At 54.9% G+C, this 922,746-nt stretch carries 851 protein-coding genes, 13 tRNA genes, 6 rRNA genes, 2 other RNA genes, 5 pseudogenes and 3 riboswitches (2 of these 880 cut by a window edge); of the genes and pseudogenes, 343 read left to right on the top strand and 534 right to left on the bottom strand.

Annotation, left to right across the window (positions count from 1 at the left end; genetic code table 11):
* Together cysI and cysJ are read right to left on the bottom strand one after the other, a co-directional pair.
* Positions 1-463: the 5' portion of an assimilatory sulfite reductase (NADPH) hemoprotein subunit gene (gene cysI, locus RCF31_RS17520; protein WP_299460323.1), read on the bottom strand. The gene continues 1,262 nt to the left of window position 1, outside the view; only the first 463 of its 1,725 coding nucleotides appear in the window; the start codon lies at positions 461-463; its stop codon lies off the left edge, out of view.
* Complete coding sequence (gene cysJ, locus RCF31_RS17515; RefSeq protein ID WP_416411824.1) at positions 463-2,268, bottom strand: NADPH-dependent assimilatory sulfite reductase flavoprotein subunit; 1,806 nt, start codon at positions 2,266-2,268, stop codon at positions 463-465. Before cysJ ends, cysI begins: the two co-directional genes overlap by 1 nt.
* 295 nt (positions 2,269-2,563) lie before the next feature.
* Here cysJ and queD point away from each other — a divergent pair, with 295 nt between their 5' ends.
* Both queD and RCF31_RS17505 read left to right on the top strand, forming a co-directional pair.
* Complete coding sequence (gene queD / locus RCF31_RS17510; RefSeq protein WP_084876474.1) at positions 2,564-2,923, top strand: 6-carboxytetrahydropterin synthase QueD; 360 nt, start codon at positions 2,564-2,566, stop codon at positions 2,921-2,923.
* A gap of 132 nt (positions 2,924-3,055) precedes the next feature.
* The gene (locus RCF31_RS17505; RefSeq protein WP_084876475.1) at positions 3,056-3,655 is read left to right on the top strand and encodes an inorganic diphosphatase; all 600 of its coding nucleotides are present in this window, start codon (positions 3,056-3,058) and stop codon (positions 3,653-3,655) included.
* Between the two features lie 31 nt (positions 3,656-3,686).
* On the opposite strand, the gene queE is transcribed toward RCF31_RS17505, so the two are convergent.
* The 6 genes from queE to rlmD form a co-directional block, all read right to left on the bottom strand.
* On the bottom strand, positions 3,687-4,358 hold the full coding sequence (gene queE / locus RCF31_RS17500) for a 7-carboxy-7-deazaguanine synthase QueE (protein ID WP_416411823.1): 672 nt from the start codon (positions 4,356-4,358) through the stop codon (positions 3,687-3,689).
* Positions 4,359-4,506: 148 nt separating this feature from the next.
* Entirely contained in the window at positions 4,507-5,805 is a 1,299-nt protein-coding gene (gene eno / locus RCF31_RS17495; protein WP_208716268.1) for a phosphopyruvate hydratase, read from the bottom strand.
* Between the two features lie 74 nt (positions 5,806-5,879).
* Positions 5,880-7,517 (bottom strand): glutamine hydrolyzing CTP synthase, encoded by a 1,638-nt coding sequence (gene pyrG / locus RCF31_RS17490; RefSeq protein ID WP_208716269.1) that lies wholly within the window; start codon positions 7,515-7,517, stop codon positions 5,880-5,882.
* Between the two features lie 253 nt (positions 7,518-7,770).
* A complete protein-coding gene (mazG, locus tag RCF31_RS17485) occupies positions 7,771-8,562 on the bottom strand; it encodes a nucleoside triphosphate pyrophosphohydrolase (RefSeq protein WP_299460305.1) in 792 nt (263 codons plus the stop codon).
* Positions 8,563-8,634: 72 nt separating this feature from the next.
* Complete coding sequence (relA, locus tag RCF31_RS17480) at positions 8,635-10,869, bottom strand: GTP diphosphokinase (RefSeq protein ID WP_299460302.1); 2,235 nt, start codon at positions 10,867-10,869, stop codon at positions 8,635-8,637.
* A gap of 32 nt (positions 10,870-10,901) precedes the next feature.
* Positions 10,902-12,218 (bottom strand): 23S rRNA (uracil(1939)-C(5))-methyltransferase RlmD, encoded by a 1,317-nt coding sequence (gene rlmD, locus RCF31_RS17475; protein WP_299460299.1) that lies wholly within the window; start codon positions 12,216-12,218, stop codon positions 10,902-10,904.
* Between the two features lie 80 nt (positions 12,219-12,298).
* Here rlmD and barA point away from each other — a divergent pair, with 80 nt between their 5' ends.
* Entirely contained in the window at positions 12,299-15,022 is a 2,724-nt protein-coding gene (barA, locus tag RCF31_RS17470; RefSeq protein ID WP_416411822.1) for a two-component sensor histidine kinase BarA, read from the top strand.
* 90 nt (positions 15,023-15,112) lie between these two features.
* Here the strand turns inward: barA and RCF31_RS17465 are convergent, their stop codons facing one another.
* From RCF31_RS17465 to RCF31_RS17440, 6 genes are all read right to left on the bottom strand, one after another.
* Positions 15,113-16,252: a glycerate kinase gene (locus RCF31_RS17465; RefSeq protein ID WP_416411821.1), complete on the bottom strand. Its 1,140-nt coding sequence runs from the start codon at positions 16,250-16,252 to the stop codon at positions 15,113-15,115.
* An 86-nt stretch (positions 16,253-16,338) separates the two neighbouring features.
* The gene (gene garR, locus RCF31_RS17460) at positions 16,339-17,223 is read right to left on the bottom strand and encodes a 2-hydroxy-3-oxopropionate reductase (RefSeq protein ID WP_084876482.1); all 885 of its coding nucleotides are present in this window, start codon (positions 17,221-17,223) and stop codon (positions 16,339-16,341) included.
* Positions 17,224-17,243: 20 nt separating this feature from the next.
* On the bottom strand, positions 17,244-18,014 hold the full coding sequence (gene garL, locus RCF31_RS17455) for a 2-dehydro-3-deoxyglucarate aldolase (protein WP_299460287.1): 771 nt from the start codon (positions 18,012-18,014) through the stop codon (positions 17,244-17,246).
* Between the two features lie 25 nt (positions 18,015-18,039).
* Positions 18,040-19,371 (bottom strand): glucarate dehydratase, encoded by a 1,332-nt coding sequence (gene gudD, locus RCF31_RS17450; protein WP_416411820.1) that lies wholly within the window; start codon positions 19,369-19,371, stop codon positions 18,040-18,042.
* Between the two features lie 10 nt (positions 19,372-19,381).
* Complete coding sequence (locus RCF31_RS17445; RefSeq protein WP_416411819.1) at positions 19,382-20,728, bottom strand: enolase C-terminal domain-like protein; 1,347 nt, start codon at positions 20,726-20,728, stop codon at positions 19,382-19,384.
* Positions 20,729-20,737: 9 nt separating this feature from the next.
* Positions 20,738-22,084, bottom strand: a complete 1,347-nt coding sequence (locus tag RCF31_RS17440; RefSeq protein WP_299460278.1) for an MFS transporter — start codon at positions 22,082-22,084, stop codon at positions 20,738-20,740.
* 511 nt (positions 22,085-22,595) lie between these two features.
* Here RCF31_RS17440 and garD point away from each other — a divergent pair.
* A complete protein-coding gene (gene garD, locus RCF31_RS17435; protein ID WP_310615796.1) occupies positions 22,596-24,155 on the top strand; it encodes a galactarate dehydratase in 1,560 nt (519 codons plus the stop codon).
* 43 nt (positions 24,156-24,198) lie between these two features.
* Here the strand turns inward: garD and RCF31_RS17430 are convergent, their stop codons facing one another.
* The 4 genes from RCF31_RS17430 to syd form a co-directional block, all read right to left on the bottom strand.
* Complete coding sequence (locus RCF31_RS17430) at positions 24,199-24,645, bottom strand: flavodoxin (protein WP_299460273.1); 447 nt, start codon at positions 24,643-24,645, stop codon at positions 24,199-24,201.
* A gap of 12 nt (positions 24,646-24,657) precedes the next feature.
* The gene (gene truC, locus RCF31_RS17425; protein ID WP_416411818.1) at positions 24,658-25,437 is read right to left on the bottom strand and encodes a tRNA pseudouridine(65) synthase TruC; all 780 of its coding nucleotides are present in this window, start codon (positions 25,435-25,437) and stop codon (positions 24,658-24,660) included.
* On the bottom strand, positions 25,437-25,766 hold the full coding sequence (locus RCF31_RS17420; RefSeq protein ID WP_299460267.1) for a YqcC family protein: 330 nt from the start codon (positions 25,764-25,766) through the stop codon (positions 25,437-25,439). The genes truC and RCF31_RS17420 overlap by 1 nt, the downstream gene beginning before the upstream one ends.
* 589 nt (positions 25,767-26,355) lie before the next feature.
* Positions 26,356-26,904 (bottom strand): SecY-interacting protein, encoded by a 549-nt coding sequence (gene syd, locus RCF31_RS17415; protein WP_416411817.1) that lies wholly within the window; start codon positions 26,902-26,904, stop codon positions 26,356-26,358.
* A 62-nt stretch (positions 26,905-26,966) separates the two neighbouring features.
* Between syd and queF the strand changes: the two genes are divergently transcribed.
* The 3 genes from queF (at position 26,967) to xni (ending at position 30,157) form a co-directional block, all read left to right on the top strand.
* Complete coding sequence (queF, locus tag RCF31_RS17410; RefSeq protein WP_313686511.1) at positions 26,967-27,812, top strand: NADPH-dependent 7-cyano-7-deazaguanine reductase QueF; 846 nt, start codon at positions 26,967-26,969, stop codon at positions 27,810-27,812.
* Between the two features lie 186 nt (positions 27,813-27,998).
* Positions 27,999-29,363 (top strand): nucleotide 5'-monophosphate nucleosidase PpnN, encoded by a 1,365-nt coding sequence (gene ppnN / locus RCF31_RS17405; protein ID WP_084876493.1) that lies wholly within the window; start codon positions 27,999-28,001, stop codon positions 29,361-29,363.
* 35 nt (positions 29,364-29,398) lie between these two features.
* Complete coding sequence (gene xni, locus RCF31_RS17400) at positions 29,399-30,157, top strand: flap endonuclease Xni (protein ID WP_416411816.1); 759 nt, start codon at positions 29,399-29,401, stop codon at positions 30,155-30,157.
* Positions 30,158-30,222: 65 nt separating this feature from the next.
* Here the strand turns inward: xni and rlmM are convergent, their stop codons facing one another.
* The 4 genes from rlmM to RCF31_RS17380 form a co-directional block, all read right to left on the bottom strand.
* Positions 30,223-31,323, bottom strand: a complete 1,101-nt coding sequence (gene rlmM / locus RCF31_RS17395; protein WP_416411815.1) for a 23S rRNA (cytidine(2498)-2'-O)-methyltransferase RlmM — start codon at positions 31,321-31,323, stop codon at positions 30,223-30,225.
* On the bottom strand, positions 31,316-31,711 hold the full coding sequence (locus RCF31_RS17390) for a DUF423 domain-containing protein (protein ID WP_208716287.1): 396 nt from the start codon (positions 31,709-31,711) through the stop codon (positions 31,316-31,318). The genes rlmM and RCF31_RS17390 overlap by 8 nt, the downstream gene beginning before the upstream one ends.
* Before the next feature lie 50 nt (positions 31,712-31,761).
* A complete protein-coding gene (locus RCF31_RS17385; protein ID WP_084876498.1) occupies positions 31,762-32,679 on the bottom strand; it encodes a transcriptional regulator GcvA in 918 nt (305 codons plus the stop codon).
* Positions 32,680-33,015: 336 nt separating this feature from the next.
* Positions 33,016-33,240, bottom strand: a complete 225-nt coding sequence (locus RCF31_RS17380; protein ID WP_013510266.1) for a YgdI/YgdR family lipoprotein — start codon at positions 33,238-33,240, stop codon at positions 33,016-33,018.
* Positions 33,241-33,451: 211 nt separating this feature from the next.
* On the opposite strand from RCF31_RS17380, the gene csdA reads away from it, so the two are divergent.
* Together csdA and csdE are read left to right on the top strand one after the other, a co-directional pair.
* Positions 33,452-34,657 carry a cysteine desulfurase CsdA gene (gene csdA, locus RCF31_RS17375; RefSeq protein WP_416411814.1) on the top strand — a complete coding sequence of 402 codons (1,206 nt, stop codon included), beginning with the start codon at positions 33,452-33,454 and terminating at the stop codon, positions 34,655-34,657.
* A gap of 4 nt (positions 34,658-34,661) precedes the next feature.
* A complete protein-coding gene (gene csdE, locus RCF31_RS17370; RefSeq protein WP_313686522.1) occupies positions 34,662-35,108 on the top strand; it encodes a cysteine desulfurase sulfur acceptor subunit CsdE in 447 nt (148 codons plus the stop codon).
* On the opposite strand, the gene tcdA is transcribed toward csdE, so the two are convergent.
* Together tcdA and mltA are read right to left on the bottom strand one after the other, a co-directional pair.
* Complete coding sequence (gene tcdA / locus RCF31_RS17365; protein ID WP_416411813.1) at positions 35,105-35,911, bottom strand: tRNA cyclic N6-threonylcarbamoyladenosine(37) synthase TcdA; 807 nt, start codon at positions 35,909-35,911, stop codon at positions 35,105-35,107. The two genes, csdE and tcdA, sit on opposite strands and share 4 nt — an antisense overlap.
* Positions 35,912-35,955: 44 nt before the next feature.
* Entirely contained in the window at positions 35,956-37,104 is a 1,149-nt protein-coding gene (gene mltA, locus RCF31_RS17360) for a murein transglycosylase A (protein ID WP_416411812.1), read from the bottom strand.
* A 204-nt stretch (positions 37,105-37,308) separates the two neighbouring features.
* Here mltA and RCF31_RS17355 point away from each other — a divergent pair.
* From RCF31_RS17355 to RCF31_RS17345, 3 genes are all read left to right on the top strand, one after another.
* Positions 37,309-37,385, top strand: a tRNA-Met gene (locus tag RCF31_RS17355).
* 55 nt (positions 37,386-37,440) lie between these two features.
* Positions 37,441-37,517, top strand: a tRNA-Met gene (locus RCF31_RS17350).
* A 55-nt stretch (positions 37,518-37,572) separates the two neighbouring features.
* Positions 37,573-37,649, top strand: a tRNA-Met gene (locus tag RCF31_RS17345).
* 75 nt (positions 37,650-37,724) lie between these two features.
* On the opposite strand, the gene amiC is transcribed toward RCF31_RS17345, so the two are convergent.
* Entirely contained in the window at positions 37,725-38,969 is a 1,245-nt protein-coding gene (gene amiC / locus RCF31_RS17340) for an N-acetylmuramoyl-L-alanine amidase AmiC (protein WP_299460225.1), read from the bottom strand.
* A gap of 232 nt (positions 38,970-39,201) precedes the next feature.
* Here amiC and argA point away from each other — a divergent pair, with 232 nt between their 5' ends.
* Positions 39,202-40,530 (top strand): amino-acid N-acetyltransferase, encoded by a 1,329-nt coding sequence (gene argA / locus RCF31_RS17335; RefSeq protein WP_416411811.1) that lies wholly within the window; start codon positions 39,202-39,204, stop codon positions 40,528-40,530.
* Positions 40,531-40,573: 43 nt separating this feature from the next.
* On the opposite strand, the gene recD is transcribed toward argA, so the two are convergent.
* The 12 genes from recD to rppH form a co-directional block, all read right to left on the bottom strand.
* Positions 40,574-42,403: an exodeoxyribonuclease V subunit alpha gene (gene recD, locus RCF31_RS17330; RefSeq protein WP_416411810.1), complete on the bottom strand. Its 1,830-nt coding sequence runs from the start codon at positions 42,401-42,403 to the stop codon at positions 40,574-40,576.
* On the bottom strand, positions 42,400-45,939 hold the full coding sequence (recB, locus tag RCF31_RS17325) for an exodeoxyribonuclease V subunit beta (protein WP_416411809.1): 3,540 nt from the start codon (positions 45,937-45,939) through the stop codon (positions 42,400-42,402). The genes recD and recB overlap by 4 nt, the downstream gene beginning before the upstream one ends.
* Positions 45,936-48,833, bottom strand: a complete 2,898-nt coding sequence (gene ptrA / locus RCF31_RS17320; protein ID WP_416411808.1) for a pitrilysin — start codon at positions 48,831-48,833, stop codon at positions 45,936-45,938. The genes recB and ptrA overlap by 4 nt, the downstream gene beginning before the upstream one ends.
* Before the next feature lie 106 nt (positions 48,834-48,939).
* On the bottom strand, positions 48,940-52,320 hold the full coding sequence (gene recC, locus RCF31_RS17315; RefSeq protein WP_416411807.1) for an exodeoxyribonuclease V subunit gamma: 3,381 nt from the start codon (positions 52,318-52,320) through the stop codon (positions 48,940-48,942).
* A gap of 82 nt (positions 52,321-52,402) precedes the next feature.
* Positions 52,403-52,666 (bottom strand): prepilin-type N-terminal cleavage/methylation domain-containing protein, encoded by a 264-nt coding sequence (locus tag RCF31_RS17310; protein ID WP_416411806.1) that lies wholly within the window; start codon positions 52,664-52,666, stop codon positions 52,403-52,405.
* The gene (locus tag RCF31_RS17305; protein ID WP_416411805.1) at positions 52,593-53,102 is read right to left on the bottom strand and encodes a DUF2509 family protein; all 510 of its coding nucleotides are present in this window, start codon (positions 53,100-53,102) and stop codon (positions 52,593-52,595) included. Before RCF31_RS17305 ends, RCF31_RS17310 begins: the two co-directional genes overlap by 74 nt.
* Positions 53,099-53,638 (bottom strand): prepilin peptidase-dependent protein, encoded by a 540-nt coding sequence (locus tag RCF31_RS17300; RefSeq protein WP_416411804.1) that lies wholly within the window; start codon positions 53,636-53,638, stop codon positions 53,099-53,101. Before RCF31_RS17300 ends, RCF31_RS17305 begins: the two co-directional genes overlap by 4 nt.
* Entirely contained in the window at positions 53,629-54,099 is a 471-nt protein-coding gene (locus RCF31_RS17295; RefSeq protein ID WP_416411803.1) for a prepilin-type N-terminal cleavage/methylation domain-containing protein, read from the bottom strand. Before RCF31_RS17295 ends, RCF31_RS17300 begins: the two co-directional genes overlap by 10 nt.
* Positions 54,100-54,279: 180 nt before the next feature.
* A complete protein-coding gene (gene thyA, locus RCF31_RS17290) occupies positions 54,280-55,074 on the bottom strand; it encodes a thymidylate synthase (RefSeq protein WP_313689162.1) in 795 nt (264 codons plus the stop codon).
* Positions 55,071-55,952: a prolipoprotein diacylglyceryl transferase gene (lgt, locus tag RCF31_RS17285; RefSeq protein ID WP_084876511.1), complete on the bottom strand. Its 882-nt coding sequence runs from the start codon at positions 55,950-55,952 to the stop codon at positions 55,071-55,073. The genes thyA and lgt overlap by 4 nt, the downstream gene beginning before the upstream one ends.
* A 111-nt stretch (positions 55,953-56,063) precedes the next feature.
* Positions 56,064-58,310: a phosphoenolpyruvate--protein phosphotransferase gene (gene ptsP, locus RCF31_RS17280; RefSeq protein ID WP_299460192.1), complete on the bottom strand. Its 2,247-nt coding sequence runs from the start codon at positions 58,308-58,310 to the stop codon at positions 56,064-56,066.
* 12 nt (positions 58,311-58,322) lie between these two features.
* Complete coding sequence (gene rppH / locus RCF31_RS17275) at positions 58,323-58,850, bottom strand: RNA pyrophosphohydrolase (protein WP_208716303.1); 528 nt, start codon at positions 58,848-58,850, stop codon at positions 58,323-58,325.
* A 684-nt stretch (positions 58,851-59,534) separates the two neighbouring features.
* Between rppH and mutH the strand changes: the two genes are divergently transcribed.
* From mutH to RCF31_RS17255, 4 genes are all read left to right on the top strand, one after another.
* Positions 59,535-60,221 (top strand): DNA mismatch repair endonuclease MutH, encoded by a 687-nt coding sequence (gene mutH / locus RCF31_RS17270; protein ID WP_299460184.1) that lies wholly within the window; start codon positions 59,535-59,537, stop codon positions 60,219-60,221.
* 162 nt (positions 60,222-60,383) lie between these two features.
* Positions 60,384-61,094: a TerC family protein gene (locus RCF31_RS17265; RefSeq protein ID WP_416411802.1), complete on the top strand. Its 711-nt coding sequence runs from the start codon at positions 60,384-60,386 to the stop codon at positions 61,092-61,094.
* A 117-nt stretch (positions 61,095-61,211) separates the two neighbouring features.
* Positions 61,212-61,430: a YgdI/YgdR family lipoprotein gene (locus tag RCF31_RS17260; RefSeq protein ID WP_084876516.1), complete on the top strand. Its 219-nt coding sequence runs from the start codon at positions 61,212-61,214 to the stop codon at positions 61,428-61,430.
* Positions 61,431-61,573: 143 nt separating this feature from the next.
* Complete coding sequence (locus RCF31_RS17255; protein WP_416411801.1) at positions 61,574-62,614, top strand: NADP(H)-dependent aldo-keto reductase; 1,041 nt, start codon at positions 61,574-61,576, stop codon at positions 62,612-62,614.
* 58 nt (positions 62,615-62,672) lie between these two features.
* Here the strand turns inward: RCF31_RS17255 and lplT are convergent, their stop codons facing one another.
* The 12 genes from lplT to RCF31_RS17195 all read right to left on the bottom strand — a co-directional run bounded on the left by lplT (position 62,673) and on the right by RCF31_RS17195 (position 86,178).
* Entirely contained in the window at positions 62,673-63,863 is a 1,191-nt protein-coding gene (gene lplT, locus RCF31_RS17250) for a lysophospholipid transporter LplT (RefSeq protein WP_299460172.1), read from the bottom strand.
* Positions 63,860-66,010, bottom strand: a complete 2,151-nt coding sequence (gene aas / locus RCF31_RS17245; protein WP_299460170.1) for a bifunctional acyl-ACP--phospholipid O-acyltransferase/long-chain-fatty-acid--ACP ligase — start codon at positions 66,008-66,010, stop codon at positions 63,860-63,862. Before aas ends, lplT begins: the two co-directional genes overlap by 4 nt.
* Positions 66,011-66,188: 178 nt before the next feature.
* Positions 66,189-67,595, bottom strand: a complete 1,407-nt coding sequence (locus RCF31_RS17240) for an efflux transporter outer membrane subunit (RefSeq protein ID WP_313687024.1) — start codon at positions 67,593-67,595, stop codon at positions 66,189-66,191.
* A 3-nt stretch (positions 67,596-67,598) separates the two neighbouring features.
* Positions 67,599-70,700 (bottom strand): efflux RND transporter permease subunit, encoded by a 3,102-nt coding sequence (locus RCF31_RS17235; protein ID WP_416411800.1) that lies wholly within the window; start codon positions 70,698-70,700, stop codon positions 67,599-67,601.
* Positions 70,697-73,924 (bottom strand): efflux RND transporter permease subunit, encoded by a 3,228-nt coding sequence (locus RCF31_RS17230; RefSeq protein WP_416411799.1) that lies wholly within the window; start codon positions 73,922-73,924, stop codon positions 70,697-70,699. Before RCF31_RS17230 ends, RCF31_RS17235 begins: the two co-directional genes overlap by 4 nt.
* A complete protein-coding gene (locus tag RCF31_RS17225; RefSeq protein WP_416411798.1) occupies positions 73,921-75,177 on the bottom strand; it encodes an MdtA/MuxA family multidrug efflux RND transporter periplasmic adaptor subunit in 1,257 nt (418 codons plus the stop codon). The genes RCF31_RS17230 and RCF31_RS17225 overlap by 4 nt, the downstream gene beginning before the upstream one ends.
* A gap of 140 nt (positions 75,178-75,317) precedes the next feature.
* Positions 75,318-76,724: an efflux transporter outer membrane subunit gene (locus tag RCF31_RS17220; protein ID WP_299460155.1), complete on the bottom strand. Its 1,407-nt coding sequence runs from the start codon at positions 76,722-76,724 to the stop codon at positions 75,318-75,320.
* Entirely contained in the window at positions 76,714-79,848 is a 3,135-nt protein-coding gene (locus RCF31_RS17215) for an efflux RND transporter permease subunit (protein ID WP_299460153.1), read from the bottom strand. Before RCF31_RS17215 ends, RCF31_RS17220 begins: the two co-directional genes overlap by 11 nt.
* Positions 79,849-79,857: 9 nt before the next feature.
* The gene (locus RCF31_RS17210; protein ID WP_416411797.1) at positions 79,858-80,994 is read right to left on the bottom strand and encodes an efflux RND transporter periplasmic adaptor subunit; all 1,137 of its coding nucleotides are present in this window, start codon (positions 80,992-80,994) and stop codon (positions 79,858-79,860) included.
* 291 nt (positions 80,995-81,285) lie between these two features.
* Positions 81,286-81,474 (bottom strand): toxin-antitoxin system HicB family antitoxin, encoded by a 189-nt coding sequence (locus RCF31_RS17205; RefSeq protein ID WP_299460147.1) that lies wholly within the window; start codon positions 81,472-81,474, stop codon positions 81,286-81,288.
* A 424-nt stretch (positions 81,475-81,898) separates the two neighbouring features.
* The gene (locus RCF31_RS17200) at positions 81,899-83,629 is read right to left on the bottom strand and encodes a penicillin-binding transpeptidase domain-containing protein (RefSeq protein ID WP_299460145.1); all 1,731 of its coding nucleotides are present in this window, start codon (positions 83,627-83,629) and stop codon (positions 81,899-81,901) included.
* A gap of 275 nt (positions 83,630-83,904) precedes the next feature.
* Positions 83,905-86,178, bottom strand: a complete 2,274-nt coding sequence (locus RCF31_RS17195; RefSeq protein WP_416411796.1) for a molybdopterin-dependent oxidoreductase — start codon at positions 86,176-86,178, stop codon at positions 83,905-83,907.
* A gap of 195 nt (positions 86,179-86,373) precedes the next feature.
* On the opposite strand from RCF31_RS17195, the gene galR reads away from it, so the two are divergent.
* Together galR and RCF31_RS17185 are read left to right on the top strand one after the other, a co-directional pair.
* Entirely contained in the window at positions 86,374-87,375 is a 1,002-nt protein-coding gene (gene galR / locus RCF31_RS17190; protein WP_299460139.1) for an HTH-type transcriptional regulator GalR, read from the top strand.
* 166 nt (positions 87,376-87,541) lie between these two features.
* Entirely contained in the window at positions 87,542-89,065 is a 1,524-nt protein-coding gene (locus RCF31_RS17185; RefSeq protein WP_416411795.1) for a methyl-accepting chemotaxis protein, read from the top strand.
* Positions 89,066-89,111: 46 nt separating this feature from the next.
* Here RCF31_RS17185 and RCF31_RS17180 read toward each other — a convergent pair whose 3' ends face one another.
* From RCF31_RS17180 to RCF31_RS17160, 5 genes are all read right to left on the bottom strand, one after another.
* Complete coding sequence (locus RCF31_RS17180) at positions 89,112-89,561, bottom strand: GNAT family N-acetyltransferase (protein WP_299460133.1); 450 nt, start codon at positions 89,559-89,561, stop codon at positions 89,112-89,114.
* On the bottom strand, positions 89,561-90,334 hold the full coding sequence (locus RCF31_RS17175; RefSeq protein WP_084878568.1) for an FCD domain-containing protein: 774 nt from the start codon (positions 90,332-90,334) through the stop codon (positions 89,561-89,563). Before RCF31_RS17175 ends, RCF31_RS17180 begins: the two co-directional genes overlap by 1 nt.
* A gap of 79 nt (positions 90,335-90,413) precedes the next feature.
* On the bottom strand, positions 90,414-90,731 hold the full coding sequence (locus RCF31_RS17170; RefSeq protein WP_084876532.1) for a PTS sugar transporter subunit IIB: 318 nt from the start codon (positions 90,729-90,731) through the stop codon (positions 90,414-90,416).
* Positions 90,732-90,741: 10 nt separating this feature from the next.
* Positions 90,742-92,169 carry a glycoside hydrolase family 1 protein gene (locus RCF31_RS17165; protein WP_416411794.1) on the bottom strand — a complete coding sequence of 476 codons (1,428 nt, stop codon included), beginning with the start codon at positions 92,167-92,169 and terminating at the stop codon, positions 90,742-90,744.
* A gap of 9 nt (positions 92,170-92,178) precedes the next feature.
* Positions 92,179-93,513 carry a PTS sugar transporter subunit IIC gene (locus RCF31_RS17160; RefSeq protein ID WP_299460125.1) on the bottom strand — a complete coding sequence of 445 codons (1,335 nt, stop codon included), beginning with the start codon at positions 93,511-93,513 and terminating at the stop codon, positions 92,179-92,181.
* Positions 93,514-93,692: 179 nt separating this feature from the next.
* Here RCF31_RS17160 and RCF31_RS17155 point away from each other — a divergent pair, with 179 nt between their 5' ends.
* Positions 93,693-94,004 carry a PTS lactose/cellobiose transporter subunit IIA gene (locus RCF31_RS17155; protein WP_416411793.1) on the top strand — a complete coding sequence of 104 codons (312 nt, stop codon included), beginning with the start codon at positions 93,693-93,695 and terminating at the stop codon, positions 94,002-94,004.
* 83 nt (positions 94,005-94,087) lie between these two features.
* Here RCF31_RS17155 and lysA read toward each other — a convergent pair whose 3' ends face one another.
* Positions 94,088-95,341: a diaminopimelate decarboxylase gene (gene lysA, locus RCF31_RS17150; protein WP_416411792.1), complete on the bottom strand. Its 1,254-nt coding sequence runs from the start codon at positions 95,339-95,341 to the stop codon at positions 94,088-94,090.
* A 110-nt stretch (positions 95,342-95,451) separates the two neighbouring features.
* Between lysA and RCF31_RS17145 the strand changes: the two genes are divergently transcribed.
* Entirely contained in the window at positions 95,452-96,372 is a 921-nt protein-coding gene (locus tag RCF31_RS17145) for a LysR family transcriptional regulator (RefSeq protein WP_084876537.1), read from the top strand.
* On the opposite strand, the gene RCF31_RS17140 is transcribed toward RCF31_RS17145, so the two are convergent.
* Positions 96,369-97,532: an MFS transporter gene (locus RCF31_RS17140; RefSeq protein ID WP_299460114.1), complete on the bottom strand. Its 1,164-nt coding sequence runs from the start codon at positions 97,530-97,532 to the stop codon at positions 96,369-96,371. The two genes, RCF31_RS17145 and RCF31_RS17140, sit on opposite strands and share 4 nt — an antisense overlap.
* A 384-nt stretch (positions 97,533-97,916) precedes the next feature.
* On the opposite strand from RCF31_RS17140, the gene RCF31_RS17135 reads away from it, so the two are divergent.
* Positions 97,917-98,543, top strand: coding sequence for a serine protease (locus RCF31_RS17135; RefSeq protein WP_299460111.1), 627 nt, complete (start codon positions 97,917-97,919; stop codon positions 98,541-98,543).
* 60 nt (positions 98,544-98,603) lie between these two features.
* Here RCF31_RS17135 and RCF31_RS17130 read toward each other — a convergent pair whose 3' ends face one another.
* The 12 genes from RCF31_RS17130 to xerD form a co-directional block, all read right to left on the bottom strand.
* Positions 98,604-99,275 carry an urea carboxylase-associated family protein gene (locus RCF31_RS17130; RefSeq protein WP_310617545.1) on the bottom strand — a complete coding sequence of 224 codons (672 nt, stop codon included), beginning with the start codon at positions 99,273-99,275 and terminating at the stop codon, positions 98,604-98,606.
* A gap of 13 nt (positions 99,276-99,288) precedes the next feature.
* A complete protein-coding gene (locus RCF31_RS17125) occupies positions 99,289-99,954 on the bottom strand; it encodes an amino acid ABC transporter permease (RefSeq protein ID WP_299460105.1) in 666 nt (221 codons plus the stop codon).
* A complete protein-coding gene (locus RCF31_RS17120) occupies positions 99,954-100,604 on the bottom strand; it encodes an amino acid ABC transporter permease (RefSeq protein ID WP_416411791.1) in 651 nt (216 codons plus the stop codon). The genes RCF31_RS17125 and RCF31_RS17120 overlap by 1 nt, the downstream gene beginning before the upstream one ends.
* Positions 100,605-100,607: 3 nt before the next feature.
* Positions 100,608-101,255 carry an urea carboxylase-associated family protein gene (locus RCF31_RS17115; RefSeq protein WP_416411790.1) on the bottom strand — a complete coding sequence of 216 codons (648 nt, stop codon included), beginning with the start codon at positions 101,253-101,255 and terminating at the stop codon, positions 100,608-100,610.
* The gene (locus tag RCF31_RS17110; protein WP_416411789.1) at positions 101,239-101,871 is read right to left on the bottom strand and encodes a DUF1989 domain-containing protein; all 633 of its coding nucleotides are present in this window, start codon (positions 101,869-101,871) and stop codon (positions 101,239-101,241) included. Before RCF31_RS17110 ends, RCF31_RS17115 begins: the two co-directional genes overlap by 17 nt.
* Before the next feature lie 2 nt (positions 101,872-101,873).
* Positions 101,874-102,710 carry a transporter substrate-binding domain-containing protein gene (locus RCF31_RS17105; protein ID WP_084876545.1) on the bottom strand — a complete coding sequence of 279 codons (837 nt, stop codon included), beginning with the start codon at positions 102,708-102,710 and terminating at the stop codon, positions 101,874-101,876.
* Between the two features lie 252 nt (positions 102,711-102,962).
* Complete coding sequence (locus RCF31_RS17100; protein ID WP_310617548.1) at positions 102,963-103,814, bottom strand: MurR/RpiR family transcriptional regulator; 852 nt, start codon at positions 103,812-103,814, stop codon at positions 102,963-102,965.
* A 119-nt stretch (positions 103,815-103,933) separates the two neighbouring features.
* Entirely contained in the window at positions 103,934-105,454 is a 1,521-nt protein-coding gene (gene lysS, locus RCF31_RS17095) for a lysine--tRNA ligase (protein WP_084876547.1), read from the bottom strand.
* Positions 105,455-105,463: 9 nt separating this feature from the next.
* Positions 105,464-106,562, bottom strand: a protein-coding gene (gene prfB / locus RCF31_RS17090; protein ID WP_299460086.1) for a peptide chain release factor 2 whose coding sequence is annotated in 2 segments (ribosomal slippage) — positions 105,464-106,486 and positions 106,488-106,562 — 1,098 coding nt in all. Because the reading frame shifts where the segments join, the coding sequence is not laid out codon by codon here.
* A 96-nt stretch (positions 106,563-106,658) separates the two neighbouring features.
* Positions 106,659-108,389, bottom strand: coding sequence for a single-stranded-DNA-specific exonuclease RecJ (recJ, locus tag RCF31_RS17085; protein WP_416411788.1), 1,731 nt, complete (start codon positions 108,387-108,389; stop codon positions 106,659-106,661).
* 6 nt (positions 108,390-108,395) lie between these two features.
* Positions 108,396-109,109 (bottom strand): bifunctional protein-disulfide isomerase/oxidoreductase DsbC, encoded by a 714-nt coding sequence (gene dsbC, locus RCF31_RS17080; protein WP_416411787.1) that lies wholly within the window; start codon positions 109,107-109,109, stop codon positions 108,396-108,398.
* A 22-nt stretch (positions 109,110-109,131) separates the two neighbouring features.
* A complete protein-coding gene (gene xerD / locus RCF31_RS17075) occupies positions 109,132-110,025 on the bottom strand; it encodes a site-specific tyrosine recombinase XerD (RefSeq protein ID WP_416411786.1) in 894 nt (297 codons plus the stop codon).
* Between the two features lie 102 nt (positions 110,026-110,127).
* On the opposite strand from xerD, the gene fldB reads away from it, so the two are divergent.
* Positions 110,128-110,646, top strand: coding sequence for a flavodoxin FldB (fldB, locus tag RCF31_RS17070; protein WP_416411785.1), 519 nt, complete (start codon positions 110,128-110,130; stop codon positions 110,644-110,646).
* Positions 110,647-110,702: 56 nt separating this feature from the next.
* On the opposite strand, the gene RCF31_RS17065 is transcribed toward fldB, so the two are convergent.
* Together RCF31_RS17065 and sdhE are read right to left on the bottom strand one after the other, a co-directional pair.
* A complete protein-coding gene (locus RCF31_RS17065) occupies positions 110,703-111,119 on the bottom strand; it encodes a protein YgfX (RefSeq protein WP_416411784.1) in 417 nt (138 codons plus the stop codon).
* On the bottom strand, positions 111,094-111,360 hold the full coding sequence (gene sdhE, locus RCF31_RS17060) for an FAD assembly factor SdhE (protein ID WP_084876553.1): 267 nt from the start codon (positions 111,358-111,360) through the stop codon (positions 111,094-111,096). The genes RCF31_RS17065 and sdhE overlap by 26 nt, the downstream gene beginning before the upstream one ends.
* A 226-nt stretch (positions 111,361-111,586) precedes the next feature.
* On the opposite strand from sdhE, the gene ygfZ reads away from it, so the two are divergent.
* Positions 111,587-112,570, top strand: a complete 984-nt coding sequence (ygfZ, locus tag RCF31_RS17055; protein ID WP_416411783.1) for a tRNA-modifying protein YgfZ — start codon at positions 111,587-111,589, stop codon at positions 112,568-112,570.
* Positions 112,571-112,665: 95 nt separating this feature from the next.
* Here the strand turns inward: ygfZ and trhA are convergent, their stop codons facing one another.
* From trhA to RCF31_RS17010, 9 genes are all read right to left on the bottom strand, one after another.
* Complete coding sequence (trhA, locus tag RCF31_RS17050; RefSeq protein ID WP_299460053.1) at positions 112,666-113,319, bottom strand: PAQR family membrane homeostasis protein TrhA; 654 nt, start codon at positions 113,317-113,319, stop codon at positions 112,666-112,668.
* Positions 113,320-113,562: 243 nt separating this feature from the next.
* Positions 113,563-114,306 carry an SDR family oxidoreductase gene (locus RCF31_RS17045; RefSeq protein WP_416411782.1) on the bottom strand — a complete coding sequence of 248 codons (744 nt, stop codon included), beginning with the start codon at positions 114,304-114,306 and terminating at the stop codon, positions 113,563-113,565.
* A 60-nt stretch (positions 114,307-114,366) separates the two neighbouring features.
* Positions 114,367-117,240, bottom strand: coding sequence for an aminomethyl-transferring glycine dehydrogenase (gcvP, locus tag RCF31_RS17040; RefSeq protein WP_416411781.1), 2,874 nt, complete (start codon positions 117,238-117,240; stop codon positions 114,367-114,369).
* An 83-nt stretch (positions 117,241-117,323) separates the two neighbouring features.
* On the bottom strand, positions 117,324-117,710 hold the full coding sequence (gene gcvH / locus RCF31_RS17035; protein ID WP_299460044.1) for a glycine cleavage system protein GcvH: 387 nt from the start codon (positions 117,708-117,710) through the stop codon (positions 117,324-117,326).
* 21 nt (positions 117,711-117,731) lie between these two features.
* Entirely contained in the window at positions 117,732-118,829 is a 1,098-nt protein-coding gene (gcvT, locus tag RCF31_RS17030; RefSeq protein ID WP_084876559.1) for a glycine cleavage system aminomethyltransferase GcvT, read from the bottom strand.
* 465 nt (positions 118,830-119,294) lie between these two features.
* Positions 119,295-120,497, bottom strand: coding sequence for an FAD-dependent 2-octaprenylphenol hydroxylase (gene ubiI, locus RCF31_RS17025; protein ID WP_299460040.1), 1,203 nt, complete (start codon positions 120,495-120,497; stop codon positions 119,295-119,297).
* A 20-nt stretch (positions 120,498-120,517) separates the two neighbouring features.
* Positions 120,518-121,696 (bottom strand): 2-octaprenyl-6-methoxyphenyl hydroxylase, encoded by a 1,179-nt coding sequence (gene ubiH / locus RCF31_RS17020; protein WP_332663327.1) that lies wholly within the window; start codon positions 121,694-121,696, stop codon positions 120,518-120,520.
* Positions 121,693-123,015, bottom strand: a complete 1,323-nt coding sequence (gene pepP / locus RCF31_RS17015; protein WP_416411780.1) for a Xaa-Pro aminopeptidase — start codon at positions 123,013-123,015, stop codon at positions 121,693-121,695. The genes ubiH and pepP overlap by 4 nt, the downstream gene beginning before the upstream one ends.
* 51 nt (positions 123,016-123,066) lie before the next feature.
* Positions 123,067-123,648 carry a YecA family protein gene (locus RCF31_RS17010; RefSeq protein ID WP_299460031.1) on the bottom strand — a complete coding sequence of 194 codons (582 nt, stop codon included), beginning with the start codon at positions 123,646-123,648 and terminating at the stop codon, positions 123,067-123,069.
* Positions 123,649-123,818: 170 nt separating this feature from the next.
* Here RCF31_RS17010 and zapA point away from each other — a divergent pair, with 170 nt between their 5' ends.
* The 3 genes from zapA (at position 123,819) to RCF31_RS16995 (ending at position 125,038) form a co-directional block, all read left to right on the top strand.
* Positions 123,819-124,148: a cell division protein ZapA gene (zapA, locus tag RCF31_RS17005; RefSeq protein WP_084876564.1), complete on the top strand. Its 330-nt coding sequence runs from the start codon at positions 123,819-123,821 to the stop codon at positions 124,146-124,148.
* 39 nt (positions 124,149-124,187) lie between these two features.
* Positions 124,188-124,371, top strand: a non-coding RNA gene (ssrS, locus tag RCF31_RS17000) — 6S RNA.
* 76 nt (positions 124,372-124,447) lie between these two features.
* On the top strand, positions 124,448-125,038 hold the full coding sequence (locus RCF31_RS16995; RefSeq protein ID WP_416411779.1) for a 5-formyltetrahydrofolate cyclo-ligase: 591 nt from the start codon (positions 124,448-124,450) through the stop codon (positions 125,036-125,038).
* A 52-nt stretch (positions 125,039-125,090) separates the two neighbouring features.
* Here the strand turns inward: RCF31_RS16995 and serA are convergent, their stop codons facing one another.
* Positions 125,091-126,329 (bottom strand): phosphoglycerate dehydrogenase, encoded by a 1,239-nt coding sequence (gene serA / locus RCF31_RS16990; RefSeq protein ID WP_299460023.1) that lies wholly within the window; start codon positions 126,327-126,329, stop codon positions 125,091-125,093.
* Positions 126,330-126,608: 279 nt separating this feature from the next.
* Positions 126,609-127,268 carry a ribose-5-phosphate isomerase RpiA gene (gene rpiA / locus RCF31_RS16985; RefSeq protein WP_084876567.1) on the bottom strand — a complete coding sequence of 220 codons (660 nt, stop codon included), beginning with the start codon at positions 127,266-127,268 and terminating at the stop codon, positions 126,609-126,611.
* Positions 127,269-127,427: 159 nt separating this feature from the next.
* Here rpiA and RCF31_RS16980 point away from each other — a divergent pair, with 159 nt between their 5' ends.
* On the top strand, positions 127,428-128,333 hold the full coding sequence (locus RCF31_RS16980; RefSeq protein WP_084876568.1) for a LysR family transcriptional regulator ArgP: 906 nt from the start codon (positions 127,428-127,430) through the stop codon (positions 128,331-128,333).
* Between the two features lie 31 nt (positions 128,334-128,364).
* On the opposite strand, the gene RCF31_RS16975 is transcribed toward RCF31_RS16980, so the two are convergent.
* On the bottom strand, positions 128,365-129,093 hold the full coding sequence (locus tag RCF31_RS16975; RefSeq protein WP_084876569.1) for an oxidative stress defense protein: 729 nt from the start codon (positions 129,091-129,093) through the stop codon (positions 128,365-128,367).
* A gap of 218 nt (positions 129,094-129,311) precedes the next feature.
* Here RCF31_RS16975 and RCF31_RS16970 point away from each other — a divergent pair, with 218 nt between their 5' ends.
* Positions 129,312-130,619: an MFS transporter gene (locus RCF31_RS16970; protein WP_416411778.1), complete on the top strand. Its 1,308-nt coding sequence runs from the start codon at positions 129,312-129,314 to the stop codon at positions 130,617-130,619.
* Here the strand turns inward: RCF31_RS16970 and RCF31_RS16965 are convergent.
* Positions 130,606-131,304 carry an IclR family transcriptional regulator domain-containing protein gene (locus RCF31_RS16965; protein WP_299460010.1) on the bottom strand — a complete coding sequence of 233 codons (699 nt, stop codon included), beginning with the start codon at positions 131,302-131,304 and terminating at the stop codon, positions 130,606-130,608. The two genes, RCF31_RS16970 and RCF31_RS16965, sit on opposite strands and share 14 nt — an antisense overlap.
* A 59-nt stretch (positions 131,305-131,363) precedes the next feature.
* On the opposite strand from RCF31_RS16965, the gene RCF31_RS16960 reads away from it, so the two are divergent.
* Positions 131,364-133,640: an FAD-dependent oxidoreductase gene (locus tag RCF31_RS16960; RefSeq protein WP_416413282.1), complete on the top strand. Its 2,277-nt coding sequence runs from the start codon at positions 131,364-131,366 to the stop codon at positions 133,638-133,640.
* Here RCF31_RS16960 and argO read toward each other — a convergent pair.
* The 15 genes from argO to RCF31_RS16885 all read right to left on the bottom strand — a co-directional run bounded on the left by argO (position 133,619) and on the right by RCF31_RS16885 (position 167,063).
* A complete protein-coding gene (argO, locus tag RCF31_RS16955) occupies positions 133,619-134,242 on the bottom strand; it encodes an arginine exporter ArgO (protein ID WP_084876573.1) in 624 nt (207 codons plus the stop codon). The genes RCF31_RS16960 and argO overlap by 22 nt on opposite strands.
* Before the next feature lie 116 nt (positions 134,243-134,358).
* Positions 134,359-135,234, bottom strand: a complete 876-nt coding sequence (gene mscS / locus RCF31_RS16950; RefSeq protein ID WP_299460001.1) for a small-conductance mechanosensitive channel MscS — start codon at positions 135,232-135,234, stop codon at positions 134,359-134,361.
* A gap of 188 nt (positions 135,235-135,422) precedes the next feature.
* Entirely contained in the window at positions 135,423-136,502 is a 1,080-nt protein-coding gene (fbaA, locus tag RCF31_RS16945; protein WP_084876575.1) for a class II fructose-bisphosphate aldolase, read from the bottom strand.
* A 114-nt stretch (positions 136,503-136,616) separates the two neighbouring features.
* Positions 136,617-137,780: a phosphoglycerate kinase gene (gene pgk / locus RCF31_RS16940; RefSeq protein WP_416411777.1), complete on the bottom strand. Its 1,164-nt coding sequence runs from the start codon at positions 137,778-137,780 to the stop codon at positions 136,617-136,619.
* A gap of 51 nt (positions 137,781-137,831) precedes the next feature.
* The gene (gene epd, locus RCF31_RS16935) at positions 137,832-138,851 is read right to left on the bottom strand and encodes an erythrose-4-phosphate dehydrogenase (protein WP_416411776.1); all 1,020 of its coding nucleotides are present in this window, start codon (positions 138,849-138,851) and stop codon (positions 137,832-137,834) included.
* 294 nt (positions 138,852-139,145) lie between these two features.
* Positions 139,146-141,137 carry a transketolase gene (gene tkt / locus RCF31_RS16930; RefSeq protein WP_416411775.1) on the bottom strand — a complete coding sequence of 664 codons (1,992 nt, stop codon included), beginning with the start codon at positions 141,135-141,137 and terminating at the stop codon, positions 139,146-139,148.
* Between the two features lie 331 nt (positions 141,138-141,468).
* Complete coding sequence (locus RCF31_RS16925; RefSeq protein WP_416411774.1) at positions 141,469-141,882, bottom strand: YidB family protein; 414 nt, start codon at positions 141,880-141,882, stop codon at positions 141,469-141,471.
* Between the two features lie 32 nt (positions 141,883-141,914).
* Positions 141,915-142,835: an agmatinase gene (gene speB / locus RCF31_RS16920; protein ID WP_299459981.1), complete on the bottom strand. Its 921-nt coding sequence runs from the start codon at positions 142,833-142,835 to the stop codon at positions 141,915-141,917.
* Positions 142,836-142,976: 141 nt separating this feature from the next.
* On the bottom strand, positions 142,977-144,197 hold the full coding sequence (locus tag RCF31_RS16915; RefSeq protein ID WP_416411773.1) for an HlyD family type I secretion periplasmic adaptor subunit: 1,221 nt from the start codon (positions 144,195-144,197) through the stop codon (positions 142,977-142,979).
* Positions 144,194-146,374: a type I secretion system permease/ATPase gene (locus tag RCF31_RS16910; protein ID WP_416411772.1), complete on the bottom strand. Its 2,181-nt coding sequence runs from the start codon at positions 146,372-146,374 to the stop codon at positions 144,194-144,196. The genes RCF31_RS16915 and RCF31_RS16910 overlap by 4 nt, the downstream gene beginning before the upstream one ends.
* Positions 146,371-147,822, bottom strand: coding sequence for a TolC family outer membrane protein (locus tag RCF31_RS16905; protein WP_416411771.1), 1,452 nt, complete (start codon positions 147,820-147,822; stop codon positions 146,371-146,373). The genes RCF31_RS16910 and RCF31_RS16905 overlap by 4 nt, the downstream gene beginning before the upstream one ends.
* A gap of 74 nt (positions 147,823-147,896) precedes the next feature.
* The gene (locus RCF31_RS16900; RefSeq protein ID WP_416411770.1) at positions 147,897-162,719 is read right to left on the bottom strand and encodes an Ig-like domain-containing protein; all 14,823 of its coding nucleotides are present in this window, start codon (positions 162,717-162,719) and stop codon (positions 147,897-147,899) included.
* A 236-nt stretch (positions 162,720-162,955) separates the two neighbouring features.
* Positions 162,956-163,711, bottom strand: a complete 756-nt coding sequence (locus RCF31_RS16895; protein WP_416411769.1) for an EAL domain-containing protein — start codon at positions 163,709-163,711, stop codon at positions 162,956-162,958.
* Positions 163,712-164,431: 720 nt separating this feature from the next.
* Positions 164,432-166,408 carry a biosynthetic arginine decarboxylase gene (gene speA / locus RCF31_RS16890; protein WP_416411768.1) on the bottom strand — a complete coding sequence of 659 codons (1,977 nt, stop codon included), beginning with the start codon at positions 166,406-166,408 and terminating at the stop codon, positions 164,432-164,434.
* Positions 166,409-166,625: 217 nt separating this feature from the next.
* Positions 166,626-167,063, bottom strand: a complete 438-nt coding sequence (locus RCF31_RS16885) for a hypothetical protein (protein ID WP_416411767.1) — start codon at positions 167,061-167,063, stop codon at positions 166,626-166,628.
* Positions 167,064-167,161: 98 nt separating this feature from the next.
* On the opposite strand from RCF31_RS16885, the gene metK reads away from it, so the two are divergent.
* The 8 genes from metK (at position 167,162) to ruvX (ending at position 174,388) form a co-directional block, all read left to right on the top strand.
* On the top strand, positions 167,162-168,313 hold the full coding sequence (gene metK, locus RCF31_RS16880; protein WP_416411766.1) for a methionine adenosyltransferase: 1,152 nt from the start codon (positions 167,162-167,164) through the stop codon (positions 168,311-168,313).
* Positions 168,314-168,718: 405 nt separating this feature from the next.
* On the top strand, positions 168,719-170,113 hold the full coding sequence (locus RCF31_RS16875) for a sugar porter family MFS transporter (RefSeq protein WP_313688680.1): 1,395 nt from the start codon (positions 168,719-168,721) through the stop codon (positions 170,111-170,113).
* Positions 170,114-170,212: 99 nt separating this feature from the next.
* Entirely contained in the window at positions 170,213-170,725 is a 513-nt protein-coding gene (locus RCF31_RS16870; RefSeq protein WP_416411765.1) for a SprT family zinc-dependent metalloprotease, read from the top strand.
* A 77-nt stretch (positions 170,726-170,802) separates the two neighbouring features.
* A complete protein-coding gene (gene endA / locus RCF31_RS16865) occupies positions 170,803-171,510 on the top strand; it encodes a deoxyribonuclease I (RefSeq protein WP_299459953.1) in 708 nt (235 codons plus the stop codon).
* Positions 171,511-171,584: 74 nt separating this feature from the next.
* Positions 171,585-172,316: a 16S rRNA (uracil(1498)-N(3))-methyltransferase gene (rsmE, locus tag RCF31_RS16860; RefSeq protein ID WP_313688684.1), complete on the top strand. Its 732-nt coding sequence runs from the start codon at positions 171,585-171,587 to the stop codon at positions 172,314-172,316.
* A gap of 61 nt (positions 172,317-172,377) precedes the next feature.
* Entirely contained in the window at positions 172,378-173,322 is a 945-nt protein-coding gene (gshB, locus tag RCF31_RS16855) for a glutathione synthase (protein WP_013510368.1), read from the top strand.
* A gap of 86 nt (positions 173,323-173,408) precedes the next feature.
* Positions 173,409-173,972, top strand: coding sequence for a YqgE/AlgH family protein (locus tag RCF31_RS16850; RefSeq protein WP_084878574.1), 564 nt, complete (start codon positions 173,409-173,411; stop codon positions 173,970-173,972).
* The gene (ruvX, locus tag RCF31_RS16845) at positions 173,972-174,388 is read left to right on the top strand and encodes a Holliday junction resolvase RuvX (protein ID WP_084876592.1); all 417 of its coding nucleotides are present in this window, start codon (positions 173,972-173,974) and stop codon (positions 174,386-174,388) included. The genes RCF31_RS16850 and ruvX overlap by 1 nt, the downstream gene beginning before the upstream one ends.
* A gap of 4 nt (positions 174,389-174,392) precedes the next feature.
* Here the strand turns inward: ruvX and RCF31_RS16840 are convergent, their stop codons facing one another.
* The gene (locus tag RCF31_RS16840; RefSeq protein WP_416411764.1) at positions 174,393-175,385 is read right to left on the bottom strand and encodes a type IV pilus twitching motility protein PilT; all 993 of its coding nucleotides are present in this window, start codon (positions 175,383-175,385) and stop codon (positions 174,393-174,395) included.
* Between the two features lie 16 nt (positions 175,386-175,401).
* On the opposite strand from RCF31_RS16840, the gene RCF31_RS16835 reads away from it, so the two are divergent.
* The 4 genes from RCF31_RS16835 to hemW are packed head-to-tail and all read left to right on the top strand — an operon-like array spanning position 175,402 to position 178,422.
* Positions 175,402-176,109, top strand: coding sequence for a YggS family pyridoxal phosphate-dependent enzyme (locus RCF31_RS16835; protein WP_084876594.1), 708 nt, complete (start codon positions 175,402-175,404; stop codon positions 176,107-176,109).
* 12 nt (positions 176,110-176,121) lie between these two features.
* Complete coding sequence (locus tag RCF31_RS16830; protein WP_021186199.1) at positions 176,122-176,676, top strand: YggT family protein; 555 nt, start codon at positions 176,122-176,124, stop codon at positions 176,674-176,676.
* A gap of 20 nt (positions 176,677-176,696) precedes the next feature.
* A complete protein-coding gene (gene rdgB / locus RCF31_RS16825) occupies positions 176,697-177,290 on the top strand; it encodes an RdgB/HAM1 family non-canonical purine NTP pyrophosphatase (protein ID WP_416411763.1) in 594 nt (197 codons plus the stop codon).
* On the top strand, positions 177,283-178,422 hold the full coding sequence (gene hemW / locus RCF31_RS16820) for a radical SAM family heme chaperone HemW (protein ID WP_299459930.1): 1,140 nt from the start codon (positions 177,283-177,285) through the stop codon (positions 178,420-178,422). The genes rdgB and hemW overlap by 8 nt, the downstream gene beginning before the upstream one ends.
* A 30-nt stretch (positions 178,423-178,452) precedes the next feature.
* Here the strand turns inward: hemW and RCF31_RS16815 are convergent, their stop codons facing one another.
* Entirely contained in the window at positions 178,453-179,187 is a 735-nt protein-coding gene (locus RCF31_RS16815) for a GntR family transcriptional regulator (protein WP_416411762.1), read from the bottom strand.
* A 476-nt stretch (positions 179,188-179,663) separates the two neighbouring features.
* Between RCF31_RS16815 and tkt (RCF31_RS16810) the strand changes: the two genes are divergently transcribed.
* The 4 genes from tkt (RCF31_RS16810) to RCF31_RS16795 all read left to right on the top strand — a co-directional run bounded on the left by tkt (RCF31_RS16810) (position 179,664) and on the right by RCF31_RS16795 (position 183,948).
* Positions 179,664-181,658 (top strand): transketolase, encoded by a 1,995-nt coding sequence (gene tkt / locus RCF31_RS16810; protein ID WP_416411761.1) that lies wholly within the window; start codon positions 179,664-179,666, stop codon positions 181,656-181,658.
* A 33-nt stretch (positions 181,659-181,691) separates the two neighbouring features.
* Positions 181,692-182,153 carry a PTS sugar transporter subunit IIA gene (locus RCF31_RS16805; protein WP_416411760.1) on the top strand — a complete coding sequence of 154 codons (462 nt, stop codon included), beginning with the start codon at positions 181,692-181,694 and terminating at the stop codon, positions 182,151-182,153.
* A gap of 46 nt (positions 182,154-182,199) precedes the next feature.
* A complete protein-coding gene (locus RCF31_RS16800; protein WP_299459922.1) occupies positions 182,200-182,472 on the top strand; it encodes a PTS sugar transporter subunit IIB in 273 nt (90 codons plus the stop codon).
* A gap of 99 nt (positions 182,473-182,571) precedes the next feature.
* The gene (locus tag RCF31_RS16795) at positions 182,572-183,948 is read left to right on the top strand and encodes a PTS ascorbate transporter subunit IIC (protein ID WP_299459919.1); all 1,377 of its coding nucleotides are present in this window, start codon (positions 182,572-182,574) and stop codon (positions 183,946-183,948) included.
* A 32-nt stretch (positions 183,949-183,980) separates the two neighbouring features.
* On the opposite strand, the gene RCF31_RS16790 is transcribed toward RCF31_RS16795, so the two are convergent.
* The 3 genes from RCF31_RS16790 to trmB form a co-directional block, all read right to left on the bottom strand.
* Positions 183,981-184,697, bottom strand: coding sequence for a DUF2884 domain-containing protein (locus tag RCF31_RS16790; RefSeq protein WP_416411759.1), 717 nt, complete (start codon positions 184,695-184,697; stop codon positions 183,981-183,983).
* 88 nt (positions 184,698-184,785) lie between these two features.
* Complete coding sequence (locus RCF31_RS16785; protein WP_299459913.1) at positions 184,786-185,112, bottom strand: YggL family protein; 327 nt, start codon at positions 185,110-185,112, stop codon at positions 184,786-184,788.
* Complete coding sequence (trmB, locus tag RCF31_RS16780) at positions 185,112-185,831, bottom strand: tRNA (guanosine(46)-N7)-methyltransferase TrmB (protein WP_416411758.1); 720 nt, start codon at positions 185,829-185,831, stop codon at positions 185,112-185,114. Before trmB ends, RCF31_RS16785 begins: the two co-directional genes overlap by 1 nt.
* A gap of 154 nt (positions 185,832-185,985) precedes the next feature.
* On the opposite strand from trmB, the gene mutY reads away from it, so the two are divergent.
* Genes mutY through mltC form a run of 3 tightly spaced genes read left to right on the top strand, consistent with a single transcriptional unit; the run spans position 185,986 to position 188,474 of the window.
* Positions 185,986-187,071, top strand: coding sequence for an A/G-specific adenine glycosylase (gene mutY, locus RCF31_RS16775; protein ID WP_416411757.1), 1,086 nt, complete (start codon positions 185,986-185,988; stop codon positions 187,069-187,071).
* Positions 187,071-187,343 (top strand): oxidative damage protection protein, encoded by a 273-nt coding sequence (locus tag RCF31_RS16770; protein ID WP_299459904.1) that lies wholly within the window; start codon positions 187,071-187,073, stop codon positions 187,341-187,343. Before mutY ends, RCF31_RS16770 begins: the two co-directional genes overlap by 1 nt.
* A gap of 51 nt (positions 187,344-187,394) precedes the next feature.
* On the top strand, positions 187,395-188,474 hold the full coding sequence (mltC, locus tag RCF31_RS16765) for a membrane-bound lytic murein transglycosylase MltC (protein WP_084876607.1): 1,080 nt from the start codon (positions 187,395-187,397) through the stop codon (positions 188,472-188,474).
* Positions 188,475-188,590: 116 nt separating this feature from the next.
* On the opposite strand, the gene RCF31_RS16760 is transcribed toward mltC, so the two are convergent.
* From RCF31_RS16760 to RCF31_RS16745, 4 genes are all read right to left on the bottom strand, one after another.
* Positions 188,591-190,738: an ornithine decarboxylase gene (locus tag RCF31_RS16760; protein ID WP_416411756.1), complete on the bottom strand. Its 2,148-nt coding sequence runs from the start codon at positions 190,736-190,738 to the stop codon at positions 188,591-188,593.
* Positions 190,739-191,236: 498 nt separating this feature from the next.
* Entirely contained in the window at positions 191,237-192,565 is a 1,329-nt protein-coding gene (locus RCF31_RS16755) for an NAD(P)/FAD-dependent oxidoreductase (RefSeq protein WP_416411755.1), read from the bottom strand.
* A 29-nt stretch (positions 192,566-192,594) separates the two neighbouring features.
* Positions 192,595-193,299: an SDR family NAD(P)-dependent oxidoreductase gene (locus tag RCF31_RS16750; RefSeq protein ID WP_299459889.1), complete on the bottom strand. Its 705-nt coding sequence runs from the start codon at positions 193,297-193,299 to the stop codon at positions 192,595-192,597.
* Positions 193,300-193,349: 50 nt separating this feature from the next.
* A complete protein-coding gene (locus RCF31_RS16745; RefSeq protein ID WP_084878576.1) occupies positions 193,350-194,150 on the bottom strand; it encodes an IclR family transcriptional regulator in 801 nt (266 codons plus the stop codon).
* Between the two features lie 190 nt (positions 194,151-194,340).
* Here RCF31_RS16745 and RCF31_RS16740 point away from each other — a divergent pair, with 190 nt between their 5' ends.
* The 5 genes from RCF31_RS16740 to RCF31_RS16720 are packed head-to-tail and all read left to right on the top strand — an operon-like array spanning position 194,341 to position 198,780.
* Positions 194,341-195,165: a transporter substrate-binding domain-containing protein gene (locus RCF31_RS16740; protein WP_084876611.1), complete on the top strand. Its 825-nt coding sequence runs from the start codon at positions 194,341-194,343 to the stop codon at positions 195,163-195,165.
* A 17-nt stretch (positions 195,166-195,182) separates the two neighbouring features.
* Positions 195,183-195,893, top strand: coding sequence for an amino acid ABC transporter permease (locus RCF31_RS16735; RefSeq protein ID WP_084876612.1), 711 nt, complete (start codon positions 195,183-195,185; stop codon positions 195,891-195,893).
* Between the two features lie 3 nt (positions 195,894-195,896).
* Positions 195,897-196,706 (top strand): amino acid ABC transporter permease, encoded by an 810-nt coding sequence (locus tag RCF31_RS16730; protein ID WP_084876613.1) that lies wholly within the window; start codon positions 195,897-195,899, stop codon positions 196,704-196,706.
* Complete coding sequence (locus tag RCF31_RS16725; protein WP_299459875.1) at positions 196,703-197,452, top strand: amino acid ABC transporter ATP-binding protein; 750 nt, start codon at positions 196,703-196,705, stop codon at positions 197,450-197,452. The genes RCF31_RS16730 and RCF31_RS16725 overlap by 4 nt, the downstream gene beginning before the upstream one ends.
* Before the next feature lie 17 nt (positions 197,453-197,469).
* Positions 197,470-198,780, top strand: coding sequence for an NAD(P)/FAD-dependent oxidoreductase (locus RCF31_RS16720; RefSeq protein WP_416411754.1), 1,311 nt, complete (start codon positions 197,470-197,472; stop codon positions 198,778-198,780).
* Between the two features lie 86 nt (positions 198,781-198,866).
* Here the strand turns inward: RCF31_RS16720 and RCF31_RS16715 are convergent, their stop codons facing one another.
* Positions 198,867-199,406, bottom strand: coding sequence for an Rpn family recombination-promoting nuclease/putative transposase (locus RCF31_RS16715; RefSeq protein ID WP_416411753.1), 540 nt, complete (start codon positions 199,404-199,406; stop codon positions 198,867-198,869).
* Positions 199,407-199,567: 161 nt separating this feature from the next.
* Here RCF31_RS16715 and RCF31_RS16710 point away from each other — a divergent pair, with 161 nt between their 5' ends.
* Positions 199,568-200,551 (top strand): MDR family oxidoreductase, encoded by a 984-nt coding sequence (locus RCF31_RS16710; RefSeq protein ID WP_299459867.1) that lies wholly within the window; start codon positions 199,568-199,570, stop codon positions 200,549-200,551.
* Positions 200,552-200,590: 39 nt separating this feature from the next.
* Here RCF31_RS16710 and RCF31_RS16705 read toward each other — a convergent pair whose 3' ends face one another.
* From RCF31_RS16705 to RCF31_RS16685, 5 genes are read right to left on the bottom strand one after another with little or no spacing between them, the layout of a single operon-like run.
* The gene (locus tag RCF31_RS16705) at positions 200,591-201,370 is read right to left on the bottom strand and encodes a heme ABC transporter ATP-binding protein (protein WP_416411752.1); all 780 of its coding nucleotides are present in this window, start codon (positions 201,368-201,370) and stop codon (positions 200,591-200,593) included.
* Entirely contained in the window at positions 201,363-202,364 is a 1,002-nt protein-coding gene (locus RCF31_RS16700; protein ID WP_299459861.1) for a FecCD family ABC transporter permease, read from the bottom strand. Before RCF31_RS16700 ends, RCF31_RS16705 begins: the two co-directional genes overlap by 8 nt.
* On the bottom strand, positions 202,357-203,181 hold the full coding sequence (locus RCF31_RS16695; RefSeq protein WP_084876619.1) for a heme/hemin ABC transporter substrate-binding protein: 825 nt from the start codon (positions 203,179-203,181) through the stop codon (positions 202,357-202,359). Before RCF31_RS16695 ends, RCF31_RS16700 begins: the two co-directional genes overlap by 8 nt.
* Positions 203,178-204,206: a hemin-degrading factor gene (locus RCF31_RS16690; RefSeq protein WP_416411751.1), complete on the bottom strand. Its 1,029-nt coding sequence runs from the start codon at positions 204,204-204,206 to the stop codon at positions 203,178-203,180. The genes RCF31_RS16695 and RCF31_RS16690 overlap by 4 nt, the downstream gene beginning before the upstream one ends.
* Before the next feature lie 52 nt (positions 204,207-204,258).
* The gene (locus RCF31_RS16685) at positions 204,259-206,661 is read right to left on the bottom strand and encodes a TonB-dependent receptor domain-containing protein (protein ID WP_416411750.1); all 2,403 of its coding nucleotides are present in this window, start codon (positions 206,659-206,661) and stop codon (positions 204,259-204,261) included.
* A gap of 245 nt (positions 206,662-206,906) precedes the next feature.
* On the opposite strand from RCF31_RS16685, the gene RCF31_RS16680 reads away from it, so the two are divergent.
* Positions 206,907-207,203 (top strand): SelT/SelW/SelH family protein, encoded by a 297-nt coding sequence (locus RCF31_RS16680; protein ID WP_084878580.1) that lies wholly within the window; start codon positions 206,907-206,909, stop codon positions 207,201-207,203.
* Between the two features lie 2 nt (positions 207,204-207,205).
* Here the strand turns inward: RCF31_RS16680 and RCF31_RS16675 are convergent, their stop codons facing one another.
* The 8 genes from RCF31_RS16675 to RCF31_RS16640 form a co-directional block, all read right to left on the bottom strand.
* Positions 207,206-208,081, bottom strand: a complete 876-nt coding sequence (locus RCF31_RS16675; protein ID WP_416411749.1) for a LysR family transcriptional regulator — start codon at positions 208,079-208,081, stop codon at positions 207,206-207,208.
* A gap of 72 nt (positions 208,082-208,153) precedes the next feature.
* Entirely contained in the window at positions 208,154-208,876 is a 723-nt protein-coding gene (locus RCF31_RS16670; protein ID WP_299459849.1) for a DUF554 domain-containing protein, read from the bottom strand.
* A gap of 10 nt (positions 208,877-208,886) precedes the next feature.
* A complete protein-coding gene (locus RCF31_RS16665) occupies positions 208,887-209,465 on the bottom strand; it encodes a UbiX family flavin prenyltransferase (RefSeq protein ID WP_208716413.1) in 579 nt (192 codons plus the stop codon).
* A gap of 11 nt (positions 209,466-209,476) precedes the next feature.
* The gene (locus tag RCF31_RS16660) at positions 209,477-210,958 is read right to left on the bottom strand and encodes a UbiD family decarboxylase (protein WP_416411748.1); all 1,482 of its coding nucleotides are present in this window, start codon (positions 210,956-210,958) and stop codon (positions 209,477-209,479) included.
* Between the two features lie 196 nt (positions 210,959-211,154).
* Positions 211,155-211,694 carry a PadR family transcriptional regulator gene (locus RCF31_RS16655; protein WP_416411747.1) on the bottom strand — a complete coding sequence of 180 codons (540 nt, stop codon included), beginning with the start codon at positions 211,692-211,694 and terminating at the stop codon, positions 211,155-211,157.
* Between the two features lie 90 nt (positions 211,695-211,784).
* Positions 211,785-212,573, bottom strand: coding sequence for a siderophore-interacting protein (locus RCF31_RS16650; RefSeq protein WP_299459839.1), 789 nt, complete (start codon positions 212,571-212,573; stop codon positions 211,785-211,787).
* A gap of 18 nt (positions 212,574-212,591) precedes the next feature.
* On the bottom strand, positions 212,592-213,317 hold the full coding sequence (locus RCF31_RS16645) for an SDR family oxidoreductase (RefSeq protein ID WP_416411746.1): 726 nt from the start codon (positions 213,315-213,317) through the stop codon (positions 212,592-212,594).
* 10 nt (positions 213,318-213,327) lie between these two features.
* Positions 213,328-213,771 carry a GlcG/HbpS family heme-binding protein gene (locus RCF31_RS16640; protein ID WP_416411745.1) on the bottom strand — a complete coding sequence of 148 codons (444 nt, stop codon included), beginning with the start codon at positions 213,769-213,771 and terminating at the stop codon, positions 213,328-213,330.
* 255 nt (positions 213,772-214,026) lie between these two features.
* Between RCF31_RS16640 and RCF31_RS16635 the strand changes: the two genes are divergently transcribed.
* The 5 genes from RCF31_RS16635 to RCF31_RS16615 all read left to right on the top strand — a co-directional run bounded on the left by RCF31_RS16635 (position 214,027) and on the right by RCF31_RS16615 (position 219,333).
* A complete protein-coding gene (locus RCF31_RS16635) occupies positions 214,027-215,742 on the top strand; it encodes a tannase/feruloyl esterase family alpha/beta hydrolase (RefSeq protein WP_416411744.1) in 1,716 nt (571 codons plus the stop codon).
* Between the two features lie 163 nt (positions 215,743-215,905).
* On the top strand, positions 215,906-216,808 hold the full coding sequence (locus RCF31_RS16630) for a metal ABC transporter substrate-binding protein (RefSeq protein ID WP_416411743.1): 903 nt from the start codon (positions 215,906-215,908) through the stop codon (positions 216,806-216,808).
* Between the two features lie 4 nt (positions 216,809-216,812).
* Complete coding sequence (locus tag RCF31_RS16625) at positions 216,813-217,634, top strand: manganese/iron ABC transporter ATP-binding protein (RefSeq protein ID WP_416411742.1); 822 nt, start codon at positions 216,813-216,815, stop codon at positions 217,632-217,634.
* Positions 217,635-217,636: 2 nt separating this feature from the next.
* Positions 217,637-218,497, top strand: a complete 861-nt coding sequence (sitC, locus tag RCF31_RS16620) for an iron/manganese ABC transporter permease subunit SitC (RefSeq protein ID WP_416411741.1) — start codon at positions 217,637-217,639, stop codon at positions 218,495-218,497.
* Positions 218,491-219,333: a metal ABC transporter permease gene (locus RCF31_RS16615; protein ID WP_416411740.1), complete on the top strand. Its 843-nt coding sequence runs from the start codon at positions 218,491-218,493 to the stop codon at positions 219,331-219,333. The genes sitC and RCF31_RS16615 overlap by 7 nt, the downstream gene beginning before the upstream one ends.
* Here RCF31_RS16615 and RCF31_RS16610 read toward each other — a convergent pair.
* The 5 genes from RCF31_RS16610 to RCF31_RS16590 all read right to left on the bottom strand — a co-directional run bounded on the left by RCF31_RS16610 (position 219,330) and on the right by RCF31_RS16590 (position 223,360).
* Positions 219,330-219,539: a hypothetical protein gene (locus RCF31_RS16610; RefSeq protein ID WP_254711358.1), complete on the bottom strand. Its 210-nt coding sequence runs from the start codon at positions 219,537-219,539 to the stop codon at positions 219,330-219,332. The genes RCF31_RS16615 and RCF31_RS16610 overlap by 4 nt on opposite strands.
* A gap of 175 nt (positions 219,540-219,714) precedes the next feature.
* Entirely contained in the window at positions 219,715-220,581 is an 867-nt protein-coding gene (locus tag RCF31_RS16605; protein ID WP_299459816.1) for a helix-turn-helix domain-containing protein, read from the bottom strand.
* 193 nt (positions 220,582-220,774) lie between these two features.
* A complete protein-coding gene (locus RCF31_RS16600; RefSeq protein WP_416411739.1) occupies positions 220,775-220,921 on the bottom strand; it encodes a DUF2474 domain-containing protein in 147 nt (48 codons plus the stop codon).
* Positions 220,922-220,943: 22 nt separating this feature from the next.
* Positions 220,944-221,948, bottom strand: coding sequence for a cytochrome d ubiquinol oxidase subunit II (gene cydB, locus RCF31_RS16595; RefSeq protein ID WP_416411738.1), 1,005 nt, complete (start codon positions 221,946-221,948; stop codon positions 220,944-220,946).
* Positions 221,945-223,360 carry a cytochrome ubiquinol oxidase subunit I gene (locus RCF31_RS16590; RefSeq protein WP_313685621.1) on the bottom strand — a complete coding sequence of 472 codons (1,416 nt, stop codon included), beginning with the start codon at positions 223,358-223,360 and terminating at the stop codon, positions 221,945-221,947. The genes cydB and RCF31_RS16590 overlap by 4 nt, the downstream gene beginning before the upstream one ends.
* Positions 223,361-223,843: 483 nt before the next feature.
* On the opposite strand from RCF31_RS16590, the gene yghX reads away from it, so the two are divergent.
* Positions 223,844-224,731: a YghX family hydrolase gene (gene yghX, locus RCF31_RS16585; protein WP_416411737.1), complete on the top strand. Its 888-nt coding sequence runs from the start codon at positions 223,844-223,846 to the stop codon at positions 224,729-224,731.
* Between the two features lie 56 nt (positions 224,732-224,787).
* Here yghX and RCF31_RS16580 read toward each other — a convergent pair whose 3' ends face one another.
* Entirely contained in the window at positions 224,788-225,159 is a 372-nt protein-coding gene (locus RCF31_RS16580; RefSeq protein ID WP_084876640.1) for a winged helix-turn-helix transcriptional regulator, read from the bottom strand.
* A gap of 101 nt (positions 225,160-225,260) precedes the next feature.
* Here RCF31_RS16580 and RCF31_RS16575 point away from each other — a divergent pair, with 101 nt between their 5' ends.
* Positions 225,261-226,115 (top strand): SDR family oxidoreductase, encoded by an 855-nt coding sequence (locus tag RCF31_RS16575; protein WP_416411736.1) that lies wholly within the window; start codon positions 225,261-225,263, stop codon positions 226,113-226,115.
* 56 nt (positions 226,116-226,171) lie between these two features.
* Here the strand turns inward: RCF31_RS16575 and RCF31_RS16570 are convergent, their stop codons facing one another.
* The gene (locus RCF31_RS16570) at positions 226,172-227,038 is read right to left on the bottom strand and encodes a LysR family transcriptional regulator (protein WP_416411735.1); all 867 of its coding nucleotides are present in this window, start codon (positions 227,036-227,038) and stop codon (positions 226,172-226,174) included.
* A gap of 94 nt (positions 227,039-227,132) precedes the next feature.
* Here RCF31_RS16570 and RCF31_RS16565 point away from each other — a divergent pair, with 94 nt between their 5' ends.
* The 4 genes from RCF31_RS16565 (at position 227,133) to treF (ending at position 230,938) form a co-directional block, all read left to right on the top strand.
* A complete protein-coding gene (locus tag RCF31_RS16565; protein ID WP_416411734.1) occupies positions 227,133-227,633 on the top strand; it encodes a lactoylglutathione lyase family protein in 501 nt (166 codons plus the stop codon).
* 45 nt (positions 227,634-227,678) lie between these two features.
* Entirely contained in the window at positions 227,679-227,843 is a 165-nt protein-coding gene (locus tag RCF31_RS16560; protein ID WP_416411733.1) for a hypothetical protein, read from the top strand.
* Between the two features lie 18 nt (positions 227,844-227,861).
* Positions 227,862-228,965, top strand: coding sequence for an NADH:flavin oxidoreductase/NADH oxidase (locus tag RCF31_RS16555; protein ID WP_416411732.1), 1,104 nt, complete (start codon positions 227,862-227,864; stop codon positions 228,963-228,965).
* Positions 228,966-229,279: 314 nt separating this feature from the next.
* A complete protein-coding gene (gene treF / locus RCF31_RS16550) occupies positions 229,280-230,938 on the top strand; it encodes an alpha,alpha-trehalase TreF (protein WP_416413280.1) in 1,659 nt (552 codons plus the stop codon).
* Positions 230,939-230,979: 41 nt separating this feature from the next.
* Here the strand turns inward: treF and RCF31_RS16545 are convergent, their stop codons facing one another.
* Entirely contained in the window at positions 230,980-231,801 is an 822-nt protein-coding gene (locus tag RCF31_RS16545; RefSeq protein ID WP_416411731.1) for an alpha/beta fold hydrolase, read from the bottom strand.
* 217 nt (positions 231,802-232,018) lie between these two features.
* Between RCF31_RS16545 and RCF31_RS16540 the strand changes: the two genes are divergently transcribed.
* The gene (locus tag RCF31_RS16540; protein ID WP_416411730.1) at positions 232,019-233,605 is read left to right on the top strand and encodes an MFS transporter; all 1,587 of its coding nucleotides are present in this window, start codon (positions 232,019-232,021) and stop codon (positions 233,603-233,605) included.
* A gap of 2 nt (positions 233,606-233,607) precedes the next feature.
* On the opposite strand, the gene RCF31_RS16535 is transcribed toward RCF31_RS16540, so the two are convergent.
* Positions 233,608-234,516: a LysR family transcriptional regulator gene (locus RCF31_RS16535; protein WP_416411729.1), complete on the bottom strand. Its 909-nt coding sequence runs from the start codon at positions 234,514-234,516 to the stop codon at positions 233,608-233,610.
* A 133-nt stretch (positions 234,517-234,649) separates the two neighbouring features.
* Here RCF31_RS16535 and RCF31_RS16530 point away from each other — a divergent pair, with 133 nt between their 5' ends.
* On the top strand, positions 234,650-235,210 hold the full coding sequence (locus RCF31_RS16530) for an antibiotic biosynthesis monooxygenase (protein ID WP_084876650.1): 561 nt from the start codon (positions 234,650-234,652) through the stop codon (positions 235,208-235,210).
* Positions 235,211-235,228: 18 nt separating this feature from the next.
* Positions 235,229-237,097: an amidohydrolase gene (locus RCF31_RS16525; protein ID WP_416411728.1), complete on the top strand. Its 1,869-nt coding sequence runs from the start codon at positions 235,229-235,231 to the stop codon at positions 237,095-237,097.
* Between the two features lie 60 nt (positions 237,098-237,157).
* Here the strand turns inward: RCF31_RS16525 and RCF31_RS16520 are convergent, their stop codons facing one another.
* Both RCF31_RS16520 and RCF31_RS16515 read right to left on the bottom strand, forming a co-directional pair.
* A complete protein-coding gene (locus RCF31_RS16520; protein WP_416411727.1) occupies positions 237,158-238,723 on the bottom strand; it encodes a hypothetical protein in 1,566 nt (521 codons plus the stop codon).
* 37 nt (positions 238,724-238,760) lie between these two features.
* Positions 238,761-239,708 carry a diguanylate cyclase domain-containing protein gene (locus RCF31_RS16515; RefSeq protein ID WP_416411726.1) on the bottom strand — a complete coding sequence of 316 codons (948 nt, stop codon included), beginning with the start codon at positions 239,706-239,708 and terminating at the stop codon, positions 238,761-238,763.
* A gap of 367 nt (positions 239,709-240,075) precedes the next feature.
* Between RCF31_RS16515 and uxuA the strand changes: the two genes are divergently transcribed.
* From uxuA to RCF31_RS16500, 3 genes are all read left to right on the top strand, one after another.
* On the top strand, positions 240,076-241,140 hold the full coding sequence (uxuA, locus tag RCF31_RS16510) for a mannonate dehydratase (protein WP_416411725.1): 1,065 nt from the start codon (positions 240,076-240,078) through the stop codon (positions 241,138-241,140).
* Positions 241,141-241,394: 254 nt separating this feature from the next.
* A complete protein-coding gene (locus RCF31_RS16505) occupies positions 241,395-242,453 on the top strand; it encodes a sugar ABC transporter substrate-binding protein (RefSeq protein ID WP_416411724.1) in 1,059 nt (352 codons plus the stop codon).
* Positions 242,454-242,461: 8 nt separating this feature from the next.
* Positions 242,462-243,706 (top strand): LVIVD repeat-containing protein, encoded by a 1,245-nt coding sequence (locus RCF31_RS16500; protein WP_416411723.1) that lies wholly within the window; start codon positions 242,462-242,464, stop codon positions 243,704-243,706.
* A gap of 36 nt (positions 243,707-243,742) precedes the next feature.
* Here RCF31_RS16500 and RCF31_RS16495 read toward each other — a convergent pair whose 3' ends face one another.
* The 13 genes from RCF31_RS16495 to RCF31_RS16435 form a co-directional block, all read right to left on the bottom strand.
* Positions 243,743-244,435: an amino acid ABC transporter permease gene (locus tag RCF31_RS16495; RefSeq protein ID WP_416411722.1), complete on the bottom strand. Its 693-nt coding sequence runs from the start codon at positions 244,433-244,435 to the stop codon at positions 243,743-243,745.
* A gap of 19 nt (positions 244,436-244,454) precedes the next feature.
* Complete coding sequence (locus RCF31_RS16490) at positions 244,455-245,147, bottom strand: amino acid ABC transporter permease (RefSeq protein ID WP_416413278.1); 693 nt, start codon at positions 245,145-245,147, stop codon at positions 244,455-244,457.
* Between the two features lie 144 nt (positions 245,148-245,291).
* Positions 245,292-246,110 carry a transporter substrate-binding domain-containing protein gene (locus RCF31_RS16485; RefSeq protein WP_299459750.1) on the bottom strand — a complete coding sequence of 273 codons (819 nt, stop codon included), beginning with the start codon at positions 246,108-246,110 and terminating at the stop codon, positions 245,292-245,294.
* A 20-nt stretch (positions 246,111-246,130) separates the two neighbouring features.
* Complete coding sequence (locus RCF31_RS16480) at positions 246,131-246,868, bottom strand: amino acid ABC transporter ATP-binding protein (protein WP_310615994.1); 738 nt, start codon at positions 246,866-246,868, stop codon at positions 246,131-246,133.
* A 31-nt stretch (positions 246,869-246,899) separates the two neighbouring features.
* Positions 246,900-247,466 (bottom strand): peroxidase-related enzyme, encoded by a 567-nt coding sequence (locus RCF31_RS16475; protein ID WP_299459746.1) that lies wholly within the window; start codon positions 247,464-247,466, stop codon positions 246,900-246,902.
* Positions 247,463-247,945 carry a CMD domain-containing protein gene (locus RCF31_RS16470; RefSeq protein WP_416411721.1) on the bottom strand — a complete coding sequence of 161 codons (483 nt, stop codon included), beginning with the start codon at positions 247,943-247,945 and terminating at the stop codon, positions 247,463-247,465. Before RCF31_RS16470 ends, RCF31_RS16475 begins: the two co-directional genes overlap by 4 nt.
* Entirely contained in the window at positions 247,942-249,402 is a 1,461-nt protein-coding gene (locus RCF31_RS16465; protein WP_416411720.1) for an NAD(P)-binding domain-containing protein, read from the bottom strand. Before RCF31_RS16465 ends, RCF31_RS16470 begins: the two co-directional genes overlap by 4 nt.
* 232 nt (positions 249,403-249,634) lie before the next feature.
* Entirely contained in the window at positions 249,635-250,588 is a 954-nt protein-coding gene (locus tag RCF31_RS16460) for a LysR family transcriptional regulator (RefSeq protein ID WP_299459737.1), read from the bottom strand.
* Positions 250,589-250,669: 81 nt separating this feature from the next.
* Positions 250,670-251,143, bottom strand: a complete 474-nt coding sequence (locus tag RCF31_RS16455) for an OmpA family protein (protein ID WP_299459735.1) — start codon at positions 251,141-251,143, stop codon at positions 250,670-250,672.
* Positions 251,140-252,354, bottom strand: coding sequence for a diguanylate cyclase domain-containing protein (locus RCF31_RS16450; protein ID WP_416411719.1), 1,215 nt, complete (start codon positions 252,352-252,354; stop codon positions 251,140-251,142). The genes RCF31_RS16455 and RCF31_RS16450 overlap by 4 nt, the downstream gene beginning before the upstream one ends.
* 1 nt (position 252,355) lies before the next feature.
* The gene (locus RCF31_RS16445; RefSeq protein WP_416411718.1) at positions 252,356-252,922 is read right to left on the bottom strand and encodes a YfiR family protein; all 567 of its coding nucleotides are present in this window, start codon (positions 252,920-252,922) and stop codon (positions 252,356-252,358) included.
* Between the two features lie 349 nt (positions 252,923-253,271).
* A complete protein-coding gene (locus tag RCF31_RS16440; RefSeq protein ID WP_416411717.1) occupies positions 253,272-254,180 on the bottom strand; it encodes a proline dehydrogenase family protein in 909 nt (302 codons plus the stop codon).
* 301 nt (positions 254,181-254,481) lie between these two features.
* Positions 254,482-255,390 carry a LysR family transcriptional regulator gene (locus RCF31_RS16435; protein WP_416411716.1) on the bottom strand — a complete coding sequence of 303 codons (909 nt, stop codon included), beginning with the start codon at positions 255,388-255,390 and terminating at the stop codon, positions 254,482-254,484.
* A 129-nt stretch (positions 255,391-255,519) separates the two neighbouring features.
* On the opposite strand from RCF31_RS16435, the gene RCF31_RS16430 reads away from it, so the two are divergent.
* From RCF31_RS16430 to RCF31_RS16405, 6 genes are all read left to right on the top strand, one after another.
* Complete coding sequence (locus RCF31_RS16430; RefSeq protein ID WP_416411715.1) at positions 255,520-256,830, top strand: MFS transporter; 1,311 nt, start codon at positions 255,520-255,522, stop codon at positions 256,828-256,830.
* 17 nt (positions 256,831-256,847) lie between these two features.
* Entirely contained in the window at positions 256,848-257,936 is a 1,089-nt protein-coding gene (locus tag RCF31_RS16425; protein ID WP_416411714.1) for a tartrate dehydrogenase, read from the top strand.
* A 2-nt stretch (positions 257,937-257,938) separates the two neighbouring features.
* Positions 257,939-259,198, top strand: a complete 1,260-nt coding sequence (locus RCF31_RS16420; protein ID WP_416411713.1) for a glycerate kinase type-2 family protein — start codon at positions 257,939-257,941, stop codon at positions 259,196-259,198.
* A gap of 498 nt (positions 259,199-259,696) precedes the next feature.
* Positions 259,697-260,425, top strand: coding sequence for a gluconate 2-dehydrogenase subunit 3 family protein (locus tag RCF31_RS16415; RefSeq protein WP_416411712.1), 729 nt, complete (start codon positions 259,697-259,699; stop codon positions 260,423-260,425).
* A gap of 17 nt (positions 260,426-260,442) precedes the next feature.
* Complete coding sequence (locus RCF31_RS16410) at positions 260,443-262,212, top strand: GMC family oxidoreductase (protein WP_416411711.1); 1,770 nt, start codon at positions 260,443-260,445, stop codon at positions 262,210-262,212.
* Positions 262,213-262,222: 10 nt separating this feature from the next.
* Positions 262,223-263,485 carry a c-type cytochrome gene (locus tag RCF31_RS16405; RefSeq protein WP_416411710.1) on the top strand — a complete coding sequence of 421 codons (1,263 nt, stop codon included), beginning with the start codon at positions 262,223-262,225 and terminating at the stop codon, positions 263,483-263,485.
* Positions 263,486-263,556: 71 nt separating this feature from the next.
* Here RCF31_RS16405 and RCF31_RS16400 read toward each other — a convergent pair whose 3' ends face one another.
* Together RCF31_RS16400 and RCF31_RS16395 are read right to left on the bottom strand one after the other, a co-directional pair.
* Entirely contained in the window at positions 263,557-264,105 is a 549-nt protein-coding gene (locus RCF31_RS16400; protein WP_416411709.1) for a YbhB/YbcL family Raf kinase inhibitor-like protein, read from the bottom strand.
* Between the two features lie 49 nt (positions 264,106-264,154).
* Positions 264,155-264,718: a cupin domain-containing protein gene (locus RCF31_RS16395; RefSeq protein WP_416411708.1), complete on the bottom strand. Its 564-nt coding sequence runs from the start codon at positions 264,716-264,718 to the stop codon at positions 264,155-264,157.
* 156 nt (positions 264,719-264,874) lie between these two features.
* Between RCF31_RS16395 and RCF31_RS16390 the strand changes: the two genes are divergently transcribed.
* Together RCF31_RS16390 and RCF31_RS16385 are read left to right on the top strand one after the other, a co-directional pair.
* Positions 264,875-265,207, top strand: coding sequence for a PadR family transcriptional regulator (locus RCF31_RS16390; protein WP_084876682.1), 333 nt, complete (start codon positions 264,875-264,877; stop codon positions 265,205-265,207).
* Positions 265,208-265,840, top strand: coding sequence for a hypothetical protein (locus RCF31_RS16385; RefSeq protein WP_299459697.1), 633 nt, complete (start codon positions 265,208-265,210; stop codon positions 265,838-265,840).
* Here the strand turns inward: RCF31_RS16385 and RCF31_RS16380 are convergent.
* Both RCF31_RS16380 and RCF31_RS16375 read right to left on the bottom strand, forming a co-directional pair.
* On the bottom strand, positions 265,837-266,673 hold the full coding sequence (locus RCF31_RS16380; RefSeq protein WP_416411707.1) for an aldo/keto reductase: 837 nt from the start codon (positions 266,671-266,673) through the stop codon (positions 265,837-265,839). The two genes, RCF31_RS16385 and RCF31_RS16380, sit on opposite strands and share 4 nt — an antisense overlap.
* Complete coding sequence (locus RCF31_RS16375; RefSeq protein ID WP_416411706.1) at positions 266,654-268,000, bottom strand: NTP/NDP exchange transporter; 1,347 nt, start codon at positions 267,998-268,000, stop codon at positions 266,654-266,656. The genes RCF31_RS16380 and RCF31_RS16375 overlap by 20 nt, the downstream gene beginning before the upstream one ends.
* 313 nt (positions 268,001-268,313) lie before the next feature.
* On the opposite strand from RCF31_RS16375, the gene RCF31_RS16370 reads away from it, so the two are divergent.
* The 5 genes from RCF31_RS16370 to RCF31_RS16350 all read left to right on the top strand — a co-directional run bounded on the left by RCF31_RS16370 (position 268,314) and on the right by RCF31_RS16350 (position 273,900).
* The gene (locus RCF31_RS16370) at positions 268,314-269,552 is read left to right on the top strand and encodes a glycoside hydrolase family 28 protein (protein WP_416411705.1); all 1,239 of its coding nucleotides are present in this window, start codon (positions 268,314-268,316) and stop codon (positions 269,550-269,552) included.
* 1 nt (position 269,553) lies between these two features.
* The gene (locus RCF31_RS16365; protein WP_416411704.1) at positions 269,554-270,456 is read left to right on the top strand and encodes a LysR substrate-binding domain-containing protein; all 903 of its coding nucleotides are present in this window, start codon (positions 269,554-269,556) and stop codon (positions 270,454-270,456) included.
* 130 nt (positions 270,457-270,586) lie between these two features.
* Positions 270,587-271,579, top strand: coding sequence for a zinc-dependent alcohol dehydrogenase family protein (locus RCF31_RS16360; RefSeq protein WP_416411703.1), 993 nt, complete (start codon positions 270,587-270,589; stop codon positions 271,577-271,579).
* Positions 271,580-271,591: 12 nt separating this feature from the next.
* Positions 271,592-272,467, top strand: a complete 876-nt coding sequence (locus RCF31_RS16355) for an MBL fold metallo-hydrolase (protein WP_416411702.1) — start codon at positions 271,592-271,594, stop codon at positions 272,465-272,467.
* A gap of 209 nt (positions 272,468-272,676) precedes the next feature.
* Positions 272,677-273,900, top strand: coding sequence for a hypothetical protein (locus tag RCF31_RS16350; RefSeq protein ID WP_416411701.1), 1,224 nt, complete (start codon positions 272,677-272,679; stop codon positions 273,898-273,900).
* A 73-nt stretch (positions 273,901-273,973) separates the two neighbouring features.
* On the opposite strand, the gene RCF31_RS16345 is transcribed toward RCF31_RS16350, so the two are convergent.
* Positions 273,974-274,049, bottom strand: a tRNA-Phe gene (locus RCF31_RS16345).
* 223 nt (positions 274,050-274,272) lie between these two features.
* On the opposite strand from RCF31_RS16345, the gene RCF31_RS16340 reads away from it, so the two are divergent.
* From RCF31_RS16340 to RCF31_RS16325, 4 genes are read left to right on the top strand one after another with little or no spacing between them, the layout of a single operon-like run.
* The gene (locus RCF31_RS16340) at positions 274,273-275,496 is read left to right on the top strand and encodes a SpoIIE family protein phosphatase (protein ID WP_313689622.1); all 1,224 of its coding nucleotides are present in this window, start codon (positions 274,273-274,275) and stop codon (positions 275,494-275,496) included.
* A gap of 16 nt (positions 275,497-275,512) precedes the next feature.
* Complete coding sequence (locus RCF31_RS16335) at positions 275,513-276,064, top strand: SiaB family protein kinase (protein WP_299459675.1); 552 nt, start codon at positions 275,513-275,515, stop codon at positions 276,062-276,064.
* Positions 276,065-276,071: 7 nt separating this feature from the next.
* Positions 276,072-276,458, top strand: a complete 387-nt coding sequence (locus RCF31_RS16330; RefSeq protein WP_416411700.1) for a DUF1987 domain-containing protein — start codon at positions 276,072-276,074, stop codon at positions 276,456-276,458.
* Entirely contained in the window at positions 276,455-277,165 is a 711-nt protein-coding gene (locus RCF31_RS16325) for a GGDEF domain-containing protein (protein WP_299459669.1), read from the top strand. Before RCF31_RS16330 ends, RCF31_RS16325 begins: the two co-directional genes overlap by 4 nt.
* Here RCF31_RS16325 and mrdA read toward each other — a convergent pair.
* From mrdA to prfC, 10 genes are all read right to left on the bottom strand, one after another.
* Positions 277,162-279,054, bottom strand: a complete 1,893-nt coding sequence (mrdA, locus tag RCF31_RS16320; RefSeq protein ID WP_299459666.1) for a penicillin-binding protein 2 — start codon at positions 279,052-279,054, stop codon at positions 277,162-277,164. The genes RCF31_RS16325 and mrdA overlap by 4 nt on opposite strands.
* A gap of 159 nt (positions 279,055-279,213) precedes the next feature.
* Positions 279,214-279,927 carry a purine-nucleoside phosphorylase gene (deoD, locus tag RCF31_RS16315; protein ID WP_139810955.1) on the bottom strand — a complete coding sequence of 238 codons (714 nt, stop codon included), beginning with the start codon at positions 279,925-279,927 and terminating at the stop codon, positions 279,214-279,216.
* A 33-nt stretch (positions 279,928-279,960) separates the two neighbouring features.
* The gene (gene deoB / locus RCF31_RS16310; RefSeq protein ID WP_299459660.1) at positions 279,961-281,184 is read right to left on the bottom strand and encodes a phosphopentomutase; all 1,224 of its coding nucleotides are present in this window, start codon (positions 281,182-281,184) and stop codon (positions 279,961-279,963) included.
* Positions 281,185-281,279: 95 nt separating this feature from the next.
* Entirely contained in the window at positions 281,280-282,602 is a 1,323-nt protein-coding gene (deoA, locus tag RCF31_RS16305; protein ID WP_416411699.1) for a thymidine phosphorylase, read from the bottom strand.
* 64 nt (positions 282,603-282,666) lie between these two features.
* The gene (gene deoC, locus RCF31_RS16300; RefSeq protein WP_416411698.1) at positions 282,667-283,446 is read right to left on the bottom strand and encodes a deoxyribose-phosphate aldolase; all 780 of its coding nucleotides are present in this window, start codon (positions 283,444-283,446) and stop codon (positions 282,667-282,669) included.
* 269 nt (positions 283,447-283,715) lie between these two features.
* Positions 283,716-284,492 carry a TatD family hydrolase gene (locus RCF31_RS16295; RefSeq protein ID WP_416411697.1) on the bottom strand — a complete coding sequence of 259 codons (777 nt, stop codon included), beginning with the start codon at positions 284,490-284,492 and terminating at the stop codon, positions 283,716-283,718.
* Positions 284,489-285,541 (bottom strand): patatin-like phospholipase family protein, encoded by a 1,053-nt coding sequence (locus RCF31_RS16290; RefSeq protein ID WP_299459649.1) that lies wholly within the window; start codon positions 285,539-285,541, stop codon positions 284,489-284,491. The genes RCF31_RS16295 and RCF31_RS16290 overlap by 4 nt, the downstream gene beginning before the upstream one ends.
* A gap of 145 nt (positions 285,542-285,686) precedes the next feature.
* Entirely contained in the window at positions 285,687-285,848 is a 162-nt protein-coding gene (locus RCF31_RS16285) for a DUF1328 domain-containing protein (protein WP_013510475.1), read from the bottom strand.
* 66 nt (positions 285,849-285,914) lie between these two features.
* Complete coding sequence (gene osmY, locus RCF31_RS16280) at positions 285,915-286,529, bottom strand: molecular chaperone OsmY (protein ID WP_299459638.1); 615 nt, start codon at positions 286,527-286,529, stop codon at positions 285,915-285,917.
* 260 nt (positions 286,530-286,789) lie between these two features.
* The gene (gene prfC / locus RCF31_RS16275) at positions 286,790-288,379 is read right to left on the bottom strand and encodes a peptide chain release factor 3 (RefSeq protein ID WP_299459635.1); all 1,590 of its coding nucleotides are present in this window, start codon (positions 288,377-288,379) and stop codon (positions 286,790-286,792) included.
* A gap of 281 nt (positions 288,380-288,660) precedes the next feature.
* Here prfC and RCF31_RS16270 point away from each other — a divergent pair, with 281 nt between their 5' ends.
* The 3 genes from RCF31_RS16270 to RCF31_RS16260 are packed head-to-tail and all read left to right on the top strand — an operon-like array spanning position 288,661 to position 293,352.
* Positions 288,661-290,235 carry a hypothetical protein gene (locus RCF31_RS16270; RefSeq protein ID WP_416411696.1) on the top strand — a complete coding sequence of 525 codons (1,575 nt, stop codon included), beginning with the start codon at positions 288,661-288,663 and terminating at the stop codon, positions 290,233-290,235.
* 34 nt (positions 290,236-290,269) lie between these two features.
* The gene (locus RCF31_RS16265) at positions 290,270-291,853 is read left to right on the top strand and encodes a hypothetical protein (protein WP_416411695.1); all 1,584 of its coding nucleotides are present in this window, start codon (positions 290,270-290,272) and stop codon (positions 291,851-291,853) included.
* Positions 291,853-293,352, top strand: a complete 1,500-nt coding sequence (locus tag RCF31_RS16260; RefSeq protein ID WP_416411694.1) for a hypothetical protein — start codon at positions 291,853-291,855, stop codon at positions 293,350-293,352. The genes RCF31_RS16265 and RCF31_RS16260 overlap by 1 nt, the downstream gene beginning before the upstream one ends.
* A 16-nt stretch (positions 293,353-293,368) precedes the next feature.
* On the opposite strand, the gene RCF31_RS16255 is transcribed toward RCF31_RS16260, so the two are convergent.
* The 3 genes from RCF31_RS16255 to RCF31_RS16245 are packed head-to-tail and all read right to left on the bottom strand — an operon-like array spanning position 293,369 to position 295,614.
* Entirely contained in the window at positions 293,369-294,472 is a 1,104-nt protein-coding gene (locus tag RCF31_RS16255) for a M20 peptidase aminoacylase family protein (protein ID WP_416411693.1), read from the bottom strand.
* Between the two features lie 10 nt (positions 294,473-294,482).
* Positions 294,483-294,956 (bottom strand): YjiG family protein, encoded by a 474-nt coding sequence (locus tag RCF31_RS16250; protein ID WP_416411692.1) that lies wholly within the window; start codon positions 294,954-294,956, stop codon positions 294,483-294,485.
* The gene (locus RCF31_RS16245; RefSeq protein WP_416411691.1) at positions 294,946-295,614 is read right to left on the bottom strand and encodes a nucleoside recognition domain-containing protein; all 669 of its coding nucleotides are present in this window, start codon (positions 295,612-295,614) and stop codon (positions 294,946-294,948) included. The genes RCF31_RS16250 and RCF31_RS16245 overlap by 11 nt, the downstream gene beginning before the upstream one ends.
* Positions 295,615-296,081: 467 nt before the next feature.
* Here RCF31_RS16245 and ftnA point away from each other — a divergent pair, with 467 nt between their 5' ends.
* A complete protein-coding gene (gene ftnA, locus RCF31_RS16240) occupies positions 296,082-296,588 on the top strand; it encodes a non-heme ferritin (protein WP_299459617.1) in 507 nt (168 codons plus the stop codon).
* 70 nt (positions 296,589-296,658) lie between these two features.
* Here the strand turns inward: ftnA and RCF31_RS16235 are convergent, their stop codons facing one another.
* From RCF31_RS16235 to RCF31_RS16175, 13 genes are all read right to left on the bottom strand, one after another.
* On the bottom strand, positions 296,659-297,099 hold the full coding sequence (locus tag RCF31_RS16235) for a hypothetical protein (protein WP_416411690.1): 441 nt from the start codon (positions 297,097-297,099) through the stop codon (positions 296,659-296,661).
* Positions 297,100-297,114: 15 nt separating this feature from the next.
* The gene (locus RCF31_RS16230) at positions 297,115-297,708 is read right to left on the bottom strand and encodes a calcium-binding protein (protein WP_416411689.1); all 594 of its coding nucleotides are present in this window, start codon (positions 297,706-297,708) and stop codon (positions 297,115-297,117) included.
* Between the two features lie 289 nt (positions 297,709-297,997).
* Positions 297,998-300,847, bottom strand: coding sequence for an EAL domain-containing protein (locus tag RCF31_RS16225; protein ID WP_416411688.1), 2,850 nt, complete (start codon positions 300,845-300,847; stop codon positions 297,998-298,000).
* Between the two features lie 167 nt (positions 300,848-301,014).
* On the bottom strand, positions 301,015-302,133 hold the full coding sequence (locus RCF31_RS16220) for an MBL fold metallo-hydrolase (protein ID WP_416411687.1): 1,119 nt from the start codon (positions 302,131-302,133) through the stop codon (positions 301,015-301,017).
* Positions 302,121-303,863 carry an ABC transporter permease gene (locus RCF31_RS16215; protein ID WP_416413276.1) on the bottom strand — a complete coding sequence of 581 codons (1,743 nt, stop codon included), beginning with the start codon at positions 303,861-303,863 and terminating at the stop codon, positions 302,121-302,123. The genes RCF31_RS16220 and RCF31_RS16215 overlap by 13 nt, the downstream gene beginning before the upstream one ends.
* Positions 303,864-303,865: 2 nt before the next feature.
* Positions 303,866-304,867 carry an ABC transporter substrate-binding protein gene (locus RCF31_RS16210; protein ID WP_416411686.1) on the bottom strand — a complete coding sequence of 334 codons (1,002 nt, stop codon included), beginning with the start codon at positions 304,865-304,867 and terminating at the stop codon, positions 303,866-303,868.
* A gap of 6 nt (positions 304,868-304,873) precedes the next feature.
* Complete coding sequence (locus RCF31_RS16205; protein WP_299459605.1) at positions 304,874-305,941, bottom strand: ABC transporter ATP-binding protein; 1,068 nt, start codon at positions 305,939-305,941, stop codon at positions 304,874-304,876.
* Positions 305,942-306,013: 72 nt separating this feature from the next.
* On the bottom strand, positions 306,014-307,735 hold the full coding sequence (locus RCF31_RS16200) for a lysophospholipid acyltransferase family protein (protein WP_416411685.1): 1,722 nt from the start codon (positions 307,733-307,735) through the stop codon (positions 306,014-306,016).
* A 160-nt stretch (positions 307,736-307,895) separates the two neighbouring features.
* Positions 307,896-308,600 (bottom strand): peptidase, encoded by a 705-nt coding sequence (locus RCF31_RS16195; protein ID WP_416411684.1) that lies wholly within the window; start codon positions 308,598-308,600, stop codon positions 307,896-307,898.
* Between the two features lie 23 nt (positions 308,601-308,623).
* Entirely contained in the window at positions 308,624-309,421 is a 798-nt protein-coding gene (locus tag RCF31_RS16190; RefSeq protein WP_416411683.1) for a transglutaminase family protein, read from the bottom strand.
* Positions 309,418-310,347 carry an alpha-E domain-containing protein gene (locus tag RCF31_RS16185; protein ID WP_299459599.1) on the bottom strand — a complete coding sequence of 310 codons (930 nt, stop codon included), beginning with the start codon at positions 310,345-310,347 and terminating at the stop codon, positions 309,418-309,420. Before RCF31_RS16185 ends, RCF31_RS16190 begins: the two co-directional genes overlap by 4 nt.
* Positions 310,341-311,780, bottom strand: a complete 1,440-nt coding sequence (locus RCF31_RS16180) for a circularly permuted type 2 ATP-grasp protein (RefSeq protein ID WP_084876819.1) — start codon at positions 311,778-311,780, stop codon at positions 310,341-310,343. The genes RCF31_RS16185 and RCF31_RS16180 overlap by 7 nt, the downstream gene beginning before the upstream one ends.
* A gap of 125 nt (positions 311,781-311,905) precedes the next feature.
* Positions 311,906-312,520: a cupin domain-containing protein gene (locus tag RCF31_RS16175; protein ID WP_084876820.1), complete on the bottom strand. Its 615-nt coding sequence runs from the start codon at positions 312,518-312,520 to the stop codon at positions 311,906-311,908.
* Between the two features lie 262 nt (positions 312,521-312,782).
* Here RCF31_RS16175 and RCF31_RS16170 point away from each other — a divergent pair, with 262 nt between their 5' ends.
* Positions 312,783-313,265: a YlaC family protein gene (locus RCF31_RS16170; RefSeq protein WP_416411682.1), complete on the top strand. Its 483-nt coding sequence runs from the start codon at positions 312,783-312,785 to the stop codon at positions 313,263-313,265.
* 37 nt (positions 313,266-313,302) lie between these two features.
* On the opposite strand, the gene RCF31_RS16165 is transcribed toward RCF31_RS16170, so the two are convergent.
* The 3 genes from RCF31_RS16165 to RCF31_RS16155 form a co-directional block, all read right to left on the bottom strand.
* A complete protein-coding gene (locus tag RCF31_RS16165; RefSeq protein WP_416411681.1) occupies positions 313,303-314,715 on the bottom strand; it encodes a PLP-dependent aminotransferase family protein in 1,413 nt (470 codons plus the stop codon).
* A 33-nt stretch (positions 314,716-314,748) separates the two neighbouring features.
* Positions 314,749-316,839 carry a putative bifunctional diguanylate cyclase/phosphodiesterase gene (locus RCF31_RS16160; protein WP_416411680.1) on the bottom strand — a complete coding sequence of 697 codons (2,091 nt, stop codon included), beginning with the start codon at positions 316,837-316,839 and terminating at the stop codon, positions 314,749-314,751.
* A 155-nt stretch (positions 316,840-316,994) separates the two neighbouring features.
* A complete protein-coding gene (locus RCF31_RS16155; protein ID WP_416411679.1) occupies positions 316,995-319,094 on the bottom strand; it encodes a putative bifunctional diguanylate cyclase/phosphodiesterase in 2,100 nt (699 codons plus the stop codon).
* A gap of 531 nt (positions 319,095-319,625) precedes the next feature.
* Between RCF31_RS16155 and RCF31_RS16150 the strand changes: the two genes are divergently transcribed.
* The 5 genes from RCF31_RS16150 to RCF31_RS16130 are packed head-to-tail and all read left to right on the top strand — an operon-like array spanning position 319,626 to position 324,855.
* Positions 319,626-320,195, top strand: coding sequence for a spore coat protein U domain-containing protein (locus RCF31_RS16150; protein WP_084876825.1), 570 nt, complete (start codon positions 319,626-319,628; stop codon positions 320,193-320,195).
* 23 nt (positions 320,196-320,218) lie between these two features.
* Positions 320,219-320,734 carry a spore coat U domain-containing protein gene (locus RCF31_RS16145; protein ID WP_299459593.1) on the top strand — a complete coding sequence of 172 codons (516 nt, stop codon included), beginning with the start codon at positions 320,219-320,221 and terminating at the stop codon, positions 320,732-320,734.
* Positions 320,735-320,759: 25 nt separating this feature from the next.
* Complete coding sequence (locus RCF31_RS16140) at positions 320,760-321,449, top strand: molecular chaperone (RefSeq protein WP_416411678.1); 690 nt, start codon at positions 320,760-320,762, stop codon at positions 321,447-321,449.
* Entirely contained in the window at positions 321,449-323,881 is a 2,433-nt protein-coding gene (locus tag RCF31_RS16135; RefSeq protein WP_416411677.1) for a fimbria/pilus outer membrane usher protein, read from the top strand. The genes RCF31_RS16140 and RCF31_RS16135 overlap by 1 nt, the downstream gene beginning before the upstream one ends.
* On the top strand, positions 323,878-324,855 hold the full coding sequence (locus tag RCF31_RS16130; protein WP_416411676.1) for a spore coat U domain-containing protein: 978 nt from the start codon (positions 323,878-323,880) through the stop codon (positions 324,853-324,855). Before RCF31_RS16135 ends, RCF31_RS16130 begins: the two co-directional genes overlap by 4 nt.
* A 90-nt stretch (positions 324,856-324,945) precedes the next feature.
* Here the strand turns inward: RCF31_RS16130 and RCF31_RS16125 are convergent, their stop codons facing one another.
* The 3 genes from RCF31_RS16125 to exbB all read right to left on the bottom strand — a co-directional run bounded on the left by RCF31_RS16125 (position 324,946) and on the right by exbB (position 327,655).
* On the bottom strand, positions 324,946-326,262 hold the full coding sequence (locus RCF31_RS16125) for an MFS transporter (protein WP_299459583.1): 1,317 nt from the start codon (positions 326,260-326,262) through the stop codon (positions 324,946-324,948).
* A gap of 242 nt (positions 326,263-326,504) precedes the next feature.
* Positions 326,505-326,927, bottom strand: coding sequence for a TonB system transport protein ExbD (gene exbD, locus RCF31_RS16120; RefSeq protein ID WP_084876831.1), 423 nt, complete (start codon positions 326,925-326,927; stop codon positions 326,505-326,507).
* A gap of 5 nt (positions 326,928-326,932) precedes the next feature.
* Positions 326,933-327,655 carry a tol-pal system-associated acyl-CoA thioesterase gene (exbB, locus tag RCF31_RS16115; RefSeq protein WP_299460467.1) on the bottom strand — a complete coding sequence of 241 codons (723 nt, stop codon included), beginning with the start codon at positions 327,653-327,655 and terminating at the stop codon, positions 326,933-326,935.
* A 355-nt stretch (positions 327,656-328,010) separates the two neighbouring features.
* Here exbB and RCF31_RS16110 point away from each other — a divergent pair, with 355 nt between their 5' ends.
* The 5 genes from RCF31_RS16110 (at position 328,011) to RCF31_RS16090 (ending at position 332,973) form a co-directional block, all read left to right on the top strand.
* Entirely contained in the window at positions 328,011-328,988 is a 978-nt protein-coding gene (locus RCF31_RS16110) for a TRAP transporter substrate-binding protein (protein ID WP_416411675.1), read from the top strand.
* A gap of 48 nt (positions 328,989-329,036) precedes the next feature.
* Positions 329,037-329,543, top strand: coding sequence for a TRAP transporter small permease (locus tag RCF31_RS16105; protein ID WP_416411674.1), 507 nt, complete (start codon positions 329,037-329,039; stop codon positions 329,541-329,543).
* 15 nt (positions 329,544-329,558) lie between these two features.
* Entirely contained in the window at positions 329,559-330,845 is a 1,287-nt protein-coding gene (locus RCF31_RS16100) for a TRAP transporter large permease (RefSeq protein WP_416411673.1), read from the top strand.
* Between the two features lie 169 nt (positions 330,846-331,014).
* Positions 331,015-332,205, top strand: coding sequence for a cystathionine beta-lyase (gene metC / locus RCF31_RS16095; RefSeq protein WP_299459572.1), 1,191 nt, complete (start codon positions 331,015-331,017; stop codon positions 332,203-332,205).
* A gap of 105 nt (positions 332,206-332,310) precedes the next feature.
* The gene (locus RCF31_RS16090; RefSeq protein ID WP_299459569.1) at positions 332,311-332,973 is read left to right on the top strand and encodes a DedA family protein; all 663 of its coding nucleotides are present in this window, start codon (positions 332,311-332,313) and stop codon (positions 332,971-332,973) included.
* Here RCF31_RS16090 and RCF31_RS16085 read toward each other — a convergent pair.
* Positions 332,968-333,894, bottom strand: coding sequence for an AraC family transcriptional regulator (locus RCF31_RS16085; protein ID WP_299459566.1), 927 nt, complete (start codon positions 333,892-333,894; stop codon positions 332,968-332,970). The two genes, RCF31_RS16090 and RCF31_RS16085, sit on opposite strands and share 6 nt — an antisense overlap.
* 204 nt (positions 333,895-334,098) lie before the next feature.
* On the opposite strand from RCF31_RS16085, the gene dkgA reads away from it, so the two are divergent.
* Positions 334,099-334,923, top strand: a complete 825-nt coding sequence (gene dkgA / locus RCF31_RS16080; protein WP_416411672.1) for a 2,5-didehydrogluconate reductase DkgA — start codon at positions 334,099-334,101, stop codon at positions 334,921-334,923.
* Positions 334,924-334,976: 53 nt separating this feature from the next.
* On the opposite strand, the gene ftsP is transcribed toward dkgA, so the two are convergent.
* The 3 genes from ftsP to parC all read right to left on the bottom strand — a co-directional run bounded on the left by ftsP (position 334,977) and on the right by parC (position 339,585).
* A complete protein-coding gene (gene ftsP / locus RCF31_RS16075) occupies positions 334,977-336,404 on the bottom strand; it encodes a cell division protein FtsP (RefSeq protein ID WP_299459560.1) in 1,428 nt (475 codons plus the stop codon).
* A 124-nt stretch (positions 336,405-336,528) separates the two neighbouring features.
* Positions 336,529-337,266 carry a 1-acylglycerol-3-phosphate O-acyltransferase gene (locus RCF31_RS16070; RefSeq protein ID WP_416411671.1) on the bottom strand — a complete coding sequence of 246 codons (738 nt, stop codon included), beginning with the start codon at positions 337,264-337,266 and terminating at the stop codon, positions 336,529-336,531.
* Positions 337,267-337,314: 48 nt separating this feature from the next.
* Positions 337,315-339,585: a DNA topoisomerase IV subunit A gene (gene parC, locus RCF31_RS16065; protein WP_299459555.1), complete on the bottom strand. Its 2,271-nt coding sequence runs from the start codon at positions 339,583-339,585 to the stop codon at positions 337,315-337,317.
* 416 nt (positions 339,586-340,001) lie between these two features.
* Here parC and RCF31_RS16060 point away from each other — a divergent pair, with 416 nt between their 5' ends.
* The 6 genes from RCF31_RS16060 (at position 340,002) to RCF31_RS16035 (ending at position 345,313) form a co-directional block, all read left to right on the top strand.
* Positions 340,002-341,561 carry a BglG family transcription antiterminator gene (locus tag RCF31_RS16060; protein ID WP_416411670.1) on the top strand — a complete coding sequence of 520 codons (1,560 nt, stop codon included), beginning with the start codon at positions 340,002-340,004 and terminating at the stop codon, positions 341,559-341,561.
* Between the two features lie 18 nt (positions 341,562-341,579).
* Positions 341,580-342,050: a PTS sugar transporter subunit IIA gene (locus RCF31_RS16055; RefSeq protein WP_299459550.1), complete on the top strand. Its 471-nt coding sequence runs from the start codon at positions 341,580-341,582 to the stop codon at positions 342,048-342,050.
* 22 nt (positions 342,051-342,072) lie between these two features.
* On the top strand, positions 342,073-342,387 hold the full coding sequence (locus tag RCF31_RS16050) for a PTS fructose transporter subunit IIB (RefSeq protein WP_013510517.1): 315 nt from the start codon (positions 342,073-342,075) through the stop codon (positions 342,385-342,387).
* Positions 342,388-342,398: 11 nt separating this feature from the next.
* Positions 342,399-343,490, top strand: a complete 1,092-nt coding sequence (locus RCF31_RS16045) for a PTS fructose transporter subunit IIC (protein WP_084876845.1) — start codon at positions 342,399-342,401, stop codon at positions 343,488-343,490.
* A 9-nt stretch (positions 343,491-343,499) separates the two neighbouring features.
* Entirely contained in the window at positions 343,500-344,351 is an 852-nt protein-coding gene (locus tag RCF31_RS16040; protein WP_299459544.1) for a class II fructose-bisphosphate aldolase, read from the top strand.
* A gap of 98 nt (positions 344,352-344,449) precedes the next feature.
* A complete protein-coding gene (locus RCF31_RS16035; RefSeq protein WP_084876847.1) occupies positions 344,450-345,313 on the top strand; it encodes a ketose-bisphosphate aldolase in 864 nt (287 codons plus the stop codon).
* Positions 345,314-345,408: 95 nt separating this feature from the next.
* On the opposite strand, the gene RCF31_RS16030 is transcribed toward RCF31_RS16035, so the two are convergent.
* Entirely contained in the window at positions 345,409-346,176 is a 768-nt protein-coding gene (locus RCF31_RS16030; protein WP_416411669.1) for a transporter substrate-binding domain-containing protein, read from the bottom strand.
* Between the two features lie 153 nt (positions 346,177-346,329).
* On the opposite strand from RCF31_RS16030, the gene RCF31_RS16025 reads away from it, so the two are divergent.
* Positions 346,330-346,911 (top strand): NAD(P)H-dependent oxidoreductase, encoded by a 582-nt coding sequence (locus RCF31_RS16025; RefSeq protein ID WP_313685878.1) that lies wholly within the window; start codon positions 346,330-346,332, stop codon positions 346,909-346,911.
* 32 nt (positions 346,912-346,943) lie between these two features.
* Positions 346,944-347,252, top strand: a complete 309-nt coding sequence (locus RCF31_RS16020) for a putative quinol monooxygenase (RefSeq protein ID WP_299459532.1) — start codon at positions 346,944-346,946, stop codon at positions 347,250-347,252.
* An 88-nt stretch (positions 347,253-347,340) separates the two neighbouring features.
* On the opposite strand, the gene RCF31_RS16015 is transcribed toward RCF31_RS16020, so the two are convergent.
* The 6 genes from RCF31_RS16015 to nudF are packed head-to-tail and all read right to left on the bottom strand — an operon-like array spanning position 347,341 to position 352,752.
* On the bottom strand, positions 347,341-348,240 hold the full coding sequence (locus tag RCF31_RS16015) for a LysR substrate-binding domain-containing protein (protein WP_416411668.1): 900 nt from the start codon (positions 348,238-348,240) through the stop codon (positions 347,341-347,343).
* Positions 348,241-348,295: 55 nt separating this feature from the next.
* The gene (gene parE / locus RCF31_RS16010) at positions 348,296-350,191 is read right to left on the bottom strand and encodes a DNA topoisomerase IV subunit B (protein WP_299459526.1); all 1,896 of its coding nucleotides are present in this window, start codon (positions 350,189-350,191) and stop codon (positions 348,296-348,298) included.
* A 47-nt stretch (positions 350,192-350,238) separates the two neighbouring features.
* Positions 350,239-350,820, bottom strand: a complete 582-nt coding sequence (gene yqiA / locus RCF31_RS16005) for an esterase YqiA (RefSeq protein WP_299459524.1) — start codon at positions 350,818-350,820, stop codon at positions 350,239-350,241.
* 3 nt (positions 350,821-350,823) lie between these two features.
* On the bottom strand, positions 350,824-351,651 hold the full coding sequence (cpdA, locus tag RCF31_RS16000) for a 3',5'-cyclic-AMP phosphodiesterase (RefSeq protein ID WP_299459522.1): 828 nt from the start codon (positions 351,649-351,651) through the stop codon (positions 350,824-350,826).
* A gap of 43 nt (positions 351,652-351,694) precedes the next feature.
* On the bottom strand, positions 351,695-352,120 hold the full coding sequence (locus tag RCF31_RS15995; protein WP_084876855.1) for a DUF1249 family protein: 426 nt from the start codon (positions 352,118-352,120) through the stop codon (positions 351,695-351,697).
* Positions 352,117-352,752 carry an ADP-ribose diphosphatase gene (nudF, locus tag RCF31_RS15990; RefSeq protein WP_416411667.1) on the bottom strand — a complete coding sequence of 212 codons (636 nt, stop codon included), beginning with the start codon at positions 352,750-352,752 and terminating at the stop codon, positions 352,117-352,119. The genes RCF31_RS15995 and nudF overlap by 4 nt, the downstream gene beginning before the upstream one ends.
* A gap of 213 nt (positions 352,753-352,965) precedes the next feature.
* On the opposite strand from nudF, the gene tolC reads away from it, so the two are divergent.
* From tolC to RCF31_RS15975, 3 genes are all read left to right on the top strand, one after another.
* Positions 352,966-354,441 (top strand): outer membrane channel protein TolC, encoded by a 1,476-nt coding sequence (gene tolC / locus RCF31_RS15985; RefSeq protein WP_416411666.1) that lies wholly within the window; start codon positions 352,966-352,968, stop codon positions 354,439-354,441.
* A 142-nt stretch (positions 354,442-354,583) separates the two neighbouring features.
* Positions 354,584-355,243, top strand: coding sequence for a DUF1190 family protein (locus tag RCF31_RS15980; protein ID WP_299459511.1), 660 nt, complete (start codon positions 354,584-354,586; stop codon positions 355,241-355,243).
* Between the two features lie 8 nt (positions 355,244-355,251).
* Positions 355,252-356,415: a glutathionylspermidine synthase family protein gene (locus RCF31_RS15975; protein ID WP_416411665.1), complete on the top strand. Its 1,164-nt coding sequence runs from the start codon at positions 355,252-355,254 to the stop codon at positions 356,413-356,415.
* Between the two features lie 38 nt (positions 356,416-356,453).
* On the opposite strand, the gene ygiD is transcribed toward RCF31_RS15975, so the two are convergent.
* Together ygiD and ribB are read right to left on the bottom strand one after the other, a co-directional pair.
* The gene (gene ygiD / locus RCF31_RS15970) at positions 356,454-357,239 is read right to left on the bottom strand and encodes a 4,5-DOPA dioxygenase extradiol (protein ID WP_416411664.1); all 786 of its coding nucleotides are present in this window, start codon (positions 357,237-357,239) and stop codon (positions 356,454-356,456) included.
* 174 nt (positions 357,240-357,413) lie between these two features.
* Positions 357,414-358,070, bottom strand: a complete 657-nt coding sequence (ribB, locus tag RCF31_RS15965; RefSeq protein ID WP_299459502.1) for a 3,4-dihydroxy-2-butanone-4-phosphate synthase — start codon at positions 358,068-358,070, stop codon at positions 357,414-357,416.
* A gap of 107 nt (positions 358,071-358,177) precedes the next feature.
* A riboswitch (FMN riboswitch) is annotated at positions 358,178-358,327 on the bottom strand.
* A 170-nt stretch (positions 358,328-358,497) separates the two neighbouring features.
* On the opposite strand from ribB, the gene ubiK reads away from it, so the two are divergent.
* Entirely contained in the window at positions 358,498-358,782 is a 285-nt protein-coding gene (ubiK, locus tag RCF31_RS15960) for a ubiquinone biosynthesis accessory factor UbiK (RefSeq protein ID WP_084876862.1), read from the top strand.
* Positions 358,783-358,817: 35 nt separating this feature from the next.
* Here ubiK and hldE read toward each other — a convergent pair whose 3' ends face one another.
* The 3 genes from hldE to RCF31_RS15945 are packed head-to-tail and all read right to left on the bottom strand — an operon-like array spanning position 358,818 to position 364,490.
* Positions 358,818-360,242 (bottom strand): bifunctional D-glycero-beta-D-manno-heptose-7-phosphate kinase/D-glycero-beta-D-manno-heptose 1-phosphate adenylyltransferase HldE, encoded by a 1,425-nt coding sequence (hldE, locus tag RCF31_RS15955; protein WP_084876863.1) that lies wholly within the window; start codon positions 360,240-360,242, stop codon positions 358,818-358,820.
* Positions 360,243-360,296: 54 nt separating this feature from the next.
* The gene (gene glnE / locus RCF31_RS15950; RefSeq protein ID WP_416411663.1) at positions 360,297-363,149 is read right to left on the bottom strand and encodes a bifunctional [glutamate--ammonia ligase]-adenylyl-L-tyrosine phosphorylase/[glutamate--ammonia-ligase] adenylyltransferase; all 2,853 of its coding nucleotides are present in this window, start codon (positions 363,147-363,149) and stop codon (positions 360,297-360,299) included.
* A 30-nt stretch (positions 363,150-363,179) separates the two neighbouring features.
* Entirely contained in the window at positions 363,180-364,490 is a 1,311-nt protein-coding gene (locus RCF31_RS15945) for an inorganic triphosphatase (RefSeq protein WP_416411662.1), read from the bottom strand.
* A 204-nt stretch (positions 364,491-364,694) separates the two neighbouring features.
* Here RCF31_RS15945 and RCF31_RS15940 point away from each other — a divergent pair, with 204 nt between their 5' ends.
* Together RCF31_RS15940 and RCF31_RS15935 are read left to right on the top strand one after the other, a co-directional pair.
* On the top strand, positions 364,695-365,315 hold the full coding sequence (locus tag RCF31_RS15940) for a TIGR04211 family SH3 domain-containing protein (protein WP_299459478.1): 621 nt from the start codon (positions 364,695-364,697) through the stop codon (positions 365,313-365,315).
* A 137-nt stretch (positions 365,316-365,452) separates the two neighbouring features.
* Entirely contained in the window at positions 365,453-366,685 is a 1,233-nt protein-coding gene (locus tag RCF31_RS15935; protein ID WP_416411661.1) for a multifunctional CCA addition/repair protein, read from the top strand.
* 16 nt (positions 366,686-366,701) lie between these two features.
* On the opposite strand, the gene bacA is transcribed toward RCF31_RS15935, so the two are convergent.
* On the bottom strand, positions 366,702-367,520 hold the full coding sequence (bacA, locus tag RCF31_RS15930) for an undecaprenyl-diphosphate phosphatase (RefSeq protein WP_084876868.1): 819 nt from the start codon (positions 367,518-367,520) through the stop codon (positions 366,702-366,704).
* Positions 367,521-367,709: 189 nt separating this feature from the next.
* On the bottom strand, positions 367,710-368,069 hold the full coding sequence (gene folB, locus RCF31_RS15925; protein WP_013510542.1) for a bifunctional dihydroneopterin aldolase/7,8-dihydroneopterin epimerase: 360 nt from the start codon (positions 368,067-368,069) through the stop codon (positions 367,710-367,712).
* Between the two features lie 106 nt (positions 368,070-368,175).
* Here folB and plsY point away from each other — a divergent pair, with 106 nt between their 5' ends.
* Positions 368,176-368,781, top strand: coding sequence for a glycerol-3-phosphate 1-O-acyltransferase PlsY (gene plsY, locus RCF31_RS15920; protein WP_299459460.1), 606 nt, complete (start codon positions 368,176-368,178; stop codon positions 368,779-368,781).
* Positions 368,782-368,812: 31 nt separating this feature from the next.
* On the opposite strand, the gene tsaD is transcribed toward plsY, so the two are convergent.
* Positions 368,813-369,826 (bottom strand): tRNA (adenosine(37)-N6)-threonylcarbamoyltransferase complex transferase subunit TsaD, encoded by a 1,014-nt coding sequence (tsaD, locus tag RCF31_RS15915; RefSeq protein ID WP_299459457.1) that lies wholly within the window; start codon positions 369,824-369,826, stop codon positions 368,813-368,815.
* Positions 369,827-370,107: 281 nt separating this feature from the next.
* On the opposite strand from tsaD, the gene rpsU reads away from it, so the two are divergent.
* The 3 genes from rpsU (at position 370,108) to rpoD (ending at position 374,277) form a co-directional block, all read left to right on the top strand.
* Positions 370,108-370,323, top strand: a complete 216-nt coding sequence (rpsU, locus tag RCF31_RS15910) for a 30S ribosomal protein S21 (RefSeq protein WP_001144069.1) — start codon at positions 370,108-370,110, stop codon at positions 370,321-370,323.
* Positions 370,324-370,441: 118 nt separating this feature from the next.
* The gene (dnaG, locus tag RCF31_RS15905) at positions 370,442-372,187 is read left to right on the top strand and encodes a DNA primase (protein WP_299459041.1); all 1,746 of its coding nucleotides are present in this window, start codon (positions 370,442-370,444) and stop codon (positions 372,185-372,187) included.
* A gap of 245 nt (positions 372,188-372,432) precedes the next feature.
* A complete protein-coding gene (gene rpoD, locus RCF31_RS15900) occupies positions 372,433-374,277 on the top strand; it encodes an RNA polymerase sigma factor RpoD (RefSeq protein WP_013510546.1) in 1,845 nt (614 codons plus the stop codon).
* A gap of 44 nt (positions 374,278-374,321) precedes the next feature.
* Here the strand turns inward: rpoD and mug are convergent, their stop codons facing one another.
* Positions 374,322-374,837, bottom strand: coding sequence for a G/U mismatch-specific DNA glycosylase (gene mug, locus RCF31_RS15895; RefSeq protein ID WP_299459037.1), 516 nt, complete (start codon positions 374,835-374,837; stop codon positions 374,322-374,324).
* Positions 374,834-375,421, bottom strand: coding sequence for a TetR/AcrR family transcriptional regulator (locus RCF31_RS15890; RefSeq protein ID WP_416411601.1), 588 nt, complete (start codon positions 375,419-375,421; stop codon positions 374,834-374,836). The genes mug and RCF31_RS15890 overlap by 4 nt, the downstream gene beginning before the upstream one ends.
* A 135-nt stretch (positions 375,422-375,556) precedes the next feature.
* Here RCF31_RS15890 and RCF31_RS15885 point away from each other — a divergent pair, with 135 nt between their 5' ends.
* Together RCF31_RS15885 and RCF31_RS15880 are read left to right on the top strand one after the other, a co-directional pair.
* Complete coding sequence (locus RCF31_RS15885; RefSeq protein WP_416411600.1) at positions 375,557-376,342, top strand: SDR family NAD(P)-dependent oxidoreductase; 786 nt, start codon at positions 375,557-375,559, stop codon at positions 376,340-376,342.
* A 199-nt stretch (positions 376,343-376,541) separates the two neighbouring features.
* Positions 376,542-376,617: transfer RNA gene (locus RCF31_RS15880), tRNA-Ile, on the top strand.
* A 168-nt stretch (positions 376,618-376,785) separates the two neighbouring features.
* Here RCF31_RS15880 and RCF31_RS15875 read toward each other — a convergent pair.
* From RCF31_RS15875 to RCF31_RS15735, 29 genes and pseudogenes are all read right to left on the bottom strand, one after another.
* Entirely contained in the window at positions 376,786-377,004 is a 219-nt protein-coding gene (locus tag RCF31_RS15875) for an ogr/Delta-like zinc finger family protein (RefSeq protein ID WP_084876876.1), read from the bottom strand.
* Positions 377,005-377,066: 62 nt separating this feature from the next.
* Entirely contained in the window at positions 377,067-378,236 is a 1,170-nt protein-coding gene (locus RCF31_RS15870) for a phage late control D family protein (protein ID WP_416411599.1), read from the bottom strand.
* Positions 378,233-378,760 (bottom strand): phage tail protein, encoded by a 528-nt coding sequence (locus tag RCF31_RS15865; protein ID WP_416411598.1) that lies wholly within the window; start codon positions 378,758-378,760, stop codon positions 378,233-378,235. The genes RCF31_RS15870 and RCF31_RS15865 overlap by 4 nt, the downstream gene beginning before the upstream one ends.
* 3 nt (positions 378,761-378,763) lie before the next feature.
* Entirely contained in the window at positions 378,764-381,226 is a 2,463-nt protein-coding gene (locus RCF31_RS15860; RefSeq protein ID WP_416411597.1) for a phage tail tape measure protein, read from the bottom strand.
* Complete coding sequence (locus RCF31_RS15855) at positions 381,216-381,341, bottom strand: GpE family phage tail protein (RefSeq protein WP_416411596.1); 126 nt, start codon at positions 381,339-381,341, stop codon at positions 381,216-381,218. Before RCF31_RS15855 ends, RCF31_RS15860 begins: the two co-directional genes overlap by 11 nt.
* A gap of 32 nt (positions 381,342-381,373) precedes the next feature.
* Positions 381,374-381,652: a phage tail assembly protein gene (locus tag RCF31_RS15850; protein WP_416411595.1), complete on the bottom strand. Its 279-nt coding sequence runs from the start codon at positions 381,650-381,652 to the stop codon at positions 381,374-381,376.
* 59 nt (positions 381,653-381,711) lie between these two features.
* On the bottom strand, positions 381,712-382,221 hold the full coding sequence (locus RCF31_RS15845; RefSeq protein WP_416411594.1) for a phage major tail tube protein: 510 nt from the start codon (positions 382,219-382,221) through the stop codon (positions 381,712-381,714).
* A gap of 12 nt (positions 382,222-382,233) precedes the next feature.
* Positions 382,234-383,403, bottom strand: coding sequence for a phage tail sheath protein (locus RCF31_RS15840; RefSeq protein WP_416411593.1), 1,170 nt, complete (start codon positions 383,401-383,403; stop codon positions 382,234-382,236).
* 116 nt (positions 383,404-383,519) lie between these two features.
* Positions 383,520-383,834, bottom strand: coding sequence for a DUF1493 family protein (locus tag RCF31_RS15835; protein ID WP_416413275.1), 315 nt, complete (start codon positions 383,832-383,834; stop codon positions 383,520-383,522).
* Between the two features lie 13 nt (positions 383,835-383,847).
* Entirely contained in the window at positions 383,848-384,285 is a 438-nt protein-coding gene (locus RCF31_RS15830; RefSeq protein ID WP_416411592.1) for an STM2901 family protein, read from the bottom strand.
* A gap of 102 nt (positions 384,286-384,387) precedes the next feature.
* Positions 384,388-384,981, bottom strand: coding sequence for a tail fiber assembly protein (locus RCF31_RS15825; RefSeq protein ID WP_416411591.1), 594 nt, complete (start codon positions 384,979-384,981; stop codon positions 384,388-384,390).
* Positions 384,981-386,063: a phage tail protein gene (locus RCF31_RS15820; protein ID WP_416411590.1), complete on the bottom strand. Its 1,083-nt coding sequence runs from the start codon at positions 386,061-386,063 to the stop codon at positions 384,981-384,983. The genes RCF31_RS15825 and RCF31_RS15820 overlap by 1 nt, the downstream gene beginning before the upstream one ends.
* Positions 386,060-386,668, bottom strand: a complete 609-nt coding sequence (locus tag RCF31_RS15815) for a phage tail protein I (protein WP_416411589.1) — start codon at positions 386,666-386,668, stop codon at positions 386,060-386,062. The genes RCF31_RS15820 and RCF31_RS15815 overlap by 4 nt, the downstream gene beginning before the upstream one ends.
* A complete protein-coding gene (locus RCF31_RS15810; protein WP_416411588.1) occupies positions 386,661-387,569 on the bottom strand; it encodes a baseplate assembly protein in 909 nt (302 codons plus the stop codon). Before RCF31_RS15810 ends, RCF31_RS15815 begins: the two co-directional genes overlap by 8 nt.
* 4 nt (positions 387,570-387,573) lie before the next feature.
* Positions 387,574-387,924: a GPW/gp25 family protein gene (locus RCF31_RS15805; protein ID WP_416411587.1), complete on the bottom strand. Its 351-nt coding sequence runs from the start codon at positions 387,922-387,924 to the stop codon at positions 387,574-387,576.
* Positions 387,921-388,511, bottom strand: a complete 591-nt coding sequence (locus RCF31_RS15800; protein ID WP_416411586.1) for a phage baseplate assembly protein V — start codon at positions 388,509-388,511, stop codon at positions 387,921-387,923. The genes RCF31_RS15805 and RCF31_RS15800 overlap by 4 nt, the downstream gene beginning before the upstream one ends.
* A 70-nt stretch (positions 388,512-388,581) precedes the next feature.
* On the bottom strand, positions 388,582-389,376 hold the full coding sequence (locus tag RCF31_RS15795) for a hypothetical protein (RefSeq protein WP_416411585.1): 795 nt from the start codon (positions 389,374-389,376) through the stop codon (positions 388,582-388,584).
* Between the two features lie 12 nt (positions 389,377-389,388).
* Entirely contained in the window at positions 389,389-389,841 is a 453-nt protein-coding gene (locus tag RCF31_RS15790) for a phage virion morphogenesis protein (protein ID WP_416411584.1), read from the bottom strand.
* Positions 389,838-390,305, bottom strand: coding sequence for a phage tail protein (locus RCF31_RS15785; protein WP_416413274.1), 468 nt, complete (start codon positions 390,303-390,305; stop codon positions 389,838-389,840). The genes RCF31_RS15790 and RCF31_RS15785 overlap by 4 nt, the downstream gene beginning before the upstream one ends.
* A complete protein-coding gene (gene lysC, locus RCF31_RS15780; protein WP_416411583.1) occupies positions 390,238-390,558 on the bottom strand; it encodes an Rz1-like lysis system protein LysC in 321 nt (106 codons plus the stop codon). The genes RCF31_RS15785 and lysC overlap by 68 nt, the downstream gene beginning before the upstream one ends.
* Positions 390,479-390,790 (bottom strand): annotated as a pseudogene (locus RCF31_RS15775) (LysB family phage lysis regulatory protein); the annotation flags it as partial. The pseudogene RCF31_RS15775 and the gene lysC, both read right to left, overlap by 80 nt.
* Positions 390,791-390,825: 35 nt before the next feature.
* Entirely contained in the window at positions 390,826-391,200 is a 375-nt protein-coding gene (locus tag RCF31_RS15770; protein ID WP_416411582.1) for a DNZ54_00345 family protein, read from the bottom strand.
* A 4-nt stretch (positions 391,201-391,204) separates the two neighbouring features.
* The gene (locus RCF31_RS15765) at positions 391,205-391,714 is read right to left on the bottom strand and encodes a lysozyme (protein ID WP_416411581.1); all 510 of its coding nucleotides are present in this window, start codon (positions 391,712-391,714) and stop codon (positions 391,205-391,207) included.
* Positions 391,695-391,910, bottom strand: a complete 216-nt coding sequence (locus RCF31_RS15760; RefSeq protein ID WP_416413272.1) for an HP1 family phage holin — start codon at positions 391,908-391,910, stop codon at positions 391,695-391,697. Before RCF31_RS15760 ends, RCF31_RS15765 begins: the two co-directional genes overlap by 20 nt.
* Before the next feature lie 9 nt (positions 391,911-391,919).
* Positions 391,920-392,123 carry a tail protein X gene (locus tag RCF31_RS15755; RefSeq protein ID WP_416411580.1) on the bottom strand — a complete coding sequence of 68 codons (204 nt, stop codon included), beginning with the start codon at positions 392,121-392,123 and terminating at the stop codon, positions 391,920-391,922.
* On the bottom strand, positions 392,123-392,590 hold the full coding sequence (locus RCF31_RS15750; protein ID WP_416411578.1) for a head completion/stabilization protein: 468 nt from the start codon (positions 392,588-392,590) through the stop codon (positions 392,123-392,125). The genes RCF31_RS15755 and RCF31_RS15750 overlap by 1 nt, the downstream gene beginning before the upstream one ends.
* A gap of 91 nt (positions 392,591-392,681) precedes the next feature.
* On the bottom strand, positions 392,682-393,350 hold the full coding sequence (locus RCF31_RS15745) for a terminase endonuclease subunit (protein WP_416411577.1): 669 nt from the start codon (positions 393,348-393,350) through the stop codon (positions 392,682-392,684).
* Positions 393,351-393,353: 3 nt separating this feature from the next.
* The gene (locus RCF31_RS15740) at positions 393,354-394,466 is read right to left on the bottom strand and encodes a phage major capsid protein, P2 family (RefSeq protein WP_416411576.1); all 1,113 of its coding nucleotides are present in this window, start codon (positions 394,464-394,466) and stop codon (positions 393,354-393,356) included.
* Between the two features lie 49 nt (positions 394,467-394,515).
* The gene (locus RCF31_RS15735) at positions 394,516-395,361 is read right to left on the bottom strand and encodes a GPO family capsid scaffolding protein (RefSeq protein WP_416411575.1); all 846 of its coding nucleotides are present in this window, start codon (positions 395,359-395,361) and stop codon (positions 394,516-394,518) included.
* 145 nt (positions 395,362-395,506) lie between these two features.
* Between RCF31_RS15735 and RCF31_RS15730 the strand changes: the two genes are divergently transcribed.
* Entirely contained in the window at positions 395,507-397,270 is a 1,764-nt protein-coding gene (locus RCF31_RS15730; RefSeq protein ID WP_416411574.1) for a terminase ATPase subunit family protein, read from the top strand.
* On the top strand, positions 397,270-398,298 hold the full coding sequence (locus RCF31_RS15725) for a phage portal protein (protein ID WP_416411573.1): 1,029 nt from the start codon (positions 397,270-397,272) through the stop codon (positions 398,296-398,298). The genes RCF31_RS15730 and RCF31_RS15725 overlap by 1 nt, the downstream gene beginning before the upstream one ends.
* A gap of 50 nt (positions 398,299-398,348) precedes the next feature.
* On the opposite strand, the gene RCF31_RS15720 is transcribed toward RCF31_RS15725, so the two are convergent.
* The 14 genes and pseudogenes from RCF31_RS15720 to RCF31_RS15655 form a co-directional block, all read right to left on the bottom strand.
* Positions 398,349-398,615 (bottom strand): hypothetical protein, encoded by a 267-nt coding sequence (locus RCF31_RS15720; RefSeq protein WP_416411572.1) that lies wholly within the window; start codon positions 398,613-398,615, stop codon positions 398,349-398,351.
* A 333-nt stretch (positions 398,616-398,948) separates the two neighbouring features.
* A complete protein-coding gene (locus RCF31_RS15715; RefSeq protein ID WP_416411571.1) occupies positions 398,949-399,311 on the bottom strand; it encodes a hypothetical protein in 363 nt (120 codons plus the stop codon).
* A gap of 551 nt (positions 399,312-399,862) precedes the next feature.
* The gene (locus RCF31_RS15710) at positions 399,863-401,155 is read right to left on the bottom strand and encodes a DUF6575 domain-containing protein (protein WP_416411570.1); all 1,293 of its coding nucleotides are present in this window, start codon (positions 401,153-401,155) and stop codon (positions 399,863-399,865) included.
* Positions 401,152-401,592: a hypothetical protein gene (locus RCF31_RS15705; RefSeq protein ID WP_416411569.1), complete on the bottom strand. Its 441-nt coding sequence runs from the start codon at positions 401,590-401,592 to the stop codon at positions 401,152-401,154. Before RCF31_RS15705 ends, RCF31_RS15710 begins: the two co-directional genes overlap by 4 nt.
* Before the next feature lie 362 nt (positions 401,593-401,954).
* Positions 401,955-402,187, bottom strand: a pseudogene (locus RCF31_RS15700) (DinI-like family protein).
* A gap of 13 nt (positions 402,188-402,200) precedes the next feature.
* Positions 402,201-402,392, bottom strand: a complete 192-nt coding sequence (locus RCF31_RS15695) for a hypothetical protein (RefSeq protein WP_416411568.1) — start codon at positions 402,390-402,392, stop codon at positions 402,201-402,203.
* A gap of 398 nt (positions 402,393-402,790) precedes the next feature.
* A complete protein-coding gene (locus RCF31_RS15690) occupies positions 402,791-404,794 on the bottom strand; it encodes a replication endonuclease (RefSeq protein WP_416411567.1) in 2,004 nt (667 codons plus the stop codon).
* Complete coding sequence (locus tag RCF31_RS15685; RefSeq protein WP_416411566.1) at positions 404,787-405,104, bottom strand: DUF5405 family protein; 318 nt, start codon at positions 405,102-405,104, stop codon at positions 404,787-404,789. The genes RCF31_RS15690 and RCF31_RS15685 overlap by 8 nt, the downstream gene beginning before the upstream one ends.
* Positions 405,101-405,328 (bottom strand): TraR/DksA C4-type zinc finger protein, encoded by a 228-nt coding sequence (locus tag RCF31_RS15680; protein WP_416411565.1) that lies wholly within the window; start codon positions 405,326-405,328, stop codon positions 405,101-405,103. The genes RCF31_RS15685 and RCF31_RS15680 overlap by 4 nt, the downstream gene beginning before the upstream one ends.
* The gene (locus tag RCF31_RS15675; protein ID WP_416411564.1) at positions 405,328-405,555 is read right to left on the bottom strand and encodes a DUF2732 domain-containing protein; all 228 of its coding nucleotides are present in this window, start codon (positions 405,553-405,555) and stop codon (positions 405,328-405,330) included. The genes RCF31_RS15680 and RCF31_RS15675 overlap by 1 nt, the downstream gene beginning before the upstream one ends.
* A gap of 70 nt (positions 405,556-405,625) precedes the next feature.
* Entirely contained in the window at positions 405,626-405,943 is a 318-nt protein-coding gene (locus RCF31_RS15670; protein ID WP_244193618.1) for a hypothetical protein, read from the bottom strand.
* A gap of 64 nt (positions 405,944-406,007) precedes the next feature.
* Positions 406,008-406,190 (bottom strand): phage filamentation protein Fil family protein, encoded by a 183-nt coding sequence (locus tag RCF31_RS15665; RefSeq protein ID WP_416411563.1) that lies wholly within the window; start codon positions 406,188-406,190, stop codon positions 406,008-406,010.
* A 9-nt stretch (positions 406,191-406,199) separates the two neighbouring features.
* Positions 406,200-406,709 carry a phage regulatory CII family protein gene (locus RCF31_RS15660; RefSeq protein ID WP_416411562.1) on the bottom strand — a complete coding sequence of 170 codons (510 nt, stop codon included), beginning with the start codon at positions 406,707-406,709 and terminating at the stop codon, positions 406,200-406,202.
* 30 nt (positions 406,710-406,739) lie between these two features.
* Positions 406,740-406,961, bottom strand: coding sequence for a regulator (locus RCF31_RS15655; RefSeq protein ID WP_084876940.1), 222 nt, complete (start codon positions 406,959-406,961; stop codon positions 406,740-406,742).
* 115 nt (positions 406,962-407,076) lie between these two features.
* Here RCF31_RS15655 and RCF31_RS15650 point away from each other — a divergent pair, with 115 nt between their 5' ends.
* The 6 genes from RCF31_RS15650 (at position 407,077) to RCF31_RS15625 (ending at position 413,144) form a co-directional block, all read left to right on the top strand.
* On the top strand, positions 407,077-407,661 hold the full coding sequence (locus tag RCF31_RS15650) for a phage repressor protein CI (protein WP_416411561.1): 585 nt from the start codon (positions 407,077-407,079) through the stop codon (positions 407,659-407,661).
* 1 nt (position 407,662) lies between these two features.
* Positions 407,663-408,688, top strand: a complete 1,026-nt coding sequence (locus RCF31_RS15645) for a tyrosine-type recombinase/integrase (RefSeq protein WP_416411560.1) — start codon at positions 407,663-407,665, stop codon at positions 408,686-408,688.
* A complete protein-coding gene (locus tag RCF31_RS15640) occupies positions 408,689-410,476 on the top strand; it encodes a hypothetical protein (protein ID WP_416411559.1) in 1,788 nt (595 codons plus the stop codon).
* Positions 410,477-411,899: 1,423 nt separating this feature from the next.
* The gene (locus RCF31_RS15635; RefSeq protein WP_416411558.1) at positions 411,900-412,148 is read left to right on the top strand and encodes a hypothetical protein; all 249 of its coding nucleotides are present in this window, start codon (positions 411,900-411,902) and stop codon (positions 412,146-412,148) included.
* Between the two features lie 416 nt (positions 412,149-412,564).
* Positions 412,565-412,852, top strand: coding sequence for an autoinducer binding domain-containing protein (locus RCF31_RS15630; protein WP_416411557.1), 288 nt, complete (start codon positions 412,565-412,567; stop codon positions 412,850-412,852).
* A complete protein-coding gene (locus RCF31_RS15625) occupies positions 412,839-413,144 on the top strand; it encodes a response regulator transcription factor (RefSeq protein WP_416411556.1) in 306 nt (101 codons plus the stop codon). Before RCF31_RS15630 ends, RCF31_RS15625 begins: the two co-directional genes overlap by 14 nt.
* Positions 413,145-413,256: 112 nt before the next feature.
* On the opposite strand, the gene RCF31_RS15620 is transcribed toward RCF31_RS15625, so the two are convergent.
* Positions 413,257-413,877, bottom strand: a complete 621-nt coding sequence (locus RCF31_RS15620; protein ID WP_416411555.1) for an N-acetyltransferase — start codon at positions 413,875-413,877, stop codon at positions 413,257-413,259.
* Between the two features lie 961 nt (positions 413,878-414,838).
* On the opposite strand from RCF31_RS15620, the gene RCF31_RS15615 reads away from it, so the two are divergent.
* Positions 414,839-415,522, top strand: a complete 684-nt coding sequence (locus tag RCF31_RS15615) for a formyltransferase family protein (RefSeq protein WP_416411554.1) — start codon at positions 414,839-414,841, stop codon at positions 415,520-415,522.
* 773 nt (positions 415,523-416,295) lie between these two features.
* Entirely contained in the window at positions 416,296-417,390 is a 1,095-nt protein-coding gene (gene ddlA / locus RCF31_RS15610) for a D-alanine--D-alanine ligase (protein ID WP_416411553.1), read from the top strand.
* 3 nt (positions 417,391-417,393) lie between these two features.
* Here the strand turns inward: ddlA and RCF31_RS15605 are convergent, their stop codons facing one another.
* The 4 genes from RCF31_RS15605 to RCF31_RS15590 form a co-directional block, all read right to left on the bottom strand.
* Positions 417,394-418,818 carry a sensor domain-containing diguanylate cyclase gene (locus RCF31_RS15605; RefSeq protein WP_299458944.1) on the bottom strand — a complete coding sequence of 475 codons (1,425 nt, stop codon included), beginning with the start codon at positions 418,816-418,818 and terminating at the stop codon, positions 417,394-417,396.
* Between the two features lie 252 nt (positions 418,819-419,070).
* Positions 419,071-420,519, bottom strand: a complete 1,449-nt coding sequence (locus RCF31_RS15600) for a SulP family inorganic anion transporter (RefSeq protein ID WP_416413271.1) — start codon at positions 420,517-420,519, stop codon at positions 419,071-419,073.
* 2 nt (positions 420,520-420,521) lie between these two features.
* Positions 420,522-421,163, bottom strand: coding sequence for a carbonic anhydrase (locus tag RCF31_RS15595; protein WP_313683237.1), 642 nt, complete (start codon positions 421,161-421,163; stop codon positions 420,522-420,524).
* A gap of 569 nt (positions 421,164-421,732) precedes the next feature.
* Positions 421,733-422,542, bottom strand: coding sequence for a 5'-nucleotidase, lipoprotein e(P4) family (locus RCF31_RS15590; RefSeq protein ID WP_416413270.1), 810 nt, complete (start codon positions 422,540-422,542; stop codon positions 421,733-421,735).
* A gap of 109 nt (positions 422,543-422,651) precedes the next feature.
* On the opposite strand from RCF31_RS15590, the gene RCF31_RS15585 reads away from it, so the two are divergent.
* Positions 422,652-423,371 carry a polyphenol oxidase family protein gene (locus tag RCF31_RS15585; protein ID WP_416411552.1) on the top strand — a complete coding sequence of 240 codons (720 nt, stop codon included), beginning with the start codon at positions 422,652-422,654 and terminating at the stop codon, positions 423,369-423,371.
* Here the strand turns inward: RCF31_RS15585 and idnR are convergent.
* The 4 genes and pseudogenes from idnR to idnD form a co-directional block, all read right to left on the bottom strand.
* A pseudogene (gene idnR, locus RCF31_RS15580) lies at positions 423,335-424,363 on the bottom strand (DNA-binding transcriptional regulator IdnR). The gene RCF31_RS15585 and the pseudogene idnR overlap by 37 nt on opposite strands.
* Positions 424,364-424,394: 31 nt before the next feature.
* Positions 424,395-425,714, bottom strand: a complete 1,320-nt coding sequence (locus RCF31_RS15575; RefSeq protein ID WP_299458938.1) for a gluconate:H+ symporter — start codon at positions 425,712-425,714, stop codon at positions 424,395-424,397.
* Between the two features lie 70 nt (positions 425,715-425,784).
* Entirely contained in the window at positions 425,785-426,549 is a 765-nt protein-coding gene (idnO, locus tag RCF31_RS15570) for a gluconate 5-dehydrogenase (protein WP_299458937.1), read from the bottom strand.
* A gap of 10 nt (positions 426,550-426,559) precedes the next feature.
* Positions 426,560-427,591 (bottom strand): L-idonate 5-dehydrogenase, encoded by a 1,032-nt coding sequence (gene idnD, locus RCF31_RS15565; protein WP_299458936.1) that lies wholly within the window; start codon positions 427,589-427,591, stop codon positions 426,560-426,562.
* A 467-nt stretch (positions 427,592-428,058) separates the two neighbouring features.
* Here idnD and RCF31_RS15560 point away from each other — a divergent pair, with 467 nt between their 5' ends.
* A complete protein-coding gene (locus RCF31_RS15560) occupies positions 428,059-430,062 on the top strand; it encodes an FAD-dependent oxidoreductase (RefSeq protein ID WP_416411551.1) in 2,004 nt (667 codons plus the stop codon).
* On the opposite strand, the gene rlmG is transcribed toward RCF31_RS15560, so the two are convergent.
* Positions 430,063-431,181: a 23S rRNA (guanine(1835)-N(2))-methyltransferase RlmG gene (gene rlmG / locus RCF31_RS15555; RefSeq protein ID WP_299458932.1), complete on the bottom strand. Its 1,119-nt coding sequence runs from the start codon at positions 431,179-431,181 to the stop codon at positions 430,063-430,065.
* Between the two features lie 81 nt (positions 431,182-431,262).
* On the opposite strand from rlmG, the gene RCF31_RS15550 reads away from it, so the two are divergent.
* The 6 genes from RCF31_RS15550 (at position 431,263) to RCF31_RS15525 (ending at position 436,719) form a co-directional block, all read left to right on the top strand.
* A complete protein-coding gene (locus RCF31_RS15550) occupies positions 431,263-431,763 on the top strand; it encodes a M48 family metallopeptidase (protein ID WP_299458930.1) in 501 nt (166 codons plus the stop codon).
* Between the two features lie 72 nt (positions 431,764-431,835).
* A complete protein-coding gene (locus tag RCF31_RS15545; RefSeq protein ID WP_416411550.1) occupies positions 431,836-432,759 on the top strand; it encodes a LysR family transcriptional regulator in 924 nt (307 codons plus the stop codon).
* 131 nt (positions 432,760-432,890) lie between these two features.
* The gene (locus tag RCF31_RS15540) at positions 432,891-434,180 is read left to right on the top strand and encodes a flavin-containing monooxygenase (RefSeq protein WP_416411549.1); all 1,290 of its coding nucleotides are present in this window, start codon (positions 432,891-432,893) and stop codon (positions 434,178-434,180) included.
* A gap of 13 nt (positions 434,181-434,193) precedes the next feature.
* Complete coding sequence (locus RCF31_RS15535) at positions 434,194-434,892, top strand: SDR family NAD(P)-dependent oxidoreductase (RefSeq protein WP_299458924.1); 699 nt, start codon at positions 434,194-434,196, stop codon at positions 434,890-434,892.
* Between the two features lie 51 nt (positions 434,893-434,943).
* Positions 434,944-436,302 carry an MFS transporter gene (locus RCF31_RS15530; protein ID WP_416411548.1) on the top strand — a complete coding sequence of 453 codons (1,359 nt, stop codon included), beginning with the start codon at positions 434,944-434,946 and terminating at the stop codon, positions 436,300-436,302.
* Positions 436,303-436,338: 36 nt separating this feature from the next.
* Entirely contained in the window at positions 436,339-436,719 is a 381-nt protein-coding gene (locus RCF31_RS15525) for a Rid family hydrolase (protein ID WP_313683215.1), read from the top strand.
* 42 nt (positions 436,720-436,761) lie between these two features.
* Here the strand turns inward: RCF31_RS15525 and RCF31_RS15520 are convergent, their stop codons facing one another.
* A complete protein-coding gene (locus RCF31_RS15520; protein ID WP_416411547.1) occupies positions 436,762-438,450 on the bottom strand; it encodes a chloride channel protein in 1,689 nt (562 codons plus the stop codon).
* Positions 438,451-438,601: 151 nt separating this feature from the next.
* Between RCF31_RS15520 and RCF31_RS15515 the strand changes: the two genes are divergently transcribed.
* From RCF31_RS15515 to sstT, 3 genes are all read left to right on the top strand, one after another.
* Positions 438,602-439,582 carry a Gfo/Idh/MocA family protein gene (locus tag RCF31_RS15515; RefSeq protein ID WP_299460452.1) on the top strand — a complete coding sequence of 327 codons (981 nt, stop codon included), beginning with the start codon at positions 438,602-438,604 and terminating at the stop codon, positions 439,580-439,582.
* A gap of 294 nt (positions 439,583-439,876) precedes the next feature.
* Positions 439,877-440,848 (top strand): TerC family protein, encoded by a 972-nt coding sequence (locus RCF31_RS15510; protein ID WP_299458916.1) that lies wholly within the window; start codon positions 439,877-439,879, stop codon positions 440,846-440,848.
* 232 nt (positions 440,849-441,080) lie between these two features.
* Positions 441,081-442,316, top strand: a complete 1,236-nt coding sequence (sstT, locus tag RCF31_RS15505) for a serine/threonine transporter SstT (RefSeq protein ID WP_416411546.1) — start codon at positions 441,081-441,083, stop codon at positions 442,314-442,316.
* Between the two features lie 92 nt (positions 442,317-442,408).
* Here the strand turns inward: sstT and RCF31_RS15500 are convergent, their stop codons facing one another.
* The 3 genes from RCF31_RS15500 to uxaC are packed head-to-tail and all read right to left on the bottom strand — an operon-like array spanning position 442,409 to position 446,770.
* Positions 442,409-443,899 (bottom strand): UxaA family hydrolase, encoded by a 1,491-nt coding sequence (locus tag RCF31_RS15500; RefSeq protein ID WP_416411545.1) that lies wholly within the window; start codon positions 443,897-443,899, stop codon positions 442,409-442,411.
* Between the two features lie 4 nt (positions 443,900-443,903).
* Complete coding sequence (locus RCF31_RS15495; protein WP_416413269.1) at positions 443,904-445,352, bottom strand: tagaturonate reductase; 1,449 nt, start codon at positions 445,350-445,352, stop codon at positions 443,904-443,906.
* 2 nt (positions 445,353-445,354) lie between these two features.
* The gene (uxaC, locus tag RCF31_RS15490) at positions 445,355-446,770 is read right to left on the bottom strand and encodes a glucuronate isomerase (protein WP_416411544.1); all 1,416 of its coding nucleotides are present in this window, start codon (positions 446,768-446,770) and stop codon (positions 445,355-445,357) included.
* A 396-nt stretch (positions 446,771-447,166) separates the two neighbouring features.
* On the opposite strand from uxaC, the gene RCF31_RS15485 reads away from it, so the two are divergent.
* From RCF31_RS15485 to RCF31_RS15440, 10 genes are all read left to right on the top strand, one after another.
* On the top strand, positions 447,167-448,468 hold the full coding sequence (locus RCF31_RS15485) for an MFS transporter (RefSeq protein WP_416413268.1): 1,302 nt from the start codon (positions 447,167-447,169) through the stop codon (positions 448,466-448,468).
* Between the two features lie 90 nt (positions 448,469-448,558).
* Positions 448,559-449,332 carry a transcriptional regulator ExuR gene (gene exuR, locus RCF31_RS15480; RefSeq protein ID WP_208716562.1) on the top strand — a complete coding sequence of 258 codons (774 nt, stop codon included), beginning with the start codon at positions 448,559-448,561 and terminating at the stop codon, positions 449,330-449,332.
* A gap of 322 nt (positions 449,333-449,654) precedes the next feature.
* The gene (locus RCF31_RS15475) at positions 449,655-450,329 is read left to right on the top strand and encodes a DedA family protein (RefSeq protein ID WP_299458908.1); all 675 of its coding nucleotides are present in this window, start codon (positions 449,655-449,657) and stop codon (positions 450,327-450,329) included.
* Positions 450,329-450,691 carry an EnvZ/OmpR regulon moderator MzrA gene (gene mzrA / locus RCF31_RS15470; RefSeq protein ID WP_299458906.1) on the top strand — a complete coding sequence of 121 codons (363 nt, stop codon included), beginning with the start codon at positions 450,329-450,331 and terminating at the stop codon, positions 450,689-450,691. Before RCF31_RS15475 ends, mzrA begins: the two co-directional genes overlap by 1 nt.
* Before the next feature lie 174 nt (positions 450,692-450,865).
* Positions 450,866-451,240, top strand: coding sequence for a DUF1090 domain-containing protein (locus RCF31_RS15465; protein WP_299458904.1), 375 nt, complete (start codon positions 450,866-450,868; stop codon positions 451,238-451,240).
* 35 nt (positions 451,241-451,275) lie between these two features.
* Complete coding sequence (locus RCF31_RS15460) at positions 451,276-451,581, top strand: DUF883 family protein (protein WP_299458902.1); 306 nt, start codon at positions 451,276-451,278, stop codon at positions 451,579-451,581.
* A gap of 2 nt (positions 451,582-451,583) precedes the next feature.
* Positions 451,584-451,982, top strand: coding sequence for a phage holin family protein (locus RCF31_RS15455; protein WP_208617298.1), 399 nt, complete (start codon positions 451,584-451,586; stop codon positions 451,980-451,982).
* A complete protein-coding gene (locus RCF31_RS15450; protein ID WP_084877023.1) occupies positions 451,979-452,263 on the top strand; it encodes a YqjK-like family protein in 285 nt (94 codons plus the stop codon). The genes RCF31_RS15455 and RCF31_RS15450 overlap by 4 nt, the downstream gene beginning before the upstream one ends.
* A 212-nt stretch (positions 452,264-452,475) precedes the next feature.
* A complete protein-coding gene (locus RCF31_RS15445) occupies positions 452,476-452,886 on the top strand; it encodes a DoxX family protein (RefSeq protein WP_299460444.1) in 411 nt (136 codons plus the stop codon).
* Positions 452,887-452,960: 74 nt separating this feature from the next.
* A complete protein-coding gene (locus tag RCF31_RS15440; RefSeq protein WP_299458897.1) occupies positions 452,961-453,935 on the top strand; it encodes a glutathione S-transferase family protein in 975 nt (324 codons plus the stop codon).
* Positions 453,936-454,002: 67 nt separating this feature from the next.
* Here RCF31_RS15440 and rnpB read toward each other — a convergent pair.
* Positions 454,003-454,381: RNase P RNA component class A (rnpB, locus tag RCF31_RS15435), an RNA gene on the bottom strand.
* A 33-nt stretch (positions 454,382-454,414) separates the two neighbouring features.
* A complete protein-coding gene (gene rsmI / locus RCF31_RS15430) occupies positions 454,415-455,278 on the bottom strand; it encodes a 16S rRNA (cytidine(1402)-2'-O)-methyltransferase (RefSeq protein WP_084877029.1) in 864 nt (287 codons plus the stop codon).
* A 62-nt stretch (positions 455,279-455,340) separates the two neighbouring features.
* Between rsmI and RCF31_RS15425 the strand changes: the two genes are divergently transcribed.
* From RCF31_RS15425 to dolP, 4 genes are read left to right on the top strand one after another with little or no spacing between them, the layout of a single operon-like run.
* Positions 455,341-457,404, top strand: coding sequence for a penicillin-binding protein activator (locus tag RCF31_RS15425; RefSeq protein ID WP_416411543.1), 2,064 nt, complete (start codon positions 455,341-455,343; stop codon positions 457,402-457,404).
* On the top strand, positions 457,362-457,757 hold the full coding sequence (locus RCF31_RS15420) for a YraN family protein (RefSeq protein ID WP_299458891.1): 396 nt from the start codon (positions 457,362-457,364) through the stop codon (positions 457,755-457,757). Before RCF31_RS15425 ends, RCF31_RS15420 begins: the two co-directional genes overlap by 43 nt.
* 14 nt (positions 457,758-457,771) lie before the next feature.
* Complete coding sequence (gene diaA, locus RCF31_RS15415; protein ID WP_013510648.1) at positions 457,772-458,359, top strand: DnaA initiator-associating protein DiaA; 588 nt, start codon at positions 457,772-457,774, stop codon at positions 458,357-458,359.
* A gap of 14 nt (positions 458,360-458,373) precedes the next feature.
* Positions 458,374-458,946 carry a division/outer membrane stress-associated lipid-binding lipoprotein gene (gene dolP / locus RCF31_RS15410; RefSeq protein ID WP_416411541.1) on the top strand — a complete coding sequence of 191 codons (573 nt, stop codon included), beginning with the start codon at positions 458,374-458,376 and terminating at the stop codon, positions 458,944-458,946.
* A 31-nt stretch (positions 458,947-458,977) separates the two neighbouring features.
* On the opposite strand, the gene RCF31_RS15405 is transcribed toward dolP, so the two are convergent.
* Positions 458,978-459,679: a pirin family protein gene (locus tag RCF31_RS15405; RefSeq protein ID WP_416411540.1), complete on the bottom strand. Its 702-nt coding sequence runs from the start codon at positions 459,677-459,679 to the stop codon at positions 458,978-458,980.
* 127 nt (positions 459,680-459,806) lie between these two features.
* On the opposite strand from RCF31_RS15405, the gene RCF31_RS15400 reads away from it, so the two are divergent.
* Positions 459,807-460,706, top strand: a complete 900-nt coding sequence (locus RCF31_RS15400) for a LysR family transcriptional regulator (RefSeq protein ID WP_084877047.1) — start codon at positions 459,807-459,809, stop codon at positions 460,704-460,706.
* A gap of 135 nt (positions 460,707-460,841) precedes the next feature.
* Here the strand turns inward: RCF31_RS15400 and RCF31_RS15395 are convergent, their stop codons facing one another.
* The 11 genes from RCF31_RS15395 to pmbA all read right to left on the bottom strand — a co-directional run bounded on the left by RCF31_RS15395 (position 460,842) and on the right by pmbA (position 470,316).
* Positions 460,842-462,752 (bottom strand): BglG family transcription antiterminator, encoded by a 1,911-nt coding sequence (locus tag RCF31_RS15395; RefSeq protein ID WP_416411539.1) that lies wholly within the window; start codon positions 462,750-462,752, stop codon positions 460,842-460,844.
* Between the two features lie 24 nt (positions 462,753-462,776).
* Positions 462,777-463,514: a 2-dehydro-3-deoxy-phosphogluconate aldolase gene (dagF, locus tag RCF31_RS15390; protein ID WP_416411538.1), complete on the bottom strand. Its 738-nt coding sequence runs from the start codon at positions 463,512-463,514 to the stop codon at positions 462,777-462,779.
* Complete coding sequence (locus tag RCF31_RS15385) at positions 463,511-464,632, bottom strand: DgaE family pyridoxal phosphate-dependent ammonia lyase (RefSeq protein WP_299458879.1); 1,122 nt, start codon at positions 464,630-464,632, stop codon at positions 463,511-463,513. Before RCF31_RS15385 ends, dagF begins: the two co-directional genes overlap by 4 nt.
* A complete protein-coding gene (locus RCF31_RS15380; RefSeq protein WP_299458877.1) occupies positions 464,616-465,749 on the bottom strand; it encodes an amidohydrolase/deacetylase family metallohydrolase in 1,134 nt (377 codons plus the stop codon). Before RCF31_RS15380 ends, RCF31_RS15385 begins: the two co-directional genes overlap by 17 nt.
* Positions 465,750-465,791: 42 nt before the next feature.
* On the bottom strand, positions 465,792-466,433 hold the full coding sequence (locus tag RCF31_RS15375) for a DUF4310 family protein (protein ID WP_299458875.1): 642 nt from the start codon (positions 466,431-466,433) through the stop codon (positions 465,792-465,794).
* Between the two features lie 12 nt (positions 466,434-466,445).
* Complete coding sequence (locus tag RCF31_RS15370) at positions 466,446-467,222, bottom strand: DUF4311 domain-containing protein (RefSeq protein WP_299458873.1); 777 nt, start codon at positions 467,220-467,222, stop codon at positions 466,446-466,448.
* Between the two features lie 27 nt (positions 467,223-467,249).
* Positions 467,250-467,549, bottom strand: a complete 300-nt coding sequence (locus tag RCF31_RS15365; RefSeq protein ID WP_416411537.1) for a DUF4312 family protein — start codon at positions 467,547-467,549, stop codon at positions 467,250-467,252.
* 2 nt (positions 467,550-467,551) lie between these two features.
* Positions 467,552-467,908, bottom strand: a complete 357-nt coding sequence (locus RCF31_RS15360; RefSeq protein WP_084877066.1) for an SFCGS family glycine-rich protein — start codon at positions 467,906-467,908, stop codon at positions 467,552-467,554.
* Between the two features lie 25 nt (positions 467,909-467,933).
* The gene (locus RCF31_RS15355) at positions 467,934-468,197 is read right to left on the bottom strand and encodes a glycine dehydrogenase (protein ID WP_244989108.1); all 264 of its coding nucleotides are present in this window, start codon (positions 468,195-468,197) and stop codon (positions 467,934-467,936) included.
* A 322-nt stretch (positions 468,198-468,519) separates the two neighbouring features.
* Positions 468,520-468,906 (bottom strand): cytochrome b562, encoded by a 387-nt coding sequence (cybC, locus tag RCF31_RS15350; RefSeq protein ID WP_313686217.1) that lies wholly within the window; start codon positions 468,904-468,906, stop codon positions 468,520-468,522.
* Between the two features lie 69 nt (positions 468,907-468,975).
* Positions 468,976-470,316: a metalloprotease PmbA gene (pmbA, locus tag RCF31_RS15345; protein WP_299458862.1), complete on the bottom strand. Its 1,341-nt coding sequence runs from the start codon at positions 470,314-470,316 to the stop codon at positions 468,976-468,978.
* Positions 470,317-470,432: 116 nt separating this feature from the next.
* Between pmbA and yjgA the strand changes: the two genes are divergently transcribed.
* Positions 470,433-470,975, top strand: a complete 543-nt coding sequence (gene yjgA / locus RCF31_RS15340) for a ribosome biogenesis factor YjgA (RefSeq protein ID WP_084877075.1) — start codon at positions 470,433-470,435, stop codon at positions 470,973-470,975.
* 71 nt (positions 470,976-471,046) lie between these two features.
* Here yjgA and mpl read toward each other — a convergent pair whose 3' ends face one another.
* The gene (gene mpl / locus RCF31_RS15335) at positions 471,047-472,402 is read right to left on the bottom strand and encodes a UDP-N-acetylmuramate:L-alanyl-gamma-D-glutamyl-meso-diaminopimelate ligase (protein ID WP_084877080.1); all 1,356 of its coding nucleotides are present in this window, start codon (positions 472,400-472,402) and stop codon (positions 471,047-471,049) included.
* A 168-nt stretch (positions 472,403-472,570) separates the two neighbouring features.
* Between mpl and fbp the strand changes: the two genes are divergently transcribed.
* Positions 472,571-473,578 carry a class 1 fructose-bisphosphatase gene (fbp, locus tag RCF31_RS15330; RefSeq protein ID WP_299458859.1) on the top strand — a complete coding sequence of 336 codons (1,008 nt, stop codon included), beginning with the start codon at positions 472,571-472,573 and terminating at the stop codon, positions 473,576-473,578.
* Here fbp and RCF31_RS15325 read toward each other — a convergent pair.
* Together RCF31_RS15325 and RCF31_RS15320 are read right to left on the bottom strand one after the other, a co-directional pair.
* Positions 473,569-474,246, bottom strand: a complete 678-nt coding sequence (locus RCF31_RS15325) for a hypothetical protein (RefSeq protein WP_299458857.1) — start codon at positions 474,244-474,246, stop codon at positions 473,569-473,571. The genes fbp and RCF31_RS15325 overlap by 10 nt on opposite strands.
* Before the next feature lie 111 nt (positions 474,247-474,357).
* Positions 474,358-475,917, bottom strand: a complete 1,560-nt coding sequence (locus RCF31_RS15320; protein WP_416413266.1) for a methyl-accepting chemotaxis protein — start codon at positions 475,915-475,917, stop codon at positions 474,358-474,360.
* Between the two features lie 173 nt (positions 475,918-476,090).
* Between RCF31_RS15320 and RCF31_RS15315 the strand changes: the two genes are divergently transcribed.
* The 3 genes from RCF31_RS15315 to ppa all read left to right on the top strand — a co-directional run bounded on the left by RCF31_RS15315 (position 476,091) and on the right by ppa (position 477,657).
* A complete protein-coding gene (locus RCF31_RS15315; protein ID WP_416411536.1) occupies positions 476,091-476,504 on the top strand; it encodes a lysozyme inhibitor LprI family protein in 414 nt (137 codons plus the stop codon).
* Positions 476,505-476,576: 72 nt separating this feature from the next.
* Positions 476,577-477,026, top strand: coding sequence for a DUF441 domain-containing protein (locus tag RCF31_RS15310; RefSeq protein WP_208716608.1), 450 nt, complete (start codon positions 476,577-476,579; stop codon positions 477,024-477,026).
* 100 nt (positions 477,027-477,126) lie between these two features.
* Positions 477,127-477,657, top strand: a complete 531-nt coding sequence (ppa, locus tag RCF31_RS15305; RefSeq protein ID WP_031376399.1) for an inorganic diphosphatase — start codon at positions 477,127-477,129, stop codon at positions 477,655-477,657.
* Between the two features lie 54 nt (positions 477,658-477,711).
* Here the strand turns inward: ppa and RCF31_RS15300 are convergent, their stop codons facing one another.
* Genes RCF31_RS15300 through tamA form a run of 3 tightly spaced genes read right to left on the bottom strand, consistent with a single transcriptional unit; the run spans position 477,712 to position 483,574 of the window.
* A complete protein-coding gene (locus RCF31_RS15300; RefSeq protein WP_299458849.1) occupies positions 477,712-478,065 on the bottom strand; it encodes a gamma-glutamylcyclotransferase family protein in 354 nt (117 codons plus the stop codon).
* Between the two features lie 2 nt (positions 478,066-478,067).
* The gene (gene tamB, locus RCF31_RS15295; RefSeq protein ID WP_416411535.1) at positions 478,068-481,838 is read right to left on the bottom strand and encodes an autotransporter assembly complex protein TamB; all 3,771 of its coding nucleotides are present in this window, start codon (positions 481,836-481,838) and stop codon (positions 478,068-478,070) included.
* The gene (tamA, locus tag RCF31_RS15290) at positions 481,835-483,574 is read right to left on the bottom strand and encodes an autotransporter assembly complex protein TamA (RefSeq protein ID WP_416411534.1); all 1,740 of its coding nucleotides are present in this window, start codon (positions 483,572-483,574) and stop codon (positions 481,835-481,837) included. The genes tamB and tamA overlap by 4 nt, the downstream gene beginning before the upstream one ends.
* A gap of 454 nt (positions 483,575-484,028) precedes the next feature.
* Here tamA and RCF31_RS15285 point away from each other — a divergent pair, with 454 nt between their 5' ends.
* Positions 484,029-485,372 carry a hemolysin family protein gene (locus tag RCF31_RS15285; protein WP_299458843.1) on the top strand — a complete coding sequence of 448 codons (1,344 nt, stop codon included), beginning with the start codon at positions 484,029-484,031 and terminating at the stop codon, positions 485,370-485,372.
* A gap of 77 nt (positions 485,373-485,449) precedes the next feature.
* On the opposite strand, the gene RCF31_RS15280 is transcribed toward RCF31_RS15285, so the two are convergent.
* Entirely contained in the window at positions 485,450-485,656 is a 207-nt protein-coding gene (locus RCF31_RS15280; protein ID WP_299458841.1) for a DUF1107 domain-containing protein, read from the bottom strand.
* Between the two features lie 317 nt (positions 485,657-485,973).
* On the opposite strand from RCF31_RS15280, the gene RCF31_RS15275 reads away from it, so the two are divergent.
* Positions 485,974-486,528, top strand: a complete 555-nt coding sequence (locus RCF31_RS15275) for a YtfJ family protein (RefSeq protein ID WP_416411533.1) — start codon at positions 485,974-485,976, stop codon at positions 486,526-486,528.
* Positions 486,529-486,582: 54 nt separating this feature from the next.
* Here RCF31_RS15275 and cysQ read toward each other — a convergent pair whose 3' ends face one another.
* Together cysQ and fklB are read right to left on the bottom strand one after the other, a co-directional pair.
* On the bottom strand, positions 486,583-487,329 hold the full coding sequence (gene cysQ / locus RCF31_RS15270) for a 3'(2'),5'-bisphosphate nucleotidase CysQ (RefSeq protein ID WP_416411532.1): 747 nt from the start codon (positions 487,327-487,329) through the stop codon (positions 486,583-486,585).
* A gap of 423 nt (positions 487,330-487,752) precedes the next feature.
* Positions 487,753-488,373 carry an FKBP-type peptidyl-prolyl cis-trans isomerase gene (gene fklB / locus RCF31_RS15265; RefSeq protein ID WP_084877117.1) on the bottom strand — a complete coding sequence of 207 codons (621 nt, stop codon included), beginning with the start codon at positions 488,371-488,373 and terminating at the stop codon, positions 487,753-487,755.
* Positions 488,374-488,590: 217 nt separating this feature from the next.
* Here fklB and RCF31_RS15260 point away from each other — a divergent pair, with 217 nt between their 5' ends.
* Positions 488,591-489,232: an OapA family protein gene (locus RCF31_RS15260; RefSeq protein ID WP_299458834.1), complete on the top strand. Its 642-nt coding sequence runs from the start codon at positions 488,591-488,593 to the stop codon at positions 489,230-489,232.
* 46 nt (positions 489,233-489,278) lie between these two features.
* Here the strand turns inward: RCF31_RS15260 and rplI are convergent, their stop codons facing one another.
* The 4 genes from rplI to rpsF are packed head-to-tail and all read right to left on the bottom strand — an operon-like array spanning position 489,279 to position 490,719.
* Positions 489,279-489,728: a 50S ribosomal protein L9 gene (rplI, locus tag RCF31_RS15255; protein ID WP_299458833.1), complete on the bottom strand. Its 450-nt coding sequence runs from the start codon at positions 489,726-489,728 to the stop codon at positions 489,279-489,281.
* Between the two features lie 39 nt (positions 489,729-489,767).
* A complete protein-coding gene (gene rpsR, locus RCF31_RS15250; RefSeq protein ID WP_000135199.1) occupies positions 489,768-489,995 on the bottom strand; it encodes a 30S ribosomal protein S18 in 228 nt (75 codons plus the stop codon).
* Positions 489,996-489,999: 4 nt separating this feature from the next.
* Positions 490,000-490,317, bottom strand: coding sequence for a primosomal replication protein N (gene priB / locus RCF31_RS15245; RefSeq protein WP_084877125.1), 318 nt, complete (start codon positions 490,315-490,317; stop codon positions 490,000-490,002).
* A 6-nt stretch (positions 490,318-490,323) separates the two neighbouring features.
* The gene (rpsF, locus tag RCF31_RS15240; RefSeq protein ID WP_013510684.1) at positions 490,324-490,719 is read right to left on the bottom strand and encodes a 30S ribosomal protein S6; all 396 of its coding nucleotides are present in this window, start codon (positions 490,717-490,719) and stop codon (positions 490,324-490,326) included.
* A gap of 388 nt (positions 490,720-491,107) precedes the next feature.
* Here rpsF and RCF31_RS15235 point away from each other — a divergent pair, with 388 nt between their 5' ends.
* A complete protein-coding gene (locus RCF31_RS15235) occupies positions 491,108-491,314 on the top strand; it encodes a hypothetical protein (protein WP_084877128.1) in 207 nt (68 codons plus the stop codon).
* 48 nt (positions 491,315-491,362) lie between these two features.
* Here RCF31_RS15235 and yjfP read toward each other — a convergent pair whose 3' ends face one another.
* Positions 491,363-492,112 carry an esterase gene (gene yjfP, locus RCF31_RS15230; protein ID WP_299458428.1) on the bottom strand — a complete coding sequence of 250 codons (750 nt, stop codon included), beginning with the start codon at positions 492,110-492,112 and terminating at the stop codon, positions 491,363-491,365.
* 162 nt (positions 492,113-492,274) lie between these two features.
* Between yjfP and RCF31_RS15225 the strand changes: the two genes are divergently transcribed.
* Together RCF31_RS15225 and bsmA are read left to right on the top strand one after the other, a co-directional pair.
* The gene (locus RCF31_RS15225; protein WP_416411449.1) at positions 492,275-494,206 is read left to right on the top strand and encodes a methyl-accepting chemotaxis protein; all 1,932 of its coding nucleotides are present in this window, start codon (positions 492,275-492,277) and stop codon (positions 494,204-494,206) included.
* Between the two features lie 55 nt (positions 494,207-494,261).
* Positions 494,262-494,588: a biofilm peroxide resistance protein BsmA gene (gene bsmA / locus RCF31_RS15220; RefSeq protein WP_313688843.1), complete on the top strand. Its 327-nt coding sequence runs from the start codon at positions 494,262-494,264 to the stop codon at positions 494,586-494,588.
* On the opposite strand, the gene RCF31_RS15215 is transcribed toward bsmA, so the two are convergent.
* The 15 genes from RCF31_RS15215 to nnr all read right to left on the bottom strand — a co-directional run bounded on the left by RCF31_RS15215 (position 494,562) and on the right by nnr (position 512,450).
* Positions 494,562-496,190, bottom strand: coding sequence for an isovaleryl-CoA dehydrogenase (locus RCF31_RS15215; protein WP_416411448.1), 1,629 nt, complete (start codon positions 496,188-496,190; stop codon positions 494,562-494,564). The genes bsmA and RCF31_RS15215 overlap by 27 nt on opposite strands.
* Before the next feature lie 84 nt (positions 496,191-496,274).
* Entirely contained in the window at positions 496,275-497,009 is a 735-nt protein-coding gene (rlmB, locus tag RCF31_RS15210; RefSeq protein ID WP_084877141.1) for a 23S rRNA (guanosine(2251)-2'-O)-methyltransferase RlmB, read from the bottom strand.
* A gap of 67 nt (positions 497,010-497,076) precedes the next feature.
* Positions 497,077-499,515, bottom strand: a complete 2,439-nt coding sequence (rnr, locus tag RCF31_RS15205; RefSeq protein WP_084877143.1) for a ribonuclease R — start codon at positions 499,513-499,515, stop codon at positions 497,077-497,079.
* A 16-nt stretch (positions 499,516-499,531) separates the two neighbouring features.
* Positions 499,532-499,975, bottom strand: a complete 444-nt coding sequence (gene nsrR / locus RCF31_RS15200; RefSeq protein WP_299458417.1) for a nitric oxide-sensing transcriptional repressor NsrR — start codon at positions 499,973-499,975, stop codon at positions 499,532-499,534.
* Positions 499,976-500,166: 191 nt separating this feature from the next.
* The gene (locus tag RCF31_RS15195) at positions 500,167-501,465 is read right to left on the bottom strand and encodes an adenylosuccinate synthase (RefSeq protein ID WP_299458415.1); all 1,299 of its coding nucleotides are present in this window, start codon (positions 501,463-501,465) and stop codon (positions 500,167-500,169) included.
* Positions 501,466-501,634: 169 nt separating this feature from the next.
* Complete coding sequence (locus RCF31_RS15190; RefSeq protein ID WP_208716641.1) at positions 501,635-501,832, bottom strand: DUF2065 domain-containing protein; 198 nt, start codon at positions 501,830-501,832, stop codon at positions 501,635-501,637.
* A gap of 58 nt (positions 501,833-501,890) precedes the next feature.
* Positions 501,891-502,895, bottom strand: coding sequence for a protease modulator HflC (hflC, locus tag RCF31_RS15185; RefSeq protein WP_208716643.1), 1,005 nt, complete (start codon positions 502,893-502,895; stop codon positions 501,891-501,893).
* 3 nt (positions 502,896-502,898) lie between these two features.
* Positions 502,899-504,137 carry an FtsH protease activity modulator HflK gene (hflK, locus tag RCF31_RS15180; protein ID WP_299458407.1) on the bottom strand — a complete coding sequence of 413 codons (1,239 nt, stop codon included), beginning with the start codon at positions 504,135-504,137 and terminating at the stop codon, positions 502,899-502,901.
* 79 nt (positions 504,138-504,216) lie between these two features.
* A complete protein-coding gene (hflX, locus tag RCF31_RS15175; protein WP_299458405.1) occupies positions 504,217-505,497 on the bottom strand; it encodes a ribosome rescue GTPase HflX in 1,281 nt (426 codons plus the stop codon).
* Between the two features lie 81 nt (positions 505,498-505,578).
* Positions 505,579-505,890 (bottom strand): RNA chaperone Hfq, encoded by a 312-nt coding sequence (gene hfq / locus RCF31_RS15170; RefSeq protein WP_084877160.1) that lies wholly within the window; start codon positions 505,888-505,890, stop codon positions 505,579-505,581.
* Between the two features lie 101 nt (positions 505,891-505,991).
* Positions 505,992-506,942 (bottom strand): tRNA (adenosine(37)-N6)-dimethylallyltransferase MiaA, encoded by a 951-nt coding sequence (gene miaA, locus RCF31_RS15165; protein ID WP_299458402.1) that lies wholly within the window; start codon positions 506,940-506,942, stop codon positions 505,992-505,994.
* Complete coding sequence (gene mutL, locus RCF31_RS15160; RefSeq protein WP_416411447.1) at positions 506,935-508,764, bottom strand: DNA mismatch repair endonuclease MutL; 1,830 nt, start codon at positions 508,762-508,764, stop codon at positions 506,935-506,937. Before mutL ends, miaA begins: the two co-directional genes overlap by 8 nt.
* Positions 508,765-508,806: 42 nt before the next feature.
* A complete protein-coding gene (amiB, locus tag RCF31_RS15155) occupies positions 508,807-510,456 on the bottom strand; it encodes an N-acetylmuramoyl-L-alanine amidase AmiB (RefSeq protein WP_416411446.1) in 1,650 nt (549 codons plus the stop codon).
* A complete protein-coding gene (tsaE, locus tag RCF31_RS15150) occupies positions 510,453-510,929 on the bottom strand; it encodes a tRNA (adenosine(37)-N6)-threonylcarbamoyltransferase complex ATPase subunit type 1 TsaE (protein ID WP_299458395.1) in 477 nt (158 codons plus the stop codon). Before tsaE ends, amiB begins: the two co-directional genes overlap by 4 nt.
* A 3-nt stretch (positions 510,930-510,932) precedes the next feature.
* The gene (gene nnr, locus RCF31_RS15145; RefSeq protein ID WP_416411445.1) at positions 510,933-512,450 is read right to left on the bottom strand and encodes a bifunctional ADP-dependent NAD(P)H-hydrate dehydratase/NAD(P)H-hydrate epimerase; all 1,518 of its coding nucleotides are present in this window, start codon (positions 512,448-512,450) and stop codon (positions 510,933-510,935) included.
* On the opposite strand from nnr, the gene queG reads away from it, so the two are divergent.
* A complete protein-coding gene (gene queG / locus RCF31_RS15140; RefSeq protein WP_416411444.1) occupies positions 512,449-513,588 on the top strand; it encodes a tRNA epoxyqueuosine(34) reductase QueG in 1,140 nt (379 codons plus the stop codon). The genes nnr and queG overlap by 2 nt on opposite strands.
* A 425-nt stretch (positions 513,589-514,013) precedes the next feature.
* On the opposite strand, the gene RCF31_RS15135 is transcribed toward queG, so the two are convergent.
* From RCF31_RS15135 to orn, 4 genes are all read right to left on the bottom strand, one after another.
* A tRNA-Gly gene (locus tag RCF31_RS15135) sits at positions 514,014-514,089 on the bottom strand.
* A 25-nt stretch (positions 514,090-514,114) separates the two neighbouring features.
* Positions 514,115-514,190: transfer RNA gene (locus RCF31_RS15130), tRNA-Gly, on the bottom strand.
* A gap of 25 nt (positions 514,191-514,215) precedes the next feature.
* A tRNA-Gly gene (locus tag RCF31_RS15125) sits at positions 514,216-514,291 on the bottom strand.
* A 319-nt stretch (positions 514,292-514,610) separates the two neighbouring features.
* Entirely contained in the window at positions 514,611-515,159 is a 549-nt protein-coding gene (orn, locus tag RCF31_RS15120) for an oligoribonuclease (RefSeq protein WP_208716662.1), read from the bottom strand.
* A 102-nt stretch (positions 515,160-515,261) separates the two neighbouring features.
* Here orn and rsgA point away from each other — a divergent pair, with 102 nt between their 5' ends.
* The 3 genes from rsgA (at position 515,262) to mscM (ending at position 520,635) form a co-directional block, all read left to right on the top strand.
* Positions 515,262-516,311, top strand: coding sequence for a small ribosomal subunit biogenesis GTPase RsgA (gene rsgA, locus RCF31_RS15115; RefSeq protein ID WP_416411443.1), 1,050 nt, complete (start codon positions 515,262-515,264; stop codon positions 516,309-516,311).
* An 80-nt stretch (positions 516,312-516,391) separates the two neighbouring features.
* The gene (asd, locus tag RCF31_RS15110; protein ID WP_313683348.1) at positions 516,392-517,288 is read left to right on the top strand and encodes an archaetidylserine decarboxylase; all 897 of its coding nucleotides are present in this window, start codon (positions 516,392-516,394) and stop codon (positions 517,286-517,288) included.
* Between the two features lie 14 nt (positions 517,289-517,302).
* Positions 517,303-520,635, top strand: a complete 3,333-nt coding sequence (gene mscM, locus RCF31_RS15105; protein ID WP_416411442.1) for a miniconductance mechanosensitive channel MscM — start codon at positions 517,303-517,305, stop codon at positions 520,633-520,635.
* Between the two features lie 33 nt (positions 520,636-520,668).
* On the opposite strand, the gene mdh is transcribed toward mscM, so the two are convergent.
* Positions 520,669-521,604 (bottom strand): malate dehydrogenase, encoded by a 936-nt coding sequence (mdh, locus tag RCF31_RS15100; RefSeq protein WP_299458384.1) that lies wholly within the window; start codon positions 521,602-521,604, stop codon positions 520,669-520,671.
* A 430-nt stretch (positions 521,605-522,034) separates the two neighbouring features.
* Between mdh and argR the strand changes: the two genes are divergently transcribed.
* The 4 genes from argR (at position 522,035) to yhcN (RCF31_RS15080) (ending at position 523,983) form a co-directional block, all read left to right on the top strand.
* Complete coding sequence (gene argR / locus RCF31_RS15095; RefSeq protein ID WP_084877198.1) at positions 522,035-522,505, top strand: transcriptional regulator ArgR; 471 nt, start codon at positions 522,035-522,037, stop codon at positions 522,503-522,505.
* A 490-nt stretch (positions 522,506-522,995) separates the two neighbouring features.
* Positions 522,996-523,259, top strand: a complete 264-nt coding sequence (yhcN, locus tag RCF31_RS15090) for a peroxide/acid stress response protein YhcN (RefSeq protein ID WP_084877200.1) — start codon at positions 522,996-522,998, stop codon at positions 523,257-523,259.
* 88 nt (positions 523,260-523,347) lie between these two features.
* Positions 523,348-523,620 (top strand): YdgH/BhsA/McbA-like domain containing protein, encoded by a 273-nt coding sequence (locus RCF31_RS15085; protein ID WP_299458379.1) that lies wholly within the window; start codon positions 523,348-523,350, stop codon positions 523,618-523,620.
* A 99-nt stretch (positions 523,621-523,719) separates the two neighbouring features.
* Positions 523,720-523,983: a peroxide/acid stress response protein YhcN gene (yhcN, locus tag RCF31_RS15080; protein ID WP_299458378.1), complete on the top strand. Its 264-nt coding sequence runs from the start codon at positions 523,720-523,722 to the stop codon at positions 523,981-523,983.
* 58 nt (positions 523,984-524,041) lie between these two features.
* On the opposite strand, the gene RCF31_RS15075 is transcribed toward yhcN (RCF31_RS15080), so the two are convergent.
* From RCF31_RS15075 to aaeX, 4 genes are all read right to left on the bottom strand, one after another.
* Complete coding sequence (locus RCF31_RS15075; RefSeq protein ID WP_084877204.1) at positions 524,042-524,311, bottom strand: barstar family protein; 270 nt, start codon at positions 524,309-524,311, stop codon at positions 524,042-524,044.
* Positions 524,312-524,485: 174 nt separating this feature from the next.
* Positions 524,486-526,438: a p-hydroxybenzoic acid efflux pump subunit AaeB gene (gene aaeB / locus RCF31_RS15070; RefSeq protein WP_416411441.1), complete on the bottom strand. Its 1,953-nt coding sequence runs from the start codon at positions 526,436-526,438 to the stop codon at positions 524,486-524,488.
* 9 nt (positions 526,439-526,447) lie between these two features.
* Positions 526,448-527,377: a p-hydroxybenzoic acid efflux pump subunit AaeA gene (gene aaeA / locus RCF31_RS15065; protein ID WP_299447247.1), complete on the bottom strand. Its 930-nt coding sequence runs from the start codon at positions 527,375-527,377 to the stop codon at positions 526,448-526,450.
* Between the two features lie 8 nt (positions 527,378-527,385).
* Positions 527,386-527,589: a p-hydroxybenzoic acid efflux pump operon protein AaeX gene (aaeX, locus tag RCF31_RS15060; protein ID WP_013510717.1), complete on the bottom strand. Its 204-nt coding sequence runs from the start codon at positions 527,587-527,589 to the stop codon at positions 527,386-527,388.
* A gap of 269 nt (positions 527,590-527,858) precedes the next feature.
* On the opposite strand from aaeX, the gene aaeR reads away from it, so the two are divergent.
* Positions 527,859-528,776 carry an HTH-type transcriptional activator AaeR gene (gene aaeR / locus RCF31_RS15055; RefSeq protein ID WP_299447253.1) on the top strand — a complete coding sequence of 306 codons (918 nt, stop codon included), beginning with the start codon at positions 527,859-527,861 and terminating at the stop codon, positions 528,774-528,776.
* 33 nt (positions 528,777-528,809) lie between these two features.
* Here the strand turns inward: aaeR and tldD are convergent, their stop codons facing one another.
* The 8 genes from tldD to csrD form a co-directional block, all read right to left on the bottom strand.
* On the bottom strand, positions 528,810-530,255 hold the full coding sequence (tldD, locus tag RCF31_RS15050; protein WP_416411440.1) for a metalloprotease TldD: 1,446 nt from the start codon (positions 530,253-530,255) through the stop codon (positions 528,810-528,812).
* 65 nt (positions 530,256-530,320) lie between these two features.
* A complete protein-coding gene (yhdP, locus tag RCF31_RS15045) occupies positions 530,321-534,136 on the bottom strand; it encodes an AsmA2 domain-containing protein YhdP (protein WP_416411439.1) in 3,816 nt (1,271 codons plus the stop codon).
* Positions 534,137-534,303: 167 nt separating this feature from the next.
* Positions 534,304-535,773 carry a ribonuclease G gene (rng, locus tag RCF31_RS15040; RefSeq protein WP_299447262.1) on the bottom strand — a complete coding sequence of 490 codons (1,470 nt, stop codon included), beginning with the start codon at positions 535,771-535,773 and terminating at the stop codon, positions 534,304-534,306.
* A complete protein-coding gene (locus tag RCF31_RS15035; protein ID WP_416411438.1) occupies positions 535,763-536,356 on the bottom strand; it encodes a Maf family protein in 594 nt (197 codons plus the stop codon). The genes rng and RCF31_RS15035 overlap by 11 nt, the downstream gene beginning before the upstream one ends.
* Before the next feature lie 8 nt (positions 536,357-536,364).
* The gene (gene mreD / locus RCF31_RS15030) at positions 536,365-536,853 is read right to left on the bottom strand and encodes a rod shape-determining protein MreD (protein ID WP_084877224.1); all 489 of its coding nucleotides are present in this window, start codon (positions 536,851-536,853) and stop codon (positions 536,365-536,367) included.
* Entirely contained in the window at positions 536,850-537,875 is a 1,026-nt protein-coding gene (mreC, locus tag RCF31_RS15025) for a rod shape-determining protein MreC (protein WP_299447272.1), read from the bottom strand. The genes mreD and mreC overlap by 4 nt, the downstream gene beginning before the upstream one ends.
* A 148-nt stretch (positions 537,876-538,023) precedes the next feature.
* Entirely contained in the window at positions 538,024-539,067 is a 1,044-nt protein-coding gene (mreB, locus tag RCF31_RS15020) for a rod shape-determining protein MreB (protein ID WP_003855260.1), read from the bottom strand.
* 310 nt (positions 539,068-539,377) lie between these two features.
* Positions 539,378-541,324: an RNase E specificity factor CsrD gene (gene csrD, locus RCF31_RS15015; RefSeq protein WP_416411436.1), complete on the bottom strand. Its 1,947-nt coding sequence runs from the start codon at positions 541,322-541,324 to the stop codon at positions 539,378-539,380.
* A gap of 294 nt (positions 541,325-541,618) precedes the next feature.
* On the opposite strand from csrD, the gene msrP reads away from it, so the two are divergent.
* The 14 genes from msrP (at position 541,619) to RCF31_RS14945 (ending at position 554,686) form a co-directional block, all read left to right on the top strand.
* On the top strand, positions 541,619-542,623 hold the full coding sequence (gene msrP / locus RCF31_RS15010; protein WP_416411435.1) for a protein-methionine-sulfoxide reductase catalytic subunit MsrP: 1,005 nt from the start codon (positions 541,619-541,621) through the stop codon (positions 542,621-542,623).
* Positions 542,624-543,226: a protein-methionine-sulfoxide reductase heme-binding subunit MsrQ gene (gene msrQ, locus RCF31_RS15005; protein WP_310617727.1), complete on the top strand. Its 603-nt coding sequence runs from the start codon at positions 542,624-542,626 to the stop codon at positions 543,224-543,226. It begins immediately after the preceding gene.
* A 232-nt stretch (positions 543,227-543,458) separates the two neighbouring features.
* Positions 543,459-543,911: a type II 3-dehydroquinate dehydratase gene (gene aroQ / locus RCF31_RS15000; RefSeq protein ID WP_299447291.1), complete on the top strand. Its 453-nt coding sequence runs from the start codon at positions 543,459-543,461 to the stop codon at positions 543,909-543,911.
* A gap of 21 nt (positions 543,912-543,932) precedes the next feature.
* Positions 543,933-544,403, top strand: a complete 471-nt coding sequence (gene accB / locus RCF31_RS14995; protein WP_208716687.1) for an acetyl-CoA carboxylase biotin carboxyl carrier protein — start codon at positions 543,933-543,935, stop codon at positions 544,401-544,403.
* Between the two features lie 11 nt (positions 544,404-544,414).
* The gene (gene accC / locus RCF31_RS14990; RefSeq protein WP_084877243.1) at positions 544,415-545,761 is read left to right on the top strand and encodes an acetyl-CoA carboxylase biotin carboxylase subunit; all 1,347 of its coding nucleotides are present in this window, start codon (positions 544,415-544,417) and stop codon (positions 545,759-545,761) included.
* 74 nt (positions 545,762-545,835) lie between these two features.
* Positions 545,836-546,078, top strand: a complete 243-nt coding sequence (locus RCF31_RS14985; RefSeq protein WP_416413265.1) for a YhdT family protein — start codon at positions 545,836-545,838, stop codon at positions 546,076-546,078.
* A complete protein-coding gene (panF, locus tag RCF31_RS14980) occupies positions 546,068-547,513 on the top strand; it encodes a sodium/pantothenate symporter (protein WP_416411433.1) in 1,446 nt (481 codons plus the stop codon). Before RCF31_RS14985 ends, panF begins: the two co-directional genes overlap by 11 nt.
* Positions 547,514-547,524: 11 nt before the next feature.
* Positions 547,525-548,406 (top strand): 50S ribosomal protein L11 methyltransferase, encoded by an 882-nt coding sequence (gene prmA, locus RCF31_RS14975; protein ID WP_416411432.1) that lies wholly within the window; start codon positions 547,525-547,527, stop codon positions 548,404-548,406.
* A gap of 293 nt (positions 548,407-548,699) precedes the next feature.
* A complete protein-coding gene (dusB, locus tag RCF31_RS14970) occupies positions 548,700-549,665 on the top strand; it encodes a tRNA dihydrouridine synthase DusB (protein WP_084877254.1) in 966 nt (321 codons plus the stop codon).
* A gap of 24 nt (positions 549,666-549,689) precedes the next feature.
* The gene (gene fis, locus RCF31_RS14965) at positions 549,690-549,986 is read left to right on the top strand and encodes a DNA-binding transcriptional regulator Fis (RefSeq protein WP_003855228.1); all 297 of its coding nucleotides are present in this window, start codon (positions 549,690-549,692) and stop codon (positions 549,984-549,986) included.
* 543 nt (positions 549,987-550,529) lie between these two features.
* A complete protein-coding gene (locus tag RCF31_RS14960; protein ID WP_084877260.1) occupies positions 550,530-551,555 on the top strand; it encodes an amino acid ABC transporter substrate-binding protein in 1,026 nt (341 codons plus the stop codon).
* A gap of 66 nt (positions 551,556-551,621) precedes the next feature.
* On the top strand, positions 551,622-552,800 hold the full coding sequence (locus tag RCF31_RS14955) for an amino acid ABC transporter permease (RefSeq protein WP_416411431.1): 1,179 nt from the start codon (positions 551,622-551,624) through the stop codon (positions 552,798-552,800).
* 15 nt (positions 552,801-552,815) lie between these two features.
* Positions 552,816-553,916 carry an amino acid ABC transporter permease gene (locus tag RCF31_RS14950; protein WP_416411430.1) on the top strand — a complete coding sequence of 367 codons (1,101 nt, stop codon included), beginning with the start codon at positions 552,816-552,818 and terminating at the stop codon, positions 553,914-553,916.
* A gap of 8 nt (positions 553,917-553,924) precedes the next feature.
* A complete protein-coding gene (locus RCF31_RS14945) occupies positions 553,925-554,686 on the top strand; it encodes an amino acid ABC transporter ATP-binding protein (RefSeq protein ID WP_084877269.1) in 762 nt (253 codons plus the stop codon).
* Positions 554,687-554,889: 203 nt separating this feature from the next.
* Here the strand turns inward: RCF31_RS14945 and rrf (RCF31_RS14940) are convergent.
* The 4 genes from rrf (RCF31_RS14940) to RCF31_RS14925 all read right to left on the bottom strand — a co-directional run bounded on the left by rrf (RCF31_RS14940) (position 554,890) and on the right by RCF31_RS14925 (position 559,932).
* Positions 554,890-555,005 (bottom strand): 5S ribosomal RNA (rrf, locus tag RCF31_RS14940).
* A 106-nt stretch (positions 555,006-555,111) separates the two neighbouring features.
* Positions 555,112-558,015, bottom strand: a 23S ribosomal RNA gene (locus RCF31_RS14935).
* 215 nt (positions 558,016-558,230) lie between these two features.
* Positions 558,231-558,306 (bottom strand) — tRNA-Glu (locus tag RCF31_RS14930).
* Between the two features lie 84 nt (positions 558,307-558,390).
* Positions 558,391-559,932 (bottom strand): 16S ribosomal RNA (locus RCF31_RS14925).
* Together the 16S, 23S and 5S rRNA genes with 1 tRNA gene alongside form the textbook arrangement of a ribosomal RNA operon.
* Positions 559,933-560,400: 468 nt before the next feature.
* On the opposite strand from RCF31_RS14925, the gene RCF31_RS14920 reads away from it, so the two are divergent.
* A complete protein-coding gene (locus tag RCF31_RS14920; RefSeq protein ID WP_416411429.1) occupies positions 560,401-560,955 on the top strand; it encodes a gamma carbonic anhydrase family protein in 555 nt (184 codons plus the stop codon).
* On the opposite strand, the gene RCF31_RS14915 is transcribed toward RCF31_RS14920, so the two are convergent.
* The 6 genes from RCF31_RS14915 to dprA are packed head-to-tail and all read right to left on the bottom strand — an operon-like array spanning position 560,931 to position 564,718.
* Positions 560,931-561,179, bottom strand: a complete 249-nt coding sequence (locus RCF31_RS14915) for a DUF1488 domain-containing protein (RefSeq protein WP_416411428.1) — start codon at positions 561,177-561,179, stop codon at positions 560,931-560,933. The two genes, RCF31_RS14920 and RCF31_RS14915, sit on opposite strands and share 25 nt — an antisense overlap.
* The gene (aroE, locus tag RCF31_RS14910) at positions 561,176-561,994 is read right to left on the bottom strand and encodes a shikimate dehydrogenase (RefSeq protein WP_416411427.1); all 819 of its coding nucleotides are present in this window, start codon (positions 561,992-561,994) and stop codon (positions 561,176-561,178) included. Before aroE ends, RCF31_RS14915 begins: the two co-directional genes overlap by 4 nt.
* A gap of 3 nt (positions 561,995-561,997) precedes the next feature.
* Complete coding sequence (gene tsaC / locus RCF31_RS14905) at positions 561,998-562,573, bottom strand: L-threonylcarbamoyladenylate synthase type 1 TsaC (RefSeq protein WP_416411426.1); 576 nt, start codon at positions 562,571-562,573, stop codon at positions 561,998-562,000.
* A complete protein-coding gene (locus RCF31_RS14900) occupies positions 562,570-563,124 on the bottom strand; it encodes a topoisomerase DNA-binding C4 zinc finger domain-containing protein (RefSeq protein ID WP_299447378.1) in 555 nt (184 codons plus the stop codon). Before RCF31_RS14900 ends, tsaC begins: the two co-directional genes overlap by 4 nt.
* A 24-nt stretch (positions 563,125-563,148) precedes the next feature.
* On the bottom strand, positions 563,149-563,622 hold the full coding sequence (smg, locus tag RCF31_RS14895; RefSeq protein ID WP_416411425.1) for a DUF494 family protein Smg: 474 nt from the start codon (positions 563,620-563,622) through the stop codon (positions 563,149-563,151).
* A complete protein-coding gene (gene dprA / locus RCF31_RS14890; protein ID WP_416411424.1) occupies positions 563,594-564,718 on the bottom strand; it encodes a DNA-protecting protein DprA in 1,125 nt (374 codons plus the stop codon). Before dprA ends, smg begins: the two co-directional genes overlap by 29 nt.
* A gap of 116 nt (positions 564,719-564,834) precedes the next feature.
* On the opposite strand from dprA, the gene def reads away from it, so the two are divergent.
* The 5 genes from def to mscL all read left to right on the top strand — a co-directional run bounded on the left by def (position 564,835) and on the right by mscL (position 569,580).
* On the top strand, positions 564,835-565,347 hold the full coding sequence (gene def, locus RCF31_RS14885; protein ID WP_416411423.1) for a peptide deformylase: 513 nt from the start codon (positions 564,835-564,837) through the stop codon (positions 565,345-565,347).
* Positions 565,348-565,368: 21 nt separating this feature from the next.
* Positions 565,369-566,313, top strand: coding sequence for a methionyl-tRNA formyltransferase (fmt, locus tag RCF31_RS14880; RefSeq protein WP_416411422.1), 945 nt, complete (start codon positions 565,369-565,371; stop codon positions 566,311-566,313).
* Between the two features lie 48 nt (positions 566,314-566,361).
* A complete protein-coding gene (rsmB, locus tag RCF31_RS14875; protein WP_416411421.1) occupies positions 566,362-567,648 on the top strand; it encodes a 16S rRNA (cytosine(967)-C(5))-methyltransferase RsmB in 1,287 nt (428 codons plus the stop codon).
* Between the two features lie 30 nt (positions 567,649-567,678).
* On the top strand, positions 567,679-569,055 hold the full coding sequence (gene trkA, locus RCF31_RS14870; protein ID WP_084877300.1) for a Trk system potassium transporter TrkA: 1,377 nt from the start codon (positions 567,679-567,681) through the stop codon (positions 569,053-569,055).
* Positions 569,056-569,169: 114 nt separating this feature from the next.
* Positions 569,170-569,580 (top strand): large-conductance mechanosensitive channel protein MscL, encoded by a 411-nt coding sequence (gene mscL / locus RCF31_RS14865; RefSeq protein ID WP_299447397.1) that lies wholly within the window; start codon positions 569,170-569,172, stop codon positions 569,578-569,580.
* 37 nt (positions 569,581-569,617) lie between these two features.
* On the opposite strand, the gene RCF31_RS14860 is transcribed toward mscL, so the two are convergent.
* The 42 genes from RCF31_RS14860 to fkpA all read right to left on the bottom strand — a co-directional run bounded on the left by RCF31_RS14860 (position 569,618) and on the right by fkpA (position 593,022).
* Positions 569,618-569,818: an alternative ribosome-rescue factor A gene (locus RCF31_RS14860; RefSeq protein WP_416411420.1), complete on the bottom strand. Its 201-nt coding sequence runs from the start codon at positions 569,816-569,818 to the stop codon at positions 569,618-569,620.
* A gap of 49 nt (positions 569,819-569,867) precedes the next feature.
* Positions 569,868-570,305: a Zn(2+)-responsive transcriptional regulator gene (gene zntR / locus RCF31_RS14855; protein ID WP_299447403.1), complete on the bottom strand. Its 438-nt coding sequence runs from the start codon at positions 570,303-570,305 to the stop codon at positions 569,868-569,870.
* Position 570,306: 1 nt separating this feature from the next.
* Positions 570,307-570,678 carry a DUF1992 domain-containing protein gene (locus RCF31_RS14850; RefSeq protein ID WP_416411419.1) on the bottom strand — a complete coding sequence of 124 codons (372 nt, stop codon included), beginning with the start codon at positions 570,676-570,678 and terminating at the stop codon, positions 570,307-570,309.
* A gap of 112 nt (positions 570,679-570,790) precedes the next feature.
* The gene (gene rplQ, locus RCF31_RS14845) at positions 570,791-571,177 is read right to left on the bottom strand and encodes a 50S ribosomal protein L17 (RefSeq protein WP_003850180.1); all 387 of its coding nucleotides are present in this window, start codon (positions 571,175-571,177) and stop codon (positions 570,791-570,793) included.
* Between the two features lie 40 nt (positions 571,178-571,217).
* Positions 571,218-572,207: a DNA-directed RNA polymerase subunit alpha gene (locus tag RCF31_RS14840; RefSeq protein ID WP_007891688.1), complete on the bottom strand. Its 990-nt coding sequence runs from the start codon at positions 572,205-572,207 to the stop codon at positions 571,218-571,220.
* Between the two features lie 25 nt (positions 572,208-572,232).
* Complete coding sequence (gene rpsD, locus RCF31_RS14835) at positions 572,233-572,853, bottom strand: 30S ribosomal protein S4 (RefSeq protein ID WP_013510754.1); 621 nt, start codon at positions 572,851-572,853, stop codon at positions 572,233-572,235.
* A 32-nt stretch (positions 572,854-572,885) separates the two neighbouring features.
* Complete coding sequence (rpsK, locus tag RCF31_RS14830) at positions 572,886-573,275, bottom strand: 30S ribosomal protein S11 (protein ID WP_004160563.1); 390 nt, start codon at positions 573,273-573,275, stop codon at positions 572,886-572,888.
* Between the two features lie 16 nt (positions 573,276-573,291).
* Positions 573,292-573,648 (bottom strand): 30S ribosomal protein S13, encoded by a 357-nt coding sequence (rpsM, locus tag RCF31_RS14825; protein ID WP_013510755.1) that lies wholly within the window; start codon positions 573,646-573,648, stop codon positions 573,292-573,294.
* 146 nt (positions 573,649-573,794) lie between these two features.
* Complete coding sequence (gene rpmJ, locus RCF31_RS14820; protein ID WP_004160566.1) at positions 573,795-573,911, bottom strand: 50S ribosomal protein L36; 117 nt, start codon at positions 573,909-573,911, stop codon at positions 573,795-573,797.
* 32 nt (positions 573,912-573,943) lie between these two features.
* Complete coding sequence (gene secY, locus RCF31_RS14815) at positions 573,944-575,275, bottom strand: preprotein translocase subunit SecY (RefSeq protein ID WP_013510756.1); 1,332 nt, start codon at positions 575,273-575,275, stop codon at positions 573,944-573,946.
* A gap of 7 nt (positions 575,276-575,282) precedes the next feature.
* Positions 575,283-575,717, bottom strand: coding sequence for a 50S ribosomal protein L15 (gene rplO / locus RCF31_RS14810; RefSeq protein WP_299447422.1), 435 nt, complete (start codon positions 575,715-575,717; stop codon positions 575,283-575,285).
* 3 nt (positions 575,718-575,720) lie between these two features.
* Positions 575,721-575,900 (bottom strand): 50S ribosomal protein L30, encoded by a 180-nt coding sequence (rpmD, locus tag RCF31_RS14805; RefSeq protein ID WP_013510758.1) that lies wholly within the window; start codon positions 575,898-575,900, stop codon positions 575,721-575,723.
* Between the two features lie 5 nt (positions 575,901-575,905).
* Positions 575,906-576,406, bottom strand: coding sequence for a 30S ribosomal protein S5 (gene rpsE, locus RCF31_RS14800; RefSeq protein WP_013510759.1), 501 nt, complete (start codon positions 576,404-576,406; stop codon positions 575,906-575,908).
* Between the two features lie 14 nt (positions 576,407-576,420).
* Complete coding sequence (gene rplR, locus RCF31_RS14795; RefSeq protein WP_013510760.1) at positions 576,421-576,774, bottom strand: 50S ribosomal protein L18; 354 nt, start codon at positions 576,772-576,774, stop codon at positions 576,421-576,423.
* 9 nt (positions 576,775-576,783) lie between these two features.
* A complete protein-coding gene (rplF, locus tag RCF31_RS14790; RefSeq protein ID WP_084877321.1) occupies positions 576,784-577,317 on the bottom strand; it encodes a 50S ribosomal protein L6 in 534 nt (177 codons plus the stop codon).
* Between the two features lie 12 nt (positions 577,318-577,329).
* A complete protein-coding gene (gene rpsH, locus RCF31_RS14785; RefSeq protein ID WP_013510762.1) occupies positions 577,330-577,722 on the bottom strand; it encodes a 30S ribosomal protein S8 in 393 nt (130 codons plus the stop codon).
* Positions 577,723-577,754: 32 nt separating this feature from the next.
* On the bottom strand, positions 577,755-578,060 hold the full coding sequence (gene rpsN / locus RCF31_RS14780) for a 30S ribosomal protein S14 (RefSeq protein ID WP_006120592.1): 306 nt from the start codon (positions 578,058-578,060) through the stop codon (positions 577,755-577,757).
* A 14-nt stretch (positions 578,061-578,074) separates the two neighbouring features.
* Positions 578,075-578,614, bottom strand: a complete 540-nt coding sequence (gene rplE, locus RCF31_RS14775; RefSeq protein ID WP_013510763.1) for a 50S ribosomal protein L5 — start codon at positions 578,612-578,614, stop codon at positions 578,075-578,077.
* A gap of 14 nt (positions 578,615-578,628) precedes the next feature.
* Positions 578,629-578,943: a 50S ribosomal protein L24 gene (gene rplX / locus RCF31_RS14770; protein WP_084877324.1), complete on the bottom strand. Its 315-nt coding sequence runs from the start codon at positions 578,941-578,943 to the stop codon at positions 578,629-578,631.
* Positions 578,944-578,953: 10 nt separating this feature from the next.
* Positions 578,954-579,325 carry a 50S ribosomal protein L14 gene (rplN, locus tag RCF31_RS14765; protein ID WP_013510765.1) on the bottom strand — a complete coding sequence of 124 codons (372 nt, stop codon included), beginning with the start codon at positions 579,323-579,325 and terminating at the stop codon, positions 578,954-578,956.
* A gap of 169 nt (positions 579,326-579,494) precedes the next feature.
* Positions 579,495-579,749 carry a 30S ribosomal protein S17 gene (gene rpsQ, locus RCF31_RS14760; protein ID WP_013510766.1) on the bottom strand — a complete coding sequence of 85 codons (255 nt, stop codon included), beginning with the start codon at positions 579,747-579,749 and terminating at the stop codon, positions 579,495-579,497.
* Entirely contained in the window at positions 579,749-579,940 is a 192-nt protein-coding gene (gene rpmC / locus RCF31_RS14755; RefSeq protein WP_013510767.1) for a 50S ribosomal protein L29, read from the bottom strand. Before rpmC ends, rpsQ begins: the two co-directional genes overlap by 1 nt.
* Entirely contained in the window at positions 579,940-580,350 is a 411-nt protein-coding gene (rplP, locus tag RCF31_RS14750; RefSeq protein ID WP_002438716.1) for a 50S ribosomal protein L16, read from the bottom strand. The genes rpmC and rplP overlap by 1 nt, the downstream gene beginning before the upstream one ends.
* A 12-nt stretch (positions 580,351-580,362) precedes the next feature.
* The gene (gene rpsC, locus RCF31_RS14745; protein ID WP_009087585.1) at positions 580,363-581,061 is read right to left on the bottom strand and encodes a 30S ribosomal protein S3; all 699 of its coding nucleotides are present in this window, start codon (positions 581,059-581,061) and stop codon (positions 580,363-580,365) included.
* 17 nt (positions 581,062-581,078) lie between these two features.
* On the bottom strand, positions 581,079-581,411 hold the full coding sequence (gene rplV, locus RCF31_RS14740) for a 50S ribosomal protein L22 (RefSeq protein WP_007891659.1): 333 nt from the start codon (positions 581,409-581,411) through the stop codon (positions 581,079-581,081).
* A 13-nt stretch (positions 581,412-581,424) separates the two neighbouring features.
* A complete protein-coding gene (gene rpsS, locus RCF31_RS14735; RefSeq protein ID WP_001138115.1) occupies positions 581,425-581,703 on the bottom strand; it encodes a 30S ribosomal protein S19 in 279 nt (92 codons plus the stop codon).
* A gap of 16 nt (positions 581,704-581,719) precedes the next feature.
* Positions 581,720-582,541: a 50S ribosomal protein L2 gene (gene rplB / locus RCF31_RS14730; protein ID WP_084877326.1), complete on the bottom strand. Its 822-nt coding sequence runs from the start codon at positions 582,539-582,541 to the stop codon at positions 581,720-581,722.
* A 17-nt stretch (positions 582,542-582,558) separates the two neighbouring features.
* Positions 582,559-582,861, bottom strand: coding sequence for a 50S ribosomal protein L23 (gene rplW, locus RCF31_RS14725; RefSeq protein WP_010618574.1), 303 nt, complete (start codon positions 582,859-582,861; stop codon positions 582,559-582,561).
* Positions 582,858-583,463, bottom strand: a complete 606-nt coding sequence (gene rplD / locus RCF31_RS14720; protein WP_013510769.1) for a 50S ribosomal protein L4 — start codon at positions 583,461-583,463, stop codon at positions 582,858-582,860. Before rplD ends, rplW begins: the two co-directional genes overlap by 4 nt.
* Before the next feature lie 10 nt (positions 583,464-583,473).
* Positions 583,474-584,100 (bottom strand): 50S ribosomal protein L3, encoded by a 627-nt coding sequence (gene rplC, locus RCF31_RS14715; RefSeq protein ID WP_084877329.1) that lies wholly within the window; start codon positions 584,098-584,100, stop codon positions 583,474-583,476.
* Positions 584,101-584,132: 32 nt separating this feature from the next.
* Positions 584,133-584,444: a 30S ribosomal protein S10 gene (gene rpsJ, locus RCF31_RS14710; RefSeq protein WP_001181005.1), complete on the bottom strand. Its 312-nt coding sequence runs from the start codon at positions 584,442-584,444 to the stop codon at positions 584,133-584,135.
* 313 nt (positions 584,445-584,757) lie between these two features.
* Entirely contained in the window at positions 584,758-585,240 is a 483-nt protein-coding gene (gene bfr, locus RCF31_RS14705) for a bacterioferritin (protein WP_299447511.1), read from the bottom strand.
* A gap of 101 nt (positions 585,241-585,341) precedes the next feature.
* A complete protein-coding gene (gene bfd / locus RCF31_RS14700; protein WP_013510772.1) occupies positions 585,342-585,536 on the bottom strand; it encodes a bacterioferritin-associated ferredoxin in 195 nt (64 codons plus the stop codon).
* Between the two features lie 184 nt (positions 585,537-585,720).
* On the bottom strand, positions 585,721-586,905 hold the full coding sequence (tuf, locus tag RCF31_RS14695) for an elongation factor Tu (RefSeq protein WP_084877335.1): 1,185 nt from the start codon (positions 586,903-586,905) through the stop codon (positions 585,721-585,723).
* Positions 586,906-586,975: 70 nt separating this feature from the next.
* Positions 586,976-589,090: an elongation factor G gene (fusA, locus tag RCF31_RS14690; protein ID WP_084877346.1), complete on the bottom strand. Its 2,115-nt coding sequence runs from the start codon at positions 589,088-589,090 to the stop codon at positions 586,976-586,978.
* Positions 589,091-589,183: 93 nt separating this feature from the next.
* Entirely contained in the window at positions 589,184-589,654 is a 471-nt protein-coding gene (gene rpsG / locus RCF31_RS14685) for a 30S ribosomal protein S7 (protein ID WP_084877349.1), read from the bottom strand.
* A 96-nt stretch (positions 589,655-589,750) separates the two neighbouring features.
* Positions 589,751-590,125, bottom strand: coding sequence for a 30S ribosomal protein S12 (gene rpsL, locus RCF31_RS14680; RefSeq protein WP_003852912.1), 375 nt, complete (start codon positions 590,123-590,125; stop codon positions 589,751-589,753).
* Between the two features lie 130 nt (positions 590,126-590,255).
* A complete protein-coding gene (tusB, locus tag RCF31_RS14675) occupies positions 590,256-590,543 on the bottom strand; it encodes a sulfurtransferase complex subunit TusB (protein WP_416411392.1) in 288 nt (95 codons plus the stop codon).
* 9 nt (positions 590,544-590,552) lie between these two features.
* Entirely contained in the window at positions 590,553-590,912 is a 360-nt protein-coding gene (tusC, locus tag RCF31_RS14670) for a sulfurtransferase complex subunit TusC (protein WP_416411391.1), read from the bottom strand.
* Positions 590,912-591,298, bottom strand: a complete 387-nt coding sequence (gene tusD, locus RCF31_RS14665) for a sulfurtransferase complex subunit TusD (protein WP_416411390.1) — start codon at positions 591,296-591,298, stop codon at positions 590,912-590,914. Before tusD ends, tusC begins: the two co-directional genes overlap by 1 nt.
* Positions 591,298-592,020, bottom strand: a complete 723-nt coding sequence (locus RCF31_RS14660) for a helix-turn-helix transcriptional regulator (RefSeq protein ID WP_084877361.1) — start codon at positions 592,018-592,020, stop codon at positions 591,298-591,300. The genes tusD and RCF31_RS14660 overlap by 1 nt, the downstream gene beginning before the upstream one ends.
* A gap of 171 nt (positions 592,021-592,191) precedes the next feature.
* Positions 592,192-593,022 carry an FKBP-type peptidyl-prolyl cis-trans isomerase gene (gene fkpA / locus RCF31_RS14655; protein WP_299447542.1) on the bottom strand — a complete coding sequence of 277 codons (831 nt, stop codon included), beginning with the start codon at positions 593,020-593,022 and terminating at the stop codon, positions 592,192-592,194.
* Between the two features lie 272 nt (positions 593,023-593,294).
* Between fkpA and RCF31_RS14650 the strand changes: the two genes are divergently transcribed.
* Positions 593,295-593,513: a protein SlyX gene (locus tag RCF31_RS14650; RefSeq protein WP_299447545.1), complete on the top strand. Its 219-nt coding sequence runs from the start codon at positions 593,295-593,297 to the stop codon at positions 593,511-593,513.
* A gap of 32 nt (positions 593,514-593,545) precedes the next feature.
* Here the strand turns inward: RCF31_RS14650 and slyD are convergent, their stop codons facing one another.
* The 4 genes from slyD to kefG all read right to left on the bottom strand — a co-directional run bounded on the left by slyD (position 593,546) and on the right by kefG (position 596,897).
* On the bottom strand, positions 593,546-594,109 hold the full coding sequence (gene slyD, locus RCF31_RS14645; RefSeq protein WP_299447548.1) for a peptidylprolyl isomerase: 564 nt from the start codon (positions 594,107-594,109) through the stop codon (positions 593,546-593,548).
* Between the two features lie 196 nt (positions 594,110-594,305).
* Positions 594,306-594,506, bottom strand: coding sequence for a YheV family putative zinc ribbon protein (locus tag RCF31_RS14640; RefSeq protein WP_150105801.1), 201 nt, complete (start codon positions 594,504-594,506; stop codon positions 594,306-594,308).
* 34 nt (positions 594,507-594,540) lie between these two features.
* Positions 594,541-596,346: a glutathione-regulated potassium-efflux system protein KefB gene (kefB, locus tag RCF31_RS14635; protein WP_084877371.1), complete on the bottom strand. Its 1,806-nt coding sequence runs from the start codon at positions 596,344-596,346 to the stop codon at positions 594,541-594,543.
* The gene (gene kefG, locus RCF31_RS14630) at positions 596,346-596,897 is read right to left on the bottom strand and encodes a glutathione-regulated potassium-efflux system ancillary protein KefG (RefSeq protein WP_299447556.1); all 552 of its coding nucleotides are present in this window, start codon (positions 596,895-596,897) and stop codon (positions 596,346-596,348) included. Before kefG ends, kefB begins: the two co-directional genes overlap by 1 nt.
* Before the next feature lie 122 nt (positions 596,898-597,019).
* Here kefG and RCF31_RS14625 point away from each other — a divergent pair, with 122 nt between their 5' ends.
* A complete protein-coding gene (locus RCF31_RS14625; protein ID WP_416411389.1) occupies positions 597,020-598,927 on the top strand; it encodes an ABC transporter ATP-binding protein in 1,908 nt (635 codons plus the stop codon).
* 91 nt (positions 598,928-599,018) lie between these two features.
* Here the strand turns inward: RCF31_RS14625 and tauD are convergent, their stop codons facing one another.
* From tauD to RCF31_RS14600, 5 genes are all read right to left on the bottom strand, one after another.
* Positions 599,019-599,858 (bottom strand): taurine dioxygenase, encoded by an 840-nt coding sequence (gene tauD / locus RCF31_RS14620; protein WP_416411388.1) that lies wholly within the window; start codon positions 599,856-599,858, stop codon positions 599,019-599,021.
* Entirely contained in the window at positions 599,855-600,685 is an 831-nt protein-coding gene (gene tauC / locus RCF31_RS14615) for a taurine ABC transporter permease TauC (protein WP_299447564.1), read from the bottom strand. The genes tauD and tauC overlap by 4 nt, the downstream gene beginning before the upstream one ends.
* On the bottom strand, positions 600,682-601,449 hold the full coding sequence (tauB, locus tag RCF31_RS14610) for a taurine ABC transporter ATP-binding subunit (RefSeq protein WP_416411387.1): 768 nt from the start codon (positions 601,447-601,449) through the stop codon (positions 600,682-600,684). The genes tauC and tauB overlap by 4 nt, the downstream gene beginning before the upstream one ends.
* Positions 601,450-601,460: 11 nt before the next feature.
* Complete coding sequence (gene tauA / locus RCF31_RS14605) at positions 601,461-602,441, bottom strand: taurine ABC transporter substrate-binding protein (RefSeq protein ID WP_416411386.1); 981 nt, start codon at positions 602,439-602,441, stop codon at positions 601,461-601,463.
* 160 nt (positions 602,442-602,601) lie between these two features.
* On the bottom strand, positions 602,602-603,204 hold the full coding sequence (locus RCF31_RS14600) for a LysE family translocator (protein WP_313682990.1): 603 nt from the start codon (positions 603,202-603,204) through the stop codon (positions 602,602-602,604).
* 60 nt (positions 603,205-603,264) lie between these two features.
* On the opposite strand from RCF31_RS14600, the gene RCF31_RS14595 reads away from it, so the two are divergent.
* From RCF31_RS14595 to RCF31_RS14585, 3 genes are all read left to right on the top strand, one after another.
* Positions 603,265-604,281 (top strand): hydrolase, encoded by a 1,017-nt coding sequence (locus RCF31_RS14595; RefSeq protein ID WP_416411385.1) that lies wholly within the window; start codon positions 603,265-603,267, stop codon positions 604,279-604,281.
* A gap of 2 nt (positions 604,282-604,283) precedes the next feature.
* Positions 604,284-604,502 carry a YheU family protein gene (locus RCF31_RS14590; protein WP_084878611.1) on the top strand — a complete coding sequence of 73 codons (219 nt, stop codon included), beginning with the start codon at positions 604,284-604,286 and terminating at the stop codon, positions 604,500-604,502.
* A gap of 61 nt (positions 604,503-604,563) precedes the next feature.
* A complete protein-coding gene (locus tag RCF31_RS14585; protein ID WP_299447578.1) occupies positions 604,564-605,433 on the top strand; it encodes a phosphoribulokinase in 870 nt (289 codons plus the stop codon).
* A gap of 47 nt (positions 605,434-605,480) precedes the next feature.
* On the opposite strand, the gene RCF31_RS14580 is transcribed toward RCF31_RS14585, so the two are convergent.
* Positions 605,481-605,885 carry an OsmC family protein gene (locus RCF31_RS14580; RefSeq protein ID WP_299447581.1) on the bottom strand — a complete coding sequence of 135 codons (405 nt, stop codon included), beginning with the start codon at positions 605,883-605,885 and terminating at the stop codon, positions 605,481-605,483.
* Positions 605,886-606,186: 301 nt separating this feature from the next.
* On the opposite strand from RCF31_RS14580, the gene crp reads away from it, so the two are divergent.
* Entirely contained in the window at positions 606,187-606,819 is a 633-nt protein-coding gene (crp, locus tag RCF31_RS14575; protein ID WP_013510795.1) for a cAMP-activated global transcriptional regulator CRP, read from the top strand.
* Between the two features lie 58 nt (positions 606,820-606,877).
* Positions 606,878-608,953, top strand: coding sequence for a YccS/YhfK family putative transporter (locus RCF31_RS14570; protein WP_416411384.1), 2,076 nt, complete (start codon positions 606,878-606,880; stop codon positions 608,951-608,953).
* Between the two features lies 1 nt (position 608,954).
* Here RCF31_RS14570 and argD read toward each other — a convergent pair whose 3' ends face one another.
* The 5 genes from argD to ppiA form a co-directional block, all read right to left on the bottom strand.
* Entirely contained in the window at positions 608,955-610,175 is a 1,221-nt protein-coding gene (gene argD / locus RCF31_RS14565; protein WP_299447589.1) for a bifunctional acetylornithine/succinyldiaminopimelate transaminase, read from the bottom strand.
* Between the two features lie 87 nt (positions 610,176-610,262).
* Positions 610,263-610,838, bottom strand: a complete 576-nt coding sequence (locus tag RCF31_RS14560; RefSeq protein ID WP_208716729.1) for an aminodeoxychorismate synthase component II — start codon at positions 610,836-610,838, stop codon at positions 610,263-610,265.
* A 41-nt stretch (positions 610,839-610,879) separates the two neighbouring features.
* The gene (locus RCF31_RS14555; protein WP_299447596.1) at positions 610,880-611,473 is read right to left on the bottom strand and encodes a putative adenosine monophosphate-protein transferase Fic; all 594 of its coding nucleotides are present in this window, start codon (positions 611,471-611,473) and stop codon (positions 610,880-610,882) included.
* Complete coding sequence (locus RCF31_RS14550) at positions 611,463-611,633, bottom strand: YhfG family protein (RefSeq protein ID WP_299447599.1); 171 nt, start codon at positions 611,631-611,633, stop codon at positions 611,463-611,465. The genes RCF31_RS14555 and RCF31_RS14550 overlap by 11 nt, the downstream gene beginning before the upstream one ends.
* 99 nt (positions 611,634-611,732) lie before the next feature.
* Entirely contained in the window at positions 611,733-612,305 is a 573-nt protein-coding gene (gene ppiA / locus RCF31_RS14545; protein WP_299447602.1) for a peptidylprolyl isomerase A, read from the bottom strand.
* A 264-nt stretch (positions 612,306-612,569) separates the two neighbouring features.
* Here ppiA and tsgA point away from each other — a divergent pair, with 264 nt between their 5' ends.
* Positions 612,570-613,748, top strand: a complete 1,179-nt coding sequence (tsgA, locus tag RCF31_RS14540; protein ID WP_416411383.1) for an MFS transporter TsgA — start codon at positions 612,570-612,572, stop codon at positions 613,746-613,748.
* 33 nt (positions 613,749-613,781) lie between these two features.
* On the opposite strand, the gene RCF31_RS14535 is transcribed toward tsgA, so the two are convergent.
* Positions 613,782-615,065 carry a cytosine deaminase gene (locus RCF31_RS14535; protein WP_416411382.1) on the bottom strand — a complete coding sequence of 428 codons (1,284 nt, stop codon included), beginning with the start codon at positions 615,063-615,065 and terminating at the stop codon, positions 613,782-613,784.
* Between the two features lie 179 nt (positions 615,066-615,244).
* Between RCF31_RS14535 and nirB the strand changes: the two genes are divergently transcribed.
* The 4 genes from nirB to cysG are packed head-to-tail and all read left to right on the top strand — an operon-like array spanning position 615,245 to position 620,348.
* Complete coding sequence (gene nirB / locus RCF31_RS14530) at positions 615,245-617,782, top strand: nitrite reductase large subunit NirB (RefSeq protein WP_416411381.1); 2,538 nt, start codon at positions 615,245-615,247, stop codon at positions 617,780-617,782.
* Positions 617,779-618,105, top strand: coding sequence for a nitrite reductase small subunit NirD (nirD, locus tag RCF31_RS14525; protein ID WP_416411380.1), 327 nt, complete (start codon positions 617,779-617,781; stop codon positions 618,103-618,105). The genes nirB and nirD overlap by 4 nt, the downstream gene beginning before the upstream one ends.
* A 30-nt stretch (positions 618,106-618,135) precedes the next feature.
* Positions 618,136-618,939, top strand: coding sequence for a nitrite transporter NirC (gene nirC, locus RCF31_RS14520; protein ID WP_416411379.1), 804 nt, complete (start codon positions 618,136-618,138; stop codon positions 618,937-618,939).
* Positions 618,940-618,983: 44 nt separating this feature from the next.
* Positions 618,984-620,348, top strand: coding sequence for a siroheme synthase CysG (gene cysG / locus RCF31_RS14515; RefSeq protein WP_416411378.1), 1,365 nt, complete (start codon positions 618,984-618,986; stop codon positions 620,346-620,348).
* Between the two features lie 54 nt (positions 620,349-620,402).
* Here the strand turns inward: cysG and trpS are convergent, their stop codons facing one another.
* The 12 genes from trpS to pilM all read right to left on the bottom strand — a co-directional run bounded on the left by trpS (position 620,403) and on the right by pilM (position 630,474).
* Entirely contained in the window at positions 620,403-621,407 is a 1,005-nt protein-coding gene (gene trpS, locus RCF31_RS14510) for a tryptophan--tRNA ligase (RefSeq protein WP_416411377.1), read from the bottom strand.
* 16 nt (positions 621,408-621,423) lie between these two features.
* Positions 621,424-622,101 (bottom strand): phosphoglycolate phosphatase, encoded by a 678-nt coding sequence (locus RCF31_RS14505; protein ID WP_416411376.1) that lies wholly within the window; start codon positions 622,099-622,101, stop codon positions 621,424-621,426.
* Positions 622,085-622,768 carry a ribulose-phosphate 3-epimerase gene (gene rpe / locus RCF31_RS14500; protein ID WP_084877443.1) on the bottom strand — a complete coding sequence of 228 codons (684 nt, stop codon included), beginning with the start codon at positions 622,766-622,768 and terminating at the stop codon, positions 622,085-622,087. Before rpe ends, RCF31_RS14505 begins: the two co-directional genes overlap by 17 nt.
* Positions 622,769-622,833: 65 nt before the next feature.
* Entirely contained in the window at positions 622,834-623,646 is an 813-nt protein-coding gene (gene dam, locus RCF31_RS14495) for an adenine-specific DNA-methyltransferase (RefSeq protein ID WP_299447621.1), read from the bottom strand.
* Between the two features lie 96 nt (positions 623,647-623,742).
* Positions 623,743-624,771, bottom strand: coding sequence for an SPOR domain-containing protein (locus RCF31_RS14490; protein WP_416411375.1), 1,029 nt, complete (start codon positions 624,769-624,771; stop codon positions 623,743-623,745).
* A gap of 170 nt (positions 624,772-624,941) precedes the next feature.
* Positions 624,942-626,033, bottom strand: a complete 1,092-nt coding sequence (gene aroB, locus RCF31_RS14485) for a 3-dehydroquinate synthase (protein WP_313682952.1) — start codon at positions 626,031-626,033, stop codon at positions 624,942-624,944.
* 38 nt (positions 626,034-626,071) lie between these two features.
* On the bottom strand, positions 626,072-626,593 hold the full coding sequence (aroK, locus tag RCF31_RS14480) for a shikimate kinase AroK (RefSeq protein WP_041525861.1): 522 nt from the start codon (positions 626,591-626,593) through the stop codon (positions 626,072-626,074).
* Positions 626,594-627,070: 477 nt separating this feature from the next.
* A complete protein-coding gene (gene hofQ / locus RCF31_RS14475) occupies positions 627,071-628,327 on the bottom strand; it encodes a DNA uptake porin HofQ (protein WP_299449143.1) in 1,257 nt (418 codons plus the stop codon).
* A complete protein-coding gene (locus RCF31_RS14470) occupies positions 628,272-628,661 on the bottom strand; it encodes a HofP DNA utilization family protein (protein ID WP_416411374.1) in 390 nt (129 codons plus the stop codon). Before RCF31_RS14470 ends, hofQ begins: the two co-directional genes overlap by 56 nt.
* On the bottom strand, positions 628,651-629,145 hold the full coding sequence (locus RCF31_RS14465) for a hypothetical protein (protein WP_416411373.1): 495 nt from the start codon (positions 629,143-629,145) through the stop codon (positions 628,651-628,653). Before RCF31_RS14465 ends, RCF31_RS14470 begins: the two co-directional genes overlap by 11 nt.
* Positions 629,138-629,680, bottom strand: a complete 543-nt coding sequence (locus RCF31_RS14460) for a PilN domain-containing protein (RefSeq protein ID WP_416411372.1) — start codon at positions 629,678-629,680, stop codon at positions 629,138-629,140. The genes RCF31_RS14465 and RCF31_RS14460 overlap by 8 nt, the downstream gene beginning before the upstream one ends.
* Positions 629,680-630,474, bottom strand: a complete 795-nt coding sequence (pilM, locus tag RCF31_RS14455) for a pilus assembly protein PilM (protein ID WP_416411371.1) — start codon at positions 630,472-630,474, stop codon at positions 629,680-629,682. Before pilM ends, RCF31_RS14460 begins: the two co-directional genes overlap by 1 nt.
* Positions 630,475-630,696: 222 nt before the next feature.
* Here pilM and mrcA point away from each other — a divergent pair, with 222 nt between their 5' ends.
* A complete protein-coding gene (gene mrcA, locus RCF31_RS14450; protein ID WP_299447634.1) occupies positions 630,697-633,246 on the top strand; it encodes a peptidoglycan glycosyltransferase/peptidoglycan DD-transpeptidase MrcA in 2,550 nt (849 codons plus the stop codon).
* A gap of 68 nt (positions 633,247-633,314) precedes the next feature.
* Here the strand turns inward: mrcA and nudE are convergent, their stop codons facing one another.
* Positions 633,315-633,881, bottom strand: coding sequence for an ADP compounds hydrolase NudE (gene nudE / locus RCF31_RS14445; protein ID WP_084877477.1), 567 nt, complete (start codon positions 633,879-633,881; stop codon positions 633,315-633,317).
* Between the two features lie 405 nt (positions 633,882-634,286).
* On the opposite strand from nudE, the gene RCF31_RS14440 reads away from it, so the two are divergent.
* The 5 genes from RCF31_RS14440 to pckA all read left to right on the top strand — a co-directional run bounded on the left by RCF31_RS14440 (position 634,287) and on the right by pckA (position 640,291).
* On the top strand, positions 634,287-636,428 hold the full coding sequence (locus tag RCF31_RS14440) for an intracellular growth attenuator family protein (RefSeq protein WP_416411370.1): 2,142 nt from the start codon (positions 634,287-634,289) through the stop codon (positions 636,426-636,428).
* Between the two features lie 52 nt (positions 636,429-636,480).
* On the top strand, positions 636,481-637,149 hold the full coding sequence (gene yrfG / locus RCF31_RS14435) for a GMP/IMP nucleotidase (RefSeq protein WP_313682937.1): 669 nt from the start codon (positions 636,481-636,483) through the stop codon (positions 637,147-637,149).
* 13 nt (positions 637,150-637,162) lie between these two features.
* Positions 637,163-637,564, top strand: coding sequence for a ribosome-associated heat shock protein Hsp15 (gene hslR / locus RCF31_RS14430; RefSeq protein WP_299447648.1), 402 nt, complete (start codon positions 637,163-637,165; stop codon positions 637,562-637,564).
* A 25-nt stretch (positions 637,565-637,589) separates the two neighbouring features.
* The gene (gene hslO / locus RCF31_RS14425; protein WP_084877487.1) at positions 637,590-638,456 is read left to right on the top strand and encodes an Hsp33 family molecular chaperone HslO; all 867 of its coding nucleotides are present in this window, start codon (positions 637,590-637,592) and stop codon (positions 638,454-638,456) included.
* Between the two features lie 215 nt (positions 638,457-638,671).
* Complete coding sequence (gene pckA / locus RCF31_RS14420; protein WP_416411369.1) at positions 638,672-640,291, top strand: phosphoenolpyruvate carboxykinase (ATP); 1,620 nt, start codon at positions 638,672-638,674, stop codon at positions 640,289-640,291.
* Between the two features lie 107 nt (positions 640,292-640,398).
* Here pckA and envZ read toward each other — a convergent pair whose 3' ends face one another.
* Positions 640,399-641,757 (bottom strand): two-component system sensor histidine kinase EnvZ, encoded by a 1,359-nt coding sequence (gene envZ, locus RCF31_RS14415; protein WP_299447655.1) that lies wholly within the window; start codon positions 641,755-641,757, stop codon positions 640,399-640,401.
* Complete coding sequence (ompR, locus tag RCF31_RS14410) at positions 641,754-642,473, bottom strand: two-component system response regulator OmpR (protein ID WP_001157751.1); 720 nt, start codon at positions 642,471-642,473, stop codon at positions 641,754-641,756. Before ompR ends, envZ begins: the two co-directional genes overlap by 4 nt.
* 512 nt (positions 642,474-642,985) lie before the next feature.
* Between ompR and yjbE the strand changes: the two genes are divergently transcribed.
* Positions 642,986-643,231 carry an exopolysaccharide production protein YjbE gene (gene yjbE / locus RCF31_RS14405; RefSeq protein ID WP_416411256.1) on the top strand — a complete coding sequence of 82 codons (246 nt, stop codon included), beginning with the start codon at positions 642,986-642,988 and terminating at the stop codon, positions 643,229-643,231.
* Between the two features lie 99 nt (positions 643,232-643,330).
* On the opposite strand, the gene greB is transcribed toward yjbE, so the two are convergent.
* Positions 643,331-643,834, bottom strand: a complete 504-nt coding sequence (gene greB, locus RCF31_RS14400) for a transcription elongation factor GreB (protein ID WP_416411255.1) — start codon at positions 643,832-643,834, stop codon at positions 643,331-643,333.
* Between the two features lie 208 nt (positions 643,835-644,042).
* Here greB and RCF31_RS14395 point away from each other — a divergent pair, with 208 nt between their 5' ends.
* Positions 644,043-646,373, top strand: coding sequence for a Tex family protein (locus tag RCF31_RS14395; RefSeq protein WP_409521716.1), 2,331 nt, complete (start codon positions 644,043-644,045; stop codon positions 646,371-646,373).
* A gap of 126 nt (positions 646,374-646,499) precedes the next feature.
* Positions 646,500-648,188, top strand: coding sequence for an alpha-amylase family glycosyl hydrolase (locus RCF31_RS14390; protein WP_416411253.1), 1,689 nt, complete (start codon positions 646,500-646,502; stop codon positions 648,186-648,188).
* Here RCF31_RS14390 and RCF31_RS14385 read toward each other — a convergent pair whose 3' ends face one another.
* Both RCF31_RS14385 and bioH read right to left on the bottom strand, forming a co-directional pair.
* Positions 648,189-648,467 (bottom strand): DUF1471 domain-containing protein, encoded by a 279-nt coding sequence (locus tag RCF31_RS14385; RefSeq protein WP_084877508.1) that lies wholly within the window; start codon positions 648,465-648,467, stop codon positions 648,189-648,191. It lies immediately after the preceding gene.
* Between the two features lie 131 nt (positions 648,468-648,598).
* On the bottom strand, positions 648,599-649,375 hold the full coding sequence (bioH, locus tag RCF31_RS14380) for a pimeloyl-ACP methyl ester esterase BioH (RefSeq protein WP_416411252.1): 777 nt from the start codon (positions 649,373-649,375) through the stop codon (positions 648,599-648,601).
* A 34-nt stretch (positions 649,376-649,409) separates the two neighbouring features.
* Here bioH and gntX point away from each other — a divergent pair, with 34 nt between their 5' ends.
* Together gntX and nfuA are read left to right on the top strand one after the other, a co-directional pair.
* Positions 649,410-650,087, top strand: coding sequence for a DNA utilization protein GntX (gntX, locus tag RCF31_RS14375; protein WP_416411251.1), 678 nt, complete (start codon positions 649,410-649,412; stop codon positions 650,085-650,087).
* A gap of 58 nt (positions 650,088-650,145) precedes the next feature.
* Positions 650,146-650,721, top strand: a complete 576-nt coding sequence (gene nfuA, locus RCF31_RS14370; protein ID WP_084877517.1) for a Fe-S biogenesis protein NfuA — start codon at positions 650,146-650,148, stop codon at positions 650,719-650,721.
* A gap of 39 nt (positions 650,722-650,760) precedes the next feature.
* Here the strand turns inward: nfuA and malQ are convergent, their stop codons facing one another.
* The 5 genes from malQ to glpE form a co-directional block, all read right to left on the bottom strand.
* Positions 650,761-652,815, bottom strand: a complete 2,055-nt coding sequence (gene malQ / locus RCF31_RS14365; protein WP_416411250.1) for a 4-alpha-glucanotransferase — start codon at positions 652,813-652,815, stop codon at positions 650,761-650,763.
* A 13-nt stretch (positions 652,816-652,828) separates the two neighbouring features.
* On the bottom strand, positions 652,829-655,234 hold the full coding sequence (gene malP / locus RCF31_RS14360) for a maltodextrin phosphorylase (RefSeq protein ID WP_416411248.1): 2,406 nt from the start codon (positions 655,232-655,234) through the stop codon (positions 652,829-652,831).
* Between the two features lie 150 nt (positions 655,235-655,384).
* Complete coding sequence (locus RCF31_RS14355; RefSeq protein ID WP_084877524.1) at positions 655,385-656,143, bottom strand: DeoR/GlpR family transcriptional regulator; 759 nt, start codon at positions 656,141-656,143, stop codon at positions 655,385-655,387.
* Between the two features lie 50 nt (positions 656,144-656,193).
* Positions 656,194-657,021: a rhomboid family intramembrane serine protease GlpG gene (glpG, locus tag RCF31_RS14350; protein WP_084878615.1), complete on the bottom strand. Its 828-nt coding sequence runs from the start codon at positions 657,019-657,021 to the stop codon at positions 656,194-656,196.
* Between the two features lie 31 nt (positions 657,022-657,052).
* Positions 657,053-657,379, bottom strand: a complete 327-nt coding sequence (gene glpE, locus RCF31_RS14345; protein WP_416411247.1) for a thiosulfate sulfurtransferase GlpE — start codon at positions 657,377-657,379, stop codon at positions 657,053-657,055.
* 228 nt (positions 657,380-657,607) lie between these two features.
* On the opposite strand from glpE, the gene glpD reads away from it, so the two are divergent.
* Together glpD and RCF31_RS14335 are read left to right on the top strand one after the other, a co-directional pair.
* Positions 657,608-659,116, top strand: a complete 1,509-nt coding sequence (gene glpD / locus RCF31_RS14340) for a glycerol-3-phosphate dehydrogenase (protein WP_416411246.1) — start codon at positions 657,608-657,610, stop codon at positions 659,114-659,116.
* A 158-nt stretch (positions 659,117-659,274) separates the two neighbouring features.
* Positions 659,275-659,451, top strand: a pseudogene (locus RCF31_RS14335) (DUF817 family protein); the annotation flags it as partial.
* A 61-nt stretch (positions 659,452-659,512) separates the two neighbouring features.
* Here RCF31_RS14335 and iolE read toward each other — a convergent pair.
* From iolE to iolD, 3 genes are read right to left on the bottom strand one after another with little or no spacing between them, the layout of a single operon-like run.
* Positions 659,513-660,409 (bottom strand): myo-inosose-2 dehydratase, encoded by an 897-nt coding sequence (gene iolE / locus RCF31_RS14330; RefSeq protein ID WP_416411245.1) that lies wholly within the window; start codon positions 660,407-660,409, stop codon positions 659,513-659,515.
* Positions 660,410-660,421: 12 nt separating this feature from the next.
* The gene (locus tag RCF31_RS14325) at positions 660,422-661,435 is read right to left on the bottom strand and encodes a Gfo/Idh/MocA family protein (protein ID WP_416411244.1); all 1,014 of its coding nucleotides are present in this window, start codon (positions 661,433-661,435) and stop codon (positions 660,422-660,424) included.
* Positions 661,436-661,494: 59 nt separating this feature from the next.
* Positions 661,495-663,429: a 3D-(3,5/4)-trihydroxycyclohexane-1,2-dione acylhydrolase (decyclizing) gene (iolD, locus tag RCF31_RS14320; RefSeq protein WP_299448215.1), complete on the bottom strand. Its 1,935-nt coding sequence runs from the start codon at positions 663,427-663,429 to the stop codon at positions 661,495-661,497.
* Between the two features lie 548 nt (positions 663,430-663,977).
* Between iolD and RCF31_RS14315 the strand changes: the two genes are divergently transcribed.
* The 3 genes from RCF31_RS14315 (at position 663,978) to RCF31_RS14305 (ending at position 667,922) form a co-directional block, all read left to right on the top strand.
* Positions 663,978-665,891 carry a bifunctional 5-dehydro-2-deoxygluconokinase/5-dehydro-2-deoxyphosphogluconate aldolase gene (locus RCF31_RS14315; RefSeq protein ID WP_416411243.1) on the top strand — a complete coding sequence of 638 codons (1,914 nt, stop codon included), beginning with the start codon at positions 663,978-663,980 and terminating at the stop codon, positions 665,889-665,891.
* Between the two features lie 249 nt (positions 665,892-666,140).
* Positions 666,141-666,983, top strand: a complete 843-nt coding sequence (locus RCF31_RS14310) for a MurR/RpiR family transcriptional regulator (protein ID WP_084877544.1) — start codon at positions 666,141-666,143, stop codon at positions 666,981-666,983.
* A gap of 24 nt (positions 666,984-667,007) precedes the next feature.
* Positions 667,008-667,922 carry a LysR substrate-binding domain-containing protein gene (locus RCF31_RS14305; protein WP_299448217.1) on the top strand — a complete coding sequence of 305 codons (915 nt, stop codon included), beginning with the start codon at positions 667,008-667,010 and terminating at the stop codon, positions 667,920-667,922.
* A gap of 132 nt (positions 667,923-668,054) precedes the next feature.
* Here RCF31_RS14305 and RCF31_RS14300 read toward each other — a convergent pair whose 3' ends face one another.
* A complete protein-coding gene (locus RCF31_RS14300; protein ID WP_084877550.1) occupies positions 668,055-668,336 on the bottom strand; it encodes a CBU_0592 family membrane protein in 282 nt (93 codons plus the stop codon).
* 196 nt (positions 668,337-668,532) lie between these two features.
* Here RCF31_RS14300 and RCF31_RS14295 point away from each other — a divergent pair, with 196 nt between their 5' ends.
* The 5 genes from RCF31_RS14295 to RCF31_RS14275 are packed head-to-tail and all read left to right on the top strand — an operon-like array spanning position 668,533 to position 675,540.
* Complete coding sequence (locus RCF31_RS14295) at positions 668,533-670,122, top strand: ABC transporter substrate-binding protein (RefSeq protein ID WP_416411242.1); 1,590 nt, start codon at positions 668,533-668,535, stop codon at positions 670,120-670,122.
* A complete protein-coding gene (locus RCF31_RS14290; RefSeq protein ID WP_299448219.1) occupies positions 670,122-671,069 on the top strand; it encodes an ABC transporter permease in 948 nt (315 codons plus the stop codon). Before RCF31_RS14295 ends, RCF31_RS14290 begins: the two co-directional genes overlap by 1 nt.
* Before the next feature lie 3 nt (positions 671,070-671,072).
* Positions 671,073-671,903 carry an ABC transporter permease gene (locus RCF31_RS14285; protein WP_208716779.1) on the top strand — a complete coding sequence of 277 codons (831 nt, stop codon included), beginning with the start codon at positions 671,073-671,075 and terminating at the stop codon, positions 671,901-671,903.
* Positions 671,900-673,522, top strand: coding sequence for an ABC transporter ATP-binding protein (locus RCF31_RS14280; protein WP_416411241.1), 1,623 nt, complete (start codon positions 671,900-671,902; stop codon positions 673,520-673,522). Before RCF31_RS14285 ends, RCF31_RS14280 begins: the two co-directional genes overlap by 4 nt.
* On the top strand, positions 673,519-675,540 hold the full coding sequence (locus tag RCF31_RS14275) for a CocE/NonD family hydrolase (RefSeq protein ID WP_416411240.1): 2,022 nt from the start codon (positions 673,519-673,521) through the stop codon (positions 675,538-675,540). Before RCF31_RS14280 ends, RCF31_RS14275 begins: the two co-directional genes overlap by 4 nt.
* 81 nt (positions 675,541-675,621) lie before the next feature.
* On the opposite strand, the gene iolB is transcribed toward RCF31_RS14275, so the two are convergent.
* Entirely contained in the window at positions 675,622-676,437 is an 816-nt protein-coding gene (iolB, locus tag RCF31_RS14270) for a 5-deoxy-glucuronate isomerase (protein ID WP_299448227.1), read from the bottom strand.
* Between the two features lie 11 nt (positions 676,438-676,448).
* Complete coding sequence (locus RCF31_RS14265) at positions 676,449-677,954, bottom strand: CoA-acylating methylmalonate-semialdehyde dehydrogenase (RefSeq protein ID WP_084877569.1); 1,506 nt, start codon at positions 677,952-677,954, stop codon at positions 676,449-676,451.
* A gap of 294 nt (positions 677,955-678,248) precedes the next feature.
* Here RCF31_RS14265 and RCF31_RS14260 point away from each other — a divergent pair, with 294 nt between their 5' ends.
* Positions 678,249-679,064 (top strand): TIM barrel protein, encoded by an 816-nt coding sequence (locus RCF31_RS14260; RefSeq protein WP_416411239.1) that lies wholly within the window; start codon positions 678,249-678,251, stop codon positions 679,062-679,064.
* A gap of 120 nt (positions 679,065-679,184) precedes the next feature.
* Here the strand turns inward: RCF31_RS14260 and RCF31_RS14255 are convergent, their stop codons facing one another.
* Entirely contained in the window at positions 679,185-680,405 is a 1,221-nt protein-coding gene (locus RCF31_RS14255) for an MFS transporter (RefSeq protein WP_416411238.1), read from the bottom strand.
* Positions 680,406-680,639: 234 nt separating this feature from the next.
* Between RCF31_RS14255 and RCF31_RS14250 the strand changes: the two genes are divergently transcribed.
* From RCF31_RS14250 to RCF31_RS14240, 3 genes are read left to right on the top strand one after another with little or no spacing between them, the layout of a single operon-like run.
* Positions 680,640-681,353: an ABC transporter ATP-binding protein gene (locus tag RCF31_RS14250; RefSeq protein WP_416411237.1), complete on the top strand. Its 714-nt coding sequence runs from the start codon at positions 680,640-680,642 to the stop codon at positions 681,351-681,353.
* Complete coding sequence (locus RCF31_RS14245) at positions 681,331-682,302, top strand: ABC transporter substrate-binding protein (protein ID WP_299448236.1); 972 nt, start codon at positions 681,331-681,333, stop codon at positions 682,300-682,302. Before RCF31_RS14250 ends, RCF31_RS14245 begins: the two co-directional genes overlap by 23 nt.
* A gap of 3 nt (positions 682,303-682,305) precedes the next feature.
* Entirely contained in the window at positions 682,306-683,958 is a 1,653-nt protein-coding gene (locus tag RCF31_RS14240) for an ABC transporter permease (protein WP_416411236.1), read from the top strand.
* Positions 683,959-684,039: 81 nt separating this feature from the next.
* Here RCF31_RS14240 and RCF31_RS14235 read toward each other — a convergent pair whose 3' ends face one another.
* The gene (locus tag RCF31_RS14235) at positions 684,040-686,964 is read right to left on the bottom strand and encodes an SET domain-containing protein-lysine N-methyltransferase (protein ID WP_416411235.1); all 2,925 of its coding nucleotides are present in this window, start codon (positions 686,962-686,964) and stop codon (positions 684,040-684,042) included.
* A 296-nt stretch (positions 686,965-687,260) separates the two neighbouring features.
* Here RCF31_RS14235 and RCF31_RS14230 point away from each other — a divergent pair, with 296 nt between their 5' ends.
* From RCF31_RS14230 to RCF31_RS14210, 5 genes are all read left to right on the top strand, one after another.
* On the top strand, positions 687,261-688,865 hold the full coding sequence (locus RCF31_RS14230) for an EAL domain-containing protein (RefSeq protein ID WP_416413263.1): 1,605 nt from the start codon (positions 687,261-687,263) through the stop codon (positions 688,863-688,865).
* Positions 688,840-689,799, top strand: a complete 960-nt coding sequence (locus tag RCF31_RS14225) for a D-2-hydroxyacid dehydrogenase family protein (protein WP_416411234.1) — start codon at positions 688,840-688,842, stop codon at positions 689,797-689,799. The genes RCF31_RS14230 and RCF31_RS14225 overlap by 26 nt, the downstream gene beginning before the upstream one ends.
* A 258-nt stretch (positions 689,800-690,057) precedes the next feature.
* Complete coding sequence (gene proP / locus RCF31_RS14220) at positions 690,058-691,563, top strand: glycine betaine/L-proline transporter ProP (RefSeq protein ID WP_416411233.1); 1,506 nt, start codon at positions 690,058-690,060, stop codon at positions 691,561-691,563.
* A gap of 121 nt (positions 691,564-691,684) precedes the next feature.
* Positions 691,685-692,662: a porphobilinogen synthase gene (gene hemB, locus RCF31_RS14215; RefSeq protein WP_299448246.1), complete on the top strand. Its 978-nt coding sequence runs from the start codon at positions 691,685-691,687 to the stop codon at positions 692,660-692,662.
* A gap of 111 nt (positions 692,663-692,773) precedes the next feature.
* A complete protein-coding gene (locus RCF31_RS14210) occupies positions 692,774-693,742 on the top strand; it encodes a diguanylate cyclase (RefSeq protein WP_416411232.1) in 969 nt (322 codons plus the stop codon).
* A 12-nt stretch (positions 693,743-693,754) separates the two neighbouring features.
* Here RCF31_RS14210 and RCF31_RS14205 read toward each other — a convergent pair whose 3' ends face one another.
* On the bottom strand, positions 693,755-694,777 hold the full coding sequence (locus RCF31_RS14205) for an alpha/beta fold hydrolase (protein WP_416411231.1): 1,023 nt from the start codon (positions 694,775-694,777) through the stop codon (positions 693,755-693,757).
* A gap of 242 nt (positions 694,778-695,019) precedes the next feature.
* Between RCF31_RS14205 and RCF31_RS14200 the strand changes: the two genes are divergently transcribed.
* Positions 695,020-695,511: a helix-turn-helix domain-containing protein gene (locus tag RCF31_RS14200; protein ID WP_416411229.1), complete on the top strand. Its 492-nt coding sequence runs from the start codon at positions 695,020-695,022 to the stop codon at positions 695,509-695,511.
* Positions 695,512-695,586: 75 nt separating this feature from the next.
* On the opposite strand, the gene RCF31_RS14195 is transcribed toward RCF31_RS14200, so the two are convergent.
* The 3 genes from RCF31_RS14195 to RCF31_RS14185 form a co-directional block, all read right to left on the bottom strand.
* Entirely contained in the window at positions 695,587-695,862 is a 276-nt protein-coding gene (locus tag RCF31_RS14195; protein WP_299448254.1) for a DUF1471 domain-containing protein, read from the bottom strand.
* A 168-nt stretch (positions 695,863-696,030) separates the two neighbouring features.
* Positions 696,031-696,381 (bottom strand): hypothetical protein, encoded by a 351-nt coding sequence (locus tag RCF31_RS14190; protein ID WP_299448256.1) that lies wholly within the window; start codon positions 696,379-696,381, stop codon positions 696,031-696,033.
* Positions 696,382-696,442: 61 nt separating this feature from the next.
* On the bottom strand, positions 696,443-697,519 hold the full coding sequence (locus RCF31_RS14185; protein WP_416411228.1) for a nickel/cobalt efflux protein RcnA: 1,077 nt from the start codon (positions 697,517-697,519) through the stop codon (positions 696,443-696,445).
* A gap of 101 nt (positions 697,520-697,620) precedes the next feature.
* On the opposite strand from RCF31_RS14185, the gene RCF31_RS14180 reads away from it, so the two are divergent.
* Complete coding sequence (locus RCF31_RS14180; protein ID WP_299448260.1) at positions 697,621-697,896, top strand: metal/formaldehyde-sensitive transcriptional repressor; 276 nt, start codon at positions 697,621-697,623, stop codon at positions 697,894-697,896.
* Positions 697,897-697,922: 26 nt separating this feature from the next.
* Here the strand turns inward: RCF31_RS14180 and RCF31_RS14175 are convergent, their stop codons facing one another.
* Genes RCF31_RS14175 through RCF31_RS14165 form a run of 3 tightly spaced genes read right to left on the bottom strand, consistent with a single transcriptional unit; the run spans position 697,923 to position 700,812 of the window.
* Entirely contained in the window at positions 697,923-699,215 is a 1,293-nt protein-coding gene (locus RCF31_RS14175) for an NAD(P)/FAD-dependent oxidoreductase (RefSeq protein ID WP_416411227.1), read from the bottom strand.
* Between the two features lie 20 nt (positions 699,216-699,235).
* Positions 699,236-699,658 carry a Rid family hydrolase gene (locus RCF31_RS14170; protein WP_299448264.1) on the bottom strand — a complete coding sequence of 141 codons (423 nt, stop codon included), beginning with the start codon at positions 699,656-699,658 and terminating at the stop codon, positions 699,236-699,238.
* A gap of 14 nt (positions 699,659-699,672) precedes the next feature.
* Positions 699,673-700,812 (bottom strand): tyramine oxidase subunit B, encoded by a 1,140-nt coding sequence (locus tag RCF31_RS14165; protein WP_299448266.1) that lies wholly within the window; start codon positions 700,810-700,812, stop codon positions 699,673-699,675.
* A gap of 179 nt (positions 700,813-700,991) precedes the next feature.
* On the opposite strand from RCF31_RS14165, the gene RCF31_RS14160 reads away from it, so the two are divergent.
* From RCF31_RS14160 to RCF31_RS14140, 5 genes are all read left to right on the top strand, one after another.
* On the top strand, positions 700,992-701,825 hold the full coding sequence (locus RCF31_RS14160) for a helix-turn-helix domain-containing protein (RefSeq protein WP_416411226.1): 834 nt from the start codon (positions 700,992-700,994) through the stop codon (positions 701,823-701,825).
* Positions 701,826-701,974: 149 nt separating this feature from the next.
* Positions 701,975-703,372, top strand: coding sequence for an APC family permease (locus RCF31_RS14155; RefSeq protein WP_416411225.1), 1,398 nt, complete (start codon positions 701,975-701,977; stop codon positions 703,370-703,372).
* 456 nt (positions 703,373-703,828) lie between these two features.
* Complete coding sequence (locus RCF31_RS14150) at positions 703,829-704,311, top strand: Hcp family type VI secretion system effector (RefSeq protein ID WP_416411224.1); 483 nt, start codon at positions 703,829-703,831, stop codon at positions 704,309-704,311.
* A 42-nt stretch (positions 704,312-704,353) separates the two neighbouring features.
* Positions 704,354-704,836 carry an Hcp family type VI secretion system effector gene (locus RCF31_RS14145; protein ID WP_416411223.1) on the top strand — a complete coding sequence of 161 codons (483 nt, stop codon included), beginning with the start codon at positions 704,354-704,356 and terminating at the stop codon, positions 704,834-704,836.
* A gap of 16 nt (positions 704,837-704,852) precedes the next feature.
* Complete coding sequence (locus tag RCF31_RS14140; protein WP_416411222.1) at positions 704,853-705,686, top strand: hypothetical protein; 834 nt, start codon at positions 704,853-704,855, stop codon at positions 705,684-705,686.
* Between the two features lie 9 nt (positions 705,687-705,695).
* On the opposite strand, the gene RCF31_RS14135 is transcribed toward RCF31_RS14140, so the two are convergent.
* A complete protein-coding gene (locus tag RCF31_RS14135; RefSeq protein WP_299448271.1) occupies positions 705,696-706,880 on the bottom strand; it encodes an NAD(P)/FAD-dependent oxidoreductase in 1,185 nt (394 codons plus the stop codon).
* A 241-nt stretch (positions 706,881-707,121) separates the two neighbouring features.
* Here RCF31_RS14135 and pitA point away from each other — a divergent pair, with 241 nt between their 5' ends.
* Positions 707,122-708,621: an inorganic phosphate transporter PitA gene (pitA, locus tag RCF31_RS14130; RefSeq protein ID WP_299448273.1), complete on the top strand. Its 1,500-nt coding sequence runs from the start codon at positions 707,122-707,124 to the stop codon at positions 708,619-708,621.
* 48 nt (positions 708,622-708,669) lie between these two features.
* On the opposite strand, the gene uspB is transcribed toward pitA, so the two are convergent.
* Positions 708,670-709,005, bottom strand: a complete 336-nt coding sequence (gene uspB / locus RCF31_RS14125; protein ID WP_299448275.1) for a universal stress protein UspB — start codon at positions 709,003-709,005, stop codon at positions 708,670-708,672.
* A gap of 421 nt (positions 709,006-709,426) precedes the next feature.
* Between uspB and uspA the strand changes: the two genes are divergently transcribed.
* Entirely contained in the window at positions 709,427-709,864 is a 438-nt protein-coding gene (gene uspA, locus RCF31_RS14120) for a universal stress protein UspA (RefSeq protein ID WP_084877638.1), read from the top strand.
* Between the two features lie 55 nt (positions 709,865-709,919).
* Here uspA and rsmJ read toward each other — a convergent pair whose 3' ends face one another.
* Positions 709,920-710,669, bottom strand: coding sequence for a 16S rRNA (guanine(1516)-N(2))-methyltransferase RsmJ (gene rsmJ / locus RCF31_RS14115; RefSeq protein ID WP_416411221.1), 750 nt, complete (start codon positions 710,667-710,669; stop codon positions 709,920-709,922).
* A gap of 8 nt (positions 710,670-710,677) precedes the next feature.
* A complete protein-coding gene (gene prlC, locus RCF31_RS14110) occupies positions 710,678-712,720 on the bottom strand; it encodes an oligopeptidase A (RefSeq protein WP_299448282.1) in 2,043 nt (680 codons plus the stop codon).
* A 204-nt stretch (positions 712,721-712,924) separates the two neighbouring features.
* Between prlC and RCF31_RS14105 the strand changes: the two genes are divergently transcribed.
* Positions 712,925-713,767, top strand: a complete 843-nt coding sequence (locus RCF31_RS14105; protein ID WP_084877647.1) for a 23S rRNA (adenine(2030)-N(6))-methyltransferase RlmJ — start codon at positions 712,925-712,927, stop codon at positions 713,765-713,767.
* Positions 713,768-713,773: 6 nt separating this feature from the next.
* Here the strand turns inward: RCF31_RS14105 and rnz are convergent, their stop codons facing one another.
* The gene (gene rnz / locus RCF31_RS14100) at positions 713,774-714,685 is read right to left on the bottom strand and encodes a ribonuclease Z (RefSeq protein ID WP_416411220.1); all 912 of its coding nucleotides are present in this window, start codon (positions 714,683-714,685) and stop codon (positions 713,774-713,776) included.
* 124 nt (positions 714,686-714,809) lie between these two features.
* Here rnz and gorA point away from each other — a divergent pair, with 124 nt between their 5' ends.
* The 3 genes from gorA (at position 714,810) to RCF31_RS14085 (ending at position 718,415) form a co-directional block, all read left to right on the top strand.
* Positions 714,810-716,162 (top strand): glutathione-disulfide reductase, encoded by a 1,353-nt coding sequence (gene gorA, locus RCF31_RS14095; protein ID WP_084877652.1) that lies wholly within the window; start codon positions 714,810-714,812, stop codon positions 716,160-716,162.
* Between the two features lie 219 nt (positions 716,163-716,381).
* Complete coding sequence (locus RCF31_RS14090; RefSeq protein WP_332665031.1) at positions 716,382-717,314, top strand: nucleoside recognition domain-containing protein; 933 nt, start codon at positions 716,382-716,384, stop codon at positions 717,312-717,314.
* 321 nt (positions 717,315-717,635) lie between these two features.
* A complete protein-coding gene (locus RCF31_RS14085) occupies positions 717,636-718,415 on the top strand; it encodes an L-threonylcarbamoyladenylate synthase (RefSeq protein WP_299448292.1) in 780 nt (259 codons plus the stop codon).
* 105 nt (positions 718,416-718,520) lie between these two features.
* Here the strand turns inward: RCF31_RS14085 and RCF31_RS14080 are convergent, their stop codons facing one another.
* The 3 genes from RCF31_RS14080 to RCF31_RS14070 form a co-directional block, all read right to left on the bottom strand.
* Positions 718,521-719,537, bottom strand: coding sequence for a zinc-dependent alcohol dehydrogenase family protein (locus RCF31_RS14080; protein ID WP_416411219.1), 1,017 nt, complete (start codon positions 719,535-719,537; stop codon positions 718,521-718,523).
* 71 nt (positions 719,538-719,608) lie between these two features.
* Positions 719,609-720,745: an epoxide hydrolase family protein gene (locus tag RCF31_RS14075; RefSeq protein ID WP_416411218.1), complete on the bottom strand. Its 1,137-nt coding sequence runs from the start codon at positions 720,743-720,745 to the stop codon at positions 719,609-719,611.
* A 381-nt stretch (positions 720,746-721,126) separates the two neighbouring features.
* Positions 721,127-721,768 (bottom strand): hydrolase, encoded by a 642-nt coding sequence (locus RCF31_RS14070; RefSeq protein ID WP_084877665.1) that lies wholly within the window; start codon positions 721,766-721,768, stop codon positions 721,127-721,129.
* A 238-nt stretch (positions 721,769-722,006) separates the two neighbouring features.
* Here RCF31_RS14070 and RCF31_RS14065 point away from each other — a divergent pair, with 238 nt between their 5' ends.
* Positions 722,007-722,921, top strand: a complete 915-nt coding sequence (locus RCF31_RS14065; protein WP_416411217.1) for a bestrophin family protein — start codon at positions 722,007-722,009, stop codon at positions 722,919-722,921.
* An 8-nt stretch (positions 722,922-722,929) separates the two neighbouring features.
* On the opposite strand, the gene RCF31_RS14060 is transcribed toward RCF31_RS14065, so the two are convergent.
* From RCF31_RS14060 to RCF31_RS14045, 4 genes are all read right to left on the bottom strand, one after another.
* Positions 722,930-723,826, bottom strand: a complete 897-nt coding sequence (locus tag RCF31_RS14060; RefSeq protein ID WP_299449148.1) for an alpha/beta hydrolase — start codon at positions 723,824-723,826, stop codon at positions 722,930-722,932.
* A 174-nt stretch (positions 723,827-724,000) separates the two neighbouring features.
* Positions 724,001-724,348, bottom strand: coding sequence for a hypothetical protein (locus RCF31_RS14055; protein ID WP_313686551.1), 348 nt, complete (start codon positions 724,346-724,348; stop codon positions 724,001-724,003).
* A 32-nt stretch (positions 724,349-724,380) separates the two neighbouring features.
* Positions 724,381-725,724: a cation:proton antiporter gene (locus RCF31_RS14050; RefSeq protein WP_416411216.1), complete on the bottom strand. Its 1,344-nt coding sequence runs from the start codon at positions 725,722-725,724 to the stop codon at positions 724,381-724,383.
* Between the two features lie 53 nt (positions 725,725-725,777).
* A complete protein-coding gene (locus tag RCF31_RS14045; protein WP_299448310.1) occupies positions 725,778-726,986 on the bottom strand; it encodes an MFS transporter in 1,209 nt (402 codons plus the stop codon).
* Between the two features lie 94 nt (positions 726,987-727,080).
* Here RCF31_RS14045 and RCF31_RS14040 point away from each other — a divergent pair, with 94 nt between their 5' ends.
* Entirely contained in the window at positions 727,081-728,016 is a 936-nt protein-coding gene (locus RCF31_RS14040; RefSeq protein ID WP_299448312.1) for a LysR family transcriptional regulator, read from the top strand.
* Positions 728,017-728,044: 28 nt separating this feature from the next.
* Here RCF31_RS14040 and RCF31_RS14035 read toward each other — a convergent pair whose 3' ends face one another.
* The 9 genes from RCF31_RS14035 to RCF31_RS13995 form a co-directional block, all read right to left on the bottom strand.
* Positions 728,045-728,542 (bottom strand): TIGR00645 family protein, encoded by a 498-nt coding sequence (locus tag RCF31_RS14035; RefSeq protein WP_299448314.1) that lies wholly within the window; start codon positions 728,540-728,542, stop codon positions 728,045-728,047.
* Positions 728,543-728,596: 54 nt separating this feature from the next.
* Positions 728,597-731,272: a two-component system sensor histidine kinase KdpD gene (gene kdpD, locus RCF31_RS14030; RefSeq protein ID WP_416413262.1), complete on the bottom strand. Its 2,676-nt coding sequence runs from the start codon at positions 731,270-731,272 to the stop codon at positions 728,597-728,599.
* A 131-nt stretch (positions 731,273-731,403) separates the two neighbouring features.
* Positions 731,404-731,976, bottom strand: a complete 573-nt coding sequence (gene kdpC, locus RCF31_RS14025) for a potassium-transporting ATPase subunit KdpC (RefSeq protein WP_416411215.1) — start codon at positions 731,974-731,976, stop codon at positions 731,404-731,406.
* Positions 731,977-731,987: 11 nt separating this feature from the next.
* On the bottom strand, positions 731,988-734,036 hold the full coding sequence (gene kdpB, locus RCF31_RS14020) for a potassium-transporting ATPase subunit KdpB (RefSeq protein WP_299448320.1): 2,049 nt from the start codon (positions 734,034-734,036) through the stop codon (positions 731,988-731,990).
* 7 nt (positions 734,037-734,043) lie between these two features.
* Positions 734,044-735,723 carry a potassium-transporting ATPase subunit KdpA gene (gene kdpA / locus RCF31_RS14015; RefSeq protein ID WP_416411214.1) on the bottom strand — a complete coding sequence of 560 codons (1,680 nt, stop codon included), beginning with the start codon at positions 735,721-735,723 and terminating at the stop codon, positions 734,044-734,046.
* Positions 735,723-735,812 carry a K(+)-transporting ATPase subunit F gene (gene kdpF / locus RCF31_RS14010; RefSeq protein WP_299448324.1) on the bottom strand — a complete coding sequence of 30 codons (90 nt, stop codon included), beginning with the start codon at positions 735,810-735,812 and terminating at the stop codon, positions 735,723-735,725. Before kdpF ends, kdpA begins: the two co-directional genes overlap by 1 nt.
* 108 nt (positions 735,813-735,920) lie before the next feature.
* Positions 735,921-737,087 (bottom strand): HD-GYP domain-containing protein, encoded by a 1,167-nt coding sequence (locus tag RCF31_RS14005; RefSeq protein ID WP_416411213.1) that lies wholly within the window; start codon positions 737,085-737,087, stop codon positions 735,921-735,923.
* A gap of 115 nt (positions 737,088-737,202) precedes the next feature.
* Positions 737,203-738,162 (bottom strand): 2-hydroxyacid dehydrogenase, encoded by a 960-nt coding sequence (locus RCF31_RS14000; protein WP_416411212.1) that lies wholly within the window; start codon positions 738,160-738,162, stop codon positions 737,203-737,205.
* Positions 738,143-739,537, bottom strand: a complete 1,395-nt coding sequence (locus RCF31_RS13995; protein ID WP_416411211.1) for an MFS transporter — start codon at positions 739,535-739,537, stop codon at positions 738,143-738,145. Before RCF31_RS13995 ends, RCF31_RS14000 begins: the two co-directional genes overlap by 20 nt.
* 452 nt (positions 739,538-739,989) lie before the next feature.
* Here RCF31_RS13995 and RCF31_RS13990 point away from each other — a divergent pair, with 452 nt between their 5' ends.
* Positions 739,990-741,822 (top strand): ABC transporter ATP-binding protein, encoded by a 1,833-nt coding sequence (locus RCF31_RS13990; protein ID WP_416411210.1) that lies wholly within the window; start codon positions 739,990-739,992, stop codon positions 741,820-741,822.
* Here the strand turns inward: RCF31_RS13990 and RCF31_RS13985 are convergent.
* Positions 741,819-742,934 (bottom strand): GNAT family N-acetyltransferase, encoded by a 1,116-nt coding sequence (locus RCF31_RS13985; protein ID WP_416411209.1) that lies wholly within the window; start codon positions 742,932-742,934, stop codon positions 741,819-741,821. The genes RCF31_RS13990 and RCF31_RS13985 overlap by 4 nt on opposite strands.
* Positions 742,935-743,058: 124 nt before the next feature.
* On the opposite strand from RCF31_RS13985, the gene RCF31_RS13980 reads away from it, so the two are divergent.
* The 3 genes from RCF31_RS13980 to RCF31_RS13970 all read left to right on the top strand — a co-directional run bounded on the left by RCF31_RS13980 (position 743,059) and on the right by RCF31_RS13970 (position 745,616).
* Entirely contained in the window at positions 743,059-743,958 is a 900-nt protein-coding gene (locus tag RCF31_RS13980; RefSeq protein ID WP_416411208.1) for a LysR substrate-binding domain-containing protein, read from the top strand.
* Positions 743,959-744,057: 99 nt separating this feature from the next.
* Positions 744,058-744,999, top strand: coding sequence for a glutathione S-transferase family protein (locus RCF31_RS13975; protein WP_299448341.1), 942 nt, complete (start codon positions 744,058-744,060; stop codon positions 744,997-744,999).
* An 11-nt stretch (positions 745,000-745,010) separates the two neighbouring features.
* A complete protein-coding gene (locus RCF31_RS13970; protein WP_416411207.1) occupies positions 745,011-745,616 on the top strand; it encodes an alpha/beta hydrolase in 606 nt (201 codons plus the stop codon).
* On the opposite strand, the gene RCF31_RS13965 is transcribed toward RCF31_RS13970, so the two are convergent.
* Positions 745,613-746,428 carry a sugar phosphate isomerase/epimerase family protein gene (locus RCF31_RS13965; RefSeq protein WP_299448345.1) on the bottom strand — a complete coding sequence of 272 codons (816 nt, stop codon included), beginning with the start codon at positions 746,426-746,428 and terminating at the stop codon, positions 745,613-745,615. The genes RCF31_RS13970 and RCF31_RS13965 overlap by 4 nt on opposite strands.
* Before the next feature lie 107 nt (positions 746,429-746,535).
* Positions 746,536-746,913 carry a fluoride efflux transporter CrcB gene (gene crcB, locus RCF31_RS13960; protein ID WP_299448347.1) on the bottom strand — a complete coding sequence of 126 codons (378 nt, stop codon included), beginning with the start codon at positions 746,911-746,913 and terminating at the stop codon, positions 746,536-746,538.
* A gap of 91 nt (positions 746,914-747,004) precedes the next feature.
* A riboswitch (Fluoride riboswitch) is annotated at positions 747,005-747,080 on the bottom strand.
* A gap of 134 nt (positions 747,081-747,214) precedes the next feature.
* On the opposite strand from crcB, the gene RCF31_RS13955 reads away from it, so the two are divergent.
* Positions 747,215-748,132 (top strand): nucleoside hydrolase, encoded by a 918-nt coding sequence (locus RCF31_RS13955; RefSeq protein ID WP_416411206.1) that lies wholly within the window; start codon positions 747,215-747,217, stop codon positions 748,130-748,132.
* 20 nt (positions 748,133-748,152) lie between these two features.
* Here RCF31_RS13955 and RCF31_RS13950 read toward each other — a convergent pair whose 3' ends face one another.
* Positions 748,153-749,181: a zinc-binding alcohol dehydrogenase family protein gene (locus tag RCF31_RS13950; RefSeq protein ID WP_416411205.1), complete on the bottom strand. Its 1,029-nt coding sequence runs from the start codon at positions 749,179-749,181 to the stop codon at positions 748,153-748,155.
* Between the two features lie 135 nt (positions 749,182-749,316).
* Here RCF31_RS13950 and RCF31_RS13945 point away from each other — a divergent pair, with 135 nt between their 5' ends.
* A complete protein-coding gene (locus tag RCF31_RS13945) occupies positions 749,317-750,219 on the top strand; it encodes an FCD domain-containing protein (protein WP_416411203.1) in 903 nt (300 codons plus the stop codon).
* 172 nt (positions 750,220-750,391) lie between these two features.
* A complete protein-coding gene (locus tag RCF31_RS13940) occupies positions 750,392-751,744 on the top strand; it encodes an MFS transporter (protein WP_416411202.1) in 1,353 nt (450 codons plus the stop codon).
* Between the two features lie 125 nt (positions 751,745-751,869).
* Here the strand turns inward: RCF31_RS13940 and RCF31_RS13935 are convergent, their stop codons facing one another.
* Together RCF31_RS13935 and RCF31_RS13930 are read right to left on the bottom strand one after the other, a co-directional pair.
* Complete coding sequence (locus RCF31_RS13935; protein ID WP_084877729.1) at positions 751,870-752,784, bottom strand: LysR family transcriptional regulator; 915 nt, start codon at positions 752,782-752,784, stop codon at positions 751,870-751,872.
* Positions 752,785-752,786: 2 nt separating this feature from the next.
* The gene (locus tag RCF31_RS13930; RefSeq protein ID WP_416411201.1) at positions 752,787-753,851 is read right to left on the bottom strand and encodes a dipeptidase; all 1,065 of its coding nucleotides are present in this window, start codon (positions 753,849-753,851) and stop codon (positions 752,787-752,789) included.
* Between the two features lie 201 nt (positions 753,852-754,052).
* Here RCF31_RS13930 and RCF31_RS13925 point away from each other — a divergent pair, with 201 nt between their 5' ends.
* Genes RCF31_RS13925 through RCF31_RS13900 form a run of 6 tightly spaced genes read left to right on the top strand, consistent with a single transcriptional unit; the run spans position 754,053 to position 760,656 of the window.
* Positions 754,053-755,648: an ABC transporter substrate-binding protein gene (locus RCF31_RS13925; RefSeq protein ID WP_299448363.1), complete on the top strand. Its 1,596-nt coding sequence runs from the start codon at positions 754,053-754,055 to the stop codon at positions 755,646-755,648.
* Positions 755,648-756,658, top strand: a complete 1,011-nt coding sequence (locus tag RCF31_RS13920; protein WP_416411200.1) for an ABC transporter permease — start codon at positions 755,648-755,650, stop codon at positions 756,656-756,658. Before RCF31_RS13925 ends, RCF31_RS13920 begins: the two co-directional genes overlap by 1 nt.
* Positions 756,655-757,554, top strand: coding sequence for an ABC transporter permease (locus tag RCF31_RS13915; RefSeq protein WP_416411199.1), 900 nt, complete (start codon positions 756,655-756,657; stop codon positions 757,552-757,554). Before RCF31_RS13920 ends, RCF31_RS13915 begins: the two co-directional genes overlap by 4 nt.
* Positions 757,555-758,382 carry an ABC transporter ATP-binding protein gene (locus RCF31_RS13910; RefSeq protein ID WP_299448370.1) on the top strand — a complete coding sequence of 276 codons (828 nt, stop codon included), beginning with the start codon at positions 757,555-757,557 and terminating at the stop codon, positions 758,380-758,382.
* Positions 758,383-758,407: 25 nt separating this feature from the next.
* Positions 758,408-759,148 (top strand): ABC transporter ATP-binding protein, encoded by a 741-nt coding sequence (locus RCF31_RS13905; RefSeq protein WP_416411198.1) that lies wholly within the window; start codon positions 758,408-758,410, stop codon positions 759,146-759,148.
* Complete coding sequence (locus RCF31_RS13900) at positions 759,145-760,656, top strand: serine hydrolase domain-containing protein (RefSeq protein ID WP_416411197.1); 1,512 nt, start codon at positions 759,145-759,147, stop codon at positions 760,654-760,656. Before RCF31_RS13905 ends, RCF31_RS13900 begins: the two co-directional genes overlap by 4 nt.
* Positions 760,657-760,713: 57 nt before the next feature.
* Here RCF31_RS13900 and RCF31_RS13895 read toward each other — a convergent pair whose 3' ends face one another.
* The 9 genes from RCF31_RS13895 to mntP form a co-directional block, all read right to left on the bottom strand.
* Positions 760,714-761,535: a M55 family metallopeptidase gene (locus RCF31_RS13895; RefSeq protein ID WP_416411196.1), complete on the bottom strand. Its 822-nt coding sequence runs from the start codon at positions 761,533-761,535 to the stop codon at positions 760,714-760,716.
* A complete protein-coding gene (locus RCF31_RS13890) occupies positions 761,532-762,575 on the bottom strand; it encodes a P1 family peptidase (RefSeq protein ID WP_416411195.1) in 1,044 nt (347 codons plus the stop codon). The genes RCF31_RS13895 and RCF31_RS13890 overlap by 4 nt, the downstream gene beginning before the upstream one ends.
* Before the next feature lie 2 nt (positions 762,576-762,577).
* Positions 762,578-763,462: an ABC transporter permease subunit gene (locus tag RCF31_RS13885; protein WP_416411194.1), complete on the bottom strand. Its 885-nt coding sequence runs from the start codon at positions 763,460-763,462 to the stop codon at positions 762,578-762,580.
* Complete coding sequence (locus RCF31_RS13880; protein ID WP_013510939.1) at positions 763,462-764,391, bottom strand: ABC transporter permease; 930 nt, start codon at positions 764,389-764,391, stop codon at positions 763,462-763,464. The genes RCF31_RS13885 and RCF31_RS13880 overlap by 1 nt, the downstream gene beginning before the upstream one ends.
* Before the next feature lie 52 nt (positions 764,392-764,443).
* Positions 764,444-765,985: a glutathione ABC transporter substrate-binding protein gene (locus RCF31_RS13875; RefSeq protein WP_416411193.1), complete on the bottom strand. Its 1,542-nt coding sequence runs from the start codon at positions 765,983-765,985 to the stop codon at positions 764,444-764,446.
* Between the two features lie 19 nt (positions 765,986-766,004).
* On the bottom strand, positions 766,005-767,876 hold the full coding sequence (locus tag RCF31_RS13870; RefSeq protein WP_416411192.1) for a dipeptide ABC transporter ATP-binding protein: 1,872 nt from the start codon (positions 767,874-767,876) through the stop codon (positions 766,005-766,007).
* Between the two features lie 18 nt (positions 767,877-767,894).
* A complete protein-coding gene (dgcA, locus tag RCF31_RS13865; RefSeq protein WP_416411190.1) occupies positions 767,895-768,860 on the bottom strand; it encodes an N-acetyl-D-Glu racemase DgcA in 966 nt (321 codons plus the stop codon).
* Between the two features lies 1 nt (position 768,861).
* Entirely contained in the window at positions 768,862-769,869 is a 1,008-nt protein-coding gene (dgcN, locus tag RCF31_RS13860) for an N-acetyltransferase DgcN (RefSeq protein ID WP_299448389.1), read from the bottom strand.
* A gap of 466 nt (positions 769,870-770,335) precedes the next feature.
* Positions 770,336-770,908 (bottom strand): manganese efflux pump MntP, encoded by a 573-nt coding sequence (mntP, locus tag RCF31_RS13855; RefSeq protein WP_084877771.1) that lies wholly within the window; start codon positions 770,906-770,908, stop codon positions 770,336-770,338.
* A 283-nt stretch (positions 770,909-771,191) separates the two neighbouring features.
* On the opposite strand from mntP, the gene RCF31_RS13850 reads away from it, so the two are divergent.
* A complete protein-coding gene (locus tag RCF31_RS13850) occupies positions 771,192-771,434 on the top strand; it encodes a DUF1158 domain-containing protein (protein WP_084877774.1) in 243 nt (80 codons plus the stop codon).
* Here RCF31_RS13850 and RCF31_RS13845 read toward each other — a convergent pair.
* Both RCF31_RS13845 and RCF31_RS13840 read right to left on the bottom strand, forming a co-directional pair.
* Positions 771,424-772,068 carry an FMN-dependent NADH-azoreductase gene (locus RCF31_RS13845; protein WP_416411188.1) on the bottom strand — a complete coding sequence of 215 codons (645 nt, stop codon included), beginning with the start codon at positions 772,066-772,068 and terminating at the stop codon, positions 771,424-771,426. The two genes, RCF31_RS13850 and RCF31_RS13845, sit on opposite strands and share 11 nt — an antisense overlap.
* Positions 772,069-772,149: 81 nt before the next feature.
* Entirely contained in the window at positions 772,150-773,592 is a 1,443-nt protein-coding gene (locus RCF31_RS13840; protein WP_416411187.1) for a PLP-dependent aminotransferase family protein, read from the bottom strand.
* A gap of 64 nt (positions 773,593-773,656) precedes the next feature.
* Here RCF31_RS13840 and RCF31_RS13835 point away from each other — a divergent pair, with 64 nt between their 5' ends.
* The 3 genes from RCF31_RS13835 to RCF31_RS13825 all read left to right on the top strand — a co-directional run bounded on the left by RCF31_RS13835 (position 773,657) and on the right by RCF31_RS13825 (position 776,654).
* Positions 773,657-774,112 carry a carboxymuconolactone decarboxylase family protein gene (locus RCF31_RS13835; RefSeq protein ID WP_416411186.1) on the top strand — a complete coding sequence of 152 codons (456 nt, stop codon included), beginning with the start codon at positions 773,657-773,659 and terminating at the stop codon, positions 774,110-774,112.
* Positions 774,113-774,622: 510 nt separating this feature from the next.
* A complete protein-coding gene (gene mqo, locus RCF31_RS13830) occupies positions 774,623-776,236 on the top strand; it encodes a malate dehydrogenase (quinone) (RefSeq protein WP_299448400.1) in 1,614 nt (537 codons plus the stop codon).
* Positions 776,237-776,471: 235 nt separating this feature from the next.
* Positions 776,472-776,654: a hypothetical protein gene (locus RCF31_RS13825; RefSeq protein WP_416411185.1), complete on the top strand. Its 183-nt coding sequence runs from the start codon at positions 776,472-776,474 to the stop codon at positions 776,652-776,654.
* Between the two features lie 219 nt (positions 776,655-776,873).
* On the opposite strand, the gene RCF31_RS13820 is transcribed toward RCF31_RS13825, so the two are convergent.
* On the bottom strand, positions 776,874-777,467 hold the full coding sequence (locus RCF31_RS13820; RefSeq protein ID WP_416411184.1) for a LysE family translocator: 594 nt from the start codon (positions 777,465-777,467) through the stop codon (positions 776,874-776,876).
* Between the two features lie 135 nt (positions 777,468-777,602).
* Between RCF31_RS13820 and RCF31_RS13815 the strand changes: the two genes are divergently transcribed.
* Complete coding sequence (locus tag RCF31_RS13815; protein WP_299448404.1) at positions 777,603-779,093, top strand: PLP-dependent aminotransferase family protein; 1,491 nt, start codon at positions 777,603-777,605, stop codon at positions 779,091-779,093.
* Here RCF31_RS13815 and RCF31_RS13810 read toward each other — a convergent pair.
* Positions 779,060-779,683, bottom strand: coding sequence for a glutathione S-transferase family protein (locus tag RCF31_RS13810; RefSeq protein ID WP_208716864.1), 624 nt, complete (start codon positions 779,681-779,683; stop codon positions 779,060-779,062). The two genes, RCF31_RS13815 and RCF31_RS13810, sit on opposite strands and share 34 nt — an antisense overlap.
* Before the next feature lie 114 nt (positions 779,684-779,797).
* On the opposite strand from RCF31_RS13810, the gene RCF31_RS13805 reads away from it, so the two are divergent.
* Positions 779,798-780,646 carry a PhzF family phenazine biosynthesis protein gene (locus RCF31_RS13805; protein ID WP_416411183.1) on the top strand — a complete coding sequence of 283 codons (849 nt, stop codon included), beginning with the start codon at positions 779,798-779,800 and terminating at the stop codon, positions 780,644-780,646.
* A gap of 76 nt (positions 780,647-780,722) precedes the next feature.
* On the opposite strand, the gene RCF31_RS13800 is transcribed toward RCF31_RS13805, so the two are convergent.
* On the bottom strand, positions 780,723-781,481 hold the full coding sequence (locus tag RCF31_RS13800; protein WP_416411182.1) for an SDR family NAD(P)-dependent oxidoreductase: 759 nt from the start codon (positions 781,479-781,481) through the stop codon (positions 780,723-780,725).
* A gap of 115 nt (positions 781,482-781,596) precedes the next feature.
* On the opposite strand from RCF31_RS13800, the gene RCF31_RS13795 reads away from it, so the two are divergent.
* The 3 genes from RCF31_RS13795 (at position 781,597) to RCF31_RS13785 (ending at position 785,168) form a co-directional block, all read left to right on the top strand.
* Entirely contained in the window at positions 781,597-782,496 is a 900-nt protein-coding gene (locus RCF31_RS13795) for a LysR family transcriptional regulator (protein WP_299448411.1), read from the top strand.
* A 45-nt stretch (positions 782,497-782,541) separates the two neighbouring features.
* Positions 782,542-783,543, top strand: coding sequence for an inner membrane protein YhjD (gene yhjD / locus RCF31_RS13790; RefSeq protein WP_313686758.1), 1,002 nt, complete (start codon positions 782,542-782,544; stop codon positions 783,541-783,543).
* Positions 783,544-783,833: 290 nt separating this feature from the next.
* Positions 783,834-785,168 carry an MFS transporter gene (locus tag RCF31_RS13785; RefSeq protein WP_299448415.1) on the top strand — a complete coding sequence of 445 codons (1,335 nt, stop codon included), beginning with the start codon at positions 783,834-783,836 and terminating at the stop codon, positions 785,166-785,168.
* 71 nt (positions 785,169-785,239) lie between these two features.
* On the opposite strand, the gene ilvC is transcribed toward RCF31_RS13785, so the two are convergent.
* Positions 785,240-786,715 (bottom strand): ketol-acid reductoisomerase, encoded by a 1,476-nt coding sequence (gene ilvC / locus RCF31_RS13780; RefSeq protein ID WP_313686761.1) that lies wholly within the window; start codon positions 786,713-786,715, stop codon positions 785,240-785,242.
* A gap of 160 nt (positions 786,716-786,875) precedes the next feature.
* On the opposite strand from ilvC, the gene ilvY reads away from it, so the two are divergent.
* Positions 786,876-787,757: an HTH-type transcriptional activator IlvY gene (ilvY, locus tag RCF31_RS13775; RefSeq protein ID WP_084877799.1), complete on the top strand. Its 882-nt coding sequence runs from the start codon at positions 786,876-786,878 to the stop codon at positions 787,755-787,757.
* Here the strand turns inward: ilvY and ilvA are convergent, their stop codons facing one another.
* The 6 genes from ilvA to ilvL form a co-directional block, all read right to left on the bottom strand.
* Positions 787,758-789,305: a threonine ammonia-lyase, biosynthetic gene (gene ilvA, locus RCF31_RS13770; RefSeq protein WP_299448420.1), complete on the bottom strand. Its 1,548-nt coding sequence runs from the start codon at positions 789,303-789,305 to the stop codon at positions 787,758-787,760. It lies immediately after the preceding gene.
* A gap of 3 nt (positions 789,306-789,308) precedes the next feature.
* Positions 789,309-791,159, bottom strand: coding sequence for a dihydroxy-acid dehydratase (gene ilvD / locus RCF31_RS13765; protein ID WP_416411181.1), 1,851 nt, complete (start codon positions 791,157-791,159; stop codon positions 789,309-789,311).
* A gap of 60 nt (positions 791,160-791,219) precedes the next feature.
* On the bottom strand, positions 791,220-792,149 hold the full coding sequence (gene ilvE, locus RCF31_RS13760; RefSeq protein ID WP_299448424.1) for a branched-chain-amino-acid transaminase: 930 nt from the start codon (positions 792,147-792,149) through the stop codon (positions 791,220-791,222).
* 18 nt (positions 792,150-792,167) lie between these two features.
* The gene (ilvM, locus tag RCF31_RS13755; RefSeq protein ID WP_208716873.1) at positions 792,168-792,425 is read right to left on the bottom strand and encodes an acetolactate synthase 2 small subunit; all 258 of its coding nucleotides are present in this window, start codon (positions 792,423-792,425) and stop codon (positions 792,168-792,170) included.
* Positions 792,422-794,068 (bottom strand): acetolactate synthase 2 catalytic subunit, encoded by a 1,647-nt coding sequence (gene ilvG, locus RCF31_RS13750; protein WP_416411180.1) that lies wholly within the window; start codon positions 794,066-794,068, stop codon positions 792,422-792,424. Before ilvG ends, ilvM begins: the two co-directional genes overlap by 4 nt.
* Before the next feature lie 149 nt (positions 794,069-794,217).
* A complete protein-coding gene (ilvL, locus tag RCF31_RS13745) occupies positions 794,218-794,316 on the bottom strand; it encodes an ilv operon leader peptide (protein ID WP_071783595.1) in 99 nt (32 codons plus the stop codon).
* Between the two features lie 328 nt (positions 794,317-794,644).
* Here ilvL and RCF31_RS13740 point away from each other — a divergent pair, with 328 nt between their 5' ends.
* A complete protein-coding gene (locus RCF31_RS13740; protein WP_299448431.1) occupies positions 794,645-796,165 on the top strand; it encodes a YifB family Mg chelatase-like AAA ATPase in 1,521 nt (506 codons plus the stop codon).
* A gap of 25 nt (positions 796,166-796,190) precedes the next feature.
* Here the strand turns inward: RCF31_RS13740 and RCF31_RS13735 are convergent, their stop codons facing one another.
* A complete protein-coding gene (locus RCF31_RS13735; RefSeq protein ID WP_084877814.1) occupies positions 796,191-796,529 on the bottom strand; it encodes a DUF413 domain-containing protein in 339 nt (112 codons plus the stop codon).
* Positions 796,530-796,650: 121 nt separating this feature from the next.
* Here RCF31_RS13735 and hdfR point away from each other — a divergent pair, with 121 nt between their 5' ends.
* Positions 796,651-797,472: an HTH-type transcriptional regulator HdfR gene (hdfR, locus tag RCF31_RS13730; RefSeq protein WP_299448435.1), complete on the top strand. Its 822-nt coding sequence runs from the start codon at positions 796,651-796,653 to the stop codon at positions 797,470-797,472.
* Between the two features lie 106 nt (positions 797,473-797,578).
* Here hdfR and RCF31_RS13725 read toward each other — a convergent pair.
* The 9 genes from RCF31_RS13725 to btuB form a co-directional block, all read right to left on the bottom strand.
* Positions 797,579-797,654, bottom strand: a tRNA-Trp gene (locus RCF31_RS13725).
* A 9-nt stretch (positions 797,655-797,663) separates the two neighbouring features.
* Positions 797,664-797,740 (bottom strand) — tRNA-Asp (locus RCF31_RS13720).
* A gap of 74 nt (positions 797,741-797,814) precedes the next feature.
* A 5S ribosomal RNA gene (gene rrf / locus RCF31_RS13715) occupies positions 797,815-797,930 on the bottom strand.
* A gap of 106 nt (positions 797,931-798,036) precedes the next feature.
* Positions 798,037-800,940, bottom strand: a 23S ribosomal RNA gene (locus RCF31_RS13710).
* Between the two features lie 196 nt (positions 800,941-801,136).
* Positions 801,137-801,212, bottom strand: a tRNA-Ala gene (locus RCF31_RS13705).
* 151 nt (positions 801,213-801,363) lie between these two features.
* Positions 801,364-801,440, bottom strand: a tRNA-Ile gene (locus RCF31_RS13700).
* 73 nt (positions 801,441-801,513) lie between these two features.
* Positions 801,514-803,055 (bottom strand): 16S ribosomal RNA (locus RCF31_RS13695).
* A 371-nt stretch (positions 803,056-803,426) separates the two neighbouring features.
* Positions 803,427-804,278, bottom strand: a complete 852-nt coding sequence (gene murI, locus RCF31_RS13690) for a glutamate racemase (protein ID WP_416411179.1) — start codon at positions 804,276-804,278, stop codon at positions 803,427-803,429.
* Complete coding sequence (btuB, locus tag RCF31_RS13685; RefSeq protein ID WP_313688579.1) at positions 804,223-806,094, bottom strand: TonB-dependent vitamin B12 receptor BtuB; 1,872 nt, start codon at positions 806,092-806,094, stop codon at positions 804,223-804,225. The genes murI and btuB overlap by 56 nt, the downstream gene beginning before the upstream one ends.
* Before the next feature lie 68 nt (positions 806,095-806,162).
* Positions 806,163-806,343: riboswitch (cobalamin riboswitch) on the bottom strand.
* A gap of 112 nt (positions 806,344-806,455) precedes the next feature.
* Between btuB and trmA the strand changes: the two genes are divergently transcribed.
* Positions 806,456-807,559: a tRNA (uridine(54)-C5)-methyltransferase TrmA gene (gene trmA / locus RCF31_RS13680; protein ID WP_416411178.1), complete on the top strand. Its 1,104-nt coding sequence runs from the start codon at positions 806,456-806,458 to the stop codon at positions 807,557-807,559.
* Positions 807,560-807,592: 33 nt separating this feature from the next.
* Here the strand turns inward: trmA and RCF31_RS13675 are convergent, their stop codons facing one another.
* On the bottom strand, positions 807,593-807,949 hold the full coding sequence (locus RCF31_RS13675; RefSeq protein WP_013510971.1) for a YijD family membrane protein: 357 nt from the start codon (positions 807,947-807,949) through the stop codon (positions 807,593-807,595).
* A gap of 18 nt (positions 807,950-807,967) precedes the next feature.
* Positions 807,968-808,612, bottom strand: coding sequence for an HTH-type transcriptional repressor FabR (gene fabR / locus RCF31_RS13670; protein WP_013510972.1), 645 nt, complete (start codon positions 808,610-808,612; stop codon positions 807,968-807,970).
* Positions 808,613-808,805: 193 nt separating this feature from the next.
* On the opposite strand from fabR, the gene sthA reads away from it, so the two are divergent.
* Positions 808,806-810,206 carry a Si-specific NAD(P)(+) transhydrogenase gene (sthA, locus tag RCF31_RS13665; RefSeq protein WP_084877828.1) on the top strand — a complete coding sequence of 467 codons (1,401 nt, stop codon included), beginning with the start codon at positions 808,806-808,808 and terminating at the stop codon, positions 810,204-810,206.
* Here sthA and oxyR read toward each other — a convergent pair.
* From oxyR to argC, 5 genes are all read right to left on the bottom strand, one after another.
* A complete protein-coding gene (gene oxyR / locus RCF31_RS13660; protein ID WP_084877830.1) occupies positions 810,189-811,106 on the bottom strand; it encodes a DNA-binding transcriptional regulator OxyR in 918 nt (305 codons plus the stop codon). The genes sthA and oxyR overlap by 18 nt on opposite strands.
* A gap of 261 nt (positions 811,107-811,367) precedes the next feature.
* Positions 811,368-812,741, bottom strand: a complete 1,374-nt coding sequence (gene argH / locus RCF31_RS13655) for an argininosuccinate lyase (RefSeq protein WP_416411177.1) — start codon at positions 812,739-812,741, stop codon at positions 811,368-811,370.
* A gap of 73 nt (positions 812,742-812,814) precedes the next feature.
* On the bottom strand, positions 812,815-814,032 hold the full coding sequence (locus RCF31_RS13650; protein ID WP_084877836.1) for an argininosuccinate synthase: 1,218 nt from the start codon (positions 814,030-814,032) through the stop codon (positions 812,815-812,817).
* A 24-nt stretch (positions 814,033-814,056) separates the two neighbouring features.
* Positions 814,057-814,833 (bottom strand): acetylglutamate kinase, encoded by a 777-nt coding sequence (argB, locus tag RCF31_RS13645; RefSeq protein ID WP_084877838.1) that lies wholly within the window; start codon positions 814,831-814,833, stop codon positions 814,057-814,059.
* Between the two features lie 18 nt (positions 814,834-814,851).
* On the bottom strand, positions 814,852-815,856 hold the full coding sequence (argC, locus tag RCF31_RS13640; RefSeq protein ID WP_299448456.1) for an N-acetyl-gamma-glutamyl-phosphate reductase: 1,005 nt from the start codon (positions 815,854-815,856) through the stop codon (positions 814,852-814,854).
* A gap of 168 nt (positions 815,857-816,024) precedes the next feature.
* On the opposite strand from argC, the gene argE reads away from it, so the two are divergent.
* Both argE and ppc read left to right on the top strand, forming a co-directional pair.
* Positions 816,025-817,173, top strand: a complete 1,149-nt coding sequence (gene argE / locus RCF31_RS13635; RefSeq protein ID WP_299448458.1) for an acetylornithine deacetylase — start codon at positions 816,025-816,027, stop codon at positions 817,171-817,173.
* A gap of 244 nt (positions 817,174-817,417) precedes the next feature.
* A complete protein-coding gene (gene ppc, locus RCF31_RS13630; RefSeq protein WP_416411176.1) occupies positions 817,418-820,069 on the top strand; it encodes a phosphoenolpyruvate carboxylase in 2,652 nt (883 codons plus the stop codon).
* A 101-nt stretch (positions 820,070-820,170) separates the two neighbouring features.
* Here the strand turns inward: ppc and RCF31_RS13625 are convergent, their stop codons facing one another.
* The 4 genes from RCF31_RS13625 to metB all read right to left on the bottom strand — a co-directional run bounded on the left by RCF31_RS13625 (position 820,171) and on the right by metB (position 826,582).
* On the bottom strand, positions 820,171-821,280 hold the full coding sequence (locus RCF31_RS13625) for a YdcF family protein (protein WP_416411175.1): 1,110 nt from the start codon (positions 821,278-821,280) through the stop codon (positions 820,171-820,173).
* A 587-nt stretch (positions 821,281-821,867) separates the two neighbouring features.
* Positions 821,868-822,764 (bottom strand): methylenetetrahydrofolate reductase, encoded by an 897-nt coding sequence (metF, locus tag RCF31_RS13620; protein WP_416411174.1) that lies wholly within the window; start codon positions 822,762-822,764, stop codon positions 821,868-821,870.
* Positions 822,765-822,983: 219 nt separating this feature from the next.
* Positions 822,984-825,419 (bottom strand): bifunctional aspartate kinase/homoserine dehydrogenase II, encoded by a 2,436-nt coding sequence (locus RCF31_RS13615; protein WP_416411173.1) that lies wholly within the window; start codon positions 825,417-825,419, stop codon positions 822,984-822,986.
* Between the two features lie 2 nt (positions 825,420-825,421).
* Positions 825,422-826,582, bottom strand: a complete 1,161-nt coding sequence (gene metB / locus RCF31_RS13610) for a cystathionine gamma-synthase (protein WP_084877855.1) — start codon at positions 826,580-826,582, stop codon at positions 825,422-825,424.
* 279 nt (positions 826,583-826,861) lie between these two features.
* Between metB and metJ the strand changes: the two genes are divergently transcribed.
* Entirely contained in the window at positions 826,862-827,179 is a 318-nt protein-coding gene (metJ, locus tag RCF31_RS13605; RefSeq protein ID WP_013510984.1) for a met regulon transcriptional regulator MetJ, read from the top strand.
* A 78-nt stretch (positions 827,180-827,257) separates the two neighbouring features.
* On the opposite strand, the gene rpmE is transcribed toward metJ, so the two are convergent.
* Positions 827,258-827,473 (bottom strand): 50S ribosomal protein L31, encoded by a 216-nt coding sequence (rpmE, locus tag RCF31_RS13600; protein ID WP_084877857.1) that lies wholly within the window; start codon positions 827,471-827,473, stop codon positions 827,258-827,260.
* Positions 827,474-827,687: 214 nt separating this feature from the next.
* On the opposite strand from rpmE, the gene priA reads away from it, so the two are divergent.
* The 6 genes from priA to rraA all read left to right on the top strand — a co-directional run bounded on the left by priA (position 827,688) and on the right by rraA (position 834,797).
* Entirely contained in the window at positions 827,688-829,886 is a 2,199-nt protein-coding gene (priA, locus tag RCF31_RS13595) for a primosomal protein N' (RefSeq protein WP_416411172.1), read from the top strand.
* 201 nt (positions 829,887-830,087) lie between these two features.
* Positions 830,088-831,092, top strand: a complete 1,005-nt coding sequence (gene cytR / locus RCF31_RS13590; protein WP_416413261.1) for a DNA-binding transcriptional regulator CytR — start codon at positions 830,088-830,090, stop codon at positions 831,090-831,092.
* Positions 831,093-831,239: 147 nt separating this feature from the next.
* Entirely contained in the window at positions 831,240-832,145 is a 906-nt protein-coding gene (gene ftsN / locus RCF31_RS13585) for a cell division protein FtsN (RefSeq protein WP_416411171.1), read from the top strand.
* 139 nt (positions 832,146-832,284) lie between these two features.
* Positions 832,285-832,815 (top strand): ATP-dependent protease subunit HslV, encoded by a 531-nt coding sequence (hslV, locus tag RCF31_RS13580; RefSeq protein ID WP_084877866.1) that lies wholly within the window; start codon positions 832,285-832,287, stop codon positions 832,813-832,815.
* Positions 832,816-832,826: 11 nt separating this feature from the next.
* Positions 832,827-834,158, top strand: coding sequence for an HslU--HslV peptidase ATPase subunit (hslU, locus tag RCF31_RS13575; RefSeq protein ID WP_299448479.1), 1,332 nt, complete (start codon positions 832,827-832,829; stop codon positions 834,156-834,158).
* Between the two features lie 153 nt (positions 834,159-834,311).
* A complete protein-coding gene (rraA, locus tag RCF31_RS13570; RefSeq protein WP_084877871.1) occupies positions 834,312-834,797 on the top strand; it encodes a ribonuclease E activity regulator RraA in 486 nt (161 codons plus the stop codon).
* Between the two features lie 57 nt (positions 834,798-834,854).
* Here rraA and zapB read toward each other — a convergent pair whose 3' ends face one another.
* The gene (gene zapB, locus RCF31_RS13565) at positions 834,855-835,094 is read right to left on the bottom strand and encodes a cell division protein ZapB (RefSeq protein WP_208716896.1); all 240 of its coding nucleotides are present in this window, start codon (positions 835,092-835,094) and stop codon (positions 834,855-834,857) included.
* A gap of 432 nt (positions 835,095-835,526) precedes the next feature.
* On the opposite strand from zapB, the gene RCF31_RS13560 reads away from it, so the two are divergent.
* From RCF31_RS13560 to glpX, 3 genes are all read left to right on the top strand, one after another.
* Positions 835,527-836,375, top strand: coding sequence for an MIP/aquaporin family protein (locus tag RCF31_RS13560; protein ID WP_299448486.1), 849 nt, complete (start codon positions 835,527-835,529; stop codon positions 836,373-836,375).
* 30 nt (positions 836,376-836,405) lie between these two features.
* Entirely contained in the window at positions 836,406-837,920 is a 1,515-nt protein-coding gene (gene glpK / locus RCF31_RS13555) for a glycerol kinase GlpK (protein ID WP_299448488.1), read from the top strand.
* A gap of 95 nt (positions 837,921-838,015) precedes the next feature.
* Entirely contained in the window at positions 838,016-839,026 is a 1,011-nt protein-coding gene (gene glpX, locus RCF31_RS13550) for a class II fructose-bisphosphatase (RefSeq protein ID WP_313681821.1), read from the top strand.
* On the opposite strand, the gene emrD is transcribed toward glpX, so the two are convergent.
* On the bottom strand, positions 839,016-840,212 hold the full coding sequence (gene emrD, locus RCF31_RS13545; RefSeq protein ID WP_416411170.1) for a multidrug efflux MFS transporter EmrD: 1,197 nt from the start codon (positions 840,210-840,212) through the stop codon (positions 839,016-839,018). The two genes, glpX and emrD, sit on opposite strands and share 11 nt — an antisense overlap.
* A 289-nt stretch (positions 840,213-840,501) precedes the next feature.
* Here emrD and fpr point away from each other — a divergent pair, with 289 nt between their 5' ends.
* The 3 genes from fpr to tpiA all read left to right on the top strand — a co-directional run bounded on the left by fpr (position 840,502) and on the right by tpiA (position 842,831).
* Positions 840,502-841,248, top strand: coding sequence for a ferredoxin--NADP(+) reductase (gene fpr, locus RCF31_RS13540; RefSeq protein ID WP_416411169.1), 747 nt, complete (start codon positions 840,502-840,504; stop codon positions 841,246-841,248).
* Positions 841,249-841,351: 103 nt separating this feature from the next.
* Positions 841,352-841,942: a YiiQ family protein gene (locus RCF31_RS13535; protein WP_299448496.1), complete on the top strand. Its 591-nt coding sequence runs from the start codon at positions 841,352-841,354 to the stop codon at positions 841,940-841,942.
* Positions 841,943-842,063: 121 nt separating this feature from the next.
* Positions 842,064-842,831 (top strand): triose-phosphate isomerase, encoded by a 768-nt coding sequence (gene tpiA / locus RCF31_RS13530; protein WP_084877893.1) that lies wholly within the window; start codon positions 842,064-842,066, stop codon positions 842,829-842,831.
* 41 nt (positions 842,832-842,872) lie between these two features.
* On the opposite strand, the gene RCF31_RS13525 is transcribed toward tpiA, so the two are convergent.
* From RCF31_RS13525 to cpxP, 6 genes are all read right to left on the bottom strand, one after another.
* A complete protein-coding gene (locus RCF31_RS13525; protein WP_416413259.1) occupies positions 842,873-843,628 on the bottom strand; it encodes a CDP-diacylglycerol diphosphatase in 756 nt (251 codons plus the stop codon).
* Positions 843,629-843,757: 129 nt separating this feature from the next.
* Positions 843,758-844,747, bottom strand: a complete 990-nt coding sequence (locus RCF31_RS13520; RefSeq protein WP_299448499.1) for a sulfate ABC transporter substrate-binding protein — start codon at positions 844,745-844,747, stop codon at positions 843,758-843,760.
* Positions 844,748-844,892: 145 nt separating this feature from the next.
* Positions 844,893-845,855, bottom strand: coding sequence for a 6-phosphofructokinase (gene pfkA / locus RCF31_RS13515; RefSeq protein WP_299448501.1), 963 nt, complete (start codon positions 845,853-845,855; stop codon positions 844,893-844,895).
* Between the two features lie 208 nt (positions 845,856-846,063).
* Positions 846,064-846,966: a CDF family cation-efflux transporter FieF gene (gene fieF, locus RCF31_RS13510; protein ID WP_299448503.1), complete on the bottom strand. Its 903-nt coding sequence runs from the start codon at positions 846,964-846,966 to the stop codon at positions 846,064-846,066.
* 189 nt (positions 846,967-847,155) lie between these two features.
* On the bottom strand, positions 847,156-848,355 hold the full coding sequence (locus tag RCF31_RS13505; protein WP_416411168.1) for an anthrax toxin-like adenylyl cyclase domain-containing protein: 1,200 nt from the start codon (positions 848,353-848,355) through the stop codon (positions 847,156-847,158).
* 347 nt (positions 848,356-848,702) lie between these two features.
* The gene (gene cpxP, locus RCF31_RS13500) at positions 848,703-849,215 is read right to left on the bottom strand and encodes a cell-envelope stress modulator CpxP (protein WP_084877906.1); all 513 of its coding nucleotides are present in this window, start codon (positions 849,213-849,215) and stop codon (positions 848,703-848,705) included.
* Between the two features lie 150 nt (positions 849,216-849,365).
* Between cpxP and cpxR the strand changes: the two genes are divergently transcribed.
* Genes cpxR through trmL form a run of 3 tightly spaced genes read left to right on the top strand, consistent with a single transcriptional unit; the run spans position 849,366 to position 851,946 of the window.
* Positions 849,366-850,064 (top strand): envelope stress response regulator transcription factor CpxR, encoded by a 699-nt coding sequence (cpxR, locus tag RCF31_RS13495; RefSeq protein ID WP_084877909.1) that lies wholly within the window; start codon positions 849,366-849,368, stop codon positions 850,062-850,064.
* A complete protein-coding gene (gene cpxA, locus RCF31_RS13490) occupies positions 850,061-851,437 on the top strand; it encodes an envelope stress sensor histidine kinase CpxA (RefSeq protein ID WP_084877911.1) in 1,377 nt (458 codons plus the stop codon). The genes cpxR and cpxA overlap by 4 nt, the downstream gene beginning before the upstream one ends.
* A 35-nt stretch (positions 851,438-851,472) precedes the next feature.
* Positions 851,473-851,946: a tRNA (uridine(34)/cytosine(34)/5-carboxymethylaminomethyluridine(34)-2'-O)-methyltransferase TrmL gene (gene trmL, locus RCF31_RS13485; RefSeq protein WP_416411167.1), complete on the top strand. Its 474-nt coding sequence runs from the start codon at positions 851,473-851,475 to the stop codon at positions 851,944-851,946.
* Here the strand turns inward: trmL and cysE are convergent.
* The 5 genes from cysE to RCF31_RS13460 all read right to left on the bottom strand — a co-directional run bounded on the left by cysE (position 851,943) and on the right by RCF31_RS13460 (position 855,063).
* Positions 851,943-852,764, bottom strand: coding sequence for a serine O-acetyltransferase (cysE, locus tag RCF31_RS13480; protein ID WP_084877917.1), 822 nt, complete (start codon positions 852,762-852,764; stop codon positions 851,943-851,945). The genes trmL and cysE overlap by 4 nt on opposite strands.
* Before the next feature lie 68 nt (positions 852,765-852,832).
* The gene (gene gpsA, locus RCF31_RS13475; RefSeq protein ID WP_299448516.1) at positions 852,833-853,852 is read right to left on the bottom strand and encodes an NAD(P)H-dependent glycerol-3-phosphate dehydrogenase; all 1,020 of its coding nucleotides are present in this window, start codon (positions 853,850-853,852) and stop codon (positions 852,833-852,835) included.
* Complete coding sequence (gene secB, locus RCF31_RS13470; RefSeq protein WP_013511010.1) at positions 853,852-854,319, bottom strand: protein-export chaperone SecB; 468 nt, start codon at positions 854,317-854,319, stop codon at positions 853,852-853,854. The genes gpsA and secB overlap by 1 nt, the downstream gene beginning before the upstream one ends.
* 40 nt (positions 854,320-854,359) lie before the next feature.
* On the bottom strand, positions 854,360-854,614 hold the full coding sequence (grxC, locus tag RCF31_RS13465; RefSeq protein WP_208716910.1) for a glutaredoxin 3: 255 nt from the start codon (positions 854,612-854,614) through the stop codon (positions 854,360-854,362).
* A gap of 17 nt (positions 854,615-854,631) precedes the next feature.
* Positions 854,632-855,063, bottom strand: a complete 432-nt coding sequence (locus RCF31_RS13460; protein ID WP_013511012.1) for a rhodanese-like domain-containing protein — start codon at positions 855,061-855,063, stop codon at positions 854,632-854,634.
* Positions 855,064-855,311: 248 nt separating this feature from the next.
* Between RCF31_RS13460 and envC the strand changes: the two genes are divergently transcribed.
* The 4 genes from envC to RCF31_RS13440 all read left to right on the top strand — a co-directional run bounded on the left by envC (position 855,312) and on the right by RCF31_RS13440 (position 859,887).
* On the top strand, positions 855,312-856,613 hold the full coding sequence (gene envC, locus RCF31_RS13455) for a murein hydrolase activator EnvC (RefSeq protein WP_416411166.1): 1,302 nt from the start codon (positions 855,312-855,314) through the stop codon (positions 856,611-856,613).
* A 3-nt stretch (positions 856,614-856,616) separates the two neighbouring features.
* The gene (locus tag RCF31_RS13450) at positions 856,617-857,516 is read left to right on the top strand and encodes a divergent polysaccharide deacetylase family protein (protein WP_416411165.1); all 900 of its coding nucleotides are present in this window, start codon (positions 856,617-856,619) and stop codon (positions 857,514-857,516) included.
* Between the two features lie 167 nt (positions 857,517-857,683).
* Entirely contained in the window at positions 857,684-858,805 is a 1,122-nt protein-coding gene (locus RCF31_RS13445) for a glycosyltransferase family 9 protein (RefSeq protein ID WP_416411164.1), read from the top strand.
* Positions 858,806-858,969: 164 nt separating this feature from the next.
* Complete coding sequence (locus RCF31_RS13440; RefSeq protein WP_416411163.1) at positions 858,970-859,887, top strand: glycosyltransferase family 2 protein; 918 nt, start codon at positions 858,970-858,972, stop codon at positions 859,885-859,887.
* Positions 859,888-859,938: 51 nt separating this feature from the next.
* On the opposite strand, the gene rfaC is transcribed toward RCF31_RS13440, so the two are convergent.
* The 3 genes from rfaC to rfaD are packed head-to-tail and all read right to left on the bottom strand — an operon-like array spanning position 859,939 to position 862,903.
* On the bottom strand, positions 859,939-860,907 hold the full coding sequence (rfaC, locus tag RCF31_RS13435; protein WP_416411162.1) for a lipopolysaccharide heptosyltransferase RfaC: 969 nt from the start codon (positions 860,905-860,907) through the stop codon (positions 859,939-859,941).
* Between the two features lie 2 nt (positions 860,908-860,909).
* Positions 860,910-861,953, bottom strand: coding sequence for an ADP-heptose--LPS heptosyltransferase RfaF (gene rfaF, locus RCF31_RS13430; RefSeq protein WP_313681787.1), 1,044 nt, complete (start codon positions 861,951-861,953; stop codon positions 860,910-860,912).
* 17 nt (positions 861,954-861,970) lie between these two features.
* Complete coding sequence (rfaD, locus tag RCF31_RS13425) at positions 861,971-862,903, bottom strand: ADP-glyceromanno-heptose 6-epimerase (protein WP_299448534.1); 933 nt, start codon at positions 862,901-862,903, stop codon at positions 861,971-861,973.
* A gap of 230 nt (positions 862,904-863,133) precedes the next feature.
* On the opposite strand from rfaD, the gene RCF31_RS13420 reads away from it, so the two are divergent.
* From RCF31_RS13420 to RCF31_RS13410, 3 genes are all read left to right on the top strand, one after another.
* Positions 863,134-864,330, top strand: coding sequence for a glycine C-acetyltransferase (locus RCF31_RS13420; protein WP_416411161.1), 1,197 nt, complete (start codon positions 863,134-863,136; stop codon positions 864,328-864,330).
* 10 nt (positions 864,331-864,340) lie between these two features.
* Positions 864,341-865,369, top strand: a complete 1,029-nt coding sequence (tdh, locus tag RCF31_RS13415) for an L-threonine 3-dehydrogenase (protein WP_416411160.1) — start codon at positions 864,341-864,343, stop codon at positions 865,367-865,369.
* Positions 865,370-865,446: 77 nt separating this feature from the next.
* A complete protein-coding gene (locus RCF31_RS13410) occupies positions 865,447-866,553 on the top strand; it encodes a glycosyltransferase (RefSeq protein ID WP_416411159.1) in 1,107 nt (368 codons plus the stop codon).
* Here RCF31_RS13410 and RCF31_RS13405 read toward each other — a convergent pair.
* On the bottom strand, positions 866,550-867,569 hold the full coding sequence (locus RCF31_RS13405) for a glycosyltransferase family 9 protein (protein ID WP_299448542.1): 1,020 nt from the start codon (positions 867,567-867,569) through the stop codon (positions 866,550-866,552). The genes RCF31_RS13410 and RCF31_RS13405 overlap by 4 nt on opposite strands.
* Before the next feature lie 216 nt (positions 867,570-867,785).
* On the opposite strand from RCF31_RS13405, the gene RCF31_RS13400 reads away from it, so the two are divergent.
* The 6 genes from RCF31_RS13400 to coaD all read left to right on the top strand — a co-directional run bounded on the left by RCF31_RS13400 (position 867,786) and on the right by coaD (position 873,637).
* The gene (locus RCF31_RS13400; RefSeq protein WP_416413258.1) at positions 867,786-868,736 is read left to right on the top strand and encodes a glycosyltransferase; all 951 of its coding nucleotides are present in this window, start codon (positions 867,786-867,788) and stop codon (positions 868,734-868,736) included.
* 73 nt (positions 868,737-868,809) lie between these two features.
* Entirely contained in the window at positions 868,810-869,886 is a 1,077-nt protein-coding gene (rfaQ, locus tag RCF31_RS13395) for a putative lipopolysaccharide heptosyltransferase III (protein WP_416411158.1), read from the top strand.
* Positions 869,879-871,012 (top strand): glycosyltransferase family 4 protein, encoded by a 1,134-nt coding sequence (locus tag RCF31_RS13390; RefSeq protein ID WP_416411157.1) that lies wholly within the window; start codon positions 869,879-869,881, stop codon positions 871,010-871,012. Before rfaQ ends, RCF31_RS13390 begins: the two co-directional genes overlap by 8 nt.
* A 92-nt stretch (positions 871,013-871,104) precedes the next feature.
* Entirely contained in the window at positions 871,105-872,379 is a 1,275-nt protein-coding gene (gene waaA, locus RCF31_RS13385) for a lipid IV(A) 3-deoxy-D-manno-octulosonic acid transferase (RefSeq protein WP_313681771.1), read from the top strand.
* The gene (locus RCF31_RS13380; RefSeq protein ID WP_416411156.1) at positions 872,379-873,155 is read left to right on the top strand and encodes a glycosyltransferase family 2 protein; all 777 of its coding nucleotides are present in this window, start codon (positions 872,379-872,381) and stop codon (positions 873,153-873,155) included. The genes waaA and RCF31_RS13380 overlap by 1 nt, the downstream gene beginning before the upstream one ends.
* Complete coding sequence (gene coaD / locus RCF31_RS13375; RefSeq protein WP_299448554.1) at positions 873,152-873,637, top strand: pantetheine-phosphate adenylyltransferase; 486 nt, start codon at positions 873,152-873,154, stop codon at positions 873,635-873,637. The genes RCF31_RS13380 and coaD overlap by 4 nt, the downstream gene beginning before the upstream one ends.
* Here coaD and mutM read toward each other — a convergent pair.
* The 4 genes from mutM to radC all read right to left on the bottom strand — a co-directional run bounded on the left by mutM (position 873,634) and on the right by radC (position 875,826).
* A complete protein-coding gene (mutM, locus tag RCF31_RS13370) occupies positions 873,634-874,443 on the bottom strand; it encodes a bifunctional DNA-formamidopyrimidine glycosylase/DNA-(apurinic or apyrimidinic site) lyase (RefSeq protein WP_299448556.1) in 810 nt (269 codons plus the stop codon). The genes coaD and mutM overlap by 4 nt on opposite strands.
* 69 nt (positions 874,444-874,512) lie before the next feature.
* Positions 874,513-874,680 carry a 50S ribosomal protein L33 gene (rpmG, locus tag RCF31_RS13365; RefSeq protein ID WP_001051798.1) on the bottom strand — a complete coding sequence of 56 codons (168 nt, stop codon included), beginning with the start codon at positions 874,678-874,680 and terminating at the stop codon, positions 874,513-874,515.
* 11 nt (positions 874,681-874,691) lie between these two features.
* A complete protein-coding gene (rpmB, locus tag RCF31_RS13360) occupies positions 874,692-874,928 on the bottom strand; it encodes a 50S ribosomal protein L28 (RefSeq protein ID WP_013511031.1) in 237 nt (78 codons plus the stop codon).
* A gap of 244 nt (positions 874,929-875,172) precedes the next feature.
* Entirely contained in the window at positions 875,173-875,826 is a 654-nt protein-coding gene (gene radC / locus RCF31_RS13355; protein ID WP_416410953.1) for a RadC family protein, read from the bottom strand.
* 194 nt (positions 875,827-876,020) lie between these two features.
* Between radC and coaBC the strand changes: the two genes are divergently transcribed.
* The 3 genes from coaBC (at position 876,021) to slmA (ending at position 878,391) form a co-directional block, all read left to right on the top strand.
* Positions 876,021-877,241, top strand: coding sequence for a bifunctional phosphopantothenoylcysteine decarboxylase/phosphopantothenate--cysteine ligase CoaBC (coaBC, locus tag RCF31_RS13350; RefSeq protein ID WP_416410951.1), 1,221 nt, complete (start codon positions 876,021-876,023; stop codon positions 877,239-877,241).
* Positions 877,219-877,677, top strand: a complete 459-nt coding sequence (gene dut / locus RCF31_RS13345) for a dUTP diphosphatase (RefSeq protein WP_313681761.1) — start codon at positions 877,219-877,221, stop codon at positions 877,675-877,677. Before coaBC ends, dut begins: the two co-directional genes overlap by 23 nt.
* A gap of 117 nt (positions 877,678-877,794) precedes the next feature.
* Positions 877,795-878,391, top strand: coding sequence for a nucleoid occlusion factor SlmA (gene slmA, locus RCF31_RS13340; RefSeq protein WP_299449075.1), 597 nt, complete (start codon positions 877,795-877,797; stop codon positions 878,389-878,391).
* A gap of 79 nt (positions 878,392-878,470) precedes the next feature.
* Here slmA and pyrE read toward each other — a convergent pair whose 3' ends face one another.
* Both pyrE and rph read right to left on the bottom strand, forming a co-directional pair.
* Positions 878,471-879,112, bottom strand: a complete 642-nt coding sequence (pyrE, locus tag RCF31_RS13335; protein WP_084877978.1) for an orotate phosphoribosyltransferase — start codon at positions 879,110-879,112, stop codon at positions 878,471-878,473.
* 49 nt (positions 879,113-879,161) lie between these two features.
* The gene (gene rph / locus RCF31_RS13330) at positions 879,162-879,878 is read right to left on the bottom strand and encodes a ribonuclease PH (RefSeq protein ID WP_084877981.1); all 717 of its coding nucleotides are present in this window, start codon (positions 879,876-879,878) and stop codon (positions 879,162-879,164) included.
* Between the two features lie 146 nt (positions 879,879-880,024).
* Here rph and RCF31_RS13325 point away from each other — a divergent pair, with 146 nt between their 5' ends.
* Complete coding sequence (locus tag RCF31_RS13325) at positions 880,025-881,209, top strand: NupC/NupG family nucleoside CNT transporter (RefSeq protein WP_310617662.1); 1,185 nt, start codon at positions 880,025-880,027, stop codon at positions 881,207-881,209.
* 31 nt (positions 881,210-881,240) lie between these two features.
* Here the strand turns inward: RCF31_RS13325 and RCF31_RS13320 are convergent, their stop codons facing one another.
* Positions 881,241-881,684, bottom strand: coding sequence for a DUF3574 domain-containing protein (locus tag RCF31_RS13320; RefSeq protein WP_299449081.1), 444 nt, complete (start codon positions 881,682-881,684; stop codon positions 881,241-881,243).
* A 150-nt stretch (positions 881,685-881,834) separates the two neighbouring features.
* On the opposite strand from RCF31_RS13320, the gene RCF31_RS13315 reads away from it, so the two are divergent.
* From RCF31_RS13315 to RCF31_RS13305, 3 genes are all read left to right on the top strand, one after another.
* Positions 881,835-882,698 carry a YicC/YloC family endoribonuclease gene (locus RCF31_RS13315; protein ID WP_416410947.1) on the top strand — a complete coding sequence of 288 codons (864 nt, stop codon included), beginning with the start codon at positions 881,835-881,837 and terminating at the stop codon, positions 882,696-882,698.
* A 415-nt stretch (positions 882,699-883,113) separates the two neighbouring features.
* A complete protein-coding gene (locus tag RCF31_RS13310; protein ID WP_416410945.1) occupies positions 883,114-883,596 on the top strand; it encodes an Hcp family type VI secretion system effector in 483 nt (160 codons plus the stop codon).
* A 17-nt stretch (positions 883,597-883,613) separates the two neighbouring features.
* Positions 883,614-884,195, top strand: coding sequence for a glycoside hydrolase family 19 protein (locus RCF31_RS13305; protein ID WP_416410943.1), 582 nt, complete (start codon positions 883,614-883,616; stop codon positions 884,193-884,195).
* Between the two features lie 29 nt (positions 884,196-884,224).
* Here the strand turns inward: RCF31_RS13305 and RCF31_RS13300 are convergent, their stop codons facing one another.
* On the bottom strand, positions 884,225-884,752 hold the full coding sequence (locus RCF31_RS13300) for a hypothetical protein (protein ID WP_416410941.1): 528 nt from the start codon (positions 884,750-884,752) through the stop codon (positions 884,225-884,227).
* Positions 884,753-885,213: 461 nt separating this feature from the next.
* Between RCF31_RS13300 and lpxP the strand changes: the two genes are divergently transcribed.
* The 7 genes from lpxP to RCF31_RS13265 all read left to right on the top strand — a co-directional run bounded on the left by lpxP (position 885,214) and on the right by RCF31_RS13265 (position 891,829).
* A complete protein-coding gene (gene lpxP / locus RCF31_RS13295) occupies positions 885,214-886,137 on the top strand; it encodes a kdo(2)-lipid IV(A) palmitoleoyltransferase (RefSeq protein ID WP_416410939.1) in 924 nt (307 codons plus the stop codon).
* Between the two features lie 167 nt (positions 886,138-886,304).
* Positions 886,305-887,726, top strand: coding sequence for an efflux transporter outer membrane subunit (locus RCF31_RS13290; RefSeq protein ID WP_416410937.1), 1,422 nt, complete (start codon positions 886,305-886,307; stop codon positions 887,724-887,726).
* A 73-nt stretch (positions 887,727-887,799) separates the two neighbouring features.
* A complete protein-coding gene (locus RCF31_RS13285; RefSeq protein WP_416413257.1) occupies positions 887,800-888,942 on the top strand; it encodes an alanine racemase in 1,143 nt (380 codons plus the stop codon).
* A 112-nt stretch (positions 888,943-889,054) separates the two neighbouring features.
* Positions 889,055-889,450, top strand: a complete 396-nt coding sequence (locus RCF31_RS13280; protein WP_084878002.1) for a polyketide cyclase — start codon at positions 889,055-889,057, stop codon at positions 889,448-889,450.
* A gap of 436 nt (positions 889,451-889,886) precedes the next feature.
* A complete protein-coding gene (locus RCF31_RS13275; protein ID WP_299449102.1) occupies positions 889,887-890,153 on the top strand; it encodes a hypothetical protein in 267 nt (88 codons plus the stop codon).
* Positions 890,154-890,228: 75 nt separating this feature from the next.
* Positions 890,229-890,876, top strand: coding sequence for an oligosaccharide flippase family protein (locus RCF31_RS13270; RefSeq protein ID WP_416410934.1), 648 nt, complete (start codon positions 890,229-890,231; stop codon positions 890,874-890,876).
* A 335-nt stretch (positions 890,877-891,211) separates the two neighbouring features.
* Positions 891,212-891,829, top strand: a complete 618-nt coding sequence (locus tag RCF31_RS13265; protein ID WP_416410932.1) for a trimeric intracellular cation channel family protein — start codon at positions 891,212-891,214, stop codon at positions 891,827-891,829.
* Here RCF31_RS13265 and ligB read toward each other — a convergent pair.
* A pseudogene (gene ligB / locus RCF31_RS13260) lies at positions 891,710-893,512 on the bottom strand (NAD-dependent DNA ligase LigB). The gene RCF31_RS13265 and the pseudogene ligB overlap by 120 nt on opposite strands.
* A gap of 240 nt (positions 893,513-893,752) precedes the next feature.
* Here ligB and gmk point away from each other — a divergent pair.
* Genes gmk through recG form a run of 5 tightly spaced genes read left to right on the top strand, consistent with a single transcriptional unit; the run spans position 893,753 to position 899,606 of the window.
* On the top strand, positions 893,753-894,376 hold the full coding sequence (gene gmk, locus RCF31_RS13255) for a guanylate kinase (protein ID WP_084878013.1): 624 nt from the start codon (positions 893,753-893,755) through the stop codon (positions 894,374-894,376).
* A gap of 54 nt (positions 894,377-894,430) precedes the next feature.
* Positions 894,431-894,706 carry a DNA-directed RNA polymerase subunit omega gene (gene rpoZ, locus RCF31_RS13250; protein WP_016191359.1) on the top strand — a complete coding sequence of 92 codons (276 nt, stop codon included), beginning with the start codon at positions 894,431-894,433 and terminating at the stop codon, positions 894,704-894,706.
* A 20-nt stretch (positions 894,707-894,726) separates the two neighbouring features.
* Positions 894,727-896,832, top strand: coding sequence for a bifunctional GTP diphosphokinase/guanosine-3',5'-bis pyrophosphate 3'-pyrophosphohydrolase (gene spoT / locus RCF31_RS13245; protein WP_299449114.1), 2,106 nt, complete (start codon positions 894,727-894,729; stop codon positions 896,830-896,832).
* 3 nt (positions 896,833-896,835) lie between these two features.
* Entirely contained in the window at positions 896,836-897,531 is a 696-nt protein-coding gene (gene trmH, locus RCF31_RS13240) for a tRNA (guanosine(18)-2'-O)-methyltransferase TrmH (RefSeq protein WP_084878018.1), read from the top strand.
* Entirely contained in the window at positions 897,528-899,606 is a 2,079-nt protein-coding gene (gene recG / locus RCF31_RS13235) for an ATP-dependent DNA helicase RecG (RefSeq protein ID WP_416410928.1), read from the top strand. The genes trmH and recG overlap by 4 nt, the downstream gene beginning before the upstream one ends.
* Here recG and RCF31_RS13230 read toward each other — a convergent pair.
* Complete coding sequence (locus RCF31_RS13230) at positions 899,603-900,088, bottom strand: MarR family winged helix-turn-helix transcriptional regulator (protein ID WP_299449120.1); 486 nt, start codon at positions 900,086-900,088, stop codon at positions 899,603-899,605. The genes recG and RCF31_RS13230 overlap by 4 nt on opposite strands.
* A 70-nt stretch (positions 900,089-900,158) precedes the next feature.
* Here RCF31_RS13230 and RCF31_RS13225 point away from each other — a divergent pair, with 70 nt between their 5' ends.
* The 3 genes from RCF31_RS13225 to RCF31_RS13215 all read left to right on the top strand — a co-directional run bounded on the left by RCF31_RS13225 (position 900,159) and on the right by RCF31_RS13215 (position 904,377).
* The gene (locus tag RCF31_RS13225; protein ID WP_416410926.1) at positions 900,159-901,094 is read left to right on the top strand and encodes a quinone oxidoreductase family protein; all 936 of its coding nucleotides are present in this window, start codon (positions 900,159-900,161) and stop codon (positions 901,092-901,094) included.
* A gap of 92 nt (positions 901,095-901,186) precedes the next feature.
* The gene (locus RCF31_RS13220) at positions 901,187-902,575 is read left to right on the top strand and encodes a nucleobase:cation symporter-2 family protein (protein ID WP_416410924.1); all 1,389 of its coding nucleotides are present in this window, start codon (positions 901,187-901,189) and stop codon (positions 902,573-902,575) included.
* A 119-nt stretch (positions 902,576-902,694) separates the two neighbouring features.
* Positions 902,695-904,377 (top strand): AsmA family protein, encoded by a 1,683-nt coding sequence (locus RCF31_RS13215; protein ID WP_299449126.1) that lies wholly within the window; start codon positions 902,695-902,697, stop codon positions 904,375-904,377.
* A 40-nt stretch (positions 904,378-904,417) separates the two neighbouring features.
* Here RCF31_RS13215 and fabY read toward each other — a convergent pair whose 3' ends face one another.
* The 5 genes from fabY to typA form a co-directional block, all read right to left on the bottom strand.
* Positions 904,418-905,365 (bottom strand): fatty acid biosynthesis protein FabY, encoded by a 948-nt coding sequence (gene fabY, locus RCF31_RS13210; protein ID WP_084878029.1) that lies wholly within the window; start codon positions 905,363-905,365, stop codon positions 904,418-904,420.
* A 59-nt stretch (positions 905,366-905,424) separates the two neighbouring features.
* Positions 905,425-905,862 carry a D-aminoacyl-tRNA deacylase gene (gene dtd / locus RCF31_RS13205; RefSeq protein WP_416410921.1) on the bottom strand — a complete coding sequence of 146 codons (438 nt, stop codon included), beginning with the start codon at positions 905,860-905,862 and terminating at the stop codon, positions 905,425-905,427.
* On the bottom strand, positions 905,859-906,728 hold the full coding sequence (locus RCF31_RS13200; protein WP_299449157.1) for a virulence factor BrkB family protein: 870 nt from the start codon (positions 906,726-906,728) through the stop codon (positions 905,859-905,861). Before RCF31_RS13200 ends, dtd begins: the two co-directional genes overlap by 4 nt.
* Before the next feature lie 3 nt (positions 906,729-906,731).
* On the bottom strand, positions 906,732-907,328 hold the full coding sequence (yihX, locus tag RCF31_RS13195) for a glucose-1-phosphatase (protein WP_313685405.1): 597 nt from the start codon (positions 907,326-907,328) through the stop codon (positions 906,732-906,734).
* Positions 907,329-907,551: 223 nt separating this feature from the next.
* Entirely contained in the window at positions 907,552-909,372 is a 1,821-nt protein-coding gene (typA, locus tag RCF31_RS13190) for a ribosome-dependent GTPase TypA (protein WP_299449134.1), read from the bottom strand.
* Positions 909,373-909,810: 438 nt separating this feature from the next.
* Between typA and glnA the strand changes: the two genes are divergently transcribed.
* The 3 genes from glnA to glnG all read left to right on the top strand — a co-directional run bounded on the left by glnA (position 909,811) and on the right by glnG (position 913,948).
* Complete coding sequence (gene glnA, locus RCF31_RS13185) at positions 909,811-911,220, top strand: glutamate--ammonia ligase (RefSeq protein WP_084878041.1); 1,410 nt, start codon at positions 909,811-909,813, stop codon at positions 911,218-911,220.
* A 261-nt stretch (positions 911,221-911,481) separates the two neighbouring features.
* Positions 911,482-912,531 (top strand): nitrogen regulation protein NR(II), encoded by a 1,050-nt coding sequence (gene glnL / locus RCF31_RS13180; protein WP_013511065.1) that lies wholly within the window; start codon positions 911,482-911,484, stop codon positions 912,529-912,531.
* A 7-nt stretch (positions 912,532-912,538) separates the two neighbouring features.
* On the top strand, positions 912,539-913,948 hold the full coding sequence (gene glnG / locus RCF31_RS13175; RefSeq protein WP_084878044.1) for a nitrogen regulation protein NR(I): 1,410 nt from the start codon (positions 912,539-912,541) through the stop codon (positions 913,946-913,948).
* Positions 913,949-913,985: 37 nt separating this feature from the next.
* Here the strand turns inward: glnG and hemN are convergent, their stop codons facing one another.
* On the bottom strand, positions 913,986-915,359 hold the full coding sequence (gene hemN / locus RCF31_RS13170; protein ID WP_416410916.1) for an oxygen-independent coproporphyrinogen III oxidase: 1,374 nt from the start codon (positions 915,357-915,359) through the stop codon (positions 913,986-913,988).
* 236 nt (positions 915,360-915,595) lie between these two features.
* A complete protein-coding gene (gene yihI, locus RCF31_RS13165) occupies positions 915,596-916,114 on the bottom strand; it encodes a Der GTPase-activating protein YihI (protein WP_416410914.1) in 519 nt (172 codons plus the stop codon).
* Between the two features lie 621 nt (positions 916,115-916,735).
* Between yihI and yihA the strand changes: the two genes are divergently transcribed.
* Positions 916,736-917,377, top strand: coding sequence for a ribosome biogenesis GTP-binding protein YihA/YsxC (gene yihA / locus RCF31_RS13160; protein ID WP_299456299.1), 642 nt, complete (start codon positions 916,736-916,738; stop codon positions 917,375-917,377).
* A 408-nt stretch (positions 917,378-917,785) separates the two neighbouring features.
* Here yihA and polA read toward each other — a convergent pair whose 3' ends face one another.
* From polA to RCF31_RS13140, 4 genes are all read right to left on the bottom strand, one after another.
* Positions 917,786-920,572, bottom strand: coding sequence for a DNA polymerase I (polA, locus tag RCF31_RS13155; protein WP_416410912.1), 2,787 nt, complete (start codon positions 920,570-920,572; stop codon positions 917,786-917,788).
* Between the two features lie 369 nt (positions 920,573-920,941).
* A complete protein-coding gene (gene dsbA / locus RCF31_RS13150; RefSeq protein ID WP_299456295.1) occupies positions 920,942-921,571 on the bottom strand; it encodes a thiol:disulfide interchange protein DsbA in 630 nt (209 codons plus the stop codon).
* 26 nt (positions 921,572-921,597) lie between these two features.
* Positions 921,598-922,584, bottom strand: a complete 987-nt coding sequence (locus RCF31_RS13145; RefSeq protein WP_416413256.1) for a serine/threonine protein kinase — start codon at positions 922,582-922,584, stop codon at positions 921,598-921,600.
* A gap of 45 nt (positions 922,585-922,629) precedes the next feature.
* A protein-coding gene (locus RCF31_RS13140) for a YihD family protein (protein WP_021186428.1) crosses the window boundary here: on the bottom strand, positions 922,630-922,746 show its 3' end. Its footprint extends 159 nt past the window's final position; only the last 117 of its 276 coding nucleotides appear in the window; its start codon lies off the right edge, out of view; it ends in the stop codon at positions 922,630-922,632.

Genomic DNA, 922,746 nt, shown 5'->3' with positions numbered 1-922,746 from the left:
CGTTACGGTTGACGTCGTTAGCGGTTGCCAGCGCATCAAGACCGACTTCATGCAGCATCTGGTGGGTCGGCTTGACGTTCTTCTTCAGAATGCCGTGAAACTGGAACGTCTGGCGGTTGGTCAGACGGATACTGCCGTAAATGGTTTTGTCGGTGGCGAATTTATCAATCGCCAGCCACTGGGTCGGCGTGATGATGCCGCCCGGCAGACGGCAACGCAGCATCATGGCATGGCGCGGTTCGAGTTTCTGCGCCGCACGCTCGGCACGGATGTCACGGTCATCCTGCTGGTACATACCGTGGAAACGGATCAGCAGGAAGTTATCGCCGTTGAAGCCGCCGGTCAGACCATCATCGAGATCTTCAAGGATGGTGCCACGCAGATAATTGCTTTGCTTTTTCAGACGCTCGGCATCAACAAGTTTGCCTTCAACGACCAGCGGTCCAGGGTGTTTTTCACTCATTAGTAAACGTCTCGCTGATAACGGCGCTCAATGCGCAGCTCACTTAAAAACTCGTCAGCCGTTTCACGATCCATTCCACCGTGCTCGGCCACCACATCCAGTAATGCCTGCTCAACGTCTTTCGCCATGCGATTGGCGTCGCCGCAGACGTAAAGGTGCGCGCCTTCTTCAATCCAGCGCCACACTTCCGCACCTTTGGCACGGATTTTATCTTGTACGTAAATCTTCTCTGCCTGGTCGCGTGACCACGCCAGATCGATATGGGTCAGCAGACCGTCTTTGACATACTTCTGCCACTCAACCTGATACAGGAAATCGTCGGTGAAGTGCGGGTTGCCAAAGAACAGCCAGTTTTTGCCGCCTGCACCCTCGTTATCACGCTGCTGCATAAAGGCGCGGAACGGGGCGATGCCGGTACCGGGTCCGATCATGATCACCGGCGTTTCCGGGTTGGCAGGCAGACGGAAGTTGTCGTTATGTTCGATAAACACGCGAATGTCGCTGTCTTCTGCCAGACGATCGGCCAGCCAGGTCGAGGCACCGCCGCCACGTACCCGTCCATCGATGTCGTAGCGCACCGCACCCACGGTGATGTGCACTTCAGTTTCGTTCTCAGCCTGCGAGGACGCAATGGAGTAAAGACGCGGTGTCAGCGGGCGCAGCAGCCCGGTTAACTGCTCAGCATTCAGTTCGGTCGGTGCCTGACGCACCATATCGACAATTGGCAGGCTCTGCGCATAGTGTTGCAGTTTCGGTTTGTCACCCACCAGTGCCAGCAGCGCATCGTTGCGCGCCAGCGCGGCATAATGTTCGACGATCTGCGGCGTGTTCACCGTCAGCTCGAAATGACGTTGCAGAGCATCAGACAGCGCCAGGGTTTCACCGTGGATAGTCACCGGCTCGTCACCTTTCAGCCACAGCAGTTCCAGCAGCTCGGTTACCAGCGCCGGATCGTTTTCATACCAGACACCGAGGGCATCGCCCGGCTGGTAACGCAGGCCCGAATCGCCGAGGTCGATTTCGATATGACGCACGTCTTTATCGGAATCACGCCCGGTGATTTTCTGGTTCACGGCAAAGCTGGCCGTCAGCGGCGCTTCTTTGCTGTAAGGACTGCTGTGTAGTTCGTTAACACTGCCCGCTGCGGTGATAGCTGCAATGGCGGGTGCTTCAGTCGGCACACGCGCTTTCAGGATGTCGGTAATTTGCTTACGCCAGGCGCTTCCCTGTTCGGCATAATCCACATCCGCATCAACGCGATCCAGCAGACGCTCAGCACCCAACTCGGCCAGGCGGCTGTCAAAGTCCTTACCGGCTTTGCTAAAGAATTCGTAGGACGTATCGCCGAGACCAAATACGGCAAAAGCCGCGCCCTTCAATTGCGGGGCTTTTTTCGACATCAGGAATTTATGCAGCGCCACCGCTTCTTCCGGCGGCTCGCCTTCACCCTGGGTGGAGGTCACCACCACCAGCAGCTTTTCCTGACCAATTTGTTTGAATTTGTAGTCACCGGCGTTGACCAGATTAACGCTCAGTTTGGCGGCCAGCAGGTCATCACGCAGTTGTTCCGCCAGTCGGCGTGCATTGCCGGTTTGTGATGCGGAGATCAACAGGATGGTCGGCACGTCGGCCTGCACTGGCGCAGGGGCAGCCACGGCTCCTGGCGTCTGGTTGACCATGCCCCAGAAATAACCCGAAAGCCATGCCATTTGGGTGGTAGAGAAATCGGTAGTCGCCGCCTGTAAGCGCGCGAGTTGCTCCGGGGTTAGCGGCAGCAGTGAACCTGGGGGTGCCTGAGTCGTCATCGCGTTAAAAATTCCAGTATCAGAAGTCCGGACCGTAAAATGGCGGAAGAGTGAGTAGGTTACCGGCCCGTATATTAACGATTAAATAAACCTTCGACATAATAAATAACCAAAACGACTAAGTGGTTTTTCGGGTAATGCTAACCAGCAAAAGTGGTAAATAAAGCAATGTATATTCAATAAGTTAATTTTCAGCCTGATTGGGTTAAGTGCGTAAAATGCCCTGTTCATCGGTAACGGATGCTAAAAATCTGCATTTCAGGTAGACTTCAGCGGTTTTTATGTTGAGGCCATTATGTCTACCACGTTGTTTAAAGAGTTCCAGTTTGAAGCGGCGCACCGCTTACCTCACGTGCCTGAAGGGCACAAATGCGGTCGTCTGCACGGCCACTCCTTTCTGGTGCGGCTGGAAATTACCGGTGAAGTGGATGCTTATACCGGTTGGGTTATGGATTTTGCAGAACTGAAAGCGGCATTTGCGCCGATTTACGATCGTCTCGATCATCATTATCTGAATGACATCCCGGGACTCTCTAATCCCACCAGCGAAGTGCTGGCAAAATGGATTTGGGACGAGATGAAGCCGATCCTGCCAGAACTCAGTGCGGTGATGATCAAAGAAACCTGCACCGCAGGCTGCGTCTACCGCGGATAGTTGTTGTGTTCCCGGGCTGCTCCCGTGCAGCCTGAGTTTCCTGCCCTACGCTTCTTTACACTCAGGTCATCTGGTTGTCATCAACTCCCCCTACGTTGTTGTCTCCTTCATTAAAGATCAAGAGAATCAACAATGAACCTGGTGAAACGCCTTTCCCTGATTGCTGTTTTTATTTCCGCCTCTGCCGCCGTTCAGGCGCAAAACGTGCTTGATTTCCCGCAGCCGAAAAACGTGCCGGATGAGTTTTATGCCGTCACGGAAATCCCGGCGGGTGGCAATATCAAGTATGAAACCGACGCGAAAACCGGCTTTATCGTCGCCGACCGTTTTCAGTCGATGCCGGTGGCTTACCCGGCCAACTACGGTTCGCTGACTCAATCGCTGGGTGGCGATGGTGATCCGCTGGATGTCATTTTCTATAGCCGTGCCCCGCTACAACCGGGTACGTTGATTAAGCTGCGCCCGATTGGCGTGCTGAAGATGATCGATGGTGGCGAAGTGGACGATAAGATCGTCGCGGTGCCCGCCAGCAAAATCGATCCCACCTATGACGATATCAAGACGATGAACGATCTGCCGAAGATCGAGCAAGAACGTTTGCAGGCGTTTTTCCGTGTCTACAAACAACTGCCGGATGGTCGTAAGAAAGTGGAGTTGAATGGTTTCCAGGATGCGGCGGCAGCGAAAGCAGAAATTAAGCAGGCTTTTGACGCGTATCAGGCGAAGCAGTAACGACGAGGGCGGCGGCTGCCGCCCTGATTTATCAGGCGATATTGAGATATTTGTGCGTCTGCATCGACAAGCGCCAGTTACGGGCAATACAGGTTTCGATGCACAGTTTGGTCGCCGCATCACCACGGCTGATCGGCTGTAGCGCAATGATGCGCTTTTTCTCGTCGTGCAAGCCTGCCAGCAGCGCATCCAGCGCTTCAACATCACGTTCGCGCGCTACTGGATGTTTGATCTCATCCGCCCGCACTAACGCCTGCGACAGCACATCGTAACCACCGCGCATATTCACTTTCGGTGAAACCGTCACCCAGGTGGTGTCAGTGCAGCGAATTTCATGGGTGCCGCTGGTTTCAATCTGGCACTGAAAACCCGCCGCTTCCAGTGCGCTGGTCAGAGGGCGTAAATCGTAAATGGCCGGTTCACCACCGGTGATCACTACATGGCGCGCGGTCCAGCCCTGACGCTGAATGCTCTCAATCAGCATCGCAGCATCGGCGTTGCCCCAGGCATCGCTTTCAACAGTTTTGACCAGAATGTCACCGAGCGAGGTCTCCCGATCTGCCAGCTTTTCCCAGGTATGTTTGGTATCACACCAGCTACAACCCACCGGACATCCCTGCAAGCGGATGAACAGTGCCGGAACGCCCGTGTAAAAACCTTCGCCCTGCAGCGTCTGGAACATTTCGTTAATCGGGTAGAACATTTTTTACTCACTTCATCATTTCAAGGCGCAGATTATGGCAGATCTGTCACCGGTAACAACAGCGGCTTTACGCCAAAAATGCAAAAGCCCCGCACAAGGCGGGGCTTCACATCAGGCGATACCGCCTTACGGCAGCATCAGCAGGCGATTAAGCCTGGCCTTTCACTTCTTTCAGACCGTTGAAAGGTGCTTTCGCGCCCAGTGCTTCTTCGATACGAATCAGCTGGTTGTACTTAGCAACGCGGTCAGAACGGCTCATAGAACCGGTTTTGATCTGGCCAGCCGCAGTACCTACCGCCAGGTCAGCGATGGTCGCATCTTCGGTTTCACCTGAACGGTGTGAGATCACCGCGGTGTAGCCAGCGTCTTTCGCCATCTTGATAGCAGCCAGTGTTTCGGTCAGTGAACCGATCTGGTTGAATTTGATCAGGATGGAGTTAGCGATACCTTTATCGATACCTTCTTTCAGGATCTTGGTGTTGGTTACGAACAGATCGTCACCTACCAGCTGGATTTTGTCGCCCAGCACTTTGGTCTGGTAAGCGAAGCCCGCCCAGTCAGACTCGTCCAGACCGTCTTCGATAGACACGATAGGGTACTGTTTGGTCAGATCTTCCAGGAAGTGAGTGAATTCTTCAGAAGTGAACGCTTTACCGCCTTCACCCGCCAGCACGTATTTGCCGTCTTTGTAGAATTCAGACGCTGCGCAGTCCATCGCCAGGGTGATGTCTTTGCCCAGTTCGTAGCCTGCTGCTTTTACCGCTTCAGCGATAACGGCCAGTGCTTCGGCGTTAGAACCCAGGTTCGGCGCGTAGCCACCTTCGTCACCCACTGCAGTGTTCATGCCTTTGCTTTTCAGCACTTTTGCCAGGTGATGGAAAACTTCAGAACCCATACGGATGGCTTCTTTAACAGTTTTCGCGCCAACCGGCTGAATCATGAATTCCTGGATGTCGACGTTGTTGTCAGCGTGCTCACCACCATTGATGATGTTCATCATCGGCAGCGGCATAGAATATTTGCCCGGGGTGCCGTTCAGTTCAGCGATATGCTCATACAGCGGCTGACCTTTAGAAGCAGCAGCAGCTTTAGCCGCAGCCAGAGAAACGGCCAGAATGGCGTTTGCACCGAAGTTGGATTTGTTCTCAGTACCGTCCAGCTCGATCATGATCTTATCGATGTTCGCCTGGTCTTTGGCATCTTTGCCTTTTACCGCGTCAGCGATCGGACCGTTAACCGCCGCAACCGCTTTGGTTACGCCTTTGCCCAGGAAACGAGATTTGTCACCGTCACGCAGCTCCAGAGCTTCGCGAGAACCGGTTGATGCACCTGACGGCGCAGCAGCCAGACCAACGAAACCACCTTCCAGATGCACTTCTGCTTCTACAGTCGGGTTGCCACGGGAGTCGATAATTTCGCGACCGATGACTTTTACGATTTTGGACATTCGATTTTCCTCAGTACAAGTTAGTCAATCCTAAGACAAACAACGCGCGAAACTTCGCGCGCTGCTCGTGAAACTTACTTCGCTAACCGCTTCTGGTACTCCTGCGCCGCTTTAACAAAGCCAGCGAACAACGGATGACCATCGCGCGGGGTCGACGTGAATTCCGGGTGGAACTGACAGGCCACAAACCACGGATGGTTTGGAATCTCAATGATTTCGACCAGTTGATCGTCACCGGAACGGCCTGCAATGCGCAGACCCGCCGCTTCAATCTGCTTCAACAGCATATTGTTTACTTCATAACGGTGGCGGTGACGTTCAGTGATCACGTCTGAGCCGTACATCTGGCGTACTTTGCTTTCCGGCGTAAGCTGACACTGCTGGCTACCCAGACGCATGGTGCCGCCCAGATCGCTCTGCTCGCTACGCACTTCGACGTTGCCTTCTTCGTCACGCCATTCGGTGATCAGCGCAACCACCGGGTACTTACAGTCTGGCACAAATTCAGTTGAGTTGGCGCCAGCCATTCCCGCCACGTTGCGGGCAAATTCCATCAGTGCAACCTGCATTCCCAGGCAGATGCCGAGGTAAGGCACGTTGTTTTCACGCGCGTATTGCGCGGTCATCAGTTTGCCTTCCACGCCACGGTAGCCAAAGCCACCCGGAATCAGAATAGCATCCAGATCTTTCAGTAATTCGACACCACGGGTTTCAACATCCTGCGAATCGATCAGCTTGATGTTAACGGTGACACGATTTTTCAGACCACCGTGTTTCAGGGCTTCAATCACGGATTTGTACGCATCCGGCAGCTCGACATATTTGCCGACCATACCGATGGTCACTTCACCGCCCGGATTCGCTTCTTCATAAATCACCTGCTCCCACTCGGCCAGGTTGGCTTCCGGAGCATTCAGGTTGAAGCGTTTACAGATGTAGTCATCCAGACCCTGCGATTTCAGCAGGCCCGGAATTTTGTAGATGGAATCAACATCTTTCAGGGAAATAACCGCTTTTTCCGGAACGTTACAGAACAGCGCAATTTTGGCGCGTTCGTTGGCCGGTACAGCGCGGTCAGAACGGCAGATCAGCACATCTGGCTGAATCCCGATGGACAGCAGTTCTTTAACCGAGTGTTGTGTCGGCTTGGTTTTCACTTCGCCTGCGGCAGCCATATACGGCACCAGCGTCAGGTGCATATACATGGTGTGTTCACGGCCTACATCGACCGCCATCTGGCGAATTGCTTCGAGGAACGGCAGGGACTCGATATCCCCCACGGTGCCGCCGATTTCCACCAGAACCACATCGTGACCTTCGCCACCTTCAATGATGCGTTCTTTGATGGCGTTGGTGATGTGCGGGATAACCTGAATGGTCGCACCCAGATAGTCGCCACGACGCTCTTTGCGCAGCACTTCTGAGTAGATACGGCCGGTAGTAAAGTTGTTGCGGCGCGTCATTTTGGTACGGATGAAGCGCTCGTAGTGACCTAAATCCAGATCGGTTTCGGCCCCGTCGTCGGTGACGAAAACTTCACCGTGCTGAGTAGGGCTCATGGTACCCGGATCAACGTTGATGTACGGATCGAGTTTCATGATGGTCACATTCAGACCACGTGCTTCAAGGATGGCTGCGAGGGAGGCTGCGGCAATGCCTTTCCCCAGAGAGGAAACGACCCCGCCGGTCACAAAAATATAGTTCGTTGTCATGCTGAACCTGAGAGTTTAGGTTTAAAGACGATGGAATAACCAGGACGGGAAAACAGTATACCTGAAGTCGTCACCTGCCACAATTGATCAATCACCACCCTCTCCTCCTGCGCAGTGCAGCGAATAACATAGCGGATAGCCAGGGGGAAAATGTTGACACACGTCACAAAGTTGCCGCTCAGCTGAATCGAGTAAGCTTAAGCGGCGATTTTATGCGCAGCGCTGGAATAATCAACAAATCGCCTGCGATACGTTACTGCTTGTTCTCACTGACTTTAACCTGCTGCCAGGCCTCTTCCATCTGCTCAAGGGTGGCATCGCTCATCACCAGCCCCTGCGCGGCAATCAGCCCTTCCACCTGGCGAAAACGACGTTCAAATTTGTCATTGGCCTTTTGCAACGCGACCTCGGCTTTGCTGCCGAGATGACGTGAAAGATTAACCGTGGCGAACAGTAAATCGCCGATTTCCTCTTCCAGCTTGTCGTTATCGATCACCGCCTGCTGCGCTTCGTGCATCACCTCATCAATTTCTTCATGCACTTTATCCAGCACCGGACCGAGGCTATTCCAGTCGAAACCGACATTGCTGCAACGTTTCTGGATTTTGTGCGCGCGCATTAACGCGGGCAGCGCTTTGGGGATGTCATCCAGTGCCGAATGCTGCGCTTTTTCCGCCCGCTCGTGTTGTTTGATGGCTTCCCAGTTTTTAATCACCTGCTGTGCATCATCGACCTGCGTATCGCCGAAGATATGCGGGTGACGGCGTTCAAGTTTGTCGCTGATGGCGTTGCAGATGTCATCGAAGTTGAAACGCTGCTGCTCATTGGCCATCTGCGCGTAAAACACCACCTGGAACAGCAGATCACCCAGTTCCCCGCGCAGATCATCAAAATCTTCGCGCTGGATGGCATCAATCACTTCATATGTCTCTTCCAGCGTATAAGGGGCGATGGAGGCGAAAGTTTGCTGCCGATCCCACGGGCAACCGCGCTGCGGATCGCGCAGGGTTTGCATGATGGTGAGCAGACGTTGGATAGATGTCATTGGCAGGTCCTTTGGGGAATAACGATTTGTAGCGGCGCGATAAATCGCACCGCTACGGTTGGTGCATGGTGTTTAATGCAAACGGCGCGCGTCGATAATATCGGGCACCTGATTCAGTCTGGCAAGCACGCGGCCCAGCACCTGCTGGTTGTAAATCTCGATATCCATATCGATGGTGGCCAGCTGTTTACGGGTATCGCTGCGGCTGGAGACGCCGAGGACGTTGACCTTCTCATTCGCCAGGATGGTGGTGATATCGCGCAGCAGGCCGCTACGGTCGTTAGCCGTCACACGTACCACCAGCGAATAACCGCTGGAGTAGCTCTCCCCCCACACCGCATCAACAATACGTTCCGGCGCATGGGAAATCAGCTCCGCCAGTTGGTCACAATCGGCGCGGTGAATCGAGATGCCGCGCCCCTGGGTGATAAAGCCGACGATATCGTCACCCGGAATCGGCTGGCAGCAGCGGGCGATGTGGTGCAACAGGTTACCGACCCCTTCCACCACCACACGGCCACTCTCTTTGCGCGCCGACGATGGCGTGTGCGATTTTTGCGTCAGCTGACGCAGCGCTTCGCGATCTTCCTCTTCGGCACTCGGTTTGTTGAGCTTGCCTTGCAGGAAGTTGACCATCTGGTTGAGACGAATATCACCGCCGCCAATCGCCGCCAGCAGTTCATCCAGCGACGTGACGTTATAGCGCGGCAGCAGCAGCTTCTCCGCCTCACGCAGGCTGATATCCAGCTGAGTCAGCTCAGTATCCAGAATCTGGCGACCGGCGATAATATTCTTGTCGCGATCCTGTTTACGGAACCAGTTATGTATCTTCGAACGACCACGGCTGGTGGTGATATAGCCGAGGTTCGGATTCAGCCAGTCACGGCTGGGGTTCGGCTGTTTCTGGGTGATGACCTCAACCTGGTCGCCCATCTGCAACTGATAGGTGAACGGGACGATACGGCCACCAATTTTGGCACCGATGCAGCGGTGACCAATATCGCTGTGGATATGGTAAGCAAAATCGAGCGGCGTTGAACCCGCAGGCAAATCCACCACGTCGCCCTTCGGGGTAAACACGTAAACCCGGTCGTCAAACACCTGGCTACGCACCTCTTCCAGCATTTCGCCAGAATCCGACATCTCTTCCTGCCAGGTGATCAGCTTACGCAGCCAGGCAATACGTTCTTCATGGCCTGCCGCACCACGCGCGTTGCTGCTGGTGGGGCCTTCTTTGTATTTCCAGTGCGCCGCCACGCCCAGCTCAGCATCTTCATGCATCTGGCGGGTACGGATCTGGATTTCAACCGTTTTGCCCTGTGGCCCCAGCACCACGGTATGGATGGACTGATAACCGTTAGGTTTCGGGTTGGCAACGTAGTCGTCGAACTCACTCGGCAGGTGGCGATACAGGGTATGCACCGTACCCAGCGCGCCATAGCAATCCTGCAAGCGTTCCGCCACGATGCGCACTGCACGCACATCGAACAACTCATCGAACGCCAGCGATTTTTTCTGCATCTTGCGCCAGATGCTGTAGATATGTTTCGGGCGACCATACACCTCGGCACGCACACCCTCTTTCTGCATCTCTTTGCGCAGGTTATCGACGAAGTTTTCGATGTATTGTTCGCGATCGATACGCCGCTCATGCAGCAGCTTAGCGATACGTTTGTATTCATCAGGATGGAGATAGCGGAAACAGTAATCCTCCAGTTCCCACTTGAGCTGGCCGATACCGAGACGGTTGGCGAGTGGCGCGTAGATGTTGGTGCTCTCTTTGGCCGCCAGCACGCGTTCGTCTTCAGGGGCATCCTTCATTTCACGCAGATGCGCGATACGTTCTGCCAGTTTGATGACCACGCAGCGGAAATCTTCCACCATCGCCAGCAACATGCGGCGCACGTTATCGACCTGCTCGGAAGCCATCGAATCGTTGTGGATCGCTTTCAGCTGACGAATCGCATCCATATCGCGCACGCCATGCACCAGCGAGACGATACCTTTACCGACGGTCTGCTCCAGCTCCTCTTCGCTGACCACATCCGCATTGGCGAGCGGGAAGATCAGCGCGGCGCGCAGGCTGTCGATATCCATACTGAGCATGGTGAGGATTTCTACCATCTCAATACCGCGCCACAGCAGCAGAGCCTGTTCAGGATGGTCGTGCGTTTCGGCTTCACAGTAACGCCAGGTGTCAGCCAGACGCTGACAGGATTGCGGGTTAGCAATACCTAAACTGGCAATCCACTGGTCGAGGGCAAATTCCCCTGCCGTATTCAAATGCGCACTTCTAACCGCAACCATATCCTCTCCTGCCACAGCGACATGAATGTCGCTTATGTTTTGCTGAACAGCACCATGGATTCGAGATGACCGGTATGAGGGAACATATCCAGCATCGCGACCCTTTCCAAATGGTAGCCTGCTGACAGTAATGTCTGACTGTCGCGGGCAAGTGTCGTTGGGTTACAGGAAACATAGACCACGCGTTCCGGCGCAAGTTTAACAATGTGCGACATCACAGCTGCCGCCCCGGCTCGCGCCGGATCCAGTAACACCTTATTAAATCCCTGCGCAGCCCATGCCTGGCGCGCAACATCTTCCTCCAGGTTGTGCTGGAAAAAGCGGACATTTTTCAGATTATTCAGGTCTGCATTATACGCTGCCTGCCGTACTAATGCTGCAACGCCCTCCACACCCACGGCATTTTCTACGAACTTTCCTACAGGAAGCGTAAAGTTACCCATACCGCAAAACAAATCCAGCACCCGGTCATGCGGCTGTAAATCGAGCCAGTCGATGGCTTTTGCCACCATTTGCTGATTCACCGCATCATTGACCTGAATGAAATCCTGCGGACTGAAGGTCAGCTTCAGGTTGAACGACTGATAATACGGCTCGCTGGCGCTCAGGGCCGTCAGATCATCGCTGCCATCGGCGAGAAACAGCATCAAATCATGTTCATGCGAAAAACGTTCCAGTTTTGCACGATCCGTTGCGGACAATGCATCAAGATGGCGCAGCACCATCATCGGGCCATTATCCGCCAGCACCAGCTCAACATGGCCCAGCCGCTTCACCGCATTTAATGTGCTCAGGCAACAGTGCAACGGCGTCAGCAACGCTTCAAGGTCGGGCGCCAGAATGGGGCACTGGGTTAACTCCACCAGGTCGTTACTGGCGGCTTTACGGAACCCCATCTGCAAGCGTTGTTGCTTCGGCTGCCACTGCAATCCCAGGCGGGCACGGCGGCGATACCCCCAGTCGGGGCCGCTGATGATCTCATCGACCGACACCGGCAAAGGCGCATCGCGGCTCAGCATGCGTGCCAGCGCTTTGGCTTTACTCTGCTGCTGGAGCGCGACGGAGACGTGCTGCTGCTGACACCCGCCACAAACGCCAAAGTGCGGGCAGCGCGGCGTCACGCGTTCTGTACTGGGGTGGCTGATGCGCGTCGCTTTCGCTCTGGCGAACTGACGTTTATCTTCCACTACCGTGACTTCTGCCTGCTCACCCGGCAGTGCGCCGCTGACAAACATCGCTTTACCATTATGGCGCGCCACACCTTGTCCAAAAGGATCAAGGTCTTCAATGGTGACGGTAATGCGTTGCTTTGTCGTCACCCGCTGTTTTGCGGAGTAAAATTGCGCCATAGTGTTGTAAATTCTCTATTCTGATTGGGTTGTGCAGTTTGCACAGGGATAAACTTGCCAGGAGCCGCCAGGCCTTAATTATGACCAAATACAGCCTGCGGGCGCGAATGATGATTTTGATACTGGCACCCACGCTGATGATCGGCCTGTTGCTCAGTACTTTTTTTGTGGTTCATCGTTATAACGAGTTACAGCATCAGGTGCGCGACGCGGGGGCGAATATTATCGAGCCGCTGGCAGTTTCCGCCGAATACGGCATGACCTGGCACAATCGTGATGCGATTCGCGAACTGGTCAGCCTGCTGCATCGGCGACATTCCGATATTGTCCGTGCGATTACGGTTTTCGACAACAACAATCACATCTACGTCACCTCGAATAACAATCAAAACCTCAGCCTGTTGCAGAAGGAGGATATCTCCACGCTGGAAGACGGGGTCTCGGTGGAACGCCGTGGCAATCTGATGGTGCTGCGCACCCCTATCGTCGCGGAACGTTATTCGGTGGATGAATTGCCCGGAGAAGACGCTAAACCTGCCGGGAATCCGCTGGGTTATGTGGCGATTGAGCTGGATCTGCAATCGGTGCGCCTTGAGCAATACAAAGAGGTGTTTGTCGCCACCCTGCTGCTGCTGTTTTGCCTGTGCATCGCGATGCTGTTTGCCTATCGCCTGATGCGCGATGTCACCGGCCCGATTCGTAATATGGTCACCACCGTTGACCGCATCCGTCGTGGCCAGCTCGATAGCCGCGTCGAAGGTTACATGTTGGGTGAACTCAGTATTCTGAAGAATGGTATCAACGCCATGGCCATGTCGCTGACCGCGTACCATGAAGAGATGCAGCAGAATATCGATCAGGCCACCTACGATCTGCGTGAAACGCTGGAACAGCTGGAGATTCAGAACGTAGAACTGGATCTGGCGAAGAAACGCGCCCAGGAGGCGGCACGCATCAAATCCGAGTTCCTCGCCAATATGTCGCACGAGCTGCGCACGCCGTTGAACGGAGTGATTGGCTTTACCCGCCAGATGCTGAAAACCGGTCTGAGCACCAACCAGCGCGATTATATGAGCACCATCGAGCGCTCGGCCGCGAACCTGCTGAGCATCATTAATGACGTGCTCGACTTCTCCAAACTGGAAGCGGGAAAACTGGTGCTGGAATCCATCCCCTTCCCGCTGCGCGCAACGCTGGATGAAACCCTGGTGCTGCTGGCTCCCTCGGCACACGAGAAGGGGCTGGAAATCACCGTCTGCCTGGAAAAACAGGTGCCGGACAACGTGATTGGCGATCCGCTGCGTCTGCAACAGATTCTGATCAACCTGATCGGCAACGCCATCAAGTTTACCGAGCAGGGCCATATTGACCTGCGTGTCGAGCTGCGCAACGCCAATGCCACCCGCGTTGCGCTGGAAATCCAGGTACACGATACCGGCATCGGTATCTCCGGGGAACAGCAGACACAACTGTTCCAGGCGTTCCGTCAGGCCGATGCCAGCATTTCACGCCGCCACGGCGGCACCGGACTGGGACTGGTGATTACCCAGAAACTGGTACACGAGATGGGGGGCGAAATTGCCTTCCACAGCCGTCAGGGGCAGGGGTCCACCTTTTGGGTGCATATTCAGCTCGATCTCAATCCCAACGCCCCTTCCCTGCCGCGCGCGCTGGAGGATTTGCGCCCATCACAGTTAGCCTACGTGGAACCGCATCCGGCGGTGGCGAAAGCGGTGCTGGAGATGCTGAGCGGCACACCGTTGCAGGTCCATCACGTCGAAAGCCTTGAGGCACTGGGGGATGAGCACTTCCCACTGCTGCTGATGGGTCTGCCGGTGTCGGCTAAAACTACGCCCGTCATGCCCGATGAGATGATTAACCATTTGCTAAGCCGCGCTGATTCGGTGCTGCTGGCATTGCCCAGCGAAATGATGCTGCATGCCGACGAGCTGCGTAAGCGTGGTATCGCAGGTTGCCTCACCAAACCGGTGTCACTGACACGGCTGTTGCCAATGCTGCTCGATTTTCATAGTCGCCAGCGCGAAGCGGTACCACACCGCAGCCGCCAGCCGCTGACGGTGATGGCGGTAGATGACAATCCGGCCAATCTGAAGCTGATCGGCGCACTGCTTGAGGAGCAGGTTGAACACATTATTTTGTGCGATAACGCCGAACAGGCCATCCGCCAGGCGCGCACCCACGCGCTGGATGTGATTCTGATGGATATTCAGATGCCGGAGATTGACGGTATCCGCGCCAGTGAAATTATCCGCAGCCTGCCGCTGCACGCATCAACACCGATCGTGGCAGTCACCGCCCATGCGCTGGATGGTGAACGTGAGCAGTTGATCAATGCCGGTATGAACGATTATCTGGCGAAACCGATCGATGAAGACAAGCTTAGCCAGCTGCTGCGGCGTTATACCCCGCAAAGCGTGCCCGTTACCCCGGCTCCTGCGCTGGCCCCGTCGCTGGACTGGGCGCTGGCATTACGCCAGGCGGCAAACAAGGAAGACCTGGCGCGCGATTTGTTGCAGATGCTGCTGGATTTCCTGCCGGACGTGGCTGAGCGCGTGGAAGGTTGCATGGAAAACAATGACGTGACCGGACTGCGGGAAATTATTCACAAGTTACACGGCAGCGCCAGTTACAGCGGCGTACCGCGCCTGAAGGCGCTGTGCCAGCAACTGGAAAAGAGCCTGCATCAGGAGAGTGATATCGCCGCGCTGGAGCCGGAACTGCTGGAACTGAGCGACGAAATGGAGAATGTGGCCCGCGAGGCACGCAAATTATTGCTGGGATAAAACCCGGCACCCGTAGCGGCGCGATTTATCGCGCAATCCTCTGCGCGATGCAGGAAAATTCCGCGCGATAAATCGCGCCGCTACAGGCAGTTACAGACTTTTTCCTGCCTTAAGGGTCGCCGCCACATTACGTGCCGTCATGCGTACGTTTTGTGCGGCGTTTGCCAACGCCTCCTCCAGCGTACAGATACCAAACAGAACGCTAAACACCGCATCCAGCCCGTGTTCATGCACCACACCGACATCGGCCGTCAGGCTGCCCGCAATGCCAATCACCGGCTTATTAAACTGTTTCGCCACCTGCGCGACACCGATGGGCACCTTACCGTTGATGGTCTGGCTGTCGATGCGCCCTTCCCCGGTAATCACCAGGTCGGCATCCTGCACTTGTTCGGCTAAGCCCAGCGCTTCGGTGACGATTTCTATACCGCGCCGTAACTCGGCCTGGCAAAAAGCGTGCAGAGCTGCCCCCATCCCCCCCGCCGCGCCGCCACCCGCGATATGCAGCACATCAATATCCAGATCACGATGGATAATGTCGGCATAGTGCGCCAGCGCCTGATCCAGCTGCTCAACCAGCTCCGGCGTCGCCCCCTTCTGCGGGCCAAAAATCGCCGAGGCACCTTTTTCGCCGGTCAGCGGGTTGGTGACATCGCAGGCCACTTCAAAACGACACTGTCGGATGCGCGCATCTAAACGATCGATTTCAATTCGCGCCAGCTGCGGCAACGCTCCCCCGCCGTAGGCAATTTCGTGGCCCTGATTATCCAGCAGACGAGCGCCTAGCGCCTGCATCATGCCGGATCCACCGTCGTTGGTGGCGCTGCCGCCAATACCAATGATGATGTGACCCACCCCTCTGTCCAGCGCGTTTTTAATCAGTTCTCCAGTACCAAATGAGGTGGTGATCAGCGGGTCGCGGCGTGACGCAGGAACCCGCTCCAGGCCACTGGCGGCAGCCATCTCAATAAACGCGGTACGCGTGTCGCCAGATAAACCGTAGAACGCATCAACAGGCTCTCCCAGCGGTCCGGTGACCGTCAGCCTGACAATGCTTCCCTGCGTTGCCGCCACCATCGCTTCTACCGTGCCTTCCCCACCGTCGGCGACCGGTATTTTTACGTAGTCAGCTTCAGGGAAGATGTCGCGGAATCCCGCTTCAATCGCTGAAGCCACTTCCAGGGCGGATAAACTCTCTTTATATGAATCCGGTGCGATTACGATTTTCATAGGCAATCCGAGCGCGGTTGATGACGGAAATCCGTCCTGCTAAGGCAACCAGGCCGTCCGGTATCAGCAGATACCGGACGTGCGAGTTACCGGGTGATCTCAACTTTCGCTAATTTTTCATAATAGCAGGCCAGCGCGCTGTGGTCGGCCGTACCCAGACCATCGACCTTCAGCGCCTGCATCATCTCCATCACCGCAGCGGTGAGCGGCAGATGTGCACCGATACCATGCGAAGTATCCAGCGCATTGGCCAGATCCTTGATATGCAGATCGATACGGAAGCCGGGTTTGAAGTTACGATCCAGCACCATCGGCGCTTTCGCATCCAGTACCGTGCTGCCTGCCAGCCCGCCACGAATCGCCTGATAAACCAGCTCCGGGTCCACGCCCGCTTTAGTTGCCAGCGACAACGCTTCAGACATCGCGGCAATATTCAGCGCCACAATCACCTGATTCGCCAGCTTGGTCACGTTGCCCGCGCCAATCTCACCGGTGTGCACCACTGAACCCGCCATCGCTTTCATGATGTCGTAGCATTGGTCAAACACCGCTTTATCACCGCCCACCATCACCGACAACGTACCTTCGATGGCTTTCGGCTCGCCACCGCTGACTGGCGCATCCAGCATTTTGATGCCTTTCTCTGCCAGCGCAGCGTGCACTTCACGGCTGGCCAGCGGCGCGATAGAACTCATGTCGATGACGATCAGGCCCGGTTTGGCACCATCGATGATGCCATTTTCGCCCAGGCACACTTCTTTCACCTGCGGCGAGTTCGGCACCATGGTGATCACCACATCAACCTGCTGCGCCACTTCTTTTGCCGTCTTCGCGCTGGTTGCGCCCAGCTCAATCAATTCAGCTTCGCTGGTCGCGTTGTTGTCACGTACCACCAGCGAATAACCCGCTTTCAGCAGGTTTTTACTCATCGGTTTGCCCATGATGCCGAGGCCGATAAATCCAATTTTCATGACGTTTGCCCTTTAGTCAGTTACTTCTTAAATTTGTCGCACAGCGCCTGTGTGGCGTTGCGGAAAACACCCAGATCGCTGCCGACGGCAACAAAGCTGGCTCCCCATTCCAGATAACGACGCGCGTCCGCTTCAACCGGAGCCAGAATGCCGCTCGGCTTACCGGCTGCTTTGGCGCGCTCAAAAATGTATTTGATGACTTTCAGTACTTCCGGGTGGGCAGGCTGGCCGAGATAGCCCAGCGCGGCTGAGAGATCACCCGGGCCGACAAAGATGCCGTCCACGCCCTCAACGGCGGCAATCGCATCAATGTTGTCTACCGCTTGCTGGGATTCGATCTGCACCAGCACCGTGATGTTGTCGTTGATGGTGGCGTTATAGTCCGGCAGCGTGCCGTACATGTTGCTACGATGCGAAACCGAGACACCGCGAATACCGGCAGCCGGATAGCGGGTTGACGCCACGGCACGCGTTGCCTCTTCGGCGGTTTCCACGAACGGGATCAGGAAGTTATAAAAACCAATATCCAGCAGGCGTTTGATGATGATCGGCTCGTTGCACGGCGGACGGACCACTGGCGCGCTGTGGCTGCCCTTCAGCGCCATCAGTTGCGGAATGAAGGTGGTGATGTCGTTCGGGGCGTGTTCGCCATCCAGCACCAGCCAGTCAAATCCTGCCAGGCCCAGCACTTCAGTGGTGATCGGATTGGCCAGCGCACACCAGCTACCAATCAGGGTTTCTCCTGCCAGCAAGCGGCGACGAAAAGCATTCGGCCAGGCTGTATTACTCATTATCTTGACTCCTGTAACGGAAAAATTAGCGCACCAGACATGGACGTTTGTTATCAAAGGTCCAGTTGGGCACAAGGAATTGCATCGCCTGGGCGTCATCACGCGCACCCAGACCGTGTTTCTGATACAGCGCATTAGCCTGCATCACCTGATCCATATCCAGCTCTACGCCGAGACCCGGTTTCTGCGGTACCTGCACCATGCCACCTTTGATCTGCAACGGTTCTTTGGTCAGGCGCTGATTGCCTTCCTGCCAGATCCAGTGGGTATCGATGGCGGTAATCGCGCCCGGCGCAGCGGCGGCCACATGGGTGAACATCGCCAGTGATACGTCAAAATGGTTATTGGAGTGCGAACCCCAGGTCAGGCCAAAGTCATGGCACATCTGCGCCACGCGTACTGAACCCTGCATGGTCCAGAAATGCGGATCGGCCAGCGGGATATCCACTGATTGCAGCGACAGGGTATGTCCCATCTGACGCCAGTCGGTGGCGATCATATTGGTGGCGGTCGGCAAGCCAGTGGCGCGACGGAACTCCGCCATCACCTCACGGCCTGAGTAACCCTGCTCAGCACCACAGGGATCTTCGGCATAAGCCAGTATCCCGTTCAGCTGTTTACCCAGCAGGATGGCTTCGTTCAGCGACCAGGCACCGTTAGGATCGAGCGTAATACGCGCCTGCGGGAAGCGTTTCGCCAGCGCGGTGACCGCCTCGGCCTCTTCACCGCCACGCAGCACGCCACCTTTTAGTTTGAAATCATTGAAGCCGTATTTTTCATAGGCGGCTTCCGCCAGACGTACCACCGTGTCCGGCGTTAACGCCTCTTCATGGCGCAGGCGATACCAGTCGCATTTATCGTTTTCCTGGCTCTGATACGGCAGCGAGGTTTTCCGGCGGTCACCGACGTAGAACAGATAGCCGAGCATTTCTACGCGGTCACGCTGCTGACCTTCTCCCAGCAGCGACGCCACATTAACGCCGAGGTGCTGGCCCAGCAGATCAAGCAGCGCCGCTTCGATGCCGGTCACCACATGGATAGTGGTGCGCAGGTCAAAAGTCTGAGAGCCACGCCCGCTGGAATCGCGGTCGGCAAAGGTGCTGCGCACCAGATTGAGAATGTTTTTGTATTCACCAATGTTTTTCTGCACCACCAGCGCCGCTGCATCTTCCAGCGTCTGACGAATTTTTTCGCCGCCCGGAATCTCCCCAACCCCGGTATGACCCGCATTGTCTTTGATGATGACGATGTTACGGGTGAAGAACGGCGCATGCGCACCGCTCAGGTTGAGCAGCATGCTGTCGTAACCGGCCACCGGGATGACCTGCATGGATGTGATTTTCGGTGTCTGACTCATTTCCTGCTCCTTATGCTTTGCTGCGACCGAAGGCCGGACGCTTACGGTCGAACGACCAACCGGGAACCAGATATTGCATTGCCGTGGCGTCATTACGCGCGCCTGCCGGCAGAGATTTGTACAACGCGTTAGCCTGTTGCAGACGATCCCAGTCCAGCTCAATGCCGAGACCAGGCTTATCCGGTACAGCGATTTTGCCGTTGCGGATTTGCAGCGGTTCTTTGGTCAGGCGCTGGTCGCCCTCCTGCCAGATCCAGTGGGTATCGATGGCAGTCGGTTTACCCGGTGCCGCTGCGCCCACATGGGTGAACATCGCCAGTGAAATGTCGAAATGGTTATTGGAGTGGCAGCCCCAGGTCAGGCCCCAGTCGTCACATAATTGCGCGACGCGCACAGCCCCGCTCAGCGTCCAGAAATGCGGATCGGCCAGCGGGATATCGACGGAATTGAGCATCACCGCGTGGTTCATCTCGCGCCAGTTGGTGGCGATCATATTGGTGGCGACCGGCAAACCGGTGGCACGGCGGAACTCCGCCATCACTTCACGACCGGAATAGCCCTGCTCGGCACCGCACGGGTCTTCCGCATAAGTCAGCACATCTCCCATGCCTTTACACAGGCCAATCGCCTCGTCGAGCAGCCAGGCCCCGTTGGGATCGACCGTGATGCGCGCATCCGGGAAGCGTTTTTTCAATGCCGCCGCTGAAGCAATTTCCTGTTCGCCCGGCAGCACGCCACCCTTCAGTTTGAAATCTTTAAAGCCGTATTTATCCTGCGCCGCTTCAGCCAGACGCACCACCGCTTCGGGGGTCAGCGCCTCCTGATGCCGCAGGTGATACCAGTCATGGCTGGCCCCTGCGCCGCTCAGGTAAGGCAAATCGGTTTTACGCCGATCGCCGATATAGAACAGGTATCCCAGCACCGTTACTTCATCACGCTGCTGGCCGGGACCGAGCAGTTCCGCCACCGGGACGCCGAGGCATTGCCCCAGCAAATCAAGCAACGCAGCTTCCAGCGCGGCCACCGCATTGACACGCAGTTCGAAGGTCCACGCGCCTTTGCCAAAGGTATCAAAATCAGCGGTCTGATTACCTTTATGCACCTGCTGCACCAGCCGGTTCATACGTGCCACCTGCTGGCCTTTCACCTGCGGAATGGCCTCAACCAGCGTCTGATAAATGGTTTCGCCGCCTGGCGCTTCACCGACGCCGGTATGCCCGGCGCTGTCCGTCAGCACCACGATGTTGCGGGTGAAACAGGCGCTGTGCGCGCCCCCGATGTTGAGCAACATGCTGTCGTAACCGGCAACCGGGATCACCTGCATATCAGTAATCACCGGCGTACTTTGCGTATTCATGCTCTGTCCTTATGCCCGATGTTTCAATTCGATACGTTTGATATCCCCGGCAATCACCAGGAAACTGAACGCGGCGACGAAGGCGTGGATACCGACATAAATCAGCGCCCATTCGAACGAACCGCTGGTGGCAATGATGTAGCCAATGGCAATCGGCGTCACAATCCCGGAGAAGTTACCGAACATGTTGAACAGACCGCCGCTCAGGCCACTGATTTCTTTCGGTGCGGTATCCGCCATCACCGCCCAGCCCAGTGCACCGATGCCTTTACCAAAGAAGGCCAGCGCCATCACAAATACCACCACCCATTCGGTATTGACGTAGTTACACATCACCATGCTGATCGACATCAGCATGCCAACCACAATCGGAGTCTTACGGGCAATATTCAGGGAGCCGGTTTTGCGCATCAGGTAATCCGAGATCACCCCACCGAGTACGCCGCCGAGGAAACCGCATATCGCCGGAATCGACGCGACAATCCCCGCCTTGAGAATTGACATCCCGCGCGCCTGCACCAGATAAACCGGGAACCAGGTAATAAAGAAGTAGGTCAGCGCGTTGACGCAGTACTGGCCGAGGTAGATACCCAGCATCATCCGGGAGGTCAGCAGTTGTTTGATTTGATAGAACTTCTCGCTCCAGCTGACCTTATGTTCGGACTTTTTCGCGTCCATATTGATCAGTGCGCCGCCCTGCTCCATATATTCCAGCTCGGCTTTATTCACGCCTGGATGATCGTTTGGATCGTGAATCACCTTCAGCCAGATAAAGCTAAGGATGATGCCCAGCCCACCCATGAACCAGAACACATGCGCCCAGCCCACTTCGGAGGTCAGCCAGCCCATAATTGGCGCGAAAATCACCGTGGCAAAGTATTGGGCGGAGTTAAAGATAGCCACTGCGGTGCCGCGCTCCTGCGCCGGAAACCACGCAGCCACAATGCGGCTGTTGCCGGGGAAGGAAGGCGCTTCCGCCAGACCCACCAGGAAACGCAGCATAAACAGCGAAGCGATAATGCCAAAGCCGCTGAACAGATCAACGAAGCCTTGCAGGAAGGTAAACAGCGACCAGGTAAAGATGCTCCAGAAGTAAACGCGTTTCGAACCAAAGCGGTCGAGCAACCAGCCGCCAGGGATTTGGCCGATAACATAAGCCCATGAGAACGCGGAGAAGATATACCCCAGACCCACCGAGTCGAGGCCAATATCTTTGGACATAGCAGAACCGGCAATCGAGATGGTTGCACGGTCGCCGTAGTTGAATGAGGTGACGATAAATAACATCACCACAATCCAGTAACGGGCATTGGTGCGCTTTTGCACCGCTTCCGCTGTCTGGCTAAAACTATTCATGATGCACTCCTGAAATATAGCAGACGCTACATTCACTCTGACTGCATACACATCGCGTTGGGTATCAGAATGATGTTGGGTTAAACACGGCGATTTTTTTATGGGCAATACGATGATGCGTCGTGACTCATAACCTAACGTTGGATAACGAGAGTCAGTATAGGAACAGCGGGAAAGCGAAACACTGGATGAAAGCCTGATGATTTAACGACATGTGGACGTATTTTATGGCGTTTGCACATAACGCTGCGGCGTGGCTCACGGAACTGTCAAATTCCACCCCATAGCGGTTAATTAATGCACAGCTTAGTCATGCTTTGTGAGTCCCTTCACTTGTGTTTGGTTAAACGACCCAAATTGAAGCAATAAAATCACTGAAAGCCAGTCAGTTGCACAATGTATCGCGCAATACCCCTGCATATACTAAGGCTGGCAAAAAAACGATGAAGTGACGGAAGCAATCAATGACACCGCGCTGCCACGCACAGCGCGATTGAACGGAAGGTGAGTAATGAACCGACCTGTGAGCGAGAAACCGCTTTATATCAAAGTACACGATAGCGACAATGTCGCCATTGTGGTCAATAACCAGGGGCTGCCGGCTGGCACCCGCTTTGCAGATGGCCTGCAACTGATTGAGCATGTGCCTCAGGGCCATAAAGTGGCGCTGGTGGCTATCCCTGAGCAGGGCGAGATTGTGCGTTACGGTGAAGTCATCGGCTATGCCTTGCGCGCCATTGCCCAGGGCAGCTGGATCGACGAATCCCTGGTGGCGCTGCCGGAAGCACCACCGCTTGCCAGCCTGCCGCTGGCAAACAATGTCCCGGCGAATTTACCCCCACTGGAAGGTTATACCTTCGAAGGTTATCGCAATGCCGATGGCAGCGTGGGGACGCGTAACTTACTTGGCATTACCACCAGCGTGCATTGCGTTGCCGGGGTGGTGGATTATGTGGTGCAGATTATCGAACGTGACCTTCTGCCCCGTTATCCCAATGTCGATGGTGTAGTGGCGCTCAACCACCTTTACGGCTGCGGCGTGGCGATTAACGCTCCGGCAGCCGTGGTGCCGATTCGTACCATTCATAACCTGGCGCTGAACCCCAATTTTGGCGGCGAAGTGATGATCGTTAGCCTCGGTTGCGAGAAACTCCAGCCAGAACGTCTGCTGACCGGCACGCCCGATGTTCAGGCCATCTCACTGGATGACAACGATATTGTGCGTTTGCAGGATGAACGGCTGGTGGGCTTTGGCGCGATGGTGGATGAGATTTTGCAGGTTGCCGAACGCCATCTGAAACGGCTTAATCAACGCCAGCGCGAAACCTGCCCGGCATCAGAACTGGTGATAGGTACGCAGTGTGGCGGCAGCGATGCGTTTTCCGGCGTCACCGCCAATCCATCCGTGGGGTTTGCTTCTGACCTGCTGGTGCGTTGTGGTGCGACGGTGATGTTTTCTGAAGTCACCGAAGTGCGCGATGCCATCCATCTGCTGACGCCACGCGTCGTTGATGAGGCGGTAGGTAAACGACTGCTGGAAGAGATGGCCTGGTATGACAACTATCTGAGCATGGGACAAACCGACCGTAGCGCCAATCCTTCTCCCGGCAATAAAAAAGGCGGACTGGCCAATGTGGTGGAGAAAGCGCTGGGTTCGATTGCAAAATCCGGCCGCAGCCCAATAGTTGAGGTTTTGTCGCCCGGCCAGCGTCCGACTAAACGCGGTTTGATCTATGCCGCGACACCCGCCAGCGACTTTGTCTGTGGTACGCAGCAGATGGCCTCGGGCATTACCTTGCAGGTGTTCACCACCGGCCGCGGTACCCCTTATGGCCTGGCGGCGATTCCGGTTATCAAGATGGCAACGCGCAACGCACTGGCTGAGCGCTGGCATGACCTGATGGATATTAACGCGGGCACCATTGCCACCGGCGAGGAAAGTATTGAACAGGTTGGCTGGCGACTGTTTGAACTGATTCTGGATATTGCCAGCGGACGCAAGCAAACATGGTCAGACCGCTGGGGGATCCGCAATCAGCTGGCGGTGTTTAATCCAGCGCCAGTGACGTGATTTAGCGAGTGCATAAGGTCGCCATTGTTGGCGACCTTTTTTATTACAGCAACTTACCCCAGCTTTCCACCCACGGCGTAGTGACGGATTCCGGCTCCGGGTCTTCTGTCGCATCCACCGTTAAGACGTCGCCGATGCGTTTGGCACTCTGCTCCTGCAACAGGGCATCAAATGTCTTACCTGCACCGCAGAAGTTATCGTAGCTACTGTCACCCAGCGCAATCACGCCATAACGCAGCTCCGGCTGATAGCCGAGCTGATCTTTTACCGCGTGATACAGCCCGGCGATACTGTCAGGGAAATCACCCTGGCCGGTGGTTGAGGTGATAATCAGCACCACATCCTGTTGGTAATCCTGCCACTGCGCCAGTGAAGGATCTTCAAAGACTTTGACCTCATGGCCCTGCGCCTGCAACACCGGCTCTGCTTCTTCCGCCACCAGCAACGCATTGCCGTATACCGTACCTACAAAAATGCCAATCTTTGCCATTGTGCTGCTCCTTTATTCTGTTGGCTTATCCTGGACTGCCTCGTCGGCAAACTCAACCCTGGGAACATCAGGCATCTGCTCCTGCCAGCCAAACTGCTGCAGCATCTGCTGCCAGACCGTATCCAGCCCGGCGCGGATCACCAGCGGCTCACCCGTTACCGGATGATTGAGGCTCAGTGCGCTGGCATGCAGCATCAGACGATCCATACCAAAATGCGTCGCTGCACCACGGTTCTGACGCAAATCGCCGTGGGTGGTATCGCCAATGATAGGATGACGCAGGTGCGCCATATGGCGACGAAGCTGATGTTTACGTCCGGTGCGCGGTTGCATCTCCACCAGGCTATAGCGCGAGGTGGCGTAACGGCTAATCGCCACCGGCATCTCGACATGCGCAAGTAGCTGATAATCGGTCAGCGCCGGTTGCGGCTCACGCGGTTCTGTGGCGAATTTATCGGCAATTTTATCCAGTTCTTCCACCAACGGATAATCCAACGTACCGCTTTCGCTCAGCCAGCCTCGCAACACTGCATGGTAGGTTTTGCGGATTTGGTGCTGCTCAAATTGCTGCGATAGCAACCGGCCCACCTCACTCGACAACCCCATCAGCAATACGCCGGAGGTGGGACGATCCAGCCGGTGAGCAGTAAAGACATGCTGACCAATCTGGTCGCGCACCGTCTGCATCACCACCACTTTTTCTTTGCGATCGAGCCAGCTGCGGTGCACCAACCATCCCGCAGGTTTATTGACGGCCACCAGCCACTCATCCTGGTAAATAATTTCCAGCATCAGGCAGAAGGTTCCGCAAATAAGGCGTCGAGCTGGCTTAGCGTCAGCAATAGCATCGGATGGCCCGGTGTAGTGGGAGGGAGCGCCATTTCAAAATAGTGCGCGACAGCAAAGTTTTGCGGCAACGGCGCATCAGCGGCAATTAACGCCTGCATACGGGGGATTAGCACCCATTGCAGCCACTCAAGCGGTGCCAGTGTATCCAGACAGAAGGGTTGTGTGCTGGCAAAAGCTGCCTCATCAGGGCATTGCGTCTGCCAGTGGTCGTGCTCGCGCATCACCGCTTCGACCTGCTGCAGCCGCTGCAAAATAAGTTGTTGCGACGACATGCGCCACCTCCAGAGAAAAATCGGGCGGCAAGCATATCACTTGTCGGGCCATGCTCAAAAAACGCATAAAAAAAGGGAGCACTGTGACTACAGTGCTCCCGGTTCGTTTGCAGCATTCCCGCCACCGCTGTGCTCCCTGCTCATCCATGACAACTTTTCCCGTGCTATCCATCGCTTGTCATCATGACATTGGTCCTTAGCATCCTGGCCCGCCACATCCCGCGTGGCTCTCATTCTCCATCCTGGAGGTGTCCCTTACTCAATCCTGAGTGTCCTGCTTCGTCCTGAAGCCTTCCTTGTGACGCAAACTCCGTTACGTTCCCGCCTTCCTGGCTGATGCTCTCCTGAGCATCACTTAATCCATGGCTTCCTGCCAGTGGTGACTATTCTGGCAGAAACTATCGCGTTAACAAGGTACTAAGGACCGTTACCTCAGCCCGTTATCTTTTTATTTTAGGACAGTTGCCATAAACTCATGATTCACAATATTTTTACAAGCCTGCCGTCCGGAAGTCTTCAGTAAAATTTGCCGATCTCTCACACACCACGTAAGAGATCTCTCACAAAACGGCAGGCCAAAGTCTGCAAATCAGTCGCTAACCGGTTGTAATTCATTAAGAAACATCTGAATTTCAGAGGACAGTATCTGCCGTTTTTTACTGCCAGGATGCTCCAGAATAACTTCACCGGTAAGATTACACAGTGAAATGACATCCTGCTCAGAATCGGTGGTGGCGATAAATAATGTCGGACTTTGCTTCAGGCGACGTTTCATCACCAGATGACCAATTAAATTCTCCTGCAGCCGTGTGAAATCCTCTTCACTCCACACCTGTAACAAGGTAATGGATTGCTGCTGAAAACGCGCAGCCATATCACCCGCAAACTGCGTGGTATAAAAAGCGGTAATCGCTGGCTGAAGCTCGATATCCAGCGCGCACTCAACAGCGGCAAGTGTAGCCGGTAAGGTAAACGGCTGTGGTTGCCACAATACCCGATCATCCAGCGTGGTCTGGATGCAGGGAGAAGGAACACCCAACAATTCGCTGCTCGCAGGTAAATGCCCGGTGTTCTGACGCCATTGCGCACAATAACGGTCGGTAAAATCGCGCAAAGCATCCGCGGTTTGCTGCATCATTCATCTTCTCGCTTCTGATAGGTTACACTTAACCCCTTTGATGGATTTTAGTGGTAACCGTTATGTCTACTGAACAACAGGATCAGGTATTAAGTAGCCTGACCTTGGGTAAACCCACAGCGTATGTCGATCATTACGACAATTCACTGCTGCAGGCGGTGCCGCGCAGTCTGAATCGCGAACCGCTGGGGCTGTTTCCCGATAATCTGCCGTTTCACGGTGCAGATATCTGGACGCTTTACGAACTTTCCTGGCTTAACAGCAAAGGTGTACCGCAGGTGGCGGTGGGTGAAGTGGTCCTCAACGCCGCGAGCCGCAACCTTATCGAGTCAAAGAGTTTTAAACTCTATCTTAACAGTTTTAATCAGACGGTTTTTGCCGACTGGGGTGACGTCCGCCAAACGCTTGAGCGCGATCTCAGCGCCTGTGCCGAAGGTGAGGTGAGCGTAGCATTGTTCCGCATCAGTGAAATCGAAGGTCAGCCCATCGGCCATTTTAACGGTGAGGTCATCGACGAACAGGATATTGAAATCCGCGATTACGCTTTTAATGCTGAACATCTCGCCCAGGCCGCAGGCAACGACATCATCGAAGAAACGCTGGTCAGCCATGTTCTGAAATCGAACTGCCTGATCACCCATCAACCCGACTGGGGTTCCGTGATGATTCGCTATAAAGGGCCACGCATCGATCGTGAGGCCTTGCTGCGCTATCTGGTCTCATTCCGCCAGCACAACGAGTTCCACGAGCAGTGTGTCGAGCGTATTTTCAATGATATTCAACGCTTTTGCCAGCCAGAAGCCTTAACCGTCTACGCGCGCTACACACGCCGCGGGGGTCTGGATATCAATCCGTGGCGCAGCAACGTTCCTTTCTCCCCGGGCTATTCCCGTCTGGTACGCCAGTAACAGATTGCGAGACGCCTCGCAGGCCGCAGCACGGATGCGCGGTTCCACTTGAGCATTCCCCGCGGACAAGGCTACTCTGTCGAAGGCGCGGGCAATAAAGCATACGCGACCAGGGATAATCGTCACTGTGCCCAGCGAGTCAGGCATAGCGTCATCAGTCACGCACTTGCGTGTAAAGGAGTTCTCTTGATTACTCACATTAGCCCTCTTGGCTCCATGGATCTGCTTTCCCAGTTGGAAGTCGATATGCTGAAGCGCACCGCCAGCAGCGACCTGTACCAGCTGTTTCGTAACTGTTCACTCGCGGTGCTCAATTCTGGTAGTCAGACCGACAGTAGTCATGAACTGCTTTCCCGCTTCGAAAGCTTTGATATCAACGTATTGCGTCGCGAGCGTGGCGTTAAACTCGAACTGATCAACCCACCCGAAGACGCATTTGTCGATGGTCGTATCATCCGCTCATTGCAGGCCAACCTGTTTGCCGTATTACGCGACATCCTGTTTGTAAACGGGCAACTTTCTGCGGCAGAACGTTTCCAGAACCTGGATGCAGACGATTCAGCCCACATCACCAACCTGGTCTTTTCGATTCTGCGCAACGCCCGCGCGCTGCATGTAGGTGAATACCCGAATACCGTGGTGTGCTGGGGTGGTCACTCCATTAACGCGGTGGAATATCAGTATTGCCGTAACGTGGGTACGCAACTGGGTTTGCGTGAGCTGAACATCTGTACCGGCTGTGGACCCGGCGTGATGGAAGCGCCAATGAAAGGTGCCGCCGTCGGCCATGCCCAACAACGCTACCGCGACAGCCGTTTTATTGGCCTGACCGAACCGTCCATCATTGCCGCTGAGCCACCGAATCCGCTGGTCAATGAACTGATCATCATGCCGGATATCGAAAAACGCCTCGAAGCCTTTGTGCGTATCGCACACGGCATCGTGATTTTCCCGGGTGGTGTCGGTACCGCAGAAGAGTTGTTGTATCTGCTGGGCATTCTGATGAATCCGCAAAACAACGATCAGGTGCTGCCTCTGATCCTGACCGGTCCGCAGGAAAGCGCCGATTATTTCCGCGTTCTGGATGATTTTATTGTCAGCACGCTGGGCGAAACCGCGCGTAAACATTACAAAATCATCATTGATGATGCCGCAGAAGTGGCGCGTCTGATGAAAAAAGCCATGCCGCAAGTGAAGGAATATCGTCGTGAAACCGGCGATGCTTACAGCTTTAACTGGTCCATTCGTATCGTGCCGGACCTGCAACTGCCGTTCCTGCCAACCCACGAAAACATGGCTAACCTGAATCTGTATACCAACCAACCCGCAGAAAAACTGGCAGCGGACCTGCGTCGGGCTTTCTCGGGTATTGTCGCCGGTAACGTGAAAGAAGTGGGCATTCGCGAAATCCGGGAAAAAGGACCGTATAAACTTCACGGCGATCCAGACATCATGCATCGTATGGATGAACTGTTACAGGGCTTCGTGGCCCAGCATCGCATGAAGCTGCCGGGCACCGCTTACATCCCCTGCTACGAAATCATCAAATAACTCAGGAAGGCAGCCTGCGGGCTGCCGCTATCATCATGTCTTTACACCTTCTTATTGTTGATGCCCTGAACCTGATCCGTCGTTTGCATGCCGTTCAGGGCTCGCCATGCCGCGATGCCTGCGTGGCTGCGTTACATCAGTTACTGGGCCATACCCAGCCTACCCACGTCGTGGCGGTGTTTGACAGTGCGGAGCGTCAGCCTGGCTGGCGTCATACGTTGCTGCCGGACTATAAAGCCGGTCGCCCTCCGATGCCGGAAGATTTACAGCGGGAAATGCCCGCTATTCAGCAGGCATTTCAGGCGGCGGGCGTCAGTTGCTGGATTGCCGATCAGGATGAGGCCGATGATCTGGCCGCCACACTGGCAGTAAAGATGGCAGATGCTGGACATCAGGCAACCATTGTCTCGACTGACAAAGGTTACTGCCAGCTACTGGCACCTAACATCCGTATCCGTGATTACTTTCAGAAACGCTGGCTGGATGTGCCTTTTATTGAACAGGAATTTGGCGTAGCTCCTGCGCAATTGGTGGATTACTGGGGACTATGCGGCATCAGCAGCAGCAAAATTCCAGGTGTGGTCGGAATCGGACCAAAGAGCGCACGCGAATTACTGTTGCAGTTTGGCTCGCTGGAAGCGATTTATCAGCAGTGGGATCAGGTACCGTCGAAGTGGCAGGGAAAATTGCAGACGCATCGTGAAATGGCAGAGATTTGCCGCCAGGTTGCCACCCTGAAGCGCGATCTGGTTTTGCAGGGCAATCTGAACACCCTGCGGTATAACCATCAATAAGGTGGTTCATTTACACGAATGCGTCGCGGCGCGATTTATCGCGCCGCGACAACATGCGTGGCAGATTATCTCTCGTCGCGACGCCCACCCACTGCCGCCCAAATCCGGCGCACATGTACCGTGACTTCTTCTCGATCGTGATAAAGCTGGCGCGCCTGAATCTGGGCGTTGATGCCCTGCTCTTTCAGGGTGGCATCGATCATCGCCAGATTTTGCGTCACTTCCTCATAGCGTTTTTTCATGGGTAGCTTGAGGTTAAAGATCGCTTCACGGCACCAGCCATTTACCAGCCATTCGCTCATCAGGCTGGCAACGCGCACCGGTTTTTCCACCATATCGCACACCAGCCAGCTGATATTGCTACGTGGTGGCCGGAAGCGAAAACCATCTTCCCGGCAGTGCGTCACCTGTCCGGTATCCATCAGGCTGGGAGCCATGGGGCCGTTATCCACCGCGTAGACCATCATGCTGCGCTGGACCAGCTGATAGGTCCATCCGCCTGGACAAGCCCCCAGGTCCACCGCCCACATGCCGCTGGCCAGACGCTCATCCCATTCGTCTGCCGGGATAAAGACGTGAAACGCCTCTTCCAGCTTCAGAGTGGAGCGGCTGGGCGCATCTGACGGGAATTTGAGACGCGGAATGCCCATATAGAATGGGGAGTTATTTTGCGGTAATGAATAGCCAACATAGCATGTGCCCGGCGCAATAAAGAACACATGGACCACCGGACGTTTCGGGCTTTCATAATTGAGCAAAATACGATTTTCACGCAGGCTGGCACGCAGCGGTACGGTAAATTTACGACAGAACTTGGTCAGCTCTTTCGCTTCATTGGTGTCCGGTACCTCCACCCGCAGCTCACCGCCCTTTTCTACCACGCCCATCAACATTCCGACAATCGGGGAAATACGATCGTCCGGCGACAGGTCACGCAGCAGTTCACCGACCACCACCATCTGACGGGCGAAAATCAGTTCCGCAAAAGGCAGCTGACTGATCAGTTTTTCCGCATCTTCTTGCTGATAGCACTCGAACAACACATAACCCGCATCATCTTTGACGCGCGGGAAACCATAGATTTCGCGCTCCGCAGCCTTAGCACTGATCTCTGCTGCACACTCTTTCTCAAAGCCGGGACGGCAATAGAGTAAAACTTTATTCATGGCGTTCTGCCTTTCGTTTCAGACGCAGTGCGCCAATCAACATCAAAAACCAACCAATCAGGAAGCCAAGGCCACCGACTGGCGTGATAAATACCCAAAACTTCAGGTGCGACAGCGCCAGACAATAGAGGCTGCCGCTGAATAAAACGGTACCGAGCGCCAGTGCGGCGCTGCTCCAGTAAAACCAGATATTGGCACGACGTAACATCGCCGAGGCAAGACCAATAATCGCCAGCGTATGATACGCCTGATACTCAAGGCCGGTATGAATCCACGCCATCTCGGCTGGGCCGAGAGATTTGCTCAGCACATGGGCACCAAAAGCACCAAAAGCCACCAGCGTGAAGCCGCTGATGGCTGCAAAAATAAACATGGCACGACTGGACATCTAACAATCCTCAGAGTGTATACGCACGTCACTGTGCAACAATCAACGCGTTAGTGATCGTAACGAAAACGAAACTTCTCTTGTTCGGTTGCGGCTTTGGCCAGGATCCACTGTCGAAAGGCGGCTATTTTACCCAGTTCTGCCTGGCTGTCATGACAAACCAGATAAAAAGCATTTTTACTGACCAGTACGTCATTAAAAGGACAGACCAGACGACCGGCTTCGATTTCACTTTGCGCCATCACATTATTGGCCAGCGCGACGCCCTGGCCGTGAATAGCTGCCTGTAACACCATGGCGCTGTGGCTGAAAATCGGGCCCTGCTGCACATTAATGTGCTGCAAGCCTAGCTGACGCGTATAAGATTGCCAGTCCCGCCGCGAAGCATCATGCAGCAGCGTAAAGTGCGCTAAATCAGCCGGTGATTTCAATGGATGGTCGCCTGTCAGCAGCAGTGGCGAGCAAACCGGCAACAAATATTCGGCGTAAAGTTTTTCCACCCGCAACCCTGGCCAGTTACCGCGACCATAGAAAATCGCCACATCCACATCGTCCGCCAGTTTCTCTTCATCACGATCGACGGCCTGAATACGCACATCGATGCCCGGATAAGCTGTATTAAAGCTGGAAAGACGTGGCACCAGCCATTGAATCGCGAAACTTGGCAGCAGGCTCACGGTCAATGCGCCTTTGGCGCTACGCGCCTGGAGTTTACGCGTCGCATCGTTCAGTGCGGAGAAAATCTCCTTAATATCCAGATAGTAGCTTTGCCCTTCTTCAGTCAGCAAAAGCGAACGATTCCTCCGGCGAAACAGCTTAAGACCGAGAAAATCTTCCAGAGATTTAATCTGATGACTTACAGCTGCCTGGGTAACAAACAGCTCTTCAGCAGCTTTAGTGAAGCTCAAATGACGTGCCGCCGCATCGAAGACGCGTAAAGCATTGAGCGGGGGAAGGCGTTTTGACATGGTTTTCCGTATCCGGGTCAACAGAGTAATACAGCAACTTATGAGAAGTTGTCAGGTATTAGTTTTATTAATCCGAGACATTATAAATTGTCCGTTGAGGAAGCTCCAGCAAATACCTATAGTTGCCGCACTTCCTGAGCCGGAACGAAAAGATTTCTGGAAACGTGCGTTAATTCGCAGACTTCTGGAGAGCTTTTGGCTTGTGGTCGTGATGTTGTGTTTGCATTTTGATCTGACGATTGCAGATCAAACTTTTAATTCCTGTAGATTTACCCTGTCTGTCCATAGTGATTTTACATAGCACCGCAAATTGCGGTGCTTTTTTTTATCTGTCACTTACTGGCCCATCTCAACCATCTCTTTGACATCTGAGCGGTTAATCTGCTGCTGGTTGCCATTGGCATCTTTATAGCTGATCATACCGGTATCATCGTCAACTTTGGGTTTGCCTGAAGCAACAATGGTGCGACCATCATTGGTATGCATCACGTAATTGCTTGAACAGGCGGCCAGGGTAAAGGCCATGGTACATACGGCCAGCACTGCGGCGAGTTTTTTCATTTTCTATCTCCTTGCAGATTGATTGCATCAAACCACCCGCGAGACGCTGAACAGAGGCAGCTTAAAAAAGTGAAATCGACTGGTGAAGGTCGATTCTAAATGCGGGTTTTGGTTTAAACCTTGCAATAATTAGCATAACGCACTTTTCCAGCTTTGCCAGGTAACAGACCGACTTTCAGTCTGGTCCTAAATTCATCACAACAGGCCGGATATGACTATTTTTACACCTTCCGCTTTTCGCCAGCAGTTTCCAGCTCTGGCCGATGCTGGAGTTTATCTCGACAGTGCCGCCACCGCCCTGAAGCCACAGGCGGTGATTGAGGCCACTCAGCAGTTCTATTCCCTGAGCGCCGGAACCGTACATCGCAGCCAGTTTGCAGCCGCGCGCGCCCTGACCGAACAATACGAGCAGGCACGAGGTCTCGTCGCCCGCTGGCTAAATGCCGCAGACGATCGCCAGATCATCTGGACGCGCGGCACCACGGAAGCCATCAATCTGGTGGCAAACAGCTGGCTGTCTTCGCGCCTGCAACCCGGCGATGAAATCGTTGTCAGCGAAGCGGAACATCACGCCAATCTGGTGCCGTGGCTGATGGTGGCAGAAGCGAAAGGTGCCAAAGTGGTGAAATGGCCGCTGGGCGCGGATCGTCTGCCCGACATACAGCAGTTGCCCGGATTATTGAATGCACGCACCCGGTTGCTGGCGATAGGTCAGATGTCGAATGTCACCGGCGGTTGCCCGGATCTGGCGCAGGCAATTCGGCTGGCACATAACGTGGGTGCCAAAGTGATGGTGGATGGTGCCCAGGGCGTGGTGCATTGTGCACCTGATGTTCAGGCACTGGATATCGATTTTTACGCGTTCTCGGGTCATAAACTCTATGGCCCGATGGGCATCGGCGTGCTGTATGGCAAGGCAGAACTGCTGGAAGCCATGTCACCCTGGCAGGGCGGCGGTAAGATGTTAACACAGGTGGATTTTAACGGTTTCACGCCACAGCCGGTGCCATGGCGCTTTGAGGCTGGCACACCTAACGTCGCAGGGGTGATTGGTCTCAGCGCTGCCCTGCACTGGCTAAGCCAGCACAACGCGGAAAAGATGGAAATGTGGAGCCAGCAGCTGGCAAGCCTGGCGGAAGAACAGCTGAGCGCCCTGCCCGGTTTTCGCAGTTTTCGCTGTGGCAGCAGCAGCCTGCTGGCATTTGATATCGCGGGTATCCACCACAGCGATATCGTCACGCTGCTGGCAGAACACGGCATCGCCCTGCGCGCGGGTCAGCACTGTGCTCAGCCACTGATGGCGGCGCTGGGGGTCAGCGGCACACTGCGCGTCTCATTCGCCCCCTATAATAATTTACAGGACGTGGACGCGCTGGTGCGTGCCATGCACAGCGTTGTGGAATTACTGAGTGAGTAACCTAATGAGTACATCCCTGCTCGCCCCGCACCCGTTTGGTGATCTGATTACGGAAGCCAGCCTGACGGAGAAATTCACCCATTTTCACCAATGGGAGGATCGCTATCGCCAGCTGATTCAGCTGAGCCGTCAGCTCCCGGCGTTAGCGGAAGAGTTGAAAACACCCGAGATTGAACTGAGTGGTTGCGAGAATCGTGTCTGGCTGAGCAGTCAGCTGCAAAGTAATGGCACGCTGCATTTTTATGGCGACAGTGAAGGACGTATCGTACGCGGCCTGCTGGCGGTGCTGCTGACCGCCGTAGAAGGAAAAACGCCAGCCGCCCTGCTACAACAGGACCCACTGGCGTTGTTTGATACCCTCGGGCTGCGTGCGCAGCTCAGCGCTTCACGCAGTAGCGGTTTGCAGGCACTGGCCGACGCCGTACAACGTGCCGCACGCCACTACGCTTAATCCCCCTGGCTTGCCGCGCGGGCAAGAAACTTTTTCAGCGCGTGCGAAACCGCGATAAAACCAAAGGTGGCGGTCACCATGGTGGCTGCACCAAATCCCGCCGCGCAATCCATGCGTTTCGGGCCTTCGGCCGTGCTACGTGAGGCACAGACACTGCCGTCCGGTTGCGGATAAACCAGCGCTTCGGTGGAAAACACGCAATCGATGCCCAGCTTACCTTTGCTGTTTTTCTTCACACCGAAATCGCTTTTCAGTCGCTCACGCAATTTCGCCGCCAGCGGATCCTGAATCGTCTTCGCCAGGTCGCTGACCTGGATCTGTGTCGGATCGATCTGCCCACCAGCCCCACCGGTGGTAATCAGCGGGATCTTGTTGCGGCGACACCAGGCAATCAGCGCCGCTTTTGGCCGCACGCTGTCGATGGCATCAATCACATAATCAAAGCCGACGGGCAGCAGTTCGGCGGTATTTTCCGGGGTGATGAAATCATCGATGCAGATCACCTCGCATTCCGGGTTGATCGCGCGGATACGATCCGCCATCACCTCGGTTTTAGCCTGGCCTACTTTGCCCTGCAATGCGTGGATCTGCCGATTGGTGTTGGTAATACAGACATCATCCATATCGATCAGGGTGATTTTGCCGATCCCGGTGCGCGCCAGTGCTTCTGCCGCCCAGGAGCCCACGCCGCCAATACCAATCACACAAAAATGGGCATCAGCAAAACGCTGTAACGCGTCCTGCCCATACAAACGCGCCGTGCCGCCAAAGCGTTGCCGCCAGGCGTCGCTAACCACTGTCATAACCAACCTTTTGTTCATGCGGACCTGCCAGCCCGCAGAGAAAATTAATTCGAACCTAACAACATCGAACCATTATTACCGCTTTGCGTGTTACTGAACAGCGGCTGGCCTGCTCCCGGTGCCGATTTTAGCACCCAGACACGGCCATAATGGTTATAGAAACCGGCCAGATGGGCGGCATCCGGACCCACGCCCTGATAGATGTCGAAATGCTGGCCCTTGATCGCACCGCCGACATCCAGCGCCACCATCAGACGCATTTCATATTTACCGTTGAACTTGCCCTTCTCATTTAACTGCGGCACTTCCGCCAGCAGCGCCGTCCCGGCGGGGATCAGTGAACGGTCCGATGCGACGGAGGCTTTGGCAATCAGCGGCACTGCGCTGGCACCACGCACCGGTACATACTCTTCCGGTTTGAAGAACACGAAGGATTGGTTGGTTTCCAGCAACGCACGTACTTCTTCTGGCGAATGGTCCTGCGCCCACTGACGAATGGCCTGCATCGACATATCTTCGCGCTTCACTTCACCACGATCGATCAGTTCTTTACCGATGCTGTGGTAAGCCCAGCCGTTTTTACCGCCGTAGCCGAAGAAACGCAGTGGCCGGCCATCCCCGAAATCAACATAGCCACTGCCCTGCACATCCATCATAAAGTTGTCGATGAGCGAATTGCTCCAGGCAATCACGTAGCGATCATCAAGACCACCACTATAGATAGAAGCGCGGCTTGGTAATTTTTGCCCGCTTCTGCGGGGTGGCATACGGTAAATCGGGTACTGGAATTCGCCCTGACGGGTGTAACGAGCCTCTACAACCGGCGTGTAGTAGCCGGTGAACTGCACGTTACCGTAGTTATCGGTGCCTTCCATCTGATAGGCGTTCAGACCGAACTGACGTAGCTGGCGGGTATCGCCGCCCGACATCAGCCAGTTCTCAATCGCGCTATAGGTACCGGTGTTGCGACCATACAACCCGGTAGACGCAGACTGGATCTGACGAACCTGATCGCCAAAGTCTCTGCCGTTAACCGGACGCCCTTTGGCATTGGGCTGATTCACCAGCGCCAACGGCTCATCCAGCTTACCATCAATATATTGCTGACCACGGTCCGTAGGTTTGGAGCTACAACCCGCCAGCAGCGCGAGAAATGCGCCAGTAAGTGCCAGCTTTACACGATTTGCTTTCATGACCTTCTCTTTTTATCGGTTGTTTGCACCGCGACGATAGCAAAGGGACAGCCAGAATGAAATCGGCCACCGGGTATCGCGTCCACAGCTGTATAGTTAATAACCTAACGGCGAATTTATTCACCAACTAACTGGAAATTTTGTGCTTTCTGTCAAAAAGGGGTTGCATCACAGCGCACCCGGAGTATAGTGCGCATCCACGGACGCGGGGTGGAGCAGCCTGGTAGCTCGTCGGGCTCATAACCCGAAGGTCGTCGGTTCAAATCCGGCCCCCGCAACCAACTCTTCTTAGTCATGAAGAGAGAAAATGTAAAAAGTCACACAGCGACAAACGGACGCGGGGTGGAGCAGCCTGGTAGCTCGTCGGGCTCATAACCCGAAGGTCGTCGGTTCAAATCCGGCCTCCGCAACCAACTCTTCTTAATAATGAAGAGAGAAAATGTGAAAAGTCGCACAGCGACAGACGGACGCGGGGTGGAGCAGCCTGGTAGCTCGTCGGGCTCATAACCCGAAGGTCGTCGGTTCAAATCCGGCCCCCGCAACCAATACAACCAGACACCTTAACGGGTGTTTTTTTGTTTCTGGCGTCCGGTAAATTGTGGCCTCCCTGCCACAATCCTTTAGCGATGCGCCAGCACCGCCCCTTTCTCAAAATACGCTTTGATGCCATGCAGAATGGCTTCCGCCACCTGATGCTGATAACGCGCGGTACGCAGTTTCCTTTCCTCTTCCACATTACTGATAAACGCGGTTTCCACCAGAATTGACGGGATATCCGGCGCTTTCAACACCGCAAATCCGGCCTGATCCACCGTGCGTTTATGCAGATGATTGATGTGCCCCATACGCGATAACACTTCTTTGCCGAACTTCAGGCTGTCATGGATGGTCTGACGCTGCACCATATCGAACATGGTGTGGTCGAGGTAGCGATCGCCGCTCATGCTAACGCCGCCAATCAGATCCGATTCATTCTGGGTTTGCGCCAGAAAACGAGCGGCGGCTGAGGTCGCCCCGCTGGTCGAAAGCGCAAACACGGACGAACCCCGTGCCGCCCGGCTGGTAAAGGCATCGGCATGGATCGACACAAACAGATCGGCACGCTGCTTACGCGCTTTTGCCACCCGGACCCGCAACGGGATAAACACATCCTCATTGCGCGTCATATAGGCTTTCATATTGGGTTGTTTGTCGATCAACGCCTTCAGATAACGTCCCATCTTCAGCACGATATCTTTTTCCCGCGTTTTGAGTTTGCCATGGGCACCGGGATCTTCCCCGCCATGTCCCGGATCGATCATGATAATAATCGGCCGATCGCGTCCGGCTTTGCCCGGCAGCGGTGCCTGGGCAGGTTGATCGCGTTCCAGATCGCCCTGGTTGTAATCCTGCAGTAACGCCAGTAAGGGATCCTCTTCCGGCTGCTGCTGACTGGGATAGAGGTCCACCACCAGCCTATGTCGGATCCCGGCCACCGGTGCTAAGGTGAAGGTCCGCGGTGCCACGCTGCGCTTCAGTTCCAGCACGATGCGTACCGTATTCGGGTCGAACTGACCCACGCGTGCGGTCCGGATATAAGGATCATCAACACGTACCAGTTTATCGACCCCTTTCAGTACCGGATTGATATGCAGATTGTCGATGTCGATAACCAGACGATCGGGATTGCTGAGGGTGAACTGCTTGTATTGCAGGGGAACGTTCGATTCCAGCGTAACGCGTGAGTAGGTCGATGAAGGCCAGATACGTACTGCCACGATATGCTGGCTGGCCGCCAGACCACTGCGGCTGACACTGAGCAGCCATAACGCGCCCGCGCCCTGTAATAATCGTCGTCGTGAAAAAAAAGGATTTACTCCGGACATGACGCTCCAGCTACTGTGTAATGTCTAAAATATCGCCAGTTAAGTAAAAGAAGATGAAAACTTTATCCCGTCCATGGAGCCTTTTCACTTCGGAAAAGCCAGATAATGCAGGCTGTTAGCGCAGGTTGCATCAGGAAAATCGTAAAGTAACGTCAGGTCTGGCGCTTGCATTACGCCGCGATAAAGCATAAAAATACAAAAATTTCGAATAATCATTCACAGAGGGTTTGCCGTGAAGGAACGTAGTACCGAACTGGTTCAGGGTTTTCGCCACACCGTTCCCTATATAAATGCCCACCGTGGCAAGACCTTTGTCATCATGTTGGGTGGCGAGGCCATTGAACATGAAAACTTCTCCAGCATCGTTAACGATATCGGCTTGCTGCATAGCCTGGGCATTCGTCTTGTGGTGGTGTACGGCGCCCGTCCGCAGATTGACGCCAGCATGGCGCAGCAGCAGCTGGAACCGATTTATCATAAATACACGCGTGTGACCGATGCCCAATCGCTGGAGCTGGTGAAGCAAGCGGCGGGCCGTTTGCAGCTGGATATCACTGCGCGACTGTCAATGAGCCTCAACAACACGCCGTTGCAGGGCGCGCATATTAATGTGGTCAGCGGCAACTTCATCATTGCCCAGCCGCTGGGCGTGGATGACGGTGTGGATTACTGCCACAGCGGGCGCATTCGTCGTATCGATGAAGAAGCGATTCACCGCCAGCTGGATAACGGTGCCATTGTGTTGCTGGGTCCGGTTGCGGTTTCCGTGACGGGTGAAAGCTTTAACCTGACGTCAGAAGAAGTCGCCACACAACTGGCGATCAAACTCAAAGCGGAAAAAATGATTGGCTTCTGCTCCGAACAGGGCGTGACCAACCGCGATGGCGATATTATTTCCGAGCTGTTCCCCAACGATGCCCAGGTGCGTATCGATGAAATGGAAAATGACGGTGATTTTCTCTCCGCGGCGGTGCGTTTTCTGCGTGGCGCGGTGAAAGCCTGCCGTAGCGGCGTGCGTCGCAGCCATTTGATCAGCTATCAGGAAGACGGTGCGCTGTTGCAGGAGTTGTTCTCACGCGACGGTATCGGTACGCAGATCGTGATGGAATCCGCCGAACAGATTCGCCGTGCCACCATTAATGATATCGGTGGCATTCTCGAACTGATTCGTCCGCTAGAGCAACAGGGAATTCTGGTACGCCGTTCACGCGAACAGCTGGAGATGGAGATCGACAAGTTCACCATTATCGAACGCGACAACCTGACCATTGCCTGCGCGGCACTGTATCCCTTCCCGGACGAGCAGATTGGTGAAATGGCCTGCGTGGCAGTGCACCCCGATTATCGCAGCTCATCGCGCGGCGAAGCGCTGCTGCAACGTGTAGCTTTACAGGCCCGCCAGATGGGCCTGAAGAAGCTGTTCGTGCTCACCACGCGCAGCATTCACTGGTTCCAGGAACGTGGCTTTACACCGGTGGATATTGAGTCGCTGCCGGAAAGTAAGAAGAAGATGTACAACTACCAGCGTCGTTCTAAGGTGCTGATGGCCGATTTGCGTTAGCCCAGCAACCGCCCCTATCGTAGCGGCGCGATAAATCGCGCCGCTACAACCTCTCCAGCAATCCGCTGCGGCGCTGAGTGCGCAACTGCACTGCACGCCGGAACACGCCATCATCGCTGTATAACGTCAGCTGCTGCCGGGCGCGGGTAATGGCGGTATAAATCAGCTCACGCGTCAACACTGGTAAAAATTGCGCAGGCATCACCAGCGCGGTGTGATCAAATTCCGAACCCTGTGATTTATGCACCGTCATCGCCCAGGCGGTATCATGTGCCGGCAAGCGGCTGGGCTGCACCGCTTTGATAGTGCCATCCGGTAACGGAAAGAACACCTTCAGTACCCCTTCCTCGTCGGGTAACGTGATACCGATGTCGCCATTAAACAAACCCAGCGCGCTGTCGTTGCGCGTCACCATCACCGGTCGTCCCTGATACCAACGGCTGCCGCCCGTCGGACGACGGATCAACTGCAACTGAATCAGTTTTTGTTCAATGCGCTGGTTAAGTCCCTGCACGCCAAACGGCCCTTCACGTAATGCGCAGAGCAGCTGATAGCGGCCAAAAGCATGGATAATATCGGCGGGCTCAGCCCGCCCGGCCACCAGCTGCAGATAAGGCCGATAGCCCTCCGCTACCTGCGCCAGCATTGCCTGATAGGCCTGCGTGTCGCTCAGCGGCTGGCGGGTAATATCGCTAAATCCTGCGCCAAACACGCGCTCAACGTCAGCCACATCACCCTGGTTCACCGCCGCCGCCAGCTTGCCAATGCCTGATTGAGCATCAAAGCGATAGCTTTTGCGCAGCAGACAGATGGCGTCCCGCACCAGCGGCGCTTCCGCGTCTTCCCTGCCCGGCACTTCACAGCCGGTGAGCTGGCTGAGCTGAGTTGCCCGTTCCGGGCTATAACCGGCTTCGGCACAGCGACAGATATCCCCCAGCACCGCTCCCGCTTCGACCGATGCCAGCTGATCGCGATCGCCGAGAAAGATCACCCGCGCCTGCGGCGGCAAGGCAGCGATCAGATTCGCCATCATGCCGAGATCGACCATTGAGGCTTCATCCACCACCAGCACATCCAGATGCAACGGATTACCCGCGTGATAGCGCAGGCGCTGCGTCTCCGGCTGGGCACCCAGCAGGCGATGCAGGGTGGTGGCTTCAGCCGGAAAAGCTTGCCGCTCCGTATCGCTAACCGGGAGCTGTCGCAGCGCTTTGCCCAATGACTCCGTCAGGCGCGCAGCCGCTTTCCCGGTCGGCGCGGCCAGCTGAATACGTAGCGAACCGTCACTCAGACGAATCAGCGCAGCCAGCAGTTTCGCCACCGTCGTGGTTTTGCCGGTGCCGGGACCGCCGGAAATCACCGCAGTTTTTTGTGTCAGCGCCACCGCAGCGGCAATCTTTTGCCAGTCCTCTGGCTGTACGCCAAACAGCTGGTCCAGCACCTGGCGTATCGCCTCGGGGGCAAATTGCTGCGGCGCGGCATCAGCACGAAAAAAGCGTGCCACCTGGCCTTCGTTTTGCCACAGCCGATGCAGATAAAGCCGCTGCTGCGCCAGCACGACAGGGGTGGCTTGCGCGCTATCGCTTAGTGCGAACCAGCCCTGAAATACCGCCAGCCAGTCCTGCGGCTCACCAGCCGCCTGCCAGATGGCCTGCGCCAGCTCAGGATGGCGACCATTAAATAATTCATCACGCGTCAGTTGCGTCAGCGGCAGACAAACGTGCCCTTCTCCCGCTTCGGCACTGAGACATGCCGCGGCCAGCAGACGCGCAGGCTGGCTATCATCAGCCACCAGACAAGCAAACTGGACATCAAGCGGACGCAGTAAACGCAGTTCCATCGCCTGAGTCAGCAATGCGGTCATGCTACTCATGATGTCACTCCCTGCCCGCGAAACAGGCTATCCAGTTGTGCAATAAACTCGCCGGATGGCCGGGTGTGAAACACACCATTGTCAGGCGAGCTGCCATCCATACCACGTAAAAACAGATAGAACACCCCACCAAAATGCTGCTCATAATCGTAATCAGTCAGCCGATGGCGCAGATAACGGTGCAGCGCCAGGCTATACAACTGGTACTGTAAATCGTAGCGGTGGTCGATCATCGCCTGAGCCATCGCCTGCGGCGTATAGGCGATATGGCTATCACCCAGCCAGTTGGATTTGTAATCCAGCAGATAATATTTACCCTGCCAGCGGAACACCAAATCGATAAAGCCCTTCAGCATGCCTTGCACCTGACGAAAATCGAGGACCGGGGCATGCTGCGATAACCCATCATGGCTGCGCACCAGCGCATCCATTTCTTCAGCGCGCAGCAGGCCATTAATCGGCAGATAAAACGCCATCTCGACCAGGCGATGTTGTGGCTGAATACCCGCCAGATGAATCCCCTCAGCATTAAGCGGCGTACTCACAACCCTGGCAATCCAGTCACTGAGCATCGGCTGCCAGTGCGGCGGATAACCCTTCTGTTGCAGATGCTGCAACAGCAGTTCTTCGCTGGGTGGCTGGGTAAAATCCAGCGACTCAAACAGTTCATGCAGGAAAGTACCAGGCGCCGCGCCGCGTGGGAAATGGTGTGGCGTTAGAGCGGAAGGTTGTGGCTCGCCCGGTTCGTCTGCTGCCGCATCCACATCAAACCCCGGCATCACTTCCAGCAAACGGCTGCTGCCGTGCTGTTGTAAACCGGAGTAGCTGGTCACGCGCCAGGGATCGGCCAGCACACGTGTCACTTCACGCGCATTTAACGTCGTCTCACTGACGGCCTGAGATTGCCAGCGCGTCGCATCAGCATCACCGGCAGGCACCACCTCAGTTGCTGCATCATTCATTTCTGCCAACAGTGCAGCCAGTTGCTCCGCCGTCGCGGCCTCACCGCGTTGCAGCAGAAAACCAAGCGCACTTTTATGCAGATCGCTTGCGCCCTCTTTCTTACGAGTGCCGCGAAACAGCGGCGCCACGCCAACGCTACAGTGATAAACCGAACGCGTCAGCGCCACATACAACAGACGCAAATCTTCCGCCAGACGCTCCTGCTCGGCTAACTCCAGGCTGGCCTCAGCGTTTTGTAAATCCAGCACCGCACCAAAGCTTTCCCGGTCGTGATACAACGCGGTATCGGCCTCACGGAAACCGGCGGCAAAGGGCAGCCATACCAGCGAATACTGTAAGCCTTTCGATTTATGGATAGTGACAATCTGCACCAGATGACGATCGCTTTCCAGACGCAGCTGCTGGCTGGCCGCCTGGCTATCAGGACGGGCAATCTGCTGCGCCAGATGGCGTACCAGCGCATGCGGGCTGTCGAGCTGGGATGCAGCCTCCTGCAACAACTCGCCCAGATGCAACAAATCGGTCAGACGGCGCTCACCGTTTTCCGAAGCCAGCAGATTTTCCGCCAGCTGCCGCTCCTGCATCATCTCGCGCAGCATCGGCAGCACACCACGTTGCTGCCACACCAGTTGCCAGCGGGCAAAAGTGTCAACCAGTTGATCCCAGCCGCGCGCATCCTGATCGAGTGCATCCAGTTGCGCCGCATCAAAAGCAAACAATGACGTTGCCAGCGCAGTACGCAGCATCCGCTCCTGCTCCGGTGCCAGCACCGCCTGCAACAACCACAGCAACTCGCGCGCTTCCGGAGTGGTATAGACGCTGTCGCGATTCGACAGGTACACCGATGGAATCGCCAGTTGGTTCAGCGCTTCGCGAATCAGGTTCGCCTCGTTGCGGCTGCGCACCAGCACGGTGATGTCCGAAGCCTGTACCGGGCGCAATGCCGGGGCTTTCCCTAGCAACGCACGCTGTTCATGACCCGCCTGCAACCAGCGGCTGATATCTGCCGCACACTGCTGCGCCATCAGTTGCTGGTAATCACCCACGCTGCACCCCTCACCGGGTTGCAGCCAGAAGCGTAATGCGGCCTGCGGTTGCTGATCGAGATTCAGCGTCAATGCCTGATTTGGTTTAGCAAAGCGCACCGGCAAAAACGGAATATCGGCAAATAAAAAGGGCGCATCGAGGCGGCTAAAAAGCCGGTTTACGCTTTCGACCATTGGCGGTGATGAGCGCCAGTTGGTATCGAGGGTATAGTGGGCACTCACATCATTACGGGCACGTATATAGGTAAAAATATCCGCGCCACGGAACGCGTAAATCGCCTGTTTGGGATCGCCAATCAGCAACAATGCATGCTCTGGCTGGTTAACGTAGAGCGTGCTGAAAATACGATATTGCAGTGGATCGGTGTCCTGAAACTCATCAATCAGCGCCACCGGAAAGCGCTGACGAATCGCCTGTGCCAGCTGCGGGCCTGCGGGTTGTTGCAGGGCTTCATCCAGTCGGCTCAGCAGGTCATCAAAACCCAGCAGTGCGCGCAGCCGTTTTTCTTTCCGCACCGCGCTGCGCACTTCAGTCAGCGCCCTGGCAATCACCAGATCGCGCAGAGAAATCGGCTGCGCCAGAAACTGGTCAATCGCGACAAATAATGCATGCTGGGGAGCGTCACCTTTTTTGGTCTTCTCAAGCAACACCTGCTGACCAAAACGCGCCAGTTCCGCTGGCACCTGATAATCATGGGTTTCGCTTTGCGCCCACAACGAAACTTTGCTGACCCAAAGCGGCAGATTTTTGCTGCTGTAGCTGCGCTTATCGACCCCGGACTCGCCAATCAGGTTAATGACTTCTTCACCCACTGCCGCCCAGCACGCTTTGATGTCAGAAATACGCGCCAGGTTTTGCGCATGGCGTGCCGCCAGCGTTTCGTCAGGTGCCGGGGGAGACTGCAATGTTGGGGTTTCGCCCTGTAGCCAGGGGCGTAAGGTTGTCAGCAGCTGCTCCGGGCCGCTCCATTCCGTCACGATGGCTCGCGCCACATCCAGCGTCAGCGGATAGCAGTGGCGTCGCCAGAAATCTGCCGTTGCCTGTTTCAGCAACAGCTGTTCATCCTCGATCAGCTGCTGTTCAAACAACATGCCGGATTCAAACGCATTAAGGTTGAGCATGCGCTGGCAAAAGCCGTGAATGGTGAAAATCGCCGCTTCGTCCATCTGCCGCTCTGCCGCCAGCAGCAGAGAAGCCGCCTCGGCCGGTTGTGGCATTTCCTGTAGCAATTGCGCCAGCATCGGGTTGTTGCTGTGCCCGCGAATGCAGGCCAGCCGCAATTCGTGGATATTCGCCCGGATACGACCGCGCAGCTCGGCAGTAGCCGCTTCGGTGAAGGTCACCACCAGAATCTCTTCAACCGAGAGCGGACGGGTATAAGCCCGCTCTCCCCCTAACCCAAGCAGCAAGCGCAGATAAAGCAGGCCGATGGTAAAGGTTTTTCCGGTCCCTGCTGAGGCTTCAATCAGCCGCTCGCCACGCAATGGCAGCGTCAGCGGATTGAGCGATTCAGGCAGTAAACTCATTTGTCATCACTCTTCACCGGCAGCGACTGCTGCAACTGCGAAACTTCCTGCCAGGTGGTCCAGTCAGGCAACTGGGCATAATCGTCTTTCACCGCGCCATCATGGCTGCCGCCAATCTGTGAAATCATCGCCATGCCCTGTTGTGCCAGCACTCCCTGATGGAAGAAATCAGCCAGGCCGGCAGGGGTCAGCTGTTTGATCTGGGCAACCACGTTTTCACGGGTATCAAAGGCAAAGTTCTGTCGATTGAAATCACGGTTGTAGCGGTTGGCCTCTTCATCCAGCGTCTGCGGACGCTGTTGCAGATCGTTGATCATTGCCTGTTGATACTGGGCAAACTCTTCCGGTTTCATATCACGCAGGCGTTGTTCGGCCTGCGGATAGAAGGCCTGGAAGCGCTGTAACAGGTAAGCCGGTTGCTTGCTGTTGCTTTGCAGCAGGAAACCGATGCCCCACTGACGTCCCACCGGCATCTGGAAGGCAAACACCGCATAACCCAGCTGCTCCACCGTACGCAGCTGGTTATAGAACCACGGCTGCACAATCTGGCTGAGCATGGAGCTGCTCGCCATGCTCTGGTATTCGCTGTAACCAAGCGGCACATAGAGCGCAGCCAGTGCCGAATCGGTGCTGCTGCCCGCTTTTTGCAGGTTGGCTTTGACCGGCTTATCAATCGCCACATAGTTGCTGTGCCAGTAGGAATGACCGTCACTCTGCAACTGCTGCTTCAGATCTTCGCCCAGCTGTTTGACCCGATCAGCAGAGAGATTCCCGACCACGATCATTTCTGGCGTGGCGTGGTGAATCAGCGCATCCCGATAGTCGGTTACCTGCTGCAGGGTGATATCTTTCACCAGCTTACGACGCTCCTCACGCTGGGTATAAGGAAGCTGCGACAGCATCTGCATCGGCTGAATCGCCAGTTCAAACGCTTTGCCTTTATCCGCCGATTCCAGCTGGTCAAGGTACCAGGACTTCGCCTGTTCCAGTTGCTGCTGGGTTGGCGTGAAGGTGGCGTAACCTTCCACCAGCTTTTTCAGCAGCTCTGGCAGACGCTGGGTGAAACCGCTGGCGTTAAACTCCAGACCATCGTTTTCACCGGTAGAGAAGCTGATCCCCCCGACTGATGCCTGCGAGTTCAGCTGATCCAGCGCCAGGCTGGAGAGATAATCATTCAGGCCAAATAACACCTGATGCTGTGCATCACTGATCGCTGCTTTATTTCGCAGCGCCAGGGTGATCGCCGCTTTGGGTTCACTGGCGTAGTACTGACTTGGCATCCAGAAAATACGCATGCTGTCGCCAGTGGTCAGCGCAACGGGATGGGTGTAGGTTTTTCCATCGGACGGCATGATGGAGAAGTCCGACGGGATATAAGGGTTCAGGGTGGGTAATGACAGCTGAATCGCACTGGCGCGCTGCTTCCAGTCACTGAACTGCGCATCACTGATTTTATCGACCTGGTAAGGCGCATTAACAAAGTAGGCTTCTTTGTTATGCGGTTCCTGCGGGCTGATATACCAGATACGGGCATTCTGCGGCGTCATCTCCGCCAGACGCGCCTTGATGGCGGCCGGATCATAGTCATCGGCCAGATACGGGGCATCCAGCGCATGCTCAATCGGCACCCGCAGCATGGTATCAACCAGCCATTCGATGTAATCCATGTCGCGGGTGATGGAGGGATAACGGAAATCCAGCGCCAGCACATGGGAAACTTCATCAAAATAGCCTTTATCGATGCCTTTGCTACGCAGCATATCGAGATAGCTAAATATTGCTGCCACCACCTCATCACGCTGTGCCAGACCTTTGTCGGTCAGCGAGACGGTAATAGCAAACACACCGCTGGTGCGTTCGGTCATCGGGTCAGCACCGGCATTGACACCGTCCGCCAGCCCTTGCCGTTGCAGCCAGTCATTCAGGGTGTTTTTGCTGCGATTCCCCAGCACGTAGCTTATCAGCGTGTCGGTCTTACTGCGGAAACGGTCGCTGTTATTAGCAATCCGGAACTCCACTTTCAGCTGCTTCCGCGGCTGGGCGGGCACGTAGTGAATGATGATACCTTTCTGCGCATCGGTCACCACCGGTACACTGATATCCGGCACGCTGGCCTGGTGATTCGTTACGCGACCAAAGGTTTTTGCGGCGATATCCGCCATCTCCGGCAGCGGTTTGTTGCTGTAAATCACCGCTTTCATCAGGTTGGCCGAGTAGTGGCTATGGTAGAAATCAAGCAACGCCTGATGCAGCTGGCTGCCAGGTTTGTCCTTCAGCGTATCAAGATTTCCGCCGGAAAAACGCGCACCGGGATGTGCCGGGTTGAGGGTTTCTGCGCCCACCTGAGCCATACGCAGGCCATCGCGCGAGCGAGCCATCGTCAGCTCGGCATTGACCGCGTGGCGCTCACGATCGGCATTGACCGGATCGAGTAACGGCTCGGCAATGGCATCCGCCAGACGATCCACCGCCGGTTGCAACGCATCGTTCTCCACTTCGAGATAGAACGCCGTGCGATAGGACGCGGTACTGGCGTTATGGCTGCCACCGTGTTTTTTCAGGAATTCTGCGAGATTATCCGGCTGGGGATAAAGTTTCGATCCCATCAGCACCATATGTTCGAGATAGTGCGCCAGGCCCAACTGCTGATTAGGATCGTCCAGCGATCCAATCGGCAATGTCAGTGCTGCCAGTGACTTAGGCGCGGCGGGATCGGAGACCAGCAGGACGGTCATACCGTTTGTCAGCGTTATCGCCTGATAGGCGCGTGGATCGTGATCGCTTTTACGAATGGTTTCATTGACTGGCTGCCAGCCGCGCTGCTCGTCAGCCACGGCAGTCAAAGCCGTGACGCTCAGCAGCAGCGCCGCTATCCAGCGTGCGTAAATCCGCATTTAAACCCCTTACGTTACCCTTTACCGCTGGCTGTGCACCCGGCGGTCAAAAAAATGACTTTTTATTATGGTGAGGACGACATCCTGTAGCATCGTCACCCAATTGCTATTCATCATCGTGATGCGCGAGACGCACCGGCAAATACCAGCGCCGGGCAGCATCAGTGATTGCCTGAAGTGCCGTGTCATCAAGCACACGACTCAGGCGCTGCAGGTAAGGATCACTGCCCTCACCTTCCAGCTGAAAACCACCCTGCCAGGCCTGTATCAGCCGGCTGCGTGCTTTTTTCTGCGTAACCTCGTCATCCAATAGCTGACGGGTTTTCGCATCAAAACTCGCTTCCAGCCAGGCTCCACCAGATTTGTTCAGCAGCATAAGCGGCTGTGCCAATCCGGTCTGATACCCGGCCATATACTCCTGCAACAGGCTCAGCGCCTGCTCTTTGCCAATCGCGCTAAAACGCCAGCGACTTTGTTTACGACCATACATACGGCTTTCACCGCTGCCACCCAGGCCGCAATAAACCAGATGCTCCAGCCACAGCAGTAAGCCATCATTCATATTGAGCACTCCGGGACGCCAGCGCAGCAGTCCATCAGCTTGCACCTGAGTGAGCCAGCCGGTCAACTGCACATCGCCCAACGGCAGATCCACCTCCCAGCTTTCCGCTGCCCGGCGCTGTCCACTGACTTCAACCGCAACTTCCTGCATCTCTTCGGTCTGGCTTTGCCAGAAAAGTTCCCCAAATGCGCCATAAGGAAGATTTCCTGCTGCGCGATGGCGGGCATACAGTTGCGCCGGATCCTCACCAGCCACCAGGGTATTCAGTAACTGCGCGTTGATCTGATAACGTTCAAGGCTGTCGGGAGAGAATGGTTCGCTGTCAGGCAATTCACTCTCTTCCATCCAGAAAGCCACGCCCAGACGCTGTTGAAACCAGGCGCGTACTGGATGACGCCAGAAACGCAGCAATTGTTCCAGCGACACTGTGGTCAACGGCATCGCAGCCAGCGGCTGGACGAAGTCCGGTTGTGCCTCTCCCCGCCCGGCAGCCGCAGGCAACCACTCTGCGGCAAAACTTTGCCCATAGCTGCCCGGCTGGAAATTTTCTGCGGCAAACGGCATCCGGCTATGCAGCGTTTGTAAATGTTCACGTACCCGCTGCTCGCTGATATCCGGTTCAGACCCTTCATCCCCCGGCAGACAGAAACTCTGGCCAAGATAATCAACCAGTTCCGTCACCAGCACCGATGGATAACGCTCGGTATTGTCCTGAATGGCACGCCCGATATAGCTGATATACAACTGTTCCTGGGCCGAAATCAGCGCTTCGAGGAACAGATAGCGGTCATCGTCTCGTCGGCTGCGATCTCCTTTGCGCATTTGTTGCTGCATCAGGTCAAAGCCCAGTGGTGCAAGCGTGCGCGGATAGACACCGTCGTTCATGCCCAGCAGGCATACCACTTTGAAGGGTATTGAACGCATGGGCATCAGCGTACAGAAATTAACCGGCCCGGCAAGAAAACGCTGGCTGATACGTTGCTGATCGAGACGTGAACGCAGTTCATCTCGCAGTAACGTGACCGGAATCGGCTGGGCATACGCCGCCTGCATGCCTTGCTCAATAATCTGCTTCCACTGGTTTTCCACCAGCATCAACGCCGCTTCACTTTCGCTATCGCCGCTAAAGAAGCTATCGATCAATTCACGGCATAACGGCAGCCAATCGTTAAGGGGTCGTTCCTGTGCCAGCCGTGTGCGCCAGGCCTCCAGCCGTGAAAGCAACTCCGCCAGATGGCCCGCCAGTTCGGCAATCAATCCGGTGGATTCGTCATAAGGCAGAATCCCCTGCCAGTCACCGTTCTGGCTTTCCAGTGCGTAGCCCAGAAGCATGCGTTGCAAACCAAAACGCCAGGTGTGCTGGCCGGTGGCCGGCAGTGCCAATGCCTCGACGCTGGCATCATCCAGCCCCCAGCGAATCCCGGACTCCATCACCCAGCGACGCAGCAGGCGTAAGCCGCTTTCATCGACTGAGAAGCGCTGCGCCAGCGCCGGGACTTCCAGCAACGCCAGCACCTCTTCCGAAGCAAAACGGCTTTCCGGTAACGACAACAAGCTCAACAACGCCAGAATTGCCGGATGTGCCTGACTGGCCCTGCGGTCAGAGATGGCAAACGGCAGATAGCGGGATGAGGGGGCGCTGGCGAACGCCGCCTGGATAAAGGGCGCGTAACTGTCGATATCTGCCACCATCACGATGATATCGCGCGGTTTCAGTTGCGGATCGGCCTCCATCAGGGCTAATAAATGATCCTGTAGCACTTCGACTTCGCGCTGCGCGCTGTGGCAAACCTGAATAGTCAGCGAGCGATCCTGTGGATCCAGCAGGCGCTTGCCCTGGCTGGCTGCCAGCTCTCCGACACTCACACCAATCACCGCATTATCTTCCAGGTTTAGTAAATCAGCCTGCAACGCATGTAGCAGATTATCGGGAGGGATATCGACAAAGGCATCAATATCGTTAGCGGCAGATTCCATCTGGCTGAGCAGAAACAGGTTATCGCGCCCCAGCTTGCCCCACGAAGCCAGCAGCGGATTGGTTAACTGTTGCTCACCAGATTCATTAAACAGCGCGGATGCTGCCGCAGGATCACGAAACAGGGGTTGCTGTTCATCGGAATGAATACGGCGACGCTTGCGGCTCTGGAGTTTAGCCAAAAACGCATAATCCTGAATGTCCCCCCAGTAATCACGGCAGGGATTGGTGAACAACAGATGAATATCGATATGGCGACCCAGCGCTTCCAGGGCCTGTAAATACACGGGCGGGAGCGCAGAGATGCCGCAGATAAACACCCGTTGCGGTAGACCTGGCGGTGGGCTGCTGGCCTGCTCCAGCGTCTGGATAAAGCGGGCATATAAATTGGCACGATGCCACAGTGGCTGGCCGAGGCTGGCAGTAAAACTGACCAGATCACACCATAACGCCGCCTGCCACTGCTGCGACTCCCCTAAGCCTTCGATCAACTCACCACGTTCCCAGCTGTTAAGCCAGTCAGCGCGATACACCAGATACTGGTCAAACAGGTCGGCGACACGGGCACTGAGTTGATACAGCTTGCGCTTATCCGCATCGTCATGCAGGTAGTGACGCAGCGACTGAAAGGCGTCCTGCTCCAGCAACGTGGGCAGACGATGCATCAATTTCCAGCTCATGCTGGCTTTGGTAAAGGCGCTTTCCTTTGGAATATCCGGCAGCACCTGTACAAACATGTTCCAGATAAAGGTCGCGGGCAGCGGGAAATCAATGTTCGCCGCAATGCCAAAACTGTGCGCCAGTTCCATCTGTAACCATTGCGCCATACCGGGGCTTTGTACCAGCACCTGCTCCGCAGCAAGTGGATCGGTAAGCGGTTGGTTTTCAATCAGAATTCCAGCCAGATTTTTAAGCAGGTCAAGCTGATTGGAGTGGTAAACCCGGAACATGAAGTCTCCCATAGAAAAGTAAAACTGCGCAGCCTGGTCACTCTACCCTGTATCGCCTGGGATGCCTACCGCAAGGACACAATCAGGGAGAAGGACAATTCAACCGCGCCAGTGAAGCCTCGCGCTGTTGCGGGCTGCTAACGGTCACCCGCTCCAGTATGCAGCCGCCTGGCTGAGGTTGCTGCTGGCGCTGAATTCGCCAGCCTGCAACTTCGCGACCAAGCAACGCCTGACCTGCAACCTGCCATGCCTGACGCTGCTGCCATTGCTGGCTAAAACCCAGCGCCAGCGCCCGATGATAATGCAGCAGCGCGCTGATGCTCATCGCCAGCAGCATCATCGCCACCAGAGTTTCCGCCAGGCTGAATCCTTGCTGCTGCCTGACACAACGCGGCGTCCGCCAGCGGGCAGTAATCAATCCAGCCATGCGCCTGGAACCTGATTTGATTTCCCTGTAACGAGACCCAATGCCAGAGCGCCAGCTCGCGCCCGGTACCACTTCCCTGTAATAACCCACGGTCGTCCTCCATACGTAGCAGACAGCTGCGCCACTGCTCCGTCACCCACCACTGGCATTGCCAGCCCGGCGTCTGCGGCCAATGCTGTACTTTGCCCCATTGCAACGCCCCGGCAGCCCGCCAGAAATCCTGGTGATGCTGCTGTTCATCAGCGACCAGAACCATATCTTGCGCCAGTCGGGTACGGGTGGCATGTAAGGTTAGCCCACCCATCAATAGCACCATCAGCACCATACCCAGAGTGCTATTACCCGCCTGTTTCACAGGTTTTCTCCCATCACCCAGCTCTCCAGTGCCACCGATTGCTTACCCGCTTTGCCCGTCAGTTGTACGATCAGACGCTCTGCCTGGCGCTCGACTCTGAAGTGGGTAACGGTCAAAAATTCAGGATCGGTTAAGCGTTCCCAGCCCGCGCTGTTGCATTCATCGACACCACGCTGCATCTCGACCTGGCCGCTGCGTAAGCGATAGCCATAGAAATCGCTATCGCTATGGCCGACACCTTCCCAGCGACCATTACTGTTTTCATCCCAGCGCAGCAGGATACAGCTGCCGTTTTCACTTAACGTGAGCGCCGGACCGCTGCACTCGCCGTTGCAGTAACCCGCGCGGCGCAGCGCCTTTTGCAGCGTTTGCGTGATTTGCTGTAGATCCTGCTGCAACTGGACTCGCTGCTGTAAACCCAGATTTTCCGCCAGCAGCAGCGGCAAAAACCGCCCCACGCTGAGCATCAGTACCGCCCCAACCGCCATCGCAATCAGCATTTCCAGCAGGCTGAACCCCGCCTGCCTTATTCGCATCCCTTCTCTCCCACCGGACAGGCACGAATGCGCGCGCGGGCTGAGATAATCACCCGCCAGCGCCCGGCGCTGCTTTCAATATCCATGCTGCCCGCCCTGGCGACATCACGGCGGCCATAAAAGCCGGGTTCGCCAGTGATACTGACGAGGCGCACGCCCGCATGTGGTGGTGTAAAGATCCAGCGTGATGCTGACAGGCATCCGTCCACCGGGCGCGTTCCGCTGCCGATACAACCAGGATCACCGGATTGCAGCCACAGGCTGGCATCCGTGTTATGCCAGCTGGCATAGGCACGTAGCCGCAGCAAAAAGCCCTGGAGTTGCAGTACGCTTTCCCGTAACTGCTGATGCTGCTGCCAGCGTTGCCAGCCCTGTAAAGTACCGAGGCTGAGCACGCCGGCGATCACCATCACCAGTAATAACTCCGGCAGGGTAAAGCCGTTTTCATCGTTTCTGTTCATGGCCATCAGGCTGCGCTGAAGGCCTTAACGGCTCAAGCAGGAAAGCAGCATTCTGGAAAAGCGGGCGCAGAAAAAGAGAGGGAGATGGCAGAAAAATACAGGATTTTGCGAGGCGCATTCCAGGGGATGAAACAAAAAAGCCCTGCACTCAGGCAGGGCTTTTGGTAAATATTCTCAGGTTTAAATCGCGACTGGCGCTTTGATCGCCGGATGCGGATCGTAACCTTCAATCTCGAAATCTTCGAACTGATAATCAAAGATCGAGGCTGGCTTACGCTTGATAACCAGCTTCGGCAGCGGACGCGGTTCGCGGGTCAGTTGCAGGCGCGCCTGTTCCAGGTGGTTGCTGTACAGATGGGTATCGCCACCGGTCCAGACAAAATCGCCCACCTCAAGGTCACACTGCTGCGCCACCATATGCACCAGCAACGCATAGCTGGCAATGTTGAATGGCAGACCCAGGAAGATGTCGCATGAGCGCTGATACAGCTGGCATGAAAGCTTGCCATTCGCCACGTAGAACTGGAAGAACGCGTGGCACGGAGCCAGCGCCATCTTATCCAGTTCACCCACATTCCACGCCGAAACGATGATGCGGCGCGAATCCGGGTCGCGTTTCAGTTGCTCAATCACGCGGGAAATCTGGTCAATCTCTTCACCGCTGGCGCTGCCCCAGCTACGCCATTGTTTGCCGTAGACCGGGCCAAGATCACCGTTTTCATCCGCCCATTCATCCCAGATGGTGACGTTGTTGTCTTTCAGGTAACCAATGTTGGTTTCACCTTTCAGGAACCACAACAATTCATGGATGATGGAGCGCAGGTGGCATTTCTTGGTGGTCACCAGCGGAAAACCATCCTGCAAATTGAAACGCATCTGGTGGCCAAAAATGGAGAGCGTGCCGGTGCCGGTACGGTCGGCCTTTTCTGCGCCTTCATTCAGCACATGTTGCATCAGATCCAGATACTGTTTCATTTTACCTCTCGCGGTTGTTGCTGTGGATGACGACGATACGCCCAAATCATCATAATCACGCCAGCCAGAATCATTGGAGTCGAGAGAATCTGCCCCATACTGATACCGCCGTCGAACAGACCCAGCTGCGCGTCCGGCTGACGGAAGAATTCAACAATAATACGGAATGCGCCGTAGCCAATCAGGAACAGTCCCGACACGCTGCCCATCGGGCGTGGCTTGCGAATAAACAGGTTGAGGATGATGAACAGCACCACCCCTTCCAGCATCAGTTCATACAGCTGCGACGGATGACGCGGCAGTACACCGTAGGTATTCAGGAGGGATTGATACTGCGGGTTAGTGGCCGCCAGCGCCACGTCTTCGCTGCGCGAACCCGGGAACAGCATGGCGAATTTAAAATCAGGTGCCACACGGCCCCACAGTTCACCATTGATAAAGTTACCGAGACGACCCGCACCGAGGCCAAATGGGATCAGCGGTGCAATAAAATCAGAGACCTGGAAGAAAGTACGTTTGGTACGACGGGCAAAGATCAGCATAACCACGATCACGCCCATCAGGCCGCCGTGGAACGACATCCCGCCATCCCAGACTTTGAACAGATACAGCGGATTCTCAAGGAACAACGGCAGGTTGTAGAACAACACATAGCCGATGCGGCCACCGAGGAATACGCCGAGGAAACCCGCATACAACAGGTTTTCCACTTCCTCTTTTTTCCAGCCGCTGCCTGGCTTGTTGGCACGACGCACCGCCAGCCACATAGCGAATATAAAGCCCACCAGATACATCAAACCGTACCAGTGGAGCGAAATCGGCCCGACGGAGAAAATCACCGGGTCAAATTGGGGAAAAGCGATATAGCCGTTAGTCATCTTTCACCATGGAATTTTCTGCCCTGAAAACGGTGTGGCCAGGGGCAATGCAATAAAGGCTGCGCATAATAGCACAGCGGTGTTTTCATAAATGTCGCAGAAATGTAAACCTTAGCGACCACCGCGAATCAATCCACCCAGACCGCGCCGCTCCATAAAAGCGGATACCTGATGGCGGACTTCCGAAGCGGTGTGGGCCGCCACGACCTGCTCGCTCAGCTTCTGCGTTTCTTCTTTGTCGAGATGACGCAGCAGATATTTCACGCGCGGGATATTTTTACCGTTCATACTGAGGTGGCGATAGCCTAGCCCCACCAACAGCGCGACACACATCGGATCGCCAGCCATTTCACCACACAGCCCCAGCTCCAGCTTGGCCTTGTGGGCTTCCTGCGCAATGGTTTGCAACGCGCGCAACATCGCCGGATGCAGCGGATCGTAAAGATTCGCCACACGGGTATTGTTGCGATCCACCGCCAGCAGATACTGGGTCAGATCGTTGGTGCCAACCGAGACAAAATCGACACGATCCGCCAGATGCGGGATCAGAAACAGCATCGACGGTACTTCGATCATCACGCCAATGCGCGGCTTCGGAATGATGTAACCAAGCATCTCTTCCACTTCCCGCCCGGCACGATCAATCAGACGACGCGCGTCCTCGATCTCATCAATATGGCTGATCATCGGCAGCAAAATGCTGAGATTGCCCGAGGCCGCATTGGCGCGCAGCATAGCGCGCACCTGCACCAGAAAGATTTCCGGCTGGTCGAGGGTTAAGCGGATACCGCGCCAGCCGAGGCAGGGATTCTCCTCACTGATCGGCATATACGGCAGCTGCTTATCCGCGCCGACATCCAGCGTGCGCAGCGTCACCGGCTTGTTGTGGAACAGTTGCAGCATGCCCTGATACTGCGCCACCTGCTCCTCTTCCGACGGGAAGCCGTTTTGCAGCATAAAGGGAATTTCGGTGCGGTACAGGCCAATACCATCGACCCAGCTGTCGAGCGCGCGCTCATGCTCCGGGCTGAGACCGGCATTGAGCATCACCTGCACGCGTTCGCCGCTTTTCAGCTCGCCCGGCTGCTCAACCACATCTTCAGCCATTTTGCTCAGCGCGTTTTCTTCGCTGATCAGCCTCTGATATTCCTGCACCAGCACCGGCTCAGGATCGATCAGCAACTCGCCGCGATAACCATCGACAATCAGCAAGCGTTTGTTGAGCTGGGCAGGCAAGATATCTGCACCCATCACCGTCGGGATACCCATAGCACGCGTCAGGATCGCCGCATGGGAGTTGGCCGCACCGTCGCGCACCACCACCCCCGCCAGCCGCTCGTGAGGCAGTTCGGCCAGCGTGGTTGCGGTGAGCTCATCAGCAACCAGTACAAAACGCTCCGGCCAGGCATTGGTGCCTACCAGGGAATCATCGAGGTGGAACAGCAGACGCTGGCCCAGCACGCGCAGATCCCCGGCCCGCTCGCGCAGATATTGATCCTGCAAGCTGGCAAACTGGGCGGCAAACTTCTCGATCACCGTTTTGACTGCCCATTCCGCGACGGATCCGCGTTCGATCTCGGCAAACAGATCTTTTTTCAGACGCGCGTCAGTCAGCAGGTGCGAATACAAATCGAAGATCGCTGCGCTCTCTTTTTGCACGCTGGCGGTGAAACGTTTACTGAAGCGGCGGAATTCATTGGCGGCTTCGCTCATGGCGACGGCCAGACGGTCGCGTTCACGCTGCACATCCAGCGTTGAAGCAGCGGAAACCTGATCAAGCAGAGGCTGGGTCTCATCGACCCAACCCGGCGCTACCGCCACACCAGGCGAGGCAGCAATGGCTTTTACCCGTGACTGACGGAATTGACCAAAGAGCTGACCCAGCTGCGATTGCGACAACAATGCCGCCATCTGGGTTGCCAGCGTCACCAGAAAAGATTCTTCGCTTTCGTCGAACTGACGATGCTCGCGCTGCTGCACCACCAGCACGCCCAGCAGCTGGCGGCGGCTGATAATGGGCACGCCGAGGAAGGAGCGATAACGCTCCTCTTTCACTGAAGGAATGTATTTGAAGCTGGGGTGGCTCTGCGCATCAGCGAGGTTGATCGGCTCGGCCAGACGGCCAACCAGACCCACAATACCCTCGTCAAATGCCAGCGTGACCGTGCGACCACGCGGTTTTTTCAGCCCGCGTGTTGCCATCAGGTAATAGCAGCGACGATCGTGATCAGCAAGGTAGACCGAGCAAACCTCGGTCTCCATCGCAAGGCAAATTTCGTTTACCAGAAGGTCGAGTGCTTCATTCAGACGCGGCGCACTCGCCACTTTTTCTACTATTTCGCGCAACTGAGTGAGCATAAAGGGCGTGGCCTATCCTCTCTTACGTCGATGGGCTGCGGCATTGCGCGGCCCCGCACTCTCCTGCATAGTCATCACCACGCCAGCGAATTCCTTCATTACGCGACGGTAGACGTCACGTTTGAAGGAGACAACCTGACGCACCGGATACCAGAAGCTGACCCAGCGCCAGCCGTCAAACTCTGGCGTGCTGCTGTGTTGCACATTGATATCCGCGTCACTACTCATCAACTGCAGAAGAAACCACTTTTGTTTCTGGCCGATACACACCGGCTTTGTGTCCCAACGCACCAAACGTTTTGGCAATTTGTAACGTAACCAGTTACGGGTTGAAGCAAGTATTCGAACATCTTTACGGTGCAAACCCACTTCTTCAAACAGTTCGCGATACATCGCCTGTTCTGCGGTTTCACCGGGATTGATGCCTCCCTGGGGAAATTGCCAGGAGTGCTGTCCAAAGCGCCTGGCCCATAACACTTGTCCTTGCCTGTTACAGATTACGATACCAACATTCGGGCGGTAGCCATCATCATCGATCACTGGACTACCTCAAAGCTAAATTTGAATAGCTTGATTGTTTCACACTCCTTACAGGCGGTAAACCACTGGATATCCGGGGTGATGACGGAATAATTACAGGATAACTCACAGAGTTTAGCCAGGTTATGAACAGGGGTGTCGATTTCATGGCGATTTTATTCACCTTTTCTGTGGATAGCTTTGTGCAGAACACGGGAATTAATTGAATAACCGCTTCGGAAAAGTCTTATCATAACAGGACCAGACAATAATAAAATCCAATGATTTCTTATGGATAAAAGATAATCCCTGGGATTTACAGGCAAAAATATCCGGGACGCATAACCGCCTGCTGGCAAACTGGTCAAAGATCGACCTCCGTTGTTTTTATCCACAGAGAATGTCCTAAACCTGGTCAGAAATGGGAAAAAAAGCCAGCAAATCGCTAAAGTCAAGGCTGTAAATGGAAACAGGGGTTGGTTAAAGCCGGGGTTATCCCATCTTTCTGTGGATAACTGGGTTTAAGATCCTGTTTATTGTCGATAACAAACCGGGATAACCTGCCGTGCCCTTGCCAGCCGTGGATGAGCAGCAAATAAAAAAGCACGCTGAATCATGCTATTATCAGCAAAATAAGTGGCTGCATTTTGTGGACAACCTGCGCACGCCATTACTGCCTATCTTTTAATCAATATGAGTAAAACCATGAGTTCCCCTGCTTTACTGCCTGAGCCACCAAAAAATGAAGCGGAATTGCTGCAACGCGCCCGGCAGCTGGCGGGGCAAAGCTTTGCTGCTCTGGCTGCGCAGCTGGGTCTGCCCATGCCTGCCAATCTGAAGCGGGATAAAGGCTGGGTGGGGATGCTGCTGGAGATGCACCTCGGTGCCAGCGCAGGCAGTAAAGCGGAGCAGGATTTTGCTCACCTCGGTATCGAGCTGAAAACCATCCCGGTCGATGCACTGGGGAAACCGCTGGAAACCACCTTTGTCTGCGTCGCTCCGCTCACGGGCAACAGCGGTGTCACCTGGGAAACCAGCCATGTGCGCCATAAGCTGGCACGCGTATTGTGGATCCCGGTGGAAGGCGATCGTGCATTGCCGCTGGCGGAGCGTCGCGTTGGATCGCCGCTGCTGTGGCATCCCAGTGCCGAAGAAGAGGAGCAACTGCGCCATGACTGGGAGGAACTGATGGATATGATAGTGCTCGGCCAGGTGGAACGCATCACCGCGCGTCACGGTGCCTGGCTGCAACTTCGCCCGAAAGCCGCCAACAGCAAAGCGTTGACCGAAGCCATCGGCGAGCATGGAGAGCCTATAATGACGCTACCTCGCGGCTTTTATCTCAAGAAGAGTTTCACTGGCCCACTGCTGGCGCGCCATTTTTTGCTGTGAACATGTCGATACACGAAATCATTCGAGGTGCAGCAAGGCGGCAAGTGGGTGAATCCTCAGGAGCTTACATAAGTAAGTGACTGGGGTGAGCACACGCAGCTGCAACTTGAATGATGAAGTGTATAATCGCCGTTTACTTTTCGTTTAGGATTGAATGTACACATGTTTGACTGGATTGCTGATCCCAACGCCTGGCTGGCGCTGGGGACATTAACCATTCTGGAAGTGGTTCTGGGCATCGATAACATTATTTTCCTTTCCCTGGTGGTGGCGAAGCTCCCCAAACATCAACAAAATCGAGCGCGCCGTCTGGGTTTGATGGGTGCCATGCTGATGCGCCTCGGGCTACTGGCCTCGATAGCCTGGGTGGTGCGTCTGACCAATCCGCTGTTCTCGATCATGGATCACGCCTTCTCCGCGCGTGATTTGATTCTGCTATTTGGTGGCCTGTTTCTGCTGTGGAAATCCAGTATGGAGATCCACGAAACCATTGAGGGTGGTGAAGAAGAGCATAAAACCAACGTGCATTCGTTCCTTGGTGCCATCGTGCAAATCATGCTGCTGGACATTATTTTCAGCCTCGATTCGGTGATTACTGCCGTGGGTCTGTCGGACCATCTGATTATTATGATGATGGCGGTGGTGATTGCCGTACTGATGATGATGTTCGCGGCGCGGACCATCGGCGAGTTTGTTGACCGTCACCCGTCAGTGAAAATGCTGGCGCTGGCTTTTCTGATTCTGGTCGGCTTTACCCTGATTCTGGAGAGTTTTGGCGTCCATGTACCAAAAGGTTACATTTATTTTGCCATGTTCTTCTCGATGGCAGTGGAATGCCTGAATCTGATGCGCAGCAGGAAAAGCGCGGCCTGAGAAAGTCAAGGGCGAGTCATGCTCGCCCGTTGCTTTTCGGAATGATGTGATTACCCCCAACGCCAAAACCATTTATTACTACACTTTTGCTGTTGAAGTTGTGTAAGGGAGTCGCGAATGAAAGGGTTGGTAAGTGCAATGGGGCTGGTGCTGGCGGCAGTAGTATTGAGTGGCTGCAGCAGTGATTACGTGATGGCGACCAAAGATGGCCGCATGATTATGACGGAAGGCAAACCAGCGATTGATAAAGACACTGGCCTGGTGCAGTACAAAGACGAGCAGGGCCATGAAATGCAAATCAATGGTGATGAGGTCTCTACCATCATTGAGCGTTAAGTGCCAAATTTCATCGCCTGCGGTATTTTTCCAGCTGTGCAGGCGATTTCCCGAACTTTCCCCCCTTCCTTCCGCGCCGTTTCACGCGCTATAGTCCCACAGGACACAACATTCCATTCCATAATGAAAAAAGGAAGCCGGCAATGCACTATCACCGTATCCCCCATAGCACGCTGGAAGTGAGTCAGCTGGGGTTGGGAACCATGACGTTTGGTGAGCAGAACAGCGAAGCCGACGCTCATGCGCAACTGGATTATGCTGTCAGCCAGGGGATCAACCTGATTGATACTGCTGAAATGTATCCGGTGCCGCCGCGCCCGGAAACCCAGGGTTTAACTGAACAATATATTGGCAGCTGGCTGAAGCAGCGTGGCAGCCGTGACAAGATTATCCTGGCAAGTAAAGTCGCAGGCCCGGTACGCGGCGCTGATGCGTCGATTCGTCCTAACCAGGCACTGGATCGTAAAAATATCCGTGAAGCGCTGGACGCCAGCCTGAAGCGCCTGAACACCGACTATCTCGATCTTTATCAGCTGCACTGGCCGCAACGTCAGACCAACTTCTTTGGCAAGCTGGGTTATCAGTACACCGAATCCACCGTGCCGGTCACGCTGCTGGAAACGCTGGAAGCGCTGACCGAGCAGGTACGCGCGGGCAAGATTCGCTATATCGGCGTGTCGAACGAAACGGCCTGGGGCGTGATGCGCTATCTGCAACTGGCAGAGAAGCATGAGCTGCCGCGCATCGTGACTATTCAGAACCCGTATAGCTTGCTGAACCGCAGCTTTGAGGTAGGTCTGGCGGAGATCAGCCAGCATGAAGGCGTGGAACTGCTGGCTTACTCCAGCCTGGCGTTCGGCACCTTAAGCGGCAAGTATCTCAACGGGGCAAAACCGGCCGGGGCGCGTAATACCCTGTTCAGCCGGTTTACCCGCTACAGCAGCGAGCAGTCACAGCTGGCAGTAGCGGCGTATGTGGAGCTGGCGAAGAAGCACAATCTCGACCCGTCGCAGATGGCGCTGGCCTATGTGCGTCAACAGCCGTTTGTTGCCAGCACCCTGTTGGGTGCGACCACGCTGGAACAGCTGAAGACGGACGTGGAGAGTTTTAATCTGACGCTGAATGCGGATGTGCTGGAAGGCATTGAGGCGATTCATCATCAGTTTACTTACCCGGCACCTTAACCCGCTGCCAGCCAAAATGCGCGATAAATCGCGCTGCTACAATTCGTTCCAGGCGCGGCTAACGCCGCGCTTTCCACCACAACACGACGATCGCCACGGCGAAAATCGCGCCAAACCCGATACCGGTCGCCACCGCCGGAGCACCCAGCTTAATCGCCAGCGTATACAGACCCAGCATCAGCAACATCGCGGTGTTTTCACCGAGGTTCTGCACGGCAATCGCATTGCCCGCGCCGACGCTCGCCTTGCCACGTTCCTGCAATAACGCGTTCAGCGGCACGACAAAGAACCCGCCCAGCGCGCCAATCAGCATCAAAATCAGGTAAGCAGGCAGCAAACTGTGCTGCATTGAGAACACCACCACCATCACACCAATCAGCACCCCGGCAGGCATACAGCGGCGCACCGTTTGTAGTGTCACCAGCTTCGCCGCTGCCGCCGCGCCAATAACGATACCGATCGCCACCATGGCATTTAGCGTGGTCGGCGTTTTGTTATCGCTGATTCCCAGCGCCACCGGCACCCACAACACCAGCAGAAAACGCAGTGTCACCCCGGCCCCCCAGAACAGGCTGGTGCCCAGTAGCGAGAAGCGGGTTTCGCCGTTGCGCCATAACAGCACCGTAGCATCAATGAAACTGCGCAGCATTACGCCAAAATGCCAGCTCTGGCCAGGACGTGCCGCCCTCAGGCGCGGGATAAACAGGTTCGCCACCACGGCTAGCCCGTAAGTCAGCGCACACACTGCCAGTGCCGCCAGCAGATGCCAGTCAGCAAGAATGCCACCCGCCACCGAGCCCAACAGAATCGCGGCGATGGTCGATCCTTCCATCAATCCGTTAGCTTTCACTAACTTCTCACCACGGGTGATTTCGCCGAGGATGCCATACTTCGCCGGGGAATAAGCCGCCGCCCCTACGCCCACCAGCGTGTAGCCAAGGAACGGGTTGAAGCCGAAACAGATAATCAGCGCCCCCAGCAGCTTAAGGCTGTTGGCGAACATCATCACCCGGCCTTTGGCAAAGCTGTCCGCCATCTGCCCGACAAAGGGTGCGAGCAGAATGTAAGTGGCGACAAACAACATTTGCAGAATCGGCTGGCTCCAGTCGGGATAGAACTGATTTTTCAGCACCGCCAGCGTGGCGAACAACAGCGCGTTGTCGCCAAACGCCGAGAGAAACTGCGCCACAATCACTGCCGTCATGTTACGTGACAGCAGGGGTGCATCCGGGTTTACCGCCTGGCTCATGCCTGTTCCTCTTCGGCCAGTTTTTTCAGGCTGACATAGTCAGGTTTACCGCTGCCCAACATCGGCAATTGTTTCATTACGCGGATATCACGCGGTAACGCCAGCTCCGTTGCGCCGAGTTCACGCAGCGCCTGGTGCAGTTTGTCACGATTAAGTTCACTGTCGGTGGTGAACAGCACCAGCGCTTCACCGCGGCTGCCGTCCGGCCGCAGGGACGCCGCATGTTGTTTCTCCGGCGAGGCTTTCAGGGCGATCTGCTCGACACTCTCCAGCGAGACCATCTCACCGGCGATTTTGGCGAAGCGTTTCGCCCGTCCCTGAATCTGGCAGAAACCGCCCTCATCAAAGCTGACGATATCGCCGGTGTCGTACCAGCCTGCTTCCATTTCACCTTCGCCGTTATCGGCTACCGGCAGTTCCAGCGCGCCTGGGTTTTCCACGCGCAGATAGCCGTTCATTACGTTGGGACCTCGCAGTTGCAGGCGACCGCCCTGCTCGATGCCTGCCACCGAAATCAGACGCGAATCCATCCCCGGCAGGATACGTCCCACGGTGTGCGATTTCGCCGCCATTGGCACGTTAATCGCCACCACTGGCGCACACTCGGTCACACCGTATCCTTCAAGAATACGGATGCCGTATTTTTCCATGTAGATCTGGCGCGTCCCTTCCTGCAATTTTTCCGCACCGGCCACCACATAACGCAGACGGGCAAAATCGTAAGGGCTGGCGAACCGCGCATAGTTGCCGAGGAAGGTTGAGGTGCCAAACAGCACGGTACAGTTGCGGTCATACACCAGCTCGGGCACTACACGGTAGTGCAGCGGGCTGGGATAGAGGAACACCTCTGCCCCGGTCAGCAATGGCGTGAACAGGCCCACAGTCAGACCAAAGGCGTGAAACAGCGGCAGCGCCGACATAAAGCGGTCACGCGGGGTGAAATCCGCCACGGTACGAATCTGCTCGACGTTAGCCAGCAGGCTTTTATGGGAGTGCACCACCCCTTTAGGATGGCCTTCCGACCCCGAGGTAAACAGTACCATCGCCGCATCTTCCGGCTGTTGCGCCACCTGTGCGCGACGCGGCATCAGCAGATGGGTCAGGATCCACAATTTGTCTTTGGTGGTGACGGTGTCGCGCAGGTCTTCGAGGTAAATCCACTTCACCTCACTCAGCCCCTCTGGCAAATGCCACAGGTTGCCTTTATCCAGGAACTGGCGCGAGGTGAACACGGTTTTCACCTGCGACGCGGTCAGCGCCGCACGCATTCCATTGACCCCGGCGGTGTAGTTGAGCATCGCCGGAACGCGTCCACGCAGTGACGCCCCGAGAATCGCCGCTGCTGTCACCGTGGCATTGGGTAGCAGCAGACCAACATATTCCCCCTGCTGGCTGTAACGTTCGAGGATACGCCCGACGCCCAATGCTTTTTTCAGCAGGCCGGTATAGCTGTCGGTTTTGAAGTTGATGTCTTCGATGCAGGGCTTAAACAGGCCGTAACGGGTGCGCGCGTTAAGGAACGCAGTGAATAATGTTTCACGCGGACGCACCGCCATCCGCGCTTCCATCATCACATGATGTAAGTGCTCACCAGCCAGCAGACGACGGTCACGCGCACGTGGCGCTTCTGGCATCGGGATCACGGTGGCTGGCAACACAGTCAGGGTGATGCGGGGGAACAGGCGACGTTTAAACACCCCGGCGAGGCGGCCAAACGGGGTATATTCCGCGCCTTCGATACGCATTGGCACCACACTGGCCCCCGATTTTGCCGCCACAAAACCGGCGCCGCTGTAGATCTTCATCAGCGAAGCGGTAACGGTGATACGGCCTTCCGGGAAAATCACCACCGGACGACCTTCGTTGATCAGGCGGACCAGATGCTTTATCGACATCGGTTTGGTGGGATCGAGCGGCACGAAGTCGATCATTGGCTTCAGGATACGCATAAACCATTGATCGCTGATCGAGGAATAGACAGCAAACACCGGTTTAATTGGCAGGAATAAGGCTACCAGCACACCATCAAGAAATGACATGTGGTTGGGGGTGATCAGCACTTTAGGTTTGTGCAGTGCAGCCAGATCACCGCGCAGCTCGACGCGCCATAACAGGCGGCAGAGGAAACGCAGGCAGGTGAATAACATGCCAGCTCCTTAGCAGTCGTGAAAAATGGCCCCTACGATGCAGGATTCGCGCATTTTCGACAAGTGGGAGCTGCTGCAATGCGTGATAAATACGCACCAAACTGTAGCGGCGCAATTTATTGTGCAACCGCGCGCGATGCATCGCGCCGCTACAATACGTGCCAGTTATGAGTAATGTTTACGGTTTCATTTCACCCTGCCATCCACCGCCCAGCGCAGCAATCAACTCCACACTACTCACCCACTGGGTACTCTGCAACGACAGCAAACTCTGCTGCTCACTCAGGCTGGTATTCTCAGTCGTGGCAACGTCGAGATAATCAATCATCCCCGCCTCATACTGATTACGCGTCACCCGCGCCGATTCCTGCGCTGCGGTGGTCGCCAGCTGCTGTGAAACAATCTCGCCTTTCAGCGTGTTCAGCTCCACCAGATAATCCTCCACTTCCTGCATCCCTTGCAGCACCGACTGCCGATAGCTGGCCACGCTGGCATCGTAGGAAGCACGTGCCTGCTCCACTTTCGCCGAAGTCGCGCCAAAGTCGAGCAAGGTGCCACTCAGCTCCGGCCCCAGTGACCAGACACGGTTGGGCAGCGAGAACAGGTTGCTGAAGGTGGAAGAACTGACACCGCCGCTGGCGCTCAAGGTCAGGTCCGGGTAGTAACCGGCAATCGCTACGCCCACCGCAGCGTTCGCTGCTGCCACGTTACGTTCGGCATAGGCGATATCCGGGCGGCGCTGCAACAGCTGCGACGGTACGCTGTGCGGGATATCCGGCAGGGTGGCATCCAGCTTCGCCACCGGCAGAGAGAAATCGGCAGGTGCGCGGCCCAGCAACAGCGCGATAGCGTGCTCCAGCTGTGCGCGCTGCCACTGATAATCCTGCGCGGAGGCGCGAGCGCTTTCCAGCTGCATCTGCGCCTGCGCCAGGGTGGCGCGTGATTCGCTGCCCGCCTGATATTTGTTTTGAATCACCGTCAGGTAGCGTTGATAAGCATCAATGCTGCGCTGATAGAGGGCGATTTTCTCGTCCATAATGCGCAGCTGGAAATAGTCCTGCGCCAGCTCAGACTGGGCGCTAAGGGTGATATTCGCCAGCTCGGCGGCGCTGGCCTGGGCGCTGGCTTTGTTCTCTTCCAGCGTGCGACGCAATTTGCCCCACAGATCCAGCTCCCAGCTGGCGCTCAGCTCGGCCTGATGGCTGTTGCTGACGCTACGCTGGCCGGTGGTGCTGGCGCGGCTGCCGCTGCGCGTGCTGGTGGCATCGTAGCTCACCGACGGGAACAGCTCGGCACGTGACTGCGATGCCAGCGCCTGGGCTTCACGGTACTGGGCGGCATAGTTCGCCACGTTCTGGTTAGAGATGCTGACCTGACGCAGCAGGCCATCGAGGGTGGCATCGTGGTACACCGCCCACCATTCGCCTTTGCTCTGATCATCCTGCGGCGTGGCCTCGGTCCAGCCTTGCGCCTCTTTAAAATGGGTCGGCATTGCCATCGTCGGACGCTGATAATCAGGACCAACGGTACAGCCTGCCAGCAGCAGCGCCATAAAGATCGGGGTAATTCGTAACGACATTTTCATGGATCAGGATTCCGCATGACGCAACCGCCGCCACTGACGTTTGGTGGCGCGGCTCAGACTATCGAGCCAGAGATAAACAACCGGCGTGGTAAACAAAGTAAGCAACTGGCTGAGCGCCAGGCCACCGGCAATCGCCAGACCAAGCGGGCTGCGCAGGTCGGCATCGCCACCGCTGCCCAGCGCCAGCGGCAGTGCGCCGAAGAAGGCCGCCAGCGTGGTCATCATGATCGGACGGAAGCGCATCAGGCAGGCCTGAGTAATCGCCTGACGCGGCGTCATGCCCTGACGGCGTTCAGCGTCGATGGCAAAGTCGATCATCATAATGGCGTTCTTTTTCACGATACCAATCAACAGGATAATGCCGATCAGCGCGATCACCGTCAGTTGCGTATTCGTCAGCAGCAACAGCAGCAAGGCACCGACGCCCGCCGATGGTAGCGTAGAAAGGATGGTGAGCGGGTGGATATAGCTTTCGTACAGCACGCCGAGCACGATATACACCGCCGCCAGCGCCGCCAGAATCAGCCACGGCATGGTGGCAGTCAGCTGAGAAAACGCGGCGGCAGTCCCGGCAAAGCCCGCCTGAATATTGGAAGGCAGCCCCAGTTTCGCCATCGCCTGCTTGATAAGCTGCTGCGCCTGTTCCAGCGAGACGCCGTCATTCAGGTTGAAGGCGATGGTGCTGGTAGCAGACTGCCCCTGATGCGCCACCGAAAGCGGTGCATTGCCGCCGACAAAAGTGGCAAAGGCTGAGAGCGGCACCCGGTCGCCACTGTCATTGACGACAAACAGCTCTTTCAGGATATTCGGGTCACGGGTGTAGCTGTCCTGCAACGACATCACCACATGGTACTGGTTAAGCGTGTGGTACAGCGTGGCAATCTGCCGCTGGCTGAAGGAGTTGTTCAGCATGGTATCGATCATCTGTACGTTAACCCCGAGCATCTTCGCCCGGTCGCGATCGATATTGATCACCACTTCCTGGCCGCCGGTTTGCGAGTCGGAATCCACGCTGTTCAGCTGCGGGATCGCCGCCAGCGCCGCCTGCACTTTCGGCGTCCAGGTGCGCAGCACATCCAGATCGTCGGCCTGCAAACTGTATTGATAAGTGGCGTTGGCGCTGCGGCCACCAATATGCAGATCCTGCGCCGCCATCAGGAACATCTGTCCCCCGGCAATATGGCTGGTCTTCATACTCAGGCGGTTGGCCACTTCGGTGGCGGTCGCGGTTCGCTTATCAAAATCCTTCAGTCGCACAAAGAAGTTGGCGCTGTTACGCGAACCAAACATGCCGCTGCCCATCGACGACATCACGCTTTCGACTGCCGGGTCAGACTCGATGATTTTGGTAAACTGCAACATCTTCGGCTTCATCGCCTGGAAAGAGATGTTCTGATCGGCGCGCAACGCGCCCATCAGCAGCCCGGTATCCTGATTGGGGAAGAAGCCTTTCTGCACCACCGAATACAAAAACAGGTTCAGCAACACGGTAAGCAGCAAGCTGAACATAGTCATTTTCTGGTGCGCCAGCACCCAGGCCAGACCACGCGAGTAGCCAGCCAGCAGCGCATTCAGCTGGTTTTCAATAAACTGATACAGCGGATGCGGGCGTTTGCTGACTTTCGGCTTCGGTTTCAGCAGCCGCGCGCACAGCATCGGCGTCAGGCTGAGTGAGACAAACATCGAGATCAGCAGCGAGATGGAAAGCGTCACGGCAAACTCGCGGAACAGACGGCCGACGATACTCCCCATCAGCAGAATCGGGATGAAGACCGCAATCAATGACATGGTCATCGACAGCACGGTAAAACTTACTTCCTGCGCGCCACGCAGCGCGGCGCGCAGCGGACTTAACCCTTCTTCGATATGGCGGGTGATGTTTTCCAGCACCACAATCGCATCATCGACCACAAAGCCGGTCGAGATGATCAACGCCATCAGCGACAGGTTATCGAGGCTGTAACCCAGCAGATACATCACCGCACAGGTGCCAATCAGCGACACCGGCAGCGCCAGCGCCGGTATCACCACCGCCTGCACATTGCGCAGGAAGACAAACACCACCGCAATCACCAGCATCACGGCGATCAACAGCGTCTCTTCGGTGTCATACAACGACTGGCGCACCGTCGGGGAACGGTCCACCACCAGTTTCAGTTGGGTATCGGCGGGCAGATCTTTTTCCAGGTTCGGCAGCTGCGCTTTGATGGCATCAATGGTATCCAGCATGTTAGCCCCGGCCTGACGCGTGATACCGATCATCACCGACGGCGTGGCATTGAGGAAACCGGCCTGGTATTTATCTTCGATTGAGTCATAAACGGTCGCGACATCATGCAAACGCACCGCTTTGCCGTTGTTATAGCTGACGATCAGATTGCGGTACTGTGCCGCTTTATCCAGCTGTCCGTTGCTGTCCACCAGCCACGACTGGCTGCTGCCCTGCAAAATCCCTTTCGGCAGGTTGGTGGTGCTGTCGGCGATGGCGCTACGCACCGTATCCAGTGAAATACCGTATTGCGTCAGCTTCTGCGGTTGCAGATCGATGCGCACCGCAGGCAGCGCACTGCCCATCAGCGACACTTCACCAACGCCCTGCACCTGGCTCATCGCCTGTTCAATCTTACTTTCCGCCAGGTCGTAGAGCTCACCCGGCGTTCGGGTGGCGGAGACCAGCGCCAGCATCACAATCGGCGCATCGGACGGGTTGGCTTTACGGTACGTCGGCAGCGATTCCATCGAACTTGGCAGCAAACTGCGCGCCGCGTTAATCGCCGCCTGCACATCACGCGCCGCGCCGTTGATATCGCGATCCAGTTCAAACTGCAAAATGATGGTGCTGGAACCCTGCGAACTGCTCGACGTCATCTCGGTGATGCCCGCGATCTGCCCGAGCGAGCGTTCCAGCGGTGTCGCCACCGTGGCCGCCATGGTTTCCGGGCTGGCCCCGGCAAGGCTGGCGCTGACCATGATGGTGGGGAAATCCACCTGCGGCAGTGGAGCCACCGGCAGCAGCCGGTAGCCCAACAGGCCAAGCAGCATGATCGACAGCGTCAGCAGCAGAGTGGTCACCGGGCGGAAGATAAACAGCCGCGTCAGATTCATTGCTCGCCTCGCGCCTGCTGCTGTTTACGCTGCACAAAACGCTTGCCACGCTGCGCCCAGCCATCAAACCACAGGTAAATCACTGGGGTGGAGAACAGCGTCAACACCTGGCTGACGATCAACCCGCCGACGATCACCAGGCCGAGCGGCTGGCGCAACTCAGCGCCAGAACCGGAGGCCAGCATCAGCGGCAATGCCCCCAGCAGCGCCGCCATGGTGGTCATCATAATCGGACGGAAACGCAGCAGACACGCCTGATGAATCGCATCGCGTGGGCTCATCCCCTGCTTGTTTTCCGCTTCCAGCGCAAAGTCGATCATCATAATGGCGTTCTTCTTCACGATGCCGATCAACAGGATCACCCCGATCAACGCAATCAGGCTGAACTCGCTACCGGCCAGCAGCAGCGTCAGCAGCGCCCCCACCGCCGCCGACGGCAGTGTGGAGAGAATGGTGACCGGATGAATAAAGCTTTCATACAGAATGCCCAGCACCACATACATGGTGATCAGCGCCGCCAGAATCAGCCACAGCGTGTTGCCGGTGGCACTCTGGAACGCTGAGGTTTCCCCCTGATAACGCAGGGTGATACTCGACGGCAGATTCAGCTGCTGCGTCACCTCGGTAATCGCCTGCTGCGCATCTTCCAGTGAATAACCGCTGTTGAGGTTAAACGACACCATCACCGCCGGGAACTGGTTGAGGCGCATATGCATCAGAGAACCGGTGCGCTCATGGATGGTGGCGATCGAGGTCAGTTTCACCATGCCAGTCGTGCTGCTGGTGCTGGATGAGGTCGAACTGCTGGAGCTGTCCGATGAACTGGAGCTGGAGCTACTGCTGCTGGACGAGCTGCTGGTGGTGGTCGTGGAGCTGCTACTGTCGCTGCTGCTGGTCGACGGTTGCAGATAGACATCATCGAACGATGCCGGAGACTGCTGATAAGTGGGTGCCACTTCCAGCACCACGCGATACTGGTTCGCCTGGGTAAAGATGGTAGACACCAGACGCTGACCAAAGCTGTTATACAACGCGGTATCGACGTCAGAGGCGGTAATGCCGTAGCGTGCTGCTTTATCACGGTTCAGTTCCACATAAGCCACGCGGCCCTGATCCTGTAAGTTGCTCACCACACCATTAAATTCCGGGCGTTTCTGCAAGGCGGCAATCAGCTGCGGCGTCCATTTCACCAGGTTTTCGCTGTCAGCATCGTCCAGGGTGAACTGATACTGATTCGGCGTGACCTGGTCGTTGACCGTTAAATCCTGCGCCGGTTGCAAATAAAGCTGGATACCCGTCACCTGGGTCGCCGCCTGTTGCAGCTGTTTAATCACCACATCGGCTTTGTCATCACGCTCGCCAAACGGCTTGAGGTTGATCTGCATACTGCCGCTGTTGAGGCTGGTATTGGTGCCGTCGATGCCGATGGTCGAGGACAGGCTCTCCACCGACGGATTTTGCAGGATCACTTTTGCCAGTGCCTGCTGCCTTTTCGACATTTCACTAAAGGAGACATCCTGCGAGGCAAGGGTGACGCCCTGAATCAGGCCGGTATCCTGGGTCGGGAAGAAGCCTTTCGGAATCACCAGATACAGCACCGCCGTCAGCGCGAACGTCGCCAACGCCACCAGCAACGTCAGCTTCTGGTGATTCAGCACGATAGTCAGCATGCGGTCATAGCCGCGCACCAGCTTGTCAAAAAATTCGCCGCCTTTGCGTGAGAAACGCGACTGTTTTTCCGGCGGGATATGCTGCAACAGATAAGCACACAGCATCGGGGTCAGCGTCAGCGACACCAGCATCGAGACGAGGATCGACACCGCCAGGGTGATGGCAAATTCGCGGAACAAACGCCCGACCACATCGCCCATAAACAGCAGTGGGATCAGCACCGCAATCAGCGAGAAGGTCAGCGAGATAATGGTGAAGCCAATTTGCTGGGAACCTTTCAGCGCCGCCTGCATCGGCGTTTCGCCCTCTTCCAGCCGTCGCGAGATATTCTCCACCACCACAATCGCATCGTCGATCACGAAGCCGGTGGCGATGGTCAGCGCCATCAACGACAGGTTGTTCAGGCTGAAGTCCGCCAGGTACATCACACCGAAGGTGCCAATCAGCGACAGCGGCACCGCGACGCTGGGGATCAGCGTCGCCGCGATATTGCGCAGGAACAGGAAGGTGACCATCACCACCAGCGCCACCGACAACATCAGCTCAAACTGCACGTCACTGATCGAAGCACGAATGGTTTGCGTACGGTCGGAGAGGATGGTCATCTTCACGCCATCCGGTAACGCCGCCTGCAACGTGGGCAGTTTGGCTTTGATGGCATCCACCACCTGAATGACGTTTGCCCCCGGCTGGCGCTGTACGCTAATCACAATTGCCGGGCTGTTATTCGCCCACGCCGACTGGAAGCTGTTTTCCGGCCCCTGCTCGATATGAGCAATATCTTTCAGGCGCAGTGCGGCACCGTTCTGATAGGTGATAATCAGGTTGCCGTACTCTTCAGCGGTGCGCAGCTGGTCGTTAGCGTCGATGGTGACCGAATGGTATTTGCCGTCGAAGCCGCCTTTTGAGCCGTTCACGTTGCTGTTGCCGATCAGGGTGTTGACGTCTTCCAGCGTCAGGTTATGCGCCGCCAGTGCTTTCGGATCCATCTGGACACGGATCGCCGGTTGATGTCCGCCCGCCAGCGTCACCATACCAACACCGGAAATCTGCGACAATTTCAACGCCACGCGGGTGTTGACCAGATCCTGCACTTCGGTGAGCGGCAGGGTATCGGAACTGGCCGCCAGGGTGATCACCGCGGTATCTGCCGGGTTGACCTTTTTATACGTCGGCGGATTAGGCAGATCGCTCGGCAGCAGGTTGTTCGCGGCATTGATCGCCGCCTGCACTTCCTGTTCCGCCACATCCAGCGACAGATCAAGGCTGAACTTCAGCGTAATGATTGAGGACCCACCGGAGCTGGTGGAGGTCATCTGGCTTAAACCCGCCATCTGCCCCAGCTGCCGCTCCAGCGGCGAAGTGATCGATGAGGCCATCACGTCCGGGCTGGCACCCGGATACAGCGTGGTGACCTGAATGGTCGGATAGTCCACCTGCGGCAACGCCGAGGTGGAGAGGAATTTATAAGCGAAGATCCCGGCGATCAGCACGCCCACCATCAACAGGATGGTGGCGACCGGCCGCTGGATAAACAGGCGTGACGGATTCATTTGGCCTCGGTGGTCGCAGTCGGTTTGCTCTCATCGGCCAGCGTCACTTTACTGCCGTTGGTCAGACGATCGATGCCCTCCGTCACCAGACGTTCGCCCGGCTCTACCCCTTTCAGGATCGCCTGCAGATCTTCACCAAAGGTCGGGCCGGTGGTGACCGCTTTACGCGTCACGGTGTTGTCTTTATTGATGACAAACACAAAGCTGCCATCGCTGCTCAGTTGCAACGCCTGGGCCGGGATCACCGTGGCGTTTTTCAGGGTGTCGGTTTGCAGGCGCAGATTGACGAACTGGTTGGCAAACAGCGACTCGTCCTGGTTGGGGAAACTGGCTTTCAGCTCGATGGTGCCGGTGCTGGTGTCGATTTGGTTGCTGATATATCTCACTTCACCCTGCGCCAGCACCGTGGTGTTGTCCTGATCAAACGCCGTTGCTGGCAGGCTTTGCTCGTTGTGCAGCGCTTTGGTCAGCTGCGGAATGTTGCTTTGCGGCACACTGAAGGTCACTGCTGCCGGTTGCATCTGCGTCACCACCACGATACCGGTGGTATCGGTGGTCTGGATCATATTGCCCGGGTCCACCAGACGCAGGCCCACGCGGCCGCTGACCGGCGAGGTGATGCGCGCGTATTCAATATCCAATTTTGCACTGGCGATCTGCGCTTCATCCGCTGCCACCGCACCGCGATACTGGCCAACGGTCGCCATCTGGGTATCCAGGTCCTGGCGCGCCAGTGAGTCCTGCGCGTAGAGTTTTTTGTAGCGTGCCAGCGTCAGTTCGGCACTTTTCAGCAGCGCCTGGTTCTGATTAAGATCGCCCTGATATTGCGCCAGCGTCGCCTGGTAGCTGCGCGGATCGATCTGCGCCAGCAGCTGGCCCGCCTGCACTTTCTGTCCTTCGGTGAAGTACACCTTATCCAGCTGACCCGCCACCCGGCTGGTAACCGTCACGCTGGCATTGGGCACCACCGTCCCCAGCGCATTCAGATACACCGGCACATCGGCGGTGGTGGCAACGCCACTGTGCACCAGGGTCGCCCCCCCCATCATCATCGCCATGCCCGGCGGGCCACCGGCGGCACGGTGACCACTGCGCCCACCGTGTTCACCACCCGGCGGCATTCCGCCTGGCGGCATCCCCCCGCGTCCACCGACTACGCGCCAGATCACGCCAGCCACAATTAACAGCACAACTAACAGGAGCAGCCATTTCAGCCAGCGAGAGAAAGCGGATCGAGGAGCGTTGGTCTTCATTGAGTTTTTAGGTCTCAGATAAATGGAAAATCCCCTGAAAAACAGGGGATTATTTCAAAGGTAAATCATTACTGCGCGTATTATCGGCTGAAATACATATTTTATTCCATGCTCAAACCGTAAGGGTATCGTTAAGATCCTCAGGATTTCCAGCCGCCGCCGAGTGCCTTGTACAACGTGATTTTCTGGCTTAACTGGCCCAGATGCGCGCTAATCAGCGTTTGTTGTGCGCTGTAAAGAGAACGTTGAGCCACTAACACATTGAGATAATTATCAACGCCCTGCTTATACCGCAATTCAGAATAGTCGTAGTCGCGCTGATTCGCACCTACCTCTTTTTGCAGGGCCGTCATTTGATCCTGCCAGGTGTCCTGACCGGCCAGCGCATCGTTCACTTCTTTAAACGCGGTCTGGATCGCTTTCTCATAGTTGGCGATCTCAATGCGTTTTTCGATATGGGCGATGTTCAGGTTAGCCTCGTTTTTGCCGCCGTCAAAAATCGGCAGGTTAATCGAGGGGACAAACGACCAGGCACCGGTACCGCCACCCAGCAGGCTGCCAAGCGAGCTACTGGTGGAGCCACCGGATGCCGTCAGCGTAATGCTCGGGAAGAAGGCCGCGCGCGCTGCACCGATATTGGCATTAGCGGCTTTCAGCGTATGTTCGGCAGCCATCACATCCGGGCGGCGCGTCAGTAAATCTGACGGCAATCCGGCTGGTGTGGCCGGGAACTGCCAGTTGGCATCCAGCGACGCATGGGACAGCAGCGACACCGGCAGATCGGTGCCCACCAGCAGACGCAGCGCATCCACATCCTGGCGTACCTGACGGGTGTAGCTGGCGACATCCGCCTCGGCCGCACGCACCGTGCTTTCTGCTTCGGCCAGGTCCTGGTCGCTGCTGACGCCACCGTCATAGCTCATTTTGGTCAGCCGGTACGAATCCTGCTGGCTCTGGGCGGTGTGCTGCGCCAGATGCAGCAGATCGTTATCTGAACACAGGGTCAGCCAGGCAGTGGCCACTTCCGAAATCAGCGAGATCCGGGTGGCACGCTCGGTTGCTGCGGTCGAGAGATAGGTTTCCTGCGCCTGATCGCGCAGGCTGCGCAACCGGCCAAAGAAATCCAGTTCCCATGAGGTGACGCCCAGACCGGCGTTCAGCTCGTGGTAAGTGATCGGACCGGTGGTTTTGGTGTTGTACAGATTGCCCGGCTCATGAGCCGAGGTCTGGCTGGCCGTGGCGTCAATTGACGGCATCAGCGCAGCGCGCTGCACCGTGACATCGTTACGCGCCTCTTCGACATTGAGGGCCGCGACGCGCAGGTCGCGGTTGTTATCGAGTGAAAGCTGGATCAGATTACGCATCGTGGCATCGGTGAAAAAATTCTGCCACGGCAAATCCGCCACATTGCCCACTGCGGTGGGCTGATCGTAATGGGCATCCACCGGCATCGCCGGGCGCTGATAATGCGGCTCCATGGTGCAGCCGGTTAAGCCCAGGGCAGCGGCCAGCGGCAGCAGCGCCCAGTTAAAGGTTTTAGTTATCATGCTGCACCCCCTCTGCGGATGCGTTTTTCTTACGCGCGAAGAACTGCGACACCACCACGTAGAACATCGGCACAAAGAAGATGGCGAGGAAGGTCGCGGTAATCATCCCGCCAGCCACCGCCGTACCGATGGAGTGCTGGCTACCCGCGCCCGCACCGTTAGAGATGGTGAGCGGCAGCACGCCGAGGATAAAGGCCATTGACGTCATGATGATCGGGCGGATACGCAGCCTGGCTGCCTCCACCGCCGCTTCCACCAGGCTCTTGCCTTCCCGCTCGTGCAGTTCCTTCGCAAATTCAACAATCAGGATGGCGTTCTTCGCCGCCAGCCCGACGGTGGTTAATAGCCCTACCTGGAAGAACACATCGTTCTGCAAGCCACGCAGCAACACCGCGCAGATGGTGCCCAGCACGCCAAGCGGCACCACCAGAATCACCGAGAACGGAATCGACCAGCTTTCGTACAGCGCCGCCAGGCACAGGAACACCACCAGAATCGAGATGGCATACAGCTGAGTGGTCTGGTTGCCTGATGCCTGCTCCTCATAAGAGATGCCGTACCACTGCACGCGGAAACCGCTCGGCAGCTGCTTCGCCAGCTCCTCAACTGCTGTCATCGCTTCACCGGTACTTTTACCCGGAGCCGGGGAGCCGAGGATCTCTTCCGCCGTCAGGCCGTTAAAGCGTTCGAAATGCGGCGAGCCATACACCCATTTACCGGAGGCAAAGGCGGAGAATGGAACCATGGTGCCGCTGGTGTTGCGGAAGTACCATTTATTGAGGTCAGACGGCGTCACGCGGGAATCCGCTTTCCCCATCAGGTACACCTCTTTGACACGGCCGTTGTACATGAACTGGTCGATATAGCTGGAGCCCCAGGCCACCGACAAGGTGTTGTTGATATCGGTCATGCTCAGGCCGAGCGCGCTGGCTTTTTCGTCATTAATCTCCAGTTGATACTGCGGCTCATCTTCCAGGCCATTCATGCGTACCTGAGCCAGACGCGGGTCTTTGTTCGCCAGGGCAATTAACTGATGCGTGGCATCCATCATCTGCTGATGGGTGTGCGCACCGGTATCCTGCAAATAGAGGTCAAAGCCGGTGGCATTACCCAGCTCCATCACCGCAGGCGGCACCATGGCAAAGATTTTGGCGTTTTTGTAATTGGCAAAATGCGCCATTACCCGGTTGGCCAAATCCTGTACGCTCTGGCCACTATGGGTTCGTTCCCCCCAGTCTTTCAGACGCACAAACGCCATGGCGTTACTCTGACCGCGACCGGCAAAGTTAAAGCCCGCCACACCAAAGGTGGTGGTGACCACGGAAGCTTCGTTCTTTTGCAGGTAATCATTCAGGTCGTTGATCACCTGCTGGGTACGCTGCGACGAGGCGTTTACCGGCAGGGTCATCTGCACCATCATCAGGCCCTGGTCTTCATTGGGCAGGAAGGTGGTCGGTACGCGGGTAAACAGAAAGCCCGTTACCCCGACAATCACCAGATACACCACCATAAACAGCCCGCGCCGCGAGATGACTTTACTCACGCCGCGGGTGTAGTGCATCGCACCGCTATCAAACTTGCGGTTAAACCAACCGGCAAACCCGGTGGTTTTGTGCTCGGCCGAACTGGCTTTCAGCAGGGTGGCGCACAGCGCCGGGGTGAAGATCAGCGCCATAATCACCGACAGCGCCATCGCTGACACAATGGTGATTGAGAACTGACGATAGATAACCCCGGTTGATCCAGCGAAGAACGCCATCGGCAGCAGGACCGCCGACAGCACCAGCGCGATACCGAACAACGCCCCCTGGATTTGCTGCATCGATTTGATGGTGGCGGTTTTCGGATCGAGCCGTTCTTCGTGCATCACACGCTCGACGTTCTCCACCACTACGATGGCATCATCCACCAATAGCCCTATCGCCAGCACCATCCCGAACATCGTCAGGGTGTTGATGCTGTAGCCGAAGGCCGCAAGGATACCGAAAGTACCCAGCAGAACCACCGGCACCACCAGCGTGGTGATCATGGTCGCGCGCAGGTTTTGCAGGAAGATAAGCATCACGAAGAACACCAGAACCACGGCTTCGATCAGCGTTTTCACCACTTCTTCAATCGACGCGCTCACCACCGGTGAGGTGTCGTAGGGATAGGTGACTTCCACGTTATCCGGCAGCGACTCTTTCAAATCGGCAATCGTCTGACGGACCGCTTTCGCGGTGTTCAGCTCGTTGGCACCGGTTGCCAGACGCAACGCGATACCTGCCGCCGGTTTGCCGTTGAGCGTGGCGTCAATGCCGTAGCTTTGTGGCCCCAGTGCTACCGACGCCACATCTTTCAGGCGCACCTGAGAGCCATCGCTGTTCACTTTCAGCAGCACGTTCTCAAACTGTTTCACCGTGGTGAAACGGGTTTTACCGAGTACCGTTGCCTGGGTTTTTGCGCCCTGAATGGTCGGCAGACCGCCCAGCGAACCGGAAGACACCTGCACGTTCTGATTATCAATCGCGGTGCTGACATCGCTCGGCATCAGGTTGTATTTGTACAATTTGGCAGGATCGAGCCAGATACGCATGGCGTATTCGGAACCCAGCACCATAAAGTCACCGACACCTGGGGTACGTGAAATCGGGTCTTCCAGTTTGGAGACCAGCATATCCGCGAGGTCACCGTTGGTCAGCTTGCCATCTTTCGAAATCAGGCCAACCACCATCATGAAGTTTTTCTGGTACTTACGGATGCGGATACCCTGCTGGGTCACATCGGTCGGTAATTGCGACTCCGCCAGAGAAACGCGATCCTGCACCTGTACCTGCGCAATATCCGGATTAATCCCCTGGTTGAAGGTGGCGATGATCTGCGCACTACCGTCGGATGCACTGCTGGATTCGAGGTAACGCAGACCGTCCAGGCCGTTAAGTTGCTGTTCAATCACCTGCACCACGGTGTTTTGCGTGGTTTCGGCACTGGCACCGGGATAGGTGACGGAAATCGACACCGCCGGGGGTGAGATATCGGGGTATTGGTTAACCGGCAGTTTGAGCGTCGCAATCGCCCCCACCAGCATCACAATGATCGCGATCACCCACGCAAATATCGGGCGTTCAATAAAAAACTTAGACATTACGCCCCCTTATTGTGCCGCAGCATCAGTCATGGAGAGGCTGACGGCATTGGCGGAAGGCGTGTCATTGGTATCGGCCGCCGTGGTGGTCACTTTGACGCCGCTGCGTACACTTTGCAGATTGTTTACCACCACCTTCTCGCCCTCTTTCAGGCCTCCGGTCACCAGCCACTCCCCTTTGATCATCTCGCCGGTGCTGATGCTGCGCTGCTCAATGGTGTTATCGCTTTTCACCACATAGACGTAAGGCTGGCCTTTGGTGTCATGCATGATAGATTCCTGCGGCACCAGGATGCCCTGCTGCTGGACGCCCTGCGGGAAGCTGGCGTGCACATACATCCCCGGTAGTAACTCATCTTTCGGGTTCGGGAACACCGCGCGCAGCACCACGGTGCCGGTGGCGGTATCCACATTCACTTCCGAGAAGGCCAGTTTGCCCTGCGCGCCATATTTGCTGCCATCTTCCAGCGAGAGGCCCACGGCGGCAGTGTTATCGTCGATCTTCGCGATCTTGCCGTCAGCCAGCGCGCGGCGCAGGTGCAGCAGATCGGTTGACGACTGATTCACATCGACATAGATGGGATCAAGCTGGGTAATGGTGGCGAGATAATCGGTTTGCCCGTCAGTGACCAGCGCACCGGCGGTGTAAATCGAACGGCTGATATGACCGGAGATCGGTGCTTTCACCAGGGTGTAGTCGAGATTCACTTTGGCGGTTTCCACATCGGCTTTCGCTTCGCGCTCGGCCGCCACCGCATCATCGTAGGTTTGTTGGCTGATGGCGTGGGCGGCCGCCAGTGGCTGATAGCGTTTCGCCAGCATGGCATCGTTTTGCCAGGTCGCCATGGCTTTGTCATAAGAGGCTTTATACGTGGCCGGGTCGATTTGATACAACGGCTGACCCTCTTTCACTTCTCCCCCTTCGGTGAAAAGTATTTTTTGGATCACACCGCTGACCTGCGGACGCACCTGAGCGGTTCTTACCGCCGTGGTGCGGCCAGGCAGTTGCGTCACCAGCGTGACAGGCTCAGTTTTCAGGGTGACGACGCCGACTTGCGGCGTCGCAGACGCGGCGGGTGTAGCTCCGCCCTGATCACAGGCTGCCAGTAAAAACACGACGCTGGCAGAAAGAAGTTTCAGGCGCATAGTTTTTCTCAACAAGATGGGTAAAAGTAATGAGAATGATTACTCTCAAGGAAAGTCATTGTAGGCAGGGTGCAACTACACAGCTGTTAAGGTTGCGTAAAACATATTTTCGAAACGAAAATGGTAAACCTTTCGTGCGATAAATCGCTGTGTTTTTTAGCTTTTTGCGGGTTTTCGGCCTTTTGAAAAGGCTTAAGCGCGATAAATCGCGCCGCTACGGTAACTGCGTTGGTTAGCGCCACTGCTAAACTTTGCACCCACATATGTAGCGGCGCGATTTATCGCGCGTTGTTAACCTTTCGGTTCTATCCCGCGACGGCGTAGCTCACGCCGTGCCAAATCCTTTAACCAGTAAGACAAGGTCACGTTGTCATCATCGGTTAGCGCGCGTAACTGATCATGCAATTCCGGATGAATACGTAGCTGAAATGCCGCCGAGCGGCCTTCGCCTTTTGGCGTTCGGTCTTTGATTTTTGGCATAGGGTTTCGACTCAACGGAAAGAAGTTATTCGCCCCTTACCTGCGCTACCAACACAGTAAGGGGCTGGCGGACCTTGATGGAATGCGACATCGCAGTGCGTTGTGGCATACGTTACACGACGAGATATTTTTTTGTTGGCGGGGGAACGTTAAGGGATAGATAAGAGGTGTGAGCGATTTAGCATTGCCTGACCATCATGATTTGGCTCTGAATCGCAGGCAAAAAAAACCCACGCATCTGCGTGGGTCGGTGCAACAGAACAGGGTGAGCAGCGTGTGCTGCCGTTCTTCACACCCATCAATACCTCTGGGACTTTCATCCTCGCATCAACGGTGTGCTGACGACAGCGGGAAAACGCAACGGAATTAGGGGAAATGCAACGAGGTGTGAAAACTTCACCACCTCGTTTACATCATGATTTCGTTAAGATTTATCGGGTGCTGGTTTGCTGTAGATGGCGTCGGGCGCGATGTTCATATGTTTCAGCACCGGCCCCATAATGTTGCCGAAGACCGGAGCCGCCACCGAACCACCAAAGTGGTCACCGGCGGTCGGATGGTTGATCATCACCACCAGCGCCACTTCCGGATGGCTGGCGGGCGCGATGCCTGCGGTGTAGTTGACGTAACCGCCATCATATTTACCGCTGCTGCCCATCTTCTCTGCGGTACCGGTTTTGGTCGCCAGCCGGTAACCCGGCACGGCGGCTTTCACCCCGGTTCCCCCTGGCAATACGTCGCTCTCCAGCATATGCACCACGGTTTGCACGATTTGCGGATCGGCCACCTGTTTACCCAGCACCGGTGGCGTCACCTTGGTGATCGACAGCGGGCGATAGATGCCATACGACCCCAGCGTGGCGTATTCACGCGCAATTTGCAGCGGCGTGACGCGCAGGCCGTAACCAAAGGCAAAGGTCGCGCGTTCGATATCCGCCCAACGCTCACGATGCAGCGGGAAGTAACCGACGCTCTCGCCGGTCAGCCCTAACCCGGTGGGTTTGCCGAGACCAAAGGCCTGATAGGTATTCACCAGCGCCTCAGCAGGCATCGCCAGCGCAATATGGGAGACCCCGATGTCGCTCGACTTCTGCAAAATGCCGGTCATGGTCAGACGCGGCCAGTGGCCAACGTCACGGATCAGGTGGCCGTTAACCGAGTAAGGCGTGGTATCGATCACTGAATCCGGTCGCACCAGATGGCGCTCCAGCCCTTCCATCACCACCAGCGGTTTCACCGTGGAGCCGGGTTCGTAGCTGTCGTTTATCGCCGTATTGCGCATCTGCGCGGGGGTCGCGCCATCATAGTTATTCGGGTTGAACGACGGGTAAGACGCCATCGCCAGAATTTCGCCGGTATCGATTTTCACCAGTACCGCCGCGCCGGAGTCGGCTTTGTTCAGCAGCACGCCATCGCGCAGTTTGCTGTACAACGTGTACTGGTCAAATTTATCGATGCTGAGCTGCACCGTGGGTGGCTGTTGCGGTGGCTGGTAATCAATCATCGAGATGATATTGCCGTTTTTATCCTGGCGATAAACCTCTTTACCCTCTTCGCCCTGCAACAAGCGGTCAAAACCTTTTTCCAGTCCATTCAGCCCGTTGTTATCCGCTCCGACGATACCAATCAATGGCGCAGCAGCTTCACTCATCGGATAGAAACGGCTGTCGTCATACACCGAGCTGATGCCTTTCAGGCGCAGCGCCGCGATATCTTTGGCGATGCTTAACTCAATTTTACGCCCGAGGTACAGGAAGCGTTTTTTCGGGTTGGCGACAATCTGCTGCGCCAGCTGATCCGGCCGCATATTCAGCGCATTAGCCAGATAGGCCCACTTGGCGCTGGTAAAATCGGGGTTACTTTCCAGTACCCGCATCGGGTCGGCAATGATATCGCGGGAGGGGACGCTGAGCGCCAGCGCTTCGCCGTCACGGTCCAGCAGCGTGCCGCGATTAGTTGGCAACGTGACGGTACGCAGCGAACGCTGATCCGCTTCGTGTTCCAGCATCGGATGATTAATCAGCTGCAAATCAGCGACGCGTGCCAGTAGCAGCCCCATACAACCGAGCACACCTAAACAAATCAGGCGAAAACGAAACGGATTGAATGGGGCCTGGATCTGGTCTTTTCCCAGAAGTTTTTTTATTCGGGCCATGGTATTACCACTGCAATTAAAAAGTAAAACGGGGGCTATCGCAGCAGTTATAAAGAAAGGCGAGGCGGGATAACAGGAAAACTGTGTTTCAGTTCGTTAGCGTGGGACGCAGACAAAAAAAACCTGCGCATCTGCGCAGGTCGGTGTAATCAAGAAAACTTTTTGATGTTCACCCATCAATACCTCTGGGACCCTGACTGTAGCAAGGCGCAGAGACGGGATTCCATCTCTCAAACGCAACAGTTACCCGCAAAATGTAACCAGCGATGAGATTCTTACTGGATTGTGCAAACCTCATGTTTTTTGATTTCCACCAGGCAACTCATGGCGTTCGGCCCCTGAGTTAACGACGAGGTACCGATATCCAGCGTCAGCACATTGGGGTTGCCTGCGCGGTCCCACGGCTGCCAGGCGCGGCCAAAACCCGGGTCAAACCAGGCTCCGGTGGAGATAATTACCACGCCCGGCGTCAGACCATCGGTGAGGCGAACCCCGGCCAGCATTCGGCCACGCGCGTTGCTGACATCAATCTCATCACCATCGACAATCCCGCGCGCCGCCGCGTCCTGCGGGTGCATATACAGCGTTTCGTGTCCGGCGGTTTTGTTAGCCTGCACCGTGGCGGTGGCATCCAGCTGGCTATGCAGGCGATCGGATGGCTGAATTGAAATCATATGCAGCGGGAACTGCTCACTGAGCGCCGCCCCCAGCCACTCCTGCGGCTCGCGCCATTCCGGGTGACCGGCAAAATCATCCAGTTGATAATCGGCGATGGTCTGGCAGAACAGTTCGATTTTACCGCTGGCGGTTTGAATCGGATGGGTAACCGGGTTGGCGCGGAATTCATCCATAAACACGTAAGGGGTGCCCCCTTCCGGAATCTCCACGAAGCCGCGCTGCCAGAACTCACCGAACTCCGGGAAGTGGATCCCTTTGCGCGCATGGGCCACCGCGCATTGCTGATACAGATGCTCGATCCACTGCATCTCGTTGCGTCCTTCGGTGAAGACATCACGATAGCCGAGGCGGTCAGCGAGATCGGCAAAGATATCGAAGTCATTACGCGCCTGATGCTGCGGTTTAATCGCCTGATGCATCGCCAGCACAAAACGGTCACGCGAGGAGCCGCCAATATCGTTGCGCTCCAGCGTGGTGGTGGCAGGCAAAACGATATCCGCCATCTGCGCCGCAGGCGTCCAGACGATATCCTGCACCACCACGGTATCCGGGCGCTGCCAGCCTTCAACCAGGCGATTCAGCTGCTGATGGTGATGGAACGGGTTGCCACCGGCCCAGTGCACCAGATGGATATCCGGATAATGCAGCGTCTCGCCCTGGAAGCGATAAGGCTGCCCCGGGTTGAGCAGCATATCGCTGATACGCGCCACCGGAATCGACAGGCCAGACGGATTAGGGCCGGTGCTCATCAGCGGTGCCGGACCTTCCTGACGCGGATTGCCAACGCTGTTCATCGAGCCATGACCGAACGAGAAGCCGCCACCCGGCAAACCGGGCTGGCCCAGCATCGACGACAACGCAATCATCATCCAGTACGGCTGCTCGCCACGATGAGCGCGCTGTACCGAATAAGAACAGGTAATAAAGCTGCGTTTGCCGATCAGCTGTTGCGCCAGCAGTGCAATACGCGCCGCCGGAATGCCGGTAATCTGGCTGGCCCACTCCGGGGTTTTCGCCACGCCGTCGCTTTCGCCCAGCAGATAGGCGCGCAGCTGCGGCCAGCCGGTACAGTGGCTGGCAAGAAAGGCCTCATCCAGCGCCAGCCGCCGGGTGATTTCAAACCCGAGCGCCAGCATCAGCGCCACATCGGTATTGGGCCGAATCGGAATCCACTCTGCGTTGACGAACGCCGGACAGTCATCACGCATCGGGCTGATATTAATGATTGGCGTACCTTTAGCGGTCAGCTGCTCCAGCGCCGGTTTCAGGCTGTGCTGCCCGGCCCCGCCGGACGCCACCTGGGCATTTTTCAGCGCCAGCCCACCAAAGGCGACAAAAATCTCCGCATGTTCCACCACGTCCGGCCAGTCAGTGACGCGACCAGTCAGCGGCATATAGGTACCAATCACATAAGGTAAAAAGAACTGCGCTGCGCCCCAGCTGTAGTTGCCCTGCTGGTCAACCCCGCCGCCGCCCTGAAAATAGAAGCGACGAATCAGGGTACGTGCATGGTTTACCCGCCCGGCTGATGACCAGCCATAAGAACCGTTAAAAATGCCGGAAGCACCGTAACGTTCGCGCACCCGGCGATTTTCTTCCGCCACCAGGTCCAGCGCGGTATCCCAGTCCACCGCGACAAAATCTTCACGGCCACGCAGGGTACGGTCGCTGTTCTCGCGTGATTTCAGCCACGAACGGCGCACCATCGGCTGGCGAATACGTTTATCCGAATAAACCAGTTCGGGAATGGTATTCAGCATCGGCGAAGGATCGGCATCCGCGAAGAAAGGTTCGCAGCCAGTCAGGCGATCATGCTCCGTTACGGCGGTAAAAGCGCCCCAGTGCGCCAGGTGCGGCACGCGTGTTTTCATGTTTATGGTCCGGCAGGCAGGTGTTGTTAGTTCTGGCAGCATAACATGTGGGGCGTATCGGGCTAAAGCCTGGCCGCGACCGTCTGATTTTCCGCACTTTTGCGACAGCGCTGGCATTCTGCCGGGTTGCGACGCTGGGTGATTTCCGTAACACTGGTGGCATGTGTAAACGTTTTCCCGGAAGCAGGTTAACGAATGGCTACCATTAAGGATGTTGCCAGAATGGCTGGGGTCTCGGTCGCGACCGTATCCCGCGTGATTAATAATTCCCCCAAGGCCAGCGAGAACTCACGCCTCGCCGTCACCATGGCAATGGAGCAGTTGCAGTATCACCCGAACGCCAACGCGCGCGCGCTGGCACAGCAATCCACCGAAACTCTTGGCCTGGTGGTCGGCGATGTTTCCGACCCGTTTTTCGGCGCGATGGTGAAAGCGGTGGATGAAGTGGCGGGTCAGACCGGTAACTTTTTGCTGATTGGTAACGGTTACCATAATGAGCAAAAAGAGCGTCAGGCGATTGAGCAACTGATGCGCCATCGTTGCGATGCGCTGGTGGTGCATGCCAAAAAAATCCCGGACGCGGATCTGGAAGTGCTGATGAAACAGGTGCCGGGGATGGTGCTGCTCAACCGGCTGCTGAAAGGGTTTGAATCACGCTGCATCGCGCTGGACGACCGCTACGGAGCCTGGCTGGCAACACGTCATCTGATCCAGCAGGGCCACACGCAAATCGCCTTTATCTGCTCCACCCACACCATTTCGGATGCCGAAGATCGCCTGCAAGGCTATTACGATGCGCTGAAGGAACACGGTCTGCCGAGCAACGACCGGCTGGTTGCCTGGGGCGAACCGGATGAAGTAGGCGGCGAGCAGGCAATGACCGAGCTGCTTGGCCGCGGCAAACAGTTCACGGCAGTGGCTTGTTATAACGATTCTATGGCCGCAGGCGCACTGGCAGTGATGAGCGACAACGGCATCCGCGTACCGGAAGAGATGTCGCTGATTGGTTTCGATGATGTGCTGGTGTCGCGCTACGTCCGTCCGCGTCTGACCACGGTACGCTACCCGATTGTCACCATGGCGCAGCAGGCCGCGCAACTGGCCTTAGCGCTGGCCAATGATACGCCGATGCCGGAAGTCACTAACATGTTCAGCCCGACGCTGGTGCGGCGCCATTCCGTCAGCGGACCTGGTTAAATTTTGTCGTTATCCGTAAGGGCGATGCAAATCGCCCTGGATATTCGTCACAAATTTGGAACACAGAAGTAAAAAAACATTAAACCTCTTTAACGTCTCTGCCGATACCTGCCGGACACTCTTCTGGCCGTGCCAGCCAGGATCGACTGAACATCAAGGAGGACTTATGAGTATTTCCCGACGTCTGCTTCTGGCATTAGCGTTTATTACTGCCGTAATCGTGGCGCAGGGAACCCTGGCGATTGCTTTTATCAGCGGCTTTCAGGACCGCTTCGAAAACGTGCAAAGCCGTGCTATTCCCTCGATCAAACTCCTTAGCGAACTCACCGATCACAGCCAGCAGCTGTATCTGACCTTGTATCAATATCAAAACAGCAAAAGCGCAGCCGCTGAAGCGCAGATAACACAACAAATCGCGCAGATTCGCGACCAGCAAAATGCATATCAAAACGACCATATCGCCAGTGATAAAGACGCTGGGATGGCGCAGCAGGCGAGCGACACCCTCAAGGTGATCAGCGACCGTCTGCCCGCATTTCTGGCCGCAGTGAAAGCCAATGACCCGAGCCAGCTGGAGAACGCGGACGGGATGGGTGGCGCGATTCAGACGCTGATTGCCGATTATCGCCAGCAAATGGCGCTCAACATGACAATTGGCGACCAACTGCGGGCCACCAACCGCACCATTTTTCATTTTGTCAGCTGGGCAACCGTAGCGGGGATCACCGTCGCGGTGCTGATGATTGTGGTATTCGCGCTGCTGACCATTAAGCACATCCGCCGCAGCCTGAACAACATCTCGACGATTATGGCGCAGGCAACTGAGCATCTCGATCTCACGGTGGCGGCTGACGAAAGCCGCAACGATGAAGTGAGCAGAATGGCCGGTTACTTTAATAAGCTGATGCGCCATATTTCAAAATCGCTGACAGCGGTGAACACCGCAGCCGGGTCGGTGAGCAGCGCTTCAACGCAAATCGCTGCCGGTAATGAAGATCTCTCGGCACGTACCGAGCAACAGGCCGCCTCGCTGGAGCAGACCGCTGCCAGCATGACCGAGCTGAGTGAAACTGTGCGCCAGACCGCCGACCACACGCGCGATGCGACCCGACTGGCAGATAATGCCAGCACGCTGTCGCGCCAGAGTACCGCATCGCTGGACACCATGCTCAGCACCATGAACGACATCCATTTAAGTGCGTTAAAAGTTAAAGATATTACCGGCCTGATTGAAGGCATTGCGTTTCAGACCAATATCCTGGCATTAAATGCCGCCGTCGAAGCCGCGCGTGCCGGGGAACATGGCAAAGGCTTTGCCGTGGTGGCCGGAGAAGTACGCAACCTGTCCCATCGCTCCACCACCGCCGCACGGGAAATTAAAACGCTGATTGAAGCCTCAACCAATTTGATTGAGTCCGGCGCACAGCAGGCGGCACAGGTGGGCGACAGCATTCAGTCGGTCAATGAAGTGATTACGCAGGTCAATAGCCTGGTGAGTGAAATCGCCACCGCCGCCGCAGAGCAAAGCCAGGGGATTAACCAGGTGCATCGGGCGATTGATCAAATGGATGATGTGACGCAGCAGAATGCGGCGCTGGTGGAGCAGGCGTCGGCGGCGTCTCAGTCGTTGCAGGAACAGGCGGAGCATGTTTCGCGGCTGGTCGGCGCGTTTCGTTTACATCGCGCCTGACACGAACAATCATCTCCAGGGTCGGCATTCATGCCGACCGGGTCAGTTAAAGTGCCCGCTGATACACCCTTACCACCGTATCCGGGTACTCCAGCGCTTCCTCCGCGAACTTCCAGCCAAAACGCTCGTAATATCCGGCAAAGGTGGACCACAACCATAGCCGGTCATAGCCGCGCTCACGGGCATAGTCGATAACATGCTGTTGCAGCGCCTGGCTGACGCCTTGCCCGCGCGCATCTTCTTCGATAAACAACGCCGCCAGCCAGGGATAGAGATCCTGGCGGCTGATCAAATCGCAGCGCCAGAATCCCACCGTTCCCAGCGGCCTGCCCCCATCCAGCGCCACAAAGGTCACCGGAAAATCAGCCCCTTTCAGGCTGCTTTTTACAATGCTGGCATAAAACTCACGCGGGGTACCTTCACCAAATTCCCGCCACAACCAATCGGTAATCTGTGAGGCGAAATGAGGCACTTCCTGGAGTGGCAGAATCTGCATTACATTAATTTCCCCTGAAAAATAGGCACTGATTCAAACAGATAACCGTCAAAATCCGGCGCATCCGCATCAGAGAGTTCCAGCAGGGTATTTTTCACATTTTCCAGATGTTGCCACATCGCCTGCCAGGCCCCCATCACGTCACGGCGACGCAACGCTGCGAGGATGGTTTGATGGTCTCCTAACCACTTCAGACGATACGCGCGGGTTTCAAACTGCGGGCGCAGCTGCTGCCACAGCGGGCTGGCTTCATGATGACGCCAGACGCTGGTGACGGTATCCAGCAGCATCTGATTTTGTGTCGCCCCCGCCAGCAACAGATGAAACAGCTTATCGTTATCCTGGCTGCTGTCGTTGAGCGCGATGGCACGTTGCTCCTGCTCCAGGGTGCGGCGCAGGTTTTCAATATCGGCTTTGGTCGCCATTTTGGCCGCGAAGGCGGCGATGTTGCTCTCCAGCAACTGGCGTGCCTGAAGCATTTCGAAAGGGCCAACATCGCTGCGGAAAAAGGCTTCTTCCGCATCATCACTGTCCGAAGGGATACGCATTACGTAAACGCCCGAGCCTTGACGAATATCGACCGTCCCTTCCAGCTCCAGCATCAGTAAGGCTTCACGCACGATAGTACGACTCACGCCCCAGGTTTCCGCCAGCTGACGCTCCGGTGGCAGGCGCGAACCTACCGGGTAATGCCCATCAATGATTTGCTGGCGCAGATGCTGCCCAATTTCCTGATACTGCTTTTTCTCTTGTGGCGCTTCGGCTTTTTCCACGCTGTCACCCTTATGCTTCATGGCGCACAAGGTTCCAGCTGCTTCCATTGCGCGCCGGAACCTGTCTGCTATCTGGGCGCTAGTGTACCAAAGCCAGCGCCTGATCGAGTACCTTTGCACCATTCAGCGTGCCGTAAGCCAGAGTATCGATCACCGCAATCGGCAGCTGATAACTGTCGGTGAGCTTTTTGTTTTCCTCCAGCTTAAAACGCACCTGCGGCCCCAGCAGCACCACCGCCACCTCGTGGCCGTAGTTTTGTAACTCTTCGCGCAGGTTTTGCTCCGGGATAGCGTAGATCTGATACTCAAGACCGCGCGCCGCCGCCTCTTTTTCCATCCGGGTAACCACCATTGAGGTAGACATGCCTGCCGCGCAGGCCAGTACGATTCGTTTCATGTTGGCATCCTTATTTCACTTCATCATTAATATCCAGCGTCAGTTGCTGGCTATCACGCAGCTGACGAAACCAATGCGCTGACTTTTTCATCCGGCGCTGACGATGGTTATCCAGGTCGATTTCGATTAATCCGTAGCGATTTTTAAACGCATTCATCGGCGAGACGTTATCGGTGAAGGCCCACAGCATGTAGCCCTGGCAATGGCAGCCCGCCGCCTGCGCGCGCAGCGCCTGATGCAGATGTTCGGCAATAAAATTGATGCGGTAATCGTCCTGAATAATGCCCTCCGCATCCTTAAAACGCGCTTCGTTTTCAATGCCCATGCCGCTTTCCGCCACAAACCACGGCAGGTTGCCGTATTCCTGTTTCATGCGTTGCGCCATGTCGTAGATGATGCGCGGCTGAATTTCCCAGCCCCGCGAGGTATTCATTCGTCGGCCTGGCAGGTCAAAATGTTCGTAGTAGTACGCCGGATGAAACGGTGTCTCAGGGTGCCAGGCACGGGACGGGGCTTTCACCCGATGCGGGTAATAAAGATTCAGGCCCACTTCATCAACGGTGTTGGCTGCGATAATCGCCAGTTCTTCCGCCGTCACCTCCCACCTGATCTGATGCTTTTCCAGCAGTTGCAGCAGTTCGGCGGGATATTCCCCGTTGATTGCCGGGTCGAGAAACACCCGGTTATAGAACAGGTCATACATGCTGGCCGCTTTCACATCATGCGCGGCGGTTGAGCGGGGATACGTGACTTCCGGATTAAGGATGGTGCCAACCGTTCCGGCATAGCCCTGCTGACGAAACAGCTGCACCACCTTTGCCGTCGCCAGATTTTTGTGATGATTCCACTGCATCCACTTATGGGTGTTCTGCTCATAAGGCCAGCGCAACGCATCCAGATAGACGCGCGTCTGCACCACAATCGGCTCGTTGAAAACAAACCAGCGCGTCACTTTTGCGGCGTAACGGGCGAAGACCTGCGCGGCATAGCGGGTGAACAGCTCCACCACATGCTTCGATTGCCAGCCGCCATATTGTTCCAGCAACTGCGCTGGCAACTCGTAATGTTCGAGGCACAGCATCAGCTCAATACCGTTGCGGTGCAGCTCATCAATCAGCTGGTCGTAATACGCCGCGTACTCCTCATCCACCACGGCGTTTTCGTAATCGGTGAGGAAGCGCGACCAGTTAATCGAGGTGCGATAGTGCGTCAGGCCCGCTGCTTTCATCAGCGCCACATCTTCGCGGAATCGGTTAATAAAATCCGTCGCCACCGCCGGGCCGTAGCCGTTGTGCCACACATCACGATCATGGGTATACCAGGCGTCCAGATACGAATCCTGCCCCGGTTTTTTGCCGCTCCAGCCTTCGGTTTGCCATGCTGAAGCCGCCGCGCCGAGAATAAAGCCGTCCGGCAGCGGGATATGATGGGTACTCATGCTTGCTCCTTAGTTTTGCGCCAGTTCCGGTTGCAGGTTTTTCGCTTCTGCCGCCTCGGCACGACGCGCCGCCACTTTGACGAATGGCAGGTAGATCAACACCGACACGCCGATGCAGATGATTTGAGTGACCACTGCGCCCATCGATCCCGCCGTGGACAGCCAGGCATTGATAATCGGTGGCGTGGTCCAGGGCACCATGACCACCGCTTTCCCGGCAAAGCCCATTACCGTAGCGAAGTAGCCAATCGAACCGGTCACCAGCGGGGTGATGATGAAGGGAATAGCAAGGATCGGGTTGAGCATGATCGGCATACCAAAAATCACCGGCTCATTGATGTTAAACAGGCCGGGGCCGAGGGATAACTTGGCAATCTCGCGCATCTCTTTGCGTTTGGTTGCCAGCATTACCGCGGTCAGCAGGCCAATGGTCAGCCCGGAGCCGCCAATGCTCATATACACATCCCAGAACGGCATGGTGATGATATTCGGCACCTCTTTTCCCTGCTCGAAGGCGTTCATATTCACCAAAATCGCCCCCAGCAGCAGCGGTTCACGAATCGGTTTCACCATCTGATTGCCATGAATGCCGATCACCCAGAACAGCTGGGCGACAAACATCAGCAGCAGAATGCCCCACAGGCTCTGCACCACCGATTCCAGCGGCTGCTGCACCACTTTGTAGACCGCGTCATACAGATACATGCCAGTCAGCTGGTGGAAGATAAAGCCGAAGGTAGCTACCAGCGTCACGGTGATGATCGACGGGATCAGCGCCGAGAAAGAGGCGGAAACGTTAGGCGGCACGGTGTCCGGCATTTTGATTTTCAGCCGCTCGACATGCTCCAGCCGACAGTAAATCTCCACCGAAAGGATGGCGATAAACATGCCGAGAAACAGGCTTTTGGTATCGGAGAACTGCTTCGCCAGCACATCGGTGACCAGATGCATCTGACCATCGACCAGCATCTGCAAGGTGGTCGGCGTAACGGAGATAAAGCAGATAATCGCCAGCAGGCCGGGAAACAACGTTTTTATGCCGTTGATCCGCCCGAGCTCGATACCAATCAGAAACACCGCGCCAATGTTGAGAAAACTCAGGGTGGCGTAATTGATGCTGCTGGTAATCGGTTTCAGATCGGCGAGAAACGCCAGCATAGGAAAGCTGGCGAGACCATTTTTCGCATCGAGCACCATATTGGAGATCAACACCGAAAATGCGCCAACGATGATCACCGGCATCAGCGTAATGAAGGAGGCTTTAATCGCCATGATGTAGCGGTAGCTATTGAAACGCGTGGCAAAGCTACCCAGAGAATCGATAAGACGGTCCTGTAGAGACATGGGTCAACCCTCGGTGGTTTGGATGAAGCATTCCTGTGTTGTGCGTCAGCTTCCCTGTTGTGGCATACCAAAATGACGATCATTGCGAGTTATTTCTGTGATCATGTTCGCGGAAACTCTTTTTGGTATTCCGGTAGCATCAAAAACGTGAATTTGGCATACCAATAAGTGAGGCGAGTATGGATTTTGAACAAACGATGATGGAACTGCTGATTAATGCGGGAGAAGCACGATCTCAGGCGATGATGGCGATCCAGCAGTCGCGCAAAAAAGACTGGGACGGAGCAGAGGCGGCATTACGCGCATCGGACGAAGCGGCCAAGGCCGCGCATAAGATTCAGACCGCGCTAATTGGGGCCGATGAAGGTTGCGGCAAAGTGCCGGTGACCCTGATTCTGGTGCACGCGCAGGATCATTTGATGACCGCAATGCTGTGCCGCGATCTGGCAGAGGAAATCATATTATTGCGCAAAGAACTGCTCAGGGCGTAGCGGCGCGATTTATCGCGCGGATTTTTCATTCATTGCGCACGAAATTGCGCGATAAATCGCGCCGCTACGGAACATGGCGGGACTTACAGCTCCAGTGCCAGCAGCTCCTGGATGGTCTGCGCGCGGCGAATCGCGCGCGCGCTGCCGTTTTCAAACAACACTTCCGGGATCAGCGGACGGCTATTGTAGTTGGATGACATCGATGCGCCATAAGCGCCGGTATCGTGGAATACCAGATAATCACCGACTTCGGCCGCCGGTAAGTCGCGGGTTTCCACCTTGCCGCCTTCCAGCTGGGTAAAGACATCGCCCGATTCGCACAGCGGACCAGCTACCACGCTCGCCACCGTCTGGCTTTCATCCACCGCGCGGCCATCAGCAGGCAGCAGGGAGATATGGTGATAGCTGCCGTACATCGCCGGACGCATCAGATCGCTGAAGCCCGCATCCACCAGCACAAAGTGACGGCTACCCATATCTTTCACCGCACGGACCTGTGAAACCAGCACGCCAGATTCTGCCACCAGGAAACGACCCGGTTCGATTTCCAGTTTCACCGCATGCCCCAGGTGCGCCGCGATACGTTCACGCGCGCCGTTCCACAGGCCGTAGTAATGATCGGTATCGATCGCTTCTTCACCGAAGCGGTAAGGGATCGACAAGCCGCCACCGGCAGAGATCGCTTCCAGATCCTGACCAAACGCCACCACCTGATCGACCATCGCGTCACACACCTGTTGCAGGTGACCGTAATCCACGCCGGAACCGATATGCATATGCAGACCCACCAGACGCAGGCCATGCTGCTGGATCGCCGCCAGCGCCTGCGGCAGATCACTGTGCCAGATACCGTGCTTGCTGTTCTCGCCGCCGGTGTTGGTTTTCTGGCTGTGGCCATGGCCAAAGCCGGGGTTGATGCGCAGCCACACCGCATGGCCCTTTGATACCGCTCCAAGTTGATGCAGCATATCCACTGAACCGGCGTTCACCGGCACTTTCAGCTCGGCAATACGCGCCAGCGTGGGTTGATCGAACACGTCAGCGGTGAACACGATATCTTCGCCACCCGGCTGATAACCGGCAGCCAGCGCACGCTCAATCTCTCCCAGTGAGACGGAATCCACCTTCACGCCCGCCGCGCGCATCAGGCGCAGAATATGAATATTCGAGCAGGCTTTCTGGGCGAAGCGCACCACGTCGAACTGGCTCAGCTGCGCAATGCGCTGCTGGATGACGCTGGCATCATAAGCCCAGAACGGGCCGGCATAGCGCTGCGCCAGTGGCAGCAAATTGGCGGCAGTCAGCGCCGTGACGGTGTTATTCAATGGACGTGGCATAGCAATTCTCCTGTGACGTTAAGGCTATTTAGCCACAGCCCATCCATGCAGAAAAATATCTGTTTTACTGGCAGCTATGCAAATATGATATGGATTGCGACGGAGGCTGTATGGCAAAAATTAACTGGCGACATATCGAAATTTTCCACGCGGTGATGACCAGCGGCAACCTGACCCAGGCGGCCACGCTGCTGCATACCTCACAGCCTACCGTCAGCCGCGAACTGGCACGGCTGGAACAGCAGCTCGGGCTGCAACTGTTTGAGCGGGTACGTGGCCGCTTACAACCCACAGTGCAAGGGCTGCGCCTGTTCGAAGAAGTGCAGCGCTCGTGGTACGGGCTGGATCGCATCATGGATGCCGCCGAAGGTTTACGTCAGTTCCGCCAGGGCGAACTCTCCATCGCCTGCCTGCCGGTGTTTTCTCAATCGCTGCTGCCGCCGCTGTGTCAGCCATTTTTGCAGCGTTATCCGCAGGTCAGCATGAACATCATTCCGCAGGAGTCACCGCTGCTGGAGGAGTGGCTGTCGGCGCAGCGTTACGATCTGGGGCTGACGGAAACCCAGCATGCCCCGGCAGGCACCGAGCGTGTTGCGCTGCTGACCTGCGATGAAGTGTGTGTGCTGCCGCCCCAGCATCCGCTGTGCCAGCGTGCGGTGCTGACGCCGCAGGATTTCCACGGGCAAAACTACGTCAGCCTGTCACGCAGTGACAGCTATCGTCAGCTACTGGATACGTTGTTTCATGAGCAAGGGGTGGAACGACGACTGGTGCTGGAGACGCATAGCGCGGCGTCGGTGTGCGCGATGGTGCGCGCCGGGGTGGGGGTTTCGATCGTGAATCCGCTGACGGCGCTGGATTACGCCGACAGCGGTGTGGTGATGCGCCGGTTCAGCATTGCGGTGCCATTTACCATCAGCCTGGTACGCCCGCAACACCGTCCGGCGTCTGCGCTGGTGGATCACTTCTGCGACCATCTGCAACAGCAGGTCGCCGCGTTCCCCCAGCGCATTGCCGAGCGGCTGGCTTAAGCGCGCACCGCCTCGCCCTGCCCACCTGATTTACGGAAGGTCATCAGGCAGACTACCAGGCCCACCACCGCCAGCGCCGCAGCGGCCACCGGTACCGAGGTCAGGCCGTAGCCTCTGTCGATCACCGCGCCGCCTACCCAGGCTCCCAGTGCATTGCCGACGTTAAACGCGGAAATGTTCAGGGTTGAGACCAGGTTTGGCGCGTCTTTACCGTGGCGTACCACGTTGATTTGCAACCCCGGTACGGTGGCGAAGGTCGCCATCGCCCATAGGAACAGGGTGATCTCTGCCAGCCACAGTGCATGGCTGGTCCAGCTGAACAGCAGCGAGAACACCGCAATCAGTGAGAAGCTGAGGATCAGGCTGAAAGAAACTTTCCAGTCAGCCAGCTTGCCGCCAAGAATGTTACCCACCGTCAGGCCCGCGCCAATCAGGAACAACGTCCAGCTGACGCCGCGATCGCTGATACCGGTGACCTGCAACAGCAGCGGCGCGATATAGCTGAACAGCGCAAACATTGCCGCCGCAAAAAACACCGTCATCAGCAGCGACAGCCACAGTTTGCCGTTCGCCAGCGCGCTGACTTCGCTCGCCAGATGCACCGGCTTCTCGTCTTTGTTAGTAGGCAGGCTGACGATCAACGCGATAAAGGCGAGGATACCGATAATCGCCACACCCCAGAAGGTAGCGCGCCAGCCAAACATCTGACCAAACCAGGTGCCCAGCGGCACGCCGAGCACGTTCGCCAGCGTCAGACCGGTGAACATCAAGGCCACTGCCGATGCCTGACGGCTCGGTGCCACCAGGCTGGCCGCCACCACGGAACCGATGCCAAAAAACGCACCGTGACACAGCGCGGTGACAATGCGTGCCAGCATCAGCAGATTGTAGCTGTAGGCCAGCGCACACAAGACATTGCCGACGATGAAGATACACATCAGCAGAACCAGGGTACGTTTACGCGGCAGTTTTGCTGTCAGCAGCGCCATAATCGGGGCACCGATGGCGACGCCCAACGCATAGCCACTGATCAGCCATCCCGCAGAAGGAATCGACACTTGCAGATCACCCGCCACTTCCGGCAGTAATCCCATGATGACAAATTCCGTGGTGCCGATGGCGAACGCACTCAGCGCCAGCGCCAGTAATGCAACAGGCATAACACACTCTCCCAATAACGATAATTTATGCAGGCAGGCCGTTCCACGAACGCGGAACGGTGATAGCAGACGCTTATTAATTTTTGATCTGCGTCACAACGCGTATTAAAGCATAGCCACTTTCCGCCATACACCCCGCATGCCGCAAGGTTATTTTGCCGCTGCCGCAATAATCGTTCACCGCTCACGCAGAGAGCGGATCTGTACCCCTTCGGTGTTTTCTCATTCCTGAAACAGAACGATTTTTTCACGCTACTCTTGAAGACGGGTTGTGATCACCGTCGCATTTCGACGGGGAATCAATCCTTAAAGGAAATTTCCGCGTTGCCGATACCCCAATGGATTGCCTGGTAATGTCTCGTCATTCTTCAAAGGGGAGAGCGTATGCGATGGCTCATAGCCGTAACGATTGGCTGTCTGAGTGGCTGCTCGGTCGGGCACTACGAGTACAGTAAAGAGGCGCAAAAGCGCGTCGATATGACCTTCACCGGCATTCCTACCGTGCTGGGTGTTGGTGCGCTCGGCTCAGTGATTCCCCTGACTCCCGAGTACAGCCTGACGGCCGCGCATGTGGCGAAATACTCGATGTATCGGGTGAAGGCCTGGCACCCCGAATGCGATCTTGCCGTGGTGTACCACAAAAACAGCGAGTCCGATCTCCCGCCGCATTTTCGTAATGGGCGAATTGGCGACAACATCAATCTCTATGGCTACAGCTTTATCAGCGCGATGCCGGTGGCCTCCACCGGTCAGAACCTGATCAATACCACGCTGGCGAATGACTGGAACAAACCCAGCTGCGTGGTGGTGGCCGCCAATGCGGGCGTGGTGAAGGGCATGTCCGGTGGTGCGGTGTATAACGCCAGCGACAACACCTTAGCCGGGGTGATCGTCGGCTACAGCAGCCGGATTAACGATAACCACAGCGGTAAAACGTTGTACAAGGATGTGGCGCTGTATATCCCTTATGCGCGCTTCCAGAAGTGGCTGGATGGGGTGATGAAATCGTAATTGCGCGATAAATCGCGCCGCTACGGTTCAGCGCAGGCGATTTATCGCGCGGTTTTTGCCTTAGGCCGGCACCCACGGCCCCTGTAATGTCACCTGCGGAAACCCGTCGGTGAGAATACGCAACTCAGCGTCGCGCGGGGTGTTATCGCCCTGCCCCTGGATGCTGACAATGTCCTGCGGACAGGCCGAGAACGCCACAAAGCAATCCATCTCAGCGCGCAGCACGATGTAATCGCCCGGTTTAGTGACCACTGGCAACGTCTTCAGGGTGATGCCATCACTTTGCACCTGGATGTTCATAAAGATATTGAACGACGCCAGATTGCCGTGCGGCAGTTGCACGCCCAGCTCCGCCAGCCCTTCGTGCAGGTTGTCGTGGCAGTTGCGGTGCGGCTCGGTGCAGCCCAGCAGTTCATAGCGACGTGCATCACAGGCCGCCATAAAAGTATCGTGCACCCCAGGCGAGGTATCCGCCACCAGCGTCAGAATCGGGTGGCGCTGGCTGGTAATAAAACTATCGCCCACCTTTGGATTGAGGCGCTGGTTCCAGACGCGTGTCGCCTCCATACACATATATTCACTGACGTCATCCGCGTTGTAGGCCCAGCAATCCACCACCTGGGTACCGTGCAGGTTAATCACCTGCACCGCTTCGCCCTTATTAAGACGCACCGCTTTACCGTAGCGCGCCGGAATGGTCATGGTTGCACGATGCTGATATTCAGCCGACATGTTGTTCTCCAGATTAATGCTGCATGCCGCGACGATAGCGCGTCATGCGGGATTCAAGACAGCGCGCCAGCCAGTCGATCAGGCTGTTCAGCAGCCAGTAGCAGAGCGCTACTGTCAGGTAGATCTCCAGCGGCGCGTAAGTATCAGAAATTGCCTGTTTGGCGGCGTACATAAACTCCTGCACCGAAACCACCGACAGCAGCGCAGAGTCTTTAATCAAACCAATGGTTAACCCGACCAGCGGTGACAGCATTTGCGGCAGCGTCTGCGGCAACACCACATCGCGCAGTTGCTCGCTGCGGCTCAGCCCCAGCACCCGACACGCCTCCCACTGCCCCTTCGGCAGCGCGGCAATCGCCGCACGGATCACCTGCGCAATGTAAGGTGCGTAATAGAGCGTCAGCGCCAGCACGCCGACCACCGGCGAAGACAGGGTGATGTCATACTCCGGCAACACAAAATAGAGCAGATAAATCACCACCAGCAACGGCAGTGCCAGGGTTAACCCGCTGTAAATATTGAGCAATCGCTGCCAGAACGGTGAGGCTCGCATCAGCATGGTTGCCATCAACGCCCCCCACAGCAGCGAACACAGCGCCGCCACCGCACACAATTGCAGGGTTGCCACCAGGCCATCCCCTAACGATGGCAGCGAGGTAATAATTGCCTGCCAATCCACTATGCCAGTCTCCGTTTTGCTTCCAGACGTCGTGCCGCACCGATTAACGGCAGCGCAATCAGCAGATAACCGGCCGCCACCAGCAGCAGCACCTGAGTGGCGTCATAGGTGCGGGCGATAACAATCTGACCGGCGTAGGTCAATTCTGTCAGCGCCACCACTGAGGCCAGCGGGGTGGTTTTCAGCAAAATGGTGAACTCATTCACCAGCATCGGCAGGCTGGCTCGCATTACCTGAGGATTGATGACATACCACCAGGTGAGCGCGCGGCTTAACCCCAGCGTCCGGGCGGCTTCCAGTTGCCCGCGCGTCACCAGACTACGGTTGACGCGCAGAATTTCCGCCACGTAAGCCCCACTGTTCAGACCAATCGCCACCACCGCAGCAAGCATCGGCTGACCACCCAGCCCCAGGCGCGGCAAGGTGAAAAACACCACAAACAGCTGAACAATGGCCGGGGTGCCACGCATCAGGCTAACGTAGAGACGGCCAATGGCGCGCCAGATCCAGGCCCGGCGCAGTTGCAGGAAGCAGCCGAGCTGCCCCATCACTACGCTCACCAATGATGCCAGCACCGTCAGTACCAGCGTCATCAGCAGACCGTGCCCCAGCTCCGGCAGCGCGGCCACTACCTGTTGATCCAGCCCCATCGCTTACTCCGCGTTAAAGTCCGTCAGGTTCTCCGCCACCGCCAGTCGCAACGGCGCGGGCTTGTCGTTGCCCTCAATGCCGGTGTTGCAGGCAGAGACGATAAAGCGCGTATCCATCACCACACGACAGGTAATACTGTCGCCAGCCTGAGTCAGGTTGGTTTCTGGCAGGATGTCGCCGTCACGCGTCAGTTTGACGTGCATAAACAGATTGATCGGATCCGGCAGCTTCGGCACCGTCATACCCAGACGCGCCAGCTCACGGCTTAACCCTTCAATGCAGCCCTCACCACCGTAGCCACGTTGCGCCAGAAACGCCGTGGTGGAACCCGGCAGCAGCAAGTCATGACGTTTGACGCTGTCTTTACCCAGCACCATCATCGGACGGCGACGGTTATTGACCAGGCGCATACCGGAGCCGAGCAGATAACTGTTGCTGAAGACACGAGTATGGTGCACCGACAGCCATACCGCCGGATCCTGCAAACTAAAACCAAACAGCGAGGCTACCGCCCCCTCCCCTAGCGCGGTGATACGCAGCAACTGACCACGCAGCACGCGAATCGATGCCACACTCCCCGCAGCCACCTCAACCGGTGCCGCCAGGGTGCGCTCCGCGCTCTCTTCATAACTCTCACGCATCAGCAACATGCGGCATCTCCCCGGTGTGGTAGTGATCGCTGACGCGAATATCGATAGGTGTCACCTGCAAGCCGTTACCCGGAATGATGTCCTGCGGGCAGGACGATACCGAGCAAATCAGGTCGCACAGCGCTTCAAAGGTGATGCTGTCGCCCGCCTTGCTGTGGGGATCGGTGACTTCCATCCGACCATCGGCGGTGACCGGGCCGTTCTGGAACAGATTGAACGGTTCCGGCAGAGTGAAGTACGTCACGCCAAAGGCTTTCATCCCTTCCAGCAGGTTATCAACGCAGTTGCGATGCCCCTCAACGCCGAAATCAACACTGAAACGCGTGCGATCACAGGCTGGGACGTTCGCGTCGTGAATACCGATGGTATCCGCGACAATGCGCAGCAGCGGGCGGTTTTCACTCGACCACAGCGCATCGCCAGGTTTAAAGAACAGCGAACGCAGATGCTGGCGGGTATGCACCGGCGACAGCTTTTCGTTCAGGTCGTCGGCATTGACCGCGACAAAATCCGCGGCCTGCTGCCCTTCACTATCAATGACGGTAATAAACTGGCCTTTGCGCACACGGAAGGTTTTACCAAAGCCCGCCGGAACCGTCAGGGTTGACTGACACATACTTACTCCTGGGGAATGAAATCGCTGGCCGGCACGGTAAAAGTGGTGCCGAGATACTGCTGTTGAAGTTTGGTCAGCTCGCCATCTTTCTGCATCGCCAGGATATGGTCGCTCAGGGCTTTGTTCAGGCTGCCGTCTTCTTTACGTGTTGCCCAGCCCATCCACTGTGACGGACCGACCTCGCCCACCTGCGCCACTTTGCTCGGGTACTTCTTCACCACCGGTGCCAGCACCGAGATATCGTCGTAAACGAAATCGGCGCGTTTGGTCATCAGGGTGCTGACAGTTTGATCAAGAGAATCGACGCTGATGATGGTGATCGGTTTTTTACCGGCTTTTTTCAGCTGCTCGTTAAACCCTTTCAGCAACTGCTCCGGCACGCTGGCGGTTTTCACCGCACCGCGCAGACCAGACAGGCTTTCCGGGCTGAGGGTTTTGCCACTAAAGGTTTTGGCTTCATCTTCGCGCACCAGCACACCGTTAACGGTTTTACTGTATGGCACGGTGAACAGCACTTTCTTCGCGCGCTCGGCGGTGACGTTCAGGGAGGAACCTTCAGCGTTAAACGAGCCGGAAATCAGGCCCGGCAAAATGCCGCTGAACGCGGTTTTCTGAAACTCAAGTTTCACACCGAGGTCTTTGGCGAAAGACTGCATGATCGCCACGCTGTAGCCGGTGATCGCACCACTGTCGTCGGTGTATTCATACGGAGGAAATGTCGGGTCGATACCGACGGTGATTTTGCCGCTGCTTTTGATGTCGGCCAGCGTGTCGGCTTGCGCCTGCGCCAGCGTACCAACAGACAAAAGTGCGGCAATCAGCATTGCTGTTTTTTTCATTATGGTGTTTCCCTGGTGTTGGTGAAATGTCTTTTTCTACTGAGCATATTTTGTGCCAGATTTTTCACACACCGATCGCACCAGGGGGCAGAGTGATCACTTTTCCCTGTACAATCATTGAGAAACGATTGTTTCTTTATTTTTATTTTAGGTTTCTATAATTTCATGACGAATGAAACAGCAGGGAGCCGGGCAACACCGGGTGCACTATTTTAGGGCAAAAACTGGCGCAAAATGCGCCAGCATGGGGCGTTATTCGAGCTCGTCGAGGGATTGGTGCAGCGCTTCAACCTGCGCGAGGTAATCATTGCTGGCTTTGCCCATCTGGCGTGCCACCAGTGAACACAGCAGATTGCAGATGCCGGACAGTGCGGCGGTGCTGTCGAAGATCAGGCTGCTGTCGGTGTGGCAGCGTACCACCCATTGGGCGTGGCGCGCCGGTTTGCCGGACAACACATCAGCCAGATACAACATCGGTACCTGGCGCTCCGCCAGCGCATTCATCGCTGCGTCGAGCACGGGCATACGGCGGCGCAGGCCGACACAGATCGCCACATCCTGCTCTCCCAGCGAGGCGAGATGCTCCGCCAGCGAATCGCCGGGACGTGGCAGCAAACGCACATCGGGATGGACATGAATCAGGTCCCGATAAATCAGCTGCGCGATAGTCTGGCTATGACGCCAGCCCATCACCACCACGCGCCGCGCGCGGGCGATAGCAGCAACCGCCTCCTGCAGCTGGGCGCTTTCCAGCGTACGGTAGCTGTTGACCAGATTGGCGATCTCTTTTTCCAGATGCTGCTGCATGATGCTGTCGAGCGGTGAGGCGCTGGGGACAACCTGCAAATAGAGCGGCGACCCGCTACTTTGCATATCTCGCGCCTGACGGCGTGCCGCTTCGTAGCTTTCATAGCCGAGATGACGGAAGAAACGGGTCGTGGTGGCTTTGGACACTCCGGCGCTGTGCGCCAGTTCCGTCGCCGTGTTCATGGCGAGCTGACCGGGTGCGGCCAGCAAGACATCAGCCAGCCGCTGTTCGTGGCTGGAGAGTTGATCCCAGTGCTGACGAATCCGGCCTTCTAACGATGCCGCTTTTGCACTCATGGTGATTCCCTGCAAATAAAAAAACCATCCTGCACAGAGCGTGCCGGGTTGTCATCAGGATTCTTATGGCAAAAAAAAGGTCGCCCTAAAGGCGACCATTTTTTGGTATGGCAATGCGATTATTTGCCTGACGGGCGCAGAGCCGGGAACAGGATCACGTCGCGGATGGTGTGGCTGTTGGTAAACAACATCACCATACGGTCGATACCGATACCCAGGCCCGCAGTCGGCGGCAGGCCGTGTTCCAGCGCAGTAACGTAATCTTCGTCGTAGAACATCGCTTCGTCATCGCCTGCATCTTTGGCATTCACCTGTTGCAGGAAACGCTCCGCCTGGTCTTCTGCATCGTTCAGCTCGGAGAAGCCGTTACCGATTTCACGGCCGCCGATGAAGAATTCAAAGCGGTCAGTAATTTCCGGGTTCTCGTCATTACGACGCGCCAGCGGTGACACCTCAGCCGGATATTCGGTGATGAAGGTCGGCTGGATCAGATGTGCTTCAGCGGTTTCTTCGAAGATCTCGGTCACAACACGGCCCAGACCCCAGCTTTTCTCCACTTTGATGTGCAGAGAGTGAGCAATCGCCACGGCTTTGTCGAAGTTATCCAGATCGGCCAGATCGGTTTCCGGACGGTATTTTTTGATCGCTTCACGCATGGTGAGTTTTTCGAACGGCTTACCGAAATCGAAGCTGTGTTCACCGTACGGCACTTCCGTGGTGCCGAGCACGTCCTGCGCCAGGGTGCGGAACAGGCTTTCGGTCAGCTCGATCAGATCTTTGTAATCCGCATACGCCATGTAGAGTTCCATCATGGTGAACTCTGGGTTATGACGCGGCGAAATCCCTTCGTTACGGAAGTTACGGTTGATCTCGAATACGCGGTCAAAACCACCGACCACCAGACGCTTCAGATACAGTTCCGGCGCAATACGCAGGTACATATCGATGTCCAGCGCATTATGATGGGTAATAAACGGACGCGCCGAAGCACCACCCGGAATCACCTGCATCATTGGGGTTTCCACTTCCATAAAGTCGCGACCAACCATGAACTGGCGGATACCGGCCATGATTTTAGAGCGAACCTGGAAGGTGTGACGCGATTCGTCATTCGCGATCAGGTCGAGGTAACGCTGACGATAACGGGTTTCCTGATCGGCCAGACCGTGGAATTTGTCCGGCAGCGGACGCAGCGCTTTGGTCAGCAGGCGCAGCTCAGAGCAATGGATCGACAGTTCACCCGTTTTAGTTTTGAACAGCTTACCGCGGGCGCCAAGGATATCGCCGAGATCCCACTTCTTGAACTGTTCGTTGTAGATGCCTTCAGCCAGGTCATCACGCGCCACATACAGCTGGATGCGGCCACCGACGTCCTGCAGGGTGACAAACGAGGCTTTGCCCATAATACGGCGAGTCATCATACGACCGGCCACGCTCACCTCAATGCCGAGATCTTCCAACTCCTCGTTGCTTTTCTCATCATAGCTGGCGTGCAGCTTATCGGAGGTGGTGTCACGGCGGAAATCGTTAGGAAACGCCACGCCGGTTTCACGCAGCGCGCTGAGTTTTTCGCGACGCGTTTTCAGTTCGTTGTTTAACTCAAGTGCGGCGTCAGCGCTCTGCGGTTGTTGTTCAGACATGTCGGTTCCTTATAGCCCTGCTTTTAAACTTGCTTCAATAAAACGATCGAGGTCGCCGTCCAGCACCGCCTGGGTGTTACGGGTTTCGACGCCAGTACGCAGATCTTTGATGCGTGAATCGTCCAGCACGTACGAACGGATCTGGCTGCCCCAGCCGATGTCAGATTTGTTATCTTCTGCCGCCTGTTTCTCAGCATTTTTCTTCTGCATCTCAAGCTCGTACAGCTTCGCTTTCATCTGCTTCATCGCCTGATCTTTGTTCTTATGCTGCGAACGATCGTTCTGACATTGAGTCACGGTGCCGGTCGGAATATGGGTAATACGTACCGCGGATTCCGTACGGTTAACGTGCTGACCACCCGCGCCCGAAGCACGGTAAACGTCAATACGCAGATCTGCCGGGTTGATTTCGATATCAATATCGTCATCCACTTCCGGGTAGATAAAGGCCGAGCTGAAGGAGGTGTGACGACGGCCGCCGGAGTCAAACGGACTCTTACGTACCAGGCGATGAACGCCAGTTTCCGTACGCAGCCAGCCGAAAGCATAGTCGCCAGAGACGCGAATGGTGGCAGATTTCAGACCGGCCACTTCACCCTCTGACTCTTCAATAATTTCAGTTTTGAAGCCTTTGGCTTCTGCCCAGCGCAGATACATACGCATCAGCATGCTGGCCCAGTCCTGCGCTTCGGTGCCGCCGGAACCGGCCTGCAAATCGATATAGCAATCGGCGCTGTCATATTCGCCAGAGAACATACGACGGAATTCCAGTTCACCCAGCTTGACTTCCAGTCCATCCAGCTCGGCAACGGCTTCGTTAAAGGTCTCTTCGTCGTCGGCTTCAACCGCCAGATCCAGCAGACCCTGCACGTCCTCCAGACCCTGATGCATCTGGTCCAGGGTATCGACGATGGCTTCTAACGACGAACGCTCTTTACCCAGCGCCTGTGCGCGCTCAGGTTCGTTCCAGACGTCAGGTTGTTCCAGCTCGGCGTTTACTTCTTCGAGGCGTTCTTTCTTGGCATCGTAGTCAAAGATACCCCCTAAGAACGTCGCTGCGCTCGGTGAGGTCCTGAATACGGTTTTTGACCGGGTTGATTTCAAACATGGCTTTTCAGTCTTTTTTGACGATTCGGTGAGAGGAGAAAATAATAACGCGCTAGTTTAACCGAAAGCGCGTTTATTTTATAGCTTTGGTAGCCGCTTATGCCAGCGGCCACAGATGGTCGATAATCAGCTGTACCGAGCGGTTGCCGCGATACTCGTTGATGTCCAGCTTGTAGGCCAGTTCGACCTGGCGCACGCTACTGTCCGGCCACAAGGTAGTATCGACGTTAAACGCAATACCATCCAGCAACGGGCCGCCGCCGACTGGCTCCACCATCACTTTCAGATGACGTTCGCCCACCAGTTTTTGTTGCAGCACTTTAAAGCGCCCGTCAAATACCGGCTCGGGGAACGCCTGGCCCCAGGGGCCCGCTTCGCGCAGCAACTCAGCGGTTTGCAGCGAAAACTCCTGCGCACGCAACTCGCCATCGGACCAGATCACCCCCTGCAATGCTTCGCCTGCCAGCCATTCATCGATTAGCGCAGCAAAACGCTGGCGAAACTCATCAAAACGCGCTTCCTCCAGCGACAAACCCGCCGCCATCGCATGGCCGCCGAACTTGATCATCAGGCCGGGGAATAACGTATCGAGGCGTTCCAGCGCATCGCGCAGATGCAGACCGGCAATCGAACGGCCAGAGCCTTTCAGCGTGCCATCCCCTGCCGGAGCAAACGCAATCACCGGGCGGTGAAAACGCTCCTTCAGGCGGGAGGCGAGAATGCCTACCACCCCCTGATGCCATTCGGGATGGAAAAACGCCAGCCCCAGCGGTAAATCGGTATTCTGCCGCTCCAGCGCATCACACAGCGCCAGCGCTTCGCTTTTCATGCCCTGTTCAATCTCTTTACGTGTCTGATTGAGGGCATCCAGCTCGTTCGCCAGCATACGTGCTTCGGTGATGTTCTCGGTCAGCAGCAACGCCACCCCAACCGACATATCATCCAGTCGCCCGGCAGCGTTGAGGCGCGGGCCGATGGCGAAACCAAGGTCGCTGGCGACCAGCTGACGCGCATCACGATTGGCGATTTCCAGCAAGGCACGAATACCCACGCGGCATTTCCCGGCGCGAATGCGGCTCAGGCCCTGCCATACCAGGATACGGTTATTGGCATCGAGTGGCACCACGTCCGCCACGGTGCCGAGTGCCACCAAATCAAGCCATTCCGCCAGATTGGGTTCGCTGCGCCCGTCGCTAAACCAGTTTTGCGTACGCAAATGGGCACGCAACGCCAGCATCAGGTAAAAGGCGACGCCGACCCCGGCCAGCGCCCGCGAGGGGAAATCGCTGTCGCTCAGATTGGGGTTAACAATGGCTTCGGCGGCAGGCAGCGTTTCGCCAGGCAGATGGTGGTCCGTGACCAGCACCGGGATACCGTGCTGATGCGCAGTATCGACGCCCGCATGGGACGAGATACCGTTATCCACCGTGAGGATCATTTCGGCACCGCGTGCGCGTGCCTGCTCCACCACTTCCGGGCTCAGGCCGTAACCATCTTCGAACCGGTTTGGCACCAGATAATCGATATTGCCACCGAGGCTGCGCAGCGCCAGCACCGTCAGCGCCGTACTGGTCGCTCCGTCGGCATCAAAATCGCCGACCACCACAATGCGGCGACCGTCGCGCAGCATCTGATGCAGCAAGGTCACAGCGGCTTCAATGCCGCCTAACGTTTGCCACGGCAGCAGATGTTTCGCGCCACGCTCCAGTTCTGCGGCATCGCGTACACCACGTTGCAGGTAGAGCCGACGCAGCAGCGGCGGCAAATCGGCAGGTAAAGCATCGTCGGCATGGATTTCACGCCGACGCAGTTCAACAGAATGGATCACTGTGGATTAACCGCCACTTTTCTGGCCATCGAGCACCTGCTTCAGCTCCTGCGGTCCCTGATAACCAGGGATCATCATGCCGCTGTCGGTAAGAATGGCGGGAGTGCCCTGGATACCAAACAGAATGCCAAGTTTGTAGTGCTGATCGAGGTCGATTTTGCAGGTGGCTGGCGCATCCATCTGTGGCGCGTTGCCTTTCATCGCTTCATCAAAGGCTTTGTTACGATCGGCGCTACACCAGATCGCTTTCATCGCTTTTTCCACCTGACCATGCAGACCTTCACGCGGGAACGCCAGATAGCGCACGGTGATGCCCAGCGCGTTGTAGTCCGCCATCTGCTCATGCAGCTTACGGCAGTAACCGCAGGTAATATCGGTGAACACGGTGATAACGTGTTGTTCTTTCGGCGCTTTGTACACGATCATTTGCGGTTCCAGCGCGGCAACTTTTTTCTCCAGCAGCTGGTTAGTGACGTTGACCGGCTGAGCACCGCTGACATCGTACAGCGGCCCCTGAATCATGTGTTTGCCATCTTCGGTGACGTACAGCACACCGCTTTCCGTCAGCACGGTTTTGATGCCAGGCAACGGTGACGGCTGAATCTCCGTCTGTTGCAGGCCGAGTTTTTTCAGCGCCTGCTGGATGGCGTTGTCATCGGCATGAACCAGCCCGGAAAAAGCGCTGACCAACAGAGCCAGCATCGTTAACTGTTTTTTCATCTCATTTCCTTGTTGCCGCGCGTCAGGCACGCGGATGATGCTGTTGATGTAACTGTCGCAGACGCTCAGTGGCGACATGCGTATAAATTTGGGTAGTTGAGAGGTCGCTATGCCCCAGCAACATCTGTACGACGCGCAAATCGGCCCCGTGGTTCAGTAAATGTGTGGCAAACGCGTGACGCAGCACATGCGGCGACAATTTTTCACTGTCGATCCCGGCCAGGATGGCGTAATGCTTGATGCGATGCCAGAACGTCTGGCGCGTCATCTGTTGCGCCCGATTACTGGGAAACATCACATCCAGCGTCTGCCCGTTCAGCAACCACGGACGACCATGCTCCATATAATGCTCCAGCCAGTAAATCGCTTCTTCACCCAATGGCACAAGACGCTCTTTGTTGCCTTTACCGATCACCCTCACCACGCCCTGACGCAGACTGATATCGCTCAGGGTTAAACCCACCAGCTCGGATACGCGCAGGCCAGTGGCATAGAGCAACTCCAGCATCGCTTTGTCGCGCAGTTCGAGCGGGATCTCAATCGACGGTGCCTGCAACAGGTTTTCCACCTGCTTTTCGCTGAGATCCTTCGGCAGGCGCTGCGGCAGCTTCGGGGCGGAAAGCAATGCGCTGGGATCGTCACTGCGCAGCTTTTCACGATACAGATATTGAAACAACCGACGGATGGCGCTCAGGGTACGCGCAGAACTGGTGGCTTTATAGCCGCCTTCCACGCGTTCTGCCAGAAACTGCTGCAAATCGAGCGCCTCCAGCGTCAGCAGGGTGCGCTCATGATGGTGCAGCCAGCCGGTGAGAGTTTGCAGATCCTGCCGATACGATGCGAGGGTATTCTGTGCCAGATTGCGCTCAATCCACAGCGTATCCAGAAACTGTTCAATCAGATCACTGTCTTCCACTCTCTCCCTCCAGCTCGTGTGAAATCGTGCTCATTATGCCTGAAAAGCGCCTGCTTCTGGTACAATTGCGCCAAAGTCAGTTTCAGCCAGAGCATTAATTGCATGAATATCGGCCTGTTTTACGGTTCAAGTACCTGCTACACCGAAATGACTGCGGAGAAGATCCGCGACTTTATTGGTGGAGAATTAGTCACCCTGCATAATCTGAAAGATGACGATCCCACGCTGATGGAGCAGTACGATTTGCTGATCCTCGGTATTCCCACCTGGGATTTTGGTGAATTGCAGGAAGACTGGGAAGCGATTTGGCCACAAATCCCGGCACTGAATCTGCGCGGGAAAATTGTCGCGCTATATGGCATGGGCGACATGATTGGCTACAGCGAATGGTTTCTTGATGCGCTGGGTATGCTGCATGAGCTGCTGCAACCGATGGGCGTGCAGTTTGTCGGCTACTGGCCGCTGGATGGCTATGAATTTACCAGCCCGAAACCCCTCACCGCCGACGGCAAACAATTTGTCGGCCTGGCGCTCGACGATGTTAACCAGTTCGAACTGAGTGATGAACGTATCGAACAGTGGTGTGAACAGATTCTGACGGAAACCGCCGCCCTGCTGTAAGGCATCATCCGCAGGCAACGGCAGGGTTGCTAAGAGATGCGCGATAAATCGCGCCGCTACGGCTCCGGGCTGGTATGCATAAAGCAGTGGGCTCGCAACGCACGCCAGTAACCGGATGGCATGTTGTCATACATCAGCCACAGCCGCCTGCGCTGCCCCTGTTGATTACGCAGCACCAGCAGCACGCCAATCGGCAACCAGCCCGGCGCACGCGCATTGCGCCAGTTGCTGTTATCCCACTCCCAGTTACCTTGTTGATCCAGTGCCAGCCGTCCACGGCGTTGCTGAAGCAACCTGTGGTTGCGCCAGCCTTCTGCCAGCAGTAATAACAGCAGCGGAACTTTGCCCCAGCGCCACATATCCGGCCAGGGCAGAGCCACAACCAGCGCACAACAGCAACCGAGCATCAGCGCCTGCAACGCACGCGCGCTGCGCGACGGATGCAGATTACATTGCCACCGGACCACGTTCACGATTGCGCTGCTGAATCAGTTTCACCATGCGTTTGAACTCGGGGTCAGCAGGCTCACCGTGGTTCATCATCCAGTTAAACAAATCAGGGTCGTCACTTTTCAGCAAGGCAATAAACACCTGCTTGTCGGCGTCGGTCAGAGAATCATATTCATATTTGAAAAACGGCATGATGGCGATGTCCAGTTCCAGCATGCCACGACGGCACGCCCATTGGACGCGGGATTTGTCATGAATATCCATGTGTCTTTTTCCACAGCGGCAAACAATGGCGCTCAGTGTACCTGCTTTTTTTCATGGCTGCAGGCGTGGCTTAGGTTGCTGTGCATCAACGCGCAAAACCCTTTTACACAATGCAGGATTATCACGCGATTTGTGCGTCGGATTCCGCAAACAGGTTGCAATGCCGCGCGGCTCTTTTAACATGGAATCATTATCTACGGATGAACCCAATAATCAGGAATAGCCCATGCCTATTTATACCCTTCCGCCACGCCAGCCTGCGGCATCTTCTCGTCTGCCATTAACCCTGATGTCTCTTGATGAGTGGGCGTTGGTTTCGGTGCAAGGCAAAGACAGCACCTCCTATCTGCAAGGCCAGCTGACGCTGGACGTGGCGGCTCTGGATGCTACCCAGCATCGCCCGGCGGCGCATTGTGATGCCAAAGGGAAAATGTGGACCAGCCTGCGCCTGTTCCATCGCGGCGAAGGTTATGGCTACCTGGTTCGTCGCAATCTGCGTGACACCCAGCTGGCTGAGCTGAAAAAGTATGCGGTGTTCGCTAAAGTCACCATCGCTGCCGATGACGATGCCGTGCTGCTGGGCGTCGCCGGTTTCCAGGCACGCACCGCGCTGGCAGGTCAGTTCCCGGTTCTGCCCGATGCGGCCACGCCAGTGGTACAACAGGACGACACCACCCTGCTGTGGTTTGAACAGCCAGCGGAGCGCTTTCTGCTGGTCACCACCCTGGCACAGGCTGACGCCCTGAAAGATAAGCTGAAAGGTGATGCGCAGCTCAATGACAGCACCCAGTGGCTGGCACTGGATATTGAAGCGGGTATTCCGGTGATCGATAGCGCCACCAGCGCGCAGCTGATTCCACAGGCCACTAACCTGCAGGCGCTCGACGCTATCAGCTTTAAAAAAGGTTGTTACACCGGGCAGGAGATGGTGGCGCGTGCCAAATTCCGTGGTGCCAATAAACGCGCCTTGTACTGGCTGGCGGGTAATGCCAGCCATCTGCCACAGGTCGATGGTTCACTGGAATTGCAGATGGGTGATAAGTGGCGTCGTACCGGCACCGTTCTTACAGCGGTTCAGCTGGATGACGGTGAAATATGGGTGCAGGTGGTGATGAATAACGACCTGGAGCCGGATAGCGTACTGCGGGTGGAAGGTGACGAAGGCGGTAAACTGACTATTCAGCCACTGCCTTATTCACTGGAAGATTAATTTTACCCGGACGGCATAAATGCCGTCCCTACGTTTTGTAGGGTACGAATTCATTCGTACCTGGTAATTGATGTTCATGACGCGATGAATGCTACTTACATCACATAGAAGTAAATCGCACAGAAGTGGCAAATGCTGCCACCCAGCACAAAAGCGTGCCAGATGGCGTGATTGTAGGGAATACGCCGCGCGACATAGAAAATCACGCCGAGCGAATAGACAATTCCCCCCGCCGCCAGCAGCCAGACACCGCCTGCTGATAATTTCATCGCCAGCTGATAAATCACCACCAGCGAGAGCCAACCCATACAAAGGTAAGTCACCAGCGATAATGCTTCGAAACGATGGGCGATGGTGAGTTTAAAAATGATGCCTGCCAGCGCTATACTCCAAATCACGACCATCAGACCATGTGCCAGCGGGGATTTCAGTCCTACCAGCAGGAAAGGCGTGTAAGTTCCCGCAATTAAGAGATAGATGGCGCAGTGGTCGAATTTTTTCAGCCAGTACTTGGCTTTCTGGTGTGGAATAGCGTGGTAAAGCGTTGAAGCAAGAAACAGCAAAATCATGCTGGCGCCATACAGGCTGTAGCTGGTGATTGCCGTAACATTAGCCCTCATTTCAATAGCTTGCGTCAGCATCAATACTAAACCAACGATGCCAAACAGGCAGCCCAAACCGTGGCTGATGCTGTTAGCGATCTCTTCTGCCAGCGAATAGCCATGAGCGATAAGACGGTTCTTTACCATACGAGTGCATCCTGAACAACGAAGAAACAAACTGTGCTTTTTCTGTGCATCAGAGTAACCAGGAATAATTTCAGTGTACACATGTACGCTAAAATTAAACTGTGTATCGGTGTTTCAACCTGAGTGATCAGATAATGGGAAAATGTGTAGCGGCGCGATTTATCGCGCATCTTTTGGCATTGCCGCATAAAAACCCGCGCCATAAATCGCGCCGCTACGGATCACAGGATGTCTGGATTCGGGTTAGCGCCCACCCGCTGCATCAATGATGGTGCCGGTGATGTAGGACGCAGCATCGCTTGCCAGCCAGACAATAGCGGCGGCGATTTCCTGCGGCTGACCGCCGCGCCCCATCGGGATCCCACTCGCGACCCGATCAACCCGGCCAGGTTCTCCACCGTCGGCATGCATTTCGGTGTAGATCGGTCCCGGACGCACGCCATTCACGCGAATTCCCTGCAAAGCAACTTCCAGCGACAGGCCTTTGGTCAGGGTATCCATCGCGCCTTTGGACGCAGCATAATCCACATATTCGTTTGGCGAACCGAGTCTGGCTGCGGCGGATGACACGTTGATGATGGATCCTCCGCTGCCGCCGTGATGCGTCCCCATGCGTTTAACCGCTTCGCGGCAGCAAAGAAAAGTGCCGGTCACATTGGTGGCAAACACACGCTGGATACGTTCCACAGCCAGATCCTCTACCCGACACTGCTGAAACAGGATACCGGCGTTGTTCACCAGCACTTTCAGCTCAGCATCATGACCATCGAGTTGCTCGAACATCTTCAGCACCTGCGCTTCGTCAGCGATATCGGCCTGAACCGCAAACGCGCGGCCACCCTGTGATGCGATCTCCGCAACCACCTGCTGCGCTTCTGCTTCACGCTGGCGATAATTCACCGCCACACAGTAACCCGCTTTTGCCAGTAATAACGCGGTAGCGCGACCGATCCCGCGACTCGCTCCGGTGACCAATGCCAGTTCCATATTGCCTCCATAAAAAAAGGCCGGTTGCCCGACCTTTGTTGTGATGGGAAAGAGTGTAGCTTACGCGTACTCACTCATCGGGACACAGCTACAGAAAAGATTGCGGTCGCCGAAGACATCATCCAGGCGTTTTACCGTCGGCCAGTATTTATTGGCGCTACCTGCCGGGAACACGGCCAGCTCGCGGGTGTACGGATGCGCCCACTCACCGACAATTTCCATCTGGGTATGCGGCGCATTGACCAGCGGGTTGTCTTCGAGCGGCCATTCACCATCAGCCACACGATCGATCTCCATACGAATCGCCAGCATGGCGTCGATAAAGCGATCCAGTTCGATTTTGCTCTCCGATTCCGTCGGCTCGACCATCAGCGTACCGGCAACCGGGAACGACATGGTCGGCGCATGGAAGCCGTAGTCAATCAAGCGTTTGGCAATGTCCAGCTCGCTGATGCCGGTTTGCTCTTTCAGCGGACGGATATCCAGAATACATTCATGCGCAACGCGGCCATCGCGACCGGTATACAGAATCGGGTAGGCCGACTGCAGACGGCTGGCGATGTAGTTAGCATTGAGAATTGCTACTGAACTGGCCTGTTTCAGTCCTTCAGCACCCATCATACGGATGTACATCCAGCTGATCGGCAGAATCGAAGCGCTGCCGAACGGCGCTGCGGAAACCGCGCCCTGCTGGGTCAGTACGCCATCAATCTGCACCACACTGTGACCCGGCACGAAGGGGGCCAGATGCGCTTTCACGCCGATCGGTCCCATACCCGGGCCGCCGCCACCGTGCGGAATACAGAAGGTTTTGTGCAGGTTAAGGTGAGAAACATCCGCACCGATGTAGCCTGGTGTGGTGATACCTACCTGCGCATTCATGTTGGCACCATCAAGATAAACCTGGCCGCCGTACTGATGCACAATCTGGCACACTTCACGGATTGTTTCTTCGTAAACGCCATGGGTAGACGGATACGTCACCATGATGCAGGAGAGCTTATCGCCCGACTGTGCTGCTTTCTCACGCAGGTCACCGAGGTCGATGTTGCCCTGTTTGTCACAGGCGACTACCACCACTGACATGCCCGCCATCTGTGCCGACGCCGGGTTGGTGCCGTGTGCGGAACTGGGGATCAGGCAGATATGACGGTCGCCTTCATTGCGGCTTTCGTGATAACGGCGAATCGCCAGCAGACCGGCATATTCTCCCTGTGCGCCCGAGTTCGGCTGCATACACAGCGCGTCATAACCGGTCAGCTGCACCAGCCACTGCGACAGCTGGCCGATCATTTGCAGATAACCCGCTGCCTGCTCTGACGGACAGAACGGATGCATTTCAGCGAATTCCGGCCAGGTGATTGGAATCATTTCGGCTGCGGCATTGAGTTTCATGGTGCAGGAACCCAGTGGGATCATCGCCTGGTTCAGCGCCAGATCCTTTTTCTCCAGGCTGTGCATGTAACGCATCATCTCAGTTTCGCTGTGATGACGGTTGAACACCGGATGTTCCAGAATGGCGCTTTGACGCTGCTGGCCCGCCGGAATCGCGCTGTTTTCAGCGGCAACGGCGCTATCCAGCGCGTCAATATCCTGGCCGTGGGCATCGCCCAGCAGAATGGCAAATAGCGCCTGCACATCTTCACGACGCGTGGTTTCATCCAGAGTGATACCCACCGCATTATGGATGTCGCTGCGCAGGTTGACACCAAAGCTCAGCGCACGGTTAAGTACCGCCGCTTTATCAGCCACATCTACCGTCAGAGTATCGAACCAGCTGTTATGACGCAGTTTCAGGCCACCGTTTTTCAGCCCGGCAGCCAGAATGCTGGTCAGACGGTGAATACGTGAAGCGATACGCTTCAGGCCAGCTGGTCCATGATAGACCGCATAGAAACCGGCGATATTCGCCAGCAGCACCTGTGAAGTACAGATGTTGGAGTTGGCTTTTTCACGACGGATATGTTGTTCGCGGGTCTGCATCGCCATGCGCAGCGCAGTGTTGCCCGCCGCATCGCGTGAAACACCGATGATACGGCCCGGCATCGAGCGTTTATGTTCGTCGCGGCTGGCAAAGAAGGCCGCGTGCGGACCACCGTAGCCCATCGGCACGCCAAAGCGCTGCGCAGAGCCAAACACGATGTCTGCGCCCTGCTTGCCTGGAGCTTCCAGCTGCACCAGCGCCATAAAATCAGCGGCGACACTCACCACCACTTTGCGGCTTTTCAGCTCGCTCATCAGTGCACGGTAATCATGCACTTCACCGGTGGTACCTGCCTGTTGCAGCAGCACACCGAACAGGTCGTCATGATCGAGCGCTTTTTCCGCGCTGTCGATAATCAGTTCAAAACCAAAGGTTTCAGCACGAGTGCGCACCACATCCAGCGTCTGCGGATGGATATCGTCGGCGATAAAGAATTTGTTGGCAGTTTTCAGCTTGCTGACGCGTTTTGCCATCGCCATCGCTTCTGCGGCGGCAGTGGCTTCGTCCAGCAGTGACGCCGATGCGATGTCGAGGCCAGTAAGATCCAGCGTCAGGGTCTGGAAGTTAAGCAGCGCTTCGAGACGGCCCTGTGATACTTCCGGCTGATACGGCGTGTAAGCGGTGTACCAGCCCGGATTTTCCAGCATGTTACGCAGGATCACCGGCGGGGTGATTACCGCAGTGTAACCCATACCAATCCAGGATTTGTAACGCTGGTTCTGACTGGCAATGGCTTTCAACTCAGCCAGCGCCTGCTGCTCAGTGGCGGCATCACCCACCGCGGGCGGGCCCGGCAGTTGGATGTCGGCAGGCACGATGGAACCGATCAACGCTTCCAGTGAGCTGGCACCAATCGCTTCCAGCATGGTGGCCTGTTGCTCCGGCGTAGGGCCGATATGGCGCTCAATGAAAGCACCGTTATGTTCAAGCTGGCTGAGAGTCTGAGTCATTAGCAGTAAATCCTGAGTCGGGCTGGGTATTAATACAGATAAAAACGAAGGTGCCGCCTGGCGACACCTTCTGTTACGCATACTTATTCGTCGATGGAAGCTTTGTACGCATCGGCGTCCAGCATCGAGTCAAGTTCAGACTCATCGCTGGCTTTGATTTTGAACAACCAGCCATCGCTGTACGGATCGCTGTTGATCAGTTCCGGCGAACCTTCCAGTTCTTCGTTAATCTCAATGATTTCGCCGCTCAGCGGGGCATAGATGTCAGAAGCGGCTTTCACTGATTCTGCTACTGCACAATCTTCACCAGCTGCAACAACGCGTCCCACTTCTGGCAGGTCAACAAACACCATGTCACCTAACAGTTCCTGGGCATGTTCGGTAATCCCGACGGTGAAAGTACCGTCGGCTTCTTTACGCACCCACTCGTGGCTATCTTTGTACTTCAATTCTTTTGGTACATTGCTCATCGCCAAATCTCCTGAAAAAAGTTACTGAGCGACCGGCTTACCGGCGCGAACAAAAATTGGTTTGGTGACCTTCACCGGCATTTCACGGTTGCGGATTTCCACAATCGCCTGCTCGCCAATTCCCGCTGGCACGCGTGCCAGCGCAATGCTGTAACCCAGCGTTGGAGAGAAGGAACCACTGGTAATAATACCCTGCTGCGGCTGACCCTGTTCATCGGTGAAACGTACCGGTAATCCGTTACGCAGCACCCCTTTTTCGGTCATTACCAGGCCCACCAGTTTTTCTGTCCCTGCAGCACGCTGAGCTTCCAGCGCGGCACGGCCAATAAAATCACGGTCGGTCGGTTCCCAGACAATGGTCCAGCCCATGTTGGCCGCTAGCGGTGAGACGCCTTCATCCATCTCCTGGCCATACAAGTTCATCCCCGCTTCCAGACGCAACGTATCACGTGCACCCAGACCCGCCGGTTTGACACCTGCCGCCAGCAAACGCTGCCAGAAATCCGCAGCAGCGCCAGCAGGCAAGGCAATCTCGTAGCCTGCTTCGCCGGTATAACCGGTGGTAGCAATAAACAAATCTTCCGCCTGAACGCCGAAGAATGGCTTCATGCCCGCCACAGCCTCACGTTGTGCCGCGCTAAACAACGACTGTGCTTTTTGCTGGGCATTGGGTCCCTGTACCGCAATCAGCGCCAGATCGTCACGCTCGGTCAACGTCACCCCGTATTTCTTCGCGTGTTCACCAATCCATTGCAGATCTTTTTCACGCGTAGCGGAGTTCACCACCAGACGGAAAAAGTCCTCGGTCATAAAGTAAACAATCAAATCATCAATGACGCCACCGGAAGCGTTCAGCATGCCGGTGTAAAGCGCTTTGCCTGGCTGGGTCAGTTTGGCGACATCATTTGCCAGCAGATAACGCAGGAATTCACGGGTGCTCGCCCCGCGCAGATCGACGATGGTCATGTGAGAAACGTCAAACATGCCGGCATCAGTACGTACCGCGTGGTGCTCATCCATTTGTGAGCCGTAATGCAGAGGCATCATCCAGCCGTGAAAGTCCACCATGCGGGCGCCGCTGGCCTGATGCTGTTCGAATAGAGGCGTTTGCTGAGTCATAACCATCCTGTAGAAAACAAGTGAGCGTGACGCGCCTGCGTAGCCATGATGGCTGACGCAAACGTTCTCTTTGCGCTGACGTTACCACCGAACGCTCGAATTAACCATAAGGAAAACGAGGGCGAAACAAAGTCTGTCGTCTGCGAAGCGCCGCACAGAATGCAGGATAATCCACTGGCTTTATGTGATTAAACACGCACAAAATACAACAACATAACTTTTATGTAGCAAAATAATGGAATCCAACGCTATGAGTGGGCAAATGGCACCGAAAAAAAACCACCATGACATGAGAAAATGTAATGCGAATTCCTGCGTAAAATTAGAATAAATCAAACGAGGCGCAAAAACAGGGCGAGTCTGCATCATGGTGGTGCAAACGGGGAATTAGCTGGGGTAAGAATGAATGGCTGTAACGGCACGATAAATCGCGCCGTTACGGAATTTGTGTAGATTTAGAGAAGGTTAGCGCAGCCAGCCGGGGATATCATTCAGCCCCATGGCCTGTTTCAGCATCATCGGTTTGACCCCAGGCAGGGTGTCCGCCAGTTTCAGGCCGACGTCACGCAGGAATTTTTTCGCTGGATTACTCCCGGCAAAAAGTTCACGGAAGCCCTGCATACCCGCCAGCATCAGCGCAGCGCTGTGCTTACGGCTGCGCTCATAGCGACGCAGATACAGATGCTGTCCAATATCCTTGCCCTGACTGTGCAAACGGCGAATTTCACCGATCAACTCTGCGGCATCCATAAAGCCCAGATTCACGCCCTGCCCGGCCAACGGATGGATAGTGTGCGCAGCATCGCCCACCAGCGCCAGCCGGTGTGCAGCAAAATTACGCGCATAGCGTGCCATTAGCGGGAAGGTTTTACGCTCGCTCTCCACCTGGCACAAACCAAGGCGCATATCGAAAGCTACAGAAAGCTGCTGATTGAACAGCGCTTCAGGCATATCCTGCAAACGCGTGGCTTCCTGGGGAGACAACGACCAGACAATCGAACTCAGATGCGGGTCCTGCATTGGCAAAAATGCCAGAATGCCGTCACCGTGGAACACCTGGCGCGCCACCGCATCGTGCGGCAGGTCAGTGCGGATATTCGCCACCAGCGCGTGATGATCGTAATCCCAGAAAGTGATCGGGATATCCGCTTTGTCACGCAGCCAGGAGTTGGCACCGTCGGCGGCGATCAACAGACGAGCGCTCATCATGCTGCCATCCTGCAGAGTGATAAAGGCTTCGTTGTCGCCAAAAGCCACCTGCTGCAACTGCGCTGGAGCCAGCAACGTAATATCGCTGCACTGGCTGGCGCGCTGCCATAATGCGCTATGAATCACTGGATTTTCAATGATATGACCGAGGTGGGCTAAGCCCTGCTGCTCATCATCAAAACTGATGCTACCAAAACTGTCCTGGTCCCACACTTCCATGCCGTGATAAGCGCTGGCGCGCAATGCCAGAATCGTTGACCAGACATCGAGCTTTTGCAGCAGGCGTTCACTGGCCGCATTGATCGCCGATACGCGGATCGATGGCGCAGCTTGCGGATCAAATCGCGGCTCTGCCGCCTTCTCCAGCACCGCAACGCGCAATCCACTGCCTTGCAGCCCGCAGGCGACGGCCAGTCCGACCATGCCACCGCCAGCGATAGCCACATCAAAAGTTTGCATTGCTGCCCCTTAATTCATGCTTAACGTTTTACCCAGCCGAGCGTCCGCGCGGCAAGGGGGTTTCGCAGCCACGGCAGATGGTCCATTGCCACCAGCCCAAGATTTCGTCCTGCCACCAGCGTGGCATAACGGTTAGCAAATAATCGTACCAGACCATCGGTCACGCCAATGGTCGCCGCACGATCCGGTTGGCGTCGGGCGGCAAAATGATGGAGTACCGCATAACTGCCGGGATCCTGCTGGTGACGCCAGGCACTCGCCAGCGTTTCCGCCAGCGACATCACATCACGCAGGCCGAGGTTAAAACCCTGACCGGCAATCGGATGCAGCGTCTGCGCCGCATTGCCCACCAGCGCCAGCCGGTGCGCCACCTGCCGCTCGGCGGTTTGTAACGCCAGCGGGTAAATTTCGCGCTGGCCGGTGTGGGTGAAGCGTCCCAGCCGCCAGCCGAACGCCTGTTGCAGCTCGCGCAGAAAAGTCGCGTCATCCCACTGCGCCAGCTTGTCTTTCTCGTCCAGCGGATGACACCACACCAGCGACATGCGATTGCCCGACATCGGCAACAACGCCAGCGGACCGTGTTCGGTAAAGCGTTCGAAGGCGCGTCCCTGATGCGGCAACTGCGTGGTGACATTGGCTATCACCGCCAGCTGCTGATAATCCTCCCGCTGCCAGCTGATGCCGCAAGAGGCCGCCAACGGTGAACGTGAGCCGTCTGCCGCCACCAGCAGCGCACCATCCAGCTGTTCGCCGCTGTCCAGCGTGACCTGCACGCTATCAGCACTGCGTGACACCGCCGTGACATGCGCCGGGCAACGTAGTGTCACGCCCGGTGCGCTTTTCAGCCGCTGGAACAGGCGTTGCCCGACATCGAACAGCTCCACCACCTGGCCCAGTGCCGGTAACTGGTAATCCGCCGCCTGCATCGAAACAAAGCCGGTATGACCACGGTCAGAAACATGGACGTGGGTAATCGGCGTGGCGCAATCCTGCAACGAACGCCACAGATCAATCTCCGCCAGTTGCTGGCAGGTGCCCGCCGCCAGCGCGATGGCGCGTCCGTCATATCCAGGATGCGCACGGCTGTCCGGTTCGCTGCGTTCAATCAGCGTCACCGGCAGTTTTCCCTGCGTCAGATGGGATATGGCCAGCGCCAGCGTGGCGCCGGTCATGCCGCCGCCTGCAATCAGAATAGTCATGCCTGACGCGCCACCGCCATTAAGGCTTCAATTGCGTCGGCATCTTTCACCACGCTATCGGTGAGATTCTCGTTGCCTTCGGCAGTGATCACGATGTCATCCTCAATACGAATGCCGATGCCGCGATACTGTGCCGGGACTTTGGCATCCGGCGCGATATACAGACCGGGTTCGATGGTCAGCACCATGCCAGGTTCCAGGATGCGGTCGCGGCTCGGGGTGCCATAATGGCCGACGTCGTGCACATCCAGCCCCAGCCAGTGGCTCAGCCCGTGCATAAAGAACTGGCGATGCGCCTGTTCCGCAATCAGTGCGTCCACTTCGCCTTCCATCACACCCAGTTCAACCAGGCCAGTCACCATAATACGAACCACTTCTTCGTTCACATCATGGATGCTGATGCCGGGGCGGAACATTTCCAGCGCTTTGTACAGCGAAGCCAGCACGATGTCGTAAATGGCACGCTGCGGGGCGCTAAACTTGCCGTTGACCGGGAAAGTACGGGTGATATCACCCGCATAGCCCTGGAATTCACAGCCTGCGTCAATCAGCACCAAATCGCCATCACGCATCTCGCATTCATTTTCGGTGTAGTGCAGGATGCAGCCGTTTTCGCCTGCTCCGACGATGGTGTTGTAAGACGGAAAACGCGCACCGTGGCGATTGAATTCGTGGTGGATTTCGCCCTCCAGCTGATATTCGAACATCCCCGGGCGGCAAGCCTGCATCGCACGGGTATGCGCCAGCGCGCTGATTTCACCGGCACGCCGCAGGATGGCGATCTCTTCTGGCCCCTTGAACAGGCGCATATCATGCACCCACGGACGCCAATCGGTGAGGGTATCCGGCGCGCTCAGATTTTGCCGGAAGCCGCGACGCAGTTTATCCAGCGCGCTAAACACCAGGTTATCCGCTTCGGCATACAAGCCCTGGGCGTGATACACCACATCCAGGCCGTTCAACAGCTGATGCAGCTGTTCGCCGATGTCGTCCCACGGCAATGCCCGATCCACACCGAGTTTTGCCGGTGCCGCATCCTGGCCCAGACGACGGCCAAACCAGATTTCGGCCGTCAGGTCACGCACGCGGTTGAACAGCACGCTGTGGTTGTGGGTCTCATCGCTTTTAATCAACACCAGCAACGCCTGCGGCTCGTTAAAACCGGTGAAATACCAGAAATCGCTGTTCTGACGGAAGGGATACTCGCTGTCGTTGCTGCGCGTCACTTCAGGCGCGGCAAAAATCAATGCGGCACTACCGGGCGCCATACGGGCAATCAGCGCCTGACGACGTTGCTGGAAGGTTTCCAGTGTAATCATGTTTGCACTCCCTGTTGAAAAGCGGGCACGGCAGTACCCGGAATGACGCGCTTAGTGTAGCGTTGGCTTCTTCACTTCAGGTGCAGTGGGTGGCTGCGGCTGGGTGAAGGTGTCGTGGCACAGCAATGCGGCAACACGAACGTATTCAATCACTTCTTCAAGTGATTGTTCGAGTTCTTCCTGATCTTCATCTTCGTCATAGCCCAGTTGCGCGATGGTGCGCAGGTCATCGATCGCTTCGCCGGTTTCGCCGGTGACTTTGTCCAGCTTCGGCTGAGTCACACCGAGTCCCAGCAGGAAATGGTTGACCCATCCCGCCAGCGCATCGGCACGGTCAAACACGGTGATATCATCATCATCAGGCAGCATCAGCTGAAACAGGAAACCCTCTTCATCCAGCGTGTTGGCCAGGCTTTCATGTAACGCCTGTAACGGCTGCGACAGGCTTTGCGAAAAAGCCATGCCTTCGTTGGTGAGATCGTGCACCAGCGTCTTCCAGCTGTTATCCTGGTTGCCGCCACACAGGATGCCGCAAATCAGGCCGTGCATTTCAGCGGGGGTCATTCCCACGCCCTGCTGGGAAAGCGCCGTAGCCAGCGCGTTGTAAGTGGGCGTTGCGTTCTGTAAAGACATAAGCTTTCGTCGTCGTTGGCAGAATAAGTTCGTGTTATGCTACCACCAGGTGCCTCAGGGTTTCCAGAAAAGGGGTTGTAACTTATCACGCGGGTCTATATAGTTGCGCACCTCCCAAGCCATTGACTGCTAAGGGAGATGCGGGCGAAGTAATCAGTCAGGAAGGTGGCATGTCTGCACAACCAGTAGATATTCAGATTTTTGGTCGTTCATTGAGAGTGAATTGTCCGCCTGAACAGCAAGATGCGCTGAATCTGGCAGCTGAGGACCTCAATCAACGGTTGCAAGATTTAAAAGTTCGCACTAGAGTCACAAATACAGAGCAGCTGGTGTTCATCGCCGCGTTAAACATTTGCCACGAGCTGGCACAAGAGAAAGGTAAAACGCGCGACTACGCAGCCAATATGGAACAACGTATCCGTATGCTGCAGCAGACCATTGAACAAGCATTAGTTGAGCAAGGTCGCATAACTGATCGCCAGGGCACAAAGTTTGAATAACACTTCATGGTTATCGTGATACAGTAACGGTGAAGTAAATTTTCTCTGAGATGTTTGCATGTGGGCCAGTCCCCTGAGCCGATATTTCATTACCACAGAATGTGGCGCTCCGTAACTTGTGAGCATGCTCGGTCCGTCCGAGAAGCCTGATAGTTGCGACGACACATTCACCTTGAACCAAGGGTTCAAGGGTTACAGCCTACGGCGGCATCTCGGAGATCTCCACTTAGTTCCACATCTGTAATCCCCCGGTACGCGTGATATAGTGGCTGGCAACAGCCGACATTGCCGGGGATATCATGTCTGAACCCTCACTACGCGACCGACAAGACATTCGTCAACACGTGCGCCATTTGCGTCGTAATCTCACGGCAGAACAGCAGGAACAGGCAGCCGATTTGCTGGCTGAACACGCCATCAATTTTGCCCCGATTGCCAATGCCGAACGCATCGCACTGTTCCTTTCCGTGGATGGCGAACTGAATACCCACCCGCTCATCGCCAAACTCTGGCAACAAAAAAAACAGGTTTATCTGCCCGTGTTGCATCCTTTTGCACCCGGTAACCTGATCTTCCTGCGCTATACGCCAGACACCCCGCTTAGCCCGAATAAATTGCGTATCCCCGAGCCACCGCTGGATATCACCCGCATGGCAACGCTCGATCAACTGGATGTGATCATGGTGCCGTTAGTGGCGTTCGACCATAGCGGGCAGCGTCTGGGTATGGGTAAGGGTTTTTACGATCGCACCCTGCAAAACTGGCAGCAACATGGTGTCCTGCCCATCGGGATAGCGCATGATTGCCAGCGCGTGGAAGCGTTGCCGGTAGCGGCCTGGGATGTGCCCTTGCCTGCGGTGATTACACCGTCAAAGCTGTGGCAGTGGTGATTGGCGCGATAAATCGCGCCGCTACAAAGATATGCAGCAGCGCGATGTTAAATCAGTACAGCAGACGTGCGCGGATGGTACCTGGAATCGCCTTCATCAGTTGCAGCGCTTTGTCCGCTACATCCTGCTGAGCGTCGATATCGATGACCACATAACCCATCAGCGGAGACGTTTGCAGATACTGGGCGGCAATGTTGATGCCCTGCTCAGCAAAAATCTGGTTGATGGCGGTCAGCACGCCCGGACGGTTTTCGTGGATGTGCAGCAGGCGGCTGGCACTGGCAGCATGCATCGGCAACGACACTTCCGGGAAATTCACCGCAGACAGCGTAGAACCGTTGTCCGAATACTTCGCCAGCTTGCCAGACACTTCCAGACCGATGTTTTCCTGCGCTTCCTGAGTCGAACCACCGATATGCGGCGTCAGAATCACGTTATCAAATTCACACAGCGGTGAGTTAAACGGATCGCTGTTCGTCGCGGGCTCAGTCGGGAATACGTCAATTGCCGCGCCCGCCAGGTGTTTGTTTGACAAAGCATCGCACAGCGCCGGAATATCAATCACCGTACCGCGTGCGGCGTTAATCAGCAGCGCACCCGGCTTCATCAGCGCCAGTTCAGCGGCACCAATCATATTCTGCGTGGACGGGGTTTCCGGCACATGCAGGCTGACCACATCGCTCATGTTCAGCAGGTCAGACAGATGACGCACCTGGGTCGCATTGCCCAGCGGCAGCTTGCTCTCTATATCGTAGAAGAATACGTGCATGCCGAGGCTCTCAGCCAGCACGCCCAGCTGCATGCCGATGTGGCCATAGCCAATGATGCCCAGCTTTTTGCCACGCGCTTCGTAGGAACCCGACGCAATTTTATTCCAGATACCGCGATGTGCTTTGGCGTTCGCTTCCGGGATGCCACGCAGCATCAGCAGCATTTCACCAATCACCAGCTCCGCCACCGAACGGGTGTTGGAGAACGGGGCGTTGAACACCGGTACACCGCGTTTTGCCGCTGCATTCAGGTTGACCTGATTGGTGCCGATACAGAAGCAGCCAACCGCGACCAGTTTCTCAGCCGCAGCGAAAATCTCTTCGGTCAGTTGGGTACGGGAACGGATACCAATGAAGTGCGCGTCGCGGATGGAGGACTTCAGCGTCTCCGCATCCAGTGCACCTTTGTGGAATTCGATGTTGGTGTAACCTGCCGCACGCAGATTATCCAGCGCGCTCTGATGGACACCTTCCACCAGCAGGAACTTAATCTTGTCTTTTTCCAGTGATAACTCTGCCATTTCCCGACCCTATTCAGAATTCAACGAGGGCTGCCATAAGCCAGCCTTCTGTCAAAATATCAAAAAATTCGATTGCAGCAAGACAATCGATTGCCTCCGCCCCAGCACGCGTCAGTGCTGGGGCAGCACAATGCCATACAAAATCGGGATATGCGCCCGGAGCGAAGAATGAACCTGCTGTTGATGACTGTTTTGTGACATAAGTCACCGAATTTCAGCATACGAAGAAAAGATGTTTTGCGTACGGAAATAAGCGGCGCTACGAGAGCGCCGGACAGATCATTTCTTGATGGTTTTTACGCCATCGGCAGTGCCGATCAGGGCGATATCCGCACCACGCGCCGCAAATAACCCGACGGTCACCACGCCAGGCAGCGCGTTGATGGCTTTTTCCAGCGCGATAGGGTCGAGAATGCGAAGATTATGCACGTCGAGAATAATGTTGCCATTATCGGTCAACACGTTCTGACGGTATTCCGGCAAGCCGCCCAGCTTTACCAGTTCACGCGCCACATACGAACGCGCCATAGGAATGACTTCAACTGGCAGCGGGAAGTGGCCCAGCACATCCACTTCTTTCGACGCATCAGCAATGCAGATAAATTTCTCAGCCACCGCCGAGACAATTTTCTCACGCGTCAGCGCCGCACCACCACCTTTGATCATCTGCATTTGTGGATTGATCTCATCAGCGCCATCAACGTAAACCGACAGCGAGTCCACTTCATTGAGATCAAATACGTGAATGCCAAGGGATTTCAGCTTCTGCGTTGAGGCTTCCGAACTGGAAACCGCTCCCTCGATTTGATGCTTAATCGAGCCTAAAGCATCAATAAAGTGGGCGGCGGTTGAACCGGTGCCAACGCCAACAATGGTGCCCGGCTGCACATATTGCAGTGCTGCCCAACCTACCGCTTTTTTCAGTTCATCCTGGGTCATGGTATGTTTAAAACCTGTGCGACAACGAGGTGCGCGTAGTATAAAACAAGGCGACATAAAAATGCGCGGCTGTTAAAGGCTTTGTAACTCAGTCCACAAAAACCATCTTTTACATTTTTGTGGCATAGTAACCTCCACCCTGAACGAGAGAGAACAAGAATGAAACGCCCGGATTATCGAACGCTTCAGGCGCTGGATGCTGTGATTCGTGAGCGCGGCTTTGAGCGCGCCGCGCAGAAACTTTGCATTACGCAATCGGCGGTATCGCAGCGTATTAAACAGCTGGAGAATTTATTCGGCCAGCCGCTGCTGGTACGAACCGTGCCGCCGCGTCCGACTGAGCAGGGGCAGAAGCTGCTGGCGTTATTGCATCAGGTGGAGTTGCTGGAAGAGGAATGGCTGGGTGATGAAAATGGTGGCACCACGCCGCTGCTGTTATCGCTGGCGGTGAACGCCGACAGTCTGGCAACCTGGTTGCTGCCCGCGCTGAAGGATGTGCTGGCAGATTCGCCGGTGCGCCTGAATATCCAGGTTGAGGATGAAACCCGTACTCAGGAACGTTTACGTCGCGGCGAAGTGGTAGGCGCAGTGAGTATTCAGCCGCAGCCACTGCCGAGTTGCCTGGTGGACCAGCTGGGCGCGCTCGACTATCTGTTCGTGGCTTCACCTGAATTTGCCGATCGCTACTTTCCCAATGGCGTGACCCGTTCAGCGTTGCTGAAGGCACCGGCCATCGCCTTTGACCATCTGGATGATATGCATCAGGCTTTTCTGCAGCAGAATTTCGATTTGTCGCCGGGCAGCGTGCCCTGCCATATTGTTAACTCGTCCGAAGCCTTTGTGCAGCTGGCACGCCAGGGTTCGACCTGCTGTATGATCCCGCATCTGCAAATTGAGCGTGAGCTGGCGAGCGGAGATTTGGTTGACTTGACGCCTGGTCTGTACCAGCGCCGTATGCTGTACTGGCACCGCTTTGCACCGGAAAGCCGTCTGATGCGCCGCGTGACCGACGCGCTGATTGCGCACGGACATCGCGTACTGCGCCAGGACGACCTGGCCGCCTAAGCCAACAGGGGCGCTGCAGCGCCCCTTCTTATTACTGTGCGTTCGGTTTGATATCGAACACCACATCCACCTGATCGTCAAAGTGAATGCTCTGCTGCTCATAGGTCTGCTGTGCTGAGGTATCCGCTTCGGCGGCTGAGGCTTTAAACATGCGCGCCATCGGCATCGGCTGGTAGTTAGCAACGTGATAACGGATGCTATACACCGGACCCAGTTTGGCATTAAAGCCTTCGGCCAGCGCCGCCGCCTGTTGCGTCGCATTGGCGATTGCGGCTTTGCGGGCCTGGTCTTTGTAGGTTTCCGGGTGTGCCACACCGAGGTCCACGGCACGGATTTCGTTCAGACCGGATTTCAGCGCCCCATCCAGCAACTCATTCAGCTTCTCCAGCTGACGCAACGTCACCTGCACCTGACGCACCGCGCGGTAGCCTTTCAGCACCGATTTACCCTCTTTGGTGTAATCGTACTCTGGCTGGGTGCTGAGATTAGCGGCATCAATATCTTTCTTTTCGATACCGTTTTTTTGCAGGAAATCAAAATATTGCGCGACACGACTGTCGGCTTGTTTTTTCGCATCTGCCGCATCTTTCGATGAAACATTCACCACAATCGAAAGCGTAGCGATATCCGGACGGGCCTCCACGCTGGCCTGTCCTGAGGTGACCACATGCGGCCCGTTCGGCAATTCACCCGCCAGAACCATACCAGGCAATGCGCCTGCGCTCATTACGGCGGCCAGCGCCAGTGCTTTCAGTTTCACGGAAGTCCTCCTTGAAGAGTCAGTTCTAAGGCCGCCACTATGGCGAAGCCCGCTACACATTACCATGCGTGATGGTCTGAGTTTTGATTCTGCTAAAAGTTCGGGCACTCTGCTGTTTTATCGTCTCCGCGATCACAAAATCACCGATGTTTATTCGCTGAATTTTCGTACAAATGTTTCTATTAAAGAAACACCCTGACCTCCGGGAGAGTTTCACGATGACAGAGCAGCCAATAACCCAAGCTACCGCAGGCATCCGCGCCGGACGCACCCGCTTTCTGATGCTGGGTCTGGTGTTTATCAACATCATCATCAATTACATGGATCGCACCAATCTGTCGGTCGCCGCCACGGCGATGGCGGGCGAACTGCGTTTTACCCCGCTGGAGATGGGGCTGATCTTCTCTGCCTTTGGCTGGATTTACGCCGCGTTGCAGATTCCCGGCGGTTTTCTGATTGATCGTCTTGGTGCACGGCTGGTGTATGGCGTCGGGTTATTTATCTGGTCACTGGTGACTGCGCTGCACGCCTTTGCCGGTAGTTTCCTCGCGCTGTTTGGTTTACGGCTTGGCGTCGGTGCGTTTGAAGCACCGGTGATGCCCGCCAATAACCGGGTGATTTCCAGCTGGTTCCCGGAACAGGAACGCGCCAGCGCCATTGGCATTTATTCTTCAGCGCAGTTTGTCGGCCTCGCCTGTATGACGCCACTGCTGTTCCATGTGCAGGATGTCTTTGGCTGGCGCGGTTTGTTTGTGATCACCGGTGTCGCAGGCATGATTTGGGCGCTGGTGTGGTACCTGCTCTATCGTGAACCGACCGAACATAAAGGCGTTTCAGATGCCGAGCTGAATTATCTGCGCAGCAATGGCGCGCTGCTGGAAAGCCGTCAACACGCCAGCCAGCCACGCGCCCGCTGGCAGGATCTGGCGCACATGTTCCGCAGCCGCAAACTGGTGGGCATTTATATCGGCCAGTTCACCATCTCCGCCACCTTCTGGTTCTTCCTCACCTGGTTCCCAACTTACCTGGTGGAGTATCGCCATATGGGATTTATTAAGAGCGGCTACGTGGCGGCGGTGCCCTACTTTGCGGCCTTTTGCGGCGTGTTGCTGGCGGGATTCGCCTCCGATCGTATGATGCGACGCGGCGTCTCTGCCAGCGTAGCGCGCAAGCTGCCGGTGATCCTTGGGCTGTTTCTGACGCTGTTTATCCTCGGAGCCAACTACACCGATAACGCGACCCTGATCATGCTGTTTATGTCTGTCGCCTTCTTTGGCAATGGGCTGGCCACCATCACCTGGGTCTTTGTCACCGCGCTGGCACCCCGCCATTTGATCGGTCTCGCCGGAGGGGTGTTCAACTTTACCGGCGCGCTCTCCTCGATTGTGGTGCCGATTGCCATTGGCGCGTTAATTGATGGCGATAATTTTGCCCCGGCACTGGCCTTTATTGCCGTGCTGGCTGCCATTGGTATCGCCAGCTATCTGTTTATCGTCGGGAAAATTGACCATGTCAGCGCGCACTGATCATACGCTCGGCCAGCGCCTGCAACTGCGCCAGCCGCTGGCTGAGATGCGCTTCATCCGTCTGCCAGATTTTGGCGAAAGCCAGTGCCGCACGGTTATTGTTAATCGGCTTCGCCATGCTGACTTCGCCATCATCACGATGCCAGATGAGAGTGTCCTGCGACCGTTTACGTGCCAGCAACGGGGCCAGCTGCGTCCATTGCTCATCACTGAAGCGCGGTCGCAGCGCTTCGTCGCTTTCCGCCGCCAGCAGCGAGACCCCAATTACCGACTGCCAGGCAGGCAGCATATGGAATCCCGCCAGCGCCTGGCTGGTACTGGTGCGCTCGCCAGGCTCCGAGTGCCAGATATAGATCACCTGATCCTCCCACAACACGCCCAATGCCACCACGATGTCACGCGGCGCGTGTGCCTCCAACTGCGGCAACGCCTGGGCAAACAGCGACGAGCCACGTATTGCCTGGGCCGCCAGCGCATGGACCCCCGGTCCGGGCAAATAGCGGCGATGTTCATCCTGCATCGTCAGGCCAATGGCGGCCATGGTCATCAGCAGGCGGTTAACCCGTGTGCTGTTCATCCCCATCTGGCGCGCCAGCTCACGGCAGCCTACGGCTTTGCCACTGGAGACCAGATATTGCAGACAGCGAATACCGTCAATCAGGCTTTGATTGGGTTGAGAAGACATAAGTCACCCTGTGGCGGTCAAAAATTTAATCTTAGCTTCAGAGCTACAGGAATGAAATGATGCAAATTTTCTCCTCTCAGCCCGCCCGTGCGTTCCCACTGCAAACATTGCAGGCCGATGTATTGATTGCGGGCGGTGGCCTGGCGGGCGTCTGTGCAGCGCTGGCAGCTGCGCGTGATGGTTTGCAGGTGGTGTTGATCCAGGATCGCCCGGTGCTGGGCGGCAATGCCTCCAGTGAAGTGCGCCTGTGGGCCAATGGCGCGACCTCGCATATGGGCAACAACAACCGCTGGGCGCGGGAGGGCGGCATCATGGGCGAGATCATGGAGGAGAACCTGTGGCGCAATAAAGAAGGCAATCCGGTGCTGTTTGATATGGTGCTGCTGGATTTAGTGCAAGCGCAGCCGGGCCTGACGTTGCTGCTCAATACCACGGTCAGCGAGATCGAAAAGTCAGGACGGCAAATTGAGGCGGTGCACGCCTTCAATGCCATTAACCAGACGCGCTATTTTGTCCGCGCCCGGCAGTTTATCGATGCCAGCGGTGACGGGGTGCTCGGCTATCTGGCCGGGGCGGCGCATCGCGTCGGGGCCGAATCGGTGGAAGAATTCGGCGAGAAGATGGCCCCAGGTGAACATTTCGGCCATAAACTCGGTCACTCGATTTACTTCTACACCAAACGCACCACACAGCCGGTGCGCTTTGTTCCCCCCAGCTTCGCCTTGCAGGATATCCAGGCGATTCCGCGTTATAAACGCCTGACTTCCGAACTGAACGGCTGCGATCTGTGGTGGCTGGAATGGGGAGGACGGCTTGATACGGTACATGAGAGTGAAACCATCAAATGGGAACTGTGGAAAATCGTCTGGGGGGTGTGGGACTACATCAAAAACTCCGGTGAATTTCCCGATGCCGACAACCTGACCATTGAATGGGTCGGCTTAATCCCCGGCAAACGGGAGAGTCGCCGCTTTCTCGGCGCGACCCTGTTGTGCCAGCAGGATATTGTTGAACAGCGGGATCATTATGATGCGGTGGCCTATGGCGGCTGGTCGATTGATTTGCACCCCGCTGATGGCGTCTACAGCGAACATGAGGGCTGCCGTCAGTTCCACAGCAAAGGTACCTACACCATCCCGTTTCGTGCGCTCTACAGCCAGTCACTGGACAATCTGCTGCTAACCGGCCGCCTGATCTCCGCCACCCACGTGGCGTTCGGCAGCGCCCGTGTGATGTGTACCTGCGGCGTGCTCGGGGAAGTGGTGGGACACGCCGCAGCGCTTTGCCAGCAACAACAACTCACCCCGGCCCAGCTGGCCGCACCTGAGCGTATCGGGCAGTTGCAGCAACAATTACTGCGTCAGGGGGCTTATATTCCACGCCAGCAGTTGATCAGCCCGGCTGGCGCGGCAAAAATCGCGGTCAGTAGCACCCTCCAGCTCACTGCCCTGCCTGCTGATGGTGGCTGGCATCCGCTGCAATCACGCTGTGCACTGCTGCTGCCGCTGAAAGCCGGTGAGCGCCTGCCCGCGCTGAGGGTACATTTACGTGCCACACAAAAACAGTCGTTACAGGTGTCGTTGCTGACCAGCGAAAACCCGGCCAATACTTGCGGCGATCGGCAACTGGCCAGCCACACCCTGCTGGTTAACGATCAGGGCGAGTATCGGCTGGATTTTGCTTACCGCGCCGATTGCGATCGTTATCTGATGATCGCCTTCGCGGAAAACCCGGCGATTGAGGTTGCCCTGACGCGTGTGCAGCTGCCGGGCGTGATGATGGTGTTCAACAGCCTGAACCCGCGCGTGGCGAAGCGGACGCGCCAGATTAACGATGGCGATTATGGTGTCGATGAGTTTGATTTCTGGCTGCCGCGCCGCGCGCCGCAGCAGATACTTTTCGCCTTTAGCCTTGAGGCACCGCTGCAACTATGGCATCGCGACTATCTGCTGAATGGCAAGCTGCGACCGGAAAACCACACCAACGGCTGGGTTCCCGCGCTCGACGATGCCGCACCTGCGGTTAGCTGGCAATGGGAGCAACCCCAGCAGGCCAGCCAGTTAACCCTGCTGTTTGATAACGATTTTGACCACGCAATGGAGACAGTACAGATGGGCCACGCGCAGGCGGTAACGCCGCATTGCACCACCCATTATCGTCTGTGGCTGGATGAAATGTTGCTGGCAGAGGTCAGAGACAACCATCATTCCCTCTGCCATCACGCGCTACCGACGGGGGTAAATTTCCGGCAGATACGCCTTGAGATGCTTGCCAGCGCCGGTGCTGTCCCCGCACTCTACGGTTTGCATCTGCATCACCAGTTGGCGATGCCCTGACGCGCCAGCTGGAAGGCGATCACCCACATTACCGATCCCACCAGCAGGTTGATGATCCGCTGCGCCCGCACGGTGCGCAGCCGCGGAGATAGCCAGGCCGCCAACAGTGCCAGGCCAAAAAACCAGATAACCGAGGCACTGACACTGCCCAGCGCAAACCAGCGCCGCGCTTCTGCCGACGGTAGTTGTCCACCCAGGCTGCCCAGCACCACAAACGTATCAATATAAACATGCGGATTGAGCCAGGTCACCGCCAGCATGGTGGCGATAATGCGCCAGCGCCCCTGTTTCATGACTTCTGTCGATGCCAGCGACACATCACCCTGCCAGGCATTGCGTAGTGCGCCCCAACCATACCAGGTCAGGAAGGCTACCCCTGCCCAGGTGATCAGCATCAGTAATAGCGGTGACTGATTGAGCAACGCACTACCACCAAAAATCCCGCCGCAAATCAGCGCGATATCACTCAGGGTACAGAGGGCTGCCGTCATCAGATGATAATGGCGCTTAATGCCCTGATTCATCACAAATGCGTTTTGCGGGCCTAGCGGCAGAATGAGCGACGCCCCAAGAGCAAGCCCTTGTAAATAAACAGATAACACGTAATTTTTCCCATCAACAGTGGCGATGACGTGAAGTATAGAGAGGCGTGGGTATTAGAGGAAATGGAAAGATTTAATAGGTCATTAGCAAAACTGCTAATGACCTGGCAGGATGATTATTCAGCGCGCTCAGCTACCGCAGCGTCACTTTTCACTTGATGGAAATGCACATCCATCTGTGGATAAGGGATGCCGATACCATGCGCATCAAGTGTGCGCTTGTAGTTTTTCAGCAGATCCCAGTAGACGTTTTGCAGGTCGCTGCTTTTGCTCCAGCAACGCACCACAAAGTTGAGCGAGGAAGCCGCCAGCTCGTTCAGGCCGATCTGAATCCCCATATCCTTCAGTACGCGCTCGTCGGCTTCGGTCACTTCTCTCAGCAACGCAATCACCTGGTCCACATCGGCATCGTAAGCCACGCCGATAATAAACTCATTACGGCGAATGGGTTCACGGGAATAGTTGACGATGTTACCGGCAATGATCTTACCGTTGGGCACCACGACGATTTTACCGTCGGCGCTTTTCATGGTGGTGGAGAAGATCTGCACGTTCTGTACCGTACCCGTCACGCCGCCGAGATCGACAAACTCACCGGTACGGAACGGACGGAAAGTCACCAGCAAAACGCCTGCGGCGAGGTTAGACAGCGACCCCTGTAACGCCAGACCTACGGCCAGACCTGCGGCACCCAGTACGGCGATAACCGAAGCCGTCTGCACACCCACGCGCCCCAGTGCCGCGATAATGGTGAAAGCGATGATGCCATAGCGCACCAGCGCCGACAGGAAGTCCGCCACGGTCGCATCGATATGGCGCGCCACCAGCACCCGGTTGATGGTGTTAGAAATCACGCGCGCCACAATCATCCCGATGATGATGATGGCAATCGCCGCGACAATATTGACGACATAGCTCAGGATCAGCTCCTGATTACGTACCAGCCATCCGCTCGCGTTGTTAATGCCGTCAACGACATTTAAATCTTCCATTTGTTAGCCCTGTTGTTGAGTTTCCCGCAGGAAAGAACAAAAACTGCCAGAATGAATCCGACACTCCCGTGTACAAGGGTAAACAATAATGGGGATGAGCGCCAAAGGTGGTCTGAATTTACTGAATATTCCGAAAATAATGCGTAAAAAAAGGCCCTTTCGGGCCTTTTTTGTACTGTAAGTAAAAATTACAGCACGTCGATAGCGTTCAGCTCTTTGAAAGCCTGTTCCAGACGAACCACCATGGAAGCCTGAGCAGAGCGCAGCCATACACGCGGATCGTAGTATTTCTTGTTCGGGCTATCTACGCCGTTCGGGTTACCCAACTGGCCTTGCAGATAGTCTTCGTTCTTTTTGTAGTACTGCAGGATACCGTCCCAGGTTGCCCATTGGGTGTCGGTATCGATGTTCATCTTGATCACGCCGTAGCTGATAGATTCTTCGATTTCCGCAGCAGAAGAACCAGAACCACCGTGGAACACGAAATCCAGCGCGTTATGCGGCAGACCGTGTTTTTCGCTGACGTATTTCTGAGAATCACGCAGGATGGTCGGGGTCAGTTTCACGTTACCCGGCTTGTACACGCCGTGTACGTTACCGAAGGAGGCAGCGATAGTGAAACGCGGGCTGATTTTGCTCAGCTCAGTGTAGGCGTAATCAACGTCCTGCGGCTGGGTGTACAGAGCAGAAGCGTCCATGTGGCTGTTGTCCACACCATCTTCTTCGCCGCCGGTGCAGCCCAGTTCGATTTCCAGGGTCATACCCAGTTTCGCCATACGGGTCAGGTATTTGCTGGAGATCTCGATGTTTTCTTCCAGTGACTCTTCAGACAGGTCGATCATGTGAGAAGAGAACAGCGGTTTACCGGTTTTGGCGAAGTGTGCTTCACCCGCGTCCAGCAGACCGTCGATCCACGGCAGCAGTTTTTTCGCGCAGTGGTCAGTGTGCAGGATAACCGGCACGCCATACAGTTCAGCCATCAGATGTACATGATGCGCACCGGCGATAGCACCGGCAATCGCCGCGCCCTGCGGTTTGTCGGTTTTGTAACCTTTACCGGCGATGAAGGCAGCACCACCATTGGAGAACTGAACGATGACCGGCGATTTCACTTTCGCTGCCGCTTCCAGTACCGCGTTGATGGAATCCGTGCCGACGCAGTTCACTGCTGGCAGGGCGAATTTGTTCTCTTTCGCCACTTTGAAGATTTTCTGAACGTCGTCACCAGTGACAACGCCGGGTTTTACGAAATCAAAAATTTTAGACATGGTTGTGTCCTGTTTCGTTTACCGTTCATCCCCGAATCGAGGGGGACTGGATTTTATGCCCCATAAGCGTCAGGGCAAGCCTTCAGGCGACGCCAAAGCATCGCCCCCAAATGATTACTGCTTCGCGCGCTCTTCCAGCATGGCAACAGCAGGCAGTTTTTTGCCTTCCACGAATTCGAGGAATGCACCACCACCGGTAGAGATGTAGGAGATCTTGTCTTCGATACCGAACAGATCAATCGCTGCCAGGGTGTCACCACCGCCTGCTACGGAGAACGCTTCGCTATCAGCGATAGCGTTAGCAATAATTTCAGTGCCTTTGCGGAAGTTCGGGAATTCGAACACACCAACCGGGCCGTTCCACAGAATGGTTTTGGCGTCTTTCAGCAGTTTCGCCATGGCCAGTGCGGTTTCGTCACCGAAGTCCATAATTTCTTCGTTATCCGCCACTTCGGAAACCTTTTTCACGGTTGCCGGTGCGGTTTCAGAGAATTCTGTGCCTACGCGGGAATCGGTCGGAACCGGAATACCGTACTGGTCACGCAGGCCTTTCGCCGCCGCAACGAAGTCCGGCTCGAACAGGGATTTACCCACGTTGTTGTCGATAGCCACGAAGGTGTTGGCGATACCACCACCGACGATCACGGTGTCAGCGATTTTCACCAGTGACTGCAACACGTCGAATTTGGTGGAAACTTTAGAACCACCCACCACCGCCACCAGCGGACGCTGCGGGTTGCTCATCACTTTGCCCAGCGCTTCCAGCTCGGCAGACAGCAGCGGACCGGCACAGGCGATTGGTGCGAATTTGCCCACACCGTGGGTGGAGGCTTGTGCGCGGTGCGCAGTACCGAAAGCGTCCATTACAAATACGTCGCACAGCGCAGCGTATTTTTTCGACAGCGTTTCGTCGTCTTTCTTCTCGCCTTTGTTAAAACGCACGTTTTCCAGCACCACCAGCTCACCCGCAGCGACGTCAACGCCGTCGAGGTAATCTTTTGCCAGGGTAACATTGGTGCCGTTCAGTTTGTCTTTCAGATAGTTAACAACCGGTAACAGGGAGAACTCTTCGTTGTATTCACCTTCGGTCGGACGACCCAGGTGAGAGGTAACCATCACTTTCGCGCCCTGTTTCAACGCCGCTTCGATGGTGGGCAGAGAAGCACGGATACGTGCATCAGACGTCACTTTCCCTTCCTTCACTGGTACGTTGAGATCGGCACGGATCAGAACACGTTTTCCAGCAAGATCCAGATCGGTCATCTTAATTACAGACATGGTGAACCCTCTCGTTGATTCTCATAAGTTTTGCCAGACGCAGACCGCGTCTTACCTGAAACCGCTTGCGGCCATTGCTAACGTTGTGTCGAGCATGCGGTTAGCAAAGCCCCATTCGTTGTCACACCAAACCAGGGTTTTGATGAGGTGGTGACCACTGACCCGCGTTTGGGTGCCGTCCACAATGGCACTGTGCGGATCATGGTTAAAATCGACTGAGACTAACGGTAATTCCGTATAGTCAACTATACCACGAAATGCCCCTTCTGATGCGTTTTGCAGCAAGGCGTTGACCTCACAAGCCTTCACCGCCTGACGTACTGAAACGCTTAAATCAATGGCTGTCACGTTGATGGTTGGCACTCGCACCGCGATAGCTTCGAAGCGATCGTTAAATTTCGGAAAAATGCGCGTAATGCCCGCCGCCAGACGCGTATCCACCGGAATAATCGATTGGCTGGCAGCACGGGTACGCCGCAGATCGCTATGATAGGCGTCAATCACCTGCTGATCATGCATCGCCGAATGGATCGTAGTGACGGTGCCCGACTCAATGCCAAAGGCGTCATCCAGCAACTTTATCACCGGAATAATACAGTTGGTGGTGCAGGATGCGTTGGAGACAATGCGGTCAGTTTGTTTAAGAGCCTGTTCGTTCACGCCGAACACTACCGTGGCATCCAGATCGTTGCCGCCCGGATGCGAGAACAACACTTTTTTCGCGCCCGCCTGCAAATGGGCTTCGCCATCCGCACGGCTGCCAAAAACGCCGGTGCAGTCCAGCACGATATCGACATTCAGTTCCTGCCACGGCAGGGTGGCGATATCGGCCTGATGCAGGATGCGGATGGTATCGTCACCGACAAACAACAGGTCGCGCTCCTGGCGTACGTCAAAGGCAAAACGACCATGGCTGGTGTCATACTTCAGCAAATGCGCCATCCCGACGGCTTCAGCCAGTTCATTGATCGCCACCACGGTGATTTCCGCCCTGCGGCCCGTTTCATACAGTGCGCGCAGCACGTTGCGCCCAATACGACCAAAACCATTTATAGCTATGCGAACGGTCATCTCTACCTTCAACAACACCTGAAAAAACGTGCCGTTAGCCTGAGCGTTTCAACCCGTTTTGTACAGGGAATTCTTGCTGGCCAGTACAGGGGGAAAACGGTCATATCGCTACAACTGAAACGGTTCAGCCAGAATAAAGCAAGGAAGGAATAACAGGAATGATTGCGATCAAGTGCGCTGCTGATTATTGGATCTGCGTCACAAAATCAGCCAATTTAAGATTATTACTGGAGGAATAATTGGGTGTTTTTACGCCAAAAACAAATCGGGCGGCACTCAGGCCGCCCGTGGGTCTTACAGAATAGATTTCGCGGTCGCAACCACATTCTCAACGGTGAAGCCGAACTCTTTGAACAGCAGTTCTGCCGGAGCTGACTCACCGAAGGTGGTCATGCCGACGATAGCGCCGTTCAGGCCGGTGTACTTGAACCAGTAATCTGCGATACCGGCTTCAATTGCCACGCGCGCAGCCACTGCTTTCGGCAGCACGGATTCGCGGTAGGCCGCATCCTGCTTGTCGAACGCATCGGTAGACGGCATGGAAACCACGCGTACCTTACGGCCTTCGGTGGTCAGCTGGTCGTAAGCGGCTACCGCCAGTTCCACTTCTGAACCGGTGGCGATCAGGATCAGTTCCGGCTGACCGGCACAGTCCTTCAGCACATAACCGCCGCGCGCCACGTTCGCCAGCTGCTCAGCCGTACGATCCTGCTGCGCCAGGTTCTGACGGGAGAAAATCAGCGCGCTCGGGCCATCCTGACGCTCGATAGCGTATTTCCACGCCACCGCAGATTCCACCTGGTCACACGGACGCCACAGGCTCATGTTCGGGGTGGTACGCAGGCTCGCCATTTGCTCAACCGGCTGATGCGTCGGACCGTCTTCGCCCAGACCGATGGAGTCGTGGGTGTAAACCATCACCTGACGGATCTTCATCAGCGCCGCCATACGCGCGGCATTACGCGCATATTCCACGAACATCAGGAAGGTGGCGGTGTACGGCAGGAAGCCACCGTGCAGCGCGATACCGTTGGCGATGGCGGTCATACCGAATTCACGCACGCCGTAATGGATGTAGTTACCGGCCGGGTCTTCGTTGATCGGCTTAGAGCCGGACCACATGGTCAGGTTGCTTGGTGCCAGGTCAGCCGAACCGCCGAGGTATTCCGGCAGGATTTTACCGAAGGCTTCGATGGCATTCTGCGACGCTTTACGGCTGGCGATTTTCGCCGGATTCGCCTGCAGCTGCTCAATGAATTTCTGTGACTCTTCCGCCCAGTTCGCCGGCAGTTCGTTGTTCATACGGCGTTTGAATTCAGCCGCCAGCTCCGGGTGCGCCGCCGCGTAAGCCGCGAATTTCGCATCCCATGCCGCTTCTTTCGCCTGACCGGCTTCTTTCGCATCCCACTGCGCGTAAATGTCTGACGGGATTTCAAACGGTGCGTAGTCCCAGCCCAGCTGTTTGCGGGTCAGCGCCACTTCCGCGTCGCCCAGCGGTGCGCCGTGGGAATCATGAGTACCGGCTTTGTTCGGGGAACCGAAACCGATAATGGTTTTGCACATCAGCAGAGAAGGCTTGTCGCTGACCGCTTTAGCTTCTTCCACCGCTTTTTTGATGGCGTCAGCGTCGTGACCGTCCACGCCGCGCACCACGTGCCAGCCGTAGGCTTCAAAGCGTTTTGCGGTGTCGTCGGTGAACCAGCCATCCACATGACCGTCGATAGAGATGCCGTTGTCATCATAGAAGGCAACCAGTTTGCCGAGTTTCAGCGTACCGGCGATGGAGCAGACCTCGTGCGAGATACCTTCCATCATGCAGCCGTCGCCCATAAACACGTATGTGTTGTGGTCCACGATGTCGTGGCCCGGACGATTGAACTGCGCCGCCAGGGTGCGTTCAGCGATAGCGAAACCGACGGCATTGGCGATGCCCTGGCCCAGCGGGCCGGTGGTGGTTTCAACACCAACGGTGCAGCCGTATTCCGGGTGACCTGGAGTTTTGGAATGCAGCTGACGGAAGTTTTGCAGCTCGCTCATTGGCAGATCGTAGCCGCTGAGGTGCAGCAGGCTGTAAATCAGCATCGAGCCGTGGCCGTTAGACAGTACAAAGCGATCGCGCGCGGCCCACTTCGGATTCGCTGGATTATGTTTGAGATAGTCGTGCCACAACACTTCCGCAATATCCGCCATTCCCATCGGGGCACCCGGGTGTCCCGATTTGGCTTTCTGTACTGCATCCATACTTAACGCGCGAATGGCGTTGGCAAGCTCTTTACGAGAGGGCATTTTCTACTCCAGGTCGGATTAATACTTCGCCACTCCTAACTTATTGTAATTAATCAGCTATCAGGCGAAGCAAGGGAAAAGTTGCACATCAATGTACATGAAAATCGGGGCAAAAGTACATGCTACGGGGTGCTAAATTAGGGAGCCTGCGGTTGCAATTTAGCTGCCGTCTGCTAGCCCGCAGAGATAATCGCAGCGAGGGAATGTGACAGGTGGTTGTTTTGACGTAAATAAAAGGAGCGCACAAAGGCGCTCCGTAGCGGCGCGATTTATCGCGCGTTTTGGGCCGCAGCTAAAAACCATGCGCGATAAATCGCGCCGCTACAGGGGATCACCGCTTAAACAGCTGATCCACCATCGAACCTAAATCCAGCTGGTTATCATGCAAACTCTGCTCATCCAGCTGGCCCTGCGGTGACATTTTATCGATCAGTTGCGGCAGCAGCAGCGCCAGTGTCCCGGATGCGCCCGGCACATCAGTACCGAGCTTATCCGCCAGCGACTGCAAATCTGCCTGACCAAACGCCGACTGCATATCGCCGCTGTCCACCGGCTGATTATTGCCGGTGCCAATCCACGAACTCAGCACATCGCCCAGGCCGCCCTGCTGGAACTTATGCAGCAGCACTTCAACGCCGCCCTGCTCCTGTACCCAGTGCCAGATAGCCTGCAATTGGCCCAGCTGATTGCCCGGCCCGGGGCTACCCTCCAACGATCCGACTAAATCATCCAGTAAGCCCATCATGACCTCCGAAGATTAATTGACCGTCAGTAAGTTTAGCCCTTATTGGCCGCCTGCACGTGAAGCATGTCCAGCGCCAGCGTTGCCGCAGCCAGCGAGGTCAGATCGGCATGATCGTAACCCGGTGCCACTTCCACCAGATCCATCCCGACAATATTCATGCCCTGCAAACCACGAATCAGCTTAGTGGCTTTATCAGTGGTCAGGCCACCAATCACCGGCGTGCCTGTGCCCGGGGCGTGGGCTGGATCGAGGCAGTCGATATCGAAGGTCAGATACACCGGCAGATCGCCCACGGTGCGTTTTATTTCCGCCAGGATGTCATCCACGCTGCGGTCGTTCACCTGCGCCGCATCCAGCACGTTAAAGCCGAGGCTCTTATCAAACTCGGTACGGATACCGATCTGCACCGAATGATTCGGATCGATCAGCCCTTCTTTCGGCGCGGTGAAGAACATGGTGCCGTGGTCAAAGGTTGGGCCGTTGGAATAGGTATCGGTGTGCGCGTCAAAGTGCACCAGCGCCATTTTGCCGAAGTGCTTCGCATGGGCGCGCAGCAGCGGCAGCGTGACGTAATGGTCACCGCCGAACGTCAGCATGCGCTTGCCATTTGCCAGCAGCTTTTCGGCGTGCGCCTGCAGTTTGTCAGACAGATCCTGCGAATCGCCGAAGGCGTACACCAGGTCGCCACAGTCCACCACGTTGAGACGCTGGCGCAGATCAAAATCCCACGGCCAGCGGCAGCCTTCCCACGCAAGGTTGGTGGAGATCTGACGGATCGCCCCCGGCCCTAAACGGCTGCCCGGACGGCCTGATGTTGCCGCATCGAAAGGTACGCCGGTGATCACCCACTCAGCATCGCTGTCGTAGGGCTGGAAATTAACCGGAAAACGCATGAAACCAAAGGCGTTCGAAACCAGGGAGTTATCGTATTGATTACCCAGGGTGTTATACATAAATCGTCCTCTTTAGATCCTGAATCAGCGTATTAAGTTATAGGTGAAATATGACCAAAAAAAATCCCTTCCGCGTCGTTAAACCCGACGAGGAAGGGATTTGATGGCGCTGATTATCGCGAAGATTGGCTCCGCCTGCAATTAACGTTCGCGCAAGGCTTCTTTGGCGCGGTTAAACGGTTTAATCAGATAATCCATCACCGTCTTCTCGCCGGTTTTAATATCCACCGTCGCCACCATACCGGGGCTGATCGAGAAACGTTTACCGGCCTTGTTCTGCACAAAATCATGGTCGGTGCGAATATAGACGCGGTAGTAATAAATCTCCGGTTTCACCTCATCCTGGATGGTATCCGGCGAAATGCTCTCCACCACGCCATCGAGGCCGCCATAAATGGAATAGTCATAGGCGGAGATCTTCACCAGCGCTTTCTGATCCGGGTGAATAAACGCGATATCACGCGGGGAGAGACGCGCTTCAATCAGCAAATGATCGTCCATCGGCACGATATTCATCAGTTCGCCATTCGGCGGGATAACCCCCCCCACCGTGGTCACCTTGATATCTTTCACCACGCCGCGCATCGGTGCGCGAATCGTCAGGCGGCTGACCGTATCCTCACGTCCTCTGACCGTCTGCAACAGACTATCGGCCTCCGCCGTGGCTTTCGCCAGATCCTCACGCGCCTGCACATAATATTGCGAGCGCACATCCGTCATCTTCAGTTCAAGGTCCGACTTATCACGCTGTAAACGCAACACTTCGACGCTACTGGCGGCCCCGGTTTTTGCCAGGCGCTGGGTAATCGCCAGCTCGCGGTTCGCCAGATTGAGCGATTGCTGGATTTGCGAGGTTGAATCCTTTAACTGTGCGCGCCGGGTCGTATACAGCCGGGTTTCGGAGGCGATCAGGTCAGGAAATTTATTCAGCGCGGCCGGAAACGTCAGCGGCAGATCGTTGACCTCAGCATTAAGGCGTGCACTGGCCGCCAGCGCAGCACGGTAACGGGCGGCGCTCTCCCCCACGCTGGATTCCGATCGAATCGGGTCCAGTTTCGCCACGATTTGTCCAGCCTCGACATGGCTGCCCTCGTGCACAAAAATATCGTCGAGGATGCCCCCTTCCAGCGATTGCAGCACCTGATCATGGGAGCTGGGGATCACTTTGCCGGTGCCGGTAGAGACTTCATCCAGCACGCCAAACCAGGCCCAGATGCAGCTGACCAACAATAAAAAGAAGCTGATGATGATCAGACGTACCGCGCCTGAATAATGCGTTTCCGATTGCAGATCGCCCGCCAGGTCGTCAGAGCTGTCGCCTTCCGCCGCCACCAGCCGCAGTTTTGCCGGTAAGTGTTTCATGGGTTGACCTCCGGACGCGGATTCGACGCGCGTGGCGGTGGTAACGCATTCTCTTTCGGGCTGTCCATCACCAGTTGTCCCTCTTTTAGTACCAGGATGCGATCCACCAACGCCAGAATGGCCGCCCGGTGGGTAGCGACGATCAGGGTACGGCCATTCAGCCACTGTCCGAGCCGCTCGATAAACTCTTTTTCTGTGTGATCGTCCAGCGATGCGGTGGGCTCATCCAGCAACACGATATTGGGATCGCGCAGCAGCATCCGCGCCAGCAGCACCGACTGGCGCTGACCGCCCGATAGTCCGACACCGCCTTCCATCACCGGATGATCAAGGCCGAGCGGCAAACGGTGGATAAAATCAGCCCCGCCACTCACCACCAGCGCGGCAAAGATGGCGTCATCGGTGGCGTGTGCCGCGCCCATTGTCAGGTTTTCCCGCAATGTGCCGTGGAACAGACGCGCGTTTTGCGTCATCAGGCCCACGTTGCGCCGCACATCTGCCAGATCGATATGCGGCAGGCTGAGGTTATCCAGCAGCAGTTCCCCGCCAATCAGCTCTACGCCGCCAATCATCGCCTGTAACATGGTCGATTTACCGGCCCCGTTACGCCCCAGCACCGCAATGCGTTCGCCCTGTTTGATCGTCAGACGATTGATGCGCAGCGCCACGGTGAGCGTGTCGCTGTAATAACGGAACATCGCGTCGTTAAACTGATAGTTACCAAATAGCACCGGGCAATGAATGCGGGTTTCGTCGGTGCTGTTCTCCACCGGCAGCGCCATCAGGCCATCAAGGCTGGTTTTCGCCGCTTTGACCTGCTGCCAGCGTGCCAGCACGCCGCACAACGTCGCCATCGGCGCGATCATGCGTGATGACAACAGCGATGCCGCCACGATGGCACCGGTGGTGATATCGCCGTCGATAACCATCGGCGCACCAATCACAATCACCGTGGCATAAACCATGCCCTGAATGGTGACGCCCCAGCTCATCAGCGAGTGCATCGCTTTACGCGTCTCCACGCCCGATTGCGCGGTGATGCGAATATAGCTGTTCCACTGTTGCAGAAAGCGGTCCTCCGCCTGCATCAGCTTGATATCCTCCAGCCCCTGCACACTCTCCACCAGCACCGCATTGCGTAAGGTCGATTCCTTCAGCGCCTGCTGCGCCAGCTTCGACAGTTTTTTCTGCATAAACACACCCGGCAGCACCATCAGAATCACCGCCACCGGCGCGACCCACGCCAGCTGCGGAGCGATGATCGCCATCACCAGTAAAAACAGCAGGAAAAACGGCATATCGACAATCGCGGTCACGGTGGTGGAGGTGACCATCTCGCGGATCGCCTCCAGCTCGCGCAGCTGCGAGATAAAGGTGCCGGTGGAACGCGGCACCGCGCTGTTGCGCAGGCGCAGCGCATGACCAAATACCCGGTCGGAGACGCGCATATCCGCCCGCTTGCCGAGCAGATCGGTCACATGATCGCGCCCGACGCGCAGGATGTAGGTGAAGACCACCGAGATAATTACCCCGATATACAGCACATACAGCGTGGGATAGGATTGCGCCGGGATCACCCGGTCATAGACCTGCATCGAAAAGATGATCCCCACCAGCGCCAGCAGGTTGATCAGAAACGATCCCAGCATCACATAACCATAAGGGTGCAGATCTTTCAGTACCAGACGGCGTAACCAGTCCGGTTTCATGGCTTCGAGGTAGCGATCGACACGGCTGTCTTTCGCCGGTGCCAGCGGGCGCAGCGCGGCGGCAAAGCAGATGTCCGGCAGCAGCGCCAGCAGCGAAACGGGCGTCGGCTGTTCATCACCGGCAAAGTGCACACGCACTTCGTCTTCGCCATCGAAGGCAGTGATCACCCCCACCTGGCCATCTACCAGTTCCACAGCCAGCGGCAGACGCCAGTGGGTCAGCTGCCATTTGTCATCCTCATACAGCTGTAACGATAAACCGGCCTGACGCGCCAGATGGCGTAACGCCTTGTCGCGCGTCTGTTTGCCCTGCCACTCGCTGGAGGCGAGGATCATGCCCGGCGAACAGGGTAAGCGATAATGTGTGGCGATCAGGATGATCGCCGTAGCCCATCCGTGTAAGGGAACGCCTCCTTCAGCCTGATCGGGTTTTCCGCCAGGGGCGTCGGGTATTTGCAGTTGCGTCATGGCTGGATCTCCACGGACTGGATCCGCTGATTATTCAAAGCAAACGCCGACCGCATATGCCCGGTGCTATAGAGGCAATCGAGCTGCAGCGAGCGTAACTGGCTGATGGTTTGCTGAAGCGTGAAACGGGTCTGGTACACCTCCTGCTCGGCGTTCAACACATCAAGCAGAGGACGGGTGCCCAGTTGCAGATATTGGTCCTGGTAGAGTTGCTGAGTTTTCTCAGTCAGCTGTTGTTGTCGTCCCAGAATGTTGAGACTGAGGGCAAGGCTTTGTGACTCATTTTGCGATTCACTCAGCTGTTGCCGTGCTTTTAAACGCGCCGAATTGACCGCCGCATTGGCTGAACTGAGTGCATTGGCGGCCGCATCACGACTGGCGGTCATCCCACCGCCCTGATAAATCGGCATCTCCACTTTGACCCACGCGGAATACTGGGTGCGATCCAGCGTTTCGCTGCTGGCATAGTGGTCGTTGAGATAATGGGTAACTTCCGGTTCGAGTGAGATGGTCGGCAGCATTTGCGCGTTGGCGTTATCCAGCTTGGCCTGCGCCTGATTGGCCGCCGCCCAGGCGGCGAGCACCGCCGGAATCAGCCGATCTTCCGCCTGGGATGACTGGCAGGATCGCATCAGCTTTGCGGGAAAATCATCACTAACGTTATTCACCGTGGGCCAGCCGAGATAGGTTGCCAGCGTAGCGCGCCAGCGATCCAGATTGGCCTGATATTGCGTCAGGGTGGTACGCGCCCCTTCAATACGCGCATCGGTTTGCGTGGCATCGGAGAGTGACGCCGCCCCTTCGTCGTTACGCTGGCGGGCCAAATCACCAATTTTACTCAGCGCTGCCAGCTGCTGTCGGGCAATGACCACCAGCTGCTGATAGCCCTGCACTTCAATCAGGGCAGCAGCCGTGTCATGTGCCACTGTGTCGATGCTGACCAGTACGTTGGCCTGCTCCTGCGCCACGCCCGCTTCGGCGGATCGCACTGAGCTGCTGACCTTGCCAAAGTCATACAACATTTGTGATATCGAGAGGACAAAAGAGGGGCTGTAGCCCTTTTCCGTGTAGCTATTGGAGTAGCCGTTATTCATCCCGGCGCTGATTTGTGGATAGTATTTGGCCTTCGCCACATCAACCTGGTCGGCCTGCTCCAACAGCTTTCCCACTGCTTCGGCGATATCCGGATGCCAGTGTACCGCCCGCTGTACTGCCTGATTAAGCGTCAGGGTATCAGGGACGCGGTTCAGCGCGGGTTCCGCCACTTCGCCGGTTAATGAGGGCAGGTCCTGCGGTTGTGACAGACCCTGTGTGGTAATGCGACCGGCCCTGGTCAGGGCAGTATCAGCCGCACTTGCTTGTGAATGAGTGAGAAAGGCAATGCCAGCACAGAAAACGCTGAGCTTCCAGGAACGGCGAGATAGTGCGCTTGATTGCATCAGGTCCATCGATAGTCCACCCGTGATTGATAGAAACAGGCACATCCTTGTGCCCCGGTTCATCCCTGCCTGCCCCACAGCGCTTACGCCGTATGGGTTTGATGCGGTTGTTGCAGCAACTCCTCCAGTGATGCGTTAGTGCCTTCCAGCGTCACCAGCTGGGTACTGCTGTACGCCGTACCTGTGCCATCACGGTCAATCGAGAGCACGGTGCTGCCATCAGCGGTATGATCCACTTTCACAAAATCATTAATGTTACTTGTGTCGTCATTCCAGCCGATAAGCAGGTTGCTGACGTCGATCTTGTCGCCATTTGTGACCGAGAAATCAGTCCAGGTATCGTGACCATTGCCACCCGTGGCATCGGCGCTGTTCAGCAGGTGGTAAACCAGCGTATCTGTTCCGGCACCCGAGGTGATGGTGTCGTCATAGGCGCTACTGGTCAGCGTATCCGCCCCGGCGGTGCCGGTGATGGTCGGATGCAGCTCAATGGTGAACGAGTTGCTGATCAGGGTGCCGTCGGTTGACGCCAGGGTGTAGCTGAACACTTCCTTATGCGTGATGCTTTGCACGTTAATCTCGGCACTCAGCGCGTAGGTGTAGCTACCATCGGCAGCAATGCTCAACGTACCGTAATCCCCCGCCACCAGGGTGTTACCGCTACTGCTCACGGTCGTGGTGTCACCATGTTCATTAGCGATGGTCAGCGTACCGGTGTGACTGGTACTGCTGTCAGCCCAGATGCTGCCGCTGACCGAATGGTCGCTATCAGTGGTGGTGGTGGTTTCCGCGAACAGGCTGTTGGTGGTCAGCAACGAGGCCGTGGCAGTAGCGTGCACCAGCGAAACCGACAGCGTGGCGGTGGTCACCACACCCTGGGCATCCGTCACCGAATAACTAAAGGTGTCGGCGGCTGGCAGGGTGTCGATATCCAGACCGGCCTTCAGCGTATAGGTGTAGTTACCGTGTGAGTCGATGGTCAACGTGCCATAGGTGGTGCTGAACGAGGTACTTGTCCCCACCGTATGACCCGAAACCGAGGTCACTGCGGTACCCGATGGCACCGTACCCGCTACCGAGCTGGTGTCGTTGGTCAGCAGATTGCCGGTCACCGTTGCAGCCACCGTTACCGCCATCACCGTGGTATCCGTCACGGTGGTGATGATGGTGGTTGGCAACACCGAGATACCAGAACTGGCCCCCAATACCACCGCATAAGTTCCCGTTCCGAGGTTGGAATAGGTCACATTGGCCCCCGTCTGCAAACCAATGGTCAGGAGCGTCGTGATGTAGTTCGCAGTGCTGGCCTTCAATGCCCAGGTACCATCCGACTGCTGCTGATACAAATACAGCGTGTAGTTACCAATCAGACCCACCAGGGTGTTAGTAGCACCGTTCAGGGTGACAGTACGGGTATCGTCATTCCCCACACTGAATATATAAGCGTTTCCATTCGATAACACATTGACGCCCAGCAGGCTTCCCAGGTTGGCACTTAACAACGAGGTGTGGGACACGCTGGTGGTACCGTTATTCACCGTCGTGGTGGTGGTGGAGTAATCCACCTCTGCCGCATCATTAACCGCGACAATTTTGATGGCACCCAGCACCGTGGCGGTTGGTGAGGTGTTACCCGCCGCATCGGTCAGGGAGACAGACAACGTTGCCCCGGTAGTCTGCGCGGTGGTCAGCGTGACCGAGAAGCTGCCGGTGACGCCGACGGTGCCAGTACCGATGGTGTTACCTCCGGCATCTTTCACCGTCACCGTGGTGCCCGCTTCGCCCGTACCGGTCAGTGTGGTACCCGCCGAGTTGACCGCCAGCGCGGTGGCAGCTGTCGGTGCCACGGTATCCACATTCACCGTCGCCGTGGTGATGTTACTGACATTGCCTGCCGTATCCGTTGCTGTGACGCTTATCGGATGAGAACCGTCAGCCAGCACCGCTGTGGTAAAACTCCATGTCCCACTGGCTCCAACCGTGACAGAACCGATGATGGTCGCACCATCATAAATGGTGACACGACTGCCCACCTCTGCCGTACCGCTCAGTACCGGCGTGGTGTCTCTGGTATAGCCACCATTCGGTATCGTCACGTTTGGCGTGACGTTATCGGCGGTGACCGTCAGCGTCGAAGCCGTCGGTGCCACCGTATCCACCGTCAGCGTGACTGACGCGTTCGGGCTGACGTTGCCCGCCGCATCGGTGGCGGTGACATTCAGGGTGTGGGTGCCTTCAGTCAGGGTGCTGGTGGTAAAGCTCCATGCCCCACTGCTGGCCGCCGTGGTGGTGCCAAGCAACGTCGCACCGTCGTAGATGGAGATCTTCGCCCCGGCTTCCGACGTGCCACTCAGCAACGGCGTGTTGTCATTGGTGGTGCCATTGTTGGGAATGGCCACCGCCGTACCGCCGTTGTTGTTGCTGGCCGCCAGGCCGGTCACCGCTGCCGGTGCCACAGTATCGATGATCACGCTGGCGGAGGTAGTACCACTGACGTTACCCGCCAGGTCAGTCACCGTGACACTCAGCGGATGGGTGCCATTGGTCAGCGTGGCGGTGGTGAAGCTCCAGGTACCGCTTCCCCCTACGGTTAACGTACCCAGCACCGTGCTGCCGTCATAGATGGTGACTTTGCTGCCGATTTCTGCCGTACCGCTCAGCGTAGGTGTCGTGTCGTTGGTCGAGCCGCCACTCGGCACCACCGTGTTGGTCACATCATTCGTTACCACCAGCGTTGAAGCCGTCGGCGCCACAGTATCGACGATCACGGTCGCCGACGTGGCCGGGCTGACGTTACCGGCCGCATCTTTCACCGTCACGCTCAGCGGATGCGTACCGTTGCTCAGCGCGCTGGTGGTGAAGGTCCATGCGCCCCCCGTGCCCACCGTCACGGAACCCAGCACCGTACTGCCATCAGTAATGGTGACGACTGACCCCGCTTCTGCCGTGCCGCTCAGAGTTGGCGTGTTGTCGTTGGTGTAGCCACCACTCGGTATCGTCACGTTTGGCGTGACGTTATCGGCGGTGACCGTCAGCGTCGAAGCCGTCGGTACACCGGTATCCACCGTCAGCGTCACGGACGCATTCGGGCTGACGTTGCCCGCCGCATCGGTGGCAGTGACGTTCAGGGTGTGGGTGCCATCAGCCAGCGTCGATGTGGTGAAGCTCCATGCCCCGTTGCTGCCTGCGGTCACCGTACCCAGCAATGTCGCACCATCATAAATGGCGACTTTGCTGCCCGCTTCCGCCGTGCCACTCAGGGCTGGGGTGTTGTCGTTAGTGCTGCCGTTGTTGGGGATCGCCACTGGCGTACTGCCATTGTTGTTGCTGGCCACCAGACCGGTCACCGCTGCCGGTGCCACCGTATCGATAATCACGCTGGCAGAGGTGGTGCCACTGACGTTGCCCGCCAGGTCAGTCACCGTGACGCTCAGTGGATGAGTGCCGTTGGTCAGCGTGGCGGTGGTAAAGCTCCAGGTGCCGCCTGCACCAACCGTCACCGTACCCAGCACCGTGCTGCCGTCAGAGATAGTGACTTTGCTGCCCACTTCTGCCGTACCACTCAACACTGGCGTGCTGTCGTTGGTCGAACCGCCATTCGGTACCACCACACCCGCCGCATCGTTGGTAATGACCAGCGTCGAGGCTGCCGGTGCGACGGTATCGACAATCACCGTCGCCGACGTGGCCGGGCTGACGTTACCCGCCGCATCTTTCACCGTCACGCTCAGCGGATGCGTACCATTACTCAGCGCGCTGGTGGTGAAGCTCCATGCACCTCCCGCGCCTGCTGTCACAGAACCCAGCACCGTGCTGCCGTCAGAGATGGTGACCACCGCACCTGCTTCCGCCGTGCCGCTCAGGGTTGGCGTGTTGTCGTTGGTGTAGCCACCACTCGGTATCGTCACGTTTGGTGTGACGTTATCGGCGGTAACCGTCAGCGTTGAAGCGGTTGGTACGCCGGTATCCACCGTCAGGGTCACGGACGCGTTCGGGCTAACGTTGCCCGCCGCATCGGTGGCGGTGACGTTCAGGGTATGAGGACCATCAGCCAGCGTCGATGTGGTGAAACTCCACGCCCCGTTGCTGCCTGCGGTCACCGTACCCAGCACGGTAGTGCCATCAGAGATGGTGATTTTGCTGCCTGCTTCCGCCGTGCCACTCAACAACGGTGTGTTGTCGTTGGTGCTACCGTTGTTAGCAATCGCCACTGGCGTACTGCCATTGTTGTTGCTGGCAGCAAGGCCAGCTATCGCCGCTGGCGCTACGGTATCGATGATCACCGTCGCCGAGGTGGTGCCACTGACGTTACCCGCCAAATCAGTCACCGTGACGCTCAGCGGGTGAGTACCATCGAGCAAGGCAGTTGGGATAAAGCTCCAGGTACCACCCGCGCCAACCGTTACCGTACCCAGCACCGTGCTGCCGTCAGAGATGGTAACTCTGCTGCCAACTTCCGCCGTACCGCTCAGGGTTGGCGTGTTGTCATTCGTCGAACCGCCGTTCGGAACCACCGTGCTGGTGACATCGTTGGTCACTACCAGCGTGGAAGCCGCCGGTGCCACAGTATCGACAATCACCGTCGCCGAGGTGGCCGCACTGACGTTACCCGCCGCATCTTTCACCGTCACGCTCAGCGGATGCGTACCGTTACTCAGCGCGCTGGTGGTGAAGCTCCATGCGCCACCTGCGCCTGCCGTCACGGAACCCAGCACCGTGCTGCCGTCAGAGATGGTGACCACCGCACCCGCTTCCGCCGTGCCGCTCAGGGTTGGCGTGTTGTCGTTAGTCGAGCCGCCGCTCGGTATGGTCACGTTTGGCGTGACGTTATCAGCGGTGACCGTCAGCGTCGAAGCAGTTGGTGCCGTAGTATCCACCGTCAGGGTCACGGACGCGTTCGGGCTGACGTTGCCCGCCGCATCGGTGGCGGTGACGTTCAGGGTATGAGGACCATCAGCCAGCGTCGATGTGGTGAAGCTCCACGCCCCGTTGCTGCCTGCGGTCACGGTACCCAGCACGGTAGTGCCGTCAGAGATGGTGATTTTGCTGCCTGCTTCCGCCGTACCACTCAACAACGGTGTGTTGTCGTTGGTAATGCCGTTGCTGGCAATCGGTATCGCCGTGGTGCCGTTGTTGTTGCTGGCAGCCAGGGTCACCGCGCCCGGTGCCACGGTATCAATCACTACCGTAGCCGTGCTGGATGCCACACTGACGTTACCTGCCGCATCGGTCGCCCTGACGCTCAGCGCATGACTGCCCTCGGCGAGGGTGGCGGTGGTGAAACTCCAGATGCCGCCCGCACTCGCCGTAGCAGAACCCAGCACCGTGGTGCCATCATAAATAGTGACCACGCTGTTCGCTTCCGCCGTACCGCTCAGGGTTGGCGTGCTGTCGTTGGTGGAACCGCCATTCGGTACTACTGCGCTGGTGACATCATTGGTCACCACCAGCGTTGCGGCAGCCGGTGCATGGGTATCCACCGTGAACGTCACCGCTGTGGAGTTGCCGCTGGCATTACCGGCTGCATCGGTCGCCGTTACGCTCAGAGTATGCGAACCGTTGCTGAGGGTCGGAGTATTGTAGCTCCAGTTACCCGAGGCATTCGCGATGGTGGAACCTACCACGCTGGTGCCATCGTAAATGGTGATCACCGCATTCGCCTCTGCGGTACCGGTGAGCAATGGCGTGCTGTCATTGGTTGAACTGCCGTCAGCAATGGCCACTGGCGTGCCGCTGCTGTCGTTGCTAACCACCAAATCAGCCACGGTAGCCGGAGCAACGGTATCGACGGTGATATTGATGGTATCGGAGGTGGCACCAGGGTTACCCAGGCCATCCACCGTGGTGATGAACAGACCATGCGCACCATCAGCCAGCGCCGGTGAAGGCGTGAAGGTCCACTGCCCACTGGCATCCACCAGCACTGAACCCAGTACCGTCGCCCCATCGTGAATGGTGATGATGTCATTCTCTGCGGCCAGGCCGCTCAGAACCGGCGTACTGTCTTTGGTATCGGCACCATTGGACAGCTGCACCAGAGTACTGCCGCTATCGTCGGTAATTTCCAGCGTACTGGTGGCTGGCGGTTGTCCGGCGCTGATGATGAGATCAAACGCTGGCGATGAGGCCGCACTGACGTTCCCTGCCGGATCCGTCACGGTGACGGTGAAGCTATGGTTGCCATTACTCAGGGCCGCAGGCGTGAAGCTCCATGCCCCTGCCGCAGCCGTGACGGTGCCAAGCAACGTGGTGCCATCGTAGATGGAAACCACATCACCGGTCGCCGCGCTACCGCTCAACGTAGGCGTGTTGTCATCCGTGGTGTCGCCACTGGCCAGCTCACCGGTCTGCGCACCGGCATCATCCGTCACCACCAGATCGTTCACCGCATCCGGCGCGATGGTATCGATGGTTACGGTGTAGTCCGCAGACAATGCGCTGGTATTACCCGCCGCATCGGTCACTGATACCGTATAAGTGTAGGAACCGTCAGTCAGTGCGGTCGTTTCAAAACGCCAGGTACCGTTATCCGCCACCGTCGTGGTGCCAATTAAGGTGCCATCCTGGAAGATATTGATGGTATCCCCGGCCGCCGCGTTACCGCGCAGCACCGGCGTGTTATCGTCGGTCGAGCCATTATTCGCCACCAGCACCGGCGTGGTGCCGTCGTTGTCATAAATAGCGAAGTTACTGACCGGATCAGGCACGACGTTGTTCACCGTAACGGTGACGGAAGTGGTTGAACTGACGTTGCCTGCCTCGTCGGTGACGGTGACATTTAACGTATGGGTCGCATTCGACAAGGTCGAGGTGATGTAGCTCCAGTTGCCGGAGCCATCTGCTGCCACCGATCCCAGCAACGTCGCGCCATCATAGACCGTGACGATGCTGTTTGCTTCCGCCGTACCGCTCAGCTCAGGAGTGTTGTCGTTGGTACTGCCGCCATCCGCGATGGTTACCGCAGGCGTGCTGTTGTTGTTTTGCAACAGCAGATCGCCCACCGGTTCCGGTGCTGTCGCATCGACCGCCACCGTGATGGTAGTGGAGGCGGTACTGACGTTACCGAATGTATCGGTGACTGTGGCGCTCAGGGTATGGGTGCCGTCCGTCAGCGTCGGTGCACTAAAGCTCCAGTTGCCGGAGCCATCAGCAGCAACCGAACCAATTACCACCGTGCCATCATAGATAGTGATGATGCTGCTGGCTTCTGCCGTACCGGTCAGCAATGGCGTGTTGTCGTTGGTAGTTGCACCATCCGCCAGAGGAACCGGTGTGGTACCGTTGTCATCGCTGACGACCAGGCTGGTGGGGTCAGGTTGTGCGGTATCCACCGTGAAGGTGATCGGCGTCGATGCCGCGCTGGTGTTGCCAGCCGCATCGGTGACGGTCACGCTCAGGCTGTGCGAGGCATCGCTCAGCGTCGGGGTGTTGAAACTCCACTGCCCATTGCTGTCTACCAGCACGCTCCCCAGCACCGTCGAGCCATCCAGGATGGTCACGGTGCTGCCTGCTTCTGCCGTACCAGCCAGCAACGGCGTGCTGTCACCCGTGGTGCTGCCGTCAGTGATCGCGGTTGGTGTGGTGCCGTTATCGTTGCTGAGCGTAATGCCCGCCGCAGGGTCTGGCGCGGTGGCATCAACAACCAGGCTGATGGTCGCCGGGATACTGGCGTTTCCGGCTGCATCGGTTGCCGTCACGCTCAGAGTATGGGAACCATCTGCCAGCGCGCTGGTAGTGAAGCTCCAGGTACCCGCGTCCCCGACGGTAACGGAACCCAGCACGCCATTCTCATCAGAGATAACGATAATGCTGCCGGCATCTGCTGCACCACTCAGCACTGGCGTGTTGTCGTTGGTCAGCCCGCCATCGGGGATCGCTACCGGATCGGTGCCTGCATCGTTGGTCAGTGCCAGATTGCTTGCCGCAGACGGAGCTACGGTATCCACGGTCAGCGCGATCGGTGCAGTCGGATCGCTGACGTTACCCGCCACATCCGCAACGGTCACGCTCAGACTATGTGTGCCGTCATTTAACGTCGGTGTGGTGAAACTCCAGTTACCCTCAGCATCGGTGATAGCGGTGCCCAGCACATTGCTGCCATCCGACACGGTCACGATACTGTTCGCTTCCGCAGTACCACTCAGCACTGGCGTGTTGTCGTTAGTGGAACCGCCTGCCGCGATTGTTGTACCGTTCTGGTCATTGGTCAGCACCAGATTATCTGCCGCCGCAGGTGCTTCACTGTCAACAGTGAAATCCACCGTGGCCGAGTTGGCGCTGGTGTTACCCGCAGCATCGCTGACGGTGACACTCAGACTGTGCGGCCCCTGGTCCAGCTCAGAAGTGATAAAGGTCCAGCTGCCATCCGCCCCGGCGGACGTAGTGCCGAGCAGGGTGTTGCCGTCATAGATGCTAACGATGCTGCCTGCTTCAGCGGTACCGGTCAGCTCTGGTGTCGCATCGTTGGTAAGGTTACCTTCGGTGATCGGCACCAGCGTACTGCCTTCGTTGTTGTTAACAACCAGGTCAGTCACCGGATCCGGCGCCGTCGTGTCGATGTCGAAGTTCAGCGCCGCCGAGGATGGACCGGTATTGCCAGCAGCATCGGTCACGGTGATGCTCAACGCATGGTTACCATCAGGCAATGGCGTGGTGATGAAACTCCAGTTGCCGCTGCCATCGGTGGTTACGCTGCCAATCGCATCTGTGCCGTCATAAATGGTAATCAGGCTATTCGGCTCTGTTGTACCACTTAATACTGGCGAGTTGTCATTGGTGATGCCACCATTGGCAATCGGAATTTCCGAACTGCCGTTGTTGTTGTTGAGCGCAAAATCCGCTGCGTCAGGTGCGGTGGTATCCACCGTCAACGCCACCATATTGCTCGGTGCGCTGATATTACCGGCCGGATCGGTTTCGGTGACCATCAGGTTGTGATCGCCATCAGTCAACGTCTGTAGTGTGACACTCCATGCGCCGGTAGTGGCATCCGCCAGAACCGTACCGATCAGCGCCATGTTGTCATAAATGCTGATGATACTGCCCGCTTCTGCCGTACCGCTCAGCGTTGGGGTGCTGTCATTGGTCAGGCCGTTCAGCGTATCGCCATTGTCATTGGTCGCCGTCAGATTGGTAACCGGATCCGGAGCCGTGGTGTCCACCGTCAGAAGGATCGGATCGGAAGCCGCACCGGTATTCCCTGCCGGATCGGTGACGGTGGTGGTCAGGCTGTGATCGCCCTGATCCAGCGTCGGTGAGGTAAAGCTCCAGTTACCATCGCTATCGACAATGGCACTACCCAGCACGTTAGTACCATCGGAAACGGTTACGGTGCTGCCCGCTTCGGCGGTTCCGCTCAATACCGGGGTGGTATCGTTGGTCGCGCCCGTGGTAATCGGCACCAGTGCTCCGCTGTTGTCGTTACTGAGTTGCAGATTATCGGCAACTGCCGGGGCGGTGGTATCAATGGTGACAGCGATGGGATCCGAAACCGGGCCAACGTTACCTGCCGCATCCGTCACGGTGGTGGTCAGGTTGTGATCGCCTTCGTCCAGCGCCGGGGTGGTGAAGCTCCAGTTACCATTGCCATCTACCGTTGCCGTGCCCAGCACGTTAGTGCCATCGGAAACCGTGACCGTGCTGCCCGGTTCGGCAGTTCCACTCAACACCGGCGTGGTGTCGTTGGTCGCGCCACCTGCGGCAATCGGCACCGGAGTACCGCTGGTATCATTGCTCAATTGCAGGCCGGTCGCCGCCGCTGGCGGCTGAGTATCCACCGTAAACGCCACCGGATCGGAAACGACGCTGGTGTTACCTGCCGGATCGGTCACGGTGGTGGTCAGGCTGTGTGAGCCTTCGCTCAGTTCCGGCGTGGTGAAGCTCCAGTTGCCGGCGTTATCCACAGTTGCCGTACCCAGCACCACGCTGCCGTCGGAGATCGTGACAGTGCTGCCCGCCTCGGCAGTGCCGCTTAACACTGGCGTGGTATCGTTGGTCGCACCGGAGGTGATCGGGACGGATGAGCCGCTGGAATCATTACTCAGCAGCAGACCCGCTGCCGCTGCCGGAGCGGTGGTATCGATGGTGACCGCAATCGGATCCGATGCGTCTCCCACGTTACCTGCCGCATCGGTGACAGTGGCGGTCAGGCTGTGATCCCCCTCATCCAGCGCCGGGGTGGTGAAGCTCCAGTTACCGTTGCCATCTACAACTGCCGAACCCAGCACGTTAGTGCCATCGGATATCGTGACGGTACTGCCCGGTTCTGCGCTGCCACTTAACACCGGCGTGGTGTCGTTGGTGGTGCCGCCTGCGGCAATCGGGATGGAGGTACCACTCTCGTCGTTACTGAGCTGCAAGCCTGTCGCCGCCGCTGGAGCCGTTGTATCAACGGTGAAATCAATCGCCGCAGACGGTGGACTGGTGTTTCCTGCCGGATCGGTCACGGTGGCCGTCAGGCTGTGCGCACCCTCACCCAGTTCCGGCGTGGTGAAGCTCCAGTTGCCGTCGTTATCAGCGGTGACTGTACCCAGCACCGAGCCATTGTCAGCAACCGTCACGGTGGTGCCCGGATCGGCGGTGCCGCTCAGTACTGGCGTGGTGTCGTTAGTCGCCCCCCCAGCGGCAATAGCGACGGGTGTGCCGCTGGTATCATTACTCAGCAGCACATCGCCCGCTACCGCCGGGGCGGTAGTATCGATGGTGACGGTGACCGGATCCGAAGCAACACTGGTGTTACCCGCCGGATCGGTGACGGTGGCGGTCAGGCTGTGGTCACCCTCACCTAATGGCGTGGTGGTAAAGCTCCAGTTACCGTCGCTGCCTACCGTTGCCGTACCCAGTACGGTGCTACCGTCAGAGACAGTCACGGTACTGCCCGGCTCTGCCGTACCACTTAATACTGGCGTGGTGTCGTTGGTGACACCGCCATCCGCAATCGGCTCCGGTGTGCCACTCAAATCATTGCTGAGTTGCAGCCCGGTGGCGGCATCAGGTGCAGTCGTGTCCACATTCACGGCGATCGGGCTGGAGGCCGGACCGGTGTTGCCTGCCGCATCGGTGACGGTGGTGGTCAGACTATGGTCGCCTTCATCCAGCGTCGGGGTGGTAAAGCTCCATTTACCGTCGCTATCCGTCGTGGTAGTGCCCAGCAGCGTGCTGCCGTCAGAGACAGCGACAGTACTACCCGGCTCAGCCGTACCACTCAATACCGGGGTGGTGTCATTGGTGGCACCGGAGGTGATCGGTACGGGAGTGCCGCTTGAATCATTGCTCAGTTGAATATTGTCAGCAGCCGCTGGCGGGGTGGTATCCACGGTGAACACGAAGGGACTGGATGGATCACTGGTATTTCCCGCCTGGTCGGTTACCGTGATGGTCAGGCTATGCTCGCCTTCCGTCAGGGTGGGTAACGTGAAGCTCCAGTTACCATCGGTATCCGCCGTGGTGGTACCCAGCAAAGTGTCATCATCAAGGATCGATACGATGGAATTCGGTTCGGCGCTACCGCTCAGCACCGGGGTGTTATCATTCGTGGCGCTGCCTGGTTCGATCGGAACTGGCGTACCGCTTTCGTCATTGCTGAGCTGCAACCCACCTGTAGCCCCCGTTGCTACCGTATCAATAGTGATATTAATGGTAGCGGAGTCGGTCACATTGCCATTGATATCGGTGATGCTGGCATGAAACGCGTGCGCACCATCAGCCAGCGCGGTTGGCGTAAAGACCCATTGACCATTACCGTCTGCGGTTACGCTGCCCAGCACCGTGGTGCCGTCATACAGGGTGATCAGGTTGTTAGCACCCGACAGACCACTAAGCACTGGTGTGCTGTCGTGGGTAAAATCACCGTCACTCAACTGTACCAGTGTGTTGCCCGTGTCATCTGTCACCTGCAACGAGCTGGTGGCTGGCGGCAGGTCGGCATTGATGGTCACGTTGAACGGGGTGGTCGCCGGGCTGACATTACCTGCCGCATCGGTCACGGTGGCGGTCAGGCTGTGGCTGCCGTTGGTCAGCGCATCTGGCGTAAAGCTCCAGCTGCCGTCACTGCCCACGGTAACGGTGCCCAGCAAAGTATTGCCATCGTAAACGCTGACAACGCTATTCGCTTCAGCCTGACCACTGAGAGTGGGCGTGTTGTCATCACTGAAACCACCGGAGGTGAGCGGTCCCTGGCTGTCACCAACGTTATCCGTCACTACCAGGCCGCTGACTGCGGCAGGCGGTGTCGTGTCAACGGTAAAGGTGACTGGCGCGGTGGCCGGACTGGTATTGCCTGCCGCATCCGTCACCGTGGTAGTCAGGCTGTGGTTGCCGTCGGTCAACTGAGGCGTGGTGTAGCTCCAACTGCCATCAGGGTTGACCGTGGCCGTACCCAGCACTGTGGTGCCATCGGAAATAGTCACCGTGCTGCCCGGCTCAGCCGTTCCGCTCAGCTGTGGCGAACTGTCATTCGTTGCGCTTCCTGCCGTAATCGGCACGACAGTGCTACCGTCGTTGTTACTGAGCTGCAAGTCACCCGCCGCCGTCGGCGCCTGAGTATCAATGGTGATATTGATGGTGATGGAATCGGTGATGTTGCCAGTGCCGTCCGTGCTGGTGGCATGGAAGGCATGAGCACCATCTGCCAGCGCAGCCGGGGTAAAGCTCCACTGCCCGTTACTGTCTGCGGTGACGCTGCCCAATACGGTGGTACCGTCATAGAGGGTGATCAGAGTATTGGCAACCGACAGACCGCTCAGTACCGGCGTGTTGTCATTGGTGCTGGCTCCGTTGCTCAGTTGCACCAGAGTGTTGCCATTGTCGTTCGTCACCTCCAGCGAACTGGTGGCTGGTGGCACACCGGCATTCACGTCAACGACAAATGCCGGGGTCGCTGCACTCACATTACCGGCGTTGTCCGTCACCGTCACCGTCAGGCTATGATTGCCATTGGTCAGCGCCGGGGTGGTAAAGCTCCAGTTTCCGTTAACGTCAGTAGTCGCATTCCCCAACAGCGTGGTGCCGTCATAAATACTGATCAGACTGTTCGGTTCCGCCTGACCGCTCAGCGTTGGCGTGTTGTCGTCCGTCGCCTCTCCGGAAGTCAACGCCCCCTGGCTATCACCCACATTATCCGTTACCGTCAGCCCGCTGGCTGCCGCAGGAGGTGTGGTATCGACGGTAAAGTTGATGGGATCGGACGCCGGGCTGGTATTGCCTGCCGGATCGGTGACGGTGGTGGTCAGGCTGTGCTGACCCTCACCCAAAGTCGGGGTAGTGAAGCTCCAGTTACCGTCACTCCCCACAACCGCCGTGCCGAGTACCGTGGTGCCATCCGAAATGGTGACAGTACTGCCTGGTTCAGCGGTCCCTGTCAGTAGCGGGGTGGTATCGTTGGTCGAACTGTCCGCAGGAACCGGAACTATCGTACTGCCGTCGTTGTTGCTGAGATGCAAATCACCGGCGGCTTCCGGTGCCACCGTATCGATGTTGATGATAATGGTGTTGGAGTCAGTCTGATTACCCTGAGCATCAGTGATGGTGGCGTGGAAGCTATGCGATCCATCAGCCAGTGCGGCTGGCGTAAACACCCATTGGCCGTCACTGCCTGCCACGACGCTGCCCAGCAACGTATTACCGTCATAAAGGGTGATAACCGCGTTCGCCGTCGCCAGGCCGCTCAGTACCGGTGTATTGTCATGCGTGCTGGCACCGTCGCCCAGTTGTTTTGGGGTGTTGCCACTGTCATCGGTGACCTGCAAGCTGGTGGTAGCCGGAGCAAGTGTGTCAACGGTCAGGTCAAAGGCTGGCGTGGCGGCACTGACGTTGCCAGCCGCATCGGTGACCGTGACGGTCAGGCTATGGTTACCGTTACTCAGCACCGGAGTCGTGAAACTCCAGTCACCATTGGAACCGACGGTGACCGTGCCGAGCAGTGTAGTGCCATCGTAAATGCTAACGGTGGCACCCGCCTCAGCCTTACCGCTTAACGTTGGCGTATTGTCATCGGTGGATTCGCCGGAAGTCAGCGGCCCTTGCGTACCGCCGACGTTATCGGTCACCACCAAATCACTTGCCGCTACCGGGGCAACGGTATCGACGGTGAAGTTGATCGGATCTGACGCAGCGCTGGTGTTACCTGCGGGGTCGGTCACGGTGGTGGTCAGGCTATGTGAACCCTCCGCCAGCGTGGGCGTAGTGTAGCTCCAGGTCCCGTCAGAGCGGACAGTCACGGTGCCCAACAGGGTGCTGCCGTCGTAGATGCTGACCGTGCTGCCTGCTTCCGCAGTACCGGTTAAGGTTGGCGTGGTGTCATCGGTGCTCGATCCGCTGGTAATCGCCCCCTGAATGGAGCCTGCGGTATCTGTCAGAACCAGGTTAGTGGCGACACCCGGTGCCGTGGTATCACCACCGCCACCGCCATTGTTACCGCCACCGTTGTTACCCCCACCGCCATTGTCACCGCCGCCGCCGTTATCGCCGCCGCCAGCATTGCTGCTACCGCCGCCACCGCTGCTGGAACCGGCAAACATCGCAGCAATCCCCGCCAGCGCGGCACCACCGAGACCAAAGGCGGCAATCGCACCATCATGTGTGGTGTTTTCCGCCAACAGCCCATCGGTACTGTCGATATTCAGATACTGGAAGCCATCCTCCCCCGGATGCTCTACCCACCACAATGCTCCATTGTGGTCCTGCAATACCAGGTCGCTCTCACCATTTGGACCATAAAAATTATGAATAACAAGAACTTCACCCGATTTCGTGGTGACAATAAGATCATTGCCGTTGCGTGTGTAGGATTTAATATCTGACTTTTCAAGTTTGAGCTGAATTACACTCGGAGAGGTCAACTTTACTTCGTTGCCATTCAGCACCGACGCGATGGTGCCTCCTTTAGGCGTGACTGAGATATTATTCATTTCTCTATTTTCCACCGAAGGTTATCTGAATCCATAAAAACGCCCGAAATCCGCAGATTCCGGTCTCACCAGTGAATACGCTTTTGGTTATTCACTTCTCTTTTTGACGACCTCATACATGCTGATAATGAAATCGTACTGAGCCTTGTTAAGCCGCCATCCTGGTAATGGGGACGTTTTATTTCTTAAAATGACAACGGGGAAAATGTCTTTTTTATTGATTGGCAGAACACGTACTACATGAAACTCCTTAAACTCTTTTTTTGGCATATCTGTCTTCCAGAAAGGTTTGCCGAACCAGAATTCCTCCATGACTTATCAATAAAATCATTAAGATAAGCACCACTCCAGAGGTATCCCTGCATGCCGTATATGGCTTTATTCGCCAGCAGTTCAACATGGCGCTGGGTTTCAACCCCCTCAACAATGACGCCACTGCATAAATCGTTGAGATGGCCTAGCAAAATGTCAAATATGTGATTTTCGCCATATTTCCAGAAAAAAGCCTTGTCGATCTTGACGCATTCAAATATTCCGCTACTCATCATGGTTAGATTGGAATATCCCGGACCAAAATCATCGAGCCATAAAGGGGCTAATTTCGCCAAACCTTTTAAAATCAACAGATCTGCACGCGTATAACGGGCAATGAAAAAGGCCGATATTTCGAAGCGAAAAAAGGGTAATAGCGCCAGTTTTTGCTGGATGCCCTCATCAGTGAAGATGCAGGTTACAATATCCCTGTTAATGTTTACGCTAATGATCTGCTGGAAACCTTTGCGATAAAGTTTTTCAAGGTGTTCAATCTGCAACAGGAATATCTGCCATTTCTCATCCACCGATAAGTGGCTGAAAAAAACGGGTTCTCTGGCTGAGTTACGCTCATGGTTAATATCGGCATCATCGGCAAAACGCGTCAGCAATTCCCAGGCAATCAGCTTGCCTGATAAACCGTATACCGGTTCCAATATGAAGACGTATTGCTGTTGCATGCCCACCAACGCTCCCTTTCACCACGATCCAACAGGATCTAAATGTCAGAATCCCTCATGTAAACAGCATGAAAAACATCGCTAAAACTTAACTCCCTTACTGAAGGTTAACGTATAACTTACAGTTTGAGAAATAGGCAAGGCCTAATCATCCGCTTCGTTTAATAGAAATCTCAAATTGATTTACTTTTGGCACTGTTTGAAGCGCGATCAAAGTTTCAGATAAGTCTTAGATAAAAATACTCACCCCAATCATCACGACAAGATAAAAACAAATTAATACATTGATTTTTTAAAAAAAAAATAAAATAAATCAGAAAAAACTCATCTGATATCAAAAAGCCATAATTTAACCTGCGATCATATGTTTCCTAAAAGCTCCAGAAAGCAAAAAGGTAACTCAGAGTAATTATTATGTGACCAATGATCAAATTATTGTTATGCATAAAAATAAAACATAACAGTAAAGCTGTTTAGTAACGGAGAGTAGTCACACTAATAGTGATGATAATCGTGCAAAGCATTCAGGTAGCGGTCTCGCTTTTTTAAATAAATGAATAAGATAGCTATTAATCGAGGGTTTATTCTTGCCTGTTGATCACCTCGTTTATTAACACGGTGACCACGATCGCAAATTGAATAAGATGGATGACAACGGAGATAATAACGGAGCAGAAAATAAACCGAGCCACGGAGGTGGCTCGGTAAAGAAATGATTAATTATTCGTCTTCAAGATAGGTATAGCCATACAGCCCGCTTTCGAATTCTTCAAGGAACTGCGCACGCAGTTCTTCGTCGATATCGGTCTGCTTCACCTGATTGCGGAACAACGTCATCAGTTCCGCCGGATTCAACTGAACATATTGCAGCATATCAGCCACAGTATCGCCTTCATCTGACAGCTGCACTTCGACACTGCCATCCGGGAAGGCAAACACATCCACGGCTTCTGTATCACCAAACAGGTTATGCATGTTGCCCAGGATTTCCTGATAGGCCCCAACCATAAAGAAGCCTAGCATTGGCGGGTTGTCGATATCGTATTCCGGCATCGGCATGGTTGTGGCTATGCCATCACCGTCGACATAGTGATCGATGGTGCCATCGGAGTCACAAGTGATATCGAGCAGCACCGCGCGACGCTGCGGCATTTTGTTCAGCCCTTCCAGTGGCAGTACCGGGAACAGCTGATCGATACCCCAGGCATCCGGCATCGACTGGAACAGTGAGAAGTTGACATAAATCTTGTCTGCCATACGTTCCTGCAGCTCATCGATAATCGGGCGATGTGCACGATTACTCGGATCGAGATGCTGCTGAATATAATGACAGATGCTGAGATACAACTGCTCGGCCCAGGCGCGCTGGCGTAGATCATAAGTACCCGAAGAATAACCGGTGTGGATGTCGAACAGGTCCATCTGGCTGTCATGCAGCCACTCACGCAGCGAACGACGCACGTTAGGTTCGTGCATCTCCTGCCAGGTATCCCACATACTTTGGATTGGACGCGGTGCATCAACATCCGGCGCGACCGGCGTGCTGAATTCGTTACGTTCGACCCCAATAATGTTGGAAACCAGCACCGTATGGTGCGCCGTCACCGCACGACCGGATTCGGTAATCACCGTCGGATGCTCCAGCCCATTTTCTTCACAGGCATCACCAATCGCCCAGATCACGTTATTGGCGTATTCATTCAGGCCATAGTTAACCGAACAATCCGACTGCGAGCGCGTCCCTTCGTAATCCACCCCGAGACCGCCACCCACATCGAAACATTTAATGTTGACGCCCAGCTTCGCCAGTTCGACATAGAAGCGTGCCGATTCGCGCACACCGGTGGCGATATCGCGAATGTTGGCCATCTGTGAACCAAGATGGAAATGCAGCAGTTGCAGGCTGTCGATACGACCGGCCTTACGCATGATCTCAACCAGCTGCAATACCTGCGAAGCCGCCAGACCAAACTTAGATTTCTCACCACCGCTCGACTGCCATTTACCGGAACCCTGTGACGCCAGGCGCGCGCGGATACCCAGACGCGGCACCACATTGAGACGTTCGGCTTCTTCCAGCACCAGTCGCACCTCGGTCATCTTTTCGAGTACCAGGTAAACTTTATGACCGAGCTTCTCACCAATCAGCGCCAGGCGAATATATTCGCGATCTTTATAGCCGTTACAGACGATAACCGTACGCGTCTTACCGGCGTGGGCCAGTACCGCCATCAGCTCCGCTTTGGAACCCGCTTCCAGGCCCAGCGGCTCGCCGGAGTTAACCAGCGATTCGATCACACGTTTGTGCTGGTTAACCTTGATCGGATAAACCAGGAAGTAATCACCTTTATAGCCATAAGATTCACGCGCGCGTTTAAAGGCACCGTTAATCGAACGCAGGCGATGTTGCAGAATCTGCGGGAAGCAGAATAACGCAGGCAGACGCTGACCATCCGCTTCACGTTCTTTCACCAGCTTAGCGAGATCGACACGAACTTCCGGCATGTCCGGATCCGGGCACACGCTGATGTGACCCAGTTCGTTCACGTCATAATAGTTATTGCCCCACCAGGCAATATTGTAGGTGCGCAGCATTCTGCTCGCTTCCAGGTCGTTCATCGCCACCTCCTGCATGGAGCGGAGTACACCCTGTTCGCCTGCTGACGAACCCTTGATATTCTTCATGTCGTCAGACATCGCGAACCTCAATTTTCCGTTGGAATAAGAAACAGTTGCCGATTTTTGTCATTGTTACGTCGGGAAAAAAATGCCCCATCCTGCGCAGACTCCCTCATCAGGTGCTACTGGTAAGTGTAAAACACCGGGCCGGGATGCGTGCAACCGGGCCAGAAATAGCCTGACATTTCCAGCGCTGTGGGCGCGTGAAAAACATCGACAGAATTGTGGGGACAGTTTAGCCGGCGCTCGTGTCGGGATAATTACCGCAACGAACAAAACTTCGACTGGAGAGTAAAACAGAAATGGAAATGGGAAGGATGGCCAGCGCGCACGCTGAACGCAGTGAACCGTATAAAGAGAAAGATGGGTTCATTACTTTAATCACCTCCAACGCATGGGGAAAACATGCGGTAAACGGCCTGGGTGAAAGCCAGATATAGACATATCTGACGAGCGCGACGCACGGCGGCGTCATCCTTTTGGGCTGTGTCGACAGCAGCGGCGATTTATACAGCCTGACGCGTAAAATTGCAAAAGCTTTCATGTAACCTGCCGATACCCTGTGAGTAGCGGGCATCCGTGTCAGGAAAATTTGCCAGTTCAGCTGTTGCGTAAAATGCGGAAACAGAAAAAGGGCTGGTAATTCGCTCAGTGAGTAACCTAGAATAGCCATCCAGATGCTCATCCATCTATACTGGTTAATTAACTTCCAGGCTGGCCTTGCTTACGCTACGCAGTCGAATTCAAACCATTTGTAAGGTAAAGAACAGAATGGCTAAACACCTTTTTACGTCTGAGTCCGTATCAGAAGGACATCCTGATAAAATCGCTGACCAAATTTCTGACGCCGTGTTGGACGCCATCCTTGAACAGGATCCGAAAGCACGCGTGGCCTGCGAAACATACGTGAAAACCGGTATGGTGCTGGTTGGCGGTGAAATCACCACCAGCGCATGGGTTGATATCGAAGAGATCACCCGTAATACCGTTCGTGAAATCGGCTATGTTCATTCCGATATGGGCTTTGATGCCAATTCCTGTGCGGTACTGAGCGCCATCGGTAAACAGTCCCCTGACATCAACCAGGGCGTCGATCGTACCGATCCGCTGGAGCAGGGAGCCGGTGACCAGGGCCTGATGTTTGGCTACGCCACCAACGAAACTGATGTGCTGATGCCTGCGCCGGTAACCTACGCGCACCGTCTGGTGCAGCGTCAGGCTGAAGTGCGTAAAAATGGCACCCTGCCGTGGCTGCGTCCGGACGCGAAAAGCCAGATTACTTTCCAGTACGATGGCGGCAAGATTGTCGGTATTGACGCTGTAGTCCTGTCAACTCAGCATGCTGAAGATATTTCTCAGGCTGACCTGCGTGAAGCCGTAATGGAAGAGATCATCAAGCCGGTTCTGCCGACTGAGTGGATCAACGCCAGCACCAAATATCATATCAACCCGACTGGTCGTTTCGTTATCGGTGGCCCGATGGGTGACTGTGGTCTGACCGGTCGTAAAATCATCGTTGATACCTACGGCGGCATGGCTCGTCACGGTGGCGGTGCATTCTCCGGTAAAGATCCATCAAAAGTTGACCGTTCTGCAGCTTACGCTGCACGCTATGTGGCGAAAAACATCGTTGCAGCCGGTCTGGCTGACCGTTGTGAGATCCAGGTTTCCTACGCGATTGGCGTGGCCGAACCAACCTCCATCATGGTGGAAACCTTCGGTACCGAGAAAGTGGCAACCGAACAGCTGACCCTGCTGGTACGCGAATTCTTCGACCTGCGTCCTTACGGTCTGATTCAGATGATGGACCTGTTGAAACCGATCTACAAAGAGACTGCTGCTTACGGTCACTTTGGTCGCGAACACTTCCCGTGGGAAAAAACCGACAAAGCCGCACAGCTGCGTGAAGCTGCCGGCCTGTAAGTTTTAGCCCATCAGTGAAAAATCAGGGAGGCCTTTGGCCTCCCTGATTCATTTCTGTCGCGCGTCCCTCACCTGCTACGCTTACTGCATCCTGTTTACAACAAAATGTTAACGATTACATTTTGAAACGCTTTAAATATCTGTGATTTAGGAATTTTGCAGCGTAGTCATTCCAGTAAAAATGCGTTATTTTCAGCGTCGTCTGATAGCCGATATTTAGAATGATGTCAGAAACTTAACGGGTGCTATACCTTACTGGTTACTGAACCATTCCGGGCGAAAAATGCTGAATTACAGGGTTTCAGTGTGTGTAACCGATTACATTCATGTGATCGCCCTCACTTTTTCCCGGAAGCAGGTTCCTTAACATTGATAAAAACAACGATGGATAAATTTGGAGGCAATATGCCTGGCAATACTCATAAAAGCAGGACCTCGAATAAGGCAATGACCTTATTCGTCTGCTTTCTCGCGGCTCTGGCCGGCCTGCTGTTCGGTCTCGATATTGGTGTCATCGCGGGTGCCCTGCCCTTTATCGCAAAAGATTTTAACGTGACTGCTCACCAACAGGAGTGGATCGTCAGTTCCATGATGTTTGGTGCCGCAGTAGGTGCCATTGGTAGTGGCTGGATGTCTTCGCAACTGGGTCGTAAAAAGAGCCTGATGGCCGGTGCCATTTTGTTTGTCATTGGCTCCCTCTGGTCAGCCTTTGCACCTAACCCGGAAATGTTGATTGTTGCCCGTGTGGTTCTGGGTCTGGCGGTGGGTGTGGCGTCTTACACCGCGCCGTTGTATCTCTCTGAAATCGCACCGGAAAAAATCCGCGGCAGCATGATTTCTCTGTACCAACTGATGATCACCATCGGTATTCTGGCAGCTTATCTGTCCGATACCGCGTTCAGTGATGCTGGCGCATGGCGCTGGATGCTGGGCGTCATCACCATTCCGGCAATCCTGCTGCTGGTCGGTGTGGTGTTCCTGCCAAATAGCCCACGCTGGCTGGCGGCAAAAGGTAACTTCCGCGATGCACAGCGCGTACTGGATCGTCTGCGTGACACCAGCGAGCAGGCGAAACGTGAGTTGGATGAAATCCGTGAAAGCCTGAAGATTAAACAGTCAGGCTGGCAGCTGTTCCAGAGCAATAGCAACTTCCGTCGCGCAGTGTTCCTCGGCGTGCTGTTGCAGGTGATGCAGCAGTTCACCGGCATGAACGTCATCATGTACTACGCGCCGAAAATCTTTGAAATCGCTGGTTTCGCCAACACCACGCAGCAAATGTGGGGCACGGTGATTGTCGGCCTGGTGAACGTGCTGGCAACCTTTATCGCTATCGGCCTGGTGGATCGCTGGGGTCGTAAACCGACGCTGGTACTGGGCTTCCTGGTGATGGCGGCAGGTATGGGTATCCTCGGTTCCATGTTGCACGTGGGTATTCACTCCGAAGGTGCGCAATACTTTGCGGTTGCTATGCTGCTGATGTTTATCGTTGGTTTTGCCATGAGTGCCGGCCCGCTGATTTGGGTACTGTGCTCTGAAATCCAGCCGCTGAAAGGTCGTGACTTTGGTATCACTGTCTCAACCGCCACCAACTGGATTGCCAACATGATTGTCGGCGCAACCTTCCTGACGATGCTGAACTCGCTGGGCAACGCACCGACCTTCTGGGTTTACGCGGGACTGAACGTGTTCTTTATCCTGCTGACACTGGTGCTGATTCCGGAGACCAAAAACGTCTCACTGGAGCACATCGAACGCAACCTGCTTTCGGGCAAAAAACTGCGCGAAATCGGTCAGCAGTGATCGAGATATAACGCACAAGGGCTGCCAGCTGGCAGCCCTTTTTTATTGCCCGCCCCGCAACGGTTGAGTTCCCTGGCGCAACATCTTATGCTGGCCGACATGAAAACACCCCGCCTGCCTATCGCTGTACAACAAGCCGTCATGCGCTCACTGCGCCAGTTCCTGCAACTGGCTAACGAGCGGCTGGAACGCAGCTATCCCGAACCCAAACTGATCTATCAGCAACGCGGCACCGCGGCGGGAACCGCCTGGCTGGAAAAGTGGGAAATTCGCCTCAACCCGGTATTGCTGCTGGAAAATCAGCAGGCATTTATCGATGAAGTGGTGCCACACGAACTGGCACATCTGCTGGTGTGGAAAACCTTCGGTCGCGTTGCACCACACGGCAAAGAGTGGAAATGGATGATGGAAAACGTGCTGGGCGTTGCGGCACGTCGCACCCACCAGTTTGAAATCGACTCCGTTCGCAGCCAGACTTTCCCCTACCGCTGCGGTTGCCAGCAACACCAGCTAACCGTGCGCCGCCACAATCGTGTGCTGCGCGGCGAAAGTGAATATCGCTGCGTCCATTGCGGTACTTTGCTGCAACCCGGTGAATTTACAGCAAGTTAGTCCGATTATCCCATTTCACCCCCGCCAGCATTCTGCTAACCTGCCGCCTTTTTTCGCACCAGGTTAATTTTTGGAATATGTCTCGCAAAATTATTATCGCCCTGACCTTGTTAGTCGCGCCGCTTAGCGCGTATAGCCTTAACCTCAACAATTATCATCAGAACAACTTCCAGCAAGCCAAAGAATACGCGGCCTATATCAATGCCGATGCTCCCGGCAGTTTCTACTGTGGCTGCAAAATTAACTGGCACGGCAAAAAAGGCGTGCCAGACCTGAGCAGCTGCGGTTATAGCGTGCGTAAAAATGCTAATCGTGCAGAACGCATTGAATGGGAACATGTTATGCCAGCCTGGGAGTTCGGCCATCAGCGTCAATGCTGGCAGAACGGCGGCCGTAAGAATTGCAGCAAAGATGCCGACTACCGCCGGATTGAGAGCGATCTGCATAACCTGCAACCGGCGATTGGTGAAGTGAACGGCGACCGTGGCAACTTTCAGTACAGCCAGTGGAACGGTGGTGATCAACCTTATGGTCAGTGCAGCATGAAGATTGATTTCAAACAGAAGCTGGCGCAGCCGCCGGAACGCGCGCGTGGCGCGATTGCCCGCACCTACTTCTATATGCGCGATCAATATCACCTGAGTCTGTCACGCCAGCAAACTCAGCTGTTTACCGCCTGGGATAAGCAATATCCGGTAACGCCGTGGGAGTGCGAACGCGATAACCGCATTGCCAAAGTCCAGGGTAATCATAATCCTTATGTGCTTCAGGCTTGCCAGCGCTAAAAGCGCTACCCTAAACTAGCGGTTTTCCGATTGGGCCGTGCCTGAGGCACGGCATTAACGCTGGCAGGAACCCAATGCGTATACCTCGCATTTTTCACCCCGAATCACTGACTGTGGACAGTGAGATTTTCCTCGACGAAGACGCCGCCAACCACGTCGGGCGTGTGCTGCGCATGAGCACCGGCCAGCGCCTTGAGCTGTTTGATGGCAGTAATCTGACTTTTGCTGGCGAAATCACCCAGGCCGATAAAAAGCGTGTACAAGTAAGAGTCCTTACCAGCCAACTGGACGATCGCGAATCACCGCTGCACCTGCATCTCGGCCAGGTGATGTCGCGTGGTGAAAAGATGGAATTCACTATTCAGAAATCGATCGAGCTTGGCGTCAACGTCATTACGCCCTTGTTTTCTGAACGCTGCGGCGTAAAGCTGGATGCAGAGCGTCTGGCGAAGAAAATTCAGCAATGGCAGAAAATCGCAATTGCCGCCTGTGAGCAGTGCGGCCGTAATCGTGTGCCGGAAATTCGGGCAGCGATGACGCTGGAGGCATGGTGCGCTGAAGCGGATGACGGTCTAAAACTTAATTTGCACCCGCGCGCCAGCCACAGTATCAACACGCTGCCGCTGCCGGTGGAACGCATCCGTCTGCTGATTGGCCCGGAAGGTGGCCTGTCATCAGACGAAATTAGCATGACGTCGCAGCATGGTTTTACCGATATTCTGCTGGGACCACGCGTGCTGCGCACCGAAACCACCGCTCTCACCGCCATTACGGCACTTCAGGTGAGGTTTGGTGACCTCGGTTAAGGGATACTTGCGGGTTACAGACTAGGCAGGGGTAGCTGATTCCCCCTTTGAGGAGAGAATAATGATTAAGCTTGGCATCGTTATGGACCCGATTTCGTCCATCAACATTAAAAAAGACACCAGCTTCGCCATGTTGCTGGAAGCACAGCGCCGTGGTTACGAAATTCACTACATGGAGATGAACGATCTCTCCCTGCGCGGCGGCGTCACTTATGCGCGCACGCGCCTGCTCAGCGTGGAACAAAACTACGACAAATGGTACGAATTTGGCAGCGAGCAGGAGATCAAACTGGCCGATCTCAACGTGGTGCTGATGCGCAAAGATCCGCCGTTTGATACCGAGTTCATCTACGCCACCTATCTGCTGGAACGCGCGGAAGAACAAGGCACGCTGATCGTTAACAAACCGCAGAGCCTGCGCGACTGTAACGAAAAACTGTACACCGCCTGGTTTGCTGATTTAACCCCGGACACCCTGGTCACCCGCAGCAAAGAGAAACTGCGCGCGTTCTGGCAGGAACACGGTGATGTGATCCTGAAACCGCTGGACGGCATGGGCGGCGCATCGATCTTCCGCGTGAAGCAGGATGACCCTAACTTTGGCGTGATCACCGAAACCCTGACCAACCACGGCCAGAACTTCTGCATGGCACAAAATTACCTGCCAGCGATTAAAGACGGTGATAAACGTGTACTGGTCGTGGATGGTGAACCCGTCCCGTACTGCCTGGCGCGCATCCCGCAGGGTGGCGAAACCCGTGGTAACCTCGCGGCAGGTGGACGTGGCGAAGCACGCCCGCTGAGCGACAGCGACTGGGAAATTGCCCGTCGTGTTGGCCCCACGCTGAAAGCAAAAGGGTTGATTTTTGTCGGTCTCGATATCATCGGTGATAAACTGACTGAAGTGAACGTAACCAGCCCGACCTGCGTGCGTGAAATTGAAGCCGCCTTCCCAATCTCCATCACCGGTATGCTGATGGATGCAATTGAGAAACGTCTGGGCTAAGGATGCCGCCGGAGCCTGTGCTCCATGAACCACCCAATACCGGTATTGCTGCGGCAATGCCGGTTATTTTTGGTATACGAGTGAGAATGAATTTACAGCATCATTTTTTGATTGCGATGCCATCCCTACAGGATCCCTTCTTCAAACGCTCGGTGGTCTACATTTGCGAGCATAACGAAGACGGTGCCATGGGCTTAATTATCAACAAGCCAATGGATAATCTGACGGTTGAAGGCATCCTTAAAAAGCTCAAAATCAGCCCATCAGATCGCGATCCGGCCATCAGGCTGGATAAACCGGTATTCGCTGGCGGCCCGCTGGCGGAGGACCGCGGCTTTATTCTGCACTCTGCTCAGCGCATCTATTCATCCAGCATCCGCATCTCCGACACCACCGTGATTACCACTTCACGAGATGTACTGGAAGCCATTGGCAGCACCTCCCAGCCGGAGAACGTGCTGGTAGCGCTGGGTTACTGTGCCTGGGAGAAGGATCAGCTGGAAAACGAATTGCTGGAAAATGCGTGGCTGACGACGCCAGCTTCCACCAATATCCTGTTCCAGACACCGATCGCGGAGCGTTGGCGTGAAGCCGCTAAATGCCTGGGCGTGGATATCCATAATATGACCAACGATGCAGGGCACGCCTGATGGCCAGTGAAACACTGCTGGGTTTTGATTTCGGCACCAAAAGCATCGGTGTAGCCGTCGGCCAACAGCTGACGGGAACCGCACGCGCGCTGACCGCGTTAAAAGCACAGGACGGTACGCCGGACTGGAATCAGATAGAGCGTCTGCTGAAAGAGTGGCAGCCCGATTACGTGGTAGTTGGGCTGCCGTTAAATATGGATGGCACCGAACAGGAACTGACGGCGCGCGCCCGTAAATTTGCCAATCGTCTGCATGGTCGGTTTGGCGTGCGCGTCGAGTTGCAGGATGAACGCCTCAGCACCGTTGAAGCGCGCGCCGGTTTGTTCGAGCGTGGCGGCTACCGCGCCCTGCAAAAAGGACGGGTTGATGCGCAATCGGCGGTGATCATCCTTGAGGATTGGTTCGACAATCACTGATCCATCAGATTACCCCCTGTTGTCGCCGTGCCTGCTCACTCTGGGCAAAGGTTTGCATCCCGGCCTGAGCGCCGGTTTGCAGCACGCCCGGCAGCTGATGCATCTTGCCCTCACGAATCAGATTAGCCACTGCCGGGGTCGCCACCAACACTTCAAATAAGCCAATCCGCCCCCCGTTTTTCGCCGCAACCAGACGTTGCGCCAGCACCGCTTTCAGGCTGCCCGCCAGCTGGCTGCGTACCAGGTTCTTCTCCTCGGCAGGGAACACATCCACCAGCCGGTCCACCGCCTGGGTCGCCCCACGCGTGTGCAGTGTCGCCAGCACCAGATGGCCGGTTTCGGCTGCAGTTAATGCCAGCCGAATGGTTTCGCTATCGCGCAGCTCACCCAGCAGAATCACATCCGGGTCTTCACGCAGCGCCGCTTTCAATCCCTGACGAAACGAGGCGCAGTGCGCCCCCACCTCCCGCTGCTGAATCAGCGAACGCTGGCTGTGGTGGACAAACTCAATGGGATCTTCCAGCGTCAGAATATGGCGCGCCTGATGGCGATTCAGGCTATCTACCAGCGCCGCCAGGGTAGTGGATTTGCCGCTGCCGGTGGCCCCGGTAATTAATATCAGCCCCTCATCCAGCTGCAACAGCTGTTCAACCACCGGCGGTAAATACAGGCTGGCAAGCTCGGGAACCTGGCTGGCAATCAGACGCAACGCCAGCGATAACCCCTGCCGTTGCAGGAACAGATTGGCGCGTAGCCGCACTCCACTTGCCAGCGTGATGGCGAAATCCACATGGCCTTCCGCATTAAGCAGAGCCTGCTGCGCACTATCCAGCCACTGGGTGATAAAGGTTTCCAACCAGAGAGGATCCAGCACAGCCTGTTCGGGGATGGGTTCCAGCACGCCCTGACGCCGCCAGTGTGGCAAATGTCCGCTGCAAAGGTGCAGATCGGCGGCATTATGCTTTACACTAAGGGCCACAACTTTATCCAAATCCATAGAAATTCTCCTGACTATGACTTCCATTGAGCACAACTTACAGCAAGTGCGCGAGCGTATCGCCGCTGCCGCTGCGCGTTGCGGACGCGCGCCAGAAGAAATCACGCTGCTTGCAGTGAGTAAAACCAAACCTGTGAGCGCAGTTGCAGAAGCGATAGCGGCCGGACAACGGGCATTCGGCGAAAATTACGTGCAGGAAGGGGTTGAAAAAGTCACCGCGCTGGCCGCACATCCTGATCTGCAATGGCACTTCATCGGGCCGTTGCAGTCGAATAAGAGCCGTCTGGTGGCGGAGCATTTTGCCTGGTGTCACACCGTCGATCGACTGCGCATCGCGCAGCGTCTGAATGACCAGCGCCCGGCACATTTGCCGCCGCTTAATGTGTTAATTCAGGTAAATATCAGTGACGAGAACAGCAAATCTGGCATCATGCTGGATGCGCTGCCGACGCTGGCACAGGAGATCGCAGCTTTACCGCAGCTGCGTTTACGCGGTCTGATGGCGATTCCGGCCCCCGAGCAGGATTACGATCGCCAACTGGCAGTATGCCAGCAGATGGCTGCTGCGTTTCGTGCCTTGCAACAGGATTACCCTGGCGTCGATACGCTTTCTCTGGGAATGAGCGACGACATGGAAGCGGCCATTGCCGCAGGCAGTACCATGGTGCGCATCGGCACCGCCGTATTTGGCGCGCGGGATTATGCGCGCACTTCACAACAATAATTGAGGAACCTCATGTTAACAATGACGTTTTTAGTCAAAACGCTGATCGACCTGTACGTGATGGTATTACTGCTGCGTATCTGGATGCAGTGGTCACGCTGTGACTTCTATAATCCGCTGTCGCAGTTTGTCGTGAAGATTACCCAGCCGATCATCAAACCGCTGCGCCGCGTGCTGCCTGCTTTGGGGCCGATTGATACCGCATCGCTGCTGCTGGCGTTTGTGCTGACCACCCTGAAATACCCGATTCTGCTGTTAATTCAGGTCGGCGTGTTCTCAGTCGATCCCACCAACCTGTTGGTCGGATTGCTGTCGTTGCTGAAGTCTGCCGGTTATCTGGTGTTCTGGGTGATCATCATCCGTTCGCTGATGAGCTGGATCAGCCAGGGCCGTGGTCCGATTGATTATGTATTGATTCAACTGACCGAACCGCTGATGGCACCGATTCGTCGCATTCTGCCAGCGATGGGCGGCATCGATTTTTCTGCCATGATTGTGATTCTGGTGCTGTATGCGCTGAATTTCCTCGGCATGGACCTGTTCCCGGGTCTCTGGTACTTGCTGTAATTCGTTAATCTGGAACTGTTATGCAAAAAGTTGTTCTCGCCACCGGTAATCCGGGCAAAGTTCGTGAACTGGCCGACCTGCTGTCGGCCTTTGGCCTCGATATCGTGGCACAAACCGAGCTGGGCGTGGAGTCAGCGGAAGAAACCGGTCTGACTTTTATCGAAAACGCTATCCTGAAAGCGCGCCATGCTGCCCACATCACCGGCCTGCCCGCGATTGCGGATGACTCCGGTCTGGCGGTTGATGCCCTCGGCGGTGCTCCGGGCATCTACTCCGCGCGCTACGCGGACCTGGAAGCCAGCGATCAGCAGAATCTTGAGAAGCTGTTGGTCGCACTGGAAAACGTCGCGGATGGCGAGCGTCAGGCCCAGTTCCATTGCGTGCTGGTGTATGTACGCCATGCCACAGACCCTACGCCGCTGGTGTTTCATGGCAGCTGGGCAGGCGAAATCACCCGTGCCGCAGCAGGCCAGGGTGGTTTTGGCTACGATCCGATTTTCTATATCCCTGAACTGGGCAAAACGGCTGCGGAGCTGAGTAAAGATGAAAAGCGCGCCGTTTCTCACCGTGGCAAAGCATTGACGCTGTTACTGGATGCGATGCGCAATGCCTGATTTACCGCCGTTAAGCCTTTACATCCACATTCCGTGGTGTGTACAGAAGTGCCCCTACTGTGATTTCAACTCTCATGCATTGAAAGGCGAGGTGCCGCACATCGAGTATGTGCAGCACCTGCTGAACGATCTGGAGCAGGATTTGCCGCTCACCAGCGGACGCGAAGTTCGCACCATTTTTATTGGTGGTGGCACCCCCAGCCTGCTGAGCAGCAATGCCATGCAGATGCTGATGGATGGCGTGCGTGCGCGGCTGCCGCTGGCAGCAGACGCAGAAATCACGATGGAAGCCAATCCCGGCACGGTCGAAGCCGATCGTTTCAGCGGCTACCAGCGGGCTGGAATCAACCGTATTTCGATTGGGGTGCAGAGTTTCAGCCCGCAGAAGCTGGAGCGTCTGGGTCGTATTCATGGCCCGGAAGAAGCGAAACGCGCCGCCCATCTCGCCGCCGGGCTTGGCCTGCGCAGCTTTAACCTCGATTTGATGCACGGCCTGCCCGATCAATCGCTGGAGGAAGCGCTCGACGATTTACGTCAGGCGATTGCGCTTAATCCGCCGCATCTGTCGTGGTATCAGCTGACTATCGAGCCAAATACGCTGTTTGGTTCGCGTCCCCCGGTGCTGCCGGATGATGACGCGCTGTGGGATATCTTCGAACAAGGCCATCAGCTGCTGACGGCGGCCGGTTATCAGCAATATGAAACCTCCGCCTATGCGAAACCTGGCTACCGTTGCGAGCACAACCTCAATTACTGGCGCTTTGGTGATTACCTCGGCATTGGTTGTGGCGCTCACGGCAAGCTGACGCAACCGGATGGCAGTATCCTGCGTACGGTGAAAACCCGCCATCCACGTGGCTTTATGAAGGGCAATTATCTGGATAAGCAGTATCAGGTTGCGGATGCGGATAAACCTTTCGAGTTCTTTATGAACCGTTTCCGTCTGCTGGAAGCAGCGCCGCGTGCTGACTTCCGTCGCTATACCGGGCTGGATGAGGCGATCATCCGTCCGCAGATTGATGCAGCCATTGCGGCCGGATACGTGGTTGAAACGGAGCAACAGTGGCAGATTACGGAAAAAGGCAAGTTGTTCCTTAATTCGTTGCTGGAGTTGTTCTTAGCCGAAGAATAAAAATAGCCCGGATAATTCCGGGCCATTTTATTAATTCCGCTCAGTATTCTGTCTTAATTGCAGCAGTTGCGTATTGATTAACGCAATATTCACTTCACAGGGTGAACCATCATCCAGATAGACGGTTTCCGCTATCTCCAGCACTGCATCATTTTCTTTTAATTTCAGAAGATTAATCTGCTCCGGATTGGTCAGATTAATTGCGTTTAAATGTTGATCCCTGCGCTGAACCTTCTTGCCCGTAATTTGTTCAATATACGAGTATTTAGATATTTCCAGCTTGCTGAACTCCATGCTGCTAAACATACTTACCGGCAGATGGCACTGTTCCAGTGCGACAGGAATATCATCAAAACACATCAGACGAACAATTTTGTACACCTGGTCGCTGTTTTTAATGCGCAGTGCCTGCGCCATATCCGCTGATGGCACTTTGATGATGCTGGCGGTAATGACTTTTCTGATCCCTTTATAACCCTTTTTCTGCGCCTGATAATCAAAAGGTGACAGGGCGTGAAAGCGGCCAGAATGATTACTTTTCCCAATAGAACCCACGAAAAGGCCAGACCCTTTCACCCGGTAAATGCGCTGCTGCTCAATCAGAATACGGGTTGCTTCCCGCACAGTGGCACGGGTAATGCCGATATTTTTCGCGATCGCAATTTCGGTATCGAGTTTATCGCCAGGCAGAAGCCCTTCATCTTTAATCTTGCGGAGGATGTAATCGACAACCTCTTTCTGCTTCTCAGTAATGCCATCGACCATCAACGTTGTTCCCGATAAGAGTAGGCTCTGGCTCCGTGAGCCATGAGTGCACATGTATGCCTGAGTTTATTTTCTAAGTGCCAGTCTGACCGCATCAGGATGTGATCGAGTTAACGAATTTGCACTCAACCTCAGGGTGTCCAGCCAGATTTCAATCTTACATATTGTATCTATACACGTCCATGTGCATTATCAAGATGACTAGACACATTAAACATGTCTATACCTGACTACCAACACCGGCGTGTTGATGAAAAAACTCCAGAATAAAACACAACTACATAATTAATATCATTTTTATTAAAAAGTATTTCTACAACAACAAAAACAGAAAACATTACGCGCACAACACCAGGTGCAGTAACCATCAGGTTTCAGGGATAAATGACTGGACACCTTTTGCCACAGAAGCGTTAACGGCCAACAGTAAAGAGTCCGGGTTACTGCATAAAACAGAGCTAAAGCGAGATCAGTTCATGGTAAATAGAGAGTTAGCAAACGCGATTCGATTTCTCAGCATTGATGCGATCCAGAAGGCCAATTCAGGGCATCCTGGTGCCCCGATGGGAATGGCGGATATTGCCGAGGTTGTCTGGCGTCACCATTTACGTCACAACCCCAAAAATCCTCAGTGGTTCAATCGCGACCGTTATGTTCAGTCCAACGGACATGGCTCGATGCTGCTTTATTCCCTGCTGCATCTGACTGGCTACGATCTGTCGATTGAGGACATCCGCCAGTTTCGCCAGCTACATTCCCGCACCCCAGGGCATCCTGAATATGGTTATACCCCAGGGGTAGAGACCACCACCGGGCCACTGGGCCAGGGTGTGGCGAATGCGGTCGGCATGGCGATTGCCGAGAAAGCGCTGGCGGCTCAGTTCAATAAACCTGATTTTGCCGTTGTCGATCATTACACCTGGCTGTTTTTAGGTGACGGTTGCCTGATGGAGGGGATTTCCCATGAGGCCTGCGGCCTGGCGGGCACCCTGCAACTCGGTAAACTGATCGCCATCTGGGATGACAACGGTATCTCCATTGATGGTCATGTCGAAGGCTGGTTCTCCGAAGATACCGCCGCACGTTTCCGCGCTTACGGCTGGCATGTGATTGAAGGTGTCGATGGGCATAATGCCGCTGCTGTCGATGCGGCGGTACGCGAGGCCAAAGCGGTCACGGACAAACCCAGCCTGTTATGTTGCAAAACCATCATCGGCTTTGGCTCACCGAATAAAGCCAATAGCCACGATTGTCATGGTTCCGCCCTTGGCACCGCAGAAGTCGCGCTGGTGCGTGAAACACTGAACTGGCCTTACGCGCCATTTGAAATTCCCGATTCGATCTACCAGGCCTGGGATGCCCGCGAACAAGGAGCAAAAAATCAACAAGCGTGGGATCAGCTGTTTGCCGCTTACCAACAGCAATGGCCGCAGCTCGCTGATGAATTCACCCGCCGTATGCAGGGTGAACTACCAGCCAACTGGGCTGAGGATATGGATAACTACATCGCGGCGTTACAGGCAACGCCAGCCAGCCTGGCCACCCGTCAGGTCAGCCAGAAGTGCCTGAATCACTTCGCCGATTTATTGCCGGAAATGCTGGGCGGCTCGGCAGACCTGTCACCGTCGAATCTAACCAGACAGCAGCAATCCGTCGATTTCAGCGCTGAAAATCCGGCGGGCAATTACATTTCCTACGGCGTGCGCGAGTTCGGCATGTCCGCCATTATGAATGGCATGGCCCTGCATGGCGGCTTCATCCCCTACGGCGGCACCTTCCTGATGTTTATGGAATACGCACGCAACGCGGTGCGTATGGCGGCACTCATGAAGATCCGTTCGGTATTCGTGTATAGCCATGACACCATCGGCCTCGGTGAAGATGGCCCTACCCATCAACCGGTTGAACAATTAGCCTCGCTGCGACTGACCCCCAATATGGAAACCTGGCGCGGTTGCGATCAGGTCGAAGTGGCAGTGGCATGGCGTCAGGCGATTGAACGTAAAAACGGACCCAGTGCGTTAATTCTGACCCGGCAATCGCTTGAGCAGCAACCGCGCTCTGCGGCACAACTGGCGGATATTTCGCGCGGCGGATATGTGCTGCTTGATTGCGAGGGCAAACCCGAGCTGTTGCTGATTTCATCAGGTTCAGAAATCGAGCTGGTGGTCGCTGCCGCAAAAGTTCTGTTACAGGAAGGTCGCAAGGTACGGGTGGTTTCTATCCCCTGCACCGAACGTTTTGATCAGCAGGATGCGCAATATAAAGAATCGGTACTGCCGCACGACGTGCGCAAACGCCTGGCAGTTGAAGCCAGTATTGAGGGATTCTGGCAGCGCTACACCGGTCTGGATGGCAAAGTGATCGGTATGAAATCATTCGGTGAGTCCGCTCCGGCAAACGTACTTTTCAAACATTTCGGCTTTACGGTAGAAAACGTACTTGAATCCGCCCGTAGCTTACTGAAGTAATCACTGAACACGTATTTAATGCAGGAAAACGATATGTCGAATCTGTCAAAGTGGCTGAATGAGGAAAAGATCCAGTACCTGGAAAATATCTCTGACTGGAAAGAGGCCATTCAGGTAGCAGGACGTCCGCTGCTGGAGGAAGGTGCCATTTCTCAGCAATACATTGATGTCATCATTCAGCAAAAAGAGGACATTGGCCCCTACTTTGTTATCGCCCCACGAATAGCCATGCCGCATGCTCGTCCGGAGCAGGGAGCGAATAAACTCGGGTTATCCGTCGTCAAACTGGCGACGCCCGTCAAATTTGATGCTGATGAAAACGATCCGGTCGATGCTATTTTTATGTTCTCAGCCGCAGATAGTAATAGTCATATTGAAATGATTTCAGAGCTGGCAGAAGTCCTCTCAGATGAAGACAAGATGAATCAATTCTTCAACTCCCGCAGTAAAGAAGAATTGCGTGCGGTGTTGCTGACAGACAACGTTGTTAATTAAACAAGCATGACAAATATATTTCAGAATAGAAACCAAGAGGTGTGAAATGAAAATTATGGCGGTTTGCGGTTCAGGGCTGGGAAGCAGCTTTATGATGGAGATGAACATTAAAAAAGTGCTGAAAGCCATCGACATCACTGCGGAAGTTGAACATTCCGACCTGGGTTCAGTAACCCCCGACGTTGCGGATGTTTTTGTCATGGGTAAAGACATTGCCTACAGTGCCAATCTTCCTGAAGGCAAGGTTATTATCATCAACAACATCATTGACATTAAAGAGCTTGAGCAGAAAATTCGCGAATATTTTAATAAACCCTGACTCAAACTTTTCTACCCTAAATCATTCAGGTTGCAGCCAGGGAATATGCAACCTGAATGATCACGACTATAAAACAGAACGCTTACCGCTGAGGTTATTATGTTTATCCAAAACCTTTTATTGGTCGTTGTTGACGTGCTGAAAGTGCCCTCAATCCTGGTAGGATTAGTGGCGTTATTTGGTCTCGTCGCACAAAGAAAACCGTTCCCGGATGTGATTAAAGGTACGGTAAAAACTATTCTGGGCTTTTTAGTGCTGGCAGGTGGTGCGTCGGTGCTGGTCGGTTCACTGACTCCGCTGGGTGACATCTTCAAGCAGGCCTTTGATGTACAGGGTATTATTCCAAACAACGAGGCCATGGTCTCAATTGCGCTGGAAAAATACGGTGCACCGACCACGCTGATCATGGCTTTTGGCATGGTGGCGAATATTGTGGTTGCCCGTTTTACCCGCCTGAAATACATCTACCTTTCCGGCCATGTTACTTTTTATATGGCCTGTATGGTGGCCATTATTCTGTCAGTCGCCGGTTTTGAGGGTGTGCAGCTTATTTACACCGGTTCTCTCGCCCTCGGAATGCTGATGGCGTTTTTCCCGGCGCTGGCCCAGCCGCATATGCGTAAAATTGTGGGTCATGATCAGGTAGCCCTGGCGCATACCGGTACGGTTGGTTATGTGCTGTCAGGCTGGATTGGTTCTCTGGTCGGTAAAGGATCAAAATCCACCGAAGAGATGAACATGCCGAAAAACCTGAGTTTTTTGCGCGACAGCACCATCTCGATTTCTCTGACCATGATGATTATCTACTTTATTTTGTCTGCTTCTGCGGGCAAAGACTATGTGGAAAGTCATTTCAGCCATGGTCAGAACTACCTGGTCTATTCATTCGTACAGGCCATTACCTTCGCCGCCGGTGTATTTATTATTCTGCAGGGTGTGCGGTTAATTCTGGCAGAGATTGTACCGGCGTTTACCGGATTTTCGGAAAAGCTGGTGCCCAATGCCCGTCCGGCACTTGATTGCCCGATTGTTTTTCCCTATGCGCCGAATGCAGTGCTGGTTGGTTTTATCTCCAGCTTTGTCGGTGGCCTGGTCGGATTATTTATCCTCGGCCAGTTGAAATGGGTATTAATTCTGCCGGGCGTTGTACCGCACTTTTTCTGCGGGGCTACTGCCGGGGTATTTGGTAACGCCACAGGCGGCAAGCGTGGTGCGATGCTGGGTGCATTTGCCCATGGCGTGCTGATTACCTTCCTGCCAGTTGCGTTATTACCGGTACTGGGTGCACTGGGCTTAACCAATACCACCTTCTCAGATACGGATTTTGGTGTGACGGGGATTCTCCTCGGTAATATGGCCAGATATATGGACAAAGGCACCATCACCATGGTGATTACCGGGATTTTTGCTCTGCTGGTTATTTATAACTTTGCCGCCAGCAATAAGACGGTGGCGAAAGAAGCGAACAACGAATAAAAATAATCAGGGGCTGAAATCAGCCCCTTTTTTTAACCTTTAATTCCCTGCACCAGGCCTTTACGCTGCCCTTCCAGGTCGGTCACGCGATTACACACCTCATGACCAAAATTCTGAAAATCCTTCTCCTGCTTGTTCCATTCGGTTTGAATCGACTGCTGTAAGCCGCCGAGATTACCGACTAAAGCCTGCAACGGGTTATTGCCGCTGCCTGCCTGCTGGCTGCCCATCTCATTCAGGCTGTCCTGCAGGATGCCACCCATGGTGCTCTGGACTAATTTTTCGCCATCAGCGCGCACCTGATCAATTGCCTGATGATGGAACGTCAGACCATCGCTGCGATGTTCGATAATACGATTCATCTGCTGCTTCAGCTGACCATCAAGGGTGGTGAGGCGGTTACGTACGTTGCTGTTCGGGCCGAGTTTTTCGACGATAACCTGGTCCAGTGCTACCCGGCTTCTCTCCAGACGCGAGCTGGCACCCTGGTCAATCCACGGCAAATCGCGACGCAACGCGTTCTGATAGTTGATGGCTTTCTGGCGCGTGGCGTTGTCAACGTTAACCCGCTGACCATTGAACTGCACATCACCCTGCGGCGAGATTTCGAGGTTGCCGTTTTCTCCCACCACCTGCACGCTCTGCGGCTTAATAATCACATCATCTTGTGGCTTAACGCTGCATTCATACGCAGCCTGGGCCTGAGTCGCCGCCAGCAACAACGCGGCGAGAAGCGCTTTACGAACCATGAAATCTCCTGCATCCCTGGGTGAACCGTAACGGCACGATACATTGCGCCGTTACAGGATGTGCCGATGAGCACCGTTTATGTGATTCTTAGTCCCACCACACATCAAAGAGTTCAGTCACCTGCACATCTGCCAGGCCACGATCCTGTAACCATTTGCGAACCAGCTCACGATGTTCATCGGTGCATTTGCCGGTCTGTTGCAGGCATACCAGCCCTTCCCATACCAGGTAGCCGCTGCCATCGTAGGCCAGACCATTCGGGTCGATCGCTTCGTTGATAAACGCATCCAGCGTGCTATCAATCTGCTCCTCGCTGGTGCCTTCAGCAAAACGCCAGGCGACGGAGAAACCCAGTTCCTGAAACTCATCAATATGCAACTTCTTACGTAAACGACGGCTGCGCTGTGTGGCCATTATTTCACCCTCTCAAACATCAGATCCCAAACGCCATGGCCCAGTCGCTGCCCGCGTTGCTCAAATTTAGTTAACGGACGCGTTTCCGGACGCGGCACGTAATCATGGCTGGCTGACTGGTTGTGATAACCATCAATGCTGCTCATCACTTCCAGCATGTGCTGTGCATAGGCTTCCCAGTCGGTTGCCATATGGAAAACGCCCCCCAGCTTCAGCTTACGCATCACCAGTTCGGCAAACGGCACCTGGACGATACGGCGCTTGTTGTGACGCACTTTATGCCAGGGATCCGGGAAGAACAGCTGCACCATGCGCAGCGAATTATCCGGGATCATCTTCTCCAGCACTTCCACCGCGTCGTGACACATCACGCGCAGGTTTTCCACGCCCGCTTCTTTCGCTGAACCCAGGCAGGCACCGACACCCGGCGCATGCACTTCAATACCGAGAAAGTTCTGGTGTGGGTTATTTTTCGCCATCGTCACTAACGATGCCCCCATACCAAAGCCAATCTCCAGTACCACGGGGGCTTCGCGTCCGAAGAGCCCGGGCAAATCCAGCGGCTCCGGCTGATACTCGACGCCCATCTCCGGCCAGTATTGATCGAGCGCCAGCTGCTGTCCTTTGGTTAAGCGCCCCTGGCGGCGCACAAAACTGCGGATACGGCGTAATGGCCGTCCGTTCTCATCAAATTCTGGGGTGATGACGTCATTAATCATGTCAAAGCCTGCTGATTAGCCTGTTCAGGGAAACGCGCATTATGCAAAGTTCAATAGCAGAAGCAAGCCTTTGCAATCTTCCGGTTTACACCCTGATCTCTCTGTGCTGGAATTCCTGCCTGATTGTAGAGTAACCATGGAAAATTGCCTTCTTATGATGCAAGCGCCGCAATTCGCGCAACAGGTGCTGGATTGGTATCAGCGCTTTGGCCGCAAAACCCTGCCCTGGCAGCAGGAGAAAACGCCCTATAAAGTCTGGCTCTCTGAAGTGATGCTTCAGCAGACTCAGGTTGCCACCGTTATTCCTTATTTTGAACGCTTTATGGCGCGTTTTCCCACCGTAACCGATTTAGCGGCCGCACCGCTGGATGAGGTGCTGCACCTGTGGACCGGCCTTGGCTACTATGCACGTGCGCGCAATCTGCATAAAGCGGCAAAACAAGTGGTGGATAAGCATGGTGGCGAATTCCCGCGTAATTTTGATGACGTGGCGGCGCTGCCTGGCGTCGGGCGTTCAACCGCGGGTGCCATCCTGTCTTTATCGCTCGGCCAGCATTTCCCGATCCTCGATGGCAACGTAAAACGCGTGCTGGCACGCTGTTATGCCGTCGCGGGCTGGCCCGGTAAAAAAGATGTCGAGAAGCGTCTGTGGCAACTGAGTGAAGAGGTTACGCCTGCGCAGGACGTCAGCCAGTTTAATCAGGCAATGATGGATCTTGGCGCGTTAGTCTGTACCCGCTCGCGTCCCAAATGTGAAATCTGCCCGCTAAATAGCGGTTGCGTCGCTTATGCTAACAACAGCTGGGCCAGCTATCCCGGTAAAAAACCGAAACAAACGCTGCCAGAACGCAGTGGCTGGTTCCTAATGATGCAACATGGTGACGACGTCTGGCTGGAACAGCGCCCACCGGTGGGCCTGTGGGGCGGCCTGTTCTGTTTCCCGCAATTCACTACTGAGCAGGCAATGCTCGACTGGCTGGCAGAGCGTGGCATCCACGCCCGACCGCAACAGCTCACCGCGTTTCGTCACACCTTCAGCCATTTCCATCTGGATATTGTGCCTATGTGGCTGGCATGGCCTTCGTCCGGGTCGCTGATGGATGAAGCAGGCGGTCTCTGGTATAACTTAGCGCAACCACCGTCAGTGGGTCTGGCTGCGCCGGTCGAGCGCCTGTTGCATGAACTGCGACACCCCCAGCAACTGGCACTGCATACGCGAGTGACCGAAGAGGAAGAGTAATGAGCCGCACCATTTTTTGTACTTATCTGCAACGTGACGCTGAAGGTCAGGACTTTCAGCTTTATCCTGGCGAGCTGGGTAAGCGCATCTACAACGAGATCTCGAAAGAAGCCTGGCAGCAATGGATGTCGAAGCAAACCATGCTGATCAACGAGAAAAAGCTCAACATGATGAACCCGGGCGATCGCAAAGTGCTGGAACAGGAGATGGTGAATTTCCTGTTTGAAGGCAAAGATGTGCACATTGAAGGTTACACACCGCCGGAAAAATAAACTTTCAGGGCCTCACCTTGAGGCCCTTTTCAGGTCAGGCTCGCATTAACAATGAATAAAAAATTGATCGCCATGCTGGCAATCGCACCGCTGTTGGTTTCCTGCGCCGGACACAAACAAGGGCAATATCACGAAGAGTGGGTCAAGGACACCAACGGTTTCGACATCCTGATGGGGCAGTTCGCCCATAACATCGAAAATATCTGGGGAATCAATGAGGTTCTGATCGCCGGACCGAAAGATTACGTCAAATATAGTGATAATTATTACACCCGCAGCCACATCAACTTTGATAGCGGTAGCATCACCATTGAAACCATTTCCGGCACCGATCCGATGGCGAGCCTGCGTCAGGCGATCATCACCACGCTGCTGATTGGCGAGGATCCGGGTAATGTCGACCTCTATTCAGATGCCAACGATATTCAGATCAGTAAAGAACCGCTGCTTTATGGCCAGGTGCTGGACAATACCGGACAACCGATTCGCTGGCAGGGCCGTGCCGCTAACTTTGCTGACTACCTGATTCAGAACAAGCTGCAGAAACGTACGTCGGGCCTGCATGTTATCTGGTCGGTGACCATTCCGATGGTGCCGAACCACCTCGACAAACGTGCGCATAAATACCTGCCGATGGTGCGTAAAGCCGCCGAACAGTATGGCGTTGATGCCTCACTGATTCTGGCGATTATGCAGATTGAATCGAGCTTCAACCCCTATGCGGTCAGTAACTCGGATGCGCTGGGGCTGATGCAGGTGGTTCAGCATACGGCGGGGGTCGATGTCTATCGTATGAAAGGGAAATGGGGCCAGCCGAGCCGCAGCTATCTGCTGGATCCGGAAAACAACATCGATGCGGGTACGGCCTATTTGTCGCTGTTGCAGAACACCTATCTGGGCGGGATTCAGGACCCGGTATCACGACGTTATGCGGTGATTACCGCTTATAACGGCGGTGCTGGTAGCGTGCTGCGCGTGTTCTCCAGTGATAAAGATCGCGCGTTTGCCACCATTAACAGCATGTCGCCGAGCCAGGTATATCAGACACTAACTAACGACCATCCTTCCGCAGAATCACGCCGATATCTGTACAAGGTGAACAACGCCCAGCGCAGTTATCACCGGTATTAAAGCACTGTAGCGACGCGATTTATCGCGCAATTCCGGGCACCATGCCAGAAAAATCCGCGCGATAAATCGCGCCGCTACACAGAACGACAGAAGCGGCCATCAGGCCGCTTCTGGCTTTATACCATCATATTCGCTACCAGGTGTTTACGCCCGCTGTCATCTTCTTCGGTATAAACGCCCTGTAGTTCTGGTGAAAAGCCTGGCAGCAGATTAATGCCCTCTTCCAGCGCAAGGAAATAACGCTGTACCGCGCCGCCCCACACCTCGCCAGGCACCACACACAGCACGCCCGGTGGATAAGGCAATGCGCCTTCAGCAGCGATACGCCCTTCTGCCTGTGCAATCGCCACCAGCTCCACATCACCACGAATATATGCCTGATGCGCATCCTGCGGATTGACCACCACCTGCGGGAAGCAGGCTTCGCGGAACATCGCCTTCTGCAAATCTTTCACATCATAGCTGACGTACAAATCATGCATTTCCTGGCACAGACGACGCAGGGTATAGCCCTGATAACGCGCCATATTTTTGCGATACACACTCGGCAGCACCTCCGCCAGCAGCGCGTCTTCCTTCACATGCTGTTCGAACTGCTCCAGCATCGCCACCAGGTGCGCCATCTTCTCAGCGCTCTCCGCCGGGGTCAGCAGGAACAGAATTGAATTGAGGTCACATTTTTCCGGCACGATACCGTTTTCGCGCAGGTAGTTGGCGAGGATGGTCGCCGGAATGCCGAATGCCGTGTACGCACCGCTGGCGGCATCAATACCCGGCGTGGTCAGCAACAGCTTGCAGGGATCCACCAGATATTGCTCGCTGGCATAACCGGCAAAACCGTGCCATTTCGCTCCCGGTTCGAAGCTGAAATACGCCGGATCGGCGGCAATCGTTGCCGTTTCTGCCGACTGCCAGGGCTTACCGTGCACCCGCTCCGGCAGGAAGGGCTGAATCATCTCACAACGTTGCAGAATCGCTTTACGCGCATCAATGCCCAGCGTGACGCACTCGTGCCACATGCTGCGGCCCGCTTCCCCCTGATGCATGCGCGCATTGATATCCAGCGCGGCAAACAACGGATAGAACGGGCTGGTGGAAGCATGCAGCATAAAGGCGTTATTCAGGCGCTTATGCGGACAGAAACGCTTCTGACCACGAATATGGTTATCTTTCTTGTGAATCTGCGATGTCTGCGAGAAGCCAGCCAGCTGCTTATGCACCGACTGGGTAACAAAGATACCAGGATCATTTTCGTTCAAATCCAGCGTCAGCGGTGAGCAGCCCTCCATCAGCGGGATAAATTGCTCGTAGCCCAGCCACGCTGAGTCAAACAGGATGTAATCACACAGATGGCCGATGCGATCCACCACCTGACGCGCGTTGTACACCGTACCGTCATAGGTGCCGAGCTGGATAATCGCCAGACGGAACGGACGCTGATCTTTCGCCCGCTGCGGTGCTACTTTCTTCACGCGCTCACGCAAATACGCTTCGTCAAAGCAGTGAGCATCAATGCCGCCAATAAAACCAAACGGGTTACGTGCCGCTTCCAGATAAACCGGCGTCGCACCAGCCTGAATCAGCGCACCATGATGGTTGGATTTATGGTTGTTGCGGTCAAACAGTACCAGGTCGCCACGCGTCAGCAGTGCGTTGGTCACCACTTTGTTCGCGCTGGAGGTGCCGTTCAGCACGAAATAGGTTTTATCCGCGTTGAACACTTTCGCCGCGTACTTCTGCGCGTGTTTGGCGGAACCTTCGTGGATCAGCAAATCGCCCAGCTTAACGTCCGCGTTGCACATATCGGAGCGGAAGACGTTTTCGCCATAGAATTCATAGAACTGCCGACCCGCCGGATGCTTTTTAAAGAACGCACCGCCCTGATGGCCCGGGCAGGCAAAGGTGCTGTTCTGCATATCAACGTAGCGCATCAGGGTGTCAAAGAACGGCGGCAGCAGTTTGGATTCATAATCCTGCGCAGCTTCTTCCAGCCGCTCCCACTCTTCCGGCGCGCCGTTGATTTCGCCGGTCACGCCCGGCAGTTGCAGCACCTCTTCATCAAAGGCGTTGGCAACAAACACCGGCAGATTGAAGCCGGTATGGCGCAACAGCGCCAGCACGCCACTCCGCGTATCCGCCAAAGAGACGACAACAGCCGCCACATCGGTAAAGTCAGTATTGTCCAGCGTCACCACGTCGCGCATGGTGTTCAGGCTCAGGTTTGGCGCTACAGCAGCGCTGGCAGCAATTTTCAGTGGTGTCATAACACAAATCCCCAGAGGTCAAGGATGAGTGGGTGCCAGTGGCACAGCAATGAGGAAAATTCCCCGGCGAATAACGTCAGACGGATGGGTGCAAAGGTGGATTACAGCCGCAACCGATAGACATCAGTAAAGCCAGAAAGCGTCTGTCTTTACTCATGTCCAACAGCGAGCGTTAAGCTGGCCTCACCGCATGGTGAGCGAGAAATGCGAACAACAGATGACGGAGGAACGCTTTCGGCGAAGCGAACGGGAACAAGTGCAAATCTGCATTGTACCGGGCATGGCGGCGTCCTCAGTGTTAAAGGGAATGGATAAACTGGCGCAATAATGTCATCTTTTTTTTGCCGGAACAACCCGCCAGCAGCAATTTCTACGCATGAAAGCATAGAGATAACACATTGATAATAAAAATATTTTATCAGATACTAAAATCAAAAACGCTTAAATATCCGCACCTTATGCAAAATTATGCAAGGTGCGGATATTAATAACAAAGCGTTACAGCCAGTGCTGGGCGCGGATCTTTTCGCCATCGCTAAAGCGGCTGAAGCGGAACGGCTGCGCATCCACCGATGGCGTGCTGTTCAGCACCAGATCGGCCATCAACTGACCGGCACCGGGGGCAATACCAAAACCGTGGCCGGAAAAACCGGTCGCCAGATACAACCCAGACACCTGATCAATGCCGGAGATCACCGGGATTGCATCGGGCATGGTGTCGATCAATCCCCCCCAGCACTGCGCCACCGGTAGATCGCGCAACGGCGGCATCAGTTCTGCCAGACTATGACGCATACGCTGTACAATCGCTGGATCGATCAGGGGATCGAGCACGCGCAATACCTCATAAATCGATCGTTTATCGGCCTGACCGGGCTTCCAGCGCAGCGCTTCATCGACAAAGCGTTTGCCCAGACGCAGCTGGAGCGACTTACGCTCCACCCAAAATGCGGGCATAAAGCGCGGGCTGAAACGCAGTGAATCCAGCGTGATATCGGCGGTGTTGGTGGCTGAACTGGCGACGGTCAGCCCGCCATCCAGCCGCTTACGCAGCGCCACGCTGCCAAAACTGGCACAGACGCCGGGATCGAACTCAACCGGACGAGTACGCAGCACGGTTGACAGTACTTTCAGCTGCGGCAGCGTCACCCCCATCCCCTGCAACAACAGGCGCGACCAGGCCCCGCCTGCCACTACCACCTGCTGACAACGGATCGCACCATGCTCAGTCACCACTTCGCTGACGCGGCCATTGGTACGTTCGATGGTCCGTACCGCGCAATGCTGTTGCAAATTCAGCCCCAACTCCATCGCCGCCGCGACCATCGCCGGAGCCGCCTTTTGCGGTTCTGCCCGTCCATCCAGCGCCGTATACAACCCGCCGGGATAGCTGGCCTGCAACTGCGGCAGATACTGGCGCAGCTGTTGCGGCGTCAGCATTTCGCTTTCAATACCGTAGTGGCGGGCCTCATTTACCCAGCGCTGATGACGCTGACGTTGTTGCTCAGTGCGGGAGGCGTAAACGATGCCGTTGCGACGAAATCCGGTTTCGCGGTTAAGGCGCGTATTCATCCCTTCCCACAGCTGCATACTGAGATTAATCAGTGGCAGCTCGCGCAGATCACGTCCGGTACGACGGCACCAGCCCCAGTTGCGGCTCGACTGCTCTGCCGCCACCGTGCCTTTCTCCAGCAGCACGGTACGTACCCCGCGCTGCACCAGCGACAAGGCGGTCGCTACGCCGATAATCCCGCCGCCAATAACCACCACTTCGACGCTGGTCGGAAACTGCGCCGAAGAGGGAACTGCATCAACGCTGGGGCCCATGGTTTATTTCCTCGTCAGGTAAAAGGGCATCAATAGTTATCTTCCACCGTCCAGTTCACCGGAATTTCGGCGATGCTGGTGGTGGTGGGTAATTCCAGCACCGTGCGAATCAGGTGCGCGAGATCTTCCGGCTGGGTCATTTTCTCAGCCGGGACTTCCGTCAACGCGGTCCCCATATCGGTGGCAACAAATCCGGGGCAAATGGCGGTGCAGCGAATGCCATCGGCATCACCGATTTTGCGTAAGCCGTGCGCCAGCGCCAGTGCGGCATACTTGCTCATGGCGTACAGGCTGGAACGCTCGGCTTTAACGCGCTTGCCAGAGAGTGACACCAGCATCACGATGCGCCCGGCACCGCTGGCCTGCAAATGCGGCCAGGTCAGACGGCTGAGACGCATTGGTGATTTGACATTGACGTCAAAGGTACGATCGAACTCGTCGTCAGTGGCTTCCAGGATCGACAGCGGCAGCATCATGCCAGCGTTGTGCACTACCGCATCAATGCGGCCAAATTTTTCGATAGTCGCCGCGACCCACGCTTCTTCGGTGGCAGCATCGAAAGCATCGAAACGGCACACCAACTGATTGTCGCTATCGCTAAGGATGACATCTTCCGGCGAACGACAACCGAGACTTACCGCCCAGCCGTTCGCCAGCAGATTGGCAGCAATCGCCGCCCCGATACCGCGACTGGCTCCACTGATTAACGCGACCTTTCGTGTTGATTTGCTCATGATTCTCCCCCTGTGAAATCTATTGCTATTGCGCGATAAATCGCGCGTCTTCATAACGATGCCCGCAGCCGCGTATCCAGCGGGCTAATCAGCGGCGCAATCGCAGCCACTTCCTCTTTCAGCAGCGCGACATAATGTTGCTGCACCTCGGGATTCAGCCGCGGTGAGAGGAACGTCAACCCCAGCGATCCCACCACCCCCGCACCAGAAACTTCGATCGGAACGGCGATCCCGGCGATCCCCGGAATGAGTTCTCCCGGATCGATGGCAAAGCCCTGCTGTCTTGTCTGATCCAGTTTCAGTTGCAGATTTTCCGCCGTCAGTTGCGGCCAGCTGTCGAGCCGTGCCCGGTTACGTGCCAGAATCGCCTGTTGCTGTTCCGCCTCAAGAAACGCGAGAATTGCCAGGCTGCCTGGTCCAAGGCCCAGTGGTACAGCGCCCCCGACCGAACCGGTCAGCGTCTGCATCTGGTATTCGCTGTCGTAGCGATCGATACAGACCGAGTCATCCCGATCGCGTGCCATCAGCATCGCCGTCTCGCCAGTCTGCTGGCGTAACCGCTCCAGCGCAGGCTGGAACTGACGACGCAGGCCCGGCCCGCGTGCCGCTTTGGCACCAAACACCAGCAGCTTGGTGCCCAGCCGGTAACACTTGTCGCTCTGCACTTTTTGCAGCAGCTGATGCTCCACCAGCGAATTGAGAATGCGGTGGCAGGTTACTTTGTTGAGGCCAGATAGTTCACACAGCGCTTTCAGCGTTGCCCCTTCACTTCCCGCATCTGACACCAGATCGAGCAACATCACCGCACGATCGAGTAGCTGGACGCCATTTTTCCCCGAATTTTCGTTCATCGCCCCACCGCCAAAGTTCCACATTGTGAAACTTTAAATCATAAGATTTCAGTATATGGTTTTTTGTTGACTAATTTTCTAGCAGATTTCATATTCGGTTGACAAGTGAGCAACGCGATTCGACAAAAAAAGTCGCTCACAGCACAAAATTTACAACACCTGCAGATTCATCCCGACAGAGGAAATATCTATGAAAAACCATCGCATGCGTATTCTGGCTGCTTCGATGTTGCTGTTGGCCGCCCCGGTAATCACTCACGCGGACACCCTGTCCGACATCAAAGCCCGCGGTGTATTAACTGTCGGGGTGAAGAACGACTATCCGCCCTATGGATACATGGACAACAACGGCAACACCGTCGGTTTTGAGATCAGCCTGGCGCGCTACATCGCCAATGAACTGCTCGGTTCGCCGGACAAAATCAAGCTGGTGCCGGTGAACGCCTCCAACCGCATGCAATTCCTCAATTCCGGGCAGATCGACATGATCATGGCCACCCTCGGCGTAACGCCGGATCGTGCCAAACAGATCGACTTTACCGATGAATACGTTTCTGCTGCCGGCCCGTCGATCCTGGCGCGCAAAGAAGTGAAATTTACTCAGTGGGAGCAGCTGAAAGGCCAGAAAATCTGCGGGATTCAGGGTTCCTACTTCAACAAAACCGTGACGCAGAACTATGGCCTGCAACTGGTGAACTTCACTGCGCTGCCGGAAGCCTACCGTGCGTTGCAGGATAACCGTTGCGTGGCGATGGTGTTTGATGACATGTCACTGCAAAACAAGCTGAAAGAACCCGGCTGGAGCGATTACAAAATTGCGGTGAAGCCGTATGAATACCTGCCGATGGCCGGTGGCCTGCGCAAAGGGGATGATGCTTTCCGGGCGGCGGTGGATAAGGCCATCGTCAAAGCCGAAGGCGAAAACAAGCTGATTGGCTGGGAAAAAGAATTCGATATGCCCGCCTCGCCGTACATCGCCAAACGTGCTGAAGCAGCGCGCGCTGCGGCCAAATAAGCCGTCAGGAGCGCAACATGTTCGGACTCGATTTCTCCTGGCTGCTCGACCCCACGTATCAGCAATGGCTGTTACAGGGTGTGCTGCAAACGCTGGAACTGGCGGCGCTCTCTTCGCTGTTCGCCATTCTTATCGGCCTGCTGGGCGCTTTTGGCCTGACGTTCCGGCTCGCGTGGCTGGATGCCAGTATCGAGCTGTTCGTCGAGCTGTTTCGCAACACACCGCCGCTGCTGCAAATGTTGTTCTTCTACTTCACGCTGACGCAGATTGGCTTTACCAGTGAAGATCCGGTGACCGGCTTGCAGGTGCCGCTGATTAGCGCCTTTATGTCGGCCACCGTGTCGCTCAGCCTGTTTGGCGGCGCGCTGTGTATCGAAGCCTTTCGTTCCGGCTTCGATGCGGTGCCGAAAGCGACGCTGGAAGCGGCGCGCTCCCTGGGTTACACGCGCTGGGGGTTATTCCGCCATGTGCAGATGCCGATTGCCGCACGCATCTGCCTGCCGCCGCTGACCAACGTGCTGACCAACCTGTTCAAAACCACTTCGCAGGCGTCGGTGATCACCGTCCCGGAACTGATGTATGCCGCCGGACAGATCTATAACGACACCTTCCGCACGCTGGAAGTGATGCTACTGATTCTGGTGATTTATGTGGTGCTGGTGAGCGCAGTGGTGTGGCTGATTGGCTGGGTGCAGCGCGCGCTGGCCTATCCCGGTTATGGAGCCTGAGTGATGAGCGACATTCTCTATCTGAAACGCAAAAAACAAACGCGCCACGCCTTTCTGTTTATTGGTCTGCTGCTGCTGTTGTTCAGCATGGTCACCGATCGCGGTGGCGAGTGGCACCAGGTGTGGGAGAGGCTGCCACTGCTGCTCACCGGTTCGATGCACGGCTGGCCGCTGAACGGTGGCTTCATTCTCAACATCTTTATTGGTATCGCCAGCATGGCAATTGCCACGGTGCTCGGGTTGTTTCTGGGCCTGTTGATGCTGGCAAAACGCCGCTGGCTCAGCATCCCGGCGCGCGCGGTGATGAACTTTCTGCGCAACGCCCCCTGGCTGGTGCTGCTGTTTTCCATGCTGTATCTGCTGCCGTATCGCGTGGAGCTGCTGGGTTTCCAGTTCACGCTGTCACCGCTGTTTAAAGCGATTGTCGGCCTGAGTCTACCCACTGCGGCTAACTTTGCCGAGGTGATCCGTGGCGCAGTGAATTCAGTGCACAGCGGCCAGTGGGAATCCGCCCGTTCACTCGGTTACAGCCCGTGGCAAATCTATCGCATCGTGATTCTGCCGCAGGCGCTGCGCCGCATCATTCCCGGCTGGATGAATCTTTACGCGCTGCTGGCTATCTCCACGGCGCTGGCCACTGTCACCGGGGTGCAGGAAGTGGTGACGCTGCTGCGCACTACGCTGGCAACCGAAAGCGAAGGCTCGCTGGTTTACTTCTACGTCACCGTGCTGCTGATGTTCTTCTGTTATTGCTACCCGATTGCCCTGCTGGCGCGTCGGCTGGAAAACCACACCAAAGGGGATGCCATATGATCGCTCGCACTCCGTCCCTGATCGAGCTGGACAATATTCACAAATCCTTCGGTAACACCGAGGTGCTGAAAGGCATTTCGCTGGACGTCACCAAAGGCGAAGCGGTGTGCATTATCGGGCCTTCCGGCTCGGGTAAATCCACCATTCTGCGCTGCATCAATGGCCTGCTGCCGATTGACGATGGCTATATCCGTGTCGGCGAGCATCGCGTGCATGAGATTGAGAATGAAAAAGCGATGCGCCCGCTGCGTCATCAGGTAGCGATGGTGTTTCAGCAATACAACCTGTTTCCGCATCGCACGGTACTCGACAACGTGATGATGGCCCCGATGCAGGTGCTGAAACATGAACGCGACGCAGTACACGAGCGGGCGCTGCGCCTGCTGAAAAAGGTACGGCTGGAAGGCAAAGAGGGGCGCTACCCCGGGGAGCTTTCTGGCGGCCAGCAGCAGCGCGTCGCCATTGCCCGTGCGCTGGCGATGCAGCCGGAAATCATCCTGTTTGATGAAGTCACTGCCGCGCTGGATCCGGAAACAGTGAAGGAAGTGCTGAACACCATTCGCGAACTGGTGGATGACGGCCTGACCTGCCTGCTGGTGACGCATGAGATGCGCTTTGCGCGTGAGGTGTCGCACCGGGTGTGCTTTACCGATAAAGGCAAAATTGTGGAGATGGCGCCCCCGGCGCAGCTCTTTGACGATCCGCAGGATGCGCGCACGCGCGAGTTCCTCGGCCAGGTGTTGTAACGGAGTTGAGAGACATCATGTCTGATCAGGCAATTTTTACTGAAGATTTCAAAACGACCCCCTACTGGTGGGATGCCGCACCGCCGGAAACCTGTCGCGATCCGTTACCGGCTGAAACCGAGGTGGTGATTGTGGGTTCCGGTTTTGCCGGACTTAACGCCGCGATTGAGCTGGCACGCCACGGCAAAAAAGTGGTGGTGCTGGAGGCGAACGAGCTGGGCAGCGGCGGCAGTACCCGTACCGGCGGTATGATCAGCAGCGGCCAGAAACTGGTGGTGGGCGGTGCCATTAAAGGCATCGCACCTGAACTATTCCAGCGCATGATCGCCGACTCCATCGCTTCCTTTGCCTTTATTCAGGATCTGGTACGTGAGGAGCAACTGGACGCAGATCTGTTTATTGGCGGGCGCTATTTTGGCGCACATACCCAGAAGCAGCTGGCAGGTTTATATCAGATGGGCGATATCCTGCACCGCGTCACCGGCGTGACGGTGCATAAGATTGATCGCGCCACCCAGGCACCGATCATCGGCTCCGATTTTTATCACGGCGGCATCCTGGTGGATGAATACGGCGGTGTGCATCCGGGCAAATACAACCGCGCGCTGCGCTGCCTGGCGCGTAAATTTGGCGCACAGTTATTCTCCCATGCGCGCGTGACCGGAGTAGAAAACGAAGGTGGCAGCAAGGTGGTGTATACCGAACGCGGCACGCTACGCGCGCGCCAGGTGATCTTCCTTACCAACGGCTATACCGATTCCCAGGCGTCACCTGACCTGGCAAAACGTATTGTCCCGGTGAAAAGCTACCAGATCGCCACCGAACCGCTGCCGCCTGAACTGATGGCGAAGCTGATCCCTGGCGGCCGAATGATCACCGACAGCCGCCGCGATCTGATCTATACCCGCCCGTCCCCCGATGGCACGCGTCTGTTATTTGGATCGCGCCCTGGCATCATGGATTGTGATGATAAAACCGCGGCGATCCGTATTCGTCAGCGGATGCTGGCGATCTGGCCGGAGCTGGCCCCGTATCGTATCAGCCATGCATGGAGCGGCTATGTCGGCATGACATGGGATAAAACCGCCTATGCAGGGGAGATGGATAATGCGCGTTTTGCTGTCGGCTGCAACGGCAACGGTGTCGCGCTGATGAGCTGGCTTGGTTATCGCGCAGCACAGAAGTTGCTCGGCACCGAGGCGCGCCCACTGTCATTTGAACGCAATACCTTTAAACCCATCCCGCTGTATGGCGGCAAACCGTGGTTTTTACCGCTGGTGACCGGCTGGTATCGTTTCCGCGATGCGGTAGATAAGGCGCGCGATTGATGTGATGTTCCTTAGCGCCGCGATTTGTCGTGCGGGTGTTTCCGGCGCGGCGCACGGAATCGCGCCGCTGCCGTTAAGTTCGGCATTCAGGCACGTAGTTGTTGTAACTCACTTTCACTAAGGCCAGTCAGTTCGATAATAGTTTCCATATCCAGCTGTTTGGCCAGCATGCGGCGTGCCATTTCCTGTACCAGTTCCTGCCGCCCTTCCTGCCGCCCTTCCTGCCGCCCTTCCTGACGACCTTGCTGCCGCCACTGTTGTTCCACAGTCATAATCTGTTCCTTTAGTTGAGGTTTGCTTTGTATCAGTATCTCAACGAGTTTTTCCCGATTATCCGTATCCCCATGCTGCATCAGATAGTAGATCACGTCGACAGAGAGATCATCATTGTAATCGACCGATAGTAACGTTGCCATCGGATCGATATTTTCCAGTATGTCGCGAAGACGTATGATCTTATGCGCCATTTCCAGTCGTGCCACCGCGCGATGCGTCATGATCTCTTCATCAGGGATAACTGTGACATCAATCAGCGGGAAAGGATGGCAAAAAATCTGCTCAGCCAGATGCTGGTTATGGAATGAAGCCAGCCAGTTCATGGAGTAAGAAATGGGTAAGATTCTCACAGAGATTTAAGGGATTCAGATCGCCTTCAGGAAATATTCAGGAATGACAGCGGTGTTTCGGACCGGAACAACGAACGACGTGCACTTGATTTGGCTCACTAGAAGCATCCTGATTTGGGGAGTACCATTACCCCCAATTTCCTCAACTAGCCGGAGGCTGCATGTTCAAGGCACTGGTCATTGATAATGACGAACAGGGATATCGTACATCCCTGAAAGATCTGGAAGAAAAACAACTACCCGATCAGGATGTCACCCTCGCAGTTAGCTACTCCACCCTTAATTACAAAGACGCACTGGCCATCTGCAACAAAGGCCCGATTGTGCGTCAGTTCCCGATGGTGCCCGGTATTGATTTTGTTGGTCGCGTGATCAGCAGTCGCCACCCGCAATGGCAGCAGGATGATGTGGCGCTGCTGACCGGCTGGGGCGTGGGCGAGAAATACTGGGGTGGTCTGGCGCAGAAAGCCAGCGTCTCCGGTGACTGGCTGGTGAAAGTGCCTGCGGCGCTGAGTCCGCTACAAACTATGGCTATTGGTACCGCAGGCTTCACCGCCATGCTGTGCGTGATGGCGCTGGAAAAACAGGGCATCACGCCGCAGCACGGTCCGGTGCTGGTGACCGGTGCCAGCGGTGGCGTCGGTAGCTTTAGTGTCAGCCTGCTGGCGCGTCTCGGCTATGAAGTTGTGGCCTCCAGCGGCCGCTCCAGCGACAGCGACTATCTGATCAATACCCTTGGCGCTGCCTCAGTGATCGATCGCAACGAACTGAGCCAACCCGGCAAGCCGCTGGCGAAAGAGCGCTGGGCCGCCGCCATTGATAGCGTTGGCAGCCATACTTTAAGCAACGTACTGGCTGGCATGAAACGGGATGGTGTAGTCGCTGCCTGTGGCATGGCGCAAGGGCTGGATCTGCCCGCCAGCGTCGCTCCCTTTATTTTACGCGGCGTTATTCTGGCCGGCGTGGATAGCGTGATGTGCTCGCTGCCGCTGCGTCAGCAGGCATGGCAGCGCCTGGCTGAACTGGTGGAAGCGAATCAGCTGGAAAAACTGACCCGCGTGATCCCGCTCAGTGAAGCGCGTGAAGGTGCGGAACAGCTGCTGGCTGGGAAAGTTCGCGGCCGATTGATTGTGGATTGCCGCTAGCATCTGATAAGAAACGCGCGATTTATCGCGCAATGTTACTCAGGCCCGCAGTTGAATCTGCGGCCTGCCCTGCTCCGCCTGATGCACCACATCCAGATCGGCCTGATACCAGCGCGTCAGCGTCTGTTCCGTCATCACGTCATGCGGTGCGCCCTCGGCCACCAGTTTTCCCTGATGTAACAACAGAATACGATCCGACCACAGCGATGCCAGATTCAGATCGTGCAACACGGTGCACACGCTGAAGCGGCCATTACGCGTTAAACGATGCAGTAAACGCAGGCTGTGCTGCTGCCAGAACAAATCCAGTGCCGAGGTAGGTTCATCCAGGAACAGCCAGCCACGCGGACCATCTTCATGCCACAGCTGCGCCAGTACACGCGCCAGCTGAACGCGTTGCTGCTCACCGCCAGACAGCGAACGATAATCACGTCGCGCCAGTTCGAGGCTACCGGTGATGTGCATCACTTCCTCAATCACCGCTTTCCCACCCGCTGAGGGCCAGGGCGCACGCCCCATCGCCACTACCTCTTCCGCTGGCATGGGAAAGGTCAGGGTATTTTGCTGGCGCATCACTGCACGGCGCTGCGCCAGCGGTTCACGCGGCCATTCCGCCAGCGGCTGTTCTCCCAGCCAGCAGTCACCAGCATCCGGGGTGAGAAAACCGGTCAGCAGGCGCAGCAAGGTTGATTTACCGGCACCGTTCGGACCGATCAACGCCACCATTTCACCCGGCTCCAGCGTGACGGAGACGTTATCAATCAACGCCCGCGTGCCGTGGCTAAACCGCAGACCTCGCGCCTGCATACGATCACTCATTTATCCCCCTTTGCTGGCGCAGAATCAGCCAGAGAAACCACGGACCGCCAAGTAGGCTGGTCAGCAGACCTACCGGCATTTCTGCCGGGATCACCACGGTGCGTGCCAGGGTGTCTGCCAGCAGCAATAAGATCGCTCCGGCCAGCGCCGATCCCGGCAACATCCAGCGATGATCGCTGCCGAGGCAGAAGCGCATGACATGCGGCACCACCAGCCCGACAAACCCAATAATGCCGCTGACCGACACCGCAGTACCCACCAGCAACGCGCTCAGCACCAGCAACTGACGCTGAGTGCGCTTCACATCTATCCCCATGTAATGCGCATCTTCCTCACCGAGTTGCAGCAGGTTGAGGCGACGCGCCCGGGTCTGGATGGCGATCAGCGCAGGCAGGATCAGCACGGCACACACTGTCAGGCTTGGCCACTGCGCCGAACTCAAGCTACCCATGCCCCAAAGCGCCAGCTGACGCAGCTGTTGATCGTTGCTGATCCACGACAGCACCCCCACCGCCGCGCCGCACAGCGCATTGATGGCAATCCCCACCAGCAGCAACCGCGACAGGTTCCCCATCGCCAGCCGACTGAAGCTGAAGATCAATAAAGTGACCACCAGACTACCGATAAACGCGGCCAGCATCGGCAGCCATAACGCGAGGATCGGCGGCAGCGCCACTGGCACGATGATCGCCAGCGCCACCGCCAGACCAGCACCACTGCTGATTCCCAACAGACCCGGATCAGCCAGCGGGTTGCGGAACAGCCCCTGCATCACCGCACCGGAGACCGCCAGCGCCATACCCAGCAGCACCGCCAGCAGCACGCGCGGCAGACGGATATTCAGCCAGATCTGCCACACCATATCGCTAAGAGGTGCGTGCCACAGCGTGCGCATAGACAGCGGCATCGCACCAAAATTGGCCGCCATCAGCATGCAAACCACCATGCTGACCGCCATCAGGCACAGCCAGCGCAGCATCGCCACACTAGTCATGTTTCGCCGCTTCAGCCGCACGACGCAGCTTAACGATGGCATCCGGCGTGTCGAGACCAAAGCTCAGCAGCGCCATCTCATCCACCACCAGCAACGCATGATGCTGACCCGCAGGCGTCAGCGCCAGACCGGGCAGTGACCACACCTTCTCTTCACCACCGAGGGTGCGCAGGCCATCCTGCCCCACCACCACCAGATCCGGTGCAGCAGCCACCACGCCTTCCTGTGACAGCGGCTGATAATGCGGCACCGCACCCATGGCATTCACCAGACCGGCGCTGCGAATGGCACCATCAGCGCCGGTTTGCGCACCCGCCGCGAGGGTGTTCATGCCGCTGTGCGCCATGATAAACAGCACCTTCACCGGCAGTGGCTGGCTTGGCAGTTGCGCCAGTTGCTTCTGCACTTTTTCCGTTAACGCTTTAGCTTCCGCCTCACGATGCAGGGCTTTGCCAATGGTGGCGATCTTCTCCGGGATAGCGTCAACGCTGTTTTTGCCGGTGACCTCGACCACTTTCACCCCTGCCTGCTCTACCTGTTGCAGCACCAGTGAGGGTTTCGCCAGCTCGCTGCTCAGTACCAGCGTCGGTTTCAGTGCCAGAATGCCTTCGGCATTGAGCTGTCGCATATAACCGATGTTCGGCAATTTATTCGCCTGCGCCGGTTGCTGGCTGGTACTGTCGCGCGCTACCAGATCCTGCTGGGCATCCAGCGCATAGACGATTTGCGTGACGTCACCACCAATAGACACCACGCGCTCTGCCGCCAGAGCTGGCAGCGCCAGCGCGGTCAGCAGCAACAGGGTCAGACGTTTCATGCGGCCGCTCCTGGGGTAGTCAGCAATGCCAGTTGTTCACGCCAGCGCGTTTGCTCCGGCGTACCTTCGCTGCGCTGGCCGTAAAGCTGGGCAATCTGCGTGCCATCAGCGGCAAACAATTCGAGGCTGGTGACAAAACCATCACCGCTCTGCTTACGCGTCACCCAGCTTTCACTGATGTGATCCGCCATCAGATGCAGCGTGAAATTGGGGTTGAAGATATTGACCCAGTTGTCCATCGGCATCAGTTTTTCCACCGCGCCAGTGAAGATTTGGGTACAGCCACGGTTACCGATAAAAATCATGATTTCGTTGCCGTCCTGCTGCGCCTGGTTCAGCAGCTGCGCCAGCGAATCATTGCTGACCTGCCAGGCGAGATCGTCAGCCACCGCGCGGAACGCCTGCTGACGTGAAATATTGTGGCGCTTCAGCAGACCGAAGAACTGATGTACATCGGTCATGGCTCGCCATTCGGCTTCTACCGTCGTGGCGTCGAGGGTTGCGCTGTGCTGCGGGCCACTGGCTGGTGTCAGTTCCAGCGGGGTGGCATCAGTAGTGAACTGCGCAATCAGCGCATCCCAGGCCGCAATGTCGGTGTTCTCGGTGGTGTAGATTTTCAGCACCGCGTCGCCGTGGCGATCAAAAATCTGGATGCTTTGACGCTCACCGCGCGCGGTCATGTCACGCAGGAAGAACGCACTGTGCCACTGCTGCGGGAACAGGCGCTGATCCAGCGCGCGTGGGTTGAGAATCAGCCCGGCGTGTTCGCCAAGGTGCAGGTTTTCATATTTACCCACCTGCTCATGTACCGCATATTCGTTACGGGTGATGCTTTTGGTTTCACCCACGGCTTCCAGTGCCGCCAGCAGTGCCGGGAAATCGGTTTTCAACGCCTGAGCATCATGGCCGACGCGCGCTTCACACAGCTGCGCTTCGCCAATGCCCATCAGCGCGGCCAGGTCGCGGGCGTATTTTTTTGGATGTTCGCCTTTCAGGGCCAGATAGTGTTCGTAACGTTGGTTCATTGCGCTTGCTCCCGTGAAAATGCCCTGCGTCACCGCAGGGCGAAGTTGTTTATCAGAAATCGACGTTAACACCTAACTGGAAGGTGCGGCCCGGCATCACAGCAAGCTGTGAATCATAGTAGTTTTGATCGGTCTTGCTGGTGGTGGATTCCAGATCGCGGCTGCTGAGGTAATCCCAGTATTTACGGTCGGTCAGGTTGTAGATACCACCACTGATTTTGACGTTTTTGGTAACGCGATAGTACGCCGTCAGATCCACCAACGCGTAACCCGGGATGTTCTGGTAGTAAGTATTGCTGGTGGTACCAATCGCGCTACCGGTGTTGGTGTAAGTCTGACGCTGGGTATAGGTGGCACGCTTACCGTGGTTAAAGGTGGCGGTCACTGCAGCACCGTAACGCTGATCCGGGTCGTCGTAAGCCACGCCGGTGATCAGGCGCATCGGTGGTACGCTCTCCAGCGGCACATATTTGTCACCCAGATAGCTGGATTTCGATGCGCCCTGCGCATAACCAAACGCCAGACGTGCACTCAGGCCATCAACTTCAGGCACCCATGTGCCGATGTTGAACTTGCTACCGAACTCAGCTCCATAGATATAGGCTTTATCACGGTTTTCTGCGCGGTAAGCGATGCTGATGTTATCCGGGATATTGGTGAAGACTTCCGGGTTCGCGCTGCGGCTGTAACGGGTGTAGTCAATAAAGTTTTTATAGCTGTTGTAGAAGGTCGCCGCTGAGAAGGTGATCCCTTCCACGGCTTCACCTTTCAGACCGAACTCAAAGTTGTTGCTGGTTTCGGTTTTCAGATCGGTGTTACCCAGCAGGGCATACTGCGCACCATATGCAGAAGCGTAGTTAGAGGTCAGGTTCCAGGAACCATACAGCTGGCTGGCATTCGGGAACTGCGCACCGCGCTTATATTGCAGGTAAGCCATCATCTTCGGCGTCAGATTGTACTGGAAGGCCAGAGACGGCAGGATTTGACCATCGCTGAAGCTCTTGTTGTACAGTGCCGACACATCATCAGTGCTGAGATCAGCATCGCCGCCCGCCAGGCTGGAGAGGTTCTGCGGCTTGGTGTTCTGATAAGCGTAACGCACCCCTGGAATGATAGAGAAGGTGTGGCCGTTCAGATCCCAACTCATGGTGTCTTCGGCGTAGAGACCGACACTCCATGTGCGGCTGTTAGCTTCCGGTGGCGTGACATCGTTGTACGAAGTCTGTGCCGGGTCCAGCCAGTATGGACGCTCGGTTTTGGCAATGCTGCCATTCAGGCCATAGCGGAAGGTGTTAAACAGCCAGCTTTTTTCACCTTTGGTTTCAAAGCCGAAGGTTTTGGTGTTGTAGTTTGAATAGATATTGTGCGCTTCAACCGTCCCGGCATCTGGTGCAGCGGTATCATCGTGCGCTTCGGTTTGCTGGTAATAGATGCTGCTTTCGAGGCTGTCCACCAGCAGGTTGTTATCTGGTGTCCAGAGATCTTTCAGCATGCCGCTCCAGCGCCGCGTCTGGCTGCTCTGATCGGCTCGACCATAAATAGTCGTGGTGCTGCTGCCCCAGTAATCGAAGTTGGTGTGGTTGGTTTTGTGGTAATAATCCAGCGTGGCGCTGAACTGATGCTCGCTGTTCGGCTGCCAGATACCGGTCGCGGCGATGGCATCGGAGTGCCAGTTCGCCGGATACGCATCAATGGTGCCGCTGTTGTTGCGGGTTTCCTGGCCGTCACGACGGCTGATCACCACGATACCACGCAGGGTTTCATCACCTGCTGCGGCAGTGATGCCGTTGTGCCAGCTGCGGTTGGAAGAGTCGTAATCACTCTGATAACCGAAATAGGTTTGTTTGGTGGGCGACAGGTAGTCATCCGGGGATTTTGGCCGGAATGAAACCGAGCCGCCAAGCGCCAGGTTCTTGTTGGACACATCGGTAGCGCCTTCGACGATACCCACGGAGCCATACATGTAAGGATCGATATAGTCGCGACCAATCCCGAAGGTGCCTGAACCGGCACGGCCAACTGAGCTGCGGCCGGTGGCTAAAGGCTGTTCGATGCCGTCTACGTCAATGGAAACGCGGTTATCTTCCAGGCCACGGATGTTATAACCGGTATAACCGCCACGGTCCCCGGTGTAGCCGCTCTTGCCGGTGTTGCTACCGCCAGCGGCACCCGGCGCGCTGACCAGCGGCTGATAGCGCATAATGGAGCCAAAATCATTACCCCCCTGTTTCTGCAACTCCTCGGCAGAAAGCGTGGTACGGCTACCGGCAACCAGCGGTTGTTTCGGCGCAGTGACCGTCATCACCGGTTCATTTGTGGTGGTTTTTTTGCCTGAAATCGCCAGATCCTGATTGTCGCTGGTGGCTGCATAGCCGCAGGCTGCATGGATGGCGGATGCCAGCACCGCTGTTTTAAACAGACGCTGTGAGGTGAACCCCTGAAAAATTGGAGACATAGACGCGAAATACCTTGTTAATTGTTAGTATTCGCTCACGTGCTTGCTGCCAGAAAACCACAGTTTTTGTATAAAAAACCGTAAAAAGTTACAGACTTTTTTTATGTTATAAATGATTTCGTCAGGAATGTAATGCAATTGGTAATCATTATCAATACCATTTACACTAAGATGTATCTTAGACAGCACATTTTGTTAACCGTAGTTAACTTATTACTAATCAATCAATTAAGATGAGCGATGCCATGACACACAAACCGGCGGTGAATATTCATTACTGTACGCAATGCAACTGGCTGCTGCGCTCAGCGTGGATGGCACAGGAGCTGCTGCATACTTTTGCTGACGATTTAGCTTCCGTCACCTTGCAGCCCGGCACTGGCGGCGTGTTTGAGATAACCATTGATGGCAAGGTGATTTGGGAGCGTAAACAGGAAGGCGGTTTTCCCGACGCCGCGGCATTAAAGCAGCGGGTGCGTGATTATTGTTTCCCGGATCGTGAGCTGGGCCACGTGGATAAGAAGAAACCGACCGGGAATTGAGGTCAGGCGACATCATTTTCCTGCGGCCATAACAGTCGGTCCTGCGCGGTACTTAAGGTCACGATCGCCGGGTGATAAATCGCGAAAGGTTCCGCCAGCGGGCACACCATATATTTACCCAGTGCGCTGGGGATAAACTCGGAGCGCGGTAAAAATGCCGCGCCGTCAAAGCCCTGCTCCATCATTTCCAGCACCAGGCGCGGTTCTGAAACCTTAATGGTGATATTCACCTGGTCCAGGCTACTGAACAGCTTACTGCGCAGTACTTCATAAGTCCCTTCCCCGCCGATACGGTGCAGCAACATCAGCGGAATGCCGCTCAGGTCACTGAACTGCAAGGCTTTCCCAGCCAGCATCGGGCTATAGTGGGAAGAAATCACCGCAATAGTATCAATCGGTTCCAGCTCACGGATAAACCAGGGCTGACGATCGCCAGGAACCTGCATCAGCGCAATATCCACAGTGTTATCCAGCAGCATCGCTTCCAGATGGCTGGAATCAGACACAATCACATTGATGTCCCAGTCAGGACGGTTGCGGTAGTAATCCATCAGGATAGTGTTGAAATAGCGCAGATAAAGATAGGAGATACCAATATTCACCCGGCGCTGTTTACGCGTGGCGATAGTGATGGTCTGGCGTTTGAGTTGATTAACCCGGCTTAAGATGTCGCAGGCCTGGCGATAGAGAAAGGTTCCGGCCTCGGTCAACACCATACGACGTGGTGTGCGGGTAAACAACGGTGAACCAATTTCCTCTTCCAGCTCCTGCAGGCGCTTACCCAGCGGCGGTTGTGCGATGTTCAATAGCTTCGCGGCTTTACTGATGGAGCCTTGTTCCGCTATCGAGCAAAAATAATGCAATCGTTTGAGATCCATGATGACTCCGCGCGTTTTCCCGCGCTTATTTTAGCATGGCTAACCACGATCCAACCGCGGCTGACGTGTTACTTAATGGATATACATCGTCCACAGATAACTGACCGGCATCACCAGTATCAACGCGGGCAGCATATTGGCGACCGGGAAAGATTTAATCCCCGCGATGCGGAAACCGGCTGCCAGCATGATAAATCCACCTGCTGCGGTAAAGTCACTCATCATGGTCGGCGAGGTGTGCGGCATAATCAGCACCGCCGCTGAAGCCAGCACCAGCTGAATAATCAGCTGCGGCACGGCGATTACCGCCACTGCGTACCCCAGCAAGGTAGCAAAAATCGCAGCGGTAAAGATATCCATGATTGATTTCACAAACAGGATATTGGGATCGTGCGTCATCCCTTCGGTCATTGCCCCGATAATCCCGGTGCCACTGGCACAGAACAGCACCAGAATCGCCACATACTTCTCCGTAAAGGCGGCACCCGACAGACCGGTTTCGGTTTGTTCGCTCTGGAAACGTCCAACCAGCCCTTTTGCCAGATTACCCAGCCGGCCAATTTTCTCTTCCAGAAACACCAGTTCACCGATGGCGGCACCGATAATCAGCGCCAGAATCACCGCCGGTAAACTGTGAATCTTACCAATCAACACAATCCCGAGGCCCATCGACGACAAGCCGAAGGTCATCGGCAGAGCTACGCGCAAGCGTTCCGGTACTTTCGTGCCGAGGAACGCGCCCGCCAGTCCACCCAACAGCACGGCACTGCCGTTGACAAAGGGTCCCACTACCATAATTTACTCCTTACGCTTCATTATGTTTTTCACCCCAGCGTTTCAGGTTGCCAACATCGAGATCAAACAGGTCGAGGGCGCGCGCTACGCTGTGATGTACCATTTCATCCACGGATTGTGGCTTCTGGTAAAAGGCCGGAACCGGCGGATAAACAATGCCGCCCATTTCGGTAACTGCCGCCATGTTGCGAATGTGCACCAGATTGAGCGGCGTCTCACGGACCATTAACACCAGCCGACGCCGCTCTTTCAGGATCACATCTGCTGCACGGGTCAGCAGATTGCCGGTCAGTCCATGGGCGATGGACGCCAGCGAGTTCATTGAGCAGGGCGCAATCAACATGCCGAGGGTCTTAAACGAGCCACTGGAGATCGACGCACCGAGGTTACTGATGCTATGCACCTCATCTGCTAAATCGGTAATCTCCTGCCGCTGCCAATCAGTTTCCATCGAACGCGTCACTTCCGCGCCTTTGGTCACTACCAGGTGGACCTCAACATCCTGATCGCGCAGCAATTGCAGCGCCTTCATACCGTACTGGAAACCAGACGCGCCGCTAATGCCGACGATAATGCGCCTTCTGCTCACTACAACCTCACTTACTCAAAATCGGGAAGGAAACGTTTTACATCCACTTTTTTGAACTTCGAACGTTCAAAATGGGCTTTCAAATGCCACGGCACGGTGCAGTCAAAGATGGTTTTGGTGGTCATACCTTGTTGCGTGATGCTGGCGCTGTAGGCTGGGTCCTGCGACGGATCGAGCGGATGGCAGCGCACACCGGCGATGGTGGCGATATCGACATCGCCCTGGAAGCGGGTTTGCATCGCCCACAGGATGTCATCGGTGTCGAACACATCCACATCCTCATCCACCAGGATCACATGCTTCAGTTCAGAGAAAGCCGCAAAGGCAATCAACGCAGCCTGACGCTGGCGGCCTTCATCCACCGGGGAAGATTTTCTAAACTGAATCACCGCCAGCAGTTTGCCGCCACCTGAAGTGTGAGCATTCACATTCACTACGCGGCCCGGCATAGCGCGTTCCAGCATATCGAGAATACTGGCTTCGGTCGGGATACCGGCCATGCTGACGTGTTCGCCGCTTGGGCCAAGGGTGGTTTGCAGAATCGGGTGTTTGCGGTGGGTAACGGCTTTCACTTTGATCACCGGCAGCTGGGCTTTGGCTTCGCCGGTATAACCCGGGAATTCCGGCATCGCTTTACCGGTGTTGGTATTCTGGTCTTCACGCACCCGCACATTCGGCAGCAACTCGCCTTCAATCACGATTTCAGCGTGGGCGATGGCTTTTTCGTTGATACTGACGCACGGCGCCAGTTCTACCGGCTTACCACGCAGTGCCCCGGCAATGCTCAGTTCGTTAAAGCCCAGCGGCGTTGTCGGTGGCTCAAAGCAGGCGGCAATTTCAATCGCCGGGTCAACACCAATGCTGATGGAGATCGGCAGCGGCTGACCGGCTTTTTCCGCTTTTTCACGGAAGGCATCAATATGGCGACCCGGGGTCAGCCACATCGAAAGTTCATCGCGGCTTTGAATGCACAGACGGTGGATGGTGATATCTGACTCGTGCGTTTCCGGGTCAGACGCATAGCACATCCCCATGGTGAAGTAAGGACCGGCATCCTCTTCGGTGTTGGTTGGTGCGGGTAATAAGGTACGCAGGTCAAAGTTCGGGTCTTCCGCGTAGTGCACCACGTCCTGGCACTGTGGTTTTTCACTGATTACCACTGGCGCAACCGCATGATGTACCGAGTCTTTCAGCAGAAAACCGAGTTTTTCTGGCGCGCAATCCAGCAGATGGCCGACACGCTCGCGAGTGGACATCAGGCCAGTCACAACGCGCACATCAGGAAAACCTTTCACCTTGTTGAACATCATCGCCGGGCCTTTGCGCGTTGGACGCTCGCAGGTACCACCAGCACCGACATAGCGATACACGCCGGAGAGTTCCGCATGGGGATCGACTTCAGTATCGGTGCTGACGAATTCGCCTTTCAGGCTTTGTAACAATGAGATGGCCGAACGCAGGTCATGCACCGGCTGTTTTTTGGTTTCAGACATATTCTTTTCCCTTAACGCTTCAGAATGAATGCGATGCGGGAAAAGTAGCGCTGAATAATGGTGAGAAAAACTACCGTTTATATTTACCAGCCAAACCTTTTTGGTTTGGCTGTAATTATTGCTACAACTTTGTTTTTATTTACTTAATTTAATTAAACAATGTTGCAACAATTTTAGGGGTTAAAAATGATTGAGATCAACTCTTTGCGATTTTCTCTGCGGCTTCATTTAAGGCTGTGATCACGATCTCAAGTGTTTCAGCGGAAATATTTTCCTGCGCCAGACGATGATTTAACGTGAATTTAATATTGTGAATCGCCTGTTCTACTTCAGGAATGCTGCGGTTATTGACCAGAATAGCCAAAGAGGTGAGACGCTGAATAATAGTCGCAACATTTTCACGGTTTTCCGTCAGCAACGCACGACCGCTATCGTTGAGCGTGTATGCCTTGCGTGACTCCTGAGCGTCCACCACACGAATGGCGTCCATCTCTTCCAGCAGCGTCAGATTGGGGTAGATAATACCGGGACTGGGGGAGTATTCCCCTTTGGAGAGTTCTTCAACCGATTTGATCAGCTCATAACCGTGCGCATTGCTTTGCGCCAGAAAGTGCAGCATTAACAGACGGATATCACTGGCATCCAGCATGCGTTCACGGCGCTTTTTACGCGCCCCCGCACAAAAGCCACGCTGTGCCTGGTCGCCGTGCCATGCAAAATCCCGATGCTGTTTCATTGCCTGCCTGAGGGTCGGTTAAGGGAGGTTGATAGTAGTCTGCCGCCTGGTAAAATTCAACACAGGCGGCAACGGGCGGGCAAGAGTCGGTTATTTCTGATGCCAGTAGGCTACGGCGCGCACAAAATCAGTGTCTGCACCACGGCGCTGGGTAAAGTAGTCGCTCAGCAGTTTCACCGCCTCGCCTTCACCGGTCAGCCAGATAAAATATTCTTCGGTCGGCAGTGAAATCCTGTCCAGCTTCGCAATCAGCGCACCGAGGTTATCGCTCTGCATAGTGCCGCTGCCAAGCCAGCTGACATTGACGCCAGCCAGTTCGCCGAGATAATCACGGCCAGTGGCTTCGTCAACAAAGGCCAGCAGATGCACGTCCTGCGCGTCAATTTCCGCCAGGCGACGTTTGATGGCTGGCAAACCGGTTTCGTCACAGACATAGATCTGGCTGGCATAATCGGCAGGAATGATCAGCGAACCACGCGGACCGCCCATCGCTAACTGATCGCCCGGCTGCGCATCATTAGCCCAGTTGCTGGCCACACCGCCATCGTGCATATAGAAATCGATGGTCAGCGAATCCACGCCGTTAAACGCCAGCGGCGTGTAATCACGTGCTGCCGGACGCATACCCGCAGGCCATACCACGCCTTCGTCGGTCATCTGTGGCAGCGTCAGCACCCCGCCCGCTTCCGGGAAGAAAACTTTGATATGGTCGTCATAGGAAGGCGAGTTGAAACCCGCCAGATCGCTGCCGGTAAAGACAATGCGCCAGAACTCTCCGGCAACGCGGGTTTTGCTTGCCACGGTGATGTGGCGGAAACGCAGTTCATTGCGCACACGTTGCGGCGCGCGTGGGTTACCTGTCGGGGTCTGTTTTCTCAAGTCATTTCTCCTGCGGGATCAGCCAAGCATAATGCCGCCGTCCACCGCGATTTGTTGTCCGGTAATAAAATCGTTTTGCATTAAGAACAGATAAGCGCTGGCGAGTTCGTCAATTTCCGCGGTACGGCCCAGCGGAATGATCCCGGCAAAATGCTGGCGGGTTTGCTCCACCTGCCCCGCCGCCTGCTGTCGCCAGAACGGCGTCACCGTCCAGGTGGGGGCGACGCAGTTGACGCGCGCTTTCGGTGCCAGCTCCACAGCCAGCCCCTGCGCCAGCGACACAATGCCCTGATTGCCGACGTAGCTGGCACAGGCATGTTGAGCACGCCCACCGGTGCCCGCAGTAAAGGTCAGCGAACCGCCTGCACGCACTTTTTCTGCCGCCAGCTTGCCAATCAGCACATTGGTGAGGAATTTCGAGTAAATCACCTTTTCAATCAGCGCCATATCGGCGGTAAGGAAGCCACCGCCCATGGCATCGCCCACCATCGATACCAGATGATCAAACGCATCAAGCTGGCTAAAAGCCGCGCGCAACGCATCGTGATCGTGGGCATCTACCGCGAGGATCGCGACCTGCGCGCCCTGCTCCGCTAACGTGTTCTGCGCCTGTGCCAGCCGTTCGGTATTGCGACCGAGCAGCGTCAGGCTGGCTCCTGCGGCCGCCGCCTGCTGCGCAACCTGAAAACCAATGCCGGAGCTGCCGCCAATCACCACCAGATGTTTGTCCTGTAATGCTGCCATCACCCGCTCCTTAGAATGAGGCCAGCGCTTCAGCGGCCTGTTCAGCCACCAGCGAATCGTTAGCGCCGTGCGCCCCGCTCACGCCGACCGCACCGATCACTTCGCCGTGTAACCACAGCGGAATGCCGCCTTCGAGTGGCGTCACCCCTGGGGTAGCAAGGAAGCTGGGGCTGCCGCTATTGATAAAGCTTTCGAACTCTTTCGAGGGGGCGCGTAATAACGCGGCGGTGCGCGCTTTACCCTGCGCCACGCTCGGGCTGATGCCGATCGCTGCATCGCTGCGATCCAGGCTGACCAGTTCGCCAGCGCGATCCACCACCGCAACGCTGATATGCCAGCCATGCTCGGCAGCGGTTTGCAGAGCCACAGTGATAACGGTGCGTGCCGCCGCCAGCGAAATCGAGTGGTAAGTATGGGCCAGCACAGCGCTGGTCGATTCAGGTTTTTTTTCCATTATTTTGCCTCGCGTCGGGCGTCAGAGGCCCGCGCATGAATCAAATATGAAAGCGAAACTCATTCTCATCTGACGCCGTCAGGATAGTTATGATATATCTTAAGTGCAATGCCGAAAAATGCTATTGCGTACAACACGAAATATTCATTTACATCCGTTATGCATTGTCTGTCGTTTGACCGGCAGAAGGAGAACCGGCTCCCGTCATGATTCTCTTTATACTTAAAGCGTTACCTCTATGGATAAGGAATCACTATGGCCCGAAGGCTATTTCGTTTACTGACTGGCGTATTAACGCCGCTGCTTTTTTCTCTGTTCTGGTTATCTCCGGCTCAGGCCGCACCATTATCCGTGGTGAAACCTGCGGTCAGCTGTGACAGCCTGCAACAATTCAATCTGACAGCAATGGGTGGTAAAGGCAGCCGGGTCACCGCCGCGACCCTGACCACCATCAACCATACCGAATGGTGCAAAGTGGAAGGAACGCTGGCACCGGAGATTGGTTTTCGTCTGTTGCTGCCGACGCAGAGCTGGAATCAGCGTTACATGCAGCTCGGCTGCGGTGGTTTGTGTGGCTCCATCAACCTGCAACCCGGTGCCGCAGCAGGTTGCGCACCGCTCAACAGCAACGGTTTTGCCGTCGCCGCCACCGATATGGGCCATAAAGAGTCCGAGCAGGATTGGGGCAATGACCCACAGAAAAGGCAGGATTTTGCGTGGCGTGGTCAGCACCTGACCGCCGTCGCCGCCAAAGCGTTGATCGCTGCGTTTTATCAGCAAAAGGCGGCATGGTCGTACTTTAACGGCTGTTCCGATGGCGGACGTGAAGCCCTGATGGAAGCCCAGCGCTTCCCCGAGGACTTCAACGGCGTTATCGCCGGTGCGGCTGCCATGAACTTCCAGGTTCAGAACGCCATGTACCATGCGTGGCAGGTGGTGAGTAATCACGATGCTAACGGCAAGGCGCTGATCGTGGCCCAGGATTTACCGCTGATCCACCGAGCGGTACTGGCGCAGTGCGACGCGCTTGACGGGCAAAAAGATGGGCTGATTGCGGCACCGGAAGCCTGCCATCCCGATTTAAACGTGCTGGCATGTAAGGCGAATCAGACGGAAAACTGTCTGAATCCGGCACAACTTGGTGCGCTGCGTAAACTTTACGATGGGCCACGCGACAGCAAAACCGGTCAGCGCCTGATTGTCGGCGGGCCACAATATGGTTCGGAACTGGCATGGGCGGGCGTCTTTATTCCGCAACAGGCGGATCAGCCAGTAATGAGCGAAATGATCTCCCTCGCCTCGCTGCGTTACGTCAACTTTAAGACCAACCCTGCCCCCGACTTTGCACTGAAAGATGTGAAGTTTGATGAAGCGACCTTTAAAAAACTCAGCGAGCTGCACCCGCTGTATGACGCCACCAACCCCGATCTGCGCGCCTTTGCCAGCGCGGGTGGCAAGCTGATTATCTGGCACGGCTGGGCCGATCCACATATCTCCCCACTCAACTCCATCGCTTATCACCAGGCGCTGGGTAAAGAGCTGGGCAACACGCAACGTGACGCGTTTGAACGTCTTTATCTGCTGCCGGGTGTATATCACTGCTCCAATGGTGAAGGCCCGAGTCTGGTGGATTTCCTGACGCCGATGATGAACTGGGTTGAAAACGGTAACGCGCCTGACGCCGTGGTCACGCATCAGGCCGCGCCACAGCAGCACAACAGCTTTGGACAGCCGACGGGAGCCGGTGGTAAACCGCCCATGATGATGCAACGTAATGATTTACAGCTGGAAACCATCCCAGTCGGGGCCGCGTCACGCCCGGTCTATCCGTACCCGGAGTACGCGGTATGGAGCGGTAAAGGGGATGAAAAACAGGCTGCCAATTATGTACGTAAAACGCTGCCGATAATGCACAGCCATTACATCTGGGCAGGCGAGGCGTTCTACCAGCCTTATCACTTCGTGCAGTAACCTCTCCAGCCGGAGCCTCCAGGGCTCCGGCTTTTTTCTCCCCCAGCACTCCCCTTACATACACAGCTTTACATACCTGAATCTGGCAATTGTTTTAGCAACTGCTATAAAGTATAGCAATTGCTATATCAGTTCGTTTTTTAATCATGCCGAGGATGGATGTATGAAAATGATGAGAGGAATATTGCTGTGCACGCTGCTGAGTAGCGTGCTTATCCCCAGCGCTTTTGCCAGCGAAAAATTCAGGGTGGTGACCACCTTCACGGTTATCGCCGATATGGCAAAAAACGTGGCCGGAGACGCGGCGGACGTCAGCTCGATCACCAAACCGGGTGCCGAAATCCATGAATATCAGCCCACGCCGGGCGACATCAAACGTGCCCAGGGGGCGCAGCTAATTCTCACCAACGGCCTGAATCTTGAACTGTGGTTCCGGCGTTTTTATCAGCACTTAAAAGATGTGCCCGAAGTTATCGTTACACGCGGCGTGACGCCGATGGGCATCAGCGAAGGCCCGTACAATGGCAAACCCAATCCCCATGCCTGGATGTCCCCCGACAATGCCTTGATTTATGTCAACAACATCCGCGATGCACTGATGCATTACGATCCGGCAAATGCCGCGATATATCAGCGCAATGCCGAGTCTTACAAGCAGAAAATCACCGCGACGCTGCTCCCCCTGCGCCAGCAAGTGGCACAAATCCCGGAAAATAAACGCTGGCTGGTATCGAGCGAAGGCGCATTTTCCTATCTGGCGCGCGATCTGGGGCTGAAAGAACTCTATCTGTGGCCAATCAATGCCGACCAGCAAGGCACGCCGCAACAGGTACGCCGGGTGATTGATCGCGTCCGACAGGAACACATCCCGGCCGTCTTCAGTGAAAGCACGGTATCCGACAAAGCGGCACGCCAGGTAGCGCGGGAAACCGGTGCGCATTATGGCGGCGTGTTGTATGTCGATTCGCTCAGTCAGGCCGATGGCCCGGTCCCCACCTATATCGACTTACTCAACGTCACCACTCGTACGCTGGTGCAGGGCATCAAAGACGGGATGAAGGAGTAAAGCTATGACACAGATCGCAGGCATTGCCGCATCCGGAGTGAGCGTCACTTACCGTAATGGACACACCGCGCTACGCGATGCCAGTTTTAGCGTACCGGGCGGTTCCATCGCCGCGCTGGTCGGGGTTAATGGCTCCGGGAAATCGACGCTGTTTAAAGCGGTGATGGGGTTTGTGCGGCTGGCGCAGGGAGACATTCGCATCCTCGGCATGCCAACGCGTCAGGCGCTGCGACGCAATCTGGTTGCCTACGTCCCCCAGGCGGAAGAGGTTGACTGGTCTTTTCCGGTGCTGGTGGAAGATGTGGTGATGATGGGCCGTTACGGCCATATGGGGATGCTGCGTATTGCCAAACAGCATGACCACGCCATGGTCAACGCTGCGCTGGATCGCGTCGATATGCTGGCCCTGCGTCATCGTCAGATTGGTGAACTCTCCGGCGGCCAGAAAAAACGCGTGTTTCTGGCGCGCGCCATCGCACAGCAGGGCGAAGTGATTCTGCTCGATGAACCTTTTACCGGCGTGGATGTGCAGACCGAAGCCAAAATCATCAGCCTGCTGCGGGAACTGCGCGATGAAGGGAAAACCCTGTTGGTTTCAACGCATAATCTCGGCTCGGTCACTGAGTTCTGTGATTATACGGTGATGGTGAAAGGCACGGTGCTGGCGAGCGGTCCGACGGCGACCACTTTCACCCAGCAAAATCTGGAACGCGCATTTAGCGGCATGCTGCGTCATGTGGTGCTGAACGGTTCAGAAGAACACATCATTACCGATGATGAACGTCCGTTCGTCGCCGATCGGCCTCCCAACAAGCAAGGGGTCTGACGATGCAGCTGCTACTGGAACCCTTTAGCTACCAATATATGCTGAACGCCATGTGGGTCTCGGCGCTGGTCGGCGGCCTGTGCGCCTTTCTCTCCTGCTATCTGATGCTGAAAGGCTGGTCACTGATTGGCGATGCGCTATCGCACTCCATCGTACCCGGCGTGGCGGGCGCGTATATGCTCGGTTTGCCGTTTGCCCTTGGGGCCTTTCTTTCCGGCGGACTGGCGGCAAGCAGTATGCTGTTCCTTAACCAGCGTACCCGGTTAAAAGAGGACGCGATCATCGGCCTGATTTTCACCTCATTCTTCGGTCTCGGCCTGTTTATGGTGTCGCTTAACCCGACGGCAGTGAACATTCAGACCATCGTGCTGGGCAATATTCTCGCCATCGCCCCCGCCGATATCCTGCAACTGACGCTGATTGGCGCCGTCTCCATCTGCGTGCTGTTTTTCAAATGGAAAGATTTACTGGTGACGTTTTTTGACGAGAACCACGCACGCGCCATCGGCCTGCACCCAGGCCGCCTCAAATTGTTGTTCTTCACCCTGCTGGCGCTGTCGACCGTCGCCGCACTGCAAACCGTGGGCGCGTTTCTGGTGATTTGTCTGGTGGTAACGCCGGGCGCCACCGCCTGGCTGCTGACCGATCGCTTTCCGCGTCTGTTAGCCATCGCCGTCGGCATAGGCAGCGTGACCAGCTTCCTCGGTGCCTGGACCAGTTATTATCTGGACGGTGCCACGGGTGGCATTATCGTGGTGGCGCAAACGCTGTTGTTTTTGCTGGCGTTTGTCTTCGCCCCACAACAGGGATTGCTGGTGCAGCGGCGGCGCGCCCGAACATCTTTGGAGGATGCCCAATGCTGAGCCTGCTGGCCGAACCTTTCCAGTTCGAATTTATGCGTCACGCGCTGTTGATTGCCGTGGTGGTCGCCGTTCCCTGTGCCCTGCTGTCGGTGTTTCTGGTGCTGAAAGGCTGGGCGTTGATGGGCGATGCCATGAGCCACGCGGTATTTCCCGGTATCGTATTGGCCTGGATGCTGGGCCTGCCGCTGGCCGTCGGCGCCTTTGCTGCTGGGGTGTTTTGCGCCGTTGCCAGCGGTTTCCTGAAGGACAACAGCCGCATCAAACAGGATACGGTGATGGGCATCGTCTTCTCGGGTATGTTCGCGGTCGGGCTGATCCTGTATATCGCCACCAAACCGGAGGTGCATCTTGATCATATCCTGTTCGGCGACATGCTGGGCATCACCCGGACGGACATGGTGCAAACCGGGATCATCGCGGCAGCGATCATGCTGATCATGGCGTTAAAATGGCGGGATTTTTTATTGTTCTGCTTCGATCAACAACAAGCGCAGGCCAGCGGATTACCCACCCGCCTGTTGCATTATGGTCTGCTGTGCATGGTCGCGCTGACCATCGTGGCAACAATGAAAGCGGTCGGGATCATTCTGTCGGTTTCTTTGTTGATTGCACCAGGGGCGATTGCCCTGTTGCTGACGCGACGTTTTTCACACGCGCTGATCACGGCAGTAATGGTTGCCGTCATGATGTCGCTGGGTGGGGTGTATGGGTCGTTTTATCTGGATAGCGCCCCTGCTCCCACCATTGTGGTGCTGTTTGCGCTGGTGTTTATCGTCGCGTTTATCCGTGCCAGTTGGCGTGCTCGCCGCTCAGAGCGGCTGACGCTGCAAACTTAGTTTTGCAGCGCATCGCGGTGACCACACTCCATCATTCCGCCATCATTTTGCGGTAACGGGTTATCGCCCGAAATTTCATGCTGCTGGCAGGTCTGATGCGGATGCAGACCGGCTGGCGGTGAGAACGGTTCGGAGAGCTGAGCGCTGGCAATAGCCGAAAACGCGGTCAGCGCTGTCACAAGGAACAACGGTAAAAGTCGCATCATTTTTTTCTCTTATGGGTCCGGGATGGACCTGGAATGCAGGTGATTATTCAGCCTGATTCGGGGGCGTCAGGGTTTTACGCGGGGGATCAGGTTTCGATAAAGAATTTTACGCCGCTTATGGCAATGATTTTATAAAATCGTGCGGTTTATCACAGACTACCGCACGATTTATGCATTATCCGGCAGTAACCGGGATAAAGAAGGTGCCATACAGCCGATCGGGCGTGCTGTTTTGCAGATCGAGACGCAGCAAATCTTTGCCCTGACGGCGTGCAACACCCAGCGCAGGCAGATGGATGTAATACATGTCGGAGGTAAAGGCGTTGATTTGCTCGGGCGTGCCCTGCCAGTCAACTTCCGCGTACAAGCCACTTTCGCCGGTCCAGCTCACCGCATTGCGCGGCAGCACATCACCATGCTGGCTCTCCAGCGCCTCGAACAGGCTGATATGTTGCTGATCGGCAGATCCCTCCCCCGGACTGAACTGAAAGCCCAGCCAGCCTTTGCTGGCATGCTGTCCGGCAAAGGCGACGAAGTCACGTGCGTGCTGCGCCACCACATCACCATGGTCATGAATAAATTCGCCGAAACGGCATTCCCACTCGATAACCTCCCCGCTCAATTGCAGTTCCGGTTTCTCTGCCAGTCGCACGTCAACCCAGCGATGGCGGGTGGTAATACGGCTGTGGAAATCTTTCAGCTGCAACTCAGGATTGCGGCGAAATGCGCCAGGCGTCAGCGAAAAATGATTTTTAAACACCCGGGTAAAATTCTGCTGGTTATCAAAACCAAAGCGCACGGCGATATCAATCAGCGGCATGCGCGTCAGGCGCAGCGCCATTGCCGACATGGTCAGACGACGCTTGCGCGTGTAGGACGCCAGCGTTTGTCCGGTCATTTCTTTGAACATGCGTTGCATGTGCCATTTGGAATAACCGGATTTCAGGCTAATCAGATCGATGTTGAGGTCGTCGGTCAGGTTCGCTTCAATCCAGTCCACCAAATCATCGATGTACTGTTGTTTCAGATTCAGGCTGAGCATTTCTGTGATGATCGAAAGGAAGTGGGTGACGCAGAATTTGCGTTATCGGTCACATAAATATAACAAAAACGTATTACCAATGTAAGGAAGAGTAAAGAAAGCGTAACGGGAAAAGCATTAATTGCTTAGTTTGCTAATTTTTACGCAGGAAATGAACCGCCCCGGAACATACCGGGGCGCTGACAGTTACTTATTAATGCGAACGCATCCCCGCAGCCGTCATCATCATACGAAATAACGTTGCCACCACACCGAGTGCCAGCACGCTTGCCCCGTAGATAATCACCAGCCACATCATACGCTTCCAGAATGGCGCTTTCGCTTCAGTGCGGTTATGCATATTGCTGACCCCGCTTCGCATCTCAATGGTATCCTTCGTCGGCTTTAACTTTTCCGCGGAACACGTAGTAACTCCAGAAGGTGTACATCAGAATCACCGGGATAATCAGCAGCCCCCCCACCAGCATAAACGCCTGGCTGATAGCTGGTGATGCGGCCTGCCAGATGGTGATGGAAGGCGGGATGATGTACGGCCACACGCTAATCCCCAGGCCAGAGAAACCGAGGAAAATAAGCAGCAAAGTCAGCAGAAACGGGCTGTAATGGGCTTCGCGTTTGACGCCGCGCACAATCCCCCATGCACACACCAACACCAGCACCGGAACCGGCAGGAACCAGAACAGGTTGGGACGGGTGAACCAGCGCTGGGCAATGGCCTCATGGCTGAACGGCGTCCACAGGCTGATCAAGCCGACAATCACCAGCAGCGCAATCACCAGCGGCGTTGCCAGCACGGACATCTTACGATGCAGCTCATGCTCGGTTTTCATAATCAGCCAGGTGCAGCCGAGCAGCGCATAAGCCACCAGCAGGCCGATACCGCAGAACAGCGGGAACGGTGCCAGCCAGTCCATATAGCCCCCGGCGAAAGTACGGCCATGGACCGGAAAACCATTAATGATGGCTCCCACCGAAACGCCCTGGCTGAAGGTTGCCAGCACCGAGCCCCAGATAAAGGCTTTGTCCCAGAACGGGCGGTGTGATTCCGTCGCTTTGAAACGGAACTCAAAGGCGACACCACGGAAAATCAGCCCCACCAGCATTGCCGTCAGCGGAATGGTCAGGGCATCCACAATCACCGAGTAAGCCAGTGGGAAGGCACCGTACATCCCGGCACCGCCCAGCACCAGCCAGGTTTCGTTGCCGTCCCACACCGGGGCGACGGTGTTAACCATCATGTCGCGTTCGACCGGGTTTTTGTTGAAGGGAAACAACAGGCCGATACCGAGATCAAAACCGTCCATCACGATGTACATCAGGATGGCGAACACGATGATCGCGAACCAGATAATAGAAAAATCGATCATTTGTGGCTTCCCTCCTGATGGGTAGCGGCGGACAGCGGACGCGCAGGCGTATTGCTTTGACCCGGACCACCCGGCGTCACATCGTGACCTTCGCCCACCTGCGGTCCCTGTTTAATCAAACGCATCATGTAGCCATACCCCACACCGAACACCGAGCAGTACACCACAATGAACGCCAGCAGGCTGATGCTCATATGCAGATCACCATGGGCGGACACCGCATCAATGGTGCGCTGAACGCCATAGACCACCCACGGCTGACGGCCAATTTCCGTGGTAAACCAGCCCGCCAGAATCGCCAGCAGACCCGATGGCCCCATCAGCAGCGCGAACCACAGGAACGGTCGCGACTGATATAAACGCCCTTTGAAACGCAGCCACAGGCTGACCACGCCGAGGGTGATCATCAGCAATCCCAGCGCCACCATCACGCGGAACGACCAGAAAATCACGGTGGAATCTGGGCGATCTTCTTTCGGGAACGATTTCAGTGCCGGAACCTGCTTGTCGAGGCTGTGGGTCAGAATCAGGCTACCGAGGTAAGGGATCTCCAGTGCGTATTTGGTGCGTTCCTGCTCCATATCCGGAATACCGAACAGAATCAACGGTGTGGCTTCCCCGGGTGGGTTTTCCCAGTGACCTTCAATCGCTGCAATTTTCGCAGGCTGATGTTCGAGGGTGTTCAGGCCGTGCGCGTCACCAATCATCGCCTGAATCGGCGACACGATCAGCGCCATCCACAGCGCCATCGAGAACATCTTACGAATGGCCGGATTGTCATTGCCTTTCAGCAAATGCCAGGCCGCAGAAGAACCGACAAAGAAGGCGCTGGCGAGGAAGGCCCCGGTTGACATATGCAGCAAACGGTACGGGAACGACGGGTTAAAGATGATTTTCAGCCAGTCCTGCGGCACCACCACCCCGTTCTGAATGATGTACCCCTGCGGGGTATGCATCCAGCTGTTGGAAGCCAGAATCCAGAACGTCGAGATAATCGTTCCGAGCGCCACCATGCAGGTGGCAAAGAAGTGCAGGCCCGGCCCGACGCGGTTCCAGCCAAACAGCATGACACCGAGGAAGCCCGCTTCGAGGAAGAAGGCGGTTAAGACTTCATAGGTCAACAGCGGGCCGGTGATACTGCCGGCAAACTGTGAAAAACCACTCCAGTTAGTCCCGAACTGGTAGGCCATCACCAGGCCAGAGACCACGCCCATGCCGAAGTTCACGGCAAAAACTTTGGACCAGAAATGATAGAGATCGCGATAGGTTTCATTATGGGTTTTCAGCCACATACCTTCGAGCACGGCCAGGAAGCTGGCGAGACCGATGGTGATGGCTGGAAAGATGATATGAAAGGAGACAGTAAATGCGAACTGTATCCTTGCCAGGTGAAAGGCATCTAATCCAAACATTGCTTACCTCTTTGCCAAATAGAACACCAGTTTTTACTTATAATTAACAATTGAACGGCAACGAATTTATTTATCCGCGAGTCGAAGAAAGAGAGCGTGACTGTAAAAGGAAGTGGTGTTTTTAAAAATAAACAGTGAGGATCAACAAAACTATAACAGTGTCTTTTGCAAAAATTTAACTGTCACAAATTCATTTAAAATCAATAAATTGTATTTAACTGATTATTTATTACGCCCGACAAATAGCTTAATTTCCCAGCCAGATTAGCCTGCTGTAAATTATAGTCAGCCACTTCAAAATATCCAATTCGTTAACGCAACAATAATAAATCAGAAACAAATGTCGGGTTTTATGGTGCTTACCGCTAACCAAATGGGCGCAGAAAAATCCTTAACCCTTTGCGTCATGCCATTTGTCACCTGCTCCTGACTGTGCTTTGTTAGAGCGGCAATACCATCTGGTTAATCAGCGAAGGAGAGGTTATGACACGTCTTACCGCACAGGATTTTCCGCAGGAACTGCTTGAGCTTTATGATTATTACGCCCACGGAAAAATCAGCAAACGCGAGTTCATCACACTGGCGGCAAAGTTCACCATCGCCGGGATGACCGGTGCCACGTTGTTAAGTGCCATGAGTCCGAACTATGCCCTGGCGCAGCAGGTGGAATTCACCGATCCCGCTATCAACCCGGAGTATATTCACTACCCATCGCCGCAGGGACACGGTGAGGTACGCGGTTATCTGGTACGCCCGGCGAAAGCCAGCGGCAAAGTCCCTGCCGTGGTGGTGGTGCATGAGAATCGTGGGCTGAATCCGTATATCGAAGACGTGGCCCGCCGCGTGGCAAAAGCCGGTTATATCGCGCTGGCACCGGATGGGCTGAGTTCGGTCGGTGGCTATCCGGGTAATGATGAAGAAGGCCGCGCCATGCAGGCAAAGATTGACCCGGTCAAACTGATGAACGACTTTTTCGCCGCCGTGGATTTCCTGATGCATCACGAGGCGGGCACTGGCAAGGTCGGCATTACCGGTTTCTGTTATGGCGGCGGTGTCGCCAATGCGGCAGCGGTGGCTTTTCCCGAGCTGGCCTGTGCGGTACCGTTTTATGGCCGTCAGCCGAAGGCAGAAGACGTGCCGCGTATTCAGGCACCGCTGTTGCTGCATTATGCGGCGCTGGATAAAGGCATCAATGAAGGCTGGCCAGCGTATGAAGCGGCACTGAAAGCCAACCATAAGGTTTACGAGGCGTATATTTATCCTGGCGTGAATCACGGCTTCCATAATGATTCGACACCGCGTTACGACAAAGCGGCGGCAGAGCTGGCGTGGAGCCGTACCTTAGGATGGTTTGAGAAATATTTGCACTAAGATCCTGGTGCGCATAAATGCGCACCCTACGTTTTTCGGCATTTATGTCGACCGGGTTACGCAGATTCGCGCACTTCCAGAATGCGATGCAGGTTACTCTCCAGCCAGTCCGCAAGGCCGATAACCTGCCCTTCGACTTCACGTCCCAGCGGGGTGAGATGGTATTCCACATGCGGCGGCACCACGTCATAAGCGATGCGCGCGACAAAACCATCTTCTTCCATATAGCGCAGCGTCTGCGCCAGCATGCGTTCGCTGACGCCACCGATTCTGCGACGCAGCTCGCTGAAGCGCAGCGTTTCCTCGCGCAGGGCCAGCAGCACCAGCACGCTCCAGCGGCTGGTAATACGTTTCAGCACTTCGCGCGAGGGGCAATTGACGTTCAGCAACTCGCCGCGGCTAAATTTATCACTCAGGTTTTCAGACATTTAGGTTTTTTCCGCCAAACTAACAATTATGTAAGTACTTACTAAAAGTTAGTTTATACGCCAGGATGATCACATACCAGTTCAAACTGAAGGAGAACATCATGATTGCGATTACAGGTGCAACCGGCCAATTGGGTCGTCTGGTCATCAACGAATTACTGAAAAAAGTCCCGGCAAGCGAAGTGATTGCGGCGGTGCGTTCACCGGAAAAAGCCGCAGACCTGGCCGCGCTGGGCGTGACGCTGCGCGCCGCTGATTACAGCCAGCCAGAGACGCTGAAAAGCGCCTTTGCGGGCGTGGATAAACTGCTGCTGATTTCCTCCAGCGAAGTCGGACAGCGTGAAGCACAGCATAAAGCGGTGATTACAGCCGCCAAAGCGGCGGGCGTTAGTTTTATCGCTTATACCAGCCTGCTGCATGCCGACACCTCACCGCTCGGCCTTGGTGTGGAGCACCGCGCCACCGAAGCACAGCTGAAGGCTTCCGGTATTCCGTTTGCCCTGCTGCGTAACGGCTGGTACACCGAAAACTATGCAGCGAGCATCCCGCCAGCGCTGGCACATCATGTGTTTATCGGCTCGGTCGGCGAAGGTCGTATCTCATCTGCTGCGCGTGCCGATTATGCGGCGGCCGCTGCCGAAGTGATCAGCCGTGACGATCAGGCGGGCAAAATCTATGAACTGGCCGGTGACGAGAGTTATTCACTGGCAGAATTCGCCGCAGAGATTGCGCAGCAATCTGGTGAGAAAGTGGATTATATCAATCTGCCGCAGGCGGAATTCGCGGCGGCGCTGAAAGGTGCGGGTTTGCCGGATGGTCTGGCGGAGATGCTGGCGGACTCCGATGCCGGAGCCGAACAAGGCGGGCTGTTTGATAACAGCAAAACGCTGAGCAAGCTGATTGGCCGCGCGACAACACCTTACGCCGATGTCATTAAAGCTGCGCTGGTGAAATAAGCGCACAATCCGTAGCGGCGCAATATGCTGAAAAACCTGCGCGATAATTCGCGCCGCTACAGCTTACCCTCCAGCCATTGTAGTGCCTGGCGGGCACGGCCCGACAATGGCCACTCGGCACGGTGGATCAGCCAGATGGTATCCACCAGCGACACGCCACAGCTTTCCACCTGGATCGCTTCCGACTGCGCAAACGCCAACCGCGCCGACTGCGGAATGACTGCAAACCCCAGGCCACGCGCGACCGGTTCGAGGATCAAACTGATCTGATTACTGAACCCACGTTGCGGCAAATTACGCACCCCCGGATTCCCCGGAAAACGACGGCTTAGCAAACGCGTCGCCATCGCCTGACCATCCGGATGATCGATATAACCCAGCGTCTCCAGATCCGCCCAGCCATGCACCTTTATGCCCGCTGGCACCACCAGTTCCAGCGGTTCTTCGGCAAACTTCTCCGCCACCAGCCGTTTATCGTCCGGCTTCTGCGTGACCAGCCCCATCTCGTAGCGGTTATGCAGCACCGCATCCATCACCTCGCTATCCGGGGCAAAGCGATGTCGGATACTGAGATCCGGGTACTGCTGTTGTAACGCCAGCAGCAGTGGATAGAGGCGCAGGCCGATGCTGCCCGGTGAAATCAGGCTCACTTCGCCACAGGTCACATCTTCTTCGCTCAGCCGTAGCGTCAGATGGCGCTGGGCGCGATCCACCTCCTGGCAATAATCCAGCAGCGCCAGCCCGGCGGGCGTCAGCTCCAGCGGACGTTTGCTGCGTAGGATTAGCGGCCCCAGCTGCTGCTCCAGATGCCGGATATGCTGGCTGACGGCTGCCTGGGTGATCCCCAGACGATCGGCGCTTTCCGTGAAGCTGCCCTGCTCCGCCAGCATGGCGAAGGATTTTAACCATTGTGGATTGAACATAATGAAATTTTATAAAAACCATAACTGAATCACTGTTTTCATTATACCTGTTGCGCAGTAGCCTGTAGATCTTTTCGACACATGGAGAATGCAGATGACTGCTCCTTATCCTCGTACCTTTTCTCATATCGGCCTGTCCGTGACCGATCTCGACGCTGCCGTGAAGTTCTACACCGAAGTGATGGGCTGGTATCTGATCATGCCGCCCACTGAAATCCAGGAAGATGAATCCGCTATCGGCGTAATGTGCAGCGACGTATTTGGCGGCGGCTGGGAGAAATTCCGCATTGCCCATCTTTCCACCGGCGACCGTGTCGGCGTGGAAATCTTTGAATTCAAAGCAGCCGAAAAACCGGAAAACAACTTTGAATACTGGAAAACCGGTGTGTTTCACTTCTGCGTGCAGGACCCGGATGTTGAAGGTCTGGCAGAAAAAATCGTCGCGGCTGGCGGTAAACAACGTATGCCGGTGCGCGAATATTTCCCCGGTGAGAAGCCTTATCGCATGGTTTATATGGAAGATCCGTTCGGCAATATCATTGAGATCTACAGCCACAGCTATGAACTGACCTACTCTGCGGGTGCCTATGTTTAACGTGCCACAAGACTGACGCGACTGGCACAGATACGAGGTTTTACGGTGACGACACTCAGCAATGGACACCATTTTGCTCGCCTGCAAGCACCTGGTGCGAAGTACACCTTAAGCGATCCGCTGCACAATGCATCCCGCTTCTACGCGGTGATTGATGCCGTCAGTCCGGCGCACCGCAACTTCAGCGGCAAACAAATTATATTGCTTTAACCATATTAAGGGGTTGTTATGTCAGGGTTATTTTCGCCGTTCACACTGAAAGATGTGACGCTGCGTAACCGTATCGCTATTCCGCCAATGTGCCAGTACAGCGCGGTCGATGGCCTGAGCAACGAATGGCACTACGTGCACTACAGCAGCCAGGCACGCGGCGGCGCGGGGCTGGTGATTGTGGAAGCCACCGGAGTGTCGCCGGAAGGTCGTATCACCCCGGGTTGTCTGGGTTTGTGGAACGATGCACAGGCCGAAAAACTGGCCCGCATCGCGCGGGAAATCAAAGCGGCCGGTGCCGTACCGGGTATCCAGATTGGTCATGCCGGACGTAAAGCCAGCGCCAATAAGCCGTGGGAAGGCGACGATCATATCAGCGAGAACGATGCACGCGGCTGGGACACCCTTTCCCCCTCCGCCATCGCCTTCGGCAATAACCTGCCGCGCGTGCCCAAAGCCATGACGCTGGACGATATCAAACGCGTGCGTGATGACTTTGTCAGTGCCGCGAAACGCGCCCGTGACGCCGGTTTCGAGTGGCTGGAACTGCACTTTGCGCACGGCTATCTGGCGCAGAGTTTCTTCTCGGTCCACGCCAACCAGCGTACCGATGAATATGGCGGCGATGCATTTGGTCGCAGCCGTTTCCTGCGCGAAACCTTTGATGCGGTGCGTGCCGTGTGGCCTGAAAACCTGCCGCTGACCGCGCGCTTTGGCGTGCTGGAATTTGATGGTCGCGACGAAGAGACGATGCAGGAAGCGATCACCCTGACAAAATACTGGCGCGCCAACGGCATGGACCTGCTGAGCGTCAGCATGGGCTTTTCCACCCCGGAAGCCAATATTCCGTGGGGTAGCCCGTTTATGGCCCCGATCGCCGAGCGCGTGCGGCGTGAAGCCGATATCCCGGTGGCCTCGGCCTGGGGCATCGACACGCCGCAGGTGGCGAACGCCACCATTGAACAAGGCCAGCTGGACCTGGTGATGATCGGTCGGGCGCACCTGAAAAATCCGCACTGGCCTTATCATGCCGCGCTGGCGCTGGATAAAAGCCAGCCTTCATGGGTGCTGCCTGCCCCGTACGCCCACTGGCTGGAACGCTATCGGGTCAGTGAAGACTAAGCGAGTGCGCCCCCGTCGGGGCGCATTTTTTCGCGTTGCGTTTGCCATCAAATGATCAATATTTTCCGCTTTTTTTTGCCATCACCTGGCGATTTTCTTATTTACAGATAATTCTGTCCGATTATTTATAGCTCCATTTCAGATACCGTTTTCATTTCCTGAAATATAGCGCCTTGTAATCACTAAAAAATCACCAAAATAACCGATCCATCGACATGATTTATTACGTTCATAGATATTTCGCATTGTTGCCCTGAGGGATGAGGGATATATAATTTGTACTTTAAGCAACCGGGACTTTTCAGGAGGCTGCTATTAATACTAATCACCAGCAAAATAATGTTTTCGAAGAGCGTCGTGGCGATGCGGAACTGGAGTATCAACAGGATCCTCATGAGTTAATCCTTGAGGGCATGCAGGATTCTGAGCCGGAGCCGGAGCTGATTGAAGGTCTGCCCGCCCCGGATGCGCTCACGCCCGCCGATCGATACATGGAGCTTTTTGAGCACGTGCAAATGTCGCGGATATTTGCCGATAGTAAAACGTTCCCGGATTGTGCACCAAAATATGATCCGCTGGATATTTTAATCCGCTATCGCCGCCGCAAACGTTCGGCTGATTTTGATCTCGGCAAATTTGTGCATGACCATTTTTATCTGCCGCAGAGCAATGAAAGTTTTTATGTTTCTAATCCGGATAAAACCCTGACAGAACATATTGATGAGCTGTGGCCGGTGCTGACTAAAATGCCGCAGCAACATATGCCGCATTCCTCCCTGCTGCCGCTACCGAAACCTTATGTGGTGCCAGGCGGACGCTTCGGGGAGACCTACTACTGGGACTCCTACTTCACCATGCTGGGCCTGGCGGAGAGTGGTCGTGACGATCTGCTGCGCGATATGGCAGACAACTTTGCCTGGCTGATTGATAACTACGGCCATGTGCCGAATGGTAACCGGACCTATTATCTCAGCCGTTCGCAGCCGCCGGTGTTTGCGCTGATGGTGGAACTGTTTGAAGAGGATGGCATTCGCGGCGCGAAACGCTATCTGGACCATCTGATGAAAGAGTACCAGTTCTGGATGGACGGTGCCGGTTCGCTGATGCCTGACCAGGCCTACCGCCATGTGGTGCGTATGCCCGATGGTTCATTGCTGAATCGCTACTGGGATGACCGCGACACACCGCGTGATGAATCCTGGATTGAAGACGTGGAAACCGCCAGCAAATCGCGCCGTCCGGCGAATGAGGTGTATCGCGATCTGCGTGCCGGTGCCGCTTCCGGCTGGGATTACTCGTCACGCTGGTTACGCGATCCGCATCGTCTGGCAAGCATTCGCACCACGCAGTTCATTCCGGTTGACCTGAATGCGTTTCTCTACAAGCTGGAGCTGATGATTTCCACCTTGTCGCACGCCAAAGGTGAGGAACTGACGGCGCTGGCATGGCAGAAAAAAGCCGATGTGCGCAAACGCGCCATTCATCGCTACCTGTGGGATAAAACCGCCGGGGTGTATCGCGATTACGACTGGCGACGCCAGCGTTTTGGTGCCTTTACCGCCGCTGCGGTGGTGCCGCTGTTCCTGGGTTTATCCACGCCGGAACAGGCGCATTTGCAGGCGGTGGCGCTGCGCCAGCTGTTGCTGACGCAGGGTGGACTGGTCACCTCAATGGTGGAAAGCGGCGAGCAGTGGGACAAGCCCAACGGCTGGGCACCGCTGCAATGGATGGCGATTGTCGGGCTGAATCACTACGGTGAAGAGACGCTGGCAACGGAGATTGCGGTGAACTGGCTGACCACGGTGAAAAACTTCTATTCGCTGCATCATAAGCTGGTGGAGAAATATGACATCAGCGGCGAGCGCGCCCGTCCGGGTGGCGGTGGTGAGTATCCGTTACAGGACGGTTTTGGCTGGACCAACGGTGTAACGCGTCGGTTAATGGCGATGTACGGGCATTTGCTGGCGGATTGACAGGGACCAGGTGCGCAGGAATGCGCACCTGGTAAATAATTTTAAACGCGTTGTAAAAACGCCAGCAAGTCGGCGTTCAGCTGATCCTGGTGTGTCACCGCGAAACCGTGCGGGCCATTCTCATACACTTTCAGCTCTGACCCCGAAATCATCTCGTGTACCAGTTTACCGGTGGCTTCGAATGGTACGATCTGGTCGTTGCTGCCGTGAATCACCAGCGTCGGCACATCCACTTTGGCGATATCCGTCCGGAAATCGGTCTCAGAAAACGCCGTCACACAATCCAGCGTACCTTTCAGTGAAGCCAGCAGCGCGATATTCAGCGTCTGGGTCATCACACCCTCCGATACCGTCTGTCCGGCATTGGTACCATAGAAAGGCACCGCGAAGTCTTTGATAAACTGCGCACGGTCCTGACGTAATCCCGCTTTAATGCCGTCAAATACTGCTGTCTCCACCCCTTCCGGATGATCGCTGGTTTTACCAAAAATCGGTGTCACTGCCCCCAGCAGCACCAGCCCTTTCACCTTCGCCGTGCCGTAACGGCCAATGTAGCGTGACACATCGCCGCCACCCATGGAGAAGCCCACCAGGGTGACATCGTCCAGTTGCAGGTGTTCAATCAGGCCATGAATATCATCCGCGAAGGTGTCGTAGTCGTAACCTTCCCACGGTTGCTCTGAGCGACCAAAACCACGGCGGTCAAATGCAATAACCCGGTAGCCACGTTCTGCGAGGAAATTCATCTGGCTATCCCACATGTCAGCATCCAGCGGCCAGCCGTGGCTGAACAGTACCGGTTGGCCTTTGCCCCAGTCTTTGTAATACAGGTTTACGCCGTCTTTAGTCTTGAAAGTGCTCATAATTTTTCTCCGTCAGGTGAGTGATGTTGTGTCTCGCTAATCAAACTAACTCCGGTCGAAGGAAAAACCTAAAGCAGAGTTTTTGACGACTTGTTCAAACTTTTTTGTGCCCGGAACCTGTCAAAAAAGCCTGGACAAGTTGGCCGATTTTTTCCGCTATCAACCATCAGCCAGGCTTCGTAATGTGCAGTCATCGCAACCTTATCGGAGATTGACCATGAGCCAACCGCCTGTAACCGCACGCAGCAGTGCCTTTTCCCCCTTCGCCTACGGGCTATTTGCCCTGATCTGGACCGCTTCAGTATTAGGCAACACCGGCAGCTTTATCCGCGATGTCGCCAGCGCCTGGCTGGTCACCGGATTGTCTGATAACCCGGCCGCCGTGGCATTGATGCAAACCGCCGCCACTCTGCCGGTGTTCCTGCTGGCGCTGCCTGCGGGCGTGCTGTCCGATATCGTTGACCGTCGCCGGTTACTGATTGCGGTGCAGATATTGATGGCCAGCGTCAGCGGTACCTTGCTGGTGCTGTCGCATAACAACTGGCTGACCACCGAATGGTTGATCGGCCTGACCTTTGTCGGCGGCGTCGGTGCCGCACTGTTTGGCCCGGCATGGCAGGCAATTGTGCCGGAGCTGGTGCCGCGCCATGAACTGAAAAACGCCGTGGCGCTGAATTCACTCGGCATCAATATCGCGCGTGCTATCGGCCCTGCCACCGGTGGCCTGTTGCTGGCCAGTTTCGGCGCGATGGCAGCTTACGGCGCGGATGTCGCCAGTTACTTCTTCGTGGTTGCCGCGCTGCTGTACTGGAAGCGTCCGGCCAAAGCCAAAACTGAGTTGAATGAACACTTCTTCGGTGCCTTCCGTGCCGGGCTGCGCTATGTGCGCGCCAGCCACGATTTGCACCGTGTGTTGCTGCGCGCCGCGTGTTACTTCGCCTTCGCCAGTGCCATCTGGGCACTGCTGCCGCTGGTGGCGCGTAATATGCTGCACGGCACCGCCGGATTTTACGGCCTGCTACTGGGTGCGGTCGGTGCCGGTGCGATTGCCGGTGCGCTACTGCTGCCCCGTTTTCGTCTGCACATGGGTAACGATGGCCTGCTGCTGCTCTCGGCGCTGCTCAGTGCGGTGGTGATGCTGGCGCTGGCATTCAGCCCGCCGCAATGGCTGGCGTTGCTGCTGATGGTGATTCTGGGCGTTGGCTGGATTATCGCCCTGACCACCCTGAACGGCGTGGCACAGGCGGTGCTGCCAGATTGGGTGCGTGGACGGGGTCTGGCGGTGTATCTGATGGTATTTAACGGCACGCTGGCGGGTGGCAGCCTGGTCTGGGGGTTAGTTGCCCAGCATATCGGGCTGGCGAATACCCTGCTGCTGGCGGGAGTGACCTTACTGATCAGCGCCCTGCTGCTGAAACGCCTGGTGTTGCCTGCCGGGGAAGCCGATCTGCAACCCGCACAGCGCTGGGCCGAACCGGTGGTGAGCGATGAGGTGGATGTGCGTCGTGGTCCGGTGATGATTCAGGTGCGTTATCAGGTGCCGCAGTCCGATCGTGCAGACTTCAAACGGGCGATGCATAAACTGGCCGCCGCACGCCGCCGTGACGGGGCCTATGCCTGGGGATTGATGGAACAGAGCGACGATCCCACCGCGTTGCTGGAATGGTTCCTGGTGGAATCGTGGCAAGAACACCTGCGTCAGCATCAGCGCGTCTCCCACGCCGATGTGGAGCTGCAACAGGCGGTGCTGCAATATCATCAGGGTGACGAACCGCCGCAGGTCAGCCACCACATTTCGATTTAAGTTCAGGCAGGCAGATAGATATCACGCAGACCTGGCAGCGTGGGCAAGCGCTCACGCCACCAGGTTGCCGCATTACCATTCGCGCTTTCATTCCATGCCAGATACGCCATATCGCGGCGACATTCGCTATCCAGCTGACGTTCCACCAACGCGCCACTGCGCAAATGCGGCTCAGCCAGATAGCGAGGCAGATAACCGCAGCCCAGCCCGGCAAGCTGCGCCTGCAATTTGGACGGGAAATCATGCACACTCAACGTCTTCTGCTCATCCAACACGCGTAAATCAATACCCGCACTGTGGCGTGAAGAATCATGCACCGTCACTGCCCGATACTGGCGAATTTGTTCGCGCAGCAGCGGCTCAGGGGCCGCAGCCAGCGGATGCTCTGGCGCGACGGCAAACACATACTCCAGCCAGCCGAGCGGCTGACAGCCAATCTCTTTGCGCGTCGCCGGTTCCTGTACCGCGCCAAACACGATGTCTGCCTCGCCGTAATGCAGGGCTTCCCAGCAACCAGCCAGCACATCATGGCGGAACTGGAGCTGGGTATGCGAATGCTGCTGATAGAATTCATCAATCAGCGGGGTCAGCAGGCTAAACGGCACAGAGGCATCGACACTTATCACCAGCTGGCTCTCCCAGCCGCTTTCCACGTAGCGCGCCTGCTGCTCCAGCTCGTTCACCGCACGTAATAACGCCCGGCCTTTTTCCAGCATCAAACGGCCGGTCGGCGTAAAAGTCGCGCGATGGCCGGAGCGATCCAGCAGCGTGATTTTCAGATCGCTTTCCATTTTCTGCACGGTATAACTCAGCGCTGACGCGGTTTTAAACAGCCTTGCCGCCGCTGCGGCAAAGGTGCCGTGACGATCGAGCGCATCCAGAATCAGCAGCGCTTCGAGGTTCAAACGCATTCCTTACCCCCTCCCCAAAATTTGTTGAACAACAACCCAAAAACAATCCGTTATCAATAAACGCTCTCATTTCGTATTTTTTTCCTCAACGACGCAAGCACTTTCACCCGCGAGACGCACCGAGGAACAGACTATGAAATATTCACAACAGGCTCATCATGTCACGCTGGTGATCACCCACAGCATCCAGCCAGAGAAGCAGGCCGACTACGAAAAATGGCTCGAAACTATCATGCCGCAGGCCGCCAGCTTTCCTGGGCACCTTGGGGTAAACGTGCTGCGCCCGGTACACGGCGACAACGCCTACACCGTGCTGATTCGCTTTGTTGGCATGGATGAGTTGTATGCCTGGCTGAAATCCCCGGCCCGTCAGGAACTGGTGAAAGAGCTGCCTGCCATCCTCGCCCAGCCGGAACATATTGAAGTTCGCCCTGGCGCCGCGTTCTGGTTTACCCCGACGCAAAAAGGCCAGGTCAAACCCGCCAAATGGAAACAATACTTACTCACGCTGGGGGTGATTTTTCCCTCAGCTAACCTGGTCCCCTGGTTCTGGAACACGGTGTTGCCTGTCAGCCACGGCACGCTGTGGGGGAATTTTCTCGACAATGCCAGCGTCGTGGCGTTAGTGGTTTTCCTGTGGATGCCACTGCTGACTCGCGTGTTGAAACAATGGCTGATTGGCAGCAAAGCATAATCTGACAGGAGAAGACACATGACCACCGCTTCACTGATTTTGACCAACGGCAAATTCCATACTGTTGACCGCGCCAATCCACTGGCAACCGCCGTCGCGATTAAAGATGGCAAGTTCCTCGCCGTGGGGAGCGAAGCGGAAGTGATGCGCTTTGCCGGAAGCCACACGCAAATTATCGATGCCAAAGGCCACACTGGCATTCCCGGCCTCAACGATTCACACCTGCACCTGATTCGTGGCGGCCTGAACTACAATCTGGAACTGCGCTGGGAAGGCGTGCCGTCGCTGGCGGATGCATTACGCATGCTACGCGAGCAGGCCCTGCGTACGCCATCACCGCAGTGGGTACGCGTGGTCGGCGGCTGGACTGAATTCCAGTTTGCCGAACGTCGCATGCCAACGCTGGACGAAATCAACGCTGCCGCGCCGGACACGCCGGTATTTATCCTGCATCTGTATGACCGTGCCCTGCTCAACCGTGCTGCGCTGAAAGTGGTGGGTTACACCAAAGACACGCCGAACCCGCCGGGTGGTGAGATCCAGCGCGACAGCAACGGCAACCCGACCGGGATGCTGATCGCCCGTCCCAACGCCATGCTGCTGTACGCGACCCTGGCAAAAGGGCCGAAACTGCCGCTGGAGCAACAGGTGAACTCCACCCGCCAGTTTATGCGCGAACTGAATCGCCTCGGACTGACCAGCGCTATCGATGCTGGCGGCGGTTTCCAGAACTATCCCGATGATTACGATGTGATTTCTGAGCTGCATGCCAAAAAGCAGCTGACAGTACGCATCGCCTACAACCTGTTTACTCAGCGTCCCGGCCATGAGCTGGAAGATTTTGAAAAGTGGACCGATATGCTGAAGCCGGGCCAGGGCACTAACTTCCTGCGGCACAACGGCGCGGGGGAAATGCTGGTGTTCTCAGCGGCTGATTTTGAGGACTTCCTTGAACCACGCCCGGATTTGGCCCCCGGTATGGAAGATGAACTGGAGCGCGTGGTGCGCCATCTGGTGGAACACCGCTGGCCATTCCGCCTGCATGCCACCTACAACGAATCCATCAGCCGTATGCTGGATGTATTTGAGAAAGTAAACCGCGACATTCCGTTTAACGGCCTGCACTGGTTCTTCGATCATGCGGAAACCATCACCGAAGCCAATATCGAACGGGTTAAGGCACTGGGCGGTGGTATCGCGGTGCAGCACCGCATGGCGTTCCAGGGCGAATATTTTGTTGATCGCTACGGCAAACAAGCTGCGAAACAAACACCCCCGGTCGCACGCATGCTGGATGCTGAGGTGCCGGTAGGTCTGGGTACTGATGCCACTCGCGTCGCCAGCTATAACCCATGGACGGCGCTGTACTGGCTGGTTTCCGGCCGCACCGTTGGCGGTATGCAGTTGTATGATGATAACGCCCGTATCGACCGCGAAACCGCGCTGATGCTGTGGACCAAAGGCAGCGCCTGGTTCTCCAGTGAGCAAAACGCCAAAGGCGAGATCAAGGTCGGACAACTGGCGGATCTGGTACTGCTGTCGAAAGATTTCTTCAGCGTGCCGGAAGAGGAGATCAAAGGGATTGAATCGGTGCTGACCCTGGTTGATGGTGATGTGGTGTACGCCGCTGGCAGCTTTACCCCGCTGGCACCGCCGCCGGTGCCGGTGTTGCCGGAGTGGTCACCGGTGGTGACGGTACCGGGCCATTACCGTAGCGCACCGCCGCAGGCAGCGGGACGTGCCGCAATGATGCCGAAGATGCATCAGTGCAGCGGCCCATGCGGCGTGCACAGCCATGCCCATGATGTTGCGCGCCAGTCATCGGTACCGGTCTCCGATAACAATGCCTTCTGGGGCGCGCTGGGCTGTTCCTGCTTCGCGTTTTAAGGGTTTACTACCCGTGGGGATGACACAGGAGGCATTAATGCCTCCTGTTACCACTCGGCATCAGAATACCGGGCTATGTTTGTGAATTAACCCGGCAATCGCGGCATCGTTATCACTGATAAACTGCAGCGAGTTAATAAGTAATAACGCTGAGACCGTTCGGTTTTCATTAATATGTGAAATCACGGTATCTACCGCATCAGCCAGCGACGCATTTGGGGCGTAATCATAAGCATCAATCAGAAATTGTTTTGCGAAATCGAAAAACCAGCTGTAACTGGCACTGTCTGTACTGCAAAGTGTTGGAGAAAACAGGTTGGCAAATACACGCGTCAGCAGAATAGCGGCGACAAATTTTTGCTGTTGAGGAGCAAGCCCACTGCTTGCCAGGCTCAGATGGTTGCAAGCCCGTTCAATCAGCACGGTTCTTTTATTACGTGCATCATCAGATTCATCGGTTATATCGCTCATCAAAGGTGCGAATAATTGTTTTAGCAGATAAACATTATCAATTTCATCGAGATTGAGTTTCCCGCATGCATTCTTAGTAAGCTGCGCCAACATCAGACTCCCCAGGCGGAGTATATCATCCTGGCGTGCTTCCACATGTGCAGGGACATTAAACAATGGAGAAAGGACTTCCGCCAGTTTATTACCACGACCGCTCCAGAGTGATTCAAGTGCAGGGCTGTTCTGTAGCAACGTTTGCCGTTTCTTATCGATCAATGGCGTCATCATGATTCTTCCATCATCACAGGTTAACAGGCGCGCATTTTCCGGTGCTGTCTCACCCACTATAAGATTGTCGAATTCATTGGCGGGAATATAGATAGCCTGCTCTGACTGCGGGAAATAAAAAATTACGCCCTCTTTTGGCGACTTATCAAACTTCCGGGCACATTCCATAAATGCTTTTAACGTGGGATGTTTATTCATAGTCTGGCGCACATCCGGTAGCTGGTTAACCAGGAACTGATATTCGAGTAGTTTTTCTGGTTCCATTTTACTGAGGACAAGTGCCAGATTGGCCTTTTCTTCATTTTTTATCAGCGACTGAGCGTGATAGTTGATAATTTTATCTTCCAGAAAGCGTGTTATCGCCTCTGACTTTTCAGGCGTTTTTAGCAAATGGGACAACATAGACTGGCGCAGTGCATCGGAATGCGCTAATGCATAATCCAGCTCCGGCATATCACGAAACAACTCCACTACCTGCTCTTTAAAGTCACGATGCAATGTTGTATTAATTATGCTTTCTATCGATTTGAACAGCATCGCAGGCTCGCAGGAATAATTATCATCACACAGATTATCGAAAGTTTTTTGCTGGTCGGAAAAATGCTGCACACTTAATTTAATTAATCCTTTATCATAACAACCAAATCTTGCCTCGCGTAAATTAGCCGGACCAGAAAAATAAAGACTTTCAATTCCCTTCACATTGATAAAACTTGTAGCTTCGGTAAATTTAACATAGGCCATTTCAATGTTGTTCGCCTCTATACCATTGAAATTGCACCCCCTGATTTCTAATGGCTTACCTCGCTCACCCAGAAACGCCACATCTATAAAAATGTTGCCACTGAAGTCGGCATTAATCAGTACGCTATTTTTAACACCGGGCAACACCTGACCGTAAAATATCTCGTTGGCAAATACGTCCTTACGGCACTAAACCAAACCCCTGCTTGCCATTTTTCTTGACGCTGTACATGGCTTCATCAGCACGCGTCAGCGCCGCAGTGAAATCATCATGCTCCTGCACCTGGGCAATGCCGATTGAGGCGCCAATCTGCGCCATACCGTTATCCAGTTCAAATGGTGCGAGTGCCGCATCCAGTACCGCCTGCGCCATGATACGCACTTTGGGATAGTCGATCAGAAACGGCATCAGCAACACAAATTCATCCCCACCGATACGACCAATCACCACCGACGGTGGCACCGCATCGCGCATACGTTGGCTGAGCTGAATCAGCACCTCATCGCCACTGCGGTGTCCCAGGGTGTCATTGACGTGTTTGAAGTTATCCAGGTCGATATAGGCCACACACAGCGGCCCCTGCTTTTTTATCTGGCTAAAGTAGGTTAACAACGCGTGGCGATTGGTGAGACCGGTGAGCGGATCGTGATTGGCCAGTGTCGAAAGCTGCGCCTCATAATTCTTCTCTTTGGTCATATCGATATGGGTGCCCGTTACCTTCATCGGATTACCCTGTTCATCCCATTCGGTGACACGCCCGCGATCCAGTACCCAGGTAATTTTGCCGCTTTTGGCGATCATGCGATGCAGGGCTTCATAATAAGGCGCGCGACCTTCGATATGATCGTAAAACGCCTTCAGCACCTCATCTGCATCCTCGGGATGCAGGTGTTCACGCCAGACTTCAAACTTCGCGCTCAGCTCTTTCGGCTGGAAACCCAGCATCGCTCCCCAGCGCCGGTTAAAAATAACCAGTTTGCCGCTGGGAATATCCAGCTGCCACAAACACAGCCCGGTGCCATCGAGCGCAGCACTGAGCTTATTGCGGGCATCATGCGCGATACGCTTTAGTCGCGAATTATGCTTTTTCAGGTTTTGAATCTGCTGGAGCAGCGCTTCATCGGACATGATTTATGGAGGGAGAGAAATAAGGTTTATTGTGCCTGCCAGGAATATTCTGTAAATGATCCAGGTAAAAAGCCGATTAGCAGCGGTAAATTGCCGTAAAATGAGAGGTTAACCCTTAATAGCTGACTAATCGTAGTTAACCACGCTGTTTTTAACAATTTATGGTAGCGGATCAGACATTTCTAAGTTCTGATTAGGATTGAATTCTCGCCAACATGGGTTCAGCTGTGCGCACACTCTCCCTCGCGCAGGATAAATGCGGTTCTGTGACGACGATCATGGGTTGATCGCTGCAGGGCGCTGTCATCATGAATACTAGAATGGTAGTTTATCAGTTATCATAGACACGATGACGGTGGATGACATTATGCAGCTGACAATGCGTTGGTTTGGTCCGAAAGAAGATAAGGTTTCGCTGGAATATATTCGCCAGGTTCCGGGTGTCCGGGGTATCGTCGGCGCACTGTACGATGTGCCAGTGGGTGAAACCTGGCCGAAGGATAAGATTAAAGCGCTGGTGGATCAGGCACAGGCTGCCGGTCTCACAGTGGAAGTGATCGAAAGCGTCAATATTCATGACGACATCAAGATTGGACTGCCAAGCCGCGATGGCTATATCGAAAATTATAAGCAGAGCATCCGCAACCTGGCCGAAGTCGGCGTAAAGGTGATTTGCTATAACTTCATGCCGGTATTCGACTGGATGAAGACCGAGATGAACTACGTGCTACCAGACGGCTCCATCACCATGGCGTTCGAGAAAAAAGGTATCGATAAAAGCCTCGATGAAGTGGTGCAGGAGGTGCTGGGCAGCTCTAACGGTTTTGCTCTGCCAGGTTGGGAACCCGAGCGTCTGGCGAAAGTGCAGGATCTGTTTGCGAAGTACGAAGGGGTGGATGATGCGAAGCTGCGTGAAAACCTGGCGTATTTCCTCAAAGCGGTGATCCCGGTATGTGAAGAAGTCGGCGTGAAGATGGCGATTCACCCGGATGATCCGCCGTACTCCATTTTCGGCCTGCCGCGCGTGGTGAAAAATCGTGACGATCTCGACTGGATCTGTAACGTGGTCGATTCGCCAGCCAACTGCATTACCCTGTGCACCGGGTCGATTGCCGAAGATCCGCAGAATGATGTGTATGCGATTCTGGCCGAATTCTCACGCCGCAAACGTATCCCGTTCGCCCATGTGCGCAATATCAAAATCATTCAGGACAAAGATTTCTACGAGTGTGCCCATCCCACCGAGTACGGCTCGCTGGATATGTACCAGGTACTGAAGTCGATGTACGACAACGGTTTTGACGGCTATATCCGCTCCGATCATGGCCGCTTTATCTGGGGCGAAACCGGTCGTCCGGGCTATGGACTCTATGACCGCGCACTCGGCACCACCTATCTGCTGGGCCTGTGGGAAGCACTGAGTAAACGTTAAGATTTTCGCCTCCGACCTGCGCGATAAATCGCGCCGCTACAGATTCTGCACCTATTCGTAGCGGCGCGATTCATCGCGCGCCTTTGCCTTTTCCTCCATCCACAAACCTAATGATTTATCTGGCATTACTTATGCCTTTTCCTTGATTGCCAACCTCGTGCAGAGGATGAAAAATCCGCTCAGAACGCCCGCCAACCACAATAAAAACCGGCGGAGCGCCAAGGCGTCTCATCCATCTTATTCGGGGAAATTGCATGAAATCATTGGCCGTACCCTTTTTGACGCTGAGCCTGCTCAGCTCTGCCGTCAGCGCCGCACAGGCACCGCTTCCCGCGCCACTGGCACATCATCAGGGACCGATTCGGGTGGCGGTCATTCGCAACCTCGGTTCGGACGATAACACCACCCAGTTTGTCGCCGGAGCCATTCAGCAGGGCAAACAGCTGGGCTTTAAAGTCAGCACCTTTTTGAGCCAGGGTGACGATGCGCGTTTCCAGGATTTCGTGAACCAGGCCATCAGCCAGAAATATGACGGTATTATCCTGTCCCAGGGCCGTGCCCCCTACTCCACCGATCTGGTGAAACGCATTCATGACAGCGGTATCGCGCTCTCGGTATTTGATACCGCCGTTGATAAAGTTCCCGCAGGCGTCACGGTGACACAGCAGGATGATGCTTCGCTGACTGAGCAATCGCTGCAACCGCTGATCAAAGACTTCAATGGCAAAGCCAATATCATCAAATTGTGGGTCGCGGGCTTCCCGCCGATGGAACGCCGTCAGGCAGCCTGGGAGCAGATCCAGAAGGCCAACCCGGGAATTCATGAACTGGAGTCGGTGGGGGCCGTCTCTGCCGATGTGCAGGGCGATACCGCCAACAAAGTCGGCGCGCTGCTGGCGAAATACCCAAAGGGGAAAATCGACGCTATCTGGGGCACCTGGGATGCCTTTAGCCAGGGCGCGTACAAGGCGTTGCAGGAAAATGGACGCACCGAAATCAAACTCTATAGCATCGATATCTCCAACGGCGATTTGCAGCTGATGCGCGAAAAAAACAGCCCGTGGAAGGTCAGCGTGGCGGTCGATCCGAAGCTGATTGGAGCCGTTAATATGCGCCTGATTGCCCTGAAGCTGGCGGGAGAAACCACTCCGGCCAGCTATGACTTTAAAGCCGCCGCCATTCCACAGGCACTGGTGACCGGCCAGCCCGGAGCCGCCAACGTTGCCGCACTGCAAAAGGTGATTCCCGGCTGGGGTCAGAGCAGTGATTTTGTCGCGCCCTGGTTCGCCACCCTCGCCACCAACGCGCAGTGAGGCCGAACATGACTTCCTCGCTCCCCACTCCGGAATACAGCCGCAATATGCGGCTGATTGGTCACAGCGATCAGGGCGGTCGCCCGGATGGCGTTCAGGTAATGGTGCATCGCGGCTTTGCCTATGTCGGCCATATGGTCTCACAAGGCTTTAGCGTGATTGACGTGCGCGATGCACGTCAGCCCAAAACCGTAAATTTTGTTGCCGCACCACCCGGTACCTGGAACGTGCATTTGCAGGCGCACGACGATTTGCTGCTGGTGATCAACGCCCGCGATCTGTTTGCTGATACCCGCTTCGCCGATGAGAAAGTCTATTACACCCGTGCGGTGGGCCAGACCACGGCAGATATTCAGGAAAAAAGCTGGCAATCCGGGCTGCGGATTTTTGATATCTCTTCCCCGGCGCAACCGCGTGAAATCGCCTTTCTCGCGCTCGAAGGTATCGGGATTCACCGTATCTGGTATGTCGGCGGACGCTGGGCCTACGTCTCTGCGTTGATTGAGGGGTTCAGCGATTACATTTTGCTGACCATTGATTTAGCCGATCCACAACGTCCTGCGGTGGCCGGGCGCTGGTGGCTGCCCGGAATGCACACCGCCGGGGGCGAGACGCCAGACTGGCCGGAAGGCAAACGTTATGCCTTGCACCACGCCATTATCAGCGGTGATACCGCCTATGGCTGCTGGCGCGACGGCGGATTAACGTTACTGGATGTCAGCGATCGCACGGCACCACAGTTAATCAGCCATCGCAACTGGAGTCCGCCGTTTGGCGGTGGCACCCATACCGCATTGCCGCTACCAACACGCAATCTGCTGGTGGTGCTGGACGAAGCGGTGCTGGATAACCAGCAGGATGGCGAGAAGCTGATTTGGCTGTTTGATATTCGCGCACCCGCCAACCCGGTGAGCATCGCTACCTTTCCCCAGCCGGATGAGCGCGATTACGTGGCAAAGGGTGCCCATTTTGGCCCGCATAATCTGCATGAAAATCGACCCGGTAGCTTTGTCAGCGACACGCTGATTTTCGCCACTTATCAAAATGCTGGCGTGCGCGCCTATGACATCTCCAATCCTTATCAGCCGAAAGAAACCGGTGCGCTGGTACCCGCCGCTCCGGCACGCATGATGGATACCCGACCCGATCGTCCGCAGGTGATTCAGAGTTGTGATGTGTTTGTCGATGCCGGAGGGATTATCTACAGCACCGATTACAACGGTGGGCTGTCGATTATTGAATATCTGGGATGAAAAACCGCGCCGCACAAACGGCGCGGTTTATCCGGGTCAGCTGCGAACGCGCAACTTCGCCTCGATGATATCGGCGATCCTGGTGACCAGCCAGGCAATCACCATGTAGAACACCACCGCAATCAGGAAAGCTTCCAGATAGTAGAAGTTCAGCGCGGCGGTAAGCTGTGCCTGAGCGAAGATATCCACCACTTCGATGGCAAAAGCCAGCGACAGCGCTTTCATGATCACCATAAAGGCGTTCGCCAGGTCCGGGATTGCCGCCACGATAATTTGTGGGAACATCACCCGACAGAATAGCTGGCCATCGGTATAACCCAGCGACTGCGCCGCATCCGATTGTCCGCTATCAAACGAGTTCAGCGCCCCTTTCCACACCTCGGCCTGGAAAGCGGCCACGCAGGCACTGAGCGCCACGATGATAATCACCCAGTTCGGCAGCGAGTGGGCATTCACTTCAATACCAAACAGCGTGGCAACGAAATGCAGCGCCGGTGGCAGGCCGTAATAAGCCAGGAAAATCACCACCACCATTGGCACGCCTTTGAAAGCGATTTTGTACGCCAGCACCAGCTGACGCAGCACCGGCAGGCGCTTATGCTCCACAAAGGCGAACAAGCCGCCAATCAGTGTGGAACAGATAAAAACGGTAATAGCCATCGCCAGCGTAACCGGCACCGCATCCAGAATGCTCCAGAAGTCCGGCAGCAAAACCTCAATATCAAACATAATCGGTGTTCTCTCTCTGTCAGACGCTGGCGGTGAACTTCACCGGGCTGGCCGCCGTTTTCGAGTTGTATTTGGCGTGACGTTGCTCGAAGAAACGGACGATCAGCCAGGCACCCAGGCAGAGCAATGAATAAAGCACCGCCAGCACCAGATAAGTGCCGAACTGATACTGGTTGTAATCACGCTCCATAATCAGATGCGCGGTTGCCATCACATCGGCCGCGCCGATATACATCACCAGCGCCACGTTGTGGATCAGGTAGATGATGGCATTGCCGTAGCCGGGCAATCCGATATGCAGCGCCTGCGGTCCGACGATGCGCCAAATTTTCTGCCGGAAGCTGTAGCCCATGCTGTCAGCGGCATCATGCTGGCCGCGCTCCACGGCCAGAAACGCCGGACGCATAACTTCGGAGAGATAGCCGCCGTGGTAGAGGCTCAGGCCTACCATCGACGCCACCGTGGCCGACATAAAATCGCCCACGCCGAACGACTCCAGCACCAGCGGCAGGCCATAAAATGCCACAAACAGTTGCAGCACCACCGGAACACTGCGCGCGTAAGAGACGTAGAGATCGGTCAGCTGGCTAATCACCGGGATGCGACGCACGCGGAAGGTTGTCGCGATCAGTGCCAGCACAAAGCCGACAATCATCGCGACCAGCATAATGGCGAGCGTTAACGGCAAAGCCGACAGTAGCTCGGGAATCATGGTCGAAAGATTCACTGTGAAACACTCCTGAAAAAAATGTCTGCGTTACACGCATTGGTGTAGCGGCGCGATTTATCGCGCATCTTTTAAAAGATCACGCGATAAATCGCGCCGCTACGGAAACGAAGGTTTCAGGTGAACCGATTATTTCATGTACTTGACGATATCTTCGCCGAACCACTTCTGTGACAACTTATCGAGCGTGCCGTCCGCTTTCAGCTCTTTCAGCGCCTCGTTCACATCGTCATTCAGCTTTTTATTCTCGTCAGAGCGGTGAATCAGGACGTAGGTGTTGTTAATGGCAACCGGCTCACTGGCTTTGATCGCCAGCTTCTGGTTGTCGATCACGGTTTGCTCACCGAGGTTGGAAGGCAGAATCAGCGCATCATATTTGCCGTTCTGTACTTCTTTCAGGCGGTCCGGATAAGGCACACCGGCGCTGGAGGCTTTGATGTCGATCTTGTCGCTCGGGTTTTCCTGCTGCCATTGCATAACAAACTTGTAGACGCCACCACCGGCGGTTACCGGAACGATATTCTTACCCACCAGATCCTTCATGCCGTTGATATTGCTGTCTTTACGGCTGTAGATCTTCATCAGGCTGGCACCGATCGGATTATCGGGGATCAGAAACTGTTTGCTGCGCGCCGGAGCCTTGTAGTAGCCGCCGGTCGCCATATCATATTTGCCGGTTGCCAGGCCGGTTTCCTGAGCGATATCCGCCGCACCTTCCATAACAAATTTGTACTGGGGCAGTTTCGCGTTGATGGCTTTCAGTACATCCGGCTCATAACCCTGCGGTTCAACGCCGATAGCGCCCCACGACAGCGGCTTAGATTCTGCCGCGGTGGCGATTTTGATGGTGCGCACCGATTCCGCATAGCTGGTGGCGGCACTGAGTAACGCGATGGTCACGATACCCGGCATTGCCAGGCGACGTAATGTTGTTTTGATTGCAGGCATGTCTTTGATTCCTGTAATTATTAGAGTACGTGTTCTGAATTGAGGAACTGTGCAAGGCGTGGCAGGCTCGGGTTATCGAAAATCTCTGTCGGGCTACCCTGCGCCGCGACAACACCCTGATCCATAAACACAATGCGGTTGGAGATACTTTTGGCAAACTGCATTTCATGCGTCACCAGCAGCGATGTAATGCCGGAAGACGTCACGTCTTTAATCACCTTCAGCACTTCTCCCACCAGCTCAGGGTCGAGCGAGGAAGTGGGTTCATCGAACAACATCACATCCGGGCGCAGCGCCAGCGCACGCGCAATGCCGGTACGTTGCAGCTGACCACCGGAAAGCTGAGAGGGATAGTGATCCTGCTTACCACCTAGACCGACCCGATCCAGCTCCTGAACAGCGATAGCGCGCGCTTCCTGCTTCGATTTACGCTGCACCGCGATCAGCGGGTCCATCACGTTTTCAATCACCGTCATATTTTTGAACACGTTGAACTGCTGGAAAACCATCGCGGTACGCAGACGGATGGCCTGAATCGCGGCTTTGTCCGGCGACTGATAATCCATCGCAATCTGGTCAAACGTGATGCTGCCTGACGTCGGTTTTGCCAGGTAGTTAATGCAGCGCAGCAGCGTGGTTTTACCGGTGCCGCTCGGGCCGATAATCGATACCACGTCACCACGCTTTACCGAGAGATCGACCCCTTTCAGAATCGGCGCGCTCCCGTAAGACAGCTTAATATCTTTGAGTTCAAGCATTTGTGTTCATGTCCTTGCGGGTGAAAGACGGTTATTTCTCAATGCTGGCGTGGCCGAGCACGTGCATCAAACGGTTGGCCCAGCCAAAGATGGCGATGGCGTGGATCAGGTCGATAATTTCGTGGTCATCCATCCCCTGCTCACGTAGCGCAGCCACATCTTCCGCTGTTGCCTCTGACGGCGTGACCGACAGACGACGGGCAAAACGATAAATAGCCGCATCACGCGGGCCGAGGGTGTCAGCTTTGTCAAAGTACAGCGCACTCACCAGCGCATCGCTTTTGGTTAGCTGCGCATGGCGACGGGCATGGACTACGGCGCAATATTTGCAGCCGTTTACGATGGAAGCGCCCAACGCGCCCAGTTCACGATCGGCCCGATCCAGCCCGCCATCGACATACATAATGGCGTTAAACAGTACGGTCCGCGCTGTGTAACTCTCCGGATCGTGCGCCAGAGTGCGCACATAATCGGAGATCTTCTTATTTGATGGCGTCACCTTCATCGCGTCGAGCTGCTCCGGTGTGGCCTCAGCGACATCAACCGGCGTGATATAAGGATGCCAGTGCAACGGTTTGAGGCTGACTAACGGAATCATACGGACCTCATCAATCGTAAGCCGGACACCACACGCGTCTGGAAATTAACGAAGGCGATCAGCTCAGACAACGCCACAATTTGCGGATTGTTCAGCCCGGCCTGCTCCAGCAGATGGATATGGCTGGCCTCGGCGGCAAACGGGGTGTTGGTGACCAGGTCAGCGTGGCGGGCAATGGTCGCCAGCGGTTCGGCCAAATCCGTCTCACCGTTTGCCAGTGCCAGCAGCGCAGCGGAGGGAGACAGCTGTGCCAGCTGGGCGGCGTAGTCAGCCAGCAGATGCGCATCACCATTCAGCGCAGCCATGCGATGTGCCAGCGCCACACGCAGATCGGCAGCCAGTCCCTGATCCTGCTGTGGAGCCAATACCGACTGGCGGCACTGCTCGGCACCATCAACAAACTCCGGGCGAAAACGGCGGGCACGATACAGTTCATCCTCTGGTGTCAGCCCGGCGGACTGATCAATGGCGTCGATCACAACGCTTTCTCCTGTTTGAGTAAGGGTGTGGAATCCACCCATTCATCGCCCTGCAATTCAGGGGTGTCAAAAGCCATCAGGCTGTCGAAGTGCTGCTCAACATCCTCGGCGAACAGCGAAGCCGCAATGCCACGCACCAGGCGGTCGGCACCGGCGCTGACCGCCGGAATATCGCCAGACACTTTGCCGTGCGTCAGCATCGCCGCATCGTTGAAACAATGGATATGCGCCAGCAGCGGACAGCTACCCGGCTGACGCTCGCGAAACTCAAAGGCTGGCCCCAGATCTGGCGCTTCCAGCATGCTGGTGCGTGCTGCCCCCATTTCCGCCTGGTAGCGACCATCGGCCCAGCTGCGGATATAAGGTGCGATGGCAGCAAACTCCGGGCGACCGTTAAAATCGTTAGTGAAACCGGTCGCCGCGATCAGATAGTCGTATTGCAGCGCACCCTGGGTGGTTTCAATCACCAGCCCCTCGGCTTGCTGCTTAACCGCATTGATGCCGCAATCGAGGAAGAAACGCGCATTGGCATGGCGTGAGACGCGTAGCGTGGAGGAACGTGGCGGCGGCGTTTGCGTCGAGGCGGTGTAATCAACAAATTTCCACTTCCACGCATCCGGCAACTGATGCATCCCGTGCACTACGCCCTGGCTGCCGATGCCGGTCATCTTGTTGATACGCGGCATCTGTTTACGACGAATCAACAGATCCACCGCGCCCGCACCGTTTTCCAGCGCCGTCGCGGCGTTGTCCATTGAAGAAGCACCGGCTCCAATCACCGCCACCCGCTTGCCCTGCAAGGCGGAAAAATCGATGTCATCAGCCGAATGCGCCCAGAATTTGCGGTCGATGCCCTGCAAAAAGTCCGGTACGGCAAAACCACCGAGGCCCGAACGCCCGGTCGCCAGCACCAGACGGCGCGTATAAACGCGGCCGGTTTCGGCACCGGTGAGATCCAGCGCAATCAGGTCACCTTCAGCGGCGATGGCTGTCATGCGCACGTTGTTGCGCACCGGCAGATTCAGTACTTTGCGATACCAGATCAGGTAATCCATCCACTGATCTTTAGGGATTTTGTCCAGCGCCTGCCAGGCCTCAGCGCCCCACTGCGCGGTAAACCAGGCGCGGAAGGTCAGCTGCGGCAAGCCGAGCGATGGACCATGCAGGCTTTTGGGCGAGCGCAGTGTCTCCATGCGGGCAAAGGTAACCCACGGCCCTTCCAGCCCGGCCGGAGCGGCATCATAAGCCACCACGTTAGTGATGCCGGTTAGCAGCAATTTTGCCGTAGCGGCCAGCCCGCACATCCCTCCACCAATCACGACGACATCGCGTACCGGCGCACCATGGTGAGTGCGCGCAGGCACCCAGGCTTTGGCCGGTAATTCGAGGAATTCGAGATCCTGCTGAAGCTGTGCTTCAAGCGCGGTAAGACCGCTGGGCTGTGCTGCTGTCGTCATGGTGTTGTTCCCTGCTGCGGGTATAAACCTGCAAACGCAGGTTTAGAAGGCGCAATCAATCATCCACAAAACGCATAGTTAATGATTAATAATCAATAATACGCATAGTAAGAACTAAGGTTTTGCATAATCCCTCTGGCCCCGAAAGGAGTCAAGCAGGATGCTCACTTCGTAACCAATGGATTTCTTATATCTAAAGCAGAAAATGTTCTAAGAAGGGAGTGTATTGAATTTAATCCTGATTAATCAGTCGCATAATGCGCGGATGTTCGCTGGCGGGTAAACGCTGAAAACCCGGCAGCAACGTCTGCGCTGCCTGTTCCAGCGCCTCCACCAATGCCTGTGCGGCGCTGGTAATCTGTCGTCCCTGCGGGGTGATCACGCCAAAGAAATAGGGGATCTCTTCTTCCAGCGGACGAATCACCACACCTTCCAGCGGCATGCCCCAGGCCGTCACCGGTTCGAGGATCGCCACGCCTAAACCGGCGCGCACACAAGCCAGAATATTGGCCGAGGAATTGGTTTCGATGGTTTCGTGTGGCGGCACTTTGAGTTTTTTCAACGCCTTATCGTAGCGGCCCCGTAACCGTTGCGGACTCCAGGGGGCAATCAATCGACGCCCGGCAAGGCAGGCCAGCGTCAGCTGCGGCTGTGTGGCGAGGGGATCATCCTGCGGCAGCGCCACCACACAACGCGACTGGCCGATCCAGTGCAGGTCAACCGCGTGATGCTCCAGCGGCAGGCTACTCAGACCGAGGTCCGCCTCAGCAGTGATCACCGCGTGGGCCGTCTGTTCAGCGGATTCACTGATAATCTGTACTTTATTCTGCAAATTCAGGCTGGCGAGCGCCTGCGGCAGTAAGCCAGCAGCCAGCGCGGGCGTGGCGGCGATACTCAGCGGACGATGTTGCTGCTGGGCAATTTCCTGCGCGCGCAGACGGATTTGCTGCAATGACAGCAGCGCTTTTTGCACATACTGATGCAGCTGTAGTGCTTCTTCTGAGGGATGGATACGGGGTCCGTTGCGAATAAACAGCGGATAGCCCAGTGTCTGCTCCAGTTCCTGAATCAGGCGTGACACGGCGGGCTGCGAGCGATTCAGCGCTTTTGCCGCTGCCGTGACGCTGCCAGCGGAAATTACTGCCGCAAAGGCTTCCAGCTGACGTAAATCCAGATCGTGTAACATGCGGACATTCCCTAAGACATTGATCACCCGCGACAATCGCAGGGGCAAACATCACATCATAGAGAGAGTCGGCGCAATACGCTATGGCGCGGTAATCACCACCGCCACACGCCGGTTCTGTGCGCGCCCCTGAGCGCTGTTGTTGCTGGTCACCGGATATTTCATTCCCAGCCCGCGCGTCTCGATATTACTGCGCGGTAACGATGCCCCTGTCGCCCACTGCGCCGCGACTGCGTTGGCGCGTTTCAACGACAGCTGCTCGTTATAACTGGCAGTGCCGTAATTATCGGTATGACCATCAATGCGCAGATGTTCAATGCCGGTAACAGCAAGGTTGGTCGCCATACGGTTGATGGTGGTTTTACTTTCCGGGGTCAGTTCTGATTCGTTAATTCCGAAAAGAATTTTGTCTGACATTCCCAGCCCCCAGCCTTCCGCATTCGGGCTGAATCCCTCTTTGCGCATGGCGGCAATTTGCTCGTCGGTGAAGGTCCTTTTTGACTGACACCCGGCACAAGCGACGATGCATAGGAGTAGCAATGCTTTAAGTTTCATCCCGATACCTTTGTAATGCCCTTATGTTTGTACATATTCATATCTGCACGCTCAAGAATTGAGGTGACAGAATCACCGTGCTGCGACCAGGCATAACCAATGGTCACCGAGGTGGAGATATTAACGCCAGCAGAGATGGCAATCTTTTGCGCGATGGTGCTTTCAATCTCGCTGGTCAGCTGTTGCAGCGCATCTTCCGTGGTGTGGCTGGTGATCAGCATGGCGAACTCATCACCCCCCAGCCTTGCCACCATATCGTTTTTCGTCACCAGGCCAGACAACCTGGACGCTATGCTTTGCAGCACTTCATCGCCAGCCGCATGTCCCCAGGTATCGTTGATGCTTTTAAAACGGTCGCCATCGAGAAACAGCAGCACAAAACGCTCGTGCGCCAGCTGTTGATCGAGTAACTGGTTAAGTCGGTTGATAAAGGCCGCACGGTTCGCCAGCCCGGTCAGCGGATCTTTGAGCGCTTTGGCAGCGAGGGATTTATTGTCCCGCAGCAGCGACGCTTTTAAGGTCTGCATTTCCGCCAGCAGTGAATTCAAATCCTCGGAGAACACCTGAAATTCTTTGGTGGAGCTACCGGAGATACGCGGCGAAAAATCACCGGAGCGAATCACATTGTGGATGGTGCTGGTGATATTTCTGAAGGAGGCAAGAATGCCACGGTGCAATAACTCGCTGACCAGAAACGAGATAATAAACACGAAAATCATGCTACAGGATAAAATAATGATCGAGTATTCAATGAAATCCGCCACATTGGTCACGGTACCCGACAACGTCAACGTCCCGACTTTCGCATCTTCGTGGGTCACATTAACGGTAAGCGGCTTGGCATAAATCCAGTTGCGCAGCAGATGCTGAAACCGGCTTTCGTTTTCCACATTATCCTGCCAGTCAACTAACACCGTCTGTTCGGATGTCTCCAGTTTTGCCGCAGAAAACATGCCCTGCTCAGCCAGCAGCATGACTTTTTTCTTCGCATCGTAGCTATCTTCAAATACGGTGGCCGCCGTCAGGCTGGTACTGAGCGTATTGGCAATCAGTTCAAGATTTCTTTTTTCATAGCTTTTAATAAACAGCATCGACGTGGAAAACAGTAATAACCAACACAGCAGTAAAATAACCGCCGCATTGATGGTACTGATTTTACGTAACTGATTTCGTATAGATGATTTTTCGGTTTTTATTTTTTCGAATTTCATCTTACTGGCTTCCTTTGCGGGACAGTAATAACACATCCGGACTGACTCTCACGCCGCTTCTTGTCAGCGAGTCAAGATTTACAGAAAACACCGTCTTATCCTGATGAAAAATGAGGCAAAAGGATGCACCGATGGTACATTCCGGGTTGTTTTCAGCGATGGAAAGCATCGGGCGGCTGCTGGCTTTTTCCAGCAGCGCCACCTGCTGCTGCGGCGATTGAGCGCCAAAGTAGACCGCATCACACGGCTGCTCAGCCAGGGCCTCTTCACTGGCAAGCCACACCACGCTAAACCCCTGCTCACGCCCCTGCGGCAAAGAGAGATGGCTCACCGACGGCAGCACACAAAGCTGCGGTGGATGTTTTAAACCCGGCCATTGGGTAAAACTGATGATGCCACTGACAATACGATTTGCGGCATCGTCAGATGCCTCCGCCGCGCGTAAAGGAGAAGAAACCAGCAAGAGCAGCAACGAGAAGGTGATAAGCCAAATCCTTGCTGCGGAGGTTGCCAGTAAAGAGGCGTACTTTCCGTTCAGGATGCAGGGGTTTTCTTGTGATATTGACATACATCCATCCCTGAAAGTTAAGGTGAAATTTTACCATCATCATATAAACATGAGTAGTTTATTAAAATTTACCCATGCGGAACATCGCCGAAGCCCGACATATTGTACCGGGTATTATGCGGAAAGCATGGTAATTATTGGTACTGACGCCATACACCTACCTTGTAATTAAGTGGATCTAAAAAAATTATTAAATTATTATTTTTAATGATTATTTTTGAAATAACAGATCCAATATAAAATAAAAAAACACCCCACATGTGAATTCGCTTCATTTAATCAGATTTTTCTGCTCTGACGTCGATAAATAGCCAGCCCCCCCGATGAGAGGTGGCTGGCGTTTAACCCGTTAGCGCTTCAGCCATGCACGCAGGATATAGCCCGCAATGCGCGGATTCTCCTGCAAACGACGTGTGCTGTAACCATACCAGTCCGCACCATAAGGAACGTACACCCGCACGGCAAACCCAAGCGCGCGCACTTTGTCACGCAAAGGTTCACACACCCCCAGCAACATCTGAAATTCAAACGCGTCAGCGGCAACATGATGCTGCCTTGCCAGAGCGACCACAGCTTCAATCAGTTCTTCATCATGCGTTGCGACGCTGACAAAAACACCTGCAACGAAGCAGCACTTAACATGTGCAAGGAAATGGGAATTAATCGCTGCACGGTCGTCACTGGCTCCAGGCACCAGATACTGCGGCTCTTCCTGATAAATGCCTTTGCAAATGCGCAAACGGCTGCGTGTAACCATTAACAGATCCACATCGGCATAGCTGCGTTGCAAATAGGCCTGAATGGCGATTCCCAGATCGGCGTAGCGCTGCTGCAAACGGCGAAAGAGATCCAGTTCTTTCTGCGTACATTGCAGATCTTCCATATCCAGCGTGGCGATTTTTGCCACCTGCCTGGCCTGGGCCAGGATCTGCTGGATGCGTATTTCGCACTGCGCCTCATCATTTAACAGCCCCAATGCAGAGGGTTTAATGGATAATTCCGCATCAAGATTATGGGCAGCAATGGCGGCGATGGCCGTAGCATAAGCGGCGATCATGGCATCAGCTTCAGCCTCGGAAGAGGCGGATTCGCCCAGCACATCAAGCGTCACGCCAAAACCGGCCCGGTTGAGGTTGTGAATGACCTGCAGCGCCTCTTCAAGGGTGGAGCCTGCCAGATAACGCGTGGAAAGACGCTTAACAATAACGCGTGGAATAAAAGGCAGACTACGGGCGACTAAAACATCAATAAAATGCATTTTCTGGTTCTCTGACTAGAGGTTACCTGGTCCAGCGCAATACGCGCAGAACGTTGGCAAAAGCGTATCGCCTCGTGCTGATGCACAAGGTCACGCAAGCGTTGAACAACAAGCGCGTAGTACGCGCGTGGCTCAAAGGAAGGTGATGGTCAGAGGAGGCCAGGCAGCAGCATTCACAATGCGATGTTTCCGGTCAGGTGATGTAAAAATATGATGTCGCAGATTGCGTATTTTTAACAGGGCTGTCAAGGAAGCGATGACCTTTAATTGAGTAAGGAAATCGTTAATATCGTCCCCGTCGTTATAACTTACCCGTCAATTCCTGCTTATTATCATTCAGCAATTTCAGCATATCCTTTAAGTAATCATCTTCATTCCCTTTTTGCCAGGCAATACTTAAAGGCAAACCTTTAATATTTTCATTCAGGACCAGATTAATATAAACCACATTTTCGCTGTTCATATTACGATAAGAGGAAGGCACCACTGCCAAACCTAACCCTGCGGCCACCAGACTTAAAATGGTCTGTTTTTCTTCAGCAAATTGAGCGATATGCGGGGTCAACCCTGCCAGCCTGAACATACTCATGGTCAGGTCATGACTATGCGGACGCGTGCGCCTTTCGGGAATAATCATCGCTTCGTGTTTGAAATCGTCTAATGACACTTTTTCTCTTCCCGCCAAAGGATGATTTGCTGGCACCGCCAGCACACAACGTTCACGCGTAATAAAGCGTACCGCCAGTGCGGCATCCATAATTTGTGGCGCACGAAAGAAAATCATATCTAACCAGCCTGATTTTAGTTTAGGCAACAGGTTAATGGTTTTATCTTCAATAATATGAATATCGGTATTGGGATGCAGCGGAACAAATAAATTCAGTAATGCCGGGACCAGCCCCCGCGCCGCACTATCGATGGCACCAATTCTGAGCGTGCGACGTTGATCTTTTAATCCGCCTTTAAATCGCAGTGCCAGCGCATCAAATTGATCAATGATTTTGTTCGCTTCATCAAAAAAAATGGCACCCTCAGCGGTGAATGAAACATTACGCGTGGATCGATTTAACAGACGAACACCCAGTTCCTCTTCAAGTAAGCGAATAAAGCGAGAAAGTGACGCAGGCATCATTTCCATTCTTTGAGCTGCCCGCCCAAAATGTAACTCTTTGCCCACAGCAACAAAACAACGCAATTGATTTATATCCACATTTTCCTCGCCAAAACATTATTCAAATACTTTATATAATCGGCTATTGATGATCTGCTAATCCAAACCTGCATACTGAACTCGATTACAAAAAAATAACACCCCCTACACAAACTGGAGCACTTTAATATGAACAATCACCTCGAGAAAAGGGTGATGCGTAAAGTGACGTTGCGCATTGTCCCTTTCATCATGCTGCTCTACTTCATCGCATTTCTTGATCGTGTCAACATCGGTTTTGCTGCATTAACCATGAATCAGGATTTAGGTTTTTCGCCAACGGTATTTGGTTTGGGGGCCGGAATCTTTTTTCTCGGCTATTTTCTGTGTGAAGTACCCTCCAATCTGATCCTGCACAAAGTCGGCGCACGCATCTGGATCGCCCGCGTGATGATCAGCTGGGGCCTGGTCTCCGGTTGTATGGCTTTTGTCCAGGGTACCACCAGCTTCTACACCCTGCGTTTCCTGCTGGGTGTGGCAGAAGCAGGTTTCTTTCCCGGCATCATTCTGTATCTCAGCTATTGGTTTCCGGCCGCAAAACGCGCACAGGTGACAGCCATCTTTATGGCGGCAGCCCCGCTCTCCACCGCGCTGGGTTCGCCGATTTCCGCCGCGCTGCTGGAGATGCACGGCTTCCTTGGCTACGCCGGCTGGCAATGGATGTTTGTACTGGAAGCCATTCCGGCCGTGGTATTCGGCGTAGTAGTGCTGTTTTACCTCACCGACCGCCCGGCAAAAGCCAAATGGCTGACTGATGAAGAACGTGACTGGTTGCAGAACACCATGCTGGCGGAGGAACAGGTTCGCGCCGCGAAGCAAAGCCACAGTAGCGCCTGGCGTGGGCTGGCGGATAAGCGGGTTCTGGCACTGGCGCTGGTTTACTTCGGCACCTCGGCGGGTCTGTATACCCTGGGGATCTGGTCGCCGCAAATCATCCATAGCTTTGGTGCCTCGTCGCTGGAGATCGGTTTCCTCAATGCCTTCCCGGCGGTGATCGGCGTTATCGGCATGATTCTGTGGGCGCGTCATTCCGATCGCACAAACGAGCGCAGCTGGCATGTGATTGCGGCCTGTCTGCTGGCCGCTGCCGGACTGATTTATGCCGGTAACGTCAGCACCTTGCTGGCGGTGATCGTCGCCCTGACGCTGGTCACCGTAGGGATCAGCGCCTCCAAACCTCCGTTGTGGAGTATGCCAACGCTGTTCCTCAGCGGGCCAGCTGCCGCCGCCGGTATCGCCACCATTAACTCCATCGGCAACCTCGGTGGTTTTGTCGGCCCAATGATGATTGGTGTGATTCGCCAGCAAACCGGCAGTTATACCTGGGGTCTCTATTTTGTCGCGAGCCTGCTGACGCTCTCGGCCCTGATTGTCCTGATTCTGTCTGCACGAGCGAACAAAACGCAGACGGCTGAACTTCCTCATCCTCATACACATTGATTTAACTGGAGAATATTATGCGTAACTATGCAATCGCCGCGATTCCTGCCGACGGTATCGGTCCTGAAGTGATTTCTGCCGGGGTGGAAGTGCTGCACGCTCTGGAACGTCAGAACCCGCAACTGAAATTTGCCATCGAAACCTTTGACTGGGGTTCGGATTACTACAAAAAACATGGCGTGATGATGCCAGAAGACGGCCTGCAAACGCTGAAGAAATTCGATGCCATCTACTTTGGTGCGGTCGGTGCGCCAGATGTGCCGGATCACATCACCCTGTGGGGCCTGCGTCTGCCGATTTGCCAGGGTTTTGACCAGTACGCCAACGTGCGTCCCACCAAAATCCTGCCGGGCATTATCCCGCCGCTGCGCAACTGTGGCCCTGGCGATCTGGATTGGGTCATCGTGCGTGAAAACTCTGAGGGCGAATATTCCGGTAACGGTGGCCGCGCGCACCGTGGTCTGCCGGAAGAAGTCGGCACCGAGGTGGCGATTTTCACCCGCGTCGGGGTGACACGCATCATGCGTTATGCCTTCAAACTGGCGCAGTCACGTCCGCGTAAGCTGCTGACCGTGGTGACCAAATCCAATGCGCAGCGCCACGGTATGGTGATGTGGGATGAAATCGCCGCTGAAGTGGCGCTCGAATTCCCGGATGTGCGGTGGGATAAAATGCTGGTTGATGCGATGACCCACCGTATGACGCTGCATCCGCAGAGCCTCGATACCATCGTCGCCACCAACCTGCATGCGGATATTCTGTCCGATCTGGCTGGCGCGCTGGCCGGTAGCCTGGGTGTGGCCCCCACCGCCAACATCGATCCGGAACGTCGCTTCCCGTCCATGTTCGAACCGATTCACGGCTCAGCGTTCGACATTACCGGCAAAGGCGTTGCCAACCCGGTCGCCAGTTTCTGGACCGCCGTACAGATGCTGGAGCACCTTGGTGAGCCTGAGGCAGCAGCGCTGGTGATGGAAGGTATTGAGTACGCTTGCGCACAAGGCGTGCTGACGCCGGATGTCGGCGGTACGGCCAAAACCGTGGATGTCACCAAAGCGGTGGTGGAATTCATCACCTCTAAAGCCCCAGTTGCCGAGACCGCGTAAAGATGAGAAATGAACAGGCCGCAGCCATTTTGCAGGACATCTTCCAGCAAGCCGTTGACAGCGCCCGCCCAGGGCCTGTCATTCCTCCGGCGCTGCCGGAAAAGCCCCGTGGGCGTTGTGTGGTAATTGGCGCAGGCAAAGCCTCTGCTGCAATGGCAGCAGCGGTTGATGCGGCCTGGCCGGATGTTGATGTCAGCGGTGTGGTGGTGACGCGTTATGGTCACGCCGTACCGGCCGGGCGAATTCGTATCCTCGAAGCCGCCCACCCGGTTTCCGATGCCATGAGCGAAACCGCCGCGATGCTGATCGTCGAATCGCTACGTGGATTAAATCAGGACGACCTGGTGCTGGCATTGATTTCCGGCGGCGGTTCGGCGCTGATGGCGCTACCCGCTCCCGGCCTGACGCTGGCCGACAAACAGGCGATCACCCGCGCCCTGCTGCACAGCGGTGCCAATATCAAAGAGATGAATCTGGTGCGTCGTCATCTCTCGGCAGTGAAAGGCGGCAAGCTGGCCGCGCTGGCACAGCCCGCCCGCGTCGTCTCGCTGATTATCAGTGATGTGCCGGGTGATAATCCCACCGATGTGGCGTCTGGCCCAACGGTGGCGGATAACAGTACCCCAGGTGAGGCATTGAAAGTCCTGGAGCGCTACGGCATCCCTGTTGCCGAGCCGGTGCGTTATGTACTGAGTTTGCCCGCCAGCCCACCTCCGCCTGTCATCAACAGTGAAACCCGGCTGGTTGCCACCCCGGCGCTGGCGCTGTACGCTGCGGCTCAGGCGGTGCGACGACATGGTTTCACGCCGCTGATCCTCGGTGACGCTATCGAAGGGGAAAGCTGTCAGGCGGCTATCGTGATGGCGGGTATCGCTAAATCGGTCAAGCTTTACGGCCATCCGGTGAGCGGGCCTGCGGTGCTGCTGTCCGGCGGCGAAACCACCGTGACTGTCGCCAATGGCAAAGCCGGGAAAGGGGGGCGTAATACCGAGTTCCTGCTCAGCCTGGCCTGTGCCTTACAGGGAGAAGCGGGCATCTGGGCGATTGCCGGTGACAGCGACGGCATTGATGGCACCGAAGATGCCGCGGGTGCGATGATTTATCCCGATACGCTGGCGCGCGGCAAGCTCAATGGGCTGTCCGCCGCACGCTATCTGGATGAACATGACAGCTATAGCTTTTTCCATTCCATCGGTGATCTGGTCATTACCGGCCCCACCCTGACCAATGTGAACGATATTCGCGCCATTTTGATTAAATAACAGACTAAAAACGCGCAATAAATTGCGCCGCTACGACCTGGTGCGATATTGGAATGACAGCGAGAATTCCCGCACACACCGTAGCGGCGCGATTTATCGCGCTTCTTTTGCAACAACGCCGGGATAAAAACGCGCAATAAATTACGCCGCTACATCACGCCACACCTGTATAAATTTCCCGCACTTGTTAAAAATATCAATGCCATTAATGATCATATTTCCAGCAAAAATATGTCCAAAACCCGACAAGATATAAGAAAATGTAACAACGAAAAATGATAAAGAGGGTAACCATTTGAATGAAATGAATTTTCAACCGGAGTGATTATTTAAATAATTTATATAAACCACAGGTAATGATTATCCCGCACAGTTGCGCTTAGACTGCGCCGTTACAAAACAATAACATTAACCGCGAGGTTAATTGTCTAATTGTTTAAATAAAGACACCAGGCAAGATCGATATCTTCAACATTATAATGAGAAGCTGGCAGTAAAATGGCAAATGAATCATGTGGTATTGGCAGGCGGCCTTTTATCATAGGCTCCTTAATTGGTATTGCATCATTAGGCGTTAAAGGTGGCGTCAGCAGCGTTTTTGCCGCAGTCCCCACTGCCGCAGAAGAACTGAATAACTACCAACCGGTATTTTTCAACGCGGAAGAATGGAAATTCATTCTGGCCGCCTGCGATCGCCTGATCCCGTCCGACAAAGAAGGCCCGGGAGCACTGGACACCCATGTTCCGGTGTTTCTCGATAAACAAATGCTGACGCCGTACGCCAAAGGCGAAGAATGGTATATGGATGGCCCCTTTGACAGCCATGCCAGCCTGCTGTTTGGCTATCAGATGCCCTTCCCGTTACAGGTGCTGTATCGCAAAGGCATTGCCCTCACCAATCACTATACCCGTATTAAATACAATCAAAGTTTCAGCGAACTTCCCGGAATAATTAAAGACGCGGTATTAACCGATCTGCAAAAAAATAACGTGGATTTTTCCCAGTTTGGCGAAGCGGACCTGAACGCCGGTTATTTCTTCACCCGACTGCTGGAAAATACCAAAGAAGGTTACCTTGCCGATCCGCAATATGGCGGAAATAAAAATATGGCGGCGTGGAAAATGATTAATTTCCCCGGTGCACGCGCCAGTTTCCCGCAATGGATAAAAATACATAACGTCAAATATCCCCTTGGCCCCGTCTCACTGAGTGGCGAGCAGGCCTGATTCTTCCTGGAAAGCAAATGAAAAAGACCAATGACGCCGTCGATGTCATCATCGTCGGCCTGGGCTGGGCCGGTTCAATTATGGGTATTGAACTGGCGCAGGCTGGATTGAAAGTGCGCGCGCTGGAGCGTGGTGAAGATCGTCTCAACAGCGATTATGCCTATCCGAAACCGGCCGATGAGCTGGCTTTCACCAAACGCCATAAGATTATGCAAAGCCCCCACGATGTGGCTTTCACCATTCGCCATAATGCCTCCGAGACCGCGCTGCCGATGCGCGAACTGGGTGCGTTTCGTCTGGGTGATGGTGTCGGCGGTGCCGGGCTGCACTGGACCGGGATGATCACCCGTCCAACGCCGGTTGACCTGAAAATGAAAACCTGGGCCGACGAACATTTTAAACGCGGCGAACTGGATGAAGAACTGCGCATTCAGGATTTCCCGGTCAGCTGGGAAGAGATTGAACCGCATATGGATTTTTTCGATAAAGTCTGTGGTTCTTCGGGCGAAACCGGCAACCTGCGCGGTGTGATACAAGCCGCTGGCGACCCGTTTGAAGGGGCCCGTTCTAATCCCTTCCCTAACCCACCGCTGGCAGACAGCCTCAATAGCAGCATGTTCCGCAAAGCCGCACAGGAGATGGGCTATCACCCCTACTCGATGCCGTCAGCGGCGGTGTCGGTGCCCTATACCAACCCCTATGGCCAGCAAATCGCCCCCTGTAACTATTGTGGCTTTTGTCAGTTCTACTCGTGCCTGAACTACTCGAAAGCGTCACCGCAGACGGCGATCCTCGATCGTCTGAAGCAGATGGCTAACTTCGACTATAAAACCCGCGCCAACGTGATTCGCGTCGAGAAACATGCCGACGGCAAAACCGCCACCGGTGTGACCTATATCGATGAAAACGGTGACGAAGTTTTCCAGCCCGCCAGCATCGTTATCCTCTCGACCTTTGGTCTGAATAACGTGCGCCTGCTGCTGAATTCGTCTATCGGCAAACCCTACAACCCGATCACCGAAGAAGGAGTGATTGGCCGTAACTACACCCACCAGTACGGCGGTGGCTTTACGTTGTTCTTTGATAACCTGGAATTCAACCCGTTTGCCACTGCCGGACCGACCGGCACGGTGATCAGTAACTTCGGGACCGGTAATGTTGACACCGCAGCGCTCGGTTTTATCGGCGGTGCCAAAATCTACAGCTCGCAGCCCACCGGTACGCCGATGGCGGCGGCGGTGAAAAAAGGCGCGCCTTCCTGGGGAAGCGGCTGGAAAAAAGGGCTGAAAGAGAGCTACGGCCACTCGATGGGCGTGAAGCTGGAAGGCAGCAATATGGCGACCCGTGGCAACTATCTCGACCTCGACCCGGTGTATAAAGATCGCTTCGGCATGCCGCTGCTGCGCGTCACCTATGACTACGTGCAGAACGATCTGCGCATGCTGCAATTTATGAAGGAGAAGATGGAGGCGATCACCAAACATCTGAATCCGACGCAGTATTCCCACAACATTCTGAAGATGGACAGCCACTTCGCCAGCTCGCCCAACTACGTCAATACCCACAATGCGGGCGGCGCGATTATGGGTGAAGATCCGCGCACCTCGGCGCTCAATCGCTATCTGCAAAGCTGGGATGTGCACAACGTTTTTGTGATGGGAGCCAATGCTTTTCCGCAAAACTTCTATGCCAACCCCTCGGCGATGGTGGCAGGCCTGGCTTACTGGTCAGCCAAAGCCATTCGCGAGCAATATCTTAGCAACCCCGGCCCGCTGGTGCAGGCATAAGGAGATAACCATGAAATCGACACTTCGTTATCTGCTTATCGCCGGTTTAATGGGCTTTGCCCAACAAAATGCTCAGGCAGCAGACACCCCGAATGCCTCGCTGATCGCCACAGGGGAGTACCTGGCGCGTGCCGGTGACTGCACCGCCTGCCACTCCATTGCCGGCGGCAAAGAATTTGGTGGCGGGCTGGCGATTGCCAGTCCTATGGGGGTGATCTACTCCACCAATATTTCCCCCGATCCTGATGCTGGCATTGGCCGCTACAGCGAACAGGAATTTGCTGATGCGGTGCGTAAAGGCGTTCGCCGTGATGGCAAACACCTTTACCCGGCGATGCCCTACCCGGACTATCGCGGTATCACCGATGCCGATATCCACGCGCTGTATGTTTACTTTATGCAGGGGGTAAAGCCGGTAGCGGAAAAAGCGCCGGAAACCGCACTCAGCTTCCCGTTTAACCAGCGCTGGGGCATGTGGTTCTGGAACCTCGCCTTTACCGACGATAAGTCATTCGAGCAGCGTCATTCGGTGCCAGATGATATCAATCGCGGTAAATACCTGGTGGAAACTCTCGGCCACTGCGGCAGTTGCCATACCCCGCGCGGTATCGGTATGCAGGAAAAAGCGCTCAATGAATCCAGCAGCCATTATCTTGCTGGTGGCGAACTGAATGGCTGGCCGGTTCCTTCCCTGCGCGGTATGCCCACCTGGACAGTGCAGAATATTACCGATTACCTGGCAACCGGTCGCAATGATTTTGCTTCGGTCGGCGGTGAGATGACAGGGGTGGTTGAACACAGTATGCAGCACATGACCGACAGTGACCTGCATGCCATCGCGGTGTATCTGAAGTCACTGCCTGCGGATACCCCGGTCAAAAATCGCCGGGAAAATGCCGATGCTGCCACGAAGCAGACCGCCGACCTGCTCACCCAGGGACATAACCTTGGTGCGGGTCAGATGTTATATATGAACAACTGCGAAGCCTGCCACTGGACTGACGGCAACGGCGCGAAAGGGATCTTCCCCCGGCTGAATGGTGCCGATGTGGTGATTGCGGATAACCCCACCGGGCTCATCAATATCATCCTGCAAGGTGCGCAAACCCCTTCCACGCCGAAAGCTCCGTCGATTATGGCGATGCCCGGTTTTGCTGCGCGTCTGACTGATGAGCAGGTCGCCCAGCTTGCCACCTTCGTGCGCAGTGGCTGGAGCAACGATGCTCCGGCGGTGACGGCCAAAGAAGTGCAGAAGGTACGTGAAGGCAAATAACGCCTGACTGCAGCGACCACCCCGGATGAGGTGGTCGCTTTAGGCCAGTTCCCTGCTTTTGTCGGATGCGTTTATTTCTTCGGCAGAATAAATTGCCCCACCAGCCCGGCAGAGGCCAGAACATGCCCTTTTAATTGCGCCATCACCGCGTCTCTGGTTAATCCTTTCGTCAGTGCATCCGGGGTGAAGTCAGTGGCAATTAAGGTGAAATTGTAATTGTGGATATCCCCATTCAGCGGCGGGCACGGGCCGGAATAACCCTGAACGTTTTTACCGTTGCTGCCGGGGGTATAACCGGTGACCCGGGTTAAATCCCCTTTGGCGAATTGATGATGGCTGCTGTCGATGCCATAGCCGAGGAAATGGGTCATGCCCAGACCATTCATCCCCTGCGGATCTTCAATCAGCAGCACATAACTTTTGGTATTAGCCGGGGCATCACGCCAGCTCAGCTGCGGCGAAATGTTTTGCCCCGGACATTGCCCGCCACCGCCCATTGACAGCGGCAGATGGCCAGCATTGCGGAAATCCGTGGAATGCAACGTAAAGGGAGCGGCCAGCGTCCCGGCAGAACAAAACATCAATCCGGCCAGTAACCCGGCATGCGCACGTAATAACATCCGATATCTCCTTATTTATCGCTATTCTCTCGTCGGTCTGAAATAACCATCAAATCACCGCGCCGCTCTGCTGAAAGAAACGTCGGGTGCGATGATTGAGCTGAGTCGCTTTTTGCAGGGTTTGCGGATTAATGGCGGAGCGACACACATCCCAGGCGTTACCATTGGGATAGCAGGCGACCACGCTGAAATCATCCTGGCTGTGCAGCAGGCGCTGTCCGGTTCCGGCCGGTAAGAAAATCACATCACCCGCTTTGGCCTGCATCACCACACCGTTATCGCCGCCCAGCTGCCATTCCCCGCGCCCGGAGGCCACGACGAAGATGGCATGGGTGCGGCTATGGAAGTGCTGATATGAAAAAGGCGCCGCCTGCCACTGACGCGCCCATCCCGCCTGGTGCAGATCAGACATCAGGTCCGCCTGCCCGGCCTGCGTGCGAAAATGCAGAATGGGTAGCGCAGGATTATTGGGCACCCAGCCATCGGTCGCCATACGCCATTGATTGACCCACTGCAGGGAAGCCACAGCGCTGGCTTTGGCGGCCAGCGAGGGCAACAGGAAAGCCAGTAGTGCCGAGTGCTGGAGAAAATTGCGTCGGGTGAATTGAGCCATATCCATTCCTGAAAGTTCAGTGACCTGTTGAAGCCGGTTGCAAAAACGCCCATCTGGCTCCATTATTATACCTAGATAAACTAGGTATCAGACATAGCGAAGTCAAGCTAAGATAGCGGCGAAGTTTGACTCTTTCTTTGTAAGCGGGTGATGACGATGAGAAGCAGTGCTGACGATAATCTAAAGAGCCATATCGAAATGGTCATCCTGGCCGCACTGGAACGCGGCCCCAGCCACGGTTACGCGCTGATTGAGCTGATTCATCAACTTACCGATGGCGTGCTGTCGTTTCAGGAAGGGACGGTGTACCCGTTGCTGCATCGTATGGAACAGCGCGGCCTGATCCAGGCGGAATGGGAAATCGCCCCGTCGAAACGTAAACGTCGCGTCTACAATCTGACCCGCGAAGGTCAGCAGGAATTAGTCAAAAAACGTGAAGCCTGGGATAGCTACTCCGTCGCCGTCTCCTCTTTATTGCAGAGGTCGTAAATGGACCCGCTGACTGAACTACCAGAACCTGCCCGGCGTTATTTGCAGGCGTTGCAGTATGAACTGCGTTTTGAGCAGAAATACGCCGAGGATATCTGTCTGGAGATCAGCGAACATTTTTATGAAGCTGTTGAATGCAGCAGTGAAGCCCCGGAGCAGGCAGCACAGCGGGTGACACAACGCTTTGGCTCGCCGCAAAATCTGGCCGCTGAGTTTGCCGTGGTGCTTATCACCCGCAAACTGCGCAACACCCTGTTTATCAACCTCGCCATCATCGTTGCCATTCTGCTCGCCGTGCTGACCTGCCTGACCGATCGCCACGGTGGCCCGGCGGTGATTACCGCAGTATTAAGCGGCTGCGTCACCTGGGCCGGATTACTGGCGATTCAGCGTAATGAGCTGGAAGGCATTCGCTTGTATCACTGGCTATGCACGCCGATTATTGCCTGCCAGACCACCTCCTGCGCACTGCTGCTGGCCCTGCTGTGGAACCTGTTTAATTCGCCCGGCAGCACCCTTTACTATCACGCCTTTGCCGCCATCGCCGCGCTGCTGCTCGCGCTGCGCATGGTCCACCTGAAATTACGCAGCCGCAGCATGTGCGCGCTGTGGAAGCGCGCAGCACACCACTAACGCGTTTCCAGCGGCATTTTGCGGGTGGGCGGCGGAAAGGCCTCATCCATCACGCGCAAATCCGCAGGCTGCAGCTGCACGCTGAGCGCGGCAGCATTCTCTTTGATATGCGCCGCCTCGCCCGATTCCGGGATGGCGATCATATTGCCGTTGCGAATCACCCAGGCGAGCAGCACCGTCGAGGGTCCGGTCTGATATTTAGCAGCCAGCTGGGTGATGAGTGGATGACGCAGCAACGATGCGCCTTCGCCACCTAATGGGGAATAGGCCATCATCGGCATATGATGCTGGTTACACCATGGGATCAGGTCAAACTCAATGCCACGACTCGCCGGATTATAAAAAACCTGATTGGTGGCGCAGCGATCGCCCTGCTCGACGGCAAACAAATCTTCCATGTCATCGACATCGAAATTGGACACCCCCCAGGCCTTAATTTTTCCCTGCTGCTTCAGCTTTTCAAAACCGGAGACCGCTTCCGATAACACGCTGCTAAAACGCCAGTGCAGCAGGTAAAGATCGAGGCAGTCGGTGTTGAGGCGCTTCAGGCTGGCATTGCAACTGCGTTCCATCATCAGGCGATTAGCGTGATACGGGTAGATTTTGGAGACCAGGTAAACCCGATCGCGCAGGCCATCAATCGCCTTACCAATCAGCGATTCTGAACGCCCGTCACCGTACATCTCAGCGGTATCGATCACCCGCAAGCCGCTGTCGATTCCGGCGCGTAATGCATTGATCTCGGCAACTTCGCTATGTCTGCCCTGACCGAGGTGCCAGCTTCCCATGCCAATAGCAGCAACCGACTGACCATTAAGAGTGACTGTTTTCATGCAATTTCTCGTTGAGAGGAGGAAAGGTTTTCGCTTCCAGCTGTACCTGTCTGCGGCCCAGCCACTGGCTGTTAACCAGCCAGATCAATGACAGCGGCAGCGCCAGCCAGATCAGCATGCCGCCACTCAGCCCGGCCGCCCCCATCGCCGCCCAGCTCCAGGCACCGACCTGGTCACCCGCACGATAGACGGCGGTATCGATGACATTCTTGGCTTTGTATTTATCTTCCCGTTGCAGCACCGTGAACAACACCTCACGCGCGGGTCGGGCAAAGGCGAAATTGGCCCCGCGGCGTAACACCGAAAACACCACAATCGACGCGGCCACCGGCCACAGAGACAGGCTGGCAAAACCCAGCAGGGTGATCAGCGGCAGCAACCCTAACACCAGCTTCGTGCCGTAGCGCGACATCAGGCGGCTGGTAACAAACAGCTGGGTGAGCAGGGTCAACACATTGACCACCAAATCGAGGGTGGCAAAGAACGCGGTACGATCGCTGTCATGCTGGAACAGATGGTGTACCAGCTCAGCCTGGCGGAAATAGATCAGGGTTGAGGTTACCGAATAGAGCAACATATACAGGCAAATATTCAGCAAATAGGGGGACTGGAAAATGCGTGCAATGCCAGAAAAAATGCCGCCACCGAGCGGCTGTGCCTGCTGGGCTGCCCCCTCCCCCTCGGCAAGATGGGTAAAAGCACTCAGGCGCTTGACGCATCCGACCGCGCACTCCAGCAGCAGCGCGGCCAGAACAAACAGCCCGACGATATTCAGACGATGTACCAGCAACGCAGTGATGGCCGATCCCAGGATGGCACCCAGCGTGGCTCCTGCGGCCATCATGGCAAACAAGCGACTGGCACGTTCGCGCGAAAAGATATCGGCGACCAGTGACCAGAACACCGAGACAACGTAAAGATTGAACACCGAGAGCCAGACAAAAAATACCCGCCCTAACCCGATCTGCATCGATGCCGGAAGGGCAAACTTCAACACGGCAAATATAATTAACTGGCTGATAAAAAATCGGTAAACCAGCGGGATAAAACGCTTACGCGGCAGTGCACGCGACAAGGCGGCAAAGGGGATATTAAGGGCAAGGATGGCGATCAGCGTGGCGCTAAACAGCCACTGCAAATTATGCAGACCGCCATCAATACCAAAGGTATCGCGAATCGGTCGCAGAACGTAATAGGCTGAGAGCACACAAAAAATGTAGATCATGCACCAGATTAACGCCTTTACCTCTTCCGGCCTGACGGGGGTAAGACGGAGCCAGAAAGGCACCGCTGGCTGATGCTGATGGTCCGTCTGTTGACTGCCCATAAATGCTCCCGATGTTTTAATCGTTCCGTGACTGCAAATGCCAATAACTTACCTAGACAATCTAGGCAAGTAGGATTGCGCTGTCAAGATGATGTGATCGGCCTCACATTCGAAGGTAGAGAGAGAAAAGTGGGATAAAAAGGTGATTTGAACATTTATTTGCGAAGAATAACTTTTTGAAAATATTCAACGTTCTATTTTATTCCCTTCCTGATATTTCCCTGACTCACTCCACAGCGCAGCCATGAAAATAAAATTATCCGTTATGCCCGTATGTTTAAGCATTCTCTTCTCATTCGGCACAGAGGCTGCGGTGCGACTCTGCCAGCCCCAGCATGCTGATAACGCAACCCAGGCCATTCAGCAGGCGATTGATCATTGTTCGCAGTCAGGCGGGGGCAAAGTGGTGCTTTCTGCCGGGGTATGGCACAGCGGCCCGTTATTATTGAAGGATAATGTGGAGTTATATCTGGCGGCAGGAAGCCGGTTAGCGGCCAGTTATCAGGGGAATCTGTTCAGACCGGGTTTTATTTCGCAACCCGCCAGTTATGGCGAAGCCTTTATTCTGGCGAAGGATGCCAGCAATGTCGCCATTACCGGGCCAGGCGTGATTGACGGCCAGGGCGAGCAACAATGGTCACTGGCTACCACCGCACGCAACCATCTGAAACAAGGCGATACTGCCTGGTTTACCCAACATTATCCGGGTATTCCCCCCGCCAATGGTATGCCCCGCCCGTGGCTGATTGAATTTTCCCATGTGACACAGGGGAAAATTGCCCATGTTGGCATTGAAAACTCACCGATGTGGAACCTGGTAATACGCGACAGTAAGAATATTGACGTCGCCAACAGCACCATCACCAATCCACCCGATTCACCCAATACCGACGGTGTCGATGTGATTTCTTCGCACGCAGTCAGGCTGCATCAGCTGAATATCTCCACCGGTGACGACGATATATCGATTAAATCCGGGCTGGCAAAACGTACGGATAATGCGACAAGCAGCGATATCACCATTGACCATATTCAGTCTGAAGATGGACACGGCATCTCAATTGGCAGTGAAACCATCAACGGTATTGGTAAGGTCACCCTGCACGATCTGGATTTCAACGGCACCGAAAATGGGGTTCGCATTAAATCCGGCCGCGATCGCGGCGCGAATATTGGCCCGATTATGATGCGCGATGTCACCATGGAAAATGTCAAAACCCCTCTGGTGATCACCGACAGCTATGGCGGCAACGGCGGTTACTCGGCTGACAGCATCAGCCCGATTGCCGCACAGCCACTGACGGCGACCACGCCGAGAATTCACGATGTGACGATTGAGAATCTGCATGCCAGCGGCGCGCACAGTGCCGGGATCATCAGTGGATTACCGGAAGCACCACTGAGCCACATCCGTCTGGCCTCGATCCACATCGCCGCCGTGACCGGTCTGCAAAGCCGTTACGTTTCAGGCACGCAAAAGCAGGTGGACATCCATGCCGCGCGCGGTCAATCTCAGTTATCCGGACCGGACACTCATTGGATAACCCGATAACATGCGTGCGAATATGTTTGAGTATATGGACATCTTCATCCAGGTGGTTGAGCAGGGCAGCTTTACCAAAGCTGCCGATGTACTCCAGCTGCATCGCCCGGCAGTCAGCAAGGCGATTCAGCAACTGGAGGACGAACTGGGTGCCAAACTCATTCACCGCACCACGCGCAAACTGAGCGTGACCGCTGAAGGGGACGCGTTCTACCAGCGCGCCAGGCAATTAATGGCCGAAATGGGCGAGATGATGGCCAGCTTCTCGCCCACCCTGCCGCCACGTGGCCGTTTATTGCTGGATGTGCCGCTGTCGCTGGCGCACTGCCTGCTGATCCCCAACCTCGCCGCATTCAGGGCGCTTTACCCGGATATTGAGGTGGTACTGCTGTCGTCCGACAAAAAGACCGACCTGATCGCCGAAGGGGTGGATTGCCTGGTCAGGATCGGTGATTTAGCCGACTCCAGCTTTATCTCGCGCCGCTTAGGCGACATCCGCATGGTCACCTGCGCCGCACCCGCCTATATCGAAAAACACGGCATCCCCGCCACGCCAGACGATCTGTTGAGCCATCAGGCAGTTAACTTTTTCAGTGAACATAGCCGCGAAGTGATGGACTGGAAGTTTTATGTGGATGGCGTGATGGTTGCACGCCGGGCGGGCAGTAGCGTGCTGGTGGATAACTCAGATGTTTTGCTGTCGTGCGGGCTGGCGGGTCTCGGCATCATTCAGGCGACCCGGAACGCCCTGGCGCCGCATATCCAGGCCGGGCGTCTGGTGGAGGTGTTAACCGATTATCCTCCGGTCGCCAAACCGGTGTCGGTGCTCTACCCGGACCGGCGCTATCTTGCCCCTAAGGTACGCGTGTTTATTGACTGGTTCAGTGAGGTTTTTAGCCAGCATCCGCATTAAATGCGCCACCATTGTTACTGCATCAGTAACACTGAAGTTCCCCGGCGTTTATTTTTCGCCCGACGTTAACAACGTAGTCTGTAAACAGATGAATCTGGCATGTCGCCCGATTACCTGAAGAGATCTGCACATGACTAAAGTTGTTGTTTTCAACCGCACTGGCGGCCCCGAAGTGCTGGAAATTGTTGATGTTAACGTCGCGGCTCCGGCCGCAGGCGAAGTTCAGATTCGGGTACAGGCCATCGGTCTGAACCGCGCCGAAATCATGTACCGCACCGGTCAGTACGTTATTGAACCTGAGTTTCCGGCACGCCTTGGCTATGAAGCTGCGGGCATCGTGGCGGCGGTGGGTAGCGACGTTACGGATTTCGCCCTGGGAGATAAAGTCAGCGTCATCCCCTCATTTATGTTTAACCAGTACGCCATGTATGGCGAGGTCGTCAACGCGCCGGTTCACGCCGTGGTTAAACATCCGGAAAATCTTTCCTTCAAGGCAGCGGCGGCCAGCTGGATGATGTATGTCACCGCGTTTGGCGCGCTGATCGAATATGGCAACCTCAAAGCCGGTGAGCATGTAGTGATCCGCGCCGCCTCCAGCAGCGTAGGGCTGGCAGCGATTCAGATCGCCAATATGGTGGGAGCGATCCCCATCGCCCTGACCCGCACCAGCGAAAAACGGGAGCTGCTGATGCAGGCGGGAGCCGCCGCCGTGATCGCCACCGACGAACAGGAGATGGAAGAAGCGATTAATCACGCCAGCGCTTATCAGGGCATCAATATTGTGTTCGACCCAGTGGGTGGGCCTGATGTTGCCAGGCTGACGCGTGTGATGGCGAAAAACGGCCTCTATTTCCAGTATGGCGCGCTGGATAGCCGCGATTTACAGGTGCCGGTGTTTGATATTCTCGGCAAGCATCTGACCCTGCGGGGCTATGAACTCTTCGAAATCACCACCGATGCAGAAAAAATGGCACGGGCAAAAGCCTTTGTGACTGCGGGGCTGCGTTCCGGCCAGCTGCATCCGGTTATTGATAAAACCTTCCCGCTCGACCAGATTGCCGACGCGCAGCGTTATATGGAATCCAATGGTCAGGTGGGCAAAATTGTCGTCACGATAGCGTAAATGGAGCAGCATATGACTTTTCAACCCGGCTGGCAGGCACCTGCCATCAATCGTAAAAAAATCGGTGACATGACCGTCACCATGCTGAGCGATGGCTTTCTGGACGTTTCCTTTGAGCTGCTGTCAGGCATTGACGGTTCGCGCGCCGAAGCCTTGTTGCAGCGCCGTGGCGCGCCGATCGCCCCACGGATTAACATTAACGTTTACGTGGTGCAGACAGCGGATCGCACCATTCTGATCGACAGCGGTGCCGGAGGAATTAAGGGCTGGGGTGGACGATTACCGGTGGCACTGGCGGCGGCAGGCATTGACCCGTTGCAGATTGACACCATTTTGCTGACCCATTGCCACCCCGATCATATCGGCGGGCTGGCCGGTCCGTTGCAGACTCCGCTGTTCCGCAACGTGCAGCAGCTTTTTATTCATGAGAAGGAACTGGCATTCTGGCGCGATGAAACTATTGCGGCCAGCGCCCCCGATGGCTTCCGCCCCTACTTTGAACTGGCGAAAAATGCGTTTAACGCGTACGGCCAGCAGCTGGTACCGTTCCGTGAAGAAGCCATTCTGCCAGGTATCCAGGCGGTGCCGTTGTTTGGTCATACCCCCGGTCATACCGGCTATCTGCTGGGTGACGAACACGACTCGCTGCTGATCTGGGGCGACATCGTGCATTTCCCGCATATCCAGGTCACACAGCCGGAAGTCACCATCGCCTTCGACAGCGACCCGGTAGCAGCGGCGCAAATCCGCGGCAAACTGCTGGATCGCGCGGCCAGCGATAATCTTGCCGTCAGCGGTATGCACTTCAATCTGCCCACTACCGGTAAGGTGGTTCGGGAAGGGAATGGTTTTGCGCTGAATTACGATTTGTGGTCGCCGGTGCTGTGAAACTGTGATGTTTTGTCATGGCGCGATTTTTCGCGCCATCATTAATAATCAATACTGCATAAGCAACAGCAAGTTACCCTGTTTCCTTCCAATAATAGAATTCACACTCGTGCTCCTCTTTTTTATCTGACCTGCCTGATACTCGATATGGTGTCTTCAGATTGTACAAATACCCCTTTTTGTGCCAACTCAGCCATGAAGGAGCAACCATGAAAAAACATTCTTTCCTCTCTCTATGGGGATTGCTGATATTGACGCTACTGACGCAGGCGGCGATGGGTGCAGATCGCCCTGGTGCGACGATATCTATTGATCAGGATATCTGGATAAACCCTGACCTGCCGATTGGCACCATTACGCCTGCCATAACATCAGAAATCGTTCTTTATGCAGACAACGATTATGCTAAATATAACCTTTATGGCGTTGACTTCTTTAGTTATGGCCTGACTAGCGAAGAGTTATCATCACGGTCGAAACTTAGTGATTTTCTGCCCGCCACACCGCGATTTTTTTACCTGAAAACCGGAGAGGAAAGTGGCCACATAAACTCAGTCGATCGAGATGAGATTAATTTATTTTCTGAAAAATACGTATCAAAGTACCAAAAAGAAGGCGGTTATTATGTCGCCCATATTCCTATTGTATTCCAGCTTTTTAACGCTGATTACCATGGTAGTCACTATTTACTGGATTATATGAAGCAAAATGGAATCTATGATTTGCCAACCGGAAAGCAATTTTTTGCTGGCTTCTTCAATTATAAGGCCGAATTCAGAGCATCAAACGCACCAGGTACCGGGTATTTATATACGGAGCGTCCTGTGTTCCAGGGCGGTACGGTTCATTACGTTCCGACACTGAAAAGTGCGACTGCCTCTGGTGGCAATATCACCGGCGACATATATCTGTTAGCCGACAACAACATCCCAAAGGGGGGCTACGATTTGGTCAAAACCCCCGCCTCTACCAGCATCACGCTTACCTACACGGGTAATGATGCCCCTTCCGGCCTGCAGCTTTCCGTTGCAGATAAAACGATGAGCCGGTCATTTAGTATTACTACCACCAAATCCCTCATCCTGCCGCAACCCAGCACCAACACTTATCGCGAGGTGTATGAAACTGGTGCGCCTGGCATTGGCTATCGCCTGACCGGCAAAGGCGGCAAAACCCTGAGCCTGAAAGGGGAAGGAGTAACCATAGACACCGTCAATAAAACAGTGAAGGTGCCAGTGGAGCTGTGGTTTGTGGCAACCGGGGATATCAATTCCGGCACAAAAGCGCAATGGAACAACCTGGAGCTGGGGCGTCTGGTGCTGATAACCGGTAGCGGCAAAGATGCGGTAATGCACCTGGCATCGGAAGGCAGCCTGACGTACAGCGGTAAGGTATCCGCCAGCGCCCCACCATTAGGCTGTGATCCAGAATAAGTAACGCAAACAGGAATTATGAATGGACGATAAAACGCAAAAACCCAGCCATAAGGCTGGGTTTTCTGAATTTTGGTGCCCGAACCCGGAATCGAACCAGGGACACGGGGATTTTCAATCCCCTGCTCTACCGACTGAGCTATTCGGGCAACGGGGCGCATTAAACCCTAACCAGCCCGCACCGTCAAACGCTTTTCGGTGAAATGCGACTGACTGCCGTCTTTTACAGCAATCGGATAAAAAATCGCGCATTTTCGGCATTTCAGGCCATAAATTTACTGCGTCAAACCCAGTCTGCCATCACGCTGACATAAAAGTGTCACAGCGCTCGCGTACCCTAAGATTAATCTTAATTCATGCCAGACTTCCGCTATGCAGCTGCCCGATTTACGCGCTGGCCTTGCCGCACTGTCGAGCCGTTACCGCGCACGTTCGCTTTGCATTGCGGTGCCGTTCGTCACCCCTGCCAGCGATAACCTCGCCGTGATGACGCTGTTTACCGAACACAAAGACCTGATTGGCCTGCCAGTGGTCGAAGAGGGTCGTCCCTTCGGCATGATCAACCGCCACATTTTCCTGTCGCAAATGACGCGTCCCTTCTTCCGCGAGTTGTATGATCGGAAAAGCTGTATCGCCTTTATGGATAAACACCCGCTGGTAATCGATGCCGATACCCCGCTCGATCAGGTCGCGCAGCAGGTGGTGGCGAGTGGTGATAAGTCGGTGACCGATGGTTTTATCCTCACCGAAGCGGGCAACTATATTGGCATTGGTCTCGGCATTGATTTAATTCGCACCGTGTCGGATTTACAGGCACAGCAGCATCAGCAGATCCTACAAAGCATCGATTACGCGCGCGTCATTCAGGATGCCATGCTCGAACACTCCACCCAGCAAATGGCTTTACAGCTGGATGACTGGTGCCTGCACTGGCAACCGCGCGATGGCGTCGGTGGCGACTATTACGCTTTTCATCAGGATGAGCAGGGCTGGCTGGCACTGATAGCTGATTGCACCGGCCACGGCATTCCCGGAGCCTTTATGACGGTGATTGTGCAATCGGCGCTGGAAAATGCCCTGCAACAAAACCGCCGTTCACCGTCTGAGCTGTTACAGGCGTTAAACCGGCATATCAAGCAGACCCTGGGGCAGCTCAACGCCTCACAGCAGACTTCCCATTCGAATGACGGTTGTGATGCCATCGCATTGCGGCTGGATACGCAGCAGCATCAACTCAGCTGGGCCAGCGCGCGTATGCATGCCTTATTGCAACCCGCCACCGAGGCTGCCGAAACCCTGGCCGCTGACCGCACCGGCGTGGGCTATACCGATACGCCGCTGGATTATGTCTGGACAGAACATCAGCGCACGCTGATACAAGGCGACATGCTGCTGGTGATGACCGATGGCGTCACCGACCAGCCCGGTGGTGAACGGCAGATTATGTTTGGCAAAAAACGTATTCAGGCCCTGGTGAGCCACTATCAGACTCTGCCGATGAGCGAACTTTCTTTGGCATTTCAGCAGGATTTTCTCCACTGGCAAGGCAACCAGCCGCGACGCGATGACGTCACCTGGTTTGGCTTCCGTTATTAACCGAGTCGTAAACATCATGAATCACGAGTCGCACGCCAGCGTCGCATCGCCGGACCAGGTGGCACTGCATTACACCGGTTTTTTTTCGCCACAGAACATCACGGCGATGGGCGAGGTGATTAAAGTCTTTCTCGAAAACCAGCAGGCACCGGTAAAGGTGCGTCGTCGCCTGTTTTCCAGCTTTGTCGAGATTGTGCAGAACATTTTGCGTTACTCACAGGACAGTCGCGCCCTGAGCCATGAAGAACAGGATTTCCGCTTTGGCACCGTTTGTCTGCGCGTAGATGGCGACAACTACGTGCTGGAGAGCAGCAATCTGGTCGATCAGGCCGCCTGCGACCAGTTGCGTTACTGGCTCGATATGCTGCGCGCCATGAGTGACGAAGAGATCAAACAGGCGTATCGGGTGGGTCTGCGCAGTGAAAGCCCTGCCACCAGCAAAGGGGCAAATATTGGTTTACTGACGCTGGCACGTGATGTCAGCGAACCGCTGGAGTATGAATTGCGTCCGCTGGAGACCAGCGATTTCGCGACGTTTTGGCTGAAAGCTACCATTCACCAGGATTGATGTTGTTATGCAAAACCTTGTTATCGCTGCGACAGACAGCACCCCCGACGTTGACTTCAATTTTGCCGATCGCCTGTTTTCCCTGCGCGGTGAATCCTGGCCGGAGAATGCCGCCGCCTTTTATCGCCCGCTGCTGGATGCACTGGAAAGCTGGACCCCGGATAGCCAGGGCCAGCTTACGGTCAATATCGCCCTGCGCTACTTCAACAGCTCCAGCACCAAGATGCTGTTCAGCCTGTTCGATTTGTTCAACCAGCTGGCGCAGGATGGGCAGACGGTGGAGCTGAACTGGTTCTATGATGCGGAAGATGATGTTTCTGAGGAATTTGGTCAGGAACTGGCGCTGGACTTCACCGAACTGCAAGTGCAATTGCAGGCGGAAATGCCCTCATGATGGACCTCAATGAGCTGTTCCGCGAAGAGAGCGAAGTGCTTAATCGCTCACAGGATGTGGCGGCTCAGACCTCACTCAGCGCCGAGGACTATCGCGATGCGCTGCTGAGGCTTAATCGCCATTATCAACGTCTGATGCGCGATACCTATCGGTTGATTTCGCGCAGTGACCGCGCAGAACGCGAACTGAACCGCGTCAATGAACAGCTCAACCGGCTGGCGCAGGAGCTGGAATATAAAGCCACCCATGACCCGCTGACGGCGGTGTGGAACCGCAGCGCCATTATTCAACGCATTACCCATACGCTGACCAGTGGCCCGGCAGCGCTGATTATTCTCGATATCGACCACTTCAAGAAGATCAACGATGAGTTCGGTCATCCGATGGGCGATAAAGTGATTTGCGAACTGGTGTCGCGCGTGCAAGCGCACTGCCCGGCGGAAGCCAGTATTGGCCGTATCGGTGGCGAAGAGTTCACCGTGCTGCTGCCCTTTTTCCGGCTGTCCGACGCCGTAATTGTGGCGGGCGCAATTCACGCCTCGCTCAATGCCTCGCCGCTGGCAATACTGCCCGGCCAGCTGGTGACCGCCAGCCTCGGCGTCAGCTATGGCAAGCCGGGTTCCGATTTCGAAACCCTCTACAACAACGCCGACGCCGCCCTGTATGACGCCAAACACCACGGCCGTAACCGGGTGTTCTTTCGTTAGTGCGCCGCTGGCGCGTTGGCGTTATTGGCCGTTTCCAGTGGTACGGCTGGTGGCGGCAGGAAGATATGGTCGAGAATGTTGCGCATCACTGGCGCAGCGGTAATCCCTTCATTGCCCCCGTTCTCCAGAATCAACGCCACCGCCACTTTAGGATCGTTAAACGGCGCAAAGGCGGTATAGAAGATATGGTCGCGCAGGCGGACTGGAATCATCTTCGCGTTATAAGTCTGGTTCTGCTTGAGGCTAAACACCTGTGAAGTACCACTTTTCGCCGCAATGCCATACGGTGCGGTGTGGAAGTATTTGTAGCCGGTACCGTTTGGCGCATTCGCCATGCCAAACATCGCATGACGCACCAGCGACCAGTACGGCGATTTCGGATCGCCAATTTGCGGCTGCGGTTCTTTGGGCTGATACGGTTGCTGTAGGGTGCCGAGCTGCACTTTCTCCAGCAGATGCGGATTGATGACCCGACCATTGTTGATCAGCGCCACCAGCGCTTTCACCATCTGAATCGGTGTGGCAATCCAGTAACCCTGACCAATGCCCACCGAAACGGTATCGCCCTGATACCAGCCCTTTTTATGCACCTTCTGTTTCCATTCGCGGCTGGGCAGTAATCCGGCGTACTCTTCGTTCAAATCGATGCCGGTGGGTTTGCCGTAGCCAAACTGGCTGAGCATATGATGGATACGGTCGATGCCCATCATAAACGCCACCTGATAGAAGAAGGTGTCGGCGGATTCCTCAATCGCGCGTGTCACATCCAGCATGCCGTGACCACTTTTTTTCCAGTCACGGTATTTGCGGTCGGTACCGGGCAGCGTCCAGGTCGGTGCGCCAAAGAAGGTGGTTTGTGGTGTGATCACCCCGGTCAGCAACGCCGACATCGCCATATAAGGCTTCACGGTTGAGGCCGGCGGATACAGCCCCTGGGTCACGCGGTTAATCAGCGGCAGGTTCTTATCCTGCAACAGGGTTTTATACGCCTGATAGCTGATGCCTTTTACAAACGGGTTGGGATCATAGCTGGGGCTGGAAACCATCGCCAGCACGCTACCATCGTGCGGATCTTCAATCAGCACCGCCGCGCGCTGGCCCACCAGCTGGCTTTCAACGTACTGTTGCAGGTGCAGATCGAGGGTCAGATAGATATTCTTTCCAGCCACCGGCGGCACTTCTTTCAAGACCCGCACGATGCGGCCATGGTTATCGACTTCCACTTCCTGATAACCGGTTTTACCGTGCAGCACCGATTCGTAATAGCCTTCAATGCCCTGCTTACCGATATTGTGGTCAGCGGCGTAGTTCTCGCCCACACCCTCTTCGTTCAGGCGTTTGAAATCGTTATCGTTGATTTTCGAAACGTAACCCACGACGTGCGCCAGATCGGCCCCATAGGGGTACTCACGATCCTGATAGGTATCAATGCTGACGCCGGTGAATTTGAACTGGTTAACCGAGAAACGGGCGACCTGCTCATCGGTGAGCTCTTCCTTCAGCACCACCGGTTTATAGCGGCTGTTTTGCTTGAGGTTCTTCCAGAAAGTGTCGATCTCTTCCGGGGTTAAATCAACGATCGGCGTCAGTTCGGCGATGGTCGCCTTCATATCGTCGATTTTGTACGGTGTCAGCAGGATGTCGTACCAGGTGACATTGCGCACCAGCGGAATACCGTTGCGATCGTAGATCAAGCCACGCGTCGGTGCGATGGGGATCATTTTGATGTCGTTTTCGTTGGATCGCGTCTGGTAATAGCTATGCTGCTCAACCTGGATACGGTAGAGGTTAACGCCAAGAATAGTGAAACAAATCACTACCAGGGTAAAAGCCACGATCGCGCGGCGAATAAACAGTTTTTCTTCGGCTTCGAAATTACGGAAATTCATCAGGGGGGCTTAGTCTCTTCGTTATCCCGCTAATGATAGGGAGAGATAGCGTCAGAGCCAGCAGGAAGATGCACAAGCCTGGGTAAAAGTGTGTCAGATGTTTTCCGTAACGGCGCGATAAATCACACCGTTACGGTATAAGCGATGTTCAGCGGGAAATTAATCCCCCAGCAACACCGATTCCAGCGCGATCTTGATCATATCGTTAAAGGTGGTCTGACGCTCAGCGGCGGTGGTCTGCTCGTGAGTACGGATATGATCCGACACAGTACAGATCGCCAGCGCTTTGGCACCAAACTCCGCAGCCACGCCGTAGATACCCGCCGCTTCCATCTCAACACCGAGGATGCCGTACTTTTCCATCACGTCGAACATTTGCGGGTCCGGCGTGTAGAACAGGTCAGCAGAGAAGATGTTACCCACGCGCGCGTCCACACCGAGCGCTTTGGCCGCATCGACTGCGTTACGCACCATATCGAAATCCGCAATCGCCGCGAAATCGTGATCTTTGAAACGCATCCGGTTCACTTTGGAATCGGTGCAGGCACCCATACCAATCACCACATCACGCAGTTTCACGTCCGCACGCACCGCACCGCAGGAGCCAACACGGATGATTTTCTTCACGCCAAAATCGGTGATCAATTCTTTGGTGTAGATCGAGCAGGAAGGGATGCCCATACCGTGCCCCATCACCGAAATTTTGCGACCTTTGTAGGTTCCGGTGTAGCCCAGCATGCCGCGTACGTTGTTCACTTCAACCGCATTTTCGAGGAAGGTTTCTGCAATGTGCTTCGCACGCAGCGGATCGCCCGGCATCAGAACCACGTCCGCGAAATCACCCATTTCTGCATTAATATGAGGCGTTGCCATCGTTATTTTCCTTATTAAAAATTGGTCGCTGTTTTACAGCATGCTTTTGCCGTAGTCCATGCTGGACAGGCCGAAATAATGCGCGATTGTCTGGCCGATATCGGCAAAGGTGTCGCGATAGCCAAGGGAGCCAGGTTTCACCTTCGGTCCGTAAATCAGTACCGGAATGTGCTCACGCGTATGTTCGGTGCCCTGCCAGCTAGGGTCACAGCCGTGGTCGGCGGTGAGGATCAGAATATCATCCTCCTTCACCTGCGCCATCAGCTCCGGCAAACGGCGGTCGAACAACTCCAGCCCACCGGCGTAACCGGCGATATCACGACGATGGCCCCAGGTAGAGTCAAAATCGACGAAGTTGGTGAACACAATCGACTGATCCGGCGCTTTTTTCATCTGCTCGATGGTGGCATCAAACAGCGCATCCAGCCCGGTGGCTTTCACTTTTTGCGTGATGCCCTGCTGTGCGTAGATATCCGCGATTTTACCGACAGAAATCACTTCACCGCCCTTCTCGTCCACCAGCTTTTTCAGCATCGTCGCTGACGGCGGCTCCACGGCGAGATCGTGACGGTTACCGGTACGCTCGAAGTGACCGGCTTTGTCGCCCACAAACGGACGCGCAATCACACGGCCAATGTTGTAGCCGCCTTCGGTCAGTTCTTCGCGGGCGATTTCACACAACGCGTACAGACGTTCGAGGCCGAAAGTCTCTTCGTGACAGGCAATCTGGAACACTGAATCCGCAGAGGTATAGAAAATCGGCTTGCCGGTTTTCATATGCTCCTCGCCGAGCTGGTCAAGAATCACCGTACCGGACGAGTGGCAGTTGCCGAGGTAACCGGGCAGATCAGCTCGCTGCACCAGTTTATCCAGCAATTCCTGCGGGAAGCTGTTCTCTTTATCGGTGAAGTAACCCCAGTCAAATAACACCGGCACACCGGCAATTTCCCAGTGGCCCGACGGCGTATCTTTACCGGATGAGAGTTCGCTGGCGTAAGCATAAGCCCCGATAATCTCTGCGCTGGCGTCCAACCCCGGCGGGAAACGCCCGGTTGAGAGTTCAGCGGCTTTGCCCAGCCCAAGTGCCGTGAGGTTTGGTAAGTGTAGCGGCCCTGTGCGGCCTTCATTGGCCCGGCCTTCGAAGCACGCTTCGGCGATATGGCCGAGCGTATCCGATCCTTCATCGCCGAACTTAGCGGCGTCTTTGCTGGAGCCGATCCCAAAGGAGTCGAGAACCATAATAAAAGCACGTTTCATGCAAGTCTCCTGCGCAACTGCGCGATGACAAGTCAAAAAAAAGCGATCAGATCAGTATACCCGAACGGCTATTGCCTGGCACGCACCGGGCGCAACTATTCGCTGATGCGGCGATACACCACCGGTGTCTCTGCCGGGGCTTTATCGCTGAGGGTGATGGCCGCTTTCACCGCCTGTGCCGCCTGCTGCCACTGCGCTTCCGACGCAGCATGGATCACCGCCAGCGGGCGCTGCGCATCGACAGGCGTACCGAGAGTAATCATCTCGCTCAGGCCGACGCTGTAATCAATGTTGTCACTGGCGCGCTGACGTCCGCCGCCAAGCGCCACTACTGCCATACCGAGAGCGCGGGTATCCATGGCGCTGACGATTCCCGGACGATCGGCATACACCGCTTTGCTCAGCATCGCCGCAGGCAGATAGTGATCCATGCGGGCGATAAAATCGGTCGGGCCTTTCTGTGCCGCCACCATGCGACCAAAGACCTCTGCCGCCTGGCCGTTATCCAGTACCCGCAGCAGCTGTTGCCGGGCTTCAGCCTCGTTAGCCGCCAGCCCACCGGAGATCAACATGTCGCTACATAACGCCAGTGTCACTTCCAGCAGACGGGGATTACGCGCTTCACCGGTGAGGAATTGCACCGCCTCGCGCACTTCCAGCGCATTACCGGCAGTGGACGCCAGTACCTGATTCATGTCAGTCAGCAACGCGGTGGTTTTGCACCCAGCGCCATTGGCAACGCCGACAATTGCCTGCGCCAGTTGTTCCGAGGCTTCGAAGGTCGGCATAAAGGCCCCGCTGCCGACTTTAACGTCCATCACCAGCGCATCCAGCCCTTCCGCCAGCTTTTTCGCCAGGATCGAAGCGGTGATCAGCGGGATCGAATCAACGGTGGCGGTGATATCGCGTGTGGCGTAAAAACGCTTGTCCGCCGGTGCCAGCGAGTTGGTCTGGCCGATGATCGCTACACCGTTTTGTTTGATGATCTCGCGAAAACGATCGTCGCTCGGGAAGATGTCAAAACCAGGGATCGCTTCCAGTTTATCCAGCGTACCGCCGGTATGGCCGAGGCCACGGCCGGAGATCATCGGCACGTAACCGCCACAGGCGGCGATCATTGGGCCAAGCATCAGCGAGGTAACATCGCCCACGCCACCGGTAGAGTGCTTATCAACAATCGGCCCGTTCAGGTTGAGTGCCTGCCAGTTCAGCACTGTACCGGAATCGCGCATCGCCATGGTCAGGGCGACACGTTCGGCCAGCGTCATGTCGTGGAACCAGATGGTCATCGCCAACGCGGCGATTTGCCCTTCTGAAACGCTGTTATCTCGCACCCCGTTGATAAAAAAGCGGATTTCCGCCTCACTCAGCTCGTGGCCATCGCGTTTTTTGCGAATAATTTCTTGTGGCAGGAACAAGGTCGCCTCCCCGGCAGAAAAGCGCGCGATAAATCGCGCCGCTACGAATCGCAGAAATGAATAATCAGTACCCGGCTTTACCTGCCGTGGTGGCATGGCCCAGGGTGTTGAGCAGGCTCGCCAGCAGGCTGGACGCACCAAAGCGGAAATGACGCGCATCTGCCCAACCTGCGCCAAGAATATCGTCGGCCAGTTGCAGATAATGTGCTGCGTCTTCAGCGCTACGCACCCCGCCCGCCGGTTTGAAGCCGACCTGCTGCTGCACGCCTTTATCGCGGATCACGCTCAGCATGATCGCTGCTGTTTCTGGCGTGGCGTTGACAGGCACCTTACCGGTGGACGTTTTGATAAAGTCGGCTCCGGCATCGATAGCAATCTCGGAGGCCGCACGGATCAACGCGGGATCCTTCAGTTCACCACTTTCGATGATCACTTTCAGCAACACGCCCGCTTCGTCGCAGACGTCTTTACACGCCTTCACCAGATCAAAACCGATCTGACGGTTACCCGCCATCAGCGCACGATACGGGAACACCACATCGACCTCGTCTGCCCCGTAAGCGATCGCTGCACGGGTTTCCGCCAGAGCAATTGCCAGATCGTCGTTGCCATGCGGGAAGTTGGTCACCGTGGCGATACGGATCTCCGGCGTGCCTTGCTCACGCAGCGCTTTGCGCGCCACCGGGATAAAACGGGGATAGATACAAATCGCGGCAGTGTTACCTGCAGGGGATTTCGCCTGATGACACAGGGCAATCACTTTTTCGTCGGTGTCGTCATCATTCAGCGTGGTCAAATCCATCAGTTGCAGCGCGCGCTGCGCCGCAGCGGTGATATCAGTCATGGTACTCTCCAGTGATCAGCCTGACGGATTACCCCCGCCAGAGAATGTGATAATTCTAACAACTCATGTGATAGCGAATTCGATCATGCGTCACATGAAAAAAGAAAACCGTGAAGATAATACATTTACTTAGTGACAAAAATCACAAAATAACCCATACCCAACGCAAAACTGCGCAGAGATGGCATTGTGACTATTATCACATTTATCCAGCGAAATGTGTCAGTGTCGCCCTATTAATGTAGTCAATTCAGACAAGCCACGCAGGCTCAGGCAGGAAGGTTAAAGACGCGCAGGCTGTTTTGCCACAGCGCGCTGGCAATGACATCGGCAGGTTCAGGACGCAGCTGGCACAGCACATCAAATACCAGGCGCGCACGTTCGGGGCGATTGGGTTCTCCCTGATAACCATTGAGCGGCATATCGGGCGCATCGGTTTCCAGCAGCAGGGCATCCAGCGGCAGTTCGGCGATGGTATTACGGGTTTTGCTGGCGCGTTCATAGGTAATGGTGCCACCCACGCCGATAGCGTAACCCAGCTGAATAAAACGCTGTGCCTGTTGCAGGCTACCGGCAAAACCGTGCACCACGCCACGCCGTGGCAGATCGTGGCGACGCAGATGTAGCGCCAGCTGATCGTGGGTGCGACGCGAATGCAGGATCACCGGCAGATCATACTGTTTTGCCAGCTTCAGTTGCCCATCCAGCAATCGGGTTTGTTTGTCGAACTGCGGATCGTCCATATAAAGATCGAGACCGATCTCTCCCAGCGCCACGCGTTTTGTATCCGGCTGGCGCAGGTGTTCGGCCAGTTGATCAACATGTGCATCCTGGTGCACGGCTATCTGGATCGGATGCAGTCCCAGCGCGGCATACAGCGCCAGATGCTGCTGCGCCAGCTCGCTGACGAGGGCAAACCGGCTGGCATCGACGCTCGGCACAATGATCCGTTCTACCCCTGCCTGTGCAGCGCGCTGGATGCTCGCCTGCGCATCATCCACGAACGGTGGGAAGTCGAAATGACAGTGGGTATCGATAAATCTCATGCCAAAGAACCTGCATCATAATCCGCATCGTTACCGGCCAGCGGAGGCGTGCTGACCTCGCGGTTATCCGGCGCATTCGCCACCGCAGCAGGGGGCGTCACCGTAGTATGCCGCACAAACGGCTCGGCATCACTCAGCCACTGGCCGAGTGTGGCGAGGAAATAACGGCCACAGCGCCGTCCCAGATGATAGTCCTGATTCAGCGACGCAATCCGGCTCCCCAGTGCATTACTCGCCAGCGGTTTCGGAGGAAAGATCTCAATGATGCGCAAATCGCCTGGTGGCTGCTCGATAAACTGCTGGATGTCGTGATAGCTCTCTTCATGCTGATGCAGGATATTGATCATCGGCTGCAAGGCGCTGTCACTGAGCCAGCGCTCCATACGCTTGATCCACTTTGGCGTGTACGACATCTGAGAAGGCACGGTGCGGATCACCACCACGGTATCGGCCCCTCGTCTGGCGGCTTCACGTACCGGGATCGCATCGCTGATCCCGCCATCGAGATAGCTGATCCCGTCCATTTCCACCCCGCTGCGATAAAAACCCGGAATGGCACTGGAGGCTTTGATGATATCGAGCCAGGTGGAACGGGTGGGATTAAAATAGTGCGCACTGTAATCGTCGCTGCGACAGGCACACATATAAAATTCGCTCCCTTTGGCAAACAATCCCTCTGCGGTATTCATCGCCAGCGGTAGCTCCTGACAGGTGATGTCCACCAGCCAGTCGAGATCAATCAGATGTCCGCCGCGCACAAAACGCACCGGATCGAAGAACAGTTTACTGGTGGTGTAACGGGTGATCACCCGCCGCGCATAGCCCGGTTGTGCGCAGACAAACGCCGACAGATTTTGCGCACCGGCCGAGGTGCCCAGCATCAGATGAAAAGGATTGAAGTTCGCGCGCTGAAACTCATCCAGCACGCCGGCGGTAAAGATACCGCGTTGTCCGCCGCCTTCGCAGACCAGCGCAATTTTGTTCGCTTTGAAAGGCGTGAGCGCCAATGGCTCGATGGTTCCCAACGTGACCGGGATGCGTATACCCAAGATGTGTCCCTCAGCGGTTCTTTCTCTGAGGGGTGCTTAAGCGCAGAATCGCCACCGCCAGCAACCCGGAGAACCAGTCATTATGATGCCCTGACTGGCCTCCGCTTCAGACTATTGCCGGGAGAGCGAAAGTTGACACGAAGTGTCAGGGTCGTTTACGCCCGGTAAACAGGCTGATGAGGAACAGAATAATACCGACAATAAAGACAATTTTAGCTGCCCATGCTGCCGTACCCGCCAGACCGCCGAATCCTAACGCCGCAGCGATCAGAGCGATCACCAAAAAGATAATACCCCAACGAAACATAAGCCTCTCCTTACCATAGTGAAAATCGAACTGCTTATACCTTCCATACTTCCCGCTGCAGGCGCGTTAAGATTTGACTGTCAGGTCATTCTTCACACTTTTCACGCCTTCAATGGCTTTCGCGATTTTCTCTGCACGATCTGACTGTGCCTGATTCGCGACAGTACCGGACAACTGCACCACCCCATCGGTGGTTTCCACTTTCACGTCACGTGATGGCACGATGTCGTCCGCTAAAAGTTTAGCTTTGATTTCACTGGTGGTTGCCGCATCACCGGCATAACCTTTCAGCGAAGCGGTTTTGCTGTCTTTAACGTGCAGCTTGTCACTGACGGATTTAACCCCTTCAACTTTCTGCACCACGGCGACGGCTTTTTCCGCCTGGTCCTGCGAACTGACAAAACCGCTGAGCGTCACCACACCCTGATGCGTTTTCACTGAGATATCCGTGCTTTTTATTGCTTCATCATCCACCAGTGCCGCTTTCGCTTTGGCGGTGATGCCGCTGTCATCCATAAACCCACCGACTTTTTTCATAGAACTATCGATTTTCGCACCTGTGCTGTCGGCCGTTGCCTGCGCTTTCTGCGACAGGGATTCATCAGCCAGCGCTGCACCACTCATCAGAGCGGAACCCGCCAGTGCAACAATCAGGGTTTTGGCAATCTTAGTCTTAATCATCGATATCATCCTTCTATCAGTTAACCCATCCGCAACCGCGAATGCGCCAGCAACAAACGGCGTTGCTGCGTTGATGGACGTAATGAAACCTGGTGGTCTCTTTTCTCGTCCGACAGGATAATCATAGACGGGATTGGGGGGTTTGCCGGTTTTTGTGGTTGATATCTCGCCAAAAAGCGAGAAAAGCAGCGTTTTTAAGAGGAGTCTGGAAGGGAAAAACAGGGCCAGTGAAAACCACAGGCCCTGATAAAAAACGACGATTAATGCTCGCGCGTTTTACGGAAGGTCACGTCAGGATAGCGTTCCTGAGTGATATTGAGGTTAACCATGGTCGGGGCGATATAGGTGAGGTTGTCACCACCATCCAGCGCGAGGTTGATTTCATTTTTGCGTTGAAATTCATCGAATTTCTTCACATCGTTGCACTCAACCCAACGCGCGGTCGACACGTTGACCGATTCATAAATCGCTTCAACGTTGTATTCGCTTTTCAGGCGCGCCACCACCACGTCAAACTGCAGCACACCCACCGCACCAACGATCAGATCGTTGTTATGTACCGGTCGGAATACCTGTACCGCACCTTCTTCTGACAGCTGCACCAACCCCTTCAGCAACTGTTTCTGCTTCAGCGGATCGCGCAGACGAATACGACGGAACAGTTCCGGAGCGAAGTTCGGAATACCGGTGAACTTCATGTTCTCGCCCTGGGTGAAGGTGTCGCCAATCTGAATGGTGCCGTGGTTATGCAGACCGATGATATCGCCAGGATAGGCTTCTTCCACGTGCGAACGGTCACCTGCCATAAAGGTCAGCGCGTCGGAGATCACCACATCTTTACCGATACGTACCTGACGCAGCTTCATGCCCTTTTCATACTTGCCGGACACCACACGCATAAAGGCCACGCGATCGCGGTGTTTCGGGTCCATATTGGCCTGAATTTTAAATACAAAGCCGCTGAATTTCTCTTCTTTAGCTTCCACAATGCGCGTGTCGCTATGACGCGGCATCGGGGCTGGCGCCCAGGAAACCAGGCCATCAAGCATATGGTCAACGCCAAAGTTACCCAACGCAGTACCGAAGAACACCGGGGTGATTTCGCCAGCCAGGAACAACTCTTCGTCAAATTCGTTAGATGCGCCCTGCACCAGCTCCAGCTCGTCACGCAGCTGTTGCGCCAGGTCTTCACCCACCGCTTTGTCGAGATCCGGGTTGCTCAGCCCTTTAACGATGCGCACTTCCTGAATGGTATGCCCCTGGCCGGTCTGATACAGGTAGGTTTCATCGTTGTAGAGATGATAAACGCCTTTAAACAGCTTACCGCAGCCGATAGGCCAGGTAATCGGCGCACAGGCGATCTTCAGCTCGTTCTCGACTTCATCCAGCAGCTCCATCGGATCGCGGATATCACGGTCAAGTTTGTTCATAAAGGTGATGATCGGCGTATCACGCAGACGGGTCACTTCCATCAGCTTACGGGTACGATCTTCAACACCTTTGGCGGCATCGATCACCATCAGACAGCAGTCCACCGCCGTCAGGGTACGGTAGGTATCTTCCGAGAAGTCTTCGTGCCCCGGGGTATCCAGCAGGTTGACCAGGCTGTCGCGATAAGGGAACTGCATCACCGAGGTGGTGATGGAGATACCACGTTGTTTTTCCATCTCCATCCAGTCGGATTTAGCGTGCTGATTGGAGCCACGGCCTTTTACCGTACCTGCGGTCTGGATCGCCTGTCCGAACAACAGAACTTTTTCGGTGATAGTGGTTTTACCGGCGTCCGGGTGCGAAATGATCGCGAAGGTACGGCGGCGCGCCACCTCTTGTAAAAAGGGAGCATTAGACATGAATGAAATCTTCTCAAAGGGCAACGCGCTCATCACGCGCTGCGAATAAATCAGGGTGGCCGGTAGCAACTCCGGCGGATAAACGGAACCCGCGGTGACGCAAGGGCATCTCATCGCGGCAGACCAGGCACGTTTTACATTGGCGGCAGTTCCGGTTATCCCGTCAGCATTAAGGCGGCATAGCATACAATATTTCGGCGGAGTGGGGAATCTGAGCGCTATCCGCAGCGAAACGAAGCGGGGTTCTATAATTATCCTTTATCCCCTGCGACGGAATCGCCATGTTTATCACCGCCACAACATCCCCATTCAGTCCCGGTACCACCGGGATAACGGATCAAACATCGTTTACCGCCACCATAACCGGGGTGGAACAGAGCCATCAGCGTCTGTTTATGTCTCAGTTACGAACGCGAGCAAAGATTCACGGCAACGCCTGCCTCGACGCGTTAAAAACCCGGTTTGCGGTTTACTGGGCAAAAGTACCCGCACAGGGCAACATCGTGAACCGGGTGGAGGCATTGCTGTTTCAGTTTGAGCGGCAGGATCTGATGGGGATCACCGCGCGCGAGCTGCGGGAAGTATTGCAGGAAAATAATCTCAAGGTGAACATCACCACCGTCAGTAGCGCACTGGGCACGGCCAGGGTGGTGGTCCCCCCGTCGGTTCAGCAGTGGATAGATACGCACCGGGACAAAGCCTGCCACAAACCCGGTACCCAGGCCTGGCTAAAAAGCCTGCTGGACCTGGATGGGTGCCCGGATCTGAAGCCATCGGTGATGCGGCTTGCCCTGCTGAAGGCTGGCGTTAACATTGCCACCACCATGCTGAGTGACGTGGCAATGACGGCCAAAGCGAATGTCTCCGCCCGGCACGAGGCACTGATTAAAAGCCTGTGGGCCGGCTTCGCGGAGGAAGAGTGTCTGATGAGCAAGCTGGTGATGCTACTGCGCCTGCCTGAATATCAGCAACTGGCATTGACCGTAAGACAACTCCAAATCGCGCTGGGTAAAACAGGCGTGACCGTAAGCCGCGAAACGATGATCAGCGCCAGAGCTGCCTTCAGGAGCAAAATTACCGTACAACAGCAGGCATGGTTTGATGCCAACCGCGCCATGTTCACCGGTTACACCCTGGGGGATAAGATAGAAAACCTGCTGCGCCAGGGTAAGCATCCCCCAATGATGCCAGCACAGCTATGGAACATGCTGCGTAATGCCGGTGAACAGGTCAGTTTTGCGATGGTGCGCCAGGCGATGAGGGGGGCCAAAGCTGCTGCCAGCCTGGTTGTGACAGCAGATCAGGAACAGGTGATTATTGCGGCCTGGAATCGGCTGAACAAAAGCAATATCAGTCTGGTGAAACTGCTGGGCACGATCCTAATCCAGCATGGGCATCTGGGGATCACTTCCGTGCATCTGAAACAGGCACTGAACAGAGCCGATATTTCCGTCAGCAATGTCGCGCTGGGGCTGGCACTGGCTGCCGCCAAAGCCGCCCTCACGCCAGAAGAACTCAGCCTGATCAGGCCACTCTGGGCCAACATCAATCGTGAGAAAATGATGGAGTTTCGCATCCGTGATTTGCTGGCCCAGAGCGGTATGCCGCAGGAGATAACCCCATCAAAACTACAACGCATCATGTGGGAGGCTGGCGAAGATATCTGTATCAAGACCTGTATCAATGCAATCAATAGCTTAGGCTCAGGGCCTGCGGTGCCTCCCCGGAAATGCACTCTCACCGCTGAAGATCAGGAGTTAGATGACATCCTCGATATGGCGCTGGAAATGGACGCCACCCTCACCGGAAACCAGCATATTGCCTCCGACGATAGTCGCTGGATCGGGGTTCTATAATTCGCTTATCTCTACACTCTCCAGCGGAGCGCCTATGCATATCACATCAACGACAACCGCGAGCGCATTAGCATCCAACGCTGTCGCGGCCAGATCGAGCCAGTTGACGGCAATGACCGCCCAGGTCAAGCAAAGCGCTCTGCGTCCTTCCCTGGCCCGGATGAGAAGACACTACCAGCACAACGGCAATGCTGACCTGAAAGCCCTCCAGGCGCAGATTCTGGCTCACTGGCCTTCGCTATCGCACAAAGGCAGTAAGGTGAGCCAGATGGAGAAGTTGCTGTTTCGGTTGGTTGACCTGCAAGTGCTGGACATTAAAAGTATCACCGCCAAACAACTGCTGTCCGTCCTGCATGACTGCAAAATAAATATAAAAATCACCACCGTTATGACCGCCCTTTCCACCCTCAGGGCAGAGGTTTCACCGCAAAATCAGCAATGGTTCAATGACCACTGGCAAAAGGTTTCGCATAAAATCGGTAAGACCAAACTGGCGCTGGCGCAATTGGTGGAGGTGTTGCGCGAGGAAGGATGCCCGGAAATGACACCGTCAGAAATGCGGCGTGCCATGCTGAATATCGGTGAGGACATTTGTATTGCCACGCTGTGTCAGGCCATTGCACTTTTGCACACCGTTGTGACGACAGAACAGGTGGAGAGGGTCAAAATGCTCTGGCAGCAGGTTGCTGACGGCAATAGCCACAAAATGGATCAGTTGATCACGCTGATTCTGTTGCTCGATTATCAGCGCACGCCGATGACATCGATCGAGTTAAAGATGGCTCTTGCTCAGGCGCACATTGCTATCAGTGACGATATGATACGTAACGCCCAGGCCATCGCCAGAACGCAGGTCACGCCACAACAACAGGTATGGTTTGATACCCACTGGTCAACAACATTTGGTGATACCTGGGGGGATATCCTGGAAAACTTGCTGCATAAACAGGGACGTCCGTTGATAACTCCCCCGCAGCTGTGGCTTCTGCTGGTCAATGCCAAAGTAAAAGTGAGTTTTTCGGCAGTGCGTCATGCGATGTCAGCTAACCGGGCGACTAACGATGCGACACTCACCCCGGAACAGATACAGTCGATCCTTAACCGCTGGCAGGCGCTTGCTGCCACAGGGAGCATGACCCAGGTCAGACGACTGGGAACGCTATTACTTCAGGGTATTACTCCCGGGGAACTAAAACTGGCCCTGCGCAGTGCGGGAATTTCGGCAAGCCATGTGGCGATGGGGCTGGCAATGGCGGCAGTCAATACGACCTTAACTCACGCTGAAGTTACCTGGTTTAAAACCCGCTGGGCAACGCTTTCCCGTCCCCCTCAGGTTAGCGTTCAGGGACGGCTGATCATGCTGCTGAGCCAGCCGGAATGCCCGCCCGATCTCCCACAATCAAAGCTGCAACGTTTACTGTGGGAAGTGGACGTTGACGTCTGTATTTCTACCTTGAGTCATATCCTGCGCGCCGCTGGCAAGCATCCCGCAGGAGGCTCACTTCCCGTGCCGGTGGATCAGGCAAAGGATACACAGTTGGAAGCGGTGCTGGAGATGGCGCTGGATATGGCCCAGGATTATATCCCCGGTTCTGTTCACCAGCAGGAGGCCAGCTAATGCCTCTTGCTCCGAACCGGATGTCCATCACAGGAGTTCCTCCACTGGTGATCCCCGATGCCACTCCGCAAAAGCCACTGGCTTCAAAGATATCCACCGTCAAACAAAGCCACCAGCGTCCCACCCTGCATCGCAGCAGAAAGAAAAAGCAAGAAAAGCCGCCGAGCCGCTGTTTAACGGCCTTGCAGGCAGACTTTTCCAGCTGGTGGGACAGGGTGCCAAAGGATGGCAGTATGGTGGCCCGGTTGGAGATATTACTGTCGCTGTTCCCCCCACCGGACATTGAAGGCTTCACCACCAAACAGCTACATACCCTCCTGTGCAACCATCATGTGAACGTTGGCATGTCTACCGTCGAGAATGCCATAACCCTTGCCAGAGCAAAGGTGCCAGCAAAAAGGCAGGCATTGGTGAATACGCTGTGGCAGCAGCCCCCCAGGCAACCTGTTGTTTATGAACGAATACAACGCCTGCTTTCGCTGGGTCTGTCGTCATCGCAGCTCAGACGCGGTCTGTGGAACATCGGAGAGGATGTGGACATCACGCTGATAAACCAGGCCAGGGTTACCTTAAAGGAGCAAACTGTAGCGCAGGAGACGGCGTGGATTACCGCTAATATGCACCACATCAAGGATCATGACAGCATCATGGCAATGCTGGTCAGGCTCCAGGATCTCCCGGGTTATCAGCACAAGACGTCGCTGATCCTGCGTAATGCCCTGAAGAATGCAGGCATCGCCGTCAGTATCCAGACAGTGCGGCAAGCACGAGCCTTATTCAAAACGCAACCTTCGCAGAGGCAGAAGGATTGGTTTGCTGCCAACTGGCCCGAGATTAGCCAGCAGGTGACCACCCGAGGAGAGCGGCTGACAATGCTGCTGAACTGCCCTGGACGCCCGAATATGACCACTCCCGAGTTATGGCGGCTGCTGCATAACGCACACGTCGATATCGGCATATCAATGGTGCGTAAGGCGATGATGCTGGTGATAGCTCAGCCGACAGCGCACAAACAACAGGTGCAACTGTACTGGCACCAGATTGGGGCAGGAGGCCGGATAACACTGGTGAAACGTCTTTGGCTACTGCTGCGCCAACTGGAGAATAGCGACATCACCTGGCCGCAAATTCATCTTGCCCTGAAAGAGTCAGGCGAGGAGGTCAGTGACGCGACCATGGATCACGCGCTGGCGGCTTTCAGAACGCTGATCAAACCGGACGAACTGGCATGGATCAGAGCTGTCCATCACAGAATTCCCGAGAGAGAGACGGAGCGCAATAAAATCATTGCCCTGCTGCGCCATAAGGAATGCCCGAAGCGGATAACGGCCTCAAAACTGCTGCGCCTGCTGTGGGAAGTCGGCAGGGATGTCTCTGTCGGTACCATCCTCACCGCCCTGCGTATCGTCAGGCAACAGCCTGCTACTGGCATGTCAGATGATGACAGGATAGTTGAGATGGTGCTGGATATGGAAGAGCAACGCCCCGCCCCTCCTTAAGAGAGGCGGGTACGCATTAGCCCAGTACGCGTGTTACCGCTGCTTTGAAAATCTTCACCCCAATTTCCAGAGAGCTAAGTTCAAACCGCATCTCCGGGTGATGCAGTCCCGGAACCAGGTTAGTGCCCAGCCCCCAGAAGCCGGCTTTCACCGTCGGGCATTTCACTGGGTAATAGAAGAAATCTTCACTGCCCGGCGTGGTTTTCGCCCCCAGCAGCCCCTCTTCGCCCAGCACATCGACAATCGCCGCCCGGATGAGATCGGTGGCTTCCTCGTGAATCTCCGCCGCGGGCATCTCTTTCAGCACCACGACGCTGGCCGTCGCACCCAGTGCCGCTACGCTGTTGATCACCGCCTGCGTGACCTTCTCTTTCAGAATATCCATCGGCTCGTTCTCCTGCGAACGCAGATCCCAGACGACGCGCGCCTCATCCGGTACCGAGTTGGTGACACCCGCATCACACAGAAAACGCGTCGCTTTCACGCTCCAGTTCAATCCCGGCGACAGGTGGATGCTGTTCACCGCCTGCACGGCCTGCACTGCGGCATCCAGCGCATTCACACCGAGATGCGGACGCGCCGCGTGAGCGGGCACACCTTTGATGGTCGCTTCCAGCGTGCTACAGGCGGAGTAGATCACCGCAGGGGTTGCCTGACCGACCTGACACTCCTCCAGCGGACGGACGTGGAAGCCGAGGATCATCTCCACATCATCCATCGCTCCGCCTTCAATCATCGACAGCGCGCCCGCCCCCAGCTCTTCGGCGGGCTGGAACAGGATCTTCAGACGCCCTTTTTTAATCGCCCCTTCCTGCAACAGTTCCTGCACCGCCGTCAGCACCACGGAGGAGTGGCCGTCGTGGCCGCAGGTATGACGCGCACAAGCCACGCCATCGATCACATGTCCGAGCGCATCCATATCGGCACGCAATGCCAGCACCGGTCCCGGAACACCGCTATCGATTTCCGCCACGATACCGGTGGTATTGTTGATGCCCCGCGTGACCTTGATACCGGCCTGTTCCAGCTGATCAGCAATGTAGGCCGAGGTTTTGAATTCCTGAAAACCCAGTTCCGGGATTTCATGCAGAAAATGGTAATGCTCTAAGACCCTGGACACTTGTTCGCTCCTAAACAAAAAAACGCATTACAATCATGGCGATCACTGCATTGATGATGCTGGTCAGCATCAGCAGCGGCCAGTATTTTTTCGGTACGTCGGCCACACCCAGCAGACGCCCCATGTACTGCAACTGCGCCCCCATCAGGAAGATGGCCGGGGCGAGGATAGAAATATCAGTGCCGCTTAACAGGCCTTTGGTCAGCAGGCTCACTGCCACCCCTACTCCCGCCGAGGAGGACAGCCAGGCGGTCAGCAACACGGTAATCGCTTCGCCCGGCAGGCCAAACAGCCCCATCACCGGCGCGAAAACATGTCCGAGAAATTGCATGATGCCGAGCAGATTCAGCACTTCCGCCAGCACATAGGCCATCACCACGTTGGGCATCAGGTTGTGAATGGCAATATGAAAACCTTTGCGTGCGCCGACAATAAAAACATCGAACGGATTATTATTGACCTTCGTCTGCACGTTATTTGACATCCGCAAAATCCTTTTTGTAAATACTATTTAACATGAAACGGACAAAGGCCGCACCGACGAATTTGAGAACAAACATTAATACCAGCGGAATAATGATCGGCACCGTCATGGAAGCAAACAAAGCCGAACCGATGGCAAAATAGTTATTGATCAAACCGGCACCCGAATATTGCCAGGCACTCATCACCACCACATCTTTTTTGCTGACCTGTTGCTGGTCATACATTTCTTTCGTTAACGCCGCGCCAGCATCGGTACTTTGCAGATCGGTAATTAACGCCAGACCACAACGCCCCGGCAGCCCCATCAACGGTTTGAGCAGCGGCGTCAGCAGCTTGTGCGCGGCACGAATCGCACCGTAGTGGGTGAAGATCTCCAGCACACCTAACGCCAGCATCACCGTTGGAGCCAGCGACAGCGCGAACAGGAAGCCCGCTTTAGCACTCAGGCCACCCGAACCGAGAAAGGTATTGCCGGACTCTTTCATGGTGCCGAAGCTGCCGCCCAGCGTGGTGAAATCAAACGCACCCAGCCAGCTGAAACCGTCCACCTTATAAAACAGGCCGGAGAAAAACAGAATGGCCAGCACCAGCGCAATATAACTGCCGAAACCTGCCGTGACGCGGTCAGGTGCGGCGATGATTTTTTCTTCTGACATAAAACCCTCCTGCTGGTGTTATTTTCGACCAGGCAAGTTGCAATATATGGAACTGAGTTCTAAGCAGGATTTATGCCAGCTGGCATTTTATTTAATTGCGAAACCATCAATTATGTTCAGTAACAATGAAACTGACGAAATATCAATCCTTCCACCGCCATAAAATAATCTGTGTGCTCTTTATTTACGCCGGTTAATATTTTCAGCCGGGAAGCAGATTGCTGAAAATAAACTCAATCCGAACTACGTTGCACAACCCTAAGGCAAGGTTATAGCACCAATATGGTGCAACGGACGCGGCTGGAAGGAAGACAAAAATGATAATCGGTCGCATTCAAAAACCTGAATAATTCCATTTATAATCAATAAGATAAATTCACTTTTTTTGTCAAAATCACTTCACAAAAAAGTGAACATTGATGCATAATTCACCGCACTCACCTAAAAAATTTAAAAAGGAATCAGCCATGTTAACCGCTGAAATGACCGCACGTCTGAACGACCAACTGAATCTGGAATTCTTCTCTGCCAACCTCTATCTGCAAATGAGCGCCTGGTGCAGCGACAAAGGCTACGAAGGTGCAGCGTCCTTCCTGAAAATGCATTCACGCGAAGAGATGGAACATATGCAGCGCCTGTTCGATTACCTGAGCGACACCGGCGCATTGCCGGTTCTGGGCAGCATTGCAGCACCGCCGATCAGCTGGAACTCACTGGCTGAACTGTTCGAAGAAACCCTGAATCATGAAAAGCTGATCACCAGCAAAATTAATGAGCTGGCGCATGCTGCAATGACCACCCAGGATTACTCCACTTTTAACTTCCTGCAGTGGTACGTGGCCGAGCAGCATGAAGAAGAGAAACTGTTCAAAACCGTGCTGGATAAACTGGCGCTGGTAGGCAACAAAGGCGAAGGCCTGTTCCTGATCGACAAAGATCTGGGACGAATGAACACCGAAAGCCACGGTGCATAAGTTTGCAGCGGCCCGCATTAGCGGGCCGTTTTTTTATCAACTGCTCCAGCCGCCACACCAAACCCAATCATTATGGTATAGCAGGGTCAACCTTAAGCGATGATAGCCTGTTATAATTCTCTGTTAATCCACACAGAGAATTAAGATAATTGTATGCATCGCTATTTTTAACCGTCGATATTGTTTCCCATGAGCATTGTTTTACCTTATATTCCTCCCATGCCTTTTGCGCCAACTCAAATGCTAATAGATACTTTTTATCGTCAGACCTTTTCAATATCGTTTTATATTCCGCCACTCTTTTTTTAATTTTTTCGTTTGATTCAACATAGACACGATCAATACACCAGGCCAGACCGGAATATCCATCCGACTCTTTAACCCCCTGGCATGAAACAGCATCCAATTTTTTTAGTTTATCAAGAGAATTGTAATCATTTATGGACGAAGCTATAGTTGAGCTACAGAAAAAAGCGAGTGCGATAATAAAAGGAAACTTTAAAAATCCCATATGACATCCCTAAAATCAACGATGAGACGTTAAGTAACCGATTCTATTCCTACCTCTTTCAAATTGTAAGTATACAGGAGTGTTTTTTAAAAAATATATCAAATCATCTATATTGTTTGACGATGAAACTGTCATAATCTGAGTTCCTTCCATGCCCTGATAAACGATATCGATCAGCACATCCCTGATAATCGGGTTGAGATTTCGCCATGAACACGCGCCTGTAATCATAGCAGTTTTAGCTTTATATCTGGCCTCCGCCCTGCTGATGTAAAGTTTATACGTATTATTAAATAAAGAAACTTGCTGCTTAATGGATATCTCACCAATCAAATCACGATTCTTCTCCACAAAACCTTCGGCTTTAGCACCAGATAAATGGGCAGCGTTGGATATGTCTTCAGCCTGCCTGGGTGATACACCAGCTGAAATTAAGTCATGAATAATACTTTGTTTTGTTCTATGTTTCATATCATACCCCCTACCAATCGTTACGCCCGAGGCAGTACTGGGATGATGTATTTTTCTACTAAAAAACATTGAGTCTGGGTTATCATTTCCTTCAGACATATAAGTTAGCAGACCAATTGAAATACCTGTTTTATCCATTTTAAATATCCCTTTATTAAAACATCCTTAAATAAAAACACGTTCACTTTTCAGTGAAGATCCTGACGTGTTTCTTTCCTGCTGTTTAACTAACACGCCAACTATACTTATATCTAATATTCCTGAATCAAAGTGTTAAGCAACTATCAAATTTTCTGAAAAGGTGGGGAGACGACCTTGCTCAACCCATCGCGTAAGATCATTTAGTTGTCGCGGCGCGATTTATCGCGCGGGTTTTACCCGCACTGGCGCAATTGCGTGATAAATCACGCCGCTACGGTTTATGCCATTATTCCAGCGTCTTCAAACGTAGCTCCGAAGGTTGCGGGCGGCCGAACAGATACCCCTGGAACAACGTGCAGCCTTCTTCACGCAATTTGGCGAACTGCTCACTGCTCTCCACCCCTTCGGCGGTGATCTGAATATCCAGACTACGGCTCATCCCGGTGATGGCGCGGATAATCGCCAGCGCTTCCCGACTGTCCCCCATATCGTTGATAAACGATTTGTCGATTTTGATCTTATCGAACGGGAAGGATCGCAAATAGCTGAGCGACGAATAACCGGTGCCGAAGTCATCCAGCGCAATCTGCACACCCAGCGCTTTCAGGTTTTGCAGGGTGCGGATATTGCCAAGCGTGTCATCCAGCAATACCGATTCGGTAATCTCGACTTCAAGACGATGCGGTGCCAGTCCTGACTCACGTAACGCCCCCTCTACCACCGACACCAGCGAGCTGTTCTTAAACTGCAATGGCGACAGGTTAACCGACACCGACTGCTCACCTTCCCAGCTTGCCGCTTCGCGACAGGCTTCATACAGCGCATAGGCTCCCAGCAGATGAATCAATCCGGTCTCTTCGGCGATCGGAATAAAATCATTCGGCATGATCAACCCTTTGATCGGGTGATGCCAGCGCATCAGCGCTTCATAGCCAATGATCCCTTTCTCATCACCATCAGTGATCGGTTGATAGTACAACCTCAGTTGACGACCGCTGATCGCATCACGCAGATCGTTTTCGATCACCCGACGGCTGCGCGCCAAATCGTCCATCTCCAGCGTAAAGTGTTCGCAACGATTGCGGCCATTGCGCTTGGCTTCATACAGCGCCATATCAGCACAGCGCAGCAACTGTTCTGGCGTATTGATAGCCTGCGAACTCAGCGCGATACCCACGCTCAGGCCCACCGACAGATTATGTCCTTCCAGATTCACCGGGGGACGGATGGCTTCAATCAATCGCTGTGCCACCACCGCCGCTTCATCAGCGTTACGCACGCTGGGCAGCACGATGGCAAATTCATCACCACCGATTCGTGCCAGCGTGTCGTGGTCACGCAGCACATTACGCAGACGTTTCGCCACCGTTCTCAGCAGATCGTCACCAATCTGGTGTCCCAGCGCATCATTAACGTTTTTGAAGTTATCCAGATCGAGACACAGGGTGGCGATGGCATGACCACTTTGGTGATCGGCGCGTAATGCCTCGCTGAGCTTCTGGCGGAACAAAATACGGTTTGGCAGGCTGGTCAGGTTATCGTGATGCGCCATATGGTGAATACGGGCATCGGCTTCACGCTGATCGGTCACGTCCTCCACAATCAGCATGACAAAATTCTGGCGTAAATCTTTGCCGGCAATGGTGGCGGCGCGGGTATGCAGAATACGCTCGCCGCTTGCCGTCAGCAGCAGCTGTTCACGGGTATGCATGCCTTCGCTGCGTAACGCAATATCCGCCAGGCTATTGAAGTAATCACTCAGTTCCGCCGACATACATTCATGTGGTCGCTTATGCATGATCAGCATCTTATTGATGCCAAACAGCTGCTCGGCTTTATCATTCACCATCAGGATCTCGCGACTGATGGCATCTTCGACAATCACGCAGGACGGTATATTGCTGATGATATTATCGAGGAATTTTGATATCTCAGAAGCTTTGGTGCTTTGCGCTTCTGCCAGATCCCGCGCGCGCAACAGTTGCTGCTCGTGTTCACGTCGCTCGGTAATGTCGCGGGTAATTTTGGCGAAGCCAATCAGCCGCCCCTCTTCATTGTGGATGGCATCGATGATCACATGCGCCCAAAATGCCGAGCCGTCTTTCCGGTAGCGCCAGCCTTCGTCTTCAAAGCGACCGGTTTTCAGCGCGATGCCGAGATTGGCATCAGGCGTTTTCGACTGGCGCTCCTGAGCGCCGTAGAACACCGAAAAATGCTGGCCGACAATCTCTTCCGAGCGATAGCCTTTGGCCCGCTGCGCCCCGATATTCCAGTTCACCACCATCCCATGCACATCCAGCATATAAATGGCGTAATCCCGCACCCCTTCCACCAGCAGACGGAAGGTCTTTTCCTGTTCGCGCTGGGCGCGCAGTAGCGCCTGTTGTTCGGTACAGTCGCGGGTAATTTTGGCGTAACCGATCAGCTTTCCGGCGTCATTACGGATTGCATCAATAATCACGTGCGCCCAAAAGGCGCTGCCGTCTTTGCGATAACGCCAACCTTCATCCTCAAAACGACCGGTTTTAAAGGCAATCCCCAGATTCTTTTCCGGGATATGGTTGAGACGATCCTGAGCGCTGTAGAAACGGGAAAAATTCTGGCCGACGATCTCTTCAGCGACATAGCCTTTGGCACGTTGCGCCCCGGCATTCCAGTTTTCGACGTTACCATCCAGATCCAGCATATAGATGGCGTAATCGGTGACGCCCTCTACCAGCAGGCGGAAGCGTTCTTCCTGCTCTCGCTGTTTGCGCTGTAATGTCTGCTGCCGGGTGCAATCCCGGGTAATTTTGGCAAAACCGAGTAGCTCACCGTATTCATCACGGATGGCATCAATAATCACATGTGCCCAGAAAGCGCTGCCGTCTTTGCGGTAGCGCCAGCCTTCAGTCTCAAAACGTCCGGTGGCGGTGGCGGTGGATAAAGCGCGATGCGGTGCGCCATTTTTGCGGTCATCTTCGCTGTAAAATAACGCGAAATTCTTGCCGATGATTTCTTCAGCGGTGTAGTTTTTGGCGCGTTGCGCACCCGCGTTCCAGCTCGCCACCGTACCGTCGGGCTTGAGCATAAAAATCGCGTAATCGAGCACGCTCTGCACTAGCAGCCGATACATGCCGTCAGAATTATTATCCATTGTTATTTGCCTATTGCTGGCCTTGTGTCACCTGGCATCCCAGGAAAATTCTTAATTGCTCTGCAGACTTAATAGCAAATACGCAGCGTTGACAAGCGCTATCAGCTAACAGGCACAAGTTGGTAGTTTGGTTATCGGCTGTGGCGAGAAAACGTTCAGTGGGATACTTAATTAATTATGCTGCGTTGACGATGTTCAACAGGAAAGCGCGGGGTATCGGCATGGGATGGCAGTGAAATCTGTCGCTGCCAGCAGAGAGGTGCCAGCCCGGCAAATTGCTCACACTGCGAAGGTTCCACAAAGGCCGGAATCACGCGTTGCGCGCCGGTTTTGCCAATCAACCAGAGTTGATCATCGAGCGGTGGATGCACATTCCACGGCAACCAGCGCGCCTGGCGTTGCGCCAATAACTGCGCGGCACGCGTACCCGCTGCGACATGACTACTGAAGATAAAGCGAAAGCCCGCCTGCCCGCTCAGCTCTGCCGCCAGCCCCTCATCCGCCACCGCATCAGCGGCGACAATCACGCTTGCGGGCAGCCACTGGTCTGGCTGCGGTTGTTGCAGCAAACACAGCAATGCCAGCGACGCGCTGGCAGGCAACTTATCCAGTGCCAGCAGCTGCGCCACTTCGCTCCGTACCTGAGGGCAGAGTTGCACGGTTAACCCGCGCGCCACCAGTTGCAGCGCCACTTCCGGCCCGCGGCCATGCTCAGGCACCGCAATTACCGCCCCGCCAGCCACGGCCTGCGCCAGTGCATCCATCTGTTCACTGAGACGTTGTACCCGATCGCCGTAAGACGCATCGGTAATTAGCAGCTTCGCGTCCGGCGGGCAGTCAAACGGTAATAACAGCGACTCACGACTCCAGTCGCCCATATAAGTAATGCCCCCCGCCAGCGGCAGATGAAACCACACCGAACCGGGCGAATGCCCGCTGCGACCGGTAAACAGATTGAACGGCCCCAGAGCCGTCTGCCCGCGCAGCGGCAGCTGACGTCGGGCATGCATCGCGACCGGTGCATCATGCAATTGCAGCCAGGTCTGTTCGGTGGCGTACACCAGCGGTGAACCGATACGCGCCCAGCAATCCAGCGAGGCAGCATGATCAATATGTGAATGGGTCAGACACAGGGCATCCACCTGGCCAATGGCATCGATATCCGGCCGCACGCCAGGTTGCGGACCCGCACCACAATCCCAGAGCAACTGATAACCCTCAATCTCCAGCAGGAACGCCGCAGGCAGCTTGCCGCCCACGCCGCTAATCGCCGTTACGCTTGCCACGGTAATACCCCTTGCGGCAGACGCCGCGTCAGCCGGGTCGCCAGCGCCATCAGCAGGCAAACCACCACAATCATCAGGCAGCCGACCGCCGCCGCCAGCGAGGCAGAGCCTCCTTCGTCAAGAAAGACGATGGTTGGGCCGATGGTTTGCGTCCGGGACGTGACCAGCAGTACCGATACCTGAATTTCATTCAGCGCGGTGAGGAACACCAGCACCGTTCCCGCCAGTGCCGAGGGGGCCGCCAGCGGTAACAAAATGTCGCGCATCCGGCGCAGAAAACCGGCACCACACAGCCGGGCCGCTTCATCCAGTGCCGGTTCCAGCTGGGCGAAACCGGCCAGCGTCGGACGCAGCACCAGAGCAAGGAAGTTGGCCAGATAGGCAGCGAGGATGATCCACACCGTGCCATACAGCGACACATTGACCAACGGCAGCGGACGCAGGAAGAACAACAATGCCGCCACACCGGTGACAATGCCCGGCAAGGCATAGGTGAGTTCGCTCGCCAGCCACAGGCCGCGCACCAGACGCGTGCGTCGCCAGCTGAGGAAATAAGCCAGAAACAGCGCAGTCAGCGTCAGGATAACGGCGGCCAACGTAGTCAGGCCGAGGCTGGTCACAAACGCATCCCGCACCGCCGGATAACCCCACAAGGCAGCGCGGAAGTTTTCCAGCGTCAGCGTTTGCCAGGTCAATGCCTGGCCGTAACCGTGGGTCAGCGCGGTGATCAGCAACGCACTGACCGGAAGCAGCAACGTCAGCACCATCCACAGCCAGGCCAGCGCCGCCACCAGCGCGCGCGCACGCCCCAGAGATTGATGCCACAGACGGGGAGCACCGCTGACCCGCACATCATGACGGCCACCAAGCCAGGCGCTCGCCCCCATACCCGCCAGGGTGATCATGGCGATCAGCAGTGCATACACCGCAGTATTGGGCAGCGCAGCGGGACCGATGCCGTTCAGCTGCTGATACACCAGGGTAATCAAGGTGGGCACACGGGCCGGAATTCCCAACATCGCCTGGATACCGAAGTTACCTGCGGCCGCCACAAAGGTAAGCGCCGCTCCGGCAAAAATCGCCGGGCGCGCTAACGGCAGAATAATGGTGAACAGTACCCGCCAGCGCGATGCCCCGCTGACCTGTGCCGCTTCGACCAAATCAGCAGGCAGACGGCGCAACCCGGCGCGCACGGTAAGAAACACCAGCGGCGCATTGTGCATACCCAGCAACAGCACAATGCCCGTCATGGAATAGAGCGGCTGTTCTCCGGGTGCAAACCACGGCACCCCCAGCCCGGTAAACAATAACGCCAGCGGGCTGGAAGGCGCTAACGCCTGCAACCATGCCAGCGCCGTGACCTGCGGTGGGATCATCAGTGGCAGGATAAAAGCAAACACCCAGGCGGTTTTCGCCCGCAAATCGGTGAGTGCCACCAGCCAGGCGGCAAGGGTGCCAAGCAACAGGGAAATGGCGGTTGAGCTGAGGGCAATCAGCAGGGTGTTGCCTGTGGCGATCAATACGCGTTCGCTGGCGAGCAAACGCCACAGTCGCGCCGCATCCGGCACCCCCTGTGGCGCAATGGCGGTCCACACCAGGCGCAGCAGCGGAGCCACCGACAATGATGCAATCAGCAGCACCATCAGTGCCAGAATCACCCCTTCGCTGCGTAGCCGCCAGCGCTGTCCGCTGCGCACACGGCTGTGCCATTCGTTGCTCAGCACGCTCATCATCAGCCGCCGAATAACTGGGTGAACTGGTCGCGCACCTCAGCATCTTCGTTAATTGCTTTCGCCACGTCTGGCGTCAGCAGCTTGATCTGGCTGATCGGCGTGAAGCCTGCCGGGGCCGACACGCGATCGTCAACCGGGCGGTTCCCCTGCTCAACCACTAACTTCTGCCCCTGCTCCGACAGGATAAAGTTCACAAAAGCTTTGGCGGCAGGCAGGTTGTGCACCGTCTTCATGATCGCTACGGGTTCGGTGACGTAAGAAACGCCCTCTTTCGGATAGACCAGATCAACCGGTGATCCTTTTTTCTTCGCCAGGATCACGTCAGCATCGGTAATCACGCCATATTTATCCAGCCCGCTGGCGACGGCTTTCAGTGCCGGACCATTGCCACCCTGCGGAGCAACGCCCATCGCCGCCAGTTTTTTGTAGAAGTTCCAGCCGATATCCGGCGTGTTGATGTCGGTATGCAGCTTATACAGCGCCGCCCCGGAATAAAGCGGGCTGGGCATGGCGATCTGACCTTTATTGGCTTCCACCGCCAGCGCATTCCAGCTGTCGATCGGTTTGGCATGCTGGGTGTTATAGGCGATCACCGTGGAGATAATTTTGGTACCAAAGAAGGTTTTGTCTTTGTCGTAGAACGAGGGATTGATATGGCTGACCGGCGCATCCTGGTAGCTGTAAAGCTGGTTCTCTTTTTTCAGCGCACCGAGGTTGATGGCATCGGCGATCAGCAGCACATCCGGCTTCGCCTCGCCGCTCATCATTTCCGTGCGCAGCACATTCATCAGTTGCGTGGTGCCGTTACGTGTCCACTCCACCTCAATGTTGGGATAAGCCGCTTTGAAGGCATCAATGGTTTGTTGCGCGATTTCCGGCGCTTGTGAGGTATACACCACCAGCTTGCCCGACGGCGTTGCATCGGCATGGCTGACGGCGGAAAGCAGTAATCCACTGGATAACAGCAAAACATTCAACGAAGTGCGCATAACCTTTTCCATGAGTTGTTATGAAGGAAGAATCCAGCCGTCGCGCAATGCCACGCCGATCGTGGCATCAGCAACGGGTACAGGGCCATCTGCCAGCATCAGCGTCAGGCTGCTCTCGGGCATAGCCAGAGGCATCAGGTTGAGCTGATGGTGGCCGCCACGATAAATCACACGCTGCACACGTGCGGCAAACTGCGCTTCGCCCGGCTGGGCAAGGCGAAAATCCGCAGCATGAAAACTGGCTTTGCCCTGTGGACACGGTGGCTGCTGAGGTGCGCAACGCAGCGACACCTGCTTACCGCAGAGCGTGGCGAACGCCCGCCCGTCACCGAGCGGCTCGATGTCGCTCACCGGCAGCACTTTGCCATCGTCAATAAAGGTGGCGACCATCTCATTGGCCGGTTCACGCCACAGAGTTTGCGGGGTGGCGTACTGCATCACCCGACCGCCATCCATCACCACGATGCGATCGGCCAGCGCCATCGCTTCATGTTGATCGTGGGTGATGTACAGCAGGGTGGCATGGCTGTGACGATGGAAGCGGCGAAATTCCTCTTCCATGGTAGCGCGCAGATGAACATCGAGATTGGCGAGCGGTTCATCCAGCAGCACCAGGGTGGGCTGAGCCACCAGGCAGCGCGCCAATGCCACGCGCTGCCGCTGACCACCGGAGAGATCCGCCGGACGACGTTCAGCGAAGGGTTGCAAGCCAACCAGCGCCAGTGCCTGGTGGGTACGCTGTTCGCGTTCCGTCCGCGCCACACCGTTGACTTTCAGGCTGTAGGCCACGTTCTCCGCCACTGTCATATGCGGCCACAGCGCGTAGCTCTGGAATACCACGCCCAGCTGGCGCTCTTCGGGTGGCAGATGCAGGCCGGGTGCCGCAAAGCAGCGATCGCCCACATGAATCTCACCCGCATCCGCGGTTTCAAAGCCCGCCAGCAAACGTAATAAGGTAGTTTTGCCGCAGCCGGAGGGGCCAAGTACGGCAATGAATTCTCCCTGCGCAATATGCAGGGAGATATCTTGCAGGACAGGCTGTGCCGCAAAGGATTTGCACAGCCCGCGAAGGGTTATAGCCGCCATCAATTCTGGCCTTTCTCTGACAATACGCCGTAGACCCTACGGCAATCAGATGACAGGCCCGTGACACCCGCCTTACGTTTCTGTGCCAGCCTCCGCCAGATGCATCGCGATATAACGCTCATAGCGGGCGGCTTTGACGCGCGTCAGATCCACCAGCACCAGCCCATCGATACAGTTGTTGAAATCGGGATCGCTACCAAAATCAATAAACTGCACCCCACCCGGTTCGCACAGTTCGGAATATTGTTTGTACAGCGTTGGAATGGCCGTACCGAGGTTGGCGAGCAGATGCTTCAGGCGGCGTAAATCTTCCTGATAATTATCGCCGGTGAACTGCGCCAGCACTTCAGGCAGCGAGGCCGGATAGGGACGGCGTGAGGTTGCCAGCGGCAGCTCGGTGGGGAAATAGAGACGATAAAACGCTACCAGCAGATCACGTGCCGCCAGCGGCATGCCGCCGGAGATCGACACCGGGCCAAACAGATAACGGGTTTCCGGGTAACGGGCGATATAGGCACCAATGCCCATCCACAAATAATCCAGCCCGCGTTTGCCCCAGTAAGCTGGCTGAATAAAGCTGCGTCCCAGCTCCAGCCCCTGGCGGATAATCGGCAGCATCCGTTCGTCATAATGGAACAGACTGTCGCTGTAAATCCCTTCCAGACCGCGTCGTTCCAGTTGTTCCGCACCCGGGATAAAGCGGTACGCGCCCACAATTTCCAGCTGCGCGTCATCCCACAGAATCAGGTGATAATAATCATCATCGTACTTATCCAGATCGCGTCGTTTGCCGCTGCCCTCACCCACGGCACGGAAGGCAATTTCACGCAGACGTCCCAATTCGCGCAGCAGCGGCACCCAGCTGGTACCGTTACGCCGCCACAGGTAGATTTGCTTACCATCCGGCAAAGTACCCAGCCGTTCACTCTCCAGCAGCGCTTTTTTCAGTTCGGCTCGATCTTCCGGACGCGCAATCGCCGCTTCGGTCTGGAACAAGCCACGCCGTCCCTGACCCATTCGATACAGATGCTTACGTAGCCGCTTCGCCAGCTCTTTGCCCGGCGTGTGGCCATCATGCCAGTGGGCAAAGGGGATTTGTTCGCCAATATGTAGCTTGATGCGTGATCCACGCTGGCGGAACATCTCACGAACCAGCATCAGCAACGCCAGTGGAGGGGCAATATGGGTGGCCGCGTAGAATGCTATGCTGTTACGCCCCACCACGTGCACCGGCACCAGCGGCGCACGCGCACGTGCGGCAAGGCGCAGGAAGCTATGATGCCAGCGTCGATCGCGTACACCGCCGCTGGTCAGGCGCGAAACTTCGCCTGCCGGGAAGATAATCAACGCGCCCTGGTTGTCGAGATGCTGCTGCATCCGCGTCAGCTGCTCACGGTTGGTGCGGTTGCCCATGTTATCCACTGGCAGCATCAGATTATTCAGTGGTTCCAGCATCATCAGCATGCGGTTGGCGACGATTTTCACGTCGCGCCGAACCTGCGAAACTGCCGCCAGCAGCGCCAGACCATCCAGCGCACCGAGCGGATGGTTCGCCATAATCACCACCGGTCCGTGAGTGGGGATCTGCTCCAGATCGCGCTCACTGAGATCGCAACGCACATCCAGGTGTTCCAGTACCTGCTCCACCATATCCACCCCTTGCAGGTGGCGGTAGCGAGCAGCAAATTGCTGAAATTCGTTTTCACGTAGCGCCCATTTTAGCAGGCGTTTTTGCCAGCCTGCTGCCTGGTATGCCGGCCAGTAAGTATTGAGAACCTGATCAACAGAAAACATAGTTCACCTTCTTATATGGAGCGGTTATCGCCCCGAAGGTAAAACGGGTTGTTTTCAGATTTATGACCGTGGTGGCGTGGTTTAAAAGACGCGCGATAAATCGCGCCGCTACGGCACCGGATGGTAGCGGCGCGATTTATCGCGCATAGACGCGAGAGAATTACAGTTTCAAAGGCGGTAACTGGGAGAAAACACTCAGCAACCCTTTGCTCCACAGCTGACGGATCTGCGAAAAATAGGGATGCTGGTCGGTGATATGGTACTGCTCGTTATCGCTAAAACTGTCGCTGTGATAAATCATGACATCCAGCGGCAGCCCTACTGAGATATTACTCGCCAGCGTAGAATCCATCGAGATCAGCGCACATTGCATCGCCTGGTTGAGCGGAGTTTCGTAGCGCAACACGCGGTCGATAATCGGTTTGCCGTATTTGCTTTCACCAATCTGGAAATACGGCGTATCGACGCTGGCCTCAATAAAATTGCCCTGCGGATAGATCTGGAACAACCGCGGCTCCTCACCGCGGATCTGGCCGCCGAGCAGCAGTGTGCCGCCAAACTCTTCACCATCGCGCTTGATCACTTCGCGCAGCATTTCTCCCACCAGCAGCGCAATGTCATACAGCGATTTCCCATTCAGCAAATTGGGTTGGTCGTAGTCATCACAACCGCGTCGTAGCAGGCTCATCACGCTTTGCGTGGTGGCGAGGTTGCCAGCACTTTGCAGCACCAGCGTGCGTTCATCATCCACCTGGAACACATGCAACTTACGAAACGACGAAATATGGTCAACCCCCGCATTGGTGCGAGAGTCGGAAACAAAAATCATCCCTGATGATAAACGCATTGCCACACAATAAGTCATAGTCACGCCTGCAAAGAAAATTACTACTGCGAGTGCACCTGTTGCACCGCGGCCACCGCCAGCATATCTTCACCCCCACCACCCAGCCGCATACCACGTACCGGACAGGCATCGAGATAATCCACGCCCACCGCCAGCCGCAAATGCTGCCGCGTACTGCGGGTATTGTTGGTGATATCAAAGCTGTGCCAACTGTCATCCAGCCACGCCTCAACCCAGGCATGGGTGGCAACGTGTTCGACATTGTCAGTATAGAGATAACCGCTGACATAACGCGCCGGAATCCCCAGACTGCGACAGCAGGCAAGAAACACGTGGCTGTGATCCTGGCAAACGCCAGAGCCGGCGGCAAATACTTTCGCGGCGGTATCAGTTACCTGGGTGCTGCCGGGGCGGTAAGGCATTTTCAGCAGCAGCTCGCCCATCAGTTTCTCCAGGCTGGCGAGTGGCGCTTCCGCTCGCCAGTAACGCAGGGCAAAATCGCGGATCGCGCTATCTGGCTGGGTCAGCGGCGTGCCGCGCAGGAAAATCAGTGGCGACAGGGTGGAATCGGGATCGGCGGCCATCTCACCATCATCAAGAATATCCACCACGCCACGGGCGGTAATCTCCAGCATCTGATGCGGGGTATCCAGCGTCAGGACATGCATCACGTTGCCGTAAGCATCAACGGTGCGCGTGGCTTCACACGGCAGCGCCAGCTCCCACGACAGAATTTGTTGATGCACCGAATTTTGCGGCGTCAGGCGCAGATACTGGGTGCTGAGTTTGACCTGATGCTCCCAGGCATACCAGGTTTTGTGCTCGATGTTCAGTCTCATTTCGCCTCCAGATAGGTGTGATTAATGCTGTCAGCCAATTGATTAATGTCTTCCAGGAAGTGATTCAGCCAGTTGTTGAGTCCCGCACGCGTCAGGCTTTCCCAGGTACTGAAGCGCATCTCGGCCAGCAGCACGGTGGCGAGGTAACGCGGACGATCTTCTCCGCTGCTGCCGATCTGCTCCAGTTGATTGGCGATCTCTTCGATGCAGGAATGCAACGATCGCGGACTTTCGCTGCGCAGGATCAGCATCTCGTTGACCAGATCCGGCATCAGCTGTTGTTTGAAGATCGCGTTGTACGCCTCGCGCGCGGACACCGCACGCAGCAGGGTGTCGAGGCAGTAATATTCGCGCACCGAATCAGGGTGCTGCTCCAGCAATTGCTGATTCACGCTCAGCAAACGGGCGCTACCGTCGGCGCGTTCCATCAGGGTGCCGAGACGGATAAAACTCATCGCATCACCGCGCAGCAGGGTGCCAAACATCGCGCCGCGAAACAGGTGGCAGCGCTCTTTTACCCAGTCGAAAAAGCTGTCGGCATTGGCACTGGAAATGCCACGACGGCGCATGTTACGCATCTCAATCCAGGTGGAGTTGATGCTCTCCCACACTTCAGACGAGAGGCTGCCGCGCACCGCGTGGGCGTTGTTCCATGCCGATTGCCAGCAGCAAAAAATGCTACTGGGATTGCGTTCGTCGAGCGCAAAAAAATTGAACAGCTGGGGCATGGTGAAACGCCCGTTCAGGGTTTCAAACAGCTGACGCGTGCCGGTGAGGTTGAGCGGCAACAGCAGCTCATCACCGTGGCTGTTGCGTACCGGCATCAGCGACAGCCGGTTGGTCACATCCAGCACCCGGGCAAGTTGTTCTGCGCGCTCCAGATAGCGCGCCATCCAATAGAGGCCACTGGCCGTGCGGCTTAGCATGATTCATCATCCTCCAGAACCCAGGTGTCCTTAGTACCGCCGCCCTGCGACGAGTTCACCACCAGCGAGCCTTCTGTCAATGCCACACGGGTCAGGCCGCCCGGTACCAGACGGATATCCGCTCCGCACAGGGCAAACGGACGCAGGTCGATATGACGCGGCGCGAGACCGTTGTCGATAAACGTCGGACAGGTGGAGAGCGACAGGGTGTCTTGCGCGATGTAGTTATCGGGCCGCGCCTGTAAGCGCGCGCGGAAATCGCTCAGTTCCTGCTGGCTGGCCACCGGACCAATCAGCATGCCGTAGCCACCCGCCCCGTGCACTTCCTTCACCACCATCTTGTCGAGGTTCGCCAGTACGTAGGTGAGATCTTTCGGATTGCGGCACTGCCAGGTAGGAACGTTATTGAGGATCGGATCTTCGTCGAGGTAAAAGCGGATCATATCCGGCACATAAGGGTAGATCGATTTGTCATCGGCTACCCCGGTGCCGATAGCATTCGCCAGCACCACATTCCCGGCACGATACACCGACAGCAATCCCGGGACGCCAAGCATCGAATCCGGACGGAACGCCAGCGGATCGAGGAAGGCATCATCGACGCGACGATAGATCACATCGACCTTGCAGGGTCCGGCGGTGGTACGCATCATCACCGCGCCATCTTTAACAAACAGGTCAGCGCTTTCCACCAGCTCCACACCCATTTGCTGCGCGAGGAAACTGTGTTCGAAATAGGCGCTGTTGAAGCGGCCTGGCGTCAGCACCACCACCACCGGATCGTTTACCGGCGAGCTTTCACGCAGCGTCTGCAACAGGTGTGACGGATAACGCTCCACCGGGGCCACATGCTGCTCGGCAAACAACTCCGGGTAGAGACGCATCATCATCTTGCGGTTCTCCAGCATATAGGAGACGCCAGACGGGGTGCGCAGGTTATCCTCCAGCACGTAATACTCGCCATCATTGTTACGCACCATATCCACGCCAACGATATGCGCATAGATATTGCGATGCAGATCAACGCCCTGCATGCAGGGTTGGTATTGATCGTTGACCAGTACCTGCTCGGCCGGAATGATGCCCGCTTTCAGGATGTGCTGCTGGTGGTAGATATCATGCAGGAAGGCATTGAGGGCTTGCACCCGTTGTCGGATACCGCGATCGAGCATCGCCCATTCGCTGGCAGGAATAATGCGCGGCACGCTATCGAACGGAATCAGGCGCTCTGCGCCGCCGTCTTCGCCATAGACGTTGAAGGTGATGCCAACGCGATGAAACAAAAGTTCCGCTTCTTCGCGTTTACGCGCCACTGCCTCTTTGTCCGCCGCTTGCAACCATTCCCAGTAGTGCTGATAGTGAGCGCGGTGTTGGCCGTCGCTCAGCAACATCTCATCATAGAAGTGTGATGCTATCTGGTAGCTTTCTTTCATGATTTACCCGGCGCTTATCAGAGGACCTGATTCCACTGCTGCATAAACTGTGCCAGGCGCGTGTGCGCTGTGACGCACACGCTACCCATCAGTGGGCCGACGCCGGGTTATTACAAAATTGCACCTTATCGGTGCACAAGCTGCTGCGTGACTGGTAGCCAGATTTCAGTCATTGCCCCCTCCCCGCCGGTGAAAGGATCGCGCTGCGGCATAGGTACGCGCTGAATCTGCTGCTGAGAGGTTCTCAGGAAGCGGGGTTCATCGCGCAGCGTTTCCGGCGACATACCTTCAGGATAGGCGCCAACCACCATAAAATCCTCACTGGCGTGGACCTGTTTATGGCCGACCCCTGCCGGAACCAGTACCGCATCGCCTTCGCGCAACGTCACCATACGGCCACTGTCACCGCCAAATAGCACTTCCGCCCAACCCGCCGCGACACCCAGCACTTCATGGGTATTCGGGTGGTAATGGGTATAAGGGAAGATCGGATAACGCCAGGCTGCGGGCCAGCCGTTATCCGTAAAGGTTTTTTCAAACCAGGCGGCGGTATCCTGGTTTTCATCGTCGTCATCATCAGGTGCGACACCGGGCCAGATGATCAGCGGCAACGGATTGTTCGGCACACCGCCGGACGGGATCGATAACATAAGATGCTGCGGGTTACTGGAAGCCCCTGCGGAAAAGGTGCCAGCGGCGAAAGACATCAGTAACAGCAGGCTGGATGGGTAGACAGTCATACTCTTTCTCCGGTTAGCCACATGCTATAAGTGTGGCAAAATCGCATGACAATACAATGTGCTCAGGTCCGCAAAATTCACATAAAAGCATGATTTTGCTAACTAAAGCCAAATTAATGATTAACCTCTTTAACATTTTGAGCGCAACACCCGGCGCAGGGCGATTTACCGCGCAACTGTTATAAAAAATCTGCACTGATCTGTGTCTGCAACGCTTCACTGTTACATGCTTTACTGGCAGGCAGTGAAAGAGAGGTGAACAATGGACGCCATTAAACAAATCCTGATTGATGAAATCGCTACCCTGAACCGTGAAGAACGCCGCGATAACCGGCCGCGTTTTAGCTTTTCATTTCTGAAAACCCATCCGGGGCTGTGGGGAGTGATGTACCTGTGTTACGCGCTGTGCGTCGCACTGATTTTTTCCACCGACATGCTTGGCTGGCCTGCATTCTGGTTCGCCACCGTGTTTGTGCTGGTGATGAGCTTCCTGATGCTGCTGGATATCAATCCAAAGTATCGCTTTGAGGATATTGATGCGCTGGATCTGCGCGTTTGCTACAACGGTGAGTGGTATTACATTCAGCCGGTATCGCAGCAAGGTATCTCGAAGATTCTGGATAACCCCGGCACGCCGGAACGGGTGCGCAGCGGGATTCATCGCCTGATGCAGCAGAAAGGTGAGGTCGATTTTTACGACGTATATTACCTGACATGGGGACACCAGCAGGCCGCGCAGGTATAACCCCCACACACCCGTAGCAGCGCGATTTCTCGCGCGGTTACGGGTGAAGCTGATTGATCAATGTACCCAGCATTTTCACCGCCGCTTCGGCGCGCGCATCCCACGGCCAGGCAGTATTGAAGCGGAAGCAGTGGCGAAAATCTTCGCTGCTGGAAAACAACTGCCCCGGCGCGATACTAATCCCTTCCTTTAACGCCAGATGATACAGCTGCGTAGTATTGATACCGGCGGGTAAGGCTACCCATAAAAAGTACCCCCCAGGGGTATCGCTGATGCTGGCCTCTGCGGGTAGTACCTGCTGTAACGCCGCGCGCGCCAGCTGTTTGCGTTTCGCCAGCGTCTGACGCAGTCGCTTCAAATGGCTGTCGTAGCTGCGGGTGGAGAGAAAATCCGCCAGTGCCAGCTGCATCGGTGCGCTGGTGGAAAGCGTACTCATCAGCTGGATACGCTGGACGCGCTGGGCATGTCTTCCCGCTGCCACCCAGCCAATACGAAACCCCGCCACCAGATTTTTGGAGAAGCTGCCGCAATGCATCACGTCGCCGTTACGATCAAAGGCTTTCGCCGGGAGCGGCTTTTCGTCACCAATCCACAGTTCGCTGTACACATCATCTTCAATCAGCGCCACGCCGTAGCGCTCCAGTAGCGTGACCAGCTGCTCCTTGCGCGCATGGCTTAAGGTGAACCCAAGCGGATTTTGCCGGTTGGTCATCAGCCAGCAGGCTTTTACCGGCCAGCGCTGTAACGCCTGTTCCAGTTCGTCAAAATCAATCCCCTGCTCCACGTCGCTGGCGACTGCAATCGCATTCAGTTTCAGGCGTTCAATCGCCTGTAACGCGCCATAGAAAGAGGGGTTCTCAATCACCACCCAGTCGCCAGGTTCGGTCACCGCCTGTAAGCTCAGGTTGAGCGCCTCCATCGCACCGTTGGTGATCACAATGTCATCCGGTGAGATGGTTATGCCCTGCTGCGCATAGCGCTGGGCAAGGATTTTGCGCAAATCAGCGTTACCCGGCGGCAGGTTGTTGAGCGCATCGGTCGGTTTCAGGTTATGCGAGACTTTCACCAGCGAACGCATCAGCTGGCGCTGCGGAAACAGTTCAGGATCGGGAAAGGCGGAGCCAAACGGCATAATGGCCGGATCGCGCGTGGCTTGCAGCACATCAAACACGAAACTGTTGGTGTCGGTCTGTTCCGGGCGGGCCACGGTTTGGGTTGGCAGACGCGGGCGCGGAGCCGCCGCACGGGGTGCGATATAGTAGCCGGACTGCGGTTTCGACAGAATCCAGCCCTGGCTTTCCAGCACTTCGTAAGCATGCATCACCGTCATCAGGCTGAGGCCGGATTGATCGGCCTGCTGACGCAGCGACGGCAGTTTTTCCCCTGGCTGCCAGATGTTGGCTTCAATTTGTTCCCGCAGTTGATCAACCAGCTGCTGATATTTCGCCACCTGAATCTCCGTCGCTACCTATTCATAAAAGGCTTACTTCGCGGTAACTTCCAGTTCCGCTGCCGGGGTCACAAACTCCGGTAGTTCGCCAATGCGTTCTGGTGGTACCGGCTTGCCCAGCAGATATCCCTGTAGCGTGTTACAACCCAGCCCGGTCAGAAACGCCTGTTGCCCCTCGGTTTCTACCCCTTCGGCCACCACTTTCAAATTCAGCGACTGTGCCAGCGCCACAATCGCCGAGACGATGGTAGCATCTTCTGATTTTGCCTGTAGCTCATTAACGAAGGCGCGGTCGATTTTCAGCTCACTGGCCGGTAACCGCTTGAGATATAACAGGCTGGAATAGCCGGTGCCGAAGTCATCAATCGAGGCTTTCACCCCCATATTGGTCAGCTCGGTCAGGATACGGACGCTTTCCTCCGGGTCACGCATCGCGGTGGTTTCGGTGACCTCCAGCGTGAGTAGCTCAGCCGGAATCTGATGCTGCGACAAAGCTTGCGTGACGGTTTCCACCAGATTGCTCTGCTCAAACTGCAACGCCGACAGGTTGACCGCCACTGACCAGTGCGGATGTCCCAGCAAATGCCAGCAGTGCAGCTGGCGGCAGGCTTCATTGATCACCCAGTTACCGATATTGATGATCATCCCGGTCTTCTCCGCCATCGGCAGGAATTTATCGGGTGTCAGCAAGCCGCGTGTCGGGTGCTGCCAGCGCAGCAACGCCTCAAAACCAATGATCGGTCCGCTCGGCGCGCAATATTTGGGTTGATAGAACAGCCGCAGCTCGTTGTTCTCCATCGCCTGCCACAGGTCGTTGTTTAACTGCAACTGGCTCTGCGCCAGGGTGTTCATAGAGGGCTGGAAGAAGTTGTAGCCGTTGCGCCCGTTGTTTTTGGTGTGATACATCGCGGCGTCGGCGTTAAACATCAATTCACGCTCATCAACACCATCGCCGGGATACACGGCGATACCGATGCTCAGCGACACCATTAACTCATAACGTGAGATGCTGAACGGCTTTTCAATCGCCTTCACCAGCGCATCAGCAGCGGCGGCGGCATCGTTCGGATCGTCGATTTCAATCAGCAACACGAACTCATCGCCACCCATGCGCGCCAGCGTGTAGTGCCCTTTCATCTGCCCGGTCATGCGTTCGGTTACCGCGATCAGCAGATTGTCACCGACATGGTGGCCAAAGGCATCGTTAACCGCTTTGAAGCCATCAAGATCCATAAACATCAGCGCAAAATGCGAGTGTTCGCGGTCCGCTTTATTGATGGCCTGGTCGAGACGATCTTCCAGCAAAATACGGTTCGGCAGGCGTGTCAGGTTATCATGCAACGCCAGCTGCGCCAGTTCACGGTTGGCCTCGGCCAGCGAACGCGCGAGGATGGATGTACGTGCCTGCATCCTTGCATCCAGCATGGATACCAGCAGGGTAATGCCCAGAATCGATAGCGTTACCACCGTCACCAACATCGCCAGCCAGTTACTGTTAACGCCCATATGTGTCGCGTGGCTTTGCATCGGAAAATTCGCCGCCGCCATACCGGTATAGTGCATACCCGCGATGGCACAGCCCATCACCACCGAAGCTCCAATCCGTAGCAGGGTGACGCGACCATGTCCTTCACGCAGGTTAAACGCCAGCCACAGCGCCGCCCCGGAGGCGACCAGCGCGATCACCACTGACGCAGCCACCCAATACCCGTTCCAGATAATACCGGGCGCAAACATCAACGCGGCCATGCCGGTGTAGTGCATCGCCACCACGCCACTGCCGAGCACCACCGCTCCGCCGCACAAACGCGGCCAGGGCAACTCACCGGAGCAGACCAGCCACAGGGCAAAGATCGACGCCAGCACGGCAATCACCATCGAGACTGCCGTCAATAACGGGTTGTAGCTCATCACCATATCAAGGCTCATCGACAGCATGCCGATGAAGTGCATCGCCCAGATGCCAATGCCCATCGCAAAGCCGCCGCCAAACAGCCACACCAGCGCCGTCTTGCCGGTGGAGGTTGCCACTCGTCCTGCCATATCCAGCGCGGTAAATGAGGCCAGCATCGCCACCAGAACGGAGACGATGACGGTAAACCAATCGTACGAAGTCACTAACATAGTGAGTTCCCAAGTCATAGCTGGGTCAGCAGCTGTGGTGTTGTTAACAAAAAGTAAAATACATAAATATTATTGTACAATTTACCGACAGTCGTGCTGTCGTTATAAGTCTTTGAACGATGAAAGATTGCGATTCAGAAAATCAAAATTACTTGTCAGGCACCTGCCAGTGGTGCAACGTTATCGGGGATGCTCAGTTGCGGGGTTGCCGCCACGGTGAATTCACTGATGCGTTCTGCCGGTGTCGGTTTCCCCAGCAAATAGCCTTGCAACATGTCAAAACCCAGCCCGGTCAATAAGCGTTGCTGTTCTTCCGTTTCCACACCCTCAGCCACCATGCGCAGATTCAGGCTCTGCGCCAGGCTGATCATGGCAGTGACCACCGTGGCATCTTCACTGTCAGCACGCAGGCTATTGATGAAGCTGCGATCAATCTTCAGCTCGGTCGCCTCCAGATGTTTCAGGTGCAGCAAGTTAGCATAACCGATACCAAAATTGTCGATTGCCACCCGGACACCCAACTGATGCAACTCAGCAATACGCTGCTGGCTGAACTGCGGGTCACGCATGGCGATGGTTTCGGTGATTTCCAGCATCAGCATCCCTTCCGGCAAGCCGTGTCGTTGCAGAATTTCACTCAGACTGTCGATCAGATCACGCTGATGAAATTGCAGCGCCGACAGGTTAACCGAGACGCTCCAGCTGTTGTTTCCTTCATCATGCCACTGCCGCAGCTGGCGGCAGGCTTCGTTAATCACCCAGTTCCCCAGCGCGATAATCTGTCCGGTTTTCTCGGCTCGCGGCAGGAACATATCCGGCATCAGCAATCCCCGGCGCGGATGTTGCCAGCGCAGCAGCGCTTCAAAGCCCATCAGCAACGTGCCACCGGCGCGGAACTTCGGTTGATAGAACAGGCGCATTTCCTGATGTTCCAGCGCACTCCACAGATCGTTGGCCAGCGCCAGCTGATATTGCGCCACCGCACTCATGGCCGGTTCGTACAGGCACCAGCCGTTACGTCCGCTATGTTTGGTGTGATACATCGCCGAATCGGCGTTGAACATCATCTCCTGCTTACTGCGACCATGCAGCGGGAAGATGACAATCCCCACGCTGAGCGAGACGCGCAGCGAGTAACGCTCCAGTTCAAAGGGGGCGTCAATGGTGTTCACCAAGCGCTGGGCCTGCGCAGCCGCTTGCAAGCCATCACAGTCCGGGCTTAGCAACACAAATTCATCGCCCCCGAGGCGCGCCAGCATCGCATCTTTGCGCAACTGATTACGCAGTCGCGTGGCAACAGCGATAAGTAAGCGGTCACCAACATGATGTCCCCAGGTATCGTTGACCGCCTTAAAGCCGTCGAGATCCATGAACATCAGCGCGAAGGTTTGATCGTTAAGGGTCGCGTGTTTGACGGCTGCATCGAGTTGCTGCTCCAGCAGCACCCGGTTCGGTAAGGTGGTGAGTGTGTCGTGCATCGCTAACTGATGCAGCTCGTTATTAGCCGTCTTGAGTTTGGTCGCCAGACGCGCGGCGCGCAGCTGGGCATCCAGCATAGAAATCAACAACGTCACGCCAAGAATACTCAACGTGATGATGGTGACCCACACCGCCAACCCCTGATCGCTTACACCATGTTCCATCATGCTGCTGGTATTGTTGAACTGTGCTGCGGCCATGCCGACGTAGTGCATACCAGCAATGGCGATACCCATCGCCAGTGCTGCATAAGCGCGCATGATCAGCAGGCCATCCCCCTGACGCAGATGAAACGCCAGCCACAGCGCGACACCCGCAGCGCTATAGGCGATGAGCACTGACAGGACAACCAGTTTCATATTCCACTGAATAGCGGGATCAATCATCAGCGAGTTCATACCGAGAAAGTGCATTACCACTACCCCAGTGCCGAGGATCAGGGTGCCACGTACCAGGCGGCGGAACGTCAGATGGCTACCACGTACCACCTGCGCGAAGGAAAAGATGGAGGATAATATGGCGACCGCCAGCGACAGAGAAGTGAGCGTCACATCGTAGCGCATGGTCATCGGCAGCATCATCGCCAGCATGCCGATAAAGTGCATCGCCCAGACGCCAATGCCCATCGCGGTGCCACCTGCCACCAGCCACAAACGGGCAAGGAAGCCGCGTGACACGGCGACACGTCCGGCGGTATCCAGCGCCGTAAATGAGGCGATAAAAGCAACGATTAAGGAAACCGTCACCAGAACGCTATCCCAGGTAACCAGCAACATGAGCGCTCCTCACTAACCCGCTAGCGAGCAGGTGCTGAATCGTCGAATCGGAACAAAGATTAAAAAGCATGCATAAAAGGTCTGTTAACTCTTCAAAAGCGATTCAGCCGCTAATCGTACCAGCCTGACTGGGGACTAACGCACCGGGATTTTTATTCGCTGAGTGGAGAATCGTTATTATGTCTGATTAATGTATGAACATAACACTGAACCCTGCGCCGCGGTAGTAGGAGAAATAACTCCGCGTTTAGTTTTTTTAACCTGCCTGAATCCCTTGCTATCACTGAATTATCGGCTATCGGGGCAAATTGATTAGGGAAAAATTATTGGTGGGCCTGACAGGCTTCGCTTTGCTGAACTATAGTTAAGAAAACTGATATAAATCATTTCCCTGTCTTATAGGAAGTTTCTTAGTCGTCAGGGATTTTTACTGTGCAGCCAAATCTGGCTCTTTGTTATTTTTCGGTTGATTTCATAAATACATCATCAGGTGAAAAAGCACTGACCCTCGATAATCAGTAAGGAATGATTATGAAACTCAAGCTTTTTCTTTTGGCTGCCAGCCTGAGCGTCTCACTTCCGTACTCTGTTGTTTTCGCTGCGACCACAACGGGAACCATTAATGCCACATTAACCCTGACCACCGGCTGTCTGGTGAATGGTCAGTCGGCCACAACCGGGGTGAATTTCGGTACTTTAAACTTCGGCAGTAGCGCAGCGACCTTTGATACGTTGAATGCCACCCTGGTAGGGGCTTCCGGCAACGGTATCTACGTACGCTGTACTACCGGCCAGACATTTAACGTGCAGGTCACCAGCAGTAATGCTGCGCCAGCCACCATTTACGGCACCGTCAGCGGGCAGCCGCGTTACCTGATCCTCGGCTCCAACAATACCCAGGGCATCGCTTACACCCTGTACAGCGATGCGGCCTTCACCACCGCCATTGCCAATAACACCAATATCGCCCCCAGCGGCACCACTGACCCGACTCTGGGTACCAACTACGCCATTTATGGTCGCGTGGTCGGCGGCGGCTTTAACCCATTGATCCCGGCAGGTACCTACACCGATACCATTAACGTTGCAGTGAATTACTAGGGCACAGGTTTCGGTTAAACCGGGTGAGAGGGGTAAATGGGTGGGCGCGCATTTCTGGCGGTCTGACCCTGCTGATAGGGAGTGTCAATGTCTGGGGGTTGCCAACTGCAACCTTTCAGGTCTCTGCCTCAGTAGTGGCTGGCTGCGTAGTTTCCGGTTCCAATCCCGGAGTTTTTGGCACGCTTGATTTTGGCACCCAGTCTGGCGTCGCCAGCAGCAGCGTCAGCGCCAGTTTTGTCCAAAGTTCCACTATCAGCCTGGCCTGCACGCCAGGCACCACCGTGAGCATGTCGATCAACGGCGGTAGCAACTACACCACCACTCGCAACCTGAAACTGGCCAGTTTCACCAACACTGTGGCTTACAGCCTCTACAGCAACGCCAGCCACACCACCGCGATTGGGGTGAATTCACCCATCACGCTCAGCTACAGCAACGCTAACAACATCACGCTGCCAATTTATGGCTTGTTGCAGCTACCCGGCCCGACGCGCGCCGGGGTTTATACCGATACCTTAACCGTCACCCTGAGCTGGTGAGGGCACAAACAAGAAGGAATGACCGATGAAAAACCTGCTGCTGCTCTGGCTGCTCACATTCAGCGCTCTCAGCCATGCTGCCAACTCGCTGATGATCTGGCCGATTGATCCTGCCATCAATCCCGATGATAAAGCCAGTGAGCTGTGGCTGGAGAATCGCGGCAACGCCACCACGCTGATGCAGGTGCGAATCTTCACCTGGCAGCAAGTCAACCAACGCGAGCAGTATCAGACCCAGCAGCAGGTGCTCGCCAGCCCGCCGCTGGTGCGCATTGAACCGGGGCAGAAGCAACTGGTGCGCTTAATTAAGCAAGTGCCACCTGACGCCGGTAAGGAGATGGCCTACCGCGTGGTACTGGATGAGATCCCCACCCCGCGCACCCCAGGTGCCAATCAGGCCGGATTGACCTTTCAAATGCGCTACTCCGTACCGCTGTTTGTTTATGGCAGTGGCTTAACGGCCGACAGCGCCAAACCCAATCTCAGCTGGCGAGTGGAAAACAGCGAGGGCAAGCGCTGGTTGCTGCTGACCAATAACGGCAACGGCCATGCGCGTCTGAGCAATGTCACCATCGGCGGACGCCCCATCGGCAACGGCCTGTTTGGCTACGTGCTGGCAAATAGCAGCAACCGCTGGCTGCTGAATAGCAATGTCGGTGGAGAGCTGGAGGCTGAGATGAATAAAGGCCACTGGCAAAGCGCAGCCGTGCGTTGATGCGCATTTCGCCCCACCCCTGTGCGCTGGCCGTGACCAGTGTCGTTTGTTGTTTACCCGTGATCAGTAGCGCCGAGACCTTCTCCGAGCTGCCGCCTCCCCCTGCGCTGCAAAACAATGCCGCAGGGCAGCAATACATGCTTGAGCTGATCATCAATCAGGGGGAGCAGGGCAATATTGTGCCGGTCGAACAGAAGAACGGCGATTTCTGGCTGCGACGTGGCGATCTGGAGCGCGCCGGGATCCCGGCGGACAAATTGCAGGGACAGCAGATTAACGTCAACCAGTTAAGCGGCGTCAAAGTGGACTATGACAATCAACGCCAGCGCCTGCTGCTGACTGTCCCTCCTGCCTGGCTGCCGGGCCAGGTGATCGGCCAGGCGCACAATGGGCCACGCTACCCAGGCCGCGCCAGCACCGGCGCACTGCTCAACTATGACTTCTACGCCACCCGCACCGATCATACCGGCTCGCGCCTCGCCACCTGGAATGAGCTGCGCGTGTTTGGTGCCGCCGGACAATTCTCCAGCAACGGCGTATGGCAGCAGCAACTGGAAGGCGATGCCCCCCAACAACCGAATGGCTATATCCGCTACGATACCTGGTGGAGCAACGAGGACGAGAACGCGGTACGAAGCATCCGTGCCGGGGATCTGGTCACTGATGCGCTCTCCTGGACCAACAGCGTGCGTCTTGGCGGGTTGCAGATTGGCCGTGATTTCAGCATTCGCCCGGATCTGATCACCTATCCGCTGCCGCAGTTTTCCGGCCAGGCGGCGGTGCCTTCCACGGTGGATTTGTTTATTAACGGCTATCGCTCCAGCCAGGCCAACGTTCAGCCGGGTCCGTGGTCGCTGACTAACGTCCCTTTCGTCAATGGCGCGGGTGATGCGGTCATCACCACCACCGATGCGGTCGGTCGCCAGATCACCACCACCCTGCCCTTTTATGTTTCCAGCAGCCTGCTGAAGCAAGGTTTGTCTGACTACTCCTTCTCAGCGGGAGCCATGCGTGAAAACTACGGCATCAGAAACTTCGACTATGGCGCAGCCGCGGCCAGCGGCTCATATCGCTATGGTGTGACCAACTGGCTAACGCTGGAAACCCACGCCGAAGGCAGCGATGATGTGGCGATGGGCGGTGCGGGCGGCATGCTGAAATTCGGCAGCTGGGGCGTCCTCAACGGCGCGCTGGCGCAAAGCCAGATGAGCGGAAAACCCGGCACGCAATACAGCTGGGGATATCAGTACAACAACAGCTGGCTGAGTCTCGGCACGCAGCATACCTTGCGCACGGCGGATTTTGGCAATCTGGCGCTGGTCGGCAATCGCAGCGACTCGGACGATACCTCATATTCGCTGGCACGCCGCAGTGCGCAGTACACCGCCAGCGTGTCGATGAATCAATACGGCAGTCTTGGGCTGGCGTATCTCGATATCAACAGCGGCGGGGGCGAACGCACCCGGCTGTTGAACCTGTCGTGGAGTAAAAACATTTGGGGTAACAGCAGCTTGTATATCTCCGCCAGCCGCGACCAGCAACAGGGGGAATGGAGCGGCGCGATTTCGCTGGTGATCCCGTTCGGCGAACAGAGCAGCGCCTCGGTCAGCATGGAACGCGATCAGCAGGGAGAAAACAACCAGCGGGTGTATCTGTCGCGCGCCATGCCGAGTGACGGCGGCTACTCGTGGGATGCCTCCTGGGCCAACCAGGGCGGCAACAGCGGCGATTATCGTCAGGGCAGCCTGCGCTATCGCAACAATAAAGTGGATACCTCGGCAGGTTTTTATGGCGACGACGATAACACCACCCAGTGGGCCGATTTCAGTGGTGCGCTGGTACTGATGGATAACCGTCTGTTCGTTGCTAACCAGATCAACGACGCCTTTGTACTGGTGAAAACCAATTATCCCGACGTGAACATCCGCTACGAAAACCAGTCGATGGGACGTACCGATAACGAGGGTTATCTGCTGGTACCGTCAATCAGCAGCTATTACGCCGCGAAATACGATATCGACACGCTGGACCTGCCAGCCGATATGACTTCCCCCCGGGTAGAACAGCGTTTTGCGGTGAAACGCCAGAGCGGTTATCTGCTGAACTTCCCGGTGGAGAAACTGCGTTCGGCCAGCGTGATTCTGCATGACAGCAACGATCAGCCGCTGCCGGTCTCCAGCCAGGTACTGCGCGCCGGACAGGCAACCGAGTATGTCGGCTGGGACGGTATCACCTGGATGGAAAACCTCGACGCCAGCAACCCAATTCAGGTCACCACGCCAGATGGCCGCACCTGCCGCACCGAACTCAATATCGCTAACGGACCACAGGCACTGAAGACCTATGGCCCGCTCACCTGCGCGTTACCCCCACTACCACCCGGTACCGCGCAGCCGAATACCGAAAACTCAACTTCAGGTATCGCTCCATGAAAAGAATTTTGCTAGTGCTGACGCTGTTACTGCTGCCAGGTCTGGCCCGTGCTGCCTGCAGTCTGCCCGCGTCAACCGCCAGCTTTGGCTCGGTCACCACTTTTGTCGCCAATTCAACCATCAGCTCTACCTCGACCACCGCTAACGTCAACTGTGGTGCAGGATCGGCGCTGACGTTATTAGGCACGAATACCATCACCTTTCAGCTGGCCAGCGCCTCAAACGTCAACGGCACGCGGGGTACCATGAAAATTAGCGGCAGCACCGGAACTGATAATATTCCGGTACGCCTGTGCATGGACAGTGCCTGCGCCACCGAGCTGAGCGTGGGAGGATCGACCTATACCTTTTCACAGGCGGTACTGGCGAATCTTGCTGGCCTGTTTGGTAGCCTGAACTTTGCGTTGCCGGTATATCTGAAAACCGTCACCGGACAAACGGTCGCCGCAGGAACCTATACGGTGACGCTCAATTTATATGTTACCTACAATATCTGCACCAGCCTTGGCGTCGGAGGTCTTTGTCTGACGCCGCAAACCGGTACCGGCACCATTCCTATTACCTTAACAGTGGTGCTCTCGAATGATTGCACCACCATCACCGCGCCAAACGTCAGCTTTGGCAGTGCTCCGCTGGTCAGCAGTTTTTCCACCGTGCAGCAGTCCATCAGCGTGGTGTGCAGTAAGGGCAGCACCTACACAGTGGGAATGAGTAACGGCAGCTATGCGGCGAATGGTGTGCGTAATATGGCGAGTGGCAGCAACCTGTTGAGTTATGACATCTACCAGGGCACCACCACCACCACGCGCTGGGGACCAACCGGCACGGCCCGCTGGAGCAGCAGCGCCTCCACCACCGTCAGTGCCGATGGTCTGACGCGTGGATATACCTACACTGCGCAGATTCTGACAACGCAAAATACCCCGCCAGCGGGGAATTACACCGATAGCGTCGTAGTGGATTTGTCGTTTTAAACAACAGAGAGACTTATTGCGCGCTAAATCGCGCCGCTACAGTGATGTGCGATCTGTAGCGGCGCAATTTATTGCGCATTTTTCCAATAATCAGGCATTGACGGTTGTGGCACTGTGCCGCGTTCGATACTGCTTCACCATGCGGCCAATCAGCAGGGTACCAATCAACCCGCATACCGCCGCGAACGACAGCCATACGCCCGGCATCGCTTTATCGCCCGTTGCATGGATCAGATAGCTGGAGACCGCCGGGGTAAAGCCGCCAAACAGCGCCGTTGCCAGGCTGTAGGCCAGCGAGAAGCCTGAAGCACGTACTTCGGCAGGCATAATTTCCGCCAGATACACCACCATCGCGCCGTTATAGCTGGCATACAGGAAGGAGAGCCACAGCTCGGCGATCACCAGATGAGAGAAGGTTGGCGCACCCACCAGCCATTTCAGCACTGGCCAGGCCGTCAGGATCATCAGGATGGTGAAGAAAATCAGTAACGGGCGGCGACCCACGCGATCTGACAACGATCCCATCACCGGCAGCCAGAACAGGTTGGAAAGCCCCACAAACAACGTCACCAGGAAGCTTTCTTTGTCGCTCATCATCAGCACCGTTTTGCCGAAGGTTGGGGTAAAGGCGGTGATCATATAGAACATCACCGTGGTGGTGACCACCATCAGCATACCGGCTAATACCAGCGCCCAGTTCTGCCCCACCGAACGCATAATCTGGCGCATGGTCGGATGATGTTTGCGCTGGCTGAAGGCTTCAGTTTCCTCCAGCATGCGACGAATCCAGAACAGGAACGGCACAATCAGACAGCCGATAACAAACGGAATACGCCAGCCCCACTCAGTGACCGCGTCTTTTTCCAGCAGATGATTCAGCCCCAGGCCCAGCAGCGCTGCGAAGATCACCGCCACCTGCTGGCTGCCGGATTGCCAGCTGACATAGAAGCCCTTGCGTCCTTTCGGCGCAACTTCGGCCAGATAAACCGATACCCCGCCCAGTTCCACACCGGCTGAAAAGCCCTGCAACAAGCGACCCAGCAGAATCAAGATTGGCGCAGCCGCACCTAACGTGGCGTAACCCGGCACCACAGCGATGGTCAGGGTACCGAGCGCCATGATGCCGAGCGTCACCAGCAGCCCTTTACGACGACCATGATGGTCAATATAGGCACCGAGGATGATCGCGCCCAGCGGACGCATCAGAAAACCCGCACCAAAGGTCATCAGCGTCAGCATCAGCGACGCAAACGGGTTATCACCGGGGAAAAAGGTTTTAGCAATGGCGGTCGCGTAGTAACCAAAGACCATGAAATCATACATTTCAAGGAAATTGCCGCTGGTTACGCTAAAGATGGTTTTGGCACCGCTCTGCGATGATTTTTGTAAAGACGAAGGTGAGCTCATAGGTTTTCCAGGTTTCTTCCATGCGTAAGACTTCCTTGTAGCGTGGTCGTCAGCGGATGAATGTGATCACCTTCACCATTGCACTTTACAAAAGCAGGGGTATAAGTAACAAAGTATTAACAAAACCGATCCACAGAATATTTGCCCATTTATGGCATCGATTCGTGATTTCCTGTTTTAATCAGCAAAGACTCATAACAAAAAGGGCGTCCATCCGGACGCCCTCATAACCCTGGGTGAGATTACTTCTTCACCGTTTCCATACCCATCAGGCCGATTTTCAGATATCCGGCCTCACGCAGCTGATCCATTACTGACATCAGGGTTTCATAACTCACCGACTTATCTGCCTGGAAGAAGATAGTGGTGTCTTTGTTACCTTCGGTCTGCGCGGTTAACGCATTGACCAGCGTCTCTTTCGTTACCTGATCATTGCCGATATAGACCTGATTATCTTCTTTAATCGACAGATAGACCGGTTTTTCCGGACGCGGCTGCGGCGCACTGGTGGAAGCAGGCAGGTTAACGCGCACATCCACTGTTGCCAGCGGTGCGGCCACCATGAAGATGATCAGCAGAACCAACATCACGTCGATAAACGGCGTCACGTTGATTTCATGCATTTCGCCATCGCTTTCCAGGTCGTCGTTTAAACGCATCGCCATAGCAATTACCCTACGCGCAGTTTCTGTGCGGCAGACGGACGAGCCACTTCGTTAGTCACTTTTCCCAGGTCCAAATCACGGCTCTGCAACAGCAGCACCTGTGCCGCGACGTCGCCCAGCGAGGCTTTGTAACCGGCAATCATACGGGCAAACACGTTGTAGATGACCACAGCCGGGATAGCCGCCACCAGACCAATCGCGGTCGCCAGCAACGCTTCGGCGATACCGGGTGCAACAACGGCGAGGTTAGTGGTTTGAGTTTGGGCGATACCGATGAAGCTGTTCATGATACCCCAGACGGTGCCGAACAGGCCGATAAACGGCGCAACCGAACCGATGGTGGCGAGGAAACCATTGCCACGACCTGCGTGACGGCTAAAGGCCCCGACACGGCGCTCAAGGCGGAAACTGGTACGTTCTTTAATGCCGTCGGTGTCTTCAGTACCGGCGGAGAGTTCCAGCTCGTTCTGCGCATCATTCAGCAGCACGGCGCTGTGGCTATGGCCTTTAAAGCTGGCAGCAGTGCGTGAAGCTTCATCCAGTGAACGCGCTTCGCTCAATGCGATGTGTTCACGCTTCAGACGACGTTTCGCTGAACTCAGCTCGGCAAACTTACCGAAGAAAAGTGCCCAGGTCACCACGGAGGCCAGTAACAGGCCAATCATTACCACCTTTACCACGATATCGGCATGATGATACATGCCCCAAACGGAGAGATCCGTCTGCATCAAATCACTGGCTACCACGCTGCGTCTCCAACTTCAATTGCACAGTTCACGATCGAGCGCGGATCATAACAAATTACCGGGTCGAATTGATAGTAGTTCTCATTACTATTTACAAACGAAAGGTGCGCTTTTTCTCCACAGTTTGTGATGAATGAGTATCCGTTTGGTCACCGGTTTTATAAATGTGATGCAGCATGTAAAATTATTAAAACAACGTTTCAAAATGTGATGCAATTCATTCAATCAACATCTGACCCGTTTTTCGCCAGCTGTTTTTCACTATTCTGAGCCAGCCCTGCCCATTCGTGGTGTCTTTGCACCGCGCGTTTTCGATACCTCAATGCTGGAGTAAAAAATGACGCTGAAAAAACGACTACTCGCCGTTTCATTGTCCTCCATGTTCGCCCTGCTGGCCTGTAGTGCCCATGCCAAAGTGCTTAAAGTGGCGGAAGTGCAACCCGCAGGTTATCCCACCGTGGTCGCGCTGGAGCATATGGGTGAGAAACTAAAACAAGCCACCGATGGCCGTCTGGAGATGAAAGTCTATGCCGGTGGCGTGCTGGGCGATGAAGATCAGACACTGCAACAGGTACAGCTGGGGGCGATCGATATGATCCGCGTCTCGCTGGCACCGGTCACCACCATCGCCCCCGAAACCAGCGTGCTCACCCTGCCGTTTATCTTCCGCGATGAAGATCATATGCACAAAGTGCTGGATGGCAGCGTGGGCGAGCAGATCGTCAATAAATTCGATCAGGATCCTAATACCCGCATGGTGTTCCTCGGCTGGACCGATGCCGGTACGCGCAACATGATCACCAAACAGCCGCTCGCCAAACCTGAAGATTTGCAGGGCATGAAGATTCGCGTGCAGAACAGCGCCATTTCCCTTGCCACGCTGAAAGCGATGGGGGCCAATCCGGTGGCGATGGGAGTGAGCGAGGTGTTCAGTGCGATGCAAACCGGTGTGGTTGACGGCACGGAGAACAATCCACCGACCTTTGTTGCCCACAACTATTTGCCAGTGGCGAAGTACTACACCCTGACCGGCCACTTTATTCAGCCGGAAATGATCCTGTTTTCCAAAACAGCCTGGGATCGTCTCTCCGCCGACGATCAGGCGCTGCTGAAGAAGTTGGGTAAAGAAGCCCAGGATGAAGAACGTCAGCTGTGGGCAACCTATACCCAGCAATCGATCGAGAAGATGAAAGCCGGCGGCGTGACCTTCCAGCAGATCGATCGTGACTACTTCGTCAAAGCAACCCAGCCGGTGCGCGATCAGTTTGGCGGCAAATATCAGGATCTGATGACGCAGATCGCCGAGGTGAAATAACCCTTTTGCGCCATGCAGCCGCGTGGCGTCTCACTCAGGATGCGAACAATGAACGCATATTCCCGTTGGATGGATGGGCTGTACCTGCTGTGCATGTGGGTTGCCGCGGCGGCGCTGATGATTATGGTCACAGTGATTCCGATTGGCATCTTTGCGCGCTACGTGCTGAACAGCGCGCTCTCGTGGCCGGAACCCGTGGCGATTATCTGCATGATCATTTTTACCTTTATTGGCGCACCGGTGGGACTACGCGCAGGTACCCATATTTGCGTGTCGATGGTGACCGATCGTCTGTCGCCTGCTGGCCAAAAGCGGGCGCTGCTGCTGTGCAATCTGCTGCTGATTACCCTGTGTCTGATTCTGTTGCGCGCCAGCTACAACCTGTGCGAAGCGATGTGGATTCAGCCGCTGGCCTCGCTGCCCAATGTCACCTACGGCGAGATGTATTTACCGATCCCCATCGGCACCGCTTTTACCCTGCTGTTTGCCCTGGAGCGCCTGCTGAACGGTGACCAGAGCCAGCGCCCAATCGTCACCCTTGGCGGCACACACTAACTTCGGAGCATCGCGATGGACGCATTCATTCTGATTGGCAGTCTGATCCTGTTGCTGTTGGTTGGCTTTCCCGTGGCCTTCGCCGTCGGGTTTAGCGCCTTTATCGGTGCCTGGTGGATCGACCTGCCGCTGGAAGCAGTGGTGATTCAGATCACCAACGGCATCAACAAATTTTCGTTACTCACCATCCCGTTTTTTATTCTGGCCGGGGCGATTATGGCTGAGGGCGGCATTGCGCGACGGCTGGTGAACTTTGCCTACATCTTTGTCGGGTTTATCCGTGGCGGGTTATCACTGGTCAATATTGTCGCCTCCACCTTTTTCGGTGCGATTTCCGGTTCATCGGTGGCCGATACCGCCTCGATAGGTTCGGTAATGATCCCGCAGATGGAAGAGAAGGGTTATCCACGTGATTTCGCCGCCGCTGTGACCGCCAGTGGTTCGGTACAGGCGGTGCTGACGCCCCCCAGCCATAACTCGGTGATCTACTCGCTGGCAACCGGCGGTGTGGTGACCATTTCCTCGCTGTTTGTCGCCGGTATTCTTCCCGGTCTGATGTTAGGTGGCTGCCTGATGGTGATGTGCCTCGGTTTTGCACGCAAACGCGATTATCCCAAAGGGGAAGCGATCCCATTTCGCCAGGCACTGAAGATCTTCTTTGATGCCTTCTGGGGGCTGTTTACCATCGTCATCATTCTGGGCGGTATCCTTTCCGGGATTTTTACCGCGTCAGAATCCGCCGCCATCGCCTGCCTGTGGGCGTTCTTTGTCACCATGTTTATCTACCGTGACTTTAAGTGGAACCAGCTGCACATTCTGCTGTTCCGTACCATCAAAACCGTGACCATTGTGATGGTGCTGATCGCCTTCGCCGCCGGTTTTGGTGCGGTGATGACTTTTATGCAGTTACCCACCGCCATTACTGCGGCCTTTACCAGCCTGTCGGATAATAAGTATGTGATCCTGATGTGTATCAACGTACTGCTGCTGGTGATCGGTACGCTGATGGATATGGCCCCGATCATCCTGATCCTGACGCCGGTGCTGTTACCGGTGGCAACCTCTCTGGGTGTCGATCCGGTCCATTTCGGCATGATCATGATGACCAACCTCGGTATCGGGCTGATCACCCCGCCGGTAGGCACGGTGTTGTTTGTCGCCAGTGCGGTGAGTAAGCAGAAAATTGAACAGGTGGTGGGTGCGATGCTGCCGTTCTACTGCATATTGTTTCTGGTGCTGATGCTCATCACCTATATTCCGGCGCTGTCACTGTGGCTGCCGCATGTGATGGGGGTGATGTAACACTGTCGTAGCGGCGCGATTTATCGCGCGTTTTTAAAAACCGCGCGATAAATCGCGCCGCTACGGAATCAACTAAGGTGACTGTCTGATATTCCACAATCAGGGTCAACGCGCAGGCGCGATTCGTGGTAACGTGGTTCCTTTGTGGAATGCGGCAGAAAAGGCAGTGATGGCAACGAAAAAAATAGACACCACGCTGGTAAGCGCGGGACGCAGCAAACGTTACACTCAGGGCTCAGTGAACAGCGTTATTCAGCGCGCCTCATCGCTGGTTTTCGATACCGTGGCTGATAAAAAACGCGCCACCGCCGGACGGGCGAAAGGCGAACTGTTTTATGGCCGTCGCGGTACGCTGACACATTTCTCCCTGCAGGACGCGATGACGGAACTGGAAGGCGGTGCCGGTTGCGTGCTTTATCCCTGTGGAGCCGCTGCGGTTGCCAACGCCATTCTGTCTTTCGTCGAGGCGGGCGATCATGTGCTAATGAGCGGTGCGGTGTACGAACCCACCCAGGATTTTTGTACCAAAATCCTCAGCAAACTCCAGGTCACCACCACCTTCTTCGATCACTGCATCGGCAACGAAATCAGCGCGCTGGTGCAGCCGAATACCCGCGTGGTGTTTCTGGAGTCACCGGCCTCCATCACCATGGAAGTGCAGGATATTCCAGCCATCGTCGCTGCGGTCCGCACGAAAGCGCCTGACGCCATCATTATGCTCGATAATACCTGGGCGGCGGGGGTGTTGTTTAACGCTCTGGAGCATGGCGTCGATATTTCTATTCAGGCAGGCACCAAATATCTGATTGGCCACAGCGATGCAATGATCGGTACCGCAGTGGCCAACGCGCGCTGCTGGGATCAGCTGCGTGAAAATTCCTACCTGATGGGACAGATGGTTGATGCCGATACCGCTTATATGGCGAGCCGTGGTCTGCGTACGCTGGGCACCCGCCTGCGTCAGCATGAAGAAAGCGGATTGCAGGTGGCGGAATGGCTGGCTGCACGACCGGAAGTGGCGCGGGTCAATCATCCGGCGCTGGCGCAGTGCAAAGGCCATCAATTCTGGCAACGCGATTTTACCGGCAGCAGCGGCCTGTTCTCGTTCATTCTGCATGAGAAACTGAGCAGCGAGCAGCTGGCGGGATATCTCGACGGTTTCCACCACTTCAGCATGGCGTATTCCTGGGGTGGCTATGAGTCGCTGATTCTGGCGAATCAGCCGGAAGAACTGGCGGCGATTCGCCCGGCAGGCGGCGTTGATTTTACCGGGACACTGGTGCGGGTGCACATTGGTCTGGAACACGTTGCTGACCTGATTGAAGACCTGCAAGCCGGGTTTGACCGCCTGAAGCGCTAAAATCTTCAACAGAAGCTCAACAGGCTGGATTCGCGTGGCAAAGATCAACGTTTGCTGCTACGCGGGCCGTTAAAATACTATCCTTGTGACTTGATGGAATAGCAGATGGGTGTTTTACATGAGATTGTCCACGCACTCTGGCATCAGGATTTTGCCGCGCTGGCCAATCCGGATGTGGTGTGGATTGTCTACGGCGTGATGTTTGTGACGCTGTTTCTGGAAAACGGTTTGTTACCGGCCTCTTTTCTGCCGGGCGATAGCCTGTTGCTGCTGGCCGGTGCCATGGTCGCCAAAGGTGTGATGGACTTTGTCCCTACCATGGTGATTCTGACCACCGCCGCCAGTCTCGGCTGCTGGCTGAGTTATTTGCAGGGGCGCTGGCTGGGCAATACCAAAATGGTGAAAAGCTGGCTGATGCACTTACCGGCACAATATCATCAGCGAGCCTGGCAGCTGTTTAATCGCCACGGGCTGATGGCGCTGCTGGTCGGTCGTTTCCTGGCATTTGTCCGTACCCTGCTGCCCACCATGGCGGGCATTTCTGGTTTGCAGAATGGTCGTTTTCAGCTTTTTAACTGGCTGAGCGGGCTGCTGTGGGTATGCATCGTGGTGGCATTCGGCTACGGCATCAGCCAGGTACCCTTCATCAAACGCCATGAAGATCAGGTGATGGCGGTGCTGATGCTGCTGCCCGTGGTGCTGCTGTTTGTCGGCCTGGCTGGCAGCATTCTGGTGATCTGGAAAAAAAGACGCCCGAAGGCGTCATAACAGCTGCGCGGCGTCAGCGGGTGATTCAAATATCGTCTGACGCACGCGGCTCACCTCCTCTCCCGGCGTCACGCCAAAATAACGTTTAAACTCGCGGGAAAACTGCGAGGGACTTTCATAACCGACGCGCACCGCTGCAACGCTGGCCCGCATGCCATCCTGAAGCATCATCAGACGCGCCTGATGCAGGCGAAAACGCTTCAGATACTGTAACGGCGAGGTTTGCGTCACCGCTTTAAAGTTGTGATGAAAGGCCGATACGCTCATGTTCACCTCCGCCGCCAGCGTTTCCACGCTGAGGTTTTCACTGAAATGACCTTCGATACGGCGTAGCGCGCGGGCAATCTGGCTGAACTGCGTCTGGCGGCTGATCATCGACAGCAGCGCGCCTCCGCACGGCCCGACCAGCACGTAGTAGATGATTTCCCGCACGATTTGCGGCCCCAGTACGCGCGCGTCACGCGGCTTACGCAGCACATCCAGCAGTCGTTCGGCAGCACATAACATCTCTTCACTGAGAAAGGCGGAATGGATGCCCGAGGTTTGCGGCTGCGGCTGGAAATCTTCATCGTCGCCAATCTCCATCAGCAGATCCTGCAGGCTGGCATTGTCCACGGTGAGACAGATCCCCGCCAGCGGCTCCTCCGGCGTGGCCTCGGTTTCACACTCCACCGGCAACGGCACGGTGAGCATCAGATACTTGGTGGCATCGTAATGAAATACCGTGCTGCCGAGATAACCGGTTTTGCGCCCCTGAAACAGGATGACGATGCCGGGCTGATACATCATGGGCGTACGCGGCAGCGGTTCATCGGCATAGATTAAGCGTACGTTTTCCAGCTGGCACAAGGGTTGGCTGCCAGGCTTCATCAACGCAATGACCTGCTGGGCCAGCTGGCGGCAAAGGGTGTCATGGGGCATGGCAGATTCTCTCGCAGCAAAAAGGTCAGTTTGCCGCAGTGCAGGCGAAAGCTCCAGCCAGCTGGAGAATCAGGCAAGAATCCAGCAGAAACAGACAGCACAAAAGCGCCGCAGAATTGCCACAATGATCCCGGCGCTAAGGTTTGTTGACTAGAATTAACCTCAGTGTTTCCGGTGAGTCACTGCGACAAATAAGGAGCAACTATGGCAGACCAACCACTGATTAAACTGCATGACGGCAATATGATGCCGCAGCTCGGACTGGGTGTCTGGCAGGCGAGTATTGAAGATGCACGCAAGGCGGTAGTAAAAGCGCTGGAGGTCGGCTATCGCTCCATCGATACCGCTGCCGCCTATAAGAATGAGGAAGCGATTGGTCAGGCGCTACAGGAAACCGACGTGGCGCGCGACAGCATTTTTGTCACCACCAAGCTGTGGAATGACGACCAGAAAAACGCCCGGCAGGCACTGGAAACTAGCCTGGAAAAACTCAAACTGGATCAGGTCGATCTCTATCTGATGCACTGGCCTTGCCCGGCAAAAGATCTGTATGTCGGAGCCTGGCAACAGATGATTGAATTGCAGAAACAGGGTCTGACCAAAAGCATCGGCGTGTGTAATTTCAACGAAGCGCACCTGAAACGCCTGATGGATGAAACGGGTGTGTCGCCAGTGGTGAACCAGATTGAACTGCATCCGATGCTACAGCAACGCACTCTGCACGCCTGGAACGCGATGCACCAGATCCAGACTGAATCCTGGAGCCCGCTGGCACAGGGCGGTAAAGGGGTGTTCGATCAGGACGTGATCAAAGAACTGGCGAAGAAATATGGCAAAACCCCGGCGCAGATCGTGATTCGCTGGCACCTGGACAGCGGTCTGGTGGTGATTCCGAAGTCAGTGACCCCAGCGCGCATTGAGGAAAACATTAAGGTGTTTGATTTCCGGCTGGAAAAAACCGAGATCAGCGATATTACTGCACTGGATATCGGCAACCGGCTGGGACCGGACCCGGAGAGTTTTAATTAATAACCGTATACGTAACGGCGCGATAAATCGCGCCGTTACAGATTTTAGGAATATCAGTTAGTTGGATTAACCAGCAGCTGCCCTGCAGTACCGCGATCGGCCAGTTCCAGCGTCTGGCTGTAATAAACAAACGGGAAATGCTCCGACGAACTCTGCGGGAAACTCACCAGCAACTCGACATCCCCATCCACCCACACTGTATCTTTCCAGCCGCGATCTTCACCCATCGGCTGTGCACCGTTGACACTTTTAATCAGGAACATCACGCCCTGAATATGCAGCGCCTGCGGGCGGTCGGCATGCAGGATCCAGCGTTCAAAGGTGCCCTGCTGTACCGTGGTATCGATACGTCCCATATTCCACATCGCACCATTGATGCCCGGCATACCGTCGCCAATGCGGAATTCGCGGGTGCGTACCGCCACACCATCGAGGATCTGATCCGCCAGCAAACGCATCGGCAGATTGTCCGTGACCAGCGGCAGCAAGCCGGTTGGGCGCAGCGACAGCACCAGCGTATTGGCAAGGATCGATGACGGCTCAAACAGGCCGCGCAGTCGATCCATCAATCCCGCAGCAGTACCCGCAGTGATCGACACTTCATCACCCTGCGACATATCCACCAGCACTTCGCGCCGCTCGCCCGGTGCCAGCGACAAACGCTGTACCGCGACCGGGGCCGGTAAGAAGCCCTGATCGCTGGCGATCACCGTAAAGGGGCGATTATCGGAGAAAGCCAGATCGTAGCGACGTGAGTTTGAGGCATTCAGCAGACGCAGGCGGACCCAGCCACGCGAAACATCCACATACGGGTTCTGCACGCCATTAACCAGCAACGTATCACCAAGGAAGCCGCCATCCTGCGGCGGGTCATAGACCGGTGTGGCAAAGTTATCGAGACGCTTGTCCTGAATCACCAGCGGGAAATCATCCACGCCATAGTGTTTCGGTAGCGGCAGCGCCTTACTGACGTCATCTTCAATCAACCACATCCCCGCCAGGCCATTATAGACATGGGGTGCCATACGATTGGGCGTATTGGCGTGATACCACAAGGTCGCCGCGCCCTGACGAATCGGCAATACCGGCGCCCAGTCTACACCGGCTGACATCAATCGCGGTGCGCCTCCCATCAGCGCGCCCGGCACCTGCAAACCGCTGACGGTCATGGCGACGGGTTCATTCAGCCGATTACTGTAAATCAGCTTCACATCGTCGCCGCTGTAGACACGCACGGTCGGGCCAAGGTACAAGCCGTTAATGCCCCACACCGGCACTTTGTTGCTGTTGCCGCTGAATGACCAGTGGCTGCGCTGGAGCGTAAGAAATAGCGGTTGGCCGCGGCGTGATTCAATCAACGGCGGTACGGGAAGCGGCGTATCGCCGACAGGCGCGGAAGCGGCACGCGCAGTGCTGGTTACGCTGGTGGCAAGTGCGACACCGGCAGAAAGCTGAATAAACTGACGTCTGCTGCAAGACATAAAACTTCAGACCTTTTGAGCGTGGCGTGAGGACGCCGTCCATTTTTTTCTAATTGCTATTGCTGTGCTGCACCCGGAGAGGGTCTGTTGCGTACGGGGCAGATTGCCTGCCCCGTGGGGCCGGTCAGATTTTACCGTTTTTTTCGCGCTCGGCGACTTCAGCGTTTAATTCTTCCAGCTTAGCCGACATTAATTCACGACAATGGGTCGCCAGCTTACGCACCGAACTGTTAGCAAACTCGCTGGTATCCACTGGCGGCAACATCTCGACAATCACCAGACCGTTTTTGAGGCGGTTGAGTTTGATTTTGTCATGGGTGTTGGACACCACCACCGGGATAATCGGCACACCCGCTGCCATCGCGGCATGGAATGCACCGGTTTTAAACGGCAGCAGGCCACGTCCACGACTGCGCGTTCCTTCCGGGAACATCCAGAACGAGATGCGCTTCTTTTTAAACTGATCGATTAACTCACCAATGGTGCCATGTGCTTTAGCGCGATTGTCACGATCAATCAGCAAATTACCCGCCAGCCAGTACAGCAGACCAAAAAACGGTATCCACAGCAGGCTTTTTTTGCCCACGGTTACCGTGGTGGGCTGCACAATATTGGCGGCGGTGATCATATCGTAGTTATTCTGGTGGTTTGCGATGTAGATAGCATTACCATAGCTCTCCGCATCCGCCGGTTTACGCAGTTCCACCTTGACGCCAAACACCGTCGATAAGCGGCCAAACATGTGGCCGAACGTGGCGACATGGCGTGGATTGCGTGGTGAAAACAGGCACCAGATACAGCCAAACACACAGACCAGAATCGAGTAAATAACGACAAAAATAGTCCGTAAAATTAGTAACATAGTTTCCTCAGTAGTGGCATACCCTTGCCTGCTTTATTCTTTGCAGGGTTACTCTTCACTCTCACCGCCCTGGCGCGTAGGGGCATCCAGCTCGACGCGGTCAATACGTTGCAGACCACGCGGCAGCAACGTACCACGACGACCACGGTCAGCGCGGAACTTCTGCAATTCTTCACTACGCAGCAACATCTTACGTTTGCCGACATGCAGGGTGATGGCACTGCCTGACGGCAGGATCAGCAGCCATACCAGTTTATCCGTCCCCGCCGCAGCCTCCGCGGAAGGAATCGAGATGATCTTGTTCCCCTTGCCTTTCGACATTTGCGGCAGTTCGCCGACCGGGAACATCAGCATACGCCCGGCCTGGGTTATCGCCAGCAGCATGTCATCTTCATGATTGACTGCCATCGGCGTCATCACTTTGGCATTTTCCGGCAGCGTCAGCAGCGCTTTACCGGAACGGTTACGCGATACCAGGTCCGCAAAGGTACAGATAAAGCCATAACCGGCGTCAGAAGCCATCAGCAGTTTCTGCTCATCCGGCTCCATCAGCACCTGTTCCATCACCGCACCTGGCGGTGGCGTCAGCTTACCGGTCAGCGGTTCGCCCTGACCACGCGCCGACGGCAGCGAGGTTGGGTCGAGGGTATAGCTGCGTCCGGTGGAGTCGATAAAGGCCACCGGCTGGTTACTCTTACCGCGTGCGGCAGCCAGATAGCTGTCCCCTGCCTTGTAGCTTAGGCCGGAAGGATCAATATCGTGCCCTTTGGCGCTACGTACCCAGCCCATCTGTGACAGCACGATGGTGACCGGCTCGGCGCTCACCAAATCATTCTCGCTCAGCGCTTTGGCTTCTTCGCGCTCACGCAACGGTGAACGGCGATCGTCACCGTAGGTCTGGCTATCTGCCTGCAATTCTTTCTTCAGCAGGTTGCTCATCTTGCGCTCGGAGGCAAGAATCGCCTGCAACTGGTCACGCTCTTTTTCCAGCTCTGCCTGCTCACCGCGAATCTTCATCTCTTCGAGTTTAGCGAGGTGACGCAGTTTTAATTCCAGAATCGCTTCAGCCTGGGTTTCGCTGATGTCAAAACGTGACATCAGCACCGCTTTCGGCTCATCCTCAGTACGGATGATGTGAATCACTTCATCAATATTGAGGAACGCTACCAGCAAACCTTCCAGGATATGCAGGCGACGCAGTACGCGATCCAGACGGTAATTCAGGCGACGCGTCACGGTATCGCGGCGATAGATCAGCCATTCCGAGATAATTTCCAGCAGGTTTTTCACCGCCGGACGGTTATCCAGGCCGATCATGTTGAGGTTAACGCGGTAACTTTTTTCCAGGTCGGTGGTGGCAAACAGATGATTCATCACCTGATCCAGATCGACCCGGTTCGAACGCGGCACAATCACCAGACGGGTGGGGTTTTCGTGATCGGATTCATCACGTAAGTCTTCCACCATCGGCAGCTTTTTATTGCGCATCTGCGCGGCGATCTGTTCCAGCACCCGCGCACCGGATACCTGATGCGGCAGCGCGGTGATCACCACTTCACCGTCTTCTTTTTTCCATACCGCGCGCTGGCGGATGGAACCACGACCGTTCTGGTAAATCTTACGGATTTCATCACGCGGGGTGATGATCTCCGCTTCGGTCGGGAAATCCGGGCCGTGCACGATATCCAGCAACTCATCCAACGTGGTGTTCGGCTTTTCGATCAAGGTGATCGCCGCCTGCGCCACTTCACGCACGTTGTGCGGAGGAATATCGGTCGCCATACCCACGGCGATGCCGGTGGTGCCGTTCAGCAGGATATTCGGCAAACGCGCCGGTAACATTTTCGGTTCCTGCAAGGTGCCGTCAAAGTTGGGAATAAAATCCGACGTGCCCTGGCCCAGCTCACTCAGCAGAATTTCGGCATATTTAGACAGGCGTGATTCGGTGTAACGCATCGCCGCAAAGGATTTCGGATCATCCGGCGCACCCCAGTTGCCCTGACCATCCACCAGCGGGTAGCGGTAAGAGAACGGCTGCGCCATCAGCACCATCGCTTCATAACAGGCGCTGTCGCCGTGCGGATGGTATTTACCCAGCACGTCACCCACGGTACGCGCTGATTTCTTAAATTTGGCGCTGGCATTGAGGCCCAGCTCGGACATCGCATAGACGATACGGCGCTGTACCGGCTTGAGGCCGTCACCGATATACGGCAGCGCACGGTCCATAATCACGTACATCGAGTAATTCAGGTACGCGTTTTCTGTAAATTTGTGCAGGGCAAGACGCTCTGCACCATCCTGCGTCAATTCGCTCATTAAGCTCGCATCCTCACTTCGTGGCCCACAGCGGCGGGACATCCGGCGGTCATTTGGCGAGGATAGTACCTTATTCGCGTGGCTTAGTCACAGGGGGTAAGCCATCTCTGGTCGCAGGAATCTTTATCGGGAAATTAATGTGAAGCCGGTTATAAAAATAAAATAGAATGAGATCATGATCACAATGAATATTCCCGGCATTCTGTGAGCATGATCTCAATTAATTTTCATTCATCACGTTTCGTATTAATCCTGTCCGCGCAAGAGGACAACATTTAGTATTGTTGCTTTTCTCTTCCTTTCCTAAATTCATACTCCATAAGACAGATATTTTTTGCGTTCCTGATTTATGGCATCTGGAAAATATAAAAAACACCATAGCAGAACACGGTTTTGCCAAAATAAAGGGGGACCGAATGCAAATACTGACTTCGCGACAACACCGATTAGTAAAACTGCTGCTGCAACAGGCCGCACCTCAGCCGTTAAAGCAACTGGCGCAGCAGCTCGGCGTATCAGAAAAAACCATCTATCGCGACCTGCAATGGCTGGAAGCCTGGCTCAGTAACTGGACCATGGTGCTGGAGAAGACCCCGGGACGCGGCGTGCGACTGCGCGTTGATGATATCCAGCAGCGCCTGCAACTGGAGCAGCAACTGAACGGCGATGACAACAGCGATGCCCTGAGCCACAACAGCCGCCGGGTAAAGATTGCTTCTCAGTTGCTGAGTGATGCACCGCGTGAAACCTCAATCAGCAAGTTGTCAGAGCGTTACTTTATCAGCCACGCTTCGATCGTGAATGACCTGAAAGTGATTGAAGAGTGGTTGCAACCGCTGGGATTAACGCTGGCGCGCGGCCCAGGTGGCACGCACATTGAAGGTAATGAACAGACACTGCGCCAGGCGATGGTGTCACTGATTAATGATGTGATGCAGCAAAACGTGGCGGGCACGCCGCTGCTGCCACGGCTCGACCCCGGTAGCCAGCAGGCGCTGGTGCATTACTTCGGTGACGAGGATGTCGCTTTTGTGCAGGCGCTGCTGTTACAGATGGAGCAGCAGCTGAGTTATCCGCTGGGTGATGCCTGGTATCTCAATCTGTGTACCCACATCTTAATCATGATGCATCGCATGGCGCAGGGTAACGTGCTGGCCTTACAGACCACGCTTGCCGCGCAGGACCTGGATAAACGCATCCTGACCATTGCGCAGCAGATGGTCAGCCAGATTGAAGCACGCATCGGCTGTGCGCTTCCGGCGGATGAGGTGGGATTTATTTATCAATATATTGTCTCGTCCGGCATTGTGGTGGAAGAACGCGGCGATCATGCGCCGTTGCATAATCAATTTTCCACTGCGGAATCGGTCAAAATAACCTGTGAATTAATCGATCGTTTCTCGGCATTAATTCAGCAGGATTTATCTCAGGACCGATTATTATTCGACGGATTACTGGTACATATTAAGCCGTTATTAAATCGCCTTAAATATCACATCCATATTCGTAATCCGCTGCTGGAAGATATTCAGCAGGAGATGAAAGAAATATTTTTCCTGACGCAGCAGGCGATGCAATTGACGGCGAGCGCTTACGATCTTTCACCGGTCGCAGATGATGAAATTGGTTACCTTTGCGTCCATTTTCAGACGGCGCTGGAGCGGCAGATTGCCCACAAACGCATTCTGGTGGTGTGCTCCAGCGGCGTCGGCACCTCACATCTGCTGAAAAGCCGGATTCTGCGCGCCTTCCCGGATTGGGAAATCGCCGGAGTGGTATCGGCGAGTAATCACGCCGCCTTTTGCCAGCATGAAGCGGTGGACCTGGTGATTACCACCATTCACCTCGCCACCGGAGCCATTCCCAGCGTGTATGTCAGTGCATTTTTTAACGATGACGATATCCGGCGGGTGACTGACGCCATGATTGGCAGCCAGCTGCCGCACCGGGCGAATGACGCCCTGGCTGAACATTAATTGAATGAGGTCTGACTGATGGATATTTCCCGCATTCTGACGCCGCGCCGCGTCAATCTGGCCCTGACTGCCACCAGCAAAGAAGAAGTGATTAACGAACTCACCGAGTTGCTTTATCAGGACGGTGCCATCAGCGATCGCGAAGCCTTTATCGCTGATGTCTGGCTGCGTGAAGCGGAAGGCTCCACCGGCTTTGAAAACCATATCGCCATTCCACACGGCAAATCAGCGGCCGTGCGGCAAACCACGTTAGCCATTGGGCGTACCCAGCAGGATATCCCCTGGGAAACGCTGGATGGCAGCCAGGTGCGCTGCATCATCCTGTTCGCGGTGCGACTGGAAGATCAAAACACCACCCACATTCGCCTGTTGTCGCAGGTGGCCAGCGCGCTGGCCGATGATGAGGTGATTGCCCAACTGCTGGCGGAAAACGACCCCGGCAATATCATCCGGCTGTTTAGTCAGTACGCCGAAACCGACCTCTGTTAACCCTACTCTTCTGAGGTGACACATGAACATCGTCTGTGTAGCGGCCTGCACGGCAGGCATCGCGCATACCTACATCGCGCGGGAAAAACTGATTAAGGGCGCCCATGCACTGGGCCACACCATCCACGTCGAAACGCAGGGCACCATCGGCACCGAAACGGAACTCACCCGCGAGGCGATCGCCGCTGCGGATGTGGTGATCCTCGCGGTTGACGTGAAGATCAAAGGCGAAGAGCGCTTCCAGGGCAAACCTATCGTGAGGGTGAAAACCGAAGTGGTGATCAAGTCACCGGTGAAATTCCTCGAAAAAGTGGCGGATTCACTGGCGCGCGCCTGAGGAGATCCATCATGAATGACAACAAACGTCAGTATGGTCAGGAGATCAAAGGACATCTGCTCACTGGCATCTCCTGGATGATCCCGCTGATCGTCGCCGCCGGGATCTGTATCGCCTTAGGCCAGGTGATTGGTGGACCGGATGTCGGTAAACACACCGGCACCCTTGCCTGGATGCTTAACCAGATCGGCGGCTGGGGCATGGGACTGATCGTCCCGTTGATCAGCGCGGCGATCGCTTACTCGATCGCCGATCGCCCCGGCTTTGCCCCGGGTTTGATCGTCGGCTTTATCTGCGGCCAGATTGGCACCGGCTTTATCGGCGGCATTCTCGGCGGCTTCCTGGTTGGCTACACCGTATTGCTGCTGCGCCGCACCATTAAATTGCCGCAGTCGATGCAGGGCCTGATGCCGATCATGGTGTTGCCGCTGCTCAGTACCATCATCGCCGGACTACTGATGATGACCTTCATCGGCCAGCCGATTGTCTGGTTGCAGCAGACGCTGATTCATTTGCTGGAATCGATGCAGGGCGGCTCGAAGTTTGTGATGGGCGCGATTCTCGGTGCCATGGCCACCTTCGACTTTGGCGGCCCCATCAATAAAACCATGTCGCTGTTTGCCGATGGCATGCTGGTCGATGGTATTTACGGGCCGGAAGCGGTGAAGTTTGTCGGTTCGATGATTCCGCCTTTCGGCATCACCCTCTCCTTCCTGCTGACGCGTCACAAGTACACCAAAGCAGAAAAAGAGGCGCTGAAAGCCGCCTTCCCGATGGGGATCTGCATGATCACCGAAGGCGTAATTCCGATAGCCGCGCGTGACCTGCTGCGCGTGGTTGCCAGCTGCGTGGTGGCCTCAGCCATTGCCGGTGGGTTGATCATGGTCTGGGGCGTGGAAGCACCGGTACCGCACGGCGGTATGTTTGTGGTGCCGCTGTTCACCAAACCCTGGCTGTTCTGTCTGGCGCTTGGCATCGGCACCGTGGTGTGTGGCGTGATGCTGTCGCTAATGAAGAAAACCGTTACCCAGGCGGATGAAGAGTTCGACGATGTGGAGGCCCCTGGCGTCCGCGATGAAGAGATCAAATTCACTCTGGAATAAGGAGCCACCATGTTTGCCATGATGAATGACCTGATTCGGGCAGCAGCGCAGCAGCGGTACGCAGTGCTGGCGATCAACTGCTTTAACCTTGAGACCACGCGCGCCGCCATTCAGGCCGCCGAACAGCAGCGCGCTCCGCTGATCCTCAATGTGTATCAGGGGCATAGCGCACATTTCCCTCCCCCCGTGGCGGTGCCGCTGGTACGGGCGCTGGCAGCAGATGCCACGGTGCCGGTGGCGCTGGCCCTTGACCACGGCAAAGCCTTTCCGCTGATTGGACAGGCATTTCGCGCCGGGTTTACCGGCCTGATGATCGATGCATCATCCGAGCCACTGGCGGAAAACATTCGTCAAACCGCGCAGGTAGTGAAGATGGCGCATACCGCTGGAGTATGCGTTGAAGGCGAGCTGGGGCATATCGCCGATGCCCCGACTTATGAACTGGCCGATGCCGCCGTAAAGATGACCCAGGTAGCAGATGTGCTGCCGTTCGTTGAGCAAACCGGGATCGATCTTCTGGCGGTCTCGGTGGGTACGGCGCATGGGCTGTATCCGGCTGGCGTGCAGCCGAAAATTGATTTCCAGCGCTTGCAGGAACTGCATGCCGTCTCCCCCCTCCCGCTGGCGCTGCATGGTGGCTCGGGAACACCCGCCGGGGATCTGCGCCGCGTCAGCCAGTTTGGCGTCGCCAAGATTAACGTCGGTGCCGCGGTATTTGATGCCGGTAAGAACGCGTTGCAGCAGGCCATGAAACAGCATCCACACGCCGAGCTGGCGGATTTGCTCGGGCTGATGGAATCCGCCTGCCGCGAAGTGGTGGCCGAGTACCTGAGCTGGTCGGGTTCGGCGGGCAAAGCCTGACACCCGCGCGATAAATCACAGATTTTCCCAATTTTATTCATCATCGGGTCGGCGCTGCCGTCGGCCCTGACTAAACATCACCTGAAGGAAAATATAACATGTTGATTTCTATGAAAGAGATGTTGGCACCTACCCGTGAACACCGTTTTGCCATCGGCGCTTTTAACGTCGCGGATAGCTGCTTTATTCGCGCCGTGGTGGAAGAAGCTGAGGCGACAAACACGCCAGCCATCATCTCGATCCACCCCAGTGAACTGGAGTTTGTCACCGATGAGTTCTTTGGCTACGTGCGGGAACGTACGCTGAAAAGCAAAGTGCCTTTCACCATTCACCTTGATCACGGAGCCTCCATTGCTCAGGTGCTGCGCGCCATCCAGTGCGGCTTTACCTCGGTCATGATTGATGGTTCGCTGCTGCCCTATGAAGAGAACGTCGCACTGACCAAAGAGGTGGTGAAGCTGGCTCATGCAGTCGGGGTGTCGGTCGAAGGTGAATTGGGTACCATCGGCGATACCGGCACCACGGTGGAAGGCGGCGTCAGCAAGGTGATTTACACCGAACCGGCGCAGGCAGAGGATTTTATCCAGCGCACCGGCGTGGATACTCTGGCGGTGGCGATTGGCACCGCGCACGGCATCTATCCGAAAAATATGAAGCCGGAATTGCAGATGCATATTCTTAAGGACATTTCGCAGCGTGTGACCATTCCTTTGGTATTACATGGCGGCTCCGCTAACCCGGATGCCGAGATTGCCGAGGCGGTGACACTGGGGGTGGGGAAAATTAATATCTCCAGCGATATGAAGTTCGCCTACTTCCAGAAAGTGCGCGAGATTCTGGCGCGGGAAACCTGGTGGGACCCGAATGTCATCTACCCGGAAGCCATCGCGGCGGCGAAAGGGGTGATTCGCTACAAAATGAACCTGTTTGGCGGGTTGGGCAAAGCCAGCTTGTATCGTTAATTGCGGGATGCCGTTCGGCGTAGCGGCGCGGTTTATCGCACTGGTTTTAAGGGCCAGGGCGCGCGATAAATCGCGCCGCTACGGGTGCAATTGGGTTATTTGATCACACCCAGCCACTGCTCTGCGATACGCGCATAATCACCGGTGGCGGTGCTGAGATGCAGCCACTGATCAACGTACTGTTTCCAGCTCATATCATCGCGCGGGATCATATAGGCCTTCTCACCGTACTGCATCGGTTGTTCCGGATTGAGCGCACACAGCTGTGGATAGTGCTTCTGCTGGAACAACGCTTCTGACGCGTCGGTAATCATCACATCCGCTTTTTTATCCACCAGCTGCTGAAAAATGGTGACGTTATCGTGGAACAACGTCAGCGAGGCATTGGGCAAATGGCTGTGCACAAAGGCTTCATTGGTGCCACCCGCCGGTTCAATCACGCGTACCTGCGGCTGGTTAATTTGGTCGATGGTTTGATACTTCGCTTTGTCGGCACAACGCACCAGCGGGATTTTGCCATCCACACCCAGCGGCTTCGCGAACCAGGCAATTTGCTGGCGTTTCAGCGTGACCGACACACCACCCAGCGCAATGTCGCAATTCCGCGTGACAAAATCTTCGCTCAGGGTTTTCCAGGTGGTGGGCACCCACTGCACTTTGGCACCCAGGCTTTCCGCCAGCGATTCTGCCATGCTGATGTCCAGCCCTTCATACTGCCCGTCACTGCGCAGATAACTGTAAGGTTTGTAATCCCCTGTGGTGCAGACTTTAAGGGTTTTGCTGTCACGTACCTGATCAAGATGGGATTGCGCCTGGACAACGCCGCTGACCAGAAGTAACGCACTGAATAACATGGTTTTCATTTTTCTTCTCTGTGTAGTGTTTGCTTGCAGATTGTTCCACACGCTGACGCATTATTGCGTTAAAAGCAAAAGTCTTGTGATCCAAAACACATTTTTCCCCATCGCGCGCGCGCGTAGAGTGAGCATAAATTTCTCACATGGAGCGCATGTAGCATGAGCAAAATTTTAATTATTGATGGCGGTAAAACCTTCGCCCATTCGAAAGGCGAGCTGAACCATACGCTAACCGAGGTGGCAGCCAGCCTGCTGCGCGATTTGGGTCATGACGTTAGCGTCACCGTGGCGGACAGCAACTATGTGGTTGCCGACGAAGTAGAAAAATATCTCGCCAGCGACGTGGTGATTTATCAGATGCCGGGCTGGTGGATGGGCGAACCCTGGACAGTGAAAAAGTATATCGATGACGTGTTTACTGAAGGCCATGGCTCACTCTATGCCAGCGACGGTCGTAGCCGCGCCGACGCCAGCAAAAAATACGGTTCTGGTGGCCTGATTCAGGGCAAAAAATATATGCTGTCGCTGACCTGGAATGCGCCACTGGAGGCCTTCACCGATCCTGAACAATTCTTTGAAGGTGTGGGGGTTGACGGCCTGTATCTGCATTTCCATAAAGCCAACCAATTCCTCGGTATGACCGGGTTGCCGACTTTTATTTGTAATGATGTGATTAAGCAACCGGACGTGCCGCGTGATATCGAACGTTATCGGACTCATCTCAGCCAAATTTTTGCTTAACTGTAAGCACAACGGTAAAAAAAGGACATCTCATGCTGACTGTGGTTGCTGAAATCTGTATCAAACCGGGACGCCGTGCGGCGGTACTGGAAGCGATTAACCGCCTGATCCCCACCGTGTTGCAGGAAGAAGGTTGCCATCAATACGATGCGCTGGTGGATCACCAGGCGCAGGTGCCGTGGAAGCACAACTCCCCGGACTCGATTTTTATGCTGGAGCAATGGGAATCGCTGCGCCATCTGGAACAGCATCAGCAGATGCCGCATATGGATGCGCACCGCGCCATCATTAAAGATGATGTGGTGGATGTGAAGATTCTGGTACTGGAAGCGGCTAAATAATCATATCACCCGTAGCGGCGCGATTTATCGCGCGGGGTTGGTTCTCGCGCCCAAAAGATTGCGCGATAAATCGCGCCGCTACAGGTGCTTATAGCAAGCCATTTTGCTCAATTTTTTCCCGCAAAAAATCCAGAAAACAGCGGATACGCGAAGCCAGTGATTGATTGCGGTAATACACCGCGTGAATCGGTAAACGTAGCTCGCGGGTTTCTGCTGCCAGAATCTGCACCAGCCTGCCACTGGCACGATCCTCACGGCTGACAAAATCCGACAGACGTACAATGCCCTGACCCGCCAGCGCCAGCTGACGCAGAGTTTCGCCACTCGATGCCGCCAGCGTTGGCCTGACACGCAAAAACACCCCTTCCTGTTGCCAGACCGGCCAGACGTTGTGAGCCTCAAGCTGGCTAAAACCCAGCAGTTGATGCTGCTGCAAACTGGCTACCGTCTCCGGCTCGCCATGCTTTGCCAGATAAGCCGGGCTGGCCAGTAGCCGGATAGCACTGCTGCCCAGCACCCTGGCACGCAGCGTGGAATCACGCAGTTCACCCACGCGGATAGCAATGTCGGTTTGCTGCTCCAGCAGATCAATCACGATATCGTCGGTGTTCAGCTCCAGCTGGATTTGTGGGAAACGCTGACGAAATTCGTCCACCAGCGGCACAATCACATGCAGCATAAAGGGAGCCGCGGCGTTGACGCGTAAACGTCCGGCAGGAATATCACGTCGCTGGATAATCTGTTCTTCTGCCAGCTCCACCGATGCCAGAATCTGACGGGCGTGTTCGAGGAAGATTTGTCCTTCCTCTGTCAGCGCCAGGCGGCGTGTGGTGCGATGCAGCAAGGTGGTAGCGAGTTTGCTCTCAAGACGGGTGAGCGCCCGACTGATACCGGAACTGGTTTGTTCCAGCTGCTCGGCGGCGCTGGTGATCGAACCGGTATCCACCACCGTCACCCAGGCGCGTAACTCTTCCAGCGTGATCTTCACTGTTTGCTTCCTATAGCGGTGCCGATAAAAAAGGGCGCCGCAGCGCCCTGATTTCTTAAACTTCGATGTCGGCTAAATCGCCTTTTTCCTGCAACCAGTTACGGCGGTCTTCAGATCGTTTCTTCGCCAGCAACATATCCATCACGCGCAGGGTCTGCTCCACATCGTCATCGCTGACGGTGAGCTGTACCAGGCGGCGGGTGTTGGGATCGAGTGTGGTTTCGCGCAGCTGTAGCGGGTTCATTTCACCCAGACCTTTAAAGCGCTGCACGTTCGGCTTGCCTTTTTTACGTTTCAGCTGCTCCAGCACGCCCTCTTTCTCGTCTTCATCCAGGGCGTAATACACTTCTTTGCCGAGATCGATACGATAAAGCGGCGGCATCGCCACATACACGTGGCCATTTTTCACCAGCGAGCGGAAATGCTTCACAAACAACGCGCACAGTAGCGTGGCAATGTGCAGACCATCGGAGTCCGCATCCGCCAGGATACAGATCTTGCCGTAACGCAGTTGGCTGAGATCGTCGCTGTCAGGATCGATACCGATCGCGACCGAGATATCATGCACTTCCTGCGAAGCCAACACTTCATCCGAGGAGACTTCCCAGGTATTCAGGATCTTACCTTTCAGCGGCATGATCGCCTGATACTCACGATCGCGCGCCTGTTTGGCCGAGCCGCCTGCGGAGTCACCTTCCACGAGGAACAGTTCGGTTTTATTCAGGTCCTGCGCGGTGCAGTCCGCCAGTTTGCCCGGCAGCGCCGGTCCGCTGGTGAGTTTTTTACGCACCACTTTTTTCGCCGCACGCATACGACGCTGTGCGCTGGAGATCGCCAGTTCCGCCAGTTGTTCTGCGGCCTGCACGTTCTGGTTCAGCCACAGGCTGAAAGCATCTTTCACCACTGCCGAAACAAAGGCAGCACACTGACGTGATGACAGGCGCTCTTTGGTCTGTCCAGCGAATTGCGGATCCTGCATTTTTACCGACAGCACATACGCGCAACGATCCCAGATATCTTCCGCCGAGAGTTTCACCCCACGTGGCAGGATATTGCGGAATTCGCAGAATTCACGCATCGCATCCAGCAGACCCTGACGCAAGCCGTTAACGTGCGTACCGCCCTGCATGGTCGGGATCAGGTTGACGTAGCTTTCCGTCAACAGTTCGCCGCCTTCCGGCAGCCACAGCAACGCCCAGTCAACCGCTTCCACTTCACCGGCAAAGCTGCCAACAAAGGGTTTTTCCGGCAGCGTCGGCAGCCCGTTAACCGCTTCGCACAGATAGTCCGTCAGACCGTCCTGGTAACACCAGCTCTGCTCGGTATTGTTGACCTGGTCTTTAAAGACGATTTCCACCCCCGGGCACAGCACTGCTTTGGCTTTCAGCAGGTGGCTCAGGCGGGAAACGGAAAAGCGTGGGCTGTCGAAGAAACTCTCATCCGGCCAGAAGTGTACGCTGGTCCCGGTGTTGCGCTTCGCTACCGTACCGGTAACGTGCAAATCCTGCACTTTATCGCCGTTCTCAAACGCGATGTTGTAGACCTCGCCATTCCGGCGCACCGTGACTTCAACACGTTTCGACAGGGCGTTGACCACCGAGATGCCCACGCCGTGCAGGCCGCCGGAGAACTGGTAGTTTTTATTCGAGAATTTACCGCCCGCATGCAGACGGCAAAGGATCAGCTCAACCGCCGGCACCCCCTCTTCCGGGTGGATATCCACCGGCATGCCACGGCCGTCATCAATGACTTCCAGTGACTGGTCGGCGTGCAGAATCACTTCAACCCGTTTGGCGTGACCAGCCAGCGCTTCATCGACGCTGTTATCGATCACTTCCTGGCCCAAATGGTTAGGGCGTGTGGTGTCGGTGTACATGCCAGGACGACGACGTACAGGTTCAAGGCCGGTCAGGACCTCAATGGCATCGGCATTATAACTTGATTGGCTCATCGTAACAGTCTGATTAGCAATATGAAAATTGGCACACTACACAGTTGTCAGGGGTGGTTCAACCCGAGAAAATCAACAATCTGCGTAAAATGGCGTTCGAATCCGGTAAAAGCATGATTGCCGCCCTCTTCGACCGTCTGACGACATGCGCTGTAATAATCCAGCGCCTGACGGTAGTCGAGAACTTCATCGCCAGTCTGTTGCAACAGCCAGATTAGATCGGGTGCTTCCAGAGGGTCAATCTGCATTACTTTCAGATCGTAAATGTGGCGTGACTCTAACACATATTGCTGACCGGTGTAGGGATTCCGGTTCTCACCGAGATAATCCACCAGCAGTTCAAAGGGCCTTACGGCGGGATTCACCACCACCGCAGGCAGCATAAAACATTGTGACAACCAGGTCGCCAGATAGCCGCCAAGCGACGATCCCACTAACCCCAGAGTTTCACCCGCATGCTCCAGCACCAGATCTTCCAGCACCATGGCCGCATCGGCAGGAAACGGGGGCAGTTGCGGCACAATCACCTGGATTGCAGGATGCTGTTGCTGCATCCACTGCTGTAGCTGCGTGGCTTTTGCCGATTGCGGTGAGCTGTTGAATCCGTGCAGATAAATCAGCGCCGCCATCGTTTAGTAACCCTCGGAGTCAAGATCAGGTCGGAATGCGTCAGTTTGCAGACGATTCACTTCAGTTTGCAGCATGCCGTCTGGCTTAAGCGTAAACCAGCGCCAGCCTGGCGCCACCGTATCAATGGTGAAGTTGGTGCAGTGCGGTTTGAACTGCACACAGGTTGATGGCGTCGCCAGTACGCGACGGCCATGCCAGTCGAGATCCAGTTCCTGATGGATATGACCACACACCAGATTACGCGCGCGCGGGAAGTTTTGCAGCACCGCTTCCAGCTGATGAGGATTGCGCAGGCTGTGCTGATCCAGCCAGGTACAACCGGACGCCAGCGGATGGTGATGCAGTAACACCAGCGTGTGGCGCTCTGGAAATTTAGCCAGCGTTTTTTCCAGCCATTCCAGCTGATATTCACTCAGCATCCCGTGTGGAACGCCAAAGACCTGACTATCCAGCAGTACCAGCTGCCAGTATTCACCCAGCAGCACATGCTTATCCGCCGCAATCCCCGCTTCGGCCAGCGTATTGACCATCGCGGGCTGAAAATCGTGGTTGCCGGGCAACCAGACACAGGGTTTAGGCAGACGTGCAATACCTGTTACGAAATGCTGATAAGCTTCGACCGAATGGTCCTGAGCAAGATCCCCCGTGGCGATAATCAGGTCGTAATCGCGCTGCTGCGCCTCAATGGCGTCCAGCACTGCATCAAAACTCGACCAGGTATTCACCCCAAGCAGCGATTGGTGTTTTCCTGCGAAAAGATGGGTATCCGTGATTTGTAAAATCCTGATATCGGCCCCACTCGCCGCAGGAAGAGTTAGCAGGCTATCCAAAGCGTTTCCTTAATCTCCACGCTATTGCGCACATTATACGCTATCAGCAGACGGGCAATGCCACGGCACCGTGTGCCAGGCAATAGCGTAACCAATCCGCAAGGAACTGGTTTATCTGATGTTTTTCATCGCGCTGATGCAATTTTTTATTAGGATAATCATAGCGCGCTTTAAAACGATAGATCTGCTGTGTGGAACACACTTCAGCGACCATCGCATCATGGTAGAGCCGCACTGACATCGACGGCAGGCTCCAGTAGCTCACCGCAGGGGCTACCTGGCGAATTTCCACCAGCGTAGTGTAACGCGTTGATTCCTCGATGGTCAGCTGATAACTGGCGCCATTCACCTGATAGGTCACCGAAGCACCTGCTTCGTCGCCCTTAGGCAGCAGGCGGCGTAACTGAGCGAAATTGGTCTCGCACAGGCGCATCATTTCGGGAAAGTCAGGGGTATAGCGCTGTCTCATGTTGGCTTCCACTCTTCTCTTAGTTTCTCATGGTGCAACGCCAGCCATTGCAGGGCGATGACAGACGCAGCGTTATCGATAATCCCCTCTTCCACCCAGCGATAGGCCTGTTCGCGGCTCACCACATGGACAAGAATATCCTCATTCTCTTCCTCCAGCCCGTGATTTCCCTCTGCCTGGCTGGCATCCACTTCCCCGACCAGAATCGACAGGCGCTCTGAGGTGCCGCCTGGACTGGCAAGGTAACTCACTATCGGTTTGGTGCGCCCAACCTTGAGGCCCGCCTCTTCCACCGCTTCGCGGCGCGCCACCTGTTCGATGGTTTCACCGGGTTCAATGATCCCGGCCACCATTTCCAGCAGCCAGGGCGTTGCACTGGCATCAAGCGCCGGGATGCGGATCTGTTCGATCAGCACAACTTCATCACGCAGGGGATCATAGGGTAGCAGGACAGCAGCGTGGCCGCGCTCAAAAACTTCGCGCTGCACTTCACCGCTCATTTCACCATTAAAAAGACGGTGGCGAAAACGATAACGAACAATAGAAAAAAAACCGTCGTAAAGTGTTTCGCGTGCAATAATTTCTACATCGTTTTTTGTGAAAGTCACAGGGGATTTTTTTTCATCAGCCATCTTCTGGCTCCTTATGCAGATTGGGATGGAGCGAAGAAAAGCCAACCCTTGTGCTCCATCCGAGTGGTTCTTTCTGAATTATTTACGTAAATTAGAGGAAGAAGGCACGTTCAGCCAACTTATCTGTCGCGCCGTCTCTGCTAGAATCGGCGATTATTTTTTGGCTTACCTGCAGCGCTACCAGTGCAATTTGCTGCAACAAAAGGAATGCAAATGAAAAAACTGCTCCCACTTTTTATTGGATTGAGCCTGGGCGGTTTCAGCCTTGCCAGCCAGGCAGAGAACCTGCTGCAGGTGTATCAACAGGCGCGTTTAAGCAACCCGACGTTGCGCGCTTCTGCTGCTGATCGCGATGCCGCTTTTGAGAAAATTAATGAAGCACGCAGTCCATTACTGCCGCAGCTGGGTCTTGGCGCAGATTATACCTATAACAACGGTTACCGCGACAACAGCGGCCTTCATTCCAACACGACCAGCGCATCACTGCAATTAACCCAAACGATTTTCGATATGTCGAAATGGCGTGCGCTGACGTTGCAGGAAAAAACTGCCGGTATTCAGGATGTCACCTATCAGGTTGCCCAGCAGGATCTGATCCTGAACACCGCGACCGCTTACTTTAATGTGCTGAATGCCATTGATACGCTTTCTTATACCGAAGCACAGAAACAGTCGATCTACCGCGAACTGGATCAAACCACACAGCGCTTCAACGTAGGCCTGGTGGCGATCACTGACGTGCAGAACGCCCGTGCTCAATACGACAGCGTACTGGCCAGTGAAGTGACCGCGCGTAATAACCTCGACAATATGGTTGAGGCATTGCGCCAAATCACCGGTATGGATTACCTGTCTCTGGCGGAACTGAATATTGATCGTTTCAAAACGACCCGTCCGGATGCCGTTAATTCACTGCTGAAAGAAGCAGAAAGCCGCAACCTGAGCCTGTTGTCAGCACGTCTGAGCCAGGATCTGGCACGCGAGCAGATTCGCTCCGCAGAAACTGGTCATATGCCAACACTGGATTTAACCGCCTCCACGGGGTTGTCTAACAGCAAATACGGTGGTAGCCGTGCGAACCAGAGTTCCAGCACCTCTGACTCCATCACCGGTTCTAACCAGGTTGGTCTGAGCTTCTCACTGCCGCTGTACAGTGGTGGCTCGGTGACGTCACAGGTTAAACAGGCGCAGTACAGCTTTGTCAGCGCCAGTGAACAACTGGAAAGTGCCCATCGCAGCGCGATTCAGACCGTACGTTCTTCCTTTAACAACGTGAACGCCTCAATCAGCAGCATCGATGCTTACAAACAGGCTGTGGTCTCATCGCAAAGCTCGCTGGATGCGATGGAAGCCGGTTATCAGGTCGGTACCCGTACCATCGTTGATGTGCTGGATGCCACCACCACCCTGTATAACGCTAAACAGCAACTGGCTGATGCACGTTATAACTACATGATTAACCAGCTCAACATCAAATATGCGCTGGGTACGTTGAATGAACAGGATCTGCAGCAGTTGAATGCTCAGTTGGGTAAAGAGACTTCTACGTCTCCGGAAGCCGTTGCGCCGGAAAATACGCAGCAGGCTGCGCGTGTGGATAACGGTCCGAAAGCGTCTTCAGCAGCACCCGCTGCGGCAAAAGCGCGCCCGGCAGCGGCACGCACCAGCGGTAATCCGTTCAGTAACTAAGTGAATTCGGGGCCGTTTACGGCCCCTTTCTCATTCAAACGTATAGCTACGTAAAGATCCCCTCACCATCCGGCCTGTCGCTTTAATTTCAACCACTCACCCCTTATCCTATGCGTTACCTTTGGGCACAGGATGAAATGAAATGAAACGGACTAAAAATATTCGACATGCCGCTTTCCGTAAAAGCTGGCAGGCACGCCATTTAACGCCAGTGGCACTCGCGGTGACCGCCGTGTTTATGCTGGCTGGCTGCGAACAGAGTGACGAAACCGTCTCGCTTTATCAGAATGCAGACGACTGCGCCAAGGCCAATCCGAGCCAGAGCGCACAATGTACCACCGCGTATAACAACGCGAAGAAAGAAGCGGAACGCACCGCCCCTAAATACGCGACGCGTGAAGATTGTGTGGCGGAATTTGGTGAAAACCAGTGTCAGCAGACCCCTGCTCAGGCGGGCACCAATGCCGAAGCCCAGCAGAGTGGCAGCTTCTGGATGCCACTGATGGCCGGTTATATGATGGGTCGTATGATGGGCGGTGGCGCAGGTTTTGCGCAGCAGCCGTTGTTCTCACCCAAAACCCCCAACAGCCCGGCGAATGGCCAGTTTGTTGATGCATCCGGTAAGAACTACGGAACGGCAACCTCTGGCCGTACCATGAACGTGCCGAAAACCGCCATGGCACCAAAACCCGCCACCACGTCAACCATCACCCGTGGCGGTTTTGGTGAAACAGTAGCGAAACAAAATACCATGCAGCGCAGCAGTGCCACCGGCACCAGCTCCCGCTCGCTGGGAGGCTAAGCAGCATCATGCAACGTATTGCCATCACCGAGCGCCCGGACTGGCGCGAAAAGGCCACCGAGTATGGTTTTCAGTTTCACACCATGCATGGCGAACCTTACTGGAGTGAAGAGGCGTATTACCAGTTCACGCTGGCGCAAATTGAGCAGCTGGAAGATACCACTGCGGAGCTGCATCAGATGTGCCTCCAGGTGGTGGATAAAGTGGTGAGCAGTGAAGCACTACTCACCCGCTTCTGCATTCCAAAGCACACCTGGGACTTTGTGCGTGATTCGTGGAAATCACGCCAGCCCTCGCTCTATTCGCGTCTCGATTTGGCCTGGGACGGCAAGGGCGATATCAAACTGCTGGAGAATAATGCCGATACACCAACCTCACTGTATGAGGCGGCATTTTTCCAATGGATTTGGCTGGAAGATCAACAGAATGCGGGTAACCTGCCGCAGGGAAGCGACCAGTTTAATAGCCTGCAGGAGAAGCTGATTGCCCGCTTCGCTGAGTTACATCAGCAGCATGGCTTTAACTGGCTGCATTTCGCCTGTTGTCGGGATACTGAAGAGGATCGCGGCACAGTGCAATATTTGCAGGATTGTGCTACCGAGGCCGGTCTACCGAGTGAATTTCTGTATATCGACGAAATCGGTTTAGGTGAAAAAGGCCAGTTTACGGATCCCAATGATCAGATAATCAGTAACCTGTTCAAGCTTTATCCGTGGGAATTTATGCTGCGCGAGGTGTTCTCCACCAAGCTGGCAGATGCCGGGGTACGCTGGCTGGAACCGGCATGGAAAAGCATCATTTCCAACAAAGCCTTGCTGCCATTGTTGTGGGAAATGTTCCCAAATCATCCCAACCTGTTGCCCGCTTACTTTGCCGATGCCGCCAATGTGCCACCGATGGACAAATACGTGGTGAAACCGCTGTTTTCGCGTGAAGGTGCCAATATCCGCATTATCGAACACGGTCAGGAAATTGCGCGTGTCGATGGGCCATATGGTGAAGAAGGGATGATTGTGCAGGAGTTCTATCCACTGCCGAAATTTGGCGATAGCTACACGCTGATTGGTAGCTGGCTGATTGACGATCAACCTGCTGGGATCGGGATACGTGAAGATCGTGCACTGATCACGCAGGATCTGTCTCGCTTCTATCCGCACACCTTTATTGAGTAATCTGCTGCCGCCCGCAGCTATTGCGGGCGGCATCAACGTTACCCCACCTGAACCGAAAGCATGCTGATAGCACCCATCTCCATCCCTTCCACCGGGATAGACACGGGTTCATCTGTGCCACGCGCACCCAGCACGTACAGCAACGGCAGGTAATGGTCAGGGGTCGGGTTAGACAATTTCGCCCCTTCGTGTTGCAGGTAATTCACCAGCGGATTGTTCTCGATATCACCCTGATAATTCAGGTTATCCAGCACATACTGGTTGAAGCTTTCCGCCCACGGATAGGCTTCAGTTGCGCCTTCCCAGCGTAACATGCGCAGGTTATGCACCACATTGCCGCTGGCAACAATCATCACGCCGCTATCACGCAACGCCGCGAGTTTACGTCCCAGCTCAAAGTGCCAGGCAGCGGGTTTGGTGCCATCGACGCTCAGCTGTACCACCGGGATATCGGCATCAGGATACATTTTTACCAACACGCCCCATGAGCCGTGGTCAAATCCCCATTCCTGATCGAGATGCACCGCCACCGGTGCCAGCAAATCCGCCACTTCCTGAGCCAGTTCCGGTGAACCCGGAGCCGGGTAACGCACATCAAACAACGCCTGCGGAAAACCGCCGAAGTCGTGGATGGTGCGCGGATTGTTCATCGCCGTCACCGCCGTGCCGCGCGTGTACCAGTGCGCCGATACCGCCAGAATCGCGCGTGGACGCGGTAGTGTTGCGCCTAGATGTTGCCAGGCCTGGGTATAGCGGTTGTCTTCCAGCACGTTCATCGGGCTACCGTGGCCGAGAAACAGAGCGGGCATGCGGGTGTTGCTCATGATTAATCCTCTGACGAAGGTCGTTTTCTTAAGCTTAAGATACGCCGATTCGTTGCCGGATTAACGCTGATAACCATGATGATCTTTATCAGGAAATTTGAATAAGAAAGGGGGTAAGCAAGGGGCATAAAAAAGGCCGGATGATGATCCGGCCTCAGGGGATGCTGTGTCGGCTTAGCTTGCCTGACGGGTTTCGCGCTGACGGCGATACGCCACCAGATCTTCAATTGTCACTACCGGCATATCATGCTGCTTAGCAAACACAATCGCTTCCGGAGCATGCGCCATGCTGCCATCATCGTTGGTCAGTTCACACAGCACACCCGCAGGTTTGAAGCCAGCAAGTGTAACCAGATCGATGGTGGCTTCGGTATGACCACCACGTGCCAGCACGCCGCCTTCACGGGCGCGCAGCGGGAACACATGGCCCGGACGGTTCAGATCGCTTGGTTTCGCGCCATCAGCAACAGCGGTACGAATAGTGGTGATACGATCTTTGGCAGAAACGCCAGTGGTCACACCCTGCGCGGCTTCGATAGTCACGGTAAAACCGGTGCCGAAGGAGCTGGTGTTGTTCTCCACCATCATCGGCAGATCGAGCTGCTGACGGCGTTCTTCAGTCAGGCACAGGCAAACAATGCCGCTGCCGTGGCGGATGGTCAGCGCCATCTGCTCAACAGTCATGGTTTCGGCGGCAAAGATCATGTCGCCTTCGTTTTCACGATTTTCATCGTCCAGCACCATCACACCGCGACCATTACGCAGTGCATCGATGGCGCGTTCTACACGCTGTTCCGGCGTGCCAAATTCAGAAAGTAGCGTCTGATTCATGGTAAAAAACCTTTATTTAAAATATGAGTTACCAGAATCAGGGCGAGCTTAGGAGTGCGTAAAAAACACATGGCAATAACGTGACACGGGCATAGCCCGTTTGATGTCGTTACCCTCTCCCATCCGGACTTTAACCGTCGGCCCCGGAATTACACCGGATCTGCTGACCTTCCACTTTGCAGTGGAAGCGCTCGCGGGCTTTCAGCCGAAGCTGATTTACCGCCGGTGGGGAATTTCGCCCCGCCCTGAGAATAAGCAAAATCACTATAGCGCCAATCATCTGGTCGGGCAATCAACAAAAGCGCAAATGCTTTTGCATTTCCTGCTGTGCAGATTTCAGGTTTAACCTTTTCGTTTCTGGCATTACACTTAAGGCTTATAAAGACCGAACACGTGCTGTCATCGGCCCCGTAACCAGGAAATTATCATGATCGACACGAAAAAAATTGAACAACTGGCTCGCCAGGTGCACGAAGCCATGCCGAAAGGAATTCGCGAATTTGGCGACGATGTCGAAAAGAAAATTCGTCAGGTTTTGCAGGCGCAATTAACCCGTATGGACCTGGTTAATCGTGAAGAGTTTGATGTGCAGACCCAGGTTCTGCTGCGTACTCGCGAGAAACTGGCGGCGCTGGAACAGCGTCTGGCTCAGCTGGAAAGCCGCAGCGTGCCACCCGCCGCTGACGTGGTGAAGGCTGAAGAAAGCAAATAAAAAATGGGAGCCTGAGGCTCCCATTTTTATGCCGCTTAATGGCTGCGAATGGTTTTGATGATATTGGTGGTAGAGATACCGTCTTCGAAGTTGAGCACCCGCACGTCACCGCCGTTGGCCCACACCTCTTTACTGCCTGCGATATCTTCCGGTTTATAGTCACCGCCTTTCACCAGCAGATCCGGCAGCACTTCAGCGATCAGGCGCTGCGGCGTGTCCTCTTCGAATGACACCACCCAATCCACCGCCTCCAGTGCACCCAATACAATCATGCGATTTTCCAGCGGATTGACCGGACGCGTCTCGCCTTTCAGGCGTTTGGTCGACGCATCACTGTTAACCGCCACAATCAGACGATCGCCCAACTTGCGCGCATTCGCCAGGTAGGAAACATGTCCCGCATGGAGGATGTCGAACACACCATTGGTCATCACCACTTTTTCGCCGCGCTGGCGAGCCATTGCCACCGCGGCTTTCAGCTGTTCCTCGTCCATAACGCCAAAACCGCTATCCGGGCGGGCATGGATCGCATTCTCCAGCTCAACCGGGCTGACAGTTGACGTACCCAGCTTGCCAACCACCACACCCGCCGCCGCATTCGCGAGGAAACACGCTTCTTCAAGGCTTTCACCAGCAGCCAGTACCGCAGCCAGCACACCAATCACCGTGTCACCGGCACCCGTCACGTCATACACTTCCTGCGCCTGGGTGGGCAGATGCAGCGGTGCTTTACCCGGTTGCAGCAAGGTCATCCCATTCTCTGAACGGGTCACCAGCAACGCAGAAAGATCATAATCGGCCATCAGTTGCACGCCACGGCTGACAATCTCGTCTTCGTTTTTGCATTTGCCAACTACCGCTTCAAACTCTGACAGATTCGGCGTCAGCAGCGTAGCACCGCGATAGCGGGCAAAATCGGTGCCTTTCGGGTCGATCAATACGGGCACTTTGGCTTCGCGCGCCAGCTGGATCATGGTCTGCACGCTATTCAGCGCCCCTTTGGCATAGTCAGACAACACCAGCGCTCCCGCCTGGGCCAGCGACTGACGCAGACGCTGATGGATCGGTTCAGGATCGACCTGCTCAAACCCCTCTTCAAAATCGAGACGAATCAGCTGCTGATTACGCGACAGTACGCGCAATTTGGTAATGGTCGGATGGCTTTTTACCGCCACGAAATCGCAGTCCACCTTCACCTGCTGCAATGTGCTGCTCAGCACACGCGCCGCATCATCTTCGCCGGTCAGGCCAATCAGACGTGAAGCCGCCCCCAGTGCTGCAATGTTCATCGCCACGTTGGCCGCGCCGCCAGGACGCTCCTCCACGGTATCCACTTTCACCACCGGCACCGGTGCTTCAGGAGAGATACGGCTGGTAGGGCCATACCAGTAGCGGTCTAACATCACATCACCGACAACCAGCACAGCGGCCTGGTTAAATGCGGGCAGTGTTACTTTCATTCCAGAGACTCCAGACTGCGATAAAAATAGTGCGCGGATAATAGCACAGAATGCTTAGTGTTCCGCGCTGTCAGATTCAGCCAGCCAGCGTTGCCAGCTGGCATTAACCGTGGCGCGTTCAGCCACAAAGGCTTCCGGCTCCACATGACCGGGCAGCTCCTGCAAAGCCAGATGATGCAACGCATCGCGCAGGGTGACATAAGCATGCGTCAGCGCTCGTGCCTCCTCATCCGGCATAATGTCATGCTGCGCCATCAGCTCAAAGATGCGCACATTATCAGACCAGCGTGTCAGAGCGGGCTGCCGGGCGGCGTAGCCTAAGACAAGATATTGCGCGATGAATTCAATATCGGTAATGCCGCCTTCATCAGTTTTGATTTCCCAGCGCCCTTTATGTTTGTTACTCAGATGCGCCCGCATTTTTTCCCGCATCTCACGTACGTCTTTACGCAGCGTATCTTCATCACGAGGCAGACAGAGAATGCCGCGTCGGATCTGATTGAATTGTTCGCACAGCGCCGCTTCGCCAAACACAATGCGCGCACGCACCAGCGCCTGATGTTCCCAGGTCCAGGCCTCGTTACGCTGATAATCATCAAACGCGGCAAACGTGCTGACCAGCATCCCGGCCGCACCGGACGGGCGCAGGCGTGCGTCCACTTCATACAAAATGCCGGAGGAGGTACGCGTGCTGAACAGATGCATCACTCGCTGTGCCAGACGCAGATAGAACTGGCGACCATCAATGGCACGTTCGCCGTCAGTCACCGCGTCATCCGGGCAGTCATGCAGGAAAACCAGGTCGAGGTCAGAGCTATAGCCCAGTTCCCAGCCGCCGAGCTTGCCGTAACCCACCACGGCAAAACCCCGTTCGCCGTCATGAGTCAGATGGGACGGACGCCCATAACGCTGCACCATCATGTTCCACGCCTGCTGAACCACCGATTCGATAATCGCCTCGGCCAGCCAGGTTAAGTGATCACTCACTTTCATCACCGGCAGCGTTTCGGCGATGTCGGCTGCCGCGATGCGCAGATGCTGCGCCTGCTTAAACTGGCGCAACGCCTCCAGCTGCTGCTCTTCATCATCCGTAGGAATGCGCATCAGGTACTGGCGCAGTTCATCACGATAGGCATCCGTGGCGGTGGGTTGATACAGCGTCGCCGGGTCGAGCAGTTCATCCAGCAGCAAGGGATAACGCGCCAGCTGGCTGGCAATCATCGGTGAGGCGGCGCACAGACGAATCAGATGACGTAACGCGCCGTGGTATTCGGTTAACAGCTCCAGATAGGTGCTACGCGTCAGGACACCAAGTAGCAGCGGTGTCAGGCGGCTAAGGATCACCGCCGCATCGGGACGTGGGCAAACCTCGCTCAGCAGGCGCGGCATCAGTTGATCGAGCGCCTGACGACCGCGTGGCCCAATGGTGCGACGCCCCACATCCAGACGAAAAGCGTTCAGCGCTTCATACAACACACGTTGCTGTGCTTCATCCAGCTGCGGCACCAGCGCCGCCAGTTCGCTCTCTTCGAGCGTGTCCTGCCACAACACCGCAAATTCGGCCAGCTCGCGCTGGTCATCGATATCTGGCGTATCGTCGCCAATCAATTCATCGAAAATGGCACGCACACCCGCCATATGCTGTTCAAGGCTGGCAATCAACGTTGGCCAATCCGCTGCCCCCATGCCCCAGGCCAGGCGCTGACGGTCAAGATCGTTTTCCGGTAACGTCTGGGTTTGTTCATCATTCAGGCTTTGCAGCAGGTTTTCCAGACGACGTAAGAACAGATACGCCTCGCGCAGGTGCTCTACCTGCTGCGCCGTCAGTAAACCCAGTTCGCCAATCGCAGCAAGCGTGGGTAACAAGGATCGCAGCTGAAGTGAACGCTCACGTCCACCGCGTATCAACTGAAAGACCTGCACGATAAACTCGGTCTCGCGGATACCGCCCGCACCCAGCTTGATGTTGTCTTTCAGGCCACGGCGGCGAACTTCACGGGCAATCATCCCCTTCATGTTACGCAGCGATTGGATGACGCTGAAATCGATGTAACGGCGATAGACAAAAGGCCGCAACATTTGCTGCAATTCCTGGCTCCAGCGTCCCTGGTCATCGCCCATCAGACGCGCTTTGACCATGGCATAGCGCTCCCAGTCGCGCCCCTGCTCCTGATAATAATCTTCCAGCGCGGCAAAACTCAGCACCAGAGGACCACTATCGCCAAACGGACGCAGACGCATATCCACCCGGTAGACAAAGCCATCCACCGTCGGTTGATCGAGCACTTTTATCAAACGCTGGCCCATGCGGGTAAAGAACTGGGCATTATCGAGTTCACGCCGACCACCGCGGGTTACGCCGTTTTCCGGCCAGGCAAAAATCAGGTCGATATCTGAGGAGAAATTAAGCTCGTTGCCGCCCAGTTTGCCCATGCCAAGAATCAACATCGGCTGGGGTTCACCGGCTTCATTGCAGGGGGTGCCAAAATCGCGACAGCAATCCTGCCATACCCAGTCACGCGCTGCTGCAATCAGGGTTTCGGCCAACACGCTGAGTTGTTGCAAACTCTGTGTGGTGCTGGCCTGATGCAGACACTGCATCCAGGCGATACGCACCAGCATATGGCGGCGGAACAGACGCAGCTCACGCATCAGGCTGGCTTCGCCATCCACATTTTGTAGCGTCTGATTCAGCCAGCTGGCATACGACTGCCACTCATCAGGCTCAGGGGGTTGTTGTTGTAGCTGCTGCCACCACTCAGGGTGCTGCTGCAGGTTGTCGACAATAAAGTCACTGAAAGCGAGCGCACCTGCCTGCTCAGGCGTCAGTGCGTCGGGCGACACATTGAGCTTTTCCGCCGCACTGGTCAGTTGCGCCTGCATCAGCGCCGATAACGGTAACAACATCTTCCCTCCCTGATTCTGTTTTGTGTGGCGTTAGCGTGGTGTCCCGCTGTTAAGCCAGAATGGGGCCTGCTTCACCGCCTGATTCACCAGCGTATTCAGGCCTCGCTCCTGCTGGATGGCAATGGCATGTTGCAATGTCTGCCAGCCTGACAGCCAGTTGTTCACCTCTTCAGCCGGATACGCCCCTGCCAGCAGATGCACCGCCAGCAGCTGGCGATTCAGACGCGTGGCTTTATCCTGAAACTCATTAAACAGCTGCACATCGGCAAACGTGTCTTTCAAATCAGCGGTGATACGGCTCAGCATAATGTCGCTAAAGCGTTTGAAGGAACCCTGCAGTTTGCTTTTGCTCTTATCATCCAGCCAGTTTTGCCATTGCGCCTCTACCAACCAGTGAGTAAGCGCTAACTGAGCATCGACAGAGCTGAGTGAAAAACTGAGAGCCGACGCATCCTGCTGGCTATCGGCCAGCAACTCTTCTATACGGGTCAGCTTCTGCCGCAAATCACTGCTGGCTTTACGCGGCACCAGCGCACCAAATAGCGAGAATGCCTGACGCAGGGTTTCTAATGCCTCCAGCACCGACGCTCGCGCTGCCGGATTACCACGCAACCACACTTCTTCATGGTATTGCCAGTGATTCAGCCCTGCGGACAACGCGTTGATCATGCCCTGCTCTACCGTCGCCTTTGCCGGGATTTTCAGTAGCGGCAGGTTGCGCAATGGACGCGGTGTATTGCCCTGTGCCAGCTGATAACCGCGGGCGGCTTTGCTCAGGCTGCCGAGGCGCAAACCACCCATAGCAATAAGCTGTTGGGCAAATTGCAGCAGATCTTTACGCTGCCCCTGCTTCAACTCCAGCTCCACCTCATATAAAGGTTCGCTGAACTCACCAGCGGCTACCGCTCCGCGATCAAACGCCACCTCAATTTCGCTATTGGCAAACTGCACCAGCCACATCTCGCGCTGGAAATGGGTGCTGAACAGGGGCTCCAGCCGTTGCTGCAACGCTGCCACATCTGTTCCCTGCGGCCAGATTTCGGCGGGTAACAAGGCGATGTCCAGATCCGGCGTGCTGATATCGACGTTATATTCCGGTCGCTGATGCAACCCACCCACGCTTTTTCCTGCCGCTTTGAGCGTCATTTCATAGCGCTGGTCAACGCCGCGAATGCGCAGCCCCATATCCCAGCGCCGCAGCTGGTTGTCATCGGTTTCAAAATAGATGTTGGTCAGCTCACGCGCTGATACATGTTGATGAGGCCATGCTGCAAGAGTTGTAGCCAGTTTTTCGGCCGCTTCCGGCGTGGCAATGAACTTTAATTCGATTTCGATGGTCATAATTTTTTATTGAATACGCTGCTGGCACTTAAGAAGTTAATCTGGCGAAGAGTAATGCACAGAATGCATGCTGTCTCGGCTTTCTTTTGCTTTTACGACCCTTTTCACTCCAGATTGAGACCAGGATAGTTCTCATTCAGATTTATGGGAAGCCTCTCCAGACTGTGCCGGTAATTTTACGCCATGACGAAAAATTGATATCGAATGAAAAAAATCACACTTGCAGCTCTTTCATTGCTGGCTTTCAGCGCCATCACTCCAGCTCATGCAGACGAAAAACGTTACATCTCCGATGAATTATCCACCTGGGTGCGCAGCGGCCCTGGCGATCAATTTCGCCTGGTTGGCAAGCTGAATGCCGGGGAAGAAGTACAGTTGTTGCAAACCAACAACGATACGCAGTACGGCCAGATTAAAGATTCGCAGGGTCGCACCACCTGGATTCCTCTCTCCCAGTTGAGTGCCGATCCCAGTCTGCGTACCCGCGTGCCGCAGCTCGAGCAGCAGGTGAAGGACCTTACCGACAAACTGCAAAACATCGACAACAGCTGGAATCAGCGTACGTCCGATATGCAGAACAAGGTAGCCAGCAGCGATAGCACCATCAACGGCCTGAAAGACGAAAATCAGAAGCTGAAAAACGAGCTGATTGTCGCGCAGAAAAAAGTCAGTGCCGCTAACGTTCAGCTGGATGACAAACAGCGCACCATCATCATGCAATGGTTTATGTATGGCGGTGGCGTGCTGGGCGTGGGTCTGTTACTGGGTCTGTTGCTGCCGCATATGGTGCCGCGTCGCAAAAAGAACGATCGCTGGATGAATTAAGCCGATCATTGTTCTTTTTTTGGGAGGGGATCGTAAGATGCCCCTTTTGGCATGCCCGAATTTTGGCCAAACTGTGCAACAATTAGAGATTGATGCGTGCCCGACACGCAAAGGTAGATGGCCTCTGGAGTAGTTGAGTGAAGACGTTTCTGGTCGGTGGCGCAGTGCGTGATGCGTTGTTGCGTTTACCGGTAAAAGATAAAGATTGGGTCGTGGTAGGCACCACGCCTGATGCGATGCTGGCGCAGGGCTTTCAGCAAGTTGGCCGGGATTTTCCGGTTTTTTTGCATCCACAAAGCCGCGAAGAGTATGCGCTGGCGCGTACTGAGCGCAAAAGTGGTAACGGATATACCGGGTTTGTGACCTGGTTTGCGCCGGATGTCACGCTGGAGCAGGATTTGCTGCGACGCGATCTGACCATCAATGCCATCGCGCAGGCGGATAGTGGTGAGTTAATCGATCCCTATTCCGGACAGCGCGATCTGGCCGATCGTATCCTGCGCCATGTTTCCGCCGCTTTTAATGAAGATCCCCTGCGCGTCTTACGCGTGGCGCGGTTTGCTGCCCGTTTTGCCCACCTGAACTTCCGTATCGCTGGTGAAACTCAGGCGTTGATGCGTGATATGGTCGCCAGCGGCGAGCTGGCACATCTCACGCCCGAACGCGTCTGGAAAGAAACGGAAAAGGCACTGCTGACGCGTAATCCACAGGTTTATTTCCAGGTACTGCGTGATTGCGGCGCGTTGCAGGTGCTGTTCCCGGAACTCGATAATCTGTATGGCATCCCCGCCCCCATCAAATGGCACCCGGAGATTGATAGCGGTATTCATTCTCTGATGACTCTGACGATGGCAGCTGCGCTGTCCGAACAGCTGGATGTGCGCTTTGCCACGCTGTTCCACGACGCAGGTAAAGCCCTCACGCCGCCGGAGAAGTGGCCGAGCCATCATGGTCATGGTCTGGCCGGAGTGCCGATTGTGGCAGCCTTATGTGAGCGGTTGCGCGTACCCAACTCTGTGCGCGATCTGGCACTGCTGGTCACCGAATTTCACGATATGGTTCACACCATCGAACGCCAGCCAGCCGCAGCGTTGATTGCGCTGTTTGATCGCATTGATGCCTGGCGCAAGCCGCAGCGTGTGGAGCAAATGGCGCTGACCAGCGAAGCCGATGCACGCGGCCGAGCCGGGCTGGAAAACAATGCCTATCCGCAGGGTGATTATCTGCGCACAGCATTCTCGCTGGCACAGGCCGTTCCCACCAAAGCCGTGGTGGACGCTGGATTCAAAGGAGCAGAAGTTCGGGAAGAGTTAACACGGCGGCGAATTGAGGTACTGCAGGAAAGGCTGATTAACGCGCGGCCAGCGTAACTGGCCGCGCATTGCATCACATGAACAGCATGTAAACCACGCCCGCGATGATAAAGCGGTAGATGGCAAATGAGACAAAGGAGATGCGTTTAATCAGCTCAAGGAAGGCTTTGATGGCAACCAATGCCACCACGAAGGCGGTGACAAAGCCAACGGCGAACATCGGCAGATCCTGCATCGTCAGGAAGCCAATGCTTTTGTACAGATCCAGCACTGTCGCACCCATCATCATCGGTACTGCGAGGATGAAGGAGAACTCCGATGCAGCATAGCGGCTCACGCCCATCAGCATACCGCCAGAGATGGTGGCACCCGAACGTGAGAAGCCCGGCCACAGCGCCAGACACTGGAAGCAGCCAATCATAAACGCCTGACGATAGGTAATATCGTCAATCCCCACCGCTTTCGGCTGCTTTGGTTTAAGGTATTCAGCCACCAGCAGCAGCACACCACCCACCACCAACGCATACATCACGTTAATCGGGTTGAACAGCGATTTGATTTTATCGTGCAGCAGCAAACCAATGACCACCGCAGGCACCATACCCAGCAGGATATGAATCAGAGTCAGATGGCCTTTGCCGGTACCTTCATGTTTCACTTCACCAAAATGAATACCGATTAAGCCAAAGAGTCGACGCCAGAACATCACCACGACAGCAAGAATAGAACCGAGCTGAATCACCACTTCAAAGGTATCGGCGGTGTCGCCTTCGAAACCTAACAAGTGGCCAACAATAATCATGTGGCCAGTGGACGAGACCGGTAAGAATTCGGTCAGACCTTCCACTATCCCCAGGATTGCAGCTACCCACAGCTGATGAATATCTGCCATCAAATTTTCCTCTATCCGTTTTAAACAGTAAAAAGGCGGTCGCATCTGCCTACCGCCTTAAATTATGCCTGCGCCAGTCTGAAGGAAACCTTAAGGTTTCCGGTAACTAAGCCGCACTAAACGCAACGGCTCTCGCTGAGACACACCATAATTTGGTTTGGTTTCATTGTGATGGCAATCACGTCAGATTTATTTAGGAATAGTCCCGCGCTCAATTCGTACGCCAACCGTGGCTGCCTGCGCTACAGCCCCCGGTTTTCCTACGCGGATGCGCACGCCGGGCGTTTTGAAACGATTCATCAACAGATCCGCAATTTCTTCCGCTACCCGTTCAACCAGAGCAAAACGCTGCCCGTTAAGATGGTTTAAAATTGCCTCGGTGACATCGGCATAACTGAGGCAATCATCGACATCATCGCTGGCAGCCGCCTGGCGGTTATCCCACGCCATTTCGACATCGAGCACCAGCTTCTGCTGCATGCCCTGCTCCCAGTCGTAAACGCCAATAGTGGTGAACACGGTGAGTTGCTCAATAAATACGATATCCATGATGTAGTCTCTGTTTTTGGCTAAGCCGGATACCACTTCCGGCGGATTATGCGTATTATCCACACTTACCGAGAACAAAACGACCCTACAGGAACGGTATGGAACTATGAGTGCTATCGCGCTTGGTATGATTATTTTCGCGTATCTTTGCGGCTCCATTTCCAGCGCGATACTGGTGTGCAAACTCGCTGGTCTGCCGGATCCACGCACCCAGGGTTCAGGTAACCCCGGTGCGACGAATGTATTACGTATCGGGGGGAAAGCACCCGCCGCTGCGGTACTGATCTTTGATATCGCCAAAGGGATGCTGCCGGTGTGGATCGCTTATCTGCTGCATATTCCGCCGTTGTATCTTGGCCTGACGGCGATTGCCGCCTGCCTCGGCCACATCTATCCCGTTTTCTTTCGTTTTCGCGGCGGCAAAGGCGTGGCGACAGCGTTTGGTGCCATTGCGCCGATTGGCTGGGATCTGACCGGATTGATGACCGGTACCTGGCTGCTGACGGTGCTACTGAGCGGCTACTCGTCGCTGGGCGCGATTGTCAGCGCGTTAATCGCCCCTTTTTATGTCTGGTGGTTTAAGCCGCAATTCACCTTTCCGGTGTCGATGCTTTCCTGCCTGATTTTGCTACGTCATCACGACAACATTCAGCGTCTGTGGCGTGGCCAGGAAAATAAAATCTGGAAGCGGAAAAAAAAGCAGCAGAAATAAAAAAACCGGCGCGCAGGCCGGTTTTTTTATTTCAGATAGCAGGCAGTTCAGCCAGCGGCCAGCGCGGTCGGACACTGACGCCCAGTTCACCCCGTGTTCCGCCTTTCAGTCGCACCATACCCGCATAAGCAATCATGGCACCGTTATCGGTACAGAATTCCGGGCGGGCGTAAAATACTTCACCACCGCGCGCGCGCATCATCTCCGCCATGCGCTCGCGTAACGTGCGGTTGGCGCTGACGCCGCCGGCGATCACCAGACGTTTGAACCCCGTCTGCTCCAGAGCTCGCTTGCATTTGATCATCAGCGTATCCACCACCGCATCTTCGAAGGCTCGGGCGATATCGGCACGTGCCTGATCGTCGCCCGCATGTTCGCGGATGGTATTGGCAGCGAAGGTTTTCAGGCCGGAAAAGCTGAAATCAAGGCCGGGGCGATCGGTCATCGGGCGCGGGAAAGTGAAACGACCCGGCGTGCCCTGCTGTGCCATGCGCGAGAGCATCGGGCCACCCGGATAGTCGAGGCCCAGCAGTTTGGCGGTTTTGTCGAAAGCTTCACCCGCCGCATCGTCAATGGATTCGCCCAGCAGGGTGTATTCACCAATGCCGGTGACGCTAATCAGCTGGGTGTGACCGCCCGAAACCAGCAGCGCCACAAACGGGAATTCCGGCGGGTTGTCTTCCAGCATGGGGGCCAGCAGATGGCCTTCCATATGATGGACTGGCACCGCAGGAACATTCCAGGCGAATGCCAGTGCACGACCAATGGTGGCACCAACCAGCAGCGCACCGACCAAACCTGGTCCGGCCGTATAGGCCACGGCATCAATCTGCTGCGGCTGCAATCCAGCCTGTTTCAACGCCGCCTGAATCAGCGGCACGGTTTTACGCACGTGATCGCGCGATGCCAGTTCTGGCACCACACCGCCGTAATCGGCATGCAATTTTACCTGGCTATATAATTGATTTGCCAGCAGACCGGACGCATCGTCATAAATCGCGATGCCGGTTTCATCGCAGGACGTTTCAATACCCAGAACTCGCATAGCTTTTCGTACCCTCTTCTTGCGGCGCGCAGTGTACCACAGGGAGATCACCGGCCGGGCAACTTTGACCGCGAAAAAGTGTTTTTCCGTCGCACAAAGAGTGCGCTATACTCCACGGCCTGAAAAAACCGGCAGCCGCAAGGCACAAGCCCCTGTTGGTTTCAATTTGTTCCTGGTGCTTTACAAGCCAACCTCGGTTGGAGTAGAATTATGCACCATTTTGAAATGTGCTGGCGCCGCAGTCAGCAGCAAAAACCGAATTTTATCGAGGTGAGAGTTACATGCCGGTAATTAAAGTACGTGAAAACGAGCCGTTCGACGTAGCACTGCGTCGCTTCAAGCGTTCCTGCGAAAAAGCAGGCGTTCTGGCTGAAGTTCGTCGTCGTGAGTTCTATGAAAAACCGACTACCGAACGTAAGCGCGCTAAAGCGTCTGCAGTTAAGCGTCATGCCAAGAAACTGGCTCGCGAAAACGCACGCCGCACTCGTCTGTACTAATTTCTTTCGGAGGTTCGCCTCCGCCGCGTGATAAACGCAGACAGAGTCAAGTAAGAGGCCGTGCTTTCCGAAAGGAAGCGCGGCTTGTTGCCGTTTATGAGCTGAAAAACCGGGGCTTATGGCTGGACGAATTCCACGCGTATTTATCAATGACTTACTTGCCCGCACGGACATCGTGGATCTTATCGATGCCCGCGTTAAGCTGAAAAAGCAGGGTAAGAACTATCATGCGTGCTGCCCATTCCATAACGAGAAAACCCCCTCTTTCACCGTAAACGGTGATAAGCAGTTTTATCACTGCTTCGGCTGTGGTGCCCACGGCAATGCCATCGACTTCCTGATGAATTTCGATCGTCTGGAGTTTGTCGAAAGCATTGAGGAACTGGCCACACAGCACGGCCTTGAAGTGCCTTATGAAGCGGGCAACGGCCCCAGCCAGATGGAACGCCATCAGCGCCAAAGCCTTTATCAGCTGCTGGAAGGTCTGAACACCTTCTATCAGCAGAGTCTGCGTCAATCGCAGGCCCAGCCCGCTCAGCAATATCTCGCCACGCGTGGCCTTAGCCAGCAAGTGATTGATCACTTTGCCATTGGCTATGCACCGCCCGGCTGGGATAACGCGCTGAAGCGTTTTGGTCAGCAGAAAGAGGATCGTGAGTCGCTGATGGAAGCAGGCATGCTGGTCAGCAATGACAAAGGCCGCACTTACGATCGTTTTCGCGACCGGGTCATGTTTCCGATTCGCGATAAACGCGGCCGGGTGATTGGTTTTGGTGGCCGTGTGCTGGGCAACGATACGCCGAAATACCTGAACTCGCCGGAAACACCGATTTTCCATAAAGGTCGTCAGTTGTATGGCCTGTATGAAGCGCTGAAAAATCATCCGCAACCGGCTCGTCTGCTGGTGGTGGAAGGGTATATGGATGTGGTGGCCCTGGCGCAGTTCGGCATTGATTATGCCGTTGCCTCGCTGGGAACTTCGACCACTGCGGAACATATTCAGCTGCTGTTTCGCTCGACGGAAAACGTGATTTGCTGTTACGACGGTGACCGTGCCGGCCGCGAAGCCGCCTGGCGTGCACTCGAAACCGCATTGCCTTACATGAATGACGGTCGTCAGCTACGCTTTATGTTTTTGCCTGATGGCGAGGACCCGGACACGCTGGTGCGCAAAGAAGGCAAAGCCGCGTTTGAATCAAGGATGGAGCAGGCTATGCCGCTCTCCACGTTTCTGTTCGACAGCCTGCTGCCGCAGGTTGATCTGAGTACGCGCGACGGTAAAGCACGCCTGAGTACGCTGGCGTTACCGTTGATCAGGCAGATCCCCGGTGAAACCTTGCGTATTTATATGCGTCAGGAATTAGGTAATAAACTCGGCATTCTTGACGATAATCAGTTAGAGAAGTTATTGCCGAAGCAGGCTGAGAGTGGAGCCGCACCCACCGCACCACCGCTGAAGCGCACAACCATGCGCGTGCTGGTGGCGTTACTGGTGCAGAACCCGCAATTTGCCGCCATGGTGCCTGCTCTCGAAGGTCTGGAGCAGTCAAAAATGGCGGGTTTACCGCTGTTTGTGGAGTTAGTCAGCCGTTGTTGTGAGAATCCTGGCCTGACGACCGGACAGCTACTAGAGTTATATCGCGGGACAAATTTTAGTCAGACACTTGAAACACTGGCCACCTGGAACCACATGATAGTGGATGAAGAGGCGGAAACGGTGTTCCAGGATTCTCTGGCGAGTCTTTACGATTCCGCGCTGGAACAGCGTCTTGAAGCGCTCATTGCACGCGATCGTACCGAAGGATTAAGTGCTGCCGAACGCCGCGAATTCTGGGCACTGAGCCAGGCACTGGCAAAGAAATAACCGTTTTAGACGCTCTGGTTGCCGATACCGTTAAAATGGCAGGGAACCGGGGCGATAAGCATTAGCGGAACCAGGCGAGAAGCCTGGCCCGAAAAAAGCATCCAAGCGGCTTAAGTGCCGAATATCAGAGGGCAAATGCCCTGGCCGCGACGAAGGCAGCGGCAAAAACACAACGCCTTCACTGTTATTGTTGGCTCGCTGCCGACCGACACCAATCTAATTAACAGAAGTGTGGATACCGTCTTATGGAGCAAAACCCGCAGTCACAGCTTAAGCTACTTGTCACCCGTGGTAAGGAGCAGGGCTATCTGACCTATGCTGAGGTCAATGACCATCTGCCGGAAGATATCGTCGACTCCGATCAGATCGAAGACATCATCCAGATGATTAACGATATGGGTATTCAGGTGGTGGAAGAAGCCCCTGATGCCGATGATCTGATGCTGAATGAAAACAGTGCCGATACTGACGAAGATGCTGCGGAAGCCGCCGCTCAGGTGTTATCCAGCGTTGAATCTGAAATTGGCCGTACCACTGACCCAGTGCGCATGTACATGCGCGAAATGGGTACTGTTGAACTACTGACGCGCGAAGGCGAAATTGACATCGCTAAACGCATCGAAGACGGCATCAACCAGGTTCAGTGCTCCGTTGCAGAATATCCGGAAGCAATCACCTATTTGCTCGATCAGTACGATCGTGTTGAAGCAGGCGAATCACGTCTGTCCGACCTGATCACCGGTTTTGTCGATCCGAACGCTGAAGAAGATCTGGCCCCTACCGCCACTCACGTGGGTTCTGAGCTGTCTGAAGAAGACCGCGATGACGACGATGAAGACGACGAAGAGAGCGACGACGACAGTTCTGATGACGATAACTCTATCGATCCGGAACTGGCGCGTGAGAAATTCGTTGAGCTGCGCACCCAGTACGAAACCACCCGTACGGTGATCAAGGCCAAAGGCCGCAGCCACGCCGACGCGGTTGCCGAAATTCAGAACCTTTCTGAAGTGTTTAAACAGTTCCGCCTGGTACCGAAGCAGTTCGACTACCTGGTAAATAACATGCGTGAAATGATGGAGCGCGTGCGTACTCAAGAACGCATCATCATGAAGCTGTGTGTTGAACTGTGCAAAATGCCGAAGAAAAACTTCATCACCCTGTTCACCGGTAATGAAACCAGTGAAAGCTGGTTCAAAGCCGCGCTGGCGATGAACAAGCCGTGGTCGGAAAAACTGCTGGAAGTGCAGGACGACGTCATGCGTTGCCTGCAGAAGCTGCTGCAGATTGAAGAAGAAACCGGTTTGACCATCGAGCAGGTGAAGGATATCAACCGTCGTATGTCTATCGGCGAAGCCAAAGCGCGTCGTGCGAAGAAAGAGATGGTGGAAGCTAACCTGCGTCTGGTGATTTCAATCGCGAAGAAATACACCAACCGTGGTCTGCAATTCCTCGACCTGATTCAGGAAGGCAACATCGGTCTGATGAAGGCGGTTGATAAGTTTGAATATCGTCGTGGTTATAAGTTTTCAACTTATGCCACCTGGTGGATCCGTCAGGCTATCACCCGTTCTATCGCCGACCAGGCGCGTACCATCCGTATTCCGGTGCATATGATTGAGACCATCAACAAGCTCAACCGTATTTCGCGCCAGATGTTGCAGGAGATGGGCCGCGAGCCGACGCCGGAAGAACTGGCTGAGCGTATGCTGATGCCGGAAGATAAAATCCGCAAAGTGCTGAAAATTGCCAAAGAGCCAATCTCTATGGAGACGCCGATTGGTGATGATGAAGATTCACATCTGGGCGATTTTATCGAGGACACCACGCTGGAGCTGCCGCTGGACTCTGCAACTTCTGAGAGCCTGCGTTCTGCCACCCACGACGTACTGGCTGGCCTGACCGCGCGTGAAGCGAAGGTACTGCGTATGCGTTTCGGTATCGATATGAATACCGACCACACGCTGGAAGAGGTAGGCAAGCAGTTTGACGTAACGCGTGAGCGTATTCGTCAGATTGAAGCCAAGGCGCTGCGTAAACTGCGTCATCCAAGCCGTTCCGAAGTGCTGCGTAGCTTCCTTGACGACTAATCGGTCTGAGATAAAAAAACCCCGGCTTGCCGGGGTTTTTTATTTCACTCGCTTTTCTGCAACCATAGATAAAGTTGTCGATAAGCAGCGGCCATCTCCTCCAGCGAAGCACGATTTAGACCACTCGGATTGGGCAACACCCACAGCCGGGTATTGCCGAGAGTGTGTGGCTGCTCACCCCACTCCACTTTACGCTGACGAAATGCGCGCTGGAACGCATCTTTTCCCAACACCGCCAATGCACGCGGCTGATAGTTCAGCACTTTCTCCTGCAATCGACTGCCACCATCACGCAGCTCATCCCCAGCCAATTCCGTCGCCTGCACCGTTGGTCTTTCCACCAGCATAGTAATGCCGCAGCTGGTCTCCAGCAGCCGCTGTTCCTGTTCCGGCTTAAGCTGTTCATGGGTGAATCCTGCCAGATGAATCACCTTCCAGAAGCGATTGCCCGGATGGGCAAAATGAAAGCCAGTATGCGCCGAGGAATGACCCGGATTGATGCCGCAGAACAGCACCTGTAAATGTGGAGCGATGATGTCGCGAATATTGTGATCACTCATACCGGCTTCAGCCCTGCACGCTGTTTCACGGACAGGAGACTGTCAGCCAGAATCTGACTCGCCTCAGTATCATCCGGGCAGGCGCGTGCCAGCGCCATCGCACCAACCATTTCAGCCAGGATGCTGGCGGCCAGCCTATCCGCCTGAGGATTGCCGAGTTCCTGCAATGGATGAGCCAGTCTCTGACGCACCACTTCGCGCCGCTGTGAAAATAGCGTACGAGCCTCAAGTGGCAAATGCGCCATCTCGCTGGCAAGTGCGGGGAGCGGACAGCCCTCACCCGGCGTGACGCGATGCACATCGGAGAGATAATTATCGATCAGCTGGTTCAAACGCTGTGCCGGATCCTCAATCTGCACAATCGCCGCTAATCGTTGTGCGGAATCAGCAAACATCTGAGCAATCACCGCTTCTACCAACACATCACGTGAAGCGAAATGAGCATAGAAACCGCCATGCGTTAAACCAACGCGCTTCATCAACGACGCAACACCGATGCTTTCCGTGCCGCATTCACGCATCACTTTGGCTGCCTCATCCAGAATGCGCTGACGCGTGCGCGCTTTGTGACTCAGCTTTTCCATCCTCTGCTCTCCGGTTCATCAGTTACAGCAATCATAGTAATTATTACGACCATCATATTCCAGCTTGACGATAAATATTATGAGCGTCATATTTAGCACGTCAAATATGATAACCATCATTTAGAGGAATCGACCATGTCATCATCTCAACTGGCTTTGATCACCGGCGCATCCAGCGGTATTGGCGCTACCTATGCAAAACAACTGGCCGCCCGCGGCTATAACCTGATTCTGGTGGCACGCGATGTCGCTCGTCTGAATGCGCTGGCGCAGAGCTTACGTGAATCGGCTGGCGTGGAAGTCAGCGTCTTACCTGCGGATCTCACCAAAACGCAGGATTTACAGCGTATCGAACAGGAACTACGTGAAAACCACCACATCACGTTGCTGCTGAATAACGCAGGTATGAGCGTCGAAGGGGAATTTATCGATGCAGATCTGGAACGCATTCAAACCATGCTGGCGTTGAATATCGTGGCTCCTACCCAACTGGCCCACACTGCTGCACAGGCATTTCGTGCGCGTGGCCACGGCACCATCATCAATATTGCTTCCGTGCTGTCACTGATACATGAACAGTTCAACGGTGCCTACAATGCGACCAAATCCTTTGTGCTCACACTGACGCGCGCCATGCAGCGCGAGCTGGTTGATAGCGGTGTGCATGTACAGGCGGTTCTCCCCGGCGCGACCCGTACTGAGATTTTTGATCGTTCGGGCACTCCGATTACGGCATTTCCGGCAGAGATGTTGATGGAGGTTGAGGATCTGGTCAGTGCTGCCCTACGCGGGCTCGACGCTGGTGAACTGGTAACCATCCCATCGCTGGAGAATACTGACCTGTGGAATGACTTCGACAATGCGCGTGTGGCACTCCAGCCGTACTTATCCCGGAATAAACCAGCATCACGTTATCAGTAAGCACGATGGTAATGAGAGACAGGGCTTTCCCGCCCTGTCTCAGAATCATCTACAGATCAGATTATTTTTGCACCAATGGACGTGGGATCTACGAATTTTCTCATTGATATCAAAGAGTCAGAGGTTGGTTTAATTTTCAGCAACCAGCTATCAATGGCTGGATTGCCCTGGCGAGATACTTTATAATCCCCGCTCCGCTGGCCCCTTAGCTCAGTGGTTAGAGCAGGCGACTCATAATCGCTTGGTCGCTGGTTCAAACCCAGCAGGGGCCACCAAATTAAGCGAATAAATTCATACAGTTAAGCCACCTTTTACGGTGGCTTTTTTGTTTTCATACACTCAAGTGTCGCAAAAGTGTCGCATCACTTTTTTTTGGATATCTCGCTTATGTGCCCTGCATACCAAACAATGGGCGAAAAAAAACCCGCTTTCGCGGGCCTTGCTCAGTGCAACTGCAAAGGCTGCTGATCGTGACTTGTATGAAGCGGTACTCTATTAACGGTGCCTGGCGTGGCGATGCGGCAAACCACAGTTTCCATAGTTTTAAATGTACAACTGCAATTTATGTTCTGGCACTGGTGATATCTCTCTTTCGTTTCCTTAGAAATATAACGACTGCTTTTAGCATGGGCGGCGGTCTGACAAAGTGGGCAATGCATCATGGGCGACTCTCCTAATTAGCTCCCACCTTATTAGACTAAAGCGAGAAAAATAACAACAAAAATTAGCCAAAAGCTACATCATCATTCAATTCATATTCCACATCAGACAGCAGCACCTCAAAATCCAGTTGCGTGGTGTAGCCGCTGGCACTCAGGCTGTGCGTCACCTTACTGATGAGCCACGGCTGTCCATCAATCACCGATTTAAATCCGCTCACGGCAACCGGCGTTTCCGGGTAAAGGTCAGCCCGGCCCATTGCCAGGGTGATCGAGAACTCGGCAACACCTCGTTGCAGCTTCTCCCACTTTGCCTTAGCGGCGCGCATGGCCGTAGCTTTGCTGGAATAGACCGTCGTCAGCGTAAACACGTTATCCTCGCTGCCCGCCAGATAATCCCCCTCATTCGCTTCCGGTGTTTTCGTGGTTCTGGCCGTGGTCTTTTTCGCGGCCGGATGTTCCAGCGCGCGCAGGTGCTTCTCTTTGGGTTTGCGCTGTAGCTTCACCTTCTTCGGCTTCGGGTCTTTCGTGTGCAGCCAGCTTGCTGATACACCGGTGTAGGCTCCACGATCGGCAATGCTGAAGCTGTGCCGGTCGCCGTCTTTGCGGGTGATGGTCATCTGCGGGATGGGTTTTCCGCTGATGGTGACGCCGTTACCCGGCCGGATAAACAGCAGCCGCCCGGCCTTCACTGCGGCCACCGCGCCGTAAAGCGTGGCGAGTCGCGTCAGAAATTTGGCATCAGTCTCCTGCGTCTGGTCGATATGTGCCACGGCGATCCCGGCAAAGCCGTCGGCCAGCATGGGTTTCAGGCTATTGCGCCCGGCCACCTGCGTGACGATATCGCCCAGGGTGGTGTCGTGATAAGACACCTCGCGGCGGGAATTGAGTGAACCACGAAAATCAGCGCTGCGGGCGCGGATAGTCATCGTGTCCGGCGCGCCGTGGTGCTCCACCTCATCAACGGTAAAACTGCCCTTGCCGATAAGCGCCTGGCCTTTCCAGCCGAGAAACAGCGTCACCACGGCCCCGCGTACCGGCATCGCCAGCTGCCCGTCGGCGTCGTCCAGTTCGATATCGAGCTGGTCAGCCTCAAAGCCGCGGTTGTCGGTCAGTGTGAGCGAAATCAGCCGGTCACGGATGTTTGCCGTCACGTCTTTTGAATTCACCGTCAGCATAAAATCAGGCGTCAGGCGTGCTCCGGCCTGCACCGGCAGGCTGCTTATCCCCGTCATCCCAGCAAACCTCCCGCCTGTGAGATAAGACTGCCCGCCGCTGACTTAACGCTGTTGATAGCTGATGTCACCTGACCGGGCAGATTGCTGATACCGCTGATTAAGCCGTCGGCCTGTTGTTTCAGGTCGCCAAACATCGACGTCAGGGACTCATCGACACGCTTCAGGCTCAGGGTAAACATGATCTTACTGGCCGTGCCGTTGCTGAAAAACTCGCTGTGCGTGTTGGAAATGCTCTCGATCACGTACATGCCGTAAATCACACCGTTGCCGCCAATCAGCGGCCACGCCATGCCCTGATCGGCCAGCAGGCGAATGGTCATCAGGGAAATGGCCCCGCCCGTAATCTCCGGGCGCAGCTCCCCCGACAGCGTGATTTTTTCATCACCCGGCCCGATAAACTGCGCCGCCGGGCGAAGGCCAATGCGGCTGTTGGTCGGCCAGCGGTAATCAATATTCTGCTGCATCTCGCCGTAAGGCAGCGTCTGGCGCATAAACGGCATCATGCCGTAAATCATCATCACCGGTTAATCCTCCCAGCCCATTTTGCTGCGGTTCTGCGCCTGGCGGCTGCGCTCCTGTTTCGCCTGGTGCTGCGCCATCAGCGCCAGCGCATCGTCTTTACTCATCCCCTCATGCATATTGATTTCATACTGATACGTATTCTGGCTGCGGTCGGTGTAGCCGCCAGCGGCGGACGGTGACGACACCGGGCGGTAAGGTGCGCCACCGGTGGCGAGGCTGTACTGCAAGCCGCCGGTGTCCACGCCTGCGCCGCCGGTTGCCACCGGGTCGGGAGAAGGCACCTTGTCTTTCAGGCCGTCTGATTTGGTGTCGATAATGCCGAGCTTTTCCAGCACCCAGTCGATACCGCTGCGCAGCTGGTCAAGCGCATGGCCGGGGATTTTCAGCGCTTCGGCCAGCATATTGCCGAATTTCTTACCCATATCCCCGGCCGAGGCGAGTTCCGCCTGCGTGGATTTCACCGGCTCCAGCAGTTTGCCGAACCAGTCCCACAGCTCTTTGATTTTGCCGCCGAGCCATTCAAAAGGTGGTTTCAGCGTGCCGAATGACTCGCCAATTGGTCCCATAGCGGCGGTAAAGCCTTCGGCAACTCCGGCGATAAAGGCGCTGATGGGTTCCCAGTATTTGCGGATGAGCAGCGCACCGGCAACAACGGCCGCGACCACGGCGACAACCGGCAGGGAAATTGCGCCGATGGCGGTCACAATCGCGCCCCCGGCAATACTGAATACCGTTCCCAGCAATCCGGCCCCGGCAATCAGCAGGTTAACCCCGGCGATCACCGGCCAGGCAACCAGCCCGATGGCACCAATTGCGCCGACCAGAATCAGGCCCGCCGTCGCGGCTTTCGCAATGCCGGATGAAAGCACCGGATTCGCCTGAATCCACTTATCCACCTGCAACAGAAATTTGGTGGTGTCCTGGGTCAGCGTGCGCAGGCTGGTGTCCAGCTGGTCATAAAGATCGGTGCCGATGGCCTCATACGCCGACTGTAATTCTTTGAAGTCGCCGCCGAGGTTGTCCTGCTGCACGTTAACCAGGTTTGCCGTGCTGCCGTCCGACTGCTGAAAGGTTTTAGTCAGCTTGTCCAGCTCACCACTGGAGGCAGCTTTCATCAGCGTCACGGCAGACGATGCCGCCTCTTCGCCAAAGATGGTTTTCAGGTACTCCGCCTGCTGCGCCGTGCCGAGTTTGTTTTTCTCAAAGGATTTCTGCATCTCTTTGAGCACGGTGAAAAACGGCCGCATGTTGCCTTTACTGTCCGCCGTTTTGACGCCCAGCTCCTGGATAGCTTTAAACGCGGCCCCGGTCGGTGCCTGCACGCGCAACAGCATGGCGCGCACGCCGGTCCCGGCCATGCTGCCGGTGGTGCCGTTCTGTGCCAGCGCGCCGATCATCGCCGTGGTCTGCTCAACGCTGACGCCTGCGTTTTTCGCCACCGGCGCGATGTAGGTCAGCGCATCGTTCAGCCCGTCAAAGTCGGCGGCGGTTTTGTTGAGCATCGCGGAAATCACATCGCCCAGGTGCGCCACTTCGCTGTTAGCCATACCAAAGGCGTTTTTGGTACTCATCAGCAGCTGCGCGCTTTCTTCCATCGTGCGGTTGTTCGCCAGCGACATATTCAGCGTCACCGGGGTGGCGGCTTTGATGTCGTCCGTGCTGCCGCCCGCTTTGGCGATGATAATCTGCGCCTGCGCGGCGTCGTTGGCCGAGGCGGCGGTGTTGTCGCCGATGCTGCGCGCCTGGGTTTTCAGCGACTGAAACTCAGGCGAGTTCTTATCAAGGCCGAGCGTTGCCTGCAGCGTGGAGTTTGCCAGGGCAAAGTCATAGCCCGGACGCAGTACGGTCGATGCGGCCACCGCGCCGACCGTGGCGGCACCGATACCGGCCGCACCGGCGTTGCGTACCTTCGCCGACAGTTCCTGGCCTTTGCGGTAGCGTTCGCTGGTCTGATTCAGCCGCTCCTGCTGCGCGTTCAGGCGCTGAAGTTCCTGTTTCTGGCGGCTCAGGCTGACGGTAGCCTGCGCCGAGGCGGTTTTGAGGCGCTGCTGCTCGGTACTGAGATTACGGGTCGAAATCCCTGCGGCCGTCAGCGCCTCGCGCTGCTGCTGCACCGACAGGCGCAGCGAGTTCGATTTGGTCTGTAGCTCTGACGCCGCCTGGCGGGCCTTCTCCAGCGCGCGGGCCTGCTGCGTGGTCGGCCGTTCGGTGTTTTTAAACGTTACCGCCAGCGCTGCCGCTTCGGCTTTGGCGTCTTTGAGTTTCTGCTGCGTGACAGCCAGCTGCGCGCTGGTTTTGCGGAAACCGTCGATTTTAGCCGCCTGCGCATCCAGTTCTTTAATGCTGCTCTGCGTCCGGCGGATTTCTTCCGACAGCCCTTTGGTAGCGGTCAGCACGGTTTTAAACGGGCGGGTGGCTTTGTCTACCGCATTCAGCAGCACCTGTATCTTGAGGTTATTGCTCATCCGGGTTTGCTCCGCTGCGGATAAAGGCTTTATGCCGCCAGTCCATCAGCTCGGCCAGCGGCAGGTCGTACATCTCGGAAGGGGGCCAGTGGAATATCGTGGCGACGTCGGCCATCAGGTCGTTAACCGTCAGGCCGCGCGGCCAGTCTACTCGTCCGGCTTCGAGGACAAAAAACCGATCACCTTACCGGCCAGCGTAATCAGGTCGGCCGGGTCAAGGTTGTTGCAGTCGGCTTTGGTCAGCGCCGGAACGGTAATGCGGGGTAAAACAATCATCAGCGAATCCACATCCGAGCCTGCAAGATCGGACAGACGCACACCGCGCAGCGCACCAGAATTGGGTTTAATCAGTTCAACTTTGCTGATGGTGGTTTCACCGCGCTGAATGGGGTATTCCAGTTCAACGGTATTTTCGTTCTGTTCCATGTTCATTATCTCTGTTCACTGTGGTCAGGGAAAGCCAGCGCCGGGCGCTGGCGTCAGGGTTATACCAGGCCGATATTTTTGCGGCGCTGTTCCAGGCGGTCGGTGCCGTTGACCTTCTCCACCATGTTGACGGTGTCGATCTCAATCATCTCTTTGCCGTTAAACGTCAGCTTGTAATACGTGTTTTTGCTGGTGATTTTGGTTTCGGTGTCCTCGGCCGGTTTGGCCTCACCAAAATCAAACGTCTGGTGCTTTCCGCGCACCTCGATTTCAACCGCGATTTCTTCGCCGGTATCATCGCGCTGGTAAGAGCCGGTAAAGCGTAGCGGCACATCAGATGCACCCCACTGCGACAGCACCAGCTCATCAATACCGCCGATGGTCCATTCAATATCGAGTGCGTCATCCTCCAGACCGTTGTCGATATGTGCAGCCCCGTTCATGCCGCCTGCGCGGTACGGGTCGAGCTTACGCGCCAGCTTCGGCAGGGTGACGGCCGTCACCACGCCCTGATAGCTGTTCGAATCGTTAAAAAGGTTCATCGCCTTGAGTTTGCGTGGCAGTGCCATTTATCCGGCTCCTCAGCTATTAACGGATGCGGCGAAGGTCGCCAGATAGGTGTCGGTGATGCGCTGACGGAAGGTCAGATCTTCCAGCGGCGGCACCGGCGTGTAGTCGTAATCGATAAAGAGTTTGCCCGCCTTCAGGCTGTCCTTATCGTTGGCGCTTTCGTCATACCAGGCGGATGCACCCAGCAGATAACCGGCATTGGTCATTTCGCGGAATTTGGCGTTGATGCCCGCGATGATTTCTTTCACCAGCACCGGCGTGAGTGGCTTATCCACTGCCCACATATGCGCCTCGGCGATGGTGTCGGCCAGCACCTGCGCGGTGCGGGTGTAGTTCTCGAACTGGAACAGTGGGTCATCGCTACAGGTGCGGTTACCCCAGAAGCGGAAACCGTCTTTACGAATCAACGTCGTAACGTTCGCCTCGTTGAGCAGGTCCGCATCGGTGCCCGTCTGTTGCAGATCCCAGAATACCGAGGCGGAAATGCCGGTTACGCCGTTAACGCCGACGTTCGACAGGGTTTTATGCCAGCCGGTGTCGTTGTCAATTTTGGCGCGCAGGCCCAGCGCGCGGGCGGTGGCGTAGGCCACATCTGAGGCGCTGGTCGTGGTGTTCCAGGCGAGGAAATCCGGCCAGATAACCATGATTTCTCGCTGGCTGAAATTCTGCTTATAGAGACGGGCTTCCGAAATGGTTTTGCAGTTCCACGCCGACACGTAGGCAAAGGCGCGCAGCTGCTGCGCAATGCTGGCGAGCGCAGTCGCGACTTCCAGCGTGTCGAGGCCCGGCACGCCGAGAATACGTGGCTTAACGTCGAGTTCGGTCTGCGCGGCCAGCAGCGCTTTCATGCCGGTGTACTGGCCGTTTTCATCGGTGCCGCCGATGATGTTGGACGTGGTTTCCGCTTCGCTTTCACCTTCGGCCACGCGTACCACGACGGTGACGGGTTTTGACTGGTCGGCAATGGCCTGCAATGCTGCGGCCAGCGTGCCTTTGACGCCCGCCTTGCCGACTGCGCCCTGCACGTTGGTGATGAGCACCGGCTTATTCAGCGGGAAGGTAGCCGCATCCGCATCACCGGCCGTGCAGACCATGCCGACAATTGCAGTGGATACGGTGGAGATGGTGCGCGTGCCGTCGTTCACTTCGACGACGCGGACACCGTGATGATAATCTGCCATCTGTTGCACTCCTGGTTAAAGGTGTGCTCAGGGTGGCAGGTCGGGCGGGGTGGTGCATTTGGTTACCGCCCGCCTGTCGATAAACAAACATATAGCGGGCGGCAAATGGCTGAATGTTACGGATAGAGCCAGCGGCCAGCCTCGGCAGAGGAAATCAGCATCTTAACGGTAAGTTCTGCCGGTGCATGGTGATCCGTGCGCAGATACCTGGGCAGTATCGCATTAGGAAGGAAACGGATCCCCGCGTTGGGAAAGTACCGGTTAAATTCAAAGCCGGTCATGTCTACACCGAGCATCTCGGCGTATTCATCAATAAAATCGCTGGCTTCTTCCGGCAGTACGCTCATTTTTCCCGTGCTGAGTGATGCCTCTTCCGGCATTTCCCAGAAGTATTTTTTGAGTAACGTCTGTACCTGCTCGGCGGTCTGCATGGTGGGGTTATCCTCATTCACCGGTGATCAGCCTGTAGCGCCTGACAACATTATGCGTGATGATCGACAGGTCATACATGGTGATAACCGCGCCTATCCACGGCACCCAGCGACCGATATACGCTCCGACACTGGTTGTATACGCCCATTCTCCGCGCCACATCTTTGACCAGGTGATGGTCTTCTGTGCCTTCTTAAAGCGCTGGCGAATGAGGGTCCGGCTGAAAAGTGACAGGGGGCTTGTGCCACTCGTAGCCCGCCGGGCGTCCAGCTTGCCACTGACGGGAACAAAAGGCACGCTTGCCAGCATTGAAGCTACGGCGACAATATCCGTGATACCGGTGAATGTCTTCGTGAACTCATCAAGAATGAGCCAGAGCAAAAGCTCATCTTTATCCACGCTCATGCCGTCGAAAAAATACTTTCCGTTGAGTTGCTCAGTCGTATCCATAACTGCTCCCTGTCCTGAATGATTAAATTATCTTAATGATAACTTCCGGGCATGTCCAGAGAACGGCAGGCGCTTAAATCTCAAACGCCGGTGCGATATGCGCTATAAAGCAGGCGAAGTCGGCCAGACAATGTCAGGGGCGGCGGCAGTATTCACGGCCTGCACATCCTGGATGTATTTCATCCATTCGGTGAGTTTTTCTTTGTCGGCATCGGTAATGATGCCGAGCATCAGCTGTGTCTGCCATGCCTGCGTCGTGGTATTGGCGCTGCTGATCAGCGTGCTCTTTTGCTTATCGGCGTCTGCCACATCGGCCAGTTTCTGCGCATCCGCATCCGTTACCCACTTTTCCCCGTCCCATTTATCAAAACTGGTGGCAGGTTTGAACGTCGTGGTATCCGCCGGATAATCCCCGGTTTCCGTTATCAGCCGAAGAGAGCCGTCAGCCGTTGAATACACCGTTTCCCCACGGTGATCGCTGACTGTCTGCCAGACGTCATCACGCCAGATAGCAATACTGCCTGCCGCAACATCAGGCGGCGGGGTTGTGGTGGCGTTCGCGGGCAGGCCCAGCCCCTGCAAGAGATATTCGTCAGAGGCTCCGGTAAACCCGCCGCTGACGGCGTCATAGCTGTACACGGTCAGGGTGCCGGACGCTTTCGCCAGTCCGTTTTTATCAAAGGTCACTTTCGCCATTATGCAGCCCTCACGATGTAGTTAAATGCGATGTTGCGCGGGCGGGTTTCCGCCGCATAGTTACCCACAGGGCCGTTACTCTGTGATGTCCACTGTCCGCCAATGGTGCCGTTACTGACAGCCGAATCCCCGTTAGTCTGCGAGTTATTAACATTGTCCAGTGGTGCCCATACGGTCCCGGCCAGTGCGCCCTGCGTGTACATGTAATGGGTATGCAGCTGAAGGGCATGATCCTGCAAACTCAGTAATGCGCGTCCGCTGTCCACGCCGCGCCCGTCATCCCAGCCGCGCAGAAATTCCCCGCGCAGGTCGGGCAGTTTCAGCGCGGGATACGCTTTCGCCAGCTCCGGGTAAGTGGCTGCGCTGAAGGATGCCCCGTTGCACTTAATCCAGCCCGTGGGGGCGGTTGCGGTCGGCCACGGCACCGGGACGCCAACCGGCAGGGCAGAACCTGCACCGAGGAGAGTCAGTCCGAGATTGTCCAGTGCATCAGCGGCTTTACCCGCATCCTTTATTTCCTTCAGGGCGTTCGCTGTCTGGAGGTACTGACTGTGCGGGTTCGCTGCTGCAACGTGCTTCGCCAGCAGGTCATCGGCATACGCTTTTACCTCGATCACGGCGTTATCGACATACTGCCGCGTTGCCAGCACCACTGCCGGGTCGATTTTCAGCGTCACCGCGCTGGTGCTGTTCACAATCAGGATCATGCGCACGGTCTGCGTGCGGCCACTGCCCTCGGCCAGCTGCGGCTTGTAGGTTTCGGCGCAGTTGGCAACGGCAATCATCACGCCGTCGGCATCAAACAGACCAATCTCGCGTATCCAGAAACCCCCGTCGCTTTCGGGGATCACCTGCTCGGCGATAATCTGGCTGCTGTTGGCCGCATCGATACTCAGCGAGTTAAGTGCCGCCCGGCGTTTCTCGCCGATAAGCGCCGTCTGCGCCGGGTCAGGCACCGGCAGCGTGCCACCGCCGTCCCCGACCGCCATCTGGGTAATCTGGAGTTTCGTACCGAGCGCGGCGGCGTTCGCCAGCCTGGCTGCGCCCTGATTGGTCAGCAGAGCAAAATATTTTGTCGTCATGCGCGCACTTCCGTCAGGTCGATAAGATGCACCGCCGCGCCGGAATAACCTGCGCCGCCGGTGCTGATGAGTTCAGGGGTGTAGGGGTAAACGGTCAGCTCATCGCCGCTGTAGCAGGCGGCGGCAACCGGGATGTCGCCGTTTGCATCAAGGTTGATGGACAGGCCAATCAGATGACGGCTGAGGGGCTTGGCATCGGCTATCAGCCGCTCCAGCTCGTTATACATTTCTTCGGTGATGCCGGTATCCAGCACGCCCACGTCAAGCCGGAACGTGCCAGGTGTATCGCCGGTCTTCCACCACTCAATCACGCGGATGAGATAGCCGAGCGGCTCCACCACGCGCCGGACCGCACCAATGGTGCCTTTATGCCGGTGCACGAACTGCGACGCCGCGACCACGCCACGTTTGGTTGACTCGCTCCAGCTGCTGTCCCAGCGGTCCACCGACCACGCCCACGCCAGATAGGGCAGCAGCACCACCGGGCAGGTGTACGGGTTCCACAGCTGGCGCAGCGGCACATTCAGATCGGTCAGCGAGGAAAGAGCTTCCGCTGCGGCGACTTCCAGCACCGATGAACCGGTGGGAACCAGGCGGTTACTCATCCGATCCCCCGACGGTCAGCGTGTAGCCGGTGCAGTAAGCCGCCTGCGTTTTATCCAGCACCACGTCGGCAACCGGCTGAATCAGGTTAACGCGCTGCACGCCCTCAACGTGCATGGCGGCATACAGGGCAGACAGGCGGATATCACGTCCGAGTCGCTTCTGCGCGGTGACATAGGCCGTGAGCTTTGCCTCAGAGGCGGCGCGAATGGGCTCGGCTTCCGGCCCCGGATAGAGATACAGCTCGGCCTCAATCGCATAGTCCACGATTTCAGCAGACTGCACGCTGACACGATCAGCCACCGGCCGCACGTCCTCATCGTTCAGTGCCGCATCCACCACGGCCAGCAGGTCATCAGCTGCTGCACCGTTACCCTCGCGGCCGAGAATGGTCACGGTCACCACGGCAGGCGACGGGCTGATGGCAGACGCATCGGCCACCCGGCCGTCGGCGCTTTTCGCATGATACTCATAGGCACCGGTCGGCCCGGCCACGCTCAGCCCCTCAAAGGCGGCGGCGATGCGGGCGCGGTAATCGTCGTTACTTTCCATCACTGCCGCTGTCGGCGGGATGGTGGTGTCATCGGCCGGTGTGATGGTCAGGCGGGTGACGCCGTTGTTTGCGCCGAGCTGGTCAAGGTCATCATCCAGCGCGTAAGCCACCATAACCGCAGTTGCCGCTTCGTTGATACGCTGACGCAGAATCAGCTCGCGGTAAGCGTTCTCCTCCAGAATCTTGACGATGGGTTCAGACTCCAGCGCCAGCGTGGCGGCGACGGCGTCCTGCTGTTCTTCCGGGTAGAGCGAAATCAGCGTGGCTTTACGTTCGGCCAGCAGGGTTTCATAGTCCAGCGCTTCCACCACGTCGGGCGCGGGCAGCTGGCTCAGGTCGATGGTTGCCATGTTCTCAGCTCACAGGGACGGTTAAGGAAAAGGTCTGCGCGGTGTCAGTGCGGTTGCCGGTCAGCTCGACAACCATGCCGCCGTTAAAATCGGACTCGTAGCTGATGCCGGTCAGCCTGACGCGCGGCTCCCACTGAATGATCGCCACATAACAGGCCGACATAATCTGGAGGCGCAGCGCGGCGTTCTGCGGCTGGTCCATCAGTGCTGACAGCAGTGAGCCGTATTTGCGGCGCATCACCCTGGAGCCAATCGGCGTCACCAGAATGTCGCGTATCGACTGCTGGATATGTTCGAGGCCGGTCAGCGCTTTGCCGGTTTCACGGTTCATGCCGATGTATTTTTCGGTTGTCACTCGGTGCCCTCCGTCATGGAGCCGCCGGTCTGCACTTTGCCGTGTTTGTGGTCGTGTACGATTACATTGTTAGAGCTGAAATCGCCGCCACTGTGCGTCACGTCGCCTTTCATCGTGCCGCCCTGGGTGACTTCCAGCGTGGCGGTTTTAAGCAGGGCTGTGCACTCCACCTCTGGCGATTCAAACAGGATTTTAACGGCGGCTTTAATGGTGGCGGTCTGAATGCCGGTTGCCGTCAGTGCGCCGGTTTCCGGCTCGTACTCGATCACCGCGCCGTCGGGAAAGGACCAGTGTAGCGCGTCAGCAGAGGCGGACGGGGCCGGGTTGTCATCGGAGAAAATACCGGGCAGCACAAAACCGGTATCGAGTTCGCCACCGAGGCAGAGGACGAGCACCTGCTCACCCACTGACGGCGCATTCCACGAACGGGTTTTGCCCGCACGGGCGCTCAGCCAGTGAAGCCAGCCGGTGGTATTGTTTCCTGTATCGACACGGCATAAACCGTCATCCAGATTTACGGCGGAGACGGTACCAATGCGGATCAGGTTGCGCAGCAGGCGCAGGATTTCGGTGAGTTGTTCGTTCATGGTTCAAGAATGCAATGACATGCACTCTTGAACAATTAAAGGGAGTTTGTTGGGGAATGAATGAACAAACTTAATAAACCTCTGTTTCGAACCAAACTTGTTTGCGCCTTAGTTCGCCTTCGTTAACGAAATATATTAAATCTTCCCAACGGTCATCATGCTCATTCCAAAAATCTTGCTTTTCAAGCTCACTGAGTGTTGCGCAATCTGCAATGCATTTCCTTATAATCTCCGGTATATCACGATAGTTTTTCTTCCACATGCAAAGCCGGGCGTGCTCAATTTCAATAGTTGCTTTTTTTATCGGCTGTATAAATTTATCATGTTCAATATGATCTGTTATAGGTTTACCTCCGGCCCATTCATTGAGGTCGGCGTTTAATTCATTCAGTCTCTCTCTTAATTTCTCAATGAACGGATCTATAATCATTCTACCCATATCAAAAGATGTATAAAAAAACCATTCATGAAGAACTATGTTAATATTTTCATTATCAACTTTTATTTGTGTCAATTCACTTTTGATGCGCATTGCAAGTTCATATAATTCTTCGTGTGAACTAGCCGTCCCCATCCGGCCCGTTCTGGCGGCTAATGAAATAGATATTTCAGAAATTGGCACTGCGATATTGCGTAGTGTTTCAAGAGCAACTTCTGCTTCGACTATAGTTTTTCGAAGTTTTGCTTCTAAGCCTGGCATCTTAAATGATTCAATTTCAAACTGACTTAGCAAAATTAACAGCAAACCTGTTGCAATTACAATGCCTCCGCCTGCAACATTACCGAATAGGCATGATATAACACCTAAAAAAATGCAGATCATTGAGGAACAGAACATCAATGACTTAACTTTTATGTTATCCATTTTTATCTCTACTTAGATGCCAGATAAATAATCTATCATAACAGTTTGAATCATATCCAAATCATTTTTTGACACCCCAAGCAACGGTCTGACTTCATATTGCACCTCTTTACCTTTTCGTGATGGCCGGTCGCGCAGCCCGTAATGATGCACGCGGGCCATGCGCTGCACGCGGCCGGTAAACTCAATCAAGGCGCTATCTGAGTCGGCATGTACTTTCATGTATTTTGCGGTGCGCAGCTTTGCGAACATCTCACGCTTAAGCAGGCCTTTTTTATTGCGAACCGGCTGCGTTTTGCGGGGTTTAAAGGGCGTGCCGTCCGGTGCCTGCTGGCGTTTGATATTATCCTGCTGGCTGGCCCGCAGCTTTCTGGCGATGTTTCGTGCCATCTCTTTACGAGCCGGGGCTGACAGATTATTGATCAGCGCGTTCAGCCGGTCCTCAACCACTTTTAGCTCGCTCATGACGGCAGCTCGCTGATTAACTCACCCCGCAGGTAAAGCTGCATCGGGCGCGCATCATTCTCCGGCAGCGGGTTCTCGCCAGCGTGGTTGACGTGCAGCTCATCACCTTCCTGCTTGACGATTACCCGCTCAGTCAGCTGAATATCAATACTGATATCACTGGCCGTGTCGCTGATGACATCTGCTTTAAAGGTAAAGCCGGTCTGCTGTTTCTCCTTCGTCGCCATCACGTCAGGCTGGTTTACCCGCAGCCAGGCCAGTAGCGGCACAATCAGCAGATCAATGTTGCCGGTGTAGTCGGTGATCACTATGTTCAGCTGGTACTGATATTCAAACGACAGCGATGTGGCGAGCGTTGAGACAATGCGCCCGTTGTCGATAAACACATTCAGGCAGTCAGGGTTTCTTTGCAGCATCGGGACGCTGGCTGTCAGCGCCTCGCGCAGTTGTTTCGGTTTCAGCATCATGTTGCTCCTGGCAGTCTTTAATGGTTTCCACCTGCAACCCGCAGGAGACGAGCGCCGACTCTAAACGGCGGTTATCCGCCGCCAGATCGCCCGCCGTTTTCAGGCTGTTGCCCGGTATCAGGCAACTGGTCACGCGCGGACATCCAGTCCAGATAATCTCTGGCGCTGGTGAAGGCGGGACGGGTGTGCAGCCGTATAACATCGTCAGGCAAAGGAGCAGCAGACCAGTCGCGCAGTGCTGGATTCGCATCGGTTTCCCTCTGTATTTGCATTTCACGGTTGAGCGCACCGGAACTGGCCCGCCCCTGCATCAGCCGCAGTGCGGCCTCGCGTTTCTGGCTGTCGCGGTTTTCCGTGTTCAGCCGGGCGATGGCTTTATCCCGGCTTTCAATACCGGCCGACAGGGTGCCGATAATCCGCTGCGCACCTGCCAGCTCATCACGGGCAACTGACCAGCGCCAGCCGGTCAGCGACAGCGCCATCAGTGCAACCGCTAACAGGGTGGCGAAAATGCGGGTCATACCTGTACGGTCCCGTATTTGTCTTTGAGCAATTCGCTAATTGCGACAGTCAGGACGTAAATAAAGGAGGTAAAATTCCAGCCAGCACCACATATCAGGCCAGCAATAAACATGCGGTGATACCAGGCAAGGGGAATAGCACTGGAAAAGTTAACAATCCTGCATAGTGCGTTGCGGATCTGTTGTTGCCTGCCGTCGGTGTAAGTAAAGCTATATAAACCCGCAAAACTAACTACCGCCCATAGTAAGAATTCGGCCCATATTCCCATCACCAGAATGAGCAGTGCATGGCTTGAGGGAATGATGATGTTAATAAAGACCAGCATTACTGCGGCGGTGACTGCAACCCATGATTTATTAAAGATTTTCATTACGTCATACCCCTTTTAAACACCAGGCCATTTCCCGCCCACGGCGGTCATCCAGCCCGTCGTTAAAAATGCCTTTCACATACACCCAGCGCTTGAGCTGGTGACAGGCATCAGACCAGCGGCCTTTATTCAGCAGCTGCACCAGCGTTGAGCCGCAGGCGTTGCCCGTACCGACGTTGAAAGCAAACGACACCACGGCGTCGTAAACCTTTTGCGGCAGCTGCGTGAAGATGCAACGCGATAGCGCCGCCTCGGTGCGCAGTACGTTGGTAATAAAACTCCCTGCCGCCTGCCGTTCTGTAATGCTCCGGCCCGGTACGACGCCCGACGTGTTGCCGATGCCGTCGGTCCAGACGTTGGCGCTGCACTGGTACGGCTTCAGGCGACAGCCCTCGTAATCCGCAATCAGCTTTAACCCCTCAACGGAGGTATGCAGCTGCTGAAAACCTGGCAGCGTGGCAGCAATGGCCAGCACCGCGCCGACGGCGCAGCGCTTAACGGTTTGCAGATTCATAGTCCTCCCGGCTCATGCGGCCGCTGACAAAAAGCTGGTAGGTCTTGCGGCGGTAGTACCAGCTCACCAGGAACATGCCGACACCCAGCACCATGCCGAGCAGGGTCGCCATGTCCTGCAAATTCCACTTACCGAGCCAGCCCATCACCACCGCCATGCAGTAGGTGAGAAAGGCGCTGATGCGTTCCATCGAAATAGTCATGATTCAGTCCCACAGGTTGACGGTTTCCGACGTTGACGATTCCGGCAGGTCGGGCAGCTCGACGGCCCGGCCATGCGGCAGTACCGGCCCGGCATCTGCCAGACCGTTGTTAGCCGCATAAACCAGCTCCGTGACCTGATCCGTGCGCCCGTAATAGCGTTGACAGATTTCATCAACGGTATCGCCCTGAAGTGCGTACACTTTCATTACAGCAGGCCCACAATGCAGCCCGGACGCGAAGCGATACGGCTGATACTGAATCGGGCATCGCGCCAGTATTCGTCGGCGCTGGCCTCGATTTCTCCGGCCTTTTTCGTGCCGGTGGCGTCATAGCCGCGATAGCGCTCGGCAATGGTGGCAGCGGTCAGTGAAGCGACGGCCGCAACGTAATGCGTTACTTTCTCGCTGATGCCGTCCAGGGTTTCGGCCGGGACGTCGGGCAGCGTTTTATAGCCCGCCGCCATCTGGTCGGCGCGCCAGTCGTACAGCTCGGCGTTCACTTCTGATATCGCCGTTTTCACCGCGAGGCGCAGACGCTCCGCCGTGACCGTGCCCTCGTAGCGCAGCGCGTCGCGCAGCTGCTTCAGGTCAATGTCAGGCCAGAAAAACGTATTCTTTACCGGCGGCTCGGCACTCTCTGCCGGTCGCGGTGCGGGTATCACTACCGTGGTCATAGTTGGCCTCTGAATAGGTGGGCGGTGGAGGACAGCGCAGAAGCCTGAAAGGCGCATTGCTGTCCTGCCGCCCGGCGCGGGGCGCGTCCGGTCAGCGGCTGGCCTGCGCCTGCTTTTTCATGGCAGTCGCCAGCCGCTCAATGTCTTTTTTCACGCCGCAACCCTCATGCAGTTGCAGCGCACGTTTCAGGTGAGTCATCGCCTCATGAGTCCCGCCCGCATCGCGATACACATACCCGGCAATCTTGTGCAGCTTGGCGCGCACCTGGTCGGGCATGTCTTCGGCATCGGTCAGCCGGATGGTTTCCAGCAGCGGTGCCATATCCACCGCTTCTTTTGCCGTCCAGGCGCGTGTCGCGGCGCTGGCCACTTCTTCAGCCAGCAGATAAGGCAGGCTGTCGCGCTTAAATCCGTCAGGCGGCACCAGCCCGTATTGCAGGGCGTAGCGGGCGATTTCCAGCGCACCGGTAACGTCACCGGTATCGAGTCGCCAGATCATGACGGTCATCACGACAGCATCCTGCGCACCGCGCCCGCCGCTCATCACGCCTGCAACCCACGGCAGATAGTCGGGCAGCAGCTGGCGTTTAAGCTCCGCCTTACGCTCTACCGAGTGGATTTTTTTCAGGCGGCGCCTGTCCTCGTTTAGTTTCACGAGCATCTGCTCATAGCCGGTGGCGTGGCGCAGCGGGTTAACATCCCGCTGCTGTGCGGTTTCGGCCTGGACGCGCATCCGGTGACGGCGGGCAGGACTCAGCATCGGTTACGCCCCCGCTTCCGGGTTTTCGGTTTCGTTATCAGGTTCGGCCTGAGTCACAGCGGTAGCGACTGCTTCCGGCTCACTGAAATCACCGATTTCGATGTTTTCCACCAGGCACCCGGCCGCGTAATCCTCAATCACGTAGTCCTCGTTGATGGACTCGTAATTCTCGATGCGGTCGCGCTTCGCCACTTCATCAATCAGGCGGCGGTGCGTGCCTTCCTGCCAGTAGATCGACAGGTTATCCAGGCGGGTGATCATCAGGGCATTAGCCGGGAAATACGGGGCACGCACGGCGGGCAGGTTGCCGATGCGCTTCTGACTGATAATCAGGTCAGCCGCCAGTTGCTCGGTGCTGGCCTGGCTCTGGTTCACCAGCGGGAAATACTTGTCAGCCAGCAGCTGACGGCCGCAGATGACGACCAGCTCCGGGTCTTCCTGATACCACGGCTCGATCAGATCGTTGGTGGCGTCCATCACCAGCGCGTCGAGGCTGGCGTAATCACCGTCTTTACCCACGCGGATTTTGTCTGACACCGTGCCGTCTTCTGCCGTGACCTTGTTCATCACGCGGGCAGGTGCGTTTTCACGGTATTTCTGCAACCAGCCTTTTGCCACGTCCTGCAACATCGGATTGGCCGCGCGGTTAGAGGTTTTGGCGCGACTGGTGCCGTTAAAGCCGATCATGATGCGATCCAGCGCCTGGCGTTTCACGATGGCATCACGCAGACGGGCCTGAAAATCCTCATAGCGCGCCCACAGGTCGAGCTGGTTATAGCGGATATGAAAGTCAAAGTTGACCTGGACGCACTCGTAGCCTTCGGCGTCGAGCGCCGAGAAATCAGCAGTTTCGCGCTCATCGCCGCCCGCCGTGTCGGCGGTGCTGGCAATCGAGCCGGAGACGCCGATCCCGATTTTCTCACCCTTCATTTCTGTCACCGGCACGATGTTGATGCGGGTCAGAAACTCAGATGATTCCTGCACGCGGTTCATCAGGGTCTGCGACACCGACGGCTCGACGGTGAATTTTTTGTTCATGTCGCCGGTTTCGACGCCGTTCAGCTCGGCCAGGCGGGACATATAAGCGTTAAATTTAAAGCGGGTATTCTGGCGCATTGGCGTTCCTGTTTATCAGTGTTCGGGGGTGTTCTCAGACCGCGCGTTATCAGCAGTCGGTCTGCGCGCTGCCTTTGCCATCGCCACCGGTTGACGGCGGACGGCGGGTAAAGCTGCCGTCAGTTTTCGCAAGCGTGTCCTGTAACGCGCTCATGGCCTCGCGGTCTTCGCCGGTCTGTTTCTCCAGCGCCTCAAGGCGGGCTGACAGGGTTTTATCCAGTGCTGACAGCTGTTTCGCATGCTCATCGCTGTTCAGCTGGACCTGTTCGGCCACGGCGGTGATCGCGCCATCCACTGCGCTGGTGCGCTCGTCATCGGTTTTCTTTTTCGAGGAAAACAGCTCTTTCACACGGTCCAGAATCGACGGGCCGGGGTCGGCTTCTTCGTAGAACTCGATCAGGGTTTCCTCGGCGGCGCTGAAGAGGTTGTCTTTGTCCTGCTTGCGGGACGCCAGCGGGTTAGCTTTTGCGCTCGCGCTGAAACTCAGGATTTCGGTGCCGAGGCTGGCCGGGTCATCGGTAACGGCAACGCCAATCAGATAGGCTTCATTCGTGTCGGCGAATTTCGTGTTGATTTCCACGGAGGTGTAAATCTTCTGGCGGGCTTTGGTAAGCTCGACAAGATCCGGCGTCGGGTCAATCTCACCGTATAGCGCCAGCCTGCCTTTCAGCGGGCCATCGGTAATTTCCTCAGCGGTCAGCGCGGTGACGTCACCGTAACGGCGGAACGGGCTGTCAGGGGTGTACCCTTTGATGTGTTCCATATTGACGCGTGCGCCGTACATCGCCGGGTTGTAGTTTTTCGCCATCTGCGAAATCCACTCGCGGGAAATCACGCGGCCGTCGGTCGTTGCGCCTTCCGTTGCGATGCGAAAACGCTTTGCTTTAGTTGCCATTAATCAGGCTCCGGTCGGTTAAGGGGTTCGGTTCGGGGCCAGTTTCCCCGCCGGGGCGTAATCCCTCAACGAATGCCCGCCCGCTCACCGACCAGCAGACAGTGAGGACAGGCGCGCTATTTTTGCCGCCGGTAGCCTTAGCGGCATGAACATGACACCCGGCACCACCATCAGCGATCCGCGCCGTCAGGCGGCACTGCTTTACTGGCAGGGGTATTCCGTGCGCCAGATAGCGGAGACGCTCGGACAGAAAACGCCAACCGTGCAGAGCTGGAAACTCCGCGACGAATGGGAGAACGTTGCGCCCATCAGCCGCGTGGAATTCAGTCTTGAGGCGCGGCTGACACAGCTCATCCTCAAAGACGTGAAGGAGGGAAGGGATTACAAAGAGATTGACCTGCTAGGCCGACAGATTGAGCGGCTGGCCCGCGTCGAGCGCTACCGGGGCAGCGGCAACGAGGCGGATCTCAATCCGAACGTGCGCAACCGCAACCGGGGCGAACGACAGCCGGTTATCAAGAATATTTTCAGCGACGAGCAGACAGATAAACTCACCGGCCTGTTTATGGATGGCTGCTTTGAGTATCAGCTCAACTGGCATAAAGCCGGGCTGGCGCACCGTATCCGCAACATCCTCAAATCCCGTCAGATTGGTGCAACGTTCTACTTTGCCCGCGAGGCGCTGCTTGATGCGCTGACTACTGGCCGCAACCAGATTTTCCTGTCTGCCAGTAAGGCGCAGGCGCACGTCTTCAAAAATTACATCATTGATTTTGCCCGGTCGGTGGATGTTGACCTGAAGGGCGATCCGATTGTGCTGCCAAACAGTGCCCGTCTGATTTTTCTTGGCACCAACGTGCGCACCGCGCAGAGCTACACCGGCAATCTGTACCTGGATGAATATTTCTGGATACCGAAATTCCAGGAGCTGCGCAAAGTTGCCAGCGGCATGTCGCTGCATAAGAAATGGCGCACCACGTATTTTTCGACGCCGTCGAGCCTGTCGCACAGCGCTTATCCGTTCTGGTCCGGGGAGCTGTTTAACAAGGGGCGTCGCAACAAAGATGACCGCATTGAAATCGACCTGTCGCATTCGCACCTGGCAAAAGGCGCGCTGTGCGGTGACGGCCAGTGGCGACAGATTGTCACCGTTGAGGATGCGCTGACGGGCGGCTGCAACCTGTTCGATATCGATCAGCTGCAACTCGAATACAGTCCGGCTGAGTATCAGAACCTGCTGATGTGCGAATTTGTCGATGATGAGGCCAGCGTGTTTCCGTTCGCCGAGCTACAGGGCTGCATGGTGGACAGCCTGGAGGAGTGGACCGACTTTAACCCGTATGCTCTGCGCCCGTTCGACTACCGCCCGGTGTGGATTGGGTACGATCCCTCGCACACCGGCGACAGCGCAGGCTGTGCAGTTATCGCGCCGCCGCTGGTTGCCGGTGGCAAATTCCGCGTGCTGGAGCGCCATCAGTGGCGCGGCATGGACTTTGCCGCGCAGGCGCAGTCGATTAAAGAGCTGACAGAGAAATACACCGTTGAATACATCGGCGTCGATGCAACCGGCATCGGCCAGGGTGTGTTTCAGCTGGTCCGCCAGTTCTACCCGGCCGCACGGGAAATCCGCTACACGCCCGAAGTGAAAACCGCGATGGTGCTGAAGGCGAAGGACACCATCAGCAGCGGCCGACTGGAATACGACGCGGGCCAGACCGACATTACCCAATCCTTTATGGCTATCCGCAAAACAATGACAGCCAGCGGCAACCGCTCCACCTATGAAGCAAGCCGGAGCGAGGACGCCAGCCACGCCGACGTCGCCTGGGCCATCATGCACGCACTTCTCAACGAACCGCTTACCGCAGCCAGCGGCAGCGCAAATCCTTCTTTCATGGAATTCTACTGATGAGCAAACGCAAAGGCCGCAAGGCATTTACCACACCTGTCCGGCCCGCGCCGGTGGCATCGCAGCCGGTTGAGGCGTTCACCTTTGGCGATCCCACGCCGGTGATGGATAAGCGCGACATTCTGGATTACGCCGAATGCATCCACAATGGCCGCTGGTATGAGCCGCCGGTCAGCTTTCACGGCCTGGCGAAAAGCCTGCGCTCGGCGGTGCATCACAGCTCACCGCTGTATGTGAAGCGCAATATTCTGGCCTCGACCTTTATCCCGCATCCGCTGCTGAGTCAGCAGGAATTCAGCAAGTTTGCTCTTGATTATCTTGTGTTTGGCAACGCGTTTGCGGAGCTGCGACGCAACGCGCTCGGCCAGCCGCTGCGGCTGGAATCGTCACCGGCCAAATACACGCGGCGCGGGGTCGAGGATGGGGTTTACTGGTTTGTTAATGAATGGAAGGACGCGCATAAGTTTGAAGCGGGGCAGGTGTTTCACCTTATCGAGCCGGATATCAATCAGGAGCTGTACGGCCTGCCGGAATACCTCAGCGCGCTTAACTCCGCCTGGCTGAATGAGTCAGCGACGCTGTTCCGCCGCAAGTATTACCAGAACGGCGCGCACGCCGGTTACATCCTGTATATGACCGATGCGGCGCAGAGCAGCAGCGATATCGACCGGATGCGCCAGGCGATGCGTGACACGAAAGGCTTAGGCAATTTTCGGAATCTTTTTATGTATGCCCCGAACGGAAAACCGGACGGGATTAAGATTCTGCCGCTGAGTGAGGTGGCAACGCGGGATGATTTTTTTAACATCAAGAAGGCCAGCCGCGACGATTTGCTAAGTGCGCATCGCGTACCGCCGCAGATGATGGGGATTATCCCGGATAATTCCGGCGGATTTGGGGATGCGGTGAAAGCCTCACAAGTGTTTGTGCGAAATGAATTGACGCCTTTACAGGAAAGAATGAAGGAAATAAACAATTGGATAGGAAGTAATGTGATTACATTTTGCGATTACTCTCTAGGGATATAAATCTTTATAATAATCATTAAACAACGCGCAGGTTTTTATCCTGCGCATTATTAAAAGTCTATTGCTACATTTCTTTTGACAGATTCACTTGAAAGCGACATGGTGTTTGGCTCTTGAATGAATGATTCATCTTTAATAGTTGGATTTCCATTTGTTATTATTTCTACATTGTTCCTCAAGACGCTTTCCACGCTTTTATTCGCTTGCCTGACAATCTCTCTCGCTTGCTCTTGGGAATCAGGAATTACATGACCATGTTTATCTACCAATCCATCAGCTTCAGGTAACGGTTTAACGTGTGCAATCACAGTTAACACGCTTGCTAATTCTTTATTATTAAGCAATAAGGTAGGGTTAACTTTTATTGTCGTTCCGTTTGATGATTGATTGATCTCGAAAGGTTCCGTATCTGCAAGCTCGGCGTTTCTATAAGTAAGAAAGAAAAAAACACATGCGGCACAAAAAAACAAAGCGCTGAGAGCAATGGAAAGATCACCCCTCTTTTTTCATACCACAGAAAAAGGAAAGAAACGAACAGGCATAATGCACACAAAACAAAACAAACCACTATGATTATTTGATTTCTTTTAGGGTTCAACTTCATAGATGCGTTAACGCTTGCTTTTAACCCGGAATTTCCAAAGAACATATCATACTCCCACGGAGATAGTTCCATCGGTATTTTTTTTAGCGGCGAAATAGGGAAATGTCTCCCTCATCCACTCGCTGTTCCTATTAAATAACTGGACAGCTTTTAGTGATTCCCCATTAAAGTAAAATATGTTTGTCTGATCGATAAAGCAAGAATCAATCACGAAATGTGAGGTGGTAAGATAAAACCTGCAATTATCGAATCTACATGAAATGTATTTCCAACCGTCTAGGTGTATATCCTTATCGTTATACCACAACCCTCTGACCTCTGGTAAAGCTATCGCAGATTGATTGCCATAACTAACAGGAACGCCAACCCCTTGAGATTTTGGCGGTGGTGGTGGAATAATATTACTCATCAGATTTGTCCGTGTGTTGATAAGAATTAAAAATCTACCACAATTCATAAAAAAAAAAAGCGTTCTCGTTGTTACGATAACGGCGAGGATTACCTCCTCATTACGTTCTCCCGCTTGTAACTTCCTGTGATTATGCGCCTGACTTCAACCTGACCACTTGCATTACTCACTAGACGTTTTCAATCGCAACTGACCAAGTGCCCGATACTCACTTGCAAATGCCACATACCTTATTAGTTTACCTTCCTCAATGCTGCTGGCGCAGCCTCCGCATACATGTTTGCACCCCTCGCGCGCAATGCTATCCCCGCCACGCCTGCCCGCTTTATGGAGCGTTTTTCATGCAGGTGCAAGATATAAACAAAAGCCCGCCAGAGCTGGCGGGCCGGGTCATAAATGACCATTTCGTGATCATGCGGATCCATGCAGCATAGCCATACACTCATACGCAAGGCAACAAAGGCAAAGCGGTTAACGTGAATCGCCCTGTATGCCGGTATAATTTTTTGCGTTATTGCATTGACCTCATCGATGTATTTTACCTTCTTTTATCATTGCTCTTGATATGACGGTTTTAGTGCCTCAACCCATTTTCTTAATGTTGATGCTCTTCTTTTCATGGTCTTAACACTCAGAGATAAACATTTTTCGAGTAAGAAAGCCTCTGCTGTACTAGGATCTAGCTCTGAGAGATTTTTGACTTGACTCCAGGTAATCCAAGCCCAACCGCAATGACTAGATTCAAAACTACGAGCCGCAATTCTTAACCGTTTATCATGTTCTGACTCAGCTACCTGCTGTCCCAATGCAGAAACTGAGTTATTGCTGTTGAGGAAACCTAATATTTTTGCCGCATGTATATAATACAAAATGTGTCGTTCATCCAGTCCAGTGCTAACTAAATTAAGATGTTTATCTTGCCATTTCAATTCAACTATTTTAAATACCTGATTAATTAAGTTAGCCTGGGGGACTTGATAGCCACCAACTACTTGAGCTGACATTTTTGATAATATACTGCTATAAAATTCCGCATCAGTTTTTCTGACTATTAAAACCAGCTCATCAGTCGCATTACTTTTAAGCTCAAAGCTTGAACTTGTTTCAATAATATTTTCAAACAATGCAGAAAGCATCTGGACATCAATTTTTCTTCTTTTAATGAAACTAACAATGTCCCCCCTTGATAGAATCAGCTCATTTAAATCTTTAAGTAGCGGCTCAACTTGGTGCATTTTATCTGCCTGAAAAGACAAAACAAATGACCCAGGACGTCCAGATACTGGCCGCATGATGTCTTTTTCATCAAAAGATTTCATTATTGATGAGTAAAAATCGTTAAAGCACTCAAATAGCTTTGAAACACCTTTTAAAACTAATGGCTCTGTAGATGAGGCTGTTTTTTCTACGTGAATTTCATGTGTTGAAAATTCGATGCACGCACCTAGCTTTCCAGAAGGCAGCATAGGCATTACAGAACTAATATATAACCCTACTTTTGGAAACTTTATTGACCGCCTGAATTCATCAGTATTTATTCTGTTAAAAATAGGCGCAACACTATCATCATAAGGAAGATTGAGCTGGAAGCAAAAACTTTGCTCTTGATACATAAGCAAACTATTAATATCTATTCTTTTACGCTCAAGATGCTCCAAGCGAGATTTTGAAATTGGTAATACTATCCATTTATCAAAATCTTCTTCATCACCAATCCAGTAAACAACAAATAAACCATCCACTTCATTTGTAACAGAAAAAAGTTTAGGTCCTTCAAAAAACTCATATACATTTTTTATGTGAAGCGTGCCTAAAAGAGTATCTGAAAGAAAAATATTACTCATTTCACTAGCCCTCTAATGCAAGAGAACTTTTTATGGATCTCAGCATTTGTACTAAGCCAGATGGTGAAATGAGTTGAATCAGGAGCTCCTGTTTTCATCATCGCACCGTCAGCAGCATCAAGTGTTCCTTTCGCTATAAAACGCTCACCTACCCCTTCAGGAAACTTGTCAAATGCATTTATCAGCGATTGTTCTTCCGTATACAGTGAAACCCCATAGCAACACTTTAAAGAAAGACCTTTAAAACGGCTCATTCTTTTGGGATTTTCGTCGTACATATTAAGAAAACAATCTTTCTCCGGAGGTTTGGCCTTAGTTAAACGATAAAACTCCCCGGATGCCTCTTTTGCATCTTTTGGTGGAACGCCAGAAGGAAAGTAACTGGGATAAGAAATTTGAGCAGGTTGTAAGACTGTTTGCTGTGAGGTTTTTGACATTTTTTGGAACCTATTAACTTATAAAAAACCGCCGAAATAATAAAAGGTTAACGCTCAATCCTTGGCATTTCGTTGAATATAACAAATATCAATTTTATCTCTTATACCCAAAAGAAATAACAAGATAGCATTTCCATCTAAAAGATATGAAACACTATAAATAGTTAAATCAACAATAAGATGTTCCATAAATAGGTATGAACCCTCACAATTCACTCGCTACAATCTACCAAATTCTTTCTGTTCATAGTCTGTTCATAAAATCTGATACCTCAGCGGATTCAGCCTGCCCATAAAAATCTATACTTAAAATCCCCCTACCCTGCCGCCGCCAAAAGCAAGTTTTGACGCCAGCGCGATGATCAATGTTGCCAGCTGTCGTCCTGCCAGACGGACTGGAGGATGTCCATCACATTTTTTTCTCTTCATTCTGCCTGATTCCGCTCAACTCAATGCCGTTAGCGCTGCCCTTGCGAATACGAATTGCCATTTTGGGATATTGGGGATGCAGGTTTTTCAGCAATTCACATTCAAGTGCATCAAGCGTTGTCTGGCTGATTTTCTGCTCTTTGTCGATCATAATTTCGATACGCACGGGCTTTCTCCTGTCAGTTGTCCAACGGGGAAGCAGAAAAGATTACAGAAAATTGCCGGTTTCTAACCTCCATTTCACCAGCAATATCTGCGATAAGGTTCAAAGCAATCTCACGATCACGCTCCCTGCAAAATCCTTCACTTGCCAGTCTTGCAATCAATTCAACGCGTTCAAGTCGAACGCGCTCTTGTAAATCATCTTCCATCTGCCCCCCTTCAGCTCAAATCACTGTACATAATTACAGTATAGTTTTTTTGACAGATTGTGAAATGATTTTTTACCTTCTGATGCGGTTTGCCTGACAAAAATCTGAGATTAAAAAGCCATAAGGGATAATGAGTTATGAGGAAAGCATGCATAGAACTTCACTCCACTGCGCGTACCGCATATCTTATCGCCGGTGAACGTGGTTATGGCAGAACACTATTGGAAGTTCGGCTTTCAGAACCAGACCCAACGAAACCCGATGCAATCAAATGGCAAAAAGCTCTTGCTTTATGCCAACAGAAAGCTGTCGTCCTTAAATACGAAGTGACGGTGATTCGCGGACTACGATTAGCAAGTGAACTTTAGAAAACAACTCAGGGTAGATATGCGATTTCATCACAATCTTGCCTCTTGCAGTCTGCCGTTTTGGTAGAAAAGCCGTCGCCTGGCTCCTGCATTAAGGCTGCAACCTCTGAAGAGAAGGCTTATTTCCTCTTCAACCCCCTCAAAACCACGCGCTTTTAGTTCCAGCTCTAACCCTCGGTGCTGTGGCCCCGTACAGTTATTGACAGAACTCCAAGGGGCGGCGATGCCGCCAGAAGGGCCAACCTCCGCTGACGCGTCGGCTAATTTGGCAACGGCTTCCCACTTAACCAACCGTGTGAATACTTCAGAGTCCTGATAGTGAGGTGAATAGATGCCCTGCACACGCTGCACATCTTCGGCGTACTCATTGCCCATTTCGGTGATTTCGTAGCATAGACGGATCACGAGATCTTCACGCGCTACCAACGGGCCGCCCTGAGCCATGGTGTAAGATGCCCAGCAGCTGGCAACTGAAGCAGACGCCAGCACCGCGTCCATCTTCTCGTTAGGTAAGCGTGTATCGCCAAGGCGTCTCAACTCGCGCCATACTGTGACCGGCGCACCACCAATCTGTTGAAACTGGCGAATGCGCCAACGTGATGCCCATGCGCACACCGCTTTCGCCATATCACGCATATTTGAGCCAGTCTCATCGTCCTTTTCGCCATCCATCGCAAAGCCGTCGATATTTTTTGAAATGTATTTGGCGATGTAACCTGTAGCGCTGCCTTTGGTTGGGTCGATTGGCTCAGCGTGAAACCGCGCTTTACACGCCTGGGGCGTGGTGAGTTCGTCAGCGTCTTCTTTGCTGGCGTGATCACGCATGATTTGCTGCACACATTCGCGATGTTCCGGCAGCATAAACAACAGCATGTGCCAGTGCGGCGTGCCATCGTGATGCGGTTCCACGACGCGGAAGCCATAAACATGGATTTCTTCGCGGGATAGGGCTGCACGGATGCGCGCCCAAACGCGGCATAGATAGCGCTGCGTATCACGCGGGCTTGAGCCGTTCCACTTGGTAATGAAACCACCCTGGCTGTAAACGGAATGATAACGCGACGGCGCGGTAATCGTATAAAAATCCCCAACGCATCCGGTTTCATTGGCGATGTCTTCAAAGCCACGCATTCTGGTCATCAGCTCGCGGCGACGCATGGCTGGGTTTGCGGTGCTGCGATTGACCATTTCGTCCATCGCGATGCGATCACAGGTATCTTTGTTCATCAGGTCGTACCGTTTGAAGAACTCACGGTTACGTTTCTTCTGCTCAACCCATTCCGCCAGCGTGCCGCGTGAAACGTATGGCGAGGCGGATTTCTGCACCTGCCCTACCGCAATCGCCATGTGCTCACGTTGCAGATCGCGCATCTGTTTGAGACGGCCACGCCACCATTCTGGTGCCATCATGCGCAACAAACCGGATTGCGCTTTGCGCAAAGGCAAATCACCTTTGCAGGCTTTAAATTCGGCCCAGTATGGCGGCTGCGTTCCCGTCAGCGCGGCCAGCTCTGCCACGTATCGATACGCCACACAGGTAACGGTCTGTTCATCGGTTTCCTTCGGCATAGAAACCTTATCAACAAACTCAGCCAGACTGAGCGACAGGAACGAAGCTACTTTATAAGCGAGATCCCGCACATCCTGACGGTCCAGCGTAGGCAGGCGATCAAGCTGTTTAATAAAGGGGAGTTCATGCTGTGCAGCGACATCCAGACGATAACGGCTGCGGACAAGCTGAAGGCGTGGCAATACGCTCTGGCCGATAGTCTGGCGTAGAAACGCATTGGCACGGCGTCGGCCATTGTTACCTGAGAGGATGCGGGTATAACGATCAGCAAAGTATCCGGCCAGATAGTCCGGCATATCGTGCAGATACTGACTGCGCCAACTGTGATCATCAGGATTGACGTTCCACAGACGACGCTCGGAAAGGGACATATCTGCCGGGGCAGACATACCAAAAAAATCACGCCGTTGCTGGTTAACGGCGTGATGTTCACCAGTAAGTAAGCCGGAAAGAGACTCAGCCATTCTTAGCCTGAGATTTTGCCAGTTCCAGCAGTGCAAACTCGGCCTGTTCGGCAATGCGGCGGGTTTCCGCCACAAAGCTCGTGACATTGTTCATCTGGCCCCTGAAGACCAACTGACCGATCATGTCTGAGGCCAGATCCCGGATTAGCAGAATACGGCTGTCATAGACAGCCATAGTGACCGGCACTTGCTCACGTACACCATCAATCACCTGCCAACCGGACTTTTCCAGCGCCAGCTTCTGCGGCTTACCTGGCTCGTTTGACTCCAGTGCTCGCACAAAGTAACTACTGTTGATGGACACTCTCATGGTGCATCCTTCTTACAATGTGCGCCTTTCAGCTCGCTGATTTCCTTGCATGTGACGCACAGTTCAACACCCGGCAACGCACGACGGCGTTTCTCCGGGATTTCTTCACCGCATGATTGACAGAAAAACTCACACACCCCGGTCGGGCGGTGAGTTGCGATTGCCAGATTACGTGCCAGTTCTTCCTGAACGCGCTGCTGCACTAAATCCATTGAGTCAGCCATTAGTGCAACTCCTGCGATTCATTCTGATAACGTTCTGCTTCCCGGCGTATCAGGTCTGCCGCTTCAACACCGCTTAAACCTTTCTGATGAACATGTACTGCCAGCTCAACGAGGCGATCAGAAACCGCCAGCGCACGGTCTTTGCGTTCCTCAACTCGCGCCTTAGTGATGATTGCTGCCAGCGCTTCTGTGTCGGCATCAAACTTATGTATTTCGATATTTCGCATATTTCATTCTCCAGAAATTGGGCAAAAAAATGCCCGGCGGGTTTACGCCATTTAATTTATTTAGTTTTATTTACTCAGCTAAAAAACAGTCTGCCGTTGAAAACTGACGCGGTAATATCCTGCCCCAGCGCGCCATTTTATTCATGGCAATAATAATCAACTCCCGTCGATGCTCTTCAAAATATTGAAAAGGTTTACCAATCTCCTCCGGCTTAAAAGTTTTCGGGTTCTCACGATTAGCCAATGTCAGAACACAGAATTTGAATTCATCATTCTGATGATTGAAATAACGCAATGCGGGATTCGCGTTGTTGTCTCGCATTTGACGCCACTTTTTACGAAATTCATCAAACGTCATTGGCTGAAGCTTATCAACACGAGCGCCCATCAAATGAATTTTGGAAAAACTGGCGGGTTCGTGTTGTTTCGGTACTTCCCATAAAACTTGCATATTAACCACCGAATACACGGCGCAGGCGTAGAGCAAAACCGATGCGCTTTGTTGAAAGACCTTTGAGCAATGCCTGCTGACTGTCATACGGATGCCAGCGCTTGCCGTTCTCTCCCATAATCCAGCCATTGCCATATGACATTGACGGGTTTTTACGCTTTAGACGTGCTGCAAATGAGATCATCGCATCCCCTCAGTTAATGCCGATTGAAGCACCCAGCCCGCTAATTGCATCAACGGTTGAGGCTAAAGTCGGGTTTGACTGAATACGAGTCTGAACAGCCAGAGCGGCCAGCATCATGCAACGAATACCGGTATTGGCAGCTTCGACGATTCCACGGCGGCAGGTTGCTGTAATTTTCTCAGGGTCGGCGGCGTTAGCGGCCAATAATCCAACCTCTGCGGTTGCCTTGAGCACATAGGCAGAATATTTATCCTTCGAAATTTCGTTGACCGGTACACATGGCAGGCATTTCAGTTGCGCAAGCGCGCCATCAATTAACGTCGCATCTTCCGTCAGATCAGTAAGCAAAAGCATTTCGGCAACCGTCAGTTGATGTGCCTGATCAGGATTCAACTTGTTACGCAGGGTCTGAACTTTCATTTCAGCTTGCCCAGCCAATTCCGCCATATTGTGCGTAAGAGCAAACTTGCGACAGGCTTCGTCGAAATGACTATGTGTGGAAACCTTAAAATCAAACATGATTAGCCCTTGCCTAATATCTAAGATTTATTACGCATTAAGCGAAATATCACATTCGCTTAAGGCTTGAATGGTAAGTGCGGCCATGTTGATTTCGACTAAACCTTTCTTCTGCAACCCTTTAGGTTTGATTGGCAACTTTCCGTATTCAATCAGGTTCTTGGCAGTTTCTTTGTTTGTCCCTGTACGGCGACAGTATTCGTCGAGAGGCAGGTAAGGCTCGGGGATGATGATTGTAATGCTAGGTCGCATAAGGCAAACTCCATTAGGTTTACCGATAGGTCAATATCGGTCAATTCAGGGCTATATGGTCAAATTGCGAATTCAAAATGAGATTAAATCTCTTTTTTAATAGAGTCAAGCTAACATGAGCACACATCTAAACTTTTCGTTTCCCTCATCCAGCTCTGAAGCCTTGGATCGGGTCGTTGAAGCATATGGATTTAGACTAAAATCTGACCTCGCAGATCACCTTGGTATCGCCTCAAGCAGCCTGTCATCACGCTATAAACGTGTTGTTTTTCCAGCCGATATAGTTTTGCAATGCTCCCTTGAAACCGGCGCAAACATACGTTGGTTAGTTTCTGGAGAGGGCGAGCGCTTTGATGAAAGCGCCCCTATGGGGAGCAATATAGATAGACTAAAGCTAACTGACGGCCGTCTTGAGTGTACAGGGAAGCTAATTTTTGATTTTTCTTTGATAAATGATGATGCGATCTCCCCCGCCAATTTGATTAGCGTGAAAGATAAAGACGTGAATTACATTGTGGCGCAGGACTTAGATGAAGTTCAGGACGGTAACTGGCTGGTAGAAATCGAAGGAAAAGCAAGCTTCCGCACACTTACCCGAATTCCTGTTAAAAGACTACGGGTCGGCTCTGGCGAAATGAGCTTCGAGTGTGGCCTGGATGATATTAAGGCACTTGGAAAAGTCGTTCTGACTATTAGCTGATATGACTGTTAGAAAACTTCCAACAGGACAATGGGTCGCTGACTTTTACTCTGTGAATCGCAGCGACGGAAAGGAAGGTAAGCGAATCCGAAAAAAATTTGCTACCAAAGGCGAAGCTCTGGCATTCGAAAATTACACATTACAAAAGATAGAGGATTCACCTTGGCTTGGAGATGGAAAAGATCTCCGGCGTTTGACTGATTTAGTTCACCTTTGGTTTGACCGACACGGCATAACCCTATCTGATGGGGAAAAGCGCAAGAGCACAATGCTGTGGGCTGCCGAATGTATGGGTTCCCCCTTAGCTACAGAATTCAGTGCACCTCTATTTACTGCCTACCGTGCTAAACGCCTTAACGGTGAGTTTGCTCGTACAAAGCGTATTGCAAAGGTTTCTCCTCGCACCATGAATCTAGAACACGCATACTTTCTAGCAGTGTTTAATGAACTAAAAAGGCTGGGTGAATGGTCTCCCCCTAACCCGCTTGAAAACGTGCGCCATTTTCGCATTGATGAAAGTGAGATGTCTTATCTAACTGAGGAACAGATTGTCCGACTGCTTGACGAATGCCGGAACAGTAACGCCAAAGATTTAGAAGCGATTGTTAAAGTGTGCTTGTCCACTGGTGCACGTTGGGGCGAAGCTGAAAGCCTGAAACACTCGCAGATAGCGCCGGGTAAAATTACCTTTATTAAGACTAAGGGGAAACGTAACCGAACCATACCTGTAGACGCTGCTCTGCTTGAACAATTACCAAAGAAGACAGGCGCTATTTTCACTCCTTGCTACTACGCTTTCAGAAATGCTTTAGAGCGCGCAGGAATAGAGCTTCCCTCGGGTCAATTAACGCATGTGTTACGTCATACGTTTGCTAGCCACTTTATGATGAATGGTGGAAATATATTGGTACTGCAACGGATACTAGGACATACCGATATAAAAATGACAATGCGGTATGCACATTTCGCCCCTGAACACTTTGAAGAAACACTAAAATATAACCCATTAGCTAATAAGGAAATCTAAATGAAGCTATCAAATGATGTTGCCAGTGATTATTTGAGATTTTATAATTCGCTTACTAAACCTGGTTATGCTGTTTTAGTAAGAGGAGAATGGGGAGCAGGAAAGACACATACTATTAGCGAGGTTTATAAGGATGAAATGTATTATGTTAGTTTATTTGGCTTAACCACACAGAAAGAGATATATTCATCTGTTTTCCTCTCTATGTTTCCAATGCGGTCAAAGAGTAAAAGCATTGCAGAGAGAGTAAAAGGAAGCACGAAAGGAACAGAAGCTGTAACCTTTGGAATCGGGAACGTAATTGGAGGAATTGCTGACGCCTTTATTAAGGAAGAAGTGAAAAATGACAAGGTTTTGGTTTTTGATGATTTAGAAAGAGCCAGCTTAAATATAAAGCAAATATTAGGGGTAATTAACAAATACGTTGAGCATCATGATTGTAGAGTTGTAGTAATTGCTCATGATGAGAAAATAGAAAAAGAATTTTCTGAAACAAAAGAAAAAGTTTTTGGTCAGACACTACAGATAGTTCCTGACATCAAGAAGGCACTGAGTAAATTTATTATTACATCCCAATCCCCAGGAACTGCAAAAGAAATAGAACCTTATATTTTAGAGGTTTTTGTAGCATCAAAATGTCAATCTTTAAGAATCTTAAAACATATTATTGAGGATTGTCTAAGATTGTACGGATGCCTTGAAAAAAGACATTTAGAGCACTCAGTATCGATTAGGAAATTATTTAACTTATTTTGTGCATTTGATATTAGCTTCAGATCAGGTGAGATTGAAAGCAAAGAACTTAGTAACCGGATTGCATCTTCAATAAAAGCATACACTGATAAGAATGAAGAAGGAGCTGAAGAAAGCAAATATCAGAAAATGAAAAATAAATTCAAGTCGGAAGCGGTTACAATAGAATTTGAAAGCAATATATTAAGTGATGACATTTTGCTTTCAACAATATGCAATGGTTTCTTTGATAAAGAATCCATAATTAATCATCTGGATACCAATAATTACTTCTCTACTATTGAAAACATTCCATCCTGGAAATCATTAATTCATTTTGACGAACTTACCGATCAAGATATACAGGTAATTTTAGATAAACTCCTGGAGGATGAAAAAACGCTCAATATCACAGATGATGGGGATATTTTACATACTTTTGCTATGAAATGTTTATTGGCTACTTCTGGAGAAACTACCACTACGCCTACGAACATTCTAAATGAGACAAAAAAATACATTGATGATTTAAGAGGTGCAGGTAAACTTCCTCCGCAATCTAAAGATATAAGAGGGGATTATTATAATCATGATAATGCACATGGTTATGGTTTCTGGATTTTAGACAGTTATAAAGAAGAGTTTTCCACTATAAAACATTATCTTCAAGACAGCAGAAGATTATCTTTAGAGGATGAATACCCTCAATATGCAAACGAAGTTTTAGAATATATGAAATCAGATATTATAAAATTCAAAGAAATTATTTCTAGAGATTCAAATAAGTTAGGGATTTACTCGCAAATTCCGATGATGGCATCTATAGAACCATCAAGATTTGTGGATGAATGGTTATCATTACCTCGCAACAACTGGGGCTCAGTCAGGCAAGCATTAGAATATAGGTATGACACTGGTATGCTAAGAAATGTGCTTTCCGATGAGAGACTTTGGATTAAGAAAGTTATAGCAGAACTCGATGTCAGGTCATCTCGCGAAGTTGGTTTGAAAAGACTTCGAATCACCAGACTAACACCTAAAGTTACCCTTGAATAAAGTGTCGCAAAAGTGTCGCAGCAAGTTAGGATTATTGACTAATATTGCCTGATATAGACTTTATAACCTATTGATTTATACATAAGTTATTGATTTTCGGTTGAACATCATGGTTCTCATAATCGCTTGGTCGCTGGTTCAAACCCAGCAGGGGCCACCAAATTTAGACATGAAAATCATGCAGTTAAGCCGCTCTCTGAAGCGGTTTTTTATTGGTCACTTTTAGAGTGGCGATGAAATGGCGATGGATTTTCACCGCCACACCTTCCAGCATGACGATCGATAACAGGCAACCTCTGATTTAGAAGGACTCTAAATGAAGCGTTTAAATCTAGTTTTGCTCAGTGCAGTCCAGCCTTAGTAGTTTCCTCTTCACCTGCAGCCAGTCTAACTTTCAGTGAATTAGTAAATTTCGATATAACGCCTGAATCAGTATTAGCAATAAAGTAAATGCTATCACCACTGTCCAGAATTGCCGGAACATGGAGAAGCATTGAGAATAATGCCGTCTTTTAACAGGGCATCATCATCTTCCATAAACAGCAGTAAATGAGCGCTATTTGCATGTTCCGAATATAATCCACCTTCTTCGGAGATCTAACGCTCTGCCTTACTGCCGGATACTTAGCGAAGTTCTTCGGATACGTGCATCTTCCAAATCTTAATAATTTTCGTTCAACAAAGCTGGTATTACGCTCCACGGCTGGTTCAAACAAAAAGCTGTATGCGCTCATAGCCGAAACCGTTAAACGGATTAAAGCCAATAATATTGGTCCTTTTAACGGAAAAGAAGAGAACAAAGAGACATCAGGATAGGTATACAACCAACGCTTTCTGGAGGCACAGCAAAAGTGGAAAGCCTACCGGGACCAGCTTTGTCTCTCGGTTGCTACTGAACTGGATGAGGATTCATATGATTATCAGTCATACATTGACCAGTGCACAATAAATCTAAATAATAATCATGCCAGTGAAATTAAGAATATAACTTATTATAATTTTGTCCTTGCCAATATTCACATAGTGATAATTTTCCGATTTCATAATTTATATCAAAAATTCTAAAATTCCGAGTTTTGTACTTTCCAGTTCGATCGCATCAGACTGACACACCTGCCTGCAAACCAATCATCAAATTTATGATCCATCTCACACTCCAAATAACTATACCAAGGTATAGTGCAATCATTGATTTCCCTGGTGTTGGCCTGATTTGGCATCCCCTCATCCGAGGGGATTTTTTTAATTTCATACATCCTGAAAAGCAGATACTTCAACCATATCCGCCCCTCTCTGCATATTCTGACCTAATTCAATTACCAATTCCGGCGTAAACCAGCCACTCTTTCCGATTTAATCCGAAAGCAATTTCCGATATAAACCGTTAATTTTTCACCGACAGTCGGAATCAGTGATTACAGCCATGGAAATGAGCGGCAACAATCAGAGCTTTATTGATGCTTTTGATCGTCTGCATGCATGCTTTGAAATTATGCATCGCATAAAAGCAAAAGGTGAACGTGTTCTGGTTTTCATCGACCACCGGAAGATTCAGTTCCGGTTTGTGAAACTAGCTCGTCAGAAATTTGGACTTGAACATATTGATCATATTACGGTGATACATCTATCCAAAAACGACAGGTTATTGTACCCCGATCCAGTGCCGCCTTGAGTAAGATGCTGGCTTCCGGACCCGAAGTCGGCAGGCACAAGGCTGAACACTAACTTCTGGCGTAATTATAGTACGAGTAAGAAAATAGCCCTGCATTATTTCAAAACAAACCAAAGTCTAGTAGACTAACTTTTAAGCCGTCCATTTGGAACGTCATGGGTATAATGTTTAATTAGAGATATACACGATGAATACGCTCAGCACGCCTCCCCCACCCCCGACTTCTGGTGCAATCACGCCAGTTCAAGTGTGTCACTGGAACCTTTGTTTCGGTCCCCTCAACCTGATAATGACTATGATCTGATTGAAAAGTGAAATGCACTCGTTTTATTGAAAACACCTTCAGGTTATAAAAATTTATCTGTGCATGCACAGGTTTTCCGGAACATCATGTATAATATTTCGTATATGCTGTAATGGATAAAAGAAACACAGATAATATATTAATTGTTACTGATTTAACAGATGATTTCGCCAGTACATATCTTGAAAATAAATATCAAAATATTGATCCTGTCGTTGTCACTGGACTGAATCGTTTCACATCTTTTGTCTGGGATGATAATATTAAATTAAACTCACATTGGCCAATGGATAAGGTTTTCATTTTAAAAACTTATAGCTTTTTATGCGGACATACTTTTGTTTTACATGATAACTACAATAACCTGGCAATGTTAACATTGTATTATGATAAAGTATAAAAATGATTTTCAGGGAATTCTACTTGATACTCATGAAATGCTTATTCAGATCTACAAACAATCGGAAGAAAAGAACGCAACTAATTCGGTCCTCTCTACCCATGAGACTGAAGTCCTCTACTGGAGCAGTATCGGTAAAACCTATGCTGAAGTGGCTGAGATCCTGCATTTCACCGTTAGCACGGTTAAATTCCACATGGGAAATACTGTCAGAAAGCTTGGTGTAAAGAATGCAAAACATGCTATTAGCTTAGCAAATGAACTCAACCTTATACCCCGACCCGGTAAATGATTCTGAGAGCTTGCATTTGTATTAAAGGTTAATGGTCAAACGGTAACCAATATATAAAACTACTGACCTCCAACCATCAATTTTGGATCAGCTCACTCAACGTACTTATTGATTATAACTCAGAAAATGCAACGGTTTGCTGTGGTTCACGCCAGACCGGATAGAATTCAGGGAAACCCTCTACCTTCCTGGAAGGTGCAGCAGCACGAAAACCCCATCGTCTGGTTATGATTTGTCCACCACGCCTTGTGCACTCGGAATAGCATGGAAAACCATTTTTATCAAGTATGGCACTCAGTTCTCCGAACAAAGTTGCCATTACTCTTGCCCCACCATGACCGCGATGTTCATTCTCTACAGCAGTGAGAAATAAATAATAATGAGACTGAGTTCGGGGATGATAGTTGTCACATCCCCTCATCCACGCTGCAACAGCCGCATAGTCTGAGTCACATGCCCGGCGCAGCCGGTTATCGATATCAAGCTGTTCGTTGCTTATCGCCATAAATTCTGGTCGAAAATAGACCTGAACTCCCGCATAGTTTTCAATAAAGTGTATGCCGCCATATTCTCTGGCAAAATCAACGTAGACACGAAAAAAGCGCCACATTCGGTCAAACCGACCTACCCGATTGATAAAGACAAATTTATATATCGGATCGTCAAAAAATTCGGCTGTCAGCAGATCGCAAATATTATCCAGATCTGAATCCCTGGCTTGCATACATTGCATTTTTATCTCCTTATTCTATACCTTTATTGAATAGCAGATAATCATGCTATTTCGCTAAAATATATTCATTCAGCCTGACCTTTTTTAGCCAGTGAGTTGTGAAAATTTAATCTGAAATAGGAGATGCCCCTTTACAGCGAAAAAATTAACCAGCAGAGCGAAAAGTCAGGTTCGGCAGCCCATACTTATTCACTGGTCCCCTACAGCCAGTGGCTATCCGCTGTAAGGGGATATTGACCTGGATAATACTTATTCATACGTGCGCATTTTTATCCATAGAATACCCCTGACTTTAAGTGCAGTAAAGTACCATAAGGTATTGATAATTTTGCTGCATAAGTTCACACTTTCGGAAGAAATTATGAAAGAGTGGTTGTGGTCATCAGATTTCAACCCAAACAAATAATAATATATTGATTTGTAATTTATTTCATGTCCGTATAATGAGAATTGTATTGAAAGAGGCTTTTAATTCAGATGCTGTAAACACCGCTTCCTGTAACTGTGCACTGCTATGCATACTACATTCGGGGTAATTTACTGATTTGCGTGTGGTGTGAAGGATGAGGTTCAACCTGTATAAGCAGTTAGCATGCCTGATTATCTGTCATCCGTGATGGCAGCTATAATATCGTCCGAAGTGATGTCATGAGGTCATCCTCAATTAAAAATAATTTAATTTTTTGTTAAAAAAATAACTTTAGCCTGTATCTTATCATCCGCACTACGGAAGACCGAAAAATAGATTGATTTGCAGAGTTAAATTATTGTAGCTTTCATTTCCAGTATTGTGGCTGAACGTATTACTATCCTTAATTAACTTGACTAAGGTGGCATATGTACACTTGTCTTACTGAATCACTATTTCAAACTAGCTTTCTTGCAAAAAAAACTCAATAATCATAACCTGAGATGGATCGTAAGAAACTCTCGTGAACTCGATTGTGAAGAATTGAATGAAATGCATTCAATTCTTAGCAAAAAAGAATTCATAGGCAAAAAAGACTTAAATGTTATCGCAAGATCTTATCGCGGACTGAGTGAAGCAGAAGAGTATTTAGCTTTAACATATGGAGTACCTAAATTACATCCATTAAAACTGGCTAACATTGTCACAACTATGGACTTTGATGATGATTTTCTATCTCATTGTACGAATGGTGTGAATGCGATTGATAATTCAGGTGCCATTGTATTTCTTAACGTCATCCTTAAAAATAAATGGATTGATTTTTTTGAGCAAAGAATAGTTAATGCTCATCCCGCTGTTTTACCTTACGCAAGAGGAATGTTCGCCATTGAGCAATTTCTCGTTTCTAACAATCAGTGTCAATTTGAACAAGCTGCTGGAGCAACAATCCATTATATCGATATGGGAATTGACACCGGGGCTATCATTGAGACGGCTCAATTGGAAAAAATATGGGATCTTGAATCAATCTGGGCCGTTAAAGGAGAATCTTACCTGTTAGCATTCGAATTAATGAAATGTTATTTAACGCGTGAAAAAATATTTACTTTAGCTGATTGCCATAGGGCCGACAAAACTGTACCAAGCCCTTTGTATTTTAGACGTAACTTTTCACCAGAAATAAAAAAAACATCCGAAACCAAATTCATAACATTAAAAAGAAATAATGCCTGATGTCAATATCGTATTATTTAAAATTACCAATCAGTAATGCTATTCAGGGAGCAAGCATACTTTATTAGTAGTTGCTGATGTTTTTCTGTTTATCAATTAAAAAATAACAAAACCATCAGATTATTTATCCTGTTAACCATTTTAATCTACATCCATATCGCAGAAAAGTTTAAAGAATGATGGTGATCAGAAATAACCTTAAAACAAGCTTCCGAAAAAATTTAAAGAGATTAAGTCCCTGGGCTACCCCCAATGGTGGGTGGGAAGTAAGGAAAAAAATGCAATAATTGCTAAATTCAAAACCAGTCAAGATATCAGGATTAATTACCGGGACACTTTTTCCAGTCTGCCGCCACTCATATTCAAGGCACGCATAATTTAGGAAATGCAATAACAGCCTGTACTCTTAATATGAACACCAGGCGTATTGAAGAAATCAACCTCATCAATCCAGATGATTACCGCCTGAACTTATGAAGTAGAAGGCCTCTATCCCCTTTACATCACCGTCTCTCTCCCTGGCAATCCCTAAACCTCACGATGCAAAAAAACCTCACCTTTCTCAAATTTATGATCCACCTCACACTCCCACAAACTATACTAAGGTATAGTTTATTCAAGTATTTCCCTGGTGTTGGCCTTATTTGGCATCCCCTCGTCCGAGGGGATTTTTTTAACCTCTCCCTACTAAAGCCCGCAGCTACTCGCTATACCTGCGCCCCCCACCCCGTGTTATCTTACCCATTCGCTTTACCGCAATCGGACAAAAAACAATGGCAAAACAGTGCGTGGGAATCATTTTTGGTGGAAAGTCGGCCGAACATGAAGTGTCATTACAATCAGCAAAAAACATTCTTGAGGCTATCGATAAAAGCAAATTTGAGGTGGTGTTGCTGGGTATCGATAAGCAGGGTGAATGGCATCTGAACGATGCTTCCGGCTTTCTGCTTAACGCGGAGAATCCCGCACTGATAGCGCTTAACCGCTCCGGTGAGAATGTCGCGCTGGTGCCAGGTCAGGCATCACAGCAGCTGATCACCCGTCACAACGCCCATCCCCTGTCGCAGGTTGATGTCATTTTCCCGATTGTGCATGGCACGCTGGGCGAAGATGGTTCGCTACAGGGTCTGCTGCGCATGGCGAACCTGCCATTTGTCGGTTCCGGCGTACTGGGTTCTGCCGTCAGTATGGATAAAGATTTCACCAAACGTTTGCTGCGTGATGCCGGGCTGAATGTTGCCCCGTGGGTCAGCGTCACCCAGGCACAACGCGCCCAGCTTGATGTGCAGGCAGTGGTGGAGCGTTTTGGTCTGCCGCTGTTTATCAAACCGGCGAACCAGGGTTCCTCGGTTGGTGTCAGCAAAGTCAGCCATATTGAGGAGTTAGCGGCTGCACTTGACCTTGCCTTTACCTTTGACCGCAAGGTCCTGATTGAGCAAGGTATTAAAGGCCGCGAGATCGAATGTGCCGTGCTGGGCAATGACGACCCCGTCGCCAGCCCCTGTGGCGAAGTGGTGGTGCACGATGAGTTTTACTCGTATGACACCAAATACATCAGCGAGAACGGTGCTCAGGTCGTGGTGCCTGCCGCGATCGATGCTGAAGATAGCGAAGCGATCCGTGCCGTGGCGCTGAAAGCATTTCAGGCGCTGGAGTGCAGTGGTATGGCGCGTGTGGATGTGTTTCTCACGGAAAGCGGAGAGATCATCGTTAATGAAGTCAATACGTTGCCTGGTTTCACTAACATCAGCATGTATCCCAAGCTATGGCAGGCCGCAGGTCTGGATTACAGCGCGCTGATTACCCGTCTGATCGAGCTGGCGCTGGAACGCCATCAGCAAAGCAGCGCACTGAAAAGTAGCGTGTAACTATCAGGCAACGTCATTTACCATCGGGCGAGGCTCAACGGCTGGCGAAGTTTGATTGCGGCCGTTGCGCTTCGACAGATAAAGATTCTTATCTGCCGCCGAAATCAGGCGGTTAATCACACCCTGCCACTCACGCTCGTTTACCGCACTGCCATGTGCCAGCCCAAGGCTGCCGGTTACCGTCACGGTATTGCCCTGCAACCAGAACTTATCTTTAACCATCGATTGGCGGATCGCTTCGGCCAGTTGATACAACTGGATGTAGCTATAGTCAAAAACCACCACGACAAATTCTTCGCCACCAAAGCGGCAAACCAGCCCGCGATTATTCACCACATCCTGAATACGCCGGGCAATTTCTTCCAGCACGCCATCACCGGCATCATGACCAAAGTTGTCGTTAATGGCCTTGAAGTAGTCAACATCCAGCATCACCACCCCGGCGACACGGTGCAGAGAGAAAGGCTCCTGACGCAGATTTTCATACAAACCCGAACGCGACAGCAGCTGGGTGAGGAAATCAAAATTGGCACGCAACGATAGCCGCTGATTCAGCTGACGGATGGCGTCCATGCTGACGGCCACCAGCAACGGGCTGATGGTGATGGTCGCGACGCCAAGGCGTACTGAGGTGAGATGGCTGATCGGCAGCAAAGCATCATCGCCCTGAATATTCATCACCCCGTGGGAAACCAGAATGATTTCGGTGATCCCGGTGAGCAACAGTACCAGGCTGGTGATGGGGATCGGCAACACAATCGCACACCAGATCAATGCCGGAACCGGGAAAGTCAGGCTACCCGCCCCGCCAATCATCGCGCCGATCGTCAGCGACAATACAACACCAACCAGCGGCAGCAACTTGCTGGCATGTAATAACGAACGCCAGGCGACCGAGCGCAGCGGGCGCGCCAGCAGTACTGGCAGCAGCATCAGCGATGTAGAAAATTGCTCACTGAACCAATCGCCCCAGGCGGTGACAAAACGCGCACTGAAGCCAACTTCCTGCACCCAGGCCCCCCAGGTCGCGCACGACATCGCTGCCAGCAGGCAAGCGGGGAAAATACGCATGGCGTTAATCACCCGGCTATTTGCCGATGGGGGCAACAGATGCTTAATCAGCATGCTGACCGCCACCAGGATAAACAGGATATTGGCCACGTTGAGGGTCACGGCGAGCATGGCCCAGCCGGAGAACACCGTATCGTTAAAGACCATCGCCACAAAACATACGACATAACTGGAGATACGATGCAGAAAAGGATTACGCACCATCAACCCGCTAATCAGCGCGTTGACCGGCCAGAACAGCGACAGTTCCTGCGGCACACGCAAATGACTGCCAATAAAGCAGAAGAACAGCGTGATGAGGAACAGCGAGAGAGCATTCTTTTTAAAATTATTCTCTGCAAACAGCTTAACGCGCATACGTCGAACCCTGTAACCTGGAAAGTCGCTGCCATATGCCGAGGGCATCAGCAGGCATTAAACCTGAAAAAAGGACATTCTGATTCGTTAATTAAGCCCGTGTTCATCATTCAACTCTGCGCCTGGGGGCCTGAGAGAAGCCAGGCAATGATGGAGAAAAGCGCGACAATTATGCCCTGTAAATAAAAAAATCGGATATCCGAGATATCCGATTTTTAAGTAATAACACAAATTTCAGCTGCAGACGGATTGCTATTTTACCGCGACTGGCCACTGACTGAGGCGAATGCCGCGTTTATCCGCATTTTCGCCAAAATCCTGTAGCACCGCTTTGACATCCGGGTCGAGATACTCGGCATTATCGTGGTCCACAATCACCACGCTGTTTTCCGGGATCTCTGCCAGCAGGCCCTGCAATTTGGGGTTATGCATAAAGGTCAGATTCTGCTGGAAGCGCAGCACGTAATGGTCGTCATAACGGGTCAGTTGCAACGCATTGCGGTGGCTCTGATACAGGCTGAAAAGTATCTGAGTGGCGATACCGATACCAATTCCGGCCAGCATACCAAATACGATAATGCCGCCGATGGTGGCAAGGAAGGGCACATATTGCTGCGCCCCCATGCGCATTTGCTCAACGAGCAGACGTGGCGTTGCCAACTTATACCCGGTGTACAGCAACACGGCCGCGAGGCTGGCGAGCGGGATCGCATTCAACAACTCGCTAAACCACAGCCCGCAAATCAGCAACAACACGCCATGCAGCAGAATCGATACCTTACTTTGCGCCCCGACGCTGACGTTCACCGAACTGCGCACAATCACTGCGGTGATCGGCATCGCTCCCAGCAACCCGGCGGTGAGGTTCCCCACCCCCTGGGCAAACATCTCTTTGTTTGGCGAGGGAGCCGGATGCTGTGGACGCAGTTTTTTCAGCGCTTCCTGGCTGAGCAACGTTTCCAGGCTCGCCACCAGCGCCAGCGTCAGCGCCACCACCCATACCGCAGGGTTTTGCCATGCCAGCCAGTCCGGGGTTTCCAGCTCGGCTGCCAATGCCGCCATGCTGTCAAAGGCAGGCAGAGTGATGCGCGGCAAACCCGCCACCCCCGACACCGTCGCCAGACACCCCACCAGCACTGCCACCAACGGGCCGGGGATCCAGCTTAGCGCTTTGATCGATTTGATAAATGGCGTGGTCCAGAACCACAAAATCAGCAGCCCGACACCGGCCACCAGCATCGCCGAGGCCGAGAACGCGAATTCGCCATTTAACAGCGACATCAGCTCCGCATCGCCCGCCGCACCCAGCGCGACCGGAATCTGCTGGATAATCAGCAAAATACCAATCGCCGCCAGCATCCCCTTGATGACACTCCCCGGAACCAGAGCAATAAAACGTCCGGCACGCAGCACACCAAACAGGCACTGCAACAAACCGGCGAGCATCAAGGCGGTGAGAAAAGCGGAGAAGCTGCCCAGCGTCTCAATCGACGCCACCACGATGGTGACCAGGCCCGCCGCCGGTCCGCTCACGGCAAAGCGCGACGGACTGAGCGCCGTGACCAGCAATCCGCCAATCACGCCGGTGAGCAGACCGGCAAACGGTGGCAGACCGCTGGCCTGGGCAATCCCGAGACAAAGTGGCAGCGCCACCAGAAAAACCACCAGACCGGCCGGAATATCCTGCCGCAGGGTATTCAGATTCATGGTATCGATTCCTCTGCAGATTGCTGAATTAACTCTTTCAGATGGCCAGACTGCAGGTCATACACGCAGCCAAACACATCCAGTTGTTGTCCGGCCTGCCACGCCAGCCGTACCGGTTCGGTTACCACTAACTGCGAAAACTGGGTAATCACGTTGGCTTCCACCAGACGATTAAGCTTGCTGCCCTCTTCTTCCTGCGCGCTGGCCGCACGATATTCCACCAGCCCCTGCGCTAAACCGCTGCGCAGGGCGGCAATACGCCGCGCCAGCGCCGAATCTTCCTTTGCCAGCGGGCTTTCTGGCAGACCCAGCGCAGCCTGCACCCCGCCACAGCCGTAATGGCCGCACAACACCACACGCTCAACACCGAGATAGAAAATCGCGTACTGCAACACGCTCATCAGATTGTCGTCATCAGGCACCACCATGTTGGCGATGTTGCGATGGACAAACAGTTCGCCCGGATGCGCACCGGTCAATACCTCGGCCGGCACACGACTATCAGAACAGCCAATCCAGAGTGAATGCGGTTTTTGCTGATGAAGATATTTTTCGAAATAGTGCGGATTACGCTGGCGGCGCTGTAATGCCCAACTGCGATTTTTCGCTAATAAGGGTTTGAGTGTCGTCACAATTATCTTCTCTTAATGTCCAGGAATACCGTATCCAGGCGAATTACGCCGTGAATAAGACAGGGCTCAGGGGAAAAAGCAGAGCTTCCTCACAAAAAATGGTTATAGACGCTTAAGAGTAGTAATGCACCATGGTTATTTCCAGACCCATCCATTTAAGGCTAAATGTAAATTTAGATTCAGTTTATGTCGGAAGAAAGTAAGGTTTTGCAAGGCAGCGGGAAAATGTTACGGAGGATGATATCCATTAATATCATAATATTAAGTTAAAAATTAAATAATGCATACTCAATGCAATGACAAAAAAATACACGCAGTAATGTTAAGGTTAATTTTCTTTTAACCATGCGGGCCATTTAATACCAGGAAATTTCTTAATTACAAAATTTATGATTGGATGATTTCACTACCCGCCTGTTAAAAGCACCGAATATTACGCTATTTATAGCGCCCGGCTGCGGTAAGAGATCACGAAAATAATGAGAAGAATAATAGTTGCGATGAAAAGTAAATATTTCCGGACCTGGAAGGGCTAAATAGCGCCCGACATAGCAGGCGCTTTTTTTCCTGACGAATTATTTACCGTTCCACGCTCTCAGACGCGCTGCACGTACCTGCAACTGCTGTTCTGGCGTCAGCTTGTTGTAGTTTTCCGCCATCCCGCTTTCCCAGTCACCGTACAGCGGGTTGGGCAGCACGATAAATTGCGTACCAAAGCGCTGATGATTGCCGCTGACAAAAGCCCGACGCTGCTCATTGTTCTGATGCCATGTCGCCCCCCCGAAGTCATTCAGGTTGTCTCCGGCGTACAACACCACGTTATAGCCTTCCGCTTTGATCGCATCAAAACGCGCCTGTTTGTTGGAGCTGCCGGTGCTGAGCCGTACCGTTTTCTCATTCACCCCGCTGAACCCCAGCTTCTTCAGATTATCCACGGTCGCGGCGTAATCCTTTTGATCGCGGTTGGAGACGTAAAATAGGGTGCCGCCGTGGCTGTTAACGTAGTTGGCAAACTCCACCGCACCCGGCACCGCCAGAGCCTGACGCGCTTGTGTCCAGGCTGACCAGGTTTTTCCACTAAATGGCTGACCATTTTTTGCCTGCCACGCACTGTAGGCGCTGTTATCGATCATGGTTTCATCGAGATCGACGATCACCGCCTTGGGTTTACCGGCCAGTGAAGGAGCCTGATCAAACGCCATACGCGCGGTGTTGAACGCCTGCCAGCTCAGCGCCTGATACTCGCCCGATTGCTGGAACCAGTTTACCGCCAGTACCGACTGCTGGCCGAGCTGCGCCTGTGCCTGCTGTTTCGAAGGCTGCGCACAGCCGGTGAGCGCCAGCGCCATCAGGCCGATTGGTGCCAGCCAGGTGGTTTTTTTCATCATTTCATCCTTAAGTGATTACGGTCAGTTTGTGTAAAGCTGTCAAAATGTAGCAGTTAACGTAAGCTGTTGGCAGCAGAAAGCGATCGGCTCGATAAAGGAGATACTTATGGCTCACCCTGAACATCCGGCACCACGCTCAACATTGCTCGATGCGCTGGGCTGGCTGGAATATGCTTTTCAGCCAGCGGGCGTACCGGCTCCCCTTGACGCCGCCTATGGACACCAGCGTCACAGTGCCAACGTGGTGATGGCGGGTGACAACCTGCCGCCCAAAAGCTGCGAATCCGATGGGGTGATTGGTGAGGATAACCGACCGGTCGCGGTCTACACGGCCGACTGTCTGCCGGTGCTGTTCGCCGATACCCATAACCATCAGGTTGCCGCAGTACATGCCGGGCTGAAAGGAACCTTGTCCGGCGTGCTGAATAGCGCCATTGACCGCCTGTTGGCGCTGGGCGCTCAGCCCGCTACCCTGCATGTCGCCATCGGTCCGGCAATTGGGCCGTGCTGCTATGAACTGGGCGAGGATTTAGTGACGCAAATGCAGGCGCAGCCCGGTTTACCCACGCTGAACTGGTCGGCCATCCAGCCGGAAAATCCGCAGGCCATCCGGCCTCAGGCACGCGCCCAGCAGCAGGGGATTTGGTTTGATCTGCCGCATCTGGCACGGGGATTATTACAGCAACGCGGCATTCCGGCAGAACAGATTGAAGTGGTGCCGCTATGCACCTATTGCATGGCCGAAGCCGGTTCCAGTTACCGCTACAACACCCATTTTGCCAGCGGCTATCAATCCCGCTTCTCATGGATTCGTTGTCGCGACTGAATGGTTTCGCCCATAAAGATCTGATAGTTGAGATCGATGCTGTCAGCATTGAAGGTCGGATCGGCAATTTTCTTCAGCAGCAGCTCCGCCGCCTGGACGCCAATGGCGTAGCGCGGCGTGATCACACTGGCGAGGCTGGGATACATCTCCCGGCTGATATCAAGGCCGTGAAAACCGGTAATGGCGATCTCATCCGGCACGTTGATACCGTGGCGCTGACACTAAAGCAGCGCGCCCAGCGAAATATCGTCATTGGTACAAAAGACCGCGTCCAGCTCCGGATGCAGCCGTAACGCCTGCTCCAGCATGGTTGCCCCGAGCCGCTGGGAAGAAAGGGTGCGCGGATTCATCCGTGCCGCACGCAGCCCCCGTTCCTGCATCGCTTTGCGGAATCCCTGGAAGCGAAACTCATCCCGACGATCATCCAGCGAACCGAGATAAACAATGCAGCGTCGCCCCTGCTCCAGCAGCGTGCGCGTCATATCATAACCCGCATTGAAGTTGTTAAAACCCACCTGCATATCGAGGCACGGCCCCTGGGTATCCATCACTTCAACGATGGGGATCTTTGCCGCTCGCAGGTGCTTTACCGTTCGCAGCGTATGCTGTTTTTCACACAGGATGATGCCGTCAATATTCCACGCCAGCAGATTGAGCACCTGCTCCTCTTCGCTGCGTGCATCGTAGTTGTAGTTGGCAATCAGGGTCTGGTAGTGACCGGCGCGCGTGGCATATTCAATGCCGCTCAGCAGATCGGCAAAGATCTGGTTTTTAAACGAAGGGATCAGTACGCCCAGCGTGTCGCTTTTCGCGGGTGACTGCACCCCGGCCACAGGCTGAGGCACATAGTTCAGTTCTTCGATGACCCGCGCAATACGTTCGCCGGTATGGCTGGCTACCTTATCCGGCGTACGCAGGTAGCGGCTGACGGTCATTTTGGTGACGCCCGCCAGCTCGGCAATGTCCTGAAGAGAGATTCGATGCTCAGTCATGATGGCTCACCTCCCTGTGCAGCCACATCGGTTAGTGGATCAGCGTATTAAGGATTAACACGCCCGCCAGACCCAGCACCGAGATCAGCGTTTCCATCACAGTCCAGGTTTTCAGCGTCTCCACCACACTGAGGTTGAAATACCCTTTGAACAGCCAGAAGCCCGGATCGTTCACGTGCGAGGCGATCACGCTGCCCGATCCCACTGCCAGCACCATCAGCGCCGGATCGGCGTGGGTCGCCGCGATAATCGGCGTCACAATCCCGGCCGTGGTGATGGCGGCGACTGTCGCCGATCCCAGCGCAACACGCAACATCGCAGCCACGGTCCAGCACATCAGCAGCGGGGACAACGAAGATCCTTTCATCATATCGGCGATATAGTTGCCGACGCCGCTATCCACCAGCACCTGTTTGAAGGCACCACCACCAGCGATGATAAAGACGATCATGGCGATAGCGGCGATGGACTCTCCGCACATGTCCATCACTTCACCCATCTTACGACCGTTACGCAGGCCCAGCGTCAACACCGCAATCACCACGGCGATAAACAACGCCACCGCCGGGTTACCGATAAATTCAAAGAACTGGCGCAGCGGATTCTCTTTCGGTGTGGTCAGCTCAAACACCGCAGCAATCGCCATCAGCACCACCGGGATGACGGCGGCGAAGATACTGATACCAAAGCCCGGCATCTCTTCTTCGGTGAAGATTTTCGGGTTATACAGCCCTTCCGGCGGTGATTTTTCAAAGCTTTTGAGGAATTTTGAGAAGATCGGGCCTGCGACAATCACGGTTGGAATGGTGATGATCATGCCATACAGCAGCGTGGTGCCGAGGTTTGCGCCGAAGATGGTGGCGATAGCCGTTGGCCCCGGATGCGGCGGCAGGAAGCAGTGAGTCACCGACAGCGCAGCCACCATCGGCACACCGACATACAGCAGCGGTAAACCAGCAGCCGCCACGATGGTGAACACCAGCGGCAGCAGCAGCACAAAGCCCACTTCATAGAACATCGCCAGGCCAACAATCAGGCCGGTGACCACCAGCGCCCATTGCAGCCGTTCCTTACCGAAGGCGGCAATCAGCGTAGTGGCAACACGTTGCGCGGCCCCGGTGTCAGACACCAGCCGCCCGAGCATGGCACCAAAGCCGAGAATCATCGCCAGTCCGCCCAGCGTCGAACCGATCCCTTTCTGGATCGACGCCATCACATTCAGCGGCGTCATCCCTTCGGCGATACCCACCACAGCGGAGACAAACACCAACGCGATAAAGCCGTTGACCTTAAAAACAATCATTAAAACCAGCAGGAGAACCACGCCCAGAACGATTATGGTTATTGGCATTTTTATTATCCATACAGATACAAAGAGGTGATTTAGGTTTAGGCGCACCCTGGTGAATGCGCCACTTTCATCAAACCGCTACGCGCATACCACCATCAACAAACAGCAGGTGACCATTAACAAAATCCGACGCTTTAGAGGACAGGAACACGGCTGCGCCGATCAGCTCCTCGGGTTTGCCCCAGCGCGCTGCCGGGGTACGTTTGGTGAGCCAGCCGGTAAAGGCGGGATCGTCGGCCAGTGCCTGGGTCATTTCGGTCACGAAGTAGCCCGGTGCAATGGCGTTGACCTGGATATTGTGACGCGCCAGTTCTACGCACATGCCACGCGTCAGCATGGTCACTGCCCCTTTGGATGCGGCGTAAGGCGTGATGGTGTCGCGCCCTAATTCGCTTTGCATCGAACCAATGTTGATGATTTTGCCCTGCTGACGATCCACCATCTTCTTCGCCACCGTTTGTGAGACGAGGAATACTGCGGTCTGGTTAACGGCGATAACGTCATTCCAGTCCTGCTCCGGGAATTCGAGGAACGGGCGACGGCGCTGAATCCCGGCGTTATTCACCAGCACATCAATCGCACCCCACTCGGCTTCAATCTCGTCCACGGCCTGCTGTACCTGAGCTGATTGCGTCACATCAAACGCCTTCGCCTGGGCGCGCAGCCCCAGATCGCGCAGTTTGGCGGCAGCCTGTTCCGCACCCGCCGGGGTGGTGGCGTTAACAATCACTTCCGCACCGGCCTCGGCCAGGCCGCGTGCCAGCAGGAAACCAATGCCGCGTGCCGAACCGGTGATCAGAACACGTTTACCTTCGAGGGAAAAAAGCTGACTCATAACCATCTCCTTAAAATGTTAACTGGACTTTTGCGGCACGGGTTTTGTCACCCGCAAACTGCAGCGCAGCATCAATGTCCTGCCAGCCATACTCACCGCTGAACAACGGCAATGGGTTGACAATGCCCTGAGCCAGCCACTCGACGGCAGTGTTGAATTCGTGGGTAAAACGGAAGGAACCGACCAGGTTAATCTCTTTGGCAATCAACTGCATAATCGGGAACGAAGGGATGGCACCGCCCATGCCCACCTGCACCAGCGTGCCTTTGGCGCAGACCACATCCAGGCAGCGTTGCAGCGATGACGGATGCCCGGAAGCTTCAAACGCCACGTCAAAATAGCCCTTATCAGCCAGATACGGTGTGAAGTCGCCAGTGGCGGCATGAATCACGTCAGTTGCCCCCATCTGCTGCGCCATTGCCAGCGAACGCTCGCTGATATCGCTGCACACCACCGACGCCGCACCGCGTGCTTTAGCCGCGGCGGCAATCAGGCAACCGATCGGGCCAACCCCGGAGATAAATACATGCTTGCCGGTGAGATCGCCGGCCTGATGGGTGGCGTGAATGCACACCGCCAGCGGCTCGGCAAATACCATCACACTTTCATCAGCATCCTGGGGAAAGGGGACGCACTGCGCGCTATCCACCACTTTGTACTGGGTGAAACCGCCGTCAACGTGCGGTACATACATGGCGCTGCCGAAGAAACGCATGGAGACGCATTGGTTCTCCTGCTCGCGCTGGCAATATTTGCACTCGCCGCAGGGCTTAGAAGGGTTAACCGCCACTTTCTGATCGGGCTTCAGTCGCGGGTCGTCGCTTTCAACCACATAGCCAATCACTTCATGGCCGAGAATCATCGGCATTTTGACTTCAAAGCTGCCGACTTTGCCTTCCTGATAATAATGCAGATCCGAACCGCAAATGCCGCCGCGCGTAATGCGCACCAGCGTCCCTTTGCCGTTCCACTCCACCTGCTGCTGTGCCACGCTGACTTGTTGTTTTCCGGTGATCACGCAGGATTGCGTTTCGATATTCATAACTTCCCCATTCAGTGGTGTTGCAATGGGGGCCATAAAACCGGGTTAACGGGGTTAAAACTGTGACGAAGATCACTCAAAAACATGTTACGAAAAAGCTGTTACGCATAACGTGATACACGATCGTCCTACCCGGAATTCAGTGAGAGAAATATCCAGGTTATCGCCAGACCGGTCCTGGTTACCTCTCATCCCGAATCTGTGAAGATACGCCCATCCTCAATGGGGATAGCTGGATTGAGTCTCAGTAATTAATAACTAAAGAGCTAAGTCGTTAGCCATGACCTAATGCCATTTCAGGGTGAGTAAGTTCTTTCCCGTGCCTGGGTAAAAGATATCCGATTCTTGCGCCCGTACTTACCACCCTGCTTTTTTTGATGTGACTCACAGGCTGAATACGTCCCACTTCCTTCCTGATAAATACCCATTAAAGTTAACTCATCCGACCACTTCATTAGTGAGTGATTATGACTGAGTACCCTGCGCTGTTCGCCCCACTGGATCTGGGTTTTACCCAACTTAAAAATCGTTTTCTGATGGGTTCCATGCACACCGGTCTGGAAGAACATCGCGATGGCGCTGAACGGCTGGCCGCCTTTTATGCAGAACGGGCGCGTGAAGGCGTGGCGCTGATTGTCACCGGTGGCATCGCCCCCAATCCACAGGGTGTGGTGGCACAGGGCGGCGCGATTCTTCATCAGGAAAGTCAGTGCGGCTGGCACCGTAGCATCACCGATGCGGTGCATGCTGCCGGGGGGAAAATTGCCCTGCAGATTCTGCACGCGGGACGCTACAGCTATCAACGCAATCTGGTGGCCCCTTCGCCGTTACAGGCACCGATCAATCCCTTTATGCCACAGGCGCTGAGCGAAGCGGATATCCTACAAACCATTGCCGACTTCGCCCATTGCGCCCGGCTGGCGCAGCAGGCGGGCTATGATGGCGTGGAGATTATGGGTTCGGAAGGTTATCTGATTAACCAATTTCTGGTGGCGCATACTAACCAGCGCGAGGATGACTGGGGCGGCGATATCGCGCGACGTCAGCGTTTTGCGCTGGCGGTCACGCGGGCGGTACGCGCTGCGGTGGGCAACGACTTCATCATTATCTTCCGTATTTCCATGCTGGATTTGGTGCATAACGGCAGCACGCTGGCCGAAACGCTACAACTGGCGTCAGGGCTGGAGCAGTGCGGCGTCACCTTGTTTAACAGCGGCATCGGCTGGCATGAAGCACGAATTCCCACCATCGCCACCTGCGTGCCACGCGCCGGATTTGCCTGGGTAACGAAGCACCTGCGCGACCATGTTTCCGTACCGGTGATTGCCACCAACCGCATCAATCACCCGGCGGTGGCCGACGAAATAGTGCGTGACGGCATCGCCGATATGGTGTCGATGGCGCGCCCTTTCCTCGCTGATGCCGCATTTGTCAGCAAAGCCCAGGCCGGTAATGCCGATGCCATTAACACCTGTATCGCCTGTAATCAGGCTTGTCTCGATCAGATTTTTGTCGGCAAGGTGACGTCCTGCCTGGTCAATCCCCGCGCCTGCCATGAAACGCTGATGCCCGTGACCGCTGCCGCAACACCAAAACGGCTGTCGGTGGTTGGCGCAGGCCCGGCGGGGATGGCGTTTGCGTTACAGGCGGCGCAGCGCGGCCATCAGGTCACGCTGTATGAAGCCGGGGCGCAGATCGGCGGGCAATTCAACATTGCCCGGCAAATTCCCGGCAAAGAGGAATTCAGCGAAACGCTGCGCTACTTCCGCCATCAGCTTGAGGCCGCTGGTGTGGCCCTCCATACCCAATGCCGCGTCACGGCTGAGCAACTGGATGACGCCGATGAAGTGATCGTCGCCACCGGCATTGCCCCACGCCAGCTCACGCTACCCGGCATCGATCATCCCAGCGTTTTAAGCTATCTCGACGTGCTGCGCGACAAAAAGCCGGTGGGGCAACGCGTGGCGATTATTGGCGCGGGTGGCATTGGTTTCGATACCGCAGAATTTCTGCTGCATCAGGCCACACATCAGGAAGATTTCTATCAAAGCTGGGGCATTGATCATGCGTTGCAGGCGCGGGGAGGCTTAATACCTGCTGCGCCAGTGCCTGCCGATCGCCAGATCTGGCTGTTGCAACGCAAATCCGGCAAACCCGGTGCCGGGCTGGCAAAAACCACCGGCTGGATCCATCGTGCCAGCCTGCAAGCGCACGGCGTGAAAATGTGGGGGGATGTGGAGTACCTGAAGATTGATGATGAAGGGCTGCACCTGCGCCATCTGGGTGAGGACATCACACTGGTAGTGGATAACGTGGTGATCTGCGCCGGTCAGGAACCTCTGCGCGAACTGGCCGATCAACTCAGGGCGCGCGGTAAACCGGTCCGGCTGATTGGCGGTGCGGACGTGGCGCAGGAGCTGGATGCCCGCCGCGCCATTGCACAAGCGACTGAGCTGGCGCTCAGCCTGTAATCAACGCAGTTTGACGGAACGCAACACCACAAACTTGGCGGTTGACGCCACCAGCGTGCAGTTGCCGAACAGCTTTTTCATCTTGTGATGATAATCGAGGTGGCGGTTGCCCACGATGCGCAACTCGCCGCCATATTGCAGACAACGCTTGGCATCACGCAGCATTTGCCAGGCCAGATGATCGGTTACGGCATGCTGCTGGTGGAACGGCGGATTACACAACACCGCGTGCAGACGATCGGAGGGGAATCCGCTCAGCGCGTTGTTCACGCGGAACTGGCAGCGCGCTAAATCCTGCGGGCGGTTCACTTCGACGTTAAGACGGCTCGACGCCACTGCCATGTAAGACTCATCAAAGAACAACACTTCAGCCTGTGGGTTTTGCTCCAGCGCCATCAGGCCAATAACCCCATTACCGCAGCCGAGGTCGAGAATCTCCCCCTCCACATCATGTGGCAGATGCTGCATAAAAAAGCGTGCGCCAATATCCAGCGAGCTACGGGAAAACACGTTGGCGTGGTTATGGATCTGATAGTCAGTGTCATCCAGCGGCCAGACGGTGGTCGGTGACTGCGCAGCCAGCTTTGGCGCGGTGTAATGGCTATAGACCAGACGCGCCTTTTTCCATGCCAGTGACGTTTTGCTTTCGCCAAGAATGCGCTCAAACAGTTGCAGGGTGGAGCTATGGATATCTTTGGCTTTCGCCCCGGCCAGAATCAGCGTCTCAGGCGTCACCACATCACGCAGCGCACGCAGCTGATGCTCCAGCAATGCCAGGGTTTTAGGGATTTTGATCATCACCACCGCCGGGGCGGCAGGCAGCGCCGCCAGGCTGTCGAGAAACTGCACCTGATCTTCATCCATATCATTGAGGCGCAGGTTTTGCCGTGCCGCTTGCTGACTGAGCCATGAATCGCTGACATGCCAGACCTGACGATTATGCAGTCCGCAGGTCAGCGCACCGAAGCTGTCATTAAATAACAGTACCGGACCGTCCGGCAGCGCCTGCTGCAACAGATATTCATCTGCCGCATCCCACGCCTGCAAAGGGCTTTCTTCGCGCATCGGCGGAAAGCGGTGCAGCGTCAGGGTGCGATCGGTCAGTTCAAGTTGGCTCATGGAATCTCCGGCGTGGTACACTTTGCGCGATTTTCGCCCTAAAAAGGGGGCGCAGTATACTGTCTTTCGCCGGGAATCCCAATGTCATTAATCTATCTGCAGGGCTACCCTGAACATATCCTCAGCCAGGTACAGACGCTGATTGAGCAGCAACGTCTCGGCGCTTTTTTACAACAGCGCTATCCCGATATGCACGATCTGGTGAGCGATAAAGCGCTGTACGATTACACCCAGGGACTGAAAAATCGCTATATGCGTAGCGCGCCACCGGTGAGCAAAGTGATTTGGGATAATAAAATCAAGGTGATGAAACACGCCCTTGGCCTGCACACCGCCATCTCCCGTGTGCAGGGTGGCAACCTGAAATCCAAAGCCGAAATCCGCATCTCCACCTTTTTCCGTCTCGCGCCGGAAGCTTTTCTGCGCATGATCGTGGTGCACGAACTGGCGCATCTGAAAGAGAAGGATCACAGCAAAGCCTTCTATCAACTCTGCTGTCATATGGAGCCGGATTATCATCAGCTGGAGTTCGATGCCCGGCTGTGGATGACCGAGCAGGCACTGCGTGGTAACGCCGCCTGATACCTTTGCTTTTCCCGTCGTAGCACATATGCTCAGAGGCGTCTGATTTCCCTCACTTAATGGGTTGGTGCTATGACACTCCAGCAGCTGAACTATTTTCTTGCCGCCATTGATTTTGGCACCATCTCGAAAGCGGCTGAGGCGCTACATATCTCTCAACCGTCACTGTCAGACCAGATTTTACGACTGGAAAGCGAGATGGGCACCCATCTGTTTATTCGTACCAATCGTCGTCTGATTCTGACTGAAGCCGGATCGCGGCTCGAACCACATGCTCGCGCGACCACTCAAGCGGCACAACGCGGTTATGAAGCGGTGCAATCGGTGCGCCAGCTTAAGGATGGTCTCGCCTCGTTCGGCACTTTTAGCTCCGCCTATCAATATTTTCTCGCCGACCTGATTTGTGAGTTCCGCGCACGCTATCCGGGGGTACGGATGCGGTTGATCGGCACCAATTCCTCAGAAGTGGCTCGTTCAGTGATTGATGGCGAAATTGAAGCGGGTCTGGTGATGCTGCCAGTAAACAACAAAAATCTGGTGATCAGTGAACCCGTGTGGTCAACGCAAATTGGTTATATCTCAGCCAGCGATGCACGACTGGCAGGCAGTAAAGATATGCAGGCGTTGCTAAACGCCCCTCTCATACTGAGTGAAGCGACCTGGCATAACAGCGATCCGATTCGCCGTCTGCTTAACCAACGGGCGCAGGAGATTGGCGCCCGGCTGGAGCCAATTATTGAAGTAGAACACCAGGAAACCGCACTGGAACTGGCAGCGCGGGGATTGGGAGATCTTATCGCTACCCGTCCGATCCTCCACCATCTTGGTTATGGTGACAAACTCAAGTGGGTGCCGATCGAACCTCCGGCTTTTGAAGTTTTCGCCTTTATCCACCGTGCGGATACTGCTATCTCATCCGCCACTCGCGAAATGATGCAGCTAATGCGACGTTATTTGCAGGAGGTGCAGATGGCTTACAGCCATATCGAATGCTGATGGAAAACGGTGGGTATAGGGCAAACCTATATGAACCAAAATCATAACCCTATTCATCCCGCGCAAATAGCCATTTAAAACTATGTCAATCACGTTACCCCAATGTTGCAATAACTTTGCAGGAGAGACGTATGACATCACAGGCGCGCTATTGTGTGATTGGTGCAGGAGCTGCTGGCCTGGCAGCGTTACGCACTTTGCAAGAACTGGGCATCCATGCCGATGGCTTCGAAAAAAGCAGCCAGGTCGGCGGCCACTGGCACCATGACTATGATGCCCTGCATCTGATTACCCCGAAGAAAAGTTCCGGTTTTGATGGCTTCCCAATGCCAGAGACATGGCCGGTCTACCCCAGCCGCGATCAGGTACGGCAGTACATCGACAGCTACGCCGGGCACTTTGGCCTGAGAGAGAAAATTCATTTTAACAGCACAGTTGAACGCATTGTGCCGCTGGGCACTGCGGGCGGCGAGGGCTGGCAGGTTACCGTAAATGGGCAGACACGTCACTACCAGGGCGTGCTGGTCGCCAATGGGCATCTGTGGGACTGCGCTTTTCCTGCGGAAGCGAACCACTTCAGCGGCATCTCACTGCATTCCGGCCAGTATCGCAACACCGATCAACTTCAGGGTAAGGTGCTGGTGGTGGGCTGCGGTAACTCCGGCTGCGACCTGGCGGTTGACGCCGCACAGCATCGCCTGGCGACCGATATCGTGATTCGCCGGGGTCAGGTGTTCCAGCCAAAAGCGCTGCTCGGCGTGCCACGTGCCGAGATCCCTTTCCTTAACCAACTGCCGCCAGAATTACAAAACGCCTTTACTCAGGTAATGACGATGATTTCTGTCGGAAACTGGGAAAATTATCCCGGAATGCCGCAGCCGGAAAGCTGGGATTTGGAAAAACAACCACCGGTGGTCAACACCCTGCTGATGTACTGGATCCAGCATGGCCGTATCGGCGTGCGTCCGGCTATTGAACATATCGACGGCAAAACGGTGCATTTCAGCGATGGCAGTGCCGCCGAGTACGATAGCATTCTCTGGGCTACCGGTTTTCATACTCGTTTACCGTTCCTCGATGAAACCCTGCTCGACTGGGAGGATGGTGTGCCGCTGCGCACCGCCGCCATGACCCTGCCAACCACGCTTGAGAACCTTTATTTTGTCGGTCTTTCCGCGCCGCGTGGCCCGCAGTGGCCGACCTACTGCCAGCAAACGCGTCTCATCGCCCGCATGATTCAGCTGCGCGAGCAAGGCGTGCCCAATATCGCCAGCCTGCTGGCGGCACAACAGCCGCATGAGGCACGTATCGATATTGTACGCCGCCTGTGGCAAGCCAACCTCGACGAAACCTGGCGCACGCTGGACCTGCTGGAAACCATGCATAGCAGCCTGCTGCGCAACGCTCCCCTCACCGCCTGACTGGAGAAATACCATGAACACACAACAACCTGTCGCCCTGGTCACCGGTGCTGCCTCCGGTATGGGCAAAGCCGTGATGGCGAAGTTTCAGCGCGAAGGCTGGGCGGTGGTCGCCATCGACCGCAGCGAAATGCCGACACAGCCCGGTATCACGCCGGTGGTCGCCGATATCACCTGCTACAGCGCGTTACGTGAAGCGGTAGCCGGAGCGTTACAGGGCCGTCGCGTCAGTGCGCTGATCAACGCGGCGGGGATTTTCCCGGTCTCCACGCTGGAGAGCAGCAACGATGCGCTCTATCGCCAGATTTTCGACGTCAACGTGCTGGGCAGCGTCAATACCGCCAAAGTCGCCAGCGAATTTATCAGCGCCCAGGGCGGCGCGTTGCTGATGTTCGCTTCGGTCGATGCCTTTGCCGTCTCCCCCGGCCAGTTGCTGTATAGCGCTTCAAAAGCCGCCGTGGTGTCGCTGGTGAAATCGCTGGCGATTGAGTTGGTCGGGAAAAAGATCGTGGTAAACGCCATCGCCCCCGGCTGGGTCGAGACCGAAGGCACGCTGAAAAGCGGACGGATCCTTGAAGGTGTGAAAGCCGTGCCGATGCAGCGTGCGGCCAGTGTCGGAGAGATCGCCGACTGGGTGTGGGCCTTCAGTTCACAACCGGGGTATATCACCGGCGAAACCCTGGTCATCTCCGGGGGCAGTTATATGCGTTAAGCAGTTTATTCACAGGCGTCGTACTCCACTTCCAACAGACAGGGTAAGACAATGAAACAACAAACAATAAATCCAGCACTTCAGGGAGCAGTTCGCTATGTAAAGGAGCGACCAACATCACGTCAGATGGCACGGGACGGCAATTTAACCCGTGCAGTTACCGGCGTCACGCTGGGGAATATGGTGGAATGGTTCGATTTCGCCATCTACTCCTCCATGGCGATGACAATGGCAAAAGTGTTCTTCCCCACCACCAATAGCTACAACGAATTGATCGCTATTTATGCCGCGTTTGCCGCCGGGTTTGTTATTCGTCCATTAGGGGGTTTTCTGTTTGGCCCGATTGGCGATAAATATGGCCGCCGTACCGCACTGGTTGCCAGCATCAGCCTGATGTCGGTCGCCACGCTTTGCATCGCGCTGATCCCCGGCTACCACAGTATCGGCATTGCTGCGCCGATTCTGCTGGTACTGATGCGCATGTTGCAGGGCCTCTCAACCGGCGGTGAATATGGCGGATCCTGCATTTTTATCGCTGAGCATAGCCCGGATAAACGCCGTACTTTTTTCACCAGTTGGCTGGAGTTTGGCAACATTTCCGGCTTTCTCGTGGGCGGTATTATCGTCAATGTGATCAGCAATGCGCTGGGTGACGCCACCATGGTCGTCTGGGGCTGGCGGGTGCCTTTTGTCATTGCCGGGTTGCTGGGCATTGTGGCGTTGTTTATCCGCTTACGCGTCGATGAAACCCCGGTATTCCGTGCAATGCAGGCAGGTAAAGCCAGAGCAGAAGCCCATGCCCCGGCACGCTGGACATTATTCCTCAAAGAGTGGCCGCAGTTGCTGCGCTGCGCCGGTTTAGTCGCCACCTTCAATATCAATTACTACATCGTGCTGGGTTATATCCCCAGCTACCTGGTGAGTTTTATGGGGAAATCCGCTGAGTTCAGCGCCCGGTTGTCGCTGATTGCCACCCTGGCGCTACTCCTGTTTATCCCGCTGTTCGGCATGCTGGGGGACCGGGTTGGCAGAAAGCGCATGCTCATCACCGGCTGTGTACTCATCATCCTCTCTGCGGTTCCCGTTTTCTGGGCGATTCAAAGCCACGGCTTGAGCGCAATTGTCATGGGTATGGCGGTGTTGATTCTCGGCATGCTGTTTTTTGAAGGCACCATCCCCGCCACCCTAACCTCGCTATTCGGTACCACCGTACGCTACAGCTGCTTTGCCATTAGCTACAACCTGTCCGTTTCCGTGCTTGGCGGCACCGCGCCACTGGTGAATACCTGGCTGATTGAAAAAACCGGCATCACGCTGATCCCAGCGTATTACCTGATGGGTGGCGCGATCCTCGGTTTGCTGGCGCTGTGGAAAATGCAGGACCGCACCGGTCAGGCGCTGCCATCCTAATCCCTCTTTATCACCTGTGTATCTATGGAGCATAAAATGAGCCTGACCACTAAAGTAAAAATCTCTTCCGGCGGTGCCTATGAGTCCGTTTTTGGTTACTCACGTGCCGTCAAAGCTGACAATCAGCTACATATTTCGGGCACCTGCGCCACGCCGGATTTTGAAAAGGCGGATGCTTACGAGCAGACAAAATCGATCCTGGACACCATCGCCCGCGTGGTACAGCAGGCAGATATGGAGATGGAGGATGTGGTGCGCACCGTGGTATATGTGCGTGACATCAACGATGCGGAAAAGGTCGCAAAGGCGCATCTTGAGACCTTTGGCACCATCCGTCCGGCCAGCACCATTGTGCAGGTGGATTCGATGCTCAGGACCTGGCAGCGGGTAGAAATCGAAACTTACGCCATTCGTTAAACCGGCAGCAGCGCCCCATGCTGGGCGCTGCCATGGACAGGATTACAAAAACTCCTGCGCCTTCTGGATCAAACTGGTTTTCGTCAGCGCGCCAAGGAAATGGCGCTCCTGCGGATTGTTCAGCACCGGCAGACGTTCCAGCGTCACCCGGGCAAACGCCTCCCAGCCTTCACGCATGCTTTGGTTCTGATAAATACACGGGAAATTGCTATCCATCACCATACTCACGGGTGACTGCAAGGTGATTTCCTCGGACAGCACCTTGCGCGCAATATCGTGAATCGACACCACCCCGAGAAACTGGCCACTGGCGTTGATGACATAGACATAACGCTCGCGCTTGAGCGAACTCACCGCCAGCGCCTGGCCAACCGATTCATCCGGTTGCAGCGCTGCGCCGGGGATGATCAGTTGGTCAACGCGCATGTTGTCAAAATCATATTTGGCTTCAGAACGGCTGAGATGCCCACTCACCACCGGATAGGTGCTGGCGGATTGCAGACGATAAACCAGCATTGACGCCAGCACCGACGCAATCATCAGCGGGAACAACAGGCTGCTGTTAAGCGTCATTTCCAGCACCATCAGCATCGCCATCAGCGGGGCCTGGCTGACCGCCGCCAGCACCGCCGCCATACCGATGGCGGCATACAGCAGCGTATCGCCCACCGGTAAATGCAACGTGGCACCGAAGGTGGCAAGCAATGCCCCCAGCAATGCACCCATTAATAAGGAAGGGGTGAACAATCCGCCAACCGCGTTTGATCCGACCGAAAGCGTGGTCGCCAGGGTTTTCAGGATTAACAAACCCAGCAGGCCCCCCAGCAGATAATGACCCTCGATGATTTTAATGATCACTTCATAGCCGTTACCCAGAATATCGGTGGAGATCAGCGCCAGAAAGCCCACGGCCAGACCACCGGCACCGAGACGCAACGGCAGCGAACGGACGCGCCCAAATAGCGCTTTGCTGCGTGCAATCAGTTTGATCAGCAACCAACCCGCCAGCCCGGAGGCCAGCCCAATCAGCACCGTCATCAACAGGCTGGTCATATTCAGCTGGAAACTGACGTCAGACAAGGGATAGAGCGCGTTGCGGAAGCCCAGTGACCACATGGTCATCACCGCCACCGCAGAAGCGATAACCAGCGGAATCAGCCGCTGCAACGCGGAAATGCCAAAGGCAATTTCTGCGACAAAGATCGCCGAAGCCAGCGGCGCGTGATACACCGACGACAACCCGGCGGCGGCTGCCATCGCCACAATATCGCTATTACGCAGACCGAGTGATTTCGGCAACCAGCGGCCAATTAAGCTGCCACACAGCGCCGAAAGCTGCACCATCGGCCCTTCTTTACCTATCGATGCGCCACTGCCGATACTGGCAATCGATGACAGGGCGCGAAACAGTGAAGTTTTGGTCGGCACCGCATCCAGCCGGGCGTTGATCACTTCAAGGTAATCTGTTTTCACCGTTTCCTGCTGCTCAATGCTGACGGCATAACGCAAAAACCACCCCGCCAGCAAGCCACCAGCGCCCACCAGCAGCGGCCAGAAAATCCACGGCCAGACATGCATCGCCACGGTGATTTCACTATCACTGTGAAATAACAGACGGTTAATCAGATCGATAACCCCGCGAAAAGCGAGCGTCACCAGTGAGGCCGCGCAACCGACCGGGATGGCAATCAGCAATGTGGTCCAGTTCAGTGCATGTTTACTTCCACTCACCCGCGCGTCCTCTTCTGTTCGGGATAAAAATCATAGCTGCATCATCATATTGGAATGCGGATCTCAGGATCAAATTTCGCCTGTGTTTGCTAATTACGTCACCGTGCCAGCATGCTACTCTGCCGTTTTATCCCTGCCGGAGAAACCGCACGTGATTCGCTTCGCTATTGTGGGAACCAACTGGATTACCCGCCAGTTTATCGACGCCGCACATGAAAGCGGCAAAATGAAACTGAGCGCCGTTTATTCACGCCAGCAGCAGCAGGCTGAAGCCTTCGCCAACGATTATCCCTGCAAGCACATCTTCACCTCGCTTGAGGCGATGGCCGCCAGCGACGCCATCGACGCGGTCTATATCGCCAGCCCGAACGCGCTGCACTGTGAACAGGCACTGCTGTTTATGTCACACGGCAAGCATGTGATTTGCGAAAAACCACTGGCCTCCAACCTGCGTGAAGCGGAAGCAATGATCGCCTGCGCGCGTGAAAACCAGGTGGTGCTGTTCGAAGCCTTCAAAACCGCCAGCCTGCCGACCTTTTTGCAGCTGCAAAAATCCCTGCCGCAGATTGGCAAAATGCGCAAGGCGCTGCTGAATTACTGCCAGTATTCCTCCCGCTATCAGCGTTATCTGGCAGGGGGAAACCCCAATACCTTTAACCCGCAATGGTCCAACGGTTCCATTATGGATATCGGATATTACTGCCTTGCGGCTGCGGTCACCTTATGGGGCGAACCCCAGCAGGTGACCGCTCAGGCTTCACTGCTGGAAAGTGGCGTGGATGCACATGGCGTGGCGGTGCTGGGCTATGGCGATTTCGATGTAACGATTCTGCATTCTAAGGTGAGTGATTCACTGATACCGAGCGAAATTCAGGGCGAGGCTGGCTCACTGGTGATTGAGAAAATCTCCGAGTGCCAGCAGTTGCGCTTTATCCCACGCGGCGGTGAGAGCCAGAATCTGACGCAGATGCAGCACATCAACACTATGCTGTATGAAGCCGAAACCTTTTCCCGGTTGGTGAATGGGGGTCAGGTGGAGCATCCCGGTCTGCAAACGTCGCGTATCACCGCTGCATTGCTGACAGAAATTCGTCGCCAGACGGGTGTCATTTTCCCGGCAGATAATCCGTAGCGGCACGTTTTATCCGTCCGAACGGAATCTCCGCCCAGGTAAATATTTCAAAATATTTCCTACACCCCATTGCTTCCCGGCGCTGTGGCAAGTATGTTAGCCAACGCAAAGGGGAGTAACTTATAAGCTGATTGATCGTCATTACGATGCATTAAGCATCCGGTCATCAGGCAACCCGGAATCCATTCTGAGTTGTAAGTGAGACCTTGCCGGAAGGCGAGGTTTGCTTATAACAAAAAAGCGGCTGACGTCTTCTGACTTCGGCCTTTTTTATTTTCAGGACAGGATACGTTTATGCAAACTGTAGGCACGCCATTGCTGTGGGGCAGTTTTGCCGTTGTAGTGTTGATCATGCTGGCGATTGATCTCTTGCTCCAGGGACGTCGCGGTGCACAAACCATGTCATTCAAACAGGCGGCAATCTGGTCGCTGATTTGGGTCTCAGTCTCCTTGCTGTTCAGCGCCGCGTTCTGGTGGTATCTCGACGGCAGTGCCGGGCGCGAAGTGGCAACGGCGCAGACCCTTGCCTTCCTTACCGGCTACATCCTGGAAAAAGCATTGGCGGTGGATAACGTCTTCGTCTGGCTGATGCTGTTTAGCTACTTTGCCATTCCGGCCCAGCTACAACGCCGTGTACTGATCTACGGTGTATTGGGCGCGATCGTGCTACGAACCATCATGATTTTCGGTGGCAGCTGGCTGGTCACACAATTCAGCTGGATTCTGTATATCTTCGGTGCCTTCCTGCTGTTTACCGGCCTGAAGATGGCGCTGGCGAAAGAGGACGATGACAACGCGGTGGGCGATAAGCCGCTGGTGCGCTGGCTGCGTAAACACCTGCGCATGACCGAGAGCCTGGAAGGCGAGAAATTCTTCACCCGCAAAAACGGCGTGCTGTTCGCCACCCCGCTGCTGCTGGTGTTGATCATGGTGGAACTGAGCGACGTCATCTTCGCCGTTGACAGTATCCCGGCTATCTTTGCCGTCACCACTGATCCCTTTATCGTTCTGACCTCAAACCTGTTCGCTATCCTCGGCCTGCGTGCCATGTACTTCCTGCTAGCCAACGTGGCGGAACGCTTCTCGATGCTGAAATACGGCCTGGCCATTGTGCTGGTGTTTATCGGTATCAAGATGCTGATTGTTGAGTTCTACCATATCCCGGTAGCCATCTCGCTGACGGTGGTTGGGGTGATTCTGGGGGGGACACTGCTGATTAATGCCTGGGTTAACCGCAGAAACGACCAGAAGAAGATCTCATCATAATCTGCTACAGGGGCGTTAATCGCCCCTGCTTTATTTTGCTACACAAGACTCCATCCTGCCAATATTCTGCAACCATCGATATCATCAGCAGATCAAAAACCCACACTCACCACAAACCACAGAATTATCTCTTTCTTCACCGAATGTTTTCCTTATACTCCGCCAGCTACACTATCGCCGTGCGGTGATTCCGCGCAGCAAACTTATTACCGACATATAAAAAGATCGTGATATGCAAACAAACATCATTGGACGACTCGGCGCGCTGTTCGCAGGCAGCCTGGTAAAACAAATTATGCTGGGACTGATTGCCGGTGTGGCACTGGCCTGGTTTTCGCGCGATGCGGCGCTGGCCGTTGGCCTGCTGGGTGAGCTGTTCGTTCGCGCCCTGAAAGCAGTGGCTCCGCTGCTGGTACTGGTACTGGTGATCTCGTCGATTGCCAATCACCAGCAAGGGCAAAAAACCAATATCCGCCCGATTATCATGCTGTATCTGCTGAGCACGTTTTTCGCGGCCATCGTTGCAGTGGTGTTCAGCCACCTGTTCCCACAGATGCTGTCGATGAACGTCGGCAAGACCGAAATCACCCCACCCTCTGGTATTGCCGAGGTGTTACATGGCCTGCTGATGAGCATGGTGTCGAACCCGATTGATGCTCTGATGAACGCCAATTACATCGGCATTCTGGTGTGGGCACTGGGCCTGGGTCTGGCGTTTCGTCATGCCAGCCCGAGCAGCAAAGCCTTTCTCAACGATGCCTCGAATGCCGCCACCTGGGTGGTACGCTGTGTGATCCGTTGCGCCCCGCTGGGGATTTTTGGCCTGGTGGCGTCGATTCTGGCTTCAACCGGTTTTGATCCGTTGTGGGAATATGCCAGCCTGCTGTCATTGTTGATCGGCTGTATGCTGCTGATGGCGCTGGTGGTTAACCCGCTGCTGGTGTTTAACAAAATCCGCCGTAATCCCTACCCGCTGGTCTTCACCTGCATGCGTGAAAGTGGCGTCACCGCCTTCTTCACCCGCAGTTCGGCAGCCAATATTCCGGTGAATATGGCGCTGGCAAAACGTCTGGGTCTCGATGAAGACACCTATTCCGTCTCGATTCCGCTGGGTGCCACGATCAGTATGGCGGGGGCGTCAATCACCATCACCGTGCTGACGCTGGCTGCTGTGCATACGCTGGGGATTTCTGTCGATGTGCCCACCGCGATTTTGCTTAGCCTGGTGGCCTCGCTGTGCGCCTGTGGAGCTTCTGGTGTCGCCGGTGGTTCGTTGCTGCTGATTCCGGTCGCCTGCAATATGTTTGGTATTCCCAATGACCTGGCAATGCAGGTAGTAGCGGTCGGTTTCATTATCGGTGTGCTGCAGGATTCTGCCGAAACCGCACTGAACTCCTCAACGGATATTCTGTTTACCGCAGCGGTGTGTCAGGCCGAAGCGGAGCGTTCAGCCAGCACGACAGCATAATTGACACATCCCGTAGCGGCGCGATTTATCGCGCGGGTTTTTAGCCTGCTAACTACGCGCGATAAATCGCGCCGCTACGGTTGATTACTGGCTTACAACGTGACGCCGCTTTTAAAAATCGCTAACTCACGGAAATCATTGGCTTCATTACGGCTGGGTTTACCGTTGGCAATGGCGACAATCATGTCGACAAAATCCGCCAGCATCGCCTCCATGCTCATGCCTTCAATCAGCCGTCCGGCATTAAAATCAATCCAGTGGGGCTTCTTCTCCGCCAGTTGCGTATTGGTGGCAATTTTCACCGTCGGGACAAAGCCACCATAAGGCGTACCCCGCCCCGTCGTGAACAGCACCATATGGCAGCCTGCTCCCGCCAGTGCGCTGGTGGCGACCGCATCATTGCCCGGGGCGCTCAACAGATTCAGACCCGGCGTTTTCAGCCGCTCGCCATATTTCAGCACATCCACCACCTGGCTCTGCCCGGCTTTCTGCGTACAGCCCAGCGATTTCTCCTCTAACGTGGTAATGCCCCCGGCTTTATTGCCCGGTGAGGGGTTCTCGTAAATCGGCTGTTGGTGATCGATAAAGTAACGTTTGAAGTCGTTAATCATCGCCACGGTTTTATCAAAGGTGGACTCATCCCGGCAGCGGCTCATCAGAATGCGCTCTGCACCAAACATCTCCGGTACTTCGGTCAGCACTGTGGTGCCACCATTGGCAATCATCTGATCGGAGAAACGCCCCAGCATCGGGTTGGCGGTGATGCCAGAAAAGCCATCGGACCCACCACACTCAAGCCCAAATTTTAATTCGCTCAGCTTGCCCGGCTGACGCTGGTCGTGACGCATCACGTTATATAACGCATGCAGCCGCTCCAGCCCCGCTTCGACTTCATCATCCTGCTGCTGACACACCATAAACTGCACACGATCGCTGTCGAAGCCGCCCAGCGTGTCGCGGAACACATCAACCTGATTGTTCTCGCAACCGAGGCCAATCACCAGCACCGCCCCTGCGTTGGGGTGTCGTACCATGTTCTGCAACATGGTACGGGTGTTTGCATGATCCTGGCCCAGCTGCGAACAGCCAAACGGATGGCTGAACAGATGCACGCCGTCGATCCCTGCCGCATCATCCGTCTCTTTCAGGAAACGTTGCAGGATCTGCCGGGCAATACCGTTAACGCAGCCAACAGTCGGCAGGATCCACAGTTCATTGCGGATCCCCACTTCACCATTGGCGCGCCGATATACTTGTACCTCGCGATCCCCGGCCTGCGGCGGTAACGCAATAAAATCAGGCTGGTAATCATATTCATCCAGATCGCTCAGATTGGTACGGGCGTTCTGTGAATGGATAATTTCGCCTGCGGCGATCGGCACTGTGGCATGGGCGATGGGTAATCCGTATTTGATCACCAGCGCATCGATTGCCAGCGGTTGCAGGGCAAATTTATGCCCGCGTCCTACCGCCTGCTGCAACTCAACACGCACGTTATTGATTTCAACCTGGGTATGAGCTTCCAAATCGCGCAACGCCACGGCGACGTTATCACGTGAATGTATTCTTATCGCATCTTGCATAGCGTTATCTCAGTTGTATCAGCGCCGTCCGCATCCCGTGAACGATGATGTTTTGCAGGTGATGGCTTACCGCAGCCACCAATCCTGGCTGCCGGGTTAAATCTTCGCCCCAGTGGCTGGCGTCGCTCAGTACCGCACGCACCAGTTGCTCCGGGGTTTGCTGATCCGCTTCCAACGCAGGCCACAGCTCAGCAAAACGTTGCAGCCAGTGGGCATCGTCCTGCAGCGGCCAGCTTTTATCGCCCTGTTTGCCACGATAAAACGCCAGCAATGCCGCAAAGGCAAAGGTCAGACGTGGAGGCCAGCTGCCCTGATTTTGCTGCGCCAGCAACAGCTGTGGCAGAATCCGGGTGCGGAATTTGGTCATGCCGTTCAGCGCAATCGACAGCAGCGCATGGCGAATAAAGGGATTGCGGAAACGACGCTGTACCGCGTCGGCAAAGGCATGCAGCTCCGCAGGCGGCAGGTCGAGCGTCGGGATCACTTCCTTACGCAGCAATTCATCAACGAAGCTGGCGATCTGTGCATCATTCATCGCCTCGCCCACGCTCTCCAGACCCGCCTGAAACGCCACCGGCACCATCGCCGTATGCGCGCCATTGAGGATCGCCACTTTCTGCGCTTTATAAGGCGTGATGTCGTCAACCAGTCGTACTTCCGGTGCCAGCGCCGCCAGCTTCAGCTCCCGCGCCAGCGCATCCGGCCCCTGAATCACGAACTGGTAATACACCTCGCCCGCCACCAGGAAACGATCTTCGTAGCCCAGTTGGGCAGCAATTTGATCTGAGTCGGCCGGAAAACCGGTGACGATGCGGTCCACCAGGGTGTTATAAAACGCGCAATGCTGCTGGACCCAACGGGTAAACGCCTCGGGCAGTTGCCAGTGTTCGGCATAGCGCAGCACCAGCTCGCGCAGCGTATCGCCGTTGTAATCAATCAACTCACAGGGAACGATCAACCAGCCTTTATCGGCGGCTCCGGAAAAATGCAGGTAACGCGCCCACAGCAGCTGGGTCAGTTTGCCGGGAAAAGAGGAGGCTGGCGCATCGTCCAGTTGGTCCTGCTCAGCAAACGCGATACCGGCTTCGGTGGTATTCGAAAAGACAAAACGCATCTGCGGATTGCGTGCCAGTGCGAGGAAATCGTCAAACTGCTGATAAGGCTGAATTTCACGGTTCAGGCTGCGAATCAGGCGGGTTTCGCTGACCTGTTCACCCGCCGCATTCAGCCCGCGAATCAGCGTGGTATACAATCCATCCTGCTGATTCAGTGAATCCTGCACTTCCCTGTTGCGCGGCCGCACCACCACCACACCCGCATCGGTGCCCTGATGTTCATTCAGCCAGTCAAGCTGCCAGTCGATAAAGGCGCGCAGGAAATTACCTTCCCCGAACTGAATGACGCGATCGGTATAGTGAGCGCCGGGAAAATCGTGACGGTTAAGCCGCTGCATCATCAGGCTCCTAACTCTATGCCGAAATAGTCACGCGCATTGTTAAAGCAGATGTTTTGTACCATCTGTCCCAGCAGCGCTTCGTCTGCGGGTGCTTCACCGCGTTCTACCCAGTTGCCAATCATCTGGCACAGCAGACGGCGGAAATATTCGTGGCGGGTGTAAGACAGGAAGCTGCGGCTGTCTGTCAGCATGCCGACAAAACGGCTGAGCAGGCCAATCTGCGCCAGTTGGGTCATCTGACGTTGCATGCCATCCAGCTGATCGTTAAACCACCACGCAGAACCAAACTGCATCTTGCCCGGCTCGCCTTCACCCTGGAAATTCCCGGCCATGGTCGCCAGCACTTCGTTATCGCGCGGGTTCAGGCCATACAGGATGGTTTTCGGCAACGCATTCTGGCGGTTCTGTGCATCCAGCAGGCGAGCCAGCGGGATCGCCAGCGGCGCATCGTTGATGGAGTCAAAGCCGGTATCCGGTCCCAGCAGTTTGAAGTGATGGTGGTTGGCGTTACGCAAGGCACCAATGTGATACTGCTGCGCCCAGCCGCGACGGGCATATTCGCTGCCCAGCCACACCAGTACCGCCGTTCTGAACTGCGCGGTTTCCTCTGCCGACGGAGCACTACCCTGTAAACGACGTGCCAGAATGCTATCGAGGGTGGCCTCATCCGCTTCGGCATACACCACCACATCCAGCGCGTGGTCAGAAACTTTGCAACCGTGGGCGGCGAAGTGATCGAGACGTTTGCTTAAGGCGCGGCGCAGATCGTCGAAACGCTGCACGCTGACATCCGCTACCTGCTCCAGACGCTGGATCCACGGCAGGAAGGTGTCCAGCTCGATATTAAAGGCTTTGTCCGGACGCCAGCTCGGCAGCACTTTGACGTTAAAACTTTTGTCCTGCGCCAGCGCGTGGTGATGGCGCAGGTCGTCGAGCGGATCGTCAGTGGTGCCGACCATTTTGACCTTCATCTGTTGCATGATGCCGCGGGCGCTGAACGCATCCTGTGCCAGCAGTGCGTTGCAGCTGTCCCAGATTCGGTCTGCCGTCTGCTCAGACAGCAGAACATCGGTGATGCCGAACGGACGACGCAGTTCGAGATGCGTCCAGTGATAGAGCGGATTACCAATGGTGTGCGGCACGGTGCGCGCCCAGGCGTTAAATTTTTCGCGGTCGCTGGCGTTACCGGTGCACAGGGCTTCCGGTACGCCATTGGCACGCATCGCTCGCCACTTGTAGTGGTCACCTTTCAACCAGATGTCATAGAGGTTAGTAAAGCGGTAGTTTTCGGCGATCTGCTGTGGCGGCAGATGGCAGTGATAATCGAAAATCGGCTGGTCTTTGGCGTAGTCATGATAGAGACGACGCGCAAATTCGCTTTCCAGTAAAAAATCCTCACTCATAAAACGCGGCATACCTGCTTCCTCATTTTTGTAGCCTGTCGGCTAATGACACAAAGTTATCATACCAATTTTAGTAAACGGCAAAATTCTTTGCGATAAACCTCACATTAATGACAGCTTTTTAGTGTGGATATGGACAAAAAAGCCGCACCAATGCCGCTAAATGGCTGTTATTACGTTGTATAACAGTATCACACACAGCTTTAAGGGTTTTTGTGATAGCTCTCAACTTTTAAAGTTGTATAACAAGTTAATCTCCGCTCCATCAATGCCAGACCGATGGCACAGGCAAGGAAATAAGGCGGCAGTTTGTGCGCCTGCGGGCGTGAAGAGAGCTGTATCACGTGCAGTCCCGCTCCAGATAACTACAGCGGCAAAGCCGCAACGACAAACTGGAAGAGGTTAATGATGCGTAAGATTAAAGGGCTACGCTGGTACATGATTGGGCTGGTGACGATGGGCACCGTGCTTGGTTACCTGACGCGTAATACCATTGCCGTAGCTGCACCCACACTGGCCACTCAGCTGCACATCACCACTCAGCAATATTCATATATCGTCGCTGCCTATTCAGCCTGCTATACGGTGATGCAGCCGGTCGCCGGGTATGTCCTGGACATGCTGGGTACCAAAGTGGGTTATGCCGTATTTGCCATACTCTGGGCCATCTTCTGCGCCGCCACAGCGTTTGCCGGTAGTTGGGGCGGTTTTGCCCTGGCACGAGGTGCCGTGGGTGCCGCCGAAGCGGCGATGATCCCGGCGGGATTAAAAGCCAGCAGCGAATGGTTCCCGGCCAAAGAACGCTCCGTGGCGGTGGGCTATTTCAACGTCGGCTCATCAATTGGTGCCATGCTGGCGCCGCCTCTGGTGGTGTGGGCCATCGTGGCGCATAGCTGGGAGATGGCGTTTATCATCACCGGCGTGTTGAGCATGATCTGGGCACTGTGCTGGCTGGTGTTTTATAAGCATCCGAAGCAGCAGAACAAACTGAGTGAAGAAGAGCGCCACTACATTATTGCCGGCCAGGAAGTCCAGCATCAGACCGGTAACAGCAGCAAAATGTCGGTGGGTCAGATTCTGCGTAACCGTCAGTTCTGGGGCATTGCCCTGCCGCGTTTTCTCGCCGAACCGGCCTGGGGTACCTTCAATGCCTGGATTCCCCTGTTTATGTTCAAGGTGTACGGCTTCAACCTGAAGGAAATTGCGCTGTTTGCCTGGATGCCAATGCTGTTTGCCGATTTTGGCTGCATTATCGGCGGTTATCTGCCGCCGTTTTTTCAGCGCGTGTTCGGCGTCAATCTGATCGTTTCACGTAAGCTGGTGGTGACCATGGGCGCGGTGCTGATGATCGGCCCCGGCACCATCGGCCTGTTTACCAGCCCGTACGTGGCGATTGGTTTGCTGTGTATCGGCGGCTTTGCCCATCAGGCACTGTCCGGTGCGTTGATCACCCTGTCATCCGACGTATTTGGTCGTAATGAAGTGGCGACCGCCAACGGTCTGACAGGTATGGCCGCATGGACTGCCAGTACCTTGTTTGCTCTGGTCGTCGGTGCGCTGGCCGATACGCTGGGATTCAGCCCGCTGTTCGCCGCTCTGGCGGTATTTGACCTGATCGGCGCAGTGGTGATCTGGACCGTATTGAAAAATAAACCGGTTTCCGAGCTGGAAAGCACTGTTCCGGCGCAAGCGGCAGCCGCTCGCAGTTAATCTCCCCGGGCTGGTGTGAGCCAGCCCATTTCTTCCGTCCGGCTGAAGTGGTATAACAACTCAACTTTTGTCGCAATACGGAACCGTGCCATGGACCTGACCGAATCCCGTCGCCTTTATCAGCAACTGGCCAGCGAGCTGAAACGCCGCATCGAAGCCGGTGAATACCCGGTGGGTGAAAAACTGCCAGCCGAGCGCTTGATCGCCGAAGAGATGCAGGTGAGTCGCACCGTGGTGCGTGAAGCCATCATCATGCTGGAAGTGGAAGGCTACGTGGAAGTGCGTAAGGGTTCCGGTATTCATGTCATTGCCAGCCAGCAGCAGAACCGGATTGTCACTTCCAGCCAGCTGGAATTTGCCAGTTTTGGCCCGTTTGAACTGCTCCAGGCCCGCCAGCTGATTGAAAGTAATGTGGCAGAATTTGCCGCCACCCAGGTGACACGCCAGGACATCATCGCACTGATGGCAATTCAGGAAAAAGCACGTCAGGAAGACCATTTCCGCGATTCCGAATGGGACATGCAGTTCCATGTCCGCATCGCCCAATCCACGCAAAACAGTGCTTTAGCCGCAATCGTCGAGAAAATGTGGCTGCATCGCCTGCATAACCCCTACTGGCTGAAGCTGCATGAGCATATTGATCAGCGCAACATCCTCAGCTGGTGCGACGATCACGACCAGATCCTGAAAGCACTAATCCGCAAAGATCCCGCCGCCAGCAAGCTGGCTATGTGGCAACATCTGGAAAATACTAAACAGATGCTGTTCAACGCTACCGCAGACGATTTTGAGTTCAATGTTGACCGTTACATGTTTGCTGAAAATCCGGTCATCCTGCCGGAAGGTACTGACAATTCCCGTTGATTCTGCTGGATTTCCAGGCGGTTAAGTCAGTTAATCTGCAATAGTGTCAGCTCATGTAAAGCTCCTTTTGACCAGCTGCGTCAAAAGGTAAAACTCCTGTGCAATGGGTACTTTCTACTGTCTCAGATTTATGATTTTTGTTACAGTTATCGCCCTTTTCTTACCCTTTGCGACAGGGCATTAAAAAGTTGCTGATTTAACAATCAATTCTGGAAGGATCCGGAAAATCCGGCTCAGCTGTGCTCCTAAAACGCATAACCAAATCGCCAGCTTGTGCTCCAGCCCGATGGGCACGTTTAACAATGATGTTCAGGACCGATTGATGGATATTTTGCAGGCATTACTGCATGCCTTATGGCAGCAGGATTATGAAACCCTCTCCGACCCGACGCTGGTGTGGGCCATTTATGGCGTGCTGTTCATGATTTTATTCCTTGAGAATGGCCTGCTGCCCGCTGCTTTTCTGCCTGGTGACAGTCTGCTGATTCTGGTTGGCGTACTGATATCGAAAGGCACCATGAGCTTCCCCCTTACCCTGCTGGTGTTGACCACCGGTGCCAGCCTCGGCTGCTGGGTCAGCTATATTCAGGGGCGCTGGCTCGGCAATACGCCCACGGTACAAAAATGGCTCTCGCATCTGCCCGCGCAATATCATCAGCGCGCGCACAGCCTGTTCCACCGTCATGGGCTTTCCGCTCTGCTGATTGGCCGCTTTATTGCGTTTGTGCGTACCCTGCTGCCCACCATCGCCGGGTTATCCGGTCTCAGCAATGCACGTTTTCAGTTCTTCAACTGGGTGAGTGGTCTGCTGTGGGTGCTGATTCTGACCGTGCTGGGGTTTGCGCTCGGCAAAACGCCGATTTTCCGTCGTTACGAAGATGAACTGATGTTCTGCCTGATGATGCTGCCGCTGGTACTGCTGGTGATCGGTCTGGTGGGTTCACTGGTGGTGCTGTGGCGTAAACGTCAGTCTGATCAAAACGGGAAATCACAGTAATGAAAAATCTGATTCCCAAACGCCTGCTGCCGTGGCTGCTGGGTGGTGCACTGGCACTGCTGGCGTTAACCCTTGCTCCGGCATTACTCAACCATGAAACCGTGGTAAAAATCCGCGTCGCCCATAACGGCACGGCGCTGCCAGATGGCTTCTATCTCTATCAGCAACTTTCTGCCCAGGGCGTACGCATCAAAAGCATTACGCCCTCTGGCGATGCGCTGGTGATTCACTTCGAAAACGAAGAACAGAGTCTGGCGGCACAAAAAGTGTTACGTCGTCTGTTGCCACAAGGCTTTGTCGTGGCTGCGGGGCACCAGGCCTCACAGCAGAATCAGGACGCCAACCGTCCGACTTATAGCTAAGCAATGTTGCCTGTTTACACCTCAGGCGCTCTCTTCACCCTCGCTATCCCCGCGTCTTCTTTGAATTTTTTCATCTGCTGTCTATTCTTAAAGGTAGCGTGAGCACAAGACAAGCTGGGATGCCTCTCCTGCCCGGTTTGCGGCAGGTCATTCACAATGGAAGGGATTTACCTGATGAAACGTCAATTACTCCTGGGTGCTGTTCTCTTCTCCCTCTCCGGCTCACTGTTGGCAGCAGAGTCACTGTGTCAGCAAAAGGAGCAGGATATTCAGCACGAAATCGGTATGGCAAAGCAACATAATAACCAGCGCCGCGTGAACGGGCTGGAGCGTGCACTGACCGAAGTCCGCGCCAGCTGCACCGATGAGAAACTAAAGGCAGCGCATCATGAACGTATTGAAGCGCAAAAGCATGATGTGGCGGAACGAGAGCATGAGCTGAAAGAAGAACGCCAGAAAGGTAATGACAAAGAGAAGATTGCAAAACGCGAGCGCAAGCTGGAAGAGGCACAGCACGAGCTGAAACAGCTCGAAGCTGAGCGCTACTAATCGGATATAACTTTATGATGTAAATGGAGATTATTATGGCTAAAGAAACAACATCAGAACATTTACGTGCGGAACTGAAAAACCTGGCAGATACGCTGGAAGAGGTTCTGAGCAACACCGGTGAAAAATCGAAAACTGAGCTGGATAAACTGCGTCAGAAAGCGCGTGAAGCGCTGGATAACTCGCGTGAACGCCTGGGTGAATCGGGTGAGCGCCTGGCGCAATCAACCCGTGAGGCGGCACATAAAGCGGATGATTACGTGCGCGAAAATCCGTGGCACGGCGTGGGTATCGGTGCAGCGGTGGGCGTGATCATCGGCATTCTGATTTCACGGCGTTAATGATGAGTGACAGTCAGCAAAGCCACGGCCCAGGCAAAGGGGTCATCAACATTGGCCAGCGTATTGTCACCACGCTGGTCAGCATCGTTGAGACACGCATCCGGCTTGCAGTGGTGGAACTGGAAGAGGAAAAAGCCAACCTGATTCAGATGCTGATGATGGTGGGTTTGACCATGCTGTTTACCGCCTTCGGTTTAATGAGCCTGATGGTGCTGATCATCTGGGCGGTAGATGCGCAATATCGGCTGATGGCGATTGCCATTACCACTGCTGTGCTGTTCCTGCTGGCGCTGATTTTTGGTCTCTGGACGCTACGTAAATCACGCCAGTCCACGCTGCTGCGCCATACGCGTAAAGAGCTGGAAACCGATCGCCAACTGCTGGAGGAGCATCGCTCATGAGCCGCCGCGAGCGCGAAGCACGTATTCACGCCTTGCTTAACCAGGTGCAGCAGCAGCGCCTGGATCTGAGCGCTGCGCGTCGTGACTGGCTGGAAGGTACTGCGCACTATGATCGTGGCTGGCTCACTTTCCTCAGCCTGCGACGTTATCTGGCGATTGGCAGCAGCGCACTGGCGATTTGGTCGATCCGCAGCCCTAATCGCCTGTTGCGTTGGGCAAAACGCGGATTTGGCCTGTGGAGCACCTGGCGGATGATCAAATCCGCCCTGCCGCCACGCTAAATTAACCTCTTCCCTCAACGGACCTTTTTTCAGGTCCGCCTCCTTCTTTTTCAGAATTCCTGAATAACATCGACAGTTTATCTCGCTTACAACCTTTCCAGACCGCGATTATCATCTTCAGCCATCAGCCCAATGAATTGCCACACGTTATTCGGCGGGAATAAGTCCCTGCAGGTCAACAACCTGCAACAAAATCCTTGTTGGAGTAGATGATGAAAAAATTCGAAGATTCAGGCCTGTTGCTGGCACGCGTTCTTATGACCATTCTGTTTATCACCGCAGGCTGGGGTAAACTCACCGGTTACGCGGGTACCGCACAGTACATGCAATCTATGGGCGTGCCGGGCTTCCTGCTGCCGCTGGTCATTCTGCTCGAACTGGGTGGTGGTCTGGCAATTCTGTTTGGTTTCCTGACCCGCTTCACCGCGTTATTTACTGCGGGCTTCACCATCCTGACCGCGTTCCTGTTCCACAGCAACTTCGCAGAAGGTGTTAACCAGCTGATGTTTATGAAAAACCTGTCAATCGCAGGTGGCTTCCTGGTGCTGGGTCTGGTGGGTCCAGGTGCTTACAGCATCGACCGCGTGATTCGTCAGCGTTTGCAGCCGGCAACCGCACGCTAAGCGCGCAAGCTGAACGCAGCATATACTGAAAAGGGGCGAGGATATTCCTCGCCCCATTTTTTTATGGAGGGCTTATGGGACAACTGATTGACGGTGTCTGGCATGACACCTGGTATGATACGAAGTCAACCGGTGGCCGCTTCAAACGCACAGAAGCGGTATGGCGCAACTGGGTCACCGCCGATGGCAGCGCAGGCCCTACCGGCAACGCCGGTTTTGCCGCCGAACGTGATCGCTATCATTTATATGTTTCACTCGCCTGCCCGTGGGCGCATCGCACCCTGCTGATGCGTAAACTCAAGGGGCTGGAAGAGATGATTTCCGTGTCGGTAGTGCATCCGCTGATGCTGGAAAACGGCTGGACCTTTGACGACGATTTCCCCGACGCCACGGGCGATTCGCTGTACCAGAACGAATATCTGTATCAACTCTATCTGCATGCCGATCCGCACTACAGTGGACGCGTCACCGTACCGGTGCTGTGGGATAAGCATCAGCACACCATTGTGAGCAACGAATCCGCCGATATCATCCGCATGCTGAATAGCGCCTTTGATGCGCAGGGTGCGCGGGCCGGGGATTACTATCCAGCAGCGTTGCGGCCACAAATTGATGAGCTGAACGGCTGGATTTACGACACGGTAAACAATGGCGTGTATAAATCGGGTTTCGCCACCTCACAGGCGGCTTACGATGAGTCGGTCACTGCGCTGTTTCATTCCCTGGCGCGCCTGGAGCAGATTCTTGGTCAGCATCGCTATCTCACCGGCAACCAGTTAACCGAGGCTGACCTGCGACTGTGGACCACGCTGGTGCGTTTTGACCCGGTCTATGTGACCCACTTTAAATGCGACCGCCATCGTATTAGTGATTACCGCAACCTCAACGGCTTTCTGCGTGATATTTACCAGATGCCAGGCATTGCTGAGACGGTGAACCTGCCGCATATTCGCCATCATTATTATTGCAGCCATAAAACCATTAATCCGAGTGGCGTGATTTCACTGGGACCTGCGTTTGACTGGAACGAACCGCACGGCCGGGGCTAACGGCAAAGCTTAAAACCCAAAAAGTAAAACGCCCACAGGCTTTCACCTGCGGGCGTCTTTTTTGATGAGTCGAAACTGACCGATAAGCCGGGTTCTGTCTTGGACAGTCATTCATCTAGGCCAGCAATCGCTCACTGGCTCAAGCAGCCTACCCGGGTTCAGTACGGGCCGTACCTTGTGAACCCCTATTTGGCCTTGCTCCGGGTGGAGTTTACCGTGCCACGAACTGTTGCCAGCCGTGCGGTGCGCTCTTACCGCACCCTTTCACCCTTACCTGATCCCATTACTGGGCCATCGGCGGTTTGCTCTCTGTTGCACTGGTCGTAGGCTTGCGCCCCCCAGGCGTTACCTGGCACCCTGCCCTATGGAGCCCGGACTTTCCTCCCCTCTGCCCGTCTCCCTCCGAAGAAGGACGACGACAAAGCGGCGACTGTCTGGTCAGCTTCGGCGCGGGATAATAGGCGATCCGACGTCGTTTGTCACGCCTCTTGCTGATCGAGTGCGTAGCGATACAGTGCATTCTTCTTCACACCGTGGATTTCCGCCGTCAGCGCAGCCGCTTTCTTCAATGGCAGCTCCTGCTGCAACAGCGCCAGGGTACGCAGCGCTTCGGCAGGCAATGCCTCTTCATCCGCCTTATGCCCTTCAACCACCAGCACCATCTCACCTTTACGGCGGTTTTCATCTTCCAGCACCCACGCCAGCAGCTCAGCCACCGGTGCGCCGTGCAGCGATTCCCAGGTTTTGGTGATTTCACGCGCCAGCACCACATAACGTTCCGGCCCCAGCTCGCTCACCATATCCTGTAAACTATCGATCAAGCGGTGGGTAGATTCGTAGAAAATCAGCGTGCGCGGCTCCTGGGCCAACGCCCGCAGTGCATCGCAGCGTGCCTTGGTTTTGGCGGGCAGAAACCCTTCGTAACAGAAACGATCGGACGGTAATCCCGCTGCGCTTAATGCTGTAATCGCCGCGCAGGCACCCGGCAACGGCACTACGCGGACCCCAGCTTCACGACAGCGACGCACCAGATGGTAGCCAGGATCGTTAATTAATGGCGTGCCCGCATCGGAAACCAGCGCAATGCTCTGGCCTTCCTGCAATTTAGCCAGCAGCACCTCAGCTTTCTGCTGCTCGTTGTGGTCGTGAAGTGCGAACAGTCGCGCATTGATGGCGAAATGTTGTAGCAACAGCCCGGTATGACGTGTATCTTCCGCAGCGACCAGATCGACGCTCGCAAGCACCGTTAACGCTCGCTGCGTAATATCACCCAGGTTACCGATCGGGGTAGGAACGATATAGAGCGTGCTGGCAGAAATGTCTGCCCGATCGAGTTGTTTCATTGTTTCATCCGAATTGCCGATTTAATATTGAGCATCTTGAAAAAAACATCACTGGATACAGTATGCTTCCTTCAAAAGTCGTACGTCATAAAGCAGGACGCCTGGTACCTGTTCTTCTTGCTGGATTGATTTTAGCCGCCTGTAGCGGCCAGGGACCGCAGCAAACTTCTAACGTCAATATTCAGGGTCCGGCAACAGGCCGCTCTGACTATTATCTGCAGCAGGTGCAGCAAAGCAGCGATGATAGCAAGACCGACTGGCAATTACTTGCCATCCGTGCCCTGCTGAAGGAAGGAAAGTATCCACAGGCTGGCGATCAGATCAAACAATTGCCACAGCAACTGTCGGATGTGCAGCAACAGGAACTCCAGCTGCTACGTGCGCAGATGCTGATTGGTCAGCAGGATTTCAATGGCGCACAGCAGCTACTGGGCCAGCTGAAAACCACAGGCATGTCACAAGATCAGCAGGCACGCTTCTACGGTCTGCAAATCGCAGCCGCCCAGAATCGCCCATCGCTGGCACTGCTACGCGCCTATATTGCTCAGGAACCGCTGCTGCAAGGGGCCGACCACCAGAGCAATATCGACGCCACCTGGCAGGCGCTGACGCAAATGACCAAAGATCAGATCAGCAACCTGGTGATCAACGCCGACGAAAATACCTTGCAGGGCTGGCTGGATCTGCTGAACACCTGGCATACCAACAGCCAGGACCCGGAGATGCTGAAAGCCGCGATTAAAGACTGGCAGACACGTTATCCCGTGAACCCGGCGGCAAAAACGCTGCCGACCGCGTTAAGCCAGGTGCAGAACTTCAGCAAAGCCTCGACCAGCACCATTGCACTGCTGCTGCCGCTGAATGGTCAGGCGCAGATCTTCGCCAACGCCATTCAGAAAGGCTTTAACGATGCGAAAAACGGCGTGCTAACCGCCGCACCCGCACCGCAGCCGCAACCCACAGCCACACCGGCCACTGGCGATGCCAGCGTCCAGCAACAGCCCGCAGCGACGCCTGCGGCTCCAGCCGATAATAATGCCGTGGTCAGTCCGGCCGCCGCTGCCGTCACGCCAGAACAAAACGCGCAGCAGCCAGCCGCAGCCCCTGCCCCTGCAACACCGGCCCCGGCGGCCAGTGCAGCCGACAGCAACGCCCAGGTTAAGGTGTACGACACCAGCAGCCAGCCGATTCAGCAGGTGATGCAGCAGGCACAGCAGGATGGTGCGACCATCGTGGTCGGTCCGCTGCTGAAAAGCGACGTGGAAACCGTGGCCAACAGCAATTCGCCGCTTAACGTGCTGGCGCTGAACGAGCCGGAACAGATCCAGAACCATCCGAATATTTGTTACTTTGCGCTTTCTCCTGAAGACGAAGCGCGTGATGCCGCTCACCATATGTGGGACCAGGGTAAACGCCAGCCATTATTGCTGCTGCCACGTAACAGCTACGGCGATCGCGTCGGCAAAGCTTTTGCGCAGGAATGGCAGACGCTGGGTGGCTCCACCGTGCTGCAACAGCGCTTTGGTTCAGTGGGCGAACTGAAGCAGGGCATCAACAGCGGTGCCGGTATTAACCTGAGTGGTACGCCGCTTATCGTTGAACCGGCCCAGCCGCAGGGCGTGTCGATTGCCGGGCTAACCATTCCGGCGCCACAGACCAGCCCCCCTGCAACCGATACCAGCGGTGGCAGCCTTGATTCGGTCTATATCGTTGCCAGCCAGGATGAACTGCAGCTGATCAAACCGATGATTGCGATGCGTACCAGCAGCCGCAGCAATATCGCGCTGTATGCCAGCTCGCGCAGCTTCCAGGCCGGTGCCGGTCCGGACTTCCGTCTGGAGATGGATGGCCTGCAATTCAGCGATATTCCGCTGCTGTCAGGTAGCAACCCGGCGCTGATGCAGCAGGCGGCGAAGTCGTTTAACAACGATTACTCGCTGGTGCGCCTGTACGCGATGGGCATTGATGCCTGGACGCTGGCTAACCACTTTAACCAGATGCGTCAGGTACCGGGTTTCGCCATTGATGGCAAGACCGGTAAGCTGAGCGCCACCCCGGATTGCGTGATCAACAGGAAGTTGGCATGGAACCAGTATCGTCAGGGACAGATCGTTCCGGTACAGTAAACCGCCAGCGCATTGGCGCTGAGCAGGAGCAGCAGGCGCGTCGCTATCTGGAGCGCGCCGGGCTGCGCTGGGTTGCCAGCAACGTCCGTTACCGTATCGGTGAGCTTGATCTCATCATGCAGGATGGCGATTGCTGGGTATTTGTCGAAGTGCGCTATCGGCGCAATGCACGTTTTGGCGGTGCTGCCGCCAGCGTGACGCGTCAGAAACAACAAAAGCTACTCCGTGCAGCCGCACTATGGTTGCTGGGACGTAACGGCAGTTTTGCTACGGTGAATTGCCGTTTTGACATCATTGCCATCACCGGCCACGAGCTGGAGTGGCTGCCCGATGCCTTTCATGCGGATGTGTAGAACCAGGTGGTCTTGTGCAGGACAGAATTAAAGCGTGTTTTACCGAAAGTATTCAGACTCAAATCGCTGCCGCCGAGGCGCTGCCGGATGCTATTTCCCGTGCGGCCATGACGCTGGTGCAGTCGCTGCTGAGTGGTAACAAAATCCTGAGCTGTGGCAATGGCGCGTCAGCGGCCAATGCCCAGCATTTTGCTGCCAGCATGATTAACCGATTTGAGACCGAGCGCCCCAGCCTGCCCGCGCTAGCGCTGAGTGCCGACAACGTGATGTTGACGGCAATTGGCAACGATCGGTTGCACGATGAAATTTACGCCAAGCAGGTACGAGCGCTTGGTCAGGCCGGTGATGTACTGCTGGCCATTTCCACCCGTGGCAACACCCGCGACATTATTAAAGCGGTGGAAGCTGCGGTTACACGCGATATGACCATCGTGGCGCTGACCGGCTACGACGGCGGTGAGCTGGCCGGGCTGCTCGGCCCGCACGATGTGGAAATTCGCATTCCGTCTCATCGCAGTGCGCGCATTCAGGAGATGCATATGCTGACGCTGAATTGCCTGTGCGATTTGATCGATAACACCTTGTTCCCCCACCAGGAATGACTGAAGGAGCTAAGATGAAAGCATTGAACGCTGTCGCCATTCTTTTAACCGCCATGATGTTGCAGGGCTGCGTTGCCGTGGTCGCTGGCGGCGCTGCAGTTGCGACCAAAACCGCCACTGACCCACGTACCGTGGGCACTCAGGTTGATGACGGTACGCTGGAACTGCGTGTGACCAACGCGCTGGCGAAAGATGCACAAATCAAAAACCAGGCACGCGTGGTGGTGACGGCCTATCAGGGCAAAGTACTGCTGACCGGTCAGTCACCGTCGGCGGATCTGTCGAACCGCGCTAAACAGATCGCCATGGGCGTTGATGGTGCCACCGAGGTTTACAACGAAATCCGTACCGGCCAGAAAGTCAGCCTGGGGACGTCCTCAAGCGACACCTGGATCACCACCAAAATCCGTTCTCAGCTGCTGGGCAGCGATCAGGTGAAATCCTCAAACGTGAAAGTCACCACCGAAAACGGCGAAGTGTTTTTGTTAGGGTTAGTGACACAGCAGGAAGCGGCAGCGGCGGCCGATCTTGCCAGCCGGGTGAGCGGCGTGAAGCACGTCACCACCGCGTTTACCATTCTGAAATAACCTTGCAAGGGCGGCATCAGCCGCCCTTTTTTCATACCGGAATATCAATCACCAGCGCACGCAACGGCGTTTTAGCCTGTAGCGTAATCTGCTGTTCTTCCGCCAGAAATGCACCATCACCGCAGCTCAGTTTTTCCTGATGATTGCTGCTGGCCAGCACATCAAGCGAACCGTGGATCGATTGCAGATAAGCGCGTGGCCCATGCAGCTTCACGCTGTGCTGCTCACCGGGTGCCAGCGTCACCTGATGTACCCACACCTGCTGACGCAGTTGCAGGCTACCTTCTGCGCCATCTGGCGAGGCCAGCAGGAAAGCCGTTTGCTCTGGCAACGCCATTTTCTGCAACAGCGGATTCTCACGCTCCGGACAGGCTGACAGCCACAGCTGCATCCTGGTCAGCGGTTGATCTTTGCTGAGGTTGATTTCGCTATAGCTCACGCCCTGGCGCGCCGCCAGCAGCAGCGCTTCGCCGGCACGGGCGATGATATGGTTACCGTCACTGTCGCGGTACTCAGCCTCCCCCTGTAGCACCAGGTTGAGCACATCAACCTGCGGATAGGTGCGTGGCTGGAAGGCTGCACCGGGTGCCAGCACTTCCTGATTGAGCACACGCAACGAGGCATAGCCCATCAGTTTCGGGTCAAAATAGTGGCCAAATGAGAAGCTGTATCGCGCCTGCAACCAACCGAAATCGGCCTGGCCACATGCTGACGCGCAGCGGGTTGTCATCATGATTTACCTCCGACGCTCTGCGGGATGATACGCCGCAGATTTATAGGATTATGGTAAAAGGCTGGACGCCGGATTGTTAGCCAGTTAATCTGCCCGGCATGTTCAAATTTCCTGACAGAGAATCGGCATGGCAAAAGAGCGCGCGTTAACCCTTGAAGCTTTACGTGTGATGGATGCTATTGACCGGCGTGGCAGCTTTGCCGCAGCGGCCGACGAGCTGGGACGCGTACCTTCTGCCCTGAGTTACACCATGCAGAAGCTGGAAGAGGAACTGGATGTGGTGTTGTTTGACCGCTCCGGCCACCGCACCAAATTCACCAATGTCGGCCGCATGTTGCTGGAACGTGGCCGGGTGTTGCTCGAAGCTGCCGATAAACTTACCACCGATGCCGAAGCGCTGGCACGTGGCTGGGAAACCCACCTCACCATCGTCACCGAGGCGCTGGTGCCGACTGAACACCTGTTCCCGCTGGTAACCAAACTGGCGGACAAAGCCAACACGCAGATTTCACTGGTCACCGAAGTGCTGGCCGGTGCCTGGGAGCGGCTGGAGCAGGGCCGGGCCGATATCGTGATTGCGCCGGATATGCATTTCCGCGCCTCAACTGAAATCAACACCCGTAAGTTGTACAGCATGATGAGCGTGTATGTGGCCAGCCCGGATCATCCGATCCATCAGGAAGCCGAACCGCAGTCTGAAGTCACGCGCGTCAAATATCGCGGCATTGCCGTCGCCGACACAGCCCGTGAACGCCCGGTGCTGACTGTGCAGCTGCTGGATAAACAACAACGTCTGACAGTAAGCAGCATGGACGATAAACGTCGGGCGCTGCTGGCCGGACTGGGTGTGGCGACTATGCCTTATTCGCTGGTGGAGCAGGATATTGCCGAAGGACGTTTGCGCGTGGTGAGTGCGGAATATACCCGTGAAGTGGATATCATCATGGCATGGCGACGCGACAGCATGGGCGAAGCCAAAGCCTGGTGCCTGCGCGAAATCCCGCGCCTGCTGGCGAAGAAAGGCTAATCAGCTTCGCTGATTAACCTTTTCGTAGCGGCGCGATTTATCGCGCTCTTTTGACCTTTTCGAGGGCAAAAAACGCGCGATAAATCGCGCCGCTACGAATGGGTGTGAATACGCATTGCGCGATAAACCGCGCCGCTACAGGCGACTGAGGCAATCCATCGCCACTGCCTTAAAGCTGGCGAAATCGCCAGAATCGCGCAGCCGCGTCATTGCCCGTTCGCGCAGGAAGGTGACGAACAAATCGTAAATCGCCATCGCCTCTTCATATTCGCTTTTGCTGATCGCCAGCAGGAAAATCACCGAGGCGGTTTCATCGCCCCAGCTAATTCCCTGCGGAGCCAGCACGGTGTAGACCACGGTTTTTTTCGCCAGCAACCCCAGCGAGTGTGGTAACGCTATTCCCTCACCCAGCATGGTGCTGACAATCGCTTCGCGCTCCTCAACTGACGGATAAAAATCGTCGTCGACATAGCCTTCCCGTTGCAGCTGGTTACACAGCTGGCGAAACAATGCCGATTGCGTCATCGGCTGATCCACCACCAGAAAATGTTGCGCGTCGAAGTATTTCTCCAGCATGTAAGGACGGGTGCGGTCCACCAGCACCAGTTTGCCCAGTTGCTCCAGCTGGAATTCGGTGGGAAACGGCGACATCACCGCCACCGGGCTGTTTTTCTCTTTAAGCCGCGCGGTGGAGATAACAAAATCTTCTTCAATAAAATCGAGCGCCTCATATTCACGCTGTGACAGGCGCGCCGTCACCTGTAATTGCGGATACTTACGCAGCAGCAGCGCCTCAATCATCCGCAGCGTGGAGTTACCGCTATCGCATACCAGCAGCACCTGCGGATGGCGCTGATAGCCCACGTCATAATGGCGCTCCAGCCCCACGCCGATGTGTAGCACCAGAAAACCGATTTCGTTTTCGCTGATGGTGTACGGCGTATATTTGCCCCAACTGGTAACCGCCGCCAGCGTCATGTCGTAGGCCATCGGATAATGCTGCTTGATGTTGTTCAGCAACGGGTTAGGGATGTGGATCTGGTAACGCACCCGGGTGATCATGGTTTTAATATGGGTGAGCAAATCGGCGCGCAGCTGCTCGTCCTGTTGCAGGCGGTAGTTGTAGTGGGTGTTGATATAACTCAGCAGGTAATCCACCAGCGCATCGGCATCGTCAGCGTTAATGGTGCTGGGTGCCAGCGCCTGAATCTGGCGGGCGGCGATATTGACGCGCAGCCAGTTCTCTTCCGCCTGTGAAATCGGTTTGCCGACCAGCGGCAGCATCAGCTCAACCAGCTGGTGTGCCGCTTCACGCACCTCTTCTCCCACATCTTCGGCACCGGGGTCGTTTAGCGGAAAGCCTTCGCTGATACGCCGCACCGCCACCGCGCAATAGATTTGCAGATAGCGCTCACCTTCATCGCTCAGACGAATCGCGTGATGGGCAAAGCATTGCTGCAACAGCGGTTGCAGCTGCTCCAGCATCCCGCTGTGCAGTGCTTCCACCGTCAACAGCGGGCTATCCGGCGTGTCCTGATCGATCTGCCACAGCAGGTCGGTCAGGCAGGTGCGAATCGCCGCCTCGCTACCAAACAGTTTCATGCCGTAGCGTGGCTTGGTTTCGATATTCAGGTGATAGCGCCCCAGCCATTCACGTACTTCAGCCATATCGCTTTGCAGCGTGGCGCGGCTGACAAACCACTCTTCCGACAGATCTTCCAGCTTGAGCGAATACGCCGCCGTCAGGAAGCGGCTGAGCAGATAACGCACGCGGTCCGGCGAGGTACGTGGCACGCGCAGCGGCGCGGCGGTTTGTGCCTGCAACTGACCAAAACGCCGTGCATCATCCACTTTCAGCTGATACCCCGCGCCACGCGCCAGCACAAACTGCGCGCCGTGCTGCGCCAGCAGCGCATTCAGTGCCGTGATGTCGGTACGCACCGTGCGCGTCGAGATGGAGAAACGGCGCGCCAGCTCATCCTGCGGCAAGGTTTCATTTTGCAGCGCAGCGAAAAGCTGGGCCAGACGCTGGTTAGGGAATCTCAAGGGGCTTCACCTGTTACTTATTTGTTACAACAGCTTTTTGCACGTTGCCAGAAGCTGACGGACATCGTCAATGCGCGTGTCGCCAGTCGCGCTGTCGATAATGGAACTATAGACATGCGGAATCACTTTAGTGACGCCCGCCTCCAGCGCAATGCGCACGATCTCCTCAAAGTTGCTGAGATCGATACCGCCGGTCGGTTCCAGCCAGAAGTCATGACGCGCACAGGCTTCCGCCACGGCACGGTATTCATCCACCGCTTTCAGTCCCCCCATCGGGAAATACTTCACCGAGCTGCCACCCATATCCTGAAGCAGCGCGATGGCACTAGCGATCGGTATGATGGCATCTGGCCCCTGGGCACTGCGCGGTCCGGTAGAGATTTTTACCAGACCCGGCGTGCCAGTGGGCGAAATCAGCCCGTTGACCACGGTTTCGTTCTGCCCGAGCAGCGCACGGCTGGTGGCGACGCCGGTAAACACCTGGTTAACGTGCTGCGGTTGAATCGCTGCCGCAATCGCGCTCACCATCGCCGACTGATTGGGATCTCCGGCACCCAGCCCGACGGAAATGGCGTTATCAATCAGCGCAGCATACTCGCGCATATCGTCAATGGCCGCTTCGGTGGTGGCGTAGTTTTTGGATAATACGCCCACCAGCACATGGCCTTCCGCCGCCTGCCAGATGTCGCGCGCATTCTGCTTTGAACCCGCCAGCACATTGAGGCACAAACGGCCCTGATAAAAATTCGGTGTCAGAGTCATGCCTGTTTCTCTCCATTGAGCAATGCCTGAATGGCGGTAAAAATGGTATGCAGCTGATCGGCGCTGACGCTGCGCACATCGGCTTCAATAATGCCTTCGTTGGCTTTGTAGCCGCGGAAGTAGATGGCGATAACGCCGGTTTTCAGCGCCTGTACCAGCTCGCCGGTGCCCCAGCCGGTCTGGGCTTCGTCAAACTTAATCTCGGCGCGTGCGATGTCACGTCCGGCGGCATCCCATACCACCCGTGCACTCACGCCCTTCAGGGTGTTGAGGTTGGCGATAAACGGCGTCATTTTTTCCACCATTTGCGCGCCCGTGGTTTTTTCCTGCACCAGATAGTTTTCAATCGCCTGGGTCAGACCGAGGATACCCTCTTTGCCCACCTTCATGGCGCGACCAATACCGTTACTCTGACGTTTCACCCATTCAACGTATTGCGTGCGGCCAATTACCAGCCCGCTGGTCGGCCCTTCAATCGCTTTCGCGCCGCTGTAGATCACCAGGTCAGCACCCATCTGGTAATAGCACTGCAAATCTTCTTCAGCTGCGGCATCGACAATCAACGGAATGCCGTGTTTACGTGCCACCACTGCCGCCTGTTCGACGCTGAGATGGCTTTTCTGCACGCAATGGTGTGATTTGATGTACAGCAGTGCGGCTGTGGTCGGCGTAATCGCGGCTGCCAGCTGTTCTGGCGAGCATTCGTTGCTGTAGCCTGCTTCCACCAGCCGTCCGCCCCCCAGCGCGACCATGGTGCCCACAGGGGCGCCAAAATTGACGTTATGCCCCTTCGGTACCACGATATCGTGCGGCACGCTCAACGGTGCGGCATGCAGGTTCTCCAGCAGCCAGGCGTTATCTTTGACGATCACCGCCGCCACGCTCTGCGCAATCCCCGCCGAGGCGCAGGACACCACCACCGCATTCTCCACCTGCAACAGCTGCGCAATATACGCGCCGGTCTTATCAACCAGATCTTTCATCTCAAAGTAGTGGTTGAGGCCGTATTTCACGGTATCCACCACATCCGCTGCCGGTGTTGATACGCCGAGAATGGTCATGCGGCCGGAGGCATTAATGACCTGTTTCAGGCCATATTTTTCATAAATCGAAGACATGATTGGTTTTCCCTTCATCAGTCAGATACCACTGGCCCGCCACCACGGCGGCCAGTGGTAACACATGTTGTTCACCCAGTACCTGTTCGCCTTCCGCATCGACGAACGGGCGGGCTTCTTCTTTGACGGTAAAAATGGTCAGGTCGGCGTCATAGCCCACAGCCAGCCGCCCTTTGTGCGCCAGACGCAGCCCTTCAGCGGCTTTCCAGGTCACGCAGTCGATTACCTGCGCCAGCGTCATACCGATGCTGAAAAATTTCGACATCACGTGTGCCAGGCTGTGCACCGGCCCGTTGATGCGGTTGCGGCAGTAAATATCCGAGCTGATGGTGTCGGGCAGAATGCCCCGGGCAATCGCCTGGCGGGCCACCTCAAAGCTGAAGCTGGCGCTGCCGTGGCCGATATCCAGCCGCACACCGCGCGCGATGGCGTTTTTCACTGCCGCCTTCAGTTCGCCCTGCGGCGTGAGGATACGGTTGGGTTTACCGTTGTAGCAGTGGGTGATGATGTCGCCGGAAGTCAGCAGGTCGGCGATTTCTTCCAGCACCGGCGGGTTATTACCGATATGCACCATCAGCGGCAGATGACCAGCAGCCTGCTGAATGGCTTTGGCGCGGATTAACGGCTGGATGCCGTTTTCGCCTACCACGCTGCTGCTCATGCGCGCCTTCAGGCCAACAATAAAATCCGGGCGACGCTGCACCGCCTGCACCACCGCTTCGCCGTCAATCTGCGCCATATCGGCCAGTTCGTTCTGCGTGACAATGCCGGTGCGGGCGATGTTGATCAGCGCACGCACGTCGGTGGTGACCTGGCGTGTCAGCTGATAAAAATCGTCGATATCATCAGCACCGGTGCTGCCTGCATCGACCACCGTGGTGACGCCCTGCGTCACACCGATGGCATCCGCATCGTCATGATAAATTGGTGATTTCGGATAGCAGTGCACATGGCTGTCGATCCAGCCTGCGCTAACGTAATAACGCCCGGCCAGATCGCGCTCCTGCAAGGCCGCGCCCGCTACCACGCCCACTGCGGCGATTTTGCCGTCCTGCAACGCGATATCGACCAGTTGTTCGTCGCACAAACGCGCACCGCGCAAAATCAAATCAAACATACCTACTCCTTAGCGCGGCCCACTCCGGGGCCGCCCATCACATCAGAGAGACACCGGGAAGATAGCACCCAGCGCCATGGCACCGAGGATCGCGCCACCGGTAATCGGTTTGTTCCACAGATAGAACAGCAGGGAACCCACCAGCGCGCCGAGACCGATTGGAATCGAGGCGGTCATCGCCGACAGGATGATCAACGGACCCAGGAAGCGACCAGAGGCGTTGCCGGCCCCCATCATCACATCGGCTCCGTAGGTGGAGTCGCTCTGATTAATGGTGAACTTACGCGCCAGGATGATGATGTAGCCCACCGCCAGACCCAGCACCAGGCCGGTTGCCAGCGAAGCAGCAAAGTTCGCTACCGGAAAGACAATCCCTGCGCCCAGCAGCAGTGCCGGAACACCGAGGCCGATACCGGTCTGAATCGCCCCACCGATGTCGAGAATCCCCACCAGCGAACCTTCAATGATGCGGGCAAACAGGAAGCTGGCACCAAAGGCCGCGACCGCACCGTAGACGCCGGTTTCCATGCCGGAACGCAACATCGAAACAAACGCCACTTCGTTAAAGGCACCAATGCCGTACAGGTAGTACATATGCGTACCGGCAAACACCCCGGCGGATAGCAGGCCGACAAAAATCGGGAAAGACCAGTCGGCGTACCAGAACCCTTTGTTTTCGTTCATGCTGATGGCTCCTTATTTGCCGCTGAGACTGTTGTGGATCATGTCCAGCCAGCCAGGAATGCCAAGCTGGAAGGATTGCAGCAGTTTCATGTCGAAGCCGCGGAAGAAGCCGCTCAGCACGAATAGCAGCACGATGGCGGTCATCATCACTTTAGTGACTTTGTTCCAGCCGCTCTCCTCTACCCCTTTACCGATCAGGATGCCCAGTACCAGACCTGGTACGGCGTTACCCATGATCAGCTGCGCCAGACCGCCAAAAATGGTGGCCCAGAAGCCCGATTTCTTACCGGCATCAATCGCCGCCAGCCAGAAAATCACCGGCATCACGGTGTTCACCAGCAAATTGGCTGCGGGAACCAGGACTTTGACTGCGGTGACCTGCAACGCAGCGGGTACGGCCGAGGCGGTGCTGTTGAGGAAAGCCACCACGATCATGCCGATGATGCCGCAGGCAATGGCCATCTTTTTCGGGTCGTGGAGCGTTTCTGCCACGTTGCGGTTTTTCACCATCAGTGCCGCCGCGCCCCAGTTGGGCAGGATGCGATGGTCAACATCTTGTGTGAAGGACCCTGCCGCCACGGATGAAGCCCAGGCGTTAAAGAAAAAGCCGAGACCAAAGGAGAAGTGCGATGCTGGATCGCCTTCACAGGAGTTAAGTTCGCCCAACGTGCGGAACGCGCCCATGCCCTGTGTGGTCGGTGCGTGAAACATACGCGCGGCACCTGCTCCGACGCCAACACCAACCAACCCGCCAATGATTAACGACTTAAACAAAATAATTAAAAACATGCGCTTACCTTTGTTTTTCGTCTGTTGTTAAGGTGCCGCCGTGAATTCAACCTGCTCGGTATCGATCACGGTGACGCTGACGGTAATCTCCAGCTCGACGCTGTAGTTCCGTCGCTCACGCGCAAGGAAAAAGAACAAAAATTTCTCCGTCTTGACGCGCTCCTGCGCGCGCAGCACCCGAACATCCTGGGGTTCAATGCGCAACAGAATCTTTTGTGTGGTGCGCAGCACCTGCTGCTGCACCCGGCTCAGGGCATCGGCAAAGGCTTTGGCTTTTGTGTCACCGGTTCCCTTTACCATCACCTGAGTCACGTATTGTTGTTTCATGCTTAGCTGCCGTGTTTTTTCGTCCAGGCCTGCACCAGCCGTTCACCCAGCTCTTCTTTGTCCATAAAGCCGAAGCCAAGCACCGTGGCACCTTCGTTGATCGCCGTAACGCCTTCATCAATCGAACGCATGCCATGTTTTGCTTTATAGCCATATTTGTTCTGTGCGGTGATGGCACCTGCGCCGCCACTGCCGCAGAAGGAGATGCCAAAGTCGGCGTTTTCCGCTTTCATCACGTCGCCCAGCTTCATATCCGCCGCCACACCCGGCACCACTACCGCACGGCCACCGGCTTTCTCGACACCTGCCGCCACTTTTTGTCCTTTACCCAGACGATCGCCAATCACTACTGTTACCATGTTCAATTCCTCTTAAAATTTCTGACTAATTCGACCTTGCAACTTCAATGTGTACCGACAATAACCACGCCTCTTCGCGTGGCAGGTTGCCGAACAGATCCACCACCTGCTGCGCCAGCGCCATCGTCTCGGGCGAGATATCCTCAAATAGCTCCGCTTCCACTTCCGGTAAGGCTTCCCCGGTGAGGGAGCGCGAGGCCATGGCTCGCACGTGTGAGGTCAGCATTTGCTGCTGCACCGCATTGGGTTCGATGTGGTGCGCCGCATACAGCGCGGCAATCTGCGTCATCACGTTATCCGCCAGCGCCTGAATCGCTTCCGGCGTGCTCTGTTTCAGCGGAACTGCTTCACTACTCACCTGGCTCACTCCTGTTTACAGCGGACAATGACCGTTAATTCGCGTTGAAAATAAATTACGCTTTCCTCAAAACGGTGTGGAGACGCATCTTTTCCACCTCAAAGTGGAAATCATGCTGGCAACTGTGCGCCAGATCGCATGATGCATGAACGGTGCAAAATACATCACATTTCGCACAGAATGATGGGAATGTACGGCAGAATCGGGCGGGTTATGCCCAGGAATAAGGCCAGCCAGATGGCTGGCCTGGCTGTCAGCGGAATTTCTTATGGTTGGCGTTGCGAATATCTTCCAGTTTCTTCGCTTCGGTTTTAGCCTCGTCCAGTTTGTTGGCCTGAGCCAGTTGATCCACCACATCAATCTGGGCGATCAGCGAATCCAGTCCGGCGTGGAAATCCTTGATCTGAGCGCTATCAGCAGGCTGACCTTCCAGCTTTTCCGGCGTGGATTTTTTCGCATCCTCCGCCGCCTGGCGCATCTTGCCGAGCGCGGTTTGCATTTCCTGGGCATCGGAGGTTTTTTTCACCGTTTTCAGCCCATCATTCAAAGTATGCATATCCTGCTCCAGATCAGCCGCATACAGGCTGGCACTGGAGAACAACAGCGACAGAGACAACATTGCAATCACATGCTTACGCATCGTTCATTCCTTTATTATTGTGGAGATAAAAAAGGCAGCCTTGCGGGCTGCCTTCAGGAAGCGATGTCATTACTGCCCGGCGATCTTCATCTCCGGAAGCAGCACCGATCCACACTGGATGTTGCTGCGGGTTTCAATATCGTTGCCGATAGTCACCATGTTGCGCCACATATCTTTCAGGTTACCGGCGATGGTGATTTCGCTCACCGGATACTGGATTTCACCGTTCTCCACCCAGTAACCGGCCGCACCACGTGAATAGTCGCCGGTAATGGCGCTGACACCCTGACCCATCAGTTCCGTCACCACCAGGCCACGACCCATCTGCCTGATCAAATCGTCAAAGCTATGGCCCTGACCGGCAATGCGCCAGTTGTGAATGCCACCCGCATGGCCGGTGCTTTGCAGGCCAAGCTTACGCGCGGAATAGCTGGTCATCAGCCAGTTTTGCAGCACACCATTTTTGATAATGTCACGCGCCTCGGTACGTACCCCTTCGCTATCAAATGGCGTCGAGGCCAGGCCTTTCAGCAGGTGCGGCTTCTCTTCGATGGTCAGCCATTCCGGCAGGATCTGTGTGCCCAGCGCATCGAGCAGGAAAGTCGATTTGCGGTACACGCTGCTGCCGCTGATGGCTCCCACCAAGTGACCAAACAGGCCCGTTGCCACTTCCGGGGCGAAAATCACCGGTGCTTTCATGGTGGAAAGCTTGCGCGGCGACAGGCGTGACAACACGCGGCGTGCGCATTCTGCCCCGACCCAATCAGCGCTTTGCAGATCGTGAATATCACGGCCAATGGTGTAAGCGTAATCACGCTCCATTTCGCCATTTTGTTCTGCAATCACGCAGCTGGAAAGCGAATGGCGGCTGGAGCAGTAGCTCTGCAACATGCCGTGGCTGTTGCCGAATACTTTGATACCGACGTGGCTGTTGAAGCTGCCGCCTTCGGTATTGGTGATGCGTTTATCGGCCTGTAAGGCGGCTTGTTCCGCCTGCGCCGCCAGTTCAATCGCGCGATCGGCGTCGATCTCCCACGGATGGTAGAGATCGAGATCCGGGGCGTCGAACGCCAGAAGGGAGCGATCCGCCGGACCGGCATAAGGATCGGCGGAGGTGTAACGGGCAATATCGATCGCCGCCTGCACGGTGCGTTTGATGGCATCCGGGCTGAGGTCGGTAGAAGACGCACTGCCTTTACGATTCTGATGATAAACGGTGATGCCGAGCGCGCCATCGCTATTGAATTCGACGTTTTCCACTTCGCCGTAGCGGGTACTGACACCAATCCCGGTAGTTTTGGTGACCGCCACTTCCGCGCCATCGGTGCTGGCTTTCGCCAGTTCCAGCGCCTGTGCGACAGCCTGTTCCAACACTTTACGTTGTTCTGCAACCTGAGTAGATACGTTCATCGACCTGCCGTCTAATCTTATGTATGAATATTTTGAGTCTATCAGACTCAGAGAACAATTTCGCAGTCCCCCGATAAACTGGTAGGATTAGCCTCTTTTTTTTAGGGAGCCAAGAGATGACCAAGCAGCCCGAAGACTGGCTCGATGATGTGCCGGATAATCAGGAAGAAGAAGACGAAGAGATTATCTGGGTCAGCAAAAGCGAAATTAAACGCGATGCCGAGGAGCTGAAGCGCCTGGGTGCCGAGTTAGTCGAACTGGGGAAAAATTCCCTCGACAAGATTCCACTCGACGAAGATTTACGTGCCGCCATTGAACTGGCGCAGCGTATCAAGAAAGAAGGCCGTCGCCGCCAGTTGCAGCTGATCGGTAAGATGCTGCGCGCCCGTGATGTGGAACCGATTCGTCTGGCTTTGGACAAACTGAAAAACCGCCATAACCAGCAGGTAGCGTTGTTCCATAAGCTGGAGAATTTGCGCGATCGTTTGATTGAGCAGGGTGATGATGTGATGGCCGAGGTGGTTAACCTCTATCCGCAGGCCGATCGCCAGCAGCTGCGCAGCATGATTCGCAATGCGCAGAAAGAAAAAGCGGCGAACAAACCACCAAAAGCGGCACGTCAGATTTTCCAGTATCTGCGCGAACTGGCAGAGGCTTAATTTCGTATCACGTAGCGGCGCGATTTATCGCGCAGGGTTTACAGACGCGCGATGAATCGCGCCGCTACGGATTACCGCCCCAGACGCTCCAGCAGTTTCTGATGAATACCGCCAAAGCCACCGTTACTCATTACCAGAATCGAATCACCTGGCTGCGCGACTTTCGCCACCATTTCTACCAGCGTATCGATATCGGCACTCCAGTGAGCAGGCTGGATGCAGGCATCCGCCACATCGGCAACCTGCCACGGAATATGGTGCGGCTGGAACAGGAACACTTCATCGGCACGTCCCAGTGACGGTGCCAGTTCATTCTTGCTGACGCCCATTTTCATGGTGTTCGAACGTGGTTCCAGCACCGCCAGAATACGCGCCGTGCCCCCCACTTTGCTGCGCAGCGCGGCCAGGGTGGCGAGGATCGCCGTTGGATGATGGGCAAAATCGTCATAAACCTTGATGCCGTTCACGTCGCCACGCAGCTCGAGGCGGCGGCGCGCATTGATAAAGCGCCCCAGCGCTTCACCGGCATCGTCCGGTTTCACCCCCACATGACGTGCGGCGGCCATCGCCATCAGGCCATTGTGCATGTTGTGCTCACCCACCAGGCCCCAGTTCACTTCCGCCACTTTCTCACCATCAAGCCAGGCTTCCCAGCGTGAGGCATCTGGCGTCAGTTTTTTCGCCTGCCAGTGACCGTTGTCACCCACCGTTTCCTGCTCACTCCAGCAACCCATCGCCATCACCTGCTTCAGGTTATGATCGTGTTCCGGCAGCAGGATCTTACCCTGGCCCGGTACGATGCGGATCAAATGATGGAACTGTTTCTGGATGGCACGCAGATCGTCAAAGATATCCGCATGATCGAATTCCAGATTGTTGAGGATCAGTGTGCGCGGGCAGTAATGCACAAACTTGGAACGTTTGTCGAAAAAGGCGCTGTCGTACTCATCCGCCTCAATGACGAAGAACGGGCTTTTTCCTAATTTTGCCGAAACATCGAAATTTCCTGGCACACCACCAATAATAAAGCCCGGTTCAAGGCCACAAGCCTCAAGAATCCACGCTGCCATGCCAGCTGTCGTGGTTTTACCGTGGGTTCCGGCCACGGCCAGCACCCAGCGATCGCGTAGCACGAAATCGTGCAGCCACTGCGGGCCGGAGAGGTAAGGAATGTTACGTTCCAGCACTGCTTCCACACAGGGATTGCCGCGCGTCATGGCGTTGCCGATGATCACCAGATCCGGGGCGGGATCAAGTTGACTGGCATCATAACCTTCCGTTAATTCAATGCCTTGCTGCTCCAGCAAGGTACTCATTGGCGGATAGACATTGGCGTCAGAGCCGGTCACTTCGTGGCCAAGTGAGCGCGCCAGCATCGCCAGACCGCCCATAAAAGTGCCACAAATCCCAAGGATGTGAATGCGCATAAAGAGATCCATTACTCAAAAGTTCGGCGCACAGTGTAACGCCGAGTGCAGGTGGAAGAAACGGATTAGGACTATGGTTTTTAAAGTTCAATCGGCTAAACTGCGTACGCATACGTTGGCAGTTTGTTAGAGCTGCTGCCACTCCATCGTAGATTCAGGGAATGTGTTATGAAAACGTTAGGCGAATTTATCGTCGAGAAGCAACACGACTTTCCTCACGCCACAGGTGAACTGACGGCGCTGATTTCAGCCATCAAGCTGGGTGCGAAAATTATCCACCGCGATATCAACAAAGCGGGTCTGGTGGATATTCTCGGTGCCAGCGGCGTGGAAAACGTACAGGGTGAGCAGCAGATGAAGCTGGACCTGTTCGCCAACGAAAAGCTGAAAGCAGCACTGAAAGCACGCGGCATTGTGGCGGGTATCGCTTCCGAAGAGGAAGATGAGTTCGTCATCTTCGAAGGAGTGGAGCACGGCAAATATGTGGTGTTGATGGATCCGCTGGACGGTTCTTCCAACATCGACGTTAACGTTTCCGTTGGTACCATCTTCTCGATCTACCACCGTGTATCCCCGCCGGGCACCCCGGTTACCGAAGCTGATTTTATGCAGCCGGGTAGCAAGCAGGTTGCCGCAGGTTACGTGGTGTATGGTTCATCCACCATGATGGTATACACCACCGGTGTGGGCGTGCACGCCTTTACCTACGATCCGTCACTGGGGGTGTTCTGCCTGAGCCACGAACGTATGACCTTCCCGGAGAAGGGCTACACCTACTCCATCAACGAAGGTAACTACATTCGTTTCCCGCAGGGCGTGAAAAAATACCTGAAGTTCTGCCAGGAAGAGGATATCGCCACTCACCGTCCTTACACCTCGCGCTACATCGGCTCTCTGGTGGCTGACTTCCATCGTAACCTGCTGAAAGGCGGCATTTATCTCTATCCAAGCACCGCCAGCCATCCGAAAGGTAAGCTGCGCCTGCTGTATGAATGCAATCCGATGGCCTTCCTGGCTGAGCAGGCAGGCGGTAAAGCCAGCGACGGTAAAAACCGTATCCTGGATATCCAGCCAGAGACCCTGCACCAGCGTTGCCCGTTCTTCTGCGGCAACGACGCCATGGTAGATGACGTCGAGCGCTTCCTGCGCGAGTTCCCGGAAGATCGTCAGGGCTGATTGGCCTCGATGACGGAAGCCCGCTCAATGCGGGCTTTTTGTTGCTGGTAATAATTTTCGATTTCTTTCTCTGCTCTCCTGCGCCCCAGTTTCCCGACCGGGAAATGTCCCAGGCCCAGTATGTATAAAATCATACCGACAACCAGGAAAAGTAATCCGGGAACTTCAGCACGGATACCGACAAAGATAGCAAAGAAAATAATCGCCACCCCGACGCCTACCAAACAAAATGCTTCGATATAACGTTCCCTGATCTTTTTAGGGTTAATAAACAGCTCACCCTCAACATTCACGCTGAGATAATGTCGGTGCATCACAAAGTATTTATTACTGCGTATTTCACTGGAGCGGTCGATAATCTTTATCACTTCATCCTGAATATGGCGATTCTCAATACCATACATTCGTTGGTTGACCAGCTGAATATATTGCTGCGCCAAACGGCTGCGATCCTCATTACTCAGAAACTCGTTATCCAGCTGGCTGGCAACAAATTTTATCCGATTATTTAATGAGTTTTTGAAGATATGTTCACCCTTAATATCGGAAAACATACTTTTCAGCATGCCGAGAACCGGAAAGAGCACCAGCAGGAGCAGGGTATAAAACGGATGGGCCTGGATAGCAGCTAATAACGTATCTATATGTTCGACTACGGCAGGATTCATTATCATCTCCTTGATATTTTACCCTGATTAACGTAGCAGAATATCAGTAATGATGATCGTATCATTTTGTAGCGGCACCATTTATCGCGCCGCTACAGACACGATTTTAATTTACACCGTCGTTATACGAAACTGCGCCATAGAAGCCTGCAACTGCTGTGACTGCGCTTCCAGCGATTGCGTCGCGGCGCTGGCTTCTTCCACCAGTGCGGCGTTCTGCTGTGCCGCCTCATCCATTTGCGTCACCGCCTGATTGACCTGCTCAATACCACGGCTCTGCTCCTCGGATGCTACCGAAATCTCCTTCATCAACGCGGTCACGCGCATCACTTCACTGGAGATCTCATCCATGGTTTCGCCCGCCTGAGTGGCCATTTCACTGCCTTCTTTCACCCGAACCTGGGATTCGCTAATCAACTCACGAATCTCCTTGGCGGCGGTGGCGCTGCGACCCGCGAGGGTTCGCACCTCATTGGCCACCACGGCAAAACCACGCCCCTGCTCACCGGCGCGCGCCGCTTCCACAGAAGCATTCAACGCGAGGATATTGGTCTGGAAGGCGATACCATCAATCACACTGAGAATATCGGCGATACGGTCAGAACTGTGGGTGATTTCCCGCATCTTCTCCATCACATAACACACCACTTCGGCACCGCGATCAGCTGTGTCCGAGACGCTGTTTGCCAGTTGGTGCGCCTGATGCGCGTTGCTGGCATTGAGGCGTACCGTCGCGGTGAGCTGCTCCATGCTGGCAGCGGTCTGCTCCAGCGAGGCCGCAGATTCCTCGGTACGCTGCGACAAATGCACGGTACCTGCCGACAGTTCACGGCTGCCAACATCAATTTGCAGGCTGGCTTCGCGAACCTGGCTGACCGAATCACACAAGGCCAGTTGCATGGCGGCCAGCGCCTGATTCAGTCGGCCCAGCTCGTTATTGGCGGTGGCTGGCAGTGCCTGCGATAAATCCCCCTCCGCAACCTGTTGCAGATGCCCGATCGCCCCCTCCAGCGGGCGCAGTAACAAACGACGCAGCAGCTGCCATGCCAGCACAATCATCAGTACTGTCATCAGCACCGCGATGCCAATCAGGACTTTCATCTGTATTTCGTTGCGCGCCGCCTGGGCCAGTCGCTCGGCTGATACCTGATCGGCATAGCGGCTGAAATCCTGCACTGCTTTGGCGTAATTGGCGGCCAGCGTCGAAAGATTGCCCTCGAGCACCGTGTAATATTCATCGGTATATTGCTTCTGCAACGCATCCATCATCGGCGTGATGCCCTGTTGCAGGTAGGCAGCAAAGCTGGCGGCCACTGCATCCGCCAGCGCTTTACCCTGTTTTGTCACCGTACCGGCATCGACAAAATCCTTCAGGTGCTGCTGCGAAGTGGCGACATCAGCCTGCGCCTGTTTCGTCACTGCCGCGCCCTCATCCAGCAGGCCGATTTCGATCTTGCGCACCGCCAAAGCGCCACTGGCACGAGCGCGCATCAGGTCTGCATTGCTTTGGTACAGGCTATTGAGTTCAACGCCCTGGATGCGATTGATAACATCCAGCGACTGATTGCCTGCGTTGATGGCGTAAATGCCCAGGGTGCTGACCGCCAGCAGCAACAATGTCATAAAAGCGAGTAAAGCGAGTAAACCGGTCCGTATTGATAAATTTTTGATCATGATAGTACCCGTGTGTATGAAAAAAGGCAGAAATCCAGCAGCCCTAAAACGGATAAGTTATCGGCAGTCACTTTGCTAAACTTTAACCACTGTTGATGGTCAATGGGCTGATGATCACCCTCTCTTAAAAATTGCTAAAGTCACTTTCATCCCGAATAAGGAATATCACGATGTATAAAGTGTTCCCGGTTGCCTGTCTGTTACTGAGCAGTTATGCGACAGCGCAGGAAAATGCGATCGACCAGAAGTTACAGCAGTGTCTGAATAAGGAATCCAGCACTGCCGCGCTCACGCAATGTTACGACAATGCAAATAAAGCATGGGATCAGGAGATGAATCAGCAATACGAGCAGGCAATGAAAAAATTAACCGGTGAACCTAAAGCCAAATTACGCAGCGCACAACGCGCCTGGCTGGCTTACCGTGACAGCTGGCTGGATGCCAGCAAGAGTGTCTTCTCTGCCAGCCAGGGCACGATGGCATCGCTTTCGCTGGGGGCACAGGGCGTGAATCTGGTGCGCAATCAGGCGCTGATGCTGCAATCAATTAACAAAGGCAGTTGCGCCAATCCCGATGATTGTTGATAAATGGGGGTGGTAAAAAAACCGCTTCGCGCTGGTCGTTGCCAGTGCCCCTTCAATCCTCTGGGAGAAATCATGGCTGCTTATGCCTCCACCATTATTCTGGTTTGCCTCGCTGTGCTCAGTTATTTCGTTCATAACAACGCTGTCACTATCTCGATTCTGATTCTGCTGGTGATCAAAATTACCCCGCTGGCACAATTCTTCCCTTATGTGGAAAAGCAAGGCATTCAGCTCGGTATCATCATTCTTACGGTGGCGGTGATGGCCCCGCTGGCCAGCGGCTCGCTGCCGGCTTCCTCGCTGATTAAGTCGTTCGCTAACTGGCAATCGATTGTGGCCATTCTGGTGGGGGTGTTTGTCGCCTGGCTTGGCGGTCGTGGCGTGCATTTTATGAGCGCACAACCTTCAGTGATTGGCGGCTTACTGATTGGTACGGTGATTGGTGTGGCCTTCTTCCGCGGGGTTCCGGTCGGACCATTAATTGCCGCAGGTATCGTCTCGTTGTTTGTGGCGGCGAAGTAAGCGGCTGGACCATTCCGAAACGCCAAAAAGGGGGCATACTTTCAGAGTCAGTTGGCTATAATAGCCGACACTCAACTTACGACTAATGAAGGAAAGCCAGATGAGTTTGAACCAGGTGCCCGCAGGTAAAGATCTGCCAGAAGATATCTATGTCATCATCGAGATCCCGGCAAATGCCGATCCGATCAAATATGAAGTGGACAAAGAGTCTGGCGCCCTGTTTGTAGACCGTTTCATGTCTACCGCCATGTTCTATCCGTGCAACTACGGTTACATCAACCACACCCTGTCTCTGGATGGTGACCCGGTTGACGTACTGGTGCCGACCCCGTATCCGCTGGAGCCGGGTTCTGTGATCCGTTGCCGCCCGGTTGGCGTGCTGAAAATGACCGACGAATCCGGTGAAGATGCCAAACTGGTTGCCGTACCGCACACTAAGCTGAGCAAAGAGTACGATCACATCAAAGATGTGAACGACCTGCCGGAACTGCTGCGTGCACAGATCACCCATTTCTTTGAGCACTACAAAGATCTGGAAAAAGGCAAATGGGTTAAAGTTGACGGCTGGGATAACGCCGAAGCAGCCAAAGCCGAGATCATCTCTTCTTACGAGCGCGCACAGAAGAAATAATTCTGCTGCCCCTCGCGCATAAAAAAACACCGTCCAACTGGACGGTGTTTTTATTTATGCTTCTGATTCGTCATCACGCTGCAACCAGTCACCGCTGATGATGCGCGTGCGACCGGTAACCGGACGCTGGTAAACGTACAGCCAGGCGCTGCCGAAGGGCGTCTGGATTAACTGGCGTTTGTATTCGCCATTTTTGGTGCGCAGGGCATCCAATTCGCCAAGGGTGATGGCGTCGATGCGATAGACCTCGCAAAAGACATTGCCCTCACCCTCAATCACGCCGGGATAGTGACCGAGATTGTAGAGTTCGTACCCTTCAATCTGGTGGTCACCAAGCCATTGCGCATTCGTCATCCAGTGACTGTTTCCCTGTTTGCGCCGTAAACTGCCGTAGACAATTATTCGCATTGCTAAAACTCAAACTGATAGAGCAAATCCAGTGCCTGATCAACACCAGACACAGCTTCCAAATAAAGTTTGGGCATCAGGCGATAACGCAAGGTTAAGGTCGCCAGTGAATCAAATATGCCAACACCGTATTTTACTTGCAGACCCGGTAGCACATAACCACTCACCTGCACCTGTTGGCTGTCGCCAACCCCGGTGGTATCAAGCGCAAGGTTACTGACGCCGAACGTCTCGCCGATTTTACCCATAACCTGCCCACTTTGTGCAACCCCCAGACCAATTAACGCTGAAGTTAATGCGTTACTGTCGCCATTGGCATCGAGTCCCTGGCCGCGCAACAGATAAGACAACGCCTCCTGCTGCGACATCGTCGGGTCGGAGAAGATTTCGACTTTCGGCTCATCAGCTAACCCGGTGACGCGGATACCTGCGGTGACGTCATCCTCAGTGGAGTCGGGGTTACGGATGGCTTCCAGGTTAAGATAGGGCTGATCCGGCGGTCCGGCAAATTGCAGTTCACCTTTGCGCACAATCAGATCCTGACCATAAGCATGGAAACGACCATCCGGGATATTAATCTGGCCGTTTAAGCCGAGACCGGTTCTATCCTGCACCAGCTTCAGATCACCGTTCAGCTTCGCTTTCAGACCAAAGGCAGACAGGCGCACATCGTTGCCGACGTGAATGACCAGATTGCTGTTGATCGGGATCGCCGTGGTTTTCGGCTGAATCGGCTTCAGGTTCTGGTCCAGCATCACCTCATCCGACGACACGCCAGTCGCGCTGGCCGGTACTTCCTGCACCGTGATGCGCGCCCACGGGATATCCACCCGGCCATCAAGATTGAAGGCGGCGGGGGTCGCTTCAAACACCAGATCTGGCGACACGTCCATACGCACCATCGGCGGCACGGTGACACGTACCCGGCTTCCCTGCGCAGCAATGCGCGCCCGCCAGTTATTCAGCTGGCTCCAGTCGGCGTTCCCGTTGAGATTGATGTTGCCCTGTGCGGTCTGAATCAACCCATTAAGGGTAGAACTCATGCCGTTAAACACCATGTTGAGATTGGCGGCAGTGAGGGCAACCGGCATAAAGCTGGCTTCCACATTCACGCCGCTCAGTCCCAGCTGGCCGAATACCTGCGGCTGTTGCAAATTACCGCCGAGGCGCAGGGCGCTGTTGAGATTGCCTTTGATTTTCTCGCCCTGCATCAATGCCGGGTTGAACATCGCCAGCGAAATATTGCTGATATTAACGTTACCCGACAGCTGACGACGATGCTGCGGATCGGCAATTTGTACGTCACCGCTCAGCTGTCCATTGTTGGCGATGTGTATCAGCCAGTCGAGCTGGGCGCGGCCATTACGCAGCGCGGCATTCAGGTTCAGGGTGTCGAAGGCGATGGGCAAGGTGTTGCCCTGCACATCCTGCTCCACTTTTACGCCGTTGCCTTTCAGCGAGACGGTACCGGTCGGCAACGCGCCGTCAGAAGTCCAGTTAACCCGGGCATCACCGCTGAACACCCCTGCCAGTTTGGTTTCATCGGTCAGGAACGGTTTGAGCATGGCTAAATCAAAGCGGCTGAGCACCACATGCGCATGGCCGCTGGCTCCCGCTTCAATCGGTTCCGGCACACACAGTTGCGCGTTCGGGTTCTGCCAGCAGTGTGGCCCAATAGTCGCGCTCTGCTTGCTGTTGAGATAGTCAATCGCCATGGCACGCGTCAGACGCCACTCGCCCACCGGCGTATCGAAGCGGGTATTATTCAGCGTGCCCTGCCAGTGTTGGGTTTTGCGATCAAAGCTGCCGTTCAGCGCCAGGTGACCGGAGACCGGCTCGCCCTGCACCTCAAGTTTTAGCTGATGCTGCTTCTCGTTGCCGTCGGCATTGAGCGTCAGCAATTTAATCGCCAGCGCATCCTGTTTTAGCTGCTCCACCCGCAACTGCAATTTACCCGCAATCTGGTCACTGGATTTCACATCCCCCTGCAGCAGCACGCGCGCAATTTGCAGCTGCTGCCAGCGCAGGCCTGTGGCAGTGAGATCGGCCAGCAGTTGCGGAGCCTGTAGCGTCCCGCGAGCCTTGATGGTGCCTTTCGCCACCCCACCCAGTCCTGGCAACGCGTTGTCGAGATGCGGAGCATCAATGCTGGCATCCAGATTCAGCGCATCGCCCAGTTCGCCTTTGACGTCTACATGGTTACGCCCCAGCACCAGGTTGATACCCGGGACTTTCCACTGGTTGTAGCTATTGCCAGTCAGGGAGCCGTCAGCGCTGACCGCGTTCTGTTTGACGTTCCCTTTCAGCTGTAGCTGCGGCACGCTCAGTTGCCAGCTGCCGCCATACAGGCTGCCGCGCGTGGCGATTTTGCCATCCAGCTTCGCCGGCCAGTCCGGGTATTGTTTTGCGGTATTGATGCCGGACAACGTCAGTTCACTGCGCCAACTAATCGCTTTGCTCCAGTCCACCAGCGCGGTCAGGTCGATATTGCCCTGCAACGCCGCCACGCGCAGTTTATCGAGGCTGAACTGCTGCACATTCCCTTTACCATCAAGAGAAATTGCCGCAGGCGGCACCCCTTCGCCCTTCACGGCGGTACGCAGCGACATCACATAATCGGTGGCTTTCCCCTTGAACTGATAATCCAGGTTGTCGGCCTGGTACTGCACCGGACCGGTCAGCGGCCAGCGCAATTCCGGGCTGGTAAGCCTGAGCGATAACGGCAACCCAGCGACGGCAGGCTGTGTCGCAGCATCCAGCTGCGCCTGTACCGGGCCAGACAAATTGAGCGCCAGTTTCAGCTCATCACGCAGCGCACCGCTGAGATTCATTTTAATCTTCTCGCCCTTAATCGGGTCGAGATTCACCGCGCCGTTAAGGGCAAAGTTTACCGGCCAGTTCTCCGCCAGGGTGGCATCGCCGCTGGCGTTAAGTTGCCCCTGCGTCGAATCCACAGCAAAGGTTTCCAGTTGCAGATGGCGGTCAGCGGTTCTGGCCTTCAGCAGCAGGCTGTTGATGGTTACATCGGTATCGCCGGTTATGCGCAGCTGTTTGCCTGTCAGCTCCTGCACGGTGATATCCAGTGGCAGCTGGAAGTCCGGCAGTGCGGGTAACAGCGGTTGCGCGAACATCGCCTGCAACGTCTCACCCAGCGGTTTTTCATCCGGTTTAGGCTGCTGCACTTTCGGTTGTACCACCTGCTCATCCGCCACTTTGGCCGCTTTTGGCAACGCAATCAGCAAACTTTCGATATGGGTGGGGGTCAGCGTCAGGGCGCGGTTCTGCCATTGCATACCGGTGGTGAAATCGAGCAGCGAAATCGCCGTATCATCCACTTTGACATTGATGTTGTGCAGCCCGACTTTACTGAGCGTGATCGGATAAGGCGTGCTGAGATTGGTGCTGCCGCTCGCCTGCTCCGGCGGTGGTGCACTGGCCGGTGCTATTTGTTTGCTATCCACCACCACGCTGACATCCTGCAACGCAATGTCGTTGACGCACACTGACGAATGCAGCAGGCAGTTAAGGTTGATCGCCAGATGGAAGCGCCCGGCATCGACGCTAACTCCCGGCATGGTGTACTTCACGCCGCTCAGCGTCAGATCGCGCCAGCCACCTTCAACTTTGTCGATCGACAAACCCGGCACCCAGCGATCGGCTCCCTTCAATAGCAGATGCAAACCCGGTGTGGTGCCAATCAGGAAAGCCACGCTGCCCAAGATCAGCAGCAGAAAAATACCAAAACCAATCAGGACCTTTTTCCACAGCTTCATAGTTCAGGCCCCAGTCCGATATAAAATTGCAATCCGTGCTCCTCGCTATCACCAATCGGGCGGGCAATATCGAGTTTGATCGGCCCAACCGGAGAGGCCCAGCGCACGCCGAAGCCCGCACCGGTTTTGAAGTTGCTTTGTGTAATATCGTTAACCGCTTCACCGGAGTCGATGAATACCGCTCCCCACCATTTTCCGCTCACGTTGTACTGATATTCGAGCGAACCGGTCGCCAGTTTTGATGCACCGGTCAGCTTGCCATTGTCATCGCGTGGCGAGATCCCCTGATATTTGTAACCGCGAATACTGCGGTCCCCCCCGGCGAAGAAGCGCAGGTCAGGTGGCACTTTGTCGAAATCGTTGGTTTCGATCCAGCCAAGGTTGCCGCGTATCACAAAGCGGTTTTTCTCACCCAGCGTACGGATCCAGACGTTTTGCGCCTGCAGGATCAGGAAATCGACATCCGATCCCCAGGTGGTATCCGACACATCGGCGGAATAGCGCTGTGAGTCACCCCAGGTGGGCATCAACCCCCCGCGCGAACGGGTGCGGCTCAGGCTGACGCCAGGATAAATCAGCATGGTGGTGTTGGTGACGCTGCCCTGGGTAAAGTGATCGAGGCTCCAGCGCAGGTTGACCGCGCGCTGCCAGCCACTGCTGCTGTCCCAGTTACGCGATACGCCAAGCGTATTCGTATCGGCTTTGGTGTCGTTCAGATCGGTGCGTTTCACCCCGGCGGAGAAGGTATAGTACTGTTCCAGCGGGCTTTTCAGCAGCGGGACTTTGTAGCTCAGATCGATCTGCTGTTCCGGTGCAGAAATGTAGGCGCTGGTGGTCAGGCTGTGGCCACTGTCGTTGATCCAGGGCTTTTTCCAGGTGCCTTTCAGACGCGGGCCCACATCGGTGGAGTAGCCAATACCGGTTTCCAGCGTATTTTCTACCCGCGGGGACACGGCCGCGTTGAGCGGCAGTACCTTGGTCTGACGCCCTTTGGCAAAGTCCGGTGCCACCACCACCGAATTGAACCAGCCGGTGGCGGAAAGACGACGGTTCAGTTCCGCCAGGTCACGCGAACTGTAAGGGTCACCCTTTTTGAACGGCACCAGATTGCGCAGGTAAGCTTCCTGGATCTGCGAGCCCTGGAAAGTGACATCGCCGAAGCGATAGCGCGGGCCGCTGTCGTAGTCGATATCCCAGAAAGCCTCCCGGCGCTCGACTGATACACCAAGCTGGCTCTGCTTAAAGTCACCATCAAAATAACCATTACGCAGTGCCAGGCTGGAAAAACCGCTTTTAAATCTGTCGTAATCACCGTGGTTAAGCTGGGTGCCCACCTTCGGCGTGCCCTGTTTAACCCAGGCTTTGTAATCGGGATCGTTTTTCGCCGCACCCTCTACCACGATGGTGCTGCCGCCAATCTTTACCGGCTCTCCTGCCGTGACGCGCGCGATCAATACCGGACGTCCACCCTGTGGCGGTGCCGGACGCGATTCAAAATCAATCTGCGGTTCGTAGTAACCGAGTGCGCGCAAACCCTCTTTAACCGCGACGGAAACGCGCGCGCGGAAACGACCGTCGTTAGAAACCTCGTCGCTCCCTATGGTGGAGAGACGCGCCCTGACGTTTTTCTCTAAATCCCCGGATAAACCTTCCAGCTGCAATCGCACCTTAGCCGCCTCAAGGGCGGGTGCCACCAGCAGCAGGCTGGCTATGCAATAAATATGAAATCGTGGCACGCTTACTCCTGTTAATAATGCCTGCCCCTATTCCGCAGGGGCATGTATCTGTTTCGCGGGTAAAATCCAGCGCAGGCATACCCATCAGCATAGCCGCTCTTTTCCCCGAACAGCTGTGTAAACGCGGCAATTAAGCCAAATCGTCACTATTGTCGGCAAATGACGGGAGCGATACAACAACGAAGCGGCGCTTCTGCGGTTTGCCAGCACGCACTCAGACTATTCTTAAGCCGCCTGACGTCTCCGCTAGCGGCATGATAAGCGCTGCTGCTATAATCAGCGTCCTGCAGGCAACACCTGCATTCATTTCTGCCCCGACGCTTAACTGCCTTGTCGAATTGGCGCAGACATTTTTGGCACGGATAGCCCTGTTTGACTGGTGAGTACCGGACGTACGCCCATTCCCATGCTGCCCAGGCCAAAAATGACAAGTGATTAACCCAACGGATCTTTTATGCTCGATAGCTTACTTGTCATTCTTTTACTGATTGTTATCAGTGCGTTTTTCTCCCTGTCGGAGATCTCGCTGGCTGCTGCCCGCAAGATCAAGCTGAAACTGCTGGCCGACGAAGGCAATATCAACGCACAGCGTGTCCTGAAAATGCAGGAGACGCCAGGTATGTTCTTCACCGTGGTGCAGATCGGCCTTAATGCGGTAGCCATCCTCGGTGGTATCGTCGGTGATGCGGCGTTTTCACCGGCTTTCCGTTCGCTGTTCATTCGTTTTGTGTCCCCGGAGCTGGCCGATCAGTTGAGCTTCATCTGCTCCTTTACTGTCGTCACCAGCCTGTTCATCCTGTTTGCTGATTTAACCCCGAAGCGGGTAGGCATGATCGCGCCGGAAACCATTGCGCTGCGTATTATCAATCCGATGCGTTTCTGCCTGCTGGTGTTCCGTCCGCTGGTGTGGCTGTTTAACGGCCTGGCTAACGTCTTCTTTCGCATTTTTAAACTGCCAATGGTGCGTAAAGATGACATCACCTCCGATGATATCTACGCGGTGGTGGAAGCAGGCGCGCTGGCCGGGGTGCTGCGTAAGCAGGAACATGAGCTGATTGAAAACGTGTTTGAGCTGGAATCACGCACCGTGCCGTCTTCAATGACATCGCGCGAAAATATTATCTGGTTTGATTTGCATGAAGATGAAGGCAGCCTCAAAACGAAAATTGCCGAACATCCTCACTCCAAATTCCTCGTCTGCGATGGCGATATCGACCATATCGTCGGCTACGTCGATTCCAAAGAGCTGCTGTTGCGCGTACTGGGCAATCAAAGCATGGCGTTGAATAGCGGCGTGCAGATCCGCTCCGCGCTGATTGTGCCCGATACGCTGACGCTGTCTGAAGCGCTGGAAAGTTTCAAAACTGCGGGTGAAGACTTCGCGGTGATCATGAATGAATACGCGCTGGTAGTAGGCATTATTACCCTGAATGATGTGATGACCACACTGATGGGTGACCTGGTCGGCCAGGGGCTGGAAGAACAGATTGTGGCGCGTGATGAGAATTCATGGCTGGTGGAGGGCGGCACCCCTATCGATGACGTGATGCGCGTGCTGCATATCGATGAGTTTCCGCAGTCAGGTAACTATGAAACCATCGGCGGCTTTATGATGTATATGCTGCGTAAGATCCCGAAACGTACCGATTTCGTGAAGTTTGCCGGGTATAAGTTTGAAGTGGTGGATATTGATAGCTATCGCATCGACCAGCTGCTGGTCACGCGTATCGATGAGCGCCCGCCAGTGCTGAATGTCGCTAAAAACGCGGCGGCTGATGCAGAAACCCCCTCATCGTAGCGGGTCCGGATGCTATAAAAAACAAAGGCGCGATAAATCGCGCCGCTCCAGGGCGCCATCGGCGCCCTTTCTTCTGCTTAGTTGTACTCGGCTTGCAGCCGTATCACCTGGCGATTGATTTCCGACATCACGCTCAGATGTTGTACGTCTTTGACGCGCGGGATAAGCACCTTCCCTTTATCGAATTCGAATGCGCCAACGTCCTTGATATACAACCTTCCTTTAAATAGCGTTTTTACGTATTTCGCAATTTGCAGCGGATTATAACGCTGGAAGATCTTCATGTTGTTCTAACTCCTGTACAGAAATAATACGCTTCTTCGTTGCCAACATCGGTACGAGCCCATGAAGCGCAAATGAGGCCTAAACTATAGAACATCCTGCGCTGCGGATGTTCCGAAAAAATGAATTTTTTACTGAATTGACACATCATTACAGAACACTCTGTTACCGAGGTCACAGAATCCAGTATAAACCTTCAGTGATTAAGGAATTGTGGCGTCGGTTGCAAAGCTGTTAACTCGTCGCGACAGGGCGCATCATCCACGCTTAATATTGCAGGAACATGACCAACTGGTCGGATCACCAAGGAGCCACTTTTATGCGATTGCCACACATGGTGTTAGCACTGGCACTACTTCTGCCCCATCTCGCTGCGGCACATCTGTTCAAACAAGGCGAACGCGTCCCTGCAGTGGGGGTGAATGACAAAGGGGAACTGATCTATCTTCAGGACAAGTTCAGCTATCGTCCGTGGAATAGCTCGCAGCTGGTGGGAAAAGTGCGGGTTATCATGCATATCGCCGGGCGTTCTTCAGCGAAAGAAATGAATGCGGCATTGATTGAGGCCATTAAAGCCGCCAAATTACCACACGACCACTACCAGACCACCACGGTAGTCAATACTGATGATGCTATCCCAGGTACCGGCATGTTTGTGCGCAGCAGCATCGAAAGCAATAAGCAGCAGTATCCGTGGTCGCAATTTATCGTCGATAGCAACGGCAACGCGCGCAAAGCCTGGCAGCTGGAGGAAGGTGGCTCCGCGATAGTGGTGCTGGATAAGAACGGGCGGGTGCAATACGCCAAAGATGGCGCACTGACACAACAGGAAGTGCAGCAGGTGATTACGCTATTGCATCAATTGCTGTCGTAGCGGCGAGGATTTATGGGCCAGGGCGCGCGATAAATCGCGCCGCTACGAATATGCCTAAAACAGGGAGACACGGAAGCCTGGATTGAGGAAGGATTCCTGCGGCGCATAGTCGAGGGTTTTACCCTGCCAGTCATGCACATGCGCACCTGCGGCAATCGCCACTGCATGTCCGGCACCGGTATCCCAGATATTGGTCGGTCCAAAGCGTGGATAGAGCTGGGCTTTGCCTTCGGCCACCAGGCAGAATTTCAATGAGGAGCCGATGGCCGTTGTCTGATGCTCGCCCAGCTGTTGCAGATACTCTTGCAGCTCTTCATCTTTGTCAAAATGCGAACGACTCACGACCACCAGCGGCGGACGCGCATCACGCACATGAATCTGGCTTTTATGTCCGCCCTCTTCTTTCCAGGCTTTGCCTTCCGCAGCAGAATAAAGCACGCCAATGGCTGGTGCATAAACCACGCCCAGAACCGGTTTCCCTTTTTCAATCAGCGCGATATTCACCGTGAATTCACCGTTGCGCTTGATAAACTCTTTGGTGCCATCCAGCGGGTCAACCAGCCAGTAGCGCTGCCACTGCTGACGGACTTCCCAGGCCGGAGGATCTTCTTCTGACAATACCGGCACTTCCGGTGTCAGGGCCTGTAGCCCATTAAGAATCACCTGATGCGCGGCGAGGTCGGCAGCCGTGACCGGCGAATCATCCGCCTTACGTTCGATATCCATCGGCTGCGCGCCATCATACACCTGCATAATCGCATCACCTGCGGCACGGGCCAGCTGGCAAATTTGCTCTAACATTCTTCACCTCATTTCTGCTGATTCTGCTTACTCGCTGCAAACAGCAAACCTGTAACTATTTTAGCAGGCGACCTGTTTATTCCGAGCTTCACGCCAGTCGCGAGAGCAATCTATTTTAATATCAATATCATAGTTCATCGCCTACCGTCACGTATGAGATGAGGTTATATCTGCTGCGTTTCTCCACAGATTATGCGCAGGGATCGCAACAATCTATGAAAAAGATCCACTTTGATGACATCACGGAAACAGCAAAGCGTTATGTGCCGAAAATGCGTACAAAAAGTGCTTAAATAATCACCATATTGCTACGTTCTGATTTGAGCAGCCACGCTATGATGGGAGAAACCGGGTTGTATCTGGCAGGTGGATTGACAGCAGAATGAAGAAATGAAGGGCGGCAACGGCCGCCCTGACTGCGGCTTACAGAATTTCCAGCAGCTCGACTTCGAAGATCAGCGTGCTGAACGGCGGGATGGATGCGCCAGCACCACGCTCGCCGTAGGCGATGTTGTGTGGGATCACCAGTTCCCATTTGGAGCCGACCGGCATCAGGGTCAGGGCTTCAATCCAGCCTGCGATAACGCCGCTAACCGGGAATTCTGCTGGTTCGCCACGCGCCACAGAGCTATCAAACACGGTGCCATCGATCAGTTTACCGGTGTAGTGTACACGTACACGGTCCTGACGAGATGGGATAGCCCCATCACCCTGTTTGATGACGCTGAATTGCAGGCCTGATTCGGTGCTGCTCACGCCTTCACGCTGTGCGTTCTGATCCAGGAATTTCTGGCCTTCCGCCGCCATCGCCTGGACGCGCTCACGACGCACGCCTTCCGCACGCTCGTGCACTTCGCGCAGCGCACGATGTACCACATCAACCGGAACTGCCGGTGAATTCCCTTCCAGCGCGTCGCGCAGGCCCGCGAGCAGTGCTTCCGGCTGCAGACCCTGCAGTCCGGACTCCAGCAGCTGCTGGCCTACCTGTAAACCAATACCGTAACTTGCTTGTGCTTCGACGCTGTCAAATGAAGGGGTCGTCATCTTGATTCCTTAATCCCGGAGAAAAAATTGAAACGGCAGCATAACAGCGCAGGCCGCTGGCGTAAAATCTCGCGCATCGCAGATGACATTTCTCAGGGAAAGAGAAACAATGTATGGGTCAGAATTTTCAATGCTGGCAGGCACTTCGCGCCGGTATTGCCCATACTACATTTAAGGGAAGGATAAACCTTTCCACCGTCGAGATAAGAGAGAATACATGGGCCAGATCGCCCCACGACGTCGCAGGACGCGCACCCCGCGTACTTTACCCTGGTTGCGGAACTTGCTGCCGCAAGGCAAACGCCCGGTTACCAGTGAGGAGGAACCACGAATGGCTTCTGCTACCCCTTCCCGACTTCCCGGCAGTCTGGGCCGTATCTGGCATCTGCTGGATAACGTACGCTGGATGGATCCGCTACCCGCCCTGCATCGTCGCGGTATCGTGATTGCGCTGGTGATTATCCTGCTGGCGTTCCTGTGGCCGTCGAGTACCCCTCAGTATCCGGTGGAGCGCCCGGTCAGCGATAATGCAGCCAAACAAGTGCCAATGCAGGCAGAAATCTATGACAACAACAGCACGCCAAAACCCGATTCTCAGGGGGAATGGCGCAGTTATACCGTGGCGTCAGGCCAGACGCTGGCGCAGCTGTTCCGTGATAACAATTTACCGGTGAGTGATGTGTTTGCCATGGCGCGAGTGGAAGGTAACGATCAGCCGCTCAGCGCCCTGCAGACGGGTCAGCAGGTGAAAATTCGCCAGAATGCGCAGGGTGTGGTGACGGGATTGACAGTGGATAGCGGCAACGGCCCGGTGCTGTTTACCCGTCAGCCTGACGGCAGCTTTATCCGCGCGCAATAACAAAAAAGCCGGCACAAGGCCGGCTTTTTCGCATTACCGAGTAAAATTACTCAGCAACTACATTCACAACCAGTTTCGCGAATACTTCGCTGTGAACCTGGAAGTCAACTTCGTGCTCACCGATAGTGCGCAGAACGCCGTTCGGCAGACGAACTTCGCTCTTAGCCACTTCAACGCCAGCTGCAGTTACAGCGTCAGCGATGTCGCGAGTACCGATGGAACCGAACAGTTTACCTTCGTCGCCTGATTTAGACGCGATGGTGACGCTGCCCAGACCGTTGATTTTCTCAGCACGTGCGTTAGCAGCTGCCAGAACGTCAGCCAGTTTGGCTTCCAGTTCAGCGCGGCGCGCTTCGAAATATTCAACGTTTTTCTTGGTAGCAGGAACAGCTTTACCCTGCGGAACCAGGAAGTTACGAGCGTAACCCGCTTTAACGTTAACCTGATCACCCAGGCTGCCCAGGTTTGCTACTTTATCAAGCAGAATAACTTGCATTACCTTATCCTCTTAAAGTCGTTATTAGACAGCAACCGATTACTGATGACGATCAGTGTACGGCAGCAGAGACAGGTAACGCGCGCGCTTGATAGCACGAGCCAGCTGACGCTGGTATTTTGCGCGAGTACCGGTGATACGGCTCGGTACGATCTTACCGCTTTCAGTGATGTAGTTTTTCAGCGTAGCGATATCTTTGTAGTCGATCTCTTGAACGCCTTCCGCGGTGAAACGGCAGAACTTGCGACGACGGAAATAACGTGCCATTTGGCTAGTCTCCAGAATCTATCAATTCAATCTGCTCGGCATGTAACACAATTCTACTCTGGCCATTGCGTGCCTGATGGCAGCTAATAAAACCTTCGAGAGTGAGTTGCGTGCCGACCGTTATATGTTGAGTAATCACCTGATGGGTGCTGCCGCTGATAATCACCGGCATCTGACACCAGGCTTGCCGGTGAAACCCGGCTTCCTCCTGCATGGAACGGTGCTCAAGCACGAACTGGCAGTGAGGAATTCCTGACGGACTGATTTTTCGAACCGGCGTCTTACACACAGTGCCAGACAGGCGCAGTCGATTGGCCGTCATTATGGATTACTCTTCAGAATCCCCAGCATCTGAGTCATCTGCCGCTTCGTTAGCGAAGTCTTCACGGCGCTCACGACGCTCGTCTTTCGCTTTAACCATCGGAGATGCTTCAGTTACCGCGTGCTTAACGCGCATAACCATGCTGCGGATAACGGCGTCGTTGAAGCGGAAGTTAGTTTCCAGCTCGTCAATCACTTCCTGCGGCGCTTCTACGTTCAGCAGAACATAGTGTGCTTTGTGCAGTTTGTTGATCGGGTAAGCCAGCTGACGGCGGCCCCAGTCTTCCAGACGGTGGATCGTGCCCTGTGCACCAGTGATAGCACCAGTGTAACGCTCGATCATGCCCGGAACCTGTTCGCTCTGGTCAGGATGGACCATAAATACGATTTCGTAATGACGCATCGAAATTGCTCCTTACGGATTATTCAGCCTCCTGTCAGGGTCAGCTGCGGCCCACGGAAGCAAGGAACGTTATAGGTTGTGAATCATCCAATAAATGAAACACACCTCTGAATGCAGCTGAAAAATTGACGCGTAATCATACTGACGTTGCCCGCTAAACTCAAGCGCACAATTCATCAAATGGCGTGCAACGTGCCAGATGATGGCACCTTTTGTGCTAAGGGTGAAAATTCAGGAGGTTAAGCGGCATTTCATCAAAATAGCTGAACAAGGTGTTCAACAGGACCGGCTGGCAGCAATGTGGTGAAGAACTAAACTATTTATAGACGCAACGGTTTAGCTTGTCGTCGGCGTCTGAGAGTGAATTCCCTGTAGTGAGGAGTCGATTATGAGAAGTATCGTCATCGCCACTTTACTGGGTCTCTTCCTGTCTACACCCGCTTTTGCCAGCTCAACTGACTATGCGCAACAGATGAGAAGTAACAGCAGCAAAGCGGCATCAGGCTATGTCTACGTCAACCGACTGGGCGCCCCCAGTGATAACCACACCGGGGCCAACAGTAGCGCGGCTGAACGGTTGTCGTCACAGCTGTAGTCCGGTATGTCGTAACGGGCTGGCAGCTTTTGCCAGCCCGAATTATTTTCACAGGTGATGTTTGAAAAAACTCACCAGCGCACCCAGCGCTGAAGGCGTGATTTTGTGGCCGATCTGCTTTTCCGACAGGTAAGTGACACGCCCATCCAGCTGCGCTTCACGCAGCGCTTTCTCCAGCCGCACCGTTTCCGCGAACGGCACCACCTCATCGGCTTCCCCGTGCCACAGCAGCAGCGGACGGTTCGCCAGTTTATCCAGTTGCTGGCTGGGATCGTAACTGGCTAACGGTGCCAGCCGGGCGGCAAAAGCTTCTTTCTGCTGCGGCGTGCGCGCCACCAGCGGCGGGAACAGCGTGTGACTCAGTTGCATAAAATAGCCCGACCCCATCATGCAGGCGACGCTGTGAATCTGCGGATAACGCGCCATTGCCCCGAGTGCCGTCATCCCGCCCATTGAAGCACCCGCCACGGCAAAGCGATCATCGGCAATCCAGTCATTGGCGCGCAGCGCGGCTTCCAGTAGCGGTACTTCGTCGATATTTTTTCGGAGGATCTCCCAGAAATGCGTCATACGGGTTTCCGTATCACCGTTATAGCGGGCGCCATGCATATCCGCATCTGGCATCACCACGCGAAAACCCGCCTGAGCGAGAGCAACCGCAAAGTAGCTGTACACCTCTTTTGACGAGGTAAAGCCATGATAAAACAGCACGGTCGGTAAACGCGCCAGGCGCTGTCCGGATGGTGCCGCATGGATACACTGAATCCCTGCCAGTGTTTCGGTTGCCAGTTCAATCATGTCGCCTCCGTTGAGAATGATTATCACCTGCTCACAGTGTAAACCCTGAGACCTGAAACGCGAGTTACTTCACATTTTCGCGTGAATAATTTCCACCCTAAACCTTTTCCCCGATTTGCCGTTGATCTTGTATCTCCTCATCCATATCAACATAGGTACTTTATGAAGCGTCTCTCTCTCAGCGCCATGGGTCTCGGAATTAAGCTGTCTGTACTGACGTCTTTAAGCGTAGCCGTAGTGCTGCTGACCCTCACCCTTACCCTGAGCCACAACGCCTCCCGTCAGCTGGAAAATCTGGCGACGGACGATATGCAAAATCAGGTGCAGGGCATCAGTGAGATGGCCAGCATGTTTAATACCACCTTGTCTGCCGAAGTGGCGAATTACACTCGGCTGTTTCAGAGTTTTCTCCCCAAACGCTTCAGTCGTGATGAAGGCACCCGCATTCAGGTGGGGGATATCAGCACACCTACTCTGCGTGCCGGGCTGAAAACCCTCAACCTTGACCAGATTGCCGTGGATGATTTCCTCGATCGTACCGGTGCAGTCTCCACCATTTTCGTACGTGACGGCGACGATTATGTGCGCATCGCCACCTCGCTGAAGAAAGAAGACGGCCAGCGTGCAATCGGCACCAGGCTGGACCGCAGCAGCGCTGCCTGGCGTAGCGTGAATCAGGGTGAAGCTTACCGTGGCCTGGCAACCCTGTTTGGTCATCGTTATATCACACAGTATCAGCCGGTAATGGATGAGAGCGGCGCAGTCATCGGCATTCTGTTTGTCGGAGTGCAAATCGATCAGCAATACGCGCTGATGCGCGACAAAGTGCTGGCGCGCCATCTCGGCGACAGTGGGCATTTCTTTGTGCTGAACGGCGCGCCCGGCACCACCCAGGGGCAATTTTTGTTTGCCAGCCAGCGCGAAGGTAAATTGCCGCTGTGGGATGCCAGGACACAGCAACAGCTACTGAGCCAGCCGAAAGGTTTACTCACCATGCAGCTGGATGGCGAAACCAAACTGCTGGCCTGGCAACAGCTGCCGGGATGGAACTGGATTATCGCCGGGGAAGTCAGCCGTGCCAGCCTGCTGGCCCCGATTACCCACAGCCGTGACCTGTTTGTCGCCATTGGTCTGGCGCTGGTTATCCTCTTTGCCTGCGGATTTATGTGGTACAGCCGCCGTGCCATTACCCGTCCGTTGCATCAGGTGATTCATCTTGCCGAAGAGTATGCGGCGGGTAATTTGCAGGCGCACCTCGACTCCACGCGTCATGATGAAATCGGCCAACTGGTGGGGGCGATCAACGGTATTGGCGATGGCCTGGAGCAGATCGTCGGCCAGGTACGCCAGACGGCACAACAAATCAGCGCGGGCACTGACAGCATTGCCGCCAGCAGCCAGAACATCAGCGCGCAGATTGGTCGTCAGGCCAGCAGCGTGGAACAAACCTCGGCCAGCATGGAGCAGTTTGGTGCCACCGTGGCGCAAACTGCCGCTAACGTACGCCAGGCACTGGCGCGGGTGAGTGAGGCTGATCAAACCGTTGCCCGCAGTGGCGAGACCGTATCGCGTTCGGTCAGCACCATGGCAGACATTCGCGTCGCCTCGCAGAGCATTGCCGACATCACCCATGTGATTGAATCCATTGCTTTCCAGACCAATATCCTCGCACTGAATGCCGCGGTGGAAGCGGCACGCGCGGGCGAGCACGGTAAAGGTTTCGCGGTGGTAGCAGCGGAAGTTCGCGCACTGGCGCAGCGCAGCGCCCAGGCGGCAAAAGAGATCGATGGTCTGATCGCCAGCTCCATCAGCAAGGTCGAGGAGGGCCATAGCCTGTCTGAGCAGACACGCGATGCCATGAATCACATTGTTGAACATATCGCGCAGGTGAAAACCCTGATGGGCGAAATCAATATCGCCGCGCAGGAGCAGGCGTCAGGCATTGGTCAGGTGAACCTGGCGATGAACCACATCAGCCAGGCAACCCATCAGAGCAGTGATTTAGTCACCGAATCTGAGGCTTCAGCCCAGAGTCTGAGTCAGCAGGGGCATCATCTGACCGAGCTGGTGAGTATTTTTCATCTGAAGTCCTGATAGCACAGGGGAAGATGGCATACACTTGAGCCATCTTCCCCGAACCGGAGTTGCCATGCGTGTTTCGTTATTTCTGGCGCTGAGCCTGCTGTTAAGCGGCTGCTCGGCGCTTACGCCGACGCCCAAAGCACCACCACCGCCCACAGCGCATGCCCAGGAGATTAACCGGGCGCAGAGCTACGGCTTGCGCAAACTGGGTACCATCAGCGTCCAGGTACGGGGTTCACCGGATGATGCCCAACGCGCTATTGCCGCGCGGGCTAATCAGTTAGGTGCCACCTGGTATCAGATTTTATTAATAGATGAGACGGTGATGCCCGGTTTCTGGTACTCCACCGCCGTTCTCTATGCGCCCTCAACCGGCAGTAGCCCGCAGCAGTAGGCGTGAGCTAAGGTCGTGGCTCAACAGCGGTTTGCCGCGCGTATCCAGGAACTGCTGACACCAGCCATCGGCCAGCGGTGGCTCCGCCACTTTCAGCAGGATCGCCGCCGTTGCCAGCTGCAACAGATCCTCAGTTACGGCACGCGCCTGCGCCTCCTGTACGTTACCGAGACGCAGTCGTAGCTGCCGCCAGCGGCGGTCGAAATGACGATTGCACCCTTTCACCGCGTCCAGTTCATCACTCAGCATCGTCAGCGTATCCGATTGGCGGTTAAGTACCCGCAACACATCCAGACACATGACATTGCCAGAACCTTCCCAGATGCTGTTGACTGGCATCTCACGATACAGCCGTGGCAACTCGCTTTCTTCGCAATAACCGATGCCGCCCAGCACCTCCATCGCTTCGGCAACAAAGGGAATCCCCGCCTGGCAAGTCACATATTTGGCAGCCGGGGTGAAGAGACGGGCATAGAGGCGTTCATGCTCGCTGGCGGGAGTTGACCAGGCGCGTGCCAGGCGCAGCAGCAACGCGGTTTGCCCCTCCAGCTGTAGCGCTTGCCGGGCCAGCACCGCCCGCATCAGAGGCTGGTCGCTGAGGTTTTTGCCCATCACCTGACGCTGCTGGGCGTGATGCAGGGCAATGGAGAATGCACGCCGCATCAGCCCGTGGCTACCGAGTGCGCAATCGAAACGCGTCATACCGCCCATTTTCAGGATCAGCCGCACGCCTTCGCCCTCTTCTCCCAACAGCCAGCCGATCGCATCCTGAAACTCCACTTCACAGCTGGCATTGGAGCGATTGCCAAGCTTGTCTTTGAGGCGTTCAAGCCGGATAGCATTGCGTGCACCATCCGGTAGCAGGCGCGGCAGGAAAAAACAGCTCAGGCCACCCGAGGTCTGCGCCAGTATCAGATGCGCGTCGCTTTGCGGCACCGAGAAAAACCATTTATGGCCGATAATGCGATAAGCCTCACCGGGGCCGCGTCCACCCAAGGGTTCCGCGCGCGTACTGTTGCTCAGCACATCAGTGCCGCCCTGTTTTTCGGTCATCCCCATACCAATCAGCAAACCCCGTTTCTTATTACCGGGTTGATGATGGGCATCGTAGCGATCGCTCAGCAACGCATCGTGCCAGTCGAGCCAGGGTTCTGGCAGGTGATTTTGTAGCAGCGGAATGGCGGCGTGGGTCATGGTGACCGGGCAAAGCGACCCTGCCTCCACCTGCGCGTGCAGGATAAAGCGCGCCGCACGAGCCACCATCGCGTTGGGCTGAACATCGGGTTGCCAGCTGAGATTGTGCAGGCGGCTGGCGCATAAGCCCTGCATCAGCAGATGCCACGCGGGATGAAAGCGTACCTCATCCAGCCGTTCACCGCGCGCGTCATAGCGCAGCAGCTCCGGTGGCTGGGCATTGGCCAGTCGTCCCAGTTCGAGAGATTCAGCACTGCCGAGTTGCAGCCCGACCGAAGCCAGCCATTCACGATCCCAGCTGGCACCTTCCCGCGCGACGGCTTCGCATAAGGGAAGATCGCGGGTAAACAGGTTGCTGTTGCTGAGCGGCTGAGGCTGATTGAAAACGCTGTGGGTTGTCCAGGTCATAACGTCCCCCTCATTAGGCTCACAGCCTAAGTATGGGGGTGATAGTCAGTTATGCCTGGTACAAAAACTAATTTGCGGAGGGGATCACGCCAGGCGCTGACGTACCGCTTCGAACAGACAAATACCGGTGGCCACGGAAACGTTCAGAGAAGATACGCTGCCCGCCATCGGGATGCTGATCAACTCATCGCAATGCTCACGCGTCAGACGGCGCATACCTTCGCCCTCTGCACCCATCACCAGCGCCAGTGAACCCGGCAGCTTGCTCTGGTACAGCGTATGATCGGCTTCACCGGCCGTACCGACGATCCAGATGTTGTACTCCTGCAGCAAACGCATGGTGCGCGCCAGGTTAGTCACGCGGATCAGCGGAACGTTTTCTGCTGCGCCACTGGCCACTTTTTTCGCTGTGGCATTCAGCTGTGCGGAACGATCTTTCGGTACGATCACCGCATGCACGCCAGCCGCATCGGCGCTGCGCAGGCAGGCTCCGAGGTTATGCGGATCGGTAACGCCATCGAGGATCAACAGGAACGGGTTATCCAGCGATTCCAGCAGATCCGGCAGATCGCCTTCCTGATAATTTTTACCCGGCTTCACGCGTGCCACGATCCCCTGATGCACACCGCCCTCCACCTGGCTATCCAGCCACTGCCGATTGGCCAGCTGAATCACAATTCCCTGAGCTTCCAGCGCGGCGATCAGCGGTTGCAGGCGACGATCATCACGGCCTTTGAGAATAAAGACTTCCTGAAAACGCTGAGGATCGCGTTCCAGCAGGGCCTGCACGGCATGGATACCAAAAATTATTTCACTCATTACTTTGCTCAAGGTTGGATGTCGGACGTCGCGGCGCGATAAATCGCGCCGCTACAACTGATCAGCATCAGGCTTCGCTGGTTTTCTTCTTCGCCGCGCGCTTAGCCTTAGTGGCGGCGGCGATTTTACGGGTTTTTTCGGAGACTTTTTTGCTTTTTTTCTCAGCTTTCGCTTTCGCCGGTTTTTTCTTCTCACCGCGGAAAGCGGCATCCGGCTCGAAATTCACATTTTTACCGGCATCACGGCGGCGTTTAGCCGGAGCTTGTCCACCACGCTTCTCGCGCTCGCGAGCAGTTTTGCCTTCACCACGCGGGACACGCTGGCTGGAAATCAGCGCGAAGTCGATTTTGCGTTCGTCCATGTGCACCGCTTCCACCCGCACTTCAACGGCATCGCCCAGGCGATAGGTTCGTCCACCGGATTCACCGATCAGACGCTGCCCCACCGGATCGAAGCGGTAGTAATCATTGTCCAGCGATGAAACATGCACCAGACCATCGATAAACAGATCGTTCAGACGCACGAAGAAACCAAAACCGGTCACGCTGGAGATCACGCCGGTAAAGACGTTACCCACCTGATCCTGCATAAAGTCGCATTTCAGCCAGTCAGCAACGTCACGCGTGGCCTCATCGGCACGGCGTTCGGTCATGGAACAGTGCTGGCCGAGCTGCAGCATCTGCTGCATATCATAGTGGTAACCGCCGGTCGCCGTGGTGTTACCTTTCTCCTCACCCTGCTCTTTCGCCAGCAGATATTTGATGGCGCGATGCAGCAGCAGGTCCGGGTAGCGGCGAATCGGTGAAGTGAAGTGTGCATACGACGCCAGCGCCAGACCAAAGTGGCCACGGTTTTCCGGATCGTACACTGCCTGTTTCATCGAACGCAGCAGCATAGTTTGCAGCATTTCTGCATCCGGGCGATCGGCGATCTGCGTCAGCAGCTCGGCATAATCAATCGGCTGCGGTTTGCTGCCACCCGGCAGGCTCAGGCCCAGTTCGTTCAGTACGGTACGGAAGCTGGTGATGCTGTCGTCACTCGGGCGATCGTGATCGCGGAACAAGGCCGGTTCTTCGTTCTTCTCAACAAAACGCGCTGACGCGATGTTGGCGAGGATCATACATTCTTCAATCAACTTATGGGCATCGTTGCGCACCGTGCGCTCGACGCGCTCAATACGACGATCGGCATTGAAGATGAATTTAGCTTCTTCGGTTTCGAAGGAGATGCCGCCACGCTGCTCACGCGACTTTTCCAGCACCTGATACATGCGGTGCAACTCTTCAAGATGCTTCACCAGTGGCGCGTATTGTTCACGCAGCTCCGGGTTGCCTTGCAGGATGTTCCACACTTTGGTGTAGGTCAGGCGCGCGTGTGAATTCATCACCGCTTCATAATGTTTGTAGCCGGTCAGTTTGCCGGTGGCCGAGATGGTCATTTCGCACACCATACACAGGCGATCAACCTGCGGGTTCAGTGAGCACAGGCCATTCGACAGCACTTCCGGCAGCATCGGTACTACCTGCGACGGGAAATATACCGAGGTGCCGCGCTGGTGGGCTTCGTTGTCCAGAGCCGTGCCCGGACGCACGTAATAACTGACGTCGGCAATCGCCACCCATAAGCGCCAGCCGCCACCGCGTTTTTTCTCACAGTAGACAGCATCGTCGAAGTCGCGCGCGTCCTCACCATCAATGGTGACTAACGGCAACTGACGCAGATCGACACGACCTTTCTTCGCCGCTTCCGGCACTTCTTCTTTCAGTTTGGCGATCTGTTTTTCGACTTCTTCCGGCCAGACGTGGGGGATTTCATGGGTGCGCAGCGCCATATCGACAGCCAGACCAGTGCCCATATTATCGCCCAGCACTTCCGTGACTTTGCCCAGCGCTTTGGTACGACGCGTCGGGCGCTGGGTAATCTCCACCACCACGACCGAGCCCATACGCGCGTTCAGCGTCTGGTCCTGTGGGATGAGGATATCAAAGCTCAGACGACTGTCGTCCGGCACGACAAAGCCCGTACCGGCATCGGTAAAGTAACGACCAACGATCTGGCTGTTACGTGGCTCCAGTACGCGTACTACGCGCGCCTCGCGGCGACCTTTGCGATCCGCGCCACCGGGTTGCGCCAGGATCACGTCACCGTGCAGACACAGTTTCAACTGTTCGGCAGAGAGATAGAAATCATCCTTCTGCCCTTCCACGCGCAGGAAACCATAGCCATCACGATGACCAATCACTTTGCCACGCAGCAAATCAAGGCGCTCAGGCAGCGCGTAGCATTGACGGCGGGTAAATATCAGCTGTCCATCGCGCTCCATGGCACGCAGACGACGGCGCAGCGCTTCCAGTTGCTCTTCACTGCTGATATTGAGTTCCTGGGCGATGTCATCGCGGCTGGCAGGCTTTTCGCGCTTTTCTAATAGCGCCAGAATAAACTCCCGACTGGGGATCGGGTTTTCATATTTTTCAGCTTCTCTTTCCTGAAAAGGATCTTTTGACATTACGGTTCCTCCGATGTCATTTTTGATGGATTGCCACCGGCGGTTCGGACAATAAGATTTGGTACAGTGGTTCGTTGTCTTTGACGAGATCGGCCAGCGTGTAATTATCCAGCTCATCAAGGAATAGCTGGACCGCATTGTTCAACGCTTTGCGCAAGCGACAGGCTGGCGTAATGCTGCATTCACTACAGTTAACCAGCTGTAGTGGCTCCATTTTCCTGACAACGTCGCCAATGACTATTTTTTCCGGGTCCATGCCTAAACGAATTCCGCCGTTTTTACCGCGTGTTGCGGCCACAAAGCCGGCCCGGCTCAGTTGGTTGATGATTTTCACCATGTGATTACGCGACACCCCATAGGTATCGGTCACTTCAGTAATGTTGGTCTGCTTACCCTCGGGCAAAGTGGCCATGTAGATCAAGGCACGCAGACCGTAATCAGTAAAACTTGTAAGCTGCACATGTACCTCAGTGAATCATCGGGTGTTATTTTTATATGCCGATTGGCGTTGCGTTTAATGATGATGATAAACCAGTGCGTGAAGGCCGGTGCGTTTTTTTCAGGCAACTCTTGATATTTGCAAGAAAAAATATTGTGAGCGGAGTCAAAGAGCAGAGAAACAGAGGCCGGACAGGGTCCGGCCTGAGGGGATTATGCGTCAAACGGATCGCGCAAAATCATGGTCTCACTACGGTCAGGACCAGTAGAAATAATATCCACCGGAACACCGGTTACCTCTTCCACACGTTTGATGTAGTCACGTGCGGCCTGCGGCAGACCTTCCAGCGTTTTCACGCCAAAGGTGTTTTCACTCCAGCCCGGCATTGATTCGTAAATCGGCTCAATACCTTCCCAGCCTTCAGCAGCCAGCGGCGTAGTGGTGACTTCGCGGCCATCCGGCATGCGATATCCCACACAAATTTTCACTTCTTTCAGGCCATCCAGCACGTCCAGTTTGGTCATGCAGAAACCTGACAGTGAGTTGATCTGCACTGCACGGCGAACCGCCACGGCATCCAGCCAACCGGTACGACGACGACGACCGGTGGTGGCACCGAACTCGTTACCTTTGGAGCACAGGAACTCACCGGTTTCATCAAACAGTTCAGTCGGGAACGGACCTGCACCCACGCGGGTTGAGTAGGCTTTAACGATACCCAGCACATAGTCAACATAACGCGGACCGATACCAGAACCGGTTGCCACGCCACCAGCGGTGGTGTTTGACGAGGTCACGTACGGGTAAGTACCGTGGTCGATATCCAGTAACGTACCCTGCGCACCTTCGAACATGATCAGATCGCCACGCTGACGCGCGTTATCCAGCAGTTCAGACACGTCAACGACCATGCTGGTCAGGATGTCGGCCACTGCCATCACATCGTTCAGCACTTTGTCGTAATCGACAGCATCTTCTTTGTAGTAATTCACCAGCTGGAAGTTGTAGTAATCCACCACTTCTTTCAGCTTGGCAGCGAAGGTTTCTTTGTTGAAGAGATCGCCAACGCGCAGACCACGGCGGGCAACTTTATCTTCGTAGGCTGGGCCGATACCACGACCGGTGGTACCGATAGCTTTAGCACCACGCGCTTTTTCACGCGCCAGGTCCATCGCGACATGGTATTGCAGGATTAACGGGCAGGCTTCAGACAGCAGCAGACGTTCGCGTACCGGTACACCGCGCTCCTCAAGACCTTTCATCTCTTTCATCAGCGCTTCTGGTGACAGCACAACGCCGTTACCAATGATGCTGGTGACGTTTTCACGCAGGATGCCTGATGGAATTAAGTGGAGGACGGTTTTTTCACCGTTGATAACCAGCGTGTGGCCTGCATTGTGACCACCTTGATAGCGCACGACGTATTTCGCGCGCTCTGTGAGAAGGTCTACGATCTTGCCTTTACCTTCGTCACCCCATTGGGTGCCCAGTACGACGACGTTCTTACCCATTTTTTCAAAATCACCGATTGCTTAAAAATGGATTCTACCACCTGACTTTTCCACTTTCAGCTCTTTTAGCATACGATTGCGCGGTTTTTTGCCTGAGTTTTGATCGATACAACATGTTGGGGATAAATCAGCGACAAGACACAACGAGGCTGCGAAATAACGCGCATTTTTAGCTCGCGTGCACACTTAACATGTAATAGATCACCACCCCGGCAACCACCAATCCACCGCCAAAACGATGTAACAGGCGATCCGGCAACTGCGCCATAGCCAGAATCATACGTCGCCAGATACGCGGCAGAAACATCGGCCCCAGCCCTTCCAGAACCAGCACCAAAGCCAGTGCCATCCAGATGGTTGTGTTCATTATCTTTTCCCCAAAAAAAAGGCCGACAAGATTGTCGGCCTTGAATTTATATCAGTTCTTAACGCGTTGCGTTAGAGGGAGCCTTCATATAACGGAAGAAATCGCTATCCGGACTTAAAACCATAATATCCTGATTATCTGCGAAGCTGTTTTCATAGGCACGCAGGCTACGGATAAAGGCATAGAAATCCGGATCCTGGCTGAACGCATCGGCAAACAGTTTCGCCGCCTGCGCATCACCCTCACCACGGGAGATCAGTGCCTCACGCTGGGCTTCTGCCAGTGTACGGGTCACCTGATAATCCGCCTGAGCGCGCAGTTTTTCTGCCTCTTCCTGACCCTGTGAACGCTGGCTACGCGCTACCGCTTCACGCTCAGCACGCATACGGTTGTAGATCGCATCAGAGACTTCAGTTGGCAGGTTGATCTGCTTAATCCGTACGTCAACCACCTGAATACCCAGGGCTGCCATGCTATTCGGGTTCGGCGCTGGCTCTTTGCTGTTGGTTTCACGCTCAACGCGTGCCGCGGCATCAGCAATCGCATCGTCTGCAGCTGGCGTCTGGACTTCGTCATCGTTACCCGCGCTGCCGGTATTCAGGGCATCACGCACATCAGTAGTCAGACGACCACGTGAGTCGGTCACGATATCTTTTACATCCAGACGACCCATTTCAGAACGCAGACGGTCACTGAATTTACGTTTCAGCAGCACTTCGGCCTGAGAAATATCGCCACCACCCGTCGCCAGGTAGTAACGGCTAAAATCACTGATACGCCATTTGATATAGGAATCAACGATCAGGTCTTTCTTCTCTTTGGTGACAAAGCGATCCGCCTGGTTGTCCATGGTCTGGATACGCGCATCCAGTGATTTCACGGTTTCAATAAACGGAATCTTGAAATGCAGACCCGGCGCATAGACCAGCGGCTTGTTCTCGCTATCACGCAGAACCTTACCAAAACGCAGCACGATGCCACGCTGACCTTCCTGCACCACGAACAGTGACGCGTACAGCACCACCAGCACTACAATAATTACGGCGATGATTGGCTTACGCATCGATTACTCCCTCCCTTCGCGCTGGGTATCGTTACGCTGCGCATTGGCGCGACGCTGATCCATGATGCTGTTCGGACTGTACGATGAAGTGTCGCTATTGCTGGCGTTGCTGTCCGAAACCGGCGGTAACTTCATCAGATTGGTATTTTTCTGGCCGTTTTGACCCGCAGCACTCTGAGCGCCACGCATCAGTTGATCCAACGGCAGCATCATCAGGTTATTGCTACGGTCGCTAACCAACACTTTGCGGGTATGGCTGAGCACGCGCTCCATGCTTTCGATGTACAGACGTTCTTTAGTGATCTGCGGTGCGGCTTTGTATTCCGGCAGCATAAGAGCAAAGCGCGCGACTTCACCCTGCGCTTCCAGCACGGTGCGTTCTTTGTAAGCACGTGCCTCTTCCAGGATACGTTGTGCCTGACCATTGGCTCGCGGCTGAACTTCGTTGGCGTAAGCTTCGGCTTCACGCACGTACTGCTCGCGGTTTTCACGCGCGGCAATCGCATCGTCAAACGACGCTTTGACCTCTTCCGGTGGACGCGCCGCCTGGAAGTTAACATCAAGCAGCGTGATACCCATGTTGTACGGACGAATGGTTTCATCAATTTCGCGCTGGGTTTCGCTACGCACCACGGTACGACCTTCGGTCAGAATGCGGTCCATCGTAGAACGACCAATCACGCCACGCAGCGCACTGTCAGTCGCCTGACGCAGGCTGTCATCCGCGCTGGTCACAGCATAGAGGTAACGCTCAGGATCGGTGACGCGGTACTGCACGTTCATTTCTACGCGCACCACGTTTTCGTCTGATGTCAGCATCACGCCAGACGCGGCAAGTTCACGCACCGCTTCCACGTTCACAGCACGGACCTGATCGATAAAAGTGGGTTTCCAGTTGAGGCCTGGTTCCACCAGATGGCTGAATTTGCCGAAGCGGGTGACGACGCCACGTTCCGCTTCTTTAATGGTGTAGAAACCGCTGGCTGCCCAGATGATGACTGCCGCTGCGGCAACAATGCCGACCAGTTTGCCACCGCTACCGCCGCTGCGCTGGCCATTGTCGCTCTGTTTGCCACCGCCCAGTCCACCGAGTTTTTTACTCAGTTTACGGAAGATATCATCCAGATCAGGGGGTCCCTGATCGCGACCTCCTTTATTTCCCCCAGAGTTGCCGCCTTGATTATTGCTGCTTCCCCACGGGTCGCGGTCCTGTCCGTTATTACCGGGCTGATTCCACGCCATGTCTCTACTCCATTTATTGTATTTACGTTTTACCTTGCAGCCGATGTCCTGGCTTTCCGGTAAATGAGTTGGGCAACGGTCAAACAATATAACTGGCGAGCGACGGCTCCTGTTTACATAAACGACGCCAATCAACAATTGGCATACGCACATGTAAACCTACACTGCCATCATCTTCATTCCATTCTTTCTCAATCGCCTGTAACTGATAAAAACGACTGCGCAGACGTCCGGCTTCCGGCGGCAAACGCAGGTCGTACTGCGCAATTTCACCGGCAAGGCGTTCTGATAATGCCTGCCACAATAAAGGCAGACCGACCCCCGTCTGGGCTGACAGCCAGACGCGAATCGGCTTATTCTCTTCATCACGGTCGATACGCGGTGCAAAATCCTCCAGCATATCGATCTTGTTCATTACCAGCAGGGCTGGAATTTCATCGGCCTCGATTTCTTCCAGCACGACGTTGACCGCCTCAATATTGTCATTGAGACGGACATCAGCCGCATCAATCACATGCAACAGTAAAGTCGCCTGGCGCGTCTCCTGCAAGGTTGCCTTAAATGCGGCAACTAAATCGTGAGGCAGGTGGCGAATAAAACCTACCGTGTCTGCCAGCACCACTTCTCCCACATCCGCGACGTTAAGGCGACGCAGGGTAGGATCCAAGGTGGCAAACAGCTGATCCGCAGCATAGACATCCGCGGATGTAATAGCGTTAAACAGGGTGGATTTACCGGCGTTGGTGTAGCCCACCAGAGAAACGGTTGGCACATCCGCTTTGGCACGCGCCTGTCGGCCCTGCTCGCGCTGTTTTTCCACGCGCTCAAGGCGGGACAGGATCAGGCTGATGCGATTACGCAGCAAACGACGGTCCGTTTCCAGCTGGGTTTCACCCGGACCGCGCAAACCAATGCCGCCTTTCTGACGTTCAAGGTGCGTCCATCCACGTACCAGGCGGGTAGCCAGATGGCGTAGCTGTGCCAGCTCGACCTGCAATTTACCCTCATGGGTGCGGGCGCGCTGGGCAAAAATATCAAGAATTAAGCCGGTGCGGTCGACAACGCGACATTCGCACAGCCGCTCAAGATTTCGTTCCTGAGCAGGGGATAAGGCATGATCGAATAAAACGACCGATGCTCCACTCGCTTTTACCGCATCGGCAATTTCAACTGCCTTTCCTTCACCGACAAAATATTTGGGATGTGGCGCTTTACGGCTGCCAGTAATAACCTGCAGCGCTTCGACGCCCGCAGAAGAGACAAGAGTTTCAAACTCCTGCAAATCTTCCAGCTCTTTGTCTTGGGAGAACCAGATGTGTACCAGTACGGCCTGCTCACCGGCATCATAACGGTCAAACAAGCTATAACCTCGCTAAAATAAAATAACCAGGACGGGAAAACGCATTCGCTCTCCAGCCCTGGCTTCACGGCAACACAAAAATTATTCTGCGTTATCGCCGTCTTGTTGTGGCTGCGACTGAGCGGTTTGGTTGCTTCCGCCGTGGTGGTAGTTACTGCTTCCGCCGCTCGCATTGTTGCTATGGTGCGATACCGGACGAGAAGGAACTACTGTAGAGATGGCGTGCTTGTACACCATCTGGCTAACCGTGTTTTTCAACAAAATCACGAACTGATCAAAGGATTCAATCTGCCCTTGCAGCTTAATACCATTCACCAAATAGATCGAAACCGGTACACGTTCACGACGCAGTGCGTTCAAAAACGGGTCTTGTAAAGATTGCCCCTTAGCCATTCTATCTTTTCCTTATATGCTTGTTGTTTGTTACTTTTTGAACCGTGGTTCAGAAAAACTGCGTAAAAATTTGCGCACGATAACGGACCAATTGTACACAATCATCCCTGCTTAGCACTAACAACCTGAAGCACCGCATTACGCGCTAATTCTGGCTCATCACTGTCTAACCAGTGCACGTCGGGCCAGCCACGTAACCAGGTCATCTGGCGCTTCGCGAGCTGCCGGGTTGCGCAAATTCCCCGATAAACCATTTCGTTGTAATCGATTTCGCCAGTGAGGTAAGACCACATTTGACGATAACCTACACAGCGAATGGAAGGCATATCCGTATGCAAATCACCTCGTGCAAACAGAGCACGAGCCTCCGCTTCAAATCCTGACGCCAGCATCTGGTTGTAACGCAACGCAATGCGTTGATGTAACAGCTCGCGGTTCGCCGGAGCGATCGCAAATTGGTACACGTCGTAGGGTAACGCTTCACCGGATGTTTTTGTCAGTTCCGTTAAAGTTTTACCCGAAATAAAAAAAACTTCCAGTGCTCGCGAAAGTCTCTGCGGATCATTCGGATGAATACGACTGCCGGCGACCGGATCGATTTCACACAGCTGGCGGTGAAGGTCATCCCAACCCTTTTCTGCCGCCATTTGCTCTATCCGCTGACGCACGTCCGGATCGGCCGAGGGCAGCGGCGACAATCCTTCAAGCAACGCCTTGAAGTAGAGCATAGTTCCACCAACAAGCAACGGAATCTTACCCCTTTGGGTGATCTCCGCCATTTCTGCCAGCGCATCGCGACGAAACTCAGCGGCGGAATAAGCTTCCGCCGGGTCGCGAATGTCCAGCAAACGATGAGGTGCCTGCGCTAACTCCTCAGCAGACGGCTTCGCCGTGCCAATATCCATCCCGCGATAGATTAAGGCAGAGTCAACGCTAATAAGTTCCACCGGAAGATGCTGACGCAACGAAATTGCCAGTGCCGTCTTACCGGAGGCGGTAGGCCCCATCAAAAAAATTGCCTTAGGCCGGCCAGCCTGGTTCTGTTCACTCATGCTTCAATGCGTTAATCGCACTCTCAATCTCAATGGCCTGTAACAGGCCAGAAGGCGGCGACTTCAGCAATTGCGGACAGAGCCGTTCCAGCTCCGCCAGCAGTGTAATCGCCTGCGAGTGATTCCAGTGCGCTGCCTCTGCATCATCACGACGTGCCAGCCATTGGGCCAGCGAGGATGCAGAGACCTCTTGCTGCCGGGCGAGATAGCCTAACAGGTCTGGAATCAAGATTTGTAAATTTTGTGTTCGTAACGGTAAAGGCACCGCGCGTAGCGTCACATGCTGGCCTTCCCTTTGTAAATCAATGCCCATCGCAGTTAACAGCGTGGATTGCTGGCCAATAACCGCCAACTCTTCCGGGGCAATTTTCAACCTGACAGGAATGAGTAGCGGCTGCGGTTTTAACCCCTCTTCTCCAGGTTGCAACTGGGCCTGTTTCAGCCAGCGTGCTGCCACGGGTAATGAAAGTAAGAATAGCTTATCGCCGCGTTCCAGCAGGGCATAGCTCTCGCGTACCACACTCAGCACCCGGCCAAAACTCTGTGCATGGGCAGCAAGTGGCATTTCGCGTTCAGGTTTAGGCGCGGGCTGCGGCTGCGGTGCCGCGACAGTGGCTGGTGTTTTCAGGAGTTGCTGATAAGCCACCCCTTCGCGCGCGCGATAGGTTGGCTCCTTTTGCTGCCAGCCGCTACTGGGGGTTGCGCCTGGCTGACGCGGTGCGGCCGCTGGCTGCGAAAAGTGATTCCCCCCCGCCGCCTGACGATTTTCTGGCTGCCACTGCGGCGCAGGTTCTTCTGCATGAGCGATCGGCAGTTCTGCCGCACGGCTGGCCTGCAACGCACTCATCACGCCCTGCCAGATAAAATCGTGCACCAGACGCGACTGATGAAAACGCACCTCATGCTTGGCTGGATGGACATTCACATCCACCTGATGCGGATCGATTTCCAGGTACAGTACGTAAGCCGGTTGCTGCTCATCCCCCAGTTGGGTTTGGTACGCCTGGCGGATGGCATGATTGATCAGTTTGTCACGCATCATACGGCCATTGACGTAGCAATATTGCAGGTCCGTTACCTGGCGAGAACCCGCCGGATCGGCCACCCAGCCACGCAACGCCAAATCGTCATGCTGCCAGTCAATTCTCAGCGCATGCTGCATAAAGGTAGTGCCGCAAATTGCCCCCAGCCGCCGCTCACGCTGCGCATCCTGGCTCACGCCGCGGTACTGGCGCATCAGCTTGCCATTATGGCTGAGTGAAATTGCCACATCGAAGCGTGCCAGCGCAATGCGGCGAATCACTTCATCGATATGGGTAAACTCGGTTTTTTCCGTGCGCATAAACTTGCGTCGGGCGGGGGTGTTGTAAAACAGATCGAGTACTTCCAGCGTCGTCCCCACCGGATGCGCGGCCGGTTTAACCGTCACCGCCATATCCCGCCCCTCAGCGTAGGCTTGCCAGGCTTCGCTTTGATCTTCGGTACGTGAGGTGAGCGTCAGGCGGGAAACTGAGCTGATACTGGCGAGCGCTTCCCCGCGAAATCCGAGGCTGACGATGGCTTCGAGATCATCAAGTGAGGCGATTTTACTGGTCGCGTGGCGTGCCAGCGCCATCGCCAGCTCGTCTTTAGCGATACCACAGCCGTTATCGCGGATACGGATCAGCTTCGCGCCGCCTTTTTCAATATCGACATCAATACGTGTCGCCCCGGCATCGAGGCTGTTTTCCACCAGCTCTTTCACCACCGACGCCGGACGCTCCACCACTTCGCCCGCCGCGATCTGGTTTGCCAGCTGAGGCGGTAAGATTTGTATAGGCATGGTGGTGTCCTTTTAACCGGCTGGCCCACCAGGGGCCAGCAATCAGGATTGCGGAATTTTCAGGGTCTGACCCAGCATCACATTGGAGGACTTCATATTATTGGCCTGCATGATGGCATTGGGGCTGACTCCGTAGCGGGCAGCAATGGCCGTCAGAGAGTCGCCACGCACCACTTTATGGCGCACCGGGCCACGAGCGGCCGTCGAGGCGACACCCGATTTAGCCGGAACTTTCAGACGCTGACCGACCCAGACCACATCACGTTTCAGGTTGTTCATTTCACGCAATGTCGCCATGCTGACACCGTATTTTGCCGCAATGCCAGACAGGGTTTCACCGCGTGTCACCGTATGGCGCTGCGTCACGCCAGTATACTGCACCGTTCCCGTCGCCGGATTGCTGGCGACGCTAACCGCTGGTGCGTTGTCCAGCGGCCTATTTTCTTCCTTTGGGACCGATTGCAGCGGATGCGCCAGGAAGTAATTGCGCAGGCCTTTATAAATCGACTGAGCAATCTTCTCCTGATATGCGCTACTGCCAAGCAGTCGCTCCTCCGCGGCATTACTGATAAAGCCGGTTTCAACCAGCAAAGAGGGAATATCCGGTGAACGCAATACACCGAGGCTGGCGTGCTCTGGCAGGCGTTTATGCAATGGCGTGACGCTACGCAGCTGTTGCAGCACTTTCACTGCCACATCATAGCCCACGCGCTGTGAATGGCCGAATTGCAGATCCAGCACTGCCTGGCTCAGGTAAGGATCGGCCTGGCTGTTCGCCAGCAGATCACCTGCACCGCCCAGCAGTTCCGATTGCTTCTCTTTCTGCTCCAGCCAGTTCGCCATTTCGCTATTTGCGCGACGGTTGGATAACACCCACACCGACGCCCCTGTTGCCGAATGGCTGGGTGCAGCATCGGCGTGAATCGATACCAGCAGGTTGGCATTCTCTTTGCGCGCCACGTCGGAACGGCCCATCACCGAGATAAAATAATCACCGGTTCGCGTCAGCACCGGTTTAAACATGGGATCGCGATCCATCAGCGCCTTCAGCTTGCGCGCAATGGCGATGGTGACATTTTTTTCATGCAAGCCGTGCTGGCCTGAAGCCCCCGGGTCCTGGCCGCCATGTCCGGCGTCGATCGCCACGATGACCTGTTCGTTACGGCTTAGCGCACCGCCAGGGCGTATCGTGGTGTCGCTGCTGCTCACTGCCGTCACCGGGTTGGCATTGAACGGATTCCCCTGGCTACTGCTTTGCGTTTCCCGCACGGAACTCACTGGCGCAACGTTACGTTTCGCGGTTTGCGTACCACGCATGGTAAACACCACACGATATTGATTACCTTCACGCTGCGTGGTGGCACGGGTGTGTGCTGCCTGCGTCAGCTCGAACACCAGGCGGATACTTTGCTTATCCTGCGGTTTACTGTTGCGGATACGCTTAACCAGATTTTCGCCGCTGAAATTGAGCGGCAGCCCCTGAATATTGCCGCTCTGGCGGATATCCAGCACCACGCGATCGGGATTATGCAGCGGGAAAAAACCATACACCGGCTGGCCGTTGAAGCTCAGTGTCACCGTCGCCTGGCTATCACCATTGTCAACTTTAATATCTGACAACGCGGCCGACAGCGCTGAAGCCGAAAACAGGCAGAGCAGGGCCGCAAGGACCATTTTCATCCGTGACATCATGCCTGATTCCTTTGCTGCTTAAAGTGTTGCAGCAGGCTTTCACCCTGCACCGAAACCGCCTGTAATTCTGCTTCACGCGCGTTATCAACGTAACGCAGCGTCAATGCCAAATCGGGGTCAGGCAACACACCCGTGCCCTGCTGCGGCCATTCGACCAGACAAATCGCCTCGCCGCTGAAATAATCACGAATCCCCATGAACTCCAGCTCTTCCGGATCGGCCAGACGATACAGGTCAAAATGATACAGAGTACGACTTCCCAGCGTATAAGGCTCGACCAGCGTATAAGTGGGGCTTTTTACATTGCCCTGATGACCCAGCGCCTGCAAAAAACCACGACTGAAAGTGGTTTTACCGGCACCCAGATCGCCATAAAGATAAATTACCGCCGCACTGCTGCATACGCGGGCCAGCTGTGCGCCAAGTTCAAGGGTTGCCGCTTCATCGGGCAAAGGGATAACACAGGTCTTCATGCTTTATTGTTGGATCATCTCAGGATTAACAAACTGCCACAGCAGTTCGAACAAATCGGTGGCCAGCATACCGCGCGTGCCACGCAGACGGGCAACGGCATCCGCTGCTGCACCATGCACCACACAGCCTGCACAGGCCGCATCAAACAAAGCCAGTTTCTGGCCTATCAGCGCGGCAATGATGCCGCTCAGTACGTCCCCCATACCACCAGAGGCCATACCGGCATTACCCACATCGGCAATCACCAGCTGTCCCTTTGCACTGGCAATCACCGTACCCGCCCCTTTCAGCACTGCCACACCTCCGTAGCGTTTGACCAGCGCCTGGGCGGCATGGATGCGGTCACTCTCAATATCACTGGTCTTCACATCCAGCAGGCGAGCAGCCTCACCCGGATGTGGCGTGATGATGCGATTCTGACGGGAATCTGCGTTGATTGCCAGCAGGTTAAGTGCATCTGCATCCCAAAGCATCGGCTTTTCGCAAGCAGCCACCCTTTTCAGTGCCTGTTTCCCCCATTCACGCTGGCCTAAGCCAGGGCCAATGGCGATCACATCCGCCCATTCCAGTGCCTGTTGCAGGCGCGCCTCGCTCAGTGCATCCACCATCAGTTCCGGCCTGGCAGTCAGGATCGGCGCAATATTATCCTCATGCGTTAATACGCGAACCAGACCCGCACCGGCGCGCAGTGCCGCTTCCGCTGTCATGCGAATGGCCCCTGCCGTACCGGTATCGCCACCCACCACCAGCAGGCGGCCATGATCACCTTTGTGGGACGTCGCTTTACGCGGCTTCAGCCAGCGGGACAGATCCTGCGCATCAACCCGCTGCATCGGTGCCTCATTGCCGGTGAGAAACGGTGATAATCCCAGTTCGTCAACATGCAGCTGCCCAACATAATCACGAGCCTTGCCGGTGAGCAGACCCGGCTTCAGCACGATCATGCTGAGGGTATGAGCGGCAACGATGGCCGCACCCGGCGCAGTACCGTTTGCCGCCATCAGTCCGGACGGGATATCAATTGCCAGCACGGGCGCAACATGGGCATTTGCCAGCGTAATAAGATGAGCATAAGGCGCGCCGGGAGCACGATTTAGCCCGGTGCCGAGCAGTGCATCGACAATCACCTCAACCTGTTGCGGCCAGGGGGCATCGGCGGCATGAATAACGCCCCCAGCGGCCAGCCAGGCCTCCCGCGCTTGTTGAGCCTCCTCCGGCAACGGTTTGCTGCCCGCACACGCCAGCAGTGTCACCTGCATCCCTGCCGCCTGCGCCAGTCGCGCTACCACATAACCATCCCCGCCGTTGTTGCCGTGGCCGCACAGAATCAGCCAGTGGCTGGCGTCAGGCCATAACCGACGCGCCAGTTCATAGCTGGCCTGCCCGGCACGCAGCATCAATTCATACAGGGTCAATCCCAGGCTGTCGGCCGCATCGCGTTCCAGTTGCCCTATCGCCTGCGCAGGCCAGACAGAGTGTGATAAACTGCGCGGGTTAGCATTCAATTCCTGGTTTCTCATGTCATACCCTCTCGATCTTCATCAGCTTGCCCAACAGATTAAACAATGGGGGCGCGAACTTGGCTTCCAGCAGGTAGGTATTTGCGATACCGACCTCCGCGCAGAAGAGCCAAGGTTGCAGGCGTGGCTGGAGAAACAATATCACGGCGAGATGGAGTGGATGGCGCGTCATGGCATGATGCGCACGCGCCCTCATGAGTTATTACCCGGCACGTTGCGCGTCATCAGCGTGCGCATGAATTATCTGCCTGCTAAAGCCGCCTTCGCCAGCACGTTAAAAAACCCTCAGCTCGGTTATGTTAGCCGATATGCGCTGGGACGCGACTATCACAAAGTTCTGCGTAATCGGCTGAAAAAACTCGGGGATAAGATCCAGGAGCATTGTGGCGAACTGAATTTCCGCCCGTTTGTTGATTCAGCGCCACTGCTGGAACGCCCGCTGGCAGCCAAAGCGGGACTGGGCTGGACCGGAAAACATTCTCTAATCCTTAACCGCGAAGCGGGTTCCTGGTTTTTCCTCGGCGAGCTGCTGATCGATCTGCCGCTGCCGGTCGATACCCCGCAGGAGGAGCAGTGTGGTCGTTGTGTGGCCTGCATGACCATCTGCCCCACAGCGGCGATTGTCGAGCCCTACACGGTGGATGCGCGTCGTTGCATCTCTTACCTGACCATTGAGCTGGAAGGTGCCATTCCCGAGGAGTTCCGTCCGCTGATTGGCAACCGTATTTATGGTTGTGACGATTGTCAGCTGATTTGTCCGTGGAATCGCTATGGGCAATTGACAGATGAGGACGATTTTTCGCCCCGAGCGGTGCTGCATGCCCCGCCCCTCACCACGTTATTTATGTGGGATGAAGCAAAGTTTCTGCGCGTGACGGAAGGATCGGCAATTCGCCGGATTGGTCATCTGCGCTGGTTGCGCAATGTCGCGGTAGCGCTGGGTAATGCCCCGTGGTCGGAAGAAAACATTACCGTACTGCAACAGCGTTCAGGGGAGCATCCATTGCTGGATGAACATATCGACTGGGCTTTGGAACAGCAGCGACAGAAACGTGCTGCACTGGCGATTGACGTTCAGCCCGCCCGCAAACTGCGGCTGGTACGTGCGATTGAAAAGGGACTGTCACGTGATGCGTGATTGAGCAAATTTACAGGATAAAATCCTTTTCCACATGCTGTGAATAAAATTATAAGTCCGATTGCAGGTATGCCCCGTTATATCGTCCAGTCATCGTACTAACAGACTGAAACATGAAAATAACCATTAAAATCAGTTAATTATTTATTAATCGTTAACATTTTCACATATTTTACGTTGCGGGTATCTGTCCAGAGCCTGTGGATAACTCTGTTTAAAACAGTTTTGCAGATGGGGTAAAGCGCCGTCCGGGTGCACCAGACAGATTGTGGATAACCTGAAGAATTATTTTGGCAGCGACCGTCGCCAATTCGTCACTTACCTGCCTCAGCAGAATTGGGCAAAATTTCAGAAAACGCCCTGGCTGACACAGTTTTAGTGCTGTTCGTAATCTACGACAAACAACTTTAATGAATATAAAAATCTGGAGCGGGAAACGAGACTCGAACTCGCGACCCCGACCTTGGCAAGGTCGTGCTCTACCAACTGAGCTATTCCCGCGTAGGAGGTACTGCTATACAAATTTTGGAGCGGGAAACGAGACTCGAACTCGCGACCCCGACCTTGGCAAGGTCGTGCTCTACCAACTGAGCTATTCCCGCGTAGAGGGTGCTGCTATACAGATTTTGGAGCGGGAAACGAGACTCGAACTCGCGACCCCGACCTTGGCAAGGTCGTGCTCTACCAACTGAGCTATTCCCGCATCATCGTTGTCTTTTTGTTTGCGACTGCGTTGGCTTCCTTCACTCACCCAGGTCACTTACTTGAGTAAGCTCCCAGGGACTCGTTCAGTTGCCGCCTTGTTGCAAACAAAAATACTCGATGCTGCATCGTTGTATTTGTTTGCGACTGAGCAAACTAAAAACTGAATCTGTACCATACCGAAATTCTTCATCGGTACGGGGTGCGCATTATACGAGAAATCCTTTCCATCGCAAGAGCCTGAAAGCAAAATTTTGCGCTTTCCGCGCGTTTGCTGCTTAATTCAGCAACCTGCTGTTTTCCTGCGCACCCTGACCAGCTTAAAGCTGCAAAAAGTGCTCGCGATAATAAGCCAGTTCCGCCACCGATTCGCGAATATCATCCAGCGCCTGATGACTGCCGCTCTTTTTGAAACCTGGCAGGATATCGGGCTTCCAGCGACGCGCCAGCTCTTTCAGGGTACTGACATCGAGATAACGGTAATGGAAATAGGCTTCCAGTTCCGGCATGTATTTAAACAGGAAGCGACGATCCTGACCGATGCTGTTGCCACAAATCGGCGAGGTATTCGCAGGTACCCACTGTTTCAGAAATTCGATGGTTGCCAGTTCAGCAGCATGATCGTCGTACTGGCTGGCTTTCACACGCTCCACCAGGCCGCTATTGGTGTGAGTACGCACGTTCCAGTCATCCATCAGCGCCAGCTGCGCATCAGATTGATGCACCGCAAGCACCGGCCCCTCTGCCAGAATATTCAGGTTTGCATCGGTCACCAGCGTGGCGATCTCAATAATACGATCGCGTTCCGGATCCAGTCCGGTCATTTCGAGGTCGATCCAAATCAGATTGTTTTCATTTCCAGCTGTCATGCGTTTTCCGCCCGTTGCCAAAGTCGTCATTAGACTAAATTAAGGTGTATCATAGACGTTTTGCCCAGCGGGGCGAAGCCTGGCGAAAGCGTGAGAGGATGCGTGAGCAAAAATAAATTGTCGAAGGGTCAACAACGTCGTGTGAGTGCGAACCACGAGCGTCGTCTGAAGCAACGGAACGAAAAACCGGAACCGGATGACAGCCTGTTTGGGGAAGCAACCGATGGCGTAGTGATCAGCCGCTTCGGCATGCACGCAGACGTCGAGGACAGCGCGGGCGAGGTGCATCGCTGTAATATCCGTCGCACCATCCGTTCGCTGGTGACGGGCGATCGCGTCTTATGGCGTGCTGCGAATGAGAACGGCGGCAAAGGGATCGTCGAAGCTGTGCACGATCGTACCAGCGTACTGACGCGCCCCGATTATTACGACGGCATCAAACCGATCGCCGCCAACATCGATCAGATCATTATCGTTTCAGCGATCCTGCCGGAACTGTCACTCAACATCATCGATCGTTACCTGGTTGCCAGCGAAACCCTGGGGATCGAGCCCCTGCTGGTGCTGAACAAAACCGATCTGCTGGATGACGAGGCTCGCGCCTTTGTCGATGAGCAGATGGATATCTATCGCCATATTGGTTACCGCGTGCTGATGGTCTCCAGCCGTGCCAAAAATGGCCTGGCCGAGCTGGAAGCCGCACTGACTGGCCGCGTCAGCATTTTTGCCGGACAGTCTGGCGTCGGCAAATCCAGCCTGCTGAATGCCTTGCTGGGTCTGGATGTTGCCGGTGACGAAATCCTGACCAACGACATCTCGGATGCCTCGGGTCTCGGCCAGCACACCACCACCGCCGCACGCCTGTACCATTTCCCCCACGGCGGCGATGTGATTGATTCCCCTGGGGTACGTGAATTTGGCTTGTGGCACCTGGAGCCGGAACAAATTACCCGTGGATTTGTCGAATTTCGTGAGTTTCTTGGCAGTTGCAAATTCCGCGACTGCAAACATGACAACGATCCGGGCTGTGCCATTCGCGAAGCGGTAGAAAACGGGACCATCAACATTTCCCGTTTCGATAACTACCACCGTATTCTGGAAAGCATGGCGCAGGTAAAAACGCGTAAAAACTTTTCCGCCAGCGAAGATTAATGAGTACAACGGCACGCGGGGCGCTGCTACAATCCGCCCCCTTTTGTCTCAACGATACGTAATAAAGCCAGGAGGCTAAGGTGTTTGATCGTTTTAAACTCGGCCTGAATCATATTCTGCCTAAGAAAGGACTGACCGAACTCGCGGGCTGGGGTGCCAGTCGGCGTGGTGGCTGGCTGACCAAAGCGGTCATTGATATTTTTGTCTGGTACTACAAAGTCGATATGGCTGAGGCCAGCAAACCAGATACTGCCAGCTATCGCACCTTTAATGACTTCTTTGTGCGCCCATTAAAAGAAGGGGCACGTCCGATCGATCCCGATGCAACGCTGCTGGCCCTGCCAGCCGATGGTGCCATCAGCCAGTTAGGCCGCATCGAAGGCGATCAGATCTTCCAGGCCAAAGGTCACTACTACACGCTGCAGGCGCTGCTGGCGGGTAATGATGAACTGGCGCAGCAGTTCCAGGATGGCAACTTTGTCACCACTTACCTGGCGCCGCGTGATTATCATCGCGTGCATATGCCCTGTAACGGCGTCCTGCGTGAAATGATCTATGTCCCGGGCGACCTCTACTCGGTCAACCCGTTAACCGCACGCAACATCCCGAATCTGTTTGCCCGTAACGAGCGTGTCATTTGCGTGTTCGATACTGATCACGGTCCGATGGTGCAGATTCTGGTGGGTGCCACCATTGTTGGCAGCATCGAAACCGTGTGGGCCGGGACGATTACGCCGCCGCGTGAAGGGGTGATTAAACGCTGGCACTACCCGGCAGCCGACCATGACGGAGCCGTTGTATTGTTGAAAGGACAGGAAATGGGTCGCTTCAAGTTGGGTTCAACGGTCATCAACCTGTTTGCGCCACAGCGCGTCAAACTGGCGGAAAGCCTGGAAGCCGAAAGCAAGACCCGCCTCGGTCAGCCGCTGGCCATCGCCCTGCCACAGCCGGGTGAAACCGCCCCGCTCACCGACTAAGCGGGAATTTCCCAGTGCGTGCCTCTCTTATTCTGCTGCTGAGCCTGTGGTTCAGCAGCACTGCTTTCGCTGCCACTGTCCCGGTAGCCAGCGACCTGAAACAAGAACTGGACGCGGCCAAATCCGCGAAAAGTTCCCCCTCTCAAACTGAACAGATCCAGACGCTGGAAACGGCACTCAATTTTCTTGCTGAACGTGATGACTCCCTGGAACGCACGAAGCAATATCAGCAAGTGATTGATGACTTCCCGCGACTGGCGCGTGAACTGCGCCAGCAACTCGCCAGTCTGACGGATAGCAGCAAAACCGTGCGCAGTAATATGAGCAGCGCCGAGCTGGATCAGGAGATTTTGCAGGTTAGCAGTCAGTTACTGGAAGAGGGACGCCAGGCTCAGCAGGAACAGGACCGGGCGCGTGAAATCAGCGATTCGCTATCGCAGTTACCGCAGCAGCAAACCGAAGCACGTCGCGCGATGACCGAGAGCGACCGCCGTGTACAGGGTGCCGCTGCAGCCACGACGCCGCAGGCACAGGCTCAGGTTTACGCACGTCAGGCGGAAAACGCCGCCAATAAAGCCCGTGTGGATGAACTGGAGCTGGCGCAGCTCTCCGCCAATAATCGCCAGGAACTGGCGCGGATGCGTGCCGAAATACATCAGCGCCAGGCGACCCAGCTGGATAACTATCTCCAGGCGCTGCGTAATCAGCTGAATAACCAACGTCAGCGTGAAGCAGAACAGGCGCTGGAGCGAACCGAACAACTGGCAGAAAACAGTGGCGATTTGCCCAGCATCATCAGCGATCAATTCCGGGTAAACCGTGAATTGTCAGCCGATCTCAATCAACAGGCACAGCGCATGGATCTGGTCGCTTCGCAGCAGCGACTGTCGACCAATCAGACCTTGCAGGTACGCCAGGCGCTAAGTACCCTGCGCGAGCAATCACAATGGCTGGGAGCCTCGAACCTGCTGGGCGAAGCGCTGCGCGCCCAGGTCGCGCGTCTGCCAGATGTGCCGAAATCGCAGCAGATTGATAACGAGATGGGCCAGTTACGTGTCCAGCGGCTGCGTTATGAGGATTTGCTTGAGCGCCAGCAGACGCTGCGTAAAGAGAAGCAGGATGATGGCACGCCCTTTACCAGCGAGCAGAGCCGCATCCTCGAAGCTCAGCTGAAAACTCAGCGCGAGTTACTCAACTCATTAATTTCCGGTTGCGATACGCTGATTCTGGAAATTACCAAACTTAAAGTCTCCAATACCCAGTTGCAGGATGCACTAGCTGAAGTGCGCGACGCCACACATCGCTATCTGTTCTGGACGGCTGACGTCAGTACCGTTGACCTGAATTTCCCGGTGGATGTGGCACAGTCGCTGGGACGCCTGCTATCGCTCGATACGTTGGGCCAGTTAGGTAAAGCGCTGGCCATGATGTTTACCAGCAAAGAAACAGTGCTGCCAATCATGGGTGCACTGCTACTGGTTGGGTTTAGCATCAGCACGCGCCGTCATTACCATGCGTTTCTGGCGCGTGCCGCCAGCAAAGTTGGCAAGGTCACACAGGATCAATTCAGCCTGACGCTGCGCACGGTGTTCTGGTCAATTCTGGTGGCCGTACCGATACCGGTGCTCTGGGCTGCACTGGGTTATGGATTGCAGGAAGCCTGGCCCTACCCGATAGCGGTAGCGATCGGCGACGGTATTACCGCCACATTGCCGCTGCTGTGGGCATTTATGATCAGTGCCTCGTTTGCCCGCCCAAATGGCCTGTTTGTGGTGCATTTCCGCTGGCCGCACACGCGGGTGGCGCGCGCGATGCGTTATTACTCACTCAGCGTCGGCCTGATTGTGCCGCTGATCATGCTGTTGATTGCCTTCGCTAATCTGGAGGACCGTGAGTTCTCATCAACGCTGGGGCGGTTGTGCTTCATCCTGATTTGCGGCGCATTGAGCATTGTCACCGTCAGCCTGAAACGTGCAGGTATTCCGCTATATCTGGATAAAGAAGGTAACGGCGATAACTTCGTCAATCGCATCCTGTGGAACCTGATGATCGCCATCCCGCTGGTCGCCGCCTTCGCCTCCTGCATCGGCTATCTGGCGACTGCGCAGGCGCTGCTGGCGCGTCTGGAAACGTCCGTTGGCATCTGGTTCTTCCTGCTGGTGATTTACCACATTATCCGCCGCTGGATGCTGATTCAGCGTCGCCGTATCGCTTTTGATCGCGCCCGTCAGCGCCGTGCCGATATGCTGGCAAACCGCGCTCGTAGCGAAGAGGAGAAGGATCAGCCCGCCGGGAGTAGCGAAGCGCCAGAAGCAGACGAACCGATTATCGATCTCGATGCCATCAGCGCTCAGTCGCTGCGTCTGGTGCGCTCCCTTCTGACATTAATTGCGCTGGTGTCAGTGATTGTGCTGTGGTCAGAAATTCACTCGGCGTTCGGTTTTCTGGAAAATATCCGCCTGTGGGATGTCAGTACCACGATTCAGGGGGTGGAGAGCATCCAGCCGATTACCCTCGGCTCGGTCCTGATCGCCATACTGGTGCTGATTATCACTACCCAGCTGGTACGTAACATGCCAGCGCTACTGGAGCTGGCGCTGTTACAGCACCTGAATCTGACGCCCGGTACTGGCTATGCCATCACCACCCTGACCAAATATGTGCTGATGCTGATCGGTGGCCTGATTGGCTTCTCCATGATTGGTATCGAATGGGCGAAGTTGCAATGGCTGGTCGCCGCACTCGGTGTGGGTCTTGGTTTTGGTTTACAGGAAATCTTTGCCAACTTTATTTCCGGCCTGATCATCCTGTTCGAAAAGCCGATTCGTATTGGCGATACCGTCACCATCCGCGATCTCACCGGCAGTATCACGCGTATTAATACCCGTGCGACCACCATTACCGACTGGGACCGTAAAGAAATCATCGTGCCGAATAAGGCTTTTATTACTGAGCAGTTCGTTAACTGGTCGCTGTCCGACTCTGTCACACGCGTCGTGCTGACCATTCCTGCACCCGCCGGGGTGAACAGCGCAGAGGTAACAAACCTGCTTAAACAGGCGGCAGAGCGCTGTACGTATGTGCTGGATATGCCTGCACCCGATGTTTTTCTCGTCGATCTGCAACAGGGGATTCAACTGTTTGAGCTGCGCGTCTATGCCGCCGAAATGGGGCATCGCATGCCGCTGCGTCATGAGCTGCATCAGTTGATTCTGCATGGTTTCGCCGCGCACGGCATTGAAATGCCTTTCCCGCCTTTCCAGGTGCGTATGGAAACGCTGGGCAAGAAGACGCCGGCCAGCAATGGCGCACCTGCGGCGCGGAATTTTAAATCAGGTGGGTTATAAAAGTAGCGGCGCGACAAATCGCGCCGCTGCAGGTTATTTCACAAACTCCTCGCCCTGGGCGATATCTTTTTTCAGCGTATCCAGCATGCCGATCAATGCCTGCTGCTCAAAAGCGCTGAGCGGCCCGAGCGGTCGCCGTTCAACGATGCCGTTTTTGCCCAGCAGCAGCGGCTGTGAGAAGAATCGGGCGTATTCACCATCCCCTTCCACATAAGCACATTCCACAACATTGGCTTCGCCCTGCATGGCTCGTACCAGCGACAGACCAAAGCGCGCGGCCGCTTGCCCCATCGATAGCGTCGCAGAACCGCCACCTGCCTTGGCTTCCACCACTTCAGTGCCGGCGTTTTGAATCCGTTTGGTCAAATCCGCGACTTCCTGCTCGCTGAAGCTGACGCCTTTTACCTGCGATAGCAGCGGCAGAATAGTGACGCCCGAATGGCCACCCACCACCGGCACGTCAATCTCGCCCGGCTGTTTGCCCTTTAACGCCGCGACAAAAGTATTGCCACGAATAATATCCAGGGTGGTGACGCCAAACAGGCGGTTCTTATCATATACCCCGGCTTTCTTCAGCACTTCCGCCGCAATCGCGACCGTGGTGTTAACCGGGTTGGTGATAACGCCAATCAGGGCTTTTGGTGCAGTGCTCGCCACCTGTTCAATCAGGTTGCGGACAATGCCTGCGTTAACGTTAAAGAGGTCGGCGCGATCCATGCCGGGTTTACGTGCCACTCCGGCGGAGATCAGCACCACATCGGCTCCCTTCAGTGCGGGCGTGGCATCTTCACCACTGAAACCCTCAACTTTCACTGCGGTGGGAATATGGCTGAGATCCACAGCCACACCCGGTGTTACCGGGGCGATGTCATAGAGCGAGAGAGCTGAACCTGCGGGTAATTGGGTCTTGAGCAGCAGTGCAAGCGCCTGGCCAATACCACCAGCGGCACCGAGAACGGCAACTTTCATCCTGGACTCCTTATTAAGGTGGGGCAGAGATATGCCGGGTTTCCATCAGGTTACGAGTGTAATCAACTTCTCAGGCGATAGCGACAAGGCCCGTCGCGCTATAAACACTGACGCCGCAATTCGGCTCCCGAGACATCCACACTTCAGAAGTCGCCTGAATGATCATAAGTCGCAGCCAGAAGACAGGGGTCGGCAATGATCAGTCATTTTGTTGTTACCACTTCAATAATATAACAACATTGCAACCTTCGCTTTTGCGTGCCACCCCGCGATTTTGGCGCAGCGGGAAATCTCTGTTATGATCGCCGCCCCGCAGGTTTTCCCGGCGAAATTCTCACCTGGTTTATTGCATAAAAATTCATTTAAATGCATAATAATTTATCTGCTACGGGCCTGTTGCCCGATGCATCCCTCTTTTTATTGGTAACCTATGCGAAACCCATCTAAACAGGACGACCTGATCAAGGCGTTCAAGGCCCTATTGAAAGAAGAGAAATTCAGCTCTCAGGGTGAAATTGTGCAGGCGCTGCAGGAAGACGGCTTCGAGAATATCAACCAGTCAAAAGTTTCTCGTATGCTGACTAAGTTCGGTGCAGTGCGTACCCGCAACGCGAAAATGGAGATGGTGTATTGTCTGCCAGCCGAATTGGGTGTCCCCACCACCACCAGCCCGCTGAAAAACCTGGTGCTGGATATCGACTATAACGATGCGTTGGTGGTGATTCATACCAGTCCTGGCGCCGCACAGCTGATTGCCCGTCTGCTGGATTCTCTCGGCAAGGCGGAAGGCATCCTCGGCACCATCGCCGGTGATGACACCATCTTTATTACCCCCGCGCGTAGCTTTACCGTGAAGCAACTGCACGACGCTATCCTGGTTTTATTCGAACAAGAGCTATAAAACCCTGCCTGCTACCGGCAGATTACCTGCCGGTAACAATCCTGCCATCTCCCCCTCCAGCCGTCGCACTTTAGCCAAAATGCTCAGGAAACAATGCATTAAGCATATTCCCGTCAGTTCTCACCCCTCTGGATGATTGGTAGGACCTTTTAGCCTGCTTAACCTTTCGCGCTATTTTACACTGCTTTACATACCAACATCAGCTGTATTGCCCACTCACTGCGTATCAGCCAGCTGGATCAACCGGGATATTTCGCACAGAAAGATAAAATGACATAGACCTTTGTTTTTACATGTAATTAACAGTCATTGGACAGAAACCAGGCGTTTTTTATAACACTCAGTTATTAAAAGTTGTCATAAGGATAAAGAATAACAACCAAACATTATTAGCTGAATATTAATTTCATGGGTGATTAGATCTATACTTGTTTCGTGATGCAAATCACAGTGAATAAAAAGAGAAAAAACAGAAGACGAGGAAATAATCATGAAAGTTAAAACTACTATCGCAACCCTGAGCGTTCTATCTGCCCTGTCATTTGGTGCTTTCGCCGCAGATTCTATCAATGCCGATCAGGCCATGAATCTGCAACCGGCCGGCACCATCAGTGTCAGCGGCACTGCCGGTTCGCCGATGGATATCCATCAGCAGCTGAGTGAAAAAGCAGACCAGCAAGGTGCTAAAGCTTATCGCGTGATTGAAGCGCGTAATGACAACACCTATCACGCTACCGCTGAACTTTATAAATAAGTTTGCTGAAACAAGACAAGTATGAACGGCAACCCATTTGAGACGCAGTTGCGCTCAGGTTGCCAGACAAAATTCAGGAGAGTGAATCATGAAAACCAAATTATCTATCGCAGTTCTGAGCCTGGCCTCCATTCTTTCTTTCGGTGCCAGCGCTGCCAACCTGATCACTAACGAACAGGCAGACAGCATGAATCTGCAACCGCTGAACCAAACCATCAGCGTAAGTGGTCGTGATGGCGACCAGATGAATATCCGTCAGGAGCTGTCAGCCAAAGCGGATGCTCAGGGTGCCAGCCACTACCGCATTATTGAAAACAATCAGAATGACACCTACCACGTCACTGCTGAACTGTACAAATAATTGCTAACTGACTATCCGGCGCCTGCGGGCGCCAGGATAGAAATCGACGACCCGCTCCCACTTATCACCGCAGGTTGTTGATTGCTAAAGGAGAATATAATGAAAATCAAAACAACCATCGCAACTGCCAGCCTGCTCTCTGTCCTCGCTTTTGGTGCGTCTGCCGCACAGCTGGTCACAGCAGAACAGGCTCAGACTATGCAGCCTGCGGGGACAGTGACTATCAGTGGTACTGCCGGTGCGCCTATGGATTATCGTGCTCAGCTGTCGCAGAAAGCCGATGAACAGGGTGCCAGCGCTTATAAAGTGATTGAAGCCCGCACTGGCGACAATTACCACATTACTGCTGAACTGTATAAGTAATTCCTCGTCAACTGCTTGACGAACCCTTTGGCCCCGCTCGCCGGGGCCCTTTTTGTGGTTACTTCACATTAAAGCGGAGCTGCCCTTCCAGCTCCTCTTCTGCTTCATCAAACAACAGAATCAACGCGCCATAACGGCGCTTCTGTCCCTTTCCTAAGTGAATAAATTCAATCTCCAGCGGCAACGGCAGTTGATCGCCGGTCACCGCTTCCCAGAGATCGTCCAGATCAATAATCGCCAAATCCGCCAACGCAAAACGGTCGCTGAACTGCCGGAAAAAGTGCGCCTGATCGACGATTTCATCGAAATCAAAACGTTCGATTCTCATCATGACGATCCTCTCTGTGCCACTACTGATTAAAGCGATGAAATGAATGCGTCGCGGCAAAAGAAGGGGACATCCCTGCTTCTCCCGCCAGTTTGCATCCTGTCAGGAAAGTATAGATGGCATTATCCGGAGGTTTTGTGACAACGGGCCGCGCGATAAACGCGGCGGCTCATTTTAGATTTGAATCAATGTGTTGCGGTACTTACTCAGCATAGCGGCTAACCGTTTCACTGGCTCGGTCACGCTGCCTGGTGCCGCATATTGTTGGAGTTTTTCCTGGTAGATATCCAGCTCCTGCAATAACCGCTCAAAATAGACGCGCCGTTTATCATCACTGCGCGTCGAAATAACCTGGTCTGCAGTGGCTCGCAGCTGACGGTGGTAAGCCGACAAATCAGCATTGATGGGGACTTCCGCATTGCGTAAGCGCTGATGACCAATAATCAGCGTCAGGGCGATACGGTATTTATTAATATCACCCGGGAACAGGTTGAGCAGCAGGAACAATTGCTGATACAGCGCGGGCAGATGGTTTTCCCGGCGACGTACCTGGTTAGTGGTCATGGCCGACACGGCCGCATACATAAAGCGGTTGAGCAGCTTACGTCCGGTACGTTCTTTCGATTTGTCGCGAATCAGCAGAATCACCATCATCGCCACAAAACAGCCAATGACCTGACCAAGTGCGTTATCGAGAAACACGTTGAACTCAAACTTCATCGGGTTATCGAGCACCAGCACGTTAATCGTACCGATCAGCGCCCCGAGCGTGCCGATTTGACGGCGCTGCACGAAGATGCCGCCAATAAAGCCCAGCAAACCAATGGCAATACACAGCAGCAACATGCTTTGCTGAGTGGCTGGCATAATGTAGATAAAGTACAGCGCACCCAGTGGTACCGCGACAGTCATACCGTACAAAAAGTCTTTCGCCATCATCAGCGGGTTTGGCATACGCATCGCCAGTGCGGTGATTACCGCCAGCATCACCATACAACCGCTACCGGAAGTCCAGCCGGTATAGAGCCAGAACAGCGAGCCAAGCGCGGTAGCGACGAAAGTGCGCACGCCGTTAATCATCGCATGATGGGTTTCGGCAGAGCGGGCCTGAATCACCACTTCACGTTCAAGGATGCCCTCTTCCAGCGTGGTGATACGGCTGTTACTTTTCACACCATTAATCAACAGCAGATATTCAGTCGCGGCCCCAACCCAACTGGCCAGCGTCAGTGGCGAGGTTTTACTGCTGACACCAATCACCCGACGCATAATCTTCATACGCTTGTGGACATCATCAACGCTGCTGACTTCTTTCTCGATCAACAGGCGATATTGCGGCGGAATATAATCCGCACGTGAATTCTGGATCAGGAAGGTTTCGGCCGCCTGGGTAATCAGCGTTAACGACAGCGTGTTCAGCATCTGCAAACGACGGTTGCTGTTCTGCCAGCGCGATGATTCCATCATCAGTTGGCTGCGCATGCTGTTTAATGCGGTGGTACGGCGTACCAGCGCGCTCCAGGCTCTATCGACTTCGTCTTTATCACCGTGAGCAACGCACAGTTGCAGCAATTTGTACTGTGCCACCAGCAACGCATCCACTTCCTGGTCGATGACTTTTTTAATCGATCGCGGTGAGAAAATCATGTCCGCCAGAATGGCGCAGAGAATACCCAGTACGATTTCGCTGCAACGTTCCACCGCAAACTGCGGTGCCAGCGTCAGCCCCCCGCTGGCATCGGCGGTGACGACAATAATCAGCGCAGTGTAGCCAGCCAGACCGAGGGCATAGGAATTTTCGACTTTGATCAGTGAAGAGAGCCAGACGCAAAGCCCGGCCCACAGGCAGCACAACAGCAGCATCACTACGGGCGCACGCACTGTCGCGATCATAATGGTCAGAGCCGCAATACAGCCGATGAAGGTGCCGATAATACGCAGAATGCCGCGGTAACGCAGCGCGCCGGAGTAGGGATCCCCCCCGGCGGCAAAGGCGGTGCCACCCGCCACAATCCCGGCAGTCATCACTGCCCAGCGCGGCGTTTCCAGATTGAAGTGAAAGCCAATCATCAGCGCGGCGACCAGCGCAAACGTCAGCTTCACCGGGAAACGCAGGAACTCAATCATATCGCCCTCTTAACCAAACTCACGCAGGCGATTGAAAAACTGGGTCATTGGTGAGACTTTCGTCTGGCGATCTTTATCACCGGTGATCACCACAGTCGCAGTGGTACCCGCCGGGAAGCGATTACCTGGCTGATCATCAAGATGAATACGTACCGGTACACGCTGCGCCAGACGCACCCATTCCAGATTGGAATCGACCGTAGCCATGCCTTTGCTATCGACGCTGCTACTGCTGTTGGTGACACCTGCCGCAATGCTATCGACGGTGCCGCGCAGCACGGTGTTGCTACCCAGCGGCGTGATTTCGGCACGGAAGCCCGGACGTACGCCATCCAGCTTGGTCTCTTCCATATAAGCCATCACATAGAATGAATGCTGTTGTACCAGCGCGACGGCAACGGAGCCACGCGTGATGAACTCGCCTTCATACACATTGAGGTTGGTGACCCAGCCGTCAGACGGTGCTTTGATGGTGGTGCGATCAAGATCGATCACCGCCAGATCGCGCGTCGCGATGGCTTTCGCCAGTTGATGCTCGGTGGTGGTCAGATCGTTGTTCGCCTGATCGATAGCCTCACGCGACATCGCACTGGTGCCGAGCTGATTACGGCGTGCAGCTTCACGACGTTTTTCGTTAGCCACCGCCTGGTAATACTCAACGTCGGCCTGGGCCTGATCCAGCGCCATCTGGTAACGCGGACGATCGACCACGAACAGCGTGTCGCCCTTCTTCACCAGTTGGTTATCATGGACCGGCACATCGGTGATCAAACCGGTGACATCCGGAGAGATCGCCACGACATCGGCGGAAAATTTTGCATCACGCGTCCACGGGGATTCGGTGTAGAACACCCAGGCGCGGAAGATGATCACGATAGCGATGACAACCAGCAGGAGAGTAATCGCGTAGCGCGCGATTTTTCTTATTAGCGCTTTCACTTAAAACCTCAGACGAATAGACGGGATACAAGGTAAAACACACAGCAGTACAACGCTGTGTTAAAAAGTGCCGGATGCCAGACCAGATCATACAATCCACTTGGCGTCAGCACGCGTTTCACCAGCCAGAACAGCGCCAGCGAAACAATCAGTTCAATGAAGATGGGCGGGAAAGACAACCCAAATACGACAAATACCGGAAGCACACTCATTACGGTTCCTTAGTTCGACCTTGCCGGATTGCACCGATACCTGCCCGTACGCCACAAAACACGACGGGTTGATGATAGTGGGATGACGGGTAGACTGATGGCAACATTCAGGCCGTTTGAGCTAATCATAGCGTATCATCTGACAAACACGGACAGATTTGCTGCCATGTTCAGGTGCGGTGAAAAGACCCAGCGTGCGTATAGTAACGCGCTTGACTATACGTTTTCTACATATTGTGAGCTAAATCACTTTTTAGCCAGAGTAAACAATGGAACGACTTAAAGGCATGTCCATCTTCGCCAAAGTGGTTGAATTAGGTTCCTTTACCGCCGCGGCACGTCAGCTTCATCTTAGCGTTTCGTCTATCAGCCAGATAGTCGCGAAACTGGAAGATGAGCTACAGGTCAAACTGCTGAATCGCAGCACCCGCAGCATTGGGCTGACCGAAGCGGGCAGAATCTATTATCAGGGCTGCCGCCGCATGCTGGCAGAGGCGATGCAGGTGCACGAGCAGCTGTATGCCTTCAACAACACGCCGATTGGTATTTTACGCATCGGCAGCTCTTCTACAATGGCGCAAAATGTCCTCGCCGATATGACCGGCGACATGCTACGCGAATATCCGGGGTTGAGCGTCAATTTAGTCACCGGCATCCCGGCACCGGATCTCATCGCCAATGGACTGGACCTGGTGATACGCGTGGGTGAGTTGCAGGACTCCAGCCTGTTCTCGCGTCGGCTGGGGGCCATGCCGATGGTGGTATGCGCGGCGAAAAGTTATCTGGCACAGCAGGGAGTGCCGGAAAAACCGAGCGAAATCGATAATCTTTCGTGGCTGGAATACAGCGTACGGCCAGATAACACCTTTGAACTGATTGCACCGGAAGGATTGGTCACACGTCTGACGCCGCAGGGGCGCTTCGTCACCAATGATTCGCTGACGCTGATTCGCTGGCTGAAAGCCGGATGTGGCATCGCTTATGTGCCACTGATGTGGGTGATTAACGAGATTAACACCGGCGAGATCGATATTGTGTTTCCGCAGTACCAGTCGGCACCGCGACCGGTGTACGCGTTATATACCGAAAAGGATAAGCTGCCGCTGAAAGTGCAGGTGTGTATTGATTATCTGACCGAGTATTTCAAACGGGTGGCGCGCCAGTATCAGCAGCACCGTAAAAGTTAACAACCCGCCGGATGGCGGGTTGTTGCAGGATGATCAGGCGGTTCCGCCGACAGTAAGCTTGTCCAGCTTCAGCGTCGGCTGACCCACGCCAACCGGTACGCTCTGTCCTTCTTTACCGCAAACGCCAACGCCTTTATCCAGCGCCAGATCGTTGCCCACCATCGAAATTTGCTGCATGGCTTCGATACCGGAGCCAATCAGCGTGGCACCTTTCACCGGTTTGGTCACTTTACCGTTCTCAATCAGATAGGCTTCCGAGGTTGAGAACACAAACTTACCGGAAGTGATATCCACCTGGCCGCCGCCAAAGTTCGGGGCGTACAGACCATATTCCACACTTTCAATGATGTCCTGCGGCGTGGATTTTCCCGCCAGCATATAGGTGTTGGTCATACGCGGCATTGGCAGGTGAGCATAGGATTCACGACGGCCATTCCCGGTAGGATTGACGCCCATCAGACGCGCATTGAGTTTGTCCTGCATGTAGCCTTTCAGCACCCCGTTTTCGATCAATACGTTGTACTGACCCGGTACACCTTCATCGTCCACCGCCAGCGAACCACGCAGACCTTCGATGGTGCCATCATCCACTACGGTACACAGCTCAGACGCCACCAGCTGCCCCATTTTGCCGCTGAACACCGAGGTCGCGCGACGGTTAAAGTCGCCTTCCAGACCGTGACCGACCGCTTCATGCAGCAACACGCCAGGCCAGCCAGCACCCAGCACCACGGGCAGTGTCCCCGCCGGTGCCGCAACGGCTGACAGATTAACCAGTGCCATACGGACCGCTTCACGCGCCCAGGCATCCGCGCGCACATCGCCGCTTTCATCGGCCAGGAAGAAGTCATAACCGGTACGGGCACCGCCGCCGCTGGAGCCGCGCTCACGCTTGCCCTGGTCCTCCACCTGTACGCTGATAGACAGACGCACCAGCGGACGTACATCAGCAGCCAGTGTGCCATCGGTGGCCGCCACCAGCACCTGCTCGTAAACCCCGGTCAGACTGGCGTTCACTTCCTGCACGCGTGGGTCAGCGGCGCGCGCCACCTTATCAACACGATGCAGCAAAGCGATTTTGTCTTCACGCGTCAGGCTATCCAGTGGGTTCACCGCTGCGTACAGTGAACGGTTGATCACCGCCGATAAGGTATGGGCTTTGCCATTACCCTGCTCACGCACGATACTGCGCGCGGCTTCAGCCGACTGGCGCAACGCGTTCAGGGTGATTTGGTCTGCATAGGCAAAACCGGTTTTCTCACCGCTTACCGCGCGAACGCCAACGCCCTGGTCGATATGGTAAGAGCCATCTTTGATGATTTTGTCTTCCAGCACCCAGGATTCATGGAAGCTGGACTGAAAATAGAGATCGGCATAATCCAGACGACGTTCTGAAAGCTGCCCTAACAGGGAAAAAAGGTCCTGCTGATTAATGCTGTTCGCAGTTAGCAACTGCTCACTTACCAGATTCAGAGTCATCGTTTCTCACTCAGTATTTGCTCGGATACTTCATAGCCTGCGGTAATTCCCCGACGGCGTCAAATTCACTTCTTGTCGTTTTCACGCGGTTTGCGCAGCACTTCATTGATTTCCGGCTTATCCAGTGGTCCGCTGATGTGATAACGCAGCAGCGAGATTTTGTTCCACACGGGCCCCAGCACCTTACTGGCGGCGAAAACCGCGGCACCGACCACCGGGTTGATCACAAAAGCGGTCGCCACGCCTACCGAAGCCGAAATTTCCGGTGCCACTACGGCTTCCATATCAATCTCGCGTTTCACAAGGTCAACTTTACCCTGCATGGCAATATCCGCTTCGAGACCATCAACCAACAGGTTATCGGTATGCATCACGCCGTTTTCAATCCACGCCGTGCCATTAATTGAATCGAAAAAGAAGCCCTGGCCGAAGGTATCACTGAAATCGAAACGCAACTTGCGCAACAGGGCGTCAAAGCTCATCAGCCGCAGCAGCTGACCAGCACGACCGGTACTGACATCCGCAATCTGGCCTTTGCCGAAATGTGATTTCAGCGTACCGCTTAAGGTTGGCTCAGAGGGCTGCCAGGGTGCGGAGCGCCAGTGTAAATCATAATCGATTTTAAACGGTGCATCGCGCAGCGGCGTGTTCACGCCAAACCAGTTAGTGGCGTCGTTGATGTTGTTACCGCTCAGCGTTCCTTTCAGCGAGGTGCGTTGCTCACCGGGTTTATTGACCCATTCCCCGTTGACGCTCAGCTTCGAGCTGCCGGTATCCACCGAACCGTTAGTGAGTGCTAACGTATCGCCATGGGGTTGCAGCAACGCCTGCATATGGCCAAACTTCTGCCCGCGTAGCCAGCACTCCTGGCAGCTCAGTTGCAGAGCTGGCCAGTTGGTGAAATTGATGTTGGTATCACTACCGAACGGGGATGCTGTGCCATCCTTGCTCTCCGCCCATTCCGGGTTGTAGTAAAGATAGCTGAGGGCGATCTGCCAGGGCGCATTCTGTGCGGTTTTCAGACTGCCACGCGCTTCACGGCTGTCGAGCTGCACATCGGTATTCCCGGTCGGCCCCTGGGTCACGGTAGCACTGAGATCATGCCATTGCTGGCCTGCCAGCCGCAGCGCCGGGGTATGCAACGTAACATCCCCCGGCAGCAGCGCGCCGCCAATACTGGTTTCGCCCTGCGCATTGCGCGAGCCGCCCGATCCAGCCAGCAGCCCCATCCAGGCCTCACCGTCCATCTCAGGTAAATTCAGCACCATGCCGCGATTTTCAGGCAGTTTCGGCGTCGTTTTGGCATCGTTCAGCCAGATACCGCGATCGACCCGCAGCTGTGGCTCCAGCAGCCAGCGGCTGTTAAAACGATGATGCCCCAGCACACTACCGCTGAGATCAAATCCGCGCAGGTCACCGCTGGCAGCAATGGTAATCGGCAGCGCGGAACCTGCGCTCTTATCCAGCGGAGCCGGTAAGCGACTGCTTACTTCTTTGCCATCGCCTTGCAAATCTATTTTGTAGCTTGCGCCACCTTTATTCGGCAGGGTGATATCGACATTGCCCTGCCAGGGCAGATTGCCACTCAGCTGGCTGGTGAGGGTCGAAGGCAGCACCTTTAACTTCGCCAGCTGCCAGTCACCCAGCAACTTCACATTGACGCCAAAGTTATCCGGGTTCTCCTGGGTGCTGAAGCTGACGCCAACCGGCTGTCCGAACCAATTCGCCTGCATCTCCTCACTTTGCAGATTGCCGTTGTTATAACGGAAACGCCCGGTGAGGTTGTTCAGTGTGGTGTTCAGCGGCTTGATATGCAGGCTGTTATTGTTCATCACTACGTTGCCGCTGGCATGAACCAGTTCACCATTCAGCGGAATATCGAGGTTGAGCTGACCACGAACATTGCCTTTGATCTGTAGCTGTTGCAGCGCCGCCCCCAGCGATGGCTTGAGTGGGGTGAGTTCGAAGTAATCCCCAATCTGCTTACCTTCACCACTCAGGTCGCCATCAATGATCAGCTTCTCTTTCAGGTAATCCGGGATCACCGCGCTGATATTGCGCGCATCCACCTCTCCCAGCTTCGCCTGATTGGCTTTCATCCACAGACCGTCGTTGACAAAATCGAGATCGATGTCGAGATTGTTAATCGCCGGCCAGCCGGGCTGGAATTGATAGGTGGCATGACGCAGCGGCACCCAGACTTCAAACATGCCGTCGTTGTGGCGGAAGGGAAACAGCGTCGGATCACCGGCAAACAGCAGCGTGGCGTTATCAACCTGCCCGCCTTTAATCGCGTTGCTGAGATAGTCCGTCAGGCCATGGCCCATCAGCGGTTCCGGGAAATAACGCCAGGCATCGCCCGCATCGGTCACGCGAATCCCCGCCAGAATATCCAGCCGTGGCGCTTTGCCGAGGTTCTGCTGATAGAGGAAATCGCCGCGCGCCCAGAGCGAACGCGCCTTCACATCCAGCTGATGGCCATCCAGCGTCAGGCCATTATCATCATGCCGCCAGTTGAGCTTGCCGGTGATTTGCTGGATTTGTAACGGTGCCTGGAACATATCACCGTAGGGAACCTCGGCCTGCCCCATCGCCACATCCAGCTGACCATTGCTGAGGCTGCCACTGGCGTTACCACTCAGTTTGCTGATGCCCGGCAACAGTTCCCAGTGCTGCCAGCTTAAATCACGCCATTGGGCCTGCAAACGGGTTTGTTCGGGTTGCTGTAAGGGGATATCCAGCGCCAGCGCATCGATGTAGCCCTGCGGTTGTAGCGCGCGCCAGTTGTCGAACAGCGTTGGCGAGAGTGGCGAGAACAGCGGTATCAGTGGCGCAAGACGTTGCAGATCCAACTGGGTAGCGCGCACGCGGATTTCCGGCGCACTGCTGGCACCCAGCAATTGTTGATCTTCGGGTTTCCATAGCAGTGAAAAATGCCCCGGTTGCCAGGCAACCCCATCGGTGCTGAGACGGGTTTGCGGCACGGACACCATCCAGCCATTCTGGAAACGGGACAGATGGGCGGTTAAACCATCTACCTGCAACTGATGATCACCCTGTTCGCCACGCCAGCGTGCACCGCCCTGCCGCAGTAGCAAATCACCGGCATAAACATCGCCATCACGCAGATTTACCCATGCGGCGAGGCTGAAACGCGCGCTTTCGAGGCTGGTGTTATCGCGCAGCCAGCGACCGATCCACGGACGCACATCGACATCATCCGCCTGCATCCAGATACGCCCGGTATCGAGCAGGCCGTTGTTGTCATTAAGATCGAGACGAACCTGCACCACGCCATGCTGGCCGGTAAAGCTCGACAGGCTCACCTCACCTTCAGCACGATGACGTGTTTTTTCATTCAGCCAGGTGAGACGGGGGATCGCCAGCTCGGCGTGTTGCCCGGAAGGGGTCAGAAAACGGATGCTGCTATCACGCAGGTCGAAATGATCGAACTGACGCAGGAAGAGTTCGTTGATCTGCGTCGGCTTGAAACTGTTTTTCTGTTCATCGCTAGTGAGCAACTGACGATTGAGTTCGACGTGCATCTGCCAGAAGGTAAGATCGCGAAACTGCCAGCGCCACTGAAAAAGTGACTGCCAGATATTGAGTGCCAGATTGACGCGACCAATGCTCAACTGCCCGGCGTCTTGCATGGCAATATGCAGATCGCGCACCTGCAACGTGGGGCCGAAATTTTCCCAGCTACCCTGCAGCTCGCTGGCCTGCACCGGCACGCCTGTGGCGCGGGAGATGACCTGCAAAATGTCGCTGCGGTAGCTGTTGAGATGCGGCATGACGAGGCGCAACCCGCTGACCAGCAGCGCCACAATAACGATGATTGTGGCGAGTAGCAGTAACAAAATCCTCGGCAACCGCCTCACACACCTCTCCTTGTTTTCCGCCGGATTACGGAGCGATACCTCTCAAGCCCTGACCGTTATCAATGCGGAACAATCGGGTCGAAAACGCATATTACCCCAAAAAAGGGGCTATTTTTAGCCCGGGTCCATGACAAAACGTCGTGCAAGGCCAGCATAAACAAGAAAAATTACATCATCACCACGTCAAACTGCTCCTGAGTGTAAAGCGGTTCAACATGGACTTTCACCTGTTTGCCCACAAATATCTCCACTTCGGCTAACGCGTGGGACTCATCACTTTTCAGCGCTTCCCCCACCGCCGGAGAGACGTACACCAGGAAGCGGTCAGAATCGTAGGCATGGTGCACACGCACAATCTCACGCATGATTTCATAGCAGACGGTTTCCACCGTCTTCAGCGTGCCGCGTCCTTTACATACCGGGCAATCGGCACACAACACATGCTCGATGCTTTCGCGCGTGCGTTTACGCGTCATTTCCACCAGCCCAAGCGCCGAGAAACCATTGATCCCGGTTTTCACCCGATCTTTGCTGAGCGCGCTTTCCAGCGAATGCAACACACGGCGGCGGTGGTCATCATTGCTCATGTCGATAAAATCGATAATGATGATGCCACCCAGATTACGCAGCCGAAGCTGGCGGGCAATCGCCTGAGTAGCTTCGATATTGGTGTTGAAAATGGTTTCGTCCAGATTGCGATGGCCAACAAACGCACCGGTATTGATATCGATGGTAGTCATCGCTTCAGTCTGATCGATGATCAGATAACCGCCAGACTTCAGTTCAACTTTGCGATCGAGCGAACGCTGAATCTCGTTTTCCACGTCGTAGAGATCGAAAATCGGCTGTTTACCGCTGTATAACTCCAGCTTACTGGCCATCTCCGGGATGTATTCGCCGGTAAATTCCACCAGCAGATCGCAGGTCAGGCGGGAATCCACCCGGATGCGATCCAGCGCCGCACCGGCAAAATCACGCAACACACGCTGTGCCAGCGCCAGTTCACCATACAGCAGGCAACGCGTCAGGTTGCGCTTCTTACGTTCACTGACTTTGGTCCATAGACGCTTGAGAAATGCGGCATCCTGCGCCAGCTCTTCTTCGCCAATCCCTTCGGCGGCAGTGCGAATAATAAAGCCACCAAGATCGTCGCAGTAGGCGGCAACCACCGCTTTCAGACGTTCGCGCTCGGCTTCACTTTCGATACGCTGGGAGACGCCAACGTGCGAGGCACCCGGCATAAACACCAGATAACGCGACGGCAGCGTGATGTCAGTGGTGAGGCGTGCGCCTTTGGTGCCGAGGGGATCTTTCACCACCTGCACCATTAAATCCTGCCCCTGGCGTACCAGTTCGGCAATATCGCGCACGTTGAAATTCTTTTGTTCATCACCCGCGACACATTCGGTGTGCGGCATGATGTCAGAAGCGTGCAGAAAAGCCGCTTTGTCGAGGCCAATGTCAACAAATGCCGCCTGCATACCCGGCAGCACGCGACTGACGCGTCCCTTGTAGATGTTGCCTACAATGCCGCGCCGCGCTTCGCGCTCGATGTGGATTTCCTGCAAAATGCCGCCATCAATATAGGCGACGCGTGTCTCCGAGGGTGTCACATTTACCAGCAGTTCAGCCGTCATCTTGTCCCCTTAGCGCACGCAGTGACTGAAAATTGCTGAGCAACTCACCGGTCTCAACCAGCGGTAATCCCACCACTGCGTGATAGCTTCCATTAATTTTGCGCACGAAGTTCCCTCCCATGCCCTGTATCCCGTAAGCGCCGGCTTTATCCATCGGTTCGCCACTGGCGATATAGTGCGCAATTTCTTCCGCCGTGATCTTGCGGAAGGTCACGTCTGTGACCACCAGACAATCCAGTTGCTGCCGGTGGTCGGCCAGCGCCACTGCGGTCATCACCTGATGTGTCTGCCCGGATAGCTTACTCAGCATGCGGGTCGCGTGAGCCGCATCGGCCGGTTTTTCCAGCACTTCACCATTAAGTACCACGATGGTATCAGCACCCAGCACTGGCAAATCCTGCGGGGCCACAGCCACCCCGGCAAGCGCTTTATCGATTGCCAGACGACGCACATAAACCTCAGCGGCTTCCGCTGGCAAACGTTGTTCTTCCACATGGGTGACCAGACGTTCGAATTGCAGGCCAAGCTGCGTCAACAGCTCACGTCGACGCGGTGAACCGGAAGCCAGGTACAGGGTTATCATAGTTTTCCTTACTGAACAGCGAACTGACGACGAATCTTTCTCATTAATAAGAATAGCCAAGGCCAGAGAATGCCGTCGACAACGCTACTCCAGAAGATTTCCGGACGAAAGGAGACATTAATCACCAAAAATTCCGCCCAGAAAACAATAACATCCACCGCCAGTGACAGCACCATAACCATTAATGCCTGCTGCCACAACGCTAAGTTACGGAAAAGCTGAAATTTAAAGGCGACCAGGTAGGCGATGATACTCAATGCCAGCGCACGCACGCCCAGCGTTGAACCGGCCACCAGATCCATGATGGCACCCAATACAAAGCCGGTGCCAACATTAACCCGATGTGGCAACGCCAGCACCCAGTAGATGAGGATCAACAAAAGCCATGATGGCCGGAACATGTAGAACTGTTCTGGCCAGGGCATGATTTGCAGGATGAGGGCAATCAGGAAGGACAGCCAGATAACCCATCGGCCCTGGCTGCGATATCGACTCAAGGCTGGCCTCCACGCGTGTTCGCCGGTGTTACCTGCGAACTGCTGCCATTGCTGGCAGGCGCGGGTGGTCCCATTTGCTGACTGCCGGGCGCGGGCGGCCCCATCTCACCGGCTGGCGGTAAGACCTGTGGCATCATCTGCATTAAACGTTCATTGGCAACACGGTGCACTTCATCTGGCGCCATTGGCATATCGCCGTTACGATCCGCTCCCCACAGCAGCAACAGATAACGCAGACGCTGCAGACCCGCAGTCGGGCGTGCCTGGATAACGGTATACGCACGCTGCGTATCCACTTTCACCGATGACACCACGGCAACCGGATAGCCTTCCGGGAAACGACCACCCAGACCCGAGGTGACCAGCACATCACCCACACGAATGTCGGTATTGCCTGGCAGATGCTCAAGTTGCAGATCTTCATTACAGCCGTTACCGGCCGCAATCACGCGGATATCATTACGCAGCACCTGGATCGGCAACGCATGGGAGGCGTCACAGATCAGCAGCACACGGCTGGTCACCTGGCCTACCGCCACCACCTGCCCCACGACACCTTTATCGCTGATCACCGGCTGGCCTTCGTAAACGCCGTTTACGCTGCCTTTGTCGATAACCACCTGATCGGTGTAGGGATCGGTGCCGGTAGAGATCACCTGCGTCACCATCTTGTGCTCATCCTGGCGTAACGGTGAGCCGAGCAGCTCGCGCAGACGCGCGTTCTCCTGCTTGTATTGCCCCAGCATCAGCAGGTCGCTGTTCTTCAGAAAGAGTTCACGACGCAGTGCTTTGTTTTCCAGTTCCAGCTGCTGGCGCGAAGCCAGCGTGGCGGAAACGCCGTCAAGAAGCTCTCTTGGCCCGTTAGCCAGGAAGTAAAATGGACTGACCGATGTGTCCAGGTAGTTGCGAATCTGGGAAAAGGAGGCCACGCGGCTATCAGCGATAATAATCGCGATGGCCACAATGACTGCCAGAAAGAGGCGCAACTGCAGGGATGGCCCCCTGCTAAAAATCGGCTTCATAAAATCTGCGTGTTCCTCGACATCAGGGAAGAAGCGCGGGTCCTAAAACCTGCGCCTCCAGGGCTGGACGCATCGTGCCGTCATGCGCAGCGTCGTCATCGGCGCTCATTCCCTGCGCAATTTGACCACGGCCTCAGCCGATGAGGATTTACTCCTCGCTGAACAAATCGCCGCCATGCATGTCGATCATTTCCAACGCCTTACCACCGCCACGCGCTACGCAGGTCAGCGGGTCTTCGGCCACGACCACCGGAATGCCGGTTTCTTCCATCAGCAGGCGATCGAGGTTACGCAGCAGTGCGCCACCACCGGTCAGCACCATGCCACGCTCGGAGATGTCGGAAGCCAGTTCCGGCGGGCACTGCTCCAGCGCCACCATCACCGCACTCACGATACCGGTCAGCGGTTCCTGCAGCGCTTCCAGAATTTCATTGGAGTTCAGCGTAAAGCCGCGCGGCACACCTTCAGCCAGGTTACGACCACGAACTTCGATTTCACGGACTTCATCGCCCGGATACGCAGAACCGATCTCATGCTTAATACGCTCAGCGGTTGCTTCACCGATCAGCGAGCCGTAATTACGGCGTACATAATTAATGATAGCTTCATCGAAGCGGTCACCACCAATACGCACTGAAGAGGAGTAAACCACACCGTTCAGAGAGATAACGGCAACTTCAGTGGTACCACCACCGATATCCACCACCATCGAACCGGTCGCTTCTGATACCGGCAGACCGGCACCGATCGCAGCGGCCATCGGTTCTTCAATCAGAAACACTTCGCGCGCACCTGCGCCCTGCGCAGATTCACGGATAGCACGACGCTCAACCTGGGTTGCCCCCACCGGCACACACACCAGCACACGCGGGCTGGGGCGCATAAAACTGTTGCTGTGCACTTGTTTAATAAAGTGCTGCAACATTTTTTCGGTGACAAAGAAGTCTGCAATTACACCGTCTTTCATCGGGCGAATTGCAGCGATATTGCCCGGCGTACGGCCAAGCATCTGTTTGGCGTCATGACCAACGGCGGCAACGCTCTTTGGGGATCCGGCACGATCCTGACGAATGGCAACCACGGAAGGCTCGTTCAGCACGATGCCCTGTCCTTTTACATAAATCAGGGTATTCGCGGTACCCAGGTCAATGGACAAGTCATTGGAAAACATGCCACGAAATTTTTTAAACATACTAAGGGATAATCCTGCAAGCTGGGGGCGGAAAATAAAATCCGCCTACTTTACCAACCACGCGAAGCCGCTACAAGGCGCAAAAACGTTCCGCTTCGGTGAAAAAATATGCTAGCTAATTTTTACAGCAATGTATGCTGCGGTTCGCTAAGGAAAAATGGCGCAAAGCCGCCGCTTTCAGTGCTTTTCGCCCCGCAAGCGCAGGCGGTTTTCGACATAAAATCTAACATTTCCAGCATAGCTGCTGGCCGGCATCATTCAGGTTTACAGCGTAAAACAACCATGAGCGCCGCCATCGGCTAATTAACGGCTAAATTCGATAACGTTGTGAATGTTTTTTCACATTACTGTTTACCGGCAGCGAGGGAGCAAAGAAATCGCCCTGACCACCAGCAACCCCCAACCCAGCCAGCATTTGCCACTCCGCACGCGTACGTACACCGGCAGCGAAAACCTGAGTGGGTGTGGACTTACACACCTCCAGCAGGCTTTGTACAAACAACTGATTTTCCGTGCGTCGTTCAATATTACGTACCAGACCGGGGTCCAGTTTGATTAATTCCACCGGAAATTGCTTGATATAAGCACTGCTCACCACCGTTAATCCCGCCTGATTGACAGCGATGCGACAACCAAATGCACTGAGCATCCTGAAAATCGGCACTAAGCGGTTGATGTGTTGACAAACATCCGCTTCTGCAAGTTCAAATAAAAAACGTTTTCTTTGCGATTTGCTGCATTGCAGCAGTAATTTTTGCAGCCAGCGCTGAAAAGGTCGCTGTAATAACGAATCAATATTCACCGGCAGCGCCAGGGTTTCATCAGGCCACATCTCGGTTAATGCAGCGATACGGGTCACCATCTGGCGATCCCAGCTATCGGCCATCCCCAACTGCTGCACCAGGGGCATGAACTCGGCAGACACCACCTCTTTGTCACCATCAAAGATACGCGCCAGCATCTCGCGATGATGGACTTTGCCATCCAGCATGACGGCGGGTTTCTGATACAAACGGGGTCCACCACGGCTCTGGGTATTTTCCAGCAGCGTTCGCCAGCGTACGCTGCCACGCCCCATATCCAGCGGGTTACCCTCGCCGATTGACCAGTTGTTCCCCCCCTGCAGGGCAGCGCGACGCGTGGCCATTTCCACGTTTTCCATCACCTGTGGCACGCTGAGTCCGCTGCGCCAGGCGCTGATACCGATATGGATCAGATCATCACGATCCACCATGCGCATCGGCGGCAGAGAATCCACGGCATTGATCAGCTGATCGGCAATATTGTTGGCTTCTTTAAGGGTTCGGTGCGGCAGCAGCACGGCGAAGTCACTGCGGAAATAACGCGCCAGCAGCGCGCCGGGATAACGCAACACGAAGGTGGACAACATATTAATGAGATCAAACAGGTATTCTTCGGCCAGCGCCGGACCGAGGGTTTCATACTGCGTCTCCAGGTCGGGCAGGCGCACCATCATGACCACACCGTGGATGCCAACATCTTCCTGATCTTCCAGCAGGGTGGCCAGCTGGTTATCGAAGAACAGACGATTATTTAACCCAGTACGCGAATCCTGCGCGGCAAAAGTACGAATCAGGGTGTCGATGCGCAGTCGCTGCTCACCCGCCTCCAGCAAATCATGCAACAGAAGATCGATAGCGTGACTGGCCTTAGGTGGCCACTCCACTTCTTCATTGTCCCTGGCCTGGCGGTCACCCGCCAGGATACGCTCCGAACGCGCTTCCAGCCGCTCCATATTACGCCAGTGGCTATTCAGCCAGCGATGCGTCATCACCAGCAGTGAGGCCATGATCATCACCACGGTCAAAATGACCACCAGCGTATAAGCCCCGGTGAAGGAGCGAAACCAGGTCTTAGCCGGATCGAGCACCACCACGCGCAGCATCATGCCAGATGAATGCGCCAGCGGCAGATCGAACTGGATAAAGCGGTTTGGCTCATCTTCCAGCATCGGGTTTTCATGGCGGGCCAGACGAAACAACGTACGCTCGCCGTCGTGTAGCTCCAGCTGTTCGGCATTAATCACCGGCATAATGCGCGACAGCCATTGCGTCAGATCCTGTGGCGATTGGGTGATTAAGGCTTTGTCCACTTCGGTTGCCAGGGTTTGTACGCGGGTTTCAACCCGCTGCTGTGACAACCAGACAAAACTAAAAGCACAGCCCACCAGCATCAGCAACATCGCCAGTAAGCTTAATAATGTAATAAACGCAGAAAACTTCGTGGTTAATCGCATCCCTGTGCCTGTATCACTGCGGTTATGAATGAAAAAGAACCGGCGGCACCAGCCTCACTGGCGCAAACCTGAGCAAAATAGCATAAATCACCGCCTGAAACAGTGTTCATCCATCATCGCGACCTATACAGAGACGAGTATAACGGTAAACATGGAAGTCCTGACTTTCACATGATTTTTTTCGTCCTATTCTCAAGATAAGCGCAGCCAGGAAATTTCACATTTTACGGCTCTTTCTGGCGCAAATTACCGGGTTTGATCATGCTTGCCTTAAACATTCAGCCGGAGAATTCCATGAAGCCGAAGCATTTCCTTTCTGAAGCCGATGTGACGCCAGAAAGTATCTTCAATATGCAACGTCGTCAGGTGCTGAAAGCCCTTGGCCTGGGTGCTGCCGCAGCCAGCTTCCCGCGTATAGCGCAGGCCGATGTTCTCAGTTGGTTTAAAGGCAACGATCGCCCTGCCGCGCCAGCTGGGAAAGCGCTGCAATTCAGTAAGCCGCCCGCCTGGCAGGCAGATTTACCCCTCACCCCGTTTGATAAGGTCGCTGGCTACAATAACTTCTATGAATTTGGCCTTGATAAGGCCGATCCGGCAGCGAATGCCGGGACGCTGAAGACCGATCCCTGGCAGCTGCGTATTGAAGGCGAAGTGGCAAAACCCATTACGCTGGATATGGATGACATCTTTAAACGTTTTGCGATGGAGCAACGTATCTACCGTATGCGCTGTGTTGAGGCCTGGTCAATGGTGATCCCCTGGGTGGGATTTGAACTGAACAAACTGCTGAAACTGGCGGAGCCCACCAACAATGCGCGTTTTGTGGCGTTTCAAACGCTCTATGCCCCGGATCAAATGCCGGGCCAGAAAGATCGCTTTATTGGCGGCGGGCTGGATTATCCCTATGTCGAAGGATTACGCATGGATGAAGCGATGCATCCCCTGACCCTGCTCAGCACCGGCGTATATGGCAAAGCGCTGCCACCACAAAATGGCGCGCCGATCCGGCTGACCGTACCGTGGAAATACGGTTTCAAAGGCATTAAATCGATAGTCAAAATTACCCTGACTCACGATCAGCCGCCTACCACCTGGAATCAAATCGCCGCCAATGAATATGGCTTTTATGCCAACGTAAACCCGCATGTCGATCACCCGCGCTGGTCACAGGCGACAGAGCGTTTTATTGGTCCGGGAGGCATTCTGAAGGTGGAGCGCCAGCCAACGCTGCTGTTTAACGGCTATGCCAAAGAAGTGGCATCGCTCTATCACGGGCTGGATTTACGGGAGAATTACTGAGTGCGTCTGACATTACGCCACATTACCTGGCTGAAAGTGGTGCTGCACCTGGCGGCGTTTCTGCCGCTGGTGTGGCTATTTTTTGCCGCCAATCAGGGTTGGTTAAGCGCCGATCCGGCCAAAGATATCCAGCATTTTACCGGCAGAATGGCGCTTAAACTGTTGCTGGCGACGTTGCTGGTGAGTCCCTTAACGCGCTACGCCAAACAACCCCTGCTGATTCGCACCCGTCGCATGCTCGGTCTGTGGTGCTTCGCCTGGGCCTGCCTGCATCTGCTAAGTTATTATCTGCTGGAATTAGGGGTCAATAATCTGCGATTGCTCGGCAGTGAGTTGATATCCCGCCCCTATCTGACGCTGGGTATTATCTGCTGGCTGGTGCTGTTCGCGCTGGCAATCACCTCCTTTCAGCGCGCGCAGCGTAAACTGGGACGTCGCTGGCAAACTCTGCACAATGGTATCTATCTGGTGGCGATCCTCGCGCCCATTCACTATCTTTGGTCAGTTAAAGTCCTGTCACCACAGCCGCTGATTTATGCGTTGCTGGCTCTGCTACTATTGGGCTGGCGTTACAATAAGTTGCGAAAACTCTTCTCCCGATAATTTCTGCACGGTTGTCTTCCTGCTGCGATTTCTGTTAAAAGGTGTGGCCTGCTGGCCGCATCCGATCATCTTCGCAGATAAGACCAGTATTTTGCTGCGAATTGCGACGAAACGGATATAATGCCCGGCTTTATTGCAAGTGAAGTCTTCTTTTTCACTCGGAAGAGTGACAAAGGAAGATTGTCGCGGTATTTTACGCGATGCCTGAATAATTGCAGGAGATAGCAGCAAGATGGCGCATAACTTTCACATACTGCTTTTGAACGGACCCAACCTGAATATGCTGGGAACGCGTGAGCCTGAGAAGTATGGTCATACCACGCTGGCGCAAATTGTCAGCGATCTGACGCAACAGGCTGACCAGCACCATGTGAAATTGAGTCATTTGCAATCGAACGCGGAGTTTCAGTTGATCGATCGTATTCACGAGGCCCAGGGCAATGTGGATTACATCATCATCAATCCAGCGGCATTCACGCACACCAGCGTCGCGCTGCGTGATGCTCTGCTGGCGGTAAACATTCCCTTTATCGAGGTGCATCTGACCAATGTGCATGCACGCGAACCGTTCCGCCATCACTCCTATCTTTCCGATGTATCTGCCGGTGTCATCTGTGGACTTGGCGCTGACGGATACTCGTGGGCTTTACAAACGGCCGTAAAACGCCTGACACATTCCAATTAAACAGAGTACGGAACCACACTCATGGATATTCGTAAAATTAAGAAACTGATCGAACTGGTTGAAGAGTCTGGCATCGCTGAGCTGGAAATCTCTGAGGGCGAAGAGTCCGTTCGTATCAGCCGTTCACCTGCCAATGTCGGTTATCCTATGATGCAGCAGGCTTATGCTGCACCTGCACCGCAGGTAGCCCCTCTGGCTGCTGCGGTTGCCCCTGCTGTTGCTGCACCGGTTGCGGAAGCCGCTAAACCGGAAATCAGCGGCCACATCGTGCGTTCACCGATGGTAGGCACCTTCTATCGCACCCCAAGCCCGGACGCGAAAGCCTTTATCGAAGTCGGCCAGAAAGTTAACGCCGGCGACACCCTGTGCATCGTTGAAGCGATGAAAATGATGAACCAGATCGAAGCCGACAAATCCGGCGTTGTGAAAGCGATTCTGGTGGAAAGTGGCCAGCCGGTTGAATTTGACGAGCCGCTGGTTGTCATCGAATAACGAGGCGAACCATGCTGGATAAAATTGTCATTGCTAACCGCGGTGAGATCGCGTTGCGCATTCTGCGTGCCTGTAAAGAACTGGGCATCAAGACTGTGGCAGTGCACTCCACGGCGGACCGCGACCTGAAGCACGTGCTGCTGGCTGACGAAACTGTCTGCATTGGCCCGGCGCAGTCGGTCAAAAGTTACCTCAATATCCCGGCCCTGATCTCCGCCGCCGAAATCACTGGCGCGGTTGCGATCCACCCGGGCTATGGCTTCCTGTCTGAGAACGCCGATTTCGCCGAGCAGGTTGAGCGTTCCGGCTTTATCTTTATCGGCCCGAAAGCGGATACCATCCGCCTGATGGGTGACAAAGTGTCGGCAATCACCGCGATGAAAAAAGCCGGTGTACCGACCGTACCTGGCTCCGATGGCCCACTGACTGAAGACATGGATAAAAACCGTGCCTTCGCCAAACGCATCGGCTATCCGGTCATTATCAAAGCCTCCGGCGGCGGTGGTGGTCGTGGTATGCGTGTGGTGCGCAGCGACAAGGATCTCGAGCAGTCCATTAACATGACGAAAGCGGAAGCCAAAGCGGCTTTCAACAACGACATGGTTTACATGGAGAAATACCTCGAAAATCCACGCCACATCGAAATCCAGGTCATGGCTGATGGCCAGGGCAACGCGATTTATCTGGCAGAACGCGACTGCTCCATGCAGCGCCGTCACCAGAAAGTGGTTGAAGAAGCACCCGCACCGGGCATCACGCCAGAGCTGCGCAGCTTCATCGGCGATCGCTGTGCCAAAGCCTGTGTGGATATCGGCTACCGCGGCGCAGGTACCTTTGAGTTCCTGTTCGAAAACGGTGAGTTCTACTTTATCGAGATGAACACCCGTATTCAGGTAGAACATCCGGTCACCGAGATGATCACCGGCGTAGACCTGATCAAAGAGCAGCTGCGTATTGCAGCCGGTCAGCCACTGTCTATCCGCCAAGAGGATGTGATGATTCGCGGCCATGCGGTGGAATGCCGTATCAACGCCGAAGATCCCAACACCTTCCTGCCAAGCCCGGGTAAGATCACGCGTTTCCACGCACCGGGTGGCTTTGGTGTCCGCTGGGAATCGCATATTTATGCCGGATACACCGTACCGCCATACTACGATTCCATGATCGGCAAGCTGATCACTTACGGTGAAAACCGTGATGTGGCCATCGCCCGCATGAAAAATGCGCTGGCGGAACTGATCATTGACGGTATCAAGACCAACGTCGAACTGCAGATGAAAATCATGTCCGACGAAAACTTCCAGCAGGGTGGCACCAATATCCACTACCTGGAGAAAAAACTCGGCATGCAAGAGTAATCCCTGCAACGCAGAGTTCCTTTGAGGCCGGTTAAACCGGCCTTTTTCATTTTTGTTGCCTTTGAGGTTGCATGATGGATTGGCGTTTTGTGCAAGCGAATAAAGAGGCGCGCTGGGCGTTTTATCTGGCGCTGGCGTATCTCGCTGTGTGGGGGCTTTCCGCCTGGCTGGGGGGGAATGCGACAGGTATAACCGGCCTGCCACGCTGGTTTGAACTCTCCTGCCTGTTTGCTCCGGTGTTGTTTATTGGGTTGTGCTGGATGATGGTACGGATGGTTTTCCGCGACATGTCACTGGAGGACAAAGATGGAAAGTGAAATCATTCTTCCCCTGTTGGCCTATCTGGTGCTGATTGCCGCGCTGTCAGTATTTGCCATGCGCAAGCAACGCCAGGGAAATTTCCTGACAGAATATTTTCTCGGCAGCCGCTCGATGGGTGGCTTTGTGCTGGCGATGACCATCACCGCGACCTATATCAGTGCCAGCTCGTTTATTGGCGGCCCAGGTGCAGCATATAAATATGGGCTAGGCTGGGTGCTGCTCGCCATGATTCAGGTCCCTGCCGTGTGGTTATCACTCGGGGTGCTGGGGAAAAAATTCGCTATTCTGGCACGCCGTTACAATGCGGTGACCCTGAATGACATGCTGTATGGCCGCTACCGCAGCCCACTGCTGATCTGGCTGGCCAGCCTGAGCCTGCTGGTAGCTTTTATTGGCGCGATGACCGTGCAGTTCATTGGCGGTGCGCGATTACTGGAAACGGCGGCGGGTATTCCCTACGATACCGGACTGCTGATTTTTGGCGGCACCATCGCACTTTACACCGCGCTTGGCGGCTTCCGCGCCAGCGTGCTGAATGATGCGATGCAGGGCCTGGTGATGCTGGTCGGCACCTTCCTGCTGCTGTTTGCAGTGATCCATCAGGCTGGCGGGCTGGAAACCGCAGTCACTAAATTGCGCGCCATCGATCCACAGCTGGTTTCGCCAGAAGGCGTTGGCAATGTGATTACGCCAACCTTCCTCAGCTCTTTTGCCGTACTGGTGTGTTTTGGCGTGATTGGTCTGCCGCATACCGCCGTACGTTGTATCTCGTATAAAGACAGTAAGGCGATGCATCGTGGCATCATTATTGGCACCATTGTGGTGGTGATTCTGATGCTGGGAATGCATCTGGCAGGTGCTCTGGGTCGCGCGATACTTCCGGACCTGACCATCCCCGATCAAGTGATTCCCACGCTGATGATCACCGTACTGCCCCCGATGGCCGCAGGCGTTTTTCTGGCTGCGCCTATGGCAGCGATCATGTCGACAATTAACGCGCAGTTGCTGCAATCCTCCGCTACCCTGATCAAAGATCTCTATTTGCGTATCGCGCCACAGCATAGCGAGAATGAGGCGCGCCTGCGCATGCTCTCCGGCACCATCACTTTTGTGCTGGGATTATTGTTGCTGCTGGCCGCCTGGAACCCGCCGGATATGATCATCTGGCTGAACCTGCTGGCTTTTGGTGGCCTTGAGGCAGTGTTCCTGTGGCCACTGGTACTCGGGTTGTACTGGGAGCGCGCAAACGCCGCTGGTGCCATCAGCGGGATGGTCGTCGGTGCCGGTTGCTATACGCTGCTCGCCAGCCTGAAACTCGAACTGTGGGGTTTCCACCCTATCGTTCCATCATTGATCCTTAGCCTGCTGGCCTTTCTGGCAGGTAACCTATTTGGCAGCTCACCTGACGCACAAGACGCTGCCCTGGAATAAAGAGAAACGCTATGCCATGGATTCAAATCAAAATTAACAGCACCGGTGAGCACGCGGAAACACTGAGCGATGCGCTGATGGAAAGCGGTGCCGTGTCTGTGACCTTCCAGGACACCCACGATAATCCGGTTTATGAGCCACTGCCGGGTGAGACACTGCTGTGGGGCGATACGGATGTTATCGGCCTGTTTGATGCCGAAACCGAGATGGACGATGTTGTCGCGGAGCTGAGTCAGCATCCTCTGCTTGGCAGCGGTTTCCGTCATAAGATCGAGCAGATTGAGGATAAAGACTGGGAGCGCGAATGGATGGATAATTTCCACCCGATGCGTTTCGGTGAGCGTTTATGGATCTGCCCGAGCTGGCGCGAAGTCCCGGATCCCAACGCTGTCAACGTGATGCTCGATCCGGGCCTCGCCTTTGGCACTGGCACCCACCCGACCACCTCGCTGTGTCTGAGCTGGCTGGATGGCCTTGATTTACAGGGTAAGACAGTCATCGATTTCGGCTGTGGCTCCGGCATTCTGGCGATTGCCGCCCTGAAACTGGGGGCCGCACAGGCGATTGGTATCGATATCGACCCGCAGGCGATTCAGGCCAGCCGTGATAACGCCGAACGTAATGGCGTGGCTGATCGTCTGGCACTCTATCTCCCCCACCAGCAGCCGGAAAACCTGCAGGCGGATGTGGTGGTCGCCAACATTCTTGCCGGCCCACTGCGCGAACTGGCACCGTTAATCAGCGTTCTGCCAAAATCCGGCGGACATCTGGGGTTATCAGGCGTGCTGGCCAGTCAGGCGGAAAGCGTTTGTGAAGCCTATACCGAACGCTTTGTGCTGGACCCGGTAGCCGAAAAAGAAGAGTGGTGCCGGATTACCGGCATGCGCCGCTAATTCCGCATAATTAGCGCAGTTCATTGTTACCACCCCGCCACATCTCTTGCCAATCAGGCGATGTGGCGTTTTTTATGTTGTGATTTAGCTCAAATTTTCAGAAAAACTTTTGTACACAATTTCAGCGTATTTTTTTAATATACTGAATAATATAGGTATTTCTTATAGCTAACGCCGATCGGCCTCAATTCCTTGATCTTTCCCTGCGAATTGTTCAAAGTTTGGCCTTTCATCTTCGCGAAAAAATGCGTAATATACGCCGCCTTGCGAACAGTTAGGGTCACTTCTTTTTCATGCGCATTGGACATCATCAGCTTCGAAATCGACTCATCGCTGCGCCTATGGCCGGGGTTACCGACAAGCCATTTCGCACCTTGTGTTACGAGAACGGCGCTGGCATGACAGTCTCCGAGATGTTGTCATCAAACCCGGAAGTTTGGGCCAGTGACAAATCCCGTTTGCGCATGGTGCATAGTGACGAGCCTGGCATTCGTGCCGTGCAAATTGCCGGATGTGATCCCGATGAAATGGCGGCTGCCGCGCGCATTAATGTGGCGTCAGGCGCACAGGTCATTGACATCAACATGGGCTGCCCGGCGAAGAAGGTGAATCGTAAGATGGCGGGTTCTGCACTGCTGCAACATCCGCAACTGGTTGAGTCTATTCTCTCCGCAGTGGTTAATGCAGTTGATGTGCCCGTTACGCTGAAGATTCGTACTGGCTGGGATAAAGAAAATCGTAATTGTGTAGAGATTGCCCAATTGGCTGAACGCTGTGGCATTCAGGCCCTCACCATTCATGGACGCACTCGCGCCTGTTTGTTTGAAGGACAAGCTGAATACGACAGCATTCGGACAGTTAAGCAGAGCGTTACCATTCCGGTTATCGCGAATGGTGACATTACTGACCCGCATAAAGCCAGAGCAGTGCTCGATTATACAGGAGCCGATGCTCTGATGATCGGTCGCGCTGCTCAGGGAAGACCGTGGATCTTCCGGGAAATCCAGCATTATCTGGACACAGGGGAGCTGCTGGCACCGAAGCCGTTGGCTGAAGTGAAGCATATGCTGATTGGACATATACGGGAGCTGCACGACTTTTACGGTCAGCGCAAGGGATACCGTATTGCCCGAAAACACGTTTCCTGGTATTTGCAGGAAAATGCCCCTGATGACCAGTTTCGGCGCACATTCAACGCCATTGAGGATGCCAGCGAACAGCTGGAGGCGTTGGAGGCATACTTCGAAAATCTTGCGTAAACGAAATAAAGAGCTGAAAGAACTATGTTCGAACAACGCGTAAATTCTGACGTACTGACCGTTTCTACCGTTAACTCACAGGATCAGGTGACGCAAAAGCCTCTGCGTGATTCGGTTAAACAGGCACTGAAGAACTATTTTGCTCAACTGAATGGTCAGGATGTGAGTGACCTGTATGAGCTGGTACTGGCTGAAGTCGAGCAGCCACTGTTGGACATGGTGATGCAGTACACCCGTGGCAACCAGACCCGTGCAGCCCTGATGATGGGTATCAACCGTGGTACTCTGCGTAAGAAGCTGAAAAAATACGGCATGAACTGATTTCAGTTTGTTGCTGCGATAACGCCAGCCCTCGGGCTGGCGTTTTTGTTTGTGTCTTTATCGTTAACAACGGGTGAAACAGTTGTCCCCATAATGGTAACGATAGTTGCAATTGCTCCAGTGATATTTCGCCCACAACGCCATCCTTGTTCTGCCCCCTTTTCGCACCGATTTCCCCCCGTTTCTTCACCTGATTGCCGCCTAAGCCGCTGCCTATGTGATCCTAAACCATTCCAACCGCAAATCTGCAAACCCATACATTTTGTCCTGCGCCCCCGCTCACACTGCTTCCATATAGTGAAACTTTTTGCACTGTTTGTGATCGAGGCGACTCGCATTGCTTCCTTTTGGTGCGCGATAGTAGTCGGAACTTTCTGAATGCTTCAGTTTATGAAGAGATCTTTCCAATGAATTCAGGATTCTGCAAACCTGGCATTAGCTTTGCAAAGTCGTGAATGGCTGACTGCCACAGACAGGAAAAGCGCACATAAAAGTGCGCAATGCACCCACATCACAACACGATTTCGCCACACAGGATGCTTTATGAAAAAGATGATGCTCTCCACCCTGGTCGCTGCAGCTTCTCTGTTCGCCGTTGCGCAGCAAGCGCACGCCGGCACCACGTTGGATGCAATTAAAAAGAAAGGGTTTGTTCAGTGCGGTATCAGTGATGGCCTGCCCGGCTTTTCCTATGCCGATGCTAGCGGCAAATTCACCGGTATCGACGTTGACGTTTGCCGTGCCGCTGCGGCTGCCGTATTTGGCGATGCTAATAAAGTGAAATACACCCCGCTGACGGCAAAAGAGCGTTTTACTGCGCTGCAATCTGGTGAAGTGGACATTCTGTCTCGCAACACCACCTGGACTTCTTCACGCGATGGCGGCATGGGCTTCCTGTTCGCGGGTGTGAACTATTACGACGGTATCGGTTTCCTGACCCATAAAAAAGCCGGCCTTAAAAGCGCGAAAGAGCTGGATGGTGCCACGGTATGTATCCAGGCGGGTACCGATACCGAACTGAACGTGGCGGATTACTTCAAAGCCAACAATATGCAATACACCCCGGTGACCTTTGACCGTTCTGACGAATCCGCTAAGGCGCTGGACAGTGGTCGCTGCGATACCCTGGCCTCTGACCAGTCTCAGCTGTACGCACTGCGCATCAAGCTGGGCAAACCGGACGAATTCATCGTTCTGCCGGAAGTGATCTCTAAAGAGCCGCTGGGTCCGGTGGTACGTCGTGGCGATGATGACTGGTTCACTATTGTGAAATGGTCACTGTACGCGATGCTGAATGCTGAAGAGATGGGCATCAACTCGAAGAACGTCGATCAGCTGGCCGCCAAACCGTCTAACCCGGACATGGCTCACCTGCTGGGTGCTGAAGGCGACTTCGGTAAGGATCTGAAGCTCGACAACAAATGGGCGTTCAACATCATTAAACAGGTAGGTAACTACCAGGAAAGCTTTGACCGCAACGTCGGTAAAGACAGTGCTCTGAAAATCGCGCGTGGTCAGAATGCGCTCTGGAATCAGGGCGGCATCCAGTACGCTCCGCCGGTACGTTAATTCTGCCTTCCAGTCGGGCACCGCACCCTGCGGTGCCCAATGCGTTTTATTCACTGAGGTTTCAACATGTCACAACGCCCAACCGTAAAAAGGGATTTTTCGTTCGGTAATCCTACGGTTCGCGCCTGGCTTTACCAGATAGTCGCGATTGTGGCCGTGTTCGCTGTTGTGGGATATCTCATCCACAATACGGTGATCAACCTGGCTAATCGTGGCATCACATCCGGTTTTGGCTTCCTGGAGCGCAGTGCCGGTTTCGGCATCGTCCAGCATCTGATTGATTACTCAGAAGGTGATACCTACGCGCGCGTGTTTATGGTGGGGTTAACCAATACCCTGCTGGTTTCCGCGCTCTGTATTGTTTTCGCCTCTATCCTCGGATTCTTTATCGGCCTTGCCCGCCTGTCTGATAACTGGCTCCTGCGCAGGATCTCCACCATTTACATCGAGACGTTCCGCAACATTCCACCGTTGTTGCAGATCTTCTTCTGGTATTTCGCGGTGCTGCGTAATTTACCTGGCCCACGCCAGGCGTTGAACGCATTTGATCTGGCATTTGTCAGTAACCGTGGGCTTTATATTCCCTGGCCTACCTACGCACCGGGGACATGGCCATTCATTATCGCCTTAGCCCTGGCGATAGCGGGTAGCGTTGGATTGTTTCGATTTAACCGTAAACACCAGCTGAAAACCGGTCAGTTCCGCCGTACCTGGCCGTTCGCGGTAGCGATGATCGTTGCCTTCCCACTGATCGCTCATGCGTTGTTTGGTGCGGCGACTCACTGGGATCTGCCGCAATTGCGTGGATTTAACTTCCGGGGTGGCGCGGTGATGATCCCTGAGCTGGCTTCACTGACGCTGGCCCTGTCGATCTACACCTCTTCGTTTATCGCTGAAGTGATTCGCTCGGGTATCCAGTCGGTGCCACACGGTCAGAATGAAGCGGCACGTTCGCTCGGCTTGCCGAATCCTGTGACCATGCGTCAGGTGATCATCCCGCAAGCCATGCGTGTGATCATTCCGCCTCTGACCAGCCAGTATCTCAACATCGTGAAAAACTCTTCACTGGCAGCGGCTATCGGCTATCCGGATATGGTTTCGCTGTTTGCCGGAACAGTGCTGAATCAGACAGGCCAGGCTATCGAGACCATCGCGATCACCATGGCGGTCTACCTGATCATCAGTTTGGTCATTTCACTGCTGATGAACCTCTACAACCGCAAAATTGCGCTGGTTGAGCGTTAAGAGAACGGGATTATTATGTCTGTTACCACACACGAAACACCGCCGGTGCCAACCAACCCTGTCAGCAAAGCCTGGGGTTGGGCGCGCAAAAACCTGTTCTCCAGTTGGTTCAATACCCTGCTGACACTGCTCTGCTTCTGGATTATCTGGAGCGTGATCCCACCTGCACTTAACTGGCTGGTTTTCCAGGCTAACTGGTTCGGCTCAACCCGCGCCGACTGTACCAAAGAAGGTGCCTGCTGGGTGTTTATCCATGCGCGCTTTGGCCAGTTTATGTATGGGCTGTATCCACATGAACTGCGCTGGCGCATCAACCTGGCGCTGGTGATTGGCCTGCTGTCCATCATCCCGATGTTTATCAAATCGATTCCGCATCGTGGCCGTTATATCGCCTGCTGGGCAATAGCCTATCCCATCATCGTCTGGTTCCTGATGTATGGCGGCTATTTGGGCCTGGATCGCGTCGAAACTCGCCAGTGGGGCGGTTTGACGCTGACGCTGATTATCGCATCGGTCGGCATCGCCGGTGCCCTGCCATTGGGGATTTTGCTGGCATTGGGACGCCGTTCAAAGATGCCAGTGGTACGAACCCTGTCGGTGATTTTTATTGAATTCTGGCGTGGTGTACCGCTGATTACCGTGTTGTTTATGTCATCGGTGATGCTGCCGCTGTTTATGGCCGAGGGGACGACCATCGATAAGCTGGTGCGTGCGCTGGTCGGTGTGATTCTGTTCCAGTCAGCTTATGTCGCGGAAGTGGTGCGTGGTGGCTTACAGGCTCTGCCAAAGGGACAGTATGAAGCCGCTGAGTCGCTGGCGCTGGGTTACTGGAAAACACAGATTCTGGTGATTTTGCCTCAGGCACTCAAACTCACCATTCCCGGCTTGGTTAACACTATCATCGCTTTATTTAAAGATACCAGTCTGGTGATCATCATCGGCCTGTTCGATCTTTTCAGTAGCGTGCAGCAGGCCACCGTTGACCCCACATGGCTTGGGATGTCGACGGAAGGCTATGTTTTTGCTGCCCTTGTCTACTGGATTTTCTGTTTTAGCATGTCGCGCTATAGCCAGTATCTGGAGAAGCGCTTTCACACCGGGCGTAAATCGCACTGAGGTTTTACATGACACAATCTATGACTAATTCTGCTGACCAAATGATGATTACGCTCGAAAATGTGAATAAATGGTACGGCCAGTTCCATGTATTAAAGGACATTAACCTGCAGGTGAAACCGCGCGAACGTATCGTTCTTTGCGGACCATCAGGCTCGGGCAAATCCACCACTATCCGTTGCATCAACCACCTGGAAGAGCATCAGCAGGGGCGAATCGTCGTTGATGGCATTCATTTGAATGATGATGTACGCAATATTGAACGTGTACGAACTGAAGTTGGCATGGTGTTCCAGCACTTCAACCTTTTCCCGCATTTGACTGTGTTGCAAAACTGCACGCTAGCACCTATCTGGGTGCGTAAGATGCCAAAGAAAGAGGCGGAAGAACTGGCGATGCATTATCTGCAACGCGTCCGTATTGCCGAGCATGCACATAAATTTCCCGGTCAGCTATCCGGTGGCCAGCAACAGCGCGTGGCAATTGCACGTTCGCTGTGTATGAAACCCAAAATCATGCTGTTTGATGAGCCTACTTCAGCCCTTGACCCTGAAATGGTTAAAGAAGTGCTCGATACCATGATTGGTCTGGCGGAAGATGGCATGACGATGTTGTGTGTAACCCATGAGATGGGCTTTGCGCGCACAGTCGCGGACCGGGTTATCTTTATGGACCGTGGTGAGATCGTGGAACAAGCCCCACCGCAGGAGTTCTTTGCCAATCCGAAGTCAGAACGTACCCGTGCCTTCCTGTCGCAGGTTATTCACTAAGACAGTTCCCTGGCCGGTCCACTGCAATCAACCCTCTGCCCTGGCAGGGGGTTTTTTATGTCTCTGCTTTATTTATCGTGAATGTTTAAGGTCTCGATAGAAACTGCGCGATAAATCGCGCCGCTACGGCACCGTGCTTTTTTCTGATTTTCAGACGTAAAAAAGCCCTGAACTTTCGTTCAGGGCTTCTTCACTTGATTGATGCCTGGCAGTTCCCTACTCTCGCATGGGGAGACCCCACACTACCATCGGCGCTACGGCGTTTCACTTCTGAGTTCGGCATGGGGTCAGGTGGGACCACCGCGCTACAGCCGCCAGGCAAATTCTGTTTATCCGCACCGCCCTCTCAGGCCGCACGAATCTATCCGGATGAACCAAGCTGAAAATCTTCTCTGGTCTCTCAACCAAAACGCCTCTGGCGTTGTAAGGTTAAGCCTCACGGGTCATTAGTACCGGTTAGCTCAATGCATCGCTGCACTTACACATCCGGCCTATCAACGTCGTCGTCTTCAACGTCCCTTCAGGACCCTCAAGGGGTCAGGGAGAACTCATCTCGGGGCAAGTTTCGTGCTTAGATGCTTTCAGCACTTATCTTTTCCGCACTTAGCTACCGGGCAATGCCATTGGCATGACAACCCGAACACCAGTGGTGCGTTCACTCCGGTCCTCTCGTACTAGGAGCAACCCCCCTCAATTCTCCAGCGCCCACGGCAGATAGGGACCGAACTGTCTCACGACGTTCTAAACCCAGCTCGCGTACCACTTTAAACGGCGAACAGCCGTACCCTTGGGACCTACTTCAGCCCCAGGATGTGATGAGCCGACATCGAGGTGCCAAACACCGCCGTCGATATGAACTCTTGGGCGGTATCAGCCTGTTATCCCCGGAGTACCTTTTATCCGTTGAGCGATGGCCCTTCCATTCAGAACCACCGGATCACTATGACCTGCTTTCGCACCTGCTCGAGCCGTCACTCTCGCAGTCAAGCTGGCTTATGCCATTGCACTAACCTCCTGATGTCCGACCAGGATTAGCCAACCTTCGTGCTCCTCCGTTACGCTTTGGGAGGAGACCGCCCCAGTCAAACTACCCACCAGACACTGTCCGCAGCCCGGATTACGGGCCTACGTTAGAACATCAAACATTAAAGGGTGGTATTTCAAGGTCGGCTCCACGCAGACTGGCGTCCACGCTTCAAAGCCTCCCACCTATCCTACACATCAAGGCTCAATGTTCAGTGTCAAGCTATAGTAAAGGTTCACGGGGTCTTTCCGTCTTGCCGCGGGTACACTGCATCTTCACAGCGATTTCAATTTCACTGAGTCTCGGGTGGAGACAGCCTGGCCATCATTACGCCATTCGTGCAGGTCGGAACTTACCCGACAAGGAATTTCGCTACCTTAGGACCGTTATAGTTACGGCCGCCGTTTACCGGGGCTTCGATCAAGAGCTTCTCCTTACGGATAACCCCATCAATTAACCTTCCGGCACCGGGCAGGCGTCACACCGTATACGTCCACTTTCGTGTTTGCACAGTGCTGTGTTTTTAATAAACAGTTGCAGCCAGCTGGTATCTTCGACTGGCTTCAGCTCCGGGAGCAAGTCCCTTCACCTAATGCCAGCGTGCCTTCTCCCGAAGTTACGGCACCATTTTGCCTAGTTCCTTCACCCGAGTTCTCTCAAGCGCCTTGGTATTCTCTACCTGACCACCTGTGTCGGTTTGGGGTACGATTTCGTGTTACCTGGAGCTTAGAGGCTTTTCCTGGAAGCAGGGCATCAGTTACTTCACCACCGTAGTGGCTCGTCATCACGCCTCAGTGTTAAAGAAGACCGGATTTGCCTGGTCTTCACACCTACACGCTTAAACCGGGACAACCGTCGCCCGGATAACCTAGCCTTCTCCGTCCCCCCTTCGCAGTAACACCAAGTACAGGAATATTAACCTGTTTCCCATCGACTACGCTTTTCAGCCTCGCCTTAGGGGTCGACTCACCCTGCCCCGATTAACGTTGGACAGGAACCCTTGGTCTTCCGGCGAGCGGGCTTTTCACCCGCTTTATCGTTACTTATGTCAGCATTCGCACTTCTGATACCTCCAGCAGACCTCACAGTCCACCTTCAGCGGCTTACAGAACGCTCCCCTACCCAACAACACATAGTGTCGCTGCCGCAGCTTCGGTGCATGGTTTAGCCCCGTTACATCTTCCGCGCAGGCCGACTCGACCAGTGAGCTATTACGCTTTCTTTAAATGATGGCTGCTTCTAAGCCAACATCCTGGCTGTCTGTGCCTTCCCACATCGTTTCCCACTTAACCATGACTTTGGGACCTTAGCTGGCGGTCTGGGTTGTTTCCCTCTTCACGACGGACGTTAGCACCCGCCGTGTGTCTCCCGTGATAACATTCTCCGGTATTCGCAGTTTGCATCGGGTTGGTAAGCCGGGATGGCCCCCTAGCCGAAACAGTGCTCTACCCCCGGAGATGAGTTCACGAGGCGCTACCTAAATAGCTTTCGGGGAGAACCAGCTATCTCCCGGTTTGATTGGCCTTTCACCCCCAGCCACAGGTCATCCGCTAATTTTTCAACATTAGTCGGTTCGGTCCTCCAGTTAGTGTTACCCAACCTTCAACCTGCCCATGGCTAGATCACCGGGTTTCGGGTCTATACCCTGCAACTTAACGCCCAATTAAGACTCGGTTTCCCTTCGGCTCCCCTATACGGTTAACCTTGCTACAGAATATAAGTCGCTGACCCATTATACAAAAGGTACGCAGTCACACCCAAAAGGATGCTCCCACTGCTTGTACGTACACGGTTTCAGGTTCTGTTTCACTCCCCTCGCCGGGGTTCTTTTCGCCTTTCCCTCACGGTACTGGTTCACTATCGGTCAGTCAGGAGTATTTAGCCTTGGAGGATGGTCCCCCCATATTCAGACAGGATACCACGTGTCCCGCCCTACTCGTCGGACTCACAGTCCGTGCATTTTCGTGTACGGGGCTGTCACCCTGTATCGCGCGACTTTCCAGACGCTTCCACTAACACACAAACTGATTCAGGTCCTGGGCTGTTCCCCGTTCGCTCGCCGCTACTGGGGGAATCTCGGTTGATTTCTTTTCCTCGGGGTACTTAGATGTTTCAGTTCCCCCGGTTCGCCTCGTTAACCTATGTATTCAGTTAACGATAGTGCACAAGTGCACTGGGTTTCCCCATTCGGACATCGCCGGCTGTTGCGGTTCATATCACCTTGCCGGCGCTTTTCGCAGATTAGCACGTCCTTCATCGCCTCTGACTGCCAGGGCATCCACCGTGTACGCTTAGTCGCTTAACCTCACAACCCACAGGCGTTTTGCAACGCTTATGAATCGTAAGCTTTTGAGAGACTCGAACGCGCCGCTTTCATTTCTTATTACGGAGAAATGAAACAACGCGTCGTTTCAAATTTTCAGCTTGTTCCGGATTGTTAAAGAGCAAATACTTCGCAGCATGCTGAATCAGCATACTCTGAAGTATCTTGGGTAACGCCTTTCACTCATTACCAGCAAGTGGCGTCCCCTAGGGGATTCGAACCCCTGTTACCGCCGTGAAAGGGCGGTGTCCTGGGCCTCTAGACGAAGGGGACACAGGGGTGTCGTCGTCAAGACGGCTTGCTCATGACTTTTATCAGACAATCTGTGTGAGCACTTCGCGGGAAAGTATCTTCAGGTAAGGAGGTGATCCAACCGCAGGTTCCCCTACGGTTACCTTGTTACGACTTCACCCCAGTCATGAATCACAAAGTGGTAAGCGCCCTCCCGAAGGTTAAGCTACCTACTTCTTTTGCAACCCACTCCCATGGTGTGACGGGCGGTGTGTACAAGGCCCGGGAACGTATTCACCGTAGCATTCTGATCTACGATTACTAGCGATTCCGACTTCATGGAGTCGAGTTGCAGACTCCAATCCGGACTACGACGCACTTTATGAGGTCCGCTTGCTCTCGCGAGGTCGCTTCTCTTTGTATGCGCCATTGTAGCACGTGTGTAGCCCTGGCCGTAAGGGCCATGATGACTTGACGTCATCCCCACCTTCCTCCGGTTTATCACCGGCAGTCTCCTTTGAGTTCCCGACCGAATCGCTGGCAACAAAGGATAAGGGTTGCGCTCGTTGCGGGACTTAACCCAACATTTCACAACACGAGCTGACGACAGCCATGCAGCACCTGTCTCACGGTTCCCGAAGGCACTAAGGCATCTCTGCCAAATTCCGTGGATGTCAAGGCCAGGTAAGGTTCTTCGCGTTGCATCGAATTAAACCACATGCTCCACCGCTTGTGCGGGCCCCCGTCAATTCATTTGAGTTTTAACCTTGCGGCCGTACTCCCCAGGCGGTCGACTTAACGCGTTAGCTCCGGAAGCCACGCCTCAAGGGCACAACCTCCAAGTCGACATCGTTTACGGCGTGGACTACCAGGGTATCTAATCCTGTTTGCTCCCCACGCTTTCGCACCTGAGCGTCAGTCTTCGTCCAGGGGGCCGCCTTCGCCACCGGTATTCCTCCAGATCTCTACGCATTTCACCGCTACACCTGGAATTCTACCCCCCTCTACGAGACTCAAGCCTGCCAGTTTCGAATGCAGTTCCCAGGTTAAGCCCGGGGATTTCACATCCGACTTGACAGACCGCCTGCGTGCGCTTTACGCCCAGTAATTCCGATTAACGCTTGCACCCTCCGTATTACCGCGGCTGCTGGCACGGAGTTAGCCGGTGCTTCTTCTGCGGGTAACGTCAATGCATGAAGCTATTCACTTCACACCCTTCCTCCCCGCTGAAAGTACTTTACAACCCGAAGGCCTTCTTCATACACGCGGCATGGCTGCATCAGGCTTGCGCCCATTGTGCAATATTCCCCACTGCTGCCTCCCGTAGGAGTCTGGACCGTGTCTCAGTTCCAGTGTGGCTGGTCATCCTCTCAGACCAGCTAGGGATCGTCGCCTAGGTGAGCCGTTACCCCACCTACTAGCTAATCCCATCTGGGTTCATCCGATGGTGTGAGGCCCGAAGGTCCCCCACTTTGGTCTTGCGACGTTATGCGGTATTAGCTACCGTTTCCAGTAGTTATCCCCCTCCATCGGGCAGATCCCCAGACATTACTCACCCGTCCGCCACTCGTCACCCGGGGAGCAAGCTCCCCTGTGCTACCGTTCGACTTGCATGTGTTAGGCCTGCCGCCAGCGTTCAATCTGAGCCATGATCAAACTCTTCAATTTAAAGTTTGATGCTCAAAGAATTAAACTTCGTAATGAATTACGTGTTCACTCTTGAGACTTGATATTTTTTAAGTCCGTGGACTTTTGATATCAATCCTGCGAGTGCCCACACAGATTGTCTGATAAATTGTTAAAGAGCAGTGCGGGCAGCGGGTTAACCGTCTGTCGCGAGGTGGCGTATATTACGCTTTCCTCCTTCAGAGTCAATCACTTTTTTCAGCGATTTTCTCCGGCGGGATGAATCACTTCGTCCCTTGCTGACCCGTCTGCGTTGCCGCTTTGCCGTGTCAGTGGAGGCGCATTATAGGGATCCGATTTTTTTGCACAACCCCTTTTTTCGATCTTTTGATTCAACTGGTGAGTTTTCATCCTTTCTGCTGGGATCACGAACGATCCGCTCAATAATTAGCTTGTCTGACGCACCGATCGCGCTCAGGCTAGGCATAAATGAGTAAAAGGAGAAAGATCATGTCCACAGCCTTACGTCCCTATAAAAGCAGCTACCCGCAAACTGGTGATCGCGTCATGATCGATAAAAGCAGTGTTGTGGTTGGCGATGTTGTATTAGGAGACGATGTCAGTATCTGGCCACTGGTTGCTATTCGCGGTGACGTGAATCAGGTGATGATTGGCGCACGAACCAATATCCAGGATGGCTGCGTCCTCCATGTGACGCATAAGTCAGCCAGCAATCCGGCGGGTTACCCTCTGGTGATTGGCGAAGATGTTACGGTGGGCCACAAAGCTATGCTGCATGGCTGCACCATTGGCGATCGCGTCCTGGTTGGCATGGGATCGATTCTGCTGGATGGCGTAATAGTAGAAGAGGATGTGATGATTGGTGCAGGTAGCCTCGTCCCCCCCGGCAAGCGTCTGGAAAGTGGCTACCTGTATTTAGGCAGCCCGGTGAAACAAATTCGCCCGCTTAATGAAACCGAGATAGAGGGCCTTCGTTACTCAGCAAACAACTATGTTGGCTGGAAAAATGATTATCTCGCTCAGGAAAGCCAGACCCAGCCCTGATGATCAACTTCATCATTACGGATAAGTTGCTCGGCCTCCTCTTCCAGATCCCAGCGATGAGCGCTAAACAGCGCCATCGCTTCCCCCTCACCGAATCTGTCATGCAATGCCTGAAGAGAGATCGCGCACATCAGCCCCATGCCATTCACCATCGCCGGAAAACACACCGCTTGCCGGTTTTGATCCCAATCTTCCCGATCAGGAAACTGAATCGCCTGATTCACGGCTGCATCGCCTGCTTTAATTGCGCAATGACGGGCGTGATCTCAGGCATCACACCATGCCATAACTGAAAGGCATGCGCTGCCTGCCCCACCAGCATACCCAATCCATCGGCGAGTTGTTGCGCCCCCTGTTGCTGGCACCAAAACAAAAATGGCGTCAGACCCGGCTGGTAAAACATGTCATAACAGCGCGTATGTTGAGAAATCAATGAAATGGGCAGTGGCGGCACATCGCCTTTCACACCGCTGGAAGTGGCATTGATTATCAGATCAAACGACTGGCCGGCCAGAGAAGTAAAACTGCAGGCATGAATGGCCCCACTATGCTGGAAAATATCCGCAAGCAGCTCCGCCTTTTCAACCGTACGATTCGTCACTGTCAGAGCACACCCTAATGAGAGCAGTGGCAAAATCACGCCGCGTGCGGCTCCCCCTGCCCCCACCAGCAATACCCGATCGCCGGGGCGGATCATTTTAAGCCGCTCAAGATCGCTCAGTAAGCCGATGCCATCCGTGTTGTCGCCCAGGATCTGCCCCTGCGCATCCTTCTTTAACGTATTGACCGCCCCAGAGAGCGCAGCACGCTCGCTGAGTTCATCAGCAAACTCCCACGCCTGCTCTTTGAAGGGCAACGTCACATTGGCCCCTTTCCCACCCGCCGAAAAGAACTCGCTGATCGCCTGCGGAAAACCATCCAGTGGTGCGCATACGCGACCATAGTGGTGTTCAATTCCCGTTTGCTCTGCGAATAAACGATGGATAAAAGGTGACTTACTATGTTCAATCGGGTTACCAAAAACGGCAAAGTTCTCCATAAATTAGCCCTGACGGATAAGTTCGCCGCTGATAACGTCGCGGATTTCAGAAGGATTAAGACGCCCGCCCGTTTCACCCGCTAATACCGGAAACTCAGCACCAAATTGCTGAGCGACTTCGGCAACGGTGCGACATGGTGTCTCGCCTGAAAGATTGGCACTGGTTGAAACCAGCGGTTTACCGAAGCGCTGACACAGCGCCTGCACATCAGGATGGTCGCTAACGCGAATCGCCAGTGAGTCAAAACGTCCAGTCAGCCACCGTGGCGTATGCGGTGATGCCGGTACGACAAACGTGACCGGCCCCGGCCAGCAGGCAAACATACGTTCACGCTGCACCACGGAAAGCTCCTGATCGGCAACGTAGGGTTCCAGCTGAGCATAATCGGCCGCAATCAGGATCAACCCTTTTTCGACTGGCCGCTGTTTCAGCGCCAGTAATGACATTACAGCACTTTCGCTGTCCGGGTCACATCCCAGACCAAAAACCGCCTCTGTGGGATAGGCGATCACCGCATGTTGCTGCAACTGTTGAATACAGAAATCCAGATTTTCCGCTGAAGAGTGATTTTGCGTCATGGTAATTCATTGTCCTGCACAACGGGTTTACCGCAGCGCTTACTGGCGCAGAAACGTTTCTTGCCCTGCGCGGTTTTCTTTTCAATTAATAAAGGGAACTGGCAGTGCGGGCAGACACCCTCAACAGGAGTCGCATTCAGCGCAAACTGGCAGTCCGGATAACGATCGCAGGAGTGGAATGTCTTACCATAGCGCGAACGGCGCTGAACCAGCTTCCCGCTTTGGCACTGTGGACAGGCGATAGCCGTCTCGTCAGGCTTATCAATCGTTTCAGTATAATCACATTCTGGATAGTGGCTGCAGCCAACAAACATGCCAAAGCGTCCCTGACGAAGCACTTTATCAGCGCCGCATTGCGGACAGGCATGGCCTTCCAGGACTTTAACGATATGGCCATCGCCCTGGTTTTTCAGCGGGCGGATATACTCGCAGGCAGGAAAGTTGGCACAGCCAAGAAATGGACCATGTTTGCCGGCACGTATCACTAAATCTGCCCCGCAAGCGGGGCAGGGATCATGTTTACGCACGGTAAATAGTGCTGATTTACTCATATAACCCGATGCATCAAGCGCAAATTAATGCAGCATACCTTCATTGACGTCGAATAACAGTTCTTCCATTTGCTGATAAGCATTTTCGCATCCTGGGATGTTAAACAACACCATCAGCACCACCCATTTGAGATCTTCCAGATCGAATTCGAGGGTATCAAGGGCCATCACACGTTCGATAACCATTTCGCGAGTTTCCATATTCAGCACCTGGATTTGTTCCAGGAACAGAATAAAACCACGACATTCGGCATCCAGACGCAGGCTCTCTTCCTCCGTGTAGATTCGCATTGAGAACGGATCGTTCGCCAGCAACACTGGCGCAACTAAACCTTCCTGGTAATCCGCCAGTCTCTCAAGCCAATTCAACGCATTGTAGATATCTTCACGATGAAAACCGGCATCCGTTAAATCATCGGTCAATTTATCCTGATCAACGCGCATTTCGGCTTCGTTGTGGATATAGGTCTCAAACAAGTACATAAGTACGTCGAACATGGCATGCCCTCCTCAATCGGACATAGCCGCCGGGTACAGCTGCGATCCATCCTGCTAACTCCAGCTCCAGCAACTGGGCTGAGATAACTGGCACAGGTTGGCCGGCACGTTCAGCGACGACGTCAACAGGTGTAACCTCATCACCTACGTTAGCCAACACGTCTGCAAATGGCAATGGAACATCGTCACTGTCTTGTGAATATATTGTTTCTGAGGTTGTTGCAGGTAGCCAATGCAGCGTGGAACGCAGGTCTTCGAGAATATTATCAGGATGCACAACCAGCAACGCGCCCTGCTGGATTAACCAGTGCGTCCCTTCACTGCCTGCGTTACCTAATGCACCGGGCAAGGCATAGACATTACGGTTTTGTTCCAGTGCATAACGCGCCGTCACCAGTGAACCGCTTTTGAATGAGGCTTCTACTACCAGCACTCCGAGACTCAGCCCGCTGATAATACGATTGCGACGCGGGAAATTTACCGCATACGGAGCCATTTCCAGAGGAAACTCCGAAACCAGAGCGCCGCCATTGTTCACGATATCCTGTGCCAGCTGTTGATGACTTTTCGGATAGATATGTTTCAGCCCGCAGCCCAGCACTGCAATGGTTTTACCAGATGCATTCAGCGCCGCCCGATGAGCAATGCCATCAATCCCCCGCGCCAGACCGCTGGTGATGGTCAATCCATTCGCCGCCAGTTGCTGTGCGAAATAGCTTCCCCACTCGCTTCCATAATGAGAGCAATGGCGGCTCCCAACCACCGCGAGTTGTGGCGTATGTAACGCTGCGACATTCCCCATTACATACAATAGCGAAGGAAAACGACTGATCTCAGCCAGCGCAGGGGGAAAATCGCTGTCCAGCACCGAAAGCAGCTGATGTTGTGGATTCTCCAGCCACTGGCGAGTGCGTAAAAGCTGCCGTGAGCATAGAGTATGAAATTGTTTTCGCTGCGTTTCACTCAGTCGCTGCGACGTCATCAAATCATCATCCATATGCCCGGTAGTTTGCAGCCTTTCCGCCAGATGGCGGATCTGCTGTCCACTGAGTCCTTTCACATTTGCCAGCCTGAGCATCCACTCAATTTTGTCCACGCCTCACTCCCTGTCAGCCGGTGCCATCATGCGGTGCAATGCTGTCAATCAGGCCCCAAAAAGTCTACAATATGAGGTAGTAATCTTTTCTTTAACGCATACAGATCTGGAAATTTATGTCAGTTTTGCAGGTATTACATTACCCTGATGACCGTCTTCGCAAAATCGCAGCACCGGTGAAAACCGTTGATGCTGGCGTGCAACGCATCGTCGATGACATGTTTGAAACGATGTACGCTGAAGAAGGTATTGGCCTTGCAGCGACTCAGGTTGATATTCATCAGCGCATTATCGTGATTGATGTGTCGGAAAGCCGCGAAGAGCGCCTGGTGTTGATTAACCCAGAGTTGCTGGAAAAAGGTGGCGAAACCGGCATCGAAGAAGGCTGTCTCTCCATCCCGGAACAACGTGCTTTTGTGCCGCGCTCTGAGTGGGTAAAAGTGCGTGCGCAGGATCGTGACGGTAACACTTTCGAGCTGGAAACTGATGGCTTGCTGGCGATCTGCATTCAGCACGAAATCGACCATCTCGATGGCAAACTCTTTATTGATTATCTGTCCCCGCTGAAACGTCAGCGCATTAAACAGAAACTGGAAAAACTGGCACGCCAGAATGCACGCGCATCCTGAGTGCAAATAGAAGGTTAAACTGTGTCTGCACCGCTAAAAATCATTTTTGCCGGTACACCTGACTTTGCAGCGCGTCATCTTGACGCGTTGCTTGCTTCTGAGCATCAGGTGGTTGGCGTCTTTACGCAGCCCGATCGCCCTGCCGGCCGTGGCAACAAACTCACACCCAGCCCGGTAAAAGTTCTGGCACAGGCTCATGACGTTCCGGTTTTTCAGCCGAAATCATTAAAACCAGCCGAGAACCAGCATCTGGTCGCTGACCTGCAAGCTGATGTAATGGTGGTGGTGGCCTATGGTCTGATCTTGCCAAAAGCCGTGCTGGATATGCCGCGTCTGGGTTGTATCAATGTTCACGGTTCTCTGCTGCCGCGCTGGCGTGGCGCCGCCCCGATTCAACGTTCGCTCTGGGCTGGCGATGCTGAAACCGGCGTAACCATTATGCAGATGGATGTGGGCCTGGATACCGGTGACATGCTGTATAAACTCGCCTGCCCGATTACCGAACATGACACCAGTGCCACGCTGTATGACAAATTAGCGCAACTCGGCCCTGAAGGAATGCTGAAGACGCTGGAGCAACTGGCAAACGGCAGCCTACAGCCGGAAAAACAGGACGAGGCGCTGGTTAGCTACGCCGAGAAGCTGAGCAAAGAAGAAGCCCGCCTCGACTGGACGCTTTCTGCCGCACAACTTGAACGCTGTATTCGCGCATTCAACCCCTGGCCAATGAGCTATTTCATAGTGGATGATCAACCCGTGAAAGTCTGGCAAGCCAGTGTGCTACCGCATCAGGCAAAACAGCCCGGTGAAATACTTCATGCCGATAAGCAGGGCATTCAGATTGCGACGGCTGATGGTGTTCTGAATTTGCTTTCGCTACAGCCTGCCGGTAAAAAAGCCATGTCCGTACAGGATTTGCTTAACTCACGCCGTGAATGGTTCACTCCTGGCAGTATTCTGGCCTGATCCCATAGCCCGGTTAACACCGGGCTTTTTGTTTGATGAATGAATCGCATGAAAAAAACGACAAACCTGCGTAGCCTGGCCGCGCAATTAATTGAACGCGTAGTGGATAAAGGCGAGTCGCTTAGCGCTATTCTGCCTGGTGCGCAAAAAGCGCTGTCCGATAAAGACGCTGCGTTATTGCAGGAGCTCTGCTTTGGGGTGATGCGTACCTTGCCGCAGCTTGAAGCGTTAATTGGCAAGCTAATGGAGCGCCCCTTAACCGGTAAGCAGCGCGTTCTCCATTATCTGATTATGGTCGGACTGTATCAGTTGCTGTATACCCGCATACCGCCCCATGCTGCACTGGCGGAAACCGTGGCCGGTGCTGAAGTGCTGAAGCGCGCTAACCTGAAAGGTTTGCTCAATGGTGTATTGCGCCAGTTCCAGCGTCAGCAGGAAACGCTGGTAGCGGAAGTGGATCAGGGTACGCAGCGCTATTTGCATCCCGGCTGGTTGCTTAAACGTTTGCAAACCGCATGGCCTGAGCAGTGGGAGCAGATTGTTGAAGCGAATAATCAGCGCCCGCCAATGTGGCTGCGCGTCAACCGTCAACATCATTCTCGTGACGCATGGCTGGCATTGCTTGAGCAGGCAGAAAAGAATGCTTTCCCGGGGGATGCCCCTGATTCACTACGTCTGGAAGCTCCAGCTCCAGTCGGGCAGTTGCCTGGTTTCGATCAGGGCTGGGTAACGGTTCAGGATTTATCCGCACAACGCTGTGCCTTGTTGCTTGAGCCGCAAAATGGCGAAACCATTCTCGACCTTTGTGCGGCACCAGGCGGAAAAACCACCCATATCCTTGAAATCGCACCGCAGGCGCAGGTGTTAGCCGTCGATATTGATGAACAACGTCTGGTACGCGTAAAGGACAATCTGCAACGCCTCGGCATGCAGGCGGATGTGCGCCAGGGAGACGGCCGTACCCCGGCACAATGGTGTGGCGATAAGCAATTTGACCGTATTCTGTTGGATGCCCCCTGTTCGGCAACCGGCGTGATTCGTCGCCACCCCGATATTAAATGGCTGCGACGCGATCGGGATATCGCCGAACTGGCCAGCCTGCAACGTGAAATTCTCGCAGCGGTATGGTCACGGCTGAAAAGCGGGGGCACACTGCTTTACGCCACCTGTTCGATCCTGCCGGAAGAAAACCATCAGCAAATCAGCACATTCCTGGCTGCCCATCCCGATGCAATAGCTGAGGCATTGCCTAAGGGCCAGGAAAATGGCTGGCAGGTATTTCCCAGCACAGATGGCGGAGATGGTTTCTTCTACGCTAAGTTGATGAAAAAATAATACGGCGCATTCTGACAAGAGCTCATCGCGATGAAAATTATTATCCTCGGTGCCGGACAGGTCGGCGGAACCCTCGCAGAAAACCTGGTGGGTGAAAACAACGACATTACCGTGGTGGATAGCGATCCCACCCGTTTGCGTCAGTTGCAGGACAAATTTGATCTGCGCGTGGTGCATGGTCATGGCTCTCATCCACGCATTCTGCGCGAAGCAGGGGCCGAGGATGCCGATATGTTGGTGGCGGTGACCAGCTCGGACGAAACCAATATGATCGCTTGTCAGATCGCTTATTCGCTTTTCAATACGCCAAACCGTATTGCCCGTATTCGTGCAGCCGATTATCTGCGTGATGCCGAAAAGCTATTTGTACCCGAAGCGGTGCCAATCGATCATTTGATCTCGCCAGAACAGCTGGTGATCGACAATATTTATCGCCTGATCCAATATCCCGGCGCGCTGCAAGTGGTGAATTTTGCTGAAGGGAAAGTGAGTCTGGCTGTGGTCAAAGCCTATTATGGTGGGCCACTGGTAGGTAATCCGCTTTCCATTTTGCGCGAACACATGCCGCATATAGATACCCGTGTTGCCGCCATCTTCCGCCAGGATCGTCCGATTCGTCCGCAGGGTTCAACCATCGTTGAAGCAGGTGATGAAGTCTTCTTTATCGCAGCAAGCCAGCATATTCGTGCGGTGATGAGCGAGATGCAGCGTCTGGAAAAACCCTACAAACGCATCATGCTGGTTGGCGGCGGGAATATTGGCTTTGGCCTGGCACAACGTCTGGAAAAACAGTACAGCGTGAAGTTGATCGAGCGGAATCCGCAACGTGCTGCAGAACTGGCCGAGCAATTGCAGGATACCATTGTATTCTACGGTGATGCTTCCGATCAGGAGTTGCTGGCTGAAGAACATGTCGATCAAATCGATCTGTTTATTGCTGTTACCAATGACGATGAAGCCAACATCATGTCCGCCATGCTGGCGAAGAAAATGGGGGCAAAAAAAGTCATGGTGTTGATCCAGCGCCGGGCCTATGTTGATCTGGTTCAGGGCAGCGTGATCGATATTGCCATTTCGCCGCAGCAGGCGACCATTTCCGCGCTCCTGGGACATGTACGTAAAGCTGACATTGTAGGTGTCTCATCATTACGCCGTGGTATTGCTGAAGCGATTGAGGCGATCGCGCACGGTGAAGAAACAACTTCACGCGTAGTGGGACGCCTGATTGAAGATATTAAATTGCCGCCCGGTACCATCATCGGTGCCGTAGTGCGTGGTGATGAAGTTATCATCGCCAATGACAACGTTCGCGTCGAACAGGGGGATCATGTGATTATGTTCCTGACCGACAAGAAGTTTGTGCCCGATGTCGAACGGCTCTTCCAGCCAAGCCCCTTCTTCCTGTAATCGCTGCGGGCAATCCGTTGCCCGCCGTGATAATCCAACTTAATCCCTTGTTGTAATGGCAAATGTAGAAAGGTTTGTTAAACTTTAGGCATTGGCCAGGACAAGGAGATAACAATGAGTTTTTTCAAAGAGTTTCGTGATTTTGCGATGCGTGGCAACGTAGTTGACCTCGCAGTTGGTGTGATTATCGGTGCCGCTTTCGGTAAGATTGTTTCATCACTGGTGGCTAATATCATCATGCCGCCTTTAGGCTTGCTGATCGGCGGGGTCGATTTTAAGCAATTCAAATGGGTACTCAAACCCGCAGAAGGCGCAGTAGCACCCGTGGTGATGGAATACGGTGTCTTTATTCAGAGTATTTTTGATTTCGTTATCGTGGCACTTGCCATTTTCATCGCCATCAAACTCATGAATAAATTATATAAAAAGAAAGAAGTGGAAAAACCGGATCCGAAACCTACCAACGAAGAATTGTTACTGACGGAAATTCGTGACCTGCTCAAGCAACAAAATAACAAAATCTGATTCTAAGGAACCGCCTGACCAGGCGGTTTTTTTATGATTAAAACCAGAAGGCCAGTGGTAAACCGCTTTGCTTACCACTGGCCTCCCAGTTGCCTCGTTTCGCATGTTTGTCTTTGCGACGATAACTACCTTTCCCTTTCTGATTTTGCTCAACACGCTGATGAAATAGCGGATCGTGCAATAAAGCTTCAATAGCGTTGTCTTTGATCTGACCTTTTTGGTGCTGATAGCGGCTCATATTTCCTCCGGTTAGTGATTGCGCAACTATAGGCCTTTGCACCACAAATTCAATCTCTACTACAGCAATTTTCCGGATGAGGTTCTTCTCCCTTCTCCAGGGCTTCAAGGATTGAGCAACAGGCGCTGCTATGCAAATCGCCGCAGCAGGTTTCAGCCAATCGTTGCAACGAACGCTGGATCGTTTGCAACTCAGCGATCATTGAGCTGACCTCATCAAGACGCTTCGCCACAATAGCTTTAGATTCCTGACAGGTATGATGTTCGGGATCGATGCGGATCGATAATAATCCACGAATAGAATCGAGGCTAAACCCCAGCTGACGTCCATAACGGATGAAACGCAGACGTTGCAGGTCGTCATCACTATATAAGCGAAAACCCCCTTCGGTTCTGACTTCATGATCCATCATGTGTTGCTTTTCATAAAAACGAATGGTGTCAGGCGTGACATCTGCCATTTTGGCGAGTTGGCCGATACGGTACATGTTATTTCTCCTGCATCAGTCGGTGTTTAATCGCATCGCTATAGTCGCCGCGCAGGAACGTGGTACTCATTCCCGCCTGACGTAACTTAAGCTCCAGTAAACTCAACCGTTTCGATAGTTCATGCACCTGATGATCGTCAGGATCCAATTCCCGAAGCAGATCCTGAACTTGCAGGGCTTCACGTCGCATTTCCAATTCCGGCGGTAAAAATCCGGCATTTTTTAACAGCCGATACCCGGTACGCAGTTCTTCAGGTACACCACTTTCATCATCGAGTTGCAACGGCGCTCCCTCACCAGGCAAATTGCTGAGTTCACCTTTTTCCTGAGCAGCAAGAATGTGCTGTTCGGCAAGCTGGTCAATTAACCACATGAGTCGCTCCTGATCGGGATAACAGCCATCAGCATAGCGGAAGGGGGGGAAATGGGAAGAAACGACTGGCAATAAAAAACCCGCCGGAGCGGGTCTTTTACGTTACTGCAAATTACTCTGCAGCAGCTTCTGCTTGAGCTTCTGGACGATCAACCAGCTCGATGTATGCCATCGGAGCGTTGTCACCAGCACGGAAGCCACACTTCAGAATACGAGTGTAACCACCGGCACGGCTCGCGAAACGCGGGCCCAGCTCGTTAAACAGTTTTGCCACGATCTCGTTATCACGAGTGCGGGCGAATGCCAGACGACGATTAGCTACGCTGTCGGTCTTGGCAAGAGTAATCAGCGGCTCAACTACGCGACGCAGCTCTTTGGCTTTCGGCAGAGTCGTCTTAATGATCTCATGACGAACCAGAGAACCAGCCATGTTGCGGAACATAGCCTGACGATGGCTGCTGTTACGGTTCAGTTGACGACCACTCTTACGATGGCGCATGACCTTATCCTTCTCAGTGAAACCTTAACCTGTGATCCGGTTATTCATCAGCAATGCTTGCCGGCGGCCAGTTTTCCAGGCGCATGCCCAGAGACAGACCACGTGAGGCCAGCACGTCTTTAATCTCGGTAAGAGATTTTTTACCCAGGTTAGGCGTTTTAAGCAGCTCAACCTCGGTACGCTGTACCAGATCACCGATGTAGTGGATAGCTTCTGCCTTAAGGCAGTTAGCAGAGCGGACAGTCAATTCCAGATCGTCAACAGGGCGCAGCAGGATCGGATCGAATTCTGGTTTCTCTTCTTTCACTTCCGGCTGACGTACATCACGTAAGTCAACGAAAGCTTCCAGTTGTTCTGCCAGGATGGTTGCCGCACGACGAATCGCCTCTTCAGGATCGATTGTGCCGTTGGTTTCCATTTCGATGACCAGCTTGTCCAGGTCGGTACGCTGTTCAACACGCGCTGCTTCAACATTGTAGGCGATACGGTCTACAGGGCTGTAGCATGCGTCAACTAACAGACGGCCGATTGGGCGCTCATCTTCTTCCGAATGAATTCGGGCAGAAGCCGGCACATAACCACGACCACGCTGAACTTTGATACGCATGCTAATAGATGCGTTTTCATCGGTCAGATGGCAGATCACATGCTGCGGCTTGACGATTTCGACATCACCGTCGTGGGTAATGTCGGCTGCAGTCACAGGGCCAATGCCAGATTTATTCAGGGTCAGAATGACTTCATCTTTACCCTGAACTCTTACCGCCAGCCCTTTCAGGTTAAGCAGGATTTCCAGGATGTCTTCCTGTACGCCCTCTTTGGTGGAGTACTCGTGGAGCACGCCATCAATCTCAACCTCGGTCACCGCGCAACCCGGCATGGAAGAAAGCAGAATACGGCGCAGTGCGTTACCAAGAGTATGGCCAAAGCCACGCTCTAACGGCTCAAGGGTCACCTTGGCGTGCGTCGAACTCACTTGCTCGATATCTACCAGGCGCGGTTTTAGAAACTCTGTCACAGAACCCTGCATTGTGTCCTCTCTTTGGTACTAAGCTTTACTTAGAGTAAAGCTCGACGATCAGGTGTTCGTTAATGTCCGCAGACAGATCAGTACGCTCAGGAATACGCTTGAACACACCTTCCATCTTAGTCGCATCAACTTCCAGCCAGGTTGGCTTTTCACGCTGCTCAGCCAGCTCCAGAGCGGCCTTCACGCGAGATTGCTTTTTGGCTTTCTCACGGATGCTTACGACATCATTCGGAGATACCTGATAAGAAGCGATGTTAACAACGCGGCCGTTCACCAGGATAGATTTGTGGCTCACCAGCTGACGTGCTTCTGCACGAGTGGCACCAAAACCCATACGGTAAACTACGTTATCCAGACGACCTTCCAGCAGAGCTAACAGGTTTTCACCGGTGTTGCCTTTCAGACGCGCTGCTTCTTTATAGTAGTTACGGAACTGACGCTCCAGCACGCCGTAGATACGACGAACTTTTTGCTTTTCACGTAACTGACCGCCGTAATCAGACAGACGCGGTTTACGCGCACCATGCTGACCAGGGGCTTGTTCAATTTTGCACTTGGAATCGATCGCGCGAACACCAGACTTAAGGAATAAGTCAGTGCCCTCACGACGGCTCAGCTTGAGCTTAGGACCCAAATATCTTGCCATTTTCTTTCTCCAACTATCCTAAAAACGAGGCGTTATACGCGACGTTTTTTCGGCGGACGACAACCGTTGTGAGGGATCGGAGTCACATCAGTAATGTTAGTGATGCGGAAACCAGCGGCGTTCAGAGCACGAATAGTAGATTCGCGACCCGGACCCGGACCCTTAACCATAACTTCCAGGTTCTTAATACCGTAATCTTTCACGGCTTCTGCACAGCGCTCTGCAGCGACCTGAGCAGCAAACGGAGTAGATTTACGTGAACCGCGGAAACCGGAACCACCGGCGGTTGCCCAACCCAGTGCGTTACCCTGACGATCAGTAATGGTAACGATGGTGTTGTTAAAAGAAGCATGGACGTGAGCCACGCCATCTGAGACTTGCTTTCTTACACGTTTACGTGCACGAACTGGTGCCTTTGCCATTATTTACTCACCCCGATTATTTCTTGATCGGTTTACGCGGACCCTTACGGGTACGTGCGTTGGTCTTGGTACGCTGACCGCGTACTGGCAGACCACGACGATGGCGCAAACCACGGTAGCAACCAAGGTCCATCAGACGCTTGATGCTCAGGGTGATTTCACGGCGCAGATCACCTTCTACAACGAATTTAGCAACTGCATCACGCAGCTGATCAATTTGTTCTTCAGACAGCTCACTGATCTTAACATTTTCAGCGATGCCCGTTTCAGCACAGATGGCTTTAGAACGGGTTTTGCCGATACCGAAAATCGAAGTTAATGCGATAACGGTATGTTTTTGATCAGGAATGTTAATGCCTGCTATACGGGCCACTATGCACTCCTATTATTAAATAAATGCGAACCATGCTGAAAAGCCCGTTTTCAGGATACTCAAATGGAAACGCATCGACATACAAAAGATTGGCTGGCTAATCTAGCCAGCTCAACCCGACTTTGCAAGAAAAATATGTGAGAAAATCAGCCCTGGCGCTGTTTATGCTTAGGCTCGGCGCTGCAAATCACACGTACGACGCCGTCGCGACGGATGATTTTGCAGTTACGACATAATTTCTTGACGGAAGCACGAACTTTCATTTTTACTCTCCGTAACTTCTCAAGCGCCTGAATTAACGGCCATAGCCTTTCAGGTTAGCTTTCTTCAATGCAGACTCGTACTGACTCGACATCATCAGAGTTTGCACTTGAGCCATAAAGTCCATGATGACAACCACTACGATGAGCAGTGAAGTACCGCCAAAGTAGAAGGGAACCTTCATGGCATCACGCATGAACTCCGGGATCAGGCAGATAAAAGTAATATACAGTGCGCCGATTAAGGTCAGACGTGTCATTACTTTATCGATGTACTTCGCCGTTTGCTCTCCCGGACGAATTCCCGGTACGAATGCACCAGACTTCTTCAGGTTATCTGCTGTTTCACGCGGGTTGAAAACCAACGCCGTGTAGAAGAAACAGAAGAAGATGATTGCAGTCGCATAGAGTAGCACATAAAGCGGCTGTCCTGGCTGCAAATACAGCGAAATTGTTGTCAGCCAGTTCCAACCGGTACCGCCCCCGAACCAGGATGCTATCGTCGCCGGGAACAGGATAATGCTGGAAGCGAAGATTGCCGGGATAACCCCTGCCATATTCACTTTCAACGGTAAATGTGTGCTCTGTGCAGCATAAACTCGACGACCTTGCTGACGCTTAGCGTAGTTCACCACAATTCGGCGTTGACCACGTTCTACGAAAACAACGAAGAAGGTCACTGCAAATACGAGAACTGCAACCAACAGCAACAGAAGGAAGTGCAGGTCGCCTTGCCGCGCTTGCTCGATGGTATGGCCAATGGCCGGCGGGAGACCCGCAACAATACCAGCAAAGATAATGATCGAGATACCGTTACCGATACCACGCTCAGTAATCTGTTCGCCCAGCCACATCAGGAACATTGTTCCGGTAACCAGACTTACAACAGCGGTAAAGTAGAACGCAAAGCCTGGATTAATTACCAGACCCTGCATTCCAGGCATATTCGGCAGACCGGTAGCAATACCGATCGACTGGAATACGGCCAAAACCAGCGTGCCATAACGGGTATACTGGCTAATCTTACGACGGCCAGCCTCCCCTTCTTTCTTAATCTCCGCTAACGCCGGATGAACCACCGTCAGCAACTGGATAATAATAGAGGCCGAAATATACGGCATAATACCCAGTGCAAAGATTGAGGCACGACTGAGAGCACCACCAGAGAACATGTTGAACATTTCAATGATGGTGCCACGCTGTTGCTCAAGCAGTTTGGCAAGTACAGTGGCATCGATACCGGGGATTGGAATAAAAGAGCCAATACGGAAGACAATCAGTGCACCGATAACAAACAACAGTCTGCGCTTCAGTTCACCAAAGCCACCTTTGGCACTTTGAAAATCTAATCCCGGTTGCTTTGCCATCTGCTACTTATTCCTCGATTTTACCGCCAGCAGCTTCGATTGCAGCACGAGCACCTTTGGTGACACGCAGACCGCGAACCGTTACCGGTGTAGAAACTTCACCAGACAGAATCACTTTCGCAAATTCAATCTGAACACCGACAATGTTTGCTGCTTTCAGCGTGTTCAGGTCAACGATACCGCCTTCAACTTTCGCCAGGTCAGACAGACGAACTTCTGCAGTGACCATTGCTTTGCGAGAGGTGAAACCGAATTTCGGCAGACGACGGTACAGAGGCATCTGACCACCCTCGAAACCGCGACGTACGCCACCGCCAGAACGAGACTTCTGACCTTTGTGACCACGACCACCGGTTTTACCGAGGCCAGAACCGATACCACGACCCAAACGCTTAGAAGCGTGTTTAGACCCTTCGGCCGGAGACAGAGTGTTTAAACGCATCTCTTACTCCTCCACTTTCAGCATGTAGGAAATCGCGTTGATCATACCGCGTACAGCCGGCGTGTCTTCACGCTCTACGGTGTGACCAATACGACGCAGACCCAGGCCAACCAGAGTGGCTTTGTGCTTAGGCAGGCGGCCGATTGAGCTACGGGTTTGTGTAATTTTAATAGTCTTCGCCATGGTGATTACCCCAGAATTTCTTCAACGGATTTACCACGCTTGGCAGCGACCATTTCCGGAGACTTCATATTGCCCAGGCCGTCGATAGTTGCACGAACCACGTTGATCGGGTTAGTGGAACCATAGGCTTTAGCCAGAACGTTATGAACTCCAGCGACTTCCAGAACGGCGCGCATTGCACCACCGGCGATGATACCGGTACCTTCAGAAGCCGGCTGCATGAACACACGAGAACCCGTGTGCGCACCTTTAACCGGGTGCTGCAGGGTGCCGTGAGTCAGCGCGACGTTAATCATATTGCGACGGGCTTTTTCCATCGCTTTCTGGATCGCTGCTGGAACTTCGCGCGCTTTACCGTAACCAAAACCGACGCGACCGTTACCATCACCTACCACAGTCAGAGCTGTGAAGGAGAAAATACGACCACCTTTAACAGTTTTAGAAACACGGTTTACCGCGATCAGTTTTTCCTGCAGTTCGCCAGCTTGTTTCTCGATGTGTGCCATCTTAGACCTCTACCTTAGAACTGAAGGCCAGCTTCACGAGCAGCATCTGCTAGTGCCTGGACGCGACCATGATATTGGAAACCGGAACGGTCGAAAGAAACATCTTTGATGCCTTTTTCGATTGCGCGCTCAGCCAGAGCTTTACCTACAGCTGCAGCGGCGTCTTTGTTACCGGTATACTTCAGTTGTTCAGCGATAGCTTTTTCTACAGTAGAAGCAGCAACCAGAACTTCGGAACCGTTCGGGGCGATCACCTGTGCGTAAATATGACGCGGGGTACGATGTACCACCAGGCGAGTAGCACCCAGCTCTTTGAGCTTGCGACGTGCACGGGTCGCACGACGGATACGAGCAGATTTCTTATCCATAGTGTTACCTTACTTCTTCTTAGCCTCTTTGGTACGCACGACTTCGTCGGCGTAACGAACACCCTTGCCTTTGTAAGGCTCAGGACGACGGTAGGCGCGCAGATCAGCTGCAACCTGACCAATCAGCTGCTTATCAGCGCCTTTCAGCACGATTTCAGTCTGAGTTGGGCATTCGGCAGTGATGCCAGCCGGCAGTGCATGGTCAACAGGGTGAGAGAAGCCCAGGGCCAGACTCACAGAGTTGCCTTTTACAGCTGCACGATAACCAACACCGACCAATTGCAGCTTCTTGGTGAAGCCTTCGGTAACACCAATAACCATGCCGTTCAGCAGCGCACGGGCAGTACCTGCCTGTGCCCAACCATCCGCATAACCTTCGCGCGGAGCGAAAGTCAGGGTGTTGTCTGCTTGCTTAACTTCAACAGCTTGGTTGATAGTACGAGTCAGCTCGCCGTTTTTACCTTTGATCGAAACTTCCTGACCGTTGAGTTTTACCTCTACGCCGGCAGGAACAACGACAGGTGCTTTTGCAACACGAGACATGTTTTCCTCCGATTACGCTACGTAGCAGATAATTTCGCCACCAAGACCAGCCTGGCGCGCTGCACGATCAGTCATAACACCTTTAGATGTAGAAATTACAGCGATGCCCAGACCAGCCATTACTTTTGGCAGCTCATCTTTTTTCTTATAGATGCGCAGACCTGGACGGCTAACACGCTGAATGTTTTCTACAACAGCTTTACCCTGGAAATACTTAAGAGTCAGTTCCAGTTCCGGCTTGATGTCGCCTTCGATTTTAAAATCTTGAATATAGCCTTCTTCCTTCAGCACGTTGGCAATTGCCACTTTCAGCTTGGAGGAAGGCATAGAGACCGCAACTTTGTTCGCGGCCTGACCGTTACGGATACGGGTCAGCATATCCGCGATCGGATCTTGCATGCTCATCTGTGTTACTCCCGTGATTCAAATGGTGACAATTACCAGCTTGCCTTTTTCAGACCCGGGATTTCACCGCGCATTGCGGCTTCACGGACCTTGATACGGCTCAACCCAAACTTCCGCAGGAAACCGTGCGGACGACCTGTTTGACGGCAGCGGTTACGCTGACGTGAAGGGCTGGAATCACGCGGCAGACTCTGCAGCTTGAGAACGGCATCCCAACGATCTTCGTCAGAAGCGTTCACATCAGAAATGATCGCTTTCAGTTCAGCGCGTTTTGCGAAGAACTTGTCTGCTAATTTCACACGCTTAACTTCGCGTGCTTTCATAGATTGCTTAGCCATGAAGTAACCCTACCTTACTTGCGGAACGGGAAGTCAAAGGCAGCCAGCAGAGCACGGCCTTCATCATCAGATTTCGCAGTAGTGGTAATGGTAATATCCAAACCACGAACGCGATCGACTTTGTCGTAGTCGATTTCTGGGAAGATGATCTGCTCACGAACGCCCATGCTGTAGTTACCACGACCGTCGAAAGACTTCGCGGACAAGCCACGGAAGTCACGGATACGCGGTACAGCAATAGTGATCAGGCGCTCAAAGAACTCCCACATGCGCTCGCCGCGCAGAGTTACTTTACAGCCGATCGGATAGCCCTGACGGATTTTGAAGCCTGCAACTGATTTGCGTGCTTTGGTGATCAGCGGTTTTTGACCGGAGATTGCTGCCAGGTCAGCTGCTGCGTTATCCAGCAGTTTCTTGTCAGCGATCGCTTCACCAACACCCATGTTCAGGGTGATCTTCTCGACCCGAGGGACTTGCATGACAGAATTGTAGCCGAACTCAGTCATGAGTTTCTGGACTACTTCGTCTTTGTAGTAATCATGCAGTTTCGCCATCGTACTACTCCAAATTACTTGATAGTTTCGCTATTAGACTTGAAGAAACGGACTTTTTTGCCTTCTTCGAATCTAAAGCCTACACGGTCAGCCTTGCCGGTTGCCGCATTGAAGATTGCAACGTTAGAAACCTGAATAGCAGCTTCTTTTTCAACGATGCCACCCGGTTGGTTCAGAGCCGGAACCGGCTTTGAGTGTTTCTTAACCAGGTTGATACCTTCAACGATGACCTTACCAGAAGTCAGGACATTCTTTACTTTACCGCGTTTACCTTTATCTTTACCGGTCAACACGATAACTTCGTCGTTACGACGGATTTTCGCTGCCATTGTTCGCTCCTTAGAGTACTTCTGGTGCCAGAGAGATAATTTTCATGAACTTTTCAGTACGAAGTTCACGAGTTACCGGCCCAAAAATACGCGTTCCGATAGGCTGCTCTGAGTTATTGTTTAAAATAACGCAAGAGTTGCCATCGAAGCGAATGACAGAACCGTCCGGGCGACGAACACCCTTCTTGGTGCGCACCACTACCGCCTTCAGGACATCACCTTTTTTCACCTTACCACGCGGAATTGCTTCCTTGATGGTAACTTTGATGATATCGCCGACGCCTGCGTAGCGACGGTGCGAGCCACCCAGAACCTTGATACACATTACGCGACGTGCACCGGAGTTGTCGGCGACGTTCAGCATAGTCTGTTCTTGGATCATTTTAGTGCTCCGCTAATGTCAACTACTACTTCGGGACCCAAACCTCAGGTCGTTAAAAAGCCCCATAATTGAGGGCGCGGCATTATAACACCGGTTCTCGCAAATGGGTAGAAAAAATGAACGGCTCGCGAGAGCCGTTCATTTTGTTTTTTAGAGGAAGCAGATTCTATTACAGAACCGCTTTCTCTACAACGCGAACAAGTGTCCAGGACTTAGTCTTGGACAGCGGACGGCATTCGCGGATTTCAACCACGTCACCGATACCGCATTCATTGTTTTCGTCGTGGATGTGCAGCTTAGTCGTACGTTTAATGAATTTACCGTAGATCGGGTGCTTCACGAAACGCTCGATAGCAACAACTGCAGATTTCTGCATTTTGTCACTAACAACACGACCTTGCAGAGTACGGATTTTATCGGTCATTACGAACCCGCCTTCTCAGTCAGTAAAGTCTTAACGCGTGCAACATCACGGCGCACATTCTTCAGCAGATGGGTCTGCTGCAGTTGGCCGGATGCTGCTTGCATGCGCAGGTTAAACTGCTCACGCAGCAGGTTAAGCAGCTCAGCGTTCAGCTCTTCAACGCTTTTTTCACGCAGCTCAGTTGCTTTCATTACATCACCGTCTTAGTTACAAAGGTGGTTTTGATAGGCAGTTTTGCTGCTGCCAGCTTGAATGCTTCACGGGCCAGCTCTTCCGGTACGCCGTCCATTTCATACAGGACTTTACCAGGCTGGATCAGGGCAACCCAATACTCCACGTTACCCTTACCTTTACCCATACGCACTTCCAGCGGCTTCTCGGTGATCGGTTTGTCCGGGAATACACGGATCCAGATCTTACCTTGACGCTTAACTGCACGGGTCATAGCACGACGTGCTGCTTCGATCTGACGTGCAGTCAGACGACCACGGCCAACAGCTTTCAGACCGAAAGTACCGAAGCTAACATCCGTACCCTGCGCCAGACCGCGGTTACGGCCTTTGTGCACTTTACGGAATTTCGTACGCTTTGGTTGTAACATCAGCGACTCTCCTTACTTACGGCCTTTACGCTGCTGCTTTTTAGGTTGAGCAGCCGGTTCCGGTTGTTCAACAGCAGCCATACCACCCAGGATCTCACCTTTGAAGATCCATACCTTAACGCCGATTACACCATAAGTGGTGTGCGCTTCAGAGGTGTTGTAGTCAATGTCAGCACGCAGAGTGTGCAACGGTACGCGACCCTCGCGGTACCATTCGGTACGTGCGATTTCCGCGCCGCCCAGACGGCCGCTAACTTCAACTTTGATACCCTTCGCGCCCAGACGCATGGCGTTCTGTACTGCACGCTTCATAGCACGACGGAACATCACACGACGCTCCAGCTGTGAAGTGATGCTGTCAGCTACCAGTTTTGCGTCCAGTTCCGGTTTACGGACTTCAGCGATGTTGATCTGTGCAGGAACGCCAGCGATATTCGCGACGACCGTACGCAGTTTTTCTACGTCTTCACCTTTCTTACCGATAACGATACCCGGGCGAGCAGTGTGAATGGTCACACGGATGCTCTTAGCCGGACGCTCGATAACGATGCGAGATACAGACGCTTTTGCCAGTTCTTTAGTCAGGAACTGACGTACTTTAAAATCGCTGTCCAGGTTGTCAGCGAATTCTTTGGTGTTCGCAAACCAGGTAGAGTTCCATGGTTTTACAATACCCAGGCGAATACCATTAGGATGTACTTTCTGACCCATTGCTAGTCTCCAGAGTCTCAGCGATCGGACACAACCACAGTAATGTGGCTGGTGCGCTTCAGGATGCGATCTGCACGACCTTTTGCACGCGGCATAATGCGCTTCATGCTTGGGCCTTCGTCTACGAAAATTTTCGCAACTTTCAGATCGTCGATATCAGCGCCATCGTTGTGTTCGGCGTTAGCAATGGCAGATTCCAGGACTTTCTTAACCAGTACAGCCGCTTTCTTGTTGGTGTAAGTCAGAATATCCAGAGCCTGCGACACTTTCTTACCGCGAATCAGGTCAGCAACGAGGCGAACCTTCTGAGCAGAAGAACGAGCATGGCGATGTTGAGCAATAGTTTCCATCTCTTCCTCCTACTTATTTCTTCTTGGCTTTCTTATCTGCAGCATGGCCGCGATAAGTACGTGTCGGTGCAAATTCACCCAGCTTGTGGCCGACCATTTCGTCGGAAACAAAGACAGGAACGTGCTGACGACCATTATGGACAGCGATGGTCAAACCGATCATGTTAGGGAAGATCGTTGAACGACGGGACCAGGTGCGCAGGGGCTTCTTGTCTCCGCTTTCCACCGCTTTCTCTACCTTCTTCAGCAAGTGCAGGTCAATAAAAGGACCTTTCTTGAGAGAACGTGGCATGGCTTATCCTCTAAAATTATTTGCTACGGCGACGTACGATAAATTTATCAGTACGCTTGTTGCTACGGGTCTTCTTACCTTTGGTCTGAATGCCCCACGGCGTTACCGGGTGCTTACCAAAGTTACGACCTTCACCACCACCGTGCGGGTGATCGACTGGGTTCATCGCAGTACCGCGAACGGTAGGACGAACACCACGCCAACGGGTTGCACCGGCTTTACCCAGAACGCGCAGCATGTGCTCAGCGTTACCGACTTCGCCCAGAGTTGCGCGGCAGTCAGCTTCGACTTTACGCATTTCACCTGAACGCAGACGCAGGGTAACGTAGGAACCTTCACGCGCAACGATCTGCACGTAAGTACCAGCAGAGCGAGCAATCTGACCGCCTTTGCCTGGTTTCATTTCTACGTTGTGCACGGTAGAACCAACTGGGATGTTACGCATCGGCAGGGTGTTACCTGCTTTGATCGCAGCATCAACGCCAGACTGAACCTGGTCGCCAGCTTTCAGGCCTTTAGGGGCCAGGATGTAACGGCGTTCGCCATCTTTGTACAGAACCAGTGCGATGTTCGCAGAACGGTTCGGATCGTACTCAAGACGCTCAACAACTGCCGGGATACCATCTTTGTTGCGTTTGAAGTCAACAATACGGTAAGCCTGCTTATGACCACCACCGATATGACGGGTAGTGATACGACCATTGTTGTTACGACCACCGGATTTGCTGTTTTTTTCTACCAGCGGAGCAAAAGGTTTGCCCTTGTGCAGCTCAGGGTTCACCACTTTAACTACGTGACGACGACCCGGAGATGTCGGTTTACATTTAACAACTGCCATTGTCTTTCTCCTCCGACTTACTCAGCGCCGCCGACGAAGTCCAGGTTCTGGCCTTCTTTCAGGGTGACGTAAGCTTTTTTCCAGTCGCTACGACGACCGATACGCTGTCCGTGACGCTTAACTTTGCCCTTAACAACCAGGGTGTTTACGTCTTTAACTTCTACTTCGAACAGTTTCTCAACAGCAGCAACGATCTCTGCTTTGGTCGCGTCTTTAGCAACTTTGAGAACGATGGTATTGGTTTTTTCCATCGCGGTAGATGCTTTTTCAGATACGTGCGGCGCGCGCAGTACTTTCAGCAGACGTTCTTCACGGATCATGCCAGCATCTCCTCAACTTGCTTAACTGCTTCAGCAGTCATAACGACTTTGTCGAAGGCGATCAGGCTAACTGGATCGATACCCGCTGCATCACGCACGTCAACCTTGTACAGGTTACGCGCAGCCAGGAACAGATTCTCATCCAGTTCACCGGTGATGATCAGCACGTCTTCCAGCGCCATGTCTTTCAGTTTCTGTGCCAGCAGCTTGGTTTTCGGTGCTTCAACAGAGAACGACTCGACAACGATCAGACGGTCCTGACGTACCAGCTCGGACAGGATGCTTTTCAGCGCGCCGCGGTACATCTTTTTGTTAACTTTTTGACTGTGGTCCTGCGGACGTGCAGCGAAGGTCACGCCACCTGAACGCCAGATCGGGCTCTTGATAGAACCTGAACGCGCACGGCCGGTACCTTTCTGGCGCCACGGCTTTTTGCCTGAACCAGTTACTTCGGCACGAGTTTTCTGCGCGCGAGTACCCTGACGAGCACCTGCAGCGTAGGCAACAACAACCTGGTGAACCAGCGCTTCGTTGAAATCACGACCGAAGGTAGTTTCGGAAACAGTCAGCGCGCTCTGCGCGTCTTTCAATACTAATTCCATTGCTATCCCCTTACGCCTTCACAGCCGGTTTAACGATCAGGTCGCTACCGGTCGCACCCGGAACTGCACCTTTCACCAGCAGCAGGTTGCGCTCAGCGTCAACACGTACCACTTCCAGGCTCTGAACGGTTACGCGCTCATTACCCAGCTGACCAGCCATTTTCTTGCCTTTGAACACTTTGCCCGGAGTCTGGTTCTGACCGATAGAACCCGGTACGCGGTGAGACAAGGAGTTACCGTGTGTCGCGTCCTGGGTACGGAAGTTCCAGCGCTTAACGGTACCTGCGAAACCTTTACCTTTAGAGGTACCGGTTACGTCTACTTTTTTAACTTCAGCGAAGATTTCAACACTGATGCTCTGGCCTACTGAGTATTCTTCACCTTCGGTGCGGAATTCCCACAGACCACGGCCAGCTTCAACGCCAGCTTTAGCAAAATGACCTGCTTCCGGTTTGGTCACACGGTTAGCTTTTTTAGCACCGGTGGTAACCTGGATCGCCTGGTAACCATCATTCTCCAGACCTTTGACCTGGGTAACGCGGTTTGCTTCAACTTCGATTACGGTGACGGGGATAGAAACGCCATCTTCAGTGAAGATGCGGGTCATGCCCACTTTTTTACCGACTAAACCAATCATTGTTTCAACCTCTCAATCGCTCGATGACCTGATTAACCCAGGCTGATCTGCACGTCTACACCGGCAGCCAGATCCAGACGCATCAGAGCATCAACGGTTTTTTCAGTTGGCTCAACGATGTCTACCAGACGCTTGTGAGTGCGGATTTCGTACTGATCACGCGCATCTTTGTTAACGTGCGGAGAGATCAGAACGGTGAAGCGCTCTTTGCGAGTCGGCAGCGGGATCGGACCACGTACCTGCGCACCAGTGCGCTTGGCAGTCTCAACGATTTCCGCGGTTGATTGATCGATCAGGCGATGATCAAACGCTTTAAGACGGATACGGATTCTTTGGTTCTGCATGAGACCAGAGCTCCAAACATTTTATAAACGAAAAAAATTACTACCCGCACCCATTACGATTGATGGGGGAGTGTAATCGTTCAGCATATAACTCCCCAATTGGGAGTATTGTCAGGCGACCTAACTTACAGCCACCTGCGATTCTGCTCGAATCGCGCCAGCCAATATTGGCAGGCCCGCGCATTATACGCAAATTTGTACAGGAAGCAAGCCGTGATGCGTTTTTAACCAGAACAGGCAATGGTGCGATAAAGAAAAGCCCGCAACGATCACAGATCGCTGCGGGCTCGATGATCCAGGGAAAGCAATCAGCTTAGCTGTCGCCCTCCTCTTTGATTTGTGCCTGCAGGTAATTCTGAATCCCGATTTTATTAATCAGTTCCAGCTCGGTCTCCAGGTAGTCAATATGGTGTTCTTCATCCGCCAGGATTTCGATCATCATATCGCGGCTGACGTAATCGTGAACTTTATCCGCATAGGCAATCGCTTCGCGCAGGTCCTTCGCACCTTCCAGTTCCAGTGCCAGGTCAGATTGCAGCATTTCCGGTACATCTTCACCAATGCGCAACCGCCCCAGATCCTGCAGATTAGGAATCCCTTCAAGAAACAGAATGCGTTCAATGTACTTGTCCGCATGCTTCATTTCATCAATGGATTCGTGGTATTCCACATCGTTGAGGCGTATCAGACCCCAGTTTTTGAACATGCGCGCATGAAGAAAGTACTGATTGATTGCAACCAGCTCATTCCCCAGCAATTTGTTGAGATGATTTATGATTTTAGTGTCGCCCTTCATTTCGCTTCCTCCGCTTCCAGTTAATTAGAGCGTAGATGCGGATAAAAAGAAGTCAAAAAAACGCGACAGTTTTTGTGGTTATTACCCAGGCAGGCCAGGTATCAGGCAATTTCTTTGTACAGCGGCACCTGCTGCAATTCATCATCCATAATCTCACGCGCGGCGCGAATGCATTTACCGCACTGTTTTCCAATAGGAACCAGCTGGCGCAAATGCTGAATAGATTTGGGCTGATAGCGGCGAACCACCTCACGGAGGGTTTTATCACTCACGGCATTACACAGACAGACGTACATTCACTACGGACTCCAGTACAATTTCTGATCAAAGTGTAAATGAGAATGGTTTTTATTTCAAACCTGGATTTTGTGTGGGATTAGCATCAATCTGAGAGGAATTTTCAGCATAAAAAAAGAGCACCGAAGTGCCCTTTTTCAATTGCTCAGATGGCTACCGAAGCGGCCATCTGTGTTAACACAATTAAGCGATAACTTTAGCAACAACGCCCGCACCAACGGTACGGCCGCCTTCGCGGATTGCGAAGCGCAGACCTTCGTCCATCGCGATCGGGTGAATCAGGGTGACAACCATTTTGATGTTGTCGCCCGGCATTACCATCTCTACGCCTTCCGGCAGTTCTACTGAACCGGTTACGTCAGTTGTACGGAAGTAGAACTGAGGACGGTAGCCTTTGAAGAACGGAGTATGACGGCCGCCTTCGTCTTTAGACAGTACGTACACTTCTGATTCGAACTGAGTGTGCGGCTTGATGGTACCCGGCTTAGCCAGTACCTGACCACGCTGGATGTCTTCACGCTTGATACCGCGCAGCAGAACACCACAGTTTTCACCAGCCTGACCCTGATCCAGCAGTTTGCGGAACATTTCAACGCCAGTACAGGTTGATTTTGCAGTCGCTTTGATACCAACGATTTCAACTTCGTCGCCTACTTTCACGATACCGCGCTCAACACGACCGGTAACAACGGTACCACGGCCAGAGATTGAGAATACGTCTTCGATCGGCAGCAGGAACGGCAGGTCGATGGCACGAACCGGATCCGGGATGTAAGTATCCAGGTGACCAGCCAGCTCAACGATTTTCGCTTCCCACTCTGCTTCGCCTTCCAGCGCTTTCAGCGCTGAACCACGAACGATCGGGGTGTCGTCGCCCGGGAAGTCGTACTGTGACAGCAGGTCACGAACTTCCATCTCAACCAGTTCCAGCAGCTCTTCGTCATCAACCATGTCACACTTGTTCAGGAACACGATGATGTAAGGAACGCCAACCTGACGACCCAGCAGGATGTGCTCACGGGTCTGCGGCATCGGGCCGTCAGTCGCAGCAACAACCAGGATTGCGCCATCCATCTGAGCAGCACCGGTGATCATGTTTTTCACGTAGTCGGCGTGGCCCGGGCAGTCAACGTGCGCGTAGTGGCGAGTCGGGGTTTCGTACTCAACGTGTGAAGTGTTGATGGTGATACCACGAGCCTTCTCTTCCGGCGCGTTGTCGATCTGGTCAAATGCACGCGCCTGGCCGCCGTAGGTTTTAGCCAGAACGGTGGTGATCGCAGCAGTCAGAGTGGTTTTACCGTGGTCAACGTGACCGATGGTGCCCACGTTTACGTGCAGTTTGTTACGTTGAAATTGCTCTTTCGCCATGGCGATAATCCTTACTGTTATGCCTCTATCAAGGATAGAGGCATCTGTTCACAATTTTTAAACCGTAGCCTTATTTGCCACGAGCTTCAATAACGGCCTGAGCGACGTTGTTCGGCGCATCATCGTACTTCAGGAACTCCATGGAGTAAGAAGCACGGCCTTTGGTCAGAGAACGCAGTTGGGTTGCGTATCCGAACATTTCAGACAGCGGAACCTCAGCGTGAATCTCAACACCAGTAGCGTTAGATTCCTGCCCTTTAAGCATACCACGACGTCTGCTCAGGTCACCGATAACGTCACCGGTGTGCTCTTCCGGAGTCTCTACTTCAACCTTCATGATCGGCTCAAGCAGAACAGGTTTCGCTTGCTTAAAGCCTTGTTTGAAGGCGATAGAAGCAGCCAGTTTAAATGCCAGCTCTGAGGAGTCGACATCATGGTAAGAACCGAAGTGCAGACGCACACCCAGGTCTACTACCGGATAACCAGCCAGCGGACCAGATTTCAGCTGCTCCTGGATGCCTTTATCAACGGCAGGGATGTATTCACCAGGAATCACACCACCTTTAATGTCGTTGATGAATTCGTAACCTTTCGGGTTCGAACCAGGCTCCAGCGGGTACATGTCGATCACAACATGACCATACTGACCACGACCACCAGACTGTTTCGCGTGTTTACCTTCAACATCGGTAACTTTCGCGCGGATCGCTTCACGGTAAGCAACCTGAGGTTTACCTACGTTCGCTTCAACGTTGAATTCACGCTTCATACGGTCAACGATGATGTCGAGGTGCAGCTCACCCATACCAGCGATGATGGTCTGGTTAGACTCTTCGTCAGTCCATACGCGGAATGACGGGTCTTCTTTCGCCAGACGACCCAGAGCCAGACCCATTTTTTCCTGGTCAGCTTTGGTTTTCGGCTCAACAGCGATAGAGATTACCGGCTCAGGGAACTCCATACGCTCCAGAATGATCACGTTGTTCGGATCACACAGGGTGTCACCGGTGATAACGTCTTTCAGACCGATAGCAGCGGCGATGTCACCTGCACGAACTTCGCTGATCTCTTCACGTTTGTTGGCGTGCATCTGAACGATACGACCAAAACGCTCACGTGCAGATTTCACTGAGTTCAGTACGGTGTCACCGGAGTTAACCACACCAGAGTACACGCGGAAGAACGTCAGGTTACCAACGAACGGGTCAGTTGCGATTTTGAACGCCAGAGCAGAGAACGGCTCGTCATCACTTGCGTGACGCTCAGCCGGGGTGTCTTTGCCATCATCCAGCATGCCGTTGATTGCAGGTACGTCGGTCGGAGCCGGCAGGTACTCAACAACTGCATCCAGCATCGCCTGAACACCTTTGTTCTTAAATGCAGAACCACAGGTAACCAGGATGATTTCGTTGTTCAGAACGCGCTTACGCAGAGCAGATTTGATCTCTTCTTCAGACAGCTCTTCGCCACCAAAGAATTTCTCCATCAGCTCGTCAGAAGCTTCAGCAGCAGACTCGATCAGTTTCTGGCGCCATTCTTCAGCCAGTTCCTGCATGTTAGCCGGGATATCTTCGTAAACGAAGGTAACGCCCTGATCTTCATCGTTCCAGTTGATGGCTTTCATTTTGATCAGGTCAACAACACCGGTGAAGTGTTCTTCTGCGCCGATAGCCAGCTGCAGAGGTACCGGAGTCGCGCCCAGACGGCTTTCAATCTGGCCTACAACTTTCAGGAAGTTTGCACCCATGCGGTCCATTTTGTTAACGAACGCAATGCGTGGAACTTTATATTTGTTAGCCTGACGCCATACGGTTTCAGACTGCGGCTGCACGCCACCTACTGCACAGTAAACCATTACTGCGCCGTCGAGCACACGCATGGAACGTTCTACTTCGATGGTGAAGTCAACGTGTCCCGGGGTGTCGATGATGTTGATGCGGTGCGGCTCAAACTGCTTAGCCATACCAGACCAGAATGCGGTAGTCGCTGCAGAGGTGATAGTAATACCACGCTCCTGCTCCTGGGCCATCCAGTCCATGGTCGCTGCGCCATCATGCACTTCACCGATTTTGTGGTTAACACCGGTGTAGAACAGGATACGTTCGGTAGTGGTAGTTTTACCGGCGTCAATGTGTGCGCTGATACCGATGTTACGGTAGCGCGCAATGGGTGTTGTACGAGCCATTTGATTCCTCTGATTCTCGGACGTTCAAAGTTAGTCGACCCCAGCGGGTTGGCTGTTCGAGCGCCCGCTGGTTTAACAACAACTACGTGGTCATTACCAGCGGTAGTGTGCGAACGCCTTGTTGGCTTCTGCCATACGGTGAACGTCTTCACGTTTCTTAACTGCAGTACCTTTGTTTTCTGCAGCGTCAGAAAGTTCGTTCGCCAGGCGCAGAGCCATAGATTTATCACCGCGTTTACGAGCAGCATCTACGATCCAACGCATTGCCAGAGCATTACGACGGACCGGACGGACTTCAACTGGAACCTGATAAGTTGAACCACCAACACGGCGAGACTTAACTTCTACAGTCGGGCGCACGTTTTCGAGGGCAACATCAAAAGCTTCCAGGGCGTTTTTACCAGAACGTTGAGCCAGGGTCTCAAGAGCGGTATAAACGATTGATTCTGCAGTTGATTTCTTACCATCAACCATCAGGATATTTACAAATTTAGCCAGCAGCTCTGATCCGAACTTAGGATCCGGCAGAATTTTACGCTGACCAATGACGCGACGACGTGGCATGGAAATACTCCGTTGTTAATTCAGGATTGTCCAAAACTCTACGAGTTTAGTTTGACATTTAAGTTAAAACGTTTGGCCTTACTTAACGGAGAACCATTAAGCCTTTGGCTTCTTCACGCCATACTTGGAGCGAGCCTGCTTACGGTCTTTAACACCTGAGCAGTCCAGCGCGCCACGAACGGTGTGGTAACGCACACCTGGCAGGTCTTTAACACGACCGCCACGGATCAGGATCACGGAGTGCTCCTGCAGGTTGTGACCTTCACCACCGATGTAGGAAGTCACTTCGAAACCGTTGGTCAGACGCACACGGCATACTTTACGCAGCGCTGAGTTAGGTTTTTTCGGGGTAGTGGTGTACACACGAGTACAAACACCACGTTTTTGCGGGCAAGCTTCCAGCGCCGGCACGTTGCTCTTTGCAACTTTGCGGACGCGTGGTTTGCGAACCAGCTGGTTAACTGTTGCCATTAAATAGCTCCTGGATTTGCTTTAGCTTTTGCTTCGTAAACACGTAATAAATCGCCTCGCATTACTACGAGGAGGCAGAATTTTAGGGCTGTGTCAAAAGGGTGTCAAGAAATAACCAGGTTAAAGCGTGTTACCAGGCTATTTGCTGTTGGTGCTTCGTCGTTAAAGCAACGAATTCAGTATAGTCCACACAGGGTAGACTGGTCGAAATTTGCGCAACCAGGCCGCGTGCCACCACATCTTCCCGCAGTACCCACACCGTGGCCGGGGAATTAAGCAGCTTTTTAAGCATGGCACTGCCTGACAAAGCTGCCGTGACGCCATCCTGAAGCAGCAACAGATCGTCTTCCTTCTGCAGCAGCAGCAGTAAGGTGTCGATATCGCATTGCCAGGGTGAATGCATAAGCGTGTACAGCATGATGAAGTCTCAGAAACGAATGATACGGTGATAAGTCGCCAGTTTCTGGCGCAGGGTTGGCGTATCCAGCACCGTTGCTGCCATCACACGCGGTGACGTCGCATCCAGCCCCCGCGCCAGCAGTGACTCTTCGCAGACAAAACACTGATCGATATCGTAGAGCGCCAGCACGCCAAAAGTGGCGATATAGTTGCGCGCCAGAATTGTTTCAGGTTGCTGATGGCAATTCAGTTGCAGCACTCCATCGCCAATAAAAAACAACGCAATGTTCTCACTCAGCGCTGCCGTGGCCAGCACCGCATCCAGCCCTTCTCTGCCAGCACTGCTGCCATGGGGCGATTGGGTAAAGAGAAAAGCGACAGAATTCATCAGAATTGCACCAGACGGTCACAGGTTAGCGCGGCTTCCGCCAATGCCCCCAGCCCGCTTAAAACAAAGCCAGCTTGCAGGTTGCTGCCCGCCAGCTGCAATCGTGCCGCTTCCTGAGCGTCAGTGACGCCACGCCGCAACGCCGCCGCCACACAGATATTCAATGCCACGCCATGCGCCTGGTGTAACTGCTGCCACTCACGTACCAGATCCACTTCATCGCTGGCCGGAGCAGTAAGCTGATTCGCGTTGAGTACACCTTCACGATAGAAAAACACGCTTTCCAGCTGATGCCCGCCCTGTAGCAACGCCCGGGCAAACAGCAACGCGCTGCTGGCATGTTGTGTGCCATAAGCCGGACCGGTTACCAGCAAGGTATAGCGCATTAACGATCCTGGCCCTGAAAGTCACCACTCTTGAACTGGCGAATATAGAGATACACCGTGTGCTTAGAAATATTGAGGCGATCGGCCACCTGGTTAATCGCATCTTTAATATCGAAAATCCCCTTTTCATACAGATTGAGGACCACCTGACGATTCTTGGCGTTGTTCGACACGTTGCGATCGGCGCTCACTTCTTCAATGGTGAACTCCAGCGTCTGCGTCACCAGGTCTTCAACCGAACTGGCAAAGTTCACATTGGAATCGACCTGCTGCATCTCTGGCGGCATAAAAGTCGACATAATCTGCGAGAACGGCACATCGAGGTTCATATTGATACACAGCAGGCCAATCACCCGCTGCTGGCGATTGCGAATCGCAATCGTGACCGACTTCATCAGCACACCACTTTTGGCGCGGGTGAAGTAAGCTTTTGAGACATTGCTGTCTGCACCGTGCATATCGTGCAGCATGCGCAGTGCCAGGTCGGTTATCGGCGATCCGACTTTACGTCCGGTGTGCTCGCCATTCGCGATGCGCACCGCAGAACATTTTAAATCTTCCAGCGAATGCAGCACGATTTCACAGTGCGAGCCAATCAGCATCGCCAGGCCATCGACCACGGCCTCGTAAGATTTCAGAATATCGTAGTCTGCTTGCTCAAACGGACGTTGCTCCAGTAAATCGAAGTCAGTCAGTTCACCGGGATTGAATGGATTAGACATCGAAGACATCACCCTAAATGGCTGGAGCCTGTCACGGCAGCTCTGGGCAGACTCATTTTTTGATAGTAGTAGTTGTGCAGGCGTTAGTCTGGCAAATGTCGAGTGCTTATGCCAGAGCTTTGTCATAAGGCGGAAATGAAACCGCCGCCCCTGGGGGCGGCGGCTGGCAGATTACTGTGCTTTCTGATCAGCAGCAGCTGGAGCCTGGGTTTTCTCATCGGCTTTTGGCGCCGGTTTGATATCGAGCAGTTCAACATCAAACACCAGCGTAGAGTTAGCCGGAATACCCGGCACGCCGTTTTTACCGTAAGCCAGTTGCGGTGGAATGACCAGCTTGATCTTGCCGCCTTTCTTCACGTGCTTCAGGCCTTCAGTCCAGCCAGGGATGACGCCATCCAGACGGAACGACAGCGGCTCGCCACGGGTGTAGGAGTTGTCGAACTCGGTGCCATCAATCAGCGTACCTTTGTAGTTCACAACGACAGTATCACTGTCTTTAGGCGCGTCACCGGTGCCTTCTTTCTCAACCTGATAGAGCAGGCCAGATTCGGTTTTCTTCACGCCTTTTTCTTTGGCGAATTTGTCAGCAAAAGCGGTACCTTTATCGGCGTTCTCTTTCGCGTCTTTTTCCATCTTCGCCTGGGCAGCACCTTTCACGCGGCCTTCAAACGCCTGCAGGGTTTGCTCAATCTCTTCATCAGAGAGTTTGCTCTTACCGCCAAATGCATCCTGAACACCCGCGATCAGCTGCTGTTTGTCCAGTTTGATACCCAGTTTCTCTTGTTCCTTCAGAGAGTTGTCCATGTAGCGACCCAGGGACGCGCCCAGCGCATAGGCTGATTGCTGATCTTCATTTTTGAAGGCAGCATTTTTCGGTGCCTGCGGCGCTGCCTGAGCAGCATCTGCCGGCGCAGTGGTAGCTTCTGCTGCCATTGCCAGCGGCGCGTTCAGCACGACGGCCATAGTGGTAGCTAACAATGTGACTTTAAACAGTGATTTCATCCTTTCTCCAAAACCGAAGCCTCTCGCCCCGGGAATCATTGCGGACTGTGGCCCACACTATAACTTTACGTGGCAGCGGCGAACACTCCCACAACGTAATAATCCGGTCAACCTCTGACCTTTTTTGCATCAGGAAGTTTCATCAGAGATGGTGGCATAATGTCCCCATTCAAGCATCCTGGCCAATTCTGGTGAAAAATCGGGTTATTCTGCAGCAAAAGACTTAGAATCCCGGCCGACACGCGAGAAGCACCGTAATTCGAGGAGTGGTGATGCAACAATCAGAATGGGAGCAACGCCTTGAGGCGCTGGAGAGCAAGCTGGCTTTTCAGGAACACACCATAGATCAACTCAATCAGACGGTGGTTCATCATGAACTGGAGATGAGCAAACTGCGTGAGCAGGTGCGTCTGCTGGTTGATAAGGTTAAGGCCGCCGCGCCATCCATGATTGCGTCGCAATCGGAAGAGACGCCACCCCCGCACTACTAAAGAAAAGGCCACCGCGAGGGTGGCCTTGATTCTTAGTGGTTACAACCGCAACCACCGTGGCCGCCGCAGCCGCCTTTACCGTGTTCATGACCGTGGTCGTGATCATGGTCGTGGTCGTGATCATGGCCGTGCTCACCGTGAACGTGGCCGTGAGCCAGTTCTTCCGGTGTTGCTTCACGAATCGCCACCACTTCCACGTTGAAGTTCAGGTTCTGACCCGCCAGCATGTGGTTACCATCAACCACCACGTGCTCGTCTTCCACTTCGGTAATTTCAACCGGTACCGGACCCTGATCGGTTTCTGCCAGGAAGCGCATGCCAACCTGCAGTTCGTCAACGCCCATAAATACGTCTTTCGGTACACGCTGCACCAGGTTGTCATCATACTGACCGTAAGCGTCGTTTGCCGGGATATGCACGTCAAACTTGTCACCTGGCACATGATTTTCCAGTGCTTTTTCCAGACCAGAAATCAGGGAACCATGGCCGTGCAGATAGTCCAACGGTGCGCTCACCGGTGACTCGTCAACCAACACACCGTCTTCGGTACGAACCTGATACGCCAGGCTCACCACCAGGTCTTTTGCTACTTTCATGATATCTCCTAACCGTTGAGAACTGCGAATCCCGTCTCATTGGTCCATTTTTGCGAGCAAAAACACCAACCAGAAAGATTCAAGACTGAGGATGCTGGCAACGCAATGCCGCATACTGCTCAGCGTTAATGGCGCCGATTGTAGCGGAATTCAATCGCGCTGTAAGTTTAAGCTTAAAAAAAGCTGCGCCATTGCGCTACTCAGGATGAAAAATGCCGATCACCTGCTCCTGACTGCGCACCTGATCGCGCACCTGCTTATCCGCTTCGCGCATCTGATGCCCGCACTTCACGCATTCCACCACATCCACATTGTTTTCACGCCACATCGCCAGCGTGTCCTTCTGCTGACAGTGCGGGCACACCGCACCGGCAATAAAACGTTTACGCATTCTGATTCCTGCCCGTCAAAAACGGATACGGTAAGTGTAGTTACTCATCATCCCAGCCATCAAACTGACGTTTTTCATGCTGCATTTCACGCTGGAAGATATCCTCCAGCTCGCGACGCGCCTCACGCACGCGGGAAACCGTTGCGCTGTCCGTCTGATTGGGCACCAGTTCACGCAGCATACGCATATCCAGACGGCGGAAATGATGTTGAGCACGTTGCGCCTGGTGTGGATGCATCCCCAGCGAGATCAGCGCTTTGCGTCCCAGCTCCAGCGCACTGGAGAAGGTTTCACGCGAGAACAACGTCACGCCCGCCTGAATCAGTTCATGGGCTTCCACACGACCACGCGCCCGGGCGAGGATCTGCAACTGCGGGAAATGCTGTTGGCAAAGATGCACAATCGTCATGGCATCTTCCGGTTCATTACAGGTGATGACGATGGATTGTGCCGTCGCCGCTCCCGCAGCGCGCAACAGCTCCAGCTCGGTAGCATCACCATAGTAAACCTTGTAGCCATATTTACGCATCAGGCTAACTGCTGAGATATCACGCTCCAGCACCGTGATACGCTTGTTATTCGCCATCAGCAAACGGCCAACCACCTGGCCGAAACGACCAAAGCCCACCACAATCACCTGCGGCTGATCATCTTCGACAAACGGCTTCTCGCTGTTGTCATCCGGTTCATTAAAGCGACGTGCCAGCAGACGATCAATGCCCTGCATCAACAGCGGTGTGGTCATCATCGACAACGTCACCGTCACCAGCAGCAGCGGCAATTGATCGCCGCTAAACAGCTTTGCCGATGCTGCGGCCGAAAACAGCACGAAGGCAAACTCTCCGCCCTGGCTGAGTACCCCGGCAAACTGCTGACGCTCCGAACTGCGCAGACCATAAACCCGCGCCAGCACATACAGCACCAGGATTTTCACCACCACCAGAATCACCACGCCAAGCACGATTTCGAGGATGTGGGTGTAGAGCACGCCGAGATTCAGCGCCATACCGACGGAGATAAAGAACAGCCCCAGCAGCAGTCCTTTAAAGGGTTCGATCGCCACTTCCAGCTCATGGCGATACTCACTTTCCGCCAGCAGAATACCGGCGATAAAAGTCCCCAGCGCCATCGACAGGCCCAGCGCATCCATAAACAACGCCGAGCCAAGCACCAGCAGTAACGAGGCTGCGGTAAAGACTTCGCGCACGCCGGAGGCAGCAATAAAGCGGAAAATCGGGCGCAGCAGAAAACGGCCACCAATCAGCATCCCGGCGAATGCCAGTACCTTCATGCCGACTTTCAGCCAGTCTACATGACCGCTGTCGCCTCCTCCCGCCAGCAGCGGCACCAGCGCCAACGCCGGGATCACCGCTAAATCCTGGAACAGCAGCACCGAGAAACCCAGCTGCCCGGCTTCGCTGCGATTCATGCCTTTATCACGCATTAATTGCAGTGCCATCGCCGTTGAGGACATTGCCAGGCCGATACCGCCAATCACTGCCGCCTGCCAGGAGAAATCGGTCAGCCATAGCAGCACCCCGAGAATCGCCGCAGAGATCAGCACCTGAGCCGCACCCACACCAAAAATCGACCGCCGCAGCGCCCAGAGTTTCGCCGGGTTCAGTTCCAGGCCGATGATAAACATCAGGAATACGACGCCGAGTTCAGAAAAGTGCAGAATCTCGTCCACGTCGCTGATAAAACCCAATCCCCACGGCCCGATGGCAATACCTGCCAGCAGATAACCCAGCACCGCGCCGATGCCCAGTCGTGCCGCAATCGGGACGATCAGCACCGCCGCCACCAGATAGATGACACCGGCCGTAAGCAGCGTTTGTCCTTCCATTACACACCTCCCTGCGGCAGCGGTGACGAGAGCCAGTCGCTGTAAGCCTGGGCAAAATGACGCAATACCTCCGGCGTCTGGCGTCGCGCCCAGTAGATCACCATCGGCGTCATCCAATGCATACGGCACATCTGCGCCGTCAGCTCAAACGGACGCATGATGTCGCTCATCGGGTAACGATTGAGGCCATGCTGATGATAGGCGGTTTCCGGCTCGCCGGTGGTGACGACGCTGCGCCAGTATTTCCCCTCCAGTGCATTGCCATCTACGCCACTGGCGAAGCCGCGAGACAGCACCCTGTCCAGCCACTCTTTCAGCAGTGCCGGGCAGCTGTAGGTATACAGCGGATGCTGGAAAACCACGATTTGATGTTCGCGCAGCAGTTGTTGCTCGTAGTGAATATCAATAAAGAAATCCGGGTAGTGGGCGTATAAATCGTGTACCGTGACGTGGTCCAGTTCCATAGCCGACTGCAGCAAAACCCGATTGGCAATCGAATCCTGTGATTCCGGATGGGCGTAAAGCAGCAGGATTTTGGGTGGCTGCGACATCGTTCCCCTCCAAAGCAAAGCATCGTCACAGCGCAGGAATTCCGCTACCATGCTCGACGCAACTAAACAGTTCATCTAATTATGTTGCCAGTAAATTAACATATTCTGACGATACGGCGCTTATGATTGTCTTTTCCTCGTTACAAATTCGCCGCGGCACCAACGTGCTGCTGGATAACGCTACCGCAACCATCAACCCCGGCCAGAAAGTTGGTCTGGTGGGCAAAAACGGCTGCGGCAAATCCACGCTGTTGTCGCTGCTCAAAGGTGAAATGAGCAGTGATGCCGGTAGCGCCACTTTCCCTGGTAACTGGGCGCTGGCCTGGGTCAATCAGGAAACCCCAGCGCTCAGTAAAGCCGCGCTGGAATATGTTATCGACGGCGACCGCGAATATCGTCAGCTGGAATCTGAATTAGCCGATGCCAACGCACGTAACGATGGCAACGCTATCGCGCTGCTGCACGGTAAACTGGATGCGATCCAGGCATGGAGTATCCCGGCACGCGCCTCCAGCCTGCTGCACGGTCTCGGTTTCTCCCAGGAGCAGCTCCAGCGTCCGGTGAGAGACTTCTCCGGCGGCTGGCGCATGCGTCTCAACCTCGCGCAGGCGCTGGTGTGTCGTTCTGATTTGCTGCTGCTCGATGAACCGACTAACCACCTCGACCTCGATGCGGTGATCTGGCTGGAACGCTGGTTAAAAAGCTACGAAGGCACGCTGATCCTGATTTCGCATGACCGCGACTTCCTCGATCCGGTGGTGGATAAGATCATCCACATCGAACAACAGACGATGTTTGAATACACCGGTAACTACAGTTCGTTCGAGCGTCAGCGCGTCGCCAAACTGGCGCAGCAGCAGGCGCTGTATCAAAGCCAGCAGGAGAAAGTGGCGCACCTGCAAAGCTATATCGATCGTTTCCGCGCCCAGGCCACCAAAGCGAAGCAGGCGCAGAGCCGCATCAAGATGCTGGAGCGCATGGAACTGATTGCGCCCGCGCACGTCGATAACCCATTCAGCTTCAGCTTCCGTGCACCAGAAAGCCTGCCCAATCCCCTGCTAAAAATGGAGAAAGTAACCGCAGGCTACGGTGACCGCATCATTCTCGACGCCATCAAACTTAACCTGGTACCCGGCTCACGTATTGGCCTGCTGGGGCGCAACGGCGCGGGTAAATCCACCTTAATCAAACTGCTGGCAGGCGAGTTAACCCCGCTGGCGGGTGAAATTGGGCTGGCGAAAGGGATCAAGCTGGGTTACTTCGCTCAGCACCAGCTGGAATTCCTGCGTGCCGACGAGTCGCCGTTGCAGCATCTGGCGCGCCTTGCGCCGAAAACGCTGGAGCAGCAGTTGCGTGATTACCTCGGCGGCTTTGGCTTCCAGGGCGATAAAGTCAGCGAAGTGACTGAGCGTTTCTCCGGTGGTGAAAAAGCGCGTCTGGTTCTGGCGTTGATTGTCTGGCAGCGTCCGAACCTGTTGCTGCTTGATGAACCAACGAACCACCTCGATCTCGATATGCGCCAGGCATTAACCGAGGCGCTGATTGATTTTGAAGGTGCGCTGGTGGTGGTCTCGCATGACCGCCATTTGCTGCGCGCCACTACCGATGATTTGTACCTGGTACACGATCGCAAAGTGGATATCTTCGAAGGGGATCTTGAGGATTATCAGCAGTGGCTGAGCGACCTGCAAAAACAGCAGGCGCAGCAGGATGCCGCACCAAAGCAGGAAAGCGGCAACAGCGCCCAGGCCCGTAAAGATCAGAAGCGTCGTGATGCGGAACTGCGCGCACAGACGCAGCCACTACGCAAAGAGATTGAGAAACTCGAAAAACAGATGGCGAAGTGGCAGAGCCAGCTGAGCGAAGCCGAGCAGCTGCTGTCCGACAGCGCTATTTACGACCAAAACCGCAAAGCGGATCTGACTGTCGCACTGCAACGTCAGGCGGAGAGTAAATCGGCGTTGGAAGAAGCGGAAATGGCCTGGCTGGATGCCCAGGAGCAGCTGGAGCAGATGCTGGCTGCACCTTAATCACACCGTTCGTAGCGGCGCGATTTATCGCGCTCTTTTGACCTTATTCTCGGGTAAAGACCGCGCGATAAATCGCGCCGCTACGGACATTTTACACCGGTTTGTCCCCCAACACCGTCGCCCGATGCATCACCCGGCGCGCCGGATAATAATCCGCATTGGCATAATGCTGTGTCACGCGGTTATCCCAAATCGCTACATCATTTTCCTGCCAGCGCCAGCGCACCTGAAACTCAGGTTTGGTAATGTGCGCAAACAGGAAGCCGAGCAGCGCCGCACTCTCCTTCTCGCTTAGCCCAACCAGCCGCGTGGTAAATCCTTCGTTGACGAACAACGCCTTGCGACCGCTGACCGGATGGGTACGGATCACCGGATGCAGCACCGGCGGGTGCTTCGCCACCGCCTGCTGCCAGCGCTGATGTTCTTCAGCCGTTTTGCGATATTTAAATTCCTGGAATGCTTTTTTGAAGTCATGCTCCGCCTGCAATCCTGCCAGCAGCGTTTTAAACGGTTCGGATAACGCTTCATACGCCGCAATCCCGCTGGCCCACAGCGTATCGCCGCCGCTTTCCGGCAGCAATTTGGCCGCCAGAATGGCGATCGCCGGAGGGGTCTCGATAAAGGTCACATCGGTGTGCCAGTTATCGCTATCGGGCGGGTTGCCCTGATGCGTATCCAGCACGATGATCTCCTCCACTCCGGCGGCATGCGGATAGACCGGGTGGATATGTAAATCACCAAAGCGCACTGCCAGCGCGCGCTGCTGCTCGGGCGTGATCACCTGATGACGCAGGAACAACACCTGATGGCGCAGCAGGCCATGGTAAAGCTGTTCAAATTGCGCATCGCTCAGCGGGCGGCTGAGATCGACATCACTCACCTGCGCACCGATATACGGCCCCAGCGCGCTGAAAGTCACACGTTCGTTCATTGCTGTTCTCCATTCCAGGGCGTCAGACGGCGCTGCAAGGCGCGCAGACCCAGTTCTAAACTAAAAGCGATCAACGCAATCACCGCGATGCCCGCCAGCACCACATCCGTTGCCAGGAACTCGCCCGCCGATTGCACCATAAAACCCAGCCCACGGGTGGCAGCAATCAGTTCGGCTGCCACCAGCGTTGACCAGCCGACACCGAGACCAATACGCAAGCCAGTGAGGATTTCCGGCAACGCGCCCGGCAGAATCACCCAGCGCAGCAATTGCCAGCGCGTAGCCCCAAGCGCCTGTGCCGCACGGATACGTACCTGCTGGGCGTTCTTCACGCCCGCCAGCGTCGATAAGGTGACAGGCGCGAAGATCGCCAGGTAAATCAGTAAGATTTTTGAGGTTTCACCGATGCCGAACCAGATCACCATCAGCGGCAGATAAGCCAGCGGCGGCACCGGTCGATAGAGTTCAATCAGTGGATCAAGCAGGCCACGAATCGACGGGCTCAGTCCCATGGCGATCCCTACCGGAATGCCAATCAGCGCCGCGAAGAACAGCGCCACCAGCATCCGCGTCAGGCTGGCACCAAGATGCTGCCACAGCGTGGCATCCATAAAGCCTTGTGGACCGGCAATCAGCAGCAGCTTTTTCAGCACCAGCTGCGGTGGCGGCAGAAACAGCGGCGCAATCAAGCCCAGCGCCGTTACCCCCCACCACACCAGCAGCAGCACCGCCACACTTAACAGGCTCAGGGACAGCTGACGCGAAAAGGGCCAGCGCAGATTCCGGCGGCGCGCCGCACGCGCTTTATCATCAATTAACGCACTCATGCGAACACCTCCCGCTGAGCAAACACCTGGTTCAGCACGTATTCGCGCCGTTCAATAAATGCGGGATCGGATTTGATACTGCGGCAGGGCTCACCGTCGGCAAAACGCTGCCCAAAATCGAGCTTCAGTCGTTCCACTACTCGCCCAGGCCCCGGCGACAGCAGTACCAGTTCACTGGCGAGAAACACCGCTTCTTCAATGTCGTGAGTAATCAGCAGGATCTGTTTGCCGGTATCGCGCCACAGCGTGAGCAGCAGGGTTTGCATCTGCTCACGGGTAAAAGCATCGAGCGCGCCAAAGGGTTCATCTAACAGCAGCAGCTGAGGGTCAGCCGCCAGCGCACGCGCAATCCCCACGCGCTGACGTTGACCCCCAGAGAGCTGCCAGATAAAACGCTTTTCCGCTCCTTCCAGCCCCACTTTGCCCAGCAGGCGCCGGGCGATGGCATGGCGATCGGCCTTTGCCATCCCGGCCAGTTGCAAACCAAAGGCGACGTTGTCGATCACATTGCGCCACGGCAGCAACCCTTCGTTCTGAAACACCACGCCGCGTTCGGCACCCGGCCCGTTCACCGGTTTGCCATCCAGCGTGATGCTGCCGGATTCCAGCGGCAGAAAACCGGCGATCAGATTGAGTAACGTGGTTTTGCCACACCCGGACGGTCCCAGCACCACCAACAGTTCACGCTGATCCAGTTGCAGGTTGATGTCCTGCAACGCAGGTTGTCCGGCGTAACGCGCATTAAGATGAGTGATGCTGAGCATAAAGCCTCCGGTTATTTCACTAAGGGAGCAACGAAACGGGTGGTGACAAAGCCGCTGTAATCACTGGCCGCATCCGGCACCTTGCCCTGCTCTTTCAGGAAATGCGCGGTATCGACAATCGCCTGATTGACGGGCTTACCAAGCTGCTCAAGCTGTTGCTGGGCAGTGAGATAGGTGTTGCCCTGCACCAGCCCCGGCACCTGAGCTTCCGGCACCCCGCTCAGGCGCGACAGCTTGCTCAGGTTGTCCGGCTGTTGCAGCCACTGTTGCGGGTTATCGATATAGGCTTTCTGCGCCTCCAGCGCGCTGCGGGCAAACGCCGTGACGATATCCGGGTGCTGCTGTGCAAAGTCTTTACGCACCACCCAGACATCCAGCGTCGGTGCGCCCCATTTGCCGACCTGTGAGGAGTCGGTCAGCACTTTGCCATCCTTTTCCAGTTCATTGACCGCCGGTGCCCAGACGTAAGCGCCGTCAATATCGCCACGCTGCCAGGCGGCAATGATTGCGGGCGGTTGCAGGTTAACCAGCTGCACATCGGTGGGTTTGATGCCCCAGTGCTTCAATGCGGCCAGCAGGCTGTAATGGGTGGTGGAGATAAAGGGGACGGCGATACGTTTGCCGATCAGGTCTTTGGGATTGCTGATGGATTTCTTCACCACCAGCGCCTCGGAATTACCGAGCTGCGAGGCTAACAGGAAGGCTTCAATGGGCAGTTGCTGTGTGGCGGCCACCGCCAGTGGACTGGAGCCGATATTGCCAATCTGCACGTCGCCGGAGGCCAGGGCGCGCAGCACGCTGGCCCCGCTATCGAACTTTCGCCAGTCAACGCTGGCTCCGCTCTCTTTGGCAAAGGTGTTATCGGCCTGTGCCACCTTGGCCGGTTCCGCAGAGGTCTGATACGCCACCGTGACGCTAACCGCCTCGGCCTGGAAGGTCAGCAACGCCAGCGCTGCGGCTAACGTGGTTATGGTTTTCTTCACTGCCATCATCTTGCACCCCAATATTTTTATGTTGGGTGCAGTGTCGCCAGCAGCAATGGTTTCATAAAGGAATTAAAAATTATCCCTAATGAAAATCGGTTCTTAGATCAACATCGGGCAAGGCTATGCGCAAACAGCAAAAAGGCGCGTTGCCGCGCCTCGGGTTTACTCAGTGCCAAATCAACAGCACACAGGCGGCAGTCAAAATCCCCATCGCCAGGTTAAAGATTTTCCACGCCCGTGGGCTGCGCAGCAGACGGCCGATGATCGAACCAAACCCCATCCAGATCACCCCGGAGACCACGTTGACCAGCGCCATACCGATGCTGATGGCCACCACGGAATGCAGATAGGCGGCCCCGGCCAGGCTAAAGCTGGCAACCGCACCCAGCGCCATCAGCCAGGCTTTCGGGTTAATCAGTTGCAGCAACCCTCCCTGCCAGAACGGCGTGGGTACCGGAGGTGCCGCATCCGTGTCCAGCGTCTCATACTCGGCGGTAGCAATTTTCCACGCCAGCCACAACAGATAGAGGCTACCGGCAATTTTAAGAACCAGATGAAGGGAAGGATAGAGTAGGATGAGACTACCCACGCCAAAGGCCACCATCAGCAGCATCACCTGCATACCAATCATGATGCCGATTAACAACGAGAAGGTACGCAGAAAGCCAAAGTTGGCAGCGGAGGCGGTAAGTAACATATTATTAGGCCCTGGCGTGATCGCAGCGACCCAGAGAAAGCCCAGCATTGATAAAAACAGACTTAGTTCCATGTTGATTCGGGTGCTCCTCACCCAGGAAAGCCAAAAACCCATCGAAACTATCAGCGAGATATGCATCAGACAAGCGTTTACCACAGTAATTTTGATTCTCCGCCCGGCGAGACCTTCGTCCCGCTGAGCGGCTTTCGCAATCCGCATCTGCAAACCCTGCTCCCGCGCCTGCTGCGGCGGCGTGTTACCCTGCGTCCGCACTGGCAGCGTCTTGATTTGCCGGATGGTGATTTCGTCGATCTCGCGTGGAGTGAAGATCCGGTGCAGGCCGCCCATAAACCGCGCATGGTCCTGTTTCACGGCTTAGAGGGAAGTTTCCACAGCCCCTATGCCCACGGGTTGATGCAGGCATGTCAGGCGCGTGGCTGGCTGGCAGTGGTGATGCACTTTCGTGGTTGCAGTGGCGAACCCAATCGCCTGCATCGTATTTACCATTCCGGCGAAACGGAAGACGCGAGCTATTTCCTGCGCTGGTTAAGGCGTGAATGGGGCACAGTGCCAACCACTGCAGTGGGCGTCTCGCTCGGCGCGAATATGCTGGCGTGCCTCGCCGGGATGGAGGGCAGTGATGCGCCTTTTGATGCCGCCGTCGCTATCTCGGCACCGCTGCTGCTGGAGCCGTGCAGCCAGAAACTGGAGAACGGTTTCTCACGCTTTTATCAGCATTATTTGCTGACGCAGCTGAAAAAAAATGCGAAGCGCAAGCTGCGCGCCTGGCCCGGTACCTTGCCGGTGGATTTACGCCAGCTACGCACCCTGCGGCGTCTGCGCGACTTTGACGATGCCGTCACCTCACGGGCGCACGGTTTTATCGATGCGGGGGACTATTATCACCGCGCCAGCGCCATGCCGCACTTAATCAATGTCCGTAAGCCGCTGCTGATCATTCACGCCAAAGACGATCCCTTTATGACTGACGCAGTTATCCCGCAACCGGAGCAGCTGTCCTCGTCAATTGAATACCAATTGACGCAGCAAGGCGGCCACGTTGGCTTTGTCGGCGGGACATTGCTGCGCCCGCAAATGTGGCTGGAGCAACGCGTGCCACAGTGGCTATCAACTTATCTGGATATGTGATCGTGATTATACCGTGGCAACAACTCGACCCCGAAACGCTGGAAAACCTGATTGAAGCCTTTGTATTACGCGAAGGCACCGACTACGGTGAACAGGAGCGCAGTCTGGCGCAGAAGGTCGCCGATGTGCGCCGCCAGCTGGAGCGTGGCGAGGCGGTACTGGTGTGGTCTGAACTGCACGAAACCGTCAATATCATGGCGCGCGGTGAATTTCGCGGCTAATGCACATCCCGGCATTTCGTGCTAACAATGCTCATCGCCGGACTTCACAGGGAGCTTTGTCATGTCAGCCAGGCATCCAGTTATCGCCGTTACCGGTTCCAGCGGAGCCGGAACCACCACCACCAGCCTTGCCTTCCGGAAAATTTTCCAGCAGCTGGATCTGCACGCCGCAGAAGTGGAAGGCGACAGTTTCCATCGTTATACGCGTCCAGAGATGGACATGGCGATCCGCAAAGCGCGCGATCTGGGCCGTCATATCAGCTACTTCGGACCGGAGGCCAACGATTTTGGCCTGCTGGAGCAAACCTTCAGACAATACGGACAATCCGGTCTCGGGCAGTCGCGCAAATATCTTCACACCTATGATGAAGCCGTGCCGTGGAATCAGGTTCCCGGCACCTTTACGCCCTGGCAACCGCTGCCGGAAAACACGGATGTGCTGTTTTATGAGGGTTTGCACGGCGGCGTCGTGACACAGCAACACAATGTGGCCGAACATGTGGATTTGCTGGTCGGCGTGGTGCCGATTGTGAACCTCGAGTGGATTCAGAAGTTGATTCGCGACACCAGCGAACGCGGTCATTCGCGCGAAGCGGTGATGGATTCGGTGGTACGTTCGATGGAGGATTACATCAACTTCATTACGCCACAGTTCTCGCGCACCCATATCAACTTCCAGCGCGTACCTACCGTTGATACCTCAAATCCGTTTGCCGCACGTGAGATTCCGTCGCTGGATGAAAGCTTTGTGGTGATCCATTTTCGTGGGCTGGAAGGTATTGCCTTTCCTTACCTGCTGGCGATGATTCAGGATTCCTTTATCTCGCATATGAACACCCTGGTGGTGCCGGGTGGCAAAATGGGGCTGGCGATGGAGTTGATTATGACACCGCTGGTGCAGCGGCTGATTGAAGGTAAACGGATTGAATAATCCGTCATTTCCGTATCGGCGCGATTTATCGCGCCGCTACGTTCGTGCTATAGCTCGATAACCTCATAGCTGTGGGTGATGTCGACCCCTTTGCCCAGCATGATCGCCACCGAACAATATTTCTCTGCCGACAAATCCACCGCACGCGCCACCGCTTTATCGCCCAGCGCTTTGCCGCTGACAATAAAATGCAGATTGATGTGTGTAAAAATCCGTGGCGCTTCTTCACGACGTTCAGAAGTGAGTTTCACCTCGCAATCGGTCACTTCATTGCGCCCTTTTTGCAGGATAGACACCACGTCAATCGCGCTGCAACCACCCGCCGCCATCAGCACCATCTCCATCGGACTCGGCGCTTTATCACCCGAGTTCCCATCCATTAATACCTGATGACCCGATGAGGATTCTCCGAGAAAGGTAAGCCCCTCCACCCATTTGACTCGTGCCTGCATTATTCTTTCTCCTGACCAAGCTGATTTGCCGCCAGAGTACGCTTTCACCTGAGAAACAGCAATCCAGACTAATCGCCCTTTTGCTGAAGCGAGACAACACAAGACAGCTAGCAAAAGCTGTGCTACAAACAGAGCTGAAAATATTTTCGTCGTAACAGACGAAGGCGGGAAGAATCAGAAGCCTGGCTTAAGAGTCCACCCGAATAATTTCCTTTACTGGAAGCGCTCTACGATTTCACCGCCTGACAGGGAAAATTGCCCCCTGTGTTTTGGGCACGATTACAACAGAGGATAATAGCGAATGGTTCTCGGCAAACCGCAAACAGACCCTACACTCGAATGGTTCCTGTCCCATTGCCATATTCACAAATATCCATCCAAAAGCACCCTGATTCACCAGGGTGAAAAAGCGGAAACGCTCTACTACATCGTGAAAGGTGCCGTTGCGGTACTGATTAAAGATGAAGAAGGCAAAGAGATGATTCTCTCCTACCTCAATCAGGGGGATTTCATCGGCGAGCTTGGCCTGTTTGAAGAAGGTCAGGAACGCAGTGCCTGGGTACGAGCAAAAACTGCCTGCGAAGTGGCTGAAATTTCCTACAAAAAATTCCGTCAGCTGATTCAGGTAAACCCGGATATTTTAATGCGTCTTTCGGCGCAGATGGCACGTCGCCTGCAGGTGACATCAGAAAAAGTCGGCAACCTTGCCTTCCTTGATGTGACCGGTCGCATTGCGCAGACGCTGCTCAATCTGGCCAAACAGCCTGATGCCATGACCCACCCGGACGGGATGCAGATCAAAATCACCCGTCAGGAAATTGGTCAGATCGTTGGCTGCTCACGCGAGACAGTTGGCCGTATTCTGAAAATGCTGGAAGATCAAAACCTGATCTCCGCACATGGTAAAACCATCGTCGTTTACGGCACCCGCTAATTCCTTCTCACCCACGGCGTGATGGTCACATCGCGCCGTTTTTGTCTACGATGAGCTGATGTGGCGTCGAATCATCTATCATCCCGAAGTTAATTATGCCCTGCGGCAAACGCTGGTGCTTTGCCTGCCCGTGGCTCTCGGCTGGCTGTTTGGTGACCTGCAAAAAGGTTTGCTGTTCTCGCTGGTTCCCGCCTGCTGCAATATCGCGGGTCTGGATACACCACATAAACGTTTCTTTAAACGCCTGATTGTCGGCGGATCCCTGTTTGCCACCGGCAGCTTTCTGATTCAGTGGTTGACGGATTACCATGTTCCTTTGCCGCTGATTATGCTGGCTCTGCCGCTGCTGGTGGGCGTCACCGGCGAAATCAGTCCGTTGCATGGCCGTTTGCTGCCCGGCACCCTTATCGCCGCCATCTTCACACTCAGCCTCGCAGGACGCATGCCGATATGGGTACCGCCGCTGCTGTATATCGGCGGCACGCTGTGGTACGGGCTGTTTAACTGGCTCTGGTTCTGGCTGTGGAAAGAACAGCCGATGCGTGAAACCCTCAGCCTGCTGTATCGCGAGCTGGCGGATTATTGCGATGCCAAATATACCCTGCTGACGCAGCTGACCGATCCGGAAAAAGCGCTCCCCCCACTGCTGGCCCGGCAGCAAAAAGCGGTCGACCTGATCACCACCTGTTATCAGCAAATGCATATGCTGTCTGCCAGCCGTAACAACAGCCATAAACGTCTGACGCGTGCCTTCCAGGTGGCACTCGATCTCCAGGAACACATCTCGGTCAGCCTGCATCAGCCTGAAGAAGTGCAAAAACTGGTGGAGCAGAGCCATGCTGAAGCGGTGATCCGCTGGAATGCGAAGACCATATCGGCGCGGCTGCGGCTGTTGGCCGATGCTATCCTCTATCACCAGTTGCCGGAGCGCTTTCATATGGAGAAGCAGCTCGGGGCGCTGGAAAAGATTGCGCGCCAGCACCCGGATAATCCGGTCGGTAATTTTTGCCTGTACCATTTCAGTCGGATAGCCCGCGTCCTGCGCACGCAGAAACCTCTTTATACCCGTGACCTGATGGCCGACCGCCAGCGACGTTTGCCGTTTTTTCCGGCGCTGCGCAGTTACCTGTCGCTAAAGTCCCCGGCGTTACGCACCGCAGCGCGTTTTGCCGTAATGCTGATGTTTGGCAGCGCGCTGGCGTTGTTCTTTAACATCCCCAAACCCTACTGGATTCTGATGACCACCATGTTCGTCAGCCAGAACGGCTACAGCGCCACTCGCGTACGTATCCAGCACCGTGCCCTCGGCACCTTCGCCGGGCTATTGATCGCGGCTGCCTCGCTGCGTTTTGCCGTGCCGAAATCCATCACCCTGCTGTTTATGCTGGCGATCACCCTCGCCAGCTATCTGGTGACGCGTAAATATTACGGCTGGTCGATGATTGGCTTTACGGTAACGGCGGTGTACTCGCTTCAGTTGCTGTCGCTCAACGGTGCACAGTTCCTGTTGCCACGCATGATGGATACGCTGATGGGATGCCTGATTGCCTTTGGCGGCATGATTTGGCTGTGGCCACAGTGGCAAAGCGGCTTGCTCCGTAAGAACGCACATGACGCGCTGGAGGCTGACCAGGAAGCGTTGCAGCTGCTGCTCGGGCCGGAGCAGTCGCCGGAGAAGCTGGCCTACCAGCGCATTAAGGTTAACCAGGCACACAACGCCATGTTTAACTCGCTCAATCAGGCGATGACCGAACCGGGTTTTAACCCGCAGTATCTGAAAGATATGCGCTTATGGGTGACGCACAGCCAGTTTATTGTCGAACACATCAACGCCATGACGATTCTGGCGCGCGAGCACACCATGCTGACGCCAAAGCTCGCCGAGAAGTATCTGCAATCCTGCGAAATCGCGTTGCAGCGTTGTCAGCAGCGGCTGGAATATGACGGGCCGGGCAACGACAGCAACGTGCTGGAAGCGCCGGAAAATATTAATGAGGGTGCGGTGACCATTGTTGAGCAGCATGTGAAGCGGATTCTGCAACACCTTAACGTGATGCACACCATCTCTTCACTGGCGTGGAGCCAGCGACCGCATCATGGTCGCTGGCTGATGGGCTTGCGGGTGAAAAACTGAATTACGCCGCCAGTACCTTCTCTACCGCCACGGCAAAGCGCGCCATCCCTTCTTCGATATCGGTCGGCTCAATCACCAGCGACGGGACGAAACGGATCACATCGGTACCGGCTGTCAGGATCATCAAACCTTCCGCCGCAGCGGCATGCAGGATATCGCGTGCTTTGCTGGCGTGCTGCGGCTTCAGCGCTGCACCAATCAGCAGGCCTTTTCCACGGATGTCACTGAACAGATCAAACTTGCTATCCAGCGCTTTCAGCGCCGCGACAAACTGCTGACGACGAGCTTCAACACCGTCCAGCACTTCAGGCGTGTTGATGATATCCAGCGCCGTTTCGGCAATCGCACAGGCCAGCGGGTTACCGCCATAAGTGGTGCCGTGCACGCCAGGTGCCATCACTGAAGCGATTTCATTGGTCGTCAGCATGGCGCTCACCGGGAAACCACCGCCCAGCGCTTTCGCCGTGGTGATAATGTCCGGGGTGATGCCGTAGTGTTCGTAAGCAAACAGTTTGCCACTGCGTCCCATGCCGCTCTGCACTTCGTCCAGCACCAGCAGCGCCTTGTATTCATCGCATAAGGCACGCAGACCCTGCATAAATTCCGGGGTAGCCGGCATCACGCCGCCTTCGCCCTGAATCGGCTCGACCACGATGGCGCAGGTGTGATCATCAATTACCGCTTTTACCGCCGCCAGGTCGTTGTAAGGCACATGCACGATATCCGCCGGTTTTGGGCCAAAACCATCGGAGTATTTTGGCTGGCCGCCAACCGAGACGGTAAACAGCGTGCGTCCATGAAACGCATTGTGGAAGGCGATGATTTTGCTTTTGAACGGGCTGTGTTTTTTGCAGGCGTAATAACGCGCCAGTTTGAACGCGGCTTCGTTAGCTTCCGCACCAGAGTTGCCAAAGAACACGCGCTCGGCAAAGGTGGCCGCAATCAGTTTGCTTGCCAGGCGCAGCGCCGGTTCATTGGTAAATACGTTGCTGGTGTGCCACAGGGTTTCACCCTGGGTTTTCAGCGTTTCCACCAGCGCCGGATGGCAATGGCCGAGCGCAGTCACTGCGATGCCGCCGGAAAAATCGATATATTCTTTGCCCTGCTGATCCCAGACTCGGCTACCCTTGCCTTTAACCGGCACAAACTGCGCAGGTGCATAAACAGGCAAAATTACGTTATCGAACGTTTCCCGGGTTACCGCTAGTTTTTCTGCTGCCATTGCCGACCTCATCGGGTTATTTGTTGAGTTGACGTGAAATTATAATCACAAAATATGCATAAAAAATCACACAAAGGCAAACACAACTTAAGGCCGCAGGAAATTTGCCAGCAGCTGATGTCCCTGTTCACTGAGAATACTTTCCGGATGGAACTGTACCCCTTCCAGTGGCAGCGTTTTATGACGGAACCCCATAATTTCATCAGGCTCCCCCTCGCGCAGGCTCCAGGCCGTGACCTCAAACGCGTCAGGCAGAGAATCCCGCGCCACAATCAGCGAATGGTAACGGGTCACGGTGAGAGGATTGTTCAGCCCGCGAAACACACCGCTATCGTTATGGCGAATCGCTGACGTTTTGCCATGCATTACCTGACGCGCACGCACCACCTGGGCACCATAAGCCTGAGCAATCGCCTGATGACCGAGGCACACACCAAGGATCGGCAGACGACCGGCAAAATGGCGGATGGCCGCCAGCGAGATACCGGACTGGTCCGGCGTACAGGGGCCAGGTGAAATCACCAGATGGCTCAGGGGGAGCGCATCCATCTCGTCCAGGGTGATGGCATCATTGCGCACCACCCTGACGTCAGCGCCCAGCTGGCAGAAATACTGGTAGAGATTCCAGGTGAAGGAGTCGTAATTATCAATTAGCAGCAGCATAGCGCCCTCAGGCCGGTAAAACCGCCGCCATTCTACGCATTTTAACGGGCGGGACTTACCACTTTCGCAAATTGCGCGCTGAGCGCGGTTAAATCGCCCTCGACGGCATCGCGAATCGCCGCACGCCAGCTATCACGGTCCAGCTTATCCCACGTCAGCAGATAACCGGCATGTAACGCCAGCTGCTCGAAGAAGATACGCTGGGTTCGACCATTACCGGCCCGGAACGGGTGCAGCACATAGATCTCGCAATAGTAATGTGCAAGGCGCGCGACAAACTCATCCTGCGCCAGATGGGCCAGTCCTTCTTCATCCGCCAGCGCGCTCATCAGGCTGTTGCCTTCTTTCTCGATATAAGCGCAGTGGCAATAAGGGGTGTCATCGCGCCAGATATCGACCGTGCGCAACTCACCGGCCCAGCTGTAGAGATCCTGAAACAGCGTGCGATGAATATGACATAGCCACGGCATACCGCTGTTGCGCGGAGCCAGTTCCAGCGTGGCGAGTCGCGCAGCACTGAACGCCAGCTCAGCTTTGCGTAACTGTGCACTATCGTGAATATCCAGACGGTTTTTCAGCACGCTATCGTTATGCCACAGATAGGGATCGCGTACCGCCAGAGTGTTATCCGCCATATTGCCTCCTTAGCGAGGTCAGCCGGGCTGAAGCCTGTTCAGGTGTGATCGCGGCTTCGTTCAGCGCATAACCCGCCAGACGGCAGCTAGCCTGATAACTGGCAGCACGGCGTTGTTGCCACAGCGTGGCTTTCTGTTTGTCGGTCAGTTTGCTGGTCATAGAGCCTCCGGCAAGCAATTTGCCCTAAGTATAAGCAGCAAATATTCGCTTTGCCGGAGAGCGGCAGGACGCGCCATCACGAAATGACGCGCCGATAAATCAGGGCAGGATTTTCGCGGAAAGGATAACGATCGGTTTTGACGGCACATTCTGGTACGGACCCACATCTTTGGTCGGCACCTGAGCCATCTTATCGGCCACATCCATTCCTTTCACAACTTTACCAAATACCGCGTAACCGAAATCACGCTGACCGTGATCGAGGAAGGCATTGTCGGCGACATTAATAAAGAACTGGCTGGTCGCACTGTCTTTTTCTGCGGTACGCGCCATCGCGATGGTGCCACGCAGGTTACGCAGGCCGTTATCCGCCTCGTTTTTAATCGGTGCGTTGGTTTGCTTCTGCTGCATATCGGTGGTGAAGCCACCACCCTGCACCATAAAGCCAGGGATCACACGATGGAAAATCGTGTTGTTGTAGAAACCGTTATTGACGTAATCAACAAAGTTTTTCACCGAAACCGGGGCTTTCTGTGCATTCAATTCGAGTTCGATATTGCCCGCAGAGGTGGTGAGCAGAACATGGGGATCACCTTTCGCCGCCAGGGCGGAAGCGGAAATAGATGAGAGCGCTAACAGGGCTACGGCCGCTGTCAAAGTACGTTTAAACATGAAAGATTCCTTACCATGGAGAGCCAGCTCAAAAACGAGATTGATTGTAAAGAGCATGTAATACAAGAGCCAGCGTTTTACTTATATTTACGCGGCGACGGTAAATGTCCCCAATCCCGCGCCACGCAATCATTTGCGTGACCTGAATCACACTATTAATGAAATCTGATAACCATATTTCACTCTTTGTTTATTAAGGTCACAGTTGCATTTACAATTCATGACACTTTTTGCCAACTTCGGTGCTCAAAACAGGTTCCCAACATGACAAACCGTAATCGCATTGGCCTTACCTGGATTAGCTTTTTCTCATATGCGCTGACTGGCGCATTGGTGATTGTGACCGGGATGGTGCTGGACAATATCGCGCAATATTTCCAGTTACCCATCTCAGAAATGAGCAACACTTTTACCTTCCTCAATACCGGCATTCTGGTTGCCGTCTTTCTGAACGCCTGGTTAATGGTGATTGTGCCGTTAAAACGTCAGCTGATATTTGGCTTTGTGCTGATGGTGTTGGCGGTATTGGGTCTGATGACCAGCCACAACCTGTCCGTGTTCTCGCTGTGCATGTTTGTGCTCGGCGTGGTGAGCGGCATTACCATGTCGATCGGAACCTTCCTGATTACCCATCTGTATGATGGCCGTCAGCGCGGTTCACGTCTGCTGTTTACTGACTCCTTCTTCAGTATGGCTGGTACGGTGTTTCCCATCATTGCGGGTATTTTGCTGGCGCGTGCTCTGCCGTGGTACTGGGTCTACGCCTGCATCGGTGTGCTTTACCTCGCCATCTTCGTGCTGGCGCTGTGCGTGGAGTTCCCGGTGCTGAAAAACAACAGCGAAACCCAGGCGGCGGAGAAAGAGAAATGGGGTCTCGGCGTGCTGTTCCTGTCGATTGCCGCACTGTGCTACATCCTCGGTCAGCTCGGCTTCATTTCCTGGGTGCCGGAATACGCCACCAAAACCATGGGTATGGATATCGCGGCTGCGGGCCAGCTGGTCGGGAATTTCTGGACAGCCTATATGGTGGGCATGTGGGTATTCAGCTTCCTGCTGCGCTTCTTTGATCTGCAACGCATCCTGATGGTGCTGGCGGCCATTGCCACCGTGCTGATGTACTGGTTTGTCAGCACCAGTGACGCCAGTATGCTGCACTGGATCATCATGACGCTCGGCTTCAGTTCCAGCGCCATCTACACCACCATCATCACCCTCGGTTCGCTGCAAACCAAAGCGTCCTCACCGAAGCTGGTTAACTTTATCCTGACCTGCGGTACGGTCGGCACCATGCTGACTTTTGTGGTTACCGGCCCGATTGTGGCGAGTGGTGGTGCGCATGCCGCACTGGCAACGGCGAATGGCTTGTATGCCGTGGTGTTCGTGATGTGTGTCCTGCTCGGCTTTGTCACCAAACATCGCCAGCACGGCCATATTACCCATTAAGATAGAGGGGCGGACGTCAGTCCGCCCCGCTCCTTACCGCCGGAAGGTGACCGCTTCCGCCTCCTGCAAATAGATTTCACTTCGCGCTGGCTCCGTTGCCGCCACCAGTTCGCCTTTTCTCAACGAATAACGCACCGGCACCTGACGCCGCACCGCATCAAAGCCGCTGTCTGCCGGCAGAATAATCAGGCTGGCATCATTGCCCGGTTCGATACCGTAATGCGTCAGCTGCAGGGTTTTGGCGCTATGGGTGGTGATCAGCTGCAATCCCGCGTCAATCTGTTCATACCCCATCAGCTGGCAAACGTGCAGCCCCATATGCAGCACCTGCAACATGTTGGCGGTGCCCAGTGGATACCAGGGATCAAACACATCATCGTGACCGAAGCAGACATTGATATTGGCCTCCAGCATCTCCTTTACCCGGGTAATGCCGCGTCGTTTTGGATAGCTGTCAAAGCGGCCCTGCAAATGAATATTCACCAGCGGGTTGGCAACAAAGTTAATCTTCGACAGACGCAGCAGGCGGAATAAACGCGAGGTGTAGGCGTTGTTATACGAATGCATCGCCGTGGTATGGCTGGCGGTAACGCGTTCGCCCATGCCCTCTCGATGGGCCAGCGCCGCCACGGTTTCCACAAAGCGCGACTGCTCATCATCGATTTCGTCACAGTGCACATCCACCAGCCGGTCATAACGATTCGCCAGCGCAAAGGCTTTATGTAACGACTCGACGCCATACTCACGGGTAAATTCGTAATGGGGGATCGCGCCCACCACGTTGGCACCGAGGCGCAGCGCCTCTTCCAGCAGAGCTTCTCCGTTGGGATATGACAGGATGCCTTCCTGCGGAAAGGCAACAATCTGGATATCAATCCACGGTGCCATCTCCGCCTTCACTTCCAGCATGGCTTTCAGCGCAGTGAGCGAGGGATCGGAGACATCCACATGGGTACGGACATGCTGGATACCGTTGGCGATTTGCCACTTCAGCGTCTGTTTCGCACGCTGTTTCACATCTTCATGGCTGAGCAACGCTTTACGCTCAGCCCAGCGTTCAATGCCCTCAAACAGCGTACCAGACTGATTCCAGGCCGGTTCCCCAGCGGTTTGCGTGGTATCAAGATGGATATGCGGCTCAATAAAGGGAGCGCTTGCCAGCCCACCTTCCGCATCCAGCACCCCTTCCTGCACGCTACAGGCTGCCGACTGGGGCACCACGCAGGTAATTTTTCCCTGTTCGATTTCGATTTGCCACAGCCCATCCCGCCCCGCTAAGCGCAGGTTGTTGATCCACTTCAGTGATGTCGTCGCCATGCCATTCTCCCGTTGAAACACAACGTCTTAAGCTAGCACGAACCTGACGTCACTACGAATGTGTTCAAAATCAGTTACATACCTCAAAATGGGTATATTAAAGCGCATTTGATATACATCAATAAGCCCCTGAACGCGCGCGTTAAGGTAGCCTCAGATATTTTAATTTTGAGGCAAGCATGAGCAAACACAACGTCGTCATTATTGGCAACGGCATGGTTGGCCACCGCTTTATTGAAGAACTGATCGACAAGGCCGAACCCGGCCAGTTTGCGATCACCGTTTTTTGCGAAGAGCCGCGGGTCGCTTACGACCGTGTCCACCTGTCCGCCTATTTTTCCCATCACACCGCAGAAGAACTTTCGCTGGTGCGCAAAGGTTACTATGAAAAACATCAGGTCAATCTGCTGTTGGGTGAACGCGCCATCACCATCAACCGTGATGAAAAACTGATTCACTCCAATACCGGCCGGGCGGTGCATTATGACACACTGATTTTCGCGACCGGCTCTTATCCGTGGATCCCACCGATTCAGGGTTCGGAAGGCAGCGACTGTTTTGTCTATCGCACCATTGAAGACCTTAACGCGATTGAAGCCTGTGCGCGTCGCAGCCAACGCGGTGCGGTGATTGGCGGCGGTCTGCTCGGGCTGGAAGCCGCAGGGGCGCTGAAAAATCTCGGCATTGAAACCCATGTGATTGAGTTCGCGCCGGTCCTGATGGCAGAGCAGCTCGACGCCCAGGGTGGCGTACAACTGCGTCGCAAGATTGAGCAGATGGGTGTGTATGTACATACGGCAAAAAACACCCGGCAAATTGTCCATCACAGCAAAGGCGGTAAAACCCTGCAATTCGCCGATGACAGCACGCTGGATGTGGATTTTATTGTGTTCTCCACCGGTATTCGCCCACAGGACCAGCTGGCGAAGCAATGCGGCCTGCCACTCGGCCCGCGCGGGGGCATCGCCATTGATGACCGCTGCCAAACCAGCGATCCGGCCATTTTCGCCATTGGTGAGTGTGCCGCCTGGCAGAACCGGACTTTTGGTCTGGTGGCTCCCGGTTACAAAATGGCGCAGGTCGCCAGCGATACCTTAGTCGGCCGCGATAATATCTTTGCCGGTGCGGATATGAGCGCCAAGCTAAAACTGCTGGGTGTGGATGTCGGCGGCATTGGTGATGCCCACGGACGGACGCCTGGCGCACGTAGCTATGTCTGGCTCGATGAACAACGATCCATTTACAAGCGTCTGATCGTCAGTGAAGACAACAAAACGCTGCTCGGCGCGGTACTGGTGGGCGACACCAGCGACTACGGTAACCTGTTGCAGCTGGCGCTGAATAAAATCACCCTGCCGGAACGGCCGGAGTTGCTGATCCTGCCCGCAGGCAGCGGCGAGAAGCCGTCGATCGGCGTTGATGCATTGCCGGAAAGCGCGCAAATCTGCTCCTGCTTCGATGTCAGCAAAGGCGATATCGTCAACGCCGTGAAGAATGGCTGCCACACCGTCGCGGCACTGAAAGCTGAAACCCGCGCGGGTACGGGCTGTGGCGGTTGTATTCCGTTGATTACGCAGGTGCTGAATGCGGAACTGAGCCGCCAGGGTATCGAGGTGAACAACCATCTGTGCGCCCACTTCCCTTATTCACGTCAGGAGCTGTATCACCTGATTCGGGTCGAAGAGATCAAATCGTTCGATGCGCTGCTGGCGAAATACGGCCAGGGTTATGGTTGCGAAGTGTGTAAACCGACTGTCGGTTCGCTGCTGGCCTCCTGCTGGAGCGAACACATTCTCAAGCCTCAACACACGCCGTTACAGGACAGCAACGATCTGTTCCTCGGCAACATCCAGAAAGACGGCACCTATTCGGTGATCCCACGCTCTGCAGGCGGCGAAATCAGCCCGGAAGGGTTGATGGCCATCGGTGCAGTAGCACGCCAGTATAATCTCTACACCAAAATCACCGGTTCGCAGCGTATCGGCCTGTTTGGTGCACAACGCGATGACCTGCCCGCCATCTGGTCACAGCTGATTGCCGCTGGCTTTGAAACCGGCCAGGCCTATGCCAAAGCGTTGCGCATGGCGAAAACCTGCGTCGGCAGTACCTGGTGTCGCTACGGTGTCGGTGACAGCCTTGGTTTCGGCATCGAACTGGAAAACCGCTACAAAGGCATCCGCACCCCACACAAGATGAAGTTTGGGGTCTCTGGTTGTACGCGTGAATGCGCCGAAGCGCAGGGTAAAGACGTTGGCGTGATCGCCACCGAAAAAGGCTGGAACCTGTATGTCTGCGGCAACGGCGGGATGAAACCACGTCATGCCGATCTGCTGGCTGCCGACCTCGATCGCGACACGTTGCTGCATTATCTCGACCGTTTCATGATGTTCTACATCCGCACTGGTGACCGCCTGCAACGTACCTCCGTCTGGCTGGAAAATATGGAGGGCGGCATTGATTACCTGCGCAGCGTGATTGTCGATGACAAGCTTGGTGTGAACAGCCAGCTTGAAGATGAGCTGACGCGCCTGCGCAACCTGGTGGAATGCGAATGGGCTGCCGCGGTTAACGATACGCAGCAGCAGCACTTTGCCACCTTTATCAACAGTGACCAGCGCGACCCATTGGTACAACATATTAAAGTACGCGATCAGCATCGCCCCGCGCGTCCCGCCGAACGAATTAACGCCACCCTGCTTGAGGAAACCGACGCATGAGTCAGTGGTATCCCCTTTGTGAACTGAACCAGATTTTACCCGCAACTGGCGTATGCGCGATGGTTGCAGGGAAACAGATTGCTATCTTCCGTCCACAGGATGATGAGCAGTTGTTCGCCCTGAGTAATATCGATCCTTTTGCTGAAGCTGGCGTGCTGTCACGCGGCATTATTGCCGAGCATCAGCAGGCGTTGTGGGTCGCCAGCCCACTGAAAAAACAGCGCTTCCGTTTGAGCGATGGCCTATGCCTTGAAGATGAAACTCGCTCCATAGCGAGCTACCCAGTACGGGTTCATCTTGGCTGGGTAGAAGTCTGTACCTGAACCACTTTTTTTACTTTATGAGATATTTTTATGTTTACTGATACCCTGGAAAAATGCGCCGCCAACGCGGCGCGTATTGTGCACACTGCGCAGCAAAGCCCGCTGGCGTTTTGGATTGGATCGGCGATGGCCGGTGCTTATGTCGGGCTGGCGATTATCCTGATCTTCACCCTTGGCAATCTTGCCGACCCGGCATACCGTCCGCTGTTAATGGGGGCAACCTTTGGTATCGCGCTGACACTGGTGCTTATCGCCGGGTCGGAGCTGTTTACCGGTCATACCATGTTCCTCACCATTGGGGTGAAAGCGAGGACCATCACCCACGGCCAGATGTGGTGCGTTCTGCCGCAGACCTGGCTCGGCAACTTGCTTGGTTCGGTGCTGGTAGCGTTGATTTACTACTATGCGGCAGGAGCACTGCTGCCCAATCCCGGTTCCCTGATTCACACTGCTGCGCTGGCTAAAACCAGCCAGACCGCGATGGCGCTGTTCTTTAAAGGCGCGTTATGTAACTGGCTGGTTTGCCTGGCGATTTGGATGGCCGTGCGCACCGAAGGCGCAGCAAAGTTTCTTGCCATCTGGTGGTGTCTGCTGGCGTTTATCGCCTCTGGCTACGAACACTCGGTCGCCAATATGACGCTCTTTGCGCTGTCATGGTTTGGTCAGCATAATGCCGATCTGACGTTGCAAGGTATCGGCCATAATTTGCTGTGGGTGACGCTGGGCAACATGTTCTCCGGTATGGTGCTGATGGGCCTCGGTTACTGGTACGCCACACCGCAGGCACAACGGCCACAGCCGGAAACCCAGACCAGCGCACTTAAATCGGCATAACGCATATGACAGCCCGCCCCGAGCGGGCTTTTTTAGGATCAGCTATGGATTACTTTCCCCTGTTTTGTCGCCTTCACAGCAAGCGTTGTTTGCTGGTGGGCGGTGGTGATGTCGCGGAGCGTAAAGCACGCCTGCTATTGGACGCCGGTGCTGACCTGCATGTCGGCGCATTGGATTTCTCCCCTGCTTTTCAGCAATGGGCACAACAAGGGAAAGTGGTGCTACTGAATGGAGCCTTCACTGAAGCCTGGCTGGATGGCTGCTGGCTGGTGATTGCCGCCACCGATGATGATGCCGTGAATCAACAGGTAGGCGCAGCCGCAGAAGCACGTCGGATTTTTTGTAACCTGGTGGATGCACCGGAACAGGCCAGCGCCATCATGCCTTCGATTATCGACCGCTCACCGCTAATGATTGCCGTCTCTTCTGGCGGCCGCGCACCGGTGCTGGCACGTCTGCTGCGCGAAAAACTGGAAGCCATGCTGCCACAACATCTCGGGCAACTGGCGGCCCTGGCGGGTTCACTGCGTGAGCGGGTGAAAAAGCGTTTTAACAGCATGGCGCAGCGTCGTCATTTCTGGGAGCGCTTCTTCGCCAGTGACCGACTGGCGCAATCACTTGCCAACGGAGATCAACCCCGCGCGGATGTCCTGGTCGATACTTTGTTCGATGCCCCGCTGTCGCAGCAAGGTGAAGTGGTGCTGGTGGGTGCCGGGCCAGGGGATGCAGGTTTGCTGACGCTGAAGGGTTTACAGCATATCCAGCAGGCTGATGTGGTGGTGTATGACCGCCTGGTGTCAGACCCGATCCTCAATCTGGTCCGCCGGGATGCGGAGCGTATCTTCGTGGGTAAACACGCCGGACACCACTGCGTTCCGCAATCGGAGATCAATCAATTGCTGCTGGAGCAGGCACAACGTGGCAAACGCGTGGTGCGACTCAAAGGCGGCGATCCTTTTATCTTTGGGCGCGGGGGTGAGGAGCTGGAAGTCCTGGCGCAGCATAATATTCCTTTCAGCGTGGTGCCCGGCATTACCGCCGCATCAGGCTGTGCGGCCTACAGCGGCATTCCGCTTACCCACCGCGATCACGCGCAGAGCGTGCGTTTTGTCACTGGCCATTTGCAACAGCATGGAGAAATTGAGTGGCAAAAGCTGGCGGCTGAACAGCAGACGCTGGTGTTTTATATGGGCCTGACGCAGGCACCGGAGATTCAGCGGCAGCTGATGTTGCATGGCATGGAAGCGGAAATGCCAGTCGCGCTGGTGCAAAACGGCACCACGCCACAACAACGCGTGGCAACGGGTACGCTTGGCGAGCTGGCGACGCTGGCTCAACAGTTTGCCAGCCCGGCGCTGATTATTGTGGGACGCGTGGTAGGTCTGCGTTCGCAGTTGCGCTGGTTCTGATAAAAAAACAGCGGGCCATAATGGCCCGCCGTTCTGATTTACCTGTGCTGCCGCTTACGGCTGGGCAACAAAGCCAACCGCTTCGTAGACTTTTTTCAGCGTTTCCTGCGCATGAGCACGGGCTTTGGTCGCGCCATCACGCATCACCTGGTTGAGGAAATCCTCGTCGTTGCGATAGCGATAGTAACGCTCCTGCAACTCGCTCAGCATGCCGGAAACCGCGTCCGCGACCGCACCTTTCAGGTGGCCATACATTTTGCCTTCGAACTCCTGCTCCAGCTCGGCGATGGTTTTACCCGTCACACCCGCGAGAATATCCAGCAGGTTCGATACCCCGGCTTTCTCTTTGATGTCATAGCGCACCACTGGCGGCTCTTCGGAATCCGTCACTGCACGTTTGATCTTCTTCACCACCGCTTTAGGATCTTCCAGCAGACCAATCACGTTGTTGCGATTGTCGTCTGATTTCGACATCTTTTTGGTCGGTTCCAGCAGCGACATCACGCGTGCACCCGATTTCGGAATGAACGGCTCCGGTACCTTAAAGATATCGCCATATAACGCGTTGAAACGCTGTGCGATATCGCGGCTCAGTTCCAGATGCTGCTTCTGATCTTCCCCCACCGGAACCTGGTTGGTTTGATACAGCAGGATGTCAGCCGCCATCAGCACCGGGTAATCAAACAGACCGGCGTTAATGTTCTCTTCGTAGCGGGCGGATTTGTCTTTGAACTGCGTCATGCGGCTCAGCTCGCCGAAGTAGGCGTAGCAGTTGAGGATCCAGCTCAGTTGAGCGTGCTCCGACACATGCGACTGAACAAAAATGGTGCTCTTGTTCGGATCGATACCACAGGCAAGATACAACGCCAGCGTATCCAGCGTAGCTTTACGCAGCGCTACCGGGTCCTGGCGAACGGTAATGGCGTGCAGATCGACGATGCAGTAAATGCAGTGGAAATCATCCTGCATCTGCACCCACTGACGCAGCGCACCCATATAGTTGCCAATGGTCAGTTCACCTGAAGGCTGGGCGCCGCTGAAAACGATGGGTTTGCTCATGCTTATGTCCTGATATTCACAGCCCGAGAGCGGGCAAAAGTTCGTCAAAAGAGTCGAGAGTTAAATCGGGTTGGCTGCTGGCAATAGGTTCGCCGTAGTTGTAGCCAAAGGTCATGCCGATGTTTGGTACGCCTGCCGCCTGGGCAGCGAGGATATCATTGCGTGAATCGCCAACAAACAGTAATTGCTGCGGTAGCACGCCAAATCGTCCCAGTACGAGGAAGATCGCTGCGGGATGCGGCTTTTTCACCACCACATCGTCACCGCCGATGATCAGTGAAAAGTATTCGGCAATCCCCAGCGAGGCCAGTAAAGGCGCAACAAACGGCGTGGGTTTATTGGTGACAATCGCCAGCGGCAACCCTTTTTCAGCCAGTTTTGCCAGCGTGGCTTTCACCTGGGGAAACAGCGTACTTCCTGCTTCCACCGTCTCTGCGTAATACTTATCAAACAGCGTACGCGCATCACGCTGTTCATTCTCTTGTGGTTCACGACCCAGTGTCCAGGTCAATGCCCGGGTCATCATCACATCCGCACCGTTGCCAATCCAGGTCGAGGCGCGCGCCACGCCAGCGGGTGGCAATTGCAGATCGGCCAAAGCATGATCGATGGCTTGTGCCAGACCTGGCGCGCTGTCCACCAGCGTGCCATCAAGATCAAACGCCAGCGCGCGAATATCAGTGAAATGAGCCATTAACTTTCTCCAGTTCGCTGCGCATATCATCGATCACTTTTTTGTAATCGGGGTGGCCAAAAATGGCAGAACCGGCGACAAACATGTCGGCACCGGCGGCAGCGATCTGAGCGATGTTGTCAATTTTTACGCCACCATCCACTTCCAGACGGATATCGTAGCCGCTCTGGTCGATAAGGCGACGCGCCTGGCGCAGTTTATCCAGCGTACCGGGAATAAAGGATTGACCGCCAAAGCCAGGATTCACCGACATCAGCAGGATGATATCCAGTTTATCCATGACGTAATCAAGATAGCTGAGCGGTGTCGCCGGGTTGAACACCAGGCCCGCCTTACAGCCGTGTTCTTTGATCAGTTGCAGTGTACGATCGACATGCTGGCTGGCTTCAGGATGGAAGGTGATGTAGCTGGCACCGGCTTTGGCAAATGCCGGGATGAGTTCATCAACCGGTTTCACCATCAGATGAACGTCAATGGGAGCAGTGATGCCGTAATCGCGCAGCGCTTTCAGCACCATCGGCCCCATGGTCAGATTGGGAACATAGTGGTTATCCATCACATCGAAATGCACCACGTCACCACCTGCAGCCAGCGCCCTGGCGGTATCCTCACCCAGACGGGCAAAGTCAGCAGAGAGGATTGAAGGGGCCAGTAAAAATTGTTTCATCCGATTCTCCCAATTTTGTGCGCCAGCGTGCACTGGCGTAATGCGTTGGTCGCGGACGAAACAGGCTAGCGGAAAAGCGCCAGCAGTTCGTCTACGTGCGTGCGACCACTTATGCTTCGGCTGATGGAACGCCGGGCTTTGACAACGTGTAATACCGCATTCCGGTACCACTCACGCGTCAGCTTGGTATCGTGGTTGGAAATCAATACCGGGATCCTGCTCTCTTCCGCCAGCATTGCCGCCAGTTCCGCCAGATGCTGCTGCTCGTACAGGCTGAAACTGTTGGTGTGGTAGGCGGTAAAATTAGCCGTCGCTGTCAGGGGGGCGTATGGCGGATCGCAATACACCACCGAGCCTTTATGAGCGCGGTTCAGAGTAACATCGTACGATTCGCAGACAAAGGTGGCTTTTTGCGACCGCTCAGCAAACCACAACAGTTCCGCTTCCGGAAAATAAGGTTTGCGATATCGACCAAACGGCACATTGAACTCGCCCCGCAGATTGTAGCGGCACAGGCCGTTGTAACCATGGCGGTTGAGATACAGAAACAACACCGCCCGCTGATAGATATCCCGGCTGGCATTGAAAGCGATGCGCTGCGCGTAGTAAAACTCCGCACAGTTAGTTTCCGGCGTGAATAGCTTACGGGCATCGTCAATAAATTCCGCAGTGCGCGTTTTGACAATGTTGTACAGATTAATCAGGTCACTGTTGATATCGGCCAGATGATAGCGCTCGTAGTCCGTGTTAAGAAACACAGAACCCGCGCCAACAAAAGGCTCGATCAGGCAGTCGCCTGGTGGCAAATGACGACGAATATCGTCAAGGAGCGGGTATTTCCCTCCAGCCCATTTCAGGAAAGCGCGATTTTTTTTCATGCTGTCGTGGTTATTACATCTTAATTATTGGCTGTGGCGGAACCGACAGCAGATCTGCGCTTAAAACGGGGCCACGTGAATGCGGCCCCACAATGATTATTCGCTCTCTTTTTTAACCTGGCTCAGGGGTTTCACCCAGGGATTTTGCGCCCGGACTTCAGCTGGCAGCGAAGAGACCGCGCGTTTGGCATCAGCCGGTGTGGCATAAGAACCACTCACCAGCACATACCATGGCTGACCATTACGGCTGGTTTTATACACATGGTAGCCACTGAGATTCTGTTTCTTCGCCCAGGCATTCAGGCTCTCGGCCTTCGATGCCCCGCTCAGTTGCAGCGTATAGTTGCCTGAAGGCAGAGATTTGCTGGCACCACCACTGCTGACGGGTGCAGCGCTGTGGGCCACTGTCGACTGTGTTTTGCTCTCTCTGACCGCTGGCTTGCTGGCCGCTGGCGCTTTATGCGAACTCGGGTGCGTTTCACGCTGGCTGCTGGCACGTGGTTTCTCTTCGCGTGCAATCGGCGGAGTGATAGCTTTACCGCTGCCGCTTACGGTCGCGGGAGCTGTCGGCAGTGAACTGTTAACCTGTGCACCCTGTGCGGCGTTATCAACCTGCCCCTGCTGATTATTCAGCGCGCTGTTGAGATCGCCCGGCAAGGTGACACGCTGCTGGTTCGGTGGTGTTTCAACCGGTGCAGCCTGAGTAGGAGTCGATGAAACGGAAGGCATCGAAATGGATTGAGAACCGTTCGCGTCCGTCTGCGGATTACTGGTATCTGGCGTCGCACCACCTGCGGTTGACGGTGCTGCGTTCTGCTGGCCGCTCATGGAGGTCGAGCCGGAGAGATCAATATTCTTTTCCGAACCGCCAGTCGCAGGAGCAGCGCTGTTATTGCCGGTATTACCTGCCGTATTCGCTGGCTTCTTGCTTTCATCGCCGCCATTCAGCGCAGAGCCGATACCCAGCACCAACAGCAACAGAACCAAAATCCCGATACCCATCATCATATGCTGACGGGAAACCGGCACTTTTACTTTCGGTGCAGACGACGATTTGCGGGGCCGCGTGGGACGGCGGTCACTGGCATCAGGTTTTAACTCGTCTTCCGGTTTAAACTCATCCATTTAGCCTCCTCCGTAAAACGGCACGCATCCGACGCACCGCATCACCACTCTCTTTTTTACCCGTCATATTTTGCGTCGCAGCTGCGTTGGCAGCGATCTGGGGCGATCGATAACCACTCCCTGGGATACGCCCGCCAGCCGCGTTCCTGCGACTCGAATTATTCAGGGTATTATAATGACTTCTGACAATCGTTAATTGCAGCCAGCACCATATCATGTGCCACGCCAGCACGCACTTCAGAGCGACCAATAGCGAGAGGCAGCACCAGACGCAATTCACCCGCCAGAACTTTTTTATCGCGCATCATATGCGGCAAATACTCTTCGGCAGTCATGCTGGCCGGGCCATGCACCGGCAAACCGGCACGCAGCAACAGCGCAATAATGCGATCGGTATCGACCGGGCTGAACTGACCAAGGCGCTCAGCCGTACGTGCGGCCATCACCATGCCAGCCGCGACCGCTTCACCATGCAGCCAGTTGCCGTAGCCCATATGGGCTTCAATGGCATGACCAAAAGTATGGCCGAGATTGAGCAGCGCACGCTGACCGGTTTCACGTTCATCGGCAGCGACCACTTCGGCTTTCAGCTCGCAGCAACGGCGAATACAGTACGCCATGGCTTTTTCATCCAGGGCCAGCAGAGCGTCAAGATTTTGCTCCAGCCACTGGAAAAAATCACCATCCAGAATGATGCCGTATTTGATAACTTCAGCCAGACCCGACGCCAGCTCACGCGGCGGCAGGGTTGCCAGGCAATCGGTATCCACCACCACAGACGCTGGCTGATAAAACGCGCCAATCATGTTTTTGCCGAGGGGGTGGTTAACGGCGGTTTTGCCACCAACGGAGGAGTCAACCTGAGAAAGCAGCGTCGTCGGCACCTGAATAAAGCGCACGCCACGCTGATAGCTGGCCGCAGCAAACCCGGTCAGATCACCAATCACGCCGCCACCAAGGGCAATCAGCGTGGTATCGCGACCATGCGGTTTTTGCAGCAATGCCGTAAACACATCATCCATCACGGCGAGCGTTTTGTACTGTTCACCATCGGGCAGGATCACCTGATCCACTTTCACCCCGGCCGCACTCAACAGTGCCGACAGTTTTTGCAGGTACATCGGTGCCAATGTCTGGTTGGTCACCAACATGGCATTGTCACCTGCTTTCAGCGGCCAAAAAGAAGCCGGATCGTTAAACAGCCCGGCAGCTATGGTGATGGGGTAACTGCGATCCCCCAGTGAGACAGTGATCTTCTCCATGATGACCGATACCTATTACTTAGCCCTCAGGCGCTGGATCAACTTTTTTCCAGCATGTTGATGATCTGATTAGCCACTACTTTTGCGCTCTGATCGTCAGTGCGGATAGTGACATCAGCGATCTCTTCATAAAGCGGATTACGTTCTCCAGCCAGCGCTTCCAGCACTTCGCGCGGCGGAGAGTCAACCTGCAGCAGCGGGCGCTTTTTATCACGCTGGGTGCGGGCAAGTTGCTTTTCGATGGTGGTTTCGAGATAGACGACCACACCGCGGGCGGAGAGACGATTACGGGTTTCCCGGGATTTGACGGAACCGCCACCGGTCGCCAGCACGATGCCCTGCTTTTCGGTTAGCTCGTTGATAATTTTCTCTTCACGATCGCGGAAACCCGCTTCGCCTTCAACGTCAAACACCCAGCCTACATCCGCTCCGGTACGTCGCTCAATTTCCTGATCGGAATCGAAAAATTCCATATTGAGTTGCTGAGCTAACTGACGACCAATAGTGCTTTTGCCGGCACCCATCGGCCCAACCAGAAAGATATTGCGTTTCTCTGCCATTTTGTCGGTATTACTAAGAATTCGTTGATGATACCCCGCGTTCAGCTTTTGCTGGCGGGACAGGAACTGAGACCTCATGAGCGTTAGCAAGAGTCAGACGAAAAATTATCTCAACACTCATGGCCGTTTGGCAACCGAATAAATTGCCCCCGGCGACCTCTTAACAGGACCGGTCTGTGGTTCGCGAGACGGTAACGCACCTCCGCTACCCCTTTAATACTTCAGGTTACAGGTATACTGGTTGCGATCAATTATCCCCAATCACCTACTGCTCCGGGGGATTCGCTCCCTTGTTGCCTTCCTGCAACACACATTATTTGGGGTGTACATTCTTCTGACGCCAGTATCGCTTGTGACTGTCGCCCATCGGGAGGTTTTTTGTCGCGTTCCGTTACACCGTTTAAAAATCGCTAAACCTTGTAAGCTAATTCCTGTCCTGCGTCAACGCAGTTGGCATCATTGAGCGAATTTTCCTCATTATCCGGACGTAAGCGCTGCTTCCCTGACCAGTCTGGGTGTGATGAAAATCACCAGCTCCTTTTTTTTATGCTCATCCGTTTGATGGCGAAACAGATTTCCCAACAGCGGTAATTCCCCCAGCCAGGGCACCCGATGCTCCCCCTGAGAACGCTGCTGCTGGAAAATGCCGCCCAGCGCTAAAGTTTCACCATCGCGCAGCGTTACCTGCGTGTCGATTTCCTGCTTATCGATACTTAACGCCTGATGCTCCCCGGTGTTGATGGTGCGACCCGGCATGTTCTGGCTCAGTCGCAGTTTTAACTGAATGCGTCCGTTTCCCAGTACTACCGGCGTCACTTCCATCCCCAGCACCGCTTCTTTGAATTCAATCGCCGTCGCGCCGCTGTTACCGGATTTCACCTCGTAGGGGATTTCCGTCCCCTGTTTAATGGTGGCGGTTTGCTGATGCGAGGTAAAAAGCCGTGGACTGGCGATGATTTCAATCTGGCTTTCCTGTTCCAGTGCGCTTAACTCAAGGTTGAGTAATTCTCCCCCTACCTGCCCGAGCGTCACACCCATGCGAAAGGCAGGATTGCTCACCGCCAGTGGGATCTCCAGTTGTGGATTGCGCAGGGCTTGCATCACATCTTCTGCGGGCGACATCCCCCAATTGACCCCCAATTCGCGCAAATGCTCCTCGCTAATGGTCACGATATGAGCCGACAGCTCGACCTGCTCCAGCGGCAAATCCAGCGCGCTGAGCCAGCGAGTCGCCTCCTTTAATGCCTGCGGCGTATCCCGCAGCAACAGGCTGTTGGTACGACTATCCACTGTGGCGCTGCCGCGCGGTGTCAGCAGCGAGCGTTCCGCCTGCAAACTGCGCCAGACATCACCAGCGTTGGCGTAATGAAAGGTCACGGTTTGCTGTGCCAGCGCAATTTGCTGCTGCTGTTCTTCGCGTTCCGCCTGGGCTTTTTGCGTCTGCCATTGCTGCCAGCTTTCCGGATAAACCAGCAACACCCCCTCTTCGTGCACCACACTCAGCCGTGCTAGCCGGGATACCAGCGACAGCGCCCGCTGCCAGTCAACATCTTCCAGCCGCAGCGAGAGCCGCCCTTCAACGCCAGGTGCGATCAACAGGTTAGTTTGCTGATAATCCGCCAGCGCCTGCAAAATACGCTCAACCGGCGCATCGTCAAACACCAGACTCAGCCGCTGATCATTGGCGTGCAGTGGCGCGGTCAGCCATAGCAGTAACAGTATCCATACCTTCATCCGTGGCATAAAAACCTCCTTTTATTTGTAGGGTGATCTGCTGCGCTGAGCAGCTCTGGTCCGCATGCAGGCGCAATGTTCGTGACGTTATCTGTTGAACGCGCCAGCTCGAAAAAGGTAAAAGCATCTGCTCAGTCAGCCTGATACTTTTGCCCTGTGGCGAGCGCAGCCAGGCAACATAACGCTGGGGAGTGCCGATGATGCCCTGCAACCGCCATCCTTCAACAGAGGTAACAACGGTATGACAAATGGCAGGGGCAACCGGCTGGAAAGGGTCACGGGCCAGCGCGAGGGCGCTGTACAGTATCAACAGCAGGACAACGCTACTGCGCATCACTTTTCTCCAGCCAAAACTGTGCCATCAAGCCCCCTTGTTCCGACTGCAACTGAAAGCGTTCTGGAACAGGCAATGTCGTGTGCGCCAGCTCAGCAAACAGCGGAGTGAACTGCTGCCAGTTCAGCCTTAACACCACCTGCTGCGGCTGGCTTTCCGGCTGCCATGTGTCCAGTTGAGTGCCCCGTGCAGCCAGGATGGACTCCAGCAGCTTCGGGGAGTCACCCATCACGAGGGGTTGCTGTAACCTGCTGATTTCAGCAATCAGTGCATCCGCTGTGGGCCACAAAGCCAGCTGCTGCTGACGCTGTTGTTCCAGCTGGGTCTGCTGTATCAGCTGACGTTCCCGCTCAGCCCGCGCCTGTTGCTGGGGCAACAGCATGACCAACCAACCCGCCACCAATATCGGCAGTGACAGCACCAGCAGCCAGGCCGCTCGCCATGTGAGCGTCAGTTGTCGCCAGCGTTGCAGCCATTCATTCACCGCTCACCTCCTGGACCTGGGCACGCAGGGTGAAACGATAGTGTCCATCGGGCTGGCGTTGCACATTTCCCTGACGAATCACCGGAAATAGCGGCAAGGTTGCCAATTGAGAGCGAAAATCACTCACCGCGGTCATCCCGGAGGCCAGCCCTTCCAGTAATAATTGCCCCTGCCTGCGTTCAATGCGGCTGAGCCACAGCGTTTCCGGCATCAGTTGCGGTAATCGCTGCCAGAATTGCTGCCAGGCCTGGTGCTGCAACTGTCGGGTCTGTTGCCTGTGTTGCGCCTGCACCAGGAAATCGCGCTGATGCACTAATGCCTGACGGGTATGAATATGTTGTTCCAGCGCGCTAATCCTTTGAGAGATCGCATGTTGCTCAGCACGCTGTTGCTGCGCTGCGTGATACCCCTGCCAGCCGCCTGACAGCACCACCAGCAGAGCAATACCCGGGGCGCTCACCAGTATCATCAGGCTCCGCTGACGCTGACGTTGCCACTGCTGGACGCGCCAGGGGAGCAGGTTTACCGTCAACATCAGGTATCCTCCGGGCGCAACGCCAGCCCAAGAGCCAGCGCAAAAACGCCCTCGTTTTCCGGTTGCGGTAGCTGCAAATAGCGCAGCAGCGAAAAGGGTTTGATGGCGGTAAACCCGTCGACAGGTGCCGTACACAGCATCGTCTCTGCCTGGGGAAACGTCTCCTGTAAATGCGTCAGCGACAGTGGCCCGGTACTCGATCCAGAGACAACCTCTGAACCGGCCAGATACCACAGCCAGTGATCGCTCAACGGATGAACCAGCAACTGCTGATGACTGAGTCGCAGACGTTGCGCCACCTGCGCCAGCGCCAGGCTGCTCAACTCAAACACATCGGGCTGTAAACCAGCTTGTTGTAAGGGGGTGAGCCATTGTGCAATCACTTCGCGCCGTGCCGCCGTGATACACAATTGTGATAAGGAAGATGCGCGATAATCCAGCGCCAGCGAAGCTGGCTCCACCGGAAATAACCTTTGCGCTGACGCCTGCACATAGCGGTTTAGCGCCGGTTCGCGCAGCGTGGTGTCCGGCAGAGTTAACGCGCGTTGCAACACCAGTTGCGGCGGCAGGCCAACACGCAATGAATAGCGCCCGGGTAGCTGGCGTCGCCACTGCTGTAACACCGCCAGCAGTGCGGGTGAGGACTGCAGGACACCGTTTCTTAGCGTATCCTGTGGCAGTGTCTGCTGCTGCCAGTGCCTGAGTTGCCAGCCGTGACGACGACGCTGAATCGCCACCGCACAAAACCGTCCATTTTGAATATCCAACCCAATTTGCCAGCGCTGAAAAACCATGCGCGTACTCTCCTTATCCTTAGAGGTAAAAATCCTGAATATCCTGCGTTGCAGGATGGCAGCCGGTGCATAAATCCTCAGGTTAATGGCCCGAGAGAATGCAGATAGCGAACGCTCCGGCAACTTGAAGTATGCCGGGTATATCAAAGCGTCAGGCTTGCCTTTATACTACCGCGCGATTGTTTATAAACTGCCCAAACGACAACAGATGGGAAATCTCAGGTGAAGTTCGTAAAGTATTTATTGATCCTTGCAGTGTGTTGCATCTTGCTGGGAGCCGGCTCGATTTATGGTTTGTACAAGTACATAGAGCCGCAGTTGCCCGACGTAAACACATTAAAAGATGTGCGCCTGCAAACCCCGATGCAGGTTTATAGCGCGGATGGCGAGCTTATCGCCCAGTACGGCGAAAAACGCCGTGTGCCGCTTACCCTGCAACAAATGCCGCCTGAGCTGATCAAAGCGTTTATTGCCACCGAAGATAGCCGTTTCTACGAGCATCATGGTGTTGATCCGGTTGGTATTTTCCGTGCTGCCAGCATTGCGCTGGTTTCCGGCCATGCTTCGCAGGGTGCCAGTACCATTACCCAGCAGCTCGCGCGTAACTTCTTCCTCAGCCCGGAACGCACCCTGATGCGTAAGATTAAGGAAGCGTTCCTGGCGATCCGCATCGAACAGTTGCTGACCAAAGATGAAATTCTTGAGCTGTACCTCAATAAGATTTACCTCGGTTACCGCGCCTATGGTGTGGGTGCTGCTGCGCAGGTCTATTTTGGTAAATCAGTCGATCAGCTATCGCTGAGTGAAATGGCGATGATTGCGGGCCTGCCAAAAGCACCGTCCACCTTCAACCCGCTCTACTCGCATCAGCGCGCACTGGCTCGCCGTAATGTCGTGCTGTCACGCATGCTGGATCAGAATTACATCACCCAGCAGCAGTACGATGATGCTCGCAACACACCGCTGGTAGCCAGTTATCATGGCCCGGAAATCGCCTTCTCCGCCCCTTATCTGAGCGAGATGGTGCGCCAGGAGATGGTGAAGCGCTACGGTGACAGCGCCTACGAGGATGGTTACAAGGTTTACACCACCGTGACACGTCGTTTGCAGGAAGCGGCACAGCAGGCTGTGCGCAACAACGTGATCGCCTATGATATGCGTCATGGCTATCGTGGTCCGACGAACGTGTTGTGGAAAGCAGGTGAAACCAGCTGGGATCAAACCCGCATCCAGAACGCGCTGAAAGACCTGCCCCTCTATGGCCCGCTTAATCCGGCCGTGGTCACCAGTGTCAGTAACGACGGTGCGACAGCCATGCTGAAAGATGGCAGCAGCGTGTCACTAGCAATGGCCGGTGTTCGCTGGGCGAGAGCCTACAAATCCGACACTCTGCAAGGTCCTACGCCGCGTAGCGTGTCTCAGGTGTTACAGGCAGGCCAGCAGATTTGGGTACGTAAGGTTGATAATGACTGGTGGCTGGGCCAGGTTCCGCTGGTGAACTCGGCTCTGGTATCGCTCAATCCTGAAGATGGTGCGGTACGCGCGCTGGTCGGTGGTTTTGACTTCAATCAGAGCATGTTCAATCGCGCGACCCAGGCGTTGCGTCAGGTTGGCTCCAATATCAAGCCATTCCTGTACACCGCCGCAATGGACCGTGGGCTGACACTGGCTTCTATTCTGAACGACGTGCCGATTTCACGTTGGGATGCGGGTGCGGGAGCCGACTGGCGACCGAAAAACTCCCCGCCGACCTATGACGGCCCTATTCGTTTGCGTCAGGGCTTAGGTCAGTCGAAAAACGTCGTCATGGTACGTGCGATGCGTGCGATGGGTGTCGATTACGCAGCGCAGTATCTGCAACGTTTCGGCTTCCCGGCACAGAACATCATTCATACTGAATCGCTGGCGTTGGGTGCCGCTTCATTCACCCCGATGCAGGTGGTACGCGGTTACTCGGTGATGGCGAACGGAGGCTTCCTGATCGATCCGTATTTCATTACGAAGATTGAGAACGAACAGGGTGCCACGGTATTTGAAGCCAAACCGAAAATCGCCTGCCCGCAGTGCAATTTGCCGGTAATTTATGGTGATACGCAAAAATCCGTTGCGTTGAATGAGGAGAGCGTCGAAAACGTCGCTGTCTCCAGCCAGGCGCAGAACCAGACGGTTCCACAGCCGGAACTGGAACAGGTGCCAGCTCAGCCGCAACCGGCGGGCGACCAGCAGTATGCTCCGCATGTGATCAATACGCCGCTGTCGTTCCTGATTAAAAGCGCGCTGAACAGTAACGTCTTCGGCGAACCGGGTTGGATGGGTACCGGCTGGCGCGCGGGTCGTGACCTGAAACGTAACGATATCGGCGGTAAAACCGGTACCACCAACAGCTCGAAAGATGCCTGGTTCTCCGGTTACGGTCCTGGCGTCGTGACGTCGGTATGGATCGGCTTCGATGATTCCCGTGCGTTGGGCCGCACCACGGTTTCGGGTGCCATTCCGGATCAAATCTCCGGCTATGAAGGTGGTGCGAAGAGTGCACAACCGGCGTGGGATGATTATATGAAATCCGCACTGGATGGCGTCCCGGTTCAACCGTTAACACCGCCAGATGGCGTGGTAACGGTAACCATCGATCGCGGCACCGGCAAGCTGGCGAATGGCGGCGGTAATACGCGTCAGGAGTTCTTTATCAACGGTACGCAGCCGACCGAATATTCGGTCCATGATGTCGGCACCACCATTATGGACAACGGGCAAAGCCACGAATTGTTCTGATAAAAAAAGCCGGCAAATATGCCGGCTTTTTTATGATGCTCATCCGCAATAACCTGATGCGTGATGCTTCAGTAACTCAGCCGCCCCTGTTTCACCAGCCATTCGCGCACCAAAAACAATGCACTCACGTTGCGGGCCTCACGGAAATCAGGTTCTTCCAGCAGAGCCAGCAGGTTATTGAGGGGCCAGCGGCGGACAATCAGTGGTTCTGGTTCATCCCCCTCCAGCTTTTCCTCGTACAGCCCTTCCGCCACCACGATGTTCATCTTGCTGGAGAAATAAGAGGGAGCCATGGTGAGTTTGCCCAACGTTTCCAGTTTAGTCGCACCAAAACCGACCTCTTCTTTTAGCTCACGATCTGCCGCTTCAAACGCACTTTCACCCGGATCGATGAGTCCTTTTGGGAAACCCAGCTCGTAACTTTCCAGCCCGACGGCATATTCCTGAATCAGAATCACATCGTCACCGAGGATGGGGACAATCATCACCGCTTCCCGATCGGAAGGTTTCATGCGCTCGTAAACCCGCCGGGCGCCATTACTGAAAGCGAGATCGACTGCTTCGATGGTAAACAATCGGGAGCGGGCCACCGCTGCCACGTTGAGGATGTCAGGTTTTTTCTGTGGAGTTTTCATATCAACCTCAAACTTTGCACGACCTTGTGATGCGATAATGCCAGCATCGGCACAGCATACCGAAGCCCGAATAAATGTGCGACAAACAGCGCAGGTAAACTAAGATGCCATATATTTACTAACCGGTACTAACAACATATTGTTATTTCAGCTTTAAAATTCTCACAATAAGTCAACCGGGAGAAGGTAAATTCAGAAAATACCGATTTTTAATTGAGTGGGGTCCCGATAATATTCCGATAAGGAATAATCTAATAATTTCTAATTTAATGATTTTGCGCGTTATTTTATCTGACATTTCACTTGTCAGAATGACATCAGCTCGCCAAAATTGACCTGTATTGATCATTCACCGGGAGCAGATCGTTAACGTGAAGGCAGTTTTTTGGCTGAACTGAGCATAGCATGAGCACAATTATCATTATTCTGGCCATCGTGATGGCTTGCTCAATGCTGGCAGGCATAGGTTATTGGTACGCTATGCGGCATCGTCCGCCGTTGGCGAAACCTCTGCCGTTCATTAATCCGCCCTGCCGTAAACTCACTGATGAAGAACGCGCTGCTGTTGAAAAGTACATTGCCTCGCTGGCGAAACAGCATCAACAGCAAGACATGCGCGCCAGCAAGAAACAGCGGGAACCTGAAGGATTAACGCTGACGGCGCAAAGCAACAATGTCTATCCTGTCACCCGTGCTATCACCCGTTATGGTTTATCGACCGATGCGCCGCAGAAATGGCGTTACTATCTGGATGCGGTCGAAGTGCATCTGCCGCCACTGTGGGAACAGTACATCGCCGATGAAAATTACGTTGAACTGATTCGCACCCAAACCCTGCCGCTGGTGATCTCGCTGAATGGTCATTCACTGGTGGACTACGCCGTTGAACAGCCCGCGCTGCCGCCACTGGTACGCTCGATGTCGACCAATGCCTCAATCCGTAAGGAAGAGAGTGAAAATGTCGAGCTGTTGCAGGTGCGTAAAGAAACGCCAGAAGAATATGCGCTGTCCCGCACCGATGGTACCCGCGAAGCGGCCACTATCTGTTTTGCTTTCCTGTTGTTCTTCCTGAGTCTGGTACTGCCTGGCAGCATGATGGTATGGATCGCCCTGCTGGGTGGCGCGATGATCGCCGTCAGTCTGTGGTTTCTCTATCGCTGCCCGGGTGAAAAAGATTTACGTGACGTGCATTGCCTGCGCGGCGCACCAAAACGCTGGGGGCTGTTTGGTGAGTCAAATCAGGAACAAAGCAACATCTCCCTCGGTATTATCGATTTAGTATATCCGCCCCACTGGCAGCCCTACGTGGCACACGATCTGGGCCAGGTGACCGATGTCGAGATTTATCTGAATCGCCAGGTGGTACGTCAGGGGCGTTTCCTGTCATTGCAGGATGAAGTGCGTAACTTCCCGGTACAGCGCTGGCGCAAAAATCTGGTGCTGGCCTGCGGTTCGCTGCTGGTGCTTGTCATGCTGGTCAGCTGGATTCCGCTCAGCATGCCCATCAAGCTCAGTCTCGCCTGGGTGAAAGGCACCGAAAGCCTGGAAGTGAATAACGTTGATAAGCTGAATGCGATGCCGTTGCATATTGGCGATAGCCTGAAGGTCAGCGGCACCGGCATGTGTTCCGTGCCGGGTAACTACCAGAGCAATCGCAGCTACACTTTTATGCCGTTCGATTGCTCGGCCATCTACTGGAATAACGCCACGCCGCTGCCGCAGCCACAATCCGATATTATCGATAAAGCCGCCGCGCTGCTCGACACCACTACGCGCCAGCTACACCCCGAAACCAACACCGACCCTAAACTCAACCCGCAACTCGCTTCTGCGATTCAGAAGTCGGGCATGATTTTACTGGATGACTTCTCCGATTTGGTGCTGAAAACTCAGGATTTGTGTAGCCAGCAGCAGGACTGTGTGCGACTGAAAAACGCGCTGGTTAACCTCGGCAATGCCAAAGACTGGGACACGTTGATCCATCGTGCGGATTCCGGGCGTCTGAACGGTATGAACGTGCTGCTGCGCCCGGTGAGCGCCGAGGCGCTGGAAAATCTGGTCAATACCGCGACCTCTACCTTCTTCTCACGCGAAACCCGCCGGGCAGCGGAAAATCTCAACAGCCCGCCGCCGGGTGGTTTTCTGATTATCAGCGATGAAGGTCGTCAGCTGGTGAACCAACCGCAACCGGCCGTGCCGTTGTTTGACCTTGATGCGCCATCGCAGTGGCGCGAACTGCAACGCATGTCCGCAATGCTGCTGCACACGCCCTTCTCCGCCAGTGGCATCATTACCAGCATTACCACTGATGCCAACGGCACCCGCCACATCGCGCTACATAATGAACCCGATGCCATGGCGCAGTGGCGCTATCTCGGCACCGCGTTACTGATGGTGGTGTTGATTGCCTGCGCATTGATTAACGGCCTGCTGGCGTTACGCCGCGTGCATCGCAACCGCCGCCGTATGGCCGAGATACAGCAGTATTACGACAAATGTTTTAATCACAATCTCAGCACTATGCAGAGCGTGCGCTCACTGTTCTGAGCCTTTCCCTTCTGTGCTACCCTGTCGCCCTGTTTTCAGGGCGGGAATTAACATGCAGGCTACGCTTAACTGGACCGGGATCGACACCGTGCTGCTGGACATGGACGGCACCCTGCTCGATCTCGCCTTTGATCGCCATTTCTGGCTGGAACATGTACCAGAAACCCTGAGTCGTGAGCGAGCCATCACGCTGAACGAAGCCCATCAATTGATTCGGGAAAAGTATCATGCCGTGGCGCATACGCTAAACTGGTACTGTCTGGATTACTGGTCGCAAGAGCTGGCGTTAGATATTCGTGCCATGACCTTCGCGCAGCGTGAACGCGCTGCCCTGCGTGAGGATACGCTACCTTTTTTGCAGGCGCTGCGAGCGGCCGGTAAACGCACGATTTTGCTGACCAATGCCCATCCATACAATCTGGACGTCAAACTGGCGCAGACCGGATTGTCTGCCCACCTTGATTTATTGCTTTCTACCCATACCTTTGGGTATCCGAAAGAAGACCAGCGTCTCTGGCAGGCGGTACAGCAGCAAACCGGTTTCAACAATGCGCGCACACTGTTCATTGACGACAGTGAACCGATTCTTGATGCCGCGACGCGCTGGGGTATCCGCTGGTGCTTAGGCGTAAGCAATCCGGATTCCGGTCGCCCGGATCAATCCTTCAGTCGCCATCCGGCAGTGAGGGATTACCGTGAGTTGCTTGCTTCGCTTCGTTAAATCAGGAGCCGCAATGAAAGAGAAAGACAGCGAAGGCGTACGCCTCGACAAATGGCTGTGGGCGGCGCGCTTTTATAAAACCCGTGCCATCGCGCGCGAAATGATTGAAGGCGGCAAGGTGCATTACAACGGCCAGCGCAGTAAGCCGAGCAAGCTGGTGGAACTGGAAGCAGAGCTGACGCTGCGTCAGGGCAATGATGAACGCACCGTGATCATCACTGCCATCAGCGATCAACGCCGCCCGGCCACTGAGGCCCAGGCGCTGTACGCAGAAACCGCCGCCAGTATTGAGAAACGGGAAAAGCTGGCTCTGGCGCGCAAAATGAACGCCCTGAGTATGCCGCACCCCGATCGCCGCCCTGATAAGAAGGAGCGCCGCGATCTGATGAAATTTAAATTGTCGGGCGAGGAATAACTCGCGCCCCAACGAGAGAAAATCTATGTCTGTTCAAGATCAACTGCACCGTTACCTGTTTGAAAATGCGGCCGTGCGCGGCGAGCTGGTGAATGTTTCAAAAACCTGGAGCGAGATCGTGGAAAACCACGACTATGCTGAGCCGGTAAAAAACCTGCTGGGTGAGTTACTGGTTGCCACCAGTCTGCTGACCGCCACGCTGAAGTTTGATGGTGACATCACCGTGCAGTTGCAGGGCGATGGCCCGCTGTCGCTGGCGGTGATCAACGGGAATAACCGTCAGGAGCTGCGTGGTGTCGCGCGAGTAAAAGAAGAGATCGCGCCAGGCAGCAGCCTGAAGCAGATGGTCGGGAACGGTTATCTGGTAATCACCATTTCCCCGGAAAAGGGCGAACGCTATCAGGGTGTAGTCGGTCTGGAAGCAGACACGCTGGCAGGATGCCTGGAAGATTACTTTATGCGTTCTGAGCAGTTGCCAACCCGCCTGTTCATTCGCACCAATGAAAAGGGTGCTGCCGGGATTCTGTTGCAGGTGCTGCCTGCTCAGGAGCCAAACCTCGACGATTTCAATCATCTGGCGACACTGACCGAAACCGTCAAAGCTGAAGAGTTGATCGAGCTGCCAGCCACCGATGTCTTGTGGCGTTTGTATCATCAGGAAGAAGCCACGGTGTACGATCCCACGCCGGTAAGCTTCAAATGTACCTGTTCGCGCGAACGCTGTGGCGAAGTGCTGAAAACGCTGCCGGTGGAAGAAGTTGATGAGATCCTCGAAGAGGATGGTGAAATCGACATGCACTGCGATTATTGCGGCGCGCATTATGTTTACGATGCCGTCGATATCGCGGCGATTCGTAATACACCAACCGGTAGCAGCGATCAGCTGCACTGATTGTCTGGGCGGCTACTGCCGCCCCTAATTCTTACTTAAATTACCTTCTTTTCTCTGACATTAGTTTTATAACTAATTGATTTACTTGCCAATGCGCGTTGAGTCGCATTTCTGACTAACAAACCTTTTCCCTCCTGCCCGGTGGAGTACACTGCGCGCGATCATCCCCCTCATAATTAATAATAAAAACAGATACCGATTAAAGGAGCATTCACATGCGCGTTAACGGCCTGACATCGCAAGATCTCGCCACTTTAGGCATCAACGACACCACGGAAGTGGTGTACAACCCGGACTTCGACACCCTGTTTCAGGAAGAAACCCGCCCTGAGCTGGAAGGCTATGCGCGCGGCATCCTGACACAAAGCGGGGCTATCGCTGTTGATACCGGCATTTTCACCGGCCGCTCACCAAAAGATAAATACATCGTGCGCGATGACACCACACGCAACACCCTGTGGTGGAATGACGTGGGGGAAGGCAAGAATGATAACCAGCCCCTGACAGCCGAAACCTGGCAGGCGCTGAAGCAGTGCGTTACCCAGCAGTTATCCGGTAAACGCCTGTTTGTGGTGGATGCGTTCTGCGGTGCCAACCCGGATACACGCCTCAGCGTGCGCTTCGTGATGGAAGTGGCCTGGCAGGCACACTTCGTCACAAACATGTTCATCCGTCCGAGTGATGAAGAACTGGCGCAGTTCACCCCGGATTTCGTGGTGATGAACGCAGCGCGTTGTACCAATCCCAACTGGCAGGCGCAGGGATTGCATTCAGAGAACTTCGTTGCTTTTAACCTGACAGAACGCATGCAACTGATTGGCGGCACCTGGTACGGCGGCGAGATGAAGAAAGGCCTGTTCGCTATCATGAATTATCTGCTGCCGCTGAAGGGTATCGCGTCGATGCACTGCTCGGCCAACGTCGGTAAAGCAGGTGATGTCGCGGTGTTCTTCGGTCTCTCCGGCACCGGCAAAACTACGCTGTCCACCGATCCCGATCGTCAGTTGATTGGTGATGATGAGCACGGCTGGGACGATGATGGGGTCTTCAATTTTGAAGGTGGCTGCTATGCCAAAACCATTAATCTCTCGGCGCAGGCTGAACCGGAAATCTATAACGCGATTCGCCGCGATGCACTGCTGGAGAACGTGGTGGTGAATGCTGATGGTAGCGTCGATTATGCCGATGGCAGCAAAACCGAAAACACCCGTGTCTCCTACCCGATTGAGCACATCGAAAACATCGTGCGGCCGGTGTCCAAAGCGGGTCATGCGCAGCGCGTTATTTTCCTCACTGCCGATGCCTTCGGCGTGCTGCCACCGGTGGCCCGCTTAACACCAGAACAGACGCAATATCATTTCCTGTCTGGCTTTACCGCCAAACTGGCCGGTACGGAACGCGGCGTGACTCAGCCAACGCCCACTTTCTCAGCCTGTTTTGGTGCCGCGTTTCTGACCCTGCATCCAACGCAGTACGCGGATGTGCTGGTTAAACGCATGGAAGCGGCAGGCGCGCAGGCTTACCTGGTGAATACTGGCTGGAACGGTAGCGGCAAACGCATTTCGCTGAAAGACACCCGCGCGATTATCAACGCCATTCTGGCGGGTGAACTGGATGATATTGAGACGCAAACGCTGCCGGTATTTAACCTGCAAATCCCCACACGGCTGGCACAGGTGAGTGAGGCAATGCTCGATCCACGCGCCAGCTGGTCCAGCCCTGCGGCATGGCAGGAAGCCGCACAGGACCTGGCACAGCGTTTTATCAATAACTTTGAGAAATACACCGATAACGCCGCCGGAGCCGCGTTGGTGAACGCCGGACCGCAAATCTAACAACGACCCTGACTCGTAGCGGCGCGATTTATCGCGCTCTTTCAGCCGTGCCCCGGCCAAAAATGCGCAATAAATTGCGCCGCTACAACAGGTTTTTGCTTTGCCTGTCAGGCGTTATGGTTGCTGTTGACCAGCGCGGTGCCGGTCTCCGGCACTGGCAACCAGGCGCGAATACGCAGGCCACCGTGTTCACTGACGCCAATTTCCAGCGACCCTTCATGCGCATCGATAATACGCTGCACAATCGCCAGACCCAGCCCGGTACCACTGGTACTACGCGCACTATCGCCGCGCACAAAAGGCTGGAACAGATGCTGTAGCTGTTCCGGTTTAATCCCCGGACCATCATCTTCCACCTGGAACCAGGCGCGATTCAGTTCCTGCCCACTGCTGACCTTGATCCAGCCGTTGCCATAACGCGCGGCATTGACCACCAGATTCGCCACGGCACGCTTAATCGACAGTGGGTTGATATCCAGCATCAACTCCTCCGGCATCACCGCATTCTCAATCTCGCGCTCATAGCCACTCTCGGCTGCGACGACTTCACCCAGCACGCTATTCAGATCGGCACGCTCAGTCTGCATCTCCTGGCCGGTGCGCAGATAGTCGATGAACTGCTCGATAATCGCGTTGCACTCTTCGATATCTTTGTTAATCGACTCAGCCAGATAGCCGTCCTCCTCGCTCATCATCTCGGTGGCGAGGCGAATACGCGTCAGCGGGGTGCGCAGATCATGGCTGACACCCGCCATCAGCAGGGTACGGTCATCCGCCAGTTGCTTCACGCCAGCCGCCATCTGGTTAAAGGCGCGCGTCACCGAACGCACTTCCGATGCGCCATATTCACGCAACGGCGGCGGAATAATGCCTTTCCCCACCTGCAAGGCGGCATGTTCAAGATCAACCAAAGGTCGGTTCTGGATACGGATAAACAGCCAGGCACCGCCTATCGCCAGCAGCATAATCGCCAGCGTGTAGCGGAACAGCGGTGAGAAATCCCCCTGATGGATTTCGGTCAGCGGCACACGCACCCAGATATCGGGTGACAACCAGGTTTTCAGCCACACCACGGGAGAGTTTTTATTCACTTCTACCCGCACATCGGTTGGCCCGCCAAGCTGCTGCGCCATCTGCTCGCTCAGGAATTCGTAGTGTTGCGCCCAGCGCAACCCACTCTCTTCCGCCGCAGCATTGGTATACAGCGAGATCCCCAGCTCACGATAGATTTCACGCCGGAAGGCCGGAGGCACTTCCAGCTGTGTCCCATCCTCCAGTTGCAGGCGGTCGGTCATCAGCATACGGACTTCATAAGCGAGGACTTTGTTGAACTGCTGCAGGCTGGGAAGAATGGCGAAATTCAGCACCACCAGATAGGTCGTTACCAGGCTGACGAACAGCAAGGTAACGATCAATAACAGAGTGCGGGCAAACGAACTGCGAGGTGAGAAGCGCAATCGCCTCATGCTTTACTGCCGTCCGGAACGAATACGTAACCAAGACCCCACACGGTCTGAATGTAGCGCGGATGTGCTGGATCTTCTTCCACCATACGACGCAGACGGGAAATCTGCACATCGATGGAACGTTCCATCGCACTGTACTCACGACCACGCGCCAGGTTCATCAGCTTATCGCGCGACAACGGTTCACGCGGGTGGCTGACCAGCGCTTTCAGTACGGCAAATTCCCCGCTGGTGAGCGGCATAGGCTCATCTTCACGGAACATCTCACGTGTACCCAGGTTCAGCTTGAATTTACCAAAGGCAATAACGGCCTCTTCCTGCGAAGGTGCGCCCGGCAGCTCATTCGCCTGACGGCGCAGTACAGCACGGATACGCGCCAGCAATTCACGCGGGTTGAAAGGCTTCGGAATATAGTCGTCGGCACCAATTTCCAGCCCGACAATACGGTCCACTTCTTCGCCTTTGGCGGTAACCATAATGATCGGCATTGGATTGCTTTGGCTGCGCAGACGGCGGCAAATCGACAAACCATCTTCGCCCGGCAACATCAGGTCGAGCACCATCAGGTGGAAAGATTCGCGGGTTAACAGACGATCCATTTGCTCGGCGTTGGCAACGCTGCGCACCTGAAAGCCCTGTTCGGTGAGATAGCGCTCGAGCAACGCGCGCAAACGCATATCATCATCGACGACCAGAATTTTGTAGTTCTCTTGCATGTTCAACTCCCAAAGGCGCCATTGCCTGAGCCAATATTGTTAAAAAAAGATGCCTTACAGTGACAGTCATTAATGGTTTATATTCTAGCCGAAATTGTTACAAAGCATATTAAACAGCAGCTTATCTTTAATTTTACCGCTTAATTGTGGCGCATTTCTCGCTTTTTGCTCGTTCGATCAATATGTTTGAGGGATCTCTGAAAAATCCCCCCCTTTTCTTTTTGTCACTGGTTCTGCTGACCCTGGCCTGTCGCGGAAGGCATCGTTTGCCATTTTTCTGACCATTCCTTCTCAGAATATCCCATCGAACCTCTGCCGGAAGCATAAAATATGGTGTTTTTTTATTACGCTGCGCTTCTTCTCTCGGATGAATCTCTGGCCCTGACGAAATTAAGGCCAGAGTTAAATAAAGTAATAAAAATCAATCATTAACACCCACTTCCTTCTCCCGGCATGATCTCAGACACTGCTTCCGTACCTGTTGAAATTGAGTTCATGTGGAGAGAAAGAAAATGAAAAAAAGTTTATTTCTGCTGAGCGTATTGGTGCTGACCAGCAGTACCCAGGTCCATGCAGCCCCCGGCATCGGAGAGGCGGCGGGTTCTCAGGCATCTGCAAACGCGAAAGGCACATCAGAAGCCATCGGTATCGGTACCGTAGCGGCATTGCTGGGTGTGGCGTTAGCGACCGCTGGAGGTAACGGCAACGGCACCTCGACATCCACCTCAACCACTACCATGACCCATCCGGCTAAATAACAGATTGCAGGCGCGGCAGGAACGCGGCGTCTCAGGTGTTTTACCAGCCCTTTCGCCAGCGGAGAATAATTTTTACCCCCGGCTTTCTTACAAAAGCTCTTATTCTCCGCCCCTTTTTTCTTCTGCGTCTTTCACATATTCAATGCGGTTCACCAGCCAAAGCTTCTGCCCTTCCGGCGTCATCACCGCCACTTCGTCATCCACTTCCTTTTTGATCAGCGCACGCGCCATTGGCGAATCAATCGAGATGTAATCTTTTACGTCGCCGTAGATCTCATCCGGGCCGACAATGCGAAACCGTTTCACATCTCCCTGTTCGTTCTCCACCTCAACCCAGGCACCAAAGAAAACCTTCCCCTCCTGCTGCGGTGCGTAATCGACGATCTTCAGCTCCGCCAGGCATTTACGCAGATAACGCACGCGGCGGTCGATTTGTCGCAGCAGGCGTTTGTTGTAGGTGTAATCGGCATTTTCCGAACGATCGCCCAGGCTGGCGGCCCAGGAGACAATTTTGGTGATTTCCGGACGCTTTTCATTCCACAAATGATCGTGCTCAGCACGCAATTTGTTATAGCCCTCGCGGGTAATCAGTTGGGTTTTCATCGCGTCAACTCGTCGTAGCAGGTCTTATTTAGCATAGTGGAGGCTAACAATATGCGACCAGGCGGACATCAGCAAGATCGGGGCGGCAATGTGCGAAACGCATTCAGAAAATGACGGATTCACCTGCCACTGTCTGGCAATTTTCACCCTCAGCCCGTATAACTGTCCCCTGTTTCTTAACCCCGTGTAAGCAAGACAGTAACTGATGATGAAAGATTCGCTGAGCCAGATTATCGCAAGTGAGCTGAAGGCGCGTGACGAACAGGTTGACGCCGCCATCCGCCTGCTTGACGAAGGGAACACCGTGCCGTTTATCGCACGCTACCGTAAGGAAGTCACCGGCGGGCTGGACGATACCCAGCTGCGCCAGCTGGAGAGCCGCCTCGGCTATCTGCGTGAGCTGGAGGAGCGCCGCCAGTCGATTCTGAAATCCATCGACGAACAGGGCAAACTCACCGCCGACCTCGCCAGTGCCATTAATGGCACCCTCAGTAAAACTGAGCTGGAAGATCTCTACCTGCCGTATAAACCGAAGCGCCGCACCCGTGGTCAGATTGCCATTGAAGCTGGCCTCGAACCGCTGGCCGACACGCTCTGGCAGGATCCGTCGCACGACCCTGAGCAACTGGCTGCGGGCTATGTCGATGCCGACAAAGGCGTCGCCGATGTGCGTGCTGCGCTGGATGGCGCGCGTTATATCCTGATGGAACGCTTTGCTGAAGACGCTACCCTGCTGGCTAAAGTGCGTGACTACCTGTGGAAAAATGCCCACCTGGTTTCCCGCGTTGTCGAAGGCAAAGAAGACGAGGGCGCGAAATTCCGCGACTACTTCGATCATCACGAAGCACTCAGCACCGTGCCTTCACACCGTGCGCTGGCGATGTTCCGTGGCCGCAACGAAGGCGTGCTGCAACTGTCGCTGAATGCCGATCCGCAATTCGAAGAAGCCCCACGCGAAAGCCACGGCGAAACGCTGATCGCCAGCCACCTGAATCTGCGTCTGAACAACGCCCCGGCAGACAGCTGGCGTAAAGCAGTGGTGAGCTGGACATGGCGCATCAAGGTGCTGCTGCATCTGGAAACCGAGCTGATGGGTACGGTACGCGAGCGCGCGGAAGATGAAGCCATCAACGTGTTTGCCCGTAACCTGCATGACCTGCTGATGGCCGCACCTGCGGGCATGCGTTCCACCATGGGTCTCGATCCCGGCCTGCGTACCGGCGTGAAAGTGGCGGTGGTCGATGCCACCGGCAAACTGGTAGCAACCGACACCATTTACCCGCATACCGGCCAGACGGCCAAAGCGGCAACGGCTGTCGCTGCGCTTTGCGCCAAACATCAGGTTGAACTGGTGGCGATTGGTAATGGCACCGCATCGCGCGAGACCGAACGTTTTTTCCTTGATGTGCAGAAGCAGTATCCGCAAATCAAAGCGCAGAAAGTGATTGTCAGCGAAGCCGGTGCATCGGTTTATTCCGCTTCGGAGTTGGCCGCGCTGGAGTTCCCGGATCTGGATGTGTCGCTGCGTGGCGCGGTGTCGATTGCCCGCCGTCTACAGGACCCACTCGCCGAGCTGGTGAAGATCGACCCGAAATCCATCGGGGTGGGCCAGTATCAGCACGACGTCAGCCAGAGCCAGCTGGCGAAGAAACTGGACGCGGTGGTGGAAGATTGTGTGAACGCCGTTGGTGTTGATCTCAACACCGCCTCGGTTGCGCTGCTGACGCGCGTGGCGGGTCTGACCCGTATGATGGCGCAGAACATTGTCAGCTGGCGTGACGAGAATGGCCGTTTCCAGAACCGTCAGCAACTGCTGAAAGTCAGCCGTCTTGGCCCCAAAGCCTTTGAACAGTGCGCGGGCTTCCTGCGCATCAACCACGGCGACAACCCGCTGGATGCCTCCACCGTGCACCCGGAAGCCTACCCGGTGGTTGAGCGCATTCTGGCCGCCACCGAACAGGCGCTGAACGAGTTGATGGGCAATCCTGGCAGCCTGCGTAACCTCAGCGCGCGTGATTTCACCGATGAGCGTTTTGGTCTGCCCACCGTCACCGACATCATCAAAGAGCTGGAAAAGCCGGGCCGTGACCCGCGTCCCGAGTTCAAAACCGCCCAGTTCGCCGAGGGCGTGGAAACGCTCAACGATCTGCTGCCAGGAATGATTCTGGAAGGGGCGGTCACCAACGTGACCAACTTTGGGGCTTTTGTCGATATCGGTGTGCATCAGGATGGCCTGGTTCACATTTCATCGCTGTCGGATAAGTTTGTCGAAGACCCGCATCAGGTGGTGAAAGCCGGGGATATCGTCAAAGTCAAAGTGATGGAAGTCGATCTGCAACGTAAGCGCATCGCACTCACCATGCGTCTGGACGAACAACCGGGTGAGAGCAACGTACGCGGCGGTGGTAACCGCAATGCGGGTAAAGAGTCGGCGCGCCCGGCACAGGCGAACAAAGGCCGGGCAAAACCTGCCAGCCAGCCTGCCGGTAACAGCGCGATGGGTGATGCGCTGGCCGCTGCCTTCGGTAAAAAACGCTAACAACCTGCCCTGAAATGCGCGGTGGCTGCCTGGTCACCGCGCACATCAGGTTGATAAATCTCCTCATCCAGCTACGCTGAAAAAATCCGTGTGAAAAAATGACCTTCCGCGTGGCACAGCGATCTGATGGATATTATCAACGCCTTACTTGATGAGATTTATGCAGGCACCTTCCCCGTGGCGGCCCGTGAGCGTCTGCTTTCCCATATTCGCGCCGCACGTGATACCGTCAAAATCCCGCGCAAACCGCACTGGGATGAAAAGGATGTGGTGCTGATCACCTATGCCGATCAGTTTCGTGAGCCAGAAGTGCCCACGCTTGCCACCTTCTCCCGCTTTTACCAGCAACATCTGCAAGGCACCTTTTCGCTGGTCCACCTGCTGCCGTTTTTTCCCTACTCCTCAGACGATGGTTTTTCGGTCATCGACTATCATCAGGTCAACCCGATTTGTGGCGACTGGCAGGATGTGGCCGCACTGCATACTCATACCCGGCTGATGTTCGATTTCGTCTGTAACCATATGTCCGCACACAGCGCCTGGTTTCGTCACTTTCTGGCGCAGGACCCCGGCTGGGATGACTTTTTTATCAGTATGCCGCCCGCGACCGATCTCAGTGCCGTGACCCGCCCACGCACATCACCACTGCTGACGCCGTTCACCATGGCCGATGGTGCAACGCGTTTTATCTGGACCACCTTCAGCGCCGATCAAATCGATCTCAACTTCGCCAATCCGGAAGTGCTGATCCGCATGGTCAACGTGCTGCTCGATTACCTGAAGAAAGGAGCCGACTATGTCCGGCTGGATGCGGTGGGCTATATGTGGAAAACGCCGGGGACGAACTGCATTCATCTGCCAAAAACCCATCAGCTGGTGAAGCTGTTCCGCGCCATTGCCAATGTGGTCGCACCGGGGACAGTCATCGTCACCGAAACCAACGTGCCGCATAAAGACAACATCGGCTATTTTGGCAATGGCCACGACGAGGCGCAGATGGTGTACCAGTTTTCGCTGCCGCCGCTGGTGCTGCACGCCATTCATTCCGGCTCCGGGCGCGCGCTGCGCCAGTGGGCCAGCTCGCTGGAGCTCAGCAGCAATGACACCACCTTTTTTAACTTTCTCGCCTCACATGACGGCATTGGCCTCAATCCGGCACGCGGTATTTTGTCTGAGGTGGAGATTGTGGCGCTGGTGCGCGATCTGGCGCTGGAAGGCGCACTGGTGTCCTACAAAAACAATCCGGACGGCACCACTAGCCCGTATGAAATCAACGTCACCTATCTTGATGCGTTAAATCTCCAGGATGACGATGACCACACGCGACTGCGCCGTTTTCTGCTGGCCCATGCCATCCTGCTGGTCTTTCCCGGGGTGCCCGCGATCTACATTCAAAGCATCCTCGGCTCGCGTAACGACAACGAAGGGGTGCGCGCTGCCGGACACAACCGCGCCATTAATCGAGAGAAATACAGCTTACGCGAGATGGAGCAGTTCCTGAGTGGCGGCAATGCGCTGCGTCAGCAGGTGTTTGAACGCCTCAGCGCGCTGATTCAATTACGCATACGCCAGCCAGCCTTCCATCCGGACAACCCGATGACGCTGTTCGATAGCGATAACGCCTTGCTGGTGCTGCGCCGTCATAAGCCTGACAGCCAGGAAGGTTTACTTTGCGTGTTTAATCTCAGCAGTCGCGAGGTTGAAACGACATTGCCGCAGGGGCGACATTTTCAAGATTTGATCAGCGGTGAGAAGATTGATGGCGGCCAGCCGATCACACTGGCCGCCTGGCAATTTATGTGGTTACGTGGCTGATTACTCGTAGACGTCTGCGATGCCGCTAAACTTCCCGTGCTCACGTCCTGCTATCACCAGAAAATATTTCCCGCCTTTTTCACCCGCCTTCTTCGCCAGAACGGCTTTAGCATCCATCGGCGAGGTGGTTTCATCTGTGGTGTGCACCGTACCAATTTTTTTCAGATGCATTTCCTTCACTTGTTCTTTAGTCACCTCTTTGGCCACCATGGCCGCCAGAGTTGAAAACGATACTGCCCCCATTACCACTGCCGCCAAAACTGTCTTGATGATTTTCATTAAATTACCCTCACTTATTATTGGCTTTTCCGGGATATGAGCGCATCAGGAACCGGGTTCACAGGTTTAATTCCAGAGGCAAACGATACGGCTCACCCGGAAAGTATTGACCTTTCCGGAAGAATTGCCAGTTAGCGCGGCAGGCGGTCGCTAAAGCTAAGAATATGCTGACAAAATGCATCGGGATGGGAAATGAACGGCGCATGGGCCGCTTTATCCATCACCACTGAGGGTGAGTGTGGCCAGCGGGTGTCCAGCTCTGCCGCGATACGGCGTGGCACCAGACCGTCCAGATAACCATACAGGCGCAGAAAGGGCAGCCTGAGATCATCCAGCGCGCTGCGCAAATCACTGTGGCGCAGAATTTCCAGCCCCCCTTCCAGCACCGCCACTGAGGGCATCGGCTGCGACAGGACGATTTCTTTCAACTGACGTGCATCCTGGCGGGCGCTTTCGGTGCCCAGCGTCTGCAAGGCCAGAAAGCGTTCTACGGTGCGCTGGAAATCGTTGCTCAACTGCTGCTGAAAACCATGCAGGGTTTCGGGTTTAATACCCGGCCATTCATCACTGGCGGTAAAACGGGGCGAGGAGGCGACGCTGATCAACCCACTTACGCGTTCCTTCTGCGTGAGTGCCAGCTGGCTGGCGACCAGTCCGCCCAGCGACCAGCCCAGCAGCAGGCTGCGTTCGGGCAGATGTGTCACCAGTTGTTGTGCCATGGCGGGCAGCGTCAGTGCACCAAAGCCCTGACTGCGGCCAAAACCCGGCAGATCGACCAGATGCAAACGAAAATGCGGGCTGAGTCGCGGAATGATGTTTTGCCACACTTCGGCATTCAATCCCCAGCCGTGCAGCAGCACAAGATCGCGATCTCCCGTGCCTGTGGTGTGCCAGTAGAGCGAACTCATCGGTTACTATCCTGAAAGTGAAAAGGAGGTCGCTATGCTATCAATCCCTGCCCTGTGTTGGCTATGCCGTCTGCCGCTACGGCTGGCGCAGCATGGCCTGTGCAGCAGCTGTTTACGCCTGTTGCCTGCGTTACCGGAACTTTGCCCATGCTGTGGCTTAGCCGCGCGAGCCCATCAGCCCTGTGGCCGTTGCCTGCAACGTCCTCCGCCGTGGCAGTACCTGATTTGCGTCAGCGACTATCAACCCCCGCTCAGCCACTGGGTGCAACAGCTGAAGTTTTCCCGCGCTACCGCACTCAGGGTGATGCTGGCGCGGCTGCTTTTGCTAAAGTGGTTAGCCATTCGGCGGCGTTATGCATTGCCTTACCCGGATATCATTCTCAGCGTCCCCCTGCACCCGCGCCGTCACTGGCAGCGTGGCTACAATCAGGCGACGCTGCTGGCACAACCTTTGGCACACTGGCTGGGCTGCGATTATGTGGATGGCGTACGCCGGGTACGCAAAGCGGCGATACAGCATGTATTGAGCGCTTCGGCACGCAGGAAGAACCTGCGTGGGGCATTTCGCCTTGAAATCCCGCTGCGCGGACGCCATATCCTGCTTATCGACGATGTGGTGACCACCGGCAGCACAGTGGCGGAAATCAGCCGCATGTTGCAGGCAGCGGGCGCTGCCAGCGTACAGATTGGATGCCTGTGCCGTACCTTGTAGAGCGTCGGCGTTGGGCGTATTATAACCAACTAAATTAGTCAACTATTGAGCAATCGCCATGATCCGTATTACTGATACTGCGCAAGAGCACTTCTCAAAACTTCTCTCAAAACAGGAAGATGGCACCCAAATTCGCGTATTCGTTATCAATCCGGGTACGCCAACCGCCGAGTGCGGCGTGTCTTATTGTCCACCCGATGCCGTGGAAGCGACCGATACCGAGCTGAAGTTTGAAAAGCTGTCAGCCTATGTTGACGAGCTGAGCGCTCCCTACCTGGAAGACGCGGAGATCGATTTTGTCACCGATAATCTCGGTTCCCAGCTGACGCTGAAAGCGCCGAACGCCAAGATGCGTAAAGTCTCTGACGATGCACCGATGGTGGAACGTGTTGAGTATCTGCTGCAGGCGCAGATTAACCCTCAGCTGGCGGGTCACGGTGGTCGCGTTTCGCTGATGGAAATCACCGATGACGGTTATGCCATTCTGCAATTTGGCGGCGGCTGCAACGGTTGTTCGATGATTGACGTGACCCTGAAAGACGGTATCGAGAAAGAGCTGCTGGCAGCCTTCCCGGAACTGAAAGGCGTGCGCGATCTCACCGAGCATCAGCGCGGCGAACACTCCTACTACTGATTCTTTGCGCGCGACAGCGACCCGACGCTGTCGCGCGTCTTATTTCCCCCTGCGCCCGGCGCTCACTGCCTTCAGCAACCGTTGCACTTCCCCATCCGCAAACATCGCTTCCAGCGTGACGCTGAGTTTACGTCGCCAGTTGGGATATTGTTCAACCGTGCCCGGCACATTCACCGGTGAGTCCATAGCCAGCCAGTCTTCCGGTTGCAGGCCCAGCAGCGCGCTCTCGGTCGCGGCAAGAAAACGGTGAATCGCCAGATTGAGCGTGGGTGACATCGCAAGTTTCGTCGCCTGCTTAGCGCTACGCGCCGCTAACGCACCCGCCTGATGCAACGCATCCAGCAGTGCCTGCTTCTGCTTTGCCCGCTGCTGTTGCAGGGATCGCAACACGCTTTCACCAGGATACAGCCCGAGTTCATTTCCCAGCAACAAATCACCTGCCTCCCAGAACCCGGTCAGCGTGGGCAGGTCATGGGTGCTGGCGCTGGCGATTGACTGGCGCGGATACTCGGCAGGCAGACGGTAGCTTTCATCGTGGTGTTGCTCAAACCACAGCACCTTCCAGGAAAAAATGCCGCTGTTGCGCAGCAGGCTGACAATTTCTTTGGGCACCGTCCCGAGATCTTCACCGATCACCATGCAGTGATGGCGCTGACTCTCCAGAGCGAGGATCGCCAGCAGATCCTGTACCGGATAGGCGACGTACGCGCCTTTATCCGCTGTTTCCCCATAAGGGATCCACCACAAACGCAGCAGCCCCATCACATGATCGATACGTAACGCGCCACAATCGCGCATATTCGCGCGCAACAGATCAATAAACGGCTGGTAGCCGCGCGCACGCATCACATGAGGATCGAGCGGCGGCAGCGACCAGTTTTGCCCGAGCGGGCCAAGGCGATCCGGCGGTGCGCCAACCGAGGCACGCAGCTTGTAGAGTTGCGGATCCTGCCAGGTTTCCGCACTCCCCTGCGCCACACCGACTGCCAGGTCGCGATACAGCCCCACCGTCATACCCAGCTGCTGGCTCCGTTGCCAGCAGCGGGCAAACTGCTGCTGTGCCAGAAACTGCAACCAGCTCCAGAACTGAATCTCGTCCTCATGCTGTGCGCACCACTGCTGTACTTCCGGCAACTGTGCGTTGCGCCAGCCTTCCGGCCAGCCGGTCCAGCCCCACGTCTGTTGATCCTCTGCGCAGCGTTCAGCCTGAATACCGTCAAACGCCGCCTGATAGCGCAGGTGTTCGCCACCTTGCGCCATAAACTGCTGAAATTCGGGCCTGTCATGCTGACGGAACGTCTGCCAGGCGAGACGCAGCGCATGGATTTTAAGCTCCGCTACCGCGCGGTAATCCACCCAGTCACTGGTACGGGCTTGTTCCAGTGCCCGGCGGGTTTTGGCACTTTTCCACCAGCGTTGTGCCGCGCTGCTACGCTGGAAATCCTCCAGCTGGCTGACATCGATATACAGCACATTCAGCCAGTAACGCGAGGTAGGGCTGTAGGGGCTGGCCATCTCCGGCTGTGCCGGATAAAGCGCATGCAAAGGATTGAGGCCGACGAAATCACCGCCCTGCGCAGCCACCTGTTCCAGCATCCGCTCCAGATCGCCAAAATCGCCGATCCCCCAGTTTTGGTCGGAGCGCAGCGTATACAGCTGCACCAGCGCCCCCCAACGTTTTTCTCCTTGCTCCAGCGGTGCAGGCAAATAACAACGACGTGGTGCGAGGATGATGCGTGTCAGCCACTGCTGGCGGCCTTTGCGCAGGGTCAGCTGGTGATAGCCTTGCGGCAGACGCGGCGGCAGGCGCAGCACCTCACCGCCCTGCACGCTGCCCTGCCACTGTTTTCCCTGTTCGGATATCAGTTGCCAGCTGAATTCACCGTTTCCCTGTGGCACCAACTGGCGTTTGGCCCGACCGGCAAACACCTGCACCGGAGGCAGCGGCGGCGTTTTGCCCGCCGGAGTCGCCATCACCTCCAGCAACGCGCGTTTGGTATCATCACTGATGGTTGCCGGTTCGCCTTTGGCGTTGATAAAACGTAACGCGATACCGGCGTCTTGTGCCGCCTGATCCAGTTTGCTTAGCGTCATGGTTTCTCCGATTTTACCGCTTCGCCTGCCAGATGCGTTTCTGGTAATCACGAATCGAACGGTCAGAACTAAACATTCCGGTGCGCGCCGTATTAAGGATGGCCGCTTTGGTCCAGGCTTCCTGATCTTTCCACAGCGCTTCCACCTGCTGCTGTGCCGCGATATAAGCATCAAAATCAGCCAGCACCAGCCAGGGGTCGCCATTTTTCGTCAGGCTGTCGAGCAGCAGATCAAAGGCATGCTTATCACCATCGCTGAATTTGCCTTTCTCCAGCTCTTTCAGCAGGCCATCGAGATGTTTATTGGCCTTGCGCAGCTTTTTCGGGTGATACCCTTCCGCTTTCAGCGCTTTCACTTCATCCACTGTGTGGCCAAAGATAAAGATATTTTCCGCGCCGACTTCCGCCGCAATCTCCACGTTAGCCCCGTCCAGCGTGCCGATGGTGAGCGCCCCATTCAGCGCCAGCTTCATATTGCCGGTGCCGGAGGCTTCATATCCGGCCGTGGAGATTTGCTCGGAGAGATCCGCCGCCGGGATCATCAGCTCAGCGGCGGTAATACGGTAGTCCGGGATAAACACCACCTTCAGCTTATCCCCCACTTTCGGGTCGTTGTTGACCACTTGAGCCACTTTATTGATGGCATAGATGATGTTTTTCGCCAGGTAATACCCCGGTGCCGCTTTGGCCCCAAACAGGAACACCCGCGGCACGAAGTCCGGGTTGTGCGGATCGTCCCGCAGCTGGCGGTAACAATGGAGAATGTGCAACAGGCTGAGGTGCTGGCGCTTGTATTCATGCAGACGTTTGATCTGCACATCAAACAATGCCTCGGGGTTCACCTGAATGCCGGTCACCTGATGGATATACTCCGTCAGCTGTTGTTTGTTGGCCTGCTTGATTTTGCGGTACTTCTGGCGAAAGGCTTTTTTCGTCGCAAAGGGTTCCAGCGCTTTCAATGCGTCGAGATTGTTGGCCCATTCAACCTGCAGGGTTTCGTCGAGCAGCGCCGACAGGCGTGGATTACATTGTTGCAGCCAGCGACGCGGCGTGATGCCGTTGGTGACGTTGTGGAACTTCTTCGGCCACAGCTGGTGATATTCCGGGAACAGATCGTTGACCACCAGCTCAGAATGCAGCGCCGCCACACCGTTGACGGCAAAGCCGCTGACCACACACAGGTTCGCCATGCGTACCTGGCCATCCGCCACCACGGCCAGCTTGTGCCACACCGCCTCATCATCCGGCCATTGTCGCTGCACCAGCTTCTTCAGACGGCGATTAATTTCGCGGATAATTAACATATGTCGCGGCAGCAAGCTGCGCACCAGGCGCTCGTCCCAGCGCTCCAGCGCTTCCGGCATCAGCGTATGGTTGGTATAGGCAAAAACGCGACTGGTGATGTGCCAGGCATCATCCCAGCTCAGCTGATGCTCATCCAGCAACAGGCGCAGCATCTCAGGAATGGCGATGGTCGGATGGGTGTCATTCAGCTGAATGACTTCATAATCCGGCAGCTCATGCACGGAACGCCCGGCCAGATGGTGACGCCGCAAAATATCCCCCACCGCGCAGGCGCACTGGAAATATTGCTGCATCAGACGCAGGCGCTTCCCTTCCTGATGATTGTCGTTGGGATACAGCACCTTGGTGAGTTTTGCCGCCTCGATACCCGGCTGCTCGGACTGAAGAAATTTACCGTCATTAAACAGGCTGAGATCAAACGGATGGCCGCTGGTGGCTTTCCACAGGCGCAGCGGCAGGGTGACGCCATTACGATAGCCCACCACCGGTAAATCCCAGGCCTCACCTTTCAGCCAGAAATCGGGTTGCCAGTAAAAACCCCCTCCCTCGGTTTTGACGACTTTACCGCCCATCCCCACCTGCACATCGTGCGCCGCGTTATGCCGGAACCATGGGTAACGATCACGTTGCCAGTCATCCGGCGCTTCTTTTTGCTGGCCATCATCAAACGACTGGCGAAACAAACCGTATTGATAATTCAGGCCATGCCCCATCGCCGCCTGGCCGACAGTGGCCATCGAATCCATATAACAGGCGGCTAAGCGCCCCAGCCCGCCATTACCGAGCGCCGGATCGATCTCTTCTTCCAGCAACTCGCTCAGGGAAACCTGATGCGATGCCAGCGCAGCCTGAACATCGTCGTACCAGCCGAGGTTCATCAGGTTGTTGCCCGTCAGACGCCCAATCAAAAACTCCATCGATAAATAATTGACGTGGCGCTGGCCTTTGCGCGGCGTCAGCGGGGGCTGCGTTGCCAGCAACTCCGCCAGCGCAGCGCTCAGCGCCTGCCACCACTGATGCGGCGTCATTTGTTGTGCTGAAGAAAGACCAAGATATTGCCACTGGCGAGTGAGAGCGGCGTCAAAGCGCGCTTTATTGAATTTTTGTTGCGACATATCAATCCCTTCCGAATCCGGTAACGGTTAAGCGAAATTGGGGAGCGCAGGGCCATGGAAGGCCTGAATGGATAAGTAAAGACGGGGCAGGAGAAAAAAGCGACAGAAAAACAAGGCGGGAGAGAAAAAAAGCCCGCCTGGCTGGAGGATTTAGCAGAGTTCGAGCTGGACTTCGTGCTGCTCAATCACTTTCATCACGCTGGCAGGCGGTACGAGGTCAGTGTACAGATAGTCGATCAGACTCATGCTGCCCAGGTTGACCATGGCGTTGCGGCCAAATTTCGAGTGATCCACCACCAGCATCACGCAGCGTGAGTTTTCAATGATGGCGCGTTTGGTACGCACTTCGTGGTAATCGAACTCCAGCAGCGAGCCATCCATATCAATACCACTGATACCAAGAATGCCGTAATCAAGGCGGAACTGGGAAATAAAGTCGAGGGTGGCTTCCCCCATGATACCGCCATCGCGGGTGCGGACTTCACCACCAGCGATGATGACGCGGAAATCAGGCTTCGCCATCAGCAACATCGCCACGTTGAGGTTATTGGTGACCACACGCAGATTGCTATGGTTCAGCAACGCATGGGCTACCGCTTCCGGCGTGGTCCCGATATCGATAAACAAGGTCGCGCCATCAGGGATCTGGCTGGCGACGCGCGCCGCAATGCGCGCTTTTTCCGCCGACCACATCATTTTGCGGTCCTGCCAGGCGGTGTTTTCTGAACTGGATGGCAGCGCGGCGCCCCCGTGATGACGCTGAATTTTGTTCTGATCGGCCAGATCGTTCAGATCGCGCCGGATGGTTTGCGGGCTGACCTCAAAATGATCCACCAGCTCTTCCGTGCTGACATATCCCTGACGCCGGACCAGATCGATAATGGCGTCATGACGTTGCGTCTGCTTCACATCTCTCTCCTGTTCACGGCTGCATGCCGCGATCTTCTTCTTTTTTGGTGCTAGCGGCGCAGCGCGCTCGAACGCGTATCGACAAACGCCATCGCCAGTCCAACCAGCAGGCCAGTGACGTGTGCCGCATTGGCAATCGACAAACCAAATGCGCCGTACCAGCCAATAATCAACCATACAATAGCGAAACCCATCAAACCGCGCTCAAGATAAATCCCACTTTCAGGATCGCGCTCGCCACGCAGCCAGCAATACCCCATCAGGGCGTACACCACACCCGACAGACCACCAAACAGCGCGCCACTGAATTTAGCCTGCATCCAGCCGGTGAGGAGTGCGGAAATGAGCATAATCACAAATAACTTACCGCTGCCAAGACGCTTTTCTACCGCTCCGCCGAGGTACCACCACCACATCAGGTTGAACAGAATATGCAGCAGGGAAAAATGCAGCAGCGCATGGCTAAACCAGCGCCATACCTGGAAATATTGCTCCGGGCCATCGGGCCAGCCCAGCCAGCCGAGCACGGTTTCATCACCGACAATCTGCATCAGGATAAACACCGCCACACAGGCAATCATCATGGTCATGGTGAGCGGACCCGCGCGTTCGCGAATGTTCGCCCAGATATTGCTGCGCTCATAGCGCAGGCCGCTCTCGGTACTGCCGGTGTGCCAGCTGGCGGCCTGATAACGGGGGTGGTTGGGATCACGAACGAACTGTGCGAGCTCGTTTTCGACCATATCCAGTTTGCTTTCATCTTCCAGCAGAATGACGAAATGGCTTTCACGCTCAATCGTCAGCCTGACGCCGCGCGACGCCATATAATCAACAAACGCCTGAGCCATGCGCGGATTATTGAACTGGGTAATGCGCATCATGCGGTGCTCTCCTTCCTTTTATGTACGCTCACATTGAGCCAGTGGCTACCTGAGCCGGAAACGCCGCGCGCCAGGCGTCAAATCCCCCATCAATACTGTATGCCGCACGAAATCCCTGCCCTAACAGGAACTGCGCGGCACCTTTACTGCTGTTACCGTGGTAGCACATCACCAGAACGGGCTGGTCGAGTTTCGCCTGACTGATAAAGTCGGCAAGGTTGTCATTCGACAGATGCTGCGCACCGGCAGCATGGCCCAGGGAGAAGCTTTGCAGGTCGCGGATGTCCACCAGCTGGGCACCTTGTGCCAGATGCTCCTGAGCTTGCAGGACGTTAATACATTCGAAATTTTCCATGGTGTCTCTCATCACATCGTCACAATTGACGCCTAGTTTACCCTGAGTTGTCAGCGCCATAACCTGATAAAGAGTGTGGCTTTGTATTTTTTTTCCTGCCGGAATGTTAGCTGTATCACGCAAAGATGTTTTTATTAGGTTAACCGCTGGCATCGATGTTGGTTTCCGATTATCATTATGCTCGAAAACGAACATTTAAGAACTATTCCGAACATCGGAGGAGATGACGTGGAAACCAAAGACCTGATCGTTATCGGCGGCGGCATCAACGGTGCCGGCATTGCAGTGGACGCTGCAGGACGCGGACTGTCGGTGCTGATGCTGGAGGCGCGGGATTTGGCCTGTGCAACCTCCTCTGCCAGTTCCAAACTGATCCACGGTGGCCTGCGCTACCTGGAACACTACGAATTTCGCCTGGTGGGCGAAGCCCTGGCGGAACGTGAAGTGCTGCTGAAAATGGCACCGCACATTGCCTTCCCGATGCGCTTTCGTCTGCCGCACCGCCCGCATTTGCGCCCGGCGTGGATGATCCGCATGGGGCTGTTTATGTACGACCATCTCGGCAAACGCACCAGTCTGCCGAGCAGTAAAGGCCTGCGTTTTGGCGCGGATTCGGCACTTAAGTCTGAAATCACGCGCGGATTCGAATATTCCGACTGCTGGGTGGACGATGCGCGCATGGTAGTCCTCAATGCCCAGGAAGTGGTGAAACAGGGTGGCGAAGTCCGCACCCGTACCCGCGTGACCCGTGCCTGGCGTGAAAGTGGCCTGTGGATGGTCGAAGCGGAAGATATTGATACCGGTAAAACCTACACCTGGCGTGCCAAAGGTCTGGTGAATGCGGCCGGTCCATGGGTCAAACAGTTCTTCGACGATGGCCTGAAGCTGAAATCCCCGTATGGCATCCGTCTGATCAAAGGCAGCCATATTGTGGTGCCGCGCGTACATCGTGAAAAGCAGGCCTATATTCTGCAGAACGAAGATCACCGCATCGTATTTGTTATCCCGTGGATGGATGAGTTCTCCATCATCGGCACCACTGACGTCGAATATAAAGGCGATCCGAAAGAGGTGAAAATCGATGATAACGAAATCAGCTATCTGCTGAAGGTGTACAACGCACACTTCAAAAAACAGCTGACCAGCGAAGATATCGTCTGGACCTATTCCGGCGTGCGCCCACTGTGTGATGACGAGTCCGACTCACCGCAGGCGATTACCCGTGATTACACGCTGGATGTGCATGACGATAATGGTCAGGCACCGTTGCTGTCAGTATTTGGCGGCAAGCTGACGACTTACCGTAAGCTGGCGGAACACGCGCTGGAGAAACTGGCGAAATATTACCCGAACGCCGGTCCGGCCTGGACCAAAAACGCCGTACTGCCGGGTGGCAATATCGCCGGTTCACGCGAGGATTACGCGGCCAATCTGCGTCGCCGTTATCCGTTTATCAGCGAAGGCATGGCACGCCATTTCGCCCGCACCTATGGCAGCAACACTGAAGTGCTGCTGGAAGGCGCACAGAGCCTCGCCGATCTCGGTGAGAACTTCGGCCATGAATTCTATGAAGCCGAACTGCGTTACCTGGTGAAACACGAATGGGTGTATGAACTGGACGATGCTATCTGGCGTCGTACCAAACAGGGCATGTGGCTGAACGATGCCGAACAGGCGCGTATTCGTGAATGGCTGGCGACCCACCGCCAAAAACCGACGTTGTCGCTGGCGTCGTAAGTTAGCTTCCAGCCAGATAAAAGGCTGTTATCCTGCAAAAGGATAACAGCCTTTTTGTATTTAATTTGCCTTGCCCCGGTACGATGTCTTATTGATTATCGCGCTGGCTATCCAATTCATTATGGTCACTACCAGGCTGGAAAGTTGGGATGAACTCAAAGCCATATCGTATGCCGCTGTTGCTGGCCTTTGTGTTGATAGGATTTTTTATCTGGCTGGCAGAAAACTTAGGAACTTTTTTCGGCGTCTGGCAATATCCGAATCAAATTGGTGCCTGGGCGACAGTGCATGTTGGCAAGTGGGGAGCCTGGTCACTATTGCTCAGTAGAACTTAAACCCGCGCGATAAATCGCGCCGCTACGGTCTGGTGCGGCCGGTAGCGGCGCGTATTTGATCTTACAACCCGGTATTTTCGCGAATATATTTCCGCGCTTTCACCGCATATTCAAATGGGTTCGCCAGCGCCGGGTCCTGCTCTGCTTCCACCACCATCCAGCCTTTATAGCCAAAATCATCGAGGATTTTGAACACCGGTTTGAAATCAATCACGCCATCACCCGGAACAGTGAACGTACCTTTTTTCACGCCGTCGAGGAAGGACAGTGAATTTTTACGGACTTCCGCTACGACACTGTCGCGGACATCTTTCAGATGCACGTGGAAAATACGCGGCAGGTACTGGGTCAGCACATCCAGCATCGCCTGCTGCGAACCCTCGGAATAGTAAATATGGCCGGTATCATACAGCAGGCCCACGTTCTGATTGGTGGATGCCATAAAACGGTCGATCTCGGCCGGTGTCTGGATCGCGGTGCCCATATGATGATGCAGGCAGACGCGCATCCCTTTCTGCGCGGCGATCTCCGCCAGCTCGTTGTAGCCTTCTGCTGTCAGACGCCACTCTTCATCGCTGAAAATAGGTTTCTGTTCCAGCACCGGCAGGGTGGTGCCCTGAATACTTTTGCTCTGCTCAGAGCAACCAATCACGCGCGCGCCCATGGCATGCAGGAAATTCATGTGGTTGGTAAATTCGTCGATGGTTTTCGCTTTTTCGCCGTTGGCGAAGAAGGTACTAAACCAGGCGTTGCAGATCTGTATGCCACGGATATCCAGCATCGGCTTGAGCACCGCCGGATCGCGCGGATATTTGCTGCCCACTTCGCTGCCGGTAAAGCCTGCCAGCGCCATTTCACTGACAGTCTGCTGGAATGTGTTCTCGCTACCGAGCTCCGGCATGTCATCGTTGGTCCAGCCGATCGGCGCAATCGCCAGTCTTACATTGTCTTTGTTCATGGGAAGCCCTGATTATTTGTTATAAAAAGTCGGGCGCGGCGGCATTTCAACCGGCTCAATGGCACCACTGTTCTGCGCCTTCAGGCAGGCATCCGCCGCCACCGAGGCAGCAAAGCCATCCCATGCGGAAGGTCCGGTCAGCTGTCCGGCTTTGACGTCGTTAATAAATGCCTGCAGTTCCACGTCATACGCATCGATAAAGCGATCTTTCCAGTCAGTCAGAATGGCATTGCCAAGGCGGGCATTTTTGCGCATCTGAATCGCAGAAGGTTCCGGCAGCTTCGCGATGCCCTCTTCTCCCACCACTTCGCATTGAATGTCGTAGCCATAAGCGCAGTTAACGAAGATTTCCACGTCAATGCGGATCCCTTTCTGCGTTTCAAACAGCACGATTTGCGGGTCTTTCAGTTTCGCGTGCGATTTCGACGTCACGCGCGGGAACACCACCTGCACGCTTTTGTAATCGTCTTCGGTCAGCCAGCGCAGTACATCCAGCTCGTGAATCAGGGTATTGGTGATTGCCATGTCGGTGGTGTAGTTCTCGCCCACGCTCTGGTTGCGATGCGCGCAGTGCAGCATCAGCGGCTCACCGATTTCGCCGTCGGTAATTACCTTTTTCAGCGCGCGATAGCCTGAATCGTACGGGCGCATAAAACCAACCTGAACCAGACGCTTGCCGTGTTTCACTTCCGCATCAACGATGTGACGACAGCCGTCAGCGGTCAGCGCCAGCGGCTTTTCGCAGAATACCGGCTTACCCGCGGCGATCGCCGCCAGGGTGAACTCTTCATGCGTCGGGTCCCACGAGGTGACGAGCACCGCATCAACATTCGGTGAGTTGATGACCTGATGGCCATCCTGATACACCTCAGCCTCAATATTCAGACGTTGCAGCGCAGCACGCGCACCTTCAACGTTGATATCTGAAACCGCCACCACCTTCGCGCCCTGCAGCACGTTGTTGCAACGACGAATATGTTCCTGACCAATTGCACCGGTACCGATAACACCGAGTTTGAGCGTCATAATTACACCTGTAGAGTCGGATAAGGGTAAAACAAGGCCGGAGAATACCGGCCAGAAGATTAGTACTTACGCGCCTGTTCGATATGCGCGTTAAGATTGTCAGCCACTTTTTGCGTGCGCTCGGAAGTGGAGGCTTGCGCCACACCCACATGCCACCAGCTGAAATATTTGTGCACCATGGTTTTTGGCAGCACTTTAATGTCGATAAGGGTCGAAACCGTCTGCTTCTGCGCGTCAATCAACGCATCCTTGAGTTGCTCCAGCGTGGTGACGCGATAGGTTTTACAGCCGTAGCCACCCGCAATCGCGGCGAAGTCCACCGGTACAAAGCCACCATCCAGCTTGCCACCTTCCGGGTTGCGGAAGCGGAACTCGGTGGTGAAACTGTCCATACCGTGTTCCATTTGCAGGTTGTTGATGCAGCCGTTGGTCATATTATCCAGCAGGATAACGTTGATTTTCGCCCCTTCCTGAATCGAGGTGACCAGCTCGGAATGCAGCATCATAAAAGAGCCATCCCCCACCATCGCGTAGACTTCGCGCTGCGGCTGTGCCAGCTTCACGCCCAGCGCCGCATTCACCTCGTACCCCATGCAGGAGTAACCGTATTCAACGTGGTACGAGTTGTAATCTTTGGTGCGCCACACGCGTTGCAGGTCGCCCGGCAGACTGCCCGCGGCAGCCACAATCACCGCATCCTTTGGGAGTTGCTCGTTTAAGGTGCCCAGCACGCTGCTCTGCGTCAGTACCGATTGCGTCAGGCGCTGGAATTCAGCAAACAGCGCTTCACGGTCAATATGGTCGGCGATTTCCGGGATGAAATCGTCAGTGTTATAGACCGCGGCAAAAACGCGCTGGGTTTCTTTCAGCAGCTTGCTCTGCGCCTGGTCAATTTGGCCACCCCAGTGGTTTTCAAAGCCCTGCAAGCCATGTTCCAGCGCAGTCAGGCCTTCACGGGCATCGGCCAGCAGCTGCACCGCATCCAGCTTGTAACTGTCGAAATTGCTGACGTTAATATTGAGGTAGCTGACGTCCGGGTTCTGGAAAATCCATTTTGAGGCAGTGGTAAAGTCGGTGTAACGGGTGCCGATCCCAATGACCAGATCAGCCTCTTTCGCCAGCAGGTTAGCGGCCAGACAACCGGTTTCCCCCACGCCACCGACGTTCAGCGGATGATCAGAGATGATGGTGCCTTTACCGGCCTGGGTTTCCGCAAACGGAATATTGAAACGCTCAGCAAACTGGCGCAGCGCCTCACCGGCGCCGGAATACTTCACGCCACCCCCACAGACGATCAGCGGCTTGTGCTTACGCGCAATCAGCGCCAGGGCTTCTTCAAGCTGAGCGGCGGTTGGCAGACGACGATCAAGACGATGCACACGCTTCTGGAAGAAATATTCCGGGAAGTCCCAGGCTTCGCCCTGCACATCCTGCGGCAACGCGATAGTGACGGCACCGGTTTCCGCCGGATCGGTCAAAACGCGCATGGCATTGATACAGGCGGTCATCAGTTGCTCAGGACGGCTGACGCGATCCCAGTATTTGCTGACGGCGCGGAAGGCATCGTTGGTGCTGATGCTGAGATCGTGGCTCTGCTCGATCTGTTGCAGCACCGGGTCCGGCTGGCGCGTCGCGAACACATCGCCTGGCAGCAGCAGTAAAGGGATGCGGTTCGCCGTTGCGGTGGCAGCGGCGGTGATCATATTGGCTGCGCCCGGTCCGACCGACGAGGTACAGGCGATGATCTGGCGGCGCAGCGATTGCTTGGCAAAGCCGATGGCTGCATGCGCCATCCCCTGCTCATTACGGCCCTGATGTACCACCAGATCGCCGCTGTCCTGCTCCAGTGCCTGTCCCAGTCCCAGCACATTACCGTGACCAAAAATAGCGAAAATGCCTTTCACGAACCTGGTTTCAACGCCATCCACGTTCAGATACTGGTTATTGAGAAATTTCACCAGCGCCTGTGCCGTGGTTAATCTGATTGTGCCCATATGATCTTCCTTTACATGCTGGTACCTGCGGACCAGGTACAACGCGGTTAACGTCAACGCACCGGAAATGGCGACCGCGGATAAGTGAAACGTGAGGCGATTATAAACAAATATTTTTTCCATAAAATATGATTACAGAAGAAACATTTCATTTTGCGATGGAGATCAAATTCAGCGGTGAAACGGACACAGGGACAGGCCACAAACCGGGCAAAGTGGAACAGCTTTGAAGCATGCTGGGGGAATAACGAAATTTCATTTCACTTCAGTAGCTTCCTTTATTTCACAGTGATTTCCTGCGAGCTGGCTCACAAGCCAGAGCATCCGTGAAACTCATCGCTCCGCCATCCGCTGTTTAGCACACTGACAAGAGTTTTACCTGGTTCACAAAATCGTGACAGATATTTCATTTCATATTGTATTTGGAATTTTTATTCCCCATACTGCGACCATAGCCAATCAGGCACCTTGAGAACCCGGAAGCACAGTGCCCGATACCGGGCCACGCAGCCCGCAGTGTCTGCTTATCACAGAAGGAAACCATAGGTATGAGTACACAACAGAAGCGGCTTGATGTGATTTGTATCGGACGCATCGCCGTCGACCTCTACGGTCAGCAAATTGGATCACGACTGGAAGATATGAGCACCTTCGCCAAATATCTTGGTGGATCTTCCGGTAACGTGGCGTATGGCACGGCCATCCAGGGCCTGAAATCTGCCATGCTGGCACGCGTTGGGGACGAGCATAATGGCCGCTTTCTGCGTGAGACCTTGCAGCACGTGGGCTGCAACACCGATGGACTGATTACGGACAAAGATCGTCTTACGGCGCTGGTGATCCTCGGCATTAAAGATGAAGAAACCTTCCCGCTGATTTTTTACCGCGACAACTGCGCCGATATGGGCCTGGTGCCGGAAGATATCCATGAAGATTTCATTACTTCCTCGCGCGCCGTGGCGGTAACCGGTACGCATCTGTCACACCCACATACTCGTGCTGCGGTGCTGAAAGCGCTGGATATCGCCAAACGTAACGGCCTGCGCACCGCGCTGGATATCGATTACCGTCCGGTGCTGTGGGGTCTGACCTCACTCGGCGACGGTGAAACGCGTTTCATTGAGTCGAGCCAGGTGACGAAACAATTGCAGGAAGTGGTGCATTATTTCGATCTGATTGTCGGAACAGAAGAAGAGTTTCATATCGCCGGTGGCAGCACCGATACGCTGACCGCGCTGAAAAATGTGCGTCAGGCCAGCCAGGCGACCCTGGTGTGTAAACGTGGCCCGCTGGGTTGTGTGGTGTTTGAAGGGGATATCCCGGATAGCTGGGAGCAAACCAAACTGCATAGCGGCGTGCGCGTTGAAGTGCTGAACGTGCTGGGTGCTGGCGATGCCTTTATGTCTGGCCTGCTGCGTGGCTGGCTGAACGATGAAAGCTGGGAGCAGGCCTGTCGCTACGCCAACGCCTGTGGTGCGCTGGTGGTGTCACGTCACGGCTGTGCCCCGGCGATGCCGACCAAAGAGGAGCTGGATGACTTCCTCAGCCGTGATAACGCGGTCAAGCGCCCCGACCTGGATTCCCGTCTCAACCATCTGCATCGCGTTACCACGCGTACCCAACAGTGGCCGGAGCTGAACGTGTTCGCTTTCGACCATCGCAAACAACTTGCCGATATGGCCCGCGAAGCGGGTGTCGATGAAAGCCGCATCCCACAACTGAAATTGCTGTTGTTGCAGGCAGCTGAAGAAGCGGCACAACAGGCGGGTCTGGATAGCAAAAGTGGCATCCTGGCAGACACCACTTACGGCCAAAAAGCGCTGAACGCCATCACCGGCAAAGGCTGGTGGATTGGTCGTCCGATTGAGTTGCCCAGCTCACGCCCGTTACGCCTCGAACACGGCAATATCGGCTCCCAGCTGGTTAGCTGGCCGCAGGAACACGTGGTGAAATGCCTGGTGTTCTATCATCCGCACGACAGCACCGAAATGCGTAAAGAACAGGATGACCTGATTCTGGACGTGTGGAATGGCTGTAATAAGAGCGGGCATGAGCTGCTGTTGGAAGTGATTCTGCCGGAGAGCAATCCGGATAAGAAAGAATCTTACTACGTCGATATGCTGAGCCATTTCTACAGTCTCGGCATCCAGCCGGACTGGTGGAAACTGCCGCCATTATCCGCCGAGACCTGGCAGGCAGTAAGCCGCCTGATCGAACAACAGGATCCCCACTGCCGCGGCATTCTGTTGCTCGGCCTCGACGCACCGGAAGAGAAACTGAAAGCCGGTTTCGCCGCCGCCGCCCAGGCTCCGTGGGTCAAAGGGTTTGCGGTGGGTCGCACCATTTTCGGCCAGCCATCACGCCAGTGGTTACAGGGCGAGCTGGATGATCAGGCGCTGATCGAGACGGTGAAAGGCAATTACCTGCGGCTGATTGAGTACTGGCGCGCCGCGCGCAGCTAAAGCAGTCCCCACATAATGCACGAACGTAGCGGCGCGATTTATCGCGCGGTTTTTTCCAACCGCGTTTCGGGAATGGCGCAATAAATTGCGCCGCTACAAATTATGTCGTTAACCACCCTGCATTTTGTGAGGCGTTTCATAAACCGATGAAATAACCTTCACGATGCTGTCAAACAAATGAAATTTTCCATCCATCTGGTACTATAGCGCTCATTATCCAGCCATAATTCTTATTAGCGGGCCGAAGTAATGACCAATAACCCCACCCAATTGACCTTGTTACAGGACGACATCCGTCGTCGTTATGAAACGCTGAGCAAACGCCTGAAACAGGTGGCGCGCTATATTCTTGATAACAGCAACAGCATTGCCTTTGATACGGTCGCTTCGATCGCCCAGCAGGCCGACGTCCCCCCTTCCACGCTGATCCGTTTTGCCAACGCCTTTGGATTTAGTGGCTTCAACGAAATGAAACAGGTTTTCCGTCAGCACCTGATGGAAGAAACGGTGAACTACACCGAGCGCGCGCGTCTGTTCCGTCAGACCGCGACCGACGACAGCGCCAGCTCACCGGAAAGCCCGGTCGAAATTCTGAATGTCTTCACCATGGTCAACAGCCAGGCGCTGCAGCAGCTGGCAATGCAGGTTAACCCCGAGCAGCTCAACAAAGCGGTGAAGCTGCTAAATGAAGCAGAAAATATCTACATTATCGGCCTGCGTCGATCCTTCAGCGTAGCGTCGTATCTGGTGTACGCACTGCGCCATCTGGAACGTCGCGCCTTCCTGATTGACGGCCTCGGCGGAATGTTCACCGAGCAGCTGAGCATGGTAAATCCCAAAGATGTGGTGATTGCCATCAGCTACTCACCTTATGCACGTGAAGCAGTAGAACTGGTGGAACTCGGTGCCAAACGGGGTGCGCATCAGATCGCCATCACCGACAGCCAGGTCAGCCCGCTGGCCGCCTTCAGCGATGTCTGCTTTGTGGTACGTGAAGCGCAGGTGGATGGCTTCCGCTCGCAGGTGGCGTCTCTGTGCCTGGCGCAAACCCTGGCGGTTTCACTGGCGCTGAATAACGTCGAGAAAGCCTGACCCTCAAGCACCGAGGCTTGATTGATGCAGATCGAACCTTTACCGCCGCTCAACACGCTGATCGCCTTCGAGTGTGTCGCGCGTTATGGCAACATTTCGCGCGCGGCGGAAGAACTCAACCTGACGCAAAGCGCCACCAGCCGCCAGATTTTGCAGCTGGAGGAGATGCTGGGCTGCAAGCTTTTTACCCGCACCCAGCGCCGGGTATTGCTCACCCCACGCGGTGAGGCTTACGCAGTGCAGGTACGCCAGCAGCTCTCCGCGTTATCACACGCCACAGCGGAAGTGATGGGCTGGAACGGTCTGCCTCAGGTGACTATCGCCTGCACCAGCGCCATGGGGTCATTGTGGCTGGCACCACGCCTCTCGGAGCTTCATCGCGAACTGCCCAATCTGCAAATTCGGATGAAAATCTCCGACAGCTTCGCTGATATGCGCTCGTCGGAGTTCGATCTGGCGATTTTCTATCTGCGCGAACCGCCACCGGGCTTTCACGCCAGTCCGCTGTTTGACGAAATCTGTTATCCGATGTGCTCCCCGGCGTTTCTGACACGCCTTGACCCGGACGCCTCCGCCGAATCGTTGCTGCACCAGATGCTGCTGATTCAGGATGACCCGCAACGTGAATGGACCGGCTGGAGCGACTGGTTTGCCTCGCAGAACGTACTGAGTTTTGTGCCGCGCCAGACCTGGCGGGCGAATAACTACCCGTTTCTGGTGCAGTCCGCATTACGTGGTGACGGGATACTGCTCGGCTGGGAAGGTCTGGTGCAGGATCACCTCAATCGCGGCGAGCTGGTGGCCGCTCACGGCGGAAAACTGGCCGCCAACGGCAAATGTTTTCTGCTCACCCCGCAGGATCGCTATATCAAGCCGATTGTGCGCCATGTAATCAGCTGGCTACAGCACCAACATCAGACAGAAATCTCATCACGATAAAAAAGCGCCACAGAATATTATTTCTGTGACGCCCTTCGCACGGCAAATTATCTCTTCGACTCTTCACCATAACTTTTTCTTATATTTAAAGGTGCAACTAAAAACGCAAAGCCGCGATATTAATTCCCTTGTTTATTGTTGGGGATCTAAAGGCGGAAGTTTATTTTTAATTGCACCGCGTCGGCGATGTGAAGAATGCATACCAACCAGCGTAAAAATTAACCACATCGATTGGGAAATCACCATTGCCAAATTAAAATCATGGCTCAATGAATAGAGTCCGCAAACGCCGCCCGCGATGTTAAGACAGGCATAAATGTCTGAATCAATGACCAATTTACGCAACTGAACCAGTGCGTATGCCAATAAATAACAAAAAACGCCAATTAGCCCAACTATCGTATGCAGTTCCACATGCATTTTCCCTGGTGTTGCTCAGTGATCGGGAAATTATCTTTTTTGTGGGTGTTCTGCTGCGCGTTTTTCGCATAGTCTGATACGAAAATCTCATACATCAGATTTTATTGGTTTTGATATAAATCAGAAATAACTGCGCTAAGGCCCAGGATGAGATAAGTAAAACAGGGTGAATAACAACGGAGAAAAATAAATGAAAGACGAGCAGGAAAACTTTAACAAATATCTTCAGGGCGCAAATTTGAGCCGCCGTTCATTTATCAATACTGCCGCGCTGATTGGTGCAGGCACGGCATTATCGCTCTCCCCGTTCTCCGGTTTCGCCGCCGAAGCGACGCCCAAAAAAGGCGGCGTGCTGAAGCTTGGCATGTCCGGTGGTAACACCAGTGATTCGCTCGACCCGACGCTGTATAGCGACTGGGTGCCGCTCAACCAGGCTTACATGCTGATGAACGGCCTGATTGAAATCGATGAGAACAACAAAGCCACCCCGGAACTGCTGGAAAGCTGGAGCGCACTGCCGGGCGCACAGGAGTGGACCTTCAAAGTACGTCAGGGCGTCACCTTCCATAACGGTAAGGCCATGACGGTGGAAGATATTCTCTACTCCATCAACCTGCACCGTGGCGACCAGTCACGCAGCGCCATCAAAACTCAGCTGGCAAGCATCACCGAGCTGAAGAAAAGCGGCGATAACGAAATCACGCTTAAACTCGACGGCGGCAACGCGGACCTGCCTTACCTGCTGGCGGATTATCACCTGGTGGTGGTGCCGGATGGTTTCACCGACTGGAAACACCCGATTGGCACCGGTGCTTTCGTCTTCGACCAGTATCAACCCGGCGTGCGTTCTTACTTCAAACGCAACCCGAACTACTGGAAACCAAACCGTGGCTTTGTTGATGCCGTCGAAGTGCTGGTGATTAACGACGCCACCGCACGTACCAACGCGCTGATTTCCGGCCAGGTCCATGCCATCAACCGCGTGGACTTCAAAACCGTTGATTTCCTGAAACGCAGCCCGGCGCTGAACATCGTGCGTTCTGCGGGCGGCCAGCACTTTACCTTCCTGATGGATTGTCGCGTCGCACCGTTCAATAACAACGATGTGCGCATGGCGATCAAATACGGTATCGATCGTGAAAAACTGCTGGCAACGGTGCTGCGTGGTTACGGCACCCTCGGCAATGACCATCCGATCCCGAAAACCGATCGCTTCTTCAACAAAGCGCTGCCGCAGCGTGCTTACGATGCCGATAAAGCCAAATTTTATCTGAAGAAGGCCGGACTCAGCAGCCTGCCGGTGGAACTCTCCTCCTCCGATGCGGCCTTTGCCGGTGCGCTCGATGCCGCAGCGCTGTTCCAGGGCCAGGCCGCTCAGGCCGGGATTCAGGTCAGCATCAAACGTCAGCCTGCCGACAGCTACTGGGACGACGTGTGGATGAAAGCACCGTTCAGCATGGGTTACTGGGGTGGACGCCCGACCGCAGACCAGATGTTCTCCACCGCGTGGCAATCCACCGCCAAATGGAACGATACCCACTGGAAGAACGAGAAATTCGACAGCCTGCTGATTCAGGCCCGTTCGCTGCTGGATGAACAAAAACGCGCCGAAATCTATGGCGAATTGCAGCAAATCGCCAGCGATGACGGTGGTGCGATGATCCCGCTGTTTGGTGACTACCTCGATGCGGCCAGCAAAAAAGTGGGCGGCGTGAAACCGCATCCGATGTTCAACTTTATGGGTGGTCGCCTGGCAGAACGCGTTTGGCTGGAGTCGTAATGAAAAAGCAGATTTTACATCGCCTGCTGCTGGGCCTGCTCACGCTATGGCTGGTTTCGCTGCTGATATTTGTCGGCACCGAACTGCTGCCCGGTGATGTCGCCAGCGCGATTCTCGGGCAGAACGGTACGCCGGAAACCATCGCCGCGCTGCGTACGCAGCTCGGCCTGGACCAACCGGCCATCTGGCGCTACCTGCACTGGCTGGGTGGCGTGCTGCACGGCGATCTCGGCAACTCGCTGGCTAACAACCAGCCGATCAGCGCGGAGCTGCTGCCGCGCCTGGCGAATACGCTGTTCCTCGCCGGTTATGCCGCCATCATTGCTATCCCGCTGGCGGTGCTGCTCGGCATCGCCTCGGCGGTATGGCGTGGTTCGTGGTTCGATCGCTTAGCCAACTCGCTGACGCTGCTGAGTATTTCGGTGCCGGAATTCTTCGTGGGTTACGTGCTGGTGATTTTCTTCGCCATTCGTCTGGCGTGGTTCCCCAGCCTGGCGCTGGTCGATCCTGATGCCGGTGTGCTCTCGCGACTGTATGCCTGCACCCTGCCGATGCTGACGCTGGTGCTGGTGGTGCTGGCGCATATGCTGCGTATGACGCGCGCCTCCGTCGGCGCGGTAATGTCGAGCAGCTATATCGAAACCGCCCTGCTAAAAGGCATGTCACGCTGGCGCATCGTGCTCGGCCACGCGCTGCCTAACGCGCTGGCACCGATCATCAACGTTATCGCCTTTAACCTGGCCTATCTGGTGGTCGGAGTGATTCTGGTGGAAGTGGTGTTTGTCTATCCTGGCATTGGGCAATTGATGGTGGACGCCGTGACCAAGCGCGATCTGCCGGTGGTGCAGGCCTGCGGGCTGTTGTTTGGCGGCACCTACATCCTGCTCAACACCGCCGCCGATTTGCTGGCGATCTGGTGTAACCCACGTCTGCGCCATGCGAGGTAAGTGATGAAAAAACTGAAAATCCGCACGGTGCCGATTTCCGCCATGCTTGGCCTGGCAATCATCGCCGTGAACCTGATTGCCGCGCTGTTCGCGCCCTGGCTGGCACCGCACAGCGAAACCGCGCAGGTGGGCGATATCTGGATGCTGCCCTCCAGCGCCATGCCGCTTGGCACTGACAGCCTGGGCCGCGACATGTTGTCACGCATTCTGTTTGGCGCGCGTACCACCATCGCCATCGCACTGGCAATCACCGCCATTTCGTTTGTCATCGGCATTCTCACCGGCTTCACCGCCGCCATTTATGGCCGCTGGGTGGATGTGGTGCTGACGCGCATCGTCGATACGCTGATGTCGATTCCGGTGCTGATTCTGGCGCTGATCGTGTTGTCGGTGCTCGGCACCTCAATTCCGGTACTGGTTGGCACCATTGCTTTGCTCGATGCCACCCGCGTCTATCGTCTGGCACGTCTGGTGGCGCAGGGGATTGTCTGCCAGGAGTATGTCGAAGCAGCGCGTCTGCGCGGCGAAGGGCTGGGCTGGATCGTGCGTAAAGAGATTCTGCCCAACGCCATCCCACCGCTGCTGGCGGAGTTTGGCATGCGCTTCTGCTTCACGTTCCTGTTTATCGCCGGTTTGAGCTTCCTCGGGCTGGGCATTCAGCCGCCGTGGGCCGACTGGGGCAGCATGGTGCGCGACAACGCCCAGGCGATCAACTTCGGCCAGCTGGCCCCACTCTACCCGGCTGCCGCCATCGCCCTGCTGACCATCGGCGTCAATCTGGTGGTTGACTGGCTGCTGGTACGCAACAACCTTTCGCTGGGGGAAGAGGGATGACACAACCCATTCTGGAAATGCGCGATCTGCGCATTGAAACCGACCAGGGCATTCCGCTGGTCCAGAACATTTCACTCAGCCTGAAACCCGGTGAAGTGCTGGGGCTGATTGGCGAATCCGGTGCCGGTAAATCCACCATCGGCCTTGCCGCACTGGGCTATGCCCGTGCGGGCTGCCGCATTGCCGGTGGCGAAGTGCGTATCGCCGGGCGCGATATTGTGCCGCTCTCCAGCAAGGAGAAACGCGAAATTCGCGGCCGCCGCGTGGCCTATGTGGCGCAAAGCGCCGCCGCCGCGTTTAACCCGGCGCTGACCATTGGCAAGCAGGTGTGTGAAGGGCCGATTCGTCATGGCCTGATGAACGCTACTGAAGCGCAGGCGTGGGCAGTCACCCTGTTCCGCGCGCTGGATCTGCCGGAGCCAGACACCATCGGCCAGCGCTATCCGCATCAGCTGTCCGGCGGCCAGTTGCAACGCGCAATGGCAGCGATGGCGATGTCCTGCAAACCCGATTTGCTGGTGATGGACGAACCGACCACCGCACTGGATGTCACCACGCAGATTGAAGTGTTGGTGATGCTGCGCAAGCTGGTGCGTGAGTTCAATACCGCCGCGTTGTACATCACCCACGATTTGGCCGTGGTGGCGCAGATTGCTGACCGCATCATGGTGCTGCGCCAGGGCTGCGAAGTGGAAAGCGGCAGCACCACCGACATTCTGCAAAATCCGCTGGAAAGCTATACCCAGCGGCTGGTATCGGAACGCGCCCATGCGCTGACGCCGGTCCACGCGGAAAACGTGGCGCAGGGACAGTTGCTGACGCTGCAAAACCTCTCCACCGGTTACAACGGTAAAACCGTGGTACACGGCGTCTCGATGAGCCTCGCCAAAGGCGAAACGCTGGCAATTATTGGCGAGTCAGGCAGCGGCAAAAGTACCCTGGCGCGCGCGCTGTGCGGCCTGCTGGGCGATACCGCCGGTAACGTCAGCTTTGCCGGCAAGGTCCTGGCGAACCGTTATCAGCAGCGCGACAAAGAGACGTTGCGTCGTATCCAGATGATCTACCAGTTGCCGGATGTGGCCCTCAATCCGCGCCAGACCATTCTGGAAGCGATTGGGCGTCCGATCGCCTTCTACTTTGGACTGGATAAGCGCCAGGTGCGCGCACGCGTGGAAGAACTGCTGCGGCTGACCGAGCTGCCGCTCACCCTGATTGATCGTTATCCCGCAGCGCTCTCCGGCGGGCAGAAGCAGCGTGTCTGCATTGCGCGGGCGCTGGCGGCGCAGCCTGAGTTGATTATTTGCGATGAAGCCACCTCGGCTCTCGATCCGCTGGTCGCGGAAGAGGTGCTGAATCTGCTGCGCCGTTTGCAGGAACAGCTCGGCCTGTCATACCTGTTTATCACCCACGACCTCAGCACCGTGAAACGCATCGCGCAACAGGTGGCGGTGATGTATCAGGGCAACGTGGTGGCGCAGGGGCCGACCGAACAGGTGTTCAGCGCTCCGATGCACAGCTATACCGAAAAACTACTGACCTCGGTGCCGGAAATGCGCACATCCTGGCTGGATGAAGTGCTGGGTCAGCGTCAGTCAAATGCAATGGCAGGAGCCTCATGAAAACCCTCGTAACGCAGTTTCCCCACAGCGTCAGCGTGACGGAACATATCTGGATCACCCTGAAAGATGGCACTCGTCTGGCGGCCCGCATGTGGCTGCCGCTTTCCGCCAGCCAGCAGCCGGTACCTGCCATTCTCGAATACATTCCCTATCGCAAGCGCGATGGGACGCGTACCCGCGATGAGCCGATGCACGGTTACTTTGCCGGACAGGGCTACGCCGTGCTGCGCGTGGATATGCGCGGCAGCGGTGAATCGGATGGCCTGCTGGCCGACGAATATCTGTTACAGGAACAGGAAGATGCGCTGGAAGTGATCGACTGGATCAGCCAGCAGAGCTGGTGCAGCGGCGCAGTCGGCATGATGGGTAAATCCTGGGGTGGTTTTAACTGCCTGCAACTGGCTGCCCGTCGCCCACCAGCATTGAAAGCGATCATCACCGTATGCTCGACCGATGATCGTTATAACGACGATATCCACTACAAAGGCGGCTGCCTGCTGAATGACAACCTGTGGTGGGGCGGCATTATGCTGGCCTATCAAAGCCGTCCGCAGGACCCGCAGCTGGTGGGCGATAGCTGGTATCAGGACTGGCTCAATCGTCTGGAAAACATGCCGTTTTTCCCGGCGCTGTGGATGGATCATCCGCTGAAAGATGCCTACTGGAAACACGGTTCGGTCGGGGAAGACTGGTCGGCGATTCAGTGCCCGGTGATGGCGGTCGGCGGCTGGGCCGACTCCTACAGCAACGCGGTGTTCCGTCTGATGGACAACCTTGAAGTGCCGCGTAAGGCAATCATCGGCCCGTGGGCGCATATCTACCCGCAGGATGGCACGCCGGAACCGGCCATTGGTTTCCTGCAGGAAGCAGTGACCTGGTGGGACCACTGGCTGAAGCAGGTGGATAATGACGCGCTGGCCGGTCCACGCGTGCAGGCATGGCTGAACGACAGCCAGCGCCCAGGTTCGCAACGTCCGCAGGCATTTGGTGAATGGATCGCCATCGACGGTGATACCGACGAAGTGACCAAAGCGCAACGCTGGCATTTACAGCCCAGCACCCTTACCCCGACACCGCTGGAGCAGGAAAGCTGGCAAGCCATCTGTACCCAGCAAAACCACGGGCTATTTGCCGGGGAGTGGATGGGCGCAGGCGTATTGGGTGAAAGCCCGAGCGACCAGCGGATGGATGATGGCCTGGCGGAGAGCTTCGACAGCGCGCCGCTCGATGAAAGCCTGAGCATCTATGGTTTCCCGCAGTTTCGCGTCAAACTCAGCAGCGATAAACCGGCGGCGATGCTGTACGTGCGTTTATCCGATGTCGCTCCCGACGGTGCATCAACCCGCGTGACCCACGGCTGGGTCAACCTCAGCCATTTGCAGGGGCAGGATAAAAACGTGCCACTTCTGCCGGGTGAAACGGTGGATGTGCAGGTGCAGCTGGACGGTATCGCCTGGCGTTTTGCCACCGGCCATCGTCTGCGTATCTCGCTGGCGACCACCTTCTGGCCGATGATCTGGCCGATGGCGGAAATGGCGACCCTGAAGGTGAATCTGGCCAGTGCCGCGCTCGATCTGCCGGTATGCCGCCAGGTGTCACCGATTGCCGGGCCGAATCCACAACCAGCAACCGCCGCCAATACGCCGCTGACGCTGCTATCACCGGGGCGTGTCGAGCGCGAGCTGCGTTATGACGTGGTGAATGACAGCTGGGAAAGTGTGACCCACGGCATCGGCGGGGTGTTTGGCGAAGGGGTCTATCGTTTCGACGATATCGATACCACCGTCGATCACAGCCTGCGTCGTCAGCTGACCGTGCATAACCAGGACCCGCTATCCGCTCATTATCTGCTGACGCAAAGCATGAAGATCGGGCGTGAAGGATGGTGGACGGAAACCGACATCGTGCTGGAGATGCGCAGCGATCTGACGCATTTCATCATCAACGGTGAGATGAAGGTGCAGCACAACGGCGAAGCGGTATGTACGAAGCAGTGGGATCGACGCATTAAACGTTAAATCCGCACATCCAAAAACGCGCGATAAATCGCGCCGCTACAACCCTGTGCTGGTATGGTAGCGGCGCGATTCATCGCGCAATCAGGAACGCGGATACTTATCGCTATTCACCCAGGCGTGATCTTTCTCCCAGGTAAATTTCCACAGACGAACCGGACCCGCCATCACGTTGAGATAATAGTTGTCATACCCCGCCAGCGTCGCCACCGGATGGTAGCCACGCGGCACAGTAACCACATCGCGGTTATACGGTGCCAGACATTCGTCCAGCGAACGGTCGTCGGTGTAGACGCGCTGCATGGCGAAACCGGGCTCCGGATCGAAACGGTGATAATACGTCTCTTCCAGATAGGTTTCGTCCGGGCTGTCTTTCTGATCGTGCTTGTGGCTCGGATAAGAACTGGTCGCCCCTTCGTCGGTGTAAACTTCCACCACCAACAGGCTATCGGCCGGTTTATTGTCCGGCAGAATGTTATGCACCAGACGCTGGTTGCGTCCCTTACCACGATGCTCGACCCCGACATCTTCCGGCGCAATCAGACGCGCTGGCAGGTTGCCCTGGCTGGGGGCGTTACACACCGCCAGCTCCAGATCGCTATCGGCATAGACTTCCACCTCGTCGTTATGCGGCACATACACCGAATAAGGCGGAATACGTTCGAAGGGTGACAAACGCTTGCCCAGATTCGGGAACTCAGCATGACGGGTTTTCACCGAGGCAAAGCCCGCCACCAGTACCAGACACAGCTCTTTATCACCGCTGGGAAGCCGAAGAGTTTGGCCTTTTTTCAGCAGATACGCATCAAAGCCCACGTATCCCCAACCGGCGCTTTCCGGCGTGACATGCTGAATACGGCCATTGCTGTCTGGCTGCTGCGCTTTCGCAAGTAGTGACATCCCAATCCTCCTTAACCCAGCGTCGGCATGCTGAACTCAGAGACCGTCTGCTGACCGCTCGGCCAGCGCACGGTGGCAGTTTTCATGCGGGTGTAGAAACGCACGCCATCCGGCCCGTGGACATTCAGCGCACCAAACACCGAACGTTTCCAGCCACCGAAGCTGTGGAATGCCATCGGTACCGGAACCGGTACGTTGACGCCAACCATGCCCGCTTCCACATCCTGCACAAACTCACGCGCGGTGTGGCCGTTACTGGTGAAGATGGCGCTGCCGTTGCCGAATTCATGGCTGTTCACCAGTTGCAGCGCGCTGCTGAAATCCGGGGAACGCATGATGCTCAGCACCGGTCCGAAGATCTCTTCGCGCCAGATAGTCATCTCTGAGGTCACGTTGTCGAACAGCGTGCCGCCCACGTAGTAACCTTCTGCATGGCCCGGCACCTGATAGTTACGGCCATCGACCACCAGTTTCGCGCCTTCCTGCTCACCTTTGTCGATGTAGCCCAGCACTTTTTTCTGGTGCGCGGCAGACACCACCGGCCCCATTTCATTCTCTTCCGCACCTTTCTGGATACCCGGTCCGACGCGCAGCGCTTTGATCAGCGGGGTCAGTCGGGCGATCAGTTTGTCGGCAGTGCCCTCACCCACCGCCACCACTACCGGCAGTGCCATGCAACGCTCACCGGCAGAACCAAAAGCACCGCCCATGATGGCATTCACCGTGGCATCCAGATCGGCATCCGGCATCACGATGGCGTGGTTTTTTGCGGCACCAAACGCCTGAACGCGTTTGCCATGCGCACTGGCAGTTTTGTAGATATGTTCTGCCACGCCGGAAGAACCCACGAAACTTACCGCCGCCACGCGCGGATCTTTATACAGTTGCTCGGCATCTTCGTTGGAAGAGTGGACCACGTTGAACACGCCATCCGGCAGGCCCGCTTCTTTCAGCAGCTCCGCCATACGCACCGAAGCGGATGGGTCCAGCGCCGGTGGCTTGAGAATAAAGGTGTTACCGCAGGCCAGTGCAATCGGGAACATCCACAGCGGCACCATCGCCGGGAAGTTAAACGGGGTGATACCCGCTACCACACCCACCGGCTGCATCAGTGAGTAGCTGTCCACACCGCCACCCACATTTGGCGAGTTTTCGCCTTTAATCAGATGCGGAATGCCGCAGGCAAATTCGATCACTTCAATGCCGCGCGTCAGCTCACCCAGCGCATCGGACCACACTTTGCCGTGCTCAGAGACGATCAGCGCCGCCAGCTCCTCACGGTGCTGTTCCATCAGCGCTTTAAAGTTGAACATCACACGGGCACGACGCAGCGGAGAGGTTTTGGACCATTCCGGGAATGCCGCATGAGCGACTTCAATCGCTTTAGCGACTTCATCTGAGGTGCTCTGCGTCAGTTCACGCACCACTTTGCCGGTCGCCGGATCGTACACCGGAATGGTTTCATTGCTGGCGCTGTGGGTAATCTGGCCGCCGATAAAGTTTCCTACGATGTTCATGTCGTTGCCTCTTTAATGTGTAAACCCGCGAGAACGAAAAAGCATGGTATGAAGCTATTACAGTGAAATAAATTTTTCAAATACTTATTTTTGGAAAATTTGCTTTTAGCGGACTGGATCGCATTTTCCTGCCCATGACATCCCTGGATCACGCCACACCTGAACATTAAACAAAACGAAAGATGAAATTTTTGCGAGGAAGATCCAATATCTTAAATTTCATAATTCACTAACAATGAAATAAATGTTCTCTTTAGCACCATCTTACCCGCACCCCATTACAGGAGCCGTCACATGGCCATCGATCCAACCCGTTTCTGTATTAACCGTAAAATTGCCCCGACGCTGTCGCTGGAAGCCTTTTTCCAGCTGGTGCAGCGTCTGGGTTTAAACAAAGTGGAACTGCGTAACGATATGCCGGGCGGCAGGGTGACGGATGATCTGAGTGTGGCGCAACTGCGCGCATTGACCGACAAATACCACATCGAAATCGAAACCATAAACGCGCTCTATCCGTTCAACCGTCCTGATGACACGCTGCTGGCCAAAGCCGAAGCCCTGTTGCAGGAAGCCCAGCAAATTGGCGCGAAAGCGCTGGTAATGTGTCCGCTGAATGAAGGCATTGCCATTGCCCCGGAACAGACGCTGGCAGCGTTGCAAACCCTTGCTCCACGCTTTGCCCATTATGGCATCCAGGGACTGGTGGAACCGCTCGGCTTCCCGGTCAGCTCCCTGCGTTCCGCCGTGAAGACGCAGCAGCTCATTCGTGATGCGCAGGTGCCGTTCAAACTGCTGCTGGATACGTTCCATCATCATCTGTACGAAAACGCGGAGCAGGAATTCCCGCAGGAGATTGATGTTAACCAGATTGGCCTGGTGCATCTGTCCGGCGTGGAAGATACGCGCCCGACGGATCAACTCACCGATGAACAACGCATCATGCTGAGTAATAACGATGTGCTGAACAGCGTGGCGCAGGTGAAACGCCTGGAGATGCTGGGTTACAAAGGCATCTACGCCTTTGAACCGTTCTCGTCTGCGCTGGAGACGTGGAGCGCCAAAGATATCGAACGTGAAATCCGCGCCAGCATTGAATTGCTGCAAGCCTGATAAAACCCGCGCGATAAATCTCTAACCGGGGGTTGCTGTCCGCTGCTCCCGCCTGCCAGACCCTTATCTGTGTCATTGACACAACGTTGTAGTGATTGGCCTCGGTCGGAGGCCACTTTTTTAATTCTCTTTAATCTCTACCGGCGGACTGTCAGGCTGGCGTCTGCTCATCCGCAGCGTACACACCAGCGCCAGACAAACCAACAACGCCGTCAGGAAGTAAACCAACGGTACGCCCGCGTAGCTCATAATAAAGCCTGCAATCGGCCCGGTGATCCCCAGCGACAAATCCATAAACGCCGTATAGGTTGCCAGCGCGCTGCCCTGGTTCTGTTGTGGCACCACTTTCACCGCCACCACGCCAATCGCCGGGAACACCAGTGAGAAACCTGCGCCGGTAAAAAATGCCCCGACTTTTGCCATCCAGGGATCGAACGAACCTGCCACGAGGAACAGACCCACGGCTTCCACCGCAAAGCAAATGCTGGCGACCCGTAAGCCACCGAGACGATTGATGGCGTTGGGAAACAGCAGGCGCGTGCCGACAAATGCGGCGCTGAACAGCGTCAGCGCGAACGCAGCGCCATCCCAGCCTTTATCCTGATAAAACAGGGTGATAAAGGTCGCGATCACGCCAAACCCAGCCGACCCCATCGCCAGAATCAGGCCAAAGCCATAGATTTTCCCCAGCACATCGCGAAACGGCAGCGGTTTGGCTTTGCTGCCTTTCACCGGCGCACGCGGCAGCGCCAGCGCAATTGCCAGTACGCAAATGGCGATGATGATGCCGGACAACAGCAACAGCCCACCGGCGCGGAAAATCACCACCCCGAGCGGAGCACCAATCGCCATCGCACCGTAGGTGACGATGCCGTTCCAGGAAATCACCCGGCCAATATGCAGGGAGCCGACGCGCGCCACGCCCCACAGCGAAGTGCCAGTACCGGAGAAACTTTGCCCGACACCGAGGATCACACGGCCCAGGCACAGCAGCCCGAGGCTCAGCACCGACCAGCCTTCGGTCAGCGCCGACAGCAGAATGCACAAACCACTGAGGAAACAGCCACACAGCCCGAGCACTACCACTTTTTTCGGTCCCCATTGATCGGCGTAACGTCCGGCATGGGGGCGGCTTAACAGGGTGGCAAGATATTGCAGGCTAATCACCAGCCCGGCCCAGAAGGCGCTGTAGCCGAGTCCGTCATGGACAAAACCCGGTAACACCGCCAGCGGCAGGCCGATGGTGAGATAGCTGGCAAAATTGAACATCACGATGGAGAGGATCAGTAAATTCAGACGGAAAGGCGTTAAAGCAGGTTCCGCGGCAGGCAGGTCAGGCATGAGTGAGTGCGCTCGTGTTTGACGAATTTTTTATAATCGAGCTGTAACTATACGCTTTTTCGCCTGCTGCGCATCATAGTGTCTGATGATATTTGGTCATCTTTCCGTCATATCCCCGCCGTAGACTCGCCGCCAGTGAAATCCCAAAGAGGATAACAATCTGATGACGCTCCTGATAAACCATCGGGTGCGCGTGGCGTATGCCGACTCCCTGCTGCTGGCGGGAGGTGGCCGATGACGCATATCGCGCAACCTATCGAACTGAAAAATCTCAGCTGGTCAGCGGGTAACCTGACCATTCTGCACGATCTCTCCCTGACCATTCCCGCCGGACAAACGCTGGCGCTGCTCGGCCCTTCCGGCTGTGGCAAAAGCACGCTGCTGAAACTGCTGGCGGGCCTGCTGCAACCCTCGGCGGGTGAAATCTGGATCGGTGACCAGTGCGTGGCCTCGGCACGCCACTGCGCTGCACCGGAAGCACGTAACCTCGGCATGGTGTTCCAGGATTACGCGCTCTGGCCGCATATGAGCGTGGTGCAGAACGTGGCCTTTCCCCTGCGAATGCGTGGCGTAAAGAAAACGGCGGCGCTGCAACAGGCGGAAGCCGCACTGGAGCAGGTTGGACTCACCGGGTTTGGCGATCGTAAACCCGCCATGTTGTCTGGCGGTCAGCAACAACGTGTGGCGTTAGCCCGCGCGTTGGTGGCGAAACCGGCGATTCTGCTGTTTGACGAACCCTTATCCAACCTTGACCGCGATCTGCGCGAAACGCTCGCGCAGACCATGGCGCAGCTGCTGCGCGCTTTTGGTATCACCGCCGTTTACGTAACGCATGACCGCGAGGAAGCCAACACCCTGGCCGACCGCATTATCCATCTGGCGCAGGGCCAGATTGTTTCAGTGACTGACCTCTCAGGGGAAACCAATGCCATCTCTCAAATCTGTTAAAACAGGAGCCATCAGCGCGATGATTTTGACTTCCGCCATGATGATGAACGATGCCGAAGCACTGACGGTGTACACCGCCGGTCCTGGCTCACTGGCGAAAAGCCTCGCCACCGGGTTTGAAAAACAAACCGGGGTTAAGGTGAATATCTTCCAGGCCACCACCGGCAAAGTGATGGCGCGTCTGGAAGCGGAGCAGGCTAACCCGCAGGCGGATGTACTGATCTCAGCGTCATGGGACACAGCAGAAGACCTGCAACAACGTGGCTGGCTGCTGCCGTATCAAAGCCCAAACGCCGCGAACGTACCGGCCGCATTTAAAACCGATGCTTACGTCGCCCAGGGCATTTCCGCGCTCGGCATCGTGTGGAACACCAACAGCCATACGCCAGAACCCAAAACCTGGCAGGACCTCACCGGTCCGGCGTTCAAAGACAAAATCACCACCCCCGACCCGGCGCTGTCGGGTGCCTCTCTCGACCTGCTGATTGGTTTGCAGAATGGTGAAGGCGAGAAGGCGTGGCAGCTATTTGATCAGCTGAAAGCCAATGGCATGGTGATCAGCGGCCCGAATGCGCAAGCGGTAACGCCGGTGTTGCAGGGGGCGAAAGCCGCGGTGTTTGGCGCGGTGGATTACGTGACTTACAACAACATCGCCCAGGGTGAAGCGGTGAAAGTGATTTTCCCGGAAAACGGCACCGTGGTGGCCCCGCGTCCGATGATGATTCTGAAAAGCAGCCAGCATGCCGCCGATGCTAAAGCCTTTATCGATTATGTACTGTCGGATGAAGGCCAGCAGCAGGTGGCAAAAGCCTGGCTGATGCCCGCTCGTACCGATATCAAGGCGCAACGTCCGTTAATCACCGAGATCAAACTGTTGCCGGTGAATCAGGAAGGCGGCAGTGAACGCGCGGCGGTGCTGAAGCGCTTTGCCACGCTGTTTGGACAATAAACCATGTCGCGTGCCCTGTTTAACGGCCTGATCCTGCTGGCGCTGCTGGTCCTGGTGGCGCTGCCGCTGCTGTTTATCGTGCTACAGGCGTTGTTTCCGCATCTGAGCGAGGGGCAATGGCAGGGAGCTTTCAGTGCGCTGCCCGCGTTACTGGAAGATCCGCAGCTGGTGCCGATGTGGCTGGGTACGCTGAAAATTGGTCTCGGCGTGGCGCTCGGCAGCCTGGTATTAGGCCTGCCGCTCGGCGCGCTGCGTGGCTTGTTTCGTCTGCCAGCGGCGGCGCTGTGGGATTTGTTGTTTCTTATCCCCTTCCTGACGCCACCCTATATTGTGGCGCTGGCCTGGACGCTGGCGCTGCAACGCAATGGTTATGTCGAGCAGCTCACCGGCCTGAATTTTGACAGCCTGTTGTTTAGCAGCAGCGGCATGATGCTGGTGATGACGCTCAACATCTTCCCGGTGGTCTATTTCGCGGTGTCGCGTTCGCTGATGGCGAGCGGGCAGCGCCTGGCCTGGGTCGCGCGGGTGCATGGTGCTCACGCCTGGCGCGCCTTTGCGCAGATAACCCTGCCGCTGACCTTACCAGCCCTGGCCGGTGGCGTACTGCTGGCGTTCACGCTGGCGATTGAGGAATACGGCGCACCGGCGGCGCTTGGCGCTCGCGCCGGGCTAACCCTGATGACGGTCGGCATAGAGCAAAAACTGGCTGACTGGCCGATTGATCTGCCGGGGGCGGCCTCGCTCTCGCTGATGTTAAGCCTGGTGGCGCTGCTGGCATGGTTTTGCCAGCGCAAATTGACCGGCAGCAGCGATGTCACGGCGGTGAGCGGTAAACCGGTGGCGCAGGAAGCCGCCCGCCCCGGTCGCTGGCAACTGCCGATGTTGCTGCTGTTCGTGCTTACCGCCCTGCTGGCGGTGGTGCTACCGCTCGGCGCGATGACGCTGAGCGGCCTGCTGAACACCTTGTCGGGCGGCATTCATCCCGGCAACCTGACACTGCGTCATTTCACCGCGCTGTTCAGCCAGCAGGGTGATGCACTGGCGGCGTTCTCCACCAGCATCGGGCTGGCGCTCGGCGCGGCATTACTCACCGGGTTGCTCGGATTTTTGATTGCCTGGCGCGTGGCCGAAGGTAAAACGCGTTTGCTGGCGCTGATGGATGGGCTGGCCTTGCTGCCTGCGGCGATGCCGGGGGTGGTGATTGGCGTCGGGCTGATTTTGTTGTGGAATCGCGGCTTCTGGCCGGTCTCCCCCTACAACACGCTGGCGATTTTGCTGCTTTCCTACAGCTGCCTGCTGCTGCCGTGGCCGGTACGTTATGTCAGCAGCGCCCTGCGTCAGCTGGGTCCGACGCTGGAACCGGCAGCGCGGGTGCACGGTGCCTCGCGTTTGCAGGCGCTGCGGTTGATTGTGCTGCCACTGGTCACCCCGAGCCTGCTGGCGGCGATGATGATGGTGTTCGCCGTCGCCTCGCGCGAGCTGGTCACCTCCCTGCTGCTGGCACCCGCTGGGGTACAAACCGTGGCGATATTTATCTGGCGGCAGTTCGAACAGGGTTCAGTGGGCCAGGGCATGGCGATGGCGACGCTAACGTTGTTCGCCAGCCTCAGCCTGATGTTGGCGGCGCTGGGTCTGCTGCGGCGGCAATCGACTTAAACCCACCTGGATCAGTAGCGGCGCGATTTATCGCGCAATTTCGTGCATCGTGCAGGGAAAACCGCGCGATAAATCACGCCGCTACAGCTCTTGCTTGATGGTCAGCCCGGACAGTGCCAGTTTCAGCGCGGTAACGTCCGCAGCAGCAGACATCCCCCTTGCCAGCGCATCGAACAGGTTGTCGTCACCATCCCGGCTGCGGCCTGCAATTCTCCAGCTGGCGGGCTGCCCGCTATTCCCCGGCGGAATGTTCAACGCGTCATACATCAGCAGCCCGCCTTTGTTCTGGCGGGCGCGGATGGCCACCAGGTTATCCACTGGCAGCACCTCATCCCCCAGGCTGCCCGATTGCCATCCCGCCGGGGTGCAGACTCGCACCCTGTCATCCAGTTCCACCACCAGAATATTGAGGTTTCGGGCGCTGGCGATTTGCCGGATATGATCATTTTTCACTGCCTGATAATGGACAAAGTTAATGATATCCATCTGATAATCAGGGCCGTAACCAATCAGCAGCTCCTCGCCTTTGCTGATTTTTCTCTGAGTGACATACACCACCGCCACGCCCTTATGGCGTGGTTTTCTGGCATAAAAAACCATCACATTGTTTTCACCGCGTGCCGGATAACCCGGCAGGTGGCCGGTATTGATCAGTGCCAGCAGGTTGGGATGTTGATAGCCACTGATGCTGACATTCGGCTGACGGGTGGCAAACAGATAAGTGAAGATGGCATGCGGGCCGTGTTTTTTTATCGCGGCGTCAAGGCTATCCCCGCCAGCAAGAATATCCCCGGAATAGATGCCGAGACAGGTTCCGGCCGGGATATCTTCCCGTGCCACAATCTGATTGCCTGCCGGATCGTCCGGCTCCTTTTTGATGGTCAAATAACGGGCAAAGCGCGCCGCATCACTCTTCCCATCGGTTTTCACCGCCAGCCTCACCTGATCCAGTACCGCCTGTTGCTGAGCATCTGGTAGCGTCTTTAGCCCCACCACTTCAACCTGCTGCCAGTGACCCAGTTTTTCCCCGGTTAAGCTCAGTCCAGTCAGCGGATCGCGCAGCAGCGGGCCGGCATAATGTTGCGCCCTTTCTGCGAGGTGTCGCTCCTCAAGGACTACGGTTTCGGCATTGTCCGCATGTTCCTCTGGCTCTGGTTTGATAACCGTGACTGGTGGCGCTAACAGCTGGAGTGACTTTATTTCAGCATACAGGCTGTTTGGCTGAATCTTATAGTGCTTCGCCAGCTGTAACTGACTGACTTTAGGCCATGTTTTGCAATCCTTGTGGTCCAGAAACAGGCGTGCTATCAGCGCCGCATCCGGGGCATCCTCTGGCGAAAGACGTTTATTGAGAAAGTTGATTTGCCTTACCGTCAGCGCCGCCGACTGGAACTGGTTGATATCGGCGCGCAGGCTGTTCAGGTTGACCTTGTAGTAAGCCGCTAACTGAAAGGTAGTGATACCCGGCCAATCCAGGCTGCGTCTCTGGTCGACATAGAGTTCGGCCACCTGGCTGGTCGTGACGCCATCCGCCAACGGCAAATAGCGATGAAGATAAATTTCCTGCGCCGATACCAGCGGAGCATCCTTCATACAGCCAATTTTATAGATGAGGGTGGAAAGCTTAACCTTGAAATGTTGTGCCAGAATCCGCTGGGTAATACCTCGTGTTTCAAGCGCACTTTTAAAATCGAGCCAGATCCGCGCTACCGCTGCTGCGGTGATCTTTTTTTTCGCGGCTATCAGGCTATCGAGCCATTCCCTGTCACTGTCTGGCAGCGCATTCGGCTTTTCAATACTGATGGTTCTGCTCAGCGAGTTATGGTGCAACTGGCAATATTTTGCCAGCTGCATCACGGTGATTCCCTGTGACTCCAGCAGCGCTTTGTTATGATGAGTTAACCGGGCTACCGTTTTCGTATCAGCCCAGGACGGCAATAACATCTTCAGCGTGTTTTTTTGCCCCGCCGTTAGCGGCACTGATTTAATCCAGTTGATTTTGTGCACCAGGTTATCGCGGCTGACTTTATAGTGTTTGCTCAGCATTCTCCGGTTGATATTGTTTTCCCAAAAAATCTGCTCATTAGCGATAAATAACCGGGCTACCGCATCCACATCCGGCTTATTCTTCAGAGGAAGCAGGCGATGCAGCATGCTTTCCTGTGATGGCAAGAGTGCCACGGGTTTGACCTTGTCGATGGCTTTTTCCAGAGTCCGCTTATTAATTCCGCAATGTCCCGCCAGCTGGCGCTGAGAGATTTGCTGCCCGACCAGGAGTTTTTGATTGTCAAAATAGCGTTGTGCAACTTCACTTAGCGTCAGTTTCTGTACGGCTGGAAACAGTTCATTCAACGTCGTCTCCTGCTTATGCGTGAGTATGCCCGGCCTGGCACTGCCGATGTCTATCCACTTTATTCCATAGTAGCGAGACAGTACCCGCTGGGTGACTTTCATCTCGCCCATGGCCTGCTGGTTGTCGATAAATAGCTGGGCCACGGTCTTCGCGTCGGGATGATTTTCTGCGGGCAGGAGCTTATGCAGGAAGCTTTTCTGCGCTGAAGTGATGTTTGCCGGGGATATACTCATTAAAGCGCGTAGCAGGGAACTGCGCGATATCCCGTAGTACCAGGCAAGGACTATCTGAGTTACTGACTTCGGGCGGGAACGATCTTTATACAGGGTCGCCACTGCGGCGTTCTTCGCCGCCCCCTCGGGTACGCTTTGGCGCTCAAGCCATTTACGTGCCTGCTCAGAGAGCGTGCCCAATCGTTGCGCAGTCCTTTCTCCGTCTTTCTTCAGTTCCGTCTCGCTACGGCTCGCTCTCAGCCCGCAACCTACCCGCCCTCTGCTCTTCTTTTTTACGCCTTCCTGGTCCGGCACGAGAGATTCGATCGCGGGGTTAGTGATTTGCGTAATACTTTTATGCCAGCCCATATCAAAGGACGGGCCAGGTTGTGGTGGTGAGGATGGAATTTGTGCCTGAGAGACCGGTGATAAAGGTGCCATCGCGTTTCCTCCCTGTTCGATGAGCGGCAAACCGTTGCCGCTATCCTGAGTATGCCTTTGTCCCCGGACAAAAAATGCACGCCAGGTCAGCAATTTCGCCAGGTCACACTTTTTATGCAAGGAAATGCCAGCAACGGCAAAACATTGTCAATAATCGCAAAGCAGGGACGATAATTGATCACGGTCAGTTTCGTTGCCAATCAAAACGCTAACATGCACGGCCCTGGGAAAATGATATGCTGCGAAAGCCGCAGCACATCCTCTTCCTGCTGCTGAAATCTACCGAGGAACGCCTGGTGCCACCGCAAAGAAAACATCGCGATTTTGGCTGGCTGTTGATCGTTTGTGCCGGGCTGCTGCCCCTGGTGCTCGGTATCCTGTGCACGGCGATTGAAGCGCGCCATACCGTGTATCAGCAACAAATCAGCACCGCCAACTCCCTGCTGGCCCAGGCCGAAAAAATGAGCGACAGTGCCTGGAATATGATCACCCAGTTGCGCCAGTACCACTATCAACCCTGTTCGGCGATTGAAGACAAGCTGCAACGTGCCGGTAACCTGAACGCCTATTTTCGTTCGATTGGTAAGCTCGAAGGAGAGAATGTCACCTGCTCCTCTGCATATGGCCTGAATCCTGGCACCCTGAGCGAAATGATCATGCGGCAACCGCCGGTGACCGGCAAAGCCTGGTGGAGCATTTCCATCAGCGGCACCTCCGGCGTACCGGATCGCCCGGCGGTGATTTTTGTCCGTCAGTTGCCCGATGGTGAAGGGTTTTGGGCGGTGATTGATGGCCAATATCTGATGGACTTTATGCAGGCGATTGGCGAATCGCGTGGCTATCGCATGAGTATACGGTTTAACGAGGGTGCGGCCATAACCTACGGGCCACGCGAACAACGACCGGAAACCTACCTGAAAAGCGAAGCCTGGGCGGCGCAATCCAGCCGCTATCCGATCAGCGTCGAGGTGATTGTCCCTCCCAGCGAGCTGCTGAAGGCCTGGCGGCAGGCGCTGTTTATCTTCCTGCCAATGGCAGCCATTTTCTCCATTCTGCTGATGGTTCTTACCGCCAACTGGCTGCGCCGCCGCATCTCCTGGCGCGATGAAATCCGTCGGGCCATGCGCAACCGCCAGTTCTCCGTCCACTATCAGCCAGTGTATAGCGTGGCTCAGCAACGCTGTGCCGGTGCCGAAGCGCTGCTGCGCTGGCAATTGCCGAATGGCGATACCATTCGCCCGGATATCTTTATCAGCGCGGCGGAAGAAGAAGGCATGATCGTCCCCCTGACGCGCCATTTGCTGGAGCTGATGGCAGAAGATATCCAGAGCTGGAATGTGCAACCCGGTTTCCATATCGGACTGAACGTGGCGGCAGAACATCTGCAACACCCCGAATTCGTTAATGATATTCAGCTGTTCGCCCGACGCGTGAAAGATAAACAAGTGCAGATTACGCTGGAACTGACGGAACGCAGTCTGATTCATGACGGCGAAGACGTGGCGCGCAAGCTGCGCCTGTTGCAATCACAGGGGATGAAAGTGGCGATTGACGACTTCGGCACCGGCCATTGCTCGCTCAGCTATCTGCAAACCTTCCCGCTTGATTATCTGAAAATTGATCGCGGCTTTATCAACGCCATTGAGCGGCTGGATGGCGAAACGCCGGTACTGGATGCCATCATCAACCTCAGCCATAAGTTACAGCTTGAGGTGCTGGGTGAAGGGGTGGAGACTTGGTTACAATTCCAGTACCTGCACCAGCGTGGTGTGGTATTTATTCAGGGCTATTATTACGCCTACCCAATGGATAATGACCGGCTGCGTGCGTGGCTCAACGAGCAAGGGCCGCGGCCGCTACTCGCTGAGGAACGCCATGAACCTGAACTGCATCATTCTTGATGATTACCAGAACGTCGCCCTGAAACTGGCCGACTGGACCACGCTGGAACCGCTGGTCCGCACCCGAGCGCTGACCACCCATATCGATAACCAGGATGCGCTGGTCAGCCAGATTCAGCACGCCGATATCCTGGTGGTGATGCGTGAACGTACCCCGCTCAGTGCCGAACTGATTGGCCGCCTGCCGAACCTGAAATTGATCGTTACCTCCGGTATGCGCAATGCCTCGATTGATCTCGACGCCTGTCGTGAACGCTATATCGCGGTTTGCGGCACCGCCAGCAGCAGTGCGCCACCACTGGAGCTGACATGGGGGCTGCTGCTCGGTCTGGCACGCCATCTCGTCAGTGAAAACCAGGCGCTGCGCAGCAATGGTCCGTGGCAACAGACGCTGGGCATCGGGTTGCAGGGCAAAACGCTGGGGCTGCTGGGTCTGGGGAAAATTGGTGGTGCGATGGCGCAGGTTGCGCAGGCGTTTGGCATGGATGTTTGTGCCTGGAGCCAGAATCTGACTGATGAACGTGCAGCCGCCTGCGGCGTAAAAAAGATGGCATCGCTGCATGCCTTATTACAGGCGAGTGATGTGGTATCCCTGCATCTGGTACTGAGCGAACGTACCCACCATCTGCTCGATGCAGTCGCACTGGCGCAAATGAAACCCGGCGCATTGCTGCTCAATACCTCGCGAGCGGGTCTTGTCGACCAGGCGGCGATGATTGCGGCATTACAATCCGGGCATTTAGCCGGGGCCGGTCTGGATGTGTTTGAGCAGGAACCGCTGCCCGCCGGGAGTCCATTACGCCAGCTGCCGAACGTGCTGGCGACGCCGCATCTGGGCTATGTCGCCGACAGTAACTACCACACTTATTTTACCGAAGCCGTGGAAGATATCGCCGGTTGGCTAACAGGCGCACCGCTGCGTTCTCTGCTCTGAACGGCGTTTTTTAGCACCACGCTGCACCACAGTTTTAGCCACAAAATAGCCAGTTACTGGCGTAAACATGACAAATATCACGCAAAAACGGTATACTCTGTCGCGGGAGGCGATAATTACTCACGTAATTATCGCTATAGCAGGCCAGAGAAATCTCATCTTTACGGCTATGCTTTAATTTTCTCAACGCCGCGGCCTGAAAACTGTGAGTCGGTCCGCGCCGTTGAGGACTTTCTGATTCCAGGACAGGGTAACCTCATGAAAATTCGTAGGAAACGTGTAAAACCGATCGGGCTGGATGATGTCACTATCATCGACGACGCCCGTTTACGTAAGGCCATCACCGCGGCTTCTCTGGGCAACGCGATGGAATGGTTCGATTTCGGTGTGTATGGCTTTGTGGCTTATGCGCTGGGTAAAGTGTTTTTCCCGGGTGCTTCGCCCGGTATCCAGATGATCGCCGCACTGGCGACCTTCTCCGTGCCCTTCCTGATCCGTCCGCTGGGCGGTCTGTTCTTCGGCATGCTCGGTGACAAATACGGTCGCCAGAAAATTCTTTCCATCACCATCGTCATCATGTCGATCAGTACCTTCTGTATCGGTCTGATACCCTCTTACGAGTCCATTGGTATTTGGGCACCGGTGCTGCTGCTGATCGCCAAAATGGCGCAGGGCTTCTCCGTGGGTGGGGAATATACCGGCGCGTCCATCTTCGTCGCCGAATACTCACCCGACCGTAAGCGTGGCTTTATGGGCAGCTGGCTGGATTTCGGCTCCATCGCCGGTTTTGTGCTGGGTGCCGGTCTGGTGGTATTGATCTCCACCATCATCGGAGAAGACCGCTTCCTTGAATGGGGCTGGCGTCTGCCGTTCTTCGTCGCCCTGCCGCTAGGGATTATTGGTCTTTATCTGCGCCACGCGCTGGAAGAAACCCCGGCATTCCAGCAACATGTGGATAAGCTGGAACAGGGCGATCGCGAAGGTCTGCGTGACGGCCCGAAAATCTCGTTCAAAGAGATTGCCACTAAACACTGGAAAAGCCTGCTGGCCTGTATTGGTCTGGTGATTGCCACCAACGTCACCTATTACATGCTGCTGACCTATATGCCGAGCTACCTGTCGCATAATCTGCACTACTCGGAAGACCATGGCGTGCTGATTATTATCGCCATTATGATCGGGATGCTGTTTGTGCAACCGGTGATGGGGATGCTGAGTGACCGTTTTGGCCGCCGCCCGTTTGTGATTATTGGCAGCATCGCGCTGTTCATCTGCTCAATCCCGGCGTTTATGCTGATTAACAGTGGCGTGATTGGGCTGATTTTTGCCGGTCTGCTGCTGCTGGCGGTGATCCTGAATGCCTTCACCGGCGTGATGGCTTCGTCGCTGCCCGCAATGTTCCCGACCCATATCCGCTATAGCGCGCTGGCCAGTGCCTTCAACATTTCGGTGCTGGTTGCCGGTCTGACGCCGACCGTTGCCGCCTGGCTGGTGGAAGCCACCAGCAATCTTTATATGCCCGCTTATTATCTGATGGTGATTGCGGTGATTGGTTTAATCACCGGTCTGTACATGAAAGAGACCGCCAACAAACCGCTGAGCGGCGCGACCCCGGCAGCCTCTGACCTCGCAGAAGCGCGTGAGATCCTGCAGGAGCATCACGACAACATCGAGCAGAAAATCGAAGATATCGATGCCGAGATCGCGAAGCTGGAAGCAAAGCGCAAAAACCTGGTACAGCAGCATCCGGATATCAACGAATAATCCCCCTCAACTCCCACGTCAGTGGGAGTTTTCATTTTCCCCGCAGCACACAAACCTTCATCGACGTCGGCAAAAAGGAGTAGACTGACGCTACTTTTTTCACCTGTAAGTAAGAATGAGCATGTCTGATTTTTCTCTTATCCAGCGTCCAAGAAGGCTGCGTAAAAGCGCCGCGATGCGTGAAATGTTCCAGGAAACCAGCCTGAACCTCAGCGATCTGGCACTGCCAATTTTCGTTGAAGAAGGGGTGGACGACTACAAACCGATCACCGCCATGCCGGGCGTCATGCGTATCCCGGAAAAGCGTCTGGCGTATGAAATCGAACGTATCGCCAAAGCGGGTATCCGTTCGGTGATGACTTTCGGTATTTCGCACCACACCGATGCCACCGGCAGCGATGCGTGGAACGAAAACGGTCTGGTGGCGCGTATGTCGCGTATCTGCAAAGACACCGTGCCAGAAATGATCGTCATGTCCGATACCTGTTTCTGTGAATACACCAGCCACGGCCATTGCGGCGTGCTGTGCGACCACGGTGTCGATAATGACGCAACCCTGATCAATCTCGGTAAACAGGCGGTGGTTGCCGCTCAGGCCGGTGCCGATTTCATCGCGCCTTCCGCCGCAATGGATGGCCAGGTAAAAGCGATTCGTCAGGCGCTCGATGCGGCCGGATTCACCGATACCGCGATTATGTCTTACTCCACCAAGTTCGCGTCCTCATTCTACGGTCCGTTCCGTGAAGCCGCAGGCACCGCGCTGAAAGGTGACCGTAAAACCTATCAGATGAACCCGATGAATCGCCGTGAAGCTATCCGTGAGTCGCTGATCGACGAAGCAGAAGGTGCTGATTCCCTGATGGTGAAACCGGCAGGTGCCTATCTCGATATCCTGCGCGATATCCGCGAGCGCACCACGCTGCCACTGGCTGCCTACCAGGTCAGCGGTGAATACGCCATGATCAAATTCGCAGCGCAGGCCGGTGCCATTGATGAACGCAATGTGGTGCTGGAAAGCCTTGGTGCCATTAAACGCGCCGGTGCCGATCTGATTTTCAGTTACTTTGCCCTTGATCTCGCCGAGCAAAAAATGCTCTGATCACCGTTACGCTTATCAGCCGTCTTTGCTGACGGCTGATAATTGTTAACGCCATCCTTTTGGCACAACACCAGTTCTGTAACACCTGCATCTAATAAGAAGAGTAACGCGATGAAAGCACCTGCACTGCCCGCAGACGAATCAGATCGTCTGGCTCAGTTACGTGCGCTCAACATTCTGCATACCCCGGCAGAAGAGCGTTTTGACCGTCTGACCCGCCTCGCCCGCCGCCTGTTTGGTGTGCCGGTCGCGCTGGTAAGCCTGCTGGAAGAGGACCACCAGTGGTTCAAATCCATTGCGGGTAAATCCGGGGAAACCGCGCCGCGTAATACCTCCTTTTGCGGTCATGCCATCCTCCAGGATGACGTGATGGTAGTGGAGAATGCGCTGGAAGATGATCGCTTTTATGATAATCCGCTGGTCACCGGTGAAAACCCGGTGCGCTTCTACGCGGGTTGCCCATTACGCACGCCAGCAGGGGCCAAAGTGGGTACCCTGTGCATCGTCGATCACCATGCCCGTTCATTTGATGCCGATGATTGCCACACGTTGCGCGATCTGGCAGCGATGGCGGAAGCCGAACTGATTGCGTTCCAGACCGCCACCTCAGACGAGCTAACGCAAATTACCAATCGTCGTGGCTTTATGACGCTGGGGCAGCTGGCACTGAACGAGTGCCTGGTAAAACAGCTCCCGGCCTGTCTGACATTTCTCGACCTCGACCGTTTTAAAGAGATCAACGATACCCTTGGCCACCGTCAGGGCGATCGCGCACTGATGGATTTTGCCGATGCCATGAAGGTCAGTTTCCGCCAGGCGGATATTTTTGCCCGGCTGGGAGGCGATGAATTTGTGGTGCTGTTCAATGGCCTGCAACAGTCGGATGCCGAAGGGGTGCTGGCGCGCTTTGACCGGCAACTACAGAGACAGACGTTTGACCTGAGCCGCCTCTACCAGCTGCATTTCTCATCCGGTATCGTGGAATTCGATCCCCAGCAGCCGCTGACGCTGGAGCAATTGCTGGAAGGCAGCGACGAGCGCATGTACGCCGCCAAGAAAGGGAAAAAACAGGCGCGGTAGCGCCTGTAAATTTTAACCGCGCGCCAAATCATCAATCAAAATCTGATTAAACTTCTGCGGCTCCTCCATCTGCGGCGCATGCCCCATGCCCGGGAACTCGATCAGACGCGCACCAGGGATCAGTTTTGCTACCTGTTTCCCCAGCACATTGTAATGACCCAGCTGCGCTTTGACCGCTGGCGGGGCGATATCGCTGCCGATGGCGGTAGTATCGGAGGTACCAATCATCAGCGTGGTCGGCACTTGCAGATCTTTAAATTCGTAGTACACCGGCTGGGTAAAAATCATGTCGTAGATTAACGCCGAGTTCCACGCCACCCGGTTATGACCCGGCCCGCTATTCAGACCGGCCAACATATCCACCCATTTGTCATATTCCGGCTTCCACTGACCGACATAATAGGTTTGCTGCTCATACTTTTTGATCCCGGCGGCATTCAGCTTCAGCTCGCGCTGATACCACTGGTCCACCGAGCGCCACGGTGCGCCTTTCGCTTTCCAGTCTTCCAGGCCAATCGGGTTCACCAGCACCAGTTTTTGCGTCTGCTGCGGGTACATCAACGCATAACGCGTCGCCAGCATACCTCCGGTGGAGTGACCAACAATCACCGCCTTTTCTATTCCAAGCTGTTGCAGCAGCTGATGGGTATTCTGCGCCAGCTGCTGGAAACTGTACTGATAATTGGCCGGTTTGCTGGAACTACAGAAACCAATCTGATCCGGTGCCACCACCCGGTATCCCTGCTGGCTCAATGCCTTGATGGTATCTTCCCAGGTCGCACCGCAGAAGTTTTTGCCGTGCATCAGCACCACCGTCTGGCCGTTGGCATGCTGTGCGGGTTTGACATCCATATACCCCATGCTGAGCGGCTGCTGCTGGGAGGAGAAACTAAAGTGCTGTAACGGGTAAGGATACTGGAAGCCTTCCAGCTGCTCACCATAGACATTCGCTGCCAGCGCCGATGTGCTGCCCATCAGCGCCATAGAGGCGAGCAGTATCGCCAGCGAAGACTTCACGGGAAAACGTAACGCCATCAGAACATCTCCAGGTTAGGACAAAGCAGCGAGTGTGACATGTTACGCACCGCAGCGTATTGATGTGCCGTGCCCTCTATATCCTCAACAAATTAACAACATCTCACAGCTAATTCTCACGAATTACGGGAATGATCTTATAGCGGAAAAATAAAAACCGATTTCCTGATAAATCTTTACGTAACAAGGCACACGGAAAGATAAGTTAAATTACACTGTGCTCACTGAACTGGAGGTGCTATATGCAAGAGAGAAAGTACAATGAGGGTGTAATTGACTCAGTAACTCACTGGATTGAAAATAATTTAGATCAGCGTTTGAGCATTGATGATATTGCGCAAAAGTCCGGGTATTCAAAATGGTATTTACAGAAACTTTTCGCTCGCTGCCACAATGAAACCCTGGCACGTTATATTCGCAAAAAGAAACTGGCGGCCTGTGTTGTCGAGCTGAAAAATAGTGATGCAACTATTATCAGCCTGGCCGTAAAATACCATTTTGAAAGCCAGCAATCCTTCACCCGCTCTTTTAAACAGATGATGGGATGCACACCGCTTCATTGCCGTAAACAACAATTAAGCGGCGAGAGAAAGCACCAGCTGGCAGCCAGTGATGATCCCTGCGCACTTTGCCGTCAGGAAGGTCTTGTCACCAGCGAATGCATGAAGGAGGTACGCCCGCCAGCCGCCACTCCCGGCAAATTCCCCGCCCGCATTAGCTGTGCGATGGTATAAGAAAAAGCGCGATACTCGCGCTTTTTTTTCGTCCGAATATAGACATAAAAAAAAGCCCCTTCCGGGGCCTTTTAATTATTTATACACCTGGGCGACAGCGTCAAAATTATTGCCGTGCTGGCGGGCGGCTTCCACCACATAATATTTTCCGCCTTTCGCATCAGCCATCTCAGACAGGCGCTGGTGCAGATCCATCGGTGAGCTAATCGCGCCACCGGTATCGGACACGCTAATATTCCCCAGCGATTCAAGTTTAAAATGGTCGGCTTCCTGGGCAGAGATATTATTGGCAGCCAGTACCGGAACGCTCGCACCCAACAGCAACGCAGACAGAATTAATTTTTTCATCATTTCGTCCTCTTCAATTGTCGTGGTAATTTTCTGAAACCATTGTCTGATTTATCGCCATCAAATATTGATCATTTTGAGTTCAAATCAGCCAGACTTACTATTTCGTTTTTACCTGATATTGAGCGACGTTATTTAAATAGCAGGCCAGAATCGACTGGCCTGCTGCAATTAGTTCTGCAACTCCTGGCCCGGTAACAATTTTTCTGACATCAGGCGACGGCAAGTGTTGCGATCCTGATGTGCCTGCTGCTGCTGTTCCGGTGACAGATCCTGCCACACCGTTTGCAGATGCTCACCCAGACCGCGCTGGAAGTGGATTTTTTGCAATGCGTAATCGGAATTGCTGCCTTCGATGATTTGCTGCATATCCTTTGGTGTGTTGCCGCGTCCATCATGGGTCAGCGTACAGAACATGGCGATGTAATAGGCTTTGTCTTCATCGCTGTAATGCGGTGTGAGCCACCAGACTAAGGCACTGATCACGATCAGCAGCGGCAGGAGAAATTTGAGTTTTAACATGGAGATAATTACCAGATGGAAGAAAAACGCCGCGATCTTACCAGATTCACGGCGTTACGGCTCAGCGCAGGATGCCACTCAACCCGTGATACCCCATATAAATCGCCACCAGCGCAATCAGGGTGCCGGAAAACCAGGGCGCGCGACGTGCCAGTGTATCCAGCCCCTGCCAGCGCTGGGTGGCCTTCTGCACACTTAATGCGGCAGCAGCCCCCACACCGACCAGCGTCAGTGCCAGCCCGATGCTGAAGCACAGCACCAGCGCGGCCCCCAGGCTAAAGGCTTTCACCTGGATACACAGCAACAGCACGGTGATCGCCGCCGGGCAGGGAATCAGCCCGCCGGTTAAGCCAAACAAAATAATCTGCCCATTGGTCACTTCACGGCTGGCAAAACGTTTTTTGATGTCACTGGCGTGGGCGCGCTCATGCGCATCCTGAAAACCGCCATCATTTTCGCCAGGCCGACGCTGCACCTCCCCCTGCTGCCACGCAACGTCATAATCATGCGAGTGGCCGCGATGGCCGAGCGACAGACGCGCATTAAAGGTGTGTGGTTGCGGCACCGCCAGCGTGGATTGCAGCACGCCATCCTGAGCGGCGAAGGTGAATATTTGCGAGAACCCCATGCCCCGCCGGGTAGCGACACTCACTTCATTGGCCTGCCACGCAGCACCATCCAGCGTGCGCAGTTGCCAGTGCCCCTGATGCAATGCCAGTTCGATGTGGCCGTGACCGGTATCGATTACCTGTGCATCAGGGCGTTCTGTCTGCTGATGTTGCTTACGTTGCTGCTCGCTTTGCCAGGTACGCCAGATCATCCACAATGCCGTTGCCAGGATGATGATGGCAGAAATCAGCTGGAACCATGGCTCCGCAGTATCGGCGGTCAGTTTACGGCTGACGTACATGCCCCCGAGGGCGATCAGCCAGACAATCAACGTGTGCGACAGAGTGGCGGCCAGTCCCAGCATCACCGCCTGCTTTACCGTGCCGCGAATCGCCACGATAAACGCCGCCATCATGGTTTTGGAATGACCCGGTTCCAGCCCGTGTAACGCACCCAGTAAGATGGCGCTGGGGATAAACAGCCAGGCACTGGACGTGCCCTGACTCAGCAGTGCAGCAAAATCGGTCATAATTGTTCTCATCGAATTAAAAAACGGCACAGTTGATGCAATTGCCGGTCAACCCAAATATACTATACCCCAGTATAGTAATGATCAACGGACTTCACGCTATGTCACACACCCATAAAGATCAAAAGAAATTGCTGGCGCGCGTGCGTCGTATCAAAGGCCAGGCTGAATCACTGGAAAAGGCGCTGATTGCCGAAGAAGAGTGCCTGAAGGTGTTGCAGCAGGTAGCAGCGGTACGCGGCGCGATTAACGGGCTGATGAGTGAATTGCTGGAAGGCCATATCCGCGAGCATCTGATGAACCCGAATGCCAGCGAGCAGGAGCGCGCAAGCGATATGGAAGAGATTATCGCGGTGGTGCGCAGTTATATGAAGTAACGGCGCGATTACTCGCGCCGCCTGCATCAGAATCGCTCAAACCGATACGGGGTCGGGTCGATCAGCGGTGTATGGCCGGAAACCAGATCGGCAGCCAGTTGCCCGGCAGCCGGTGACGTGCCGAAACCGTGGCCGGAAAACCCCGTCGCCAGCGTCAGACCAGGCATCGCCGCCACCGAGCCGATCACCGGGTTGGAATCCGGCGTGACATCAATCACCCCGGCCCACGTCTGCGCCAGCTCCGCTTGCTCAAACACCGGCCATGCCGCGCGCAGGTTACGCATCGCTTCCTGATTCAGCGCCGGATTGGCTGCCGGATCGAGAGTACGAATACGTTCGAATGGCGAGCGGCGATCCCCCCGCCAGCGCCGGGCCAGCGCCAGATCTTTGACAAAATATTTGCCGAGCGAGATACGCAGATTGTCACGCGCATGGCGCAGCTGCGGCAGATAACGTGTCCCCAGCAGCAGATGATCGAGCGTCAACGGTGCATCCAGCGCCCCGCGCTGAGTAATAATAAACCCGCCATCTTTATGCTTACGAAATGAGAAATCCGGCGCACCTACGGCAATATGGGTGGGTCCTTCCAGCGGCTTTGTCCGCAACACTGAGCAAATCAGCGGCAAGGTGGGTAGCGCAATACCGAGATTGCCGAGAAAACGGCGTGACCAGGCTCCCGCTGCCAGCAGCACCTGTTCGCAGCGAATTTCACCGCGTTCGGTAATCACGCCGCTGACCTTCCCGTCGCTGGTCTCCAGCGTGCGCACCGCGCATTGCTCCACAATAATCGCGCCTCTGGTGATCGCGGCTTTGGCAATGGCGCTGGCTGCCAGCGTCGGTTCGGCGCGGCCATCGGAGGCGGTAAAAATCCCCCCTGCCCAGCTCCCCTGTCCACCCGGCACCCGGACCGCAATGTCCGCAGGGCTGAGTAGCTTCGCGTCCAGATCCAGCGGCTGCACCGCCTTCAGCCAGCTTTCATGCAGAGCCATCTGTGCCTCGTTGCGGGCAATAAACATAATGCCCGCCTGGCGATAACCCACGTCGCTGCCGACGCGTTCCGCCATCCCCGCCCACAAACGGTCGGCAGCCTGCGCCAGCGGAATATCATCAGCGGCACGACTGGTTTTGCGGATCCAGCCCAGATTACGCGACGACTGCTCACCCGCAATGCGGCCTTTCTCCAGCACCACCACCGGAATATTGCGTTCCGCCAGTGTCAGTGCGGCGGTCAACCCAACAATGCCGCCACCAATAATGACCACCGTAGTGGCGGAGGGAAAATCGGTGGATGTGGTGACAGGGGTAATTTCCGGTGACATAACGCGCCTCCTGCTACGCCTTATAGCGCAACGGTAATTTCCTGCACCTCGGCCTGACCGGCCCCGCGATACGCCGTGACTTCCAGCTCGACCTTATACACCGTGGAACCCAGCGGCGGGCAAGTGACCGTGGTCGCCGGATTGATACCGCGAAACTTATCGCCAATGATGCCCATCACCGTCGCGACATCGTCCGGGTTCTGAATAAACACCCGGGAGAACACCACGTCTCTGAGCGAGGCATCTATCGCGGCCAGTGCCGCCTCGATATTGGCGAACACCTGCAAAGTCTGTTCAGTGACGTCCGCCGGAATTTCTTTACTGACCGGATGACGGCCCGCGGTGTTGGAGACATAAATCCAGTTATCCACCGCGACAATGCGTGAATAGCTGCCCATCTCTTCAAATTTCGAACCGGTTTTCACTTTAATGATGTTGGTCATGCTGGTTTCCTTGATTAGCTCAGTACCGGGGTTTCCCACAGGTTTAATTTCACGCCGATGCCTTTTTCGATAGCGTTGCGATACACCACCGTGCCCCAGGCAACGTCTTCCACCGGCATACCGCCGACTGACATGATGATGATCTCCTCATCGTTCTGGCGGCCAGGAGCATCACCGGCGACGATTTTGCCGATGTCCTCCAGCTGTTCCGCCGCCAGCTTGCCTTCGGCAATCATGTCCATAAAACGCACGCCGATAACCGGGATGGTTTTGTGTGCGGGCTTGGGGACTTCCTCAAACCACGCGTGATAAAGGCCGGTGTTATCCAGCACTTTGCGCACGTCGGCCTGTTCCATACCGGCGTCGATGTTGCACAGCGCAGGCATCGCCAGGAAGGTGCCCGGTTTGACCCATTCACGCCTCACCAGCGGATAGCTGTCGGGGTCGCCCACTTCGCCGGAACTGCAATAGGTCACGATATCGGAATCGCGTACTACCGCTTCCAGCGACTCGACGATTTCGATGTGTTTGATTTGCGGCCAGGTTTCCTGCACCCAGGTGATGAAGTTATCCAGGCTACGCTGACCACGCCCTTTCACTTTGATGGTATCGATGTGCGGGCACACGGCGATAAACGCCGCCACCGCCGTTTTGCCCATCACGCCCGGCCCCAACAGGCCAATCACGCGGGAATCTTTACGTGCCAGATGACGCGCCCCCACGCCCGGCACCGCGCCGGTGCGGTAAGCCGACAGCAGGTTGGCGGACATATGCGCCAGCGGTGCGCCGGTATCGGCATCGTTGAGGGTGAACATCAGAATGGAACGCGGCAGCCCTTTTTCGCGGTTGGCAATATTCGAGCCATACCATTTCACCCCTGCGGTGCCAAAGTTGCCGCCGAGGTAAGCTGGCATCGCCATCAGGCGACGATCGGCGGTCGGTTTTGGCATGGTGGGGAACGGTGAATTTTCCGGGAAGGTGACCATCGCGCCGTGTGAATCGTTATTGGCACCGGCCATGCGGTAGTCCCCCCGATACAACAGGCCGAACATCTCCTCCATGGTGTTCACGCAGGCGGGCATGTCGGTAACGCCTGCGCGGATCATGTCCTGCTCCGACAGGTAGATAAAATCAATCCGGGTTGAATCAGTCATGGTTTACGCCCTTTTCAGTCTTATTACGTATTCCCGCCGACGCAGTGCGTCCGGCGTGCAGGTGGATGCCTTTAGGAATACGTGACGACGAGGGGGCTGTATTGAATATTTGCGACATCCGCGTGGCACAGGGCTTGCATGATCGGTTTATCCCTGTTCAGCCTGTAGCGGAGCGCGCGATGTCTGAGAATCCCTTTTATCGTCATGGCGGCAGCTTTCATCCGGAACAGCCGTGGTTTGTGCTGAATGCCGCGCAACATTACTCGGTCATCGCCTCAGAAAACCCGGCGATTTCACACTTTTACAGCTTCGACGTGGCGCAATCGGCGGATATGACGCTGGCTGTCCCGGATGGCTGCGTGGATATCGTGTTTGATTGCGATCCGCTCAACCCCAAAGGTCGCGTGTGCGGCACCACGCTGGAAGCGCGCGGTGCCGACATGCTGCATAACCATCATTATTTCGGCGTGCGGTTCGCGCCGGGCGTTATCCCCGATTTTCTTGACGTGATGGCAGAGGAGATCCCCGACCATGAATTCAGCTTTCTTGATGTGGTACCTGATGCCCGACTGGCGTTTGAACAAATTGTGCAAAGCCACAGCTTTTCACAGCAAATTTCGTTATTTAACGCCCACTTCACGCCACGGCTGGTGCGCAAAGCCTCATCGGTAACGGCATCGATTATCCGTGCGATGCAGCAGCAAAAGGGCAATATTCGCGTTGATCAACTGGAAGCGCTGACCGGTTACACCTGCCGCACCATTCAGCGGCAGTTCCGCCAGGATACCGGTTTGTCGCCGAAGGCCTTTAGCCGCATTCTGCGCTGCCAGTCGGCGCTGAATAGCATCCATGCGCAGGGGGATATTTCCTTTAGCGATCTGGCATTTGACCTTGGATTTAGCGACCAGTCGCACTTCCTGCGCGAGTTTAAAAAGTTCGTCAGCACCACGCCGTGCGACTATCAACGGCGCATTGCCCATGATGCGTTGTTCCATCGTCTGCGCTATCACTGAGCACTAAAACGGTGCAGCTCTGCACCGTGGCTCTGTCCGATTTTTTCTATCCGCCGTCGTCGTCACTGAGAAATGATGCAGCGAAGTTACCTGCCTCAGGCGACGCAGAGCGCCTGAGAAATTTCACTCTCCTCATAGAGGCGCTGGCGATGAACAACGATACCGGTTTACGCAAAAATACGTTGGGCTTGTTTTCTCTGGTCTTTTTTGTGGTTGCTGCGGCATCCCCGCTGACCGGGGTGGTCGGTGGCCTGCCGGTGGCGATTATCTCCGGCAACGGCGGCGGCATCCCGGTGTTTTACATCCTGTCGTGCGTCATTTTGATGCTGTTCGCGGTGGGCTTCATCGCCATGAGCCGCCACGTCAACAATGCCGGGGCGTTCTACACCTATATCTCCAAAGGGTTGGGGGATAACTGGGGGGCCTCCGCCTCGGTGCTGGCCCTGATGGCCTACTTCTCCATCCAGATCGCCATTGTTGCCATGCTGGGTTTCTTCACCCAGCTGTTCCTTGAGGAACACCTCGGTACGCACGTTCCCTGGTGGGCGCTGAGTATGTTGTTTGCCATCATTGCCTGGATACTGGGCATCAAGCGGGTGGAGGTGGGCGGCAAGCTACTGGGCGTGTTGATGCTGGCTGAAGTCGCCATCGTGCTGCTGACCGATGTGATGTTGCTGGTGAAAAAAACCGGTCCCTTCACCTTCCAGTCATTTGAACCCTCGGTGTTTATGCAGGGCAATCTCGGTATCGCTTTTATCTTCACCATCGCCGCGTTTATCGGTTTTGAATCGACCGCGATCTACGCCGAAGAGTGCCGCGACCCGCAGAAAACCGTGCCACGCGCCACGATTTGCGCCCTGCTGCTGATCACCGCCTTTTTCTGCTTTACCAGTTGGTCACTGGTGCAGGCCTATGGTTTTGATGAGATCGTCGCCATCGCCAGTAAAGATCCCGGCAATTTTGTTTTCAACATTACCCGCCAGTATGTCGGCCAGTGGGCGGTGAATACCATGTCGGTGCTGCTGATCACCAGCCTGTTCGCGGCTACGCTGGCATTTCACAACAACATTTCGCGCTACATCTTTAGCATCAGCCGCGATGGCCTGATCTGGAAGGAGCTATGCCGCACCCATCCGACCAACGGCACACCGCATAATGCCAGCCATGTACACAGCGTGATCCTGCTGATGTTGCTGGCCGGTATGGGCAGCGCCGGGCTGGACCCGATGGTGCATATCTTTGCCATCGGCTCTGCGGTCGCGACCCTGTGCATCCTGATTCTGCAACTCGGGGTGTCCGCTGCGGTGGTGCTGTTCTTCCGCAGCAAAGCCACCGATGACAGCCGCTTACAGGTCTTCTGGGCACCGCTGCTGTCGATCATCTGCATGACCATCACCATCATCCTGGTAGTGAATAACCTGCAATCACTGAGCGGCAGCGATTCCAGCGTGGTGAAGATGATTCCGTGGTTTATCGCCGCCTGCGCACTGGCGGGTTACGGTATGTCGCTGAAGCGTGGGATGAAACTCGCGGCAATAAAAAAATAACCGGACCGTTTTAAACGCCCGATACTCTCGTCCTCAATCATCATCGTCGGGTGATGATTGAGGAATTTCCTGTCTATCCCCTCTTTCCTTCAACAGATGACGGCAAAGCCCCTCACTCTCATCGATTCCCGCCAGCAAAGTTTCAGAATCATCCTAATAAAATCGTTAAGACTGTTAATTTATTGACATGAAGCCGTGTTAAATTTTACTAATGTGTTTCGGTGCAGTCGTGCATTCACGCGATGATATTTAGTGCCAGTCATAACATAAATAACTCACGCATCAGATGTGGCATGACGCAACAATTTTCTGATGCATATGGAATATATGACACGACGGCGACAGTATCATCTGTAGATTCACTGGCTCGATCACATCGGATGTCATTTTCACGTAACCGGCTGGGATTGCTATCCCATTTATCTTTCATGAAGAAAACTATCGGGAAATCAGGTAATGGCTATTGATATTTATTTGAAAGTTGACGGAACAACGGGTGAATCTCAGGACAGCAATCACAAAGGATGGACCGATGTACTTTCCTTTACCTGGGGGGCGGCACAGCCAGGAAATATGTCCGTTGGCGGCGGCGGTGGTGCCGGAAAAGTGGCTTACCGTGACCTCAATATTAAGGCGCTGATCGATAAATCCACCCCCGCCATTCTGAAGTACTGCTCCAGCGGTAAACATGTCGATAAAGTCGAGCTGTCCATTTGTAAAGCCGGTGGTAACCAGGTGGAATATTCCAAAATCACCCTTGAGGACGTGCTGGTCACCCAGACCGATTTCAACGGCGTCGGCCAGAGCGACACCATCGTCGTGGACTACTCCTTCCAGGCCGGCAAAATCTCCATGAGCTATTGGGAACAGGGTGAAAGCGGAACCAAAGGCGCCGAAAGCAAAGTGAGCTGGGACATTAAACAAAATAAAGAAAGCTAAATGCCCACAGCTCCCTGATATCACGATAAGGCGATAAAAACGATGGCGATAGATATTTTTTTAAAAGTCGATGGCATTGAAGGCGAATCGCAAAATGCTAATCACAAAAAATGGATCGATGTCTATTCATTTAGCTGGGGCGCAAAACAGCCGGGTAATATGGCGGTGGGCGGTGGTGGCGGCGCCGGGAAAGTGAAATACCGTGATCTGACTGTGCAGGCGTTAATTGATAAAGGTACCCCTGCGTTACTGAAATATTGCTCCAGCGGCAAACATGTTTCTAAGGTTCAGCTGTCGATCTGCAAGGCGGGTGGCCAGGAAGTGGAATATACCCTTATTACACTGGAAGATGTACTGGTGACGCAGACCGATTATATCGGTGTGGCGCATGGTTCAACCCTGGGTATGGAATACTCTTTTCAGGCCAGTAAAGTGGCGATGGAATATTGGGAGCAAACCTCGCAAGGGAATAAAGGCGCGTCAGTGCAGATGGGCTGGGATATCAAACAGAATAAAGAAGTTTAATCACGCTGGGGGCGTTATGGCATTTCCTAAGACGCAAGAAATCTTAGCACTGACGGTGCAACCAGAATTAAATAACAGCGTATCAGCGAATTTTTTAACTACTGATATTTTGAATGAAGCGCTGCTATTCATCAGCACCCTGGAGCCTCATGAGGTATCCCGGCTGGCAAAATCCGAGACCAGCACCATCGCTTACTCCTTGAATGATTACAAAACACTGGCCAATACCCGGCTGGCAGCCCGCGATGGTGAATCAGGTACTGGCGCACCCACCGGGAACAGGATTAGCCATATGGATAACCGGGTCGCCGGTTTTCGTGTGCAACATGTCGATAATTTCGCTAAAAGCACGGCAGCGGGAGCGGGCATATTTCTTGGCGCGGGCTTATGGGCCGGGCTGGGGTCCAGTGTTGGCAGTATTATTGGTCGCAATGCGGTGCAGTTTGGCGTAACAGCCGCCTCCGCCTGGGGGGCGCATTTTGTGACCAACAAAGTGGTCGCCGTTAATCAGATCGCATCGCATATCAAGCTGCTGGCCGATACCTTTAATACCACCCACAACGCATTTGGCGAATTCAGAAACGACCTGTATGTCAAACGTATGCAGTACAAACCGGATGAGGATCATCCCGTACGTTTTGAAGAGAAAGTGACGAATAGCAACGATATCATTCCTGGTCATGCCGCTGAGATCCAGCGTTTGCTGACGCATTTTATTAACCACAAATATCGGCGCGTCGATATCTTCGGTGAACCGGCAAGGTTTATGACCGTTGCTTTTGAGGCAGGCGATCCACTGGTGATCTCGCGTCCTCAGTACGATTACCTGATCAATTTAAAATTACCGTGATAGCAACCATTACAACGCCTGCGCGCATGCCCAGGCGGAACTCCACGCCCACTGGAAGTTATATCCCCCCAGCCAGCCGGTGACGTCCACCACCTCGCCAATAAAATACAATCCGGGCACATCGCGTGCTTCCATAGTTTTTGACGATAACAGGGTGGTATCCACACCGCCCAGCGTCACTTCTGCGGTGCGGTAGCCTTCAGTGCCGTTTGGCTGCACGCGCCACTGATGCAGCGTTTGCACCAGCTCGTTCTGCTGCTTACTGTTGAGTTGCTTCAGCGTGACATCAGGTAGCTGGTTCAGCACCTGCAACACTTCCACCAGGCGCTTCGGCAGGATTTTCGCCAGGCTGTTCTTCAGGCTGAGATTCGGATGCGCGTCGCGCTGCACATTAATGAAATCATCCAGCGGCGTGGCGGGAGAGAGATCTACCGTGACAAACTCGCCCGGTTGCCAGTAACTGGAGATCTGCAACACCGCCGGACCGGACAGCCCGCGATGGGTGAATAGCATCGCCTCTTTAAAGACGGTGCCATCCTGCGCGGTGATGGTGGTGGGTAAGGCCACGCCAGACAGCGTATTCAGCTGCTCCAGCAGCGGCTTATGCAGGGTAAAGGGCACCAGCGCTGCACGCGTCGGGAACACCTTCAGGCCAAACTGTTCCGCCACTTTATAACCAAAGGGCGAGGCACCCAGCCCGGGCATCGACAACCCCCCACTGGCGATAACCAGCTTTTCCGCCTGCACGGCCATGCCGTTCAGCTGCAAGGTGTAGCCCTGCTCGTCACGCTGCACGCTCAAAACTTCGCTGCGCAGCCGCAGCGTCACCTGCCCGGCCTCGCATTCCGCCAGCAGCATATCGACAATCTGCTGTGCGGAATCGTCGCAAAACAGCTGGCCGAGGGTTTTCTCGTGGTAAGCGATAGCATGACGATTGACCAGATCGATAAAATCCCACTGGGTATAACGCGCCAGCGCGGATTTGCAGAAATGGGGGTTGTGCGACAGGTAAGCTGCGGGTTCAGTGTACATATTGGTGAAATTACAGCGTCCGCCGCCCGACATCAGAATCTTGCGCCCGGCTTTTTTGCCGTTATCGAGCAGCAGCACACGGCGGCCACGTTGACCGGCCTGCGCAGCACAGAACATGCCAGCAGCACCTGCACCAATAATGATAACGTCAAACTTTTCCACTGCTTTTACCCATTTCACCCGAAAGGCGCTGATTGTAGTGATCTGTCCACAGGGGCGCCAGTGTCAAAAAATTGCCGTAAATATGTCACATTGTAACTGACTAATATTTCGACCTTTTTCCCCTGAATTACCGTGCAGATTACAACTTTAAGTCAAAAAAAGGCTATATTTCCCTTTCCCATACAGCATGTTGTCGCGGATAATGCGCCGCGTTCATGTCCTCCTAAATGGCGTAACGTTTATGCTACATCTGTTTGCTGGTCTTGACCTGAGTACCGGCCTGTTATTAGTTCTTGCTCTGCTGTTTGTATTGTTTTACGAAGCAATCAATGGCTTCCACGACACAGCCAACGCGGTTGCGACAGTTATCTACACCCGTGCGATGCGGGCGCAGCTGGCAGTTGTGATGGCGGGTGTTTTCAACTTCTTAGGTGTTTTACTGGGCGGTTTGAGTGTGGCTTATGCCATCGTTCATATGCTCCCCACCGATCTGCTATTAAATGTTGGTTCAGCTCACGGCCTTGCCATGGTGTTCTCCATGCTGCTGGCTGCGATTATCTGGAACCTCGGCACCTGGTATCTGGGTCTGCCGGCGTCCAGTTCCCACACCCTGATTGGTGCCATTATTGGTATTGGTCTCACCAATGCCCTGATGACCGGAACTTCGGTAGTTGACGCGCTCAACCTGCCTAAAGTTCTCAACATCTTCCTTTCTCTGATCCTGTCGCCGATTGTCGGTATGGTGATTGCCGGTAGCCTGATTTTCCTGTTACGGCGCTACTGGAGCGGGACCAAAAAACGCTCACGCACCCATATGACACCGGCGGAACGCGAGAAAATCGACGGCAAGAAAAAGCCGCCGTTCTGGACCCGGATCGCCCTGATTGTCTCCGCCATTGGCGTGAGCTATTCACACGGCGCGAACGATGGTCAGAAAGGCATTGGCCTGATCATGCTGGTGCTGATTGGCGTCGCGCCTGCGGGTTTTGTGGTGAACATCAATGCGTCCGGTTATGACATCTCCCGTACGCGTGATGCAGTAAATCATCTGGAGCAGTTTTATCAGCAGCACAACAACGCGCTGACGCACATCGTGCAGATGGCGCCACCGGCGGTGCCTGCGCCAGAAGAAACCACCAGTGGGCCGCATGAGTTTCACTGCGACAGTACCCGTGCGCTGCCAGCCATTCAGCGTGCACAGGGTTTGCTCAACAACCTGCAAAGCTACGATCAGCTGACGGTTGACCAGCGTAGCCAGATGCGCCGCCTGCTGCTGTGTATCTCCGATACCGCCGATAAAGCCGCGAAGCTGCCGGAAACCAGCGCTGACGATCAGCGTTTCCTGAATAAGCTGAAAGGTGACCTGCTGGGTACGGTCGAGTATGCTCCAATCTGGATCATCATGGCCGTGGCGATGGCACTGGGTATCGGCACCATGATTGGCTGGCGTCGTGTTGCCACCACCATTGGTGAGAAAATTGGCAAAAAAGGCATGACCTATGCCCAGGGCATGTCGGCACAGGTTACGGCCGCCGTCTCCATTGGTATTGCCAGCTATACCGGGATGCCGGTCTCAACGACGCATATTTTGTCGTCGTCAGTAGCCGGAACCATGCTGGTTGATGGTGGTGGCCTGCAAAGCCGCACCATTAAGAATATCGCGATGGCGTGGGTGTTCACCCTGCCGGTGTGTATTCTGCTTTCCGGTTCACTGTACTGGATTGCCCTGAAACTGGTGTAATCACGCCGGGCCAGACCCTTGAAGGGCGACAGCAATGTCGCCCTTTTTTTATTGCCAGAGGGCCATCGCGATCAGGCTGACCACCACCAAACCACACAAGCCGCTGGTCAGGATAAATTGCCCGCGCACCCGTTCACAGCGCCGGATAAATTCATCGTCATGATGATCACGATAACGTTTCTCCCAGATATAGCGCACCAGGCGCACCTGTTTGCTGGGCTGGCCGTGCGAAGTAAAGAAACCGGCACCATCCACATATTGATACAGCAGCGGGTCGCAACCGCGTAGCACCGCCAGTAACGAGCGCAGAGAAGAGAAGTAGCGCGCCATATTCACCAGACAAACCACACACAGAGCCCAAAAAAGCGCGATAGTGCTGATCATGATCCCCTCCCGGCTGGAGCCGCGGAGACGCGCACAGCGGGGTAACGCTGACAACGCCCCACGAGAAAGCCTTCCACTGAATGAATCGAATTGCATTGTTGTTTTGCGAGCCGAGCGGTCCGTACCAGCAACAATGTGACCGCCATTTTCAGTGTAGGAGATTTGGTAAAAATTTTTCCAGCGATGATTTTCGTTCACAGCGAGAGAAAAAAGAGATAACACTTGATCTGTCTCACAGGCGCACCGCGCCTTGCAGCATTTGTTAACAACTCTGGCTATACTGAAACCATAACAATAAACCGCCTGCAGGGCATAAATCTCGATGGGTGGCGCTTATCGCCGTTATGCGCAAAGGATTTCGCCAGCCGTGACGTGGCAGGAATTCGGGTTGCCCCCAGAATCTTGTGAAAGGAGTTATATCATGGCTTATAAACACATCCTGATTGCAGTAGACCTTTCCCCGGAAAGCCAGTTGCTGGTTGATAAAGCGGTCTCACTGGCTCGTCCTTACGAGGCGAAAATCTCCCTCATCCACGTTGATGTGAACTATTCAGACCTCTACACCGGGCTGATTGACGTCAATCTGGGGGATATGCAGAAACGTATCTCTGAAGAGACGCATACCGCGCTGAAAGAGCTTTCGACCAACGCCGGTTATCCCATCAGTGAAACCCTGAGCGGTAGCGGCGATCTCGGCCAGGTGCTGGTGGATGCGATTAGAAAATATGACGTGGATTTGGTGGTCTGTGGCCACCATCAGGACTTCTGGAGCAAACTGATGTCGTCAGCGCGTCAGCTGATTAATACGGTACATATCGATATGTTGATTGTGCCGCTGCATGATGACGACGAAGAGTAACCATAAAAAATATGCCGGCAACGCCGGCATATTTTTTTCAATCCGTGTAACGGCATCAGCCAAGCGGTGGATAGATATCAAAACGATGGCTTTTGGTGACCACTGCTGACTGCGTCACCACGCCCGCTAACGGCGGTGCGTAATCCGGACGCTTCACCACAATACGTTTCTTCGCCAGACGGCGCGCCGGTTCCAGCAACGCATCCGCATCCTCATCCGCCCCGACCAGCGACTGAAACACCCTCATCTCCTTTTTCACCATGGCGCTTTTCTGCCGGTGTGGATACATCGGGTCGAGATACACCACATCAGGCGCAGGTGTAATCTCGCTCAGTGCTTGCTGGCTCGCCACATGCAGCAACGTCAATCGCTCACGCAGCCAGCCGCCGATCTCAGGGTCGTCATAGCCACGGCGCAAGCCATCTTCCAGTAACGCCGCCACCACCGGATGACGCTCCAGCATGCGCACCCGGCACCCCAGTGCCGCCAGCACGAAAGCATCGCGCCCCAGGCCTGCGGTGGCATCGACCACATCCGGCAGGTAATCGCCCTTGATGCCCACCGCTTTCGCCACCGCCTCGCCACGTCCACCGCCAAAGCGACGGCGATGTGCCATCGCGCCAGAAACGAAATCGACAAAAATGCCGCCCAGTTTTGGCTCATCGCGTTTACGCAGCTCAAGATGGCTGGCCGTCAGCACCAGCGCAAGCCCGGAATCTTCGTCCTGTTCCAGCCCCCAGCGTTGCGCCAGAAGTAATAAGGCACCGTCTCCGGTGCCTGTTTCGTCAACTAAACCGATTTTCACAGGCCGGTTTATCCCTGAATCCCGTAATGTTCCAGCATCGCATCCAGCTGCGGTTCACGGCCACGGAAGCGTTTGAACAGCTCCATCGGCTCCTCAGAACCACCACGTGTCAGGATATTGTCGAGGAACGACTGACCGGTTTCGCGGTTGAAGATACCCTCTTCTTCGAAGCGTGAGTAAGCATCAGCAGCCAGCACGTCGGCCCACAGATAGCTGTAATAACCTGCGGCATAGCCGCCAGCAAATACGTGGCTGAAGGCGTGCGGGAAACGGCCCCATTCCGGGCTGGGTACCACGGCAACCTGCTTTTTCACTTCGCGCAGGGTTTCGAGGATTTTTGCGCCCTGCTCAGGATTGAACTCGGTATGCAGACGGAAATCGAACAGGCCGAACTCCAGCTGACGCAGGATAAACAGCGCTGCCTGATAGTTTTTCGCCGCCAGCATTTTATCCAGCAGTTCTTTCGGCAACGGCTCGCCGGTTTCATAGTGACCGGAGATAAACGCCAGCGCCTCCGGCTCCCAGCACCAGTTCTCCATAAACTGGCTCGGCAGCTCCACCGCATCCCACGGCACACCGCTGATACCGGACACGCCCGGGGTTTCGATACGCGTCAGCATATGATGCAGACCGTGGCCGAACTCGTGGAACAGGGTAATCACTTCATCGTGGGTGAACAGCGCCGGTTTGCCCTGCACCGGGCGGTTGAAGTTACAGGTGAGATACGCCACCGGTTTTTGCAGGCTGCCATCGGCTTTGCGCATCTGGCCGACACAGTCGTCCATCCACGCACCACCGCGTTTGTGTTCGCGGGCATACAGGTCAAGATAGAAGCTGCCGCGCAGTTCGCCGCTTTCATCGAACAGGTCGAAGAAACGCACGTCCGGGTGGTAAACATCCACATCTTTGCGCTCTTTCGCGCTGATACCGTAGATGCGTTTCACCACCTCAAACAGGCCGCTCACCGCACGCTCTTCCGGGAAGTACGGACGCAGCTGCTCATCGCTGATGGTGTACAGATGCTGTTTCTGTTTTTCCCCGTAGTACGTCAGGTCCCACGGGTTCATTTCGTCAACGCCAAACTCTTTTTTAGCGAAGGCACGCAGCTGGGCGAGTTCTTTTTCACCCTGCGGGCGAGCGCGTTTTGCCAGGTCGGTCAGGAAGTCGATCACCTGAGACGGGCTTTCCGCCATTTTGGTTGCCAGCGATTTGTCCGCGAAGGAGTCGAAGCCCAGCAGCTGAGCCAGCTCGTGACGCAGCGCCAGTTCCTCAGCCATTACCGGGCCGTTGTCCCATTTACCGGCATTCGGGCCTTGCTCGGAAGCACGAGTGGAGTACGCGCGGTACAACTCTTCACGCAGCGCAGCGTTGTCGCAGTAAGTCATCACCGGCAGATAGCTCGGGATATCCAGCGTCAGCAGCCAGCCTTGCTGCTCTTTGGCTTCTGCCTGGGCTTTGGCCGCCGCCAGCGCACTTTCCGGCATCCCCGCCAGTTCCGCTTCGTCGGTAATCAGCTTGCTCCAGCCCATGGTGGCATCGAGCACGTTGTTGCTATAGGTTGACCCCAGTTCAGACAGGCGCGCCGCGATGGCGCCGTAGCGTTTCTGTTTTTCTTTATCGAGGCCGATACCGGACAGCTCGAAATCACGCAGGCTGTTATCCACCACTTTTTTCTGCGCGATATCCAGCGCAGCGTAGTTATCGCCCTGCTTCAGGTTGACGTAAGCCTGATACAACCCTTCATGCTGGCCGACCCAGGTGCTGTACTCAGACAGCAGCGGCAGCGTCTGCTCGTAGGCTTCACGCAGTTCCGGGCTGTTTTTTACCGAATTCAGATGGCTGACCGGCGAGAAAATACGACCCAGACGGTCGTCAACTTCAGCCAGCGGCTGTACCAGATTATCCCAGCTATAAGGCGCGCCCTGTGCCACTACGCGTTCCACCGCCGCACGGCAGTCGTCCAGCGCTGCGGTGACAGCGGGAACCACATGTTCGGGTTTGATGGCGGAGAATGGCGGTAGCGTATAAGGCGTGAGTAACGGATTGGTCATAAGCGCAGTCCTTTCATTGGGGTGTGGGGCGCGAGCAGGTCGCGCAACGCAATCGTATTAACATGCGGCCTGATCGGCGGAAAATCAATGCCACGAAGGCACTGCCTGAAGCCGAAACGCCAGCAATTTTTATCCAGCGCGGCTATAATCGCGCCAGACACGATGTTCTGACTTCTTTGATCCAACCGCGGACCCCTCTTTTTTATGCTGAGTTATCGCCACAGTTTTCATGCCGGCAACCATGCCGACGTGCTCAAACACACCGTTGAGAGCCTGATCCTGACTGCCCTGATGGAGAAGGAGAAGCCTTTCCTCTATCTGGATACCCACGCCGGTGCCGGACGTTACCAGCTGAGCGGTGAGCACGCCGAGCGTACCGGTGAATATCTGGAAGGCATCGCGCGCATCTGGCAGCAGCCCGACGCACCGGAATTGCTGAAGCCTTATTTCTCCGCGATTCGTAACCTGAACCCTAACGGCACGCTGCGTTACTATCCAGGTTCGCCGCTGATTGCCCGCCATCTGCTGCGCCAGGACGATAAATTGCAGCTGACTGAGCTGCACTCCAGCGATTACCCGCTGCTGCGCAACGAGTTTAGCAAAGACAGCCGCGCCCGCGTCGAACGTGCGGACGGTTATCAACAGCTGAAATCGAAGCTGCCACCGCCCACGCGCCGTGGTCTGATTCTGATCGATCCGCCGTATGAGCTGAAAAGTGACTATCAGGCGGTGGTGAAAGGGATTCAGGAAGGCCACAAACGCTTCGGCACCGGTATCTACGCCTTGTGGTATCCGGTGGTGCTGCGTCAGCAAATCAAACATATGACCAAAGATTTGCAGGCCACCGGCATTCGCAACATTTTGCAGATTGAGCTGGCGGTGCGCCCGGACAGCGATCAACGCGGCATGACCGCCTCTGGCATGATCGTGATTAACCCGCCGTGGAAGCTGGAGCAGCAGATGAAAGAACTGCTGCCGTGGCTGCATCAGAAGCTGGTGCCCGCAGGCACCGGGCACACCCGCGTGGAGTGGATTACGCCGGAATAAGGTGCGCTAAACTTCGAACACCGCGAAATCATGTGCCAGCACCGTCTGCGGAAAGATGGACTGGCACTCCGCCAGCAATCTCTCCCGATCCTGCGACAAATAACGTGAACTGAAATGGGTGGCGATCAGCCTTTTCGCTCCAGCCTGTTTTGCCACCTGCGCCGTCTGAATCGTAGTGGAATGGCCGCGACTATTGGCTTTCTCCGCCAGCGCCGCCTCCAGCGTGGTTTCGTGCACCATCACATCCGCATCAGCCGCCAGTTGCAACGCCACCTCCGTCGGTCCGGTATCGCCAAAAATCGCCAGCACCTTGCCTTTGGTAGGTGGACCGAGATACTCCGCACCATCAATTTCGCGCCCATCTTCCAGCCGGATGCGCTCGCCCTGCTTCAGCTGCTGATACCAGGGACCACGCGGCACCCCTTCGGCCTTCAGACGCGGAGCATCGAGGAAGCCGGGTTTATCATGCTGCTCAATCCGATAGCCATAGCATTCAACGACATGGTTCATCGGCCAGGCGGTGACGCGAAACGCGCCATCGTCAAACACCAGCCCTGCACCGATCTCCACAATCTCCAGCGGAAAGCTGGTATAGGAGCCACTCAGGCTGAGTGCCGTTTCAATAAACTGGCGGATACCCTGCGGGCCATAAAGGGTGAGCGGTTCTTTGAGTCCCGCCATCGAGCGGCTGGTTAACAGCCCCGGCAGGCCAAAGATATGGTCGCCGTGCAGATGGGTGATAAAGATTTTTTCCAGCTTGCCCGGCTTGAGATCTGAACGCATGTATTGGTGCTGCGTCGCTTCACCACAATCAAACAGCCAGGTTTCACCGCGTTTGGACAGCGTCAGCGCAATGGCGGTGACATTACGTTGCAGGCTGGGCGCGCCTGCGCCAGTACCCAGAAAAGTCAGTTGCATGCTTGCTTCCGTGAAAATAGATTCGATTCAATGCTATTACAATCATAGGCGCAATCTTTGCGCCCTTTCCCCTGTCAGCGTTACACTCTAACCCAATTTTTCTTCCTGCAAATGGACACATCTGATGACCAGACATTTTGACTACCTTGCCATTGGCGGCGGCAGCGGCGGTATCGCCTCCATTAACCGTGCGGCGATGCACGGCCAGAAATGCGCCCTGATTGAAGCCAAAGAGCTGGGCGGCACCTGTGTCAACGTGGGTTGCGTACCGAAAAAAGTGATGTGGCATGCGGCGCAAATTGCTGAAGCTATCCACCTTTATGGCCCGGATTACGGTTTCGACACCACGGTCAACCGTTTCGACTGGTCAACCCTGGTGAAAAATCGCAGCGCCTATATCGATCGTATCCACACCTCCTACGACAACGTGCTGGGCAAAAATAACGTGGAAGTGATCAAAGGGTTCGCACGTTTTGTCGATGCGCACACCGTTGAAGTCAACGGCGAAACCATCACCGCCGATCATATCCTGATTGCTACCGGCGGCCGCCCGAGTCACCCACAAATCCCTGGCGCAGAATACGGCATCGATTCTGACGGTTTCTTCGAACTGGACGCCCTGCCGAAACGCGTTGCGGTGGTCGGCGCGGGCTATATCGCTGTTGAACTGGCGGGTGTGGTCAACGCGCTCGGCGCAGAAACCCACCTGTTCGTACGTAAACACGCGCCGCTACGCAGCTTTGATCCGCTGATCACCGACACGCTGGTGGAAGTGATGCAGGCTGAAGGTCCGTCATTGCATACCGACTCCATCCCAAAAGCGGTGATCAAAAACGCTGATGGCAGCCTGACGCTGCAACTGGAAAACGGCCACGCGCAGACCGTGGATTGCCTGGTGTGGGCGATTGGTCGTGAGCCAGCCAATGACAACTTCAACCTGGCGGTTACCGGCGTTGCGCTGGATGAGAAAGGCTATATCAAGGTCGATAAGTTCCAGAACACCAGCGTGCCAGGTATTTACGCGGTGGGCGATAACACCGGCGCGGTGGAGCTGACGCCGGTCGCGGTTGCCGCAGGCCGTCGCCTGTCAGAGCGTCTGTTTAACAACAAGCCGGACGAACATCTGGACTACAGCAACATCCCGACCGTGGTGTTCAGCCATCCGCCGATTGGCACCGTCGGCCTGACGGAACCCGAAGCGCGCGAGCAGTATGGTGATGACCAGGTGAAGGTGTATAAATCCGCCTTCACCGCCATGTACACCGCCGTCACCCAGCATCGCCAGCCGTGCCGCATGAAGCTGGTGTGTGTGGGGCCGGAGGAGAAGATCGTCGGTATCCACGGCATTGGTTTCGGCATGGATGAAATGCTGCAGGGCTTTGCGGTCGCACTGAAAATGGGTGCCACCAAAAAAGACTTTGATAATACCGTGGCTATCCACCCGACGGCGGCGGAAGAGTTTGTGACGATGCGTTAATTATCAGGCCAGCATGTGATGGCATGCTGGCTCCTCCCCCTGCCATTTCCTGCAAGATAAAAACCTTTTTATTCACTACTCAATCCCCTCCGACAGGGATAACATTTGCCCCTTTGCTGACGCGGGCGCGCTGGCATTTTTCTGGTGAGTTATTTGGCTAAGGGAGGCTGGCGTGAATTTCTGTTTTGCGCGGCGGTGGTTAAGCAGTAAGGGTCAGGCATGAATATTATCAGCATCATTATGTCGGCGGGCAAAGCCTCGGTGGATGTTGCGCTTTACACGCTGATTCCCATCATGGTGGTCATGCTATGCGTCATGAAATATCTGGAGGCAAAAGGCGTACTCGATTTTATTGTGCGTCATACCACGCCGTTATTAAAACCGCTCGGCATTACCGGGCTGGCGCTATTTGCCCTGATTCAACTCAATTTTGTTAGTTTTGCCGCACCGCTGGCTGCACTGGCCATCATGGAAAAACGCGGCACCTCCGATCGACATATGGCAGCCACGCTGGCGATGTTATTTGCCATGGGTCAGGCCAATGCCTTTTATCCCTTAATTCCCGCTGGCTTGCATTGGGGCGCAGCGATTCTGATCTCCATTTGCGGCGGCATACTGGCGGCAGCCAGCACTTATCACCTGTTTGGCCGCAAACTGTCGGGTGTCGCGCTGCGTGATGAAGACGAAGGGATCAGCCATAGCGAGGCGAAGCCCGGTCTGATTAGTATCATTAATAACGCCGGCTCCGATGCGATTCGTCTGGCGCTGGGTTCGTTGCCGATGCTGATCCTCTCGTTATCCGTGGTTGGCATACTTAAAGAGGCGGGCGGTGTCGAGTTGCTGAGCCGGGTGCTCTCACCGGTTCTGGCGCGGCTGAATATTTCCGAGGTCTACATTCTGCCCGCGCTCACCAAGTGCCTGGCCGGTGGTACCGCCTATTACGGTGTGGTGTCTGACTTGATCGCAAAAGGCCTGTACAGCGCCCACAATATTAACGCCTCTGCAGGCCTGTTGATTCAGACCTTCGACCTGCCTGGCATCGGGATTTTTCTCGGGCTTTCCACCCGTTTCCCGCGCCTGTTTCGTTTTGCTGTACCGGGCATTCTGCTGGGCATCGCCCTGCGCGCCGTTTCGCATAGCCTCCTTTTTTAAAGATTGCGCTAAACAGGTAACAACCTGTTTAGCGTTTTTACTTCTTAAAATAACACCATAATTTTCAGGCGTTATTTAAGATTAACCCTTTCAATTCCATTGTTATTTTCATCGATTGCACTCCTGATATTTTTAGTATTATTATCTGAAGAACATCATCACGGCAGTTGTAATTAACCCCATGATTATGATGGTTTATTGCAAGCGGATCATGGCGCCATATATCTCAGAGAAATATCAGGTTAATTACCTAACCCCTTAATTTTATCGCAGGTAATATTCCTGTTCGGCATATATTGAACACCAAGATAGGGTAGATCCATGAACGGTAAGAAAATAACCTGGAATGGCGGTTTGCAGCACGAAGCCATCGACATTCTGGCGAAAGAGGGCGGCATGATCGTCAGCCCGACCAAAGTCGGCTACATTATCATGACCTCAGATAAAGCTGGCCTCGAACGCAAGTTTGAAGCGAAGAACCGCAAACGTAACAAGCCCGGCGTGGTGCTGTGCGGCTCGCTGGAGCAGCTGCGCTCGCTGGCTCAGCTCAACCCGGAAATTGACGAGCTGTATCAACGTCATTGGGATCAGGACATTCTGCTGGGCTGCATTTTGCCATGGCGCGAAGAGGCGTTATCACGTATTCCTGACGACGGTTCCAAAGAGCTGATGATGGATGGCCGCCAGACCAGCTGTTTCGTTATTAAGTTTGGCAAGCCGGGTGAAATACTGGCAAAAGAATTGTGGGAAAAGCACGGCAAATTCTCCTTTGCCAGCTCCGCAAATCCATCAGGCCAGGGCAACCGGGGTCTGGTGGAAGGTATTGGCGAACGCATTGAATCCCGTGCTGATTTAATTATTGCCGCCAACGATTACGTGAAATCCATTCAGCCAAACGACGAAAATAAAGTGCGTTATGAGCAGGGTGTGATGGTGTCGATGGTGGATAGCACAGGCCGTTTGATTCCGGAACAAAAAGGCGAGCGTAAAATCACACCCTGTCCGGTGCTGATCCGCAAAGGCCTTGATGTTGATAAGATCATGTCACTGCTGTCGGATATTTTCCCATCATGGGATTACCGCCACGGCGATTATTATTAAGGTCAAAACAACGCGATAAATCGCGCCGCTACAGAGTTTGCAATGTTTTGTAGCGGCGCGATTCATCGCGCGGGTTTTACCGGAATTGCGCAATAAATTGCGCCGCTACCATTCCACCGTAATCTTGCCAAAGTGCCCGGCGCTCTCCTGATGCCGGAACGCCGCCGGTAAGTCACTCAGTGCACCAAAACTATCGCTGATCACCGGGCGCATGCCGGTCTGCTCCAGCGCACGAACAAAATCCTGCTGCTGGCGGCGATGGCCAACGATCAGGCCCTGAATCCTCGCCTGCTTCGCCATCAATCCGGCTGTCGGGATCACCCCTTCAAAGCCGGTCAGCACGCCGATTAACGCAATATGTCCACCGACACGCACCGCCTCAATGGATTGCGCCATGGTGCCGGGCCCACCCAGTTCAATCACCACATCCGCGCCTTTACCCCCGGTCAGCTGCTGCACTGCTTTGCCCCACTCGGGTGTGCTGCGGTAGTTAATCACCTCATCGGCCCCCAGCTCACGCGCATGCTCCAGCTTTTCATCCGAAGATGAGGTCACAATCACGCGCGCACCCATGCTTTTGGCGATTTGCAGCGCGGTGATGGAAACACCACCCGTGCCCAGCGTGAGAATGGTATCGCCAGCTTTGATCTGCGCATCCCCCACCAGCGCCCGCCAGGCCGTCAGACCGGAGGTGGTGATGGTGGCGGCTTCAGCATGACGCCAGCCAAGAGGTGCGAGGGTAAAATGGCTGGCCGGACGCACCACCACTTCGGCGGCAAAGCCGTGGGCACCATCGCCAGGCGTCTGGGTGAAATTGCCGACCTGTTGCTCAGGCAAACCATCCTGCCACTGCGGAAAGAAGCCGGACACCACATGGTCACCCGCCTTAAATTCACTGACGCCCGCACCGACTTCTTCCACCACGCCCGCGCCGTCCGCCATCATGATGCGGCCATCGGCGGTGGGAATGGATCCTTTTGCCACCAGCAGATCGTGAAAATTCAGAGAGGTGGCATGGATCGCCACCCGGATCTCACCCGGTCCCGGCTTACCCGGATCCGCCAGATCCACCCGTTGCAAATTCTCCAGTCCGCCAGGGCTTTTTAAGATCATCGCTTGCATTGTCTGTCATCCTCATCAGCAAAAAAGTAAGTGTGGCAGCGATGGCGAATCGCTGCCTTCGCCGATGGTGCTTAGCGCAGTGGGCGATAAAAAGTTCTGATCTCCTGCGCCAGCAGCTCCGGTTCTTCCATCGCGGTAAAATGTCCGCCGTGCGGCATCTCGGTCCACTGCTGAATATTAAGATGCTGTTCGGCCCAGCGCCGTGGCGGCGGCACCAGATCGTGAGGAAAACGCGCCAGCCCGGTCGGCACGCGAATATCGCCAATCGGCGGCAGCGAATGACTGTTCTCATAGTAAAGGTTGGCCGAACTACCGAAGCTGCCGGTGAGCCAGTACAGCATGATGTTATTGAGCAACTCATCCTTGCTGAACCGGTTAAACAGATCCCCCTGACAATCGCCCCAGCTACGGAATTTTTCCATAATCCAGCTCGCCAGCCCGACCGGTGAATCGTTGAGCGCGAACGCCAGCGTTTGTGGCTTAGTCGATTGCAGCGCCATGTAGGCCCCTTCCTGGGCTATCCACTTCAGCGCCACCGCCTGATAGTCACGCGCTTCATCCGTGAGATCGTCGCCTGTCGCCTGCATCAGCGGGCGAATTAACCCAATATCGGTGAGGTGAATCCCCACCAGCCTGCCAGGATGCAGCACCGCCAGATAACGCGTCACGCCAGAGCCGATATCCCCGCCAGCGGCGGCGAAACGGGCATAGCCCAGTTCCGTCATCATCTGCGCCCACAAGTCAGCAATTTGCGCGTTGTGGATCCCCTGCGGCGGGCAGCGAGAGAAGGCAAAGCCCGGCAGCGACGGCACGATAACGTCGAACGCATCCTCGGCCTTACCGCCAAAACGCACCGGGTCAGTCAGCAGGGGGATGATCTTCTGGTAACGCAGAAACGAATCGGGCCAGCCGTGGGTCAGCAGCAGCGGCAGCGGATTTGGCCCGTTGCCGCGTTGATGAATAAAATGCACCGGCGTTTCGCCCTGCTGCCAGTAAAAATGCGCCAGCTGGTTGAGTTCATGCTCCTGCTGACGCCAGTCATACTGATGCAGCCAGTAATCCACCAGCGCTTTCAGCTCATCAATGGCGGTGCCTTTTTGCCATGCCGTACCCGGTAGCGGAGCAGCCCAGCGCGTCTGGCGCAGCCGCCACTCCAGGTCATCTAACTGCGACTGCGCGATATCAATCTGAAACGGTTGCACAGACATAACCACTCCTCAGTTTAAGCAGACTCTGCCTCTACTGTAGCCTGATCAGGCATCTGCGCCATAGGCCAGTTAATCATCTCATCCAGGCCAGATATGATGGCTGGAAAGTAGCTTTCATCAAGACCAAAAAAATCTGACAATGTGACGCTATCAGCGTTGTCTTCAGGTCTTAAGGCAAGATCAACACCAACTGCGTTACCTATAGAAGACTGATGAAACTTAATTGAAACCTGATTAAAAAGATTGCTGAAAACTACCTGTAGCGGCGCGATTTATCGCGCAGGTTTTAAGATGCCGGGAAGTGCCTGAAAATAGCGCGATAAATCGCGCTGCTACGAATCAGTGCAGACAGTCGCATTAACCTGCCTTATACCCTAAATTTTACGCCTGACGTTGCGGAGCCTTATGCACCATGGTGTAGGCATAATCGACACCCATACCGTAGGCACCGCTGTGCTCACGCACCAGGTCCATCACCGCATCGTAAGTCTCTTTGCGTGACCAGTCGCGCTGGTACTCCAGCAGCACCTGCTGCCAGGTTACCGGCACGGCACCCGCCTGCACCATGCGCTGAACCGAACGCTCATGGGCATCGACGCTGGTGCCACCTGATGTATCCGTTACCACATAAACTTCATAACCGGCTTTCAGCGCCATCAGTGCCGGGAACGTCAGACAAACTTCCGTCCACAGGGCGGAGATGATCAGTTTTTTACGGCCGGTTTTTTCCACTGCCTCGACAAATTTGGCGTCTTCCCAGGAGTTCATGGAAGTACGCTCAATCGGCTTCGCTTCCGGGTGCACCGCCAGCAATTCCGGCCAGATGTAGCCGCTAAAACTTTCGGTCTCAACCGAGGTGTAAATCACCGGCACGTCGAAAATCTTGCCCGCTTTTGCCAGGGCAACGGTGTTATTTTTGAGCTGCTGGCGATCGATATTGGCCACGCCGAAAGCCATCTGCGGCTGGTGGTCGATGAAGATCAGGGTAGAGTTTTGCGGGTCGAGCAGGTCAAGTTTAGACATGGTTATTTCCTCAGCGGTATCGGTTTTGTGTGTTGTGTCGTTGAGATGAACTTTAAAAAAACCCGCGCTGAAGAGATAACGGAAAGAATTTTATAAGTTGTTCAAAATGATTTTAGAAGATTGATTTAAAAGAAAAAGAGAACCAACACCTCGCAGGAAGCCTGCGAAACAGCGTTGATCAGTCGCGCAAGACAGGCGTAACCTGTGCTCACAAAATCAAAAACTCACCATCGCAAAAATGATTGTTCGCCCACATCAGCACTGGTTCCTGCGCTTGTTTGACTGGCACGGTTCGGTGCTTACCAGCATTCTGTTTCGTTTATCACTCAACCTGCTGATGTCGTTAATCGCCATCCTCGGTTTTCCCTGGTATGAAACCCTCGGCATCCATCTGACCACCGCGCCTTTCAGCCTGATTGGTGTGTCGATCGCTATCTTCCTTGGCTTTCGTAATAACGCCAGCTACGCGCGTTTTACCGAAGCCCGCACCCTGTGGGGCACACTGCTGATTACCCAGCGTTCGTTGCTGCGTCAGGTGAAAAGCATCCCCACCCTCAGCCTTGAGCAGGCGCGTGAATTTGCCAATCTGCAAATCGCTTTTAACCTGAGCATGAAACATCAGCTACGGCATACCAACCCGGCAACGGATTTGCAGTGCACGCTGCCACCCGGCTTCAGTGATCAGGTGTTAAGCAACCCACTGCCGACCACGCAGATTTTGCTGCGCATGGGGGAATGGCTGGCGCAGCAGCGCAATGAGGGGCACATCTCGGATATTGTCTGGCAGAGTATGGATGAAAATCTGAATCATCTTTCCACCGTGCTGGGTGGCTGCGATCGTATCGCCAGCACGCCAATTCCGTTCGCCTACAGCCTGATTCTGCATCGCACCGTGTACCTGTTCTGCACCCTGCTGCCGTTTGCGCTGGTGTCGGACCTGCACGCCATGACGCCGCTGGTGTCGGTGTTTATCTCCTACACCTTTTTATCGCTGGAATCGCTGGCGGAAGAACTGGAAGACCCCTTCGGCACCGCGCCGAACGACCTGCCGCTGGATGCCATCTGTGTGGCGATTGAACGTAACCTGAAGTCGATGAACGGCGATCCGCTGCCGGAACCGTTGCAGCCGGATAAATACTTTAACCTGACGTGAACCCTGGCTTAGCTCAGATGATCCAGCCAGCGGACATAAGCCTGATCCCATAAGGCCGCTGGCGTCCCCGCCTGACCCAGACCAAAACCATGACCACCCCGGGTCAACTGAATCAGTTCCACCGGTACCCGCATACGGCGACAGGTATCGCGCATCAGTTCGGTGTTATGAGGATTGGAGGTGTGATCGTCTTCCGCCTGCGCCAGGAAGGTTGGCGGATAGCTGCGGGTGACATAATTCTGTACCGACCAGTTAGCCTCTTCGGCCGGGGTGGCATTGTTACCCACCATCATCAAATGGGTGTTGGTGTGCTGGAACGGCGCTTCGAGGGTAATGACCGGATAGATCAGACCGACGCTATCCGCCTTCGGCACCACCTGATCGAGCGGGTCCTGCGCGGGATAAGAGTCGAACTCAGGCCGCGCCGCCGCCATGCCCAGCAGATGCCCACCGGCGGAAAAGCCCAGCAGATGGACTTTGCGCTCCATCGAACGCACCAGGCGAATGGCACGCTGCGCATCCTGTAACGGGGCCAGATGGCCCGCCTGCCACTTCTCGCCCGGTAAGCGGTAGCTCAGCACATAGGCGGTGTAGCCGTTGGCATTGAGCCAGCGCGCCACCGGCCAGGCTTCACGCCCCATACCGATCCATTTATATCCGCCACCGGCGGCAATCAGTACCGCTTCACCATTGGGATTTTCCGGACGAAAACGCTGAATCGCCGGAGAGACAACATTGGACCAGGAACCGTTGGCACTGACACGTAATAAACCGGATGGGCCGCCGCCGCCGGGCGGATCGTCCGGCCAGAGAGGGATAATGTCATCACGGGCAAACAGTTTGCCTGTGGTCATGGAAAGTACCGTTGCTCCGGTTGCCAGCAAAAGGCGGCGACGCGTTATCATCATGCTGTGAAGCCACTGTCAGAAAAGGGACAGCCTTCAGGCTGTGTCTCGTTATGGTGATGCAAGGTCAATGCCAAACGCTGGCGATTATGTACGCAATCTGTGCAAAAAAGCTATAAAAAAACGCGCCGAAAAAGGCGCGTATTTTGTTGTTAAAGCGGACGATAAAAAGATTTAATCTTCCTGCTGAAATTGCGTCATCACCGTTTGCTCACATTGCTGCTGGTTATGACGTAACTGGCTGCGCTCATCGTCACCCAGTTGCAGCCAGGCGTTAATCACTTCCTGCGCCGTCTCTTCATCAAATTCCTGTGGGCTAACCGCCGATGGCGACTGGCTGGCCGCCATCTGTGACTTCATTTTTGCCACATAACTGTCCATGGTTGCGGTGCTTTTTTCACTACTGACCAGATGGCAAAGCTGGCTGGCATAGACGTTTTGTTCGCTATCCGCGTTGGCGTCCTCCGCTAGCGCACTGGCCGACAGCGAAAGCCCGAAAAGGGCAAGTAATAAAACTTTCATAACAGGCTCCTGTTGTTTCCAGAAAATCGTAATCAGTCGTGTTGCGTGCGTGAAGCCTGACGGGCCGCACGCCAGTTGAGCAACGGCGTCACCGTTACGCCATGCAACACAATGCTGCACACCACTAACGTCAACGCCATATCCACCATCTGTTCTGCCTGTGGGCCGCGCATACCGTGCACCCAGGCGTAAGCAATATAATTGATACTACCGATGCCGCGAATCCCCAGCCAGCCAATCAGCAAACGCCGCGCCAGTGGCAGACCACAACCCAGCGTGGTAATCCACACCGCCAGGGGCCGCACCAGCACAAACAGCAGCAGCGCCAGGCCAATGCCGGTCAGGTTCCAGTGATGCGCCAGCGTAATGCCCAGCACCACCATCATCGCCGCCGCCAGCAGGCGTTCGATAGTATCACCAAACGACAGCGCATCACCGACCACCAGCCCCACCGATTTCACCATGCCGCTGCCACCGTGGGCCAGCCGCTGATTAGGATTGACGCGTGCTTCCGCCGGCAGCAGATGCTCCTCTTCCGACACATCTTCCGGGGGAAAACGCTTCACCACCCGCAGCTCGGCACGGCGCAGCCCCACACCCGCCGCAAAGGTCGCCAGAAAGCCAGAAGCATCCAGTGACTGCGCCGCCGCATAGCTCAGGGCAATCAGGGCCAGCGCGAGAATATCGTTCGGTGCCACATCCTGATGGGCGCTGCGCAGATGGGTTGCCAGCTGGCCGATGACGCGGCCAATGGCATAACCGATAACCAGCCCGCCGCCTATCGCCCAGACAGCATCGCGGGCCACCCACAGGCTGATATCGGTGAAGGTGAACGCGGGTTGATGCAGCATCAGCAACGACAGCATCAATAATGGCAGCGCCGAGCCATCATTCATCCCGGCTTCGCTGGAGAGTGCCACGCGCAGTGCATCGTCGTCACGCGCGTCGTTGACGGAAATCAGGCTGGCGAGCACCGGGTCGGTAGGCGCGACAATCGCGGCAAACGCCAGCGCCAGCGGCCAGTCAAAACCGGTCAGCCAGCGCACCAGCAAGGTCATGCCCGCGACGGTGAGCAGCATCGCTGGAAACGCCAGTCGCACCCCCACTCGCCAGGCATGGGCGCGCAGCGGCAGGCGCAACTTAAGGCCGGTGATAAACAGCGAGGCGGCCATCGTGATTTCGGTGATGTGGGCGGCGAGATCAGCGTGCCCGAGAATATCGATTTGCAGCAGATTGAGCATCCACGGGCCGCAAAGCACCCCCGCGAACAGATAGAGACCAAATGAGGTGACTGGCCCCCGGTGAATCCAGCCGGAAGCCAGTGACATCAGCAGCAACAAACCACCGGTTGCTGCTGTCCAGGCAAGAAAATCCATAACGCTCCGTTTTTATAAAGGATCTTCTTTAAGCCTGGCACAGGATACGACAATCAGTTTTTCAGGTGACGGCTCGCCAGGCGAATCATCAGGCTCAGCGCCGCTGCCAGGGTGGACAACGCCACCACGCCGGTCCAGCCCCAGTGGGACAACGCCAGGCTACCCAGGGCTGCGCCGGTCGCCATACCGATAAACACCACGGTGAACATCAGCGCATTCAGGCGGCTACGCGCTTCCGGTGCCAGGCTGTAGACCAGCGTCTGATGCGCCACCAGCGTCGCCTGTACCCCTAAATCAAAACCCACGGTGCTGATGATAATCAGCCCAAGCTGCGCGGAGACCGGCAACACTGGCAACAGGAACATCAACGCAAAGGACACCATCACCAGCGTGGCACCGTATTGGGTGACACGTGCCGGGCCAATGCGGTCGGCAAAGCTGCCCGCCAGCGGTGCAGCCAGCGCACCGGCAGCACCGGCGAGGCCGAATGCGCCCGCTACAGCGCTATCGAGATGGAAGCGATCGCTCAGCATCAGCGCCAGGGTTGACCAGAAGGCGCTAAAACCTACCGACAGCAAGCCCTGGGCCAGCGCCGCACGACGCAGCGTCTGGTGGTGCTGCCACAGATGCGCCAGTGACAGCAGCAGGCGCGGATAGCTCACCGAGGTACCCGGTTTAAAACGCGGCAGCACACGCCACAGCGCCAGACTAATCAGCAACACCGCTCCCGCCGCCACCAGGTACATGGTGCGCCAGCCGAAATATTCAGCCACCACCCCGCTGACCACCCTGGAGAGCAAAATGCCGACCAGCAGGCCAGTCATCACCGTGCCGACGGTTTTCCCCCGGCTGCGTTCCGGTGCCAGCGCGGCTGATGCCGGTACGATATCCTGCGCCACGGTGGCTGTTAAGCCGGTGACAAAGCTGGCGATCAGCAGCGCATTCAGGCCACCGGAGAAGCCACATAGCAGCAGCGCTGCCATCAGCAATAAGCCTTTAATCAGGATAATGGTGCGGCGATCGTGGCGGTCACCCAGCGGTGCCAGCAGCAGGATGCCGAGCGCATAACCCGCCTGCGTCAGCATCGGCACCATACCGACGCTGCCAACGCTGGCGTTAAATTGTTTGCTGATGATATCCAGCATCGGCTGGCTGTAGTAAATCGACGCGACACTGAGACCTGCGCCCGCCGCCAGCGTGAAGACCAGCGGTGCGGGTAGCGATTCAGTGACCCGTTCTGAAGATTGCGTCATGGCAGACATATTCATTTCCCCCCCGTGAAAGTGCGCTTATTAAAGCGCGTCGCCGCCATACGCGGTAGACTGATGAAAGACAAAACCATTATACGTGGTACGTATGAGCAATTCTTCCAGCGTTGACCGCATCGAACTGATGCAAACCTTTATCCGCATCGTGGAGAGTGGATCGCTGTCGGCCGCCGCCGCACAGCTCGGTACCACCCAGCCAACCATCAGCCGTCGTTTGCAGGCGCTGGAGCAACGGCTGGGGCTGAAGTTAATTCTGCGCACCACCCACGCACTGAAACTGACTGATGACGGCGAGCGTTGTTATCAACAGGCGCGCCAGTTGCTCGCTACCTGGTATGCGCTGGAGGATGAACTGACCGGCGCGAGCGACGATCCGGTGGGCACCCTGCGCGTGCGTGCGCCCCATGCGTTTGGTCAGGATCAGCTGGTCGCGCCGCTGGTGGATTATCTGCAACGTTATCCGCGTCTGAATGTGGAGTGGATGCTGAACGACCGCACGCCTGATTTTGTCGCTGAAAACGTCGATTGCGCCATTCAGGTCGGCCCACCGTCCGATCCCTCGGTAGTCGCGATTCTGCTGGCGGAAGTCCCGCGTTTTGTGGTGGCCGCCCCGTCGTTGCTGGCGGCGCATCCGCCGGTGGAACGGGTGGAACAACTGACCTCGCTGCCGTGGCTGGCGCTGACCAGTTTTTATCACAGCGAGATTGCCCTGCAACGTATCAGCGACGGACAGCCGCTGAATCTGGCGATCAACCCGCGTCTGGCAAGCGACAGCCTGTATGCGGTGCGCAAGGCGGCGCTGGCCGGCATGGGGGCCGCCGTGGTGTCATCGTGGGTGGTGCTGGAGGATTTAGCGCGCGGCGATTTGATTCAGCTGGTGCCGGATTGGCAGGCACCGCCGTTGCCAGTGTGGTTAACCTATCCGTGGGCCAGCTATTATCCGGCGCGATTGCAGAAGTTTTTTGCCATGATTCGTGAAGTGATGCCGCAGCTGGCAGGGGCACAACCCGCAGAGAGGTTGTAACGGCGCGATAAATCGCGCCGTCACGACATTATTTTTTGTCTGCTTTGGACATGTTGTCCAGATATCCCATAACAAACGCCGACAGCACAAACGTCAGGTGGATAATCACGTACCACATCAGTTTGTCGTTTTCGACATTGCGCGCTTCCATAAACACCCGCAGCAGGTGAATCGAGGAAATCGCCACAATGGACGCGGCCACTTTGTTCTTCAGCGAGCCGGAGTCCATCTTACCGAGCCAGCTCAGTTTTTCTTTGTGCTCGGCGATATCCAGTTTAGATACAAAGTTCTCATAACCCGACAGCATCACCATCACCAGCAGGCCACCCACCAGCGTCATATCCACCAGCGACAGCAGCAGCAGGATCAGATCGTTTTCCCCGATGCTGAGGATATCCGGCAGCATGTGAAACACTTCCTGGAAAAATTTGATGGTGAGCGCCAGCAATCCCAGCGAAAGTCCAATGTAAACCGGTGCCAGCAGCCAGCGCGATGCATACATCAGGTTTTCGGTAAAACGTTCCATAATTTCCCATTAATCAACGGACAAGCCCGCGATTATAACTGAACAAGTGTGAAGTTATTTCAGCCCATCTTCAGAAATTTCAGGAGCCGGTGGCAGCGGCAGGGAAAGACGGAAGCACGCGCCGCCTTCAGGACGGTTCTCCGCCCAGATGCGGCCAGCATGGGATTCAATAATGGTTTTACAAATCGCCAGCCCGAGACCCACGCCCGGCACCGCCGATTCCTTATCGCCACGGGCGAATTTATCAAAAATACGCGTCAGGGCATCCGGCGCGATACCCGGGCCGCTGTCCCAGATGGCGATTTCCAGCCGGTCATGTTCACGCCAGGCGTGGATACCATGCTGTGCCGCGTTACCGGCATATTTCAGGCTATTTTCGATGATATTGGTAAACACCCGCTCCAGCATGCTGCTATCACCTTTGATCAGCACCAGGCCATCAGGTAAATCGAGAGCGAAATCATGGCCTTTGAGCGAAGGTCCCATGCTGCTTAGCGCGCCACCGATCACCTCATCCAGCGCCACCCACTCTTCACGCAAATTCAGTCCGCCGGATTGAATGCGCGCCATATCCAGCATGTTGCTCACCAGCCGGATGGTGCTCAGCGTCTGTTCGCGGATCTGATTCGCCTGCGGGACATATTTTGACTCCTCGCTGGCGAGGTCGAGCATCAGCATTTCCGCCTGGCCAAATAACACCGTCAGCGGCGTGCGTAAATCGTGTGACAGCGCCGACAGCAGCGCGTTACGCAGTTGTTCACGTTCGGCAGACAGCCGCGAAGCCGCCTCACTCTGTGACAGCGCCATCCGCTCCAGCGCGTTAGCAATCAGCACGGTAAAGGTTTCCACCAGCCGCTGCTGTTCCGGGATCATCAGCTGGCGCAGATTTTCCGGCTCCACCACCAGCAGGCCGCGGCAGTGGTTGCCGCTTTTCAGTGGCAGAATCTGGTATGGCACCGCCGGTAAGGTGTCGGTACCGGCCCCGGCAGGCTGGCCTTTGCTGTAGCTCCATTTGGCGATGGCGAGATCCGGTGGCGTACCCATGCTGCTGTCGCCTACCGCCTGCAACTCGCCCTGCTCATCCGGCAGCAACAGCAGGCTACGCGCCTGCAACGTCACTTCAATCACCCGCTGGCTGGTACTGGCGATATCCTGCGGCGTCAGCGCGCTGCCGAGCGACTTCGCCATTTCGTACAGATGGCGCGCACGCTGCTCACGATAACGCGCCACCCGCGCCTGATAACGCACGCCCGCCGTCAGATTACCGACGATCACGCCGACCGCCAGCATCACCGCGAACGTCACCAGATATTGCAGGTCCGACACCGCTACGGTGCCGGTGGGGGCGACGAAAAACAGGTCAAAGGCGAGAATATTGATTACCGTGGCAAACACCGACGGCCAGCGACCAAAGCGCAGCGCGACAATCACCACCGCCAGCAAATAAATCATCACGCCGTTGGCGGGATCGAACTCCACCAGTAGCCAGCGCCCGGCTGAGGTGACCAGAATGCACAGCACCAGCGCCATCAGGCAGCCGCGTAACTGCATACGCCATTTTTCCGCGCTGGCGCGCTGCCCGTTCAACGCGGCGGGCGCATCACGTACCGGCTCATCCAGCGCCACCACCAGCAAATCGAGGTCCGGCCCCAGCTCGCCCAGCCGCTGGGCAAAGCTGTCGCGCCGCCAGCGCCGTTGCGGCTGGCGACCGGTGACGATTTTGCCGAGATTGTGTTCACGCGCGTAACGCAGCACCGCACGCGCTTCATCAGGATCGGACAGGGTGGCGGTTTCCGCACCCAGTTCCTGCGCCAGTTGCAGCGTGCGCAGAATGGCGCGACGCCGTGCTTCCGGCAGGCGATTCAGACGCGGCGTTTCAACGTATACCGCATGCCACTCGCTGCCGAGACGCGCTGCCAGTCGCGCAGCGGTGCGCACCAGCTTTTCACTGCCGGTATCATCGCCGATGCACAGCAGAATGGCGTCACGCGTGTGCCAGACTTTGTCGCGCCCCTGCTGATCGCGCCATGCACGCATCTGGTCATCCACCCGGTCTGCGGTGCGGCGCAGCGCCAGCTCACGCAGCGCAAACAGGTTGCCTTTACGGAAGAAGTTTTCGATGGCGCGTTCGGCGCGATCGCCCACGTAAACTTTGCCCTCCTTCAGCCGCTGACGCAGGTCGTCGGGAGGCAGGTCCACCAGCACCACTTCATCGGCCGCATCAAAAAAGGGGTCCGGCACGGTTTCACGTACCTGAATACCGGTGACTCCGCCCACCACATCATTGAGGCTTTCCAGATGCTGCACATTCACGGTGGTGATAACGTCGATACCGGCCTCAAGCAGTTCCTCGATATCCTGCCAGCGCTTGGGATGACGCGAACCCTGCACATTGGTATGCGCCAGTTCGTCCATCAGGATCACCGCCGGATGGCGTGCCAGCGCCGCATCCAAATCAAACTCCGCATGGCGTGAACGACCGGTGGCCCGACGTGGCAAAACCGCCAGCCCCTTGAGCAAGGCAGCGGTTTCATCACGTCCGTGGGTTTCCACCACCCCCGCCAGCACATCCAGTCCCTGGGCGCGCAGGCGCTGCGCTTCCTGCAACATGGCGAAGGTTTTGCCAACACCCGCGCAGGCACCGAAGTAGATTTTGAGTTTTCCGCGATGGCTGTCGCTGTGGTTCAGCAACAGCGCATCGGGATCGGGGCGAGGCAGTTCGTCGTTCATCATCAATCCATTCATTCTCCGATTCCGTAACGGCGCGATTTCGTGCGCGATGTGAGGAAAACCGCGCAATAAATTGCGCCGCAACGACAGCGTGCAGTTATTTGTAGCGGCGCGATTTATCGCGCGAAATATCAGTTGTTTAATGCATCCAGCGCCATATTCAATCGCAGTACATTCACCGTCTCTTCACCGGTAAACGGCAGCAGCGGACGTGCAGTATGGCGCGTAATTAAATCCTCCACCTGCTGCAACGGTAACTGACGCGCTGCCGCAATACGCGGGGCCTGCCACAACGCCGCCTCAGGTGAAATATCCGGGTCGAGGCCGCTTGCGGAAGCCGTCACCAGATCCACCGGCACCGCCGTCGGTGCCTGCGGATTCGCCGCACGCAGCGCCGCAACCCGTTCCGCCACCGCTTTATCCAGCGCCGGGTTGTTACCGGCCAGATTGCTGCCACTGGAGGCCTGTGGATTATAGGCGCTGTCACCGGTGGCCGACGGGCGGCCCCAGAAATGACCGGGCTGGCTGAAGTTCTGCCCAATCAGCGCCGAACCGCGCACCGCGCCATCCTGCTCCAGCAGCGAACCATTGGCCTGCGCCGGAAACCACCACTGCGCCAGCCCGGTGGTCAGCAGGGGATACACCGCGCCGGTAAGCGCGGTCAGCAGCACTAACAATACAATAGCCGGACGTAACTGACTCATCTCTCTTCTCCTCACGCCAGACCGAATACGGTCAGCAGCACATCAATCGCTTTAATACCGATAAACGGCACCACCAGCCCACCTACGCCGTAAATCCACAGGTTACGACGCAGCAACGCAGCAGCGCTCAGTGGCCGGTAGCTCACCCCTTTCAGCGCCAGCGGGATCAGGAACACAATCACCAGCGCGTTAAAAATTACCGCCGACAAAATGGCGGAGTTGGGTGAATGCAGCTGCATCACGTTCAGCATATTCAGCTGCGGATAGGTCGCCGCAAACGCTGCCGGAATGATGGCGAAGTATTTCGCCACATCGTTGGCGATACTGAAGGTTGTCAGCGAACCGCGTGTCATCAGCATCTGTTTGCCGATGTGCACCACTTCCAGCAGCTTGGTCGGGTTGGAGTCGAGATCGACCATGTTGCCCGCCTCTTTTGCCGCCTGGGTACCGGAGTTCATCGCCACCGCCACGTCGGCCTGTGCCAGCGCCGGGGCATCGTTGGTGCCATCGCCAGTCATCGCCACCAGGCGTCCTTCCGCCTGATACTGACGAATCAGCGCCAGTTTGGCTTCCGGCGTTGCTTCCGAAAGAAAATCATCGACGCCCGCTTCTGCGGCAATTGCCGCCGCGGTTAACGGGTTATCGCCGGTGATCATCACGGTTTTGATGCCCATTTTGCGCAGCTCGGCAAAACGTTCTTTGATGCCGCCTTTCACGATATCTTTCAACGCCACCACGCCCAGCACCTGCGCGCCTTCCGCCACCACCAGCGGTGTACCACCGGCGCGTGCCACTTCTTCCACCGCCGCGTTGACTTCAGCCGGGAAGCGGCCATTGCTGGCTTCAATATGGCGACGTACCGCATCCACCGCCCCTTTGCGAATCAGGCGATCCTGCACGTTGACGCCGCTCATGCGGGTTTGCGCCGAGAACGGAATAAAACTGGCCCCCATGCTGCTGAGATCGCGTTCACGCAGGTTAAATTTCTGCTTCGCCAGCACCACGATGCTGCGTCCTTCCGGCGTTTCATCCGCCAGCGACGCCAGCTGTGCCGCATCGGCCAGTTGCTGTTCGCTGACGCCGGGAGCAGGCAGGAATTGCGTCGCCTGACGGTTGCCGAGGGTGATGGTGCCGGTTTTATCCAGCATCAGCACATCGACGTCACCTGCCGCTTCCACCGCACGGCCACTGGTGGCGATCACGTTCGCGCCCAGCATCCGGCTCATCCCTGCCACACCGATGGCAGACAGCAGACCGCCGATGGTGGTAGGGATCAGGCACACCAGCAGCGCCACCAGCACGGTGATACTGACCGGGGTGCCGCCCCAGGCGGAGAACGGCCACAGCGTTACCGTCGCCAGCAGGAACACAATGGTGAGCGACACCAGCAGAATGGTCAGGGCGATTTCATTCGGGGTTTTACGGCGTTTCGCGCCTTCCACCATGGCGATCATGCGGTCAAGGAAGGTTTCCCCTGGGTTGACGCTGCACTGAATCACCAGCCAGTCGGAAAGGATGCGGGTACCGCCGGTCACGGAAGCAAAGTCACCGCCGGATTCACGAATGACCGGAGCCGATTCACCGGTGATGGCGCTTTCGTCCACCGACGCGCCGCCCTCCAGCACCTCACCATCACACGGGATGATGTCACCGGCTTCCACCAGCACCACGTCGCCTTTACGCAGGCTATCCGCCGAGGCGTTTTTCCAGGCAGCACCGTAATGCGGCTCCGCCAGTTTTTTCGCATCGACGCTCTTTTTCACCCCTTTCAGGCTGTTGGCCTGAGCCTTGCTGCGTCCTTCCGCCAGTGCTTCGGCGAAGTTGGCAAACAGCACGGTGAACCACAGCCACACCGCGACACCGGCGGTAAAACCGGCGCTACCGCTGAGCTGACCCGCGACCATGCCGATAGCCAGCACACTGGTCAGCACGCTACCAAGCCACACCAGAAACATTACCGGGTTGCGAAACTGCACACGCGGGTCGAGCTTTTTCACCGCATCCAGTATGGCGGTGCGTGTCAGCGCCGCATCAAACAGGGCCAGTTGTTGACGACTCATGATTCTGTTATCCCTGAATTAATTGCAGATGTTCCGCCACCGGACCGAGCGCCAGCGCGGGAATGAAGGTCAGCGCGCCTACCAGCAGCACGGTACCAATCAGCAAGGCGACAAACAGCGGGCCGTGTGTCGGCAGCGTACCGTTACCCACCGGCTGCACTTTTTTCACCGCCAGCGAACCGGCAATCGCCATCACCGGAATGATGATGCCGAAGCGACCGACGAACATGCACACCGCCAGCAGCAGGTTCCAGAACGGCGTGTTGGCGCTTAAACCGGCAAAGGCGCTGCCGTTGTTGTTAGCGGCAGAGGAGACGGCGTATAGCACTTCGCTGAAGCCGTGCGTGCCGGGGTTCGCCATGCCGGCGCGGCCTGCTTCGGTCATCATCGCCAGCGCAGTGCCGATCAGTACCAGCGTTGGGGTCACCAGGATCGCCAGCGCGGTCATTTTCATTTCCCACACATCGATCTTCTTACCGAGGAATTCCGGGGTGCGACCGATCATCAGGCCCGCGATAAACACCGCCAGCAGCACGAACAGCAGCATGCCGTACAACCCGGCACCCACGCCGCCGAACACCACTTCGCCCAGCTGCATCAGCCACATCGGCACCATGCCACCCAACGCCGTGAAGGAGTCATGCATCGCGTTCACCGCACCGCAGGAGGCCGCCGTGGTGATCACCGCAAACAGGCTGGAATTGAGGATGCCGAAACGCGTCTCTTTGCCTTCCATGTTGATGGCACTGTCCGCGCCGAGGCTGAGGAAATGCGGGTTACCACGCAACTCCGCCCACATCACCGTCACCACCGCCAGCACAAACATCAGTGTCATCGCCCACAACAACATATGGCCCTGACGACGATCACCCACCTGCTGCCCAAAGGCGAAGCACAGCGCCGCCGGGATCAGGAAGATACTCAGCATCTGCACAAAGTTGGTCAGGGCATTGGGGTTCTCGAACGGATGCGCCGAGTTAGCGTTGAAGAAGCCGCCGCCGTTGGTGCCCAGCATTTTGATCGCTTCCTGCGAAGCCACCGGGCCGAGCGGCAGCGTCTGCTGCGCCCCTTCCAGCGTGGTGATGGTGTGGTAAGGTTCAAAAGTCTGGATGCTGCCCTGGCTGACAAAAAACAGCGCCATCAGCAGGCTGATCGGCAGCAACAGGTATACGGTGATACGGGTCAAATCGCGCCAGGCGTTACCGAGCGTGGCCAGCGAGCGATTGGCGAAACCGCGAATCAGCGCGAAAGCAACGGCGATACCGGTCGCTGCCGACAGGAAGTTTTGCACCGTTAATCCGGCCATCTGGCTGAAATAACTCATGGTGCTTTCGCCGCTGTAAGCCTGCCAGTTGGTGTTGGTCACAAAGCTAATTGCGGTATTCAGCGCCAGGTCCCAGCTGAGTCCCGGCAGATGCTGCGGATTGAGCGGCAGAGCGCCCTGCATCAGCAGAATCACCAGCAGCACGACAAAACCCAGCGCATTAAACAGCAGAATCGCCAGCAGGTAATGCGGCCAGCGCATGGCCTCGCCATCGGCACCGGCAAGCCGCCACAGCGCGCGTTCGGTGCGCGGCAGCAGCGGCTTATCGGCAATCATCAACGCCATAAAGCGTCCGAGCGGTTGCGCCAGCACCATCAGCACCAGCAGGTAAACCGCTATCAGCAAAAATGCATTGGCAGCCATCAGAATGCCTCCGCGTTAAGCAGGGCATAGAACAGATAGCCCAGTAATATCAATACCAGCACGATGCCGGTTATCACGCCCACACTCACAGCGACCTCCAGAGGGTTTGGTTGTGCTGCAAGCATGCGCGTGGCGGTATAAAGAAGGGGTAAAAAGGCGGATGTCGGGCGTAAAAAAAGTATAAAAATGGTCGAAAATCAGGCGCTTTCCAGCGCCCAGATACGATTAAGATCGACGTTTTGCCACAGGCCGCTGTCTTCCGCACCGGTGATGCTGTCGGTGCAAAAGCTATCGCCGAGGTCGAGTTCCTCTGGTTTGACTTCGCGCTGCGCATGCAGTGACCAGAAGACATGCACTTTTGGCTTCAACAGCGATTGCTCTCCCGCCTGCACCACCAACGCCACCCGCCCCGATGCCAGCCGCACCAGCGATCCCACCGGATAAATACCGATGGAGCGGACAAAGGCTTGCAGCAATTTGCTGTCGAAGTGGCCGCGCCAGCTCAGCATATTGTGCATGGCTTCGGTTGGACTCCAGCCTTTACGGTAAGGCCGGTCAGACGTCACGGCATCGTAAACGTCACACACCGCCGCGATACGCGAAAAAAGGGTGATCTCTTCATCCCGCAGGCGATGTGGATAACCACTGCCATCCACTTTTTCATGATGATGCAGGGCAATATCCACCAGGTCTTCTCCCGCATCGGCCTCCATCAGTATTTGCGCCCCCACGATCGGATGCTCCCGCATCACGGTGAACTCTTCCTCGGTCAACCTGCCTGGCTTGTTAAGAATTTCCAGCGGCACCGCCGCTTTGCCGACATCGTGGAGCAATCCCCCCAGACCGAGTCGTCGTTGCTGATACTCATCCAGTCCCAGTTTTTTGCCCAGCGAGATCATCAGGCCGCAAACCGCCATCGAATGCAGGTAGGTGTAATCATCATGGTTCTTCAGCCGTGCCATGCTGAGCAGCGCCGTGGGTTCACGCGTGAGTGATCCGGCGATTTCATCCACCAGGTTAAGGGTATAGCTGAGGTCGAGACTTTGCCCGAGACGCGCTTCGTTGAACATCGCCAGTACCCGGGGTTTGCCCTGGGTGAAGATAGCGTGTGCCTGGTCCATTTCCTGAAAATAAGGGGTTTGCGGGATCGCTTTCTTCGGCTCAGGGGGCTTCTGCGGTGCCTGCACCGATTTATCAAGATCGATCCATACCTCGATGATCCCTTCATTACGGATCAAAGCGATCTGGCGTTTATCAGTGATCAGCATCTGGTTGCGAATGCGTTTGTCTTTGATCCACCAAACCTCCAGTTTGTGGACAAACATTCCCGGCCGCAGTTCGTCAACGGTAATCAGCTTTATCACGATATCTCTCCTTAATATCAGTGGATGGTAGAGAGATATCGGCAGCTGAACAAAATTTCTTCAGGCGGTTTTGTGCGATTTGCTGGATGGTGCGATAACGGGAGAGGCCATCGCATCACACCACCCTGGTCAGCACCGTTTCTCCCTGGGCAAAGGCCAGCAGGTTTTCAAACACCAAATCCGCCATCGCTGCCATGGTTTCATGGGTGCTGCTGGCGAGATGGGGGGTGATCACCACGTCATCACGCTGGCGTAACGCTTCCGGCACCGCAGGTTCTTGTTCGAAAACATCCAGCCCGGCTCCGGCGATCTCACCAGCCTCCAGCGCGGCGATCAGCGCCTGCTCATCCACCACGCTGCCACGTGCGATGTTGATCAGAAAACCCTGCGGCCCCAGCGCGCGCAGCACCTCAGCATTCACCAGATGATGCGTCGCCGCGCCGCCTGGCAGCGTCAGCACCAGAAAATCCGCCCGCTGTGCCAGCGACAACAGGGAGTCGTGACGGATGTAAGGCACATCCGGGCGCGAGCGCGGGTTGTAGTAATGGATGTCCATATCAAAGGCCTGGGCGCGTTTTGCCAGATCTTTGCCAATACCACCCAGCCCGACAATGCCACACACTTTGCCGCCTAATTTTGTTGTCAGCGGGTAGCGGCCCTCGCTCTGCCATTTTCCGGCGCGCGTGTAGCGGTCTGCCGCGCTGATGCGCCGCGCCACATCCAGCAACAACGCCATGCCGGTGTCGGCGACGCAGGCGTTAAGCACGCCAGGGGTGTTGGTCACCACAATGCCGCGCGCTTGCGCCGCTGCGGTGTCGATGGCGTCGTACCCCACGCCATTGCTGCAAATCACTTTCAGATTGGGAAGCTGGCTGATCAATTCAGCGCTGGCCCCCATCAGGGCGTTGCCGCTGGTCACCAGCGCGTCGATTTCCCCACCATACTGCGCCAGCCAGGCGGCCTGATCATCCTGTTGCCACAGGCGATAAGTGGTGAAATGTGCATCCAGATTATCCTGTAAGCGCGCGGGTAATAACGGTCCCTTCATCAGCACCTTAAACTGCTTTGATACCATCTTCTTTCCCCTGTTTTTTGTAGGATGTGGCGGTTGATTGCTGCTCCTCACCGACACGCTCAATCGGTCCCATCACCAGCCAGAACAGCAACGCGGCCACCACGCAATGCGCGCCAACAAACACCAGGCCGATGCTGTAGCTGCCGGTCACACCCACGATGATGCCAAACAGCAAGGGGGTGAGGAAACCAGCGATATTCCCGATGCCGTTAAAAATGGAGCCTGCCAGGCCCACCGCTTCTTTCGGAGCGGTATCGCTGACCACTGTCCAGGTCCCCGCCCCGGCCGCCACACCTTTACCAAAGAAGGCAAAGGACATGATGGCGATAATGCCCGCATTGCTCGGGATCACGGCGGCAAGGATTAAGGTCGCGGCCATCAGCATCCCGACGATATAAGGCGTTTTACGCGCCCAGGAGATGCTCCAGCCGCGCGCCAGCAGCTTGTCCGAAATGTAGCCGCCGCAGATCCCCCCCGCAAAACCGAACAACGCCGGGGCGATGGTGGCAAACCCGGCATCCAGAATATTCATGCCGCGCGCCTGCACCAGGTAGATGGGAAACCAGGTAATAAAAAAGTAGCTCAGCGCGATGATGCAATACTGGCCGATATAGGCGCACCACAGCATGCGGTTGCTGAGCAGCTTTTTGAACATGGCTTTGCTCAGCGCCGGGCGTGCCTTGAGTGTCTGCGCGGCATCGATATCCACCAGCGCGCCGCCATCAACAATATGACGCAGTTCGTTGGCCGACACCTGCGGGTGCTGCTTCGGACTGCGCATAAAGGCCGACCAGACAAACACCGCCAGCACGCCAATACCGCCGAGCACGAAAAACGGCCACTCCCAGCCATAACGCGACACCAGCCAGCCCGACAGCGGTGAGAAGATGGCAACGGCGAAGTATTGCGCCGAACTAAACAGCGACGATGCCCGCCCGCGCTCGGCGCTGGGGAACCACATAATCACCACGCGCGCATTGGCCGGAAAGCTGGGAGCTTCAATCAGGCCGAGAACAAAACGCAGCCCAAACATCAGCGCCAGCGCCGCCGTCATACCGCTGGAAAATTCGCCGACAAAGCCCATCGCAATGGTGGAGAGCGACCAGAGCGCCAGCGTTACGCCGTAGACTTTTTTGGTACCAAAGCGGTCAAGGAACAGACCACCGGGGATCTGGCCGATCACATAGGCCCAGCTAAAGGCGGAGAGGATCAAGCCCAGCTGGATCGCCGATAAGCCAAATTCTTGTTTGATCGCCGATCCGGAGATCGACAGGATCGAGCGGTCGGCATAGGCCACCACGGAAAGAAACAGGATCAACATCAGCATCCAGATGCGGACATGACTGGTGCGGTTAAGATTTTTTTCTTGCGACATAAGGTGAATTCCCTGGCTGTGGGAGCCTCCTGCCCCGAAATGATGTTTTCAGGAATACCGCTTAATTTTCCCTGTGCAGAAAATATAGAGAGCCAGGACGGTGGAGGTCATTGTGCGGATGGGGGAATTGCACGGTGAATTTCGCGCCAGATTTGGCGCATGCCACAAAGGAGGGTGCGATGCTGCACAGAACCCTGAATTTCCATGCAGCAAAGTGACGGAGTGTGCGCCAGGTCGAGGAAAATAATTCGCCAGATAACTATGTGGGCACTAATGGAATGGGAACCGACGCACGATAAATCGCGCCGCTACAAGTCAGTGCAGGCTGTAGCGGCGCGATTTATCGCGCAAAAAACCACGCAGTTCACGACCACGGATAAGCAATTCCATATCGGTTTTCTCCCTAAGTTGCACTAAGCTGAAAGACTCTATGAGACGGAAAGAGTGACGCTATGCTGTATCGCCGTTTTGAACGTTTTATCAATATTTTCCAGGATGCACCAACGGATTCTCCCCCTTCCACTGTCTGGCCGTTTTATCTCTACTATCTGCGTCAGGTGTGGCCGAGTTTTATCGCCCTGCTGATTGTCGGGCTGGCTCAGGCGCTGATCGAAGTGGCGCTGTTCAGCTATCTCAGCCGTATTATCGATCTGGTGAACCATTCGACCCCCGCCACGCTGTTTAGCGACAACTGGCCGGTTTTACTTTGGATGGGCGTCGTGGCGTTGATTCTGCGGCCGATCGTGATTGCCGTGCACGACCTGCTGGTGCATCAGAGCATCAACCCCAGCATGACCAGCATGATTCGCTGGCAGCATCACAACTACGTATTACGCCAGAGCCTGAATTTCTTCCAGAACGATTTTGCCGGGCGCATCGCCCAGCGCATTATGCAAACCGGCAACTCGCTGCGTGATTCGGCAGTGCAACTGGTTGATGCCATCTGGCACGTACTGATCTATGCCGTCACCTCGCTGGTGCTGTTCGCCGAAGCCGACTGGCGTTTGATGATCCCGCTGATTATCTGGCTGGTGGCCTATAGCCTGTCGCTGCGTTACTTCGTGCCGCGCGTGAAGCAACGTTCGGTGGCCTCATCGGAGGCGCGTTCCAAACTGATGGGCACCATTGTTGATGGCTATACCAACATTGCCACCATCAAATTGTTCGCCCACAACGACCTCGAAAAACGTTATGCACGCGAGGCGATTCAGGAGCAAACCGACAAAACCCAGCAAGCCAGCCGTATGGTCACCAGCATGGATATCACGCTGTCGAGCCTGAATGGCCTGCTGATTGTCAGCACCTCCGGGCTGGCGCTGTGGCTGTGGAGCCAGTCGCTGATTAGCGTCGGGGCGATTGCGCTGGCGACCGGCCTGGTGATTCGCCTGGTGAATATGTCAGGCTGGATCATGTGGGTGGTGAACGGCATCTTCGAAAATATCGGCATGGTGCAGGATGGCCTGAACACCATCTCCCAGCCGCTCAGTGTGCAGGACGCACCCGCCGCGAAGAAACTTCAGGTGACGCGCGGCCAGATCCGCTATGAAGACGTACGTTTTGATTACGGCAGCGGCCGCCAGGTGATCAATCGTCTCAACCTCAATATCAAACCCGGGGAGAAAATCGGCCTGATCGGCCCGTCGGGTGCCGGAAAATCGACCCTGGTGAATCTGCTGCTGCGACTGTACGACCTCAATGGCGGCCGCATCATGATTGATGACCAGAACATCGCCAACGTGACCCAGGAAAGCCTGCGCGGCCAGATTGGTATGATCACCCAGGACACCTCGCTGCTGCACCGTTCCATCCGTGAAAACCTGTTGTATGGCCGACCGGATGCCACCGAAGCGGAGCTGATACAAGCCATTCACCGCGCGCGTGCTGACGAGTTTATTCCCTTGCTGTCCGACCCGCAGGGACGCACCGGGCTGGATGCGCACGTCGGCGAACGCGGCGTGAAGCTGTCTGGCGGCCAGCGCCAGCGTATCGCCATTGCCCGCGTGCTGCTGAAAGATGCACCGATTCTGATTATGGATGAAGCCACCTCGGCGCTGGATTCCGAAGTGGAAGCGGCGATTCAGGAAAGCCTGGAAACCTTAATGCAGGGCAAAACGGTGATTGCCATCGCCCACCGTCTCTCCACCATCGCCAAAATGGATCGCCTGGTGGTGCTGGAGAAAGGTGAAATTGTCGAGATGGGCAACCACCGTGAATTGCTGACTCAGCAGGGCTTGTATGCACGCTTATGGCAGCATCAGACCGGTGGTTTTGTCGGCGTGGATTAATCGCCGCGTCGATACGGCAGGGATTCACGCGCCTCCACCGCCCAGGCGCGCATCCCTGCCCGCTCCTGTTGCAGAAAATCGTCCACTGCGTCACGTAACCCCGGATGGCTGAGATAGTGCCAGGAGTGGGTCAGCTGTGGCTCAAAGCCACGGACCAGCTTGTGCTCGCCCTGCGCCCCCGCATCAAAACGCTGTAACCCTTCTGCGATGGCGAAATCCATGCCCTGATAAAAACAGGTTTCGAAGTGCAGCCGATCAAACTCCGCCAGGCAGCCCCAGTAGCGGCCATACAGGGTGTTGTTATCCACCAGACAAAACGCCATCGCCGCCTGCTGCCCCTGCAATGAGGCGATGCACACGCGGATGCTGTGCGGCATACGCTCCGCAAGCAGGCTGAAGAAATCACGCGTCAGGTAAGGCCGCTGACCCCGCACCGCATAGGTGTTGGCGTAGCAGGTGTAGACAAAATCCCACTGGTCTTCGCGCAGCTGATCGCCCCGATACCACTCAAAGGCGAAACCACTGCTGGCAACCTGCTCGCGTTCTTTGCGCAGTTGTTTACGCTTGCGCGACATCAGGGTATCGAGGAAATCCTGGAAATCACGGTAGCCGCGATTATGCCAGTGATACTGAATGCCAAGACGCGGCAGCCAGTCCTCTGCCTGTGCCAGCAGCCCATTGGCGTGCGGCGTGGTGAAGTTGATATGGGCGCTGCTGAGCCCGTGCTGATGCAGATAATCCGGCAATTGGGCAATTAAACTGGCGGCATCGCCCAGCAGCCGAGCGCCGGTCACCGGGCTGAACGGAATCGCGCCAAGCCATTTGGGATAATACAGAATGCCCGCCCGCTGGCAGGCATCGGCCCACGCGTGGTCAAACACGTATTCGCCCCATGAGTTGCGTTTTCGATAACCCGGCAGCGCCGCTCGGATTTCCCCCTGTTCGCGCCAGATCAGGTGATCCGGCTGCCAGCCGCTTTCCGGCCGCACGCTGCCACTCTCTTCCAGCGTGAGCAGAAAAGCGTGGCGTAAAAACGGTTGATCGTCAGGTAATAACGCATCCCAGGCGGCGGCGCTGACGTCCGCCAGTGATGACAGGTGAAGCAAAGACATCCACGGCTCCCGGCCAGATTAAAGGCGAACCTGTAGTCAAACAGGTTTTGCCAGCGGGGAAAAGGTGCAGCGCACCGAATGCCAACCGTTTTATACTCTGGCTTTTACGCCGTCAGGAAGCGCCATGGATCGTCTTGATTGTGACCGCATGTTTGTCGCTGTGCTGGAAGTGGGCAGTTTTGCCGGTGCTGCCGCACGCCTCGGCACCAGCAGCGGCCAGGCCTCGAAGCTGGTTTCAAAACTGGAGCAGGAACTCGGCGTGCAGCTGTTCAAACGCAGCACGCGTGCACTGTCCGCCACCGAGGTGGGCCGGGCCTATTACGAACGGGTGAAAAGCCTGCTGGAAGCCTTTGATACGCTGGATGCCACGGTGCGCGAAAGCGCCACCACCCCCACCGGTCGCCTGAAAATCAGCGCACCCGGCACCTTCGGTACCGCCGTGCTCGCCAGCGTGCTGGTGGAGTTTGCCCGTACCTATCCGTTGATTGAACTGGACGTGAACTTCTCCGATCGTGCAGTGAATATCGTCGATGAAGGGTTCGATATGGCGATTCGCATCGGTAAGCTGGACGACAGCAGCCTGATTGCTCGTCGCCTGGGTGATGTGCCGGTACGCGTGGCGGCCTCACCCAGCTATCTGCAACAGCATGGCACGCCGCAGCACTGGCGCGATCTGGCAGCTCATCAATGTATCAGTGACACCAATTTCCGCGATCCCTGCCACTGGCCGTTCGTCACGCCATGCGGCGATAGCGTCAATATGCCAATTCGCGGTCGGTTGTGTTTTTCCAATACCGAAGCCTGTATGCAGGCGGCACTGGCCGGGCTGGGCATTGCACGCCTGCCGGGGTTTATCGCCGCCCCGGCCTTGCAGCGCGGTGAGATCGTCTCGCTGCTCGATGCCTTCGCCACCCCACCGCTCGGCCTGTTTGCCCTCTACCCGCACGCCCGTCATCTGGCGCAGAAGACCCGCCTGTTGATCGACTTTCTGGCCGATCATTTCCGTCATCATCCGCCGGGCTGATTCCTTCCATATTGGAAGGAATAAAAGCCATTTTGCCCGGATTATCACCCATCTGCTCAACGGGTAAGCTAACCAGCATCACCACAGAGGAGCAGAGCGATGTTGGTAAACGGTAAGTGGAGCGCAGAGTGGCATCCGGTGCAGGCCACCGATAAACAGGGCGGCTTTGTCCGTCAGACATCCAGTTTTCGTCACTGGATCAGCAACGACGGATCGACCGAATTTGCCGCCGAGCCAGATCGCTATCATTTGTATGTGGCGCTGATTTGTCCGTGGGCCTCACGCACCCTGATTGCCCGCAGCCTGAAAGGGCTGGAGCAGGTGATTAGCGTATCGGTGGTGGAACCGCAGCTTGGTGAGCAGGGCTGGCATTTCGGCGATTATCCCGGTGCCAATCGCGATACCCTGAACAACGCCGAATACCTGCATGAACTCTATACCCGTGCCGCTGCTGATTTCACTGGCCGCGCCACCGTACCGGTGTTGTGGGATAAAAAGACCCAGACCATCGTGAATAACGAATCCGCTGATATCCTGCGTATGCTGAACAGCGGTTTTGGATCCCTGGCCGATAACAGCATCGATCTTTATCCGGCGGATCTGCAAAGCGAGATCGACGCTCTGAATGAATCGATCTATCCACGCCTGAATAACGGCGTGTATCGCACCGGTTTCGCCACCACGCAAATCAGCTACCAGCAGGCGTTTCATGATGTCTTCAGCCAGCTGGATGAGCTGGAAGAACGGCTGAGTGACGGGCGTACCTTCCTGCTGGGCGAGCAGCTGACGGAAGCGGATATTCGCCTGTTTGTCACGCTGATCCGCTTTGACGCCGCGTACCACGGGCTGTTCAAATGCAACCTGCGTCGCCTGCGCGACTATCCGCAGCTCAATCGTTACCTGAAGAGTATGCTGGCAGTTTCTGGCGTGCGTCAGACAGTGAATATCGACCATATCAAACAGGGTTACTATTCAATCAAGGCACTGAATCCGAATGGTATTGTGCCGGTTGGCCCGGATATGGCGGAATACGGTTTTTAAGGAGCAGCAAGATGGCAAAAGCGTTAGTGATTTTTCTCCACGGCGTTGGCAGTAATGGCGCTGACCTGGCGGGACTTGGCCAGCACTGGGCCAGCGTGTTACCGGATGTGGCGTTCGCCTCGCCGAATGCCCCGATGCCGTTCGAACACGGTATGGGTTATCAGTGGTTCAGCCTGAACGGCGTCACCACGGAAAATCGTCCGGCGCGGATCCGTGAAGCGCGGGCCGCGTTTGATGCCACGCTGCAACCGCTGATGGCGCAGCATGGGTTTACCGATGCCTGGGATAAAGTGATTCTGGTGGGATTCTCGCAGGGTTCGATCATGGCACTCGATGCGCTGGCAGCAGGCCGCCATCCGCTGGCGGGCGTGGTGGCGTTCTCGGGCCGTCTGGCGTTCGATGGCGCGTTGACACCGCAGCCGCATACGCCCGCCCTGTTGATTCACGGCCATGCTGACGGGGTGATTCCGTGGACCGAAAGCGAATCTGCCGCGCAGCGCCTGAAATCTGCCGGTGTGACGGTGGAGACTCGCTTCGAACCGACCACCGGTCATACCATTTCGTCGCAGGGCGCAATGGAAGCCGCCGCCTTTATCGCCCAATGCTTGCAGGATTAAGGCCAGTAGCGATTCAGCGCTGCCCAGGCCTGTTGTGCAGCCACAGCCGGTGGCTGCGCTTTTAATGCATCGTTAAACACTTCAATGCCGACCGGGCCGTTATAGCCCGCGCTTTTCAACTTATCGACAAAACGCTCCACCTCGATGATACCATCGCCAGGCAGTAAACGCTGGTGGCGTGCCATATCGATAATGGCGTCGTTATTCTGCGGCGGCAGCACCGCCATATCGCACAGCTGAACTTCATAGATACGATCGGCGGGGATACCATCGAGTTGCGCCGCATCGCCCCCCAGGGCGCAGATGTGGAACAGATCGACCACCAGACCGATATTGGGTTGATCCAGCCGTTGCAGCCGCTCCCACGCCAGCGGCAGGGTGTTATCGACGCTGCACCACGCCATTGGCTCGTACATAATTCGCATCTTATGACGCGCCGCTTCCGAGGCCATCCAGCGCAGATCTTCATCGATACGATCGGCCAGGCAATCTTCCCGCGTGGTAGCCGGAGCCTGAATGGTGTCGCAGCCCAGCGCTTGGGCAATCTGAATAAACTGACGCAATTCTTCGCGCTTTTGCAGACGTTCACGATCCGGCGCACCGGTGAAGTCGCGTAATACCTGCAAATTGGTAAACCGGAGTTGCTGCTCTGCGGCCAATTGCGCCAGCGCCAGCGTCCCCTGTGCGCTGGCCTGTACATCTTCACGCCAGATTTCAACCTGATCAAAGCCAGCCGCACGCGCCGCACGCAATTTCTGTTCTGGCTCACCGTTTAACAACACCAGGTTAAGGAATTTGGGGTGACTACTCATCAACGGGCTCCTTAATCGTCCGGATAAATCGGTGACAAATTCTGTGCGTCACGCGCACAGAACTCTGACCAGTATCTACCTCTTAATGGTTATTTCAAGCGTGCTGTTTATCCTAAGAGATTGACCACGGCAAATCCGGCGAACGTCATCAGTAAAGAACCAATAACGTGCACCATCACACTCGACATGGCCCAGAAATATTTCCCCGTCTGCAACAGCACCACAATTTCGGCTGAAAAGGTGGAAAAGGTCGTGAGGCCGCCGCAGAGGCCGGTGACAATCAGCAATTTCCATACCGGGTCGAGGTGAGGATTCTTTAAAAACCATGCCATCGCAGCACCAATAATAAACCCACCCGCCAGATTCACCAGCAAGGTGCCAGGCGGTAGATTGGGAAACAACGTATTAAAGCGGAGAGAAATCAACCAGCGCAGTGAACAGCCAATAGCACCACCGAGCATAACGGCCAACAGCGATTTCAACATAAATGTGTAGCTCCTGAGATGAGAAACGCGCAGGGCCGCGGCAGGACAGAAAAACACCTGACACACCGCCGTCTCCCGCGCAGGGATAAGAGTGTTGTCAGGCGTCATCAGCCGTCTGTTGCCAGAACGGCGGTTGGGGAAGGTGGCACGCCATCACCTTAGGGGGAAGATAATACGCTGGCTGATACTGGCAGACAATATGTGACTGGCAACAAGGTGTTGGATAAAAGGCCCCGCAAATAGCACCTTCGCAATCACCCATTTTTGTTTTACCTTGCCAGAAAACGAACTGGAGATCCCAATGCGCACCCTGATTTTTGATACTGATATCGGCGTGGATGACGCCTTTGCGCTGGCCTATGCCGCGCGCACTCAGCATTTGCTGGGCATCACCACGGTGTTTGGCAATGTTGCGGTGGGTCAGGCGGTAAAAAATGCCAGGCTGTTTTGCGAGAAGATGGGGATTGATGCGCCGGTCTATCGCGGCTGTTCACGCCCGCTGGCACTGGCTCCGTCGGCACCGGCGCGTCTGCATGGCGAAGATGGTCTGGGCGATGCCTTTACCAATCCCCATAGCGACCAGGCCCCCAGCGCAGTGCAATTTATTATCGACAGCGTGCGCGCCCATCCACACGCCATCACCCTGGTGGCGATTGGCCCGTTGACCAACATCGCCAGCGCGATTAATCAGGCACCGGATATTATTCCGCTGGTGAAAGAACTGGTGATTATGGGCGGTGCGTTTGGCACCGACGGCCACAGCGGTAATGTCACGCCTTTCGCGGAATTCAATATCTGGAAGGACCCGCATGCCGCCGATCAGGTGCTGGCATCAAAGCTGCCAGTGGTGGTGGTGCCGCTGGATGTCACCCATAAGGTGTTGATTACCGGCGCAGAAGTGCGGCAGCTCAATCAGCCGGTGTTGAGCGCCATCTGCCGTCCGTATCTGGCGTATAGCCTGGAGAAAGAAGGATTTGATGGCATGGCGCTGCACGACACGCTGACCCTTTCCTGGCTGGCGCTGCCGCATGCTTTCCACCTGACGGAAGCGCCGGTACGGGTGGTGACCGAGGGCATCAGCAGCGGCCAAACGCTGCGCCGCCTGAACGCCCTCGCCTCTCGTCATGACCCTTTCGCCGGGTTGCGTGCACAGCGCCTGTGTCTGGGGGTAGAAGCTGACGCGGTGCGCCAGCACTTTTTCGCCACCTTGCAGGCTTAACGCTTTTGTAGCGGCGCGATTTATCGCGCGAAGTGAATAACGCCTTTGATTAACTCGCGGTTGTTAATCACATCAGGTTCAAAGGTTTCCGCCAGGGTGGAGAAATCATAATGACGATTGAGCATCATGTCGGCACGTAGCTGGCCCGTTGCCATCAGTTCGCGCACTGTATCGAAATCTTCGCGCGTGGCGTTACGGCTGCCCATCAGCGTGGTTTCTTTTTTGTGGAACTCGGTATCCGGGATCACCAAATCGCCTTTGTGCAGGCCGACAAACACGATGGTGCCACCGTGACGGATCAGTTTCACCGCGCCGTTCATCGCCGCCGGGCTGCCGGTGGCGTCAATCACCTTCGCCGCCAGTCGGCCACCAAACTGCGCGCGCAGGGTGGCATCAAAATCCGCATCCAGCGGGTTGATGGTGGTCAGATTAAGGTGTTGCGTGACATGCGCCCGCCGTTGTTCGCTGGTATCGGCAACCACCACTTGCGCCCCTGCGGCGGCAGCGATGGCAGCAACCCCGAGGCCAATGGGTCCGGCTCCGACCACCAGCACCTGTTCATCTGCCGCCACGGCCGCCCGACGTATCGCGTGTGCGCTGATGGCAAAAGGTTCGATGAGGGCTGCGGCTTCTACCGCCACATCATCCACCGCCAGTAAGTTGTTTTGCGGCACGCTGAGTAGCTCACAGAAGCCGCCATCCTGATGCACGCCAATCACCGAAATGTTTTCACAGCAGTTGGTTTTGCCACTCTGGCAGGCATCGCACTGCTGGCAGGAAACATAAGGGATCAGCGCCACGCGCTGGCCGGGGGTAAAACCGCTGGCCGCACTGCCCAGCGCCACCACTTCGCCACACAGCTCATGGCCCAGCACGCGCGGATAGCTAAAGAACGGCTGATTCCCCGCCCAGGCGTGAATATCGGTGCCGCAAATCCCGGCGGTAATCGGTTTGATCAGGACCTCGTGTGCTGCGGGGGTCGGTCTGGGGCGCTGCTGCCACACCATGCTGCGGGGTTCCATTACCACCAGGGTTTTCATGCTTGTCATAGGTTTCTCCTGTGCTGATGTCGCAGTTATGGCGAAAATCGATGTTAACGGCTTGTTGCGCATACGGAAGTGTGAAGTAACACGATTTTTTTGGGCTTTCGATGGTTTTTAATAAATAAAAAACCGGAGCCTGCTATGAGCCGAAGCCAGAATCTGCGCCAGAACGTGATCAACCAAATGCTGGAAGGTATTGCCCAGCGCCATATTCGTTCACCCTTACCACCGCAGGCGGCGCTGGCGGAAATGTTCAATATCAGCCGTACCACGGTGCGCCATACCCTGCATTACCTGCATCAGCGTGGTGTGCTGGAAAAGGTGGATGAGACTTACGTCATCGTGCGTGATCCTGGCGACGAGGACGGTTTCATCGCTCTCACCCCGCCGATCGAGCAGCAGGCGGCGCAATTTGAGCAAACGTTTTTTAATCTGATCAACCAGCGGCTGCTGATGCCAGGCGATACCTTTACCGAGCTGCAACTGGCGCAGCGGGTGAAGGTCAGTCCGGTGGTGGTGCGGGAATTTCTGCTACGGTTTATGCGCTACAACCTGCTGGAACCGGTAAAACGCGGCCAGTGGCGCATGAAGAAGTTCGATCAGGATTACGCGGAGAAGCTGTTTGAACTGCGTGAAATGTTAGAAACCCATGCGCTGAACCGTTTTCTCAATCTGTCCTCGCATGACGAGCGCTGGATTCAGGCGCGTGATTTGCTTGACCGCCATCGCGCGATGCGTGACACCATCGCCAGCGATTATCGCCACTTCGCCGCACTGGATAAGGAGATGCATTCGCTCATCCTCTCCGCTGCCAATAACCCGTTTTTCAATCAGTCGCTGGAGATCATCTCGGTGATTTTTCATTCACATTATCAATGGGATGAGAGTGATTTGAAGCAGCGAAATATTGTGGCGCTGGAGGAGCATATGGCGATTCTCACCGCGCTGATTAGCCGCCAGGATGTGGAAGCCCTGTGCGCCCTGCACACCCATCTTGGTACTGCTAAGAGCTCAATGATCCGCTCAATTCGTCAGTACAATTAAAAACCGATTAAAAACCACAAATCATTAGCTCCCGCACGAATCAGAAACATCTTTGCAACATCCTGTCACCTTTGCTTCTAGTCTCGAGCCATCTGTTGAGGTCGCATCTGTTGGCGACCACAGAATCCCACACTGACTGATAACGATAAGTACCCAGCTCCGGGAGGTTGCAATGGAAAATACATCAGCTCGTGGTCGCGAGACAGCGCCAGCCCCAGCCGCAGATGGACGTGATTTCGTCCCCGCCCGTGGCGATGTGGTGCGCTCACCGCGCATCAAAAAGATTCAGATGACAGCGATGTTGTTGTTGCTGTTTGCCGCCATCATTAACTATCTCGACCGCAGTTCACTGTCGGTGGCCAATATGACCATTCGCGGTGAGCTGGGTCTGTCCGCCACCGAGATTGGTGTACTGCTGTCGGCGTTTTCGCTGGCTTACGGTCTGGCGCAGCTGCCATGTGGCGCGCTGCTGGATCGCAAAGGTCCACGCATCATGCTGGCACTGGGGATGTTCTTCTGGTCGCTGTTCCAGGCGGCAGCGGGGATGGTGCATAACTTTACCCAGTTTATCCTGGTGCGCATCGGCCTCGGCATTGGCGAAGCGCCGATGAACCCGTGCGGTGTGAAGGTAATTAACGACTGGTTCAACATTAAAGATCGCGGCATGCCAATGGGGATGTTTAACGCCGCGTCGATGATTGGCCTGTCTATCGCCCCGCCGATTCTGGCGGCGATGATGCTGGTACTGGGCTGGCGTGGCATGTTTGTTACCATCGGCGTGCTGGGTATGTTCCTCGCTATCGGCTGGTATCTGGCTTATCGCAACCGTGATAACAGCAAGCTGAGCGCAGAAGAGATTCACTATTTGCAGGCGGGCAGTGTCGCGTCACGTAAAGAACCGATTAGCTTTGCCGAGTGGCGCGGGCTGTTTAAGCAACGCACCATGTGGGGCATGATGATTGGTTTCAGCGGCATCAACTACACCGCGTGGTTGTATATCGCCTGGCTGCCGGGTTACCTGCAATCTACCTATAACCTCGACCTGAAAAGCACCGGTTTGCTGGCAGCGATTCCGTTCCTGTTTGGTGCGGCGGGTATGCTGCTGAACGGTTATGTGGTGGATGCGCTGGTCCGTCGCGGTATGGACGCGGTGAAGGTGCGTAAAGTGAGTATCGTCAGCGGCATGTTGCTGTCTGCGGCGTTCACTGCCTTCGTAACCCGCGCCACCGACACCACCAGCGCGGTGACGTTAATCGGGATGGCGCTGTTTTGTATCCATTTTGCCGGTACATCCTGCTGGGGGTTGATTCACGCGAACGTTACCGCTCGCATGACCGCTTCGGTCGGCAGTATCCAGAACTTTGCCAGCTTTGTGTTTGCGTCGTTCGCTCCGGTGATCACCGGCTGGGTATTGGATACCACGAAATCTTTCAGCCTGGCGCTGATGATTTGTGCCGGTGTGACGGTGGTGGGAGCGCTGGCGTATTTGTTGTTGGTGCGTCAACCGATTACGGATGGGGTTTGATTTCAGGGTATAACCGCGTAATAAATTGCGCCGCTACGACAACGTGCAGTTATTTGTAGCGGTGCGATTTATCGCGCTCTTTTGGCCGCAACACTAACGTCAAAGGCGCGCAATGAATTGCGCCGCTACGGATTCACCGTAAAAAACCTCGACTCACACTGCCGTGCAATCTCCCACAACTTATTTCTAATCACCTGCTTCAGCTGCAAAGTCGATTGCGACTGCGGCCGATCGCGGCGACTGATCAGCATCACCTCAAACGGCAACGGTTGCGCCACCGGCAGCAGCTTGAGCTGATCGGCATAGCGACAGGCGGTGAACAGATCCACCACCCCCACGCCGCCGCCCGCCAGCACCATATCGGCAATCACCGAATAGGTTTTAATCGACAGCGACACCGCCGGCGTCAGCCCTTTATCGCGTAACGCCCGGTGCAGCACCCGACCTAGTGGGTCCTGGCTTTGCATCATCAACAGATTATTGGCGCACAACCATTCCAGCGTGACCGGTTCGTTGTGGGTGTGATCCCGTGGCAGCAACGCCACCATCGAAGATTGAAACAGCGGCTCGGCCAGCAGGTTAGCATCCACCTGCTGACCAAATACCAGCGCGAAATCGAGCTGATTTTCGAGAATGCTGCGGCACAGAGTGCTGAAATGTTCGGTGACCAGTTCCACGCTGACCGATGCGGCCTGCTGTCGCCAGGTCACCAGCGCCGGAGCCAGCACCATCTGACCAAACGCATGGGCGGCCCCCACGCGTACCGTCTGCCCTTCGCCACGTCGCAGCTGCTCCGTCAGTTGCGTAATCGCCTGCAACCTTTGATACAGCTCCTCCACTTCCGGCAGCAAACGCCGACCTTCCGCCGTGACGATCATCCCCTGCGCCCGCCGCTCAAACAGCGCAAAACCGAGCTGTTGCTCGGCGTGATTCAGCACCCGGCTGACATTCGGCTGCGAGACATTGAGCAGGCGCGCGGCACCGCTGATGCTGCCGCTCTGCACTATCGCCTGAAACACCTCAATATGTCGCAATCGCATGATTATTCGCCCCAGGTCGCTTCGAGCACGCGCAGCCAGTTGCCATAACAAATCTTCTCCAGCAACGCCTGCGAATAGCCACGCGCTGCCAGGGCATCCACCAGTAGCGGGAAACCAGCCACATCTTTCATGTCGCCCGGCATGGTCGCACCATCGAGGTCGGAACCAAAACCGACTCCGTCCTCACCCACTTTTTCCATCAGGTACTCCACGTGACGCACGATGGCATCGACCGTGGTCGGAGCATGGCGATCGCCATCTTCACGCAGGAACGGCACCGCAAAGTTAACCCCCACAAACCCCTGGGTTTCGGCAATCGCCGCCAGCTGACGATCGGTGAGGTTACGTGACTGGGCGCTTAACACATGAGCATTGGAGTGGCTCGCCACCAACGGCGCATCGCTGATGTCGGCGGTATGCCAGAACCCTTTTTCATCCATGTGCGACAGGTCAACCATGATGCGGCGCTGATTACAGTCGCGCACCAACTGCTTGCCCGCCGCCGTCAGGCCGTTGCCAATATCTGGTGAAGAGGGGTAACGGAACGGCACGCCATCACCAAACTGATTAGGACGGCTCCACAACGGCCCGAGGGTGCGTAAACCGCTGGCGTAGAGGATATCCAGCAGCTCGCCGTGAGTATCCAGCGCTTCCGCTCCTTCAATATGCATCACCACGGCCAGCACGTTGCTGGCCATGCACTGACGAATCTCCCGCACGCTGCGACAAATCTTCACCTGCCCCTGCGACGCCTGCTCAATACGCAGCAGCAAAGCCAACATGGAAAAGGTGGCATCGCGTGCAGTACCAACAATTTCTTCAGGAAATTTTGAGAGGTCTGGCGCACTTCTTGCAACTAGCGGGTGTGATGGCACCCAGGTGGCAAAAATCCCACCTACCATATTTCCCTGCCGGATGCGGGGAAAGTCCATCTGCCCCGATTCGGTGCCATTCAGGAAAGCATTTACCGCGTCAGGCTGATGGTGTTGCCACAGTTTGTTCAGGACATCGTTATGACCATCAAAAACCGGGATGGAAAGCCGGTTGGCGTTACGCAAGTCAGACATGTTGTACCCGTTTCATGTTCAGGAGAAAGCGCAAGCGCTGCCAGCTGGCGGGGCAAAATGCACCAAAATGAGGCAAGCGCCTGAGCGTGAAACAAAAGGCTTAATGCCTGTTATTAATCCCCCTGCACCGCAGGAAAGTCAAGACAAAAAACAGCAAAAATAAAATATTTCATTTTAATAATCAATAAGTTGGGAGTTTACATGGTTACCAGAAGACGTTTTCTTGCAGGATGCACCGCCGTACCGTTCCTTTCGTATCTCAGCCTTAATTCTGCCTTCGGTGCCACCCCGCCCAGCATGCTGGTGATGGCGATGCAGCTGGACAACATCACCAGCCTCGATCCGCACGAAAGTTTTGAAGCTATCGGCGGCCAGATCTGCGGCAACCTTTACCAGAAGCTGGTGATGCCCGATCCGCAGCAGGCCGACAAAGTGATTGGCGCACTGGCCAAAAGCTGGGATGCCAGCAGCGACAATAGCGTTTACACCTTCCATCTCGATCCGGCGGCAAAATTTGCCGATGGCTCACCGGTGACCGCCGAAGATGTGGCTTTCTCCATCGAACGTATCGTAAAACTGGATAAAAGCCCGGCATTTATTATCAACCAGTTTGGCTTCACCAAAGACAATGTCACCCAGCTGGTGACGGCGAAAGATACCCACACGGTGGAGATGAAACTGGGCGCACCGGCCGCCGAGACGTTCCTGTTGTATTGCCTGTCAGCCACTGTCGGCAGCATCGTGTCGAAGAAAGCCTGTCTGGCGAACCAGCAAAACAACGATTTCGGCAACGGCTGGCTGAAACAGCACAGCGCCGGTTCTGGTGCCTTTACCCTGCGCACCTGGAACGCCAGCGAAACGGTGATTCTGGAACTCAGCCCGCAGTTTAGCGGCGAGAGCAAAATCAAACGTGTGATCCTGAAACACATCGCCGACCCGGCAGCACAGGCGCTGATGGTGCAAAAAGGTGACGTGGATGTGGCCTATGACCTGACCACCGAACAATTGTTGCAGGTGAAAGACGACCCGAAACTGTCGCTGGTGAATCAGTCGCTCTCCGCCATTATGCTGATGTCGTGCAACACCAATAACCCGTACCTGAAAAAACCGCAGGTATGGCAGGCACTGAAATGGGCGCTGGATTATGACAGCATCCAGAAAAACATTCTGTCGATGAGTTTTACCACTCACCAAAGTTTCCTGCCGAGCGGCTTCCCGGCAGCGCTGGACGATACGCCGTTCCACAAAGATCTCAGCAAAGCCAAAGCGCTGCTGGCGGAAGCGGGTTATCCGGATGGCTTCGAAATCACCCTTGATCACTACTCGATGCAGCCGTACCCGGATATCGCGCAGGCGATTCAGACTCAGCTGGGCGCGATTGGCATCAAAGTGTCACTGATTGCCGCCGAAAACCGTCAGGTGCTGACAAAAATGCGCGCCCGTCAGCATCAGCTGGCCCTTACCGTGTGGGGCGCGGATTATTTCGATCCTAACTCCAACACCGAAGCCTTCTGCGTCAACACCGACAACAGCGACAACGCGCGCAACCGTACGCTGGCCTGGCGTTGCAGCTGGTCTGACGATGAGTTCAACAAGCTGACCGAGCAGGCACTGCACGAACCGGATGCGGCCAAACGTATCGCCCTGTATCACCAGATTCAGCAACTGGGGCGCGAGAAGAGTCCGTTTATCTACATGATGCAGAGAACACGCAACACGGTCTGTGGCAAAAATATCAGTGATGTCCACATGACGGTACTGGAGCAGTGGCCGTATGAGCAGGTGAAAAAAGCCTGATGCCGTTACTGAAGAAAATCGTCAGCACCCTGAGCAGCCTGGTGCTGACGCTGTTTGGCCTGTCGGTTTTGACCTTTTTCATTGGCCGCGTGATGCCCACCGATCCGGTGCTGGCAGCGGTCGGTGATAACGCGCCCCAGTCGGTGGTGGAGCGCGTGCGTGCGGAGATGGGGCTGGATCAGCCCCTTTACATCCAGTTTGGTCATTACCTCAATCAGCTGTTACATGGCGATCTCGGCAAATCGATTCTGACCTCCAACCCGGTCACCACCGATATCGCCCGTTTCTTCCCTGCCACCATGGAGCTGGCGACCGCCGCGATTATTATCGCCGCGCTGGCAGGCATCCCGCTTGGCGTGTGGGCGGCGGTACGCCAGAGCACCTGGGTGGATCAAACCATCCGCGTGGTTTGCCTCGCCGGTCATTCACTGCCGGTGTTCGTGCTGGCGCTCCTGAGCCTGCTGGTGTTCTACGCAGTGCTGGGTATTGCGCCGGGGCCGGGGCGGCAGGACATCATCTGGCAGGATATGGTGCCGCAGGTCACCGGCTTTCTCACCATCGATTCCCTGCTGGCGGGAGAATATGACGCCTTCCGCGATGCGCTGGCACACATGGTGCAGCCGGTGTTAATCCTCGCTTATTTCAGCATGGCTTACATCACGCGTATGACACGAACCTTTATGCTCAACGCCCTGAGCGGCGAGTTTGTCATCACCGCGCGCGCCAAAGGTCTGTCTTCACGCCGCGTGATTTGGCGACATGCGTTTCCCACCGTGGCGGTGCAGCTGGTGACGGTACTGGCGCTGACCTACGCCGGATTGCTGGAAGGCGCGGTGGTAACGGAAAACGTCTTTGCCTGGCCGGGCCTTGGGCAGTATCTCACCACCTCGCTGATGAACGCCGATATGAACCCGGTGGTCGGCGCAACCCTGCTGGTGGGCACCGTGTATGTGCTGCTCAACCTGCTGGCTGACATTCTCTATCGACTTTGGGACCCGCGCGTAAAATGATCTTTTTCTCTCGTGACTGGCTGCTTGATGACACCCCCGCCAACCGCCGTCAGGCGGTGTGGGGCCGTCGTTATCGCCTGTGGCTTAGCCTGCGCAGCAACACGCTGGCGATGGCGGGTCTGCTGGTGATTTTACTGATGCTGCTGCTGGCGCTGTTTGCTCCGCTGCTGACGCCATTCGATCCCGGCACCCAGCATCTCGATAATCGTCTGGCCTTGCCATCGCTGACGCACTGGCTCGGTACCGATGAGCTGGGACGCGATGTCTGGACGCGCATTATCTATGGCGGACGCACCACGCTCGGCATGGTGATTGCCGTGGTGCTGCTGACGGCCCCGCTGGGGCTGCTGGTTGGCTGTATCGCCGGTTATGCCGGAGGGATTGTCGATAAGGCGCTGATGCGTCTGACCGACATCTTCCTCGCCTTCCCGCGTTTGATTCTGGCGCTGGCGTTTGTTGCCGCCCTGAAACCCGGTGTGGAGAGCGCGGTGCTGGCGATCGCCCTCACCGCCTGGCCGCCGTATGCGCGTCTGGCGCGTGCCGAGACCCTGCAATTCCGCCACAGCGATTTTATCGCCGCCAGCCGCCTGACCGGTGCATCACCGCTGCGCATTATCCTGCGTCATATCATGCCGTTGTGCGTGCCCAGCCTGATTGTGCGCGTCACCCTCGACATGAGCGCCATCATCATCACTGCCGCCAGCCTTGGCTTTCTCGGCATGGGAGCGCAGCCGCCCTCGCCGGAATGGGGCACGATGATCGCCACCGCCCGCCGTTTTCTGTTCAGCCAATGGTGGGTGCCGCTGATGCCGTGCATCGCGATTTTCCTGACGTCGCTGGCGTTTAACTTTCTTGGCGACGGTCTGCGCGACGTGCTGGACCCGAAGGAGCGCTAAATGCTGGTGGAAATTGACAACCTGCGCATTGCCTTTCGCAATCGAACAGAAACCTTTGAAGCGGTACGGGGCGTCAGCTTTAGCGTGGGACGCGAGAAGTTTGCCATCGTCGGCGAAAGCGGTTCCGGCAAATCCCTGACGGCGCGCAGCCTGATGCAGCTGCTGCCGGGCAATGCTGAGGTGACGGCGGATGTGCTGCGCTTTGACGGCATCGACCTGCGCGGTGCCAGCGAGAAAGTGCTGCGGCAGATTCGCGGCAAGCGCGTCGGTTTTATTTTGCAGGACCCGAAATATTCGCTCAATCCGGTGATGACCATCGGCCAGCAGATTGCCGAAGCCTGGCGTGAGCATAAAGGTGGCAGCAAAAAAGCGGCGATGCAGGCGGCGATTGGCTTGCTGGAACAGGTGAAAATCCGCGATCCCGCCCTGGTGGCGAAGCGCTACCCGCACGAGGTATCCGGCGGCATGGGCCAGCGCGTGATGATTGCCATGATGCTGGCACCGGACCCGGAATTGCTGATCGCCGATGAACCCACCAGCGCGCTGGATGCCACGGTACAGGCGGAGATCCTGCGGCTGATTGACGATCTGGTTTCAGCACGCGGCATGGGGTTGATCCTGATTAGCCACGATCTGCCGCTGGTGTCGCATTTCTGCGATCGCGTGGCGGTGATGTACGCCGGACGTATCGTCGAGCTACTGGATGCCGGGCAGCTGCAACAGGCGCAGCATCCCTATACCCGCGGCCTGCTGGCCTGCCTGCCGTCGCTGCGTCATCCGCGTGAGCGGTTGCCGGTGTTGCAGCGTGACGCGGCGTGGCGGGATTAATAACGTATTTGTACGAGCAAAACACATGATTCAAATCGATAATCTGCGCATCGCTTTTGGTGCGCACACCGTGGTGAAAGACGTCAGCTTTGCGGTCGGTAACGGCGAGAGCTTTGGTCTGGTGGGTGAAAGCGGTTCTGGTAAATCCACCATTCTGCGCGCCCTCGCCGGGCTGAATGAACACTGGCAGGGCAGCATGACCTTCGGTGGTCAGGCACTCAGCGCCAAACGCAGCCGCGCTTTTTATCGTCAGGTGCAGATGGTGTTTCAGGACCCGTTCGGTTCGCTGCATCCGCGCCAGACCATTGACCGTATCCTGCACGAACCCTTGCTGGTGCATCAGATTGATCGCGCCGAACAACGTATCAGCCAGGCGCTGAGCGAAGTTGGTCTGCCTGCGGCGGTGCGTTTTCGTTACCCCCACCAGCTTTCTGGCGGGCAGCGCCAGCGTGTGGCGATTGCCCGCGCGTTGATTGCCGAGCCGGAAGTGCTGCTGCTGGATGAACCGACCTCAGCGCTGGATGTTTCGGTACAGGCGGAAATCCTTAATTTACTTAGCGATCTTCGCAGTGAACGCAAACTGACCTACATTATGGTGACACACAATCTCGCGGTGGTAACGCACCTGTGTCAGCGTATTGGCGTGATGCAGCATGGCGAGATGGTGGAGCAGCTGAGCGCGGATGACCTGCGCGCCCGGCGCATCCAGCATCCGCACACCGCGCAACTTTTTGATCTCAGCATGACGCTGGAGGAACCGGCATGACAGCCCACTGGCAACAGGCCGCAGACATTGCAGAATCGATCGTTCAAAGCTGGCAACAACCCGGTGCACCGGGCGGTGCCATCGTACTGTTCGATGCCCACCATATTCACTCCGCGCATTGCGCCGGGCTGGCGGATCTGGCCCAGCAAACGCCGTTCAGCATTGATAGCGTGGTGCGCTTTGCTTCCATCACCAAACATCTGTTCGCGGCGCTGGTCACCGGCCCTGGCCGACGTTACCTGCAACTGGATGACCGGCTCGACCAGCATCTGCCACAGCTGACCGGAGCCAATGGTGCCGTCACCGTCGGCCAGGCGCTGGATATGAGTAGCGGGCTGCCGGATGTACGCGAAACCCTGTCGCTGCTGGGATTGTCGGTGTACAACGCCACCACCGCCGCCGATTTGCTCGATTTTCTGGCGCGTGAGGGCGACCTCAGTTACCCGCCGGGCAGCGAGATTTCTTACACCAACACCGGTTACCGGCTGGTGGAAGAAGCGCTGAAAGCCAAAGGGGTGCTGTTCAACGATCTGCTGCAACAATACGTTTGTGAGCCGCTGGATATCAATCTGACTGCGCCTGAAAGCTGGTTCGATATCGTGCCCGGCCTGGTACCGGGTTACTGGAACAATGGCGAGCAATGGCAGCTGTCCAGCGCTGGCTTGCATCTGTCGGCTTCCGGCAGTGTCACCGGCAGTCTGCGCCATCTGACGCGCTGGCTGCAAAGCTTGCTGGCGGATAGCGGGCCGGGCGCAGGGGTACTGCAACGGCTGAGCGCGCCGCGCAACCTGAACGATGGGCGTACCAGCGGCTATGGCCTCGGCCTGACCAGTTCCACCCTCGGCAGCCAGACCTTGTTTGGTCACGGCGGTTCCCATGCCGGATACAAAAGCTATTTCCTGCTGCACCCGGAACTCAAAATCGGTGTGGCGCTGGTGGCGAACCGCGAGGACGTCACCACCTCGGAAAGTGCCCTGCGCATTCTGGCAGCGGCGCTGGGCCGCACGCTGCCGGAAAAAGGTCACGATCTGACACCGGGTTTATATGTGGCCCCCACCGCCGCCGATTGGCTGGAGATCAAAGGCGTCACTGCCACCTGGCTGGGCGCGGGTGAAACACTGTGGCGCGATGAACGTCATGGCGATGCGGTGTCGCTTTCCAGCACCTTTCCAATGCAGTTACGTCATGATGGTGAGGCAATTGTCGGTGAAATCGGCCATGCGGCACGCCGCTTTGAGCCGGTTCAGCCGGACCGTGCCAGCCTGGATAACTTACAGGGGCGCTGGTTTGCCGCACCGTGGCGCAGCGAAATGGTGATTGAGGGCGAGACGCTAACCATGGGGATTGGCCCGGCGGCGATTCGCGCCACGCTGCAATCGCTGGGCGGCGACCGGGTACTGGCCACCGCGATGGATGGCCCGTGGGAGAAACGTTTTGTCCTCGCGCAATCGGGGGATCGCGTGCGGCTGCTGTTAAATCGCAGCCGCGTGGTGTGCTTTACGCGCTAAAACCCGCGCGATAAATCGCGCCGCTACAAACCGCATCTGCCCGTGTAGCGGCGCTATTTAATTTTGCGTACTCGCCAGATAAGAGAAGGCGCTCAGCAGGCTAATCAACGTGCCCATCTTCTCTGCACGATAGCCGACCGTCACCGCATCAATCCGCGTGACGCCGGGGATCAGGCTAAACAGATCGGCCAGCACCGGCTTGCTTGCCTGGAGCTGCATCTCATACGGGGCACTCAGACGCGTGGTTTCGACCTGGCGCGCACGTTGTACCGCAGCGGTGGCGGCAGCACGGATGGCGGTTTGTGCCGCCTGCGGGCTGATGGATTCCGCGCAGGTATGAGAGATGGCGCGTTTGACACAAACGTAATCAACCGATGGATAATGCTCCGCCATCCAGCCCTGAAGCTGATCGTCGCCACTCACCAGCCACAGCGGTGTACCCTGCTCGGCCGCAGCGGCAGCATAAATATCGCTCTCGCCCATCACTTTGCCGTTGATGTGAATGCGCCAGAAGGCGCGGCCATTGATGGTGTGCGCCAGCACGCCCGGCTCTCCCGCCGCGCTGTGATAACCGATAAAAAACAGGCCATCGAACGGTTGTTGTTCCAGCCCTTCCACCATCGACAATCCACGCGGTTTGCCCTGCACCAGCCGGGCGCGCGGATCGATGTTTTCCGCACGCAGATTGGTCATTTGCGCATGACTATCGGCCACTACCACCTCGGTGGCCCCTCCGGCAAATGCCCCTTCAATGGCGGCGTTCACTTCCTGCTCCATCAATCCACGCGCCAGCTGATATTCTGCATGGCCCGGTGAACATTGTTCCGGGCGCATGACGCCCGCGATGCCTTCGATGTCGGCTGAGATAAAGATTTTCATTGAGATAACCTGTCTAAAACATCCGTTAATGCAGGACGGTGGTGGCCGCGAAAACCGGTGACGGCGGTAGCCGCGAGCAACGCATCCAACACCGCGTGTTCAGTGGCATCGGCAGCAGCGGCCAGCAGCGGTTCAAGCGCGGCATCCTGCGGCGGTTGTGGCTGGGCCTGGGTGGAGAAGGCCAGCGCGATATCGCCGGAACCGTGCCCCCAGTAACTGCCGAGCCGCCCGAGACCCGCCCCGGCGCGTTTTGCCACGCGCTTCAGTTGACGTGCATCCAGCGGCGCATCCGTCGCCATGATGATGATGATGGAACCGGCATCACGCTGTGGCGTCAGTTCCGGCAGCAGCGGCTCTATCATTTCACCGAGCCGCACACCGTCCAGCGTTAACGCGGTCAGCGCGCCAAAGTTTGCCAGCACCAGCACCCCCAGCGTGGCATCCAGCGCCGGGATCAGACGCGAGGCGCTGCCGATGCCGCCTTTCAGGCTGAAGCAGCTCATACCCCGCCCGGCACCGACGCTGCCACGGGCAAAATCCGTCTGCGCAGCGTTTAACGCCTGCTGCGCCAGCGCTTCCGTTACCGCCAGCGCCTGGATGTCGTTCAGCCAGCCATCGTTGCACTCCAGCGCCACGGGATTGACCGTCGGCAGGCTGCGGCCCAACTCCGGGTTGCGGCTGATGGCATCGCGCACCAACGTGGTAAACAGCGTGCCGACTGCCAGCGTGTTGCTGAGCAGGATCGGCGTCTGCAACACGCCCAGCTCCTCCACCTGCACCAGCCCCACCGGTTTGGCAAAACCGTTAAATACCGCCGCCGCACAGGGCAGCGGCTGCTGAAACAGGTTATCGCCCGGCGGCACAATCGCCGTGACGCCGGTCTGGATTTCCCCGGCGTCCAGCGTGGCGTGACCAACGCGCACGCCGGGCACATCGCTGATCAGGTTGGTCAGCCCACAGGCGCTGCGCGGCTGACCGAGCTGACGCGTTTCGCGCCAGCGTTGCAGCAGCAGGTCGCGCTGCATCTGTTGAAAATCCATGCTTAGCTCTTCAGTTTGGGATCCAGCGTATCGCGCAGGGCATCGCCCAGCAGGTTAAACGCCAGCACCGTGATAAAAATGGCCAGACCGGGGAACACGCTGATGTGCCACATGCCCGCCATCATCATATTGCGGCTCATCGCGAGGATGTTGCCCCACTCCGGGACGTCCGGCTCCGGGCCAAGACCGATAAAACTCAGTCCGGCTGCGGTGAGGATACTGGTGCCGATGCGCATGGTGAAGTAGACAATCACGTTCGACAGCGTACCCGGCAGGATATGACGCAGCAGGATCACCCGATCCGGTGCCCCGGCACAACGCACTGCCTCCACATAGGCAGCCTGCTTCAGCGATAACGTTGAGGCACGCACGATGCGGGCGAACACCGGTACGCTGAATACCGCCACCGCGATGATCACGTTATTCAAACCCGGGCCGAGAATCGCCACCACCGCAATCGCCAGCAGCATGCCGGGGAAGGCGAACAGCACATCGGAACCACGCATAATCAGCATGTCGATCCAGCGGCCATAGTAGCCCGCCAACAAGCCAAGTAGCACACCCACCACCATGCCAAGCGTGACCGACACAACGCCGACATACAGCGAGATACGCGCGCCATAAATAATACGGCTGAGCAGGTCACGACCCAGATCGTCAGTGCCCATCCAGTGCGCGGCAGACGGCGGTGACGACAGCGCCATCCAGTCCGGTGCCATCGGGTCCCACGGGGCCAGCCACGGGGCGAAAATCGCCACCAGCACCAGCAGCAGCACAAAGCCGCCCGACATCAGCGCCAGAGGATTGCGCACAAAGGCGTGCAGGAAATCGCGCCACGGCGAACGGATGGTCTCCTGCGTTGTGGCAGGCAGAGATTGCAGACTCATCATGGCTCCTGTCGCAGGCGAATCGCCGGGTTAACGACCGCATATAGCAGGTCTACCAGCAGGTTAATCACAATAAATTCAAACACGAACAGCATCACCAGCGCCTGAATCACCGGTTGGTCCTGCGCTTTGATCGATTCGATCAACAGCCAGCCGAGACCCGGCCAGTTGAACACGCTTTCCACCACGATCGATCCACCCAGCAGAAAACCAAACTGCAAACCCAGCATGGTGATCACCGGGATCAGCGCATTACGCATCACGTGTTTCCAGGTGACGAGGCGATTACGCAGCCCTTTCGCTTTGGCGGTGCGCACATAATCCTCCTGCGCCACTTCCAGGAAGGCTGAGCGGGTAAAACGGGCCATCACCGCCGCCACCGAGGAGCCAAGGGTGATGGCAGGCAGGATGATATCGGTGGGCTTATTGAAGCCGCTGACCGAGAACAAACCAAACGGCATGGCGACGAACTGAATCAGCAGCAGGCCGAGCCAGAAGGTCGGCATTGAGATCCCCCCTACCGCAACGCTCATCAGCGTCCAGTCTTGCCATTTGCCGCGTTTCAGCGCCGCCAGCACGCCCAGAAACAGACCAAGGATTACCGACCAGGCAAAGCCCGCCAGCGCCAGCCACATGGTCGGCATAAAGCCTTTTTTGATCACGTCCAGCACCGGTTGTTGCGTGCGATAGGTCACGCCAAGATCGCCGCGGAACAAGCCACCGAGCCAGTGCAGATATTGTTGCGGCAGCGGATCGTTAAGACCGAGGTGCTGACGCGCCGCTTCCACCGCTGCCAGCGGTGCATCCGGTCCAGCGTAGATACGCGCCGGGTCGCCCGGTAGCAGTTTGATGAAGCCGAACACCAGCAGCGAGACCACCAGCAGTACCGGGATCATCTCCAGCAGGCGACGAATAATGTATGCGAACATGCGATTCCTTCAGGCGTAGCGGCACGAAAAATCGCGCCGCTACGGTTTGTGCTTATTTAAATGCAGCCTGGGTATACAGGAAGTTGCCATCCGCCAGCATGGAGACGCCGGTCAGGTTGCTGCGCTTGCCCACCAGGTTATCCGGCGCACCGAGGAAGGCGACAGGCGCATCTTTCCACAGCAGTTTCTGCGCTTCGGCATAGGCCACGCCGCGTTTTGCCGGGTCAGCCGTTGCCAGGCCACCGGCAATCGCTTTATCCACCGCCGGGTTGCTGTAGTAGGACACGTTGTACGAGGTCGGCACCCAGGACTCAGTGGCGTACAGCGGACGCAGCGCCCAGTCAGCATCACCGGTTGAGGTTGACCAGCCACCGTAGTAGAGGTCGAACTCGGCCTGCTTCGGATCCTTCACGCCCCACAATTTGGCGTTACGGGTGCCGGAGTCCATCGGGGTGACGGTAACGCGGATACCCACCGTCGCCAGCTGCGCTTTCAGGAACTGCGCTGCACGCACGCTGGCAGTGGCATTGGTGGTCCACAGTTTCAGATCCAGGCCGTTCGGATAACCCGCCGCTTTCAGCAGCGCTTTGGCTTCATCCGGCGCATAGCGGTAGTTCGGGTCGCTTTGCTTCTGATAAAACTGCACCCCTTCCGGGATAGCCGAGGTGGCCGGTTTACCCATCCCGGCGAACGCCACTTTCAGCCACAGGTTGCGGTCGATGGCATAATTGATCGCCTGACGCACGCGCAGATCCGCCAGCGGCTTATGCTGGGTGTTGATCGCCATGTAGTAGAGATAAATACTCGGATCGCGCTGGATCGCCAGCTTGCTGTCATTCTGTACGGTGCTGATCAGATCGGACGGCAGTGGCCAGATCGCATCCACCTGGCCCGACTTAAGCGCTGCGACGCGAGTCGCATCTTCCGGGCTGGGCGAGAAGGTGACGTTATCCACTTTCGGCCAGCCTTTCTGCCAGTAACCATCGTATTTGGTCAGGGTGACGGCTTTACCTGGCTGCCAGTCCACAAACTTAAACGGACCGGTGCCGACCGGATGTAAACGCAGCTGCGCTTCATCCGGGTACTGTTTCAGAATCGCCGGGCTCCACATCACTGCCGACGGGTGTGCCAGGGTGTTGATAAAGGCACCAAAGGATTGGTTCAGCTCAACTTTGACCTGATCCGGTGCCAGCACCGTGACTTTCTGGATCATCTTGTAGAGGCTGTTGCGCTTCAGACCTTTGGTTTGATCGGCCAGACGATCAAGGTTGGCTTTCACCGCTTCCGCATCGAACGGCGTGCCATCCTGGAAGGTGACGCCTTTACGCAGCGTCAGGGTGAATTCGGTGGCGCTGTCGTTGCTGGTGTAGCTGGTGGCCAGCCAGGGTTGCAGCTTCATCTGCGCATCAAACTGGAACAGGCGTTCAAAGATACCGCTCTGCACTGAATAGCTGACGTTGTCAGAGGTGTCGTGCGGGTCGAGACCGGTGATATCGGCATACATCGAAATATGCAGATCCTGCGCCTGTGCGGCAGCCGCCAGGGAGAGGGTAAGTCCGAGTGCGAGCGAAGTGCGACGGAAAAACGGGTTCATAAAATCTCCTGGTATTGGGTTAGCGCGAAACAATGCCGTCAGCGACCCAGTGCTGCGGCGCAACCTGGCGATAACGGGGTTTAATGACCGTTTCTCCCACCTTGCGTAACGGCGAAGGAATCTCGCTGTCGTCGAAGGTGCGTAGTGGACGGTTCTGTGGATCAGCCACTGGCACCGAGGCCAGCAACCGTTGGGTATAGGGATGCTGTGGGTCATTGAATACCGACTGACGTGGTCCCAGCTCGACAATCTGTCCGAGGTACATCACCGCCACGCGGTTGGCGATACGCTCGACCACTGCCATATCGTGCGAAATAAAAATCCACGACACACCGGTTTGCTGTTGCAGATCCATCATCAGGTTTACCACCTGCGCCTGAATCGACACATCCAGCGCCGATACCGCTTCGTCGGCGATAATCACCTTCGGTTTCAACGCCATCGCGCGGGCAATGGCGATGCGCTGACGCTGGCCGCCGGAAAATTCATGCGGATAACGGCGCGCATGTTCCGGCAACAGGCCAACGCTTTTCAGCAGTTCTTCCACCTGCGGCGTCGCTTCCTCCAGCGACTTCACCACCCCATGCAGCAGCAATGGCTCGGCAATGGTAAAGCCCACGGTCAGACGTGGGTTAAGCGAGGCGTAGGGGTCCTGAAACACCATCTGGATTTCACGGCGCAGCGGCTGAAACTGGGCTTCTTTCAGGTTGGCGATTTCATTGCCCTGAAAATGGATGCTGTCGGCGTCGCTGTGAATTAAACGCATCAGCGCCCGGCCGGTGGTGGACTTGCCACAGCCGCTCTCGCCGACAATCGCCAGAGTTTCTCCCGGCCACAGGGTAAAATCGATCTGCTCCACCGCGTGTACCTGATGGGTCAGTGCCGAAAAAATGCCGCTGCGAATCGGGTAATAGACTTTCAGGCCGCGTACATCGAGCAGCGGTTTATCGTCGTAACGCGCGGTGCGCTGTTCAGCGTTATCGGTCGGTTGCGCGCCGAGCAGCGGAAAACGCTGCGGCCACGCGTGTTCACGCATATCACCGAGTTTTGGCACCGCAGCCAGCAAGGCTTTGGTGTAAGGGTGCTGCGGCGCGTTAAAGATTTCCGCCACCGTTCCCTGTTCCACCACGTCGCCGCGATACATCACCACGACGCGATCGGCCACCTCCGCCACCACCCCCATGTCGTGGGTGATAAACAGCACCGCCATTTCTTTGGCACGTTGCAGGTCGCGCAGGATGTGCAGAATGCGTGCCTGCACCGTGACATCAAGCGCAGTGGTGGGTTCATCAGCGATCAGCAACTGCGGATCGCAGGCCAGCGCCTGAGCAATCATCACGCGCTGTCGCATCCCACCTGACAGCGAGTGTGGGTAGCTTTTCATCACGCGATCGACATCGGCAATGCGCACCTGGCGCAGCAGTTCACGGGCGCGCGCGTCTGCCTCGGCTTTACCGCAAATCTGCTGATCACGTAGCGCTTCGGTCAGCTGGTCGCCAACGCGTAACACCGGGTTCAGCGAGGTCATCGGCTCCTGAAAAATCATCGACATCTCACGGCCACGCAACGCGCGACGCTGGTTTTCGTTGAGTTTTTCCAGCTGATGCAACTGACCTTTGCGGTCACGAAACTGGATGGAGCCGCGATCAATACGACCCGAGGCCGCCAGCAGCCCCATTACCGCCAGCGAGGTCACCGATTTGCCCGATCCGCTTTCGCCGACCACCGCCACGATTTCCCCTTTGTGTATCGCAAAATTGATGCCTTTCAGCGCCTGGCTGACGCCGCTACGGCCACGAAAGCTGACGCTGAGATCCTGAATAGCGAGGACCGGCGCCGTCGCGGAACCGGCAACGCTGGCGGCGTTGTGAATAAGTGAAGTGTCCGTCATCGTTGCTCCGCGTGCGGGTTATAGCCAGATTCGGCCCTGGGAATAGGAGAGGAACGGCGAGCTGTCGGCCGCCAGCCAGATCGGGCCATCAAGATCGATATGCTCAGCGGCAATCGCCACCGGTAGCGCCGCTTCCATGGCCAGCGATGAACCCAGCATGCAGCCCACCATCAGACGCATATCCAGCTTCTGCGCTTCTTCCACCATCGCCAGTGCCTCGGTTAATCCGCCGCATTTATCCAGCTTGATGTTGATCATCTCGTAGCGATTGCGCAGCTGCGCAATATCTTCCCGCGTGTGGCAACTCTCGTCGGCGCACACCGGAATCGGATGGGTGAAACGTTGTAAATCCTGATCCTGACCCGCCGGTAACGGTTGCTCGACCATCGCGATGTTGTAGGGCAACAGCGCGTTGAGCAGGCTGTGCAAATCCACCCCGGACCAGGCTTCGTTAGCATCAATAATCAGCGTGGCATGGGGGGCTGCCGCGCGAATAGCCGCCACTTTTTCGAGGATTTCTTCACGATTCAGTTTAATTTTCAGCAGGATCGCGCCGCGTGACACCGCATCTTCCGCGGCGGCGGCCATATTGGTGACTGTATCGAGGCTAAGGGTTTCGGCGGTGATCACCGAAATCGGCTGTTCCTGCTGCGTCAGATGCCAGAAGGATTGCTTCGCCAGCGCAGCGTCGAGCCGCCAAAGCGCGCAGTCCAGCGCATTACGCGCTGAACCGGCATGCAGACGGGTTTGCAGATCGACACGGCTGAGGCCCGCTTCGATGTCGGCGCGCAACGCTTCCAGTTCAGCGTTAACGCTTTCCGGCGTTTCGTCGTAGCGCGGCGTGGGGGTGCATTCGCCGCGACCAATAAAGCCGTTCTGCTCCAGGGTGACGCGGATCACCGTCACTGCGGTGCGTGTGCCACGCGAGATGGCAAACGGACGCGCCAGCGGCAGCTCCAGCACTTCAATCTGCATGCGCCGCATCTTAGCCACGCTCCTTCAGCAACGCGGCGATATCAGCGATGCCAAAGCGCACCGGGTCGGTGGCGGGCACGCCAAATTCGGCGCTGACTGCGGCGCAGTAAGCACGCGCTTCTTCTTCGCTGTAGTTCGAGGTGTTGATGGCAAAACCTGCCAGCTGTACCGAATCGCTGGTGACGGCCGCCGCACGGAAGTTAGCGTCTACGCAATCTTTCAGGCTCACCATCGGCTGATGCGGCAGATGACGCATATGCGGGCGACCCATTTCGTGGCACATCACCAGCCAGTGCGGCTGCGCACCGTGGATCAGGCCCATAGAAACACCGGCATAGGATGGGTGGAACAGCGAACCCTGGCCTTCAACTATATCCCAGTGGTCATCTTCGTTAGCCGGAGACAGGGCTTCTGCCGCACCGGCGATGAAGTCAGCGATGACGGCATCGATAGCGATACCTTCACCCGCAACCAGAATACCGGTCTGACCAGTGGCGCGGAAATCGGCTTTCATACCGATGTCACGCATTGCTGCTTCCAGCGCCAGCGAGGTGTACATCTTGCCGACGGAGCAGTCGGTGCCGACAGTAAGTACACGCTTACCGCTGCGTTTCTTGCCGCTGCCGACATCCAGTTTCGGACGCATATGACGGATATCGAACAGCTCGACGCCATATTCCTGCGCCAGCGCCACCAGCTCCGGCTCATCCACCAGACGATGGTGCAGACCGCTGGCAACGTTCATACCGGCTTTGATGGCGTTACACACGGTTGCCAGCCAGTGCTGCGGCAGATAACCACCGGCGTTGGCGGTGCCGAGCACCAGGGTTTTCGCCCCGCGCGCTTTGGCGGTGGCAATGTCGAGTTCTTCCAGACCGAGGCTAACGCTACAGCCCGGCAATTTGATTTCGCCCACGCACTGCTCCGGTCGCCAGACCTGGATGCCGCGTGCGGTTTTTGCTGCCAGTGGATCGGTAACGTCGCCAAGAAAAAGTAAATAAGGTTGAGGGATCAGCATGATGTTCTCGTGTCAGACAGGTGAATAGGACCTGGGCTGACTATTTCATGCAGCGCGAAGGGGTGACGAATGCTTGTTTAGTTATAGGGTATAACCTGAGGCTATAGTCAGATCAAAATCCGATGACTGAAGGCGTAAAACGGCGATTTCAGGGGGAAAATGGGGAGATAACGGGCGGGAGAGATAAGAAAATCATTGATAATCACCGGTCGATCCCTGACCGCGATTATCGAGGGTTGCGTGCGGGGGACTTAGTTTAAAGCACCCGGCGGTACGTGTTTGTAAGTTTCAACATAAGCACGAAACACGTATTTGAAGAACCGTTTCATAAAGCACCTGATTAAAAATAAGTTGAGAAATACTAAAAAAAGTATAGCCCCAGCCTGTTTTCTAAGCAAGAAACTTTGAAGCAGATCACAAAAACGAAGGTTTTAAGCAACTGCACAATCCGCTAATGACTAAAACCTTAACTGAACCAACCCATATGTTCCACCAGAATGGTGCAACCGATACAAATTAGGACAACGCCCCCCAGCACTTCCGCCCATTTGCCCATTACCGGGCCGATAAAGCGGCCAACCAGCACGCCTGTGGTCGCCATAATGGTGGTGGCAGCGCCGATGGTCAGGGCGGTCAGCACGATATTGACCTGTAAAAATGCCAGACCCACACCCACCGCCAATGCATCGAGGCTGGTGGCCACGGCGGTTAACGCCAGCACCATAAAGCCGTGGCGCTGCGGTGGCTCGCAAGGTTCACCGGCGGTCTGACTAAAGCCAGCCATCATCATGCGGCCACCGAGTAACGTCAGCAGGCCGAATGCCAGCCAGTGGTCCCAGGCCATCACATAGCGGCTGGCTGCCAGGCCAATTGCCCAACCAATCAGCGGGGTGAGCATTTCAATCACACCGAAAATCAGACCGGTGCGCAGCGCCTCTTTGAAATCCGGGCGATGCAGGGATGCGCCTTTGCCAAGTGCTGCGGCGAAGGCGTCCATCGACATACCAAAGGCCAGAATCAGGGTTGCGATAAATGTCATGATTTTTCAGTCAACGCAGACCAAAAGGCCGGAAAGCCTGAGGTTTATCTGCATTTTTTGTTCAGTAATGAAAAAGTGCGCGCAGTCTAACACGCAAATTCACTAAAAAAAAGACAGTAAAATCATGGATTTAAGTATAGCAAAGGCTATAACTCTTAACTATCGCTAAATATGTCGCTAAGTGAATGGAATAGAAGAAAATTATTGGGCTGACAACCCCGGGGATTGCACCCCGCCGGGCTTTGTGCGCTAATGCCCGCGCGATTTGCTGTGGAATTTTGCGATGAAAAATCCGTTAGAAACCCTGATTATCCCTGGCGGTATTCTGCTGCTGGGCTTTCTCTCTGCGCTGCTGCTGCCCGCTCCGGCATTTAGCCTGGCGATGGCAAAGAGCCTGCAAACCCGGTTCCATTTGCAGGATCTTAATCAGCTTTACACCATTGTGTTTTGCCTGTGGTTTCTGCTGCTGGGCGCGATTGAGTTTTTCGTTATTCGCTTCGTCTGGCGTCGCTGGTTCAGGCAGTAACCACGGACCCGGCCCATTGCGCCACCACCCCATCCAGATCGCGGTAAGCCTGGGCTAAACCGGCTTCACGCGCGGCCTGGTCGGCAAATGCCAGCGGTTCAGCGTTAACAAATTGCGGATGCTGGATGCCGATAAAACCAAAGGCGGCACGCAGGGCTGGCGTCAATGCATCCATCTCTGCATAGGGTGAACCCGGTTGCAGGCTGGCCCCGCGCGTGGTGATAAACAGCGCTTTCTGGCGCGTGAGATTGCCAATCACATTTTGTTGTTCATCAAAGTGATAAGTCAGATTGGTGCGGATGATGGCATCAATATAGGCTTTAAAAGCGGATGGCATACTCCAGTTGTACATCGGCATGGCAAACAATAAGGCATCGGCGTTGAGCAGTTGCTCGCATAAGCGATCCGAATCCGCCAGCACAGCTTTCATACGTGGCGTGCGCTGCTCTTCGGGCGTGTAAGTCGCCTGCGCAAACTCTCCCGTGACATGGCTCACCGGATGCAAATCCAGATCGAGATAGTCCACCTGCAAATCCGGGGATTCCGCCTGCAAACGCTCAACAAAATAGCGGCTCAGCGCACGTGAGTTGGATTTGGCGCCTTTCGGGCTCACATCGACATGTAACAATTTCATGACTAAGGTTCCTCACTGATAACAATGAGGCGTACCTTAATCCTCAGCATGGACCAGAAAAAGGGTCAAGAATGCAGTTTTTTACTGGTCCATTCGTCGCTGATGCGCATCTACCAGCCATTTCAGCCGCTCGGCGCAGCGCGCGAAACCTTCACGCGGTAGCTGAGTGACCCCCAGCAGGAAACCGTATTGCCGCCCGGATTCATGCTGATACCAGATCGATAACGGCGACGGTGCCAGGCCATAAGCCAGCGCCTCACGCGCGATTTGCTGGTCTGGCGTGCCTGCTGCTAAGCGGATAATCACCGCCAGCCCGGCACGCTGCACATCAGGAAAATGCGGGCGTAACGCGGCAACAATCCCCTCCAGCCTTTCATGGTAGACCCGCTTCATACGCCGCAGATGGCGCAGGAAATGACCCTCACGCAGAAACTCCGCCACCGCATCATGCAGCAACGCTGAGGACGCCGGAGCCAGTAAGGCGCAGGTATCGGCAAAGCGCGCCGCAAGCCGCCCAGGTACCACGACAAAACCGAGGCGCAGGCTGGGGCTGAGGGTTTTGCTGAAGGTGCCGACATGGATCACCCGCCCTTCGCTATCGATCGCCGCCAGCGCCGGAGCGGCACGGCTGCCCAGCTGTAACTCCCCCAGATAATCATCTTCAATAATCCAGCGTTGCTGGCTGCTGGCCCAGGCCAGTAACGCCTGACGGCGCGGCAGCGACAGCGTGATGCCCAGCGGAGCCTGCTGACCTGCCGTGACCAGCGCAAACGCCGCATCAGGAGCGCGTGCCACACCCTCTGCCACCTGTAACCCTTCGTCATCAACCGGAATGCCCACCGGCGTCACATGCATCTGCTGCAACGCGGCCCGTGCCAGCATAAAACCGGGTTCTTCCATCCATGCCTGCTGGCCGTGCACGCCGAGCGCCAGCGCAATCAGGCCAAGCGCGCCCGCATAGCCGTTGGTGATGAAGATTTGACTCGACTGGCATTGAATACCGCGCGCCACCGCCAGATAGCCCACCAGCGCCTGCCGCAGTGCCAGGCTGCCGCGCGGATCGGGATAACCGCGCGACTGGCTGGCCTGCTGTCGCGCCTGGCGTTGCAGTACACGCGTCCAGACCTTAGCGGGGAAGGCGTCGCTGGCGGGAACGCCCATCTGAAAAGTGAGTGGCGGGGTGTCAAAGTCATAGACCATATCCAGCAGCGGCGATCCCGCTGCCATTACCGACGCGCGTGGTGGCTGGGTCACCGCCGCCGCTGCCACAAAGGTTCCCGCTGCGCCTTTCGCCACCAGCAGCTGGCTATCAACCAGCATGTCATAGGCACGACGCACCGTGCCGCGAGCCACCCCCAGCTGCGCCGCCAGGTCGCGACAGGAAGGCAACCTGGCCCCTGCTGCCAGCTGCCCATCATCAATCGCGCTGCTGATGACCTGCCGCAGCTGTTCACTCAAACCACGCGTATCCGCACGATCCAGCGTCAGCGCCAATGGGCCACTGTTTTTGTCATTTTTTGGCACTTTTGCTGCTCCATAAGGCGATGAACAATGCACCTGTCAACCATAACTGATTGAGGTGAGGAAAATGAGCCAGCGTATCGATTTTTACAGTGCTGCTCCCGGCGCGATGAAAGCCCTGGGCGGCGTTTATAGTTATCTGTCACAAACTGACCTGTCGCACAGCCTGCTGGAGCTGGTTTTTCTGCGGGTTTCGCAGATCAACGGCTGCGCCTACTGCATCGACATGCATACTCAGGCGCTGCATAAAGCAGACATGCCGTGGCATAAAATCGTGTTAACCCAGGTATGGCATGAATCGGGCGCGTTGTTTGATGCACGGGAGCAGGCGGCACTGGCGTGGGCTGAAAGTCTGACGCTGATTGCCAGCCGGGGCGCGCCGGATGCGCTGTTTGCCCAGGTCAAAGCGGTATTTAGTGATAAGGAAATCGTCGATCTCAACGTGGCGATCGGCCTGATGAACACCTATAACCGGCTGGCGATCAGTCTGAAAAAGTTACCCGATAGTGCGCCGCGTGATTGAAAATTCTTCTGACGGGTGCGTCAGCGCGCACCCAAATTCGTTATCACACAAATGTAACATTATTTTTACACGACATGGCGAAACATTGCGCAACATAAAAACCGCATAAAAAATCAAATTTTGTTAAAGTTAATATTTTCATTAACTTACAATTAACCCATTGGTGTTACGACCTTTCTGACCCCTACAAGCCCATCACAATATCGCAACATACCCCCTCTCGTAACCGTCTGATTAGGGGATAAAAATCCCTTATGACAAGCAGGTTGAACTGATTAATTCTTATGCTGAATCATTTCTGCATTTAAAAAATAAACAAACGTTTAATTCCGATACGAGAATGTTATATTCGAATGACTATGCATAACGTGCAGTTAACCGTTAGCACCCCCACGACTTAACCTGAGTCTTAACCTTTGAGAAACAGTACGACGCGCTCGAAAGAAGCGTGACTGTTTCGCCTGCGAACCTGTTGAACTTCAGGTCAACAGAGAGAGGAGATGTCGCCTCATGAGCAAAACTGCGGTAAATCTGGCGCTGGCAGTAAGCGCCGCTGGCATGGATAGCGCTAGCCTTCAGGAGCGAAAAGACGTCGATGTGCTGTTGATTGGCGCTGGCGTGATGAGTGCTACCTTAGGCACCTGGTTGCAGGATCTGGAGCCGGACTGGTCAATTGAGATGGTCGAACGCCTGGCAACGGTGGCAGAAGAGTCTTCCAATGGCTGGAACAATGCCGGTACCGGCCATGCTGCGTTGGCAGAGCTGAACTATACGCCGCAGAAGGCAGATGGCAGCATCGATATTGCTAAAGCGGTGGCAATCAACGAATCGTTCCAGATTTCCCGCCAGTTCTGGGCGTATCACGTGCAGAAAGGCAACCTGCGCAATCCGAAAAGCTTTATCCACAGTACGCCGCACATGAGTTTCGTCTGGGGTGACGACAACGTTGAATTTTTGCGCAAACGTTTCCACGCGTTGCAGAAAAGCACCCTGTTCCGGGGCATGGAATACTCGGAAGAACGCGAACAGATTTCTCAGTGGATCCCGCTGGTGATGAATGGCCGCGACAAAAAGCAGAAAGTGGCCGCCACCTGGACCGAAATGGGCACTGACGTGAACTTCGGTGAAGTCACGCGTCAGCTGATTGCTTCGCTGGAGAAGAAAGCCAATTTCCGTCTGCGGATGCAGCAGGAAGTGCGTGATATTAAGCGCCTGAGCGATGGCCGCTGGCAGGTTAGCCTGTTCAATCTGGTGAGCGGTGAAAGCCGTCTGCTCACTACTCGCCAGCTGTTTATCGGCGCGGGCGGCGCGGCTCTGCCGCTGTTGCAGAAATCCGGTATCCCGGAAGTGAAAGGCTACGCCGGTTTCCCGGTTGGCGGCTCTTTCCTGGTAACGGAGAACCCGGAAGTGGTGCAGCAGCATATGGCGAAGGTGTATGGCAAAGCCTCGGTCGGCGCACCGCCGATGTCAGTGCCGCATGTGGACACCCGCGTGCTGGATGGTAAGCAAGTGCTGCTGTTTGGCCCGTTTGCCACCTTCTCCACCAAATTCCTCAAACAAGGCTCGCTGCTGGATATGTTCGGCGCGATGAACGGCAGCAACCTGATGCCGATGATGCAGGTTGGCCTGAAAAACTTCGATCTGGTGAAGTATCTGGTTGATCAGGTGCTGCAAAGCGACAGCGACCGTATGGAAGCCCTGCGTGCCTATGTGCCGCAGGCGAAGCAGGAAGACTGGCGTCTGGTGACGGCAGGCCAGCGCGTGCAGATCATCAAAAATGATGAGAAAGACGGCGGCGTACTGCGTCTTGGCACCGAAGTGGTCACGTCTGAGGATGGTACGATTTCTGCGCTGCTGGGTGCGTCTCCGGGAGCATCAACGGCAGCTCCTATTATGCTGGAGCTGATGGCCAAAGCCTTCCCGGAGCAAATGCGTTCGCCAGAGTGGCAGACCAAAATCCGCGCGGTACTGCCATCATGGGGTCGTAAGCTGAATGGTGATGTGGCGCTGACCGAGAAAGTGCTGAGTGACACCAGCCGCGTGCTGCAACTGGATTATGCGCCGGTGACGCCGATGGCGGCGAACGACGAAGGACGAGAAACGGCCCACGTCGTGGGGAAGTAAGGTCTTAACGGCGGGCTAGGGGCTAGCTCCGCAGGGGTTCCGCCCGCCAGGCTTTAGGCAGTTTCAGGGCCGCCTGTGCAGGCGGACGGGCAAAGGTCCGAGGGCGCGGACCTTTGCAATCCGCGCCCTGCGGCGTCCTCGCGCAGCGCTTCGCGCTGTTCCCTCGCTTATCACTCAGGCCAACGGACCTCGCGGATTCGCCATCCATGGCTCATGCCGCCCTCTCGCCGCATCCATGCGGCTCGTCCTGGCCTTCACTCTGCACTCGGCGCTGCGAATGCCGCCAACACCCCCGCCTGAAAACCCGCAGAAAAAAGAAAAACAAACAGCAAAAGAAAAAACACAGAAAATCATCGATGTGGCAGCGGTGCTGAAGCGCCATCCGAACTCGCTGAGCGCGGGAACGATTCCAGGATGAGCCGCATGGATGCGGCGAAAGGCGGCGTTGAGCAGGAGCGAATCGACGCCGGTCCGTCGGAAGCGTGAGTAAGCGAAGGGACCGCGAAGCGGCGAGGCAGGCGGCGCAGGGCCGGGGAATGCAAAGGGGACGGCCAGGTCCCCTTTGCTCGGTCGCCGCACCGGCGAACTGCAACTGCCGGTGCATGTAGCGAACGAAACCACGCTATAGCAAACGAAATCACGCCGTAGCGAGCGAAATCGCGTCAGCCAGCATCCATCCTGTTGTCGCCACCAGCGACAACGCCATCAAACTATTAAACGCCTGACGTTTCCACGCCACCTGTAAATGGCTACGCAACTGATCCCCCAGCGCCGCCCAAATCAAAATACAGGGCAGGTTAAGCAGCGCAAACCCCAGTACCACCGCCATCACCCCGTTGCTGTTGGCATACATCAACGCCACGTTGGTCGCCATCAGCCAGGCTTTAGGGTTGACCGCCTGGAAGCAGGCTCCGGCGAAGACGGTCATCGGCTGGACGCTTTCCCGCGCCTGCGGTGCCCCCGCACGAAAGATCTTCCACGACAGCCACAGCAGATAGCCACATCCCACCAGCGTCAACGGCAGGCGCACCGCGCTCATCCAGTTCAGTAACACTTCCAGCGCCATCCCCGCCAGTACCACCTGCACCGCACACCCCAGCAGAATGCCGAACACCATCGGCAGGGTGCGCTTCAGGCCAAAATTGACCCCGGAGGTGGCGAGCAGCAGGTTATTCGGGCCCGGTGTGATCGACATAACGGTGACATAACTGAAAAAAGAGGGATCGAGCATGATGCGGTTCCTGATTGGTCAACATGGCTTCATGCTAATCGTGACGGAACAATGGAAACAGAGACACAAAATGACTATTGTTATGGTTACAGTTTATCAGAAAATCAATTGTACCCATCATGTGTGGAGGCTTTTGTGTCCCTTCCTCTTTCGACCGGTCAGACGCTGTATCAGCAGCTGGCCGATAGCTTTGCCGAGTCCATCCATCAGGGCACCCTTAAACCCGGTAAACGCCTGCCTGCTATTCGCCGCGTGGCGCAATCGCATCAGGTCAGTATCAATACCGTGCTGAATGCCTGGCAAATCCTGGAAGATCGCGGCCTGATTGAAGCACGACCGCAGTCCGGATATTACGTGCGCACCGTATTGCCTGCGGTGACGCGCCCGGTACAGAAACTGCGGGCGAAAGAGGATGATCCCAGCGCTCAAAAGCTGGAACTGATTGAGCAGGTGTTCGCCGCGCAGAATAACCCGGATTACACCAATATCTCGCTGGCGTGCCCGCAGGATAGCGAACTGTTTCCCGCCGCCCGACTGAGCCGCATTACTGCTTCGCTGCTGCGGCGCGATCCGGACCTTATCGGGCGCTACGTGCTTCCGCCCGGTAGTAAGCGCTTACGGGAGGAGATTGCCCGCCGCAGCCTGCATGTTGGCATCAATCTGACGGTAGATGACATCACCCTCACCCACGGCTGTATGGAAGCGTTGCAACTGGCGCTGCGGGCAGTCACCAAACCGGGCGACTGCGTCGGGCTGGAATCGCCCACCTACTTCTTTCTCTTCCCGCTGCTGGCTTCGCTGGGCCTGAAGGCGCTGGAGATCCCCACCGACCCGCAGCAGGGATTATCGCTGGACGCGCTGGAGATGCTGCTACAGGAACAACGGATTCAGGCGCTGATCGCCATGCCCGGGGCACAGAATCCGCTTGGCTACGTGATGCCGCTGGCAAATAAGAAGCGTCTGGCGAAGTTGGTGAACACTTACCATCTTCCACTGATCGAAGATGGTTTGTACGATGAATTGCAGTTTGACTGGCCGCTATCGCCGCCGGTTAAGGCGTTCGACAACGAGGGCTGGGTGATTTATTGCACCAGCTTTACCAAAACCGTGGCACCGGATTTCCGTGTGGGCTGGACCGCTGCCGGGCGTTTTCACGAGAAAATTGCCCGTCTGAAGGCGGTATCGTCGATGTCGGAGTCGCGTCTGCTGAGCGAGGTGCTGGCGGAATTTCTTGCCAGTGGCGGTTACGATCACCATCTGCGCACGCTGCGTCGCCGTTATGCCGCCAATCTGGATGCAGCGCGCGGCATTATCGCCCGACATTTTCCCCAGGGCACCCGCGCTACCCTGCCGCGCGGCGGCTTTGTGTTTTGGGTCGAACTGCCGGGCAAAGTCGATACCGTGGAGATGTTTCAGCGGCTGTTGCAGGAACAAATTTGTCTCACGCCGGGTGCGCTTTATTCACTGAGCGAACGCTACACCCATGCACTGCGCCTCTCCTGCTGCTATCCGTTCGATGCGCGTTATACCTGGGCGCTGGAACGTACCGGCGCGCTGGCCTGTGAATTAAGCGGCCTGCCGCCGGGTCAGGATCAGGGCGTGCCGTTGCGGCCCCAGGTGGTGTAGCCTTCGCGCTCAGTGAGACGTTCGTAATAGGTGCGTACCGCCGGTAAATCGGCATGTTCGAGCGGGGTTTCAAACCAGCGGTTCACCGCCAGACCAATGGGAATATCCGCCAGCGTGAAGTTGCGCCCTGCGACGTAGCGCCCGGTTTTTTCCAGCTGCTGGTTGAGAATGCCCATGGTGTGGTTCCAGCCTTTGCAGGCAGCGGCCAGCAGGCGTTCATCCTGATGTGCCGGTGAATTGCGCACCAGAGACATAAACGCGTAGCGCCATGAAGTGTTAAGTTCAGTAGCCTGCCAGTCCGTCCATTGATCGATCGGGGCGCGGGCGCGCGGATTTTCCGGATAGAGCCATTCGCCGCCGTAACTGGTAGCCAGGTAACGCAGGATGGCATTGGATTCCCACAGGACAAAATCGTCTTCGATAATCACCGGGATCATAGCATTGGGGTTGAGCGCCATAAATTCTGGCGAGTGCAGCGATTTGTTTTCATCACCCCAGACTTCATGCTCGTAAGGAATATCCAGCTCTGCACACAGCCACAGAACTTTACGCACGTTAATTGACGATGTGCGGCCAAGAATTTTTAACATAGCGAACTCCGGTTGCATAATTGTTAATCTATTCATAGCCCTATTGATTACCTTTAGCAATCAACATCATGTAAATCCGGATTTCAAGACAACCTCAATGAGGAAGGAGTGACAATGAAGGTCGCATTTAAACAAGTGGATGTCTTTACCTCATCAGCCTTTCGCGGCAACCCGCTGGCGGTGATCATGGATGCGCAGGGACTCAGTGATGTGCAGCTGGCCGCCATTGCACGCTGGACCAATTTGTCGGAAACCACCTTTGTACTGCCGCCCGAAGATGCCGCGGCGGATTATCGCGTGCGTATCTTCACCCCTGGCGGTGAACTGCCGTTTGCCGGACATCCCACGCTCGGCACGGCCCATGCGCTGCTGGAAGCGGGCTGGCCGCTGAAAACACCGGGTAAAATCGTGCAGGAATGCGGGGTCGGGCTGGTTGAGGTCAACATCAGTACCGATGGCGCTCTGGCGTTTGCCGCTCCGGCTGCTACCCTCACGGTGTTCGAGGATGCCCTGATCGGCAGCGCCATCAATAGCGATGCGCTGGATACCGTACAATCTCCGACGGTGGTGGATATGGGGATTCGCTGGCTGCTGCTGCCGATGACCAGTGCCCAGGCGGTGCGGGAGATTCGTGCTAATCCCAGCGATCTGCAACGTCTGCAAAAACATGCGAAGGTGAATGGCATCGCCCCGTTCGGACCTTTACCGCAGGGAGAAGGCGAGCAGTATGAAATCCGCGCCCTGTTTATCGAAAACGGTATCCTGGTGGAAGATCCGGTAACCGGCAGCGCCAACGCCTGTCTGGCACGCTATTTTGCCGCGCAGGGGCATACCGCTGACTACCGCGCCCGCCAGGGTAGCGTGATTCAGCGCGACGGACGTATTCAGGTGCGCTTCACGCCAGAGGCCATCTGGATTGGGGGTCAGACGGTGACGGTGATCGCAGGTACCATTGAACTCTAAGGCACCGATGTAAATTGCGCGATAAATCGCGCCGCTACGGTTTGTTGCGACGCAATTTATTGCGCGGATTTTGATTTTACAGCGCCTGGCCGCCTGAGGCTTCGATACGCTGGGCGGTGATCCAGCCAGTTTCATCGCTCAGAATCGCACTGACGGCATCGCCGATATCATCCGGCAGGCCTACGCGTCCCAACGCGGTGAGCGAGGCGATGGTGTCGTTGATTTCTTTGGTGTCGCGCACACGGCCACCGCCGAAGTCAGTTTCAATCGCTCCCGGTGCCAGGATATTGACGCGGATACGACGTTCGCCCAGTTCCTTCGCCTGGTAGCGCGTCAGCACTTCCATCGCCCCTTTCATTGAGGCATAGGTGCCGGAACCCGGATAGGTGAGGCGCGTCAGGCCGCTGGAGATATTCAGAATGCGGCCTCCATCGATAATCAGCGGCAGCAGCTTCTGCGTCAGGAAGTACGGACCTTTAAAATGCACGTTGACCAGTGCATCAAACTCATCCTCAGTCGTCTCGCTGAACAGTTTGTAATGACCGTGACCGGCGTTGTTCACTAAATAATCAAAGCTGTCACGCTGCCACAGCTTTTGCAGCGTCTCTTTAACCTGATCTTTGAACCCCTCAAACTGGCGGGTATCACCGACATCCAGCAACAGCGCGGCGGCACGGGCACCCAGCGCTTCAATTTCCTTCACCACCGCCTGCGCTTCTTCCTGATGGCTCCGATACGTGAAAATGATATCCGTGCCTTTCGCCGCCAGTTTTAGTGCGGCATTCTTACCTAAACCGCGGTTGCCACCGGTAATCAACGCAATTTTGTGACTCATGATTCGCTCCTGTTGCAAAATTGAACACGTTTAAAGGATATTCTCTGAAGTCTGATCTATAAACTCGTTGTAATGCGCTGCACTGTTTCACTAACAACAACAATCGGTGAACAACATGGATAAAATTCACGCAATGCAAGTTTTTGTGCGGGTGGCAGAAATGGGCAGTTTTACCCGCGCAGCAGAAAGTCTCGGTTTGCCGAAAGGCAGCGTATCGCGTCAGTTGCAGGCGCTGGAAAATCAAATGGGTACACGGCTGTTGCATCGCACCACGCGTCGTGTCCACCTCACTCAGGATGGGCTGGTTTATTACGATCGCTGCCTCGATTTGCTGTCGATGCTGGATGATATGGACAGCCTGTTTCAGCATGATCCGGCGACGCTCAGCGGCAAACTGCGCGTGGATATGTCGGTCGCGATGGCCACCGGTTTTATCCTGCCGCGCCTGCCGGAGTTTTTGCAGCACTACCCCGGCATCGAAATTGAGCTTAGCAGCAGCGATCGCCAGGTGGATGTGATCCGCGAGGGATTTGACTGCGTTATCCGCGTCGGTGAACTGAAAGATTCCGGCCTGATCGCCCGTAAAATCGGAACTCATGCCTTGATTAACTGCGCCAGTCCCCATTACCTTTCCCGCTTCGGCAGGCCGGTCCGGCTGGAAGATTTGTCGCAACACGCGATGGTGCATTACACCCAGCAACTGGGGCAGCCATCACCGGGCTTTGAATATTTCGATGGCAAACAAAGCCATTTCATTCAGACCGGCGGTGTAGTGACGGTGAACAGCACCGAAACCTATCGCGCCGCCTGTATCGCCGGGCTGGGCATTATTCAGGTTCCGGCCATTGGCGTGCAGCCGTTGCTGGAATCCGGGCAACTGGTGGAGGTACTGCATCACTTCCCGGCCAAACCGATGCCAATCTCCCTGCTCTATCCACACCGGCGCAATGTGGCACGACGCGTACGGGTGTTTATGGAGTGGCTGAGCCAGGTCTTGCAGGAGTACGTGACCTGACGGGCTATAATTAACATTTCGCAGTGAACAGGATGATGAACGTCTATGACAGACAAAGATAATCAGCAGCAGGCGGCTGGACAAAAGCCGTTGATCGATCTCAAAACCGGTAATCAACACGTGGACCGCTCGATTGTACGCGTCTCGCGGTTCGCCACCTGGTTTCAGGCCATCCCGGCGGTGGCGCATTTTTTGCGCGCGCTGGAGCGATTCAACGATCGCCTCGGCAGCCAGTTCGGTGCCGCCATTACCTATTTTTCGTTTCTCTCATTGATACCGATTTTGATGGTCTCCTTTGCGGCGGTTGGCTTTGTGCTGGCGTCGAATCAGGATTTACTCACGGAGTTGATCAACAAAATCGTTAACAGTATCAGCGATCCTAATCTGGCCAATACCCTGAAAAGCACCGTCAACACGGCGATTCAGCAACGCGCCACCGTCGGCCTGACCGGGCTGTTATTGGCGCTGTATTCCGGGATTAACTGGATGGGGAACCTGCGCGAGGCGATTCGCGCGCAGTCCCGCGATGTGTGGGAGCGTAAACCGGACGATCAGGAGAAGTTCTGGAAGAAATACATTCGCGACTTTATCTCGCTCACCGGCCTGATGCTGGCGCTGGTGATCACGCTGTCGCTGACGTCGGTTGCCGGGGCCGCCCAGGCAGCGATTGTGCACGCGCTGGGGCTGGATCATATTGAGTGGCTGCGTCCGGCGATGACCGTCATTGCACTGGCCATCTCCATCTTTGCTAACTATCTGCTGTTTCTGTGGATTTTCTGGATCCTCCCGCGCCACAAGCCACGAAAGAAAGCGTTGTTCCGCGGCACGCTGCTGGCCGCCATTGGTTTTGAGGTGATTAAGTTTGTCATGACAATTACCCTGCCGAAGCTGGCGACATCCCCGTCTGGTGCAGCTTTCGGTTCGGTGTTGGGTCTGATGGCCTTTTTCTACTTCTTTGCGCGTCTGACGCTGTTCTGCGCAGCCTGGATCGCTACCGCCCGATACAAAGACGATAAAGAAATGCCGCAGCCCCACCAGCAACAGTAAGCTGCCGCAGTTCGTTACATTTGCCGCAACAGCAAAAAATGTTTCCCGCAGACTGTTTTTACGGCAAAAGACAGCAGGAATCGCTAAAGGGTCACTTTTATTTGGCCCTTTTGCAGAGATTCCCGCCAAAAAACCGGCTGTAACCCTTTCCATTCGCCGCCGATGGCGTGAACTCAGAAATTATCCTCTTTTTCGCCGAAAAAGCCTGTTATGACGCGGTTTTTCGCCATTGAATGACGCAATACAGGTGCGTAAGATTCTTTGTTTCTATTTACAATTAAGAAACAGTTATGCAAGCCTCCATCACCGAATCAATCGACAAAAAACAAGACGACACGCCGGTCAATTCTCGCGGCAAAGTGGTCGTTGCGTCTCTTGTCGGCACCGCCATCGAATTTTTCGATTTTTATATTTACGCCACTGCGGCGGTTATTGTTTTTCCCCATATTTTCTTCCCACAGGGCGATGCCACAGTCGCAACGCTCCAGTCGCTGGCAACCTTCGCCATTGCGTTTGTGGCGCGTCCGATCGGTTCTGCCGTGTTTGGCCACTTTGGTGACCGTGTGGGCCGTAAGGCAACCCTGGTGGCTTCACTGCTGACCATGGGGGTTTCTACCGTGGTGATCGGCCTGCTGCCAGGTTATCAGACCATTGGCGTGGCCGCACCGCTGCTGCTGGCACTGGCGCGTTTTGGTCAGGGTCTGGGCCTGGGTGGTGAATGGGGTGGCGCAGCGCTGCTGGCGACCGAAAATGCCCCGGCAAAAAAACGTGCCCTTTACGGTTCGTTCCCACAGCTGGGTGCACCGATTGGCTTCTTCTTCGCTAACGGGACTTTCCTGCTGCTCTCCTGGCTGCTGACAGACGAACAGTTCATGCAGTGGGGCTGGCGCGTACCCTTCATTCTCTCTGCGGTGCTGGTGATTATTGGCCTGTATGTGCGTGTCTCGCTGAACGAAAGCCCGGTGTTTGCCAAAGTTAAGAAAGAGAAAAAACAGGTACGTGTACCGATTGGCACGCTGCTGAGCAAGCATTGGCTTGCCACCATTCTCGGCACCTTTATCATGCTCGCCACTTATACGCTGTTCTATATCATGACCGTGTACTCCATGAGCTACGGCACCGCACCTGCGCCGGTGGGCCTCGGTTATTCACGTAACAGCTTCCTGTGGATGCTGATGGTGGCGGTGATTGGTTTTGGTGTGATGGTGCCGATTGCTGGCCTGCTGGCAGACCGTTTTGGTCGTCGCAAAACCATGATCACCATTACCCTGATGATTATCGCCTTTGCCTTTATGTTCCCGGCACTGCTTGGTTCTGGTTCTCAGGTGCTGGTGATGGGCTTCCTGCTGCTCGGCCTGAGTATTATGGGCCTGACATTTGGCCCGATGGGTGCGCTGCTGCCGGAACTGTTCCCGACCGAAGTGCGTTATACCGGTGCTTCCTTCTCGTATAACCTGTCGTCGATTCTGGGTGCCTCCGTTGCGCCTTATATCGCCACCTGGCTGAACGCTAACTATGGTTTGCAGGCGGTCGGTTTCTATCTGGCTTCGATGGCGGCATTGACACTGATTGCGCTGATTGCCTGTAAAGAGACCAGCAGGCAGACACTGTACGAAGCGGTTTGATGCGGTTTTAGGCAATAAAAAACCCCGGCGAGCCGGGGTTTTTCGTTGCTGAAAACTGTGTTGCGTACCGATTAACCGGCAACCGCGATACGTTTCATATCAGTCATGTAGCCACGCAGTTTGCGGCCAACTGCTTCGATCGGATGCTGACGAATCGCTTCGTTAACATCACGCAGCTGCGCGTTGTCTACCTGAGTGCCTTCCACTGCTTTACCCAGGTCGCCCGGTTGCAGAGTGGTCATGAACTCTTTCAGCAGCGGAACTGCCGCGAAGGAGAACAGGTAGTTGCCGTATTCTGCGGTATCAGAGATCACCACATTCATTTCATACAGACGCTTACGTGCGATGGTGTTAGCGATCAGCGGCAGCTCATGCAGTGATTCGTAGTAAGCTGACTCTTCGATGATGCCTGCGTCGATCATGGTTTCAAACGCCAGCTCAACGCCCGCTTTAACCATCGCAACCATCAGAACGCCTTTGTCGTAGTATTCCTGCTCTTCGATTTTACCTTCGAACTGTGCTGCTGTTTCGAACGCGGTTTTACCGGTCTCTTCACGCCAGGTCAGCAGGTTTTTGTCGTCGTTAGCCCAGTCAGCCATCATGCCAGAAGAGAATTCACCGGAGATGATGTCATCCATGTGCTTCTGGAACAGCGGAGCCATGATGCCTTTCAGCTGCTCAGACAGCGCATAAGCACGGATTTTGGCCGGGTTAGACAGGCGATCCATCATCAGGGTGATGCCGCCGAACTTCAGTGACTCGGTGATGGTTTCCCAGCCGAACTGAATCAGTTTCTCAACATAAGCCGCATCGTGACCTTCAGCCACCAGCTTGTCGAAGCACAGCAGAGAACCTGCCTGCAGCATGCCGCACAGAATGGTCTGCTCACCCATCAGGTCAGATTTCACTTCTGCAACGAAAGAAGATTCCAGCACGCCCGCACGGTCACCACCGGTGGCAGAAGCCCAGGCTTTCGCAATCGCCATGCCTTCGCCTTTCGGATCGTTTTCCGGGTGAACCGCGATCAGAGTCGGCACACCGAAACCACGCTTATATTCTTCACGAACTTCAGTACCTGGGCACTTCGGTGCAACCATCACCACGGTGATGTCTTTACGGATAGTTTCGCCCACTTCAACGATGTTGAAACCGTGTGAGTAGCCCAGCGCTGCACCGTCTTTCATCATCGGCTGTACTGCCTGAACGACTGCAGAGTGCTGTTTGTCCGGCGTCAGGTTAACGACCAGGTCCGCCTGCGGGATCAGCTCTTCGTAAGTACCCACTTTGAAGCCGTTATCGGTCGCTTTGCGGAAAGAGGCACGTTTCTCAGCAATCGCTTCAGCACGCAGCGCGTAAGACACATCCAGGCCAGAGTCACGCATGTTCAGACCCTGGTTCAGGCCCTGAGCGCCACAGCCAACGATGACCACTTTTTTCCCTTTCAGGAAGCTTGCGCCATCCGCGAATTCATCGCGAGCCATGAAACGACATTTGCCTAACTGCGCTAACTGGTTGCGCAGATTCAATGTGTTGAAGTAGTTAGCCATGGGTACTCCGGTTAGATGTTGTGTTTGCTTTGTTCAGTAACGACGTCATCAGTAGCGCCGCGAATGACCCCATCATATGACAGGAAATCTGTTGCTTAAATTGATATATTAACAACGCCACATTGCAGGATTTGCAATATTACTTTGAGGTTACCCGCGCATGGATTTACGAGACCTGAAACTCTTCCTCCATCTGGCCGAAAGTTGCCACTTTGGCCGCACGGCGCGTGCCATGCATGTGAGTCCGTCCACCTTGTCGCGCCAGATCCAGCGGCTGGAAGAGGATGTCGGCCACGCGCTGTTTCTGCGTGATAACCGCACTGTGACGCTGACCGAAGCCGGTGAACGGCTGCGTCAGTTTGCTCAGCAAACCCTGCTGCAATATCAGCAACTGCGTCATGTGATGGACCTGAACGGTCCGTCTCTCAGTGGCGAGCTGCGCCTGTTCTGTTCGGTGACGGCAGCATATAGCCATTTGCCACCGATTCTCGATCGCTTTCGTGCCGAACATCCGCAGGTGGAAATTAAACTGACGACCGGCGATGCCGCTGATGCGATCGAGATGGTGCAGTCCGGTGAGGCCGACCTGGCGATTGCCGGTCGTCCTGAATCGCTGCCTGCCAGCATAGATTTTACGCCACTTGGGCTGATTCCGCTGGTGCTGATTGCCCCGGCGCTACCTTGTCCGGTCCGCAGCCAGGCGACCCAGGACGAGCCTGACTGGTCCCTGATTCCGTTTATCCTGCCGGAACAAGGGCCTGCGCGACGTGGCATTGATTTGTGGTTCCGCCGCCGCCGTATCCCCAATCCGCTGATTTATGCCACGGTATCGGGCCATGAAGCGATTGTGTCGATGGTGGCGCTGGGCTGTGGCATTGCGCTGCTGCCGGATGTGGTGCTGGAAAACAGCCCGGAGCCGGTGCGTAATCGCGTGCTGGTGCTGGAGAATGTCGAGTCAGTTGCGCCACTGGAACTGGGCGTGTGCGTACAAAAAAAGCGGCTCGGGGAGCCGCTTATTAATGCTTTCTGGAACCTGCTGTAATTACTGACCCGCGAGGAAGAAGCGGAACGCCGGGTTATTGACTTCATCGTGGAAGTCATAACCCAGCGCCATGAGATGCTCCTCAAAGCGCGGCTCATCCTCACCCAGCTCAAACGCCGCCAGTACACGACCGTAATCCGTACCGTGGCTGCGATAGTGGAACAGCGAGATATTCCAGTGCGTACCCAGCGTTTGCAGGAACTTCAGCAACGCGCCGGGTGCTTCCGGGAATTCAAAGCTGAACAGACGTTCACGCAGCGGTTTGGAGGGACGACCACCCACCATGTAGCGCACGTGCAGCTTGGCCATCTCATCGTCGGACAAATCCACCACGTTATAGCCACCCTGCGTCAGCTGGCTGATGATTTCACTGCGCTCCTCCAGCCCGCGCGTTAAACGCACGCCGACGAAGATGCAGGCGTTGTCGGCATCCGCGTAACGATAGTTGAACTCGGTCACTGACCGGCCACCCAGCGTCTGGCAAAACTTCAGGAAGCTGCCCTGCTGCTCAGGAATGGTTACCGCCAGCAGCGCTTCACGCTGCTCGCCCAGTTCGCAACGCTCGGAGACGTAGCGCAGACCGTGGAAATTCACGTTCGCCCCGGAGAGGACGTGCGCCAGACGTTCGCCTTTGATGTCGTGCTGCTGGATGTATTTCTTCATCCCGGCCAGCGCCAGTGCCCCGGAAGGCTCCGCCACCGCACGCACATCTTCAAACAAATCCTTGACCGCCGCGCAGATGGCATCGCTATCCACGGTGATGATGTCGTCGATATATTCCTGGCACAGACGGAAGGTTTCGTCGCCGATACGCTTCACCGCCACGCCTTCAGCAAACAAGCCCACACGCGCCAGATCGACCGGATGACCGGCATCCAGCGCCGCTTTCAGGCAGGCAGAATCTTCGGACTCGACGGCGATCACTTTGATCTGCGGCATCAGCTGCTTGATCAACACCGCCACACCCGCCGCCAGACCGCCGCCGCCCACTGGCACGAACACGCGATCAAGATGCGCATCCTGTTGCAGCAGTTCCATCGCCAGCGTCCCCTGTCCGGCGATCACCGCCGGATGGTCAAACGGTGGCACGAAGGTGTAACCCTGCTGCTCCGCCAGTTCAATCGCCTTGGCTTTCGCCTCGTCGAAGTTGGCTCCATAGAGGTAAGCCTCACCGCCAAATGCGCGCACTGCATCAACCTTGATATCTGCCGTGGCCAGCGGCATCACAATCAGTGATTTGATGCCAAGCCGGCTGGCCGAGAGCGCCACGCCCTGCGCATGGTTACCGGCCGATGCCGTCACCACGCCGCGCGCTTTTTGCTCTTCGTTCAGCCCGGCAATCATCGCGTAAGCCCCACGCAGCTTAAAGCTGTGCACCGGCTGACGATCTTCACGTTTCACCAGAATGGTGTTGCCAAGACGCGATGAAATTTTTTCCATTTTCTGTAACGGCGTCACCTGGGCGATTTCATACACCGGTGAACGCAATACCGCGCGCAAATACTCCGCGCCGCAGGGCGCCGCGGGTAGCGGTTGAGACTCAGCCATCTGTTAGCCTCCCAGCTTGGACTTATCGCGCACCGCGCCTTTGTCAGCGCTGGTCGCGAGTGATGCGTAAGCACGCAGCGCGAAGGAAACCTGACGCTCACGGCCATGCGGCGTATACGCCTCATCGCCACGCGCTTCTTCCTCTTCACGACGGGCGTGCAGTTCGTTGTCCGGCACCGCCAGCTTGATGCCACGGTTCGGGATGTCGATTTCGATGATGTCGCCATCTTTCACCAGCGCGATGGTGCCGCCGCTGCCAGCTTCCGGTGACGCGTGACCAATGGACAGACCTGAAGTACCGCCAGAGAAACGACCATCGGTGATCAGTGCACAGCTTTTGCCGAGACCCATCGATTTCAGGTAGGTGGTCGGATACAGCATTTCCTGCATGCCCGGCCCGCCTTTCGGCCCTTCGTAGCGAATGACGACCACATCGCCAGCGACAACTTTACCGCCGAGGATGGCTTCCACCGCATCATCCTGGCTTTCGTATACTTTGGCCGGACCTTTGAAGGTGAGGATTTCTTTATCCACGCCTGCGGTTTTCACGATACAACCGTCTTCCGCCAGGTTGCCGTACAGGACTGCCAGGCCACCATCCTGCGAGAACGCAAACTCGCGGGTACGGATACAGCCTTCCTGACGGTCATCATCCAGCGTGTCCCAGCGGCAATCCTGCGAGAAGGCCTGGGTGGTACGGATACCTGCCGGGCCGGCGCGGAACATCTTTTTCACCGCTTCGTCCTTGGTCAGCATGATGTCGTACTGGTCCAGCGTCTCGCGCAGGTTCAGACCCAGTACGTTGCGCACGTCGGTGTGCAGCAGACCGGCACGATCCAGCTCGCCGAGGATACCGATAACGCCACCCGCACGGTGTACGTCTTCCATGTGATATTTCTGGGTGCTCGGTGCCACTTTGCACAGATGCGGCACTTTGCGCGACAGACGGTCGATATCGGAGATGTTGAAATCGATCTCGCCTTCCTGCGCTGCGGCCAGCAGGTGCAGTACGGTGTTGGTGGAACCGCCCATGGCGATATCCAGCGTCATGGCGTTTTCAAATGCCGCTTTGCTGGCGATGTTGCGCGGCAGTAGGCGCTCATCATCCTGCTCGTAATATTGTTTGGTCAGGTTAACGATGCGCTTACCGGCATTGATAAACAGATCTTTGCGGTCGGCGTGGGTCGCCAGCAGCGAACCGTTACCCGGCTGCGACAGACCCAGCGCTTCGGTCAGGCAGTTCATCGAGTTGGCGGTGAACATACCGGAACAGGAACCACAGGTCGGACAGGCGGAACGCTCGATTTGCTCGCTGTCGGCGTCGCTGACGTTCGGGTTGGCACCCTGAATCATCGCATCCACCAGATCCAGCTTGATGATTTTGTCAGACAGTTTGGTTTTACCCGCTTCCATCGGGCCGCCGGAAACAAAGATCACCGGGATGTTGAGGCGCAGTGAAGCCATCAGCATGCCGGGGGTGATTTTGTCGCAGTTGGAGATGCAGACCATCGCATCGGCACAGTGGGCGTTAACCATGTACTCGACGGAGTCAGCAATCAGCTCGCGCGAAGGCAGTGAATACAGCATGCCGCCATGACCCATGGCGATACCGTCATCCACTGCAATGGTGTTGAACTCTTTAGCCACACCACCAGCCGCTTCAATTTGTTCAGCGACCAGTTTGCCGAGATCGCGCAGGTGGACGTGGCCTGGCACGAATTGGGTGAATGAGTTGACCACGGCGATAATCGGCTTACCGAAATCGGCGTCGGTCATTCCTGTCGCGCGCCACAAGGCACGGGCACCCGCCATGTTACGGCCATGGGTGGTGGTGGCGGAACGGTACTTAGGCATGCTCTATTTACTCCAGTAAGAAAGGGCACGCGGACGCCTGAACGCCCGCGCAAAGTCTTGTTATGCGTTAACCGGATCCAGCCAGCCCCATTTGTCTTCAGTTTCGCCGGTGAACAGGCCAAAGAACGCCTGCTGAATGCGTTTGGTCACCGGACCGCATTTGCCTGCGCCAACCTGGATACCGTCTACGCTACGTACCGGGGTGATTTCCGCTGCAGTACCAGACATGAACACTTCGTCAGCCAGGTACAGTGATTCGCGTGACAGTACCTGCTCGCGAACTTCGATACCCATGTCTTTTGCCAGTTTGATGATGGCGTCACGGGTGATGCCAGGCAGCGCAGAAGAGGTGAACGGCGGCGTGAACAGGATGCCATCTTTCACTTCGAACAGGTTTTCACCGGCCCCTTCTGAAATATAGCCGTTGGTGTCGAGAGCGATACCTTCCTGATAACCGTGGCGGCGCGCTTCGCTACCTACCAGCAGAGAAGACAGGTAGTTACCACCGGCTTTTGCCGCAGTCGGCAGGGTGTTCGGTGCCACGCGGTTCCAGGAAGACACCATCGCGTCGATGCCCTGCTCCAGCGCTTCGGCACCCAGGTAAGCACCCCACGGGAACGCGGCGATGATCACATCGGTGGTGTAGCCATCTGGCGGGTTCACACCCAGGCCCACGTCGCCCACGAAAGCCAGCGGACGGATGTAGGCGCTTTTCAGTTTATTGACGCGCAGCACTTCGCGGCAGGCTTCCATCAGCTCATCTACGCTGGCCTCGATCGGGAAGCGGTAGATTTTGGCGGAGTCGTGCAGACGCTGCATGTGTTCGCGATGACGGAACACCACCGGGCCTTTGTGAGAGTCGTAGCAACGTACGCCCTCAAACACAGAAGTACCGTAATGCAACGCGTGAGACATGACGCTAACCTTGGCGTCTTCCCACTTAACCATCTCCCCATTGAACCAAATAAAGTCTGCTTTCTTCGTACTCATTGTTATTTCCTTTCGCGACTAGGCACGGATTTGTTGTGTTGTCTGTTGTTGGATTTGGACGCAAGCGACATCCATCAGTTTACTTAACTGCGAAGACAGTAAATCGACTGAGCGCTGGCTGGCAACGGTCATTTCAATATTAATGTTTTCCGTATTAGCGGCTGATGCCATGTTCATGGCGCACACCTGGAAACCACGGTGGCGCACGACGCGCAAAATGCGTTCCAATATTTCAGGGCGGAAGCGGGCCTCGATAGACAATTGATGCTGGTTCATGCGGTTTTCTCCATCATGTTTGCGTTGCTGGCACCTGGTGGCACCAATGGCCAGACGTTTTCATGCTCATCAATCGAAACATGCAGGAAGTAAGGACCTTCACTGTTCAGCAGAGCATCAAGGGCGGCGTCGACCTGATCTTTACGAGTAATACGCTGGCCGGGGATATCAAACGCGCTGGCCAGCGTCAGGAAATCGGGGTTATCAGTCAGGATGGTTTCGCTGTAGCGACCATCAAAGAACAGCTGTTGCCACTGGCGCACCATGCCAAGCCGTTGGTTATCCAGCAGCAGGATTTTCACTGGCAGTTTGCCGCGCTTGATGGTGCCCAGCTCCTGGATGTTCATCATGATGGAGCCGTCGCCGGATACGCAGATCACCGTATCGTCCGGGCGGGCGACCTGAGCGCCTATCGCTGCTGGCAGGCCAAAGCCCATGGTGCCGAGGCCGCTGGAAGTAATAAAATTTTCCGGCGCGCTGAACGACATATGCTGTGCAGCCCACATCTGATGCTGCCCAACGTCGGTGGTAACCACGGCGCTGGCCGCTTTGCGATCGGAAAGTTGCTTCAGCAGCAGTGGCGCGTAAATCGCTTCACCTGGATGATCGTAACGCCAGCTAAATTCAGCCTTCAGCATTTTCACTTCGGTGCGCCACGCGTCGATTTGCAGCGGCATACTCAGTGCTGGCAGCACCTGATTCAGATCGCCCTGCAATGAAACGTGAGCACGGCGCAGTTTGTTCAGCTCGGCAGGATCAATATCGAGATGGATGACGCTGGCGTGCGGCGCGAAGGTATCGAGCTTACCGGTGACGCGGTCGTCGAAACGCGCGCCAACGGCGATCAGTAAGTCACACTCCTGCACCGCAATGTTTGCCGCCTTGGTGCCATGCATGCCCAGCATGCCGAGGTAGACTTCGCTGCTGGCATCAGCACTGCCCAGACCTTTCAGGGTGGCAACCATCGGAATGCCGGTATCGATCGCCATGGCACGCAGTGCCGGAACGGCATGCGCCATACCCACGCCGCCACCGATGTACAGCATGGGTTTTTTCGCCTGGGCCATCAGTGCGCGCGCTTCCGCGATTTGCTGTGCCGAGTGGATCGGCGCTTCTTCGACTGGCAGCAGACGCGGTGTCGGCTCACCTCTGGCAACCTGAATGTCTTTCGGGATATCAACCAGAACCGGGCCTGGACGGCCTGACTGGGCGATGGCAAAGGCTTCTGCCATCACTGAAGGTAAATCATCAAGGGATTCAACGAGGAAACTGTGCTTGGTGCAGGCCAGCGACAAGCCGAGAACGTCGATTTCCTGGAATGCATCGGTGCCGATAAATGGGGAAGCAACCTGTCCGGTAATCGCCACCACCGGGATGGAGTCCATCATCGCGTCGGCTAAACCGGTGATCAGGTTAGTCGCCCCCGGGCCCGAGGTGGCGATACAGACACCGGTTTTACCTGTGGCACGCGCATAACCAATCGCCGCCATCACCGCACCTTGCTCATGCCGACACAGTAGGTGTTCCACGCCGCCATCGTAGAGCGCATCGTACACTGGCATGATGGCACCGCCAGGATATCCAAACACGGTCTCAACACCCTGCGCGCGTAAAGTCTGAACTACCCACTGTGCACCTGTCATGGTTATTCTCCTGTATCCCTGCGGGAACAACAGAATTTTATGCTACTGTTCATTATCTGTTCCTCGATGATTCGCTGATATTTTGCCTGGTCGAAAAAAAACCCCCGGACCTTTCGGTGCGGGGGTTTTTGGAATTCCAGGCTTGATTTTTAAGCCTTTCTTTCTCCAAGCGTAGCCCCGCACGGTGGGATAATAATCACCACCACGCTAATCACGACTAGGCTAATCACTTGTAGAAGGGCTTTCATGTGTTGTTCGTTTTTTCGATTGTTCGAAGTAATACCTACAGAGTTACCATAGTTATCTGTGCATTGACAATAATTTTCATCAGGAATTTTTATGACGTTGCGCTTCAGTCGCAGTTATCACTTTGTAAGTAAAGGGTTATTTACATTCGTGATAAATATTCATTACGACCGCGACGTAATCTTTCATTCTGATTTGGCAAGCGGCTTCCAAAATCTCTTAACGTGCTGCAAAAAACCGTGAAATAACGGAATCAAACGCGCAGTGCTGATCATCTGGATTCGATCTCTCAATGTGAAGCGCGCAGGATAGGGCTAACAAGGAGAGGTTATGTCTTTATCCCGGGTTTTAACACGCGCGGCACTGGGCGTTCAGGCACCACTGGTGACAGTGGAAGTGCATATCAGTAACGGCCTGCCCGCTTTAACGCTGGTCGGTTTGCCAGAGACAACGGTGAAAGAGGCGCGGGAACGGGTTCGCAGCGCCATCATCAACAGCGGTTTTACCTTTCCGGCGAAGCGCGTCACGATCAATCTTGGCCCCGCTGATCTGCCCAAAGAGGGTGGGCGCTACGACCTGCCAATCGCCATTGCGATTCTCGCTGCCTCAGAGCAGCTTCCAGACGCCAAACTCACTCAATATGAATTCCTGGGTGAATTAACGCTAAACGGCTCGCTCTGTGGCGTTCAGGCCGCCATTCCCGCAGCGATGGCAGCGCTGCATGCTGGCCGGCAAATGATTCTCTCTGAACAAAATCAGCAGGATGTGGGTTTAATCCGCGAAGGCGTGACTCTCGTTGGTAAGCATCTGCTTGAAATCTGCGCATTTCTCCATAACCAGGCAGAGTTAACCGTTGCCCACTACCAGCCTGAAGCGATCAACAAAGAAACACAGGACCTGAGCGATATCATTGGTCAGGAACAGGGACGCCGCGCGCTGGAGATCACTGCGGCTGGCGGGCACAACCTGCTGCTGCTCGGTCCACCTGGTACCGGGAAAACCATGTTGGCCACCCGCTTACCCGGTATCATGCCGCCACTGAGCGACCAGGAAGCGCTGGAGTGCGCGGCCATTGCCAGTCTTGTCAGTAGCGGCAATATCCATCGTCAGTGGCGTAAGCGCCCGTTTCGCGCCCCACATCATAGCGCTTCGCTGTATGCCTTAATTGGTGGCGGCTCTTTACCGCGTCCGGGAGAAATCTCTCTGGCGCACAATGGCGTACTGTTCCTGGATGAGCTGCCGGAGTTCGAACGCAAAGTTCTGGACTCCCTGCGGGAACCGATTGAATCCGGAGAGATCGCGATATCCCGAACCCGGGCAAAAGTGACCTATCCTGCCCGCTTTCAATTGATTGCAGCAATGAATCCGAGTCCCACAGGCCATTATCAGGGCACGCATAATCGCTGCACGCCACAGCAGATATTGCGCTATCTGAGCCGTCTTTCTGGACCCTTTCTCGACCGCTTCGATCTGTCACTGGAAATACCGCTTCTGCCCAACGGTACGCTCAGCCAGAAGCAACAGCGCAGCGAAAGTAGTGCCGATGTGCTGCAACGTGTTCTCGAGGCGCGGCAACGTCAAATCAATCGCAGCGGGAAAGTGAATGCGCATTTATCTAATGCAGATATCCAGCGCTGGTGTGAACTGCTTCAGGATGATGCGAAGTGGCTTGAAGAAGTACTGAATTCACTGGGGTTATCAGTGCGCGCCTGGCAACGCATCCTGAAAGTGGCAAGAACTATCGCAGATCTGGCAGGAGAAACGCAGATTACCCGTCTTCACCTGCAGGAAGCGGTGGGGTATCGCAGTATCGACCGGTTAATGATTTTTCTGCACAAAAGCCTGGAATAAAAAACGGGGCATTTGCCCCGTGATCTTAGTCTTCGCTGTCGCTGTAGTCTTCGACACTGTCCATCTGCGGCTTGCCGCCGGAAAGCGTGTGAAAACGCTTAGGACGCTTGATACGTGCGGTATATTTCGACCATACACGTTCAGCTTCCGTTTGCGGCTCACGAATACCACGACATACTTCAAGAAATAAACGCTCTTCTTCCGTCACCGGCTCACGCTTTGCCAGGTCCAGTTCATTAAAGGCATAACCGTGGCGCTCAAGAAGCGTAGCTTCTTTAATGGTGAAGTCACCATGACGCGAAAAACCACGAGGGTAATGTTTGTTATCAAAGAAACGATTCGTTGTTGCGAAGCTGTCCGCCATTTTACACGCTCCTGATTCTCATATGGCCGTGCTATTTATGGCGCGGAGTATTAGATAGGCTTGACAGAGTGTAAAACAAAACATTTAAATCAACACGACAAACATTTTTTGGGAGAATGCTGTGGATACGGAATTACTGAAAACTTTCCTCGAAGTGAGCAGAACACGTCATTTCGGGCGCGCTGCTGAAGCGCTTTACCTCACGCAATCTGCCGTTAGTTTCCGCATTCGCCAACTGGAAAATCAGCTGGGCGTTAACCTTTTTACTCGCCATCGTAATAACATCCGGCTGACTTCAGCAGGTGAGCGTTTATTGCCCTACGCTGAAAGCCTGATGAGCACCTGGTTGATGGCTAAGAAGGAAGTTTCGCATACACAGCAACATCACGAGCTTTCTATCGGGGCCAGTGCTTCACTCTGGGAAGCTTACCTAACCCCCTGGCTACAATCGCTTTATGAGAACAGAGAAAGCCTGCATCTTGAGGCGCGAATCGCACAACGGCATTTGCTGGTAAAGCAGCTACATGAACGACAGCTTGATCTTTTGATCACCACGGAAGCACCGAAGATGGATGAATTGACCAGCCAGCAAATTGGTCACATTTCACTCGCGTTATTTCGTGCACGTAAAACTGAGAAACGTGAAAAATATGATTACATTAAACTGGAATGGGGAGCAGATTTTCACCAACACGAAAATTATCTGTCAAGTGATGACGTTCCGGTATTAACAACAACTTCGGCGCATGTTACCCGAGAATTGCTGCATACAACGGGTGCTTGTGCATTTTTACCTGATTTCTGGCATGGCACTTATAGCGATCTGATGGTTATTCCTGATACACCTGTCGCTGTCAGACCGTTATATGCGGTATGGCTTCAGAATAGCGATCAGCAGGCGCACATTCGGCAGCTGCTTAAATATCCGGTATTGACACATTGAGGTAATAAAACGGGAAGGGTTTGAGTGGATATTGGTGAAGCTCAACTCTCTTCACCACTAAATTTAGAACAAAAAAAATCCTTTGCCTAAGCAAAGGATTGTTTTCTGGCAGGGGCGGAGGGACTCGAACCCCCAACACCCGGTTTTGGAGACCGGTGCTCTACCAATTGAACTACGCCCCTAAATGAGGGTGGCGGTGCGGACGGGACTCGAACCCGCGACCCCCGGCGTGACAGGCCGGTATTCTAACCGACTGAACTACCGCACCACCGAATACTGCATTACCAGCGGGGTCTCGCTGATAACCGGTGTTACCTTTTCAGGTAAGTACCTTAAATTGATGCCTGGCAGTTCCCTACTCTCGCATGGGGAGACCCCACACTACCATCGGCGCTACGGCGTTTCACTTCTGAGTTCGGCATGGGGTCAGGTGGGACCACCGCGCTACAGCCGCCAGGCAAATTCTGTTTATCCGTACCGCCCTCTCAGGCCGCACGAATCTATCCGGATGAACCAAGCTGAAAATCTTCTCTGGTCTCTCAACCAAAACGCCTCTGGCGTTGTAAGGTTAAGCCTCACGGGTCATTAGTACCGGTTAGCTCAATGCATCGCTGCACTTACACATCCGGCCTATCAACGTCGTCGTCTTCAACGTCCCTTCAGGACCCTCAAGGGGTCAGGGAGAACTCATCTCGGGGCAAGTTTCGTGCTTAGATGCTTTCAGCACTTATCTTTTCCGCACTTAGCTACCGGGCAATGCCATTGGCATGACAACCCGAACACCAGTGGTGCGTTCACTCCGGTCCTCTCGTACTAGGAGCAACCCCCCTCAATTCTCCAGCGCCCACGGCAGATAGGGACCGAACTGTCTCACGACGTTCTAAACCCAGCTCGCGTACCACTTTAAACGGCGAACAGCCGTACCCTTGGGACCTACTTCAGCCCCAGGATGTGATGAGCCGACATCGAGGTGCCAAACACCGCCGTCGATATGAACTCTTGGGCGGTATCAGCCTGTTATCCCCGGAGTACCTTTTATCCGTTGAGCGATGGCCCTTCCATTCAGAACCACCGGATCACTATGACCTGCTTTCGCACCTGCTCGAGCCGTCACTCTCGCAGTCAAGCTGGCTTATGCCATTGCACTAACCTCCTGATGTCCGACCAGGATTAGCCAACCTTCGTGCTCCTCCGTTACGCTTTGGGAGGAGACCGCCCCAGTCAAACTACCCACCAGACACTGTCCGCAGCCCGGATTACGGGCCTACGTTAGAACATCAAACATTAAAGGGTGGTATTTCAAGGTCGGCTCCACGCAGACTGGCGTCCACGCTTCAAAGCCTCCCACCTATCCTACACATCAAGGCTCAATGTTCAGTGTCAAGCTATAGTAAAGGTTCACGGGGTCTTTCCGTCTTGCCGCGGGTACACTGCATCTTCACAGCGATTTCAATTTCACTGAGTCTCGGGTGGAGACAGCCTGGCCATCATTACGCCATTCGTGCAGGTCGGAACTTACCCGACAAGGAATTTCGCTACCTTAGGACCGTTATAGTTACGGCCGCCGTTTACCGGGGCTTCGATCAAGAGCTTCTCCTTACGGATAACCCCATCAATTAACCTTCCGGCACCGGGCAGGCGTCACACCGTATACGTCCACTTTCGTGTTTGCACAGTGCTGTGTTTTTAATAAACAGTTGCAGCCAGCTGGTATCTTCGACTGGCTTCAGCTCCGGGAGCAAGTCCCTTCACCTAATGCCAGCGTGCCTTCTCCCGAAGTTACGGCACCATTTTGCCTAGTTCCTTCACCCGAGTTCTCTCAAGCGCCTTGGTATTCTCTACCTGACCACCTGTGTCGGTTTGGGGTACGATTTCGTGTTACCTGGAGCTTAGAGGCTTTTCCTGGAAGCAGGGCATCAGTTACTTCACCACCGTAGTGGCTCGTCATCACGCCTCAGTGTTAAAGAAGACCGGATTTGCCTGGTCTTCACACCTACACGCTTAAACCGGGACAACCGTCGCCCGGATAACCTAGCCTTCTCCGTCCCCCCTTCGCAGTAACACCAAGTACAGGAATATTAACCTGTTTCCCATCGACTACGCTTTTCAGCCTCGCCTTAGGGGTCGACTCACCCTGCCCCGATTAACGTTGGACAGGAACCCTTGGTCTTCCGGCGAGCGGGCTTTTCACCCGCTTTATCGTTACTTATGTCAGCATTCGCACTTCTGATACCTCCAGCAGACCTCACAGTCCACCTTCAGCGGCTTACAGAACGCTCCCCTACCCAACAACACATAGTGTCGCTGCCGCAGCTTCGGTGCATGGTTTAGCCCCGTTACATCTTCCGCGCAGGCCGACTCGACCAGTGAGCTATTACGCTTTCTTTAAATGATGGCTGCTTCTAAGCCAACATCCTGGCTGTCTGTGCCTTCCCACATCGTTTCCCACTTAACCATGACTTTGGGACCTTAGCTGGCGGTCTGGGTTGTTTCCCTCTTCACGACGGACGTTAGCACCCGCCGTGTGTCTCCCGTGATAACATTCTCCGGTATTCGCAGTTTGCATCGGGTTGGTAAGCCGGGATGGCCCCCTAGCCGAAACAGTGCTCTACCCCCGGAGATGAGTTCACGAGGCGCTACCTAAATAGCTTTCGGGGAGAACCAGCTATCTCCCGGTTTGATTGGCCTTTCACCCCCAGCCACAGGTCATCCGCTAATTTTTCAACATTAGTCGGTTCGGTCCTCCAGTTAGTGTTACCCAACCTTCAACCTGCCCATGGCTAGATCACCGGGTTTCGGGTCTATACCCTGCAACTTAACGCCCGGTTAAGACTCGGTTTCCCTTCGGCTCCCCTATACGGTTAACCTTGCTACAGAATATAAGTCGCTGACCCATTATACAAAAGGTACGCAGTCACACCCAAAAGGGTGCTCCCACTGCTTGTACGTACACGGTTTCAGGTTCTGTTTCACTCCCCTCGCCGGGGTTCTTTTCGCCTTTCCCTCACGGTACTGGTTCACTATCGGTCAGTCAGGAGTATTTAGCCTTGGAGGATGGTCCCCCCATATTCAGACAGGATACCACGTGTCCCGCCCTACTCGTCGGACTCACAGTCTGTGCATTTTCGTGTACGGGGCTGTCACCCTGTATCGCGCGACTTTCCAGACGCTTCCACTAACACACAAACTGATTCAGGTCCTGGGCTGTTCCCCGTTCGCTCGCCGCTACTGGGGGAATCTCGGTTGATTTCTTTTCCTCGGGGTACTTAGATGTTTCAGTTCCCCCGGTTCGCCTCGTTAACCTATGTATTCAGTTAACGATAGTGCACAAGTGCACTGGGTTTCCCCATTCGGACATCGCCGGCTGTTGCGGTTCATATCACCTTGCCGGCGCTTTTCGCAGATTAGCACGTCCTTCATCGCCTCTGACTGCCAGGGCATCCACCGTGTACGCTTAGTCGCTTAACCTCACAACCCACAGGCGTTTTGCAACGCTTATGAATCGCAAGCTTTTGAGAGACTCGAACGCGCCGCTTTCATTTCTTATTACGGAGAAATGAAACAACGCGTCGTTTCAAATTTTCAGCTTGTTCCGGATTGTTAAAGAGCAAATACTTCGCAGCACACCGTTTCCGGTACGCTCTGAAGTATTGAAGTACTGTAATGGTGGAGCTAAGCGGGATCGAACCGCTGACCTCCTGCGTGCAAGGCAGGCGCTCTCCCAGCTGAGCTATAGCCCCATACAGTTACTGCAGAGACCACTACTACCACTCAACCGAGTTCACATTCTTCAGACAAAAGAAGAATGCAATTTCTGCTCAGGCAAGGCATGCGGAAGGGAAGTTTACGTCGGTAAACGACCGCGCGCATAACGCAGCATGAGAAGAAATTTGGTAGGCCTGAGTGGACTTGAACCACCGACCTCACCCTTATCAGGGGTGCGCTCTAACCACCTGAGCTACAAGCCTGTAGAGGTTTTTCTGCTCGTTACTTTTCTATCAGACAATCTGTGTGAGCACTTCGAAGGAAGGTATCTTCAGGTAAGGAGGTGATCCAACCGCAGGTTCCCCTACGGTTACCTTGTTACGACTTCACCCCAGTCATGAATCACAAAGTGGTAAGCGCCCTCCCGAAGGTTAAGCTACCTACTTCTTTTGCAACCCACTCCCATGGTGTGACGGGCGGTGTGTACAAGGCCCGGGAACGTATTCACCGTAGCATTCTGATCTACGATTACTAGCGATTCCGACTTCATGGAGTCGAGTTGCAGACTCCAATCCGGACTACGACGCACTTTATGAGGTCCGCTTGCTCTCGCGAGGTCGCTTCTCTTTGTATGCGCCATTGTAGCACGTGTGTAGCCCTGGCCGTAAGGGCCATGATGACTTGACGTCATCCCCACCTTCCTCCGGTTTATCACCGGCAGTCTCCTTTGAGTTCCCGACCGAATCGCTGGCAACAAAGGATAAGGGTTGCGCTCGTTGCGGGACTTAACCCAACATTTCACAACACGAGCTGACGACAGCCATGCAGCACCTGTCTCACGGTTCCCGAAGGCACTAAGGCATCTCTGCCAAATTCCGTGGATGTCAAGGCCAGGTAAGGTTCTTCGCGTTGCATCGAATTAAACCACATGCTCCACCGCTTGTGCGGGCCCCCGTCAATTCATTTGAGTTTTAACCTTGCGGCCGTACTCCCCAGGCGGTCGACTTAACGCGTTAGCTCCGGAAGCCACGCCTCAAGGGCACAACCTCCAAGTCGACATCGTTTACGGCGTGGACTACCAGGGTATCTAATCCTGTTTGCTCCCCACGCTTTCGCACCTGAGCGTCAGTCTTCGTCCAGGGGGCCGCCTTCGCCACCGGTATTCCTCCAGATCTCTACGCATTTCACCGCTACACCTGGAATTCTACCCCCCTCTACGAGACTCAAGCCTGCCAGTTTCGAATGCAGTTCCCAGGTTAAGCCCGGGGATTTCACATCCGACTTGACAGACCGCCTGCGTGCGCTTTACGCCCAGTAATTCCGATTAACGCTTGCACCCTCCGTATTACCGCGGCTGCTGGCACGGAGTTAGCCGGTGCTTCTTCTGCGGGTAACGTCAATGCATGAAGCTATTCACTTCACACCCTTCCTCCCCGCTGAAAGTACTTTACAACCCGAAGGCCTTCTTCATACACGCGGCATGGCTGCATCAGGCTTGCGCCCATTGTGCAATATTCCCCACTGCTGCCTCCCGTAGGAGTCTGGACCGTGTCTCAGTTCCAGTGTGGCTGGTCATCCTCTCAGACCAGCTAGGGATCGTCGCCTAGGTGAGCCGTTACCCCACCTACTAGCTAATCCCATCTGGGTTCATCCGATGGTGTGAGGCCCGAAGGTCCCCCACTTTGGTCTTGCGACGTTATGCGGTATTAGCTACCGTTTCCAGTAGTTATCCCCCTCCATCGGGCAGATCCCCAGACATTACTCACCCGTCCGCCACTCGTCACCCGGGGAGCAAGCTCCCCTGTGCTACCGTTCGACTTGCATGTGTTAGGCCTGCCGCCAGCGTTCAATCTGAGCCATGATCAAACTCTTCAATTTAAAGTTTGATGCTCAAAGAATTAAACTTCGTAATGAATTACGTGTTCACTCTTGAGACTTGATATTTTTTAAGTCCGTAGACTTTTGATATCAATCCTGCGAGTGCCCACACAGATTGTCTGATAAATTGTTAAAGAGCAGTGCCACATTTCTCGTGTGGCGCGGGTTGCGTATGTTACGCTTTCCGCGTTTTCAGTCAAGCATTTATTTTTGCTTTTCTGAAGGTTGCCACTTAAGGCTACCTACTTAACCCAGCGCTTCGTAAGCCGTTGTGCCGTGTCAGTGGAGGCGCATTATAGGGAGTTCTTTGAGGCTGACAAGTGCTAAATGCAATTTAATTTCTGAGTGTTGTTTTTTTCGACGAAAAGCCGCTAAAGCGCCAGTTTTTCCAGCAATGGGAAGCCATAACGCTGCAATACTGCTGATAATTGCAGCACGTCCTCATCCATCTGGGTACAAAATGCCATATTGGATGCAGAAGAGAGTGCCGTAGGTTCTGCCTGTTGCAGTAACCAGGCGGTACGACGCGCAATCGCCGCACCGGAATCCACCAGGCGCGTCCCTTCCGGCAGTACCAGCTGCAACTCATCACGCAGTAAAGGGAAGTGAGTACAACCCAACACCACCGTATCCGGCGGCTCCTTCATGCGCAGCCAGGGCTGTACCACGCGACGCACATCATCCAGCAGCACTTCTTCTCCGTGCAGCTTCGCTTCAGCCAGTTCAACCAGCTCTGAAGAACCCAACATTTTGATTTGGCATTCGCGAGCAAACTGCGCCACCAACTCATGGGTATACGGGCGTTTCACTGTGCCCCGCGTCGCCAGTAACCCTACAACACCATTACGCGTTAAGCGCGCTGCCGGTTTAATGGCTGGCACCACACCCACCACCGGGAAGGAGAACTTTTCGCGCAATGCGGGTAAAGAAACCGTGCTGGCCGAGTTACAGGCAATGACTACCAGCGCCAGTGGAAACCGTCGCGTAATGGACTCAACCACCGCCATAACGCGTTCGACGATATAGGTTTCGGTTTTTTCGCCGTAGGGAAAACCTTCATTATCGAAGGCGTAGAGATAGTGGAGATCCGGCAGGAGTTGCCGAATCTCTTCATAGACGGAGAGCCCACCGACGCCGGAGTCAAACACCAGCACGGTGGGACGCAGATCAGAAGCTGTAGCTGGCGCTGAGGTAATACTCCGTTCCTGGAGTTTGATAGCCATACACTGTCTCGTAGTCTTTATCGAACAGGTTGGCAATTCTACCACGAACGGTGAGCTGAGAGGTGACCGGATACGACACCGCCAGATCCCATAAACTCACACCGCCCAGTTTAACGCGCTGCGCAGTATAGGAGTGGTTGTAATCATTGTCATAGCGCTCACCAAGGTAGTGATAGGTGATGGACCAGTCAAAATCGAACACCGTCCAGTCGAGCTGGTATTTCACCTGCTGCTTAGCACGGCGCAACAATTGCTGATTGGTTTCTGCATCACGCGCATCGACATAATCATAAGAAATGGTATGGCTCAGCGGACCGGTATCGAAAGACGCGGTAGCCTCAACACCTTTAATGCGCGCTTTGTCGATATTGTAGTAAACGTAGGTACTCGGATCGCTATCAATCAGGTTATCGATGTCATTGCGATAGCCCGACACGCGCCAGTTCACCGGCCCGGTTAACCCCTCAAAACCACTCTCCCACTGTTTGCTTTCTTCCGGCTTCAGGTTCGGGTTGCCGTAGGTCTGGCTATAAAGCTGAGCCAGATTCGGAGCCTTATAGGCTGTGGCGTAAGAAGCGAAGACACGATAACCATCAACAAATTCCCAGGCGGCGCTGCTCTGCCAGGTGCTGTGCCAGCCAAAGGCATTGTTGTCATCACCGCGTACCGCGCCTTCCAGCGTTACGCTGCCAAACTGCTGTTGAGCCGTGGCATAAATGCCGGTATTACGCTGTTCCTGGCCATCCACCGTGGAATTGGTGCCGGGTTCTGACGTTTGTTTCTGCCAGTCAACGCCGCCGCTAACAGCACCATGCCCCACCTGCACCGTGTTGCCCCACTGCAGGTTGTATTGCTGAACATCATCCAGCGAAGCGGTGGCATCATATTTACCCAGCTGCGGACTGTAGTTGTAATCTTTGGTGTGGCTGTAGCTGGCGATCAGCTGAGAAGAATAGATGCCCTGATTAAAGCGCAGTCCGGTGTCCCATGTCTGGCTGTAAAGCTGACGGGTATCAACGAAGGTGTTGGGTTCAACATAGGTCGGGTAGCCGTCATAAGCGGTACGGTTATCAAAGCCATAGCCCCGCACGAAGCCGCTGAACTGGTCGCTGAACTGATGTTCCAGCGAACCATAAAGGGTCTTGCTCATAAATCCGTCACGGTCTTTTTGCGCCGGATCGCCATAGATGTCTGGCAGGTTCGCCACCACATCATAGCCTTTGGTGTAAGTATAGTTACCGGCCAGCGTCAGTTTGGTCGCATCACCCAGTTGCTGCTGCGTCGAGCCATCGTAGCTTTGATAACCTTTTGACCCGACACCCGCCGTCAGCGTAGTCCCGGGTTTATCACGACCGGTGATGATGTTCACCACGCCGCCGATAGCATCCGACCCATACACCGCCGAGCGCGCACCACGGATATACTCGATGCGTTGCACCAGCGAGATCGGAATCTGGCTGAGATCGGACGAACCGGAGATACCCGCCTGATTCAGACGAACTCCGTCGATCAGAATCAGCACATGGCTGGAATTAGTGCCACGGATAAACATCGAACTCTGCTGGCCGAGGCCGCCATTTTGCGCAATATCCACCCCCGGCAGGCGACGCATCACATCCGTGAGGCTTTTTGCCTGCCAGCGATCAATATCTTCCCGGGTAACGACTGTGGTGGGTGCCAGCACAGAAGAAACCGGCTGAGCAAAACGGTTAGCGGTAACGATTTGCGTATCATCATCCTGGGCATAGCCATATTGCGCCCAGAGGGACACCGCCGTTGCACTGAAGGCAAACAGCGAAGCATGTGTTTTTTTCATTGTTATAGCATCCAAAAGACGAAGCAGGATGCCGCAGGCATACGATCGATAGCACGCGATGACCGTACGAATTGCGACGTCACACCGGCAGGTCTTCGGGCTGAGAATCATTAATGGTGAAGACTTCCCATCCCGCAGGACAGTGTCTGCATCAGCAATCACCACGACATTCATTACCGCTGCGCGTCAGCTCCAGATTCACACTGGATTCCCTTTTAACTCAAGGAGGCCGGCTGCCGCAGTCTACGGATAAGAAGGCCAGAAATCCAGACTTCCAGCCATCTTCTTTCGCGCAGGGCTGGACATCAGCAGGTGAATGCCTACAATCGCCCGGCAAGCAGGCTTATTACCAGGATTAAAGATGACACCCGAACAACTCCCGATTGAACAATACGACGCGCAACTGGCGGAAAAAGTCAGCCGTTTGCAGGCGATGATGACACCATTTGCTGCGCCAGAGGTGGAGGTGTTTCGTTCACCGGTCAGTCACTACCGCATGCGTGCCGAATTCCGCATCTGGCACGATGGTGACGATCTGTACCACATCATCTTTGATCAGCAGACCAAACAACGCATCCGGGTTGATCAATTCCCCGCCGCCAGTGAATTGATCAACCAGCTGATGCCAAAAATGATCGATGCTGCCCGTGATAACCGCGTCCTGCGCCATAAATTGTTCCAGATCGATTATCTGTCAACACTGAGCAACCAGATCGTCATTTCCCTGCTCTATCACCGTAAGCTGGAAGCGGACTGGCAGCAGGCGGCGACGGCGTTGCGCGATGATCTGCGCGCCGCAGGACTTGATGTGCAGCTGATTGGTCGCGCCACCAAAACCAAAATCTGTCTCGATCGTGATTACATTGATGAGCGCCTGCCGGTAGCGGGCAAAGAATTAATTTATCGTCAGGTAGAGAACAGTTTCACCCAGCCCAATGCGGCGATGAATATTCAGATGCTGGAGTGGGCGCTGGATGTGACACAAAACGCGCGCGGCGATCTGCTGGAGCTGTATTGCGGTAATGGTAACTTTTCACTGGCGCTGGCACGGAATTTCCGTCGCGTATTAGCCACCGAAATTGCCAAACCTTCCGTGGCGGCAGCGCAGTACAATATTGCTGCCAATCAAATTGATAACGTGCAGATCATCCGCATGGCGGCGGAAGAGTTTACCCAGGCCATGAACGGCGTGCGAAGCTTTAACCGCCTGGAAGGTATCGACCTGCAAAGTTATCAGTGTGAGACCATTTTTGTCGATCCACCGCGGAGTGGGCTGGACGCCGAAACAGTCCGGATGGTGCAAGCCTACCCACGCATCCTTTATATCTCCTGCAACCCGCAGACGCTGTGCGACAATCTCGCCACGCTGGCGGAAACCCATGAGGTTGCACGGCTGGCGTTGTTCGATCAGTTCCCCTACACCCATCATATGGAGTGTGGTGTGTTGCTGACGCGCAAAGCCTGAATAAAAAACGGGACCCTCAGGGTCCCGTTTTTTTTAATTCTTGTTCTTCGGTCGCTTAAAGCGTGTCGCAATCCAGAACACCAGCGCTACCATCAGGATGGTAGGAATAAAGTTGGAGCCGATGTCCGGATACTCGGCGCGAACCAGTGCGCTGTAAACCAGAATCCCCAGCAGAAAAAACGCTGCGGCCAGCGATGGCATACCTTCCGGCATATTGCGGTTCAGGTAACGCTGATGCAGACACCAGGCCGCCAAACCCAGGGCGATCAGCGGGAAAATCGAAAACGGCACAAACGCACTGAACAGCACCGAAAAGGAGCCGTTGATGGCTAAACCGGTGATAAAAGCCAGTAAAAGCGTTCCTTTATCGCGGGGGTTTTGCTCAATCATTTCATTATCCTTATCACATTACTCTTCGGGTTTTTCCAGTGTTACCGCCAGGCGCTCCTGCTCCCGGCGATACCAGTAATACGCACCTTTGGCAATCATACGCAGCTGCAGCACCAGACGGTCTTCCAGCTTGCGGCGTTGCTCAATATCCACATCCAGCGCTTCTGCACCGGCACTGAACACGATGGTGACCATCGCTTCCGCCTGCGCTTCGGTAAAGCTGCGCGGCATGCGGTTCTCCAGCTCCAGGTAATCCGCCAGTTCGGCAATGAAGTGTTGAATTTCACGCGCAACTGCAGCACGAAACGCAGCAGAGGTTCCGGAACGCTCGCGTAGTAAGAGACGAAAAGCGTTGGGATTGTTCCCGATAAATTCCATAAAAGTTGCGACGGAGGTCTTAATAATGCTGCCGCCCTTGGCAATACGCTGGCGTGCCTGACGCATCAGCTGACGCAACATCAGGCCACTTTCGTCAACCATGGTAAGACCCAGTTCATCCACATCCCGGAAATGACGGTAAAACGAGGTGGGCGCAATGCCAGCTTCGCGAGCGACCTCTCTCAGGCTCAGGCTGGCGAAACTCCGTTCTGCACTTAACTGACTGAAGGCGGCTTCAATCAAAGAACGCCTTGTACGTTCTTTTTGTTGCGCTCTGACGCCCATTCTCTCTGCCCTGTGAGTAATCAGGCAGGCACTATAACAAACTTTGCCGCCGCCAGTGCCGCAAAGTTTGTGAACGCCTGTGAACCTCACGCTTTGTCAAAATCAGGCAAAAATCGCTGTTAGAATTCAGAAGTGCGCGGCGAGATGTTAGAATCTCGTTGTAAAAATGTATAGAAACATAGGACGTACTGGTATGCAAAAGTCTTACGATTACGATGCCATTGTGATTGGCTCCGGTCCGGGCGGTGAAGGTGCGGCCATGGGGCTGGTGAAGCAGGGAGCGCGCATCGCAGTGATCGAACGCTACCATAACATCGGCGGCGGTTGTACTCACTGGGGCACCATCCCTTCCAAAGCGTTGCGTCATGCTGTCAGCCGTATTATCGAGTTCAATCAAAATCCCCTTTATAGTGACCACACCCGACTTCTGCGCTCCTCCTTTGCAGATATCCTTAACCACACCGAAAACGTCATCAGCCAGCAAACGTCGATGCGGCAGGGTTTTTACGAGCGTAACCGGTGTGAGCTCTATCAGGGCGATGCGCATTTTGTTGATGCCAACACCATCGAAGTGGAACAACCGGATGGCACCCGCGAACGCTTAACCGCAGAAAAGTTTGTCATTGCCTGCGGATCGCGCCCTTATCATCCGAATGATGTCGATTTCACCCATCCACGTATTTATGACTCCGATTCGATCCTCAATCTGCACCATGAACCGGGCCACGTCATTATCTATGGTGCCGGGGTGATCGGCTGTGAATATGCCTCCATTTTCCGTGGCTTGAACGTGAAGGTTGACCTGATCAACACCCGCGATCGTCTGCTGGCGTTTCTCGACCAGGAGATGTCGGATTCGCTGTCTTATCACTTCTGGAACAGCGGCGTGGTGATTCGTCACAACGAAGAGTTTGAGAAGATTGAAGGCGTGGACGATGGCGTCATCATTCACCTCAAATCCGGTAAGAAGGTGAAAGCAGATTGCCTGCTGTACGCCAACGGCCGTACCGGTAATACCGATTCACTGGCGCTGGAAAATGTCGGTCTGGAGGCAGATGGTCGTGGTCTGCTGAAGGTCAACAGCATGTACCAGACGGCACAGCCGCATATTTATGCGGTCGGTGACGTGATCGGTTATCCGAGCCTGGCTTCAGCTGCCTATGATCAGGGGCGCATCGCTGCTCAGGCTATTATCAAAGGCGAAGCCACCGCACATCTGATCGAAGATATCCCCACCGGGATTTACACCATTCCGGAAATCAGTTCAGTTGGGAAAACAGAACAGCAGCTGACCGCCATGAAAGTGCCGTATGAGGTGGGACGTGCGCAGTTTAAACACCTGGCGCGTGCGCAGATTGTCGGGATGAATGTCGGTAGCCTGAAGATCCTGTTTCACCGTGAAACCAAAGAAATTCTCGGCATTCATTGCTTTGGTGAACGTGCGGCGGAAATCATTCATATCGGGCAGGCCATCATGGAGCAGAAAAATGGCGGTAACACGATTGAATACTTCGTGAATACCACCTTTAACTATCCCACGATGGCCGAAGCCTATCGCGTTGCCGCGTTAAATGGCTTAAACCGCCTGTTTTAACGTGTTATCGAGATAGCTCTGCATGTGGGTTTTGATCGCTTCTGCCAGCTGCTCATAGCGGCTGCGCAGAGGCGAGCCGGGACGATAGACCAGCGCGATGGTGCGCTGCGGCACTGGCTTATAACACGGCAGATAACATACGCCATCACGCACGCGCTCGTTCGGCACCGCCAGTGCAGGCAATAACGTGATGCCACTTCCGGCAGCGACCATATTGCGCAGCGTTTCCAGGCTGGTAGCACGGAAATGGGTGTCTTCATCAGCGCCTGCTTCAAAGCAGAAACCCATCGCCTGATCGCGCAGGCAGTGACCATCTTCCAGCATCAGCAGCTTTTCACCGGCCAGATCCGACATGGGTACACGATCGCGATCGTGCCACGGGTGATCCTCATAGATCGCCAGTTTCATCGGCTCGTCAAACAGCGGCACCTCGATAAAGGCTTCGCTCTCTTTTACCAGCGCCAGAATTGCACAGTCGAGTTTGCCGCTATCGAGTTGTGACAATAGCTGCTGCGTCTGCGCTTCGTGCAGATACATTTCAAGCTTGGGAAAAGTCTGATGCAGCATCGGGATGATTTGCGGCAACAGATAAGGCCCAGTGGTGGGGATAAGCCCAATGTGCAACGGCCCGGACATAGTTTCGCCCTGCTGGCTGGCCATCTCCTTCAGCACCTTTACTTCACGCAGCACGGTGCGCGCCTGATCCACCAGCAACAGCCCAGCCTGGGTAAACAATACCTTACGGCTGGTGCGCTCCAGCAACATGACGCCCAGTTCATCTTCCAGCTTACGAATTTGTCCGCTCAGCGTAGGCTGGCTGACATGGCAGGCATCCGCTGCACGGCGGAAGTGACGGTGCTCCGCAAGCGAAACCAGATACTCCAGATCACGAATGTTCATTGATATCCTCCGAACCACGATAGCCCGTGGCGATAGATAGAATAGCAATGAACGATTAGCCCTATCAAGCCACTGACAGGAATAATACGTGCCATCTGAAGCAATGATGAAAAAAGGCTGAGAAGACGGAGCAACACCTGCAATCAGTCTGATAAATCACTGAGTTGGCCGGAGTGCCTGCTCTTTGATGATGTGCCTATAAAATAATGAAATTCCGAAGCTAGAGGTTGGCGGGCTATCCATAGCCCGCTTTTTTTTACCTTAGCTCAGGCGTTGCTGCGCTTCCTGAATCGCCAGCGCCACCTGCTGTGGTGCCACGCCACCACGGGCGTTACGCTTATCCAGGCAGGATTGCAGCGACAGAATCGGATAAACATCCTCTTCAATCACCGCACTAAACTGCTTCAGTTGCGCCAGGCTTAACGCTTCCAGCGCCACGCCCTGTGTAATCGCTTCTACCACCGCTTCACCAACGATATGGTGCGCTTCACGGAAGGGCACGCCTTTAGCGACCAGATAATCCGCCAGCTCGGTGGAGTTCGCATAGCCCTGCTCCGCCGCCTCCTGGCAACGCGGACGTTTTACCTGAATACCGTCCAGCACCAGCACCGACATATGCAAGCAGTCCAGCCAGGTGTCGAGTGCATCGAACAGGCCTTCTTTGTCTTCCTGCATATCTTTGTTGTAGGCCAGCGGCAGGCCTTTCAGCGTCATCATCATGCCAGTCAGCGCGCCCTGCACACGGCCACATTTGCCGCGAATCAGTTCCAGCGCATCCGGGTTTTTCTTCTGCGGCATCAGTGAAGAACCGGAAGTCACTTTGTCCGACAGCTCCACAAAACCCGCTTCGCCGGTGTTGAAGAAAATCATGTCTTCAGCAAAGCGCGACAAATGCACCATACCGATGGATGCATCAGACAGCAGCTCCAGCACATGGTCGCGGTCAGAAACGGTATCGAGGCTGTTGCGGGTGGCAGAAGCAAAACCTAACCAACCTGCCAGCTGCTGACGATCGATTTCGTAAGCAGTACCGGCCAGGGCGCCGCAGCCCAGCGGGCTGACGTCAAGACGCTTCAGGGTGTCCTGTAAACGGCTTTCATCACGCGCCAGCATTTCGACATAGGCAAGGCACCAGTGGGCAAAAGTTACCGGCTGGGCGCGTTGCAGGTGGGTATAGCCCGGCATCACCGCATCCTGATTCGCCTCTGCCGTTACTACCAGCGCTTTTTGCAGCTCACGCGTTGCGTCCAGCAGCACCGCAACCTGCTCTTTGCACCACAGTTTCAAATCAGTCGCGACCTGGTCATTACGGCTACGGCCAGTATGCAGCTTTTTACCCAGCGCCCCGACTTTATCAATCAGTTTGCCTTCCACCCAGCTGTGGATGTCTTCGGCATCACTCTGCAGAATCTGCTGCGGATTGGCGCGCACTTCGGCCAGCAGCGCCTGTAACGCCGCTTCCAGCTGCTGCTGTTCGTCGCTGCTCAGGACATTGACCGTGACCAGCGCTTTTGACCAGGCGACAGAACCGATGATGTCCTGCTCCGCCAGGCGATAGTCGAAACGCAGCGAGTCATTGAATTGTTTGAACCGTTGGTCTGCTGCCTGGGTAAAGCGTCCACCCCAAAGTGCCATCTGAATACTCCTGAATGCTGTTAAACAAAGGGCGGCCCGAAGCCGCCCTTGTGAATGTGTCGTTCGCGCGGAATTACTTTTTCTGCTCGTTCAGCGCACGGATGCGTGAAGAGAGCGAGAACAGACGGATAAAGCCGCCCGCGTGACGGTGATCGTACACTTCGTCTTCGCCGAAGGTCGCAAACTCTTCCGAGTACAGGCTGTTAGCGGATTTCTTCTGAATTGCGGTAGCCTGACCTTTGTACAGCTGCAGTACCACTTCGCCGTTAACCAGCTCCGCCAGCGACTCGGCAGCTGCCTGGATAGACTGACGCAGCGGCGCAAACCAGCGACCGTCATACACCACGTATGACATTTCCTGACCCAGCTGCTCACGCCATTTGAAGCTGTCACGGTCCAGAACCAGCTGCTCAACCGCACGCAGGGCGTTGACCATGATGGTGCCTCCTGGGGTTTCATAGCAACCACGGGATTTGATCCCTACCAGACGGTTTTCCACGATGTCGATACGGCCTACGCCGTGCTTCGCACCCAGCACATTCAGTTTTTCCAGACAGGCGAACGGGCTGAGCTTCTCGCCATTCACCGCCACCACGCGACCTTTTTCTACGGTCACGGTGACGTTTTCCGGCTGATCCGGCGCTTCCAGCGGATCGACGGTCCACACCCAGCAATCTTTGTTCGGTGCGTTCCACGGGCTTTCCAGCACGCCACCTTCGGTGGAGATGTGCCATGCGTTCTCGTCACGGCTGTAGATTTTTTCCAGCGACGCGGTGGTCGGGATGTTGCGCTCTTTCAGGTAGTCGAGCAGCGCTTCACGTGAACGCAGGTTCCATTCACGCCATGGAGCCACCACTTTCAGCTGCGGTGCCAGCGCGGTATAGGTGGTTTCAAAACGCACCTGGTCGTTACCTTTACCGGTCGCACCGTGGCACAGGGCATCGGCACCCACTTTCAGCGCCAGCTCAACCTGTGCTTTAGCGATAATCGGACGCGCCATGGAAGTACCCAGCAGGTAGGTGCCTTCGTACAGCGCACCGGTCTGCAGTACCGGGTAAACATATTCACTGATGAACTCTTCACGCAGGTCAACCACGTGGCACTCAGAGGCACCTGATTGCAGTGCTTTCTTCTCAACGCCATCCAGATCGGCAGGGTCCTGACCGATATTCGCCACGAAGGCTACCACTTCACAGCCGCCGTAATTCTCTTTCAGCCATGGAATGATGGCAGACGTATCAAGGCCGCCGGAGTAAGCCAGAACAATTTTTTTGATGCCTTGCGTTTGCATTTCGTAATCCTTGAATCAGTGTCGTTAAGCGAGAATCCGGGTGCCAATCGACACGCCGTTGAAAAGGGTTGGCAGCTGTTCAGCATGACGCCAGCTGGCAATATCCACCGGGCGACCCAGGGTACGTGCCGCATCCAGCGCTGCGTTAACTTTAACGATCATGCCATCGGTAATGATGCCCTGAGCAATCAGCTGCTCGGCTTTTGCTGCGGTCATTTCCGCAATGCGCTGACCTTTGCCATCCAGAATGCCGCTGACGTCAGACAACAGTACCAAATCCGCACCAATGGTTGCTGCCAGCGCGGTCGCCGCCTGGTCCGCGTTGACGTTCATCAGTTCACCCGCGTCGGTGATACCGATAGAGCTGATCACCGGCATATAGCCTGCACCCAGCAGCGTATTGACCAGCATCGGGTTACCTGGCGTCGCGTTACCCACATGGCCCAGTTCTTCGTCGAACTGCGCAACATTGACCAGGCCAGCATCACCCAGGCATAAACCTACTGCATTGATGCCATATTTCTTCGCCCAGGCCAGCAGAGTTTTGTTGGCCGTGCCTGCCAGGGCACCGGTAATAATGTCAATCTGATCGGCTGGCGTCACGCGCAAACCGTTCTTCTTTTTCACCGGTAGTGCGAGCTTCTTCATCAGCTCATCCACCAGGCAGCCGCCGCCATGCACGATGATCAGCGGACGCTGATATTCGGTGCGGTACGCCAGCAGTGCATCAAACAGACGGGCCAGCGCTTCTTCGCTGTCCAGCAGGACGCCACCCAGTTTAATAATCAGAGGATTGGTCATGGTTTACTTACTCGCCCGTTAAATCAGAGACAGCGTTTCGGGGAAGCCGAAACGGATATTCAGACACTGCACCGCCTGGGAAGAGGCACCTTTCAGCAGGTTGTCTTCAGCGGCAACCACAATCAGGTGCTCACCCTGCACGGCAAAACCGATATCGCAGAATGGCAGGCCGACCACGCCTTTCAACGCCGGAACACCTTTCTTATAGAGACGCACCAGCGGTTTGTCATGGTAGGCGTTGTGGAAGGCTTCCGCCACATCCTGTTCACTCACGCCAGGCTTCAGGCGGCAGGTAATGGTGGCGAGAATGCCGCGCGGAAAATTGCCCAGATGCGGCGTAAAGATCACCGGCGTGCCGAGGTGGGCAACTATTTCCGGATGATGACGATGATTGAAGATGCCATACGGTTGCAGGCTGACTTCGCAGAAGCTGGTGGTGACGCTGGCTTTGCGTCCGGCACCGCTCACGCCACTGGTGGCATTGATCACTGGCCACTGCGCTTCATTGAGCAGGCCTGCTTCCACCAATGGTTTCAGCGCCAGCTGTGAGGCGGTCGGATAGCAGCCCGGCACCGCCACCAGCTGTGCTTCTTTAATTTTTTCGTGCTGCCATTCAGCCAGGCCGTAAACCGCTTTATCCAGCCAGTCGCCGTGCTGATGGGTGAAACCGTAATATTGGGTGTAGAAAGCATCGTCGTTAACGCGGAACGCACCGGAGAGATCGAAGACCACGCAACCCGCTTTCAGGAATTCCGGTGCCAGATCGTGGCTGACTTCATGCGCCGTGGCGAGGAAAACCACATCGACTTTATCCGCCCATTCAGCCGCATCACTCAGCGGCTGCAACGGCAGGTCGATAATCCCTTTCAGCTGAGGATGCAGATCGGACAGTAATTTTCCGGCATCCGGGCTTTGCGCTGAAACCGCTAAAGCGGTTATGTTCATATGCGGATGGCGATTCAGGTAGGTGGCAAGCTCTACGCCAGCATAACCACTGGCACCAACGATCAGCGTATTCAACATCAGGCTGTATACCTTATTACAGTCACACGTTCCGGGTCGCGGCCTTGCCCCGTTGCCCACGATGCCGTTTGCAGAAAATTTACTGTTCACATGCAGACGACGTTAATGTATTTTTATTCACTATTAATGCATGAATATTGATACATCCTAACCCAAGGACCGTCAACAGTGAAGACAAAATTACCACCTTTTATCGAACTCTACCGCCAGCTGATTGCCACACCGTCGATCAGTGCCACTGACGCCGCACTCGATCAGAGCAATGAAACTTTAATCAATTTGCTGGCAGGCTGGTTTCGCGATCTTGGTTTCAGTACCGAGGTGCAACCGGTACCGGGTACGCGGCATAAATTTAACCTGCTGGCGAAGACGGGATCGGGCGCGGGTGGCTTGTTACTGGCGGGTCACACCGATACCGTTCCGTTCGATGATGGCCGCTGGACGCGTGATCCTTTTACCCTGACTGAGCACGACAACAAGTTGTACGGTTTAGGCACCGCAGACATGAAAGGCTTCTTTGCCTTTATTCTGGATGCACTGCGTGACGTTGACGTGACCAAACTGAGCAAACCGCTCTACATTCTTGCGACCGCCGATGAAGAAACCACCATGGCAGGCGCGAAGTATTTTGCTGAATCCACCCAGCTGCGTCCGGATTGCGCCATCATCGGCGAACCGACGTCACTGAAGCCGGTGCGCGCGCACAAAGGTCATCTCTCGAATGTGATTCGTATTCAGGGGCAATCGGGCCACTCCAGTGACCCATCACGCGGTGTGAACGCGATTGAATTGATGCATGAATCCATCACCCAGCTGATGCAGCTGCGTAATACGCTGAAAACGCGTTATAACCATGATGGTTTTGCCATCCCCTACCCAACCATGAACTTCGGTCATATTCATGGTGGCGATGCCGCCAACCGCATTTGCGCCTGCTGTGAACTGCATATGGATATTCGTCCGCTGCCGGGCCTGACCCTGAGCGATCTGGATGGTCTGCTGAATGAAGCGCTGGCCCCGGTGAGCGAACGCTGGCCAGGCCGTCTGACCGTGGGTGAGCTGCATCCGCCGATTCCGGGTTATGAATGTCCGGTGGATCATGAGCTGGTGAAAGTGGTGGAGAAATTGCTGGGCACACCAACCGAAGTGGTGAACTATTGCACCGAAGCGCCGTTTATTCAGCAATTGTGCCCAACCCTGGTGTTAGGCCCAGGTTCCATCAACCAGGCTCATCAGCCGGATGAATTTATTGATACGGCATTTATTAAACCGACCCATGCGCTTATCACGCAGGTTGTGCATCATTTTTGTCACTGATGAACAATCGACGGGGCATTTCACTGTTTAATCAGCAAAATGCCCCGTCAATGTTCGGGATTTGATAATAAGAATAACTTATCTCGCTTCACTCTCGTTAAATTCTTTGAATTTCCATCATTTAGCAGCGAAATTTCGTCAGTTTAAGGCAATTGACGAACAGAGCGATACGTGGCTAGATAAAAGACGAAGTTATGCCCGTTGGGTATATAGATTAAAAAGACGATAAGGGTGTCAGGGTCACATGAACGAACAATATTCCGCAATGCGAAGTAATGTCAGTATGCTAGGCAAACTGCTCGGGGATACGATAAAGGATGCACTGGGAGAGAACATCCTCGATCGGGTGGAGACCATCCGCAAGCTCTCTAAGTCATCTCGTGCAGGAAATGACACTCATCGTAAGGAACTGCTGTCCACACTGCAAAACCTCTCCAATGACGAGCTCTTGCCAGTGGCTCGCGCATTTAGTCAGTTCCTGAATCTAACTAACGTGGCTGAACAGTATCAGACCATTGCCCGCAGCGGCGAGGGTGCTAATCACCCTGAGCTACTGAAAACCACCTTTGATCGCCTGAAACAGCAGAAAGACCTCAACGAAAGCGATATCCGTGCCGCCATTGAATCGCTCTCGCTGGAGCTGGTACTCACTGCGCACCCGACCGAAATTACCCGCCGTACACTGATCCATAAACTGGTTGAAGTGAACAGCTGCCTGCAACAACTCGACCACAGCGATATCACCGAGTATGAGTACAACCAGGTGATGCGCCGTCTGCGCCAGCTGGTTGCTCAGGCCTGGCACACTGACGAAATCCGTAAATACCGTCCGACCCCGGTCGATGAAGCCAAATGGGGCTTTGCCGTGGTGGAAAATAGCCTGTGGGAAGGCGTACCGGCGTTTCTGCGTGAGCTGAATGAGCAGGTGGAAGAAACCTTTGGTATGCAGCTGCCGGTGGATTTTGTCCCGGTGCAATTTACTTCCTGGATGGGCGGCGACCGCGATGGCAACCCGAACGTCACCGCCAGCATCACGCGTCAGGCGATGCAACTGGGCCGCTGGAAAGCCGCCGACCTGTTCCTGCGCGATGTCGGCGTGCTGATTTCTGAGCTGTCGATGTCCGAATGCAGTGACGAAGTGCGTGAACTGTGTGGCGACCCGGAAGCGCTGGAGCCGTACCGCGTTATTCTGAAGCGCATCCGCAGCCAGCTGATGTCCACACAAGCCTACCTGGAGCGCCGTCTGAAGGGCGAGCGCCTGCCGCGTCCGGCCGATTTACTGGTTTCCAACGATCAACTGTGGCAGCCGCTGTATGCCATCTATCAGTCACTGCAACAGTGCGACATGGGCATCATTGCCAATGGACAGCTGCTGGATACGCTGCGCCGCGTGAAATGTTTTGGTGTGCCGCTGGTACGTATCGACCTGCGTCAGGAGAGCACCCGCCATACGGAAGCCATTGCTGAGGTGACACGCTATCTCGGCCTCGGTGATTATGAAAGCTGGTCAGAAGCCGATAAGCAGGCATTCCTGATCCGCGAACTGAATTCAAAACGTCCCCTGCTGCCACGCCAGTGGGAGCCAAGCGATAACACCCGCGAAGTGCTGGATACCTGCAAGGTCGCTGCCGAAGTGCCACAAGGCTCAATTGCCGCTTACGTGATTTCGATGGCGAAAACCCCGTCGGACGTGCTCGCAGTGCATCTGCTGCTGAAAGAAGCCGGGATTTCTTACGCGATGCCGGTGGCCCCGCTGTTCGAAACCCTTGATGACCTGAATAACGCTGATGACGTGATGAGCCAGCTACTGAGCATCGACTGGTATCGCGGCTTTATTCAGGGCAAGCAGATGGTGATGATTGGCTATTCTGACTCAGCGAAAGATGCCGGCGTGATGGCTGCCAGCTGGGCGCAGTACCAGGCGCAGGATGCCCTGATCAAGACCTGTGAGAAAGCCGGTATCGCCCTGACGCTGTTCCACGGACGTGGCGGCTCCATCGGGCGTGGCGGTGCACCGGCGCACGCAGCGTTGCTGTCACAGCCACCGGGTAGCCTGAAAGGCGGCCTGCGCGTCACCGAGCAGGGTGAGATGATTCGCTTCAAATACGGCCTGCCGGAAGTGACAATTGCCAGCCTGTCGTTGTACACCGGGGCGATTCTCGAAGCCAACCTGATGCCGCCACCGGAGCCGAAAAGCGAATGGTGCGACATTATGGACGGTCTGTCGGCCCACTCCTGTGCGATGTACCGCGGCTATGTGCGTGAAAATCCGGATTTCGTGCCCTATTTCCGCTCAGCTACGCCGGAGCAGGAACTGGGTAAACTGCCGCTCGGCTCACGTCCGGCGAAACGCCGTGCCAGCGGTGGTGTGGAATCACTGCGTGCTATCCCATGGATTTTTGCCTGGACGCAGAACCGTTTGATGCTGCCCGCCTGGCTGGGTGCAGGTGCCGCGATTCAGAAAGCGATGGAACAAGGCCACCAGGATCAGCTGGAGACGATGTGCCGCGACTGGCCATTCTTCTCTACCCGTCTCGGCATGCTGGAGATGGTGTTCTCGAAAGCGGACCTGTGGCTGGCGGAATACTACGATCAGCGCCTGGTCGACAAATCCCTGTGGCCGCTGGGCCAGCAGCTGCGCGACCAGCTGGATGCGGATATCAAAGCGGTGCTGACTATCGCTAACGATGCGCATCTGATGGCGGATCAGCCGTGGATTGCTGAATCCATCGCCCTGCGTAACGTCTACACTGACCCGCTTAACGTGCTGCAGGCGGAACTACTGCACCGTTCACGCGCGCAGGAAGAACGCGGTGACGAACCGGATGCGCGCGTGGAACAGGCGCTGATGGTCACCATCGCCGGTGTTGCGGCGGGTATGCGTAATACCGGTTAAGTCCTCATGTCCTGTTGAGGACAAAAAATGCGCGGCGAGTGTTGCAAAACGCTCGCCGCGCATGACATTTGAATATCGTTTTTATTTCAACGCGTTAATTTTTATACACTCCCCCTTGTAAACGTCATCTCCAGCGGGTTAAACAACCCACGGAAAAACTGGTCTACCATCCTGATATTATTTTTATCTTGCGTGGTGTGATTATTGTTTTTCAGGCGAGAAATCATCTCCGCAGATATGGACTCCATGGCATCAATGACGCTTTGATACTTTTCAACCACCTCTGTATCTTTTTTCTTTAATCCTTTTGCCATTGTCTGGATAGTATCTACCGCGCTATCAAAGAACGAGTCAGGATAGAGCTGTGCATCAGCAGGCAAATAATCGGTATTCATAAGATAATGCAGTGTGGTCGAGAACTCGCGTAAAATAGCCAATTTATCAGGTAGGGTGATATATGCACCTTTTTCGCTAAAGGGGAATGACTCGATTTGATAACTATCTGCTGCGATATCCAGTTGCTTTGCATACGTATAAGTCTGACGAAAAACCGCTGCCGGTGTTCCGGCGATAATAATTGTCACTTTATCTTCAGCCTGAATTTGATCATTCAGAATCCCCGCCACGTTGATGGCATTCTGACCACTGTTAGTGGACCAGGGATCAACGAGTATTTTTTCCTCAGCAACGCCATTGCTCATCAGAATATCTTTGAACCTGTCCGCTTCAGTTTGATTAGTAGAGATAGTATGGCGATCAGTTGTGCCATGCCCACCAAAACCACTGGTGATAATTTTCAGATGTGCGCTATTTTTAACCCGCTGAGCGATAAAAGAGACATAGGTTTCATCATTATTACCGTTTAACACCAGGTAATTCCCCGGTTTGTCATGCTGCTCCAGCCATTGTTTTTCAGACATCTCCTGTGATGTATTCAGGCTGACATTGTTGTTAGTTATCTGTAACGAGAGAGGTTGGGTCAACGTGCGCAGCTCATCGTCAGCGACCTGCATTAAGAGATCTTTTATTTTATTAATCTCATCAGAAATCGCTTTATTTTCAACTGGAAAATCCTGAAGATGTCTTCCTTCCTGGATGAGGTTATTCATGGTTTTTGCAGTCTGTAAATCAGCAATATGCATTCCGCCGTTAACTGTGTGATACAGCTCTTTGCCACTAGATATCAGGAAATAACCTGGAAATTGCTGCATCCGGTGTTCTTTGGGGGTCTGAGGTGGGGTTTTATTTCTCTGTTTGGTTATTTTTATATTTGACTCTATCGTGATTGACGTATTTTTCCTCTGATTAATGTTTTTAATAAATATTGACTGGCTTTTAGTATGATCAATGTCGTTAAGGTATAGGTTTGGTACACAAGTGCAAGTTGGAATTCTGGTCAAAGTCAAAATTAAGCCCTCACTAACAATTATCATTTATTTTTAATAATTTATAATCAACACTGCTATCGCCATTTATTTCCAGGCTATCGCCTCCTGATTTTTAATTAACCACCCTTGTACAATAAGCGTTCGATTTTCAACAATGAATGGGGATAAAAATGAAATCATAAATTAATCATCAAATGAATTATGTCAGATGAATTTTATGGCTTATTTTTTAATGAGAGATTAAGAATGTTTCTGAAGAGTAATTACGTGAGGCGCAGGGGCGATTATCTTAATAAAATAAGTATTCACCTGATTTTTCATCAGTCCGTCATCAATGATAAAAGGTGGATAACGGATTTTATCCGTATAAAAAAAGGGCCGTAGCCCTTTCTTTCATACAATATGTTATATCAGACTGCAATACCCGGACGCACACCAAGCGTATGACAAATCGCGTAACTCATTTCGGCACGGTTCAGCGTATAGAAGTGAAAATCTTTCACCCCTTCCCGCGACAGAATCTTCACCATATCCATCGCGATATTGGCACCCACCATCTTGCGGGTTTCCGGATCATCATCCAGACCAGCAAACATTGCATTCATCCAGCCGGGAACACGCACGTTGGTCATGGTGGCAAAGCGCTGCAACTGTTTGAAGTTAGACACCGGCAGAATCCCCGGCACGATTTCCACATCAATACCGGTCGCCACACAGCGATCGCGGAAGCGCAGGTAGCTTTCGACATCAAAGAAGAACTGGGTAATGGCGCGGTTAGCACCGGCATCAATCTTACGCTTCAGGTTGATCAGGTCTGCCTGCGCGCTTTTGGCTTCCGGGTGGACTTCCGGGTAAGCCGCCACGGAGATATCAAAATCGCCCACTTCTTTCAGCAGCTCAACCAGGTCAGAACCATACATCTCCGGCTTGCCCGCACCCGGCGGTAAATCGCCACGCAGCGCCACAATATGACGAATGCCACTATCCCAGTAATCGCGAGCGATAGCGCGCAGTTCATCGCGGGTCGCATCAATGCAGGTCAGATGTGGAGCTGCTTCCAGGCCGGTACGCTCTTTAATGCCTTTGATGATGCTATGGGTACGGTCACGCTCACCGGAATTCGCGCCATAGGTGACCGAGACAAATTTCGGCTTCAGGCTGCTGAGGCGGTCGATAGAGTTCCACAGGGTTTCTTCCATTTCGCTGGTTCGTGGCGGGAAAAACTCAAAGGAGACATTAATTTGCCCGTTCAACTCAGCCAGGCTTTGATTCAGCGCTTCGCGCTGATTGGCATGAAAGAAACTCATCCTGTTACCTCATCTTCACACATCGATTATTTGCGGCCTGCGAACATCCATACGTTTAGACGTCCAGATGCACAAAATGAACGATCCGCAGCGTTGCGTCAACTGAAAATTAATAAACAGGCGTGACAAAAATTCAACCAACATGAAAGAGTTTCATGATCGAAGCGGGGAAAATGAATAAAGCAGACGACAGGGAGTCGTCTGCTGGAGGAAGGCAAATTACAGCAGTTGCGCGAGGCGGTTGATATCCGACTGAATGGCCCCGGCGGTGACGTCACGTCCGGCACCTGGTCCACGAATCACCAGCGGGTTGTCGCGATACCAGCGGCTTTCGATAGCAAACACGTTGTCACACGGCAGCAGCGCCGCCAGCGGATGCTCAGGGCGCACCGCTTCAACCCCTACACGTGCTTTGCCATTGGCATCGAAGCGCGCCACATAACGCAGTACCAGCCCCATCTCCTGTGCCGCTTCCAGACGCTGGAGCATCTGATCATTCAGTTCGTCCGCGTTCTCAAAGAAGTGATCGATCGATTCACCTTCACAGCTGGCGGGCACCAGCGACTCCACCCGCACCTGATCCGGCTCGATGTTGTAACCCGCTTCACGCGCCAGAATCACCAGCTTGCGCATCACGTCCAGGCCCGAAAGGTCAACGCGCGGATCGGGCTCCGTCAGCCCCTGCTGCCACGCCTGATCCACCAATTCGGTGAAGGGCACGGTGCCATCAAATTGCAGGAACAGCCAGGAGAGCGTGCCCGAGAAAATACCGCTGATGGCCAGAATCGCATCCCCACTCTCACGCAAATCACGCACCGTATGGTTTACCGGCAGGCCCGCACCCACGGTGGCGTTATATAACCAATGGCGACCGGTTTTGGCAAAGGCATCGCGGATCTGTCGCCAGCTCTGGCTATTCGATGCACCGGCAACCTTGTTGGCGCTGATAACGTGAAAACCGTGGCTGGCGAAATCCAGATACTGCTGCGCCAGCGGCTCGCTGGCGGTGACATCCAGCACCACCAAATCATCAAACGGGTGCGCACGCATCCACAGGAACAGCGACTCTTCATCGCGCTCCTCGGCTTCATCATCAAAGAACGCCAGTGCCCGACTCGCCTCAAGCCCGTCATAGCTCAGCAGGCTACGGCGGCTGTCTGCCACACCTGCCAGCACGAACTCAAACCCGGTACGCGCCGACAATATCTCCTGCTCGCGTGCAAACAGCTCCAGCCAGCGTGAACCGATGTTGCCTTTACCGAACAGCATCAGGCCAATACGCTTTTCTGCACGAAACAGTGACTGATGCAGCCCCTGAATCAAATGCTGGGTCGGACCGACACGCAGCACCGCCACGATGCTGATATGTTCATCTGACTGCCAGACAAACTCGACCGGCTGGTCTTTAATTTGCTGCCAGAAACGGTGACTGTGTAATGGGTTGCGCGTCACACCCGCCCCCACCAACGCCACCAGTGCTAAACCATCACGCAGTTGCAGATGACCCGGCAATGCGGCGTCCTGCAACAGGTTAAAGGCGCTATTCACGACTTCTGAGGTGTAGCACAGCTGCAAAAGCTGGCGATCCGGGTGCGTCCCCACTGCCAGCGGCCGCAACTGCGCGCGCTTGAGCAGCAGGTCAATCTCTTTGTTCAGAATGGCGAAGTCGTGGTTGTCAGGGATTTGAATCTCAATCAGGCAGACATCATCGTGGCTGGTGACAATACGCGCTCCGGTGCCCGAAGCCAGTACGCGCTCAATACGCGTAGACCCCTGTTCCGGCTGATAACTGCAGCGTAGTTGCAGGTCGATATCGCTGTTCGACACCGGTTGCAGAGTGCGGGTATGCAGCACCGGCGCCGCAAGACGAGCCAGCTCGCTGGCTTCATCCAGACGCAGTAACGGCAGCAGACAGGCATCGGAAACTTTGCGCGGATCCGCACTGTAAACCCCGGCAACGTCACTCCAGATGGTCACGCGCCCGACACCGGCCAGCGCGCCAATCTGTGTGGCCGAATAGTCCGAACCGTTACGGCCCAGCAAAACGGTTTCACCCGCCTCGTTACGGCTGATAAATCCGGTCACCACCAGGCGCTTATGCGGATGCTGCGTCAACAGCGCCTGCAACAACGGCCAGGATTTTCCTTCATCAACCTGTGGCTGCGCAGCGCGTTCGGCGCGCAGGAAATCGCGTGCATCGAGCCAGACCGCTTCAATATCACGCTGGCTCAGCACCGCCGCCATCAGCCGCGCCGACCAGATTTCGCCATGCCCGACCACTTCGGCGTAAACCGCATCGGTAATGGTGCCATCCAGCAGCGCTGCCAGTTTTTCCAGATCGCGGATAAAGGTGGTGGTGAGGGTTTCTGCGGTTTCAGCAGGCAGCAGCGCAGCGATCAGCTCACTGTGGTAACGCCGTAACGCCTGTTGCACCTGATGCGCAGACAACCGATCACTTTGGCTCAGCTTGAGCCAGCTAATCAGCTGGTTAGTGGTACTGCCTGCGGCAGAGACCACCATCATATCGCCCGGCTGGCTGTAATCCGCCATAATAGTGGCTACGCGCTGATAGCAACGCGCATCGGCCAGGCTACTGCCACCAAATTTGTGCAACTGCTTACTGGTCGGCGTTCCCGCGCCTGCTGAAATCGTCATGGTTACCCCTCGGCTGCGATCCTGAATGCATTATCCAGATCGGCGATTAAATCTTCGTGATCTTCAATTCCGACAGAAATGCGGAGCAACGTTTCAGAAATTCCCGCTGCTGCGCGCGCTTCGGCAGACATACCGGCATGCGTCATGGTGGCGGTATGCGAAATCAGGCTTTCAACACCGCCCAGCGACTCCGCCAGCGTAAACAGCTGTAACGCTTTCAGAAAACGGCGCAACCGGTTTTCGTCGGCGTCCAGCTCGAAACTTAACATGGCACCAAAACCGCGCTGTTGACGTACCGCATACTCGTGACCGGCATTTTCCGGCAGGGAGGGATGATACAGTTTTTTTACCAGCGGTTGTTGCTTTAGGTAATCAACAATCGCCAGTGCATTACGCTGTGCCGCCGCCATACGCGGTGCCAGGGTACGCAGGCCACGCAGCAGCAGGTAACTATCAAAAGCGGCACCGGTCACGCCGATATTATTGGCCCACCAGGCCAGCTCGGTCACCAGTGCCGGATCTTTCGCAATTACCACACCCGCTACCACATCGGAGTGACCATTGAGGTATTTGGTGCAGGAGTGCAGCACCAGATCAGCGCCCAGCGCCAGCGGGTTTTGCAGCGCCGGGCTGAGGAAGGTGTTATCCACCACACTGATAGCACCGGCCTCACGCGCGGCCTGGCAAATCGCGGCAATATCCACCACGCGTAATAAAGGATTGCTCGGGCTTTCGACCAGTACCAGTTTCGGTTTCTCCGCCAGTGCAGCCTGCAATGCCGCTTTATCACCCTGATCGACAAATTTCACCCGGTACGCGCCGCGTTTGCTCAGGCTGTCGAACAGACGATAGCTGCCGCCGTAGCAGTCATGCGGAGCCACCAGCAAATCGCCCGGTTTCAGGAACACCGTGGTCACCAGATGAATCGCGGACATGCCGGTATTGGTTAATACCGCGCCTGCGCCACCTTCCAGTTCGGCCAGCGCACGCTGCACCACATCACGCGTAGGGTTACCGCGACGAGAGTAGTCGTGCGCGCGAGGCTCATTGAAGTCGAGAAAGTTATAGGTGCTGGAGAGGTGAATCGGTGGGACAACGCAGCCATATTGCTCGTCATCATTCAAACCGCTGCGCACTGCGATGGTTGCCTGTTTACGCGTCATGGTGCTTACTGTTCCTGAAGAGTAAAAAGAAGAGGCCACAGGATAGCATTCCAAGAATGGACGTCAATACATCTGGACATCTAAATGTCTTTGCGTATAGATTGAGCAAAGCATCAATACCCGCTAAAATTACGCGTCATCGCCTGGTGTTCAAAACGCGCTTTCTTCAGGAAAGTGATGTTTAAGCATAAAACCTGCATTTTCAGGGGTCAGGCACCAAAAAATCGGGCATAATCAACGGATTTCCCCACTTTCCACTTTTATTGATTAAGGTAACCCATGGCTGAATGGAACGGCGAATATATCAGCCCTTACGCTGAGCACGGTAAGAAGAGCGAGCAGGTCAAAAAGATTACGGTTTCTATTCCGCTGAAAGTGCTGAAGATTTTAACGGACGAGCGTACCCGCCGTCAGGTGAACAACCTGCGTCATGCCACTAACAGTGAGCTGCTGTGCGAAGCCTTCCTGCATGCTTTCACCGGTCAGCCCCTGCCGGACGACGTTGATCTGCGTAAAGAACGTAGTGATGAGATCCCGGAAGAAGCGAAGAAGATCATGCGTGAGATGGGCATCAATCCCGATACCTGGGAATACTGAAGCCAGAAACAAAAAAACCCAGCCGAAGCTGGGTTTTTTCTTGTAGCCGACTCTCGTAAGAGCCGACGACAAATAATCTTATTTCTTGCTGGTCGGCAGGCTGAAACGCTTGTTGAAGCGATCAACACGGCCACCGGTGTCAACAACACGCTGCTTACCAGTGTAGAACGGGTGGCAGTTGCCGCACACGTCCAGGTTCAGGTCGTGGCTCATGGTAGAGCGAGTGTGGATCACGTTACCGCAAGAGCAAGTGATGGTCACTGCTTCGTATTTCGGGTGAATACCTTGTTTCATGGGAGAACCTCATAAAAGGCCGTGTCGCTCTCCGTGCCAGGTTAAACCTGCACAGCACCACACGCGGTTGAACAATATGTGTATGCTTTGACGAGCGTTTCTCATCAAAGGCGGCGCGCAGTATACAGAAAATGACCGCTTTTGGCAAGATATCCGCTTGCCGCGCCAGCGTGTACACTACTTCTCCTTATTACAGAACCGGATAGAGATTGTCATGCCCGTTGTTCAGGTTGCCCTGCCCGTCCCGCTGCCTCGCCTGTTTGACTACCTGCTGCCTGCCGATGCGCCGCAGCCGGTCACAGGCGTGCGCGTCAGCGTGCCGTTTGGTAACCGCAAAATGGTGGGCATCGTCATCGGAGTGCGTGAAACCAGCGATTTGCCGCTGGCACAGCTGAAGCAGATCGATGAGATACTCGATAGCAGCAGCCTTTATTCTCCCGCGTTATGGCGCATTTTACAGTGGGCGGCTCAGTATTATCATTCACCGCTGGGTGAAGTGCTGAACCATGCCATACCGGTATTGTTGCGTCAGGGCAAACCCGCCCAGGAAGCACCGCTATGGCAATGGGTAATTAATGATGCCGGACGCGAAGTGGCGTTAGAGAGCCTGAAGCGCGCGCGCAAGCAGCAGCAGGCGCTGGCCGCACTGCGGCAACAGCCACTTTATCGTCATCAGGTCAGCGACCATGATCTCACCGATGCCGCTTTGCAGGCGTTACGCGCCAAAGGCTTGTGTGATTTGCGTGAACACGCTGCGCAGGTACATGACTGGCGCGACACTTTCGCCGTTAAAGGTGAAAGACTACGCCTTAATACCGATCAGGCGATGGCGGTGGGTGCCATTCGCAGCGAAGACGATCGCTACGCCGCCTGGCTGCTGGCCGGTATCACCGGTTCGGGCAAAACCGAGGTCTATCTCAGCGTGCTGGAAAATGTGCTGGCGCGAGGAAAACAGGCGCTGGTACTGGTGCCGGAAATCGGTCTGACGCCACAAACCATTGCCCGCTTTCGTGAACGCTTCCATGCACCGATAGATGTGCTGCACTCGGCGCTCAATGACAGCGAGCGCCTCGCCGTCTGGCTGCGCGCACGCAGTGGCGAAACCGCGATTGTGATTGGCACCCGTTCGGCGCTGTTTACCCCGCTGGCGCGTCCCGGGGTGATCATTATTGATGAAGAACACGACAGCTCCTACAAACAGCAGGAAGGCTGGCGTTATCAGGCGCGCGATCTGGCGGTGTTTCGCGCCCATGAGGAAGATATTCCGATTGTCATGGGTTCCGCCACTCCGGCACTGGAAACGCTGCACAATGTGCGCAATGGCAAATATCGCCAGCTCAATCTCACCAAACGCGCCGGTAATGCCAAACCTGCACTGCAGCAATTGGTTGATCTCAAAGGACAACAGTTGAAAGGCGGACTGGCACCCGCGCTGCTGGGCAAAATGCGTCAGCATTTACAGGCGAATAATCAGGTACTGCTGTTCCTTAACCGACGCGGTTTTTCGCCAGCCCTGATGTGCCATGACTGCGGCTGGCTGGCCGAGTGTCAGCGCTGCGATCGTTATTACACCCTGCACCAGCATCATCGTCAGCTACGCTGCCATCATTGCGATAGCCAGCGCCCCTTGCCCCATCAGTGTCCGCAATGTGGTTCTACCCACCTGATGCCGGTCGGTGTCGGCACGGAGCAGCTGGAGCAACAGCTCGGCACCCTCTTCCCCGGGGTGCCGGTCTCACGTATCGACCGCGATACCACCAGCCGTAAAGGCGCGCTGGAGCAGCATCTGGCGGATGTGCATCGCGGCGGGGCGCGCATTCTGGTGGGAACGCAGATGCTGGCAAAAGGTCACCATTTCCCCGATGTCACATTGGTTTCATTATTAGATGTCGATGGCGCGCTGTTTTCGGCTGATTTCCGTGCCGCCGAGCGTTTCGCCCAGCTCTATACTCAGGTCGCCGGGCGCGCGGGCCGTGCGGGCAAGCAAGGCGAAGTGTTGTTGCAGACGCACCATCCCGAGCATCCGCTACTGCAAACCCTGTTGCATCGCGGTTATTTCGCGTTTGCCGAGCAGGCGTTGCTGGAGCGTCAGTCGGTCCATCTGCCGCCCTGGACCAGTCACGCGCTGTTTCGCGCGGAAGATATGGATAATCAGCAGGCAGCCGAATTTCTCAGCCAGTTAAGAAACTTACTGGAAGCCAGTCCGCTGAAAGATCAGGCGCTCTGGCTGATGGGGCCTGTTCCGGCGCTGCAACCCAAGCGCAGTGGACGCTGGCGTTGGCAGCTGCTGCTGCAACATCCATCACGTAAACGTCTGCAACAATTGCTGAGCAGCTCGCTACCTCTGGTTACCACGCTACCCGCTGCGCGTAAGGTCAAATGGACGCTGGATATCGACCCGACCGAGAGCTAACGTGCGCCACATCTGCGAGCCGGATCGAAAAAAGTCGCACAAGTCACAATTTTTATGCAAATTAAGTAACAACACCAACCGGGGTTCGGTTAACAATAGTGCCCGACCCGGCAGATGCCCGGCTTTCGACAGACATTCAATGCGCCGAACTGCGTCAGGAGTAAAACGTTGGACCAGAAGCAATCCTCATCCGCCGCCACGATGAAAGATGTGGCAGAGAAAGCCGGTGTTTCGACTGCCACGGTTTCTCGTGCGCTGATGAATCCGGAAAAAGTCTCGGCTGCCACCCGGCAGAAAGTGGAACAGGCAGTGATTGCCGTCGGTTACTCACCACACGGCCTGGCACGCAATGCCAAACGTGGCGAGACGCAAACCATTCTGGTGATTGTGCCCGACATCTGTGACCCTTTTTTCAGCGAAATCATCCGCGGCATAGAAGTGACTGCCGCCCAGGAAGGTTATCTGGTGTTGATTGGCGATTGCGCGCATCAGAATCAGCAGGAAAAAACCTTTCTCAATCTGATGCTGACACGCCAGATCGACGGCATGGTGTTGCTCGGTTCACAGCTGCCCTTTGAGGCCGGTGTAGAGGATCAGCGCAACTTGCCACCGATGGTGATGGGGAATGAATTCGCGCCGGAGATGGCGTTACCCACAGTACACATCGATAACCTGACTGCCGCATTTGAAGCGGTGAACCATTTGCTGCAACTCGGTCATCGTCAGATCGCCTGTATTACCGGCCCCGAACATATCCCGCTGTGCCAGTATCGTTTGCAGGGCTACATTCAGGCGCTGCGCCGTAGCAGCCTGCCGGTCGATCCCACGCTGATTGTGCATGGCGATTTTACCTTCGAAGCCGGAGCCAACGCGTTAAAGCAACTGATGAGCCTGCCCAATCCACCGAAAGCGCTGTTTTGTCATAGCGACCTGATGGCGCTGGGTGCCATGAATCAGGCCCGCAAACTGGGTATGCGGATTCCACAGGACCTTTCGGTGGTAGGTTTCGACGACATCGAACTGGCGCAATATTACGATCCACCGCTGACCACCGTCGCCCAGCCACGGTTTGATATCGGTCGAGAGGCGATGCTACTGCTGCTTGATGAGTTGCAGGGGAAACGCGTCAATAACGGTTCACGCCTGCTGGATGCGGAACTACGCGTGCGTGGAAGCACGGCCCCCGCTGCAAAACGTGAAAAATGACCACCTTTGCACCGCATTTTCAGCGGATTCTGAAGGCAGACTCCGCTGGTCAAACTTCCGGCCCTTGAGTAACATGGCGAATTCCTTGCCGGGCTATTAACAGCATATTTACAGGCCCGCATTTTTTTGAAGGGTATCAGAACGAGAGTGGCACAAAGAGATTACGTAGGCCGCGGGCGTTCAACAGGGACGCGTCGCAAAAAAAGCACAGGCCGCAGCAAGAAAAGCAAAGGCGGTTCTGGCACCTCCAAACTGATGATCGTACTGGCTGCGGCCGTACTGGTCACCTTTGCCGGTGGCTTATGGTTCATCTCCCATCATAAGAAAGAAGAGACGCCAGTGATGCCGGATCACAAAGCGGCGGGTAATGGGCTGCCGCCGAAACCGGAAGAGCGCTGGAAGTACATCAAAGAGCTGGAAAACCGCCAGCTGACCGTGCCCACACCCACGGAACCTTCTGCCGGTGGCGGCATTCAGTCACAAACGCAGCTGACCGATGAACAACGCCAGCTACTGGAACAGATGCAGGCGGATATGCGCCAGCAGCCTACTCAGCTGAATGAAGTGCCGTGGAATGAACAAACTCCGGCACAGCGCCAGCAAACCCTGCAACGTCAGCAGCAACAATTGCAGCGCCAGCAGCAGGTGCAACAACAGCAGGTGCAGCGTCAACAGCAGGTCCAGCAACAGCAGCCACAACATCAGCAGATGCAGCAGCAACCGGTCACCCGTCAGACACAGCAGCAGCCAGCTCCCATTACGCGTGAGCCCGAGCAGCAGACCCGGCCACAGGAAACCGTGAAAGCGAAGCCAGTTGAGAAGGCATCGTCGCAGCGCTGGATGGTGCAGTGTGGTTCGTTTAAGGGAACTGACCAGGCGGAGTCCGCACGAGCGGCACTTGCCTTCGAAGGCTTTGAAAGCCGGATTACCACCGGTGGCGGCTGGAATCGTGTAGTCATTGGCCCCTTCAAGGATCGCAGCAGCGCTGACAGCACGGTGAAACGCTTGCACAGTTCCGGCCACGGAAGCTGTATTCCCCTCGCTATCCCCTGAATAATCTGAGTTCCCCCGAGCCCCGTAATATGACGGGTGAATCGGGGTTGAAACTCCTGATTACTACCCCATATCAGTTTGCATGATACTCCGCGCCAGGTGCGCGGAGTCCTTTTCTACTGCAACAAGGGGTCTGCCCGTGACAACAATAGTAAGTGTACGACGCAACGGCCAGGTAGTGATTGGCGGTGATGGCCAGGCTACTCTCGGCAATACCGTAATGAAAGGCAACGTTAAAAAAGTGCGTCGTCTTTATAACGACAAAGTCATCGCCGGTTTCGCTGGCGGCACTGCAGATGCCTTCACCCTCTTCGAACTGTTCGAGCGCAAGCTGGAAATGCACCAGGGGCATTTGGTGAAAGCTGCCGTCGAGCTGGCTAAAGACTGGCGTACCGATCGTATGCTACGTCGCCTCGAAGCCCTGCTGGCGGTGGCGGACGAATCCGCTTCACTGATCATCAGCGGCAACGGTGACGTTATCCAGCCGGAAAACGATCTGATTGCTATCGGTTCGGGTGGACCTTACGCCCAGGCAGCGGCACGCGCCCTGCTGGAAAATACTGATTTAGGTGCGAAAGATATCGTGGCTAAAGCGCTGAATATCGCTGGCGATATCTGCATCTACACCAACCATAATGTTAACTTTGAAGAATTACCCTCTAAGGCGTAAGGATCTGAATCATGTCTGAGATGACTCCCCGCGAGATTGTCAGCGAACTGAATCGCTTTATCATTGGCCAGGATGGTGCGAAACGTGCTGTGGCCATTGCGCTGCGTAACCGCTGGCGTCGTATGCAGCTTGACGAAGAGCTGCGCCATGAAGTCACCCCGAAAAACATCCTGATGATCGGTCCGACCGGTGTCGGTAAAACCGAGATTGCCCGTCGTCTGGCAAAACTGGCGCATGCGCCGTTCATCAAAGTGGAAGCCACCAAATTCACCGAAGTCGGTTACGTCGGCAAAGAAGTGGACTCCATCATTCGCGATCTGACCGACGCTGCCGTGAAAATGGTGCGTATTCAGGCGATTGAGAAAAATAAATACCGTGCTGAAGAGATGGCAGAAGACCGCATTCTCGATGCACTCATCCCGCCAGCAAAAAATAACTGGGGCCAGCCAGAGCATACCGCCGAGCCTTCTGCCGCTCGCCAGTCTTTCCGCAAAAAACTGCGTGAAGGTCAGCTGGACGACAAAGAGATCGAAATCGATCTGGCTGCCGCACCGATGGGCGTGGAAATTATGGCCCCGCCGGGCATGGAAGAGATGACCAGCCAGCTGCAGTCCATGTTCCAGAATCTGGGTGGACAGAAGCAGAAGCCGCGCAAGCTGAAAATCAAAGACGCCATGAAGCTGCTGATTGAAGAAGAAGCCGCCAAGCTGGTGAACCCGGAAGAACTGAAGCAGGACGCCATCGAAGCAGTTGAACAACATGGCATCGTGTTTATCGATGAGATCGACAAAATCTGTAAACGCGGCCAGTCATCCGGCCCGGATGTCTCGCGTGAAGGCGTACAGCGCGACCTGCTGCCGCTGGTGGAAGGTTGTACCGTCTCCACCAAACACGGCATGGTGAAAACCGATCACATCCTGTTTATCGCTTCCGGTGCGTTCCAGGTCGCCAGCCCGTCGGACCTGATTCCGGAATTGCAGGGTCGTCTGCCGATTCGTGTGGAACTTCAGGCGCTGACGGTGAACGACTTTGAGCGCATCCTGACTGAGCCAAATGCCTCTGTCACCGTGCAGTACAAGGCGCTGATGGCAACCGAAGGCGTGAACGTTGATTTCACTGAAGACGGTATTCGCCGCATTGCCGAAGCGGCATGGCAGGTGAACGAAACCACTGAGAATATCGGTGCACGTCGTTTGCATACGGTGCTGGAACGTCTGATGGAAGATATCTCCTACGCCGCCAGCGATCTTGATGGTGAATCGATCATCATCGACGCGGAGTATGTCGGCAAGCATCTGGATCAGTTGGTGGCCGACGAAGACCTCAGCCGCTTTATCCTGTAAGCCACTGCCACAACAACAATGCCCGGCCACTGTGCCGGGCATTTTTTTGCGCAGGATATTGATGCAGCGCTTTTTTTATAGGGTGATGATTTTGCCAACACTTGCCAGATAGCGATATACTTACCGCTCCTGTGGCAAACAGACGACATCCCTATGAAATACGATACATCTGAACTCTGCGACATCTACCATGAAGAAGTGAATGTTGTTGAACCGCTTTTTTCGAACTTTGGTGGACGCACCTCATTCGGTGGTCAGATAACCACAGTGAAATGTTTTGAAGACAACGGCCTGCTGTATGACCTGCTGGAAGAAAATGGCCGGGGTCGTGTTTTACTGGTTGATGGCGGTGGTTCTGTGCGCCGTGCACTGGTGGATGCGCAGCTGGCACGTCTGGCGGTGCAAAACGAGTGGGAAGGCATTGTGGTGTACGGATCGGTACGTCAGGTTGACGAACTGGAGGAGCTGGAGCTTGGCATTCAGGCGATTGCAGCCATTCCAGCCGGTGCTGCCGGGGAAGGGATTGGTGAGAGCGATGTGCGCGTCAATTTTGGTGGCGTGACCTTCTTTTCCGGCGACCATCTCTACGCTGACAATACCGGGATCATCCTGTCGGAAGACGCACTCGATATCGAGTAATCCCAGAGACGAAAACGGGTGCCGCGGCACCCGTTGTTGTCAGCGTTCAAAGTACGCTTAGACTTCTTCCATTTTTCCCAGCAGGGCGCGCAGCCGATCCTGCCACACATGCTGTTCTTCTTTCAGCTGTTGGTTTTCACGCACCAGCGCATCCTGGTTACCGGAAGACTGCTGAACTTCATTCTTCAGCGTATTGTTCTGCTCTTTCAGCTCTTCGATTTCCATCTGCAGCAGGGTGATGGTATCAATCGCCTGCTGTACTTTCGCTTCCAGTTTTTCGAACACTTCAAATGACATCTTTCTGACCTCTCCTAAATCTTGCAAGGCGTTGATGGTGCCGACCCGACGCAACGCGCGCCCGTCCATGACGCGGCCAGCAACGATGTCCCGATTGTATGTAGCGCGCCCCGGCAAGTCCAGCGGCGCAAGGCCTGCAAAGGGAGTCTGTAACACTTTTCAGTCAATGCCTAAAAAATTACGTCCCATTGAGCGTATTTATCCATATTGGCGGGAAATTTCTGATTCACAACCGGGGGTAATAGCGCTTAAAAAAACGCAAAAGACGCGAAAACGCGCATTTTTATGACAGACCACACAGAATTCAATTTCGCTATTTCTCGTTTATGCTCGTTAACGATAAATTTACAGCAGCCCTACAAGAGCGCTGGGTGACTCAACGGATTGAGAACAACAACTGATAAAATTTAACCTCGCTTCAGGAATGCCATTATGAGCCAGACAACGAACACACTAACAGGTCAGTGCATCGCCGAGTTTCTTGGTACCGGTTTGATTATCTTTTTCGGCGCGGGCTGTGTTGCTGCACTGAAACTTGCCGGAGCCAGCTTCGGCCAATGGGAAATTTGTATTATCTGGGGTTTAGCTGTCTCCATGGCGGTTTATCTGAGTGCTGGCGTTTCAGGCGCTCATCTCAATCCGGCGGTAACCGTGGCGCTTTGCCTGTTTGCCAACTTTGAAGGTCGTAAAGTGCTGCCTTACATTGTGGCGCAGGTTGCAGGTGCGTTCTGTGCGGCGGCGCTGGTCTACGGCCTTTACTACAATTTGTTCTTCGATTTCGAACAAAGTCATCAGATGGTACGCGGCAGCGTGGATAGCCTCCAGCTGGCAGGTATCTTCTCTACCTATCCGAATCCCCATATCAGTGTAGGTCAGGCATTCCTGGTTGAAATGGTGATTACGGCGGTATTGATGTCTCTCATCATGGCGCTGACCGATGATGGCAACGGTGTGCCGCGTGGTCCGCTGGCACCGCTGTTGATTGGTCTGCTGGTGGCGGTGATCGGTGGCTCTATGGGTCCGCTGACTGGCTTTGCCCTGAACCCGGCTCGTGACTTCGGTCCGAAGGTGTTCGCATGGCTGGCAGGCTGGGGCAACGTCGCCTTCACCGGTGGCAAAGATATCCCTTACTTCCTGGTTCCGATTTTTGGCCCGCTGGTTGGTGCCTGCCTCGGAGCTTTCGGTTACCGCGCACTGATTGGCCGTCACCTGCCAGTTAACGTCGCAGTAACCAGCAAGACAGAAAATCAGGTCGCGCGCGCTGAGCAGCGTAAAGCGTAAGTTTCACTTTTAGATCATCAGGAAAATCATATGACTACGACAGATAAAAAATACATCGTCGCGCTCGACCAGGGCACAACCAGTTCTCGTGCTGTGATTCTGGACCATGACGCCAATATCGTCGCTGTCTCGCAGCGTGAATTCACCCAGATCTACCCGAAAGCGGGCTGGGTTGAACATGACCCAATGGACATTTGGGCGTCACAAAGTTCGACGCTGGTTGAAGTGCTGGCCCATGCCAACATCCGTTCTGACGAAATCGCCGCGATTGGTATCACTAACCAGCGTGAAACCGCCATCGTCTGGGATAAAGAGACTGGCAACCCGGTTTATAACGCCATCGTCTGGCAGGACCCGCGTACTGCGGATTACTGTAACAAGCTGAAGAAAGAAGGCCTGGAAGAGTATATCCAGCACACCACCGGTCTGGTGATTAACCCGTACTTCTCCGGCACCAAAGTGAAGTGGATCCTCGATAACGTCGAAGGTGCGCGCGAACGTGCCAAACGTGGCGAGCTGCTGTTCGGCACCGTGGATACCTGGCTGGTGTGGAAAATGACCCAGGGCCGTGTGCATATCACCGACCACACCAACGCCTCACGTACCATGATGTATAACATTCACGAGCTGAAGTGGGATGAGCGTATGCTCGAAATCCTCGACATTCCGCGTGAAATGTTGCCGGAAGTGAAAGGCTCGTCTGAAATCTACGGCCAGACCAACATTGGTGGTAAAGGCGGTACGCGTATTCCGATTGCCGGGATTGCTGGTGACCAGCAGGCAGCGCTTTATGGCCAGCTGTGTGTGCAGCCGGGGATGGCGAAAAACACCTATGGTACTGGCTGCTTTATGCTGATGAACACCGGTACCGAAGCTGTGACCTCCACTCATGGTCTGCTGACCACCATCGCCTGCGGCCCACGTGGCGAGGTGAACTATGCACTGGAAGGTGCGGTGTTCATCGGTGGTGCGGCCATTCAGTGGCTGCGTGACGAGATGAAGCTGTTCAGCGATGCTGCTGACTCTGAATACTTCGCGCAGAAAGTGAAAGACAGCAACGGCGTGTATATGGTGCCCGCCTTCACCGGCCTCGGTGCCCCGTATTGGGACCCGTATGCACGTGGTGCGATCTTTGGCCTGACGCGTGGTGTTAACGGCAACCATCTGATTCGCGCCACGCTGGAGTCGATTGCCTTCCAGACGCGTGATGTGCTGGAAGCGATGCAAAATGATGCCAACACCCGCCTGCAATCTCTGCGCGTGGATGGTGGTGCCGTGGCTAACAACTTCCTGATGCAGTTCCAGTCCGACATTCTGGGCACCCGTGTTGAACGCCCGGAAGTGCGCGAAGTCACCGCGCTGGGTGCAGCATATCTGGCCGGCCTGGCTGTCGGTTTCTGGAATGATCTGGAAGAAGTCCGCTCCAAAGCGGTAATTGAACGCGAATTCCGCCCAAGCATTGAAACCACCGAGCGTAACGTCCGCTATGCGGGCTGGAAAAAAGCTGTCGCTCGCGCTCAGGCCTGGGAAGAACACGACGAGTAATCCCCCTGCAACCCGCGGCACCCTGCCGCGGGTTTTTCCCGCCGCTTTACCCCGCTGTGCTACACTGCCCGCCTGTTTTTTGTCAGGTGCAGACCATGAAACGAGAACTCGCGATTGAATTTTCCCGCGTTACCGAAGCCGCCGCGCTGGCGGGCTATCACTGGTTAGGACGCGGCGACAAGAATGCTGCCGACGGCGCTGCCGTCAACGCCATGCGTATTATGCTGAACACCATCGATATCAATGGTCAGATAGTGATCGGTGAAGGAGAAATCGACGAAGCGCCAATGCTCTACATTGGTGAAAAGGTGGGGACCGGCCAGGGCGATGCGGTCGATATCGCCGTTGATCCGATTGAAGGCACGCGCATGACTGCGTTAGGCCAGGCCAATGCGCTGGCGGTGTTGGCGGTGGGCGATAAAGGCAGTTTCCTGCACGCACCTGATATGTACATGGAAAAATTGATTGTTGGTCCAGGCGCGCATGGCGCTATCGACCTCAATCTGCCACTGGAAACCAACCTGACAAACATCGCGACAGCCTTGGGCAAATCACTCAGCCAGCTGACGGTGTCCATTCTGGCAAAGCCGCGTCACGATGCGGTGATTGCGCAACTACAACAACTCGGTGTGCGAGTCTTTACCTTTCCGGATGGTGATGTTGCGGCATCCATTCTCACCTGCATGCCCGACAGTGAAGTGGATGTGCTGTACGGAATTGGCGGTGCGCCGGAAGGGGTGGTCTCTGCGGCGGTGATTCGCGCGCTGGATGGCGACATGCAGGCACGCCTGCTGCCGCGTCACCAGGTGAAAGGTGACAGCGAAGAAAATCGCCGCCTTGGCGAACAGGAATTACAACGCTGTGCCGAAATGGGGATTGAAGCAGGTAAGGTGCTGACGCTGGAGCAGATGGCGCGCAACGATAACGTAATTTTTGCTGCCACTGGCATCACCACCGGCGACTTACTTAAAGGCATCACGCGTAAAGGGAATATCGCGACCAGCGAAACACTGCTGATTCGCGGTAAATCGCGCACCATTCGCCGCATTCAGTCGATCCACTATCTGGATCGTAAAGATGCGGCGCTGCACCCGTTTATCCTGTAACCGTCTGCCTGCCGCTCTCGGGATGGCGTGAGAGCGGCCACCAGCACAGCAGCATCACCAGCGCGGTGGCAAACATCAACATGCCGAGGCTGAACTGATCACGCTGCGGCATCATCGCCGAAAGCCACGCCACCAGGCCAGAACCCAGATTCTGTAAGCCGCCAATCAGCGCTCCGGCGCTACCTGCCAGCCACGCGTAGGGCTCCATCGCGCCGGACGTCGCCAGCGGAAACAACATCCCCGCACCGAAGAAAAACAGCGCCGCAGGCGCCAGAAGCGTCCAGATATTCATCACGCCAAACCACGCCGGTACCCACATCATCAATCCCGCCAGCAGGCAGCTGTTCACGCCGTACCACATCAACGTGTGCCAGGATTTTTGTTCGCGTCCGGCAAACCAGGCACCGAAAAAGGCGGCCGGAATCGGCAGGATAAACAGGATGCTGACCGTCAAACCATCCAGTCCCAGCACGCCACCCAGCAGCACGCCACAGCTGGCTTCAAATACCGCAATGCCCGCCAGCGCGCCAATCAGCAGTAACAAATAACGGACAAAGTGGCCATCGCTGAGTAAGGTGGCATAGCGCCGCAGAAAGGGCGTCGCCGCTGTTTCGGCGGGTCTGGTTTCTGGCAGCCAGCGCGCCATTGCCACTGTCACGCCAAGACACAGCAGCAGCAAAAAGGCAAAACAGGCATGCCAGCCAAACAGCTGCGTCAGTAAGGCTCCGATAACCGGCGCCAGCAACGGGCTAACCAGAATGCCCATATTTAACAGGCTATTGGCCTGACGCAACGCCGTCCCCTGGTGAAGATCGCGCGGCATAGTTCGGGCCATCACCCCAGCCACGCCCGTACCCAGCCCCTGGACAGCACTACCTAATATCAGAATGTGCAGCGAAGGAGCAAATAGCGCGATCAGGGCACCGCAGGCAAAGATCGTCATTCCAGCAAGGATCACCGGCCGCCGCCCGATGCTATCGGAGAGTGGGCCATAGATCAGTTGTGATCCGCCGTAAGTGATCAGATAGCCTGCCATGACCTGTTGTATGGCCCCGCTGTGCACGTTAAAAGCATCAGCCATGGCTGCCATCGCGGGTACATAGATGGTTTGCGCCATCTGCCCGACGGCCACCAGCACGATCAACATCAACAATAAGCGGCGATTTTCCGTTTTAGATATCAACATGGAACAAAATGTCTGTCTGAGAAATAAAGTAAAGACAGCAGTAAAAAAGCTGCCTGTTATGAATGGCGGCAAAAATATCAGGATTCGATGACAAAGCGAGGGGTGGGACCAAAGCAATTAGCCTGACTTCGTCAAGCTGTGACACCAGCCTGTAAAGCACCCGCTACAGTTGAAGCAAAGTGCGCTGCATTTGTCGCTGAGAGCCATTTACCCAGCCAGGGACTGGAAATCTTCCCGGCGGCTGGCGAAGATAGTGACATGCCTGAAAAATCAACAATAAGGAGTGAACATGGCTGAGTGGGTCAATGCCGAAGTGAAAGAAGTCAAAAACTGGACCGATGCCCTGTTCAGCCTGCGCGTGCAGGCACCCATCGATCCCTTTATCGCCGGGCAATTTGCCAAGCTGGCGCTGGAAATCGACGGCGAACGCGTGCAGCGTGCTTATTCCTATGTCAATGCACCACATGACTCGCTGCTCGAGTTCTATCTGGTTACGGTACCAGAAGGTAAGCTTAGCCCGAGGTTACAGACGCTGCGTCCGGGCGATCAGGTGATGGTGACGAAAGAAGCGTCAGGCTTTTTTGTGCTGGACGAAATTCCTGATTGCCAGACACTGTGGATGCTGGCCACTGGCACCGCCATTGGCCCGTATTTGTCTATTCTGCAACAGGGCGCAGGGCTGGAGCGTTTCGAGAATATCGTGCTAGTCCATGCCACGCGCTATGCCGCCGATCTCAGCTTCCTGCCACTGATGCAGCAATTACAGCAGCGTTATCAGGGGAAGCTGCATATACAGACCGTGACCAGCCGTGAAGAGATGGCTGGCTCGCTGCATGGTCGTGTCCCCGCACTGATTGAAAGCGGCGCACTGGAACAGGCAGTAGGGTTACCGATGGATGCGGATACCAGCCACATCATGTTGTGCGGCAACCCACAAATGGTGCGCGATACCCAGCAATTGCTGAAAGATAACCGCGGCATGCGCAAGCATTTCAAACGCAAACCCGGGCATATGAGCAGCGAACATTACTGGTAACTGATGGGCGGCATAATGTGAGTTTTTTCCAGGCCGGGGTTTTGACTTTCGCTGGTAAAAACCGTTCTAATCATTGGCTACGTTATTGGTTAGGACCGAAGCAATGAAGAATCTGCCAGGCGCGTTGCTACTCAGCCTCGCACTGACATTTCCCGTCTGGGCGGAAGACGCACCCCCGCAGGATCGCAGCGACCATCTGCCTGCGGCCCCTTATTTACTGCCTGGTGCGCCCACCTTTGATATGACCATTGCGCAGTTTCGTGAAAAGTACAATGCCGCCAATCCTGACCTGCCGTTGATGGAATATCGTTCCATCGATAATCAGGACGATAAAAGCAACCTGACGCGGGCTGCCAGCAAAATTAGCGAAACCCTGTATGCCTCTACGGCGCTGGAGCAAGGCACCGGTAAAATCAAAACGTTACAGGTAACCTGGTTGCCGGTGCCAGGGCCGGATGAGAAGAATGCCCAGGAAAAGGCCATGGCTTACATGACCGCCCTGCTGCGCTTTTTCTCCCCCGGGTTATCGCCTGAAGACGGACGTAAAAAGCTCGATTCCCTGCTCAGCGCAGGCAAAGGTTCACGCTATTTTTCCCGTAATGAAGGGGCGCTGCGTTTTGTGGTCGCGGACAACGGTGATAAGGGCCTGACCTTTGCTGTAGAGCCGATCAAACTGGCGCTTGCCACACCCTGATCACCCCCGGCAAAAATGACGAAAAGCAAAGCCAGCGACATATTTGATCTCTATACTGTCTGGCAGACATCGCTGCCTTTGAGCAGTGCTATTTCATGAATCGCGTTATGCGGAGGAAAGAATGCGACATCCACTGGTTATGGGTAACTGGAAACTGAACGGCAGCAAGCATATGACTGACGAGCTGATCGCAGGTTTGCGCAAAGAACTGTCTGGTGTTGAAGGCTGCGGTGTGGCGATTGCTCCGCCGGCACTCTATCTTGCTCAGGCAAAACATGCCATTTCCGGTAGCCACATTGCACTGGGTGCTCAGAACGTCGACGTCAATCTGTCTGGCGCTTTCACCGGCGAAACTTCAGCTGACATGCTGAAAGATATCGGCGCCAAATACATCATCATCGGTCACTCTGAGCGTCGTACTTATCACAAAGAAAGCGACGAATTTATCGCGAAGAAATTCGCTGTGCTGAAAGCTGCTGGCCTGGTACCGGTTCTTTGTATTGGTGAAACCGAATCAGAAAACGAAGCGGGCAAAACTGAAGAAGTCTGCGCACGTCAGATCGACGCAGTGCTGGAAACTCAGGGCGCAGAAGCCTTCCAGGGTGTCGTCATTGCCTACGAACCGGTATGGGCGATTGGTACTGGTAAATCAGCAACGCCTGCGCAGGCTCAGGCCGTGCATAAATTCATTCGCGATCATATCGCGAAGAAAGATGCCGCAGTGGCTGCCCAGGTCATCATCCAGTACGGCGGTTCTGTTAATGACAAAAACGCCGCAGAACTGTTCACTCAGCCTGACATCGATGGTGCGCTGGTTGGTGGTGCGTCACTGAAAGCTGACGCCTTTGCGGTGATTGTTAAAGCTGCCGCCGCAGCGAAAAACGCGTAATCGTTCTGATGCATGACGAGGCGGCTTAACAGCCGCCTTTTTTATTGCAGAATCTGGCAACGATGATCCTGCAATTCTTCTGCCGAACCACTTTCCAGTTTGGCCCAGTTGCGTTCAATCGCCATCAGCGCCAGGCGACCATCCGGCAACGCTGCCAGCGCCATGCCGTATTTCCCCATCTCGCTACGTGCGTCAGGGACTTCTAATGCCAGACGAATAAAAACGCTTTGCTGCGCCAGCTGCGCCTCTGTCAGGGTGCGTATCTGATAACGATGTTTTTGCAGCGTTTCACTTTGCCATTGCTCGCTGAGTAGCGGAGCCAGTGCATCCAGCCGCTGACGCACATCCGGCCGCAGACAGGAAATATGAATATGCAGCTGATTTTGTGAACGAGCATATTGTGAGTTAATCGCCAGCGATAGCGCACTGTCGGCAATCGGTTTACCACGGCGCTGCGCCAGTAAACTCCTCTCCTGCCAGGCATCCGCAAACAAATTCGGTGTTGCCGGATTCAGCAGAATCGGGCTTTCCATACCGGTGATTTTTTCGATGGGCATCAGCAAATACTGCAACGGACCGTTGAGATCTTTCAGCGTAACGTAGCCTTTTGCCACATCCACCTGCTGACAGGGAGCAGGATCACCGCGTTGCGTCATACCAGGCAGGCATTTCTCGCTGATAATTTGCCACAAGGCATTGGAGTTTTTCTGGAAGTGCACCGCAGCCAGGACTAAGCCGATAATCAACAGTGCAAGCAACAAGGTAATCAGATTCAGGGTACGACGGCTGCCCTGCATAGCGTGGTCCCTCGGTTCATCATCTGCCAGCATCCTCGCCTGGCAGATGATGAATGTCACGGACTTTTGCCGCGCGCCAAAGCAAAACGGCCAGCAAAGGCTGGCCGTGATACTTTACTGGCAGAACGATTACGGTTTCATAACCTGATCGTAAGTGCCGCCATCGGCAAAGTGGGTTTTCTGCGCCTGCTCCCAGCCGCCAAATTTGCTATCGATAGTGAACAGTTTTACCGGTGCAAAGGTGCTGGCAAATTTCTTCGCCACCGCTTCATCACGCGGGCGATAGAAATTTTCCGCGGCGATGGTCTGCCCTTCCGGGGAGTAGAGGTACTTCAGGTAATCCTCTGCCACTTTACGGGTGCCACGTTCATCGACCACTTTATCAACCACTGCCACCGTCGGCTCGGCAAGGATCGATTCGCTCGGTGTGATGATTTCAAATTTGTCTTTACCCAGTTTGTTGACCGCCAGATACGCTTCGTTTTCCCAGGCAATCAGCACATCACCAATACCGCGTTCAACAAAGGTGTTGGTAGCGCCGCGCGCACCAGAATCCTGCACTTCAACATTCTTAAACAGCGCTTTGACGTACGCTTCTGCTTTGGCCTGATCGCCGTGATTTTGATCCAGGGCCCAGCCCCAGGCAGCCAGATAGTTCCAGCGCGCACCGCCGGATGTCTTCGGATTTGGCGTAATCACCGATACACCCGGTTTAATCAGATCAGCCCAGTCGTGGATGCCCTTCGGATTGCCTTTACGCACGAGGAATACAATGGTCGAGGTGTAAGGCGCGGAGTTATCAGGCAGACGTTTGATCCAGTTTTTATCAATACGACCACGCTCAGCAATGGCATCAACGTCAGACTGCAACGCCAGCGTCACCACATCCGCACGGATGCCATTGATCACCGAGGTAGCCTGCTTACCTGAACCACCGTGCGATTGGCGGATCACCACGTTATCACCGGTTTCCTGCTTGTAATGGGCGCTGAACGCTTTGTTGTACTGCTCGTAAAGTTCACGCGTCGGATCGTAAGACACGTTTAACAGCTGAATATCCTTTGCCAAAACACTGGTTGAAGCCAGTAACAGGGTGACACCAATAGTCCACTTGTTCATTGCTTGCTCTCCGAAGTCGTTATAGAACAAGACTGACACAAACTAATCCACAGATTAAAGAATTAAAAATAAGCTGTTATAACTGGAGAGAATATGAGCAGACATAAAAAAGGCGCGTACCCTGACGCGCCTTGATTTTGCTGATTTAGTAGAGTTTTTTCGCGGTATCCAGCCAGTCGCGTTTGAACGGACGTTTCATATTTTCGATGGCATCGATAATGTCGTGGTGCACCATCTTCTCGTTCTGAATACCTACGCAACGTCCACCGTAGCCCTGCAGCAGCAGTTCAATGGAGTACGCACCCATACGTGAAGCCAGGATGCGGTCATAAGCACAAGGCGCACCGCCACGCTGAATGTGGCCCAGAACCGTGGCACGGGTTTCGCGTTTGGTTTCAGCTTCAATGTAATGCGCCAGATCGTCGATATCACAGATGTGCTCAGTGATAGCCACGATGGCGTGTTTTTTACCTTTGGCGATACCGGCTTTGATTTCAGCGACCAGTTCTTCACGGGTATAAGGAATTTCCGGCAGCACGATAAATTCACAGCCACCAGCAATTGCTGCCGCCAGTGTCAGATCGCCGCAGTAACGGCCCATCACTTCAACGATGGAAATACGCTGATGTGAAGAAGAAGTGTCACGCAAGCGGTCAATCGCCTCCACTACCGTTTCCAGCGCGGTGAAATAACCGATGGTGTAGTCAGTACCGGCGACATCGTTGTCGATGGTGCCCGGCAAGCCAATGCATGGGAAGCCCATTTCCGTCAGGCGCTTAGCACCCATGTAAGAGCCGTCACCACCAATCACCACCAGCGCATCGATGCCGCGCTTTTTCATATTTTCGATGGCAACCTGACGAACTTCTTCGTTACGGAATTCCGGGAAACGAGCAGAACCGAGGAAAGTACCGCCACGATTGATCATATCCGAGACGCTGTAGCGATCGAGATTGACCATACGGTCTTCATAGAGCCCCAGATAGCCGTCGTAGATGCCAAAAACTTCAAGTCCTTCACTCAGCGCGGAACGTACAACTCCGCGAATGGCTGCGTTCATGCCTGGGGCGTCGCCGCCGCTGGTCAGTACTCCGATTTTTTTGATCATGACAACCTCTGGATTGTTCAAAACTAAGGATTATTCCCGCCAGTGCCCCTGCGGAGACCAGCTCGCGATCGCACGGCCTTATAGTTGAGAGATAGTATATCAAAGGCTGATTGCTGAATTGATTCAGGTCAGACAAGTTTTCGCTATTTTTTTACAGAGTTGTTAGCGTTCCGTCATTTTTATCCCGCAACACGATGATTTAAAACTATTAAAACTGGAAAAAACCCTGTTGATTTTCCGGTACAACTGAGCAGGGATCCTGATGAATGATGACGTCGGAGCCAGGAAACTTGCTGCGTAATGCCTGTTCAATTTGATCGGCCACCTTATGTGCCTGCACCAGCGGCAGATGGTCATCCATTTCCAGATGCAACTGAATAAAGCGCGTCGGGCCAGACTGCCGGGTACGTAAGTCATGCGCACCACGTACGCCCGGCCAGTTGGCGATCAAATCAATAATCGCCTGACGTTCCTCTTCCGGTAAAGCACGGTCCAGCAGTGACTGGACGGCTTCATACCCCATACGCAGCGCGTTATACAGAATATAAACGCCAATCCCTAAGGCGAATAATGCATCGGCCCGGGAAAAACCATAGCTGCTTAAGCCGAGCGCTATGAGAATAGCACCGTTCATAATGACATCGGATTGGTAGTGCAGCATATCAGCGCGAATCGCCTGGCTACGGGTGTGCCGCACCACCCAGCGCTGAAAAGTGACCAGCACCAGCGTTGAACAGAGTGCAATCACCGTGACCACAATACCGACCAGTGGAGCTCGCAGGATTTCGGGAGAGGCAAGATGCTGAATACCGGTAAGAAACAGGAATAACGCCGATCCGGAAATAAACATACTTTGCGCCAGTGCCGCCAGGGATTCAGCCTTACCATGGCCAAAAGTATGGTCGGCATCCGCAGGTTGCAGGGCATAGCGCACCACCAGCAGATTGGTCAGCGAAGCAGCGATATCGACCAGTGAATCCACCAACCCCGCCAGCACACTGACCGAACCGGTATACCACCAGGCAAAAATTTTAACGATTAACAACAGCGATGCCAGCACCGTGGCAGACAACGCTGCGCGGCTCACCAGCTTTGCGTAGGAGTGTTCCATGCCTTGGCCTCTTCGGGCAACGTTCAATGGTGCGCCCGTTTAATCTCAGAATGGCTCAAGTTTATCATTAGCAGGTAAACGCTGCCTGGATGGTGTTGCAGTGACAATAAAAGTCGCCATTTTTCATATCTTGCGGTTGAACAGACGTGATGACAGGAAAGATCTGGCTAAGAGCCTGAGGCTTAATGGTTATCTGTGTGTCCAATGCCGGATAGCGAAATTTTTCGCATCCATAAATCGCGAAGACCGAATATCGGTTATTTCTTTGTCCCAAACTGGATTTAGTGGCACATAATAACCTTCGTCTTTAGCCTCCTGCGCGAAAGATTTTAATTCTTCCACATTCCTGACCACACATATTTCGCTAAAATCGCCAAAGGATTTAGGCAGCGTAAAGACTGCTGGGAAATTTGCTTCAATATCTGTCCAGGGATTACAGGTGTCTGTGCTATGATGCACAACCGGTTCACCGTTGCCAACCAGACATTCATTAATACTGGATATCATATTGCGAATGCGCACCGACACATTACCAACGCTCTTATCTACCTTCGCATAAAATTCAACTTCACTTAAATATGAACTTTTTAAGTTACCAGGTAGTTTTTCATGAGGCGTTGTATAACTATCCATTCTCTCTTTAAATATATGATGAGACACATCATGCACAGATAATTTATCTTCAACACCATAATCCTCAAATGCCGGCGCGATCATAAAAAGGTCGTAATCGGCGGTAAGAGGTTTTTGACCCGACCCAGCCGGGGCTAAAACTTCAACGGGTTCACCATTGTAGATAACCTGCCAGGATCCTTTATCTGTTCCGGGTACCAACTCAAACTTATGCATGGCACCTTTTGGCGTACTGGCCTCTAACTCAAGAGGCTGACGGTTTACACCATATTTTATATTTTTGATATAATTATTCTCGACGAGTGAATCCAGCCTCGCCTTTGTTATTTCCAATACAACTTTATTAGCATAACCTTTGCTCATACAATCTTGCACTTCCTTATTAAATCCCTCTTGTTTATCTGGCCGATCGGCAAGCTTGCTTAGCTCCTGCTTAACACAGATAAAAGATGTTTGCGGGCCCCAGTCAGCACTTTTCCCCTTTATGTGGAATCCTTTTGTCGGATATCCACTTGCGATGAGATCCGTTGCCATCATATCAACCGGACGAATGCCGATTATAGTATTCTTCTCATAAGACAAACGTTGTAGTTTAACGAGATGATTTGGCACTATCCCTATATTATCTTTTTTACATAAATCTATAACTTCAGCCAGTTTTTCCACCTGATTTTTGGCCAATAACTCTGCTGAAGATGATGACTGGGTAGATTGTGCAGGTAAGGGAGAATGCGATTTAGGTATATTTATTGGCATATCCTTCCTTTTTGTCATCAATGCGCATGGGAACGATAGAATTGTCTGCTATCTGAAAGCATTGTCCTTATGTTTTTATGCAAAAACTTTCGAATTTCGTACACTCCGTGAGATTCACACCACTTTGCAACGTTACCGATCAAGATTCAAACAGGTACAGCATGGTACCTGCACGTAGAAGTATCCACTGCAAAACCCTTTTCCGGTTGCTTCTGCCCAGCCCTCATGGGTTGATGGCTAATGCTCATCAGCTGATTTTTTTTGTGATTTTTTGACAAAAAAAACCCCGCCGTCATGGCGGGGAAGACAGGGATGGTGTCTATGGCAAGGAAAACAGGGATACTATGTTACTGGTTACTGCTGGTACTACTCACTGCTTGCAGCGGTGATGATGGCTGCAATTCTGAGAGCCTGCGCATTTCATTGAGGCGCCGCTCATAATTCTTCTGCAATGTCGCTTGCTGTGCAGGCGTTAGCAGGTGGTACATCTGATTACGAACCCGAGCCATCACAACGTTTTGTTCGACTTGCGCCTGAGCAATTTTTTCTGCCTGCAGGCGGATGGCTGATTCGTTAAATTTGTCTGCAATGACCAGGTCATGCATAGTTTCTATATCCTGAACGCTGACGGCGGGACGTTCGAGTCGCGCTTGTTGCATCAGGTCTCGCATTTGTTGCCGCTGTTGCTCAGTAAGTTCAATGCCATCAAACATGTGGCTTTGCGGATTTTGCGTCATACTGCCTGTCGTCAATCCGCCGTTATGATGCATCTCGTCAATCGTCGTCGTGTCTGCTGCTCCTGCGCTGGCGTGACTGAGAACCATCGCTGAGGCAATGACGACGGCGGTTAAGTTGCGCATCGTTTACTCCCAGTTCGTTCCGTTTTGCGATTCAACGAGGACTAGTGTACGGCGGCAGCTGCAAACATCCGTCAGGGGGTGTAAAACTACGTAAAGCGTTGGATTGACGATATGGGAACACGGTATTTTGCCTGCGGAGGGCAATAAAAAATGAATAAGATCCTGTTGGTTGATGATGACCGCGAATTGACTTCGCTGCTTAAAGAACTGCTTGAGATGGAAGGTTTTGAAGTGATTGTCGCCAGCGATGGCGAGCAGGCACTCAACCTACTGGACAACACCGTAGACCTGTTACTGCTTGATGTCATGATGCCGAAAAAGAACGGTATCGACACACTGAAAGAGTTACGTCAGCAACACCAGACACCGGTGATCATGTTGACTGCACGCGGCAGCGAACTGGATCGCGTCCTTGGTCTTGAATTGGGTGCGGATGACTATCTACCTAAACCTTTTAACGATCGCGAGCTGGTTGCGCGTATTCGCGCCATTCTGCGTCGTTCCAACTGGAGCGAGCAACAGCAGCAGCACGACAACAGTTCACCCACGCTGGAAGTCGATTGTTTACGACTTAACCCAGGTCGCCAGGAAGCCAGCTTCGATAATGAAACGCTGGACCTGACCGGCACGGAATTCACCCTGCTTTATCTGCTGGCACAGCATCTTGGCCAGGTGGTATCACGCGAACATCTCAGCCAGGAAGTGCTGGGTAAGCGTCTGACGCCGTTTGACCGCGCCATCGATATGCATATCTCTAACCTGCGTCGTAAATTACCGGAACGTCGTGATGGTCATCCGTGGTTTAAAACTCTGCGCGGACGTGGCTACCTGATGGTTTCGGCATCATGATTGGAAGTTTGACCACCCGCATCTTCGCCATCTTCTGGCTTACCCTGGCGTTGGTGTTGATGCTGGTGTTGATGGTGCCAAAACTCGACTCTCGACAGATGACCTCGTTGCTGGAAAGTGAACAGCGGCAGGGCATCATGATCGAGCAGCATGTTGAAGCCGAACTGGCGCAAGACCCACCCAACGATTTGATGTGGTGGCGTCGGTTATTTCGCGCCATTGAGAAATGGGCTCCGCCAGGCCAGCGACTATTGCTGGTGACCAGTGAGGGGCGCGTCATTGGCGCCCAGCACAACGAAATGCAGGTTATCCGCAACTTTATTGGTCAGTCCGACAATGCCGATCACCCGCAGAAGAAAAAATATGGTCGGGTAGAAATGGTTGGCCCCTTTGCCGTACGCGATGGCGAAGATAACTACCAGCTCTATCTGATCCGCCCCGCCACCAGCTCGCAACTGGATTTCGTCAATCTGCTGTTTGACCGCCCGTTGCTATTACTCATCGTCACCATGCTGATCAGCTCCCCGCTGTTACTGTGGCTGGCATGGAGCCTGGCACGTCCGGCACGTAAGCTTAAACATGCCGCCGATGAGGTAGCGAGCGGCAATTTGCGGCAGCATCCGGAACTGGAATCAGGACCACAAGAGTTCCTGGCCGCTGGCTCAAGTTTCAACCAGATGGTGAGCGCACTCGAACGCATGATGACGGCACAACAACGCCTGCTGTCAGATATCAGCCATGAGTTACGCACCCCCCTCACCCGTTTACAGTTAGCCACCGCTCTGCTGCGTCGTCGTCAGGGTGAAGGCAAAGAGCTGGAACGTATTGAAACGGAAGCGCAGCGACTGGACGGAATGATCAACGACTTGCTGGTACTGTCACGCACCCAGCATAAAAATGCGCTGGTCAGCGAAGCGATGAAGGCCAACCATCTGTGGAATGGTGTACTGGAAGATGCCAAATTCGAAGCAGAGCAGATGGGTAAACGTATGGACGTTCCTTATCCACCGGGTCCGTGGCCGTTATATGGCAACCCACACGCGCTGGAGAGTGCGCTGGAAAACATCGTACGCAATGCGCTGCGTTATTCGCATACGCATATCAGCGTTAGCTTCTCGGTGGATATCGAGGGTATTACCGTACATGTGGATGATGATGGTCCCGGCGTCAGCCCGGAAGATCGTGAGCAGATTTTCCGCCCGTTCTACCGTACCGATGAGGCACGCGATCGCGAATCAGGCGGCACCGGCCTGGGGCTGGCGATTGTCGAAACGGCAGTTCAGCAACATCGCGGTTGGGTGAAAGCTGATGACAGCCCGCTCGGCGGCCTGCGCCTGACCCTCTGGCTGCCGTTGTACTCCGCCCGCCAATAATTTGTTATGCTTCGGCCCTCGTTTCCGGGGGCCTTATGCTAAATATCGTTTTATTTGAACCTGAAATTCCGCCTAATACCGGCAATATTATCCGTCTCTGCGCCAATACTGGCTTTCAGTTGCACCTGATCGAACCTCTGGGTTTTGCCTGGGATGATAAGCGCCTGCGACGTGCCGGGCTGGATTACCACGAATTCACCGCCATCAGGCATCACGCTAACTATGCGGCATTCATTGCGACTGAAGCACCCCAGCGGGTGTTTGCACTCACCACCAAAGGCACCCCGGCGCATAGTGCCGTGCGTTATCAGGCTGGCGATTATCTGGTGTTTGGTCCGGAAAGCCGGGGGCTACCCGCAGAGATTCTTAACGCGCTGCCACCCGAGCAAAAAATTCGTATTCCGATGATGCCCGAAAGTCGCAGTATGAACCTGTCGAATGCGGTTTCAGTCGTAGTATATGAAGCGTGGCGCCAGCTTGATTATGCTGGCGCGCTGATCAAGAGCTAGATGCCGTCACCGAACTCAAAACCTGGAACGGTACCATTAAAGTGCTGATCCATGTCCATTGAGGGTTTATCGCTGGCAGGTTTACCGACAATGCGTGCCGGTACGCCTGCTGCCGTGGTATGCGGTGGTACCGGCTGAAGAACCACGGAACCGGCACCAATTTTGGCACCGCGCCCCACTTCGATATTGCCAAGTATTTTTGAACCCGCGCCAATCATCACCCCTTCACGAATCTTCGGATGACGATCGCCACTGGTTTTACCGGTACCGCCCAGGGTGACGTTTTGCAGGATGGAAACATCATTTTCTACGATGGCCGTTTCGCCGATCACGATGCCGGTGGCATGGTCGAGCATGATGCCATGACCAATGTTTGCAGCCGGGTGAATATCTACAGCAAATGAGACCGAGATTTCGTTTTGCAGGTAAACCGCCAGCGCACGGCGACCTTCCTTCCACAGCCAGTGACCAATACGATACGCCTGCAGGGCATGGAAACCTTTCAGATACAGCAAAGGCGTAGAATATTTATCAACGGCTGGGTCACGCTGACGCACCGCCTGAATATCATAGGCAGCAGAAACGATCATCGAAGGGTCTTCACGATAGGCTTCTTCAACGATTTCGCGAATAGCGATGGCAGGCATAATCGGGTTAGCCAGTTTGTTTGCCAGCATGTAGCTAAGTGCGCTGCCCAGGTTCTCGTGCTTAAGCAATGTCGCATGGAAGAAACTGGCCAGCATCGGCTCGCAGTCGGCCAGTGCCCTGGCTTCCGCTTTAATATTGTTCCAGACCAGTTCTAACTCTTCAGACGACATTGCTGTGTTCTCCCGATAAAAAAAGCGCCTGATGGGGCGCTCCAGGTGATGACGCTGGGCATCCTGCTTCAGCTTTGGCTGTTTTCGTCCTTCCTTGCACGGCCGAGTAAGCTCAATGCTGCCTCTCGCGCTGATTTTTCGCAATATAATACCTGATAAATTTGCTCGGTTATTGGCATTTCCACACCAACGCGGGAAGCTAACGCTCTGACTTCTTTGGTGTTTCTGTAACCTTCTACAACTTGTCCGATAATGCGTTGCGCCTCATCTACGTTCTCGCCCTGCCCCAGCATCATGCCAAAACGACGATTACGAGACTGATTATCGGTACACGTCAGCACCAGATCGCCCAGGCCTGCCATCCCCATAAAGGTGGTAGGATCAGCCCCCAATGCTGCGCCCAGACGGCTCATTTCGGCCAGACCACGGGTAATGAGTGCGGTGCGCGCATTCGCGCCAAAACCGATGCCATCAGAGATTCCGGCGCCGATCGCAATCACGTTTTTCACCGCACCACCCAGCTGCACGCCAATAAAGTCCGGGTTGTTATACACACGGAAACTTTTCCCACAGTGCAGCTTCTGCTGGAGATCGTCAGCAAACTGCGCATCCGTTGACGCCAGCGCAATCGCCGTTGGCATACCCGCAGCCAGCTCTTTAGCGAAAGTTGGCCCAGAGATCACGGCTAACGGGATGGTATCGCCGAGGATTTCACGTGCCACATCCTGCAGCAATCGCCCGGTTTCTTTTTCCAGACCTTTCGTCGCCCAAACGATACGCGAATCGCTACGCAAATGCGGCTTCAGCTGCAGCAGGACATCACCGAACACATGGCTCGGAACCACCACCAGCAGATCACGGCTGGCATTGACCACCTGTGCTAAATCGGTTTCAGGAACGAGGTTATCGGGAAAAGGAACATCGGGCAGAAAAGCGGTGTTGCAGCGGTCAGACTGGAGTTGCGCTACGCTTTGCGGGTTGTGGCCCCAGAGTAAAACCGGGTGACCATTGCGGGCCAGCGTGATGGCCAATGCGGTGCCGTACGAGCCGGCACCGATGACGCTAATCGAAGCGTTGAGTGTAGTCATCAGGCATCCTGATGTGGCGCGTCGCCTTCACCCTGCTGCTGTTGCAGATAGTTCATGAACAGCGCATCAAAGTTGACCGGTGCCAGGTTAAGCTGCGGGAAAGTACCGCGAGACACCAGGCTGGTAATGCATTCGCGCGCATACGGGAACAGGATGTTCGGGCAGTACGCACCAAGGCAATGTGCCATCTGAGTGCCTTCGATACCGCTGATAGTGAAAATACCGGCCTGCTGAACTTCACACAGGAACGCGGTTTCTTCACCGACGCTGGCCGTTACGGTAACACGCAGCACCACTTCATAGACTTCATCAGCCAGTTGAGAGGACGCGGTGTCCAGATCCAGCTTCACTTCCGGTTCCCACTCTTTCTGGAAAACCTGCGGCGCGTTCGGCGCTTCGAAAGACACGTCTTTGGTGTAAACACGTTGAATCTGGAACTGCATTTCGTTGGTGCTATGTTCTGACATGTTACTAAATCCTGTTAGTTAGAATTGTGTGGCCGTTAAGTTATGCCTGTAATAAGGGATCAAGTCCCTGGCGCCCATCCAGCGCAAAGAGATCATCGCAGCCGCCAATATGCTGCGCATCGATAAATATCTGTGGAACGGTCGTTCTGCCGCTACGCTGAATCATCTCTTCACGTTTCACCGCGTCCCCATCAATAGGGATCTCCTGAAACGTCACACCTTTCTGATTAAGCAGCGCCTTCGCCCGGTGGCAATAAGGACAGGTCGTTTTGGTGTAAATCTCGACATTAGCCATGCAGTTACCTTTGCGAATTATTTACCGCGCACCAGCGGCAGGTTTTCACCGCTCCAGCCGCTCACGCCATCTTTCAGAACCGAAACCTGCGTGAACCCAGCGGCACTCAGCTGTGCTGCTGGTTCGCCAGCGCTCTGCCCGGTGGCACATACCACAATTATGGGCTGAGACTTATGCTTTTCCAGTTCGCCAAAGCTACCTTTTTTGATGTCTGCCGCCGCTACATTCAGCGCCCCAGAAATGTGTCCTTTGCGATAGTCGTCACGCGAACGAACGTCTACCACCACCGCGTCCTCTTTGTTAATCAGGCGGGTTGCTTCACCGCGACTGATGGTTTTTACCTTCGAGAACATTCCTTTAACGGTGGTTACAATCACCAGAACGAGTAAGACAACCCATGCCAGACTGAGGATGGGGTGATTGCTTGCAAACTGCATAATTTCTTGCATGAGGGGTAACGACTCCAGACCGGGCTAATAAGCTAAAACAAGGGTTCTGAGTATACCTGCGCCACCTCGCATGTACAGTCGCTAAGGGGCCAGAGTTACGATTTGTGCGTCATTTTCCAAAAAAAGTGTTCTAATCGCAAAATTAAGACAAAGTTTCTGCCTGTAAGCTGGGGAAGACATGTTTGGAAAAGCAAAACCCGGCCCGGGAAACTGGTAAGCGGCTGTTCATCGTGGAATAATTAGCGACTATGAAGGGAAAAGCGATTGTTTTACCAACAAGGACCTGTCACAACGGCCCAGCGCATCCGTTGTTAACACGCTGGTCCACATTCTCCCTCAGCCTGCTCTGCGCGGGCGCTCTGCTATTGCCGCCCATTGCCCACAGTGATGATGACAGCAAAACGCAGCTGAAATCCATTCAGCAAAATATCGCCGAAAAAGAGAAAAGCGTGAAAGCGCAAAAATTGCAGCGCAGTAAGCTGCTGGATCAGCTGCAAAGCCAGGAGAAGGTTATTGCTCAGGCTAGCCGCCAGCTGCGCGAAACCCGCAATAGCCTCAGCGCCCTCGACAACGATATTGCCCAACTCAACGCCTCCATTGCCCGGCTGGAAAAACAGCAGGCACAGCAGGAAAAATTACTGGCCCAGCAGCTTGATGCCGCCTTTCGTCAGGGTCAGCACAACGGTTTACAGCTGCTACTGGGCGGCGAAGAGGCACAACGCAGCGAACGTATTCTGGCCTATTTTGGCTATCTTAATGCTGCACGCCAGAAGAACATCGATGACCTGAAACAGACGCAGCAACAGCTCGCGGAACAGCGTCAGTCGTTGCAGGACAAACAGCAGCAGCAAAAAAGTCTGTTAGCACAGCAGCAAACGCAGCAAACCAAACTTGAATCTGCAAGCGTTGCCCGCAAGAAAACCCTGACGGCACTGGAAAGTGCGCTGGAAAAAGACCAGGCTGACCTCGTAGAAATGCGCGAAAACGAGAGCCGTCTGCAGGACAAAATCGCCAAGGCGGAGCGTGAGGCCCGAGAGAGAGCCGAGCGTGAAGCGCGTGAGGCGGAGAAAGTACGTCAGCGCCAGGCACAGGCAAAAGCCAAAGGATCGAGTTATCAGCCAACGCAAAGTGAGCGTGAGCTGATGGCCCGTACCGGGGGTCTGGGTCGGCCCGGAGGTCAGGCCGTCTGGCCAGTCCACGGGCGTGTTGAGCATCGCTTTGGGGAAACCATGCAAGGCGAACTGCGCTGGAAAGGTCTGGTGATTGACGCACCAGAAGGAACCGAAGTGAAAGCCATCGCCGATGGACGCGTACTGATGGCCGACTGGCTGCAGGGCTACGGTCTGGTTGTGGTACTGGAACACGGTAAAGGCGATATGAGTCTTTACGGCTACAACCAAAGTGCGCTGGTGAGTGTCGGTGCCCAGGTGAAGGCAGGACAGCCTATCGCTTTGGTGGGTACCAGCGGCGGCCGCGGCACACCTTCGCTCTATTTTGAAATCCGGCGTCAGGGACAAGCCGTCAACCCACTACCGTGGTTAGGAAGATAAGCTTTGTTTCAACCTCATAAACTCCCGGCTGCGTTGTGTGGCCTGTTTTTGTCACTTTCCGCCCATGCGGGCAAACTTTCCATTGTGATTGACGACTTCGGCTATCGCCCGGTCGAAGAGAACAAAGTGTTGCAGATGCCCGCAGCCATCTCGGTTGCCGTCTTACCAAACGCCACCTTTGCCCGACAAATGGCGACCAAAGCGCATCAGAGTGGTCATGAAGTCCTTATCCATCTGCCAATGGCTCCTCTCAGCAAGCAGCCATTGGAGAAAGATACGCTCACGCCAGAGATGTCCAGTGCGGAAATTGCACGCATTATCCACGATGCGGTTGGCAAAGTGCCGTATGCGGTGGGGCTGAATAACCACATGGGCAGCAAAATGACATCCAGCCTGCCGGGGATGCAGAAGGTGATGCAGGTACTGAATCAGTACAATTTCTACTTTCTCGACAGCATGACTATCGGCAACAGCCAGTCAATCCCGGCCGCTGAAGGAACGCATGTTAAGGTACTGAAGCGTAGGGTGTTTCTCGATGACAGCCAGAATGATGCAGCGATTCGCGAACAATTTAACCGCGCGGTGAAACTGGCGCAGCGCGATGGCTATGCCATTGCCATCGGGCATCCTCATCCCAATACCGTGCGGGTATTGCAGCAAATGCTGCCAACATTGCCTGCGGATATCACGCTGGTGCGTCCCAGCCAGTTGCTGAATGAGCCGTTACATCAGGGGTCCGGGCCAACTAAACCGCAGCCCACTCCTGTACCTCATTTCCGTGCACCTGGTGTCTGTAAGGCCAGCAAACCGCTGCCACCCGTGCCACAGAGTCGGGCAGTATCTCTGCTCGCAGAGAGCATTCAGCAAAGTCCCTTTATCCGGAATCTGACAAATTTGTTCTGAGCGGCTTCCCATTCCCGCGTAGATAATGGAGAATTTTCTTCTGACCGCATTGCATCGTCAATGCGGTTAAACGATACCCAAACAGCATCGCCGGCAATGAAACTTAAGCCAGATCAACCGGTCAAATAAGTTTCATTATAATCAGTGCATGAAAAACGAGTCAGTCAATGCGTAAGATCTGGAAAACCAAGCTGTTAGATAAGGCTATTGTTATTCACAATTTCGTGAAACGCCATCAGGTTGAAACATCCGTCGATTTTTCAGCATTGCGTCCTGCGCACATTTTAATTTTCTCGACCACCGCACTCGGCGACTTTCTTTTTAACACTCCGGCGATTCGCGCTGTTCGCAACCGTTATCCTGACGCAATCATTACACTTATCGCCCATCAGAAATTCGCTGAGTTTCTCCAGGAGGGTGATGACTGGGATAACCTGGTATTCTGGAATAATAAAGCCATAACCATCCCCGGCTTGCTGAAGCAATTAAAATCCCACCCCAAAGCCGAGCTGGCATTATTGCTACATTCTCATGAGCCTTATGATTATTTGTCCGCGATCATGGCTGGTGCAAAGTACATTATCAAGGATAACTATAAGGATAATTTGCCACTGCGTGACAAATGGCTAATTGATTATATCATTGCATTCAAAGGCCATATTATTGAACGTAAACTGCAATTAGTTCAGGCTCTGGGCTGTGACATAACCGATATAGAAATGAAGCTCCCCTTCCGGATCGCGGAAAAAAAGGTTCTCCCTTTACCTACGGTGGGTTTGCAGCTTGGGGCTTCTACGCCGGAACGCTGTTGGGCACCCGAAAACTTTGCGGCCATGACTCTACAGCTACTTGATCATTCTCCGCATTTATCTTTTGTGTTGATTGGTGGTCCCGGAGATAAAGGAAGAGCAGAAGCTTTTCTCAATCTGATCCCTGAACAATATCATGATCGTATAGTTAATCGAGTCGGTGATACTTCCCTGCCCGAATTGTGCGCACTGATTAATGATTTTGATCTGTTGGTGACAGGAGATACCGGCCCCCTGCACATTGCCGTGACTGTAAAAACACCAACTCTGGGGTTATTCGTCACCGCTAACCCTTATGCTACTGGCGCCTTACAAAACCCAGAGTTGCATCATATGATTTATATTGGTCGTCAGAAATCACAGGATCATCTGGCCCATCTCATGGATGTCATTAAACCTGAGAGAGTTACAGAGCAGGTTGAACGAATTCTCAGAAAATTTCGCCCAGAAATTCAACTAATGAAACAATATCACGGGTAAGATTGTTCTCTGAACCATACGAATTTTTTTCCAGGCTCGATGATATTAGCTATACTTCGACGAGGAAAAAGAAATCGCTCAGAGATGTTCATGGAATGACGGCATCTTCAGTTCAGTTACGAATTCGAAGAAGTAATAAACATCGACAGGTTCTGGTATGTTTTATGAACAGTAAGGTTTTATCAATTGTTGTCACAGCCCATAATCTGGAAGGGCATATTAAGAAAACTCTGGAAAGTATACTTCTGGCGGTTGGCAACAAAGTATCTTCTTGTGAGTTTATACTTATTGATGATGCTTCAGTCGATGGAACCAGCAATATTCTGCGTGAATTTTCGGATAAAAATGAGAACACTTTTTATTATCGCACAGAATTTAAAAATATCGGAAAAGTCAGAAACTTCGCCATTGATAAATGCCAGGGTGAATACATTACCATGGTCGATGGTGATGATCTGGTTTATGAAAAATCGCTAGCCAACATAATAGATTTCCTCGAGAATAACGACATAGACATTCTTATTTCTCCCCTTTATGAAATCAAAGGTGAGATTCCACTGCTCGACAACTGGCAATGGAAAGTCCCGAAGAAGATTACCCAGGATAATGCCATTGAAGAATTTCTTATTCACAAGAAATTCCAGGGTCATTTTATCGGAAAAATAGTCAATAAGTCTTTATTCATGAATTCATGTTTCCCGGATTTTTTTTGTTATGAAGATATCGCGCTAATTCCTGAGATATTGAAAAAAGCAGCCAATGTCTATTTCTGCCAGCGAGCTTTTTATATTTACATTAAGCAATCTCATAGTCTTTCCAGTGCATTATCGGCAGAGAAACTTGAGTTAAAGGCGCAAGCATTATTAATGATGGATGCTGAATTTGGCAGTCACTGGCGTCATCTGACCGCTATTCATGTGGTTCAGTTATTATATAAACATAAAAAACAGTTATCAGAAGCATCGCAGAATGCGATGTACGATATTCTGCGTCAAACATCAGCCTCGAAATTCTTCCTTAGCTCAAGCGTCAGATTAAGCATAAAGAAAAAATATCTTATTCTTAAGTTGAAGATCCGTTAAATAGATTCCAGCCCATAAAAAATTAATGAGCTGGAATTGATGCTGACTGACTTATGGCTGAAGAAGTTCGCTTAGTCTGGCATATACCACAGCAGATGAAACGAAAGACAAATTATTATCCTCAGCTTTCAAACTAAACTGATTTTTCCCATATCCACCAATCAGCCCCGGATCTGTCGGACCGTACAACGTAATATTTGGACGATCCAGCGCTGCCGTCAGGTGGCTCAACCCCGTGTCCACTGACACTACAGCACGCGCACCAGCCAGTTGACGGGCAACCTGTTCCAGCGTCAGGCGCGGCAGCACCTCAACATGGTCAAAGCCTTCAGCAAGGCGCAGAGCGCGTTGATGTTCATGCTCAGCCCCCCAGGGTAACTTCACGCGTAGCCCGGTTGGCTGCACTAATTCAATCAGCTCACGCCAGTGAGTTTCCGGCCAATGTTTGTTGTCACGCGTTGTTGCATGCAAAAACACCAGATACTGCCCGGCATCTGCCGGAAGCTCCGTGAGAAAATGCCCTGCAATTGCATAATCGCCCTGAGTAGCAGGTTTTTCATAGCCGAGGCTTTTCGCGAACAATTCACGCGTGCGTTCTACCGCATGTTGCTGCTTGTTGATTTCATGGCGTTTGTCGTACCACCAGCTGGCAAAGGGTTCACGAGCACTGCGGCTATCCTGGCCGTGTTTCACCCCTTTCGCCAGACGGGTGACCAGCGCAGCGCTTTTAATCAGTCCCTGTGCGTCAATCACCACGTCATACTCGCGCGCCTGTAACTCACGCTTAAACAACACGCGTTCTTCGCGTTGCTGGCTACCGAACCAATGCTTACGCCAGCGACGAATCCCCACTGGCAGCACTTTATCTACTGCCGGATGCCACGCCGGGATTTGAGCAAAATTTTCTTCCACAACCCAATCAAAACGAATGCCAGGAATCGCCTGCATTGCATCGGTCAACGCAGGCAGTGAGTGCAGGACATCGCCCATAGAAGAAGTTTTAACAATCAGGACGTGCATGTTTACTCCTGCGCCGCGTTGAGCAAAGCGCTTAATTCCTGATGCACGCGCGTGGGCTGAATGTCGATCAGGCTTTGATGATAGCCCTGTTCGGCATCGCCTTTGCGGACTTTGTGATAACCGGTGATCAGGCGAATAACGCGAGCCTGATGCGACAGTGGCGGGGTGAAATCGGGACTGCTGGGGCCATACAATGCCACCAGCGGGCGATTAAGTGCGGCTGCAATATGCATCAGACCGGAGTCATTGCTGACCACCGCAGCACAGTTCGCCAGCAGAATGACCGCCTGCTCCAGCTGCGTTTCACCCGCCAGGTTTTTACAGTGCGTACGTGCCACCTCGGGCAGAGTCTGAATAATGGTATCGCCAGTCTCGCGATCTTTGGCCGAACCAAACAGCACCACCTGATAACCTTCACCGATCAGCTGTTCTGCGAGCGCGGCATAATGATAATGCGGCCAGCGTTTTGCCGGACCGAACTCCGCACCCGGGCAGAAGCCAATCGCTGGACGATCGGCAGAGAGCGCAAACTGTGCAGCCGTCATGCGCTTCTCATCTTCCTCTACCCGGAGCTGCGGCCACAACAAGGGTTGCGGCAACTGCTGCGCCGCAGCAACGGGTTTATCGTAGCCAAGCGCCACATAGCGCTCAACCATCAGCGGAAACGCGGCTTTATCCAACACACGCACATCATTCAGCACACCGTAGCGCATCTCCCCACGCCAGCCGATACGGCGTTTAATACCGGCAAAAAACGGTACCAGCGCCGATTTGAAGGAATTCGGCAGCACATAGGCGCGATCGTAACCGCTGGCCTGCAAGGTTTTGCCCAGGCGGCGACGCTCACCCAGCGCCAGTGCGCCATGACCGAGCGGCATCGCCAGTGCCTGATTCACTTCCGGCATACGTGACAGCAGCGGACGGCACCAGGCGGGTGCCATGACATCAATAACAGCCTCAGGATGCTCAGCCTTGAGCGTGCGATAGAGACTTTGCGACATCATCATATCGCCGACCCAGGACGGGCCAATAACCAGAATTTTCATCGCTGCTGCCGATTTCCTTATGCGTTACGGTTCAGCCAGGCCATATATTCCGCAACACCAACGGCCACGGTTTTGAACGGTTTGTCATAACCTGCGGCGCGCAGTTTAGTCAGATCCGCCTGGGTATATGCCTGGTAACGGCCTTTCAGCTTGTCCGGGAACGGGATGTATTCAATCTCGCCTTGCTGATGGAATTTCAGCACCGCATCAGCCACTTCCTGGAAAGATTCCGCACGACCGGTACCGCAGTTGTAAATGCCGGAGATACCGTTTTCCCAGCACCACAGATTCACGGCGGCAACGTCATCAACGTGGATAAAGTCGCGACGGAAATCGTCACTGCCTTCAAACAGCTTAGGGTTTTCGCCATTGCTGATTTGCGTGTTGAGATGGAAAGCCACGCTCGCCATGCTGCCTTTATGGCCTTCACGCGGACCGTAGACGTTAAAGTAACGGAAACCACATACCGGTGAGTCCGCTTCCGGCAGAATCTGGCGCACATAATGGTCGAATAACATTTTGGAGTAGCCATAAACATTCAGTGGCTGCTCGTACTGACGTTCTTCGATGAAGTTATCGTTGCGGCCGCCGTAGGTGGCTGCGGAAGAGGCATACAGGAACGGAATTTCACGATCGAGGCAGAAGTGCAGCAGATCTTTGGAATACTGATAGTTGTTATCCATCATGTATTTGCCGTCCCACTCTGTGGTGGACGAGCAGGCGCCTTCATGGAATACCGCTTCGATCGGCCCCAGATCTTCACCGGACATGATGTAGCTGAGGAATTCCTCTTTATCCATGTAATCAGAGATGTCCAGATCCGCCAGATTCACGAACTTGGTGCCATCCTTCAGATTATCCACTACCAGAATGTCGGTATGACCGCGATCGTTCAACGCCTTGACGATGTTGCTGCCAATCATGCCAGCGCCACCCGTTACGATAATCATGTGCTTTGCCTTTAAACAGTTGGGGTAAACAGGAGGTTTCACCCACGAATATCTATCATCATAACATTTCAGCCCGCACCAGGCAGCCAGATGACTCCGTAAGCCCGGCATATTTCCCACCCGCAGCGTGAACTATGCTGCAAAACGGAGATTTCATTGGCTGAAACGTCGTTAAACCGCTTTTCGATCAGTAATATGTGCCAAAATTTTGCTATCTGAGGAGCAGAATCATGTCCGATCAATTCTATTCGCAAATCCAGCAGCAACTTGAGACAACACGCCAGGAAGGATTGTTCAAACAGGAACGAACCATTACCTCGCCACAGCAGGCGGAAATTAGCGTTGCTCAGGGTCAGACGGTCATCAATTTTTGCGCCAATAACTATCTTGGTCTGGCGAACCATCCGACGCTGATTCAGGCGGCTAAAGAAGGGATGGATTCCCACGGTTTCGGCATGGCCTCAGTGCGCTTTATCTGTGGTACCCAGGATATCCACCAGCAGCTGGAACACAAACTGGCCGATTTCCTCGGTATGGAAGACGCCATCCTGTTCTCCTCCTGTTTTGATGCCAACGGTGGCCTGTTTGAGACGCTGCTCGGCGCGGAAGATGCCATCATCTCCGATGCGCTCAATCACGCGTCGATCATTGATGGCGTTCGCCTGTGCAAAGCGCAGCGTTATCGCTATGCCAACAATGATATGAACGAATTACGTGCACGCCTGCAGGAAGCGCGGGACAAGGGCGCACGCCATATCCTGATCGCCACCGATGGCGTGTTTTCAATGGATGGCGTGATTGCCAACCTGCAGGGGATTTGCGACCTGGCGGATGAGTTTGATGCACTGGTAATGGTCGATGATTCACATGCCGTCGGTTTTGTCGGTGCCTGTGGGCGTGGCACCCATGAGTATTGCCACGTGATGGATCGCATCGACATTCTGACCGGCACCCTGGGCAAAGCACTGGGCGGCGCATCAGGCGGTTATGTCGCCGCGAAAAAAGAGGTGGTGGAGTGGCTGCGTCAGCGTTCGCGCCCTTATCTGTTCTCTAACTCACTGGCCCCGGCGATAGTGGCAGCTTCGCTGCGGGTGCTGGAAATGCTGAGTGAAGGCGATGGCCTGCGCCAGCGTCTGTGGGAAAACGCGCGCTATTTCCGCGAACAAATGACCGCCGCCGGGTTTACCCTGGCGGGTGCCGATCACGCCATCATTCCGGTGATGCTTGGCGATGCGAAGGTGGCACAGGAGTTTGCCAGCCTGTTGCAACGCGAAGGCATTTACGTGACTGGCTTCTTCTACCCGGTCGTACCCAAAGGCCAGGCACGTATTCGTACCCAGATTTCTGCCGGCCATACCCAGGCACAGCTGGAGCAGGCGGTAGCGGCCTTTACCCGTATTGGTCAGCAGCTGGGCGTGATCGCCTGAGGAGCCGGGAATGAAAGCACTCGCGAAATTAAAAGCGGAAGAAGGCATCTGGATGGTGACCGATGCGCCGATTCCGGAACCTGGCCATAACGACCTGCTGATAAAAATCCGCAAAACCGCGATTTGCGGTACCGATATCCATATCTACAACTGGGACGACTGGTCACGGAAAACCATCCCGGTACCGATGATCACCGGCCACGAATACGTTGGCGAAGTGGTGGCCATCGGGCAGGAGGTGAAAGGTTTCTCCATCGGCGACCGCGTCTCGGGCGAAGGTCATATCACCTGCGGTCACTGCCGTAACTGCCGTGCCGGACGCACCCATCTGTGCCGCAATACCGTCGGCGTGGGTGTTAATCGTCAGGGATGCTTCGCCGAGTATCTGGTCATTCCGGCCTTCAATGCCTTTAAAATCCCGGACAACATCTCCGACGAGCTGGCGGCTATTTTCGATCCCTTCGGCAATGCGGTGCATACCGCACTGTCGTTTGATCTGGTGGGCGAAGATGTGCTGATTTCCGGTGCGGGTCCGATAGGCATCATGGCCGCCGCCGTGTGTAAGCATGTCGGCGCACGCAATGTGGTGATCACCGACATCAACGAATATCGCCTTGGCCTGGCGCGTAACATGGGCGTGACGCGCGCGGTAAATGTGGCACAGGAGAATCTGCATGAAGTGATGGCCTCACTGGGGATGACTGAAGGCTTTGATGTCGGGCTGGAGATGTCTGGCGCGCCACCTGCCTTTCGCAGTCTGCTGGATGTAATGAACCACGGTGGCCGTATCGCGCTGCTCGGTATCCCGCCGGGGGAGATGGCAATTGACTGGAACCAGGTGATTTTCAAAGGGCTGTTTATCAAAGGGATCTACGGTCGTGAGATGTTTGAAACCTGGTACAAAATGGCAGCACTGATCCAATCCGGCCTCGATCTGACGCCCATCATCACTCATCGTTTCCCTATTGACGACTTCCAGCAGGGCTTTGATGAGATGCGTTCCGGCCACTCAGGCAAAGTGATACTGAGCTGGGATTAATTATCACCAGCGATAGCGCCCTGCCGTCCTAAACGGTATAAAGGGCGCTTCACTTAGCAATTCAGTCTGGATGTGACATGCGCATTTTAATGATTATTGATGGTTTACCGGGTGGCGGCGCAGAGAAAGTGGTGCTGACCCTTAGCGAATCGATTCATAAAATGGGGCATCACGTCACCCTCTACTCGCTGGCTGAAACCTGCGCCTATGCCCTGCCGGAAGGTGTCGAGTACCGCGTCATCACCCAGCACAGCAAGGCCCCGTGGCGTAAGCTGACTGAGTTGTCACGCCGCGCCAGAAAGCTGGATAACGTTTTACGCCAGGATGAAGCGCAAAACGGCAAATATGACCTGATCATCTCCAACCTGCATAAAACCGACCGCATTGTGGCGCGTAGCCAGGCCATCGATCGTTCACGTTTATGGTTCTGCATTCATGGTGTGTTGTCATCAACCTATCTCGGCCATCGTAAGGGGCTGAATTACTGGTTCAAAAAACAGAAGATGGCGAGCATTTACCATGGCCGCAATATCACCGCCGTTTCCCAGGCCGTGCTGGACGACCTGGTGGATGTGATGGGGGTACGCACCGCAAAAACTGCGGTGATTAACAACCCCTTCGATTTACAGGCACTGCGCCAGCGCGCGGATGAACCCTGCGATCTGGCAGGTACTGACTATCTGATCAACGTAGCGCGTATTCACCCGCAAAAACGTCAGGACCGTCTGCTGGAAGCCTTTGCCCAATCAGGCCTTGCTGACCGGGCAAAACTGGTGCTGCTGGGCACCGGTACGGAAGAACGTATTGCCGCCGCCAAACAACTGGCGCAGAAACTGAATATCGCCGATCGCGTACTGTTCCTCGGTTTTCAGTCCAACCCTTTCCCGTACATCAAACATGCGCGTCTGATGGTGATGAGTTCTGACAGCGAAGGCTTTGGCAACGTGATTGTTGAATCGCTGATTTGCGGCACACCGGTGATCAGTACGCGCTGCCCGGGTGGCCCGGAGGAGATTCTGGTGAAAGCGGGGATGGCGGATATGCTGACGCCGATCGATGCTCAGGCACTGGCCAGTAAAATGGTCGAGGTTTACGACCATTTACCGGCAATTAATGAACAGGCACTCAGCCTGTATGACGTGACGGCCATCAGCCGTCAGTATGTCGATCTAGCCGCCCGTTAACGCAGCGCGAGGCGCTGCCAGGCCTGCCAGACCGTTTCCGGCGAGATATCACTGCATTCGCCCGAAGCGGTCTGCATGATTTCATATTCGCCCGACCACGGATGCCAGATTTGTGCATTGGTATCGCCAAAAAACACCACCTGCTTTTTATGCAATCCAGCCGCGATGTGCATCTGGCCGCCATCGCTGCATAAAATCTGCTCACAACCATCAAACCCAGCGATCAATTCACGAATCGAAGCCGTGGCATAACGTGCCAGTCGCGGGGAATCCACCATTTGCATCAGCTCATCCGCCCGAGCCGCATCACCTTTATCGTTGGGATCCAGCGCCCCCTGCGGGGACCAGAACAGCAGCACGCGTGCCTGCTCATCTTCCAGCAACTGACGAATAAAGGTTGCGTAGGCAGCGACAGGCCAGCGTCGTTTCGGGCTACGACTGCTGATGTGCACGCCGTAGGTTTTGCCCGCACCAGGCAGCAATTGCGCCACCCGCGCGCTTGCCTGTGCGCGTTCCGCATCAGAAAGATAAAGGTTCACCTGTGGCACTTCAGGCGCGTCCTGGGTTAACGCGGAAAGGTAGGAATAGGTGTGTTCCACCTGGTGAGTGCCATGAAAGTCCTGTTTCTGGAAAGGATGATCCAGCACGGCATCCGCTTGGGCGGCACCGATAATATTGTGCGCACCGGCCATTTTAGCCAGCCGCAGGCTGTATTTGCAGGGCACCGGGTTTGCCAGGATCGTGGCGTCGAAACGGGTTTTACGCAAGGCGAGCATGATTTTGACGCGTTGCCAGTATACGCCCAGCGTCGTTTCGTTTTTGCCGCGATGTTTCGCCTTTTTATACACAAATAACCGATCAACGTTGGGATTATGGTCCACCACATCCTCGGCGATTTTATTCACCAGCAAGGTCAGTTTAGCGTCGGGAAAGGCCTGCTTCAGACCCTCCAGCAATGGCGTGGTGCACACCATGTCGCCAATGTTGTCACGCCTGATAACTAAAATATTCTTCATGTTGCTGCCCAGAGTTAACTTGCTTTCGCCCGGAAAATTGGCCCTGAAATGATCGCAAAATGCTGAAAACCCTCGGGACCAACTCTTTTTGACCATTAATGTGCAATAAGTTCTGAATTGCCTGGTAATAATTAATGTCAGGATTTCGTTAATAGTTCATTAAAACAATACCGAACAATGTCGCTAAACAACCCTGTCCTTTCCATCATCACCCCGATGTATAACGCCGGAGAGATGCTTGAAACGTTTATACAATCGCTGCTGGCCCAGACTCTGACCAGTCTGGAGATCATTATTGTCAACGATGGTTCGACTGATGGTTCCGGGGAGCGTGCAGAGACTTACGCACAGCAGCACCCACATATCAGCGTGATTCATCAACCTAATGGTGGCGTATCACGCGCCCGTAATGCCGGGCTGGCTATCGCACGCGGTAAATATGTCACCTTTCCCGATGCTGATGACACCATGCATCCGACGATGTATCAGACATTAGTGGAGATGGCGGAACAGGATAATCTTGATGCTGCCCAATGTAACGCCGTACGTTTTTTTCAGACCAGCCAGAAAACCAAACCACTGATTCCGCTCGACCGCCTGACCAGCACCGGGGTACTCAGCGGCCCGGAGTGGCTCAGCAAGGCGCTGAACACCCATCGTTATTTGCATGTGGTGTGGCTGGGTATCTATCGCCGCGCAATAATCGAACAACAGCAGCTTACTTTTGAACCTGGCCTGCATCATCAGGACATTCCCTGGACCACCGAATTTATGCTGAACGCCCAGCGGGTGCGCTACACCGACCAGGTGTTGTACCGCTATTACATGCACGATGCCTCAATCAGCAATCGTAAACGTACCGGTGAACGCAATGTGGCTTATCAACGTCACTACCTGAAAATTGCCAGGATGCTGGAGGAGATCAATGCGCGTTACCAGCATAAGGTGAGAATCTACCCAGCGTTTCATTATCAGATCACCCATGAAGCACTGAGCGTCTGCCATAGCATCAGGCGCGAGCCAGAAGCGAGTGCACGTCAGGCAATTATTCATGACCTCTTCGCCACCCAAACGCACAAACGGATGTTGCGCAATGCGCGCGGCATAAAACAATGGTATCAACTGTTGTTGTGGCTGAGCCGTATTTATCGCTGGCGAGAGAAATAAGCGCCGCGCCTGACTTTCACCCCTGGGGGGTTTGCCCTACAATCAGCTCACTGAATTCTGAGATCATTTGAGTATGGCAAGCCCGATTCCAGACCACTTTGTACCCCAAAACATTCTGCTAATTAAGCTGCGCCATCATGGTGATATGCTGCTGACCACCCCTGCGATTAATGCTCTCCGGCAGCGTTATCCGCAGGCCAATATCGACGTTCTGCTCTACAAAGAAACGCGCCCGATGCTGGAAGCGCACCCCGCCATACGTCAGCTGCATATTATCGATCGTAACTGGAAAAAAGAGGGCGGATGGCAGAAGTTACGCCATGAGATGGCGCTGATTTCAGCGGTACGGACCTGTCATTATGACCTGGTGATCAATCTCGCCGATCAGTGGCGCAGTGCCATCATCACCGCCTTTTCCGGCGCTCCGGTACGTATTGGTTTCGCCTTTAACAAACGCGATAATGCATTCTGGCGCTGGTGCCATAACCAGCTGGTCAGCACCGCCGACCACGGAACATTACACACCGTAGAACAGAATATGTCGGCGCTGGCTCCGCTCGGCATCAATGCCGCAGGCGCTACAGCCTCGATGCATTTCAGCGCCGCCGACCAGCAAAAAGTGCAGCAGATGCTGGCTCAGCATCAGGTCAGCACGTCTTATGTGGTGGTACAGCCCACTTCTCGCTGGGAATTCAAATGCTGGGATGATGAGAAAGTCGCTCAGATGATCGACACGCTGGCTGCTGACGGCCACACCATCGTGCTAACCGCTGCACCGGATAAAAAAGAGCTGGCGATGATTGAACGTATTCAGTCGCTGTGTCAGAACGACAACATCGTGTCGCTGGCTGGCCAGTTCTCTTTACCTCAGTTGGCTGCGTTAATCGCGGGTGCCCGGCTGTTTATTGGCGTCGATTCTGCACCAATGCATATGGCTGCGGCGCTACAGACGCCCTGCCTGGCGCTGTTCGGTCCGACGAAATTGCAGTTCTGGCGTCCCTGGGGTAATAACAATCGCGTCATCTGGGCCGGTGATTATGGCCCCCTGCCTGACCCTGACTCGATCAATACCAAAACCGACCAGCGTTATTTGTCGGCGATTCCGGTTGCAGATGTCGTCGCCGCCGCAAGGAGCTTTTTGCATGACTAAGTTACGCCTGGCGATTGTCCGCCAGAAGTATCGTCCGGATGGCGGTGCCGAGCGTTTTATCTCACGCGCGCTGGAAGCCCTCGACAGTGAACAACTCGATCTGAATATCATCACCCGCAGCTGGCAGGGCACGCCCAATCCGGCATGGCATCTGCATATTTGTAATCCGGCAAAATTCGGGCGAATTTCACGCGAGCGGGGCTTTGCCCGGGCGGCACGAGCCTGCTGGGAGCGGGAGAAGTTTGATATTGTGCAGAGCCATGAGCGCATTGCCGGATGCGATATCTTTCGCGCCGGGGATGGCGTACACCGTGTCTGGCTGGAGCAGCGGACGCGCATCGTCTCAGGCTGGCAGCGGCTGAGCGCCACGTTAAGCCCCTATCATCGTTATGTGTTACAGGCGGAAAGTGAGATGTTCAATGCACCGTCGCTAAAGGCGGTGATTTGTAACTCGGAGATGGTGAAGCAGGACATTTTGCGTTGTTTTACGCTGGATGCCCGCAAGATTCATGTCATTCACAACGCGATTGATAGCCAGCGCTTTCAGCCCGCGACCGAAGCGCAACGCCACGCATCACGCCAGCAGCTGAATCTGCCGCAGGATGCCACGGTGATGATTTACGTCGGCTCCGGTTTTGAACGCAAAGGGTTAAAGGCAGCGATTGAAGCGGTTGCACGTAGCGATCGCTACCTGATTGTGGTCGGCCAGGACAAACAGCTGACGCGGTATCAACAGCTGGCGAATCAGCTGAACTGTCTCGATCGTTTGCGTTTTGTTGGTGTGCAGCAGGATGTGCAGCCGTTTTACCATGCCGCCGATGCGCTGTTGTTGCCAACGCTCTATGATCCCTTTCCGAATGTGGTGCTGGAAGCGATGGCCTGTGGCCTGGCGGTGATTACCAGTACGGGCTGCGGTGGTGCCGAATTTATCCAGGCAGGTCAGGAAGGCTTCGTCTGTGATGCTTTGGATATCAAGGCATTAAATGAGGCGGTGCTGGCGATACCTTCCCTTTCGCAGAATTCCACGCTGGGTGAGGCCGCACGCCGCAGAATTGAACCTTATGGTCCAAAACGTCTGGCACAGGCGTTGACCTCGCTTTATCAGCAAGTGTTACAGCCGGTTTGATGAAGTGGTATGAGCAGGCACCCGGTTTCTGATAACATGCCGCCATCTTGATTTCTTATGCTTTTTGACGCGAACCTGTCGTAACGATAACTATGACGACTCTATACACAGCCCTGCTCTATCTGATCCAGCCTTTTATCTGGCTGCGCCTGTGGCTGCGCGGTCGAAAAGCCCCGGCCTATCGTAAGCGCTGGGCGGAACGCTATGGCTATTGCAGTGGCAAGGTCGAGCCGAACGGTATTGTGCTGCATTCCGTCTCGGTGGGAGAAACCCTCGCCGCCGTTCCGCTGGTGCGTGCGCTGCGTCATCGCTATCCGACCCTGCCGATCACCGTCACCACCATGACCCCGACGGGTTCAGAGCGCGCACAATCGGCATTTGGTAAAGACGTGCATCACGTCTACCTGCCGTACGATCTGCCGGGCGCCATCAATCGCTTCCTTGATACGGTCAACCCACGGCTGGTGATCATCATGGAAACTGAGCTGTGGCCGAACATTATTCGTATTCTGCATCAGCGCCAGATTCCGCTGGTGATTGCCAACGCACGCCTGTCCGAACGCTCCGCCAAAGGCTACAAGAAGCTGGGTGGCTTTATGCGCGACCTGCTGCAAAGTATCACGCTGATTGCTGCGCAGAATGAGGAAGATGGTGACCGTTTTCTCAGCCTTGGGTTGAAGCGCTCGCATCTCGCGGTGACCGGTAGCCTGAAGTTTGATATTTCCGTCACACCAGAACTGGCTGCCAAAGCTGTCACACTGCGTCGTCAGTGGGCACCGCGTCGTCCGGTATGGATCGCCACCAGCACCCACGATGGTGAAGAAGCGATTGTGCTTGATGCGCATCGTCGTCTGCTGGCGCAGTTCCCTGATTTGCTGCTGATTCTGGTGCCACGTCATCCGGAACGTTTTAAAGATGCCTGTGAACTGACGCAAAAACGCGGTTTCAGCTTTACATTGCGCAGCAGCGGCGAAATCCCATCCAGCGCTACCCAGGTAGTGATTGGCGATACCATGGGCGAACTGATGCTGCTGTACGGCATTGCCGATCTGGCCTTTGTTGGCGGCAGCCTGGTGGAACGTGGTGGGCATAATCCACTCGAACCCGCTGCTCACGCTATTCCCGTCCTGATGGGGCCGCACATCTGGAACTTCAAAGATATCTGCGCCAGGCTGCAACAGGCCGAGGGGCTGATTACGGTTACTGATGTCGTGTCGCTGGAGAAAGAGGTCGCCAACCTGCTACAGGATGATGACTACCGCCGTTATTATGGCCGCCACGCGGTGGAAGTGCTGCACCAAAACCAGGGCGCATTACAGCGTCTGCTACAGTTACTCGAACCCCATTTACCGCCGCGAGCCCACTAATGTCGCAACGCCAACGCCTCTCCGTGGTAATGATCGCTAAAAATGAAGCTGCATTGCTGCCGGAGGCACTGGCCTCCGTTAGCTGGGCGGATGAGATCATTGTGCTGGATTCCGGTAGCCATGATGCGACCGCAGACGTCGCCCGCCAGCACGGTGCGCAGGTTTATCAGGCCGAAGCCTGGGCCGGGTTTGGCAAACAACGTCAGCGTGCACAGGCGAAAGCCAGCGGCGATATGATTCTGATGATCGATGCCGATGAGCGTGTCACCGCGCCGCTGCGCAGTGCTATCGAGCAGGTTCTGCAACAACCTCCGGCAAACACCGTTTATAGCCTGAGCCGCAGCAACCTGTTTCTTGGCCGTTTTATGCGCCATAGTGGCTGGTATCCGGATCGCGTGATGCGTCTCTATCCACGCCATCTGAGCTACAACGACAATCTGGTGCATGAGTCGCTGGAAACCCAGGGCGCACCCGTGGTCGTCCTGCCGGGTGATTTACAGCATCTCACCTGCCGCGATTTAGTGGCGTTCCAGCGTAAGCAGCTGAATTATGCCGAAGCCTGGGCGCAGGAGCGTTTTCAGCGTGGTAAACGGTGCGGGCTGTTCTCCATCTTTAGCCATACATTGGGCGCCTTCCTGAAAACCCTGCTGCTACGTGCAGGTTTTCTTGATGGTAAACAAGGCTGGATTCTGGCGGTGGTCAACGCACAGTATACCTTCAACAAATATTCGGCGCTCTGGGCGCTCCATCACACCTCAACACAAGGCCGCGTATGAGCACCAAAGCGATTTACCCCGGCACTTTCGATCCCTTTACTCTCGGCCATATGGATATTGTCACGCGCGCAGCACAGATGTTTGACCACATCGTGGTCGCGATTGCCGCCAGCCCGAGTAAAAAACCGCTGTTCAGCCTTGATGAGCGTGTTGATATGGCACGCCAGGTCACGGCCCATCTGGGTAATGTTGAGGTGATTGGTTTCAGCGACCTGATGGCAAACTTTGCCAAAGCGCAGCAGGCTAACGTGCTGGTACGTGGTCTGCGAGCGGTGTCTGATTTCGAATATGAGCTACAGCTGGCGCAGATGAATCGCCATCTGCTCCCCACCCTCGAAAGCGTGTTTTTGATGCCGTCGGAAGGGTTCTCGTTTGTCTCTTCTTCGCTGGTCAAAGAAGTGGCGCGTCACCAGGGAGATGTGCAGGCATTTCTGCCTGCCGTGGTCCATCAGGCGCTGCTCAGCAAGCTGGCGCAGCCTTAATGCTGGCAGCGCGGACACCAGAAGGTGCTGCGTTGCCCATGCTTCCCACTGACGATTGGCGTGCCACAGACACGGCATGGCTCGCCAGCCCGACCATATACCTGTAATTCCTGAGCAAAATAACCGGGCTTACCGTCGGTTTGCAGGAAATCACGCAGCGTGGTGCCGCCCTGTTCAATCGAACGCAGCAACACAGCCTTAATGGTATTTGCCAGCAGCATGGCTTCTTCTTTGCTCAGACTCATGGCCGGACGATCGGGAATGATCCCGGCAGTGAACAACGATTCGCTGGCGTAAATATTACCGACGCCCACCACTACTTTGTTATCCATCAGCCACTGCTTAATCACCGTGCGTTTGCCACGCGATTTTTCAAACAGATAGTCGCCATCAAAATCATCGCTCAGCGGTTCAGGGCCGAGATGCGCCAGTACACTGCTGCCCGCTAAGTCGTTACTCCACAGCCAGGCACCAAAACGGCGTGGATCGGTGTAGCGCAGCACTTTGCCGTTGCTCATCACCAAATCAACGTGGTCATGTTTCGCTGCGGGCATTTCGCCAGGCAACATACGCAGGCTACCGGACATGCCAAGGTGAATGATGATCCAACCAGTGGGCAACTCCAGCAGCAGATATTTCGCGCGACGCTGCACGCTCAGAACCGGCTGGTCGCTCAGCGCGTGGATTTCACTGGAAACCGGCCAGCGCAGACGGGAATTGCGTACGACGGCATGCAGAATGGTTTCGCCCACCATGTGGGGCTCGATACCGCGTCGGCTGGTTTCTACCTCTGGTAATTCAGGCATCTCATCTCCTCAACGAACCGCAGAAACAAAAAACCCGGCCGAAGCCGGGTTTTTCGCAGAACACTAAAATTACTTAATTTTAGCTTCTTTGTAGATCACGTGCTGACGTACAACCGGATCGAACTTTTTCAGTTCCAGTTTCTCAGGTTTAGTACGTTTGTTCTTCGTGGTGGTATAGAAGTGACCTGTACCAGCAGAGGAAACCAGCTTGATCTTCTCACGAATACCTTTAGCCATGATTCAGTTCCTTAGTACTTCTCACCACGGGCGCGGATTTCGGCCAGAACCGTATCGATGCCCTTCTTATCAATAACACGCATACCTTTAGCAGATACACGCAGAGTAACGAAGCGCTTCTCGCTCTCAACCCAGAAACGGTGTGAGTGCAGGTTCGGCAGGAAACGGCGTTTCGTCGCGTTCAATGCGTGGGAACGGTTGTTACCGGTCACCGGACGCTTTCCAGTTACCTGGCAGACTCGTGACATGTCTATTCTCCAAAAATCAAATCAGCTCGAGCTTTAAAAACATAGGTTTTGGCCGCCTCGTCAGGCCTTAGCCCGCCCAGGCGAGTTCCATGTGAACCCGCTAAGCTGGCCCAAACGCCAAACCCGAGATTCTCAAAGGTGGCGTAGTATACGCCGGTCAGCGCTGGTGCTCAAGTCCCGAACAAATAAAGATCCCTCTGGATCGGGTAAAAACACACCGTTTCTTCAAGTTTAGCGCCCAAAATTACAGCCAGCCACGCTCAGCAAAAGAGATAAACTCGCCGTGACCGATCACCAGATGATCAAGCAATCGGATATTCAGCAACGAACACGCTCTGGTGATTCTTTCGGTAATTTCACGGTCAGCCCGGCTGGGTTCGGCAGAACCGGAGGGGTGATTATGCGCCAGAATCACCGCAGCCGCGTTGAGTTTTAGCGCCTCACGTACAATTTCGCGAGGGTGGACTTCAACGCTGCTTATCGAACCGGAAAACATTTTCTGCGCCTGCAATACACGGTGCTGATTATCGAGAAAAAGTACCATAAAGATTTCTCGTTCCTGATGTGCCAGCACACTTTGCAGATAGTGATGCGTGACCTGAGGATTATCCATCACATTTTCACGCGCCAGCTGGCTGGCAAAAAAACGCCTGGCCGTCTCAGCCACTGCCTGAAGCTGCGCCATCTTGGCCATACCAACACCCTTAACACCTGCCATCTCCTCTTTGCTGGCACTCATAATGCCGTACAGAGAGCCAAATTCATTCAGCATCTGCCGCGCCAACAGCATCACGCTGACGCCACATGAACCGGTACGCAAAAAAATCGCCAGCAGTTCCTCATCATCTAATGCTTCAGCCCCATGTAACGCCAGCTTCTCTCGTGGTGCCAGTTCCATTTTCACCTCCTCTCCCCTGCATAGCGACTATCCTGCTTGCCAGGCACAATGAAAACCAGAGAGTTAAAGACGTTTTCAGAGCCGCCTCGCAAAGGCCGCAGGCAGTGGAAAAGGGGACCCGGCGATTTTGTGGTAAAGTTGCTGCATCTGTCGTGCCGGGCCACGGCAACCTGCTTTGAGTTGAGGCGATTAAAATGACGGGATTAGCTGGAAAGAAAATTCTGCTGGGTGTCAGTGGCGGCATCGCCGCTTATAAAGCGCCGGAATTGGTGCGACGCTTGCGCGATCGCGGTGCCGATGTGCGTGTGATGATGACGGAGGCGGCCAAAGCCTTTATCACGCCACTCAGCCTGCAAGCGGTGTCCGGTTATCCGGTGTTTGACGATCTGCTCGACCCGGCGGCTGAGGCCGCGATGGGCCATATCGAGCTGGCAAAATGGGCAGACCTGATTGTGCTGGCCCCCGCCACCGCCGATCTGATTGCCCGCGTTACCGCAGGCATGGCTAATGACCTGGTGACCACCACCTGTCTGGCGACGGCGGCCCCCATCGCGGTGGTACCCGCCATGAACCAGCAAATGTATCGCGCTGCCGTGACTCAGGAGAATCTGCAACGTCTGCATGCGCGTGGCGTACTGATTTGGGGGCCAGACAGCGGCAGCCAGGCTTGTGGCGATATCGGCCCTGGCCGCATGCTCGACCCGTTGGCCATTGTGGCACATGCGCTGGAATGGGCGTCGCCCGTCAACGATCTGCAACATCTCAACATTATGATCACCGCCGGCCCGACCCGTGAGGCGCTGGATCCGGTACGCTACATCACCAATCACAGCTCGGGCAAAATGGGTTTTGCCATTGCTGCAGCAGCGGCAAAACGTGGCGCGAAAGTGACGCTGGTGGCCGGACCGGTTTCGCTGCCGACGCCGGCATGGGTGCAACGTGTTGATGTCACCACCGCTCAGGAGATGGAGGCGGCGGTGATGGCGCAAATCAGCCAACAACATATTTTCATTGCCAGCGCAGCCGTGGCAGACTACCGGGCGGCAAATATTGCCGCGGAGAAAATCAAAAAACAGGGTGGCGATGATAACGTCACGCTGCAACTGGTGAAGAACCCCGACATCGTGGCCGGTGTGGCAGCACTTAAAGCAGGGCGACCTTATGTCGTCGGGTTTGCCGCCGAAACCCGTAATGTGGAAGAATACGCGCGGCAAAAACGGGTACGAAAAAATCTCGACCTGATTTGCGCCAACGATGTGGCAAAAGCGGGCCAGGGGTTCAATAGCGACACCAATGCTCTTCACCTTTTTTGGCAGGAAGGAGAGAAAGTCTTACCGCTCAGTGATAAGACGCTCCTTGGCCAACAATTATTAGACGAGATTGTCAGCCGTTATGATGAAAAAAATCGACGTTAAGATTCTTGATGCGCGTGTGGGAACCGAGTTTCCACTGCCAACTTATGCAACCTCGGGTTCAGCCGGACTGGATTTACGCGCCTGTCTGGATGAAGCGCTGGAAATCACCCCAGGCAGCACCGTGCTGGTGCCAACCGGCCTCGCCATCCATATTGGCGATCCCAGCCTTGCCGCGGTGATTCTGCCACGCTCCGGCCTCGGTCATAAGCATGGCATCGTGCTGGGTAACCTGGTCGGTCTGATCGACTCAGATTACCAGGGGCAACTGATGGTTTCGGTATGGAACCGTGGTCAGGACAGCTTCACTCTCCAGCCGGGCGACCGTCTGGCCCAGCTGGTATTCGTGCCCGTGGTTCAGGCTGAATTCAATCTGGTGGAAGATTTTGACGCCAGCGTGCGTGGCGCGGGCGGCTTCGGTCACTCTGGCCGTCAGTAACACGCGCTTTTCGCTCACGCCTCTGCCCTTTTTTCTTTTCCGCTCTGTGTGCACTGGACACCGGGCAGAAGTGTGAGTGTTGCCTGTTTTTGGTGAATTTCAGGGGTCTTGAAGGTCATGGCAGAAAAAAAGGTCGCGAAACGGAACCGACGCGAAGAAATTTTGCAGGCACTGGCGCAAATGCTGGAGTCAAGCGATGGCAGCCAGCGTATCACCACCGCGAAACTGGCGGCGAATGTAGGCGTTTCTGAAGCGGCGCTTTATCGTCACTTTCCCAGCAAAACGCGTATGTTTGACAGCCTGATCGAGTTTATTGAAGACAGCCTGATTACGCGCATCAATCTGATCCTGAAAGATGAAAAAGAAACGGAAGCACGCCTGCGTTTAATCGTGCAACTGATTCTGGGATTTGGTGAGCGTAATCCAGGGCTGACGCGTATTCTGACGGGCCACGCGCTGATGTTTGAACAGGATCGCCTGCAGGGGCGCATCAATCAGCTGTTCGAACGTATTGAAGTGCAGCTGCGTCAGGTGATGAAAGAGAAGAAGATGCGTGATGGCGAGGGCTTCCAGACCGATGAAACCCTGCTTGCCAGCCAGCTACTGGCCTTTTGCGAAGGGTTGCTGTCGCGCTATGTTCGCTCTGAATTTCGCTATCGCCCCACGGCGGATTTTGATATCCGCTGGCCGTTGCTGGCGGCGCAACTGGTTTAAACCTGGCTCATACCGTAGCGGCGCAATTTATTGCGCATCCTTGCAAAAACCGCGCGATAAATCGCGCCGCTACGGATGATTAAATCCCGTACTCTTTACGATACGCACGCACCTTCGCCAGGTGGTCCGCCATCTCCGGTTTCTCTTCCAGATAATCAATTAACTCGGCCAGAGTAATAATCGCCGTCACCTTACAGCCATAATCGCGTTCCACTTCCTGAATCGCGGAGATATCGCTGCGGCCTCGCTCCTGGCGATCAAGGGAAATCAGCACACCAGCCAGGGTGGCGTTGTGAGCATTGATGATATCCATGGATTCACGAATCGCGGTACCGGCGGTGATAACGTCATCCACCAGCATCACTTTCCCCTGCAACGGGCTACCAACCAGCAAACCACCTTCGCCGTGATCTTTCGCTTCTTTGCGGTTAAAGCAGTAAGGCACATCGCGGTCATGGTGATCGGCCAGCGCGACGGCCGTGGTCGTGGCAATCGGGATGCCTTTGTAGGCCGGGCCAAACAGCAGGTCAAAATCAACCCCACCGTCCACCAGCGCCTGAGCGTAAAAACGGCCTAATAACGCCAAATCGCGCCCGGTATTAAACAGACCGGCATTGAAGAAATAAGGACTTTTGCGCCCCGATTTCAGGGTAAACTCACCAAACTTCAATACCCCTTTGTTCAGGGCGAACTCAATAAACTGACGCTGCCAGGCTTTCATTTCTCACTCCTCAAATAAAGAAAAGGCGACTCTGTGGTCGCCTGTTACATCAATCTGCTAATGCCGCTTTCTGCGTCTGAATCAGCTGCTCAATCCCGCCGCGCGCCAGCGCCAGCAACTCCAGCAACTCTTCATGACTGAACGGCTCGCCTTCTGCGGTACCCTGCACTTCAATCATGCGGCCATCTTCCAGCATCACCACGTTCATATCGGTCTCGGCGGCGGAGTCTTCCACGTACTCAAGATCGCAACGGGCTTCGCCTTCAACGATGCCAACAGAAATGGCGGCAACCATGCCTTTTAACGGGCTGGCTTTCAGTTTGCCATCGGCCACCAGCTTATTCAGCGCATCAGCCAATGCCACACAGGCACCGGTAATGGACGCGGTGCGCGTGCCACCGTCAGCCTGAATCACGTCACAATCCAGCGTGATGGTGTATTCGCCCAGCGCCTGCAAATCCACTGCAGCACGCAGTGAACGGGCGATCAGACGCTGAATCTCCAGCGTGCGACCCCCCTGCTTACCTTTGGCCGCTTCACGCGCCATACGGCTGTGAGTAGAACGCGGCAGCATACCGTATTCGGCTGTTACCCAGCCCTGCCCCTGACCTTTGAGGAAACGCGGTACGCCTTCGTCAACGGTGGCAGTGCACAGCACTTTGGTTTCGCCGAACTCAACAAGAACCGAGCCTTCGGCATGTTTGGTATAGTGACGAGTGAGGGTGACGGGACGCACCTGGTTGACGTGTCGGCCTGCTGGACGCATGGTTTCTCTCCGGCTTACTTAGGTTTGGCTGCGCATTATACGGACTTCCTCCGCGGCTGTCCTGTCCTGCGGCGGCACAATCACAGATGAAATTCTGCCCGCACTGTGGCTAAATGCGCGCTTTCCCTCTTAAAAAAAGATAAATGATGACAGCGATACTCCATTTCCTGCTGGCGCTGGTGGTGATCTTTGCCCTCGCGCTGCTGGTCAGTCATGACCGCAAACAAATTCGTCCGCGTTTTATTATTCAATTGCTGCTGGTGGAAGCAGCGCTGGGCTGGTTTTTCCTGCACTCCGCCAGTGGCCTGGCGGTGGTTAGCTCCGTCGGTGGCTTCTTCGAAACCCTGCTGACGTTCGCCGCACAGGGCAGCGATTTCGTGTTTGGTGGCATGAGCAAACAGGGCCTCGCATTTATTTTCCTCGGCGTACTTTGCCCGATTGTGTTTATTTCTGCGCTGATCGGCATTCTGCAACACTGGCGCATTCTGCCGCTGCTGATTCGCCTGGTGGGCACCCTGCTGTCGAAGGTCAACGGCATGGGCAAGCTGGAATCTTTCAATGCTGTCAGCACATTGATTCTGGGCCAGTCAGAAAACTTCATCGCCTATAAAGGCATCCTGGGCGATATTTCCGCACCCCGCCTCTACACCATGGCAGCAACGGCAATGTCTACCGTGTCGCTCTCCATCGTTGGCGCGTATATGACGATGATCGAGGCAAAATACGTCGTTGCCGCGCTGCTGCTGAATATGTTCAGTACCTTTATCATCCTGTCGATCATCAACCCAACGCGTGCCCAGGACGAAGAACATATCGCACTGGATAAATTGCATGAGGATCAGAGTTTCTTTGAAATGCTGGGCGAATACATTCTCGCTGGTTTCAAAGTCGCGATGATTATTCTGGCGATGCTGATTGGCTTTATTGCGCTGATTGCTGCCGTGAACGCGCTGTTCGCCGCCGTATTTGGCTACAGCTTCCAGCAGTTACTCGGTTATGTGTTTTATCCGTTTGCCTGGTTGATCGGCATTCCATCGGCCGATGCTTTGCAGGCAGCCAGCATCATGGCGACCAAACTGGTGGCGAATGAGTTTGTGGCTATGATCGAGTTGAAGAAAGTAGCTGCAGAGATGACGCCACGCGGTCTGGGGATTTTGTCGGTGTTCCTGGTATCGTTCGCTAACTTTGCCTCAATCGGTATTGTCGCCGGTGCGATTAAAGGGCTGAACGAAGCGCAGGGTAATGTTGTATCGCGGTTTGGCTGGAAACTGGTATACGGTTCAACGCTGGTCAGTTTGCTTTCGGCGGCCTTTGCCGGATTGTTTATCTGATAAATAATGGCGACCCTGAGTCGCCATTTTCTTAGAAGCCAACGCAAACCAGGCCATCAACACGCATCACCGATTCCTGACTGAAGCGTTTTTTGTAGATATCGCGCAATGCGTTGATGTTGTCTGAGCTGGCGCGATCTGGCGTATGAATCAGCATCAGCGCTTTGCTGTTTTCACGCGCCAGCTTGCCATTCTCCCCCAGCCACTGTCCTTTCGCGTTATAGACTGAGAGCCCATCTTTGAAACGCGGCGTCACATCACTATCGACAAAGTGTTGCCACTCCTGCTCACTCACCGTTCCCCCCTGTGGCTTACTCATGCCGAACCACAATGTGGTCTGCATCATCATGTCACCACCGGCACAAACCGGCATTGGCGTACTGGTCGGTGCCGATTGCGTTATTGTGGTGGGATGTGTCTGGCAGCCTGCCAGCAGCAATGCCAATGCAAAAGATGTGATAAATTTTGTTGCCATACAGATTTCCCTGAACTGAATGCCCGTCGCTATCATAGGTCTCTGGTACGAAAAGGCCAGCGCTTAGCGCCTGTATTGCAGGCTTTTACCTGTCATGCCAAAGCGTACCTCGCTATAATTCACTAAATTTTCTTCACACGAGTATCGCTTATGATCCGTAGTATGACCGCTTATGCACGTCGCGAAGCCAAAGGCCACTGGGGCAGCGCCGCCTGGGAGCTACGTTCCGTTAACCAGCGCTACCTTGAAACCTACATCCGCCTGCCGGAGCAGTTCCGCAGCCTGGAGCCAGTGATTCGCGAGCGCATCCGCAATCGGCTGACGCGCGGCAAGATCGAGTGCAACCTGCGTTTCGATGCCGATCCAGGTTCACAAGGCGAACTGATTCTGAACGAATCGCTGGCAAAACAGCTGGTTCAGGCGGCTAACTGGGTCAAATTGCAGAGTGATGAAGGTGCAATCAATCCGCTGGATATCCTGCGCTGGCCGGGCGTGATGTCCGCCAAAGAGCAGGATCTCGACGCCATCAATGCTGAACTGCTGGCGGCACTGGACGGTGCGCTGGATGACTTTATCACCGCACGTGAAACAGAAGGCGCTGCGCTGAAAACGTTGATCGAACAACGTCTTGATGGCGTAAACCAGGAAGTCAGCAAAGTACGGACGCAAATGCCGGAAGTACTGAAGTGGCAGCGCGAGCGTCTGGTCACCAAACTGGAAGAAGCCGAAGTCCAGCTGGAAAACAATCGTCTGGAGCAGGAACTGGTGATGATGGCACAGCGCATTGATGTGGCTGAAGAACTGGATCGCCTCGATGCACACGTAAAAGAAACGTTCAACATCCTGAAGAAGAAGGAAGCGGTTGGCCGTCGCCTCGACTTTATGATGCAGGAGTTCAACCGCGAATCGAATACGCTGGCATCAAAATCAATTAATGCGGATATCACAGCCTCCGCGATTGAGCTGAAAGTGTTGATTGAGCAGATGCGTGAGCAGATTCAGAATATCGAATAAGAAATTACAGAGATTTAATCGCTAAAACCCACTTTTTAGTGGGTTTTATATTTTTAATAAAACAAACAACAATACCTGATAGACAAAATAAAAATCAAAGGCAGATATATTCTCTCATTCCACCCGAAATGATGCACGACTGATAAATTCATGACAAACTCATGAACCAACAAAATAAAATTGATTATTGAAATTAACGGAAATGTCCTTACACCACGGAAATCTGGCCCCACAGGTATTAGTAGAACATTTTACCACGCATCATATTCAGAAAAACATCAAGGTAATTAACAAACTCACAACCCTTGCTGTACTCTGACACCTGAAATACCATCATAGCTCAAAGATGACTTTCTCATTCACCTGTCAATTCTATTTGTTCTTAACGCGTTTATTAATAAAAAGGAGTTTAAGCATGGCATCAAGCTTATTTATGCGTGTCGATGGTATCAGTGGCGAATCTCAGGATGCAGACCATCAGGGCTGGATCGATATTCTGTATTTCACCTGGGGAGCATCCCAATCTGGCAATATGCATACCGGAGGAGGCGGAGGGGCTGGTAAGGTGAGTTTTAAAGATCTCAGCGTCGTCGCCTACATTGATCGCGCTACACCTCCGCTATTGAAATATTGCGCCAGTGGCAAGCATATCAGCAAAGTGGAAGTGGTCAGCTGTAAGGCAGGTGGAACGCAAATGGAATATTGCCTGATTACCCTGGAGGATGTGCTGGTTACCGATATTAATTTCAGCGGCAGTCAGGGACCAGACGGTATAGCTATGCGCTACGGCTTTCAGGCAGCAAAAATCAATTATGCCTATTGGGAGCAGGCTGCCAACGGCGGGAAAGGCCCGCAGACCTCTACGGGCTGGAACATCAAGGAAAACCGCGAGATCTGAAAAGGAGATTCACGCACATGAACATCCAGATTACCCCAGAATTGCTGCACAGTATCGCTTTGCCCTACAGAAGCAACCTGCAAAAGCGGGACGCCCAGAACGCCAATATTCAGGGACTTGCTCCGGCGATGAACTGCTGGTTTCCAGCTTATAGCATCACAACAAAACTTCGGATAGCACACTTTCTGGCGCAATCCTGTGCGGAAACAGCTGACTTTACCGCCATGACGGAGTACCCCGCGCGTGGCGGTAAAGAATACGAACCTGATACACGGGCCGGACAGCGAGTGGGCAACCACTTTCCCGGTGATGGTCCGAAGTATATCGGCAGAGGGTTACTGCATCTGACCGGGCGCGATAATTACCAGAAATTAAGCCGAATATTAGATGAAAATCTGATTGAATATCCTGAGAGGGTTGCCAGTAATTATTCACTGGCAGTCAGAACCGCTTGTGAATTTTGGGATTCCAAGGAGTTAAATAAACTTGCCGATGCAGATAACTTTGAAAGAATAACTTATCTCGTCAACGGTGGGTATAACGGGAAGGAAGCTCGAGAAAACGCTCTGAAGAGAATTAAAGGCATGCTACATATCTGAAGATAAAGGGACAATGTCCCTTTATCCTTTTACCTGGTCGCAAAATCCTCAGTATGGCCGTCGATCGTATCTGAGATGATATAGATGTTTTCCAAATCAACCCCACAGGCCTGAGCATCCTTATCATCTTCAGGCCAATTTCCTTTAGCCACAGCTGAATAATATTCAGCGATAGCCTTAAAGCCTTTATTTGAATCAACAAGATAATATTGCCTGTATAGATCCATTTTAAGATATTGAACTTTACTGCCACCTTTATCAATGTCTGCCTGCGAATAACCGTTTCTTTTCGCCCGACGATACATCAACCGTTCAGCCTCTTCTTTGCTTATTTTTTCAGAAGACAAACGGGTTACTTTTAATACTGTGCCTTTTTTCACAAGAATATCAGCATATTTCTTATAACCTGAATCATCAGCTGAAAAACTATCCCAAAGCCCTCCGAATATCCTCCCATCCGTATCCCTCGAACAATCCGGCCCGGTGAATACTTTCTCCGCCGCCTGGCCCGTGCCTGAAAGCACCAGCAGCATAGCTATCAACATACCCTTTTTCATTTCCTATAATCCCTCATAGTAGACCGGACTCAAGAATACCATCCACTAACGCGCATTTCTGTGCTCATCGCCCCAAGCTTTATCTGGTCTTTGTGCGAAATCAGCCGTATTTCTATTCGCTAGTCGATTTTTTTTCATCGCGCAACGTAAATAATACGTAAAGATACGTACCCACTCATGTCTTTATGGCACATTTTTTCTCCGCTTCGCTTACGCTAAGAATCACCCGCGCAAGGCATAATTTACTGTAAATTAAGATAAATTTTTATATTCTCACCTGAACTATTCGTGAAAATCCCCTGTTCTATGAATCCGATCAATCATCTGGATTGCAGACTTTAGGTTTCTTTGGGGGCACTATTTGCTAATCTTCCGGTCAAAAGTAAGACTGCTGTACCGCCCTTGGGAACTCATGGACCTGCTTCTTTGTGCGATACATTCACTTATCACATGAAGGCGCTATGAAAAAAACCGGGCAATTCTGCTCTAAACTCCTCCACCCGCGCTACTGGTTTACCTGGTTTGGGCTGGGTGTGTTATGGCTGCTGGTGCAGCTTCCTTATCCGATACTGATTCGTCTTGGCGCTACCGCGGGCAAGCTGTCACGGCGCTTCCTGAAACGCCGCGAGCGCATTACCCGTCGCAACATTGAATTGTGCTTCCCACGCATCAGTGAAGAAGAAAAAGAGATGATGATTGCGGGCAACTTTGCCTCGCTGGGCATGGCGCTGGCGGAAACCGGCATTGCCTGGTTTTGGTCCGACCGCCGGGTGCGTCAGTTGTTCCAGGTCAGTGGCATGGCTAACCTGCATACGGCACAGAACCATAAACGTGGCGTGATGGTTATTGGCGTGCATTTCATGTCGCTGGAGCTGGGAGGTCGCATCACCGGGTTGTGTCAGCCAATGATGGCGATGTACCGCAAGCACAACAATCAGGCGATGGAGTGGGCGCAGACCAAAGGCCGTATGCGTTCCAATAAAGCCATGATTGATCGTCGCGATCTGCGCGGCATGGTGCAGGCGCTGAAACAAGGCGAAGCGGTATGGTTCGCACCGGATCAGGATTACGGTCCGAAGGGCAGCGTGTTTGCTCCTCTGTTCGCCGTAGAGAAAGCCGCCACCACTAACGGTACCTTTGTGCTGTCACGCCTGGCACGTCCGGCGATGCTGACTATCGTGCTAATTCGTAACCCGCACAAAAACGGCTACCAGTTGATCATCCAACCGGAACTGGAAAACTATCCGCATGACGATGAGTCCGCTGCTGCGGCTTACATGAATAAAGTGATCGAGCACGAAATTCTGCGTGCGCCGGAGCAATATCTCTGGCTGCATCGCCGTTTCAAAACCCGCCCACCGGGTGAAGCATCGCTCTACGTCTGATCGAATGCAGCAGGCTGCGGCCTGCTGATTTACCTGCCAAAAACATTTAACAACCATTCTTAACGAAAAACAGGTTTGTCAAATTTTGCACAGCCTTTTGTAATGGTCACCATTTCCTCTTCCTGACCAAACATATGACTCTGTTTTTTTCTTCACCTCGGCAAGCAATGCTCGCAATTGCTGTTGCCAGCGCGCTGCTGGCAGGTTGTGCTAATCCCCATGGCTTACATACCAGCAACCACGTGCTTGATGCCAATAGCTTACAGGCACAAGACACATTGAAAAATGCGCATCTTAGCGCTGCCAACTGGCCGAAAACGCAGTGGTGGCAGAGCTTTGGCGATCCTCAGCTTAATCACCTGATTGGTGATGCGATGGCCTCCAGCCCGGACTTGCAGGTGGTAAACGCCCAGGCTGATAAAGCCAATGCGCAGGTTATTGCCGCCAACGCAGAACGTTACCCGGATGTTGACCTCAACGCCGGTATCACCCGTTCACGCATCGCAAAAGTGGACGATCCACTGCTGCAGGGCAAAAGCTATAGCACGCTGCGCACTGCCAATGTTGGCCTGAGCTACACCTTTGATTTATGGGGCGGGAAGAAAGATGCCGCTGAAGCTGCACTTGGTCAGGCTCGCGCCAGCGAGCTGGATCGTCAGGCCAGTCAGCTAACTCTGGCCGCTAACGTAACGCGCGCCTGGAACAACCTCAATCTGGCCTGGACCAATGCCGACCTGGCAAAACAGGCCGCCGATCGTGCCAACGGCATTGCTAAGATCCAGCAGCAATATGTTGCTGCCGGACTGACGTCGGACTATCAATACAAGCAGGCGCTGTCACAGCAAAAAACCGCCGAAGCAACCCTGACTGAAGCGCAGCAGAACGTGACTGATGCGGGCATACAGCTTTCCATCCTGATCGGCAAAGGGCCGGATTACTGGCATAACCTGAAACCCGCGAAACTGAATGTCCCGACCGCGGCCCTGTTGCCGGGTAGCATTCCCGCCGATTTGCTGGGCCGTCGCCCGGATGTGGTGGCTGCACGCTGGCGTGTAGAAGCATCGGCGAAAGACATTGCCGCGACCAAAACCGAGTTCTATCCCAACATCAACCTGGTGGCGGAAGCCGGGACACGTTCGCTGCTGGGCGATGCCTTGTTCGGTGCACCGAGTCGCTTCTTTAATGTCGGACCCAGCCTGTCCCTGCCGATTTTCGATGCCGGTAAACGCCGCGCTGATTTAGCTGAAAGCAACGCCAACTGGGATCTGGCTGTCGCGCAGTACAACAAGTTGTTGATCAGCTCACTGGGTAATGTCAGCGATACCATCACCCAGTTGCAGTCCATTCAGGACCAGTTGGCCCAGCAGGAAAGCGCCGATCAGCTGATTCACAGTTCCTGGGACGACCTGAATCGTGAATATGCGGCGGGCCTGCGTCCTTATCTTGACGTGCTGACCATTCAGAATCAGTTAATCGAATCTGACCAGAAGCTGGCTGCGCTGAAAGCTCAGCAGATCAATCTGGCGGTGGTGTTGATAGAAGATCTGGGTGGCGGGTTCCAGAACAGCGAGACTGCACCACACAGTTAAGCGCATGACTGGCATTCTGCCGCGCGATGATGAATGATGGTCCGCTCAGTGGATTAACCTGCGGACAATCATGATGGAACACGATGCTGAGGCTGGCTGGTTGCGGCCTCTTATTGCTGACAGACTTACCCCCTTTCTGGAAATTGATGCAGCGCGACTGCTAAACAATCTCCAGCAGATGCAACAAAAAGCCGAGGCGGCTGGTGTTGCGCTACGGCCTCATATCAAAACCCATAAAAGTGTCTGGATCGCCCGGCAACAACGCGCTCTTGGCGCTCGCGGCATTACGGTTTCCAAACCGAGCGAAGGGGTGGCCTTTATTTTAGGCGGAGAGCGTGACCTGCTGCTGGCTTACCCGATTGTGTACGCCGAGACCCTGACAGAGTTGCTGCAGGTCGCGGCGGAGAATCAGGCACGGATTACCTGCATTGCCGATAGCCTGAGTGGCGTGGCGGCAATTGCTGCGGCGCACCAGCAGCAGCCGTCTGCTGATCTGGCTATCGCCATCAAAGTGGATGTTGGATTGCATCGCGTGGGGGTTGATCCTCATAGTGATGCCGCTCTGACACTGGCCGCAGCCATCACCGATGCACATCTGCCGTTTGCCGGACTGGTTTCCCACGCTGGCCACGCCTACGGTGCCGGTCATCCGGCTGCCATCGGTGAGGTCGCCCTGGAGGAAATCGCGCTGATGCGTGATGTTCAGCAACGTCTGATTGCTGCGGGGTTTGCTCCCTGTCCTGTCTCCGTCGGCTCTACCCCTACGGCTCTGGCAGCCCCGGTGGCGCCAGGGACGGATGAAATCCGTCCGGGAAACTATGCGCTGCTCGATCTGACGGCATGGCGTTTAGGGTTGTGTTCACCGGATGCACTGGCATTAAGCGTGGTCACCCGTGTTGTGGCGGTAAACCCGCATTACGCCATTATTGATGCCGGATCCAAGATGCTCAGTTCAGATAAAGGCCCACATGGCACCAATGCCAGCGGCTTCGGTATTGCGGTTGATGAACAGGGTAACCAGTTTGAGGTGGTGAAACTGTCGGAGGAACATGGATTCCTGCAATTCGGCCAACAGGCTCCGTCACCCGGCACGCTATTACGCATCTTCCCCAACCATAGCTGCGCCGTGGTTGCGCAGTCCGACCGCTTTGTGTTGCGCCATGCTGACGGCCTGGCTGAAGTGCTGAATATAGAAGGACGCGGCAAGTTCATTTAACCGCTGCGCTTTTTCCGGAAACACCTTCTGCACCACACTTCCAGAACCGGGCCGTTTCCAGCCCGGTTTTCACATGCTTTAATGCCCCTTTGTTCGCTCAACAGGAGGTCCCATGCTGCCATCTCAGACTGTGACTCTGACCATTCCACGTAACTGGTTAGATTTATATGAAACCATCTGGAAACCTGAGTTTTTCGCGAAATGGGCGAGCGGGCTAAGTAGCAGCACGCTAACGCAGGAAGGGAATGTCTGGAAAGCCAAAGGACCGGAAGGCACGGTGAAGATTCGTTTTACACCGTATAACCCCTTTGGGGTGATGGATCACTGGATTGATACCGGCATCGGTAAAGAGATCTATATGCCTATGCGGGTGATTGCTAATGAACAGGGTGCCGAGGTGGTGATGGTGGTTTATCGCCAGCCACTGATGTCTGATGAGAAGTTTGCACAGGATGTGGCCTGGGTTAAACGTGATCTGGATAACCTCCTTCACTTATTAACCCATTAGAATCAATAAATTATAAACGGCCACCCACTTAGGTTTAAGTTGGTCGTAATCGGCACGATTAAACAATTTTTTTACAGCAAAGCGTTTAATAGTTCCGTACTTTTTATGGCTGCCTTCCCTGCTAATCACCAGTCTGGCTAACGGTTCCACACCAGGAAAATTCCTGGTGTGGAAGCCAGCGACCTGGCCCAGCCTCGCTGATTTTTCATCATTTTTTTGAGCAGAGCAAATTGATGCTTTTAGTCGGTCAGAGCAATGACAAAAAAGACTAATAAATAATATATCGCTGCGCTTATATATACTGATGCAAAGTCTGAAACCATTTATTCCTGAGTCTCATTTATAGGAGTTTTCTTATGGTGTTAATTTAAATAAAACACGGTATAACTCCCTTACACACAGCAGCACTTAATAATAACAACAGCAGGGTAATAACATGGACCGCTCAACCTATCCTTTATTGTCAGAAAAAGAATTCGTTGAGATAGCCAGACGGATTCTGGTTGGAGAATATAATAATGAAAAAGGATTTTATTGTGATCTGGCGGATTTCCTCCTGACCGGAGGCGATACTGCCCTGACACAAAAACAATTACACACCAGGGGCATCTTTTTAAGTTCAGAACATCATTTAATTGAATGCATCATTACATGGCAATCGCTGAAAGGCATTTCAGGATTGCGCCAGGATTCGCTGCATTGATGAAATCTGTGCTCTGGCCTTGCTGCCCGAGCGACCCTCAATTTGCACTGGTACATGTACCATAACGAGCAGATTATGACGATACGAGAAAGAAGCCTGACCGGCCCAACCAAGTGGTCAATATTGTCATCAATTAAAATTGTCGGTATTGGTGTATTACAACTGTCCCTTCTGGCACAAATACTACAGGCAAATGAATTAAATTTACTTGCGATCGCTATCGCTTGTTTATTGGTTATTGATACGTTATCCGATCGTGGATTTGGTAACTCAGCCATCAGAAACCAGAATTTAAGCGAAAGCGATCTCTCCGTATTATATTGGGGCAATGTATTATTCGGATTGTTAATTTTCGCCGTACTGTTTATTGGTAGTGATATTTTTAGCCGCATGATGAACCAACCTGAGTTGGCAGTTATGTTGGAAATGATATCGGTAATTTTTATCATTATTCCCCAGGGGCAACATTATCGCGCCATATTACAACGGGAAAAACAATTCTCACGGATTGCGTTTACGGAAACATCATCGGTGCTGGTGGGTTTGGGCGTGACGCTGTTTACCGTCTGGCTGACACCCTCTGTGCTGTGCGCCATCTGGGGCTACCTGGCGATGGTTTCAATCCGCATGCTGGTCTACTGCTACTACGGCCGCTCCTGGTTTCAGCCAGAGTACCGTTTTAGCCTGAAAAGCTTCGCCGATGTGCGAGCAAGAAACGGATAATAAAAACAAGTCTGTATGGTGGGCTCTGGGCATCTGAGAAGATGCGTTCGCGTGCTGCTAGCCAGCACGCTTTTTTCTTTTCTCTCTGCCACCACTTTTCCTCATAACCACTCAGGCAAAGGCCGACAATCACCATTCCCCCTGCTTCAGAATTCGAAATTCGCATCATTTTTTATAATGCGAATATGAAACCACCTCTCATCTAACCCCAAAAAATAAGCCCAATCACGCTACCATTATCAAATAAGCTAATCCGATGAGGCTGTTTTAGAAAATCTCAGTGGTCTACACTCTGGGAAATCTTTAGCCTTGCCGCCAATCATCTGGAGTGCTCTATGCTGTTAACCGTTCTCTACATTATTGGTATCACCGCCGAAGCGATGACCGGCGCGCTGGCGGCGGGCAGGCGAAAAATGGACCTGTTTGGTGTCATTATTATCGCCTCCGTCACAGCCATCGGTGGCGGTTCAGTACGCGATATCCTGCTCGGCCATTATCCGCTGGGTTGGGTCAAGGATCCCGAATACATCATGATTGTGGCCGCTGCTGCCGTGGTGACGACGGTGGTGGCCCCACTGATGAATCACCTGCGTAAAGCTTTTCTGGTACTGGATGCACTGGGCCTGGTGGTCTTTTCCATCATTGGTGCTCAGGTGGCGCTGGACGGCGGCCATGCCGCGGTAATTGCCGCCATCAGCGCGGTGATTACCGGAGTATTTGGCGGCGTACTGCGCGATATGTTCTGCAACCGCATTCCGCTGGTGTTCCAGAAAGAGCTGTATGCCGGTATCGCGTTCGCTTCTGGCTGGCTCTATATCCTGCTGCTGAAAACCTCACTGGCGAATGAGGTGGTGGTGATCATCACCCTGTTGTTTGGTTTTATCGCTCGCCTGCTGGCGCTGCGTTTCCGTCTCGGCTTGCCCATTTTCAACTACCCCCACCCCGATCATTGACGCACCTGCGGGGATGTCCTGTTGCTGCAGGAAAGTAATGAGTTGCTGCAGGTGTTGATCCTGTAGCATCGCCACCAGCCGCTGTGCCAGAGTGCTGCCTATACCTGGTAATTGTTGCCAGCTCTCAGCCGTTCGCTCCTGTAACTGCTGCCACTGACTGTCGGGCATAGCCTGCAATGCCGCACGGGGTATCGGTAAACCCAGTGCAATCACCCATCTGCGCAGAGGTTGATGTCGCGTCAGATTAAAACGGTGCCAGATTTGCTGTGCGCGTGCCGCTGAAATCCCCGCCACCTGAGAAATTTGTTCTGGCGTGAGGTCCAGCCAGGAAAACAGATGCGTGATAGTTCCACTGTCCATCAGACGTTGCCAGCTGCTGCGATGTACACCATGAATATTCAATACAGATTTCTCGCCGAGCCAGCTCAGACGCGAAAGGAATTGCGCACGGCAGGATGTATTCAATGTCAGACATGTAAGTTGGTTAAACTACCCGCTTTGCGGCGCTGGCGGATACTCACGCTGCGCCACGCGCCATATCACTCGTTCGATACGTGGAATACCCAACCCGGCGAGAGTCAGTGTGACCTGATCTCCTGCAATCACATCCAGCTCGCGCCAGCGTCGCAGCGACCCGAGATTGACCCGGCGTACGGTTTTATCATCCAGCTGTACCGGGATAAGGTTTAGTACTACCGCGATTTTCCCGGTACGTCCGACGTTGAACTCCACGGAGCGGACTTCACTACTGACCTCTGCAGGTTGATACTTCCACGCCGCAGACCAGTCCCCCATCCCAGGTTGCCAGTCTCGCCCCCTGCGGCCAGGTGACTGGTGGATCACAATACCATCCGTCACGAACGGCAACGCCCCGTGAAACCAGCGGTCACGCCAGCTTTCGACATCGTCCTCATCATGGACAGGTTCGCTCCAGCGCTGCGACAGACCAAATCCCCAGCGCGATAATTGCGTCAGCCGTTCCTCCATGGTTGCCGGGCCATCCGGCCAGGCCCAGACAAAAACACCCAGCTGAGCCAGTAGCGGACTTGTTTCGCGACGCATCATCGCGCCCGCAACCTGCGCACGGGCATTTCTGCCGCCGTCACGCGCCTGTTGATGATCGTTCATTTGCAGGAACAATTCCCCCTGCAGCACTACCTCTTCCTGCGTCGTGTTGATGTGTTGAGGAATGGCCGGAATCTGTGTGGCCTTCTCATGCCAGTCTTCACCTCGCCAGCCATCTCCCCGGCTCACCATCGATACCAACTGTCCCTGCCGATAAACCAGGGTGATAGCCACACCATCAACCTTTGGTTGCACCCACAGATCGGACTTACCCTGCATCCAGTCAACAACGGCTCGCTTGTCACGCAGTTTGCGTAAGCCGGTGTGCGCCACCTGATGCTGCGTACTGCCATCCGTTGTGGGGTGGGCAACATAAGCGTCCTGAGAGGATGTGAAACAGTGCTGCCAGCTCTGTAATCGTTGCTGCAAACTGTCGTAATCGGCATCACTGACCAGATTTTGTCCCTGCCGGTAATACGCATCATCCCAGTGGCGCAATTGGGTTTGTAACCGGGACATCTCCTGCCCGGCACGCACCGGCGACCAGCCGGGGCAAACCGCCTGAGCCGACAATCCCGCGCTGAATAGCCACAACAACCAGACGCTGTATCCTTTCATTTTTGCTCTCCTTTTTTCGCCATTGGAGAGCATGACGCGTTTGCCTGCCAGCGCTGAAAACGGATTATGGAGGTGACACTCCGCCGTTTTTTTATCCGCTTACAGCGATGAACAATAGTCCTGGTGCCGTCTCACAAAAAAGAAATGCGCCAGACGCAGCGGCAAACGCTGCGTGGCAGGCGTAAGCCGTGTATACTGTGCAGGAAATCGACTCCGCTCTTTACTCAATTCAAGATAACCATGGCTCAAGGCACGCTCTATATTGTTTCCGCCCCCAGCGGTGCGGGTAAATCCAGCCTGATTCAGGCGCTGTTAAAGACACAGCCGTTGTACGATACGCAAGTGTCTGTTTCCCATACCACCCGTGGCGTGCGTCCCGGTGAAGCTCATGGTGAACATTACTTTTTCGTATCGAAACCGGAATTTGAAGCCATGATTGCCGAGGATGCCTTCCTTGAGCATGCGGAAGTATTTGGCAACTATTACGGCACCTCACGCGCCGCCATTGAGCGAGTGCTGGCAACCGGTGTTGACGTGTTTCTCGATATCGACTGGCAGGGTGCACAGCAAATCCGCAAGAAAATGCCTGCTGCACGCAGCATTTTTGTGTTGCCCCCCTCAACCGAGGAACTGGATCGCCGCCTGCGTGGCCGCGGCCAGGATAGCGAAGAGGTTATTGCCCGCCGTATGGCACAGGCCGTGGCTGAAATGAGCCACTATGCCGAATACGATTATTTAATTGTGAATGATGATTTCGATCTGGCGCTGTCCGATCTGAAAACCATTATTCGCGCAGAACGTCTGCGTATGAGTCGCCAGAAATCGCGACATGATGCTTTAATCAGCAAACTATTGGCAGTCTGAATTCACTTTCAGTATTATGCCCAGTCATTTCTTCATCTGTGGAGTAGCACACCTATGGCACGCGTAACCGTTCAGGACGCAGTAGAGAAAATTGGTAACCGTTTTGACCTGGTGTTGGTCGCTGCACGTCGTGCACGTCAGATGCAGGTAGGCGGCAAAGATCCGCTTGTTCCGGAAGAGAACGATAAATCCACCGTTATCGCCCTGCGCGAAATCGAAGAAGGCCTGATCACTAACCAGATTCTGGATGTCCGTGATCGTCAGGAACAGCAAGAGCAGGAAGCCGCTGAGTTACAAGCCGTTACCGCTATCGCTGAAGGTCGTCGTTAACAGCACTCTGCAGGTCAACCTTGTATCTGTTTGAAAGCCTCAATCAACTGATTGAAAAATACTTGCCCGAGGAGCAGATCAAGCGCCTCAGGCAAGCTTATCTTGTCGCACGTGATGCTCACGAGGGACAAACTCGTTCCAGCGGTGAGCCTTATATCACCCATCCTGTTGCCGTTGCCTGCATTCTGGCCGAGATGAAACTCGACCACGAAACGTTGATGGCGGCATTACTGCACGATGTTATCGAAGATACCCCTGCCACTTACCAGGATATGGAACAGCTGTTTGGCAAAAGCGTTGCCGAGCTGGTGGAAGGCGTATCAAAACTCGATAAGCTGAAGTTCCGCGACAAGAAAGAAGCCCAGGCTGAAAACTTCCGCAAAATGATCATGGCAATGGTGCAGGATATCCGCGTCATTCTGATCAAACTGGCTGACCGCACCCACAATATGCGCACGCTCGGCGCACTGCGACCGGATAAACGCCGTCGTATTGCCCGGGAAACCCTCGAAATTTATAGCCCTCTGGCCCACCGTCTCGGTATTCATCATCTGAAAACTGAGCTGGAGGAGTTGGGTTTTGAAGCGTTGCACCCGAACCGCTATCGGGTCATCAAAGAGGTGGTTAAAGCGGCGCGTGGTAACCGTAAAGAGATGATTCAGAAGATCCTTTCTGAAATCGATGGCCGTCTGCAGGAGGCGGGGATTCCCTGTCGCGTCAGTGGTCGTGAGAAACATCTCTATTCGATTTACCGCAAAATGCACCTGAAAGAGCAGCGATTTCACTCGATCATGGATATTTACGCCTTCCGCGTTATCGTGAAAGATTTAGATACCTGTTATCGCGTGCTCGGTCAGATGCACAGTCTGTACAAACCGCGTCCTGGACGCGTCAAAGATTACATCGCAATCCCCAAGGCTAACGGCTATCAATCGTTACATACTTCAATGATTGGCCCGCACGGCGTGCCGGTTGAGGTACAAATCCGTACGGAAGATATGGATCAGATGGCGGAAATGGGGGTTGCTGCACACTGGGCCTATAAACAGGCCGGTGAAAGTGGCACCACCGCGCAGGTGCGTGCTCAGCGCTGGCTGCAAAGCTTGCTGGAGCTGCAACAGAGCGCGGGAAGCTCCTTCGAATTTATTGAAAGCGTGAAATCGGATCTCTTCCCGGATGAGATCTATGTATTTACGCCCGAAGGTCGCATTGTCGAATTGCCGGCAGGTGCGACACCGGTCGACTTTGCCTATGCCGTGCATACCGATATCGGCCATGCCTGCGTCGGCGCACGTGTTGACCGTCAGCCATACCCGCTGTCACAAGCGCTGACCAGCGGCCAGACTGTCGAAATCATTACTGCGCCAGGCGCTCGCCCTAATGCGGCCTGGCTCAATTTTGTCGTCAGCTCCAAAGCCCGTGCCAAGATTCGTCAGTTGCTGAAAAACCTCAAGCGTGAGGATTCAGTCAACCTGGGTCGCCGCCTGCTCAGCCACGCGCTGGGAGGCAGCCGCAAACTGGCCGAAATTCCTGCGGAGAATATTCAGCAGGAACTGGAGCGTATGAAGCTGACCAGCTTCGATGATTTGCTGGCGGAAATTGGCCTCGGTAACGCCATGAGCGTCGTTGTGGCGAAAAATCTGCTGCAATCGGGTGCCGAACCGGTCAGCAACAGTAAACGTAAGAAGCTGCCGATTAAAGGCGCTGACGGCGTGCTGATCACCTTCGCGAAATGCTGCCGCCCGATTCCTGGCGATCCGATCGTCGCACACGTCAGTCCGGGTAAAGGACTGGTGGTGCATCACGAATCCTGCCGTAATATTCGCGGTTACCAGAAAGAACCGGAGAAATTCATGCCGGTTGAATGGGATAAAGTGACCGATCAGGAATTTGTCGCCGAAATTAAGGTGGATATGTTCAACCATCAAGGCGCGCTGGCTAACCTGACTGCGGCGATCAACACTGCCGGTTCCAACATTCAAAGCCTCAATACCGAAGAACGAGACGGTCGCGTGTATAGCGCCTTTATCCGCCTGACCGCACAGGATCGCGTCCATCTGGCTAACATTATGCGTAAAATCCGCGTAATGCCGGATGTGATTAAAGTTCACCGAAACCGTAATTAGTGCATGAACGCTCAACGTTTTGCTCGTATTCGCGAGATGCTGGCCCTGCGCCAGCACGATCTCACCGTCTGCATGGAACAGGTGCATAAGCCACACAACGTCTCGGCGGTGATCCGTACCGCCGATGCCGTGGGTATCCATGAAGTGCATGCGGTCTGGCCCAGCGTGCGTATGCGTACCATGGTGTCAGCTTCCGCAGGCAGCAACAGCTGGGTGAAGGTGAAAACTCACCGTAACATCGCCGAAGCGGTCTCTCATCTTAAAGAACAAAAAATGCAGGTGCTGGCGACCAATCTGTCCGCCAAAGCGGTAGATTTTCGCGAGATCGATTACACGCTACCTACCTGTATTCTGATGGGTCAGGAAAAAACCGGTATCACCGCAGAAGCCCTGGCGCTGGCCGATCAGGACATCATTATCCCGATGGTCGGCATGGTGCAGTCGCTAAACGTATCGGTGGCTTCAGCGTTGATTCTGTATGAAGCACAGCGTCAACGGCAAAATGCCGGGATGTACCAGCGTACTTATAGTTTGCTGGATGAAGAGGAACAGCAGCGTTTGCTGTTTGAAGGTGGCTATCCGGTGCTGGCGCGCGTGGCAAAGCAAAAAAGATTGCCCTATCCGCATATCAACGATGCAGGCGAAGTCGAAGCCGATGCAGAGTGGTGGGCGACCATGCAAGCGACGGGTAAAAAATGAAAGGCCGTCTGCTGGATGCCATCCCGCTCAGTACCCTGACCGGCGTCGGCGCCAGCCAGGCGGCGAAACTGGCCAAAATTGGCCTGTTTACCATCCAGGATCTGTTGCTACACCTGCCTCTGCGTTACGAAGATCGTACCCAACTCTACCGTATTAATGACCTGCTGCCGGGCATCTGGGCCACGGTGGAAGGTGAAGTGCTGCACAGCGAGATCACCTTTGGCCGTCGTCGTATGCTGGTGTGCCAAATCAGTGATGGCAGCGGCGTGCTGACCATGCGCTTCTTCAATTTCAACGCCGGGATGAAAAACAGCCTGGCACCGGGCCGCCGCGTCACGGCTTATGGTGAGATCAAACGGGGTCAGCGCGGCGCGGAGATTATCCATCCCGAATATCGCATCCAGGGTGAACACAGCGGCGTGGAATTGCAGGAAACCCTGACGCCGGTTTATCCCACCACCGAAGGCATTCGCCAGGCGACACTGCGCAATCTGACCGACCAGGCGTTAACGTTGCTGGAAAGCTGCCCCATTGCCGAGTTACTGCCGCCGGAACTCAGTGGTGGACTCATCAGTCTGCCAGATGCCTTGCGCACGCTACATCGCCCACCGCCGGATTTGCGTCTGAGCGAGCTGGAAACGGGGCGTCATCCTGCACAACGTCGTCTGATTCTGGAAGAATTGCTGGCACATAACCTCAGCATGCTGGCGGTGCGCGCTGGCGCGCAACGTCATCACGCGCTGCCGCTACCCGCCAATCATCAACTGGTGGACAAGCTGCTTGCCGCACTCCCCTTCTCCCCAACCGGTGCGCAGCAGAGGGTGGTGGCAGAAATTGAACGCGATCTGGCCCACGATTTCCCGATGATGCGTCTGGTACAGGGCGATGTTGGATCGGGTAAAACCCTGGTCGCAGCACTGGCAGCGCTGAATGTGATCGCTTATGGCAAGCAGGTGGCGCTGATGGCACCCACCGAGTTGCTGGCTGAGCAACACGCCAATAACTTCCGCCAGTGGTTTGCGCCACTGGGTATTGAAGTGGGCTGGCTGGCGGGCAAGCAAAAAGGCAAGGCGCGACAGGCGCAGCAGGAGGCGATTGCCAGCGGCCAGGTAGCCATGGTGGTGGGTACACATGCGCTGTTTCAGGAGCAGGTCCAGTTCAGCGGCATGGCGTTGGTGATCATTGATGAACAACACCGCTTTGGCGTCCACCAGCGTCTGGCGCTGTGGGAAAAAGGCGAGGAGCAGGGTTTTCATCCGCACCAGCTGATCATGACCGCCACCCCCATTCCGCGCACCCTGGCAATGACAGCCTATGCCGATCTCGACACGTCAACGATTGACGAACTGCCACCAGGCCGTACGCCGGTCACCACTGTCGCCATTCCGGACAGCCGTCGTAGTGAGATCATCGAACGCGTTCAGAGCGCCTGCCATGAAGGCCGACAGGCGTATTGGGTTTGTACGCTGATTGAAGAGTCCGATCTGCTGGAAGCGCAGGCTGCTGAAGCCACCTGGCAGGAGCTGAAAGTCGCGCTGCCAGGCTTGCAGGTTGGTCTGGTTCATGGCCGCATGAAACCGGCTGAGAAGCAGGCCGTGATGCAGGCGTTCAAAGCCAATGAGATCCAGTTGCTGGTGGCCACAACGGTGATTGAAGTTGGGGTGGATGTCCCTAATGCCAGCCTGATGATTATCGAAAACCCGGAACGCCTCGGTCTGGCACAGCTGCACCAGCTACGCGGACGTGTCGGGCGTGGTGCTGTCGCCTCCCATTGCGTGCTGCTGTACAAAGCACCGCTTAGCAAAACGGCACAGAAGCGTTTGCAGGTGCTGCGTGACAGCAACGATGGTTTCGTGATCGCCCAGCATGACCTGGAGATTCGCGGCCCCGGCGAACTGCTCGGCACACGGCAAACCGGTAATGCCGAATTCAAAGTGGCCGACTTACTGCGCGATCAAAGCATGATCCCCGAAGTTCAGCGCGTAGCACGTCATATCCACCAGCATTATCCTGAGCAGGCTCAGGCACTGATTGAACGCTGGCTGCCGGAAACCGAGCGCTACAGCAACGCTTAACCCGCATTTTTGCCACGGTCCAGCGTGGTGAAATCGGCAACGAACTTGCTCAACAATCGCGCCAGTTCAGCACGTTCATCGTCCTGCCATGCCTGAAACACATCACCGTAAATTTTCGCACGCGCCGCATCGATTTTATCGGTCATCGCTTTCCCTGCTGCCGTGATGGCCGCTTCATTCACACGCTTGTCTTTTGCGCTTTTCTGCCGCTGTGCCAGTCCGATCTCCTCAAGCTTCGCCACCTGACGGCTTACCGTGGTGTAGTCACGGCCAACCCGATCAGCCAGTTCCACCACACCAATCGGACCGAAGCGACCAATCTGAACCAGTAACGGGAACAACGCCCTATCCAACTGAATATTTGATTCTTTTATTAATAATTCATCGCGTTGCGGGCGATTGAAGGTGCCAACAATTGTCAGCAGCGCATTATGCAGATCATCGAAGGCTGCACTATTATGTGTATTTTGCACACTTTCCATTGACGTCATCCCGAAGCAGATATAATGTGTGCATAATACACATATATTCCGATTAACTGAAGGTGAAAACATGAAAGCAGCCATTGTTTCTGCGGCGGGTGAACTGCCGGTATACGGTGATTTTCCTGAACCTCAGGCTGATGAAAACCAGGTTGTGGTGACAGTCAAAGCCGCCGCGATCAGCCAGCTGGCCAAATCGCGTGCCGCAGGAACTCACTACAGCTCAGCCATGCAGTATCCCTTTATCACCGGTATTGATGGTACCGGTTACCTCAGCAATGGTGACCCGGTCTATTTTCTCGCGTTTAATGCCCCCTGGGGCAGCATGGCAGAAAGAACGCAGGTGCCAGCCGGAAGTATCATCCCGCTACAGGAGACCCTGGATACGGTGCTGGCCGCAGCTCTCGCCAACCCGGGTATGTCTTCCTGGGCCGCCTTAACGCGTCGGGCGCAGCTTGCTCAGGGTGAGACGGTGCTGATCAACGGGGCGACAGGAACCTCAGGCGGACTGGCGGTGCGTATTGCTCGCCATTTGGGAGCCGGAAAAATCATCGCCACCGGACGCAACCGTGAAGTGCTGGAACAGCTGCGCGCCCAGGGAGCGGATATCACCCTGACGCTGGATTCATTACCAGCAGCATTGCCAGCACTGATGGCAGAGGGCATTGATGTGGTGCTGGATTATCTGTGGGGCCAGAGCGCACTCGATATCATGCAGGCGGCCGTTGCCGGTGGTGAGAAGGTGGTGCGTTTTGTGCAGATTGGCTCGTTGAGCGGTCAGGAGATCCCACTGCATAGCAAATTACTGCGTTCATCAGGGCTGACTCTGATGGGGAGCGGCCTTGGCAGCGTGTCCGACTCAGAACTGGTGGCCTGTATCGGCGAGTTGCTGGCCGCAGCCGCGCAGAGCGATTTCTCCATTCCATTCCAGATGCGCCCGTTGAGTGAAGTGCACGACGCATGGCGTGAAGATGACAGCCGCTGCCGCACGGTATTTACCCTCTGACGATCGGGAAGTGAAAAGGGGCATTGCAAACGTTTGCTTTCATTCTGCATCGGTTTAAAATCGCCCCTTTGTTGTGATTGAGAACGTCCACCATGTCCGTCAATACCGCTGAATCCCGCCAGCCTGCCAGTGTCGCAACCGCGGCAAAAAGTGAACTGATTTATCGTCTTGAAGACCGCCCACCGTTGCCGCAAACGCTGTTTGCTGCCTGTCAGCATCTGCTGGCGATGTTTGTCGCGGTGATTACCCCTGCCTTGCTGATTTGCCAGGCGCTGGGTTTGCCCGCGCAGGATACGCAGCACATTATCAGCATGTCGCTGTTCGCCTCTGGCGTGGCGTCAGTGCTGCAAATCAAAACCTGGGGACCGGTCGGATCGGGCCTGCTGTCGATTCAGGGCACCAGTTTTAACTTTGTTACCCCGCTGATTATGGGTGGCATGGCGCTGAAAAATGGCGGAGCCGATGTGCCCACCATGATGGCCGCGCTGTTCGGTACCCTGATGGTGGCCTCCTGTACCGAGATGGTACTGTCGCGCGTGCTGCATCTGGCGCGTCGCATTATTACACCACTGGTATCGGGCATTGTGGTGATGATCATCGGCCTGTCGCTGATTCAGGTGGGGTTAACCTCTATCGGCGGTGGCTTTGCGGCGATGAACGACCATAGCTTCGGCGCACCAAAAAACCTGTTGCTGGCAGGCGTGGTGCTGTTGGTGATTATTCTGTTGAATCGCCAGCGTAATCCGTATCTGCGAGTCGCTTCACTGGTGATTGCCATGGCGGTAGGCTACCTGCTGGCGTGGGCACTGGGTATGCTGCCGGAAAATACCACGCCAGCCAATCAGGCGCTGGTTTCGGTGCCGTCTCCGCTTTACTACGGACTCGGTTTCGACTGGAATCTGCTGATTCCGTTGATGCTGGTATTTATGGTGACCTCACTGGAAACCATCGGCGATATCACCGCCACCTCCGATGTTTCTGAACAGCCGGTGAGCGGCCCGCTGTACATGAAGCGTCTGAAAGGCGGCGTACTGGCGAATGGCCTCAACTCTTTTGTATCGGCATTGTTCAATACGTTTCCAAACTCCTGCTTCGGCCAGAACAATGGCGTGATTCAGCTGACCGGTGTTGCCAGCCGTTATGTTGGCTTTGTGGTCGCACTGATGTTGATTGTGCTTGGTCTGTTCCCGGCGGTCAGCGGCTTTGTGCAACACATCCCTGAACCGGTACTGGGCGGCGCGACCATTGTGATGTTTGGTACGATTGCCGCATCAGGTGTGCGCATCGTTTCCCGCGAACCGCTGAACCGTCGCGCCATTATGATTCTCGCGCTGTCACTGGCGGTAGGTCTGGGCGTTTCGCAGCAGCCATTGATTCTGCAGTTCGCACCGGACTGGCTGAAAACCCTGCTTTCCTCGGGTATTGCCGCTGGCGGCATCACCGCTATCGTGCTTAACCTTATCTTCCCACAGGAAAAGTAATCTTCCGGGCAGGCTGATGCCTGCCTGATATTTATCCGCTTTTACATCCAGGCTGTTGAGCTGCAACGGTAATTCAGGCATAACAGCATCTTACCGGATAAAAGATCGGGATGGATGCGATGAAATTTCTTGGAAAGTTTTTCCTTACCTTACTGCTGCTAATTCTGCTGGCCTTTGTCATCCTGTATGTGTTGCTGCAAACACAGTGGGGTGCAGGCTGGTTTAGCCGTTGGGTGAGCGACAAAACCGACTGGCATCTTTCCCTCAGCAAAATCGAACATAACTTCTCTGCGCCTTCGCACATCATCCTTGATGACTTTAGCTTTGGTCACGATGGTCAGCCTGCGGTGCTGGTCGCCAGCCACGTCGATCTCGGTCTGGCGCTGGTGCAGTTTAGCGATCCTCTACACTTTAGTAGCATTGAATTGCGTGATGGTGAAGTTAACCTGGCGAACCTGACCCCGGATAACGCGTTGCCGGTGCAAGCCGATCGCCTGCAACTCAATAATATGCGTATCGACAGCCCACGCAGTGCCCTGCCAATGTTTGCCCGCAAGGTAAACGGTGGCGTTGTACCGTGGAAGCCAACGGCCAGCGATATGCTCGGCAGCGACGCACAATTCCAGATGAGTGCCGGTGAAATGACGCTGGACGGCGTACGCGGTAATAATGTGCTGTTGCAGGGGAATGTGGCACAGCGCCGCCTGGTGCTGAGTAATATTGGTGCCGATCTGGCACGCGGCTCAATGACCGGTGATGCGGAGCGCGATGCGCAGGGCAACTGGAAAATTAACCAACTGCGCCTCAATGATATCCGCCTGCAAACCCATAAAGACCTGCTCGATTTCCTCAACCCTATCAGCGATGTGCCATCGGTGACGATTAATCGCCTCGATATGACCGACGCGCGCTTGCAGGGGCCAGACTGGGCGGTAACTGACCTCGATTTAACCCTGAAAAACCTGACCTGGCGCGGTAATGACTGGCAGAGTGATGATGGCTCGCTGGCGATGAATGCCGGAAACTTTATTAACGGTACCTTTGAGCTGAATGATCCCATCGTCAATGCCAACTTTTCACCGCAGGGCATTGCGCTGACGCAGTTCAGTTCACGCTGGGCCAATGGTGTGATACGTGCCAGCGGTAACTGGACGCGTAACGATAAACGCCTGACCCTGGATGAACTGGCGGTGGCCGGACTGGAATATACCCTGCCGCAAAACTGGCGCGATCGCTGGCAGCAGAGTTTACCGGCCTGGCTTGATAGCGTGCTGCTGAAGCGCGTAACGGCCAACCGTAACCTGATTATTGATATTAATCCGGCGTTTCCGTTCCAGATGACGGCGCTCGACGGCAGCGGCGAAAACCTGTTGCTGGCACGTCAGCAGCAATGGGGCATCTGGGCGGGCAAAGCCAGTTTCAACGCCGCCGAGGCCACCTTTAACCGCACCGATTTACGCCATCCATCGATTAGCTTTAACGCGGACGATCAGCAAATTCAGGTCAGCGAGATGAGCGCCTTTAACGGCAGTGGCTTACTGGAGGGCACGGCTACCGTCGGCCAGCAGGCGCAGCGTCCGTTAACATTGCATCTGAAGGGCCAGGCGGTTCCGGCCAATGTCCTGGAAAACTGGGGCTGGCCAGCGCTGTCGTTGAATGGCAATAGTAATTTACTGCTGCAAGTGAACGGTTCACTGAGTGCGACGTCGCCATTACGCCCGAGTGTCAACGGTACTCTGTCGGTGACGACCGATACCCAGTCAGTGCAACAGGCCATGCATGGCGGGCAGGTTCAGCCGTAACTCGAGGGGTAACGGCGATCGTGCCGTTACCCTGACTTCACTAATCAATACGCGCGCCGGAACCACCCTCTTCCAGCGGTCCCTGGGGATCGGCGGGTAACACGATATATACCCCTTCAAACACCGCACCCAGCTCCTCATCACCAAACAGCTCAACTTCCATCTGCACCCGCGCTTTACGTCCACGCGCCAGACGATCGAGATCGCCACTGAGCGAGCCAAGATCGGCAATCGCGCCCGGACGTCCACTGATCGGTTTGCTATAACGGATGTGCGCATCAGCAAGAATGATGGTGCCGCCCAGATGACGTTCGCGCAGCAGCAACCAGATCAATCCCCAGCCAGTGAGCGTGGCCAGCGAGAACAGGCTACCGGCAAACAAGGTGTGGTGCGGGTTCTGGTTACCGGTTTCTGGCATGGTGGTGGCAAACTTCTGCCCGGTATATTGCAGGATACGCACCCCCATTTTTTCACTCAGCGGGATATGCTCATACCAGGCCTGCTGCAATTGCCCGCACCAGTCGGCACGATGCAGAATATCATCCAGCGTCACCACCGGTTTGATCATCAGGAAATGGCGTACCGGCGTGGTTTGCGGTGCCGTAATTTCCCCCTGATTAACGAAACCGAGCTTGGCGAAGAATTCGACGGCATCCTCGCGTGCGCTACAGGTCACGCGTTTTGCCCCTTCCTGACGCGCCACTGACTCCAGCGTCATCGCCACCAGCGTTCCCAGGCCTTTACCCTGCACCGACGGATGCACCGCGAGGAAGCGGATAGCCGCTTCATTTTCAGCATTGATATACAACCGCCCGACCGCCACTGGCTTGCCCTGCTCATCCACCACCATCTGATGATGAGCCAGCGCATCCCAGGCATCCCGTTCGGAACCCTGCGGCTGGCGCAACGGTTTACGTAACATTTCCCAGCGGAACTGGTAGTACATATCCAGTTCTTCAGCGGTTTGCGGTACGCGAAGATGATACATAAAGTGATTCTCTCGTTCGGAGCTTACGTGGCTGATCCCTTGCCGCTCGGCTGAAAATCTCACACCTGCAACCAAAAGGTCACCGGACCATCGTTAACCAGCGCTACCTGCATATCGGCAGCAAAGCGGCCATTAGCGGTTGTCACGCCCTGCTCACGGCAGCACACACTGAAATAGTCATAGAGGCGCTCGGCTTCCGCCGGTTCAGCACCACCCGAGAAAGAGGGGCGCATGCCTTTTTGCGTGTCAGCGGCCAGCGTAAATTGTGAAACCACCAGCACGCTGCCGCCCGCCTGCTGCACATTGAGATTCATTTTGTCGTTCTCGTCACCGAAGATGCGGTAACCCAGAACGCGCTCGCACAATCGCTGTGCTTTTTTTTCATCGTCGCCCTTTTCAACACCCAGCAACACCAGCAAACCGGCACCAATCTCTCCCACAATCGCGCTGTCGACGCTGACACTGGCGCGACTGACGCGTTGAATCAAAGCAATCATGTTTCCTCTCGTTCTTTTTCTCGTTCCCGCTGTTTTAACTGACGATAGTCATCCAGCGTGACGGTGATTTCTGCACCTAACAACACAATACACCAGGTCCAGTAAACCCATAGAAACAGAATAGGGATTACCGCCAGCACCCCGTAAATTAACTGATACGAGGGAAACATCGTAACATAGAGCGCAAAGCCTTTTTTGCCCAGCTCAAACAGCAGGCCAGCCACCACCGCACCGACCAGCGCATCGCGTCCAGGGACACGGCGCGTCGGCACAATGCTGTACAACAGCCAGAAGGCGAGAATCGAGAGGAGTAAAGGGAAGATGCGCAGCACCTGCTCTATCAGGCTGTTGACGCCCGAGACGTTCACCCAGCGCAACGACAGCAGATACGAGCTGATGGCCAGACTGGCCCCCGCCAGTAGCGGCCCAAGGGTCAAAATCATCCAGTAGACGGCAAACGAGTACACCACAGGCCGCTTTTTATCACTGCGCCAGATGACGTTCAGGGCGCTGTCGACCGAATGCATCAATAGCAACGCCGTGACGATCAGGCTTACCGCTCCTACCGCAGTCATTTTATTCACGTTGGCGACGAACTGTTCCAGATAGCGCTGGATGGTGTTGCCCGCCGCTGGCACGAAGTTGGTGAAGATGAAGTTTTTCAGCTGCTCGCTGATGTCGGAGAACACCGGAAAAGCGGCAAATAACGCAAACACCACCGCCACCAGAGGCACCAGCGCCAGCAAAGAGACGTAGGCAAGATTGCCCGCCTGCGTCGTCATGTTGTCTTCATCAATGCGCCGCCACAGCAGTTTTAGCCACAGGAAAAATGCGTGTGAGGAGTGGCGCAGATGTCGCAACCACATCACTCAGAGACGGCCTGCAAACCAGGCGGGCACGGTCTTGCTGTCGGTAACCAGCACGCTATCAATGCCGAGCGCGCGCGCGGCCTCAATATTGGCGTGGTTATCATCGAAGAACACTGCCTGATCTGCTGTGAAACCTTCGTTCTCCAGCACATGATGATAGATGCGAGCTTCCGGTTTGCGCATACCGACATCCTGCGACATATAGAGAGTGTCGGCAGCCTGTTTTACCTCGGGATATTGCGTCGGCCAGAACTCATAATGTAGCCGGTTGGTATTGGAGAGGATCACCACACGATGTCCATCCGCACGCAGTTTATTCATCACCGCCAGCGTATCCGGGCGCACGTCAATAAACACCGCCTGCCAGCCGGTGGTGAATTGTTCGTAACTGAGCGCAATATCCAGCTGGTCGCACAACCGGGCGGCGAAATGCTGATCGCTGATCTCACCCCGTTCGTGTTGTTCAAAAGCTTCATCCATCCGAAAGCGGCTTTGTAGCATTGCCAGCGGAACGCGTCCCAGGTCACTCCAGACACCGAGCACACGGTTGAAATCAATATCAACAATCACATTGCCTAAATCAAAGATGTAGAGCATGACGCCTCCTTATATTCCCTGGATCATTCACTCTAGCGGCAAATAGGGGGACTGAACAGGCGGGACGGCGGTGAAATCCGCGATCTGGAAGCGGGCGCACCCTTCCACTTTGCAGGCCGGGTGCGGCTTATATTAAGAAATGGCCTCACGCGTTATCAGACAATTGCCCGATATCCAGGCAAAAAAAAGCCCCGCGTTGCGGGGCTTCTTCTGTTCGTTTCGCTTAGTCTTTGCTGCCGCGAGACGCACGCTTACGGTCGTTCTCGGTCAGGTGACGTTTACGAATACGTACTGACACCGGCGTCACTTCTACCAGTTCGTCGTCATCGATGAACTCGATAGCCTGCTCCAGCGTCATCTTGACCGGCGGAACCAGAGTGGTTGCTTCATCAGTACCTGACGCACGCATGTTGGTCAGTTTTTTACCGGTCAGGCAGTTTACAGTCAGGTCATTAGAACGGCTGTGAATACCGATGATCTGACCTTCATAAACTTCCGCACCGTGACCCAGGAACAGCTTACCGCGATCCTGCAGACCGAACAGGGCGAAGGCTACCGCTTTACCCTGACCATTGGAGATCAGTACGCCGTTCTGGCGCTGGCCTACTTCACCCGGACGAACGTCGTCGTAGTGGCTGAAGGTGGAGTACAGCAGACCGGTACCTGAAGTCATGGTCATGAATTCGTTACGGAAGCCGATCAGACCACGGCTTGGGATCACGTAGTCAAGACGCACACGGCCTTTACCATCCGGGTCCATGTTTTTCATGTCGCCTTTACGCTCACCCATCGCCATCATCACAGAACCCTGGTGGGTTTCTTCGATGTCCAGGGTCACGTTCTCGAACGGCTCCTGCTTACGGCCTTCGTGCTCACGGAAGATAACTTTCGGACGGGATACCGCCAGTTCGTAACCTTCACGACGCATGTTTTCGATCAGAACTGACAGGTGCAGCTCACCACGACCAGAAACGCGGAATGCATCAGCATCAGCAGTTTCTTCAACACGCAGTGCCACGTTGTGTACCAGCTCTTTGTTCAGACGCTCCAGAATCTGGCGCGAAGTCACGTATTTACCTTCTTTACCGCAGAACGGTGAGGTGTTTACGTTAAAGAACATGGTCACAGTCGGCTCATCCACGCTCAGAGCAGGCAGCGCTTCAACATTCTGCGGATCACAAATGGTGTCAGAAATGTTCAGCTCACCCAGACCGGTGATCGCGATGATATCGCCAGCTTCAGCAAGGTCGCTTTCGATACGTTCCAGACCGAGGTGGCCCAGCACTTTACCGACTTTACCGTTGCGGGTTTTGCCTTCGCTATCGATGATCGTAACCTGCTGGTTCGGCTTCACTTTACCGCGTTTGATGCGGCCGATACCGATAACACCCAGGTAGTTGTTGTAGTCCAGCTGAGAGATCTGCATCTGCAGCGGCGCTTCAACTTCAACCTGCGGCGGAGAAACACGGTCAACGATCGCCTGATACAGCGGGGTCATGTCGTCAGCCATGTCGTTGTGGTCCAGACCCGCGATACCATTCAGCGCTGAAGCATAAATGATCGGGAAGTCCAGCTGTTCGTCAGTCGCATCAAGGTTAACGAACAGGTCAAATACCTGATCCACCACCCAATCCGGACGTGCGCCAGGACGGTCGATTTTGTTAATAACAACAATCGGCTTCAGGCCGTGGGCGAATGCTTTTTTGGTTACGAAGCGAGTTTGCGGCATCGGGCCATCCATCGCATCAACAACCAGCAGCACCGAGTCCACCATGGACATTACGCGCTCAACTTCACCACCGAAGTCGGCGTGTCCCGGGGTATCAACGATGTTGATACGGTAATCATTCCATTTGATGGCGGTGTTTTTTGCGAGGATGGTAATTCCACGCTCTTTCTCCAAATCGTTGGAGTCCATCACACGCTCAGTCGCTTCGGTACGGGCGTCGAAAGTACCGGACTGTTGCAGCAGTTTATCAACCAGGGTGGTCTTACCATGGTCGACGTGCGCGATGATGGCGATGTTACGCAAATTTTCGGTCACAGCTTTGCCTCAGGCATTATAGAAATAACGCGGTATTGTACACGGATTAAGCGGAAGACTGAACATGATCACAGATTTCGCCTAAAGTTTCTTGAAGTGCTGGTTTTTAGCACCAATTGCGGTGCATTAATCTGCACTGCGATGGCATTTTGCACCATTATGGTGCTTAAATTCGCCAGCAAAGCACCATTTAGGTGCACCAAATCCATCCTGGTGCAGCCACCGACTCACTAAAGGGCGCACCACAGCACGATTTTACCTGTAATAAAAAAGTTGGCACAGAATTCGCTTTAGTATTTTCAAGCGAAAACGACAGTTGCACAACGGTTGAAGAGCTTGCCGAGATCTTTGGTTAGGAGATGTCAGAAGCCATGGCACATTCCAGGCAACGAAGTTCTCTCACCACGACGACAATGACAATTTCCAGGAGAGTTGAGTATGTCCGCTGAACACGTTCTCTCGATGATGAACGAGCACGAAGTTAAGTTTGTTGACCTGCGTTTTACCGATACCAAAGGTAAAGAACAGCACGTTACTATCCCTGCTCACCAGGTTAACGCTGACTTCTTCGAAGAAGGCAAAATGTTCGATGGCTCCTCCATCGGTGGCTGGAAAGGCATTAACGAATCAGACATGGTGCTGATGCCGGACGCAACCACTGCCGTTCTGGATCCGTTCTTCGAAGACCCGACGCTGATCATCCGTTGTGACATCCTTGAGCCAGGCACCATGCAGGGCTACGATCGCGACCCGCGTTCAATTGCTAAGCGCGCTGAAGATTTCCTGCGCTCTTCTGGCATCGCTGATACCGTTCTGTTTGGACCTGAGCCGGAATTCTTCCTGTTCGATGACATCCGTTTCGGTTCTTCTACTTCTGGTTCACACGTTGCTATCGACGATATCGAAGCAGCATGGAACACCGGTAAAGAATACGAAGGCGGTAACAAAGGTCACCGTCCGGGTATCAAAGGTGGTTACTTCCCGGTTCCTCCGGTTGACTCAGCTCAGGACATCCGTTCTGCCATGTGTCTGACCATGGAGCAGATGGGTCTGGTGGTTGAAGCACATCACCACGAAGTAGCAACTGCTGGTCAGAACGAAGTGGCTACCCGCTTCAACACCATGACCAAAAAAGCTGACGAAATTCAGATCTACAAATACGTTGTTCACAACGTTGCTCACGCTTACGGCAAAACCGCAACCTTCATGCCGAAGCCAATGTTTGGTGACAACGGTTCAGGTATGCACTGCCACATGTCCCTGTCTAAAGGCGGCGTGAACCTGTTCTCTGGCGACAAATACGGCGGCCTGTCTGAAACTGCTCTGTTCTACATCGGCGGTATCATCAAGCACGCTAAAGCCATCAACGCCCTGGCTAACCCGACCACCAACTCTTATAAGCGTCTGGTCCCAGGCTACGAAGCGCCGGTAATGCTGGCTTACTCTGCCCGTAACCGTTCTGCTTCAATCCGTATCCCGGTTGTTGCCAGCCCGAAAGCTCGTCGTATCGAAGCGCGCTTCCCGGACCCGGCTGCTAACCCGTACCTGGCATTCACCGCACTGCTGATGGCTGGCCTCGACGGCATCATCAACAAGATCCACCCTGGTGATGCGATGGACAAAAACCTGTATGACCTGCCGCCGGAAGAAGAAGCTGAGATTCCAAAAGTGGCTGGTTCACTGGAAGAAGCGCTGAACTGCCTGAACGAAGACCGCGAGTTCCTGACCCGTGGTGGCGTGTTCACTGACGACGCTATCGACGCGTACATCGAACTGCGTAAGTCTGAAAATGACCGCGTTCGCATGACTCCGCACCCGGTAGAGTTTGAGCTGTACTACAGCGTTTAATCCTATGGAATATTCGGCGGATTTCGTGTTGCAGCAAGGCGGCAACTGAAAGAATCCCGGGGAGCTGAGATAGCTCAGTGACCCGGGTGAGTGAGGGCAGCCAACGCGGCTGCGGCACGAAAGACGCAGAAGATTTTTTGTTGCCGTGGAAACTTTCAGCCCATCTTCGGATGGGCTTTTTTCTCCACGAATTCATCGTTCAAATGACGGGTTTTACCACCAAAGGCTATAATGCACTGAATTAGTGCAGAGGAACGCTGTATGGCAACTGGCACGCTGCCCGATGCGGGGCAGATTCTCAATTCCCTGATAAACAGTATTTTGCTGGTCGATAATGAACTGGTAATTCATTACGCCAACCCGGCAGCACAGCAATTACTGGCGCAAAGTTCACGGAAATTATTCGGCACGCCGTTACCTGAATTAACCGGCTATTTTTCGCTGAATATTGAGGTGATGCGCGAGAGTCTTGAGGCTGGCCAGGGCTTTACCGACAGCGAAGTGACCTTAGTGGTAGATGGCCGCGCGCATATTATGTCGCTCACGGCGCAACGTCTGCCCGATGGCTTAATTTTGCTGGAAATGGCGCCGATGGATAATCAGCGCCGTCTCAGCCAGGAACAAATTCAGCATGCTCAGCAGGTCGCCGCCCGCGATTTGGTACGCGGTCTGGCTCATGAAATTAAAAACCCGCTGGGGGGTTTACGTGGTGCTGCACAGTTATTATCGCGCGCCCTGCCCGACCCTTCGCTGAATGAATATACCAAAGTCATTATTGAGCAGGCCGATCGCCTGAGAAATCTGGTCGATCGTTTGCTTGGCCCGCAGCAACCCGGTTTACATGTCACCCAAAGTATTCATCAGGTGGCTGAGCGCGTGGTCAATCTGGTCTCGATGGAGTTGCCGGATAATGTCTCGCTGGTGCGTGATTACGACCCCAGCCTGCCGGAGCTGCCACACGACCCGGATCAAATTGAACAGGTTCTGCTGAATGTAGTACGCAACGCGCTTCAGGCGTTGGGTGAAGAAGGCGGCACGATTATTATCCGCACCCGCACCGCGTTCCAGTTAACGCTGCACGGGGTACGATATCGCCTGGTGGCACGCATCGATATTGAAGATGACGGCCCAGGCATTCCGGCTCAACTGCAGGATACGCTGTTCTATCCGATGGTGAGTGGGCGTGAAGGCGGCACCGGTTTAGGTCTGTCGATTGCGCGCAGTCTGATCGATCAGCATTCAGGAAAAATAGAATTTAACAGTTGGCCTGGTCACACCGAATTCTCGGTTTACCTGCCTATTCGCCAGTGAGGTTTCTATGCAACGAGGGATAGTCTGGATCGTCGATGACGATAGCTCCATCCGCTGGGTGCTTGAACGTGCGCTCACTGGAGCCGGTTTGAGCTGTGCAACTTTTGACAGCGGCAACGAAGTGCTGGAAGCGCTCTCGACCAAAACCCCAGATGTTTTACTGTCAGATATTCGCATGCCGGGCATGGATGGGCTGGCGCTGCTGAAACAAATTAAACAGCGTCACCCGATGTTGCCGGTCATCATTATGACGGCGCATTCGGACCTGGATGCCGCCGTCAGCGCTTACCAGCAGGGTGCATTTGATTACCTGCCGAAGCCATTCGATATTGATGAAGCGGTTGCGCTGGTAGAGCGCGCCATCAGCCATTATCAGGAACAACAGCAGCCGCGCAATCAGCCGGTGAGCGGCCCAACCACCGATATTATCGGTGAGGCCCCGGCCATGCAGGACGTATTCCGCATTATTGGCCGCCTGTCACGTTCCTCCATCAGTGTGCTGATTAATGGTGAGTCGGGTACCGGTAAAGAACTGGTGGCACATGCCCTGCATCGCCACAGCCCGCGCGCTAAAGCCCCCTTTATCGCGTTAAACATGGCGGCTATTCCGAAAGACCTGATTGAGTCAGAGTTGTTTGGCCATGAGAAAGGCGCATTTACCGGGGCCAATCAGATCCGTCAGGGACGTTTTGAGCAGGCCGATGGTGGCACGTTGTTCCTTGACGAGATTGGCGATATGCCACTTGATGTGCAGACTCGTCTGCTGCGCGTGTTAGCCGATGGTCAGTTCTACCGGGTTGGTGGCTACGCGCCGGTGAAAGTGGACGTCCGTATCATTGCGGCAACCCACCAGAACCTGGAAATGCGGGTACAGGAAGGCAAATTCCGTGAAGACCTGTTCCATCGTCTGAACGTGATTCGTGTACATCTGCCGCCACTGCGTGAGCGTCGTGAAGACATTCCGCGCCTGGCACGCTACTTCCTGCAAGTGGCTGCGCGTGAACTGGGTGTGGAAGCGAAGATCCTGCATCCTGAAACCGAAGCAGCGCTGACGCGTCTGCACTGGTCAGGCAACGTGCGTCAGCTGGAAAACACCTGTCGCTGGTTGACGGTGATGGCAGCAGGTCAGGAAGTGTTGATCCAGGATCTGCCCGCAGAGCTGTTTGAATCCAGCGCCCCCGAAAGTCCGGTGCAATCGCTGCCGGATAGCTGGGCCACGCTGCTGGCACAATGGGCAGACCGCGCACTGCGTTCCGGTCATCAAAACCTGCTATCTGAAGCACAGCCGGAAATGGAGCGAACCCTGCTCACCACCGCATTGCGTCATACACAAGGCCATAAACAGGAAGCGGCACGTTTGCTGGGATGGGGACGTAATACCCTGACACGCAAACTGAAAGAACTGGGAATGGAATAAAAGTGTGAAAAAGGGAGCATTTGCTCCCTTTGTTATTTTATATCACGCGTGAAAATTGCTGCTGACGCGCCTTCTGCCGCAGATACACATCAAAGCACATGCAAATATTGCGGATCAGCAGGCGGCCTATACCGGTAACCTGTAAGCCCCCCTCATGCTGCTCCAGCAAACCATCAGCCACCAGCGGTGCCAGTAACCCCAGGTCTTCGGCGAAATAGCGCTTAAACACGATTGGCCACTGAGCCTCAACAGCGGCATAGTCGAGTGCGAAATTGCAAATCAGCGCCTTGATCACATCGCGACGCAGGCAATCATCTTCACTCAAGGTCAGACCACGCCACAACGCATTACCCCGTGTCTCAACGCTGCTATACCAGGTGTTGAGATCTTTATGATTCTGTGCGTAGCTGTCACCGATCATGCTAATCGCCGACACACCAAGCCCCAGCAAATCCGTGTCACCCTGGGTGGTATAGCCCTGAAAATTGCGGTGCAACTCGCCCGCTCGCTGGGCCACCGCCAGCTCGTCGTCCGGACGCGCAAAGTGGTCCATACCGATAAACTGATAACCTTCGCCAGTCAGGGTAGCGATGGTCTGCTGTAAAATTTCCAGTTTTTGCGCTGCGCTGGGCAGTTCATCTTCTTTGATTTTGCGTTGCGCCGCGAACAGCGCGGGCAGATGCGCATAATTAAACACGCTAAGGCGGTCGGGGTTGAGGGCAATGACACGTTGCAGAGTAAAGGCAAAGCTTTCGGGCGTTTGCAGCGGCAAACCGTAGATCAGATCGATGCTGACCGAGCGAAAACCCTGGTCACGCGCACGTTGTACCAATGCGAAGATCATCGCCTCATCCTGCACGCGATTGACCTTCTCCTGTACCGCTTTATTGAAATCCTGTACGCCCATGCTGAGACGGTTGAAACCCAGCGAGCGTAGATGATCGATCATCTCCAGCTCAATTTCTCGCGGATCGACCTCGATCGACATCTCCACGTCATCAGCCAGCGTAAAATGGCTGCGTAACAAGCCCACCAGCCGGCTTACCTGCTGCTGATTAAGGAAGGTCGGCGTACCGCCACCCCAGTGCAGCTGGGTGACGCTACGGCCCGTAAACAGCGGCGCACGCTGCTTAATTTCCTGCTCCAGCACATCAAGGTAGCGATCAGCTTTATGTAGCTGACGCGTCACGATTTTATTGCAGCCACAGAAGTAGCACAGGCGATGGCAAAACGGGATATGAACATACAGTGAGAGCGGTCGATCAGGATAGCGCGTCACCGCCTGCTGAAAATCGGCTTCGCCAAAATTTTCACTAAATTCCAGTGCGGTAGGATAGGAGGTATAGCGCGGACCGGCGTAATTGTATTTTTCAATCAGCCGTTGATCCCACTCAATCTGCTGCGATGACATGCTCACTCCTTACGGTGACGTCGTCTGAAGGCGGGCCGCGAAGCAGAAGAGTGAACAGGGTGACGCGCAGAAACCCGATGTAAACGCGACTTCAGACGCGACAGGCGGCGTAGTTTAAACAATAAGCTGATGAGATAACATGCCAGCAGCAGCGCTAAAATTGATCCAGGCCAAAACATCGGTGAATACCTGTTTTGCGTGGCATGCGTGAATACGCATGCCGATCAAAATGAGGCTTATTTGCCCTTCAGCAGGCGCATCATATCTTCTTCTGCCTGCTCATCGTCTTCAGCATCATCATCAAGCGCAATGCCAAGTGTTTCCATCAGCTCATCAATGCGGTCCAGCGTTTCGTCCAGCCAGGCCTGCTCTTCACCGCTCAGGGTCTCGCCGCTTTCCAGACGATCCAGCAGCGTGTCGAGACGCTCATCATTTTCCAGCTTCGCCAGTTCTTCCTGCGGGGTGAGACGGACTTTTTCCGCTTTCGGCTTAGGTGCTGGTTTTTTCACAACCGATGTTTGCCCATCGGCCACTAAGGCCACCGGCTTCTTGCTGCCAAGACGCGGATCCTGAGATTTTTTCGCCTGACCACTACCCGTGGTCTGTTTTTCCGGATTTGCACGGCTGCCAGCAACATGGCCGCGATGCTTTTTATCACGTTTGCGGTCGCGCGCTTCAGTATTCAAATCTTCACGCGATTTACGTTTCGCTTTAGCGGCGGGTTTGCCGCGTGTTGGTTGTGCAGGTTGCTTCATGGTGTTGGGTCTCGGCAATTTTTAATCAGTATATACCCGCCACATTACGGGCTGGTGAGCTAAGTGCGCTTTTCGCCTTACCGCAGCCCGAATGATTTAAGGTATAGAATTGCGGCGAAATCTAGCAGAAAGCAGACAAAGAAAAAAGGCGACAGCTTATGCTGTCGCCTTATTTCGCACCTTCATATGAAGGAAACACGAGATAAATCCATTATGGCTCACAACGTCCCGGTTGCTCCCTCGCCAAATCGCTCCTGCGAAACTCCCTGTCCTTTTCCGATTTCTCCCTGAATCGCTTCCTGCCTGCTCCTCGTCACCCCCGACACTCCTGAGCACATCATCCTGATGGGTGCTACCTTGCACTGACACCAAATGTAGACTACTCGGTAAAATGAACAAGTAAGACTCTTCTTTAATTTATAGAGGAAACGTCAAAGATATTGTTAATATATTGAATTAAAAGATTAAAAAAATACCCCATGATAAGGGGAAGCGGTAATGGCTGGCAGCACTAATCACACATCTCTTACAAAATGGCGCGTTAAGACGCCATCGGGCACTTTTACGCCATAACAGGTATACTCTGCCCAATTGCCTGAATCACTTTGCCGGAGTTTTACTTTGTCTGCTTTGAATTATCACGTTACCCATTTTATTCTCAGTGCCCCGGATATTCGCCACTTACCCGCAGATAGCGGCATTGAAGTGGCTTTTGCCGGCCGCTCGAACGCAGGCAAATCCAGCGCACTGAATACCCTCACCAATCAGAAAAGCCTGGCCCGTACCAGTAAAACGCCGGGGCGCACCCAGCTCATCAACCTGTTTGAGGTGACGGAGGGCAAACGTCTGGTGGACTTACCGGGTTACGGTTACGCCGAAGTACCGGAAGAGATGAAGCGTAAATGGCAGCGTGCCTTGGGTGAATATTTGCAAAAACGCCAGGCGCTGAAGGGATTGGTGGTACTGATGGATATCCGCCATCCGTTAAAAGATCTCGACCAGCAAATGGTGGAATGGGCGGTCCAGAGCGAGATCCCGGTTATGCTACTGCTGACCAAAGCCGACAAACTGGCTTCTGGCGCACGTAAAGCACAGCTTAATATGGTGCGTGAGGCGTCACTGGCCTTTCAGGGCGATGTGCAGGTGGAGATGTTCTCTTCGCTGAAGAAACTGGGCGTCGATAAACTGCGCGATAAACTGGACAGCTGGTTTAACGAACTGGAACCTGCACAGGAAGGTGAAGGCGACGACATCACGGCATAACATGCCTGCGGGTTAACCACCCGCTTTTTCAGATAAAGCCCAATAAAAAACGCCCCAGTCATAAATGACTGGGGCGGCTAATATTCAGCCAAATCCGATTACGTGAAGTAAAAGGTCTGAAAGATAGAACATCTTACCTCTGTACCCTACGCGAGAAACTTTACCTGATTTTTCCTGACCAACAAAGGGTTTTTTGTTGTTTAGTTTCAGGAATCGACATCATTTTTACCAGGTTCGTCACAAAATTGCGTACCCAATGTAGTTTAATTACCAAAAAAATGCTTAGCCGTTAGGTAGTTACAAAACGCGCATTTTACAGGTCGCTTTTGCACGTTGCTGAACCGATTAAGTAAACTTTTTTCTTATGACATTGTCGTAAGCGGCATTTCACCGCTTACGGGGTAAAACTTAGTGTGCCTGGTCCCAGTTATCGCCAATCCCTACCTCAACCTGGAGCGGTACAGCCAGCTTCATACTGCTTTCCATCAACTGACGTATTTTTTCGCAGGCAGCATCCACTGCGTCCTGATGGATCTCAAAGACGAGTTCATCGTGTACCTGCATGATCATTTTTACCGTGTCATCGTTTTGCTGTAATAACCAGCCATCCACGGCGATCATTGCACGCTTAATGATGTCTGCAGCTGTCCCCTGCATGGGTGCGTTGATGGCCGCACGTTCCGCAGCTTTACGACGGATAGCATTGCCTGATTTGATATCCGGCAGCCATAAGCGTCGGCCATCCAGAGTCTCGACATAGCCTTTTTCTGCCGCCTGCTCACGCGTCTCTTCCATATAACGCAGTACGCCCGGATAACGCTCAAAGTAGAGATCCATATACTTTTTCGCTTCACCCGCGCCGATATTCAACTGACGTGACAGGCCAAACGCGCTCATCCCGTAAATTAAGCCAAAGTTGATCGCCTTGGCGCTACGGCGCTGCTCACCAGATACCTTGCCAAGCGCCACGCCAAACACTTCTGATGCCGTTGCACGGTGAATGTCCTCTCCCTGAGCGAAGGCATCCAGCAATCCTTTATCCTGCGACAGATGCGCCATAATACGCAGCTCAATCTGTGAATAGTCGGCAGCAACAATACGTTTGTCCAGCCCGGCAATAAATGCCTGACGGATACGACGCCCTTCATCATTGCGCACCGGGATATTTTGCAGGTTAGGATCGGTGGAAGACAGGCGACCTGTCGCCGTTACCGCCTGATGATACGAGGTATGCACGCGGCCAGTGACAGGGTTGATCATCAGCGGTAGCTTGTCGGTATACGTCGATTTCAGCTTCGACAAACCACGATGTTCCAGAATCACTTTTGGCAGTGGGTAGTCCAGCGCCAGCTCTGCCAGCACCTCTTCACTGGTCGATGGTGCTCCGCCTGGAGTTTTTTTAGTGGGTTTAATACCCTGTTTTTCAAACAGAATGGTTTGCAGCTGCTTAGTAGAGGAAAGGTTAAACGGCTCACCCGCCAGCTCGTGCGCTTGCAGCTCCAGTTCCGCCAGACGCGTGGTCAGCTCCTGGGAGTGTTTCGCCAGGATATTTTGATCGATGAGCACACCGTTACGTTCTACCCGGGAAATGACCTTCAGCAGCGGCATCTCAATCTCTTCGAAGATTTTTTTCGGTCCGGCTTCTTTCTCCAGCTCAGGCCACATTTTCAGGTGTAACTGCAGGGTCACATCCGCATCTTCCGCAGCATAATGCCCCGCCTGCTCGATCGCGACCTGGTTAAACGTCAGCTGGTTTTTACCTTTCCCGGCAATTTCTTCAAAGGTCACGGTTTTATGGTTTAACCAGCGTGCTGCCAGGCTATCCATATCATGCTTACCGGCAACACTGTTCAGGCAATACGACTCCAGCATAGTGTCGAATTTAATCCCGTTCAGTTCGATATCGTAGTTCTTCAGTACCCCACGATCGTATTTGAGATTTTGCCCGACCTTTAGCGCCTTACTGTCTTCCAGCAACGGTTTTAATTGTGCCAGCACGGTTGCCCGATCCAGTTGATCAGGTGCATCGAGATAATCATGCGCCACCGGCAGATAAGCTGCTTCCCCCGGGGACACGGCAAAAGCAAGGCCCACAATGTTGGCGCTCAGGGTATCCAATGAATCCGTTTCCAGATCAAAAGCAAAAACGTCGCTTTTTTGCAGCTTTTCCAGCCAGCTGGCAAAGGTGTCTTCATCAAGGATGGTGACGTAACCATCGGACGACAAGACACTCACGGTCTCAGCTTTAGCCGCCGGTTCATCCGGTAATCCCTGTTGAGCCTGTGTGTTGTTCTTTTTGCCCTGTAGCCATTTCCCTTCCTGCAGATCAACCAGCCAGCGTTTAAATTCGTAACGACCAAACAGCGTTTGCAGTACCGAGACATCCGGCTCGCTTACCGTCAGCTGTTCACAGGTAAGTTCCAGTTCAACATCAGTTTTGATGGTTGCCAGTTGATAGGAAAGAAATGCTACATCGCGGTTCTGTTCCAGCTTGGTCGCCATGGTTTTGGCTCCGCGGAATGACAGATCGGCAACTTTTTCCAGGTTGTCATAGATGGTTTGCATGCCCCCCAGCCCCTGCAACAGCGCCTGTGCCGTCTTTTCCCCCACCCCCGGTACGCCGGGAATGTTATCCGAGCTATCGCCCATCATGGCAAGGAAGTCGATAATCAGAGAAGGTGGTACACCGTATTTCTGTTCAACTTCTTCTGGTCCCAGGACCGTATTGGTCATGGTGTTAATCAGGGTGATACCCGGCGTAACCAACTGGGCCATATCTTTGTCGCCGGTACTGATCAATACCGCGCGCCCCTGCTTTTCAGCTTCCTGTGCCAGCGTGCCAATGACGTCATCGGCTTCAACGCCAGAAACCGCCAGCAGCGGTAATCCCATCGCCTTGACCATTTCATGTAATGGCTCAATTTGCGCACGCAGGTCATCAGGCATGGGAGGACGATGAGATTTGTAGTTCTCGAATAACTCATCGCGGAATGTTTTTCCTTTCGCATCGAAGACCACGGCAACGTGGCTGGGTTGATACTGCATCAACAGGCTTTTCAGCATGTTGAGCACACCGTACATTGCGCCAGTTGGCTCACCTGCGCTATTGGTCAGAGGCGGAAAGGCATGATATGCACGGTAGAGATAGGATGATCCGTCTACCAGAATCAGGGGATTTTCTGCAATGTGCGCCATAAGTTTGATTTTTCTTCGTTGCGATTAAGAGGTGTATAAGGATGCCATAACCTGAGACGAATGTTGAATTTGCACCAGTCGAAGTGGTGTTTTTTACTCAAAACGCAGCAGGGATCGCAAGGATCGTATTGTGGATAACTTTGTGTGTAAATTTCATAACGTATTGTTATTTCCGTTATTCGCAATCACTTCCCTTATAAAAAAACAATATTTTCAATAGGTTAATGACTTTCCGTGATGCGGGGCATCTTTTTAAAAAGATGATCATCGATGTGGATATTAACCATAAGGTTAACAGTAAGAAGGGATATAAAGGCGAGTCCGATAATAAAAAACGCCGACTAAGTCGGCGTTGATTTGCTGGCTAAATTAGTTTTTTTCCACCAGGAATTTTACGACATTGGCGTAATCGGCAACAAAGTTATCCATCGAGCTGGTGTCGAGACCACCGTTGTTGACCATATATTTGCCATTAATAAACATCGCTGGCACACCCTGCAGATTTACATCAGATGCCGCTTTCTCCTGCTGAGCAACCAGCGCTTTTACTGCAAAGCTGTTCCACGCCGCATCGTAATCTTCAGAAGAAATTCCTGCCGCTTTGATAAAAGTATCTTTCAGGCTGGCCGCATCGGTCACGGTCTGCGTTTTCTGAATACCATCGAAAATTGGAGCTGAAACTTTATCTTCAACACCCAGCGCCATCGCCACCGCCCATGCGTGCGTCACCACCGGACCGAAATCACCGCCAAGGAAATCAACGTGATATTTGGTCACTTTAGTATTCGCAGGCAGATTCTTTTTCACCGCATCGCTAACGTGGTAAATACGTTCAAACTGGTAGCAATGGGGACAGAAGAAGGAGAAAAACTCCATTACCTGCGGTTCACCGGCAACAGGTTTCGGCAGCGTGACATACTGTTTGCCGTCGGTAAATTGTGCCGCTGAGGCGCTAAATGCCAGCATTAAACCTACCAGCGCGAACCAAATCTTTTTCATCGTGAAAAATTCTCCTGACTGCTTCATTAATATTGCGGGCTAAGCTGCAACGGCGGTTCGTTTAACAGCTTTTCCTGCTCGGTAAAAAGTACAATTTGCCGACGCCAAAAATCCTCATCGGTCATCCACGGAAAGGCTCGTGGAAAAGCTGGATCCTGCCAGCGACGCACGACCCAGGCTAAATAATAAACCATGCGCATCGCGCGTAAAGGCTCAATCAGTGACAATTCATGTAAATCGAAGTCACTGAATTCATTGTAAGCCTCCAGCAAAATATCCCACTGAATACGTTGTTCCTGAAGATCACCATTCACCAACATCCACAGGTCCTGGATTGCAGGTCCGGTACGCGCATCATCAAGATCGACAAACATCGGTCCATCACGCCACAGAATATTGCCGGGATGGCAGTCACCGTGTAAACGCAGTGGTTGCCATTGCGTATTCCATCGCTGCTGCAGCGTGTGATACAGCTTATCTACAGCAGCCAGCAACGGATCTTTACATGCATTCGGTACCAGCATGCTTTGCTCAAGCTGCTGACGCGGCTGCACAATATATTCATCCAGGCCAATAGTCGGCCGTTGCGCAAAATGCTGCTGACGGCCTGTTTGATGGATCCGCCCCAGAAAACGGCCAACCCACTCCATCTGTTCTTCATTATCGGTTTCATACTGCCGACCACCCAGACTGGGAAATACGGCAAACATAAATCCTGCATGGCTGTTCAGCGTGCTTCCCAGCAGTTCCAGAGGTGCAGCAACAGGAACTTCATCGGCCAGTAGATCATGGGTAAACTGATGCTCTTCCAAAATCTGACCTGCACTCCAGCGCTGTGGGCGATAAAACTTCACCACATAGCGACGCTTTTCATCATCACTGAATTGATAGACACGGTTTTCGTAGCTATTAAGGGCGGTTAAGCCAGATTCGACGCGCAGACCTGTCTCCCAAAGTGCATCAAGGATGACATCGGGATTCAGTGTCTGGAAATTAAAGGCTGCTTCGCTCATCATTTGGCCTGTGTGTTACCTTTGCTTTAATGCGCAAGGATAGCACTACTCATCATCCTTAATCACACCGCGTGCGCGTAATAGCGCGGTTTTGAAGTCCACTTCATAATCCTTTTTCAGCCCGGGAATCTCAGCATCACTGCCTGCATCACGCATTTTGAG

This window comes from Pantoea sp. App145, from assembly GCF_047947045.1.
Classification (GTDB): Bacteria; Pseudomonadota; Gammaproteobacteria; order Enterobacterales; family Enterobacteriaceae; genus Pantoea.
Note: the sequence above shows the minus strand (reverse complement) of the source record. Positions and strands in the feature narration are given on the sequence as shown.

What these genes read in the sequence shown, in the direction of transcription:
- RCF31_RS16555 (WP_416411732.1), top strand. Translation starts at nt 227,862, where the DNA reads ATGTCAGGGTTATTTTCGCCGTTCACACTGAAAGATGTGACGCTGCGT.
- rpsL (WP_003852912.1), bottom strand. Translation starts at nt 590,125, where the DNA reads ATGGCAACAGTTAACCAGCTGGTTCGCAAACCACGCGTCCGCAAAGTT.
- ptrA (WP_416411808.1), bottom strand. Translation starts at nt 48,833, where the DNA reads ATGCGGATTTACGCACGCTGGATAGCGGCGCTGCTGCTGAGCGTCACG.
- RCF31_RS15620 (WP_416411555.1), bottom strand. Translation starts at nt 413,877, where the DNA reads ATGCAATGTATGCAAGCCAGGGATTCAGATCTGGATAATATTTGCGAT.
- RCF31_RS17115 (WP_416411790.1), bottom strand. Translation starts at nt 101,255, where the DNA reads ATGTTGCTGATGCGTGAGAGTTATGAAGAGAGCGCGGAGCGCACCCTG.
- kdpB (WP_299448320.1), bottom strand. Translation starts at nt 734,036, where the DNA reads ATGAGTCGTCAACAACTGGCCCTGTTTGATGCGGCGCTGACACGCACC.
- RCF31_RS16835 (WP_084876594.1), top strand. Translation starts at nt 175,402, where the DNA reads ATGACTTCCATTGAGCACAACTTACAGCAAGTGCGCGAGCGTATCGCC.
- tauA (WP_416411386.1), bottom strand. Translation starts at nt 602,441, where the DNA reads ATGATGGCAGTGAAGAAAACCATAACCACGTTAGCCGCAGCGCTGGCG.
- RCF31_RS14160 (WP_416411226.1), top strand. Translation starts at nt 700,992, where the DNA reads ATGTCTGAGAATCCCTTTTATCGTCATGGCGGCAGCTTTCATCCGGAA.
- sitC (WP_416411741.1), top strand. Translation starts at nt 217,637, where the DNA reads ATGCAGCTGCTACTGGAACCCTTTAGCTACCAATATATGCTGAACGCC.
- pyrE (WP_084877978.1), bottom strand. Translation starts at nt 879,112, where the DNA reads ATGAAAGCCTGGCAGCGTCAGTTTATTGAGTTCGCCCTGAACAAAGGG.
- ptsP (WP_299460192.1), bottom strand. Translation starts at nt 58,310, where the DNA reads ATGCTCACTCAGTTGCGCGAAATAGTAGAAAAAGTGGCGAGTGCGCCG.
- nirD (WP_416411380.1), top strand. Translation starts at nt 617,779, where the DNA reads ATGAGTCAGTGGTATCCCCTTTGTGAACTGAACCAGATTTTACCCGCA.
- xni (WP_416411816.1), top strand. Translation starts at nt 29,399, where the DNA reads ATGTCTTTACACCTTCTTATTGTTGATGCCCTGAACCTGATCCGTCGT.
- rph (WP_084877981.1), bottom strand. Translation starts at nt 879,878, where the DNA reads ATGCGTCCAGCAGGCCGACACGTCAACCAGGTGCGTCCCGTCACCCTC.
- RCF31_RS16785 (WP_299459913.1), bottom strand. Translation starts at nt 185,112, where the DNA reads ATGGCCACACAGCGCAGCCGTCGTTTACGTAAGAAGTTGCATATTGAT.
- exbB (WP_299460467.1), bottom strand. Translation starts at nt 327,655, where the DNA reads ATGCAGACGGATCTCTCCGTTTGGGGCATGTATCATCATGCCGATATC.
- argC (WP_299448456.1), bottom strand. Translation starts at nt 815,856, where the DNA reads ATGTTGAATACGCTGATCGTTGGTGCCAGTGGTTATGCTGGCGTAGAG.
- RCF31_RS16915 (WP_416411773.1), bottom strand. Translation starts at nt 144,197, where the DNA reads ATGAAACACTTACCGGCAAAACTGCGGCTGGTGGCGGCGGAAGGCGAC.
- RCF31_RS15735 (WP_416411575.1), bottom strand. Translation starts at nt 395,361, where the DNA reads ATGGCAACTAAAGCAAAGCGTTTTCGCATCGCAACGGAAGGCGCAACG.
- RCF31_RS13400 (WP_416413258.1), top strand. Translation starts at nt 867,786, where the DNA reads ATGTATAACGCCGGAGAGATGCTTGAAACGTTTATACAATCGCTGCTG.
- mntP (WP_084877771.1), bottom strand. Translation starts at nt 770,908, where the DNA reads ATGACATTTATCGCAACCCTGATTCTGGCCTTTGGTATGTCGATGGAC.
- dkgA (WP_416411672.1), top strand. Translation starts at nt 334,099, where the DNA reads ATGGCAGACCAACCACTGATTAAACTGCATGACGGCAATATGATGCCG.
- RCF31_RS14170 (WP_299448264.1), bottom strand. Translation starts at nt 699,658, where the DNA reads ATGACCAACATCATTAAAGTGAAAACCGGTTCGAAATTTGAAGAGATG.
- RCF31_RS16285 (WP_013510475.1), bottom strand. Translation starts at nt 285,848, where the DNA reads ATGTTTCGTTGGGGTATTATCTTTTTGGTGATCGCTCTGATCGCTGCG.
- RCF31_RS17385 (WP_084876498.1), bottom strand. Translation starts at nt 32,679, where the DNA reads ATGTCAAAACGCCTTCCCCCGCTCAATGCTTTACGCGTCTTCGATGCG.
- uspB (WP_299448275.1), bottom strand. Translation starts at nt 709,005, where the DNA reads ATGATCAGCACTATCGCGCTTTTTTGGGCTCTGTGTGTGGTTTGTCTG.
- yrfG (WP_313682937.1), top strand. Translation starts at nt 636,481, where the DNA reads ATGCAGGCTACGCTTAACTGGACCGGGATCGACACCGTGCTGCTGGAC.
- malQ (WP_416411250.1), bottom strand. Translation starts at nt 652,815, where the DNA reads ATGACGCTAAGCAAACTGGATCAGGCGGCACAAGACGCCGGTATCGCG.
- RCF31_RS15660 (WP_416411562.1), bottom strand. Translation starts at nt 406,709, where the DNA reads ATGTTTGATTTTAAGGTTTCCACACATAGTCATTTCGACGAAGCCTGT.
- RCF31_RS13505 (WP_416411168.1), bottom strand. Translation starts at nt 848,355, where the DNA reads ATGCCAATAAATATACCTAAATCGCATTCTCCCTTACCTGCACAATCT.
- RCF31_RS15885 (WP_416411600.1), top strand. Translation starts at nt 375,557, where the DNA reads ATGTCATCATCTCAACTGGCTTTGATCACCGGCGCATCCAGCGGTATT.
- rpsS (WP_001138115.1), bottom strand. Translation starts at nt 581,703, where the DNA reads ATGCCACGTTCTCTCAAGAAAGGTCCTTTTATTGACCTGCACTTGCTG.
- RCF31_RS17230 (WP_416411799.1), bottom strand. Translation starts at nt 73,924, where the DNA reads ATGAATCCGTCACGCCTGTTTATCCAGCGGCCGGTCGCCACCATCCTG.
- RCF31_RS16405 (WP_416411710.1), top strand. Translation starts at nt 262,223, where the DNA reads ATGAAATCGACACTTCGTTATCTGCTTATCGCCGGTTTAATGGGCTTT.
- btuB (WP_313688579.1), bottom strand. Translation starts at nt 806,094, where the DNA reads ATGAAAAAAACACATGCTTCGCTGTTTGCCTTCAGTGCAACGGCGGTG.
- RCF31_RS17180 (WP_299460133.1), bottom strand. Translation starts at nt 89,561, where the DNA reads ATGCAGATTCTGCCACTCCAGGAAGTGCCTCATTTCGCCTCACAGATT.
- RCF31_RS15035 (WP_416411438.1), bottom strand. Translation starts at nt 536,356, where the DNA reads ATGATAACCCTGTACCTGGCTTCCGGTTCACCGCGTCGACGTGAGCTG.
- RCF31_RS16700 (WP_299459861.1), bottom strand. Translation starts at nt 202,364, where the DNA reads ATGACTAGTGTGGCGATGCTGCGCTGGCTGTGCCTGATGGCGGTCAGC.
- RCF31_RS16200 (WP_416411685.1), bottom strand. Translation starts at nt 307,735, where the DNA reads ATGTTTTCTGTTGATCAGGTTCTCAATACTTACTGGCCGGCATACCAG.
- gcvT (WP_084876559.1), bottom strand. Translation starts at nt 118,829, where the DNA reads ATGACTCAGCAAACGCCTCTATTCGAACAGCATCAGGCCAGCGGCGCC.
- bioH (WP_416411252.1), bottom strand. Translation starts at nt 649,375, where the DNA reads ATGAGTTCGCTCTACTGGCACACCACAGGCACGGGAGATCGCGATCTT.
- folB (WP_013510542.1), bottom strand. Translation starts at nt 368,069, where the DNA reads ATGGATATCGTATTTATTGAGCAACTCACCGTGTTCACCACTATTGGC.
- RCF31_RS16905 (WP_416411771.1), bottom strand. Translation starts at nt 147,822, where the DNA reads ATGGACCTGATGCAATCAAGCGCACTATCTCGCCGTTCCTGGAAGCTC.
- glnG (WP_084878044.1), top strand. Translation starts at nt 912,539, where the DNA reads ATGCAACGAGGGATAGTCTGGATCGTCGATGACGATAGCTCCATCCGC.
- RCF31_RS16685 (WP_416411750.1), bottom strand. Translation starts at nt 206,661, where the DNA reads ATGTCTCCAATTTTTCAGGGGTTCACCTCACAGCGTCTGTTTAAAACA.
- RCF31_RS15465 (WP_299458904.1), top strand. Translation starts at nt 450,866, where the DNA reads ATGAAACGTCAATTACTCCTGGGTGCTGTTCTCTTCTCCCTCTCCGGC.
- aroB (WP_313682952.1), bottom strand. Translation starts at nt 626,033, where the DNA reads ATGGAGAAGATCACTGTCTCACTGGGGGATCGCAGTTACCCCATCACC.
- RCF31_RS15875 (WP_084876876.1), bottom strand. Translation starts at nt 377,004, where the DNA reads ATGATGCATTGCCCACTTTGTCAGACCGCCGCCCATGCTAAAAGCAGT.
- queE (WP_416411823.1), bottom strand. Translation starts at nt 4,358, where the DNA reads ATGTTCTACCCGATTAACGAAATGTTCCAGACGCTGCAGGGCGAAGGT.
- fldB (WP_416411785.1), top strand. Translation starts at nt 110,128, where the DNA reads ATGAATATCGGCCTGTTTTACGGTTCAAGTACCTGCTACACCGAAATG.
- RCF31_RS16425 (WP_416411714.1), top strand. Translation starts at nt 256,848, where the DNA reads ATGCGTAACTATGCAATCGCCGCGATTCCTGCCGACGGTATCGGTCCT.
- RCF31_RS16500 (WP_416411723.1), top strand. Translation starts at nt 242,462, where the DNA reads ATGACTTCCTCGCTCCCCACTCCGGAATACAGCCGCAATATGCGGCTG.
- dam (WP_299447621.1), bottom strand. Translation starts at nt 623,646, where the DNA reads ATGAAAAAAAATCGCGCTTTCCTGAAATGGGCTGGAGGGAAATACCCG.
- tuf (WP_084877335.1), bottom strand. Translation starts at nt 586,905, where the DNA reads ATGGCGAAAGAGCAATTTCAACGTAACAAACTGCACGTAAACGTGGGC.
- RCF31_RS15225 (WP_416411449.1), top strand. Translation starts at nt 492,275, where the DNA reads ATGAAGCGTCTCTCTCTCAGCGCCATGGGTCTCGGAATTAAGCTGTCT.
- RCF31_RS16150 (WP_084876825.1), top strand. Translation starts at nt 319,626, where the DNA reads ATGAAACTCAAGCTTTTTCTTTTGGCTGCCAGCCTGAGCGTCTCACTT.
- RCF31_RS16360 (WP_416411703.1), top strand. Translation starts at nt 270,587, where the DNA reads ATGACTAAAGTTGTTGTTTTCAACCGCACTGGCGGCCCCGAAGTGCTG.
- RCF31_RS16490 (WP_416413278.1), bottom strand. Translation starts at nt 245,147, where the DNA reads ATGATTCCCGAGCTACTGTCGGCTTTGCCGTTAACGCTCGCCATTATG.
- RCF31_RS13935 (WP_084877729.1), bottom strand. Translation starts at nt 752,784, where the DNA reads ATGCGATTGCGACATATTGAGGTGTTTCAGGCGATAGTGCAGAGCGGC.
- RCF31_RS15075 (WP_084877204.1), bottom strand. Translation starts at nt 524,311, where the DNA reads ATGAGAATCGAACGTTTTGATTTCGATGAAATCGTCGATCAGGCGCAC.
- RCF31_RS15740 (WP_416411576.1), bottom strand. Translation starts at nt 394,466, where the DNA reads ATGCGCCAGAATACCCGCTTTAAATTTAACGCTTATATGTCCCGCCTG.
- RCF31_RS15710 (WP_416411570.1), bottom strand. Translation starts at nt 401,155, where the DNA reads ATGAGTAATATTTTTCTTTCAGATACTCTTTTAGGCACGCTTCACATA.
- hemN (WP_416410916.1), bottom strand. Translation starts at nt 915,359, where the DNA reads ATGTCATCGCAGCAGATTGAGTGGGATCAACGGCTGATTGAAAAATAC.
- RCF31_RS17160 (WP_299460125.1), bottom strand. Translation starts at nt 93,513, where the DNA reads ATGTCTCTACAGGACCGTCTTATCGATTCTCTGGGTAGCTTTGCCACG.
- tcdA (WP_416411813.1), bottom strand. Translation starts at nt 35,911, where the DNA reads ATGACAGTGGTTAGCGACGCCTGGCGGCAACGCTTTGGCGGCACGGCG.
- RCF31_RS16155 (WP_416411679.1), bottom strand. Translation starts at nt 319,094, where the DNA reads ATGTTGCTGGTTACCTGGGATAGCGTTCTGGTGACGGTTTCCTTAATC.
- prfC (WP_299459635.1), bottom strand. Translation starts at nt 288,379, where the DNA reads ATGTCTAATGCTCCCTTTTTACAAGAGGTGGCGCGCCGCCGTACCTTC.
- RCF31_RS17465 (WP_416411821.1), bottom strand. Translation starts at nt 16,252, where the DNA reads ATGAAAATCGTAATCGCACCGGATTCATATAAAGAGAGTTTATCCGCC.
- RCF31_RS15260 (WP_299458834.1), top strand. Translation starts at nt 488,591, where the DNA reads ATGGGCCAGATCGCCCCACGACGTCGCAGGACGCGCACCCCGCGTACT.
- RCF31_RS15235 (WP_084877128.1), top strand. Translation starts at nt 491,108, where the DNA reads ATGAGAAGTATCGTCATCGCCACTTTACTGGGTCTCTTCCTGTCTACA.
- gmk (WP_084878013.1), top strand. Translation starts at nt 893,753, where the DNA reads ATGGCTCAAGGCACGCTCTATATTGTTTCCGCCCCCAGCGGTGCGGGT.
- RCF31_RS15625 (WP_416411556.1), top strand. Translation starts at nt 412,839, where the DNA reads ATGATAAAGTATAAAAATGATTTTCAGGGAATTCTACTTGATACTCAT.
- dnaG (WP_299459041.1), top strand. Translation starts at nt 370,442, where the DNA reads ATGGCTGGACGAATTCCACGCGTATTTATCAATGACTTACTTGCCCGC.
- yhjD (WP_313686758.1), top strand. Translation starts at nt 782,542, where the DNA reads ATGACAGACAAAGATAATCAGCAGCAGGCGGCTGGACAAAAGCCGTTG.
- RCF31_RS14105 (WP_084877647.1), top strand. Translation starts at nt 712,925, where the DNA reads ATGCTGAGTTATCGCCACAGTTTTCATGCCGGCAACCATGCCGACGTG.
- rpmG (WP_001051798.1), bottom strand. Translation starts at nt 874,680, where the DNA reads ATGGCTAAAGGTATTCGTGAGAAGATCAAGCTGGTTTCCTCTGCTGGT.
- rsmE (WP_313688684.1), top strand. Translation starts at nt 171,585, where the DNA reads ATGCGTATACCTCGCATTTTTCACCCCGAATCACTGACTGTGGACAGT.
- RCF31_RS13280 (WP_084878002.1), top strand. Translation starts at nt 889,055, where the DNA reads ATGCTGCCATCTCAGACTGTGACTCTGACCATTCCACGTAACTGGTTA.
- rraA (WP_084877871.1), top strand. Translation starts at nt 834,312, where the DNA reads ATGAAATACGATACATCTGAACTCTGCGACATCTACCATGAAGAAGTG.
- RCF31_RS17210 (WP_416411797.1), bottom strand. Translation starts at nt 80,994, where the DNA reads ATGCGCCTGAAACTTCTTTCTGCCAGCGTCGTGTTTTTACTGGCAGCC.
- tldD (WP_416411440.1), bottom strand. Translation starts at nt 530,255, where the DNA reads ATGACTCTGAATCTGGTAAGTGAGCAGTTGCTAACTGCGAACAGCATT.
- yhcN (WP_299458378.1), top strand. Translation starts at nt 523,720, where the DNA reads ATGAAAATCAAAACAACCATCGCAACTGCCAGCCTGCTCTCTGTCCTC.
- rpmB (WP_013511031.1), bottom strand. Translation starts at nt 874,928, where the DNA reads ATGTCACGAGTCTGCCAGGTAACTGGAAAGCGTCCGGTGACCGGTAAC.
- polA (WP_416410912.1), bottom strand. Translation starts at nt 920,572, where the DNA reads ATGGCGCACATTGCAGAAAATCCCCTGATTCTGGTAGACGGATCATCC.
- tusC (WP_416411391.1), bottom strand. Translation starts at nt 590,912, where the DNA reads ATGAATTCTGTCGCTTTTCTCTTTACCCAATCGCCCCATGGCAGCAGT.
- gorA (WP_084877652.1), top strand. Translation starts at nt 714,810, where the DNA reads ATGACCAGACATTTTGACTACCTTGCCATTGGCGGCGGCAGCGGCGGT.
- RCF31_RS16090 (WP_299459569.1), top strand. Translation starts at nt 332,311, where the DNA reads ATGGGTGTTTTACATGAGATTGTCCACGCACTCTGGCATCAGGATTTT.
- bsmA (WP_313688843.1), top strand. Translation starts at nt 494,262, where the DNA reads ATGCGTGTTTCGTTATTTCTGGCGCTGAGCCTGCTGTTAAGCGGCTGC.
- RCF31_RS17195 (WP_416411796.1), bottom strand. Translation starts at nt 86,178, where the DNA reads ATGAAAACACGCGTGCCGCACCTGGCGCACTGGGGCGCTTTTACCGCC.
- dusB (WP_084877254.1), top strand. Translation starts at nt 548,700, where the DNA reads ATGCGCATTGGACATCATCAGCTTCGAAATCGACTCATCGCTGCGCCT.
- yqiA (WP_299459524.1), bottom strand. Translation starts at nt 350,820, where the DNA reads ATGGCGGCGCTGATTTATCTGCACGGATTCAACAGCTCACCGCAATCG.
- RCF31_RS15365 (WP_416411537.1), bottom strand. Translation starts at nt 467,549, where the DNA reads ATGAAACAACAATACGTGACTCAGGTGATGGTAAAGGGAACCGGTGAC.
- RCF31_RS14955 (WP_416411431.1), top strand. Translation starts at nt 551,622, where the DNA reads ATGTCACAACGCCCAACCGTAAAAAGGGATTTTTCGTTCGGTAATCCT.
- accC (WP_084877243.1), top strand. Translation starts at nt 544,415, where the DNA reads ATGCTGGATAAAATTGTCATTGCTAACCGCGGTGAGATCGCGTTGCGC.
- recB (WP_416411809.1), bottom strand. Translation starts at nt 45,939, where the DNA reads ATGAGTTTACTGCCTGAATCGCTCAATCCGCTGACGCTGCCATTGCGT.
- RCF31_RS16355 (WP_416411702.1), top strand. Translation starts at nt 271,592, where the DNA reads ATGACTTTTCAACCCGGCTGGCAGGCACCTGCCATCAATCGTAAAAAA.
- RCF31_RS13940 (WP_416411202.1), top strand. Translation starts at nt 750,392, where the DNA reads ATGGAAAATACATCAGCTCGTGGTCGCGAGACAGCGCCAGCCCCAGCC.
- fbp (WP_299458859.1), top strand. Translation starts at nt 472,571, where the DNA reads ATGAAAACGTTAGGCGAATTTATCGTCGAGAAGCAACACGACTTTCCT.
- RCF31_RS13980 (WP_416411208.1), top strand. Translation starts at nt 743,059, where the DNA reads ATGGATCGTCTTGATTGTGACCGCATGTTTGTCGCTGTGCTGGAAGTG.
- RCF31_RS14225 (WP_416411234.1), top strand. Translation starts at nt 688,840, where the DNA reads ATGAACCTGAACTGCATCATTCTTGATGATTACCAGAACGTCGCCCTG.
- rpoZ (WP_016191359.1), top strand. Translation starts at nt 894,431, where the DNA reads ATGGCACGCGTAACCGTTCAGGACGCAGTAGAGAAAATTGGTAACCGT.
- RCF31_RS13285 (WP_416413257.1), top strand. Translation starts at nt 887,800, where the DNA reads ATGGAACACGATGCTGAGGCTGGCTGGTTGCGGCCTCTTATTGCTGAC.
- RCF31_RS16540 (WP_416411730.1), top strand. Translation starts at nt 232,019, where the DNA reads ATGAGCCAACCGCCTGTAACCGCACGCAGCAGTGCCTTTTCCCCCTTC.
- RCF31_RS14060 (WP_299449148.1), bottom strand. Translation starts at nt 723,826, where the DNA reads ATGATAACGCGTCGCCGCCTTTTGCTGGCAACCGGAGCAACGGTACTT.
- aaeB (WP_416411441.1), bottom strand. Translation starts at nt 526,438, where the DNA reads ATGATTGAGTTCCTGCGTTTCCCGGTGAAGCTGACGTTTGCGCTGGTC.
- metF (WP_416411174.1), bottom strand. Translation starts at nt 822,764, where the DNA reads ATGAGTTTCTTTCATGCCAATCAGCGCGAAGCGCTGAATCAAAGCCTG.
- RCF31_RS13870 (WP_416411192.1), bottom strand. Translation starts at nt 767,876, where the DNA reads ATGACGGACACTTCACTTATTCACAACGCCGCCAGCGTTGCCGGTTCC.
- RCF31_RS13625 (WP_416411175.1), bottom strand. Translation starts at nt 821,280, where the DNA reads ATGCAGCAATTTCCAGGTTATTTCCTGATATCTAGTGGCAAAGAGCTG.
- rplP (WP_002438716.1), bottom strand. Translation starts at nt 580,350, where the DNA reads ATGTTACAACCAAAGCGTACGAAATTCCGTAAAGTGCACAAAGGCCGT.
- kdpA (WP_416411214.1), bottom strand. Translation starts at nt 735,723, where the DNA reads ATGGCTGCCAATGCATTTTTGCTGATAGCGGTTTACCTGCTGGTGCTG.
- RCF31_RS15790 (WP_416411584.1), bottom strand. Translation starts at nt 389,841, where the DNA reads ATGAGCGAGCTAAAAGTGGTTGAGGACCGGCTGAACGCGCTGATCAAT.
- RCF31_RS16125 (WP_299459583.1), bottom strand. Translation starts at nt 326,262, where the DNA reads ATGAGCTCACCTTCGTCTTTACAAAAATCATCGCAGAGCGGTGCCAAA.
- RCF31_RS15855 (WP_416411596.1), bottom strand. Translation starts at nt 381,341, where the DNA reads ATGGCCGACGTCGCCACGATATTCCACTGGCCCCCTTCCGAGATGTAC.
- RCF31_RS16385 (WP_299459697.1), top strand. Translation starts at nt 265,208, where the DNA reads ATGGACCCGCTGACTGAACTACCAGAACCTGCCCGGCGTTATTTGCAG.
- RCF31_RS16340 (WP_313689622.1), top strand. Translation starts at nt 274,273, where the DNA reads ATGCAGCTGCCCGATTTACGCGCTGGCCTTGCCGCACTGTCGAGCCGT.
- RCF31_RS16755 (WP_416411755.1), bottom strand. Translation starts at nt 192,565, where the DNA reads ATGGGCCCCAGCGTTGATGCAGTTCCCTCTTCGGCGCAGTTTCCGACC.
- RCF31_RS13890 (WP_416411195.1), bottom strand. Translation starts at nt 762,575, where the DNA reads ATGGATTTTCAACAGATGCAGCGCGACCTGCTGCTGCAACGCTGGCGC.
- RCF31_RS15810 (WP_416411588.1), bottom strand. Translation starts at nt 387,569, where the DNA reads ATGGCAACCATCGACCTGAGCCAGCTGCCCGCGCCCGACGTGGTGGAA.
- RCF31_RS16395 (WP_416411708.1), bottom strand. Translation starts at nt 264,718, where the DNA reads ATGGCTCAATTCACCCGACGCAATTTTCTCCAGCACTCGGCACTACTG.
- RCF31_RS16070 (WP_416411671.1), bottom strand. Translation starts at nt 337,266, where the DNA reads ATGTTACTAATTTTACGGACTATTTTTGTCGTTATTTACTCGATTCTG.
- RCF31_RS16530 (WP_084876650.1), top strand. Translation starts at nt 234,650, where the DNA reads ATGAAATATTCACAACAGGCTCATCATGTCACGCTGGTGATCACCCAC.
- RCF31_RS14000 (WP_416411212.1), bottom strand. Translation starts at nt 738,162, where the DNA reads ATGGTATCAAAGCAGTTTAAGGTGCTGATGAAGGGACCGTTATTACCC.
- RCF31_RS15440 (WP_299458897.1), top strand. Translation starts at nt 452,961, where the DNA reads ATGGGACAACTGATTGACGGTGTCTGGCATGACACCTGGTATGATACG.
- cpxR (WP_084877909.1), top strand. Translation starts at nt 849,366, where the DNA reads ATGAATAAGATCCTGTTGGTTGATGATGACCGCGAATTGACTTCGCTG.
- rpsR (WP_000135199.1), bottom strand. Translation starts at nt 489,995, where the DNA reads ATGGCACGTTATTTCCGTCGTCGCAAGTTCTGCCGTTTCACCGCGGAA.
- RCF31_RS13440 (WP_416411163.1), top strand. Translation starts at nt 858,970, where the DNA reads ATGAACAGTAAGGTTTTATCAATTGTTGTCACAGCCCATAATCTGGAA.
- csdE (WP_313686522.1), top strand. Translation starts at nt 34,662, where the DNA reads ATGAGTACATCCCTGCTCGCCCCGCACCCGTTTGGTGATCTGATTACG.
- RCF31_RS16735 (WP_084876612.1), top strand. Translation starts at nt 195,183, where the DNA reads ATGTTCGGACTCGATTTCTCCTGGCTGCTCGACCCCACGTATCAGCAA.
- nirC (WP_416411379.1), top strand. Translation starts at nt 618,136, where the DNA reads ATGTTTACTGATACCCTGGAAAAATGCGCCGCCAACGCGGCGCGTATT.
- hldE (WP_084876863.1), bottom strand. Translation starts at nt 360,242, where the DNA reads ATGAAAGTAACACTGCCCGCATTTAACCAGGCCGCTGTGCTGGTTGTC.
- lysS (WP_084876547.1), bottom strand. Translation starts at nt 105,454, where the DNA reads ATGTCTGAACAACAACCGCAGAGCGCTGACGCCGCACTTGAGTTAAAC.
- RCF31_RS16050 (WP_013510517.1), top strand. Translation starts at nt 342,073, where the DNA reads ATGAACATCGTCTGTGTAGCGGCCTGCACGGCAGGCATCGCGCATACC.
- RCF31_RS15640 (WP_416411559.1), top strand. Translation starts at nt 408,689, where the DNA reads ATGAAGCTATCAAATGATGTTGCCAGTGATTATTTGAGATTTTATAAT.
- RCF31_RS16545 (WP_416411731.1), bottom strand. Translation starts at nt 231,801, where the DNA reads ATGAGCACTTTCAAGACTAAAGACGGCGTAAACCTGTATTACAAAGAC.
- mpl (WP_084877080.1), bottom strand. Translation starts at nt 472,402, where the DNA reads ATGCGCATTCACATCCTTGGGATTTGTGGCACTTTTATGGGCGGTCTG.
- RCF31_RS14195 (WP_299448254.1), bottom strand. Translation starts at nt 695,862, where the DNA reads ATGATGAAAAAATTAATTCTGTCTGCGTTGCTGTTGGGTGCGAGCGTT.
- RCF31_RS16295 (WP_416411697.1), bottom strand. Translation starts at nt 284,492, where the DNA reads ATGAGATTTATCGATACCCACTGTCATTTCGACTTCCCACCGTTCGTG.
- hflC (WP_208716643.1), bottom strand. Translation starts at nt 502,895, where the DNA reads ATGCGTAAGCCAATCATCGCCGTAATTATTGTAGTGCTGGTGGTGCTG.
- RCF31_RS16030 (WP_416411669.1), bottom strand. Translation starts at nt 346,176, where the DNA reads ATGAAAACCATGTTATTCAGTGCGTTACTTCTGGTCAGCGGCGTTGTC.
- RCF31_RS15400 (WP_084877047.1), top strand. Translation starts at nt 459,807, where the DNA reads ATGGCAAAAGAGCGCGCGTTAACCCTTGAAGCTTTACGTGTGATGGAT.
- rplO (WP_299447422.1), bottom strand. Translation starts at nt 575,717, where the DNA reads ATGCGTTTAAACACTCTGTCTCCGGCCGAAGGGTCTAAACACGCTTCT.
- RCF31_RS13850 (WP_084877774.1), top strand. Translation starts at nt 771,192, where the DNA reads ATGAAAAATCCGTTAGAAACCCTGATTATCCCTGGCGGTATTCTGCTG.
- RCF31_RS14245 (WP_299448236.1), top strand. Translation starts at nt 681,331, where the DNA reads ATGCCATCTCTCAAATCTGTTAAAACAGGAGCCATCAGCGCGATGATT.
- RCF31_RS14625 (WP_416411389.1), top strand. Translation starts at nt 597,020, where the DNA reads ATGATTGTCTTTTCCTCGTTACAAATTCGCCGCGGCACCAACGTGCTG.
- RCF31_RS16380 (WP_416411707.1), bottom strand. Translation starts at nt 266,673, where the DNA reads ATGAAAACAGTCACTCTTAATGGTCAGTCGGTTGCTGCTATTGGCATG.
- pckA (WP_416411369.1), top strand. Translation starts at nt 638,672, where the DNA reads ATGCGCGTTAACGGCCTGACATCGCAAGATCTCGCCACTTTAGGCATC.
- mscS (WP_299460001.1), bottom strand. Translation starts at nt 135,234, where the DNA reads ATGGAAGATTTAAATGTCGTTGACGGCATTAACAACGCGAGCGGATGG.
- RCF31_RS16265 (WP_416411695.1), top strand. Translation starts at nt 290,270, where the DNA reads ATGCATATCACATCAACGACAACCGCGAGCGCATTAGCATCCAACGCT.
- RCF31_RS15575 (WP_299458938.1), bottom strand. Translation starts at nt 425,714, where the DNA reads ATGCCAATAACCATAATCGTTCTGGGCGTGGTTCTCCTGCTGGTTTTA.
- rsmI (WP_084877029.1), bottom strand. Translation starts at nt 455,278, where the DNA reads ATGAAACAACTCGATCGGGCAGACATTTCTGCCAGCACGCTCTATATC.
- RCF31_RS16445 (WP_416411718.1), bottom strand. Translation starts at nt 252,922, where the DNA reads ATGTCAATATCACAAGAAAACCCCTGCATCCTGAACGGAAAGTACGCC.
- RCF31_RS14250 (WP_416411237.1), top strand. Translation starts at nt 680,640, where the DNA reads ATGACGCATATCGCGCAACCTATCGAACTGAAAAATCTCAGCTGGTCA.
- RCF31_RS14200 (WP_416411229.1), top strand. Translation starts at nt 695,020, where the DNA reads ATGCAAGAGAGAAAGTACAATGAGGGTGTAATTGACTCAGTAACTCAC.
- RCF31_RS13950 (WP_416411205.1), bottom strand. Translation starts at nt 749,181, where the DNA reads ATGACAAGCATGAAAACCCTGGTGGTAATGGAACCCCGCAGCATGGTG.
- recG (WP_416410928.1), top strand. Translation starts at nt 897,528, where the DNA reads ATGAAAGGCCGTCTGCTGGATGCCATCCCGCTCAGTACCCTGACCGGC.
- RCF31_RS16250 (WP_416411692.1), bottom strand. Translation starts at nt 294,956, where the DNA reads ATGTCAAATAACGTGCAGACGAAGGTCAATAATAATCCGTTCGATGTT.
- tsgA (WP_416411383.1), top strand. Translation starts at nt 612,570, where the DNA reads ATGACAAACCGTAATCGCATTGGCCTTACCTGGATTAGCTTTTTCTCA.
- RCF31_RS14285 (WP_208716779.1), top strand. Translation starts at nt 671,073, where the DNA reads ATGAAAAAACTGAAAATCCGCACGGTGCCGATTTCCGCCATGCTTGGC.
- RCF31_RS13445 (WP_416411164.1), top strand. Translation starts at nt 857,684, where the DNA reads ATGCGTAAGATCTGGAAAACCAAGCTGTTAGATAAGGCTATTGTTATT.
- RCF31_RS13225 (WP_416410926.1), top strand. Translation starts at nt 900,159, where the DNA reads ATGAAAGCAGCCATTGTTTCTGCGGCGGGTGAACTGCCGGTATACGGT.
- RCF31_RS17265 (WP_416411802.1), top strand. Translation starts at nt 60,384, where the DNA reads ATGTTTGACTGGATTGCTGATCCCAACGCCTGGCTGGCGCTGGGGACA.
- RCF31_RS15675 (WP_416411564.1), bottom strand. Translation starts at nt 405,555, where the DNA reads ATGCGAAATATCGAAATACATAAGTTTGATGCCGACACAGAAGCGCTG.
- zapA (WP_084876564.1), top strand. Translation starts at nt 123,819, where the DNA reads ATGTCTGCACAACCAGTAGATATTCAGATTTTTGGTCGTTCATTGAGA.
- RCF31_RS14275 (WP_416411240.1), top strand. Translation starts at nt 673,519, where the DNA reads ATGAAAACCCTCGTAACGCAGTTTCCCCACAGCGTCAGCGTGACGGAA.
- RCF31_RS13315 (WP_416410947.1), top strand. Translation starts at nt 881,835, where the DNA reads ATGATCCGTAGTATGACCGCTTATGCACGTCGCGAAGCCAAAGGCCAC.
- pgk (WP_416411777.1), bottom strand. Translation starts at nt 137,780, where the DNA reads ATGTCTGTAATTAAGATGACCGATCTGGATCTTGCTGGAAAACGTGTT.
- rpoD (WP_013510546.1), top strand. Translation starts at nt 372,433, where the DNA reads ATGGAGCAAAACCCGCAGTCACAGCTTAAGCTACTTGTCACCCGTGGT.
- yghX (WP_416411737.1), top strand. Translation starts at nt 223,844, where the DNA reads ATGACACGTCTTACCGCACAGGATTTTCCGCAGGAACTGCTTGAGCTT.
- ilvG (WP_416411180.1), bottom strand. Translation starts at nt 794,068, where the DNA reads ATGACAGGTGCACAGTGGGTAGTTCAGACTTTACGCGCGCAGGGTGTT.
- garD (WP_310615796.1), top strand. Translation starts at nt 22,596, where the DNA reads ATGAACCGACCTGTGAGCGAGAAACCGCTTTATATCAAAGTACACGAT.
- RCF31_RS13975 (WP_299448341.1), top strand. Translation starts at nt 744,058, where the DNA reads ATGTTGGTAAACGGTAAGTGGAGCGCAGAGTGGCATCCGGTGCAGGCC.
- RCF31_RS14595 (WP_416411385.1), top strand. Translation starts at nt 603,265, where the DNA reads ATGCATCAGACAAGCGTTTACCACAGTAATTTTGATTCTCCGCCCGGC.
- RCF31_RS15475 (WP_299458908.1), top strand. Translation starts at nt 449,655, where the DNA reads ATGGATATTTTGCAGGCATTACTGCATGCCTTATGGCAGCAGGATTAT.
- mrdA (WP_299459666.1), bottom strand. Translation starts at nt 279,054, where the DNA reads ATGAATTTCCGTAATTTCGAAGCCGAAGAAAAACTGTTTATTCGCCGC.
- trpS (WP_416411377.1), bottom strand. Translation starts at nt 621,407, where the DNA reads ATGAGCAAACCCATCGTTTTCAGCGGCGCCCAGCCTTCAGGTGAACTG.
- RCF31_RS15670 (WP_244193618.1), bottom strand. Translation starts at nt 405,943, where the DNA reads ATGGGCGCTCGTGTTGATAAGCTTCAGCCAATGACGTTTGATGAATTT.
- rsmB (WP_416411421.1), top strand. Translation starts at nt 566,362, where the DNA reads ATGAAAAAAACGACAAACCTGCGTAGCCTGGCCGCGCAATTAATTGAA.
- glnA (WP_084878041.1), top strand. Translation starts at nt 909,811, where the DNA reads ATGTCCGCTGAACACGTTCTCTCGATGATGAACGAGCACGAAGTTAAG.
- RCF31_RS14150 (WP_416411224.1), top strand. Translation starts at nt 703,829, where the DNA reads ATGGCTATTGATATTTATTTGAAAGTTGACGGAACAACGGGTGAATCT.
- aaeR (WP_299447253.1), top strand. Translation starts at nt 527,859, where the DNA reads ATGGAACGACTTAAAGGCATGTCCATCTTCGCCAAAGTGGTTGAATTA.
- RCF31_RS15795 (WP_416411585.1), bottom strand. Translation starts at nt 389,376, where the DNA reads ATGGATAACATAAAAGTTAAGTCATTGATGTTCTGTTCCTCAATGATC.
- RCF31_RS14315 (WP_416411243.1), top strand. Translation starts at nt 663,978, where the DNA reads ATGAGTACACAACAGAAGCGGCTTGATGTGATTTGTATCGGACGCATC.
- RCF31_RS15190 (WP_208716641.1), bottom strand. Translation starts at nt 501,832, where the DNA reads ATGAACACAACCATCTGGATGGCACTGGCTTTGGTGCTGGTTCTGGAA.
- RCF31_RS15785 (WP_416413274.1), bottom strand. Translation starts at nt 390,305, where the DNA reads ATGCTGAAACCGAAACAACTGCGCGAGGCGCTGACAGCCAGCGTCCCG.
- RCF31_RS15695 (WP_416411568.1), bottom strand. Translation starts at nt 402,392, where the DNA reads ATGGAAGATGATTTACAAGAGCGCGTTCGACTTGAACGCGTTGAATTG.
- RCF31_RS15590 (WP_416413270.1), bottom strand. Translation starts at nt 422,542, where the DNA reads ATGAAAAAAACCACCTGGCTGGCACCAATCGGCCTGATGGCGCTGGCG.
- RCF31_RS15840 (WP_416411593.1), bottom strand. Translation starts at nt 383,403, where the DNA reads ATGGCAGATTATCATCACGGTGTCCGCGTCGTCGAAGTGAACGACGGC.
- thyA (WP_313689162.1), bottom strand. Translation starts at nt 55,074, where the DNA reads ATGAAACAGTATCTGGATCTGATGCAACATGTGCTGAATGAAGGCGCA.
- rlmD (WP_299460299.1), bottom strand. Translation starts at nt 12,218, where the DNA reads ATGGCGCAATTTTACTCCGCAAAACAGCGGGTGACGACAAAGCAACGC.
- RCF31_RS16245 (WP_416411691.1), bottom strand. Translation starts at nt 295,614, where the DNA reads ATGTCAGAAGAAAAAATCATCGCCGCACCTGACCGCGTCACGGCAGGT.
- RCF31_RS17135 (WP_299460111.1), top strand. Translation starts at nt 97,917, where the DNA reads ATGCGATGGCTCATAGCCGTAACGATTGGCTGTCTGAGTGGCTGCTCG.
- rfaC (WP_416411162.1), bottom strand. Translation starts at nt 860,907, where the DNA reads ATGCACGTCCTGATTGTTAAAACTTCTTCTATGGGCGATGTCCTGCAC.
- sthA (WP_084877828.1), top strand. Translation starts at nt 808,806, where the DNA reads ATGCAAAAGTCTTACGATTACGATGCCATTGTGATTGGCTCCGGTCCG.
- RCF31_RS13885 (WP_416411194.1), bottom strand. Translation starts at nt 763,462, where the DNA reads ATGAGTCTGCAATCTCTGCCTGCCACAACGCAGGAGACCATCCGTTCG.
- RCF31_RS16740 (WP_084876611.1), top strand. Translation starts at nt 194,341, where the DNA reads ATGAAAAACCATCGCATGCGTATTCTGGCTGCTTCGATGTTGCTGTTG.
- RCF31_RS15315 (WP_416411536.1), top strand. Translation starts at nt 476,091, where the DNA reads ATGTATAAAGTGTTCCCGGTTGCCTGTCTGTTACTGAGCAGTTATGCG.
- RCF31_RS15635 (WP_416411558.1), top strand. Translation starts at nt 411,900, where the DNA reads ATGGAAATGAGCGGCAACAATCAGAGCTTTATTGATGCTTTTGATCGT.
- RCF31_RS16900 (WP_416411770.1), bottom strand. Translation starts at nt 162,719, where the DNA reads ATGAATAATATCTCAGTCACGCCTAAAGGAGGCACCATCGCGTCGGTG.
- trmA (WP_416411178.1), top strand. Translation starts at nt 806,456, where the DNA reads ATGACACCCGAACAACTCCCGATTGAACAATACGACGCGCAACTGGCG.
- RCF31_RS15525 (WP_313683215.1), top strand. Translation starts at nt 436,339, where the DNA reads ATGAGCCTGACCACTAAAGTAAAAATCTCTTCCGGCGGTGCCTATGAG.
- RCF31_RS13320 (WP_299449081.1), bottom strand. Translation starts at nt 881,684, where the DNA reads ATGGCAACAAAATTTATCACATCTTTTGCATTGGCATTGCTGCTGGCA.
- RCF31_RS14945 (WP_084877269.1), top strand. Translation starts at nt 553,925, where the DNA reads ATGACACAATCTATGACTAATTCTGCTGACCAAATGATGATTACGCTC.
- RCF31_RS13615 (WP_416411173.1), bottom strand. Translation starts at nt 825,419, where the DNA reads ATGACGATTTCAGCAGGCGCGGGAACGCCGACCAGTAAGCAGTTGCAC.
- RCF31_RS13390 (WP_416411157.1), top strand. Translation starts at nt 869,879, where the DNA reads ATGACTAAGTTACGCCTGGCGATTGTCCGCCAGAAGTATCGTCCGGAT.
- idnD (WP_299458936.1), bottom strand. Translation starts at nt 427,591, where the DNA reads ATGAATATCGAAACGCAATCCTGCGTGATCACCGGAAAACAACAAGTC.
- RCF31_RS15375 (WP_299458875.1), bottom strand. Translation starts at nt 466,433, where the DNA reads ATGAACGAAAACAAAGGGTTCTGGTACGCCGACTGGTCTTTCCCGATT.
- RCF31_RS14165 (WP_299448266.1), bottom strand. Translation starts at nt 700,812, where the DNA reads ATGACTGATTCAACCCGGATTGATTTTATCTACCTGTCGGAGCAGGAC.
- rpsD (WP_013510754.1), bottom strand. Translation starts at nt 572,853, where the DNA reads ATGGCAAGATATTTGGGTCCTAAGCTCAAGCTGAGCCGTCGTGAGGGC.
- RCF31_RS15650 (WP_416411561.1), top strand. Translation starts at nt 407,077, where the DNA reads ATGAGCACACATCTAAACTTTTCGTTTCCCTCATCCAGCTCTGAAGCC.
- rnz (WP_416411220.1), bottom strand. Translation starts at nt 714,685, where the DNA reads ATGCAACTGACTTTTCTGGGTACTGGCGCAGGCGCGCCCAGCCTGCAA.
- glpX (WP_313681821.1), top strand. Translation starts at nt 838,016, where the DNA reads ATGAAACGAGAACTCGCGATTGAATTTTCCCGCGTTACCGAAGCCGCC.
- RCF31_RS17105 (WP_084876545.1), bottom strand. Translation starts at nt 102,710, where the DNA reads ATGAAAAAAACAGCAATGCTGATTGCCGCACTTTTGTCTGTTGGTACG.
- RCF31_RS14960 (WP_084877260.1), top strand. Translation starts at nt 550,530, where the DNA reads ATGAAAAAGATGATGCTCTCCACCCTGGTCGCTGCAGCTTCTCTGTTC.
- mltA (WP_416411812.1), bottom strand. Translation starts at nt 37,104, where the DNA reads ATGAAAGCAAATCGTGTAAAGCTGGCACTTACTGGCGCATTTCTCGCG.
- RCF31_RS13925 (WP_299448363.1), top strand. Translation starts at nt 754,053, where the DNA reads ATGGTTACCAGAAGACGTTTTCTTGCAGGATGCACCGCCGTACCGTTC.
- amiB (WP_416411446.1), bottom strand. Translation starts at nt 510,456, where the DNA reads ATGATGTCACGGATGAAAATGGTCCTTGCGGCCCTGCTCTGCCTGTTT.
- metB (WP_084877855.1), bottom strand. Translation starts at nt 826,582, where the DNA reads ATGACGCGTAAACAGGCAACCATCGCAGTGCGCAGCGGTTTGAATGAT.
- waaA (WP_313681771.1), top strand. Translation starts at nt 871,105, where the DNA reads ATGACGACTCTATACACAGCCCTGCTCTATCTGATCCAGCCTTTTATC.
- sstT (WP_416411546.1), top strand. Translation starts at nt 441,081, where the DNA reads ATGCAAACAAACATCATTGGACGACTCGGCGCGCTGTTCGCAGGCAGC.
- RCF31_RS16420 (WP_416411713.1), top strand. Translation starts at nt 257,939, where the DNA reads ATGAGAAATGAACAGGCCGCAGCCATTTTGCAGGACATCTTCCAGCAA.
- RCF31_RS15360 (WP_084877066.1), bottom strand. Translation starts at nt 467,908, where the DNA reads ATGGTAACAGTAGTGATTGGCGATCGTCTGGGTAAAGGACAAAAAGTG.
- RCF31_RS16525 (WP_416411728.1), top strand. Translation starts at nt 235,229, where the DNA reads ATGACCACCGCTTCACTGATTTTGACCAACGGCAAATTCCATACTGTT.
- kdpC (WP_416411215.1), bottom strand. Translation starts at nt 731,976, where the DNA reads ATGAGTCAGTTACGTCCGGCTATTGTATTGTTAGTGCTGCTGACCGCG.
- RCF31_RS16100 (WP_416411673.1), top strand. Translation starts at nt 329,559, where the DNA reads ATGGACGCATTCATTCTGATTGGCAGTCTGATCCTGTTGCTGTTGGTT.
- lysC (WP_416411583.1), bottom strand. Translation starts at nt 390,558, where the DNA reads ATGCGAATCCAGCACTGCGCGACTGGTCTGCTGCTCCTTTGCCTGACG.
- rplC (WP_084877329.1), bottom strand. Translation starts at nt 584,100, where the DNA reads ATGATTGGTTTAGTCGGTAAAAAAGTGGGCATGACCCGCATCTTCACT.
- RCF31_RS16225 (WP_416411688.1), bottom strand. Translation starts at nt 300,847, where the DNA reads ATGGATAATAATTCTGACGGCATGTATCGGCTGCTAGTGCAGAGCGTG.
- rpsK (WP_004160563.1), bottom strand. Translation starts at nt 573,275, where the DNA reads ATGGCAAAGGCACCAGTTCGTGCACGTAAACGTGTAAGAAAGCAAGTC.
- hflK (WP_299458407.1), bottom strand. Translation starts at nt 504,137, where the DNA reads ATGGCGTGGAATCAGCCCGGTAATAACGGACAGGACCGCGACCCGTGG.
- cysG (WP_416411378.1), top strand. Translation starts at nt 618,984, where the DNA reads ATGGATTACTTTCCCCTGTTTTGTCGCCTTCACAGCAAGCGTTGTTTG.
- RCF31_RS15665 (WP_416411563.1), bottom strand. Translation starts at nt 406,190, where the DNA reads ATGATCTCATTTGCAGCACGTCTAAAGCGTAAAAACCCGTCAATGTCA.
- glnE (WP_416411663.1), bottom strand. Translation starts at nt 363,149, where the DNA reads ATGTTGTTACCGTTATCGGCGCTGATGCAGGCGCAACTGACCAGTGCG.
- msrP (WP_416411435.1), top strand. Translation starts at nt 541,619, where the DNA reads ATGAAGCCGAAGCATTTCCTTTCTGAAGCCGATGTGACGCCAGAAAGT.
- RCF31_RS16535 (WP_416411729.1), bottom strand. Translation starts at nt 234,516, where the DNA reads ATGCGTTTGAACCTCGAAGCGCTGCTGATTCTGGATGCGCTCGATCGT.
- pmbA (WP_299458862.1), bottom strand. Translation starts at nt 470,316, where the DNA reads ATGAACGTATCTACTCAGGTTGCAGAACAACGTAAAGTGTTGGAACAG.
- RCF31_RS16440 (WP_416411717.1), bottom strand. Translation starts at nt 254,180, where the DNA reads ATGCATTTTATTGATGTTTTAGTCGCCCGTAGTCTGCCTTTTATTCCA.
- RCF31_RS13275 (WP_299449102.1), top strand. Translation starts at nt 889,887, where the DNA reads ATGGACCGCTCAACCTATCCTTTATTGTCAGAAAAAGAATTCGTTGAG.
- RCF31_RS17295 (WP_416411803.1), bottom strand. Translation starts at nt 54,099, where the DNA reads ATGAACAGAAACGATGAAAACGGCTTTACCCTGCCGGAGTTATTACTG.
- RCF31_RS14080 (WP_416411219.1), bottom strand. Translation starts at nt 719,537, where the DNA reads ATGCAAGCGATGATCTTAAAAAGCCCTGGCGGACTGGAGAATTTGCAA.
- ubiI (WP_299460040.1), bottom strand. Translation starts at nt 120,497, where the DNA reads ATGCAAACTTTTGATGTGGCTATCGCTGGCGGTGGCATGGTCGGACTG.
- pitA (WP_299448273.1), top strand. Translation starts at nt 707,122, where the DNA reads ATGCTACATCTGTTTGCTGGTCTTGACCTGAGTACCGGCCTGTTATTA.
- parC (WP_299459555.1), bottom strand. Translation starts at nt 339,585, where the DNA reads ATGAGCGAATTGACGCAGGATGGTGCAGAGCGTCTTGCCCTGCACAAA.
- emrD (WP_416411170.1), bottom strand. Translation starts at nt 840,212, where the DNA reads ATGTTGATATCTAAAACGGAAAATCGCCGCTTATTGTTGATGTTGATC.
- RCF31_RS17045 (WP_416411782.1), bottom strand. Translation starts at nt 114,306, where the DNA reads ATGGAACTGGCATTGGTCACCGGAGCGAGTCGCGGGATCGGTCGCGCT.
- RCF31_RS16680 (WP_084878580.1), top strand. Translation starts at nt 206,907, where the DNA reads ATGACACACAAACCGGCGGTGAATATTCATTACTGTACGCAATGCAAC.
- iolE (WP_416411245.1), bottom strand. Translation starts at nt 660,409, where the DNA reads ATGAACAAAGACAATGTAAGACTGGCGATTGCGCCGATCGGCTGGACC.
- RCF31_RS16575 (WP_416411736.1), top strand. Translation starts at nt 225,261, where the DNA reads ATGATTGCGATTACAGGTGCAACCGGCCAATTGGGTCGTCTGGTCATC.
- RCF31_RS14175 (WP_416411227.1), bottom strand. Translation starts at nt 699,215, where the DNA reads ATGTCACCGGAAATTACCCCTGTCACCACATCCACCGATTTTCCCTCC.
- idnO (WP_299458937.1), bottom strand. Translation starts at nt 426,549, where the DNA reads ATGAGTCAGCTTTTTTCCCTCGAAGGTAAACGTGTTCTGATCACCGGT.
- rlmB (WP_084877141.1), bottom strand. Translation starts at nt 497,009, where the DNA reads ATGAGTGAAATAATTTTTGGTATCCATGCCGTGCAGGCCCTGCTGGAA.
- RCF31_RS17445 (WP_416411819.1), bottom strand. Translation starts at nt 20,728, where the DNA reads ATGAATACGCAAAGTACGCCGGTGATTACTGATATGCAGGTGATCCCG.
- RCF31_RS16745 (WP_084878576.1), bottom strand. Translation starts at nt 194,150, where the DNA reads ATGAACGAAAATTCGGGGAAAAATGGCGTCCAGCTACTCGATCGTGCG.
- dgcA (WP_416411190.1), bottom strand. Translation starts at nt 768,860, where the DNA reads ATGCGGCGCATGCAGATTGAAGTGCTGGAGCTGCCGCTGGCGCGTCCG.
- RCF31_RS15690 (WP_416411567.1), bottom strand. Translation starts at nt 404,794, where the DNA reads ATGGCTGAGTCTCTTTCCGGCTTACTTACTGGTGAACATCACGCCGTT.
- slyD (WP_299447548.1), bottom strand. Translation starts at nt 594,109, where the DNA reads ATGAAAGTAGCAAAAGACCTGGTGGTGAGCCTGGCGTATCAGGTTCGT.
- RCF31_RS17390 (WP_208716287.1), bottom strand. Translation starts at nt 31,711, where the DNA reads ATGTCCAGTCGTGCCATGTTTATTTTTGCAGCCATCAGCGGCTTCACG.
- RCF31_RS14920 (WP_416411429.1), top strand. Translation starts at nt 560,401, where the DNA reads ATGTCCACAGCCTTACGTCCCTATAAAAGCAGCTACCCGCAAACTGGT.
- fpr (WP_416411169.1), top strand. Translation starts at nt 840,502, where the DNA reads ATGGCTGAGTGGGTCAATGCCGAAGTGAAAGAAGTCAAAAACTGGACC.
- RCF31_RS16695 (WP_084876619.1), bottom strand. Translation starts at nt 203,181, where the DNA reads ATGAAACGTCTGACCCTGTTGCTGCTGACCGCGCTGGCGCTGCCAGCT.
- proP (WP_416411233.1), top strand. Translation starts at nt 690,058, where the DNA reads ATGAAAATTCGTAGGAAACGTGTAAAACCGATCGGGCTGGATGATGTC.
- RCF31_RS16965 (WP_299460010.1), bottom strand. Translation starts at nt 131,304, where the DNA reads ATGTCTTCTCAACCCAATCAAAGCCTGATTGACGGTATTCGCTGTCTG.
- mreC (WP_299447272.1), bottom strand. Translation starts at nt 537,875, where the DNA reads ATGAAGCCGATTTTTAGCAGGGGGCCATCCCTGCAGTTGCGCCTCTTT.
- priA (WP_416411172.1), top strand. Translation starts at nt 827,688, where the DNA reads ATGCCCGTTGTTCAGGTTGCCCTGCCCGTCCCGCTGCCTCGCCTGTTT.
- trmB (WP_416411758.1), bottom strand. Translation starts at nt 185,831, where the DNA reads ATGATTAATGACGTCATCACCCCAGAATTTGATGAGAACGGACGGCCA.
- RCF31_RS15730 (WP_416411574.1), top strand. Translation starts at nt 395,507, where the DNA reads ATGAACATGACACCCGGCACCACCATCAGCGATCCGCGCCGTCAGGCG.
- mreB (WP_003855260.1), bottom strand. Translation starts at nt 539,067, where the DNA reads ATGTTTAAAAAATTTCGTGGCATGTTTTCCAATGACTTGTCCATTGAC.
- ompR (WP_001157751.1), bottom strand. Translation starts at nt 642,473, where the DNA reads ATGCAAGAGAACTACAAAATTCTGGTCGTCGATGATGATATGCGTTTG.
- RCF31_RS16720 (WP_416411754.1), top strand. Translation starts at nt 197,470, where the DNA reads ATGTCTGATCAGGCAATTTTTACTGAAGATTTCAAAACGACCCCCTAC.
- fabR (WP_013510972.1), bottom strand. Translation starts at nt 808,612, where the DNA reads ATGGGCGTCAGAGCGCAACAAAAAGAACGTACAAGGCGTTCTTTGATT.
- RCF31_RS13535 (WP_299448496.1), top strand. Translation starts at nt 841,352, where the DNA reads ATGAAGAATCTGCCAGGCGCGTTGCTACTCAGCCTCGCACTGACATTT.
- RCF31_RS14295 (WP_416411242.1), top strand. Translation starts at nt 668,533, where the DNA reads ATGAAAGACGAGCAGGAAAACTTTAACAAATATCTTCAGGGCGCAAAT.
- yihX (WP_313685405.1), bottom strand. Translation starts at nt 907,328, where the DNA reads ATGCTCTACATCTTTGATTTAGGCAATGTGATTGTTGATATTGATTTC.
- ilvE (WP_299448424.1), bottom strand. Translation starts at nt 792,149, where the DNA reads ATGAGTACGAAGAAAGCAGACTTTATTTGGTTCAATGGGGAGATGGTT.
- RCF31_RS15485 (WP_416413268.1), top strand. Translation starts at nt 447,167, where the DNA reads ATGCGTAAGATTAAAGGGCTACGCTGGTACATGATTGGGCTGGTGACG.
- RCF31_RS17430 (WP_299460273.1), bottom strand. Translation starts at nt 24,645, where the DNA reads ATGGCAAAGATTGGCATTTTTGTAGGTACGGTATACGGCAATGCGTTG.
- speB (WP_299459981.1), bottom strand. Translation starts at nt 142,835, where the DNA reads ATGTATAACACCCTGGGTAATCAATACGATAACTCCCTGGTTTCGAAC.
- mazG (WP_299460305.1), bottom strand. Translation starts at nt 8,562, where the DNA reads ATGACATCTATCCAACGTCTGCTCACCATCATGCAAACCCTGCGCGAT.
- RCF31_RS14085 (WP_299448292.1), top strand. Translation starts at nt 717,636, where the DNA reads ATGAACGGTAAGAAAATAACCTGGAATGGCGGTTTGCAGCACGAAGCC.
- galR (WP_299460139.1), top strand. Translation starts at nt 86,374, where the DNA reads ATGGCTACCATTAAGGATGTTGCCAGAATGGCTGGGGTCTCGGTCGCG.
- RCF31_RS17240 (WP_313687024.1), bottom strand. Translation starts at nt 67,595, where the DNA reads ATGAAAATGTCGTTACGAATTACCCCGATCTTTATGGCGCTGCTGCTG.
- RCF31_RS15830 (WP_416411592.1), bottom strand. Translation starts at nt 384,285, where the DNA reads ATGGATACGACTGAGCAACTCAACGGAAAGTATTTTTTCGACGGCATG.
- hslR (WP_299447648.1), top strand. Translation starts at nt 637,163, where the DNA reads ATGAAAGAGAAAGACAGCGAAGGCGTACGCCTCGACAAATGGCTGTGG.
- RCF31_RS14850 (WP_416411419.1), bottom strand. Translation starts at nt 570,678, where the DNA reads ATGTGGTTAATTGACCAGCTTGCCGAACAGCACATTCTTGCTGCTCAG.
- rng (WP_299447262.1), bottom strand. Translation starts at nt 535,773, where the DNA reads ATGACGGCTGAACTGCTGGTAAATGTGACACCCTCGGAGACACGCGTC.
- RCF31_RS13800 (WP_416411182.1), bottom strand. Translation starts at nt 781,481, where the DNA reads ATGAGTCACAAAATTGCGTTGATTACCGGTGGCAACCGCGGTTTAGGT.
- RCF31_RS13825 (WP_416411185.1), top strand. Translation starts at nt 776,472, where the DNA reads ATGCGGCTCGTCCTGGCCTTCACTCTGCACTCGGCGCTGCGAATGCCG.
- RCF31_RS16725 (WP_299459875.1), top strand. Translation starts at nt 196,703, where the DNA reads ATGATCGCTCGCACTCCGTCCCTGATCGAGCTGGACAATATTCACAAA.
- RCF31_RS16805 (WP_416411760.1), top strand. Translation starts at nt 181,692, where the DNA reads ATGTCGAATCTGTCAAAGTGGCTGAATGAGGAAAAGATCCAGTACCTG.
- tpiA (WP_084877893.1), top strand. Translation starts at nt 842,064, where the DNA reads ATGCGACATCCACTGGTTATGGGTAACTGGAAACTGAACGGCAGCAAG.
- RCF31_RS16850 (WP_084878574.1), top strand. Translation starts at nt 173,409, where the DNA reads ATGAATTTACAGCATCATTTTTTGATTGCGATGCCATCCCTACAGGAT.
- zapB (WP_208716896.1), bottom strand. Translation starts at nt 835,094, where the DNA reads ATGTCATTTGAAGTGTTCGAAAAACTGGAAGCGAAAGTACAGCAGGCG.
- RCF31_RS16710 (WP_299459867.1), top strand. Translation starts at nt 199,568, where the DNA reads ATGTTCAAGGCACTGGTCATTGATAATGACGAACAGGGATATCGTACA.
- trmL (WP_416411167.1), top strand. Translation starts at nt 851,473, where the DNA reads ATGCTAAATATCGTTTTATTTGAACCTGAAATTCCGCCTAATACCGGC.
- fbaA (WP_084876575.1), bottom strand. Translation starts at nt 136,502, where the DNA reads ATGTCTAAAATTTTTGATTTCGTAAAACCCGGCGTTGTCACTGGTGAC.
- RCF31_RS13325 (WP_310617662.1), top strand. Translation starts at nt 880,025, where the DNA reads ATGACAGCGATACTCCATTTCCTGCTGGCGCTGGTGGTGATCTTTGCC.
- RCF31_RS16160 (WP_416411680.1), bottom strand. Translation starts at nt 316,839, where the DNA reads ATGTTAGTGACTTCGTACGATTGGTTTACCGTCATCGTCTCCGTTCTG.
- tkt (WP_416411761.1), top strand. Translation starts at nt 179,664, where the DNA reads ATGGTAAATAGAGAGTTAGCAAACGCGATTCGATTTCTCAGCATTGAT.
- RCF31_RS16170 (WP_416411682.1), top strand. Translation starts at nt 312,783, where the DNA reads ATGGACGCCATTAAACAAATCCTGATTGATGAAATCGCTACCCTGAAC.
- RCF31_RS14385 (WP_084877508.1), bottom strand. Translation starts at nt 648,467, where the DNA reads ATGAAAATCATCAAGACAGTTTTGGCGGCAGTGGTAATGGGGGCAGTA.
- pilM (WP_416411371.1), bottom strand. Translation starts at nt 630,474, where the DNA reads ATGGTTTTTCAGCGCTGGCAAATTGGGTTGGATATTCAAAATGGACGG.
- queG (WP_416411444.1), top strand. Translation starts at nt 512,449, where the DNA reads ATGTCATACCCTCTCGATCTTCATCAGCTTGCCCAACAGATTAAACAA.
- RCF31_RS17505 (WP_084876475.1), top strand. Translation starts at nt 3,056, where the DNA reads ATGAACCTGGTGAAACGCCTTTCCCTGATTGCTGTTTTTATTTCCGCC.
- RCF31_RS16180 (WP_084876819.1), bottom strand. Translation starts at nt 311,780, where the DNA reads ATGAAAGAAAGCTACCAGATAGCATCACACTTCTATGATGAGATGTTG.
- RCF31_RS17225 (WP_416411798.1), bottom strand. Translation starts at nt 75,177, where the DNA reads ATGAAGACCAACGCTCCTCGATCCGCTTTCTCTCGCTGGCTGAAATGG.
- RCF31_RS16885 (WP_416411767.1), bottom strand. Translation starts at nt 167,063, where the DNA reads ATGGCTATTCTAGGTTACTCACTGAGCGAATTACCAGCCCTTTTTCTG.
- RCF31_RS14240 (WP_416411236.1), top strand. Translation starts at nt 682,306, where the DNA reads ATGTCGCGTGCCCTGTTTAACGGCCTGATCCTGCTGGCGCTGCTGGTC.
- RCF31_RS13845 (WP_416411188.1), bottom strand. Translation starts at nt 772,068, where the DNA reads ATGAAATTGTTACATGTCGATGTGAGCCCGAAAGGCGCCAAATCCAAC.
- truC (WP_416411818.1), bottom strand. Translation starts at nt 25,437, where the DNA reads ATGCTGGAAATTATTTACCAGGATGAGTGGCTGGTGGCCGTCAATAAA.
- zntR (WP_299447403.1), bottom strand. Translation starts at nt 570,305, where the DNA reads ATGTACCGTATCGGCCAACTCGCCAAAATGGCAGATGTCACGCCTGAC.
- RCF31_RS16260 (WP_416411694.1), top strand. Translation starts at nt 291,853, where the DNA reads ATGCCTCTTGCTCCGAACCGGATGTCCATCACAGGAGTTCCTCCACTG.
- RCF31_RS13895 (WP_416411196.1), bottom strand. Translation starts at nt 761,535, where the DNA reads ATGAAAATCTTTATCTCAGCCGACATCGAAGGCATCGCGGGCGTCATG.
- RCF31_RS14535 (WP_416411382.1), bottom strand. Translation starts at nt 615,065, where the DNA reads ATGGCGACGACATCACTGAAGTGGATCAACAACCTGCGCTTAGCGGGG.
- RCF31_RS16515 (WP_416411726.1), bottom strand. Translation starts at nt 239,708, where the DNA reads ATGTCCGATGAAGCGCTGCTCCAGCAGATTCAAAACCTGAAAAAGCAT.
- RCF31_RS13200 (WP_299449157.1), bottom strand. Translation starts at nt 906,728, where the DNA reads ATGTGGTTGCGACATCTGCGCCACTCCTCACACGCATTTTTCCTGTGG.
- hemB (WP_299448246.1), top strand. Translation starts at nt 691,685, where the DNA reads ATGTCTGATTTTTCTCTTATCCAGCGTCCAAGAAGGCTGCGTAAAAGC.
- queD (WP_084876474.1), top strand. Translation starts at nt 2,564, where the DNA reads ATGTCTACCACGTTGTTTAAAGAGTTCCAGTTTGAAGCGGCGCACCGC.
- RCF31_RS17260 (WP_084876516.1), top strand. Translation starts at nt 61,212, where the DNA reads ATGAAAGGGTTGGTAAGTGCAATGGGGCTGGTGCTGGCGGCAGTAGTA.
- rpsU (WP_001144069.1), top strand. Translation starts at nt 370,108, where the DNA reads ATGCCGGTAATTAAAGTACGTGAAAACGAGCCGTTCGACGTAGCACTG.
- csrD (WP_416411436.1), bottom strand. Translation starts at nt 541,324, where the DNA reads ATGCGATTAACCACGAAGTTTTCTGCGTTTATTACATTATTAAGCTTA.
- RCF31_RS13460 (WP_013511012.1), bottom strand. Translation starts at nt 855,063, where the DNA reads ATGCAAGAAATTATGCAGTTTGCAAGCAATCACCCCATCCTCAGTCTG.
- rnr (WP_084877143.1), bottom strand. Translation starts at nt 499,515, where the DNA reads ATGTCAAAAGATCCTTTTCAGGAAAGAGAAGCTGAAAAATATGAAAAC.
- hofQ (WP_299449143.1), bottom strand. Translation starts at nt 628,327, where the DNA reads ATGAAGGTATGGATACTGTTACTGCTATGGCTGACCGCGCCACTGCAC.
- rfaQ (WP_416411158.1), top strand. Translation starts at nt 868,810, where the DNA reads ATGGCAAGCCCGATTCCAGACCACTTTGTACCCCAAAACATTCTGCTA.
- dut (WP_313681761.1), top strand. Translation starts at nt 877,219, where the DNA reads ATGATGAAAAAAATCGACGTTAAGATTCTTGATGCGCGTGTGGGAACC.
- cpxA (WP_084877911.1), top strand. Translation starts at nt 850,061, where the DNA reads ATGATTGGAAGTTTGACCACCCGCATCTTCGCCATCTTCTGGCTTACC.
- rplF (WP_084877321.1), bottom strand. Translation starts at nt 577,317, where the DNA reads ATGTCTCGTGTTGCAAAAGCACCTGTCGTTGTTCCTGCCGGCGTAGAG.
- grxC (WP_208716910.1), bottom strand. Translation starts at nt 854,614, where the DNA reads ATGGCTAATGTCGAGATTTACACCAAAACGACCTGTCCTTATTGCCAC.
- RCF31_RS14055 (WP_313686551.1), bottom strand. Translation starts at nt 724,348, where the DNA reads ATGAAAGTTTTATTACTTGCCCTTTTCGGGCTTTCGCTGTCGGCCAGT.
- accB (WP_208716687.1), top strand. Translation starts at nt 543,933, where the DNA reads ATGGATATTCGTAAAATTAAGAAACTGATCGAACTGGTTGAAGAGTCT.
- RCF31_RS17235 (WP_416411800.1), bottom strand. Translation starts at nt 70,700, where the DNA reads ATGAATCTGACGCGGCTGTTTATCTTCCGCCCGGTGACCACTCTGCTG.
- RCF31_RS14210 (WP_416411232.1), top strand. Translation starts at nt 692,774, where the DNA reads ATGAAAGCACCTGCACTGCCCGCAGACGAATCAGATCGTCTGGCTCAG.
- RCF31_RS14265 (WP_084877569.1), bottom strand. Translation starts at nt 677,954, where the DNA reads ATGAACATCGTAGGAAACTTTATCGGCGGCCAGATTACCCACAGCGCC.
- RCF31_RS14145 (WP_416411223.1), top strand. Translation starts at nt 704,354, where the DNA reads ATGGCGATAGATATTTTTTTAAAAGTCGATGGCATTGAAGGCGAATCG.
- RCF31_RS16980 (WP_084876568.1), top strand. Translation starts at nt 127,428, where the DNA reads ATGAAACGCCCGGATTATCGAACGCTTCAGGCGCTGGATGCTGTGATT.
- RCF31_RS15755 (WP_416411580.1), bottom strand. Translation starts at nt 392,123, where the DNA reads ATGAAAGTGTACGCACTTCAGGGCGATACCGTTGATGAAATCTGTCAA.
- RCF31_RS16925 (WP_416411774.1), bottom strand. Translation starts at nt 141,882, where the DNA reads ATGATGGGCTTACTGGATGATTTAGTCGGATCGTTGGAGGGTAGCCCC.
- rplX (WP_084877324.1), bottom strand. Translation starts at nt 578,943, where the DNA reads ATGGCAGCGAAAATCCGTCGTAACGACGAAGTTATCGTGTTGACCGGT.
- RCF31_RS16105 (WP_416411674.1), top strand. Translation starts at nt 329,037, where the DNA reads ATGAACGCATATTCCCGTTGGATGGATGGGCTGTACCTGCTGTGCATG.
- RCF31_RS16175 (WP_084876820.1), bottom strand. Translation starts at nt 312,520, where the DNA reads ATGACTGTCTACCCATCCAGCCTGCTGTTACTGATGTCTTTCGCCGCT.
- RCF31_RS16600 (WP_416411739.1), bottom strand. Translation starts at nt 220,921, where the DNA reads ATGCATAACCGCACTGAAGCGAAAGCGCCATTCTGGAAGCGTATGATG.
- RCF31_RS16140 (WP_416411678.1), top strand. Translation starts at nt 320,760, where the DNA reads ATGAAAAACCTGCTGCTGCTCTGGCTGCTCACATTCAGCGCTCTCAGC.
- metK (WP_416411766.1), top strand. Translation starts at nt 167,162, where the DNA reads ATGGCTAAACACCTTTTTACGTCTGAGTCCGTATCAGAAGGACATCCT.
- RCF31_RS14580 (WP_299447581.1), bottom strand. Translation starts at nt 605,885, where the DNA reads ATGCAGGCACGAGTCAAATGGGTGGAGGGGCTTACCTTTCTCGGAGAA.
- RCF31_RS15835 (WP_416413275.1), bottom strand. Translation starts at nt 383,834, where the DNA reads ATGCAGACCGCCGAGCAGGTACAGACGTTACTCAAAAAATACTTCTGG.
- RCF31_RS17110 (WP_416411789.1), bottom strand. Translation starts at nt 101,871, where the DNA reads ATGTGTCAGTCAACCCTGACGGTTCCGGCGGGCTTTGGTAAAACCTTC.
- RCF31_RS16330 (WP_416411700.1), top strand. Translation starts at nt 276,072, where the DNA reads ATGCAAAACCTTGTTATCGCTGCGACAGACAGCACCCCCGACGTTGAC.
- RCF31_RS16350 (WP_416411701.1), top strand. Translation starts at nt 272,677, where the DNA reads ATGAAAAAACATTCTTTCCTCTCTCTATGGGGATTGCTGATATTGACG.
- RCF31_RS16750 (WP_299459889.1), bottom strand. Translation starts at nt 193,299, where the DNA reads ATGAGCAAATCAACACGAAAGGTCGCGTTAATCAGTGGAGCCAGTCGC.
- tsaE (WP_299458395.1), bottom strand. Translation starts at nt 510,929, where the DNA reads ATGAAGACCTGTGTTATCCCTTTGCCCGATGAAGCGGCAACCCTTGAA.
- RCF31_RS15655 (WP_084876940.1), bottom strand. Translation starts at nt 406,961, where the DNA reads ATGCGACCTAGCATTACAATCATCATCCCCGAGCCTTACCTGCCTCTC.
- uspA (WP_084877638.1), top strand. Translation starts at nt 709,427, where the DNA reads ATGGCTTATAAACACATCCTGATTGCAGTAGACCTTTCCCCGGAAAGC.
- RCF31_RS16795 (WP_299459919.1), top strand. Translation starts at nt 182,572, where the DNA reads ATGTTTATCCAAAACCTTTTATTGGTCGTTGTTGACGTGCTGAAAGTG.
- tusB (WP_416411392.1), bottom strand. Translation starts at nt 590,543, where the DNA reads ATGCTGTACACGCTTATGCATTCACCCTGGCAATGCGATATCGACACC.
- RCF31_RS16675 (WP_416411749.1), bottom strand. Translation starts at nt 208,081, where the DNA reads ATGGATCTCAAACGATTGCATTATTTTTGCTCGATAGCGGAACAAGGC.
- RCF31_RS16110 (WP_416411675.1), top strand. Translation starts at nt 328,011, where the DNA reads ATGACGCTGAAAAAACGACTACTCGCCGTTTCATTGTCCTCCATGTTC.
- RCF31_RS16390 (WP_084876682.1), top strand. Translation starts at nt 264,875, where the DNA reads ATGAGAAGCAGTGCTGACGATAATCTAAAGAGCCATATCGAAATGGTC.
- RCF31_RS16830 (WP_021186199.1), top strand. Translation starts at nt 176,122, where the DNA reads ATGTTAACAATGACGTTTTTAGTCAAAACGCTGATCGACCTGTACGTG.
- rplV (WP_007891659.1), bottom strand. Translation starts at nt 581,411, where the DNA reads ATGGAAACTATTGCTCAACATCGCCATGCTCGTTCTTCTGCTCAGAAG.
- RCF31_RS16035 (WP_084876847.1), top strand. Translation starts at nt 344,450, where the DNA reads ATGTTGATTTCTATGAAAGAGATGTTGGCACCTACCCGTGAACACCGT.
- fkpA (WP_299447542.1), bottom strand. Translation starts at nt 593,022, where the DNA reads ATGAAATCACTGTTTAAAGTCACATTGTTAGCTACCACTATGGCCGTC.
- RCF31_RS14390 (WP_416411253.1), top strand. Translation starts at nt 646,500, where the DNA reads ATGGATATTATCAACGCCTTACTTGATGAGATTTATGCAGGCACCTTC.
- RCF31_RS15980 (WP_299459511.1), top strand. Translation starts at nt 354,584, where the DNA reads ATGAAACGGACTAAAAATATTCGACATGCCGCTTTCCGTAAAAGCTGG.
- rpsJ (WP_001181005.1), bottom strand. Translation starts at nt 584,444, where the DNA reads ATGCAGAACCAAAGAATCCGTATCCGTCTTAAAGCGTTTGATCATCGC.
- RCF31_RS15355 (WP_244989108.1), bottom strand. Translation starts at nt 468,197, where the DNA reads ATGACGCAGATTGCCGCGCTGTATGCGGCGCACCACATCGAACCCAAT.
- RCF31_RS17205 (WP_299460147.1), bottom strand. Translation starts at nt 81,474, where the DNA reads ATGCCAAAAATCAAAGACCGAACGCCAAAAGGCGAAGGCCGCTCGGCG.
- rplW (WP_010618574.1), bottom strand. Translation starts at nt 582,861, where the DNA reads ATGATCCGTGAAGAACGTCTGCTGAAAGTACTGCGCGCGCCGCACGTA.
- RCF31_RS16455 (WP_299459735.1), bottom strand. Translation starts at nt 251,143, where the DNA reads ATGAAACTTAAAGCATTGCTACTCCTATGCATCGTCGCTTGTGCCGGG.
- serA (WP_299460023.1), bottom strand. Translation starts at nt 126,329, where the DNA reads ATGGCAGAGTTATCACTGGAAAAAGACAAGATTAAGTTCCTGCTGGTG.
- gshB (WP_013510368.1), top strand. Translation starts at nt 172,378, where the DNA reads ATGATTAAGCTTGGCATCGTTATGGACCCGATTTCGTCCATCAACATT.
- gpsA (WP_299448516.1), bottom strand. Translation starts at nt 853,852, where the DNA reads ATGACTACACTCAACGCTTCGATTAGCGTCATCGGTGCCGGCTCGTAC.
- RCF31_RS17440 (WP_299460278.1), bottom strand. Translation starts at nt 22,084, where the DNA reads ATGAATAGTTTTAGCCAGACAGCGGAAGCGGTGCAAAAGCGCACCAAT.
- RCF31_RS16365 (WP_416411704.1), top strand. Translation starts at nt 269,554, where the DNA reads ATGCGTGCGAATATGTTTGAGTATATGGACATCTTCATCCAGGTGGTT.
- RCF31_RS16640 (WP_416411745.1), bottom strand. Translation starts at nt 213,771, where the DNA reads ATGGAAAAAAAACCTGAATCGACCAGCGCTGTGCTGGCCCATACTTAC.
- rdgB (WP_416411763.1), top strand. Translation starts at nt 176,697, where the DNA reads ATGCAAAAAGTTGTTCTCGCCACCGGTAATCCGGGCAAAGTTCGTGAA.
- def (WP_416411423.1), top strand. Translation starts at nt 564,835, where the DNA reads ATGTCAGTTTTGCAGGTATTACATTACCCTGATGACCGTCTTCGCAAA.
- RCF31_RS15195 (WP_299458415.1), bottom strand. Translation starts at nt 501,465, where the DNA reads ATGGGTAAGAACGTCGTCGTACTGGGCACCCAATGGGGTGACGAAGGT.
- RCF31_RS15370 (WP_299458873.1), bottom strand. Translation starts at nt 467,222, where the DNA reads ATGTTTTTAATTATTTTGTTTAAGTCGTTAATCATTGGCGGGTTGGTT.
- aroE (WP_416411427.1), bottom strand. Translation starts at nt 561,994, where the DNA reads ATGGAGAACTTTGCCGTTTTTGGTAACCCGATTGAACATAGTAAGTCA.
- RCF31_RS16705 (WP_416411752.1), bottom strand. Translation starts at nt 201,370, where the DNA reads ATGAGTGATCGTATGCAGGCGCGAGGTCTGCGGTTTAGCCACGGCACG.
- ppc (WP_416411176.1), top strand. Translation starts at nt 817,418, where the DNA reads ATGAACGAACAATATTCCGCAATGCGAAGTAATGTCAGTATGCTAGGC.
- speA (WP_416411768.1), bottom strand. Translation starts at nt 166,408, where the DNA reads ATGTCTGACGACATGAAGAATATCAAGGGTTCGTCAGCAGGCGAACAG.
- RCF31_RS15085 (WP_299458379.1), top strand. Translation starts at nt 523,348, where the DNA reads ATGAAAACCAAATTATCTATCGCAGTTCTGAGCCTGGCCTCCATTCTT.
- tamB (WP_416411535.1), bottom strand. Translation starts at nt 481,838, where the DNA reads ATGAAGCTGTGGAAAAAGGTCCTGATTGGTTTTGGTATTTTTCTGCTG.
- RCF31_RS15325 (WP_299458857.1), bottom strand. Translation starts at nt 474,246, where the DNA reads ATGAATCCTGCCGTAGTCGAACATATAGATACGTTATTAGCTGCTATC.
- rpmC (WP_013510767.1), bottom strand. Translation starts at nt 579,940, where the DNA reads ATGAAAGCAACTGAGCTGCGTGAAAAAAGCGTTGAAGAGCTGAACGCT.
- RCF31_RS16270 (WP_416411696.1), top strand. Translation starts at nt 288,661, where the DNA reads ATGTTTATCACCGCCACAACATCCCCATTCAGTCCCGGTACCACCGGG.
- rpsC (WP_009087585.1), bottom strand. Translation starts at nt 581,061, where the DNA reads ATGGGTCAGAAAGTACATCCTAATGGTATTCGCCTGGGTATTGTAAAA.
- RCF31_RS14190 (WP_299448256.1), bottom strand. Translation starts at nt 696,381, where the DNA reads ATGTTAAAACTCAAATTTCTCCTGCCGCTGCTGATCGTGATCAGTGCC.
- gntX (WP_416411251.1), top strand. Translation starts at nt 649,410, where the DNA reads ATGCTATCAATCCCTGCCCTGTGTTGGCTATGCCGTCTGCCGCTACGG.
- murI (WP_416411179.1), bottom strand. Translation starts at nt 804,278, where the DNA reads ATGGCTATCAAACTCCAGGAACGGAGTATTACCTCAGCGCCAGCTACA.
- RCF31_RS16970 (WP_416411778.1), top strand. Translation starts at nt 129,312, where the DNA reads ATGACAGAGCAGCCAATAACCCAAGCTACCGCAGGCATCCGCGCCGGA.
- RCF31_RS15765 (WP_416411581.1), bottom strand. Translation starts at nt 391,714, where the DNA reads ATGAATCTGCAAACCGTTAAGCGCTGCGCCGTCGGCGCGGTGCTGGCC.
- RCF31_RS15770 (WP_416411582.1), bottom strand. Translation starts at nt 391,200, where the DNA reads ATGAAAATCTTTAATAAATCATGGGTTGCAGTCACCGCCGCAGTAATG.
- RCF31_RS14600 (WP_313682990.1), bottom strand. Translation starts at nt 603,204, where the DNA reads ATGGAACTAAGTCTGTTTTTATCAATGCTGGGCTTTCTCTGGGTCGCT.
- yihI (WP_416410914.1), bottom strand. Translation starts at nt 916,114, where the DNA reads ATGAAGCAACCTGCACAACCAACACGCGGCAAACCCGCCGCTAAAGCG.
- RCF31_RS17145 (WP_084876537.1), top strand. Translation starts at nt 95,452, where the DNA reads ATGGCAAAAATTAACTGGCGACATATCGAAATTTTCCACGCGGTGATG.
- RCF31_RS16580 (WP_084876640.1), bottom strand. Translation starts at nt 225,159, where the DNA reads ATGTCTGAAAACCTGAGTGATAAATTTAGCCGCGGCGAGTTGCTGAAC.
- RCF31_RS16040 (WP_299459544.1), top strand. Translation starts at nt 343,500, where the DNA reads ATGTTTGCCATGATGAATGACCTGATTCGGGCAGCAGCGCAGCAGCGG.
- dgcN (WP_299448389.1), bottom strand. Translation starts at nt 769,869, where the DNA reads ATGCTGATCCCTCAACCTTATTTACTTTTTCTTGGCGACGTTACCGAT.
- RCF31_RS17420 (WP_299460267.1), bottom strand. Translation starts at nt 25,766, where the DNA reads ATGTCGTCGCAACAACTTATTTTGCAGCGGCTGCAGCAGGTCGAAGCG.
- RCF31_RS14260 (WP_416411239.1), top strand. Translation starts at nt 678,249, where the DNA reads ATGGCCATCGATCCAACCCGTTTCTGTATTAACCGTAAAATTGCCCCG.
- parE (WP_299459526.1), bottom strand. Translation starts at nt 350,191, where the DNA reads ATGAGCCAATCAAGTTATAATGCCGATGCCATTGAGGTCCTGACCGGC.
- rpsN (WP_006120592.1), bottom strand. Translation starts at nt 578,060, where the DNA reads ATGGCTAAGCAATCTATGAAAGCACGCGAAGTTAAGCGTGTGAAATTA.
- RCF31_RS17165 (WP_416411794.1), bottom strand. Translation starts at nt 92,169, where the DNA reads ATGAGTACCCATCATATCCCGCTGCCGGACGGCTTTATTCTCGGCGCG.
- relA (WP_299460302.1), bottom strand. Translation starts at nt 10,869, where the DNA reads ATGGTTGCGGTTAGAAGTGCGCATTTGAATACGGCAGGGGAATTTGCC.
- RCF31_RS17130 (WP_310617545.1), bottom strand. Translation starts at nt 99,275, where the DNA reads ATGTCGGCTGAATATCAGCATCGTGCAACCATGACCATTCCGGCGCGC.
- RCF31_RS14035 (WP_299448314.1), bottom strand. Translation starts at nt 728,542, where the DNA reads ATGGAACGTTTTACCGAAAACCTGATGTATGCATCGCGCTGGCTGCTG.
- yjgA (WP_084877075.1), top strand. Translation starts at nt 470,433, where the DNA reads ATGACCAAGCAGCCCGAAGACTGGCTCGATGATGTGCCGGATAATCAG.
- trhA (WP_299460053.1), bottom strand. Translation starts at nt 113,319, where the DNA reads ATGGTAAAGAACCGTCTTATCGCTCATGGCTATTCGCTGGCAGAAGAG.
- kefG (WP_299447556.1), bottom strand. Translation starts at nt 596,897, where the DNA reads ATGTCGCAGCCACCCAAAATCCTGCTGCTTTACGCCCATCCGGAATCA.
- RCF31_RS14310 (WP_084877544.1), top strand. Translation starts at nt 666,141, where the DNA reads ATGACCAATAACCCCACCCAATTGACCTTGTTACAGGACGACATCCGT.
- RCF31_RS16400 (WP_416411709.1), bottom strand. Translation starts at nt 264,105, where the DNA reads ATGTTATTACGTGCGCATGCCGGGTTACTGGCCGGATTGATGTTTTGT.
- RCF31_RS15685 (WP_416411566.1), bottom strand. Translation starts at nt 405,104, where the DNA reads ATGAGAGTGTCCATCAACAGTAGTTACTTTGTGCGAGCACTGGAGTCA.
- fusA (WP_084877346.1), bottom strand. Translation starts at nt 589,090, where the DNA reads ATGGCTCGTACAACACCCATTGCGCGCTACCGTAACATCGGTATCAGC.
- RCF31_RS16415 (WP_416411712.1), top strand. Translation starts at nt 259,697, where the DNA reads ATGGCAAATGAATCATGTGGTATTGGCAGGCGGCCTTTTATCATAGGC.
- dtd (WP_416410921.1), bottom strand. Translation starts at nt 905,862, where the DNA reads ATGATTGCTTTGATTCAACGCGTCAGTCGCGCCAGTGTCAGCGTCGAC.
- RCF31_RS15940 (WP_299459478.1), top strand. Translation starts at nt 364,695, where the DNA reads ATGAAAAAAATCACACTTGCAGCTCTTTCATTGCTGGCTTTCAGCGCC.
- cydB (WP_416411738.1), bottom strand. Translation starts at nt 221,948, where the DNA reads ATGATCGATTTTTCTATTATCTGGTTCGCGATCATCGTGTTCGCCATC.
- RCF31_RS15745 (WP_416411577.1), bottom strand. Translation starts at nt 393,350, where the DNA reads ATGCTGAGTCCTGCCCGCCGTCACCGGATGCGCGTCCAGGCCGAAACC.
- cysE (WP_084877917.1), bottom strand. Translation starts at nt 852,764, where the DNA reads ATGTCGTCTGAAGAGTTAGAACTGGTCTGGAACAATATTAAAGCGGAA.
- rfaF (WP_313681787.1), bottom strand. Translation starts at nt 861,953, where the DNA reads ATGAAAATTCTGGTTATTGGCCCGTCCTGGGTCGGCGATATGATGATG.
- RCF31_RS13305 (WP_416410943.1), top strand. Translation starts at nt 883,614, where the DNA reads ATGAACATCCAGATTACCCCAGAATTGCTGCACAGTATCGCTTTGCCC.
- rpsE (WP_013510759.1), bottom strand. Translation starts at nt 576,406, where the DNA reads ATGGCACACATCGAGAAACAAGCTGGCGAACTGCAGGAAAAACTGATC.
- RCF31_RS16230 (WP_416411689.1), bottom strand. Translation starts at nt 297,708, where the DNA reads ATGGATAAAACAGGTATTTCAATTGGTCTGCTAACTTATATGTCTGAA.
- garR (WP_084876482.1), bottom strand. Translation starts at nt 17,223, where the DNA reads ATGAAAATTGGATTTATCGGCCTCGGCATCATGGGCAAACCGATGAGT.
- aroK (WP_041525861.1), bottom strand. Translation starts at nt 626,593, where the DNA reads ATGGCAGAGAAACGCAATATCTTTCTGGTTGGGCCGATGGGTGCCGGC.
- RCF31_RS16645 (WP_416411746.1), bottom strand. Translation starts at nt 213,317, where the DNA reads ATGGCAGCATTACAGGACAAACATCTGGTGGTGATTGGCGGCAGCTCC.
- tkt (WP_416411775.1), bottom strand. Translation starts at nt 141,137, where the DNA reads ATGCCCTCTCGTAAAGAGCTTGCCAACGCCATTCGCGCGTTAAGTATG.
- RCF31_RS16045 (WP_084876845.1), top strand. Translation starts at nt 342,399, where the DNA reads ATGAATGACAACAAACGTCAGTATGGTCAGGAGATCAAAGGACATCTG.
- RCF31_RS13410 (WP_416411159.1), top strand. Translation starts at nt 865,447, where the DNA reads ATGCGCATTTTAATGATTATTGATGGTTTACCGGGTGGCGGCGCAGAG.
- RCF31_RS13650 (WP_084877836.1), bottom strand. Translation starts at nt 814,032, where the DNA reads ATGCAAACGCAAGGCATCAAAAAAATTGTTCTGGCTTACTCCGGCGGC.
- rlmM (WP_416411815.1), bottom strand. Translation starts at nt 31,323, where the DNA reads ATGAATAAAGTTTTACTCTATTGCCGTCCCGGCTTTGAGAAAGAGTGT.
- cybC (WP_313686217.1), bottom strand. Translation starts at nt 468,906, where the DNA reads ATGCGTAAGCATGTGATTGCAATGTTGTCTCTGTCGCTGTTGTTCTCC.
- RCF31_RS14570 (WP_416411384.1), top strand. Translation starts at nt 606,878, where the DNA reads ATGTGGCGTCGAATCATCTATCATCCCGAAGTTAATTATGCCCTGCGG.
- rpsG (WP_084877349.1), bottom strand. Translation starts at nt 589,654, where the DNA reads ATGCCACGTCGTCGCGTCATTGGTCAGCGTAAAATTCTGCCGGATCCT.
- RCF31_RS15560 (WP_416411551.1), top strand. Translation starts at nt 428,059, where the DNA reads ATGACTGAGTACCCTGCGCTGTTCGCCCCACTGGATCTGGGTTTTACC.
- nfuA (WP_084877517.1), top strand. Translation starts at nt 650,146, where the DNA reads ATGATCCGTATTACTGATACTGCGCAAGAGCACTTCTCAAAACTTCTC.
- secB (WP_013511010.1), bottom strand. Translation starts at nt 854,319, where the DNA reads ATGTCAGAACATAGCACCAACGAAATGCAGTTCCAGATTCAACGTGTT.
- RCF31_RS15975 (WP_416411665.1), top strand. Translation starts at nt 355,252, where the DNA reads ATGCAACGTATTGCCATCACCGAGCGCCCGGACTGGCGCGAAAAGGCC.
- ppa (WP_031376399.1), top strand. Translation starts at nt 477,127, where the DNA reads ATGAGTTTGAACCAGGTGCCCGCAGGTAAAGATCTGCCAGAAGATATC.
- kefB (WP_084877371.1), bottom strand. Translation starts at nt 596,346, where the DNA reads ATGGAAGGACAAACGCTGCTTACGGCCGGTGTCATCTATCTGGTGGCG.
- RCF31_RS17120 (WP_416411791.1), bottom strand. Translation starts at nt 100,604, where the DNA reads ATGGGGCTGGATCAACAGGTAGTGGCCGCGCTGCCGGAGCTGGGGCAC.
- RCF31_RS17200 (WP_299460145.1), bottom strand. Translation starts at nt 83,629, where the DNA reads ATGGCCCGAATAAAAAAACTTCTGGGAAAAGACCAGATCCAGGCCCCA.
- deoD (WP_139810955.1), bottom strand. Translation starts at nt 279,927, where the DNA reads ATGGCAACGCCTCATATTAATGCAGAAATGGGTGATTTCGCGGACGTG.
- RCF31_RS14050 (WP_416411216.1), bottom strand. Translation starts at nt 725,724, where the DNA reads ATGGATTTTCTTGCCTGGACAGCAGCAACCGGTGGTTTGTTGCTGCTG.
- RCF31_RS14560 (WP_208716729.1), bottom strand. Translation starts at nt 610,838, where the DNA reads ATGCTGCTGCTAATTGATAATTACGACTCCTTCACCTGGAATCTCTAC.
- tauD (WP_416411388.1), bottom strand. Translation starts at nt 599,858, where the DNA reads ATGAACGAACGTGTGACTTTCAGCGCGCTGGGGCCGTATATCGGTGCG.
- RCF31_RS15645 (WP_416411560.1), top strand. Translation starts at nt 407,663, where the DNA reads ATGACTGTTAGAAAACTTCCAACAGGACAATGGGTCGCTGACTTTTAC.
- RCF31_RS13265 (WP_416410932.1), top strand. Translation starts at nt 891,212, where the DNA reads ATGCTGTTAACCGTTCTCTACATTATTGGTATCACCGCCGAAGCGATG.
- RCF31_RS14040 (WP_299448312.1), top strand. Translation starts at nt 727,081, where the DNA reads ATGAGCAATTCTTCCAGCGTTGACCGCATCGAACTGATGCAAACCTTT.
- RCF31_RS16875 (WP_313688680.1), top strand. Translation starts at nt 168,719, where the DNA reads ATGCCTGGCAATACTCATAAAAGCAGGACCTCGAATAAGGCAATGACC.
- metC (WP_299459572.1), top strand. Translation starts at nt 331,015, where the DNA reads ATGGCAACGAAAAAAATAGACACCACGCTGGTAAGCGCGGGACGCAGC.
- RCF31_RS17170 (WP_084876532.1), bottom strand. Translation starts at nt 90,731, where the DNA reads ATGAAACGAATCGTACTGGCCTGCGCGGCAGGCATGTCTACCTCAATG.
- fis (WP_003855228.1), top strand. Translation starts at nt 549,690, where the DNA reads ATGTTCGAACAACGCGTAAATTCTGACGTACTGACCGTTTCTACCGTT.
- RCF31_RS15815 (WP_416411589.1), bottom strand. Translation starts at nt 386,668, where the DNA reads ATGAGTAACCGCCTGGTTCCCACCGGTTCATCGGTGCTGGAAGTCGCC.
- RCF31_RS13675 (WP_013510971.1), bottom strand. Translation starts at nt 807,949, where the DNA reads ATGATTGAGCAAAACCCCCGCGATAAAGGAACGCTTTTACTGGCTTTT.
- mdh (WP_299458384.1), bottom strand. Translation starts at nt 521,604, where the DNA reads ATGAAAGTTGCCGTTCTCGGTGCCGCTGGTGGTATTGGCCAGGCGCTT.
- RCF31_RS14305 (WP_299448217.1), top strand. Translation starts at nt 667,008, where the DNA reads ATGCAGATCGAACCTTTACCGCCGCTCAACACGCTGATCGCCTTCGAG.
- rplQ (WP_003850180.1), bottom strand. Translation starts at nt 571,177, where the DNA reads ATGCGCCATCGTAAGAGTGGTCGTCAACTGAACCGTAACAGCAGCCAT.
- rplN (WP_013510765.1), bottom strand. Translation starts at nt 579,325, where the DNA reads ATGATCCAAGAACAGACTATGCTGAACGTCGCCGACAACTCCGGTGCA.
- mqo (WP_299448400.1), top strand. Translation starts at nt 774,623, where the DNA reads ATGAGCAAAACTGCGGTAAATCTGGCGCTGGCAGTAAGCGCCGCTGGC.
- syd (WP_416411817.1), bottom strand. Translation starts at nt 26,904, where the DNA reads ATGATGCAGCAAACCGCGGATGCTTTGCGCGATTTTACCGACCGTTAT.
- panF (WP_416411433.1), top strand. Translation starts at nt 546,068, where the DNA reads ATGGAAAGTGAAATCATTCTTCCCCTGTTGGCCTATCTGGTGCTGATT.
- ilvA (WP_299448420.1), bottom strand. Translation starts at nt 789,305, where the DNA reads ATGGCTGAGTCTCAACCGCTACCCGCGGCGCCCTGCGGCGCGGAGTAT.
- lpxP (WP_416410939.1), top strand. Translation starts at nt 885,214, where the DNA reads ATGAAAAAAACCGGGCAATTCTGCTCTAAACTCCTCCACCCGCGCTAC.
- priB (WP_084877125.1), bottom strand. Translation starts at nt 490,317, where the DNA reads ATGACGGCCAATCGACTGCGCCTGTCTGGCACTGTGTGTAAGACGCCG.
- RCF31_RS14290 (WP_299448219.1), top strand. Translation starts at nt 670,122, where the DNA reads ATGAAAAAGCAGATTTTACATCGCCTGCTGCTGGGCCTGCTCACGCTA.
- RCF31_RS16460 (WP_299459737.1), bottom strand. Translation starts at nt 250,588, where the DNA reads ATGTTACACGATCTGGATTTACGTCAGCTGGAAGCCTTTGCGGCAGTA.
- endA (WP_299459953.1), top strand. Translation starts at nt 170,803, where the DNA reads ATGTCTCGCAAAATTATTATCGCCCTGACCTTGTTAGTCGCGCCGCTT.
- tolC (WP_416411666.1), top strand. Translation starts at nt 352,966, where the DNA reads ATGAAAAAACTGCTCCCACTTTTTATTGGATTGAGCCTGGGCGGTTTC.
- RCF31_RS17220 (WP_299460155.1), bottom strand. Translation starts at nt 76,724, where the DNA reads ATGATAACTAAAACCTTTAACTGGGCGCTGCTGCCGCTGGCCGCTGCC.
- RCF31_RS16605 (WP_299459816.1), bottom strand. Translation starts at nt 220,581, where the DNA reads ATGCTCAGCCTGAATCTGAAACAACAGTACATCGATGATTTGGTGGAC.
- RCF31_RS14440 (WP_416411370.1), top strand. Translation starts at nt 634,287, where the DNA reads ATGAGCACAATTATCATTATTCTGGCCATCGTGATGGCTTGCTCAATG.
- RCF31_RS16670 (WP_299459849.1), bottom strand. Translation starts at nt 208,876, where the DNA reads ATGGTAGTGGGACCCTTTGTCAACGGCAGTGCCGTGCTGTTGGGTGGA.
- RCF31_RS16375 (WP_416411706.1), bottom strand. Translation starts at nt 268,000, where the DNA reads ATGGGCAGTCAACAGACGGACCATCAGCATCAGCCAGCGGTGCCTTTC.
- RCF31_RS16590 (WP_313685621.1), bottom strand. Translation starts at nt 223,360, where the DNA reads ATGTTTGGATTAGATGCCTTTCACCTGGCAAGGATACAGTTCGCATTT.
- RCF31_RS16060 (WP_416411670.1), top strand. Translation starts at nt 340,002, where the DNA reads ATGCAAATACTGACTTCGCGACAACACCGATTAGTAAAACTGCTGCTG.
- RCF31_RS16760 (WP_416411756.1), bottom strand. Translation starts at nt 190,738, where the DNA reads ATGACACCACTGAAAATTGCTGCCAGCGCTGCTGTAGCGCCAAACCTG.
- hemW (WP_299459930.1), top strand. Translation starts at nt 177,283, where the DNA reads ATGCCTGATTTACCGCCGTTAAGCCTTTACATCCACATTCCGTGGTGT.
- RCF31_RS16995 (WP_416411779.1), top strand. Translation starts at nt 124,448, where the DNA reads ATGTCTGAACCCTCACTACGCGACCGACAAGACATTCGTCAACACGTG.
- RCF31_RS14900 (WP_299447378.1), bottom strand. Translation starts at nt 563,124, where the DNA reads ATGAGTAAATCAGCACTATTTACCGTGCGTAAACATGATCCCTGCCCC.
- RCF31_RS16690 (WP_416411751.1), bottom strand. Translation starts at nt 204,206, where the DNA reads ATGAACCAACGTTACGAACACTATCTGGCCCTGAAAGGCGAACATCCA.
- RCF31_RS16570 (WP_416411735.1), bottom strand. Translation starts at nt 227,038, where the DNA reads ATGTTCAATCCACAATGGTTAAAATCCTTCGCCATGCTGGCGGAGCAG.
- RCF31_RS13785 (WP_299448415.1), top strand. Translation starts at nt 783,834, where the DNA reads ATGCAAGCCTCCATCACCGAATCAATCGACAAAAAACAAGACGACACG.
- RCF31_RS14555 (WP_299447596.1), bottom strand. Translation starts at nt 611,473, where the DNA reads ATGGCGGATAACACTCTGGCGGTACGCGATCCCTATCTGTGGCATAAC.
- mscL (WP_299447397.1), top strand. Translation starts at nt 569,170, where the DNA reads ATGAGTTTTTTCAAAGAGTTTCGTGATTTTGCGATGCGTGGCAACGTA.
- trkA (WP_084877300.1), top strand. Translation starts at nt 567,679, where the DNA reads ATGAAAATTATTATCCTCGGTGCCGGACAGGTCGGCGGAACCCTCGCA.
- RCF31_RS14280 (WP_416411241.1), top strand. Translation starts at nt 671,900, where the DNA reads ATGACACAACCCATTCTGGAAATGCGCGATCTGCGCATTGAAACCGAC.
- RCF31_RS15860 (WP_416411597.1), bottom strand. Translation starts at nt 381,226, where the DNA reads ATGAGCAATAACCTCAAGATACAGGTGCTGCTGAATGCGGTAGACAAA.
- glnL (WP_013511065.1), top strand. Translation starts at nt 911,482, where the DNA reads ATGGCAACTGGCACGCTGCCCGATGCGGGGCAGATTCTCAATTCCCTG.
- RCF31_RS15705 (WP_416411569.1), bottom strand. Translation starts at nt 401,592, where the DNA reads ATGTCAAAAACCTCACAGCAAACAGTCTTACAACCTGCTCAAATTTCT.
- RCF31_RS13795 (WP_299448411.1), top strand. Translation starts at nt 781,597, where the DNA reads ATGGATAAAATTCACGCAATGCAAGTTTTTGTGCGGGTGGCAGAAATG.
- barA (WP_416411822.1), top strand. Translation starts at nt 12,299, where the DNA reads ATGACCAAATACAGCCTGCGGGCGCGAATGATGATTTTGATACTGGCA.
- RCF31_RS13990 (WP_416411210.1), top strand. Translation starts at nt 739,990, where the DNA reads ATGCTGTATCGCCGTTTTGAACGTTTTATCAATATTTTCCAGGATGCA.
- RCF31_RS14045 (WP_299448310.1), bottom strand. Translation starts at nt 726,986, where the DNA reads ATGTCTGCCATGACGCAATCTTCAGAACGGGTCACTGAATCGCTACCC.
- recD (WP_416411810.1), bottom strand. Translation starts at nt 42,403, where the DNA reads ATGAGTAGCATGACCGCATTGCTGACTCAGGCGATGGAACTGCGTTTA.
- mzrA (WP_299458906.1), top strand. Translation starts at nt 450,329, where the DNA reads ATGAAAAATCTGATTCCCAAACGCCTGCTGCCGTGGCTGCTGGGTGGT.
- RCF31_RS16025 (WP_313685878.1), top strand. Translation starts at nt 346,330, where the DNA reads ATGAGCAAAATTTTAATTATTGATGGCGGTAAAACCTTCGCCCATTCG.
- rlmG (WP_299458932.1), bottom strand. Translation starts at nt 431,181, where the DNA reads ATGAGCCAACTTGAACTGACCGATCGCACCCTGACGCTGCACCGCTTT.
- bfr (WP_299447511.1), bottom strand. Translation starts at nt 585,240, where the DNA reads ATGAAGGGCGACACTAAAATCATAAATCATCTCAACAAATTGCTGGGG.
- RCF31_RS13810 (WP_208716864.1), bottom strand. Translation starts at nt 779,683, where the DNA reads ATGTTAAAAATTCTTGGCCGCACATCGTCAATTAACGTGCGTAAAGTT.
- rpmD (WP_013510758.1), bottom strand. Translation starts at nt 575,900, where the DNA reads ATGGCGAAGACTATTAAAATTACACAAACCCGTAGCTCAATCGGCCGC.
- mutM (WP_299448556.1), bottom strand. Translation starts at nt 874,443, where the DNA reads ATGCCTGAATTACCAGAGGTAGAAACCAGCCGACGCGGTATCGAGCCC.
- ygfZ (WP_416411783.1), top strand. Translation starts at nt 111,587, where the DNA reads ATGCCTATTTATACCCTTCCGCCACGCCAGCCTGCGGCATCTTCTCGT.
- RCF31_RS15425 (WP_416411543.1), top strand. Translation starts at nt 455,341, where the DNA reads ATGCTTCCTTCAAAAGTCGTACGTCATAAAGCAGGACGCCTGGTACCT.
- RCF31_RS16770 (WP_299459904.1), top strand. Translation starts at nt 187,071, where the DNA reads ATGAGCCGCACCATTTTTTGTACTTATCTGCAACGTGACGCTGAAGGT.
- RCF31_RS16430 (WP_416411715.1), top strand. Translation starts at nt 255,520, where the DNA reads ATGAACAATCACCTCGAGAAAAGGGTGATGCGTAAAGTGACGTTGCGC.
- RCF31_RS15820 (WP_416411590.1), bottom strand. Translation starts at nt 386,063, where the DNA reads ATGACGACAAAATATTTTGCTCTGCTGACCAATCAGGGCGCAGCCAGG.
- RCF31_RS13875 (WP_416411193.1), bottom strand. Translation starts at nt 765,985, where the DNA reads ATGAACCCGTTTTTCCGTCGCACTTCGCTCGCACTCGGACTTACCCTC.
- mug (WP_299459037.1), bottom strand. Translation starts at nt 374,837, where the DNA reads ATGAGTGATCACAATATTCGCGACATCATCGCTCCACATTTACAGGTG.
- RCF31_RS13520 (WP_299448499.1), bottom strand. Translation starts at nt 844,747, where the DNA reads ATGAACAAGTGGACTATTGGTGTCACCCTGTTACTGGCTTCAACCAGT.
- RCF31_RS13560 (WP_299448486.1), top strand. Translation starts at nt 835,527, where the DNA reads ATGAGCCAGACAACGAACACACTAACAGGTCAGTGCATCGCCGAGTTT.
- glpK (WP_299448488.1), top strand. Translation starts at nt 836,406, where the DNA reads ATGACTACGACAGATAAAAAATACATCGTCGCGCTCGACCAGGGCACA.
- greB (WP_416411255.1), bottom strand. Translation starts at nt 643,834, where the DNA reads ATGAAAACCCAACTGATTACCCGCGAGGGCTATAACAAATTGCGTGCT.
- ftsP (WP_299459560.1), bottom strand. Translation starts at nt 336,404, where the DNA reads ATGTCTTGCAGCAGACGTCAGTTTATTCAGCTTTCTGCCGGTGTCGCA.
- RCF31_RS15215 (WP_416411448.1), bottom strand. Translation starts at nt 496,190, where the DNA reads ATGACCTGGACAACCCACAGCGTTTTCAATCAGCCTCAGCCGCTCAGC.
- RCF31_RS16610 (WP_254711358.1), bottom strand. Translation starts at nt 219,539, where the DNA reads ATGATGCGACTTTTACCGTTGTTCCTTGTGACAGCGCTGACCGCGTTT.
- RCF31_RS15825 (WP_416411591.1), bottom strand. Translation starts at nt 384,981, where the DNA reads ATGGCGAAAGTGACCTTTGATAAAAACGGACTGGCGAAAGCGTCCGGC.
- rpsQ (WP_013510766.1), bottom strand. Translation starts at nt 579,749, where the DNA reads ATGACCGATAAAATCCGTACTCTGCAAGGTCGTGTTGTTAGTGACAAA.
- RCF31_RS13910 (WP_299448370.1), top strand. Translation starts at nt 757,555, where the DNA reads ATGCTGGTGGAAATTGACAACCTGCGCATTGCCTTTCGCAATCGAACA.
- RCF31_RS14550 (WP_299447599.1), bottom strand. Translation starts at nt 611,633, where the DNA reads ATGACCAGCAAACTGACCGACAAACAGAAAGCCACGCTGTGGCAACAA.
- RCF31_RS13835 (WP_416411186.1), top strand. Translation starts at nt 773,657, where the DNA reads ATGAGCCAGCGTATCGATTTTTACAGTGCTGCTCCCGGCGCGATGAAA.
- RCF31_RS13805 (WP_416411183.1), top strand. Translation starts at nt 779,798, where the DNA reads ATGAAGGTCGCATTTAAACAAGTGGATGTCTTTACCTCATCAGCCTTT.
- rplI (WP_299458833.1), bottom strand. Translation starts at nt 489,728, where the DNA reads ATGCAAGTTATTCTGCTTGATAAAGTAGCAAACCTGGGCAGCCTGGGT.
- yhcN (WP_084877200.1), top strand. Translation starts at nt 522,996, where the DNA reads ATGAAAGTTAAAACTACTATCGCAACCCTGAGCGTTCTATCTGCCCTG.
- RCF31_RS14985 (WP_416413265.1), top strand. Translation starts at nt 545,836, where the DNA reads ATGGATTGGCGTTTTGTGCAAGCGAATAAAGAGGCGCGCTGGGCGTTT.
- ppiA (WP_299447602.1), bottom strand. Translation starts at nt 612,305, where the DNA reads ATGTTTAAACGTACTTTGACAGCGGCCGTAGCCCTGTTAGCGCTCTCA.
- tsaC (WP_416411426.1), bottom strand. Translation starts at nt 562,573, where the DNA reads ATGACGCAAAATCACTCTTCAGCGGAAAATCTGGATTTCTGTATTCAA.
- RCF31_RS16800 (WP_299459922.1), top strand. Translation starts at nt 182,200, where the DNA reads ATGAAAATTATGGCGGTTTGCGGTTCAGGGCTGGGAAGCAGCTTTATG.
- nirB (WP_416411381.1), top strand. Translation starts at nt 615,245, where the DNA reads ATGAGCAAACACAACGTCGTCATTATTGGCAACGGCATGGTTGGCCAC.
- crp (WP_013510795.1), top strand. Translation starts at nt 606,187, where the DNA reads ATGGTTCTCGGCAAACCGCAAACAGACCCTACACTCGAATGGTTCCTG.
- RCF31_RS16960 (WP_416413282.1), top strand. Translation starts at nt 131,364, where the DNA reads ATGCAAATTTTCTCCTCTCAGCCCGCCCGTGCGTTCCCACTGCAAACA.
- RCF31_RS16565 (WP_416411734.1), top strand. Translation starts at nt 227,133, where the DNA reads ATGACTGCTCCTTATCCTCGTACCTTTTCTCATATCGGCCTGTCCGTG.
- mutH (WP_299460184.1), top strand. Translation starts at nt 59,535, where the DNA reads ATGAGTTCCCCTGCTTTACTGCCTGAGCCACCAAAAAATGAAGCGGAA.
- RCF31_RS15280 (WP_299458841.1), bottom strand. Translation starts at nt 485,656, where the DNA reads ATGAAGATCTTCCAGCGTTATAATCCGCTGCAAATTGCGAAATACGTA.
- RCF31_RS16185 (WP_299459599.1), bottom strand. Translation starts at nt 310,347, where the DNA reads ATGCTAAGCCGCACGGCCAGTGGCCTCTATTGGATGGCGCGCTATCTG.
- RCF31_RS16130 (WP_416411676.1), top strand. Translation starts at nt 323,878, where the DNA reads ATGAAAAGAATTTTGCTAGTGCTGACGCTGTTACTGCTGCCAGGTCTG.
- sdhE (WP_084876553.1), bottom strand. Translation starts at nt 111,360, where the DNA reads ATGGATATTCATGACAAATCCCGCGTCCAATGGGCGTGCCGTCGTGGC.
- RCF31_RS13905 (WP_416411198.1), top strand. Translation starts at nt 758,408, where the DNA reads ATGATTCAAATCGATAATCTGCGCATCGCTTTTGGTGCGCACACCGTG.
- mltC (WP_084876607.1), top strand. Translation starts at nt 187,395, where the DNA reads ATGAATAAAAAATTGATCGCCATGCTGGCAATCGCACCGCTGTTGGTT.
- coaD (WP_299448554.1), top strand. Translation starts at nt 873,152, where the DNA reads ATGAGCACCAAAGCGATTTACCCCGGCACTTTCGATCCCTTTACTCTC.
- rfaD (WP_299448534.1), bottom strand. Translation starts at nt 862,903, where the DNA reads ATGATTATCGTAACGGGTGGCGCTGGCATGATTGGCAGCAACATCGTC.
- RCF31_RS16815 (WP_416411762.1), bottom strand. Translation starts at nt 179,187, where the DNA reads ATGGTCGATGGCATTACTGAGAAGCAGAAAGAGGTTGTCGATTACATC.
- RCF31_RS16135 (WP_416411677.1), top strand. Translation starts at nt 321,449, where the DNA reads ATGCGCATTTCGCCCCACCCCTGTGCGCTGGCCGTGACCAGTGTCGTT.
- uxaC (WP_416411544.1), bottom strand. Translation starts at nt 446,770, where the DNA reads ATGCCGCGTTTTATGAGTGAGGATTTTTTACTGGAAAGCGAATTTGCG.
- RCF31_RS13735 (WP_084877814.1), bottom strand. Translation starts at nt 796,529, where the DNA reads ATGGCGGACAGCTTCGCAACAACGAATCGTTTCTTTGATAACAAACAT.
- RCF31_RS15890 (WP_416411601.1), bottom strand. Translation starts at nt 375,421, where the DNA reads ATGGAAAAGCTGAGTCACAAAGCGCGCACGCGTCAGCGCATTCTGGAT.
- kdpD (WP_416413262.1), bottom strand. Translation starts at nt 731,272, where the DNA reads ATGAACGACGAACTGCCTCGCCCCGATCCCGATGCGCTGTTGCTGAAC.
- gcvP (WP_416411781.1), bottom strand. Translation starts at nt 117,240, where the DNA reads ATGACTCAGACTCTCAGCCAGCTTGAACATAACGGTGCTTTCATTGAG.
- RCF31_RS15585 (WP_416411552.1), top strand. Translation starts at nt 422,652, where the DNA reads ATGGCTCACCCTGAACATCCGGCACCACGCTCAACATTGCTCGATGCG.
- dsbC (WP_416411787.1), bottom strand. Translation starts at nt 109,109, where the DNA reads ATGAAAAAACAGTTAACGATGCTGGCTCTGTTGGTCAGCGCTTTTTCC.
- fklB (WP_084877117.1), bottom strand. Translation starts at nt 488,373, where the DNA reads ATGACGACCCCTTCATTTGACAGCGTCGAAGCACAAGCAAGTTACGGT.
- tsaD (WP_299459457.1), bottom strand. Translation starts at nt 369,826, where the DNA reads ATGCGAGTTCTGGGTATTGAAACGTCCTGCGATGAAACCGGCATCGCG.
- RCF31_RS14235 (WP_416411235.1), bottom strand. Translation starts at nt 686,964, where the DNA reads ATGGCACCTTTATCACCGGTCTCTCAGGCACAAATTCCATCCTCACCA.
- metJ (WP_013510984.1), top strand. Translation starts at nt 826,862, where the DNA reads ATGGCTGAATGGAACGGCGAATATATCAGCCCTTACGCTGAGCACGGT.
- RCF31_RS15750 (WP_416411578.1), bottom strand. Translation starts at nt 392,590, where the DNA reads ATGACCACGGTAGTGATACCCGCACCGCGACCGGCAGAGAGTGCCGAG.
- RCF31_RS17380 (WP_013510266.1), bottom strand. Translation starts at nt 33,240, where the DNA reads ATGAAAAAACTCGCCGCAGTGCTGGCCGTATGTACCATGGCCTTTACC.
- RCF31_RS14090 (WP_332665031.1), top strand. Translation starts at nt 716,382, where the DNA reads ATGAATATTATCAGCATCATTATGTCGGCGGGCAAAGCCTCGGTGGAT.
- RCF31_RS17140 (WP_299460114.1), bottom strand. Translation starts at nt 97,532, where the DNA reads ATGCCTGTTGCATTACTGGCGCTGGCGCTGAGTGCGTTCGCCATCGGC.
- RCF31_RS14180 (WP_299448260.1), top strand. Translation starts at nt 697,621, where the DNA reads ATGTCACACACCCATAAAGATCAAAAGAAATTGCTGGCGCGCGTGCGT.
- hslU (WP_299448479.1), top strand. Translation starts at nt 832,827, where the DNA reads ATGTCTGAGATGACTCCCCGCGAGATTGTCAGCGAACTGAATCGCTTT.
- RCF31_RS16475 (WP_299459746.1), bottom strand. Translation starts at nt 247,466, where the DNA reads ATGATTCCGTTAGTCAGCCTCAAACCGTTGCACTGGCATCCTTATATC.
- RCF31_RS16465 (WP_416411720.1), bottom strand. Translation starts at nt 249,402, where the DNA reads ATGACGACAGCAGCACAGCCCAGCGGTCTTACCGCGCTTGAAGCACAG.
- lgt (WP_084876511.1), bottom strand. Translation starts at nt 55,952, where the DNA reads ATGACTAACGGCTATATCGCTTTTCCCCAATTTGACCCGGTGATTTTC.
- RCF31_RS15385 (WP_299458879.1), bottom strand. Translation starts at nt 464,632, where the DNA reads ATGTCTTCGATTTATGAAAAATATGGCCTGAAACAGGTCATTAATGCC.
- RCF31_RS16910 (WP_416411772.1), bottom strand. Translation starts at nt 146,374, where the DNA reads ATGACGCAACTGCAAATACCCGACGCCCCTGGCGGAAAACCCGATCAG.
- ftnA (WP_299459617.1), top strand. Translation starts at nt 296,082, where the DNA reads ATGTTAACCGCTGAAATGACCGCACGTCTGAACGACCAACTGAATCTG.
- cysQ (WP_416411532.1), bottom strand. Translation starts at nt 487,329, where the DNA reads ATGTTAGAGCAAATTTGCCAGCTGGCCCGTGCCGCAGGTGATGCGATT.
- RCF31_RS14070 (WP_084877665.1), bottom strand. Translation starts at nt 721,768, where the DNA reads ATGTCTAAACTTGACCTGCTCGACCCGCAAAACTCTACCCTGATCTTC.
- RCF31_RS16840 (WP_416411764.1), bottom strand. Translation starts at nt 175,385, where the DNA reads ATGGATTTGGATAAAGTTGTGGCCCTTAGTGTAAAGCATAATGCCGCC.
- rplE (WP_013510763.1), bottom strand. Translation starts at nt 578,614, where the DNA reads ATGGCGAAACTGCATGATTACTACAAAGACGAAGTAGTCCAGAAACTC.
- miaA (WP_299458402.1), bottom strand. Translation starts at nt 506,942, where the DNA reads ATGAGTGAACAGAACCAGGCTGGCCGGCCTAAGGCAATTTTTTTGATG.
- deoC (WP_416411698.1), bottom strand. Translation starts at nt 283,446, where the DNA reads ATGACTGATATCACCGCTGCGGCGCAGCGCGCGCTGCAACTGATGGAT.
- RCF31_RS16660 (WP_416411748.1), bottom strand. Translation starts at nt 210,958, where the DNA reads ATGTCTGAAACCAAAAAACAGCCGGTGCATGACCTGCGTTCGGCCATC.
- RCF31_RS16485 (WP_299459750.1), bottom strand. Translation starts at nt 246,110, where the DNA reads ATGCCTGCAATCAAAACAACATTACGTCGCCTGGCAATGCCGGGTATC.
- RCF31_RS14950 (WP_416411430.1), top strand. Translation starts at nt 552,816, where the DNA reads ATGTCTGTTACCACACACGAAACACCGCCGGTGCCAACCAACCCTGTC.
- RCF31_RS15545 (WP_416411550.1), top strand. Translation starts at nt 431,836, where the DNA reads ATGACACTCCAGCAGCTGAACTATTTTCTTGCCGCCATTGATTTTGGC.
- RCF31_RS13945 (WP_416411203.1), top strand. Translation starts at nt 749,317, where the DNA reads ATGAGCCGAAGCCAGAATCTGCGCCAGAACGTGATCAACCAAATGCTG.
- RCF31_RS13215 (WP_299449126.1), top strand. Translation starts at nt 902,695, where the DNA reads ATGAAATTTCTTGGAAAGTTTTTCCTTACCTTACTGCTGCTAATTCTG.
- RCF31_RS16205 (WP_299459605.1), bottom strand. Translation starts at nt 305,941, where the DNA reads ATGGCGGCTATAACCCTTCGCGGGCTGTGCAAATCCTTTGCGGCACAG.
- RCF31_RS14650 (WP_299447545.1), top strand. Translation starts at nt 593,295, where the DNA reads ATGCAACAATCAGAATGGGAGCAACGCCTTGAGGCGCTGGAGAGCAAG.
- RCF31_RS16235 (WP_416411690.1), bottom strand. Translation starts at nt 297,099, where the DNA reads ATGGGATTTTTAAAGTTTCCTTTTATTATCGCACTCGCTTTTTTCTGT.
- RCF31_RS16480 (WP_310615994.1), bottom strand. Translation starts at nt 246,868, where the DNA reads ATGCTTGAACTCAAAGATATTAAGCTGTCTTACGGGAGCGCGCCGATT.
- RCF31_RS13915 (WP_416411199.1), top strand. Translation starts at nt 756,655, where the DNA reads ATGATCTTTTTCTCTCGTGACTGGCTGCTTGATGACACCCCCGCCAAC.
- rpmJ (WP_004160566.1), bottom strand. Translation starts at nt 573,911, where the DNA reads ATGAAAGTTCGTGCTTCCGTCAAGAAATTATGTCGTAACTGCAAAATC.
- RCF31_RS17255 (WP_416411801.1), top strand. Translation starts at nt 61,574, where the DNA reads ATGCACTATCACCGTATCCCCCATAGCACGCTGGAAGTGAGTCAGCTG.
- tusD (WP_416411390.1), bottom strand. Translation starts at nt 591,298, where the DNA reads ATGCGCTATACCTTGCTGGTAACCGGTCCGGCTTATGGCACACAACAT.
- RCF31_RS14325 (WP_416411244.1), bottom strand. Translation starts at nt 661,435, where the DNA reads ATGACGCTCAAACTCGGTGTTATCGGTACCGGTGCAATTGGTCAGGAA.
- rpsH (WP_013510762.1), bottom strand. Translation starts at nt 577,722, where the DNA reads ATGAGCATGCAAGATCCGATCGCGGATATGCTGACCCGTATCCGTAAC.
- argD (WP_299447589.1), bottom strand. Translation starts at nt 610,175, where the DNA reads ATGGCAGCAGAAAAACTAGCGGTAACCCGGGAAACGTTCGATAACGTA.
- mutL (WP_416411447.1), bottom strand. Translation starts at nt 508,764, where the DNA reads ATGCCTATACAAATCTTACCGCCTCAGCTGGCAAACCAGATCGCGGCG.
- prlC (WP_299448282.1), bottom strand. Translation starts at nt 712,720, where the DNA reads ATGACCAATCCGTTACTCACGCCTTATACGCTACCGCCATTCTCCGCC.
- RCF31_RS16335 (WP_299459675.1), top strand. Translation starts at nt 275,513, where the DNA reads ATGAATCACGAGTCGCACGCCAGCGTCGCATCGCCGGACCAGGTGGCA.
- ubiH (WP_332663327.1), bottom strand. Translation starts at nt 121,696, where the DNA reads ATGACTATTCTGATTGCAGGCGGCGGCATGACCGGCGCCACGCTGGCG.
- deoB (WP_299459660.1), bottom strand. Translation starts at nt 281,184, where the DNA reads ATGAAACGTGCTTTTATTATGGTTCTCGACTCCTTTGGGATCGGCTCC.
- RCF31_RS15605 (WP_299458944.1), bottom strand. Translation starts at nt 418,818, where the DNA reads ATGCGCGTTAAGCTGTTTGCAGAGAATAATTTTAAAAAGAATGCTCTC.
- nudF (WP_416411667.1), bottom strand. Translation starts at nt 352,752, where the DNA reads ATGGCTGATGAAAAAAAATCCCCTGTGACTTTCACAAAAAACGATGTA.
- aroQ (WP_299447291.1), top strand. Translation starts at nt 543,459, where the DNA reads ATGGCGCATAACTTTCACATACTGCTTTTGAACGGACCCAACCTGAAT.
- ilvY (WP_084877799.1), top strand. Translation starts at nt 786,876, where the DNA reads ATGGATTTACGAGACCTGAAACTCTTCCTCCATCTGGCCGAAAGTTGC.
- RCF31_RS15995 (WP_084876855.1), bottom strand. Translation starts at nt 352,120, where the DNA reads ATGAGACAGCGCTATACCCCTGACTTTCCCGAAATGATGCGCCTGTGC.
- crcB (WP_299448347.1), bottom strand. Translation starts at nt 746,913, where the DNA reads ATGTTGAAATCGCTGTTGGCCGTTATGCTCGGTGGTGCTATTGGCTGT.
- ilvC (WP_313686761.1), bottom strand. Translation starts at nt 786,715, where the DNA reads ATGGCTAACTACTTCAACACATTGAATCTGCGCAACCAGTTAGCGCAG.
- RCF31_RS15285 (WP_299458843.1), top strand. Translation starts at nt 484,029, where the DNA reads ATGCTCGATAGCTTACTTGTCATTCTTTTACTGATTGTTATCAGTGCG.
- RCF31_RS16495 (WP_416411722.1), bottom strand. Translation starts at nt 244,435, where the DNA reads ATGTTTGATATTGAGGTTTTGCTGCCGGACTTCTGGAGCATTCTGGAT.
- RCF31_RS15850 (WP_416411595.1), bottom strand. Translation starts at nt 381,652, where the DNA reads ATGGAACAGAACGAAAATACCGTTGAACTGGAATACCCCATTCAGCGC.
- pyrG (WP_208716269.1), bottom strand. Translation starts at nt 7,517, where the DNA reads ATGACAACGAACTATATTTTTGTGACCGGCGGGGTCGTTTCCTCTCTG.
- glpE (WP_416411247.1), bottom strand. Translation starts at nt 657,379, where the DNA reads ATGGAAAATTTCGAATGTATTAACGTCCTGCAAGCTCAGGAGCATCTG.
- RCF31_RS15500 (WP_416411545.1), bottom strand. Translation starts at nt 443,899, where the DNA reads ATGCAAGATGCGATAAGAATACATTCACGTGATAACGTCGCCGTGGCG.
- RCF31_RS13880 (WP_013510939.1), bottom strand. Translation starts at nt 764,391, where the DNA reads ATGTTCGCATACATTATTCGTCGCCTGCTGGAGATGATCCCGGTACTG.
- lysA (WP_416411792.1), bottom strand. Translation starts at nt 95,341, where the DNA reads ATGCCACGTCCATTGAATAACACCGTCACGGCGCTGACTGCCGCCAAT.
- ygiD (WP_416411664.1), bottom strand. Translation starts at nt 357,239, where the DNA reads ATGAGCAACACCCGCATGCCCGCTCTGTTTCTCGGCCACGGTAGCCCG.
- RCF31_RS16195 (WP_416411684.1), bottom strand. Translation starts at nt 308,600, where the DNA reads ATGACTTATTGTGTGGCAATGCGTTTATCATCAGGGATGATTTTTGTT.
- epd (WP_416411776.1), bottom strand. Translation starts at nt 138,851, where the DNA reads ATGACCGTTCGCATAGCTATAAATGGTTTTGGTCGTATTGGGCGCAAC.
- hslO (WP_084877487.1), top strand. Translation starts at nt 637,590, where the DNA reads ATGTCTGTTCAAGATCAACTGCACCGTTACCTGTTTGAAAATGCGGCC.
- RCF31_RS15870 (WP_416411599.1), bottom strand. Translation starts at nt 378,236, where the DNA reads ATGACGGGGATAAGCAGCCTGCCGGTGCAGGCCGGAGCACGCCTGACG.
- garL (WP_299460287.1), bottom strand. Translation starts at nt 18,014, where the DNA reads ATGAGTAATACAGCCTGGCCGAATGCTTTTCGTCGCCGCTTGCTGGCA.
- nnr (WP_416411445.1), bottom strand. Translation starts at nt 512,450, where the DNA reads ATGAGAAACCAGGAATTGAATGCTAACCCGCGCAGTTTATCACACTCT.
- RCF31_RS14185 (WP_416411228.1), bottom strand. Translation starts at nt 697,519, where the DNA reads ATGACCGATTTTGCTGCACTGCTGAGTCAGGGCACGTCCAGTGCCTGG.
- RCF31_RS15535 (WP_299458924.1), top strand. Translation starts at nt 434,194, where the DNA reads ATGAACACACAACAACCTGTCGCCCTGGTCACCGGTGCTGCCTCCGGT.
- RCF31_RS14460 (WP_416411372.1), bottom strand. Translation starts at nt 629,680, where the DNA reads ATGTTGACGGTAAACCTGCTCCCCTGGCGCGTCCAGCAGTGGCAACGT.
- RCF31_RS14470 (WP_416411374.1), bottom strand. Translation starts at nt 628,661, where the DNA reads ATGCGCAGTAGCGTTGTCCTGCTGTTGATACTGTACAGCGCCCTCGCG.
- cytR (WP_416413261.1), top strand. Translation starts at nt 830,088, where the DNA reads ATGAAAGATGTGGCAGAGAAAGCCGGTGTTTCGACTGCCACGGTTTCT.
- RCF31_RS15725 (WP_416411573.1), top strand. Translation starts at nt 397,270, where the DNA reads ATGAGCAAACGCAAAGGCCGCAAGGCATTTACCACACCTGTCCGGCCC.
- RCF31_RS16505 (WP_416411724.1), top strand. Translation starts at nt 241,395, where the DNA reads ATGAAATCATTGGCCGTACCCTTTTTGACGCTGAGCCTGCTCAGCTCT.
- pfkA (WP_299448501.1), bottom strand. Translation starts at nt 845,855, where the DNA reads ATGATCAAAAAAATCGGAGTACTGACCAGCGGCGGCGACGCCCCAGGC.
- RCF31_RS13965 (WP_299448345.1), bottom strand. Translation starts at nt 746,428, where the DNA reads ATGAGTAGTCACCCCAAATTCCTTAACCTGGTGTTGTTAAACGGTGAG.
- secY (WP_013510756.1), bottom strand. Translation starts at nt 575,275, where the DNA reads ATGGCAAAGCAACCGGGATTAGATTTTCAAAGTGCCAAAGGTGGCTTT.
- ilvD (WP_416411181.1), bottom strand. Translation starts at nt 791,159, where the DNA reads ATGCCTAAGTACCGTTCCGCCACCACCACCCATGGCCGTAACATGGCG.
- RCF31_RS16870 (WP_416411765.1), top strand. Translation starts at nt 170,213, where the DNA reads ATGAAAACACCCCGCCTGCCTATCGCTGTACAACAAGCCGTCATGCGC.
- RCF31_RS13820 (WP_416411184.1), bottom strand. Translation starts at nt 777,467, where the DNA reads ATGCTCGATCCCTCTTTTTTCAGTTATGTCACCGTTATGTCGATCACA.
- RCF31_RS14490 (WP_416411375.1), bottom strand. Translation starts at nt 624,771, where the DNA reads ATGGATGAGTTTAAACCGGAAGACGAGTTAAAACCTGATGCCAGTGAC.
- oxyR (WP_084877830.1), bottom strand. Translation starts at nt 811,106, where the DNA reads ATGAACATTCGTGATCTGGAGTATCTGGTTTCGCTTGCGGAGCACCGT.
- RCF31_RS16055 (WP_299459550.1), top strand. Translation starts at nt 341,580, where the DNA reads ATGGATATTTCCCGCATTCTGACGCCGCGCCGCGTCAATCTGGCCCTG.
- argR (WP_084877198.1), top strand. Translation starts at nt 522,035, where the DNA reads ATGCGAAACCCATCTAAACAGGACGACCTGATCAAGGCGTTCAAGGCC.
- exbD (WP_084876831.1), bottom strand. Translation starts at nt 326,927, where the DNA reads ATGGCGATGCGTTTAAACGACGACCTGGAAAGCGATGGCGAAATGCAT.
- RCF31_RS16635 (WP_416411744.1), top strand. Translation starts at nt 214,027, where the DNA reads ATGGCCCGAAGGCTATTTCGTTTACTGACTGGCGTATTAACGCCGCTG.
- RCF31_RS13920 (WP_416411200.1), top strand. Translation starts at nt 755,648, where the DNA reads ATGCCGTTACTGAAGAAAATCGTCAGCACCCTGAGCAGCCTGGTGCTG.
- envZ (WP_299447655.1), bottom strand. Translation starts at nt 641,757, where the DNA reads ATGAGGCGATTGCGCTTCTCACCTCGCAGTTCGTTTGCCCGCACTCTG.
- RCF31_RS15630 (WP_416411557.1), top strand. Translation starts at nt 412,565, where the DNA reads ATGGATAAAAGAAACACAGATAATATATTAATTGTTACTGATTTAACA.
- RCF31_RS16085 (WP_299459566.1), bottom strand. Translation starts at nt 333,894, where the DNA reads ATGCCCCATGACACCCTTTGCCGCCAGCTGGCCCAGCAGGTCATTGCG.
- RCF31_RS13420 (WP_416411161.1), top strand. Translation starts at nt 863,134, where the DNA reads ATGTCCGATCAATTCTATTCGCAAATCCAGCAGCAACTTGAGACAACA.
- RCF31_RS13310 (WP_416410945.1), top strand. Translation starts at nt 883,114, where the DNA reads ATGGCATCAAGCTTATTTATGCGTGTCGATGGTATCAGTGGCGAATCT.
- RCF31_RS13290 (WP_416410937.1), top strand. Translation starts at nt 886,305, where the DNA reads ATGCTCGCAATTGCTGTTGCCAGCGCGCTGCTGGCAGGTTGTGCTAAT.
- RCF31_RS15510 (WP_299458916.1), top strand. Translation starts at nt 439,877, where the DNA reads ATGCAAACTGTAGGCACGCCATTGCTGTGGGGCAGTTTTGCCGTTGTA.
- ruvX (WP_084876592.1), top strand. Translation starts at nt 173,972, where the DNA reads ATGGCCAGTGAAACACTGCTGGGTTTTGATTTCGGCACCAAAAGCATC.
- RCF31_RS16410 (WP_416411711.1), top strand. Translation starts at nt 260,443, where the DNA reads ATGAAAAAGACCAATGACGCCGTCGATGTCATCATCGTCGGCCTGGGC.
- RCF31_RS14205 (WP_416411231.1), bottom strand. Translation starts at nt 694,777, where the DNA reads ATGGCGTTACGTTTTCCCGTGAAGTCTTCGCTGGCGATACTGCTCGCC.
- pepP (WP_416411780.1), bottom strand. Translation starts at nt 123,015, where the DNA reads ATGATTACACTGGAAACCTTCCAGCAACGTCGTCAGGCGCTGATTGCC.
- RCF31_RS13930 (WP_416411201.1), bottom strand. Translation starts at nt 753,851, where the DNA reads ATGTCTGACTTGCGTAACGCCAACCGGCTTTCCATCCCGGTTTTTGAT.
- aaeX (WP_013510717.1), bottom strand. Translation starts at nt 527,589, where the DNA reads ATGAGTGTGCTTCCGGTATTTGTCGTATTTGGGTTGTCTTTCCCGCCC.
- hfq (WP_084877160.1), bottom strand. Translation starts at nt 505,890, where the DNA reads ATGGCTAAGGGGCAATCTTTACAAGACCCGTTTTTGAACGCACTGCGT.
- RCF31_RS13300 (WP_416410941.1), bottom strand. Translation starts at nt 884,752, where the DNA reads ATGAAAAAGGGTATGTTGATAGCTATGCTGCTGGTGCTTTCAGGCACG.
- RCF31_RS16625 (WP_416411742.1), top strand. Translation starts at nt 216,813, where the DNA reads ATGACACAGATCGCAGGCATTGCCGCATCCGGAGTGAGCGTCACTTAC.
- argH (WP_416411177.1), bottom strand. Translation starts at nt 812,741, where the DNA reads ATGGCACTTTGGGGTGGACGCTTTACCCAGGCAGCAGACCAACGGTTC.
- RCF31_RS16210 (WP_416411686.1), bottom strand. Translation starts at nt 304,867, where the DNA reads ATGGAAAAGGTTATGCGCACTTCGTTGAATGTTTTGCTGTTATCCAGT.
- ilvM (WP_208716873.1), bottom strand. Translation starts at nt 792,425, where the DNA reads ATGAACCAGCATCAATTGTCTATCGAGGCCCGCTTCCGCCCTGAAATA.
- RCF31_RS13270 (WP_416410934.1), top strand. Translation starts at nt 890,229, where the DNA reads ATGACGATACGAGAAAGAAGCCTGACCGGCCCAACCAAGTGGTCAATA.
- RCF31_RS14140 (WP_416411222.1), top strand. Translation starts at nt 704,853, where the DNA reads ATGGCATTTCCTAAGACGCAAGAAATCTTAGCACTGACGGTGCAACCA.
- iolD (WP_299448215.1), bottom strand. Translation starts at nt 663,429, where the DNA reads ATGGGCACAATCAGATTAACCACGGCACAGGCGCTGGTGAAATTTCTC.
- smg (WP_416411425.1), bottom strand. Translation starts at nt 563,622, where the DNA reads ATGTTCGACGTACTTATGTACTTGTTTGAGACCTATATCCACAACGAA.
- RCF31_RS14155 (WP_416411225.1), top strand. Translation starts at nt 701,975, where the DNA reads ATGAACAACGATACCGGTTTACGCAAAAATACGTTGGGCTTGTTTTCT.
- RCF31_RS15800 (WP_416411586.1), bottom strand. Translation starts at nt 388,511, where the DNA reads ATGAACGAACAACTCACCGAAATCCTGCGCCTGCTGCGCAACCTGATC.
- RCF31_RS16325 (WP_299459669.1), top strand. Translation starts at nt 276,455, where the DNA reads ATGATGGACCTCAATGAGCTGTTCCGCGAAGAGAGCGAAGTGCTTAAT.
- RCF31_RS17215 (WP_299460153.1), bottom strand. Translation starts at nt 79,848, where the DNA reads ATGTCTAAGTTTTTTATTGAACGCCCGATATTTGCGTGGGTGATCGCG.
- RCF31_RS13405 (WP_299448542.1), bottom strand. Translation starts at nt 867,569, where the DNA reads ATGAAGAATATTTTAGTTATCAGGCGTGACAACATTGGCGACATGGTG.
- ubiK (WP_084876862.1), top strand. Translation starts at nt 358,498, where the DNA reads ATGATCGACACGAAAAAAATTGAACAACTGGCTCGCCAGGTGCACGAA.
- RCF31_RS13145 (WP_416413256.1), bottom strand. Translation starts at nt 922,584, where the DNA reads ATGAGCGAAGCAGCCTTTAATTTCCAGACACTGAATCCCGATGTCATC.
- RCF31_RS15300 (WP_299458849.1), bottom strand. Translation starts at nt 478,065, where the DNA reads ATGCGAATAATTGTCTACGGCAGTTTACGGCGCAAACAGGGAAACAGT.
- rpe (WP_084877443.1), bottom strand. Translation starts at nt 622,768, where the DNA reads ATGAAACAATTTTTACTGGCCCCTTCAATCCTCTCTGCTGACTTTGCC.
- exuR (WP_208716562.1), top strand. Translation starts at nt 448,559, where the DNA reads ATGGACCTGACCGAATCCCGTCGCCTTTATCAGCAACTGGCCAGCGAG.
- RCF31_RS13380 (WP_416411156.1), top strand. Translation starts at nt 872,379, where the DNA reads ATGTCGCAACGCCAACGCCTCTCCGTGGTAATGATCGCTAAAAATGAA.
- radC (WP_416410953.1), bottom strand. Translation starts at nt 875,826, where the DNA reads ATGGAACTGGCACCACGAGAGAAGCTGGCGTTACATGGGGCTGAAGCA.
- RCF31_RS15455 (WP_208617298.1), top strand. Translation starts at nt 451,584, where the DNA reads ATGAGTGACAGTCAGCAAAGCCACGGCCCAGGCAAAGGGGTCATCAAC.
- RCF31_RS17010 (WP_299460031.1), bottom strand. Translation starts at nt 123,648, where the DNA reads ATGTCTTTACAGAACGCAACGCCCACTTACAACGCGCTGGCTACGGCG.
- RCF31_RS15540 (WP_416411549.1), top strand. Translation starts at nt 432,891, where the DNA reads ATGACATCACAGGCGCGCTATTGTGTGATTGGTGCAGGAGCTGCTGGC.
- RCF31_RS14840 (WP_007891688.1), bottom strand. Translation starts at nt 572,207, where the DNA reads ATGCAGGGTTCTGTGACAGAGTTTCTAAAACCGCGCCTGGTAGATATC.
- gcvH (WP_299460044.1), bottom strand. Translation starts at nt 117,710, where the DNA reads ATGAGCAATGTACCAAAAGAATTGAAGTACAAAGATAGCCACGAGTGG.
- bfd (WP_013510772.1), bottom strand. Translation starts at nt 585,536, where the DNA reads ATGTACGTCTGTCTGTGTAATGCCGTGAGTGATAAAACCCTCCGTGAG.
- rplR (WP_013510760.1), bottom strand. Translation starts at nt 576,774, where the DNA reads ATGGATAAGAAATCTGCTCGTATCCGTCGTGCGACCCGTGCACGTCGC.
- cpxP (WP_084877906.1), bottom strand. Translation starts at nt 849,215, where the DNA reads ATGCGCAACTTAACCGCCGTCGTCATTGCCTCAGCGATGGTTCTCAGT.
- RCF31_RS16020 (WP_299459532.1), top strand. Translation starts at nt 346,944, where the DNA reads ATGCTGACTGTGGTTGCTGAAATCTGTATCAAACCGGGACGCCGTGCG.
- RCF31_RS13220 (WP_416410924.1), top strand. Translation starts at nt 901,187, where the DNA reads ATGTCCGTCAATACCGCTGAATCCCGCCAGCCTGCCAGTGTCGCAACC.
- trmH (WP_084878018.1), top strand. Translation starts at nt 896,836, where the DNA reads ATGAACGCTCAACGTTTTGCTCGTATTCGCGAGATGCTGGCCCTGCGC.
- rpmE (WP_084877857.1), bottom strand. Translation starts at nt 827,473, where the DNA reads ATGAAACAAGGTATTCACCCGAAATACGAAGCAGTGACCATCACTTGC.
- amiC (WP_299460225.1), bottom strand. Translation starts at nt 38,969, where the DNA reads ATGTCCGGAGTAAATCCTTTTTTTTCACGACGACGATTATTACAGGGC.
- RCF31_RS16790 (WP_416411759.1), bottom strand. Translation starts at nt 184,697, where the DNA reads ATGGTTCGTAAAGCGCTTCTCGCCGCGTTGTTGCTGGCGGCGACTCAG.
- RCF31_RS15380 (WP_299458877.1), bottom strand. Translation starts at nt 465,749, where the DNA reads ATGTTTGATTTGATTTTGCGCGGTGCGCGTTTGTGCGACGAACAACTG.
- RCF31_RS14065 (WP_416411217.1), top strand. Translation starts at nt 722,007, where the DNA reads ATGATTGTTCGCCCACATCAGCACTGGTTCCTGCGCTTGTTTGACTGG.
- rpsF (WP_013510684.1), bottom strand. Translation starts at nt 490,719, where the DNA reads ATGCGTCATTACGAAATCGTATTTATGGTCCATCCTGACCAGAGCGAA.
- aas (WP_299460170.1), bottom strand. Translation starts at nt 66,010, where the DNA reads ATGTTATTCACCTGCCTGCGTTTCCTCTGCCGCCTGTTATGGCGCGTC.
- argB (WP_084877838.1), bottom strand. Translation starts at nt 814,833, where the DNA reads ATGACCAATCCTCTGATTATTAAACTGGGTGGCGTCCTGCTGGACAGC.
- RCF31_RS13955 (WP_416411206.1), top strand. Translation starts at nt 747,215, where the DNA reads ATGCGCACCCTGATTTTTGATACTGATATCGGCGTGGATGACGCCTTT.
- fabY (WP_084878029.1), bottom strand. Translation starts at nt 905,365, where the DNA reads ATGTATCATCTTCGCGTACCGCAAACCGCTGAAGAACTGGATATGTAC.
- RCF31_RS14505 (WP_416411376.1), bottom strand. Translation starts at nt 622,101, where the DNA reads ATGGCTCATTTCACTGATATTCGCGCGCTGGCGTTTGATCTTGATGGC.
- dsbA (WP_299456295.1), bottom strand. Translation starts at nt 921,571, where the DNA reads ATGAAAAAGATTTGGTTCGCGCTGGTAGGTTTAATGCTGGCATTTAGC.
- RCF31_RS16895 (WP_416411769.1), bottom strand. Translation starts at nt 163,711, where the DNA reads ATGCAACAGCAATACGTCTTCATATTGGAACCGGTATACGGTTTATCA.
- yjbE (WP_416411256.1), top strand. Translation starts at nt 642,986, where the DNA reads ATGAAAAAAAGTTTATTTCTGCTGAGCGTATTGGTGCTGACCAGCAGT.
- orn (WP_208716662.1), bottom strand. Translation starts at nt 515,159, where the DNA reads ATGACAGCTGGAAATGAAAACAATCTGATTTGGATCGACCTCGAAATG.
- RCF31_RS15445 (WP_299460444.1), top strand. Translation starts at nt 452,476, where the DNA reads ATGAAAAAATTCGAAGATTCAGGCCTGTTGCTGGCACGCGTTCTTATG.
- RCF31_RS17300 (WP_416411804.1), bottom strand. Translation starts at nt 53,638, where the DNA reads ATGCGAATAAGGCAGGCGGGGTTCAGCCTGCTGGAAATGCTGATTGCG.
- lplT (WP_299460172.1), bottom strand. Translation starts at nt 63,863, where the DNA reads ATGAGCCAGGCGGTAAACCCGGATGCACCCCTGCTGTCACGTAACATG.
- RCF31_RS17155 (WP_416411793.1), top strand. Translation starts at nt 93,693, where the DNA reads ATGGATTTTGAACAAACGATGATGGAACTGCTGATTAATGCGGGAGAA.
- RCF31_RS15680 (WP_416411565.1), bottom strand. Translation starts at nt 405,328, where the DNA reads ATGGCTGACTCAATGGATTTAGTGCAGCAGCGCGTTCAGGAAGAACTG.
- RCF31_RS14860 (WP_416411420.1), bottom strand. Translation starts at nt 569,818, where the DNA reads ATGAGCCGCTATCAGCACCAAAAAGGTCAGATCAAAGACAACGCTATT.
- ddlA (WP_416411553.1), top strand. Translation starts at nt 416,296, where the DNA reads ATGGCAAAACAGTGCGTGGGAATCATTTTTGGTGGAAAGTCGGCCGAA.
- RCF31_RS13230 (WP_299449120.1), bottom strand. Translation starts at nt 900,088, where the DNA reads ATGGAAAGTGTGCAAAATACACATAATAGTGCAGCCTTCGATGATCTG.
- RCF31_RS15420 (WP_299458891.1), top strand. Translation starts at nt 457,362, where the DNA reads ATGGAACCAGTATCGTCAGGGACAGATCGTTCCGGTACAGTAAACCGC.
- ribB (WP_299459502.1), bottom strand. Translation starts at nt 358,070, where the DNA reads ATGAATCAGACGCTACTTTCTGAATTTGGCACGCCGGAACAGCGTGTA.
- RCF31_RS15615 (WP_416411554.1), top strand. Translation starts at nt 414,839, where the DNA reads ATGCATTCAATTCTTAGCAAAAAAGAATTCATAGGCAAAAAAGACTTA.
- slmA (WP_299449075.1), top strand. Translation starts at nt 877,795, where the DNA reads ATGGCAGAAAAAAAGGTCGCGAAACGGAACCGACGCGAAGAAATTTTG.
- ilvL (WP_071783595.1), bottom strand. Translation starts at nt 794,316, where the DNA reads ATGAAAGCCCTTCTACAAGTGATTAGCCTAGTCGTGATTAGCGTGGTG.
- plsY (WP_299459460.1), top strand. Translation starts at nt 368,176, where the DNA reads ATGAGTGCTATCGCGCTTGGTATGATTATTTTCGCGTATCTTTGCGGC.
- recC (WP_416411807.1), bottom strand. Translation starts at nt 52,320, where the DNA reads ATGTTCCGGGTTTACCACTCCAATCAGCTTGACCTGCTTAAAAATCTG.
- RCF31_RS16450 (WP_416411719.1), bottom strand. Translation starts at nt 252,354, where the DNA reads ATGAAATTCGAAAAAATAAAAACCGAAAAATCATCTATACGAAATCAG.
- RCF31_RS15550 (WP_299458930.1), top strand. Translation starts at nt 431,263, where the DNA reads ATGTCATTAATCTATCTGCAGGGCTACCCTGAACATATCCTCAGCCAG.
- RCF31_RS13525 (WP_416413259.1), bottom strand. Translation starts at nt 843,628, where the DNA reads ATGCAGGGCAGCCGTCGTACCCTGAATCTGATTACCTTGTTGCTTGCA.
- rplD (WP_013510769.1), bottom strand. Translation starts at nt 583,463, where the DNA reads ATGGAATTAGTATTGAAAGACGCGCAGAGCGCGCTGACTGTTTCCGAA.
- cysJ (WP_416411824.1), bottom strand. Translation starts at nt 2,268, where the DNA reads ATGACGACTCAGGCACCCCCAGGTTCACTGCTGCCGCTAACCCCGGAG.
- rpiA (WP_084876567.1), bottom strand. Translation starts at nt 127,268, where the DNA reads ATGACCCAGGATGAACTGAAAAAAGCGGTAGGTTGGGCAGCACTGCAA.
- tdh (WP_416411160.1), top strand. Translation starts at nt 864,341, where the DNA reads ATGAAAGCACTCGCGAAATTAAAAGCGGAAGAAGGCATCTGGATGGTG.
- rplB (WP_084877326.1), bottom strand. Translation starts at nt 582,541, where the DNA reads ATGGCAGTTGTTAAATGTAAACCGACATCTCCGGGTCGTCGTCACGTA.
- eno (WP_208716268.1), bottom strand. Translation starts at nt 5,805, where the DNA reads ATGTCCAAAATCGTAAAAGTCATCGGTCGCGAAATTATCGACTCCCGT.
- osmY (WP_299459638.1), bottom strand. Translation starts at nt 286,529, where the DNA reads ATGATTAAGACTAAGATTGCCAAAACCCTGATTGTTGCACTGGCGGGT.
- RCF31_RS15450 (WP_084877023.1), top strand. Translation starts at nt 451,979, where the DNA reads ATGAGCCGCCGCGAGCGCGAAGCACGTATTCACGCCTTGCTTAACCAG.
- tauC (WP_299447564.1), bottom strand. Translation starts at nt 600,685, where the DNA reads ATGAGTGCGTTAATTGATGATAAAGCGCGTGCGGCGCGCCGCCGGAAT.
- fieF (WP_299448503.1), bottom strand. Translation starts at nt 846,966, where the DNA reads ATGGAACACTCCTACGCAAAGCTGGTGAGCCGCGCAGCGTTGTCTGCC.
- prmA (WP_416411432.1), top strand. Translation starts at nt 547,525, where the DNA reads ATGCCATGGATTCAAATCAAAATTAACAGCACCGGTGAGCACGCGGAA.
- RCF31_RS14255 (WP_416411238.1), bottom strand. Translation starts at nt 680,405, where the DNA reads ATGCCTGACCTGCCTGCCGCGGAACCTGCTTTAACGCCTTTCCGTCTG.
- bacA (WP_084876868.1), bottom strand. Translation starts at nt 367,520, where the DNA reads ATGGCAGATATTCATCAGCTGTGGGTAGCTGCAATCCTGGGGATAGTG.
- RCF31_RS15945 (WP_416411662.1), bottom strand. Translation starts at nt 364,490, where the DNA reads ATGACCATCGAAATCGAATTAAAGTTCATTGCCACGCCGGAAGCGGCC.
- RCF31_RS14585 (WP_299447578.1), top strand. Translation starts at nt 604,564, where the DNA reads ATGTCAGCCAGGCATCCAGTTATCGCCGTTACCGGTTCCAGCGGAGCC.
- RCF31_RS16615 (WP_416411740.1), top strand. Translation starts at nt 218,491, where the DNA reads ATGCTGAGCCTGCTGGCCGAACCTTTCCAGTTCGAATTTATGCGTCAC.
- RCF31_RS17100 (WP_310617548.1), bottom strand. Translation starts at nt 103,814, where the DNA reads ATGAGTGCAAAAGCGGCATCGTTAGAAGGCCGGATTCGTCAGCACTGG.
- RCF31_RS15405 (WP_416411540.1), bottom strand. Translation starts at nt 459,679, where the DNA reads ATGATGACAACCCGCTGCGCGTCAGCATGTGGCCAGGCCGATTTCGGT.
- RCF31_RS15845 (WP_416411594.1), bottom strand. Translation starts at nt 382,221, where the DNA reads ATGGCACTGCCACGCAAACTCAAGGCGATGAACCTTTTTAACGATTCG.
- dolP (WP_416411541.1), top strand. Translation starts at nt 458,374, where the DNA reads ATGAAAGCATTGAACGCTGTCGCCATTCTTTTAACCGCCATGATGTTG.
- RCF31_RS13740 (WP_299448431.1), top strand. Translation starts at nt 794,645, where the DNA reads ATGTCTTTATCCCGGGTTTTAACACGCGCGGCACTGGGCGTTCAGGCA.
- uxuA (WP_416411725.1), top strand. Translation starts at nt 240,076, where the DNA reads ATGCAGCTGACAATGCGTTGGTTTGGTCCGAAAGAAGATAAGGTTTCG.
- RCF31_RS15460 (WP_299458902.1), top strand. Translation starts at nt 451,276, where the DNA reads ATGGCTAAAGAAACAACATCAGAACATTTACGTGCGGAACTGAAAAAC.
- RCF31_RS13985 (WP_416411209.1), bottom strand. Translation starts at nt 742,934, where the DNA reads ATGTCTTTGCTTCACCTGTCATCACTGGCGGACGTCAGCGCCGCCGCC.
- coaBC (WP_416410951.1), top strand. Translation starts at nt 876,021, where the DNA reads ATGACGGGATTAGCTGGAAAGAAAATTCTGCTGGGTGTCAGTGGCGGC.
- RCF31_RS16655 (WP_416411747.1), bottom strand. Translation starts at nt 211,694, where the DNA reads ATGAAACAGCATCGGGATTTTGCATGGCACGGCGACCAGGCACAGCGT.
- RCF31_RS16190 (WP_416411683.1), bottom strand. Translation starts at nt 309,421, where the DNA reads ATGAGACTGAACATCGAGCACAAAACCTGGTATGCCTGGGAGCATCAG.
- csdA (WP_416411814.1), top strand. Translation starts at nt 33,452, where the DNA reads ATGACTATTTTTACACCTTCCGCTTTTCGCCAGCAGTTTCCAGCTCTG.
- RCF31_RS13995 (WP_416411211.1), bottom strand. Translation starts at nt 739,537, where the DNA reads ATGTCGCAAGAAAAAAATCTTAACCGCACCAGTCATGTCCGCATCTGG.
- glpG (WP_084878615.1), bottom strand. Translation starts at nt 657,021, where the DNA reads ATGCGCATTACCCAGTTCAATAATCCGCGCATGGCTCAGGCGTTTGTT.
- RCF31_RS16630 (WP_416411743.1), top strand. Translation starts at nt 215,906, where the DNA reads ATGAAAATGATGAGAGGAATATTGCTGTGCACGCTGCTGAGTAGCGTG.
- queF (WP_313686511.1), top strand. Translation starts at nt 26,967, where the DNA reads ATGTCTACTGAACAACAGGATCAGGTATTAAGTAGCCTGACCTTGGGT.
- envC (WP_416411166.1), top strand. Translation starts at nt 855,312, where the DNA reads ATGAAGGGAAAAGCGATTGTTTTACCAACAAGGACCTGTCACAACGGC.
- RCF31_RS14660 (WP_084877361.1), bottom strand. Translation starts at nt 592,020, where the DNA reads ATGTCTAATCCATTCAATCCCGGTGAACTGACTGACTTCGATTTACTG.
- RCF31_RS13970 (WP_416411207.1), top strand. Translation starts at nt 745,011, where the DNA reads ATGGCAAAAGCGTTAGTGATTTTTCTCCACGGCGTTGGCAGTAATGGC.
- RCF31_RS14395 (WP_409521716.1), top strand. Translation starts at nt 644,043, where the DNA reads ATGAAAGATTCGCTGAGCCAGATTATCGCAAGTGAGCTGAAGGCGCGT.
- RCF31_RS16215 (WP_416413276.1), bottom strand. Translation starts at nt 303,863, where the DNA reads ATGAGCGTGCTGAGCAACGAATGGCACAGCCGTGTGCGCAGCGGACAG.
- RCF31_RS14075 (WP_416411218.1), bottom strand. Translation starts at nt 720,745, where the DNA reads ATGTCTGTGCAACCGTTTCAGATTGATATCGCGCAGTCGCAGTTAGAT.
- dagF (WP_416411538.1), bottom strand. Translation starts at nt 463,514, where the DNA reads ATGACTCTGACACCGAATTTTTATCAGGGCCGTTTGTGCCTCAATGTG.
- yjfP (WP_299458428.1), bottom strand. Translation starts at nt 492,112, where the DNA reads ATGATTGAACTGGCAACCGAAACACTGGCAGGGATTCAGTGTATCCAT.
- RCF31_RS17185 (WP_416411795.1), top strand. Translation starts at nt 87,542, where the DNA reads ATGAGTATTTCCCGACGTCTGCTTCTGGCATTAGCGTTTATTACTGCC.
- RCF31_RS15715 (WP_416411571.1), bottom strand. Translation starts at nt 399,311, where the DNA reads ATGAGTAATATTATTCCACCACCACCGCCAAAATCTCAAGGGGTTGGC.
- malP (WP_416411248.1), bottom strand. Translation starts at nt 655,234, where the DNA reads ATGTCGCAACAAAAATTCAATAAAGCGCGCTTTGACGCCGCTCTCACT.
- iolB (WP_299448227.1), bottom strand. Translation starts at nt 676,437, where the DNA reads ATGTCACTACTTGCGAAAGCGCAGCAGCCAGACAGCAATGGCCGTATT.
- RCF31_RS15310 (WP_208716608.1), top strand. Translation starts at nt 476,577, where the DNA reads ATGGCTGCTTATGCCTCCACCATTATTCTGGTTTGCCTCGCTGTGCTC.
- RCF31_RS16730 (WP_084876613.1), top strand. Translation starts at nt 195,897, where the DNA reads ATGAGCGACATTCTCTATCTGAAACGCAAAAAACAAACGCGCCACGCC.
- tauB (WP_416411387.1), bottom strand. Translation starts at nt 601,449, where the DNA reads ATGCTCAGCATCACTCATCTTAATGCGCGTTACGCCGGACAACCTGCG.
- RCF31_RS13900 (WP_416411197.1), top strand. Translation starts at nt 759,145, where the DNA reads ATGACAGCCCACTGGCAACAGGCCGCAGACATTGCAGAATCGATCGTT.
- mutY (WP_416411757.1), top strand. Translation starts at nt 185,986, where the DNA reads ATGATGCAAGCGCCGCAATTCGCGCAACAGGTGCTGGATTGGTATCAG.
- RCF31_RS15275 (WP_416411533.1), top strand. Translation starts at nt 485,974, where the DNA reads ATGCGATTGCCACACATGGTGTTAGCACTGGCACTACTTCTGCCCCAT.
- RCF31_RS15495 (WP_416413269.1), bottom strand. Translation starts at nt 445,352, where the DNA reads ATGCAGCGGCTTAACCGTCACGATTTTCCCGGCGCTCACTATACCGAT.
- RCF31_RS15530 (WP_416411548.1), top strand. Translation starts at nt 434,944, where the DNA reads ATGAAACAACAAACAATAAATCCAGCACTTCAGGGAGCAGTTCGCTAT.
- gudD (WP_416411820.1), bottom strand. Translation starts at nt 19,371, where the DNA reads ATGAGTCAGACACCGAAAATCACATCCATGCAGGTCATCCCGGTGGCC.
- nudE (WP_084877477.1), bottom strand. Translation starts at nt 633,881, where the DNA reads ATGAAAACTCCACAGAAAAAACCTGACATCCTCAACGTGGCAGCGGTG.